Annotated in this window: 838 protein-coding genes, 12 tRNA genes, 2 other RNA genes, 5 pseudogenes, 1 CRISPR repeat array and 7 riboswitches (2 of these 865 cut by a window edge); of the genes and pseudogenes, 492 read left to right on the plus strand and 365 right to left on the minus strand. The window is 40.9% G+C overall.

Annotated features, from left to right (window positions below; translation table 11 throughout):
* Window positions 1-528 carry the start of a glucose-6-phosphate isomerase gene (gene pgi, locus EL242_RS05030; protein WP_126301744.1) on the minus strand. 1,113 nt of this gene lie to the left of the window's left edge, so only the first 528 of its 1,641 coding nucleotides appear in the window; its start codon is at window positions 526-528; its stop codon lies beyond the left edge, outside the window.
* Window positions 529-560: 32 nt separating this feature from the next.
* Complete coding sequence (ubiK, locus tag EL242_RS05035) at window positions 561-809, minus strand: ubiquinone biosynthesis accessory factor UbiK (RefSeq protein ID WP_126301745.1); 249 nt, start codon at window positions 807-809, stop codon at window positions 561-563.
* 124 nt (window positions 810-933) lie between these two features.
* Window positions 934-978, plus strand: a riboswitch (PreQ1 riboswitch).
* A gap of 3 nt (window positions 979-981) precedes the next feature.
* Here ubiK and queC point away from each other — a divergent pair.
* Genes queC through EL242_RS05050 form a run of 3 tightly spaced genes read left to right on the plus strand, consistent with a single transcriptional unit; the run spans window position 982 to window position 2,691 of the window.
* Window positions 982-1,650 carry a 7-cyano-7-deazaguanine synthase QueC gene (queC, locus tag EL242_RS05040; RefSeq protein WP_006249202.1) on the plus strand — a complete coding sequence of 223 codons (669 nt, stop codon included), beginning with the start codon at window positions 982-984 and terminating at the stop codon, window positions 1,648-1,650.
* Window positions 1,643-2,065, plus strand: coding sequence for a 6-carboxytetrahydropterin synthase QueD (queD, locus tag EL242_RS05045; RefSeq protein WP_006249203.1), 423 nt, complete (start codon window positions 1,643-1,645; stop codon window positions 2,063-2,065). Before queC ends, queD begins: the two co-directional genes overlap by 8 nt.
* Complete coding sequence (locus EL242_RS05050; RefSeq protein WP_126301746.1) at window positions 2,065-2,691, plus strand: 7-carboxy-7-deazaguanine synthase QueE; 627 nt, start codon at window positions 2,065-2,067, stop codon at window positions 2,689-2,691. The genes queD and EL242_RS05050 overlap by 1 nt, the downstream gene beginning before the upstream one ends.
* A gap of 61 nt (window positions 2,692-2,752) precedes the next feature.
* Here EL242_RS05050 and EL242_RS05055 read toward each other — a convergent pair whose 3' ends face one another.
* Window positions 2,753-4,048 (minus strand): isochorismate synthase MenF, encoded by a 1,296-nt coding sequence (locus EL242_RS05055; protein WP_126301747.1) that lies wholly within the window; start codon window positions 4,046-4,048, stop codon window positions 2,753-2,755.
* A 187-nt stretch (window positions 4,049-4,235) separates the two neighbouring features.
* Here EL242_RS05055 and EL242_RS05060 point away from each other — a divergent pair, with 187 nt between their 5' ends.
* From EL242_RS05060 to priA, 3 genes are all read left to right on the plus strand, one after another.
* Window positions 4,236-5,453 (plus strand): pyridoxal phosphate-dependent aminotransferase, encoded by a 1,218-nt coding sequence (locus tag EL242_RS05060; RefSeq protein ID WP_126301748.1) that lies wholly within the window; start codon window positions 4,236-4,238, stop codon window positions 5,451-5,453.
* A gap of 141 nt (window positions 5,454-5,594) precedes the next feature.
* On the plus strand, window positions 5,595-6,494 hold the full coding sequence (gene rarD / locus EL242_RS05065) for an EamA family transporter RarD (protein ID WP_126301749.1): 900 nt from the start codon (window positions 5,595-5,597) through the stop codon (window positions 6,492-6,494).
* Between the two features lie 75 nt (window positions 6,495-6,569).
* Complete coding sequence (gene priA / locus EL242_RS05070) at window positions 6,570-8,768, plus strand: primosomal protein N' (RefSeq protein ID WP_126302717.1); 2,199 nt, start codon at window positions 6,570-6,572, stop codon at window positions 8,766-8,768.
* A 76-nt stretch (window positions 8,769-8,844) separates the two neighbouring features.
* Here priA and EL242_RS05075 read toward each other — a convergent pair whose 3' ends face one another.
* Window positions 8,845-9,588, minus strand: coding sequence for a YdcF family protein (locus EL242_RS05075; protein ID WP_126301750.1), 744 nt, complete (start codon window positions 9,586-9,588; stop codon window positions 8,845-8,847).
* 125 nt (window positions 9,589-9,713) lie between these two features.
* On the opposite strand from EL242_RS05075, the gene EL242_RS05080 reads away from it, so the two are divergent.
* From EL242_RS05080 to EL242_RS05125, 10 genes are read left to right on the plus strand one after another with little or no spacing between them, the layout of a single operon-like run.
* The gene (locus EL242_RS05080) at window positions 9,714-10,358 is read left to right on the plus strand and encodes an acetyltransferase (RefSeq protein ID WP_126301751.1); all 645 of its coding nucleotides are present in this window, start codon (window positions 9,714-9,716) and stop codon (window positions 10,356-10,358) included.
* Window positions 10,358-11,395 carry an N-acetylneuraminate synthase gene (gene neuB / locus EL242_RS05085; RefSeq protein WP_126301752.1) on the plus strand — a complete coding sequence of 346 codons (1,038 nt, stop codon included), beginning with the start codon at window positions 10,358-10,360 and terminating at the stop codon, window positions 11,393-11,395. The genes EL242_RS05080 and neuB overlap by 1 nt, the downstream gene beginning before the upstream one ends.
* A gap of 59 nt (window positions 11,396-11,454) precedes the next feature.
* Window positions 11,455-12,714, plus strand: coding sequence for a cytidylyltransferase domain-containing protein (locus tag EL242_RS05090; RefSeq protein WP_126301753.1), 1,260 nt, complete (start codon window positions 11,455-11,457; stop codon window positions 12,712-12,714).
* Entirely contained in the window at window positions 12,715-13,899 is a 1,185-nt protein-coding gene (neuC, locus tag EL242_RS05095; RefSeq protein WP_126301754.1) for a UDP-N-acetylglucosamine 2-epimerase, read from the plus strand. It begins immediately after the preceding gene.
* Between the two features lie 9 nt (window positions 13,900-13,908).
* Window positions 13,909-15,114, plus strand: a complete 1,206-nt coding sequence (locus EL242_RS05100) for a flippase (RefSeq protein WP_126301755.1) — start codon at window positions 13,909-13,911, stop codon at window positions 15,112-15,114.
* Complete coding sequence (locus EL242_RS05105; protein WP_126301756.1) at window positions 15,111-16,049, plus strand: glycosyltransferase family 52; 939 nt, start codon at window positions 15,111-15,113, stop codon at window positions 16,047-16,049. Before EL242_RS05100 ends, EL242_RS05105 begins: the two co-directional genes overlap by 4 nt.
* 1 nt (window position 16,050) lies before the next feature.
* Window positions 16,051-16,836 (plus strand): glycosyltransferase family 25 protein, encoded by a 786-nt coding sequence (locus EL242_RS05110; protein WP_126301757.1) that lies wholly within the window; start codon window positions 16,051-16,053, stop codon window positions 16,834-16,836.
* 10 nt (window positions 16,837-16,846) lie between these two features.
* A complete protein-coding gene (locus tag EL242_RS05115; RefSeq protein WP_126301758.1) occupies window positions 16,847-18,034 on the plus strand; it encodes a hypothetical protein in 1,188 nt (395 codons plus the stop codon).
* Complete coding sequence (locus EL242_RS05120) at window positions 18,027-18,911, plus strand: glycosyltransferase family 2 protein (RefSeq protein ID WP_126301759.1); 885 nt, start codon at window positions 18,027-18,029, stop codon at window positions 18,909-18,911. Before EL242_RS05115 ends, EL242_RS05120 begins: the two co-directional genes overlap by 8 nt.
* Complete coding sequence (locus EL242_RS05125; RefSeq protein ID WP_126301760.1) at window positions 18,911-19,711, plus strand: glycosyltransferase family 2 protein; 801 nt, start codon at window positions 18,911-18,913, stop codon at window positions 19,709-19,711. The genes EL242_RS05120 and EL242_RS05125 overlap by 1 nt, the downstream gene beginning before the upstream one ends.
* A 7-nt stretch (window positions 19,712-19,718) precedes the next feature.
* Here the strand turns inward: EL242_RS05125 and EL242_RS05130 are convergent, their stop codons facing one another.
* Window positions 19,719-20,075: a helix-turn-helix domain-containing protein gene (locus tag EL242_RS05130; RefSeq protein ID WP_126301761.1), complete on the minus strand. Its 357-nt coding sequence runs from the start codon at window positions 20,073-20,075 to the stop codon at window positions 19,719-19,721.
* 148 nt (window positions 20,076-20,223) lie between these two features.
* On the opposite strand from EL242_RS05130, the gene EL242_RS05135 reads away from it, so the two are divergent.
* Window positions 20,224-20,829, plus strand: coding sequence for a factor H binding protein domain-containing protein (locus EL242_RS05135; protein WP_126301762.1), 606 nt, complete (start codon window positions 20,224-20,226; stop codon window positions 20,827-20,829).
* A gap of 99 nt (window positions 20,830-20,928) precedes the next feature.
* On the plus strand, window positions 20,929-22,191 hold the full coding sequence (locus EL242_RS05140; RefSeq protein WP_232019696.1) for a surface lipoprotein assembly modifier: 1,263 nt from the start codon (window positions 20,929-20,931) through the stop codon (window positions 22,189-22,191).
* A gap of 32 nt (window positions 22,192-22,223) precedes the next feature.
* Here EL242_RS05140 and msrA read toward each other — a convergent pair whose 3' ends face one another.
* Window positions 22,224-22,730, minus strand: a complete 507-nt coding sequence (gene msrA, locus EL242_RS05145; protein ID WP_126301764.1) for a peptide-methionine (S)-S-oxide reductase MsrA — start codon at window positions 22,728-22,730, stop codon at window positions 22,224-22,226.
* Between the two features lie 177 nt (window positions 22,731-22,907).
* On the opposite strand from msrA, the gene EL242_RS05150 reads away from it, so the two are divergent.
* From EL242_RS05150 to deoD, 3 genes are all read left to right on the plus strand, one after another.
* Complete coding sequence (locus EL242_RS05150; protein ID WP_126301765.1) at window positions 22,908-24,170, plus strand: NupC/NupG family nucleoside CNT transporter; 1,263 nt, start codon at window positions 22,908-22,910, stop codon at window positions 24,168-24,170.
* 138 nt (window positions 24,171-24,308) lie between these two features.
* Window positions 24,309-25,085, plus strand: coding sequence for a deoxyribose-phosphate aldolase (deoC, locus tag EL242_RS05155; RefSeq protein ID WP_126301766.1), 777 nt, complete (start codon window positions 24,309-24,311; stop codon window positions 25,083-25,085).
* A 20-nt stretch (window positions 25,086-25,105) separates the two neighbouring features.
* Complete coding sequence (gene deoD / locus EL242_RS05160) at window positions 25,106-25,825, plus strand: purine-nucleoside phosphorylase (RefSeq protein WP_006247875.1); 720 nt, start codon at window positions 25,106-25,108, stop codon at window positions 25,823-25,825.
* A gap of 75 nt (window positions 25,826-25,900) precedes the next feature.
* Here the strand turns inward: deoD and EL242_RS05165 are convergent, their stop codons facing one another.
* On the minus strand, window positions 25,901-26,752 hold the full coding sequence (locus EL242_RS05165; RefSeq protein WP_126301767.1) for an AraC family transcriptional regulator: 852 nt from the start codon (window positions 26,750-26,752) through the stop codon (window positions 25,901-25,903).
* Between the two features lie 114 nt (window positions 26,753-26,866).
* Here EL242_RS05165 and EL242_RS05170 point away from each other — a divergent pair, with 114 nt between their 5' ends.
* From EL242_RS05170 to napF, 12 genes are all read left to right on the plus strand, one after another.
* Window positions 26,867-27,298 carry an organic hydroperoxide resistance protein gene (locus EL242_RS05170; protein WP_006247873.1) on the plus strand — a complete coding sequence of 144 codons (432 nt, stop codon included), beginning with the start codon at window positions 26,867-26,869 and terminating at the stop codon, window positions 27,296-27,298.
* A gap of 16 nt (window positions 27,299-27,314) precedes the next feature.
* A complete protein-coding gene (locus EL242_RS05175) occupies window positions 27,315-27,998 on the plus strand; it encodes a nitroreductase (RefSeq protein ID WP_126301768.1) in 684 nt (227 codons plus the stop codon).
* A 62-nt stretch (window positions 27,999-28,060) separates the two neighbouring features.
* Window positions 28,061-29,185 carry an NADH-dependent flavin oxidoreductase gene (locus tag EL242_RS05180; RefSeq protein ID WP_126301769.1) on the plus strand — a complete coding sequence of 375 codons (1,125 nt, stop codon included), beginning with the start codon at window positions 28,061-28,063 and terminating at the stop codon, window positions 29,183-29,185.
* A gap of 83 nt (window positions 29,186-29,268) precedes the next feature.
* Entirely contained in the window at window positions 29,269-29,886 is a 618-nt protein-coding gene (locus tag EL242_RS05185) for a glutathione S-transferase family protein (RefSeq protein WP_126301770.1), read from the plus strand.
* 142 nt (window positions 29,887-30,028) lie between these two features.
* Entirely contained in the window at window positions 30,029-30,970 is a 942-nt protein-coding gene (argC, locus tag EL242_RS05190) for an N-acetyl-gamma-glutamyl-phosphate reductase (RefSeq protein WP_126301771.1), read from the plus strand.
* A 51-nt stretch (window positions 30,971-31,021) separates the two neighbouring features.
* Window positions 31,022-31,876, plus strand: a complete 855-nt coding sequence (argB, locus tag EL242_RS05195; RefSeq protein WP_126301772.1) for an acetylglutamate kinase — start codon at window positions 31,022-31,024, stop codon at window positions 31,874-31,876.
* Window positions 31,877-31,888: 12 nt separating this feature from the next.
* A complete protein-coding gene (locus tag EL242_RS05200; RefSeq protein WP_126301773.1) occupies window positions 31,889-33,073 on the plus strand; it encodes an aspartate aminotransferase family protein in 1,185 nt (394 codons plus the stop codon).
* A 211-nt stretch (window positions 33,074-33,284) separates the two neighbouring features.
* Window positions 33,285-35,708 carry a DMSO/selenate family reductase complex A subunit gene (locus EL242_RS05205; RefSeq protein ID WP_126301774.1) on the plus strand — a complete coding sequence of 808 codons (2,424 nt, stop codon included), beginning with the start codon at window positions 33,285-33,287 and terminating at the stop codon, window positions 35,706-35,708.
* Between the two features lie 9 nt (window positions 35,709-35,717).
* The gene (locus EL242_RS05210; RefSeq protein ID WP_126301775.1) at window positions 35,718-36,335 is read left to right on the plus strand and encodes a DMSO/selenate family reductase complex B subunit; all 618 of its coding nucleotides are present in this window, start codon (window positions 35,718-35,720) and stop codon (window positions 36,333-36,335) included.
* 1 nt (window position 36,336) lies between these two features.
* Window positions 36,337-37,173, plus strand: coding sequence for a DmsC/YnfH family molybdoenzyme membrane anchor subunit (locus EL242_RS05215; RefSeq protein ID WP_126301776.1), 837 nt, complete (start codon window positions 36,337-36,339; stop codon window positions 37,171-37,173).
* Between the two features lie 49 nt (window positions 37,174-37,222).
* On the plus strand, window positions 37,223-37,822 hold the full coding sequence (dmsD, locus tag EL242_RS05220) for a Tat proofreading chaperone DmsD (protein ID WP_126301777.1): 600 nt from the start codon (window positions 37,223-37,225) through the stop codon (window positions 37,820-37,822).
* A gap of 4 nt (window positions 37,823-37,826) precedes the next feature.
* Window positions 37,827-38,345: a ferredoxin-type protein NapF gene (napF, locus tag EL242_RS05225; RefSeq protein ID WP_126301778.1), complete on the plus strand. Its 519-nt coding sequence runs from the start codon at window positions 37,827-37,829 to the stop codon at window positions 38,343-38,345.
* A gap of 44 nt (window positions 38,346-38,389) precedes the next feature.
* Here napF and rho read toward each other — a convergent pair whose 3' ends face one another.
* From rho to pepA, 3 genes are all read right to left on the minus strand, one after another.
* Window positions 38,390-39,652: a transcription termination factor Rho gene (gene rho / locus EL242_RS05230; protein WP_126301779.1), complete on the minus strand. Its 1,263-nt coding sequence runs from the start codon at window positions 39,650-39,652 to the stop codon at window positions 38,390-38,392.
* 187 nt (window positions 39,653-39,839) lie between these two features.
* Complete coding sequence (gene cysK, locus EL242_RS05235; RefSeq protein ID WP_126301780.1) at window positions 39,840-40,787, minus strand: cysteine synthase A; 948 nt, start codon at window positions 40,785-40,787, stop codon at window positions 39,840-39,842.
* A 171-nt stretch (window positions 40,788-40,958) separates the two neighbouring features.
* Window positions 40,959-42,455, minus strand: a complete 1,497-nt coding sequence (gene pepA, locus EL242_RS05240; protein WP_126301781.1) for a leucyl aminopeptidase — start codon at window positions 42,453-42,455, stop codon at window positions 40,959-40,961.
* 234 nt (window positions 42,456-42,689) lie between these two features.
* Between pepA and EL242_RS05245 the strand changes: the two genes are divergently transcribed.
* The 4 genes from EL242_RS05245 (at window position 42,690) to dnaE (ending at window position 49,574) form a co-directional block, all read left to right on the plus strand.
* Complete coding sequence (locus EL242_RS05245) at window positions 42,690-43,490, plus strand: hypothetical protein (RefSeq protein WP_232019698.1); 801 nt, start codon at window positions 42,690-42,692, stop codon at window positions 43,488-43,490.
* 174 nt (window positions 43,491-43,664) lie between these two features.
* Window positions 43,665-44,774, plus strand: coding sequence for an LPS export ABC transporter permease LptF (gene lptF / locus EL242_RS05250; protein ID WP_126301782.1), 1,110 nt, complete (start codon window positions 43,665-43,667; stop codon window positions 44,772-44,774).
* A complete protein-coding gene (gene lptG, locus EL242_RS05255) occupies window positions 44,774-45,871 on the plus strand; it encodes an LPS export ABC transporter permease LptG (RefSeq protein ID WP_126301783.1) in 1,098 nt (365 codons plus the stop codon). Before lptF ends, lptG begins: the two co-directional genes overlap by 1 nt.
* A 226-nt stretch (window positions 45,872-46,097) precedes the next feature.
* Complete coding sequence (dnaE, locus tag EL242_RS05260; RefSeq protein WP_126301784.1) at window positions 46,098-49,574, plus strand: DNA polymerase III subunit alpha; 3,477 nt, start codon at window positions 46,098-46,100, stop codon at window positions 49,572-49,574.
* A 37-nt stretch (window positions 49,575-49,611) separates the two neighbouring features.
* Here the strand turns inward: dnaE and EL242_RS05265 are convergent, their stop codons facing one another.
* Window positions 49,612-49,983 carry a cytochrome b562 gene (locus EL242_RS05265; protein WP_126301785.1) on the minus strand — a complete coding sequence of 124 codons (372 nt, stop codon included), beginning with the start codon at window positions 49,981-49,983 and terminating at the stop codon, window positions 49,612-49,614.
* Window positions 49,984-50,110: 127 nt separating this feature from the next.
* On the opposite strand from EL242_RS05265, the gene yegQ reads away from it, so the two are divergent.
* From yegQ to EL242_RS05295, 6 genes are all read left to right on the plus strand, one after another.
* The gene (gene yegQ, locus EL242_RS05270) at window positions 50,111-51,490 is read left to right on the plus strand and encodes a tRNA 5-hydroxyuridine modification protein YegQ (RefSeq protein ID WP_126301786.1); all 1,380 of its coding nucleotides are present in this window, start codon (window positions 50,111-50,113) and stop codon (window positions 51,488-51,490) included.
* Between the two features lie 319 nt (window positions 51,491-51,809).
* Window positions 51,810-53,090 carry a lipid IV(A) 3-deoxy-D-manno-octulosonic acid transferase gene (gene waaA, locus EL242_RS05275; protein WP_126301787.1) on the plus strand — a complete coding sequence of 427 codons (1,281 nt, stop codon included), beginning with the start codon at window positions 51,810-51,812 and terminating at the stop codon, window positions 53,088-53,090.
* 1 nt (window position 53,091) lies between these two features.
* The gene (gene coaD / locus EL242_RS05280) at window positions 53,092-53,571 is read left to right on the plus strand and encodes a pantetheine-phosphate adenylyltransferase (protein WP_126301788.1); all 480 of its coding nucleotides are present in this window, start codon (window positions 53,092-53,094) and stop codon (window positions 53,569-53,571) included.
* 9 nt (window positions 53,572-53,580) lie between these two features.
* The gene (gene orn, locus EL242_RS05285; RefSeq protein ID WP_006247846.1) at window positions 53,581-54,135 is read left to right on the plus strand and encodes an oligoribonuclease; all 555 of its coding nucleotides are present in this window, start codon (window positions 53,581-53,583) and stop codon (window positions 54,133-54,135) included.
* Window positions 54,135-54,626 carry a tRNA (adenosine(37)-N6)-threonylcarbamoyltransferase complex ATPase subunit type 1 TsaE gene (gene tsaE / locus EL242_RS05290; RefSeq protein WP_126301789.1) on the plus strand — a complete coding sequence of 164 codons (492 nt, stop codon included), beginning with the start codon at window positions 54,135-54,137 and terminating at the stop codon, window positions 54,624-54,626. The genes orn and tsaE overlap by 1 nt, the downstream gene beginning before the upstream one ends.
* A gap of 19 nt (window positions 54,627-54,645) precedes the next feature.
* Complete coding sequence (locus EL242_RS05295; RefSeq protein WP_126301790.1) at window positions 54,646-55,836, plus strand: N-acetylmuramoyl-L-alanine amidase; 1,191 nt, start codon at window positions 54,646-54,648, stop codon at window positions 55,834-55,836.
* Between the two features lie 37 nt (window positions 55,837-55,873).
* Here EL242_RS05295 and EL242_RS05300 read toward each other — a convergent pair whose 3' ends face one another.
* The 4 genes from EL242_RS05300 to EL242_RS05315 form a co-directional block, all read right to left on the minus strand.
* A complete protein-coding gene (locus tag EL242_RS05300; RefSeq protein WP_126301791.1) occupies window positions 55,874-57,097 on the minus strand; it encodes a DUF711 family protein in 1,224 nt (407 codons plus the stop codon).
* A 106-nt stretch (window positions 57,098-57,203) separates the two neighbouring features.
* Window positions 57,204-58,613, minus strand: a complete 1,410-nt coding sequence (locus EL242_RS05305; RefSeq protein WP_126301792.1) for a basic amino acid/polyamine antiporter — start codon at window positions 58,611-58,613, stop codon at window positions 57,204-57,206.
* 9 nt (window positions 58,614-58,622) lie between these two features.
* Window positions 58,623-59,519, minus strand: coding sequence for a homocysteine S-methyltransferase family protein (locus tag EL242_RS05310; RefSeq protein WP_126301793.1), 897 nt, complete (start codon window positions 59,517-59,519; stop codon window positions 58,623-58,625).
* A 127-nt stretch (window positions 59,520-59,646) separates the two neighbouring features.
* Entirely contained in the window at window positions 59,647-60,234 is a 588-nt protein-coding gene (locus EL242_RS05315; protein ID WP_232019699.1) for a TetR/AcrR family transcriptional regulator, read from the minus strand.
* Window positions 60,235-60,342: 108 nt separating this feature from the next.
* On the opposite strand from EL242_RS05315, the gene EL242_RS05320 reads away from it, so the two are divergent.
* The 4 genes from EL242_RS05320 to EL242_RS05335 are packed head-to-tail and all read left to right on the plus strand — an operon-like array spanning window position 60,343 to window position 66,667.
* Complete coding sequence (locus EL242_RS05320; protein ID WP_126301795.1) at window positions 60,343-61,404, plus strand: HlyD family secretion protein; 1,062 nt, start codon at window positions 60,343-60,345, stop codon at window positions 61,402-61,404.
* A gap of 3 nt (window positions 61,405-61,407) precedes the next feature.
* Window positions 61,408-64,143, plus strand: coding sequence for a ribosome-associated ATPase/putative transporter RbbA (gene rbbA, locus EL242_RS05325; protein WP_126301796.1), 2,736 nt, complete (start codon window positions 61,408-61,410; stop codon window positions 64,141-64,143).
* 1 nt (window position 64,144) lies between these two features.
* Complete coding sequence (locus EL242_RS05330) at window positions 64,145-65,269, plus strand: ABC transporter permease (RefSeq protein WP_126301797.1); 1,125 nt, start codon at window positions 64,145-64,147, stop codon at window positions 65,267-65,269.
* A gap of 3 nt (window positions 65,270-65,272) precedes the next feature.
* Window positions 65,273-66,667, plus strand: a complete 1,395-nt coding sequence (locus EL242_RS05335; protein ID WP_126301798.1) for an efflux transporter outer membrane subunit — start codon at window positions 65,273-65,275, stop codon at window positions 66,665-66,667.
* A 74-nt stretch (window positions 66,668-66,741) separates the two neighbouring features.
* Here the strand turns inward: EL242_RS05335 and adhE are convergent, their stop codons facing one another.
* Complete coding sequence (gene adhE / locus EL242_RS05340) at window positions 66,742-69,351, minus strand: bifunctional acetaldehyde-CoA/alcohol dehydrogenase (protein WP_126301799.1); 2,610 nt, start codon at window positions 69,349-69,351, stop codon at window positions 66,742-66,744.
* A 298-nt stretch (window positions 69,352-69,649) separates the two neighbouring features.
* Between adhE and hemC the strand changes: the two genes are divergently transcribed.
* From hemC to EL242_RS05360, 4 genes are read left to right on the plus strand one after another with little or no spacing between them, the layout of a single operon-like run.
* A complete protein-coding gene (hemC, locus tag EL242_RS05345) occupies window positions 69,650-70,585 on the plus strand; it encodes a hydroxymethylbilane synthase (protein ID WP_126301800.1) in 936 nt (311 codons plus the stop codon).
* A 1-nt stretch (window position 70,586) separates the two neighbouring features.
* Window positions 70,587-71,351, plus strand: coding sequence for a uroporphyrinogen-III synthase (locus tag EL242_RS05350; protein WP_126301801.1), 765 nt, complete (start codon window positions 70,587-70,589; stop codon window positions 71,349-71,351).
* Between the two features lie 11 nt (window positions 71,352-71,362).
* Window positions 71,363-72,673, plus strand: a complete 1,311-nt coding sequence (locus EL242_RS05355) for a uroporphyrinogen-III C-methyltransferase (RefSeq protein WP_126301802.1) — start codon at window positions 71,363-71,365, stop codon at window positions 72,671-72,673.
* 18 nt (window positions 72,674-72,691) lie between these two features.
* Window positions 72,692-73,957 carry a heme biosynthesis protein HemY gene (locus EL242_RS05360; protein ID WP_126301803.1) on the plus strand — a complete coding sequence of 422 codons (1,266 nt, stop codon included), beginning with the start codon at window positions 72,692-72,694 and terminating at the stop codon, window positions 73,955-73,957.
* Between the two features lie 92 nt (window positions 73,958-74,049).
* On the opposite strand, the gene EL242_RS05365 is transcribed toward EL242_RS05360, so the two are convergent.
* Window positions 74,050-74,919 (minus strand): DUF808 domain-containing protein, encoded by an 870-nt coding sequence (locus tag EL242_RS05365; protein ID WP_126301804.1) that lies wholly within the window; start codon window positions 74,917-74,919, stop codon window positions 74,050-74,052.
* A 71-nt stretch (window positions 74,920-74,990) separates the two neighbouring features.
* Window positions 74,991-75,260: a 30S ribosomal protein S15 gene (gene rpsO / locus EL242_RS05370; RefSeq protein ID WP_005597777.1), complete on the minus strand. Its 270-nt coding sequence runs from the start codon at window positions 75,258-75,260 to the stop codon at window positions 74,991-74,993.
* A gap of 185 nt (window positions 75,261-75,445) precedes the next feature.
* Here rpsO and EL242_RS05375 point away from each other — a divergent pair, with 185 nt between their 5' ends.
* From EL242_RS05375 to apbC, 4 genes are all read left to right on the plus strand, one after another.
* The gene (locus EL242_RS05375; protein ID WP_126301805.1) at window positions 75,446-77,317 is read left to right on the plus strand and encodes a SurA N-terminal domain-containing protein; all 1,872 of its coding nucleotides are present in this window, start codon (window positions 75,446-75,448) and stop codon (window positions 77,315-77,317) included.
* A gap of 121 nt (window positions 77,318-77,438) precedes the next feature.
* The gene (locus EL242_RS05380; protein ID WP_006247833.1) at window positions 77,439-78,089 is read left to right on the plus strand and encodes a YchE family NAAT transporter; all 651 of its coding nucleotides are present in this window, start codon (window positions 77,439-77,441) and stop codon (window positions 78,087-78,089) included.
* 25 nt (window positions 78,090-78,114) lie between these two features.
* Window positions 78,115-79,662 (plus strand): peptide ABC transporter substrate-binding protein, encoded by a 1,548-nt coding sequence (locus EL242_RS05385; RefSeq protein ID WP_126301806.1) that lies wholly within the window; start codon window positions 78,115-78,117, stop codon window positions 79,660-79,662.
* Window positions 79,659-80,756, plus strand: a complete 1,098-nt coding sequence (gene apbC / locus EL242_RS05390) for an iron-sulfur cluster carrier protein ApbC (protein ID WP_126301807.1) — start codon at window positions 79,659-79,661, stop codon at window positions 80,754-80,756. Before EL242_RS05385 ends, apbC begins: the two co-directional genes overlap by 4 nt.
* Window positions 80,757-80,810: 54 nt before the next feature.
* On the opposite strand, the gene EL242_RS05395 is transcribed toward apbC, so the two are convergent.
* Entirely contained in the window at window positions 80,811-81,518 is a 708-nt protein-coding gene (locus EL242_RS05395; RefSeq protein ID WP_126301808.1) for a 3-deoxy-D-manno-octulosonic acid kinase, read from the minus strand.
* 99 nt (window positions 81,519-81,617) lie between these two features.
* Between EL242_RS05395 and folE the strand changes: the two genes are divergently transcribed.
* Window positions 81,618-82,307, plus strand: coding sequence for a GTP cyclohydrolase I FolE (folE, locus tag EL242_RS05400; protein WP_126301809.1), 690 nt, complete (start codon window positions 81,618-81,620; stop codon window positions 82,305-82,307).
* A 60-nt stretch (window positions 82,308-82,367) separates the two neighbouring features.
* Entirely contained in the window at window positions 82,368-83,153 is a 786-nt protein-coding gene (gene truA, locus EL242_RS05405; RefSeq protein WP_126301810.1) for a tRNA pseudouridine(38-40) synthase TruA, read from the plus strand.
* A 51-nt stretch (window positions 83,154-83,204) separates the two neighbouring features.
* Here the strand turns inward: truA and EL242_RS05410 are convergent, their stop codons facing one another.
* Window positions 83,205-85,370 (minus strand): heavy metal translocating P-type ATPase, encoded by a 2,166-nt coding sequence (locus EL242_RS05410; protein ID WP_126301811.1) that lies wholly within the window; start codon window positions 85,368-85,370, stop codon window positions 83,205-83,207.
* A 52-nt stretch (window positions 85,371-85,422) separates the two neighbouring features.
* Window positions 85,423-85,623, minus strand: a complete 201-nt coding sequence (locus EL242_RS05415; RefSeq protein WP_126302719.1) for a heavy-metal-associated domain-containing protein — start codon at window positions 85,621-85,623, stop codon at window positions 85,423-85,425.
* Window positions 85,624-85,711: 88 nt separating this feature from the next.
* Between EL242_RS05415 and cueR (EL242_RS05420) the strand changes: the two genes are divergently transcribed.
* Together cueR (EL242_RS05420) and parE are read left to right on the plus strand one after the other, a co-directional pair.
* Complete coding sequence (gene cueR / locus EL242_RS05420) at window positions 85,712-86,098, plus strand: Cu(I)-responsive transcriptional regulator (protein WP_126301812.1); 387 nt, start codon at window positions 85,712-85,714, stop codon at window positions 86,096-86,098.
* A gap of 93 nt (window positions 86,099-86,191) precedes the next feature.
* Entirely contained in the window at window positions 86,192-88,099 is a 1,908-nt protein-coding gene (gene parE, locus EL242_RS05425) for a DNA topoisomerase IV subunit B (RefSeq protein WP_126301813.1), read from the plus strand.
* Window positions 88,100-88,172: 73 nt separating this feature from the next.
* On the opposite strand, the gene plsY is transcribed toward parE, so the two are convergent.
* Complete coding sequence (plsY, locus tag EL242_RS05430) at window positions 88,173-88,778, minus strand: glycerol-3-phosphate 1-O-acyltransferase PlsY (RefSeq protein ID WP_006249773.1); 606 nt, start codon at window positions 88,776-88,778, stop codon at window positions 88,173-88,175.
* Between the two features lie 69 nt (window positions 88,779-88,847).
* Here plsY and folB point away from each other — a divergent pair, with 69 nt between their 5' ends.
* The 4 genes from folB (at window position 88,848) to EL242_RS05450 (ending at window position 92,567) form a co-directional block, all read left to right on the plus strand.
* The gene (gene folB, locus EL242_RS05435; protein WP_126301814.1) at window positions 88,848-89,204 is read left to right on the plus strand and encodes a dihydroneopterin aldolase; all 357 of its coding nucleotides are present in this window, start codon (window positions 88,848-88,850) and stop codon (window positions 89,202-89,204) included.
* Window positions 89,201-90,103: a DMT family transporter gene (locus EL242_RS05440; RefSeq protein WP_126301815.1), complete on the plus strand. Its 903-nt coding sequence runs from the start codon at window positions 89,201-89,203 to the stop codon at window positions 90,101-90,103. The genes folB and EL242_RS05440 overlap by 4 nt, the downstream gene beginning before the upstream one ends.
* A gap of 13 nt (window positions 90,104-90,116) precedes the next feature.
* On the plus strand, window positions 90,117-91,016 hold the full coding sequence (gene cdd, locus EL242_RS05445) for a cytidine deaminase (RefSeq protein WP_126301816.1): 900 nt from the start codon (window positions 90,117-90,119) through the stop codon (window positions 91,014-91,016).
* Window positions 91,017-91,175: 159 nt separating this feature from the next.
* Complete coding sequence (locus tag EL242_RS05450; RefSeq protein ID WP_126301817.1) at window positions 91,176-92,567, plus strand: DASS family sodium-coupled anion symporter; 1,392 nt, start codon at window positions 91,176-91,178, stop codon at window positions 92,565-92,567.
* Between the two features lie 56 nt (window positions 92,568-92,623).
* On the opposite strand, the gene EL242_RS05455 is transcribed toward EL242_RS05450, so the two are convergent.
* Window positions 92,624-93,766, minus strand: a complete 1,143-nt coding sequence (locus EL242_RS05455) for a 5-methyltetrahydropteroyltriglutamate--homocysteine S-methyltransferase (RefSeq protein ID WP_126301818.1) — start codon at window positions 93,764-93,766, stop codon at window positions 92,624-92,626.
* A 213-nt stretch (window positions 93,767-93,979) separates the two neighbouring features.
* Window positions 93,980-96,547 (minus strand): ATP-dependent chaperone ClpB, encoded by a 2,568-nt coding sequence (clpB, locus tag EL242_RS05465; protein ID WP_126301820.1) that lies wholly within the window; start codon window positions 96,545-96,547, stop codon window positions 93,980-93,982.
* A gap of 254 nt (window positions 96,548-96,801) precedes the next feature.
* Between clpB and EL242_RS05470 the strand changes: the two genes are divergently transcribed.
* From EL242_RS05470 to purA, 5 genes are all read left to right on the plus strand, one after another.
* Window positions 96,802-97,473, plus strand: coding sequence for an OmpW/AlkL family protein (locus EL242_RS05470; RefSeq protein ID WP_126301821.1), 672 nt, complete (start codon window positions 96,802-96,804; stop codon window positions 97,471-97,473).
* A 255-nt stretch (window positions 97,474-97,728) separates the two neighbouring features.
* Complete coding sequence (trxA, locus tag EL242_RS05475; RefSeq protein ID WP_126301822.1) at window positions 97,729-98,058, plus strand: thioredoxin; 330 nt, start codon at window positions 97,729-97,731, stop codon at window positions 98,056-98,058.
* A 170-nt stretch (window positions 98,059-98,228) separates the two neighbouring features.
* Window positions 98,229-99,452, plus strand: coding sequence for an FtsH protease activity modulator HflK (gene hflK, locus EL242_RS05480; RefSeq protein WP_126301823.1), 1,224 nt, complete (start codon window positions 98,229-98,231; stop codon window positions 99,450-99,452).
* A gap of 2 nt (window positions 99,453-99,454) precedes the next feature.
* A complete protein-coding gene (gene hflC, locus EL242_RS05485; RefSeq protein WP_126301824.1) occupies window positions 99,455-100,342 on the plus strand; it encodes a protease modulator HflC in 888 nt (295 codons plus the stop codon).
* 173 nt (window positions 100,343-100,515) lie between these two features.
* Window positions 100,516-101,814 (plus strand): adenylosuccinate synthase, encoded by a 1,299-nt coding sequence (gene purA / locus EL242_RS05490; RefSeq protein WP_126301825.1) that lies wholly within the window; start codon window positions 100,516-100,518, stop codon window positions 101,812-101,814.
* Between the two features lie 159 nt (window positions 101,815-101,973).
* On the opposite strand, the gene EL242_RS05495 is transcribed toward purA, so the two are convergent.
* Together EL242_RS05495 and EL242_RS05500 are read right to left on the minus strand one after the other, a co-directional pair.
* A tRNA-Arg gene (locus EL242_RS05495) sits at window positions 101,974-102,050 on the minus strand.
* Between the two features lie 24 nt (window positions 102,051-102,074).
* Window positions 102,075-102,151: transfer RNA gene (locus tag EL242_RS05500), tRNA-Pro, on the minus strand.
* 169 nt (window positions 102,152-102,320) lie between these two features.
* Here EL242_RS05500 and folD point away from each other — a divergent pair.
* Together folD and thiI are read left to right on the plus strand one after the other, a co-directional pair.
* Window positions 102,321-103,181, plus strand: coding sequence for a bifunctional methylenetetrahydrofolate dehydrogenase/methenyltetrahydrofolate cyclohydrolase FolD (gene folD / locus EL242_RS05505; RefSeq protein WP_126301826.1), 861 nt, complete (start codon window positions 102,321-102,323; stop codon window positions 103,179-103,181).
* Between the two features lie 113 nt (window positions 103,182-103,294).
* Entirely contained in the window at window positions 103,295-104,746 is a 1,452-nt protein-coding gene (thiI, locus tag EL242_RS05510) for a tRNA uracil 4-sulfurtransferase ThiI (RefSeq protein ID WP_126301827.1), read from the plus strand.
* Between the two features lie 42 nt (window positions 104,747-104,788).
* Here the strand turns inward: thiI and EL242_RS05515 are convergent, their stop codons facing one another.
* The 12 genes from EL242_RS05515 to EL242_RS05565 form a co-directional block, all read right to left on the minus strand.
* On the minus strand, window positions 104,789-105,496 hold the full coding sequence (locus tag EL242_RS05515) for a YwiC-like family protein (RefSeq protein WP_126301828.1): 708 nt from the start codon (window positions 105,494-105,496) through the stop codon (window positions 104,789-104,791).
* A gap of 67 nt (window positions 105,497-105,563) precedes the next feature.
* Window positions 105,564-106,538, minus strand: coding sequence for a 6-phosphofructokinase (gene pfkA, locus EL242_RS05520; RefSeq protein WP_006251855.1), 975 nt, complete (start codon window positions 106,536-106,538; stop codon window positions 105,564-105,566).
* A 106-nt stretch (window positions 106,539-106,644) separates the two neighbouring features.
* Window positions 106,645-107,841 (minus strand): aminotransferase class V-fold PLP-dependent enzyme, encoded by a 1,197-nt coding sequence (locus tag EL242_RS05525; protein WP_126301829.1) that lies wholly within the window; start codon window positions 107,839-107,841, stop codon window positions 106,645-106,647.
* Window positions 107,842-108,861: 1,020 nt separating this feature from the next.
* Entirely contained in the window at window positions 108,862-109,530 is a 669-nt protein-coding gene (locus EL242_RS05530) for a thermonuclease family protein (protein ID WP_126301830.1), read from the minus strand.
* A gap of 44 nt (window positions 109,531-109,574) precedes the next feature.
* Window positions 109,575-110,942 (minus strand): alanine/glycine:cation symporter family protein, encoded by a 1,368-nt coding sequence (locus tag EL242_RS05535; protein ID WP_126301831.1) that lies wholly within the window; start codon window positions 110,940-110,942, stop codon window positions 109,575-109,577.
* Window positions 110,943-111,060: 118 nt separating this feature from the next.
* Window positions 111,061-111,156, minus strand: a riboswitch (glycine riboswitch).
* 170 nt (window positions 111,157-111,326) lie between these two features.
* The gene (locus tag EL242_RS05540) at window positions 111,327-112,379 is read right to left on the minus strand and encodes an AI-2E family transporter (RefSeq protein WP_126301832.1); all 1,053 of its coding nucleotides are present in this window, start codon (window positions 112,377-112,379) and stop codon (window positions 111,327-111,329) included.
* Between the two features lie 45 nt (window positions 112,380-112,424).
* Window positions 112,425-112,850, minus strand: a complete 426-nt coding sequence (gene ruvX / locus EL242_RS05545) for a Holliday junction resolvase RuvX (protein ID WP_006247899.1) — start codon at window positions 112,848-112,850, stop codon at window positions 112,425-112,427.
* A complete protein-coding gene (locus EL242_RS05550) occupies window positions 112,850-113,410 on the minus strand; it encodes a YqgE/AlgH family protein (RefSeq protein WP_006247900.1) in 561 nt (186 codons plus the stop codon). The genes ruvX and EL242_RS05550 overlap by 1 nt, the downstream gene beginning before the upstream one ends.
* On the minus strand, window positions 113,410-114,141 hold the full coding sequence (gene rsmE, locus EL242_RS05555) for a 16S rRNA (uracil(1498)-N(3))-methyltransferase (protein WP_020824157.1): 732 nt from the start codon (window positions 114,139-114,141) through the stop codon (window positions 113,410-113,412). Before rsmE ends, EL242_RS05550 begins: the two co-directional genes overlap by 1 nt.
* A gap of 127 nt (window positions 114,142-114,268) precedes the next feature.
* The gene (locus EL242_RS05560) at window positions 114,269-114,490 is read right to left on the minus strand and encodes a type II toxin-antitoxin system RelE/ParE family toxin (RefSeq protein WP_232019700.1); all 222 of its coding nucleotides are present in this window, start codon (window positions 114,488-114,490) and stop codon (window positions 114,269-114,271) included.
* Window positions 114,471-114,644 carry a hypothetical protein gene (locus tag EL242_RS11440; RefSeq protein ID WP_172595349.1) on the minus strand — a complete coding sequence of 58 codons (174 nt, stop codon included), beginning with the start codon at window positions 114,642-114,644 and terminating at the stop codon, window positions 114,471-114,473. Before EL242_RS11440 ends, EL242_RS05560 begins: the two co-directional genes overlap by 20 nt.
* 171 nt (window positions 114,645-114,815) lie before the next feature.
* Entirely contained in the window at window positions 114,816-115,403 is a 588-nt protein-coding gene (locus EL242_RS05565) for a YajG family lipoprotein (RefSeq protein ID WP_126301833.1), read from the minus strand.
* Window positions 115,404-115,494: 91 nt separating this feature from the next.
* Between EL242_RS05565 and EL242_RS05570 the strand changes: the two genes are divergently transcribed.
* Both EL242_RS05570 and EL242_RS05575 read left to right on the plus strand, forming a co-directional pair.
* Entirely contained in the window at window positions 115,495-115,806 is a 312-nt protein-coding gene (locus EL242_RS05570) for a BolA family protein (protein ID WP_020824156.1), read from the plus strand.
* A gap of 91 nt (window positions 115,807-115,897) precedes the next feature.
* Window positions 115,898-115,987: transfer RNA gene (locus EL242_RS05575), tRNA-Ser, on the plus strand.
* 175 nt (window positions 115,988-116,162) lie between these two features.
* Here EL242_RS05575 and EL242_RS05580 read toward each other — a convergent pair.
* Both EL242_RS05580 and EL242_RS05585 read right to left on the minus strand, forming a co-directional pair.
* The gene (locus tag EL242_RS05580) at window positions 116,163-116,537 is read right to left on the minus strand and encodes a copper resistance protein NlpE (RefSeq protein ID WP_006249302.1); all 375 of its coding nucleotides are present in this window, start codon (window positions 116,535-116,537) and stop codon (window positions 116,163-116,165) included.
* Window positions 116,538-116,561: 24 nt separating this feature from the next.
* Window positions 116,562-116,864, minus strand: a complete 303-nt coding sequence (locus EL242_RS05585; RefSeq protein ID WP_006249303.1) for a DciA family protein — start codon at window positions 116,862-116,864, stop codon at window positions 116,562-116,564.
* A 120-nt stretch (window positions 116,865-116,984) separates the two neighbouring features.
* Between EL242_RS05585 and secM the strand changes: the two genes are divergently transcribed.
* The 3 genes from secM to mutT all read left to right on the plus strand — a co-directional run bounded on the left by secM (window position 116,985) and on the right by mutT (window position 120,574).
* Window positions 116,985-117,305, plus strand: coding sequence for a secA translation cis-regulator SecM (secM, locus tag EL242_RS05590; protein ID WP_006249304.1), 321 nt, complete (start codon window positions 116,985-116,987; stop codon window positions 117,303-117,305).
* A 58-nt stretch (window positions 117,306-117,363) separates the two neighbouring features.
* Complete coding sequence (secA, locus tag EL242_RS05595; RefSeq protein ID WP_126301834.1) at window positions 117,364-120,090, plus strand: preprotein translocase subunit SecA; 2,727 nt, start codon at window positions 117,364-117,366, stop codon at window positions 120,088-120,090.
* Window positions 120,091-120,175: 85 nt separating this feature from the next.
* Complete coding sequence (gene mutT / locus EL242_RS05600; protein WP_006250724.1) at window positions 120,176-120,574, plus strand: 8-oxo-dGTP diphosphatase MutT; 399 nt, start codon at window positions 120,176-120,178, stop codon at window positions 120,572-120,574.
* A 188-nt stretch (window positions 120,575-120,762) separates the two neighbouring features.
* On the opposite strand, the gene EL242_RS05605 is transcribed toward mutT, so the two are convergent.
* Window positions 120,763-121,377, minus strand: coding sequence for a hypothetical protein (locus tag EL242_RS05605; protein WP_126301835.1), 615 nt, complete (start codon window positions 121,375-121,377; stop codon window positions 120,763-120,765).
* A gap of 233 nt (window positions 121,378-121,610) precedes the next feature.
* On the opposite strand from EL242_RS05605, the gene EL242_RS05610 reads away from it, so the two are divergent.
* Window positions 121,611-121,901 carry a co-chaperone GroES gene (locus tag EL242_RS05610; RefSeq protein WP_006249308.1) on the plus strand — a complete coding sequence of 97 codons (291 nt, stop codon included), beginning with the start codon at window positions 121,611-121,613 and terminating at the stop codon, window positions 121,899-121,901.
* A 67-nt stretch (window positions 121,902-121,968) separates the two neighbouring features.
* The gene (gene groL / locus EL242_RS05615; RefSeq protein WP_126301836.1) at window positions 121,969-123,609 is read left to right on the plus strand and encodes a chaperonin GroEL; all 1,641 of its coding nucleotides are present in this window, start codon (window positions 121,969-121,971) and stop codon (window positions 123,607-123,609) included.
* 124 nt (window positions 123,610-123,733) lie between these two features.
* Here the strand turns inward: groL and EL242_RS05620 are convergent, their stop codons facing one another.
* Entirely contained in the window at window positions 123,734-124,060 is a 327-nt protein-coding gene (locus EL242_RS05620; RefSeq protein WP_006249310.1) for a DUF5339 domain-containing protein, read from the minus strand.
* 417 nt (window positions 124,061-124,477) lie between these two features.
* Between EL242_RS05620 and EL242_RS05625 the strand changes: the two genes are divergently transcribed.
* From EL242_RS05625 to EL242_RS05695, 15 genes are all read left to right on the plus strand, one after another.
* Window positions 124,478-126,028 carry a cytochrome ubiquinol oxidase subunit I gene (locus EL242_RS05625; RefSeq protein WP_126301837.1) on the plus strand — a complete coding sequence of 517 codons (1,551 nt, stop codon included), beginning with the start codon at window positions 124,478-124,480 and terminating at the stop codon, window positions 126,026-126,028.
* 12 nt (window positions 126,029-126,040) lie between these two features.
* Window positions 126,041-127,174 (plus strand): cytochrome d ubiquinol oxidase subunit II, encoded by a 1,134-nt coding sequence (gene cydB, locus EL242_RS05630; RefSeq protein ID WP_006249837.1) that lies wholly within the window; start codon window positions 126,041-126,043, stop codon window positions 127,172-127,174.
* A gap of 14 nt (window positions 127,175-127,188) precedes the next feature.
* Window positions 127,189-127,287: a CydX/CbdX family cytochrome bd oxidase small subunit gene (locus EL242_RS05635; protein WP_006249838.1), complete on the plus strand. Its 99-nt coding sequence runs from the start codon at window positions 127,189-127,191 to the stop codon at window positions 127,285-127,287.
* Window positions 127,287-127,574, plus strand: a complete 288-nt coding sequence (ybgE, locus tag EL242_RS05640) for a cyd operon protein YbgE (RefSeq protein WP_126301838.1) — start codon at window positions 127,287-127,289, stop codon at window positions 127,572-127,574. Before EL242_RS05635 ends, ybgE begins: the two co-directional genes overlap by 1 nt.
* A gap of 162 nt (window positions 127,575-127,736) precedes the next feature.
* On the plus strand, window positions 127,737-128,138 hold the full coding sequence (gene ybgC, locus EL242_RS05645; protein WP_015484150.1) for a tol-pal system-associated acyl-CoA thioesterase: 402 nt from the start codon (window positions 127,737-127,739) through the stop codon (window positions 128,136-128,138).
* Window positions 128,139-128,159: 21 nt separating this feature from the next.
* Window positions 128,160-128,840 carry a protein TolQ gene (tolQ, locus tag EL242_RS05650; RefSeq protein ID WP_006249841.1) on the plus strand — a complete coding sequence of 227 codons (681 nt, stop codon included), beginning with the start codon at window positions 128,160-128,162 and terminating at the stop codon, window positions 128,838-128,840.
* A 141-nt stretch (window positions 128,841-128,981) separates the two neighbouring features.
* Window positions 128,982-129,419 (plus strand): colicin uptake protein TolR, encoded by a 438-nt coding sequence (gene tolR / locus EL242_RS05655; RefSeq protein WP_006249842.1) that lies wholly within the window; start codon window positions 128,982-128,984, stop codon window positions 129,417-129,419.
* 13 nt (window positions 129,420-129,432) lie between these two features.
* Window positions 129,433-130,665: a cell envelope integrity protein TolA gene (gene tolA / locus EL242_RS05660; protein WP_126301839.1), complete on the plus strand. Its 1,233-nt coding sequence runs from the start codon at window positions 129,433-129,435 to the stop codon at window positions 130,663-130,665.
* Window positions 130,666-130,680: 15 nt separating this feature from the next.
* Window positions 130,681-131,967, plus strand: coding sequence for a Tol-Pal system beta propeller repeat protein TolB (gene tolB / locus EL242_RS05665; RefSeq protein WP_126301840.1), 1,287 nt, complete (start codon window positions 130,681-130,683; stop codon window positions 131,965-131,967).
* 26 nt (window positions 131,968-131,993) lie between these two features.
* Complete coding sequence (locus EL242_RS05670; RefSeq protein WP_006252377.1) at window positions 131,994-132,467, plus strand: OmpA family protein; 474 nt, start codon at window positions 131,994-131,996, stop codon at window positions 132,465-132,467.
* 68 nt (window positions 132,468-132,535) lie between these two features.
* The gene (locus EL242_RS05675) at window positions 132,536-133,417 is read left to right on the plus strand and encodes a DMT family transporter (RefSeq protein ID WP_126301841.1); all 882 of its coding nucleotides are present in this window, start codon (window positions 132,536-132,538) and stop codon (window positions 133,415-133,417) included.
* A 46-nt stretch (window positions 133,418-133,463) separates the two neighbouring features.
* Window positions 133,464-134,321: a co-chaperone DjlA gene (djlA, locus tag EL242_RS05680; RefSeq protein ID WP_126301842.1), complete on the plus strand. Its 858-nt coding sequence runs from the start codon at window positions 133,464-133,466 to the stop codon at window positions 134,319-134,321.
* A complete protein-coding gene (locus EL242_RS05685) occupies window positions 134,321-134,947 on the plus strand; it encodes a DUF2238 domain-containing protein (RefSeq protein ID WP_126301843.1) in 627 nt (208 codons plus the stop codon). Before djlA ends, EL242_RS05685 begins: the two co-directional genes overlap by 1 nt.
* 77 nt (window positions 134,948-135,024) lie before the next feature.
* Window positions 135,025-135,978, plus strand: a complete 954-nt coding sequence (dusC, locus tag EL242_RS05690; protein ID WP_126301844.1) for a tRNA dihydrouridine(16) synthase DusC — start codon at window positions 135,025-135,027, stop codon at window positions 135,976-135,978.
* The gene (locus EL242_RS05695) at window positions 135,978-137,027 is read left to right on the plus strand and encodes a YcjF family protein (RefSeq protein WP_126301845.1); all 1,050 of its coding nucleotides are present in this window, start codon (window positions 135,978-135,980) and stop codon (window positions 137,025-137,027) included. Before dusC ends, EL242_RS05695 begins: the two co-directional genes overlap by 1 nt.
* Window positions 137,028-137,050: 23 nt before the next feature.
* On the opposite strand, the gene EL242_RS05700 is transcribed toward EL242_RS05695, so the two are convergent.
* Window positions 137,051-137,686 carry a histidine phosphatase family protein gene (locus tag EL242_RS05700; protein WP_126301846.1) on the minus strand — a complete coding sequence of 212 codons (636 nt, stop codon included), beginning with the start codon at window positions 137,684-137,686 and terminating at the stop codon, window positions 137,051-137,053.
* A 48-nt stretch (window positions 137,687-137,734) separates the two neighbouring features.
* Between EL242_RS05700 and EL242_RS05705 the strand changes: the two genes are divergently transcribed.
* Together EL242_RS05705 and EL242_RS05710 are read left to right on the plus strand one after the other, a co-directional pair.
* Window positions 137,735-138,388, plus strand: a complete 654-nt coding sequence (locus EL242_RS05705; protein ID WP_126301847.1) for a TIGR01621 family pseudouridine synthase — start codon at window positions 137,735-137,737, stop codon at window positions 138,386-138,388.
* A 1-nt stretch (window position 138,389) separates the two neighbouring features.
* Window positions 138,390-139,010, plus strand: coding sequence for a glutathione S-transferase (locus EL242_RS05710; protein WP_006248039.1), 621 nt, complete (start codon window positions 138,390-138,392; stop codon window positions 139,008-139,010).
* A 46-nt stretch (window positions 139,011-139,056) separates the two neighbouring features.
* Here EL242_RS05710 and EL242_RS05715 read toward each other — a convergent pair whose 3' ends face one another.
* Together EL242_RS05715 and EL242_RS05720 are read right to left on the minus strand one after the other, a co-directional pair.
* Complete coding sequence (locus EL242_RS05715) at window positions 139,057-139,314, minus strand: helix-turn-helix domain-containing protein (RefSeq protein ID WP_006248040.1); 258 nt, start codon at window positions 139,312-139,314, stop codon at window positions 139,057-139,059.
* 278 nt (window positions 139,315-139,592) lie between these two features.
* Entirely contained in the window at window positions 139,593-141,524 is a 1,932-nt protein-coding gene (locus EL242_RS05720) for an ABC transporter ATP-binding protein (protein ID WP_126301848.1), read from the minus strand.
* Between the two features lie 196 nt (window positions 141,525-141,720).
* On the opposite strand from EL242_RS05720, the gene EL242_RS05725 reads away from it, so the two are divergent.
* The 5 genes from EL242_RS05725 to EL242_RS05745 all read left to right on the plus strand — a co-directional run bounded on the left by EL242_RS05725 (window position 141,721) and on the right by EL242_RS05745 (window position 145,859).
* Window positions 141,721-142,932, plus strand: coding sequence for an ATP-binding protein (locus EL242_RS05725; RefSeq protein WP_126301849.1), 1,212 nt, complete (start codon window positions 141,721-141,723; stop codon window positions 142,930-142,932).
* Window positions 142,933-142,999: 67 nt separating this feature from the next.
* Window positions 143,000-143,617, plus strand: a complete 618-nt coding sequence (locus EL242_RS05730) for a MarC family protein (protein WP_126301850.1) — start codon at window positions 143,000-143,002, stop codon at window positions 143,615-143,617.
* A 23-nt stretch (window positions 143,618-143,640) separates the two neighbouring features.
* Window positions 143,641-144,870 (plus strand): molybdopterin molybdotransferase MoeA, encoded by a 1,230-nt coding sequence (gene moeA / locus EL242_RS05735; protein ID WP_126301851.1) that lies wholly within the window; start codon window positions 143,641-143,643, stop codon window positions 144,868-144,870.
* Between the two features lie 59 nt (window positions 144,871-144,929).
* Window positions 144,930-145,679 (plus strand): molybdopterin-synthase adenylyltransferase MoeB, encoded by a 750-nt coding sequence (moeB, locus tag EL242_RS05740; protein ID WP_126301852.1) that lies wholly within the window; start codon window positions 144,930-144,932, stop codon window positions 145,677-145,679.
* Window positions 145,680-145,783: 104 nt separating this feature from the next.
* A tRNA-Asn gene (locus EL242_RS05745) sits at window positions 145,784-145,859 on the plus strand.
* Between the two features lie 121 nt (window positions 145,860-145,980).
* Here EL242_RS05745 and yfbV read toward each other — a convergent pair.
* Complete coding sequence (gene yfbV / locus EL242_RS05750; protein WP_126301853.1) at window positions 145,981-146,418, minus strand: terminus macrodomain insulation protein YfbV; 438 nt, start codon at window positions 146,416-146,418, stop codon at window positions 145,981-145,983.
* A 130-nt stretch (window positions 146,419-146,548) separates the two neighbouring features.
* On the opposite strand from yfbV, the gene EL242_RS05755 reads away from it, so the two are divergent.
* From EL242_RS05755 to lptD, 10 genes are all read left to right on the plus strand, one after another.
* Entirely contained in the window at window positions 146,549-147,298 is a 750-nt protein-coding gene (locus tag EL242_RS05755) for an ABC transporter permease (RefSeq protein ID WP_232019701.1), read from the plus strand.
* Window positions 147,299-147,306: 8 nt separating this feature from the next.
* The gene (locus EL242_RS05760) at window positions 147,307-147,864 is read left to right on the plus strand and encodes a septation protein A (RefSeq protein ID WP_126301855.1); all 558 of its coding nucleotides are present in this window, start codon (window positions 147,307-147,309) and stop codon (window positions 147,862-147,864) included.
* Window positions 147,854-148,318 carry an acyl-CoA thioester hydrolase YciA gene (yciA, locus tag EL242_RS05765; RefSeq protein ID WP_126301856.1) on the plus strand — a complete coding sequence of 155 codons (465 nt, stop codon included), beginning with the start codon at window positions 147,854-147,856 and terminating at the stop codon, window positions 148,316-148,318. Before EL242_RS05760 ends, yciA begins: the two co-directional genes overlap by 11 nt.
* 1 nt (window position 148,319) lies before the next feature.
* The gene (locus EL242_RS05770) at window positions 148,320-148,601 is read left to right on the plus strand and encodes a YciI family protein (RefSeq protein WP_126301857.1); all 282 of its coding nucleotides are present in this window, start codon (window positions 148,320-148,322) and stop codon (window positions 148,599-148,601) included.
* An 82-nt stretch (window positions 148,602-148,683) separates the two neighbouring features.
* Complete coding sequence (glnE, locus tag EL242_RS05775) at window positions 148,684-151,566, plus strand: bifunctional [glutamate--ammonia ligase]-adenylyl-L-tyrosine phosphorylase/[glutamate--ammonia-ligase] adenylyltransferase (protein WP_413463076.1); 2,883 nt, start codon at window positions 148,684-148,686, stop codon at window positions 151,564-151,566.
* 66 nt (window positions 151,567-151,632) lie between these two features.
* Entirely contained in the window at window positions 151,633-152,010 is a 378-nt protein-coding gene (locus EL242_RS05780) for a YacL family protein (protein ID WP_126301859.1), read from the plus strand.
* Between the two features lie 88 nt (window positions 152,011-152,098).
* A complete protein-coding gene (gene yihI, locus EL242_RS05785) occupies window positions 152,099-152,686 on the plus strand; it encodes a Der GTPase-activating protein YihI (RefSeq protein ID WP_126301860.1) in 588 nt (195 codons plus the stop codon).
* A 13-nt stretch (window positions 152,687-152,699) separates the two neighbouring features.
* Complete coding sequence (locus EL242_RS05790; protein ID WP_172595370.1) at window positions 152,700-153,167, plus strand: DUF2489 domain-containing protein; 468 nt, start codon at window positions 152,700-152,702, stop codon at window positions 153,165-153,167.
* The gene (hemN, locus tag EL242_RS05795; RefSeq protein WP_126301861.1) at window positions 153,167-154,534 is read left to right on the plus strand and encodes an oxygen-independent coproporphyrinogen III oxidase; all 1,368 of its coding nucleotides are present in this window, start codon (window positions 153,167-153,169) and stop codon (window positions 154,532-154,534) included. Before EL242_RS05790 ends, hemN begins: the two co-directional genes overlap by 1 nt.
* Window positions 154,535-154,607: 73 nt before the next feature.
* Complete coding sequence (gene lptD, locus EL242_RS05800) at window positions 154,608-156,941, plus strand: LPS assembly protein LptD (RefSeq protein ID WP_126302721.1); 2,334 nt, start codon at window positions 154,608-154,610, stop codon at window positions 156,939-156,941.
* 141 nt (window positions 156,942-157,082) lie between these two features.
* Here lptD and ppc read toward each other — a convergent pair whose 3' ends face one another.
* Window positions 157,083-159,722, minus strand: coding sequence for a phosphoenolpyruvate carboxylase (gene ppc, locus EL242_RS05805; protein ID WP_126301862.1), 2,640 nt, complete (start codon window positions 159,720-159,722; stop codon window positions 157,083-157,085).
* 169 nt (window positions 159,723-159,891) lie between these two features.
* On the opposite strand from ppc, the gene EL242_RS05810 reads away from it, so the two are divergent.
* Window positions 159,892-160,296 carry an FKBP-type peptidyl-prolyl cis-trans isomerase gene (locus EL242_RS05810; protein WP_020824148.1) on the plus strand — a complete coding sequence of 135 codons (405 nt, stop codon included), beginning with the start codon at window positions 159,892-159,894 and terminating at the stop codon, window positions 160,294-160,296.
* Between the two features lie 159 nt (window positions 160,297-160,455).
* Here the strand turns inward: EL242_RS05810 and EL242_RS05815 are convergent, their stop codons facing one another.
* Entirely contained in the window at window positions 160,456-161,232 is a 777-nt protein-coding gene (locus EL242_RS05815; protein ID WP_232019702.1) for a DUF2877 domain-containing protein, read from the minus strand.
* 211 nt (window positions 161,233-161,443) lie between these two features.
* Here EL242_RS05815 and allB (EL242_RS05820) point away from each other — a divergent pair, with 211 nt between their 5' ends.
* Complete coding sequence (allB, locus tag EL242_RS05820) at window positions 161,444-162,850, plus strand: allantoinase AllB (protein ID WP_126301865.1); 1,407 nt, start codon at window positions 161,444-161,446, stop codon at window positions 162,848-162,850.
* Between the two features lie 98 nt (window positions 162,851-162,948).
* Window positions 162,949-164,277 (plus strand): NCS1 family transporter, encoded by a 1,329-nt coding sequence (locus EL242_RS05825; RefSeq protein ID WP_126301866.1) that lies wholly within the window; start codon window positions 162,949-162,951, stop codon window positions 164,275-164,277.
* A gap of 108 nt (window positions 164,278-164,385) precedes the next feature.
* Here the strand turns inward: EL242_RS05825 and EL242_RS05830 are convergent, their stop codons facing one another.
* Window positions 164,386-165,243, minus strand: coding sequence for an alpha/beta hydrolase fold domain-containing protein (locus EL242_RS05830; RefSeq protein WP_126301867.1), 858 nt, complete (start codon window positions 165,241-165,243; stop codon window positions 164,386-164,388).
* Window positions 165,244-165,326: 83 nt separating this feature from the next.
* On the opposite strand from EL242_RS05830, the gene allE reads away from it, so the two are divergent.
* The 9 genes from allE (at window position 165,327) to EL242_RS05875 (ending at window position 177,405) form a co-directional block, all read left to right on the plus strand.
* Entirely contained in the window at window positions 165,327-166,112 is a 786-nt protein-coding gene (gene allE, locus EL242_RS05835; RefSeq protein WP_126301868.1) for a (S)-ureidoglycine aminohydrolase, read from the plus strand.
* A 21-nt stretch (window positions 166,113-166,133) separates the two neighbouring features.
* On the plus strand, window positions 166,134-167,186 hold the full coding sequence (allD, locus tag EL242_RS05840; RefSeq protein ID WP_126301869.1) for an ureidoglycolate dehydrogenase: 1,053 nt from the start codon (window positions 166,134-166,136) through the stop codon (window positions 167,184-167,186).
* A 134-nt stretch (window positions 167,187-167,320) separates the two neighbouring features.
* A complete protein-coding gene (fdrA, locus tag EL242_RS05845) occupies window positions 167,321-170,320 on the plus strand; it encodes a DUF1116 domain-containing protein (RefSeq protein WP_126301870.1) in 3,000 nt (999 codons plus the stop codon).
* A 57-nt stretch (window positions 170,321-170,377) separates the two neighbouring features.
* Window positions 170,378-171,310, plus strand: a complete 933-nt coding sequence (gene arcC, locus EL242_RS05850; RefSeq protein ID WP_126301871.1) for a carbamate kinase — start codon at window positions 170,378-170,380, stop codon at window positions 171,308-171,310.
* 184 nt (window positions 171,311-171,494) lie between these two features.
* Window positions 171,495-173,099 (plus strand): L-lactate permease, encoded by a 1,605-nt coding sequence (locus EL242_RS05855; protein ID WP_126301872.1) that lies wholly within the window; start codon window positions 171,495-171,497, stop codon window positions 173,097-173,099.
* Between the two features lie 30 nt (window positions 173,100-173,129).
* Window positions 173,130-173,318, plus strand: a complete 189-nt coding sequence (locus EL242_RS05860) for a hypothetical protein (RefSeq protein WP_126301873.1) — start codon at window positions 173,130-173,132, stop codon at window positions 173,316-173,318.
* Window positions 173,319-173,326: 8 nt separating this feature from the next.
* Entirely contained in the window at window positions 173,327-174,562 is a 1,236-nt protein-coding gene (locus EL242_RS05865) for a M20 family metallo-hydrolase (protein ID WP_126301874.1), read from the plus strand.
* Window positions 174,563-174,664: 102 nt separating this feature from the next.
* The gene (gene allB, locus EL242_RS05870) at window positions 174,665-176,044 is read left to right on the plus strand and encodes an allantoinase AllB (protein WP_126301875.1); all 1,380 of its coding nucleotides are present in this window, start codon (window positions 174,665-174,667) and stop codon (window positions 176,042-176,044) included.
* Between the two features lie 2 nt (window positions 176,045-176,046).
* Window positions 176,047-177,405 carry an NCS1 family transporter gene (locus EL242_RS05875; RefSeq protein ID WP_172595350.1) on the plus strand — a complete coding sequence of 453 codons (1,359 nt, stop codon included), beginning with the start codon at window positions 176,047-176,049 and terminating at the stop codon, window positions 177,403-177,405.
* A gap of 118 nt (window positions 177,406-177,523) precedes the next feature.
* Here the strand turns inward: EL242_RS05875 and EL242_RS11615 are convergent, their stop codons facing one another.
* From EL242_RS11615 to pepE, 10 genes are all read right to left on the minus strand, one after another.
* Entirely contained in the window at window positions 177,524-177,691 is a 168-nt protein-coding gene (locus tag EL242_RS11615; RefSeq protein WP_126301876.1) for a zf-HC2 domain-containing protein, read from the minus strand.
* A 1-nt stretch (window position 177,692) separates the two neighbouring features.
* Window positions 177,693-178,274, minus strand: a complete 582-nt coding sequence (locus EL242_RS05885) for a sigma-70 family RNA polymerase sigma factor (RefSeq protein WP_126301877.1) — start codon at window positions 178,272-178,274, stop codon at window positions 177,693-177,695.
* A gap of 349 nt (window positions 178,275-178,623) precedes the next feature.
* Entirely contained in the window at window positions 178,624-179,355 is a 732-nt protein-coding gene (locus EL242_RS05890; RefSeq protein WP_126301878.1) for a DUF2063 domain-containing protein, read from the minus strand.
* Window positions 179,345-180,265 (minus strand): DUF692 domain-containing protein, encoded by a 921-nt coding sequence (locus EL242_RS05895; RefSeq protein WP_172595371.1) that lies wholly within the window; start codon window positions 180,263-180,265, stop codon window positions 179,345-179,347. The genes EL242_RS05890 and EL242_RS05895 overlap by 11 nt, the downstream gene beginning before the upstream one ends.
* A gap of 123 nt (window positions 180,266-180,388) precedes the next feature.
* Complete coding sequence (locus EL242_RS05900; protein WP_126301880.1) at window positions 180,389-180,691, minus strand: hypothetical protein; 303 nt, start codon at window positions 180,689-180,691, stop codon at window positions 180,389-180,391.
* A 32-nt stretch (window positions 180,692-180,723) separates the two neighbouring features.
* Window positions 180,724-181,206 (minus strand): DoxX family protein, encoded by a 483-nt coding sequence (locus EL242_RS05905; protein ID WP_126301881.1) that lies wholly within the window; start codon window positions 181,204-181,206, stop codon window positions 180,724-180,726.
* A 160-nt stretch (window positions 181,207-181,366) separates the two neighbouring features.
* On the minus strand, window positions 181,367-182,596 hold the full coding sequence (locus tag EL242_RS05910; protein ID WP_126301882.1) for a pyridoxal-phosphate-dependent aminotransferase family protein: 1,230 nt from the start codon (window positions 182,594-182,596) through the stop codon (window positions 181,367-181,369).
* 179 nt (window positions 182,597-182,775) lie between these two features.
* Entirely contained in the window at window positions 182,776-184,044 is a 1,269-nt protein-coding gene (locus EL242_RS05915) for an amidohydrolase (protein ID WP_126301883.1), read from the minus strand.
* A gap of 49 nt (window positions 184,045-184,093) precedes the next feature.
* Window positions 184,094-185,386, minus strand: coding sequence for a C4-dicarboxylate transporter DcuC (gene dcuC, locus EL242_RS05920; protein WP_126301884.1), 1,293 nt, complete (start codon window positions 185,384-185,386; stop codon window positions 184,094-184,096).
* 10 nt (window positions 185,387-185,396) lie between these two features.
* A complete protein-coding gene (gene pepE / locus EL242_RS05925) occupies window positions 185,397-186,101 on the minus strand; it encodes a dipeptidase PepE (protein WP_126301885.1) in 705 nt (234 codons plus the stop codon).
* A 101-nt stretch (window positions 186,102-186,202) separates the two neighbouring features.
* Between pepE and EL242_RS05930 the strand changes: the two genes are divergently transcribed.
* The 9 genes from EL242_RS05930 (at window position 186,203) to EL242_RS05975 (ending at window position 196,669) form a co-directional block, all read left to right on the plus strand.
* Window positions 186,203-187,438, plus strand: a complete 1,236-nt coding sequence (locus tag EL242_RS05930; RefSeq protein WP_126301886.1) for a Zn-dependent hydrolase — start codon at window positions 186,203-186,205, stop codon at window positions 187,436-187,438.
* Window positions 187,439-187,614: 176 nt separating this feature from the next.
* Window positions 187,615-189,408: a translation elongation factor 4 gene (gene lepA / locus EL242_RS05935; protein ID WP_126302723.1), complete on the plus strand. Its 1,794-nt coding sequence runs from the start codon at window positions 187,615-187,617 to the stop codon at window positions 189,406-189,408.
* A 135-nt stretch (window positions 189,409-189,543) separates the two neighbouring features.
* Window positions 189,544-190,503: a signal peptidase I gene (lepB, locus tag EL242_RS05940; protein ID WP_126301887.1), complete on the plus strand. Its 960-nt coding sequence runs from the start codon at window positions 189,544-189,546 to the stop codon at window positions 190,501-190,503.
* Window positions 190,504-190,560: 57 nt separating this feature from the next.
* Entirely contained in the window at window positions 190,561-191,235 is a 675-nt protein-coding gene (gene rnc / locus EL242_RS05945) for a ribonuclease III (protein WP_126301888.1), read from the plus strand.
* Between the two features lie 102 nt (window positions 191,236-191,337).
* Entirely contained in the window at window positions 191,338-192,255 is a 918-nt protein-coding gene (gene era / locus EL242_RS05950) for a GTPase Era (RefSeq protein ID WP_126301889.1), read from the plus strand.
* A gap of 436 nt (window positions 192,256-192,691) precedes the next feature.
* Window positions 192,692-193,414: a DNA repair protein RecO gene (gene recO / locus EL242_RS05960; RefSeq protein ID WP_126301890.1), complete on the plus strand. Its 723-nt coding sequence runs from the start codon at window positions 192,692-192,694 to the stop codon at window positions 193,412-193,414.
* Window positions 193,415-193,501: 87 nt separating this feature from the next.
* Window positions 193,502-194,743 carry an ATP-dependent RNA helicase RhlB gene (gene rhlB / locus EL242_RS05965; RefSeq protein WP_126301891.1) on the plus strand — a complete coding sequence of 414 codons (1,242 nt, stop codon included), beginning with the start codon at window positions 193,502-193,504 and terminating at the stop codon, window positions 194,741-194,743.
* Between the two features lie 10 nt (window positions 194,744-194,753).
* A complete protein-coding gene (locus EL242_RS11560) occupies window positions 194,754-195,155 on the plus strand; it encodes a hypothetical protein (RefSeq protein ID WP_232019661.1) in 402 nt (133 codons plus the stop codon).
* Between the two features lie 23 nt (window positions 195,156-195,178).
* Window positions 195,179-196,669 carry a helicase HerA-like C-terminal domain-containing protein gene (locus EL242_RS05975; RefSeq protein WP_126301892.1) on the plus strand — a complete coding sequence of 497 codons (1,491 nt, stop codon included), beginning with the start codon at window positions 195,179-195,181 and terminating at the stop codon, window positions 196,667-196,669.
* Window positions 196,670-196,733: 64 nt separating this feature from the next.
* Here EL242_RS05975 and EL242_RS05980 read toward each other — a convergent pair whose 3' ends face one another.
* The 4 genes from EL242_RS05980 to EL242_RS05995 form a co-directional block, all read right to left on the minus strand.
* A complete protein-coding gene (locus tag EL242_RS05980; protein WP_126301893.1) occupies window positions 196,734-197,360 on the minus strand; it encodes a DsbA family protein in 627 nt (208 codons plus the stop codon).
* Between the two features lie 12 nt (window positions 197,361-197,372).
* Window positions 197,373-198,383 (minus strand): ABC transporter ATP-binding protein, encoded by a 1,011-nt coding sequence (locus EL242_RS05985; protein ID WP_126301894.1) that lies wholly within the window; start codon window positions 198,381-198,383, stop codon window positions 197,373-197,375.
* A gap of 9 nt (window positions 198,384-198,392) precedes the next feature.
* The gene (locus tag EL242_RS05990) at window positions 198,393-200,039 is read right to left on the minus strand and encodes an ABC transporter permease (RefSeq protein ID WP_126301895.1); all 1,647 of its coding nucleotides are present in this window, start codon (window positions 200,037-200,039) and stop codon (window positions 198,393-198,395) included.
* Between the two features lie 153 nt (window positions 200,040-200,192).
* Entirely contained in the window at window positions 200,193-201,221 is a 1,029-nt protein-coding gene (locus tag EL242_RS05995) for a Fe(3+) ABC transporter substrate-binding protein (RefSeq protein WP_126301896.1), read from the minus strand.
* 336 nt (window positions 201,222-201,557) lie between these two features.
* Between EL242_RS05995 and rpsB the strand changes: the two genes are divergently transcribed.
* Window positions 201,558-202,277, plus strand: coding sequence for a 30S ribosomal protein S2 (gene rpsB, locus EL242_RS06000; protein ID WP_006253501.1), 720 nt, complete (start codon window positions 201,558-201,560; stop codon window positions 202,275-202,277).
* Between the two features lie 95 nt (window positions 202,278-202,372).
* Entirely contained in the window at window positions 202,373-203,224 is an 852-nt protein-coding gene (gene tsf / locus EL242_RS06005; RefSeq protein ID WP_126301897.1) for a translation elongation factor Ts, read from the plus strand.
* Window positions 203,225-203,312: 88 nt separating this feature from the next.
* On the opposite strand, the gene EL242_RS06010 is transcribed toward tsf, so the two are convergent.
* Window positions 203,313-204,854, minus strand: coding sequence for a phosphoethanolamine transferase (locus EL242_RS06010; RefSeq protein WP_126301898.1), 1,542 nt, complete (start codon window positions 204,852-204,854; stop codon window positions 203,313-203,315).
* Window positions 204,855-204,945: 91 nt separating this feature from the next.
* Between EL242_RS06010 and pyrH the strand changes: the two genes are divergently transcribed.
* Together pyrH and frr are read left to right on the plus strand one after the other, a co-directional pair.
* Window positions 204,946-205,662: a UMP kinase gene (gene pyrH, locus EL242_RS06015; RefSeq protein ID WP_126301899.1), complete on the plus strand. Its 717-nt coding sequence runs from the start codon at window positions 204,946-204,948 to the stop codon at window positions 205,660-205,662.
* 53 nt (window positions 205,663-205,715) lie between these two features.
* Window positions 205,716-206,273, plus strand: a complete 558-nt coding sequence (gene frr / locus EL242_RS06020) for a ribosome recycling factor (protein ID WP_126301900.1) — start codon at window positions 205,716-205,718, stop codon at window positions 206,271-206,273.
* A 150-nt stretch (window positions 206,274-206,423) separates the two neighbouring features.
* Here frr and EL242_RS06025 read toward each other — a convergent pair whose 3' ends face one another.
* Window positions 206,424-207,107 (minus strand): 2,3-diphosphoglycerate-dependent phosphoglycerate mutase, encoded by a 684-nt coding sequence (locus tag EL242_RS06025; RefSeq protein WP_027074758.1) that lies wholly within the window; start codon window positions 207,105-207,107, stop codon window positions 206,424-206,426.
* A gap of 167 nt (window positions 207,108-207,274) precedes the next feature.
* Between EL242_RS06025 and EL242_RS06030 the strand changes: the two genes are divergently transcribed.
* The 11 genes from EL242_RS06030 to gyrB all read left to right on the plus strand — a co-directional run bounded on the left by EL242_RS06030 (window position 207,275) and on the right by gyrB (window position 225,345).
* Window positions 207,275-208,438: a peptidoglycan DD-metalloendopeptidase family protein gene (locus EL242_RS06030; protein WP_126301901.1), complete on the plus strand. Its 1,164-nt coding sequence runs from the start codon at window positions 207,275-207,277 to the stop codon at window positions 208,436-208,438.
* On the plus strand, window positions 208,439-209,284 hold the full coding sequence (locus EL242_RS06035) for a divergent polysaccharide deacetylase family protein (RefSeq protein ID WP_126301902.1): 846 nt from the start codon (window positions 208,439-208,441) through the stop codon (window positions 209,282-209,284).
* Between the two features lie 11 nt (window positions 209,285-209,295).
* Window positions 209,296-211,131: an autotransporter assembly complex protein TamA gene (locus EL242_RS06040; protein ID WP_126301903.1), complete on the plus strand. Its 1,836-nt coding sequence runs from the start codon at window positions 209,296-209,298 to the stop codon at window positions 211,129-211,131.
* An 80-nt stretch (window positions 211,132-211,211) separates the two neighbouring features.
* A complete protein-coding gene (locus EL242_RS06045) occupies window positions 211,212-215,309 on the plus strand; it encodes a translocation/assembly module TamB domain-containing protein (protein WP_126301904.1) in 4,098 nt (1,365 codons plus the stop codon).
* 114 nt (window positions 215,310-215,423) lie between these two features.
* Entirely contained in the window at window positions 215,424-217,190 is a 1,767-nt protein-coding gene (cydD, locus tag EL242_RS06050; RefSeq protein WP_126301905.1) for a heme ABC transporter permease/ATP-binding protein CydD, read from the plus strand.
* Complete coding sequence (cydC, locus tag EL242_RS06055) at window positions 217,190-218,854, plus strand: heme ABC transporter ATP-binding protein/permease CydC (RefSeq protein WP_126301906.1); 1,665 nt, start codon at window positions 217,190-217,192, stop codon at window positions 218,852-218,854. The genes cydD and cydC overlap by 1 nt, the downstream gene beginning before the upstream one ends.
* A gap of 131 nt (window positions 218,855-218,985) precedes the next feature.
* Window positions 218,986-219,615, plus strand: coding sequence for a high frequency lysogenization protein HflD (hflD, locus tag EL242_RS06060; protein WP_126301907.1), 630 nt, complete (start codon window positions 218,986-218,988; stop codon window positions 219,613-219,615).
* 33 nt (window positions 219,616-219,648) lie between these two features.
* Entirely contained in the window at window positions 219,649-221,016 is a 1,368-nt protein-coding gene (purB, locus tag EL242_RS06065) for an adenylosuccinate lyase (RefSeq protein WP_126301908.1), read from the plus strand.
* A gap of 66 nt (window positions 221,017-221,082) precedes the next feature.
* Window positions 221,083-221,844: a DeoR/GlpR family transcriptional regulator gene (locus EL242_RS06070; RefSeq protein WP_006248096.1), complete on the plus strand. Its 762-nt coding sequence runs from the start codon at window positions 221,083-221,085 to the stop codon at window positions 221,842-221,844.
* Window positions 221,837-222,712: a 4-hydroxybenzoate octaprenyltransferase gene (ubiA, locus tag EL242_RS06075; protein WP_126301909.1), complete on the plus strand. Its 876-nt coding sequence runs from the start codon at window positions 221,837-221,839 to the stop codon at window positions 222,710-222,712. Before EL242_RS06070 ends, ubiA begins: the two co-directional genes overlap by 8 nt.
* 200 nt (window positions 222,713-222,912) lie before the next feature.
* Entirely contained in the window at window positions 222,913-225,345 is a 2,433-nt protein-coding gene (gyrB, locus tag EL242_RS06080; protein ID WP_126301910.1) for a DNA topoisomerase (ATP-hydrolyzing) subunit B, read from the plus strand.
* Between the two features lie 52 nt (window positions 225,346-225,397).
* Here the strand turns inward: gyrB and cmoB are convergent, their stop codons facing one another.
* Both cmoB and ycaO read right to left on the minus strand, forming a co-directional pair.
* Window positions 225,398-226,360, minus strand: a complete 963-nt coding sequence (gene cmoB, locus EL242_RS06085) for a tRNA 5-methoxyuridine(34)/uridine 5-oxyacetic acid(34) synthase CmoB (protein ID WP_126301911.1) — start codon at window positions 226,358-226,360, stop codon at window positions 225,398-225,400.
* 94 nt (window positions 226,361-226,454) lie between these two features.
* Window positions 226,455-228,218 carry a 30S ribosomal protein S12 methylthiotransferase accessory factor YcaO gene (gene ycaO / locus EL242_RS06090; RefSeq protein ID WP_126301912.1) on the minus strand — a complete coding sequence of 588 codons (1,764 nt, stop codon included), beginning with the start codon at window positions 228,216-228,218 and terminating at the stop codon, window positions 226,455-226,457.
* Window positions 228,219-228,480: 262 nt separating this feature from the next.
* Here ycaO and cas3 point away from each other — a divergent pair, with 262 nt between their 5' ends.
* The 12 genes from cas3 (at window position 228,481) to lysS (ending at window position 243,495) form a co-directional block, all read left to right on the plus strand.
* Window positions 228,481-230,769 (plus strand): CRISPR-associated helicase Cas3', encoded by a 2,289-nt coding sequence (cas3, locus tag EL242_RS06095; RefSeq protein WP_126301913.1) that lies wholly within the window; start codon window positions 228,481-228,483, stop codon window positions 230,767-230,769.
* Between the two features lie 62 nt (window positions 230,770-230,831).
* Window positions 230,832-231,563, plus strand: coding sequence for a hypothetical protein (locus tag EL242_RS06100; protein WP_126301914.1), 732 nt, complete (start codon window positions 230,832-230,834; stop codon window positions 231,561-231,563).
* Window positions 231,564-232,373, plus strand: coding sequence for a DUF5677 domain-containing protein (locus tag EL242_RS06105; protein WP_126301915.1), 810 nt, complete (start codon window positions 231,564-231,566; stop codon window positions 232,371-232,373).
* Between the two features lie 2 nt (window positions 232,374-232,375).
* Window positions 232,376-233,053 carry a type I-C CRISPR-associated protein Cas5c gene (gene cas5c / locus EL242_RS06110; protein ID WP_126301916.1) on the plus strand — a complete coding sequence of 226 codons (678 nt, stop codon included), beginning with the start codon at window positions 232,376-232,378 and terminating at the stop codon, window positions 233,051-233,053.
* Window positions 233,050-234,828 carry a type I-C CRISPR-associated protein Cas8c/Csd1 gene (gene cas8c / locus EL242_RS06115; RefSeq protein WP_126301917.1) on the plus strand — a complete coding sequence of 593 codons (1,779 nt, stop codon included), beginning with the start codon at window positions 233,050-233,052 and terminating at the stop codon, window positions 234,826-234,828. Before cas5c ends, cas8c begins: the two co-directional genes overlap by 4 nt.
* Window positions 234,829-234,837: 9 nt before the next feature.
* On the plus strand, window positions 234,838-235,701 hold the full coding sequence (gene cas7c, locus EL242_RS06120; RefSeq protein WP_126301918.1) for a type I-C CRISPR-associated protein Cas7/Csd2: 864 nt from the start codon (window positions 234,838-234,840) through the stop codon (window positions 235,699-235,701).
* Window positions 235,701-236,375 (plus strand): CRISPR-associated protein Cas4, encoded by a 675-nt coding sequence (gene cas4 / locus EL242_RS06125; protein WP_126301919.1) that lies wholly within the window; start codon window positions 235,701-235,703, stop codon window positions 236,373-236,375. Before cas7c ends, cas4 begins: the two co-directional genes overlap by 1 nt.
* 40 nt (window positions 236,376-236,415) lie before the next feature.
* Window positions 236,416-237,579 carry an MBL fold metallo-hydrolase gene (locus EL242_RS06130; protein ID WP_126301920.1) on the plus strand — a complete coding sequence of 388 codons (1,164 nt, stop codon included), beginning with the start codon at window positions 236,416-236,418 and terminating at the stop codon, window positions 237,577-237,579.
* A gap of 2 nt (window positions 237,580-237,581) precedes the next feature.
* Window positions 237,582-238,595, plus strand: a complete 1,014-nt coding sequence (gene cas1c / locus EL242_RS06135; RefSeq protein WP_126301921.1) for a type I-C CRISPR-associated endonuclease Cas1c — start codon at window positions 237,582-237,584, stop codon at window positions 238,593-238,595.
* A 66-nt stretch (window positions 238,596-238,661) separates the two neighbouring features.
* Window positions 238,662-238,955, plus strand: a complete 294-nt coding sequence (gene cas2 / locus EL242_RS06140; RefSeq protein ID WP_064318103.1) for a CRISPR-associated endonuclease Cas2 — start codon at window positions 238,662-238,664, stop codon at window positions 238,953-238,955.
* 191 nt (window positions 238,956-239,146) lie between these two features.
* A CRISPR array of direct repeats spans window positions 239,147-240,113; the repeat unit is 32 nt; unit sequence GCAGCCACCTACGCGTGGCTGTGAATTGAAAC.
* A 250-nt stretch (window positions 240,114-240,363) separates the two neighbouring features.
* Window positions 240,364-241,839, plus strand: a complete 1,476-nt coding sequence (rng, locus tag EL242_RS06145; protein ID WP_126301922.1) for a ribonuclease G — start codon at window positions 240,364-240,366, stop codon at window positions 241,837-241,839.
* Window positions 241,840-241,992: 153 nt separating this feature from the next.
* Window positions 241,993-243,495 (plus strand): lysine--tRNA ligase, encoded by a 1,503-nt coding sequence (gene lysS, locus EL242_RS06150; protein WP_126301923.1) that lies wholly within the window; start codon window positions 241,993-241,995, stop codon window positions 243,493-243,495.
* Window positions 243,496-243,572: 77 nt separating this feature from the next.
* On the opposite strand, the gene metX is transcribed toward lysS, so the two are convergent.
* On the minus strand, window positions 243,573-244,646 hold the full coding sequence (gene metX, locus EL242_RS06155; protein ID WP_126301924.1) for a homoserine O-acetyltransferase MetX: 1,074 nt from the start codon (window positions 244,644-244,646) through the stop codon (window positions 243,573-243,575).
* 267 nt (window positions 244,647-244,913) lie between these two features.
* Between metX and EL242_RS06160 the strand changes: the two genes are divergently transcribed.
* Window positions 244,914-245,597: a vancomycin high temperature exclusion protein gene (locus EL242_RS06160; RefSeq protein ID WP_126301925.1), complete on the plus strand. Its 684-nt coding sequence runs from the start codon at window positions 244,914-244,916 to the stop codon at window positions 245,595-245,597.
* Window positions 245,598-245,633: 36 nt separating this feature from the next.
* Here EL242_RS06160 and purU read toward each other — a convergent pair whose 3' ends face one another.
* Together purU and EL242_RS06170 are read right to left on the minus strand one after the other, a co-directional pair.
* Window positions 245,634-246,473: a formyltetrahydrofolate deformylase gene (gene purU, locus EL242_RS06165; protein ID WP_126301926.1), complete on the minus strand. Its 840-nt coding sequence runs from the start codon at window positions 246,471-246,473 to the stop codon at window positions 245,634-245,636.
* Window positions 246,474-246,542: 69 nt separating this feature from the next.
* Window positions 246,543-246,944, minus strand: coding sequence for an H-NS family nucleoid-associated regulatory protein (locus tag EL242_RS06170; RefSeq protein WP_126301927.1), 402 nt, complete (start codon window positions 246,942-246,944; stop codon window positions 246,543-246,545).
* A gap of 145 nt (window positions 246,945-247,089) precedes the next feature.
* A riboswitch (Lysine riboswitch) is annotated at window positions 247,090-247,259 on the plus strand.
* Between the two features lie 121 nt (window positions 247,260-247,380).
* Between EL242_RS06170 and EL242_RS06175 the strand changes: the two genes are divergently transcribed.
* The 17 genes from EL242_RS06175 to EL242_RS06255 all read left to right on the plus strand — a co-directional run bounded on the left by EL242_RS06175 (window position 247,381) and on the right by EL242_RS06255 (window position 266,810).
* The gene (locus EL242_RS06175; protein WP_126301928.1) at window positions 247,381-248,913 is read left to right on the plus strand and encodes a Na+/H+ antiporter NhaC family protein; all 1,533 of its coding nucleotides are present in this window, start codon (window positions 247,381-247,383) and stop codon (window positions 248,911-248,913) included.
* Between the two features lie 225 nt (window positions 248,914-249,138).
* A complete protein-coding gene (locus EL242_RS06180; protein ID WP_126301929.1) occupies window positions 249,139-249,891 on the plus strand; it encodes an SDR family oxidoreductase in 753 nt (250 codons plus the stop codon).
* 333 nt (window positions 249,892-250,224) lie between these two features.
* Window positions 250,225-251,415 (plus strand): tryptophan synthase subunit beta, encoded by a 1,191-nt coding sequence (gene trpB / locus EL242_RS06185; RefSeq protein ID WP_126301930.1) that lies wholly within the window; start codon window positions 250,225-250,227, stop codon window positions 251,413-251,415.
* 1 nt (window position 251,416) lies between these two features.
* Window positions 251,417-252,223 carry a tryptophan synthase subunit alpha gene (gene trpA, locus EL242_RS06190; RefSeq protein ID WP_126301931.1) on the plus strand — a complete coding sequence of 269 codons (807 nt, stop codon included), beginning with the start codon at window positions 251,417-251,419 and terminating at the stop codon, window positions 252,221-252,223.
* Window positions 252,224-252,357: 134 nt separating this feature from the next.
* Window positions 252,358-253,926: a sialidase family protein gene (locus tag EL242_RS06195; RefSeq protein ID WP_126301932.1), complete on the plus strand. Its 1,569-nt coding sequence runs from the start codon at window positions 252,358-252,360 to the stop codon at window positions 253,924-253,926.
* A gap of 26 nt (window positions 253,927-253,952) precedes the next feature.
* Window positions 253,953-255,356, plus strand: a complete 1,404-nt coding sequence (locus tag EL242_RS06200; protein WP_126301933.1) for a YdgA family protein — start codon at window positions 253,953-253,955, stop codon at window positions 255,354-255,356.
* A 118-nt stretch (window positions 255,357-255,474) separates the two neighbouring features.
* Entirely contained in the window at window positions 255,475-258,333 is a 2,859-nt protein-coding gene (polA, locus tag EL242_RS06205) for a DNA polymerase I (protein ID WP_126301934.1), read from the plus strand.
* Window positions 258,334-258,441: 108 nt separating this feature from the next.
* Entirely contained in the window at window positions 258,442-259,083 is a 642-nt protein-coding gene (gene lolA, locus EL242_RS06210; RefSeq protein ID WP_126301935.1) for an outer membrane lipoprotein chaperone LolA, read from the plus strand.
* A 79-nt stretch (window positions 259,084-259,162) separates the two neighbouring features.
* Complete coding sequence (trpR, locus tag EL242_RS06215) at window positions 259,163-259,483, plus strand: trp operon repressor (protein ID WP_006250686.1); 321 nt, start codon at window positions 259,163-259,165, stop codon at window positions 259,481-259,483.
* A complete protein-coding gene (gene mtgA, locus EL242_RS06220) occupies window positions 259,470-260,243 on the plus strand; it encodes a monofunctional biosynthetic peptidoglycan transglycosylase (RefSeq protein ID WP_126301936.1) in 774 nt (257 codons plus the stop codon). Before trpR ends, mtgA begins: the two co-directional genes overlap by 14 nt.
* Window positions 260,244-260,304: 61 nt before the next feature.
* A complete protein-coding gene (locus EL242_RS06225) occupies window positions 260,305-261,216 on the plus strand; it encodes an ATP-grasp domain-containing protein (RefSeq protein ID WP_126301937.1) in 912 nt (303 codons plus the stop codon).
* Between the two features lie 153 nt (window positions 261,217-261,369).
* Entirely contained in the window at window positions 261,370-262,638 is a 1,269-nt protein-coding gene (locus tag EL242_RS06230) for a malic enzyme-like NAD(P)-binding protein (protein WP_126301938.1), read from the plus strand.
* Between the two features lie 151 nt (window positions 262,639-262,789).
* Complete coding sequence (rplY, locus tag EL242_RS06235) at window positions 262,790-263,077, plus strand: 50S ribosomal protein L25 (RefSeq protein ID WP_006247821.1); 288 nt, start codon at window positions 262,790-262,792, stop codon at window positions 263,075-263,077.
* A gap of 128 nt (window positions 263,078-263,205) precedes the next feature.
* Window positions 263,206-263,584: RNase P RNA component class A (rnpB, locus tag EL242_RS06240), an RNA gene on the plus strand.
* 60 nt (window positions 263,585-263,644) lie between these two features.
* Window positions 263,645-264,283 (plus strand): DUF1007 family protein, encoded by a 639-nt coding sequence (locus EL242_RS06245; RefSeq protein ID WP_126301939.1) that lies wholly within the window; start codon window positions 263,645-263,647, stop codon window positions 264,281-264,283.
* Window positions 264,274-265,260 (plus strand): nickel/cobalt transporter, encoded by a 987-nt coding sequence (locus EL242_RS06250; RefSeq protein WP_126301940.1) that lies wholly within the window; start codon window positions 264,274-264,276, stop codon window positions 265,258-265,260. The genes EL242_RS06245 and EL242_RS06250 overlap by 10 nt, the downstream gene beginning before the upstream one ends.
* Before the next feature lie 104 nt (window positions 265,261-265,364).
* Window positions 265,365-266,810 (plus strand): alanine/glycine:cation symporter family protein, encoded by a 1,446-nt coding sequence (locus EL242_RS06255; protein WP_126301941.1) that lies wholly within the window; start codon window positions 265,365-265,367, stop codon window positions 266,808-266,810.
* Between the two features lie 68 nt (window positions 266,811-266,878).
* On the opposite strand, the gene sucD is transcribed toward EL242_RS06255, so the two are convergent.
* The 5 genes from sucD to znuC form a co-directional block, all read right to left on the minus strand.
* Complete coding sequence (gene sucD / locus EL242_RS06260; protein ID WP_126301942.1) at window positions 266,879-267,748, minus strand: succinate--CoA ligase subunit alpha; 870 nt, start codon at window positions 267,746-267,748, stop codon at window positions 266,879-266,881.
* An 8-nt stretch (window positions 267,749-267,756) separates the two neighbouring features.
* Window positions 267,757-268,917, minus strand: coding sequence for an ADP-forming succinate--CoA ligase subunit beta (gene sucC, locus EL242_RS06265; RefSeq protein ID WP_126301943.1), 1,161 nt, complete (start codon window positions 268,915-268,917; stop codon window positions 267,757-267,759).
* Window positions 268,918-269,208: 291 nt separating this feature from the next.
* Window positions 269,209-270,438, minus strand: coding sequence for a 2-oxoglutarate dehydrogenase complex dihydrolipoyllysine-residue succinyltransferase (odhB, locus tag EL242_RS06275; RefSeq protein WP_126301945.1), 1,230 nt, complete (start codon window positions 270,436-270,438; stop codon window positions 269,209-269,211).
* A 106-nt stretch (window positions 270,439-270,544) separates the two neighbouring features.
* Window positions 270,545-273,355 carry a 2-oxoglutarate dehydrogenase E1 component gene (gene sucA, locus EL242_RS06280; protein ID WP_126301946.1) on the minus strand — a complete coding sequence of 937 codons (2,811 nt, stop codon included), beginning with the start codon at window positions 273,353-273,355 and terminating at the stop codon, window positions 270,545-270,547.
* 164 nt (window positions 273,356-273,519) lie between these two features.
* A complete protein-coding gene (znuC, locus tag EL242_RS06285) occupies window positions 273,520-274,344 on the minus strand; it encodes a zinc ABC transporter ATP-binding protein ZnuC (RefSeq protein WP_126301947.1) in 825 nt (274 codons plus the stop codon).
* 146 nt (window positions 274,345-274,490) lie between these two features.
* Between znuC and mepM the strand changes: the two genes are divergently transcribed.
* The 10 genes from mepM to EL242_RS06335 all read left to right on the plus strand — a co-directional run bounded on the left by mepM (window position 274,491) and on the right by EL242_RS06335 (window position 284,081).
* A complete protein-coding gene (gene mepM, locus EL242_RS06290) occupies window positions 274,491-276,020 on the plus strand; it encodes a murein DD-endopeptidase MepM (RefSeq protein WP_126301948.1) in 1,530 nt (509 codons plus the stop codon).
* A gap of 9 nt (window positions 276,021-276,029) precedes the next feature.
* The gene (gene dsbC, locus EL242_RS06295; protein ID WP_126301949.1) at window positions 276,030-276,713 is read left to right on the plus strand and encodes a bifunctional protein-disulfide isomerase/oxidoreductase DsbC; all 684 of its coding nucleotides are present in this window, start codon (window positions 276,030-276,032) and stop codon (window positions 276,711-276,713) included.
* A gap of 84 nt (window positions 276,714-276,797) precedes the next feature.
* Window positions 276,798-278,519, plus strand: a complete 1,722-nt coding sequence (recJ, locus tag EL242_RS06300) for a single-stranded-DNA-specific exonuclease RecJ (protein ID WP_126301950.1) — start codon at window positions 276,798-276,800, stop codon at window positions 278,517-278,519.
* A gap of 126 nt (window positions 278,520-278,645) precedes the next feature.
* Complete coding sequence (locus EL242_RS06305) at window positions 278,646-279,494, plus strand: OmpA family protein (RefSeq protein WP_126302725.1); 849 nt, start codon at window positions 278,646-278,648, stop codon at window positions 279,492-279,494.
* 87 nt (window positions 279,495-279,581) lie between these two features.
* A complete protein-coding gene (locus EL242_RS06310) occupies window positions 279,582-280,400 on the plus strand; it encodes a pyridoxal phosphatase (RefSeq protein WP_126301951.1) in 819 nt (272 codons plus the stop codon).
* 2 nt (window positions 280,401-280,402) lie between these two features.
* The gene (narQ, locus tag EL242_RS06315) at window positions 280,403-282,094 is read left to right on the plus strand and encodes a nitrate/nitrite two-component system sensor histidine kinase NarQ (RefSeq protein WP_126301952.1); all 1,692 of its coding nucleotides are present in this window, start codon (window positions 280,403-280,405) and stop codon (window positions 282,092-282,094) included.
* A 50-nt stretch (window positions 282,095-282,144) separates the two neighbouring features.
* A complete protein-coding gene (locus EL242_RS06320) occupies window positions 282,145-282,663 on the plus strand; it encodes a GNAT family N-acetyltransferase (protein WP_126301953.1) in 519 nt (172 codons plus the stop codon).
* A 42-nt stretch (window positions 282,664-282,705) separates the two neighbouring features.
* A complete protein-coding gene (gene rdgB / locus EL242_RS06325; protein WP_126301954.1) occupies window positions 282,706-283,305 on the plus strand; it encodes an RdgB/HAM1 family non-canonical purine NTP pyrophosphatase in 600 nt (199 codons plus the stop codon).
* Window positions 283,302-283,622: a YbjQ family protein gene (locus tag EL242_RS06330; protein ID WP_126301955.1), complete on the plus strand. Its 321-nt coding sequence runs from the start codon at window positions 283,302-283,304 to the stop codon at window positions 283,620-283,622. The genes rdgB and EL242_RS06330 overlap by 4 nt, the downstream gene beginning before the upstream one ends.
* 3 nt (window positions 283,623-283,625) lie before the next feature.
* A complete protein-coding gene (locus EL242_RS06335) occupies window positions 283,626-284,081 on the plus strand; it encodes a YcgN family cysteine cluster protein (protein WP_126301956.1) in 456 nt (151 codons plus the stop codon).
* A 39-nt stretch (window positions 284,082-284,120) separates the two neighbouring features.
* Here the strand turns inward: EL242_RS06335 and lpcA are convergent, their stop codons facing one another.
* Window positions 284,121-284,702: a D-sedoheptulose 7-phosphate isomerase gene (gene lpcA, locus EL242_RS06340; protein WP_006249151.1), complete on the minus strand. Its 582-nt coding sequence runs from the start codon at window positions 284,700-284,702 to the stop codon at window positions 284,121-284,123.
* Between the two features lie 308 nt (window positions 284,703-285,010).
* On the opposite strand from lpcA, the gene EL242_RS06345 reads away from it, so the two are divergent.
* The 5 genes from EL242_RS06345 to EL242_RS06365 all read left to right on the plus strand — a co-directional run bounded on the left by EL242_RS06345 (window position 285,011) and on the right by EL242_RS06365 (window position 290,685).
* Entirely contained in the window at window positions 285,011-285,970 is a 960-nt protein-coding gene (locus EL242_RS06345; RefSeq protein ID WP_126301957.1) for a sigma 54-interacting transcriptional regulator, read from the plus strand.
* Window positions 285,963-287,714, plus strand: coding sequence for an ABC transporter substrate-binding protein (locus tag EL242_RS06350; protein WP_126301958.1), 1,752 nt, complete (start codon window positions 285,963-285,965; stop codon window positions 287,712-287,714). Before EL242_RS06345 ends, EL242_RS06350 begins: the two co-directional genes overlap by 8 nt.
* 2 nt (window positions 287,715-287,716) lie before the next feature.
* Window positions 287,717-288,682, plus strand: coding sequence for an ABC transporter permease (locus EL242_RS06355; RefSeq protein ID WP_006248207.1), 966 nt, complete (start codon window positions 287,717-287,719; stop codon window positions 288,680-288,682).
* Complete coding sequence (locus tag EL242_RS06360; RefSeq protein ID WP_126301959.1) at window positions 288,669-289,562, plus strand: ABC transporter permease subunit; 894 nt, start codon at window positions 288,669-288,671, stop codon at window positions 289,560-289,562. The genes EL242_RS06355 and EL242_RS06360 overlap by 14 nt, the downstream gene beginning before the upstream one ends.
* A 70-nt stretch (window positions 289,563-289,632) precedes the next feature.
* Window positions 289,633-290,685: an oligopeptide/dipeptide ABC transporter ATP-binding protein gene (locus EL242_RS06365; protein ID WP_021279297.1), complete on the plus strand. Its 1,053-nt coding sequence runs from the start codon at window positions 289,633-289,635 to the stop codon at window positions 290,683-290,685.
* An 8-nt stretch (window positions 290,686-290,693) separates the two neighbouring features.
* On the opposite strand, the gene EL242_RS06370 is transcribed toward EL242_RS06365, so the two are convergent.
* Window positions 290,694-290,924 carry a YceK/YidQ family lipoprotein gene (locus tag EL242_RS06370; RefSeq protein ID WP_006248204.1) on the minus strand — a complete coding sequence of 77 codons (231 nt, stop codon included), beginning with the start codon at window positions 290,922-290,924 and terminating at the stop codon, window positions 290,694-290,696.
* A gap of 129 nt (window positions 290,925-291,053) precedes the next feature.
* Between EL242_RS06370 and leuB the strand changes: the two genes are divergently transcribed.
* Entirely contained in the window at window positions 291,054-292,136 is a 1,083-nt protein-coding gene (gene leuB, locus EL242_RS06375) for a 3-isopropylmalate dehydrogenase (protein ID WP_126301960.1), read from the plus strand.
* Window positions 292,137-292,221: 85 nt separating this feature from the next.
* Here the strand turns inward: leuB and msrB are convergent, their stop codons facing one another.
* The gene (msrB, locus tag EL242_RS06380) at window positions 292,222-292,617 is read right to left on the minus strand and encodes a peptide-methionine (R)-S-oxide reductase MsrB (RefSeq protein WP_126301961.1); all 396 of its coding nucleotides are present in this window, start codon (window positions 292,615-292,617) and stop codon (window positions 292,222-292,224) included.
* A 224-nt stretch (window positions 292,618-292,841) separates the two neighbouring features.
* On the opposite strand from msrB, the gene gap reads away from it, so the two are divergent.
* Window positions 292,842-293,846, plus strand: coding sequence for a type I glyceraldehyde-3-phosphate dehydrogenase (gap, locus tag EL242_RS06385; protein ID WP_006248201.1), 1,005 nt, complete (start codon window positions 292,842-292,844; stop codon window positions 293,844-293,846).
* Window positions 293,847-294,180: 334 nt separating this feature from the next.
* Here gap and EL242_RS06390 read toward each other — a convergent pair.
* From EL242_RS06390 to EL242_RS06400, 3 genes are all read right to left on the minus strand, one after another.
* Window positions 294,181-294,257, minus strand: a tRNA-Val gene (locus tag EL242_RS06390).
* A 63-nt stretch (window positions 294,258-294,320) separates the two neighbouring features.
* Window positions 294,321-295,133 carry a bis(5'-nucleosyl)-tetraphosphatase (symmetrical) ApaH gene (gene apaH, locus EL242_RS06395; protein ID WP_126301962.1) on the minus strand — a complete coding sequence of 271 codons (813 nt, stop codon included), beginning with the start codon at window positions 295,131-295,133 and terminating at the stop codon, window positions 294,321-294,323.
* A 91-nt stretch (window positions 295,134-295,224) separates the two neighbouring features.
* Window positions 295,225-297,201 (minus strand): exoribonuclease II, encoded by a 1,977-nt coding sequence (locus tag EL242_RS06400; protein WP_126301963.1) that lies wholly within the window; start codon window positions 297,199-297,201, stop codon window positions 295,225-295,227.
* A gap of 158 nt (window positions 297,202-297,359) precedes the next feature.
* On the opposite strand from EL242_RS06400, the gene EL242_RS06405 reads away from it, so the two are divergent.
* Both EL242_RS06405 and EL242_RS06410 read left to right on the plus strand, forming a co-directional pair.
* The gene (locus tag EL242_RS06405) at window positions 297,360-297,638 is read left to right on the plus strand and encodes a Bor family protein (protein WP_006248149.1); all 279 of its coding nucleotides are present in this window, start codon (window positions 297,360-297,362) and stop codon (window positions 297,636-297,638) included.
* A 24-nt stretch (window positions 297,639-297,662) separates the two neighbouring features.
* Window positions 297,663-297,959, plus strand: coding sequence for a Bor family protein (locus EL242_RS06410; RefSeq protein ID WP_126301964.1), 297 nt, complete (start codon window positions 297,663-297,665; stop codon window positions 297,957-297,959).
* Window positions 297,960-298,011: 52 nt separating this feature from the next.
* On the opposite strand, the gene EL242_RS06415 is transcribed toward EL242_RS06410, so the two are convergent.
* Complete coding sequence (locus EL242_RS06415) at window positions 298,012-298,803, minus strand: enoyl-ACP reductase (RefSeq protein WP_126301965.1); 792 nt, start codon at window positions 298,801-298,803, stop codon at window positions 298,012-298,014.
* A gap of 143 nt (window positions 298,804-298,946) precedes the next feature.
* Window positions 298,947-299,720, minus strand: a complete 774-nt coding sequence (locus tag EL242_RS06420; RefSeq protein WP_126301966.1) for an FNR family transcription factor — start codon at window positions 299,718-299,720, stop codon at window positions 298,947-298,949.
* 230 nt (window positions 299,721-299,950) lie between these two features.
* On the opposite strand from EL242_RS06420, the gene EL242_RS06425 reads away from it, so the two are divergent.
* From EL242_RS06425 to EL242_RS06460, 8 genes are all read left to right on the plus strand, one after another.
* The gene (locus tag EL242_RS06425) at window positions 299,951-300,376 is read left to right on the plus strand and encodes a universal stress protein (protein ID WP_006252799.1); all 426 of its coding nucleotides are present in this window, start codon (window positions 299,951-299,953) and stop codon (window positions 300,374-300,376) included.
* Window positions 300,377-300,570: 194 nt separating this feature from the next.
* Window positions 300,571-303,198 carry an alanine--tRNA ligase gene (alaS, locus tag EL242_RS06430; RefSeq protein ID WP_126301967.1) on the plus strand — a complete coding sequence of 876 codons (2,628 nt, stop codon included), beginning with the start codon at window positions 300,571-300,573 and terminating at the stop codon, window positions 303,196-303,198.
* A gap of 89 nt (window positions 303,199-303,287) precedes the next feature.
* Window positions 303,288-303,473: a carbon storage regulator CsrA gene (csrA, locus tag EL242_RS06435; protein ID WP_006248142.1), complete on the plus strand. Its 186-nt coding sequence runs from the start codon at window positions 303,288-303,290 to the stop codon at window positions 303,471-303,473.
* 135 nt (window positions 303,474-303,608) lie between these two features.
* A complete protein-coding gene (gene galU, locus EL242_RS06440) occupies window positions 303,609-304,496 on the plus strand; it encodes a UTP--glucose-1-phosphate uridylyltransferase GalU (protein WP_126301968.1) in 888 nt (295 codons plus the stop codon).
* Window positions 304,497-304,760: 264 nt separating this feature from the next.
* Window positions 304,761-306,104 carry a chromosome partition protein MukF gene (gene mukF, locus EL242_RS06445; RefSeq protein ID WP_126301969.1) on the plus strand — a complete coding sequence of 448 codons (1,344 nt, stop codon included), beginning with the start codon at window positions 304,761-304,763 and terminating at the stop codon, window positions 306,102-306,104.
* Between the two features lie 48 nt (window positions 306,105-306,152).
* Window positions 306,153-306,869 (plus strand): chromosome partition protein MukE, encoded by a 717-nt coding sequence (gene mukE / locus EL242_RS06450; RefSeq protein WP_126301970.1) that lies wholly within the window; start codon window positions 306,153-306,155, stop codon window positions 306,867-306,869.
* 174 nt (window positions 306,870-307,043) lie between these two features.
* A complete protein-coding gene (gene mukB, locus EL242_RS06455) occupies window positions 307,044-311,504 on the plus strand; it encodes a chromosome partition protein MukB (protein WP_126301971.1) in 4,461 nt (1,486 codons plus the stop codon).
* Between the two features lie 152 nt (window positions 311,505-311,656).
* Window positions 311,657-312,835, plus strand: a complete 1,179-nt coding sequence (locus tag EL242_RS06460; RefSeq protein WP_126301972.1) for a sugar transporter — start codon at window positions 311,657-311,659, stop codon at window positions 312,833-312,835.
* Window positions 312,836-312,899: 64 nt separating this feature from the next.
* On the opposite strand, the gene EL242_RS06465 is transcribed toward EL242_RS06460, so the two are convergent.
* Window positions 312,900-314,633 carry a DUF3413 domain-containing protein gene (locus EL242_RS06465; RefSeq protein ID WP_126302726.1) on the minus strand — a complete coding sequence of 578 codons (1,734 nt, stop codon included), beginning with the start codon at window positions 314,631-314,633 and terminating at the stop codon, window positions 312,900-312,902.
* Window positions 314,634-314,637: 4 nt separating this feature from the next.
* Window positions 314,638-314,859 carry a DUF1414 domain-containing protein gene (locus tag EL242_RS06470; protein WP_126301973.1) on the minus strand — a complete coding sequence of 74 codons (222 nt, stop codon included), beginning with the start codon at window positions 314,857-314,859 and terminating at the stop codon, window positions 314,638-314,640.
* 238 nt (window positions 314,860-315,097) lie between these two features.
* Here EL242_RS06470 and EL242_RS06475 point away from each other — a divergent pair, with 238 nt between their 5' ends.
* From EL242_RS06475 to guaA, 7 genes are all read left to right on the plus strand, one after another.
* On the plus strand, window positions 315,098-315,670 hold the full coding sequence (locus tag EL242_RS06475; protein WP_126301974.1) for a TetR/AcrR family transcriptional regulator: 573 nt from the start codon (window positions 315,098-315,100) through the stop codon (window positions 315,668-315,670).
* A 30-nt stretch (window positions 315,671-315,700) separates the two neighbouring features.
* Window positions 315,701-316,906: an efflux RND transporter periplasmic adaptor subunit gene (locus EL242_RS06480; protein WP_126301975.1), complete on the plus strand. Its 1,206-nt coding sequence runs from the start codon at window positions 315,701-315,703 to the stop codon at window positions 316,904-316,906.
* A 13-nt stretch (window positions 316,907-316,919) separates the two neighbouring features.
* Window positions 316,920-320,087 (plus strand): efflux RND transporter permease subunit, encoded by a 3,168-nt coding sequence (locus EL242_RS06485; protein WP_126301976.1) that lies wholly within the window; start codon window positions 316,920-316,922, stop codon window positions 320,085-320,087.
* 220 nt (window positions 320,088-320,307) lie between these two features.
* Entirely contained in the window at window positions 320,308-321,771 is a 1,464-nt protein-coding gene (gene guaB / locus EL242_RS06490; protein ID WP_126301977.1) for an IMP dehydrogenase, read from the plus strand.
* Between the two features lie 93 nt (window positions 321,772-321,864).
* Window positions 321,865-322,530: an HAD family hydrolase gene (locus EL242_RS06495; protein ID WP_126301978.1), complete on the plus strand. Its 666-nt coding sequence runs from the start codon at window positions 321,865-321,867 to the stop codon at window positions 322,528-322,530.
* 107 nt (window positions 322,531-322,637) lie between these two features.
* Window positions 322,638-323,195 carry a hypothetical protein gene (locus EL242_RS06500; protein WP_126301979.1) on the plus strand — a complete coding sequence of 186 codons (558 nt, stop codon included), beginning with the start codon at window positions 322,638-322,640 and terminating at the stop codon, window positions 323,193-323,195.
* 14 nt (window positions 323,196-323,209) lie between these two features.
* Window positions 323,210-324,781 (plus strand): glutamine-hydrolyzing GMP synthase, encoded by a 1,572-nt coding sequence (gene guaA, locus EL242_RS06505; protein WP_126301980.1) that lies wholly within the window; start codon window positions 323,210-323,212, stop codon window positions 324,779-324,781.
* A 160-nt stretch (window positions 324,782-324,941) separates the two neighbouring features.
* Here the strand turns inward: guaA and EL242_RS06510 are convergent, their stop codons facing one another.
* On the minus strand, window positions 324,942-325,337 hold the full coding sequence (locus EL242_RS06510; RefSeq protein ID WP_006248128.1) for a YhcB family protein: 396 nt from the start codon (window positions 325,335-325,337) through the stop codon (window positions 324,942-324,944).
* A 298-nt stretch (window positions 325,338-325,635) separates the two neighbouring features.
* Here EL242_RS06510 and rplM point away from each other — a divergent pair, with 298 nt between their 5' ends.
* From rplM to EL242_RS06545, 7 genes are all read left to right on the plus strand, one after another.
* Window positions 325,636-326,064, plus strand: coding sequence for a 50S ribosomal protein L13 (rplM, locus tag EL242_RS06515; RefSeq protein ID WP_006251543.1), 429 nt, complete (start codon window positions 325,636-325,638; stop codon window positions 326,062-326,064).
* Window positions 326,065-326,080: 16 nt separating this feature from the next.
* Complete coding sequence (gene rpsI / locus EL242_RS06520; RefSeq protein ID WP_006249344.1) at window positions 326,081-326,476, plus strand: 30S ribosomal protein S9; 396 nt, start codon at window positions 326,081-326,083, stop codon at window positions 326,474-326,476.
* Window positions 326,477-326,581: 105 nt separating this feature from the next.
* Window positions 326,582-327,358: a peroxide stress protein YaaA gene (yaaA, locus tag EL242_RS06525; RefSeq protein ID WP_126301981.1), complete on the plus strand. Its 777-nt coding sequence runs from the start codon at window positions 326,582-326,584 to the stop codon at window positions 327,356-327,358.
* A complete protein-coding gene (locus EL242_RS06530; protein ID WP_126301982.1) occupies window positions 327,358-327,921 on the plus strand; it encodes an ABC transporter ATPase in 564 nt (187 codons plus the stop codon). The genes yaaA and EL242_RS06530 overlap by 1 nt, the downstream gene beginning before the upstream one ends.
* An 8-nt stretch (window positions 327,922-327,929) precedes the next feature.
* The gene (locus EL242_RS06535; RefSeq protein WP_126302727.1) at window positions 327,930-328,829 is read left to right on the plus strand and encodes a cation diffusion facilitator family transporter; all 900 of its coding nucleotides are present in this window, start codon (window positions 327,930-327,932) and stop codon (window positions 328,827-328,829) included.
* Entirely contained in the window at window positions 328,829-329,581 is a 753-nt protein-coding gene (locus EL242_RS06540) for a Zn-ribbon-containing protein (RefSeq protein WP_126301983.1), read from the plus strand. Before EL242_RS06535 ends, EL242_RS06540 begins: the two co-directional genes overlap by 1 nt.
* 98 nt (window positions 329,582-329,679) lie before the next feature.
* A complete protein-coding gene (locus EL242_RS06545) occupies window positions 329,680-331,005 on the plus strand; it encodes an L-cystine transporter (protein ID WP_126301984.1) in 1,326 nt (441 codons plus the stop codon).
* A gap of 59 nt (window positions 331,006-331,064) precedes the next feature.
* Here the strand turns inward: EL242_RS06545 and EL242_RS06550 are convergent, their stop codons facing one another.
* The gene (locus tag EL242_RS06550; protein ID WP_126301985.1) at window positions 331,065-331,724 is read right to left on the minus strand and encodes an NAD(P)H-dependent oxidoreductase; all 660 of its coding nucleotides are present in this window, start codon (window positions 331,722-331,724) and stop codon (window positions 331,065-331,067) included.
* 225 nt (window positions 331,725-331,949) lie between these two features.
* Between EL242_RS06550 and pheS the strand changes: the two genes are divergently transcribed.
* The 20 genes from pheS (at window position 331,950) to EL242_RS06655 (ending at window position 352,456) form a co-directional block, all read left to right on the plus strand.
* The gene (pheS, locus tag EL242_RS06555; protein ID WP_126301986.1) at window positions 331,950-332,933 is read left to right on the plus strand and encodes a phenylalanine--tRNA ligase subunit alpha; all 984 of its coding nucleotides are present in this window, start codon (window positions 331,950-331,952) and stop codon (window positions 332,931-332,933) included.
* A 47-nt stretch (window positions 332,934-332,980) separates the two neighbouring features.
* On the plus strand, window positions 332,981-335,368 hold the full coding sequence (gene pheT / locus EL242_RS06560) for a phenylalanine--tRNA ligase subunit beta (protein ID WP_126301987.1): 2,388 nt from the start codon (window positions 332,981-332,983) through the stop codon (window positions 335,366-335,368).
* A 57-nt stretch (window positions 335,369-335,425) separates the two neighbouring features.
* A complete protein-coding gene (locus tag EL242_RS06565) occupies window positions 335,426-335,722 on the plus strand; it encodes an integration host factor subunit alpha (RefSeq protein ID WP_126302728.1) in 297 nt (98 codons plus the stop codon).
* 38 nt (window positions 335,723-335,760) lie between these two features.
* Window positions 335,761-336,282, plus strand: coding sequence for an NlpC/P60 family protein (locus EL242_RS06570; protein ID WP_126301988.1), 522 nt, complete (start codon window positions 335,761-335,763; stop codon window positions 336,280-336,282).
* A 15-nt stretch (window positions 336,283-336,297) separates the two neighbouring features.
* Entirely contained in the window at window positions 336,298-337,341 is a 1,044-nt protein-coding gene (gene degS / locus EL242_RS06575) for an outer membrane-stress sensor serine endopeptidase DegS (protein WP_126301989.1), read from the plus strand.
* A gap of 8 nt (window positions 337,342-337,349) precedes the next feature.
* Window positions 337,350-338,024, plus strand: coding sequence for a (d)CMP kinase (gene cmk, locus EL242_RS06580; protein ID WP_126301990.1), 675 nt, complete (start codon window positions 337,350-337,352; stop codon window positions 338,022-338,024).
* Window positions 338,025-338,116: 92 nt separating this feature from the next.
* A complete protein-coding gene (rpsA, locus tag EL242_RS06585) occupies window positions 338,117-339,784 on the plus strand; it encodes a 30S ribosomal protein S1 (protein WP_126301991.1) in 1,668 nt (555 codons plus the stop codon).
* 128 nt (window positions 339,785-339,912) lie between these two features.
* A complete protein-coding gene (locus EL242_RS06590) occupies window positions 339,913-340,194 on the plus strand; it encodes an integration host factor subunit beta (RefSeq protein ID WP_006248556.1) in 282 nt (93 codons plus the stop codon).
* A gap of 36 nt (window positions 340,195-340,230) precedes the next feature.
* Entirely contained in the window at window positions 340,231-340,518 is a 288-nt protein-coding gene (locus tag EL242_RS06595) for a LapA family protein (RefSeq protein ID WP_172595351.1), read from the plus strand.
* A 3-nt stretch (window positions 340,519-340,521) separates the two neighbouring features.
* Entirely contained in the window at window positions 340,522-341,718 is a 1,197-nt protein-coding gene (lapB, locus tag EL242_RS06600) for a lipopolysaccharide assembly protein LapB (protein WP_126301992.1), read from the plus strand.
* Window positions 341,719-341,741: 23 nt separating this feature from the next.
* Window positions 341,742-342,434, plus strand: a complete 693-nt coding sequence (gene pyrF, locus EL242_RS06605) for an orotidine-5'-phosphate decarboxylase (protein ID WP_006248559.1) — start codon at window positions 341,742-341,744, stop codon at window positions 342,432-342,434.
* An 82-nt stretch (window positions 342,435-342,516) separates the two neighbouring features.
* A complete protein-coding gene (gene yciH / locus EL242_RS06610; RefSeq protein ID WP_126301993.1) occupies window positions 342,517-342,828 on the plus strand; it encodes a stress response translation initiation inhibitor YciH in 312 nt (103 codons plus the stop codon).
* A 102-nt stretch (window positions 342,829-342,930) separates the two neighbouring features.
* Window positions 342,931-345,093, plus strand: coding sequence for a transglycosylase SLT domain-containing protein (locus tag EL242_RS06615; RefSeq protein ID WP_126301994.1), 2,163 nt, complete (start codon window positions 342,931-342,933; stop codon window positions 345,091-345,093).
* Window positions 345,094-345,141: 48 nt separating this feature from the next.
* A tRNA-Met gene (locus tag EL242_RS06620) sits at window positions 345,142-345,218 on the plus strand.
* Between the two features lie 222 nt (window positions 345,219-345,440).
* Window positions 345,441-345,902 carry a ribosome maturation factor RimP gene (gene rimP / locus EL242_RS06630; protein ID WP_126301995.1) on the plus strand — a complete coding sequence of 154 codons (462 nt, stop codon included), beginning with the start codon at window positions 345,441-345,443 and terminating at the stop codon, window positions 345,900-345,902.
* 18 nt (window positions 345,903-345,920) lie between these two features.
* A complete protein-coding gene (gene nusA, locus EL242_RS06635) occupies window positions 345,921-347,417 on the plus strand; it encodes a transcription termination factor NusA (RefSeq protein ID WP_126301996.1) in 1,497 nt (498 codons plus the stop codon).
* 17 nt (window positions 347,418-347,434) lie between these two features.
* Window positions 347,435-349,969, plus strand: coding sequence for a translation initiation factor IF-2 (gene infB / locus EL242_RS06640; RefSeq protein WP_232019663.1), 2,535 nt, complete (start codon window positions 347,435-347,437; stop codon window positions 349,967-349,969).
* 83 nt (window positions 349,970-350,052) lie between these two features.
* On the plus strand, window positions 350,053-350,433 hold the full coding sequence (rbfA, locus tag EL242_RS06645) for a 30S ribosome-binding factor RbfA (RefSeq protein ID WP_126301998.1): 381 nt from the start codon (window positions 350,053-350,055) through the stop codon (window positions 350,431-350,433).
* A 2-nt stretch (window positions 350,434-350,435) separates the two neighbouring features.
* Window positions 350,436-351,359, plus strand: coding sequence for a tRNA pseudouridine(55) synthase TruB (truB, locus tag EL242_RS06650; protein WP_126301999.1), 924 nt, complete (start codon window positions 350,436-350,438; stop codon window positions 351,357-351,359).
* Between the two features lie 2 nt (window positions 351,360-351,361).
* Window positions 351,362-352,456, plus strand: coding sequence for a lytic transglycosylase domain-containing protein (locus EL242_RS06655; protein ID WP_126302000.1), 1,095 nt, complete (start codon window positions 351,362-351,364; stop codon window positions 352,454-352,456).
* 26 nt (window positions 352,457-352,482) lie between these two features.
* Here EL242_RS06655 and tadA read toward each other — a convergent pair whose 3' ends face one another.
* From tadA to pnp, 4 genes are all read right to left on the minus strand, one after another.
* On the minus strand, window positions 352,483-353,004 hold the full coding sequence (tadA, locus tag EL242_RS06660; RefSeq protein WP_126302001.1) for a tRNA adenosine(34) deaminase TadA: 522 nt from the start codon (window positions 353,002-353,004) through the stop codon (window positions 352,483-352,485).
* Between the two features lie 83 nt (window positions 353,005-353,087).
* Entirely contained in the window at window positions 353,088-354,896 is a 1,809-nt protein-coding gene (locus EL242_RS06665; protein ID WP_126302002.1) for a DEAD/DEAH box helicase, read from the minus strand.
* Between the two features lie 202 nt (window positions 354,897-355,098).
* Window positions 355,099-356,022: a lipoprotein NlpI gene (gene nlpI, locus EL242_RS06670; RefSeq protein WP_126302003.1), complete on the minus strand. Its 924-nt coding sequence runs from the start codon at window positions 356,020-356,022 to the stop codon at window positions 355,099-355,101.
* A gap of 82 nt (window positions 356,023-356,104) precedes the next feature.
* On the minus strand, window positions 356,105-358,255 hold the full coding sequence (gene pnp, locus EL242_RS06675; RefSeq protein WP_126302004.1) for a polyribonucleotide nucleotidyltransferase: 2,151 nt from the start codon (window positions 358,253-358,255) through the stop codon (window positions 356,105-356,107).
* Between the two features lie 291 nt (window positions 358,256-358,546).
* Here pnp and parC point away from each other — a divergent pair, with 291 nt between their 5' ends.
* Entirely contained in the window at window positions 358,547-360,793 is a 2,247-nt protein-coding gene (gene parC, locus EL242_RS06680; RefSeq protein WP_126302005.1) for a DNA topoisomerase IV subunit A, read from the plus strand.
* Window positions 360,794-360,863: 70 nt separating this feature from the next.
* On the opposite strand, the gene lysC is transcribed toward parC, so the two are convergent.
* Window positions 360,864-362,216 carry a lysine-sensitive aspartokinase 3 gene (gene lysC, locus EL242_RS06685; protein ID WP_126302006.1) on the minus strand — a complete coding sequence of 451 codons (1,353 nt, stop codon included), beginning with the start codon at window positions 362,214-362,216 and terminating at the stop codon, window positions 360,864-360,866.
* A 98-nt stretch (window positions 362,217-362,314) separates the two neighbouring features.
* A riboswitch (Lysine riboswitch) is annotated at window positions 362,315-362,506 on the minus strand.
* A gap of 272 nt (window positions 362,507-362,778) precedes the next feature.
* Between lysC and nagE the strand changes: the two genes are divergently transcribed.
* Window positions 362,779-364,230: an N-acetylglucosamine-specific PTS transporter subunit IIBC gene (gene nagE, locus EL242_RS06690; protein ID WP_126302007.1), complete on the plus strand. Its 1,452-nt coding sequence runs from the start codon at window positions 362,779-362,781 to the stop codon at window positions 364,228-364,230.
* Window positions 364,231-364,291: 61 nt separating this feature from the next.
* On the opposite strand, the gene EL242_RS06695 is transcribed toward nagE, so the two are convergent.
* A complete protein-coding gene (locus EL242_RS06695; RefSeq protein WP_006252310.1) occupies window positions 364,292-364,621 on the minus strand; it encodes a DUF496 family protein in 330 nt (109 codons plus the stop codon).
* A 195-nt stretch (window positions 364,622-364,816) separates the two neighbouring features.
* Between EL242_RS06695 and ppx the strand changes: the two genes are divergently transcribed.
* The 3 genes from ppx to EL242_RS06710 all read left to right on the plus strand — a co-directional run bounded on the left by ppx (window position 364,817) and on the right by EL242_RS06710 (window position 367,909).
* Window positions 364,817-366,319 (plus strand): exopolyphosphatase, encoded by a 1,503-nt coding sequence (gene ppx / locus EL242_RS06700; RefSeq protein WP_126302008.1) that lies wholly within the window; start codon window positions 364,817-364,819, stop codon window positions 366,317-366,319.
* Window positions 366,320-366,565: 246 nt separating this feature from the next.
* Entirely contained in the window at window positions 366,566-367,030 is a 465-nt protein-coding gene (nanQ, locus tag EL242_RS06705) for an N-acetylneuraminate anomerase (RefSeq protein WP_006248605.1), read from the plus strand.
* Window positions 367,031-367,039: 9 nt separating this feature from the next.
* Window positions 367,040-367,909: a MurR/RpiR family transcriptional regulator gene (locus EL242_RS06710; RefSeq protein WP_006248604.1), complete on the plus strand. Its 870-nt coding sequence runs from the start codon at window positions 367,040-367,042 to the stop codon at window positions 367,907-367,909.
* Window positions 367,910-368,114: 205 nt separating this feature from the next.
* Here the strand turns inward: EL242_RS06710 and ushA are convergent, their stop codons facing one another.
* Both ushA and EL242_RS06720 read right to left on the minus strand, forming a co-directional pair.
* Complete coding sequence (gene ushA / locus EL242_RS06715; protein ID WP_126302009.1) at window positions 368,115-369,758, minus strand: bifunctional UDP-sugar hydrolase/5'-nucleotidase UshA; 1,644 nt, start codon at window positions 369,756-369,758, stop codon at window positions 368,115-368,117.
* Between the two features lie 36 nt (window positions 369,759-369,794).
* Entirely contained in the window at window positions 369,795-370,157 is a 363-nt protein-coding gene (locus EL242_RS06720) for a diacylglycerol kinase (RefSeq protein WP_006248602.1), read from the minus strand.
* 255 nt (window positions 370,158-370,412) lie between these two features.
* On the opposite strand from EL242_RS06720, the gene sstT reads away from it, so the two are divergent.
* The 3 genes from sstT (at window position 370,413) to EL242_RS06735 (ending at window position 374,602) form a co-directional block, all read left to right on the plus strand.
* The gene (gene sstT / locus EL242_RS06725; protein WP_126302010.1) at window positions 370,413-371,627 is read left to right on the plus strand and encodes a serine/threonine transporter SstT; all 1,215 of its coding nucleotides are present in this window, start codon (window positions 370,413-370,415) and stop codon (window positions 371,625-371,627) included.
* Between the two features lie 141 nt (window positions 371,628-371,768).
* Window positions 371,769-374,051, plus strand: coding sequence for a DNA internalization-related competence protein ComEC/Rec2 (locus EL242_RS06730; RefSeq protein ID WP_126302011.1), 2,283 nt, complete (start codon window positions 371,769-371,771; stop codon window positions 374,049-374,051).
* An 11-nt stretch (window positions 374,052-374,062) separates the two neighbouring features.
* Window positions 374,063-374,602 carry a transposase gene (locus tag EL242_RS06735; RefSeq protein ID WP_126302012.1) on the plus strand — a complete coding sequence of 180 codons (540 nt, stop codon included), beginning with the start codon at window positions 374,063-374,065 and terminating at the stop codon, window positions 374,600-374,602.
* A gap of 25 nt (window positions 374,603-374,627) precedes the next feature.
* Here EL242_RS06735 and queA read toward each other — a convergent pair whose 3' ends face one another.
* Complete coding sequence (queA, locus tag EL242_RS06740) at window positions 374,628-375,713, minus strand: tRNA preQ1(34) S-adenosylmethionine ribosyltransferase-isomerase QueA (protein WP_126302013.1); 1,086 nt, start codon at window positions 375,711-375,713, stop codon at window positions 374,628-374,630.
* A 157-nt stretch (window positions 375,714-375,870) separates the two neighbouring features.
* Here queA and EL242_RS06745 point away from each other — a divergent pair, with 157 nt between their 5' ends.
* From EL242_RS06745 to EL242_RS11580, 8 genes and pseudogenes are all read left to right on the plus strand, one after another.
* Window positions 375,871-377,640: a ShlB/FhaC/HecB family hemolysin secretion/activation protein gene (locus EL242_RS06745; RefSeq protein ID WP_126302014.1), complete on the plus strand. Its 1,770-nt coding sequence runs from the start codon at window positions 375,871-375,873 to the stop codon at window positions 377,638-377,640.
* Between the two features lie 51 nt (window positions 377,641-377,691).
* On the plus strand, window positions 377,692-386,643 hold the full coding sequence (locus tag EL242_RS06750) for a hemagglutinin repeat-containing protein (RefSeq protein ID WP_197720726.1): 8,952 nt from the start codon (window positions 377,692-377,694) through the stop codon (window positions 386,641-386,643).
* A 2-nt stretch (window positions 386,644-386,645) separates the two neighbouring features.
* A complete protein-coding gene (locus EL242_RS06755; RefSeq protein WP_126302015.1) occupies window positions 386,646-387,230 on the plus strand; it encodes an HNH endonuclease in 585 nt (194 codons plus the stop codon).
* A 225-nt stretch (window positions 387,231-387,455) separates the two neighbouring features.
* Window positions 387,456-387,515: pseudogene (locus EL242_RS11565) on the plus strand (VENN motif pre-toxin domain-containing protein); the annotation flags it as partial.
* Window positions 387,516-387,554: 39 nt separating this feature from the next.
* A complete protein-coding gene (locus EL242_RS11570; protein WP_126302016.1) occupies window positions 387,555-388,754 on the plus strand; it encodes a deaminase domain-containing protein in 1,200 nt (399 codons plus the stop codon).
* A gap of 14 nt (window positions 388,755-388,768) precedes the next feature.
* Window positions 388,769-389,137 carry a hypothetical protein gene (locus tag EL242_RS06765; protein WP_126302017.1) on the plus strand — a complete coding sequence of 123 codons (369 nt, stop codon included), beginning with the start codon at window positions 388,769-388,771 and terminating at the stop codon, window positions 389,135-389,137.
* A gap of 142 nt (window positions 389,138-389,279) precedes the next feature.
* Entirely contained in the window at window positions 389,280-390,197 is a 918-nt protein-coding gene (locus tag EL242_RS11575; RefSeq protein WP_232019664.1) for a hemagglutinin repeat-containing protein, read from the plus strand.
* A 157-nt stretch (window positions 390,198-390,354) separates the two neighbouring features.
* Window positions 390,355-390,633, plus strand: coding sequence for a hypothetical protein (locus EL242_RS11580; RefSeq protein WP_006253331.1), 279 nt, complete (start codon window positions 390,355-390,357; stop codon window positions 390,631-390,633).
* A gap of 250 nt (window positions 390,634-390,883) precedes the next feature.
* Here the strand turns inward: EL242_RS11580 and EL242_RS06775 are convergent, their stop codons facing one another.
* Entirely contained in the window at window positions 390,884-392,296 is a 1,413-nt protein-coding gene (locus tag EL242_RS06775; RefSeq protein ID WP_126302018.1) for a surface lipoprotein assembly modifier, read from the minus strand.
* A gap of 53 nt (window positions 392,297-392,349) precedes the next feature.
* The gene (locus tag EL242_RS06780) at window positions 392,350-393,774 is read right to left on the minus strand and encodes a hypothetical protein (protein ID WP_126302019.1); all 1,425 of its coding nucleotides are present in this window, start codon (window positions 393,772-393,774) and stop codon (window positions 392,350-392,352) included.
* Between the two features lie 160 nt (window positions 393,775-393,934).
* Between EL242_RS06780 and EL242_RS06785 the strand changes: the two genes are divergently transcribed.
* From EL242_RS06785 to nrdB, 3 genes are all read left to right on the plus strand, one after another.
* On the plus strand, window positions 393,935-396,307 hold the full coding sequence (locus tag EL242_RS06785; RefSeq protein WP_126302020.1) for a TonB-dependent receptor: 2,373 nt from the start codon (window positions 393,935-393,937) through the stop codon (window positions 396,305-396,307).
* A 354-nt stretch (window positions 396,308-396,661) separates the two neighbouring features.
* Window positions 396,662-398,932 carry a class 1a ribonucleoside-diphosphate reductase subunit alpha gene (gene nrdA / locus EL242_RS06795; protein WP_126302021.1) on the plus strand — a complete coding sequence of 757 codons (2,271 nt, stop codon included), beginning with the start codon at window positions 396,662-396,664 and terminating at the stop codon, window positions 398,930-398,932.
* Between the two features lie 26 nt (window positions 398,933-398,958).
* On the plus strand, window positions 398,959-400,089 hold the full coding sequence (gene nrdB, locus EL242_RS06800; protein ID WP_126302022.1) for a class Ia ribonucleoside-diphosphate reductase subunit beta: 1,131 nt from the start codon (window positions 398,959-398,961) through the stop codon (window positions 400,087-400,089).
* Window positions 400,090-400,170: 81 nt separating this feature from the next.
* On the opposite strand, the gene EL242_RS06805 is transcribed toward nrdB, so the two are convergent.
* The 5 genes from EL242_RS06805 to mazG form a co-directional block, all read right to left on the minus strand.
* Window positions 400,171-400,941 carry a Nif3-like dinuclear metal center hexameric protein gene (locus tag EL242_RS06805; protein ID WP_126302023.1) on the minus strand — a complete coding sequence of 257 codons (771 nt, stop codon included), beginning with the start codon at window positions 400,939-400,941 and terminating at the stop codon, window positions 400,171-400,173.
* Window positions 400,942-401,024: 83 nt separating this feature from the next.
* On the minus strand, window positions 401,025-402,947 hold the full coding sequence (locus EL242_RS06810) for a MacB family efflux pump subunit (RefSeq protein ID WP_126302024.1): 1,923 nt from the start codon (window positions 402,945-402,947) through the stop codon (window positions 401,025-401,027).
* 50 nt (window positions 402,948-402,997) lie between these two features.
* The gene (gene cpxA, locus EL242_RS06815; protein ID WP_126302025.1) at window positions 402,998-404,386 is read right to left on the minus strand and encodes an envelope stress sensor histidine kinase CpxA; all 1,389 of its coding nucleotides are present in this window, start codon (window positions 404,384-404,386) and stop codon (window positions 402,998-403,000) included.
* Between the two features lie 60 nt (window positions 404,387-404,446).
* Complete coding sequence (locus EL242_RS06820) at window positions 404,447-405,163, minus strand: response regulator (protein WP_126302026.1); 717 nt, start codon at window positions 405,161-405,163, stop codon at window positions 404,447-404,449.
* Between the two features lie 67 nt (window positions 405,164-405,230).
* The gene (mazG, locus tag EL242_RS06825) at window positions 405,231-406,013 is read right to left on the minus strand and encodes a nucleoside triphosphate pyrophosphohydrolase (RefSeq protein WP_126302027.1); all 783 of its coding nucleotides are present in this window, start codon (window positions 406,011-406,013) and stop codon (window positions 405,231-405,233) included.
* Between the two features lie 309 nt (window positions 406,014-406,322).
* Here mazG and accD point away from each other — a divergent pair, with 309 nt between their 5' ends.
* Entirely contained in the window at window positions 406,323-407,219 is an 897-nt protein-coding gene (accD, locus tag EL242_RS06830) for an acetyl-CoA carboxylase, carboxyltransferase subunit beta (RefSeq protein ID WP_126302028.1), read from the plus strand.
* 15 nt (window positions 407,220-407,234) lie between these two features.
* A complete protein-coding gene (gene folC, locus EL242_RS06835) occupies window positions 407,235-408,536 on the plus strand; it encodes a bifunctional tetrahydrofolate synthase/dihydrofolate synthase (RefSeq protein WP_126302029.1) in 1,302 nt (433 codons plus the stop codon).
* Window positions 408,537-408,629: 93 nt separating this feature from the next.
* Here folC and EL242_RS06840 read toward each other — a convergent pair whose 3' ends face one another.
* The 7 genes from EL242_RS06840 to moaA all read right to left on the minus strand — a co-directional run bounded on the left by EL242_RS06840 (window position 408,630) and on the right by moaA (window position 415,070).
* Complete coding sequence (locus EL242_RS06840; RefSeq protein WP_021280365.1) at window positions 408,630-409,826, minus strand: amino acid aminotransferase; 1,197 nt, start codon at window positions 409,824-409,826, stop codon at window positions 408,630-408,632.
* A 106-nt stretch (window positions 409,827-409,932) separates the two neighbouring features.
* Window positions 409,933-411,804, minus strand: a complete 1,872-nt coding sequence (locus EL242_RS06845; RefSeq protein WP_126302030.1) for a tRNA(Met) cytidine acetyltransferase TmcA — start codon at window positions 411,802-411,804, stop codon at window positions 409,933-409,935.
* Between the two features lie 80 nt (window positions 411,805-411,884).
* Window positions 411,885-412,367 (minus strand): rRNA maturation RNase YbeY, encoded by a 483-nt coding sequence (gene ybeY, locus EL242_RS06850; RefSeq protein WP_126302031.1) that lies wholly within the window; start codon window positions 412,365-412,367, stop codon window positions 411,885-411,887.
* 17 nt (window positions 412,368-412,384) lie between these two features.
* A complete protein-coding gene (gene moaE, locus EL242_RS06855) occupies window positions 412,385-412,840 on the minus strand; it encodes a molybdopterin synthase catalytic subunit MoaE (protein WP_126302032.1) in 456 nt (151 codons plus the stop codon).
* A gap of 1 nt (window position 412,841) precedes the next feature.
* Window positions 412,842-413,087 (minus strand): molybdopterin synthase sulfur carrier subunit, encoded by a 246-nt coding sequence (moaD, locus tag EL242_RS06860; protein WP_126302033.1) that lies wholly within the window; start codon window positions 413,085-413,087, stop codon window positions 412,842-412,844.
* Window positions 413,080-413,556: a cyclic pyranopterin monophosphate synthase MoaC gene (gene moaC, locus EL242_RS06865; RefSeq protein ID WP_006248611.1), complete on the minus strand. Its 477-nt coding sequence runs from the start codon at window positions 413,554-413,556 to the stop codon at window positions 413,080-413,082. Before moaC ends, moaD begins: the two co-directional genes overlap by 8 nt.
* A 488-nt stretch (window positions 413,557-414,044) precedes the next feature.
* On the minus strand, window positions 414,045-415,070 hold the full coding sequence (moaA, locus tag EL242_RS06870) for a GTP 3',8-cyclase MoaA (protein ID WP_126302034.1): 1,026 nt from the start codon (window positions 415,068-415,070) through the stop codon (window positions 414,045-414,047).
* Window positions 415,059-415,215, minus strand: a riboswitch (molybdenum cofactor riboswitch). It overlaps the preceding gene by 12 nt.
* A 163-nt stretch (window positions 415,216-415,378) precedes the next feature.
* On the opposite strand from moaA, the gene EL242_RS06875 reads away from it, so the two are divergent.
* The 6 genes from EL242_RS06875 (at window position 415,379) to EL242_RS11585 (ending at window position 425,527) form a co-directional block, all read left to right on the plus strand.
* Window positions 415,379-417,130 (plus strand): ABC transporter substrate-binding protein, encoded by a 1,752-nt coding sequence (locus tag EL242_RS06875; protein ID WP_126302035.1) that lies wholly within the window; start codon window positions 415,379-415,381, stop codon window positions 417,128-417,130.
* Window positions 417,131-417,271: 141 nt separating this feature from the next.
* Window positions 417,272-418,387 carry a NapC/NirT family cytochrome c gene (locus tag EL242_RS06880; RefSeq protein WP_126302036.1) on the plus strand — a complete coding sequence of 372 codons (1,116 nt, stop codon included), beginning with the start codon at window positions 417,272-417,274 and terminating at the stop codon, window positions 418,385-418,387.
* A 3-nt stretch (window positions 418,388-418,390) separates the two neighbouring features.
* A riboswitch (molybdenum cofactor riboswitch) is annotated at window positions 418,391-418,585 on the plus strand.
* Between the two features lie 18 nt (window positions 418,586-418,603).
* On the plus strand, window positions 418,604-421,090 hold the full coding sequence (gene torA, locus EL242_RS06885) for a trimethylamine-N-oxide reductase TorA (protein WP_126302037.1): 2,487 nt from the start codon (window positions 418,604-418,606) through the stop codon (window positions 421,088-421,090).
* Window positions 421,091-421,230: 140 nt separating this feature from the next.
* Complete coding sequence (locus tag EL242_RS06890; RefSeq protein ID WP_126302038.1) at window positions 421,231-421,434, plus strand: DNA methylase N-4/N-6; 204 nt, start codon at window positions 421,231-421,233, stop codon at window positions 421,432-421,434.
* Between the two features lie 38 nt (window positions 421,435-421,472).
* A complete protein-coding gene (locus EL242_RS06895) occupies window positions 421,473-422,879 on the plus strand; it encodes a site-specific DNA-methyltransferase (protein WP_197720727.1) in 1,407 nt (468 codons plus the stop codon).
* Between the two features lie 14 nt (window positions 422,880-422,893).
* Window positions 422,894-425,527, plus strand: coding sequence for a DEAD/DEAH box helicase (locus EL242_RS11585; RefSeq protein ID WP_126302040.1), 2,634 nt, complete (start codon window positions 422,894-422,896; stop codon window positions 425,525-425,527).
* Window positions 425,528-425,599: 72 nt separating this feature from the next.
* On the opposite strand, the gene EL242_RS06905 is transcribed toward EL242_RS11585, so the two are convergent.
* A complete protein-coding gene (locus tag EL242_RS06905; protein ID WP_126302041.1) occupies window positions 425,600-426,880 on the minus strand; it encodes a citrate synthase in 1,281 nt (426 codons plus the stop codon).
* A 219-nt stretch (window positions 426,881-427,099) separates the two neighbouring features.
* On the opposite strand from EL242_RS06905, the gene icd reads away from it, so the two are divergent.
* The 9 genes from icd (at window position 427,100) to EL242_RS06950 (ending at window position 440,601) form a co-directional block, all read left to right on the plus strand.
* Window positions 427,100-428,347 carry an NADP-dependent isocitrate dehydrogenase gene (gene icd, locus EL242_RS06910; protein WP_126302042.1) on the plus strand — a complete coding sequence of 416 codons (1,248 nt, stop codon included), beginning with the start codon at window positions 427,100-427,102 and terminating at the stop codon, window positions 428,345-428,347.
* Window positions 428,348-428,366: 19 nt separating this feature from the next.
* Window positions 428,367-430,973: a bifunctional aconitate hydratase 2/2-methylisocitrate dehydratase gene (gene acnB, locus EL242_RS06915; RefSeq protein WP_126302730.1), complete on the plus strand. Its 2,607-nt coding sequence runs from the start codon at window positions 428,367-428,369 to the stop codon at window positions 430,971-430,973.
* A gap of 135 nt (window positions 430,974-431,108) precedes the next feature.
* Complete coding sequence (locus tag EL242_RS06920; RefSeq protein WP_126302043.1) at window positions 431,109-433,466, plus strand: molybdopterin guanine dinucleotide-containing S/N-oxide reductase; 2,358 nt, start codon at window positions 431,109-431,111, stop codon at window positions 433,464-433,466.
* Between the two features lie 153 nt (window positions 433,467-433,619).
* Window positions 433,620-435,128: a SulP family inorganic anion transporter gene (locus EL242_RS06925; protein WP_126302044.1), complete on the plus strand. Its 1,509-nt coding sequence runs from the start codon at window positions 433,620-433,622 to the stop codon at window positions 435,126-435,128.
* 105 nt (window positions 435,129-435,233) lie between these two features.
* Window positions 435,234-435,626 carry a DUF423 domain-containing protein gene (locus EL242_RS06930; RefSeq protein ID WP_126302045.1) on the plus strand — a complete coding sequence of 131 codons (393 nt, stop codon included), beginning with the start codon at window positions 435,234-435,236 and terminating at the stop codon, window positions 435,624-435,626.
* Window positions 435,626-436,711 carry a 23S rRNA (cytidine(2498)-2'-O)-methyltransferase RlmM gene (gene rlmM, locus EL242_RS06935; protein WP_126302046.1) on the plus strand — a complete coding sequence of 362 codons (1,086 nt, stop codon included), beginning with the start codon at window positions 435,626-435,628 and terminating at the stop codon, window positions 436,709-436,711. The genes EL242_RS06930 and rlmM overlap by 1 nt, the downstream gene beginning before the upstream one ends.
* Before the next feature lie 91 nt (window positions 436,712-436,802).
* Window positions 436,803-437,615, plus strand: coding sequence for a 4-hydroxy-tetrahydrodipicolinate reductase (gene dapB / locus EL242_RS06940; protein ID WP_126302047.1), 813 nt, complete (start codon window positions 436,803-436,805; stop codon window positions 437,613-437,615).
* Between the two features lie 16 nt (window positions 437,616-437,631).
* Window positions 437,632-438,765, plus strand: coding sequence for a methionine biosynthesis PLP-dependent protein (locus tag EL242_RS06945; RefSeq protein WP_126302048.1), 1,134 nt, complete (start codon window positions 437,632-437,634; stop codon window positions 438,763-438,765).
* A gap of 357 nt (window positions 438,766-439,122) precedes the next feature.
* Entirely contained in the window at window positions 439,123-440,601 is a 1,479-nt protein-coding gene (locus EL242_RS06950) for a nicotinate phosphoribosyltransferase (protein WP_126302049.1), read from the plus strand.
* Between the two features lie 72 nt (window positions 440,602-440,673).
* Here the strand turns inward: EL242_RS06950 and cpdB are convergent, their stop codons facing one another.
* Window positions 440,674-442,650 carry a 2',3'-cyclic-nucleotide 2'-phosphodiesterase gene (gene cpdB / locus EL242_RS06955; protein ID WP_126302050.1) on the minus strand — a complete coding sequence of 659 codons (1,977 nt, stop codon included), beginning with the start codon at window positions 442,648-442,650 and terminating at the stop codon, window positions 440,674-440,676.
* A gap of 240 nt (window positions 442,651-442,890) precedes the next feature.
* Here cpdB and EL242_RS06960 point away from each other — a divergent pair, with 240 nt between their 5' ends.
* The 5 genes from EL242_RS06960 (at window position 442,891) to ilvN (ending at window position 449,608) form a co-directional block, all read left to right on the plus strand.
* Entirely contained in the window at window positions 442,891-444,099 is a 1,209-nt protein-coding gene (locus EL242_RS06960; protein WP_126302051.1) for an acetate kinase, read from the plus strand.
* A gap of 51 nt (window positions 444,100-444,150) precedes the next feature.
* On the plus strand, window positions 444,151-446,286 hold the full coding sequence (gene pta, locus EL242_RS06965; RefSeq protein WP_126302052.1) for a phosphate acetyltransferase: 2,136 nt from the start codon (window positions 444,151-444,153) through the stop codon (window positions 446,284-446,286).
* Between the two features lie 114 nt (window positions 446,287-446,400).
* On the plus strand, window positions 446,401-447,081 hold the full coding sequence (gene can / locus EL242_RS06970; RefSeq protein ID WP_006250068.1) for a carbonate dehydratase: 681 nt from the start codon (window positions 446,401-446,403) through the stop codon (window positions 447,079-447,081).
* 321 nt (window positions 447,082-447,402) lie between these two features.
* A complete protein-coding gene (locus EL242_RS06975; protein ID WP_126302053.1) occupies window positions 447,403-449,124 on the plus strand; it encodes an acetolactate synthase 3 large subunit in 1,722 nt (573 codons plus the stop codon).
* A complete protein-coding gene (gene ilvN / locus EL242_RS06980; RefSeq protein WP_006250071.1) occupies window positions 449,117-449,608 on the plus strand; it encodes an acetolactate synthase small subunit in 492 nt (163 codons plus the stop codon). Before EL242_RS06975 ends, ilvN begins: the two co-directional genes overlap by 8 nt.
* A 79-nt stretch (window positions 449,609-449,687) precedes the next feature.
* Here ilvN and EL242_RS06985 read toward each other — a convergent pair whose 3' ends face one another.
* From EL242_RS06985 to pepP, 4 genes are all read right to left on the minus strand, one after another.
* Complete coding sequence (locus EL242_RS06985) at window positions 449,688-450,575, minus strand: DMT family transporter (RefSeq protein WP_021279859.1); 888 nt, start codon at window positions 450,573-450,575, stop codon at window positions 449,688-449,690.
* Between the two features lie 53 nt (window positions 450,576-450,628).
* Window positions 450,629-451,945: an amino-acid N-acetyltransferase gene (argA, locus tag EL242_RS06990; protein ID WP_126302054.1), complete on the minus strand. Its 1,317-nt coding sequence runs from the start codon at window positions 451,943-451,945 to the stop codon at window positions 450,629-450,631.
* Between the two features lie 127 nt (window positions 451,946-452,072).
* On the minus strand, window positions 452,073-452,258 hold the full coding sequence (locus EL242_RS06995; RefSeq protein ID WP_126302055.1) for a YegP family protein: 186 nt from the start codon (window positions 452,256-452,258) through the stop codon (window positions 452,073-452,075).
* A gap of 110 nt (window positions 452,259-452,368) precedes the next feature.
* The gene (pepP, locus tag EL242_RS07000; RefSeq protein WP_126302056.1) at window positions 452,369-453,688 is read right to left on the minus strand and encodes a Xaa-Pro aminopeptidase; all 1,320 of its coding nucleotides are present in this window, start codon (window positions 453,686-453,688) and stop codon (window positions 452,369-452,371) included.
* A gap of 209 nt (window positions 453,689-453,897) precedes the next feature.
* Between pepP and EL242_RS07005 the strand changes: the two genes are divergently transcribed.
* The gene (locus EL242_RS07005) at window positions 453,898-454,230 is read left to right on the plus strand and encodes a transcriptional regulator (RefSeq protein WP_126302057.1); all 333 of its coding nucleotides are present in this window, start codon (window positions 453,898-453,900) and stop codon (window positions 454,228-454,230) included.
* Between the two features lie 79 nt (window positions 454,231-454,309).
* On the opposite strand, the gene glpX is transcribed toward EL242_RS07005, so the two are convergent.
* Window positions 454,310-455,329, minus strand: a complete 1,020-nt coding sequence (gene glpX, locus EL242_RS07010; RefSeq protein ID WP_126302058.1) for a class II fructose-bisphosphatase — start codon at window positions 455,327-455,329, stop codon at window positions 454,310-454,312.
* Between the two features lie 196 nt (window positions 455,330-455,525).
* Here glpX and zapB point away from each other — a divergent pair, with 196 nt between their 5' ends.
* Both zapB and EL242_RS07020 read left to right on the plus strand, forming a co-directional pair.
* The gene (gene zapB / locus EL242_RS07015; RefSeq protein WP_126302059.1) at window positions 455,526-455,744 is read left to right on the plus strand and encodes a cell division protein ZapB; all 219 of its coding nucleotides are present in this window, start codon (window positions 455,526-455,528) and stop codon (window positions 455,742-455,744) included.
* 55 nt (window positions 455,745-455,799) lie between these two features.
* Window positions 455,800-456,381 (plus strand): thymidine kinase, encoded by a 582-nt coding sequence (locus tag EL242_RS07020; RefSeq protein ID WP_126302060.1) that lies wholly within the window; start codon window positions 455,800-455,802, stop codon window positions 456,379-456,381.
* A gap of 88 nt (window positions 456,382-456,469) precedes the next feature.
* Here EL242_RS07020 and EL242_RS07025 read toward each other — a convergent pair whose 3' ends face one another.
* The 4 genes from EL242_RS07025 to EL242_RS07040 form a co-directional block, all read right to left on the minus strand.
* On the minus strand, window positions 456,470-457,588 hold the full coding sequence (locus tag EL242_RS07025) for an anaerobic sulfatase maturase (protein WP_126302061.1): 1,119 nt from the start codon (window positions 457,586-457,588) through the stop codon (window positions 456,470-456,472).
* A gap of 236 nt (window positions 457,589-457,824) precedes the next feature.
* A complete protein-coding gene (locus EL242_RS07030; protein ID WP_126302062.1) occupies window positions 457,825-459,273 on the minus strand; it encodes a sulfatase-like hydrolase/transferase in 1,449 nt (482 codons plus the stop codon).
* An 85-nt stretch (window positions 459,274-459,358) separates the two neighbouring features.
* On the minus strand, window positions 459,359-461,056 hold the full coding sequence (locus EL242_RS07035) for a solute:sodium symporter family transporter (protein ID WP_126302063.1): 1,698 nt from the start codon (window positions 461,054-461,056) through the stop codon (window positions 459,359-459,361).
* Between the two features lie 143 nt (window positions 461,057-461,199).
* On the minus strand, window positions 461,200-461,751 hold the full coding sequence (locus EL242_RS07040) for a Crp/Fnr family transcriptional regulator (RefSeq protein ID WP_126302064.1): 552 nt from the start codon (window positions 461,749-461,751) through the stop codon (window positions 461,200-461,202).
* 98 nt (window positions 461,752-461,849) lie between these two features.
* Here EL242_RS07040 and EL242_RS07045 point away from each other — a divergent pair, with 98 nt between their 5' ends.
* The gene (locus tag EL242_RS07045) at window positions 461,850-462,659 is read left to right on the plus strand and encodes a sulfite exporter TauE/SafE family protein (RefSeq protein ID WP_126302065.1); all 810 of its coding nucleotides are present in this window, start codon (window positions 461,850-461,852) and stop codon (window positions 462,657-462,659) included.
* A 14-nt stretch (window positions 462,660-462,673) separates the two neighbouring features.
* Here the strand turns inward: EL242_RS07045 and tsaB are convergent, their stop codons facing one another.
* The 6 genes from tsaB to rnd all read right to left on the minus strand — a co-directional run bounded on the left by tsaB (window position 462,674) and on the right by rnd (window position 469,938).
* Window positions 462,674-463,366, minus strand: a complete 693-nt coding sequence (gene tsaB / locus EL242_RS07050; protein ID WP_126302731.1) for a tRNA (adenosine(37)-N6)-threonylcarbamoyltransferase complex dimerization subunit type 1 TsaB — start codon at window positions 463,364-463,366, stop codon at window positions 462,674-462,676.
* Between the two features lie 82 nt (window positions 463,367-463,448).
* On the minus strand, window positions 463,449-464,531 hold the full coding sequence (gene aroG / locus EL242_RS07055) for a 3-deoxy-7-phosphoheptulonate synthase AroG (protein WP_126302066.1): 1,083 nt from the start codon (window positions 464,529-464,531) through the stop codon (window positions 463,449-463,451).
* Between the two features lie 88 nt (window positions 464,532-464,619).
* Window positions 464,620-465,459, minus strand: a complete 840-nt coding sequence (locus EL242_RS07060) for a neutral zinc metallopeptidase (RefSeq protein WP_126302067.1) — start codon at window positions 465,457-465,459, stop codon at window positions 464,620-464,622.
* A 151-nt stretch (window positions 465,460-465,610) separates the two neighbouring features.
* On the minus strand, window positions 465,611-468,271 hold the full coding sequence (locus EL242_RS07065; RefSeq protein ID WP_126302068.1) for a DNA translocase FtsK: 2,661 nt from the start codon (window positions 468,269-468,271) through the stop codon (window positions 465,611-465,613).
* 10 nt (window positions 468,272-468,281) lie between these two features.
* Entirely contained in the window at window positions 468,282-468,764 is a 483-nt protein-coding gene (lrp, locus tag EL242_RS07070; protein WP_006251058.1) for a leucine-responsive transcriptional regulator Lrp, read from the minus strand.
* A gap of 55 nt (window positions 468,765-468,819) precedes the next feature.
* Window positions 468,820-469,938: a ribonuclease D gene (gene rnd / locus EL242_RS07075; RefSeq protein WP_126302069.1), complete on the minus strand. Its 1,119-nt coding sequence runs from the start codon at window positions 469,936-469,938 to the stop codon at window positions 468,820-468,822.
* 132 nt (window positions 469,939-470,070) lie between these two features.
* Between rnd and EL242_RS07080 the strand changes: the two genes are divergently transcribed.
* Both EL242_RS07080 and bioD read left to right on the plus strand, forming a co-directional pair.
* The gene (locus EL242_RS07080) at window positions 470,071-471,258 is read left to right on the plus strand and encodes an ROK family protein (protein ID WP_126302070.1); all 1,188 of its coding nucleotides are present in this window, start codon (window positions 470,071-470,073) and stop codon (window positions 471,256-471,258) included.
* A gap of 47 nt (window positions 471,259-471,305) precedes the next feature.
* Window positions 471,306-472,028, plus strand: a complete 723-nt coding sequence (gene bioD, locus EL242_RS07085; protein ID WP_126302071.1) for a dethiobiotin synthase — start codon at window positions 471,306-471,308, stop codon at window positions 472,026-472,028.
* Window positions 472,029-472,079: 51 nt separating this feature from the next.
* Here bioD and EL242_RS07090 read toward each other — a convergent pair whose 3' ends face one another.
* The gene (locus EL242_RS07090) at window positions 472,080-472,289 is read right to left on the minus strand and encodes an alternative ribosome-rescue factor A (RefSeq protein WP_126302072.1); all 210 of its coding nucleotides are present in this window, start codon (window positions 472,287-472,289) and stop codon (window positions 472,080-472,082) included.
* A gap of 151 nt (window positions 472,290-472,440) precedes the next feature.
* Between EL242_RS07090 and EL242_RS07095 the strand changes: the two genes are divergently transcribed.
* From EL242_RS07095 to EL242_RS07105, 3 genes are read left to right on the plus strand one after another with little or no spacing between them, the layout of a single operon-like run.
* Complete coding sequence (locus tag EL242_RS07095; protein WP_126302073.1) at window positions 472,441-473,196, plus strand: class I SAM-dependent methyltransferase; 756 nt, start codon at window positions 472,441-472,443, stop codon at window positions 473,194-473,196.
* A 29-nt stretch (window positions 473,197-473,225) separates the two neighbouring features.
* Window positions 473,226-474,302 carry an AI-2E family transporter gene (locus tag EL242_RS07100; protein WP_126302074.1) on the plus strand — a complete coding sequence of 359 codons (1,077 nt, stop codon included), beginning with the start codon at window positions 473,226-473,228 and terminating at the stop codon, window positions 474,300-474,302.
* 13 nt (window positions 474,303-474,315) lie between these two features.
* Complete coding sequence (locus tag EL242_RS07105) at window positions 474,316-475,254, plus strand: gluconeogenesis factor YvcK family protein (protein ID WP_126302075.1); 939 nt, start codon at window positions 474,316-474,318, stop codon at window positions 475,252-475,254.
* Between the two features lie 49 nt (window positions 475,255-475,303).
* Here EL242_RS07105 and topA read toward each other — a convergent pair whose 3' ends face one another.
* Window positions 475,304-477,910, minus strand: a complete 2,607-nt coding sequence (topA, locus tag EL242_RS07110; protein WP_126302076.1) for a type I DNA topoisomerase — start codon at window positions 477,908-477,910, stop codon at window positions 475,304-475,306.
* 129 nt (window positions 477,911-478,039) lie between these two features.
* Here topA and EL242_RS07115 point away from each other — a divergent pair, with 129 nt between their 5' ends.
* The gene (locus EL242_RS07115) at window positions 478,040-478,930 is read left to right on the plus strand and encodes a LysR family transcriptional regulator (protein WP_126302077.1); all 891 of its coding nucleotides are present in this window, start codon (window positions 478,040-478,042) and stop codon (window positions 478,928-478,930) included.
* Between the two features lie 49 nt (window positions 478,931-478,979).
* Here EL242_RS07115 and EL242_RS07120 read toward each other — a convergent pair whose 3' ends face one another.
* From EL242_RS07120 to sspA, 4 genes are all read right to left on the minus strand, one after another.
* The gene (locus tag EL242_RS07120; protein WP_006251053.1) at window positions 478,980-479,240 is read right to left on the minus strand and encodes a GlsB/YeaQ/YmgE family stress response membrane protein; all 261 of its coding nucleotides are present in this window, start codon (window positions 479,238-479,240) and stop codon (window positions 478,980-478,982) included.
* Window positions 479,241-479,319: 79 nt separating this feature from the next.
* On the minus strand, window positions 479,320-480,279 hold the full coding sequence (locus EL242_RS07125) for an ABC transporter substrate-binding protein (RefSeq protein ID WP_126302078.1): 960 nt from the start codon (window positions 480,277-480,279) through the stop codon (window positions 479,320-479,322).
* A 196-nt stretch (window positions 480,280-480,475) separates the two neighbouring features.
* Window positions 480,476-480,877 (minus strand): ClpXP protease specificity-enhancing factor, encoded by a 402-nt coding sequence (locus tag EL242_RS07130; RefSeq protein WP_126302079.1) that lies wholly within the window; start codon window positions 480,875-480,877, stop codon window positions 480,476-480,478.
* Entirely contained in the window at window positions 480,877-481,521 is a 645-nt protein-coding gene (sspA, locus tag EL242_RS07135; protein WP_126302080.1) for a stringent starvation protein SspA, read from the minus strand. Before sspA ends, EL242_RS07130 begins: the two co-directional genes overlap by 1 nt.
* Window positions 481,522-481,692: 171 nt before the next feature.
* On the opposite strand from sspA, the gene purE reads away from it, so the two are divergent.
* Genes purE through purK form a run of 3 tightly spaced genes read left to right on the plus strand, consistent with a single transcriptional unit; the run spans window position 481,693 to window position 484,277 of the window.
* Window positions 481,693-482,190, plus strand: a complete 498-nt coding sequence (gene purE / locus EL242_RS07140; RefSeq protein WP_126302081.1) for a 5-(carboxyamino)imidazole ribonucleotide mutase — start codon at window positions 481,693-481,695, stop codon at window positions 482,188-482,190.
* A 14-nt stretch (window positions 482,191-482,204) separates the two neighbouring features.
* The gene (locus EL242_RS07145) at window positions 482,205-483,170 is read left to right on the plus strand and encodes an asparaginase (RefSeq protein ID WP_126302082.1); all 966 of its coding nucleotides are present in this window, start codon (window positions 482,205-482,207) and stop codon (window positions 483,168-483,170) included.
* An 18-nt stretch (window positions 483,171-483,188) separates the two neighbouring features.
* Window positions 483,189-484,277, plus strand: a complete 1,089-nt coding sequence (gene purK / locus EL242_RS07150) for a 5-(carboxyamino)imidazole ribonucleotide synthase (RefSeq protein ID WP_126302083.1) — start codon at window positions 483,189-483,191, stop codon at window positions 484,275-484,277.
* Window positions 484,278-484,501: 224 nt separating this feature from the next.
* Here purK and EL242_RS07155 read toward each other — a convergent pair whose 3' ends face one another.
* The 4 genes from EL242_RS07155 to EL242_RS07170 all read right to left on the minus strand — a co-directional run bounded on the left by EL242_RS07155 (window position 484,502) and on the right by EL242_RS07170 (window position 487,524).
* Window positions 484,502-484,906 carry a hypothetical protein gene (locus EL242_RS07155; RefSeq protein ID WP_126302084.1) on the minus strand — a complete coding sequence of 135 codons (405 nt, stop codon included), beginning with the start codon at window positions 484,904-484,906 and terminating at the stop codon, window positions 484,502-484,504.
* A gap of 2 nt (window positions 484,907-484,908) precedes the next feature.
* Window positions 484,909-486,927 carry an excinuclease ABC subunit UvrB gene (gene uvrB / locus EL242_RS07160; protein WP_126302085.1) on the minus strand — a complete coding sequence of 673 codons (2,019 nt, stop codon included), beginning with the start codon at window positions 486,925-486,927 and terminating at the stop codon, window positions 484,909-484,911.
* A gap of 74 nt (window positions 486,928-487,001) precedes the next feature.
* Window positions 487,002-487,289 carry a type II toxin-antitoxin system RelE/ParE family toxin gene (locus EL242_RS07165; protein ID WP_126302086.1) on the minus strand — a complete coding sequence of 96 codons (288 nt, stop codon included), beginning with the start codon at window positions 487,287-487,289 and terminating at the stop codon, window positions 487,002-487,004.
* Entirely contained in the window at window positions 487,282-487,524 is a 243-nt protein-coding gene (locus EL242_RS07170; RefSeq protein WP_126302087.1) for a type II toxin-antitoxin system ParD family antitoxin, read from the minus strand. The genes EL242_RS07165 and EL242_RS07170 overlap by 8 nt, the downstream gene beginning before the upstream one ends.
* Window positions 487,525-487,711: 187 nt before the next feature.
* Between EL242_RS07170 and efeO the strand changes: the two genes are divergently transcribed.
* The 3 genes from efeO to EL242_RS07185 are packed head-to-tail and all read left to right on the plus strand — an operon-like array spanning window position 487,712 to window position 490,364.
* Window positions 487,712-488,527, plus strand: coding sequence for an iron uptake system protein EfeO (efeO, locus tag EL242_RS07175; RefSeq protein ID WP_126302088.1), 816 nt, complete (start codon window positions 487,712-487,714; stop codon window positions 488,525-488,527).
* Window positions 488,528-488,537: 10 nt separating this feature from the next.
* Window positions 488,538-489,734 carry an iron uptake transporter deferrochelatase/peroxidase subunit gene (gene efeB, locus EL242_RS07180; RefSeq protein WP_172595353.1) on the plus strand — a complete coding sequence of 399 codons (1,197 nt, stop codon included), beginning with the start codon at window positions 488,538-488,540 and terminating at the stop codon, window positions 489,732-489,734.
* Between the two features lie 9 nt (window positions 489,735-489,743).
* Window positions 489,744-490,364, plus strand: coding sequence for a Fe2+/Pb2+ permease (locus tag EL242_RS07185; RefSeq protein ID WP_172595354.1), 621 nt, complete (start codon window positions 489,744-489,746; stop codon window positions 490,362-490,364).
* A gap of 35 nt (window positions 490,365-490,399) precedes the next feature.
* On the opposite strand, the gene EL242_RS07190 is transcribed toward EL242_RS07185, so the two are convergent.
* Genes EL242_RS07190 through sbcB form a run of 3 tightly spaced genes read right to left on the minus strand, consistent with a single transcriptional unit; the run spans window position 490,400 to window position 493,373 of the window.
* Window positions 490,400-491,218 carry a PHP domain-containing protein gene (locus EL242_RS07190; RefSeq protein ID WP_126302089.1) on the minus strand — a complete coding sequence of 273 codons (819 nt, stop codon included), beginning with the start codon at window positions 491,216-491,218 and terminating at the stop codon, window positions 490,400-490,402.
* 11 nt (window positions 491,219-491,229) lie between these two features.
* Window positions 491,230-491,829, minus strand: a complete 600-nt coding sequence (locus EL242_RS07195) for a DNA glycosylase (RefSeq protein WP_126302090.1) — start codon at window positions 491,827-491,829, stop codon at window positions 491,230-491,232.
* Window positions 491,826-493,373: an exodeoxyribonuclease I gene (sbcB, locus tag EL242_RS07200; RefSeq protein WP_126302091.1), complete on the minus strand. Its 1,548-nt coding sequence runs from the start codon at window positions 493,371-493,373 to the stop codon at window positions 491,826-491,828. The genes EL242_RS07195 and sbcB overlap by 4 nt, the downstream gene beginning before the upstream one ends.
* A 402-nt stretch (window positions 493,374-493,775) precedes the next feature.
* Between sbcB and asnS the strand changes: the two genes are divergently transcribed.
* Entirely contained in the window at window positions 493,776-495,179 is a 1,404-nt protein-coding gene (gene asnS / locus EL242_RS07205; protein ID WP_126302092.1) for an asparagine--tRNA ligase, read from the plus strand.
* An 89-nt stretch (window positions 495,180-495,268) separates the two neighbouring features.
* Here the strand turns inward: asnS and epmB are convergent, their stop codons facing one another.
* Both epmB and EL242_RS07215 read right to left on the minus strand, forming a co-directional pair.
* Window positions 495,269-496,261 (minus strand): EF-P beta-lysylation protein EpmB, encoded by a 993-nt coding sequence (gene epmB, locus EL242_RS07210; protein ID WP_126302093.1) that lies wholly within the window; start codon window positions 496,259-496,261, stop codon window positions 495,269-495,271.
* 45 nt (window positions 496,262-496,306) lie between these two features.
* Window positions 496,307-496,876 (minus strand): hypothetical protein, encoded by a 570-nt coding sequence (locus EL242_RS07215; RefSeq protein WP_126302094.1) that lies wholly within the window; start codon window positions 496,874-496,876, stop codon window positions 496,307-496,309.
* Window positions 496,877-497,040: 164 nt separating this feature from the next.
* Between EL242_RS07215 and efp the strand changes: the two genes are divergently transcribed.
* Entirely contained in the window at window positions 497,041-497,607 is a 567-nt protein-coding gene (efp, locus tag EL242_RS07220; protein WP_006250738.1) for an elongation factor P, read from the plus strand.
* A 68-nt stretch (window positions 497,608-497,675) separates the two neighbouring features.
* On the opposite strand, the gene EL242_RS07225 is transcribed toward efp, so the two are convergent.
* Window positions 497,676-498,566: a LysR family transcriptional regulator gene (locus EL242_RS07225; RefSeq protein WP_126302095.1), complete on the minus strand. Its 891-nt coding sequence runs from the start codon at window positions 498,564-498,566 to the stop codon at window positions 497,676-497,678.
* Window positions 498,567-498,676: 110 nt separating this feature from the next.
* Here EL242_RS07225 and EL242_RS07230 point away from each other — a divergent pair, with 110 nt between their 5' ends.
* The 3 genes from EL242_RS07230 to glnS all read left to right on the plus strand — a co-directional run bounded on the left by EL242_RS07230 (window position 498,677) and on the right by glnS (window position 501,577).
* A complete protein-coding gene (locus EL242_RS07230; protein ID WP_126302096.1) occupies window positions 498,677-499,252 on the plus strand; it encodes an NAD(P)H-binding protein in 576 nt (191 codons plus the stop codon).
* A 50-nt stretch (window positions 499,253-499,302) separates the two neighbouring features.
* The gene (locus EL242_RS07235) at window positions 499,303-499,746 is read left to right on the plus strand and encodes a nuclear transport factor 2 family protein (RefSeq protein WP_126302097.1); all 444 of its coding nucleotides are present in this window, start codon (window positions 499,303-499,305) and stop codon (window positions 499,744-499,746) included.
* A 160-nt stretch (window positions 499,747-499,906) separates the two neighbouring features.
* Window positions 499,907-501,577: a glutamine--tRNA ligase gene (gene glnS, locus EL242_RS07240; protein ID WP_126302098.1), complete on the plus strand. Its 1,671-nt coding sequence runs from the start codon at window positions 499,907-499,909 to the stop codon at window positions 501,575-501,577.
* Window positions 501,578-501,894: 317 nt separating this feature from the next.
* On the opposite strand, the gene gdhA is transcribed toward glnS, so the two are convergent.
* From gdhA to yejK, 3 genes are all read right to left on the minus strand, one after another.
* Window positions 501,895-503,235: an NADP-specific glutamate dehydrogenase gene (gene gdhA, locus EL242_RS07245; protein WP_126302099.1), complete on the minus strand. Its 1,341-nt coding sequence runs from the start codon at window positions 503,233-503,235 to the stop codon at window positions 501,895-501,897.
* Between the two features lie 191 nt (window positions 503,236-503,426).
* Window positions 503,427-503,768, minus strand: a complete 342-nt coding sequence (gene bamE, locus EL242_RS07250) for an outer membrane protein assembly factor BamE (protein ID WP_126302100.1) — start codon at window positions 503,766-503,768, stop codon at window positions 503,427-503,429.
* Between the two features lie 66 nt (window positions 503,769-503,834).
* The gene (gene yejK / locus EL242_RS07255; protein WP_126302101.1) at window positions 503,835-504,836 is read right to left on the minus strand and encodes a nucleoid-associated protein YejK; all 1,002 of its coding nucleotides are present in this window, start codon (window positions 504,834-504,836) and stop codon (window positions 503,835-503,837) included.
* An 80-nt stretch (window positions 504,837-504,916) separates the two neighbouring features.
* On the opposite strand from yejK, the gene EL242_RS07260 reads away from it, so the two are divergent.
* From EL242_RS07260 to EL242_RS07270, 3 genes are all read left to right on the plus strand, one after another.
* The gene (locus EL242_RS07260) at window positions 504,917-505,303 is read left to right on the plus strand and encodes a RidA family protein (protein WP_126302102.1); all 387 of its coding nucleotides are present in this window, start codon (window positions 504,917-504,919) and stop codon (window positions 505,301-505,303) included.
* Window positions 505,304-505,334: 31 nt separating this feature from the next.
* Window positions 505,335-506,072, plus strand: coding sequence for a peptidoglycan editing factor PgeF (gene pgeF / locus EL242_RS07265; RefSeq protein WP_126302103.1), 738 nt, complete (start codon window positions 505,335-505,337; stop codon window positions 506,070-506,072).
* Between the two features lie 92 nt (window positions 506,073-506,164).
* Window positions 506,165-506,240 (plus strand) — tRNA-Ile (locus tag EL242_RS07270).
* A 12-nt stretch (window positions 506,241-506,252) separates the two neighbouring features.
* Here the strand turns inward: EL242_RS07270 and hpt are convergent.
* Entirely contained in the window at window positions 506,253-506,792 is a 540-nt protein-coding gene (gene hpt / locus EL242_RS07275; protein ID WP_126302104.1) for a hypoxanthine phosphoribosyltransferase, read from the minus strand.
* Window positions 506,793-506,848: 56 nt separating this feature from the next.
* The gene (gene pmbA, locus EL242_RS07280; protein ID WP_126302105.1) at window positions 506,849-508,198 is read right to left on the minus strand and encodes a metalloprotease PmbA; all 1,350 of its coding nucleotides are present in this window, start codon (window positions 508,196-508,198) and stop codon (window positions 506,849-506,851) included.
* A gap of 98 nt (window positions 508,199-508,296) precedes the next feature.
* On the opposite strand from pmbA, the gene yjgA reads away from it, so the two are divergent.
* The 5 genes from yjgA to EL242_RS07305 all read left to right on the plus strand — a co-directional run bounded on the left by yjgA (window position 508,297) and on the right by EL242_RS07305 (window position 510,999).
* Window positions 508,297-508,827: a ribosome biogenesis factor YjgA gene (gene yjgA / locus EL242_RS07285; protein WP_126302106.1), complete on the plus strand. Its 531-nt coding sequence runs from the start codon at window positions 508,297-508,299 to the stop codon at window positions 508,825-508,827.
* A gap of 5 nt (window positions 508,828-508,832) precedes the next feature.
* A complete protein-coding gene (locus tag EL242_RS07290) occupies window positions 508,833-509,204 on the plus strand; it encodes a SirB2 family protein (protein WP_126302107.1) in 372 nt (123 codons plus the stop codon).
* Between the two features lie 12 nt (window positions 509,205-509,216).
* Window positions 509,217-509,930, plus strand: a complete 714-nt coding sequence (locus EL242_RS07295) for a DUF554 domain-containing protein (protein ID WP_126302108.1) — start codon at window positions 509,217-509,219, stop codon at window positions 509,928-509,930.
* Complete coding sequence (locus tag EL242_RS07300) at window positions 509,930-510,496, plus strand: UbiX family flavin prenyltransferase (RefSeq protein WP_126302109.1); 567 nt, start codon at window positions 509,930-509,932, stop codon at window positions 510,494-510,496. The genes EL242_RS07295 and EL242_RS07300 overlap by 1 nt, the downstream gene beginning before the upstream one ends.
* Window positions 510,497-510,558: 62 nt before the next feature.
* Window positions 510,559-510,999: a pyridoxamine 5'-phosphate oxidase family protein gene (locus tag EL242_RS07305; protein WP_126302110.1), complete on the plus strand. Its 441-nt coding sequence runs from the start codon at window positions 510,559-510,561 to the stop codon at window positions 510,997-510,999.
* Between the two features lie 3 nt (window positions 511,000-511,002).
* On the opposite strand, the gene EL242_RS07310 is transcribed toward EL242_RS07305, so the two are convergent.
* Entirely contained in the window at window positions 511,003-511,956 is a 954-nt protein-coding gene (locus EL242_RS07310; protein ID WP_232019665.1) for a helix-turn-helix transcriptional regulator, read from the minus strand.
* A 27-nt stretch (window positions 511,957-511,983) separates the two neighbouring features.
* On the opposite strand from EL242_RS07310, the gene EL242_RS07315 reads away from it, so the two are divergent.
* Window positions 511,984-514,059 carry a TonB-dependent siderophore receptor gene (locus EL242_RS07315; RefSeq protein ID WP_126302111.1) on the plus strand — a complete coding sequence of 692 codons (2,076 nt, stop codon included), beginning with the start codon at window positions 511,984-511,986 and terminating at the stop codon, window positions 514,057-514,059.
* 43 nt (window positions 514,060-514,102) lie between these two features.
* A complete protein-coding gene (locus tag EL242_RS07320; RefSeq protein ID WP_126302112.1) occupies window positions 514,103-515,671 on the plus strand; it encodes an alpha/beta hydrolase-fold protein in 1,569 nt (522 codons plus the stop codon).
* Here the strand turns inward: EL242_RS07320 and EL242_RS07325 are convergent.
* The 4 genes from EL242_RS07325 to EL242_RS11450 are packed head-to-tail and all read right to left on the minus strand — an operon-like array spanning window position 515,668 to window position 517,816.
* Entirely contained in the window at window positions 515,668-515,880 is a 213-nt protein-coding gene (locus EL242_RS07325; RefSeq protein WP_126302113.1) for a sulfurtransferase TusA family protein, read from the minus strand. The genes EL242_RS07320 and EL242_RS07325 overlap by 4 nt on opposite strands.
* A 57-nt stretch (window positions 515,881-515,937) precedes the next feature.
* Window positions 515,938-516,450, minus strand: coding sequence for a hemerythrin domain-containing protein (locus EL242_RS07330; RefSeq protein WP_126302114.1), 513 nt, complete (start codon window positions 516,448-516,450; stop codon window positions 515,938-515,940).
* 12 nt (window positions 516,451-516,462) lie between these two features.
* Window positions 516,463-517,617, minus strand: a complete 1,155-nt coding sequence (tgt, locus tag EL242_RS07335; RefSeq protein ID WP_006250933.1) for a tRNA guanosine(34) transglycosylase Tgt — start codon at window positions 517,615-517,617, stop codon at window positions 516,463-516,465.
* 58 nt (window positions 517,618-517,675) lie between these two features.
* The gene (locus EL242_RS11450; protein WP_172595355.1) at window positions 517,676-517,816 is read right to left on the minus strand and encodes a hypothetical protein; all 141 of its coding nucleotides are present in this window, start codon (window positions 517,814-517,816) and stop codon (window positions 517,676-517,678) included.
* A gap of 93 nt (window positions 517,817-517,909) precedes the next feature.
* On the opposite strand from EL242_RS11450, the gene EL242_RS07340 reads away from it, so the two are divergent.
* The 12 genes from EL242_RS07340 (at window position 517,910) to EL242_RS07395 (ending at window position 529,173) form a co-directional block, all read left to right on the plus strand.
* Window positions 517,910-518,482 carry a DUF1439 domain-containing protein gene (locus EL242_RS07340; RefSeq protein ID WP_126302115.1) on the plus strand — a complete coding sequence of 191 codons (573 nt, stop codon included), beginning with the start codon at window positions 517,910-517,912 and terminating at the stop codon, window positions 518,480-518,482.
* 101 nt (window positions 518,483-518,583) lie between these two features.
* The gene (gene cspD / locus EL242_RS07345) at window positions 518,584-518,802 is read left to right on the plus strand and encodes a cold shock domain-containing protein CspD (RefSeq protein ID WP_006250930.1); all 219 of its coding nucleotides are present in this window, start codon (window positions 518,584-518,586) and stop codon (window positions 518,800-518,802) included.
* A gap of 76 nt (window positions 518,803-518,878) precedes the next feature.
* Window positions 518,879-519,808: a DMT family transporter gene (locus EL242_RS07350; protein WP_232019666.1), complete on the plus strand. Its 930-nt coding sequence runs from the start codon at window positions 518,879-518,881 to the stop codon at window positions 519,806-519,808.
* Between the two features lie 114 nt (window positions 519,809-519,922).
* Window positions 519,923-520,783, plus strand: coding sequence for an arabinose operon transcriptional regulator AraC (gene araC / locus EL242_RS07355; protein WP_126302116.1), 861 nt, complete (start codon window positions 519,923-519,925; stop codon window positions 520,781-520,783).
* Between the two features lie 186 nt (window positions 520,784-520,969).
* The gene (locus tag EL242_RS07360; RefSeq protein WP_126302117.1) at window positions 520,970-521,944 is read left to right on the plus strand and encodes a substrate-binding domain-containing protein; all 975 of its coding nucleotides are present in this window, start codon (window positions 520,970-520,972) and stop codon (window positions 521,942-521,944) included.
* 54 nt (window positions 521,945-521,998) lie between these two features.
* On the plus strand, window positions 521,999-523,489 hold the full coding sequence (locus EL242_RS07365) for a sugar ABC transporter ATP-binding protein (protein WP_126302118.1): 1,491 nt from the start codon (window positions 521,999-522,001) through the stop codon (window positions 523,487-523,489).
* On the plus strand, window positions 523,473-524,432 hold the full coding sequence (locus tag EL242_RS07370; RefSeq protein WP_126302119.1) for an ABC transporter permease: 960 nt from the start codon (window positions 523,473-523,475) through the stop codon (window positions 524,430-524,432). Before EL242_RS07365 ends, EL242_RS07370 begins: the two co-directional genes overlap by 17 nt.
* Before the next feature lie 2 nt (window positions 524,433-524,434).
* Complete coding sequence (locus tag EL242_RS07375; RefSeq protein ID WP_126302120.1) at window positions 524,435-525,385, plus strand: ABC transporter permease; 951 nt, start codon at window positions 524,435-524,437, stop codon at window positions 525,383-525,385.
* Window positions 525,386-525,397: 12 nt separating this feature from the next.
* Window positions 525,398-526,993 (plus strand): xylulokinase, encoded by a 1,596-nt coding sequence (locus tag EL242_RS07380; RefSeq protein WP_126302121.1) that lies wholly within the window; start codon window positions 525,398-525,400, stop codon window positions 526,991-526,993.
* Window positions 526,994-527,216: 223 nt separating this feature from the next.
* Complete coding sequence (yedE, locus tag EL242_RS07385; protein WP_126302122.1) at window positions 527,217-528,419, plus strand: selenium metabolism membrane protein YedE/FdhT; 1,203 nt, start codon at window positions 527,217-527,219, stop codon at window positions 528,417-528,419.
* Window positions 528,420-528,458: 39 nt separating this feature from the next.
* The gene (yedF, locus tag EL242_RS07390) at window positions 528,459-528,728 is read left to right on the plus strand and encodes a sulfurtransferase-like selenium metabolism protein YedF (RefSeq protein WP_006250922.1); all 270 of its coding nucleotides are present in this window, start codon (window positions 528,459-528,461) and stop codon (window positions 528,726-528,728) included.
* A 100-nt stretch (window positions 528,729-528,828) separates the two neighbouring features.
* Window positions 528,829-529,173 carry a VanZ family protein gene (locus tag EL242_RS07395; protein ID WP_126302123.1) on the plus strand — a complete coding sequence of 115 codons (345 nt, stop codon included), beginning with the start codon at window positions 528,829-528,831 and terminating at the stop codon, window positions 529,171-529,173.
* Between the two features lie 62 nt (window positions 529,174-529,235).
* On the opposite strand, the gene EL242_RS07400 is transcribed toward EL242_RS07395, so the two are convergent.
* Window positions 529,236-530,183 carry an NAD(P)H-dependent flavin oxidoreductase gene (locus EL242_RS07400; protein WP_126302124.1) on the minus strand — a complete coding sequence of 316 codons (948 nt, stop codon included), beginning with the start codon at window positions 530,181-530,183 and terminating at the stop codon, window positions 529,236-529,238.
* 164 nt (window positions 530,184-530,347) lie between these two features.
* On the opposite strand from EL242_RS07400, the gene EL242_RS07405 reads away from it, so the two are divergent.
* Together EL242_RS07405 and EL242_RS07410 are read left to right on the plus strand one after the other, a co-directional pair.
* A complete protein-coding gene (locus EL242_RS07405; protein WP_126302125.1) occupies window positions 530,348-532,123 on the plus strand; it encodes a hypothetical protein in 1,776 nt (591 codons plus the stop codon).
* Window positions 532,120-532,989, plus strand: coding sequence for a LysR family transcriptional regulator (locus EL242_RS07410; protein ID WP_172595356.1), 870 nt, complete (start codon window positions 532,120-532,122; stop codon window positions 532,987-532,989). Before EL242_RS07405 ends, EL242_RS07410 begins: the two co-directional genes overlap by 4 nt.
* A 73-nt stretch (window positions 532,990-533,062) precedes the next feature.
* Here the strand turns inward: EL242_RS07410 and nrdR are convergent, their stop codons facing one another.
* The 3 genes from nrdR to EL242_RS07430 are packed head-to-tail and all read right to left on the minus strand — an operon-like array spanning window position 533,063 to window position 535,270.
* A complete protein-coding gene (gene nrdR, locus EL242_RS07420) occupies window positions 533,063-533,512 on the minus strand; it encodes a transcriptional regulator NrdR (protein WP_021280377.1) in 450 nt (149 codons plus the stop codon).
* Window positions 533,512-533,817 carry a YcgL domain-containing protein gene (locus tag EL242_RS07425; protein WP_006250700.1) on the minus strand — a complete coding sequence of 102 codons (306 nt, stop codon included), beginning with the start codon at window positions 533,815-533,817 and terminating at the stop codon, window positions 533,512-533,514. Before EL242_RS07425 ends, nrdR begins: the two co-directional genes overlap by 1 nt.
* Window positions 533,807-535,270 (minus strand): replicative DNA helicase, encoded by a 1,464-nt coding sequence (locus EL242_RS07430; protein WP_006253414.1) that lies wholly within the window; start codon window positions 535,268-535,270, stop codon window positions 533,807-533,809. The genes EL242_RS07425 and EL242_RS07430 overlap by 11 nt, the downstream gene beginning before the upstream one ends.
* A gap of 173 nt (window positions 535,271-535,443) precedes the next feature.
* On the opposite strand from EL242_RS07430, the gene EL242_RS07435 reads away from it, so the two are divergent.
* From EL242_RS07435 to EL242_RS07450, 4 genes are all read left to right on the plus strand, one after another.
* Window positions 535,444-536,343, plus strand: coding sequence for a siderophore ABC transporter substrate-binding protein (locus tag EL242_RS07435; RefSeq protein WP_126302127.1), 900 nt, complete (start codon window positions 535,444-535,446; stop codon window positions 536,341-536,343).
* A gap of 94 nt (window positions 536,344-536,437) precedes the next feature.
* Complete coding sequence (locus EL242_RS07440) at window positions 536,438-537,406, plus strand: ABC transporter permease (RefSeq protein WP_126302128.1); 969 nt, start codon at window positions 536,438-536,440, stop codon at window positions 537,404-537,406.
* A 52-nt stretch (window positions 537,407-537,458) separates the two neighbouring features.
* Window positions 537,459-538,337, plus strand: coding sequence for an iron chelate uptake ABC transporter family permease subunit (locus tag EL242_RS07445; RefSeq protein ID WP_172595375.1), 879 nt, complete (start codon window positions 537,459-537,461; stop codon window positions 538,335-538,337).
* A gap of 19 nt (window positions 538,338-538,356) precedes the next feature.
* Window positions 538,357-539,115: an ABC transporter ATP-binding protein gene (locus EL242_RS07450; protein ID WP_126302130.1), complete on the plus strand. Its 759-nt coding sequence runs from the start codon at window positions 538,357-538,359 to the stop codon at window positions 539,113-539,115.
* Between the two features lie 176 nt (window positions 539,116-539,291).
* Here EL242_RS07450 and glnD read toward each other — a convergent pair whose 3' ends face one another.
* Window positions 539,292-541,856 carry a bifunctional uridylyltransferase/uridylyl-removing protein GlnD gene (glnD, locus tag EL242_RS07455; protein WP_126302131.1) on the minus strand — a complete coding sequence of 855 codons (2,565 nt, stop codon included), beginning with the start codon at window positions 541,854-541,856 and terminating at the stop codon, window positions 539,292-539,294.
* A 111-nt stretch (window positions 541,857-541,967) separates the two neighbouring features.
* Between glnD and EL242_RS07460 the strand changes: the two genes are divergently transcribed.
* Window positions 541,968-542,945 (plus strand): calcium/sodium antiporter, encoded by a 978-nt coding sequence (locus EL242_RS07460; protein WP_126302132.1) that lies wholly within the window; start codon window positions 541,968-541,970, stop codon window positions 542,943-542,945.
* A 56-nt stretch (window positions 542,946-543,001) separates the two neighbouring features.
* Here EL242_RS07460 and serC read toward each other — a convergent pair whose 3' ends face one another.
* Window positions 543,002-544,084: a 3-phosphoserine/phosphohydroxythreonine transaminase gene (serC, locus tag EL242_RS07465; protein WP_126302133.1), complete on the minus strand. Its 1,083-nt coding sequence runs from the start codon at window positions 544,082-544,084 to the stop codon at window positions 543,002-543,004.
* 334 nt (window positions 544,085-544,418) lie between these two features.
* Here serC and EL242_RS07470 point away from each other — a divergent pair, with 334 nt between their 5' ends.
* The 3 genes from EL242_RS07470 to EL242_RS07480 are packed head-to-tail and all read left to right on the plus strand — an operon-like array spanning window position 544,419 to window position 547,041.
* Window positions 544,419-545,099 carry a TIGR00153 family protein gene (locus EL242_RS07470; protein WP_126302134.1) on the plus strand — a complete coding sequence of 227 codons (681 nt, stop codon included), beginning with the start codon at window positions 544,419-544,421 and terminating at the stop codon, window positions 545,097-545,099.
* A gap of 10 nt (window positions 545,100-545,109) precedes the next feature.
* A complete protein-coding gene (locus EL242_RS07475) occupies window positions 545,110-546,378 on the plus strand; it encodes an inorganic phosphate transporter (RefSeq protein WP_126302135.1) in 1,269 nt (422 codons plus the stop codon).
* A gap of 51 nt (window positions 546,379-546,429) precedes the next feature.
* Entirely contained in the window at window positions 546,430-547,041 is a 612-nt protein-coding gene (locus EL242_RS07480; RefSeq protein WP_126302136.1) for a TIGR04211 family SH3 domain-containing protein, read from the plus strand.
* Window positions 547,042-547,091: 50 nt separating this feature from the next.
* Here the strand turns inward: EL242_RS07480 and aroA are convergent, their stop codons facing one another.
* The 4 genes from aroA to rlmE all read right to left on the minus strand — a co-directional run bounded on the left by aroA (window position 547,092) and on the right by rlmE (window position 552,421).
* Window positions 547,092-548,390 carry a 3-phosphoshikimate 1-carboxyvinyltransferase gene (gene aroA / locus EL242_RS07485; RefSeq protein ID WP_126302137.1) on the minus strand — a complete coding sequence of 433 codons (1,299 nt, stop codon included), beginning with the start codon at window positions 548,388-548,390 and terminating at the stop codon, window positions 547,092-547,094.
* 44 nt (window positions 548,391-548,434) lie between these two features.
* A complete protein-coding gene (gene hisC / locus EL242_RS07490; protein ID WP_126302138.1) occupies window positions 548,435-549,529 on the minus strand; it encodes a histidinol-phosphate transaminase in 1,095 nt (364 codons plus the stop codon).
* 198 nt (window positions 549,530-549,727) lie between these two features.
* Window positions 549,728-551,674: an ATP-dependent zinc metalloprotease FtsH gene (gene ftsH / locus EL242_RS07495; protein ID WP_126302139.1), complete on the minus strand. Its 1,947-nt coding sequence runs from the start codon at window positions 551,672-551,674 to the stop codon at window positions 549,728-549,730.
* A 120-nt stretch (window positions 551,675-551,794) separates the two neighbouring features.
* A complete protein-coding gene (rlmE, locus tag EL242_RS07500) occupies window positions 551,795-552,421 on the minus strand; it encodes a 23S rRNA (uridine(2552)-2'-O)-methyltransferase RlmE (RefSeq protein ID WP_126302140.1) in 627 nt (208 codons plus the stop codon).
* A gap of 345 nt (window positions 552,422-552,766) precedes the next feature.
* Here rlmE and glmU point away from each other — a divergent pair, with 345 nt between their 5' ends.
* The gene (gene glmU / locus EL242_RS07505; RefSeq protein WP_126302141.1) at window positions 552,767-554,131 is read left to right on the plus strand and encodes a bifunctional UDP-N-acetylglucosamine diphosphorylase/glucosamine-1-phosphate N-acetyltransferase GlmU; all 1,365 of its coding nucleotides are present in this window, start codon (window positions 552,767-552,769) and stop codon (window positions 554,129-554,131) included.
* A gap of 152 nt (window positions 554,132-554,283) precedes the next feature.
* Here glmU and EL242_RS07510 read toward each other — a convergent pair whose 3' ends face one another.
* A complete protein-coding gene (locus EL242_RS07510) occupies window positions 554,284-555,348 on the minus strand; it encodes a porin (RefSeq protein ID WP_126302142.1) in 1,065 nt (354 codons plus the stop codon).
* A 504-nt stretch (window positions 555,349-555,852) separates the two neighbouring features.
* Between EL242_RS07510 and priC the strand changes: the two genes are divergently transcribed.
* Window positions 555,853-556,371 carry a primosomal replication protein PriC gene (gene priC, locus EL242_RS07515; RefSeq protein WP_126302143.1) on the plus strand — a complete coding sequence of 173 codons (519 nt, stop codon included), beginning with the start codon at window positions 555,853-555,855 and terminating at the stop codon, window positions 556,369-556,371.
* Window positions 556,372-556,374: 3 nt separating this feature from the next.
* Here the strand turns inward: priC and EL242_RS07520 are convergent.
* From EL242_RS07520 to EL242_RS07595, 16 genes are all read right to left on the minus strand, one after another.
* Window positions 556,375-556,448 (minus strand) — tRNA-Cys (locus tag EL242_RS07520).
* Window positions 556,449-556,463: 15 nt separating this feature from the next.
* Window positions 556,464-556,539: transfer RNA gene (locus EL242_RS07525), tRNA-Gly, on the minus strand.
* A 210-nt stretch (window positions 556,540-556,749) separates the two neighbouring features.
* A complete protein-coding gene (lpdA, locus tag EL242_RS07530) occupies window positions 556,750-558,174 on the minus strand; it encodes a dihydrolipoyl dehydrogenase (protein WP_040080875.1) in 1,425 nt (474 codons plus the stop codon).
* Between the two features lie 198 nt (window positions 558,175-558,372).
* The gene (gene aceF, locus EL242_RS07535) at window positions 558,373-560,277 is read right to left on the minus strand and encodes a pyruvate dehydrogenase complex dihydrolipoyllysine-residue acetyltransferase (protein ID WP_126302144.1); all 1,905 of its coding nucleotides are present in this window, start codon (window positions 560,275-560,277) and stop codon (window positions 558,373-558,375) included.
* Between the two features lie 203 nt (window positions 560,278-560,480).
* A complete protein-coding gene (aceE, locus tag EL242_RS07540; RefSeq protein WP_126302145.1) occupies window positions 560,481-563,138 on the minus strand; it encodes a pyruvate dehydrogenase (acetyl-transferring), homodimeric type in 2,658 nt (885 codons plus the stop codon).
* 364 nt (window positions 563,139-563,502) lie between these two features.
* Entirely contained in the window at window positions 563,503-564,513 is a 1,011-nt protein-coding gene (gene pyrD / locus EL242_RS07545; RefSeq protein WP_126302146.1) for a quinone-dependent dihydroorotate dehydrogenase, read from the minus strand.
* Window positions 564,514-564,591: 78 nt separating this feature from the next.
* Window positions 564,592-565,542: a ribose-phosphate pyrophosphokinase gene (locus tag EL242_RS07550; protein WP_006250220.1), complete on the minus strand. Its 951-nt coding sequence runs from the start codon at window positions 565,540-565,542 to the stop codon at window positions 564,592-564,594.
* Window positions 565,543-565,567: 25 nt separating this feature from the next.
* Window positions 565,568-566,422 (minus strand): 4-(cytidine 5'-diphospho)-2-C-methyl-D-erythritol kinase, encoded by an 855-nt coding sequence (gene ispE / locus EL242_RS07555; RefSeq protein ID WP_172595357.1) that lies wholly within the window; start codon window positions 566,420-566,422, stop codon window positions 565,568-565,570.
* Window positions 566,410-567,042, minus strand: a complete 633-nt coding sequence (gene lolB / locus EL242_RS07560; protein WP_126302148.1) for a lipoprotein insertase outer membrane protein LolB — start codon at window positions 567,040-567,042, stop codon at window positions 566,410-566,412. The genes ispE and lolB overlap by 13 nt, the downstream gene beginning before the upstream one ends.
* Window positions 567,043-567,128: 86 nt before the next feature.
* Window positions 567,129-568,892 (minus strand): lipid A ABC transporter ATP-binding protein/permease MsbA, encoded by a 1,764-nt coding sequence (gene msbA, locus EL242_RS07565; protein ID WP_126302149.1) that lies wholly within the window; start codon window positions 568,890-568,892, stop codon window positions 567,129-567,131.
* 83 nt (window positions 568,893-568,975) lie between these two features.
* Complete coding sequence (locus EL242_RS07570) at window positions 568,976-569,662, minus strand: LrgB family protein (RefSeq protein WP_126302150.1); 687 nt, start codon at window positions 569,660-569,662, stop codon at window positions 568,976-568,978.
* 1 nt (window position 569,663) lies between these two features.
* Window positions 569,664-570,029 (minus strand): CidA/LrgA family protein, encoded by a 366-nt coding sequence (locus EL242_RS07575; protein ID WP_126302151.1) that lies wholly within the window; start codon window positions 570,027-570,029, stop codon window positions 569,664-569,666.
* A gap of 73 nt (window positions 570,030-570,102) precedes the next feature.
* Window positions 570,103-572,028 (minus strand): ATP-dependent DNA helicase, encoded by a 1,926-nt coding sequence (locus tag EL242_RS07580; RefSeq protein ID WP_126302152.1) that lies wholly within the window; start codon window positions 572,026-572,028, stop codon window positions 570,103-570,105.
* Window positions 572,029-572,195: 167 nt separating this feature from the next.
* A complete protein-coding gene (locus EL242_RS07585; protein WP_126302153.1) occupies window positions 572,196-572,420 on the minus strand; it encodes a hypothetical protein in 225 nt (74 codons plus the stop codon).
* An 86-nt stretch (window positions 572,421-572,506) separates the two neighbouring features.
* On the minus strand, window positions 572,507-573,304 hold the full coding sequence (locus EL242_RS07590; RefSeq protein ID WP_126302154.1) for an ABC transporter ATP-binding protein: 798 nt from the start codon (window positions 573,302-573,304) through the stop codon (window positions 572,507-572,509).
* Between the two features lies 1 nt (window position 573,305).
* Window positions 573,306-574,238: an ABC transporter permease gene (locus tag EL242_RS07595; protein ID WP_126302155.1), complete on the minus strand. Its 933-nt coding sequence runs from the start codon at window positions 574,236-574,238 to the stop codon at window positions 573,306-573,308.
* Between the two features lie 241 nt (window positions 574,239-574,479).
* Here EL242_RS07595 and dauA point away from each other — a divergent pair, with 241 nt between their 5' ends.
* Complete coding sequence (gene dauA / locus EL242_RS07600; RefSeq protein WP_126302156.1) at window positions 574,480-576,213, plus strand: C4-dicarboxylic acid transporter DauA; 1,734 nt, start codon at window positions 574,480-574,482, stop codon at window positions 576,211-576,213.
* 91 nt (window positions 576,214-576,304) lie between these two features.
* Here the strand turns inward: dauA and uvrA are convergent, their stop codons facing one another.
* The gene (uvrA, locus tag EL242_RS07605; RefSeq protein WP_126302157.1) at window positions 576,305-579,133 is read right to left on the minus strand and encodes an excinuclease ABC subunit UvrA; all 2,829 of its coding nucleotides are present in this window, start codon (window positions 579,131-579,133) and stop codon (window positions 576,305-576,307) included.
* Window positions 579,134-579,287: 154 nt separating this feature from the next.
* On the opposite strand from uvrA, the gene EL242_RS07610 reads away from it, so the two are divergent.
* Together EL242_RS07610 and EL242_RS07615 are read left to right on the plus strand one after the other, a co-directional pair.
* Window positions 579,288-579,803, plus strand: a complete 516-nt coding sequence (locus tag EL242_RS07610; protein ID WP_126302158.1) for a single-stranded DNA-binding protein — start codon at window positions 579,288-579,290, stop codon at window positions 579,801-579,803.
* A gap of 814 nt (window positions 579,804-580,617) precedes the next feature.
* On the plus strand, window positions 580,618-581,181 hold the full coding sequence (locus EL242_RS07615; RefSeq protein WP_223667064.1) for a PBECR4 domain-containing protein: 564 nt from the start codon (window positions 580,618-580,620) through the stop codon (window positions 581,179-581,181).
* Window positions 581,182-581,912: 731 nt separating this feature from the next.
* Here EL242_RS07615 and EL242_RS07625 read toward each other — a convergent pair.
* The gene (locus tag EL242_RS07625; RefSeq protein ID WP_012340802.1) at window positions 581,913-582,350 is read right to left on the minus strand and encodes a DNA-binding protein; all 438 of its coding nucleotides are present in this window, start codon (window positions 582,348-582,350) and stop codon (window positions 581,913-581,915) included.
* Between the two features lie 149 nt (window positions 582,351-582,499).
* Here EL242_RS07625 and EL242_RS07630 point away from each other — a divergent pair, with 149 nt between their 5' ends.
* On the plus strand, window positions 582,500-583,399 hold the full coding sequence (locus tag EL242_RS07630) for a tyrosine-type recombinase/integrase (RefSeq protein WP_126302159.1): 900 nt from the start codon (window positions 582,500-582,502) through the stop codon (window positions 583,397-583,399).
* A gap of 353 nt (window positions 583,400-583,752) precedes the next feature.
* Here EL242_RS07630 and EL242_RS07640 read toward each other — a convergent pair whose 3' ends face one another.
* From EL242_RS07640 to EL242_RS07685, 10 genes are all read right to left on the minus strand, one after another.
* Window positions 583,753-584,565, minus strand: a complete 813-nt coding sequence (locus tag EL242_RS07640) for a tyrosine-type recombinase/integrase (protein WP_373419113.1) — start codon at window positions 584,563-584,565, stop codon at window positions 583,753-583,755.
* A 107-nt stretch (window positions 584,566-584,672) separates the two neighbouring features.
* Window positions 584,673-586,652 carry a MobH family relaxase gene (gene mobH / locus EL242_RS07645; protein ID WP_025235805.1) on the minus strand — a complete coding sequence of 660 codons (1,980 nt, stop codon included), beginning with the start codon at window positions 586,650-586,652 and terminating at the stop codon, window positions 584,673-584,675.
* Between the two features lie 427 nt (window positions 586,653-587,079).
* On the minus strand, window positions 587,080-587,877 hold the full coding sequence (locus EL242_RS07650) for an N-6 DNA methylase (protein WP_012340805.1): 798 nt from the start codon (window positions 587,875-587,877) through the stop codon (window positions 587,080-587,082).
* Between the two features lie 72 nt (window positions 587,878-587,949).
* Window positions 587,950-588,696: a hypothetical protein gene (locus EL242_RS07655; RefSeq protein WP_012340806.1), complete on the minus strand. Its 747-nt coding sequence runs from the start codon at window positions 588,694-588,696 to the stop codon at window positions 587,950-587,952.
* Between the two features lie 139 nt (window positions 588,697-588,835).
* Window positions 588,836-589,810: an ArdC family protein gene (locus EL242_RS07660; RefSeq protein ID WP_012340807.1), complete on the minus strand. Its 975-nt coding sequence runs from the start codon at window positions 589,808-589,810 to the stop codon at window positions 588,836-588,838.
* A gap of 244 nt (window positions 589,811-590,054) precedes the next feature.
* A complete protein-coding gene (locus EL242_RS07665; protein ID WP_012340808.1) occupies window positions 590,055-590,462 on the minus strand; it encodes a hypothetical protein in 408 nt (135 codons plus the stop codon).
* Window positions 590,463-590,577: 115 nt separating this feature from the next.
* Window positions 590,578-591,420: a hypothetical protein gene (locus tag EL242_RS07670; protein ID WP_012340809.1), complete on the minus strand. Its 843-nt coding sequence runs from the start codon at window positions 591,418-591,420 to the stop codon at window positions 590,578-590,580.
* 77 nt (window positions 591,421-591,497) lie between these two features.
* The gene (locus EL242_RS07675; RefSeq protein ID WP_012340810.1) at window positions 591,498-591,893 is read right to left on the minus strand and encodes a hypothetical protein; all 396 of its coding nucleotides are present in this window, start codon (window positions 591,891-591,893) and stop codon (window positions 591,498-591,500) included.
* Window positions 591,894-591,991: 98 nt separating this feature from the next.
* Window positions 591,992-592,237, minus strand: a complete 246-nt coding sequence (locus EL242_RS07680; protein ID WP_012340811.1) for a hypothetical protein — start codon at window positions 592,235-592,237, stop codon at window positions 591,992-591,994.
* A 71-nt stretch (window positions 592,238-592,308) separates the two neighbouring features.
* A complete protein-coding gene (locus EL242_RS07685) occupies window positions 592,309-592,662 on the minus strand; it encodes a hypothetical protein (RefSeq protein WP_012340812.1) in 354 nt (117 codons plus the stop codon).
* 373 nt (window positions 592,663-593,035) lie between these two features.
* Between EL242_RS07685 and EL242_RS07690 the strand changes: the two genes are divergently transcribed.
* The 6 genes from EL242_RS07690 (at window position 593,036) to EL242_RS07715 (ending at window position 597,944) form a co-directional block, all read left to right on the plus strand.
* The gene (locus EL242_RS07690) at window positions 593,036-593,479 is read left to right on the plus strand and encodes a TIGR03757 family integrating conjugative element protein (protein ID WP_012340813.1); all 444 of its coding nucleotides are present in this window, start codon (window positions 593,036-593,038) and stop codon (window positions 593,477-593,479) included.
* A complete protein-coding gene (locus tag EL242_RS07695) occupies window positions 593,476-594,417 on the plus strand; it encodes a TIGR03756 family integrating conjugative element protein (RefSeq protein ID WP_012340815.1) in 942 nt (313 codons plus the stop codon). Before EL242_RS07690 ends, EL242_RS07695 begins: the two co-directional genes overlap by 4 nt.
* A 17-nt stretch (window positions 594,418-594,434) precedes the next feature.
* Window positions 594,435-596,447: an integrating conjugative element protein gene (locus EL242_RS07700; protein ID WP_012340816.1), complete on the plus strand. Its 2,013-nt coding sequence runs from the start codon at window positions 594,435-594,437 to the stop codon at window positions 596,445-596,447.
* Between the two features lie 20 nt (window positions 596,448-596,467).
* Window positions 596,468-596,896 (plus strand): hypothetical protein, encoded by a 429-nt coding sequence (locus EL242_RS07705; protein ID WP_012340817.1) that lies wholly within the window; start codon window positions 596,468-596,470, stop codon window positions 596,894-596,896.
* A gap of 215 nt (window positions 596,897-597,111) precedes the next feature.
* Complete coding sequence (tenpIN, locus tag EL242_RS07710) at window positions 597,112-597,582, plus strand: type III toxin-antitoxin system TenpIN family toxin (protein ID WP_012340818.1); 471 nt, start codon at window positions 597,112-597,114, stop codon at window positions 597,580-597,582.
* 20 nt (window positions 597,583-597,602) lie between these two features.
* Window positions 597,603-597,944 carry a hypothetical protein gene (locus tag EL242_RS07715; RefSeq protein ID WP_012340819.1) on the plus strand — a complete coding sequence of 114 codons (342 nt, stop codon included), beginning with the start codon at window positions 597,603-597,605 and terminating at the stop codon, window positions 597,942-597,944.
* A 45-nt stretch (window positions 597,945-597,989) separates the two neighbouring features.
* Here the strand turns inward: EL242_RS07715 and EL242_RS07720 are convergent, their stop codons facing one another.
* Genes EL242_RS07720 through EL242_RS07775 form a run of 12 tightly spaced genes read right to left on the minus strand, consistent with a single transcriptional unit; the run spans window position 597,990 to window position 607,808 of the window.
* Window positions 597,990-599,462 (minus strand): conjugal transfer protein TraG N-terminal domain-containing protein, encoded by a 1,473-nt coding sequence (locus tag EL242_RS07720; protein ID WP_012340820.1) that lies wholly within the window; start codon window positions 599,460-599,462, stop codon window positions 597,990-597,992.
* A 10-nt stretch (window positions 599,463-599,472) separates the two neighbouring features.
* Window positions 599,473-599,790: a hypothetical protein gene (locus EL242_RS07725; protein ID WP_012340821.1), complete on the minus strand. Its 318-nt coding sequence runs from the start codon at window positions 599,788-599,790 to the stop codon at window positions 599,473-599,475.
* On the minus strand, window positions 599,780-600,208 hold the full coding sequence (locus tag EL242_RS07730) for a hypothetical protein (protein WP_012340822.1): 429 nt from the start codon (window positions 600,206-600,208) through the stop codon (window positions 599,780-599,782). The genes EL242_RS07725 and EL242_RS07730 overlap by 11 nt, the downstream gene beginning before the upstream one ends.
* Window positions 600,208-603,045, minus strand: coding sequence for a conjugative transfer ATPase (locus tag EL242_RS07735; RefSeq protein ID WP_012340823.1), 2,838 nt, complete (start codon window positions 603,043-603,045; stop codon window positions 600,208-600,210). Before EL242_RS07735 ends, EL242_RS07730 begins: the two co-directional genes overlap by 1 nt.
* Before the next feature lie 2 nt (window positions 603,046-603,047).
* Window positions 603,048-603,446: a TIGR03751 family conjugal transfer lipoprotein gene (locus EL242_RS07740; RefSeq protein ID WP_012340824.1), complete on the minus strand. Its 399-nt coding sequence runs from the start codon at window positions 603,444-603,446 to the stop codon at window positions 603,048-603,050.
* Window positions 603,447-603,458: 12 nt separating this feature from the next.
* The gene (locus EL242_RS07745) at window positions 603,459-604,913 is read right to left on the minus strand and encodes a TIGR03752 family integrating conjugative element protein (RefSeq protein WP_126302160.1); all 1,455 of its coding nucleotides are present in this window, start codon (window positions 604,911-604,913) and stop codon (window positions 603,459-603,461) included.
* A gap of 11 nt (window positions 604,914-604,924) precedes the next feature.
* Entirely contained in the window at window positions 604,925-605,809 is an 885-nt protein-coding gene (locus tag EL242_RS07750) for a TIGR03749 family integrating conjugative element protein (RefSeq protein ID WP_012340827.1), read from the minus strand.
* Window positions 605,809-606,453: a PFL_4703 family integrating conjugative element protein gene (locus EL242_RS07755; RefSeq protein ID WP_012340828.1), complete on the minus strand. Its 645-nt coding sequence runs from the start codon at window positions 606,451-606,453 to the stop codon at window positions 605,809-605,811. Before EL242_RS07755 ends, EL242_RS07750 begins: the two co-directional genes overlap by 1 nt.
* A gap of 3 nt (window positions 606,454-606,456) precedes the next feature.
* A complete protein-coding gene (locus EL242_RS07760) occupies window positions 606,457-606,822 on the minus strand; it encodes a TIGR03750 family conjugal transfer protein (RefSeq protein ID WP_012340829.1) in 366 nt (121 codons plus the stop codon).
* A 22-nt stretch (window positions 606,823-606,844) separates the two neighbouring features.
* Window positions 606,845-607,234: a DUF2976 domain-containing protein gene (locus EL242_RS07765; RefSeq protein WP_006248894.1), complete on the minus strand. Its 390-nt coding sequence runs from the start codon at window positions 607,232-607,234 to the stop codon at window positions 606,845-606,847.
* Window positions 607,235-607,248: 14 nt separating this feature from the next.
* Window positions 607,249-607,482 carry a DUF3262 family protein gene (locus tag EL242_RS07770; protein WP_014325829.1) on the minus strand — a complete coding sequence of 78 codons (234 nt, stop codon included), beginning with the start codon at window positions 607,480-607,482 and terminating at the stop codon, window positions 607,249-607,251.
* Window positions 607,482-607,808, minus strand: a complete 327-nt coding sequence (locus EL242_RS07775; RefSeq protein ID WP_006248892.1) for an RAQPRD family integrative conjugative element protein — start codon at window positions 607,806-607,808, stop codon at window positions 607,482-607,484. Before EL242_RS07775 ends, EL242_RS07770 begins: the two co-directional genes overlap by 1 nt.
* A 198-nt stretch (window positions 607,809-608,006) precedes the next feature.
* On the opposite strand from EL242_RS07775, the gene EL242_RS07780 reads away from it, so the two are divergent.
* On the plus strand, window positions 608,007-608,378 hold the full coding sequence (locus EL242_RS07780; RefSeq protein WP_021265447.1) for a hypothetical protein: 372 nt from the start codon (window positions 608,007-608,009) through the stop codon (window positions 608,376-608,378).
* Between the two features lie 31 nt (window positions 608,379-608,409).
* On the opposite strand, the gene EL242_RS07785 is transcribed toward EL242_RS07780, so the two are convergent.
* The 12 genes from EL242_RS07785 to EL242_RS07840 all read right to left on the minus strand — a co-directional run bounded on the left by EL242_RS07785 (window position 608,410) and on the right by EL242_RS07840 (window position 616,933).
* Window positions 608,410-609,105, minus strand: coding sequence for a TIGR03747 family integrating conjugative element membrane protein (locus EL242_RS07785; protein WP_012340831.1), 696 nt, complete (start codon window positions 609,103-609,105; stop codon window positions 608,410-608,412).
* Window positions 609,102-609,455 (minus strand): hypothetical protein, encoded by a 354-nt coding sequence (locus tag EL242_RS07790; protein WP_006248889.1) that lies wholly within the window; start codon window positions 609,453-609,455, stop codon window positions 609,102-609,104. The genes EL242_RS07785 and EL242_RS07790 overlap by 4 nt, the downstream gene beginning before the upstream one ends.
* A complete protein-coding gene (gene traD, locus EL242_RS07795) occupies window positions 609,448-611,649 on the minus strand; it encodes a type IV conjugative transfer system coupling protein TraD (RefSeq protein ID WP_012340833.1) in 2,202 nt (733 codons plus the stop codon). The genes EL242_RS07790 and traD overlap by 8 nt, the downstream gene beginning before the upstream one ends.
* Window positions 611,649-612,155 carry an integrating conjugative element protein gene (locus EL242_RS07800; RefSeq protein WP_012340834.1) on the minus strand — a complete coding sequence of 169 codons (507 nt, stop codon included), beginning with the start codon at window positions 612,153-612,155 and terminating at the stop codon, window positions 611,649-611,651. The genes traD and EL242_RS07800 overlap by 1 nt, the downstream gene beginning before the upstream one ends.
* 2 nt (window positions 612,156-612,157) lie before the next feature.
* Window positions 612,158-612,928, minus strand: coding sequence for a hypothetical protein (locus EL242_RS07805; protein ID WP_012340835.1), 771 nt, complete (start codon window positions 612,926-612,928; stop codon window positions 612,158-612,160).
* Entirely contained in the window at window positions 612,907-613,680 is a 774-nt protein-coding gene (locus EL242_RS07810; RefSeq protein ID WP_006248885.1) for a TIGR03759 family integrating conjugative element protein, read from the minus strand. Before EL242_RS07810 ends, EL242_RS07805 begins: the two co-directional genes overlap by 22 nt.
* The gene (locus tag EL242_RS07815) at window positions 613,680-614,309 is read right to left on the minus strand and encodes a hypothetical protein (RefSeq protein ID WP_006248884.1); all 630 of its coding nucleotides are present in this window, start codon (window positions 614,307-614,309) and stop codon (window positions 613,680-613,682) included. The genes EL242_RS07810 and EL242_RS07815 overlap by 1 nt, the downstream gene beginning before the upstream one ends.
* A 158-nt stretch (window positions 614,310-614,467) precedes the next feature.
* Window positions 614,468-614,728 (minus strand): hypothetical protein, encoded by a 261-nt coding sequence (locus EL242_RS07820; RefSeq protein ID WP_006248882.1) that lies wholly within the window; start codon window positions 614,726-614,728, stop codon window positions 614,468-614,470.
* Between the two features lie 112 nt (window positions 614,729-614,840).
* Window positions 614,841-615,203 carry a hypothetical protein gene (locus EL242_RS07825; RefSeq protein WP_006248881.1) on the minus strand — a complete coding sequence of 121 codons (363 nt, stop codon included), beginning with the start codon at window positions 615,201-615,203 and terminating at the stop codon, window positions 614,841-614,843.
* A 79-nt stretch (window positions 615,204-615,282) separates the two neighbouring features.
* Window positions 615,283-615,690 carry a hypothetical protein gene (locus tag EL242_RS07830; protein ID WP_006248880.1) on the minus strand — a complete coding sequence of 136 codons (408 nt, stop codon included), beginning with the start codon at window positions 615,688-615,690 and terminating at the stop codon, window positions 615,283-615,285.
* Window positions 615,691-615,715: 25 nt separating this feature from the next.
* Window positions 615,716-616,396, minus strand: a complete 681-nt coding sequence (locus EL242_RS07835; RefSeq protein WP_006248879.1) for a hypothetical protein — start codon at window positions 616,394-616,396, stop codon at window positions 615,716-615,718.
* 105 nt (window positions 616,397-616,501) lie between these two features.
* A complete protein-coding gene (locus tag EL242_RS07840; protein ID WP_006248878.1) occupies window positions 616,502-616,933 on the minus strand; it encodes an STY4534 family ICE replication protein in 432 nt (143 codons plus the stop codon).
* Window positions 616,934-617,552: 619 nt separating this feature from the next.
* Here EL242_RS07840 and EL242_RS11455 point away from each other — a divergent pair.
* A complete protein-coding gene (locus EL242_RS11455; protein ID WP_155242642.1) occupies window positions 617,553-617,690 on the plus strand; it encodes a hypothetical protein in 138 nt (45 codons plus the stop codon).
* 60 nt (window positions 617,691-617,750) lie between these two features.
* Here the strand turns inward: EL242_RS11455 and EL242_RS07845 are convergent, their stop codons facing one another.
* Together EL242_RS07845 and EL242_RS07850 are read right to left on the minus strand one after the other, a co-directional pair.
* The gene (locus EL242_RS07845) at window positions 617,751-619,802 is read right to left on the minus strand and encodes a DNA topoisomerase III (protein WP_012340838.1); all 2,052 of its coding nucleotides are present in this window, start codon (window positions 619,800-619,802) and stop codon (window positions 617,751-617,753) included.
* Window positions 619,803-619,961: 159 nt separating this feature from the next.
* Window positions 619,962-620,480, minus strand: a complete 519-nt coding sequence (locus EL242_RS07850) for a hypothetical protein (protein WP_006248876.1) — start codon at window positions 620,478-620,480, stop codon at window positions 619,962-619,964.
* A 476-nt stretch (window positions 620,481-620,956) separates the two neighbouring features.
* Here EL242_RS07850 and EL242_RS07860 point away from each other — a divergent pair, with 476 nt between their 5' ends.
* Entirely contained in the window at window positions 620,957-621,667 is a 711-nt protein-coding gene (locus EL242_RS07860; protein ID WP_006248874.1) for a hypothetical protein, read from the plus strand.
* Window positions 621,668-622,205: 538 nt separating this feature from the next.
* Here the strand turns inward: EL242_RS07860 and EL242_RS07865 are convergent.
* Window positions 622,206-622,973 carry an aldo/keto reductase gene (locus tag EL242_RS07865; protein WP_012340839.1) on the minus strand — a complete coding sequence of 256 codons (768 nt, stop codon included), beginning with the start codon at window positions 622,971-622,973 and terminating at the stop codon, window positions 622,206-622,208.
* On the opposite strand from EL242_RS07865, the gene EL242_RS07870 reads away from it, so the two are divergent.
* The 3 genes from EL242_RS07870 (at window position 622,924) to EL242_RS07885 (ending at window position 625,488) form a co-directional block, all read left to right on the plus strand.
* Window positions 622,924-623,292, plus strand: coding sequence for a DUF6803 family protein (locus tag EL242_RS07870; protein WP_308700758.1), 369 nt, complete (start codon window positions 622,924-622,926; stop codon window positions 623,290-623,292). The genes EL242_RS07865 and EL242_RS07870 overlap by 50 nt on opposite strands.
* Before the next feature lie 181 nt (window positions 623,293-623,473).
* Window positions 623,474-623,929: a DUF411 domain-containing protein gene (locus EL242_RS07880; RefSeq protein WP_005612095.1), complete on the plus strand. Its 456-nt coding sequence runs from the start codon at window positions 623,474-623,476 to the stop codon at window positions 623,927-623,929.
* 11 nt (window positions 623,930-623,940) lie between these two features.
* Window positions 623,941-625,488 carry a multicopper oxidase family protein gene (locus EL242_RS07885; RefSeq protein WP_025342479.1) on the plus strand — a complete coding sequence of 516 codons (1,548 nt, stop codon included), beginning with the start codon at window positions 623,941-623,943 and terminating at the stop codon, window positions 625,486-625,488.
* Between the two features lie 89 nt (window positions 625,489-625,577).
* Here the strand turns inward: EL242_RS07885 and EL242_RS07890 are convergent, their stop codons facing one another.
* Window positions 625,578-625,712 carry an alcohol dehydrogenase catalytic domain-containing protein gene (locus tag EL242_RS07890; RefSeq protein ID WP_015587091.1) on the minus strand — a complete coding sequence of 45 codons (135 nt, stop codon included), beginning with the start codon at window positions 625,710-625,712 and terminating at the stop codon, window positions 625,578-625,580.
* 109 nt (window positions 625,713-625,821) lie between these two features.
* Between EL242_RS07890 and EL242_RS07895 the strand changes: the two genes are divergently transcribed.
* Both EL242_RS07895 and cueR (EL242_RS07900) read left to right on the plus strand, forming a co-directional pair.
* Window positions 625,822-626,001 carry a hypothetical protein gene (locus EL242_RS07895; RefSeq protein WP_006248870.1) on the plus strand — a complete coding sequence of 60 codons (180 nt, stop codon included), beginning with the start codon at window positions 625,822-625,824 and terminating at the stop codon, window positions 625,999-626,001.
* A 154-nt stretch (window positions 626,002-626,155) separates the two neighbouring features.
* Window positions 626,156-626,560: a Cu(I)-responsive transcriptional regulator gene (gene cueR, locus EL242_RS07900; protein ID WP_126302161.1), complete on the plus strand. Its 405-nt coding sequence runs from the start codon at window positions 626,156-626,158 to the stop codon at window positions 626,558-626,560.
* A 214-nt stretch (window positions 626,561-626,774) separates the two neighbouring features.
* Here cueR (EL242_RS07900) and EL242_RS07905 read toward each other — a convergent pair whose 3' ends face one another.
* The 6 genes from EL242_RS07905 to EL242_RS11590 form a co-directional block, all read right to left on the minus strand.
* A complete protein-coding gene (locus EL242_RS07905) occupies window positions 626,775-627,185 on the minus strand; it encodes a DUF411 domain-containing protein (protein ID WP_317485588.1) in 411 nt (136 codons plus the stop codon).
* Between the two features lie 159 nt (window positions 627,186-627,344).
* Window positions 627,345-628,949, minus strand: coding sequence for a multicopper oxidase family protein (locus EL242_RS07910; RefSeq protein WP_078318301.1), 1,605 nt, complete (start codon window positions 628,947-628,949; stop codon window positions 627,345-627,347).
* Window positions 628,949-629,185: a DUF2933 domain-containing protein gene (locus EL242_RS07915; protein ID WP_025235801.1), complete on the minus strand. Its 237-nt coding sequence runs from the start codon at window positions 629,183-629,185 to the stop codon at window positions 628,949-628,951. The genes EL242_RS07910 and EL242_RS07915 overlap by 1 nt, the downstream gene beginning before the upstream one ends.
* Window positions 629,186-629,317: 132 nt before the next feature.
* Window positions 629,318-631,393, minus strand: coding sequence for a copper-transporting P-type ATPase (locus EL242_RS07920; protein WP_126302736.1), 2,076 nt, complete (start codon window positions 631,391-631,393; stop codon window positions 629,318-629,320).
* Window positions 631,394-631,817: 424 nt separating this feature from the next.
* Complete coding sequence (locus tag EL242_RS07925) at window positions 631,818-632,564, minus strand: DUF305 domain-containing protein (protein WP_025342476.1); 747 nt, start codon at window positions 632,562-632,564, stop codon at window positions 631,818-631,820.
* 70 nt (window positions 632,565-632,634) lie between these two features.
* The gene (locus EL242_RS11590) at window positions 632,635-632,781 is read right to left on the minus strand and encodes a hypothetical protein (RefSeq protein ID WP_005612067.1); all 147 of its coding nucleotides are present in this window, start codon (window positions 632,779-632,781) and stop codon (window positions 632,635-632,637) included.
* Window positions 632,782-632,971: 190 nt separating this feature from the next.
* Here EL242_RS11590 and cueR (EL242_RS07930) point away from each other — a divergent pair, with 190 nt between their 5' ends.
* Window positions 632,972-633,361 carry a Cu(I)-responsive transcriptional regulator gene (gene cueR / locus EL242_RS07930; protein WP_005612063.1) on the plus strand — a complete coding sequence of 130 codons (390 nt, stop codon included), beginning with the start codon at window positions 632,972-632,974 and terminating at the stop codon, window positions 633,359-633,361.
* Between the two features lie 36 nt (window positions 633,362-633,397).
* Window positions 633,398-633,580, plus strand: a pseudogene (locus tag EL242_RS07935) (arsenic resistance protein); the annotation flags it as partial.
* Here EL242_RS07935 and EL242_RS07940 read toward each other — a convergent pair.
* Window positions 633,568-633,738 carry a hypothetical protein gene (locus EL242_RS07940; RefSeq protein WP_220186751.1) on the minus strand — a complete coding sequence of 57 codons (171 nt, stop codon included), beginning with the start codon at window positions 633,736-633,738 and terminating at the stop codon, window positions 633,568-633,570. The pseudogene EL242_RS07935 and the gene EL242_RS07940 sit on opposite strands and share 13 nt — an antisense overlap.
* Before the next feature lie 171 nt (window positions 633,739-633,909).
* On the opposite strand from EL242_RS07940, the gene EL242_RS07945 reads away from it, so the two are divergent.
* From EL242_RS07945 to arsB, 3 genes are all read left to right on the plus strand, one after another.
* Window positions 633,910-634,212: an ArsR/SmtB family transcription factor gene (locus EL242_RS07945; RefSeq protein ID WP_014550505.1), complete on the plus strand. Its 303-nt coding sequence runs from the start codon at window positions 633,910-633,912 to the stop codon at window positions 634,210-634,212.
* Between the two features lie 64 nt (window positions 634,213-634,276).
* On the plus strand, window positions 634,277-634,681 hold the full coding sequence (arsC, locus tag EL242_RS07950) for an arsenate reductase (glutaredoxin) (protein ID WP_125134848.1): 405 nt from the start codon (window positions 634,277-634,279) through the stop codon (window positions 634,679-634,681).
* Between the two features lie 3 nt (window positions 634,682-634,684).
* Complete coding sequence (gene arsB, locus EL242_RS07955) at window positions 634,685-635,701, plus strand: ACR3 family arsenite efflux transporter (protein WP_047977622.1); 1,017 nt, start codon at window positions 634,685-634,687, stop codon at window positions 635,699-635,701.
* Window positions 635,702-635,784: 83 nt separating this feature from the next.
* On the opposite strand, the gene EL242_RS07960 is transcribed toward arsB, so the two are convergent.
* On the minus strand, window positions 635,785-636,399 hold the full coding sequence (locus EL242_RS07960) for a cation diffusion facilitator family transporter (RefSeq protein ID WP_025329030.1): 615 nt from the start codon (window positions 636,397-636,399) through the stop codon (window positions 635,785-635,787).
* A 70-nt stretch (window positions 636,400-636,469) separates the two neighbouring features.
* Here EL242_RS07960 and EL242_RS07965 point away from each other — a divergent pair, with 70 nt between their 5' ends.
* Together EL242_RS07965 and EL242_RS11595 are read left to right on the plus strand one after the other, a co-directional pair.
* On the plus strand, window positions 636,470-636,868 hold the full coding sequence (locus tag EL242_RS07965) for a Cd(II)/Pb(II)-responsive transcriptional regulator (protein WP_010907411.1): 399 nt from the start codon (window positions 636,470-636,472) through the stop codon (window positions 636,866-636,868).
* 14 nt (window positions 636,869-636,882) lie between these two features.
* A pseudogene (locus tag EL242_RS11595) lies at window positions 636,883-637,242 on the plus strand (arsenical-resistance protein); the annotation flags it as partial.
* A gap of 52 nt (window positions 637,243-637,294) precedes the next feature.
* On the opposite strand, the pseudogene EL242_RS07975 reads toward EL242_RS11595, so the two are convergent.
* From EL242_RS07975 to EL242_RS08035, 12 genes and pseudogenes are all read right to left on the minus strand, one after another.
* Window positions 637,295-637,921 (minus strand): annotated as a pseudogene (locus EL242_RS07975) (zinc-dependent alcohol dehydrogenase family protein); the annotation flags it as partial.
* 574 nt (window positions 637,922-638,495) lie between these two features.
* The gene (ssb, locus tag EL242_RS07985) at window positions 638,496-638,948 is read right to left on the minus strand and encodes a single-stranded DNA-binding protein (protein WP_012340854.1); all 453 of its coding nucleotides are present in this window, start codon (window positions 638,946-638,948) and stop codon (window positions 638,496-638,498) included.
* A gap of 333 nt (window positions 638,949-639,281) precedes the next feature.
* Window positions 639,282-639,767 carry a DUF3158 family protein gene (locus EL242_RS07990; protein ID WP_012340855.1) on the minus strand — a complete coding sequence of 162 codons (486 nt, stop codon included), beginning with the start codon at window positions 639,765-639,767 and terminating at the stop codon, window positions 639,282-639,284.
* 8 nt (window positions 639,768-639,775) lie between these two features.
* Window positions 639,776-640,534: a PFL_4669 family integrating conjugative element protein gene (locus EL242_RS07995; protein WP_012340856.1), complete on the minus strand. Its 759-nt coding sequence runs from the start codon at window positions 640,532-640,534 to the stop codon at window positions 639,776-639,778.
* 178 nt (window positions 640,535-640,712) lie between these two features.
* A complete protein-coding gene (locus EL242_RS08000) occupies window positions 640,713-641,903 on the minus strand; it encodes an STY4528 family pathogenicity island replication protein (protein WP_012340857.1) in 1,191 nt (396 codons plus the stop codon).
* Window positions 641,904-642,061: 158 nt separating this feature from the next.
* Window positions 642,062-642,619 (minus strand): DUF2857 domain-containing protein, encoded by a 558-nt coding sequence (locus EL242_RS08005; RefSeq protein WP_012340858.1) that lies wholly within the window; start codon window positions 642,617-642,619, stop codon window positions 642,062-642,064.
* Window positions 642,612-644,258 carry a ParB family protein gene (locus EL242_RS08010; RefSeq protein WP_012340859.1) on the minus strand — a complete coding sequence of 549 codons (1,647 nt, stop codon included), beginning with the start codon at window positions 644,256-644,258 and terminating at the stop codon, window positions 642,612-642,614. Before EL242_RS08010 ends, EL242_RS08005 begins: the two co-directional genes overlap by 8 nt.
* An 8-nt stretch (window positions 644,259-644,266) precedes the next feature.
* Window positions 644,267-645,628 (minus strand): replicative DNA helicase, encoded by a 1,362-nt coding sequence (gene dnaB, locus EL242_RS08015; RefSeq protein ID WP_012340860.1) that lies wholly within the window; start codon window positions 645,626-645,628, stop codon window positions 644,267-644,269.
* An 11-nt stretch (window positions 645,629-645,639) separates the two neighbouring features.
* Window positions 645,640-646,464, minus strand: coding sequence for a ParA family protein (locus tag EL242_RS08020; protein WP_012340861.1), 825 nt, complete (start codon window positions 646,462-646,464; stop codon window positions 645,640-645,642).
* Between the two features lie 97 nt (window positions 646,465-646,561).
* Window positions 646,562-646,647: transfer RNA gene (locus tag EL242_RS08025), tRNA-Leu, on the minus strand.
* Between the two features lie 311 nt (window positions 646,648-646,958).
* On the minus strand, window positions 646,959-648,419 hold the full coding sequence (xseA, locus tag EL242_RS08030; RefSeq protein WP_126302162.1) for an exodeoxyribonuclease VII large subunit: 1,461 nt from the start codon (window positions 648,417-648,419) through the stop codon (window positions 646,959-646,961).
* A gap of 152 nt (window positions 648,420-648,571) precedes the next feature.
* Window positions 648,572-648,648: transfer RNA gene (locus EL242_RS08035), tRNA-Met, on the minus strand.
* Window positions 648,649-648,857: 209 nt separating this feature from the next.
* Between EL242_RS08035 and mltA the strand changes: the two genes are divergently transcribed.
* Both mltA and EL242_RS08045 read left to right on the plus strand, forming a co-directional pair.
* Entirely contained in the window at window positions 648,858-649,964 is a 1,107-nt protein-coding gene (gene mltA, locus EL242_RS08040) for a murein transglycosylase A (RefSeq protein WP_126302163.1), read from the plus strand.
* Between the two features lie 12 nt (window positions 649,965-649,976).
* On the plus strand, window positions 649,977-650,423 hold the full coding sequence (locus tag EL242_RS08045) for a DUF5358 family protein (protein WP_126302164.1): 447 nt from the start codon (window positions 649,977-649,979) through the stop codon (window positions 650,421-650,423).
* A gap of 35 nt (window positions 650,424-650,458) precedes the next feature.
* On the opposite strand, the gene purF is transcribed toward EL242_RS08045, so the two are convergent.
* From purF to argG, 4 genes are all read right to left on the minus strand, one after another.
* Window positions 650,459-651,976: an amidophosphoribosyltransferase gene (gene purF, locus EL242_RS08050; protein WP_126302165.1), complete on the minus strand. Its 1,518-nt coding sequence runs from the start codon at window positions 651,974-651,976 to the stop codon at window positions 650,459-650,461.
* Between the two features lie 14 nt (window positions 651,977-651,990).
* A complete protein-coding gene (locus EL242_RS08055; protein ID WP_006248845.1) occupies window positions 651,991-652,494 on the minus strand; it encodes a CvpA family protein in 504 nt (167 codons plus the stop codon).
* Between the two features lie 145 nt (window positions 652,495-652,639).
* On the minus strand, window positions 652,640-653,101 hold the full coding sequence (rnhA, locus tag EL242_RS08060) for a ribonuclease HI (protein WP_031192856.1): 462 nt from the start codon (window positions 653,099-653,101) through the stop codon (window positions 652,640-652,642).
* A gap of 92 nt (window positions 653,102-653,193) precedes the next feature.
* Window positions 653,194-654,525 (minus strand): argininosuccinate synthase, encoded by a 1,332-nt coding sequence (gene argG, locus EL242_RS08065; protein WP_006248842.1) that lies wholly within the window; start codon window positions 654,523-654,525, stop codon window positions 653,194-653,196.
* A 183-nt stretch (window positions 654,526-654,708) separates the two neighbouring features.
* On the opposite strand from argG, the gene EL242_RS08070 reads away from it, so the two are divergent.
* Window positions 654,709-655,749 (plus strand): glycosyltransferase family 9 protein, encoded by a 1,041-nt coding sequence (locus EL242_RS08070; protein WP_126302166.1) that lies wholly within the window; start codon window positions 654,709-654,711, stop codon window positions 655,747-655,749.
* A gap of 64 nt (window positions 655,750-655,813) precedes the next feature.
* Here the strand turns inward: EL242_RS08070 and EL242_RS08075 are convergent, their stop codons facing one another.
* A complete protein-coding gene (locus EL242_RS08075) occupies window positions 655,814-656,572 on the minus strand; it encodes a glycosyltransferase family 2 protein (RefSeq protein ID WP_126302167.1) in 759 nt (252 codons plus the stop codon).
* A 126-nt stretch (window positions 656,573-656,698) separates the two neighbouring features.
* Between EL242_RS08075 and yhbY the strand changes: the two genes are divergently transcribed.
* From yhbY to nagK, 3 genes are read left to right on the plus strand one after another with little or no spacing between them, the layout of a single operon-like run.
* The gene (gene yhbY / locus EL242_RS08080; RefSeq protein WP_126302168.1) at window positions 656,699-657,013 is read left to right on the plus strand and encodes a ribosome assembly RNA-binding protein YhbY; all 315 of its coding nucleotides are present in this window, start codon (window positions 656,699-656,701) and stop codon (window positions 657,011-657,013) included.
* A gap of 60 nt (window positions 657,014-657,073) precedes the next feature.
* Complete coding sequence (locus EL242_RS08085) at window positions 657,074-657,805, plus strand: phosphatase PAP2 family protein (protein WP_126302169.1); 732 nt, start codon at window positions 657,074-657,076, stop codon at window positions 657,803-657,805.
* Between the two features lie 2 nt (window positions 657,806-657,807).
* A complete protein-coding gene (gene nagK / locus EL242_RS08090) occupies window positions 657,808-658,725 on the plus strand; it encodes an N-acetylglucosamine kinase (protein WP_126302170.1) in 918 nt (305 codons plus the stop codon).
* A 40-nt stretch (window positions 658,726-658,765) separates the two neighbouring features.
* On the opposite strand, the gene EL242_RS08095 is transcribed toward nagK, so the two are convergent.
* Window positions 658,766-659,554 carry an MOSC domain-containing protein gene (locus tag EL242_RS08095; RefSeq protein ID WP_126302171.1) on the minus strand — a complete coding sequence of 263 codons (789 nt, stop codon included), beginning with the start codon at window positions 659,552-659,554 and terminating at the stop codon, window positions 658,766-658,768.
* Between the two features lie 124 nt (window positions 659,555-659,678).
* Here EL242_RS08095 and xseB point away from each other — a divergent pair, with 124 nt between their 5' ends.
* Window positions 659,679-659,909, plus strand: a complete 231-nt coding sequence (xseB, locus tag EL242_RS08100; RefSeq protein WP_126302172.1) for an exodeoxyribonuclease VII small subunit — start codon at window positions 659,679-659,681, stop codon at window positions 659,907-659,909.
* Window positions 659,910-659,914: 5 nt separating this feature from the next.
* Window positions 659,915-660,808, plus strand: coding sequence for a (2E,6E)-farnesyl diphosphate synthase (ispA, locus tag EL242_RS08105; protein WP_126302173.1), 894 nt, complete (start codon window positions 659,915-659,917; stop codon window positions 660,806-660,808).
* A 35-nt stretch (window positions 660,809-660,843) separates the two neighbouring features.
* Here ispA and EL242_RS08110 read toward each other — a convergent pair whose 3' ends face one another.
* The 7 genes from EL242_RS08110 to EL242_RS08140 all read right to left on the minus strand — a co-directional run bounded on the left by EL242_RS08110 (window position 660,844) and on the right by EL242_RS08140 (window position 667,427).
* On the minus strand, window positions 660,844-661,644 hold the full coding sequence (locus EL242_RS08110; RefSeq protein ID WP_126302174.1) for a class II glutamine amidotransferase: 801 nt from the start codon (window positions 661,642-661,644) through the stop codon (window positions 660,844-660,846).
* A 124-nt stretch (window positions 661,645-661,768) separates the two neighbouring features.
* Window positions 661,769-662,554, minus strand: a complete 786-nt coding sequence (gene znuB / locus EL242_RS08115; protein WP_126302175.1) for a zinc ABC transporter permease subunit ZnuB — start codon at window positions 662,552-662,554, stop codon at window positions 661,769-661,771.
* Window positions 662,555-662,638: 84 nt separating this feature from the next.
* On the minus strand, window positions 662,639-663,976 hold the full coding sequence (locus EL242_RS08120; protein ID WP_126302176.1) for a replication-associated recombination protein A: 1,338 nt from the start codon (window positions 663,974-663,976) through the stop codon (window positions 662,639-662,641).
* 9 nt (window positions 663,977-663,985) lie between these two features.
* Window positions 663,986-664,474, minus strand: a complete 489-nt coding sequence (mreD, locus tag EL242_RS08125) for a rod shape-determining protein MreD (RefSeq protein ID WP_126302177.1) — start codon at window positions 664,472-664,474, stop codon at window positions 663,986-663,988.
* Entirely contained in the window at window positions 664,474-665,529 is a 1,056-nt protein-coding gene (mreC, locus tag EL242_RS08130; RefSeq protein ID WP_006248956.1) for a rod shape-determining protein MreC, read from the minus strand. The genes mreD and mreC overlap by 1 nt, the downstream gene beginning before the upstream one ends.
* A gap of 101 nt (window positions 665,530-665,630) precedes the next feature.
* The gene (locus EL242_RS08135) at window positions 665,631-666,683 is read right to left on the minus strand and encodes a rod shape-determining protein (RefSeq protein WP_006248955.1); all 1,053 of its coding nucleotides are present in this window, start codon (window positions 666,681-666,683) and stop codon (window positions 665,631-665,633) included.
* Window positions 666,684-666,797: 114 nt separating this feature from the next.
* Window positions 666,798-667,427 (minus strand): LysE/ArgO family amino acid transporter, encoded by a 630-nt coding sequence (locus EL242_RS08140; protein ID WP_126302178.1) that lies wholly within the window; start codon window positions 667,425-667,427, stop codon window positions 666,798-666,800.
* Window positions 667,428-667,530: 103 nt separating this feature from the next.
* Here EL242_RS08140 and udk point away from each other — a divergent pair, with 103 nt between their 5' ends.
* From udk to EL242_RS08155, 3 genes are all read left to right on the plus strand, one after another.
* Entirely contained in the window at window positions 667,531-668,178 is a 648-nt protein-coding gene (udk, locus tag EL242_RS08145; protein WP_006248953.1) for a uridine kinase, read from the plus strand.
* Window positions 668,179-668,187: 9 nt separating this feature from the next.
* The gene (gene dcd / locus EL242_RS08150) at window positions 668,188-668,769 is read left to right on the plus strand and encodes a dCTP deaminase (protein ID WP_006248952.1); all 582 of its coding nucleotides are present in this window, start codon (window positions 668,188-668,190) and stop codon (window positions 668,767-668,769) included.
* 77 nt (window positions 668,770-668,846) lie between these two features.
* Window positions 668,847-669,002 carry a DUF1328 domain-containing protein gene (locus EL242_RS08155; protein WP_032844580.1) on the plus strand — a complete coding sequence of 52 codons (156 nt, stop codon included), beginning with the start codon at window positions 668,847-668,849 and terminating at the stop codon, window positions 669,000-669,002.
* Between the two features lie 128 nt (window positions 669,003-669,130).
* Here EL242_RS08155 and EL242_RS08160 read toward each other — a convergent pair whose 3' ends face one another.
* The 4 genes from EL242_RS08160 to EL242_RS08175 form a co-directional block, all read right to left on the minus strand.
* Window positions 669,131-669,733, minus strand: coding sequence for a DedA family protein (locus EL242_RS08160; protein ID WP_126302179.1), 603 nt, complete (start codon window positions 669,731-669,733; stop codon window positions 669,131-669,133).
* A gap of 1 nt (window position 669,734) precedes the next feature.
* The gene (gene purR / locus EL242_RS08165; protein WP_126302180.1) at window positions 669,735-670,754 is read right to left on the minus strand and encodes an HTH-type transcriptional repressor PurR; all 1,020 of its coding nucleotides are present in this window, start codon (window positions 670,752-670,754) and stop codon (window positions 669,735-669,737) included.
* A gap of 135 nt (window positions 670,755-670,889) precedes the next feature.
* Complete coding sequence (gene cmoA, locus EL242_RS08170) at window positions 670,890-671,618, minus strand: carboxy-S-adenosyl-L-methionine synthase CmoA (RefSeq protein ID WP_126302181.1); 729 nt, start codon at window positions 671,616-671,618, stop codon at window positions 670,890-670,892.
* 9 nt (window positions 671,619-671,627) lie between these two features.
* A complete protein-coding gene (locus EL242_RS08175) occupies window positions 671,628-672,410 on the minus strand; it encodes an alpha/beta fold hydrolase (protein WP_145962132.1) in 783 nt (260 codons plus the stop codon).
* A 118-nt stretch (window positions 672,411-672,528) separates the two neighbouring features.
* On the opposite strand from EL242_RS08175, the gene seqA reads away from it, so the two are divergent.
* The 8 genes from seqA (at window position 672,529) to EL242_RS08215 (ending at window position 682,502) form a co-directional block, all read left to right on the plus strand.
* Window positions 672,529-673,095, plus strand: coding sequence for a replication initiation negative regulator SeqA (gene seqA, locus EL242_RS08180; RefSeq protein WP_126302183.1), 567 nt, complete (start codon window positions 672,529-672,531; stop codon window positions 673,093-673,095).
* Between the two features lie 9 nt (window positions 673,096-673,104).
* Window positions 673,105-674,526 carry an o-succinylbenzoate--CoA ligase gene (gene menE / locus EL242_RS08185; RefSeq protein WP_126302184.1) on the plus strand — a complete coding sequence of 474 codons (1,422 nt, stop codon included), beginning with the start codon at window positions 673,105-673,107 and terminating at the stop codon, window positions 674,524-674,526.
* Complete coding sequence (gene mscK, locus EL242_RS08190) at window positions 674,519-677,890, plus strand: mechanosensitive channel MscK (protein ID WP_126302185.1); 3,372 nt, start codon at window positions 674,519-674,521, stop codon at window positions 677,888-677,890. The genes menE and mscK overlap by 8 nt, the downstream gene beginning before the upstream one ends.
* Before the next feature lie 2 nt (window positions 677,891-677,892).
* Window positions 677,893-678,975, plus strand: coding sequence for a chorismate synthase (gene aroC, locus EL242_RS08195; RefSeq protein WP_126302186.1), 1,083 nt, complete (start codon window positions 677,893-677,895; stop codon window positions 678,973-678,975).
* A gap of 91 nt (window positions 678,976-679,066) precedes the next feature.
* A complete protein-coding gene (gene mepA, locus EL242_RS08200; protein ID WP_126302187.1) occupies window positions 679,067-679,894 on the plus strand; it encodes a penicillin-insensitive murein endopeptidase in 828 nt (275 codons plus the stop codon).
* 149 nt (window positions 679,895-680,043) lie between these two features.
* Window positions 680,044-681,963, plus strand: a complete 1,920-nt coding sequence (locus tag EL242_RS08205; protein WP_126302188.1) for a DNA topoisomerase III — start codon at window positions 680,044-680,046, stop codon at window positions 681,961-681,963.
* A 105-nt stretch (window positions 681,964-682,068) separates the two neighbouring features.
* Window positions 682,069-682,395, plus strand: a complete 327-nt coding sequence (gene secG / locus EL242_RS08210; protein ID WP_126302189.1) for a preprotein translocase subunit SecG — start codon at window positions 682,069-682,071, stop codon at window positions 682,393-682,395.
* Between the two features lie 21 nt (window positions 682,396-682,416).
* Window positions 682,417-682,502 (plus strand) — tRNA-Leu (locus tag EL242_RS08215).
* A 284-nt stretch (window positions 682,503-682,786) separates the two neighbouring features.
* On the opposite strand, the gene EL242_RS08220 is transcribed toward EL242_RS08215, so the two are convergent.
* Entirely contained in the window at window positions 682,787-683,092 is a 306-nt protein-coding gene (locus EL242_RS08220; protein WP_006248936.1) for a hypothetical protein, read from the minus strand.
* Between the two features lie 374 nt (window positions 683,093-683,466).
* Here EL242_RS08220 and asd point away from each other — a divergent pair, with 374 nt between their 5' ends.
* Together asd and EL242_RS08230 are read left to right on the plus strand one after the other, a co-directional pair.
* The gene (asd, locus tag EL242_RS08225) at window positions 683,467-684,582 is read left to right on the plus strand and encodes an aspartate-semialdehyde dehydrogenase (RefSeq protein WP_126302190.1); all 1,116 of its coding nucleotides are present in this window, start codon (window positions 683,467-683,469) and stop codon (window positions 684,580-684,582) included.
* A 109-nt stretch (window positions 684,583-684,691) separates the two neighbouring features.
* Entirely contained in the window at window positions 684,692-685,618 is a 927-nt protein-coding gene (locus tag EL242_RS08230; RefSeq protein ID WP_126302191.1) for a LysR family transcriptional regulator, read from the plus strand.
* Between the two features lie 66 nt (window positions 685,619-685,684).
* Here the strand turns inward: EL242_RS08230 and pntB are convergent, their stop codons facing one another.
* Together pntB and pntA are read right to left on the minus strand one after the other, a co-directional pair.
* Window positions 685,685-687,130, minus strand: coding sequence for a Re/Si-specific NAD(P)(+) transhydrogenase subunit beta (gene pntB, locus EL242_RS08235; protein ID WP_126302192.1), 1,446 nt, complete (start codon window positions 687,128-687,130; stop codon window positions 685,685-685,687).
* 14 nt (window positions 687,131-687,144) lie between these two features.
* Window positions 687,145-688,683, minus strand: coding sequence for a Re/Si-specific NAD(P)(+) transhydrogenase subunit alpha (gene pntA, locus EL242_RS08240; protein ID WP_126302193.1), 1,539 nt, complete (start codon window positions 688,681-688,683; stop codon window positions 687,145-687,147).
* A gap of 179 nt (window positions 688,684-688,862) precedes the next feature.
* On the opposite strand from pntA, the gene trmJ reads away from it, so the two are divergent.
* The gene (trmJ, locus tag EL242_RS08245; protein ID WP_126302194.1) at window positions 688,863-689,579 is read left to right on the plus strand and encodes a tRNA (cytosine(32)/uridine(32)-2'-O)-methyltransferase TrmJ; all 717 of its coding nucleotides are present in this window, start codon (window positions 688,863-688,865) and stop codon (window positions 689,577-689,579) included.
* Between the two features lie 86 nt (window positions 689,580-689,665).
* On the opposite strand, the gene EL242_RS08250 is transcribed toward trmJ, so the two are convergent.
* The 5 genes from EL242_RS08250 to glgB all read right to left on the minus strand — a co-directional run bounded on the left by EL242_RS08250 (window position 689,666) and on the right by glgB (window position 699,380).
* On the minus strand, window positions 689,666-692,167 hold the full coding sequence (locus EL242_RS08250) for a glycogen/starch/alpha-glucan phosphorylase (protein ID WP_126302195.1): 2,502 nt from the start codon (window positions 692,165-692,167) through the stop codon (window positions 689,666-689,668).
* A gap of 94 nt (window positions 692,168-692,261) precedes the next feature.
* A complete protein-coding gene (glgA, locus tag EL242_RS08255; RefSeq protein WP_126302196.1) occupies window positions 692,262-693,698 on the minus strand; it encodes a glycogen synthase GlgA in 1,437 nt (478 codons plus the stop codon).
* A 122-nt stretch (window positions 693,699-693,820) separates the two neighbouring features.
* Window positions 693,821-695,134 carry a glucose-1-phosphate adenylyltransferase gene (glgC, locus tag EL242_RS08260; RefSeq protein ID WP_006248929.1) on the minus strand — a complete coding sequence of 438 codons (1,314 nt, stop codon included), beginning with the start codon at window positions 695,132-695,134 and terminating at the stop codon, window positions 693,821-693,823.
* A complete protein-coding gene (gene glgX, locus EL242_RS08265) occupies window positions 695,127-697,139 on the minus strand; it encodes a glycogen debranching protein GlgX (protein ID WP_126302197.1) in 2,013 nt (670 codons plus the stop codon). The genes glgC and glgX overlap by 8 nt, the downstream gene beginning before the upstream one ends.
* An 18-nt stretch (window positions 697,140-697,157) precedes the next feature.
* The gene (gene glgB / locus EL242_RS08270) at window positions 697,158-699,380 is read right to left on the minus strand and encodes a 1,4-alpha-glucan branching protein GlgB (protein ID WP_126302198.1); all 2,223 of its coding nucleotides are present in this window, start codon (window positions 699,378-699,380) and stop codon (window positions 697,158-697,160) included.
* A 287-nt stretch (window positions 699,381-699,667) separates the two neighbouring features.
* Between glgB and fruB the strand changes: the two genes are divergently transcribed.
* Genes fruB through EL242_RS08285 form a run of 3 tightly spaced genes read left to right on the plus strand, consistent with a single transcriptional unit; the run spans window position 699,668 to window position 703,785 of the window.
* Window positions 699,668-701,146 (plus strand): fused PTS fructose transporter subunit IIA/HPr protein, encoded by a 1,479-nt coding sequence (gene fruB / locus EL242_RS08275; RefSeq protein ID WP_126302199.1) that lies wholly within the window; start codon window positions 699,668-699,670, stop codon window positions 701,144-701,146.
* A gap of 13 nt (window positions 701,147-701,159) precedes the next feature.
* On the plus strand, window positions 701,160-702,104 hold the full coding sequence (fruK, locus tag EL242_RS08280; protein WP_126302200.1) for a 1-phosphofructokinase: 945 nt from the start codon (window positions 701,160-701,162) through the stop codon (window positions 702,102-702,104).
* Window positions 702,105-702,129: 25 nt separating this feature from the next.
* The gene (locus tag EL242_RS08285) at window positions 702,130-703,785 is read left to right on the plus strand and encodes a fructose-specific PTS transporter subunit EIIC (protein WP_126302201.1); all 1,656 of its coding nucleotides are present in this window, start codon (window positions 702,130-702,132) and stop codon (window positions 703,783-703,785) included.
* Window positions 703,786-704,113: 328 nt separating this feature from the next.
* On the opposite strand, the gene rarD (EL242_RS08295) is transcribed toward EL242_RS08285, so the two are convergent.
* Entirely contained in the window at window positions 704,114-704,977 is an 864-nt protein-coding gene (gene rarD / locus EL242_RS08295; RefSeq protein WP_126302202.1) for an EamA family transporter RarD, read from the minus strand.
* Between the two features lie 172 nt (window positions 704,978-705,149).
* Here rarD (EL242_RS08295) and EL242_RS08300 point away from each other — a divergent pair, with 172 nt between their 5' ends.
* The 3 genes from EL242_RS08300 (at window position 705,150) to EL242_RS08310 (ending at window position 707,128) form a co-directional block, all read left to right on the plus strand.
* Window positions 705,150-705,734 (plus strand): LemA family protein, encoded by a 585-nt coding sequence (locus tag EL242_RS08300; protein WP_006251323.1) that lies wholly within the window; start codon window positions 705,150-705,152, stop codon window positions 705,732-705,734.
* Window positions 705,735-705,815: 81 nt separating this feature from the next.
* Window positions 705,816-706,274, plus strand: a complete 459-nt coding sequence (locus EL242_RS08305) for a TPM domain-containing protein (RefSeq protein WP_126302203.1) — start codon at window positions 705,816-705,818, stop codon at window positions 706,272-706,274.
* Complete coding sequence (locus tag EL242_RS08310) at window positions 706,271-707,128, plus strand: TPM domain-containing protein (RefSeq protein WP_126302204.1); 858 nt, start codon at window positions 706,271-706,273, stop codon at window positions 707,126-707,128. The genes EL242_RS08305 and EL242_RS08310 overlap by 4 nt, the downstream gene beginning before the upstream one ends.
* 115 nt (window positions 707,129-707,243) lie before the next feature.
* On the opposite strand, the gene ispF is transcribed toward EL242_RS08310, so the two are convergent.
* Genes ispF through ftsB form a run of 3 tightly spaced genes read right to left on the minus strand, consistent with a single transcriptional unit; the run spans window position 707,244 to window position 708,704 of the window.
* The gene (gene ispF, locus EL242_RS08315) at window positions 707,244-707,723 is read right to left on the minus strand and encodes a 2-C-methyl-D-erythritol 2,4-cyclodiphosphate synthase (RefSeq protein ID WP_126302205.1); all 480 of its coding nucleotides are present in this window, start codon (window positions 707,721-707,723) and stop codon (window positions 707,244-707,246) included.
* A 1-nt stretch (window position 707,724) separates the two neighbouring features.
* The gene (ispD, locus tag EL242_RS08320) at window positions 707,725-708,408 is read right to left on the minus strand and encodes a 2-C-methyl-D-erythritol 4-phosphate cytidylyltransferase (RefSeq protein ID WP_126302206.1); all 684 of its coding nucleotides are present in this window, start codon (window positions 708,406-708,408) and stop codon (window positions 707,725-707,727) included.
* A gap of 17 nt (window positions 708,409-708,425) precedes the next feature.
* A complete protein-coding gene (gene ftsB, locus EL242_RS08325; RefSeq protein WP_006248439.1) occupies window positions 708,426-708,704 on the minus strand; it encodes a cell division protein FtsB in 279 nt (92 codons plus the stop codon).
* 274 nt (window positions 708,705-708,978) lie between these two features.
* Here ftsB and pckA point away from each other — a divergent pair, with 274 nt between their 5' ends.
* The 12 genes from pckA to lpxA all read left to right on the plus strand — a co-directional run bounded on the left by pckA (window position 708,979) and on the right by lpxA (window position 721,469).
* A complete protein-coding gene (gene pckA, locus EL242_RS08330) occupies window positions 708,979-710,586 on the plus strand; it encodes a phosphoenolpyruvate carboxykinase (ATP) (protein ID WP_126302207.1) in 1,608 nt (535 codons plus the stop codon).
* 93 nt (window positions 710,587-710,679) lie between these two features.
* Window positions 710,680-711,681, plus strand: coding sequence for a biotin synthase BioB (gene bioB, locus EL242_RS08335; protein WP_126302208.1), 1,002 nt, complete (start codon window positions 710,680-710,682; stop codon window positions 711,679-711,681).
* 155 nt (window positions 711,682-711,836) lie between these two features.
* Window positions 711,837-711,934: signal recognition particle sRNA small type (gene ffs / locus EL242_RS08340), an RNA gene on the plus strand.
* Window positions 711,935-711,975: 41 nt separating this feature from the next.
* Window positions 711,976-712,683, plus strand: coding sequence for a hydroxyacylglutathione hydrolase (gloB, locus tag EL242_RS08345; protein WP_126302737.1), 708 nt, complete (start codon window positions 711,976-711,978; stop codon window positions 712,681-712,683).
* 158 nt (window positions 712,684-712,841) lie between these two features.
* Window positions 712,842-713,555 carry a polyprenyl diphosphate synthase gene (gene uppS, locus EL242_RS08350; protein WP_126302209.1) on the plus strand — a complete coding sequence of 238 codons (714 nt, stop codon included), beginning with the start codon at window positions 712,842-712,844 and terminating at the stop codon, window positions 713,553-713,555.
* A gap of 23 nt (window positions 713,556-713,578) precedes the next feature.
* Window positions 713,579-714,448: a phosphatidate cytidylyltransferase gene (locus EL242_RS08355; protein ID WP_126302210.1), complete on the plus strand. Its 870-nt coding sequence runs from the start codon at window positions 713,579-713,581 to the stop codon at window positions 714,446-714,448.
* A 3-nt stretch (window positions 714,449-714,451) separates the two neighbouring features.
* Window positions 714,452-715,762, plus strand: coding sequence for an RIP metalloprotease RseP (gene rseP, locus EL242_RS08360; protein WP_126302211.1), 1,311 nt, complete (start codon window positions 714,452-714,454; stop codon window positions 715,760-715,762).
* A 114-nt stretch (window positions 715,763-715,876) separates the two neighbouring features.
* The gene (gene bamA, locus EL242_RS08365; RefSeq protein ID WP_126302212.1) at window positions 715,877-718,258 is read left to right on the plus strand and encodes an outer membrane protein assembly factor BamA; all 2,382 of its coding nucleotides are present in this window, start codon (window positions 715,877-715,879) and stop codon (window positions 718,256-718,258) included.
* Window positions 718,259-718,337: 79 nt separating this feature from the next.
* Window positions 718,338-719,129: an OmpH family outer membrane protein gene (locus EL242_RS08370; RefSeq protein ID WP_021280403.1), complete on the plus strand. Its 792-nt coding sequence runs from the start codon at window positions 718,338-718,340 to the stop codon at window positions 719,127-719,129.
* Entirely contained in the window at window positions 719,129-720,154 is a 1,026-nt protein-coding gene (gene lpxD / locus EL242_RS08375) for a UDP-3-O-(3-hydroxymyristoyl)glucosamine N-acyltransferase (protein ID WP_006248429.1), read from the plus strand. The genes EL242_RS08370 and lpxD overlap by 1 nt, the downstream gene beginning before the upstream one ends.
* 28 nt (window positions 720,155-720,182) lie before the next feature.
* Complete coding sequence (gene fabZ / locus EL242_RS08380; RefSeq protein WP_006248428.1) at window positions 720,183-720,641, plus strand: 3-hydroxyacyl-ACP dehydratase FabZ; 459 nt, start codon at window positions 720,183-720,185, stop codon at window positions 720,639-720,641.
* A gap of 33 nt (window positions 720,642-720,674) precedes the next feature.
* Window positions 720,675-721,469, plus strand: a complete 795-nt coding sequence (gene lpxA, locus EL242_RS08385; RefSeq protein WP_006248427.1) for an acyl-ACP--UDP-N-acetylglucosamine O-acyltransferase — start codon at window positions 720,675-720,677, stop codon at window positions 721,467-721,469.
* A gap of 37 nt (window positions 721,470-721,506) precedes the next feature.
* Here the strand turns inward: lpxA and mnmC are convergent, their stop codons facing one another.
* Both mnmC and trpCF read right to left on the minus strand, forming a co-directional pair.
* Window positions 721,507-723,507: a bifunctional tRNA (5-methylaminomethyl-2-thiouridine)(34)-methyltransferase MnmD/FAD-dependent 5-carboxymethylaminomethyl-2-thiouridine(34) oxidoreductase MnmC gene (gene mnmC / locus EL242_RS08390; protein ID WP_126302213.1), complete on the minus strand. Its 2,001-nt coding sequence runs from the start codon at window positions 723,505-723,507 to the stop codon at window positions 721,507-721,509.
* A 225-nt stretch (window positions 723,508-723,732) separates the two neighbouring features.
* Entirely contained in the window at window positions 723,733-725,169 is a 1,437-nt protein-coding gene (trpCF, locus tag EL242_RS08395; RefSeq protein ID WP_126302214.1) for a bifunctional indole-3-glycerol-phosphate synthase TrpC/phosphoribosylanthranilate isomerase TrpF, read from the minus strand.
* 87 nt (window positions 725,170-725,256) lie between these two features.
* Between trpCF and EL242_RS08400 the strand changes: the two genes are divergently transcribed.
* The 4 genes from EL242_RS08400 to EL242_RS08415 all read left to right on the plus strand — a co-directional run bounded on the left by EL242_RS08400 (window position 725,257) and on the right by EL242_RS08415 (window position 727,098).
* A complete protein-coding gene (locus tag EL242_RS08400; RefSeq protein ID WP_126302215.1) occupies window positions 725,257-725,568 on the plus strand; it encodes a YqcC family protein in 312 nt (103 codons plus the stop codon).
* 153 nt (window positions 725,569-725,721) lie between these two features.
* Complete coding sequence (gene truC / locus EL242_RS08405) at window positions 725,722-726,450, plus strand: tRNA pseudouridine(65) synthase TruC (protein WP_126302216.1); 729 nt, start codon at window positions 725,722-725,724, stop codon at window positions 726,448-726,450.
* A gap of 16 nt (window positions 726,451-726,466) precedes the next feature.
* Window positions 726,467-726,625 (plus strand): YoaH family protein, encoded by a 159-nt coding sequence (locus EL242_RS08410; RefSeq protein WP_126302217.1) that lies wholly within the window; start codon window positions 726,467-726,469, stop codon window positions 726,623-726,625.
* Window positions 726,622-727,098, plus strand: a complete 477-nt coding sequence (locus EL242_RS08415) for a hypothetical protein (RefSeq protein WP_126302218.1) — start codon at window positions 726,622-726,624, stop codon at window positions 727,096-727,098. Before EL242_RS08410 ends, EL242_RS08415 begins: the two co-directional genes overlap by 4 nt.
* 36 nt (window positions 727,099-727,134) lie before the next feature.
* Here EL242_RS08415 and EL242_RS08420 read toward each other — a convergent pair whose 3' ends face one another.
* Window positions 727,135-727,986 (minus strand): inorganic triphosphatase, encoded by an 852-nt coding sequence (locus EL242_RS08420; RefSeq protein ID WP_126302219.1) that lies wholly within the window; start codon window positions 727,984-727,986, stop codon window positions 727,135-727,137.
* Between the two features lie 60 nt (window positions 727,987-728,046).
* Between EL242_RS08420 and EL242_RS08425 the strand changes: the two genes are divergently transcribed.
* The 7 genes and pseudogenes from EL242_RS08425 to holA all read left to right on the plus strand — a co-directional run bounded on the left by EL242_RS08425 (window position 728,047) and on the right by holA (window position 736,495).
* The gene (locus EL242_RS08425; RefSeq protein WP_126302220.1) at window positions 728,047-729,456 is read left to right on the plus strand and encodes a YcjX family protein; all 1,410 of its coding nucleotides are present in this window, start codon (window positions 728,047-728,049) and stop codon (window positions 729,454-729,456) included.
* Between the two features lie 141 nt (window positions 729,457-729,597).
* The gene (gene smpB, locus EL242_RS08430) at window positions 729,598-730,077 is read left to right on the plus strand and encodes an SsrA-binding protein SmpB (RefSeq protein ID WP_126302221.1); all 480 of its coding nucleotides are present in this window, start codon (window positions 729,598-729,600) and stop codon (window positions 730,075-730,077) included.
* A 63-nt stretch (window positions 730,078-730,140) separates the two neighbouring features.
* Window positions 730,141-731,448 (plus strand): serine--tRNA ligase, encoded by a 1,308-nt coding sequence (gene serS, locus EL242_RS08435; RefSeq protein ID WP_126302222.1) that lies wholly within the window; start codon window positions 730,141-730,143, stop codon window positions 731,446-731,448.
* 462 nt (window positions 731,449-731,910) lie between these two features.
* Window positions 731,911-732,039: pseudogene (locus tag EL242_RS11620) on the plus strand (excalibur calcium-binding domain-containing protein); the annotation flags it as partial.
* Between the two features lie 112 nt (window positions 732,040-732,151).
* Window positions 732,152-734,737, plus strand: coding sequence for a leucine--tRNA ligase (gene leuS, locus EL242_RS08445; protein WP_126302224.1), 2,586 nt, complete (start codon window positions 732,152-732,154; stop codon window positions 734,735-734,737).
* Window positions 734,738-734,938: 201 nt separating this feature from the next.
* Window positions 734,939-735,427, plus strand: coding sequence for an LPS assembly lipoprotein LptE (lptE, locus tag EL242_RS08450; RefSeq protein ID WP_126302225.1), 489 nt, complete (start codon window positions 734,939-734,941; stop codon window positions 735,425-735,427).
* Between the two features lie 42 nt (window positions 735,428-735,469).
* On the plus strand, window positions 735,470-736,495 hold the full coding sequence (gene holA, locus EL242_RS08455; protein ID WP_126302226.1) for a DNA polymerase III subunit delta: 1,026 nt from the start codon (window positions 735,470-735,472) through the stop codon (window positions 736,493-736,495).
* A gap of 1 nt (window position 736,496) precedes the next feature.
* Here holA and yacG read toward each other — a convergent pair whose 3' ends face one another.
* Genes yacG through ppdD form a run of 6 tightly spaced genes read right to left on the minus strand, consistent with a single transcriptional unit; the run spans window position 736,497 to window position 741,080 of the window.
* Window positions 736,497-736,682 (minus strand): DNA gyrase inhibitor YacG, encoded by a 186-nt coding sequence (gene yacG / locus EL242_RS08460; protein ID WP_126302227.1) that lies wholly within the window; start codon window positions 736,680-736,682, stop codon window positions 736,497-736,499.
* Window positions 736,664-737,302 carry a dephospho-CoA kinase gene (gene coaE / locus EL242_RS08465; protein ID WP_126302228.1) on the minus strand — a complete coding sequence of 213 codons (639 nt, stop codon included), beginning with the start codon at window positions 737,300-737,302 and terminating at the stop codon, window positions 736,664-736,666. Before coaE ends, yacG begins: the two co-directional genes overlap by 19 nt.
* Window positions 737,303-737,337: 35 nt before the next feature.
* Complete coding sequence (locus EL242_RS08470) at window positions 737,338-737,994, minus strand: prepilin peptidase (protein ID WP_126302229.1); 657 nt, start codon at window positions 737,992-737,994, stop codon at window positions 737,338-737,340.
* Window positions 737,995-737,996: 2 nt separating this feature from the next.
* Complete coding sequence (locus EL242_RS08475) at window positions 737,997-739,193, minus strand: type II secretion system F family protein (RefSeq protein WP_126302230.1); 1,197 nt, start codon at window positions 739,191-739,193, stop codon at window positions 737,997-737,999.
* Complete coding sequence (locus EL242_RS08480; protein ID WP_126302231.1) at window positions 739,177-740,580, minus strand: GspE/PulE family protein; 1,404 nt, start codon at window positions 740,578-740,580, stop codon at window positions 739,177-739,179. Before EL242_RS08480 ends, EL242_RS08475 begins: the two co-directional genes overlap by 17 nt.
* Before the next feature lie 20 nt (window positions 740,581-740,600).
* The gene (gene ppdD, locus EL242_RS08485; protein ID WP_126302232.1) at window positions 740,601-741,080 is read right to left on the minus strand and encodes a prepilin peptidase-dependent pilin; all 480 of its coding nucleotides are present in this window, start codon (window positions 741,078-741,080) and stop codon (window positions 740,601-740,603) included.
* A gap of 180 nt (window positions 741,081-741,260) precedes the next feature.
* Here ppdD and radA point away from each other — a divergent pair, with 180 nt between their 5' ends.
* Complete coding sequence (radA, locus tag EL242_RS08495) at window positions 741,261-742,640, plus strand: DNA repair protein RadA (protein WP_126302233.1); 1,380 nt, start codon at window positions 741,261-741,263, stop codon at window positions 742,638-742,640.
* Between the two features lie 54 nt (window positions 742,641-742,694).
* Here the strand turns inward: radA and EL242_RS08500 are convergent, their stop codons facing one another.
* Together EL242_RS08500 and EL242_RS08505 are read right to left on the minus strand one after the other, a co-directional pair.
* On the minus strand, window positions 742,695-742,925 hold the full coding sequence (locus EL242_RS08500; protein ID WP_126302234.1) for a YgjV family protein: 231 nt from the start codon (window positions 742,923-742,925) through the stop codon (window positions 742,695-742,697).
* A 119-nt stretch (window positions 742,926-743,044) separates the two neighbouring features.
* Window positions 743,045-743,539 (minus strand): dihydrofolate reductase, encoded by a 495-nt coding sequence (locus EL242_RS08505; RefSeq protein ID WP_126302235.1) that lies wholly within the window; start codon window positions 743,537-743,539, stop codon window positions 743,045-743,047.
* A 111-nt stretch (window positions 743,540-743,650) separates the two neighbouring features.
* Between EL242_RS08505 and proB the strand changes: the two genes are divergently transcribed.
* The 4 genes from proB to EL242_RS08525 are packed head-to-tail and all read left to right on the plus strand — an operon-like array spanning window position 743,651 to window position 747,431.
* Entirely contained in the window at window positions 743,651-744,742 is a 1,092-nt protein-coding gene (proB, locus tag EL242_RS08510; protein ID WP_126302236.1) for a glutamate 5-kinase, read from the plus strand.
* A complete protein-coding gene (locus EL242_RS08515) occupies window positions 744,742-745,506 on the plus strand; it encodes a TSUP family transporter (protein WP_126302237.1) in 765 nt (254 codons plus the stop codon). Before proB ends, EL242_RS08515 begins: the two co-directional genes overlap by 1 nt.
* Window positions 745,507-745,508: 2 nt before the next feature.
* Window positions 745,509-746,144 carry an endonuclease III gene (gene nth / locus EL242_RS08520; RefSeq protein ID WP_126302238.1) on the plus strand — a complete coding sequence of 212 codons (636 nt, stop codon included), beginning with the start codon at window positions 745,509-745,511 and terminating at the stop codon, window positions 746,142-746,144.
* 36 nt (window positions 746,145-746,180) lie between these two features.
* Window positions 746,181-747,431 (plus strand): multifunctional CCA addition/repair protein, encoded by a 1,251-nt coding sequence (locus tag EL242_RS08525; RefSeq protein WP_126302239.1) that lies wholly within the window; start codon window positions 746,181-746,183, stop codon window positions 747,429-747,431.
* 110 nt (window positions 747,432-747,541) lie between these two features.
* Here the strand turns inward: EL242_RS08525 and EL242_RS08530 are convergent, their stop codons facing one another.
* The 11 genes from EL242_RS08530 to iscR form a co-directional block, all read right to left on the minus strand.
* Window positions 747,542-748,477, minus strand: coding sequence for a TDT family transporter (locus EL242_RS08530; RefSeq protein WP_061887166.1), 936 nt, complete (start codon window positions 748,475-748,477; stop codon window positions 747,542-747,544).
* A gap of 128 nt (window positions 748,478-748,605) precedes the next feature.
* Window positions 748,606-748,800 (minus strand): Fe-S cluster assembly protein IscX, encoded by a 195-nt coding sequence (iscX, locus tag EL242_RS08535; RefSeq protein WP_018651770.1) that lies wholly within the window; start codon window positions 748,798-748,800, stop codon window positions 748,606-748,608.
* Window positions 748,800-749,141, minus strand: coding sequence for an ISC system 2Fe-2S type ferredoxin (gene fdx, locus EL242_RS08540; RefSeq protein WP_126302240.1), 342 nt, complete (start codon window positions 749,139-749,141; stop codon window positions 748,800-748,802). The genes iscX and fdx overlap by 1 nt, the downstream gene beginning before the upstream one ends.
* A gap of 16 nt (window positions 749,142-749,157) precedes the next feature.
* A complete protein-coding gene (locus tag EL242_RS08545; RefSeq protein ID WP_126302241.1) occupies window positions 749,158-749,523 on the minus strand; it encodes an Imm51 family immunity protein in 366 nt (121 codons plus the stop codon).
* Window positions 749,524-749,532: 9 nt separating this feature from the next.
* The gene (gene hscA, locus EL242_RS08550) at window positions 749,533-751,386 is read right to left on the minus strand and encodes a Fe-S protein assembly chaperone HscA (protein ID WP_126302242.1); all 1,854 of its coding nucleotides are present in this window, start codon (window positions 751,384-751,386) and stop codon (window positions 749,533-749,535) included.
* A gap of 49 nt (window positions 751,387-751,435) precedes the next feature.
* Window positions 751,436-752,068, minus strand: coding sequence for a DUF2625 family protein (locus EL242_RS08555; RefSeq protein ID WP_126302243.1), 633 nt, complete (start codon window positions 752,066-752,068; stop codon window positions 751,436-751,438).
* 53 nt (window positions 752,069-752,121) lie between these two features.
* The gene (gene hscB / locus EL242_RS08560; RefSeq protein WP_126302244.1) at window positions 752,122-752,643 is read right to left on the minus strand and encodes a Fe-S protein assembly co-chaperone HscB; all 522 of its coding nucleotides are present in this window, start codon (window positions 752,641-752,643) and stop codon (window positions 752,122-752,124) included.
* A gap of 9 nt (window positions 752,644-752,652) precedes the next feature.
* Window positions 752,653-752,976, minus strand: a complete 324-nt coding sequence (gene iscA, locus EL242_RS08565) for an iron-sulfur cluster assembly protein IscA (RefSeq protein ID WP_006248385.1) — start codon at window positions 752,974-752,976, stop codon at window positions 752,653-752,655.
* A 108-nt stretch (window positions 752,977-753,084) separates the two neighbouring features.
* Entirely contained in the window at window positions 753,085-753,468 is a 384-nt protein-coding gene (gene iscU, locus EL242_RS08570; RefSeq protein WP_126302245.1) for a Fe-S cluster assembly scaffold IscU, read from the minus strand.
* A gap of 120 nt (window positions 753,469-753,588) precedes the next feature.
* Complete coding sequence (locus tag EL242_RS08575; protein WP_126302246.1) at window positions 753,589-754,809, minus strand: IscS subfamily cysteine desulfurase; 1,221 nt, start codon at window positions 754,807-754,809, stop codon at window positions 753,589-753,591.
* A 53-nt stretch (window positions 754,810-754,862) separates the two neighbouring features.
* Entirely contained in the window at window positions 754,863-755,315 is a 453-nt protein-coding gene (gene iscR, locus EL242_RS08580) for a Fe-S cluster assembly transcriptional regulator IscR (protein WP_126302247.1), read from the minus strand.
* Between the two features lie 365 nt (window positions 755,316-755,680).
* Between iscR and EL242_RS08585 the strand changes: the two genes are divergently transcribed.
* Window positions 755,681-757,009 carry an outer membrane protein transport protein gene (locus EL242_RS08585; protein WP_126302248.1) on the plus strand — a complete coding sequence of 443 codons (1,329 nt, stop codon included), beginning with the start codon at window positions 755,681-755,683 and terminating at the stop codon, window positions 757,007-757,009.
* 66 nt (window positions 757,010-757,075) lie between these two features.
* Entirely contained in the window at window positions 757,076-757,630 is a 555-nt protein-coding gene (locus EL242_RS08590) for a methylated-DNA--[protein]-cysteine S-methyltransferase (RefSeq protein WP_126302249.1), read from the plus strand.
* A 95-nt stretch (window positions 757,631-757,725) separates the two neighbouring features.
* On the opposite strand, the gene EL242_RS08595 is transcribed toward EL242_RS08590, so the two are convergent.
* The 3 genes from EL242_RS08595 to EL242_RS08605 all read right to left on the minus strand — a co-directional run bounded on the left by EL242_RS08595 (window position 757,726) and on the right by EL242_RS08605 (window position 762,180).
* A complete protein-coding gene (locus EL242_RS08595) occupies window positions 757,726-759,576 on the minus strand; it encodes an ATP-binding protein (RefSeq protein ID WP_126302250.1) in 1,851 nt (616 codons plus the stop codon).
* A 54-nt stretch (window positions 759,577-759,630) separates the two neighbouring features.
* Window positions 759,631-761,193, minus strand: a complete 1,563-nt coding sequence (locus EL242_RS11510; RefSeq protein WP_197720728.1) for a subtype B tannase — start codon at window positions 761,191-761,193, stop codon at window positions 759,631-759,633.
* A 123-nt stretch (window positions 761,194-761,316) separates the two neighbouring features.
* Window positions 761,317-762,180 (minus strand): hypothetical protein, encoded by an 864-nt coding sequence (locus EL242_RS08605; RefSeq protein ID WP_006248311.1) that lies wholly within the window; start codon window positions 762,178-762,180, stop codon window positions 761,317-761,319.
* A 171-nt stretch (window positions 762,181-762,351) separates the two neighbouring features.
* Between EL242_RS08605 and EL242_RS08610 the strand changes: the two genes are divergently transcribed.
* Complete coding sequence (locus tag EL242_RS08610; RefSeq protein ID WP_126302251.1) at window positions 762,352-763,101, plus strand: alpha/beta hydrolase; 750 nt, start codon at window positions 762,352-762,354, stop codon at window positions 763,099-763,101.
* 1 nt (window position 763,102) lies between these two features.
* Here the strand turns inward: EL242_RS08610 and EL242_RS08615 are convergent, their stop codons facing one another.
* Both EL242_RS08615 and smrB read right to left on the minus strand, forming a co-directional pair.
* Window positions 763,103-763,588, minus strand: coding sequence for a YbaK/prolyl-tRNA synthetase associated domain-containing protein (locus tag EL242_RS08615; protein WP_126302252.1), 486 nt, complete (start codon window positions 763,586-763,588; stop codon window positions 763,103-763,105).
* 63 nt (window positions 763,589-763,651) lie between these two features.
* Entirely contained in the window at window positions 763,652-764,197 is a 546-nt protein-coding gene (gene smrB, locus EL242_RS08620) for an endonuclease SmrB (RefSeq protein WP_126302253.1), read from the minus strand.
* Between the two features lie 92 nt (window positions 764,198-764,289).
* Between smrB and prmB the strand changes: the two genes are divergently transcribed.
* Window positions 764,290-765,234, plus strand: coding sequence for a 50S ribosomal protein L3 N(5)-glutamine methyltransferase (gene prmB / locus EL242_RS08625; RefSeq protein ID WP_126302254.1), 945 nt, complete (start codon window positions 764,290-764,292; stop codon window positions 765,232-765,234).
* Window positions 765,235-765,312: 78 nt separating this feature from the next.
* On the opposite strand, the gene murQ is transcribed toward prmB, so the two are convergent.
* Window positions 765,313-766,218: an N-acetylmuramic acid 6-phosphate etherase gene (murQ, locus tag EL242_RS08630; protein ID WP_413463071.1), complete on the minus strand. Its 906-nt coding sequence runs from the start codon at window positions 766,216-766,218 to the stop codon at window positions 765,313-765,315.
* Window positions 766,219-766,680: a nuclear transport factor 2 family protein gene (locus EL242_RS08635; RefSeq protein WP_126302255.1), complete on the minus strand. Its 462-nt coding sequence runs from the start codon at window positions 766,678-766,680 to the stop codon at window positions 766,219-766,221.
* A 60-nt stretch (window positions 766,681-766,740) separates the two neighbouring features.
* Between EL242_RS08635 and EL242_RS08640 the strand changes: the two genes are divergently transcribed.
* Window positions 766,741-767,823, plus strand: a complete 1,083-nt coding sequence (locus EL242_RS08640; protein ID WP_126302256.1) for an MFS transporter — start codon at window positions 766,741-766,743, stop codon at window positions 767,821-767,823.
* Here the strand turns inward: EL242_RS08640 and EL242_RS08645 are convergent.
* From EL242_RS08645 to hemW, 6 genes are all read right to left on the minus strand, one after another.
* Window positions 767,820-768,953: an anhydro-N-acetylmuramic acid kinase gene (locus EL242_RS08645; protein WP_126302257.1), complete on the minus strand. Its 1,134-nt coding sequence runs from the start codon at window positions 768,951-768,953 to the stop codon at window positions 767,820-767,822. The genes EL242_RS08640 and EL242_RS08645 overlap by 4 nt on opposite strands.
* Window positions 768,954-769,143: 190 nt before the next feature.
* The gene (gene queF, locus EL242_RS08650) at window positions 769,144-769,983 is read right to left on the minus strand and encodes an NADPH-dependent 7-cyano-7-deazaguanine reductase QueF (protein ID WP_126302258.1); all 840 of its coding nucleotides are present in this window, start codon (window positions 769,981-769,983) and stop codon (window positions 769,144-769,146) included.
* 4 nt (window positions 769,984-769,987) lie between these two features.
* Window positions 769,988-770,536, minus strand: coding sequence for a D-glycero-beta-D-manno-heptose 1,7-bisphosphate 7-phosphatase (gene gmhB, locus EL242_RS08655; protein WP_126302259.1), 549 nt, complete (start codon window positions 770,534-770,536; stop codon window positions 769,988-769,990).
* Window positions 770,536-771,003, minus strand: coding sequence for a thioredoxin-dependent thiol peroxidase (gene bcp, locus EL242_RS08660; protein ID WP_126302740.1), 468 nt, complete (start codon window positions 771,001-771,003; stop codon window positions 770,536-770,538). The genes gmhB and bcp overlap by 1 nt, the downstream gene beginning before the upstream one ends.
* Window positions 771,004-771,089: 86 nt before the next feature.
* Window positions 771,090-772,130 carry a virulence RhuM family protein gene (locus tag EL242_RS08665; RefSeq protein ID WP_126302260.1) on the minus strand — a complete coding sequence of 347 codons (1,041 nt, stop codon included), beginning with the start codon at window positions 772,128-772,130 and terminating at the stop codon, window positions 771,090-771,092.
* A gap of 141 nt (window positions 772,131-772,271) precedes the next feature.
* A complete protein-coding gene (hemW, locus tag EL242_RS08670; RefSeq protein WP_126302261.1) occupies window positions 772,272-773,429 on the minus strand; it encodes a radical SAM family heme chaperone HemW in 1,158 nt (385 codons plus the stop codon).
* Window positions 773,430-773,651: 222 nt separating this feature from the next.
* On the opposite strand from hemW, the gene EL242_RS08675 reads away from it, so the two are divergent.
* The 6 genes from EL242_RS08675 to nhaC all read left to right on the plus strand — a co-directional run bounded on the left by EL242_RS08675 (window position 773,652) and on the right by nhaC (window position 782,286).
* Window positions 773,652-775,235, plus strand: a complete 1,584-nt coding sequence (locus EL242_RS08675; protein WP_126302262.1) for an ABC transporter substrate-binding protein — start codon at window positions 773,652-773,654, stop codon at window positions 775,233-775,235.
* 211 nt (window positions 775,236-775,446) lie between these two features.
* The gene (locus EL242_RS08680) at window positions 775,447-776,400 is read left to right on the plus strand and encodes an ABC transporter permease (RefSeq protein ID WP_006250191.1); all 954 of its coding nucleotides are present in this window, start codon (window positions 775,447-775,449) and stop codon (window positions 776,398-776,400) included.
* A gap of 1 nt (window position 776,401) precedes the next feature.
* Window positions 776,402-778,372, plus strand: a complete 1,971-nt coding sequence (locus tag EL242_RS08685; RefSeq protein ID WP_006250192.1) for a dipeptide/oligopeptide/nickel ABC transporter permease/ATP-binding protein — start codon at window positions 776,402-776,404, stop codon at window positions 778,370-778,372.
* Window positions 778,373-778,386: 14 nt separating this feature from the next.
* On the plus strand, window positions 778,387-779,193 hold the full coding sequence (locus EL242_RS08690) for an ABC transporter ATP-binding protein (protein ID WP_126302263.1): 807 nt from the start codon (window positions 778,387-778,389) through the stop codon (window positions 779,191-779,193).
* Between the two features lie 62 nt (window positions 779,194-779,255).
* Complete coding sequence (locus EL242_RS08695) at window positions 779,256-780,857, plus strand: FAD-binding protein (protein ID WP_126302264.1); 1,602 nt, start codon at window positions 779,256-779,258, stop codon at window positions 780,855-780,857.
* A 46-nt stretch (window positions 780,858-780,903) separates the two neighbouring features.
* Window positions 780,904-782,286, plus strand: a complete 1,383-nt coding sequence (nhaC, locus tag EL242_RS08700) for a Na+/H+ antiporter NhaC (RefSeq protein WP_126302265.1) — start codon at window positions 780,904-780,906, stop codon at window positions 782,284-782,286.
* Between the two features lie 45 nt (window positions 782,287-782,331).
* Here nhaC and ispC read toward each other — a convergent pair whose 3' ends face one another.
* Window positions 782,332-783,522 carry a 1-deoxy-D-xylulose-5-phosphate reductoisomerase gene (ispC, locus tag EL242_RS08705; RefSeq protein WP_126302266.1) on the minus strand — a complete coding sequence of 397 codons (1,191 nt, stop codon included), beginning with the start codon at window positions 783,520-783,522 and terminating at the stop codon, window positions 782,332-782,334.
* A 118-nt stretch (window positions 783,523-783,640) separates the two neighbouring features.
* Window positions 783,641-785,839 carry a GTP diphosphokinase gene (relA, locus tag EL242_RS08710; RefSeq protein ID WP_126302267.1) on the minus strand — a complete coding sequence of 733 codons (2,199 nt, stop codon included), beginning with the start codon at window positions 785,837-785,839 and terminating at the stop codon, window positions 783,641-783,643.
* A 254-nt stretch (window positions 785,840-786,093) separates the two neighbouring features.
* Here relA and hemA point away from each other — a divergent pair, with 254 nt between their 5' ends.
* From hemA to rsmA, 6 genes are all read left to right on the plus strand, one after another.
* On the plus strand, window positions 786,094-787,401 hold the full coding sequence (hemA, locus tag EL242_RS08715; RefSeq protein WP_126302268.1) for a glutamyl-tRNA reductase: 1,308 nt from the start codon (window positions 786,094-786,096) through the stop codon (window positions 787,399-787,401).
* A 184-nt stretch (window positions 787,402-787,585) separates the two neighbouring features.
* Window positions 787,586-789,121 carry a ribosome biogenesis GTPase Der gene (gene der, locus EL242_RS08720; protein WP_126302269.1) on the plus strand — a complete coding sequence of 512 codons (1,536 nt, stop codon included), beginning with the start codon at window positions 787,586-787,588 and terminating at the stop codon, window positions 789,119-789,121.
* A 95-nt stretch (window positions 789,122-789,216) separates the two neighbouring features.
* The gene (gene hldE / locus EL242_RS08725) at window positions 789,217-790,644 is read left to right on the plus strand and encodes a bifunctional D-glycero-beta-D-manno-heptose-7-phosphate kinase/D-glycero-beta-D-manno-heptose 1-phosphate adenylyltransferase HldE (RefSeq protein WP_126302270.1); all 1,428 of its coding nucleotides are present in this window, start codon (window positions 789,217-789,219) and stop codon (window positions 790,642-790,644) included.
* A 14-nt stretch (window positions 790,645-790,658) separates the two neighbouring features.
* Window positions 790,659-791,213 (plus strand): bifunctional pyr operon transcriptional regulator/uracil phosphoribosyltransferase PyrR, encoded by a 555-nt coding sequence (gene pyrR, locus EL242_RS08730; RefSeq protein WP_006250203.1) that lies wholly within the window; start codon window positions 790,659-790,661, stop codon window positions 791,211-791,213.
* 78 nt (window positions 791,214-791,291) lie between these two features.
* Entirely contained in the window at window positions 791,292-792,236 is a 945-nt protein-coding gene (locus EL242_RS08735) for a peptidylprolyl isomerase (RefSeq protein WP_232019668.1), read from the plus strand.
* Window positions 792,237-792,311: 75 nt separating this feature from the next.
* Window positions 792,312-793,178 (plus strand): 16S rRNA (adenine(1518)-N(6)/adenine(1519)-N(6))-dimethyltransferase RsmA, encoded by an 867-nt coding sequence (rsmA, locus tag EL242_RS08740; protein ID WP_126302272.1) that lies wholly within the window; start codon window positions 792,312-792,314, stop codon window positions 793,176-793,178.
* Window positions 793,179-793,288: 110 nt separating this feature from the next.
* On the opposite strand, the gene upp is transcribed toward rsmA, so the two are convergent.
* From upp to leuA, 7 genes are all read right to left on the minus strand, one after another.
* On the minus strand, window positions 793,289-793,918 hold the full coding sequence (gene upp, locus EL242_RS08745) for a uracil phosphoribosyltransferase (RefSeq protein ID WP_126302273.1): 630 nt from the start codon (window positions 793,916-793,918) through the stop codon (window positions 793,289-793,291).
* 24 nt (window positions 793,919-793,942) lie between these two features.
* Window positions 793,943-795,628, minus strand: a complete 1,686-nt coding sequence (fadD, locus tag EL242_RS08750; RefSeq protein ID WP_126302274.1) for a long-chain-fatty-acid--CoA ligase FadD — start codon at window positions 795,626-795,628, stop codon at window positions 793,943-793,945.
* The gene (locus EL242_RS08755; RefSeq protein WP_126302275.1) at window positions 795,606-796,070 is read right to left on the minus strand and encodes a SoxR reducing system RseC family protein; all 465 of its coding nucleotides are present in this window, start codon (window positions 796,068-796,070) and stop codon (window positions 795,606-795,608) included. The genes fadD and EL242_RS08755 overlap by 23 nt, the downstream gene beginning before the upstream one ends.
* A complete protein-coding gene (locus tag EL242_RS08760; RefSeq protein WP_126302276.1) occupies window positions 796,067-797,050 on the minus strand; it encodes a MucB/RseB C-terminal domain-containing protein in 984 nt (327 codons plus the stop codon). The genes EL242_RS08755 and EL242_RS08760 overlap by 4 nt, the downstream gene beginning before the upstream one ends.
* Window positions 797,051-797,207: 157 nt before the next feature.
* Entirely contained in the window at window positions 797,208-797,831 is a 624-nt protein-coding gene (locus tag EL242_RS08765) for a sigma-E factor negative regulatory protein (RefSeq protein WP_126302277.1), read from the minus strand.
* A gap of 45 nt (window positions 797,832-797,876) precedes the next feature.
* Window positions 797,877-798,449 (minus strand): RNA polymerase sigma factor RpoE, encoded by a 573-nt coding sequence (rpoE, locus tag EL242_RS08770; protein WP_006251084.1) that lies wholly within the window; start codon window positions 798,447-798,449, stop codon window positions 797,877-797,879.
* A 221-nt stretch (window positions 798,450-798,670) separates the two neighbouring features.
* A complete protein-coding gene (leuA, locus tag EL242_RS08775; RefSeq protein WP_006249367.1) occupies window positions 798,671-800,215 on the minus strand; it encodes a 2-isopropylmalate synthase in 1,545 nt (514 codons plus the stop codon).
* Window positions 800,216-800,706: 491 nt separating this feature from the next.
* Here leuA and EL242_RS08780 point away from each other — a divergent pair, with 491 nt between their 5' ends.
* Together EL242_RS08780 and EL242_RS08785 are read left to right on the plus strand one after the other, a co-directional pair.
* A complete protein-coding gene (locus tag EL242_RS08780; protein WP_126302278.1) occupies window positions 800,707-801,522 on the plus strand; it encodes a Cof-type HAD-IIB family hydrolase in 816 nt (271 codons plus the stop codon).
* 65 nt (window positions 801,523-801,587) lie between these two features.
* Window positions 801,588-802,751, plus strand: a complete 1,164-nt coding sequence (locus tag EL242_RS08785) for an efflux RND transporter periplasmic adaptor subunit (protein ID WP_126302279.1) — start codon at window positions 801,588-801,590, stop codon at window positions 802,749-802,751.
* Between the two features lie 108 nt (window positions 802,752-802,859).
* On the opposite strand, the gene EL242_RS08790 is transcribed toward EL242_RS08785, so the two are convergent.
* On the minus strand, window positions 802,860-803,804 hold the full coding sequence (locus tag EL242_RS08790) for a bile acid:sodium symporter family protein (RefSeq protein WP_126302280.1): 945 nt from the start codon (window positions 803,802-803,804) through the stop codon (window positions 802,860-802,862).
* A 147-nt stretch (window positions 803,805-803,951) separates the two neighbouring features.
* On the opposite strand from EL242_RS08790, the gene EL242_RS08795 reads away from it, so the two are divergent.
* The 3 genes from EL242_RS08795 to greB all read left to right on the plus strand — a co-directional run bounded on the left by EL242_RS08795 (window position 803,952) and on the right by greB (window position 806,725).
* Window positions 803,952-804,773, plus strand: a complete 822-nt coding sequence (locus EL242_RS08795; protein WP_126302281.1) for a 5'-nucleotidase, lipoprotein e(P4) family — start codon at window positions 803,952-803,954, stop codon at window positions 804,771-804,773.
* A gap of 138 nt (window positions 804,774-804,911) precedes the next feature.
* Window positions 804,912-806,192, plus strand: a complete 1,281-nt coding sequence (gene pepB / locus EL242_RS08800) for an aminopeptidase PepB (RefSeq protein WP_006249814.1) — start codon at window positions 804,912-804,914, stop codon at window positions 806,190-806,192.
* Window positions 806,193-806,242: 50 nt separating this feature from the next.
* Window positions 806,243-806,725: a transcription elongation factor GreB gene (greB, locus tag EL242_RS08805; RefSeq protein ID WP_006249813.1), complete on the plus strand. Its 483-nt coding sequence runs from the start codon at window positions 806,243-806,245 to the stop codon at window positions 806,723-806,725.
* A 42-nt stretch (window positions 806,726-806,767) separates the two neighbouring features.
* Here greB and recB read toward each other — a convergent pair whose 3' ends face one another.
* From recB to EL242_RS08820, 3 genes are all read right to left on the minus strand, one after another.
* Window positions 806,768-810,292, minus strand: coding sequence for an exodeoxyribonuclease V subunit beta (gene recB / locus EL242_RS08810; protein WP_126302282.1), 3,525 nt, complete (start codon window positions 810,290-810,292; stop codon window positions 806,768-806,770).
* 58 nt (window positions 810,293-810,350) lie between these two features.
* The gene (locus tag EL242_RS08815) at window positions 810,351-811,742 is read right to left on the minus strand and encodes an MATE family efflux transporter (RefSeq protein WP_126302283.1); all 1,392 of its coding nucleotides are present in this window, start codon (window positions 811,740-811,742) and stop codon (window positions 810,351-810,353) included.
* A 141-nt stretch (window positions 811,743-811,883) separates the two neighbouring features.
* Window positions 811,884-812,978, minus strand: a complete 1,095-nt coding sequence (locus EL242_RS08820) for an extracellular solute-binding protein (RefSeq protein ID WP_006253149.1) — start codon at window positions 812,976-812,978, stop codon at window positions 811,884-811,886.
* Window positions 812,979-813,199: 221 nt separating this feature from the next.
* On the opposite strand from EL242_RS08820, the gene grpE reads away from it, so the two are divergent.
* From grpE to EL242_RS08845, 5 genes are all read left to right on the plus strand, one after another.
* Window positions 813,200-813,796, plus strand: a complete 597-nt coding sequence (gene grpE / locus EL242_RS08825) for a nucleotide exchange factor GrpE (RefSeq protein ID WP_126302284.1) — start codon at window positions 813,200-813,202, stop codon at window positions 813,794-813,796.
* 96 nt (window positions 813,797-813,892) lie between these two features.
* Window positions 813,893-814,183, plus strand: coding sequence for a hypothetical protein (locus EL242_RS08830; protein WP_126302285.1), 291 nt, complete (start codon window positions 813,893-813,895; stop codon window positions 814,181-814,183).
* Window positions 814,184-814,245: 62 nt separating this feature from the next.
* Window positions 814,246-814,698 carry a DUF441 domain-containing protein gene (locus tag EL242_RS08835; protein WP_126302286.1) on the plus strand — a complete coding sequence of 151 codons (453 nt, stop codon included), beginning with the start codon at window positions 814,246-814,248 and terminating at the stop codon, window positions 814,696-814,698.
* Window positions 814,698-818,642, plus strand: a complete 3,945-nt coding sequence (hrpA, locus tag EL242_RS08840; protein ID WP_126302287.1) for an ATP-dependent RNA helicase HrpA — start codon at window positions 814,698-814,700, stop codon at window positions 818,640-818,642. The genes EL242_RS08835 and hrpA overlap by 1 nt, the downstream gene beginning before the upstream one ends.
* Before the next feature lie 248 nt (window positions 818,643-818,890).
* Window positions 818,891-821,695 carry a S8 family peptidase gene (locus EL242_RS08845; protein ID WP_126302288.1) on the plus strand — a complete coding sequence of 935 codons (2,805 nt, stop codon included), beginning with the start codon at window positions 818,891-818,893 and terminating at the stop codon, window positions 821,693-821,695.
* 140 nt (window positions 821,696-821,835) lie between these two features.
* On the opposite strand, the gene EL242_RS08850 is transcribed toward EL242_RS08845, so the two are convergent.
* Genes EL242_RS08850 through ung form a run of 3 tightly spaced genes read right to left on the minus strand, consistent with a single transcriptional unit; the run spans window position 821,836 to window position 823,934 of the window.
* A complete protein-coding gene (locus EL242_RS08850) occupies window positions 821,836-822,273 on the minus strand; it encodes an NfeD family protein (protein ID WP_126302289.1) in 438 nt (145 codons plus the stop codon).
* A 35-nt stretch (window positions 822,274-822,308) separates the two neighbouring features.
* Complete coding sequence (locus EL242_RS08855) at window positions 822,309-823,229, minus strand: SPFH domain-containing protein (RefSeq protein ID WP_126302741.1); 921 nt, start codon at window positions 823,227-823,229, stop codon at window positions 822,309-822,311.
* A 15-nt stretch (window positions 823,230-823,244) separates the two neighbouring features.
* Complete coding sequence (gene ung / locus EL242_RS08860) at window positions 823,245-823,934, minus strand: uracil-DNA glycosylase (RefSeq protein ID WP_126302290.1); 690 nt, start codon at window positions 823,932-823,934, stop codon at window positions 823,245-823,247.
* A gap of 158 nt (window positions 823,935-824,092) precedes the next feature.
* On the opposite strand from ung, the gene grcA reads away from it, so the two are divergent.
* Together grcA and EL242_RS08870 are read left to right on the plus strand one after the other, a co-directional pair.
* A complete protein-coding gene (gene grcA, locus EL242_RS08865) occupies window positions 824,093-824,476 on the plus strand; it encodes an autonomous glycyl radical cofactor GrcA (protein ID WP_006251097.1) in 384 nt (127 codons plus the stop codon).
* A 174-nt stretch (window positions 824,477-824,650) separates the two neighbouring features.
* Complete coding sequence (locus EL242_RS08870) at window positions 824,651-825,109, plus strand: LexA family protein (RefSeq protein ID WP_126302291.1); 459 nt, start codon at window positions 824,651-824,653, stop codon at window positions 825,107-825,109.
* 64 nt (window positions 825,110-825,173) lie between these two features.
* Here EL242_RS08870 and EL242_RS08875 read toward each other — a convergent pair whose 3' ends face one another.
* Both EL242_RS08875 and nfo read right to left on the minus strand, forming a co-directional pair.
* Complete coding sequence (locus EL242_RS08875; protein ID WP_126302292.1) at window positions 825,174-825,746, minus strand: NlpC/P60 family protein; 573 nt, start codon at window positions 825,744-825,746, stop codon at window positions 825,174-825,176.
* Between the two features lie 127 nt (window positions 825,747-825,873).
* Window positions 825,874-826,719 carry a deoxyribonuclease IV gene (nfo, locus tag EL242_RS08880; RefSeq protein WP_126302293.1) on the minus strand — a complete coding sequence of 282 codons (846 nt, stop codon included), beginning with the start codon at window positions 826,717-826,719 and terminating at the stop codon, window positions 825,874-825,876.
* 58 nt (window positions 826,720-826,777) lie between these two features.
* On the opposite strand from nfo, the gene EL242_RS08885 reads away from it, so the two are divergent.
* Together EL242_RS08885 and EL242_RS08890 are read left to right on the plus strand one after the other, a co-directional pair.
* Complete coding sequence (locus EL242_RS08885; RefSeq protein ID WP_126302294.1) at window positions 826,778-827,347, plus strand: molecular chaperone; 570 nt, start codon at window positions 826,778-826,780, stop codon at window positions 827,345-827,347.
* Window positions 827,348-827,376: 29 nt separating this feature from the next.
* On the plus strand, window positions 827,377-827,760 hold the full coding sequence (locus tag EL242_RS08890) for a hypothetical protein (protein ID WP_126302295.1): 384 nt from the start codon (window positions 827,377-827,379) through the stop codon (window positions 827,758-827,760).
* Window positions 827,761-827,837: 77 nt separating this feature from the next.
* Here EL242_RS08890 and EL242_RS08895 read toward each other — a convergent pair whose 3' ends face one another.
* Window positions 827,838-828,446 carry a DUF2057 family protein gene (locus tag EL242_RS08895; protein ID WP_126302296.1) on the minus strand — a complete coding sequence of 203 codons (609 nt, stop codon included), beginning with the start codon at window positions 828,444-828,446 and terminating at the stop codon, window positions 827,838-827,840.
* 137 nt (window positions 828,447-828,583) lie between these two features.
* Here EL242_RS08895 and corC point away from each other — a divergent pair, with 137 nt between their 5' ends.
* Window positions 828,584-829,483, plus strand: a complete 900-nt coding sequence (corC, locus tag EL242_RS08900; protein ID WP_126302297.1) for a CNNM family magnesium/cobalt transport protein CorC — start codon at window positions 828,584-828,586, stop codon at window positions 829,481-829,483.
* A gap of 58 nt (window positions 829,484-829,541) precedes the next feature.
* Complete coding sequence (lnt, locus tag EL242_RS08905) at window positions 829,542-831,050, plus strand: apolipoprotein N-acyltransferase (RefSeq protein ID WP_126302298.1); 1,509 nt, start codon at window positions 829,542-829,544, stop codon at window positions 831,048-831,050.
* Window positions 831,051-831,096: 46 nt separating this feature from the next.
* Here lnt and ribH read toward each other — a convergent pair whose 3' ends face one another.
* The 4 genes from ribH to ribD all read right to left on the minus strand — a co-directional run bounded on the left by ribH (window position 831,097) and on the right by ribD (window position 834,761).
* Entirely contained in the window at window positions 831,097-831,561 is a 465-nt protein-coding gene (ribH, locus tag EL242_RS08910) for a 6,7-dimethyl-8-ribityllumazine synthase (protein WP_126302299.1), read from the minus strand.
* 128 nt (window positions 831,562-831,689) lie between these two features.
* Window positions 831,690-832,898 (minus strand): bifunctional 3,4-dihydroxy-2-butanone-4-phosphate synthase/GTP cyclohydrolase II, encoded by a 1,209-nt coding sequence (locus EL242_RS08915; protein WP_126302300.1) that lies wholly within the window; start codon window positions 832,896-832,898, stop codon window positions 831,690-831,692.
* Window positions 832,899-832,916: 18 nt separating this feature from the next.
* Window positions 832,917-833,564, minus strand: a complete 648-nt coding sequence (ribE, locus tag EL242_RS08920; protein ID WP_126302301.1) for a riboflavin synthase — start codon at window positions 833,562-833,564, stop codon at window positions 832,917-832,919.
* Window positions 833,565-833,657: 93 nt separating this feature from the next.
* Window positions 833,658-834,761 (minus strand): bifunctional diaminohydroxyphosphoribosylaminopyrimidine deaminase/5-amino-6-(5-phosphoribosylamino)uracil reductase RibD, encoded by a 1,104-nt coding sequence (gene ribD, locus EL242_RS08925; protein ID WP_126302302.1) that lies wholly within the window; start codon window positions 834,759-834,761, stop codon window positions 833,658-833,660.
* A 175-nt stretch (window positions 834,762-834,936) separates the two neighbouring features.
* A riboswitch (FMN riboswitch) is annotated at window positions 834,937-835,055 on the minus strand.
* A gap of 204 nt (window positions 835,056-835,259) precedes the next feature.
* On the opposite strand from ribD, the gene lon reads away from it, so the two are divergent.
* The gene (lon, locus tag EL242_RS08930) at window positions 835,260-837,662 is read left to right on the plus strand and encodes an endopeptidase La (protein ID WP_126302303.1); all 2,403 of its coding nucleotides are present in this window, start codon (window positions 835,260-835,262) and stop codon (window positions 837,660-837,662) included.
* A gap of 133 nt (window positions 837,663-837,795) precedes the next feature.
* Here lon and ilvY read toward each other — a convergent pair whose 3' ends face one another.
* Window positions 837,796-838,686 carry an HTH-type transcriptional activator IlvY gene (gene ilvY / locus EL242_RS08935; protein WP_126302304.1) on the minus strand — a complete coding sequence of 297 codons (891 nt, stop codon included), beginning with the start codon at window positions 838,684-838,686 and terminating at the stop codon, window positions 837,796-837,798.
* A 1-nt stretch (window position 838,687) separates the two neighbouring features.
* Complete coding sequence (locus tag EL242_RS08940) at window positions 838,688-839,719, minus strand: glycosyltransferase family 9 protein (protein ID WP_126302305.1); 1,032 nt, start codon at window positions 839,717-839,719, stop codon at window positions 838,688-838,690.
* Between the two features lie 47 nt (window positions 839,720-839,766).
* Between EL242_RS08940 and EL242_RS08945 the strand changes: the two genes are divergently transcribed.
* Window positions 839,767-840,822 carry a glycosyltransferase family 9 protein gene (locus EL242_RS08945; RefSeq protein WP_126302306.1) on the plus strand — a complete coding sequence of 352 codons (1,056 nt, stop codon included), beginning with the start codon at window positions 839,767-839,769 and terminating at the stop codon, window positions 840,820-840,822.
* A gap of 60 nt (window positions 840,823-840,882) precedes the next feature.
* Here the strand turns inward: EL242_RS08945 and rpmE are convergent, their stop codons facing one another.
* Window positions 840,883-841,095, minus strand: coding sequence for a 50S ribosomal protein L31 (gene rpmE / locus EL242_RS08950; RefSeq protein WP_126302307.1), 213 nt, complete (start codon window positions 841,093-841,095; stop codon window positions 840,883-840,885).
* Between the two features lie 363 nt (window positions 841,096-841,458).
* On the opposite strand from rpmE, the gene tkt reads away from it, so the two are divergent.
* Entirely contained in the window at window positions 841,459-843,465 is a 2,007-nt protein-coding gene (gene tkt / locus EL242_RS08955) for a transketolase (protein ID WP_126302308.1), read from the plus strand.
* A 125-nt stretch (window positions 843,466-843,590) separates the two neighbouring features.
* On the opposite strand, the gene EL242_RS08960 is transcribed toward tkt, so the two are convergent.
* Window positions 843,591-844,661 (minus strand): PhoH family protein, encoded by a 1,071-nt coding sequence (locus EL242_RS08960; protein WP_126302742.1) that lies wholly within the window; start codon window positions 844,659-844,661, stop codon window positions 843,591-843,593.
* A 14-nt stretch (window positions 844,662-844,675) separates the two neighbouring features.
* Window positions 844,676-845,401 carry a fatty acid metabolism transcriptional regulator FadR gene (fadR, locus tag EL242_RS08965; RefSeq protein ID WP_126302309.1) on the minus strand — a complete coding sequence of 242 codons (726 nt, stop codon included), beginning with the start codon at window positions 845,399-845,401 and terminating at the stop codon, window positions 844,676-844,678.
* 156 nt (window positions 845,402-845,557) lie between these two features.
* On the opposite strand from fadR, the gene nhaB reads away from it, so the two are divergent.
* The 3 genes from nhaB (at window position 845,558) to metC (ending at window position 848,948) form a co-directional block, all read left to right on the plus strand.
* Window positions 845,558-847,099, plus strand: a complete 1,542-nt coding sequence (gene nhaB / locus EL242_RS08970; RefSeq protein ID WP_126302310.1) for a sodium/proton antiporter NhaB — start codon at window positions 845,558-845,560, stop codon at window positions 847,097-847,099.
* Window positions 847,100-847,161: 62 nt separating this feature from the next.
* Window positions 847,162-847,701, plus strand: coding sequence for a disulfide bond formation protein DsbB (gene dsbB / locus EL242_RS08975; protein ID WP_126302311.1), 540 nt, complete (start codon window positions 847,162-847,164; stop codon window positions 847,699-847,701).
* 56 nt (window positions 847,702-847,757) lie between these two features.
* Window positions 847,758-848,948, plus strand: coding sequence for a cystathionine beta-lyase (gene metC, locus EL242_RS08980; RefSeq protein ID WP_126302312.1), 1,191 nt, complete (start codon window positions 847,758-847,760; stop codon window positions 848,946-848,948).
* A gap of 60 nt (window positions 848,949-849,008) precedes the next feature.
* Here the strand turns inward: metC and EL242_RS08985 are convergent, their stop codons facing one another.
* The 3 genes from EL242_RS08985 to EL242_RS08995 all read right to left on the minus strand — a co-directional run bounded on the left by EL242_RS08985 (window position 849,009) and on the right by EL242_RS08995 (window position 851,916).
* The gene (locus tag EL242_RS08985; RefSeq protein WP_126302313.1) at window positions 849,009-850,097 is read right to left on the minus strand and encodes a 5-methyltetrahydropteroyltriglutamate--homocysteine S-methyltransferase; all 1,089 of its coding nucleotides are present in this window, start codon (window positions 850,095-850,097) and stop codon (window positions 849,009-849,011) included.
* Window positions 850,098-850,270: 173 nt separating this feature from the next.
* Window positions 850,271-850,912 carry an orotate phosphoribosyltransferase gene (pyrE, locus tag EL242_RS08990; RefSeq protein ID WP_126302314.1) on the minus strand — a complete coding sequence of 214 codons (642 nt, stop codon included), beginning with the start codon at window positions 850,910-850,912 and terminating at the stop codon, window positions 850,271-850,273.
* A gap of 161 nt (window positions 850,913-851,073) precedes the next feature.
* Window positions 851,074-851,916 carry a 23S rRNA (adenine(2030)-N(6))-methyltransferase RlmJ gene (locus tag EL242_RS08995; RefSeq protein ID WP_126302315.1) on the minus strand — a complete coding sequence of 281 codons (843 nt, stop codon included), beginning with the start codon at window positions 851,914-851,916 and terminating at the stop codon, window positions 851,074-851,076.
* Window positions 851,917-851,975: 59 nt separating this feature from the next.
* Between EL242_RS08995 and ampD the strand changes: the two genes are divergently transcribed.
* Complete coding sequence (ampD, locus tag EL242_RS09000; protein ID WP_126302316.1) at window positions 851,976-852,551, plus strand: 1,6-anhydro-N-acetylmuramyl-L-alanine amidase AmpD; 576 nt, start codon at window positions 851,976-851,978, stop codon at window positions 852,549-852,551.
* Here the strand turns inward: ampD and rluA are convergent.
* The 4 genes from rluA to EL242_RS09020 all read right to left on the minus strand — a co-directional run bounded on the left by rluA (window position 852,529) and on the right by EL242_RS09020 (window position 858,036).
* Complete coding sequence (gene rluA, locus EL242_RS09005) at window positions 852,529-853,197, minus strand: bifunctional tRNA pseudouridine(32) synthase/23S rRNA pseudouridine(746) synthase RluA (RefSeq protein ID WP_126302317.1); 669 nt, start codon at window positions 853,195-853,197, stop codon at window positions 852,529-852,531. The two genes, ampD and rluA, sit on opposite strands and share 23 nt — an antisense overlap.
* 18 nt (window positions 853,198-853,215) lie before the next feature.
* Window positions 853,216-856,128, minus strand: a complete 2,913-nt coding sequence (rapA, locus tag EL242_RS09010; RefSeq protein WP_126302318.1) for an RNA polymerase-associated protein RapA — start codon at window positions 856,126-856,128, stop codon at window positions 853,216-853,218.
* A 160-nt stretch (window positions 856,129-856,288) separates the two neighbouring features.
* Window positions 856,289-856,648, minus strand: a complete 360-nt coding sequence (locus tag EL242_RS09015; RefSeq protein ID WP_126302319.1) for a hypothetical protein — start codon at window positions 856,646-856,648, stop codon at window positions 856,289-856,291.
* A gap of 62 nt (window positions 856,649-856,710) precedes the next feature.
* Window positions 856,711-858,036, minus strand: a complete 1,326-nt coding sequence (locus tag EL242_RS09020; protein ID WP_126302320.1) for an anti-phage deoxyguanosine triphosphatase — start codon at window positions 858,034-858,036, stop codon at window positions 856,711-856,713.
* Window positions 858,037-858,120: 84 nt separating this feature from the next.
* Here EL242_RS09020 and rlmD point away from each other — a divergent pair, with 84 nt between their 5' ends.
* On the plus strand, window positions 858,121-859,443 hold the full coding sequence (gene rlmD / locus EL242_RS09025; RefSeq protein WP_126302321.1) for a 23S rRNA (uracil(1939)-C(5))-methyltransferase RlmD: 1,323 nt from the start codon (window positions 858,121-858,123) through the stop codon (window positions 859,441-859,443).
* 158 nt (window positions 859,444-859,601) lie between these two features.
* Here rlmD and EL242_RS09030 read toward each other — a convergent pair whose 3' ends face one another.
* From EL242_RS09030 to menC, 3 genes are all read right to left on the minus strand, one after another.
* The gene (locus EL242_RS09030) at window positions 859,602-860,783 is read right to left on the minus strand and encodes a Bcr/CflA family multidrug efflux MFS transporter (protein WP_126302322.1); all 1,182 of its coding nucleotides are present in this window, start codon (window positions 860,781-860,783) and stop codon (window positions 859,602-859,604) included.
* On the minus strand, window positions 860,773-861,474 hold the full coding sequence (rsuA, locus tag EL242_RS09035; protein ID WP_126302323.1) for a 16S rRNA pseudouridine(516) synthase RsuA: 702 nt from the start codon (window positions 861,472-861,474) through the stop codon (window positions 860,773-860,775). Before rsuA ends, EL242_RS09030 begins: the two co-directional genes overlap by 11 nt.
* A 163-nt stretch (window positions 861,475-861,637) precedes the next feature.
* On the minus strand, window positions 861,638-862,609 hold the full coding sequence (gene menC / locus EL242_RS09040) for an o-succinylbenzoate synthase (protein WP_126302324.1): 972 nt from the start codon (window positions 862,607-862,609) through the stop codon (window positions 861,638-861,640).
* A 210-nt stretch (window positions 862,610-862,819) separates the two neighbouring features.
* On the opposite strand from menC, the gene metG reads away from it, so the two are divergent.
* Together metG and ndk are read left to right on the plus strand one after the other, a co-directional pair.
* On the plus strand, window positions 862,820-864,898 hold the full coding sequence (metG, locus tag EL242_RS09045; RefSeq protein ID WP_126302325.1) for a methionine--tRNA ligase: 2,079 nt from the start codon (window positions 862,820-862,822) through the stop codon (window positions 864,896-864,898).
* Between the two features lie 9 nt (window positions 864,899-864,907).
* On the plus strand, window positions 864,908-865,324 hold the full coding sequence (gene ndk / locus EL242_RS09050) for a nucleoside-diphosphate kinase (protein ID WP_020831248.1): 417 nt from the start codon (window positions 864,908-864,910) through the stop codon (window positions 865,322-865,324).
* A 56-nt stretch (window positions 865,325-865,380) separates the two neighbouring features.
* Here ndk and greA read toward each other — a convergent pair whose 3' ends face one another.
* Window positions 865,381-865,857, minus strand: coding sequence for a transcription elongation factor GreA (gene greA / locus EL242_RS09055; protein ID WP_006249257.1), 477 nt, complete (start codon window positions 865,855-865,857; stop codon window positions 865,381-865,383).
* 96 nt (window positions 865,858-865,953) lie between these two features.
* Between greA and dacB the strand changes: the two genes are divergently transcribed.
* From dacB to EL242_RS09070, 3 genes are all read left to right on the plus strand, one after another.
* Window positions 865,954-867,399, plus strand: coding sequence for a serine-type D-Ala-D-Ala carboxypeptidase (gene dacB / locus EL242_RS09060; RefSeq protein ID WP_126302326.1), 1,446 nt, complete (start codon window positions 865,954-865,956; stop codon window positions 867,397-867,399).
* 63 nt (window positions 867,400-867,462) lie between these two features.
* Window positions 867,463-867,723, plus strand: coding sequence for a type II toxin-antitoxin system Phd/YefM family antitoxin (locus tag EL242_RS09065; RefSeq protein ID WP_126302327.1), 261 nt, complete (start codon window positions 867,463-867,465; stop codon window positions 867,721-867,723).
* Window positions 867,723-868,142, plus strand: coding sequence for a type II toxin-antitoxin system VapC family toxin (locus EL242_RS09070; protein ID WP_126302328.1), 420 nt, complete (start codon window positions 867,723-867,725; stop codon window positions 868,140-868,142). The genes EL242_RS09065 and EL242_RS09070 overlap by 1 nt, the downstream gene beginning before the upstream one ends.
* A 48-nt stretch (window positions 868,143-868,190) precedes the next feature.
* On the opposite strand, the gene EL242_RS09075 is transcribed toward EL242_RS09070, so the two are convergent.
* Complete coding sequence (locus EL242_RS09075) at window positions 868,191-868,460, minus strand: GNAT family N-acetyltransferase (protein ID WP_126302329.1); 270 nt, start codon at window positions 868,458-868,460, stop codon at window positions 868,191-868,193.
* Window positions 868,461-868,632: 172 nt separating this feature from the next.
* Here EL242_RS09075 and purH point away from each other — a divergent pair, with 172 nt between their 5' ends.
* Window positions 868,633-870,222 (plus strand): bifunctional phosphoribosylaminoimidazolecarboxamide formyltransferase/IMP cyclohydrolase, encoded by a 1,590-nt coding sequence (gene purH, locus EL242_RS09080; protein WP_126302330.1) that lies wholly within the window; start codon window positions 868,633-868,635, stop codon window positions 870,220-870,222.
* Between the two features lie 51 nt (window positions 870,223-870,273).
* Here the strand turns inward: purH and EL242_RS09085 are convergent, their stop codons facing one another.
* The 4 genes from EL242_RS09085 to EL242_RS09100 all read right to left on the minus strand — a co-directional run bounded on the left by EL242_RS09085 (window position 870,274) and on the right by EL242_RS09100 (window position 875,129).
* Window positions 870,274-871,650: an L-serine ammonia-lyase gene (locus tag EL242_RS09085; RefSeq protein ID WP_126302331.1), complete on the minus strand. Its 1,377-nt coding sequence runs from the start codon at window positions 871,648-871,650 to the stop codon at window positions 870,274-870,276.
* 56 nt (window positions 871,651-871,706) lie between these two features.
* Window positions 871,707-872,933 carry a serine/threonine transporter gene (locus EL242_RS09090; protein WP_126302332.1) on the minus strand — a complete coding sequence of 409 codons (1,227 nt, stop codon included), beginning with the start codon at window positions 872,931-872,933 and terminating at the stop codon, window positions 871,707-871,709.
* Window positions 872,934-873,204: 271 nt separating this feature from the next.
* Window positions 873,205-874,098, minus strand: coding sequence for a 4-hydroxy-tetrahydrodipicolinate synthase (dapA, locus tag EL242_RS09095; protein WP_413463072.1), 894 nt, complete (start codon window positions 874,096-874,098; stop codon window positions 873,205-873,207).
* An 89-nt stretch (window positions 874,099-874,187) separates the two neighbouring features.
* On the minus strand, window positions 874,188-875,129 hold the full coding sequence (locus EL242_RS09100; protein WP_126302334.1) for a Kdo(2)-lipid IV(A) acyltransferase: 942 nt from the start codon (window positions 875,127-875,129) through the stop codon (window positions 874,188-874,190).
* A gap of 179 nt (window positions 875,130-875,308) precedes the next feature.
* On the opposite strand from EL242_RS09100, the gene hpf reads away from it, so the two are divergent.
* Entirely contained in the window at window positions 875,309-875,593 is a 285-nt protein-coding gene (gene hpf, locus EL242_RS09105) for a ribosome hibernation-promoting factor, HPF/YfiA family (RefSeq protein WP_006253705.1), read from the plus strand.
* Window positions 875,594-875,768: 175 nt separating this feature from the next.
* Here the strand turns inward: hpf and EL242_RS09110 are convergent, their stop codons facing one another.
* Both EL242_RS09110 and rluD read right to left on the minus strand, forming a co-directional pair.
* A complete protein-coding gene (locus tag EL242_RS09110) occupies window positions 875,769-875,891 on the minus strand; it encodes an entericidin A/B family lipoprotein (RefSeq protein WP_006250558.1) in 123 nt (40 codons plus the stop codon).
* 79 nt (window positions 875,892-875,970) lie between these two features.
* Entirely contained in the window at window positions 875,971-876,948 is a 978-nt protein-coding gene (rluD, locus tag EL242_RS09115) for a 23S rRNA pseudouridine(1911/1915/1917) synthase RluD (protein ID WP_006250557.1), read from the minus strand.
* Window positions 876,949-877,088: 140 nt separating this feature from the next.
* Between rluD and EL242_RS09120 the strand changes: the two genes are divergently transcribed.
* The 9 genes from EL242_RS09120 (at window position 877,089) to EL242_RS09160 (ending at window position 884,092) form a co-directional block, all read left to right on the plus strand.
* Window positions 877,089-877,868 carry an outer membrane protein assembly factor BamD gene (locus tag EL242_RS09120; protein WP_006253082.1) on the plus strand — a complete coding sequence of 260 codons (780 nt, stop codon included), beginning with the start codon at window positions 877,089-877,091 and terminating at the stop codon, window positions 877,866-877,868.
* Between the two features lie 72 nt (window positions 877,869-877,940).
* Window positions 877,941-878,972: a tRNA (adenosine(37)-N6)-threonylcarbamoyltransferase complex transferase subunit TsaD gene (tsaD, locus tag EL242_RS09125; protein WP_126302335.1), complete on the plus strand. Its 1,032-nt coding sequence runs from the start codon at window positions 877,941-877,943 to the stop codon at window positions 878,970-878,972.
* 81 nt (window positions 878,973-879,053) lie between these two features.
* Complete coding sequence (locus EL242_RS09130; RefSeq protein ID WP_126302336.1) at window positions 879,054-879,845, plus strand: glycosyltransferase family 25 protein; 792 nt, start codon at window positions 879,054-879,056, stop codon at window positions 879,843-879,845.
* Window positions 879,846-879,855: 10 nt separating this feature from the next.
* Entirely contained in the window at window positions 879,856-880,161 is a 306-nt protein-coding gene (gene cyaY / locus EL242_RS09135) for an iron donor protein CyaY (RefSeq protein ID WP_126302337.1), read from the plus strand.
* 108 nt (window positions 880,162-880,269) lie between these two features.
* Window positions 880,270-882,069, plus strand: coding sequence for a DNA helicase RecQ (gene recQ / locus EL242_RS09140; protein ID WP_126302338.1), 1,800 nt, complete (start codon window positions 880,270-880,272; stop codon window positions 882,067-882,069).
* 158 nt (window positions 882,070-882,227) lie between these two features.
* A complete protein-coding gene (gene infC, locus EL242_RS09145; protein WP_075270716.1) occupies window positions 882,228-882,770 on the plus strand; it encodes a translation initiation factor IF-3 in 543 nt (180 codons plus the stop codon).
* 264 nt (window positions 882,771-883,034) lie between these two features.
* A complete protein-coding gene (gene rpmI, locus EL242_RS09150; RefSeq protein ID WP_006249241.1) occupies window positions 883,035-883,232 on the plus strand; it encodes a 50S ribosomal protein L35 in 198 nt (65 codons plus the stop codon).
* A gap of 106 nt (window positions 883,233-883,338) precedes the next feature.
* Entirely contained in the window at window positions 883,339-883,692 is a 354-nt protein-coding gene (rplT, locus tag EL242_RS09155; protein ID WP_006249240.1) for a 50S ribosomal protein L20, read from the plus strand.
* Window positions 883,693-883,816: 124 nt separating this feature from the next.
* Window positions 883,817-884,092, plus strand: a complete 276-nt coding sequence (locus EL242_RS09160) for a hypothetical protein (RefSeq protein ID WP_126302339.1) — start codon at window positions 883,817-883,819, stop codon at window positions 884,090-884,092.
* A gap of 4 nt (window positions 884,093-884,096) precedes the next feature.
* Here the strand turns inward: EL242_RS09160 and uvrC are convergent, their stop codons facing one another.
* Window positions 884,097-885,935, minus strand: a complete 1,839-nt coding sequence (uvrC, locus tag EL242_RS09165; protein ID WP_126302340.1) for an excinuclease ABC subunit UvrC — start codon at window positions 885,933-885,935, stop codon at window positions 884,097-884,099.
* 78 nt (window positions 885,936-886,013) lie between these two features.
* A complete protein-coding gene (pgsA, locus tag EL242_RS09170; RefSeq protein WP_126302743.1) occupies window positions 886,014-886,562 on the minus strand; it encodes a CDP-diacylglycerol--glycerol-3-phosphate 3-phosphatidyltransferase in 549 nt (182 codons plus the stop codon).
* A gap of 204 nt (window positions 886,563-886,766) precedes the next feature.
* Between pgsA and EL242_RS09175 the strand changes: the two genes are divergently transcribed.
* Together EL242_RS09175 and EL242_RS09180 are read left to right on the plus strand one after the other, a co-directional pair.
* Window positions 886,767-887,432 (plus strand): Bax inhibitor-1 family protein, encoded by a 666-nt coding sequence (locus EL242_RS09175; protein WP_126302341.1) that lies wholly within the window; start codon window positions 886,767-886,769, stop codon window positions 887,430-887,432.
* Between the two features lie 28 nt (window positions 887,433-887,460).
* The gene (locus EL242_RS09180; protein WP_006250062.1) at window positions 887,461-887,811 is read left to right on the plus strand and encodes a TusE/DsrC/DsvC family sulfur relay protein; all 351 of its coding nucleotides are present in this window, start codon (window positions 887,461-887,463) and stop codon (window positions 887,809-887,811) included.
* Window positions 887,812-887,944: 133 nt separating this feature from the next.
* On the opposite strand, the gene ilvD is transcribed toward EL242_RS09180, so the two are convergent.
* The gene (gene ilvD / locus EL242_RS09185; protein WP_006253708.1) at window positions 887,945-889,792 is read right to left on the minus strand and encodes a dihydroxy-acid dehydratase; all 1,848 of its coding nucleotides are present in this window, start codon (window positions 889,790-889,792) and stop codon (window positions 887,945-887,947) included.
* 198 nt (window positions 889,793-889,990) lie between these two features.
* Between ilvD and EL242_RS09190 the strand changes: the two genes are divergently transcribed.
* A complete protein-coding gene (locus tag EL242_RS09190) occupies window positions 889,991-891,484 on the plus strand; it encodes a PTS transporter subunit EIIC (protein ID WP_126302342.1) in 1,494 nt (497 codons plus the stop codon).
* Between the two features lie 91 nt (window positions 891,485-891,575).
* Here the strand turns inward: EL242_RS09190 and purT are convergent, their stop codons facing one another.
* The 4 genes from purT to EL242_RS09210 form a co-directional block, all read right to left on the minus strand.
* Complete coding sequence (gene purT / locus EL242_RS09195; RefSeq protein WP_126302343.1) at window positions 891,576-892,757, minus strand: formate-dependent phosphoribosylglycinamide formyltransferase; 1,182 nt, start codon at window positions 892,755-892,757, stop codon at window positions 891,576-891,578.
* Window positions 892,758-892,893: 136 nt separating this feature from the next.
* Entirely contained in the window at window positions 892,894-893,532 is a 639-nt protein-coding gene (locus tag EL242_RS09200) for a DUF417 family protein (protein WP_005719747.1), read from the minus strand.
* 59 nt (window positions 893,533-893,591) lie between these two features.
* The gene (locus EL242_RS09205) at window positions 893,592-893,945 is read right to left on the minus strand and encodes a rhodanese-like domain-containing protein (RefSeq protein ID WP_126302344.1); all 354 of its coding nucleotides are present in this window, start codon (window positions 893,943-893,945) and stop codon (window positions 893,592-893,594) included.
* Between the two features lie 10 nt (window positions 893,946-893,955).
* A complete protein-coding gene (locus EL242_RS09210) occupies window positions 893,956-894,297 on the minus strand; it encodes a carboxymuconolactone decarboxylase family protein (protein WP_006249954.1) in 342 nt (113 codons plus the stop codon).
* A 135-nt stretch (window positions 894,298-894,432) separates the two neighbouring features.
* Here EL242_RS09210 and EL242_RS09215 point away from each other — a divergent pair, with 135 nt between their 5' ends.
* Together EL242_RS09215 and EL242_RS09220 are read left to right on the plus strand one after the other, a co-directional pair.
* Window positions 894,433-895,329: an AraC family transcriptional regulator gene (locus tag EL242_RS09215; protein ID WP_126302345.1), complete on the plus strand. Its 897-nt coding sequence runs from the start codon at window positions 894,433-894,435 to the stop codon at window positions 895,327-895,329.
* A 198-nt stretch (window positions 895,330-895,527) separates the two neighbouring features.
* Window positions 895,528-896,091, plus strand: coding sequence for an acetate uptake transporter (locus EL242_RS09220; RefSeq protein ID WP_126302346.1), 564 nt, complete (start codon window positions 895,528-895,530; stop codon window positions 896,089-896,091).
* A gap of 102 nt (window positions 896,092-896,193) precedes the next feature.
* On the opposite strand, the gene plsB is transcribed toward EL242_RS09220, so the two are convergent.
* Window positions 896,194-898,629 carry a glycerol-3-phosphate 1-O-acyltransferase PlsB gene (gene plsB / locus EL242_RS09225; protein WP_126302347.1) on the minus strand — a complete coding sequence of 812 codons (2,436 nt, stop codon included), beginning with the start codon at window positions 898,627-898,629 and terminating at the stop codon, window positions 896,194-896,196.
* Between the two features lie 166 nt (window positions 898,630-898,795).
* On the opposite strand from plsB, the gene lexA reads away from it, so the two are divergent.
* The 7 genes from lexA (at window position 898,796) to EL242_RS09260 (ending at window position 905,332) form a co-directional block, all read left to right on the plus strand.
* Entirely contained in the window at window positions 898,796-899,431 is a 636-nt protein-coding gene (gene lexA, locus EL242_RS09230) for a transcriptional repressor LexA (protein WP_006250537.1), read from the plus strand.
* A gap of 91 nt (window positions 899,432-899,522) precedes the next feature.
* A complete protein-coding gene (gene mutH, locus EL242_RS09235; protein ID WP_126302348.1) occupies window positions 899,523-900,203 on the plus strand; it encodes a DNA mismatch repair endonuclease MutH in 681 nt (226 codons plus the stop codon).
* 88 nt (window positions 900,204-900,291) lie between these two features.
* Entirely contained in the window at window positions 900,292-901,023 is a 732-nt protein-coding gene (locus tag EL242_RS09240) for a TerC family protein (protein ID WP_126302349.1), read from the plus strand.
* Between the two features lie 125 nt (window positions 901,024-901,148).
* Complete coding sequence (gene nagZ / locus EL242_RS09245) at window positions 901,149-902,186, plus strand: beta-N-acetylhexosaminidase (RefSeq protein ID WP_126302350.1); 1,038 nt, start codon at window positions 901,149-901,151, stop codon at window positions 902,184-902,186.
* Window positions 902,179-903,357: a 23S rRNA (uracil(747)-C(5))-methyltransferase RlmC gene (rlmC, locus tag EL242_RS09250; RefSeq protein WP_126302351.1), complete on the plus strand. Its 1,179-nt coding sequence runs from the start codon at window positions 902,179-902,181 to the stop codon at window positions 903,355-903,357. Before nagZ ends, rlmC begins: the two co-directional genes overlap by 8 nt.
* A 190-nt stretch (window positions 903,358-903,547) precedes the next feature.
* Window positions 903,548-904,858 carry a phosphopyruvate hydratase gene (gene eno, locus EL242_RS09255; RefSeq protein WP_006251191.1) on the plus strand — a complete coding sequence of 437 codons (1,311 nt, stop codon included), beginning with the start codon at window positions 903,548-903,550 and terminating at the stop codon, window positions 904,856-904,858.
* A gap of 63 nt (window positions 904,859-904,921) precedes the next feature.
* Window positions 904,922-905,332 carry a DUF2251 domain-containing protein gene (locus tag EL242_RS09260; protein WP_032844861.1) on the plus strand — a complete coding sequence of 137 codons (411 nt, stop codon included), beginning with the start codon at window positions 904,922-904,924 and terminating at the stop codon, window positions 905,330-905,332.
* Between the two features lie 43 nt (window positions 905,333-905,375).
* On the opposite strand, the gene EL242_RS09265 is transcribed toward EL242_RS09260, so the two are convergent.
* From EL242_RS09265 to selD, 5 genes are all read right to left on the minus strand, one after another.
* The gene (locus tag EL242_RS09265; protein WP_126302352.1) at window positions 905,376-906,362 is read right to left on the minus strand and encodes a dihydroorotate dehydrogenase; all 987 of its coding nucleotides are present in this window, start codon (window positions 906,360-906,362) and stop codon (window positions 905,376-905,378) included.
* Between the two features lie 66 nt (window positions 906,363-906,428).
* Window positions 906,429-907,661, minus strand: coding sequence for a uracil-xanthine permease family protein (locus EL242_RS09270; RefSeq protein WP_126302353.1), 1,233 nt, complete (start codon window positions 907,659-907,661; stop codon window positions 906,429-906,431).
* Window positions 907,662-907,931: 270 nt separating this feature from the next.
* Window positions 907,932-909,140 carry a 2-octaprenyl-6-methoxyphenyl hydroxylase gene (ubiH, locus tag EL242_RS09275; RefSeq protein ID WP_126302354.1) on the minus strand — a complete coding sequence of 403 codons (1,209 nt, stop codon included), beginning with the start codon at window positions 909,138-909,140 and terminating at the stop codon, window positions 907,932-907,934.
* The gene (locus EL242_RS09280) at window positions 909,130-909,603 is read right to left on the minus strand and encodes an NUDIX hydrolase (protein WP_126302355.1); all 474 of its coding nucleotides are present in this window, start codon (window positions 909,601-909,603) and stop codon (window positions 909,130-909,132) included. The genes ubiH and EL242_RS09280 overlap by 11 nt, the downstream gene beginning before the upstream one ends.
* Window positions 909,603-910,643: a selenide, water dikinase SelD gene (selD, locus tag EL242_RS09285; RefSeq protein ID WP_126302356.1), complete on the minus strand. Its 1,041-nt coding sequence runs from the start codon at window positions 910,641-910,643 to the stop codon at window positions 909,603-909,605. Before selD ends, EL242_RS09280 begins: the two co-directional genes overlap by 1 nt.
* A gap of 240 nt (window positions 910,644-910,883) precedes the next feature.
* On the opposite strand from selD, the gene prfB reads away from it, so the two are divergent.
* From prfB to EL242_RS09300, 3 genes are all read left to right on the plus strand, one after another.
* Window positions 910,884-911,982 (plus strand): peptide chain release factor 2 gene (gene prfB / locus EL242_RS09290; RefSeq protein WP_126302357.1). Its coding sequence is split into 2 segments (ribosomal slippage): window positions 910,884-910,958 and window positions 910,960-911,982, totalling 1,098 coding nucleotides; the frame shifts between segments, so codons are not numbered across the junction.
* A gap of 102 nt (window positions 911,983-912,084) precedes the next feature.
* On the plus strand, window positions 912,085-913,065 hold the full coding sequence (locus tag EL242_RS09295; RefSeq protein WP_126302358.1) for an AEC family transporter: 981 nt from the start codon (window positions 912,085-912,087) through the stop codon (window positions 913,063-913,065).
* 25 nt (window positions 913,066-913,090) lie between these two features.
* A complete protein-coding gene (locus EL242_RS09300; protein WP_126302359.1) occupies window positions 913,091-914,176 on the plus strand; it encodes a metallophosphoesterase in 1,086 nt (361 codons plus the stop codon).
* Between the two features lie 85 nt (window positions 914,177-914,261).
* Here EL242_RS09300 and EL242_RS09305 read toward each other — a convergent pair whose 3' ends face one another.
* Entirely contained in the window at window positions 914,262-915,113 is an 852-nt protein-coding gene (locus EL242_RS09305; protein WP_126302360.1) for a DUF817 domain-containing protein, read from the minus strand.
* A gap of 212 nt (window positions 915,114-915,325) precedes the next feature.
* On the opposite strand from EL242_RS09305, the gene galT reads away from it, so the two are divergent.
* From galT to EL242_RS09320, 3 genes are all read left to right on the plus strand, one after another.
* Complete coding sequence (galT, locus tag EL242_RS09310; RefSeq protein WP_126302361.1) at window positions 915,326-916,372, plus strand: galactose-1-phosphate uridylyltransferase; 1,047 nt, start codon at window positions 915,326-915,328, stop codon at window positions 916,370-916,372.
* Between the two features lie 9 nt (window positions 916,373-916,381).
* Window positions 916,382-917,536 carry a galactokinase gene (galK, locus tag EL242_RS09315; protein ID WP_126302362.1) on the plus strand — a complete coding sequence of 385 codons (1,155 nt, stop codon included), beginning with the start codon at window positions 916,382-916,384 and terminating at the stop codon, window positions 917,534-917,536.
* Between the two features lie 129 nt (window positions 917,537-917,665).
* A complete protein-coding gene (locus EL242_RS09320; RefSeq protein WP_126302363.1) occupies window positions 917,666-918,634 on the plus strand; it encodes a galactose-1-epimerase in 969 nt (322 codons plus the stop codon).
* A gap of 40 nt (window positions 918,635-918,674) precedes the next feature.
* Here EL242_RS09320 and EL242_RS09325 read toward each other — a convergent pair whose 3' ends face one another.
* Entirely contained in the window at window positions 918,675-919,232 is a 558-nt protein-coding gene (locus EL242_RS09325; protein WP_126302364.1) for a YtfJ family protein, read from the minus strand.
* Between the two features lie 200 nt (window positions 919,233-919,432).
* On the opposite strand from EL242_RS09325, the gene yajC reads away from it, so the two are divergent.
* The 4 genes from yajC to EL242_RS09345 form a co-directional block, all read left to right on the plus strand.
* Window positions 919,433-919,726: a preprotein translocase subunit YajC gene (yajC, locus tag EL242_RS09330; protein WP_126302365.1), complete on the plus strand. Its 294-nt coding sequence runs from the start codon at window positions 919,433-919,435 to the stop codon at window positions 919,724-919,726.
* 39 nt (window positions 919,727-919,765) lie between these two features.
* The gene (secD, locus tag EL242_RS09335) at window positions 919,766-921,607 is read left to right on the plus strand and encodes a protein translocase subunit SecD (protein ID WP_126302366.1); all 1,842 of its coding nucleotides are present in this window, start codon (window positions 919,766-919,768) and stop codon (window positions 921,605-921,607) included.
* A 9-nt stretch (window positions 921,608-921,616) separates the two neighbouring features.
* Window positions 921,617-922,591, plus strand: coding sequence for a protein translocase subunit SecF (secF, locus tag EL242_RS09340; RefSeq protein ID WP_126302367.1), 975 nt, complete (start codon window positions 921,617-921,619; stop codon window positions 922,589-922,591).
* A gap of 145 nt (window positions 922,592-922,736) precedes the next feature.
* Window positions 922,737-922,746, plus strand: the 5' portion of a protein-coding gene (locus EL242_RS09345) for an NCS2 family permease (RefSeq protein WP_126302368.1). 1,292 nt of this gene lie beyond the right edge of the window; 10 of the gene's 1,302 nt are visible here — the first part of the coding sequence; it begins with the start codon at window positions 922,737-922,739; the stop codon falls past the right edge of the window.

Raw genomic sequence — 922,746 nt, forward strand, 5'->3', positions numbered from 1 at the left:
CATATTAAGGTGATTTTTATAAGGGCGTAATGCCTCTGTTACCATATAAGGACCTAGATCCGAGCCACCAATACCGATATTGATCACATCAGTAATCGCTTTGCCGGTATAGCCTTTCCATTCGCCGGAAATAACACGCTCGCAGAAATCTTTCATTTTCGCTAACACGGCATTCACTTCCGGCATTACATCTTTGCCATCTACTGCGATAGGCGTATTGGCACGGTTACGCAGTGCAACGTGCAATACGGCACGGTTTTCAGTGCGGTTGATTTTTTTGCCGGAGAACATCGCATTTTTTGCTGATTCCAAACCACATTCATTTGCCAGTTGGCGAAGTAAGGTTAAGGTTTTTTCGTTAATCGCATTTTTTGAAAAATCGACTAATAATTGATCTTCAAAACGGAGGGAATATTTGTCGAAACGGTTTGGATCTTCGGCAAAAAGTTGAGGAATAGAAAGGTTATCTGCTTTATGTTGCTCTAAGGCATTCCAAGCAAAAGTTTGCACAGGGTTAATTTTTTGCATCTGAGTTTCCTTATACTAAATTAAAAAATCGATTATTCGTCCGTTTTTTGAGTTAGTTCATCAAGACGTTTTTCTAATTCGGTTAATTTTTCACGAGTGCGGAGTAACACTTGAGATTGCACGTCAAATTCTTCACGAGTGACAACATCAAGACGGGCTAATTGGGCTTGAAGGATTTGCTTAAATTTTTCATCTAGATCATTACCGACATTTTTTAAGCTTTGCGGTAAGGCGTTATGGAGTTGTTGAGCAATCGCTTCTAAATTCTTCGGCGTGAGCATATTTAAATTCCTTACTATAAATGAGTATCTCAATTTTATTGAATTTTGGGTTTAAGAGAAAGCAAATTCTTTGTAAAATATCACCTTTCGCAAAATACAAGCAAAAAAAGACCGCTTGTATTTTTTATTTGTGGTTCGTAAACCTCCCACACAAAAAAACTAAGGACACAAAATGACTCATCAAAAACCAAAAGCCGTTGTGATTTTTTCCGGCGGTCAAGACTCTACCACTTGTTTATTCCAAGCTATTGCTGAATTTGGCAAAGAAAATGTGGAAGTCGTTACCTTTCAATATGGGCAACGCCATTCGATTGAACTTGAAAAAGCACGCTGGATTTCTAACGATTTAGGCGTCAAACAAACGCTGATTGATACTTCGGTGATTAAAGCGATTACTACCAATGCGTTAATGGATAATAATGCTGAAATTCAACAACAAGGCAGCACACCCAATACCTTTGTGGATGGGCGTAATGCCTTATTTCTGCTTTATACCGCCATTTATGCCAAAGGGCAGGGCATTCAAACTATTTTTACCGGCGTGTGTGAGACCGATTTTAGTGGTTACCCCGATTGCCGAGATGTATTTGTAAAATCAATGAATGTAACGCTAAATTTAGCGATGGACTATAATTTCAACATTCGCACGCCATTGATGTATTTAACTAAAAAAGAAACTTGGGCATTAGCAGATAAGCTGGGTGCTTTTGATTATATTCGAGACCATACCCACACCTGTTATTTAGGCGTTGAAGGTGGTTGCCACGACTGCCCGAGTTGCGTATTGCGAGAAAAAGGCTTGAATGAATATTTAGCAGAAAGGGAGGTAAGCAATGTTTAAAATTGCCAAAGAATTCAGTTTTGATATGGCTCATATGCTAGATGGACATGATGGTAAATGCCAAAATTTACACGGACATACCTACAAATTGCAAGTTGAGGTGGCAGGTGAGCTATTTCAAGAGGGAGCTAAAAGAGGAATGGTAATGGACTATTCGGATCTAAAAGCAGTCGTAAAACAACATATTTTAGAACCGATGGATCACGCTTTTATTTACGACTTACAGAGTGAACGTGAAAGCCAAGTCGCACAATTATTAATTGATTTAAACTCCAAGGTTTATGGTATCCCGACTCGCACCACAGCGGAAGAAATGGCGAAGTATATGTTTGAAAAACTAGAGAAAGTGGGCTTACCGGTTAGCCTAATTCGCTTATGGGAAACACCTACTTCTTATTGTGAGTACAGCAAATAATGGCGGAGTTAATTTCAAACCCTCGTTTTCCGATTGTTGAGATCTTTGAAAGCTTACAAGGGGAAGGCTTTAATACCGGAATGCCGGCTATTTTTGTACGTTTTGGCAAATGCAACCTCACTTGCCCTTGGTGTGATACCAACTATAACCAATTTGAGCAATGGACGTTAAGCGATATTCTTGCCAAAGTAAGAGGCTATTCTGCGAAAAATGTGATTATTACCGGAGGAGAACCAACGATTCAGCCCAATTTCTCGCTATTACTTAATCAACTAAAAAAAGAAGGCTATTTTTTAGTGATAGAAACCAACGGCTTAAAAGAGGTTCCGGCACAAATTGATTATATTGCGACCAGCCCAAAGCGAATGTACCAAGAAAAGTATCAACGTCGTTGCATTGAATTTGCGAATGAAGTTCGTATTGTCGTTGATGGAGAAGTACAGGGTTTCTGTGAGCAAATAGAAAGCCAAATTAAGGCTGAGCATTATTATCTTTCACCTTGCGAAGTGGAGGGGAAAATGAACCTGCTGGAAACCATTACTCAGTTAGGTCTGTTGAATCAGCGCTCCAATAAACCTAAGTGGCAGTTGAGTATTCAAACACATAAAATCGTTGGGATTGAATAATTATGTTTAGGGCGGATTAATATTCGCCCTATTTATATGAGCTAGTTTGAAAAGCTGTTTTCTATAATGCTGTTAAATCAATATTCAGCAGTTTTGCCATTCCTTGAGCCTTACGGCGAATTTCTTGCCATTCTGAGTGTGGACCTGAGCCTGCCACAATGCCGGCTCCTGCATAAAGTGTGATTGAATTTTGTGAAATTAACGCAGAACGGAGTGTTACGCAAAATTCGGCTTCCTCGTTCCTCATTACGCCTAATGTACCTGCATACCAATGGCGGGTAAAAGGTTCATTCTCAGTAATAAAACCCTTTGCTTTTTGGCGAGGCAAGCCGGCAACAGCCGCGGTTGGGTGGATTTTGTTTAAGCAATCTACATCTAAGGTGTCCGGTTTGAGCGTTGCTTGAATCTGGCGGCGTAGGTGTTGCACATTATGCAAACGCTTAATTTTTGCCTCGGATACTGCAAATTCGGTCACGCAATCTTTGAGTTGGTTTTCAATGTCATCAACCACTAATTGATTTTCATAGATATTTTTGGGATCACTTAACAGCCATTGGGCATTGAGTTCGGTTTGCACTTCACTGGTGGTAACCGCAGCGGTTCCGGCAAGGGCTTCGGTAGAAAAGCGTAGCCCTTGGCGTTGATATAGCCGCTCAGGGGTTGAGCCAAGAAAGGCAACATCAGCACTTTCCGCCCATAAAAAGTGATAACAACCTAAATTTGTTTTTTGGCTTTGTGCCAGCAAGCTGTAAGCACAAATCGGTTGCTCAAACTGAAGTCTCATCGCATTTGCCAATACCACTTTTTGAAAATCGCCCTGCTCAATGGAGACAATCGCTTTTTCAATATTGGCTTTCCATTGCTCAAAATGGCTGGTGGCACTCATTGAAACGAGCGGATTATCCGTTAGTCCTAATTCGGTAATTTGGGGGAAATTTGCAAGAAATTGTTCAAAAATAACCGCTTGTTGTTCAAAGTTATCACTATCAAAGTAGAAGCAAGCGGTTAAATTTTGCTGATTTTTTACCAATGAAAATTGGGGCAAAATAAATTGCGTATTGCCTTCAAATTGTAGCCCGCCGATTAAAGGGAAATGATGTTGCTGAATAAAAGACTGTGCCGTTTCTAGCGTATGAAATTGGCGAAGTGTGCCAATGGTGGCAATGGTCTGATCTGTATCACGATATTGCAGAAAAAAGTGAGGGTAGCTTGTTTTTTGTGTTTTCAACCAACCGAGTAGCGGAATATTTTCCTCCAATAGCGGCATAGAGGCTTGAATGGCGACCAATCCTTGCTCTCTTCCCACTTTTGAGTAACTTTTTGTAAGTTCTTGTTTTAATTGATGAAAAATAAGCATTTGCAAAAAAATCAGAAAAAGAAACCGCTTGTTTTTAGCTGATTGAAAAAAAGGTCTCCATTTTAACGTATTTCCTCTTTTTTTTCCTCCCAAATTAGAGTAATGTTTACAAATTCATTCCGAATTACCGATTTTTTGAACAGCGGGATGAGACTACAATTAAATAATACATTATAGGAAGTTTACAATGGATCGTTTTCCCAAATCAGATAAGTTAGCTCAGGTTCGTTACGATATCCGTGGGCCAATTCATAAAGAGGCACTTCGCTTAGAAGAAGAAGGGCATAAAATTTTAAAATTGAATATCGGTAACCCAGCCCCTTTTGGCTTTGAAGCACCCGATGAAATTTTAGTGGATGTGATTCGTAATCTTCCAACCGCACAAGGCTATTGTGATTCAAAAGGTTTGTATTCCGCCCGTAAAGCGATTGTGCAATATTATCAATCAAAAGGTATGCGTGGTATGGATGTAAACGATGTTTACATTGGTAATGGTGTATCTGAGTTGATCACAATGTCGATGCAGGCATTATTAAATGATGGTGATGAAATTCTGATTCCGATGCCGGATTATCCGTTATGGACGGCAGCTTCAACCCTAGCCGGTGGTAAAGCGGTGCATTATTTGTGCGATGAAGAAAATGAGTGGTTCCCTGATCTTGAAGATATTAAATCAAAAATCACACCTCGCACTAAAGGGATTTTGGTTATCAACCCGAATAACCCGACCGGAGCAGTGTATAGCCGTCAAATTTTGCTGGAAATTGCAGAACTTGCCCGTCAGCATAACTTAATTATTTTTGCTGACGAAATTTATGAAAAAATTATCTATGATGGTGCGGTACATCACCATATTGCTGCTCTTGCACCGGACGTATTAACCGTAACTTATAACGGTTTATCCAAGGCGTATCGTGTTGCCGGTTTCCGTCAGGGCTGGATGGTGCTGAGCGGTCCGAAACATCAAGCTAAAGGTTTTATTGAAGGCTTGGATATGCTTGCCTCGATGCGTTTATGTGCTAATACGCCGATGCAACACGCTATTCAGACCGCATTAGGTGGTTATCAAAGTATCAATGAATTTGTGTTGCCCGGCGGTCGTTTGCTGGAACAAAGAAATAAAATGCACGAATTATTGGTACAAATTCCGGGCATTAGCTGTGTAAAAGCGAAAGGGGCGTTATATATGTTCCCGAAAATTGATACCGAAATGTACGGCATTAAAGATGACCAAAAATTCATCTACGACTTGTTGCAACAAGAAAAAGTGTTATTGGTACAAGGTACCGGTTTTAACTGGAAAAAGCCGGATCACTTCCGTGTGGTGACTTTGCCTCATACTGACCAAATTGAGGCGGCAATCGGGCGATTGGCAAATTTCTTAAAAACCTATCGCCAAGATTAGGAAGCAGCCTAATTTCCCCAGCTAAAACAAGAATGTTTGGCAATTAATCGCTTGTATAGGCCCTAGATCCTACAAGCGGTTATTTTTCTCTCAATTTTTACCAATAAAGGACGCTCGTGCGTCCTTGCAAAATTTGTCTCTATGTTAAAAGGCATTCTGTTATCGCTTTCCGCCTCCGTGCTGTTCGGCTGTATGTATTATTTAGCCACTTTCCTCAAACCACTTTCAGGCGTGAGCATTTTCGGCATTCGTATGGTAGTCACGCTACCTTTTCTTTTTTTGGCGTTATTGTTGCTCAAAAAACAAACTGAATTTATTGCTTTCTTAACCCGCCTGAAAAACGAGCCTTATTTGCTACTGGTGGTGTTAATTACTTCGGCGATTGTCGGCGGGCAAATGTGGTTGTTTTTATGGGCACCGAATAGTGGTAAAGCAATTGAAGTATCAGTGGGCTATTTGTTGATGCCGATTATGATGGTTGCCTTTGGTAAACTGGTTTATCAAGAACCCCTTTCTTTTAACAAATGGATTGCGATTGGATTTGCCTTTGTAGGGGTTGTCAGCAATATTGTGCTCACCGGAAAACTGTCGTTAGAAAGTCTGTTTGTTTGCACCGGCTACCCGATTTATTTTTATCTTCGGCGTAAATTTGGGCTAAGCCATTTACACAGTTTTGTGTTGGAAATTCTGTTTTTAATTCCGATTTCGCTCTATTTTATCGGTCAAACCGATATGGCTTATGTGGAAAACCAAAACCCGCAAATTTATTTTTTTATTGCCTTACTGGGGCTAATCAGTGGGGCGGCGTTAATCAGTTACACGCTGGCAAGCACGATTTTACCCTTTAATTTGCTTGGATTGCTTGGCTATGTCGAGCCTTGTGTGATGCTGCTGATTTCGTTTTTAATTGGTGAAACCTTAGCCAAAGAATCTTATCTTTTAATGGCTTGTTTACTGATTGCAATTTTATTTTTAGTGCTAGATGGTATTATCAGTTTGCATAAACAGAATAAAAAACGCAGGCTTGCAGAGAAAGTTTGATTTGCAAATCATTGAGCATTTTTAACCGCTTGTCAGTGGCATAAAAATAGGTTTAGAGAAGTGAGATTAATTCGTGTGGCACTGAATGTGCCGTTACATCGTTATTTTGATTATTTACTGCCGCCGGCATTGAATGCCTGCCAAGGCGGGCGGGTGGTTGTGCCTTTTGGTCGCCAAACCAAAATCGGCATTGTGGTCGATTTCCCACAAGCTAGCGATGTGCCAACCGAAAAACTCAAACCGATTAAAGCAGTGTTGGATTTTAGCCCGATCTTTGACTCAGAAATGTGGCAACTGCTCCACTGGGCGGCTCGGTATTACCACGCCCCGATTGGTGAAGTGTTAACCGGAGCCTTACCGGTAAAATTACGCAATGGCGATTCCACTGAGCGAGTTCAGCCTAATTATTTTGTGGTGACGGAGCAAGGGCGTAAGTCTCTGATTATCGGTGAAAATAAAAAAGCCAAAAAACAGGTCGAGCTTTTAAGCGAGCTTGCCGAATCTGCAAAATATTTTGAAAAACCGACCGCTTGTAGCCCATCGGCTTGGAAAGGCTTAATCGAAAAAGGCTATGTTGAAAAGATTGAACTGCCGTTTATGGCACAATCGTGGCAAGACTCGCTAGGTGAATTGCCGTTAGTTAATGTCGGCAATCGGCTGACCTTAAATAAACAACAAACCTTAGTGGTCAGCCGTTTAAACACACAAACTACTTTTGCGAGCTTTTTGCTCAATGGCGTAACAGGTTCAGGCAAAACCGAAGTGTATTTGCAGTTAATTGAAACAGTGCTTAAGCGAGGGCAACAAGTGCTTTTGCTTGTGCCTGAAATTGGGCTAACGCCGCAAACAGTACAACGCTTTAAGGCTCGCTTTAACGTTGAAATTGACGTGCTACACTCGAATATGAACGAAACCGAGCGGTTAAATGCGTGGTTGCGGGCGAAAAATGGCGAAAGTGCGATTGTAATCGGCACTCGCTCTGCTTTATTCACCCAGTTTCAGAAATTGGGCGTGATTATCTTAGATGAAGAACACGATAGCTCGTTTAAGCAACAAGACGGTTGGCGTTACCACGCACGGGATTTGGCGGTAGTTAGGGCAAAAAATGCGAATATTCCGATTGTGCTAGGCTCGGCAACATCTAGCCTTGAAAGTTTATACAATGTGCAAAACGGTAAATTTATCGAACTGACACTAACTGCTCGAGCCGGCAATGCACAACTGGCAAATCAGCAGATTATTGATTTAAAAACACAGCGGGTAACTGCCGGTTTGTCGGAACGTTTACTTTCAATGATGAAAACGCAGTTAGAGCAAGGCAATCAAGTGATGTTATTTTTAAATCGCCGTGGTTTTGCTCCGGTATTACTTTGCCACGAATGCGGTTGGGTTTGTGAATGCGAGGCGTGCAATAAGCCTTTTACTTACCACCAAAAGCAAAAAGTATTGCGTTGCCATCATTGTGCCACTCAAAAGGTGATTCCTCGCCAGTGTGGGCATTGTGGTTCAACCCATTTAATCACTACAGGTATTGGCACAGAACAGCTTGAGCAAGTGCTAAATCAGCAATTTCCTCATTACCAAGTGACTCGTATAGACCGAGATTCCACCGCTCGCAAAGGGGCGTTGGAAAACCATTTGACCGCTATTCGAGAGGGGAAAAGCCAAATCTTAATTGGTACGCAAATGTTGGCAAAAGGGCATCATTTCCCGAATGTGACGTTGGTGGCGATTGTTAATGTAGATTCAGCGTTATTTTCAACCGATTTCCGTGCGGAAGAAAAATTGGCACAGCTATACATACAGGTGGCAGGCAGAGCAGGGCGAGCGGAGAAAAAAGGCGAAGTGGTGCTACAAACCCATTACCCTGATCACCCACTACTTAAAACCTTGCTGGAACAAGGCTACCGAGCCTTTGCTGATGAGGCGTTAAAAATGAGGAAACTAATGGGATTACCGCCATTTTCCTCGCAAGTTTTGTTCAAAGCGACCGGTAAAGATAATCAACAAACCTTACAGCTACTTGAACAATTAGCGGATTATTTTAGCCAAAAAATCCAGCAACAAAACGGGCAGGGCTTCCAACTCCCTCCTCCATTTTCAGCCCCAATGGCGAAGAAAGCAGGGTATTACCGCTGGTTATTGCTGATTCAACACCCGATTCGTGGGGCATTACAACAGCTGCTTGATGCTTTTGATCAAGAGAGGGAGAGTTTGAATATTCCGAATAATATCAGGTTGAATATAGATATTGATCCGCAAGAGATTAGTTAGACAAGCGGTTGTTTTTGACTGATTTTTTGCAAAAAGAAGGCAGGTGAAAACCTGCCTTGCTGCTATTTATCTTCGGTTATTTCTCTTTCCAATAACCAATCCACTCTTTTAATGCCAGCATATTGCTATTCATTGCACCGGCTTGCGGAATAAAGTGCATAAAGTTGAGTTTGTAATGATCGGGCGTATCGCCAGAACCGACGCTGGCAGGCATCACCTCAAATCCTTGTTGGCTAAACAGCATTTCAGCCCGTTTCATATGCCATTGGTTGGTAACAAGAATGATTTTATGAATATTCTCTTTTTCTAAAATCTCACGGCTGAAAATCGCATTTTCTTTGGTGGTTTTCGCCTTATTTTCCAGCCATTTGGTCTCAATATTGAAGAACATTTTAAATTCATCTGCCATAACCTTTGCCTCAGAAGTCCCATTTGGGCTGCTTCCGGTCGCTAAAATCGGTAAGCCGGTTTCTTTATGCAGGTAAGCAGCATAACGCATTCTTTCTAGTGGAATACCAGTAATTGCCAGTTTGCCGAATAACTCTTGGCTGTCTCGTAGCCCGCCACCTAGCACCACAATCGCTTGAGCATTTTTATATTTCTCTATGGTAAATGGCTCTGCTTCGACTAATGAATCCCCTAATTTCTGTGAAGTATAGGGAATGCTGAAGATATATAAAATCAGAATACCTAACAAGGCAAAGAAGTAAGCAGCGTATTTATAGCCTAAAGAAAAGAGGATTAATGCTAACAACCACAGCAAAATAATATTAAATGGTGGTAAGATCATAGCGGTAATCAGTTTAATGAATTCAAACATAAACAATGCCTATTAAGTAGAAAATGTAGTTCATTTTCCTAAATTATAGGAGGGTTGTCTATTTTTCTTGGTTGAAAAGTATTAAAATGCTCCATTTGAATTAAAATGCGTTAAGGGCAATGGTTATGAAGCAGCAATCTACAAGAGAAAAATTGATTTTGATCGGAGCTGGTGGTTATGCAAAGTCAGTTTTAGATTCACTTGATCACGAGCAGTATGAATTTTGTGGATTTATTGATAATTTTAAACCTGAAGGCAGTTCTCATTTAGGCTACCCTGTATTGGCATCAACAGTACAAAATTTTGCTAATCGTGAACATTATAGCTATTTTATTAGTATTGGGGATAATGCACACAGGCTAGAGAAGTTTTTTAAATTACAGCAGTTTGGTTGTAAGATAATTAATGTGGTGGATAAAACAGCGTTGGTGTCTAAAAATTCCACTCTAGGCATTGGAGTGTTTGTCGGAAAAATGGCAATTGTAAACAGTGGCGTCACCGTAGGCGATAATGTGATCATCAACACTAAATCACTGGTTGAGCATGGTTGTTTTATCGGCAATCATTGCAATATTTCAACCAATACGACACTAAATGGCGATGTGATTGTCGAAGATTATGCTTTTGTGGGCAGTTCATCTGTGATCAACGGTCAATTAAGAATCGGTGAAGCTGCGTTGGTTGGCTCCGGTGCAGTGGTAATTAGAAATGTGGAGCCTCGCACTGTAGTGGCGGGCGTTCCGGCGAAATATATTAAGGATATAAAATAATGGCAAAAGTATTTATTGTGGCAGAAATCGGTTGTAACCATAACGGTGATCCTGCTTTAGCAAAGAAAATGGTTGATGTAGCGAAAGCCTGTGGCGTTGATGCGGTGAAATTCCAAACATTCAAAGCAGATAAGCTGATTTCTAAGTATGCCCCGAAAGCGGAATATCAAAAAGTAACAACCGGCACGGCAGATTCTCAATTAGAAATGACTCGTAAATTAGAGTTACCTTATGATGAGTTTGTGAAATTAGAGGCTTACGCTCGTTCATTGGGGTTAGAGGTATTCTCCACGCCATTCGATTTCGAGTCGATTGAGTTTTTAGCAAGCCAGCAACAAAAAGTGTGGAAAATTCCATCAGGCGAATTAACCAATTTGCCGTATTTAGAAAAAATTGCGCGACTTCCGATTGAGGGAAAAACGATTGTTATTTCTACCGGTATGGCAACGATTGAAGAAACTAAAGCCTCATTAAAAGTGTTGGAAGATAACGGTATGGCGAAAAAAGATATTACGATTTTACATTGTAATACTGAATACCCGACACCTTATGAAGATGTAAATTTGAATGCGTTCCATCAGTTAAAACAGGAGTTTGGTGACTATAGTTTAGGTTTTTCTGACCACTCTGCCGGTTATTTTGCAGGGTTGGCGGCAGTACCTTATGGCATTACTTTCATCGAAAAACATTTTACCTTAGATAAAAACTTTGAAGGGCCGGATCATAAAGCATCAGTTACGCCTGAAGAGCTGAAATTACTGTGTGAAGGGATCCGAGCGGTGGAAAAATCACTAGGTTCTTCCGAGAAATTAGTTACCAATTCGGAAGCAAAAAATAAAATTGTGGCAAGAAAATCGATTATTGCTGCACGCCCAATTAAAAAAGGTGAAATTTTTACGACCGAAAATATTACGACTAAACGCCCGGGTAATGGCATTAGCCCAATGTTTTGGTATGATGTGCTAGGCAAAGAAGCACAACACGATTTTGAAGAAGATCAATTAATCCAAGATTCTCGTTTTCAAAATCAGATGTAATATAATATAGTGATGGGGCGAAAGTCTCATCATTTTGTGTTTAACAAGCGGTCAAATTTATGAAAAAAATTGCAATTATTACAGCCCGAGCCGGTTCAAAAGGCTTGCCGAATAAAAATGTATTATTAGCCAATGGTAAGCCGTTAATGGCGTACTCTATTGAAGCAGCGATTGAGTCGGGGCAATTTGAAAAGATTATTGTCAGTACCGATTCTCAAGAATATATTGATTTGCTTTCACACTATCCGATTGAATTTATCAAACGTGCCGAGCATTTAGCTAGTGATAAAGCCAGTTCTTTTGTAGTAATTGAAGATGTGTTAAATCAATATAAATCGGTAGATTTTGACTATTTTGTGCTACTTCAGCCGACTTCTCCGTTAAGAACCGCACAGCACATTAAAGAGTCTTGCGAGAAGTTTGAGAAAAATTTTGAGCAATTTGATTTCTTAGTCTCTGTTTCTGATGCTCATAAACCTACCACATTAACCCGTGTGATTGAAGAAGATGAGAGCTTAAAACATTTCCAGTTGGATTATTCTAACTATGCTCGCCAGTTATACCGTCCGGAGTATTCGCCAAACGGTGCAATTTTTTCGGCAAAACCGACAGCTTATTTAGCGCAAAAACATTTCTATGGAGCGAAATGTTTGGCATATTTTATGGACAAAGATGTATCCATTGATATTGATGACCGCCAAGATTTTGAGTATTTCTACTTTATCCTACAACAACGAAATAAAGAAAAAGTATTACTTGAAACTATTAAACGTTCAATTTTAATGAAAAAAGAGAACTTTAGAGAAGTGAAAGAGATTGCTTTAATCGGGCATTCGATTATTGAATGTTGGGATATTGAACATTTAAATGGTAAAGCAGTCAATAACTTGGGGATTGCGGGCATTTCAACTAAAGAATACAGTGAACTGATTTTAGATAAAGGCTTGATTTTAGCTTTACCAAAAGATGTTGTGCTAATGTTTGGTACAAATGATCTGGTGCGTAACGGCTGGAGTGATGAAAAAATTCTAGCGGATATCAATCGTTTAATTACACAATTAAAAGCAATTCGTGAAGATATTAATCTCTATTTCTTGGAAATTACCCCAACGGCATTTAGAGTCGATCGCAATAACAACGATATTCGCTTGTTAAATCAATATCTTAAAGATAATTTAGCGGTGAAATGGATTAGCTTAGATCAGGCATTTAGTGATAAATACGGCAAATTGGATTTAAGCTACAGCGATGACGGATTACATTTAAATGCAAAAGGTTATGAGAAATTAACTGCTATTTTGGAAAAAGAACTCAACTAAATGAAAAATATTGCCTATATTACCGGATCTCGTGCTGAATACGGGATTGTCAAACGTTTATTACAGAAATTAGATCAGGATCCAAACATCAATTTTTCGTTGGTCGTGACAGCGATGCATTTGGATCCGCAATATGGCAATACGGTGACTGTTATTGAGCAAGATGGCTTTGAGATTGCAGCTCGTATTCCATTGACGTTAAATAGCGAAAATAACCAAGCAGTTATTCATTCGATGGCAGAGTGTTTAGACCAATTTGGCGAACATTTCCAGCAACATCGTTATGATGCGGTGATTGTGCTAGGGGATCGTTACGAGATGTTGGCGGTGGCAACGGCGGCGGCGATGCATAATATTCCGTTGATTCATCTGCACGGTGGCGAGCAAACATTGGGCAATTACGATGAATTTATTCGCCATTGCATTACCAAAATGTCTAAATTGCATTTAACTTCAACTGAAGAATATAGACAGCGTGTGATTCAAATGGGTGAGTTGCCGGAAAATGTGGTGAATACCGGTTCGTTGGGGGCAGAAAATAGCTTGGATTTAGTGCTGCCGACTCAAGCAGAATTAGTCGAGAGATTAGACATTCCGACATCGCCTTATTTTTTAGTGGTGTTTCACCCGGAAACCTTAACCGATGTTTCCGTGTTGGATCAGATTGATGCATTGCTCAATGCCTTTGAGCAGTTTAAAGACAAATACCAATTCGTTTTTATTGGCTCAAATTCAGACACCAATTCAGAGCAAATTTATGCCCGCTTTAAGGATTACACCGATGAAAATCAATTTAAGTTTTTCACCTCAGTAAAACCGGAAGAGTATTTAGCGTTGATTAAATATTCAAATGGGTTGATTGGTAATAGTTCATCAGGCTTGATCGAAGCACCAAGTTGCGGCGTTGGTACGCTAAATATCGGTAATCGCCAGCAAGGTCGAGTACGGGGGGAGAGCGTAATTGATGTGGAGAGTAACGAGCAGGCTATCGTGGAAGGTATTGAAAAATTGATTTCAGCCGATTTCCAATACCGTTTGCCTGATATGAAAAATCCATATTTTCAAGACAATGCGATGGAAAAGGCTTACAATGCAATTAAAATATTCTTAGCAGATAGTTACCATACTCAACCTAAAGGATTTTATGATGTGGCTTTCTTGCAAGCGGTCAAAAAATCAGAATAATTTGCAACTATGAAAGCAGTTAAAGACAGCGTGATTTATTTAATTGGGGAATTGGCTTCAAAGTCAATTCCTTTCTTACTCTTACCCTACTTTTCCCGCAAACTCGGTGTGGCAGGCTATGGGGAGCTTTCTTATTACCAAACCTTCGCCGCTTTATTTGTGATTTTTATCGGGCTTAGCCAAGATGGGGCTGTTGCTCGCTATTTCTATTTTTATGGTAGGCGTTCACTAAATTTAGTTTTGAGTACCGGGTATTTATATACTCTTTGTGCAACTTTGCTTATTCTGTTGGGTTGCTGGTATTTCCAGTCTGAAATTATTGCTTATGTAGCGATTGGGGCGATGTTTCAATCGTTTCTGAATGTACAGCTTAGTGTAAGGCAGTGCCAAAAACAGGCGGTTGCTTATACAACGATTCAATTAATGTCGGCGATTTTTTCGGCAGTAATTACCGTTGCAATGATGGAATATTTTAAGACCGATTTAGTAGAAAAGCGGATTTTAGCGATTTTGATAAGCAATGGCTTAGTCTTTTTAATCGCTTACTTTTTGTATGCTAAAAGAGCAAAAACGAAGAAATTTAGCCTTGCCCGCCATAAAACCGCTTTATTGTATTTATTAGGTTTTGGTATTCCGTTGATTTTGCACCATTCCAGTATTTTTCTAAAAGGGCAGTTAGACAGAGTATTTATTTACCATAAATTTAGCGAAGCGGATTTAGGCTTATATGCAATGGGGGCTCAAATTGCAATGATTTTAGCCATTGTGGTTCAAGCCTTAAATAAAGCAACACTGCCTTATTTTTATGAAGCCTTAAAGCAGAAAAAAATTAATGTACGCCATATCCACAAATGGGCGTTTTATGCTTTATTTATAGTGCCACTGCCGGCTATTGTGATGTGGTTTATTCCTGAAGAATTAGTGGTATGGCTTCTAGGTAGCCAATTTGTAGGTACAAAATACTACATTATTCTCTTTTTAATTGCGACAATGTTGGTTGTTCCTTATCTCATTTTAGTGAATTATTTATTTTTTTATGGCAAAAATAAGCTGATTTCGCTTTGCTCGATTTTATCTACTATTTTTTATTTAGCTGCATTATTTGCTTTAACTTTTACTAAAATTGAATATATTCCTTTTGCCAGTATTATTGGTGCAATCAGCATTATTCCGATTCTCTACATAATGACGGCAAAAGTAGGAAAAACCGTATGAATTTAATTATTTGTTGCACGCCCTTGCAAGTATTGATTGCTGAAAAAATCATTGAAATGCACCCTAATGAACGATTCTATGGGGTGATGCTTTCTACGGTAAAAAACGCCAAATTTGATTTTTACCAAGCTAGGTTAGCTCAAAAATGCGAACAATTCTTTGCGATGCAACAGCATAGCGAGCGTATTCAATTATTAAAAGAAATTATTTATTTGAAACGCACTTTTGGCGGTAAGCAGTTTAATAAAGTGTTTTTGGCAAATATTAATGAGTTAGAAATTCAATTCCTATTAAGTGCAATTTCCTTTCAAGAACTCAATACCTTTGATGATGGCACAGCTAATATTGTACAAAACAGTATTTTCTATCAAGCTGAAAATATTGGGTTAAATCGAAAATTGATTAATCTTGTTTTAGGTAATAAATATAGCCTGGAAAAGCTAAAACAACGCTCTAAAATCCATTATACGATTTACAAAGATTTCCCGAATATTATTGAAAATACGGTTTATATTGATCTTATTAAGAATGTTGAACCAGCGGATACAGTACCATTAAACGATAAAGTTACCCATATTTTATTAGGGCAGCCTATTTTTGAACGAGATGATGAAAAAAATATAGCATTAGCGGAAAAAGTCATTCAACGATTTGGTATTGAGTTATATTTGCCTCACCCAAGAGAAACGTATCAATTAGAAAATGTAGAATATATTAATACTAATCTAATTTTTGAAGATTATATTTTTCAAGAGTTTAGCCATAAAAAATGTAGAGTTTATACTTATTTTAGTAGTGCAGTGATTAATATTTTAAATAAAAGTAAGCATATTGAAGTAGTGGCATTGAGAGTGAATGTAGATAATCCGGCTTATCTGCAAAGTTATGAATTGCTTGAAAAATTAGGCGTTCAGATTATTGATATTAGAGAATAAAATGAAGAAATATTTAATTTCATTAGAAAAAGATGTAAAAAGACGAGAGTTGTTTTTTAGTCAGCCCAATACGGAAGATTTTGAGGTGTTCAGTGCCATTAATACAATGAGTAATGATTGGGAGGCATTAAATAACCGTTTTGATTTGGCTCTATTTGAACAGCGATATGGGCGTAAAACCACTAAGGGCGAAGTAGGTTGTACTTTAAGCCATTTAGCCGTTTACCAAAAAATTGCCGAAGATAGCACTATTGCGGACGATGATTACTGCCTAGTGTGTGAAGATGATGCCTTATTTGCCGATGATTTCCAAAAACATCTTGATGCTTTATTAGCACAAAATTTAAAAGCCGATATTATTTTAGTTGGGCAGTCGAAAATTCCAACTTTTAACGATAGCGAATTAGAGCTTAATTACCCATCAACCTTTGGCTTTTTGCAAAAAAATATTCCGAATAGCCAATATAAATATGCTTATTCTTACCTGAATTATTTTGCTGGTACGGTTGCATATTTAATTAAAAAATCGACCTCTTTTCAGTTTTTAGCACAATGTGCCGGAAAAAATCCATACTGGCTTGCCGATGATTTTATTTTATTTGAAAAGAATTTCAAATTTGATGTGTTAATTGTCCGCCCGTTAATGGCGATAGAAAATCCTGTTCTAATTAGTAATTTGGAAGATTTGCGTGGTTCATTAAGTAATAACTTATTTAAAAAAGCCGTAAAATATCCACTTAAAAAATTACTGGCAATTAAACGTAATTTTACTCAGCTAAATTCATAATAGGTCTGAAATGTCAGCACTCATTAACTTATTTTATCTTTACGACCCGTGGTTTTTCCATTTTTTAAGAATGGCGTTTGTAGCAGGGCTTGTTGCTTGTGGCTATTTGGTTTTCCAAATAATCAAGGGCAAATCGAATGGCATTATTATTCCTAAAGATAGCCTGATTGTAATTATTGCATTAATCGGCTTTAGTATTATTCCATTATTGATTAACAGTACAAAAGAAATTGGTGTGCTGGCAATGTATGTCAAAATGCTGATTTTATTTGTATTCGGGATTGCCATTTATAATGTTTTTTATCATAACCAACAAGGTAAAACTTTATTCGTTCGTGATTTAAAAATCGGCATTGTTATTCAATGGATTTGTGGTGTAACAGCCTTATTAGGTTTGCCGTTTATGGTGGATTTTTTATTATCCAGCAATGCAATGATGCCTCGCTTTTTTGGTTCGGAACAAGAATACCGTTTATATAACATCACCTCTTCTGCCTTTTTCCAATTAAGTATTTTTTATTTAATGCTATTACATTTTTTATTGGCATATAATAAAAAAACAGATGCGGTGAATGAGTGGTTTTTATTTTTACTATTATGTATCGGCTTAATTTCAGGTCGAACTTTTTTATTAATATCGGTTATCAGTATCGCCCTTTATTTTAAATGGAAATATATATTACCGCTGATTGCATTTACTGCTTTAATTCTATTTTTGGCGATTGTGTTTCCGGAAAATCGTTATGTTGAACACGCCTTAGAACCGGTAATTAATTTATTATCCGGCACTGGAAAAGTCAGCTCTTCAACCGATAATTTAGTGAAAAACCATCTGTTTTTACCGACTTTAAATCAGTTTATTGCCGGTGATGGTTTATATTACACCAAAACAGGGGGCTATTATGGTGGCTCGGATTCCGGCTATATTCGCCAAGTATTATATGGTGGGGTAAGCTATATGTTGGCGTGTTTTGTCTTCACTTGCTATTTTGTACGCAAAGTGGCAGTGAATTGGTTTGAAGGTAGTTGGATTTTTACCTTATCCACTATCGGCATTTTAGCTATTTTAAATATTAAGGCGGATACCTTTGCCTTCCCGGGGCTGATGATGCTGTTTTTAATGTTCTTATCGCTGTTTGGAACAAGCGGTCGGAATGTGACAGTTTTTTGCAAAAACAAAGAGGCTGAAAATGTTTAGTATTATTGTGCCTTCTTATAACCGCAATCAAGAAATCAATGCGTTGCTTGAGAGTTTAAAGCAACAAACAGCGTATAATTTTGAAGTGATCATTGTTGATGATTTCTCAAAAGATCCTGTGGAAGTGAATAAAAATTATCCTTTTGAGGTAAAGGTTATTCGAAATAATCCAAATGTAGGGGCAGCACAAAGCCGAAATGTAGGGGCAGCTAATGCCACACAAGAATGGCTGTTGTTTTTAGATGATGATGACCGCTTTATGCCTGAAAAATGCCAACGTTTAGCAGTGGAGATTGCGAACAATCCAACTGCTAATTTTGTGTATCACCCGGCAAAATGTGAAATGGTAAATGAAGGTTTTACCTACGTTACCCAGCCGTTTAAACACAAAAGTGACTTAACTAAAGAGAATATTCTGAAAGCGAATAAAATTGGCGGTATGCCGATGATTGGTTTGAAGAAATCACTTTTTTGCAAAATTGGTGGATTATCTGACCGCTTACGATCACTTGAAGATTATGATTTCTTACTGAAATTATTGGAAGAGCCGAGTTTTGAGCCATTGTATGTGGATGAAGCCTTGACCTATTGTACTTTCCATACCAAACGTACCAGTGTTTCAACCGACACAACTAATACAGAAAAGGCGATTGAGTATATTCAACAAACGTATATCAAAACATCTGAGCAGGCGAATAATTTTAAGCTCAATTCGCTTTATATTTTAAGTTATCCACACGTAATGAATTTATCCCGCAAGGCAGCCGGTTATTATTTTGAGATGTTTAAACAGACAAAAAATATCAAACAACTGATTATTGCGTTGGTTATTCTTGTTTCGCCGAAACTGGCGATTAATTTGAAAAGGTTTATGTAATGAAATTTTCCGTTTTAATGTCGTTATACATTAAAGAGCAGCCGCAATATTTAAGAGAATGTTTTGAAAGTTTGAAAGCACAAACCGTACAAGCGGATGAAATTGTGGTTTGTTTTGATGGAGCAGTTACCCCAGAATTAGAGGCGATTGTAGAAGAATATAGTACGATTTTACCGATTAATGCGGTGAAATTCCCACAAAATCGAGGTTTAGGTAAAACGCTAAATGATGGGCTAACCCATTGTAAGAATGAATGGGTTTTCAGAATGGATACAGACGATATTTGTGTGCCGGAACGTTTTGAGAAACAAGTGGCATTTATTGAACAGCAGCCTGAAACCGTGATTTTTGGCGGTCAAATTGCTGAATTTGGGCAAGATATTCACGATATTGTGGCTTATCGCAATGTACCGACCACCGCAGAGGAAATTGTCAAATTCACCCGCTTGCGTTGTCCGTTTAACCATATGACGGTGGCTTATCAAAAATCCAAAGTGTTGGAAGTAGGCGGTTATCAAGATCTGCAAGAAGATTACTATTTATGGATCAAACTCATTGCTCAATTTAAACAAGTGGCAAACTTACCAGATCTATTGGTGTATGCCAGAGTAGGCAATGGAATGGTTGGCAGACGACGTGGAATGGCTCAAGCGGAGGCAGAATGGCGTTTATATCAATTGAAAAACCGCTGCCAGATTCACGATCCGATTTCAGGCTTTGGGATTTTCCTAATGCGTGCAATTCCACGTTTATTGCCGTTATCGGCACTTAAAGCCGTTTATAGCTTGCTAAGAAAATAGCCGTTTTTCATTGGTTATAACTTCCTGCTATTTTTTCTAGAAAAATCATCACAGCTTCTTTTTGTATTAAAGGAAGCTGTTCCCATTTCCTATCTAATTCATTAAATTTCATATCCTTCAAAAGATCATCTTCCGGCATACAGTCTTGGAAGAACCAGCTAATCGGTGTTTTGAGGAAAATCGCAATATCAATTAAATGTGCGACATTTATTTTACTTGCTCCCCGTTCATAGCGCGAAAGCTGTTGTTGAGATAATCCGATATATTCGGCTAATTTTTCAGCGGAATAGCCTAATTCCTTACGCTTTTCTTGAACACGTTTCCCAATCAATTTATCTACTTCTACTGCAAGCAACTGTGCCATTTTTACTCTGTACCTAAAATTACTTATTTATTGATATTTTCGTGATTTTTTTACTTGAAAACAGAGTAATAAATAAGTAATAATTTGTATCAATACTTACTTATTGAGTATTTTGTTTGTCTGTTACTTATTTAAATTAGAGGTTTCTATGAAAAAGCTACTTTTTTGTTCAGTTGCAACTTTATCTGTTTTATTAACCGCTTGTGGTAGTGGCGGTAGTAGTGGAAAAGCTGAAACGCCGGACGGCACTAAGGTTGATTTAACCAATAGTCCAAAAGGTGATGTGGCAGGAAAAACCGTTGGAGGGGAGTTCTATGGTAAAAACCAAAATGACTCATTCTATGGCGTTTGGATCAATGATGTGAAAACAGTGAGAGAGTTACGTTATCAAGGTACAGAAGCAACCCAACTTCCATCAGGTTCAGCAACATATTTTGGTGATTCTTACTGGGTAAGTGGTGCGACAGGTGAAGTTTCTAAAGGTGGTAAAACAACGTTGAATGTTGATTTTGATCGTAAAACTGTCGATGGAAAAATTGAATACTCATTGCTAAATGATGGCAGAGTGCAAGATATTACCTTACACCAAACAGCATTAAATGGCACGAAATTTAATGGTGAGGCAAGTACACTTTTAGAACGAGGTACTTACGAAGGTGGATTATTTGGTAATCGTGCAAAAGAGGCTGCAGGCTTAGTGAAATTCCCTACAGCTCCTTCTTATGACACATCTTTTGGCGGTATTCGCTATTAATTCGGTTTATGTAAGTCAGGTAGAGATTACCTGACTTTTGGTCATTTATTACCCTCATCAACTATGCGGTTTTGTATTTCACTTTTTGCCTTTTTCTGTATGCAAGCAGCATTAGCAAATAATGCTAATCTTGAAGAACAATTAAAACAAGCTATTTACCAACAAGAATTTGAGGCGATCCAAGCTTTTCTAAAAGATTACCAACAGCAAAAAAATGCCGATCCTATGGTGATCGCTTACGCAAAAGCAAAATCAGCCTTTATTCAGCAAGATTACCAAACAGCGATTAGCATTTATCGACAAATGATAAGCCAAAAGCCGGAATTAAATTCTATTCGTATGGAACTTGCGATTGTTTTATTTGCAGATAAGCAAGATCACGTAGCTAAATTGCAATTTGAGAAAGTAAAAAGCATTACTGACTTGCCTGAAATAGCTTACCAAAAAATTGATGCTTATTTAGAGGCGATAAATCAACGTAACGACTGGCAATTTTATTTAAATCTCTCTTATCTTAAAACTAATAATGTGGCGAATGTATCTCGCCAGCCGCAAATTGAGAATACAGGCTTTATTAAAAACGAAACTATGTTACCGCAGAAAGCGAATGGTTTTACATTTAATGTGGATTTAGCGAAAGATTTTAATTTATTCACTTCTCACTATTTAAGTTTTCGTAATGAAACCACAGGGAAAATTTATTGGGACAATCACCGTTTTGATGATGTATCTAATCGAGTTTTATTGGGCTATGCCTATAAAAAATCAGATAAAACGCTACGCATTCAGCCGTTTTATGATAAACGTTGGTTCGGAAATAAGTCTTTTCATTGGTCTAATGGGCTCCAGCTTAGTTATGATTTCTCTCTCTCTAACCAATGGAAGCATCAGACGGTGCTATTATTTGAAAAGCGGTCATTTTTTGATGAAAATTTGCAAGCGGGTAATATCAAAACTTTCTCCAATACGTTGCTTTGGTTGCCTAATCCTAAACAACTATTTTATGTTGGAGGGGCAATTTCAAAAGAAAATGCAAGGGAAAAACAGTACGGCTCCACAAGCAAAAATATTCGCCTAGGGTGGCTACAAGAATATCAATGTGGGATTTCTAGTCAGTTGAGTATTGCATTTACCCGTCGAACATTTCACGATGAGGCAATACTGGCGAGTATTATTCCTCTCAATAAAATCAGACGAGATAAAATCTATAATGTAAATGCTAAGCTTTGGAAACGAGATTGGCACTTATTAGGTGTTACCCCTAAATTAAGTGTTGTATGGAAAAAGCAGCAGAGTAATTTAGCTAGCCTCTACGCTTACACCGATAAACAAATCACACTTTTATTTGAAAAGAGCTTTTAAATTAGGGGCATAGCCCCTAATGTTTAATGATGTTACTGGTTCTTCAAAATCTCATTCATCAGCTGAATATCAATATGGCAGTAGCCGTTTGGGTTTTTCACTAAATATTCTTGGTGATACTCTTCGGCAGGGAAATATTGCTCTAACATTTGGTTTTCTACTGCCAGCGGTTTATCAAATTGGGTCTGCAATTGGGCAAGTGCAGCAGTTACCACCGGTTCGTCTTGTGGGTCAGTATAATAAATGCCGGTGCGATATTGAATGCCAATATCGCCACCTTGCTGATTAATACTCACAGGATCAATCACTTTAAAGAAATAATCCAACAGTTTCGCCAAGCTAATTTGGTTGGCATCATAAGTTACTTTTACCACCTCAGCGTGTCCGCTGCCTGCACACACATCTTGGTAAGTCGGATTGTCAGTATTGCCATTAGCATAGCCTGATTGAGCCTTAAGTACACCATTAATCCGTTGCATAAAAGATTCCACACCCCAGAAACAGCCTCCGGCTAAGTAAATTTCACGAATATTTTGCATATTACCTCTCTATCTTGTGTAACTTTTTTTAAAATTTAACCGCTTGTGATGAATAATAAAATACCATAATTTGGTTTTTGTCAATTTTTGTCTTAATTGATGATAATTTCGCAAGATTTTTTACGTAAAAATAGGTATAGTATCGGCACTTTTTAGTTATTTTATATTAGAGGTTCTATGGGTACGCTAAATAGCCTTTTAGGCATTATTGTTTTACTGCTTATTGCATTTTTATTTTCAACTAATAAGCGTTCGATTAGCTTACGTGCAGTATTAGGTGCGTTAGCATTACAGGTTGCTATTGGTGCATTAGTGCTTTATGTTCCGGCAGGACGTGATGCCTTAAATGCAATGGCAAATGGTGTGTCAAAAGTGATTTCTTATGGTAATGAGGGGATTTCATTTTTATTCGGTGGCTTAGTCAGCGATAAAATGTTTGAAGTATTTGGCGGAGGTGGCTTTGTGTTTGCCTTCCGTGTGCTTCCAACCATTATTTTCTTCTCTGCATTAATTTCATTGCTTTACTATATTGGTGTGATGCAATGGGTGATCCGCATTTTAGGTGGTTTATTACAAAAAGCATTAGGTACTTCAAAAGCGGAATCAATGTCTGCCGCAGCGAATATCTTTGTAGGACAAACTGAAGCACCACTGGTAGTAAAACCGTATATTAGTAAAATGACTGAATCTGAGCTCTTTGCGATTATGGCGGGTGGTTTAGCCTCTATTGCTGGTTCGGTAATGGCAGGTTACGCTGGAATGGGGGTGCCACTCACTTACTTGATTGCTGCTTCCTTTATGGCTGCTCCAGCAGGTTTATTATTTGCGAAAATTATGGTACCACAGACTGAAAAATTCCGTGATGAATTAGAAGCAGTTGATTTAGAAAAACCGGCAAATATTCTTGATGCGGCAGCAGCTGGTGCAGGCTCCGGTATGCAACTTGCCTTAAACGTAGGGGCAATGTTAATTGCATTTGTCGCATTAATTGCATTAATTAATGGTATTTTAGGTGGTGTAGGTGGCTGGTTTGGCTACGAAACCTTAAACTTAGGTCAAATTTTCGGTTGGATTTTCAAACCGCTTGCATGGGTAATCGGTGTACCTTGGGAAGAAGCTGAAATTGCAGGTCAAATGATTGGTTTAAAACTTGCGGTGAATGAATTTGTTGGTTATTTAGAGTTTGCTAAATATTTAACTCCTGAGTCAACCGTGCATTTAAGTGAAAAAACAGTTGCAATTATTACCTTTGCACTTTGTGGCTTTGCAAACTTCAGCTCGATTGCGATTCTAATCGGTGGAATTGGTGCAATGGCACCTAATCGCCGTGGAGATATTGCACGCTTAGGTATTAAAGCGGTTATTGCAGGTTCACTTGCAAACTTAATGAGTGCAACTATTGCAGGTTTATTTATCGGCTTAGGCGGCGCAGTTTTATAAAAACACTCTGATTAAAACCACTAGAAATAGTGGTTTTAATCTTTTTAGCTCAACGTAAACGGTTGCATTACTGTATGCTATTTACAAGCGGTTAAATTTTTATATTATTTTACAAATAAGAATGAAAAGGAGGAAATAATGACATTAAAAGATTCGGCAAAATTGGCGTTATCTTTGATGGATTTAACGACACTGAACGAAAATGATACAGATGAAAAAGTTATTTCGTTGTGTCAGCAAGCTAAAACATTATATGGCACGCCTGCCGCAGTATGTGTTTACCCTCGTTTTGTGCCGATTGCCCGTAAAACATTACAGTCAGAAGGTATTGAACAAGTAAGAATTGCGACGGTGACTAATTTTCCTCACGGTAATAGCGATGTTGAAATTGCCGTTGCTGAAACGAAAGCTGCTATCGCTTATGGGGCTGATGAAGTTGATGTTGTCTTTCCATACAAAGCACTGATTAGCGGTGATGAAAAGGTCGGTTTTGAACTGGTAAAACAATGTAAAGCCATTTGTGCGGCTAATAATGTGTTACTTAAAGTTATTATTGAAACCGGTGAATTACAAACTGAAGAATTAATTCGCAAGGCGAGTGAGATTTCTATTCGAGCGGGTGCGGATTTTATTAAAACATCTACCGGTAAAGTAGTGGTGAACGCAACATTAGACTCAGCTCGTATTATGCTTGAAACTATTCGTGATTTAGGTGTAGCAGAGTGTGTTGGCTTTAAGGCGGCAGGAGGAGTAAAAACCTCGGAAGAAGCGGCACAATATCTAGCACTCGCAGAGTCAATTTTGGGTAATGGTTGGGTAAATGCATCACATTTTCGCTTCGGTGCATCAAGTTTATTAGCTAATTTATTAGCAACATTGAACGATGAGCAGCAACAAGCTGTTCAAGGCTATTAATTAATAAAGAGGAACATAAAATGGCTACTCCACACATTAACGCACCTGAAGGTGCTTTCGCAGACGTTGTAATTATGCCGGGCGATCCGCTTCGTGCTAAATATATCGCTGAAACCTTTTTAGAAGACGCAAAAGAAGTAACTAATGTTCGCAATATGTTAGGCTACACCGGCACTTACAAAGGTCGTCGTATTTCAGTAATGGGGCACGGTATGGGGATTCCGTCTTGCTCTATTTACGCTAAAGAGCTAATTACCGAATATGGTGTGAAGAAAATTATCCGTGTTGGTTCTTGCGGTGCGGTGCGTAATGATGTCAAAGTGCGTGATATTGTAATCGGTGTTGGGGCTTGTACCGATTCTAAAGTAAACCGTATTCGCTTCCGTGATAACGATTTCGCAGCGATTGCCGACTTTGATATGACATTAGCGGCACACCAAGCAGCCAAAGCAAAAGGCATTGAAGCTCGTTTCGGTAACTTATTCTCTGCGGATTTATTCTACTCACCTGATGTCGAAATGTTTGATGTAATGGAAAAATACGGCATTTTAGGCGTAGAAATGGAAGCAGCAGGCATTTATGCGGTAGCGGCAGAATATGGAGCAAAAGCATTAGCAATTTGCACCGTTTCAGACCATATCCGCACCGGTGAGCAAACTACCTCTGAAGAACGTCAATTAACCTTTAATGGTATGATTGAAATTGCGTTAGAGTCAGTATTAATTGGCGATAAGCAATAATATTTAATCTTACAAGCGGTGAAATTTTGCAAAAAATTTGCAGAATTTCACCGCTTGTTATTTTTGATTCTTCCTTTATCTTCCTTTCGGGCTTTCGCCAAACTGCCTTTTATATTCTCGACTAAACTGGCTTGGGCTTTCATAGCCGACTTGATAGGCGGTTTCACTCACGCTTACTCCTGCTTGTAGTTTTTCCCTTGCCGCATTTAGTCTTAACGATTTCTGATATTGCAGTGGTGTCATTGAAGTTACGCTTTTAAAATGAGCGTAAAACCCCGCCACGCTCATTCCTATCTCTTCAGCCAGTGCTGACATATTTAGTGTATCGGCAAATTTTCTTTCTAAGATTTTTGTTGCATTGGCAATTTTAGCAATATTGCCATCTTGAGAGAGTAGAGAGCGTATATAGCCACCTTGCTCAGATTGTAATAAATAGAAATAGAGCTCGTTTAATATCAATGGTGCAAGAAAATGAATATGATTTGGAGAATTAAGCAAATTTAGTAAGCGTAACAAACAGTCTTTAATTTCATTCCCCAGCTCCCATTTAGTGCGTTGGTTAATGTTTTCACTTATTTTCTGTGGGGGAAGCTGCGTGATGATTTTGGCAATAAGATCAAAATCCAAGCGTAGTGAAATCGCAAGATAAGGCTGATTTTCTGCAACTGATAAGGTTTGGGTAACAATCGGCAAATTCACAGGGCAAAACATCATTTCCTGATTACCGAAGACTTGGCAATGTCCATTGGTACAGATTTGTCGCTCGCCTAATAATACTACACATAAACTTGGGTCTTGGATATAACCGTTAAACCTAATAGAACGATCGGCAGCGTGAACGGTTAGCCCTGAAATGGGAGTAGCCCAAAGTTCATTTTTCGGAGCGAGGGCAAAAATAGATTCAATAATAGCTCGATGAGTTTGCATAATAATCTCACTTTTAGAAAATTAGACATATTTTATAGAAAATCAGGCAAGACGACAAATAGCAAAAAGCGGATAATAGCCCCAATCAAATAAAGCATTTAATAGGAGCAAAATATGAAAATTTTTTATCACACATCAGCAACCGCAACCGGTGGTCGTGACGGCAGAACTCAAGTGGATGACGGTTCTATCGGTTTTGATTTAGTCGGTTTCCAAAACGAAAGCGGCAAAGTAGGGACTAACCCGGAACAATTATTCGCAATGGGCTATGCTGCCTGCTTTGACAGTGCGATGAACCACGTTGCCCCAACCTTAGGGATTAAACCAACCAAATCCAGCACCACTGTGGCAGTTGGGATTGGTCAAAAAGCTGATGGTGCTTTCGGCTTAGATTTAGATATTACCATTACTGTGGAAGGCATTAGTGCGGAAGAAGCGAAAACTTTAATTAGCAAAGCACACGAAGTTTGCCCATATTCAAATGCAACCCGTGGTAATGTAGATGTGCGTTTACACGTTAAAGTCGTGAGTGAATTTGACTTATAAAAAATAAATAGGGGAAATGAAAATGTTAGATTTTGAAACCACGGTCAAAACCCGTCAATCTATTCGTAAATTTCTACCAACCCCGATGACGGAAGCGGAAATCAAACAAATCCTTGCCGATGCGCAAAATGCACCTTCAGCTTGTAATACGCAACCTTGGGTGGTGCATATTGCCTCAGGCGAAACATTGGAACGTTTGAAAGCTCGTTTTAAAAAGACCTTTGAGACAGGCATTAACGATGCGGATTTTGAGTTCAATCAAACGAAATTTACCGGCGACTACGAACCACGTTGGCGTAACCAATACAGCCACGTTTTTACCACCAGCTACGGCATTCCCCGTGAAGATAAAGCCGGTCGCCAAGTGGTGTATGATGACAATATTGTCGGTTACGGTGCGCCACATATGGCATTCCTATTTATGCCAAGCATTGACGGACACGATGTCAATATTGCCAGCGATGTCGGTATGTATTCGCAAACTTTCTTGCTCTCACTCACCGCTCGTGGTTTTGGCGGCATTCCGCAGCTTGCCCTTGCAATGTTTGCCAAAGATGTGCGTGAAGAGCTGGGTATCCCTGAACATCACAAGCTCCTCCACGCCATTTCTTTCGGACACCCAGACTGGGACGCTATGCAGAACAAGCACCACTTAGGGCGTGTGCCGGTGGAAGAGAGTGCGACCTTACATTGGCAATGAACAAGCGGTTGATTTTTCGCAAAAATTTGCAAAAATCAACCTTACTTTTTTAGGAGAATACGATGACAAATTTATTTACCCCTTATACTCTGAATAACGATGTAGAAATTAAAAACCGCCTTGTGGTTGCCCCAATGACCCATTCCGCCTCCAACGATGACGGCACAATTAGCGAGCAAGAACGCCATTTCTTGCATAATCGTGCAGCAGATATGGGCTTATTTATCACCGCAGCAACCGGGGTAATGCGTAACGGCAAGGCATTTTACGGTCAGCCGGAAGCCCTTGATGAACGCTATTTGGCAAGCCTGACAGAAACTGCCAAGATCTTGAAAAATCAAGGTAGCAAAGCGATTTTGCAAATTTTCCACGGTGGGGCACAAGCTATTCCTGCCTTGCTTGACGGGGAGAATGCGGTTGCACCGTCTGATCACTCCAACGGTGCTAAAGCCCTAACTACGGACGAAGTGAAGCAAATGATCCAAGCCTTTGCCAACGCCACCGAGTTAGCCATTCAAGCCGGTTTTGACGGGGTGGAAATTCACGGGGCGAACGGCTATTTAATTCAACAATTCTTCTCGGCTGAATTTAATCAGCGTCACGATGAATGGGGCGGTAGTCTTGAAAAACGCTTGCGTTTCCCGTTAGCGGTGGTAGATGCGGCAGTCAGCGTGCGTGAAAAGCACAACCGACCTGATTTTATTATCGGCTACCGTTTCTCACCGGAAGAGCCGGGCGAATACGGCTTAACCATGACCGATACCTATGCCCTGATTGATGCTCTGTGCGAAAAACCGTTGCAATATTTGCACATTTCACTGTGGGATTTCGGCAAAAAAGCCCGCCGTGGAGCAGATACCAACCTCACACGTATGCAACTGGTATACCAACACATCAACGGGCGTTTACCGCTGATCGGTGTGGGTAACTTATTAACCGGCGAACAGATCCGCAACGCCTATGCAACAGGCTGGGCAGAATTTATCGCCTTGGGCAAAGCAGTAATGCTCAACCCGAACGTGGCGACCTTGTTGAAAGAAAATCGAGACAGCGAGATCGTAAGCGAACTCGACCCGCAACAAGCCGACCACTACGGCATTCCCGACAGACTATGGAGCTACTGCGTGCAAGGTGGTGCTTGGTTACCACCGCTTAAAGGGCAAAACTGGCAACCAATGGATATTTAATCATTACAGACAAGCGGTCATTTTTTTGTAAAAATTTGCAATTAAGTGACCGCATTTTTTCAATTATCTGAAGGAGAAAAATTATGATTACGTTACATTACCTGAACAGTTCCTGCTCTCACCGCATCGTTTGGTTGTTGGAAGCCTTAGGCTTGGATTACGAGCTAAAAATCTACCATCGGGAAGAGAGCGGTTTTGCACCTATGGAGGTAAAAGCCTTGCACCCACTTGGCAAAGCCCCTGTGTTGCAAGATGGCGATTTGGTGCTTGCCGAAGGCAATGCGATTATCCAGCATCTGATTGCCCGTTACGCCGAAGGGAAGTTTGAGCCGACTCGTGGTAGCGAAGCTTATTCAATGTATCATTACTGGCTGTCGATTTCCGCTTCGTTATTCTCAGCAAATCTTGTGACGATGTTGGCGAACCGTTCTGATCTCGGGGCTTTCGGTGACTATGCCAAAGCACAGACTCCGCTGTATTTTAACCATATTGAGCAAGCACTTTCAGATAAAAAATGGATTGTAGGTGATGAGCTAACCGGAGCGGATTTTTCTCTCTGCTTCCCACTGCAATGGGGGCGTAATTTTGTTGAGATGGCAAATTACCCGAATATTGCACGCTATTTAGAACAGGTGGAAAATCACCCGGCTTACCAAAAAGCGAATCAAAAAGCCCTGAAACTTGATATGAATAGATTTTAATACTCTTTTTAATCCCTAACATTTTGTTAGGGATTTTTTGAATACAAAATCAATTAATGTGAATAATTATTCAAAATGAACTTGAGTTTAACCTTAAATAGCCTTAGACTACCGAGCAGAAAAAGTCAAAGAAGGATTTTCAATGAGCAAATACAAAATTTTTGTTGATGGGGCAGTAGGAACAACAGGACTACGCATTCACGAACGCTTAAGCCAAGCGGACGATATTGAATTATTAACCTTGCCGGAAGAGCAACGGAAAGATTTGAATGCCCGTGTGGCAAAAGTAGCAGAGGCGGATTTAACTTTCCTCTGTTTGCCTGATGAAGCCTCGAAAGAACTGGTAGCGAATGCACCGAAAGATGCTCGAATTTGCGATACCTCAACCGCTCATCGAGTGAACCCTAACTGGGTTTACGGTTTTCCGGAATTGAGCGGACAACGTGAAAAAATCCAAAATACCAAGCGTGTTGCGGTGCCGGGTTGCCACGCCACGGGCTATATTGCGTTGGTTCGTCCGCTGGTGGAAAAAGGGATTTTGCACGCCGATTACCCTTTAAGCTGCCACTCTTTAACCGGCTATTCAGGCGGAGGCAAAGCGATGATTGCCGACTATGAAAATGAAAACCGCCCGAATGCTTTCAATGCCCCTCGTGTGTACGGCTTAGCCCTCCAACACAAACATCTGCCCGAAATGCAGGCACTTACCCAAATGCAAAACCCACCGATTTTCACCCCTGTAGTTGCCGATTATTACAGCGGAATGTTAGTCACTGTGCCATTGCCGATCTCTGCCTTGCAAGCAGTCAAATCCGGCGAAGAAATTGCAAATTTGCTTGCCGATTACTACCAAACCAGCCGATTAATTCAGGTTTACCCTTTCCAATCTCTACCCGAAGACGGAATGCTTGCCGCGAATGCTTATGCAGGCAAAGACAGCTTAGAGATTTTTATTTACGGCAACAGCACCCAACTTTTACTTGCTGCCCGTTTTGACAATTTAGGCAAAGGGGCATCAGGTGCCGCAGTGCAGTGTATGAATATTATGTTGGGAAGAGATGAGGTTGAGGGGTTAAATATTTAATGATTTATCTCCCCTCTTTAGCAAAGAGGGGAACTCTATAGCGAGGAAAGTATGCAACAACAAGAAATCAACCAATTTGCAAATTTATTAGAAAAATCCACCGCTTGTTTGGCGAAATGGCAAGGTAAAATCATTGTGGTGAAATATGGCGGTAACGCAATGATTAATGAGGAACTGAAAAAATCGGTGATGGCAGATCTGCTGTTACTTCATCGTTTAGGTGTAAAAGTGGTACTGGTACACGGTGGCGGGCCGGAGATTTCACAAAGCGTGAAATTATTAGGCAAAGAACCGCAATTTATCAACGGGTTGCGTGTTACCGATAGCGATACGATTAACGTGGTTTTGCAAATGTTGGCAGGCAAAGTCAATAAAAGCCTTGTTGCTTTATTGAAAGGGAAAGGCATTGGGCTATGCGGGATTGATGGAGCGATGTTGCAATGCAAAAAATTAGAGGCAGAGGTGGATTACGGCTTTGTCGGCGATATTGTGAAAGTCGATCCAACCGTCATTGAAATTGCCCTTAATGCAGGCTTGATTCCGGTTGTTTCCACGGTGGGCGTTGATGAAAACGGGCAGGCGTATAATATTAATGCAGACACCGCTGCCAGCGAGATTGCGATTGCGTTACAAGCAGGAAAATTGGTCTCGATGACCGATATTGCAGGCTTATTGCGAGATCGCTTTGATGAAAGCACTTTAATTTCGGAAGTGGAAGTAAGCGAAGTGCAGTCCCTGATTGAGCAAGGCATTATTGCCGGTGGGATGATCCCCAAAATTGCGTGCTGTACCGATTTCATCAAGGAGGGTGGCTCTGAGGCAAATATTATTGACGGGCGAATCGACCACGTAATTTTGGTAGAAATGTTCGGTGGCAAAAACGGAACACGGTTTTATAAAAAATAACAGGAAAGTGAAATGACAAGCAGTAATACGATTAAGCAATTAGATAAGGATTATATCGCCCAAACCTATGGCAGATTTGACCTTGCACTGTCGCACGGAAAAGGTTGTGAAGTGTGGGATTTTGAGGGCAATAAGTATCTCGATTTTACCAGTGGCATTGGGGTAAACAGTTTAGGCTGGGCGGACGAGGATTGGCTACAAGCCGTTACCACACAAGCCGGTAAATTGGCTCATACCTCAAACCTGTTTTTTACTGAACCGGCAAGCCAATTAGCCCAAAAATTAGTGGCTGCAAGCGGTCTAAAACGGGCATTTTTTTGCAATTCAGGGGCAGAGGCAAATGAAGGAGCAATTAAAACCGCCCGTAAATATAGTTTCGACAAATACGGAGCCGGTCGTTCAACAGTTTTAACTCTCGTCAATTCTTTTCACGGGCGAACTATTTCAACCCTTGCTGCTACCGGGCAAGATGTGTTCCACAAGCATTTTTTCCCCTTTACCGAGGGCTTTGAATATTTACCTGTAAATGACATTGAGGCATTGAAAGCTCGCTTGGAAACCGAGAACGTTTGTGGGATTTTGCTGGAAGTAGTGCAGGGCGAGGGCGGTGTTTGCTCATTAGAGGCGGATTATCTGCACGCCGTGCAAAGCCTGTGCCAAGAAAAAGATATTTTATTTATGATTGATGAAGTGCAAACTGGCATCGGACGAACAGGCACAGTCTGCGCTTATCAACAATTTGATTTAACACCTGATTTAGTCACGCTTGCTAAAGGCTTAGGCGGAGGCTTGCCTATTGGTGCTTTTCTGTTAGGCGAAAAAGTGGAAATGATATTAGGCAAAAGCGACCACGGTTCTACCTTTGGTGGCAACCCGGTTTCCTGTGCTGCTGCAAATGTGGTAATCGATAAAATTAACGCCGAATTTCTCGCCCAAGTGCAACAAAAAGGGCAACTTTTACAGCAACGTTTAGCAAGCTTACCAAAAGTTAAATCTGTTTCAGGTTTAGGTTTAATGCTTGGTGTAGAATTTGAGGAAGGCATTTTAGCCGCTGACGTTGTTGCAAAATGTATCAACAAAGGCGTGCTGTTTTTAACCGCTAAAAGCAAGTTAAGATTACTCCCACCGCTGATTATATCGGAGGAGCAAATTGAGCAAGGTGTGAACATAATGAGAGAGGTTTTAAAAAGTTATTAATTTTTTTATATCGTTTTGGTTTGATAAATTCAGGGGCTACTAATAAGTAGTCCTTGTTTATTTTAGAGTATTTTATCAGGTTAATGAGAATGCCTTCTATTTTTAAGTTATTGATTTTATTGGTATTTATATTTGTTTTGATGTAAGTCAATTTATTTATACTTCTTTCGGGTTAAAGTTTAATTTACTTAATCTAAGTGGGGGAAATTATATGAGTGATTTTAATCTTAGCTTAAATCGTCGTCATTTTCTGAAAACCACATCAGCAGCGGGTTTGACTGCTGCAGCTTCCGGCTTATCTCTTCCTTTTACAGCGAAAGCTGAATCTATCCCTGTTAAAACAGTAAATGATGAAAAAATTGTTTGGAGTGCTTGTACAGTAAACTGCGGTAGCCGTTGTGTTTTGCGTATGCACGTTAAAGACGAGCAAATTACTTATGTAGAAACCGATAATACGGGGACAGAAACTTATAATGTTGATCACCAAGTACGAGCTTGTTTACGTGGCCGTTCAATGCGCCGTCGGGTTTATAATCCTGATCGCTTGAAATATCCGATGAAACGTGTAGGCAAGCGGGGCGAAGGAAAATTTGAACGTATCACTTGGGATGAGGCTTTAACAATAATAGCGGCTTCACTAAAGAAAAATATTGCTCAATATGGAAATGAGAGTATTTATTTAAACTATGGTACAGGTACTTTAGGGGGAACTATGACAAAATCATGGCCTCCTGGTTCAACTATGGTTGCACGGTTGATGAATTGTATAGGGGGATATCTCAATCATTATGGTGATTATAGTACAGCACAAATTGCTGTTGGGCTAGATTACACCTATGGTGGAGGTTGGGCATTAGGTAATGGAATGGCTGATATAGAAAACTCTAAGCTTATTGTATTATTTGGCAATAATCCTGCGGAAACTAGAATGAGCGGAGGAGGGTTAACTTATTGTATTCAGCAAGCTAAAGCAAAATCTAATGCGAAATTAATTCTTATTGATCCCCGCTATACGGATACCGGTTTAGGTAAAGAAGATGAATGGATTCCTATCCGTCCTGGTACAGATGCGGCGTTAGTGTCGGCTCTTGCTTATGTGTTGATTACGGAAGATTTGGTTAATCAGCCATTCCTTGATAAATATTGTGTTGGCTATGATGAGAAGACCTTGCCGGCAAGTGCGCCCAAAAATGGGCACTATAAAGCCTATATTTTAGGGCAGGGAGAAGATGGTATCGCTAAAACCCCGGAATGGGCATCGAAAATCACCGGTATTTCGGCAGATCGTATAGTGAAATTAGCTAGAGAAATTGGCTTAACGAAACCAGCTTGTATTTCACAAGGTTGGGGGCCGCAACGTCGCAGTAATGGTGAAATTCTTTCTCGTGCGATTGCCATGTTACCTATTTTGACTGGAAATGTGGGAATCAGTGGTGGTAACACGGGTGCTCGTGAAAGTACTTACAGTATTCCGTTTGTGCGTATGCCGACTTTAACTAACCCGGTAAAGGCCAGTATTCCAATGTTCCTTTGGACGGATGCGATCATTCGTGCAACGGAAATGACTGACAAAACAGACGGTATTCGTGGTGTAGAACGTTTGACTGCTCCAATTAAAGTTATTTGGAACTATGCGAGTAATTGTTTAATTAACCAACATGCGGATATTAATCGTACTCATCAGATTCTACAGGATGATTCTAAGTGTGAGCTTATTATTACTATCGACAACCATATGACCTCAACAGCGAAATATAGCGATATCTTGTTACCTGACTGCACCACATCTGAGCAAATGGACTTCTGTTTAGATGCTTTCACTTCCAATATGAATTACATCATTTTTGCAGATCAAGTGGTCAAGCCACCATTTGAGTGCCGTAATATTTACGATATGTTGAGTGATTTATCAGAAAAATTGGGGGTAAAAGAGCAATTTACTGAAGGTCGTACACAAGAGGAGTGGCTACGCTATATTTATGAACAATCTAAAGCACGACTCCCTGAATTACCCACGTTTGAGAATTTTAGAAAACAAGGTATTTTCAAAAAAGTCGATCCGAATGGTTTCTATATTGCTTATAAAGATTTTCGAGAAAACCCAGAGGCTAATCCATTAGCAACACCATCAGGTAAGATTGAAATTTATTCAGAACGCCTAGCAGAAATCGCTCAAACGTGGGAGTTAGACAAAGATGAGGTTATCCATCCATTACCAATTCATGTCGATAGTTTTGAGCATTACGGAGACCCGTTAATAGAAAAATACCCACTGCAAATGTGTGGTTTTCACTATAAAGCCCGTACACATTCAACATATGGCAATGTGGATGTGTTGAAAGCTGCAGCACCGCAAGAAGTTTGGATTAATCCGATTGATGCAGAACCTCGGGGCATAAAAAACGGCGATATGCTGAAAATTTTTAATGATCGTGGTGAAGTCCATATCAATGCCAAGGTTACTCCTCGTATTATGCCGGGTGTAGTGGCTTTAAGTGAAGGTGGTTGGTACGCCCCTGATAATAAAGGAATCGATCACGGAGGTTGTGTGAATGTGTTAACAACACAGCGCCCATCTCCTTTAGCTAAAGGTAATCCACAACATTCTAATTTGGTTCAAGTTGCAAAATTATAGGAGTAAGCTATGGAACAATATGGTTTTTATTTCGACTCTGAGCGTTGCACTGGCTGTAAAACTTGTGAACTCGCCTGTAAGGATTATAAAGATTTGGATACAGAGGTGAATTTCCGCCGTATTTATGAATATGCTGGCGGTAATTGGATACAAGATAATCACGGCTGTTGGAATCAAGATATCTTTACTTACTATATGTCTATTTCTTGCAACCACTGCGATGATCCTGTTTGTAGCAAAGTTTGTCCGACAGGAGCAATGCATAAAAATGCTGAAGGCTTCGTTTTAGTTGATGATGCCAAATGTATTGGCTGTCGTTATTGCAGTATGGCTTGCCCTTATGATGCACCGCAGTTTGATGTGAAAAAAGGATTAATGACGAAATGCGACGGATGTTATTCACGAGTAAAAGAGGGTAACAAGCCAATTTGTGTAGATGCTTGCCCATTGCGTGCGTTGGATTTTGCTCCGGTTACAGAGCTTCGCAAAAAATATGGCGAGCAGGCTTCTATTGCTCCATTACCACCAGCAGATTTTACTAAACCGAATTTGGTCGTAAAACCGAATAAGAATGCTCGCCCGAGTGGCGATAAAACCGGCTTCTTAGCAAATCCAAGGGAGGTGTAATATGAACGGACTACACGAATTGCCTTTAATTATTTTTACTGTTCTTACTCAAGCAGTGGTGGGGTGTTGGCTATTATTTAGTTTTATTCTGTGCCGTGATAATTCAGAGCAAAGCCGCTCTTATTTGCATAAAGTAATGTTTATTCCCTTAGCTTTATTAGCAATGGGATTTATTGCATCAGTTATGCACCTAGGTTCGCCTTTAAGAGCATTTAATAGTTTAAATCGTGTTGGGCAATCAATGCTAAGCAATGAAATTGCAAGCGGAGCTGCTTTCTTTGCGTTAGCCGCTTTGTATTGGCTATTAGCAATGTTAGGTAAGATGCCAAGAGGAATTGCAAAAATCTGGCTAATTTTGACCGCTTGTATCGGCTTGCTCTTTATGTATATGATGAATAATCTCTATCATATCAGCACAGTACCAACTTGGAATACCGTATTTACCTCGTGGCACTTTTATTTAACAGTTGTTATTGGTGGTAGTGCGTTAGGGTATGCATTATTAAAAAGTAATCCTCATCAAGAATATTCACTTTACTACTGTTCTTGGATTTATTTTATTGCGATATTTTTAGCTGCTATTGTGGTTATTTATCAAGGCTTCAATTTAAGTCAAATCCACAGTTCAGCTATGCAAGCAACAGCATTAGTGCCGGATTATGCCATTATGCACGCAGTACGATTATGCTTACTAAGTTTAGCCGGTGTTTTGTTATTTAAGGGGAAAAATACCGTATTTCTGGGACTAGTAGTTATAATAGTGCTATTTGGTGAAATGATTAGTAGAACAGTATTTTATGGCTTACATATGACTGTTGGAATGGCAGTTTTAGGATAAAATAAAGGGCGGACTATTTGCCTTTAAGAATTTTTATATTCGAGGTGGTATGGATAAAGCATTATTAGAGTGGATTTCCTTAAGTGGAAGATTATTGGGAACACTATTTTATTATTCGCCAAATGAACAGCAGTCTCAAACTGTATTATCTCTATTTTCTGCTCCTGATTGGCAACAACAATGGTTTATTCAGCATTTAGAAACGCAAGATTTAATAGCTAAAGGGCTAAAACAAAATCTTCCTAGAGATTATCAAGTATTGTTTATCGGTCCAAATGAACTGGCTGCACCACCTTGGAGTTCTGTTTATTTAGATAAAGAATCAGTTATTTTTGGTGAATCGTTATTAAATTTAAGAGCATTTTTGCAAAAGCATCGGATTATCTTTTCACTTGGTACAAATGAACCTGAAGACCATTTTGGATTGATGTTAATGTTATCCGCCTATTTAGCTGAAAATAAGCCAGAACTGTTAGCTGAATATTTAGAAGGCTATCTATTAAATTGGGCTTATCGATATTTAGATTTATTAAGTGTTCAACAAGATTATCCTTTTTATCAAGGGCTGGCACTACTTGCCAAAGATACATTACTTTTTTGGCAAGAGCAGGCGAACATAGAAGTTATCCAATCTCAATTCTATCGGTAAGAATATGCAACCTAGAAATGAACAATATTATGAGGCTTATTTAAATCATAAACAGATTTCAAGGCGAGGGCTACTACGCACACTCTTTCACTCTGTAGATAAAGGGCAAAAAGAACACAATATTCGTTTAGCTCATCGTCCGCCTTTTGCTGCAGAAGAACATCTATTTCTGGCTGTTTGTACTGGCTGTGGTGATTGCACTCAGGCCTGCCCATATAATTTAATTCAAATTCAGCAACAAAAAGCTGTTTTAGAGCTAGATTATATGAGTTGTAATTTATGTGGAAAATGCGCCGAAAGTTGTTCAACCAATGCGTTAAATAGCGTATTTAAACAAGATACAGAGCTTCGTCCAAATTTCTCTAGCAAATGCTTAGTTAAACAAAATCAGTTTTGCACTATGTGTCAAGACAAATGCCCGCAGAAAGCTATTTCTGAAAACTTAGCAGTTAATGATGAATTATGTAATGGCTGTGGGGAATGTAAGATAAGTTGCTTTTTGTCAGCCATTCAATTAGTTTAACCAAAAAGAAAATCAGCACTAAAGAGTGCTGATTTTTTTATGTTCTACGAACGTTTCATAATCTCAAAAAACTCTTCGTTGGTTTTTGCCATCATTAATTTGTCGATTAGCCATTCGATAGCATCTACTTCATCCATTGGGTTGAGGACTTTGCGTAACATCCAAGTTTTTTGGAGTTCGTCTGCTGCCATTAAGAGGTCATCTTTACGAGTACCTGAGCGGTTGAAGTCAATCGCAGGGAAGATGCGGCGTTCTGCAATACGGCGAGAGAGGTGTAATTCCATATTACCCGTACCTTTGAACTCCTCGAAAATCACTTCGTCCATTTTTGAGCCGGTATCCACAAGTGCGGTTGCGATAATGGTTAAGCTACCACCTTCTTCCACGTTACGAGCTGCACCGAAGAAACGTTTTGGACGGTGCAAGGCGTTTGCATCCACACCACCGGAAAGAATTTTGCCGGAAACCGGGGTAACGGTGTTGTAAGCACGAGCAAGACGTGTGATGGAGTCTAATAAAATTACCACATCTTTTTTATGCTCTACCGAACGTTTTGCTTTCTCGATTACCATTTCTGCAACTTGAACGTGTCGGGTTGCAGGCTCATCAAAGGTTGAGGCAATTACTTCACCACGTACGGTGCGTTGCATCTCTGTTACTTCTTCCGGACGCTCATCAATTAATAATACGATAAGCTCACATTCAGGATGATTATGGGTGATGCTTTGTGCAATATTTTGCAGTAACACGGTTTTACCAGCTTTTGGTGGGGCAACAATTAACGCTCGCTGACCTTTACCGATTGGGGCGGCTAAATCTAAAATACGAGCGGTTAAATCTTCTTTTGATCCATTGCCACGCTCCATTTTTAAGCGAGAATTGGCGTGCAGAGGGGTTAAGTTTTCAAAGAGAATTTTACTGCGAGAGGCTTCCGGTTTGTCATCATTAACTGAATCGACTTTTAATAGGGCAAAATAACGTTCACCTTCTTTTGGCGGGCGGATTTTCCCTTCTACTTTATCACCGGTTTGTAAGTTAAAACGGCGGATTTGGCTTGGTGAAACATAAATATCATCAGGGCCGGCTAAGTATGAGCTATCCGATGAGCGGAGGAAACCGAAACCATCCGGCAGAATTTCAAGCACGCCTTGTCCGAAGATGTCTTCACCGCTTTTTGCGTGTTGTTTAAGAATAGCGAATACAATGTCTTGTTTACGTAAACGAGCCAGATTTTCTAAGCCCATTTGGTTTTCACCCATTTCCACAAGCTCTGAAACAGGGGTATTTTTAAGTTGAGTAAGATGCATAATTTGAATGTAAAATTGTGATTAATTAAGATTGGATTGGTTGATATTGATTAGATACGGCAAACCGTAAAGATGTGGCGAAGAATAGCGCAATAGAATAGAAATTGCAAATTTTTTATAAAAAATGACCGCTTGTTTCCAATAAAAATGCCGACATCAGCCGGCATTTTTGCATTTTTTAATAATATTAAGCCTCAATCCCTTCAAAGAGTAGCGTACTTAAATAACGCTCTGAGGCTGAAGGCAGAATCACTACAATTAATTTATCGGCAAATTCAGGTAATTTTGCGATGCGATTTGCAGCAGCAACAGCTGCACCTGATGAAATACCGCCTAGAATCCCTTCTTCTGCCATTAAACGGCGTGCAGTTGCAATCGCGTCTTCGCTTGAAACTTGTTCAACACGGTCAATGAGTGATAAATCTAAGTTTTTCGGAATAAATCCTGCACCAATGCCTTGAATTTTGTGTGGGCCTGGTTTGACTTCTTCGCCGTTTAAAGTTTGCGTAATAACCGGCGATTCACTTGGCTCTACCGCCACCGAAATAATTTGCTTGCCTTTGTCTTGCTTGATCGCACGGGATACACCGGTAATAGTACCACCAGTTCCTACGCCTGCTACTAATACATCAATTTTACCTTCAGTCGCCTCCCAAATTTCAGGGCCGGTAGTTTGTTGGTGGATTGCCGGGTTTGCCGGGTTTTCAAACTGTTTTAAGGTAACATAGCGATCTGGGTCGGAAGCCGCGATTTCTTCAGCTTTCGCAATCGCTCCTTTCATTCCTTTTGCCCCTTCGGTTAAGACTAAATTTACTCCTAAGCCACGCAACAAGCGTTTACGTTCGGTACTCATTGTTTCAGGCATCGTTAAAGTTAATTTATACCCACGAGCGGCTGCCACATAGGCAAGGGCAATACCGGTGTTACCACTGGTAGCATCTACAATTTCTTTATCTTTGGTGAGAATACCGTCTTTTTCTGCCTGCCACACCATATTGGCGCCAATACGGCATTTTACGCTAAAGCTCGGGTTACGACCTTCCACTTTCACGACAATATTGCCGTTACCGAAATTTTTTAAACGTACAAGTGGAGTGTTACCGATAGAATATGAGTTGTCTGCGTAGATAGTCATAGAGATATTCCTTAATAAGTATGGATATTAGCGTTTATCATACTTATTTTTGAACGCTTTGCTAATAGCTGGAATTTATTTTATATAACTAAAAAGAATATGAGAGTATGGAGAGTAGCAGTCTGATTTTATTTTTGCAAAAAATCAACAAAATCAGACCGCTTGTGAGGGTTAGACGTGGGCTTTATTGATCAAAAATTGTGTTAGTAAGGATACCGGTCTGCCGGTCGCCCCTTTGGCTGCCCCAGATTTCCAAGCCGTGCCGGCAATATCTAAATGTGCCCAAGTATATTTCTTGGTAAAGTTAGAGAGGAATTGACCGGCAGTACAGGCTCCACCTAAACGTCCGCCAATATTGGCAAGATCGGCAAAGTTGGATTTTAACTGTTCTTGATATTCTTCTCCTAAAGGTAAACGCCACGCTTTGTCATCAGCTTGTTCTGCAGCGGCTAAGAGTTCGTTTGCTAAACCGTTATGAGGTGACATTAGCCCGCTGTTATGATTCCCCAAGGCGATCATACAAGCACCGGTTAGGGTGGCTATATCAATCACGATTTCTGGGTCAAAACGTTCTACATAGGTGAGAGCATCACATAGCACTAAACGTCCTTCTGCATCGGTGTTGAGTACCTCAACGGTTAAACCAGACATTGTAGTGAGAATATCCCCCGGTCGATAGGCTTTGCCATCAACCGCATTTTCACAGCCGGCGAGTAGGCCGATAACATTGAGTGGTAATTTCATCTCGGCAATTGCTTTGATTGTACCGTAAACAGTAGCAGCTCCGCACATATCGTATTTCATTTCGTCCATCGCCTCCGCAGGTTTAATGGATAAACCACCGGAGTCAAAGGTCATTCCTTTGCCGACTAAGATAATCGGTTTCGCATCAGTATTCGGATTGCCTTTATATTCAATCACTGAAAGAAAGGCTTCATTTTCAGAGGCTCTGGAAACTGCTAAGTAGGCATTCATTCCTAATTCTGCCATCTGTTTTTCATCAATAATGGTAGTTGAAATGGCAGGATAGTCGGAGGCTAACCCCTTAGACAATTCGGCTAAATAGCGAGGATTACACACATTCGGTGGGCAATTTGCTACATTTTTAGCGTGGCTGATTCCCAGTGCTACGGCTTTTCCGTGTTCTAAAGCTCGTTCAGCATCTGGAAGATCTTTACGGTGTGCGACGTTAAAAATCACACGGCGTAATTCACGGCGAACTTCAGGTTTGATGCTTTTGAAATCGTTATAGGCATATAGCTGTTCTTGGATTGCCTCTACCGCAAATCGAACATTCCAATAAGGTGTTCTGCCTTTAACATGCAGTTCGGTTAAAAAGCTGACGGCTTCCATTGAGCCGGTCTCATTAATGGTTTGTACACTTTTTTGAATAATCTGTTTGTATTGCCGTTCGGTTAATTCACGCTCTTTTCCGCAGCCGACTAATAATACTCGATCAGCAAGCACATTCGGGACATTATGTAAGAGTAAGGTTTGTCCGGCTTTACCTTCTAAATCTCCTCGTCTCAGTAGGGTACTGATATAGCCGTTACTTAATTTATCAAGCTGTTCCGCAGCAGAGCATAATCTGCGAGGCTCATAAACACCAACCACCAAACAAGCCGTTCTTTGTTTTTCAACACTACCGTTTTTGACACTAAATTCCATTTTTCCTCCTTAATTTTTATTGCTACAGATTTTATAATTCCAACATAATCATCAACGATAAGTAAAATATAGATATACTCTGATGTAAATCATTATTTAAAATAATTTACTTTTTATTTGCAAATATTAAATGTTTTTTGCGGTCGTATAGATAATTTTACTGGTTTTTCTTTTAGTTTGCTTACTTTATACTAGAAGAGTTTTTTAGATTTAAGAGAATAATTGGAGATAAAAATGATGCGCTTTTGGGGTAAAACGTTTATTGTTGGTCTAATCGGCTTAGGGACTCAAAACACTATTTTCGCTAATGATGATGCTCAAATTAGTCGCTATGAGCAGGCAAAGTTACGTCTTTCTTATGATGGAAATGTGGGCAATTTACTTCAGCAGTTATCACAACGTTTAAAAGTTGGTTTTATTGCTTATGATGTTGATATTACACGTAAAATATCGCTTCAAAATGAGACAGAAACTGCGATTAAGACAATTAATGAACAAATTGAATCACAATTAACCAATATTGATGTCCGTTTTGAAAAAATAGGTGAACGGTTATTTTTGGCTGTTTCAGCTAAAGACGTTGCACCATTATTGCAAAATGAGCCTAAAGAGGTGCAATTTGTTGGGGATGTTATTTTTGATGGAGAACCAACTTTAACAGAACAGGCACAATCTACAGCAGAAGCGGCTAAAGTTCAAAATATTCTTAATATTGCGACTAATCAAGAGAATATTATGGCTGCAAAAGGGAAAAAAGCACCTCAATATAAAACGGTAACGAAGGACAATATAGGGCTTAAAAATATTAGAGTTACCGCATTAGGTACATTCTTAGTATTTGACACTAGTGTTGAGGCGGCTAAGTTACGTGTGAAAGGAAACTTTGAAGATATTGCACAAGGTGAAAATATTATAGCTATCCTTCATCAAAATACGGAAGCTCCTCCTAAGATTGAAATTGAAAATAGCCAAGGTAAGAAATTAATTCTTGAAGCTCATAAAGCTACATCATCGAAAAAATCGAAAAAACAATAATACTTACGCACGGCAAAACCGTGCGTGATATTTTCTATAGGTGATTTTTTTGTATGAAAAAGGTATCATTAGCGATTCGAATAAGTTATTTTGCGCTCTTTGCAAAAAATTCACAAAAACAGACCGCTTGTGTTTAAGCGGTATTCAGATTTGTAAATGTTATAGAGAAAAAACGTGATCTTAAGCCGATATTTAACCAAAGAGATATTTAAAAGCCAATTAGCGATATTGTTTATCTTATTGCTGATCTTTTTTTGTCAGCAATTAGTGCGTGTTCTAAGCTCTGCTGTGAGTGGTAAAGTGCCGGCAGATTTAGTGGTGAGCCTATTAGGCTTAGGTATGCCGACAATGGCACAATTAATGCTGCCGCTTTCGCTGTTTATCGCCTTGTTATTAACCCTCGGGCGGTTTTATGCCGAAAGTGAAATTACCGTAATGCGGGCTTGTGGTATCGGGCAAGGGCTATTGGTTAAAGTGGCGATGTTTCTCTCGATTTTTACCACTGCATTAGCGGTTTATAACGTGTTTTGGCTTACGCCTTGGGCAATTAATAAACAGAGTGAAATGTTAGCGGAAGCGAAAGCCAATCCACGTTTTGCGGCTCTTTCAGCCGGACAATTTATGTCTGCCGGTGGCTATGTGTTATTTATTGATAAAATTGAAAATAACAGCCTAAATGATATTTACGTTTTCCAGCCGGAACAGCAGAAGAAAAACAAACCTTCTGTGGTGGTTGCTGAATCCGGCACGCTGCAAGGTTTGCCAAATGGCGATCAAGTCTTAACCTTGGCGGAGAGCAAGCGTTTTGAAGGCACACCACAAAGTGCCGATTTCCGTATTTCGCATTTTGAGAATTATTCTGCTTATTTAGGCTACCAAGACGTTGAGTCTGATGAGAAATTGGTGCAACGAGCCGATTTCAAAAAGTTAATCGAAACCAAAACGCCTGAAGCAAAAGCCGAGCTTCATTGGCGACTAGCCTTAATTTTAGCCGTGCCGTTAATGGCGTTATTGGCAGTTCCGATGAGTAGCGTAAACCCTCGCCAAGGACGTTTTGCTAAACTACTACCGGCGTTATTGTTATATTTGATTTACTTTTTACTCCAAAGCTCGCTGAAATCTTCAGGGGCATCCGGCAAACTGAATGCAGAAATATTGATGCCGTTGGTGTCAGTTGCCTTTTTAGTTTTAGGTATTATTTTAAATGCTTGGGATAGTAAATTTGTGTCTAAATTACGCTATCAATTTGGTGCAAAAAAATTAACCAATAAGGCGGTGGCATAATGCAATTTTTCTCAATGAACATTTTAGAACGCTACATTGGTCGAACGATTTTATCTGCGATTTTCTTGACTCTTTTTTTGCTGGTTGGGTTAGGGGCAATCATTAAATTTGTGGAAGAGTTTCGTGATGTAGGACGTGGCTCTTACGATGGCTTAAAAGCGGCATACTATACTTTTTTAACTATTCCACGAGATATCGAAACCTTTTTCCCGATTGCGGCATTACTTGGCTCATTACTCGGTTTAGGCAACCTAGCGAGCCGTAGTGAATTGGTGGTGATGCAAGCCTCCGGTTTTTCCCGTTTCCGCATTGGTTTAGCCGTGATGAAAACTGCCTTACCGTTAGTAATTTTTACGATGATTATCGGCGAATGGGGCGTGCCACAAACCGAGCAGTTTGCCCGTAATATGCGTTCGATTGCCCAAAGTGGCGGCTCAATGCTTGCCACAAAAGACGGGTTTTGGGCGAAAGATGGCAATTCATTTATCTATATTAATCATATTAAAAATGAAAAAAGCTTAGATAACGTACTGATTTATCAATTCGGCGAAGGACAAAACAAACGTGAATTGCAATCTGTTTTAAAAGCCCGAACTGCGAATTACAGTGATGAAAAAGGCTGGGTGCTATCTAAAGTGGAAAAATCGACTGTGGGAGAAAATCAGATCCAGCAAGCTAAACAGCCAGATCAAGTTTGGCAAACCAGTTTAACCCCTAGCAAATTGGGCATTGTTTCACTCAAACCGGAGTCGCTCTCGATTTCAGGCTTGGCAGATTATGTCGGCTTCTTAAAAGATACCGGACAAGATCCGAAACGTTTTGAGATCACCTTCTGGCGAAAAGTATTCCAACCAATCTCAATGGCGGTGATGATGCTACTTGCGATCTCCTTTATTTTCGGGCCGCTTCGTAGTAGTACGATGGGGGCGAAAATTGTGATTGGTATTGTTGCCGGCTTTATGTTCTATGTGGCAAATATTGTGTTTGGCAATTTAAGCTTAATTGCCACTTGGTTACCTGTACCGGTTGGAGCATTAATTCCAAGCCTACTCTGTTTGATCATCGTTTGGTGGCTGTTAAGCAAAAAACGTGATTAATTTTAACTCCCTTCTTTAGATAAAGCAGGGTTGTTAGGTTCTGAAAGGGCGAATGTAATTCGCCCCTACATTCGGATTTTAAATGTAACTCTGAGCAAGAATAATGCTCGTTTGTAGGGGCGAATAACATTCGCCCAACGGGATTTTATTCACAGAAGGCTTCACTTTTTAGAACCTGACAGTCTTTACTAAAGAGGGGAAACTTCTTTACTTAGATTATATTCCTATGTCAGATTGTCGTTTCGTTCATTTAAAAGTTCACAGTGATTTCTCAATGATTAATGGTTTAGCTAAGGTAAAATCCTTAGTTAAAACCGCTGCCGCTAATAATATGGTGGCGATGGGCTTAACGGATTTTACAAACTTTTGCGGGTTGGTGAAATTCTATGGCGAAGCATTGGGAGCAGGGATTAAGCCGATTATCGGGGCAGATGTTTATGTTAGAACCGAGAGCGGCAATGAAGATTATTTTGAGCTGACATTACTGGCGAAGAACAACAAAGGCTACCATAATATTACCCAAATTTTGTCCAAAGCCTATCAGCAAGGATATATTGAATTTCCGATGGTGGAACGTGAATGGCTGGCAGAGCTGAATGAAGGCATTATCATTCTTTCGGGTGGGCGAATGGGCGATGTGGGTAAAGCCTTACTCAAAGAAAACCGACAAGAAGCCGAAGAAAAACTGGCTTTTTATCAGCAATATTACCCGAATCATTTTTACCTTTCCGTTTGCCGTACCGGACGGGCAGACGAAGAACGCTACATCAAACAAGCGGTCGAATTTTCACAAAAAAATGCAATTCCGCTGGTGGCGGTAAATGATATTGTCTTCTTGAAAGAAGATGACTTTGACGCACACGAAATTCGGGTTGCGATTCACGACAGCTACACCCTAGACGACCCGAAACGCCCGAAAAAATACTCACCGAAACAATATTTCCGCACTGAAGAAGAAATGTGCAAGTTGTTTGCCGATTTACCGAGTGCATTGGCAAACACGGTTGAAATTGCGAAACGCTGTTCGGTTACCGTGCGTTTGGGCGAGTATTTCCTGCCAAATTTCCCGACCGGTGAGCTTTCTACCGAAGATTTTTTAGTGAAAAAATCGAAAGAAGGCTTAGAAGAGCGATTGGTATTTCTCTTTCCTGATCCCGAAGAGAGGGCGAACAAGCGGTCGGTTTATGACGAAAGATTGCAAGTTGAATTAGATGTAATTAACCAAATGGGGTTCCCGGGTTACTTTTTGATCGTGATGGAGTTTATCCAATGGTCGAAAGATAATGATATTCCGGTAGGACCGGGGCGTGGCTCAGGGGCAGGCTCATTGGTGGCTTATGCGTTGAAGATTACCGATCTTGACCCATTGGAATTTGATTTGCTTTTTGAGCGTTTTCTTAACCCTGAGCGTGTTTCAATGCCCGATTTTGACGTTGATTTCTGTATGGACGGGCGAGACCGTGTGATTGAACACGTTGCGGAAACCTACGGGCGACAAGCGGTATCGCAAATTATCACATTCGGTACGATGGCGGCAAAAGCGGTCATTCGAGATGTAGGGCGAGTGCTTGGACACCCCTATAGCTTTGTGGACCGCATCTCCAAACTCATTCCGCCCGATCCGGGAATGACGCTTGAAAAAGCCTTTGCCGCTGAGCCAAAATTGCCTGAGCTATATGAAGCCGATGAAGAGGTGAAAGACCTTATTGATATGGCTCGTAAGCTCGAAGGCGTAACTCGCAATGCCGGTAAACACGCAGGTGGGGTGGTAATTGCCCCAACTGCGATTACCGATTTTTCACCGCTTTATTGCGATAGCGAAGGCTTACATCCGGTTACCCATTTTGATAAAAATGACGTGGAATATGCAGGATTAGTGAAGTTTGACTTCTTAGGCTTGCGTACGCTCACCATCATCAAATGGGCGTTGGAGATGATTAACGAACGCTTGGCTCGTGAAGGCAAAGAGCCGATTCGGATTGAAACCATTCCGCTTGATGATAAAAAATCCTTTGATCTGTTGCTGGCAGCTAAAACTACGGCTGTATTCCAGCTCGAATCACGGGGAATGAAAGACTTAATTTCTCGTCTGAAGCCGGACTGTTTTGAAGATATTATCGCATTGGTGGCACTATTCCGCCCGGGGCCGCTGGAATCAGGTATGGTGCAGAACTTTATTGACCGTAAACACGGCAAAGAAGAGGTTTCTTACCCTGATCCGCAATACCAACACGAATGCTTAAAACCGATTCTTGAGCCGACTTATGGGGTAATTGTTTACCAAGAACAGGTTATGCAAATTGCCCAAGAACTTGCCGGTTATACACTTGGTGGAGCGGACTTACTCCGCCGTGCAATGGGTAAGAAGAAACCGGAGGAAATGGCTGCACAGCGTGAAGTGTTTGAAAAAGGGGCGGAAGCTAAAGGGATCGACGGCAAACTTGCCGGTCAAATTTTTGACTTGGTGGAAAAATTTGCCGGCTACGGCTTTAATAAATCGCACTCTGCAGCTTATGCGTTGGTTTCTTACCAAACACTTTGGCTAAAAGCCCATTATCCCGCAGAATTTATGGCTGCGGTAATGACCTCAGAGATGGATAATACCGATAAAATTGTCGGGTTCTACGATGAGTGTATGAATATGGGCTTAACCGTTGTGCCGCCCGATGTAAACAGCGGTAAACATCGTTTTAGCGTAAATGAAAAAGGTGAAATTGTTTACGGGTTAGGAGCGATTAAAGGCGTTGGGGAAGGACCGATTGAGGCAATTCTGGCAGCTCGCCAAAAAGAGGGGAAATTTAAAGATCTATTTGATTTAACCGCTCGGGTTGATCTGAAAAAAATTAACCGCCGCACCTTTGAAAGCCTGATTATGTCCGGTGCTTTTGACAAATTAGGCCCTCACCGAGCTGCTTTGATGAAGAATTTGGAAGATGCTCTTAAAGCCTCAGATCAGCACGCTAAAATGGAGGAACTTGGGCAGAGCGATATGTTTGGCGTGCTTACCGAGACACCGGAAGAAGTGCAAAATGCTTACGCCAATACGCCAAAATGGTCGGAGCAAGTGATTTTAGATGGCGAGCGAGCCACGCTCGGGCTGTATTTGAGCGGACACCCGATTGGTAGATTCCTCAAAGAATTATCCCACTATGCTCCTAATCGACTGAACGAATTACAGCCGACTTTCCGAGGGCAAATGACTACGGTTTCAGGGATTGTTATGGCATCTCGAGTGGCAGTTACCAAGCGAGGAAGTCGTATTGGGATTGCGACTATTGAAGATCGTTCGGGTAAATTGGACATTACCCTTTTCTCGGAAGCCTTAGAAAATTTCGGGCATTTGATGCAACAAGACCAAATTATTGTGGCAACAGGTTCGGTACAGTTTGATGATTTCAGCGGTGGGCTGAAAATGTCAGCTCGCGAAGTGTTATCGCTTGATGAGGCTCGAGGTCGATTTGCCAAAAGTTTAGCGTTAGCGATTAGCAAAGAGCAACTTTCTGCAGATTTTATTAAAAAAATGACCGCTATCATCAGCCCGCATAAAGAAGGCACTTTACCGCTACATTTTTATTACCAAAGCCCGGAAGGTAGGGTATTGCTTAAAGGTGGAGTAGAGTGGCGAATCAGCCCAAATGAGACAATGTTCAGCGAATTAAAGGCACTTCTTGGTGAACATTCGGTTGAGCTGGAATTTGAATAGAAGGGTGAGCTTTGGCTCACCCTTGTAGTTGTTAGACCTATTTATATTTTTTGTGATATTCACGCTTAATCATTTCAAGCTCGGAAATCAGCATTTTGGCTTCTTGTAATTCACCTGCTTGGGCTTTTTCATTGGCTTGATTAACCACATCAATCAATTTTTGCATACCGGCTTGGTAATCTTCCTGAGCGGCTTTATCGCCTTCTACGCTATTAGGAAAAATCCCTTTGGTTTTCTCGGTAATCGTAATGAAATCATTAGCGATTTGGCTAAACTCTTCAGCCGATTCGGCACGCATTAATTTATTCGCCTGCATATTCATTTGCATCATCTCCATTTTAATGCTTTGAGCAGTGGTAAATGCTGAAAATGCCAGTAATGTTGTTGCTAAAAGGTATTTAATTTTCATATTGTTCCCCACATAAAAATCGGATTGTAATGGATTAGCTTGCCATTACGCAATATTTCTTAGAAAATATACCGCTTACGCTTCTCACGTTGAGAAGTCCTGACTTGTTATCAGAAAAGAGAATAATATGACTTTAAAATATGCCAAACCTGAGCTACTTTCGCCTGCAGGTTCTTTAAAAAATATGCGTTACGCTTTTGCTTATGGTGCCGATGCGATTTATGCAGGACAGCCTCGTTATAGCTTGCGTGTGCGTAATAATGAATTTAACCACGCCAATTTAAAAATTGCGATTGATGAAGCCCACGCCTTAGGTAAAAAATTCTATGTGGTGGTAAACATTGCGCCACACAACTCAAAATTAAAAACCTTCATTAAAGATCTCAAAGTTGTGGTAGATATGAAGCCGGATGCCTTGATTATGTCTGATCCGGGCTTGATTATGTTGGTGCGTGAAAATTTCCCTGAAATGGATATTCACCTTTCGGTTCAAGCCAATGCAGTGAACTGGGCAACGGTGAAATTCTGGCGTCAAATGGGGCTAACCCGTGTGATTTTATCCCGTGAATTATCACTTGAAGAGATCGAAGAAATTCGTGAACAAGTGCCAGATATGGAGCTTGAGATCTTCGTTCACGGTGCTTTATGTATGGCGTATTCAGGTCGTTGCTTGCTTTCAGGCTATATCAATAAGCGTGACCCAAACCAAGGCACTTGCACCAATGCTTGCCGTTGGGAATATAAAATGGAAGAAGGCAAAATTGATGAGGTGGGGCAAATTGTGCCTAAGTATGAGCCGGAAATCGAAGTAAAAAATGTAGCTCCAACCCTAGGCAATGGCGAAGCAACAGATAAAGTGTTCCTTTATACAGAATCACAACGCCCGGATGAGCAAATGACCGCCTTTGAAGATGAACACGGCACCTATTTTATGAACTCTAAAGATCTGCGTGCAGTACAACACGTTGAGCGTTTAACTCAAATGGGGGTGCATTCACTGAAAATTGAGGGGCGTACGAAATCGTTTTATTATTGTGCCAGAACGGCTCAGGTGTATCGTAAGGCAATTGATGATGCCGCAGCCGGTAAACCATTTGACGAGAGTTTGATGGATACGCTTGAAAGCCTTGCACATCGTGGTTACACAGAGGGTTTCCTACGCCGTCACACTCACGATGAATACCAAAACTATGAATATGGCTATTCGATTTCAGAACGCCAACAATTTGTAGGCGAATTTACCGGCAAACGCAATGCGGAAGGCTTGGCGGAAGTGGCAGTGAAAAACAAATTCTTAGTGGGCGATTCAGTGGAAATGATGACCCCTAAGGGCAACATTGTATTTAAAATCGAACGTATGCTTAACCGTAAAAATGAAAATGTGGAAGCCGCTCTCGGTGACGGGCATTTTGTCTTTTTAGATGTACCGGCAGATATTGAGTTAGAATTTGCTCTCTTAATGCGTAATTTGGTCAATACCAATACCCGCAATCCACATCAAGCGTAATGATGCGAGATAAACCACGGATTAAGGTTATTCCGTGGTTTTGTCTTTGAGGATATAGATTGCACAATTTTTGTTAAAAATAAACGCTTGTTCCCCCTTCTCGAACAAGAGAGGAACGATTTATTGGCGTATTTGTCTCTCTCCCCTTGTGGGAGAGAGACCGATAAAATTGCGTTCAGCAATTTTATCAGAGAGAGGGCAAGCGGTCGTTTTTTTGTAACAGTTTGCAATATTCCCCCTCTCCCTGATTTTTCTTCTGAACGAAGAAAAATCTGTCCCTCTCTCTCAAGGGGCGAGGGTTATGGTATAAGGAAAATAAATGCTACGTTTACTCTATATTTGTTTAAGTTATCTATTACAGCCTGTGGTTCTGCTATTAATGTGGTACAAAGGGCGTAAACAACCAGCTTATCGGAAACGTTTATGGGAGCGTTATGGGATTTATGACGAATCGGAAAAACCGAAAGCAAAAGGGGTGGTAATCCATGCGGCATCGGTTGGTGAGGTGATTGCTGCAACGCCTTTGATTAAGGCAGTCAGCAAGCAATATCCTGAACTTATGTTGATAGTCACAACGGTAACGCCAACAGGCTCTGAGCGTGTGCAAGCCGCTTTTGGTAATAGTGTTTCACATTTTTATTTGCCTTATGACTTACCTGATGCTATCGAGCGGTTTTTGAATTTTATCGATCCGAAATTGATAATTGTGATTGAAACCGAACTTTGGCCGAATTTAATTCGTAAAGTAAATATTCGTAAAATCCCATTTGTGATTGCCAATGCCCGCTTATCGCCACGTTCTGCGAAGCGTTATGGCTGGGTAAAAGGTAGCATTAAGGATATGCTCAACCAAATAAGCCTCATTATGGCTCAAGATGAGGTAAGCCGAGATCGCTATTTAGCACTCGGTTATGAGCCAGCAAAAATGGTTAATACCGGCAACCTGAAATTTGATTTAGAAATTACGCCACAGCTTCATCAATCGGTGATTAAAACTAAAGCTAGTCTGAATTTAACCGATAGACCGATTTGGATTGCGGGCAGTACTCACGAAGGGGAAGAGAAGCTGATTTTAGATGCTCATAAACTCTTATTAGAGCATTACCCGAATTTAGTGTTGATTTTAGTGCCTCGCCATCCGGAGCGTTTTGGTTTAGTTGAGCTACTGATTCAAAAATCAGATTTAAATTATGTAAAACGTACTGAGAATAAAACGTTAAGACAAAATACTCAAGTAATGTTAGGTGATACAATGGGGGAAATGATGTTACTGTATGGGTTGTCTGACATTGCTTTTGTAGGAGGCAGTTTGGTCAAACACGGTGGGCATAATCCGCTTGAGCCAATCGCTTTTAATATTCCGGTGGTTTCCGGGCTTTATACCTATAATTTCCCTGAAATCTTTGAGAAATTGCGTGAGGTGAAAGGCGTGATTGAAATTGAAAGTTCAGTCGAGGCTTTGACCGAGAGCATTCAATTATTGCTTAAGCAGCCCCAAATCGGACAAGAAATTGCAAAATCCGGCTTAAGCGTGTTACAGGAAAATCAAGGGGCATTAAAACGCCATTTGGATTTATTAGCCCCCTATTTAGAGAAATAAAATGAGTTATAACGTAATTTATGCAGGCACCTTTGACCCTATTACCAACGGGCATTTAGACGTAATTCGCAAAGCCTCTCACTTATTTGGCAAAGTAATTGTGGCGGTGGCTCAAAACCCAAGTAAGCAGCCGCTTTTTAGCCTTGAAGAGCGGGTGGAATTAGTCAAACAAAGTTGTTCTGAATGGCAAAATATTGAGGTGATCGGCTTTAGCGGATTACTGGCAGACTTTGCCAAACAGCAGAATGCCAAAGCGTTAATCCGTGGTATTCGTGGGGCAGATGATATTGACTATGAAATCCAACTCGCTCAGTTAAATTACAAATTATCGGGTGATTTAGAAACTATTTTTTTCCCCCCTTCAATAGAATGGCGTTACCTTTCTTCAACGATGGTAAGGGAAATCTATCGCCACAATGGTGACATCAGCCAATTTGTGCCGCAAGCAGTCAAAAATGCCCTAAAAATTGCAAAAGTGTAAGGAAATAAAATGGCTCAAAACGAACAAAATTTAATTTGGATCGATCTTGAAATGACAGGGTTAGATCCGGAAAAAGAACGCATTATTGAAATCGCCACCATTGTGACCGATAAGGATTTAAATATTTTAGCGGAAGGACCGGTACTTGCGGTACACCAAACCGATGATTTATTAGAGAAAATGAGTGATTGGTGCGTCAAAACCCATACCGCTAACGGGCTGATTGAACGAGTGAAAGCGAGCAAATTGACTGAACGGGCAGCAGAGTTGCAAACTTTAGACTTCTTAAAACGCTGGGTGCCAAAAGGCGCTTCTCCGATTTGCGGCAACAGCATTGCTCAAGATAAACGTTTTTTGTATAAATATATGCCTGATTTAGCCGATTATTTCCATTATCGCCACTTAGATGTGAGTACTTTAAAAGAGCTGGCACGCCGTTGGAAACCGGAGATTTTAGATAAATTCAGTAAAGGCAATACGCATTTAGCGTTGGACGATATTCGTGAATCCATTAACGAATTGAAATTTTATCGGGAACATTTTATTCAGCTAGACCAAAAATAATGACAGATTCTCTCTCTTTTTACTGCGAAGATGAAACTAAATTGCTGGAATTTGGTCAATCATTCGCGTTAGAACTTAAGAAATATTTATTGCAAGACCAAGCTCATTCGCTGGTTGTTTACCTAAACGGCGAACTTGGGGCAGGTAAAACCACCTTAACCCGCTCGATCGTACGGGCTTTCGGACATCAAGGCAATGTGAAAAGCCCGACTTATACGCTGGTGGAAGAATATCACCTTACGCCGTTTAACCTGTATCATTTTGATTTGTATCGCTTAGCCGATCCTGAAGAACTGGAATTTATGGGGATTCGTGATTATTTCAAACCCCAAACACTTTGTTTGCTGGAATGGGCAGTTAAAGGTAAAGGAATGATTCCAGAGGCTGATTTTGTGATCCAAATTGATTATAAGAATGACGGACGGCAGATTAGCCTGTTGCCGCAAAATCAAACTGCAGTAGATATATTAGTAAATTTTCATCAAAAATAGACCGCTTGTAGGGAAGGTAATGAAGCAAGTTATCAGATTTATTGTTTTTAGCACATTGAGTTTATTCAGTTTTTCCACATTTGCCAAAACCATTGTGGCGATTGATGCCGGACACGGGGGAAAAGATCCGGGGGCTATTGGTAAAAATCTGGGGATTTTGGAAAAAAGCGTTACCCTTGCAATTTCTAAAGAGCTAAAAGCCTTGTTAGATGCCGATCCTAATTTTAAAGCAGTGATGACACGCTCGGGAGATTATTTTATCCAATTACCGCAACGTACCGAGATTGCCCGTAAGCATCGTGCCGATCTGCTGGTTTCTATTCACGCAGACTCTTCGCCTCGTGGCGATTCCTTGAAAGGGGCTTCGGTTTGGGTACTTTCTAATAGCCGTGCTAGCGATGAAATGGGTAAATGGTTGGAAGACCACGAGAAGCAGTCGGAATTACTTGGCGGGGCTGGTTCGGTGCTTTCAAGTAATAATGAGCGTTATTTAAATCAAACGGTGCTGGATTTGCAATTTTCGCATTCTCAGCGTGCAGGCTATGAATTAGGCAAAAGTATTTTAGCAAAGATGTCGAATATTGCTGCATTGGCAAAATCTTCTCCTCAACACGCTAGTTTAAGTGTTCTGCGTTCGCCGGATATTCCGTCAGTATTGGTAGAAACAGGATTTTTGTCTAACTCAACTGAAGAGGCAAAACTAGCCAGTGCAAATTATCGTAAACAAGTTGCTCGGGCTATTTATAATGGATTAGTCGCTTATCGGGCAAAAAATGCAGTTGCTGGCTCTTCAGTCAGTAAAAAATCAGACAAAGAAGATAAGCAAAATAAGAAAGAGGAAAATAAAAAAGAGGAAAATAAAAAGCCTACTTCTGAAAAACAAGAGAACAATACGCAATCAGATAAGACAAAATTGAAAGAAAAGGGCAAAAAAGAGGATAAAAAAGAAGATTCGGCTAAAACCAATAAGAAAAAAGAGCAGCAAATAAAAGAAAAAACGGCTCTTGAGAAAGATCAAAAAAATCAGCCTACAAAATCAGACTCTCAAAGAGAAATTAAGGTGTCTAACAATGGCTACCATATTGTTCAGCAAGACGAAACTGTATATTCGATTGCTCGAGCTTATGGTACTACACCACAAAAAATTAGTGAGCTGAATAACCTGAAAAATTATCAGATCACGGTAGGTAAAAAATTGAAGGTGAAATAAATTGAAAGGCTGATGGAAATTTCCATCAGCCTTTGTTTTAAGGTACGGCTAAAATTCGGCAGTTACATAAATCATCACTTTCAAATTCAGTCACTTCCCCAGCACTCTTATTCGGAATTGGAAATAAACGTACTGTAAGCGGTTTATTTAGTCTAAATGCCATTGTGCCGGTATCTCGCATTAATGCGGCAATTTGTTCAACAGTGGCTTCATTGGAAATCGGTACGGTATCTAACCCAATGCCACAAACAGCACTATAAGTTAGTAAAGCACGAATGTCGAATTGGGCTTTGTGTGTGCCTGCGGCTAAGCCTAAATCTTCGGTTACTGCCAACATTAAACCTGAAAAACCGACAAGCGGTACATTTTTGATAGATTTAAAGACTTTTGTCAGAAGTGAAGAGGCTTCTACTGTTCCGGCTGCCCCAAAAAATGGTACGCCCATTAATTCATAAACTTCTGTCATTGAGGCACAGTTTTTTGACGGAGCAGCAGAACTATCAATGCCAGCAAAGGCAAATTGTAATTTGTGTTGCACCGATTTCACTGCTTCGAGGACTTCATCAATGTGATATTGTAAGGCTTGAGACATCGTTTCATAACATTGGCGATAAAAGTCGTTATGTGGACTGGCTTTCAGCTCTTTTAGTACCGCAACTAATAGATCCGGTGTTTCTAGACCTATCACAAAACTGTTAGGGAGCTTGCTTGAATGATAGCTTGCCGGAAAATAAGGAATAAAAGGTTTACAGTTAAAATTCACCGTAAAATTAAAATTGCCTTCACCTCTTGGGGTAATTTCAGCGATTTGTTTGATAATCTGAGCAGATTGTAAAATGGTTTCATTGTCTAAAATCCCAAATTCATCGGGTTCAATATTGACACAAGCGTTAGATAAATCACCATAATTTAAAATCAGCTCAGGCAGTAATGCTAATTCGCGGGGTGTTTTTGCCTCACCAATGGCAAAGCGAATGCGTAAACCGCTATCGTTAAGTTGGGTTAATAGCTGTTTAAGGTAGGCTAAATCCTGTTTCGCTGTTTCAATATTGGTGAGATCAAGGTATTCCCCAAAACTGTTGGTGACAATCCGAATCGATTGTATGTGGTAACCTTGTGTTTGAATGGCTGGAACTAACAGATCAAATTCCGCTTTTGCCGCATTTAATGCCGTTTCCCACTGCAATTTATCTTTGGTTAAACTCAGAAAAAGGGTAATGGTTCTTACCCGACAAAGGGCTTTATGTTGATAAGTTTGCATTGTTTCTCCTCTTTTTATTTATTATTGACGTTTTTTATATTCTAATGAATCTTTGCAAAAGATCCTAGAAAAATAACCGCTTGCAAGCGGTCATTTTTGATGGGAATTATGTTGCTAATAGTGCTGGGAGCTCAATCACGGCATAGCCAAAAATTACCAGTAGCACGATTAAGATGACCTTTTCAGCGGTTGAAAGGGTTAATCTGCCGTTGAATTTATAGTTGGAGTAGAGGAAAAGCAAAATTCCCGGTACATAAAGCACCACCGAAAGTAGCAAATATTCTAGCCCTGCGGCATAGACAATCCATAATCCGTAAAGGGCGGCGATAAAGCCGGTGAGTTTAATGTACCAAGCGGCGTTGGTTTGAGTCGCTAATTTGAATAAATAAGCCCCGATCAGGAAATAGGGAATTAAAATCATCGAGGTGGAAATCAGCAATAGGGTGTTATAGCTTTGCTCAAAAACAAACACCAGCACTAAGCAAAATTGCACGATAAAGCCGGTAAACCAGAGTGAGTTAATCGGCGTGCCGTTTTCATTCACTTTGTCTAAAATTTTCGGGAAAGCCCCGTTTTTTGAGCCACGATAAGGCACTTCTGCCGAATACATCGTCCAGCTAATGTAAGAGGCAAGCACCGATACAATTAAACAGGCAGTAATAATTACCTTACCGGTTGGTCCCATCATCGCATCAAGCAACGGCCCCATTGACGGATTTGCCATATTGGCGATGGTTTCTCGTGGCAGAATTCCGAGTGAAAGAATGGTAATTGCCACATAAAGAGCAAGTGCAATAATAATACCTAATACGGTTGCCAGCCCCACGTCGGAACGCTTTTTCGCGTGGGCCGAAAGCACCGATGCCCCTTCCACACCGGTAAATACCCATAAGGTGATTAACATTGTGCTTTTCACTTGGTCGCCTACGCTATTATTGAGGGCGGTGGCTTTAACGTCACTATTAAACAGCTCCACATCAAAATACCAAATGCCTAGCCCGATGAACAGAATGAGCGGGGCGACTTTCACAAAAGTGGCAATTAAGTTTACAAAGGCAGCCTCTTTGATACCTCCTGCGATGAGGGCATGAACCAGCCACACAATAATAGAAGAGCCAATAAAAGAGGCGAGGGTGTTTCCTTGCCCGAAAATCACGGTGTTCGGGTTGTCGGTAAACACGCCTAAACCTTCAAAAGCAACGGTGAGGTAGCCTACAATGCCAATGGTGGCACAGAGCCAATAGCCCCAAGCTGACATAAAACCCATCAGCTCGCCGAAGCCTTCTCGTGCGTAGGTATAAATACCGCCGTCTAAATCAGGGCGAAGGCGTGAAATAAAGAAAAATGATAAGCCCAAAAAGATAATGCCGACACCGGTAATTAACCAACCGATAGTAATGGCTTCCGCACCGGCTACTTCCGCCATATTTTGCGGTAAGCTGAAAATCCCCGAGCCAATCATTGAGCTTAGCACTAAGGCGGTGAGTGAAATTAATCCTATTTTTTTATTTGACATTCGATTTCCTTATTTTAAATTTTTTGCCAGCGTTTCAATATACTCAACCCCAATGCCGCAGCAGCCACCGATAATAGTTGCCCCTTGTTCCGTCCATTTTTTTGCCCAGCCTAAATAAGCCTCCGGGGTTAAATCTTGGCGAACTTCATCTAAACCGTCATTGGCGGTGGCATCTTTTGGTTGTGGAGCAAAGGCGTTGGCATAAGCTCCAGTGCGAATATGGGTAGCTTTTAATTCGGCTAAAGTTTTTTGGGTCACGCTTAACGCCTCGCCGATCACTTCAGGCTGACAGCAGTTAAATAAAATCGCTTGTACACCTAACTTCACCATTTCTTCGACTGCTTGTTTAACGCTTTCGCCCGAGCGAAGTTGTGGCTCGGTGGTTGGTTCATCATCGGTGAGGGTAAAAGAGACCCAAAGCGGGCGGTTGTCTTTCGGCAATAATGCTTTGATGGAAATCGGCTCAATAATCGCACTTTGGGTTTCGCAAAGCCAAATATCCACATAAGGCGAAAGCCCGTCAATTAAAGGCTGAGCGACTTCAGCAAAGCGTTCCATTTGAATTAAATCGGCACGATACGAGCCAAACATCGGCGGGAGAGAGCCGGCAATTTGAGTTGCAATATTTCCTGAATTTTTGACCGCTTGTTTGGCAAGGCGACCGGCCAAATCGGCAAGCATTTTGCCGTCTGCCGCAAAGCGTTTTTCGCCAATGTGAAACGGCACAACCGCATAGCTGTCGGTGGTAATCACTTCCGCACCGTGAGCGATAAAATCTTCGTGTACCGCTTGCACAAAATGCGGGCCTTCATAAAGGGCGGCGGCAGACCATTCCGGTTGATGAAATGGGGCATTGCGACGCATTAATTCACGGCTCATTCCGCCGTCTAGTATCGTGATGGGCATACTTTTTCCTGTAAGGTAAGTGATGAAAATATGGAGCGAGCAGTTTACCCGTTTTTTTCGGAATTACTTATAACTAAAACGTATAAATTAGATTTTTTGCAAAAAAATGCGAAAAAATGACCGCTTGTTATTCCAACATAAAATAAGAAAGCACCTGTTGAAGATTCGCTTGGACGCTGGTTGGGTCGAGTGGCGAGTCAGACATAATAATGTGTTCCATCATAGTAATGGAGAGCGTGGCAAATAGTTTGCCTTGAAACTCGACATCAGTAACACCACTGTGCGGTTGGCTTGAAACCACCTCAATATATTTCTTTTTTACTTCTGCTTGAATTTGTCGTTTTAAGCTTACTCGATGGGTGTCAATTTTCCACAATGTTTGCAGGGTGGTTTTCAGTGCGTTGATAATAGGAGCAGCTTTGAGGGCAAATTCCAACTTAGGGGTGTTAAAACGTTGCTCAAGAAGCGGAAAAAGCGATTCGGCTTTGAGCTTCTCAATAATTTCTGTGGCAAGAGCATCTTTATTTAAGTAGTGCTTATAAAAGGTGGAACGGTTAATGTTCGCTTTCTCTAAAATATCTTGCACCGTAATCTCACTATAATCACGGGTTTGCAGTATTTGCATAAAGGCAAGTTGAATGATCTCTTTGGTGCGGGTGATTCTTGGGTCTTGTTTTTTCATTTTTTGAGCCAAATAGCGATAAATAAGCAACATTTTATGCAGCTTTGTATGATTAGACAACATTTTATCGTTTTTTGGTTGTTGCTGACAGTCTATTATTTTTTTACACTTCAATAACAACATTAGTACAGAGGGATAGAGATGAAGAAATTATTACTTGCCACCTTGTTGGTTATTGCTGCCGGCGGGGCTTATTTATGGCACCAAATTAAAGGGGAGCAGACAGAACTCTCCGGCATTGCTTCGGTAAATGGGCGGCTTGAGTTAGAGCGTTTGGATATTGCCACTTTATATGCCGGAAGAGTGGAAGAAATGTATGTGAAAGAGGGGCAAAATATTGAGAAAAATCAACCGCTTGCACGGCTTTCTTCTACCCAATCACAAAACCAAGTAAATTCTGCCGAAGCTCAGATCTCTGCAGCTAAAGCTCAAGTGGAAAGTGCGAAGGCTCAAAAATTACGGGCATCGGAAGCGGTCGCTCGGGCAAATGCCGAAATGGCAGCTCAACAGCAGCAAGTCTCCGTAACTAAGTTAGAATTGGAGAATGCGAAAAAATTACGCCGTGAGAATTTGGTTTCAGCCAGTGAGCTAGACCGCCGTCAAGCGAGTTATAAAGCGGCATTAGCAGCAGTTGAAACGGCAAAAGCTGCGAAAGCAGAGGCTCAAGCGGCGGTAAATCAAGCTCAAGCCGGGGTTTCTCAAGCACAAGCCGGCGTGAGTCAGGCAGAAGCAATGGCAAGCCAAGCCACTTCACAAAACGATGATATGCTGATCCGCTCACCCATTGCCGGTAGAGTGGAATATCGAATTGTTGATGTCGGCAATGTAGTGGGTATGGGGGCGAAAGTAGTGAGTCTATTAGATACTACTGATGTGTATTTGAATGTGTTTTTACCGGCATATCAGTCTAACAGCCTGAAAATAGGCGAAGAAGCTCGAATTAAAATAGACGGCAGCGATTATGTTTTTCCGGCTCAAATCGGCTATGTTGCAAGCGATGCTCAATTTACGCCAAAGTCGGTTGAGACAATGGAGGAACGCACTAAATTAATGTTTAAAGTGAAATTACAACTTTCGGAAGAAATGGCAAAACAGTATGCCGGTTTTTTCAAGGGAGGTATGACGGCAATGGGTTATGTAAAATATGACCATAGTATTGATTGGCCTGAATCCTTGGCTGTAAAACTGCCGGAGAAAGAGTAAAAAATGACTGAACTTGCGGTTAAAATTGGCGATCTTCGGCATACTTATGGCAATACGGTTGCGGTAGATAATGTTTCTCTGGAAATTCCCAAAGGCAGAACAGTTGGGCTTATCGGGCCAGACGGGGTAGGAAAATCAACTCTACTTTCCTTAATTGCAGGGGTGAAAGTATTGCAACAGGGGCAGGTTTCGGTGTTTGGCTTGGATGTGTCTAAAAAGCAGGATCGGGAGCAACTTACCCATAAAATTGCATTTATGCCGCAAGGATTAGGCAAAAACCTCTATCTTACGCTGTCGATTTATGAAAATATTGATTTTCACGCCCGAATGTTCGGTTTATCGCCAAGCCAACGCAAAGCCCGCATTCAGCGTTTGCTGAAAGCCACAGGGCTGTTGCCTTTTGCCGATCGCCCTGCCGGTAAACTTTCAGGAGGAATGAAGCAAAAACTCAGCCTATGTTGTGCTTTGGTGCATAGTCCGGAATTACTGATTTTAGATGAACCTACCACTGGGGTTGACCCACTTTCCCGCCGCCAATTTTGGGAGTTGGTGGAAGCATTGCGGGCAGAAACGCCTGATATGACCGTGATTATCGCCACCGCCTATATTGATGAGGCAGAAGGCTTTGAATATGTGCTGGCAATAGATGATGGCAAGCTGATTGTCGATAAGCCCACCAAAGAGGTAATTACTCAAACCCATAGCCAAAATTTAGAGCAGGCCTACATTAAATTATTGCCGGAAGAAAAACGAGGAGCGGTAGAAGGCTTATTTATTCCACCTTTTACCCCGCCGGAAAATGAAGAACCTGTGATTGTGGCAGAAGGCTTGACCAAGAAATTCGGTGATTTTGTCTCGGTCGATAACGTCAGTTTTGTGATCCCCAAAGGGGAAATTTTCGGCTTTTTAGGCTCAAATGGCTGTGGTAAATCTACCACGATGAAAATGCTGACCGGTTTACTTGAACCCACAGAAGGCTCGGCATTGTTGCTTGGTCAGCCGATTGATGCAGGAAATATCGACACCCGCAAAAGGGTGGGCTATATGTCACAAGCCTTTTCCTTGTATGAGGAGCTGACAGTTCGAGAAAACCTTGAACTACACGCCAAGCTTTATCAAATCCCTCGCAGTGAGTGGCCTCGCTATGTAAATGATGCGATGAATCAGTTTGATTTAACCCATTTAGCTGATAGAAAACCGCTTGCGTTGCCGCTCGGCATTCGCCAACGCCTGCAATTAGCTGCAGCCTGTTTACACCGACCGGAAGTGTTGATTTTAGATGAACCAACCTCAGGGGTTGACCCGGCGGCTAGGGATATGTTTTGGGAATATTTAATTAAATTATCGCGAGAAGATCGCATTACGATTTTCGTCACGACCCATTTTATGAATGAGGCTGCTCGTTACGACCGTATCTCTTTTATGCACAGAGGTAAAGTGCTTGGCGTTGGCACGCCTGAAGAATTAAGGTTAGGTAAAAATGCCAAAACGCTTGAACAAGCCTTTATTATCTATTTGGAAGAGCAAGCCGATGAGGTAACAGCACCTTCGGCAGAAAATCAGGCTGAACAAGTTGAAAATCAACCGTTACAAGCGGTCAAAAATTCACAAAATTTTGCAAATGGCTTAAGTGTGATCTGGACATTTGCCGTGCGTGAGGGCAAAGAGCTGTTAAGGGATAATATTCGCTTATTATTTGCGTTGCTCGGTCCGTTAATTATGTTATTGGCAATGGGAGCTAGTATTTCATTTGATATTAAACCGCTTAATTTTGCCGTACTTGACCACGACAACAGCTCGGAAAGCCGCAAACTGATTGAAGCCTTTTCCGGTTCGCCTTATTTTATTCGTCAGGAAAATCTCTACTCCATTGATGAGATAAACCACCGCTTGCAAACCGGTAAGGCGAAATTGATTTTAGAAATTCCGAACGATTTCGGGCGGGATTTATTAGCACAACGTACACCGGAAATCGGCATTTTTATTGATGGGGCTTTCCCGATTACAGCCGAAAATTTACAAGGCTCAGCGAAGGGAGCGATTGGGCAGTATATTCAAGAAATGCTAAGAAAAAACGGCATTAGTGCCAATATACGCTCTGCCACCGAGCCAAGAATGATTTATAACCAAGATTTCAAAAGCGTATTTGCTATGACGCCCGGTATCATTATGTTGGCAATGATGCTAGTGCCACCGATGATGACCGCTCTCAGTGTAGTGAGAGAGAAAGAGATGGGAACGATTATGAATCTTTATGGCTCGCCGGCGTCTCAATTTCAGTTTTTGCTGGGAAAACAGTTACCTTATATCGCTCTTTCTTTTATCAGCTATTTAATTATGGTGCTGGCAGCAATTTTTGTTTTCGGTGTGCCGATTAAAGGCTCGGTAGCGGCGATGTTTTTAGGCGTGTTGCTGGCAATTTGTGCTTCTACCGGTTTTGGCTTGCTAGTGTCGAGTTTTGTAAAATCGCAAGTGGCAGCCATATTTGCCGCGGCTATTATTTCAATGGTACCGACCATTAATTTTTCGGGAATGATGTATCCGGTATCACGGCTTGATCAAAATGTGCAGTTAGTGACTAAAATTTTCCCCGGCTCGTGGTTTCAACAAATCAGCTTAGGTGGCTTTACCAAAGGGCTTGGATTTACCGATTTTATTCAGCCTTATGTTGCCTTAATCGCGATTTATGTGGTTTATCTAACCTTAGCGACCTTTGCGTTGAAAAAACAGGAGAAATAATATGTACCGTTGGTTTAAAAATGTGGGGTTTCTCGCATTTAAAGAGCTGAAAAGCCTGTTTAGCGATAAAGTGTTGGTTTTACTGATTATTTATATGTTTTCCTTTGCGATCATTACCATTGCAAAGCAAGGTATGACCGATGTGAAAAACGGCTCGGTCGGTATTATTAACTACGATCACTCCGCACTGTCTTATCGTTTAAAAGATGCTTTGATTCCGCCTTATTTTAAAACAGTGGAAGATATTGAGCCACAAGCGGTGGATAGAGCAATGGATATTGGGCAATACACCTTTATTGTGGAAATTCCGCCGAATTATCAACGTGATATGGTTGCCGGCAGAGAGCCGAAAGTGCAATTGTTAGTTGATGCCACTGCGATGACCCAAGCTAATATCGGGGCTTATTATATCGGGCAGATTTTTAACCAAGAAATTGAACGTTTTCTCGGCACGCCACAGCCATTAATGCCTTTGAATACGGCAATCAATGTGCTGTATAACCCCAATTATGACACCTCTTGGTTTATGGGAGCGGGGCAGATTGTCGGGAATTTAACCTTGCTGACGTTACTGCTTTCAGGATCTGCGGTGATTCGGGAAAAAGAGCGTGGTACGATTGAGCATTTACTGGTAATGCCGGTTCGTTCCAGCGAAATTGCGGTGTCTAAAATTCTTGCTAACGGCTTGGTATTAGTGGTAGTCACCTTATTTTCGCTTAAGTTTATTATTTCCGGCTTTCTGGGAGCCCCATTTAGTAACGTACAAATCGGCATTTTTGTATTAGGCGTGGCGATTTTTCTGTTTTCGGTTGCATCACTAGGGATATTGTTGGCGGTATTTGCACCTTCTATGCCACAATTTGGGCTACTTTGCATTCCGATTTATTTAGTGATGTATATGCTTTCGGGGGCTAATTCGCCGCTTGAAAATATGCCGCAACTGGCACAGCAATTAACCCAATTTTCACCGACCACCATTCTCGGGGCTTATGCTCAAGATGTGCTATTCCGTAATGCCGGCTTAGAATTGGTTTGGTCACATTTGCTTAAAATGGCTCTGCTCGGAGCGGTGTTTTTAACGATTGCCTTAATGCAGTTTAAATCAATGCTATCGAAACAAGGATAAAAAATGACGTTTTATAAATTATCAGCAGTTGCAATTTTTACTGCTTTTTTGACCGCTTGTAGCAGTATTAACGTTGATACCCAATCTTCGGTTGAAGTGCCGCTTGAGTTTGATCAAACCCAAGCAGCTAAAGGCTCAAGTGAAATTCAACAGTGGTGGAAAAATTGGCACGATCCGCAATTAACTGCCTTAATTGAACGAGGATTGGCAAACAGTTTAGATATTCAGCTCGCCAAAGCCCGTTTAGCCGAAGCCCAGGCAAACAGTCAATATACTGAAGCAGATAAAGGGATTAACGTGGGGGCAAATGGAACAGTTGGTGGCGGAATGTTAGATATGAACACCGATGTCTATAACCCCAAACGTCTTGATGTAGCGAATGCTCAAGCGGGTATTTCCGCTTCGTGGGAACCTGATTTCTTCGGTAAAAAACGTAGTGATGCCGATGCCGCAAAAGCAGGGGCATTAGGGCAACAAGAGCAAGTGTATGGGGCTCAACTTTTGGTTTCAAGCAGTATTGCCGAAAACTATTTTAAAATTTATGCCATAGACCAACAGCAAGCAATTATTGGTAAAAACGTTGCGATTTTGAATGAATTACAACGCTACATTCAAGGGCGTTTTAACGCAGGGCAGGCAACAGCTTATGAACTGAGTGAAATTGCCGCACAAATCACCGCATTAAAAGCTCAGCAATCTACGCTTCAGTCTCAGGCTGATGCGTTGCAGCGAAACATTGCGGTACTGATTGGTGTTGTGCCTCAAAGCTTTAAAATTGCTAGACAGGGCAATCCGTTAGCTAAAATTCCGGACAGCCCGAGTGGGCAAATGCCGAGTACGGTAATTGAACGCCGGCCTGATATACGGGCGAATGCACGCAGAGTGGAAGCTATGGCGGCAAAATTAGCCAGTGCGAAAGCTGATCTTTATCCACGTTTTGATATTCAATTTTTAGGGCAAGGCGGTTATGTCAAAATTAATAACGATCTGTCGCCAATCTCAGCGTTATCTAATTTAGTCAGCGTTGGGGTTAAGTTACCGATTTTTACCAATGGTAGAATCCAAGCTAACATTGATGCAGCAGATGCACGCTTGCAAGCAGCAATGATTGAGTACGATAACAGCTTACTCACCGCATTGGGCGAAGTGGATTCAGCGTATCAGCACCAATCCGGTCTTGTTAAACAGAGCGGATTGCTACAGACTGCATTAAAACAAGCCCAAAAACAGGCAAATGACGCCCAAAAATTATTCCAATTTGGTGAAAAAACCTTAGATGTGGCAATTAGAGCCAGAACCACGGTGCTAAATTACCAACAGCAACTGGTTCAGTCACAGCTCTCGCAAGCGTTAAATTTAATTAACCTATACAAAGCATTAGGTGGCGGCTGGCGATAAGTGTTAGCAAAAAATCCATAAAAAATGACCGCTTGCAAGCGGTCATTTTTTTAGTTCAACGATTAAATTGTGCTTTATTCCTTGCCATAGTAGGCTTTGGTCATAATCGCCTCCATATCTTCAATCATTGCCAAACGTGGGTTTGCCGGTGTGCATTGGTCTTCAAATGCGTGTAGGGCAAGTTCACGGCGGGCGTTCAAGAAGGCTTGTTCATCAACGCCTTGCTCGCGTAACGACATTTTCACACCACAACGAACCGCTAAATCGTGTACTGCTTGAGCGTAAGATTCTACCGCTTGTGCCGGTGTTTCTGCCGGTAAGCCAAGCATTCTGGCAATATCTTGGAAACGCACATCGGCGACATAATTGGTGTATTTCGGCCAAGTTGCCACTTTGGTTGGGCGTGTGCCGTTATAGCGAATAACGTGTGGCAGTAAAATCGCATTGGTACGACCGTGAATGGTGTGGAATTTACCCCCGATTTTGTGTGCCATTGAGTGGCAAATCCCTAAGAAAGCGTTGGCAAATGCCATACCTGCCATTGTGGAGGCATTGTGCATTTTTTCACGGGCGGTTTCATCGAACTCTTTGACCGATTTTTCCAAGTTTTCAAACACTAACTTAATGGCTTGCAAGGCTAAACCGTCAGTATAATCGTTGGCTAAAATCGACGTGTAAGCCTCGGTAGCGTGAGTTAATACGTCTAAGCCGGTATCGGCTGCAACGTGAGACGGCACAGACATCACTAACGCAGGATCGACAATCGCAATAGTTGGGGTTAATGAGTAGTCAGCAAGCGGATATTTAATATCGCCATCGGTGATTACTGCAAACGGCGTCACTTCAGAGCCTGTACCGGAGGTGGTTGGAATGCCGACAAATTTCGCTTTTCTGCCTAATTGTGGGAATTTGAATGCACGTTTGCGGATATCCATAAATTTTTGTACTAAATCACGGAAATCGACTTCAGGTTGTTCATAGAATAACCACATAATTTTGGCAGCGTCCATTGGTGAACCACCACCAAGTGCGATGATAGTATCAGGTTGGAAGCTACGCATTAATTCTGTACCACGTTGCACAGTTTGGAGGCTTGGGTTTGGTTCAACATCGGTAAAGAGCTGAATCATCACTTGGTTGCGACGTTGGCGAAGTTGTTCGGTGATTCTATCTACAAAGCCGAGATCGACCATTGAGCGGTCGGTTACGATCATCACTTTATGCACATCGTGCATTGATTTCAAATATTGAATTGAGTCACGCTCAAAGTAGATTTTTGATGGCACTTTAAACCATTGCATATTATTTCTCCGTCTGCCCACACGTTTGATATTGATTAAATTCACCGCACTAACGTTGTTACCTACAGAGTTTTTACCGTAGGAACCACAGCCCAGCGTAAGCGATGGCAGGAAAGAGTTATATACATCACCGATACCGCCAAAGGTTGATGGTGAGTTCCAAATCACCCGAATAGCTTTTACCCGTTCGCCAAAGGTTTTGGCTAAGGCTTTGTTTTCGGTGTGAATTGCGGCACTATGCCCTAAACCGTGGAAATTCACCATCGCTTCAGACAATTCCAAACCGTGTTCGGTGGAGTCGGATTTTAATAGAGCCAGTACAGGTGAAAGTTTTTCACGGGTAAGTGGCTCGCCTTCGCCCACAAAGGCACATTCAGCTAACAGAATATTGGTTTTTTCCGGTACTTTAAAGCCGGCTTGTTCGGCAATCCACGCAGCCGGTTTGCCAACTACTGTCGCATTGAGTTTTGCACCTGAGCAGCTTTCATCTTTGGCTTTATCAACACCGAAAATATATTTTTCCAGTAAGGCTTTCTCTTTTTTGTTTACCAAATATACGCCGTAAGATTGCATCTCTTTAATAAATTCAGCGTAAATTTCTTTATCTACAATCGCTGCTTGTTCAGAGGCACAAATCATACCGTTGTCGAAAGATTTTGACATTACAATGTCATACACTGCCTGTTTTAATTTAGCAGTTTTTTCCACATAAGCAGGTACGTTGCCTGCACCAACGCCTAATGCCGGTTTACCGCAAGAGTAAGCAGCTTCAACCATTGCATTGCCGCCGGTGGCTAAGATGGTTGCAATACCCGGGTGTTTCATTAAGGCTGAAGTGCCTTCCATTGAAGGTTGGGTAATCCATTGAATACAGTTTTCCGGTGCACCGGCAGCTACAGCTGCATCACGCACAATTTGAGCAGCGTGGGCAGAGGATTGTTGAGCAGACGGGTGGAAAGCAAAAACGATAGGGTTACGGGTTTTTAGGGCGATTAACGCTTTGAAAATGGTAGTTGAGGTTGGGTTGGTGGTTGGGGTAATTCCGCAGACAACACCGACTGGGTCGGCAATTTCGGTAATACCGGTGACATCGTCTTCACTAATGACCCCTGCGGTTTTTAAATGTCGCATATTATTGACAACATACTCACAGGCAAACAGGTTTTTAGTGGCTTTGTCTTCAAACACACCCCGTCCGGTTTCTTCATAAGCGTGCATTGCTAAAATGCCGTGTTTATCAAGAGCTGCGACTGAAGCTTTCGCAACAATAAAATCCACTTGTTCTTGGTTGAGTTTTCTAAACTTATCAAGGGCTTTCAAGCCTTTTTCAACAAGCTCATTCACTTCTGTTTGGGCATCAAATGGTTGAGTATTTTTAGCCATAGTTTGGTTCCTCATAAAGTTTAAATTTGATAATTTTTTTAACTGGTGAAATTATTACTCAAAAGAGTTATTTTGTCGTTAAAAATTAAACACCTTTTGGTGTTGTTTTGATCTATGTCAAGTTTTTAAATAATGGCATATATGCTATAAAAAATAGGTGTGTTTATGTACATTATTTTTGAGTAAAAAGAGGTATTTCTGACTAGAAATAAGGGCAATATCCTCGATTATTTTTGGCAGTTCCAGCAAAAAGTGGTAGGATAAATCATTGGCTATTATGTTTTTAGTTTAGAGATTTATGAAAGATATTTTACGCATTGCAACGCGTCAAAGCCCGCTGGCGTTATGGCAAGCGAACTTTGTGAAAAGCGAGTTGGAAAAACATTTTCCGCAATTATCTGTCGAACTGGTTACGATGGTAACAAAAGGCGATATTATTTTGGACACCCCATTAGCTAAAATCGGCGGAAAAGGATTATTTGTGAAAGAGCTAGAATTAGCCCTTTTAGAAAATCGAGCTGATATTGCGGTGCATTCAATGAAAGATGTGCCGATGAGCTTTCCCGAAGGTTTGGGGCTTGCGGTTATTTGTGAACGTGAAGATCCCCGTGATGCTTTTGTGTCGAACAACTACTATTCGTTAGAGGATTTGCCGAAAGGTGCTGTGGTTGGCACATCGAGCTTACGTCGCCAGTGCCAATTAATGGCAAAATATCCGCATTTAGAGGTTAAATCATTACGAGGTAATGTCGGCACTCGTTTAAGCAAATTAGATAATGGTGAGTATGATGCAATTATTTTAGCCTCTGCCGGCTTAATTCGTTTAGGTTTGAAAGAGAGAATCCGTAGCTATATTTCGGTAGAACAATCATTACCCGCAGCTGGTCAAGGAGCAGTAGGGATTGAGACTCGAGCCAATGATGAACGGATTTTGAACTACATTGCAAAATTAAACCATAGTTCGACCGCTTGTTGCGTGATGGCAGAACGTGCAATGAATACCCGTTTGCAAGGCGGTTGCCAAGTGCCGATTGGTGGTTATGCCACATTAAACGGCGATGAATTAACGCTTAATGCGTTAGTTGGAGCTTTAGATGGCTCGCAAATTATTCGTGCCTCGGCAAAAGGAGATAAGCAAGAGGCGGAGCAATTAGGCATTTTAGTGGCAGAACAGTTGCTTGCTCAAGGTGCAGATAAAATTTTAGCTGCGGTTTATAACGAAAACGTACAATAAAATGAATGTGTTAGTTACACGCCCAGATAGTAGGGGGCAAGAGTTAGTAGATATGTTAAATGAGCAGCAAATTTTTGCTATTCATCAACCGCTATTTACGATTGAAGCCGGTAAAGAATTACCTTTGCTTCCTTCGGCTATTTCTCGGCTAAAATCAGACGATTATGTATTTGTTGTTTCGCCGAATGCAGTGGAGTATGCTGCAAAAACATTAGTAGATACCGGGTTCCATTTTCGTTCAGATTTGAAATATTTTGCGGTAGGGCAACGGACTGCGAAATATTTAACAGAAAAAGCTGAACAAGCGGTCATTTATCCGATAGAATTTGAAAATAGCGAGGGGGTTTTGGCATTACCTGAAATGCAGAATCTAACTGACAAAACTATTTTAATTCTAAGAGCAGATTCTGGGCGTGAGCTACTTGCTGAAACTGCAGTCTTGCGTGGGGCAACTATTCAATATTTGGAGTGTTATCGTAGAGAGCCGGTTACCGATGATATTCCCGAAAAAATCAGCTTATGTAAACGCTTGGGAGTAGATACTATTGTGATCACCAGTAGTGAAATTTTAAGATCACTTTATGAACAAACGAAAGCAGATTGTAGAGCATGGTTATTTGAATGTGATCTGGTTGTAGTGAGCCAGAGGATTGCAAAGATAGCTAAACAAATGGGATGGCAAGAAGATAAGATTAGGGTATCGGATAAAGCCGATAATGTAACTTTGATGAATACATTATTATTTAAAGTGGGCAAATCTAACTAGAGGTGGCGAGTATGTCAAGATCTAAAAAAGTAACTGAACATTTAGAGCATTCAGCTGAAAAGGTGGTAGAAGAGGCACAACAAGCGGTCGATTCTGCGGAATCTTTTGCAAAAAAAGAGATTGAGGAAGATGTAGTGAACGAAGCTATAGAGAAAGATATTCAAACAGAAATGCAAAAAGCGCCAAAAGAACAAGTGGTTGTTCAAAAATCGGGCGAAAAGGGCTTGGCATTAGTTGCACTATTAGTGGCTTTAGCGGTTGGCGGAGCTGGTCATTATATGGCAACTAAAAAGTTTGCAGAGGTTGAATCTCAAATTCAGGCAGTATCCGCTAAAGCAAATCAGTCTACTACTCAAACTATGGTTGAGATGCCAAATTTCGAAAATGAAAAAGCACAAATTGCCGAATTGGTCACTGAATATCAAAAAGCTTTAGAACGGATTAAAGCTTTAGAAACAGCTCAAAATGGTTATACCCAGCAAATTAGTAGTTTGCAGCTTCAACTGCAAAAGTTAAATAATACCTCTGGTTCGGATAACACATTCTGGTTATTATCTGAGGCAGATTTCTTATTGAATAATGCGGCTCGTAAAGTGGTGTTAGATAATGACATTGAAACAGCGAAAAATTTATTGTTAGAGGCAGATCAAGTTTTATCAAAAGCACCGAATACGATTCACATTCGTGAGGCAATCAAAACTGATTTAAATACATTAACCGCATTGCATCAGATCGATCAAAATGCCTTAATGCAGCGTGTCGCAAATTTAGCGAATAAATTAGATGATTTGCCGATTTTGGAAAGTGAACAAGCTTCAAATAGCAAACAAGATGGGCAAATAAGTGATTCTCTTGCGGATTGGGAGAAAAATTTAGAAAAAAGTGCTGCTTCATTTTTAGATCATTTTATTCGTGTATCGAAACGCAATGCAGCAGATGAGAAAGCCTTTGTTGCACCGAATCAAGAAATTTATTTGCGTGAAAACATTCGCTTGCGTTTACAAATTGCGATTTTAGCTGTTCCTCGCCAGCAAAGCGAACTTTATAAAAAATCGTTACAAACGGTAGGCTCTTGGGTAAGAAGTTATTTTGAAACTTCAAATGAAAATGTGCAACATTTCTTGAAAGAGCTGGATGAGTTGGCAGAACAAACTATTTATGTGGATACTCCAACTTCATTACAAAGCTTAAAGGTGATTGCTCAGCAAATTAATAAAACCCCTGAAAAAATAGAGAAAGTCGAAATAAAAGCTGAAAAAGAATTAGAGCAAGCAGAGCCTGTAAAAGCAGAGCAAGATGCGATGCCTCCTTCAGCACAATAATAAAAAGGAGAATAGATTATGTTTAGAACGCTCTTTTTGATGCTTTTATTATTAGTTGGACTAATCTCTGGGCCTTATTTAGCCGGAAATCAAGGTTATGTCAGAATTGAAACAGCAACTACCGTGATTGAAATGAGCATTGTAATGCTTGTGGTTTTTTTTGTGTTGGCAATGGCGGTAGTTTATTTACTTGAATGGATTGTCACTAAAATATGCCGTATGAGTAATGGAGCTTATAACTGGTTCTCAACTCGTAAGCATAAAAAAGCTCAGCAAGAAACACTGGAAGGTTTAATGCGTATGAGTGAAGGGAATTACTCAAAAGCGGAAAAACTCTTTAGTAAAAATGCAAAACATGCAGATGAGCCTGTACTGAATTTAATTAAAGCGGCGGAAGCTGCTCAGCAAAATGGTGATGATTTAGCTGCAAATAAATATTTAATTAAGGCAACTGAAATAGCTGGACCGAATAATGTTGCAGTGGAGTTGGTACGAACCCGAATTTTATTACAACAAGGAAAATTACCGGCTGCCCGAACTGCGATTGATAGCCTACTAGAGCTTGCACCTCATAGCGATGAGGTATTACGCTTAGCGATTCAAATTTATAAAGAATCAAGAGCTTATGTTGCGTTAGATAGATTATTAGTTGAAATCGGCCAACGTAATTTCTTAACTGCAGAAGAGTATGCGGAGTTAGAGTATTTCGTTGATGATGGTTTACAAGATGAGCGTTTACAGGAAGAAGGGCAGGAAGGCTTGCTTTCGTGGTGGGAAAACCAACCAAATCGTCGTCGTAAATCGGTGTATAGTCGTGTCGGTGTCATCAAGCGTTTAATTGATAGTGACGATCATCAATCTGCACAAGAAATTGCTTTAGAAACGTTGAAGAAATTTGAAGATGAGCAATTACAAGGTTTATTTGTGCAATTAACCCGTTTACAAATTGATTCTGACAGTAAGCTACTAAAAGTATTAGCAAAACGGGCAGATAAAGCGAATGTTAAATATACCGATGATTATGCTAGAGCATTAGGTTATATTTATACACGTGATGGGCAATACCAAAAAGCGAAGCCTCAGTTTGAATTGTTATTGGCTCACGATGAATGTGTGGCAGATGATCGTATTATGGCATTGCACGTGGCAGAGCAGATGGGTGATAAGTTAATGGCAAACCGTATTCGTGAGGAAAATCTCAAACAAGTGAATATGGCTACTCAGTCTAAAGTTAATGAGCCATTAGCCTTACCACAAATAGCCAATGAGTCTAACTCATTATAATAATTAAGAAAATAGCAGGCTTGAAACCTGCTATTTTTATTATAGAAAGAGATAAAAAAAGCTAGCTTTAACCAAAGCTAGCTTTTTGGGGATTAGTGTGCCTTTTTCGAAAATAATTTCATTAAAGGTAAAATAATTAAACATGCAATAATACCAATCACAATACCGACTGTGAAATCAACCAGAGTAGAAAAATGAGGAGGGATACCGAATTGTTCTACGAAGTGATGAATCATTGGTAAATTATGGGTGAAAATACCACCACCGACCAAGAACATCGCAATAGTACCAATCACAGAGAGTCCTTTCATAAACCACGGCATTGCAAATAATAAGCCTTTTCCGACCGCTTGTGAGAGGGCGCTTTTTTTCTGCATCAGCCACAGGCCGATATCATCAAGTTTTACGATTAATCCGACTAAGCCATAAACAAACAGGGTAATTCCGACCCCGATAGCGGAGAGAGATAAAATTTGGGTTAGGGTTGAAGAGTCTTGCAAAACACCTAACGCAATAATGATAATCTCTGCTGATAGAATAAAATCGGTGCGAATTGCACCTTTAATTTTATCTTTTTCAGAAAGGGTTTCGGTTTCATCAGAATGAGCTTGATTGTTTTTATGTAATAGACGATGGAGTAATTTCTCTACGCCTTCAAAACATAAATATGCACCGCCTATCATTAATAGCGGGATAATAGCCTGCGGTAAAAAGACCGATAGCAGCAACGCTAGTGGAATCAAGATCACTTTATTGATTAATGAGCCTTTCGCTACAGCCCAAACAATCGGTAGTTCTCGTTCTGGCACCACATTCTTTCCACTGACTTGATTAGCATTTAAGGCAAGATCATCACCGATTACGCCTGCTGTTTTCTTAGCAGCCACTTTAGTCATGATCGATACATCATCAAGCACGGCAGCAATATCGTCTAATAATGTAAATAATGACGCAAAAGCCATATTTTTTCCTCGAATAAAATTTATAAAAAAGCCGAACTTTTCAGCTCGGCTCTCATATCTAATATTTGAAATTAGCGACGTAAACCTAAACGTGCGATAGTTTCTGAATATTTAGCAAGATCAGTACGTTTTAAGTAGTCTAATAATTTACGACGGCGTGAAACCATACGTAATAAACCACGACGACCGTGGTGATCTTTTTTATGCTCAGCAAAGTGTGCTTGTAAGTGGTTGATTTGAGCTGTTAATAATGCAATTTGAACTTCTGATGAACCAGTGTCTTTTGCATCACGACCAAATTCAGCAACGATTTTTGCTTTTGCTTCTACGCTTAGAGACATTTTAATTTCCTTTTTGTTAAGGGTTGATAATACATCAATAGCCGATCTCTAACCCAGCTATGACAGGAAGTGCGAATTTTAAAGAGAAAGTGGTTAAATTTCAATAAAAATTTGCAAGTTTATTTCTCATCGGAGAAAGAGTATAATCAGCAACAATTTTTTGAGTAATTTTAGGAATTTTTTAAATGATTGAAAAAATGCACGAGCGGACAAATGGGCCGGTCTTTAAAATTATTTTTGCATTAGTCTCTATTTCATTTGTAATCGGTGGAATTGGAACAGGATTGATTTCACACGATAATTCTGTAGCGAAAGTAAATGGGGAAGAAATTAGTCAGCAATTATTTAATAACACGCTTAATCGTGAGCAAAATAGATTAAATGCTGAACTGGGTAGCCGTTTTTGGGATTTAATGGATAACCCGGAATATGCTGCTCAATTTAATCAGTCGGTATTAAATGGATTAATTGATGAAGAGCTTCTGAGCCAGTATGCAAAAGAGTTAAAACTAGGTATTAGTGCTGATCAAATCAAATCTGAAATTGTAAACAGCCAGATGTTTCAACAAGATGGTAAATTCAGTAACGAGTTATACCAACAAACATTACGCCACAATAATTTAAGTGCCGATGGCTATGCAGCGATTGTGCAGGAAGGTATGTTGCAATCCCAGCTACAAGAGGGGATTATCAATAGTGATTTTAATGTACCGGCACAGCAGGCATTGTTAGCAAAATTACTGTTGCAACAACGTGAAGTGCGTTTAGCCGAATTTTCAGTTGCAAAAGAAATGGAAAATCAGACCGCTTCCGAGCAAGAATTGCGAGCCTATTACGAAGCAAATAAAACTAAATTATTAACACCTGAAAAATTAGCGGTTGAGTACGTTACTCTTTCTCCAAAAGATGTGGAAAGCAAAGTTGAGATTACCAATGAGCAAATTCAAACTTACTATGATCGCAATAAAGCCGATTATGTAACTAAAGGTGAAGCCCATTTAGCTCATATTCAAGTCGCTAGTGAAGCGGAAGCACAGGCTATTGAGCAAGCGCTCAAAAATGGGGAGGATTTTGCTACTTTGGCAAAAAACAAATCTAGTGATACTTTATCAGCAAATAATGGTGGTGATCTAGGTTGGGCAAAAGCTGGCACTTTCCCGAAAGCTTTTGAAGATGCTGTAGCAAATTTAACTGCCGGCCAGGTGAGTGCAGCGGTGAAAGTGGATAATGCTTACCATATCATCAAAGTATTGGAGCGTAAACCTGAGCAAGTGATTGAGTTAGCACAAGTGAAAGATAAAATTGCCCAAACTATTCGCCAAGAATTAGTGTTAACTGAGTATTCTACAGTTGCGCGCGAAATGGCAAATAAAGCCTTTGAGAATAATTCTTCACTTGAAGAAGTTGCGAAAGCCGGTAATGTGAAACTGCAAAAAACGGATCTGTTTACCCGTGAAAACGTACCTACTGCTTTACAAAATGAGAAAGTATTAAAAGTTTTGTTTGAAGGAGAGCTACGCCAAAATAAACAAAATTCTGATGCTTTAGATGTTGGGAATGATGCAAATCCACAGACATTGTTTGTGAGAGTGAGTGAGTACGAAGCAGAACGTCCACAAACTTTTGATGAAGCAAAAGCAGCAGTTGAAAATTTTGTGAAGGCAGAAAAAGCGGAAAAAGCGTTGCTGGCGAAAGTAGAAGAAAATGTAAAAGCCTTGAATGAAGGGAAATCAGTGGATGTGAAATTTAATGAGCCACAAACTTTAGTTTATATGCAAGCAGAAGTAGAAAACCCGGTATTGGCTGGAACGATTTTCGCAATGAAAAAGGCGCAAGATAAAGTGACTTATCAAATGGCACGTAATCAAAAGGGCGATGTAGTTATTGTTGCCTTAGATAACATTACGGAAGGGAGTGCTGAACAGTTTAAGACATTGGCGCCACAATTTGAACAAGCTAATCGTTTAATCTTACGTAATGAATTCTTACAATCGCTACGTGCAAAAGCTTCAATTGAAGTAAATGAAGATTTTATGCAGCAACGTTCGTCACACTAACAAGCCTTTCATTTTATCAAAAAGCACCCAACCGTCCTTTAGGCTGGGTGCTTTTGGTTTGTATCTACCTTGATTAACCGATATAATAGCGCCCGAAACACTGTTGTTTGAGAAAGTTTTTGTGGATATCATTATTAATTTTGCCATCTACCTCCAATTCTTCATTGGTCTATTTGCTATAGTCAATCCTTTTGGTTCCTTGCCTATTTTTTTCAGTATGACCGCTCACCAATATGAGGGGGAAAGAAATCGCACCAGTTTAATCACCGCTGTTTCTATTGGCGTAATTTTATTAGTCAGCCTCTATTTTGGTAATCTGATTCTCAATGCGTTTAGCATTTCACTTAGTTCTTTTAGAGTAGCTGGTGGCATTTTGATTGTAAGCATTGCGATGACGATGATTAGCGGTAAATTAGGTGAACACAAACAAAATAAAGAAGAGAAAAATGAAGATATTACTGAATACGAAAATATCGGTGTCGTGCCATTAGCAATGCCGATTATGGCAGGACCAGGGGCAATTGGCTCAACCATTGTGTGGGGAACCCGCTACCATACTTGGGAAGACTATGTCGGCTTTAGCATTGCGATTATTGTATTTGCATTAATTTGTTATATTTTATTCCGCTATTCAGCCCCTTTGGTGAAAAAATTAGGCAAAACAGGATCTAATGTCGTTACTCGTATCATGGGGCTGATTTTAATGGCGCTGGGAATTGAAATTATTGTGGCAGGAATTACAACTTTATTTCCTGTGCTTCTTGTAAAATAAATCTTAATTAACCTTTGGGGAGTTTATGTTGAAATCCTTACAAGCGGTTACATTTGTAAAAAAAATTGCAAAAGTTACCGCTTGCATTCTGCTTATTACATCTTGTGATCAATTAATTTGCCCTCAATCCATTCAATCTGTCTGGGTAGAAAACCGGCAGAGTGATACTTTACTCAAGCGTGCAATTTATTCTGCTGTATTTCAACTCGACCCACATAAAATTAAAGCTTCGGCAGATGCTGCTCCTTTAAGAGATCTATTAGTCGGTTTAATGGCCTACAACAGAAAAGGAGATGTTGTTCCGGCTATTGCTCAGAATTGGTTTACTGAAGATGAAAAAGAGTGGTTGTTTATTTTAGATGAGAAAGCTGTGTGGTCTAATGGCCAACCTGTGACTGCACAAGATTTTGTAGCAAGCTGGCGACGTTTAATAGATCCTCAAAATCATTCTGTATTGTCTAAATATCTCATCTATATGGGTATAGAAAATGCAAAAGCGATTGAAGAGCAAATAAAGTCAGTTGAAGAACTCGGTGTAGAGGCATTAAATGCGCATACATTGAGAATTCGGCTAAATCACCCAAATCACCAATTGCCTGAAATGCTGGCACATTCCGCATTATTACCTACTTATCAAGGGATTGCTCCAACCATAGATAACTTCGTGAGCAATGCGTCTTACCGTCTCGAGAAACTAGATGCTCAAAAAATGGTGTTAAAGGCTCGAACCCAAGAAATTCCCTTTCAAACTATAGAGTATGATTTAATTACAACTATCCAAAACTGCTCTGCTTTTGATATTGTCGAGAATCCTTTATTAAATAAAAAAACGAATATCGTGAAATTTCCGCGTTTGTGCTCTTATTACTATGAGTTCAATTTTGATGATCCATTATTAGCTAAACGAGAGATTCGTGAAGCAATAAGGACAATGGTGGCTTCAGCAAATATTGGGCAAGAATATGGGGTTCCGAGTCAGTCTGTAATTCCACATAGCTTAGTAAAAGATAGAGAAAAGCGTTGGAATCCTGTTGTGGTTGAGCAGCTATTAACAAAAGCAGGAATTAGCCCTTATAATCCTTTAAAGCTGACTTTGTTATATGATGAGAATAGCATTAATATTGCTAACCAAGTTACTCGAGCCCTTTCTCAATCAGAATTATTTAATATTACGCCTAAAATGGTTGATTGGCAGACTTTAAATAAAGTAAGGGAACAAAAAGATTACCAGATAGCACGAGCAGGCTGGTGTGCAGATTATCCTGATCCGATTGTATTTTTGCAGAAGTTTCATTCAATGAGCCCGGATAATCATTCCGGCTATAAAAGTGAGATAGTCGATCAAAAATTAAATCGTTTACAAACAGAAACCCTTAGTGCAGAAGCGAGAGAGTCACTTATTCAAGAAATTAGCGAGCAGCTTTATAGTGATGTTGCTGTATTGCCATTATTTCAATACCATCATCGAGTTGGGATTGTTTCCTCCCTTTTGGGTATTGATTTGAATAACGATAGCGAAGTAATTTATAGCAAAGATTTAAAACGCAATTTAGCAAACAAGGATAACCAATGAACCAATTAAATGAACAGCAACTTGTTGAAATTAAAGCAATTTTGCAACAATTTTCCCACCCGACTTTACAGAAAGATTTAATTGCCCTTAATGTGTTTAAAAAAGCAGAATTAGGGGGCGATATTCTTAGAATTGAAATCACGATGCCATTTGCATGGAACAGTGGTTTTGAAGCCTTAAAAGCCGAAACAGAGGCTAAATTAAAGCAAGTAACGGGTGCAAGCGGTGTAAAATGGGTATTAAATTACCAAATTGCGACCTTAAAACGAGCGAATAAACACCCGGCAGTCAATGGGGTGAAAAATATCATTGCGGTCACTTCAGGTAAAGGTGGGGTAGGGAAATCCACTACTTCGGTTAATCTTGCTTTAGCCTTACAAGCACAAGGGGCAAGAGTGGGGATTTTAGATGCGGATATTTACGGCCCATCTATTCCGCATATGTTGGGGGCAAAAGATCAACGTCCAACTTCTCCTGATAACAAGCACATCACGCCGATTACCGCTCACGGCTTGCAATCTAATTCTATCGGCTATTTAATGGAAGAAGATAACGCCACCATCTGGCGTGGCCCGATGGCAAGCAGTGCGTTAAGTCAGCTTTTAAATGAAACTTGGTGGAATGAATTGGATTACTTGGTAATTGATATGCCACCGGGTACGGGTGATATTCAGCTTACGCTTTCACAGCAAATTCCGGTGACCGGTGCGGTGGTCGTCACCACGCCACAAGATATTGCCTTATTAGATGCGATTAAAGGGATCTCAATGTTTGAGAAAGTCTCAGTACCAGTGCTTGGGGTGATTGAAAATATGTCAATGCATATCTGCTCAAACTGCGGACACCATGAGGCAATTTTCGGCACCGGCGGAGCGGAAAAGATTGCTCAAAGATATGGCACCAAAGTATTAGCACAATTACCATTACATATTCGTCTGCGTGAAGATTTAGATACTGGTGTACCAACAGTGGTAGCAGCTCCGGAACACGAAATCAGCCAAGCCTACCTCACATTAGCGGAAAAAGTAGCTTCTGAACTCTACTGGCAAGGCAGTGTGATTCCGTCTGAAATTATGATTCGTGAAGTGAAGTAGTTAATATTGATGATTTGATGGCACAAGTTTCTAAGCTTGTGCCATTATTGTTTCTTAGAGAGTATATCCTCTCAAAACAGCCTGCCAATTTTCTTCGCTGAAGAAAATATTTAATCGCCCTTGTTCTTTCTTAAACGAGCGTAACAGGCGGTCTAGGTTATTTTGTTTCCAATTTTCGCCTGGCTCAATACCGCATTTATCGAAATCAATCAGCCAAAATTTGCCATCATTACCAAGCAAAATATTATGGATATTTAAGTCGGAATGGTGAATTTGATGGTTATGCAGGTGGCGAATCAGTTTCCCTATCTGCTCATATTGTTCGTTCGATAAAGAATGCGATTGCAAGATTTTGCTTAAATCTTGTGTGTTTTCTAGCTTTTCGAGCATAATGTCGGCACGATAGCAACAAAAATTTCTTTCTACTTTGATCGCTACTGGGCGAGGCACAGGTAAGCCCCAAGCTAACATTTGTTGCAGTAAGAAAAATTCTTTATAAGCTCGGGTGGCTTCAAAACGGGTAAAAAAGTAACTGTCTTTGATAATTTTACCGAACAAGCCGCCACGATAATAATGGCGAAGCACTACATTGATACCTAGTTCGGCAGAGGTATCTAAAAACCAAGTCGTACCTCGCCCTTTTGAGAAACCTAGCAAGCGGTCGGAATTGTCAAAATTTTTGCAAGTTAAGAGAGACTGCACAAATTCAGCTTGATGTTCGGGAATTAGGTCGGCATTAAAAAGATACTGAATATTTTGCATAGTTTAGAGAATATTTATAGCTGAAATAGCCCATTTTAGAGCTATTTTTTTTGATGTCAATTTGTTAGAATCTTCCGCTTACATTTGAGAGGAAAACCAATGACAACGATCTCGCCTGAATTAATGACCATAGAAAACACACTTTCGCCGGAAGCCCAAAAGGTTCGACAAGCCTTGTTAGCAAAGGGCATTGAAACTCCTACTGTTGCTCATACCAAAGATAAAGCCAGTCGCCGTGCGGAAATTCAGCAACATATGCAGGCAGTTTTAGAATTGCTCGGTTTAGATTTAAGTGATGACAGCTTAGAAGAAACGCCTCATCGTTTGGCGAAAATGTATGTTGATGAAATTTTCAGCGGGCTTGATTATGCTACCTTCCCGAAAATTACCAATATTGAAAACCGAATGAAAGTCAGTGAAATGGTGCTGGTGGACGATATTACTTTAACTTCTACCTGTGAGCATCATTTTGTTACTATTGACGGCAAAGTAGCGGTAGCCTATTACCCGAAAAAATGGGTGATTGGACTCTCGAAAATCAACCGTGTCGTGCAGTTTTTTGCCCAACGTCCGCAGGTGCAAGAGCGTTTTACTGAACAGATTTTAACCGCATTTCAGACCATTTTAGAAACGGACGATGTTGCGGTGTATGTGAAAGCCACCCATTTTTGCGTGAAATGCCGTGGCGTAAAAGACACCAATAGCTATACAGTTACTTCTGCCTTTGGCGGTGTTTTCTTAGAAGATCGAGAAACCCGCAAAGAATTTTTAGGCTTATTGAATAAATAATTGCAAATATCAATTACTGTCGGGGCGAAAAATCTTTCGCCCTCTTTTTTAGGATTAAAAATGAAAATCGCATTAGGTATTGAATATGACGGCAGCCGTTATTTTGGCTGGCAACGACAAGAAGCGGTAGAGAGTGTACAACAACAGCTAGAGCAGGCGTTATCGATTGTTGCCAATTCACCGGTGGAGGTGTTTTGTGCCGGTAGAACCGATGCAGGTGTGCACGGTACAGGACAGGTTGTACATTTTGATACGCAAGCAAACCGCCCACTACAAAGCTGGTGTTTCGGCACTAATGCTCATTTACCCGATGATATTGCGGTGAAATGGGCGGTAGAGGTGAATGAGGATTTTCACGCCCGTTTTAGTGCCACCGCCCGCCGTTACCGCTATATTATTTTTAACCAAAAACTGCGGTCGGCAATTTTACCTAAAGGTGTTACCCACTTTCACTTTCCCCTTGATGAACGCAAAATGCACCAAGCAGGGCAGTATTTGCTGGGCGAAAATGACTTTTCCTCTTTCCGTGCCGCTAAATGTCAATCTAATACGCCGTGGCGGAATATTCATCATTTGAATGTGTCTCGGCAAGGCAATTATGTGATTGTTGATATTCAAGCCAACGCCTTTGTGCATCATATGGTACGCAATATTGTAGGAACGTTGCTCGAAATCGGGCAGGGCAAGCAGCCTGTGGAATGGGCAAAATGGGTGCTGGAACAACGTGATCGGGAAAAAGCTGCCCCTACAGCGAAAGCTGAGGGGCTATATTTGGTCGAGGTGCATTACCCTGAACATTTCGGCATTCCCAAAACACCTCTTGGGCCGCTGTTTTTGGCGGATTAGCGATTACAAGCGGTCAAATTTGCAAAAAATATGCAAATTTGACCGCTTAAATTATTTCAACAACCTTTGACTATTTAACACCACGGTAATTGACGACAATGTCATCGCAATGGCGGCAATCATTGGGTTGAGTAGCCAGCCGGTGAAAGGGTAAAGTACGCCGGCAGCAATAGGAATCGCAATAACATTATAGATAAAAGCCCCGAGCAAACTTTGCTTCATATTTTTCAGCACTTTTTTAGAGAACGGCAGAATTTGCATCAGTGGTGCTAGCCCTTCTCGCATCAGCGAAAGATCGGCGGTTTCCACTGCAATATCCGAACCATTGTGCATAGCAATGCCTACATTGGCTTGAGCCAGAGCAGGAGCATCGTTTATGCCGTCACCAATCATTGCTACTTTTTTACCCTCTGCTTGCAACGCTCGAATTTTTTCCGCTTTTTGCTCCGGTAATACCTCTGCAATCACGCCATTTAAGCCCAACTCTTTAGCAAAATAGTCAGCCGTTTCTTGGCGATCGCCTGTAAGCATCAAGCATTGATAACCTTCAGCTTGGAACTGTTGGATTGTAGATTTTGCTTCAGGACGAAGTTGGTCTTGCACCGAAATTCTACCAACAACTTCATCATTAACTGCAACATAAATAAGTGTGGCAGTACAAGCGGTGGTTTTTTCCAAAAAATTTACAAATACGGCATTGCCGATTTTAATTTTATCTTCTCCCACTTTGCCTTGAATGCCTAATCCTTTCTCCACTTGAATTTCACTTACCTCGCAAGCGGTCTGATTTTCCGCAAATTTTACAATCGCCTTCGCAATAGGGTGAGAGGCGTGTTGCTCTAAACTTTTGGCAAGAGCAATCAAATGATTTTTATCAAAATCATTGAACGTAATAACTTCCGTAACCTCCATTTGCCCGGTGGTAAGCGTACCGGTTTTATCGAAAACTAAAGTATCAATTTCGCTCCCTGCTTGTAAGGCTTGAATATTTCTGACTAATACGCCAAATTCTGCCGCACGAGCTACACCCGCAATGGTCGAAAGCGGAATGGCCAGCCCCAATGCACAAGGGCAAGCGATGATCAACACGGTAGTAAAAATCGAGAGTGCAAAGGCAAAATCCTGACCAAGTGCCAGCCAAATTAACGCAGAAAGTAATGCGATGGAAACCACTACCGGCACAAAAACGGCGGCGATTTTATCTACAAACTGTGCCAATGGCGGCTTGCTGCTTTGGGCGTGGCGAACGGCATTGATTACACGAGCCAACGCGGTTTGTGAGCCGACCTGTTCGGCAATATAAGTGCCTGAACCGTCTTGCACCAACGTGCCGGCTCGCACTTTATCACCGATTTTTTTCTCCACCGGCAGGGCTTCACCGGTGAGCATTGATTCATCAACCCAAATTGATCCACTTTCCAAAATACCATCAACCGCCAAGCGGTCGCCGGTTAAGGCTTGCACCCGCATTTGTGGCTTAATGGCTTTAGCCGGAATGGTTTTTGCAATATTTTCTTCAAAAATGACCGCTTGTTTTGGGGCGAGATCCAGCAATTTTTCCAATGCTAGCGAGGAACGCTGTTTGGCTTTCAGTTCTAAGTATTTTCCTAGATTGATAAAGCCGAGAATCATCACGCTGGCTTCAAAATAAACGTGAGTATTTGGTTGTGGGAAAAGCGTGAGCCAACAAGAATAGAGCCAAGCCGTGCCGGTGCTGATTGCTACTAACACGTCCATATTGGCTGAGCGGTTTTTCAGTGCCGAAAACGCCCCGAGAAAGAAATCTTTGCCTGAAAAATACATTGTCGCAAGGCTAATAACCGCCAAGCCGAGCCAAAGCGAACGATTGGTTTCGTTTACCGTCATTCCTTTGTAGAACCCAAAAGCAACTAAGGCAAAACCAACTACAAGGGCAAGCATAAATTGAGTGCGTTTATGCTCTAACACCCGTTGCGTTTGGGCTTGTTGTTTAATTCGGCGTTCTTCCTCGCTTTCCAGCACTTCTGCCCCAAAACCGATTTTAACTACCGCTGCTACTAAAGCTTCAGGGTTGGCATTGCCTTGCACAAAAGCGGTTTGATCGGCAAGATTGACTGAGGCAAATTCCACCTTTTCTACTTTAAGTAAGGCTTTTTCCACTCGCTGAACACAGGCGGCACAGTGCATTCCATCAATCAAAAGTTGTTGTTCTGGCGAATAGTGAGCTGTGCTTGTCATTTATTCTCCGAAATATTGGGCAGATTAGGGCAAAATTTCTGCCCCTTATTAATTAGGCTAATTTTGCGTCAAAGCCAATGTCTTCAACCGCTTCAATTAAGGCTTGTGCTTCTGCCGAGCCATCTACCACCGCAATTTGGGGCTCTAACGTTACGCTAACTTGGCTCACCCCAGCCACGCCATTTAACGCTTTTTCGACACTTTTCACACAGTTGCCACAATGTAAGCCATCAAGTTGTAGGGTAATTGTCATCATTTTCTCCTGTTTTGAGTGATTATTCAGGCGTATAATAAAGCTTAACCTTAGGTTAAGGTCAAGCGATTAAAGTGGGAGGATTATAATGAATATTAGCCAAGCCGCAGAAAAAACAGGTCTTTCTGCCAAACAAATCCGAGATTATGAAAAAGCAGGACTTCTGCCGCCGACAAGTCGCACCGAATCGGGGTATCGATTCTACAATGCCACAGATTTGAGCCGATTACATTTTATCAGCAATGCCCGAAAAGTAGGCTTTTCGCTCGCTCAAATCACCGAATTGCTGAAGTTAAACGACAACCCAAACCGCTCAAGCCGAGATGTAAAACAATTAACCGAACAGCATATCAGTGAGCTTGAACAAAAAATTGCCGATTTAAACCAAATGCTGGCTTTGCTCAAAAGCTGGAGCAACTCTTGCTGTGGAAATGCTAATCCCGAGTGCTCGATATTGAATGGGTTAAACGGGTAATACAACCGGTCATTTTTCACCAAAATTTTGCAAAATAGCTGAATATTCCTTAAAATTCAGCCTTATTTTATTTTAAGCCTAAGAGAAAGCATAATGTCTGAAAAACGCTATGGGGCGGATGAAATTACCGTTCTGAAAGACCTCGAGCCGGTGCAGCTTCGCCCGGGAATGTACACGGATACCACACGTCCAAACCATTTGGGGCAGGAGGTGATTGATAATAGTGTCGATGAGGCGTTGTCCGGTTTTGCAGATAAAATTGATGTGATTCTTCACGCTGATAATTCATTGGAAGTGGTGGATAACGGGCGGGGAATGCCGGTCGATATTCATTCCACCGAGAAAATTTCGGGAGTGGAGCTTATCTTAACGAAATTGCACGCCGGCGGTAAATTTTCCAATAAAAACTATACGTTTTCCGGTGGTTTGCACGGGGTGGGGATTTCGGTGGTAAATGCCCTATCCGAACGAGTGGAAATTCAGATCAAACGTGGCGGAGAAGTCTATTCGATAGCCTTTGCCAACGGGGTAAAAGTGGAAGATCTGACAGTCATTGGCACTTGCCCGAAAAAGCAGACCGGAACGACCGTGCGTTTTTACCCAAACCCAAAATATTTTGACAGCCCTCGTTTTTCGGTGAGCCGTTTACGCCATTTGTTACGAGCCAAAGCGGTGCTTTGCCCGAAACTCACCATCAATTTTATTGATAAAATCAACAATACCGAAGAAAGTTGGTATTACGAAGACGGCTTATCTGATTATTTGAGCGAGGCATTAAACGGTCATGAAACCGTGCCGAATCCACCGTTTATTGGTGATGTTACTGCTGAAACAGAGGCGGTAAGCTGGGCATTAACTTGGTTGCCGGAAGGGGGCGAGTTAGTAGCGGAAAGCTATGTGAACCTGATTCCGACTGCACAAGGCGGCACCCACGTTAATGGCTTGCGTAACGGTTTATTAAAGGCGATGGTGGAGTTTTGCGAAATCCATAATTTATTGCCGAAAGGGGTAAAATTAACCGCTGACGATGTTTGGAACCGTTGTGCTTATGTACTTTCTCTGAAAATTCAAGAGCCACAATTTGCAGGGCAGACCAAAGAGCGTTTGTCTTCCCGCCAAGCCTCAAGCTATGTAGATAGCACCTTAAAAGATGCCTTTAGTTTATGGCTTAACCAAAATGTGCAGATGGGCAAATTAATTGCTGAAATGGCTATTAGTTCCGCCCAGAGCCGTATGCGTGCGGCGAAAAAAGTGGTGCGTAAAAAATTAGTCAGTGGGCCGGCTTTACCAGGCAAGCTGGCGGATTGTACCGCTCAAGATCTCAGCCGAACCGAACTTTTCTTGGTAGAGGGTGATTCTGCTGGTGGTTCGGCAAAACAAGCGAGGGATAAAGAATATCAAGCCATCTTGCCACTGCGTGGTAAGATTTTAAACACTTGGGAGGTTTCATCAGACCAAGTATTGGCTTCACAAGAAGTACACGATATTGCGGTAGCCTTGGGAATTGACCCTGATAGCGATAATTTAGAAGAATTGCGTTATGGCAAAGTTTGTATTCTTGCCGATGCGGATTCAGACGGTTTGCATATTGCCACCTTGCTGTGTGCGTTATTCCTTCGTCATTTCCCGAAATTGGTGCAAAACGGACACGTTTATGTGGCAATGCCACCACTTTATCGCATTGATATCGGTAAAGATGAGGTGCATTATGCCTTAGATGAGGCGGAAAAAGAGGCAATTTTGGCTCGCCTTGCCAAGAAAAAAGGCAAGCCAAATGTGCAACGCTTTAAAGGCTTAGGCGAAATGAACCCGAGCCAGTTGCGTGAAACTACGATGGATCCAAGCACTCGCCGCTTAGTGCAATTAACCTTTGATGACACGGTAGAAGAGGGCGAATTGAATACCTTTGAAATTATGGATATGCTATTGGGTAAAAAACGAGCGGAAGATCGTAAACAATGGCTACAAAATCGAGGAGATGAAGCGGATTTAGCGGTTTAGTCGAGAAGACAAGCGGTGATTTTTCCGCAATAATTTGCAAATAGGCATAGCGAACGGTTCACTATGCCTATTTTTATGCTCTATTTTTCTTGAATTTATCCCACAGTTTGTCTTCCTGCCCACGCCATAATCGTTGGATATTGTCGTGGTGGCGGTAAACTAACAAGCAGCATACTAAGGCAACCGGGAAAGTAAATTGTGGCTCGAACCACCAAATGTAAAACGGTACGACTAAGGCAGTGAAGACGGCACTTAAAGAAGAATAGCCCGAGATTAAAAACACCAGTAGCCAAGTGCCGATAGCACCGCCTGCAACAATAAAGCTTAATGCGGAGATTGCACCAAATGCGGTGGCAACGCCTTTTCCGCCACGGAATTGGAAGAAAATCGGGAAAATATGCCCAAGACAAACCGCTAAGGCGATGAAACCGAGTTGTGAGGGAGATAGTTCAAAATAAATTCCCATTGCTACCGGTAATGTGCCTTTTAAAATATCGAATAACAGCACACCTAATGCGGCACTTTTACCGCCAATTCGTAGTACGTTCGTTGCACCGGCATTGTGTGAGCCGACTTCTCTTGGGTCAGGCAAGCCTGCCAGCTTACAAAAAATGACCGCACTGGAAATCGAGCCGAGCAAATAGGCGGTTAAGATCAATAAATAGGGAATTAAATTCATAAATTTTCCTGATTAAATTTATCTTGTGCTATATTTTACAGAAATTCAGAAAATAAAACAGGACGAAAAATGAGTGATAAGGTTTTTATTCGAGAACTGACCGCTTTTGCCTCTATTGGAGCTTACGATTGGGAGCATACGATTAAGCAACGCTTGGTTTTTAACATTGATATGGCGTGGGATTTTTCCAAAGCGGCGGAAAGCGATGATGTACAATATTGCTTAAATTATGCGGAAGTATCGCAAAAAGTGCTGGATTTTGTTGAATCTCAACCTTTCAAATTAGTCGAAACCGTTGCCTACCAACTGGCGGAACTATTACAAAAAGAGTATCAAATTTCTTGGATTCGGATTGAACTACATAAGCCCAAAGCAGTAGCCCAAGCAAGTAGCGTAGGCGTGATTGTAGAACGAGGTCATCAATGATCTCATCATCACTGAAATTGGGGTATTTCAGTTTAATCGTAGCTACTCTTTTTTGGGGTGGGAATTTTGTATTAGGCAAAGTGTTAAGTGGGGCAGTTCAGCCTATTACCTTAACCTATTTGCGTTGGTTGCCGGCTTTTTTAATTTTAGTTTTGCTCTTTTTTCGCCCAACTTGGCGGGTAATGCACTTATTAAAACCTCGTTTAGGTGTGATGTGGGTATTAGGTCTGCTTGGGGTAATTTTATTCCCGGCTACCTTATATGAAGGTTTAAAAACGACAACAGCATTGAATGCGAGTCTCTATTTAGCTATTTCGCCTGTATTGGTGCTATTTTTAAATCGGCTCGTTTTTAAGGAGAAAATCAGCCCGATTATTCTAAGTGGGGCAATAATCAGTTTGCTGGGAGTGCTGTGGCTATTGAAGCAAGGGAAGCTAACTCGCTTATTCAGCTTGGCAATTAATCAAGGTGATTTATGGGCGATTGCTTCTACTATAAGCTGGGCGGTTTATTGTTGTGTGATTCGGCTACGTCCGCAAGGTATAAGCAATACGGTGTTTTTGACCGTATTAGTGGGGCTGGCAGTTCTAACGTTAACGCCATTTTTTATCTATGAATATGTAGCAGAATCTGCAAAAAATTTAGCAAATTTGACCGCTTTACAATGGAGTGGGATAGGCTATTTGGTTATCGGACCTTCTATTCTCTCTTATGCGTTTTGGAATTTCGGCATTGCAATAGTCGGTTCTGCTAAAGGAGCGGTAATGACTAATTTTACGCCGCTCTTTGCAGCAATATTCAGTATTATTTTATTAAATGAATCAGTTCATTCTTACCATATTATTAGTGCCATACTGATTACGGCAGGGATACTGATTTGCAGCTATAAAAAACATTAAACGGAGGTACCGTATGTTTCGAACAGACATTACAGAGCGTTTTGAACAATTAAAAGCAGAGAAAAACTGTGCAGTTACACAGGCTATTATTGAGCAACTTATCAAACAAGATTTTCACGGACAGCTCTCTTATGAAGTGGTTGATGAACTCTGTGAAAAATTTAAACGCTCTCGTGTTGAGTTGGCTTTATATTGCATTGCCATTGCTGCCTGTTATGCGGTTACACCGGTTTCCGATTTTAATGTAGGGGCGGTTGCGATTGGCAAAAACGGAGATTTCTATTTTGGGGCAAACCAAGAGTTTTCCGGGGAATGTATGCAACAATCCGTTCATGCAGAGCAAAGTGCAATCTCGCACGCATTTTTAGCAGGGGAAACTTTGATAACAGATGTGGTTGTGAACTATACCCCTTGTGGGCATTGTCGCCAATTTATGAATGAATTAAACAGTGCGGCAAGCTTAAAAGTACATTTACCTCATAGCCAAGATAATTTGCTCCATAGCTATTTACCGGATAGTTTTGGGCCGAAAGATTTAGGAATTGAGAAAGTCTTATTTGATGAACAACCGCAACAATTTGAGGTTAAGGGCGATCATTTACAACAAGCGGCAATTTTTGCTGCTAATAATGCTTATGCCCCTTACAGCAACGCATTTAGTGGGGTTGCACTGCAAGTGGGTGGGCGTATAGTTTGTGGTAAATATACTGAGAATGCAGCTTTTAATCCTACTTTTTTACCGTTGCAAAGTGCGTTGAACTATCGATTATTTTTAGGGCTTGCCGATATTCCCGTTACTCGAGTTGTGCTGGCTGAGGCGAAAGGCTCTCTCAGTAGTTATGCAATGACTCAAGCATTGGTAAAATCACTCTTTGGGCTAGAGCTTGAATATATTTTGCTACAAGCGGTGTAATTTTGATTTATTTTTGCAAAGGTGTTGTATCTTTAAGCAATTTATTTTTTAGTGTTAAATTTTTTGATGAGCTTCACACTTTTGCAACAATTATATTTGCCTATATCGTTTTTTTATATATAGTGATACCACCGATTATCTATATTTTGTGAGGTTTTTATGGAAAATACTCCTCTTATTGAACCGAGTAAAAATACACGCAATAGCTTGATTTTTGTTGCAGATGCTATTTTATTTATTATTTTGTTAAATACCTTGCCTTTTACCCCTGAAGCCAATAAGGGGTTGGCATTGTTAATTTTCATTGCCGTCTTATGGCTAACAGAAGCATTACACGTTACGGTTACGGCATTATTAATTCCGATTTTGGCTGTAGCACTGGGGCTGGTTAAATCAAAAGAAGCTCTTGTTGCTTTTGCTGACCCAACGATTTTCTTATTTTTTGGAGGCTTTGCCTTAGCGACAGCATTACACATTCAGCAGCTAGATCGTATGATTGCCAATAAAATTATGGCATTAGCTAAAGGTAAATTATCGATTGCAGTTATTTATTTATTTGCGGTAACAGCGTTTTTGTCAATGTGGATGAGTAATACAGCTACAGCTGCAATGATGTTACCTTTGGCAATGGGGATTTTAAGTAAACTTGATCAGAAACAGAACCACAATACTTATCTTTTCGTGTTATTAGGAATTGCTTATAGTGCCAGTATTGGTGGAATGGGTACTTTAGTGGGAAGCCCACCAAATGCGATTGTTGCTTCTCAATTGAATCTGACTTTTGCTGATTGGTTAAAATATGGTTTGCCAATTATGCTAATTTTATTCCCGTTAATGATTGCAACACTATATATCGTATTTAAACCAAATTTTTCAGTTAGTTTTGATCGATCATTTGAGAAAATTGAATTAAATCGTTCTCGTATTATCACCTTGGCTATTTTCGTCTTTATTGCGCTTGGTTGGATTTTTGGTGATAAAATTAACCCTATTATTTCTGCATTTCTGGGAATTAATGGCAAAATTGCGAGCTTTGACACCATTCTTGCATTGATTGCAGCAGCCCTTATTTGCATTACTCGTGTCGCTAATTGGCAACAGATTCAAGAAAACACCGAGTGGGGGGTATTATTCCTATTTGGTGGTGGTTTGACGTTAAGTGCAGTATTAGGGCAAACTGGTGCAAGTAAAATTATGGCTGATGGAGTAGTTTCACTAATTGAAGGTGGGCATTTTTACCTAATTGGTTTAATAGTTGCGGCATTTATTATTTTCTTAACTGAGGTTACTTCTAATACAGCGAGTGCGGCTCTGTTAGTGCCGATTTTCATCTCTATAGCACAAGCATTAAATATGCCACCGGTCGGATTAGCCTTAATTATTGGCTTAGGGGCTTCTTGTGCCTTTATGTTGCCAGTTGCCACTCCACCGAATGCGATTGTATTTGGTACAGGGCAAATTAAACAAAGTGAGATGATTAAAGTCGGTTTCTGGTTAAATATCATCTGTATCTTTGTGATTGCAACTGTTGGGTATCTCTTCTGGTTGTAGTATTAAAACAAACTAAAATAGCCGAGTATTTACTCGGCTATTTGCATTATAAGAGATTAATTACCCCAAACTTCTTCCGCAATTTCTTTAATTAAATTTAACTTCGCCCATTGTGCGGCTTCGGTTAAAATATTGCCTTCTTCGGTGGAGGCAAAGCCGCATTGTGGTGATAAGCATAGCTGATTAATCGGCACAATTTGAGCCGCTTCTTTAATACGCTCAATGATCACATTTTTATCTTCTAAATCGCCAAATTTAGAGGTAATTAAGCCTAGTACCACTTGTTGATCTTTAATGTGGCGTAGCGGCTCGAAAGTACCTGCACGTTCGGTATCGTATTCTAAGAAGAAGCCGTCAACACGGCATTTACCGAATAACACTTCGGCAACCGGTCCATAGCCGCCTTCCGAGAACCAAGAAGAACGGAAGTTACCACGGCAGATGTGCATTGTAATTGACATATCCGCTGGTTTTGCATCAACAATACGGTTTAATAATGCGACATATTTTTCGGCTAAATCGTTTAAATCAAACCCTCTGGCTGCGAATTCTTTACGTTTATCTTCCGCACAGAATTGTCCCCAGCTGGTATCGTCTAATTGCAAGTTGCGTAGCCCCATATCGTAGAAGGTGTGCATTGCTTTGATATAAGCATTAGCAATATCATCATACAGTTTTTGTTCGTCTTGATATTGTGGTAACGGTTGGTAATCTTCTGCACGTACACAGCAGATAATATGTAACATTGTCGGTGCCGGAATAGTGAATTTGGTTGGGTAATCACCGGCGGCTTCTTTTAAAATACGATAAGCGTCCACAAAAGGGTGGCTTTCGGAGAAATCAATATTGCCTACGATTTTTACCGTTTGCCCTTTGGGTTTATGACCGGTAAAGTTCACGTTAAAGACTTCGGTTTCTTGCCAATCCATACCATCAAGTTCAGCTAGGAAATCTAAATGCCACCAAGTCCGACTAAATTCACCGTCAGAGACTGCTTTTACACCGTGTTGTTTTTGTAGCTCAACTAATTTTTTGACCTCTTGCCGTGTCACTTCACGCAATTCGTCACGGCTGATTTTTTGCTGGTTAAAATCTTCTCTGGCTTTTTTTAACGCATCAGTACGCAGAAAACTGCCTACAATATCATTACGATACGGGGCTTGGGTGCGGATTGTTGCTTCCGGAAATAATTGGCTCATAAATCACTCCTTGTAATTGTATTGGTTATAAACGCCGTTAATGATAGCAAAAAGAGTAATAAAAAGCCCTTCATTAGCTTATGAAAATTAATGAAGGGCAATATGAAAATTTTTACTGTACAAGCGGTCATTTTCGAGCAATTTTTTGCAAATTTTTACGATAAATCCACCGCTTGTAAGGTACGAGTGAGGACCCTCGCACCATCGGAGACATTATTGTGTTGCAACAATTTGCCCGTTTTGGTAATCCACCGTCACTGCTTTATTCGGCAATAATTTACCGCTTAAGATCCGTTGAGCAAGTGGATTTTCAAGCTCTTGCTGAATCGCACGTTTCAGCGGTCTTGCACCAAACAGCGGATCGAAACCGGCGTTGCCGATATGATCTAATGCTGCATCGGTTACTGTCACCTCATAGCCTCGTTCTGCTAAGCGTTGAATTAAGCGTTGTAGCTGAATCTTCGCAATCGAACGGATATGCTCTTGACCAAGTGAGTGGAACATCACCGTTTCATCAATACGGTTGATAAATTCAGGGCGGAAGTGCTGCCCAACGATTTCCATCACCATTTCTTTAACCACATCATAGCCCTTATGAGCATTTTCTTGAATTAAATGCGAGCCTAAATTTGAGGTCATAATCACTACCGTATTGCGGAAATCGACCGTTCTGCCTTGCCCGTCGGTTAAACGCCCGTCATCAAGCACTTGCAGTAGAATGTTGAACACATCAGGGTGAGCTTTTTCTACCTCATCAAGTAACACCACCGAATATGGACGGCGGCGAACCGCTTCGGTTAAGTAGCCGCCTTCTTCGTAGCCGACATAGCCCGGAGGTGCGCCCACTAAACGGGATACGCTGTGTTTTTCCATAAATTCAGACATATCAATCCGCACCATGGCATCAGGATCGTCAAACAAGAAATTGGCTAAGGTTTTGCTTAATTCGGTTTTACCCACACCGGTCGGGCCTAAGAACAGGAATGAACCAATCGGTTTATTAGGGTCGGAAAGCCCTGCACGGCTACGGCGAATCGCATTTGCCACTGCATCAACGGCTTCGTTTTGCCCGATAACCCGAGTGTGTAGCACCTCTTCCATACGCAACAGTTTTTCTTTCTCACCCTCCATCATTTTAGAAACAGGAATGCCGGTTGCTTTGGAAAGCACTTCAGCAATTTCCTCTTCAGTGACTTTAGTACGGAGGAGCTGAGCATCTGCATTTTTTTCGCCATTTTCGACCGCTTGTAACCGTTTTTCCAAGTTTGGAATCACGCCATATTGCAATTCAGACATCTTCTCGAAATCGTTTTCACGGCGAGCCTGATCCATCGCAATGCGAGCATTTTCCAACTCCGATTTAATATGTTGTGTGCCAAGTAAGGCGGATTTTTCCGCTTTCCAGATTTCTTCCAGCTCGGAATATTCACGCTCTTTCGCTGCCATTTCTTCGTCTAATTTGGCTAAACGCTGACGGCTCGCTTCATCTTCCTCTTTTTGTAACGCTTGGCGTTCCAATTTGAGTTGAATAATACGGCGTTCCAGTTTATCTAGTGGCTCAGGTTTAGAATCGATCTCCATACGCAGGCTTGAAGCGGCTTCATCAATCAAGTCAATCGCTTTATCCGGCAATTGACGGTCAGACACATAACGGTGCGAAAGCGTTGCCGCCGCCACGATGGCAGGGTCTGTAATTTGAACGTGATGATGGATTTCATAACGCTCTTTCAAACCACGTAAAATCGCAATCGTATCTTCAACCGTTGGTTCGTCCACCAATACTTTTTGGAAACGGCGTTCAAGGGCTGCATCTTTTTCAATGTATTGGCGATATTCATCAAGGGTTGTAGCCCCCACACAGTGCAATTCACCACGGGCAAGGCTTGGTTTTAATAAGTTGCCGGCGTCCATTGCTCCGTCTGTTTTGCCTGCTCCAACCATCGTGTGAATTTCATCAATAAAGAGGATAACTTGCCCTTCTTCTTTCGCCAGTTCGTTTAAAACCGCTTTTAAACGCTCTTCAAATTCACCGCGATATTTCGCACCGGCAATTAATGCTCCCATATCCAGCGAAAGTACACGCTTATTTTTCAAGCCTTCCGGCACTTCGCCGTTTACAATACGCTGTGCCAAGCCTTCTACAATCGCCGTTTTCCCCACACCCGGTTCACCAATTAACACAGGGTTGTTTTTGGTACGGCGTTGTAAGACTTGCACCGCACGGCGAATTTCTTCATCACGCCCGATGACCGGATCGAGTTTGCCGGCTCTGGCTCTTTCGGTTAAATCAATCGTATATTTTTTGAGTGCTTGGCGGGTATCTTCCGCATTTTGATTATTCACTGTGTCTCCTCCTCGAATTTGGCTGATGGCTTGTGTTAGTTTTTCCTTGTTTAAGCCAAATTGTTTAAATAATTTCCCCAAGTCGCCATTGTCATCAAGTGCAGCTAGAACAAAGAGTTCTGATGAAATAAAGCTGTCGCCGAATTGTTGTGCTAGCTTGTCTGATTGATTTAACAGTCTGACTAACTGTTGTGAAACTTGGGTGTTACCGCCTTGAACTTTCGGCAAGCGGTCTAAAATTTGTTGTAATTCACGAATTAAAGTCGGTACATCAACATTTAATGTAGTAAACAAAGAGGCAATCGAGCCACCTTCTTGTTTTAACAACGCATAGAGCAAATGTGCCGGTTCAATGTACGGATTATCTTTTCCTACTGCAAGCGACTGTGATTCTGCCAAGGCTTCTTGCAGTTTTGTGGTCATTTTTTCAAAATTCATTTCTTTCTCCTTACAATGAGTTTAGAAAGTGTAAATTTTTATTTACATCTCTTGTTGAAACACTAAATGGAGCTTGGTAAACAATTTTCAAGTAAAAATGTGAAAAAGATCACAAAAATAAATAAAATAACTCTTGTTGGGTATCTTTGTGTTAAAAGTTTGATAAATATCAATTCATTTCTATTTCATTTCATTTACACTTCGCTAAAGTTTACCTCATTATAGGTATTCTAATTATTTTTGAGGATATGAAAATGAAAAAATCAACTTTAGCAATTATTTTAGGTGGGGCATTATTAACTGGAACTGCGGTGGCACATCAAGCAGGTGATGTGATATTCCGTGCCGGTGCGGTACATGTTAAGGCAAATTCAAGTTCAGATGCAAAATCAAAAGCAGCGACAGGTATTGATGTAGATTTAGAAGTGAAAAACAATACTCAGTTAGGCTTAACTGCAACTTATATGTTAGCCGATAATGTGGGTATTGAGTTATTAGGTGCAACCCCTTTCTCTCATAAAATTAATGCCAAAGCCAAAGTTTTAGAATCAGGTGCAGAAGTAGATTTGGATAGAGTTGTTATCTTAAAACAATTACCGCCGAGCCTTTATGCCCAATACTATTTCTTTGAGCCAACTGCAAAAGTAAAACCTTATGTAGGTGCAGGTTTAAATTACACTCGCTTCTACCACGCTAAATCAGTTAGCCCTGCTGTTACTGACTTAAGTGTAAAAAAACATTCTTTCGGACCGGTAGCAAACCTGGGTGTTGATGTAAAATTAACCGATAACATCTACTTCAACGCGGCAGCTTGGTACACACGCATTAAAACAACCGCAAAATTTAAAGCAGCAGGTGCAGATCACGAAGTAAAAGTAAAACTTGATCCGGTTGTCTTATTTGCCGGTTTCGGGGTGAAGTTCTAATTATTTGTTGGGAACGAGTTGGGCTAATCTTAGTGATTAGCCCTTTTTTGTTAAAGTTGTTTGAATATAGCCCTTTCCACTTTTAATTAAATAATTGAAGAGATAATAAAATCTCACTATGCAAATATTTATTGGTGTAATTGGTAAATCTTGCTTGAAATTTTATAGATTAATCTCTATCTTATACACAACTGTTCGCCTTAACTTGCCAGTTAGGGCGTTTCTTTTTTTAATTTAATATTTAAGGATAAACTTATGAGCAATGTCATTCATACAACAGATGCTACATTTGAACAAGATGTTTTAAAATCAGATGTACCGGTATTATTAGACTTCTGGGCGCCTTGGTGTGGTCCTTGCCGTATGATCGGCCCCGTACTTGACGATTTATCTGTTGATGTACAATTTGATGGTAAAGTAAAAATTGTCAAAATGAACGTAGATGAAAATCCATCTGTACCAGCACAATTTGGCGTACGCAGCATTCCATTTTTACTATTATTCAAAAATGGTGAAGTGATTGCCCAGCAAGTTGGTGCAATTCCGCACGCACAAATGGCTGAATTTATCAAACAAGCATTATAATTTTAAGAGCAATACTAGGGCGAATTTATCGCCCTATTTTTTTGCAAATAAATAGTGAAAAAAGACCGCTTGTTTCAGATAAACCTAGTCAAAAGCTTACTAAATAGGTACAATCACTAACTTGCATTCTAAGCTTTAAAGTGCGATTCGATTTTATTTTGGAGATATTTATGTCGTGGAATGAATCAGGCAATCAGCAAGATCCTTGGGGTAAACCGGGGCAGAAAAAAGCTGAGCCAAAGCCTGAGCAACAAGAACAGGGTTCACAACAAGAGCCGGCCAATAATCAACAGAATGAACAACAGCCCCCTGATTTAGAAGAAGTATTTAGCAGTTTATTAAAAAAAATGGGTGGTGGAAAAGGGTCTAATAATAGTTCAAATCAACCTACTGCAAGTTTCGGTAAATTCCTACCTGTTGTTTTAGGTCTTGCTGCAATCGTTTGGGCTGGTTCCGGTTTTTATACTGTACAAGAGGCTGAGCGTGGAGTAGTTACTCGTTTAGGGAAACTCGATAGTATCGTAATGCCTGGGTTGAACTGGAAGCCGACTTTTATTGATTCTGTCACCAGAGTAAATGTGGAACGTGTGTCAGAGCTTAATACAAGCGGTTCAATGCTGACACAAGATGAAAATATGGTGCAGGTGGAAATGACGGTTCAATATCGTGTGGAAGATCCGGCTAAATATTTGTTTAGTGTAAGCAATCCTGATGACAGCTTAAAACAAGCTACAGATAGTGCATTGCGTTATGTGATTGGTCATATGACGATGGACGAAATTTTAACCACAGGGCGTGCAACCGTGCGTGAAAGAACGTGGTCGACATTGCGTGATATTATCAAAACCTATGATATGGGTTTATTGGTAACAGACGTAAACTTCCAATATGCACGACCGCCTGAAGAGGTGAAAGCTGCCTTTGATGATGCGATCAAAGCACAAGAAGATGAGCAACGCTTAATTCGTGAAGCAGAAGCTTATGCAAGAGGTGAAGAGCCGATTGCGCGTGGTCAGGCACAGCGTACAATTGAACAGGCTCAAGCCTATAAAGAAGCCGTTGTGTTGAATGCAAAAGGGGAAGTTGAACGTTTGAGTCAATTATTACCTGAATATAAAGCCTCTCCAGAGTTGACTCGTGAGCGTTTATATATCCAGACAATGGAAAAAGTGATGAAAAACACGCCTAAAGTGGTGATGGATTCAAACGGTAATAATTTGAATGTATTGCCTTTCGATAAGCTAATGAATTCTTCATCGGCAGTAAAAGCGGAGCAGCCTGCAGCGGCACAAGTAGTTACGCCACAAATTGTTCAGCCACAATTACAGCCAAGAACACAAATTCAGCCACAACAAGCAGAACAACAAGAACCAACTCGTAAGGGGAGATTTTAATCATGCGTAGATTATTAGTACCTATACTTGCCGTAGTTGCTTTTGTTGTGTTACAAGCAATCACCATTGTAAATGAAGGCGAACGTGGCATTATGTTACGTTTTAACAAAGTTCATCGTGATAGCGATCAAAAAGTGGTGGTATATGAACCGGGGATTCACTTTAAAGTACCATTTATCGACAGCTTAAAGGTATTGGATGCTCGTATTCAAACTTTGGACGGACAAGAAGATCGTTTTGTAACAGTCGAGAAAAAAGATTTATTAGTGGACTCCTATGTAAAATGGCGAATCAGTGATTTTGGCCAATTTTATACCTCTACTGGTGGTGATTACCAAAAAGCGGCGGATTTATTACGCCGTAAGGTAGGGGATCGTCTGCGTTCCGAGATTGGTTCTCGAACCATTAAAGATATTGTATCCGGTTCTCGTGGTGAGTTAATGGCAGGAGCCCAAAAAGCGCTGAATGCCGGTGAAGATGGAGCAGAGCGTTTAGGAATTGAAGTGGTTGATGTGCGAGTGAAGCAAATCAACTTACCAAATGAAGTTTCTTCTTCAATTTACCAACGTATGCGTGCCGAGCGTGATGCGGTTGCTCGTGAACACCGCTCACAAGGTAATGAGAAAGCAGAGGTAATTCGTGCCGAAGTGGATAAAAAAGTGGTGCTGATTTTGGCAAATGCGAACAAAACTGCCCAAGCCTTGCGAGGTGAAGGTGACGCTCAAGCTACAAAACTCTATTCAGAGAAATTTGGTAACGAGCCGGAATTTTACAGTTTTATTCGTAGTTTAAAAGCCTATGAAGATAGCTTTGCCGAAGGTCAAAATAATATGATGTTATTAAAGCCAAACAGCGAATTCTTACGCTTTATGCAAGCACCGACAAAATAATTGTATCTATAAAACCCGATCTTGTATCGGGTTTTTAATTTTCATCCCTATTCTGATCATAACAAGCGGTAAATTTTGGCTGATTTTTTGCAAAAAATTTGAAAAAATTGACCGCTTGCGATATGAAGTTATAATGGGTTTCGTTATTCATCCTAATTAAAAGAGGCATTTCTATGGGTAAAAGTGTTGCTATTCTTGGCGCTCAGTGGGGCGATGAGGGAAAAGGCAAAATTGTTGATTTATTAACAGATCGTGTGAAATATGTAGTACGTTATCAAGGTGGACATAATGCAGGGCATACCTTAATCATTAATGGTGAAAAAACCGTTCTGCGTTTAATTCCATCGGGTATTTTGCGTGATAACGTGACTTGTTTAATCGGTAATGGTGTAGTGCTTTCTCCAGAGGCATTAATGAAAGAGATGGGGGAGCTAGAAGAACGAGGCATTAATGTGCGTGAGCGTTTAAAAATTTCTGAAGCTTGCCCGTTAATTCTGCCTTATCACGTTGCGATGGATCACGCTCGAGAAGCGGCTCTTGGTAAAAACAAAATTGGTACAACAGGACGTGGTATTGGCCCAGCTTATGAAGATAAAGTCGCTCGCCGTGGTTTACGTGTCAGCGATTTATTCGACAAAGAACATTTTGCCGCAAAATTAAAAGATATTTTAGATTACTACAACTTCCAATTAGTCAATTATTACAAAGTTGAAGCGGTAGATTATCAAAAAACCTTAGATGATGTGTTTGCGATTGCGGATGTGATTACCGGAATGGTTGCCGATGTGACAACTTTGCTTCACGAAGCACGTGAAAACGGCGACAATATTTTATTTGAAGGGGCTCAAGGCACGATGTTAGATATCGACCACGGTACTTACCCGTTCGTAACCAGCTCGAATACGACAGCAGGCGGTGTGGCAACCGGATCAGGCTACGGTCCTCGTCATTTAGATTATGTATTAGGGATTATCAAAGCCTACTGTACCCGTGTAGGTAGTGGACCGTTCACCACCGAACTATTTGACGATGTAGGTGCTGAAATTGCTCGCAAAGGTAATGAGTTCGGAGCGGTAACCGGTCGCCCTCGCCGTTGTGGCTGGTTTGATGCCGTAGCCGTTCGCCGAGCAGTGCAAATCAACTCCATTTCAGGCTTCTGTATGACTAAACTCGATGTTTTAGACGGATTCAAAGAGCTAAAAATCTGCGTTGCCTACAAAATGCCAAACGGAAAAATTGTTGAATACGCCCCTCTTGCGGCAAAAGACTGGGAAGATGTTGAACCAATTTATGAAACAATGCCGGGTTGGTCTGAAAATACTTTCCGTGTGACAAAACGTGAAGATTTACCACAAGCCGCATTAGATTACATTAAACGTATCGAAGAGCTGGTCGGTGTGCCGGTAGATATTCTTTCTACAGGCCCGGATCGTGTCGAAACGATGATTTTGCGTGATCCTTTTGCAGCTTAATAAAAGATAAAATAAAGCCATTTAGTGAGATAGAGCTAGATGGCTTTTTTGTTTGAACCAGTAAACTTTACTTTGGCACAATTTTGTCACAATACAGAAAATAGTTCTTTAGCATGAGTTTTTAAGGCTGTGTAAGTATTTGAATTCAAAAGAATTTAATGGCACGCCCTAAAGGATTCGAACCTTTGACCCACGCCTTAGAAGGGCGTTGCTCTATCCAGCTGAGCTAAGGGCGCAGATGAAGATAATATAAAAAGAAGTGGTCGGCGAGATAGGATTTGAACCTACGACCCACTGGTCCCAAACCAGTTGCGCTACCAAGCTGCGCTACTCGCCGACATAAGATGTTGTTGATTATAGATTTCTTTGCACAACAGTCAATCTTTTTTTGTGAATGTCGGCTTAAATGATTGAAGTTTATCCGTTATTCAAAATTAGCTTATCAAAAAGGCTATTTTTTGAGAAAATGACGAATGTTTTGCCAAGTGATATTTCGGGAGGTAGTAATGACTGCACAAATTATTTCTGGGAGTGAGGTTTCTTCACAAATTAAAAAAAAGGTGAGTGAGAAAATTGCTCATTATAGTAAGCAGGGTAAACGTAACCCCGGTCTTGCAGTAATTTTAGTGGGGAGTGATCCTGCCTCTCAAGTGTATGTGGGGAGTAAGCGTAAAAGTTGTGCTGAAATTGGGATTGAGTCGAAATCTTATGATTTACCTGAAGAAACTACAGAGGCTGAATTATTAGCACTGATTGAAAAGTTGAATCAAGATGATTCGGTCGATGGGATTTTAGTCCAATTACCGTTACCTAAACAGATCGATTCGACTAAAGTGATTGAAGCCATCTTACCACATAAAGATGTTGATGGATTCCATCCTTATAATGTTGGGCGTTTATCTCAGCGTATTCCCACTTTACGCCCTTGCACGCCATACGGTGTGATGAAGTTGCTTGAAACAACAGGGGTAGATTTATATGGTCAACACGCAGTGATTGTAGGTGCGTCTAATATTGTTGGTCGCCCGATGGCGTTAGAATTGTTGCTTGGTGGTTGTACAGTCACAGTTACTCATCGCTTTACCAAAGATTTAGAGCATCATGTTCGCCAAGCAGATATTTTAGTTGTGGCAGTCGGCAAGCCTGAATTTATTCCCGGGGAGTGGGTTAAAGACGGTGCTATCGTGATTGATGTAGGGATTAACCGTGGAGCAGACGGCAAACTAAAAGGTGATGTAGAGTATTCAGTTGCCTCACAAAAAGCGGCATTTATCACCCCTGTTCCCGGTGGAGTAGGCCCGATGACGGTGGCAATGTTAATGCAAAATACCTTGCAGGCGTATGAAAACCATTTACAAGCGGTCTAATTTGACAGGTATTTTGCAAATCCTCGGCATTAGTCGAGGATTTCTTTTTCTGGGCTTTTTCAGCAGAAAAGGCTAAAATACTTGCCATTTTTGTCACACGATCCTTATTAAATATGAAATTTATTATCAAACTTTTCCCTGAAATTATGATTAAAAGCGATTCTGTTCGGAAACGCTTTATCAAAATTTTAACCTCAAATATTCGCAACGTATTATTAAAAGAGACCGAAAATGTGTCTGTGGTTCGCCATTGGGACTTTATTGAAGTTCGGGCGAAAGTAGAGGAAGAAACGGCATTAGTGCTTGATTTGCTTAAACGCACGCCGGGTATTCACCATATTTTAGAAGTGGAAGAAACTCCTTTTACGGATATGCACGATATTTTTGAGCAGACTTATGCTGCGGTTAAAGACGATCTTGAAGGTAAAACGTTTAGCGTGCGTGTTCGCCGTAAAGGAAAGCACGATTTCCGTTCGCTTGATGTAGAACGTTATGTCGGTGGTGGGTTGAATCAGCGGATTGAAACAGCGAAAGTGAAATTAACCAACCCTGATGTGACGGTCAGAATTGATATTGAACACGATAAAATGTTGCTGATTAAAGCTCGCCACGAAGGGTTAGGTGGGTATCCAATCGGCACACAAGAAGATGTGTTGTCATTGATTTCGGGTGGTTTTGATTCGGGTGTATCGAGCTATATGTTAATCCGTCGTGGTTCTCGTGTGCATTACTGTTTCTTCAATTTAGGCGGAGCTGCACACGAAATTGGCGTGAAACAGATGGCATATCATATTTGGAGCCGTTATAGTACCTCACATAAAGTCCGTTTTGTCGCCATTAATTTTGAAAATGTAGTGGGTGAGATTTTAGAAAAAGTCGATAACGGACAAATGGGCGTGGTATTAAAACGTATGATGGTACGGGCGGCAAGCCGTATTGCCGAGCGTTTTGATATTCAAGCGATTGTGACCGGTGAGGCGTTAGGACAGGTCTCGAGTCAAACACTGACTAATTTACGTTTAATTGATAAGGCATCAGATACGCTGGTATTACGTCCGCTCATCACTCACGATAAAGAGCAGATTATTGCAATGGCAAAAGCGATTGGCACTGACGATATTGCTAAATCAATGCCGGAGTTCTGTGGAGTAATTTCTAAAAATCCAACGGTTAAAGCGATCGAAGCAAAAATCTTGGAAGAAGAAGGCAACTTTAATTTTGAGGTACTGGAACAAGCAGTTCAAACAGCAAGTTATTTAGATATTCGTGAGATCGCTCAACAAACAGAAAAAGAGGTTGTTTCGGTTGAAACTACAACAGAATTGAGTGAAAACGATGTTGTGCTGGATATTCGTAGCCCAGAAGAGGTTGATGAAAAACCATTCCATTTAGACGGGGTGGAAGTGAAAGAACTCCCGTTTTATAAACTTTCCGGTCAGTTTAGCACGCTTGACCAAAGCAAAACCTACTTGCTCTATTGCCAACGTGGGGTAATGAGTAAATTGCAGGCTCTTTATTTGAAAGAGAATGGTTACAGCAATGTAAAAGTGTTTCGAGTGAAATAATGGCTTTGATTGCACCTTAATGATTGATTAAGGTGCAATTTGTTACCAAATGAGGCTTGCTAAAAAGAGTAGGATAACAGGAAATTCAAGCATGCCAACTTGTTTAACATTCCAGCCAAAGCTTGGCACAATAATGGCTCGAACAGTTGCAATTAAATAAGCAAAAAAGACCGCTTGTAGAGAGCAGAGAATGTAAAGCATTGCCAAAACTAAGTGTATTGCAATACTGATTTCCATATAAATTGGGTTTCTTCGCTCTCGCACTATACTTTTTATATAGAACGTCGTGGCAATAAAAAATAGGGTAGGGTGGAGCAGAATCTCAAACTGATATTGTTTTGTCACCAGATAATAAGCTGCCATTCCCATTATGCCAAAGGTTAGAATGCCGGCAATATCATTCCATAAATTGCGTTCATCCTTTTGTTTGGCGTAGTGAACTTGCACTAACCCAAGCGGTAGAATTATCGGTAAAAATTGCAAAATCGAAGGCTGAGCGTAGATCACCGGTAAGGCAAACAGCAGGCTTAAGCTAAAGTAGATTTTCGCCCATTTTTTATTGCGTTCAGTTGGCTTTTTACTAAAAAGCGAGAGAAAAGGGTAGGAAAAGAAGTAGAGAAATAGCCACGACAGCCCAAAGAAAATATGCAAAGCGGTAAAACCACTTTCAATAACGGCGTAGAGAAACGGCAACATTGCCATTGCTAATGCACCGTGTTGGTTGGATATAACGGGTTTTTCTTTGAACATTCAATTTCCCTCTTGATCTGGCAAATAAAAAAGCGACTAAACAGTCGCCTTTAAATTGTAAGAAAAGTTAGAATAATTTTCTAGAGGCTTCAAATAATTCTTCTTTGAACGGACGTCGCATATTATTGATCGCATCAATAATATCGTGGTGAACCAACTGCTCGTTTTGAATACCGACACAGTGACCGCCAAAGCCTTGCAGTAATAATTCCACCGCATAGACGCCCATACGGGAGGCCAAAATACGGTCGAAGGCACAAGGCGAACCACCACGTTGAATATGACCTAATACGGTTGCACGGGTTTCATTGCCGAAACGTGCTTCAATTTCTTTCGCTAATGCGTGAACATCGGTCATCAATTCTGTAATTGCAATAATTGAATGGCGTTTACCTTTGTGGAAACCTTCTTCAATGCTTCGCATTAATGCATCTTTATCTAAGCCTTTTTCCGGTACGATCACATATTCGCAACCACCAGCGAGGGCAGCACTTAGGGTTAAATCACCACAGTGGCGACCCATAATTTCCACAATCGAAATACGTTGGTGTGAACTTGAAGTATCACGCAGGCGGTCAATCGCATCTAATGCGGTTTCAAGAGCGGTTTGATAGCCGATGGTGTAGTCTGTTCCCACAATATCATTGTCAATCGTACCCGGAATACCGATACAAGGGTAGCCAAATTCTTCGGTTAATAATTTAGCCCCCATATAAGAACCATCGCCACCAATAACCACTAATGCATCAATGCTGTATTTTTTTAAGGTTTCAACACAATGTTTGCGAACTTCTGGTCTTTTAAAATCAGGGAAGCGGGCAGAACCTAAGAATGTACCGCCTCGGTTGATGGTTTCAGACACGGAACGGCGGTCAAGTGGGATCACTTTATCGTGGTAAAGCCCATAGTAGCCGTCTTGAATACCACAAACCTCTAAACCTTCATTAAGTGCGGTACGAACCACACCACGGATTGCCGCGTTCATTCCTGGTGCATCACCACCACTGGTTAATACTGCAATTTTTTTGATTTTTTTACTCATTTAAAAACACCTTGTTGATAAATTAAAGTTAAATTGGAAACTGGTGCAAGGTTACAATATTCAGCCTTTTCGTTCTACTAAAAAATACGTATTTTTTTGATTTAGCTTAGCTTTCTTGCAAAATTTCAAGGGTAAAATCTAGAGCGTTGAAAAAATGCTCAACATCTTGTTGATTATTGTAATGGGCAAGTGAAAGTCGGACTGTTCCGACCTCTTCTAAATGGCGTAAATAAGGCTTGGCACAATGCTCCCCTTGGCGGATCGCAATTTTACTTTGGGTTAAGAAAGCGGCAATATCGGCAGGGTGCTGATTTTTCACCACAAAGCTAATAGTCGGTGCATTTTGTTGCCCGATAATTTGCAAATTTTGATAAGAATTTAACCGCTTGCGGGTGTATTCAGCCAAGTCATAAAGCTGACGATTAAGATCTACAAAATCCCATTTTTCGAGCCAAGCTAGCACTTGCCCAAAGCCGATAATGCCGGCGATATTCGGCGTGCCGGCTTCCAAGCGATAAGGTAACTCTGCCACAGTTAATTCACTTTCCGTAATGTTTTTCAGCATTTTACCGCCAAATACAAGCGGTCGAATTTGCTCCAAACTTTGCAATTTGCCGGTTAGCACACCGACACCGTTTGGTCCATACATTTTATGGGCTGAGAAAGCGTAGAAATCTGCATCTAATTTCTGAACGTCCACTTGCTCTGAGCAAACTGCTTGAGCAATATCTAACACAATTTTAGCAGAGCAAGATTGGCGGATAAGCGGGATTATTTGTTCCGCTGGCTGACGAACTCCTGTTACGTTAGAAACTAAATTAAATGCAACAATTTTGGTTTTTTCTGATAACGCATTTTTAAGGGTTTCCAGCTCAATTTCATACTTATCATTAAGTGGCAACACCACGAGTTTCGCTCCTGTACGCTGTGCCAACTGCTGCCAAGGAATAAAATTAGCGTGATGTTCCGCTACTGAAATCACAATTTCATCACCTTCTGCAATTTGATGCTCCAAGCCATAAGCCACGGTGTTAATGCTTTGGGTTGTGCCGCTGGTCCAAATTACCGCCTCACGAGTTTCCACATTAAAGCGTTTCATGACCAAATCACGAGCTAATTCATATTGCTCGGTTTGTGGTAAATCATACTGACTGCGATGCACCGAACCTGCAGAGGCGTAAAAATAGCTTGTTGCTTGAATCAGCACATCAGGTTTCAGCGTGGTAGCGGCTGAATCTAAATAGGTCCAGCCGTCAGATTTTTCAAAAAAAGGGAAATGGGTGCGAAATTGTTGGTTGAGCATATAATTTGCCTTAAATGAGAATGAGTGTTATTTTATAAGTGCGTTTTTCTGAGTTGAGGTATTGTAGATGAAAAATAACTTACTCAATTATTTAAAAATCATATTATTCACTTACCTGTTCTCTCGAGTTTTGAACTATATCATAGCACAATTTAACTTTCCTGACGTCCCTAGTCATTTAGCTATGGTTGGCTTTTTTATGGTTTTTGTATTGGCGGCTTTATTGATTATTGTTCGCTCTTTTCTGAGCTATTGGAAGAATGAGAGAAGAAAAGGAGGCTAGAAATGAAGATTAAAAGAATGGTGATTGTATTTTTCTGGATTATTTTAATCCCTACTACTCTTTTAATATTGAGCTACTATCCTAGTATAGGAAGGATAGAAAAATGGGCTATTGCCTTCGTAATTGGATTGGTTTATGCATTTATTTTTCGTAAAACGTTAAAAATGAAATTCTTTTGAATATGTATTAATTTCTCTGGTGGAGGTGTTATGTTATCATTAAATTTTAAATATACTTTATTGTTATCAATTTTATTATCTGCTTGTACTCATTCTACAGGGGGAAATGAAAAAGATAGTCAATGTTTCTCTTCTGCGTATGTGAACCGGCATATAAAAGATTCGGTTCACCGGAAAATAATGTATGACAGATGTTTAAGAGAAAATAAGACTTATCTGATAAATAACAGTTATTGAGTTTTAGTATGGAGTTTCTATGGGGATTGTTACTGTAATTTATATTGCATTTATTTATTTATTTATTTATTTATTTTTTTATTTACAGATTTATTTACCCGTTGTTAACATTTGAGTGTAGTGTAATTTTTTATGATATAGTGTTTTTCTGTTTTTTATTTGCTTTTTATATTCTTAAGAAGAAATATTGGTAATATATTCAGGGTAATGTTAATCAAGTTTTTTAACCTGTGTATGCTGTTAATTTTATATGTTTATAAAAATTTTAAATTCCATCCTTTTATTAAAATTTTAAATTTATTGCCCTGAATGACAGGTAAATTAATTCCTATTTTTCTGTTCTTGCCGATAAAGTTTATTGCACGGAATGCCGTCGTTGTTGCCGTCTAGCTCTTTCCAACCGCATTGTTGAAAGTAACGTTTTGCCTGTGCGTAATTGCCGATTTGGTTGCAGCTTAATTTAATTTGGCAATCAATCGTTGGTGGCTGGTTTGCAATATTTTCTGGTTTTTTGACCGCTTGTGGTAAGGTTGAGGCGTGTGTTTTTCGCCATTGGCTCGGGTTAATCGGGAATTTGTCCTGCCATAAGCCGATTTTAGCTTGCTGTGCTTGATCTTGTGCTTCGATATATTCCCGCTTTGTGGTGTAAGCCCACGCCATACCGTTTTCCACTAAGGCTAAGTTGATGTTTTTACCATTCAAATAGAGGGTGGCAAGTAGTCGCTGGTAACGATCATAGCCTGAAACTATGGCAGTAATGTTTTGTTGAAACACGAATTGAGCCAGAGCTTGTTTGGCTTTGTTGCCGTAAGGCTGCGCTTGTTCGGGGGCATCAATATGTTGTAGCCTTATTTTTAGTGGTGTTTTATTGACCAAACAAGTGAGGGTGTCGCCATCGCTAATGCCAACGACTTTGCATTGTAACTGGCGTTCGGCGGCATATACCGATGAGAAAAATAAGCCAAAAATTAAGGTATAAAGGTATTTCATTTATCAAAAAAGAGAGGGCTAATTAGCCCTCATTCTATCATTTTTTATTCGGTTTCGCCTGTTTTAAGGCGGGCGAAGAAATCTTTTGTTTCCCTAATAATCACTTTGCGTAAGGCAATCAATGCGATTAAATTCGGGAATGCCATTAAGCCGTTTACGATGTCTGCCAATGTCCAAATCGTATCGAGCTGTAAGAATGGAGCAGAGGCGATGAGTGCAATAAACAGCAAACGGTATAATTTAATGTATTGAGTGCGACCTCGAGTGAGATAGACAAAACAGCGTTCGCCGTAGTAGCACCAGCCTAAAATGGTGGTAAAGGCAAAGAAGACTAAGCCAACTGTCACAATTATCGCACCGAATGAGCTGTTTAAACCTTGAGTAAAGGCGGTAGTGGTGAGTTCTGCTCCTTTGACATCACCTGCCCAAGCCCCTGAAATTACAATCACTAAGCCGGTCATAGTGCAAACGATGATGGTATCTAAGAACGTACCGGTCATTGAAATTAAGCCTTGGCGTACCGGCTCTTTGGTTTGAGCGGCGGCAGCGGCGATGGGGGCAGAGCCTAATCCTGATTCATTTGAGAAAATGCCACGTGCAACCCCTAATTGAATCGCTTGCATGACGGTGAAACCAACCGCCCCGCCTAATGCCGCTTGTGGGTTAAAAGCTGCGTGTACAATGGTAACAATTGCTTGTGGGACTTTTTCCATATTCAGCAGAATGACGGATAAAGCTGCGATGACATACCCAATAGCCATAAATGGTACAACAACGGTTGCAATTTTAGAAATTCGTCTGACTCCTCCTAAAATAATTGCAGTGACAACGAGGGTTAAAATAATCGCACTGAAGATAATCGGTACATCAAAGGTGCTTTCTAGGGCGTGGGTAATGCCATTCACTTGGGGGAATGTGCCGATGCCAAGCAATGCAACCAATACGCCAAAAAACGCAAAGGCTTTAGCGAGCCAACGCCATTTTTTGCCCATTCCCAGTTCGATATAGTACATCGGACCGCCAGCCACAAATCCGGCTCTATCTTTAGTACGATATTTAATTGCCAATAAGCCTTCGGCATATTTTGTTGCCATACCAAATAGGGCAATGAGCCACATCCAAAATAATGATCCCGGTCCGCCCGAATGAATGGCGGTTGCCACGCCGACAATATTCCCCGTGCCGATAGTAGCTGCTAGGGCAGTGGAAAGGGCGGCAAAAGCCGAAATATCGCCCGATTGCCCTTTGCCTTTTTCCGGCTTGAACATATAGCGAAAGGCTCGTCCGAGTTGGCTTAATTGAATACCTTTGAGTGAAAAGGTTAAATATAACCCTACGCCTGAAATTAAAAGCAGGAGTGGGGGACCCCAAACAAAATTGTTGATTTGATTAAGAATAGTGTCGATAGACATTTGATGTTCCTCGTAAAAACTGCTTACAAGGAAAGAAAAGGAATGCAAGAGACAAGCGGTTAAAAAACGGAAATTTTTTGCAAAGAATTAGCAAAAAATCACCGCTTGTATCGTATAACTTTTCTCCCCTGTCCTTTTGCCTGAGCGTTTCACGCATTGTTGCATTTTCGCCTTCGGCGGCGGATTTTTATCCGCTCTCTCCAAGGGTTCGTCCAGTAACAGTCCCCGCAGTGTTCACTGCACCTGAAAGAGTTTACCTCGTCGGTGAAATGTTAATTCATTTCTCTCCAGCTACCTTCATCCGAACAATCTAATTTATTTTATAATGTAAAATAAAAAAGAGTTGCCAAATTCTAGCAACTCTTTTGCTTCCGTCAAGTGAATTTAACGATATTTTTGTTCTTTCGGTACTTCTTCTAAATCGCTAAATAATACGGCATATTTTTGGGTGGCTTTATTGGATTCTAATGCTACTTTACACGCCATCGTAAGTGGAACAGAAAGTAACATTCCTACGGTGCCAAGTAACCACCCCCAAAATAGAAGTGAGAGGAACACTACAAGGGTAGAAAGCCCAAGTTTCTTGCCCATTAATTTAGGCTCAAGTGCATTACCTACGACCATATTAATCACGACAATGCCGATTAAAGTGCCTAATCCTATAGAAAAGCCATTTAGTACCAAGGCTTGAATCACAATTGGAATTCCCGCCAAAATAGAGCCGATATTCGGGACGTAGTTAAGCAGGAAGGTTAGAATTGCCCATAAAATCGCATATTCTACGCCTAGGATTTCAAGCAAAGTCCAGACTAATCCACCGGTGAGTAGGCTCACAAAGGTTTTTACCCCAAGGTAACCAATCACCCCTTCAAGTACTTGGTTGATATACTCTTTTTCGTTGCTTAAATCATCATCTGGGCTAAGTGCGAGGGCTAATTTATATTTGGCAACCGGCATTTCCAATAGCATAAAAATGACGACTAAGAAAATCACAAAAATATTCGATAATGCACCGGATAGCCCCATTAGCAGTTTGCTGACCAAATTCATTATTGAGCTTGGGTCAAATTTGCTCATAATCTCTTCTTGTGAGAGGGTAAGTGGAATATGCCATCTATGAGCGAGTTCTAGAATCACCTGGATTCTAGACGAAAGTTGGATTTTGTATTGCGGAATAGCATTAGTAAATTCTTGCAAGGTACTATTGATAATGCCGGCCAAGAAGGTAAAACCCAAAATAAAGACAATCAGTAAGATGGTAATAGCTAACCATAATGGCACTTTACGCTTAGTCATAAATTTGATCATTGGTGAACAAATAATGGCAATAAATAGCGAAAGTAAAAATGGCACAACAATTTCATTGGATAATTTAATCCCTGCCAGAATAATGATAATGGAGGCTATCGCTACGAGAGTTTTGGTGGAATGTGTCATAATTTTTCCTTTTACAAGCGGTTAAAAATCGGCAATTTTTACAAATTAGTGATTCTCAAACCAACTTTCTAAAATTAAACAAGCGGAAATGGAATCCACTTTATCCTTTTTTAATGCTTTGTAACCACCACGAGAAAAAATTTCCGCTTTTGCTTCAACAGTAGTGAGGCGTTCATCTTGTAGCTCAACCGGCAGATTAAAACGTCCGTTTAAGCGATTGGCAAATTTTCTGGCACGCTGAGTTAAAGGCTGCTCTGTGCCGTCCATATTCAAGGGTAGCCCAACAACCAGCATATCTGGTTTCCAATCTTGCAAGAGTTTTCCGATCTCTTCCCAGTTTGGAATACCGTCTTGGGCTTTAAATGTAGTTAAACCTTGAGCTGTGCCGGTAATACTTTGTCCAACTGCACAGCCGATGCTATTTGTGCCAAAATCAAAGGCAATCACGGTTTTTGTTGTGGTTTCTGTCATTAAGCTCTCCCAGCTCTTGACGGTATGCTTGAAAGCCCCATCATTTCATAGGCTTCTGCCCAACGCTCTAAATAACCGGTTTCAAACAGCGTTTTTTCATTCGCATCAGACACAATCCAATAATTTTGAGCAATTTCTTGCTCAAGCTGGCTGCCACGCCAAGTGGAACAACCTAAACACACAATAAATTTTTCAGGTGAAGCCAGTGTGCCAAAGGAGTCTAACACATCACCGGAGGTTGTGAGCGTAATTTTATCGGTGATCGGATAAGTGTGAATAAAATCATTGGCGGTTTTGGTGTGAATAATAAAGCCACGATCTTGATTTACCGGCCCACCGCTTAACACCATTTGGTCTTTTTTGTAATCACGCTGGTTCGCCATTTGGAAATCCATTCGGGTAATCAGCTCTAGAACCGACAGATCGGTAGGAGTGTTAATTACTACTCCCATTGCACCTTGCGGATTATGTTCGCAAATATAGACCACCGTACGCTCGAAATAGTCATCGTCCATTTCCGGCGTAGCAATTAAAAATTTACCTTGTAAATTCTCTAACATTAAATATCTCCAAAACAAACTTGTAACGCAGTAATTGCCGCAAGTGAGGCGGTTTCTGTGCGTAACACTCGTTTACCCAGCAATACTTCAGTAAAACCTTCGCTCTCGGTCATGGCGATTTCTTCGGCAGATAATCCGCCCTCAGAGCCAATCAGTAAACGAACCCCGGCTTTCGGCACATTCGGTAGCTCACGAATGGTATATTTGGCTCTTGGGTGCAAATTCAGTTTCAACATATCGTCTTGCTCTTTGCACCAGTCGGTGAGTTTCATAATCGGGCGAATTTCAGGGATTTCATTTCGTCCGCATTGTTCACAGGCGGCAATCGCAATTTTCTGCCATTGCTGTAATTTTTTATCTTGTCGTTCATCATTGAGTTTTACACCACAACGTTCCGACCAAAGTGGAGTAATGGTTTTTACCCCCAGCTCCACCGATTTTTGAATGGTAAATTCCATTCGATCACCTCGGGAAATCACTTGCCCTAAATGGATCGGCAGGTTGGATTCTCGGTCATCTAATTCACTTGAATCAATTTTTGCAATAATTTGCTTTTTTTCGACTGCTTGTAACGTAGCGTGGAAAACGTGGTTTGAGCCATCAAATAAAATGATTTGCTCACCTTGTTTCATTCGTAACACTCGCCCAACGTGGTTAGCGGCATCTTCACTTAACACGCAACTTTGAAGACCAGCTAATGGCTGTGGGTGGTAAATTCTTGGGATTCTCATAATTATCTAGTTATAAATGAAAGGCAGACGATTGTCTGCCATAGGTAAGTTAAAACAGGTTAAGGATAAAGTCTTGAACAATGCAAAATAGTAATAATTGAAATTTCATTCTCTTTAACTTCATACACTATCTATAGCCGTTATGATATAGTTCTCTCGTATTAATAATTGCACCTTTTACGCCCATTGTAGGAAAAATGACTAAATTATTAATACTATTTTCCAATTCTTCTAGTATCCTAATTCCGCTACTTGCATAACCGGTAAATTCACTAACAGAGATTGCAATATTCTCTAAATCTATTAAGGCTTCTTCAGTATAATAAATATTATGCAACTTTTTTGGCATTTTCAGCACCTCTAAAAGCGGCAGCAATAACTCTTTTTCTGACCTCTTTGGGTGAATAAATCCGACCGTTTTTAATATCTTCCTGTCCTTGCTTTACTTTTTTAGCAAGATAATCAAGATATTCTTGGCTAACATTATGATAAGGATTATTCATATTTTTCCTCCTTGCGATGAGTTTCTATTGTGGGGGCTACTGATCGTTTAATCAAGTTAATTTATCTTATTTTTCGAGCCACATCACAAAACGAGAAAACAACAAGCGGTCATTTTTCCACGTTTTTTGCAAAAAATCGAAGAAAGATGACCGCTTGCCAGAAAAAATTAATTATTTGAACTGGTGAATTGCATTGGCGATTTCATTATCGTTGTAAATAGCTTTCACCACATCAGAATAGGCTTGGTCTAACACTTTCTTGATTTCATCATTGCTGGCACCAAATGCACCTTCGTAACCACGGGTAGCGTTGAAGTTTTTGCTAAAGTTACCTTTAGAACCTTGAACCGCCACTTCTACACTCACTTGAGCATCAGCTTTGTAGCGTAAATTTCCTTGTTCTACTGTGGCAAAGAATTTACGAATATTCACTACCACATTTGCATTCGCTGCACCCTGTACAATTTGGAAACCTTTTGCATTCAGGTCTTGTTGAACGGCTTGTTGGAACATTGCTGCAACTTCAGGCACTGCGGTTAAACGAATCACTTCTCCGTTTTTAGTGTAGCTTGCGATTTCACGCGAGGTGCGTAAATCTTGTGTCATTACATTCACCGCAGCCGTTTGATTGTTTGTGTTAAATACGGCAGTTGGTGTTGGAGTAGCAAATGTTAATGTGTTGGATTGGCTTTGGCAGCCGGCTAGTAATGCGGCAGCAAAAGTAGTGGCTAACACTAACGTTTTTTTAGAGCGTTTCATAGTAAATCCTTCTATATTGAATAAATTTCGAGAAAATTTCTGCTTAGTATAGTATTATTTCGTTTTGATTTTCAATGAACGAGAGCAAAAAATGTCGGTAGAACAGACAATTATTCAAAAAATTAAGACAGAATTTCAGCCGATTTTCTTTAATGTAGAAAACGAAAGTTATATGCACAGCTCAGGTAGAGGAGCAGAATCGCATTTTAAATTAACTTTGGTGTCAGATAAATTTGAAGGGCAGAGAACAGTTGCACGTCATCGTGCTGTCTATGCTTGCTTAGCTGAGGAATTAGCTAATGGCGTTCACGCACTTGCTTTGCACCTATATACCCAAGGTGAATGGGAAGCGACTGGCGGACTTGTACCTAAATCGCCAAATTGCTTAGGTGTTGGGCAATAAGTGGATAAAAATGATTTATTTTATTTTGTGAAGAAAATACTTGAAAGAGCCGTGTAAAATTGCTATATTTACGCCATCTTTTTGTTGATTCGGTGAGATGTCCGAGTGGTTGAAGGAGCACGCCTGGAAAGCGTGTATATGGGAAACTGTATCGGGGGTTCGAATCCCCCTCTCACCGCCATTCATACTGAAAGATTCCTTACTGTTTTCATAGATATTTCCTTGGTTAAGTTAAAGTAGATAATACTTTTTCATTTTTAGGTTATCCCCGAGCAAACATTGCTTGGGGATTTTTTTATGCGATCGGCGATAGATTACAAAGAAAAAGGATTCCGAAGAATCCTTTTTATCTGCTTTTAACGTACTTTACCTAGTTTATAGTTATTGCTGTTTTTTACCGTGTTGCCATTTGGGTCGCAAAGTTCAACGTGTTGTTCAGACACTTGGAAGGCAAGATTGCCTGATGCTTTTTCCAGACGAATCACATTTGGCTTATTGGGTTCCCAACTGTATGTGCCTTTGTCTCGGTAAGTGTATTCTTTTTTATCTTTAAAATATACCGTATCATATTGGTAGGTTTTATCTGCATTTAAGGTTAGCTGGGCTTGGATTTTCTCACAGTCAGCACACGGTAATTCACCTGCATAAGTACCGCTAACGCTTTTTTGTGGTAGCAATGAGCAAGCCCCTAGCATTGCGGTGGTAAAACCAATGAGTGCGATTTTTTTCATACTATTTTCCTCTTCAAAATTAAATTATGTAACACTCGGATTTACTCTAAATTCAAGTTGGGTTATTTCAGGTAAATCGGTTTGTATCTGTTTTAGTAACATATTTTGTTGCAAGATTAAACCTTGCCGTACGGTTGCATTCTTAACGCTCACAATAAGCTGATTATCAACTAAATTCACTACTCGGTAAAGCCCACGATAAGATTCTGGCCATCTTTTCTGAATTTTTTGGTTTAAATCGTTAATGAAGTTTGCTTTTTCGACAATACGGCTTAAGCTTGAGTTCTGTAAAATGTCATTAATCTTTTTAGGTGCTGAATTTTTCATCTGTTTCTTTACATTTCGTCTTATTTTAGGCTTGATTTTACGATACTTGACCCAATAATTTACTCATTCGGCTTGAATTTAGCGTATAATTAGCCCAATTTTTTCGTTTATCTTAATTTAATGAGCTTATTTTTAAAACACTTTCATCGAACGCCTTTTTGGTCGCAACTCTTTTTGGGAATGGTTGCGATACTTGCTTTACCTGAAATTCAGGTTGCGTACGCCAATGAAAGTGAACAGGAAACCGTTCTTAATCAATCTTTTCTTCAATATGCTCAATCGGCTAATGATATTGAGCAACAATCGCTTTTTATTGCAGAGTTAATCCATAAAATTGTGGAAATTAAACCACAAGCGGTGCATTTTTGCGAATTTTTTGCAAACTCCTACCGCTTGGATAGACAAAATGCTTACCCAATTCGAGCCGGGCCACAAACCTAAATATAATTTAATTTTACCATTAATTGATTAACCCATTTTTATATTTAGGAATAACACAATGATTTCAAAATTACTGACTTCTATTTTTGGCTCAAGCAACGATCGCACTTTAAAACGTTTAAGAAAGCGAGTGGCACAAATTAATAAGCTTGAACCAACCTTCGAGCAATTATCTGATGAAGCGTTAAAGGCTAAAACAGCGGAGTTTAAACAACGTCTTGCAGATGGTGCGTCGCTAGATAGCCTATTACCGGAAGCTTTTGCGACAGTGAGAGAAGCAAGCAAACGAGTATTAGGTATGCGCCCGTTTGATGTACAACTGATTGGCGGCATGGTGCTAACCGGGCGTAATATTGCCGAAATGCGTACCGGTGAGGGGAAAACCTTAACTGCGACTCTCTCTTGTTATTTAAATGCGTTAACCGGCAGAGGGGTTCACGTTGTTACCGTGAACGACTACCTTGCCCGCCGTGATGCGGAAACCAACCGTCCGTTATTTGAGTTTTTAGGCTTAACCGTTGGGGTGAATATCCCGGGTTTACCGCCGGAAATGAAACGAGCGGCTTATCAGGCAGATATTACTTATTCGACTAACAGCGAATTGGGTTTTGACTACTTGCGTGATAACTTAGCTCACGACAAAAACGATCGTTTTCAGCGTGAGCTACACTATGCATTAGTGGATGAAGTGGACTCGATTTTAATTGACGAAGCCCGTACGCCGTTAATTATTTCAGGACCGGCGGAAGATGCGACCCAAATTTATCAAGCGGTAGATCAAATTATTCCGCATTTGATTGCTCAAGATAAAGAAGATACCGAAGAGTACACCGGTGAGGGCGATTTTACCTTAGATCTGAAAAACAAACAGGCTCATTTAACCGAGCGTGGTATGGTGAAAGTAGAGGATTTCTTAACTCAAATGGGGTTAATGGAAGAGGGCGAAAGTTTATATCACCCTGCTCGTATTTCGCTGTTACACCATGTGAGTGCAGCATTGCGTGCCCATAAATTATTTGAACGCAACGTAGATTACATTGTAAAAGACGGTGAAATTGTGATTATTGATGAGCACACCGGTCGTACAATGGCTGGACGTCGTTGGTCTGACGGCTTACACCAAGCGATTGAAGCTAAAGAGCGTGTGGCTATTCAGGGCGAAAACCAAACTGTTGCCTCAATTACTTACCAAAACTATTTCCGTTTGTACGAAAAATTAGCCGGTATGACTGGTACGGCAGACACCGAAGCCTTTGAATTCCAGCAAATTTATGGACTAAATACGGTGGTGATTCCAACCAATAAACCGGTAATTCGTGATGACCGTACTGACCTAATGTTTAAAAGCGAAGCAGAGAAATTTGCGGCGATCATTACTGAAATTAGAGATTGTATCGAACGCAAACAGCCGGTATTAGTGGGAACGGCATCGGTGGAAAAATCGGAGTTATTATCGGCAGAATTAACTAAAGCCGGTATTGCTCACAATGTATTAAATGCCAAGTTCCACGCCCAAGAAGCGGAAATTGTAGCAGAAGCCGGTGCACCGGGGGCGGTTACTATTGCCACCAATATGGCGGGTCGTGGTACGGATATTGTGCTTGGCGGTAACTGGAAAATGGAAATTGCCAAGCTTGAGAACCCGACTCAAGAGCAGATTGATGCGATTAAAGCGGCGTGGCAAGAGCGTTATGACATCGTTATGCAAGCCGGTGGGTTGCATATTATCGGTACGGAACGCCACGAATCTCGTCGTATCGACAACCAGTTGCGTGGTCGTTCCGGTCGTCAAGGCGACCCGGGTTCGTCACGTTTCTATCTCTCTTTAGATGATGCCTTAATGCGAATTTACCTCAACGAAGGTAAATTAAATATGATGCGTAAAGCCTTTACCGAAGAAGGTGAAGCGATGGAGTCTAAACTGTTAACCAAAGTGATTGCCTCTGCACAGGCGAAGGTAGAAGCCCATAACTTTGATGGTCGTAAGAGCTTGTTACAGTATGACGACGTTGCCAATGAACAACGTAAAGTGATTTATGAACAACGTAATCATTTATTGGATACCGATGATATTTCATCAATGATTGAAACTATTCGCCAAGATGTATTTGACAATACTATTAGCGAATACATTCCGCCTCAATCTATCGAGGAAATGTGGAATGTACCGGGCTTGGAAGAGCGTTTACGCCGTGAATTTGGTTTAGATTTACCGATTGCTCACTGGCTTGAAACTGAAAAAGACTTGCATGAAGAGACTTTGCGTGAACGTATTTTAAATATTGCGATTGCAGATTACAAAGCGAAGGAAGAAAAAGTAGGCTCAGAGGTAATGCGTAATTTTGAAAAAGGCGTGATGCTCCAAAACTTAGATGAGCTTTGGAAAGAGCATTTAGGTGCAATGGATTATTTACGCAAAGGTATTCACTTGCGTGGTTATGCGCAAAAAGATCCTAAGCAAGAATATAAAAAGGAATCTTTTGCGATGTTTACCAATATGCTTGATACCTTAAAATTGAATGTAATTAGCATCTTAAGCCGTATTCAAGTGCGTAGCCAAGAAGAGATAGAAGAGGCTCAACGCCAGCAAGCTGAAATGGAAGTTGCAAGTAAGCCAGCTACACAAGCTAGCGATTCTGTTGCTGAAAGTAGCGAAGAAAATAGTGCTGAGAGCCTAACTGAAGAAGAGTTGGCGAACTTAAATATCGGTCGAAACGACCCTTGCCCTTGTGGTTCAGGCAAAAAATATAAGCATTGCCACGGTAACAAAGCGAGATATTCGTAATTAACAAGCGGTCATATTCAGTCAGGAATTTGCAAATTTTCTGCTTAATATGACCGCTTGAGTTTATAGAAGAGAGAAGGAAACTATGTCAAAACCGATTATTCAAGTCTCAGCAGGGATTATTCGTAACGAATTTGGGCAAATTTACTTAACCCAACGTTTAGAGGGGCAAGATTTTGCTCAGTCTCTTGAATTTCCCGGGGGGAAAGTCGATCCTAATGAAACCCCTGAAGAAGCACTAAAACGAGAATTAGAAGAAGAAATTGGTATTCAAGTGTTAAGTGCTTTTCCGTATGAAAATTTTTGCTTTGAATATCCAACCAAAATCATTGAATTTTTCTTTTATTTGGTGGAAGAGTGGGTAAATGAACCTTACGGAAGAGAAGGGCAAGAAGGTTTTTGGATCGCACAATCGGATTTAGATGAGGGAGCTTTCCCACCGGCAAATGCCCAATTAATTAAACGCTTAAAAGAACACGCATAATTTGTATTGAGAACTGTATCTAAAGTAATTTAGCTGCGGTTTTTTATTGGATACGCTATTGAGACATTTATAAAGCTGATGTAGGGGCGAATTACTATTCGCCCTTTCTTTTTTGCAGAGTTTTAGTAAAAATGACCGTTTGGTATACCTAATAAATAATGATTGTATCGGATTTAGCACAACTTATATTATTGAGGAGCGTCATTAAAAAATGGTAATAAAATAATAGATGCGGGAATCGTAATTGGTGCTGCAATGACCGAAATGGTGTCATCAAAGCTAAATTCTATGCTTTTCTGATAACTTTTCGCTTTAGCGATTATAGGTTGCTTAAATTTATACTTTTCTAGTATTTCCTTGCGATTTTTAAACTGTGTGATTTTACCACCAAGACCTGCATAGCTTTTCCATAGATATTCTTTTGAATGGCTAAATTCAAAACCTAACTTTTGTAGAGCTTGAATATCGCTCATGGTGAGATTTTTTGCAATAAATTGCGGACTGTACTGAATTTGAATATTTTCATCATAAATAGCTAAAGTAATTCGGTGATTACTGATCTTCCTTCCATACGGACTTTGAAGAAGTTTATTCAAAAAATAAATAACATCTGAAGCTTTTGTATTATCTGTCAGCGTTTTATCAAATATCGCATCAATTGTGGAACCAATGAAATAAATTTTATCTGATTCAAGCAAAATTGCTTGTACAGGTTCTTCAAATTCTTTTCCTCTAAAATCATAACTTTCGTTAAAGCATGCGGAGAGAAACCATAGTGAGCAGAGCATTAAGTATTTTTTCATTTTATTATCCTATCTTGAAATTAATAGTTTAAATGGTATAAGAGAATTGGAGTTTTTCTAAACAGAAACAGATTTCTTAGGTATATAGTTTTATCAAAAATGGTCAAATTTGTAAAAAATTTTACAAATTTGACCGCTTGCACTTGAAACTCTAAAATCTGCCTTTATATTATTAGGCGTTACGCATTTTGCGTGAAGTTTTATTTATTCATTTTTAAGAAAAGGAACATATTATGGCACTTCGTCCATTACACGATAAAGTTATTTTAAAACGTGAAGAAGTTGAAACAAAATCGGCAGGCGGTATTGTTTTAACCGGTTCGGCAGCAACAAAATCAACCCGTGGCAAAGTGATTGCAGTGGGAACAGGTCGCATTTTAGACAATGGTTCTGTTCAGCCTTTAGCAGTTAAAGTGGGCGATGTAGTGATTTTTAACGAAGGCTACGGCGTAAAAACCGAAAAAATTGACGGCGAAGAAGTGCTGATTTTAGCAGAACACGATATTTTAGCGATTGTAGAATAATTTTATTCTATACAAGCGGTTAAAAAAGCAAAATTTTTTACACATTTCAAAACAAAGGATTTAGAAAATGGCAGCAAAAGACGTGAAATTTGGTAACGATGCACGCGTAAAAATGTTAAAAGGCGTGAATATTTTAGCCGATGCGGTAAAAGTAACTTTAGGCCCTAAAGGTCGTAATGTGGTGTTAGATCGTGCTTATGGTGCACCAACGATTACAAAAGACGGTGTGTCGGTTGCCCGTGAAATCGAATTAGAAGATAAATTTGAAAATATGGGGGCTCAAATGGTGAAAGAGGTTGCCTCTAAAGCCAATGATGCCGCCGGTGACGGTACAACTACCGCAACTGTATTAGCTCAAGCGATTGTAAACGAGGGCTTAAAAGCAGTGGCTGCGGGTATGAACCCAATGGATTTAAAACGTGGTATCGATAAAGCGGTTGCAGCAGTGGTTGAAGAGTTAAAAGCGATTTCAAAACCGTGCGAAACCTCAAAAGAAATTGAGCAAGTAGGGACGATTTCTGCAAACTCAGATTCAACAGTCGGTCAATTAATTGCTCAAGCAATGGAAAAAGTGGGCAAAGAGGGCGTGATTACTGTTGAAGACGGTACAGGTTTAGAAGATGCATTAGACGTGGTTGAGGGTATGCAATTTGAGCGTGGTTACTTATCGCCATACTTTATCAATAAACCGGAAGCCGGTACGGTTGAGTTAGAAAACCCATATATTCTTTTAGTGGATAAAAAAGTGTCTAACATTCGTGAATTATTACCAGTGTTAGAAGGTGTTGCAAAAGCAGGTAAACCATTATTAATTATTGCCGAAGATATTGAAGGCGAGGCGTTAGCTACCTTAGTGGTGAACACTATGCGTGGTATCGTGAAAGTGGCGGCAGTGAAAGCACCTGGCTTTGGTGATCGCCGTAAAGAAATGTTACAAGATATTGCGATCTTAACTGCAGGTACTGTGATTTCTGAAGAGATCGGTATGGAGCTTGAAAAAGCAACGTTAGAGGAGCTTGGCCAAGCAAAACGTGTGGTTATCAGTAAAGATAACACCACGATTATTGATGGTATTGGCGATGAAACTCAAATTAAAGGTCGTGTAGCACAAATTCGCCAACAGATCGAAGATTCAACCTCAGATTACGATAAAGAAAAACTCCAAGAGCGTGTGGCAAAATTAGCCGGCGGTGTTGCAGTTATTAAAGTAGGTGCGGCAACCGAAGTCGCAATGAAAGAGAAAAAAGACCGTGTTGATGATGCTCTTCACGCAACCCGTGCTGCGGTGGAAGAAGGTATTGTTCCAGGAGGCGGTGTGGCTTTAGTGCGTGCAGCTAACAAAGTGGCTGGTACGTTAAAAGGCGATAACGAAGAGCAAAATGTGGGTATCAAACTTGCATTACGTGCAATGGAAGCACCTTTACGTCAAATCGTTGCCAATGCCGGTGAAGAAGCCTCAGTAGTGGCTCGCAACGTGAAAGAAGGTTCTGGTAACTATGGTTACAATGCCGGTACAGAGCAGTACGGTGATATGCTTGAAATGGGGATTTTAGACCCAACTAAAGTGACTCGTTCAGCACTTCAATTCGCGGCTTCTATTGCAGGTTTAATGATCACTACAGAATGTATGATTACCGATCTGCCAAAAGAAGAGAAATTAGATCCTGCCGCAATGGGCGGTATGGGTGGAATGGGCGGAATGATGTAATTGCCCATTGAGTGAACAAAAGCTACTGAAATTAATTCAGTAGCTTTTTTGTTGGTAACAAGTGGTTAAATTTATGCTATTTTTTGCAAATAAAAAACCAAGCAAGTAAGCTTGGTTTTAGCGTTTATTGATGTTTTTGTTTAAGGCTGTTTAGTGCTGTTAAACCTTTCTCGCAACTTTTTTGTTGTAATTCAGAATCCATTTTTAGGATTTGTTGCTTTGTTAAAGAAAGTTTATTTTTCATTTTTAGCACTTGAGTATGAGTACCAGGCTGTCTTTCTGCATCAGAGACCAATTTATTTGCCGTGTTAAACATTTTCTCACATTCAGTTGGCAAATTTTTACTTAAAGTAGGTTTTGCAACTGTAAGTGATGAGGTTTTAACACTTGCTATAGCATTACTGGAAACCAATATGGTACAAAGTGTTATTCCTAAAATTCTTTTTAGCATGCGTTCTCCACACATTAAGTGTTTAAAATTAAAAATCTAATATGTTAATTAATAAAGCTTTCTGATGTTATCAGAACTTTAATTTAAAGTCATCTAAAACTAAGATCTTTTTGCCAAGAATAAATTTTCAAGATCGTTAGTATAAAAATAGTAAATAAATTGTTACTTATTTGTTAAGTATAACCGTGTTATTTAGTAGGTTAAATAGCAATTATTACATAAATAAACCAATTTTGTGACGAATATAACAAAATTACTATTTTTTAATTAGCTATTTACAGGTAGAATACTCGCCGACACTTTATTATTATAAAATTAACCAATTTGGGTTATTTATTAGAATTGAGTGAATTTGTGGGTGATTACTTTTAACGGTAATCGAGTAGAATTAGTGTATTTAATAATAAGAGGTTTGAGATGTTGGATGTAGTTGAACTCTCACGTTTGCAGTTTGCTCTAACTGCACTCTATCACTTCTTATTCGTACCGCTTACATTAGGTCTTTCTTTCGTCCTTGTGGTGATGGAAACCCTGTATGTAACTACGGGTAAAGAAGTATATAAAGATATGACTAAATTCTGGGGTAAATTATTTGGTATTAACTTTGCCCTAGGGGTAACAACTGGTATTACAATGGAATTCCAGTTTGGTATGAATTGGTCATATTATTCTCATTATGTAGGTGATATTTTTGGTGCTCCATTAGCGATTGAAGGTTTAATGGCATTCTTCTTAGAATCTACCTTTGTGGGCTTGTTCTTCTTTGGTTGGGAACGTTTGTCGAAAGCGAAACATTTATTAGCAACTTACTGTGTTGCGTTTGGTTCTAACTTCTCTGCACTATGGATTTTAGTTGCTAATGGTTGGATGCAAAACCCGATTGCTTCGGAATTCAACTTTGAAACCATGCGAATGGAGCTTTCAAGCTTCTCTGAACTTGTATTAAACCCAGTTACACAATCTAAATTCTTACATACTGTAACTGCAGGCTATGTTTGTGGTGCTATTTTTGTATTAGGTATTAGTGCATACTATATCTTAAAAGGCCGTGATTTAGGGTTTGCAAAACGTTCGTTTTCTGTTGGTGCAAGTTTTGGTTTAGTAGCGATCATTTCTGTATTGATTATGGGTGATGAATCCGGTTATGAAATCGGTAAAGCTCAGCCTACTAAGTTAGCCGCTATGGAAGGTGAATTTGAAACTCACCCGGCTCCGGCTGCTTGGAATGCGTTTGTGATTCCAAATACAGCTGAAATGAGAAATGAGTTTTCAATTCATATTCCTTATGCAGCAGGTATCATTGCAACCCGTTCTTTTGATAAAGAAATTAAAGGCTTAAAAGATATTCGTGTAATTAACGAACAACGTGTTCGTACCGGTATGGTAGCTTACGGACTATTAGAAAAATTACGTTCTGGCAATTATACAGAAGCAGATAAAGAAGCATTTAAAGCGGTACAAAAAGACCTAGGTTTTGGATTATTGTTAAAACAATATACACCTAATGTGGTTGATGCGACTGAAGAACAAATTCAGAAAGCTGCAGACAGCACTATTCCAAATGTAGGACCTACATTTTGGGCATTCCGTGTAATGATGTTATCTGGCTTCTTGATGCTTATCTTAATTACAACAGCGTTTATTCAAAATATGCGCGGTAAGGTAGAAAGTAGTCGCTTCTTACTAAGAGGATTATTATTAGGTCTTCCATTACCTTGGATTGCGATTGAATCTGGTTGGTTCCTTGCCGAATATGGTCGCCAGCCTTGGGCTATCTATGAAATGTTGCCTGTTGGAGTGTCAAACTCAGCATTAACAACAGGTGATTTATGGTTCACAATCGGCTTATTGTGTGGTTTATATACACTATTCTTAGTTGTAGAAATGTATTTAATGTTTAAATATGGTCGTCTTGGCCCAAGTGCATTAAAAACAGGTCGTTATTACTTTGAGCAATCAACTAAATAATAGGAGTTAGAAATGATCGATTATGAAATTCTCCGCTTTATTTGGTGGATCTTAATTGCGGTTTTGTTAATTGGCTTTGCGATCACCGATGGTTTTGATATGGGCGTATTAAACCTTTTACCTATCATTGGTAAAAGTAATGTTGAACGTCGTATTATGATCAACACAATTGCCCCTCACTGGGATGGTAACCAAGTATGGTTATTGACCGCTGGTGGTGCGATCTTCGCTGCATGGCCAACAGTCTATGCAACTTCGTTCTCAGGTTTCTATATTGCAATGGTACTTGTTCTTGCGGCATTATTTTTCCGCCCTGTAGGTTTTGAGTATCGTGCAAAAATTGATAATCCGAAATGGCGTAGTGCTTGGGATTGGGGATTATTTATTGGTGGTTTTGTGCCATCATTAGTATTCGGTGTTGCATTTGGTAACTTATTACAAGGTGTACCATTTGAATTTAATAATATTAACCAATCACAATATACGGGTTCATTCTTTGGTTTATTAAATCCATTTGCATTAGTGTGCGGTATTATCAGCTTAATGATGTTAACCACACAGGGTGCAACTTGGTTACAAATGAAAACTACTGATGAGCTACATAACAACTCAAGAAAAGTGGCACAAGTGACAGCTTCTATTGTATTAGTGGCATTTATTCTTGCAGGTGTATGGTTATATTTTAAAGATGGTTTTGTGATCACAAGCGAGTTAGATCATAATGCGCAATCTCTATTGACGAATAAAACTGTAGCGGTTCAAGCTGGTGCATGGTTTAGAAATTATGCTGAAATGCCTGTATTATGGGTTGTTCCTGCATTAGTTGTAGTAGGTGCATTACTGACTATTATTGCCTCTAAAGCAAATCGTTCAGGTTTAGCATTCTTCTCATCATCATTGATGATTGTTGGGGTCATTTTAACTGCTGCAGTATCAATGTTCCCATTCATTATGCCGTCAATTACTCACCCAGAAATGAGTTTAACGGTTTGGGACGCTACTGCTAGCCACACAACATTAACTGTAATGTTATTTGTTGCTGGTATCTTTGTACCGTTAGTATTAGCATATACTATTTGGTCATATATCAAAATGTATGGTCGTTTAGATGCTAGTTATTTAGAAGAAAATAAAGCAGCTTACTAATAAGGAGACACAATATGTTTTATGTAACTTGGGTCTTAGGTGTATTGCTTGCAATCTTCTTTGCAACAGTCATCACGATCAGCATTGAAAAAACAGGTAAGTTTGACGAGTAATGATTCATACGCTCTATAACTTAACAGCAAAGGGCTTGTTAAAAGCCCTTTCTTTTATTTTAGCGACTGTATTATTTGCAACTATTTGGGTAAATTCGACCGCTTTCGCTCTTTCTTTTGGAGGAAAAACGCCGTATTTAGCAATGTTGGTATTTTATGGTATGGCTATTTTATGGGTACATGGAATTGGATTTGAAATCAGAGCTGCTATTTGGAAAGTGATTTTTTTACCACTTCTAGGTTACCTTATTGTTATTCCAGCATTATGGATTTTACTTGTTAAATAGAGGCATTTTTATGTCTCTATTTTTATTTTTGATAGATAAAAAATATTTTTGCAATTTACCAAAAAATATACTTGCATAACAATATTTCTGATTCTAAAATATCTCACAATTTGCGCCTAAATTTTGGGCGTTTTTTCATTTTGAATGAGAGAAATAATGCTTATGGATTTCCCGATTCGTGTTTATTATGAAGATACTGATGCCGGCGGAGTAGTTTATCATTCCAACTATCTGAATTTTTTTGAGCGGGCAAGAACGGAATTTTTGAGACAGCAGCATTTCTCACAGCAGGAACTTTTTAGCCAATCCCTTGCTTTTGTTGTTAAGAGGATTGAAATAGATTATAAGCTCCCTGCTCGTTTAGATGATTTATTAAATGTGGAAACAACACTCTCAGAATTGAAGAAAGCAACCCTTATCTTTAAACAACGATTGTGGAAAGATGGCGATTGTCTGAGTGAGGCAAATGTTACGGTCGCTTGTGTTGATTTAATCAAAATGAAGCCGGTTGCAATTCCTGATGATATTCGTCAAGCATTACAAAAAAGTTATTTTTCTATTTAAAAACTATTCGGAGTTTTATTAATGCAAACTGAATTTAGTCTTCTTTCGTTATTTTTAGAAGCAAGTATTGTGGTAAAGATCGTGATGCTGATCCTTATTGTATTCTCAATTTTGTCTTGGGCGGTGATCATTCAGCGCAGTAAAATTTTAACTAAAGCCAAAAAAGATTCCCTTGCTTTTGAAGACCGATTCTGGTCAGGGGAAGATCTAAACCGTTTACACCAAGGTTTAGAGAATCGTCGTGATGCATTAAATGGTTCAGAGCAAATCTTTTATGTTGGATTTAAAGAATTTACCCGTTTGCAACAAGCGAACCCAGATGCGCCAGAATCGATTATTCAAGGTTCTACCCGTGCGATGAACTTAGCATTAAACCGTGAAATGGAAAGTTTAGAAAACTACATTCCGTTTTTAGGCACAGTGGGTTCAATCAGCCCATATATTGGTTTATTCGGAACGGTTTGGGGAATTATGCACTCCTTTATGGGATTAAGTGCAGTTAAGCAAGCAACTTTACAATCAGTCGCACCGGGTATTGCAGAAGCATTAATTGCAACGGCTATCGGTTTATTTGCGGCGATTCCTGCAGTAATGGCATATAACCGTTTGAATTTACGTTTAGGTAAAGTTGAGCAAGGGTATGTGAATTTCATTGATGAGTTCACGACCTTATTACACCGTCAGGCTTTTTCAAAAAGATAATCTACAAGCGGTTGATTTTTAATGAAAATTTGCAAAATTTTGCGTAAAAAAGACCGCTTGTAACCGCATTATTCGAGACCGGGACACTGTGCCGGTTATTTCAGATTAATTAAGGTGCTAAGCACCTGTAAAGAGGAATATATGTCTCGTCGTTTAAAACGTAATGACATTAAATCAGAAATCAACATTGTTCCATTTCTTGATGTATTGTTGGTATTATTGCTGATTTTTATGGCAACGGCCCCAATTATCAGTCAAAGTGTAGAAGTTAATTTACCGGAAGATACGCATAGCCAATCAGTTTCTAATGAAGATAAAACTCCAGTGATTTTGGAGGTGGCAGGTGTTGGTGAATATAAATTGAAAATTGACGGTAACTATGTGCAAAGTAATGGGCAAGAGAATATTAATGAATCAGAAGTTGTTGCCTATGCTGGGGAACAATTTCAAAAAGATAACAATACCTTATTTTTAGTTGCTGGTGATAAAGTAGTGCCTTATGAAGAAATTATGAAAGGTATTACACTACTTAAAGACGCCGGAGTGAAATCGGTAGGTTTAATGACAGAAGGTAAATAGCCAAGGATAACGTGTGAAATCTCAACAAGATAGACTAGAGCTAGCGGTTATTGTTTCGATCTTATTGCATATATTGTTAATCGGGTTGTTATTGCTCGGGTCTCTTTTCACTAAGACGGAACTTGCTGCGGCTGGTGGCAGTGGTGGCGATAGCGATAGCTTTGAAGCTGTGATGGTTGATACCGGACAAGTTGCTGCGGAATATGGTCAATTACTCGCAGAGAAGAAAGGTTCAAAAGCTGCCAAGCCAAAGGTAGAAGCTAAAGAAGAGCCTAAAGAGGAAGTTGAGGAAGAGGTGGAAGATAAACCGACTCCGGAAGAGATCCAAAAACAGAAACAAGCTGAGTTAGCGGCGATTCAAGAGAAACAGCGTCAGCAAGAAATTGATCGTCAACAAAAACTACAAGAACAGCAAAAGCAAGAACAAGCTAAGCAAGAAGAGCTTAAAAAGCAGCAAGCAGAAGAAGCAACTCGTAAAAAAGCAGCTGAAGCAGCAAAACTGAAAGCAGATGCAGAAGCTAAGCGTTTAGAGGCGGCTGCTAAACAAGCTGAAGAAGAGAAGAAAGCTAAGGAAGCACTTGAAAAGAAACTTGAACAGCAGAAGAAAGCGGAAGCTGAGAAAAAGTTAAAAGAGCAAAAAGAGCTGAAGGAACAGCAGGCAAAAGAAGCTAAAGAAGCGAAGGAAAAAGCAGAAAAAGAAGCTAAAGCCAAGGCAGAAAAAGAAGCCAAAGAGAAAGCCGAGAAAGAAGCTAAGGCGAAAGCTGAGAAAGCTGCTAAAGAAAAGGCTGAAAAAGAAGCTAAAGCAAAAGCAGCTGCTGAGGCAAAAGCCGCCCAAGCAAAAAACAATAAAGCACTTGATGATTTCTTAAATGGTGGAGACATCGGTGGTGGTTCAAGTAAAGGTGGTAACAAAAATTCAGCAGGATCACAAGGTTCTGGTGGCACAAGTGGCTTAGGGCAAGGTGCTAATGTAGATGGTAATGCTTACGGCCAGAGGATTAAGAAATTAATTCAATCTCGATATCGGGTTGATCCAAGTTTTGCCGGAAAACAATGTGATGTTAAGATATTCTTAAGTCGAGATGGTACAATTACTAACTACCAAGTTATCAGTGGAGATAAAGCAGTATGTGATGCAGCGGTAAGTGCAATAGTGGCAACTAGAAAAGTACCACCTGCACCATCAGATGCGGTATATAATATGTTTAAATCACCAACACTTGATTTTAGTTTAAAAGTTAAATAATTTAGAGGACTACAAATGAAATTATTCTCTCGTATATCGGGTGTAATAGGCATCTTTTCAGCATTATTGACAACTCAGGTGGTTGCTGATTCTGATGTGCGAATTTCTATTGATGAAGGTGTAAGTATGGCTCAGCCGATTGCGGTTGTGCCATTTAAAGCCAACGGTGTGCCGGCAGATGTTGCACAAATTATTTCAGATGATTTGCGAAATAGTGGTAAATTTACACCGCTTGAGCGTTCGCAAATGCCTGCTCAACCGGGATCAGCAGCGGAAGTGGTGGCAGATCAATGGAGTGCTATCGGTATTGATAATATTGTAGTTGGCCAAGTGAGTAGCACAGGTGGCGGTTATAATGTCGCTTATCAATTAATTGATACTCTTGGTACATCGGGTACAGCGGGTGGTGTCATTGCCCAAGGTTCATTTATTGTTCCGGCAGCCCAAATTCGTCAAGGTGCGCATACAGTAAGTGATGAGGTATTTGAAAAATTAACCCAAATTCGCGGTGCATTTAGAACTAAAATTGCGTATGTGGTTCAACGTGGCGTATCATCGTATGAATTACGAGTATCTGATTATGATGGTTTTAATGCCTTTACTATTACAACCAGTAAAGAGCCATTAATGTCGCCGGAATGGGCTCCAGATGGCAGTAGATTAGCTTATGTGACATTTGAAAATAAAAAAGCGCAGGTTGTTGTACACGATATTCGTTCAGGCGCTCGTCGTGTCGTGGCAGCATTAAAAGGCCATAATGGTGCGCCTGCATTCTCTCCAGACGGTTCTCGCATTGCGTTTGCCTCAAACCAAGATGGTGAGTTAAATATTTATGTTGTTGGTAGCGGTGGCGGTACACCAAGTAAATTAACTGCAAATGCAGGTAATAATACAGAGCCGAGCTGGTCTCCGGACGGAAGTACAATCTACTTCACTTCTGACCGTGCAGGTTCGCCACAAGTTTATAGAATGAGTTCATCAGGTGGTGGCGCAAGTCCAATGGGGGGCAGCGGTAGCTACAATGCGAAAGTATCATCTGATGGTAAGAATTTAATCATGATTGCCGGTGATAGAGTTGTGAAACGCGATCTCGCTTCAGGTGGCACAGAAGTACTGAGTTCAACTTTCTTAGACGAAAGTCCAAGTATTTCACCGAATGGCATTATGGTTATTTATAGCTCTACCAAAGGTACGAGTAAAGTGCTACAATTGGTGTCTGCAGATGGGCGTTTTAAAGCTAATTTGCCTGGCGCAGGTGGACATTATAAATTCCCTGCATGGTCACCATACTTAACTAAATAATAATATTTCTCTATTAGGAGCAACAAATGAAAAAATTTGCTAAAGTATTAATGGTAGCAGTACCAGCTTTCGCATTAGCAGCATGTAGCAGCTCATCAGATGACGCAGCGGCAAATGCAGCAGCAAACGCAGCAGCAAATGCAGCAGGCGAATTCGGTGGTTTAACAGCTGAACAATTAAAAGCACAATACAACACTGTATACTTCGGTTTTGACAGCTATGCAGTTGAAGGTGAATACCGTCAATTATTAGACGCTCACGCTCAATTATTAGCAAAAACTCAAGGTAACGTAACTATCGCTGGTCACGCTGATGAGCGTGGTACTCCAGAGTACAACATCGCATTAGGTCAACGTCGCGCAGATGCAGTTAAAGGTTACTTAGCAGCTAAAGGTGCTAACAACACTTCAACTGTTTCTTACGGTGAAGAGAAACCAGCAGTATTAGGTCACTCAGAAGCTGACTACGCGAAAAACCGTCGTGCAGTATTAGAATACTAATTCTTAGTTGATTCTAAATTGAAGCCCTGAATAATCAGGGCTTTATTTTTATTAAAAGCCTTTATGCTATGAATTTTTGGAATTCACTCTCGCCGTTATTTAAAGCCATTTTTTGTGTGCTTTTGTCGGCATTAAGTTTTGCTACTATGGCTGTATTTCTTCTCTTATCAGGTGATTTGCCTGTAGCGGAAAAAGCCATTTTTCGTAATGGCATTACGGCATTAATAAGCGGTTATATTGTTTGGAAAAATCACCAATTATTCTTTGGTCATAAAGAAAATCTTCTTTTGTTGCTTTGCCGTTCGATTAGTGGGTTAATTGGCATTTTAGTTGGAGTTTACATCATTGATCATCTTGTTTTAAGTGATGTGGATATGATAGGTAAGCTCACTTCGTTTATTTTGATTATTCTGTCTGCTATCTTTTTAAAAGAAAAAGCTTCTATAACACAATGGCTCTTATGTATTGTTGCTTTCATTGGTGCTCTTTTTATTATTAAGCCTGCACTTGATGTTCGATTTATCCCTTATTTAATTGGTATTGTCGGCTCTGTTTTTGCTGCTATTGCCTATTTATGCTTAAGATTATTATCAAAAACAGAAAAAGTAGAATCGCCAAATACTATTGTTTTCTTTTTTTCTGCCTTTTCAACCTTGATATTATTACCTTTTGTCGCCATTGATTATGTTGTGCTAATGAATTTACAAGTTGTTTATTTAGTGCTAGCAGGAATAACCTCCGCGGTCGGGCAGTTTTGTGTGACTACCGCCTATAAATATGCAGCGGCGAAAGACATCTCAATTTATAGTTATGCCTCTGTGCTATTTAGTGCAATTTTAGGGTTGTTGTTCTTTGAACAATACCCTGATATGTGGAGTTGGCTAGGTTATGCAATTATTTTTGTCTCAAGCTGGCTTATGTTTGTGTTAACTAAAAAGCAATCAAAGTAAAATTTTGTTAGAATAACGTTTATTCATTTCTATAAAAGGATAAAAAATGCAATTTATCGGAAAAATAGTCGGTTTTTTCTTGGGTTATCAGCTTTTTCACGGTTTATTTGGTGGGATACTTGGCGCTTTTATCGGGCATTTAGCCGATAAAAAACTCTATGAATTAGGCTCAGTTCGTTCAAGTCTTTTCGGCAAAAATTTAACTCGCCAATCGCTTTTCACCCAAACCACTTTTGCGGTGTTGGGACATATTGCGAAAGCAAAAGGGCGTGTTACTGAAGCGGATATTGAATTAGCCCGAGCGTTAATGGCTCGCTTAAAATTAGATAGTGCAGCCCAGCAATTAGCGCAAAATGCTTTTACCTTAGGTAAAGAGCCTGACTTCCCGTTACGCCAAGTCATTCAAGAGTTCAGAGAAGCCTGTGGGGCAAGAACTGACTTATTACGTTTCTTTGTCGAAGTGCAAATGCAGGCAGCCTTGCAAGATGGGCAACTTGATGTGAACGAGCAACAAATTCTGTTTACGATTGCCGAAACAATGGGAATGTCTCGCTTCCAATTTGAGCAGATGATCGCAATGATTATGGCAGCTCAACAATTCCGCAATGGTGGCTATTATCAGCAAAATGGGAGTTATCATCAGCAATCTCAAGGTGGCTATCAGGGCAGTTATCAGCAGCCTGCACAACCAAGCATTGAGGCAGCCTATACCGTATTAGGTGTAACCGCACAAGACGATCAAAATACAGTGAAACGGGCTTATCGTAAGCTAATGAACGAACATCACCCGGATAAATTAGCCGCTAAAGGTTTGCCTGATGAGATGATGGAGTTGGCAAAAGAGAAAGCTCAACAAATTCAAGCGGCGTACGATTTAATTTGTAAAGTAAAAGGATGGAAATAATGGATTCACGTTCGCATATCATTCCGCTGTTTTTAGCGATTGTGATTACCGTGATTGCGGTTTGGTCGGGGCTAAACCCGGCAGACCGAGCGGTTTGGTATGCGGAAGTAATACCGATTTTTATCGTTTTTGCCCTTTTAATTGTGACATACCCTAAATTTCAGTTTAGCGGTTTAGCCTATTTTTTGATGTCACTTTGGCTGATTATGCACTTAATCGGAGCAAAATATACCTTTGCTAATGTACCGTTTGAGTGGGCAAATCACTTTCTAACCCCAATTTTAGGTGAAGAGCGTAACCATTTTGACCGAGTAGCGCATTACATTATCGGTTTTTACAGCTTCCCGATGGCAGAATGGTTACTGCGTAAACGCAAATGCGGAATAGGGGTGGCGTTTTTCTTCTCGCTGTTTTTCATTATGTCGGTGGCGGCAGCTTACGAAATTATTGAATGGCAATATGCCGTGATTGAAGGTGGCAATGCCGGCGTGGAATTTCTAGGCTCGCAAGGGGATATTTGGGACGCTCAAAAAGATATGCTTGCGGATACTCTTGGGGCATTAACCGCACTGATGATTTACCTGATTGCTCGCCCCGATTTACGCATTCACGATAGACATTTTTAACCTTCAAGCGGTTGTTTCTTGCCAATTTTTTGCAAAATGTTGAGAAAAAATAACCGCTTGTGTTTTTTATTTTACCAATGAATCCAATTCCTAACGTTATTCTTGCCCCGATGCAAGGGGTTTTAGACCCTTTTGTCCGTAACCTTTTAACTTCAGTGAATGACTACGATCTCTGCATTTCCGAATTTGTGCGTGTGGTCGAGCAACGTTTACCGAAGAAAACCTTTTATCGCCTAGCCCCTGAGCTATATCAAGGCGGATTAACCGATTCTGGCACACCAGTGCGGGTACAGCTTTTAGGGCAACACCCACAGTGGCTGGCAGAAAATGCTGCTCTTGCCATTGAGCTAGGTTCGCACGGGGTGGATCTCAACTGTGGCTGCCCATCTAAAACGGTGAATGGCAGCAATGGTGGGGCTTCATTATTAAAAGATCCGGAATTGATTTATCGGGCAACCAAAGCGATGCGTGAGGCTGTGCCAAGCGATAAAGTCGTTTCCGTTAAAGTGCGGCTAGGCTGGGATTCCGCTAGCCAATTCTTTGAAATTGCCGATGCGGTAGAACAGGGTGGGGCGAACGAAATCACCGTTCACGGGAGAACCAAAGTTGATGGTTATCGGGCAGAAAGAATTAATTGGCAGGCGATTGGCGAAATTCAACAACGGCTGTCGATTCCGGTGATTGCCAATGGTGAAATTTGGGATTTTGAATCGGCAAAAAATTGCCAAAAAATAACCGCTTGTAAGGCATTAATGATTGGGCGTGGAGCATTAAACACGCCGAATTTAAGCAAAGTGGTGAAATATAATGCACCGAAAATGGCGTGGAGTGAAGTGCTACAGCTATTGTTTAAGTACGTTCAGATGGAAAATCAGTTTGACACCGGTTTCTACCACGTTGCTCGCATCAAACAATGGCTACGTTATTTGGATAAAGAATATCCTCAAGCGGTAGAATTATTTGATATCCTGAAAACCGAACACGGTTATGATGGTCTAAAAGCACATATTGAAAAGGCGGTGGAACAATAATGAATAAACAAATTTTTAATGAAGAAGAGCTAAAAACAACTGAGCATTTTGAGCCTAAACAAGAGTTTGATCTTGAAAATGCGATTATTGAAGAAGAGTCTAAAGCTGTTGAGGCAGAGCTGATTATTGAACAAAGCCTCAAACCGTCTCGTTTTTGGATTCGAGTACTGCTTGCGACCCTCGTGCTATTTAGTGTGGCGGTAATTGCCCAAAGTGTGCAATGGCTGATAGATACTTTCCAACAAAGAGAATGGATTTATTTTGCGTTCTCGATCGTCTTTTTTATTGTCAGCTTGTTGGGCATTGGGGCTATTATTTCCGAATGGCGAAAGTTGGTGTATTTGCGTAATCATCAGAAAAATCAGCAAGTCAGCCAGCAGCTTTTATTGGAACAACTTCCCTCGAATGATGGCGAACAAGCGGTCAAATTTTGTGAAAATATTGCAAATCAGCTTAACCATTTGCCGACCGTTTCTCAAGCCGAGCAACGCTGGAAAAGCCAGCTTAAGGAGGCTTACAATGCCAAAGAGGTACTATATCTGTTTAGCGAAAATGTGCTAAAGCCGATAGATAAACAGGTTAAGCAGATGATTTCCCGCAATGCGGCAGAAAATGCGGTGATTGTGGCGGTTAGCCCGCTGGCAATAGTTGATGTGTTGTTAATGGCGGCAAGAAATATCGCTTTAGTGAATAAAATTACCAAAGCCTATGGAATGGAACCGGGTTATATCAGCCGCTTAAAACTGTTTAAAATGGTGCTGAAAAATATGGTGTTCGCCGGCGCAACCGAAATCGCTACTGATGTCGGAATGGATTTCTTCTCGCAAAACCTTACGGCGAAATTATCGCTCCGTGCCGCACAAGGTATTGGTGTGGGTTTACTCACTGCTCGCCTTGGCATTAAAGCGATGGAATTTTGTCGCCCGATTGCGTTTCAAGCCAATGAACGCCCAAAAATTTCCGCTATTCGCCAAGAGTTATTGACCTCAGTGAAAGAGACGGTGTTTTTTAAAACGGAGAGCAAGGAAAAAGCATTCCAAAATCAATAAAGCCCCGTTTGGGGCTTTATCAGTTAGTCATTTAAGTGATCGACATTATTAAAGGCGATCACTTTTACCTCTCCATTTTCCAATTCCACTTGGGTAATCGCAGTGTTGATCACAAAACTGTGTTTTTCTTCATTGCGGAAATCTTGCCACGCAATGCCTTTTAACACTGCCGTGAGCAAGGTCAGTGTCATACCATGTGAAACAATCAGCACTTTGCCGTCATTTTTGTGTAGCTCGGCAATTTGATTAAATGCCTGAGTCACCCGTTGATATAGTTGCTCAAATCGCTCGCCGCCGTTTGTTTTTGCTTGGTATTCTGCAGGTGTGCGTTTCATTACCCAATATTCATCGTTTTCTTGCAAATCGATCGATTTCACCCCTTCCCAACTGCCAAAATCAAATTCATTCAAGCCTTTATGATGGAAATGCGGAATATTGCTGCGTTCATTTTCCGCTAAAATATAGTTTGCGGTATCTTGAGCCCGTTTTTGCGTACTGGAATAGGCGGCGGTAAACGGAATATGTTTTAACGCAATGCCTGTTTTCTTCGCACCAATAATGCCTTCTTCCACCAGAGCGGAATCGCCCGAGCCTTGTAGTCTGCCTTCCAGGTTCCACACGGTTCTGCCGTGTCGTACTAAATAAATGGTAACTGCCATTGTGATTTCCTTGCTAAAATAGTCAAAAATTAAAAGGATTATAGCAAAATGACCCCAACATTGCCTATTTGTTATCAACATCGTGATTTTATTATTATCAATAAGCCGGAAGGCTTGAGTGTGCATAAAGATGAGGCTGAAATCGGCTTAACGGAATTAGTGGCTCGCCAACTGAATGTAAAGCAGGTTTGGCTGGTTCACCGTCTGGATAAAATCACCTCAGGCTTACTGATTTTAGCGTTGAATAAAGAGGCGGCTGCAAGGTTTTACCATTTATTTGAACAGCATAAAATCCACAAAACCTATTGGGCGTTAAGTGATAAAAAGCCGAAGAAAAAGCAGGGAAGAATTGTTGGCGATATGGAAAAAAGCAGAAATGGAACGTGGAAATTATGCCACAGCAAAGAAAACCTGGCGGTAACGCAGTTTATTTCTTATTCTGTTGAAGCCTCGCTCAGGCATTTTATTTTGCAACCCAAAACCGGCAAAACTCACCAATTAAGGGTGGCAATGAAAAGTTTGGGTAGCCCGATTTTGGGCGATAAACTCTATTCAGGTAGCCAAGCCGACCGTGTCTATTTACACGCTTATCAGCTTGATTTTGAATACGAAAATGAGAAAATCTCGGTGCAAGCCTTGCCGACAAGCGGCCATTTTTGGCAAAAAATTTGCAAATCCAATCACATCAAACACGGAGAATAGTATGAAACTTTGGTACTCAACCACCAGCCCTTTCGCCCGCAAAGCCCTTGCGGTGATTAAACACCACCAATTAGACGATAAAGTCGAAATGTTGCGGGTGACAAAAGCAATGGATCCAAATTCGCCACATAATCAAGATAACCCGTTAGGACGTATTCCTGCCCTACAACGCAACTGCGGACGTTGGCTTTTCGGTAGTTTGTTAATTAGCGAATATCTTGACCAAAAAGGCAATAACACTCCACTGTTACCTAAAGAGGGTAAACCTCGCTGGGCAGTGTTGGCATTACATAATTTGGCGGACGGCATTATGGAAAATACGATGCCAACTTTATTACAAGAACGTATGGCTCGCCCCGAGAATGAATGGTGGGTCAGCCGCCACGAGCAATTAATGGAACGCAATATCCGTTCGTTCAGACAATTAGAAGAGGCATTGCAAGAGTTTGGCACAGAGCTGAATTTAGGCACATTAACCGCAGTAGCATTAATTGACTGGTGGGCATTCCGCTTAGATAAGATAGGCTACGATCTTGCAAAAAATTACCCAAATTTAACCGCTTGGGCAGAGGAAATGAATAATAAATACGCCATTCTGGCAGAGACTAAGCCGAGCATGTAGAGATTTGACATAGAAAATAAAGGCATTGAGTTATAACTCAATGCCTTTATTTATGAGGAAATTGTTGTTCAATTTCTTGCAATACAGATAAAGGATCTAAATCTAACCCTTTGCAATAAGCGATAAATTCAAAAATATCTAATCTGCGATCTCCTGTTTCTACTTTTCCGATAAATGAGTAAAGAACGCCCATTTTTTCTCCTAATGTGCGTTGTGTTAGCCCTAGTTCCAAACGGCGTTTTAAGAATAGTTCTCTTAACCAAATATGCTCGCTGGAATGTATTGATAATCTAAGATTTTTCATTGCACCTATATTAGGTACAAATAATGTTGAACCTTTTTTAGGTTCATTATATAATTAATTTGTAGTTACATTACCACATTTTATAGGGAGAATAAGTATGCCTGATTTTATTATCGTCAGTGTAGTTGCACTCGTGATTTTACTATTAATATCATTATTTATTTAATCTATAGGTTTTTAAATTTATAAAAAAGCTAGCTTAATGATCATTGTTTTTTTGAGGTGTATAGTTCCCTTAAATGGCACAAGCGTGGACGCTTGCGCTATCTTGTAGAACCCTAGCGTAACATGGTCTCAAACTCCTCCTGAGCCTCCAACCATTGCATTTCAATTTCTTCAACCAGCCTTTTTGCCTCTAACTGTTTCGCAAGTGTTTCAGTTAGTTTTGCTTTATTTTCGGCTTCATAAATGTCGCTTTCGGTAAGCATTGCTTCGAGTTTATTTAATTTTTCGGTTGCTTTTTCTAACTCTTTTTCCAGTTGAGTAATTTTTTTCCGCAATGGGGCGGTTTGTTGGCGGCGCTCTGCCTCTAAGCGTTTTTGCTCTTTGCGTTGAGCTGCACTATTTTCATTGGTGCTAGAGCAAGCGGTCGAATTTGCCGAATCTTTTGCAAGTACGGATTTCGGCTCGTTGGCTAAGGCATTTTGCTCATTGAGCCATTTTTGGTAATCGTCTAAATCGCCTTTAAATTCTTCTACTTTGCGATCGTGTACCAAATAAAATTCATTCACGGTACTACGCAATAAATGGCGGTCGTGCGAAACCACCACTAGCGAGCCTTCGTAATAAGTGAGTGCATCAACCAAGGCTTGTCGCATTTCTAAATCTAAATGGTTGGTTGGCTCGTCTAATAGCAGTAAATTCGGGCGTTGCCATACAATTAAGGCTAGTACTAAACGGGCTTTTTCTCCGCCGGAGAATGATTGTACCGCTTGTACCACTTTATCGCCTTTAAAATCAAAACCTCCCAAATAATTGCGTAATTCCTGCTCGGTTTTTTCCGGTACGAGTTTTTGTAAATGCCAAAGTGGGCTTTCATCAAAACGTAGGGTATCAACCTGATGTTGGGCGAAATAGCCGAGTTGCACGCCTTTTGCCAGTTGAATTGAGCCGTTTTGGGGCGGAAGTTCGCCCGCCAATAATTTAATTAACGTTGATTTTCCTGTACCGTTTCGCCCGAGTAAACCAATGCGAGAACCGGGAACCAAATTCAGTTTGACCGATTCCAACACTGTTTTTTCTGCATAGCCGGCACTGACTTTTTCCATCATTAATAACGGGCTAGGCAGGGAAAGCGGTGGGCGAAATTCAAATTCAAACGGCGAATCAGCATAGGCTGGGGCAATAAGCTCCATTTTTTCTAACGCTTTAATTCGGCTTTGTGCCTGCTTGGCTTTAGTCGCTTTGGCTTTAAAGCGATCAATAAAACTCTGCAAATGAGCAACTTTACGTTGCTGTTGCTGATAAGCGGCATTCTGCTGGACGATTTTGGTAGCACGTTGAATCTCAAATGAGGTGTAATTGCCGGTATATTCATTGAGCTTTTGATGTTCAATATGAATCACCCGATCGATAATCGGATCGAGAAAATCACGGTCGTGCGAAATTAACAATAAAGTGCCACGATAGTTACTCAGCCAACGCTCGAGCCAAATAACCGCATCTAAGTCTAAGTGGTTGGTTGGCTCGTCAAGCAATAACAGATCGGAACGACAAATCAGAGCTTGTGCCAAATTTAATCGCATACGCCAGCCACCGGAGAAGGATTTCACCGGCAGTTGCAGTTGTTCGGTGCTAAACCCCAAGCCGTTAAGCAGAGTAGCGGCACGGGATTGAATTGTCCAAGCATCAATAGTATCAAGTTGAGTATGGATAATCGCAATGCGGTTGCCATCATTTTTTTCATTTGCGTTATCTAGCTCAGCCATTAGATGGGTATATTCCCGATCTCCTTGAATCACATAGTCTAACGCAGAAATAGCTAATGCAGGCGTTTCTTGATTTACCCACGAAATCGCCCAGTTTTTCGGCAACGACACGTCCCCGCCTTCAGGTTGTAATTCATTTTTCAGTAAGGCAAAAAGAGAGGATTTACCACAGCCATTTTTGCCCACCAAACCGACTTTCTGCCCAGAATGAATAGTGGCGGAACTGTTCTCAATCAGGACGGAATGCCCTCGTTTTAAAATTAAGTCTGTAAAAAAGATCATTGCAAGCGGTCTATTTTGTTAAAAATTTTGCGTATTTTAGCATAAAAAAGCAAAGCTATTGCTTTGTGAACTAAAATAAGAAATCCAGTTTAATTCAATATTCTGTGTTGAATTAAACTTAAAAAATAATTAAAATTAAGTTTAATTCAATATTATATATGAGATTAAACTTGATTTAGGCTATTTTGGAGGAAAAATGATTTCTCGGCAAATGCAATCGCTGTTAAAACGGCTCATGGATCAATTTCCTGCCGTTTTAGTGACAGGAGCAAGACAGGTCGGTAAATCGACATTGTTGCAACATATTGGCGAAGGCTATCAATATATTACATTTGATGACCCGATGTTGCTGGAGTTGGCTAAACAAGAATCTCGCCTGTTTTTTTTAAACCATCAAGGCAAGCTTATTTTAGACGAAGTACAGTATGTGCCTGAAATTTTTGCGTTATTAAAGTTAGAAATTGATAAAAAACAGCAAAACGGTTTGTTTTTACTTTCGGGGTCACAAGCCTTTGAATTAATGCAGAATGTGAGTGAAACACTTGCCGGTCGTATTGCGATTTTAAAATTACAAGGGCTTTCGTTGCGTGAAATTTTAGGGGTGAAGTTCGATCAACCTTTTTTACCGACAACCGACTATTTGTTAGCTCGGGAGCAAGAATTAAAATCACCGGAAAATATTTGGCAGCTTATCCATAAAGGCGATATGCCTCGTTTGTATGCACAAGAGGTGAATTGGGAGATTTATTATCGCTCTTATGTAGCGACTTACATTGAGCGAGATGTTCGCCAATTAACCAATATTGCCAGCACAACGGATTTTACCCGTTTTATGGTCTCTATTGCCTCTCGTAGTGGTGAGCTACTCAATTACAGTAATATTGCTCAAGAAGTTGGAGTATCGAATGAAACGATTAAACGTTGGGTCGCCATTTTGCAGACTTCCGGCATTATCTATTTGCTCCAGCCATACCACAACAATCATTTGAAACGGGCGATTAAAACTCCCAAAGTGTATTTTTTAGACACAGGATTAATGGCGTATTTAACCAAATGGCTCACCCCCGAAACTATTGCCCAAGGGGCAAAAAGTGGGCAGTTCTTCGAAACCTTTGTGGTAAGCCAAATTATAAAATCCTTTCATAATCAAGGAATTGAGCCGCCGATCTATTTTTACCGTGATACTAACCAGAAAGAGATCGACTTAATTATTGAGTATGATCGCACGCTTTATCCGATAGAAATTAAGGTCACTGCAAGCCCAACCAAAAAAATGTCAAAAAGTTTTGACTTGCTCAATTCGGTTTCTAGTGAATGGAAATTAGGGCAGGGAGCGATTATTAACCAATATCCGACCAAACTTTATTTAAGTGAAAATTTGGTAGCGTTACCGGTGAGCTATCTGTAAGAAAAAACCGTGCAAGCGGTTGTTTTATGCTAAAATTTTGCAAATTATCAAGATAACAGGAGAGAATATGTTTGATTCATTAGCGGTACAATTTGTGGTTTTATGGGCGGTGATCGACCCGATTGGTTCTGTTCCTGTTTATTTGGCAAAAACCATTGGTTTGCCGATTGAAGCACGTCGCAAAATTGCCTTAAATGCGGTCTTGATTGCCGCCGGTATTTTGATTTTCTTCCTTATCGGTGGGCAAGTGCTGTTAGAATCAATGCAGATTCCGTTACCGGCATTCCAAGCGGCAGGCGGCTTAGTGCTGTTGTTATTTGCTTTAACGATGATTTTTGGCGAAAGCAAGCCCGAGCAAGAAATGCGGATCAGCAGTAACTTGAGTGAATTAGCGGTTTATCCGCTAGCTGTACCGTCGATTGCTTCTCCCGGGGCGATGATGGCAATCGTATTATTAACCGACAATCACCGTTTTCATATCGGTGATCAAATTATTACCGCCGGCATTATGTTATTAGTGCTGTTTATTACTTATTTGCTGTTATTGGCGGCAAATCGGATTCAGCATCTTATCGGTAATGCAGGAGCAGCGATTATCAGCCGAGTGATGGGTCTAATTCTGGCAGCGATTGCGGTGAATAATTTATTAATTGGCGTACGGGACTTCTTTGTACAAGTTGGCTAAACTTTGAATAGGTAGGATAATTTATGGCACTTTTAGCTTTGAGTGATGCGTTAGATAATATGCTTACTCGTTTACCGACACCTAAAGTAGTGGAACAACTTCCATTAAATGAGTGTGCTAACCGAGTGTTGGCAGAGGATATTTTTTCCCCGATTAATGTACCGAATTTTGATAATTCGGCGATGGACGGTTATGCTGTTCGTATTTCAGATTTAGCACAAAATTTAACCTTGACAGTGGCTGGTAAAGCCTTTGCCGGTAACCCGTTTAACGGCGAAATAAAGGCAGGCGAATGTGTGCGGATTATGACGGGAGCATTAGTACCACAAGGCGTTGATGCCGTTGTAATGCAAGAAGAAACGACACTCAATGAAGACGGAACAGTGACTTTTAACAGTTTACCAAAATTAGGTAGCAATATCCGCCGTATTGGAGAAGATGTACAACAAGGGGCTTTGGTGCTGGAAAAAGGCTCATTACTGAATGTCGCAAGTTTGCCATTGTTGGCTTCTCTAGGAATTGCTTCTGTTCCTGTTTTTGCTAAATTAAAGGTAGCGATTCTTTCCACCGGCGATGAATTAACCAGTATAGGCGAACCTTTGGCAGACGGCAAAATTTACGACACGAACCGTTTTGCGGTACGTTTGATGTTAGAAAAATTAAATTGTGAGATTGTAGATTTTGGGATTTTACCTGATGACCCAATACTGTTTGAACAAACTTTCAGACAAGCCCAACAGCAAGCCGATGTGTTAATCACCAGTGGCGGTGTATCTGTGGGCGAGGCAGATTTTACCAAAGATGTACTGGAAAAATTAGGCGAAATTGGTTTTTGGAAAATTGCAATGAAACCGGGCAAACCTTTTGCATTCGGTAAATTAGAACAGGCTTGGTTTTTCGGACTCCCGGGCAATCCGGTTTCTGCATTAGTGACTTTCTACCAATTAGTGCAACCGGCGTTGGCCAAACTTTCGGGTTTATCGGCAGATAAAATTGCAAAATTAACCCAAAATCTAACCGCTTGCAGTGCCGAAAAATTGAAAAAAGCGGTCGGTCGCCAAGATTTCCAACGGGGCTATTACTATGCCAATGAAAAAGGTGAGTTAGAAGTTCGTGCAGTTGGCACGCAAGGCTCACATGTTTTCAGTGCTTTCAATGAAAGTAACTGTTTTATTGTATTAGAAGCAGAACGAGGCAATGTTGAGGCAGGGGAAAAGGTTACCATTCAGCCGTTTAATTCGCTGCTGTATTAATGAATTCAGATAGCACAAGCGTGGACGCTTGCGCCATCGTTTACTATTTAGGTGTAAAAATGGAACTTACCGATCACGAAATGCTACGCTACAATCGCCAAATTATTCTAAAAAGCGTCGATTTTGACGGGCAGGAAAAGTTAAAAGCCGCCCGAGTGTTGATTGTCGGCTTAGGCGGTTTGGGCTGTGCGGCATCGCAATATTTAGCCTCTGCCGGCGTTGGGCATTTGACTTTGGTGGATTTTGATCTGGTTTCGCTTTCTAACCTGCAACGCCAAATTTTACATACCGATGCCACTATCGGGCAGCCAAAGGTGGAATCTGCCAAAGCACGATTAGCAGCGATTAATCCGAATATTCAGATTGAAGCTATCAATCAGCAATGTTCCGATGAGCAGTTAGCCGAACTGATTGCCAATACAGATTTAGTGCTGGATTGCACCGATAATGTCGCCGTTCGTAATCAGCTGAATTTGCAATGTTTTAAGCAAAAACGACCGCTTGTATCTGGCTCGGCAATTCGATTTGAAGGGCAGGTGAGCGTATTTTGCTATCAAGAACAGGAACCTTGCTATGAATGTTTAAGCAGATTGTTTGGCGATGGCACATTAAGTTGTGTTGAAGCGGGCGTGATTGCTCCGATTGTCGGCGTTGTGGGCAGCATTCAAGCCTTGGAAGCGATTAAAGTGTTGCTTAATATTGGTACAACACTCTCCGGGAAATTATTGATGATTGACGGCCTGCATTTTGTAGTGAGAGAAATGAGACTTTCTAAACAGAAAAATTGCTCGGTATGTACCTCATCTTAAGTATTTCTAAATCTTAAAACGTCAAGAAATGTAAATAATGAACGATAGTTCATTATTTTATTTGACGGCTAAATCGTTTTAGCTTATCATTTCCCCTCGTTAATTCCTCCTTAGTTCAGTCGGTAGAACGGTGGACTGTTAATCCATATGTCGCAGGTTCGAGTCCCGCAGGAGGAGCCAGATTTTTTCTTTTGTTCTTGTTTTATTTGTCTCCTTTTATAAAACAGTAATTCATACCTCCAGAATTAGAACAAAAGTATTTTACCCCACTCTTTGAGTGGGGCTTTTTTATTTTAAGTGATTAAAGTTCATTAAAATAATCATTTCCCCAAGTTTCTTCCGCTAATTTGAGTAAATTTGCAAAATCTTGAAAAGAAGGTACCGCTTGTTCTTCTTCCACTTTCACTTGTGCGCTAATGAGCTTTTGTTTGAGGGATTCATACCATTCCAGTAAGGAAAGTGACAGTGGCGATTTTGCCCGTTTTCCCAACCAATACAGCCCTTGAAATGGAATAGAAATGGCAAAAACCGCAGTCAGCACAGCATTTGCTAAAATAGATTGTGTTGGGTCTGTAAAGCAATATTGCCAAACTAACGCAAAGCAAGCAAAAGCGGGCATTACTTTAGAGGAAAATTTTACCAAGCGAATGATGTGGTAATCCGGCATAAAATTGGCTAATTTTTTCTGATTCGGCAGGGTGTTGAGGTAACGTTGCCCCGCATCACATAGACTTAACATAGAATTGTCTCTTTCAAATTTTTCTTTTATTTTAGCTAACTGATTAAAATCTACAATAGGTTAATGCAGTTTGGCTCAAGCCTTGCTATACTTCACAACAAAATATTTACAATCTATTGAAGGGTATTTTATGTCAATTAAATTTCCGGATTTACTGCAACAAAGCTGGAACTTTATGCGTAATCAACACGCATTTTCATTGTTTGCAGTTATCACTATAGTGGCGGTACAGTTAGCTTTTATTTTATTATCGTCAAATTCATCTGAGCTAATGTCTGAACCGCAATCTCAACCAATTCAAATTGATGTTGCCAAAATGGTATCTGTGTTACTGCCAACCATTTTTTTAGGTGTAGTAAACTTATTCATTACTGTATTGATGATTTTCAATATTCAATCAATTAACGATGGCAATTATCGTCAATTTTTCCAAAATTCAGGAAACGCATTAAAGCACTTCCTACCTGTGCTGTTGTTACAATTTGTGATGGTGTTACCGCTTTCTCTCGGTGCATCTTTTGCAATGGCATCGCCTGAAACAGTGATTATTGCATTGCCGGTGTTGGTAGTCGGTTTTTATTTTTTTATCAAATTATCGTTAGTGATTTATGCTTATTTGTTAGAAAAACCACAGAAAGGTTTATCGGAAAGTATTAAATTCACGCTTCAATTATCACGTGGAAAAATGCTACCGCTGATTTTATTTTGTGTGATTTCTTATTTATTACCGGGGATGTTATCTCGTTTGTTCACGGTGTTTGGTAATGACTTTATTGGCATATTCATTACCATTGTTTTAAGTGCGGCAATTAACGTCTTTATGGCGATTTTCAGCTTCCGCTTTTACCAAGTTTACCGCCAAATGCCGGCAGTGCGTTAGGAGTATCAATGAAACAGTTACTTGAATTTATTCCGCTGATTCTGTTTTTTGTCGTGTATAAAATGAGCGGTATTCAGATGGCGTCTATCGCATTGGTTATCGCTACAATCGTGCAAATGATCGCCTTAAAAATGCTCTACGGCAAAATTGAAAAACAGCAAATTATTATGGGCGGTTCGGTGGTCTTTTTCGGCTTACTGAGTGCCTATTTTAATGAAGTCAAATATTTACAATGGAAAGTAACTATTGTTTACGCTCTGTTTGCATTGGTGCTATTAGTGAGCCAATTTGTGTTCAAAACACCATTAATCAAAAAATTATTAGGCAAAGAAATTCAGTTGCCTGAAGCGGTGTGGAATAAAATAAACCTCGGTTGGGCAGCATTCTTTCTGATTTGTATGCTGCTGAATATTTATATCAGTCAATATTTATCGGAAGAGATTTGGGTTGATTTCAAATCTTTCGGCATTATTGGCTTAACCTTAGTCGCAACGGTTATTACCGGTTTCGTTCTTTACCCCCATTTAAAAGAGGCTGAAAAGCAGGAACAACAAAATGAAAGATAAACCTTATGGAAAAGCCCCGGAAGGGAAACTGATTTTAAGAACTTTGGCAATGCCGTCAGACACTAATGCTAATGGTGATATTTTCGGCGGTTGGATTATGTCGCAGATGGATTTAGGTGGTGCAATTTTAGCCAAAGAGCTGGCAAAGGGCAGAGTGGTGACGGTAACGGTGGATAAAATGATTTTCCACCGCCCGATTTCAGTCGGTGATGTTGTCTGCTGTTACGGCAAACTAATGCACCTAGGACGCTCTTCAATGCAAGTGAAAGTCGAAGTGTTTATTAAACAAGTTTATGAGGGAAATCGGGAACGTTATCTGGTAACCGAAGCATTATTTACCTATGTGGCGATTGATAAAGAAGGCAAACCTCGTGCCGTGCCTAGAGAAAATAACCCCGAATTAGAGGAAGCATTATCGCTAATTGATTTAACCCCTGAAAAACAAGGAGAATAGTATGTATTATGTGATCTTTGCCCAAGATAATCCAAATATGTTGGAGAAACGTTTAGAAGTTCGTCCGGCCCATTTGGCCCGTTTGGAAACATTACAAGCGGAAGGGCGATTATTAATCGCAGGACCTAACCCGACCGAAGATGGCTCAAGTGTGACCGGTTCAACCGTCATTGCCGAGTTCAATTCACTTGAAGAAGCCCAACAATGGGCGAGCCAAGACCCTTATGTCGAAGCAGGTGTGTATGGCGATGTGATTATTAAACCGTTTAAACGTGTGTTTTAATTGTAGGGGCGAAACATTTTTCGCCCTCTATTTTATACCATTTTTGCGGGCAAATAATGATTTGCCCCTACATTGAATGCCTATGCTTACCAACCTATCCCAACTCAATTTACCGCCCGATTTGCAAAATTCTGAGCAAATTCAACCGCTTGTGACGGCGATTTCGCTTTCTCCTTTCGTGAGCCAAACTTTACAAAAACAGCCGGAACTACTGGCAGAATGGCTTGCCAAGTTTCCTACACCTGATGATTGCAATAATTATGCCGAGCGTTTAGCGAAAGTGTTAGCAAGTGTGGAAAATGAAGAAATGTTGGGGCAGGTTTTGCGGCAATTTCGCCACCGTGAATTGGCTCGTCTGAGCTTTATTCAGTCAAATAAATTAGCGACGGTAGAATTTGTGTTTCAGCGTTTGTCAGATTTAGCCGAGAGCCTGATTCTAGCCGCTCGAGATTGGTTGTTTCAGTGTTGCTGTGCCGAATATGGCACGCCAAAGAACACTCTTGGCGAAACACAAGAACTGCTGATTTTAGGTATGGGCAAATTGGGCGGACGAGAGCTTAATTTTTCTTCCGATATTGACCTGATTTTTACCTACCCCGATATTGGTGAAACCGAAGGTGGACGCAAACCGATTGAAAACAGCAAATTTTTTACCCGAATGGGGCAGCGGTTAATTAAAGTATTAGATGAGATCACCGCTGATGGTTTCGTGTATCGTACTGATATGCGACTTCGCCCCTTTGGTGATAGCGGAGCCTTGGTGCTGAGCTTTACTGCAATGGAAGATTATTACCAAGAGCAAGGGCGTGATTGGGAACGTTATGCGATGATTAAAGCAAAAATTTTAGGCGAGGATAACCAAAATTTAAATCATCGCTATTTAAAGCAAATGCTCCGCCCTTTTGTTTACCGCCGTTATTTGGATTTCAGTGCAATCCAATCGTTGCGTGAAATGAAAGAAAAAATCAGCCGTGAAGTGGTTCGCCGAAATTTAACGGACAATATCAAACTTGGAGCAGGTGGAATTCGGGAGGTGGAGTTTATCGCCCAAACTTTCCAAATGATCCGTGGCGGGCGAGATAAAATTTTACAAGAACGTAGCCTGTTAAAAGTGCTACCACGCTTGGCAGAATTAAATTTATTAACCCGAACGCAGGTGCAAACGCTCCACAATGCCTATATTTTTTACCGTCAAATTGAAAATGTATTGCAAGCGATTGACGATAAACAAACTCAAACTCTACCCACTGATGAAGCTTCTCAAGCCCGTCTTATATTTGTTTGCCAAAGTTACTATCAGCAGGATTTATATAGCGAAAACACGCATTGGGTGGAGCATTCCTTTAACGATTGGCAACAATTTATGGCAGTATTGAGCCAATATCAACAAGCGGTACGGCAGATTTTTAATGAAATTATCGGTGAAGAGGAAACACAAGCCGACAGCAATCCGGTTAATGAAAAATTAGCTGAATGGAAAGACATTCTGCACTATAACATTAGCCTTGAAGATTTATCCGCAGTGCTAAAAGGTTATCCAAAGGTTGCAGAAAATGATTATGCGGAAATTTTCCGTCACTTTTCCACCACCTTTCAAGATTGGATAAAACGCCCGATTGGGGTAAGAGGGCGAGAGGTGCTACGCAATTTAATGCCTAGAATTGCCGACAGCATTTTTAAAGGTGAAGATCATTTATTGTTATTGCCTCGTGTGTTGAATATTGTCGATAAAATCACTACCCGAACTACCTATTTGGAATTAATGCTCGAAAAAGAGCAGATTCTGCCTCAGCTTTTGGCATTGTGCAGCAAGTCGGTAATGATTGCGGAGCAAATTGCCCGTTACCCAATGTTACTTGATGAACTGATTGGCAATAGAGGTTTAACCGATGTGCTACCTTTTGAGCAATATCAATCTGCATTGCAAGATTATTTAATCCGCATTCCGGAAGAAGATGAAGAAGCCTTAATTGATGGATTACGCCAATTCAAGCAAACCCATATTTTACGCATTGCTGCCGCTGATATTTTAGGCGTGCTACCGGTGATGAAAATCAGTGATCACCTCACTTATTTAGCAGAGGCGATTATTAATGCGGTCGTAAATATGGCTTGGAAATCGCTCACCCAGCGTTTCGGCACGCCAGCACATTTGGAAGCCGGTGAACAAGGCTTTGCGGTGATTGGTTATGGCAAATTAGGTGGGATCGAACTCGGTTATAATTCGGATTTAGATCTGGTATTTTTGCACAATGCTCCAGATGATGGGGAAACCGTTGGGGGCAAAAAAACGATTACCAGCCACCAATTTTACCTCAAACTTGCCCAAAAAATTAACTCGATTTTTAACCTAAACACCAGTGCCGGTGTGTTGTATGAAGTTGATATGCGACTTCGACCTTCCGGTGAGGCAGGGCTTTTGGTTAGCACCTTTAACGCCTACGACTATTACCAAAAAAATGAGGCGTGGACGTGGGAAAGCCAAGCGCTAGTGAGAGCAAGATGTGTGTTTGGGGCTGAAAACCTCAAACAAGCCTTTGAACAAATCCGCCAAAGCACCCTTGCTCAGCCTCGTGCAAGCGGTCAATTACGCCAAGAAATTTGCGAAATGCGACAGAAAATGTACCAACACTTAAGTTCGCATTCAGCCGAGCAATTTCATATTAAACAAGATCAAGGTGGCATCACCGATATTGAATTTATCGCCCAATATTTGGTATTAGCCCACAGCCACCAACACCCGAAAATGGCAGTCTGGTCGGATAATGTCCGCATTTTCGACAGTGCGGTAGAATGCGGTATTTTAAGTTCCGAACAAAGCGAACAGCTACAACATTGCTACACCGCACTGCGTAACAAAATCCACCACCTAAACTTATTACGCAAAGACAGTGTGGTGGACTCAAACGAATTTACCACCGAGCGAGCACTTGTACGGAAAATGTGGCAGAGGTTATTAAACTAAATCGTAAAATTTTCCAAAAAAAGACCGCTTGTTAGGCTATAATAGCCGTAATAGAGGAGAAGGTGTATGGAATATCAATTTACCCATAGTATTCACGGGGTGGTGGCAAAATGTTCGATGGATCACGAGGCGTTTGCTCGTTGGTTGAATGCCGAAATAACGGAGAATCCTAGCCAGTTAGCCCCTATTTTTGCTGAAATAGAGAAGTGTCGAGCCGCGTTTCCGAATCATTATGAATGTGTGTTTGAAGGGCGGGAGTACAGTCTCTATTTTGATTATGATGAAGTGATGGCAAAAGCAAACAATTTAGATGCCGCTTTTAGCGAAGAGGAAATGGAAGAAGGCTTCCAGTTTTACAATGAAGAGAGCATCGCATTTTGTGGCTTAGATGACTTTGAGAAATTTTTGAAAGCCTACCAACATTTTGTGCAAACTTATCATTGATTGAAATGATTAATTGAAACCAAAGCTATTAAGGGAATCTAATTCCTTGTAGAATAGCCGTTTATAGCAATTTTAAGATATTAAATTTATGAGTCGTACTAAAAAAACACGTCGTATTACCGACATTATGCCGGCAAGAAAAACCGATAAACCTAAACAGCCCATGCCTAAATTGGGTGGGGGGAAAAATCGTAAACTGACCCGTTATGAGTTAGATGCTCAAGCCCGTGAGGAAAAACGTAAGCGTAAACATAAAGGTTTGCCGACAGGTTCACGCAATGCTGATCCGGCAGAGCAGAAAAAAGCAGTGGTGAAAGAGGTGAAAGATCCGCGTATCGGTAGCCGTAAAAAAGTGCCGTTAATGGTGGAATTTGTGAACCAGCCGGAAAAAGGGCGTGTTATTAAGCCTGTGCCGGTTGAGCCAATCAAACCAACGCTTTCACCGGAACAAGAGCTGGAGCAGTTAGAAAATAACGAATGTTTAAATCAGTTGTTAGATGATTTGGAGGCGGGCAAAACCTTATCCGCAGAAGATCAGAAATTTATGAATGAGTGTTTAGATCGCATTGATGAATTAATGACTGAGCTTGGCATCGAATATGAAGACGAAGAGGGCGATAATGGCGATGCGTTATTACGTCAATTTGAAACGATGGATATTAATAAATTCCGCTAGGTAGCCGATTATGATGCTAAGAATATTCCTGATGGTGCTTGCCGCTTTGATTTTAATTTCGCTGGGCGGTTATGCACTGCACTTAATGTTGAAAGTGCGAGCTCAAAAAAAGCACGAACAAGCACTGATTGAACAGGCAAAGCAAGCACAAAAAGATCGTTATATTCGGATTTTAGACAGCATTGAAGTCATTGCTCGGGCAATGATTTCCGAACAATGTGATTTGTCAGAAGGCGTTTTACGTTTAAAACCGCTATTAGATGTTCTCGGCAGAAAATTAAGCGACTATACGGCGATGTGGGCGTTGTATGGCGTGGTAGAAAATATGCCGATTTTAGATGAACGCAAAAATTTAAAACGTAACGAAAGAATGAAGTTGGATTTAGAGCGTGAAGCCAAAGAAGCGGAGCTTGAATCAGACATCAAAAATGAGTGTTACCAATTATTAAAAGATATTGAAGAAATGAGAAAGGCAATCTAATGTCAGAAATTATTTGGGATTTAGCCCTTATTCAAAAATATAACCATTCGGGGCCTCGTTATACCTCTTACCCAACGGCGTTGGAGTTTAACGAAAATTACACCAATGAAGATTTTATTCGTGCTGCCGCTCGTTACCCTGAGCGTCCGCTTTCGCTTTATGTGCATATTCCGTTTTGCCATAAACTTTGCTATTTCTGTGGCTGTAATAAAGTGATTACCCGTCATCGCCATAAAGTCGAAATTTATTTGGATTATTTAGAGCGTGAAATTAAAACTCGCGCACCCCTGTTTCAAAATCGTTTAGTGACCCAAATACACTGGGGTGGCGGTACGCCGACTTATTTAGACGAAGATCAATCGGCACGTTTAATGCAAATGCTACGAGCCAATTTTGATGTGAGTGATGATGCGGAAATCAGCATTGAAATGGATCCGCGTGAAATCGAACTAAGTATGTTGGATCACCTGCGAGCTATCGGTTTTAACCGTCTGAGTATGGGTATTCAGGATTTCGATAAAGAAGTGCAACGTTTGGTGAATCGTGAGCAAGATGAGGACTTTATTTTTGCCTTGATGAAACGGGCAAAAGAACTTGGCTTTGTTTCAACTAATGTGGATTTGATTTACGGCTTGCCAAAACAGAATGTGGAAAGCTTTATGTACACATTACAACGTGTGGTAGAGCTAAACCCTGATCGTATGAGCGTATTCAACTATGCTCACTTGCCAAGCCGTTTTGCTGCACAAGTGAAAATTAAAGAAGAGTTGTTGCCGGCTCCGGAAACCAAATTGACGATTTTGCAAAATTCTATCGAATTTTTAGGCAAAAACGGTTATAAGTTTATCGGTATGGATCACTTTGCCAAACCTGATGATGAGTTAGCCATTGCACAAGAAAAAGGCATTTTACACCGTAACTTCCAAGGCTATACCACTCAAGAAGAGTGCGATTTATTGGGAATGGGGGTGTCTGCAATCAGCTTACTCGGCGATACTTACGCCCAAAACCGCAAAGAATTACAACAATACTATGCTGATGTTGAAACCAACGGTATTGCGTTGCATAAAGGCATTGCGTTAACCCAAGATGATTGCATTCGCCGTGATGTGATAAAAGCCTTGATTTGTAATTTCAAATTAGATTTTGCCACCATTGAAAAGCAATATGGTATTGATTTTAAACGCTATTTTGCCGAAGATTTAGCTTTCTTAGCTCCGTTGGCGGAAGATGAATTATTAACGATGAATGACGACAGCATTGTGGTTTCGCCACGAGGGCGTTTATTGATCCGTAATATTTGCTTATGTTTTGATGTCTATTCAAGACAATTAGCGAGAAGACAGCAGTTTTCCCGTATTATTTAATGATCAAGCGGTCGATTTTGGTAAAAAATTTACAAAAACAGACCGCTTGTTCCCGGCTTATAAAGGAAAAATGATGAAACAGCGTTATAGCTTACTTTCTCTTGCTGTGATGGCAGCTTGTTATAGCAACAATGCCGCAGCTGATTTAAAGCAACAATGTTTACTTGGCGTGCCGCATTTTCAGGGCGAAGTGGTAGAAGGTGATCAACTTAGAATGCCTGTTACCATTGAGTCAGACAGTGCGGTGATTAACCAACCGCGTGATGCTACCTATACCGGTGATGTCACGATCAAGCAAGGTAACCGTTCGATTTGGGCGGAGCAGGTGCGGGTTGAGCAAGATGGCGAAAATGCCCGTATGGCGTATTTGCAGGGTAATTTTAACTACCAAGATAATTTGATTCAGGCAACCGGTTCAGATGCGACCATCAATCTGCTTTCCAAAGATGCGAATTTAGCTAATGCTAATTATCAATTAGTCGGCAGACAAGGGCGTGGCACGGCAGAATCCGGTGAGTTCGGCAACAGCAAACGCACACTGAAAAATGCCAGTTTTACTTCGTGCTTACCAGACGATAATTCGTGGCAAATTGAAGCGAATGAAATGATTCAGCATGTTGATGAAGAATACGCTGAAATGTGGCACGCCCGTTTTAAAGTGCTGGGAATGCCGGTGTTTTATTCGCCTTACCTACAATTCCCGATTGGCGATCGCCGCCGTAGCGGGTTATTAATTCCAAGTTTTGAACGTTCAAGCAAAAACGGCTGGACATATTCCCAACCGTTTTATTGGAATATCGCACCGAATATGGACGCTACTATCACCCCAACCTACTACTCACGCCGTGGTTGGCAAATTAGTCCGGAATTTCGTTATTTAACGAAAATCGGGCAAGGCTTAGTGGCAACCGAATATATGGCGAAAGATCGTTTAAGCGAGTACCAACCGGGAAATGATGATCGTAAACGCTATTTATTCCACTGGCGTCACGCAATGAGTTTTTTAACCGATTGGCGTTTCTCGGTCGATTACACCAAAGTGAGCGACAGACGTTATTTCTCTGATTTTGATTCGGATTATGGTAGCAGTACTGATGGCTATGCGACGCAGAATTTTAAATTAGGCTACTATCAGCCGAATTATAATATCTCAATTTCAGGTAAAAAATTCCAAACCTTCGATGAGTTGGATATCGGGCCTTATCGCGTTCTGCCACAAATTGATTTTAACTATTATAAAAACGATCTAATTAAAGGCGGAGATTTCAAATTCTTTGCCCAAGCAGCCCGTTTTGAAAATGATAGTAAATTAATGCCAAAAGCGTGGCGTTTCCACGCTGAGCCAACACTGAATTTCCCATTAGCGAACCGCTATGGTAGCTTAAATTTAGAAACCAAGCTCTATGCAACCCACTATCAACAAACGAAAGGTAGTGAGAGTACGGAAGAAATTAAGAAAAGTGTAAGTCGTGTACTGCCACAGATTAAGCTCGATTTTAAAACCGTGTTGGAATCCGATAAACAGCTTTTCTCTGGCTATACTCAAACGCTTGAGCCTCGGGTGCAATATATTTATCGCCCATATAAGGATCAAAGCGATATTGGTTCTAAAGCACATCGAAGCGTGAGTTTAGGCTATGACTCTGCATTGTTGCAAAATGATTATTTTTCACTCTTTAATGACAGACGTTATAGTGGTTTAGACCGTATTTCGTCAGCAAATTTAGTGACTGCAGGTGGCACAACCCGTTTCTTTAAAGAGGCAACGGGTGAAGAGGTATTTAATTTCAGTTTGGGGCAGACTTATTATTTAAGCCCGTCTAAAATTGATGATTCTGCTGATAACCGTACAGAAGGACATACTTCTTCTTGGGCAGCGGAATCTAACTGGAAATTCCATAAAAAATGGAACTGGCACGGTAGCTATCAATATGATACTCGTTTAAACCAAACGGCGTTAGCGAATATGTCATTGCAATACAAACCACAGTCAGACAAATTGATTCAGCTCAATTACCGCTATGCAAGTAAAGATTATATCAATCAAAACTTGAATACGAATAAGTACGGGCAATCAATTAAACAAGTGGGCGGTGTGCTAGGTTGGGAATTAACCGATAAAGTGTCGGTAATGACCAGTTATTACCACGACCTTGCATTGAAAAAACCGGTGGAAGGGCAACTTTCGCTTAACTACAACACTTGCTGTTGGGCGGCAAATGTGTATGTTGCTCGCCGTTTAGTTTCAACGCCGGTAGGTTCATCTGATACGATCAATGATTTCTACTATGACAATAAGTTCGGAATTAACTTTGAGCTACGCTTTGGCACAAACTACAGCAATGGTGTAACCCGTATGCTAAAACGAGGTATTATTCCTTACACCGAGCCGTATGGCATTAATTAACAAAGTAAAAACAAATAAGTAAAAATAAAAATCGGGGCGAAAAATATTTGCCCCGATTTTTTTATATTTGGCTGACAAGCGGTTAAATTCTGTTGGAATTTTGCAAATCTTCCGCTAAATTCAACCGCTTGCCATCGAAACTTAACCTGTATTTCGCATACCTGCAGCAATGCCAGTGATGGTGATCATCAATGCTTGCTCCAGTACAGGATCGGCATTTTCACCTTGTTTGCGAATCCGATCTAACAATTCTACCTGAAGTAGATTGAGCGGGTCGGTATAAATATTGCGAAGTGCAATCGATTCGGCGATCCAAGGTAAATCCGCCATTAATTGACCATCGTGAGCCAGTGCAAGAACGGTTTTAAGATCAGCCTGTAGTTGCGTACGCAACATATTGCCTAAACGGTGTAGTTTTGGCTCGACTAGGCGTTGGTCGTAATATTCCGCCAGCCAAATATCAGCTTTACTAAATACCATTTCCAGCATTCCGATACGGGTTGAGAAAAACGGCCATTCGTTACACATTTCTTTTAGTAAGGTTTCATTACCTTCATCAATCAACTGTTGTAATGCTTGCCCTGCACCTAACCAAGCAGGTAGCATTAAGCGGTTTTGCATCCAAGCGAAAATCCAAGGAATTGCACGTAAACTTTCCACACCACCCTTTGGATTACGTTTTGCCGGGCGTGAGCCAAGTGGCAGACGGGAAAGTTCTTGCTCTGGTGTAGCAGATCGGAAATACGGTACGAAGTCTGGCTCGCCACGCACCATATCGCGGTAAATTTGGCAAGAAATATCAGAGGCTTTTGCTAGCACATCTCGCCACTGCTGTTTTGGCTCTGGTGGAGGGAAAATATTCGCTTCTAAAATCGCACTGGCGTAGAGTTCTAAACTTTCAACTGCCACGGCAGGTAAGCCTAATTTAAAGCGGATCATCTCTCCTTGTTCGGTCACTCTTAAGCCATTTTTTAGTGAACGAGGCGGTTGAGAGAGTAAGGCTGCATGAGCCGGTGCACCACCACGCCCGATAGTACCACCACGACCGTGGAATAAGGTTAATTCAATATTATATTTTTCACATAAATTGACCAGAGCTTCTTGCGCCCGATATTGCGCCCAGCCGGCAGCAAGCATTCCGGCATCTTTGGCGGAATCAGAGTAGCCGATCATAATCATTTGGTAATTGTTGATGACGCCACGATACCAGCCGATATTAAATAAATCGGTCATCACTTTTTCACTGTGGTCTAAATCGCCTAGCGTTTCAAATAATGGAGCGACCGGAATAGTAAATTTGCACCCCGCCTCTTTGAGTAAAAGGTGAACCGCAAGTACATCAGAGGCCTCTCTTGCCATTGAAATGACGTAGGCTGAAATGACGCCTTCAGGTTGCTCGGCAACAATTTTACAAGTGTCTAACACTTCTTTAGTTTCAGGGCTTGGAGTCCAGTTGGTTGGAATCAATGGGCGGCGAGAACTGAGTTCACGCACTAAGAACGCCTGTTTATCATCTTCTGTCCAATGAGCATAATCGCCTAAGCCGATATAGCGGGTAATTTCTGCAATCGCCATTTCGTGGCGGGTACTTTCTTGGCGAATATCAAGGCGTGATAACCCTAAACCAAAACAGTTTATACGACGTAAGCAATCTAGTAATGCACCATTTGCAATAATTCGCATACCACAGGCTTGTAATGACTCATAGCAATCAAAAAGCGGTTCCCACAATTGCTGATCTGAAGTTAAAATGTCACTTTCATCAATAGTTGAAATTTTGCCTTCCAATAATTCCGCATAGTAAATTTCGGTATTAATTAATTTCTGGCGTAATACTTTTAGTAATACGCGATATGGCTCTAAATAGTCACCATATTTAGCACGAAATGCAGGGGTACACTGTGTAATCGATAATTCTTCAGCAAGATTTTTAATATCTTGTAAGAACAATTCTGCGGCTTTCCAACGGTTCATTCTTAATACACGGCGAGTTGTTTCTGCCGTGACGAACGGGTTACCGTCACGGTCTCCGCCCATCCAAGAAGAAAAACGGACAGGGGCTAAATTTACCGGATATTGCACACCAAAGTGTTTTTCTAAATAGAAGTTAAGCTGACGACAAAATTCCGGCACGGCTTTCCATAAACTATTTTCAATGACTGCCATACCGCCTTTGGCTTCATCAACAGGAGTTGGGCGTTGGGTTCTGATTTCATTAGTATGCCAAGCAAGGGCAATCAGTTGCATTAAACGGCGTTTGATTTTATAGCTTTCAGCTTCAGTTAAATCATTGTGTTCTAATAAATTCAAACATTTATTGATTTCAACGTGTTTATGCCCCAGCGAACGGCGGGTTACTTCCGTTGGGTGAGCTGTTAGCACTAAATCAATCATTAGGCTTTCCACGGTTTTAATCACTTTTTCAACGGGGATATTTTGTGATTTTAGACGAAGGAACAGAGAGTCTAATGAGCGACTACCAAGTGATTCATCAATATGATGGCGAGAAACAGTTTGATGTTGTTCAGCAATATTTGTTAGATTTAGAAAATGGCTAAATGCACGTGCAACGGGTAAGACATCATCGTTAGAAATATTGGCTAATTTATCTAATAGCTGTTCACGGGCGTTTTCATCGCCGGCACGAGAATTGCGAGATAACACACGAATGCTTTCGATGAGTTCTAGAATGTAATCTCCTTGCGCATCACGAATCGTTTCTCCCAAAAATTCACCTAACATATGGATATTATGCTGAATTGTTGAATATTGCTGGTTCATAAAAAATTCCTATGGTAAACATAAATTAAATTAGGTCTAAATATGCCGAAAATCGCTGAAAATAGCAAATAGATTTAATTTAATTTTTGAATTAAATGATAAAACGCAAAAAATAGCTGTCTATGGTAGGGATAATATGAAATCTTTTATAGAAAATGGGGGAAATAGAATGAAGCAGATTTATGCTTTAGGTTTGGCATTCATTGTCGCTAGTGTAAGTTTATTATCTACTAAAGTACAGGCAAATCAAGCGTATCAAACTACTAAGCAAGGCTTGCAATATAAGGAGCTTAAAGCAGGCAGCGGCAAAAAACCAACACTAAATGATGAAGTGGAGGTGCGTTTTACTTCTTATAATGATAAAGGGGAAGTGTTTGAAGGGACGTTTAATCAAGTGCCAGTAATTTTGCCTATCAGAGAAATGTTTTCCGGCTTACAGCAAGGATTATTGCTTATGCCGGTAGGCTCTGTATATGAGTTTAATATTCCGGCTCACCTAGGTTATCAAGAAGAGGGTAGTAGAGCTAAGAAAGCTGCGTTGTATCGGATAGAACTACTTAGAATTAATCCTTAAACTCAGAAAACCTATATAGAAAAAGCATTTTACAAATTTTTCCCTAAATTCAACCACTTGCATATTACTACAAGCGGTATTTTTCTGCCTAAATCACGCTAATTTACTCATCGTATCTTTAAATTCATGTGCTTTATTACGTCAAAAAGTCAAACGCATTTAGGTAATGATGGATTTTTTTAATAGCCATTTACAAGCATGGTATATCCCGAAAAGAGTATCCATTCCGGAGGAATGCCCTATATTTTCAAAACGTTGTGCTAATAGGCGGAAATCCTCTTGACGTTGTTGCGTGTGATTAAAGAAGCTTAAAAGAGGGGCGGAAAATTGTTGTTGCAATGCACAATCTAAAAAACGGCGACTGATCGCATTAGTATTATCTAAATGTTGTTGGAGTTTTTGGGTTAGTGTTTGGTAAAAAGCTGTCTGAGTTTGAGTAAAATACTGAAATGTGGCAATAAAACCGCATAAAAAATCATCGCCACTTGGCGTGAGACCAATACCAAGCCCAATAAGTTTTGTGAAATATTCCGCTGATTTTTCTAATTCGCCTAGTTGATAAAGATCCTCAGCTTGAACTAAATATTGCTTGAATGCACGAAGTAGTACATCGTTAATACTGTTTTGTAATAATAAATTCAGCCCTTTAGCATTCGACTTTTGCAAGATTTTTTGTGCAAGATTTGCATACCAAACCACATTGTTTAGTGAAAAAGAGGTGCAAGCGGTTAATTTTGAAGAAAAAATTGCATCATTTGAATAATTTAAATTGAGCCGATAAGGTTGGTTAGGTTGGAATGAGAGTTGTTGAAATTTTGTTATTGAGAAATCAGTGATTAGACTGATCGGTGAAAGCTCACTTTCTTTCGGCTGTAATGTAAAAATCTGATTATTAATCAATAAATTAATAGTTTTATTGTAACGAGAGTGAAGCATTACAATAGGTGCAGCTTCTATTGCATTTTGAGCGTACAGAGTGGTTTTTAAAATAGGGATGTTTATTATTTGCTCTTTTATTGTCATTCTGTAAAATACCTATTGATTTGTAGTAACTTTATTGATTAGTATACTTGCAAAGTTGAAATACGATTTCATATTTTTTATTTTCCTTTCAAACCATTAAAAGTCAATAAAAAGAAGGTTCATTATGTATGATTTAATCGTTAAAAACGGACAATTAGTCACGCCGGATAGAATTTATCTTGCCACTATTGCGGTAAAAGACGGGAAATTTGCCGGTTTTCTTGCCCCTGATATTGAGGTTGATGCGAAAGAAATTGTCGATGCAAAAGGCAATTTGGTTTATCCGGGGATAATTGACTGCCACGCCCATTTAAATGAACCGGGCTTTGATTATCGTGAGGATTTTGAAACCGGATCCCGTGCCGCAGTAGCCGCCGGTTGTACCACGCTCATAGATATGCCGCTTAATAATGATCCTTCCCTCATCAATAAAGATGTCTTTAAATTAAAACACGCCAACGTAAGTAAACATTCCTTTATCGACTTCGCCCTTTGGGGGGGGATTGTCGGCGATTATGACGACAGTCCAAATTCCATAAAAAGCAATTCTGCCGATCTTGTTGAACTAGAAGCCTGTGGCGTTGCTGCCTTTAAAGGTTTCACTTGCCCGAACGGGGATTTATTCCCAACGGTAAACTTGGGCAATGTGCGTAAAGCCTTAGAAATCTTAAAACCTTTTAATGCGTTGTCCGGATTCCATTGCGAAGAGTTTGGGCAAGTTAAAGAGCGAGTGAAAGAGGCAAAAGCGAAAACAGGTTTAACAAATCAAGAAAAAATTCGTGAGTTTTTAGATGCCCACGATGTTTGGGTGGAATATGTAGCGACTAAAAATATTATTGATATGTCTCGAGCCACCGGTGGCAGGGTGCATATTTGCCACGTCACACACCCAATGGTTGCTCAACTGGTTAAAGATGCAATTTATGAAGGTTTACCTGTTTCAGGCGAGACTTGCCCCCACTATTTAGGATTTACCGAAGATTTCGTCTTTGAAAAAGGCGGACCGGCAAAATGTACTCCTCCTTTGCGTAAAAAAGAGGATATGGAAAAACTTTGGGATTATGTGATTGATGGCACGCTTTCTTGCGTGGGAAGTGACCATTCTCCGGCTGCCGATGAAGAAAAAAATAATGACACTCACGATATTTGGGAGGCTTGGGGAGGCTTAAATGGTATCCAGTTCTTTTTGCCGATGATGTTCGATATGGTGGTTCATCAACGTAAACTAAGCCCGAGCCTGATTGCGAAAGTGATGGGCGTCAATCCGGCAAAATTGTTTGGTTTATATGGGCGTAAAGGGGCGTTTGAACTTGGGTTTGATGCGGATATTGTGATTGTAGATCCGGAAAAACCGTGGAAAGTAGAACAAGAGAAACTGTTTACCAAAGGACATGTTACTTGTTTTGATGGTTTAGAAGGCAAAGGTGCAGCAACCCATACCTTTATTCGTGGTCGTTTAGTGGCGGAAAACGGTATGTATAAACAAGATGCTATGGGTTATGGCGAATTTATTCGCCCGGTGAAAAGCTAATGCGAAGTGCGGTTGATTTTTCAAAACTTTTGGGAAATGACCGCACTTTTTATTATATAAAAATAATACATTAAAAATGCGATTACAGGAGAGACAACATGTCTGAAAAAACCAACTTACAACCGATTCCGGAAAATAAACGGATTATGGATTTACTGTCTTACCTTTTCTTATGGCTTGGCGGCTGTGTATCTATCGGTACATTCGCACTCGGCTCCGGGCAATTAGAGAAAGGGTTAAATTTAACCCAAGCTTTTGTGGCAATGTTAATTGGCTCGTTATTGCTGATTGTCTGTTTATGTTTAAATGACCAAATGAGCTATAAAAGTGGTGTTCCTTATGCGGTTCAATTAAAAAGTGCATTTGGGACTAAAGGTGGGATTTTACCTGCAATGTTGCGGGGTGTGCCTGCCATCGTGTGGTATGGCGTACAAAGCTGGTTAGGCGGTTCGGCAATTAACCAAATTTCAATTTTATTATTTGGTTATGACAATCTAGTGCTTTATTTCCTCTTATTCCAAGCCTTACAAATTTGGATTTCTACCACCGGTTTCCACGGCTTGAAATGGTTAGAAAATATTGGTGCGGTTGTAATTATCGCCTCGCTTACCTATATGTTCTATATCTGTATGACTAAATTCGGTGGACGTATTGAAGAGAATTTGATTAATAAAGAAGGCACTTGGGGCTTACCTTTTGTCAGTGCTATTGTGGCTTTCTTTGGCGTGAATGTATTGGTTATGCTGAATGTAGGCGACTATGTGCGTGAACTAAAACCGGGGTATTCAACGGCAAAACGTGGTGTGGTGTATTTCTTAGCAATGGTGCCAACTACCGTATTTATGGGCGTAATTGGTTTAATGATCTCCTCTGCAACCGGTATTGCTAACCCAATCAATGCGTTTGCTCAAGCAGCAGATAATAAATTCTTAGTGATTATTACCTTAGTCTTTATTTTATTTGCTCAAATGACCACCAACCTAGCAAGTAATGTTGTGCCACCTGCCTATGCGTTAATGGATGCCTTTAAAATTAAACATAAAACCTCAGTGGTGCTTATCGGTTTATTAGCGATTGCAACTTGCCCTTGGTTAATTACCTCCGATGCGTCATCAAAAGGAGTGGATATTTTCGTTTTAACTTACACTGTATTCTTCGGCCCGATTTTCTCTGTGCTATTGGTTGATTACTATATTCTCCATAAACGCAAAATTGACATTGCCGAACTCTATGATGAAAACGGTAGCCGTAAAGGTGTGAACTGGGCAGCGATTTTGGCAATTTCTGTGGGAGCAGTGATTGGCTTATTCAATGCAGATATTTCATTCTTAACTGCAACTATTCCAACTGCCTTAGTTTATTACTTCGGTATGAAATATATGGCATCAAGCGCCCGTTTCAGAAAGGGAACGATTTTAGATAAATAATGGGTAATAACCCCATACGAGCCGTATGGGGTTAGATAATCTGAGCCACGTTGTGGCTCTATAAAAGTCCCGGAGGGACTTGGGTTGTTTAACCTAGCACGGCTCGTGCTAGGTATTTTGAATAAATTGAATGGTTGCCTGAATGAGCTCCTGTGTATGTTTCGATTCAGTATCACGATCAAAATCGTGCAGATCGGCAGAAATCATAAAACGAGTCGGGTTACATTTTTCACAAAGTGCCAGAAACTCGCTAAAAGGGACATCAGGATCGCCAGTGGCGTGTGCAGCAAAAACAGGGGATTTAAATTCTGCTAGGCGTAAGCTGTAATCAAGATAGAAAAATTTATCTCTGCCTTGATAAATTAATGATTTCCACTTGCCGGTTTGGCGGGCATAAATATAGGCAATGAAATGGGTGCTTAATTCTGCCTCTACTAACGGAGTTGTTATTAGTGATTGAAAGGTGCTTTCACTGACTAATGGCAATTTTAAATAATATTCGCTTGGGCTATCAAACCAGCCATCGGTGAGAAAACCATAGCCATAATATGAAATGACCCCTTTGGGCTGAGGAATATCGGTTTGTTGGCTGAGCTTGCTTGCAGCGAGCAATGCCAAATAAGCGCCGGCAGAACGCCCGAATAAAAAATAGGGCATTGCAGAAAAGTGCGGTTGGTTTTGTAATGCTTTTATTGAGGAAAGTACAGAACGCAGAATTTCCTCGATTTGAGCATAAGGTGCAAGCGGGTAATTTATCGCAAAAATTTGCAAACCGGCTTGGGTAAATTGGTCAAGATGAAAGTCGGGCAAGTCCGCTTTAGAGCCGTAAAGTAAGCCCCCACCGTGTAGGTAAATCAGCGTTGCTTTCGGGGTGATTTCATCATCTTGGTAAAGCGTTGCTTGAATAGGCAACAGGCTGTGTTGAATTTCAATCGAATTTAGGGAGATTTGTGTAGTGTTTAGCATAATGATCCTCAACAGTTTTGTACCGCATTATAGTACAAGATAAAGTTACGTTATCAAATTCACTTAAAGTAAAGGAGAATGCTATGGGATATTTGAATGGTCAAACAGGTTATCGCCAAGGGTTGCTTGAAACACGTTCAGTCATTCGCAAGAATAACTTTGTGATTTTGGAAACCGATGGTTTGGTAAAAAACAGTATTCCAAACTATCATCATTGCGATATTAGTATTTTATCTTCCCCTGCATTGGGTGCCTCTTTTGCCGATTATATTGCCACAGTTCACCCAAACGGAGGTTGTACTCAGCTAGGCGGAAACGGGATAGAGGTGTTTGTGTACTGTGTAAGCGGTCAATTATCGGTAAAAAATAGCGACACCCAAGCAACCCTCGAAACCGGAGGCTATATTTTCTCGCCTGCCGACCAAGTGTTGAGTTTTATCAACCTATCAGAAAATCCTACCAAAATTTATATTCACCGCCGCCGTTATACGCTGTTAGAAGGGCATCAAGCCAAAACCTATGTTGGTAATGTGAACCAAATCGAGTACACCGAATATGAAGGAATGAAAACCTGCCTGATTAAGGACTTATTGCCATCTGCTACCGATTTTGGTTTTGATATGAATATGCACATTTTATTATTCAAGCCGGGGGCATCGCACGGTTATATCGAAACCCATTTCCAAGAACACGGAATGTTATTCCTTTCAGGCAAAGGAATGTACCGTTTAGATGATGAATGGATTCCGGTGAAAAAAGATGACTATGTCTTTATGGATTCCTATTGCCCGCAAGCCTGTTATGCGGTGGGGGACGAAGATTTCGTCTATATTTACTCAAAAGAGTGCAACCGTGATGTAGAACTGTAATTTAACCTTGAGGAATTGACTATGAAATTATCTAGAGAAGAATTAAAAGGCTTAATGAAAGCGAAGTTAATGAAAGCCGGTTTAAATGATCAGCACGCAGATATTACCGCTGAAATCCTAACTTGGTCAGATGAGCGGGGTTATCACTCTCACGGTGCAGTGAGAATGGAATATTACTGTGAGCGTATCTTTAAAGGTGGTATTACCCACGATCCAAAATTTGAATGGAAAGAAACCGGCCCGGCGTCGGCGATTTTTGAAGGGGATAACGGCTGTGGCTATGTAGCAGCTACCTTTGCGATGGAAAAAGCGATTGAAATGGCGAAAAAATCTGGCATTGCGATTGTGGGTATCCGTAATATTTCCCATAGCGGTGCGATTGGCTACTATACCGAAATGGCAGCTAAGGAAGGGTTGTTATCCATTTCATTCTGCCAATCAGACCCAATGGCAGTGCCTTATGGTGGAGCAGAGCCTTACTACGGCACAAACCCAATTTCTTTTGCCGCACCGGCTGATGAAGGCAGAAATGTGGTGTTTGATATGGCAACCACCGTGCAGGCTTGGGGGAAAATTTTAGATAAGCGTTCTCGTGGCGAATCTATCCCACCGGATTGGGCAGTAGATATTGATGGCAACCCAGTGACTGATCCTAACAAAGTGAACGCTTTAGTGCCGATCTCAGGTGCGAAAGGCTACGGGTTAATGATGATGGTGGATATTTTCTCGGGTATTTTATTAGGTGTGCCGTTTGGTAAGCACGTTTCTTCAATGTATCACGATTTATCCGAAGGTCGCCGTTTGGGGCAAATGCACATTGTGATTGATCCGGCTCGTTTCTGTGGTGCAGAACAATTCCGTGAGAATATGGCACAATCTATCAATGAGCTTAACGAAATGCCACCGGCACCGGGCAATGATAAAGTCTATTATCCGGGGCAACGTGCCGAAATGCGTCGTGATAAATATTATGCAAACGGTGGTATTGAAATTGTGGATAAAGTGTATGAATATTTAATTAGCGATGATATTCACTTTGACCGCTACGATCATAAAAACCGTTTTGCGGATTAATCTGATAGCCTAGCACGAGCCGTGCTAGGTTAAATTAATTCAGCTCCTTGGGAGCTGTGAGTAGAGCAGCAAGATAGCTTGGCTTATTTATTCATATAAGCTTGTATAGGTTAGTAAAGTTTAGGAAGAGAAATATGTTAAAGACCGTTGTAAAGAAAGGCAGTTACCACGATTCGGTGGTGTTAATGTTACTAACAAATGCCATTTCCGGTTTGGAAAGCGTAAACAAAGTATCGGTAATGATGGCAACGCCGGCAAATAAAGATATTTTCGCCCAAAGTGGGTTAGATACTCCGGAATTACAAGAGGCGACCCCGAATGATATGGTGGTTGTAGCAGATGTGGAGCGTGAAGAGTTAATCCATATCGTGATGGAGAAAGTAGAGGAGTTTTTAAAACAAAAATCCCAAGCAAGTGCGGTACAAAGTGGCACTGAAATTGTGAAGTCTTGGAATAAAGCAACGGCTAAATTACCTGATGCTAATCTTGCCGTTATTTCTATTCCGGGCGCTTATGCAGCTTTAGAGGCAAATCGAGCCTTAGATGAAGGTTTGAATGTTTTTATGTTCAGCGATAACGTGAGTGTGGAAGATGAAAAAGCATTAAAACAAAAAGCACACAACAAAGGCTTGGTGGTCATGGGGCCGGACTGCGGCACGGGCATTATTCAAGGTGTGCCGATTGCCTTTACTAACAGTGTTACACCGGGTTCTATCGGGATTATCGGGGCATCAGGCACGGGGATTCAAGAGCTGACTACCATTATTGACCGTTTAGGTGAAGGGGTTGAAAATGCTATCGGTACAGGTGGGCGTGATCTGTATGAAGAGATTGGCGGTATTACGATGCTCGATGCGATTGAGGCAATGGAGCAAAACGAAAAAGTCAAAGTGCTGATTGTGATCTCGAAACCGCCGGCAAAAGCAGTGCGTGAGAAAATTTCTGCTCGCTTAAGCCGTTATAGTAAGCCTGTGATTACGTTGTTCCTTGGTGAGAAACCGACCTTCCACGAAGAGAATTTCTATCACGCTTATACGCTAGATGAGGCAGCTCGTTTAGCGGTTGCTCTTGTGCGTAAGGAGCCGATACCGACATTTGCAAAAAATCAGGCAAATTCGACCGCTTGTGGCAAGACGCTAAAAGCCTATTATTCAGGCGGTACGCTTGCCGGTGAGGCGGCAATGTTGCTCAAAGATGCGTTAAATATTGAGGGCAGTGGGGCAAAAGCCGATGGCTTTATGTTTAAGCAAGACGGGCATATTGTGGTGGATTTAGGAGATGATGTTTACACCCAAGGTAAACCACACCCGATGATCGACCCTGCCAAACGGATTGAATCGATGCGTGAAGCCGTCGATGATGCGACCACAGGCGTGATTTTATTTGACATCGTGTTAGGCTATGGCTCACACGAAGATATGGCAACGGCATTGATTCCAACCATTAACGAACTCCAACAAAAAGCCAAAGCTCAACATCGAGAGGTGGCATTTGTTGCGACCGTATGTGGCACTCGTAGTGATTACCAAGGTTATGATGAAACGGTGCGTAAATTGGTTGAGGCGGGCGTTGAAGTTTGTGAAACCAATAAAAGTGCGGTGGAAAAATCTCTCGCTTTATTAGGCTTGCACTTTGATGAGCCGGTAAAACCGATCCAAGCGAAAACTGTAGTGCAAGGTGAAAATACCCCTGCCTCTGAATCGTTATTACGCTTATTATCGGAAAAACCGAAAATTATTAACATCGGGCTGAAAAGTTTTGCCGATGTGGCGGAAAAATTTGGCTGTCAAGTGGTGCAATTTAACTGGCAACCACCGGCAGGCGGCAACATTCAATTAATTAAAGCCTTGAATTTCTTAAATGAATCTCAGACGGTGAATATTGATGAAGCAAACCGCAAAGTGATTGCCAAAGTGGTTGCGGCTGCTCCAATTATTCGGGATAACGTATTAGCGAAAACTGTCATCAAAGAATTAAATGAAGGCAAAGTGATTTTACACGCCGGCCCGCCAATTCAATATCAAGATATGCCAAACACCGTGCAAGGCTCTTGTGTTGGGGCGGTATTATTTGAAAAATGGGCAACGGACGAAACTTCAGCCCGTGCTTTATTGGAAAGTGGCGAAATTAAATTTATGCCGTGCCACCACGTTAATGCAGTTGGGCCGATGGGCGGCATTACCACTGCCAATATGCCGGTGTGGGTGGTGGAAAATGCAACCGATGGCAATGTTGCCTATTGCACAATGAACGAAGGTATTGGCAAAGTGTTGCGTTTTGGTGCTTATTCAGAGGAAGTAGTAAAACGCTTAGAGTGGATGCGTGATGTATTAGGCCCTACGCTCGGTAAAGCTATTCGTTCAATGGAAAACGGCTTGGCGGTAAATCCTCTCGTGGCAAAAGCGATTGCGATGGGCGATGAGTTCCACCAACGCAATATTGCTGCCTCAATGTCTTTCTTCAAGGAAGTAGCTCCTCGTATTACTGCGATGAGCGATCTTGCCGAACAGGATAAATATGACGTCATTAAATTCTTAGCGGATACGGATCAATTCTTCCTCAATATTATGATGGCAACCTGTAAAGCGGTTATGGATGGGGCGAGAACTCTCACTGAAGGCACGGTGGTGACAGCAATGTGTCGCAATGGCGTGCATTTTGGTATCCGTATTGCCGGTATGGGCGATGAATGGTTCGTTGGGCCAGTGAATACGCCACAAGGCTTATATTTCACCGGTTATGACGGTGAAGATGCTTGCCCAGATATTGGCGATTCGGCTATTACCGAAACCCTTGGTGTGGGTGGTATGGCGATGATTGCGGCTCCAGCAGTTACCCGATTTGTAGGTGCAGGAGGCTATGAAGATGCACTTCGTACCAGTAACGATATGATGGAAATTTGTATTGACCGTAACCCAAATTACATTGTGCCGAACTGGAATTTCCAAGGGGCTTGTTTAGGTATTGATGCCAGATTAGTCGTGGAAAAAGGCATTACACCTGTGATTAACACCGGTATTGCCCACAAAGTTGCAGGCTTTGGGCAAATTGGTGCAGGTACGGTTCGCCCACCATTGGCTTGCTTTGAAAAAGCAGTGTTAGCCTATGCAAGAAAATTAGGGTTTACAGAATAATTCTGTAGGGGCGAATTATAATTCGCCCATTGTATCTACGATTTAAAAGGAAAGAGAATGTCAAAACAAACCATCGTGTTAGCCCTAGGCGGTAATGCGTTAGGGAACAATTTGAACGAACAGCGTGAAGCGGTGGCAAAAACCGCAAAAGTAATTGTTGATATATTACAGCAAGGCAAAAATATTGTGATTACGCACGGAAATGGCCCCCAAGTGGGAATGATTCAGCGGGCAATGGACGATTTTGCTAAACATTCCGGAGATGAAATTCCGCTACCGACCAGTGTCGCAATGAGCCAAGGTTATATCGGGATTGATTTACAAAATGCGATCAAATATGAGCTACTTAACCGTGGTATTGAGCAGAAAGTCAGCACGATTTTGTCTCAAATTGAGGTGAACCCGACAGACCAGGCATTCCAAAATCCGGATAAGCCGATTGGTAGATTCTTAACCAAAGAGGAAGCTGATGAGTTAGAGGCAAAAGGCATTCGTACAATGGAAGATGCCGGGCGAGGTTATCGCATTGTTGTGCCTTCACCGAAACCACAACGCATTCGTGAGTTAGAAACTATTAAAACCCTACTGAATGCCGGACATATTGTCATCACCTGTGGCGGAGGTGGTATTCCGGTGGTGAGCGATGAACAAGGGCGTTTAGTGGGCGTGAATGCGGTGATTGATAAAGATAACGCCAGCTCGTTGTTAGCACAAAAGCTGAATGCCGATTATTTGGTTATTTTAACGGCGGTGGAAAAAGTGGCGATTAACTGGGGCAAGCCAAATCAGGAATGGCTTTCTGAATTAAGCACAGCACAAGCACGCCAATATATTGCGGAAGAACAATTTGCCAAAGGTTCAATGCTACCCAAAGTGGAAGCTGCTTTACAATTTGCCGAAAGTGGCACAGGCCGCAGAGCGTTAATTACCTTACTGGATAAGGCTGCACAGGGTATTGCAGGCGAAACGGGAACGGTGATTTATTCGTAAAATTGACCGCACTTTTCTATCCTAGCACGAGCCGTGCTAGGATAGGTAAGCCAAGTCGCTTTGTGACTTGTATGAGCGTTGAGCCACAGCGTGGCTCAGTTAATTTAGCACCATACGGCTCGTATGGTGAACACAACAAGCGGTCATTTTTCTACATTTTTTTACAATTAGGTTTCAATAACAAATGGATATTCCGGTGAATTTTTTTATGTGGTTTATGGCGTTATTGCCGATTATCACATTAGTTATTTTAATGGTGAAATTCCAATGGGGCGCAACAGAAGCTGCACCTATTGGGCTTTTGATTACGATTTTTACAGGGGTTTTTCTCTATCAAGCAGATGTTTCATTAATTGCGATTGAGTCCGCCAAAGGTATTTGGAATGCCTTAGTGATTTTGCTGATTGTGTGGACGGCAGTGTTGATGTACCAAGTCAGTGATGGCGCAAAAGCCTTTTTAGTGATTCGAGTCGGAATGAGTAAGTTGTTCCCGAATGAACTCTTGCTGGTCATGACAATGGGGTGGATCTTTGAAAGTTTCTTACAAGGCATTACCGGCTTTGGCGTCCCTGTGGCGGTTGGAGCCCCTCTTTTAATTGGGATTGGTGTTCGCCCGTTATGGGCAGTGGTGCTACCGCTATTAGGGCAAGCGTGGGGGAATACTTTTGGTACTCTAGCTGCTGCGTGGGACGCATTAGCTGTTTCTGCAGGGCTTGAAATCGGCAGTGATGACTATTTCCTCACCGCACTTTGGTCTGCTGCGTTTTTATGGTTTTGGATTGTGATTACAGGCTTGGCAATTTCATGGTTCTACGGCAGAGGTAAAGCACTGAAAAAAGGGGTAGTCGCCACCTTAATCATCGCAACTATTCAAGGCGGTGGTGAATTGCTACTGAGCCAAGTCAATACCACCATTTCTGCTTTTATTCCTGCCTGTTTATCCATTTTAGCGATTGTGGTTATCAGCAAAATGCCGATGTATAAAGCGGTTTGGCGTGTGGAAGACAGCCCGATTATGGATAGAAGTAAAACCACAGAAAATGAGGAAGCCTTGCCAAATATGAATTTATTACAGGCGTTTATTCCCTATATTGTCCTTTCTGTGATGACATTGGCAATTTTGGTTATTACGCCGGTTAATCAGTTTTTATCGCAATTTAAGTTTGGTTTTGCTTTCCCGGAAACCGTCACAGGTTATGGCTTTGTGAATAAGGCTTATACTGCTTATTCGCCGATTGCGATTTTCACGCACGCCAGTATGTTCCTGTTTGTGTCTTCTATTATTGGTTTAATTTATTATCAACATAAAGGCTGGATTGGCAAAGGCGGCACTAAAACCATTTTTGCAAAATCGGTTTCAATGACGATGCCATCAGGTATTGCCGTAGTGGGTTTGGTGATTATGTCAAAAATTATGGGCGGAACCGGGCAAACGGCAGTTCTAGCACAGGGAATGGCAGCCGTATTAGGGAAATCTTATGTTATTTTATCGCCATTTATCGGCTTATTAGGCACCTTTATGACGGGTAGTAATATGAGTTCTAATATTCTATTCGGAGATTTCCAAATGACCACCGCGAAACTGTTAAATGCAAATTCTGCGGCAATTTTAGGGGCACAAACTACCGGTGGGGCGATCGGTAGTGCAATCAGCCCAAGTAAAATTATTTTAGGCACCACCACCGCCAATATTCTCGGTAAAGAAGGTGATGTAATGAAAACTATCATTTGGATTACATTATTACCTACGTTATTCATCGGCGTTGTGGCATATTTTGCCTCGCTTTAACTATAGGATAAGAACCAGAGGATAAGATGAATGGACTTTTTTAAAACCAAAGCAGGCAAAATGACCATAGCCTTTATCGTGATTATGCTAGCCTTTGCACTGATTATGTTAGGCATTGCACAGGCTAATAATACCGCTATCCATATCGGCTTTGTGCTGATGGTTGGTGCAATGCTATATTCACCGATTGATGTATTTATCTTAAATAGAAAGAAATAGGACATAAAATGGAACAGATTACCCAGCGTATTACGCAAAATTTAGAACATCTAAAACAATTCACTGCCACACCGGGCAATGGTTGTACCCGTTTGCCTTTTTCTCAAGAGGCGAGAAGTGCGGTTAATTATTTAAGAGAGTTAATGATCGAAGCCGGACTGCAAGTTAAAGAAGACGAAGCGGGCAATATTTTCGGTATTTTAGCAGGTGAGCAACCTGAATTGCCTTGTGTGATGTCCGGTTCTCACTATGACAGTGTACTTCACGGTGGAAATTATGATGGTATCGCAGGGGTGATTACCGCATTAGAAACCGCCCGTTTATTAAAAGCAACTGGCAAAAAATTTAAACGTAATTTTGTGGTTGTAGGTTTTAATGATGAAGAAGGAATGCGTTTCGGCACAGGATATTTTGGCTCTGGAGCAATGCTCGGTTTGCGTACTCCGGACTATTGTCGCCAATATAAAGACAAAGACGGAATTTCTTATTATGAGGCGATGCAAGGCTACGGATTAGATCCGGAAAAAATTGAAAATGCAAAATGGGCTGAGGGTTCGATTGGGCATTTTATCGAAACCCATATTGAACAAGGGCCGGTGTTAGATACTCAAGGTATTGAAATTGGTTTGGTAACGGGCATTGTTGGTTTACATCGCCATATGTTTACTGTTCACGGGCGAGCCGATCATGCAGGCACAACACCAATGGATATGCGTTTAGATGCCGTTGATGTTGCAACCAAAGTGATTGCTCAAATTGCAGACTGGGCAAGAGAGAAAAATGACGGCACGGTGGCAACGGTTGGCTATATGAATGTGCTACCGGGTGGGATTAATATTGTGGCGGAAAAAGTCGTGTTTAGTGTTGATATCCGCTCACTAAATATGGCAAATGTGGAAGAAATTACCGCTAAAATTGAGCAAGCTCTTGCAGAAGAAACGGCAAAAATCGGTTCAACTTTTGAAAAAGAAACGAAGTTGATTATTCAACCGGTGGCGCTATCTGAAAAAATGCTCGATATTTTGGAAAATTCAGCTCAAAAACATCAGTTTAGCTATAAACGCTTACCGAGCGGAGCAGGACACGATTCATTAGAAATCGGGCAGAAAATTCCAACGGTAATGATTTTTGTGCTAAGTAAAGACGGCAGAAGCCACACACCGGTCGAATTTACGGAATATCACTATTTTGCAAAAGCGGCGGTGTTGCAACAGGAATTGGCAGAACAATTATTAGACGAATAAATTGCAATCGGGGAGTTTGCAAATTGTTAGAAAAATTTGACCGCTTGCAAATTCCCCACTAATAAAAATCAACTACAAACATAACATAAGGAGTATTTGGCTATGTATGATCTCGTCATTAAAAATGGGAAGATAGTCTTATCCGATGCCATTTTCAACGGTAATATTGCCGTGAATGCAGGAAAAATTGCTGCTGTTTTAGCAGAAGGCTTGGAGCCTGAAGCAAGGGAAGTGATTGATGTGAAAGGCAATTACGTTTTTCCGGGGGCGATAGATACCCACGCTCACTTAAATGACCCGGGTTATGAATGGCGTGAAGATTATGCTCACGGGACGGCAGCAGCGGCAGTAGGCGGTTATACCACCATTATTGATATGCCGTTGCAAAATGAGCCAGCATTAACGGATGCTAAGATTTTTGATGCCAAAATAGCGAAAGTATCGCCAAATGCTTATGTGGATTACTGTTTCTGGGGCGGATTAGTTCCAACTAACTTTGAGCATTTAAGCGAATTAAATGATAAAGGTTGTGTTGCGTTAAAATCCTTTATTGGGCCGGTTTCGCCTGATTATGCTTCGCTGAATTATGGGCAAACCTTTGAGGCAATGCAAATTATCCAAAAATTTGGCGGACGAGCCGGTTTCCACTGCGAAGATTTTTCAACCATCAAATGGCAAGAACAACGAATGAAAAATGAAGGTCGTTTAGACTGGAAAGCTTTTTTAGACTCCCGCCCGCTGATTGCAGAAATGCTCGCAACCATTAATATTATCGAAATTGCCAAATCCACCGGCTGTAAAGCCCACATCTGCCACGTTAGCCACCCTGATGTTGCCCAAAAAATCAAAGAAGCCCAGCAAGAAGGTTACGATATAACCGCTGAAACCTGTGCGCATTATCTCTGCTTTAGTGAAGATGATGTAATCGAAAAAGGTGCGCTCTTTAAATGTGCTCCTCCACTGCGTTCAAAATCTGATGTAGATCGCTTATGGGATTATGTGGTTGATGGCACATTTAGCGGTATTGCCAGTGACCATTCGCCTTGCTCCTATGATGAAAAGCATAATGAAATTTTAGGTCAAAAAATTGAAACGGTATTTGATGTGTGGGGCGGTATTAGTGGTATTCAAAGCTGTGTACAGGTTGCTTTCTATGAAGGTTGTGTAAAACGGGGGATCTCGCCGAGCGTGCTGGCGAATGCAATGGCAAAATTACCGGCAAAAGCCTTTGGTATTTACGGGCAAAAAGGCGATATTCAAGTTGGCTTTGATGCTGATTTTACCATTATTGACCCAAATAAAGAGTGGGAGATTAAAGCCGAAGATCTGCAATATGTGAACAAACTGTCTGCCTATGTCGGCAAAAAAGGAAAAGGTTTACCGGTTTGTACCATTGTACGAGGTAAAGTAATCGCTCAAGACGGAAAGCTTACTGATAGTAAAGGTTTTGGTAAATTCATTCGTAAAACAGAAGGAGCATAGCTATGTTGGATAACAAAGAACTCAGCCCTGAGTTAGCTAAAAATGTTAATGTTGATCTTCAGCCGACCAAAGAACGGATTATGGATAATTTTTCCTACTGGGCTAGCTTTTTAGGTGGTTGTGTTTCTATTGGGACATTTTCAATGGGGGCAAGCTTAATTGGCGCATTGACAGTCACACAAGCTATTTTGGCAATGTCAATCGGTTGTATTGTCATTGCCATCGGTTTAGTGCTAATCGGTAATGGCGGCCATAAATATGGCATTCCGTTCCCAATCCAACTGCGTAGTTCTTTTGGTACAACGGGTGTGAAAATTCCGGGAATTTTGCGTGGTGTGCCGGCGATTGTTTGGTTCGGTTTCCAAAGTTGGGTGGGCGCAGGAGCGATTAATATGTGTTTAAAGCTCCTGTTTGGCTTTGATAATCTACCAATAGTCTATGTGCTATTTACCGCCTTACAAGTTGGGCTATCCATTAATGGCTTTAAAGGCATTAAATGGTTGGAAAATGTATCGGTGGTGTTCTTAATCGGTATTTTGGCTTATATGCTGTATGTCGTGAACACTAAATTCTCGGTGCAGATAGGCGATCGTTTCTCTAATATTGAAGGCTCTTGGGGAATGCCGTTTTGGGCAGCGACTACAGCCTTCTTGGGGATCTATTCAACGATGATTCTCAATGCTTCAGACTATTCACGCCACGTTAAAACAGGCACAGGTGCAACCACAACAGGTGTGATTTATGTATTATCCATTCTACCTGTCACCTTATTTATGGGGCTAATCGGCTTATTGGTGACTGCGGCTACGGGAAATAGTGACCCTATCGAAGTATTCGCCACGGCAATGGATAATAAAGTGCTTACAGTCATTACATTATTATTTATTGCCTTTGCACAGATTACGACTAACGTGCTAAATAATATTGTGCCTCCTGCCTATATTTTAATGGATTCCTTTAAAATGAAATGGTCTCACGCCACGATTTTAGTCGGTATTCTTTCGATGTGTGTGATGCCTTGGAAACTTGTTACGGCAGAATCAGCAGAAGGACTTTCCTTATTTATCAAAATTTACTCCGCTTTCTTAGGCCCGATTTTTGCGGTAATGGTGGTTGATTACTACATCTTAAGACAGCAAACTTTAAACGTGAATGACCTTTATAATAAAGAGGGTATCTTCAAGGGCGTTAACTGGGCAGCAATTATTGCGATTGCTATCGGTTCGCTTTGCTCACTGATTGTGGTGGATCTCTCTTGGTATGTCAGCTTAATTCCATCAGGCTTGAGTTACTATATTTTGATGAGGGTGTTAAAAAGTTCCGAACCTTTCCGTAAAGGGACGGTGCTAGAACATCAATAAGATGACAAGCGGTAAAATTTTGCAAAAAATTTACCGATGAATAATAGATTGAAAAAGGCTAGCAGATCAGTTTAATGCTAGCCTTTTACGATTTTGATATACAGTAATTGCGACTATACTATCTTAATTCTTTCATTAATTGTTCTACTTTCTGAGCGTTCTTTTTAAAACCTCGACAGCGAGGACACATCATTAAATGGACTTTTAACTGTAATTGCTGCTTAAAATTCAATTTTTGTTCGCATGAAAGCGAAATGAGTTCCGTAATTTCTTTACAATTTAACATCTTACGCTCCAAACCATTTTTGGCTTAAACAGACCTGTAACTGCAATCTTGCACGATACAGTAACGTATGCACATTTGCTGCCGAAATTTCACACTCGGCGCAAATTTCTTCGGTTTCCATCTCCAAGTGTGAACGCATCATAAACACCCGAGCTTGATTTGCCGGCAGATTATTTAGGCAAAATTCAAATACTTGCCAGAATTGAGCGGAATAGGTATGGCTTTCGGTGTTCTTCCACTCATTGGATTGATAAGCGTCTTTATCCCAACCGCCATTTTCATTAAACAATTTATCGGCAAGATCGTGATCGTCTTCTTCCATCAGCTCAGATACTGCCACCAATTTGCCTTTGGCTTTCACTAAATCCACGATCTTGTTTTTTAAAATTGCAAAAATCCACGTTTTTAACGCACACTCGCCTTTGAATGAGTCTGCGTATTTATAAGCACTGACTAACGCCTCTTGCACCACATCTTCGGCAAGTTCGTTATTTTTTAACTGTAAAAAGGCAAATTTCACCATTTGCAGGCGAATATCTTCCAACTGCGAGGGGGAAATTTGCCGTAAAGCCGGTTGGCTCATTGAATGATCCTTTGGTAAAAAATTTAGCGAAACTGACCGCTTGTAATTGATTTTTCTATAAAAATTGCCTCTTGTGATTCAACAAGCAGGGAGTTAAAACTAAAATTTTGCGAAAAATCTTAAATAATGCATCTCTTATCCCGTCTGAGCGACTTGCGATTTCTAGGAAAATTTGTACTGTTTGAGCGTAGCGAGTTTACAAATTTTCCGTAAAGGAAATCGCAACAAAGCGAAGTTTGGGTCGCCTTTCTTTTGGTTACTTTTACTCTCTGCGTTCGCCCTTCGGGTTGTTGCCTTCGGCAACATTCAACGCAAGCGTTGTCTTTGGCGAAGCAAAGAAAAGTAACGTTTAGAGTGGATAAAGCACCTCAGCCGTTACCCATTTTTCCCAGAGTTGGCGTAACACGGCTTTTAGCTCCGGATTTTGCTCGGTAAACTCGCTGAGTTCTGCCAGTAAGCCATTCAGGGAATTTTCCCCCTCTTGCAACGAGCTAAGCAGGAAGAAATCTAGCTCTTCCAAGCGGTTGTAATAGATGCCAAATTCCGCATCTCGCCAAATCAGCACGTTAGTTGGCTCGTCCTCAAACTGTTTGAACTCGCTACGGATAAAGTTTACCGCATATTGACGCAGTTCGGCAGCGCCCGAAAGTTGCATTACGGTGTCGTTATCCCATTCAAACTCTGCCGGCACATTTGCCATTGAGACTTCTGCCAGCAGTTGTGCGTTTTCAAAGTCCATCAGTTCAAGTAAGTGCGGTTCAAAACAGGCGTGTTCTTGACAGAAAGTTAAAAACTCACCGGCAATATCTTGGAAAAATGGCGAATGCGCCTTGCCTTCCCGCACAAATTTTTCTTTCACCTCACGCCACTGTTCGCTCGAAATATGTTGCGGTAGCTCCACATAACAGCGGTCGATAAAGCCCAATGTATTGTTGCGCACTAAGCGTGCATACACGCCTAAGCGTTGTGGCGATACATTACCGCTCATCAGGCTGACATCGTTGTGGCGAATTGCATTGGCAAACTCGGCTTGGGTCTCTTTCAAGCTCGGTTTTGTATTTTCAACCAGTTTAAGCGGCATTTTTCAGCCCCATTTTTGCATATTTTGCCTGTAAATTGGCGATGTGTTGCACTTCCGCAATCAGCTCTTGGAATGGCGGGAAGTTGAAATCACGTTCGAGTAGCGTTGGTGGAATATGCGGTAAGCGTTCGTAGGTGTATTCAAGCAGATCCCACACGGTTTTCTGCACCGCTTCGCCGTGAGTGTCCACCAGTAAAGTCGGCAAGTGGCGTAATTCGCCTTTGACCATATTGAACGACTCACCCTCAGTGATTTTCACCTCTTCCGCTGCGCCGTGATCTTCATCGTGGCCGGCAATATGAATGTAGTTCACTCGGGCTTTATCCACTTTATCTACAAACACGAACGGATCGAGCAAGCCGTGGTTCACGCCGTTTACATAAATGTTGTTTACGTCTAAATGAATACCGCAATCCGCCTCTTGTGCAATCGCATTTAAGAACTCAACTTCGTTCATTGTACTGGTTGGCGAGTGCAGGTAGTAAGAGGTGTTTTCGAGTGAAATCTGCATTCCAAGATAATCCTGCACCTGTTTAATCCGATTGGCAACGTGCATTACTGCCTCATCAGTGAACGGCATTGGCAGTAGGTCGTACAAATGCCCCTCGCACTCGCAGTAGCTAAGATGGTCGGAGAAAAAGTGGGAATTGTACTGCTGTTGCATGGTTTTAATGCCTTTGAGCAGTTCCATATCTAACGGGGCTTGACCGCCAAGCGAGAGTGATAAACCGTGAATAATCAGCGGAATTTTTTCCGCCACTTTATCGAAATTATAACGAGCCTGACCGCCCATTTTGAGCCAGTTCTCCGGCGAAACTTCCATAAAGTTAATAATACTATTGTCTGTTAGAGATAAAAATCCGTCCGCTAAATCACGGCGGTAGCCTAAACCGGCGCCTGTAAATTTCAGCATTTGTGGTTCCTTTAATGAGATGTAAAAAGTTGGGGAAAATTGACCGCTTGTAGGGTGCGTTTGCCAACGCACCTTTTACAAGTTCAGATCAGGTGCGTTAGCAAACGCACCCTACCAGTCTTATTTTGAAGCGCCGCATTTACCTTCACCGCATTTGCCTTCAGCGGCTTTCGGTGCGCTTTGTTTTGGTGCAGTTGCGCCACATTTGCCTTCACCGCATTTACCTTCTGCTGCTTTTGGTGCTGCAGAGGTTGCACCGCATTTACCTTCGCCACATTTGCCTTCAGCGGCTTTGGTTTTTACGCATTTACCATCTTTCATTTCTACACAAGCGTCTGCTTTTGCAGCGTCTGTTTGTGCGTTTACGGTTGCAGTTGCCATTGTTAATGCACCGGCTAATGCCATTAAAGTTGCTTTTTTCATTAAACATTCTCCAAAGAATTAAGATTAAAAGATTAAAGGAATTTCAACCACATTTTGGTTGGGTGTTTTTTCTGTAACAGAAAATCGAGAGATAACGCTCCTGCGCCTTGCATCAGCACCGGTACAAGCATTACCAAATAAATCAACGCCATTTTGTAACCATTGTCACACACATTGTAACCGTTACCGGCGTGAACGGCGTACCACGCCACAGCGGTTAAAATCATTAAGCCGATGGCACTAAAACGGGTAAACAGGCCCAGCACCAATAAAATCGGCAGAATGATTTCTGCACCGGTTGCGACTACCCAATTGAGGTCGGCAGGCAATACATTAAACGGGAATGGGAAACTCTCTTGAATAGAGGCAAACCAATTTTCACCATTCAGTTTTTCTAATCCTGCCTCGATAAATTCGTAAGCAAGGAATAGACGTAATACCAGCAGACCGAAACCGGTCATCATCGCTTTTTTCACACAACATTGGGAAGAAGATTGAATTGAACAAGATGACATAAAATGCTCCTTAAACTAAAAACTGAAAATTAGACAGAGCAAGCGGTAATTTCTGACAAAAAATTTTCAAAAGTGGGAAAATTTCTTTATGGTGATAAAAAATAAAAGCCTTATTTTATTGATAAATAAGGCTTTTATTGATAATTATGAAAGAGAAAAATTATTTCTCAGCTTCTTTATAGACAGCAAGTGCAGCAGCTACCGCATCTCCTGATGGCACTTTGACTTTGTGGCTTAAAAGTACCGCTTCTAATGCACCTAATGTCAATAAAATATTGCGTTTTTGGCTAGAGAAACCCATATTACCAACACGGATAACTTTACCGTCTAATGGGCCGAATGACGTTGCCAGTTCGATACCAAAATGATTCAGAATATCGCTACGCAATGCCGGGCCGGTAATTCCTTCCGGAATATGGAATGCGGTAACTACAGGGGCTTTGTGTTTACGATCACCAAAAATTTTCAGACCCATTGCTTCTAAACCGGCACATAAAGCTTTATCATTTAAAATATGACGCTGAAAGCGAGCTTCCAATCCTTCTTGCAAAATAATGCGTAATGCCTCGTGAACACCATATTGTGCAGAGGTTGCTTCAGTATGGTGGTTTAAACGGCGGGGACTCCAGTAATCTTGCAGCTGTGCTAAATCTAAATAGTTACTTGGAATAGGCGGGAGTATGCCGTCAATATCGGACTCGACACGAATGCCTTTCTCTACACGTTTACGTTTAGCGATAATCTCTTCAATGCGTTTGTTGTAAGTAATTAAGGCCGTACCTGATGGAGCAGAAATACATTTTTGCGTACCGCCGATACAAGCATCAATGCCCCATTCATCAACACGGATATCAACACCGCCTAAGGTAGCAACGGTATCCACAATCAACATTGCATCGTATTGTTTACAAATTTTGCCGATTTCTTCTAAGGGTTGCATCATTGAGGTTGAGGTTTCACCGTGAATGATGGCAACAGCTTTATAGCCACCCTTTTTCAATTCTGCTTCAATTTCTTCCGGTTCGAACACTGTTCCCCATTCTCTTTCAATAATAGTGATCTCTGCACCACTACGAGCGAGAATTTCATTTAATAAATAGCCGAAACGACCAAATGCAGGAATTAACACTTTATCGCCAGGGCAAATAGCTGCGGTTAAGATTGTTTCTAAACCACCACGAGACGTTGAATTGACCACATAAGTCTGTTCATTTTTAGTTTGGAAAAGACGACGCTCCATTTCCATTGTTTCATTCATCAGGGACGTAAATTCTGGGTCGAATTGCCCTAAAATCGGTGCTGACATTGCACGCAAAACTCGAGGATCGGCATCTGTTGGGCCGGGACACATTAATAAACGTGGGGAAGGGTTAATTTCTCTGAATTGCATAACATTTCCTATTTAATTGAATTAAAAAAACTTATCGATTCTACAATAAAAATTTGTTGATACTCAATACTTTTTATATTGAGTGAAGTTGTTTGTAATAAATAATGACAAGCGGTCAAATTTTTTAAAAAATTTACAAGCAAAGGGAATAAGCCCCGAATACATTCAGGGCTTTGGTATTAAGCTAATAATTTTTCAATCAGAGTAGTATAGATATTTACCCCGGTTAATAACTGTGATTCATCAAAATCAAATTCGGCTTGATGATGTTCGGCCGTGCGATCGGCTCCGATGATAAAGTAAATCGCTTTGCCGCCATTGTCTTGCACACGCTGCCCAAGGATAGTGGCATCTTCACTGGCATTAAAAGAATAATCTTGATCGCTGCTGTGAACTTGAGGTTGGGCAATCGCAATTTCTTTAATTAATTCAACTAATTCGGCATCATTAACCATATCTACTGCTTCGCCCATAATTTCGGTTTCATATTCCACCGCAAAACCGGTGGCAACTCCTTTGGCGATTTGCATTACCTGATCAACCATATATTGATTGATAGCTTTATTTTCGCCCCTCACCTCAAGTTTAATTTCGGCATCGGATGGAATCACATTTCGCCCTGAACCCCCTTTAAATATACCAACATTAATGCGGCTCATTCCTTCGCCGTGGCGAGAAATACCGTGTAGCTGAGTAACTGCGTGAGCAGCAGCAAGTAAGGCATTATGCCCTAAATGGGGTGTAGCCCCTGCGTGTGCCGGTTTGCCTTTGTAGCGAATATCAATCTTGGTTGTGGAAAGAAAATTTTTCGGATCGGCTAATACCGTTCCACTATTCGCACAGAAGCTGATGTGCGAGCCTGCGAAGTAATCGGCATCATCAATAATACCGCTTGCAGCGATGGCTGCCGCACCTCGCACACCTTCTTCGGCAGGCTGGAAGACGATTTTAACTTTGCCTGTGAGCTTGTCTTTGTTTGCCATTAGCCAATGAGCCACACCTAAGCCGATAGTAATATGTCCATCATGACCACAGGCGTGCATTTCTCCCTCGTTGCGAGAAACAAAACCAAGTTGATTGGCTCGATGATTCGGATCTTTAGTTTCAGCCACATCGACACAATCAATATCAAAGCGTAGAGCAATGGTTTTGCCCGGTTTACCTGAATCAAACACCGCTACACAGCCGGTGTAACCTTCCATTTTTTCGAGCCATGTCGGGTTTACTCCATAGGCTTTGGCTCGTGCAATCCCTTTTTCTACAATCGCAAGGTTTCTGCCACGCACAAAATCGGGGTTAATGATTTGCTTACCCAGCAAGATTTCAAAGCCAAGTGGTTCTAAGTAATCGGCAATTTTGGATGTGGTCCAAAATTCGCTCCAGCCTGTTTCAGGGAATTGATGAAACTCACGTCGCCATTCAATTAATTGCGGTAATGAAATCGTCATACTGTTCTCCTTCTAGAAAATTGCCCTTTATTGATAAAGGGCAATAGGGTTATAGCATAAAGAGGGCTAAGAATAAGGTTGCAAGCACCATACCGGGGGCGGTGCGTTTAATCATTTCAACCGGATTCACTCCGGCAATGCCGGCACATACAATCACTACACCGGCAATTGGTGAAGCTGTTCGCCCGATAGCGCCGGCAATAGCGGCTGCCATACCTAAATTGACGTGGGTGTAGCCTAACTCTGCTGCGTGTGGGGTTACGGCAGTGTTAAAGGCAATAGCTGCTGCATCGCCCGAACCTGTGACCAATCCCATTAAGAATGGGCCGATAGTTGCTCCCCAGCGTACGAATTCGTTTGAGTGTTTTAAAAATTCAATGGCGGAATCAATCGCTCCCGTTGCTTTTAAACCTGCCACAAATACCCCTGCCGCAATGATAATACCTAACACGTTTGCATAGGCATTGCCCATTCCGTTAAAGAATTCATTGGTAATTTTAGCTGGTGATGTACGGGTAACGAGTAAGCCGTAAATAGCACCGATTAACATCGCTTGCGGCACGCCCATTTTGGTCCAGCTCAACCAAGAGATTTCTTGTAACGATGTTCCACCAATCACTAAAATCACTAACGGCACTAAAGGTGCAATCGCATAGAGAATGTTTGTATTGCCGGATTCAGTTTGGGTATGTTCGGCTGTTTGTAAGTAAGCATCACGATGCTCTTTGCTGTAGTCTTTGAAAATAAGTGCAAGAATAGTTAAGGTGATAGCACCAATTGCACCGGCAATCATCGTATAAGGAGCGTGAGAGAGGTTAACTTCAGTAATTGTTAAGCCCGACATTTCACTAATCATTGCAGAGTGTGAAGAACCCGGACTCATCATTGAACCAAATGTACCGGCAAGAATTGCTGCTCCAGCCATAGCCGGACGAACCCCTGATGATTTCAACACAGGAATTAAAGTTGCTCCTACCGCAGCAGCACAACCTGCTGCCGATGGAATCGCAATATTGATAAAGAAGGTGATAATAGTTGCAATCGGAATCAGGAAAAATTTCAATCCGCTTAACGGTTTGGTTAAAAGTTGAACTAAGTGATTATCGCAACCTGTTGATTTCATCACATAAGCAAAACCCATGCTGGAACAAATTGCCATAATCAGACCGCTTGACGTCATACTTTTGGCAAAAGCATCAAGGGCTGCCATTGGTTGTAAGGTCAGTAACGCCATTCCCAAGCCGATTGCAATTAATACCGTTCTGGTTTCGTATTTTTTTATCAGTAAATAGATGGTGGCAATAATTCCCACTATCGCAATGATTAAGTTAAAATTCGCCATATCGTTCTCCTTAGTAAGTGAATATGCTATTAGGCTCAAAGGTTTTTAACTGCATATCTTGGCTAAATTGTAGCACCGCTGTTTCTCCTAATACTTTTGCTTGATTGCCTTGAATATGTAATGCAGTTCCTTCCGGCAAGGCGTAAACAATCGAATTAGGGTTTACAATCAGAAATTCTTTCAAGCGTTCTTCTCGGCTCTCGCCATTATGCCCCTGAATTTTGCCGGCAATAAAATGTGGATTAATTTGATGAGGAAATAAATTTAAGGCGTTAAATGAAGGAGGGTAAGTAATCGGCATATCGTTGGTGGTCATAATTGATGCACCGGCAACATTCGCCCCGGCACTCCAACCAAAATAAGGTGTGCCGTTTTCAACTTTTTCACGAATACAATCCAGCACCTTGTTTTCATACATCTGATTTAACAAACAAAACGTATTGCCTCCGCCAACTGCAATTACATCTGCTTGCTCGAGAATTTCGGTGTGTTTTTTCGCTCGATGAACAGATACAATCTCTAATTCCAGCTCTGCGAATTTATCTTGCACGACTTGTTCATATTCATCATAGCTTCGGCTTACTCCTGCATAAGGCAAAAAGGCGATTTTCTTACCCTTATAATCAGCTAGGAACTCTTTTAGCCATTTAATCGTATGAGCTAAATACTCTGTATTTTTATACTTAGAACCACTCATTAACAGCATATTTTTCATAGTTGTCTCCTTAATAAGATATTCTTTGATCAAAACAGCTATTACTTCTTTTAGGATTGTATATAATTTTACCTATTTCAGGTTAAGAAAAGAGGTGACCTATGTCAATAAATATGCAAAGAATTCAACAGATTTTTTCAGATTTGGCAACATTTACATCAGTTGATGGGGAAGTAACCCGACTTGCCTTTTCTGAACAGGATATCAACGCCCGAGATTATGTGATCAATTTGTGCAAACAGTACGATCTTTCGGTCAAAATAGACCCAATCGGCAACGTATTTATTCGAAAACAAGGTATTGATAACAGCCTTCCAGCGGTTGCCTTTGGTTCGCATATTGATACGGTAGTCAATGCCGGGAAATTTGATGGCACACTAGGCACTATTGCAGGGCTGGAAACACTTTTTCAACTTTGTGAAAACAAACAGCAAACCCGTTACCCACTTGAATTAATCATCTTTGCTTGTGAAGAATCCAGCCGTTTCAATTATGCCACACTGGGCAGCAAAGTGATGTGTGGTATTGCAACCCAAGAAACATTAAGTAAATTAAGCGATAAACAAGGTTTAGGTTTGGCTCAGGCATTAGATGCGATTGGGCTGGATTTCAATCGCGTTAATCAAGCCAAACGACAGCCGGAAGAATTTAAATGCTTTTTGGAATTGCATATTGAGCAAGGTCCAAGATTGGAAAACGAACAGAAAACCATCGGGATTGTGACCGGCATTGCTGCTCCGATTCGGGCTATTGTGAAAATTCAAGGTCAAGCCGACCATTCAGGGGCAACGGCAATGCATTATCGCCACGACGCTTTACTGGGGGCAGCAGAATTAGCATTAGAGCTAGAAAATGCGGCAATTCAAGCTGGGCATTCAACTGTCGCAACCGCAGGTAATTTAACCGCCAAACCGGGTGTAATGAATGTAGTTCCTGGTTATGCGGAATTATTAGTGGATATTCGAGGTACACATTTTGAAGCGAGAGAATCTGTCTTTATCGCATTACAAAATAAAATCAAGGAAGTGGCAGAAAAACGAGGTTTAACCATTGAATTACAGCTGATTTCAAAAGACAAACCGATAGTCTTAGCTGAAGAAATGGTAACTCATTTAATTCAAGTTGCGGAGAAATTAGGCTATAGTTATGACATTATGCCAAGCGGTGCAGGACACGACGCGATGCATATGGCAACGCTTTGTCCGACAGGTATGTTATTCGTACCTTCTCATTTAGGCATTAGTCATAATCCACTTGAATTTACCGAGTGGACAGATATTGAAGCCGGTATTCGTGTGCTGCAACAGGCTGTGCTAGAACTGGCAGAAATAGTTTGATCTTACCTATTATTAACAAGCGGGTGTTTTTACAAAGAAATTTGCAAATTTTTAAGCAAAAACAACCGCTTGTTTGCTCTTCTTTTCCTTTGCAAAACCTTGTATTTCAAGTACAATTCCCCGATTAATTTTTCGATAAACAAATAACAAAACAGGACATTAACTGCCCGATGAAAATGCAAAATATTCGTAACTTTTCGATTATCGCTCATATCGACCACGGTAAATCGACTTTATCAGACCGTTTAATTCAAACGTGTGGCGGCTTATCAGACCGTGAAATGGAAGCTCAAGTATTAGACTCAATGGATCTGGAGCGTGAGCGTGGCATCACCATTAAAGCACAAAGTGTGACCTTAAATTATAAAGCGAAAGATGGTGAAACTTATCAGCTTAACTTTATCGACACACCGGGGCACGTGGATTTCTCTTATGAAGTATCTCGCTCACTGGCTGCCTGTGAAGGAGCATTATTGGTAGTCGATGCAGGGCAGGGGGTTGAGGCTCAAACGTTGGCAAACTGTTATACCGCGATTGAAATGGACTTAGAAGTCGTGCCGATTTTAAATAAAATCGACTTGCCTGCAGCCGAACCGGAGCGTGTAGCAGAAGAGATTGAAGATATTGTTGGTATTGATGCGATTGATGCGGTGCGTTGTTCTGCTAAAACAGGCTTAGGGATTGAAGATGTTTTAGAAGAAATCGTGAAGAAAATCCCTGCACCGGAAGGTGATCCGGAAGCACCATTACAAGCCTTGATTATTGACTCTTGGTTCGATAACTATTTAGGTGTGGTTTCTTTGGTGCGTGTGAAAAACGGCGTGCTGAAAAAAGGTGATAAAATTAAAGTGATGAGTACCGGACAATCTTACAATGTAGATCGTTTAGGTATCTTCACGCCAAAACAAGTAGATACTACCGAACTCAAAACCGGCGAAGTAGGCTGGGTGGTGTGTGCGATTAAAGATATTTTAGGTGCGCCGGTGGGCGATACCTTAACGCATCATCACAATCCGGCAACTAATGTGCTACCGGGCTTTAAAAAAGTGAAACCGCAGGTATATGCCGGTTTGTTCCCGATTAGTTCAGATGACTACGAAGCCTTCCGTGATGCTTTAGGTAAATTGAGCTTAAATGATGCCTCTTTATTCTATGAGCCGGAAACTTCGAGTGCATTAGGTTTTGGTTTCCGTTGTGGTTTCTTAGGCTTGCTGCATATGGAGATCATTCAAGAGCGATTAGAGCGTGAATATGATCTAGACCTGATTACTACTGCTCCAACGGTAGTGTATGAAGTGGTACAAACCAGTGGCGAAACCATTTATGTGGATAGCCCGTCAAAACTGCCTGCTATCAATAATATTGCGGAAATTCGTGAGCCGATTGCAGAGTGTAATATGCTTGTGCCACAAGAGTTTTTAGGTAATGTGATTACCTTATGTGTGGAAAAACGTGGCGTGCAAACTAATATGGTGTATCACGGCAACCAAATTGCATTAACTTACGAAATCCCGATGGGCGAAGTGGTGTTGGATTTCTTCGACCGCTTAAAATCAACCTCTCGTGGTTATGCCTCATTAGATTATGGTTTCAAACGCTTCCAAAATGCAGATATGGTGCGTGTAGATATTATGATCAACGGTGAGCGTGTTGATGCGTTGGCAATTATCGTTCACCGTGCGAATGCGGCTTATCGTGGGCGTGAATTAGTGGAAAAAATGCGTGAGCTGATTCCTCGCCAGCAATTTGATATTGCGATTCAAGCGGCTATCGGCAACCACGTTATTGCCCGTTCTACGGTAAAACAGCTACGCAAAAACGTACTGGCGAAATGTTACGGTGGTGACGTGAGCCGTAAGAAAAAACTACTACAAAAACAAAAAGAGGGTAAAAAACGAATGAAATCTCTCGGTAATGTAGAAGTTCCGCAAGAGGCATTCTTAGCGATTTTACACGTCGGTAAAGAATAATTTGCAAAATAAATGCGGAATTAAACCGCTTGCAAGCGGTCGTATTTGCACAAAATTTTGCAAAACCTATTTCATGGTAGGGGTTCATAGGTAGGGGCGAAAAATTTTTCGCCCTAAAAACAGAGAGGAAATCAAATGGCACAATTTATGCCGATTATTTTTCTAGGCATTATTTACGGTATTTGGAAATGGTTGGATTCAATGCAACTGCCAAATACAATTTCAATTATTTTAGTGGCGTTAGTGATCATCTGCGGCGGATTTTGGGCGTTCTATAAATTTAGTGCCGACCCAAGACGTAAACTGGCAATCGCCCAGCAACAAAAACGCTTAGGCAGAGCATTAACCGAAGAAGAAAAGGCAGAAATCCAACCGAAATCGGCAGTTGGGGAATTTTTTGCCTCCCTGTTTGGTATTTTATTCTTTGTTACCGTATTGCGTTCGTTTTTATTTGAGCCGTTTCAAATTCCAAGCGGTTCAATGGAACCTACCTTGCGTGTGGGCGATTTTTTGGTAGTGAATAAATTCAGCTATGGGATTAAAGATCCGATTTGGCAGAATACTTTAATCGAAACCGGCAAGCCGGAGCGTGGTGATATTATTGTTTTCAAAGCACCGGCTCAACCTCACGTGGATTACATTAAACGTGTAATTGCGGTAGGCGGGGATAAAGTGAAATACGATTTTGCTACCCAACAATTAACGGTGACTAATGCAAATGGCGAAACCAAGCCATTTGAATACAGCGAAGGCAAACCAAACCCTGAGTTTTTCTACCACGGCGAAATGCAACTTGAGCGTACCGAAAAAGGTGATGTAACCCACCAAATTTTAAATCACCCAATGGCGTTTAATTATGCCCCTTACTTCTATAAACAAGAAGGACAAACAGACGGCGAGTGGGTTGTTCCACAAGGACACTATTTTGTGATGGGGGATAATCGTGACAACAGTGAAGACAGCCGTTTTTGGGGTTTCGTACCGGAAAAAAATATTGTCGGTAAAGCTACATTTATCTGGCTAAGTTTAGATAAAAAACCAAACGAATTCCCAACCGGATTGCGTTTTTCCAGAATGTTTACCACTATTGAATAATGTAGTGTAGGGGGCGAATGGCAATTCGCCCCTCAGTCATTAATAAATAAAGAATTTATGCAATTAGAACGATTACAGAAAAAATTAGGTTATCAATTTCATAACCTTGATTACCTCACACAAGCCTTAACGCACCGCAGTGCTGCTTCAAAAAATAACGAACGCCTTGAATTTTTAGGTGATTCCATTTTAAATTTTACCATCGGCAAAGCCTTATACGACAAATTCCCAAAAGCAAATGAAGGCGAGCTAAGCCGTATGCGTGCGACGCTTGTGCGTGAACAAACTTTAGCCATTATTGCCCGTCAATTTGGCTTAGGCGATTACCTGAAATTAGGACCGGGCGAGCTAAAAAGTGGTGGTTTTCGCCGAGAATCAATTCTTTCCGATTGCGTGGAAGCCATTATTGCAGCAATTTATCTTGACCAAGATATGGCAAAAGCAATGGAAAAAGTGGCGGATTGGTATGTTGATTTACTGGCGGAAATCAGCCCGGGCGATGCCCAAAAAGATCCAAAAACACGCCTACAAGAATTTTTGCAAGGCAGAAAATTACCTTTGCCTGAATATAATGTGTTAGATATTAAAGGCGAAGCCCATAACCAAACCTTCCGAGTGACCTGCAAAGTGATTAACGTCGAGGAAGTGTTTATCGGCATTGGCACCAGCCGCCGAAAAGCCGAACAAAATGCCGCAGAAAAAGCGTTAGCGGTGGTTAAAACGAAAAAGTAAGATAGCGCAAGCGTCCTCGCTTGTGCTAAAGATTTAATTAAATGGTACAAGCGTGGACGCTTGCACCATCAAATTCATTCCACAGAATGAAAGGAAAACAAAATGACAGAACAAATTCAAACTCCTGCAAAAACCTATTGTGGTTTTATTGCGATTGTCGGTCGCCCGAATGTGGGGAAATCGACCCTTTTAAATAAAATTTTAGGACAAAAAATCTCGATTACCTCACGCAAAGCACAAACAACCCGTCACCGTATTGTGGGGATTCACACCGAAGATCAGTACCAAGCAATTTATGTGGACACCCCGGGGTTACATATTGAAGAAAAGCGAGCCATTAACCGCCTAATGAACCGTGCTGCAAGCTCGGCGATTGGCGATGTAGATTTAATTATTTTTGTGGTGGAAGGCACTAAATGGACGGAAGATGATGAAATGGTGCTAAATAAACTCCGTTCTGCGAAAGCCCCTGTTTTATTGGCAATTAATAAAGTGGATAACATCAAAGAAAAGGAAGAGTTACTGCCACATATTACCGAACTTTCACAAAAATTTGATTTTGCGGAAATTCTACCAATTTCGGCACAACGGGGTAAAAACGTGCATATTTTACAGAAATTTGTGCGTAAATCGTTGCGTGAAGGCGTTCATCATTTCCCGGAAGAGTATGTGACAGACCGTTCTCAACGCTTTATGGCCTCAGAGATCATCCGTGAAAAATTAATGCGTTTCACCGGCGAGGAATTGCCTTATTCTGTGACGGTAGAAATCGAGCAATTCAAAATGAATGAACGTGGCGTTTACGAAATTAACGGCTTAATTTTAGTGGAACGAGACGGACAGAAAAAAATGGTGATCGGTGCCGGCGGTCAGAAAATTAAAACCATCGGCATTGAAGCCCGTAAAGATATGGAGCGTTTATTCGATAACCAAGTCCACCTTGAACTCTGGGTGAAAGTCAAAGCCGGCTGGGCAGATGACGAACGAGCATTGCGGAGTTTAGGGTATATGGATGAGTAGCTTTTTTGTCACTTTTCTTTGCTTGTGCAAAGAAAAGTAACCAAAAGAAAGCACACCCTGCTTCGTTGCTATCCTCACTTGGTTGAAATTTTCTTAACGAAAAATAACCCTGATGTTCGCTACGCTCTCGCTCGGGTTATTTTCTTAAAAATTTCAAGTCGTTCGGGCAACTCAGAAGGGAACCCGATCCGACTATACAAGCGGTAGTTTTTTGAAAAATTTTGCAAAATGATGCTGTGGCGGGTTCCCTTCTGAACCGCCTGAGCGACTTTGAATTTGTAGGAAAAATTCCTTGTTTGAGCAGCAAAGCGGCGAGTTTGGAATTTTTTCGTTAAGCAAATTCAAATCAAGCGAAGATAGCGGTGAAGTAGGGTCGCCTTTCTTTGGTTACTTTCTTTGGCGAAGCAAAGAAAGTGACATATAGTCGGAATCAATTATGACCACAGATCAATGGCAACGAGCCTTTGTACTCCACCGCAGAGAATACAGCGAAAGCAGTTTACTGGTGGAGTTTTTTACCGAATATCACGGGCGAATAACCTTGCTGGCGAAAGGGGCGAGGCGTCCACGTTCGCCGTTGAAAGCGGTTTTACAGCCGTTCACGCCGTTGTTGTTGCGTTGGTCCGGTAAAGGGGAGCTGAAAACCTTAACCAAAGCGGAGCCGGCAGCATTAACATTGCCGATGGAAACGCTTTCGCTTTATAGTGGGTTTTATATCAACGAGGTACTTGCAAGAGTATTGGAAAATCAGACCGCTTACCCTGAATTATTTCAGCATTATTTACGTTGCATTACCGAGCTTGCCACACAAAAGCAGATTGAGCCGATTTTACGCACCTTTGAATTTCATACGTTAAAAGCATTGGGTTATGGGGTGGATTTTACGCACTGTGCGGCAACCGGTTTGCCGGTTGATCCGAAAATGACCTATCTATTTCAGGAAAATCAGGGCTTTATCGCCTCATTATTACAGAATAACCAGAGCTTTTTAGGCAGTGATTTATTAGCGTTTGCTCAGTTGGATTTTTCAGAAAAAAGTACTCAGCAAGCGGCAAAACGTTTTACCCGAATTGCATTAAAGCCCTATTTAGGGTCACAACCGCTGAAAAGCCGAGAGCTTTTCCAATCCATTTTGCCGAATAGACTCAAAAGCGGTTAAATTTGAGAAAAAACGCCCAATATGCTATTTTGCAAAAAAATGTGTAAAAAAGACCGCTTGTCACATCACAATTATCAAGGAAATACTATGTCTAATCATCTTACCGAACACCGCTTTATTGACTTCCCGATTCACGCTAATGTACTAAATGCCCTTGATAGCAAAGGCTTTGAGTTTTGTACGCCGATTCAGGCAAAAACCTTTCCGATTACGCTGAAAGGCAAAGATATTGCAGGGCAAGCCCAAACAGGCACAGGGAAAACGCTTGCCTTTTTGATTGCAACTTTTAACCATTTATTGAATAACGAAATCGAAACGTCAAAAAATCAGCCGAGAGCATTAATTCTTGCCCCAACCCGTGAATTGGCGGTTCAAATTGGGGCAGATGCCGAACTGTTTTTAAAACATTCTGATTTAAAACTAGCTTTGGCATACGGTGGTGATGGTTACGACAAACAAGTTCAAGAAATTGAAAAAGGCGTGGATATTCTTGTCGGTACAACCGGTCGAGTGATTGACTATGTAAAACAAGGCATTATTAATTTAGACAAAATTCAAGTGATTGTGCTAGATGAAGCAGATCGAATGTTTGATCTTGGTTTTATTAAAGATATCCGTTATTTAATGCGAAAAGCACCTAAGCCTTCAGAGCGTTTAACTTTGCTCTTTTCGGCAACGCTTTCGGCAAAAGTACGGGAACTTGCTTATGAAGATATGAATAATGCGGAATATATCGAAATTGAACCGCTGCAACGCACAGGACATCGCATTAAAGAAGAACTGTTTTACCCCTCTAATGAAGACAAAATGGCATTATTGCTGACATTGCTTGAGGAAGAGTGGCCGGAGCGTTGTATGATTTTTGCCAACACCAAGCATAAATGCGAAGAGATCTGGCAATATTTATCGGCAGACGGACATCGGGTTGGAATGCTAACCGGCGATATTCCTCAGAAAAAACGCCTTTCTTTGCTGGATAATTTCACCAAGGGCAATTTGGATATTTTAGTGGTAACAGATGTTGCGGCTCGTGGTTTGCATATTCCGGATGTCACGCACGTGTTTAATTATGATTTACCGGACGATAAAGAAGATTACGTTCACCGTATTGGTAGAACAGGTCGAGCAGGTGAGAGTGGGCATTCAATCAGCTTTGCTTGTGAGCGTTACGCGGTCAATTTACCAGCGATTGAAGAGTATATCGGACACCAAATTCCGGTCAGTCAATATGATAAAGAGTCCTTACTTGATTTACCTAAAGTAAACCGACCAAGAACGAAAAGCCCTTTTGTAGCGAAGAAAAATAATCGTAATGGTTTTAATAAATAAAATGAAATTTTTGAAATACCTATGTTGTTTGGTATTACTGACCGGCTGTAAGAGCTTAGAGCAATTTGAAGAGGATTGGTTCTCTTCGGCAGAATCGGCTAATCGCCATTCATCAGTTAAGATTACGGCTAAAAAAGAACAAGCTGTAAGAATGAAACCAAGTATCGAAGCAGCACAAAATAAAACAAAAATCGTTAATCAAACAGTTGTAAATAAGCGAATAAATACGACCGCTTGTAAAGACAGTGATGATTGGTATTTAGATGGCTACCGTGTCGGGAAGTCTTTCCGTACACAGAAAAACCAAATGTTGCAACAACGTAGCCAATATTGTGGCTATAATGTAAAAGATCTACCTTCCCATTATTATCACAACTGGGAAAGAGGTTTCCGCATTGGCATTAAAAGTTAATTTTAGACAAAAGAGAATCAAATATGAGTTTATATAATATTGCTCAAACTGAATCAGGTGAAGTGATTTCACTTAACTCAAAAATGGCTAACCGACACGGTTTAGTAGCTGGGGCGACGGGGACAGGTAAAACCGTTACGTTACGAAAATTAGCGGAAGCCTTCAGTGATGACGGCGTGCCGGTGTTTTTAGTGGATGTAAAAGGCGACCTTTCAGGTTTAGTACAAGCGGGCAGTTTTTCCGGAAAAATTGCAGAACGTATAGAGATGTTCAACTTAGGTGGAGAGGATTACTTAAACGGTTATCCGGTGTCGTTTTGGGACGTGTTTGGCGAGTCAGGCATTCCGCTACGCACCACGATTTCCGAAATGGGGCCGATGTTGCTTTCCCGTTTACTTAACTTAAACGATACTCAAGAAGGTCTATTAAACCTTGTTTTCCGTGTGGCAGATGATAAAGGCTTAATGCTGATTGATTTAAAAGACTTGCGTGCGTTATTAAAATTTGTTGCCGACAATGCGAAAGTATTTCAAGTGGAATACGGCAATGTTTCCGCCGCAAGTGTCGGGGCAATTCAGCGAGCTTTATTAGCCCTTGAAAATGAAGGAGCAAGTAACTTATTTGGTGAGCCAGCATTAGATTTACACGATTGGATCCAAACCCGTAACGGCCGTGGTGTTATCAATATCTTAAATTCCGAAAAATTGATTAATTCGCCAAGAATGTATGGAGCATTCTTGCTTTGGTTTATGGCAGAGCTATTTGAGAATTTGCCTGAGGTAGGCGATCCTGAAAAACCGAAGTTCGTATTATTCTTTGATGAAGCCCATTTACTGTTTGATGATGCACCAAAAGTGTTGGTCGATAAAATTGAACAAGTGGTTCGCTTAATTCGTTCAAAAGGTGTAGGGGTCTATTTTGTAACCCAAAACCCATTGGACTTACCGGATTCTGTGTTAGGGCAGCTAGGTAACCGAATTCAACACGCGTTACGAGCGTTTACACCTCGTGATCAAAAAGCTGTAAAAGCAGCAGCGGAAACGTTCCGAGCCAATAAAGAGGTCAATGTAGTGGAAGCCATTACCCAGCTTGGAGTCGGACAAGCATTGGTTTCTGTGCTTGATGAAAAAGGAATGCCGACACCGGTTGAGATTGCTTATATTTATCCGCCAAAAAGCCAACTAACACCGCTAGCAACCGCTGAGCGTGATAGTTTGGTTAAACAAGATGATTTATATCACCACTATAGCCAATATGTGGATAATGAATCAGCCTTTGAAATGCTGAATGCCAAAGCAGAAGCGGTAAAAGCGGAGCAGGCGGCAGCAGAGGAAGAAAATAACGATTTCTTTGGCGGTATTCTTTCTTCTATTTTCGGCTCGAAAAAGAAAAAAGATCAGTCCATTACTGAACAAGTGGTGAGCCAAGTGGCTCAATCGGTGGGCAGAAATCTACGTAACCAAGTAACCAAACAGATTATGCGTGGCATTCTAGGGGCGATTACGAAAAAGTAATTGGTAAATTTTAATAAGAATGAGACCGCTTGTTTATATACCAAACAAGCGGTCTTTTTTTGGATTATTTTTGCAATGCTTGTTTTATCGCATCAAGTAATACAGCAGGTGGCTGAGCCCCTGATACCCCAAGCTTTTCATCAATCACAAAAAACGGCACACTATTAATGCCATAGCGGTGAGCCATACGTTCATCTTCCCTTACTTCGTGCCCAAAATCATCGCCGGTCAGTAATTGAGCGACTTCATCACGATCTAGACCGAGCTCTAACGCTAAGTCGATAAGTTGAGTGCGTTTTGCCAAAATGATATTGTCGGTAAAATAGGCTTTAAACAGTCGCTCGCTCATCGCTTCGCCCAATCCTTTGCTTTCAGCAAATTTAGCTAGACGGTGTGCTTCAAAAGTGCGGGTGTATTGTGTTGTACTATAGCGCAGGTCAATTCCGGCTTGTTTACCGGCTTCTTCCACATAATCGATCATCTCGTTCGCTTGCTCGGCAGTTTTTTGATACTTCTGCATTAAGCGTTGCTGAATATTGGCTTCCGGTTCGCCATTGGCGTGTGGATCAAGCTCGAAAGCTCGAAAAATAACCTCAACCTTGCCTTCAAATTGGGCTAAGGCTTGCTCTAAATGGCGTTTGCCAATATAGCAAAACGGACAAGCAAAATCTGACCAAACTTCAATTTTCATAGTGTCTCCGATTTAAAATAAGATAAATTCCCTGACTTGGAAGCCCACTTCAACTTGGTCTCCAATTTTCAATTCCTGATTTTGATACGCGGTGATTTCAATGCCGTTGATGGCAATCTGGTAGCGATAATACAGCCCTAAAAACAGCTTGCCGACCACTTTCCCTAACCCTAATTGGTTCGGTTTTAAAATCAGTTGTTCAGGACGGAGCAACCACTGGTAGCGTCCTTTGCTGATTTCCATTTCCGGAAACAGGCGGAATTCGCCAATCGGGCTAAACAACACTTTGTCTTCGGTTACATTACAGCTGAGGTAGTTTGTGCCACCTAAAAAATCCGCTACAAAAGGATTCACCGGGGCGTGATACAGCTCATTTGGTTTGCCGAATTGCACGATTTTACCTTTATCCATCACCGCAATTTTATCGGCAAAGGCAAAGGCTTCTTCTTTGCTGTGAGTCACAAAAATTGCCGGCACTTGCTGGCTTTTCAAAATTTGTTTGATCTCTTGGATCATCGCATAACGAGTTTGGCTGTCGATGTTGGAAAAGGGTTCGTCTAGCAAGAGTAATTGTGGCTTACACGCCAAAGCACGGGCAATCGCCACTCGTTGTTGCTGACCGCCGGAAAGCTCGTGCGGAAAACGGGATTCAAACCCCTGCAGATGTACTACGGAAAGCATCTGTTCAGTGACGTTTTTTTGCTCTTCTTTAGGCAATTTCGCTAAACCGAATTGAATATTTTCCGCCACCGTTAAATGTGGAAAGAGAGCGTAATCTTGGAAAATCAGCCCGATTTGGCGATCTTCCACCGCCTTGCTTTTCAGGCATTTGCCGTTCAAATGAATATCACCTTGCTCAATCGGCAGCAATCCTGCTATCGCTTTTAACAGCGTGGTTTTGCCGCAACCGCTCGCTCCAAGCAGGCAGATAATTTCATTTTGGTTTACCGCAAGGTGAAGATTTTGTAACACTGCGGTATTGCCAAAATTAAGATTCAGATTATTAATAGTTAAAACAGACATAAAATTCCTTTATCTTTCCTTTTCCGATTGCGAAATAAGCGATCTCGTCAACCAAATCACCGGCAGTAAGCCCACCACTACCAGCACAATTGCCGGCAGTGCGGCACGTTCTAACTGTTCGTCAGAAGTGAAAGTAAAAACGTGAGTAGCGAGCGTATCAAAATTAAACGGACGTAGTAGGAGCGAGGCGTTCAGCTCTTTCATACTTTCGATAAAGACCATTAAACCGGCGGTTAAAATCCCTTTATAAATCAGAGGGATATGGATTTTGCTAAACATCGTGAAGCCGCTTTTACCTAGCGTTTGGCTTGCCATATCTAGCGATGGCGAGACTTTGGCAAGCGAGGTTTCAAGGCTACCAATCGCCATTGCTAAAAAGCGAACCGTATAAGCAAGCACAAGTGCGAACAGCGAACCGGAGAAAATTAAACCGACAGGGGAAAGTTCAAGGTTTTTGAGCAACGCGTGCAGTTGGTGATCGGCAAAAGTTAAGGGCGAGAGCAAGCCGATGGCAAGCACTGTACCGGGTATAGCATAGCCGAGCGAGGAAAGTTGCAACGACAAGCGGGTCGATTTTGCTGAAAATTTACCAAAAGAGAGACGATTGGCAAAATGCAAAATTAAGGCGAAAACGACCGTTATGATAGAAGCGATGATCGATACTTTCAGGCTATTGAGAGCAAATTGCACAAAGTCTAAATTCCACGACTGCTCGAAATAGTCATACGCCCAGTAGAGCAAACGCCCGAACGGAATAAAAAAAGCAAGGGCGAGCAAGCCCCAGCACCAAGCGAGCGCAAGAGCTAATCTCCAGCCGTGTAATGTTTTAAATGCCGATTTTTTCTCATAACCACGCTGATAGCTTTTTTGTTTGCGGCGGCTGTATTGTTCTAGGCTTAAAAACAGGAAGATCATCAGTAGCATAAAAATCGCAATTTGGCTTGCTGTGCCAAGATCGTGATAGCCAAGCCAAGAGTCGTAGATGGCAGTGGTGAGTGTGGGAACGGCAAAATAAGCAACGGTGCCGAAATCGCCGAGCGTTTCCATTGCCACCAGTGCAATGCCGACTGCAATCGCAGGGCGGATCAGCGGAAAGGTGATGCGGCGGAAAATTTGCATCGGGCTTGCCCCGAGCATTTTCGCACTGTGGGTGAGGTTTTCAGATTGTTCTAATAACGCGACTCGTACCAACAGGAAAATGTAAGGGTAAAGCACTAACGCCAATACAAAGCAAGCACCGTAGAGGGTGCGTATTTGCGGAAACCAGTAATCTTGCGGTGTCTGCCAGCCGAAAAGATGGCGTAGCATTTCTTGAAAACTGCCCGAATAATCCAGCAAATCGGTATAAAGGTAAGCAATCAGATACGCCGGCATTGCCAGTGGTAGGCAAAGTAGCCATTGTAAGGTTTTTTGCCCGCAAAATTGGTAATTTGCCACTATCCAAGCGGTTGGTAGAGCAAACAAGAGAGCAAGGATAATAGTTCCCAACACTAACAGAGCGGAATTTTGAATATAGGTCGGCAACATCGTGTGCCAAAGATGTGCTAAATTCTCAGACTCGCCGCCGAATGCGTGGTAGGCAATGGCAAGCAAGGGCAGAAGCACAATCAGCGTAATCAGAATAGCGAGGGTTTTCCAGCTAAGATATTGTTTCATTTTTTGAATGACTCCGTTTTCATTGTTGCCAAATCTGCAGAGTTTAATATTTTTCTAAAATACAAAAAGGACGCCGCAGCGTCCTTTTGCAAGCGGTCATAGTTTAGCAAAAATTTGCAAATTTTTGGCTAAAATTAACCGCTTGTCAGCCGATTATTTTTTCTGCTCGAAGTCGTCAAATTTCACTTCATCAACCAGTTTCAATGCGGCTTCATAGTTTTTCGCAATGTCTTCCAGTTTGATAGTATCGGCAGTGAAAGTTCCCCAACCTTTAACCAGTTTAGACGGCTCAATCCCTTCTTTCACCGGATATTCGTGGTTAAGTTCTGCATATAAACCTTGGGCTTTTTCACCACTGAGGTATTCGATCAGTTTCACCGCATTTTCTTTGTTCGGTGCATATTTCGCAATCACTACGCCACTGATATTTTTGTGTGTACCGTATTGACCACTTGGGAAGTTGAGGATTGCTGATTCTGCCCAGGCTCTTTGTTTTTCATCGTCTAACATTTTGCCGTAGTAGTAGCTGTTACCCAGTGCGTAATCGCAGATGCCTTCTTTGATGGCTTTCACTTGGTCACGGTCGCCGCCTTGCGGTTTTTGTGCCAAGTTCGCTTTTAAGCCTTCTAAGAATGCTTTGGTTTTTTCCACACCATAGTGTTCAATCATCGCCGCAAAGAGTGAAGCATTGTAAGAGTTCTTACCTGAACGCACGCACACTTTGCCTTTGTATTCCGGTTTGGCTAAATCTAGGTAGTCGAAACCGGCAGGCAGTTTGCCTACGCGATCTTTAGAGGTGTAAATCACACGGGCACGAGTAGTTAAACCGAACCATTGGTCGTTAGAGTCACGGAATTGTGCCGGAATGTTTTGCTCTAACACTTTTGAGTCCACTTTTTGTGCCAAGCCAGCGTTAACGATTTCCATCACACGGGCGATGTCCACGGTTAAAAGCACATCGGCAGGACTTAATTCGCCTTCTTGTTTCACACGATCCACCAAGCCTTTATCAGCAAAGATCACGTTTACTTTAATACCGGTGTCTTTTTCAAAGTTTTTCAGCATCGGTTCGATTAAGTAAGGTTGGCGATAGGAATAAACATTTACTTCGTTTCCTGCAAATGCAGACATTGAAGTAAAAGCAGATACAGCTAGAGCTAGTGTTGAAAGGGCTTTTTTCATGAGTTCTCCTTTTATTTTTTTATTAAAGTGGCAGAATTCTAAACGCTGTTGAGATTTTAGTCAATAATGAGAACGGTTTTTATTTTTGAGCTTGATTTAGTAATGCGAAGAGAGCAATAAAATAATTGGCAAATTGTTTGTTTTTTGGCATAATACGCCCCGTTTTGTCTATTTAGGCAAAACGTACACATTTATTTTTTAACACTAAAACACACACATATCACAAGCTAGGAATTGGGGTGTCTTTAACAGATTGATTTTCTAGGATATGTGGAGGCTAAACCCCGTTTTGCCGTTCATAAGTGGCAAAACAAACAACTTTGAAGGAAAATTCTTATGGCACAAGTTTCTATGCGCGATATGCTTAACGCAGGCGTTCACTATGGTCACCAAACACGTTACTGGAACCCAAAAATGAAACCATTCATCTTTGGTGCTCGTAATGGTGTTCACGTAATCAACTTAGAAAAAACTTTACCTTTATTCAACGAAGCATTAGCGGAATTAACCCGCATTGCCAGCAACAACGGTAAAGTATTATTCGTTGGTACAAAACGTGCGGCAAGTGATGCTGTTAAAGCAGCGGCAGTAGAGAGCCAACAATTCTACGTAAACCACCGTTGGTTAGGTGGTATGTTGACTAACTGGAAAACAGTTCGTCAATCAATCAAACGCTTAAAAGATTTAGAAACTCAAACTCAAGACGGTACTTTTGACAAAATCACTAAAAAAGAAGCGTTAATGCGTACCCGTGAGTTAGAAAAATTAGAGTTAAGCTTAGGCGGTATCAAAGATATGAATGGTTTACCGGATGCAATTTTTGTTATCGGTGCAGACCATGAACATATCGCAATCAAAGAAGCAAACAACTTAGGTATTCCGGTATTTGCGATTGTTGATACTAACTCAACTCCAGATGGCGTTAACTACATCATTCCAGGTAACGATGATGCAACACGTGCTATCCAACTTTACTTAGATTCAGCAGTTGCTGCAATCAAAGAAGGTCGCGGTGTTGAAACTGTTGAAGTAGCAGAAGAAGCTTCTGCGGAATAATTCAGTTTAGGGGGCAGGTTTTAACCTGCCCTAAACAATGAAATTTCTAGGCAGGTGAGAGCCTGTTTTACTATATCAAATAAGGGGAATTTAAAATGGCTGAAATCACAGCATCATTAGTTAAAGAACTTCGTGAACGTACCGGTGCAGGTATGATGGAATGTAAAAAAGCATTAGTTGAAGCGAACGGTGATATTGAATTAGCAATCGACAATATGCGTAAATCTGGTCAAGCAAAAGCGGCTAAAAAAGCAGGTCGTGTTGCAGCTGAAGGTGTGATCCTTGCTCGCGTAGCTTCAGGTTTTGGCGTATTAGTTGAAATGAACTGTGAAACTGACTTCGTTGCAAAAGATGCCGGTTTCTTAGAATTAGCAAACGAAGTTGCTGATTATGCAGTTGCAAATAAAGGTACAACCATCGAAGCATTACAAGCACAATTTGAAGAAAAACGTGCGGCATTAGTTGCGAAAATTGGTGAGAATATGAACATTCGCCGTGTTCAATACTTAGAAGGCGAAGCGATTGCTCAATACTTACACGGTGCGAAAATCGGTGTATTAGTAGCAGGTAACGGTTCTGAAGATGAACTTAAGAAAGTTGCAATGCACGTTGCTGCAAGCAAACCTGAATTCGTCAATCCGGAAGATGTTTCTGCTGATGTAGTTGCTAAAGAGCGTGAAATCCAAATTGAAATTGCGATGAACTCTGGTAAACCAAAAGAAATCGCAGAAAAAATGGTTGAAGGCCGTATGGCTAAATTTACCGGTGAAGTTTCATTAACCGGTCAGCCGTTTGTAATGGATCCATCTCAATCTGTAGGTGCTTACTTAAAATCAGTAGGTGCTTCAGTTTCTAACTTTATCCGCTTAGAAGTAGGTGAAGGTATTGAGAAAGTAGAAGAAGATTTCGCAGCAGAAGTAGCGAAAATCACTGGCAGTAACGCTTAATTTTTCTGATACTAGAAACTAAAAAAGCAGGTTTAAAGCCTGCTTTTTTGTTGCTTGCAAACCTAGGCTCTTTGAGCCTAAGTTCGTGTTATTTTAATGGAATAGCAATCGCCGGATCTTCTACGGTAGATTGCGTTTCAATGATTTTCTTTAGCCCATAATCGCTTTTATCGCTTTGTCCGTTGAAAAGATTCATTTCCTTATCTAATAACGGATTTTCGATGCCGATCCAATTTGCAATACCATTAGTAAAGTTTAAGCCTGATTTAAAGGCCTTATAGACATTACGTTGGGTATCATCGCTTGAAATTTTAAACAGAGGGATATCGTAGTGTAATTTACTTCTATCCTTTCCGTTGTGGATAACAATATTCTCTTTTGAAACCTCGTGCGATAAACCGTGATCAGACAAATAAACCATTGAGAATGTACGCTGGTGATTTTCTTGGTTTTTTACTAACAAATCATATACCCGTTTTAGCAGCTCATCGGTTTTCTTGATAGATGAAACATAGCAATTTACATTAAAGTAGCGTTTTGGCAGTTTGTCATCGTCAAACATTTTCGGGTAATCGGTGAGGCGATCGCAAGTAATTGGGTGCGAGCCATATAAATGTAGGAAGATGAACCGCTTACCTTGAGCCGGTTCTTCAATCACTTTAGCAAAGTGCGGTAACAATTCAAAATCACTCACATTGGTATTTAATGAATCGCCAGATTTTGTGAAAATTTTGACATCGCTTTTATTGCCGATAGAGGAAATCGGCGTATCGTAATTCCCCAAATAGCCTTGATTTGAGATCCAATAGGTCTTAATACCGGCAGATTTGATTAAATCAATTAAGGTCAGCCCATAGTTTGCTTCCCATTTTTCCGTATCGGGCTTGGTCAGCATTAAGCGTAATGAGGCGATAGTATTAGTGCCGCCGGAAGTCAAACCGTCAATCAACGTTCCTTTTGCCGAACTCATAAAAGGCGTATTGGGAGCAGGGTAACCGTAAGCGTGGTGATAATCCTTTCTCGCACTTTCGCCCATAATCAAAACATAATCATCGTAATTTGAGTTTGAGCTAAGTGTTGATTGCCCCCACTGCGAATCTAAAGTTAAATTGTTTAGCACTTCCAGCTCTTTCTTTACCTTTAGGCTTGAATGGTAAAATTCTTGAAAGAATTTAAACGGAGCAAGGGAAAACAGCATTAATACGAAAGCGGAAATCACGAATGTCTTATTGCGTAAAAAACGGATTTGATAGCGATTGGTAATTTTTCGATAAAATATGACCGCTAGTACAATCGCAATGCCTGCCGCAATATTTAAAATCGGCAGTTGAGCAATAAACTCTTTGCTTTCCATCATATCGGTGGCAAAAATAGAGGCGATATATTCGTAAGTTGGTTTGCCGAATTTTATCCCAACCGGCGTATAAATTGCATAAGCGATACTGATTGGCAATAAGAGTAAATAATAAGTCCATTTAGAACTGGCGAGAGCGATGATGAGGAATACGCCAAAAATAACTTCAAAGACACTAGGATTTGGAAAAAAGCCTGAGCCGATTAACATTAAATAGCTGGCAGCAGTTGCCAATAAAATAGCGGCAAGAATGCCGAAAAGTTGTTTGGATTTCATTGTAGTGAATATTTTTAGTTTATCGTTATGTTGGATTGTTCTATAATAACGTAATTTTGTGTTTAGTCCATACAGTTAAGAGGCAATTAAAATGAGCAAACCTATTTACAAGCGAATTCTTCTCAAATTAAGTGGTGAAGCCTTACAAGGCAGTGAAGGATTTGGTATCGACCCGTCTATTTTGGATCGTATGGCATTAGAGATTAAAGAATTACTTGCAGAAGGCGTTGAGGTTGGCGTGGTTCTTGGCGGCGGTAACTTATTCCGTGGTGCTAAACTAGCCAAAGCAGGTATGAACCGTGTAGTGGGCGACCATATGGGAATGCTTGCTACCGTAATGAACGGTTTAGCTATGCGTGATGCCTTACACCGTGCTGAGGTAAATGCGAAATTAATGTCTGCATTCCAATTAAACGGTATTTGCGATACTTACAACTGGTCTGAGGCAATTAAAATGTTGCGTGAAAAACGTGTGGTGATTTTCTCTGCCGGTACAGGTAGCCCGTTCTTCACGACAGATTCTGCCGCTTGCTTGCGTGGTATTGAAATTGAAGCTGATGTGGTATTAAAAGCAACTAAAGTGGATGGCGTTTATGATAAAGACCCGGCAAAATACGCAGATGCAAAACTATATAATAAATTAACGTATGCACAAGTTATTGAAGATGAATTACAAGTGATGGATTTAGCAGCATTCACGCTTGCTCGTGACCATGGAATGCCGATTCGTGTCTTTAATATGGGTAAACCGGGTGCGTTACGCAACGTAGTATTCGGCACTGAAGAAGGCACAACTATTTCTGAATAATTTATTTTCTCTGTTTAACTCTCAGTTTTACTCAATAAAAGGATAAAAAATCAATGATTAACGAAATCAAGAAAGATGCACAAGATCGTATGGAAAAAAGCCTTGAGGCTTTAAAAGGGCATATTGCGAAAATTCGTACAGGTCGTGCCCAACCTTCTTTATTAGACGGTATTCAAGTGGAATATTACGGCTCTGCGACTCCATTACGCCAAGTAGCGAACGTGGTGGCTGAAGATGCCCGTACTTTAGCGGTAAACGTATTTGATAAATCTTTAATCTCTGCGGTAGAAAAAGCAATTTTAACTTCAGATTTAGGCTTAAACCCATCTTCTGCCGGTACGACCATTCGTGTTCCGCTTCCACCATTAACGGAAGAACGCCGTCGTGATTTAATCAAAATTGTTAAAGCAGAAGGCGAGCAAGGCAAAGTAGCAATTCGTAATGTTCGTCGTGATGCTAATGACCAAATCAAAGCGTTATTAAAAGATAAAGAAATCAGCGAAAACGAACAACACAAAGCTGAAGAAGATATTCAAAAAATCACCGATACCTTCATTAAAAAAGTTGATGAAGTATTGGCAGCAAAAGAGAAAGAGTTGTTAGATTTCTAATCTCATTTCAAAATGATAAGGGCGAGTGCAGATCAAGATCATATCCGCCCTTATTTTTGTTGATATTTGCCATTTGCAAAAAATCAACAAAAAATACCGCTTGTAATGTGTTGCACTACAAGCGGTCATTTTTTATTGGAAATTTACCAATTATAAGTAACGTTTGCTGATGACTTTTAAGTTATCATCTAGTTCATACACTAACGGCTGGCCGGTTGGGATTTCTAAGTCCATAATGTCTGCATCGGAAATGCCTTCGATATGTTTTGCTAATGCGCGTAATGAGTTGCCGTGTGCGGTAACTAATACACGTTTACCTGAAATTAATGCAGGTGCAATTTGGTCTTCCCAGAATGGTAACACACGCTCAAGGGTGATTTTGAGGTTTTCTGCATTTGGAATTAAATCTTTTGGTAAGTTAGCATAACGGCGGTCGTTATGTGCTGAGTTTGGATCCTGTGGGTCTAAATCCGGTGGAGAGATGTCATAAGAACGACGCCAGATGTGAACCTGTTCATCACCATATTTTTCAGCAGTTTCTTTTTTGTCTAAACCTTGTAATGCACCGTAGTGACGCTCGTTTAAACGCCAGTTTTTCACTTGAGGGATCCATAATTGGTCTGATTCTTCTAATACGATGTTACAAGTTTTGATCGCACGGGTTAAAACAGATGTAAACGCAATATCAAATTCAAAACCGGCTGCTTTTAATTTTTGACCGGCAGATTTTGCTTCTTCGATCCCACGTTCTGTTAAATTAACATCACGCCAACCGGTAAATAAGTTTTTAGCATTCCATTCACTGAAACCGTGACGGATAAATACTAATTGCATAATGACTCCTTAGCTTTGAGTAAAATTAATGGATTTGAAATTGTGCTATTTATAGCAAAATTCTTTATATTTTGAAATAGATAGTTAAATTCTTTCACTAAAAAGCTGATCTTAAGCAAATAACCGATTAGAATATAACCTTAATAATATTTTGAAGAAACAAAGGTATGCTGGTGAAACGAATAAATTCTTACTGTTGGACTGCTATTTTCAGTGGGGTAATAAGCTTTTCTACCCCTTTTTCTTTTGCAAATAATCTTAATCAGATTCAGCAAAAAATCCAACAGCAAACCTCAAAAATTAATGAACAAAAGCAAAAACGTAATGCGTTGCAGTCTACCCTAAAAAACCAAGAAGTAGAAATGGGGAAGGTGTTGGATAAATTACAAAAAACCGAAATGTCTTTAGCGGAAGTTCGCCAGACTATTAAAGCGACTGAAACTGAAATTGCCCGTTTAGTAAAGTTGGAAAAACAGCAAAAAGAAAAATTAAAAGAGCAGTTGGATTCTGCCTATCGTTCAGGTGTGAACCCTTCGGTCTTAGAGCGTTTAATGTCTGAAGAGGCAAAAAATGCGGAAAGAATGACTGCTTATTATCAGCATATGAATAATATTCGCATTGATGCGATTGTTGAAATTCGTAAAACCCAAGCTGATCTTAAAGCCAGACGTGATGAATTGAAAGGCCAGCAGAAAGATCATCAAACGCAACTTAATGAGCAAAAGAAACAAGAGAAAGATTTAAAGAAAGTACAAAGCCAACGTGAAAGCACCTTACGTTTAATCGATAAAACGCTTGAGCAGGATCAAAGCCGATTAGAGAATTTACGCAGTAATGAACAGGCACTGAAACAACAATTAGAACAAGCACAAAGAGAGGCTCAGCAAGCAGAAAAACGTGAACAACAGCGGGAGAAACAGGCAAAATCCGGTCAGCCCAAAACAACGGAAAATGTTGAGAGAACACCGATTAAGGCTGGTCGATATACGATGCCGGTGTCTGGCAATATTATCACGAAATTTGGTAATAACTGGCACGGTGTGGTGATTGGTGCTTCTGCCGGTACTTCGGTTAGAGCAATGGCGAGCGGGCGAGTTATAATGGCTCAATGGCTTGCAGGGTATGGCAATATGGTTGCGATTGACCACGGCAATGGTGATATTTCCCTTTATGGCTATAACCAATCCATTTTAGTCAGCAAAGGTAATCGAGTGCAAGGTGGTCAGGTTATTGCGAAGGTTGGTAACAGTGGAGGACAAAGCCGTTCTGCACTCTATTTTGGTGTTACCCGTAAAGGCACGCCGATTAATCCTCTAAATTTGGTGAAATAGATGTTTAAACAAATTGACAAGCGGTTGAATTTTAACATTTTTTTGCAAATGTTTTTGCTTTTTACACCGCTTGTACAAGCAGCCCAAATGGCGATTGTGATTGACGATGTGGGCTATCGAATAAAAGAAGATCGAGAAATCTTAGCCTTACCCAAGGCGGTGAGCGTGGCGATTATTCCTGTTGCACCCTATGCAACAGAACGGGCAAGGGAGGCGTATAGCCAAAAACGGGATATTTTGATTCATTTGCCGATGGAGCCTAAATCGAAACAGCCGATAGAAGAGGGGGGCATTCATATTGGTGATAGTGAGGAGAAAATTCGGAAACTTATTCATACTTCTCGTGGTCAAGTACCATATGCTATTGGTTTAAATAACCACATGGGCAGTGGTGCAACGTCAGACTCTGCTACAATGCAACATTTGATGAAAGTGTTAAAAGAAAATACGCTTTTCTTTTTAGACAGTAAAACTATTGGCAGTAGTGTGGCGGCTAAAACGGCTCGTCAATTTGGTATTAATACGCTGGAGAGAGACATTTTTTTAGATGATAGCGATCTGCTTGCTGATGTACAAAAACAGTTTGCACACGCAATTAATCACGCACGAAAAAACGGGGTAGCGGTGGTGATAGGACACCCTCGCAAGAATACGATTAGTGTACTGAAGCAAAATTTAGCACAACTACCTCAAGATATTGAATTGGTGAGTGTTGGAAACTTGTGGCGTAATGAAAAAACAGTGCCGGACAAACCATTCATTATGCTGTTTGAACAAGAACCTGCGTTAAGTTCTGTTCCGCCTTATGACAGTATTCCACTTTTGCGTGGCATTCCAAAAGAATAAAAAGGTTACTAATGAATACAAAACTACATTTTTTAACATTCTGCTGTTTAGTGGCTTTTGCTTCAATGGCACAAGCAAATCAAGAGCAAAGGCTGTCTGACGTGGATCGTGAGAGAGTTGAAAATCTGCAAGAAAAATTAGCGGAGGATAGTGATGATGAGCCACAGGTGGAGCCATTAGTTACCTTAGAAGTAAAAGGCATTCAGGATAAAGAAGCCAAGAAAAATGTAGACCTATATTTAGATCAAATTGCCAATGAATATGCAGATGGTTCAGATCGTTATCAATATTTGGTGCAAACCACAGTAGATAAAGCTTTGAGAGCTTTGGGCTATTATAATAGCCAATACCAATTTGTGCAGTTACCTCAAGAAGGAAAGAAACCACTCTTAGTATTAAATGTTGAGCTAGATAAAGAGACGGTAAAAATTGATGAAACCGATATTGTGTTACAAGGCGATGAAAATACGGACGAAGATTTCACTCATTTAGTGAGCAAAGCCCCAAAACAAGGTAGTCGTTTAAACCATAAAATCTATGAGAATTTTAAAGGTGATATTGAAAGTGCCGCTTTTAGTAAGGGGTATTTTGACGGCCATTGGCTTTATCACCGTTTGGAAGTTTATCCGACCGATCATAAAGCGGATTGGCGTTTAGGCTATGATAGCGGAAAACGCTACCATTATGGACAAATCCGGTTTGTCGATAGCCAAATCAAAGAAGAATATTTGCAAAATATTCTTAAAATTCATTCCGGTGAACCATATTTAGCTAATGATCTTTCGATTTTAACCCAAGATTACCTTTCCAGTAATTGGTTTTCATCGGTGATGGTTGAGCCACATTTAAATGAACAGGATAAATTAGTCGATTTAAATGTGTTATTTCAGCCTAAAAAACGCAATGAGGTGGAAATTGGGATAGGCTACGAAACTGAAGTTGGCCCACGGTTACAGCTTAACTGGAAGAAACCCTGGTTAAATAGCCGAGGTCATAGTATTGAAAGCCGAACGTACGTTTCTAAGCCGGAGCAGACATTTGAATTTGGTTATAATATTCCACTTAGAGAAGATCCGCTCCATTATTATTACCAATTATCCGGCACTTTAGAAAACGAAGATCAAAACGATACAAAATCAACCGCTGCCACCCTTGGGCTACAACGTTTCTGGACGCACGAAACCGGTTGGTCATTTTCCGTTGGCTTAAAAGCTCGTTACGACTCTTTTACTCAAGCTAATGATCGATTTAAAACCTTATTAGTTTACCCAACGGCATCATTGAATCGAACCAGAACAGATGGCAAGCCTTACCCATTATGGGGGGATACACAAAAATTAACGCTAAACTGGGGGAGTCGTGCAGTCGGTTCAGATGTAAACTTTTATAGTTATAAAGCCTCGACATCTTGGGCGAGAACTTACTTTGATAACCATCGGTTCTATTTAAGAGCGGAATTGGGTTATTTGAAAGCCAATCAATTTGAACGCATTCCGCCGGCGTTACGCTATTTTGCCGGTGGCGATATGAGTGTGCGAGGCTTTGGCTATAAGGATATTTCCCCTCGTGACCCAAGTAATGGTAAACGTGTCGGAGGCTCTCATTTAGCCACAGGCACGGTAGAATATCAGTATCAGGTTTACCCTAATTGGTGGGGCGCAATTTTTTATGATGCAGGTTTGGCATCGAATAAATTCAAAACTAAAGATCTCTACCACGGTACAGGCTTAGGTGTGCGTTGGGCATCACCTATCGGGGCGATTAAATTTGATGTCGCTACGCCGGTAAAATCACCAGATAATTCTAAAGGAATGCAAATTTATATTGGTTTAGGTTCCGATCTGTAAATGCAAACAAGCGGTCGAATTTCAGTAAAATTTCGCAGACCGCTTGTTTACTTTTTATCACCCCATAAGTATGCACGATTATGACTGACGAAAATAAACAAACAGCCACACATCAAACCGACTCAACACAAGAGCCACAAACAACACAGCCTAAAAAATCAAAATGGCGCTTTTTAAAGCACGGCTTTTGTCTGACGTTTATTCTACTTTTACTCGCAATTCTCTTTCTATGCACAGGTTATGGGCAACGTAAAGTGTTAAGCTGGGTAGATAAATTCGTAGAGCCATTACAACTTGGGCAAGTGCAAGGTAGCCTGCAAGATGGGTTACAGCTTTCTGATGCCCGATTTGTGATGGACGGTGTGAATGTAACGGTTGGGCAAGCAGATCTGCATATTGGTTTTAACTGCTTGCTCCATTATGAAATGTGTTTGAATAATCTGAGCCTTAAAGATACTGAGGTGTTGATTGATACGACTAAATTACCTCCTTCTCAGCCAAAAGAAGAGACTGAACCTTTCACCGAATTAAATTTGCCATTGGGGATTTCAGCTCAAAATATCAATTTAGAGAATATCAAGGTCAAAGTTGATGATATGGATATTCATCTTAATCATTTCCACACTGCACTTTCCGGTAAAGGGCGGGCTATTACCGTTCACCCAACACAGTTAGAGGGGCTGGATCTGCTTTTAGCCTTAAAGTTAGAGGAAACTAACCCTGAACAAGCGGTCGATTTTGCACAAAAAAATGCAAAAACAGAGGCGTTATCAGCGACAAACCCACAAGAGATTGCTGATAAAGTGATTCAAGAGGCGGTGGAAAAAACCGGTGAAAAAGTAGTGGAGGGATTTCACCAATTACAGGGAAAAACTGTCGCACAGGCCGAACAGGTGGATAATAAAGTGGATTGGGCAGCGATTAAAGCACAATTAGCACAGCCGTTATTGGATAAAAACCTTCGTTTTAGTTTGCCTCTTGATCTCAATATTGAACAGATTGATATTGCGAATGTAGCGATTGCTCAAAAAGCTAAAGATGAAAAAGGGAATTTGATTGAGCCGATCTCATTGCTAAATGTTGCATCTTTACAGCTTCAGGCTCAAGCAACAGATCAGCATATCAACCTAAAAAGTTTAGATTTCAAAAGCGACCAAGGGGATCTAACCGCAAGCGGTTCTTTATCGTTACAAGATAATTATCCGCTAAGTTGGACGCTAAGTGGTCACGAGGCAAAAACGGCGAAAGTAAAATTGCCGTTCAATCAGATCGAAGCCACTCTTTCCGGTGAGCTATATGACAAAACCAGCCTAAAAGTGAAGACGGCTGGTGCAATTAGCGCCTCGTTGGAGGGCAATGTTGCACTGGCTCAGGCGAAAACTCCCTTTGATTTATCGCTGAAGAGTGAGTCAATGCGTTATCCGTTTGCTCCTCAGCAAAATGGTGATGTGCTGAGTTTAGAGAATATCGCCATGAGGCTTAATGGCAATCTCCTGGATTACGCTTTGGAGGCTAAAGTCAGTGCCAAAGGAATGGGCGTGCCTGCAAGCTCGGCTAGTTTAACTGGCAAAGGGGAATTAACCCATTTTAATATACAAGATTTAAGTCTCAATACGCTGGAAGGTACGGCGAAGATCGACGGTTTAGTGGATTGGAGCGAGGGCGTTGCGTGGCGTTCAAATTTGAAACTTCAGCATATTAACACTAAATCCCTACTGGCAGACTGGCCGGCGGTATTGTCCGGTTCTTTATCTTCCGAAGGTTATGCAGGACGGGGCAATTCAGCTAGCGAATGGAAAGCGGACGTCTCGAATATTGATATTAAAGGCTCATTATTTCAGAAAAATATACACTTAAGCGGTAATTTAAAATCCGATCATCAACAACTTTTAGATGTTCCGGGCTTATCGCTGGTGTATGGCGAAAATAAGGTTGATTTAAAAGGCGTGTTAGGTGAAAAATCTGATTTCTATGCAGATATTAAAGCGCCTAATTTGCAAGGGTTAGTACCGAACTTAAAAGCCAGCGTGAATGGTAATGCTAAATTATCGGGTAAGATTTCAGAACCTAACATTGATTTAGATTTAGTTGCCTCAAATGTAGGCTATGAGCAATTTAAACTGCAAAATTTAACCGCAAAAGGTAAAATTACCACTGAGAAAACCATTCAAGGGGATTTAACCTTGGGGTTACGTCAATTTGTCTATAACGAAATCAAAGTGGAAAATGCCTCTTTATTGCTAAAAGGAAATGAAGAAAATCATAGCTTGAAATTAAGTGCAAAAGGCAACCCGGTTGGTGCTGATTTGCAAATTTCCGGAAAATTTGACCGCTTGAAAGAAATTTGGGAAGGGCAATTAAGCCAAGTCTCGATTCAATCCACCGAGTTTGGTCAATTCCAAGCAGATAAATCGGTGAATGTGAAATATGACAATAAAGCCATTAACGCCAATATTTCCGCACATTGTTGGCATAACCGGAAAATTAACCTTTGTTTCCCGACTGCATTTAACGCAGGTGTAGAGGGCAAAGTGCCTTTTGAAATCCGCAACTTTGATTTAGCGGTATTGCAACAATTTTTGGAGAAAAACAGCCAGCTTTCAGGGATTGTGAATGCCAAAGGCGATGCAGCTTGGTTTAAAAACAAACAGCCTCAAGTGAATCTGGATTTAACCTCTAATGCGATTAAATTTATTCAAAAAATGGAGGGGGGAAAAAGTTTCCCACTCACCGTTTCACCGCTTAAAATTGAACTGAAAATGTCTGACAATAATTTAACCCTTAAATCTGATTTAAGGGTCGAAAATAACGGCAGACTTTCGACTGATTTAGTGATGAAAGATTTAAGTAAGGCTCGTGCGTTATCCGGCACTATTCATCTTGACCAATTAAGCTTAAAGCTGATTCGACCGCTACTTGAACGGGGCGATTCGGTTGATGGCAATGTGAATGCTCGTCTTACCGTGAGCGGTACTGCAACCTCTCCGTTATTGCACGGAAATCTAAACGTTACAGAGTTAAAAGCTCGCTCTGTTACAATGCCGTTTGATATTACAGGTGGGAATTTAGCAATGAATTTCCACGGGGCAACATCGACTTTAAGCGGTAAATTACAAACCAAACAAAGTGAGCTACGCTTGGACGGTGATGCAGACTGGCGAGATCTGAATGCGTGGAAAACACGGATTCACGCTCAAGCTAATCGTTTCCAAGTGGATATTCCTAATATCGCAAAAGTGGCAGTTAGCCCGGATATCCAAGTAACGGCAACGCCAACGCTTTTAACCTTAAGTGGAAATGTGGATATCCCTTGGGCAAGAATTGAAGTCGAGCAGTTACCTGAAAGTGCGGTCAGTGTAAGTGGAGATGAGGTGATTATGGACGGCTCGGTGAAAAATAAAGTGCCGTTTAGCCAACGTAATATTCCGGCTCAAACCTCAGGTGGAATGGCAATTAATGCAGATATTAAGATTAACATCGGTAATGATGTCAAACTCAAAGCCTATGGTTTAAACAGTAACGTGAATGGCTTATTGTCTGTCAGACAAGGTAAACAAGGGCTGGGGCTTTATGGGCAAGTTCATTTGCGTGAAGGGCGATTTGCTGCCTATGGGCAAGACTTATTGATTCGTAAAGGTGATATTAGTTTTGCCGGCTCACCGTCTCAGCCAACCCTAGATATTGAAGCCATACGTAATCCGGAGGCAATGGAAGATCCGACCATTACTGCGGGAGTGAGAGTAACGGGTTTGGCAGACAGCCCAACGGTAAAAGTATTCTCTGATCCGGCAATGTCGCAAAATGAGGCACTTTCCTATATTTTAACTGGTCGCTCATTGGAAAGCAGTGGTGATGCAAGCTCTAGTAATGCAGTCGCTGCGGCATTACTCAGTATGAGCTTATCAAAAAGCAGTAAATTGGTGGGTGATGTTGGTAGTACTTTCGGACTCAAAGATTTAAGCGTGACTACCGCAGGTATCGGTGATAACACCAAAGTAGAGGTAAGCGCCAGCCTTGCCCCTAAATTCCGAGTGAAATATGGCGTAGGCATTTTTGCACCGCTTACCGAATTAACCTTACGCTACAATTTAACGCCAAGGCTGTACTTACAATGGGTCTCAAGTATTAACCAAGCGGTAGATTTAATGTATCGCTTTGAATTTGACGAGCTATTCTAGTTAAGGCTGAATGAAAGGTTGTTAATGTTTCGCCATTAACAACCTTTTTGCTTTATAGTAGAATGGCAAACCCGATTTACAAGCGGTTGAAAAAACAAAAAAATTGACAAAATTATGGAAAAACAACGCCAACGCGAATTACAAAAATGGCTTAAAAGTGAGCAAAAAGTCATCAAAAAATATATGCACTTAAACATACTGTTAGGGAGTTTCAGTAGTTTATGTATGATTGGACAGATGTGGCTGATTGCCACAATGTTAGACAAAATGATTATCGGAAAGCAGTCACCGAATAGCTTTCTGGTTGAAATTATGCTCTTATTCTGTTGTTTTGCTGCCAGAGCATTCTTCATTTTTCTGCGTGAGCGTGTCGGTTTCAAAGCGGGGCAAACCTTGCGTTTACATCTTCGCCGCCAAATTCTAGCCAAAATGGAAGCAGTCGGGTCGATGAGCATTCAACAAAAACCGGCGGGCAGCTGGGCAACCTTAATGCTTGAGCAGGTGGAAAATCTACATAATTTCTACGCACGCTATTTGCCACAGCAATTTTTATCGCTGATAGTGCCATTACTGATCCTCTGTTTTGTATTCCCGATTAACTGGGCAGCAGGGGCTATTTTATTTGCAACAATGCCATTATTACCTTTATTTATGATTTTAGCCGGAATGAAAGCAGTGGAGGCAAATCAGCGTAATATCGGCATTCTTTCCCGTATTAGCGGACAGTTCTTAGATAAATTAAAAGGTTTAGAAACTATTCGCTTATTTGGGCAAGCGGGAAAGCAGACTGAACAAATCTACCAAAGCACCGAAGATTTCCGAATTAGTACGATGGACGTACTAAAAATGGCGTTTTTATCCTCTGCAGTATTGGAGTTTTTCACGGCGGTATCGATTGCGGTGACGGCGGTCTATTTTGGCTTTATTTTTTTAGGTGAGCTGGATTTTGGCTATTATGGTACGGGCGTGACCTTATTTATCGGCTTTTTCTGCCTAATGATGGCACCTGAGTTTTACCAACCGATGCGTGAACTTGGCGTGTTTTATCACGACAAGGCAGCAGCGATTAGTGCTGCAGATAATATCGAAACTTTCTTAAAAGAAAAGGTGAAAACGCAAGGTGGCAATTTGCAAAAAAATGTTGAAAATCAACCGCTTGTGATTCAAGCCAAAGATTGCGTGATCTTCTCACCACAAGGCAAAGCCTTAACCCAAGCGTTAAATTTCGAGTTGAATGCACACCAACATATCGCTTTGGTTGGGCAAAGTGGTGCAGGAAAAAGTTCATTAATGAATATGTTACTTGGTTTCTTGCCTTATGAAGGGTCGGTTACGATTAACGGCACCGAACTACGAGATTTAAATTTAAGCCAATGGCGAGCAAAATTAGCGTGGGTGGGGCAAAATCCGCAATTAATGCGTGGCAGTTTGAAAGAGAATATTTTAATTGGTAACCCTAATGCGACAGATTCTGAATTAGCCAAAGCACTACAACTTTCAAAAGCTGATGAGTTTGTGGCACGTTTAGGGTTGGAGCATCAAGTGCAAGACAGTAATATCGGTATCTCTGGCGGGCAAGCACAGCGGATTGCGATTGCACGAGCGTTGCTTCGCCCGTACGAATTATTACTGTTAGACGAGCCGACTGCAAGCCTTGATATGGATTCGGAACAGCAAGTGTTAGCCGCTCTGCATAATCTCAGCCGAGAGCAAACAACGCTAATGATTACTCATCGAGTGGAAGATTTAACCCAATGCGATGAAATTTGGGTGATGAAACAAGGGCAAATCATTCAGAAAGGTCGTTTCACTGAATTAGAACACACCGGCTTTTTTGCGGAATTATTACATAATGAATTAGTGCATCAGGGAGAAATCTAATGAAATCGTTGTTCCCGTTTTTTGCTCTCTACCAAACCCATTTTGGTCGACTATTATTAGGTGTTGTGTTGGCAATTTTAGGATTAGCGGCAAGTATCGGTTTGCTCAGCCTTTCCGGTTGGTTTTTAGCTGCCTCATTTCTAGCGGGCAATGCGCTTATTTTTAACTTTTTCTACCCTTCATCGGGGGTGAGAGGGTTGGCAGTAGGGCGGACAATTTCACGTTACTTTGAACGTTTAGTCACCCACGATGCGACTTTTCGGGTATTGGCGAATTTGCGTGTTAGCGTCTTTAAAAAATTGATTCCACTGAGTCCAAGCGGGCTAAATCGCTTTAGAAACAGCGAATTGTTAAACCGCTTGGTGGCAGATGTGGATACGTTAGACACCCTATATCTGAATTTAGTCTCTCCTTTTGTCAGTGCAGTGATGATTATTGCATTTATGGCAATCGGGCTTTCTTTTGTTTCCGTGCCATTAATGCTGATCATTTGCGGCACACTATTGGTATTGCTTGCCGTTATTCCTACCGTATTTTATCGATTAGGTTTGAAATTAGGGCGTAATGCAATACAAAATCGTGCGAATTATCGCAGTCAATTTATTGAGTGGGTGCAGTTAAATGCAGAATTTTTACTCTTTGGCAACTTGAACCAAATGAGCGAAAAATTACAGCAAACTGAACGCCAATGGCTGAACGCTCAAAGCAAAGAAAGCCGATTATCCGGCTTATCAAATAGCTTGATAATGTTATCCAACGGCATTTTGACTTGTGTGGTGATCTATTTGGTTTCAACTTCGATTAATGTGCCCACTGCAAAATACCCTGAAGCCTTAATTGCGTTAGTGATTTTTTGCGTAATGGCATCGGCAGAGATACTTTCCCCGATTGGTATCGCCTTTTTGCATTTAGGGCAAGTGATTACCGCCGCCGAGCGGATTAGTGAAATTACCGAACAACAGCCTAATGTAACATTTGGTAGCAAGGCAGAATGGCAAAATTTGAGCCAAAATCAACCGCTTGTACGCTTTGAAAACGTGAGCTTTGCTTATTATGGTGAGCAAAAAGTGCTAAATAATCTTTCCTTTGAGGTATTACAAGGGCAGAAAGTAGCGATTTTAGGCAAAACAGGTAGCGGAAAATCGACCATATTCCAACTGTTAAACCGAAACTACGACCCAACAAGCGGTCAAATTTGGCTGAATAATTGCAAAATTAACGAATTTTCAGAGCCGATGTTACGCTCAAAATTAGTTACCTTAAGCCAACGGGTACATATTTTTAGCCAAACCCTGAAAGATAATTTATTAATGGGGAATGCTTTTGCTACAGACGAACAAATGCAAGAAGTAGTAAGAAAAGTAGGCTTAGGGCATTTGCTTGAAACAGACGGCTTAAATTTATGGTTAGGCGAGGGCGGCAGACCGCTTTCTGGTGGCGAACAACGCCGTTTAGGGCTTGCCCGTTTGCTCCTGAGTTCTGCTGAATTAGTCTTACTTGATGAGCCGACAGAAGGGCTGGACAGAGAAACCGAACAGCAGATTATAAACCTAATTTTGACTTATTGCCGTGATCGCACCTTAATTATGATTACTCACCGCCAAAGCGGACTGGATAAATTTGATATTGTTTATCGAATGGATAATGGGCGATTGGTAGGGTAGTTTTTGCAGCAAATTGCGTATTAATGAAAAGGCATTTATTTTTCAATAGAATAAATGCCTTTTGCCATTCAAAAGGAGCTGAAAAAATGCTATATTCCCACTAATTTTTTATCATACTGAATTTTACAGAGATGGCGGATTACCACGATATTACCCTTGCTTATGCCGGAGTGTGCCAAGCAGCGACGTTAGTACAACAATTTGCACATAAAGGCACGGCAGACAGAGAGGCTTTTAAGTGTGCTTTAGAAAGCCTGTTAATCACTCAGCCGGAATCAACGTTAAGTGTATTTGGCGATGATCTTTCCCATTTAAAAATGGGTTTAGAAACCGCATTAGCTCAAACCGGCGGCGGTAACGGTAAATTAGATACCGAAGTCGGTCGTTATTGGATAAGCTTGCTCGCCCTTAGTCAAAAACTCAATAAAAACCCTGAAGCAAAACAACAGTTAGCCCAGCGTTTACAGCAAGTGGAACGCCAGTTAGCCCTGTATGAAGATAAGGTGATGGCAGATCAAATGATTGCCAATTTAGCCGCTATTTATAGCGATATTATCAGCCCGTTAGGCACGAAAATTCACGTGATAGGAATGCAGGATTACTTGGTTCGCCCGGATATTCAAAATAAAATTCGAGCCTCGCTACTAGCCGGTATTCGAGCCGGTATTTTGTGGCAGCAAGTCGGCGGAAGCCGTTGGCAATTTTTATTTTCACGCAAGAAAATTTTTAACCAAGCACAAACATTTTATCGTCAAATCTAACCGAACATTTACCTATTTGGAGAATATAAAACAATGGAACTTACCGCTTTAACTGCGTTATCCCCGATTGATGGACGTTATCAAGACAAAGTTGCGAGCCTTCGTCCGATTTTTAGTGAATTTGGCTTATTAAAATTCCGTGTGACGGTGGAAGTTCGCTGGTTACAAAAATTGGCATCGCATACACAAATTAACGAAGTTCCAGTGTTTTCTGAAAAAGCAAACGATTACCTAAACCAAATTGTGGCTGACTTTTCGTTAGAAGATGCCAATCGGATTAAAACGATTGAACGCACCACCAACCACGATGTAAAAGCGGTGGAGTATTTCCTAAAAGAAAAATGTGAAGCATTGCCTGAATTACAAGCGGTGAATGAATTTATTCATTTTGCTTGTACTTCTGAAGATATCAATAATACTTCGCACGCTTTAATGCTTAAAACCGCTCGTGAAGAAGTATTATTACCTGAATGGAAAAAAGTGATTGATGCGGTAGTGGAACTAGCCAAACGTTACCAACATATTCCATTGCTTTCTCGCACGCACGGTCAGCCGGCAAGCCCGACAACAATGGGTAAAGAGATGGCAAATGTTGCATATCGTTTACAACGCCAATATAAACAGTTAGAAAATTTAGAGATTTTAGCGAAAATCAATGGGGCAGTGGGCAACTATAACGCACATTTATCGGCATATCCGGAGATTGATTGGCACACTTTCAGCCAAGAATTTGTGGAATCGTTAGGTGTGACGTGGAACCCATACACCACCCAAATTGAACCGCACGATTATATTGCGGAGTTCTTTGATTGCGTGGCTCGTTTTAATACGATTTTAATTGATTTTGATCGTGATATGTGGGGCTACATTGCCTTAAATCACTTCAAACAACGTACTATTGCCGGTGAAATCGGCTCAAGCACAATGCCACATAAAGTGAACCCGATTGATTTTGAAAACTCCGAAGGCAATCTTGGCTTGGCAAATGCAGTAATGGCTCATTTGGGGCAAAAATTGCCGATTTCCCGCTGGCAGCGTGACTTAACCGATTCCACCGTGTTGCGTAATTTAGGTGTAGGTTTAGGTTATGCGTTAATTGCTTATGCATCCACCTTAAAAGGTATTAGCAAATTAGAAGTGAATGAACAACACTTGCGTGATGAACTCAACCAAAACTGGGAAGTATTGGCAGAGCCAATTCAAACTGTTATGCGTCGTTATGGCATTGAAAAACCGTATGAAAAACTTAAAGAGCTGACTCGAGGCAAACGGGTTGATGAAACCGCAATGCTTGAGTTTATCGATAAGTTGGAAATTCCGCAAAATGAAAAAAATCGTTTGAAAGAGATGACACCGGCAAGCTATATCGGCTATGCGGTTGAACTTGTTGATAAATTGTAAAATTTAACTGAAAAAAGACCGCTTGCAAGCGGTCTTTTTCTGCAAATTATTTGCAAAAGAGGAAATATGAAACAGGCAAACAGACACAAAAAGATCATCGAGCTGGTTAATCAGCTTGGCTATGTGAGTACCGAGCAATTAGTGGCTGAATTGAATGTGAGTCCGCAAACCATTCGCCGTGATCTGAATGAAATGGCAGAAAATAATCTGATTCGCCGTCATCACGGTGGGGCAGCCGCTCCTTCCAATACGGAGAATAGTGATTACACCCACCGCAAGCAATTTTTCTCACACGAGAAAAATGCGATTGCCCAACAGGTGGCAAAACTAATTCCAAATGGAGCATCATTATTTTTAGATATTGGCACGACTTCAGAAGCAGTGGCATTAGCCTTACTTTCGCATAAAAATTTAAAAGTAGTTACCAATAATTTAAATGCGGCTCATATTCTGATGCAAAATGAAGATTGCCAAATTACGGTAGCAGGCGGAGGGTTAAGAAGTGATGGCGGGCTAATCGGAGAAGAAACGGTTCGTTTTATTAACCAATTCCGTTTGGACTTTGGGATTTTAGGCATTAGTGCGGTGGATATGGACGGCTCTATGCTCGATTACGATTACCACGAAGTGCAGGTAAAGCGTGCATTAATGGAATGTTCCCGACAAGTGGTTTTAGTGACCGATCATTCAAAGTTTACCCGTACAGCTATTGCACGTTTAGGAAATGTTAAAGAAGTAAATTATTTGTTTACAGATCAAGATTTACCGTTAGAATTACAAACTCATTTAAGCCAATCGGACGTTATCGTCAAAATTTGTAATGAATAACGAAACTCTTTTTTCTAAACAAAAATGGATTGCCTACGCCCAGTTAATGCGTTTCGATAAACCCATCGGCACGTTATTATTATTACACCCCACACTATGGGCGTTATTTATTGCCGCAGAGGGAATGCCGCCTGTTGCGATTTTAGTTATTTTTACCCTTGGGGTAATCGTTATGCGTGCGGCAGGTTGTGTGATTAATGATTATGCCGATAGAGAAATTGACGGACACGTTAAACGCACCTCTCAACGCCCGCTAGCTACCGGCAGAGTGACTACCACAGAGGCAAAAGTGATTTTTGCAATCTTGCTGTTGTTCGCCTTTGTGCTCGATTTAATGCTCAACCGATACGCTTTTTTACTTTCATTTGTTGCGGTGTTTTTGGCAGTCATTTACCCCTTTATGAAGCGTTTTACCCACTTGCCACAAGTGGTGCTTGGAATGGCATTTGGCTGGTCGATTCCGATGGCATTTGGTGCGGTAACGGAAGCCCTTCCACTTGAATGCTGGCTGCTTTTTTTTGCCAATCTGGCGTGGACAGTTGCTTATGACACCCAATATGCAATGGTTGATCGTGATGATGATTTACGAATTGGAGTTAAATCTACCGCCATTTTATTCGCTCAATACGATAATAAAATTATTGCGTTATTGCAGTTTATCACCTTGATTTTATTAGGATTATTGGGCCTGGTAAAAGGCTATCATATCGGCTATTTTATCGTATTAGCCTTAAGTGCCACGCTGTTTATCTACCAATGCTGGCTGACTAAAAAACGAGAACGCAGCGAATGCTTTAAAGCGTTTTTAAATAACCACTATTTTGGCTTAGGTGTGTTCGTGGCGATTTTAGTCGGGATTTATTTCTGATGACGGTAGGGGCTAAAGATATTTAGCCCCTATTTTTTTATCTATGGTTTTTATCTACGGTTTTTATCTACAAGCGGTGAAATTTATCGGGAAATTTGCAAATTCTAACGGAAATTTAACCGCTTGTTTTGCGATACTTTTACGCATTTTCCTGCTATAATTGGCACAATTTTTTCGATTTCAAATTAGTAGGAATAAGAATGTCTGAACAAACTCAAGCAACAAGTTATGATTCTTCCAGTATTAAGGTGTTACGCGGCTTAGATGCGGTGCGTAAACGCCCGGGAATGTATATCGGCGATACCGATGACGGCACGGGTTTACACCATATGGTGTTTGAGGTGGTTGATAATGCGATTGACGAAGCATTGGCCGGGCATTGTAAAGACATTATTGTCACAATTCATTCCGATAATTCGGTTTCTGTGCAAGATGACGGTCGTGGGATTCCGGTGGGGATTCATCCGGAAGAAGGTGTGTCGGCTGCAGAAGTCATTATGACCGTTCTTCACGCAGGCGGTAAATTTGACGATAACTCTTATAAAGTTTCCGGCGGTTTGCACGGCGTGGGCGTATCGGTAGTGAATGCACTTTCCTCTAAATTACAACTTACTATTCGCCGTGAAGGACACGTTCACGAGCAATTTTATAGCTTAGGTGAGCCTGATGCACCTTTAGCGATCATCGGTAATACTGAAAAGACGGGAACATCGGTTCGCTTCTGGCCAAGTTTGGATATTTTCAAAAATAAAACCGAATTTGAATATAAAATTCTGTCTAAACGCTTGCGTGAGCTATCGTTTTTAAACTCAGGCGTTTCGATTAAATTAATTGATGAACGAGATGGCAAAGAAGAGCATTTTAAATATGAGGGCGGTATTAAAGCCTATGTTGAGTATTTAAACGAAGGCAAAACCCATATTCACAATACGCCATTCTATTTGACCACTGAGAAAGACGGCATTGGCGTGGAAATTTCCCTACAGTGGAATGACAGTTACAATGAAAATGTGTACTGCTTTACCAATAACATTCCACAACGTGATGGCGGTACGCACTTAGCCGGTTTCCGTGGGGCATTAACCCGTGCGTTGAAAAACTATATGGATAACAGTGGGGTATTGAAAAAAGCCGATGCGAACATTGATGCCTCAGGCGATGATGCCCGTGAAGGGTTAGTAGCGGTGATTTCGGTGAAAGTGCCGGATCCAAAATTCTCCTCACAAACTAAAGATAAATTAGTGTCGTCAGAAGTGCGAGGAGCGGTAGAAAGCTCAATGAATGAGGCGTTATCCGACTACTTAGCTGAAAATCCGGACGATGCAAAAAATATCGTAAGCAAAATTATTGATGCAGCCCGTGCAAGAGAAGCAGCCCGTAAAGCCCGTGAAATGACCCGCCGTAAAGGGGCGTTAGATTTAGGCGGCTTACCGGGTAAATTAGCTGATTGTCAGGAAAAAGATCCTGCGTTATCAGAGCTTTACTTGGTGGAGGGTGACTCTGCCGGTGGCTCGGCAAAACAAGGGCGTGACCGTAAAAACCAAGCGATTTTGCCGTTAAAAGGGAAAATTCTGAACGTGGAAAAAGCCCGCTTTGATAAAATGCTTTCTTCACAAGAAGTAGCAACCTTGATTACCGCTTTAGGCACAGGCATCGGGCGTGATGATTATAATTTGGAAAAATTACGTTACCACAAAATCATTATTATGACCGATGCGGACGTGGATGGTGCACATATTCGTACGCTTTTATTAACTTTCTTCTACCGTCAAATGCCGGAGCTGATTGAAAACGGCTATATTTATATTGCACAGCCACCGCTTTATAAAGTGAAAAAAGGCAAGCAAGAGCGTTATATTCAAGATAACGATGAAATGTCGCAATATGAAATTGATATTGCCTTAGAAGGTGCAGGTTTATATGTTAGTGAAGATGCGCCGGCATTAAGTGGAGTAGCGTTAGAGAACTTAATTGCCCAATATAACGGCGTACAAAAATTAATTGAACGTTTAAGCCGTCGTTACCCAACGTTATTGCTTAACGAATTAATTTATTCAAAACCGCTTTCGGTAGAATTTGCAAAAAATCAAGCCAATATGACCGCTTGGAGCGAGCAATTTGTTGCCACATTGATGGCAAAAGAGGTGGGCGGTAGCTTCTACCGCATTAATACGTTATTCAATGAAGAACGCCAAATTTATGAGCCAGAAATTATTGTGACTACACACGGTATGGATAGCACCTATCGCTTAGATTACAACTTTATTAACGGTAATGAATATGCTCGCATTGTGGCATTAGGCAATGAGCTGAACGATTTACTCTCTGATTCTGCCTATGTGGTGCGTGGTGAACGTCGCCAAGAAATCAGCAGTTTTGCTGAAGCCTTAGATTGGTTGGTGAAAGAATCTCGCAAAGGCTTAACCATTCAACGCTATAAAGGGTTAGGTGAGATGAATCCGGAACAATTATGGGAAACTACGATGGATCCGGTGGCTCGCAAAATGCTACAGGTGAATATTACCGATGCGATTGCGGCAGATAAACTCTTCAGCACGTTGATGGGCGATGAAGTTGAACCACGCCGAGATTTCATTGAAACTAACGCTTTGTATGCTCAGTTAGATATTTAGTTAAAAAATCCGCATTTGATATGCGGATTTTTTATTCTCTTAAACTAGCATGTTAAGCATTCGCTAAAATCACCGCCCGCTTCGGAGCAGGGTAGCCTTCAATCGTTTTACTATGATCGTTCGGATCTAAAAAGTCCACCAAACTTTCATTTTCCAACCAATCGGTTTTACGCTGTTCTTCAAGTGTTGTGATTGCTTCATCTACACAACGCACGTTTTTAAAACCGACTTTTTCCAGCCAATTAATGAGTGCAGCAACAGAAGGAATAAAATAGACATTTTTCATTTTTGCGTAGCGATCAGCCGGTACTAAAACATCATTAATATCGCCATCAATTACCAGCGTTTCTAACACCAGTTCCCCACCTTTAACTAATTGGGCTTTGAGTTGGGAAAGATGGTCAAGCGGTGATTTGCGATGATAAAGTACGCCCATAGAAAAGACGGTATCAAAGGCTGCCAAGGGTTGCATTTGTTCAATGCCGAGCGGAATCAGATTAGCTCGTCTGTCATTGCCGAGTAGTTTTCTTACCGCTTCAAATTGACAAAGGAAAAGCTCGGTTGGGTCAATGCCCACCACCAGTTTTGCTCCTTCGCCAACCATTCGCCACATATGATAACCGCTACCACAACCAACGTCTAAAATCGTTCTACCTGCAAGTGGAGCAAGGTGGGGTAAAACACGATCCCATTTGAAGTCTGAACGCCATTCAGTATCAATATGAATGCCGTGTAAGTGATAAGGGCCTTTACGCCACGGCATAAGCTGTTTTAAGTGGTGGGTAATTTGCTTGATTTCACCTTCAGATAAAGGCTTGCTTGGAATAGACTCAACCTTGTCTTTTAAGTTAATACAAGCGGTCGAATTTGGTAAAAAATCTGCAACTTTTGCCCATTTAGCATAGTCAGCATGGGTGGTTTTTTCCCATTGTTTAAGTTGCAACGGAAGGGTTTCCAGCCAAGCTGAAAGAGGCGAGGTGGAAATTTGTTGATAAAAAGGACGGAAGTCGATCATTTTTAAAATGTATTTGTAAGACGGGCAGTGTTCCTGCCCGAAAGATGTCAATAAAAACGGATAGGCTCAGAGCCTATCCCTAATAAAGGCTAAATTATCTCGCAATCGGATTTACTTTCGCTTTTTGCACTTTGCGATAAGCGTTCAGTAATTTCTGATGTGCAGTCATATTTTCAAGCGATTCGTCCGATGCAGTTAAACCGTGGAACGGGTTACCGCCTTGGATTGCACCCCAAGCAGCTTCAACCGCTTGTTTACCGTACATTTTTTCAAATACCATACGATATTGTTCTGCCTCACGCTCTTCATCTAAGAACAACTCAATCGATTGGATTAAGCAGCGGTAATAATTATTACGTTCTGCTGAGAATACGCTTGCATTCATATTCGCTGTCCAGTTTGCCCAGTCTAAGGCTTGCTCTAAGTTACCTAAAGCTAAATGCAGCATCGATTTAAGCTCACCGATACGCAATGTTTGCATTGCAGAGCCTTTCTCTGCCACCACACCAATAAATTCACGCACACGGGTTAAATCATCAATGCTTTGCTCATCTAATTCATCAAGCAGTTCTTGGTAAGTTTCAGCATCGTGATGGAAATGTGGTAAATCTAACAAGATTTCACGCCAATCCATACCCATATTGTTATTGGCATAGACCAAATCATCGCTTGGATAGATATTTGACATACCCGGCGCAAGAATACGGCAAGCGTACACGCCCAAATGCTCATAATCCATAATATACACAGGCTGATTATGCTTGTTGAAAATCGCCATCATATTATTAAATTCTTGCTCGGTTGTACCTGAGAAATCCCAATGCACGAACGGATAATCCGCATCACGTTTGAAAAGATCCCAAGAAATTAGACCGCTTGAATCAATAAAGTGTGTCTCAAGGTTCGCGTGATCTGCCACATCTTCATTATTAAATGAAGGCGGAGCAAACACATCTAAATCTTTTAAACTACGGCCTTGTAATAGTTCAGTTACAGTACGCTCGAACGCCACTTGGAAATTCGGGTGAGCACCAAAAGAGGCAAAACAAGTACCATTTTGCGGATTTAATAAAATCACGCAAATAACTGGAAATTCTCCGCCTAATGACGCGTCATAGCATAAAATTGGGAAGCCTTCTTGCTCTAGTTTCTCGATAGAGGCTTTGATAGTCGGATAACCGTCAATCACACTTTGCGGAATTTCCGGCAAGCTGATTGCTTCTGTGATAATACGGTTTTTGACAAAACGCTCGAACACTTCGGATAAGCCCTGCACTCGAGCTTCATTTTTTGTGTTGCCTGCCGACATACCGTTTGAAACAAACAGGTTGCCGATAATGCTTTGTGGAATGTAAACCGTTTCATTGTCAGATTGGCGAACATAAGGTAGGGCAACAATCCCACGCTCATAATTCCCTGATTGCAAATCAACCAATAATTCCGGTGTGATTTCACCATTCGGATCAAAATATTCCCATAAAAACTCGTCCATCATCTCCATTGGGGGAATGGCTTCATCATCAATCGGGAACCATTTTTCGGTTGGATAATGTACAAATTCACTATTAGCAATTTCTTGGCCTAAATAAAAATCTGCCCAGAAATAGTTGGTAGATAAACGCTCAAAATACTCACCTAATGCAGAGGCAAGAGCGGCTTTTTTGCTTGCTCCCTTACCGTTAGAAAAACATTGCGGGCAGTCTGCATCACGAATATGCACCGACCACACATTCGGAACAGGATTTAACCAAGAGGCTTCTTCAATATTAAAACCTAAGGTTTTTAATTTATGCTGAAAGGTCGCAATGCTGTCTTCAAGCGCAGCATCTTTACCGGTAATAAAAGTTTGTTCTGACATTATAATACCTTTAACTTGTCGTAAAAATGGCAACATTCTAGCAAAAATCCCCATAGATAAGTAAATTTTTTGTGAAATTTCTGCTGAAAGAACAGAGTTCACAACTTAGAAAAAATGGTTACAGGCGGTCAAATTTTACTTGAATTTTGCAAGTGAAATTTGTGTTTGATTTAGATTAAGAAAATATTATCTAGGATATATACAGAGTAAAAGGTTAGAGGTAGTATTGCTTGTGTTAGGAAGGAAATATTGAAGGTATAAAATGGAAGAACATACTATTCAGTCTTTTTATGCCCATTCGGGGAAGCTTTCAGATCATTCAGATTGGCAAACTTTACTCAGCCACGCCAATAATGTCGGCTTGCTTGCCGCCGAATTTGCTGTGCCGTTTGCTTCACAAGAAATTGCCCGCTGCACGGGGCTATTGCACGATTTGGGCAAATATAGTGAACGTTATCAAAAGCGTTTACACGGTGGAGAACGGGTAAATCACTCCACTGCCGGTGCCAAAATTGCAGTAGAGCGTTGGGGGCCTCTGGGCAAAATGATGGCGTTTTGCATTGCAGGACACCACGCTGGGTTAGCAAATGGTTCTGGAGAAGGGAAAAATCGTTCTACACTCACACAACGTTTGCAAGAGCAATTTGGCTATGGTCATAAAGATCTACCGGTACTTGACGCCATTTGGCAGCAAGAACTTAATTTGCCTGAAAAATTGCCCTTACCACCGTTAAAGCCTTCTAAAAACGAACCTTTCTTTTCTTACGCCTTTTTTATCCGAATGCTCTATTCTTGCCTTGTCGATGCCGACTTTCTTGATACAGAAGCTTTTTATGCCAATCTCGAAAAAAGACCGCTTGAACGAGGAAATTACCCCAATTTAACCGCACTCCATCAGCAATTTAATCAATTTATTGCACAATTTAGGGAGCGAATTACCATTCAAACGCCTAATACGCAGGAAACACAATGTAAAGCGGAAGTAAACCGCTTGCGGAGTGAAATTTTGGATTATGCTGTATCTCAAGCGAAACAGGAAACAGGCTTGTTTTCTCTGACTGTGCCAACCGGTGGTGGCAAAACTTTTACCTCGATGGCATTTGCCCTTGAACACGCCAAACAGCATGGTTTACGCCGTATTATATACGTTATTCCGTTTACCAGCATTATTGAACAAAATGCTGCGGAATTTCGTAAAGCTTTTGGTGAATTGGGAACAGAGGCGGTATTGGAACATCACAGCACTTTTGATCACGATAGCCTACCTGATAAATCAAGCCGAGATAAGCTGAAATTGGCATCAGAAAATTGGGATGCGCCGATTGTCGTCACCACAGCCGTACAATTCTTTGAAAGTTTGTTTGCCGACCGTTCTTCACGTTGCCGCAAATTGCACAACATCGCCGGCAGCGTGATTATTTTGGACGAAGCCCAAATGCTGCCGTTGAATTTATTACGCCCAATTATGGCTGCGATTGATGAATTAGCTCGCAATTATCAATGTTCGGTAGTGCTTTGCACAGCGACACAACCCGCTATTCATCAAGTGAACGGTTTTTATAAAGGATTTGAAAATGTGCGAGAAATTGCCCCTAATCCAACCGCACTTTTTGAAAAATTGAAACGTACTACGGTAAAGCATATCGGTATTCAAACAGATGTGGAATTGCAAAGCAAACTCGCAGATAACTCACAAATGCTGATAATTGTGAATAACCGCCGTCATGCCCGAGCGTTATATGATTCAGCGAAACAGTTAGAGGGAGCTTATCACCTCACCACGCTAATGTGTGCTAAACACCGCTCACAAACGCTGACTGAAATTCGTCTTCGCCTAAAACAAAATCTACCTTGCCGAGTGATTGCCACTTCTTTAATTGAGGCTGGCGTTGATGTCGATTTTCCACTGGTTATGCGAGCGGAGGCAGGACTAGATTCAGTGGCTCAAGCAGCAGGGCGTTGCAACCGAGAGGGAAAACGTTTAGCTGTAGAAAGCAATGTTTGGGTTTTCCAACCGGAAGAGCAGTGGAAAGCTCCGCCAGAGTTGGGGCTACTTTCTGGCTGTATGCGTTCAACGGTTCAGGTTCACGCAGAAGATCTACTTACTCCGCAAGCAATCAATCATTATTTCCAAGCCGTATATGAAGCGAAAGGAAAAGAACTGGATAAACCCAATATTTTAAAGGCGTGTCACGATGCAGGGCAAAGCCTCAATTTCCCATTCCAAAACATAGCAGAAGATTTCCGAATGATCACAAGCCATTTAATTCCGGTGATTATCCCCTTCGACCAAGAAGCCGAAAACCTTATTGACCGTTTACGCTATGCGGATCAAGTGGGCGGTATTTTAAGAAAACTCCAACCTTACACAGTACAAATACCAGAAAAAGCATTAGCCGAACTTTGTAACGCAGGTAGGGTTGAAACCATTAATGAAACCAACTTTGGCAAACAGTTTTACTGCTTAATTGGAATGGATTTGTATGATGAAGTGGCGGGGTTGAGTTGGGAGGATGTGGGGTTTTTGAGAGAAGAAAGTTTAGTGTTATAAAAGATTAGTGACTATTAGGTGGTTTACTAAGATAGTTTGATAATTTTTAAAAGTGAGTAAATATGAATAAAGCAGAATGTCAGAAAAAGGTTCTTAAAGATCATAAAAAAATAGGACAAACACTTATACCTCCATTAATGCAATTACCAAATCTACAAGAGACATCTTTCAGAGAGGAAAGCTTACCTTCTCTTATTTGGATATCTGCAATTTTTCTTCGCTGCTCTGATAAGGAAGCTGTAGAAAATATTGTTCATTTTATTACTAAATGTAATGAAATTTTGAACGATGAGAAAAAATTAGCTCTAGTTTTTATAAATAACTTCAATTGCCTGAATAATGATCAAAAGGAAAAGATTAGGGTGGGTATTGGAGATTATATGCTCAATTTCTTAAGAAAAATGCTAGAGCACCATCATTTTCTTTTTTCTGACTATCCACTAGATTTTCTTTTTGATAATTATGATTTTCAGATTACAAAAAACGATGCTGTTTCCCTTTTAAAGGAAGATATATCGGCCTTACTTGATCGTTATAATATGCATGCTACTAAAGTTCAAACAACAGCATTTTATTCAATGGCTGTTACAGGTCAAATTGTATTTGGTCCCGATATTGATATGCCTAACTTGAATGCCATTTTGACAGCTCCCGAATCAGATGAAAGTAAAAGAGTTGGTGCTTTTGTTCGTGCAAGTCTGAATGGTGTAAATTCATTTGATAGTGTAAGTGGAAAAGAAGATTGGGCTAAATTATTTTGGAAGCAATGCTTTAATATGGAGGCTTGTTCATAAATGAAAAATGAAGATGATCTGATTAAATTTCTTCAAGCATATCAAACCTACTTGACTTCAAGTTTTTCTGAATTATGGGATATGGTAGAAATTGAATATGATAAACTAGAAGCTTATTCGGTTATAGGAGGACTTTTGTCTCGACAGGTAACCTTATCTATACAGATGGCAAGATCACCTAATACGCTTAATGTGCATGTAGCACCATTATTTTTAAGAGCTATGACTGATTTACATATAACGTTAGCTTGGATTATGTTGGACTTAGAAGAGCGTTCTAAAAAATATATTTTATATGGGTTAGGTGAAGAGAAACTTTTAGTAGAACATTATAAAAAGGGAATATCAAATTCTCCTGATAATCCTGATAATGAACAAATTATGAAACTAATTGATTTTAAATTGAATTGGATTAATTCACAGCGTAGAGATTTCTTTGTTGAAGTAAATCTTGGGCATTGGGCTCAATTGGATTATAGAAAAATGGCTCAAGAATCAGGTTGTGAAGACTTATATAAATTTGCATATAAACCTTTTAGTCATGGCGCACATAATATGTGGCCTCATATATCAATATATAACTGTAAGTATTGCGAAAGTCCATTGCATAAGCATCATCTTATTCCAGCTCTTTTCGAAGTACCATTAGAACTTGATTTTCTTTTTAGATCATGCAAATACATAGATAAGGCTTATAAGCTCTTTATAGATAAATTTGGCTTAAGATTAAATATGCTCCCCTTAGAGTGGTGGAATAGTTATTTTACAGGCCAAGAGAGCATAACTGATGATGAAATTAAAGGGAAATGAATATGCCAAACAAAATCAAGCTCCATATTTGGGGCGATTATGCCTGTTTTACCCGTCCTGAAATGAAGGTAGAGCGGGTGTCTTATGATGTGATTACGCCGTCTGCGGCACGGGGGATTTTGGCGGCGGTGCATTGGAAGCCGGCGATGCGATGGGTGATTGATAAAATTTATGTCTTAAAACCGATTCAGTTTGAGTCTGTTCGCCGTAATGAGTTAGGCAGTAAAATTTCTGCCACTAAAATCAGTGGGGCAATGAAACGTAAAACAGTGGCGGATTTATATACCGTGATTGAAGATGACCGCCAACAACGTGCTGCCACTGTGCTGAAAAATGTCGGTTATGTGATCGAAGCTCACGCAGTGCTGACCAAAATGGCAGGCGAGGCAGAAACCGTCACCAAGCATATTGAAATGTTTAAACGCCGTGCGAAAAAGGGGCAATGCTTCCAACAGCCTTGTATGGGTGTGCGTGAATTTGCGGCAAATTTTGCCTTGATTGATGACGATGAACCGTTACCTGAGTGTTTTTTGGCAGAAAATGAGCAAGATCGGGATTTAGGCTGGATGTTGCACGACATTGATTTTGAGCACGGTAATCAGCCTCGTTTCTTCCGTGCTGAAATGAAAAATGGTGTGATTGATGTGCCGCCATTTTATGCTGAGGAGGTGAAATCATGATTCTCTCCGCCTTAACTCGCTATTATTACCGCCTTGCAGCACAAGAAGATCGTTCAACAGGCGAAGCCAAGGTACCTTCCTATGGTTTTAGTGAAGAAAAAATCGGTTGGGTACTAGAATTGGATTCAAAGGGAAATTTGGTAAATGTCATTCCAAATTTAACCGCTGACAAGAAACCCAAACCGAAATTGATGAGTGTCCCCCGCCCTGAAAAACGCACATCAGGCATTAAACCCAATTTTTTATGGGATAAAACCGCTTATGTGTTAGGCGTGGAAAGCAATCAAGATAAAGCCACCGCCAAAGATCAACCTATCAATTTCGCTGAGAAAACCTTTGAGGCATTTAAACAGTACCATTTGGATTTGCTTGCGGATTCCAATGATGAAGGTTTAGTTGCGATAAAAAATTTCCTGCAACAGTGGCAACCAGAACACTTTGCCGAATCAATCTGCCCAATCGAAATACTTGATGCGAATGTCGTGTTTAAATTAGTCGGCACAAGCGGTTATATTCATCAGCGAGAAGCCGCTCAAAGCCTTTGGGGACGTTTGCTGGTTAGCGAAGAGAGCGAACAAGGGTTGTGCCTAATCAGTGGCGAAATTGCCCCGATTGCACGTCTCCACCCTGCAATTAAAGGTGTTTATGGCGGGCAAAGTGCGGGCGGTTCAATCATCTCTTTTAATAAAGAATCTTTCACCTCATTTGGCAAGGAACAAGGTAGTAATGCCCCTGTTTCTGAACAAGCCGCCTTTGCCTATACCACAGCGTTAAATTATTTGTTACGCACCGAGAAACATCGTTTAACTATTGGCGATGCGAGTACCGTCTTTTGGGCGGAAGCAGATAATACCACCCAAGCAGAAGCTGCCGAAGGGTTCTTTGCTGCCCTAATGACCCCACCTGATGACGATCAAGAAAACCAAAAAATCTTTGATGAATTGCAAAAAATCAGCAAAGGACGACCACTTGCAGAAATTTCCCCAGAATTATCTGAAAACACCCGTTTTTATGTGTTGGGGCTTGCTCCGAATGCGGCTCGAATTTCTGTTCGTTTTTGGCTAGATACTACCTTTGGGCAACTGGCGAAAAATCTCAGCGAACATTGGCAAGATCTCGCTCTTGAGCCTTGTGCGTGGAAAACGCCCCCCTCCATTTGGCGACTATTATTACAAACCGCTTCATTAGGTAAAAGTGAGAATATTTCTCCTGTTTTAGCGGGCGAAATGGCTCGGGCGGTTATTAGCGGTCATTTATACCCAATGAGCTTGCTTTCTCAGTTGGTGACTCGAATCCGAGCAGACGGAGATATTAACGGCTTACGAGTGGCGTTGATGAAAGCGGTCTTACAACGAAAATTTAGAAAAGGTTTTATTAAAGAAGGAGTTCCTATGAGCTTAAATAAAGAAAGCGATAACCAAGCTTACTTGCTCGGCAGGTTATTTGCGGTATTAGAAAGAATCCAAACCCAAGCGTTAGGTGAATTAAATGCCGGCATTGCCGACCGTTACTATGGTTCAGCATCTGCCGTGCCATTTTCAGTATTCCCTCGCTTATTAAGCGGTGCAAAACACCATTTATCTCGCTTGAGAAAAGATAAGGGCGGAATGGCAGTTAATCTGGATAAGGATTTAGGTGAGATTATTGCCAGCTTGCCGGAAAATTTCCCTCGCCATTTAAATATCGATGAACAAGGGCGTTTTGCGATTGGTTATTACCACCAAAAACAAAGCTATTTTGCCAAAAAAGAAACCACCGAATCTATTGAAAACTAAGGAAACACTATGTCTATTCAAAACCGCTATGAATTTGTTTTTTTCTTTGATGTCACTAACGGCAACCCAAATGGTGACCCAGACGCAGGCAATATGCCACGTCTTGATCCTGAAACCAGTAAAGGCTTGGTCACCGATGTTTGCCTAAAACGCAAAATCCGCAATTTTATTGAGATGAGCTATGAAAACGAGGCGGGTTACGAAATCTATGTTAAAGAAAAAAGTGTTCTGAATTTACAAAACAAACGTGCTTATGAAGCATTAGGGATTGAATCGGAAGCGAAAAAACTACCAAAAGAGGAAGCCAAAGCCCGAGAAATTACCGCTTGGATGTGTAAAAACTTCTTTGATATTCGTACTTTTGGGGCAGTGATGACCACAGAAGTGAACAGCGGACAGGTGCGAGGCCCTGTACAACTGGCATTCGCTCAATCTATCGATCCAATTATTCCGCTAGAAGTATCGATCACACGAATGGCAGTGACCAACGAAAAAGATCTCGAAAAAGAACGGACTATGGGGCGTAAATATATCGTACCTTATGCACTTTATCGTGTTCACGGCTTTATCTCTGCCAAACTTGCTGAAAAAACAGGATTCTCTGATGAAGACGTGCAAAAACTTTGGCAAGCATTACAACTCATGTTTGAACACGACCGTTCTGCGGCGCGTGGCGAAATGGCGGCTCGCAAACTGATCGTATTTAAACACGATAGCGAACTAGGCAATCAACCTGCTCATAAACTGTTTGAAACAGTAAAAGTTGAACGTGTCAATGGCGAAAAAGACACGCCAGCGAAAGGCTATGATGACTACCGTATCAGCGTGCAGGCTGAAGGTTTAAATGGCGTAACTGTTGAAGAACTGCTGTAATGGACGATTTGCAACATTCTGCGGAAATTTTACCGCTTGTTCCGCCCACACTTGGCGATGACAAGCGGTTGATTTCACTTTCCGCTTTGCAACACTACGCTTTCTGCCCTCGCCAATGTGCGTTGATTCACAACGAACAGGCGTGGGCAGAGAATTTTCTTACTGCACAAGGCAAGGCATTGCACGAACGGGTGGATAGTGGTGAGCCGGAAACCCGAAAGGGCATTCGCTTTGAGCGAACGGTTCACGTTGCAGCGGAAAAATTAGGCATAAGTGGCATTTTGGATTTGGTCGAGCGAGATCTAAAAACAGGCGAGCTAAAACCTGTGGAATATAAACGTGGCAAGCCGAAACTTGAACCGATGGATGAAATCCAACTTTGCGCCCAAGCGTTATGTTTGGAAGAAATGACAGGGCAAACCATTAACGAGGGAGCGTTGTGGTATATGCAAACCCGCCACCGTTTACCAATTATTTTTTCCCCGGAATTACGCACCAAAACCCTCGCCACCATTGCCGAAGTGCGGTCACTTTTAAACAGCGGAACAACACCACTCCCCAAATATAGCAAACGCTGCAAAGCCTGCTCACTCATCGACCTCTGCCAACCGCAGTTGTTGGAAAGGGATAGATCGAAGGGGTATGTGGTGGGAGTGTTTGGGGAAAAGAAATAAATTGTGGTACAAAATGTAATTTTGTTATGAGGGAATTATTTTGGATATTAAACTAATAAGATCTTTTCATGCTGTTGGGCAAGGAGCTTTTTACAGCGAACGTTTTATAAATGACAGTAATATTGCTTTTAATGTTGTTTATGATTGTGGAGCAATGCCTAAAAGTAAAGTTATTGATAGAGTTATAAAAGAAAGTTTTAAAGAGAGTGATGATATAGATATTTTATTTATCTCACATTTTGATAGTGATCATGTTAATGGGATTGAAATTCTAAAAAAGAACAGAAACATAAAACGTGTTGTTATGCCATTATTGGCAGAAAAAGAAAAATTTTTCTTAATTAATTTATATAAGTCCCTAGGAGGCACATACAATCACTCTCTCGTTAAATTGATCGAAAATCCTGAAGTTTTTTTCGGTGAAGATACTAAAGTCATCCAAGTAAAATCGATAAATATAAATGACCGTGATTTAGCAGATAATAATGACAGTGAAATAAAACATATTATGGATATTAGTTCTATCAATGGTTCTATTTCCAGTGGAACTCCAATAAGTTTCAAATTATCTGACACTTTTTTTTGGGTTTATTATCCATACAATTATAAATATTCAAATCGACGTTGCCAATTTATACAAGAAATAACTAAAAAAGGAATAACCGAAGAAAATTTAGCTGACCCAGAATTTGTGTCTAACTCAAAAAATCAAATAATAATTAGAACTGCATATAAAAGTAAAGCTGTTGATGGAAGTATTAATGAAAACTCAATGCTTGTATGTTCATGCCCAATGAAGATATCAATAGTTAAGTATATGGATAATTATCAGGGGTATTTTCCTCTCTATTTATCGTCATATTTTCTTTGGGATGAAGTAAATCCTGGTTGTATTTATACTGGGGATTCAGACTTAAAAGTTATAGCATCTGATCTTCTCAATAAAATAAATAATATAAAAAGTAATATAGGAACAATACAAGTTGCACACCATGGTAGTCATAATAATTTTTATGTAAATTTTTTTAATCAATTTGGAGAATTCTTAATTTGTCCAATATCATTTGGTACTAAAAATACATATGGGCATCCTTCATATATTGTTTTATCGGAGTTGTTTTGTCATAAACATATCCCTGTTTGCGTGACTGAACAGAGAGGAAGCTCTTTTTTTCAACGCTTTGATATATCTTTAGAGCAGTAATTATGCGCAAACTCCAAAATACTCTCTACATCACCACCCAAGGTAGCTATTTGCACAAAGAGCGAGAAACCTTGGTGGTGGAGCAAGATCGGAAGAAAGTGGCACAGTTGCCGATTCATTCCATTGGGCATATTTTTTGTTTTGGCAATGTGTTAGTGTCGCCGTTTTTAATGGGATTTTGTGGCGAAAATAACGTAAATTTAGCGTTTTTTACCGAAAATGGGCGTTATCTTGGGCGGTTGCAGGGGCGGCAAAGTGGTAATGTATTGTTACGCCGAGCCCAGTATAAAAAGTCGGAGACCAACCCTGTTCCTGTGGCTCGCAACATCATTGCAGCCAAAATTCAAGCATCTAAGCGGGTGTTACAACGGCAAATTCGTAATCACGGCGAAAATGCTGACCTTCAATCGACAATTACCGCATTAAATTACAGCCTGCAACAGTTGAAAACAGCAGACAATTTGGATTTGATTCGTGGCATTGAGGGCGATGCTGCGGCTCGTTATTTTGGGGTGTTTTCTCATCTTATCAAAGAAAATAGCGGTTTCCACTTTGACGGACGTAATCGCCGCCCACCTCGTGACGGTGTGAATGCGTTGCTTTCATTTCTTTATAGCATTGTAGGGAAAGATATTAGCGGGGCATTGCAAGGCGTGGGGCTTGATCCCCAGATTGGCTTTTTGCACGCAGATCGACCGGGTCGAGATAGCTTGGCTCAAGATATTTTGGAGGAATTTCGTGCGTGGTGGGTAGACAGAATGGTGCTGTCGCTGATCAATCGAGGGCAGGTTAAGCCTGATGATTTTGTGACGGAAGCCAGTGGTGCGGTAACGCTCAAGCCTGAAGCAAGAAAATTACTATTTCAAACCTTGCAAGCGAAAAAACAAGAAAAAATCATCCACCCATTTTTAGAGGAAGAAGTGGAAATCGGCTTGTTACCTTATATCCAAGCGATGTTATTGGCTCGTCATTTGCGTGGCGATTTGGCAGAATATCCGCCGTTTTTAATGCGTTAAAATCTGCAAAATTTTGTTGAAATTTGACCGCTTGTTTCTGTTTTATTTATTGAGGAATTGGCAACTATGCTGATGTTGATTACCTACGACATTTCATTTGATGACCCCGAAGGGCAGGCTCGCCTACGCCGTATTGCTAAGCATTGTTTGGATTATGGTGTGCGGGCGCAATATTCTGTGTTTGAGTGTGATGTTACTCCTGCTCAGTGGGTAACATTGAAAAATAAATTATTGACAACTTACAACCCAGACTGTGATAGTTTGCGCTTTTACCATTTAGGCAGTAAATGGAGGAATAAAGTTGAGCACCATGGCGCAAAACCTTCAGTGGATATTTTTAAAGATACGCTGATTTTATAAATCGCTAACCTGTAGTTCTCATAAAAATGCTGGAAGGTTAGCGAATATATATTGTTCTTTAATAATCAAGGAATTAGAAAAAATAAAGTACAGTATATTGGCGATATGCTATACTTTTTTCCACTCTCTACAAAACGTTAGCGAATAAAGGGCTAAAAAGCCTGATATTTCAATGCGTTATCTGGTAGGGAGCAGCCACCTACGCGTGGCTGTGAATTGAAACGATTAGGCGGAAAGGGGATTGTTAAAAAGCCTAGGCAGCCACCTACGCGTGGCTGTGAATTGAAACAGCAAACCGCTCCCTTAACCCTTCGGGCAACTTTGCAGCCACCTACGCGTGGCTGTGAATTGAAACTATCTATATTGGTAATAAAGGTACTAATATGTGGGCAGCCACCTACGCGTGGCTGTGAATTGAAACCCTACTGAAATAGTTTGGATAGAAGAAAATACTGCAGCCACCTACGCGTGGCTGTGAATTGAAACTAATTCCAATACACCTCTCCAGATTATTGTAAGATGGCAGCCACCTACGCGTGGCTGTGAATTGAAACACTAGTGACTAGTGAAGTAAGTTCACACACAAAAGCAGCCACCTACGCGTGGCTGTGAATTGAAACATTTCCATGATTTAAGGCATACTTGGGCCAGTTGGGCAGCCACCTACGCGTGGCTGTGAATTGAAACGACCATATTCAAACGCATTGCCGTAGTATTGATGCAGCCACCTACGCGTGGCTGTGAATTGAAACCATACGGCTTGCGTAACGATTTAAGCCGGTTTTGCAGCCACCTACGCGTGGCTGTGAATTGAAACCCTCTTTCGGAATATGGCACCTCGATACATCAGAAGCAGCCACCTACGCGTGGCTGTGAATTGAAACCGCATTTGCTACTTTCTGAGCACCACCAGTATGAGCGCAGCCACCTACGCGTGGCTGTGAATTGAAACAAAACACCCACGCAGGGTTATTTGTCCACGCTTGTTTCCGCAGCCACCTACGCGTGGCTGTGAATTGAAACGTGTGGTGTGCGTGCTGAACCTTGTTTTTTACCGCCGCAGCCACCTACGCGTGGCTGTGAATTGAAACCATCACTTCACCTCCTGCTCAAACGGCTGGATAATGCAGCCACCTATGCGTGGTTGTGTATTGAAACTTACAAGATGCTGAAGTAGTTAAATCAATAGCACGTAGCCATCTTCGCATCGATATATATTGAAATATTAATGGTAAATTTGTATGTTGCTAATTAGATTGATTACATCGGCTATGTATCATAGTAATGAAGAAAATATTCTATGTTGCAAAAAATAATCAGAAATTACCCGCTTGTTCGAACTGAGTTTTTGTTTTCTAAGATGTGAAATGATACACTTTAGATAGTTTTAAAATATAGAGACAGTAAGATGAGTAGTACGGAATTATTAGTGAATGTTACCCCAAGTGAAACAAGGGTAGCATTGGTAGAAAACGGGATATTGAAAGAATTACATATTGAGCGGGAAGCTAAACGCGGGATTGTTGGTAATATTTATAAGGGAAGGGTGACAAGGGTATTACCAGGTATGCAATCTGCTTTTGTGGATATCGGCTTGGAGAAGGCTGCATTTTTGCACGCTTCTGATATTGTTTCTCATACGGAATGTGTTGATGAAAATGAAAAGAAGCAATTTCTGGTTAAAGATATTTCTGAATTGGTACGTGAAGGGCAAGATATAGTCGTGCAAGTAGTGAAAGACCCAATTGGTACTAAAGGAGCTAGGCTCACTACTGATATTACGTTACCATCTCGTTATTTAGTGTTTATGCCAGAAAATAGCCATGTGGGAGTATCTCAGCGGATTGAAAGTGAAGAAGAGCGTGCTCGTTTAAAAAGCTTGGTTGAGCCTTATTGTGATGAACTTGGGGGCTTTATTGTACGTACCGCTGCAGAAGAGGCAACTGAAGAAAGTTTAAAGCAAGATGTTGAATTTTTAAAACGGTTGTGGCGTAAAGTATTAGAACGAAAAGGGAAATATTCCGCAAAATCAATGCTTTATGGAGAGCTTGCGCTTGCTCAAAGGGTACTGCGTGATTTTATTGGTACACATATCAATTCAGTTAGAATCGATTCAAAGCTCACTTATGAGCAAGTGCGAGAATTTTTAGCTGAATTTATGCCTGAGCTAACAGATTGCGTTACTCTCTATACCGGTCAGCAAACTTTATTTGATGCCTATGGCGTAGAAAAAGCAATTCAGAAAGCATTAGATAAACGGGTTGATTTAAAATCCGGAGGATATTTAATTATTGAGCAAACCGAAGCGATGACAACCATTGATATTAATACCGGTGCTTTTGTAGGACATCGTAACCTTGCACATACGATTTTTAATACTAATATTGAAGCAACTCAAGCAATCGCACACCAGCTACAGTTGCGCAATTTAGGTGGTATTATCATTATTGATTTTATTGATATGCAAGAGGAAGAGCATCGTGAAAGAGTGTTACAATCTTTAAAAGAAGCTCTAAAAGGCGATCGAGTCAAAACTAATGTGAATGGCTTTACTCAGCTTGGCTTGGTGGAGATGACCAGAAAACGTACAAGGGAGAGTCTAGAGCGAATTCTTTGTTGCGATTGTCCGGCTTGTCGAGGTCGAGGTACGGTGAAAACGGTTGAGACGGTTTGTTATGAAATTATGCGAGAAGTGGTTCGTGTACATCACCTATTTAAAACCGATAAAATTAATGTTTATGCTTCTAAAGAAGTAGCGGAATATTTGATTAATGAAGAGAGTCATGCATTATTGGCGGAAGTGCAAGCCTTTATTGGTAAGAAAATCGAGGTAAAATTAGAGCCATATTATCATCAAGAGCAGTTTGATGTGGTCGTGATGTAATCTATTACTTGGTTGAGGCTAAATAGTTAGCCTCAATATCGTTAGTTACAAAAAATTTAGAAAATCTGACCGCTTGTTTCCTATCCAAATTCCTCAAAATAACGTATAATCGTCCAGTTTTATTTATCCTTTTTTGAAATCTAAGGTAATTCAATGTCTGAAGTAGAAAATCAAGAATTAGATCTAAACGGTGAAATGTTAGCCCGCCGTGAAAAATTAAACAAAATCCGTGAGCAGGGTAACGCATTTCCAAATACATTCCGTCGTGATGCGTTAGCCAAAGATCTGCACGCTCAATATGATGCAGTGGAAGGTGAAACCTTAAAAGAACAGAATATTCAAGTGAAAGTTGCCGGTCGTGTTATGCTAAAACGCGTGATGGGTAAGGCGTCTTTCTTTACCATTCAAGATGTAAGCGGTGCGATTCAGCTTTATGTGGCTCGTGATAACTTAAGTGACAATGTTTACGAAGAAAAAGTCAGCCTGTGGGATTTGGGCGACATTGTTGGCGTTGAAGGGACTTTATTTAAAACCAAAACCGGTGAATTAACGGTTCGTTGCTCTGAAGTTCAACTTTTAACCAAGTCTTTACGCCCATTACCAGACAAACATCATGGCTTAACGGATCTAGAGACCCGTTATCGCCAGCGTTATTTAGACTTGATTTCTAATGAAGAATCTCGCCGTACTTTTATGATCCGCTCGCAAGTGGTTTCTGGTATTCGTAAATTCTTCTTAGAAAGAGACTTTATTGAAGTTGAAACGCCAATGTTACAAGTGATCCCGGGCGGTGCGGCAGCGAAGCCTTTTATCACTCATCATAATGCGTTAGATGTGGATATGTACCTGCGTATTGCCCCAGAGCTTTACTTAAAACGTTTAGTTGTGGGTGGTTTTGAGCGAGTATTTGAGCTTAACCGTAACTTCCGTAACGAAGGGGTTTCAGTACGCCACAATCCTGAATTTACAATGATTGAGTACTACCAAGCCTATGCGGATTATCACGATTTAATGGATAATACCGAAGAACTGTTACGCCAATTAGCCTTAGATATTCTTGGCACAACTGACGTACCTTATGGTGATTATGTATTCGATTTCGGTAAACCGTTTGAGCGTATTACGATGCACGATGCGATTGTGAAATATGGTAACGGCATTCAACGTGAAGATTTAGACAGCTTCGAGAAAAGTGTGGAAATTGCGAAAGGGCTAGGGATTGAAATTCAAAAATCTTGGGGCTTAGGCTCGGTAGTGAATGCAATTTTTGAAGAAGTGGCGGAACATCAATTAATTCAGCCGACTTTCCTGATGGCTCACCCGGCAGAAATTTCTCCATTGGCTCGCCGTAATGATGAAAACCCTGAGGTAACTGATCGTTTTGAGTTATTTATCGGTGGTCGTGAGATCGGTAACGGTTTCTCAGAATTAAATGATGCTGAAGACCAAGCAGAGCGTTTTGATGCTCAAGTTGCGGCTAAAGATGCCGGTGATGATGAAGCGATGTTTAAAGATGAAGACTTTATCGTGGCATTAGAACACGGTCTGCCGCCAACAGCGGGTGAAGGTTTAGGAATTGACCGCTTAGCAATGATTTTTGCGAACGCCCCATCAATTCGTGATGTAATTTTATTCCCGGCGATGCGTCAGAAGTAATCAGAAATAGAACAAAAGCACACTTCGGTGTGCTTTTTTGTATTACAAGCGGTCAAATTTATAATAAAAAATGCAATTTATTTTGCTAATCCGGCTTTAATCATCGGTTCAAAAAAGTCATAATCAACCAAAAAGGCATCGTGGCCGAAATCGGAATTGAACTCGTGGAACTCTAAATTCACGCCTGCCTGTTCTAATTTTTGTTTGCTTTTATACACATCAATTTGTTTGAATAGCTGGTCGCTAGTTACCGCTACAAAGGTGTAATTGGCTTTAATCCGTTTTAGGGCAGTTTCCTCATTTTCATAGCCAAGAGCCGGGTCGTATAAATCTAATGCTCGGAGTAAACGCAGATAAGTATTGGCATCGAAACGACCTAAAAATTTCGTGCCTTGATAGCTTAAATAGGATTCCACTTGGAAATGGTCGCCCCAAATTTGTCCTTGCTGTTTGGTTTCTCGTCCAAAGGCTTTAGCAAGTTGAATATCAGTACGGTAAGTCAGCATACCGAGCATACGGGCGATTTTTAAGCCGTTATCAGGTGCAATGCCATCATAATAGTTCCCACCGTTAAAGTGTGGATCGTTAATAATAGCTTGGCGCATAACGTGGTTAAAACCGATAGCCTCGGCACTTAGGATAAGTGATGAACAAAGATTTATAATGTTGCGAACTTTATCAGGGTAACTAATACCCCACTGTGTTGCTTGCATTCCGCCGAAAGATCCCCCTACCACTGCGTGAAGTTGAGGGATTTCTAAATAGTCCAATAATGCTTTTTGTACATTAACAATATCTTGCACTGTAATAATTGGAAACAAACTACCGTAAGGTTTATTGGTTTTAGGGTTAATCGAAGCTGGGCCGGTTGTGCCTTTACAACCGCCTAATACATTACTGCAAATAAAGAAATATTTATCGGTATCAAACGCAAGCCCTTTGCCGATGAAATCTTGCCACCAGCCTTTCTCGGTTGGTGAGTCATAGTAAGGCTCAGCATCACCGGTAAGGGCGTGGCAAAGCAAGACCGCATTGCTTTTCTCTGCATTTAATCTGCCGTAAGTCTGGTAAGCCACTGTGATAGGGGACAGTTCGCCTCCTAATGTGAGTGGTAAAGGTACGTCCTCAAAAAGGGTAATCTGCTGAGCCATAAAAATCCTGTTTGCAAAAAATTCTGCTTTTTTGACCGCTTGTTGTAATGACCGTTAAATTAGCGGTGTTCATTTCAATTGTCAAGAATTTTTAGACGTCTAAACGTCTAGATTTTTAAACGGCTAAAATCAAAATTTTATTGCTGAGAAGATATTTATTACTTAACAAATAACATGAAATAGAATAAATTTATTGAACGATTAGACTATTTTGTTTGTCTCTAATTTACCCATCTTAAATAGGGTAGCAAAAGTAAAGGATCTCATTTGAACCAAACGCGTGATAGGTTAGAAAAATTGCCACTTTTCCATAAAATGCAGCAGTTTATTATTAAGGCATTGAAAATAATTGCAATTTTCCCCTTATTGGGAATAGCTATATTATTAGTGGTTGATTCACTTACAAGTTATATTGTGAGGGATAAAATTTATACAGATAGTAAACAGATTCCTTACCGGGAGTATGCAGTTGTACTCGGTACGGCAAAATTTTACTCTAAAGATGTGATTAACCAATATTATAAATATCGTTTGGAAGCCGCTAAGCAATTAGTCCAAGAAGGAAAGGTCAATCAGCTTTTGTTAAGTGGAGATAATAAAACGCCGTACTATAATGAGCCAAAAACAATGACAAGTGATCTACTTAAAATGGGGATTGCGACTTCAAAAATTAAGCAGGATTATGCGGGGTATACCACTTTTGATTCAATAATTAGGGCTAAAAAAGTATATAAATTACCGCCATTTACGATTATCTCCCAAAAATTCCACTGTGAAAGGGCATTGTTTATTGCAAAATTTAGGGATATTGATGCAATTTGTTATGCCGCTACATATCCAGAGGGGGCTTATCAGGTACGAATGCGGGAAATTTTAGCCAGATCGGCAATGGTTTTTAGTTTGTTGATAGGTAAAGAGCCTGAATCATTGGAAGATATCCGTTCTAAATGAGATAGCCGGTCAGATAATGTTGACCGGCTATTTTGCTTATAAAATAATGGTTTTGTTTTTATATACAAATACTTTGTCAGCAAGCACTAATTCTAAGGCTTGGCTAAGTACGGTTTTCTCAACATCACGTCCAGCACGCATCATAGCCTCTGCGGTGTAGGTGTGATCAACATTAATCACATTTTGCATAATAATTGGGCCTTCATCTAATTCATCATTCACAAAATGGGCGGTTGCACCGATAATTTTCACACCACGTTCGTATGCACGATGATAAGGTTTTGCACCAATGAAAGCGGGTAAGAACGAGTGGTGAATATTGACAACTCGGTTTGGATAACGAGCGACAAATTCCGGATTCAGCACCCGCATATATTTAGCCAACACAATATAATCAGGTGAATATTCATCAATTTTTTCCGCTAATAATTTATCGTGTTCCACTCGGGTTAAATTTTCGTGGCTGACTAAATGGAATGGAATATCGAAACGTTCAACTAAACTTTTTAATGTTTCGTGGTTTCCAATCACGGCAGCAATTTCTACATCTAATCCACCATAGTAATTTTTCATCAGTAAGTCGCCTAAACAATGTGCTTCTTTGGTAACTAAAATAACGATACGTTTTCTTTGTTTAGGGAGTAATTTATAGCTTGAGCCTTCAGGTAAGGTAAATTTTAAATCAGCGAGTAAGGTTTCATCATTAAAAATTCCGTTTAATTCGGTACGCATAAAAAAACGTTTAGTTTCATTCTCAACAAATTCAGAATTTTTAATAATATTTAATTGGTGCTTATAGCAAATATTGGTAATTTTAGCGACAAGTCCTGTATCATCAGGACATTCGGTTAATAATATTTTGTGTTGTTGTAGCATTTCATTTCCTATTATAAAAATAAGAGAACTCAATTGAGTTCTCTTTAAACTAAAAATAGTTATAGCCAATTAAATAGCAAAATCTTCTAATTTTTTACCACTATCTAAAGCATCTTGTAATGCCTTTGGTGTTCTGCCTTGACCTGTCCAAGTTTTCTCATTGCCGTTAGCATCAACAAATTTATATTTAGCCGGGCGAGGTGATAGTGCTTTACGTGCTTTGATTACTTTATCTGCTAATAATTCAGCTAATTCATCAATAGATAACCCATCTTGTTTTAGCATTTCTCTATATTTATTTAAACTTTCTAGTTGTTTTAGTTTTTCTAATTCTTCCTGTTTCATTTCTTCTTCTTTTTCAGCAATAATTATATCTAATTTCTCAGAAATTGATTTTAATTGCTCTAATGCTAAATCTTTAGCCAAAGCCCTTAAGCTGCGGATATTCAAAAGACTTTTTAAAGCTGACATTTTACTCTCCTAAATTAATGTTTTATATAAGTAGCTTTTATGCTCCTTTTATCATATCTCAAAAGGCATTTTAGGTAAATAAGCATAAATAAAAAAATAGATACTTTATATCTAAAGATATTCGTGCTATCTTAAACACTGTCCTACAAATTGTAGAGGTGCGAATTCAATAAGTATTTCTTCTGAGTGGAAAACGATGAAGGGGAAGGAAAGGTGAATTTGCCGAAATCAATTAAGCGTCATCTTAATTGGTTGGGGTCGTTGTCGAAAGAAACGACACTGTCGTAGTAAATGCTACGGAGTGCTACTGTTAGGGTGGGTTTCAGATATTTCACATTTGCCTTCCTTTCATATTTATTTTTATAAATATCCCAGTAGATCTCTTGTTTGGCTATTCTTATTTATACAAATTATACACAGTCATTTTAGAGGTTTTATGAATCTAGTTGATTATTCTACGTCACTTTGGTCGGTATTGCCGGCACTGATTGCGCTAATATTGGCAATTGTGACACGCAAGGTGATTATTTCACTTAGCATCGGTATTCTCTTTGGTGCATTTATGCTTACTAATAGCAATTTTCTTGATGCACTTACTTATATTAAAAATAGCGTTGTTTCTTTAGTTTATAAAGGGGCTGAAGAAGGATTAAATTCAAATAATGTTAACATTATTTTATTTTTGCTTTTATTAGGGGTATTAACGTCATTATTAAGTATTTCAGGTAGTAATCAGGCGTTTGCGAATTGGGCGCAGAAAAAGGTAAAAGGCAAACGAGGCGCAAAATTAATGGCGGCAGGTTTGGTTTTCTTTACCTTTATTGATGACTATTTCCACAGTTTAGCAGTAGGTGCGATTGCCCGACCTGTTACGGATAAATTCCGTGTTTCTCGTGCTAAATTAGCTTATATTTTAGATTCTACTGCCGCTCCAATGTGTGTGTTAATGCCAATTTCAAGCTGGGGGGCTTATATTATTACCTTAATAGCTGGCTTATTGGCTACGCATTCCATCACAGGCTATTCGCCACTAGGCGCATTTATGACAATGAGCGCAATGAACTTTTACGCCATTTTTGCGATGATTATGGTGTTCTTTGTGGCATATTTCTCATTTGATATTGGTTCGATGGCGCGTTTTGAACGTCAAGCAGCGCATTTAGCAGAATTAGATGATGAGCAAATTGAAACGAAAGGACACGTGCGCGATTTGATTTTGCCAATTATTGCACTTATTGTTGCTACAGTCTCAATGATGATGAAAACAGGTGCAGATGCACTGGCCGAATCAGGTGCTTCATTTTCTATACTAGGTGCTTTTGAAAATACTACGGTAGGCATTTCATTAGTTGTTGGTGGTGTGGCAGGGCTTATAGTTGCAACTATTTGTATCATTACAAGCGGTAATATTTCTTTTAAAAATTACGTCCGTGCTTATGGCTTAGGTGTGAAGATGATGTCTGGTGCAATCACTATTCTCTTCTTTGCGTGGACAATAAACGGTGTAGTAAGTGATATGCAAACAGGGAAATATCTATCAGGATTGGTTGCAGAAAGCATTGGAGCAGAGTTTTTACCTGCAATTCTATTTGTGTTAGCCGCAGCAATGGCGTTTTCAACAGGAACTAGCTGGGGAACATTTGGCATTATGTTGCCAATTGGAGCCGCAATGGCAGTGCATTCAGATCCAGCATTAATTATTCCTTGTTTATCTGCAGTAATGGCTGGCGCGGTTTGTGGTGATCACTGTTCTCCGGTATCTGATACCACTATTCTTTCTTCAACAGGCGCACAATGTAATCATATGGATCATGTTATTTCTCAATTACCTTATGCTTTATTAGTTGCAACCGCTTCTATTGTTGGCTACTTAGTGGTAGGCTTTACCCAATCAGCGGTATTGGGATTTATTGCTACAGCTATTGTTATGGCAATACTCATTTTGCTTTTTAAAGAAAAAAAGCATTAATTTCTGAAAATGTGAAGGGAATCACAGAATGAGATTTATTGATGAGATAAAATAGCACTCAAGATATGGATATCGAATGTTGTGTTATATAAATCTTAAAATAAGATCCTCCTAGCATTAGCGTACCTTTTGGTACGCTTTTTTCTTTTATGGCAATATTATTTCTTGCAATTTTAAATTTTTTGTACTACTTTAATAGTACATTTTAAATTTGAGGGTGAAAAGATGAAAATAGCATTAGTCACAGGAGCAACCGCAGGCTTTGGGTTGGCAATTTGTAAATTATTGCTTCAATCGGGTTATAAAGTAATTGGCACGGGCAGACGGGCAGAGCGTTTAGAAGAACTGCATTTGCAATTTGGCGATAAATTTCTACCGCTTGCATTTGATATTCAACAGCCCGATGAGGTCGAAAAAGCATTGAATAGCCGCCCTAAAGCGTGGCAACAAATTGATTTATTAGTAAACAATGCAGGCCTTGCACTCGGCTTAGAACCTGCACAGAAAGCAGATTTGAACGACTGGTATCAAATGATCGATACCAATATTAAAGGATTGGTAACGATGACACGCTTAGTTTTGCCTGAAATGGTGGAGCGGAACAGTGGGCATATTATTAATATCGGCTCGATTGCCGGCACTTACCCTTACCCGGGCGGTAATGTATATGGTGGTACTAAAGCCTTTGTGAAACAGTTTAGCTTAAATTTGCGGGCAGATTTAGCCGGCACTAAAGTGCGTGTTTCCAATGTTGAGCCGGGGTTATGTGGCGGGACGGAATTTTCAAATGTACGCTTTAAAGGCAATGATGAAAAAGCGGCTAAAGTTTATGAAAACGTGCAGTTTGTTCGCCCGGAAGATGTGGCAAATATTGTACTTTGGCTGAATCAACAACCTGAACACGTCAATATTAACCGTGTTGAAGTAATGCCGGTAGCACAAACTTCTTCTGCCCTAAATGTAGCAAGGAATTTGTAATTTTATACTCTCTCCTCTTGTGGGACAAATGTTTTACATTTGAACGTTGGCTTTGGCAACGGCTCCGCAGGAGCGAGCGTAGCGAGTATTGAGACTAAAAAATATTTCGTTCAGAAATATTTTTCAGAGAGAGGGGGAAAAGATTAAGGTAGTTTTACAATTTAAGTTATTTACCCCTCGCCCTGATTTTTATTCTGAACGAATAAAAATCTGTCCCTCTCCCACAAGGGGCGAGGGTGTCAAACTCTAACAAGGGCGAATTGCAATTGCCATACGGAAATTTAGAGCCTGACAGCCCTGCTCACAAGGGAGAGAAAAATAAAAGGAAATATTATGTCAGACACACTTCTTAATCCTTATTTTGGTGAATTTGGCGGTATGTATGTGCCGGAAATTTTAGTGCCGGTGCTAAAAGAACTAGAACAAGCCTTTGTGGAAGCACAGCAAGATCCAGCATTCCAAGCTGAATTTGCTGATTTACTCAAAAATTATGCCGGTCGCCCGACTGCCTTAACCCTTTGCCGTAATTTAACCAAAGGGAGCAAAACCAAACTCTATTTAAAACGTGAAGATCTTTTACACGGTGGGGCACATAAAACCAACCAAGTGCTAGGGCAAATTTTACTTGCTAAACGAATGGGTAAAACCCGCATTATTGCCGAAACAGGAGCAGGACAGCACGGTGTGGCAACCGCATTAGCGTGTGCGATGTTGGGAATGCCTTGTGTGGTGTATATGGGCGCAAAAGATGTAGAACGCCAATCGCCAAATGTATTCCGTATGCGTTTAATGGGAGCGGAGGTAATTCCGGTACAAAAAGGCTCTTGCTCGCTCAAAGATGCCTGTTGCGAGGCAATGCGGGATTGGGCGGCAAATTATGATACTACCCATTACCTAATCGGCACTGCAGCCGGCCCGCACCCGTTCCCGACAATGGTGCGTGAATTTCAGAAAATGATTGGCGAAGAGACCAAACGTCAAATTTTAGCAAAAGAAGATCGCTTGCCTGATGCGGTGATTGCTGCCGTAGGCGGTGGCTCAAATGCTATCGGTATGTTTGCAGATTTTATCGAAGAGCAATCAGTCACATTAATCGGCGTTGAGCCGGCAGGAAAAGGAATTGAAACCGGTGAACACGGTGCACCGCTCAAACACGGCACAACGGGGATCTATTTCGGTATGAAATCGCCGATTATGCAGGATAAAGACGGGCAAATTGAAGAGTCTTACTCCATTTCAGCCGGCTTAGATTTCCCTTCTGTCGGGCCGCAACACGCTTATTTAAATGCGACAGGGCGAGCTGAATATGTATCGATTACCGATGCAGAGGCTTTAGAGGCATTCCAAGCATTAGCCAAAAATGAGGGCATTATTCCGGCGTTAGAATCTTCCCACGCCTTAGCCTATGCGTTAAAAATGATTCAACAAAATCCTGAAAAAGAGCAGTTATTAGTGGTGAATTTATCGGGGCGGGGTGATAAAGACATTTTCACCGTGGATAAAATTTTAAATGGAGGAGAGTAAAATGAGCCGCTTTGATACGCTATTTACCGCATTAAAAGCAAAAAACGAAGGGGCTTTTGTGCCATTTGTGACATTATGCGATCCTGATTTTGAACGCAGTTTTGAGATTATCGACACGATGATTAAAAACGGAGCTGATGCGTTAGAGCTGGGCTTTCCGTTTTCTGACCCCCTCTTAGACGGGCCGGTGATTCAAGCTGCCAATAAACGAGCTTTAGACGGTGGCTACAGCACCGATAGCTGTTTTGAGCTGATTACCAAAATTCGAGCTAAATATCCAGACATTCCTATCGGTTTACTACTGTGTGCCAATTTAATTTTTGTGCCAACCGCAGAAGTATTTTTCCAACGTTGCCAACAAAGTGGAGTTGATGCGGTGTTGATTGCTGATTTGCCTGTTTTCGCTGCCCAAGAGTTTGTGCCAACCGCTGAAAAATATAGTATTCAGCCAGTGTTTATTTGCCCGCCGAATGCTGTTCAAAACACCATTGAACGGATTGCTCAATTAACCCAAGGCTACACTTATTTAGTTTCCCGTGCCGGTGTAACCAGTGCTGAAAACCAAGCTCACGCAAGTAATTTAGATAATTTAGTGGAAAGTTTGAAACAAGCCGGAGCTGCACCTATTTTACAAGGTTTTGGCATAGCCAAACCTGAACAGGTAAAAGAGGCGTTAAGGCTTGGAGCAGACGGGGCAATTTCAGGCTCAGCGATTGTAAAAATTATTGAACGTAATTTAGCTGATCAAGCTAATTTGCTCAAAGAACTTGCCGAATTTGTACAAGCGATGAAAGCGGCTACTAAGTAAACTACAAGCGGTGATTTTTTTGAAAAAATTTGCAAACGCTTTTAACTGAAAAACGGTTAAAAGCGTTTTGTTTTACTATTCAAAATTAATACGTTAGGCTAGAATACACAGCCTAAATTTTGAACCTACACGCTATGAAATCTGTTATCCCATTTTGCTTATTTTGCCTTTTTCTCCCTTATAGCTATGCTAAACAAACCGTTGGGGCGGTGAACGGCTATGGCGAACAAGAGCTGGAAATTGCGAACAACATTGTTATTGAGCAAGAAAAACCACTATTTATAGCAAATAAATCGGCAAGAAATTACCGTATTCCCTCATTGCTCACTACTGAAGACGGCATTGTGTTAGCAGCAATCGATAAGCACGAATTTGATAACAAAGATTGGGGCAATATTGATTTGGTTATTCGCCGTAGTTTGGATAACGGCAAGACTTGGCAGAACGATCAAGTGGTGATCGATTTAATTGAGCAACCTTACAATGCCCCTAATTTTGAAAATACCCAATCCGCCTTTGTGATTGACCCGGTGATGGTGCAAGATAAAGAGTCCGAACGCATTTTCTTGCTGGTGGATATGTACCCGGAATCCAGCGGTATTCACAGCCATATTACCTACCAAGGCAAAAGAGAGCCCGCCAATCCTGCCAATTCGTTAGGCAATGGTTATACCAAAATTGATGATAAAGCCTTTTTAAAACTGGTTGGTAAAGGCGAAACTTATACCTTGCGAGAGCAAAATCACCATTTAAGCCGAGTGTATGACGCTCAAAACCGCCCGACAGATTACCAAGTCGTCACCAAAGGCGATCCTGATAAAGCCTATCGTGATCTCGGCGATGTATATTTAGGAGAGGTGAGTGAGGCAAATTATCAAGGCAATATTTTTCTCTCCTCACAAAAAGAGTTTAATCGCTCCGCTCCGTTTGCGATACAGAAAACCAGTTATTTATGGTTGATTTACAGTGATGACAACGGCAAAACGTGGTCTAACCCGGTTGATTTAAACCCACAGCTTAAAACCGATTCAATGAAATTTCTCGGTACCGGTCCCGGCACAGGTGTACAGTTAGAAAGTGGTTCGCTATTAGTACCGGTTTATTTTATTGACCAAAATGATAATGAACTGACTGCGGTCATCAGAAGCGAAGACGGTGGAGAAACGTGGGTAATGGGTGAAACCCCGATTAAATTTAACGGTAATAAAGCTCCTTATAAGGCGAGCGAATCGCATATTGTAGAACTCAACGATGGTTCTATAATGCTTTTTACCCGCACAAACAAAGGCAATGTGTTGGTTTCTAGTAGCAATACCGAAGGTATGACTTGGCAAAGTAGCGAGCTTGATGCGGAGTTACTCAATTCCTATACGCAATTATCAGCGATTAAATATTCAAAAGAAATTAACGATAAAACCTATGTGTTGCTCTCTAATGCTCATTCCAAGCAGATGTGGAAAAGAATGAATGGACGAGTTTGGATTGGTGAAATCAAGGCGAATAACCGCATAGACTGGCAAGATCATATTCAAGTTACTGATGAGAATGAAACCTTTGGCTACAGTAGCCTTGCAGAATTGCCTGATGGCAAGGTCGGGCTGTTATATGAAAAAGTCGGTGGTGAAATCAGATATATTCGATTAGAGGTTGAACAGATCTTAAAAGATGATAAGCTAAACCACTACAAGCGGTCATTTTTTTAGTATTTTTTGCAAATTAAAGGAAATTTATGAAATTAACAAAAATTGCTATTTCGCTAGTTGCTATTGTTGGCGCAGTTGCGGTTGGAGGAAGTTGGTACACAGGTAAGCAGGTTGAAGAAAAATATCAGCAACTGATTATTCAAACAAATAATCAACTTAAACATATTAATAGCCAATATGGTAGTAAAATAGAAATTAAAGATGTGCAAATTGAGCGCCATTTCTTTAGCTCCGATGCGAAATATCGCATAGAAATTGATATGTTTGATGGCGAAAAATTTGATGTAATCGGCAATGATACTATTTATCACGGTCCACTACCGCTTAATCGTTTAGCCAAATTTAACTTTGCTCCGGTAATGATGAGCCTGGAAAACCGTATTCAAGCACCTGAGCAATTTAAAAAAGTGGTTGGAGAGCAGCTAGGTTCAGGTACTACCAATATTAGTTATTCTGGTGATGCTGAGGGAGAATTTGCGCTCTCTCCGGTTAAATTTAGTAAAGATAAAACCTCGATTGAAAGCACCCCGGTTAAAATAGAATATAGCTACGACAAAAATGGCGAAAATGCAGTGGCTAAGGTTCAGTGGGATAAGTTGGATGTGAAAGCCGAAGACGGCAATTTCCAAATTCAAGGTATATCTTATGATATTCATACAGGCGATAACCAAGGCTATGCAAATTTAGTTTTGGGTAAAGGTAGTGGAAAAATCAAAACAATCGCACTCCAAACTCAGAATGGGGAGGAAAATTCGCTTATTACAGATATTGTGATTAAGGGCGAAAATGAGTTAAAAGGTGATCGATTTGTTTCAACAGGTACTTTAGATGCAGCCTCTGTGAATATTGAAGGTGTTGAGTTTGGTAAGTTTAATCTAGATATGGCGTTAGACTTTGATGCAAAATTGTATGATCAACTTTCAATAGCACTTTCTGATCCTAAATTTTTTGAAAATGAGCAGACTGGCGAGTTAGCCTTAGCATTATTAGCAAAATCGGTTAAATTTCATATTAATAATGTATCGCTTGAAAATAGTAAAGGTAAGTTTGATTTAGCATTATTATTAAATGTAGCTCAGTTTGATGCGAAAGCTATAAGCGACTTAAATAGTGTGCTAAAAGCGGTAGCGACAAGTAAATTTACCTCAAGTGTGAATCGTGATTATGCAGAAGATATTGTTCGACAAATCTCAATGGTAAGAGAGAAATTAAGCGAAGAAGAGGCAAAAACTATAGCCAAACAACAAGTTGATGCTGTTTTTGCCAATGCACAAGAGAATAGCTTAAGAGTAGTTGATAATAACAAAGTGATGGTTGAATTAACGGTAGATAACGGTAAAGTGCATTTAAACGGACTTGAACTGAGCGAAGATGAACTTCAAATGGCTCTGTTTATGATTATGATGGGTGTAAGTTCACTCGGTCACTAATCTCATTCACTTAATTAAAGCGTATTTTTGCAATAGCAGAAATACGCTTTTTTTATCCTATTTTTCGCCTATTCTTGTATAATAACGCCAATATTTATTTGATTATAAAGAGATTTTTATGGCAACTATCGCAAAAAATCCACTGGTATTAGTGGATGGTTCTTCCTATTTATATCGAGCATTTCACGCTTTCCCTCCACTCACTAATCGCTTAGGAGAGCCGACAGGGGCAATGTATGGCGTGCTGAATATGTTAAAAAGCCTGATTTCACAAATGAACCCAAGCCATATTGCCGTGGTGTTTGATGCCAAGGGGAAAACCTTCCGTGATGAGTTGTTTGAGCAATATAAATCGCACCGTCCACCAATGCCGGACGACTTACGCCCTCAAATTGAGCCTTTGCACCGTATTATCAAAGCCCTTGGGATCCCGTTGATTTCCATTGAAGGCGTTGAGGCAGACGATGTGATCGGCACACTTGCAGTGCAAGCCGCTAAAGACGGCAAAGATGTGCTGATCAGTACCGGCGATAAGGATATGGCACAACTGGTGAACGATCACATTATGTTGATTAACACCATGAACAACACCGTGCTAGACCGAGAGGGTGTGATCGAAAAATACGGTATTCCACCTGAATTGATTATCGACTTTCTGGCATTAATGGGCGATTCCGCCGACAACATTCCGGGTGTCAAAGGGGTAGGAGAAAAGACCGCATTAGCCTTATTGCAAGGCATCGGTTCACTGGAACAGATTTATGCTAATTTGGATCAAATAGCCACCCTTTCTTTCCGTGGGGCGAAAAATTTTGCCCCAAAATTGGAGGCGGAAAAAGCCAATGCTGATTTATCTTATTTGCTTGCTACCATCAAAACCGATGTGGAACTTGATGTCACTCACGATCAACTTTTAACGCAGCCGCAAGACCGTGTTGAGCTTGCTCAATTATTTGAGCATTATGAATTTAAACGCTGGCTGAACGAAGTGAATCAAAATGCCAATCCGGTTACTCAAACTTCGGCTGAAAAAGTGCCGAATAATTACCAAGCCACACAAGCGGTCAGAAATGAGGAAAATGTTGCAACTGTAGTCGAGATAGATCGCAGCAAATATGAGACCGTTGATACTGAACAGAAATTATCAGCTTGGATTGAAAAACTCTCGGTAGCTCGTTTGATTGCGGTGGATACTGAAACCGACAGCCTTGATGCAATGACGGCTAATTTGGTCGGTATTTCCTTTGCACTTGAAAATGGCGAGGCGTGCTATATTCCGCTTGGGCATAAGCAAAAAGCTCAACCTCAACAAGCCGATATGTTTGGCGATGAGGAGAGTTTAGAAAGCCAACCTGCCGATGAATTGGTAAAAAATCAGCTAAATTTGACCGCTTGCTTAAGCCAACTCAAGCCGATTTTGCTTAACCCAGAGATTAAAAAGATCGGGCAGAATATTAAATATGATTTAACCATTTTTGCGAACTACGGCATTGAACTACAAGGTGTTGCTTTTGATACGATGATTGAATCTTACACCCTAAATAGTACCGGTCGTCACAATATGGACGATTTATCCGCCCGTTATTTAGGGCATAAAACGATTCCGTTTGAAGAGCTTGCCGGCAAAGGGAAAAATCAACTGACATTCGATAAAATCGAGATAGCAAAAGCGGCTGAATATGCCGCAGAAGATGCTGATGTAACGATGAAACTCCACCAAGTATTGTGGCAAAAATTACAGCAAGAACCTGACTTAGTGAAATTATTCGATGAAATTGAAATGCCACTTGTGAGCGTGCTTTCTCGAATTGAACGCAACGGTGTGTTGATTGACCCGAAAAAATTATTGACCCAATCGGCTGAAATTGAAAAACGCTTGGCGGAAGTTGAAACATTAGTACATTCAGAGGCAGGGCAAACCTTCAATCTTGCCTCAACCAAACAATTACAAGAGATTTTGTTTGAAAAATTAGGCTTGCCGGTGTTGAAGAAAACGCCAAAAGGTGCACCCTCAACCAACGAAGAAGTGTTAGACGAGTTGGCTCAACAGGGGCATTTAGTGCCGAAGTTATTAATGGAGCATCGTGGGTTAAGTAAGTTGAAATCCACCTACACCGATAAATTACCGCAACTGATTAACAAAAAAACAGGGCGGGTGCATACCTCTTACAACCAAGCGGTAACTGCAACCGGACGCCTTTCTTCCAGCGATCCGAATTTGCAGAACATTCCGATCCGCAATGAAGAGGGCAGACGAATTCGTCAAGCCTTTGTCGCGAGGGAAGGTTATAAAATTGTTGCCGCTGACTATTCACAAATTGAGTTACGGATTATGGCTCATTTATCGAATGATGAGGGAATGATCAAGGCTTTTGCGGAGGGCAAAGATATTCACCGTGCTACCGCCGCCGAAATTTTCGGTGTGGCGTTAGATGAAGTTACCTCCGAACAACGCCGCAGTGCGAAAGCAATTAACTTCGGGCTGATTTACGGAATGTCGTCATTTGGGCTTTCAAGCCAATTAGGGATTGGGCGTGCTGAGGCTCAAAAATATATGGATCTCTACTTCCAACGTTACCCGGCAGTTCAACAATTTATGACCGATATTCGTGAAGTTGCAGTTGAAAAAGGCTATGTTGAAACCCTATTTGGTCGCCGTTTGTACTTGCCTGATATTAAATCCGGCAATGCTATTTTGCGTAAAGCCGCAGAGCGGGTAGCAATTAATGCCCCAATGCAAGGCACGGCTGCCGATATTATCAAAGTGGCGATGATTGGTATTGATAATGCGATTCGTGATAATGATGAAATCAAAATGATTATGCAGGTTCACGATGAATTGGTGTTTGAAGTCAAAGCCGATAAAATCGACCATTACAGCCAATTAATCAAAACCGAAATGGAAAAAGCGATTAGCCTCAAAGTGCCACTGATTGCCGAAGTTGGCGTAGGCGAAAACTGGGACGAGGCTCATTAAACTATACAATTCACGACTTTTATTGTATTGTTGTAACAGTTCATTAATATGAAACTTTTGATGATTTTATTGTCAAACAAGAAAATTCTTGTTGGTAAAGGAAAACAAATGAAAACATTATTTAAAAAATCGGTATTCGGTTTAGCGTTATTTGGCTTGGCAAATGTGGCATTGGCTGATGCACAATCTATTGCAGAATTACAACGCCGTTTGGAACAAGTAAGCCAATATAGTGCGGACTTCGACCAAACCGTGCGCTCCAGCAAAGGCAAACAAATTCAGCAAGGTAAAGGCAAATTCCAAGTAAAACGCCCAAACTTATTTAGAATGGATACTAAATCGCCACAAGAAAATTTGATTGTGTCTGACGGCAAAGACTTATGGTTTTACGATCCTTTCGTTTCACAAGTTACGGTAAATACCGTGCAAGACGCGGTTAATAATACCCCATTCGTCTTATTAACCAGCAGTGATAAAAGCCACTGGGATCAATATGATGTCAGCCAAAGTGCTGATACTTTCGTGCTTAAGCCAAAATCGAAAAAAAGCAATTTAAAACAGTTTGATGTGCGGATTGACCAAAGCGGTTTATTAAAAGGTTTCAGCACCATTGAGCGTGACGGGCAAAGTAACTTATATGTGTTACGCAATATTACTACCGGCGGTGTCTCAAGCGATTTGTTTAAATTCAGCGTACCGAAAGGGGCTGAGTTAGACGACCAACGTGGCGGTAAAAAATCGAAAAAATAATGGAGAGCAAGCGGTCGTTTTTCTGCAAAATTTTGTAAAAATCTGACCGCTTGTCACCGTTTTTACTTCAAGGGACAGTATGAAAACACTCTATAACCAGCGAGATCCAAACGAGTGGACGCAGTTTTTAGCTCTGCTTGAACAAGCGGTTGCGGAAGATAAACTTGAGCCGTTTTTCTCAATGTTTCTCACCGCCGATGAGCGAGGTTCATTAGGCTTGCGTTTACAAATTGTGCAAGCCTTACTAAAAGGTGAAGATTCGCAACGGGAAATCCAACAAAATTTAAACACCAGTGCAGCAACCATCACTCGTGGTTCAAATATGCTTAAAACACTCGACCAAGATTTTTTACAATGGGTGAACGGCAAGGTTAACGGAACAGTCAATGGCAAAGCGTAACAAGCGATTTTTAAGCTCTCTTTTCAAGAAAATAGGGCTTTTTTTTATTCCTCGCAAAATAAGAAGTAAATTGGGCTGGCTTTGGTTTGGCTCAAGTCGCTTATTAACCTTTGGCGGTACATTTTTTCTGATTCCGATACTGATTTTTTCGGTGTTACCAGTGCCTTATTCTGCGTATATGGTGCAAAAAAAGGTGGAAAATTTGGTTCAGGGAAAATCTTACCCGATCAAAAAAGAATGGGTGAGCCTGAATGAGATTTCGTGGCAAATGCAAATGGCAGTGATTGCTTCAGAAGATCAAAAATTTGAAAGCCATTTTGGATTAGATTTAAAAGCGATTGAAACAGCCTTAAAGCTCAATGCCAAATCCAAAAAAGTGCGTGGTGGCTCGACTATTTCTCAACAGACGGTAAAAAATATGTTTTTATGGCACGGGCAAAGCTGGTTACGTAAAGGGATTGAAGTGCCTTTAACTCTGTTAGTCGAAAATGTGTGGAGTAAGGATCGAATTTTAGAGGTGTACCTCAATATTGCGGAATTTGGCAACGGCATTTTTGGCGTGGAAGCGGCAGCACAGCATTTTTTCAAAAAATCAGCTAAACAGCTAACCTTGCAAGAATCCGCACTATTGGCAGCCTCTTTGCCTAATCCGTTAGTGTTTAGGGTAGATAAACCCGGCCCGAGTATGCGAAAACGCCAAGCGTGGATTATGCGACAGGTGAGTTTGCTCGATGGCAAAAATTATTTAGATAAATTGTAGATAAGAAAGATAAAGCGGTAATTCATTTTACCGCTTTTTAACTAATAAGGATTGCTAGAAAATGAAATGGCTGATGTTGTGTCGAGAGCCTCGTTTATATAGTTGCTGCCGAATCAAAGCAGCTTGTGAAGCAAAGGGGATTGAGCTGGATATTTTAGACCCGAATCGAATGCTACTCGGGTTAGAAAATGGCGAATTTAAGATCTACTATCAAGCTGGCGAGAGTTATGATAACAACCGTTCGGAGCCGGTATTGTTGCCGGATTATGATGGTATTTTACCCCGTTTTGGCACAGGCAGTACCGAAATGGGCTGTACAGTGTTACGCCATTTTGAAGCAAAAGGTATTCCGGTTTTAAATCATTCAGTGGCATTTGCGTTAGCCAGAGACAAATGGCGATCATTACAAAAATTAGCAGAACATAATTTACCGATTCCCAATACGAATTTTGCAGGGCATTTGGTTTCGGTGAAATCACAACTCAATCAATTTGCTTTTCCACTTATTTCAAAAGTGCTAAATGGTTCACAGGGTAATGGCGTAATGTTGTTTGAAGGCAAAAATAATGCCGAAGCGGTGTTATCAACCTTTAGGCAAGTTAATGAGCCTTATTTATGCCAACAATTTGTGAGCGAAGCTGAAGGACAAGATATTCGGGCGTTTGTGATTGGCAATGAAGTGGTTGCTGCAATGAGCCGAATCAGCGTAACAGGCGATTTTAGAGCCAATATTCATCAAGGTGGAACGGCTCAACCGATTGAATTAACTCAGATGGAACGTGCGTTAGCAATTAAAGCAACTAAAACGATAGGGCTTGATATTGCAGGCGTTGATTTTCTGCGGACAGAAAAAGGCGTAGTTATTTTAGAAGTCAATGCCAGCCCGGGATTTGAAGGCATAGAGAGAGTAAATGATGTTGATATAGCTTCTGAAATGGTCTCTTATTTTATCAATAAGATGAAGAATGCTTGATTTGAGTAAAACAAGCGGTCGTTTTTGTATTATTTTTTGTAAATATCATAAAAAATGAGATCAAAGCCATAAAAATGCAGAAAAATTTAGGGTAAAATGGCTACTCTTTGGCTATTGATTACTTTTATTTTTATAGATTATAAGGTTTCTAAAATGAGCGATTTAAAACAACAGGCGCTTGATTTCCACGAGTTCCCAATCCCCGGAAAAATTTCCGTTACTCCTACTAAAGCATTAGATACTCAGCACGATTTAGCTTTAGCGTACTCTCCTGGGGTTGCTGAGCCTTGCTTAGCGATTGAAAAAGATCCTTCAGCTTCTTATCGTTATACGGCACGGGGTAACTTAGTTGCAGTTATTTCTAATGGTACAGCAGTGTTAGGCTTAGGCGATATTGGTGCTTTAGCAAGTAAGCCTGTGATGGAAGGAAAAGGGGTTTTATTTAAGAAATTTGCCGGAATTGATGTGTTTGATATTGAAATTAATGAAACTGATCCGGAGAAATTAGTAGAGATTATTGCATCGTTAGAGCCGACTTTTGGTGGCATTAATCTGGAAGATATTAAAGCACCTGAATGTTTTTATGTGGAGCAAAAATTGCGTGAGCGTATGGGAATTCCAGTGTTCCACGATGATCAACACGGTACGGCAATTATTACCGGTGCGGCAGTGATTAACGGATTACAAGTGGTAGGTAAAGCAATTTCAGAAGTACGTTTAGTAGTAAACGGTGCTGGAGCATCAGCGATTGCGTGTACTAACTTACTCCGTTCATTAGGTGTGAAAAAAGAAAATATCACGATGTGCGATTCTAAGGGCGTTATTTTCCAAGGTCGTGGTGATAAGATGGATGAAACCAAACAATTCTATGCAATAGAAGATAATGGTTGGAGAACATTGGCAGATGCTGTTGCGAATGCAGATGTTTTCTTAGGTTGTTCAAAAGGCGGAGCTTTAACGCAAGAAATGGTTAAAACAATGGCAAAAGATCCATTAATTCTTGCTTTAGCAAACCCTGTGCCAGAAATTACACCTGCTGAAGCCAAGGCTGTCCGTCCAGATGCGATTGTATGTACCGGTCGTTCAGACTTTAAAAACCAAGTGAATAATGTGCTTTGTTTCCCGTTCTTATTCCGTGGGGCATTAGATGTTGGGGCAAAAACCATTAATGAAGAAATGAAAATGGCAGCAGCTTATGCGATTGCAGAGTTGGCTAAAGAACCTGTGCCGTTTGAAGTTATTTCAACTTATGGCGAATTATCGTTTGGCCCGGAATATATTATTCCGACGCCATTTGACCCACGTTTGATCGTGAATGTCTCGATTGGTGTAGCAAAAGCAGCAATTCAGTCTGGTGTAGCAACTCGACCAATTACAGATTGGGAAGCTTATGCAGAGCAGTTGAAAAAACTGGTTGCTTAATATTTTTACATTGCATTTTTCTGCAACTTCAGTAAAATACGCAGTCGGCATATCGAGACGGATATGCCGATATTTTTTCGGAAACAGCTGGGTCGCCTGCTGTTTTTTCTATTCACGGGGATTTCCCCATTTTATTTAAGAGAATAAAACTATGTCATTCAAATTTGAAGCTGAAGTTCGTTCTGCGCAAGGTAAGGGTGCGAGCCGCCGCCTGCGCCACAATGGTCAAGTTCCTGCAATCATCTACGGTGGTAATGCAGAGCCTGTATCAATCATTTTAGATCACGATAAAGTGAACAACGCACAAGTTCACGATTCATTCTATAACGAAGTATTAACTATCGTTGTTGCAGGTAAAGAAGAGCAAGTAAAAGTACAAGCAATTCAACGCCACCCAACTAAACCAAAATTAGTTCACTTAGACTTCAAACGTGCGTAATTTTTACGAGTGAATTAAAGCGAAGAGGATTAAGTTTTTAAATGAACTTAATCCTTTTTTATTTTGCCATAATAGCTACAAGCGGTTATTTCCTTGCAATTTTTTGCGAAAGCATTATACTCTAGTGCTGAGTTGGTTAGGCAATCGCTGGTTTATTGAAGCCTCTAAATTCGTGAAAACGTAAACTGGGGGACAAGTAAACGAGAGGAAAGTCCGAGCTACACAGGGCAGAGTGCCGGATAACGTCCGGGGGGCGTGAGCCTACGACCAGTGCAACAGAGAGCAGACCGCCGGCTTTGTCGGTAAGGGTGAAAGGGTGCGGTAAGAGCGCACCGTGTGGGTGGTAACATTCCACAGCAGGGTAAACTCCACTCGTAGCAAGACCAAATAGGAACTCAATCGGTGGCCCGCTGAGAGTTCGGGTAGGTTGCTTGAGCGTATATGTAAATGTACGCCTAGAGGAATGATTGTCCACGACAGAACTCGGCTTATCGACCAACTCACTAAATTCTTGAAATGCGAACAGGGGGAACTTGTTCGCTTTTTTATTTTATAGTGAAAGTAAATATGAAATTTATTAAGACGATTATCACGTTAATTGCATTATATTCAATGCCAGTTTTTTCTCACCCACATTCATTCGTTGATTTGAAAACGAATGTTATTGTGGAAGGTTCAATGTTGAAATCTTTCCAAATGGAATGGATGCTAGATGAAATCGCTTCTTCTGAGTTAATTTATGAAGTGAAAAATAGCCAAGATAAAGAAAAAACGCAGCAAAATATCACTGCAGAAATGGTACAAACCGCATTGCAAAATCATTATTTTAGCACCTTATATGATAGCCAAAATCAGCCGATAAAATTTACGACAAAGCCCACAGCAACTCGCTTTGAAATCAAGAATAACAGAGTGATTTTTTATATTACTTTTCATTTAGCTAATCCTTATGAATTAAAGCAGAGTAAAGTGAGATTCTATACTTATGAGCCGAGTTATTATATTGCAATGGAATATAATCGCCCTGCTGATGTCAATATCAGTAATGCAAGTTGTAAAGCAACATTGGTGCAGCCTCAAGTAGATAGTAAGTTACGCTTATATGCTTCTGGTTTGGATAAAAACCAATCACCGGATATGCCTGAAAATGGAGATTACTCTCTTGGTGCCCAATTTGCCCAAAAAGTGGAGATTATATGCGATTAAAAGTAACACATTGGGGGATGATATCGATAGGATTTTTGAGCCTATTTGCTCTTTATCAGCTTTATCCAATGATATTGTTTAAAGTGATGGAATGGCAAAAAAATTTTAATTTACAGCTTTCCGCTTCTCTCAATGAATTGGCTGAAAATCAAAGTAAAGCCGGTATTACCTTAGTATTTATTAGCTTTTTATATGGGGTATTTCACGCAGTTGGGCCCGGTCACGGAAAATTTATTCTGAGTAGTTATCTTTCTTTTGAAAAAACAAAATTAAATCAGGCGATGAAAATCACTTTTGCCTCAGCATTGGTGCAGGGCTTAGTGGCAATTTCATTGGTGACGGTCATTGTGGTGATTTTTACTCTCTCTCGCCAATATTTTAATTTAACCCTAAAATGGGTTGAGCGGGGGAGCTTTGGTTTGATGATCTTGTTCGGCATTTACTGGTGTTATCAGGTGTATCGAACGGTTAATAAAGCACGAAAGCCTATCATTAAATCCATTCGGATTTCGCAAAAAAAAGCTGGAAAATTACCGCTTGTTACGCAGAAAGGGCATATTCATACCGAAAATTGTAGCTGTGGCCATAAACATTTGCCAACTTCAAATGAAATGCAGCAAGTGAAAGATTGGAAAGCACGGCTTATGTTAGTATTGAGTATTGGCTCAAGACCTTGCTCTGGTGCTATTCTTGTTTTATTTCTTTCTTATACGCTCAATCTCTATGCTTGGGGGGTTATTTCAGCATTAGCTATGGCAGTAGGAACAGGGCTGACTTTAAGCTTATTTGCTTATCTTGTTATCATTGCGAGAAATAAGGCAGTTAAGGTTAGCCAATGGTATTTTTCAGCTCAAATTAATCGAAATATCGTTTGGATATTAAAATTTACACTTGGACTCGCATTAATTCTATTTGGAATGGTATTATTTCACAGTAGTTTCATTGATACTGGTACAGGCATTTTTTTCAAACGCTAAATTAATAAGTTATTAAAAATTTTTATTAAAAGTATTAAAAAAACTTTTTAAAAATATTAAATCAGTTACAATGTGGAAGTTTTATTTTCAATTAAGAGGTCTTTATGGATTCAATTATTCTATTCTTTGAGAGTGTACTGACTTGGATTGTGAACACAATCGACGGTCCACTTTGGGACGTAACGATTATCCTATTGCTCGGTGCAGGGTTATTTTTCACTCTTACAACAGGTTTTGTCCAGCTACGTCTTCTTCCGCAAAGTTTGCGTGAAATGTGGGGGGGACGTTCTAGTGAAGGGAAATCATTAACTCCATTCCAAGCCTTTACTACTGGCTTAGCCAGCCGTGTTGGAGTTGGCAACATTGGTGGGGTTGCTACTGCGATTGCTCTTGGTGGGCCAGGTGCGGTATTCTGGATGTGGATTACAGCACTAATGGGAATGAGTTCTGCCTTTGCTGAATCTTCTTTAGCTCAACTATATAAAACTAGGGATCCAAATGGTATGTTCCGTGGTGGACCTGCTTATTACATCACTCGTGGCTTAAAACTTCCTTCTCTTGCGATTGCTTTTGCAGTAACGCTTATCTTCACCTTTGGTTTTGCTTTTAATGCTGTGCAATCTAACTCTATTGTGGAAGCAACCAAAAATGCGTGGGATTGGAACCCAGTCTACGTAGGCATGACATTAGTGGTGATTACAGGGTTAATTATTTCTGGAGGGGTCAAGCGTATTGGTAAAGTTTCTGCCCAAGTTGTTCCAATGATGGCATTATTCTACTTGATTATTGCAGTAATTATTTTAGGTATGAATATTGAAAAAGTGCCAAGTATAATCTCTTTAATTATTGAAAGCGCCTTTGATTTTTCTGCTGCTGCAGGTGGAATGTTTGGAGCATTGGTATCCAAAACTATGCTGATGGGGATTAAACGTGGTTTATTCTCAAACGAAGCCGGTATGGGGTCTGCACCAAACTCTGCTGCAACTTCTGATGCTAAACACCCGGCAAGCCAAGGTTTAATTCAAATGTTGGGCGTATTTGTTGATACGATTGTAGTCTGTACTTGTACCGCAGTGATCATTCTTATGTCAAATAACTATGGTGGTGAAACTTTAAGAGGTATTTCACTTACTCAAACTGCATTACAATTCCATTTAGGCGAATTTGGATTACACTTTTTGGCCTTTGTGATTTTACTATTTTGTTTCACTTCCATTATTGGTAACTATGCTTATGCAGAAACTAATATCCGCTACATTAAAAACAGTCCGTGGTTTGTGTGGGGATTCCGTGCCATCGTTTTATTCTTTGTGTACTTCGGTGCAGTAAGAGACGGCGGTATTGTATGGGCATTTGCCGATACAGTGATGGCATCAATGGCGGTAATTAACTTGGTGGCTATCTTAATTCTTGCTCCGATTGTCTGGATTATTTTAAAAGACTATCTTCGCCAAGTGAAAAGTGGCAAAGAGCCAGTGTTTAGAATTGAAGAACATCAAGACCTTATCCATAAAGGTGTTGACCCATTAATTTGGAAATCGAAAGAGTAATTTAACGGAAAAAACAAGCGGTCATATTTACAAAAAAATGGGTAAATATGACCGCTTGAACTTTTAGTTTAGCCTAAAATTTTTCTCAGTGCGGAGCCGATTTTGGCTAAACTTCGGACGGTAGTCACGCCTGCATCTTCAAGGGCTTTGAATTTTTCATCGGCGGTTCCTTTGCCGCCGCTGATAATCGCACCGGCATGTCCCATACGCTTGCCTTTGGGTGCGGTAACACCGGCAATATAGCTGACTACAGGCTTGGTTACATTTTCTTTGATGAAAGCTGCCGCTTCTTCTTCGGCAGAGCCACCGATTTCGCCAATCATTACAATCGCTTCAGTTTCAGGATCGTCTTGGAACAGCTTTAAAATATCAATAAAGTTAGAACCCGGGATTGGATCGCCACCGATACCAACACAAGTAGATTGCCCAAAGCCTTCGTCAGTTGTTTGTTTAACTGCTTCATAAGTTAAAGTACCTGAACGAGAAACAATACCGATATTGCCTTTTTTGTGGATATTGCCCGGCATAATGCCGATTTTGCACTCATCAGGGGTAATAACACCCGGGCAGTTCGGGCCGATCATTCTTACTCCGGTTTGGTTTAGACGTTGTTTAACTTGTAGCATATCTAAGGTTGGAATGCCTTCAGTAATACAGACAATTAGTTGAATGCCGGCATCAATGGCTTCTAAAATAGCATCTTTACAGCCAGGGGCCGGAACGTAGATAACGGTTGCAGTTGCACCGGTCGCTTCTACCGCTTCGCGTACGGTGTTGAAAACCGGTAAGCCTAAATGGGTTGTACCGCCTTTATTCGGCGAAACTCCGCCAACTAATTGTGTGCCATAAGCAAGGGCTTGTTCGCTGTGGAAAGTACCTTGTCCGCCGGTGAAACCTTGGCAAATTACTTTTGTGTTTTTATCAATTAAAATCGACATTTTTCCTCCTAATTTGCAGATTTTACCGCTAATTCAGCCGCTTGTTTGAGTGATGATGCCGCCAGAATGCTGAGTCCGCTATTGGCTAAAATCTCTCGTCCTTGTGCAGCATTAGTGCCTTCTAAACGTACGATAACAGGCACATTTACGCCTACTTCATTAACTGCTGCAATCACACCATCAGCAATCAAATCGCAGCGGACAATACCACCAAAAATATTGACTAACACAGCTTTTACATTCGGGTCAGATAAAATCAATTTAAAGGCTGCTGCTACACGCTCTTTGGTTGCCCCACCACCAACATCTAAGAAGTTAGCAGGTTTACCGCCATAAAGTTTGACGATATCCATCGTCCCCATTGCTAGCCCTGCACCGTTTACCATACAGCCGATATTGCCGTCTAATGCAACGTAGTTAAGATTCCATTTTTCTGCTTCGGCTTCACGTTCATCATCTTGCGATGGGTCTTGTAACTCTTTAAGTTCCGGGTGGCGGTAGAGAGCATTGCTGTCAATCGACATTTTTGCATCTAAGCAGAGTAGTTGCCCTTCTTTAGTGATGACAAGTGGATTTACCTCTAATAAAGCTAAATCTTTTTCAACAAATAGGTTAGCCAGTTTCACGAAAATATCCGCAAATTGTTTAACTTCATCGCCTTTTAAGCCTAATTTAAACGCTAACTCACGCCCTTGATAAGCTTGTCCACCGGTGAGTGGGTCAATTACTGCTTTGTGAATTAATTCAGGGGTTTTCTCCGCTACTTCTTCAATATTCATACCGCCGGCACTTGATGCCATAAAAATCACTCTTTGAGCAGAGCGATCAACCACTGCCCCTAAGTACAATTCACGGTCAATATTGCAGGTTTCTTCTAAATATAAGGTATTAACCGGTTGTCCGTTAGCATCGGTTTGAAAGGTTACTAAGCGTTTGCCGAGCCATTTATCGGCAAATTCACGAACTTCTGTTTCATTGCGAACCAACTTTACTCCACCGGCTTTGCCACGCCCACCAGCGTGAACTTGGCATTTTATCGCCCACTGTTCGCCTTGTAGTTTGTTGATTGCCTCAACGGCTTCCTCCGCCGTTTTGCAAGCAATCCCTTGGCTTACGGGAAGCCCGTATTGTTTGAATATTTGTTTTGCTTGATATTCGTGTAGGTTCATAGAGTTTCCTCGTTTGGTTTTTTTATGTTACTTTTCTTTGCTTGTGCAAAGAAAAGTAACCAAAAGAAAGCACACCCTGCTTCGCCACCTTCTTCGCTTAGTTTGAATTTGCTTGACGGAAAAATTTATAACTCGCTTGCCTTGCAAGCTCAAACACTAAATTTTTCCTACAAATTCAAAGTCGCTCAGGTGGCTCAGAAGGGAACTCAAATAGAGCGTTTATCGGATTTTGTCAAATTTTATTAAAAACAGACCGCTTGCAGCTAAAAGTACAAGCGGTCATATTTTCGATTAAATTTCCAAAAGAAGACGGGTTGGGTCTTCTAATAACTCTTTGACTGTCACTAAGAAACCGACAGATTCTTTGCCGTCAATTAAACGGTGGTCGTAGCTTAAGGCTAGGTACATCATCGGGCGGATTACCACTTGCCCGTCAATGGCGACAGGGCGGTCTTTAATGGCGTGCATACCCAAAATCGCACTTTGTGGCGGGTTGATAATTGGGGTGGACATTAAAGAACCGAATACGCCGCCGTTAGTGATAGTGAAATTACCGCCGGTTAAGTCTTCAACGGTTAATTTGCCGTCACGTCCTTTTTCAGCAAGTTCTTTAATTTTCTTCTCGATATCCGCCATACTCATTTTGTCGCAATCACGCAACACCGGTGTGACTAAGCCTCGTGGGGTAGAAACCGCAATGCTGATGTCGAAATAGTTGTGATAAACCACATCATCGCCATCAATCGAGGCATTGATTTCAGGGTAGCGTTTTAACGCTTCAACCACTGCTTTAATATAGAACGACATAAAGCCTAAACGCACGCCGTGTTGTTTTTCGAATTTTTCGCCATAGGTCTTGCGTAAATTCATAATCGGTTGCATATCCAGCTCATTAAAAGTAGTGAGCATTGCGGTAGTGTTTTTTGCTTCTAGTAAGCGTTCGGCAATACGTTTGCGGAGTCGTGTCATCGGCACACGTTTTTCGCTACGGCTGTTAAATGCTACAGTGCTAACGGTGTTTTGGCTGGTTGCAGACTCTTTCACTTGGTTGATTTGCACTCGTTTGGCAATCTCTTTTTCAATATCTTCGCGGGTGATTCTGCCGCCTACACCACTGCCTTGAATATCAGCGGCTTGTAAGTCGTGTTCGGCTAATAAACGGCGAATCGCTGGGCCTTGATCATCTGCATTGGTATGGCTGTTTTCAATCGCGGCATATTTGCGATCTGAAGGGGTTGCCTCTGTTTGTTGCTCGATAGTTGCTGGGCTAATATCACCGGCTTTAGCTACCACTAATTTACCCAGTGATTGCTTAGAAACAACTGTAGCACCTTGTTCTTGCGTAATTTCAGCAAGGATTCCGTCGCTTGAAGCAGGCACTTCTAAAACAACTTTATCAGTTTCAATTTCGACTAAAATTTCATCACGTTTTACATTGTCGCCCACTTTTTTATGCCAAGTGGCAACGGTTGCATCGGCAACAGATTCGGGTAAATCGGGGGTTAAAATTTCAATGGTCATAACTTATTCCTTTTTTCGAGAGAGTTTTAAAACTCCAACAGCGTAAATGGTAAACTTTTCTTAAAAATCAACCGCTTGTAGGGCGTATGCACGCCCATTTTTGTTATTAAGCGATCGTTAAAGCATCTTCAACAAGTTGTTTTTGTTGTTTTGCGTGTAAAGACGGATAACCCACTGCCGGTGAGGCGGAAGCCGGTCTGCCTGCGTAGGTCAATTTTGCACCTTCCGGCAGAGAAGCCTCAAAATTGTGCTTGCTGCAATACCACGCCCCTTGGTTTAGCGGCTCTTCTTGGCACCATACAAAGTCTTTAACGTGAGCGTAAGGGGCAAGAATTTGTTGCATTTCCTCCAGCGGGAACGGGTAAAGTTGCTCAATACGAATAATCGCTACATCGGTTTGGTTATTCTCACGGCGTTTTTCAATTAAATCGTAGTACACTTTACCTGAACACATCACCACACGTTTGACTTGTTTAGGGTCAATGTTATCGATCTCACCAATCACATTTTGGAATGAACCGTTAATCAGCTCATCAAGAGACGACACCGCAAGTGGGTGGCGTAGCAATGATTTCGGTGTAATCGCAACTAATGGGCGACGCATTTTGCGGATCGCTTGGCGGCGTAACATATGGTAAACCTGTGCCGGCGTTGATGGCACACAAACCTGAATATTTTGTTGGGCACAAAGCTGTAAATAGCGTTCCACTCGAGCAGAGGAGTGTTCCGGACCTTGTCCTTCATAGCCGTGTGGTAATAACATCACTAAACCGCACATTCTGCCCCATTTTTGTTCGCCTGAGCTGATAAATTGGTCGATGACAATTTGAGCCCCGTTAGCGAAATCCCCAAATTGAGCTTCCCAAATGGTGAGCGTTTTCGGGTCGGTAGTGGCAAAGCCATATTCAAAGGCGAGTACCGCTTCTTCAGAGAGTACGGAATCCCACACTTGGAAACGCCCTTGGTTGGCGTGTAATTGCGTTAATGGCACATAACCCGTACCATCATTTTGGTTATGAATAACAGCGTGGCGATGGAAGAATGTTCCACGACCTGCATCTTCGCCTGAAAGACGAACGTGTGTGCCTTCGTCTAACAAAGTAGCGTATGCCATTGTTTCAGCCATTCCCCAGTCGAATAATTTCTTGCCTTCGTACATCTCTTTACGATCAGCATAGATCTTTTCAACCCGAGAATGAGCTTTAAGCGAAGCCGGATATTCGCACACCCGTTTGGCAATGGTTAAGAATCGTTCTTCAGGGAATTTACTTTCGTAAGGGGCAGTCCAGTCGTAATTGAGATATTGTAGCCAATCGACCGCTGCCATATCCATTTCACGCCATTCCGGCACAACGCATTCGCCGTTGTCTAAGGCATCACGATACAGGTTTAACATCTCGATTTCTTGCTCGTTGGTTAAAACGCCTTCGGCAATTAGACGGTCAGCATAGACTTTGCGAGGTGTCGGGTGTTTTTTGATGATGCTATACATCATCGGCTGAGTTGCTAAAGGCTCATCGGCTTCATTATGTCCGTGACGACGGTAAGAGATTAAATCAATAAAAATATCACGCTTAAATTTAGTACGATATTCCACCGCCATTCTCGCTGCAAAGGCAACCGCTTCCGGGTCGTCACCATTAACGTGAATAATTGGTGCCTGAATCATTTTGGCAATGTCGGTACAAAATTCGGTGGAACGGGTGTCATTAGGGTTAGAGGTGGTGAATCCGATCTGGTTGTTGATGACAATACGGATCGTGCCACCTACTTTATAGCCACGGGCGTTTGCCATATTTAAGGTTTCTTGCACCACACCTTGCCCTGCCACCGCAGAGTCACCGTGAACGGTCACGGCAAGCACTTTTTCGTGTTCGGTATCACGCATACGTTCTTGTCTTGCACGCACTGAGCCGATTACCACCGGGCTAACAATCTCTAAATGCGATGGGTTAAAGGCAAGGGTAAGGTGAACGTTTTTATCATCTACGGCAAAGTTTGAGGAGAAACCTTGGTGGTATTTCACATCGCCCGTGCGGCTTTCATCGGCGTGTTTACCGGCAAATTCATCAAACAATTCTGCTGGGCGTTTACCAAATACGTTCACTAACATATTCAAACGACCACGGTGTGCCATACCTAAAACCACATCAGTCATACCTTGACGAGAGGCGTGGCGGATAATCTCTTTCATCATCGGAATAAAGGCATCACTGCCTTCCAATGAGAACCGTTTTGCCCCCGGGAATTTTGCCCCTAAGTAACGCTCTAAACCATCGGCAGCGGTCAATTCGCTTAATAAATTCAGTTTTTCTGCTTTGGTGAACAGTGGTTTGTTTAGCACGCTTTCCATTTTGGCTTGAAGCCAGTTGCGTTGTTCAATATCTTGAACGTGCATAAACTCTAAACCGATAGGGCCTAAGTAAGTTTCTTTTAAGGCTTTATCCAGTTCGCTGAGTTTCATTGTGTCTTTATCATAGACATAGCGACCGACCGTAAAAGTTTCGTTGAGATCTTCATCGGTGAAGCCGTGATATTTGTAGTCCAATTCAGGCACGCTGGAGGTTTTCCAACGGTAATAGTTAATTGGGTCAAGTTTTGCCTCTAAATAGCCACGGAAACGGTGAGCGTTAATCCATTGCAGTAAGCGAACTTGTTTCGCACCGGCTTCTGGGTCAATAATAGTGACGGATTGAGGTTGCTGTTCACGGGCTAATTTACGGAAATAGTCACGAATAGGGGTGTGAGCTTGTTCAACTTGGGGAGTTTTAGGAAATGAATCAAAGATGTTTCTCCAGCTTTCATCAACATTTGCTGGATTTTCTAGATACTGTTCATAAATTTCTTCTATATAAGATTGGTTTGCACCGCCTAATGCAGATGATGCAAGCCAATCATCAAAATGTGTATATTGCATAAAGACCTGACCTGTTTGTGGTATGAAATCACGCCCTTATTATACTCCAATTTAAGCAAATAAAATGTGAAGTAAGTCTGATTTTTAGATAAATCTTGTGCTGCAAGCGGTTATTTTTAGCATTATTTTTACAAATTTTAAACATTTGGTAAAAAGGACGCCTATCAGTGCTCACAACTACATTCACCAAGGCAGATATCGCCATGTAAATTATGGTGATGGTTATGTTTATGTGAATAAAATGCAACATTACGTGCAAATTGGTCGCCAAAAAAATGGATAAAGCTCGGATCGTGTGTAATGACTTCGGGGCTTCCGGCACAACAAATATGTTTATTGATGCAAAGCACTTCATCTGTATTCGCCATCACAATATTTAAGTCGTGTGAGACCATTAAAATAGCACAGTTAAGGAGATCCCTTGTTTTATTAAGTAATTGATAGAGTTCGGTTTGGCCTATAATATCAACGCCTTGCATTGGTTCATCTAACACTAAAAGTTGCGGACGATCTAAAATTGCCCGAGCCAGCAATACACGTTGAAGCTCACCACCCGATAATTTTTGCATACTATTTTCAGTGAGATGGGTAATAGAAAACAGATCTAGTGCTTGGTTAATCATTTCTTTGGTAGTATGTGGTTTTAGCGCAAGAAATCGATAAACAGTAATGGGCATCGAGGGTTCTAAATGCAATTTTTGTGGTACATAGCCAATTTTGAGTTCTTTTTGATGAATAACCTTTCCTTTATTTGGGCTAAGTAATTTTAGCAAAATTTTAAGCAGGGTAGATTTTCCTCCACCATTTGGCCCGACTATCGTCGTGATAGAGTTAGGATAAATAGATAAATTAATATTTTGTAATGCTTTTTGTCCATTGAAAGACACTTCAATATTCTCAAGAGAAACTAGTGCTGTCGCGGATAAATTTTGTTTGAATAGTTCAAATTTAGTGGTATTTAGATTCGGTTTAAGATGATGGATTTTCATTGATATAAAAAAATTAGGGGTATTAAGTTAAAATTAGCTGATTTTTCGTGTTGTGACAATAGATTAAATGAATTTTTTCTTGGTAAAATAGTCTACTCAGAAAAATATGTAAATTTTAGTAAATTTTAAAAATAGCGGGATATATTTTGCAACATGTAATTTTAGCGAGAGATCGTAAGCGACATAAAAAACATTTTAAGATTGCGGTTTTCTTATTAGCGGTATTTAGTCTATTTGTTGGTATTGTTCTCGCACTAAAAGATCAATCCTCAATCAATAATACATCTTCGCAGGAAGATATTATTGCCATTGATAAACCGGAAAAATATCAGAGTATCAACACTAATTTGGCGGAAAATAATACTCTCCATCAGGAGCAACATTCCAGTTTTATTAATTATGTGACTGATTTACTGACTCAGTCGGCATTAGTAATCGAACATGACGACGAAATTGTTGATGATCAAACAGCGACTTCTTATGAAGATGAATTAGTTGGGCAAGACGATGAAGTAGAAGAAGGGATTGAAACGGTTGAAAATCAAGTTCCTGGGGAAAAACTCCCAGAAGAGGCTGAAAAGGCATTAGAAGATTTACTTGATGTGGCTGACCAAGCACTACGAATTCAAAACCAATTCAGTTATACCGTAGCTCGAGGCGATAAACTTAAAGATGTATTAGAACAATCAGGCTTAACGGCATCCGTTGCGAAAAGCTTAATTAAGCAGCATTCGGCATTAGCACAATTAGAACCTGGTCAACAATTTTATTGGGTATTAGATAATGACGGTGAATTAGAATATATGAACTGGCTGGTTTCCGAAAAAGAGGAACGAGTTTATGAGCGAAAAGAAAATGGTAAATTTTCTTTTCAACGATTTGAGAAAAAAGGGGAATGGAAGTTAGATGTTGTAAGTGGAACTATTCAGAATAGTTTTGCGATTAGCTTAAAAGCTGTTGGCTTATCAGACCGCCAAATTAACCAGCTAGCGGTTGGATTGCAGTCACAAATTGCAACGAATAAATTAAAAAAAGGTGATCGATTTGCGATTTTGATTAAGCGTGAATATGTTGATGGAAAAGTAACGGATTTAGGGAATGTGGAAGGAATCCATGTAATTAGCAGTAAAAAAAGTTATTATGCTATTCAAGCAGATAATGGACGCTATTATAGTCGATATGGTGAAACATTAAGTGGAGGGTTTGCTCGTCATCCATTATTATTTGCAGCAAGAGTAACTTCTTCTTTCAACCCCAAACGCAGACACCCCATTACAGGGAGAATTAGTCCGCATAAAGGGGTTGACTATGGCGTGCCAATAGGTACTCCGATCATCGCACCAAGTGATGGTATCGTAGAGCATGTGGCATATCAAGCCCGTGGAGCAGGACGTTATATTCGGATAAAACACGGACACATTACGACTGTTTATATGCACCTCAGCAAAACGTTGGTAAAACCAGGGCAGAGTGTTAAAAAAGGGGAGCGGATAGCATTATCGGGTAATACAGGAGGTTCAACCGGGCCTCATTTACACTATGAATTCCATATTAATGGTCGACCGGTCAACCCGATTACGGTAAAATTGCCCGGCTCAAATTCAGGTATGGGTAATAAAGAACGTCAAGCATTCTTAAATAAAGCGAAGAATGTAGAAAGTAGATTAAAAATGTAAGGATTCTCAATGAAAAAAAATCTAATCACTTTAGGATTAATGTGTTTATCAACCATCACGTTTGCTTCAGATGCAAAACTAAAAAGCCAGCTTGAAAAAATTGGAGCCACAGATGTTAAAATTTCAGATTCTCCATTAACAGGCTTTAAAATGGCGACTTCAAATGAAGGTGTTGTATATATCAGCCAAGACGGTCGTTATGTAATTCAAGGTAAAGTATTTGAGCTAAAAAATGGTAAAGCGATTGATATTACTAATCAAGGATTGTTGGCAGAATTGAATTCATACACTAATGAAATGATCGTATATCCAGCGAAAAATGAGAAACATGTGATGACTGTGTTTATGGATATTACTTGCCATTATTGCCATTTACTACATACTAAAATCAAAGAATATAATGATTTAGGTATTACCATTCGCTATTTGGCATTCCCGCGTGGTGGAATGAATACCCAAACAGCAAAACAAATGGAAGCTATTTGGACATCAGCAGACAAAGTAAAAGCACTGAATGATGCTGAAGATGGTAAATTACCAACTCAAATAAAAACACCGGATATTGTGAAAAAACATTACCAATTAGGGATTAAATTTGGTGTGACAGGTACCCCAAATATGGTAACTTCAGAAGGAGAGCTGATTGGTGGTTATGTAGAGCCTAAAGAATTAGCGAAAATGTTAAGTGAATAATTCATTAACTTGAATACAAGCGGTCTTTTTTTGTAAAATTTTTGCAAAAGAAGACCGCTTGTTGTTTCATTAAAGAAGAGTATTGTGGAAAAAATAATTAAAAGGCGCCCATTATTAACAACGGAAATAGTATCTACAAACCCGTTATTAAATCGAATCTATCAAAGTCGAGGCATAAAGAATACGCAAGAACTAGAGCATAATTTAAAGAATTTGCATAGACCACAGCAACTTGCCAATATTGAGCAAGCCGTTGACTTGCTATTACAAGCCTTTCGTGAAAAAAGCCGGATCATTATTGTGGGTGATTTTGATGCAGATGGTGCAACCAGTACATCGCTTGCCCTTATTGCGTTACGCCAATTGGGTTTCGATAAGGTAGATTATTTAATTCCGGATCGTTTTTCTCAGGGGTACGGATTGAGTGTAGCGGTTGCTGAAATGGTATTAGCAAAAGGGGCGGATTTAGTCTTAACGGTAGATAATGGGATTTCTTCGACTGAAGGCATTGCTCTGCTAAAAAGCCATCAGATTCAAGTTTTGGTTACCGATCATCATTTACCGCCAGAGAGCCTACCCAATGCAGATGCACTGGTAAACCCCAATTTAGCTTTTTGTGAATTTCCGTCTAAATCTTTAGCCGGGGTAGGCGTGATCTTCTATGTAATGACGGCATTACGTTCTCGTATGAGAGAACAACATTTATTTGAAAATAAACCAGAGCCAAATTTTGCTGAATTACTGGATTTAGTCGCTTTAGGCACAGTGGCTGATGTAGTGCCGTTAGATCAAAACAATCGAATTTTGGTTCACCAAGGGCTACAGCGAATTCGTTCGGGACATTGTCGTTTAGGAATAAAAGCTTTAGCAGAAGTGGGAAAACGAGATCTTTCTACTTTACAAGCCGCAGATCTGGGTTTTGCTATTGCGCCGCGTCTGAATGCAGCAGGGCGGCTAGAAAATATGTCGTTAGGGGTTGAGTTACTGATTTGTGAAAATATGGAATTAGCTCGCCAGCTTGCGCTTGAGCTTGATTCTCTTAATCAAACCCGAAAAGAGTTTGAACAAGAAATGAAAGCAGAAGCACTGTCGATTTGTGCGAATTTGCCAAGTCTTGCACAGTCTGAACAGGCACACGGAATAGTGTTATATCAAGCAGATTGGCACCAAGGTGTAATTGGGATCTTAGCTTCTCGCATTAAAGATCAATTTAACCGTCCTGTTATTGCTTTTGCACAAGAAAGTGAGGAAAGTGAATATCTAAAAGGTTCTGCTCGCTCGATCAACGGAGTACATATGCGAGATTTACTGGAACATATCGATATGCGACATCCAGACTTGATTGAAAAATTTGGTGGACACGCAATGGCGGCTGGTTTGACTATCCATCAATCAAAATTAGATTTATTTAAACAAATATTTGACCAATCTATTAATGCAATTATCGAGCCTGAGCAATTACAAGGCATTATTTATACCGATGGTGAGTTAAATGCACAAGAGTTTACTTTAGCCAATGCCGAGATGATTAGGCAAGGTGGGCCTTGGGGACAACATTTTCCAGAACCTAGTTTTGAAGGGGAGTTTAGCATTCTCCAACAAAAATTACTCGCAGGTAAGCATTTAAAATTAATGTTGCAATCAGAAAAAGGGCAACTATTTGATGCAATTTGGTTTAATGTGGATGTAAGGGCGTTTCCTGACTTATCGATCAAAAAGGCAAGATTAGTTTATAGGTTGGATATTAATGAATTTCGAGGAGAGAAATCTTTGCAATTAAAAGTGGAGTATCTTAAATATATTTGAAATGTTATTTTACGTAAATTTAATAGAATTAATTATATTTGTATTGTAGAATCCGTCCGAATGCGACTTTAATAGGTTGTGAAGCTATTTTTTATATAGATTACTATAAGGAAACTTAATATGAAAATGGAAAAAAAAGCCCTTTTCCGTGGATTTTTATTATCGACAGTGGCATTAGCAGTGGCTGCTTGTGGTAACTTAAGTAAAGTGAGTGATGAAGGAACAACTGAAAACCCGGTATTCCCGAAAATCTCAGAATCTGAATTTAACCACGATGGTTCACAATTTGGTTCATGGCCAAACTGGGAAAACGTTCGTCAAATTGAAAAAGGGATGAACAAAGATCAATTATATAATCTAATTGGTCGTCCTCATTTCGAAGAAGGCTTATATGGTGTTCGTGAATGGGACTATGCATTCAATTACCGTGAAAACGGCGTACATAAAATTTGCCAATTTAAAATTTTATTCGATAAAAATATGAATGCACAAAGTTTCTTCTGGTATCCAAATGGATGTAATGGAAACTCATCATTTACTTTAACTGGCGATTTCTTATTCGATTTCGATAAAGCGACTTTAACTACAAAAGGTAAAGAAGTTGTTGATAATGTTGCTCAACAATTAAAAGCATCTAAAGCACAACAAGTTAAAGTAGCAGGTTATACAGACCGTTTAGGCTCTGCTGCTTATAACTTAGACCTATCACAGCGTCGTTCTAATACAGTTAAAGCTCGTTTAGTACAACAAGGCGTTACAGCACAAATTGAAGCGGTAGGTTATGGTAAAGCGAATCAAGTAAAAGCTTGTGATGGTGAAACTGGTCAAGCATTAAAAGATTGTTTACGCCCTAACCGTCGTGTTGAAATTTCTGCAAATGGTGGTGTAATGAAACAAAATGAAGGTGGCAATGTTGCAGGTCCTAATGGTCCAGCTCCACTTTATCAAACCCCAGCATATGATGGCAGTAAATAATTTCTAGTTTTGACTAACTTAGAGTAGAATATTAAGGCAACCAAATGGTTGCCTTTTCTTTTATCTATTTATTTATAGGGGAATACTATGAACTACCAAGCTATTGCATTTGATTTAGACGGAACACTACTTTCATCGAACGCAACAATTTTAGAATCCAGTAAAGAGGCTATTAAAAAGGTAAGAGAAAAGGGAATTAAAGTCTACTTTGTTACCGGTAGGCACCATACTGCGGTTCGCCCTTATTATGTAGAACTAGAGCTGGATACGCCAGTTGTGTGTTGCAACGGCACCTATGTTTATGATTTTAAACAGGAAAAAGTCTTAATTGGCAATCCGTTATCAGCAGAAATTGCTTCAAAATTAGTTAATGAGGCACAAGCTCAAGGGATTCATACTGCGGTTTATTTTGAAGATGCAATGACTTATGAGTCTTTGAATATTCACTTCACTAAATTCCAAAAATGGGTTGAGTCTTGCGAACCAGAAGTTCGTCCGAATGTTTATCAGGTAGAAAATTTCCAACAAGAAATTGATAAAGGTGTAACCGTATGGAAAGTGCTTATTAGCGATCCAGATCTTGCCAAAATGCAAAAATTTGTTGAAAAATTACCGCTTGATCAAGTAAGCCCGGAATGGTCTTGGGTTGATAGGGTTGATATTACCAGTGTTGGTAACAGCAAAGGGGCAAGATTAGCGGAAGTATTAAAAACAGAAGGTATTGATTTACAAAAGGTGATTGCCTTTGGCGATAATTTCAATGATGTTTCTATGCTAGAAACCGTTGGATTAGGCATTGCAATGGGAAATTCAGAACCAGATATTCAGCAAAAAGCAAAGAAAACTATAGGTTCAAATAATGAAGATAGTATTGCTAATGAATTGAAAGCTCAATTTAATCTTTAATTATGATAAAAGCAAAATACTCTATTGCTAGGCGGATAGGACTTTATTTTTTAATTATGATCGGATTTGCTTCGATTATCAGTGGAATCTCACTTGGTATTATGTGGAGCAATAAATCTGATGCGAGCCTGATTAATGTTTCAGGCTCACTTCGTATGCAAAGTTATCGATTGTTATCAGAAATGGATTCAAAAAAAGCACTGCTACCTGAGCGATTGTTGGAATATCATCGAACGCTACATGCTACAGAGCTTAGTTCATTAAAGCAAAGTGTTTTATTGCCAGATAGCGTGATAGAAAGCTATCAACAATTACTTAAAGATTGGTATGAAATGCAATCTTATGTCGCTCAGGGAGATAAAGTTAATTATGCTTCGCACATTGAAGATTATGTGCAGAGAGTTGATGATTTTGTTTTCCGTTTACAAGAGTTCGCTGAGTTAAAATTAAAGATTGCAACAGGCGTGATTGCGATTGCAATGTTACTGATTATTGCCCTTGCTTATATTGGCGTTTGGTATACTCGAAAAAAGATTATTGGACCTTTAAGGCAATTGGTAAAAGCGAGTTGGCAAATTCAAAATAAAGATTTTGACCACGTAAAATTAGCGGTCAATGAACCCAATGAATTAGGGCTACTTTCCTCTACTTTTACTGATATGTCTAATGAATTATTAAAATTATATACTTCATTAGAAGATAAAGTTCAGGATAAAACACGTCGTCTATTGGCGGTAAATCGTTCTTTACTGGTATTATATCAATGCTCTCAATTATTAACTGCTAAACCGATTAATAAAGAAGTGTTAAATCAAGTACTTAAAACGGTATTTGATAATGAACATTTGCTAGGGATTGATTTACAAGTGTATGGGGCTGAATATTGGAATGTATCAATAGACAATAAACCAAGTTTAGATTGGGTTTCTGCTGAAATTGCAATAGAAAATGAAAAATTGGGTATCTTAAGCTGGAAACCCTCACTGGTTTGTCCGGATGAACGATTGATCCAAAATGTGTCGGAAATGATTGGTCGTAGCCTTTATGTAGTGCAGATGCAAAAGCAACAGCAACAATTGGTACTCATGGAGGAGCGTGCAATTATTGCTCGTGAATTACACGATTCCTTAGCCCAGTCTCTTACGTTTTTCAAAATTCAGGTTAGCCTGCTTAAGCTTGCTAAAACAGATGAAAAGCGTAATGAAATTTTAACTGTATTTGAAAAAGCGTTAAATGATGCTTACAGCCAATTAAGAGAGCTGTTGACAACATTTAGGCTAACGATTCAAGAAGCGAATTTACAACAAGCGTTAGAAAAAATTTTAGAAAGCTTAAGACCGAAAACCTCAGCTCAGATTCGCTTAAGTTGCAAATTACCCTCGCATATGTTTAATGCTCAGCAGCAAGTTCACGTATTGCAAATTGTACGAGAAGCTGTGATTAATGCTATTAAGCATTCGCAAGCCACTGAAATTAATGTGATTGCTGAAACAAATGATGATGGTGAGCATTGTTTGATTATTCAAGATAACGGCGTAGGGCTTGCTGCCCATACGCAACCAGAAGGGCATTATGGACTGACGATTATGCAAGAACGGGCGGCTGAACTCAAAGCCGAATTTTCGATTGAAAATGTGGAAAGTGGCGGAGTAAAAGTACAGGTTTTATTGCCGAGTATGATTAGCAAGCGGTAATAAAATATTAATTTTTTGCATATTATTGGCAACGAATAAAAGGATAACAAATGCAATTCCGAAAAGCAGTAGAAGCGGATTTTGAGACAATATTGGCAATTTATAATCAAGCAATTCCCACTCACCAAATTACCGCCGATTTAGAACTGGCAACTACGCAAAATCGGCGGAAGTGGTTCGATTTTCACCTTGAAACAGCCCAATATCCTATTTGGGTGGTCGAAGATGAAAAAGGCATTGCTGGCTGGTTTAGTTTTTCACCATTTTATGAAAGACCGGCATTTGTGCATACTTCAGAAATCAGTATCTATTTAGATCACGATGCCAAAGGTAAAGGTTACGGCTCAAAAATTATTGAGTTTATGCAAGCTGAAATGCTTAATCACAATATTCATACGTTGATGGCGTATGTGTTTGAATTAAATACAGTGAGCCAAAATCTAATGAGAAAACACGGCTTTGAACAATGGGGAAGATTTCCGAATATTGCCAATATGGGGAAAGATGAGCAAGGCGATGATAAATGGCGGACATTGCTGATGATGTCTTACCAAAAGGGAATCGAATAACAAGCGGTGATTTTTTAGAATATTTTTGCAAATAAGGACAATATGGAAAAAACAAAAATTGTACTTGCGACAGGTAATGCAGGTAAAGTCAAAGAAATGGCGGATGTACTTTCACAATTTGGTTTTGATGTGGTGGCTCAAAGTGAATTTGGCATTGAATCACCGGAAGAAACCGGATTGACTTTTGTCGAAAATGCACTGATTAAAGCACGTTTTGCCGCTAAAATGACAGGTTTACCGGCGATTGCTGATGATTCAGGTTTGTCGGTTGTGGCACTTGGTGGTGAACCGGGGCTATATTCTGCACGTTATGCCGGAGAACAGGCAAGCGATGCGGATAATCGTCAAAAGTTATTAGCCAAAATGCAAGGGCAAGAAAATCGCCTGGCGAAATTTGTCAGTTGTATCGTATTTTTAAAACACGAAACTGACCCAACACCTTATATTGCGTTGGGTGAATGTTTTGGTGAAATTTTGACGGAAGAAAGAGGTGAAAATGGTTTCGGCTACGATTCCCTGTTTTTCTACCCACCGAAAGCTTGCACTTTTGCCGAATTAGAAACCAAAGAGAAAAAAGCGATTTCACACCGTGCAATCGCACTTGAGCAGTTAAAACAGCAATTAGCAGGAGAGAATAAATGATTATTACAACTACACCTACGATAGAGGGTAAACAAATTGTAGAATACAAAGGGCTAGTATTTGGAGAAGTAGTTTCTGGGGCTAATTTTATCCGTGATTTCTTAGCAGGTATCACCGATATTATTGGCGGGCGTTCAGGTGCTTATGAAAGCAAATTAAACGGTGCAAGAAAAGAGGCATTGGCTGAATTAGCCAAAGAAGCTCAAAAAGTGGGGGCAAATGCGGTGGTTGGCGTTTCTATGGAATATCAATCAATGGGCGGTGATAAAGGAATGTTCATCGTGGTAGCGACCGGCACTGCGGTTGTCACACGTTAATTTATGCAGTTGGAACAACAACACCTCGAGGTGAATTTCTGGCAGAAAAAATCGCTACTTGAGATGAATGATGCCGAATGGGAAGCATTATGTGACGGTTGCGGTAAATGTTGCTATCGAAAATATATTCAGGGCAGAGGGAGACGTGAAAGGCTTTACTATACCTCAGTTGCCTGTAATTTATTAGATGTGAATACAGGCCGTTGTATGAATTACCCGAACCGTTTTAAAATTGAGTCGGATTGTACGAAATTAACCAAAAAGAACTTACCCGATTTTGGCTGGTTGCCCAAAACCTGTGCTTATCGTTTGCTTTATGAGGGAAAGCCCCTTTTTGATTGGCACCCTTTAATCTCGAAAGATCCTGATTCTGTGAAAAATGCCGGAATGCTGATTGCTAACGGCATTCACGAAAAAGATGTGATTGATTGGTTTGAGTTTGTGATTGATGAAGTGTGAGAAAAAGGCGTTTGATTCAAACGCCTTTTGTTATAGAGATTAGGCTTTTTCCATCTCAAATTCAATTAACATCATCAAAATATGAATCACTTTAATGTGAATTTCTTGGATACGGTCTGCGTAACGGAAATGAGGCACTCGGATTTCAACATCGGCTAATCCTGCCATTTGTCCGCCATCTTTGCCTGTCATTGCAATCACTTTCATTCCTTTTTCTTTGGCAACTTTGATCGCATTTAACACGTTTTTAGAATTACCGGAGGTTGATAGCCCAAAGAGTACATCGCCTTTTTGCCCAACTGCCTCTAGATAACGAGAGAAGACATATTCATAACCGAAGTCATTACTTACACAGCTTAAGTGGCTGACATCGGAAATAGCGATTGCCGGGTATCCGGGACGGTTTTCACGGTAACGACCTGTTAATTCTTCAGCAAAGTGCATCGCATCACAGTGCGAACCGCCATTACCGCAAGAAATCACCTTACCACCTTGCTTGAAACTATTTGCAATCAGCATGGCGGCATCTTGAATTAATTTAATATTTTTTTCATCAGACATAAATTTGTCTAATACATCTGCAGCTTCTTGAAGCTCAGCTTTAATTTGTTCTAAATACATCATTTGCTCCTTTGTTTGCAAAACGCTTACCTTTAAACATCGGCTTTACCAATGGGGGTAGCGAGTAAAAAATTCGTTTTTTATGACCGCTTGAGGCATAAAAAGTGCAATAAGTTTAGAAGATCTATGCTGTATTGTAAACCTAATAACTTAAATAATCTGAATAGGGTTGTAAACAAAAGTTTCCAAAAGAGAAAAATAGCGGTATGATCGCCTCACAATCCCTCTCGCATTGTTAACTCTAGTAGCTAATATCAGGCTTTAAGCGTATTAAACAATGCACAAATTTGCTATTTATAGGAGACTATATGGTCGTAAATCCAGAATCTTTTGAACAGATAATTGGACAATCTGTAAAGATAAAAGAGGTTGTTGAACAAGCAAAAAAATTTGCCAACCTTGATGCACCATTATTGATTCAAGGTGAGACGGGAACAGGAAAAGATTTATTTGCCAAATCTTGTCACCATTTTGGATCTCGTCGAATGCAAAAATTTATTGCCGTGAACTGTGCCGGTTTACCTGCTGAAGAAGCAGAATCGGAAATGTTCGGACATCGTGGCAATGGCGTTGAGTCCGTCGGTTTCTTTGAATATGCTCACGGTGGTACAGTATTATTAGACTCTATTTCTGAGTTATCGCTGGAAATGCAAGCCAAATTATTGCGCTTTTTAAATGATGGCTCTTTTCGTCGAGTGGGCGAAGATCAAGAGATTCAAGTCAATGTTAGGGTGATCTGTACTTCATTACAGCCTTTGTCATTATTAGTTGAACAAGGCAAAGTAAGAGAAGATCTGTTTCATCGTTTAAATGTTCTCACTTTAAATTTACCACCTTTGCGAGATCGAAAAGAGGATATTCCATTATTAGCTGATTACTTTATCGCCCAAATTAGCAATCAGTTGGGGGTGAGCAAATTAGAGTATGATAATGTTTTTTTGCAAGCATTGCAGAATTATCACTGGCGAGGCAACTTAAGAGAGCTTTATAACGCACTTTATCGAGCTTGTACACTTTCGCATAGCTACCGTTTAGCGGTAAAAGATCTTCATTTACCCAGAGATATGGAGGCGATGATTGAAGTACGTGAGGAGGCGACGCTTGAGGAAATGATGAGCCAGTATGAAGCCCAATTATTGCACCAATTTTATGCAGAATATCCGAGTACCCGAAAATTAGCACAACGGCTCGGACTTTCACATACTGCGGTGGCAAACAAATTGCGTCAATACGGGTTAACAAAAAATGGAAACAGTAAAGATGAATAAACTAGCGGTCATTTTTTCAGTATGTTTTGCAAATTTAGGGCTAAATTCGACCGCTTACGCAGCGCCAAGTATTCCTCAAGAGCTACTTGAAAATAGCCTTGTGTATTGCACTACTTCATCGGGATTCTCTTTTAACCCACAAAAATCCGATGTGAGTTCGAATATGAATGTGGTAACAGAGCAGATCTACGATAAATTAGTTGAGTTTAATCCGAAAAAAAATCGACTAGAGCCTGCTTTAGCTGAAAGTTATTCAATCAGCGACGATGGTTTAGTGATTACATTACGTTTAAGAAAAAATGTCGCTTTTCATACAACTCCATGGTTTACTCCGAGTCGTAAATTAAACGCAGAAGATGTGGTGTTTTCGCTAAAACGAATGATTGGTAAAGAAAGTGATTTACCTGAAGTGAAAAGTGAGCCTGAAAGTGTATTACACCACCAGCGACAAAGCTATATTTACCAAAAAACAGCGGGGCAGATTTATTTTCCTTATTTTGAAAGTGTTGATTTAGCGAATAAAATTGCCAGCATTCATTCTCCGTCAAATGACATTGTAAAAATTGAATTAGTCCGTCCTGATTCAGCATTGTTGGCGCATTTAGCCAGCCAATATGCAGTTATTCTGTCTAAAGAATATGCTTTACAGCTCAATGCAGATGATAACTTAGTTCAACTGGATTTATTACCGGTAGGAACAGGCGTATATCAACTTGAAAGTTATGAAAATAATGATTATGTGCGTTTAAAACCAAATATGAATTACTGGGGCAAAAAAGCACATATTCAAAATATGGTCGTAGATTTTTCCACAGAAGCGACCGGCAGGATGGCAAAATTTTTAAATAATGAATGTGATGTGGTTGCTTTTCCGGAACCTAGCCAATTATCAGTGTTAAATAATCGGCAGCTTATTAGTAGTAAAGGTGCTAATTTGGTTTATTTAGCATTCAATATGCAACGGGGTATTGGGCAGGATTTGGCATTACGCCAACGTATTGCACGCGGCATAAATCGCAAACGTATTGCAGAGAAATTATTTTATGGTACAGGTGAAGTAGCGGATAACCTATTACCAACAGCTTTGTGGTCGAAAAAAAATAATGGAAGCTACCCTTATCAACCACACCAAAATTCAGGTGAGCAAGCGGTTGAAATGCATGACAGTATTATAAATCGGTCTTTAGATAGCAAAACAGAGACCGAAGAAGTAAACCAAAAACAGCGCTTAAAACTGTGGGTAATTGATGAAAAACGAGTTTATAATCAACACCCATTAAAAATGGCAGAAATGATACGTGCTGATTTAGCTACGCAAAATTTAGAGGTCGAGATTCGCGCAGTAAGTCGAGCTTATTTGGTGCAACAGCTTGCTAATAAAAGTGCGGATTATGATTTGATTTTAGGTGGTTGGTTAGCAAATAATCTTGATCCTAACAGTTTTTTGGAAGCCTTACTCAGTTGTAAAGCTGCGGAAACGGTGACTAATTTATCAAATTGGTGCAATGAAGATTTTGATTTTTGGTTACAAACAGCCCGTCTAAGTGATGATCCGGCATCAGCTAATTTATTGTATGAATTTGCACAAAAATTATTAGAAGAGCAATTGCCTATTCTCCCTTTAATGAATGCTAATCGTGTATTAGTCATAAAAGATGGAGTGAAACAGGCAGATATTTCCCCTTTCGGCCAGGTAAAATTATCAGAGTTACGTTTGGGCTTGGGGCATAAAAAAGGAAACTAATTATGCTAATTGTCTTTTTTCGAAAAATTTTTCTAACCTTGATTACGTTGATTTTTTTGTCACTTATCAGTTTTAATATTCTGTTACGAGATCCATTAAACCACTTAGCCGAGTTAGGCTGGTTTGAGGCTTATTGTTATTATGTAAAATCTCTGCTAAATGGTGATTTTGGTATTAGTTTCAGTAATGGAGAACCGCTCACAGCGCAAATTTTACAGGTGTTCCCGGCTACAATTACGCTTTGTTTATCGGCTCTCATTGTTTCTTTAATTATTGGTTTGCCTCTTGGTTTTTTTGCGGCTACTCAGCAAAAAAATATGGTTGGGCGATTATTAAATACACTAGGTTCATTGAGTTTAGCCGTGCCGGTATTTTGGCTGGCATTAGTGCTAATGTATTACGCTTCTCTCAATCAGTGGGAAGTGTCAGCAATTGGAGAAATCCATTCGCTTTATCCGAAACAGATGGTAACCGGCTTTTTGCTATTAGATATTTGGTTATCTGATGTACCTTATAAATTAAAAATGATGCAGAGTGCTTTACATCACTTAGCTTTGCCGACATTAGTCTTGGCTGTGCCAGCTACATTAGAAGTTATGCATATTACTCAAGCTAGAGCAGGTTATGTAATGAAACAAAATTACATTAAAATAGCGAAAACGCGTGGCTGGACACCGTTTAGAGTTTGGAGAACGCATATTATTTGTAATACTTTACCTGCATTATTACCTATGATTGCCCGTACCTTTATTTTAATTTTTGCCTTCGGTATGTTAATTGAGAACATATTTAGCTGGGGAGGAATTGGACGTTGGCTGATAAATGCCCTTGCTATTCAAGACTATAATGCGATTTCAGCGGGAGTAGTTGCAATCGGGGTGTTTGTGTTATTAGTAGATATGGTTACAGGCTTTGTGCGGGTGATGTTAGATCCATCAGATAAAAAGGATTGGTATGGCAGTTATTAAAGAACCCGAGCAATTCAGAGAAAGTAACGGATTTAAGACATTCTGGTTTTATTTTCAACAAGATAAGCTAGCACTTGGTAGTTTCTATCTTTTTTTACTCTTAGTAGCACTTATTTTTATGGGGAGCGTATTTGCGCCTTACAATTACAATCAACAATTTGTTGGTTTAGAATTAATGCCTCCCTCTTGGGACGACAAAGGTCAAATCAGCCATTTTTTAGGTACTGACGATTTAGGACGAGATATTTTAAGCCGTATTATGTATGGTTTTTACTACACGCTTGGTTCCGCACTGATGATTACCTTATTAATTGCGATTATCGGCGGTATGATCGGGATTTATGCCGGGCTGAAAAAAGGACGTTCATTTTGGTTGATTAGCCATTTGTTCGATACCTTTTTATTTATGCCGATTTTATTGATTGCGATCATCATTGCAACCTTAATGGAAGCGAGTTTGGTCAATGCAATGTTGTCGATTTTTTTAGCGATGTTGCCGCATTTTATCCATAAAATTTATCAAGCAACCGAAAAACAACTCAAAAAAGAGTACATCATTACCTTAAAGCTAGATGGTGCAAGTCGCTGGTATTTAATTCGAGAAGTGATTATTCCTAATCTTACCGGCGTGGCAATTAAAGCACTTTCACATATTTTTGTGATCGCCATATTAGATATTAGTGCGTTAAGTTTTATTATGCTGGGGGCTAAAAGCCCGACCCCTGAATGGGGAGCGATGATTCGTGAATCCATGGAACTGATTTATATAGCTCCTTGGACGGTGATATTACCTGGCTTAGCAATTATTTTTAGTATTTTTACCGTTACAATACTTGGTACACGCTTAAGCGTGATTTTTGAAAAATACCGTAAAGAATAGTATTTAAATAGGATACTGACACATAACAAGCGGTCATTTTTAAGTAAAATTTTACAGATTAAGGAATAGTATGGCATTACTTGATATTCGCCATTTAAGTATTGAAATTGATACGCCAAAAGGCAGAGTAAAAATGGTGGATAACATCAACCTGACTGTTGATGAGGGCGAAATTTGTGGCTTGGTGGGAGAATCTGGTTCGGGAAAAAGCCTCATAGCCAAAGTGATTTGCGGTATGATTAAAGATGAATGGATTGTGAGTGCAGATCGCTTTCGCTTTGACGATATTGAATTACTGAAACTTTCGCCAGCGGAACGCCGAAAATTGGTAGGCGATCATATTTCAATGGTATTCCAAGATCCGCTTACTAGCCTTGACCCAAGCCAGCAAATTGGTAAACAACTGATGCAAACCATTCAATTTAGAGGGAAGTGGTGGCAACGATTTGGGTGGAAAAAGAAAAAAGCAATCGAGCTACTACACCGTGTTGGTATTCGTGACCATCAAGATATTATGAAAAGCTACCCAAGTGATATTACCGAAGGCGAAGCTCAGAAGGTGATGATTGCAATGGCGGTGGCAAATCAGCCCCGATTATTGGTGGCAGATGAGCCGACTAATATTATGGAATCAACCACGCAGTTGCAGGTTTATCGCTTGCTTTCCAGTATGAATCAGAATTTGGGAACCTCAATCTTGCTGGTGAGTAATGACATGCGTAGCATTCAAAATTGGGTTGATTCTTACAATGTGCTTTATTGTGGACAAACCGTTGAAATTGCGGATAAAGAGAGCATTCTTGAATCGTCTTATCACCCCTATACTCGAGTGTTACTCAATAGCTCACCTGATTTTTCTCAGCCTTTAGCCTTTAAAAGTAGCCTAAATACGCTACGAGGCTCAGTCCCGATGTTACAAGAAATGCCGATTGGTTGTCGTTTAGGCCCTCGTTGCCCTTTTGCACAAAAAAAATGTATCAACAAACCGCCATTAGTGAAAGTAAAACAGCACGAGTTTGCCTGCCATTTCCCAATTAACTTTAGAGAACAAAATTTGCTCAAAAATAAAACAGAAAATACGCCGTTTGTGGTGGCCGAAATAGCAGAAAAAGAGGCGTTTTAGAGTGGTTATTATTGGCTAAGGGTAACAGGCAACATTAGGGTATCTAATACGAAACTCAAGGGTAAATCGATCACCGCAAGCACCGCGAATATACCGCCTTCTTGCATTACTTGGAAATCTTTTATTACGCCGGCATAAACACGGTAATCCTGTTCAACCAAGCTTAGTACTGTGCCACAAGCGGTGAGGTTAAACATCAAATAGAGTAGAAAAACGAGTTTACAAGCGGTCAATTTCATCAAAAAATCTCCAAATACGCTTTTATTTTACGCTATTTTTATCGGGTTGGCGTAAAATTCGTTTTAAAAACAGCTATTTTCAGGCAGAATGTAGCCGAATCGATATTAAATATACTAAGAGGATCTTATATGCAAACTTACAACATTGCAGTGCTTGCCGGTGACGGCATTGGGCCGGAAGTGATGGCAGAAGCTATCAAAGTGCTTGAAGCGACTCAACAAAAATTTGGCTTTAAACTAAATTTTAATCAATATAACATTGGTGGGGCAGCGATTGATGCTCAAGGTAAAGCGTTACCCGAAAATACCTTAAAAGGCTGTGAAGAGGCCGATGCGATTTTATTTGGTTCGGTAGGTGGCCCGAAATGGACGCATTTACCACCGGACGAGCAACCTGAACGAGGTTCGCTATTGCCACTGCGTAAACATTTCTCGCTATTCTGTAATTTACGCCCTGCTGCACTGTATCAAGGGCTGGAAAAATTCTGCCCATTGCGTGCCGATATTGCTGCTAAAGGTTTTGATATGGTGGTGGTACGGGAATTAACCGGCGGCATCTATTTCGGTCAGCCCAAAGGACGAGATGGTGAAGGTGCGCAAACCCGTGCATTTGACACCGAAGTGTACTACAAATATGAAATCGAGCGCATTGCCCGTGTGGCGTTTGAATCTGCAATGAAACGTGAAAAACATGTGACATCAGTTGATAAGGCAAATGTGTTGCAAAGCTCAATTTTATGGCGTGAAACCGTCACGGAAGTAGCTAAAGAGTTCCCGGAAGTCACGCTTGAGCATATGTATATTGATAATGCGACAATGCAGCTAATCAAAGCACCTGAATCATTCGATATTTTATTATGCTCAAACATCTTCGGTGATATTATTTCTGATGAGGCAGCGATGATTACAGGCTCTATGGGAATGTTGCCTTCAGCCAGCCTCAATGAGCAAGGTTTCGGCTTATATGAACCGGCAGGCGGTTCAGCACCGGATATTGCCGGTAAAAATATTGCGAATCCGATTGCGCAAATTTTATCAGCCGCAATGATGTTGCGTTATAGCTTTAACTTAGGTGATGCTGCTGATGCGATTGAAACAGCGATCCAAAAAGCCCTTGCCGATGGCTACCGTACCGCTGATTTAGCCGATGACAGCAAACCGCTTTCTACCTCAGAAATGGGCGATATTATTGCGAAAAATATTCTCGCTTAAGGTTGAATCTGAATAGCACAAGCGGTCATTATTAGCTAAATTTTTGCAAATTTTTCGCTAATAATGACCGCTTGTTTATTACTCGTTAGCCGTCAATCTCTTCGCCTGTTTCTTCCCACTTAAAATTCAATGCCACAGAATTAAGGCAAAAACGCAACCCTGTTGGTAGTGGGCCGTCCGGAAAAACGTGTCCCATATGCGAATCACAATTCCCACAACGAATTTCGATACGATGATGTCCTAAACTGTAATCATCTAAGTAACGTAGTGACGATTCTGAAATCGTTTGGTAAAAACTCGGCCAGCCACAACCGGCATCAAATTTAGTATCTGAGTGAAATAAATCGTGATGGCATCTGGCACAGCGATAAATTCCCACCCGATATTCATTCAAAAATTTTCCTGTAAACGGACGTTCCGTGCCGTGATTGATTAAAATATCAACTTGTTGTTCTGTCAGGGCGTGAATAGGTTTAATCATCAGCAATTCTCCTAAGATAGTAGCGAAGTCATTGTAGCTTTTTTTGACCTGAAAATCGTTATAAATTTCAAAATTTGACATAGATCACAAAAAATTTATCTGTTATATTGAGAACGTTCTTTGGGCTTGCCAGGAAAGTGAAAAGATATGCTATAATTCAAGCGTCTTTAGCGTAGTACATAAAGAACAAATTTTGTTTAACTTTAATATAGGTAGAAAAATCTATGGCAATTAAAATTGGTATTAACGGCTTTGGCCGTATCGGTCGTATCGTTTTCCGTGCAGCACAACACCGTGATGACATTGAAGTTGTAGGTATCAACGACTTAATCGACGTTGATTATATGGCTTATATGCTAAAATATGACTCAACTCACGGTCGTTTTGACGGTACTGTTGAAGTTAAAGATGGTCAATTAGTAGTTAATGGTAAAGCGATCCGTGTAACAGCTGAACGTGATCCGGCTAACTTAAAATGGAATGAGATCGGTGTTGATATCGCAGTTGAAGCAACCGGTTTATTCTTAGATGATGAAACTGCTCGTAAGCACATCACTGCTGGTGCAAAAAAAGTAGTTTTAACCGGCCCGTCTAAAGATGCAACTCCTATGTTCGTAAACGGCGTAAACTTTGATACTTACGCAGGCCAAGACATCGTGTCTAACGCTTCTTGTACAACAAACTGCTTAGCACCATTAGCTAAAGTTATTCACGAAAAATTCGGCATTAAAGAAGGTTTAATGACAACTGTTCACGCAACTACTGCAACGCAAAAAACAGTAGATGGTCCATCAGCGAAAGACTGGCGTGGTGGTCGTGGCGCATCACAAAATATCATTCCTTCATCAACAGGTGCAGCGAAAGCAGTAGGTAAAGTATTACCTGCATTAAACGGCAAATTAACCGGTATGGCTTTCCGTGTTCCAACTACTAACGTTTCTGTTGTTGACTTAACCGTAAACTTAGAAAAACCGGCAACTTATGCAGAAATCTGTGCTGAAATCAAACGTGCTTCTGAAAACGAAATGAAAGGCGTGTTAGGCTACACAGAAGATGCTGTTGTTTCAACAGACTTCAACGGTGCAACTGAAACTTCAGTATTTGATGCAGCAGCAGGTATCGCATTAACTGATACTTTCGTTAAATTAGTATCTTGGTACGATAACGAAGTTGGCTACTCAAACAAAGTATTAGACTTAGTTGCTCACGTATATAACTACAAAGGTTAATTGCTAAGTTATATTTTAAATATAGAGCCAAATTCTGAATGGGATTTGGCTCTTTTATTGCGAACAATAAATTGAAGATAGTTTCCGTTTTCCTGTAAGATTATTTCCTACAAATAGAGACTAAGTACAATTAGGAAAATTCTCTTGCTTTTTGCTGTGTATTTTGTGTAAAAGAATATTATTAGAGGCTATAAACGATTAATAAATATCAAGTTTCCTATGAAAAATAATGTTTTTATTAATGCCATATTGCACTTTGAGAGATGATTTAACTTATTGATTTATAAGTATAGTAAGATTAAAGCCTGAATGGGGATATTCAGGCTTAAAATAATGGTGCGACTAGCTGGACTCGAACCAGTGACCCCCACCATGTCAAGGTGGTGCTCTAACCAACTGAGCTATAGTCGCGTTAACGGTGTGCATTCTATTGGAAAAAGGAACTTAGTGCAATATGCTTTTGGTTGAGTGCTTTTATTTTAGACGCTTTTGGGTGAAAATTTGTTTATCTTCCCAGCGGAGCATTGTTAAATGGCTTCCCCAAGCACAGCCAGTATCAAGGGCATAGATGTTTGGGCGAGTGTATTTGCCCATTAGGCTTGCCCAATGACCAAAGATAATGTTTTTCTGTGTAAATAACGGATTATCCAAGTCAAACCAAGCCAGCAGTTCTTGAGGGGCTTGTTCAAGCGGTAATTTACAGTCAAAATCTAACCGCTTGTCGGTGTAGCAAAACCGCATACGAGTCAATACATTAATGATATAACGCCAACGTTCAACACCTTGCAAATCTTCACTCCAGCGTTCGGGCTTATTCTCATACATTTGGGCGATGTAGTCCGCATAATTGTCACTTTGTAGCACCTTTTCTGCCTCTTTGGCACAAGCGAGCGTAGTTACTAAATCCCACTCAGGGCTGATTCCTGCGTGAGTCAGCAAAAATTGATGTTTGGGGTGATGAATTACAAGCGGTTGATTTCTGAGCCAATTTTGCAAATCGAGCCGATCTTTAGCCTCAAAAATAGCATCAATCTTATCATTTGGTTTTACCCGTTTGATGCCAAGCATTGTGGCAAGCAAGTGCAAATCGTGGTTGCCTAGCACGGTTTTGGCATTGTTTGCAGAGTCTTTCACAAAACGTAAACAGGCTAAAGAGTCCTCACCACGGGCGACTAAATCCCCTGTTAAAAAGAGTTCGTCTTGCTTGGGGTTATAATTGACTTTTTCTAATAAAAGCTGAAATTCGTTAAAGCAACCGTGTAGGTCGCCTACAATATAAGTTGCCATTGTTTCTCCTTTGTTCCCCTAAAGTTATAAACAAGCGGTTATATTTTAGAGAAAATTTGCAAAATCTCATCAAAATATAACCGCTTGAAATTTAAATGATATTTCCTACGATTGAGCGAGTTTCTAAGCGTACTTCGGTGAGTTTCACTTTCACCGCTTGCCCGATCTGATAGGCTTTTTCACCTTTAATATAAAGTGCAAGTTCTTCTTGGCGGTATTCCATTTCCTCTTTGTTGTCGTGCAAGCTGGAGAATGGCACAAAAATTTGAGCACCGTTTTTTATGACTTTCGCACGCAAGCCACCACGGGAAACATCTGCAATTTCGCACTCAAATTCGACCGCTTGTTCCACCATTGGGGCAAGGTAACGAGCATAAAGCCAGTCAGCAATATCACGTTCTACTAAACGGTTTTGACGGCGAGCTTCTTGTAAACGGCTTAAAACTGATTCTTCCACCGCTTGGCTTTGTTTGCCAAGTAACACTTGCTTGATTAAACGGTGGTTTACCATATCGCCATATTTACGGATGGGTGATGTCCAAGTGGCGTAATCGGTAATGCCTAGCCCGAAATGCGGGGCAACTTCGGCTTTAAATTCAGCGAAGGTTAAATAACGTCGTAAACGCAACTCTAAGAATTTCTCTGGGTAGTCTTGAATATCACGTTGCATTTGGCAATAGCCTTCTAAGGTTGCTAAACGCTCGGCGGAGTAGCGTTCGGCAAGCTCATCACGATTTTCATCGCTGGCTAAAGTTTGGAGTAAAAATGATTTTACCAATTCATAATTTTTCGGATCAAAACCTGAATGGGTATTAAATACACCGGTTTTGGCATGTTGGCTTAAGAATTTTGCACAACAAATATTGGCAAGAATCATTGATTCTTCGATCATTTGATTCGCAATACGGCGATATTCAACGTGAATATCTTTTACCGAGCCATCTTCATTTAACTCAAAGGTATAATCGCCTTGTTCTTTGAATAGCAACGCATTCTCGGCACGCCATTGAATGCGGGCTTGAGTAAATTGATGTAGCCACTCAATTTGTTGTTTTGTTTCTTCAGACTGAGGTTGCCACGCATTTTCCACGCCTTCGAGATAATCGGAAACATCGTCGTAAGCCAAGCGATCTTTTGATTCGACCCAAGCAGAGGTAAAGGTTGTCTCTTTAATGAGATTGCCGTTTAAATCGGTTTCAATAAAGCCAACGAGGGCAGGGCGTTTTTCATTCGGGACAAGCGAACAGAGATCGTCTGAGAGTTCTCGAGGTAACATTGGAATGTTAAAGCCCGGTAAATAGTTGGTGAAACAACGCTGGCGAGCGGCTTTTTCAATATGGGAATTTTCTGGGATATAAGCGGTTGGGTCAGCAATCGCTACCACTAAACGCCAGCCGGTTTGCTCGCCATTTTGCTTAATTGGTTCGATGAACAGAGCATCGTCCATATCTTGCGTGCTTGGGCTGTCAATAGTGGTAAAGTAAAGATGAGATAAATCTTCACGAGCTAATTCATCGTGTAATTCATAGCTTTTTTCATTTGCGACCGGTTCACGAGGCTGTTCGTGGCGGGCAAGTGTGACCCACCAAGGGGCGAAATTATCGGATTCTTTACAGATAAATTGGGTAACTTGGGCAAAGAAAAAACGGTCGTCACGCAACGGATGCGTTTTTAATTGTGCCACCACCCAGTCGCCATTTTCTAATTTTTCAGTGACTTTTTTATGGGTATTTGCCGGAATGGTTTGTTTGACACTTGGGTGATCAACCGCAAGTTGCAATTTGCCCTCTTTATTTAAACGCACTTGGGCGATAAAACGCTCAAGCATTGGCTCAATCAGAGAGTCAATTTCCACCTGTTCTTTATCGCCTTCACGTTTGACTACGGCTTTTACCTTATCACCGTGCATTACTTTTTTCATTTCCGCAGGTGGAATAAAATAGCTTTTTTTATCGCATTCTAAAAAACCGAAGGCTTTGTCTGAGGCTTTTACCGTACCTTCGACATACTCTTTACTTGCCTCGATTTGCTGTTTGAGTTGAGCTAAAAGGGGATTGTTTTGAAACATAATTTCTCATTTTAAAAATAAAAAAAGGTGCTATCGTTGCACCGAAAAAACAATGGCATTATAACGGATTTGAACCAAGTTCAGCAAATAAATGCTGTTGCTATAACTTATAAAGGTTAGTAGAATATAATCCATTTAAAAATAATGGAGACTTTTCAATGAAAAAATTACTTGCAATTGCAACAGTATTTTCTTTAGCAGCCTGTTCGACTCAAACACTTGAACTATCTCCTGCCAAGGAAGCTCAATATGATCGTGTTCAACACTTCTTTGTTTCAGGGCTTGCTCAAAAACAAGAGATAGATGCGGCAAAAATTTGTAATGGTGCAGATAAGGTAGGTAAGGTAGAAACTGAAACTACTTTCTTTAATGGCTTGTTAGGTACAATTACTTATGGTATCTATTCACCTCGCCAAATCCGTGTATATTGTAACTAATCCTAGTAATTTAAGGAGTTGAAAATGAAAAAATTGCTTGCTATGTCTGTATTAACAGCCCTGCTGACTACAGCATGTACAACACAAACTGCCCATATTGGCGGCAAAGTTACTGATAACATTAAGCCAACTAAGAGTGTAACTCAGTCGTTCTTTATAGGTGGGATTGGGCAAGAAGAAACATTGAATATTGTAGAGGTTTGTGGTTCCAAAGATAAAGTGCAGCAGGTTGAAACAGTACTTTCAGGTGGGGACATTCTATTAGGTCTTGTGACTATCGGTATTTATACACCTCGTACTGCAAATGTATATTGTAAGTAATATTTTATTAAAAAAATAACGGACTCAATTGAGTCCGTTATTTTTATAGGAATTACTCTTCGTCGCCTAATTCACCCATTGCCATTACGCTGAAGCCGGCATCAACGTGTAACACTTCACCTGTTACACCAGAGGCTAAATCTGAGCATAAGAAAGCTGCAGAGTTACCTACATCATCAATAGTTACGGTGCGGCGTAAAGCAGCGGTTTTCTCGAAAGCAGAAAGCATTTTCTTGAAGTTTTTAATTCCTGAAGCAGCTAATGTGCGGATCGGGCCGGCTGAAATCGCATTTACACGAATACCTTCTTTACCTAAATCGGCTGCCATTACACGGGTTGCAGCTTCTAAAGAGGCTTTGGCTAAGCACATTACATTGTAGTTAGGGATTGCACGCTCTGCACCTAAGTAACTTAAGGTTAAAAGGGCGGCATTTTCATTTAAGAACGGGCGAGCAGCTTGAGCCATTGCAACAAAGCTATAGGCACTGATGTCGTGTGCAATACGATAACCTTCACGGGTTGCGGCATTTACATAATCACCGTCTAATTGATCACCTGGTGCAAATGCGATAGCGTGAACGAAACCATCAAATTTTTCCCAATGTTTGCTTAATTCAATGAAGCACTCGGTAATGCTTTCATCGGTTGCCACATCTAATGGCAGGACAATTTCTGAACCAAATTCTTTGGCAAATTCTTCAACACGTGGTTTTAATTTATCGTTTAAGTAGGTGAATGCAAGTTCTGCACCTTGTTGTTTCATTGCGTTTGCAATACCGTATGCGATTGAACGGTTGCTTGCTAAACCTGTTACTAAAATACGTTTACCAGTTAAGATACCCATAAAAATTCCTCTTTTATATTGATTGGGGCAAAATTGTGTCGATTATAACGGATATAGGAAAAACGGGCAAATGGAGTTAGCGGCTCATCGGATCAGAAATCCCTTTTTGAATGTGGTTTCAAAAAGGGATTTGATAAGATAAATTAAGCGGTAGTTTGAGCAATAATATTTTGTTGCGGTTTGATTGCCCCGGCTAATTCGGCTAATTCTTCCATACGGTTAATAATAATATACTTTCCTTGTACTGAAATCATACCGCTTTTTTGGAAACGCCCTAGTAAACGGCTAATGGTCTCAATGGTTAAACCAAGATAATTGCCGATATCTCCACGGGTCATGGTTAAGCGGAATTCTTTTGCAGAGAAACCACGGGCTGAGTAACGTTGGGAGAGGTTATACAAAAATGCCGCCAGTTTTTCCTCCGCATTCATTTTTGAGAGTAATAGAATCATTTCTTGATCACTTTTAATTTCATTACTCATCAAACGCATAATTTGATGGCGGATTTTCGGCATTTTGCCAGCAAGATCATCTAAAATATCGAATGGAATTTCACAAATCATTGAGGTTTCGAGCGCTTGAGCATAGCCTTCGTGCTGCATATTCGTAATTGCATCAAAGCCAATCAGATCGCCAGGTAAATGGAAACCGGTAATTTGCTCTTCGCCACTTTCACTTAAGGTATAGGCTTTTAGTGTCCCAGAACGGATAGCATAAAGCGAACGCAGTTCATCACCTGACTTAAAAATAACTTGCGATTTTTGAATCGGTTTTTTACGCTCAATAATATTATCTAGTTGAGTTAATTCCGTTTCATTAAGAGTAAAAGGTAAGCATAGTTGGCTAATACTGCAATTTTGACAATGAATTGTGCAAGTATGACGTCCGCTTGTTTTAGGTTCTGATACAATTTTCATCCATTCAACCTTAAATTAGAAAAGTATTCCTAAATTTGATTTAGAACAAAGTTTACCATTAAATTTACATGAAGCAAAGTATACCAAGGAAAAATAAAAATACTTACAAAGAGGTATAAAAAATATAATCAAATTTTTATTTTTGAGATCTACTTCAAGTTTTTATCAAAAAGAGTGTGTTAGTATGTTTATACACAAAGTAAACAACTCTCACAAGCAAGGAGCATATTATGTATAAACATATCTTAGTTGCAGTGGATCTTTCTGAAGAAAGTCTTGTTTTAGTGCGTAAGGGGGCTGCGTTAGCAGAAAAATGCGGAGCTAAACTTTCCCTCATTCACGTTGATGTTAATTTTTCGGATCTCTATACAGGATTAATTGATATTAATATGTCTTCGGTACAAGACAGTGTTGTTGAAGAAACAAATACGGCACTGGCTGAACTTGCCTCAAAAGTAAATTATCCTGTATCTGAATGTTTAAACGGAACGGGAGATTTTAGTCAGGTTTTGGAAGAGGCCGTAGAAAAACACAATGTCGATTTACTCATCACCGGCCATCATCAGGACTTCTGGAGTAAATTTATGTCTTCAACTCGTCAAGTCATGAATAATATCACTGTTGATATGCTGGTTGTGCCATTAGCAGATGAATAGCAAGAAAGTGAATGAAAAATAACCGCTTGAGACAGTTTATCTGTCTTACAAGCGGTTATTTTTTTAGGAAAATTTACAAAAATTATTTAATTGAAAAAATAAGTAGCATATAGCTCCCCCAATAGCATAAAAAATGTGTAAAATAGCAAGATAACTAAATGTTTAACTTCTATTTACAAAAAGAGTGATTTTTAATGAAAACAACTTCAGATATCAGACAATCTTTTCTAGAGTTTTTCCAAACTAAAGGACATACGATTGTTCCAAGCAGCTCTCTTGTTCCCGAGAATGATCCGACATTATTATTTACCAATGCGGGCATGAACCAATTCAAAGATGTTTTTCTTGGGTTAGAAAAACGCCCTTATAGCAGAGCGACTACGGCACAACGTTGTGTACGTGCAGGTGGTAAACACAATGATTTAGAAAACGTAGGTTATACCGCTCGCCATCATACTTTTTTTGAAATGATGGGGAATTTCAGCTTTGGTGATTACTTCAAGCAAGATGCAATCAAATTCGGTTGGGAGTTTTTAACTTCTCCACAATGGCTTGGCTTACCAAAAGAAAAATTATATGTAACTGTGTATGAAACTGATGATGAAGCCTACGATATTTGGCATAAAGAAGTAGGTGTACCATCGGAACATATTATTCGCATTGGCGATAATAAAGGCGCACCTTATGCTTCAGATAACTTCTGGGCGATGGGCGATACCGGTCCTTGTGGCCCTTGTACCGAGATTTTCTATGATCACGGGCCTGAGCATTGGGGAGGCTTACCGGGTAGCCCAGAAGAAGATGGCGACCGCTATATTGAGGTATGGAATATTGTATTTATGCAGTTCAATCGTTTAGCAGACGGTACGATGGAAAAACTGCCTAAGCCTTCTGTAGATACAGGGATGGGGTTAGAACGTATGACTGCGGTAATGCAACACGTAAACTCCAACTACGAAACGGATATTTTCCAAACTTTAATTAAAGAAGTCGCTACTTTGCTTAATGTGAAAGATTTAGATAATAAATCTTTACGTGTAGTGGCAGACCATATTCGTGCTTGTTCCTATCTGATTGCCGATGGTGTTTTACCTTCAAATGAAGGAAGAGGCTATGTATTACGCCGTATTATCCGCCGTGCGGTTCGTCACGGTAATATTTTGGGTGCAAAAGAAGCCTTTTTCTATAAATTGGTGCCAACACTTGCAACGGTAATGGGGCAAGCTGGTGAGGTGCTGACCCAAAAACAAGCGCATATTCAAAAGACACTCAAAGCAGAAGAAGAGCAATTTGCCCGTACTCTTGAGCGTGGATTGAATTTATTAGAAGATGCATTAGCGAAAGTGGAAAATAAAACCTTATCCGGAGAGGTTGCGTTCAAACTTTATGACACCTACGGGTTCCCGTTAGATTTAACTGCTGATGTTTGCCGTGAGCGTGATATTAAAATTGACGAAGATGGCTTCAATGCAGAAATGACCGCACAACGTGAGCGTGCGAAAGCCAGCAGTAGCTTTGGCACAGATTATAACAATGTGATTAAAGTGGACGGTAAAACATGCTTTAGTGGATATACTGAAACCAGCTTAAATGATGCTACTGTAATTGGGTTATTTAGTAATGGAAAATCGGTTGAGTCTATTCAATCGGGTGAAAATGCGGTAGTGATTTTAGATAAAACCCCATTCTATGCAGAAATGGGTGGACAAGTGGGTGATAGCGGTCAAATTTCCGCAGAAATTTGCAATTTTGAGGTAGTAGATACGCAAAAATATGGTCAAGTATTCGGGCATATTGGGCAATTAACTTCCGGCTCACTTTCTGTTGGCGACAAAGTTAATACGATCGTAGATAGAGAGCGTCGTCATGCTATTACATTAAACCACAGTGCTACCCACTTACTGCATTCTGCGTTACGCCAAGTGCTAGGCGACCACGTTGCTCAAAAAGGCTCATTAGTGTCAGAAAATATTTTACGTTTTGATATTTCTCAGCCGGAAGCAATTACTAAATCACAACTTGAAGAAGTTGAACGTATCGTGAATGCTAAAGTGCGTGAAAATATTCAGGTAATCATTGAAGAAATGGATATTGAATCTGCAAAAGCGAAAGGTGCAATGGCGTTATTTGGTGAAAAATATGGCGAAGTAGTGCGTGTAGTGGAAATGTCAGATTTCTCGATTGAACTCTGTGGCGGCACACACGTCAAACAAACCGGTGATATTGGGCTATTCAAAATTACCTCTGAAGGCGCAGTAGCGGCAGGTGTACGCCGTATTGAGGCTGTCACTGGAGAAAATGCGATTGCTTGGTTACATACCTTACAACAAGCCGTTCAACAAAGTGCTGAATTGTTAAAAGCAGACAGTCATTCACTCGTTGAGAAAATTGTTCAATTACAAGAGAAGGCTAAACGTACAGAAAAAGAGCTTCAACAGCTAAAAGATAAGCTGGCGGCTCAAGCAGGTTCAGATTTAGCGAAACAAGCTACCCAAATCAATGGCGTGAATGTAGTAATTCAACAATTAGAGAATGTTGAACCAAAAGCATTGAGAACGGTGGTTGATGATCTAAAAAATCAATTAGGAAGTGCAGTAATTGTATTTGCTACAGCTTCCGAAGATAAGGTAAATCTGATTGTAGGTGTTACAAAAGATTTAACTGATAAAGTCAATGCTGGTCAATTAGTTGGTGCAATGGCGGAGAAAGTTGGAGGTAAAGGGGGCGGACGTCCTGATATGGCAATGGCCGGAGGCTCAGAACCACAACATTTATCGCAAGCATTGTTACTTGCTCAAGAATGGATTACAGCAAAACTTTAAAAATAATAACAAGGCGAGCTGAACTCGCCTTTAAAACTTTACTCTATATTTAAGTATTTATAGAGTTTTTCACTTTTTAGGAGACAATTATGCTTATTCTAACTCGTAAGATTGGGGAAGTTTTACTCGTAGGAGATGATGTTGAGATTACGGTACTCAGCATCCGAGGAAATCAAGTTAAATTAGGTGTGAATGCACCAAAAGAAATCTCTGTACACCGCAGAGAAATTTATGAAAGAATAAAAGCCTCAGTAGAAGAGGAAAATGCGGAATAAGCATTTTAACTGTAAAGCTGCTAGATGATAACAGCGAAGCAGGCAATGCAAAATTTTCTGAAAATTGACCGCTTGTTATGTCTAAGCGGTTTATTTCAGTTATATCTAATATTTTAAGTCATCAAAGGATTCCAAATGAAAGTCATTATTCCTGTTGCTGGACTGGGAACGCGTATGTTACCCGCAACCAAAGCTATTCCAAAAGAAATGCTTACCCTTGCAGATAAACCTCTTATTCAATATATTGTAAATGAATGTGTGGCTGCAGGTTTCAAAGAAATTGTATTGGTTACTCACTCTTCAAAGAATGCTATCGAAAACCATTTTGATACCTCTTTTGAATTGGAAACGATGCTGGAGAAACGAGTAAAACGTCAATTATTAGATGATGTACGTTCTATTGTACCAAAAGATGTTACCTTAATTCACGTTCGCCAAGGGCAAGCTAAAGGTTTAGGTCATGCGGTTCTATGTGGACGAGCAGTGGTTGGCGATGAACCGTTTGCGGTTGTATTACCGGATGTGTTACTTGGTGAATTTACAGCAAACCAAAAAACAGAAAATTTAGCTGCGATGGTGAAGCGTTTCCAAGAAACCGGATATAGCCAAATTATGGTTGCGCCGGTTCCAATGGAAAATGTAAGTAGCTATGGGGTTGCTGACTGCCATGGTGTAGATATCCCTCTCGGGGGGGCAGCGCCTATTGCGAAAATGGTTGAAAAACCAAGTATTGAAGAGGCGCCTTCTAATTTAGCTGTAGTAGGACGTTATGTATTTTCCTCAAATATTTGGAATTTATTAGAAAAAACGCCAGTAGGCGTAGGTGATGAAATCCAGTTGACGGATGCAATTGATATGTTGATTCACCAAGAAACGGTTGAAGCTTTTCATATGACAGGGCGCTCATTTGATTGTGGTGATAAAGTCGGCTATATGAAAGCATTTGTAGAATATAGTTTAAACCACGACAAATGTGGAAAAGAATTTAAAGCATTTGTTAAAGAGTTAGCTAAATCACTCTAAATCTTAAAGTTTAGACTATGAGCTTAAGGGCTGTGTCCGATATTCTATTGGATCCAGTCCTTTCTATTTATGGCATCATAAATTAGTGTAGTCATAATAAATTTTCAGATTCATTTACCTTTAAAATGCTTTTTTGCAAAAAATCACCCATATTTGACCGCTTGTATTGTTCATTTCTCTTGTCTGCGTTTTATCCATTCCCATTTTGATTACATTCAGTTACAATAAATGCCATTTTGTATAGAAATTAAAGATTAAGCCCGTATGCAGAACGAATTGGCACAGACTATTCCAGAACTCATCTCTTGGACGAAAGATCGTGAATTTTCGCTTTCACTCTCTTCCGACCGCTTAGCGTTTCTACTTGCTATCTCTATTTATAATCAAGAACAGACAGATGGTGAATTGTTAGAAAGCGATCTTGTTGATCTTTTCCGTTATGTTTCAAATTCGTTTGAGCAATCTGATGCCACTTTTATCCAGCGTGCCAATAATGCGATTAATGATTTAGTCAGACAACGTTTGTTAAACCGTTTCAGTAGCGAATTTACGGAAGGTTTGGCAATTTATCGTGTTACGCCGTTAGGGGTAGGGATTTCAAATTATTACGTTCGACAGCGGGAATTTTCTACCCTGCGCTTATCAATCCAACTTTCGATTGTGGCAGATGAAATTCAGAGAGCATCAGTAGCAGCCGAAGAGGGAACTGAACAGGCGGCAGATGAACGTTTTTGGCGAAACAATGTGTTTGCCCCATTGAAATATTCGGTGGCGGAAATTTTTGACAGCATCGATCTTTCGCAACGGATTATGGATGAAAACCAACACCAAATTCGTGAGCGAATAGCCGAACTGCTTAGCCAAAACTGGCACGAAGCAATTATGAGTTGTGAGCAGTTGTTAGACGAAACCTCGGGGAATTTGCGTGAGTTGCAAGATACCTTAAATGCAGCCGGCGATAAACTGCAAGCTCAATTATTACGGATTCAAAGTTGCCTGATGGCTCGTGATGATTTGGATTTTATCGATCAGCTGATTGTGAATTTACAAAATAAGCTAGACCGCATTATCAGTTGGGGGCAGCAAGCTATCGATCTTTGGATCGGTTATGACCGCCACGTGCATAAATTTATTCGTACTGCGATTGATATGGACAAAAACCGTGTATTCGGGCAACGTTTACGCCAATCGATCCAAGATTATTACAACAACCCTTGGCTGCTTTATACTGCAAAAGCCGATTCATTACTAGACTTGCGTGATGATGAGGCGATGTTAAATGAGGCAGAATCGGTGGGCGAGTTGCCAAGTGAGTTAGAGTATGAGTCGCTTTCAGATGTGCAAGAGCAAATTGTTTCGGCAATGCAAGCTCATTTAGCGCCGTTCCGTGCTGAAGGTAAACCGATAGATTTAGGCGTTATCTTGCGTGAACAGCTTGCCCGATTCCCGGAATCCCGTCACTTTGACGTAGCCCGTATTATTGTGGATCAAGCCGTTAAGTTAGGTATGGCAAGCCAAGACAGCCAAGCCGTTTACCCACAATGGCAGCCGATTAACGAGCAAGGGGCAGAAGTGCAGGCGAACGTTATCGACCAATACAATAAATAACAAGCGGTCGTTTTTACCCAAAATTTTGCAAAATTAAAGAGAATGACAATGACAGACAATATCCAAGATCTCATTTCCCCAAAACTGGCACTTGCGATTGCCAATCCGATTTTTCCGGAGCTGGACAGCCAATTACGTGCCGGTCGCCACATTAATACCGAGCAGCTTGACCAACACGCCTTTTTGATGGATTTTCAAGCGGAACTAGAGAGTTTTTACCGCCGTTATCACGTTGAGTTGATTCGAGCTCCGGAAGGCTTTTTTTACTTACGTCCGAAAGCCTCGACTCTGATTGCCCGTTCGGCAATGTCGGAAATGGAAATGTTAGTGGGTAAAGTGTTGTGCTACCTCTATTTAAGCCCGGAGCGTTTGGCTCAGCAGGGGATTTTCAGCCAAGATGATGTGTATGAAGAATTACTCAGTCTTGCCGATGAAAGCAAATTATTAAAAGCGGTAAACCCACGTTCGACCGGTTCTGATTTAGACCGTGCCAAGTTGGCAGAAAAAGTCGGCGGAGCATTACGCAGATTAGCCCGTATCGACATTATTACCCGAGTGGGCGAGCAAAACAGCAAAAAATTTGTGATTTCAGAATCAGTCTTCCGCTTTGGGGCTGATGTGCGTACCGGTGATGACCTAAGAGAGGCCCAACTTCGCTTAATCCGTGATGGTGAAGCGACAACTCCAGCTTTGTTAAACGAACAAGCGGTCGAAATAGATGAAAATATTGCAGATGAAGAACCCTTTGACGGAGAAAATGAGTGATTTCATTCGAATAGATTCAGCATTTAATGAGTCTGCCCTAGCACGGTAAAGCCGAACTAGGTTAAGCATAAAGCAGCCCTCCAAGGCTGAAGTTGCGATTAGAGTAGCGGAGCTACTCACCTATACCTAACCTAGTACGCTTTAGCGTGCTAGGACAATTAGTGAGAAAACATAATGATTGATACCACAGAATTGCAAACTAATCCTCAAATTGCACCGCTTGCACGACCAAATGATGTACAACGCGGTAAATTTCTCTCTTTAACGTTGATTAACTGGAACGGTTTTTTTGCTCGAACCTTTGATTTAGATGACTTAGTAACCACGCTTTCAGGTGGTAACGGCGCAGGTAAATCCACTACAATGGCTGGGTTTGTAACCGCGTTGATCCCCGATTTAACCTTGCTTAATTTCCGCAATACAACTGAGGCAGGCTCAACCGCCGGTTCTCGTGATAAAGGCTTATACGGTAAGTTAAAAGCAGGTGTTTGCTATGCGGTGTTAGAGTCATTCAATTCCCGTGGGCAACGGATTATTACCGGTGTGCGTTTGCAACAAATTGTCGGACGGGATAAAAAAGTCGATATTCGTTCGTTCTCGCTCCAGAATATTCCCCAAGAGCAAAGCATTATCAGCCTACTCACCGAACAAGTGGGGAATAAGGCTAGAGTGCTGGCGTTAAATGAACTCAAAGATCAATTTGAGAACAGCGAAGTTCAATTCAAACAGTATCATTCGATTACCGATTACCACAGTTTTATGTTCGATTTAGGCGTAATTCCAAAACGCCTTCGCTCGGCAGCCGACCGTAGCAAATTCTACAAACTAATCGAGGCCTCGCTTTATGGTGGTATTTCAAGTGTGATTACCAAATCCTTGCGTGATTACTTGTTACCGGAAAATACGGGCGTTCGCCAAGCGTTCCAAGATATGGAATCTGCTCTGCGTGAAAACCGTATGACCTTAGAGGCGATTAAGGTCACGCAATCGGATCGGGATATGTTCAAACGCTTAATTACCGAATCGACCAATTATGTGTCGGCGGATTATATGCGTAATGCGAATGAACGCCGTGGTAATGTGCAACAAGCGTTAGAACAACGTAAAGAGTGGTATGCGGCAAAATCTAAAATTTTGCTCGAACAGCAACGCTTTGTGGAATTTAGCCGTGAAAGTGCGGATATTGCCGAGGCAGAGCAGGCGTTAGAGGCAGATTACAATAGTGCGAACGATCATCTAAATTTAGTAATGAATGCGTTACGCCACCAAGAGAAAATCGAACGCTACCAAGACGAAGTTGAAGAGCTGAATATTAAGCTGGAAGAACAGCAAGAGGCATTAGAAGAAATTGCAGAAATTGCAGAAAATGCTCAGGCTCGAGCGGATGAGGCTGATGATCACGTTGAAGAATTGCGTTCCCAAATGGCGGATTACCAACAAGCTTTAGACGCACAGCAAACTCGCGCATTGCAATACCAACAAGCGGTGAATGCGTTAGAAAAAGCCGAACAGCTGACCGGCTTAGTGAATTTAGATTTAAATAATATTGAAGATTACCACGCAGAATTTGTGGCTCAAGCCGAAGATCTTACCGATCAAGTATTTGAGCTGGAGCAACGTTTAAGTGTGTCGGATATGGCGAAAACCCAATTTGAAAAAGCGTTTGAATTGGTTTGCAAAATTTCCGGTGAAATTGACCGCTTGCAAGCGTGGGAAGAGGCTCGAGCGTTACTTTCTGCCTTCCCTGAGCAAAAAATGCAGGCTCAACAAGCGGTGAGTTTACGCCAAAAACTCAACGATTTAGAACAGCGTTTGCAACAACAGCAAAATGCCCAGCGTTTAGTGGCGGAATTTAACCAAAAATCGCAACAACAGCTTAATTCAGCGGAAGAATTAGACGCCTATTTTGAAGAGCAGCAAGCTCGCCTAGAAGATTTAGAGGCAGAGCTTTCGGATTTTGTAGAGCAGCGTTCAACCCAACGCCAACAACGTGAACAGCTTAATCAACAATATCAGCAATTAGCGAAAAATGCACCGGCTTGGCATACGGCACAATCGGCTCTGGCTCGTTTGGAAGAGCAATGTGGCGAGAAGTTTGAAGCCAGCCAATCAGTGATGCAGTTTATGCAAAATATGTTGAGCAAAGAGCGTGAAGCCACCCTTGCTCGTGATGAATTGGCTCGTAAAGAACAACTGCTTGATGAGCAAATTAATCGCTTAAGCCAGCCGGACGGCTCGGAAGACGCCCGCTTAAACCAGTTGGCAGAACGTTTTGGCGGTGTGTTACTCTCTGAATTATATGATGATGTATCAATCGAAGATGCACCTTATTTCTCCGCCTTATACGGCGAGGCTCGCCACGCTATTGTAGTGCGTGATTTAGAGGCGGTTAAAACACAGCTAGAGAAATTAGACGATTGCCCAAGTGATCTTTATTTAATTGAAGGTGATCCGTCCGCCTTTGACGATGCGGTATTTAGTGCCGAGGAATTAGGCGAAGGCGTGGTGGTGAAAGTCTCCGATCGTCAATGGCGTTATTCTAAATTCCCTGAAGTGCCGTTATTCGGACGTGCTGCTCGTGAAAAACATTTAGCGACTTTAAAAGCAGAGCGTGATGAAACCGCAGAGAAACACGCTGAACGTGCCTTTGACGTGCAGAAATGCCAGCGTTTACATCAACACTTAAGCCAGTTTGTCGGCACGCACTTAAATTTAGCATTCCAAGAAAACCCTGAAATGTTAATGCAAGAGATTGCGGCAGAACGGGCAGAGATCGAACGTGAATTGGCACAATCAGCCGGTAACGAACAGCAATTACGCCACCAATTAGAAAGCGTAAAAGCCCAGTTGCAAATGTTGAATAAAATTCTACCGCTTGCGAGTTTATTAGCTGATGAAACGCTGGAAGCACGAGCACAAGAGTGCCGTGAACAATTAGAATTGGCGGAAGAAGATGAAATGTTTATCCGCCAATTTGGGGCAACATTAAGCCAACTTGAGCCGATTGCGGCTGCATTAAAAAGTGATCCGGCTTTATTTGAGCAGTTGGAAGCCGATTACCGCCGTTCGGTTGCCGAGCAAAAAGTGTTACAGCAAAAAGTGTTCAGTTTGGCTGATGTAATGAATCGCCGCCTACATTTTAGCTATCAAGAAACCGTGGGAACGGAAGGCTCGGCATTAACCGAACAGCTACGCCAACGTTTGGAGAATGCACAACGTGAGCGTGAACAGGCTCGAGATCAGTTGCGTCAAGCTCAAGCCCAACTTTCGCAATATAACCAAGTATTAACCGGTTTACGCAGTTCTTATGAGGCGAAAAGCCAAATGCTACAAGAGCTCATTCGTGAAATTGATGATTTGGGCGTGCGTGGCGATAGCGGAGCGGAAGAGCGAGCCAGATTCCGCCGTGATGAATTACAACAACGCTTAAGCCAGCAACGTTCCCGAAAAGGTTATTTAGACAAACAAATTGCGGTGATTGAAGCGGAAATGGATAACCTGAACCGCACCTTACGCAAAGCCGAACGCGATTACCATACACAACGTGAATTGGTCGTGCAGGCAAAAGCCAGCTGGTGTATTGTGCAACGTTTATCTCGTAACAGCGATGTAGAAAAACGCTTAAATCGCCGTGAGTTGGCGTATCAATCGGCAGAAGAATTACGTTCGATTTCAGATAAAGCTCTCGGGGCATTACGCACCGCCGTGGCGGATAATGAATACCTGCGTGATAGTTTGCGGGCTTCGGAAGATAGTCGTAAGCCGGAAAACAAAGTGGCGTTCTTTATTGCAGTTTATCAGCATTTGCGTGAGCGGATTCGCCAAGATATTATTAAAACTGATGACCCGATTGATGCGATTGAGCAGATGGAAATCGAGCTTTCACGTCTAACCAATGAATTAACTAGTCGTGAGAAAAAACTGGCGATCAGTGCGGAAAGTGTGGCGAATATTTTACGCAAAACCATTCAGCGTGAACAACAACGTATTTTGCAACTGAACCAAGGTTTACAAAATATTGCGTTCGGTCAGGTAAAAGGGGTGCGTTTGGTGGTGAATATCCGAGATACGCACGCCATTTTACTCAATGCGTTATCTAATAATCGAGAGGAACACAAAGATTTATTCGACAGCCAAAAATTGAGCTTCTCCGAAGCCTTAGCAATGTTGTATAAACGGGTGAATCCACATATTGAGATGGGGCAACGTACACCGCAAACCATTGGCGAAGAGTTATTGGATTACCGCAACTACTTAGATTTAGAAGTGGAAACGTTCCGTGGCGCAGACGGCTGGATGCGTGCAGAAAGTAGTGCGTTATCGACTGGTGAGGCGATCGGTACCGGTATGTCGATTCTCTTAATGGTAGTACAAAGCTGGGAAGAAGAGGCTCGTCGTATGCGTGCCAAAGATATTCTACCGGCTCGCTTATTGTTCTTAGATGAAGCGGCTCGATTAGATGCTACCTCAATTAATACGCTATTTGAACTCTGCGAACGCTTAGATATGCAGCTATTAATTGCCGCCCCTGAAAATATCAGCCCTGAACGAGGCACAACTTATAAATTGGTGCGTAAAATTACCAATAACCAAGAGTATGTTCACGTTGTTGGATTGAAGGGCTTTGCTAAGTAAAATTAGCACATTTAAGCTAAATGTGAATTAAAGGATTGCTGATGGAAACATTGGCAATCTTTTTATTTTCAGAAATTTGGAAATTTGATTTTGTTTTTACATTTATTTTTAAAATTTTGAAAATAAATGTGTTTTTCTCGGATTTCATTAATATGAAACTTGCACGAAAAGCTCAACGGAGACTATCGTTTCTTAGAGTATTTAGCCTTGCCTTTGCGGCTTTTATGGTAAACACCACCGAATTTATTCCGATTGCGTTGCTTTCAGATATTGCAAACAGTTTCCAAATGGAACCTTCAGCGGCAGGTATTATGATGACGGTTTATGCATGGGTGGTATTTTCGTTATCGTTACCGCTGATGTTACTTACCGCGAATATGGAAAGAAAACGGCTGTTGCTGATGTTATTTACGGTGTTTACCTTGAGCCATATTGTATCGGTAATGGCAACGGATTTTTGGATCTTACTGATTTCTCGGGTATTAATTGCGATTGCCCACGCTATTTTCTGGTCGATTACAGCATCACTTGCCATTCGGCTTGCCCCGAAAGATAAGAAAAAACAAGCGTTGGGGCTACTGACATTAGGCAGTTCACTGGCGATGATTTTAGGTTTGCCTCTTGGGCGAATGATCGGGCAAGCCTTAGGCTGGCGGGCAACCTTTGGCATTATTGGTGTTATCGCCTTGATTGTGCTAATGATGATTTGGCGGTTGCTGCCTTATTTACCAAGCAAAAATGCAGGCTCGATAAAAAGTTTGCCTTTGTTATTTAAACGCCCGATGTTAATCGGCATTTATTTGCTGGTGGCATTGATCGTTTCAGGACATTTTACCGCTTACAGCTATATTGAGCCGTTTATGATTAAAATCAGTTCGGTGAGTGTGGAAAACACCACATTTATTTTGCTGGTTTTTGGCTTAGCAGGTGTGGTGGCAAGTTTTTTATTTGGTCGCTTATATGGAAAAGGCCCGAATAAATTTATCTTAACTGGAATTGCCATTATTATGTTCAGCCAGCTTTGTTTACTGTTTTTGAGTGGGTCAACAGTTGCGATGTTTATGCTCGCTTTTTTATGGGGAATTGGTATTACCGGAATGAGCATTGCGTTACAAATAAAGGTACTTGAACTTGCCCCTGATGCTACTGATGTCGCAACGGCAATTTTTTCCGGCACTTATAATTTAGGCATTGGTGGTGGAGCATTACTGGGGAGTGCCGCCATTCAACAACTGGGTTTAGCTAACATTGGTTTTGTTGGTGGAAGCATTGCCTTTGTTGCAATGGTTTGGTTTGTGTTTATTAGCCTGAAATATAGGAAGGGTATATAGCTAACAAGCGGTCAGTTTTTGCGGAAATTTTGCAAATTTTCCGGTAAAAATGACCGCTTGATCATCACTTCGCAATAAACTGATTGCTCTGTTGAATCATTTGTAAAAACAATGCCAATGGCGGTCGGGTTTCTTTCTCGTGTTCGCCATCGCTGTTAAAGTGCTTAAAGTTGCCTTTACGATCGATTTGATACTGCTCGCCATTCGGCATAATCGCCACATTCCATTTGTGATTAGAGCTGGATACCCATAAACGTTGGTTCTGGGTGCTTAAATCCATACCTTGTGCATAATCATTCAGCGGATTTTGCACGCCGAAGAATTGGCTCAGTAAGGTTGGCATAATATCTAAATGGCTTGAAAGGAAATGGTACTCTTTGCTTTCGCCTTGCCAGTAGAACATCATCGGCACTTGAATGTGTTGTTTATCGAAGCTATTTTCTGCCTCAATTTCATTTGCAATATCAGCGGTAATAATCACCAGTGTATTCGCTAGCAAGGCGTTTTGGGTTAAATGCTGCCAAATTTCAGCGAATTGCCAATCTAACAATTTTGCCTGCTCTTGAGCAGTGTGGGCGACAGGCATTCTTAAGTCTAAATAGCTAAAGAACGGATTTTCCAATGAGCGAGAGCTGATCCAGTTTTTCCATTGCCCAATCGCCCCTACATTACTGTGAGCCGTAGGCAATAAAATACCAGAGAAGATCGCCTGATGATAAATCGGGTCGGCAAAACCATTATGTGAAAACAGCCCTAATTGATAGTCCGATTTTCTAGCGATTTCGATAAGCGGTGACACGGTTTTATCGGCTAAAACGGAATCCAAATATTTACCGCTTAAACTGTAAAATAGACCTAATGCACCGGCAGAGGCTGAATCACCACTACTGTAATGCTGCATAAAACGGTGGCTTTGTTGGCTGATTTCTGTCAGCTTAGGCATTGTTTCGGCATTTATTATCTGTTTAGATAAACCTGATAAATTAATCAGTAAAATATTGGTTGACGGTGTTTTGGTCGCAATCAACGGCGATTTTGGGTAATTCAGATAAAAAGTATCTAGTCTGCCGCTTTCTTCAATTTCTTGGTTAAATTCTGCTCGGTCAATAAAGCCGTGTTTTTCTAAGAAATTGCGTGCGGTCATCGGGTAAGAAAGGGGGTAGTTTGCCCGTTGAGCGGTAATTGGGCGATAAGCATTCATATCTGCCCACGCATAAATTAAATGAGTGGCGGTAAAACTGATTACGAAGAATAGAGCGACATATTTGCCCCATTTTTGGCGGCTAAAACTACGCAGTTTTTGCCAGCACCAGCGAGAGTAGAGCATCTCTGCCAGTAAAAGCAGCGGCATTGGCACAAATAACAGTTGCCATTTACGGGTGAGTTCCCCTTCTTCCGGATTGACTAACAAATCCCATACAAGCGGTGATAAATGCAGATAAAATTGCTTGAAGACTTCAGTATCCACCAATAACACGGTTTGCCCGATGGTGGCTAAAATCACGGAAAGCCCACGATAGGTGCGATGATTTTTTACAATAAAACTTAATGGAAAAAGGATTAACAAAAATCCGGCAAAGACCACAAAACTGAAATGCCCGAACAGGCTGACAAAGAAATAAAGTTTGCCTACCAGAGTGTTCGGCCAGTCGGCATTGAATGCGTAACGAGAGGAAATGAGTAGCGCCAACACAATATTAAATAGTGCAAACCAATGCCCCCACGTGATTTTCTGTGAGGTCTCTTCTCGATATTGGCGAGAATTGGTCGGCAATAAACTGCGTAGGCGTGCAAACATCATCTTATTTGGTTTTTAGTGATTGTTTTAATGCATCGGCAAAGGCATCAGCGAGAGCTTCTCTTTGTGCCGGGCTTTGAATATTTTCACTTAAAATGTTAGTTATCATATTGCCTAATGCCATTAAGGATAAATCCACCGGTGCTTTATGCTTTTCTATGGTGGCGATGAGGTCAGCCAATAGCTGCTCAAATTGTTTGGTGTGGTATTTAGATTTCGTTGCCATATTGAAATAAAGATGATCCTATAATTAGGTACAAATAGTAGCACAAAAATAATAATAAAGTAGCGTTAAGCGTTATTGTTTGAGTGATTTTTGCAAAGTTTTAGCCCAAAATGACCGCTTGTTCAATAAATGAGGAATTTTGCAACTATTTTATTTTAATTTGATAGGTGTTTTCTGCTTTCTTTTTTCATAAAAAAAGCTAAAATGAACGGCTGTTCATTATAGGCAAGGAGATAAGATGTCTAGACGAAGCGAACCAAAAGAAGAGATGGTAAACCGTATTTTAGCGGCAACCGAGTCGTTAATTGTTCAAGAAGGTTTGCAAAATCTTTCAATGCGTAATATTGCAAAAGAAGCAGGGATCGCTTCTGGCACATTATATCTTTATTTTAAAACTAAAGATGATTTGTTGCATTCGTTAGCCGCTGAACTATTGGCATGCTATAACGGTTATATGGATTTTGACTTTCAGCCGGAGCTTGGGCTATTCGAGCAATATCAAGCATTGATTAAGAAAAAATGGCTGTTTTTGACCGAACGGTTAGATTTGGTAAAACAGTTTCAAGCAGTGATTGGAATTGACGAATTAATTCGAGAAACCATTGCAGATGAAACTTCGTTTTGGAATAAATTAATTCTGGAAGGAAAAAAGCAAAAAATTATTGCCGATCTACCAAATGAGTTACTTTATAGTTTAAGTATCGGTACTTTAGTCGATATCCAATATTTGCAAAAGCTGAATCAAGAAATTGAGTTTGAAACGTATTTGGACGAGATTATTTTACGCACTTGGAAAGCCATCGCTTTTTAAGTTTATTTTTATTATGTTTATGGAGAATGTATGACAACGGAAACACAGAAGCCGGGTAAAGGCAGAAAGTTTTTAATTGTACTCACATTGTTAATCGTATTGATTGTGTTTGCCGCAGTCGTAGGGTTACAAAAAATCGGGGCGATGAAAAAAGCAGAAGCTGCGGCTAATATGCCAGAAGCGGTGAGTGAAGTTACCGCTATGCAAGTGACGACCCAAGAATGGACACCAACCATTTCTGCGGTGGGTTATATTCGCCCAAATCAAGGTGCGATGTTAAGTGCTGAAACTTCAGGCGTGGTTAGCCGTGTTTTGGTCACTTCAGGGCAACGTGTGAAAAAAGGTGATCTGTTGGTAGAATTTGACAGCAGTGTTGAAATTGCAAACTTAAGAGCATCAGAAGCTCAGTTATCTACTGCGAAAGCAAATTTTGAACGTTACCGTAACTTGGTTGCATCAAATAGTGCGTCTAAGGCTGAGTTTGATAATGCACAATCTACCTACAACCAATTATTGGCAAATATTGAAGCATTACGAGCAACTATTAAACGCCGTCAAATTTATGCTCCATTTAGTGGTGTAGCTGGTATTGTGAATGTGAATGTTGGGCAATACATTACAATGGGTACGGAAATTGTGCGTGTGGAAGATCAATCTTCAATGAAAGTACGTTTTACCTTGCCGCAAACTAATTTAGAGCAAATCTCGATTGGGCAAAAAGTTACAGCGGTGATTGATGCGTTACCTGCACAAACTTTCCCGGCTAAAATTGTAGCGATTGATCCGGCAGTTGATCGTCTAACCGGTTTAATTAATGTTGAAGCGGTGATTGAGGAAGGACAAGAAAAATTACTTTCCGGTATGTTTGCCCGTTTAAATGTGGCATTACCGACCCAAGTAGGGCAAGTAGTAGTACCACAAATTTCGGTCGCTTACACTATGTATGGTGAAACGGTGTATGTGTTACAGCCATTATCTGATGAAGATAAAGAAATGGTGAATAAAATGGCTGCTCAAAACCCAAGTTTAGATGTGAATAAAATGTACCGTGCAAAACAAGCAGAAGTTAAAACTGCTGACCGTAAAGGAAATTATGCACAGTTAATCAAAGGCGTGAAAGCAGGTGATTTAATCGTTACAGGTGGCTTGCAACGTTTAAGCAATAATGCGTTAGTTAAAGTTTCTGATGTCGAAGCGGTAGGCATTACTACACCAGCAAAAAATAGCAAACTGTAGTGGAGTGAGTTAAGTGAAATTTACTGACATCTTTATTAAACGTCCTGTTTTAGCCGTTTGTATCAGCCTATTGATTACTATTTTAGGCTTACAAGCGATTGAAAAATTGCAGGTGCGTGAATATCCGGAGATGACGGTTTCGATTGTGACTGTAAAGGTTAACTATTCAGGGGCTGATGCAAGTTTAATGCAAGCACTGGTTACCTCACAGTTGGAAGAAGCCGTTGCCCAAGCGGATAATATCGACTATATGACTTCATCAAGTTCACCGAGTACAACTACGGTAACAGCGAAAATGAAGTTAAATACTGACCCGAATGCAGCACTTTCTGATATTTCGGCAAAAGTCAATGCCGTACGCTCAAACTTACCGAGTGGTATTGATGACCCATCAATTAGTGTCTCAACCGGTTCAAACGATGCGTTAATGTATATCCGCTTTGTCTCTGATGAGTTAAGTACCTCACAGGTTACGGATTACATTAACCGCGTGGTAAAACCACAATTCTTTACGGTAAACGGGGTATCGAGTGTTGATGTGTATGGCTCTGTTTTCGGCTTACGCATTTGGCTTGACCCGGACAAAATGGCAAGCAATAACCTATCAGGTGCGACAGTATTAGGGGCACTAAGTGCCAATAACTTACAAACTGCCGCCGGTAACTCAAACGGCTATTACACGGTTTATCGAAACAAGGTACTTTCTACCACCCCTTCAGTATCAGAACTTGAAGAGGTTACAGTTTCTACCACTAAAGACGGTCGAACTATTAAATTAAAAGATATTGCTACCGTTGAGCTTGATAAATATCAAGATGTAGCCAGAGCAAGTGTAAGTGGTAAAGATGCGGTGGTATTAGCGGTGTCGGTAGCGGCTACGGCAAACTCGTTAACCGTTGCGAAAGATATTTACCCGATGTTCGATCAAGTGGTAAAAAATCTTCCAAGCACCATTCAAGGTGATATTGTGTATGATAAAACAGTCGCGATTGACAGCTCAATCCACGAGGTAATTCATACCATTTTAGAAGCGACGGTTATCGTATTAGTGGTGATTATCTTGTTCTTAGGTTCATTGAGAGCGATGATCGTGCCGGTAATTACCATTCCAATTTCATTAATTGGGGTGTTATTCTTCCTGCAAATGTTTGGTTTCTCCATCAATCTTCTTACCTTGTTGGCATTAGTATTGGCGATTGGTTTGGTGGTAGATGATGCGATTGTGGTACTTGAAAACGTAGAGCGTCACGTTAAAGAAGGAAAAACGCCGTTTGATGCTGCTATTATTGGTACGCGTGAAATTGCGTTACCGGTTATTTCAATGACAATTACCTTAGGGGCGGTATATTCGCCAATGGCGTTAATGACCGGTGTAACCGGCACGCTTTTCAAAGAGTTTGCCTTAACACTTGCGGGTGCGGTATTTATTTCAGGTATTGCAGCATTAACTCTTTCCCCGATGATGTCAAGCAAGGTGCTAAAAGAACATAAAGAAGGGGAAGAGTCAGCATTTGCTCGTTTTATCCATAAATCATTAGACAAAATGACCAGTTGTTACACCGGAATGCTTAACGGCGTGATGGCTGTTCGTGGCTTTATGCTATTTTTTGCGATTCTGATTTTTGCCAGCTTACCAATGTTATTTGGTTCACTTTCCAGTGAAGTTGCACCAACAGAAGACCGCGGCTTTGTGGTAGGGATCTCAAATGGTCCTTCAAATACCAACCTAGACTATACCGAAGCTGCATTGGCTCAGTTTAATGATGAAGTGAGCAAATTACCTGAAGTTTCATCTTTAATGACTGTTTCAGGCTTTAACGGCACAAACAGTGCATTATCGATTATTGCCTTAAAAGATTGGAATGACCGTACGCGTGAACGTGCTGCTATTTCTAATGATGTTGCGGCTATCGGTAAAAAAGTAGTGGGTATGGACGTGAATGCGATTTCATTCCCTGAAATTTCAACCGGTGAAAACGGTTTACCGTTCTCATTGGTGATCACGACTGCCGATAGCTATGAGAAATTAGCGGTTGTTGCCTCTGAATTCTTGAAAAAAGCACAAACCTCCGGTCAGTTCTTTTTTGCCAACTTAGACCTAAAATTTGACACGGCAACAATGAATATGAAATTCGACCGTGAAAAAATGGGGGCTTATGGCATCACTATGCAGCAAGTGAGTGGGACATTAGGGGCATTCTTATCCGGTGCAATTATTACCCGTGTAGATATTGACTCTCGTGCTTACCCGATTGTTTCACAAGCGGTGCGTAATGATCGTTTAAATCCTGAAGATTTAATGAATTACTATGTCACAACAGCATCAGGCGAATCTATTCCACTAGGCTCATTTGTGACAATGGAATTAAAAACCTCGCCGTCTTCATTACCTCGTATGAGCCAATTAAACTCTGCCACCATTGGTGGTGTAGTATCAGGCTCAATCGGTGATGCGGTAAATTGGGCAAAAGCGGAATTGGATCGTAGTTTACCATCAGGTTATCAATATGATTTCCGTGGTGAATCACGTCAATTTATCCAAGAAGGGAATGCAATGGCAATGACCTTTGCCCTTGCGGTAGTGATTATTTACCTTGTATTGGCGATTCAGTTTGAATCTTGGCGCGATCCGCTGGTGATTCTGGTATCTGTACCGCTTGCAGTAAGTGGTGCATTGTTGGTGATGAATATCCCAACGGCGATGAAAGGCTTGTTTATGGGGATTGCCGCAGGAACAGGCTCGAAAGAGATGATGGCATTTGCCAACAGTATTTGGACGGCAGGTTACACCTTAAATATTTACTCGCAAGTAGGTTTGATTACCCTTGTAGGTTTAATCACCAAACACGGTATTTTAATGTGTGAAGTGGCGAAAGAAGAGCAGTTACTGCACGGTAAATCACGCTATGAAGCGATTTTCCACGCAGCAACCATTCGTTTACGCCCGATTATGATGACAACTGCAGCGATGATCGCAGGCTTGATTCCACTCTTATTCGCAGTCGGTGCCGGTGCGATAGCTCGTTTCAGTATGGGAATGGTTATCGTAGCAGGCTTGGCAATCGGGACATTATTCACCCTGTTTGTGTTACCGGTTATCTACACCTTCTTAGGACAAGAACACAAGCCATTGCGTGAATTTGATGAGGAAAAACATTTCCCGGTCAAAACAGTAGCATAAAATAACTCAGCAAAAGGGCGTATTAATGAATACGCCCTTTTTTTGTTGCCTACAAGCGGTCGTTTTTTGCAAAAAAATCGCAAAATTTGACCGCTTGTAGCGTTGTTTTTGGTTGACGTAATCGTTTGCCTATTTACAAAAACGGCGCTCCTCTGTATAATCCGCTCGCAATTTTCCAGTACAGATTTTTATTTTCACATTTTTTAAAGGAATAATTGCAATGCTACGAATCAAACAAGAAGCCCTCACTTTTGATGATGTTCTTCTCGTCCCGGCACATTCTACCGTACTTCCCAATACCGCCGACCTTTCCACTCAATTAACCAAAACTATTCGTTTAAACATTCCGATGCTTTCTGCCGCAATGGATACCGTTACCGAAACCAAACTGGCAATTTCCCTTGCTCAAGAAGGTGGCATTGGTTTTATCCATAAAAATATGTCGATTGAACGCCAAGCTGACCGTGTGCGTAAAGTGAAAAAATTTGAAAGCGGCATTGTGTCGGAACCGGTAACCGTTTCCCCTGATATGACCTTAGCCGAGTTAGCCGATGTAGTAAAAAAGAACGGTTTTGCAGGCTATCCGGTGATTGATGAACAGCAAAATTTAGTGGGTATTATTACCGGACGAGATACCCGCTTCGTCAGCGATTTAAGTAAAACCGTGCGTGAGTTTATGACACCGAAGGAGCGTTTAGTCACTGTAAAAGAAGGGGCAACCCGTGAGGAAATTTTCCATTTAATGCACGAACACCGTGTGGAGAAAGTGTTGGTGGTAAATGATGAGTTTCGCTTAAAAGGAATGATTACCTTAAAAGACTACCAAAAAGCCGAGAGCAAACCGAATGCGTGTAAAGATGAGTTTGGTCGTTTGCGTGTTGGTGCAGCGGTGGGTGCCGGCCCGGGCAATGAAGAACGTATTGATGCTTTAGTTAAAGCCGGTGTTGATGTGCTATTAATCGACTCTTCACACGGGCATTCTGAAGGCGTATTGCAACGTGTGCGTGAAACCCGTGCCAAATATCCGGATTTACCGATTGTTGCCGGTAATATCGCCACCGCAGAAGGGGCGATTGCATTAGCCGATGCCGGTGCCAGTGCGGTGAAAGTAGGCATTGGTCCGGGTTCAATTTGTACCACTCGAATTGTTACCGGCGTAGGTGTGCCACAAATCACGGCGATTGCAGAAGCGGCTGAAGCTTTAAAAGATCGAGGAATTCCTGTGATTGCTGACGGCGGGATTCGTTATTCAGGCGATATTTCAAAAGCGATTGCTGCTGGTGCAAGTTGCGTAATGGTCGGCTCAATGTTTGCCGGCACGGAAGAAGCCCCGGGCGAAATCGAACTGTATCAAGGTAGAGCTTTTAAATCTTATCGTGGAATGGGGTCATTGGGTGCAATGAGCAAAGGTTCTTCAGACCGCTATTTCCAATCCGACAACGCCGCCGATAAACTCGTCCCGGAAGGCATTGAAGGGCGTATCGCTTACAAAGGCTATTTGAAAGAAATTATCCATCAACAAATGGGCGGCTTACGCTCTTGTATGGGCTTAACCGGCTGTGCCACTATTGAGGAACTCCGCACCAAAGCTGAATTTGTCCGCATTAGTGGAGCTGGGATCAAAGAAAGCCACGTCCACGATGTGACGATCACTAAAGAAGCTCCAAACTACCGTATGGGCTAACTTTGCTGGGGCGAATCATATTCGCCCTAATATTGCTCATTACAAATTTTTGCTCAAATTTAACCGCTTGCAAACAGGCACAGAGGATAAACTATGCTCCAAGCTATTATTTTCGATATGGACGGTGTGATTGTCGATACCGAATATCTGGAATTTTCCTTACAAAAACAGTTTATTGACGACATCAAAGAGCACAACCGCCCGATTAGCTTAGAACAACAATCGGAAGTGGTAGGTAAGTGTTTAAAAGAAATTCCGGTGGTTATCAAAAAACTGAGCGAATCCAGTTTGCCGATTGAGGAAATTCGTGAGCGTTACTACGCCTTTTTCCAAGACCTGTTTAGCAAAGTGGATTTTAACACCATTTTCAGAGCCGATATTCAGCAAATTATTCAATTTGCCAAGCAACATCAAATTAAGCTCGCGGTTGCCTCTTCTTCCGCCCTTTCGCATATTGAGAATATTCTCACGGTTTGCGGCATTAAAGACGAATTTGACTTAATCGTCAGCGGTGAACAGTTTGAGCACAGCAAACCCGATCCGACCATTTACCGCTACACCTGCGAAAAATTAGGCGTTGAGCCACAAAATGCGGTGGCGATTGAAGATTCCTACTACGGAATGCTTTCTGCCAAAACCGCCGGCTTAACGGTGATTGGCTACGAAGAAAAACGAATGCTGATCGACCAAAGTTTAGCGGATTATATGGGCAAAGATATGAACGAGATTTTGCAGATTATTCAAGATAATATTGTATAACAAGCGGTTGATTTTTACGGAAATTTTGCAAAATTTTGAATGAATTTGACCGCTTGTTATATTTCATAAATCTTATAGATATATAATTATATTACACTAGCTATTTTATGTTATTTGTTACTTTTATCTTCATATGTATTCCGATAAGTTTGTATGCTAACTATCATAAAACAATCTATTTAGATCCAAATTCTTACTTTGTTTACTATGTAATTGCATTCTTATTTTTATGTGAAGCTATTTACTTTCTAAAATGGAGAAGATCACAATTTTTATCACAAGAGAGTGTTCTAAAGGGCAGAAAAGCTCCTTTAGAAGATAAAATAGGATCTTGGTTAATGAGTATTATATTCCCCATCTGGCTTGGTTATATGTTTGTTGAATCATTTAATGTGATTTATACCAAAATCTTTGGAGAATATGAGAAATCTTACAAAGTTGATATATTAGAGATAGATAGAAAGCCTTATTCTAATCGTTACAATCGAGGATATACTCACGTATATATATTAAGGCTGGATCAAATACGAGAAATGTTAGATGTAAGTACATCGTTTTACAATAAAATTAGCATTGAAGATCAATTACTTATTACCAAAAAAGTATCTCCCTTTGGTTATTATATTGATGAAGATGAAATAATTATTATCCCGAATAAACCTTAAAAAGAGAAACTACAATGACCAACATCCACCACCATAAAATCCTCATTTTAGACTTTGGTTCACAATATACTCAGCTTATCGCACGCCGTGTGCGGGAAATTGGGGTTTACTGCGAGCTTTGGGCTTGGGACGTAACGGAAGAACAGATCCGTGAATTTAACCCAACAGGGATTATTCTTTCAGGCGGGCCGGAAAGTACCACTGAGGCAAACAGCCCACGAGCGCCGGAGTATGTGTTTAACGCCGGTGTGCCGGTGCTAGGCATTTGCTACGGAATGCAGACAATGGCGATGCAACTGGGCGGTTTAACCGAAACGTCCGACCACCGTGAATTTGGCTATGCCTCAGTGGATCTCAAATCTGCCGATCAACTTTTTGCAAATTTAAACGATAATTTGACCGCATTAGATCCAAAATTGGACGTTTGGATGAGCCACGGCGATAAAGTCACCAAATTACCACCGCACTTTACCATCACAGGCGTTACCCCAACCTGCCCGATTGCCGCGATGTCGGACGAAAGCCGCCGTTTCTATGGCGTGCAGTTCCACCCCGAAGTAACCCACACCAAACAAGGCTTGGCGTTGCTGAAAAACTTCGTGGTCGGCATTTGTGGCTGCGAAACCAACTGGACGGCAGAAAACATCATTGAAGATGCGGTCAAACGCATTCGTGAGCAAGTGGGCGATGACGAGGTAATTTTAGGCTTGTCGGGAGGGGTGGATTCCTCCGTCACCGCATTGTTATTACACCGTGCCATCGGCAAAAACCTGCACTGCGTATTCGTGGATAACGGCTTGCTCCGCTTGAACGAAGGCGATCAGGTCATGGAAATGTTCGGCAACAAATTCGGTTTGAACATTGTGCGAGTGAATGCGGAAGATCGTTTCTTAGACGCACTCAAAGGCATTGACGAACCGGAAGCCAAACGCAAAACCATCGGCAAAGTGTTTGTGGACGTGTTTGATGACGAAAGCAAAAAACTCAGCTCGGTCAAATGGCTTGCCCAAGGCACGATCTACCCTGATGTGATTGAGTCCGCCGCCAGCAAAACCGGCAAAGCCCACGTTATAAAATCGCACCACAACGTTGGCGGCTTGCCGGATTATATGAAGCTCGGCTTAGTGGAACCGTTGCGTGAACTGTTTAAAGATGAAGTGCGTAAAATCGGCTTGGCACTCGGCTTACCGGCTGAAATGCTCAACCGCCACCCGTTCCCCGGCCCGGGCTTAGGCGTGCGTGTGCTGGGCGAAATCAAAAAAGAGTACTGCGATTTACTGCGCAAAGCCGATGCGATCTTCATCGAAGAACTGCACAAAGCCGGCTGGTACTACAAAGTCAGCCAAGCCTTCACCGTGTTCCTACCGGTGAAATCGGTGGGCGTAATGGGTGATGGACGCAAATATGACTGGGTTGTCAGCTTGCGTGCGGTGGAAACCATCGACTTTATGACCGCCCACTGGGCGCATTTACCCTATGATTTACTCGGCAAAATCTCCAACCGCATTATCAACGAAGTGAATGGCATCTCCCGTGTGGTGTATGACGTGAGCGGAAAACCGCCTGCAACCATTGAGTGGGAATAACTCTTACAAAATAGGCTTCTTATAACCTAAGTTCAGTATCTAAAGCTGAAAAATGTTGTTAACTGCTTAATGTAGCGGTTTAGAATAAAGGATTGATTCCAACGGAATCAATCCTTAAACTAAGTGCCTTTTAGTAAAACTAAATATTCAATTTTTAGTTTTATGATTTCAGTAAGCCAGATGAACCTTCGGAATAATCTCTAGGTTGATCTTCTTCCGTTTTTTCTGCCGGAATAGGTAACTTGGTTTGTTGGAAAAAGGTAATATTTTTTGATGCTTCTGGTAATAGCTTTTCAGAGCTTTGTGCTAAATGGGTATAAAGCTTTTTATAATCAGAAGCTAAACTTGAAAGTAATTGGGCTGATTGCTCAAAGTGTTGTTCAAGTTTTTGTTTTTGCTCATCTACTTGAGTTTTGGTTTGTTTCAACTCTTTTTCCAGTTCATGCTGTTTTCTGACACTACTGTTAAATACTCTAACTAGAGTGCAACCTATTACAGCACCTACAATAAATGCTGCCATAATGGCTGCCCAAACATCTGTTGTCCATTGTTCCATCATAAACTCCTTATGTTTTAGTGATTGATTACTACTATTTTTAACATTTCATTTTTTATTTGAAAAGCTCCAAATGATTAAAATGTGATATAGGTTCAATTTTGAAAGATTATCAGCAAAAAATGTTAGATTTTTAAGTGAAACCTCTGTATAATTTCGCAACCCTGTTTTTGTGTGGTTTTTCCCGCCACACAAGTTTGGTCTGAATCAGACTCGAAGGGGTCGGGTTCACCGTAAAATAATAGGAAATACCTCAATGAGGTATTGGGTTTTAAACTTTAAATTTGGTATTTAATTAATGAAAACTTTTGTAGCAAAACCAGAAACAGTACAACGTGACTGGTATGTAGTAGATGCGACGGGTAAAACATTAGGTCGTTTAGCGACTGAATTGGCACGCCGTCTTCGTGGTAAACATAAACCTGAGTACACTCCACACGTTGATACCGGTGATTACATCATCGTGATCAATGCAGACAAAGTAGCAGTAACAGGTAAAAAACAAACTGACAAAATCTACTACTGGCACACTGGCTATGTAGGAGGCATCAAAGATGCAACCTTCAAAGAAATGATTGCTCGTCGTCCTGAAGCTGTGATTGAAATCGCAGTGAAAGGTATGTTACCAAAAGGTCCACTTGGTCGTGAAATGTTCCGTAAATTAAAAGTTTACGCAGGTTCAGAACACAATCACCAAGCACAACAACCACAAGTTTTAGATATCTAATTCACGGAGCATAAAAATGACAGCAGCAAATCAAAACTACGGCACAGGTCGCCGCAAAAGCTCTTCAGCCCGTGTATTTATCAAACCGGGTTCAGGTAACATTACTATCAACCAACGTTCACTTGAAGTTTACTTCGGTCGTGAAACAGCTCGTATGATCGTACGTCAGCCGTTAGAATTGGTTGAATTAACTGATAAATTAGACCTTTACATCACTGTTAAAGGTGGTGGTATTTCTGGTCAAGCGGGTGCGATCCGTCACGGTATCACACGTGCATTAATGGAATACGATGAAACTCTACGCCCAGCACTTCGTGCTGCAGGCTTCGTTACTCGTGACGCACGTCGCGTTGAACGTAAAAAAGTGGGTTTACACAAAGCACGTCGTCGTCCACAATACTCAAAACGTTAATTTTATTTTCGTTTTCAAGAAGGCAGGGTTTCCTGCCTTTTTTGTTTTTATGACTGTGGTAAAATAGTCCTGTTCTTCCTGATTAAACATTTAATAGAGGCATTTATGTTAGCCATTATTTCCCCTGCCAAAACACTTGATTTTGAAACAAAAATCGACGGTTTTGCATTTTCTCAACCAAATTTGACCGCTTGTAGCCAAGAATTAATTGATATTTGTAAACAGCTTTCACCTGCTGAAGTCGGCAGTTTGATGTCAATTAGCGATAAATTATCTGCTCTAAATGTGGCTCGCTTTGCGGAGTGGCAGCCTGAGCATAACGAACAAAATGCCAAAGCCGCACTCTTTGCCTTTAAAGGTGATGTTTATACCGGGCTAGAGGCAGAAACGTTAAGCAAAGCACAAGTTGAGTACGCTCAACAACATTTGCGTATGCTTTCAGGCTTGTATGGCTTATTGAAACCGTTAGATTTAATGCAGCCCTATCGTTTAGAAATGGGTACTAAATTAGCCAATCCAAAAGGCAAAGATCTTTATGCGTTTTGGGGTAATATTATTACTGAACACTTGCAGCAAGCGATTGATGAACAGGGCGATAATATTTTAGTTAATCTTGCCTCTGATGAATATTATGGTGCAGTTAAGCCGCAAAATCTGAATGCAACTATTATCAAACCGGTGTTTTTAGACGAAAAAAACGGCAAATATAAAGTCATCAGTTTCTATGCGAAAAAAGCCCGTGGAATGATGGTTCGCTTTATATTAGAAACCCAACCGACTAATATCGAACAACTCAAACAGTTTAACTACGGCGGCTATTGGTTTGATGCGGATAGTTCTAGCGAAAACGAGCTGGTCTTTAAGCGCGAGGAACAGGCATAATGTCGGCTATCAAAAAGGGGATAGTTTTCGTTGCGTTCTCGTTGGCCGGGTGTGCAACCAATGTCTCACAATTTGCTATGCCCGATGTTGTTCGCTTTGGGCAGGATAATTTTGTGAAAGTTACGCACAGCCAAATTGACGAAATGCAACATTTGCTTTACTTGCCCGAAAACAGTGAGAAAAATCCGGAAAATTGGCAAAAAGGGATTTTATTTTTCCTAGATAAAAACAGTAAAAATCAAACTTTAGAGCAACGAGCCGCATTCCGCCAAGCCGGTTTTGTCAAACAGCCGAACATAAAAGCAGAGGTTGTTATCGAACAAAATGAATTACGCAGTGGTGTGATTTACCCACCGACAGAACGCTTTAATGATGTGATGTTGGAAGTAACCCGTGGGCGGAATTTAGCTTGTGGTTATGGCCAGATACAATTTGCAGATAAACGAGAAGTCGGAAAGGCGGTTGCAAAAAAATTGCCAAATTTGACCGCTTACAGTCACGAAATCGCCAGACTTTCTCTTGAATTTAACCAACTTGCTTGGCAAGTCCAATGCAGTAAATAATGCAGTTAATGAACGAAAAATACAGTAAATTAGTTAAACGAGCCGCAAATTTAGCGATTATTGTTGCGATCTTGCTTATTGTGATTAAAGCCTTTGCGTGGTGGAAAACCGGCTCGATTTCAATTTTGGCAGCAATGACGGACTCGGTAGTAGATCTGTTTGCTTCGCTGACTAATATTTTGGTGTTGCGTTTTGCGTTGCAACCGGCAGATGAGAATCACGCGTTTGGGCACGGCAAAGCGGAGTCTTTAGCGGCACTTGCTCAAAGTGCATTTATTTCCGGCTCGGCGGTTTTCCTGCTGCTACAAGGCTTCCATAAACTGACCAATCCGGAATTAATTGCTCAATCTGATATTGGGGTAATTGTCAGTATTGCGTCAATCGTGATTACTGCACTTTTAGTCTTTTATCAGCGTTATGTCGTCACGCTTACGAAAAGTCCGGCGATTGAAGCGGACTCGTTACATTATCAAACCGATTTATTAATGAATGCCGCAATTTTAGTGGCAATGTTGCTTAATAGTGCCGGTTTTGTATACGCTGATGCAGTTTTTGCAATAGGCATTGCCCTCTACATTGCCTTTAATGCAGTGAAAATGTTTTGGTGTGCGGTACAAACTTTGCTAGACCAAGCCTTGCCCGATGAAGAAATTGAACAGATAAAACAGATTGCTTCGCAACACCCGAACATTTTAGGCATTCACGATATTTTAACTCGCCGTGCCGGTGCGGTGCGTTTTATCCAACTGCATTTGGAATTAGACGATCACTTAACCCTGCTAGTGGCTCACGAGATCACCGATAGTCTTGAGCAGAAATTGTTGGCGGCATTTCCAATGTCTCACGTTATCATTCATCAAGAGCCGACTACGGTGGTCAAACAAGAATTTATGGCGGAGAATATTTAATGTATCTGGCAATCGTGCATTTCAGCTACCATAATTTTGAGCAAGATCCGGTGACGGCAATCAGCCAAGTCTTAAATCAGTGGTTATATAACGGGCAAGTCATTGGCAGAGAAATGCCGATTGCCTTTCACCAAAATGAGTTTCAAGCTCGTGTGTGTGTGCCGACACAAGAAAGCTTGTTGCCACAATATAATAGCGATGAAGTAAAGGAAGCATTGCAACAAGCGGTCGAAATTGGCGTGAATTTTGCAAGTTTTGAGATCGTAGGGCGAGATTATCAGGGCGAAGAAAGTAGTGATAACCGCTCGCCAGCGTTTCAAATATTATATACTACCCATTTAGATACTTGCTCGCCGCTTTATAACGGAGAGCAGTTTGCTCCGATTCCGTTATATTATTTACAGGATCAGCCACTTAGCGAAGCCGTTCTGCAATGGCAGCAAAATTGGCAGGCGTGTGACTTGCTGCAAATGAAAGGCGAGGTGTTGGAAGCTCAGGCTCTCGCTCAGATTAGTGATGAAACAAGTGATCTTGCGATGATTGGTCGAGATCTTTGTTGGCAAATTGAGCAGAAAACGCATATCCCAACTTTTTATTACCTCTACCGCTTAGGCAATGATGAAAGTGAATACGAGCGTAAATGCCCTTGTTGTGGTGGAGAATGGAAACTAACTGAGCCATTGCACGAGATTTTCCATTTTAAATGTGAGCCTTGCCGTTTGATTTCGAACCTGAGCTGGGAGTTGTTATAACTTTTGGTTATAATTAAGTAACAAATTGTCTTGAATTAATGCGATAAGAGGAATAATCTTATCGCATTTTTACTTTGTGCAGTTATGTTGGAGGCTCTGTGTTTATTCTTAACTTAGCTATTTTTGTAGCAATTTTATTTTTGTTAGCCAAAATCTATCAATCTACTCAAAAACTCGGGCAAACCGTGTTTATCGGCTTAGTGTTGGGGCTTGCAAGCGGTGCTTTTTTGCAAACTTTTTACGAAAAAGCAACCATTGATGCCACACTTGATTGGATTAACTTAATCGGCAGCGGCTATGTTCGTTTGTTACAAATGATCGTAATGCCATTGGTGTTTGTCTCTATTTTATCGGCAATTACCCGTTTAAAAGAGGCAGGATCTTTAGGCAAAATCAGTTTTAGTGTACTGTCTGTGCTATTAGTAACCACTGCGATTGCAGCGGCGATTGGTATTGCGTTAGTGTATCTGTTTGATTTATCTGCCGAAGGGTTGGTTGCCGGTTCTCGTGAGCTTGCTGCTCAAGAGAAAGTGGTAGGGCGTGCGGAGCAGGTGAGCAACTTATCTGTGCCTGCAATGTTGCTTTCTTTCATTCCGAAAAATCCGTTTTTAGAATTAACTGGGGCAAACCCAACGTCGATTATCAGCACGGTTATTTTCTCGGCTTTATTAGGCATTGCTGCACTGAGCTTAGGCAAAGAAGATAAAGCGTTGGGCGAACGTATCGCACAAGGTGTGGAGACCTTAAATAAACTGATTATGCGTTTAGTCCGTTTTGTGATTCGCTTAACCCCTTATGGCGTATTTGCGTTGCTGATCAAAATGGCAGCAACCTCTCAATGGAGCGATATTGTAAACTTGGGTAGCTTTATTGTGGCATCATACATTGCGATTGGTTTGATGTTTATTGTGCACGGCATTTTACTCTTTGTGGCAAAAATCAATCCGTTTGATTACTACAGAAAAGTATTGCCGACACTAAGTTTTGCCTTTACTTCTCGTTCCAGTGCGGCAACCATTCCGCTGAATATTGAGACGCAAACCAATAAATTAGGTAATAACAGTGTGATTGCCAACTTTTCTGCAACCTTTGGGGCAACCATCGGGCAAAATGGCTGTGCGGGAATTTATCCGGCAATGTTGGCAGTGATGGTTGCTCCAACAGTAGGTATGGATCCGTTTAGCTTAAACTATATTTTAACCTTAATTCTAGTGGTGGCAATTTCCTCATTTGGTATTGCCGGTGTGGGTGGTGGTGCAACTTTTGCAGCGATTGTGGTGCTATCAACCTTGAATCTGCCAATTGAATTAGTAGGCTTGCTCATTTCAGTTGAGCCGATTATTGATATGGCTCGCACTGCATTAAACGTGAATGGTGCAATGGTGGCTGGCACATTAACCAATAAATGGGTTAAAGCCGAGTAGTCAAAATGGAAGATATAAAAATGGGCGATTAATTCGCCCGTTTTTATAAGTTAAGGTGATTATTCAATCCACGCGATCACTTCTTCGGTTGGCTTGCGGGATTTTTTCTTAATCTCTTTGTTACGATAACCAAACGTTATCATACAAGATACACCGTATTCGTTGAGGTCAAATAAGCCTTCGTCCGATAAAATTTGGTTTACGGTATCGTAATGAAAACCTTCAATCGGGCAGGAATCAATACCAATCAGTGCTGCACCGGTCATCATATTACCTAATGCAATATAGGTTTGCTTGGTACTCCAATCAAATATTTCACGTTCGCTGAGTAATTTCATATCTTCTTCTTGGAATGATTTATAACGCACTAATGAAGCTTCAATCTGCTCATCGGTTAAGCCACGTTTAGCTAACATATCACGCATATATGGGGTGTTATAACGAACATTCTTTTTAGTTAAAATGACGACTAAATGGCTCATTTCTTCCATCGGGTGCTTAATTCCCCACGAAACCGGAGCAATTTTCTGACGGATTTCCGGGTTTTGCAGCACTAAAAATTTCCACGGTTCAGAACCGACAGAGCTTGGCGAGAGACGTCCGAGTTCCAAAATATAATCCATATCTTCTTTGCTGATTTTTTTGTTTGGGTCGTAACTACGGCAAGCGGCACGGAAGTGAAAAGCATCTAAAACTTGCTGTTTGCTAATATTAAACATCGTTTTTTCCTTTTATGAGTGAGATGGATAGATTAATGATAACCGATTTTACAAAGAATGCGAATTTGGCTGTAATGATTTGCAAAAAAATCAGTAAAAATGACCGCTTGTTTAAAATTGCTTTACCTTAAAAATCAATCATTTAACGAATCCGTTGATTTACTTTTTTTTGCTAAAGTATTATCATCTCTGCAATTTTAAATCAGTAAAACTTTAGAGGATAGAATGCAAAACTTAGAGGGTTTAGTTGCTCAGGCAGTTGAGGCTGTTAATGCAGCAAACGATATTGCCACATTAGAAGCGTTAAAAGTGGAATATTTCGGTAAAAAAGGTCACTTTACTGCCTTAATGCAAGGCTTGCGTGACGTACCGGCAGAAGAACGTCCGGCGGTTGGGCAAAAAATTAATGACGCCAAACAAATCGCACAAAATGCACTAAACGAGAAAAAAGAAACCTTAGAAGCCGCAGAATTAAATGCAAAATTAGCTAACGAAAGCATTGATGTTTCACTCCCGGGGCGTAAAACCGAACTAGGTGGTCTGCACCCGGTTTCTATTACCATTGAACGTGTGGTGAAATTTTTCTCTGAGTTAGGTTTTACGGTGGCAAACGGGCCTGAAATTGAGACCGATTACTATAACTTCGATGCGTTAAACATTCCGGCTCATCACCCGGCTCGAGCGGATCACGATACGTTTTGGTTCGATGCTAATCGTTTATTAAGAACTCAAACTTCAGGCGTGCAAATTCGTACAATGGAAAATGTAAAACCGCCTATCCGCATTGTAGCACCGGGACGTGTATATCGTAATGACTACGACCAAACCCACACACCGATGTTCCACCAAATCGAATTATTATATGTGGATAAAAAAGCGAACTTTACCGAGTTAAAAGGCTTAATTCACGATTTCCTCAAAGCATTCTTTGAAGAAGATTTACAAGTGCGTTTCCGCCCATCATTCTTCCCGTTCACCGAGCCTTCTGCGGAAGTTGACGTAATGCGTCAAAACGGTAAATGGTTGGAAGTGCTAGGTTGCGGTATGGTACACCCGAACGTGTTACGTAATGTAGGAATTGACCCTGAAGAATATAGCGGTTTTGCTGTGGGTATGGGGGTCGAGCGTTTAACGATGTTGCGATACAATGTCACGGATTTACGTTCATTCTTTGAAAATGACTTACGTTTCTTAAAACAATTTAAGTAATACAAGCGGTTAAAAATTTAGAAAATTTTACAAATAGGATAGAAATAATGAAATTCAATGAATCTTGGTTGCGTGAATGGGTAAACCCTGCAATTAGCACAGAGCAATTATGCGACCAAATTACCATGTTAGGTTTAGAAGTTGACGATGTAGAGCCGGTAGCGGGTTCGTTTTCAGGTGTGGTTGTAGGTGAAGTGGTAGAATGTGCCCAGCACCCGGATGCCGACAAATTGCGTGTGACTAAAGTGAATGTTGGCGGTGAGCGTTTATTAGATATTGTTTGTGGTGCACCAAACTGTCGCCAAGGTTTAAAAGTGGCTTGTGCCGTTGATGGTGCAGTGCTACCAGGCGATTTCAAAATCAAGAAAACCAAATTGCGTGGTCAGCCTTCAGAAGGAATGTTATGTTCTTATTCAGAATTAGGCATTAAAGAAGATCACAGCGGTATTATTGAATTGCCAGCTGATGCACCTATCGGTCAAGATTTCCGCGAATATTTAAATTTAAATGATGTGGCAATTGAAATCAGCCTCACTCCAAACCGTGCAGACTGCTTAAGCATTGCCGGTATTGCCCGTGAAGTTGGGGTGATTAACCGTGCTGATGTGAAAGCACCGACCATTACAGAGGTGAAAGCCACGATTTCAGATAAAGTTTCATTAGAATTACAAGCACCGGAGGCTTGCCCTCGCTATTTAGCTCGTGTGGTGAAAAATGTAAATGTCAAAGCGGCATCGCCACTTTGGTTACAAGAAAAATTACGCCGTTGTGGGATTCGTTCAATTGATCCAATCGTTGATATTACTAACTTAAGCCTTTTAGAACTAGGGCAGCCAATGCATGCCTTTGATGCGGAAAAAATTGAAGGCGGCATTCAAGTGCGTATGGCAAAAGAAGGCGAAGAATTGGTATTGCTGGACGGAACAACCGCTAAATTACAATCGAATACCTTAGTGATTGCCGATAGCAAAGGGGCATTGGCAATGGCAGGTATTTTCGGTGGCGAAGCCAGCGGGGTGAGCGAGAATACGAAAGATGTGGTGTTAGAGTCTGCATTTTTTGCTCCGTTAGCGATTACCGGTCGCGCTCGTCAATATGGGTTACATACCGACGCATCACACCGTTTTGAGCGTGGAGTTGATCCGGAATTAACTCGTCAAGCAATGGAGCGTGCAACTGCGTTATTATTGGAAATTTGTGGCGGTGAAGCGGGCGAAATTGTGGAAGCAGTGAGCCAAGAAAATCTACCAAAACGCAATACTGTCACGCTTAGACGCAGTAAATTAGATTCGGTGATTGGTCATCATATTGACGATGAAACGGTAATGGATATTTTGACCCGCTTAGGCTTGAACGTCACATTTACCGATAACAGTTGGACGGCTGTCGCACCAAGTTGGCGCTTTGATATTGAAATCGAAGAAGATTTAATTGAAGAAATTGCTCGAATTTACGGTTATAACAGTATCCCGAATAACTCGCCGCTGGCTCATTTAACGATGAAAGGTACGCCGGAAAAATTACTGGAAGCCAACCGTATTCGTATGGCATTGGTAGATAGTGATTACCAAGAAGTGATTACTTATAGCTTTGTTGATCCGAAAAAACAGTCACTATTGCACCCGCAACAAGAAGCGTTAATTTTGCCAAACCCGATTTCAAGTGAAATGTCTGCAATGCGTGTTTCCCTTTTAACTGGCTTATTGGACACTATCGTGTATAACCAAAGTCGTCAGCAAAACCGTGTACGTATTTTTGAGGCAGGTTTACGTTTTATTCCGGATAACAATGCAGAATCAGGCATGCGTCAAGAATTTGTTTTTGGTGCAGCGATTGTAGGAGATAAACGTCCGGTACATTGGGAAAATAAAACAGAAGCGGCTGATTTCTTTGATTTAAAAGGGGATATTGAACGCATTCTTTCTTTAACCTCTATTCGTCACGATCTGCAATTTGTCGCAAAACAGTTCCCAGCATTACACCCGGGACAATCAGCGGCGATTATGCTTGATGGCAAAGAAATTGGTTTTATTGGTACTGTTCACCCATCAATCGTGCAAAAATTGGGTATCAAAGGTAAACCGATTGTATGTGAAATTCTAGCCTCAGCCATTGCAGAGCGTCCGGTGACACAAGCGGGCGAAATTTCTAAATTCCCTGCAAATAACCGTGATATTGCCGTAGTCGTTGATGAATCCGTTCCTGCTGGAGAGGTGCTAGACGCTTGTCGTAAAGCCGGTGGAAATAAATTAGTAGCACTCAATTTATTTGATGTTTACCGTGGTGCAAATTTAGAAAGCGGTAAGAAAAGTTTAGCTATTAGCTTAACGGTTCAAGATAATGAAAAAACCTTAGAAGAAAGTGAAATTAATGCAGTAATTCAAGCGGTATTAGCTGAATTAGCGACACGTTTCAATGCGGTACTTCGTGATTAATCAGTAAAATATGGCTGATTTATTTTATCAGCCATAACAATAAACTAAGGATAAATGATGGCGCTTACTAAGATTGAAATTGCAGAAAACCTCATCGAAAAATTCGGATTAGAAAAACGTGTTGCTAAGCAATTTGTTGAACTCTTCTTTGAAGAAATTCGTTCTTCTCTTGAAAATGGTGAGGAGGTGAAGTTATCTGGCTTTGGGAATTTTTCACTGAGAGAGAAAAAAGCTCGCCCAGGAAGAAATCCTAAAACGGGGGAAAATGTGGCTGTTTCAGCCCGTCGAGTAGTAGTTTTTAAAGCTGGGCAAAAATTACGAGAACGTATTGAGCAAGCTAGATCCCAATCATAGAGGCAGTTATCTTAGTTAGATTTAATGTGGAGTAATAAATGAAATTAACCAAACGGTGGCTTTCCTTAGGTTGTTTGTTAGCTACTACAGCGATGTTAGTGGCTTGTTCAAGTTCAGATGCAACCTCTAAGTCTCAAGTAAAAAGTAAAGTTTATCGTTCGATATACCAATCAGACCTTTCTGATCCTATTATGGCAATTAGTCGATTAAGTGAACATCAGCACGAATGGAAAGGTACTCGCTATCGTTTAGGTGGCAATAGCAAGGCTGGGATTGACTGTTCTGGTTTTATGCAAGTCACTTTTAAAGATCTTTTTGGGATAGATTTGCCGAGAACCACTACAGAGCAGGCTAAGGCTGGTGAGCGTATATCCAAAGACGAATTGCGTACAGGTGATTTAGTTTTTTTCAAGACAGGGCGTGGTCCAAATGGGAAACATGTTGGTGTTTATGTAAAAAATGGGCAATTTCTTCACGCCTCAACAAAGGGCGGGGTGATTTATTCCGATTTGGATTCACCATATTGGTCTAAAGCGTTCTGGCAGGCTCGTCGTTTATAATTTAGGGTAACACACATGCTGAAAAAAATCGGACAAGCGGTCATATTTGGACTTTTTTGTGCAATTTTAATTTTGTTTATAGCTCCAATTATTCAGAGTAAAGGGAGTTCGTTTTCATTATCAGCATTCACCCAAAAAGAGATTGTGAGCTACAATGCAGCGGTTAAAATAGCCTCCCCCGCAGTGGTTAATGTGTATAGCCGAAATTTTAGTTCTGAAAATGAAACGTTTGAAGTTAAGAATTTAGGTTCGGGTGTGATTATGAGTAGGGATGGCTATATTTTAACTAACAGGCACGTGATTGAAGATGCGGATCAAATCGTGATTGCTTTGCAAAACGGTGCTATTTCGACTAATGTAAAATTAGTCGGCGATGATTCTTTAACTGATTTAGCTGTTTTGAAAATTGAGGGCGAGAATTTACCTACTATTCCACAAAATCCAGAGCGCAAACTACAAATTGGCGATGTGGTGTTGGCAATTGGTAATCCTTTGAATTTAGGACAGAGCATTACGCAAGGGATAGTCAGTGCTATTGGGCGAAAAACCTTAACAGAAAGTGGTAGACAAAATTTTATTCAGACGGATGTTTCCATTAATCAAGGGAACTCAGGTGGTGCTTTAATTAATACTGCTGGTGAGCTAATAGGTATTAACACTTTGCGTTTCGGTAAAAATACGAATGAATTGTCAGAGGGGCTAAATTTTGCGATTCCCATTAATCTGGCGAATCAGATTATGAGTAAGATCATTAAAGATGGCCGAGTTATTCGTGGCTATTTTGGGGTAAGTACAGATTTGCTTGACACTGCAAAAATGCAAGGTTATGAAAAAGGGGTGATCATTGCTAATGTGGACAAAAATGGGCCAGCAGCAAAAGCGGGGATTCAAGCAGGTGATTTAGTGCTTAAAGTTGGAAATATTGAGGCGTTCTCTCCTTCTCAAATGATGGAAGAACTCGCTGAAATGAAACCTTATACTACAGTAAAAGTATTGGTTCAACGTGATGAACAATTACTTAACTTTGATGTAACTATTACTGAGTTACAGACTCAATAGGGTAGAAAATGAAAAAAATAGTGATTACAGTTGATGGGCCGAGTGGTGCAGGTAAAGGAACGTTATGTCATGCACTGGCTGAAAAATTAGGGTTTGATTTTTTAGATTCAGGTGCTTTATATCGAATTACTGCATTAAGTGCAGTTAAAAAAGGAATTGCACTTGATGATGAGGCTAAATTAGCCGAAGTAGCCCGTTACCTCGATATTCAGTTTTTGCCTGAAAATGGCGAAATTAGAGTAATTTTAGACGGAGAAAATGTCGGCGATCAGATCCGCAGTGCAGAAGCTGGGCAAAACGCATCGAAAGTGGCTGCGTTTCCTCGGGTTCGAGAGGCATTGTTAGAACGTCAAAGGGCTTTTAGTACAGAAAAAGGACTTATTGCTGACGGCAGAGATATGGGGACAGTTGTCTTTCCTGATGCTCAAATTAAGCTGTTTTTAGATGCAAGTGCCGAAGAACGCACAAAAAGACGTGTAAAACAGTTGCAAGAAAAGGGATTTAATGCTAACTTTGACGAGATTTTAGCTGAGATAAAAGAACGTGATTTTCGCGATAGAAATCGTGCGGTTGCACCTCTTGTTCCGGCTAAAGATGCGTTGCTTTTAGATTCAACGCATTTATCCATTGAAGAGGTGATTAACCAAGCGTTAAATCACATCTCTCAATACATTAAATTTTAGTTTGTCGGCTTTACACAGGAATTGTTTAGCTTTTATTACCAACCCCGTTTAACAGGACGTTAGATGGATGTTTATTTTTAAGAAGATTTATTATGTCAGAATTATCGTTTGCTCAACTACTTGAAGAATCATTTGCAGCTACACCACGTTTAGGTGATGTTGTTAAAGGTACTGTTGTTGCTATCCAAAAAGGCTTAGTTATTGTTGATACAGGTTTTAAATCTGAATCTGCAATTGATGCCTCAGAATTTACTAACGCTCAAGGTGAATTAGAAGTTCAAGTGGGTGATGAAGTAGATGTTGTTCTTAAAGCTGTAGAAGACGGTTTTGGTGCAACAGTAGTTTCTCGTGGTGATGCAAAACGTAACGAAGCTTGGATTGCTTTAGAGAAAGCATTTGAAGAACAAGCTACAGTTATCGGTTTCGTAAATGGTAAAGTAAAAGGCGGTTTCACTGTTGAATTAAACGGTGTTCGTGCGTTCTTACCAGGTTCATTAGTTGATACTCGTCCGGTTCGTGATTCTTTAAACTTAGAAGGTAAAGAGTACGAATTCAAAGTAATCAAATTAGATCAAAAACGTAACAACGTAGTAGTATCTCGTCGTGCTGTTATCGAAACAGAAAGCAACCAAGATCGTGATGCGGTATTAGCAAACTTAGTTGAAGGTTCTGAAGTTAAAGGTACAGTTAAAAACTTAACTGATTACGGTGCATTCGTAGATTTAGGTGGCGTTGACGGTTTATTACATATCACCGATATGGCTTGGAAACGTGTTAAACATCCAAGTGAAGTGGTTAATGTAGGCGATGAAGTTACTGTTAAAGTATTAAAATTTGACAAAGACAAAACTCGCGTATCATTAGGCTTAAAACAATTAGGTCAAGACCCTTGGGCTGTAATTGCTGAAAACCACCCGGTAAACAGCAAATTAACTGGTAAAGTAACTAACTTAACTGACTATGGTTGCTTCGTTGAGATTTTAGACGGTGTTGAAGGTTTAGTTCACGTTTCAGAAATGGACTGGACAAACAAAAATATTCACCCATCTAAAGTGGTTAATGTAGGTGATGTAGTTGAAGTAATGGTACTTGAAGTTGATGAAGAACGTCGTCGTATCTCATTAGGTTTAAAACAATGCAAAGCAAACCCTTGGGAACAATTTGCGGCAACTCACAGCAAAAATGATAAAGTATCAGGTAAAATCAAATCAATTACTGACTTCGGTATCTTTATCGGTTTAGAAGGTGGTATTGACGGTTTAGTTCACTTATCTGACATTTCTTGGAATGTTTCAGGTGAAGAAGCAGTTCGTAACTACAAAAAAGGTGATGAAGTAGAAGCAGTTGTTCTACAAGTTGATGCAGTAAAAGAGCGTATCTCTTTAGGTATCAAACAATTAGAATCTGATCCTTTCACAAACTTTGTAGATGCTACTAAAAAAGGTGCAATCTTAACAGGTAAAGTTGTAGAAGTTGATGCTAAAGGCGTTAAAGTTGAATTGGAAGGCGGCGTTGAAGCATTTATTCGTGCAAACGAAGCAACTGCTGAGCGTGTAGAAGACATCACTTCTGTTATTTCTGTTGGCGATTCAATCGAAGCGAAATATACCGGCGTTGATCGTAAATCTCGCGTAGTTAACTTATCTGTTCGTGCAAAAAACGAAGCTGAAGAATCAGCAGCAATTGCACAAGTGAACAAAGAGGAAGTTGTTGTACCTAATGCATTTGCTGAAGCTTTCAAAGCAGCTAAAGGCGAATAACTAGTATAGACTAATTTAAAATGGGTATGTTTTGAACATACCCATTTAAACTTAGAAATGCCATTTTGAATGCTTATTTTCATAATAAATGATTATTCAAAATAGAATTAATTTTTGGTAGAAATAATATGACTAAATCTGAATTAATTGAGAGTTTAGCATCTAAAAATCCAAGTTTACCAATTAAAATGGTGGAGCATTGTGTAAAAGAGCTTTTAGAGCAGTTAACGGCTACTTTAGAAGAAGGTGAAAGGATAGAAGTAAGAGGATTTGGTAGTTTTTCTCTACATTATCGGCAGCCGCGTTTAGGTCGTAATCCCAAAACAGGAGAAAGTGTTCTTTTAGGCGCTAAATATGTACCACATTTTAAAGCAGGTAAAGATCTAAAAGAGAGAGTCGATTTGCTTTAAGTCTTATTAATTCAATAATCGCAGTAAGGAGATTATATGATTAAGTATATTTTAGGTATTTTAATTGTGATTGCAGTTATTATTGTCGCTGTTACGATTGGTGCCAATAATGATCAACTTATCACCTTTAACTATATTTTTGCTCAGAGTGAATTACGCTTATCAACGTTAGTTGCGATTTTATTTGGCTTGGGATTGATTCTTGGTTGGTTGATAACGGGTATTTTTTACTTAAAAATTAAGCTTCAAAACGTTGCTTTAAATCGTCGTGTAAAACGCCAAGCTCAGCAAATAACTGAATTAACGACTCCAAAGGCTGAATAATCAATGCTTGAATTATTGTTCCTTTTATTGCCTATTGCAGCACTATATGGCTGGTATATGGGGCAACGTAGTGCAAAGAAGGATCAAGAAACCGTTAGTAATAAGTTTTCTCGTGAGTATGTTACGGGGTTAAATTTTCTTCTATCTAATCAGCAGGAAAAGGCGGTAGACCTTTTCCTCTCTATGTTACAAAAACAAGAATCTGAAAATCATATTGCGTCTGAATCCCAATTTGAAGCGGAGTTGACCCTAGGTAATCTTTTCCGTTCAAGAGGTGAGGTAGATCGCGCCTTACGTATTCACCAAACATTAGTGAATAGCCCTCATTATTCATTTGAACAAAAATTATTAGCAAAACAGCAATTAGCTAAAGACTTTATGGTTGCAGGTTTCTATGACCGTGCAGAAAATTATTACATTTCATTAGTTGATGAACCTGAGTTTGCTAAATATTCTTTATCACAGCTTGCCGTTATTTATCAAAAAACCAGAGAATGGAAAAAAGCGATTAATGTTGCAGAAAAACGGCTTAGAATAGAGCCAGATACAGATAAAATACCGCTTTCACATTTTTATTGTGAATATGCGCAAGGAGTTAAATTTGATGATAAAGCGCTATTTATTGAATCCTTAAATAAAGCGTTAGAATATTATCCTCAATCCACTCGAGCTTCTATAATGTTAGGTGACTTCTATTTAGAAGAGGGAGAATATCTAAGAGCATTAAGCTATTTCGAGCAGATTCTTGTGCAAGACCCTGATTATATTAGCGAAGTGCTTGGACGAATTAAGCAAAGCTATATGGCTCTTGAGGATTTAAATGGCTATGAATTATTTCTCATTCGAGCAAACCGAGTAAAACATAATAGTAGTGTAGATATTGCTTTAACTGAATTTATTGAAGAAAAAGATGGTATCAATGCTGCACATTCTAAACTATACCAGCAGTTGAGTACTTATCCGAATTTAATTACTTTTCACCGCTTTATTCGCTATCAAGCAGATTTTGCGGAGGAAGGAAATGGTAAAGAAAGCTTAGTTTTATTACATAATATGGTGGGAAATCAGATAAAACGCAGCTTCCAATATCGCTGTTTGAATTGTGGTTATCAAAGTTATCGCTTAATGTGGCAATGTCCTTCTTGTAATCAATGGGAAAAAATTAAGCCGGTACAAAGTATCGAAGGTATTATTCAATAAAGAAAGAATCTGAGGAATTGAATATGAACAATAAAGTAATTGTTGCGTTAGACTATGAAACTGAACGTGAAGCATTAGAATTTGTGGATTTAGTCGATCCGTCGCTTTGTCGTTTAAAAGTAGGCAAAGAAATGTTTACAACCTTAGGCACAAATTTTGTCAAACAATTACACGAACGTAAATTTGATGTATTCCTTGATTTAAAATATCATGATATTCCAAATACGGTTGCTCGAGCAGTACGTTCTGCTGCTGATCTTGGTGTGTGGATGGTTGACTTGCATGCTTCTGGTGGTTTAGCCATGATGGAAGAGGCAAAGAAAATTTTGGAGCCTTATGGCAAAGAGGCACCATTATTAATTGCAGTGACGGTTCTAACCAGTATGGAAGATTTGGATTTGCTTCAAATAGGTATTAATGCTTCGCCGATGGAACAAGTTATTCGTTTAGCACATTTAGCACAACGGGCTGGTTTAGATGGCGTGGTATGTTCTCCACAAGAAGTTGAGGTATTACGTACCCATTGTGGTCAAGATTTTAAATTAGTGACCCCAGGAATCCGGCCAAAAGGAACAGATTTTGGGGATCAACGCCGAGTGATGACACCCAAACAAGCAGTAGAAACAGGCTCAGATTTTTTGGTTATTGGTCGTCCTATTACCCAAGCTCAAGATCCGCTTGCGGTATTAAAATCTATTAACCAATCTATCAGTTAATTCATTGCATTTTTAATGAAGGCGGAAAAATTTCCGCCTTTTTTAATCAAACAAGCGGTTATTTTTGAGGAAAAATTTGTAAATGACATTAGTCTATTCAACGGAAACAGGCAGAATAAAGTCCGAAGTAATAAAAGAAGAACGCCCTAAAGGGGATGGTATTGTGCGTATTCAACGTCAAACAAGCGGTAGAAAGGGGAAAGGTGTTTGCCTTATCACCGGTCTTGATTTAGAGGATAAAGCCTTAAATTCTCTTGCTTCAGAGCTTAAACGTAAATTGGGTTGTGGTGGCTCATTTAAAGATGGAGTAATTGAAATCCAGGGCGATAATCGAGAATTCATTAAGCAAATATTAGAACAGAAAGGTTTCAAAGTGAAACTGGCAGGTGGTTGAGTTTTAAACAATTATCAGCTGGCAGTTTTTAAATAACTTCATTTTATTTGAAACTTCATTCCTACTTTTCTGCCTAAAACTCACGATTAAGGAGAAAAACTAATGTGGAAGAAAACGTTGATTGCTGTATTTTTAGCAAGCCAATATGCTTTTGCGGTAGGAACCGGGAAAGAACCATCAAAAAGTTATACTGAAACAGAATTAAAACAATTAAAAAATGATTGGTTAGCGATTTATCAAAAAGAGCTACAGTATGCAGAAAATTTGCGTTTAAAACAGAGAGAAAATTTTCAGCAAATTAATTATTTGGCAGATGCAGCGATTAGTCAGAAGAATTTATCACTTTCAACGGAGCAGACAATTCAGCGTTTATTACTAACCTTAGCGGCTTATCCGTTGGAGATGGAAGCTGAATGGAAGCTGCTAAATGCTAAAATAACGTTAAAACAAGCTACAGAAAGTGAAGTTAAAGCATTTATTTCAAAATATCCTGATTCTTTGTATCAAAGGCAGTTACAGAACTTGATGTTTGAGCTGCTCTATCGTGAACAGAAATTTGCAGAGTTGTTGCAATATGCCGAAAATGTTAAACCAAGTCATCTAGCAGACCAATGCCGTTTATTTTCTGCTCGTTATGAACTGGTAGCAAACAAAGCTCAAATTAATCCGGAAGTCTCTCAAGTTGCTGAGCAAAAGGCAGAAAATGCGGAATTGTTTGCCTTAGTGCAAGAGTTTGATCGTTTTTGGCTTGCTACGCCGAAATTAACGTCAGATTGTGCGAATTTAGAAAGTTATTGGCGGGATCAGCGGGTTAAAACCGATGAAAAAATGCGTTTGAAAGCGGTCGAATTAATTAAACAAAATGCAAATGCGGAATTGGCGAATTTAGCGGCAAATGTAAACAATGAGAATTTGAAAATCTGGCTATCTTCCGTTGAAAAGGTAGCGAATAATCCGGCAGATTTGCAAAATTTTATCGAAAATCAACCGCTTGATTCCCCATTTTATGCTGAGAATAAAGCGATTATTCAGCAACTCTTTGCTAAATATGTGCGAACTTTATCGGAAAATATGGAGAACCCGAGTTTCCAGCAATACCAAGCGTGGGCGGAGAAGTATCAATTTTCCAATGAGGAAATGAATAGCTGGAAAAATGCCTTTATCACTCGGCTTTTTGATAACCCAGAGCCAACATTCCAGCTTTGGCGTGATGAGCAAATTAAGCTGCTCAAGGCGGACAATTTAACCGAACGCCGTTTGCGAATGGCAATTTGGCAACAAACAGCGTTAAAGGAGTGGTTGGATTTACTCTCAACTGAGGCGAAAGGTAAAGCAGAATGGCGTTATTGGGCAGCGAAAGAGGAGAAAAATGAAGCGAAACGTAAAGCTGATTTTAAAAACTTAGCTAAAGAGCGAGGCTTCTATGCTATGTTGGCTGCTCAACAATTAGGCATTATTTACCAAATCCCAATGCTCGAAGTACCTGAATTGACGCAGGTTCAGATTGAATTGTATGCAAACCAATTAGTGCGTATTCAAGAGTTACGAGAGCTAGGGCAGTTTGAACAAGCAAGAAAAGTATGGATTGACTGGCTAAAAAGTATTAAAGCGGAAGCGGGGGAAAATACACCAACTAAAATCCAATTAGCTCTAATAAAATACGCTAAGGATAAAAATTGGTATGATTTGGCGGTGGAAGGTACGATTCAAACAAAAGCCTTTGATTATCTTGATTTACGATTACCGAATGCCTATTCGGATTGGTTTGATTTACATCTGCAAGATAAAAAAATCAGCAAAACATTTGCTCAGGCGATTGCTCGTCAAGAAAGTGCGTGGAATGCTCAGGCTCAATCGCACGCCAATGCGAGAGGTTTAATGCAGTTGTTACCGACTACCGCACAGAAAACGGCAAAGGATAACGGTTTAGTATTCAAAGATGGAAATGATCTCTTTCAGCCGTTTAACAATATTATGTTAGGCACAACCCATTTAATGGAGTTAAATGAGAAATATCCGAATAATCGGATTTTAATCGCATCTGCCTATAATGCCGGAGCAGGGCGTGTCGAGCAGTGGCTGAAAAGGAGTAACGGACAGTTAGCAATGGACGAATTTATTGCCAGTATTCCATTTTTTGAAACCAGAGGCTATGTACAAAATGTGCTGGCGTATGACTACTATTATCAAATGCTCTATAGCGATATAAATGCTAAAAATGGATTAAAAATGTTCTATCAAGAGGAATTAACAAGAAAATATTAAAAAATGCTTGTGTTTTTGTGTAGAACCTCTATAATGCACCCCATCAGACGCGGGGTGGAGCAGCTTGGTAGCTCGTCGGGCTCATAACCCGAAGGTCGTTGGTTCAAATCCGGCCCCCGCAACCAGTTTTAAGCTCACAGCTTTGGTTAAAGTTGTGAGTTTTGTTTTATATGCTGTAGTGAATTTGCAAAAAATTTGGCAAAAAAGACCGCTTGTGTCGCTACATCAAAAAACAAACCGCTTAAAGCCCCACGGTTTCCCGTCTGGGGCTTTTTTGCGGAAATTGGTACAGCATTAACGTATCAAAGCTGGTTTATCCGGCTTTTTTTATATTTGGAGATTATGACTTGGCAACTTTAGAACAAAAATTAGAAGATTTAGTGCTCGATTCTATTGAAGCATTAGGCTTTGAATTAGTCGGCATTGAATGCCAACGTGCAGGCCGTTTTTTAACGGTGCGTTTATATATTGACAAAGACGGTGGCGTGACGATTGATGATTGTAGCGATGTCAGCCGCCAAGTGAGTGCGATTTTTGATGTGGAAGATCCGATTGCCGATAAATATAACTTAGAGGTTTCTTCTCCGGGGTTAGATCGTCCATTATTTACCGTTGCCCACTATGAGCGTTTTATCGGGCAAGATGTAGTGATTCATTTACGCATTCCGATGTTCGACCGCCGTAAATGGCAAGGAAAAATCAAACAAGTAGAAGGTGATTTCATCACTTTAACGGTAGAAAATGAAGATCGCCAGTTCGCATTTGGCAATATTCAAAAAGCAAATTTAGTTCCGGTTTTTAATTTTTAATGAAGGTAAACTGACAAAATGAGTAAAGAGATTTTATTAGCTGCGGAAGCAGTTTCAAACGAAAAACAATTACCAAAAGAGGCAATTTTTGAAGCCTTAGAAACCGCTTTAACTATTGCAACCAAAAAAAGTCGTGATTTAGACATTGACGTGCGTGTGGTGGTAGATCGTAAAACCGGTGATTTCCAAACTTTCCGTCGTTGGGCTGTGGTTGAAAACGTGAATAATATGACTCGTGAAATCAGCTTAGAAGCGGCACAATTTGAAGATCCAAACGTGCAATTAGGCGATTTTATTGAAGATGAAGTAGAGTCTATCGAGTTCGGTCGTGTGGCGATCCAGACTTTTGGTCAGGTAGTCAAAACTAAAATTCGTGAAGCGGAGAAGACGAAAATTATTGATGAATTCCGTTCGGATTTAGGCAAAATTATTCTTGCTACTGTGAAAAAAGTAACCCGTGATAATATTTTCCTTGAGTTACAAGGTAAATCAGAAGATATCAAAGGCGAAGCGGTCATTGTGCGTGAAGATATGATTCCTCGTGAGAATTTCCGCCCAGGCGATCGTGTGCGTGGTGTGTTATACGAAATCAAACCGGAGTCAAAAGGACCTCAGCTTTTCGTTACCCGTGCTAAACCGGTGATGTTAGAAGAGCTATTCAAATTGGAAGTGCCTGAAATTGGCGAAGGCGTAATTGAGATCAAAGGTTCTGCCCGTGATGTCGGTTCTCGTGCAAAAATTGCCGTGAAAACCCACGATAAACGTATTGACCCGGTAGGGGCTTGTGTGGGTATGCGTGGTGCTCGTGTTCAGGCTATCAGCAATGAATTAGGCGGCGAGCGTGTGGATATCGTACTTTGGGACGAAAATCCGGCTCAATTTGTGATTAATGCAATGGCTCCGGCAGATGTAAGCTCTATTGTGATTAACGATGAAGCTCACTCAATGGATATTGCGGTTGAAGCGAAAAATCTGGCTCAAGCTATCGGTCGTAATGGTCAAAACGTGCGTTTAGCGACACAATTAACCGGTTGGGCATTAAATGTAATGACCGTTGAAGAGCTAACGAAGAAGAGCGAAGAAGAAGATGGCAAAGTCATCAATTTATTAACTTCTGCTTTAGAAATTGATGAAGAATTCGCTCAAGTTTTAATTGAAGAGGGCTTTACGTCTCTTGAAGCGATTGCTTATGTGCCGGTTGATGCCTTAACGGCAATTGACGGTTTAGAAGATGAAGATTTAGTTGAAGAATTACAATCTCGTGCTAAAAATGCGATCACGAAAAAAGCGTTAGAAGAAGAGCAGTTATTAAAATCAGCTCAAATTGAAGAAAAATTATTAACGCTTGAAGGTATGGACCGCCATATCGCATTCAAATTAGCTGAAAAACAGATTACGACTCTTGAAGAACTTGCAGAGCAAGGTGTTGATGATTTAGCCGATATTGAAGAACTTTCAGAAGAGAAAGCTGGCGAGCTAATTATGGCAGCACGCCAAATTTGTTGGTTCAACTAAGCAAAGAGGATAATAAAATGACAGAAGAGAAAAAAACACTTTCGCTTGGTGGCGCTCGCAAAGCGAGTAAAGTGAATACAACCACGACCAGTGGTAAAGTAAAAACGGTTGAAGTAAAAGAGAAAAAACCGAAAATTGATGCAAAAGCATTGCAAGAAAAAGCAGCAAAAGAAGCTGCTGCAGCGAAAGCTAGAGCTGAAAAAGAAGCAGCTGAAAAGTTAGCCAAAGAAAAAGCCGAAGCTGAAGCTAAAGAGAAAGCTGCAAAAAAAGCAGCAGAATCGACCGCTAGTAAGCCGCATTCTGTGCCGGTAATGCCAAGCAGCAAAGCAAAAGAAGAAAAACAGAAAGCACAACAGGTACAGCCAAAACAAGAGAAAGCGGTTGATCCTGAAAAAGAAGCTAAACGCAAAGAAGAAGCTGAGTTACGCCGTAAGCAAGAGGAATTAGCTCAGCAAAAAGCGGAAATGGAAGCAAAACGTGCAGCAGAAAATGCCCGCCGTTTAGCTGAAATTGCTCGTGAAGAAGCGGAAGACAACGGCAACGAAGATTTTGATGATGAGCGTTTTACTTCTTCTTATGCTAGAGAGGCTGAGCGTGATAATGACCGCCGTAGTGAGGGAAATCGTGGTCGTAACGGCAAGGGCAATGTGGTTAAAGCGAAAAAAGGCGGACGTGAAGAGGATAAAAACGAACGCAGTGCAGATCGTCGCAACCATAAAGAAGTAAAAGGCAAAGGTAAACAAGGTAAGAAAGGTGCAGCTTTACAACAAGCCTTTACCAAACCAGCTCAAGTTGTTAAAGCCGATGTGGTGATTGGTGAAACTATCACTGTAGCTGAATTAGCAAATAAAATGGCGGTGAAAGCGACTGAAATCATCAAAATGATGATGAAAATGGGCGAAATGGTGACTATCAACCAAGTTATCGACCAAGAAACTGCACAATTAGTGGCAGAAGAACTTGGGCATAAAGTGATTCTGCGTAAAGAAAATGAGTTAGAAGAAGCGGTTTTAGAAGATCGTGATACTCACGCAGAAAAAGTAACCCGTGCACCGGTAGTGACTATTATGGGCCACGTTGACCACGGTAAAACCTCGTTACTTGACTACATTCGTAAAGCCAAAGTGGCGGCAGGTGAAGCAGGTGGTATTACCCAGCACATTGGTGCATACCACGTTGAAACCGATGACGGCAAGATGATCACTTTCTTAGATACCCCGGGGCATGCAGCCTTTACCTCAATGCGTGCGCGTGGTGCGAAAGCAACCGACATCGTTGTTCTCGTCGTTGCGGCTGATGACGGTGTAATGCCACAAACTATCGAAGCGATCCAGCACGCCAAAGCGGCGGGTGCGCCATTAGTGGTAGCGGTGAATAAAATTGATAAACCGGAAGCAAACCCTGACCGTGTAGAACAAGAGTTACTACAACACGAGGTTATTTCTGAGAAATTCGGTGGCGATGTGCAATTCGTGCCGGTATCTGCGAAAAAAGGTATGGGGATCGATGATTTACTAGAAGCCATTATTCTGCAATCCGAAGTGCTTGAATTAACCGCAGTAAAAGACGGTATGGCAAGCGGCGTGGTAATCGAATCTTACTTAGACAAAGGTCGTGGCCCTGTGGCAACTATCTTGGTTCAATCCGGTACGCTAAACAAAGGCGACATTGTTCTATGTGGTTTTGAATACGGACGTGTGCGTGCAATGCGTGATGAAAACGGTAAAGATGTTGAATCAGCAGGTCCGTCTATTCCGGTAGAAGTATTAGGCTTATCAGGCGTGCCTGCTGCCGGTGATGAGGCAACCGTTGTGCGTGATGAGAAGAAAGCCCGTGAAGTGGCACTCTACCGCCAAGGTAAATTCCGTGAAGTGAAACTAGCTCGTCAGCAAAAAGCTAAACTGGAAAATATGTTTAGTAATATGGCAGCCGGTGATGTGGCAGAATTGAACATCATTGTTAAAGCAGACGTACAAGGCTCGGTAGAAGCGATCAGCCAATCCTTAATGGAACTTTCAACCGATGAAGTGAAAGTGAAAATTGTTGGCTCCGGTGTGGGTGGTATTACTGAAACTGATGCAACCTTAGCCGCAGCTTCTAATGCTATTATGGTCGGCTTTAACGTGCGTGCTGATGCCTCTGCCCGCCGTGTAATTGAAAACGAAAACATCGACTTACGTTACTATTCCATCATTTATGAACTATTAAATGACGTGAAAGCAGCAATGAGCGGTATGTTACAGCCTGAATTTAAACAAGAAATTATCGGCTTGGCAGAAGTGCGTGATGTGTTCCGTCACCCGAAATTTGGAGCGATTGCCGGTTGTATGGTGACAGAAGGTATCGTTAAACGTAACAACCCAATCCGTGTTCTGCGTGATAACGTGGTGATTTTTGAAGGAGAGTTAGAATCGCTACGCCGTTTCAAAGATGACGTATCTGAAGTGCGTAACGGTATGGAATGCGGTATCGGGGTGAAAAACTACAACGATGTTAAAGTCGGCGACCAAATCGAAGTGTTTGAAGTGGTTGAAGTAAAACGTACTATTTAGCCTAATTTTGTGTAGGGGCGTATTGCATACGCCCTTTGTATTTTTTAGGGCGTGAGCATCACGCCCCTATGAAAGAGAAAAATATGTCCAGAGAATTTAAACGTAGTGACCGTGTGGCACAGGAGCTACAAAAAGAAGTGGCGGTGATTTTACAACGTGAGGTAAAAGATCCTCGCATTGGTATGGTGACTGTCTCTGATGTGGAAGTATCAAGAGATTTGGCGTATGCCAAAATTTTTGTGACTTTCTTATTTGATAACGATGCTGAAGCTATCAAGCAAGGTATGCAAGGCTTAGAGAAAGCAAGCCCCTATATTCGAACCCTTTTAGGTAAAGCAATGCGTTTGCGTATTGTGCCTGAACTGCGTTTTATCTATGATGAATCGCTAGTCGAAGGTATGCGTATATCAAACTTGGTTTCCAGTGTCATTAAAAATGACGAAGAAAAACACAAAGAGGACTAATTGTGTCTAGACCTCGCAAACGTGGCCGTGATATTCACGGCGTTTTCTTATTAGATAAACCACAAGGAATGTCTTCAAACGATATTCTGCAAAAGGTAAAGCGAATTTTCCAAGCAAATAAAGCCGGACATACCGGGGCGTTAGACCCTCTCGCAACCGGAATGTTGCCGATCTGTTTAGGTGAAGCGACCAAATTTTCGCAATTTTTGTTGGATTCGGATAAACGTTATCTCGTCACCGCAAAATTAGGCGAACGAACCGATACTTCAGATGCGGAAGGGCAAGTGGTGGAAACCAAAGCAGTTGCAGTGACAAAATCTCAAATTTTGGCTGCTTTGGAGAAATTTAGAGGCGATATTTTGCAAGTGCCAACAATGTTTTCTGCCTTAAAACACAACGGCAAACCCTTGTATGAATATGCCCGGGCAGGGATTACGGTGGAGCGTGAGGCTCGCCCAATTACGATTTTTGAACTAAATTTCATTGGATACAAGGCTCCATTTTTAACCCTTGATGTGCATTGTTCTAAAGGTACTTATATCCGAACTTTGGTCGATGATTTAGGCGAAGAGTTGGGCTGTGGTGCACACGTTACGATGCTACGCCGTACAGCAGTGGCAGATTATCCGATTGAAAAAATGATGAGCTATGCAGATTTGCAAAATTTAGCCGAAAATCAACCGCTTGCACAGCTAGACTCGCACTTGTTACCGATGGATACGGCAGTTTCTGCATTAGCAAAAATAAATTTAAGTTCAGAGCAAACTAAAGCGGTGGGTTTTGGTCAGAGAATTAGATTTGATAACCTGAACCAACTTTATGGTTTGGTACGTTTATATTCAGAAGATGAACAATTTCTCGGTGTGGCAGAAATCACCAATGATAATGTGATTCGTCCTAACCGAATGATTAACTTAACGGAATAAGAATGAAATCGACAATTTTTACCTTACCTTTAGCGATTATCACTTTAGCCTTAGCTGGTTGTTCAAGTGATAATCAAGAAAGTTATGCCGGCTTAAACTTAGATGCAAAATACACTAAATCTCGCTCGGTCAGTCATTTTAATGATTATGTGCATTTTCTAAAACAGAAAGCAGCGGGTGCAGGCGTGTCTGCAAAAACCTTGAATGAACAGAAATTTATTCATTACAATGCCAGAGCGGTGCAATTGGATCAACAGCAAGCTGCTCGAAGACGTGACCCGAATTTACCGCCTCCGCCACCAAATCCAAATGGCGTAACCAATTATTTAAACAAAGTATTAACTCAAGCGAAGGTCAATCAAGCAACTGAGCGTTGGTATGAATATAGTAGTGATCTTGCTCGTGCCAGTCAGAAATTTGGTGTGCAAAAAGAGTATATTTTGGCGCTTTGGGGAATGGAAAGCAGCTTTGGGCGTAATCAAGGGGATTTTGATGTGCTTTCAGTGTTGGCAACGCTTGCTTTTGACGGTCGCCGTGAGAAATTATTCACGCAAGAATTTGTTAATGCAATGAAAATGCTTGATGACGGTACGATTAAACGCTATGAATTGCTCGGTTCTTGGGCCGGGGCAATGGGGCAGACTCAATTTATGCCAACTTCATACTTAAGCTATGCGGCTGATGGTAATAATGACGGCAAAAAAGATATTTGGAATACTGAGTCTGATGCTTTTGCCTCGATTGCCAATTATCTTTCAACAGTAGGTTGGGATAATCAATTACCTTGGGGCGTTGAGGTTAAATTAGCCTCACCGATGGATTTAAGCTTTGCCGGTATTGAAAGTAATAAAGCAAAAACATTGGGCGAATGGCAAGCCTTAGGTGTTTATTTAGCTTATCCAAATGGACAAGAATCGGCAAAATTAGCTCAATTACATGGCAAAAAGGTTTGGCTGATCCGTCCGGATAAAGAAGCAGGAAGAGCGTTTTTAGTTTCTAATAATTTCCGAACTCTAATGGATTGGAATAAGTCGAACAACTTCGGTATCAGTATCGGTAAATTTGCCGATCGAATTTTGGCTTCGGTTGGTCAATAAGTTAAAAAGCATAGTAGAACATTCTACTATGCTTTTTTTTGAGCTTTATGCTCTTCACGTCTTCGCTTAAAAAAATCACTGATCTTTTGGCTACATTCCTTGCCTAGTACATTACCTTGTATTTCTAAAAAGTGGTTCATTTTATAATCTTCAAATAGATGATAACGTGAGCCTACTGCTCCGGTTTTGTAATCACTCGCTCCAAACACTAAACGACCAATTCTGCTATGTAAAATAGCTCCGGCACACATAGGACAAGGCTCGAGCGTGACATAAAGGGTACAATCTAATAGGCGATAATTCCCTAAAGTTTGGCCTGCTTGACGAATTGCCTGCATTTCAGCGTGGGCAGAAGGGTCATTTAATTGAATGGTTTGGTTCCAGCCTCTGCCGATAATTTGTTGGTTTTTATCAACCAGTACCGCCCCAACTGGGATTTCGCCTTTTGCTTCGGCTAAATCAGCGAGATCAAGAGCATATTGCATAAATGCGATGTCTTGTTCGGAAATTGTGGTTGAGCAAGACATTTGGTTAGGTTTAATAAACATAGTTGCAAAAAAATGTAAGAAAAAGACCGCTTGTAAAATAGTGTAATATGAAAAATGCCCTATTGACTAGGGCATTTCGTTAATTAATCACGGCGGCTACGTTTTTCACTAAAGCGTTTTTCTTTAAAGCCGCCTTTGCGATCTTTATTGAAACCACCATCTCGACGACCACCACGATCATTACGATCGTTACCACGACGGCCACGGCCTTCAAATGGATTTGCATTACTTGCAGCATTTGCAGGCCCTAACAAGCTCATTTGCATCGGCTTGCTTAAAACGCGTGCTTTATTAGCAAAATGTTGTACTAAATGCTTTGGCATACCCTGCGGCAATTCAATGGTGGAGTAAGTATCATGTAGTTTGATATGCCCGATGTAACGGCTGCTGATATCACCCTCGTTGGCAATCGCACCAACAATGTGACGAACTTCCACACCGTCTTCACGCCCCAATTCAATGCGGTATAAATCCATTGCCACACCATTGTTTTCACGGTGTTCACGACCGTTACGACGATCGTTCCGCTCATTGCGGTCACGTCCACGTTCAGAACGGGCTGCACGAACAACCGGATCCGGTGGCAGAATCAGTTTTTGTTTTTCTTGCAGTAACATCATCATCGCCGCCGCTAATTCTTCGTGGTCTTGATCCGCAGTAAATAAATCTTCCAACAATTCACGATATTTTTCTAAATCGTGATGTTCTAACTGCTTAGAAATGCGGGCTTTGAATTTCTCACGGCGTTTTTCCATTAAAATTTCGTGGTTTGGAATCGCCACTTCATTAATTGGTTTTTTGATTAAATTTTCGATATTGCGTAATAAGCGGCGTTCACGAGGCTCAACAAACAGTAAGGCACGACCTGAACGACCGGCACGACCGGTACGCCCGATGCGGTGAACATAAGATTCTTCTTCTAACGGAATATCGTAGTTAATGACCAAGCTGATTCGCTCAATATCAATACCACGAGCGGCAACATCGGTAGCGACTAAAATATCTAAACGACCGGAGCGTAATTTCTCTAAAGTTTGTTCACGAGCTTGTTGAGTCATATCGCCGTTTAATGCTGCGGTGCGATAGCCGTTACGTTCACATAGTTCGGTAATATCAATAGTACCGGTTTTGGTACGAGTGAAGATAATTGCCGCATCAAATTCTTCCACTTCTAAGAAACGTAATAATGCGTCATTTTTACGGAAACCGTTAACTAACCAATAGCTTTGTTCAATATCCGGGGCTGAACGCTCGGTTGCCTTAATTTTTACCTCTTGCGGATCTTTCATAAAGCGGCGGGTAATGCGGCGAATTGGTTCCGGCATAGTAGCAGAGAAGAGGGCAGTTTGATGCGTTTCTGGTAATTCAGCCATTACTGTTTCAACATCATCAATGAAGCCCATACGCAGCATTTCATCAGCTTCGTCTAACACGATGAATTTTAATTCGGATAAATCCAATGTGCCACGGCGGATATGGTCAAGAATACGCCCCGGCGTACCCACTACTACTTGTGAGCCTTGTTTTAAAGCACGTAATTGAATGTCATAACGTTGTCCACCATAAACCGTCACAACACGAATGCCTTTCATATTTTTTGCAAACTGCTCACAAGCATCGGCTACTTGAATCGCAAGCTCACGGGTGGGTGCCATCACCAACATTTGTGGGTGGTGTTGTGTTGGGTCAATTTGAGCCAACAAAGGTAAAGAGAATGCGGCGGTTTTACCGCTCCCGGTTTGTGCCATACCAAGCACATCACGACCGGCTAATAAATGAGGAATACATTCTTGTTGAATTGGTGATGGGTTTACAAAACCCATTTCATTTACAGCATCAAGGATCGGTTGAGGTAAGCCTAAATCGGCGAAAGTTAAAGATTCAGTTGTCATAAAAAACCATTTGTTTGGAACGGCACAAAGCAGAAAACATCGACTATTTTTCTGCACAGCCATTAATGAAAATTATATTGTTGAAATTTAGGAAGAAATGAAATAACAAAGCAAATGATGCTTTAAAAATCCCCTGAGTATAAGCGGTTAAATTTACAAAATTTTTTGCGAAATTAACCGCTTGTATTGTCCTAATCTTTCCCTATTCTTTATCAACAACGGGAGTCGTTTGAGTCATACCACGAATTTGTGATAACTCAAACAGGGCAAAACGATACTCAACGAAGTTAAACACTTGATTTGCAAGAGCAAGGCGAAAGAGGCTGATAGCCTCATCTTTACGATCTAATTTGAGTTGTTGTTTTGCTAAGTAGAAATACGTTTCTGTCAGTATTTCTGCATATTGTGAGCTATTTTCCTTAGCATCACGATCAATTATAGCACGAAGTTCAGCTAAATTTAACTTACCTAAAAAATAATTTATTATGTTGGCTCCCCAAAATTCAGCTGAAACCGATTTTGACCGTTTTTGTAAGTTATTTTTAGCCTCGAGTGGCGTAAGTTCAAGTTCATTGAAATAGAGCCATAATACTCGGTAAGGGTCTTTTTTATCTTCTTCATAAAAATGGAGAAGATCACGTTGGGCCTCAGAATATCTGCCACTATAATAGAAAGCTAAGCCTCGATTGAGGTAGGTGTAACTATATTCTCTATCTAATTCTAATACGGCATTAAACGCATCTATCGAACTATCGTAATCTCCTTCCAATAGCAGATACAAGCCCATATAGTTATAAGCTGCAGCCATACGTTGATTTAGCGAAATGGCTTGGGCAAAATCATAACGGGCTAACGACCATAAGCCTAAACTGTCGTAAATGACCCCTCTTTCAAAATAGAGATCTGCTTGTTCAGATGAATTTAATTCAGCTTCTTCTAATACTTGGCTAAGCCTTACAACCATTGCTTCTTGTTCAAAGCGAAGTTGGGGGTTGAGCTCTGCCAATGCTAAATTTTTAATTGATACCAAATCGGAATACCGGCCGGTACAACCACTTAGCACTAAAACAGAAATTAAATTCAGCAATAAGAAACGAATTCGTAACAACTTAAACAGTTGTGCCATTACTAAATAGCCTTTAAATTAATCAATGATAAAATGGAATAACGGGCGGTTGAAGCCCGTTATTCATCTTTATTGGTGAGAACTAGAAATTAGTTTCTTGTTCTGTTTCTACCACATTTTCAGATACAGTTTCTTCTGTATTTGCTTCGTTGGTATTATTGATGTCTTTCATCGTTAAGCGAATTCTGCCTTGACGGTCAATTTCCACCACTTTCACTTGCACTTCTTGACCAACGGCTAAGTAGTCTGCTACACGCTCAACACGTTCGTTAGTGATTTGTGAAATGTGGACTAAACCTTCTTTGCCGCCTAAGATGGAAACGAATGCACCGAAGTCCACCACACGGGTTACTTTACCGTTGTAGATTTGGTTTACTTCTACTTCAGCAACGATCTCTTCAATGCGAGCCATTACCGCTTTCGCTGCATTGCCGTCAGTTGCCGCAATTTTCACTGTACCGTCATCATCAATGTCGATAGAAGTATTGGTCTCTTCGGTTAATGCACGAATTGTTGCACCGCCTTTACCAATCACATCTTTGATTTTCTTCGGATCGATCTTCATTGTGTGAATGCGTGGGGCATAGTCAGAAATATCTGCACGAGGTGCCGGAATGGCTTGTTCCATTACACCTAAAATGTGCATTCTTGCACCTTTGGCTTGGTTTAAGGCAATACGCATAATTTCAGGGGTGATCCCTTCGATTTTGATGTCCATTTGCAGCGCAGTCACACCGGTACGGGTTCCTGCGACTTTAAAGTCCATATCGCCTAAGTGGTCTTCATCACCTAAAATGTCGGAAAGTACCACGAATTTTTCGTCTTCTTTCACGAGACCCATTGCGATACCGGCAACCGCTGCTTTGATTGGCACACCGGCGTCCATTAACGCAAGAGACGCACCACACACAGAGGCCATTGAAGAAGAACCGTTAGATTCAGTGATTTCAGACACCACACGCACTACATACGGGAACTCTTCGGCGGTTGGCATCACGGCTAATACGCCACGTTTTGCTAAACGACCGTGACCGATTTCACGGCGTTTTGGTGAGCCGATACGGCCGGTTTCGCCCACAGAGTATGGAGGGAAGTTGTAGTGGAATAAGAAACGGTCAGATTTTTCGCCGGTCAATTCGTCAATGATTTGGGCATCACGTTCTGTACCTAAGGTTGCCACCGCTAATGCTTGGGTTTCGCCACGGGTGAAAAGAGCAGAACCGTGGGTGCGTGGTAACACACCGGTGCAAATATCCAATGCACGCACGGTATCCACCGTACGACCGTCAATGCGTGGTTCGCCTGCAATAATACGGCTACGTACGATTTGGCTTTCTAATGCGGTGATGATGTCGATGATTGCGCCTTCGGAAACGGTTTCATCTTCTGCGGTAAGTTGAGCAATCACGTCCGCTTTAATCGCATCGATTTGCTCGTAACGAACTTGTTTTTCGACGATACGATAAGCATCGCCAATGCGTGCTTCTGCTAATGCTTTTACTTTGTTGATTAAATCTGTGTTTGGCTCTGGTGCAACCCAATCCCAACGTGGTTTGCCCGCTTCTTTAACAAATTCTTTGATGTTTTCGATCACAACTTGTTGCTGCTCGTGACCGAACACCACCGCCGCTAACATTTGCTCTTCGGTTAAGATGTCCGCTTCAGATTCCACCATTAACACGGCTTTGTCTGTACCGGCAACCACTAAATCCAAACGGCTGATTTTTTGCTCGCTGGTGGTTGGGTTTAACACGAATTGGTCGTTGATGAAACCGACACGAGCCGCACCGATTGGGCCGTTAAACGGCACGCCGGATAATGAAAGGGCAGCCGATGCACCGATCATCGCAACCAGATCAGGACTGATTTGTGGGTTTACCGATACTACGGTCGCAATCACTTGAATTTCGTTGAAGAAACCTTCAGGGAAAAGTGGACGCACAGGACGGTCGATCAGGCGAGCGATTAAGGTTTCACCTTCCGATGGTCGGCCTTCACGTTTGAAGAAACCGCCCGGAATACGACCGGCTGCGTAAGTACGCTCTTGATAATCTACGGTTAATGGGAAGAAATCTTGCCCTGCTTTCACGTCTTTTTTCGCCACTACGGTAACAAATACGGTTGTGTCGTCCATACTTGCCATTACTGCTGCCGTTGCTTGGCGTGCGATAGCACCGGTTTCTAAGGTCACGGTGTGCTGACCGTATTTAAACTGTTTTACAATTGGAGTCATTGAAATTTTCCTTTTTAAAGAATTTACGATTTGTCGTTTTATTTCTCTAAATTGCGACTAGCAAAAAGGCTTTTGGGCAAAACATTTTTGATAGCCGCCTCTCAATAACAAGAAATAAAACTTGTCTAGTATAGCGTGATTTTTATAAAAAATCGCCTATTATTTTGTTTCTACAAGCGGTTATTTTGAGTAAAAAAATTGCAAAAAACGACCGCTTGTGTTTCAGGCTAGACTAAACAGGCTAAATCGTAGAAAATACCCCTCGTTTTTTTAATATAAATATCAATAAAAATGACCACAGAAATCAATTATGAAGGCATTGAGCAGATGCCGATTAAGCGTTTTACCGAAGATGCTTACCTCAATTATTCGATGTATGTAATTATGGACAGGGCATTGCCGTTTATTGGCGATGGCTTGAAACCGGTGCAACGCCGTATTATTTATGCGATGTCGGAACTTGGGCTAAATGCCTCGGCAAAGTATAAAAAATCAGCCCGTACTGTAGGTGATGTATTAGGTAAATTCCACCCACACGGTGATAGTGCCTGCTATGAGGCAATGGTGCTAATGGCTCAGCCGTTCTCTTACCGCTATCCGCTAGTGGACGGGCAAGGCAACTGGGGGGCGCCGGACGACCCGAAATCCTTTGCGGCAATGCGTTATACTGAATCGAAATTGTCTAAAATTGCAGAAATTTTATTGGGTGAGTTAGGGCAAGGAACGGTGGATTATCAGCCCAATTTTGATGGCTCGTTGGAAGAACCGAAATATCTGCCGGCTCGTTTACCGCATATTTTGCTGAATGGCACGATGGGGATTGCGGTGGGAATGGCAACCGATATTCCACCACACAATATCAATGAATTGGCTGATGCCAGTGTGATGTTATTGGATAACCCAAAAGCAACGCTTGATGATGTGCTAAGCGTGGTGCAAGGCCCAGATTACCCGACAGAGGCTGAAATCATCACGCCAAAAGCGGAAATTGCCAAAATGTATGAGCAAGGTCGTGGTTCGATTAAAATGCGTGCGGTGTGGAAAAAAGAAGAGGGTGAAATTGTGATTTCAGCCTTGCCTCACCAAGCCTCGCCTTCAAAAATTATTGAGCAAGTAGCAACCCAAATGCGGAATAAAAAACTGCCGATGGTGGACGATATTCGTGATGAATCTGACCACGAAAACCCGATTCGGATTGTGATTGTGCCACGTTCTAATCGCATTGATTTTGAGGCGTTAATGGATCATCTGTTTGCCACAACCGATTTGGAGAAAAGCTACCGAGTCAATATGAATATGATTGGCTTAGACGGCAAACCGGCAGTGAAGAATTTACTGGATATTCTCAATGAGTGGCTGAGTTTCAGACGCACCACCGTCACTCGCCGTCTGAATTACCGATTAGATAAAATTTTAAACCGCTTGCATATTTTAGACGGTTTGATGATTGCATTTCTCAATATTGATGAAGTAATTGAGATTATTCGCAATGAAGATGAGCCGAAAGCCGAGCTAATGGCTCGTTTTAATCTGACCGATGTGCAAGCAGAGGCAATTCTGAATTTACGTTTACGCCACTTAGCCAAATTGGAAGAGCATCAATTACAGGCGGAAAAATCCGAACTGGAAAAAGAACGTGATGAATTGCAACTGATTTTAGGCTCGGAACGCCGTTTGAACAGCCTGATTAAGAAAGAGATTCAAGCCGATGCCAAAGCATTTGTCAGCCCACGCCGTTCACCATTGGTTGAGCGTGCAGAATCTAAAGCGATTGCGGAAAGTGACTTAACCCCAACCGAAGATGTAACGGTGATTTTGTCTGAAAAAGGCTGGGTACGTTGTGCCAAAGGACACGATATTGATGTTCAAGCCCTAAGCTATAGAGCCGGAGATGGTTATCTTGCCCACGCAAGGGGCAGAAGTAATCAGCCGGTGGTATTTTTAGACAGTACAGGCCGAGCTTATGCACTCGACCCAACTTCACTGCCTTCTGCACGCTCGCAAGGTGAACCGCTTACAGGCAAAATCACTCTACCTGAAGGTGCAACTGTTCAACAGGTATTAATGGCAAATTCGGAAACCAAAGTGTTAATGGCGTCCGACTCGGGCTACGGTTTTATTTGCACCTTTGAAGATTTAGTTTCACGCAATAAAGCAGGGAAAGCGGTTATTTCTTTAACCGAAAATGCGAAAGTGCTTCCACCACAACTGCTTGATAGCGATGACAATTTATCTTTAGTGGCAATGAGCAATGTCGGCAGAATGTTGGTTTTCCCGGTGAGTGAATTACCGGAACTTTCCAAAGGTAAAGGCAATAAGATCATCAATATTTCCGCTGCCGCAGCAAAATCCGGTGATGAATACTTAGCTCGTTTATTGGTCATCAAACCAACCAACTCGCTGGTCTTTGTGTCCGGTAAACGTAAAATCACATTAAAACCGAGCGATATTGATAACTACCGTGGCGAACGAGCAAGAAAAGGCTCACAGCTTATAAGAGGGCTTAGTACCAATTCAACGGTAGAGATTGTTGAGTAAAGAGAAGAAGCGGTTAGGGGGTAAATCCAACAATTTTGCCCCAAATAACCGCTTGCAATGGAGTTATTGCTTATTCAAATAAGCCTTTGTGAAGCGAACGAACCACATCGTCTGCTTCTGCATTTTTCACTAAGGTACAAACATTATTGCTGCTTGCTCCATAGCTGATTAGGCGAATGCTGTAATTCTCAAGAGTGTGGAATAATTTTTTCGCCACACCGGACTGAGCGTGTAAGTTGTTGCCGATAATAGCGACTAAAGCGAGGTCGCTTTCTACTTGCACATTGCAATATGCGTTAAGCTCATCGAGTAATTCCGCTGATAACATATCCGCACCTGAAGAGGCTGAGCCCGTTTTATCTAGGGTCAATGCAACGCTGACTTCGGAAGTGGTAATCACATCAACCGAAATTTTGTGTTTCGCTAAAATTGCAAATACATTCGCTAAGAAACCTTGTGCGTGTAGCATTGAAAGGCTGGAAAGCGTGAGTAAAATTTGGTTGCGGCGTAATGCAATCGCACGGAAAGTCGGGCGTGGTTGTGGATCACGGGTTACCCAAGTGCCGCCTTGTTCCGGTGCTTTACTTGAGCCTACGTATACTGGAATATTACTACGCACTGCCGGTAATAAGGTTGCAGGGTGTAATACTTTTGCCCCAAAGGTTGCCATTTCTGCCGCTTCGTTAAATGCCATTGTGTCAATGCGTTGAGCGTTCGGTACAACACGAGGATCGGTAGTATAAATCCCCGGTACGTCTGTCCAAATGAGTACATCGTTAGCATTTAATACTTCTGCTAACAATGCAGCAGAGTAGTCTGAACCGCCACGTCCTAAAGTGGTGGTTTTGCCTTCATCATCACGACCGATAAAGCCCTGTGTAATCACAATTTTGCCTGATGCGATTAATGGCTTAATCACATTGTCTGATTGTTGCTGGGTTTTCTCGTCATTTGGTGCTGCTTTTCCATAATGGTTGTTTGTTGCCACAACGTCACGCACATCTACCCATACTGCCGGGTGTCCACGTTCAATTAATAATTGCGTGAAGATTTTGGTGGACATCATTTCCCCGTGGCTGATTAACTCATCACTTAAGGCGGCTGAGGTAGCTAGGCTGGCTGATTCTGCTAATGTTTCAATACGTTCTAATAATTCGTCGATTTCCGCTTTAACAGCATCTTGATGTTGTAATTTTTCAATAATATTGTATTGAATTTGGCGGACTGCTGCGATGACTTCATCACGGTGTTCTTTTTCACAGCCGTTAGCAAGTTCCACTAAGTAATTTGTTACGCCGGCAGAGGCAGAAAGCACAACCACACGAGTATTTGCATCAGCAATTACAATATTGGCAGAAGAGGTCATTGCATCAAAATTTGCAACACTTGTACCACCAAATTTAGCCACAGAAAGATGAGACATAATAAAAATTTCCTTAAAACAAAAATAGATAAATATTGTGTTAGGGGATATTCGGAAAGGAAATTTGAGTAGATTATACGGTTTTATTGTTGAACCAATTAATCAGAGCACTCCATTTAATATGGTAAAATAACCTATTAAATGACAGCTGATAGGATTCAACCTATTCAGCCGATGTTAATTCCAGTCTAGTGAATTCACACCTCGGCAATCACTCCCATCACTTAATTCTCAAACGGCCCTAGTTGCCTAAAATCAAGTTGCCTGAGTGTTGCACCTCTCCCGTAATGGCAAGCCCATTACTCTTTTTCAACAGTATTGAAAAGTGTGCATAGAAATACCGTTTTATTAATGTTTTGTCAATGAATATTTAGGTAATCCAGTGCTATTTAGATAATTATTTAAAATATCACGATAAAAAGTGAACATATTGCTAATATTGAATAAAAACTCCTAAAAAATATTTTGAAATGGATCACAAAACCAAATTTATTTGATTGTTCTTTAATCGGTTTTTTTCTATGCTTAAGTTACTCATTATGAGGTATTTTTGGAGGCTTTTATGAGTACATTAACCTATTTACAAAAAATTGGGCGTGCATTAATGGTGCCGGTTGCTGCATTACCGGCAGCTGCATTATTAATGGGTATAGGCTATTGGATTGATCCGGACGGCTGGGGAGCGAATAGCCAATTAGCGGCATTGCTAATTAAGTCTGGGGCGGCAATTATTGATAATATGTCTATTCTGTTTGCTGTGGGTGTGGCATTTGGTATGTCAAAAGAAAAAGATGGGGCAGCCGCATTATCCGGTTTAGTCGGGTACTTAGTGATTACCACTTTGTTGTCTCCGGGGGCTGTTGCTCAGCTAAAGGGGATTGCAGTTGATCAAGTGTCTGCAGCATTCGGTAAAATCAACAACCAATTTATCGGGATCTTAGTAGGGGTTATTTCAGCCGAAATTTATAACCGTTTCTACCAAGTAGAGTTACCGAAAGCATTGTCTTTCTTTAGCGGTAAACGATTGGTACCGATTGTGGTGTCAGTGGTAATGATTGTGGTGTCATTTATCTTACTCTATGTCTGGCCGGTTATTTTTGGTGCTTTAGTCTCTTTTGGGGAATCTATCAAAGATATGGGAGCGTTAGGGGCAGGTATTTATGCTTTCTTTAATCGTTTGTTAATTCCGGTTGGATTACACCATGCATTAAACTCGGTTTTCTGGTTTGATGTTGCAGGCATTAATGATATTCCAAACTTCTTAGGTGGAGCAAAATCATTGGCTGAGGGCAAAGCAGTGATAGGGGTAACAGGTATGTATCAAGCTGGTTTCTTCCCGGTGATGATGTTTGGCTTACCTGCGGCAGCATTAGCTATTTACCACAGTGCGAAACTGGCTAAGAAAGTGCAAGTAGCCTCTATTATGTTTGCTGCTGCTTTAGCTTCGTTCTTCACCGGCATTACGGAACCGCTTGAATTTGCCTTTATGTTTGTTGCACCTGTGCTTTATGTGGTTCACGCTTTATTAACCGGATTATCTGTTTATATTGCTGCCTCAATGGAATGGATTGCCGGTTTCGGTTTTAGTGCAGGTTTGGTTGATTTAGTGTTATCGACACGAAATCCGCTGGCTATACAGTGGTATATGTTATTGGCTCAAGGTATCGTGTTCGCGGTAATTTACTATGTATTATTCCGTGTGGTGATCCAAGCCTTTAACTTAAAAACGCCAGGGCGTGAAGATGATACCGAAGTGCAAACAGTGAATGCGGTTTCTCGTAGTGAACAAGCTGCCAAATTTGTTGAAGCATTAGGTGGTAAAGAGAATATTACCAGCATTGATGCTTGCATTACCCGATTACGCTTAATCTTAAATGACACGGCGAAAGCTGATGATGCTAAATTGAAAGCCTTAGGGTCAAAAGGCAATATCAAATTAGGTGAGAATGGCTACCAAGTGATTTTAGGGCCGGAAGCAGAATTTGTGGCAGATGCAATGAAAAAACTGAATTAACCGTATGAATCACAAGCGGTCTGATTTGCGAATTTTTTTGCAAATTAGACCGCTTGGCTTTTTATGCTTTTTTATTGGTTGGTGCTTGTTTGTGAGAGGCCATTTTTTGGCGGATTTCACGGCGTTGTTTGGAAAGTTCCGCATTACGGATCATATAATCATCCACCCGATTTTCATAGTCATCACGCATATTGGAGATGATGGCTCGAACTTCCTCGATAGACATTTCATCGGTAATGTATTGCGTTAGGTTATCTAATAAAAGAACACGTTTCTGATTGTCACGAATTTTGCGATCATTATCCGCAGTTTCACGATGTAGTTTGTTTTTTAGACGATAAAGATGCACATATTCCAGCATATCGTGGAATGATTTATTCACTTCAGACATATCAATCTCCCTTGATGTAGTGTTGAATTAAGTAAGCTCGTAAATCCTATTCTTTTTCCGTCAATTCGTCAAAAAAATTTATCACATTTTATGATTTAAATTAATTCTGGCGAATAACGCTAAATTTGTAGTGATATCTAGGGCTCAAAAATGGTAATATCTTACTTATTTCAGTTATTGGTACAGGGTTTCATTATGTCATCAAATATTGCTCCTAGAGAGTTTGCAGCTATTGATTTAGGCTCGAACAGCTTTCATATGATTGTAGCCCGTATCGTAAATGGTTCCATTCAAGTGCTTTCCCGCTTGAAACGGCGTGTACGGCTGGCAGATGGGCTTGATGAGAATTTAGTGTTAAGCCAAGAAGCGATTGATAGAGGGATTGCTTGCTTAGCCTTATTTGCCAAGCGTTTAGAAGGATTTTCTGCGGAGAATGTGAAAGTGGTTGGCACTTATACCTTACGCAGAGCAATCAATAACCAAGATTTTCTGGAGCAAGCGAAAGCAGTATTTCCTTACCCTATTTCCATTATTTCCGGACAACAAGAGGCGAGGCTGATTTATTCGGGCGTTAGCCATACCCAACCCGAAACTGGCAGAAAATTAGTGGTAGATATTGGCGGTGGTTCAACTGAAATGACTATCGGTGATGATTTTACCCCGATTCGAGCGGAAAGTCGTCATATGGGTTGTGTGAGTTTTGCAAAACGCTTTTTCCCGCAGGGAGAATTAACGATTGAGCGTTTTGATAGCGCCTATCAGCTTGCAATGGAAAAAATCGAAGATTTAATGTGGGAGTACAAAGAGTTAGGTTGGGACTATGCTTTAGGTTCTTCCGGCACGATTAAAACTGTTCATCAAGTGCTGATTGCCAATGGCTATCGTGATGGCTTAATTACAGAAAGCCGCCTACAGAAAATTATTGATATTTGCCTAGAGTTTAAATCGTTAAATGAGATTAAGCTACGAGGCTTACTTGATGAACGAGCAGACGTGCTAGTTCCGGGCTTAGCTATTCTTTTAGCACTTTTTCACACCTTTAGAATTGAGGTATTACGTTATTCCAACGGAGCTTTAAGAGAAGGGGTAATGTATGGTTTGGAGAAAAGTTTCCAAGTTGGGGATATTCGCCAGCGTACCGCAGAGGCGTTAGCCGAGCAATTTGATTTAGATAAACAGCAAGCAAAAAGGGTGGAACATACGGCGTTGATTTTATTTGACCAAATCAAAACTTGGAAAAACCGCCGCCAAGTGCAAGATTTGCGTTCAATCTTAAAATGGGCAAGCTTATTGCATGAGATCGGCATTGTAGTAAACCACAATAATGTGCATCGTCATTCTGCTTATTTGATTGCAAACCGAGATTTACCGGGATTTGATTTTGAACAGCAAACCCTTCTATCGGTATTAATGCGATACCATCTTAAAGGATTCAAACGCTCGGATATTCGTAGTATCAACCGTTACCAATGTAGAGATGTATTAACGTTGGTACGGGTTTTCCGGCTAGCGGTGCTATTAAACCGTTCTCGCCAAGCGACTGTAGTGCCGAAACAGTTGAATTTGGTGATTGAAAATAATGCTTGGCAACTTACCTTTGAACAGGGCTTCTTAGCGAATAATCCACTGATTTCAATAGATTTAGAAGAAGAGCAAAAAATATTGGCGAGTACAAATCTTCAGTTTGCGGTCTCTTAACATTTAAATGAAGGAAGCGAAGGCTTCCTTTTTCGTTTATTGCATTCCCTTTTGCGAACAAGCGGTCAAATTTAGCTAATTTTTTGCAAAAAGTATTTTTTAAAATTTGATCAACTTCTCATTTTTGATGTTTGCTTATTGAGATTATATATTTTACGAATTATCCTACTTTTATTGGAGTGTATCTTCATAAATTTTAGTAGTATGGAGCAGATTATTAGGATTAGTTATTTTTAGGAGAATTATATGATATTAGCCGATTTATCAAGAGACGATTATTTAAAATCACTTCCACCAGTATTCGCTCGCCTTTGTAAAAAATTAAAAAGTTTAGATTTAGTTAATTTGGAATTAGGCTGGCAAGAATTAGAAAATGGTATTCGCATGAATGTGATGTCATTTGAAACTACGCCAGCTGAGGGAAAAAAAGCAGAGTTACACCGAAAATTTATCGATATTCAATTATTAATAGACGGTGAAGAAATGATTGAATACGGATTAAGTCAGCCGGATTTATCTAAGTATGATGAATATCGAGATGAAGATGACTACCAATTAACAGCTGAGATTGATGATAAAAATAACTTGATCCTCAAGCCAAATATGTTCGCTATTTTCCTCCCTTATGAACCGCATAAGCCTGGAAATTCGGTGAATGGTAACAAAACATTGAAAAAGCTGGTGGTGAAAGTACCTGTTGAATTGATTTAGGAGGCTACTATGTCTAGTCGGGGAAAAATTCTTAATACAATTAGCTCGCTACAAAATAGTTTAACCAAAACAGAGAAGAAAATAGCTGCTGCTATTTTATCTCAGCCGGAATTGCTAAGCCAATGTTCATTATCTGAAGTGGCCAAACAATTAGATGTTGGTGAAGCAACTTTTATTCGTTTTTGTCGTACATTAGGTTTTAAAGGTTATACCGACTTTAAATTAGAGCTTGCAATAGAGTTGGCTACGCAAAATCAAGATAATAGGGTATTGCTTGATACGGATGTTTCAGAATCGGATACATCGAAAGATATTGCTGAGAAGCTCAAAGTGAGTTTAGATAACGTTATTGAAGAGACTATTAATTTGCTTGACTTTAACGTGTTGGAAAAAGTTGTTGAAGAATTACGTAAGGCAAAACGGATCTTTTTATTTGGAGTGGGTTCTTCTGGGTTAACCGCAGAAGATGCAAAACATAAATTAATGCGTATTGGGCTACAAACCGATGCAGTCACAAATAATCATTTTATGTATATGCAGGCGGCATTAGTGAAAGAGGGGGATTTAGTTATAGGGATTAGTCATTCAGGCTATTCTGAAGAAATAGTGAAATCACTACGTTTTTCTCGTGCAAATAAAGCTACAACGGTTGCGATTACACACAATTTACGCTCCCCCGTCACGGAAGAGGCTAATTATGTGTTAATTAATGGTAATCGACAGGGGCATATGCAAGGAGATTCTATCGGTACTAAAATGTCACAACTTTTCGTTCTTGATTTAATTTATACCTTACTAGTTAAAGCCGAACCCGAAAATGCGTTGAAACAGAAACAAAAAACACTGAATGTGATTTTGGAACAACGTGTTAAAGGCTAATAAGCAGTGATATTACCCTATAAAAGTCAAAAACCTTTGGCAAAGTATTGCCAGAGGTTTTTTAATTTTCATCATATGGTGATGAATTAATTTGGTAGGGATTTTTATCGATTTCCTATAACACTTGAAAGTAAGAAAACAATCTACTGGCAGCCACAGCTCTTTTGAGCAGAGACTGCCAGAGTGAGTTTCATTTTCTATAGCTCTATTTGAAAATGATCTGGTTTTTTGGATCGTATTTATCTGCCTCAATAATTTTATTTTCTTCGAAGAATTTTTTCAGCATTTCGGCATCAATAAAGCCTGTATTGACATAGCTAGGGTGTTTTTTCAGTAATGGGTAGCCATCGCCACCAGCCGCAACATAGTCAGGCAGAGAAACTTTATAAGTTTTCTCTTTATCAAAAGGTTTGCCACCGATTTTAACATCAGAAATAGTTTTTGCTGTACGATCGACTACCATTGAAATGCCGGCAAATTGAGGATAAGCGCCAGTATCAACTTCTTTCAGAGCAATAGTGGTGAGGGTATCTAACAATTCTTGTCCTTTTAAATCCACCGTTGCAATCATATTACCGAAAGGTTGAACAGTCAGAATATGTTTATAAGTTACTACACCTTCTTCAAGGGAGGTACGAATACCGCCGGAGTTCATAATCCCGATATCGGCTTTTACCCTTTCCATTTGCGATTGTGCAATTAAACGACCGAGATTGGTTTGTTGGAAGCGAATATGCTCACGTTTGCCGTCTAATAACCCTTTCACACGACCAACTTCAATATTAAGCTTTTTATCGCCCTCATCTTGATATTTTTTCAATAAGGTATAGGTTGCTTCATCGGCTTTGATTTCAGGCTGGTAAAGTTGGTATTCTTTAGTACCGTCTTCTTTTTTAATGGTTTTTTTTAAGTTGACCGGAATTAATTCATATTTTACCAAGGTGGTTTTTCCATCTTTAAACTCAAAATCAGCCCGTCCAACAAATTTGCCCCATTCGCCGGCTTGCACAATCCAAGTACCGTTTTGGAAGTCTGGTTTACATTCCTCACCTGGCGTATATTTGGCTTTGAATTGACCTTTTTCATCAATACAAACAGTATCGTGGGTATGACCGCCAATGATTAAATCGAACGCTCCTTTTTCTAAGGTACGGGCCATTGTTACATCACCTGGTGCATTAGTACCATGTTTACCGTCAAAATAGTAACCCATATGGGTTAAAGCGATACGTACGTCGGGTTTTTCTTTTTGATTAATTTCAGCTAATGTGTTTTTTGCTGTTTCAATAGGGTTTTTGAAAAAGGCATTTTCCGTTACATCTGGATTACCTAATTTTGCGGTATCTTCGGTTGTTAATCCGATAACAGCAATTTTTAGTCCGCCTCGTTCTAACATCACGTAAGGTTTTACAATGGGTTTATCCGTTTTTTTATTAATGACATTGGCCGAAATAAAGGGGAATTTAGCCCATTTTTCTTGCATAGAGAGAATTTGCAGTGGGTAATCAAATTCGTGATTACCTAGAACCATTGCATCGTAACCAATCGCATTCATTCCTTCAATATCAGGACGTGCATTTTGCATATCTGACTCCGGCACGCCTGTATTCGCATCACCTGCATTCAGCATTAATACCGAACCACCTTTTTCTGCGACCTCTTTGCGAATATTATCAACCAATGTTTTTTGAGCAGCGAGACCGTATTCGCCTTTATCACTTTGCCAAAAGTGACCGTGTATATCGTTAGTATGTAAAACCGTAAAACGATATGTTTTACCTGTCTCGTAGGCCATTGCTGATGTTGCACTAAGTAGTGCTACCGAAAGTAATGTTTTTTTTAAGCGCATAAATACCTCAGTAAGAGTGTTGGTTGAAAAATAGAGTTAACAAAACAAAATTAATATCCAAGTTATAGCGAGTAAAACCATCGCCATAAATACAGCTGCAGAGCCAATATCTTTAGCTCTACCAGAAAGCTCGTGGAAATCAGCCCCAATGCGGTCAACAACAGATTCAACCGCACTATTGAGTAGTTCTGTAACTAAAACAAGTAAAACTGTGCCTACTAATAATGCTTTTTCAATATTGGTTTCGCCTAGAATAAGCCCTAGAGGGAATAAAATAGTAGCGCACCAAATTTCTTGGCGAAAGGCGGCTTCATTAATATAAGCGGCTTTTAACCCCTTCATAGAGTAGCCAGCTGCATTGATCACACGTTGAAAATCTGCTTTATTGGTTGGTTTCATAGTAAATAAATAAAATAAAAGAGTTTAGAGAACTATTGTACTGAAAGAATGGTGATGTTCAAAGAACCTAAGGAAAAAATAATATGATAGCCATGGAATGTAAAAAACTTCACTTTTTTGTAAAAAAATCTGAAAAATAAACCGCTTGTTTATTCCATATTTGTTTATTTTCCGCTAATCTTATAAACCTATTTTTTCAGGCGGATAAATTTTATTTATCCTTATTTTTTTGTTGTCTTACAGAAGTGAAGGGTTATGAGTCAATCATTATCATCAAAAATTCTTGGCGGTAATTTAGTATTACGTATCGCCATTGGTTTAGTGCTAGGGGTATTGCTGGCATTTATTAATAAAGAATGGGCTACCAGCGTTGGTGTATTAGGTCAATTTTTTGTGAAATCACTACGTGCCATTGCGCCTATTTTAGTATTTGTATTAGTTTTGGCTGCGATTGCAAATAAAGAAGTTGGTTCAGATAGCAAATTAAAGCCGATTCTGGTGCTTTATGTATTAGGTACATTTTTTGCGGCATTAACGGCTGTTGTTTTAAGCTTTATGTTCCCAACTACATTAGAGCTTACTGCAAGCCCAGACGGTTTAACCCCGCCACAAGGCATTGGTGAAATTCTAAAAACCGTTATTTTTAACTTAGTTGATAATCCATTAGTCGCATTAAGTAATGCAAACTTTATCGGTATTCTTGCGTGGTCTATCGGTTTAGGGATTGCATTCCGCCACGGTTCGGCAACTTCAAAAGCATTCTTAAATGATTTAGCTAATGCCGTTTCGTTTGTTGTGAAAGTTGTGATTGCATTTGCGCCTATTGGGGTATTTGGTTTAGTAGCTGAAACTGTTGCCATCAATGGTATTGATGCGTTTGAAGATTACGCACGTTTATTAGTTGTCTTAGTTGGCGCAATGTTATTTGTGGCATTAGTACTAAATCCATTATTAGTCTATTGGAAAATTCGTCGTAACCCATACCCACTTACATTTACCTGTTTACGAGAGAGTGGTGTAACGGCATTCTTTACCCGCAGTTCAGCAGCCAACATTCCGGTAAATATGAATTTAGCCAAGCGTTTGGGCGTTCGTGATGAGATCGCTTCTGTAGCTATTCCATTAGGTGCAAGTATTAATATGGCAGGAGCAGCGATTACTGTTACCGTATTAACCCTAGCAGCAGCTTATACACAAGGTATTCAGCCTGATTTTGCAACAGCACTTTTATTAAGCGTAGTTGCATCAATCTGTGCTTGTGGCGCATCTGGTGTGGCAGGTGGTTCATTATTATTGATTCCATTAGCTTGTAGTTTATTTAATATTCCAAACGATATTGCAGCACAAGTGATTGGGGTAGGTTTCGTGATTGGGGTAATTCAAGACTCAGTTGAAACCGCATTAAACTCTTCAACAGACGTATTATTTACCGCAGCGGTAAGTTACGCTGAAGATCAAAAATCAGCATAATATCTCTTCTTTATAAGGCAGGCTAAAAAGTCTGCCTTTATTTTTTCAGGTATTTTTGCGATCTGTGTCGAAAATCTGAAAATTTATTCTGAAAATATTAAGCATAAACGGCATACTCAGGTTTAAAAAGTAAGCCGAATTATGACTTTAGATCGTCTTTGTATTGCCCTGATTCTATTTCATCTGCCTATTTTATGGTTGCCTAAAGCGTTTCTATTTGTGGGTATAGTAATAGGAACTTTAGTGCTGATATTGAGTGTTTATCTACGCTCAAAATTAACGGCTATACTCGGCGTGTTGATTTGCGTGGGGTATATCCAAATCATTCAAGTTGCAAAAAATGCAGAAAAACCAATCGCTAGTAAAACGCCTGTTCAATTTGAAATCAGTAAAATTCTGAAGCAAACCGATTACCAAACGGCGATTGCGACACTTAATAACGGTGAGCATATCTACTTGAATTGGCAATCGGAACAACCTCTATTACTGGAACAAGCTTACCAAGCCGAACTTAATCTCCGTCCCATTTCGTCTCGTAGCAATATCGGTAATTTTGACCGCCAGCGTTGGTATTTTGCCAATCATATCAATATGACTGCAACAGTTCGCCAGGTTGAAACATCAGCTAAAACTGATTATACCTTGCGTACAAATTGGCTGAATAAAGTAAAAGCTGAAACGGACGTTTTGCCTACGCAAGGCTTGTTATTGGCTCTAGCTTTCGGCGAAAGGGAGTGGCTGAAAACAGAGCACTGGGAGCAATTCCAACAAACCGCTACCGCCCACTTAATTGCGATTTCAGGCTTGCACATCGGGCTGGCAATGTTATTTGGTGTTTACCTTGCTAAAGGTGTCCAATGGCTCTGCTTGAAAAGTGAGTTTAGACCATTACAAGCGGTCGGATTTTCCCTTTATTTTGCAAGAGTAATGGGGCTCGCCACTGCATTCGGTTACAGCTATTTAGCCGGTTTTGCCGTGCCGACTGTCAGAGCATTGTTCGCGATTGCGTTTGTCTTGCTTTGCCAATTCCTACGGCGACACTACACCCCTTGGCAATATTGGGCGAGAATAGTGGCGTTACTGATTTTAATTGATCCATTGAGCTTGCTGTCTGATAGCTTTTGGCTCTCAATTTTAGCGGTAGCAAGTTTAATTTTATGGTATCAATATTTTTCCCTTAGCCGATTTTTAAACGATGAATATCGTAAAAAAATCACAAAATTCCACCGTTTGTGGTTATCGCTTTTGCACTTACAAATCGGCATTTGGCTGATTTTCTCACCGGTTCAACTTTACTTTTTTGAGGGCGTTTCTGCTTTTGCATTGCTTGCCAACCTGATTATTGTGCCGCTGTATAGCTTTTTGCTTGTACCACTGATTTTATTTACGCTATTAACCGACAATCTGTTTTTAACGTGGCAGTTGGCGGACTATCTTGCTCAATTTAGCTTATGGCTGTTAGCCCCATTTTCTAATGCGTGGTTTGCATTAAGCCATTGGCAGCAATGGCAGTTGCTTTCGCTTAATTTATTGGTTTTAGCATTACTTTATTGCAAATTATATCGGCAGGCTTATAAAAAATGGTTGAGTGCAGTAGCGGTATCCCTATTGTTCAATCTGAGTTTTTATCTCCCTAAGCTCTTTAATCAAGCCCAAACAGAATGGATTATGTTTGATGTGGGGCAGGGGCTGGCAATGGCATTAATTTATGAGCAGAACAAAGCGGTGATTTATGACACGGGATCGAGTTGGCAATCGAAGAATGGCGATGTCAACTCAATGGCAAAAATGGAAATTTTGCCGTATTTAAAGCGTAATGGGGTTGAGGTTGAAGCGATTTTTCTAAGCCACGATGATAACGATCATTCAGGTGGGGTAGTGGAGTTATTGCAAGCATACCCAAAAGCAAGGTTAATTAGTTCAAGCAAGGTGGCGTATCACAATATAAATCCCGAGCCTTGTATGGCAGGAAAAGCGTGGCAATTTGGCGAATGGCAATTATCGGCACTGTACCCGTCAAAAATTGTAGAGCGAGCCAAAAACCAAGACTCTTGCGTTATTTTAGCCAAAAATGCCCGCTTGCAAATTTTGCTGACAGGAGATTCCGGCGTGGAACAAGAACGCCAATTTGCCCATCAGCTCGGCAAAATTGATTTTCTACAGGTTGGGCATCACGGTAGCAAAAGTAGCACCGGTGAAACCTTATTAGCAGCTACTCAGCCAACATTTGCACTAATTTCTGCCGGCAGATGGAACCCGTGGAAATTACCGAATAAGCAGATTATTGAGCGATTAAATAGAAAGCATATTAGCGTATTAAACACTGCAGAAACAGGAATGATAAGGGTAAAGTTTTACCCAAATTCTATTGAAATTGAACAAGCAAGGGGAGCATTCTCCCCTTGGTATAAGCAGTTTTATTAAGGAACAAAAAAATGCAGAAATATCAGCCGGAGATTCATAGGAGACGTTCAATTCGTCTAAAGCATTATGATTACCGATCACAAGGATTCTATTTCATTACTATTTGTTGTAAAAATAAACACCATTTTCTCGGTGAGATTGTCGATGATGAAATGAGGCTCAATCAGATTGGGAATATTGTACGTCAATGCTGGGAAGATATACCACATTATTTCCCAAACGTAAGCTTACATAGCTTTGTAATTATGCCTAATCATTTACACGGCATTATTGAAATTGTCGAAACTGTAGGGGCAAATCATCATTTGCCCCAATGTATAAGGGCGAAAAATGTTTCGCCCCTACGGGGAACATCACAAACAATCGGTTCTATTGTGAGAGGTTTTAAAATTGGTGTAACTAAATGGGTTCGTCAAAATACCGATATTTCTGAAATTTGGCAACGGAATTATTATGAACACATTATTCGTAATGAAAAATCGTACTTCCAAATTATCGAATATATTGAAAACAATCCCTTAAAATGGGTGGAAGATTGTTTTTATTCATAATGTTGTTCCTTATAACCCTCATAAATTAAGGAACATCACTCAACGCATTTGGGTTTTTATTGATAAACATCGCATCGCCATAGCTGAAAAAACGGTATTTTGCTTCTACTGCGTGGGCGTAGGCGTTCATCGTATTTTTGTAGCCGGCGAACGCCGAGACTAACATAATTAGCGTGGATTCCGGTAAATGGAAATTGGTTACTAACGCATCAATGACTTTAAAGGTTTTTCCCGGGTAAAGGAAAATAGCGGTGTCAGAAAAGAACGGTGCAATTAATTTCCCGTCTTTTTCAGCCGCTTGGGCGGCACTTTCAACCGAACGCACTGATGTCGTACCAACCGCAATGACTCGTTTTCCTTTAGCTTTCGTTGCAAGAATTTTATCAACGACTTCTTGGCTCACTTCGGCATATTCGGCGTGCATTTTATGATCTTCAATGGTTTCTACCCGTACCGGCTGGAAAGTACCTGCACCAACGTGTAGTGTCACGAAAGCAGTTTCGACTCCTTTTGCTTTTAGTTTTTCAAGCATTGCATTATCAAAATGCAAACCGGCGGTAGGGGCTGCAACTGCACCTAACACTTTGCTGTAAACCGTTTGATAACGCTCTTGGTCGGCGTCTTCATCAGGGCGGTCAATATAAGGTGGAAGTGGCATATGACCGGCTTGCTGTAGCAATTCAAATAATGGCTGATCTCCGTTAAACTCCAATTCAAATAGAGTATCGTGGCGAGCTACCATTGTTGCTGTAAAGCCTTTTCCTTCACCTAGCTTATCTTCCCCAAAGATCAATTCAGCCCCTTCTTTCGGTGCTTTTGAGGCTTTAACGTGAGCCAAGCAACGGTGTTCATCTAACACACGTTCTACTAATGCTTCTACTTTACCGCCACTCGGTTTTCGACCATAAAGACGAGCCGGGATCACCCGAGTGTTATTGAAGATCAACAGATCACCTTCGTTGATATGGTCGTATAAATCCACAAATTGTTGGTCGGCAAATACCCCTGTTTCTCCGTTTAAATGTAGTAAACGGCTGGCAGAGCGTTCAGCAGTCGGGTAACGAGCAATCAGCTCATCGGGTAAGTTGAAATGAAAATCTGAAACTAACACGGTTATTTTATTCTCTTATAGTATAAAAATGGCGGAGATTTTAGCATAAAAACCGATTGACGTCAGAAGATGTAAAGCACTTCAAAAATTGGAGTTTGCAAAACACCATAAATTTTTATAGACTAAAAAAGATTCAATATCTTATTGGCGTAATCCTATGAAATATTCACAAAATTTAATTTTAAGTTCGCTGTTGTTAAGTATTTCTTTCGCTGCGGAGGCAGACTCAAGAGCTGCACAAACACACATTGATGCAACTCAACAACAAATTGATGCTGCCCAGCAACACCGTCAACAGCAATACCAACAAAGCCAAGCAGAAAAATTTCAGCCGAAAGCTGATGTGCGGCTCGAGACACAAATCACTGATACACTTACTCTTTCCAATCACGAATTGCCTTGTTACCCCATTCATCAAATCACCCTCATTGACTATTCGCCTGATAATTCTCTGACTACCAGCCAATTCCAATGGGCGTTTGAAAAAGCGGCAAAATCACTTCATTTGACACTACCGCATTGTTTCGGTGGTGAAGGGTTAGGCGTGTTGATGAAGCAAATCCAAAACGAAATTATCGGCAAAGGTTATGTCACCACACGAGTGGTCACTGCAGAACAAGATTTACGTGGCGGAAAATTAGTCTTAACCGTGATTCCAGGCAAAATACGCAATACCTTAGTGGTAGATAGCGGCAAAGTACCGCGTTTTACCAAGCTGCACGCCTTAACCGGTTTTACTTTTGCCGAAGGCGATATTCTGAATGTGCGAGATATTGAGCAGTCGTTGGAAAACCTAAAACGGGTGCCGACGGCGGAGGCAAATATTGAGATTTTACCCAGTTCAAGTGAAAAAGCGGAGGTGGGAGACAGTGATTTAAAAATCAGCTATTCGCAAGCGTTTCCATTTCGCTTAAATCTTGGTCTGGACGATGCCGGCTCGAAATCCACAGGCAAATTACAAACCTCAGCCACGCTGTCTATAGATAATATTTTTTCGGCAAATGACCTGTTCTATACCTCTTTTACCCATTCGATGAAACAAAAAGGCGATGATAACGGCAGACGTGCCAGTAAGAACCTCACGTTTTACTATTCCGTGCCGTTTGGCTATTGGCAGTTAGCGTTTTCGCACACTCATCATCGTTATCACCAAGAAGTATTTGGTGCCTTTGACAAGAGCTATCTCTACGCCGGTGAAAGTGATACCGATAAATTAACCCTTTCTTATCTGCTTTATCGTGATGCCAAACGCAAAACGACCTTGTCCGGTTCACTTTGGTCACGCCAGTCGCAAAACTATATTGACGGCTCAGAAATTGAAGTACAAAAACGCCGAATGGCAGGTTGGGAAGCCGGTTTTTCGCATAAAGAATATTTCCCGACCGCTACGCTTGAGCTTTCGGCTAATTTCAAACGAGGTACGGCAGCACGAGGGGCATTATCGGCACCTGAGGAAGATTATGGTGAAGGGACTTCTCGCCCTAAAATCATCATGGCAAGTGCAAGTCTGACGAAACCGTTTTTTTGGGGCAAGCAGCCATGGCAGTGGCAAAGTAGTCTAAATGCTCAGTGGAATAAAACTCCACTGGTTCCGCAAGACCGCTTTTCCATTGGCGGGCGTTACACCATACGTGGATTTGACGGTGAATTGACGCTTTCCGGTGAACGTGGCTGGAACTGGCGTAATGAGTTGAGCTGGCAATTTAATCCGAGCCACGCTTTTTATTGGGCGGTAGATGGTGGTCGAGTGTCCGGTTGGGCAACGGAAAATCAGCTCGGACATCATTTAATGGGAACAGCCATTGGGTTTCGGGGTGGAGTTAAAGGATTTAGTTATGACGTGTTTGTCGGTAGACCGATGCGAAAACCGGAAGGGTTTAAAACCTCAGATACCGTTGCCGGTTTTAATATTGGCTACAATTTTTAATGAATGATTGAGCATATTGTATTAAGTATATTGTGCTATTAAGGAATTATTATGAATAAGCATTGTTTTCGCACTATTTTCAGCAAGACCTTACAACGTATCGTGGTGGTATCTGAATTAGCAAAATCAGCAGGTAAATCAGAAAGTGAAAGTATGACAAGCGGTGCAATTTTACAAAAAATTTGCAAAATTCGACCGCTTGCGTTCAGCTTGTTCTGTGCGTTGGGATTCGTTACCTTATCAGATAACGCTATGGCGGAAACCTTGATTATTCAAGCCGATAGCACTGCACCGAAAAATCAGCAGCCGATTATTTTGCAAACTGCCAACGGGCTGCCGCAAATCAATATTCAAACCCCGAACGATAAAGGGCTGTCGCACAACAAATATAGCCAATTTGACGTAGCGGAGAAGGGGGCAATCCTCAACAACAGCCGCACCAACACCGCCACCCAACAAGCCGGTATGGTGCAAGGCAACCCATACCTTGCCCGTGGTGAAGCGAAGGTGATTTTAAATGAAGTCAATTCCAGCAAGCCTTCGGTAATGAAGGGCTATGTGGAAGTGGCAGGCAAAAAAGCGGAGGTAATTATCGCTAACCCGAGCGGCCTGCACTGTGACGGCTGCGGCATTATCAATGCAGACCGTGCCACGCTCACCACCGGCAAACCGCAGATAAACCAAGGCAATTTAGAAGGTTTTGTGGTGGAAAAAGGCAAGGTGACGGTTGCCGGCAAAGGACTAGACAACAGCCGAGTGGATTACACCGACATCCTTGCCCGAGAAGCGAAAATCAACGCCGGTGTCTGGTCGAAAAAAGAGACCAAAGTCATTACCGGCAAAAATACCGTCAAGCGGTCAAATTCCGACAAAAATTTGCAAATTATTCACACAAACCAACCGCTTGCAGGGGAAGAAAAACCGCAGGTGGCAATTGATGTGGGCGAACTGGGCGGAATGTATGCCGGCAAAATTCACCTGATTGGCACGGAACAGGGTGTGGGCGTGCGTAACGCAGGACATATTGGGGCGAGTGCCGAAACGCTCACGATCGACAGCCAAGGGCGAATTGTAAACAGCGGCACGTTCAACGCCCAAAAACAAGTGCAACTCAACGCCCAACACGGAATTGAAAACCACGGTAAAATCGAAAATAAACAGGGCGATATTCAGCTTAAATCGAAAGCCGATATTCAAAATAGCGGTTCGATTGTTGCTCGAAGTGGCGATATTCAGAAAAAAGCCGATACTAAAATCCAGCAAAGTGGCGAAACGGTCGCAAAAGGCAATATCACCTACACCGCCCGCCAAATTCACGCTGACAAAAACTCACTGATTGCCGCTGGGGTAGATATTACAGACACCGCACTGGGCGAAGTGCGGAAGCTGGAGGCTCAATCTGCGACAGGGAAAACCATTCAACTCACTGCCCCAGAAAAAACCACCGTGCAGGGTAAAAATATCGCTTCGGGTAAAATTAACGTTGCGGCGGCTGAGATTGATGCCAATCAGAGCCAAAATAATGCCCATACCGTTGAATACAGTGCCAAATCGGGCGATATTCAGGCGAATAGTGCGCAGTTTAGTGCAAATCAGATCAAGCTTACCACCCCAAAATGGCTTTCCACCGAAGGAAGCCAGCTAACCGCAGAGGTGATTGAGACCCAACAAGCAAATTTAAATGCTCGTGGCTCGGTTTGGAAGCAAACCGGTGAGCAGGATTTTCGCTTAAAAGCAGAGAATATCCATACTGACTCGGCTCGTTTTTCAGTAGGTGGACATTTTGAGATTGACGGTAATCGTTTAACAAATAATCAAGGGCTATTAAGTAGTGGCAAGCGGTTAGGGCTAAATTTAAATGATGCTGTGGATTCAGTCGATGGCAAATTGGTTGCAAAAGGCGAGTTATCTATTCGTGCTCCATTGCTGAATAATCAGCAAGGTCTGATTTTGAGTGGCGAAAAACAGGCGATTACGGTCAATACGTTAAAAAATCAATCGGGGGTGATCACCTCTCAAACGGAGCAAACCCTTGATATAACTAGCGAACTGCAAAATCAAGGCGGGCGAATTTCCGCCAGCGGTGTTGCGATTAACGCTCAATCCTTAGATAACCGTGAGCAGGGAGAAATCAGTTCAGCAAAAGGGTTAGCGATCACAGTTTCCCAACAAGTAGATAATCGGCACGGTGTTATTCAAAGTATGGGAAATCTCACCCTAAATAGTACGCTTTTGGATAACCAAGCTGGTGTACTGAAATCGGCCACAGATATCACGCTCAATGTACCGACTGTCTTAAATAATCGGATCTCGGAAAACGGATCGCTGATTGAAGCGGGTAACTCACTTACGATGAACAGCTCCGTAGTTGAAAACCAAGGCACCTTGGCACGCCAACCTCAGCCAACACAGGGGATTATTGCATCGCAGTTTGTACTGAACGGCGCAAAACAGCTCAATAATGAAAAAGGCGGTATTTATATCGGCTCATCAGCACGATTTACCCTCAGCGACAGCTTAAATAACCGTAATGGGGAAATTTTAAGTTGGGGCGATCTGGCTATTTTCGGCGGAAAATCACTCACAATGACGAATACCGAGGGAAAAGTTTCTGCAAATAATGGTTTGGAGATCACTGCCAAAGCGTTATCCGGTGATGGTGATGTACAAGCAGGCGATATTCGCCTGAATTTGCAAGAGAACTTTGATATTACCAAAGATATCAATGCGAATAGGTCGATGATTATTCAGACTGAGGGAGATATTCTCAATCGCAAAAAATTAGCCGCAAATGACCGCTTGCAGCTCACGGCAAACCAAATAACCAATGCACAAAATGCCCGAATAAGTTCGGCAGATACCCGTTTGACAGCAACTTTAACCGTCTATAATGAAGGCTTAATCAATAGCCGCTCGGACAACGATAACGCTCAAACTGTGATTAAAGCTCAAGAAATCCACAATATCGGCACAGGGAAAATTTATGGCGATAAGGTGGTACTAGGTGCGGAGAGGATACTAAATCAAGATAAAGACGGGACCTCTGCCACTATTGCTGCTCGTCAATCTCTCGGTTTAGCGGCTAAAGTAATTGAAAATAATACCCTAGTTTATGAAGCGAATAAGAAAAGCGGTTCATTAATATATAGCGGAGGAGAGATAGCGATTGGGCGTCAATTAAATGAGCAAGATACCGTTATTGGCAACGCAGAGCAGCTACATAACCGCAGCAGTATTATTGAAGCTGAAGGGCGTATTCAGTTGAATGCGGATAAGGTAGCGAATGTAAATAGTCATTATCGTTCGGAATTGGAGACCACTGATCGCCAAACTGTGAACGAACATTTTATTTTGCCAAGAGATAAGCATAATCGAGGTGGAAGTGATGTATATGATAACGGGCATTTGCCGACAATTAATGTGAATCAACTCCGCAAAGGCTACTATCGCAAAACGTGGAGCTATTGGCAAAAGTATGATGATGATGCTTTAACGGTTATTACGGATATTAATCAAATTACCGATAAAACCATATTGGCTAAACCGAACGCCTTAAAATGTGACGATCAAAATATGCTGAATTGTGTAGCATTACCAGCAGGTGAATACAAAAAAGATAGTCCTGTTTGGCAAAAATTTGGGATACTGGCACCTGAAGTTGATCAGCCCGAAATGACACCGGAAATTGTTCGTGCAATGAATGAAGAAGATGCTGCAACTCAACATTTAAGTGAAGCTGAACAGGATAAATTACTGCGAGACCAAGAAAATGGTATTGCACCTGTTGTTCCGGCAAAACCGATAGAACCGGTTAGAGAAGCTACGGAAACAGAAACCCAATATCAAAAACGGTTAGAAACGTATCAAACAGAACTAAAAAACTATGAAGCTGCAGAAGCTTCCTATCAGCGTTATGTGCTATTAAAACCATTTATTGATTGGCAAGCTAAATATGGCAATCGTATGCAGGAGCTAGATGAGGCAATAGCAGCTCACAATAGCAATATTTTAGGGCGAGAATATGCACATTTCTGGAATTTGTGGATCAATGAGCGTATGGTGAAAGAGAATATCACTAAAGCCAGCTTACCGGCACAGATCTTGGCAGGTGGCGATCTCACTTATCAAAGCGATGAGTTTATCAACGATAAAAGTTGGGTTATTGCAGGCAAAGCGTTAAATCCGATTGGTAGAGGTAGAATTACTAACCTTGATGATGCTGATGCCGTTCGCCAAGATTGGGAACTGGGAAGACGTCAATTCTCTTTTACTGAGTACCACGGAGGCACAAAAAATCGCCACTCTCGCTACGATGAAAATGATGGTCCTCTCGCTCGTTTAAAAGAAGTCCATAAGGATATGAATATTTTTGTCGAGCTGGAAAATACTTCACCGACCGCTTATACAGATTATGTGGACGCTAAAGCAGCAAATGCCGTGAAGCCGGAAGGCAATCAGGTTGAACGGGGTAATCTACCCGATGCCCCTAATCCGCCAACAATGGCGATTGAACGCATACCAAGCCCGAATGCAGCCGCATTTGAGGTTCGCTCAATGACGGTCGATACCCGTTTGCCAAACCAAGGGCTTTATCGTATTAACCCTCAAGCGGATAGCCACGTTCTGATCGAAACCGATCCGAATTTCACCGATAAAAAACGCTGGTTAAGCAGTGATTATATGTTCAATGCCCTACGCTACGACCATAACAATGTGCATAAACGTTTGGGCGATGGTTTTTATGAACAGCGCTTAATTCGAGAGCAAATCAACCGCTTAACCGGCAGACAATTTTTGGGCGGCTATACGGATTTTGATAGCCAATATAAAGCCTTGATGGATGCCGGCATCACTTTTGCGCAGAAGTTTAATCTACGGTTGGGCATTACCTTATCGCCGGAGCAAGTGGCAAGCTTGACCAGTGACATTGTCTGGTTTGAAACCCAAACGGTTCGCTTGCCAAACGGTGAAACGGTGTCGGTATTAGTGCCGAAAGTGTATGCCCTTGCACGCAAAGGTGATATTGACGGCAAAGGTAGTTTGATTTCCGCCGATACACTGACAATCAACAGCAAAGAGATAGTAAACCAAGGCACGATAGCCGGCCGCCGTTTGGCACAGTTTAATGCCGAATGGTTAGAGAATAGTGGCACACTCAGTGGTGGCGTGCTTGCTGCCAAAGTGAGCGGTGATCTGGAGAATATTGGCGGCAAGATTGAAGCGGATAAAGCGATTTTGCTGGATATTGCGGGCAATTTTAACCATACCTCCACCACCCGAACCACACAGATTGACCTAGACGGTTTTAAACGTACTGAAACCAATCTTGACCGTAAAGCTCTACTGCACGTTAAAGATGAAAATGGACTGCTGCAAGTACAGGCAGGCAACATCACCTCAGCAGGCGCAGACATCATCAATGACGGACAGGGGCAGACCTACTTATCTGCAAAAAATCAGTTGAATTTGACCGCTTTACAGGTTGGTTTTGACGAAAAGATGGGCGGAGGAAATCATTATCGCAATGAGGCAGTGAATGATGTAGTTATCTCGAATGTTAAAGGTAATGGCAATGTGACACTGGTTGCTAGAGATATTTATTCAGAGGGTGCGGATTTAGATTTTAAAAACCGCTTGGCGTTGATTGCGGAGAATAATGTGGTGCTGGGTACGGCGATACGCACCAGTGAATTTGAAGAGCTCCACAAATATAAAGGCGGTAGTGCGGTCTCGAAGAAAACCAAAACGGCTTACGACCGAGTAAATGAAACCTTGCATAAAGGTTCTGAGCTAACAGGTGAAAACATTGTGATTCAAGCAGGCAATGATATTCAAGGCGAAAGCATTCTTGCTGTCTCACGCAGTGGCGATATTGATATTATCGGCGGTAATAATGTAACGCTCAGTTCGGCAACAAACCAACTTTCGGAACAGCATATTCGTGAGACAAAACGCAGCGGTTTCCTGAACGGGGGTGAAATCGGCTTTACTATCGGCAGCCAAAAAACACGTCAAGAGAATACCTTAGACGGAGCAATCCAAAGCACCGCTCGCAATACGTTGGGCAGTGAAGGGGGCAATATTCGGATTCAAGCCGGTAATAAAGCGAACGTGAGCAATGTAGATGTGCTGATTTCCAACGAAAAAACCGCCGTGATTTCAGGCAAAAACGGGGTAAGGGTTGAATCAGGGAAAGATGTTATCAACAGCACCGATAATTATGAATTTAGCCAGTCGGGCTTAAGCATTGCGTTGAGTACACCGGTAACGGATGCGGTGCAATCGGCACGGCAATCGGTGCAAAAAGCGAAGGCAACACAAAACGAGAAACTCAAAGGGGTATATGCGGTAAAAGCGGCGGAGGATGCCGTGATTGCAGCACAAAATGCTCAGAAAGTGGCAGAAACGTTGGGCAATCTTGGCAATGCACTCACCGAAAACAGTGCAGCGGCAGAAAATCCGGCGGTGAAGGTGTCGGTGAGTGTCGGTACACAAAAACAAGAGCGGGAAAGCCGCACCACCAGCGTGACTCACAGCAAAAGCAACCTGAATGGTGGCAATGTTGCTTTGATTTCGGAAAAAGGCAAAGTTGCGCTGGAAGGGGTGGATACCCGAGTGAAAGACACCCTGTTGCTTGACGGTAAGCTGGGTATTGAATCCAAAGGTGTTGCGGATACTTATCAAAACAACACTAAGAATAAGAATCACAGTGCGAGTGTGGGCGTATTTATCGGTTTAGATAGAGATAGTTTTGGTATTGGTTTTGAGGCAGGAGTGAGTGGAGGTAAAGGCAAGGAGAATATCGAAACTGAAACGTGGCAGAACAACCAACTGCAAGCGGGTAAAATTGTTACAAATTCTGCAAATGGTAAACTCATGCTGGATGCAACCAATGTCAAAGCAAATCATTGGGAAGGTGAGGTACAAGATTTTGAGGCAAGAAGTCGACAAGATATAAGCAAATATAAAAGCGAATACACAGAAGGCAGCGTACATGGCACATTGGCGGTAGGGACAACAGGAGTAAATGGTCATGTGGCATATAATGGAGCGAAGTTGAACACGGCACAGGTAGAAAACCAAACCTCAATCGACATTGGCAAGGGCGGAATGGACGTTAAAGTGAAAAAGAATGCCCATTTTGACGGTGCGGTAATGACCAGCCAAGCGGAGAAAGAAAACAACCGCTTCCAAGCCGGCACGCTGACCACCGGCGATATTGAAAACCACAGCGAATTGAAAACCCGAAGTGCAGCCATTAGCGGTGGCACAAGCGGAGTGAACCCGATGTCGGCATTGAGCTTACTGGGCAATAAAAACGAAAGCGAGCGAAGCACGACAAAGGCGGCGATTGGGGAAAATATCGCTATCACCCTCACCGAAGACCCAAATGCGGAAACTACGCTTAATCAGCTCAACCGAGATACGCAAAACGCCAATCAAAAAGTGACGAAACACGATATCAGTGAGGTGAAAGAAACACAAGAGCTGGTGAAAGGCATAGGTGAGATTGCAGAAAAGGCTTATCAGATTTACACGCATAGTGAGCGTGAAAAAGTGACGGAAGCGAAGCTGGCGTTGGGTAAAGCACAAGCTCAAAAAGCGAGCAAGGAAGAGATTGGTAAATTAGAAGCCAATTTAGACCGCTTGCAAAAAGAGTTTGATAAAAACTACGGCACGGGCAGTAAAACCAAACGAGCGTTGGATGTGGTGGCGGGCGCTTTACAAGGTTTAGCGGCGAAAGACGTGGGACAAGCGGCAGTGGGTTTAGCCTCGCCATACTTAAATGCAGAAATCAAAAAGTACACCGAAGGCGACCCCCAAGCCAACCTGATTGCTCACGCCTTGCTAGGTGCGGTGGAAGCGGCTGCGACAGGGAACAATGTACTGGCAGGGGCTGCGGCAGGCGCAGGGAGCGAAGCGGCGGCGGACTTTATCGTTAAAACCCTCTACAAGGGCAAATCCACGCAAGACTTAACCGAAGCCGAGAAACAGAATGTGGCGTTGCTCAGCCAGCTTGCAAGCGGACTGGCTTCGGGCTTGATAGGGGATAGTACACAATCGGCAGCGGTTGGGGCGGATATTGGGAAAAGGGCGGTGGAGAATAATTTGTTACTGACAGATTATTCTAAGTTGAAAGGTTTAACGAAATCAGAAACTGAGCAACATCGCAAAACAATCCAGCTATTAAAAGATAATGGAATTGAAAATATAGATGATTATGCTCAACTTTACGCAAATTGTTTATCTGAACAATGCCAAAAAAATTCATTAGATGAGTTAAATAAATCGTTTAATAGAGCTTACGACAAAATAGATGAATTAGCTAAATCAGGGCAATTAACATCTGATGATATTAACGCTATTGATGAATATGTGACAAGAGTTCGTAGTGCCTATGACTCTAAACGATTTAGTGATAAAAACTCTGGAGATGTTTATTTTAGTGGCTTAATAAATGTTCTTGGCAAGAATGAAGATCGCTTAAACCAAGCTAGATTATATGCCACAATTTCAGGCTGGGCACAACAAGGTTATAACTCTAACGAAATTGAGAATAAACTTTCCACTGAAAATTTAGCAGTGATATTAAGTTCTGCTTCTGTATCTCTTAGTAAACAAGGGACTAGTTCTGCTAAAACCCCAGTTGTAACAAAACAACAGATTAGAGAAATTGTAAAAGGAACAATATCTATATCAAGAGCTAAATATCCTGAAACAGTCTCTCATATAGAAGACTCTATTAACCAAGGGAAGCCTTCGATTCTAACGATTGATCGAAAAGGTGCCGCTCAAAGACGAAAAGAGGCATTACAGGATATACCACCTAAAACAGGGTATGACCGAGATGAATATCCTCCAGCTATGTTTAAAGAAGGTGGTGAAGGTTCATCGGTTAGATACATATCCCCCAAAGATAATCGAGGCGCTGGAAGTTGTATTGGGCATCAGTGTAAACAGTATGTCGATGGAGATAAAGTTAAAATTGAAATTAAGGATTAGAAATGAACTACCTAAATAAATTAATCAATATATCAAGTGAGTCTATCAAAAAAACAATAGATGTAAAGTTACCTCTTGAATTAAAAAAGCTTTATAGTATAAAAAATGGCTTTATTGCTTTTGAAAATACATTACGAATTTATGATACAGATACCATGCTTAATATTAACAGATTAATTCAAGAAGAACTGTGTATAGAAGGGCTATTTTTTGGTGACAATTCCTTAGGTGATGGTTTTTGTATCAAAGATGACGAGTTTTATAAATATGATTTCGAACTCGGAGAGTTAGAATTTATAGGAAAAGGAATAGAGGAATTTTCCTGTGTATTGTTATCGAAATATAATTATTATACTGGGTATAGCTTAGCCAAAGAGTGGATGGAAACCAATAAGAAATTGGAAGTAGATCATATTCTTATGCCTATAATTCCATTTTCTTTAGGTGGAGAGTACTCAGTAGAAAATTTAGTATCTTATTCAAGATATAAAGGGATAAAAATAAAGACAAACTTTTGCAAAAAAATAAGTAAATATGGTGATGGAATGCAGATTAATCTGGAAGATGTATATAATTTAAGAGGCTGACATAAATTACAACAGCCTCCTGATAGCACTAGCGCCCACGCTAGTGCTATTTAATATAAGTAAAAATCGGTTAATCTCATTCCAATATTTTGTAAATTTTGGTACGAGCGAGGACGCTCGCACCATCGGAGGGGCGCAGGGAGCGAAGCCACAGCGGACTTTATCGTTAAAACCCTCTACAAGGGCAAATCCACGCAAGACTTAACCGAAGCCGAGAAACAGAATGTGGCGTTGCTCAGCCAGCTTGCAAGCGGACTGGCTTCGGGCTTGATAGGGGATAGTACACAATCGGCAGCGGTTGGGGCGAATATTGGGAAAAGGGCGGTGGAGAATAATTTCCTTAGTGAACCTTCTCGTAAACGCTTTAATGAACTTGTTGCTAAAAAAGTAAGGGGCGAGCCATTAACCGAAAATGAGAAATTCGAAATTTTAGAGTTAGCGTATTTTGACCAAGAAAGCGATGTATTAAATAAAAAACATCAGCGTGGTGAAACCTTATCTCCATTAGAACAGCAGAATTTAGATCGATTTATTGACCGTTTTATTACAGAAACAATAAGTGGTCGTTCTGATTATGGGCAAGGTCAAAAATATACATCTGGTACTATTCGGGAGATTGCGAATGTATTATTAGGAGAACAGTATCTAAATAATGTCGGTTATCACCGCAATTATAGTTATCCTTATGTATTGGGTCATACGGGAGAATGGCGAGAGAAATCGGCATGGAAAGCAGATGAAACTGTTTATCGAGATGTTTTCACGGAATTAAATAATCGTCCAAACCTTCCGCAAACTTGGCAAGAATTGATGCAAGAAATGCAAAATGCGGTGGTAGCCAAGGGGAGAGGTCGAGTTCCAAATGCGACTAATTTCTCAATAAGAGTACCGAAAAAGGTTGCTGAAAAAGAGCAAGTTACGGTTATCCCTCCGAAAGGATATGAAAAACAGACCGCTAATTTAAGGGTATCGACAGGAGCGGAGAATATAGCGTTGTACCCTAAATTAAAAGACGATTTAAGAGAACAACAACAGGCTGGCTTTGATAAAGTCGTTAAAGATCTTAGTGTTAAACCGCAAGGCAGTGTTTTGATGTTACCTGATTATCGGCAAAAATTAGCGGAGGCGAAATCTAGTTTACCGCCTAATCTACAAGGAAGAGGAAATTCGGCAATTGCTCAAATTAATATTGAGGGGTTAGAGGCTAAATTTTTGGCTGGGCATAGTCAAATAGATAAAGCTCAAGGTAATTTTGTTGGAACAGGTAGAACAGAATTTTATTCCTTAAAACTACCTAATAAAGAAGGCGTGTATATAGATAGAAAAACAGACTCAGAGTATAAAATTTTCTCCAATTTAGCAGATCAATTAGGCTCTAACACTCAGGCAAAAGGGCAGGTAACTATTTTTACGGAAAGACCAGCTTGTGCAAGTTGTTTAGGTGTCAAAGAGCAGTTTAATAAACAGTATCCTAATATTAAAGTGGATATTTTTGATAATAATGGGAATTTAATTAAACCTTAAAGGATAATGTAATTATGGAAAGAATTGATTACAAAACATTAAAGCAATGGTTTTTGGACGATGCATATATTTGGTGTCAAAGACAGTTTGAAAAAGGAATGATTAAAAAACATCACCACAATTTCAATGAATGGGGGGGAGCACTAGATAGCTTTAGTAGGAGTTTTGAATTACCAATAGAAAACCTAATGATAGATGTTATTTTTCTTATAACTAATGCTGGAAGACTCAGGCTAAGCCACCAAATTGTTTTTAATAGGGTAACTAATGTTTTATCAAAATATAATTTGAGTGATTTGATTTCTTGCTTAGAAGAAGAGGAAAAACAAGAGTTTCTCTATGATTTGAATTTGGTTTTAAATAATAGAGAAATAGAGGAATAATCCTCGATAGCAGTAGCCTCCAGACGGGTGATAAACATTTGCCTAATATATGAAAATTAAAAATGAACAATAGATTTCACAAAATCATTTTCTAGGTTGGGTTGAGCTTGCACAAAACGAGAAACTCAAAGGCGTGTATGCGATGAAAGCGGCGGAAGATGCCGTGATTGCAGCGCAGAATGCTCAGAAAATGGCAGAAACGTTTGGCAATCTTGGCAATACACTCAGCGAAAACAGTGCAGCGGCAGAAAATCCGGCGGTGAAGGTGTCGGTGAGTGTCGGTACGCAAAAACAAGAGCGGGAAAGCCGCACCACCAGTGTGACTCACAGCAAAAGCAACCTGAATGCTGGCAATATTGCCTTGATTTCGGAAGAAGGCAAAGTTGAGCTGGAAGGGGTGGATACCCAAGTGAAAGATACCTTGTTGCTTGACGGCAAGCTAGGCATTGAATCCAAAGGGGTGGCAGACAGTTACCGCAACCAAACCAAAGAGAAAAACCACAGTGCGAGCGTGGGTGTGTTTGTGGGCTTTAATGGCGACAGCTACGGTATTGGGCTGGAAGCGTCGGGCAGTGTTGGCAAAGGTAAGGAGAACAGCGAAAGTGAGACGTGGCAGAACAACCAATTACAAGCGGGTAAATTAGTCACCAATTCTGCAAACGGTAAACTCTTGCTGGATGCCACGACTGTCAAAGCCAATCGCTGGGAAGGCGAGGTACAAGATTTTGAGGCGAAAAGCCGACAAGACATCACCAAATACAGCAGTGAGCAAGTGCAAGCCGACGGCAGTGCCTCCGTCACTTACGGCTCGGGCGGTGGGGCGACCTTTAATGCGGCGTACAATTCAGCCAAGTTGAACACGGCTCAGGTGGAAAACCAAACCTCAATCGACATTGGCAAGGGCGGAATGGACGTTAAAGTGAAAAAGAATGCCCATTTTGACGGTGCGGTAATGACCAGCCAAGCGGAGAAAGAAAACAACCGCTTCCAAGCCGGCACGCTGACCACCGGCGATTGGGGAAAATATCGCTATCACCCTAATCCAAGACCCAAATGCTGAAAGCACGCTCAATCAGCTTAACCGAGATACGCAAAACGCCAATCAAAAAGTGACGAAACACGATATTAGTGAGGTGAAAGAAACACAGGAGCTGGTGAAGGGCATAGGCGAGATTGCAGAAGGCTTATCAGATTTACACGCATAGTGAGCGTGAAAAGTGACGGAAGCGAAGCTGGAATTGGGCAAAGTGGAAACCCGTTTGAGAAATGAGGGAAAAACAAAAGAAGAAATCGCTCAACATCCTGAATATCTTCAATTAAAACGGGATTTAAACGATAAACAGCAGACTTTTGATAACGCCTACGGCACGGGCAGCAAAACCAAGCGTGCGGTGGATGCGGTGACGGCAGCCTTACAAGGTTTAGCGGCGAAAGATTCAGGACAAGCAGCAGTAGGCTTAGCTTCGCCATATCTCAACGAACAAATTAAAAAGTAGATACCCAAGCCAACCTGCTTGCCCATACATTACTGGGTGCGGTGGAAGCGGCTGCGATAGTCATATCCACCTTGAGCAATTTTCAGTTCAAGGTGATGACCGGGAGCAGCCATTATTGTTGCAACGGTGGTATATTATTTATACTGAAGGAAAAGAAGCTGCAGTATAGATACAAGCGGTTAAACTTTCTACATTTTTTTGCAATTTGCAAAATTTCTAGGAATTTTAACCGCTTGTTGTTTTTATGGAGCTAGAACCGACTTTCAATAATTAAATTGATGTTTTTATCGGTGTAAGCATAAAGGCTCGGTAGGTTGCTACGGTGTTTGGCGTAACTAAATTGCAGCTTCGGCATCAGGCCGAGCCAGTGCCAATCTCGTTTCCAAAGCGTGAGGTTAGCACTTTGCACACGGTCATGGCGGATTCTGCCAAGATTCAGTTTTCCACCCAATATAGCGGTGTCTTTGTAACGTCTGTCAGTATAGCCAAGCGTGAGGCGACAGGAAAGCTCGAGGGCTTGCCATTCTCGTTGCCAGCCAAAGCGTATGCCTTTAGTATCAGAGCTATATTGTTTTAACTGAGTTTTGTCTCGATTGAAATCAGTGCCGACAAAGAAAAATTGTTGTGGATTGCGTAACCAAAGCAATGTGGCAGAGGCAAGTTTGTAGCTGCCGTTATAAATCGGCAAATCAAAATAACGTTTTTTGCCGTATTCCAATGCGGTGGCGAGTTGCCAATGCGGTGAAAACCATTGTGCGTGTTCAAGTCGAATTCCGTTTGTCCAGCGTTCCGAACGGTGATGTTTCCAGCGTTTTTCATAAAACGGTAACAAGCGGGTGGTTTGGTCGGATTTTTTGTAAGCGTAGCCAAGCAAGGTGCGATTAGTGATTTCATCATAATCGTGGTTATCCCAATAAAGTTCGCCTTGGGTTTGATTATCAAAACTCACATAGTGCGAGCCAAACAGGTTGAAATCTCTCTGTAATCCAAACGAGTACTGAACGCCATGTGCGGTTTGGGGCAGCAAATTAGGTTGTTTTACATAACCGGTTTGTTCAATGTTCGGTTGTTTCGAGGTTCGATTAATATTGCCGTCTCGTACATAATTGGCTGAGAAACTGAATTTCCATTCCTGTTTTTTAGCCAGATGTTGCTGATATTGCTCAATTAATGCGTGAACTTTAGGCGGTAGATGTTCGGCTTTTTTGGCTTGTTCAAATTGTGCTTTGGCTTGATTAAGTTGCTGATCGTACAATAGAGCAATCGCTAGCTCAATGCGTACCGTGTTTAGGTTTGGCTGTTTAGCGAGAATGGTTTGAAAGTCATTAATGGCTTTCGGGTAATTACCTTTAAGTAGAGCAATTTTACCTTGTGCATAACGCAATAAAACCGGGTCAATGTGGGTAAAATCCCGATAAATCGCAGTTAATTTTTCCATGTTAGCAAGCCTACGACTATAAATAGCTTGGATAAGTAGCTTTTCGGTCAATAATTGATTAGCACGTAATTCAGTTTCGTTAAAAATAGGCACTGATTTTTCGATCTTGATCCTTTGGGGGGTTGTAGTTGGCTGTGCTGTATGCTCAAGATGAGCAGGTGTCGTATTCGGATCTCGGGCAAAGAGTAGTGTTGGGAAAAATGCCAGTAATGCAATTTTTTTCATTTTTTGTCCTTAAAAATAAAGGGCTGTTGCCAGCCCTTATCAGAAATAAAAGATTAGTTGGCAGATTTAGTCGCACCGAATACGGCGTTGTATTTCAGCTCTTCATTTTCTAACTCAACGCCACCGACTGCATCTTCTAAGTTTGGTCCGGTGAATTCCACGTGGTACTCGCCCTCAAAGCTATCATTACCTTCTACAGTAGCTTCCTCACCAAAGCTAAGGTTACTGTTTACAGTAGAACTTGGGGTAATTTGCGTTTCATTTAAGGAAATTTTACCTAACGTTTTGCTGTTGATTTGACCGCTAAGTTTGCTGTCTTCCCAATTTTCAGCTAAATCTAAATTTAAGGTTACATCTCCGTCAAATTGCGGCAAACTTGCAACTTGTTTGCCTTCTTCGGTGCGAACCACTCTGGCAATAGTTTGTCCTTTATAAGTTGCATTACCGACTAAATTCTCATTCCATTTATCTTCATTGCTAAATACACCATATTCTGCATAAGCATCACCTCTGGTATTCTCGCCTTTTTGCCCAGCCGCTAAATGCACGCTAAATAGATGGCTATCGTTTTCATTGGTAAATAATGCCCCATAGCTTGAATACGGTTGGTTCACATAAAGATAATTGATAGCTTGAGAATCACCTTCTATTTTCTCATCTTCATAAGTGCCACGATGAATACCTAAATGTTTATCCCCTTTTTGATTTAAGTTCTTAAAATAAGAATCTTTATCTCCGGCACCAAGCCCAAAAACAAGTGTATTATTGTATTCTTTTTCAGTATCGCTACTGACAAATGGTGAATTTTCAACAGATTCATCCGTAAAAGAGTCGAAATCTACTTTTTGCATAGCACTTGCATTTACTACGCTTTTTCTCGGGTTTAGGTTTATTACTCGGTACGGGCTACCTTTACTATCTGTATCTATAGGCTTTGCCCCGTCAAAATTAATGTTAGGAGTATTATTGCTTGAGTCCTCTTTATTCTCCTTTTTACTTTTCTCAGCTTCTTTATCTTTATTTACTGTTTCTGTTGGGGCATTTGGTTTATTGCCTTCAGTGACTTTGTCATTATTATCGCTATCGCTTTCTTTGGGGTTAGGTTTATTACTGTCGTTTTCCTTATTCTCGATAGGATTAGGCACCATTTTATCCGGCTGTACTGATGAGTTATCGATTTTTTCAGTAGCAGGTGGTGTATATTCTTTATCTTTTTTACTTGGTTTATTTGTCTCCGTATCAGGTTTTACTGGGTCTTTTGCGTTAGCAGGTTTATCCGGTTGAGGATCGGATTTATTTGGTTGCGCAGACTTTTTCTCTTTGTTATCGGTTTTCTCTTTATCGTTGCCATCAGTAGCTGTTATTTCCTTAGGTGGAGGGCTGTCTGCAACAATAGATGGACCTTGGCTAGATTTACAGCCACTTAAAACAATAGAAACAGCTAAAGCTGCAAGAGTAAGTTTGAATGTAGAACGCATATTTTGTCTCCGTTAGATTAAATCCATAAAATTTTAATGGATATATTTCCTGCTTGGCAATAGGAAAAATGCAAAAACTATAATTTTTTTATGGTTATTATTGTAAAGACTCATATTTTGCAGTACCTTATTATCCTTAATTTTTTTAAGGAGAAAGATTGTGTTTAAGAAAACAGGATTGGCATTGCTGATTTCGGCTCAATTTAGCCCGCTTGTTTGGGCGGAAAATAACGATGTAGCGGTGTTAGATGAAGTTTCGGTCGTTGGCAGCACCCCAAGTATATCGCAGGGGAGTGAAGTTACCTTGCTAAAAGTCAGTGATAAAATTATTGCAGGTAAGGAATTTAAAAAGCGTTCGGCAACGCTGGGTAATGCGTTGGCGTCAGAATTAGGCGTGCATAGTAACCCGTTTGGTGGCGGAGCGAGTAAGCCGATTATTCGTGGGCAGGAAGGGGCGAGAATTCGCATTTTGCAAAACGGTTCAGACGTGATTGATATGTCGAACCTATCTCCTGATCACGCCGTTGTTGCTGATTCACTGCTTGCCGATCAGGTCGAAATCTTGCGTGGTTCCAGCACCTTGCTTTATGCCAGCAGTTCGCCAGCAGGGATTGTGAATGTGGTGGATAAACGTATTCCGACTGCCATTCCCGAAAAGGGATATGAGGTTGAACTCAACAGCCGTTTTGATACCGCCGCCAAAGAGAAAGTCGGCGCATTAGGGGCAACCTTTGGCATCGGTAAACACATTGCGGTGCGAGCCGAAGGGCTGACCCGCCATAGTGATAACTACCGTGTACCGGGGATCAACTTAGGCGAGCGTTTAAACTATGTGCCAGATACTTACAATAAATCCAAAGTCGGCACGCTCGGTTTATCCTTTGTCGGTGAACGAGGCTATATTGGTGCCTCATACAGCAAACGGCGGGATAATTATGGCTTGCCGGGGCATAACCATAAATTTGATTTCTGTACCGGTCATATCTACGGTAATAAGCGGGATAAATATGCTTATACCTATCTCTATCCACATTTGCTTGGCGAGGAAAATATTGGGAGCAATCCACACTTCCACTGTGGAACTAACCACGCCGAAGACGGCACACACAGCCACGATAACCCGTTCGGACACGCCCACGATCACACACATAAAGGCCCTTGGGTGGATTTAGAATCGAAACGGATTGATGTGAAAGCCGAACTGCGCCAGCCGTTTAAAGGGGTGGACAAAATCCGAGCGAGCTATGCCGATGCCGATTACTATCACGATGAAAAAGATGCCGGCGTGTTAGCAACCCGTTACCATAAACAGCTGAAAAAAGATCAGGATTATGGTAAGCCGGTCAATATTTTCAAAAATCGAGGCAAAAATACCCGCTTGGAGATCTATCACGCACCGCTGGGGGGATTAACCGGTATGTGGGGCGTGCAGTATCAAACACAAAAAAGCAGTATGAATGCGCCGAAAGATCGCGAAGTGAAATTCCCGCTGGTTGAAAATACCAATAAACAGTTCAGCCTGTTTGGGGTTGAGCAGTATATGTGGGATAGTGTTGCCGTTGAGCTTGCCGGACGAATGGAAAAGCAGAAGATTGAGATTGAGTATGATCGCAATGAAATCAAACGGTTACAAGAACACTACCGTATCAGTGGCGGTAAACAGGGGGAGCCGGATCTCTCACCCTACGATCAAACTGCTTATGCCTATTCCGGCACGCTTAACTGGTTCTTCCACCCCGACTATCAGCTTTCGTTTACTGCCTCGCACAATGAACGCTTGCCAACACCAATGGAGCTGTATTATCACGGGCAGCATATTGCCACTAACTCGTTTGAATACGGCAATAAAGACTTGAAAAAAGAGCAGTCAAATAATGTGGAGTTGGGCTTGGGCTATCAAGCTGAACGTATTGGCTATAAAGTGAGTGTTTATTACAATCACTTTAAAAACTACATCTACAATGAAAATCTTTTCCGTGAAAATCAGCTATTTATGCGCCGTTATAATCAGGCAAAAGCCCGTTTTTACGGGGTGGAAGCCGAAGCCAGTTACCGCTTTAACGACCAATACCAAGCTACGATTTTCGGCGATATGGTGCGAGGCTGGCTAACAAATTTACCACCATTGAAGATAAATAGCGATTATAGTGTGTTCAAAGATTATCTGCCGGAAAATGTGGAAAAAGGGAAAGATTATCTTCTATATCGGGCTGACCAAAACACCCCTCGTACACCGCCAATGCGTTTAGGTTTTCGCTTTAATGCGGAATTTACCCCAAATTGGTCGGGGGATTTAGAGCTGATCCGCACCTTTACCCAACGCCGTACGAGCCAGTTGGAATATATTACCGAAGGTAATACGATGTTGAATGTCGGGTTGTCGTATAGCAATAAGTGGAAAGAGCTGGATTACAAAATCAGTCTAAACGGCACAAACTTACTGAATCAGCCGGTGTATATCCACACTTCGTATCATCAATTTGTACCACAAATGGGACGAAATTTTATGTTGGGAATGGAGATAAAATTCTAAGTTCTCGACATAACAAGACAAGCGGTTATTTTTTCTTCAAATTTTGCAAAAAAACGGCTAAAAATAACCGCTTGTTCAAAAACCAGAGGTATTGGTAATTTGGCTATAGGGTTGTTTTTCCTTTCTTGTTATTTTCTGAACTTACCAAAATTTCCTATTTGTTGTTAAATAAGACAATTAACTTTATCCCTTTATAAAAATATGGTTATTTATAAATAACTTAGCATCTGTCAAGAGCAAAAGTAAAAATTTATTGGTTGATGTTTTGCTTTAAGCACACTATCTTGTGTTTACTTTAATGAAAAACACAAGATGTAGTGTTTTACTAAGGTATTTTATAAAGGGTTAATAATTATGAATAAAAGTTTAATGGTAACAAAGCGTGATGGCACGCGCGAGCAACTCAATCTAGATAAAATTCATCGTGTGATTACTTGGGCGGCAGAAGGGTTAGAGAATGTTTCTGTTTCACAAGTAGAACTCCGTTCTCACATTCAATTTTATGAAGGTATTCGCACTTCAGATATTCATGAAACTATTATCAAGGCTGCAGCTGATCTAATCACTAAGGATACGCCAGATTATCAATATTTGGCAGCACGCTTGGCGATTTTCCACTTACGCAAAAAAGCTTATGGACAGTTTGAGCCACCGCATTTATATAAGCACGTTAAAAAATTAGTTGCGCTAGGTCAATATGATGCAGACTTGCTGAGCGACTATACGCCCGAAGAATGGGAGACAATGAATGGATTTATTGATCACTGGCGGGATATGACGTTTTCCTATGCAGCAGTAAAACAGTTGGAAGGAAAATATTTAGTGCAGAATCGTGTTAGCGGAGAGATTTATGAATCGGCTCAATTCTTGTATTTACTCGTAGCTGCCTGTTTATTTTCTAAGTATCCAACAGCAAGCCGCTTAGATTATATTCGCCGTTTTTATGATGCGACTTCCACTTTCAAAATTTCTTTGCCAACACCGATTATGGCAGGAGTGCGTACACCTACTCGGCAATTTAGTTCCTGTGTGTTAATTGAGTGTGATGATAGCTTAGATTCCATCAATGCAACCTCGGCTGCAATCGTTAAATATGTTTCACAGCGTGCTGGGATAGGTATTAATGCCGGCGCAATTCGGGCATTAGGTAGCCCCATTCGTGGTGGAGAAGCATTTCATACCGGCTGTATTCCCTTTTATAAACATTTTCAAACTGCAGTAAAGTCTTGCTCTCAAGGTGGTGTTCGCGGTGGAGCTGCTACCGTGTATTTTCCGATTTGGCATTTGGAAGCAGAAAGCTTAATGGTATTAAAAAATAACCGTGGTGTGGAAGAAAACCGTGCTCGCCATATGGATTACGGGGTACAGATTAATAAAATGATGTATCAACGTTTAATTAAAGGCGGTGAGATTAGTTTATTTAGTCCATCAGATGTGCCGGGGTTATATGAAGCGTTTTTTGCTGAACAAGCTAAATTTGAGCAACTTTATTTGCAATATGAGCAAGATCCGAGCATTCGGCAACGTAAAGTTAAGGCTGTGGAATTGTTTTCATTACTGATGCAAGAGCGGGCTTCAACAGGGCGAATTTATATTCAGAATGTCGATCACTGTAATACTCATAGCCCATTTGATCCTCGTGTCGCACCGATACGCCAATCGAATCTCTGCTTAGAAATTGCTTTGCCAACTAAGCCACTGGCACATTTTTATGATGAACAAGGGGAAATCGCATTATGTACATTATCGGCATTTAATTTAGGCACACTCAGCGATTTATATGAGTTAGAAGAATTGGCTGATTTGGTTGTTCGTGCGCTAGATGCCCTATTAGATTACCAAGATTATCCGGTATTAGCTGCACGTAACAGCTCATTAAATCGTCGTGCCTTAGGTGTAGGCGTGATTAACTATGCTTACTATTTAGCTAAAAACCAAGTGCGTTATTCCGATGGCAGTGCTAATAATTTAACGCACCGTACCTTTGAAGCGATTCAGTATTATTTATTAAAAGCGTCGATGAATTTAGCCAAAGAACAAGGGGCGTGTGCTTATTTTGATCAAACCACTTATGCCAAAGGGTTACTTCCTATCGATACTTATAAAAAAGAAATTGATGAATTAACTCAAGAACCGCTTCATTATGATTGGGAACAACTACGTCAGGATATTCTGCAATTTGGCTTGCGCAATTCCACTTTAACTGCCTTAATGCCATCGGAGACTTCGTCGCAAATTTCGAATGCCACCAACGGAATTGAACCTCCGCGTGGCTATATTAGTGTTAAAGCGTCAAAAGACGGTATTTTAAAGCAGGTTGTGCCGGAGTATGAACGTTTAAAAGCATACTATGAACTGCTTTGGGATATTCCTAATATGGACGGCTATTTGCATTTGGTTGGTATTATGCAGAAATTTGTTGACCAAGCGATTTCGGCGAATACAAATTACGACCCAAACCGCTTTGCAGAAGCTAAAGTACCGATGAAAGTATTATTAAAAGATCTATTAACGGCGTATAAATACGGGTTAAAAACCCTTTACTACCAAAATACCCGTGATGGAGCAGAAGATGCGCAAGACGACTTAGATGAAGGCTGTGCTGGTGGTGCTTGTAAAATTTAATAAGAACAGAAATGAAGGAGAATAACATGGCATATACTACGTTTTCACAACATAAAAATGATCAACTAAAAGAACCCATGTTTTTTGGACAAAATGTGAATGTGGCGCGTTATGATCAACAAAAATACGAAATTTTTGAAAAACTGATTGAAAAACAACTCTCATTTTTCTGGCGACCGGAAGAAGTGGATGTGTCGCAAGACCGCATTGATTATGCCCAACTGCCTGAGCATGAGAAGCACATTTTTATCAGCAATTTAAAATACCAAACCTTGTTAGATTCTATTCAAGGGCGTAGCCCGAATGTGGCGCTTTTGCCATTAGTGTCTATCCCCGAGCTTGAAACCTGGATTGAAACTTGGACATTTAGCGAAACAATTCACAGTCGTTCTTACACACATATCATCCGTAATATTGTCAATGATCCATCAATAGTATTTGATGATATTGTCACAAACGAAGAGATTATTAAGCGTGCCAAAGATATTTCCGCCTATTATGATGATTTGATTCGTGACAGCCAACTCTATAGTTTGTATGGTGAAGGCAGTTATCAGGTTGATGGAAAAACCTGTGAGGTCAGTTTGCGTAGTCTAAAAAGACAACTTTATCTCTGTATGATGAGTGTGAATGCGCTTGAAGCAATTCGTTTTTATGTCTCTTTTGCTTGCTCATTTGCCTTTGCAGAACGGCAGCTTATGGAAGGAAATGCCAAAATCATCAAATTTATTGCACGTGATGAAGCATTACATCTTACCGGCACTCAGCATATATTGAATATTATGACTTATGGCAATGATGATCCTGAAATGGTAGAAATTGCACGTGAATGTCGCCAAGAGGCCTACGAGCTTTTTTTAAGTGCAGCTGAACAAGAAAAAGCGTGGGCGGAATACCTGTTTAAAGACGGTTCGATGATAGGGCTGAATCGGGATATTTTGGTGCAATATATTGAATATATCACTAATATTCGGATGCAGGCTGTTGGGCTACCATTACCATTTAAGGCGCGTTCCAACCCCATTCCGTGGATCAATGCGTGGTTGGTTTCCGATAATGTACAGGTAGCACCACAAGAAGTGGAAGTCAGTTCTTATTTGGTTGGCCAGATTGATGCTAAAGTAGATAGCCGTGATTTTGGCGATTTTGAACTCTAGACTATGATAAACAAGCGGTTGATTTTTAGTGATTTTTTGCAAATTGCAAAATTTTCAGGAAATTCAACCGCTTGTATTTTTTTATGCAGGGTTATCAATATCAATAAATTCAACATCTAAACCATATTCAACGGCTAACCATTCACCTAAGGCTTTTACGCCATCTCGTTCCGTGGCGTGATGACCGCAAGCAAAATAATAGATTCCTTGTTCACGGGCAGAGTGGGTGGTCTGTTCGGAAATTTCGCCGCTAATAAAGGCATCACAGCCTTTTTCAAAGGCTAAATCAATATAGCCTTGTCCTCCGCCGGAGCAAATCCCGATTGTTTTAATCATTTTTTGTGGGCTATGCACAAATTCATCACATAAAATAACGGTGCGTTGTAACGTTTTTTCAAGTTTTTGTTTTAGTTCATTGGCGGAAATCGGATTTTCTAATTCACCGTACATTGGAATTGAATTAGGTCTGTCTTCTAAACCTTGTAGATTTTTTACGCCTAAATGCTTAGCAAGCTGGGCGTTGTTACCTAGTTCGGGGTGAATATCCAGTGGTAGGTGATAACCAAAGAGATTGATGTCATTCACTAAAAGCTGTTTAATGCGTTTACCTTTCATTCCTCGAATGCATGGGTTTTCACTTTTCCAAAAATAACCGTGGTGGACTAAAATTGCATCGGCGTTTCTCTCAATCGCTTTTTCAATCAGGGGAAGTGTGGCAGTCACACCGGTAATGATTTTTTTGATTTCTCTTTTCCCTTCAACTTGCAAGCCATTTGGGGCATAGTCGTTAATGGCGGAGCTGTTAAGTTTGGTGTTCAGAATTTGTTCTAGTTCAGTATTGGTTATTGCCATTTTATCTCCTTAAACTTGGCATAATAATGGATGTAGGGGCAAAAAATTTTTTGCCCCTACAGTGTAGCAGATAGTTATCGCATTTACTCTTGTGCCAGAGCAGTAATTGGGTTTAATTGGGAGGCGTTTCTTGCCGGAATGTAGCCAAATACCACACCGATAAGTGTAGAGCAGAGCACGGCAATAATCACCGATTCCGGTGAAAGCATCATTTTAAAATTCGTACCTAAGGTATTAAATGCCCAAATAATAGCGCTTGCCAGCAAAATGCCAATCACACCACCAATCAGGCAAATAACCACCGCTTCAATTAAAAATTGTTGCAAAATATTGCGTTGTTTTGCACCAATCGCCATTCGGACACCAATTTCTCGGGTTCGCTCGGTGACGGAAACCAACATAATATTCATTACCCCGATACCGCCGACAATCAGCGAAATAAGGGCGATAGAGGAAATCAGCAAGGTCATTGTATTGGTGGTACTGGTAATGGTTTGTTTGATCGTATCACTATTCATAATAAAGAAATCTTTTTTGCCGTGTTTAGCTACCAACAATTCGGTAATGCTTTTTTCAGCAGTTTGGCTTTCAATATCATCTTTAATTTTAACCGTGAGTGAATCTATCTGTTTTGCACCTGAAATGCGTTGCATAATAGTGGTATAAGGCGCCCACAAGGTAAGGCTACTTTGGTTCATATTATTTGACTGTTGTGCCACACCAATGATTTGTAACGGTTTTTTATCCACTAGAATCGTTTTACCTTCAACAGGCTCTGTCAGCCCCAAATCTTTTTGAGTGTTAGGGTCAATGACAATAACCTGTGCCACATTTTTTACTTCCTCGGCACTGAAAAAACGCCCTGAGATCAGCTTTAACCCTTTCACATCAATAAATTGCTCTCCAACACCTCGTACTGAACCGGTTACTGCGGTATTACCATAAATCAATGTGGCACTGACATTGCTTGAAGGAGTAATGCTTTCCACATAGCTTTGCCGCCCCAACATTAAGGCATCACTGATGGTTAAATTCTTAGTCAGATTGGCTCTTCTATCACCAAAGCCGGTTCCATTCATAATATCAATCGTATTTGTGCCTAGGTTGTTGATATTAGAAAGGATTTGTTGTTGCGAGCCTCTTCCAAGAGCAACCACAGAAATCACAGAGGTAATGCCAATAATAATGCCCAGCATCGTGAGGATTGCCCGCATTTTATGTGCCATAATTGCGCTGGTTGCCATTTTAAAGGATTCAAACAGTTGATCCCAAAAGCGAGGTTTTTGTGTTGTCGTTTTATTGAGAGCCGTTTCCTGAACATCAGCACGTTGGCGTTCATCTCGAATGATTTGCCCATCTTTAATTTCAACGACACGGCTGGCTTGGGCAGCAATGTTTGGGTCGTGTGTCACCATAATAATGGTATGACCTTCTTGGTGTAGTTCTCGTAAGATTTCTAGCACAGTTTCGCCACTTTTAGAATCTAATGCACCGGTAGGCTCGTCTGCAAGAATGATTTCACCGCCGTTCATTAAGGCTCGTGCAATGCTGACTCGTTGCTGTTGCCCTCCAGATAACTCATTCGGCTTATGTTGGGTTTTATCTGATAAACCTAACTTCGTTAATAACGTATTAGCTCGCTTTTTGCGTGATGAGCTATCCATTCCGGCATAAATGGCAGGTAGGGCAACATTTTCGTTTGCATTCAAAGCTGAGAGAAGATTATAGCGTTGGAAAATAAACCCAAGCTTGCGTTGGCGTAAATCAGACAGTTCATCTGCAGACATTGTTTGGGTCTCTTTGCCATCAATACGGCAAATACCTGAGCTGGCAGTATCTAAACAGCCAATAATATTCATTAAGGTAGATTTGCCAGAACCTGAAGCACCTATAATTGCGACAAAATCACCCTGTTCAATACTGAGATTGATATTTTTTAAAATATGAGCTTGAGTTTGCCCCAAGCCAAAGTATTTATTGAGATTTTCTATTTCAATTAATTTCATACAAGCGGTTATTTTTCGACTGTTTTTTACAAACGAAATGATCTTTTTCCTTAGGAATGCCAAAGGGGAAGTTTCAGTTCGATTTTTAATCCTCCCATATTACTTTTATCTAAATGAATAGTACCTTGGTGCTGTTGAACTACATTTTGTACAATCGCTAATCCTAGTCCGGTTCCTCCCGTTTCTCTTGCTCTTGCTTCATCTATGCGGTAAAAAGGTTTAAGAATATTTTCATATTCGTTTTCTGGAACCCCTTCGCCATCATCTTCAACTGTGAGAAATAAATGACCATCATCTACATTCATTGAGACCGAAAGCATTTTTTTTGCATATTTTTGGCCGTTTCGGATCAAATTTTCTAAAGCGCTGGCCAGTAAATCTACGGCTCCGTTAATAGAATAAGATTCTGGGTTTTTGATGTTTTGCTTGATGATAAAAATGATATTATTTTGTGAGGTTTCAAATTTAGCATCTTCAATTACATTATTCCAAATTTCATCAATTGCAAAAATTTTTTTATGAATTTGATAATTTAATTGTTCACGTGATATGGTTAACAAGTCTTTTATCAATTGGTCTAATTTACCTACTTCTGCTTCAATGCGATCGATTTCTGCCAGACCACAGGTTTTACGGCGTAATATAGCAATAGCGAGTTGTAATCTGGCTAAAGGTGTTTTTAACTCATGAGATATATCCGAAATCATTCTTTGTTGCTGCTGAGTTAAATTTTTTAAGCTTATCACCATATGGTTAAAGCTTTTTCCAACTTCCCCAATTTCATAGATCCATTCTGATTCTAATTTAGGATTAGTTTCCAAATTACCAGAGGCTACCGCATTTGCCGAGATAGTTAATTCTTTAACCGGTTTGGTAATTTTAAAGGATAACCAGATTAATAAAGGAATTCCGGCAAACATAAGTAATACCGCCATAATAAAAGGGGAGTCTAAAATCGTATTAATCCACTCTTTTTGAGCATCTACCGCTTTAATAAAATATTGGTTATAAGTATGGTTTTCGGATTTCACGACAAATGGACCATAGATTTCACTATTTTCAAACCGTCTTTGTAACGGCTCTTCAGTCTGTTGTGATTGATAAATAAAAAACTGCAATGCTTTAATATTACTTTGGTTTACGCCACTTAAATTACCAGTTTTTTTATCTTCTAGGATTACATCAAATCCATTAGATGTTTCAACTGATAAATTTCTATCAAAAACTTCATCTAAATTTAAGCTTTTCTCTGTTTCAAAGCTTTCATTTTTAAAGAAAATTTGGTCTTTTGCAGAAAGGGGAGAAAATTTGCGAGCATCAAATTTATCTAAATTAAATGCAATGGTAATAAATAATATAAGCAATAAACCATACGAGGTCACTAGCTTGTATGCTAAGCGTTTACGAAATTCTAAATATTTTTTAACAAGATTTGACATAATAATAAAAATGCAAAAAATCCCTAAAATATTAACTATTTAGGGATTTAATAAAAGACATTATTCAGTTACTAACAAGTAACCCCGACCTCTTAAGGTTTTAAACCAAGGTAATCCATCTTCCCGTTCGGGTAATTTTTTACGAAGATTAGAAATATGCATATCAATTGCACGATCATAAGGCGTTAAATTTTTCCCTAAAATTTCTAAACTCAATAATTCTCTGGACAAAATCTCCCCTGGGTTTCGCATTAACATTTGTAATAATGCAAATTCAGTCCCCGTTAAATCAAGATCACATCCTTGATAATAAGCCTGCTGACGTCCTGAATGTAATTCAACTCCGGCAAATTGTAATGATTTAGAGATGTTTTCAGTATAATTCTGTTCAGAATGGTCTGTTGAAGCTGGGCGAGAGGTTGTTCTTCGAAGTATCGCTTTCATTCTAGCGACTAGTTCACGATCATTAAAAGGTTTCGGTAAATAATCGTCAGCCCCTAATTCTAAACCTAAGATTCTATCAATTTGATCATCTCTTGCACTTAACATTAAAACGGGTAATGAGTATTTTTGTCGTATACGTTTTAATGTTTCCACGCCATTTAATACCGGCATCATCACATCTAGTAATACTAAATCATATTGATTAGACTCTAACTCATTTAAGCCTTCTAAACCATTATGCACAACTTTCATTTTAAATCCTTCTAATGAAAGTAATTCAGTTAGTAGCTCAGTAAACTCAATATCATCATCTATTAATAAGATTTTTGACATAAAATATTTCCTATAAAATTAAAACTAACTTTACAAAGGTAAAAATTATTATAACAATTGATGTTTTTTATTCTACCACTTTTATTTTGTGCCAAATTACATCTAATTCTTCTAATTTACATTCTTTTACAGTTCTTCCCGATTTTTTCACAAATTTTTCAACTTTTCGAAAGCGATGTTCAAATTTTAGATTTGCATTGCGTAAAATTTCCTCGGCATCGGTATGATAATGGCGGCATAAATTTACAATCGCAAACAAGAGATCACCTAATTCTTCAGCAAGTTCGGCAGAGCGAGCCGGATATTGTGCGATTTCTGCTTTGACTTCATCGAGTTCTTCTTCGACTTTTGCCAGCACATCGTGCGGATTATCCCAATCGAACCCGACTTTCGCACACCGTTTTTGTAGCTTATTCGCACGGGTGAGGGCAGGCAAGGCGAATGGCAAATCGTCTAAAATCGAGTCTTGATTGCGGTGTTTTTCATCATTCGCTTTTTGGGCTTCCCAACTTTGTAAGGCTTCGTCGCTGTTAGTGGCTTTCACCTCGCCAAAAACGTGAGGGTGGCGGTAAATCAGTTTATCGTGAATATCCGTTACTACATCATCAAAAGTGAAACTGCCTTCCTCTTTCGCTAATTGGCTTAAAAAGACCACTTGCAGTAATAAATCGCCTAACTCTTCACGCAAAGCGGTGCGGTCTTGGGTGTGAATGGCTTCCGCTACTTCGTAGGTTTCTTCCAACAAGTGGGGCAACATCGTGTCAAAATTCTGTTTGAGATCCCACGGGCAGCCGTGTTCAGGGTGGCGAAGTTGGTTTACAACATCAAGAAATTGTTCAATGGTTGCCATAGTATTTCCTTTTTACAAGCGGTTATTTTTGATCAAAATTTTGCAAATTCTACCATAGCCCGTGCTTTTTCGCTTATAATGCGGAAATTTATTAAGTATGAGCAGAGCAATGGCAGCAGAAAAATTAACTAAAAAACGCTTAATTCAAATTGTGGTGATGTTAATCATTCTTCTGATTGCGTTTTTTTATCGAACTTATACACATAGTTAGTGATCTGATATGTCAATAAAACATATCAAAAACCGATAAATTATGCTTTAATAGCAACCATTTACTAAACCCAACAACTCAATCCAAAAGGAAGAATAATGAGCTGGTTAGACAGAATTTTAGGTAGAGACTCTTCATCATCAAGCAGTACAAAATCAAAAGTGCCTGAAGGGGTATGGACAAAATGTACCAGTTGTGAACAAGTTCTCTATAGCGAAGAATTACAACGCAATCAACAGGTTTGCCCCAAATGCGATCATCATATGCGTATTGATGCCCGCACTCGTTTATTGAATTTATTAGATAAAGATTCTGCGGTCGAAATCGCTGCTGACTTAGAGCCGGAAGATGTGTTGAAATTTAAAGATTTAAAGAAATATAAAGATCGTTTAACTGCCGCACAAAAACAAACCGGCGAAAAAGATTCTTTTATCGTGCTTGCCGGTACATTGCATAATATGCCAGTGGTTACAGCCTCCTTTAACTTTGAGTTTATGGGCGGCTCAATGGGTTCTGTGGTGGGAGCAAAATTTGTGAAAGCCGCAGAAAAAGCCCTAGCTGAAAAAATTCCGTTTATCTGTTTCTCGGCATCGGGTGGGGCTCGTATGCAAGAGGCGTTATTCTCTTTAATGCAAATGGCAAAAACCAGTGCGATTTTAGCCAAAATGAAAGAGCAGGGTGTGCCGTTTATTTCGGTATTAACCGACCCGACTTTAGGTGGTGTTTCCGCAAGTTTGGCAATGCTGGGCGATGTGAATATTGCTGAACCAAAAGCTCTAATCGGCTTTGCCGGTCCACGAGTAATTGAGCAAACCGTGCGTGAAAAACTGCCTGAAGGTTTCCAACGTGCAGAGTTCTTATTAGAACACGGGGCAGTTGATATGATCGTGCATCGTAAAGAGATGCGTGATACCCTTGCCCGCCTGTGTGCAAAATTAACCAATCAGCCAACACCGTTTAAAGTGGCGGAATTGATTGTAGAAAATGCAGAATAATTTGATTTAATCTGAATGAATACATTAAGCATACCTAAAGCCACGGATTCTTTGGAAACGTGGCTTTCCTATTTAGAACAAGCCCATTCTAAACCGATTGATATGGGCTTAGATCGTATTCGTAAGGTGGCAACAGAGCTGGATTTACTCAAACCTGCCCCTTATGTGATTACCGTTGCAGGTACCAACGGCAAGGGTTCGACCTGTCGTTTGTTAGAAGTCACTTTATTAAAAGCCGGTTTTCGGGTTGGGGTTTACTCTTCGCCCCATTTAATTCATTACAATGAACGGGTAAGAATTAATGGCGATGTTCTTCCGGATAGCGATCACGTTCTATCATTTGCAAAAATTAATGAAAAAAAGACCGCTTCACTCACTTATTTTGAGTTTAGTACGCTGTCTGCATTTGAGCTATTCAAACAAAATCAGCTCGATATTGTGATTTTAGAAGTCGGATTAGGTGGACGATTAGATGCCACTAATATAATTGATCCAAACCTTGCTGTGATTACCTCGATTGACATCGACCACGTTGCATTTTTAGGCGATAACCGTGAAGACATCGGGCGTGAGAAAGCCGGTATTTTCCGTGAAAATATTCCGGTTGTCATCGGCGAGCCTGATTGCCCTAATTCGATGAAACAGATTGTGAATTCGTTAAATTGTCACGCTTTTTACCGAGGTAAAGACTGGCAGTTTGAAATTAAGAATAATCTGTTTCATTGGTATTCTGAAGAAAAATCCTTTATTGATTTACCAATGCCACTTATTCCGATTCCAAACGCCGGCACCACATTGGCTGTGTTAATGCAACTGCCATTTGAAATTGATGAAGAAATTATTCGACAAGCCTTAAATGAAGCTCAAATGACAGGGCGTTTTCAAACACTGACGGATAGCGATTTTGCTCATTTTTCTCAACCTAAACCGGCTGCAAAAGTAATTATTGATGTAGGGCATAACCCACACGCAGCACGTTATTTAGCAGATAAACTTGCAGAATTAAAGCAAGTAAATCAGAAAATCTATGCGGTGTTTAGTGCGTTAGAAGATAAGAATTTATCTGGCATTGTCGAGCCATTAGCGAATATTATTGATGAATGGCATTGTGCAGGGCTAGATTGTTGGCGTGGGCAAACAGGCGATGCGGTGTTAGCGAAATTGGTAAAAGTTTTGCCAAATTCAACCGCTTGTTGCTATGAAAATGTGGCACAAGCAAGCCGAGTATTGTTTGAAAAAGCCACTGAAAATGATATTGTGCTGGTGTTCGGCTCATTTCATACGGTGGCAGATTTTATGCTTTGGTTGGAAACGTAAAAATTGATGGTGCAAGCGTCCACGCTTGTACCTAAAAGATAAAAAGAGGCACAAGCACTCAGGCTTATGCCTCTATATATCTTTAAGGTTTAATTAAAGCACTTTCACAATCGCATCGGCAAGGGCGTCAATGTTTTTGCTGGTAATGCCTGCTACATTGATTCTGCCTGAACGTACAGCATAAATTGCAAACTCATCTTTTAACTTATCCACTTGCTCCGGTGTTAAGCCGCTGAATGAGAACATACCATTTTGCTCGGTAATGAAAGAGAAGTCTTTGTTTGCCCCTTTTTCTTTTAATTTCTGCACTAATTGGCTACGCATTTCTTTAATGCGGTTACGCATTTCATCTAATTCCGCAATCCATTGTGCTTTAAGGTCAGGATCAGCCAATGCAACTGCTACCGCACTCGCACCGTGGGCAGATGGGTTAGAGTAAAGCACACGAATAATCGATTTGATTTGGGTGAATGCTCGGTTGGCATCATCTGCATTGTCTGCAATTAGGGTAAATGCACCGACACGCTCGTTATATAACCCAAAGTTTTTCGAGAATGAGCTTGCGACCAACAATTCACGGTTATTTTTCACAAAGGCTCGTAAACCGTAAGCATCTTCCTCTAAACCATTCGCAAAGCCTTGATAAGCAAAGTCAAATAACGGCAACCAGCCTTTTTCGGCAGATAATGCCGCTAACTGTTCCCATTGTGCAGGTGTTGGGTCAATTCCGGTCGGGTTGTGGCAGCAACCGTGTAATAACACGACATCACCGGCTTCTGCTTGGCTTAAATCGGCAATTAAATTTTCCCAATCTAAACCGTTAGTCTCTTTATTGTAGTAGCGATAGCCTTTTACATTCACACCTACCGCATCAAAAATACCGTTATGGTTTGGCCAAGTTGGGGTGGAAATCCACACATTTTTCGCATTAGTATGACGTTTGATAAATTCCGCCGCAATGCGTAATGCCCCTGTACCACCTAAACTCTGTGCGGTTTTGGCACGACCTGAGGTAATCACTTCAGCCCCTTCGCCAAATAATAACGCTTGCGTTGCCGCATTGAATGCTTGAACACCGTCAATGGTTAAATAATTTTTACTGTTTTCCGTCTCTAATAAACGTTTTTCGGCTTCTTTTACCGCTTTGACAATCGGGGTTTTGCCTTCATCGGTCATATAAACACCGATACCAAGGTTGATTTTACCTTCACGGCTATCTGCTTTAAACGCTTCACCTAAGCCTAAAATTGGGTCTGCCGGAGCAGCTTGAATGTGACTAAACATTGACATTGGAGTTCCTCATCAAAATGAAAATAAACAGTGAATTTATACGATTAAATTGCAGATTTAGCAAGAGCAAAAACATAAAAAAATATAATAAAAACTATAAATTATTTTAATTTAAAACCTGAAGAACAAGTTTTCGATATTTTTCCATCTCCATTTTGGAGATTTTTTGCCCTTCTCGCTTAAAAATATCCAACCCTGAAAAACGTGCTTTATCTGATAAATAAAGCCGTTTTAAACTCACATATACCGCAGAAAATGCACGTTTACCGTTAGCAAACGCGGTTAAATTTTTCCAATCACGTTCATCTAAATTGCGTGCAGCAAGCGGTTGAAATTGTTCGAAATTTTGCAATTCCTCACAAATTTCCGTGAAAAATGGCTGAAGGGCGAAATCTCTGGCAAAGGCTTGGGTTGCCTGCTGTGCAAATAACTTTCCTTGCTCCGAAATCGGGTAAATCATCATTGCACTTTGATAACCACTGCTTGCTTCTTTATTCGGCGTAATTTGCACAAGCCGGAAGCCGCAAGATTGCCAAAAGGTGTAGAGCGGAGTAGTTAAGCCAAAGCTAACAGATATAAAATCAAGCGGTCGTTTTTCTCTGGAATTTTGCAAAATAAACTGAGAAATCAACCGCTTGCCAACGCCTTGATTTTGCTTTTCAGGCAATACCGCAATCCGAGAAATACGAATGGAATGCAATTTGCAGGCCTGCGGTAAATTCCCTTGAAAGCAGAGATATTGAGCCACTAAACTGCCTTGCGGACGGCGTTCCCCCAGCCAAATAGCTTGGGTTAATTTTTCATCTAAGCTACCTTCTTGCATTGCCCAAATCCCGCCGATAAGTTGCTCGTTTTTCTGTTGTGAAAACAAAAGCTGATTTTCGCCATCAAATAAACGGCGTAAGTCAGTTGGGGTGGTTTTGTAATGGGCGTTGGCGAGTAAGTGGTAGAAAGCGATTTTATGGTGTATTCGCCTATTGGTTACGTCCGCAGATTGTAGGGGCAAATTGCAATTCGCCCTTACGTTATCGCCATTTAGCAGAAGTAAATCATTAATAAAATGTTCCAACGGATCATTTTCGCTCCACCGCAATGGTTGAGATAACGTCCAATGTTTAAACGGTTTATCCAACATTACCGGGAATTTCAGCTCAAATCCTCGCCCCGTGCCTTCGTAATTTTGGGTAGTTGTAGTTAAAACCACTTTTTCAAAATAGGTACAAAGTGTGTGGAGTATCGGCAAAGGCAGGCTGGCTGCTTCATCAATAAAGATCCACTGGTTAGACGAAATGTTTTTACTTTTAACTTGCTCGATTAAATTGTCAGGTGCGAAAAATGGGATTTTTTGCTCTGCCGAACGCCAAAAACTGGGCAATGCAGAATAAGAGCGTGCGGTAATTAATACCTTATTTTGTTCGGATAACGCTGTTGCGAGTAGCCCAGCAAGGGTAGATTTGCCCCGCCCACGAGGGGCGGTAATCAAATGAATATCGGCAGGATCAAGCGGTAGATTTTGCAAAATATTTTGCTGTTCTTGCGTTAATTGGTAAATTTTTGAAGGAATTTGACCGCTTGCAGTCGGTAATTTAGGCAAATCAGCTCTGACTTCAAAATCAAATTTAGCGACTAATTGTTTAAAATGTAGATAGAAATTCGGGCAGGTAATAGCGTGATTTTCGTTCCAACGTAACGCATCGAAATCTAATTCATTTTCTAAATTATCCCACTGAGGACAAAGCAAAAATAAAGTACCGTTTTCTTGAATTGTGCCGGCAAGTATTGCAAAAGCATCTAAGTTAAAATTCACCCCATTTTCTGCTTGCATAGTATAAATAGCAAAAGGGTATTCTTGCCCTAAAATCGTTTTGGCATTGGAAAAGGGGATAGCTTTAAGCTGATGATTTTCGGGAATGTAAAAACAGCCTTGTTGTGTAAGGCTAAAGGATTCCGGATTGGTGATAATCGCTAATGAACGCATATTACCCCTCTCCGTAATTTTTCTTCTGCATAGAGAAAAATTGCTCCTCTCCCACAAGGGGAGAGGTTAGAGTGATTGGGTTATACTTTTTCGGATAGATATGGATCTTCATACCCTAAACTTTGCATAATTTCGGTTTCGAGGCTTTCCATTTCTTCCGCCTCTTCATCGGTTAAATGGTCGTAGCCAAGTAAATGCAGCGTGCCGTGAATGGCTAAATGTGCCCAATGCGATTCAAGAGAAATCCCTTGTTCTTCCGCCTCTTTTTCCATTACTTGACGACAGATGACTAAATCACCCAATAGTGGCATTTCGATTCCTTCGGGGGCTTCAAACGGGAAAGATAGCACATTGGTTGGCTTGTCTTTACCACGATAAGTCAGATTTAGCTCGTGGCTTTCTGCTTCATCGACAATCCGAATGGTGATCTCACTTTCAGGGAAATCATCGGTTTTTGCCTCAACTGCAAGGGCTTTTTGTACCCAAGTATAAAATTGTTGTTCGCTTGGTAAGTTTTCGGTATTTTCGCAGGCGATCTGCAAATCAATATATAAATTTTCCATTCGTTACCTTTTGCAAATTATTTCCATTTTTCGGCGGCTTGTTGGTCACTCTCACGCCCTTCAATCCAACGTTCACCGGCTTGGGTTTGTTCTCGTTTCCAGAATGGGGCTTTGGTTTTTAGGTAATCCATAATAAACTCGTTGGCGTGGTAGGCATCACCTCGATGAGCAGAACTCACACCGACTAATACGATTTCATCACCGGTATGCAGTTGCCCAATGCGGTGAATCACCGCAACGCGCTGTAAATCCCAACGGGAGCGAGCTTGATCCACAATTTCTTGCAATGCTTTTTTAGTCATTGCAGGGTAATGCTCAAGAAACAAACCGGAAACATTATCGCCTAAATTCATTTCACGCACTTTGCCGATAAACAGGGTAGTTGCCCCCACGCTATGTTGTTCACTAAGCCATTGGTAAATGCGGTTTTGGTCAAATTCGGCTTCTTGTACTTCAATCAGGGTTTCAAACATTTTAGCCCCCGGTTACCGGTGGGAAGAATGCCACTTCATCGCCGTCTTTGATCTCCGTTTCAAGCGGACAGATCGTTTGATTAATTGCAACCAGCAGTTTGCCTTTTTCAAGGGCGAGTTGCCATTTTTTACCCTGTTGGCTTAAGTGTTCACGCAACTCCTCCGCAGTGGTAAAAGTCGGCTCAACATCTAATCTATCCGTTGCCACAAGCTCACGCACTTGGGCGAAAAAAAGTACCTTAATCAACCTTGAAATCTCCTGATTTTCCGCCGCTTTTACTGAGTAATCTTACATTTTCAATAATCATATCTTTTTGCACGGCTTTACACATATCGTAAATAGTCAGAGCAGCAACACTCGCTGCGGTTAATGCCTCCATTTCCACACCGGTTTTGCCGGTTAGTTTACAGAGTGACTCAATTCGCACTTGGTTGCTTTCTGGCAACGCTTCCAGTTGAACTTCTACTTTAGAAAGCAATAACGGGTGGCAGAGTGGAATCAGCTCCCAAGTTCTCTTTGCCGCCTGAATGCCGGCAATTCGAGCAGTTGCGAATACATCGCCTTTGTGGTGATTACCACTGACGATCATTTGTAATGTTTCGGCATTCATTCGCACAAATGCCTCCGCTCGGGCAATGCGTACGGTTTCTTGTTTCATTGAAACATCAACCATATTGGCTTCGCCGTTTTGGTTGATGTGGGTGAAGGTTGTCATTTGTTAGTCTCTTTAAATTTGATTGAAAAATTAATATCGAGAGTTTTTTCTTGTTACTTTTCTTTGCTTCGCCAAAGAAAAGTAACCAAAAGAAAGGCGACCCCAGATTTTCCTTATTCCTTCGCTTGTTGCTAACTTTTGGGACGAACTTTTCAAACTCGCCAACCTTGTTGGCTCAAACACGAAAAGTTGTCCTCAAAAGTTGACGCAACCGCTACGGCGGAAAATAGGGGGAGCAGGTGCATTATTTAAGATTTTTTACAAGTTTTCAGTGAAAAATAACCGCTTGTAACGCTCCAATTACTCCCTTCTGAACCGCCTGAGCGACTTTGAATTTGTAGGAAAAATTTAGTGTTTGAGCCAACGAAGTTGGCGAGTTTTAAATTTTTTCGTTAAACAAATTCAAATAAAGCGAAGGTAGCGGTGAAGTAGGGTGTGCTTTCTTTGGTTACTTTCTTTGCACAAGCAAAGAAAGTAACATAAAACTCTTAACCACCGATACTCGCCAAATTATTCCTAACCCCACTATCCCCGATATGCAAATAGTGGTGTTCTCGTTTGCCTTGTAAGGCAGATTTCAGGCGAGTTTCAAGCTGTAATTGTTGCTCATCACTTGCCAGTAAATCACGAATATCAATCCCTTCTTCACCAAATAAGCAAAGATGCAGTTTACCAAGTGCGGAAACACGCAAGCGGTTACAAGAGGCACAGAAATTTTTCTCGTAAGGCATAATTAAGCCGATTTCGCCTTTAAAATCAGGGTGAGAAAGCACTTTTGCCGGGCCGTCAGACATCGCTTTGGGTTGTAGTTGCCAGCCCTCTTGTAATAAGCGGGTCATCACCGATTGACCAGAAAGATGTTGAGCTTGGAAGAAAGTACCCATTTCGCCGGTTTCCATCAGCTCAATAAAACGCATTTGAATCGGTTTGTCTTTGATCCAAGTGAGGAATTTATCCAATTCAGGGGCGGTATATTGCTTCATCAGCACCGCATTAACTTTAATTTTTCGGTAGCCAATTTCAAAGGCTTTATCGATACCCTTTAAAATAGATTGCAACTTGTTCTCGCCGGTAATCAGTTGGAATTGGCGTGGGTCAAGGCTATCAACACTCACATTAATATCGGTAATACCGGCTTGCTGCCACAGTTCAACATCACGTTCTAGGCGATAGCCGTTGGTGGTTAAGGCAACTTTACGGATACCGGGTGTTTGTGAAATAGTGTGAGCGATTTCGAGGAAATCTTTGCGTAAAGTAGGCTCACCACCGGTGATACGGATTTTTTCCGTCCCTAAATTGGCAAAGGCTTTAGCCACTCGCTGGATTTCATCAACGCTAAGAAAAGTTTGCTTATGTGAAGGCGGTTTATAGCCATCAGGCAAGCAATAATTACAACGGAAGTTACAAACATCAGTAATGGACAGTCGCAAATAAGTATATTGACGCTGAAAGCGATCAACTAAACCGGAAACGACATCATCACCCACGTTTTTAATTGGGATAATAGACTGCATTTGACACCTTTCTAAACACGAGAGGACAACCCATTTCTAAGTTATCCTTTGAACAGCGTTATGCTGTTACTGGCATAAATTCCATATCAAAAATTTGTCTTTAATTTTTAGAGTTAGGAAATAATGCTCGGAGTCTTCACTAAATTGGTTTTTATTTTATGGTGAGAAACCTAATTAGGCAAGAGGTATAATTTAAATTGTATGTTCTACCTATAAAAATCGGGCAACCGTTGCTTAGTTTGATTTATATCATATTAATGCCGAGATAATTTTGCTATGTTAGCTAACGTTTTTAGTTCGAGGTGGGAATGGATAAACGTAGCCGATGGTCTTGTTTAGTGAATGAACAAGGTGAAATATCAGAATGGGAAGACAAAGCAGGGGCAGACTATTTTGCTGAATTACCGCAAATTTGCCACTATGCACAGGCATTGCTCTATTCAGATAAAAATAGCTTGCAGTTTTACTATAGTTCAAACCATCAATGGCTTAAGATCAGCCTAGAACGACACCAATCGTTTGTATTGACTCAAGCAGAGCATACCGATTTGCCTTATGGGCTAAGCAAAAGGGAGATTGAACTTCTCACTCTAATCAGCAGTGGTTTAAGCAATGAGGAAATCGCCAATGAGCTTTGTATCAGCAAACGGACTGTTGATAAACATATCGAAAATATTTTTGCGAAAACACACACCGAAAGCCGAACCTTATTAGCTGTTTTTACCATTACCGAACATTTAATCTGTTTACCCACACCGGGAAAACTAAATCAATCCATTCTTGCCAGCTTTAACATTGAACAACTGGCATTGCAAATTATTGCGAAAAAACAACCGCTTGTAACGGCTTCAGCTCGGCACGAACCACCGATTTTTACCATAAGCCACCATCATAGTCGTCCGATTATTATTGGCGTGCCTTATGTTGAACAGGGTATTGGGCAAATCGATACCCGAGAGCTACTTAACGGCACTCAACTTGCGGTTGAAACCATTAACCAACAAGGTGGGATTCACGGTAGAGAAGTGCAGATTGCAACGGCAGGGTTTTGTGTTAAAGATAAAGCAAGTATTCTTCAGGCATACCATCATTTATTTGATCAAGAAGTTGATGCGATTTCAACCGCTTATGCCTGCTACTTGCCGGAAGTACACGAATTAATTGCAACTAAAGGCATTCCTTATTTGCATATTGCAACCCATAGTGGCTCAAACAAACTTGCCCAAAATTTACCGAATCAACGAATTGAAAATATGTTTCAGGTTTGTGCCAGTGATGTAACCTATGGCTTAGGCATATCCCATTTTCTGCAATATTACCGTTACCATTATGCCCCTTGGCTTCAGAATAAAACGGTGATGGTGGTAACGGTGAGTTGGCAAAAAGTTGATATCGGTATTGAAAGCTTAACCCTAAGTTTGCGGGAGCAAGGCTGGAATGTGGATTATCTGGAACTCACCCAAGAACAAGATAATTATGCCAAATTAATGACACAGGTGCATAATATCACGCCTTCCATTATTGTATTTGCCTCTTATTTTGCAGAAGATATTGTACAGTTTTATCAAACGTTCATTCGCAACCCAACAAATGCCATTATTTACAGTATTTATGCACCTTCGGCGTTTTTGCCACACGAGAAACTTTGCGAAGGCGTTCTCTGGAGTACCAATAGTGGGTTAAGCGAAAATTATTTAGGCAGACAGTTTAGCCAACATTACGAACGGTTTTTCGGCAAATCTCCCACTTATTCCCAAGCCAGTATTGCTTATGACCAAGCGAATATTCTGGCAAATGCATGGAAACAGAGTGTTTCACCACGGCATTTTAAAGCTGTCTCCAATGCGATCCGCTTACATCCACATTATGGGGTAAACGGCACTTACTATTTTAATACCGATAGCCAAATTGGGCTAACTTACGCAGAAACCCACGATTTGTCTATCAGCTTACCGCAGTTGGTTTACCAAATCCAACAAGGGCAGAGCCGTGTGATTGCACCGGAGTTGTTTGCCAATGCACAATTTATTTTACCGCCGTGGTTCTCTGAAAAAGCCTAACATTTCACTACATATTTTTGCCTTAGATCAAATTATTCTCACTCTTTTGAGGTAATAGGTATTTTTACTTATTTTTATACCTCTTGGGAGTTAATACAATGCCTCTGTCTTTAATTTTTAGTGTATTAAGTGGGGTAATTTATGGCTAAGATGAAAAAAATCGCTGTATTTGTCGGCATTATGGCATTAGGTGCTGTGGTGTTGGGCGGTACACAATATGCAATGAAAGCCACCAGCTCAACAGAATTTTGTGTGAGCTGCCATTCTATGACTCACCCACAGGCAGAGTGGGAAGGCAGTGTCCATTTTTCCAACCGTAAGGGGATTCGGGCTGAGTGTTCGGATTGCCACCTACCACAAGACGGTTTGCATTATGTCAAAGCTAAAATCATCGCATTAAAAGATGTTTGGCACACCGTTGTAACCAATAAATTACCTGATCAAGAAGCTTATGAAGCTCATCGTCTAGAAATGGCACAACGTGTTTGGGCAGAAATGAAAGAAAACGATTCTATGACCTGTAAAAGCTGTCATAGTTTTGATGCGATGGTGCTTTCTGAACAAAAAGAAGCGGCACAGAAAATGCACAAACTAGCCCAAGAAACTAACCAAACCTGTATTGATTGCCATAAAGGTATTGCCCATTTTATGCCTGATGTGCCGGTAGATAGTGCCGCAGCAATGGGCGAATTAGCTAAACACGGTGCGGAATTTAGCACAAACGATAAAACCCTTTATACGCTCGCAATAACGCCGGTGCAGCTCGCTCAAGGTGGAGAAATTCGCTTGTTACCTTATGCAGAATTACATCAATGGACAGCAGAAGGCGAGCAGGTTAAAGCAACGGTGAATGGCTGGCAACAAGAAGGTGCGGAATCTGTGGTGTATATGGATTTAGGCAAGCGTATTATGGTTGCTCTTCTGCCTGATGACGCCCAAAGCAAAGTGAATGTCACAAAAACGGTTTTTGATAATGTCACCAACTCAAATTGGAAAGAAATCAATTTTGAAATTACTGCTCCTAAAAATGCAGTCACCGCCAATATTACTGCACTAAATCATTTTGGCGATAACTTAAACCAAACTCACTGTAGCGGTTGCCACGCACCGATTGGGGCAGAGCATTACACCGCAAATCAATGGATTGGGGTGGTAAATTCAATGAAAGACAGAACATCTATGTCGGCTGATGATGTGCGTGCGGTGACTATTTATCTGCAACGTAATGCAAAAGATGTAGCAGGCAGTTCCCATTAATTGTAACTTAGAGGATACCGAGCTTGTGGGCCTAAGTGTCTGCTGATAGCAGAGATATGGTAGCAAGCCGTAAAGCACCTATTACAAGCGGTCATTTTTTCTAATATTTTGCAAAAATTACCGCCGGTGCTTTACCAATGGATACACGAGAAATGGTTTATCCACTCGACTTTAGAAAGGTGTCTATTTTTAACTTAACTTCAAACGAGGTTTATTATGAAAAAACAAGACAGTATTGACGTAAGTCGTCGCGGTTTTCTAAAAAATTCATCATTAAGCTTAGCTGCCGGTGCAGGTTTAGCTAGTGGTACTACCGGTGTAGTAGGGGCATTAGCTTCCACCAGTGCCAAAGCTGCCGAGATGAAAACAGTAGTAACTGCTGCCCACTGGGGGCCTTTGGGCGTAGTGGTAGAAAACGGCAAAGTGGTGAAATCTGATTCTGCGTTTGAGATTTCTGTACCAAATGAATTGCAACACGTGGTAGCAGACCAAGTACACGGTGAAACACGAGTAAAATACCCAATGGTGCGTAAAGGTTACTTAGAGGGGAATAAAGACACCACATTGCGTGGACGTGATGAATGGGTGCGAGTTTCGTGGGACAAAGCATTTGAATTAGTAGCGAATGAAATGAAACGTGTTCGTGAGGCTCACGGGGCGAATGCTATTTTTGGTGGTTCTTACGGTTGGTATAGCTCTGGGGCGTTACACGCTTCCCGTACACTGTTACAACGCTATTTAAATGTCACCGGCGGATTTGTTGGTGTAAAAGGCGACTATTCTACCGGTGCTGCTCAAGTGATTATGCCACACGTCTTAGGTACAATCGAAGTGTACGAACAGCAGACCAGTTGGGAAGTGATTTTAGAAAGTTCAGATATTGTGGTGCTTTGGTCAGCTAACCCGTTAAATACGCTACGCATTGCCTGGACTTCAACCGATCAACAAGGTATCGAATACTTCAAAAAACTCAAAGAGAGTGGGAAACGCATTATCTGTATTGATCCGGTAAAAAGCGAATCTTGTGAATTTTTAGGTGCGGAATGGGTACCGGTAAATACCGGCACTGATGTTGCGTTAATGCTTGGTATGGCTCATACCTTAGTCGCTGAAGGCAAACACGATCAAGCATTCCTTAAAAAATACACCACCGGTTTTGAGAAGTTTGAAGAATATCTGCTCGGTAAAACCGACAATCAACCGAAAGATGCAAAATGGGCAAGCCAAATTTGTGGTGTGCCGGAAGAAACCATTAAAAAATTAGCGACCGATTTTCAATCTAAACGCACAATGTTAATGGCAGGTTGGGGGATTCAACGCCAACGACACGGTGAACAAGGGCATTGGATGTTAGTCACCTTAGCTGCAATGTTAGGTCAAATCGGCTTACCGGGTGGTGGCTTTGGTTTAAGTTACCACTACTCAAACGGCGGTGTGCCGAGTGCAACAGGGGGCATTTTAGGCTCTATCACGGCAAATCCGGCAGTAGAAGCAGGAGCGAAAACTTGGTTGGATGAAACCTCAAAATCTTCATTCCCAGTGGCTCGTATTTCTGATGCACTCCTCAACCCGGGCAAAACCATTGATTATAATGGCACACAAATTACTTATCCGGATATCAAGATTGTCTATTGGGCAGGTGGTAATCCGTTTACTCACCACCAAGATACCAACACTTTAGTGAAAGCGTGGCAAAAACCGGATACTATTATCGTCAATGAATGCCATTGGACACCAACGGCTCGTATGTCTGACATTGTGCTGCCGGCAACTACCAGCTATGAGCGTAATGACTTAACCATGTCGGGCGATTATTCAATGATGAATATTTTCCCGATGAAACAGGTGGTCGAGCCGCAATTTGAGGCAAAAAACGACTACGATATTTTTGCCGAACTTGCCAAACGTGCAGGCAAAGAAGCGGAATTTACCGAAGGCAAATCTGAAATGGATTGGCTACAAAGTTTCTATCAAACTGCATTTGAGGCAGCACGCAAAAATCGTGTGATTATGCCGAAATTCGAGAAATTCTGGCAAGAGAATAAACCACTTTCTTTTAAAGCATCAGATAAAGCGAAAAAATGGGTTCGCTATGAAGAATTCCGTAATGATCCGCTCCTAAATCCATTAGGCACACCGTCCGGCAAAATTGAGATTTTCTCTGAAGTGATTGCCAAAATGAATTATGATGACTGTAAAGGCCACCCAACTTGGATGGAACACGAAGAATACTCGGGTAAAACCACCGCAGAAGAACCGTTGGCATTGGTGACTCCACATTCTAAATGGCGTTTACATAGCCAGTTAGCTTACTCATCATTACGTAAACAATATGCGGTTAATGACCGTGAGCCGGTGTTAATCCATACTGAAGATGCTGCTGCTCGTGGCATTACAAGCGGTGATATTGTGCGTATTTTTAACAAACGTGGTCAAGTATTAGCCGGTGCAGTGGTGACAGATGGCATTATCAAAGGTACATTAGCCTTGCACGAAGGAGCTTGGTACGATCCGCTCGATCTCGGCACCAGCGAGCAACCGCTATGTAAAAACGGCAACCCTAACGTGCTAACCCGTGATGAAGGCACATCAAAATTAGCACAGGGTAACTCACCAAATACCGCTACGGTACAGGTTGAAAAATTCACCGGACAAGCACCAGAAGTAACAGTATTTAAAGAGCCTAAATACACACAAGGCTAATTTCATATAACCAAAGGCACAGTATAAAACTGTGCCTTTTCTATGTTGCAAGCGGTTAAATTTGCTTAATTTTTTGTAAAACTTTCTATTTTTTTGACCGCTTGTTACAATAATCCACTTTTACTTTTCAGGTGCATTTTATGACAACCCTTACTTGGTACGGCAAAGAAGAAGCCGTCAAAAAAGCAAAACAAACCCCATATTACCTATTGCGTGAGTTGCCGGATTTCTCGCATAATATTGCCCGACAGCCGACAGCCGACAGCCGACAGCCGACAGCCGACAGCCGACAGCCGACAGCTCAGCTTCTGCTGAAACCTTATCTAAAATCAAGCAAAATTTAATTATTCAGGGTGATAATTTATCAGCCTTAAAATCTCTTTTGCCCTTTTATGCGGGGCAAGTCAAATGTATTTTTATTGATCCTCCCTATAACACAAAATCGGCCTTTACCCACTACGATGATAATTTAGAGCATTCCGTTTGGCTTTCAATGATGTATCCACGCCTTGAAATTCTGCGAGAGTTACTTGCCGAAGATGGTTCAATTTGGATCACTCTTGATGATAACGAAAGTCACTATTTGAAAATTATGCTTGATGAAATTTTTGGGCGGAAGAATTTTGTAGCGAATGTGGTGTGGCAGAAGAAATCGTCTCCATCAAATGATGCAAGATGGATATCTGATAATCACGACCATATTTTATGCTTCGCTAAGAATAAAGAAAAATGGAGACCAATCAAACTGGAAAGAACCGAGGAGCAGAATTCCATTTATAATAAATCAGATGAATTTGACGGCGTAGATAGTGATGGAAATATTTATGGTCGTGGAACGTGGTTTGCAGGAGATATGACTGTTAAAACGGTTAATGAAAATTCTTTATATGAGATTACAACACCATCCGGTAAGAAAGTTAAACCAGCTGCTGGCAGAGCTTGGGTTTATTCGGAAGAAAAATTTTTAGAATTATTGGCTGATCATAGAATTACTTTTGGTAAAAGTGGCAGCAATAAACCTTGTATCAAACGATTTTTATGTGAAGTAGAGGAATCAAAAATTGTTCCAAAATCCGTTTGGTTATATGAAGAAGTAGGTGAAAACCGCAATGCTAGGCAAGAAGTGAAGAAATTTAATCTTGAAGATCCATTTTCTACTCCAAAACCTGAAACGCTGTTGCAAAGAATCTTACATCTAGCTACTATCGAAAACGATCTCGTCCTCGATAGCTTTCTTGGCTCAGGTACAACTGCAGCAGTTGCTCATAAAATGAACCGTCGTTATATCGGTATTGAGATTGGCGAACATGCTAAAACCCATGTTGTCCCAAGGTTGAAAAAAGTAATTGAAGGTGAGCAAGGCGGTATTTCAAAAGCAGTAAATTGGCAAGGTGGCGGATCGTTTCGCTTTTGTGAGTTAGGCGAGGAAGTATTTGACGCATTCGGTTCACTTAATCCGAACATTCGTTTTGACGATTTAGCCGCCCATATTTGGTATTTAGAAAATCATTTCCCTTTGCAAAAAAACAGCGAAAAATCACCGCTTGTCGGCACTTTCAACGGCAAAGCCTACTATTTGTTATATAACGGAATTTTAGGTGATAAACGTCCGCAGAGTGGTAATGTTCTGACACGAAAATTAATGACGGAGTTACCATACTTTGCTGAATTTATTCAACAGGGAGTAGAGATTGTGATATATGGCGAAGCATGTCGTTTAGGAGAGGCACAGTTAGCTGAAAAGAAAATTACATTTAAACAGATTCCGTATGATGTAACAGCGCGTTAATAGTGGGAGAAAAAATGAAATTAAAAAATTACCAAAATGAAGCATTAAACCGTGTCAGCCACTATTTTTCGGCTTGCTTGCAATCTGATGCAAAAACCGCTTTTAGCCAAATCCAACCTGAATATAGTTACAAGATCCCAAGTGAGCACAGTAATTTGCGTGATGTGCCTTATGTTTGTGTACGAATTCCAACGGGTGGCGGTAAAACATTGTTAGCCTCGCATAGCATTGCCCGTATTGCAAAGCAATATTTGGATTGCGATTTCCCTGTTACTTTATGGCTAGTACCTTCTCGCACAATTAAAACCCAAACTGCAGAAGCGTTGAAAAATCCACAACACCCTTACCGTGCGGCACTTGATAAAACTTTTAACCGAGAAGTAATAGTTATTGAGTCTGAAGATTTTGATTTACTTCGCCCACAAGATTTCGGTAATAAGGCGATTGTAATTGTTTCTACCATTCAAAATTTTCGGGTAGAAAATCAAGATGGGCGAAAAATCTATGCTTTTAATGAAAAATTAACAGCTCATTTTGAGCGTTTACCACCCCATATTCAGGCAAATTTAGAAAAGATTTCCACTACTGATCTACAAGAGAACGGTTTAACCTCCAAACAAACGGGCAAAATTAAGTGTTCTTTTGCAAATTTGTTGCGAGCTTATCAGCCTTTGGTCATTGTTGATGAGGCGCATAATGCTCGGACTTCACTCTCTTTTGATGTGCTATCTCAACTTTCCCCATCAGCTATTTTAGAATTTACTGCTACGCCAAACACAGATAGAAAAGCAGGAAGTAATGTGCTGTATCACGTTTCGGCAAGTCATCTAAAATCAGAAGAGATGATCAAATTACCGATTGTGCTGACCGAACATCACAACTGGCAACAAGCAATAGATGGGGCAGTAATCAATAGAGGAGTATTAGCACAAAAAGCACAGTATGAGAGCGAGTATGTTCGTCCGCTTGTGTTATTCCAAGCTGAGCCGAAAAACGGTAAAGTAACAGTAGAAGTCTTAAAACAGTATTTAATTGATGAGTTAAAAATTGATGAAGAAGAGATTGCCATTGTGACAGGTAATCAACACGAATTAGATAATATCGATTTATTTAATCCACAATGCAAGATCAATTACATCATCACGGTTGAGGCATTAAAAGAAGGATGGGATTGCCCGTTTGCTTATATTTTTTGCTCAGTACAAAATGTTTCCTCTAGCAAGGAAGCGGAGCAGCTATTAGGGCGAGTATTGCGAATGCCTTATGCTAAACGCCGTCAAATTGAAGATTTAAATCGTGCTTATGCTCATCTTTCCTCTAAGTCGTTCGGCGAAACGGCCCGTAATTTACAAGATAAATTGATTGGCATGGGGTTTGAAGCATTAGAAGTAGCTGAAATGCTTCGTATCCCACAACAAGAAAATTGGATTGGAAACGAAGGAGATTTATTCTATACACCGACAACAGTTTTAGCATTAACGCAACTCCCTGAAATGTCTGATTTAAGCGAAGCAGAACGTTCTCAACTTAAAATTACCGAGCAAGAAGGTCACATTTTAGTGCAAGTAAAAGGTAATTTAAGTGAAAAGTTAGAAAAAGCGTTGATTCGAACTGCAACAGGTAAGAAAAAAGAGCAAATTGAGCAACAGTTACAAATTCACCAAAATAGAGTTGAAATATTATCTTCTCCTGCTGAAAAAGGGGAAATATTTAAAGTAATACCTCAACTGTGTATGAATATTCAAGGCGAATTCGACTTAGCTGATTCACAAGTTCTATTAGATTACCAAAGTTGGAATTTATTGGATTATCCAGCCAAACTTGATGGATTTAGATTACAAGAAAATAGCCAAAGTTTTGAAATTGATGTGGAAGATAAACGGGTTTCTTACCATTTTAATCAGCAGCAACTGAGTTTTTCTGATGATTGGTTAGAATTAACCGAACGCGATTTTATCCGTTGGTTAGATAAACAAGTGCGTTTAACGGATATTCCTCAACCTATAATGTTACGGTTTTTGCAATTATTGATTTCAGATTTACTAAGAAATGTAGAAATAACGTTAACTCTGTTAGTTCAACATAAATTTGCATTGGCTCGGGCGATTTCAGATTTGATTAATCGTTATCGGACGTTAGCTCAAAAAAATTGCTATCAACAAACGCTATTTGGCGATAATAAAGAAATAGAAATCTGCTTAAACGAGCAATATCAGTTTAGTTTTAATCTGGAAAAAGTTGTACCTCAACCTCCTTTTTATACAGGGCGTTACAAATTCAGCAAACACTATTTTGCTCGAATTGAAGAATTGAAAGCAAGCGGGGAAGAATTTGATTGTGCCGTTGCGATTGATTCATTGCCTCAAGTGAAATATTGGGTAAGAAATCCTGTAAAAAGAGGGTTTTCTTTACCATTAGCTCATCAGAATTTTTACCCTGATTTTATTGTAGAGCTGATTGATGGTCGAATTTTAATTGTGGAATATAAAGGGGAACAATTAAAAAGTAATGAAGATTCTAAAGAAAAAGCCTTAATTGGCAATCTTTGGGAGAAATTAAGTCAAGGAAAAGGCTTATTTATTATGGCTGTAAAAAGCGATGAAAATGGTCAAGATGTTCGAACACAACTGCTAAATAAATTAGCCTGATTTGCAAATTTTATGCAAAATATAACCGCTTGTGGAAACAAGCGGTTAAAATTTTTCGATTTTTTGCCAATCTTATGATTTATCCATTGGCTCAAAATCACGTTTAGTATGTCCGGTGTAGATTTGACGTGGACGAACGATTTTGATATTGCCTTGGAGATACATCTCTTTCCAGTGAGCAATCCAGCCAACGGTTCTGGCTAGGGCAAACATTACGGTAAACATTGAGGTTGGAATACCGATGGCTTTTAGCACGATTCCGGAGTAGAAATCTACGTTTGGATAAAGTTTATGCTCAATGAAATAAGGGTCGCTTAACGCAATACGTTCTAATTCCAATGCCACTTCAAATAGTGGGTTATCAATGTTCAGTTCTTTTAACACTTCGTGGCAGGTTTCACGCATTACTTTCGCACGAGGGTCGTAGTTTTTATAGACACGATGCCCAAAGCCCATTAAGCGGAACGGGTCATTTTTATCTTTGGCTCGAGCAATAAATTCAGGAATACGATCCACAGTGCCGATTTCTTCCAACATATTGATACAGGCTTCATTTGCTCCTCCGTGTGCAGGTCCCCATAGAGAGGCAATACCGGCAGCAATGCAAGCAAATGGGTTTGCACCTGATGAAGCGGCGGTTCGCACGGTTGAGGTCGAAGCGTTTTGTTCGTGGTCTGCATGTAAAATGAAAATTCGGTCTAACGCACGCTCTAACACAGGGTTCACTTCGTACGGTTCACAAGGAGTGGCAAACATCATATATAAGAAGTTGCCGGCGTAAGATAAGTGGTTTTGTGGGAACATAAACGGCTGACCGATAGAGTATTTATAACACATCGCCGCAAGGGTTGGGATTTTGGCTAACAAACGAATGGCGGTTAATTCACGGTGGGCTTGGTTGTTTACATCAATGGCGTCGTGGTAGAAGGCAGCCAAAGCTCCACTTACCCCACACATCACCGCCATTGGGTGCGAATCTCGGCGGAAACCGGAGAAGAATTTGGTTAGTTGTTCGTGTACAAGAGTGTGTTTTTTGATGAGTTGAACGAAGTCTTTGTATTCTTCTTTAGTAGGGCGTTCGCCGAATAACAGCATATACCCGACTTCTAAGTAATCAGAATGTTTGGCTAATTGGTCAATCGGGTAGCCTCGATAGAGTAAAACCCCTTCATCGCCATCAACATAAGTGATATTGGATTGGCATACAGCAGTTGAAACCAATCCGGGATCATAAGCAAACAACTTATGTTTTAAAAAAGGCTGAATATCAACAGTTTGGTAGCCTAAACTCCCTTTTTGCATATTGAGTTCCAGTGTTTCACCCGTTTCGAGTGTGAGTGTTGCTTTAGACATAAGTTACTCCTGTTTATTTTGGATTTAGAAGATAAACTAGATGATTTCCAAGAAAACCACAACGATTTTTTACATTTTATTTACATAAATGTGCGTTAGATCACAAATATCCTTTTCGGCATAGTCTGTTTTATTTACATTTAGAAATTTACTGTTTATAGTTAATCCATTGTTCTCTTCTTGTCAACATTCATTTTTCGTCACTACGAGGTAAACCAAATGCAAACACAAGTCTCAATTCCACAAGGCGAAACTATTCAACTAAACCAAGACGGTTCTCTAAAAGTACCTGATAATCCGATTATTCCTTTTATTGAAGGCGATGGCATTGGTGTTGATGTTACCCCAGCAATGAAAGCTGTTTTAGATGCGGCGGTGGAAAAAGCCTATCAAGGCAAGCGAAAAATTGCGTGGATGGAAATTTACGCAGGCGAAAAAGCGAATAAATTATATGGCGAAAACACCTGGTTGCCGGACGAAACCTTAGATCTTATCCGTCAATATCACGTTGCAATTAAAGGCCCGTTAATGACACCAGTGGGTGGCGGTATTCGTTCATTGAATGTGGCGATGCGTCAAGGGTTGGATTTGTACAACTGCTTACGCCCAATTCGTTATTATGACGGTACGCCAAGCCCGGTTAAACACCCTGAGCTGGTGGATATGGTTATTTTCCGTGAAAACTCAGAAGATATTTATGCCGGTGTAGAGTGGGTTGCCGGTTCGCCTGAAGCTAATAAAGTGATTCAATTCTTACAACAAGAGATGGGCGTGAAAAAAATCCGCTTTACCGAAGATTGCGGTATCGGAATTAAGCCGGTTTCTAAGCAAGGCACACAACGTTTGGTGCGAGCAGCATTACAATATGTGATTGATAACAATCGTAAATCGCTGACTCTGGTGCATAAAGGTAACATTATGAAATTTACCGAAGGGGCATTTAAAGAGTGGGGCTATCAAGTTGCCGAAGAATTTGGAGCAAAATTAATTGATAAAGGCCCTTGGATGAGCTTAACCAATCCGAAAACCGGCGAAGAAATCATTATTAAAGACAGTATTGCTGATGCGTTTTTACAAGAAATTTTATTACACCCGGCCGAATATGATGTAATTGCTACCCTGAATTTAAACGGTGACTATATTTCTGATGCTTTAGCCGCTCAAGTAGGAGGTATTGGTATTTCCCCGGGGGCGAATATTGGGTTTGAAGCAGCTATTTTTGAAGCGACACACGGCACAGCCCCTAAAATTGCAGGGCAAAATAAAGGCAATCCGGGGTCATTAATTTTAAGTGGGGAAATGATGTTACGCCATTTAGGCTGGGTTGAGGCAGCGGATTTAGTGGTAAAAGCGGTGTCTAAAACCATTGCAAATAAAACCGTAACCTTTGATTTTGCGGAGATGCTAGAGGGAGCAACTCTACGCTCAACCTCAGAATTTGCACAAGACATTATTGCCAATATGTAAAGTTGGAGAGGGAATGATGATGGAAAATTTTATAGAAAATTATCAACAACAGGTTGATGAACGTACGGCATTGGGAGTCGTGCCTAAACCACTTTCGGCAGAGCAAACTGCCCAGTTGGTAGAATTATTGAAAAACCCACCGGCTGAACAAGCGGTCTTTTTATTAGATCTTTTTACCAATCGTATTCCGGCCGGTGTTGATGAAGCAGCTTATGTTAAAGCCGCCTTTTTAGCCGATATTGCAAAAGGTGTTGCCACATCGCCACTGATTTCGCCTGCTCACGCAGTTAAATTACTCGGCACAATGCAAGGTGGGTATAACATTGAAACCTTATTGTCTGCATTGGATAACCCAGAGCTTGCACCGATTGCGGTGGAAGCTTTATCTAAAACATTGTTGATGTTTGATAATTTCCACGATGTAAAAGAACGGGCAGAGCAGGGCAATCCGTTTGCACAACAAGTATTGGAATCTTGGGCGAATGCCGATTGGTTTACCTCTCGCCCGAAACTTGCCGAAAAATTAACGGTAACGGTATTTAAAGTCACAGGCGAAACCAATACCGATGATCTTTCCCCGGCTCAAGATGCTTGGTCTCGCCCTGATATTCCACTCCACGCTCAAGCAATGCTGAAAAATGAACGTGACGGCATTTTCCCTGATGAAAACGGTCACACCGGCCCGATTAAGCAACTGGAAGCATTAAAAGAAAAAGGTTTTCCGTTAGCTTATGTGGGCGATGTCGTTGGCACCGGCTCTTCTCGTAAATCGGCAACCAACTCCGTGCTTTGGTTTATGGGGGAAGATATTCCTTACATTCCAAATAAACGTACCGGTGGTGTGGTGTTAGGTGGCAAAATTGCCCCGATTTTCTTTAATACATTAGAAGATGCAGGTTCTTTACCAATTGAAGTGGATGTGACCAACCTGAATATGGGTGATGTAATCGACATTTACCCTTATGCAGGCAAAATTTGCAAACACAATTCCGATGAAGTCTTAGCCGAATTTGAGCTAAAAACCGAAGTATTGCTTGATGAAGTACGTGCAGGTGGGCGAATCCCGCTGATTATCGGGCGTGGCTTGACTCATAAAGCCAGAGTAGCATTAGGATTGCCTGAAAGTGACGTATTTATTAAACCTCAGTCGGTTTCAGAGAGTAACAAAGGTTACACCCTTGCCCAAAAAATGGTGGGGCGTGCTTGTGGCGTAGAAGGCGTTCGACCGGGGCAATATTGCGAACCAAGAATGACGTCTGTCGGTTCACAAGATACTACAGGACCAATGACAAGAGATGAGCTAAAAGATTTAGCCTGTTTAGGTTTCTCCGCAGATCTTGTGATGCAATCGTTCTGCCATACTGCCGCTTACCCGAAACCGGTGGACGTAATTACCCACCACACCTTGCCTGATTTTATTATGAACCGTGGCGGTGTATCACTTCGCCCGGGTGATGGTGTGATTCACTCTTGGCTAAACCGTATGTTATTGCCGGATACTGTCGGTACAGGCGGCGACTCCCACACCCGTTTCCCAATCGGGATTTCATTCCCTGCCGGTTCGGGCTTAGTTGCCTTTGCTGCGGCAACAGGGGTGATGCCGTTAGATATGCCGGAATCGGTTTTAGTCCGTTTTTCCGGCACAATGCAACCGGGCATTACCTTACGCGATCTGGTTCACGCTATTCCGTACTATGCCATTCAGCAAGGCTTATTGACAGTTGAGAAAAAAGGCAAGAAAAATATTTTCTCCGGTCGAATTTTAGAGATTGAAGGGTTGGAAGATCTGAAAATCGAACAAGCCTTTGAGCTTTCTGATGCTTCTGCCGAACGTTCTGCCGCAGCTTGTACTATTAAGCTGAACAAAGAGCCAATTATCGAGTATCTAAATTCTAATATCACCTTATTAAAATGGATGATTGCAGAAGGCTATGATGATAAACGTACGCTGGAACGCCGTATCGCCAATATGCAAGCGTGGTTGGATAATCCGGAGCTTTTAGAAGCAGACGAAAATGCTGAATATGCTGCAGTGATTGAGATCAACTTAGATGAAATCAAAGAGCCGATTGTGTGTGTACCAAATGACCCTGATGATGCTCGTCTGCTTTCACAAGTGCAAGGCGATAAAATTGATGAGGTCTTTATCGGTTCTTGTATGACCAATATCGGGCATTTCCGTGCGGCAGGTAAACTATTAAGCCAAGCACAGGGCGAGTTGCCGACTAAATTATGGATTGCACCGCCGACTAAAATGGACGCAGGCTTGCTGACCGAAGAAGGCTATTACAGCATTTACGGCAAAAGCGGGGCGAGGGTAGAGATGCCGGGCTGTTCGCTTTGTATGGGTAACCAAGCTCGAGTGGCAAATAATGCCAATGTGGTTTCTACTTCTACTCGAAACTTCCCGAACCGTTTGGGGCAAGGGGCAAATGTGTATTTAGCCTCAGCGGAATTAGCTGCAGTGTCTGCATTATTAGGTAAATTGCCAACACCGCAAGAGTACCTAGACTATATGAATAACTTGCAGAAAGATAAGGACGATATTTACCGCTATATGAACTTTGACCAAATCAATAGTTATGTGAAAAAAGCGGATAATGTAATCGTTCAAGTTGCCGTTTAACTTCCTTGAAACCCACCTTTTTAGGTGGGTTTTATTTTGCAAATTTTTGGCTAAAAACAACCGCTTGTGGTTGCAACTTTTGGCTTAATCCAGTAAATTCCTCTCAATTTTGTAATAGAAAAGGCATTAATTTAAATGAACACAGCATTAGAAAAAGGGAAGTTTGTCTTTTTGGATAAACTGGAAAATACCATTACCACTGCCGCCCACTGGGGTGCATTAAATGTAACAGTGGAAAACGGAAAAGTCGTGAAATCAGAGGGCAGCTTAGCAAAAAATCACCAAAACGAATTACAAGATGTGGTGGCGGATCAGCTCTATAGCCCGGTTCGGGTGAAATATCCGATGGTACGGAAAGGCTATTTGGAAGGGAATAAAGACACCACTTTACGAGGGAGAGATGAGTGGGTAAGAGTCTCTTGGGACAAAGCCTTTGAGCTAGTTTCCAGCGAAATCCAACGAGTAAGAGAACAATACGGGAGTGAATCCATTTTCGGTGGTTCTTACGGTTGGTATAGCTGTGGTTCACTGCACGCCTCTCGCACGCTTTTACAACGTTATTTAAACCTAACAGGTGGTTTTACCAACACCAAAGGCGACTATTCCACCGGTGCGGTGCAAGTGATTATGCCTTATGTATTAGGCAATATTGAGGTGTATGCTCAACAAACCAGTTGGCATACGATTGTAGAAAGCACAGAATTATTGGTGATTTGGTCTTCTAACCCGTTAAATACATTGCGGATTGCGTGGACCTCTGCCGAACCGGAGGGGATTGATTATCTGGCTAAAATCAAAGCCAGCGGTAAACGGATTATTTGTATCGACCCGGTGAAAAGCGAGACCTGTCAATTTTTAGAGGCAGAATGGTTGCCGATTAATACCGGCACGGATGTCGCCCTGATTTTAGGGATCGCCCACACCCTTATTACTGAAAACAAGCATGATCACGACTTTTTAGCCAACTATACCGTCGGTTTCGAGCAATTTGCTGATTATGTGTTAGGAAAAACCGATAATCAACCGAAAACGGCTGAATGGGCGAGCCAAATTTGTGGCATTCCGGAGGAGGTGATTAAAACCTTAGCCAATGATTTTGTTACTCACCGCACAATGTTGATGTCCGGCTGGGGATTTCAACGCCTGCAACACGGGGAGCAAAGCCACTGGGCGTTAGTGACTCTTGCCGCTATGCTCGGGCAAATTGGCTTGCCAGGTGGCGGTTTCGGCTTAAATTATCGTTATTCTACCAATGGGCTAAATGCCAGTTCAGGTGTTCGTTTAGGAGCAATAAATGCAGGTAAACCTAACCCCGATATGCCGTTTTTCCCAGTGGCTCGAATTGCTGATGCCTTGCTTAAACCAAATCAGCCTTACGATTACAACGGACAGACCTTAGTTTACCCTGATGTGAAATTAGTCTATTGGGCAGGCGGCAATCCGTTTGCCCATCACCCGGATACCAACTATTTAGTCAAAGCGTGGCAGCAGCCGGAAACAGTCATCGTCAATGAATGCTATTGGACACCAACCGCTCGAATGGCGGATATTGTATTACCGGCGACCACCAGCTACGAGCGAAACGATCTCACCGTTGCCGGTGATTATGTGGCAAAACATATTATCCCGATGAAACAGGTGGTCGAACCGCAATTTGAAGCGAAAAACGACTACGATATTTTTGCCGAATTAGCGAAACGAGCCGGTAAAGAACAAGCATTTACCGAAGGCAAAAGCGAAATGGAATGGCTTAAAGAATTTTACCAAGTTGCCTTTGAAGCGGGGGAAAAAGCTAATACGCCATTGCCGGATTTCGAGGTATTTTGGGCAGAAAATAAAGTGTTAAGTTTTGAGGCAGAACATCAAAATAATACTTTCGTTCGCTATCAAGATTATCGTGCTGATCCGATTAAACACAAATTGGCAACGCCATCAGGCAAAATTGAGATTTTCTCTGAAACCGTTGCCAAGATGAATTATGAAGATTGTAAAGGACACCCGACTTGGTTTGAACATTACGAATATTCAGGCAAAACCAACGAAGCCGAGCCATTGGCATTAGTTACACCGCATATTAAATACCGTTTACACAGTCAGCTTGCGTACTCCTCATTACGTCAATATTACGAGGTAAACGGCAGAGAACCCATGCTAATTCACACAAAAGACGCCGCTGACAGAGGCATTACAAGCGGTGATATTGTGCGAATTTTTAACAAGCGAGGGCAGGTGTTGGCAGGAGCAGTAGTGACTGATGGCATCATTCAAGGCACAGTAGCGTTATACGAAGGCGGTTGGTATGACCCGCAAGATTTAGGCAAAACCGACACTCCACTATGCAAAAATGGCAACCCGAATGTGCTAACCCGTAATGAGGGTTCATCAAAACTCGGGCAGGGGAATGCACCTAACACTACCACGATTCAAGTGGAAAAATTCGTGGGAGATGCACCTGAAGTGACGGTGTTTAAAGCCCCTGTTTTTAGTGAATAGCAATTAATCCAAGCGGTTATTTTTCTACTGTTTTTTGCAAAAAAGAAAGAAATAAGGCCGCTTGTTTATTTGACGACTTTTCACTAATTTGCTACTCTCTCGCTTCATTTTTAGCCGACTTTGCTCGGCTTTTCTTTTTATTTAAGGGTAATAATGACAACTTTATTTCAGCAATTTTCGCCTACGGTAATTAAACAACAATGGTTTTCAAATGTACGAGGTGATGTTCTCTCTGGTTTAGTGGTGGCTTTGGCGTTAATTCCAGAAGCCATAGCATTTTCAATTATTGCAGGGGTTGATCCACAAATTGGTTTATATGCCTCATTTTGTATTGCAGTAATTATCAGTTTTGTGGGCGGCAGACCGGCGATGATTTCTGCAGCAACCGGTGCAATGGCTCTGGTATTAGCAGGCTTAGTGAGGGATCACGGTTTACAATATATGCTAGCGGCTACCTTATTAACAGGCGTGTTGCAAATTATTGCCGGTTGGTTAAAACTCGGCTCGCTTATGCGGTTTGTGGCACGAGCCGTAGTGATTGGTTTTGTTAATGCACTTGCCATTTTAATTTTTATGGCACAACTACCTGAGTTACAAAATACAACTTGGCATACTTATGCACTGGTGGTAGCAGGGCTTGCTATCATTTATCTTTTTCCTTATGTACCGGTGATTGGAAAAATCATTCCCTCACCATTAGTGACCATTATTGCTTTAACACTTTTCACATTATGGCAAGGCATTGATGTTCGTACCGTTGGGGATATGGGGCAATTACCCGATACCTTACCAGTGTTTTTATTACCCGATATTCCGCTTAATTTAGACACCTTATGGATTATTTTGCCTTATTCTTTCAGCTTGGCCGCAGTAGGGTTATTGGAATCTTTAATGACGGCAACGATTGTTGATGAAATGACAGAGACAGACAGCGATAAAAACCGTGAATGTAAAGGGCAGGGCATTGCCAATATTATTAGTGGCTTATTTGGTGGTATGGCAGGTTGTGCGATGATTGGGCAGTCGGTCATTAATGTTAAATCCGGTGGACGTACAAGACTATCTACCTTTCTCGCCGGTTTTTTGTTACTGATTTTTGTGGTATTTTTGAGCGATATTCTAAAAGTGATTCCGATGGCAGCATTAGTTGCGGTGATGATTATGGTCTCTATCGGCACCTTTAATTGGCAATCCTTAAAAGAGCTAAAAACGCACCCAATCGGTTTTAATGTAGTGATGTTAGTCACCGTTGCGATTGTGGTTTATACACATAACTTAGCCCTTGGCGTATTTTCCGGCGTGTTACTCTCAGCGTTATTCTTTGCGAATAAAATTGGGCATTATATGGTGGTAAAAACAAGTGCTATAGAGAAAAATGAATTGCGTTATGATGTTATCGGGCAAGTGTTTTTTGCCTCATCTGATGATTTTATCGCACAATTTGATTTTACCCGTTCAGAACTGAAAAAAGTCCATATTGATTTAACCCACGCTCACTTTTGGGACGTAACGGCAGTTTCAGCGTTAGATAAAGTTGTGTTGAAATATCGAAAAAGTGATGTTGAGGTAGAAATTATCGGATTAAATGAGGCCAGCAAAACCTTAGTAGATAGATTTGGGGTTCACGATAAATCGGAAGATGTGGATATCTTGAACCATTAAGCATACAAGCGGTGATTTTTTGTAATTTTTTTGCAAAATTTCACCGCTTGTTGGTTTCGATAATATGATATAGTAAGCCATCTAACATCATACCTATCTTCAATTATGAAAAACAAATTTGTAGCAATTGCCGCATTCAGCGGTTTATTTACCGTGGCATTTGGGGCGATAGCCAGCCACGCATTATCGACTCAATTATCGCCTAAAGCCTTAGACTGGATTGAGACGGGCATTCAATATCAAATGTTTCACACCCTTGCCATTTTAGCCTTAGGCTTATTCCAAATTGCAAATTTGGGGCAAAATCCGCCCGCTTGTAGAGCCAAAGCCTTTAACCTCATCGGAGGCAGTTGGGCATTAGGCATTTTGCTTTTTAGTGGCAACCTGTACTTACTGGCGTTAAATGTGCCGACTATTCATTGGCTTACGCCTGTTGGTGGACTCAGCTTTATGCTTGGTTGGATTGCGTTAATTTACATCAGTGTGAGAAAAGCCTAATGTTCAATAAATTAGCCTTATATTGCCGAGCAGGGTTTGAAAAAGAGGTGGCAGGCGAAATCACAGATAAAGCTGCACAACAGGGCATTTTCGGCTTTGCCAACCTTAAAGAAAATAGTGGTTATGTGATTTTTGAGTGCTATCAAGCAGGCGAGGCAGACCGATTAGCCCAAGCGTTAAAGTTTGAACAGCTTATTTTTGTTCGCCAAATGTTGGTTGTTGGGGATTTGTTGCAAAATCTACCTGAGAATGATCGCATTTCACCGATTTTAGCCCAATATGCCGAACTCAATCCTCGCAAAAGTTCCGATGTGTTTGTCGAAACACCGGATACCAACGACGCGAAAGAATTATTAACTTTCTGTCGTAAATTTACCGTACCGTTACGTTCTGCCTTGAAAAAACAAGGTTGGTTGGGGAAATCGGAAAATATGCAGGGTAGTATGAGCTTGCATATTTTATTTATTCGCCCGGGAGCTTGCTATGTAGGCTATGCGTATAACCATAATAAATCACCGTTTTTTATGGGGATTCCTCGTTTGAAATTTCCGGCTGAAGCTCCAAGCCGTTCAACGCTTAAATTAGAAGAGGCGATTTTAACTTTTATTCCGCACGCAGAGGAGAAAAAACGCTTTAATGATACGATGGTAGGGGTTGATCTGGGGGCTTGTCCGGGTGGTTGGACTTATCAATTAGTCAAACGTGGTGTTTTTGTCTATGCAGTCGATCACGGCAAAATGGCAGCAAGTTTACACGAAACCGGCAGAATTGAGCATTGCCCTGAAGACGGGTTTAAATTCCAACCGCCTAAGCGTAAACAAATCGATTGGCTGGTGTGTGATATGGTAGAGCAGCCGATTCGCATTGCGAAACTCATTGCAAAATGGCTGACTAACGGTTGGTGTCGAGAAACGATTTTCAACCTAAAACTGCCGATGAAAAAACGTTATCAAGAAGTGCAATTGTGTCTCAATTTCTTGGAAGAAGAGCTAACCAAACACGGATTTTGGTTCAAAATGCAAGCTAAACACCTCTACCACGACCGTGAGGAAATTACGGTACATATTGCAGTAATGGGAAAATAATTCGCAAGCGGTAAAATTTTCACAAAATCTTGCTGATTTCTTGTAAAATCAGACCGCTTGTAAGAAACAAATATAAAAAGGAAGAACAAATATGACATTAAAAATTGGAATCGTCGGTGCCGGTGGGCGAATGGGGCGTCAATTAATTCAAGCTGTCCATAATGCACAAGGCGTAGAATTAGGGGCGGCTTTTGAGCGTAAAGGTTCATCATTAGTAGGTAGTGATGCTGGTGAAGTAGCCGGGGTTGGTGCATTAGGTGTGGTGATTTCTGATGATGTCGCCCAAAATGTAGCAGGTTTTGATTTACTCATTGATTTTACTCGCCCTGAGGGCACGCTAGAACATTTGGATATTTGTGTGGCTCATCATAAACAAATGGTGATTGGCACAACCGGTTTTGATGATGCAGGTAAAGCTGCAATCAAAGCAGCGAGTGAAAAAATCGGTATCGTTTTTGCCTCAAACTACAGCGTTGGGGTGAATCTGGTGTTTAAATTGCTCGAAAAAGCGGCAAAAGTAATGGGCGATTATTGTGATATTGAAGTGATTGAGGCACACCATCGCCATAAAGTTGATGCACCATCAGGTACGGCTTTATCAATGGGTGAACATATTGCCAAAACTCTTGGGCGTGACTTGAAAACTCACGGCGTATTTGAACGTAACGGTATTACAGGCGAACGCAAACGTGATGAAATTGGCTTTGCTACTATTCGTGCCGGTGATGTTGTGGGAGAGCATAGCGTTTGGTTCGCTGATGAAGGCGAGCGTGTCGAAATTGCACATAAAGCTTCTAGCCGAATGACGTTTGCCAATGGTGCGGTGCGTGCCGCAAAATGGTTAAATGGCAAACAAAATGGCTTGTTTGATATGACAGACGTATTGGATCTAAATAATCTGTAATTGAAGGATAATAACAATGACAAAATTCAATAATATTGAAACCACATTAGTGCAAATCGGTAACAGAACTGATCCTCGTACAGGGGCGGTGGCAATGCCGATTATCTTATCAACTGCTTACGGGCGTGATGGCTTAGGCGAATCTACCGGCTGGGATTACACCCGTACCAAAAACCCAACTCGAGCTGTATTAGAGCAGGGGATTGCGGATTTAGAAGGCGGTGATGCCGGTTTTGCGATGGCATCTGGAATGGCAGCGATTCAGCTAGTGATGTCATTATTTAAAGCCCCCGATGAATGGATTATTTCCAGCGATGTTTACGGTGGTTCTTACCGTTTGTTTGATTTTAGCCACAAAAATCACGGCACATTAAAGCCGGTTTATGTTAATACGGCGGATTTAGCGGCAATTGAAGCAGCTATTACACCGAATACTAAGGCAATTTTCGTAGAAACACCGTCAAATCCATTGATGGAGGAGTGTGACGTTGCTGCTATTGCTAAAATTGCGAAAAAGCATAATTTAATGTTGATCGTTGATAATACGTTCTTAACACCGGCGTTATTCCGTCCGATTGAGCACGGAGCTGATATTGTGATTCACAGTGCGACCAAGTATCTTTCAGGCCATAATGATGTGTTAGCCGGCTTAATTGTTGCGAAAGATTCTGATGCTACCAAAGTAAACGGGCAGAATTTAACCGAGCGTTTGTTCTATTTCCAAAACTGTGCCGGTGCAGTGCTATCGCCATTTGATTCTTACCTTGCCGTGCGTGGTATGAAAACCTTGGCATTACGAATGGAACGTCATCAGTCTAATGCCACCGAGCTGGCGAAATTCTTGGCCGAACAACCTGAAATTGACAGCGTGTTATATTCAGGCAAAAGCGGTATGTTATCTTTCCGTTTACAAAAAGAAGAGTGGGTACCGAAATTCCTCAAGGCAATTAAATTGATTACCTTTGCGGAAAGTTTAGGCGGTGCAGAAAGTTTTATTACTTATCCTGCAACACAAACCCATATGGATATTCCGGAAGCAGAACGTATCGCTCGAGGCATTACGAATAATTTACTGCGCTTTTCTGTTGGTTTAGAACACGTTGAAGATATTAAAGCTGATTTACTGCAAGCCTTTAAACAATTGAAGTAATTGTTAGCATTTCACAAGTTGCAAGCGGTCATATTAGGTATGAATTTTACCAATCTGACCGTTTTCTTTTTTAATAAAGGAAGGAAAAAGCACGCAAAGATTTAATTAAATGTATTATTTTAATAATCTATTTAACATAATATACGTTATGCGAAAATTTATGATATAAATCATTGATTTATAAGGATTTATTTATTTTTATCAATCGGAGGTATTATTGAAACGCCATCACATCTATGTAACGACATAATCTATAAGTTATTATGTAAACACACTTGTTTTGTAATAAATACTTTTCATATCATAATGAATTATGATAATCTTTAGCCTTAAAAGTTAAATAAGGACTTTAAGAAAATGGATAGTATTTTAGGTAAAAAAATTAATTCAACTGCAATACCATCACTATTATGTGATTTTTATAAAACTTCACATCGAGTTCAATATCCTGAAGGTTCTCAGTTTTTATATAGTACATTCACACCTCGTAGTAATATTTATGCTCCATTTGTTGCACGTGTTGTATCATTTGGCTTTCAGGCATTTATTTTAAAATACTTGATTCATTATTTTAACGATAATTTTTTTTCTCGCTCACAACATGACGTTGTTTCTGAATATACCCAATTTATTTCTGACACATTGAATATTGAGGACTCTGGCGAACATATTGCACAATTGCATCAGCTCGGTTACTTACCTATCAGAATTAAAGCTATTCCAGAAGGAAAATCTGTTGCAGTGAAAGTTCCTTTAATGACAATTGAAAACACTCACTCAAGCTTTTTTTGGCTGACTAATTATTTGGAAACCCTGATTAATGTGTCATTATGGCAGCCTATTACATCAGCTTCCATTGCATTTGCTTATCGTAAGGCTTTAGCCGAATTTTCAGAGCAAACCTGTGATGATAATAGCCATCTACCCTTCCAGGCACACGATTTCTCTATGCGTGGAATGAGTTCCTTAGAATCAGCAGAAAGCTCCGGCGCTGGACATCTAACCTCATTTTTAGGCACAGATACTATTCCTGCAATTTCATTCGTGACAGCCTATTATGGTTCTCAACATTTAATCGGTACATCTATTCCGGCATCAGAACATTCGGTGATGAGTTCACACGGTGTTGATGAGCTGCCGACTTTCCGTTATTTAATGGCAAAATATCCAAACAATATGCTATCTATTGTGGCAGATACAACCGATTTCTGGCATAACATCACCGTTAATTTACCATTATTAAAACAAGAAATTTTAGCTCGACCGGAATCAGCTAAACTGGTTATCCGCCCTGATAGCGGTGATTTTTTTGCAATTATTTGCGGTGACAGTTCTTCCCCCGTTGAACACGAGCGCAAAGGTCTAATTGAGTGTTTGTGGGATATTTTTGGTGGTAGTATCAACCAAAAAGGTTATAAAGTGCTTAATCCGCATATTGGGGCAATTTATGGTGACGGCGTCACTTATGATAAAATGATACGGATTTTAGAGGGCTTAACGGCAAAAGGTTTTGCTTCCAGCAATATTGTGTTTGGCGTTGGGGCTCAAACTTATCAACGCAATACTCGTGATACGCTGGGTTTTGCAATCAAAGCGACTTCAATTACAATTAACGGTGTCGAAAAGGCGATTTTCAAAGCCCCTAAAACCGATAACGGCTTAAAAAAATCGCAAAAAGGGCGAGTAAAAGTAATCTCTTATGATCATTATGTTGACGAGCTAACCGCACTGGATGATTTTTCAGATGATCTTTTAGAGGTGGTTTTTGAAAATGGTAAGTTAGTCAAATCGACCAATTTTGATGAAATTCGGCAAAATATAGCACAACAATTTTAGAAAAATGGAATGAAACAAGCGGTCAAATTTGTTAATTTTTTTGCAAATTAGACCGCTTGTATTTAGCTCTGATTATTTGGTTAAATCAATACGGTAAACCGCAAAGCCGGTTTCATCGTTTTCGATGTACTCCATCGGATATTGTGCATTTTCCTTAATGAAGGCTTTAGCTTTATCTGTTGGAGAGGTTTCAAAACGAATATCCAGTTTTGCATTTGAGCTAATTGGTGCAATACGCCAGTTGTTATCCGCTTTCGGACTTACCTGCCCGTGAGCTTTACTTTCGGTGGTAATATAATTCGCTAACACTTGGCGATTTTCGTCCGGTGCAGCAAATACAATGTGTTTATCGCCTGTTCCCGGGAATTTTGCTCCATAAGCGCGGTAATTGTTGGTGGCAATTAAGAATTCTTGTTTAGGATCAACCGGTTTACCTTCAAAAGTCAAATTCACAACACGGTGCGAATTAGGATTGATCAATTTGCATTCGCCGTCATAACGAGCCGGTTGGGTTAAATCAAACTGATAATTCACGCCATCGATCACATCGTAGTTATAGGTGCGGAAACCTGTCCAATCTAATAAATATTGAGGCTTATCCGAAGCGATATCAATTTGTTTGAACATTCCTGCACTACACTCTAACCACTCTTTTAATTCTGCTCCTGTTGCTTTAACCACCACTAAGGTATTTGGGTAAAGGTATAAGTCCGCCGCATTGCGGAAAGTTAATTCGCCTTTATCTACTTCGGTATAGCCTGTTGGGTCATTTTTACGGCCTCCAACTTTAAATGGCGCTCCAGCACTTAAAATAGGTAATCCAGCAAGTTCCGGTAAGCCTTTTACCACATTTTCTACATACGCTTTTTGAGCTTGGTTCACAATTTGAATGGTTGGGTCATCTTGAACTAACGCAAGGTAACTATACATATTATCAGTTGCTTTACCGATAGGTTGAGACACAAATTGACGGGTTGCTTCATGGGTTTCTTTTAATAATGCAACGATTTCAGGGTGGTTCTCAACGGTTGCTTTTTTCTCTTCCGTATTATAAATTGGACGCAACTCTGCTCTACCGTCCACAACGCCCCATTTACCATTGTTTTCGGCCAAGCTTAAATCAATCACACTGATGTTATTCCCCCAGTAGCCAGCCATACTTTCCGGTACGCCTTTCATTGTTCCTTTTGCAATATCGGCATTTGGTGAATTTGCAAATTCTTTATTTGGGAACAGGCGATGTGAATGCCCGAAAATAACAGCATCAATGCCTTTTACATCAGCAAGATAGAATGCACAGTTCTCTGCTCCTTCTTTATACGGTTCGTCAGACGGACCGGTATGTGCTAATGCAACGACAATATCTGCCCCTTCTTTTTTAACTATAGGCACATATTTTTGTGCGGTTTTCACAATATCTCGGGCTTCAACTTTTCCCTCAAGATTAGCTTTATCCCAAATCATCACTTGTGGCGGTACAAAACCGATATAACCAATCTTAAGTGTGTGTTTGTTACCTTTTTCATCAAAAATTTCTTTTTGTTGAATAACATAAGGTGTAAAGAATGGTTCATCTGTCTCCGGCTTCACAATATTTGCATTGATAATTGGAAATTTTGCTTGCTTAATAGCATTATCTAAATAGCTTAAACCGTAGTTAAACTCATGATTTCCCAGCGTTCCGACTTCATATTGCATCGCATTTAATGCCATAATCGAAGGTTCAGGTCTGCCCTCTTTTGCACCTTTGGTTGACTGGTAGTCAGAAATAGGATTACCTTGAATTAAGTCACCATTATCGACCAACACACTGTTTTTAACTTCTGCTCTAGCTTGTTTAATTAGGCTTGCTGTACGGGTAAAACCAAACTTTTCTGTTGGAGCATCTTTGTAATAATCAAAATCAGTTAAGAAACCGTGAATATCCGTAGTCGCGATGACTCGCAGGGCCGCTTTATTTTTTGCCTTTTGTGCAAAAGCAGAAGGTTGTGTCCCCAATACAAGCATTGCAGTTGCACCAAGCTGGATAAATTTTCTTCTATTTAACATAAAATATCTCCTTAATGAAATGAAAGGGTAAATTGTAAAATATTTTAGAAAAATAACCGCTTGTTCGCCATATTTTTTCACATTTATAGCTTGTTATATCAAATTTTAAACACATTTTTATCTTTCTTTGAGTTCAAGCATTTATTTTAAGAGCTGAAAGGTGTATCCTTTACACCTTAAATACACCAATAAAAATAGTATTTTCTTCAAACTCATTTCATAAAATAAGGTAATTTGACCATGTCTAAAAACTTAATCTTAATCCTTAACTGCGGTAGTTCATCTCTTAAATTTGCTATTTTAGATCCTAAAACAGGTGATGAAAAATTATCTGGACTTGCTGAAGCTTTTCATTTAGAAGATGCACGTATCAAGTGGAAGTTAAACGGGGAGAAAGGTAATGCTGATTTAGGTGCAGGTGCCGCACATAGTGAAGCACTTACCTTTATTGCTGAAAAATTGTTATCTGACGAATTAAAAGCAGGTATCGGCGCAATTGGTCATCGTATTGTTCATGGCGGTGAAAAATTCACCTCATCAGTTGTAATTACCGATGATGTGATTAAAGGTATTGAAGATGCAACGCAATTTGCACCATTACACAACCCTGCGCATTTAATTGGTATTAAAGAAGCATTCCGCATTTTCCCTGAATTAAAAGACAAAAACGTAGCTGTATTTGACACTGCATTCCACCAGACAATGCCGGAACACGCATTCTTATATGCACTTCCATATAAATTCTATAAAGAAAATGGTATTCGTCGCTACGGTTTCCATGGCACAAGCCACTTCTATATTACCTCACAAGTTGCAGAATTAGCAGGTAAGTCTGTTGAGCAAACCAATGCCATTATTTGCCACTTAGGTAACGGTGGTTCTGTTTCTGTTGTACGCAATGGTAAATGTATTGATACCTCAATGGGTTTAACTCCATTAGAAGGTTTAGTAATGGGTACTCGCTCTGGTGACTTAGACCCTGCGATTATCTCTTTCTTATACAATAACTTAGGTATGTCAATGGACGAAATTGATACTACTCTAGTAAAAAAATCTGGTCTTTTAGGTTTAACTGGCGTAACTAGTGACTGTCGTTATGCAGAAGATAATTACAATGATGTTTCAAAACCGGAAGCAAAACGCGCTTTAGATGTATATAGCTATCGTTTAGCTAAATACATTGGTTCATATATGGCAATTTTAGGCGATGACCACTTAGATGCTATCGCATTTACCGGTGGTATCGGTGAAAATTCAGGCTTAGTACGTGAATTAACCTTAAATCACTTAAAATTATTTGGCGTTAAATTAGATCAAGAACGTAACCTTGCTGCCCGTTTTGGTAAAGATGGGGTCATTACAGCGGACGATTCAACATTTAAAGCTGTGGTTATCCCAACTAATGAAGAACTCGTGATTGCACAAGATACCGCTAAATTAGCATTATAACTACTAGGGCAGATATTCTGCCCTTTCACTTTCTTTTAATTTGGAAATATTATGTCTAGAACGATCATTCTTATCCCTATTTCAACTGGTGTTGGTTTAACCAGTGTTAGCTTAGGTTTAGTGCATGCTTTGGAGCAAAAAGGTTCTAAAGTAGGATTTTTAAAACCGATTTCTCAACCTATCAGCGGTGAAGATACGTTAGACCGCTCAACAACAATTATCAGAGCAGAACAAACAACAGAGGTTGGTGAGCCGTTTATGTTAAGCGAAGCTGAAACATTAATCGGTCAAAACCAAACGGATGTATTGTTAGAAAAAGTGGTGGAACGCCACCAAAAATTATCAAAAAATAATGAAATTGTCATTGTTGAAGGTTTAATTCCAACGCGTAAAAACTCATACGCTAACAGCATTAACTATGAAATGGCTCAAGCCCTTGATGCTGAAATTGTATTAGTTGCAGCACCGGCCTCAGATACACCAGCTCAATTAAAAGAGCGAGTTGAAGCTGCCGCTTCACAATTTGGTGGACGTAACAACCCAAATTTACTGGGCGTTATTATCAATAAATTCAATGCACCAGTAGATGATTCAGGTAGAACCCGTCCAGATTTGACTGAAATTTTTGATTCATTTCAGCACTCAAATAATAATGTTTCAGAAGTCGAGCATCTTTTTGCTAAAAGTCCAATTAAGCTGTTAGGCTGTATTAGCTGGAAAGCAGAACTTATTGCTACACGAGCAATTGACGTTGCAAAACATTTAGGCGCTTCAATTATTAATGAAGGCGAAATAAAGGCTCGTCGGATTCGTGGTGTGACATTCTGTGCGCGTAACTTACCAAATATGGTCGATCATTTTAAAGCCGGTAGTTTATTAGTTACCTCTGCGGATCGTCCTGAAGTGTTAGTTGCTGCATCATTGGCGGTAATGAATGGCATCGAAATTGGTGCTATTTTACTAACCGGTGGTTATAAAATTGATAGCTCAATTGCAAAACTTTGCCAACAAGCATTTGAAACCGGTGTGCCTGTATTCCGTATTGAAGGTAACACTTGGCAAACCGCATTAAGCCTACAAAGCTTCAGCTTAGAAGTGCCTGTAGATGATAAAGAGCGTATTGCTGCAATTAAAGAATATATGGCAAGCAAATTTAATGTAGGTTTCATTGATGAGGTTTCTAAAGCCGCTACTCGTGCAAGACGTTTATCACCTGCAGCATTCCGTTACCAATTAACCGAATATGCCCGTCAAGCGAAAAAACGCATTGTTTTACCTGAAGGAGATGAGCCTCGTACTGTGAAAGCGGCTGCATTATGTGCTGAGCGTGGCATTGCAGAATGCGTGTTATTAGCTAATCCAACAGACGTACAACGTGTTGCTGAAGCACAAGGCGTGGTATTAGGTAAAGGCGTAACGATTATTGACCCTGCGAGCATTCGTGAAAATTATGTTGATCGCTTAGTTGAATTGCGTAAAGCAAAAGGAATGACTGAAGTTGTTGCTCGTGAGCAACTTTTAGATACAGTTGTATTAGGTACAATGATGCTTGAAGCTAATGAAGTGGACGGTTTAGTCTCAGGCGCAGTTCACACAACCGCTAACACTATTCGCCCACCAATGCAGATCATTAAAACTGCAGCGGGAAGCTCTATTGTATCTTCTATCTTCTTTATGCTACTACCTGATCAAGTATTGGTATACGGTGACTGTGCGGTAAACCCTGACCCAACTGCAGAACAGCTAGCGGAAATTGCTATTCAATCAGCAGAATCTGCCAAAGCCTTTGGTATCGACCCTCGTGTTGCAATGATCTCCTACTCTACCGGTACATCAGGTTCAGGTGCGGATGTAGAAAAAGTGAAAGAAGCAACTCGTATTGCCCAAGAAAAACGTCCAGATTTAATCATTGATGGCCCATTACAATATGATGCGGCAATTATGGAAGATGTTGCCCGCTCAAAAGCACCAAATTCACCTGTAGCAGGTAAAGCAACTGTATTTGTCTTCCCGGATTTAAATACTGGTAATACCACCTATAAAGCGGTACAACGTTCGGCAGATTTAGTCTCTATCGGCCCAATGTTACAAGGTATGCGTAAACCTGTAAATGACTTGTCCCGTGGGGCTTTAGTTGACGATATCGTTTATACTATTGCATTAACTGCGATTCAAGCAACGCAATAACTCCCTCCCAAAATGAAACCAAATGCCCTTAAAACTAAGGGCATTTTTATTTTTTACCTACCCGACTTTTCAATTTAATCATATAATCAAGATTAGTGTTAAAAAGGAGAATTTATGGAAAAAATTGAACGCTTATTTGCCAATAACCACGCCTGGGCAACTAAGATGAAAGATGAACAATCGGATTATTTTAAAGAATTAGCGGAACATCAAAAGCCAACCTATTTATGGATTGGCTGTTCCGATAGTCGTGTGCCTGCTGAAAAACTCACAGGGTTAGGCCCCGGAGAATTATTTGTTCATCGAAATGTAGCAAATATGGTGATTCACACTGATCTTAATTGTCTGTCGGTTGTTCAATATGCGGTAGATGTATTAGAAATTGAGCATATTATTATCTGTGGTCACACTAATTGTGGTGGTATCAATGCGGCAATTGCACAAAAAGAACTTGGTTTAATTAATAACTGGTTGTTACATATTCGTGATATCTGGTTTAAACACAGCCATTTACTAGGCAAACTTCCCTATGAAGAGCGATCAAATGTCTTGACCCGATTAAATGTTGCAGAACAAGTTTATAATTTAGGTCAGTCCTCTATTATTAAAACCGCTTGGGAACAGGGTAAATCCCTCTCGCTACACGGTTGGGTATACGATGTTACAGATGGTTTCTTGATTGACCAAGGTGTTATGGCTACTAGCCGAGAAACATTAGAAATTACCTATCGTAATGCAATAGCTAAAATAACAACCGAAGCAAACGAAAAAATAGTTTTAAACGATGAAAATTAGCCATTGTAAGCGGTTAAATTTATCGATTTTTTTACAATCTTTTATAAAAAACCATTGTTTGATGGTTTTTTATTTTCCTGATTCCTGTTATCGTCAAAAAAGTTTTAAATTTCAGCAAAAGTGTAAAATATAGATTTAAAAATCAAAAACATACAAATATATAGATTTATTTTTATAAAATCCCAACTTTTTAAGATAAAAAAGAATATAAATCTAGCAAATCTAGAATTTGATCCCTTAATAAGAACTAGACATCAATAAAATTTTACTGCAAAATCCAACCATCTTAGAGAAGAAAATACTATTTTGTTGGAGGATTCAATGAAAAAACTTTCTGGTGCAGAAATGATTGTACAGTCCTTAAAGGATGAAGGCGTAGAGTACGTTTTCGGCTATCCGGGTGGCTCTGTACTCGATATTTATGATGCAATTCATACACTTGGGTTGAATCACGTTTTAGTTCGACACGAGCAAGGTGCTGTACATATGGCTGATGGCTATGCCCGTTCAACAGGTAAAGTCGGCTGTGTGCTAGTGACTTCAGGTCCGGGAGCAACGAATACAATCACTGGTATTTTAACCGCTTATACCGACTCTGTTCCGTTGGTAATACTGTCGGGTCAAGTTCCATCAAGTTTAATTGGAACAGATGCATTCCAAGAAAGTGATATGATCGGTATTTCTCGTCCGGTTGTAAAACACAGTTTCTTGGTAAAAAGTACAGAAGAAATTCCTTCGATCATTAAGAAAGCTTTCTATATTGCCTCAACCGGTCGACCAGGTCCGGTAGTTATTGATATTCCTAAAGATGTAGTCAATCCATTAAATAAATATCCCTATGAATATCCGCAAGAAGTATCAATGCGTTCTTATAACCCAACGGTTCAAGGGCATAAAGGGCAAATTAAAAAAGCATTAAAAGCACTATTAGTGGCAAAACGCCCAGTACTTTATGTAGGCGGTGGTGTAATTAGTGCAGAGTGTTCCCCAGAAATTACAGAGTTTGCACAAAAGCTAAATCTACCTGTAACCTGTTCCTTAATGGGACTAGGTGCCTACCCTGCCTCTGATAAGCAATACTTAGGTATGTTAGGAATGCACGGCACTTTTGAGGCAAATAATGCAATGCACGAAAGTGATTTGATTTTAGGTATTGGGGTACGTTTTGATGATCGTACAACAAATAACTTAGCAAAATATTGCCCGAATGCAAAAGTGATCCACGTGGATATTGATCCAGCCTCAATTTCCAAAACAGTACAAGCTTATATTCCAATTGTAGGCAGTGCTAAGAATGTAATGGAAGAATTTTTATCTTTATTAGGTGAGGAAAATCTTGCAAAAAATCAGGTAGATTTAACCGCTTGGTGGCAACAAATTGATGCTTGGAAAGCTCGTAATTGCTTAGCCTTTGAAGAAAACAGTGATGTGATTAAGCCACAACAAGTGATTAGAATGATCCATAAATTGACCAATGGGGAAGCCTATGTTGCCTCAGATGTTGGACAACATCAAATGTTTGCTGCCTTGCATTATGGGTTCGATAAACCACGTCGTTGGATTAATTCAGGCGGTGCAGGCACAATGGGCTTTGGCTTGCCTGCTGCGATGGGGATAAAATTTGCCCACCCTAATGCCACTGTTGTTTGTGTAACCGGTGATGGTAGTATCCAAATGAATATCCAGGAACTTTCCACCGCAAAGCAATACGACACACCGATTGTGATTGTCAGCTTAAATAACCGTTTCTTAGGTATGGTGAAACAGTGGCAAGATATTATTTACTCTGGCCGCCATTCACAGGTGTATATGAATTCTCTACCTAACTTTGCTAAATTAGCAGAGGCTTATGGCCACGTTGGGATTCAAATCGACCACCCTTCTGAATTGGAGGCAAAATTAACTGAGGCATTCTCAATTAAAGATAAGCTTGTATTTGTTGATGTATTGGTCGATGAAACGGAACATGTTTACCCAATGCAAGTGCGTGGAGGAGCAATGAATGAAATGATGTTAAGTAAAACGGAGAGAACAGATGCGTAGAACATTAGCCGTATTATTAGAAAATGAATCAGGTGCATTATCTCGTGTAGTTGCCCTTTTCTCGCAACGTGGTTTTAACATTGAAAGCTTGACCGTTGCCCCTACTGATGATCCAAGCCTTTCCCGTATGACAATTGTCGCGCAAGGCGAAGAACAGGTGTTAGAACAAATCGAAAAGCAACTACACAAACTCATTGATGTGTTTAAAGTGAGTAACTTAAGTGCTTATGAACACGTTGAGCGTGAAGTGTTATTGGTAAAAGTGCGAGCTACAGGTTCATCTCGTGATGAACTGAAGCGTATGGTAGATATTTACCGTGGGCAAATTGTAGATTTAACACCGAAACTTTATACTATTCAATTATCCGGCTCTACTGAGAAACTCAATGCGTTTATTGAGGCAGTGAAAGAAGAAACGACAATTGTAGAGATTGTTCGCTCCGGCGTGATTAGCCTATCTCGTGGTGATAAGAACGCTCTGTAAGCGGTCAATTTTAGCTTAAAATTTGCAAATCCCTTTATCTTAAAGATAAAGGGATTTTTTATGTAACGTGAATTTGTTGCTAATTACTCTGTTTAGTTTCAGCGTGAGTAATATAAATGGTCGCAGCGATAATAATCGCTGCCCCTAGCCATAATTTACCCGGTGGCACCCAGTTAAATACCAACCAACCGGCTAATACATTCAGCGGTAATTTAATAAAATCAAACGGCTGAATGTAGGAAGCATCTGCTACACTGTAGGCTTTGGCTACCGCCAGTTGTGCTAAAGCCGTAAAGAAACCAAGTAAGATTAAAAAGCCGAAATCACTCCAAGAAGGTAAACTAAAGCCACTAGGACTAAGGTTTGTGAGCGCAATCAACAAATTAAAAGGCGTAATTAAAATAAACAGGTAAGCAACCATCGTAGTCGGGCTATCGTAGCGAGAGAGTTTTTTCACCATCAGCGAATAACCTGCCCAGAAAAAAGCCGCAGCAATCGGCAGTAACGCAATCATTTCAAAATGGTCACTCCAAGGCTCTAGAATAATCATTGCCCCAACAAACCCCATTGCGGTTGCAATCCAACGCTTTTTATCCACTTTCTCTTTCAAAAACAGACCGGAGCCGATAGTCACAAACAATGGCGAAGTCATCAATAACGCTATGCCCTGCCAAATAGGTAATTGGTTAGCGAGTGCCATTGTCCAACATTGAATACCAATAGCAGATAGAAAAATCCGAAAACAGTGTTGCCCAAAATGCTCGGTTTTTAATGAAGAGAAGAAACCGATATTATTCATACTGGGAACGAGGAAAATAAAGGCAGCTAAATATTGCACCAATGCAATCACGCTCGAGTCAATCGGTGAAATGGACGTTAATTTGGGAATTAAGGTATTGATACAGGCAAATAACACACCGGCAGTAATAATTGCCACAGCCCCTTTGATGGGTTGATGTTTTTTCATAGTTCTCCTTTTATAGTTCTCTTGGTAACAAGCGGTCAAAAACATTGAACATTTTACCAAAGCGGTAAAATTAATACTTTAGAACGACGTTGATAATTGTAATTTTCCCGTTTATAGCGAGGTAAATCTTGGGCATCTGTCAGCCTAAATCCTCGCTCTTGGAACCATTGTGTGGTTCTTGTAGTCAGCACAAAGAGTTTTTCCATTCCCAGTTGCACTGCCCGTTTTTGAATATTCTCCAATAGAATATCCCCTCTTGAGGAATCACGATAATCCGGGTGAACCGCCACACACGCCATTTCCGCCATTTTTTCTTCCGGATATAGGTTGAGTGCCGCACAAGCAATCACCACACCATCACGCTCAATAATAGTGTAGTTGGTGATTTCCATTTCTAATTGTTCACGAGAGCGTTTTACCAAAATGCCCTGCTGTTCAAGCGGTCGAATTAAATCCAATAAACCCGGAATATCGCTGGAGTTCGCAATACGCACTTGCTCCGAGCTTTCCATTGAGAACTGCGTACCGATACCATCACGAGAGAACAACTCTTGAAGCAACGAGCCATCTTCTTTATAGCTTAATAAATGTGAGCGTTTTACGCCTTCTCGGCATACCGTGATCGCTGCTTGTAAAAATCGAGCTTTCGGGGTGTGATATTCGCCTTGCTCGATTAACTGCTGCAATAAAATTTCGCCATCTTGTGGCAGATAATCAGGAATTGGCTTGCCGTTTTCATCTAAAATCCCCTGCTCTTCACAAAAACCGATTAATTTATCGGCACGAAGTTTAATCGCTACTTGGGTCGCAATATCTTCAAACGGCAGATTAAACATTTCACCGGTTACAGAAGGAGCAATCGGGCCAAGTAATACAATCGAATTTTGTGCCAGTTGTTGTTTAATGCTCTCAATATTAATGCGGCGGATTTTACCGCTTAGGGCGTAATCTACCCCATCAACCACACCGATGGGTTGGGCTAAAATCATATTACCACTGACCACATTAATTACTTCAGAATGGGGTAAACGCAAGGAAAGGCGGGCAAATAAATCATAATGCACTTTTCCTACCGCTTGTTTTACATATTCTAGCGACTGTGGGTTAGTTACACGAATATTGTGGTAATACTCAGGTTCAATATTATTTTGAGCCAGTAATTGATTAATCTGCGGTCTTGCTCCAAATATAATCACCAATTTGATATTTAGGCTGTGCAGTAAGCTGATGTCATTGATAATATTGACAAAATTCGGGCTTTCTATCACATCGCCGTCAAGCATAATCACAAAGGTTTTGCCTCTGTGCATATTGACATAGGGCGTAGATTGCCTAAACCATTGGGCTAATGCGAGTTCTGTGTTTTGCATATATTTCCTCTTTATAATATAAACGCATATTATCTTTTTTAGAAAAATCCGCAAGCCTTAAATTGAATAATTAAGCATTAAATTTGCATAAATAACAAAGCCCTGAAATAATATCAGGGCTTTATGATTAGGCTTCAACTTTGGTTAAGTCTTTAACTTCAGTTTCAACCGTCACTTTTTTCACTGCTTCAATACCTTTCTGGCAGCTTTGCTTGGTTTTGTATGCTTCGCCCGTTGCGACCACTTCGTGATTGCCGGCTTTTAAACGCCAACGGTATTCGCCTTTAGCATCTTGATAAATTTCAAAGTACATATTTAACTCCTTCATATTTTGCCCCAAACACTTGTTTGGCGGAGCTAGCTTAAGGTAAATCAGGGAAAATATCAAAGCAAGCGGTCATTTCTTTACAAAACATTGCAAATTTACGCAGTTAGCATTATCTGCTCAATATCTGTAATCTCTTTCGGACAACCGCTGGTTAAGTTTTTGTTGCCATATTCGGTAATCAAAAGGTTATCTTCAATACGAATCCCAATGCCTTTATATTGCTCCGGCACATCGGCATCTTGAGGAATATAGATACCGGGTTCGACTGTTAGCACCATACCAATCTGCAGAGGGCGATCCCGCTCCGTGCCATAATCTCCCACATCGTGAACATCTAGCCCTAGCCAATGCCCTAAACCGTGCATATAAAATTGGCGATAGGCTTTTTGCTCAATGAGGGTTTCCATATCACCGGTTAGAATGCCTAAACGAACCAAGCCCTGCGTGAGAATCTGCACAGCCTTATCGTTTGCCGCTTTAATCGAGCTGTTTGGAACGAGCAGCTTGATCGCCTCTTTTTGCATAGTTAAGGTTAATTCATATAGCTCTCTTTGCGGTTCAGAGAATTTGCCATTGATGGGGAAGGTTCGGGTAATATCGCCGGCATAATACGCAAACTCCGCCCCTGCATCAATCAGCAATAAATCGCCGTCTTTAAGCACCTGATCATTTTCATTGTAGTGAAGAATACAGCCATTCTCACCGCCAGCAACAATCGAATTATACGCCGGAAATCTTGCCCCAAAGCGGCTAAATTCGTGTTGAATTTCCCCCTCAATTTCCCATTCATAACGATTTGGGCGAGCTTGTTTCATTGCTCGGATATGTGCTAGCGAAGAAATATGGCACGCCTGTTGAATCAAGGCAATTTCCAGCTCCGATTTAATCAACCGCATTTCCGATAACATTGGTTGCCAATCAATCAAGGTTGTCGGCACTTTTTGGCGATTCGCTTTTATTTTTTCAAATGTTGCAAACAGAATCTTATCGCCCCACTGTTGTAGCCCTAACGCACAATAACAAGCGGTCAGATTTTCTAATTTTTTTGCAAGAACAGTTTCCATGTCATCAATATCAAAAGCTGCGTTAAATTGTAACGTTTTTGGAGCTTCCTCAACCCCTAAACGTCTGCCATTCCAGGTTTCCATTAAAGGGTCTTTTTTACGCACAAAAATAATACTTTCTGTTTTACTTTCGCTTTTCAGCAGTAATACCGCTGATTTAGGCTCTGCAAAACCGGTTAAATACCAAAAGTAGCTATCCGGCCTAAATAGATATTCAGAGTCACTATTACGGCGTTTTTCCGATTCGGTAAAAACTAATAAGGCTGAATTATCTTGCATTTGCTCAAACACACGTTCACGGCGTGCAGTAAATTCTTCTTGTGGCATTTTAGCCAAATAAGCGAGATCCATTATTTCTCCTTTTTTATATTGAAACCAAGCATATTTTAGCACAAATGCCGCATAAATTCAGCTCAGTCAAAATAGACAAAAGATTATATTTGAGATCTTGATTGCAAAAACAAAACCAATTAAGATTAAATATAACCCACACCACACACAAAAGACCATTTTTAACCTAAAATACAAAAATTATTAAAAACAAAGCTCAGATTTAAAATATGGACAAAGCAAAACTTTCAACTGAATTACAAAATCAGATAAATCAACTGAACCAACTACGCAAACAGGCTCTTAAGCAAGAACAAGACGAGCAGAAATTGTTTGAAAAAAACAAAATTGAGGATTTGCCACATTTTGGCAAGCAGCTTAATACTCAGCGGAAGTTGTTAGGCATAGAATTAACCACACTTGAAATGCAAACCGGTATTTCAAGCTCTACCCTAAAACGCTTGTTTAAAGACCCAAGCCAAGTTAAATTTCAGACAATTTGCATTGTGGCAGAAACGCTTGGCTTTAATTTATGTGCAATTAATACCCACAAACAAGAGTAAGCGTGACAATGTATTGATTTCGAGTGTTTTGGAGAGATAAAAAAAATCGGGCTTAAAAGCCCGATTTACCAGAGAAAAGTTATAAATCCAATAAAGAAAGGAGTTCGTTATCTTTACGATCGACATAATGGTCGGATTGAATTTTACGAATGGTTCTAGACTTGCCACGAATAAGCAAGGTTTCAGTACTGGCAATATTGCCTCTACGTTTAATCCCTTTTAACAATTCACCTGAGGTAATGCCCGTTGCAACAAAGACGATATTGTCATCACGCACTAAATCTTCTAACTTCAACACGCTATTCACCGGCACATTCATTTCATTACAACGTGAAAGCTCTTTTTCTGCCGCTGTTAAATTTTCAGGGCTATTGCCTTTAACTTGGTTGCGAGGAATTAAACGTGCATTCATATCGCCACCCAATGCACGAACCGCAGCCCCTGCCACTACCCCTTCAGGTGCACCGCCAATGCCATAAAGCAGATCTAATTCACTCTCCGGTAAACAACATTGCACCGCAGCCGCAACATCGCCATCAGGAATTGCAATTACTCTTACCCCTAATTTTTGGACATCAGCGATAATTTTTTCGTGGCGGGGCTTGGCAAGAATGGCAATCGTTAATTGGGAAAGCAACTTGCCCTTTTTCGAGGCGACACGGCGAAGATTTTGCTCAAGCGGAAGATTTAAATCAATCATTCCTTTACATTCCTGCCCTACCACCAATTTTTCCATATACATATCAGGGGCTTTTAAGAAGGTTTCTTTACCGCCTGCTGCTAATACGGACAACGCATTTGCCTGCCCCATTGCAGTCATACGAGTGCCATCAATTGGGTCAACCGCAATGCTGATTTCCTCATCTTCTAAGCGAGATAAACCAATTTTCTCGCCAATATAAAGCATCGGTGCTTCATCAATCTCGCCTTCACCGATCACAATTTCACCACGGATTTCCATTTGGTTCAGCATAAAACGCATGGCTTTCACCGCCGCGTCATCAGCGGCATTTTTATCGCCACGACCAAGCCAAGAGTAAGCTGCAAGAGCCGCAGCTTCCGTAACACGAGAAAATTCAAAAGAAAGAGTTCGTTTCATTTTTGTTCCTTAGTTTCTTGAAAGAAAAACTTTAAAAGAAGAGAGAACATATTTTATCAGCAACTGACAAGCTACGTTACTAAAAAATCGACATTTGAATAAAAATTCATAAATCACCAAACTTTTTTATAAAAATAAGGTCAGATTTAAGGTATAATCTTTGCAAGTTTTTATATTATTTTAGAGGGAATTTACTATGTCAGTATCGGTGTTAGACCAATTAGAAGAAAAAATTAAACAAGCTGTTGAAACTATTCAATTACTTCAATTAGAAGTTGAAGAATTAAAAGGCAAAAACGATACAGCAAAACAAGAAAACGACACATTGCGTAATGAATATGAGCAATTAAAAGTGGAACAGCAAAATTTCCAAGATCGTTTACGTTCACTTTTAGGTCAAATCGACAACGTTTAATTCTATTTTCAACACAAACGGCTAAATTTTTAGCCGTTTTTTATTTATTCACGATATGGCAAAACTCTATTTTTACTACTCTTCAATGAATGCAGGGAAATCCACGACTCTGCTCCAATCATCTTACAATTACCAAGAACGTGGAATGAACACTTTAGTTTATACCGCTGCTATTGATGACCGTTTTGGTGTGGGCAAAGTCAGCTCACGCATTGGTATTTCACAAGAGGCACAACTATTTACCTCAGACACTAATTTATTTGCAGAAATTAGTGCATTACACACAAGAAAAGCGTTACACTGTATCTTAATTGACGAAGCTCAATTTTTAACAAAGACACAGGTTTATCAATTAAGCGATGTGGTCGATAAACTAAAAATTCCGGTGCTTTGTTACGGGCTACGCACCGATTTCCAAGCTGAATTATTTGAAGGCAGCAAATATCTGTTAGCTTGGGCAGATGAGTTGGAAGAACTCAAGACCATCTGCGATTGTGGCAAAAAAGCCCATTTTGTCGTTCGATTAAATGAAAAAGGCGAGGCTATTAAAGATGGCGAACAAATTCAAATCGGCGGTAACGATAAATACCTCTCTGTCTGCCGTTATCATTACAAACAAAAGTTAGGTAAGCTATAAGCTATGAAGAGCAAGCGGTTGAATTTTCGGGAATTTTTGCAAATTTTCCGCAAAATTTAACCGCTTGTTTGTGTTATTTACCTTTCTGTTATCTTCCTGCAAACCGAATTTGCTCGCTCATCTGCCTCATCACACTGGAAGTTTCGGCAAAAAATTGTTGATAAGAAGGGCAAAGGTAGTTGTGGTTTTCGCCGCTTGCTTGGGGGACAATACGGTGTTTTGGACAGCCGCCGTGGCAGAGAATGCGGAATTTGCAGTTTAGGCAGGCTTGCGGGAGTTTTGCCTGTTTATTCCGACCGAATTGGCGTTGGGCAGGTGATGAAACAATGTCCTCCAGCGGTTGTTGGTTCAGGTTGCCTAGGTGGTAGTCGGGATAGACGAAATGGTCGCAACTGTACACGTCGCCACAGGCTTCCACCACCAGCGAGCTGCCACAGGTCGGGCGGAATACACAGTTGTTGGAGGGATAGCCTAGCCACTGCCCGAGCAGGTTATCAAACTCGATCACAAAAATCTGCCCACGGTCAGGCAACCATTCGTGAAAGACATCGACTAAAAATTGCCCGTAGCCTTGGGGCGGGACGGAAAAGGATTGTAATTTCCCCTTGTGGCTTTCCACCACCGGAATAAACTGCATATAACGGCTGCCGAGGGCTTTGAGGGCTTGGTAGGTTTCTCTGCCACGTTGCCAATTGCGGTCGTTCACCACCGTGAGGGTGTTAAATTCCACGCCAACCTCTTTCAATAAATCGACCGCACTTTTCACCCGTTCAAACGTCGGTTTACCGTTGGTAGAAATGCGGTAGCGGTCGTGAATGTCGCTCAATCCGTCAATGGATAAGCCCACCAGAAAATGATGCTCTTTGAGAAAGCTCGCCCACTGGCGGTTTAGAGCAATGCCGTTGGTTTGGATTGCATTGGTGATCTGCTTGCCGTTTGCAAATTTTTGCTGATATTTGACCGCTTGTTTGTAGAAATCTAAGCCCAGCAAGGTCGGCTCGCCCCCCTGCCACACAAAATCCACCCGTTGGCTTTGGTTGGCTTCGATGTAATGGCGAATGTAGTTTTGCAGCGTTTCATCGTTCATAAACTGCGATTTTTCCGGCGGAATGGTCTGTTCCTTGCTCAGATAAAAACAGTACTCACACTGAATATTACAGTGAAAGCTACTGGGTTTTGCCATTAAGTGGAAGTAGGTGGTGGTCATAGATGTCTAAATTACATTAAAAAAGTTCCCCTCTTTAGCAAAGAGGGGTTAGGGGAGATTTGGCAGCAGTAATTAACGAAGTGAGAGAATGAATAATACCTTGAAAAAAATCTCTGTTTTCTTTCTTATTTCAATGACTTTCTTCGCCTATCTCTTCTGCCAAATCTCCCCCTGCCCCTCTTTGCTAAAGAGGGGAGCTTATTTATCAGGTAATCATCATTTTACTGATTTATCAACTAAATCTCATCAATAATCCGATACACCCAATTTTCCAGTGGGTCGTTGAGGCGTTTCATTTCCTGTCGCATTTCTTCCAACATCTCTTTTTTCACGGCTCGGTATGCTTCGTCATAAAAGAGGTTGTGCATCTCTTCGGGGTCTTTTCTGACATCGTAGAGTTCGCAGCGGTCGGTGGCGTTGAAGACCAATTTGTAATCCTTACGCCGCCACATACGCTGTTCAAAATAGACAAAATGCCCTGCCAGTTGGCACAACAAGCCTTTGCGGTCGTTGTTTTGGCTTTGTCTCGTTATCGGCAGAATGCTCTCGCCTTGGAAAGCGGTCGGGATCGGTTGATTTGCCACATCATACACGGTGGAGGTGAGATCGTGCAAATACACGAGGTTATCGTCCACTTCGTTCACCCTTGTGGAGTGCGGATCTTTGATAATCAGCGGAATGTTGTAGGTGGTTTCAAACATAAACTCGCCTTTTTCGATCATCTTATGCGCACCCATCGCATCACCGTGGTCGGCAGTGGCAACGAGGAAGGTGTTTTCATAGAGGTTGTTCTCTTCCAAGAAACGGAACAGCTCGCCAATGGCATCATCAATCAGCGTGATGTAGCCCCAGAATTTAGAAATCACCTCTTTCCAGCGTTCTTCACTCGCCTCCCACATTCCCCACATTTGTGAAATGGTGCGGAAGTGGTTCGGTTTGCCCTCAAGCGGCTTGAAGAAACTCTCGTCCAGCACCACTTGGCTTGGGTCATACATTGAATAATACGGCTCCGGCACCACGCACGGGGTGTGTGGGCCCCAGAAGTTGATCCACGCAAAGAACGGTTTTTTCTCATCAAGGGAGGCTTGAATGTATTTTTTCGCCTCGTCAATGATAAACCACTCTATCGTCTGCTCACTGGTGCCGGAAAGCAAGCCACAGAGTTCCTGTACACGCAGGTGCGGATTGTCGCCAAAATAGGCTCGGCTGACTTCGGGTGCATCATAGCCTTTTTCCGCCAACCATTCACGGTAGCGGTTGGAGTGCGTTGGCGGCTGATTGAACACGAGGTTTTTATACACTTGGCTCCCCGGATAGCCATAGCCGTCAAAGTTATGACCGGCAATGCCATAATCTTCGGGAACGGATTTTGTGCCAACGTGCCATTTGCCGATCACAAAGGAGTTATAGCCCTCCACGCCGGCAATGTTGGGGTTTTGTTGTGGAATTTCGCCTGTGCCGCCTTTTTCACCGTTTTTGATAATCCCGTGGCTGGATGGCATTAAGCCGGTAAACAGCGAGGTGCGAGCCGGCCCACAGACCGAAGCCGGCGTGAAGGCATTGTTAAACCGAATGCCGTCTTTCGCCAAGCGATCCAAATTCGGGGTTTTCACCACCTGATGCCCGTAAGTACCGAGCATATCTTTACGCACTTGATCTAACAAAATATAGATGATGTTATTCATAAATGACCTCTTTGTTAGAAATGGGTAGGGTGGACGTTAGTCCACGCTGATGATGTCGTGGGCTTACGCCCACCCTACCTAATGACTAATTCACCGCCTTTTTACCTTTACATTTTGCAAAAAACACGACACAAACCACCGCTTGTAGCACCGCATACACCGCCAGCACCATTGCCGGATTGCCGTCTGGCGAGGCTAAGCCGAGCGGAGAGAGGAATGCGTATAGCGTGAATAAGCCCAGTACGATAGAAGCCACTGCCAGTGGGGCGTATTCCCAGCTGGTTAAGTCCACATTGGCATGGTTGATTTTGTTGTCTTCGTACGGAGTCGCACGTTTTAAGAAAGTGCCTAAAATCAGCATTAACGCCACATCGAACACGAACAAGCCGGCTTGCACATACACAAAGTTGATTTTGACATCAAACACCCAAACAATGCAGAAGTAGAGAATAACGTGTGCGAGCAAGGCAATGCGTGCCGCTTTTCCTGAAACAGTTTTGTTGAATAACCCCACCGCAAATAATGCCACAATCGGAATGTTCACAAAACCGGCGAAGCGTTTGGTTAGTAAGAAAATACCGTCTGTGCCGAACATCAGTAACGGCCCGAAGATCATTGTAATCACCGCCATTACCGCAGAAACTTTTTTCGCATAGCTGATGAGTTCTGCATCAGAGAACTGTTTTTTGCTGATAGACGGTAGTAAGTCTTTACAGTAAATGGTTGCCGCTGAGTTTAAGAAGGAGTTGAAGGTACTCAAAATCGCCCCGAACAATGCGGCAATAAAGAAGCCTTGTAGCACGGTTGGGAAAGTTTTATTCACCAATTCAGGGTAAGACACGTCAATCGGTTTCAAGCCCTCGCCTAAAATGTGGAAGCTGAGTAAGCCCGGTAAGTTTAAGATAAGCGGTAGCAATAATAGGAACAGTGCCGCAATTAAGATCCCTTTTTGACCGGCTTTTAAGTCTCTCGCCCCTAAAGCCCGTTGCACAATGGCTTGGTTGGTCGTCCAGTAGAAGAAATGCACCACCATAATACCGGTGAAAATAGTCGGCCACGGCACAGCATCGGTGGCACTGCCCACTGCATTCCATTTTTCAACGTGAGTGGTGGTGATGATTTTCACCCCTTCCGCCATACTGCCGTTGCCTAAATAGATGAGTGCAAACACCGGCACTAATAATGCCCCGATGACTAACAAGACCGCATTCCAAGTGTCTGACACCGCCACCGCTTTTAAGCCGCCGAAGATCGCATAAATCGCCCCAACTACGCCAATCGCAATCACCGTGTAGGTAATCGCCGCCCCATAGCTTAAGCCGAAGGCAGTTTCAAGGTTGAAGATTTTATTGAAGGCAATCGCACCGGTGTAAAGTGCGGTCGGAATGACGATGAAAAGATAGAACACCAAGAACAAGCCCGACATAATCAAACGGGTTTGGCGGTCGAAACGGTTTTCAAAGAACTCCGGAATGGTGGTATAACCGTTACGGATATATTTCGGCAACAGATAAAGTGCCAAGAAGCAAAGCGGGATCACCGCCGGCACAGTCCACGCAATAATCGAGAAATTACCGGCATAAGAGTTGGCATTCACGCCGATAAGTTGCTCGGTAGAAAGCGAGGTTAAGACCATTGAACAGCCGATAACCGTAGCACTCAAGCCACGCCCTGCCAAGAAATAACCTTTAGATGTCGAAAGATCGTCATTTCTGGTTTTTTGCCAGGATATATACCCGACTAGTCCAGTCACAACCAGAAAAGTAATTATTGTTAATAACATATTCTTCACCTCAATATGACTATATTAATGACATATCCCATTAGAGACAGGAATAGCATAAATCTTATTTTTAACGATAGAATATGATGTTTGTCATAATAGATATGTGATGGTGATCACAACTATGAATAATTTATGACAATTTAACTGATTTTCTTTAATTCCCGCCGTAACCGAATTGCCGTTTCGGTTTCACAACCTGCAAATTCAGCTATTTCACGGTTAGTCCAGTGATAATTGGGGTAACGTTGATGTAAATAATGGATACTGTTCATTACCCGCTCTTGCGTTTTTTGGTAGGACACCATCGATAAACGATGTTCTGCATCTTGTAATTCTGTAGAGAGTTGTTTTAACAGAGGAATAATTAAGGCAGAATTGTTTGCCCAAAAATCCATAAAATTTAATGGGGTAATTCGTATCAGTTCTGCCGGCTGCAAAACTCGGGCTGAACAATGGTAAGTGCTGTTACCAAAAAAGGTCCGAAAACCAAAGTAATCACAGGCTTTATAAACCCTTACCAAGCTCTCTTTGCCATTTTCCAGCATATGATACAGCCCTATCAAGCCACTCTTTAAAAAATAAAATTCTCTGGCGTGATAACCCTGAGAATAAATGACGACTCCTTTTTCTAGATCAGACATTACACTTAATTGGCAAGACATCAATTGTTCGGGGGTTGGCATATTGTTCATTGATTATCCTTATTATTTTATTTTTGCCATATATGATTGCGATCATAATCCTTTATTTAGAAAATTTTGCATACTTATCGCACTTTAGGAGATGGATTATGACAATGGCCGTGATAATTATTTTGATCATTTGTGGTGTTGTAGTCAATATCACTTCTGCACTATTTGGGATTGGCGGGGGTGTTTTAATGATGCCGATTTTACATTCACTGTTTCCTGAACTGCCTCTCCAAGTGATTTCCGCCTGCTCTCTTACCATTGTGATTGGTTCAGCCACTATCAATTTATGCTTATTCCACCATCAACAGATAAAAATCAATCGAAAAAATGTGTTGATTTGGTCACTTGCGATGATGTTAGGCGTACAAATTGGGTTTGAGCTCAGTTTTCTTTTCTCTGATAACAGCATTATTGCTATCTTTATGCTAACCCTGCTGACACTTTCATTTAAAACCCTATTTCACAAACCAAGAGTTAAAGCAATAGTACCACCTAAACCAAAAGAAGCAGTATCTAATGCCACAATGTGCAGTTTAGGCGGTTTAATTGCAGGTATTACCGGCATTGGCGGCGGTTCAATTATGGCCCCGATTGTCACGCAAATACGCTCGGTTTCACCGAAACAGGTTGCAGTTTATACTAACTATATGATGGTGATTGGCGGAATCGGCAATTTATATGGCTACTTATCCCGCCCTTTTATGTTAGATTCAACGCTAGCGACTTGGCAAATCGGCTATGTGAATTTTGCGATTGTCGGCATTGTGGTAATGAGTTCGCTTTTTACGGTCTATTTTTCAATGAAATTGCGCAATATTTTAAGCCCCGAATTAACCACGAAGCTACTAGGTATGATCTTATTTGGCATTGCTTGTTATACGGGGTTCTTGCAATACTTCTTTATTTAGCAAAAAGCGTAGTGTTATTGCTTATGCGGCAATTTTTCCCAAGTGACTTCATTACGCAAATACACCGGTTCTATTTCAAGGGCAGATAGAGTATTCCCTTTTAGGATTTCAGTTTCAGCAATCGAAAGCATATATCGACTGGAAGGCAAAGTGATATCGCTAATAACAAGCGGTAGATTTTGCTCAGAAAATTGCAAATATGCCGCCCAACCTGTGCCAACCACCACAGTCTCTTCACTTACTTGAAATTGGCCTATTACAGCTTCGGGCGAACAGACTTGTTCAGCCACTACTTCATTCCATTCTGCACCCTTTCGTTCAAATTGAGCAAAGTAAACTTCATTCATTCGGGCATCAATTAAGGCAATTACCTTTGTTGCCCCTAATTTTTGATATGCCTCTTCTGCCATTGCTTTTAAGTTAGAAACGGCTACCACCGGCAAATTCGCACCCATTGCCAACCCTTGTGCCACACTTACACCTACCCTCACGCCGGTAAAACTGCCCGGTCCACGTCCGAATACTAAATAATTTACTTCTTTGAGTTCGATATTGGCTTGATTAAGTAATTCATCTACCATCGGCAAAATACGTTGAGTATGGGAACGAGGGCTGATTTCTTCTAAGAAAGTGATATTTCCGTTATGCTGTAACGCTACAGAGCAAGCCTCTGTGGCAGTATCTAAAGCAAGAATAGTAGATTTCATCATATTTTTAGTTTGAACAAATTGAATTTGCTTTAAGGTTAAACAAAGAAAAGGCGAATTGTATTCGCCCTCAATGAAAAGATTATTTTGCAAATTGTCGGCGTTTTTCGACCGCTTGTGCCAGTGCAAATAACGCTTTTTCGCTATCTTCCCAACCAATACAACCGTCTGTAATACTTTGTCCGTAAACCAAAGCCTCTAAACCTTTGCCTTCAATTAAGTCTTGGCGACCTTCAATCAAGTGGCTTTCAATCATCACGCCTGAAATATAGCTTGAACCGCTTGCGATTTGGTTGCAGACATCAGCACAAACGTCTATTTGGCGTTTGAACTGTTTTTGGCTGTTAGCGTGGCTGAAATCGATCATCACGTGTGGACGTCCGCCGGATTTCTCAATCGCAGCACAAGCCGCTGCAACGGAGTCAGCATCGTAGTTGGTTGCGCTATCGCCACCACGCAAAATAATATGGCAATCTGGGTTTCCTTGCGTAGAAACAATTGCAGAATGCCCGAATTTGGTGACCGATAAGAAATGATGTGGCGATTTTGCGGAAGAAATTGCATCTAATGCAATTTTCACACTACCATTCGTGCCGTTTTTAAAACCTACCGCACAGGATAAACCAGAGGCTAATTCACGGTGGACTTGAGATTCAGTCGTTCTCGCCCCAATTGCTCCCCAGCTCATAAAGTCAGCCACATATTGTGGTGTAATCATATCCAAAAACTCGCCGGCAGTCGGCACGCTTAAATCATTAATATCAGATAATACTTTACGGGCAATGCGTAAACCATCGTTTAAGGCAAAGGTTTCGTTCAAATAAGGGTCGTTAATTAAGCCTTTCCAACCAACGGTTGTACGGGGTTTTTCAAAATAGACACGCATCACCACTTCTAAGTTTTGGTTAATTTTCGGATCGGCACGCATTGCTTTAATTTTTTGTGCATATTCTAATGCCGCTTTCGGGTCGTGAATGGAGCAAGGTCCAATCACCACTAATAAGCGATCATCCGCACCGTGTAAAATTTTGTGGATTGATTGACGGGTTTTAGCAACGGTTTCCGCTGCAACATCACTTGCCGGATAGGCTTCCAGTAATGCAATAGGTGGTAGTAATTCTTCAATACTGGTAATTCTGACATCGTCATTTTTGATATAAGACATTGTGTTCACTCTCTAAATAAAATGAAAATAAAATCGTACTATCATAGTAGTACGATAATAAAAAGATTTCAAATAATTTAATTATTTTTTAATTAAATGTATTACAAACTGCAGGATTTCCTGTGGTTAAACCTTTTCTAAACCAAGCCAAACGCTGTGCAGATGAGCCGTGGGTGAAGCTATCCGGCACGACATAGCCACGACTTTGTTGCTGTAATCGGTCATCTCCAACTGCTTGGGCAGCATTAAAGGCTTCTTCCACATCGCCTTCCTCTAATCGGTTGGCTTTTGCGAGTTGGTGTCCCCAAACGCCGGCAAAACAATCAGCTTGCAATTCTACATTGACTGAAATTTGGTTTGCTTCAGCTTTAGATGAGGCTTTCATTTGAGCCCGTTGGGTTTTGCTTGTTATGCCCAATAAATTTTGGACGTGGTGGCCAACCTCGTGTGCAATCACGTAAGAGAAGGCAAAATCGCCCGATGCTCTTAATTTTTTACGCATATCATCATAGAATGATAAATCTAAATAAACCTTTTGATCGACAGGGCAATAGAAAGGACCCATTGCCGATTGACCTGTACCACAGGCGGTTGAGGTTGCTCCTCTATAAAGCACTAAGGTTGGATCTTTATAGCTCAGTCCATTTTGTTTGAAATAAGCACTCCAAATATCTTCGGTGCTGGCTAATACTTTAGAAGATAACTCTTCCAGTTTTGCTTCTTCCGAGCTGTTCAGACTAGAAGTTTGTTGGTAATTCTCCTGCCCTCCTCCCATTAAACCGGTGAGATCTACCCCATAATAAGCACCCACCAGTACAATAATAAAAGTTAGAATACCGCCTTTGCCTCTGCCGACAGACATTCTGCCCGAACCACTTGCTCTTCTGTCTTCTACGTTTTTACTGCGTCTTAAATCATCTAATCGCATATATTCAACCTTAAAAGATGTAAAAATTGCGTTAATTTTAGCCCAAAGACTAGCCTTATACTATGCTTATTTAGCATTAGATAAATACAAGCGGTTAGATTTTTGTCAAAATTTGCAAAATTTCACAGAAATCTAACCGCTTGTATGTGTTTTACCTCGCCAGCACTTCTCGTTTGCCACCTTTAAGTGGCTCAGAAACAATGCCTTGAGCTTCCATTTGATCCACAATTCTAGCCGCACGGTTAAAACCAAGCGAGAAGCGGCGTTGAATATTACTGATAGAGACCGAACCGGTTTCCGTGATATATTCAACAACCTCATCAAATAGCGGATCTAAATCGCCCGTTCCGCCATCGTTTTTGCCATCAGCCTCTTCCGAGCGGGATTCCACAATGCTTTCCAAGTAGTTTGGTTTTCCTCTTGCCCGCCAATTATCCGCCACGCGTTGCACTTCTTCGTCTTTCATAAACGCACCGTGTATCCGAATAATATCTGGGCTGCCAGCTCCTGAATAGAGCATATCGCCTCGCCCTAATAACGCCTCTGCCCCACCTGAATCTAAAATAGTTCTTGAGTCAATTTGGCTCGCTACTGTAAACGCAATCCGGCTTGGAATATTGGCTTTAATCACGCCTGTAATCACATCGGTTGACGGACGTTGGGTAGCAAGAATTAAGTGAATTCCTACCGCTCGGGCTTTTTGAGCAATTCGCATAATGTACTCTTCCACTTCTTTACCGGCAGACATCATTAAATCCGCAAACTCATCGACAATCAGCACAATATAGCTTAATTTTTGTAGCGGAGGCGGAAGGCTATCCATTGAATCGCCCGGTCGCCACGTTGGATCTGGAATCGGCAAATTCATCGCTGCCGCTTGGTCGATTTTGGCGTTATAGCCTTCAATATTACGCACCTGTAAATGGCTTACCAGTAAATAACGGCGTTCCATTTCCTCCACCGCCCAGCGTAGTGCGTTGGCGGCTTTTTTCATATCGGTTACTACCGGCGTTAATAAGTGAGGAATATCGTTATAAATGGAAAGCTCCACCACTTTAGGGTCAATCATAATAAAGCGGACTTGTTCTGGTGTAAGTTTGAACAATAGACTTAAAATCATCGTATTCACCCCAACCGATTTACCCCCACCGGTCTGCCCTGCCACCAGTAAGTGTGGCATTTTCGCCATATCGACCACCACAGGCTCACCACTGATGTCTTTACCTAGTGCCATTGGCAATGTTGCAGTGGTATTGCGGAATTCATCGCTGTCTAGCACATCACGCAACCACACTGTTTCACGGTGTTTATTCGGAGTTTCAATACCCATATAAGGTTTGTTTGGGATAACTTCAGTAATCCTAATCGCTTTAAACATTAAGCCACGAGCGATATCGCTCGCTAAATTGGTAATTTTGGAGGCTTTTACCCCGGCAGCCGGTTGGATTTCATAACGGGTCACTACCGGACCGACCAATACATCTTCAACGGTAGCTTTTACGCCAAAGTTTGCTAATTCTGCTTCTAGCCGCACAGAGGTTTCTCGTATTTCCTGTTCGGTAATTTGCTGGCTTTGAATCGGTGCTTTATCCAACAAATCTAGCGTTGGCAATGGTGTTGTCGGTTTTTCGGTTATCACTTTTCGTTGTAACAACGGGTGAATTAACGTATCACCATAGCCTTTTGGATAGGCTGGCTGCTCAGACACATCTTTCATCGCCTTGGGTGGCGTTACCATAAATTCCGGTGTAATTTCACGCACATCGTCAATAGCTTCTTCAGTATCTTCAATATCATTATCAAGCTGAATTTGAGGTAACATAGATTCTGCTATTTTCAGGTCTTCCAATGATGAACTGTTTTCGATTGTATCCACCTCGTTTTCGATAGCGGTATTTAAGCGAATGGTTGGCATTTGCAATACATTGGATTCTTCGTTTGGCAACTCATAGCCCGATGTAGCTTGTTCCGCAACTTGGTTAACCATATCAGGCTGTGTCAAAATATTAATAGTCGGTAGCTCGAGATCTCTTTCAATTTCATACATTTCTCGGTTATCTATCTCTACATTTTCCGAGTGTCTTAAACCACTAATGTTTGGGCGTTTAAAGGCGGAGATATCGGTAAATTGCGGTTTATGGTCATCTACAACTTCCACCGCTTCATTTTCAGTTACAAGCGGTTGTTTTTGCTCAGTATTTTGCAAATGCTGAAGAGATTCAGCTGTTTTACTCTCCTCTGATTTTGCCATTATCCACTCATAAAATTGCGTTAATATTGGCAATAATGATTGAACAGAGCAAAAATATAAGCCGGCTACGGTAAAAAGCATTGCAATCAGTAAGGCACCAAATTGCCCGATAGTATCAAATAATATTGTCTTCCAAACTCCACCAACAAAGCCCCCCGACAGATAATAAGCTGAGTTTGAAAAAAGCACGCTAAATAACCCGGCAAGACCGATCATTAATAATAAGAAACTGGCTAGGCGAATGAAGACAGTTTTCCATTTCATATCGGCACTTAAACCCATTCCTAAGCTATAAATTGAGAAAATAATTAATGCAATAGGTACTAAAACTGCAACCTTACCAAACATTGCATAGAGCATATCAATACTCCAAGCACCAAAGTGACCTGTTTTATTCAAGGTTGTTTGTGTAATGCTGCTTGCAACAGACCAAGCATTATCTAATGGACTATAACTTGCCCAAGCAATTAGCAAATAAACGCCCAAAAAGCCGGTCAACAAAAGCATAAGTTTGATCAAGTTCTCTTTGCCTTTTAGGTGTGGTTTAAGTTGTTCAATCACCCAATTCTCCTTACTTTAACAACAAATAGTTGGTTTGTTTCACTTCTTCCATCACCACATAGGTTCGAGTGTCATTTACGCCGGGCAAACGAAGCAATGTTGTGCCTAATAACTTACGGTACGATGCCATATCCGCCACACGGGTTTTTAACAGATAATCAAAATCCCCCGATACCAGGTGGCATTCTTGAATTTCATCAAGTTGTTGAATCGCTTTATTAAATTCCTCAAATACATCAGGCTTACCACGCACCAAAGTAATTTCAACAATCACCAGTAAAGGGGCATCGAGTAATTCAGGGTTAAGTAAAGCTTTATAGCCCATAATTACGTTATTTTTTTCTAACCGTTTTACCCGTTCTAAGCAGGGCGTTGGAGAAAGCCCAACTCGCTTTGATAATTCAATATTAGAAATTTTCCCGTTACGTTGTAGCTCGTTTAAGATTTTTAAATCAATCGCATCTAATGCTTTTGGTGGTTTTTTATTTTCCATATAAGCTCCTTTTTAGGCAATTATACTGTAATAGTCTATGTAACCCGAATGAAATTTAAGATAAAACCGATAGCAACTGTTCACCAAAAGGTTTTCGCCAACCGATTAATAATTCAGGAATTTTTTCTGATGATTTTCCATCAATATACCATTTAAATAGCTGATTTAATTGGCGTTTACTTGCAACCAATTCCGGTACGATATCAAGCGGTTGAATTTCTAATAATTTTTGCAACATCGCTTGCATATAATATTTATAACCCTTTTCATCCACCAAGCGCTGAATGAGTTCAGGATAATCATTCGATTCTATTGCTTTTCCTTGCTCAACCAACCATAGTATTTTTTTTCCGTGAATTCTGACTTCATTTGGGTGCATAAATTCTAACAGCGAAGAAGTGTGTTTAGGACAGCTTTTTGCGATTTGAATTAAACTTGCCTCCTTCACGACAAAATTTAAGGCAAGATTGCGCTTTTGTGCTTCTTCAATCCGCCATTTCGCTAATACTTGTAATATGGCTAACTCTTCCCGATTCAATCGCCAAGCATTGGCTATGTTTTTATAGGCATTTTCCTTATTAATAGGCTGTTTTGCTTTGGTTAGTAAAGCGGCACATTCCTCGGTAACTGCACATTGCCAAGTGCTGTTTGCTAATGTTTGTGCTAATTTCTCATAAACTGGCAATAAATACCAAACATCAGCCGCTGCATATTGTAATTGTGCATCGCTTAGCGGTCTGGCAAGCCAATCAGTTCGGGAAGCTCCTTTGTCTAGTTCAATATTTAAGTAGTAGGAAACCAATTTTGCAAACCCCATTGAAATACCAATGCCGGCAAAGGCTGCCATCACCTGAGTATCCAACATCGGCTCCGGTAATTGCTTGAATTGATGCTCAAAAACTTCCAAATCCTCACCACAGGCGTGTAATACTTTTATGATATTTTTATCGGCTAATAATGACACAAAAGGTGAGAAGTTAGAAATTGTATTTGGATCAATAAGGCTAACCCGTTGACCATCAAAGAGTTGAATTAAACCCAATATCGGATAATAGGTACGTGTACGGATAAACTCTGTATCTAAAGCAATTACGTTTGTTTTTCTAGCCTGTTCACATACGGCCTGTAATTGCTCATTTGTTTCAACCCATTGGTAGTGAATCAAAGATTCCATATACTTTTCCTGAAATATTTAAACGTAAAAATAATTATGTGATCTGTCTCTCATTATAAACAAAAAAAGATTGTTATTTTTTTTATATCAAAAAATAATTGTCATCTAAAAATTCTAACATAAGGATTTTAAATGTTTTCTGATAACAAGACCCTTCATTTGGGTAAAATCTACCATTTAATTGAACAATTTGAACTCATTTCAAGAACAGATTTAGCTAAGCTATCGGGATTAGCCCCAGCTTCAGTAACAAATCTGACTAAAATACTAATAGATAACCACTTTATTCTAGAACGCACGGTTCAGACTACCTTATCTAGAGGTCGTCCCTCCGTTGGGCTGGCTGTTTCTAATTTTTTTTGGCAACTACTTTGTGTGACTGTTTCACCTCATAAAATTGAAATTTCACTTTGTAAACTCAATGGAGCAGAAATTTATAAGCAAGATTATACAATCTCAGCAGAAAATTACCCTAGGCTAAATGATTTTATTCTTAACTTTATTACAAATTTCCACCAACTATATTGTGTCAATACTAGTCAGCTCCTGGCTGTATCTATTAGTGTGATCGGTAAAATTAATGCAGAAAAAGACAGCATTACTCAATTGGGCAACAAAAATATATTCTGTAACATTACATCTGAACTCTCGTCACTGTTTCATTGCCCTATTTTATTAAGTGAACATTTTCAGCTGTGGTTGCTTGCAGAATCCACTGTTGGTTCATTAATTAACCAAGATAATGCCATTTTTCTACAATTAGATGATACCGTGAATCTAAGTGTATTACTTAGCGGTAGTTTGCTGTCTAAACAATCAAAGATGAATGTTGATAATATGCTTATGCCTAGATTTAGCCATCTCAGCGATGAAATATTCCCTGAACTAGATGAAATTCATCGCTATAAATTAGTCAATCAGGTAACCTTTCCTGCGCTTGTGAAGCTCATTGATCGTTATTTACCCAATACTTTAAAAAGTCAGGAACAAAAAATCAGCTGGCTCTGTCAAAAAATTGATGAAAATCAACCGCTTGCATTAGCAATTTTAGCGCATATTACCGACAATGTAGCCTACGCATTAATGAATTTAGTTAATATATTCTCTAGTGAAAAAATTATGCTAAACTCGCCATTGATCAAAATAAAAGAGCCGTTATTTACGCAAATTTCAGAAAAATTGCATAAAAATTTGTTACAAACAAACCTAAAAATCGATTTAGTTACCAGCCAATACAATTGGAATAGTCCATTAATTGCCTGTTCAGCAATAAAACAAGGAATTTATGACGGAAATTTGATCAAAGACAGAATAAATTGATCTATTCTTGGTTAAACTACCAGCCATATTTTCGAAAGGAGCCATTTATGCCCTCATTATTTATTACGGGAACAGATACCAACGTAGGGAAAACTGTGGTTACCCGAGCTATCATACAGACACTTACAAAGCATAGTTTTCCTGTAATTGGCTATAAGCCCATTGCTTGCGGCGGTGATGATTCATTACCCACAGAACCCACTCAATATGATTACGCTACTGAAGATAATTCGGATGTATTAACCATACTAGATAGCTGCCCAACCAATATCAGCTATCGCGATATTAATAGCTATACTTTTATTCATTCCAGTACCCCCGTATTTGCAGCTTTAGATGCAGTTCATCATATTCAACTGGAAAAATTAAATGCAGATTTAAAACGACTGGAAAATGCTTATCCAAATGTTGTCGTAGAAGGAACCTATGGATGGCTAACACCTATTAATAAGGATTACTATTTTGCTGATTGGGTAATGCAAAACAATATGCCGGTTGTTTTAGTGGTGGGAATTAAGGAAGGTTGTGTTAACCATGCACTACTCACTGCGAATGAAATTTTGCAGCGTGGAGTAAAATTAGTAGGCTGGGTCGCAAACAGAGTAAATCCTGGGCTACGGCATTATCACGAATTAATTGAATTACTGACACAAAAAATTAATGCGCCTTTACTTGGGCAAATTCCCTATATGGGGCATCCAGAGCATAAAGAACTTTCTTCTTATATTCAAAACCCAGAACCATTGCTAGCCTATTTCAGTAAACCATAGTATTTATCAGAGGCTTATAAAACCACAATAAGCTACAAGATAAAACCCCATTTAAAAAGACTCTAACCGAATATTTTTAAATGGGGTTTCTTTTTGCCCATAGAGAGTTCTTTTGTGTTTTTCTTGTCTGCGATAACTCCCTTTCCCTTTGCGATTTCTTTCTACACGCTGTCTAAAAAGTGGATCAGTCACTAATGCTTTTACTGCACTTTCTTTAATTTGACCTCTCTGGTGGAGGTAATCATTCTTTTGCTTACTCATCCTATTTTCCTCATATAAAAATGAGACTGTATTCTGGCAAAATCTGTCGATGTTGTATATAAGAAAATGAAAAAATTGAGTATAATAACGAACATAGATCACAATACAAGCGGTCATATATTTAACGTATTTTGCAAATCCAGAGGTTTTTATGAAAAAAGAAGAAGTTGGTCATCATTTTTTAGCTCGTTTAGGCAAAACTCGTTTACGCCCGGGTGGTAAATTAGCAACCGATTGGTTAATTGCAAACGGGGATTTTGATAAAAATAAAAAAGTGCTCGAAGTTGCCTGCAACATGGGGACTACTGCAATCCAATTAGCTCAACAATTTGAATGCCAAATTGTTGGTATTGATTTAGACGAAGATGCGCTTGAAAAAGCACGTAAAAATATTAAAGAAAACCATGTTGAGCACTTAATTCAAGTACAGCGCGCCAACGCAACAAAACTGCCATTTGAAGACGAAAGTTTTGATATTGTGATTAACGAAGCCATGCTAACAATGCTTCCTCTAGAAGCGAAAGAAAAGGCAATACGTGAATATTTTCGTGTATTAAAACCAAACGGTTTTTTATTAACGCACGATATTGTTATCCATAGTGAAGACACTGCTCCCTTGTTAGCTGAATTACGTGATGCTATTAAAATCACTGTATCCCCTCTCTCTAAAGCAGACTGGAAATCATTATTCCAACGTTGTGGTTTCCGTAATGTCGATACCTTTTCCGGAGAAATGTCCCTGCTTTCCCCTAAAGGTCTGATTCATGATGAAGGTGTTTTAGGTGCTATGAAAATTATCGGCAATGCATTAAAGCCGGAAAATCGCGAAACCTTTAATAAAATGTACAAACTGTTTAATGATCCGGACAAAAAGCTAGGGTTCATTGCAGTCTGTAGCCAGAAATAATTTTCATCGCATAATCTAAGGCACGCCATATGTTTCAAATGTTGCAAGATTGGTATCGAAAAAAATTTACCGACCCCCAAATAGTTGTGCTGCTTAGTATTCTATTGATCGGTTTCGGCATTATCTATTTTTTTAGCGATCTACTTATGCCCCTTCTGGTTGCACTTGTATTTGCCTATTTATTGGAATGGCCAATCCGTTTTTTGTCGAGCAAACTCAAATTACCTCGTACTTTGAGTGTCATTCTAGTGTTAGGAGGTTTCATCGCTTTATTGTCTTTTTTAGGCGTAGTGCTATTACCAAGCCTTTGGAATCAAGCAGTTACCTTTATTCAAGATTTACCTTCGATGTTTAATCTGCTCAATGCTTGGTTACAAGCCCTACCGGAGCATTACCCTGAATTAGTAGATTATGCGACCCTAGATTCCATTGTGAATACCGCTAAAAGTAATATTTTACGTATGGGAGAATCACTTCTAACACTCTCGATCAACTCTATAATCAGCTTAGTTGGCTTAGGCATTTACACCTTCTTAGTCCCACTCATGGTCTTTTTCTTACTGAAAGATAAAACCGTTTTAATGCGTTCTTTTAGTAAAATATTACCGCAAAACCGCCGACTTGCAACACGAGTATGGTTTGAAATGCAACAACAAATTGCCAACTATATTCGAGGAAAATTTTTAGAAATTCTAATTGTTGGGGTTGTCACTTATATTATTTTCCTCTTTTTTGATTTGCGCTATCCGTTACTACTTTCTGTAGCGGTAGGGATTTCAGTGTTAGTTCCCTACATCGGTGCAGTTTTAGTCAGTATTCCGGTAATATTAATTGCGCTATTCCAGTTCGGGTTATCACCGGATTTCTACTATTTAATGCTTGCTTTTATTATTAGCCAGTTGCTAGACGGAAATTTACTTGTCCCCTTCTTATTTTCTGAGGCAGTTAATCTACATCCGCTGACAATTATTGTCGCAGTGCTGATCTTCGGCGGTTTATGGGGCTTCTGGGGGGTGTTTTTTGCGATTCCTTTAGCGACTTTGGTTAAAGCTGTATTACAAGCATTGCCTTCAGCCCAGTCAGATGCCATTATTTTAGAAAAATAAACGAAATCCCAAGATGGAAAATACAGATATTATTCCTTTTAAACCTACCCGACATCACTATTTAAACCAACTCAATGCAGTTGTTGCACTAGGTGGGGGCCACGGCTTAGGTCGATTGCTCTCCGCGCTCTCTTTTTTAAAGGAACGGCTTACCGGCATTGTTGCCACTACCGATAATGGAGGCTCAACCGGTAGAATACGTTCACAACAAGGGGTGATTGCTTGGGGAGATTTACGCAACTGTTTAAATCAAATTATCGTTAAACCAACGATAGCTTCTCGGTTGTTTGAGTATCGTTTTGCTGGCACAGGCGAACTCGCTGGACATAATCTAGGCAATTTAATTCTCACCGCCCTTGAAAATATGCAAATCCGACCGCTAGAAGGGATTAATTTGGTGCGAGAATTATTGCACGTAAGATCGCAACTTATCCCAATGTCTGAAACACCGGTGCATTTAATTGCACAGTTGCATTCAGGCGAATCAGTATTTGGTGAAGTGCAAATTGATTCTTTAGCAGAAACACCACAACATTTAGCGTTAGATACTATAGTTGTTGCTACACCGGAAGCCATTTCAGCTATTCAAAGTGCTGAGTTAATACTGCTAGGCCCAGGTAGCTTTTTTACCAGTATTATGCCGAATTTATTAGTTTCCGAACTGGCACAAGCGATTACCAAAAGCCAAGCTAAAGTCATTTTTATTGATAATATCGGACAAGAACATGGTCCAGCTGGGCAACTATCACTTAATCAGCGAATTGAATGGATGGAGAACTGTATCGGACAGGCTAGAATTAATGCGGTAATTACGACTGATGATGAAGGTTCTGAACTTCCCGAACATATTCAAATCTTGCGAAAAAACTTATCTGCGAATGACGTTTATTACCGACACGATCGCAATAAATTAAGTAAAGCAATTGATGAACTACTCGCTCAGAACATATAAAAGCAAGCGGTAAAATTTTTAGAAAATTTTACCGCTTGTCTTTTAAGCTTTATTTCTTACGCTCAACCCATTTACCATCTAGATAATCAACAATCCATTTGGTGGCTTTGCCGTTTTTCTCAGAAGTCACATATTGACGTTTCTCTTTACGACTAAAACGGATAATAGCCTCATTTCCTTCCGGATCTTGCTGCGGAGCATCGGCAAGATACTGCAATTTCTCCGGTAAACGTTCACGATATTGTGCCAGTTCTGCTACTTTGGGCGCACGGCTTTCACGCACTTTCGGGAAGTTATGAGCCGACATAAAGACACCGCTTGCTCCGTCTCTTAATACAAAATAGGCATCAGCTTTTTCACATTTTAATTCCGGGAAAGCAATAGGATCTTCTTTTGGCGGAGCAACTTCCCCATTTTTCAGAATTTTACGGGTGTTATCGCAATTTGTACAGCCCATATATTTACCAAAACGCCCAAGTTTTAAGTGCATATCTGAACCACATTTATCGCATTCCACCACCGGCCCGTCATAGCCTTTAATTTTGAATGAACCTTGCTCAATAATATGACCATCACAATTTGGATTATTACCACAAACGTGTAATTTACGTTCAGCATCAATCACATAACTATCCATTGCAGAATCGCATTTCGGGCAACGCTTACGAGCCATCAAGGCCTTTGCTTCAGAATCAACATCTAGCACATTTAAAAATTCAGCCTCAGGAATTAAATTCATTGTCGTTTTGCAACGCTCTTTTGGTGGTAAAGCATAACCGGTACAACCTAAAAATACTCCAGTGGAGGCAGTACGAATTGCCATCTTTCGCCCACAAGTCGGGCAATCAATATCGGTTGGCACAAGGCTGTTTGGTTTCATCCCGCCTTCCAGCTCATCTAATTCAGCTTGGCTCAGCTCTTCAGAGAAATGTTTGAAGAAGGTATTCAACTCTTCTTTCCAATTTTTATTGCCTTCTGCAATTTGGTCGAGCACCTCTTCCATATTGGCTGTAAAATCATAATTCATTAAATCTTTGAACGATTCATTGAGACGATCAGTCACTACCTCACCAATTTTTTCCACATAAAAACGTTTGTTTTCGGTACGCACATAGCCACGCTCTTGAATCGTCGAAATAATTGAAGCATAGGTTGAAGGGCGACCAATTTTTCGCTCTTCTAACTCAGCAACCAAAGACGCCTCATTAAAACGTGCAGGCGGTTTAGTAAAATGCTGACTTGGCAAAACTTCATCAAGCGTCAATTTTTGATGCAGTTCAACCGCTGGTAACTCCTGATCTTCCGGATTTTTGCCTTGCACCGGTAGCACTTTCGTCCAGCCGTCAAAACGCATCACACGCCCGTTTGCTTTTAGCTCATAGTCTCCGGCAGACACTGTTACTGCGGTAGAATCATAACGAGCAGGTAACATTTGACACGCCAAGAAACGACGCCAAATCAAATCGTATAAACGCTCGGCATCTTTATCCATTGCTTTTAAGTCTGCCATTTTGACATTCACATCCGACGGACGAATAGCTTCGTGAGCTTCTTGGGCATTATCTTTACTGCGATACACATTTGCTTTTTCCGGCAAATAATTTGCCCCGAAGTTCTCTTGAATATAGCCTCGAGCCATTGCCAATGCCTCACGGCTAAGGTTGGTTGAATCGGTACGCATATAGGTGATGTAACCCGCTTCATACAACCGTTGAGCTAACATCATCGTCTTTTTCACTCCAAAGCCTAAACGGGTGCTGGCGGCACGTTGTAACGATGAAGTAATAAAAGGTGCTGAAGCACGAGAGCTGGTTTCTTTGGCTTCAATATTAGAAACAATAAAATCGCTCTGCTCCAACGCACGCACTGCAACATTTGCTTCAGCCTCATTGCTTGCCGAGAATTTTTTACCTTTATAAGTGGTTAATTCAAGCGGTAGTTTTTTACGATTAATTTGCGTATTGGCAAGAATAGTCCAAAACTCCTCGCTTTGGAACGCCTTGATTTCACGCTCACGCTCAACCAGTAATTTTACGGCTACCGATTGCACACGCCCTGCCGATAAACCACGAGCGACTTTTTTCCATAATAACGGCGACACCATAAAGCCCACCACACGGTCTAAAAAGCGGCGGGTTTGCTGGGAATTTACACGATCAATATTGAGCGGCTGCGGATCATCAAAGGCTTTTTTGATCGCATCTTTGGTGATTTCATTAAATACCACTCGGCTAAAACGGCTGTCATCACCACCGATGATTTCACGCAAATGCCACGCAATCGCTTCTCCCTCTCTATCCAAGTCGGTTGCCAGATAGATATGATCCGCTTTTTTTGCCAACGATTTTAGCTCAGAAACCACTTTCTCTTTATCTGGCATAATCTGATAATTTGCTTTCCAGCCGTTATATGGGTCGATTCCCATACGCTTAACTAGCGCAACACGTTCTTTTTCTGCCTTAATTTTCGCTTTTTGCTCAGCACTCATTCCTTTAGTTGAAATTGGCTTTGCTTTTTCCGTTTTTTCATCACTACCGCTTTTCGGCAAATCTCGAATATGCCCCACACTCGATTTCACCACATAATTACTACCAAGATATTGGTTAATTTTTTTTGCCTTAGCCGGAGACTCCACAATAACTAGTGATTTTCCCATGATTTATTACCTAATTTTTAATAATTATTTTAAATTGTTTGAAATTATTTCTTTTTAAGTTGATTTTTTTAGACACTATTTTTACGATAGCAAGCCTTAACACAAATTACAATATAAAGAAGAGAGAAAATGGATAAACTAAACGCAATCAGTTTATTTTGTAAAGTAATTGAAACCCAAAGTTTCACTCAAGCAGCACAACAAGCTCAAATTTCGTTACCAATGGCAAGTAAATTAGTGGCTCAGTTAGAAGAACATCTCAATGTGCGTTTACTACAACGAACCACTCGAAAAATCACACCAACTGAGGCAGGACTGCTCTACTATCAGCAATGCTTGCCTATTTTAAATGAACTAAAAGAGGCTGATGCCAGCGTAAGTAATATTAACTCAACACTACAAGGGAAAATAACAATGTCTGTACCAATGGATTTTGGCTCTCGCTTCATTGCCCCTTACCTTGGGAAATTTATGGAAGATTACCCTAATTTAGCCCTTCATATTGAATTTAGCGACCGTCGGGTAGATGTGATTGCAGAAGGCTTTGATTTGGTGCTGCGTATTGGTAGCCTTGCAGATAGTTCCATTGTGGCGAAAAAAATTGCAGATTCCCATTTGGTTTTAGTTGCTTCTCCAGATTATTTAGCTCGATTTGGCGAACCTAAAAGCTTAGAAGCATTAGTGGAACGAGACTGCCTACTCTATGAATACCATCCTCAATGGCAATTTTCTCAACAAGGACAAAAAATGCAAATTAAACCACAAGGTAAAATTTACAGTAACAATGGTTATGCGTTAGTACAAATGGCAAAAGCTGGTTTGGGCATCATTAACATTCCAAAGTTTTTAATAAAACACGAGCTAAAAAACGGAGAGTTGATTCCTATTATGCCTTTTTTGACACAAGAACCTTTACAAATCAGCTTACTCTATCCAAACCGTCGTTATCTCTCTCCTAAAGTGCGAATCCTAATTGATTTTTTCTCACAACTGATGCAAGAGCAAAAAGAGTATATTTAACAAAAAAGAAGCAGTTATAAAACAACTGCTTCCTTTCTGAAATACGAAATTAGTTAATTATGCTTAATTTTCTCAAAATGAAAATCAAAAGAGCTGCACCTAATACACCAAAAAAGATACCGACTATATTAAAGTCTCCAGCACTATAAGCGGAACCAATACCTAATACATCACCAAATACCCAGCGTCCAAGTGATGAACCAACAATACCAATAATAATATTTTTGCAAAGTCCGCCTTCACTTTTCATTACAGCCGAAGCTATCCAACCAATTATAGCGCCAACAATAATTGCAGCAATCCATCCCATAATATTCTCCTTAGCTGAGTTGAAATGAATTTTTACTCTACAAGATTATGACAAATAAAACAAATTTTTATTTTTTACACTAAAAAGTTTGTTTAGCTTCTTTGATTAATACCTCTGGTATAGTAATGCCCAATTCTTTTGCCGTTTTAGTATTAATTGAAAGCTCTAATTTGCTGACTTCTTGGGTTGGAATTGTCCCTGCTTTTTCCCCTTTTAATACACGAGCAGCAACTTTACCGGTTGCCACACCAATATCATATTGATTAACCGCATAAGCTGCCACTGCACCACGTTGTACTGTATCACGGTCAGCAGCAATCACCGGAATTTTTGCTTCCAAAGCCGCTTTATGTAAGGCCTCATAAGCCGAAACAACTGCATTATCTTCAGAAATATAAATAGCCTGCACTTTTCCGTTTAGGCTGCGAGCAGCAGTGCCAATATCGGCACTGCGTTGAACAGCAACCGGCACTATAGTAAAGCTCTGTTTTTGAGCCTCTTGTTTTAATTCGTCTAACACAATCGCAGAATTAACTTCCCCTGCACTATAAACATAGCCAACTGCTTTCAAATCAGGTACTAATGTTTGAATTAATTTCACTTGTGGAGCGATCGATTTGTGGTCTGAAATCCCAGTCACGTTAGTGCCACTTGGCTCCCAAGATTTTACCAATTTTGCAGCAACCGGATCAGTTACGCCTGAAAACACAATTGGAATAGAACGTGTTGCAGCAACGACAGGTTGTGCCGAAGGTGTCGTAATCGGGATAATAATATCTGCTTTATCCCCAACAAATTTACGCGCAATTTGTGCTGCAGTGGCGGTACTACCCTGTGCAGACTGATAGTCGATCTTAATGTTTTTACCATCAACAAACCCTTCTCGGGCTAATTCTTCAACCACACCTTTACGAATTGAATCTAATGCTGGGTGTTCAACAATCGCCGTAATTGCTACATTTTGAATTTTATCTTGAGCTAATGCCGCTACAGAAAGTGAACTTAACAACGTCACTAATAAGGTTTTATGGAATTTCATTTTCTCTCCTTAATATTATTACTGTACTATCACAACAGTACAAACACAAAACAAAGATAAGCAATTTTTAGTCAGAGTGCAAGTGGAATTTGATGATTTCCGTCACAAAACAAACAAGCGGTTAAATTTTGACTGATATTTGCAAATAATCAGAAAAATTTAACCGCTTGTAATGCGTTTTGATGAAATAGATCTCTTATTTCACTAACTTTAAGGTAGATGTTTTCTTCGTCTTGAGTTTTTTAGGCTGCTCCTCTGCTCTAGCTTGATAAGCCTCTTCACTGTAATAGGCTTCCTCTTGGAACATAATACCATCACCGGTTTCTTGCGCATAAATCGCCACCATTGCCCCAAAAGGAATATAAATATCTCTTAACATTCCCTGAAAACGAGCGCTAAAGCTAATGTATTCATCAGCCACAATATACTGCCCGATGGAACGAGGCGAAATATTTAAAATAATCTTCCCTTCTTTGACAAACTCTACCGGCACATCAACATCTGGAAATTCCGCATTCACTAATAAGTAAGGCGTGCTATCGCTATCAATAATCCAGTTATAGTAGGCATTATAAAGATAAGGTCTTAATGGTTTCATTAGTCTTTATCGTCCATTAAATGTTTTGGCGCTTCGCCGCCAACAGACTGGATAAAACTATCACGTTGGAATACACGGGTCATATACGCATTGATTGGTTTTGCCGTTGCGCCGCTGAATTTAACCCCTAAGATTTGCATACGCCATAATAACGGTGCAATATAGCAATCAACCAAGCTGAAATCATCGCTCATAAAATAAGGTTTAGCCGCAAAAATAGGCGCTAATGCTAACACATCTTCTTTAAGCTGTGCTAACGCTTTCTTACCTTCTGCTGATTCAGGATCTTTATTCACAATATCAATTTGTGAATACCAATCTTGTTCAATGCGATACATATTTAAACGACACTGACCACGAGAAACCGGGTAAACTGGCATTAATGGTGGGTGAGGAAAACGCTCATCTAAATATTCCATAACAATACGAGGGTTAAACAGCACTAATTCACGATCAACCAATGTAGGAATATTACCGTAAGGATTCAATTCTAATAAATCTTCAGAAATACTGCCTAGCATAACGTTCTCTATTTCATAAGGTACCCCTTTTTCTGCTAATACAATACGCACTTGGTGGCTGTAAATATCGTTTTTATCCGAAAAAAGAGTCATTACCGAACGTTTGTTTATACTACTCGTCATTTATATCTCCGATGATCTAATTAAAAAATAAAATTGGTTGTGGATTATACCATATTTTAACCAACAGATAACAGCCCTAAAATTAGGCTTTATTATATCAAACCACTACGCAAACGTTTGCTTTATATGCTATGATTACTCTGTTTTACATTAGTACAATAAGGATTTAAAATGCCAAACAAAGCTGAAATTGCGATCGTAATGGGTTCTAAGAGTGATTGGGCAACTATGTCTGAAGCCACACAAATTTTAGACCAATTCGGTTTAAGCTATCACGTTGAAGTCGTCTCCGCACACCGCACACCGGATAAACTCTTTTCTTTTGCCGAAACGGCAGAAGCTAACGGTTATAAAGTGATTATTGCCGGAGCCGGCGGTGCGGCTCACTTACCCGGAATGATCGCCGCTAAAACCATTGTTCCGGTGTTAGGTGTGCCGGTAAAAAGCTCAATGTTAAGTGGTGTAGATAGCCTCTATTCGATTGTGCAAATGCCGAAAGGCATTCCGGTCGGCACACTGGCAATCGGGCCGGCAGGTGCAGCAAATGCAGGCTTATTAGCCGCTCAAATTTTAGCAGCCTTTAACCCTGATATTGCAGAAAAACTGCGTATTTTTCGTCAAACCCAAACTCAGATGGTATTAGATAATCCTGATCCTCGTGTTGAATAACTACTGTATAAAAGATGTCTAAAAAATTATTAATTCTCCACACCGGTGGCACTATTTCAATGAAAGAAGGGGAAGACGGCAAAGTCTCCCCTTCCACCGAAAACCCTCTCTTAGCAGCCTTAAAACGTTTAAACCACCCGGCAAAATTGGTGCAAGAATCGTTATTTAATATTCCTTCTCCGCATATCAATATTGAACATTGGCAACAGTTAAAAATACGGATTGAAAAGGCAGTGAATGAGGAAAGTGTCGATGGCGTAGTGATCACCCACGGCACAGATACATTAGAAGAAACTTCCTATTTTCTGGATTTAGCCCTCAACGTAAATATACCTGTGGCAATTACAGGAGCGATGCGCTCCAGCAATGAACTTGGTGCTGATGGCTTAATCAATCTACAAAGTGCGATTTTAGTGGCATTAAATGAAGAAAGCCGAGATAAGGGCGTATTAGTGGTGATGAATGATGAAATCCACAATGCTAAATTTGTGACCAAAACCCACACTACCAACGTGGCAACTTTCCAAACCCCAACCTTTGGGCCTTGTGGCTTAGTGACGAAAGAATCTGTCATTTTTTTCCAAAAATTGACCGCTTACGAACGCTTCCCGATTCAGCAATTAACCAAAACTAATGTGCAACTACTGAAAGCCTATGCTGGAATGGATAGTTTTCTGTTGGAACAATTAGCGAAAAGCAACTGCGATGGGGTGGTAATTGAAGCATTAGGTGCAGGCAATTTGCCGCCAAGCTGCCTTGAAGGGGTTAAAGCTCTGGTAAATGCTGATATTCCGATTGTGATTGTCTCCCGAGCATTCAACGGCATTACCCAAGATGTCTATGATTATTTAGGCGGCGGAAAACAGTTAAAGCAACAAGGCATTATTTTTACCAAAGGATTAAGCGGGCAAAAAGCTCGCATTAAACTTATGGTTTTGCTCAACCAAACCTTAAACAAACCACTATCAGACTATTTCTAACTCATTGAGAATATCACAATGCAAAAAAGTGCAATCTACCCACCTGTTTATGTATTAGGCAACGGTCAGCTAGGGCGAATGCTACGCTACGCCGGTGCTCCGCTTGATATTGAAGTCAAACCACTTGCTTTTGATGCTCCTGTGTTTGAGATTGAAGCAAACAGCATTATTACCGCAGAAATCGAACGCTGGGCAGACACACCTTTAACGCAATTACTCGGTAATCACCCTAACTTTGTGAACCTGAATGTGTTTGGGAAGTTAGCCGATCGTTTTACGCAAAAATCGCTACTTGATGAGCTCAATCTTCCGAGTTCAAAATGGAAACTACTAGAAAATGCCGAACAATGGCAAGATATTTTTCAGCATATCGGCGAAAAAGTGGTAGTTAAACGCCGAACCGGTGGGTATGACGGGCGTGGGCAATGGATTGTAACCCAAGAGTCGATTGATCAAATTACACCTGAATTATTTGGCGAAGTGATTGCCGAAAAATTTATCCCCTTTGATGGAGAAATTTCCATTGTTGGGGCAAGATTCCGTGACGGTTCAACCCGTTTTTACCCTATTTCTCACAATTTACAACAAAATGGCATTCTACGTTATTCCGTTTCTGATGTGAATTTACCGAACCAAGCCCTTTACCAACAACAAGCCGAACAGATGCTCTCTGCGGTAATGCAAAAATTAGAGTATGTCGGCGTAATGGCAATGGAATGCTTTGTGGTGGGTGAAAAGCTACTCATCAACGAGCTTGCCCCTCGAGTGCACAACAGCGGACACTGGACACAACTTGGCTGTTCCATTAGCCAATTTGAGTTACATTTACGGGCGTTATTAGATCTACCGACACCAGAACTCAAGCAAATCGCCCCAAGCGTGATGGTTAACTTGATCGGCATCGAACATAACAACCAATGGTTAAACTTCCCATTTAGCCAACTACATTGGTATGGCAAAGAAGTCCGAACCGGTAGAAAAGTTGGGCATATCAACCTCACTCACCCAAACAAAAACCGATTAATCGAATTACTGGAGCAACTAAGACCAAGCCTAACAGAAGATTTTCATTCTGGACTAGATTGGGCAATTAACAAGCTCAAGTAAGCGGTCGAATTTTGTAACTTTTTTGAAATATGTTCCCCGATGGTGCGAGCTTCCTCGCTCGTACCAAACAAGCGGTCGACTTAGTGCTAAAATTTGCAAAATAATTCAACATAATGGCTACTTCCGGTCATCATCTTGATCTGAAAATTCCTCAGGGTGGATATGGCTATCAAAAAGCATTTTCTTCCTCCGAGAAAACAGATTTTTTCACAAGAATCTTAGGGCTACTCTTTATTTGTTTCCTTAGGCAATAACTTCGAGCAAATGATAATAGAGAGCATCGCCCCAAATCCTGCACCTGAAATCTTCAGTGATTTATCATAAACTGCCGGCTCAAAATAAATAAATCCCAAAATCCAAATTAAAAAGAACCCCATATAAATCCAAAACACTTTATCTTCATTTTTCTGGGTATAACCTTTATAAACAATAACCGCACTACTTACCATCATCGGAATAATAAAAGTCAAAAACACATTATTGAACAAAGTACCAAATCGCTCAAACGGATTACTGTACTCCTGCATAATGTGATGAGCAATCCAGATAACCACCATAAAAACAAGCTGAGAGAAAATAACAATTTTGGCAAATAAAATTAATTTTGAAAATAATGAACGAGAAATCACATTTAAACCTCCAATAAATACGCTTTCAACTGCTGCAACTTATCCCTTACCGCAGCCGCTTTTTCAAATTCCAGATCTTTCGCAAAATCACGCATCTGTTGTTCCAGCGTTTTAAGCTCTTTTTCCAACTCTTTGCGGGATTTCGGCTTGTAGTCGCTTGTAGAATTTTCGGCTTTTTTGACCGCTTGTTTGCCTCGTTTTGGCTTGTCGGATTGTCCGATATCGAGCAATTCGCCCACTTTTTTGTTCAACGCTTGTGGGGTGATACCGTGTTCTTCGTTGTATTTCATCTGCTTTTCACGGCGGCGTTCGGTCTCGGTAATTGCTTTTTGCATTGAGTTGGTAATGCGGTCGCCGTATAAAATCGCTTTGCCGTTGAGGTTTCGGGCAGCACGTCCGATGGTCTGAATTAACGAGCGTTCGGAACGCAAAAAGCCCTCTTTATCGGCATCAAGAATGGCAACCAGCGACACTTCGGGCATATCTAATCCCTCACGCAATAAGTTGATCCCCACCAGCACGTCAAACATTCCCATTCGCAAATCGTGGATAATTTCCACCCGCTCCACCGTGTCAATATCGCTATGTAGATAGCGAACCCGCACGCCGTGTTCGTCCAAATAATCGGTGAGATCTTCCGCCATTTTTTTGGTGAGTGTTGTCACCAGCACCCGTTCGTCCACCGCCACTCGTTTGTGAATTTCAGAGAGTAAATCGTCCACCTGCGTAGCAACGGGGCGAACTTCGATAATCGGGTCGAGCAAGCCGGTTGGGCGAACCACTTGATCCACCACGTCCGGATTTTTCTCCAATTCATACGCCCCCGGTGTGGCAGAAACGTAAATCGTCTGCGGGGAAAGGCGTTCAAACTCTTCAAATCTCAATGGGCGGTTATCCAGTGCAGACGGCAGGCGGAAACCATATTGCACTAGCGTCTCTTTTCTGGCTCGGTCGCCCCGATACATTCCGCCGATTTGTGGCACAGTAACGTGGCTTTCATCAATCACCAAAATACCGTCCGCCGGCATATAATCAAACAGGGTCGGCGGGGCTTCACCCTCTTTTCTGCCCGAGAGATAGCGGGAGTAGTTTTCAATGCCCGAACAGTAGCCCAGCTCATTCATCATCTCAATATCAAACTGCGTACGTTGGGCGATCCGCTGCTCTTCCAGCAATTTGTTCTCTTTAATGAAATAGGTACGGCGCTCGGCAAGCTCGACCTTAATTTGCTCGATTGCCTCCAAAATTCGCTCTCGTGGGGTCACATAGTGGGTTTTTGGGTAAATGGTATAACGTGGCACTTTGCCCAAGCTATGCCCTGTAAGCGGATCAAATAGCGACAGATTTTCGATTTCATCGTCAAACAGCTCTACCCTTAACGCCACTTCATCGCTTTCGGCAGGGTAAATATCAATCACATCGCCCCGCACTCGAAAAGTCGAACGCTGAAATGCCTGATCGTTGCGGGTGTATTGCAATTCGGCAAGGCGAGAGAGAATTTCACGCTGCCCAATCATCGCCCCCACTTGCAAATGCAACATCATCTGCATATAAGCGTCCACATCACCCAAGCCGTAAATGGCAGAAACGGAGGCAACCACTATCGTATCTCGGCGTTCCAAAAAGGATTTGGTTGCTGAAAGTCGCATCTGCTCGATCTGCTCATTGATAGAGGCATCTTTCTCGATAAAGGTATCGCTTGCCGGCACATAGGCTTCGGGCTGGTAGTAGTCGTAGTACGAGACAAAATACTCCACCGCATTTTCCGGAAAGAACGCCTTCATCTCGGCATAGAGCTGGGCGGCAAGGGTTTTATTTGGGGCAAGCACCATCGCAGGGCGATTGAGCTTGGCAATCACATTCGCAATGGTAAAGGTTTTACCCGAGCCAGTTACACCAAGTAAGGTTTGATGTGCTAAGCCATCATTTAAGCCTTCGGTCAGTTTAGCAATCGCACTCGGTTGGTCGCCTGAGGGTTTGAATGGGGAATGGAGGATAAAGGGTTTGCCTTGCTTGCTCATAGAAAATCCTGTCTTAAAAAATCGGTCTATTTTAGCACAAGCAAGCGGTCGTTTTTATCGGGATTTTTGCAAATTTATTGTAACTGCTTATATTGATCCATTCTTTGATCTAATACCCTAACAATAAAGATACCTTTTGGGATTGGTTTATAATAAATAGAATGTGAGCGGTGGTAATGACACCGCAACGAAGAGCGAATATGCTCCACGTTTCTACCCATATAGGGAAACTCATCGAGCAGACAAAATGTTTTTTCCAAATCTAATAAGTATGCTTCAGCTTGGGCATCACCAAATTGGGCTGCGGAATATTCATAAAGTAACGCTAAATCTCGCTCTGCCCTAACAGAAAGTTTATACATTACGTTTTGCCTTTGCCTTGCTGATAATAGATTGAACGGTTTCCTCAGAAACACCACTTTCTAAGCCTTCATCAATTAAGGCTCTTAGCTGAATTAGCTGCTGTTCTTGTGCTTCCAATATTTTTAATGCGGCACTGATAACCTCGTTGGTCGAACCATAACGCCCACTTTCAATCATTTGGTTCACAAATTGGCTTAATGGCTCAGCTAAAGTTACGCTGGTTGTTCTACTCATTACTATTCCTATCTTATTGATTATTGAGCAGATTGTAATGGCTCTAATTTAGATAAGCAAGCGGTCTATTTTTAGCAATAATTTGCAAAACAAAATGTGATTTACGTCACAAAATCAGCATTATTTTTTGCGAATAATTCGCAATAAGGATATTATGTCACAATGTTTTTATTAAAAGGAAATTTTTATGCGTTTAACCAAACTTGCTTTTGCACTTTCTGGCTTTTTTGTGGCTACTCAAGCGGCAGCTTTAGACTTAACTAAGGAAACCGAGGCTTATAAACAATTTGTGGTGGAACAAATTGACCAACTGGTTACCGATACGGAAAAATTTGTCGGTTACTTAAACAAAGGCGATGTGCAAAATGCCAAGAAAATTTACCCGCTTGCAAGAATGTATTTTGAACGTTCTGAACCGATTGCAGAAAGTTTTGGCGATTTAGACCCTCGTATTGATGCCCGTCTGGCAGATTTAGCCGAAGAAGGCAAAACCGAAAAGGATTGGTCGGGCTTCCACAAAATCGAGAAAGTGTTGTGGGAGAAAAATACAACTAAAGGGACGAAAGCTACAGCAGATCAGCTATTAAAAGATGTAAAAGAACTGCGTGCGAAAATTCCAACTGCGGAAGTTACTCCTGAGCTGATGATTACCGGTGCAGTAGATTTATTAAACGAAGTTTCTACCACGAAAGTGACCGGCGAGGAAGAAATTTTCTCTAAAACCGACCTTTACGATTTTAAAGCCAATATTGAAGGGGCAGAAAAAATCTATCAGATTTTCAAACCACAATTAGAACAAGTTGATGCGAAACTCTCAGCAGAGATTGCCTCTCGTTTTGCTACAGTAAATGCTTTGTTGGAAAAACATAATAAATCCAAAACAGGTGGCTATGATTATGTTGGCTACGATACGCTCTCAAAAGCCGATATTAAAGCGTTAGCTGAAGCCGTCAATCAATTAGGCGAGCCGTTAGCTCAACTTGGCGTACTTTTAAATAAATAATGGAGTAAAAATGATGGCAGAAACCACTTCTCGCCGTGATTTTTTAAAACATACCGCATTGGTAGGAGCAGGCTTATTGACTGCTCCTGCTTTCGCTTTGGAATCACGACAAATATCTGAAAAATCTCAAAATCAATACGACTTTTACGGCAAACATCAAGCCGGTATTGTTAGCCCTGCACAAAAACATATCTACTTTTTAGTGCTGGATTTAGACACCACCGACATTGCCAAAGTAAAAACTCTGTTTAAAAACTGGACGGAATATAGCCGTAACCTTACGCTTGGCAAAAATGTGAAGCCTTATAGTGCCAATGCTTATGTTCCACCGGTGGATACCGGTGAGGCAGATAGCCTTTCAGCACAGAATCTCACTCTCACCTTTGGCGTCAGTGCTAATTTCTTTACAAAACTCGGCATTGAAAAACATAAGCCGGAAGCACTAAAAAATTTACCGCATTTCCCTCGTGATCAACTACAAGCAGAATACACCGGTGGCGATATTTGCATTCAAGCCTGTGCAGACGATCCTCAAGTGGCTTTCCACGCTGTGCGTAATTTGGTGCGTGTTGCCCGTGGCGAAATCAAAATGAAATGGTCGCAAATGGGGTTTAACTCCTTTGCGAATCAAGACACGCCTCGTAACTTATTCGGTTTTAAAGACGGCACTGCCAACGCAGAAAGTTTAAAAGATCAGGAAAATACGGTATGGGTGCAACAAGAGGGCTGGCTCAAAGGCGGTTCTTATCTAGCCGTTCGCCGTGTTAAAATGTTCTTGGAAACTTGGGATCGCACTCACCTACAATCCCAAGAAGAAACCTTCGGTCGCCATCGGGATTCCGGAGCCGGCATCGGGCATCAGCACGAATTCGAGAAATTAGATTTAGCCAAAAAAGACGAAAAAGGCAATTTAGTGATTCCAGAAATTTCACACGCTCATCTTGCCAACAACACAGGGCTGAAAATCCTACGCCGTTCATTCTCCTATTCCAGCGGTATTGATGATAAAGGGCAATTTGACTCAGGATTGTTATTTATTTCTTTCCAACAAAGTCCGGAGCAATTTATCAAAATCCAGAACGCCCTCGGCAATGTGGATAAAATGAATGAATACATCACTCATATCGGCAGTGGCTTATTTGCTTGTTTTGCCGGAGTGAAAGATGAAAATGACTACCTTGGCAAAGCCTTGTTTGAGCTAATTTAAGGATAAAATATGCGATTAAAAACACTCGTGCTTGCCTCAGCTTTGCTTTCAGCTTCAACGCTTTGGGCAAAGGTAGAAGTAAGTCCGCTTTTTGTTCAGCTTTCTGATGCAATGGCAGAGAGTAAAAAAGGGGAATTTGCAAAATCCAGCGAAAATTTGACCGCTTTACAGCACAATTTTAAGCAGATTAGCCAACACAATTCCCCCGTAGGAAACGAGGTACAAACCGCCCTTAAAAAAGCGATTGAATCCCCCTCTGCTGAACACTTGGAAAACCTTGCTAAAAAGCTATATGCGTTTGAAAAAGAACAAAATCCAAGTGGTTATGCCGAAAAACATCAGGATTTTGTAGCGAAAATGACACCGCTTTATACAGAGCTTGCTCAAACCGTGCCGACTCAAGAGATCGCAAAAATCAAATGGGCGGCTTATCAGTTTGGCAAGAATTGGGTAAAACAGGAAAAAGCAGTACGGGAGATCAGCCTAACTCATTATGGCAAATTTGAGCGTATTCTCGGTTTAATGCGAATTAATCTGAATGCTGAAAAGCCAGATATAGAAAAGATTAGTAAGTTGGTTTCCGAACTTGGTGTGGTAATGGCGGAATTTAAGCAAGTTAAAGTGAAATAGTAAAAAATCGGGGCAAATCACTTGCCCCGATAACACTAAAATAACGCCCAAATCGGTTTACATTCTTGGGGTAATTCCAAACTTCTGCCGAGTTCAATCCAGCCGGTTGGGTAGTGGAAATCAGAACCGACCGAGCCATATAAGTCAAACTCTTTTGCCCAGCGGGTCAGTAGCTGCCGTTGGTCGGGTGTTTGTCCACAACCTGATACTTCTATGCCATCGCCTCCGGCTTGTTTGAAATCTGCGATTAAACGGCGAACCCAACGAGCGGTCATTTTATAACGTAATGGGTGAGCAATCGAAATCACACCGCCTGCGGTGTGGGTAACATTCACCGCTTCTTCTAAACTACTCCATCTCGGTTTAACATAGGCAGGCTTCCCCATTCCCAAATAACGCTTGAAGGCGTGTTCAATATTGCGAACATAGCCCTGCTCATACAAAAAACGCCCATAATGAGCCCGAGTCACTTCGCCTGTTGCCAAGGCTTTTGCCCCTTCATAAGCATTCGCAATCCCGACTTTTGCTAATTTTTCGCCAATTTCGACCGCTCGCTCTTCCCTTAATTGGGCTTGATTGTCCAAAAAACTCACCAATTCCTCGTTGTTTTCATCAATATTCAACGCCGCAAGATGAATGCTTTTTTCTTGCCATAAAATTGAGATTTCCACCCCGGAGATAAACTCAAGCGGTTGATTTTGGGCAAAATTTTTCGCCTCTCTAATGCCCGAAATCGTATCGTGATCGGTTAAAGCTAACATTGTTACCCCTTGCTCCACCGCACGTTGAACCAATTCAGTCGGGGAAAGTACACCATCAGAGGCGGTACTGTGGGCATGTAAATCATATTTCATTTTATTTATCCTTAAATTAAGCTGGCAGTCCTAAAAAATTGGCGATAGGCTTCGGTTTTGTTGGCTAAGCTGAGTGGGTAAGCTCTCGAAGTCGAAGGCAGACGATATAAATAAAGTTCTCTTGTAGCGGAATAAGGATAGACCACACATTCGTTGGTTTTCGGTGCTTTGTGTTTTTCCGGCAATAAACCGAGCAATGTATCGGTTGCCAAACCACCTGTGGTAAATAACCATTTTAGTTTAGGTAATTTGAGCAACAGTTCGTCCATATCGATAGGATCAACAATTTTTAAATCTTTATCTGAAGCATTTCCTTTTAAACGAATTGCTGTTTTTGCCGAAGAACAAAGAGCAATGCCCTTTTCTCGCAAAAATGCCTCAATCCGAACAGGGTCAAAGCGTTTTTCTTCGCCCACTCGGAAATAGTCAGGGTCATCATAAAAAATATTGCCCATAATTCGCCACATATCATTTTGGAAATTCGGGTAATGAAATTCCATACAACGCTTTTCCGATGTTGGGGGAAAAGTGCCGACCATCACCACTGTTGCTTGTTCAGGCAAAATAGGGTCAAACGGGTGCTGTTCTAGCAGTAAATTATCTATTGTCATTTCATCAACTCTTTTAACATCTTGAGCTTTTCGGTTTTATCTAGAGGCTGTTCCGCTACTCTGTTAAGCTCGCTCAGCAATTTTTCATCTTTTGCAACATTTTGACCATAAATGACCGCTTGTTGTTGCGAAATCAGCTCTGCGTAAGCGGTCAAGTTTTCCAATAATTTTACCTTTGCCGGATTATCATGATGTTGTTGGAACAAGTCGTCAATCGATTGGGCGAATTGTTCGGCTTTTGCCTCAATTTGCTGGTTGCAATGTTTCTGCCATTTGATCTGCTCGGCTCGACTGAGTGTTTGTGGATAGTGCCTTGCTCGGTAATGGAATAGTAACGCCTCTACTCGAGGATCTTCAAATTTCAAGCCGTGGTTGGCTAAATCTTCAGGCGGTAGCGTGCGTAAAATCGCCATATTATTTTTATCCGCAGGCGAGAAAAAGCCATCATACAAAGTGGTTTCTACATTGGTCGCCGGCTCAAACGTGCGTTCTTCATTAAAAATTTCAATCACTTTTTCCCGAACGAGCGATTTCTGTGCTTTTAAGGTTTTCAAATTTTCCAAACATAAAGCTCTGTCTATGCCTAAACGCTCTGCATTTTCAGGCAGTAAGGTTTTTGCCGGTGCTAAAATCGGACATTTATTGATATGCACTAATTTTAACGGCACAGGTAGCTCATTTTCGGCTAATTCATCTCGTTTGGTGTATAAGCGTTGGCGTAAAACCTCCGCATTTTCAGTCAATAAACCATTCATATCGCCCGATAAATCACACACAATTACGGCGTTTTGGTTAGTTGGGTGCCAAGCAAGCGGCACAACCCAAGCGGTATTGCCCCGATAATTGCCCAGCATACCGGAAACGTGTACAAGCGGTGTCATTTCGCCGGTGTCAATTAACTTCTCCACTTCTTTTTTACTGCGTAAATTAAAGAAAAAATCGAACAGTTTCGGCTGTTTTTGCTTAATTAATTTTGCCATTGCAATGGTGGCATATACATCGGACATCGCATCGTGTGCATTTTCGTGAGCAATGCCATTGGCTTTGGTAAGATTTTCCAACTTAAAACTCGGCATACCCGCTTCGTCTGTTGGCCACTCAATACCATCAGGTCGTAACGCATAGCAGGCACGCACTAAATCCAATAAATCCCAACGTGAATTGCCGTTTTTCCAGCTATATTCATAAGGATCGTAAAAATTGCGGAAGAAGGTATAACGGGTCATCTCATCATCATAACGAATATTGTTATAACCGATAGTACAAGTATTCGCTCGGCTAAATTCAGCGTGAATTCGGGCTGCAAATTCCGGCTCAGATACACCTTCAGCGTTACATTGTTGCGGTGTAATCCCGGTAACCATCACCGCTTCGGGGCTGGGTAAATAATCCGGCGTTTGCTTACAAAAAAACATTACCGGTTCACCGATAATATTAAAATCCGCATCGGTTCGAATACCGGCAAATTGTGCCGGACGATCTAACACCGGACTTACGCCGAAACTTTCATAATCGTAAAAGAAAAAAGAGAATTTATCGCTCATTCGTTCAATTTGTTAGAAAAAATTGGGGTGATTGTAGCACAGTAAGGCAGAAAGGAGGGAATACAAGCGGTCAATTTCCGTTAGAAATTTGCAAATGCTAAAATAAAAAAAAGCCCCTAATCAAAAAAAGCGAAAAGGGGCGGAGGTCTTACCTAAGGAAATATGAAAAAAACTTGCATAAATCTGTTACATATACTCAGACTGCCTAACTGAACGAAAGTTCATTAAAAAATAAAAAATTTTTTAACACCAAGCAAAATCAGATTTAACTACTTGCAATGCTTATATAGACTCACAAATTTGCAAATAATTCCGTAAAATTATTATATTTCCCCCTATTTTCTTGTAGAATACGGAACGTTTCTTATATTAAAACTCACAATAAAGAATTTGAGGTATTCAATGTCTAAATTTCCAACAATTTCGGAAATCCTATCCGGCAAAGTAGCGGTAGGTGAAGAAGCGACAGTGCGTGGTTGGGTGCGTACCCGCCGTGATTCAAAAGCCGGTTTATCATTCTTGAGCGTTTACGATGGTTCTTGCTTTGACCCAATTCAAGCGATTATTAATAACGATCTACCAAATTATAATGACGAAGTATTACGTTTAACCGCAGGTTGCTCTGTGGTGGTGACCGGTAAAGTTGTGGAATCTCCTGCTGAAGGTCAAGCCGTTGAATTACAAGCAAGTAAAGTGGAAGTGCTTGGTTGGGTGGAAGATCCTGACACCTACCCAATGGCAGCGAAACGCCACTCTATCGAATATTTACGTGAGGTTGCTCACCTACGCCCTCGTACGAACTTAATTGGTGCGGTTGCTCGTGTTCGCCACTGTTTAGCTCAAGCAATCCACCGTTTCTTCCACGAACAAGGTTTCTATTGGGTTGCTACACCTGTAATTACCGCTTCAGATACCGAAGGTGCAGGTGAAATGTTCCGTGTTTCTACACTGGATTTAGAAAATCTACCTCGTGGTGAAAACGGCAAAGTGGATTTTAACCAAGATTTCTTCGGTAAAGAATCGTTCTTAACTGTATCCGGTCAGTTAAATGCCGAAACTTATGCGTGTGCTTTAAGTAAAGTTTATACTTTCGGCCCGACATTCCGTGCAGAAAACTCAAACACTACCCGCCACTTAGCAGAATTTTGGATGATGGAGCCGGAAGTTGCTTTTGCCGACTTAAACGACAATGCAAAATTAGCCGAAGATATGCTGAAATATGTGTTTAAAGCAGTGCTTGCAGAACGTAAAGACGATATGGAGTTTTTCGTTAAACACGTGGATAAAGATGCGATTAGTCGTTTAGAAAACTTCATCAATTCGCCGTTTGCTCAAGTGGATTACACCGATGCGATTGAGATCTTATTGAAATCAGGCAAAGAATTTGAATTCCCTGTGTCTTGGGGGATCGACCTTTCCTCTGAACACGAGCGTTTCTTAGCCGAAGAACATTTTAAATCGCCGGTGGTCGTGAAAAACTATCCAAAAGATATTAAAGCCTTCTATATGCGTTTAAATGATGACGGCAAAACAGTTGCTGCAATGGACGTTTTAGCCCCGGAAATCGGTGAAATCATCGGTGGTTCTCAACGTGAAGAACGTTTAGAAGTATTAGATAAGCGTATGAATGAAATGGGCTTAAACCCTGAAGATTACTGGTGGTATCGTGATTTACGTAAATACGGTACGGTGCCTCACTCAGGTTTTGGTTTAGGTTTCGAGCGTTTAATCGTGTATGTGACCGGTTTACAAAACATTCGTGATGTAATCCCATTCCCTCGTGCTCCACGAAATGCAAACTTCTAATTTGCAAAAAAGTTAGAAAATTTAACCGCTTGCAAGCGGTCAAAAAAGGCGAAAATTTTACCATTTTCGCCTTTTGTTTTCTGTTTAAACTAGCCTTTCAAGGTTTTATTTGGCTCTTTCGCTATTTCTCTTGCCAGCTTTGGCACAAGATAGCCTGAAGTGATACGCTGTAATTCTCGGTAAATCTCACCAGCCTGTTCATCTTCAATATAGAAATGGCTCGCCCCTGCCACTTTATCAAATAAATGCAAATAGTAAGGCAAAATCCCATATTCAAAAAGTTTATCACTTAACCTTTTTAAAGTTTGAGCATTATCATTTATCCCTTTTAACATCACTGATTGATTCAGCAGTACAACGCCAGCTTTTTTCAGTTGAGCCATTTTGTTCGCAAAAACAGCATCAATTTCATTGGCGTGATTAATATGGGTAACCAACACCACATTCAAGCGAGATTTTGATAACCGTTCACATAATTCTGTCGTAATTCGATTGGGAATAACGACCGGCAAGCGTGAATGAATACGCAGGGTTTTGATATGCGAAATCTGCTCTAATTGCGTTAATATCCAATCTAATTCCTGATCTTTTGCCATTAGCGGATCACCACCGGACAGAATCACTTCCTCCAGCTCGGGATGCTCAGCAATATAAGTTAGTCCCTGTTGCCACACAGCTTTACCACTTTTCACTTCCTCATAAGGGAAATGACGGCGGAAACAGTAACGGCAGTTAATCGCACAACTGTTTTTAAGCATAAATAACAAACGGTTGTGGTATTTATGTAAAATATTCGGTGCCGGGCTTTGTTGCTCTTCCAATGGATCTACCACAAACCCCTCTGCCTCAATAAATTCCGCCTGTGACGACATTGCTTGCAAAAAAAGCGGATCGTTCGGATTACCCTTTTCCATTTTTTCGGCAAATGCTCTTGGCACTCGAAGAGCAAATAATTTACGGGCAGCTATATCGCCCTCAAAATCATTTGGATTGAGTTCAAGAAATTGCAATAAGTCGATAGAGTTATTAAAGGCTTGAGCCAGTTCGGTTAGCCAAAGAGGTTTGATTTGAATTGGTTGCATTTAATATGGTGGGGGCAAGTTTTAACTTGCCCACTAATAAAGTTGTTAAGGAAGTAAATTACATTGTAGCGGTGTGCCATTCGGGTTTACCATCACCACAGGTGGTGTTTGCCCCGGTTGAGCCGCTGCTAAATATTGCACGCCTGAAATACAATAACGGCGATAACCATCGGTTTTTTCCACTAAAAACGGATCAATTTGACCGCCAATGCTCTTGAATTCTGCAATAGCCGGAGCTACCCCACTTGCAACATTTTGTGCAGAATTGACCGCTTGTGCACTTGTATCCGCAGGCTGGCTTGGCTGATTTGCGTGTGCATTCGATGACATCATATCACCTAGAATATAACCGGCGGCGGCTCCCATCGCCACATTCGCCATCGTGCTGCCTTGACGCACTTGTGGTTGAGCAGTTGCACTGTTTGGTGTGTTCGCAAAAGTAGCATCTTTTTGCTGCGTTTGCTGGTTTGTGGTTGATTTTTGAGAAGCCACTGGCTTAGTTACTACCGCCCTTGACGGGCTAACTGAGCGGAAACTCCCGCCTCCACGCTTTGCCTCTGCAACAGTTGCAACAGAAACGGCTAAAATCGCAGAAAGGGTAATCAGTTTTTTCATTCGCATTCCTTTTAATAAAGTTGAAAAATTATAGCAAAAATCTCAAGAGATCTTTCGCTAATTTTGTGAATTTAGGTTATTATATGGCTCTTTTTGACAAACCCAATAGGGTTGGGTTCAAAATTTGTTAATTTATTGTTATTTTTTAAATAATTGAGGAAATAATGGCTAGCTACAGCACTAACGACTTTAAAAAAGGTTTAAAATTTATTCAAGATGGCGAACCTTGTGTAATCGTTGAAAACGAATTCGTAAAACCGGGTAAAGGTCAAGCATTTACCCGTACTAAAATCCGTAAATTAATCTCCGGTAAAGTATTAGAAATCAACTTCAAATCAGGCACTTCCGTTGAAGCGGCTGATGTAGTAGATTCTAACTACAACTACTCTTACAGCGATGGCGATTTCTGGTACTTTATGCACCCAGAAACCTTTGAACAAATCTCGGTAGATGAAAAAGCTTTAGGCGACAACGTAAAATGGTTGGTTGATAACGCAGAATGTATCGTTACTTTATGGAACGGTTCAGCGATTGCAGTCACACCACCAAACTTCGTTGAGTTAGAAATCGTTGAAACCGACCCGGGCTTAAAAGGCGATACCGCAGGTACAGGTGGTAAACCGGCAACATTAAGCACCGGTGCGGTGGTAAACGTACCTTTATTCGTTCAAATCGGTGAAGTTATCCGTGTGGATACCCGTTCAGGCGAATATGTTTCTCGCGTAAAATAATTTAGCTTCTTCTACAAGCGGTCGTTTTTGGTCAATTTTTTGCTAAAAACGACCGCTTGTTTTTTTACCTATCCCCTCAGTAAATCAATTAACGCTTTCAGCAAAGGCGAATGCTGGCGGCGGTTGGGGTAATAGAGATGATAGCCTTCATACTGCATTGCCCAGTCGGTTAGAATCGGCACAAGGCTGCCGTTATCCAAATCAGTTTGAATACTGTCTTGCGGACTCCAAAGAATACCTAAGCCTTGCTTGGCATAGTGTTGCAGCAAGAAGCCGTTGTTGGCAGTAAGATTGCCCTGTGGTTGGAATTTGACGATTTTCTTGGTGATCGGATCCCGAAATTCCCACGCCAGAATACCGCCCAGTGTGGCAAGGCGATGTTTAAGGCAATAGTGTTCGGTTAAATCAAAGGGCGTTTTCGGCGTGCCGTGTTGTGCCAAATAGTCAGGGCTGGCAGCAGCGGCCATTTTCACATCAGGCGAAATGCGTAACGCAATCATATCTTTCGCTACATCTGCCCCTAGCCGAATGCCGGCATCAAAACGCTCGGCGACAATATCTACAAAGCGATCTTCCGCCACCAGTTCCAATGCTACTTCAGGGTAACGTTTGGCAAACTCAGCGAATTTATCTGCCAGCACATCACGAAAAACGTGTTCGTTGCCGTTAATTCTCAGTGTGCCTTTTAACGCATTGCGAAACTCACTCAGCCCGTTCACTTCTTGGTCGATTTCATCAAACAGCGGTAACAGCCGTTGATACAGCCTCTCCCCTGCCTCGGTGGTTGAAATGCTACGGGTAGTGCGATGAAACAGCTTGATTTGCAACCGCTCTTCAATCCCCCGAATGCTATGCGACAACGCCGACTGCGACACGCCCATCTGTGCTGCTGCTTTGGTAAAACTGCTCGTTTGTGCTACCAGTAAAAAGGCTCTTAAATCGTTGAGGTTTTCTTTCATTTAACCACCTTATTAATGAATTTTTCTCATTACTTCAAGCGATTTTACCCTACTAATCAAATGCAATCTACACCGCTATACTGACTTCATTAATTCAATGGAGAAAAACAATGAAACAAATCTTAATTTTAGGAGCAAGCGGTAGCCTTGCGAATGTCGTTATTCCTGAACTTCTAAAAGATGATAATGTGCAATTAACTCTTTTCGTCCGTCGTCCACAGTCGGTAGCGAAATTTAAAAATAAACGCGTCAAAATCGTACAAGGCGATGTGTTGGATTTCAACGCATTAACCCAAGTGATGCAAGGCATTGATGCCGTTTACGCCGGGCTTGCCGGCAACTTAAAACCGATGGCAGAAAATGTAGTTAAAGCAATGAATGAAGCCCAAGTAAAACGCTTGGTTTGGATTAGCTCAATGGGGATTTACGGCGAAACCGGCGAAGATCACGGGGCAATTTTAGAGCCTTACCGCCAATCGGCAGCCGTGATTGAAGCCTCCGAGTTGGATTATACCGTTGTCCGCCCGGGCTGGTTTACCAACGGTTCGGAAGTGCAATATCAACTGACTCACAAAGGCGAAGCATTCAAAGGGCACAGCGTTTCCCGCAAATCCATTGCCGATTTTGTAGCTCACATTTTGCGTGAAAACATTGAAATCCGTGAAAGTGTTGGTATTGCAGCCTAACAAGCGGTGAAAAACCAAATAAAATTTGCAAAAATCAGAAGGAAATCACAATGAACCTACAACAAATTCAAGATCGTTTAGCACTGAAAGATTTAGTAGATACATTCTCCAACTTTGCCGATGAAAAAAAGGTTGCCGAGCAGATGTCGCTTTTTACGCCCGATGCGATTGTGCATACCTACATTGGCGGAAAATTGGTGTTTGAAATGCACGGTGTGACGGAAATCGAACAGGTATTTACCACCTTTTTAACCCCGTTTCACCGTGTTTATCATCTAAACGGTCAACATACCGTCACTTTTATTGATGAAAATAACGCCACTGCGATTAACTATTGTGCAGTAAAACTGGTAGAAACCAAAGAGGGTAAAGAGATCTTACACGACCACAGCGTGCGTTATGCCGATACCTACGTTAGGCAAGACGGCAAATGGTTAATTGCCAAACGGATTGCGAATTTTATGATTAGCGAAAGCCGTGAAATCAGTCAATAACAAGCGGTTAAATTTAGCTAAAAATTTGCAATTCTATTTGATCTTATTAAAACAGCAAAATTCTTTGGGGGAAACCGAGGAATTTTGCTTTAGTCTTTAAGTCTGTTTCAATTAAGTGTAGAATAATCCGTTATTTTTATTGATACATTTAGAGAGAACTATGAGCGAAGAAATTTTAACGGCAGAAACAGGCACTCGAGCCAATTTTATTACCCACATTATTGATGAAGATTTAGCAAACGGAAAGCACAACAACGTTTACACTCGTTTTCCACCTGAACCAAACGGTTATTTGCATATCGGCCACGCTAAATCGATCTGCTTAAACTTTGGTATCGCTCAAGATTATAACGGTTTATGCAACTTACGTTTTGATGATACCAACCCGGTTAAAGAAGACGTAGAGTATGTAGATTCAATTAAACAAGATGTGGAATGGCTAGGTTTTAAATGGGAGGGCGAGCCTCGTTATGCTTCAGACTATTTTGACCAGCTTTATGGCTATGCGATTGAGTTAATCAACAAAGGATTAGCCTATGTTGATGAATTATCGCCTGATGAAATGCGTGAATATCGTGGAACTTTAACCGAGCCGGGCAAAAACAGCCCTTACCGTGATCGTAGCGTGGAAGAAAACTTAGCGTTATTCGAAAAAATGAAAAACGGAGAGTTTGCCGAAGGAAAAGCCTGCTTGAGAGCTAAAATTGATATGGCGTCCCCGTTTATTGTGATGCGAGACCCTGTACTTTACCGTGTAAAATTTGCTCACCATCACCAAACCGGTGATAAATGGTGCATCTACCCGATGTATGATTTTACCCACTGCATTTCTGATGCGATTGAGCGAATCACACACTCACTATGTACGTTAGAATTCCAAGATAACCGCCGCCTATATGATTGGGTGCTGGACAATATTTCGATTGAAAGACCATTACCGCACCAATACGAATTTTCACGTTTGAATTTAGAAGGCACTTTAACCTCTAAGCGTAAATTATTAAAATTAGTCACGGACGGCATTGTTGATGGTTGGAATGACCCTCGTATGCCAACCATTTCCGGCCTACGCCGCCGTGGTTATACCCCAGCGTCTTTACGTGAATTTTGTCGCCGTATTGGGGTTACAAAGCAAGATAACGTGGTTGAATACTCTGCACTTGAGGCCTGTATTCGTGAAGATTTAAATGAAAACGCACCACGAGCGATGGCCGTGATTAACCCTGTCCGAGTAGTGATTGAAAACTTCGGCGAAAAGGAAATCTTAAAAGCCCCTAATCACCCAAATCGTCCGGAGCTTGGCGAGCGTGATTTACCATTCACCCGTGAGCTTTATATTGATGAAGCAGACTTCCGTGAAGAAGCCAATAAGCAATATAAACGCTTGGTCTTAGGCAAAGAAGTACGTTTACGCAATGCCTATGTGATTAAAGCTGAGCGTGTGGAAAAAGATGCAAGCGGTCGAATTTCAACTATTTTTTGCACATACGACTCGGACACATTAGGCAAAAATCCGGCTGATGGTCGCAAAGTAAAAGGTGTGATTCATTGGGTATCTGCGGAAGATAACAAACCGGCAGAGTTCCGCATTTACGACCGTTTATTTACTGTGCCAAACCCGGGGGCGGAAGAAGACATCAATGCGGTGCTAAATCCTGAATCATTAGTGGTTAAGCACGGTTTTGTTGAGCCAAGTTTAGCACACGCCAAACCGGAACAAGGCTACCAATTCGAGCGTGAGGGTTACTACTGCTTAGACAGCAAAGACGGCTCTGCGGAGAATTTAGTTTTCAATTTAACCGTCAGCTTAAAAGAAAGCGTAGCGTTCTAATCTAACTATCTTCATTCAAATACCAGCAAATATGCTGGTATTTTTTTTTACCCTCAAAACGACTCATCAGGCATAAAAAAAGCCCCAATTCTGGGGCCACTCGGAAAGCAAATTTATGTGTTAGGTTGCTAAGCACAACACTTATTCTTGTTGCACTAAGGTTAAGCGAATTTACTAACAGTTTCAAATAAAATATGCAAAAAAGACTAACCAATGTTTAAATTTGTGATCTACTTCATATTTTTCTCACTAAATGATCGTAAAACTCCAAATTTTAAACATAAAAAAGCCCTCACGAGGAGGGCTATATATAAAGATTAAACAATACCTTGTTCTAACATCGCATTTGCCACTTTTTTAAAGCCTGCAATGTTTGCACCGTTTACATAGTTTACGAAACCATCTGCTTCAGTACCGTTTTCTACGCAGTTTTCGTGGATTGCTTTCATAATGTTGAATAAGCGTTGATCCACTTCTTCACGGCTCCAAGATAAACGAATTGCATTTTGGCTCATTTCTAAACCTGAAGTTGCTACACCACCTGCGTTAGCGGCTTTACCCGGTGCATAAAGGATTTTCGCACCGATAAACACTTCAACACCACCTAATGTCGTTGGCATATTCGCACCTTCTGCCACACAAATACAGCCGTTTTTCACTAACTCTTTAGCATCTTCGGTATCTAATTCGTTTTGAGTTGCACAAGGTAAAGCGATGTCACATTTCACGCCCCACGGTTTTTGACCGTCAAAGTATTTTAAGCCTTCTTCTTGTGCATATACAGATAAACGTTCACGGCGTTCGTTTTTAAGCTCTAATAATGCTTGTAATTGTGCTTCTGTCATACCGGATTCAGGGAATAATACATAGCCGTTAGAATCTGAAACCGTTAATACTTTACCGCCTTTTTGAATTACTTTTTCAGCCGCATATTGTGCCACGTTACCTGAACCGGAAATCACCACTGATTTACCTTCAATCTGCTGACATTTAGTCGCTAACATAGATTCTGCGAAATACACCGCACCATAACCTGTTGCTTCCGGACGAATCAAGCTACCGCCCCAAGTAAGCGATTTACCGGTTAATACTGACGTAAACTCATTGCGTAATTTTTTGTATTGACCGAACATATAGCCAATTTCACGACCACCCACGCCGATATCACCTGCCGGTACGTCAGTATCCGCACCAATGTGGCGATATAACTCGCTCATAAATGCTTGGCAGAAACGCATTACTTCGGCATCAGATTTGCCTTTCGGGTCAAAGTCTGAACCACCTTTACCACCGCCCATTGGCAATGTCGTTAACGCATTTTTGAATACTTGTTCAAAGGCTAAGAATTTCAGTACGCCCAAGTCCACAGTTGGGTGGAAACGGATACCACCTTTATACGGGCCGATTGCCGAATTCATCTGTACACGATAGCCACGGTTTACCTGCACCTGCCCTTTATCGTCCACCCAAGTTACACGGAAACTAATGACACGCTCAGGCTCAACAATACGCTCTAATAAACCTTGTTGGGTATATTTTGGATTTTTGGCTAAAAATGGGGCAAGGCTACCGAACACTTCTTCAACCGCTTGGTGGAAAGGTGCTTGGTTCGGATCACGTTGTTTGATTTTTTGAAAAAGTGCGTTTAAGTCGCTCATTTACTACTCCTGAATTTTATTTTGATGTTGTGTATTTAAGATGTGCGAAGTCTAGCAAGCAATTTAGCGTTTGAAAAGAGCGATTAGAAAAATTTATCATTAAAATAAGAAAAATTAAGTCCAGCTGCTGTTTTTTTACTCAAAAAATAAAGCCCACTTTGAAAGTGAGCTTTATTGATTCGGTAATCTGATTATTTTTGTTCCGCATTCGCATTGCTGTCATCAATTTTTGAGACTAACCCTTTAGCATCAAAATAAACAAACAGATTGCGTTGTTCAGGATCTTTATAACCTTCACGTTTAATAAACACATAATCCCAGCGGTGGGTTTCAAAAATGTTCTTCAACATTGGCGTGCCAAGCAAATATTCAACTTGTTCTGCTGTCATACCGACTTTGAGTTGAGCAATTTTATCTTGTTCTAAGTAATTGCCTTGTGGTACATCAATACGATAGACCACTTTCTCAACGGTTGAACAAGCCGTTACACCCAGTGCAAGTAACATTGCAGCTAAAAGAGATTTCATTTTCATAATTGACCTTTTGATAATCCAAAATTCAGATAACGAGATAATACCTAAACTGATAAAAATTTTCCATTATTTGTTACGTTCCAGCTGGTCACGCAGATTTGCCGGTAATCCTTTGATTGTCAGTGTGTCGTTTAGTTCATCCCAAATTAAACGCTCTCCTAATAATTCTGCGTTAAAGCTAATCGAGACCCCTTTGCCCGAGCCGGAAAATTTCGTCAGGGTTTTAAGGGCATTTCGCATAGGCGGAATATTCTCTTCCAAGCCGTATTCTTGCTCTTGCGTAAATTGAGCAAAATCAATTTCATTCAGTGTCGGTAATGCATTGGAAAGCTCATTTAACGCAATTTCCTCGCCACTATTTATCTGCCCTTTACAGTAATCAAACACCTGCTTTTTCACTTCTCGAGTTTGAGGGGCAGATAACTCCCCTTGCTCACAATAATCGCTCACCGCTTGCAACAAAGTTTGATTCTGCAGTTGTGGATTAAACCCTTCTTCCGCACTTAAGAAATCCATAAAGAAATCGGCAATTTTGCGTCCGACTCTGCCTTTCACAAAAGTTAAATAGCGGTTAGAGGTGGCATCAAGTTTCAATTCGGTTAAATTAATTCGACAAGCAATATCGTATTGTGCAATTTCCAAATACTGCGTTCGTTTGATCTCTAATTGCTCATCAACCAACATCGAATTGCGACTATCAATCAACGCAATGAACAAATATTCGGTGGCTAAAAAAGTGTAACGACACAAAATAAAGGTGCCGCCATCAGCAAACGGATATTTGATCAGCTCTGCAGCTAGCATTTTGGCACAGCTATGGCTAAAAGGTAAAAAATCGGTTTCTTGCTCCAATAGGCGGTTGAGCTGTTGAGCAAAAACCGACTCCGGCTTAAATATACCGTAAGCCTTTGCTTTACTTTGATAGGCTTGATGTAACTGCAACATCATTTGATCAACTTCAGGGGAAATTGCCAATAAATTTTCTCGCAAAAACGTATTAAGCTCCGGGTTCTCGCCCTCTGTTTTTTGTAATTGATGTAACACGATTTCAGAAACATTAATGCTCATTAATTCACTTCTCTTTATTCCAAATAATAAGAAAAGATATTATCATTAATCCGTTTATTTTTCATTAAGAGGAACACAAGATGACAGTTATCCACACAGAAAATGCACCGGCAGCGATTGGGCCTTATGTGCAAGCAATTGATTTAGGCAATATGGTTTTAACTTCTGGGCAAATTCCGGTGAATCCTCAAACCGGCGAAATCCCGAGTGATATTGTGCAACAAACTCGCCGATCTCTGAATAATGTGAAAGCCATTATCGAGCAAGCCGGCTTAAGTGTTGCCGATATTGTGAAAACCACTGTATTTGTCAAAGATCTTAACGACTTCACAAAAGTGAATGCGGAATACCAAGCATTCTTCCAAGAAAACGGACACCCGAATTTCCCTGCTCGCTCTTGCGTGGAAGTGGCTCGTTTACCGAAAGATGTGGGCATTGAAATCGAAGCGATTGCAGTACGCCGATAACAAGCGGTCATTTTCTTGAGATTTTTTACAAATGGACAAAATTATTCCAAATTGGAATGTGCCTAAGCATATTCACGCATTAACAACCTTAAGAACAGGTGGCGTAAGTAAACCGCCGTTTGATAGTTTCAACTTAGGTGATCACGTTAATGACGAGCCGAAAGATGTGGCACAAAATCGTGCTTTATTGGTTGAGAAATTTCAATTACCACAAGCTCCACTGTTTTTAACCCAAACTCACAGCACCCGAGTGATTGAACTGCCCTATTCAGGCGATAATCTTGAAGCCGATGCGGTTTACACCAATCAACCAAACCAAGTCTGCTTAGTGATGACCGCCGATTGTTTACCGGTACTATTTTCCAGCCAAGACGGGACGGAAATTGCGGCTGCACACGCCGGCTGGCGTGGGTTATGCGATGGCATATTAGAGGCGACGGTAGAGAAATTCGACTGCCCGCCACACGAAATATCGGCTTGGTTAGGTCCTGCTATCGGACCGAATGCTTTTCAAGTCGGGAGTGAAGTGGCAGACCAATTCTGTGCTTTTGACCCAAGAGCCAAAGGGGCTTTTATTGAAGACGGCACTACAAGCGGTAAATTTTTAGGAAATCTTTACCAAATTGCCACTCAACGTCTGAATAAATTAGGCATTACCACCATTTCAGGTGGCGAATATTGCACCTACAGCCAACCAGAACTGTTCTTTTCCTACCGCCGAGACAAACAAACCGGGCGAATGGCAACCTTAATTTGGCGAGCAGAATAACCCTATTTTCTCTCGTTCAATAATTAACCGAGTAATCCTCTAGCTATAGACGACTACTTGGTTTTTCTCTATAATTCCAACCACTTTCCAATCCCCCCATAGCTCAGTGGTTAGAGCAGGCGACTCATAATCGCTTGGTCGCTGGTTCAAGTCCGGCTGGGGGGACCAACTAAAACCTATCTACTCTTCAATCACCACTTTCCCGATATAATCTAAATGACGGTATTTTTGGGCGTAATCAATGCCATAGCCCACAACAAATTCGTCCGGAATTTCAAACCCGACCCATTTAACCGGTACTTCTACTTCACGGCGAGAGGGTTTATCGAGTAAAGTACAAATCGCTAATGAATTTGGCTCACGCAGTTTTAGAATTTCCCCTACTTTGCTTAAGGTGAAACCTGTGTCAATAATATCTTCAACAATCAAAACATCTTTGCCTTGAATTTCACCATCTAAATCTTTGAGGATTTTCACATCTCGGCTGGATTCGGTGCTGCTGCCATAGCTTGAGGCGGTTAAAAAATCCACTTCTACTGGTAAATCTAATTTTCTGACAAGATCTGCCATAAACATAAATGAACCTCGTAATAAACCAATCACCACTAAATGTTTACAATTATTTTCTTGATAATGTCGATTAATTGAGCTTGCTAATTCGTCAATACGTTGTATGACTTCCTCTTTGGCAATCAGTGTTTCAATATGGTGCTTTTTCATTCATTTCTCCTAATAATTTGATTACAAGCGGTCTAAATTTGCTCTTTTTTTGCAAATTATTCGCCTGAAACCGTCATTTTTTCTAATAAAATCGAACCGGTCTGGATATTAGAGCGATGCTCAATATCATCGCCCACCGCAACGATGTTTTTATACATTTCTTGCAGTTGCCCTGCTATGGTAATTTCTGCAACCGGGTATTGAATTTCACCATTTTCAACCCAGAAGCCTGCTGCTCCACGAGAATATTCACCAGTCACGCTATTAATTGCAGAACCTAACATTTCCGTCACTAACAAGCCCGTTCCCATTTCCTTGAGCAAGCTGCTTAACCCACCGGTGCGGTTTGGTTTCACCAGCCAATTATGAATACCGCCGGCGTGCCCTGTGCTTTTTAGCCCCATTTTTCTACCGGAATAGCTGGTCATTAGGTAAGTTTGTAAGATACCATCGGTAATAATTTCTCGGTTTTGGGTAATTACCCCTTCGCTATCAAAGGCTGATGAAGCGAGTTGGCGTAATAAGTGGGGGCGTTCTGAAATTGCAAACCAGCTTGGCAAAATTTTTTCGCCAAGTTTATCCAGCAAAAAGCTGGATTTGCGATATAACGCTCCGCCGCTAATTGCTCCGGCTAAATGCCCGACCAAGCCGGTGGCGACATCATTGTAAAAAATCACCGGCATTTCACCTGTTTTGATCTTATGCGGATTTAAACGATCTACCGCTTTCACCGCTGCTTGCTGCCCTACCCATTGCGGTGCTTGGAGTTTGTCAAACTCACGGGAAATAGTGTATTCATAATCACGCTCAAGCTGATCTTCATAAGCTGAAATCACACTACAAGAGAGTGAATATCGGCTCGACAGGTAACTCTGCAACATTCCGTGCGTATTGCCATAAACACGCACACCACTGTGAGAATTGAAAGTTGCTCCGTCACTATTCACAATTTTTTCGTCTGCATTTAAGGCATAATGCTCCGCCTTGATTGCCAATTCGACCGCTTGCTCAACGGAAATATCTGCTTGGTGGTACAGTTCCAAATCTTTTGCTTCAAAGGCAAGCAACTCTTTATCGGCAAGCCCTGTGCAATCATCTTCTGAGGTATATTTTGCAATCGCAAGGGCTGCTTCGACCGTTTTTTGAATCGATTCTGGCTGTAGATCGGACGTGGAGGCATTACCTTTGCGTTTACCTAAATAGACTGAAATACCGAGCGAGCCATCGTTATTGAACTCGATGTTTTCAACTTGCTCTAAACGGCTGGAAACCGAAAGCCCTGCAACTTTGGTCACACCTACTTCTGCCTCTGCTCCAGCCTGTTTTGCAAAATTTAAGGCAAATTCGACCGCTTGTCGTAGTTCCTGTTCTTGTTGTAACAAGGTTTGTTTATCTGTAATTGACATTTTGTTCCATTGATTGATTGCATTGATGAATATATTCTAACTCAAATTTCTGTTAGAATACGGCATTTTTTAGAGTTTATGTAATGAAAGGATAAAGAATGGCTAAAAAACGGAGCAAAAACGAAATTGACTGGACAGATGAGGAAGAAGAAATCATCTGGGTCAGCAAAAGCGAAATAAAACGAGATTCCGAACACTTAAAAAAAATTGGGGCTGAATTAATTGAATTAACCCCACAAAATTTGGAAAAGATCCCGCTAGACGATGATTTAAAAGAGGCAATTCGCCAAGCTCAAGACTTTAAAATGGAGGCTCGTCGCCGTCAAATTCAATTTATCGGCAAATTATTACGCAGCCGCGACCCAGAGCCGATTCAAGAAGCCTTAGATAAAGTGAAAAATCGCCATAATCAGCAACAAGCCCTATTACATAAATTGGAATTAGTGCGGGATCAACTGATTGCAATGGGCGATGCATCATTAGATAATTTATTGACGGAATATCCTCAATTAGACCGCCAACATTTGCGTAATTTAATTCGTGGGGCAATTAAAGAACGTGAAGCCAATAAACCGGCAAAAAATTACCGTGAAATTTATCAATATTTAAAAACTGAAATCGTGGAGTGATTATTATGGAGTACCTATCAACAATCCTTAAAGCTCATATCGGCTTAGCTTATATTAGTTTAATTTTATTATTAACCCGTGGATTTTTATCATCAAAAATGGTGGATTGGCGACAATATAAAATTTTACGAATCGCACCGCACGCAGTCGATACGCTGTTATTAGTTACCGGTATTGCAGCAGTGGCTATTTTTCTAGCTTATGACTTTTTCACTTTAGCACAATTTAGCTGGCTATTACCTAAGCTGTTATTCTTAGTGTTATACATTATTTTTGCCACTAAAGCGTTTAAAAAAGGGCAACCATTCTCGCTCAAATTTTACCTGTTAGCCGTGGTGTCATTCTTATTAGTGATGCTAACCGCTACTTTTCACTAAATAAGGAAAATTATGATCGGACCTTTTGTGAATGCCGGTGCCATTATTTTAGGGGGAGTGATAGGGGCTTATTTAGGTAGCCGTTTGCCTGAACGTATTCGTACCAGTTTGCCACTTGTGTTTGGGCTATGCTGTTTCGGCTTAGGTATGATGCTGACCGCCTCCGTAAAATATATGTCTGCGGTTGCATTAGCATTGATTTTAGGCACGATCATCGGTGAGCTGATTTATTTAGAAAAACGAATAGGCAAAGTTGCCGGTTTAGCTCGTGGTTTAATTGACCGCCTATTCCCACCGGTGCATAGTCTTTCCCAAGAAGAATTTTTAGAGAAATTTATTGCTCTGCTTGTACTGTTTTGTGTGAGCGGTACCGGCATTTTTGGTGCAATAAAAGAGGGAATGACGGGTGATCCGAGCATTCTTTACATTAAATCGATTTTAGACTTCTTCACTGCAATGATTTTCGCCGCTTCATTAGGTTATGCCATTGCAGCGATCTCAGTACCGTTAATTCTTGTGCAAGGGATTTTAATTCTACTAGCAACGGAAATAATGCCTTTAACTACTGCCAATATGATGGCAGATTTCTCCGCAACTGGCGGTTTACTGCTATTTGCAACCGGTTTTCGCATTTGTGGAATTAAAAACTTTCCGGTCGCAAATATGCTACCAGCACTACTCCTTGCGATGCCAATGTCTTATTTCTGGGAATGGTTGGTACATTAATGATAAAAAAACGTATTATTGTCGGCATTAGTGGGGCAAGTGGTTTCCAATATGGCTATAAAGTACTTGAACTGCTGAAACCGTTTTCAGAAATTGAAACCCATCTTGTAATCAGCAAAGGTGCTGAACTCACTCGAACTCTCGAAACGAATTATACCCGAGAGGCTCTGCACGATTTAGCTGATGAAATACATTCGCTAAACAATGTCGGAGCAAGCATTGCCAGTGGTTCATTTAAAACCGAAGGTATGATTGTTGCCCCTTGTTCTATGCGAACCCTTGCCGCTATAGCCAACGGTTTGAGCGATAATTTGCTGACCCGAGCGGCAGATGTGGTGTTGAAAGAACGGCGTAAATTGGTATTAATGGTGAGAGAAGCTCCGCTCAACCTTGCTCATATTGACAATATGCGAAAAGTGACCGAAATGGGCGGCATTATTTTCCCACCCATTCCGGCGTTTTACCAAAAGCCAACCAGCCTCGATGAAATGGTCACCCACAGCGTAAGCCATGCCCTTTCCCTGTTGGATATTGACATTCCAAATACCCCACATTGGGGAGAATAATTAGGTTTATCTTTTGCTTTTTGAAATGCTAAAATACCTGATAAAAATTATCAGGTATTTTTATGCACAATCCAATCCCGTCCCATATTTTAGATTTCATTCAAACGAACCACGTTATCAATATTGCAGCTCATACCGAACAGGATTTTTGGGCGGCAAACTGCTTTTATGCTTTTGACCAAGAAAATGCTCGCTTGATTATCTTAACCGCCAAGAAAACCAGACACGCTAGCTTAATGCTTGAAAACCCACATATTGTCGGCACAATTTGTGGGCAAATTGAGAAGATCAACGAGATCGAAGGTATCCAATTCTCCGCTACCGCCGAATGTTTAGAAGATAAACAAGCCGAAAAAGCCGCTTTGCAAATTTATTACCAAAAACACCCGCTTGCACGGCTTAAGCCTAGTGATGTTTGGGTATTATCATTCAATACCATCAAGCACACCGGTAATAAAATTATGTTTGCGAAAAAGACGATTTGGGAGAGAAATATAATTTGAAACTCAAATAATACCTTTAACTTTATCCCGTTTGATTTGGCTTGGTGTTATCCCAAAAGTTCGCTTAAATGCCGTTGAAAAATTCTCCGAATTAGCATATCCGGCAAATTCAGCCGCTTGTGTGACACTCTGTCCTTGTAATAGTAATTTATAAGCTTGTTCTAATTTAGAACGCCTTAAATACGCAAAAATAGAGGTTTTATGGTAATGCTGAAATTCATTTTGCAATGTAGTTACATTGGTATGGAAATATATTGCAATCTGTTTCAAACCCCAACCGTCAAATTTGCCGCTATCTAACGATTCCGTTAATTTCTGTACTCGATCTTTTTTTAACTGGGGAGCATGCGTCAGCTGAGAAAAAGCACTTGCTAATAAAGCTAATAATTTGCCTTCTTTCTCAAGCAGCCCAAATGGTTGCATTTGCTGTTCTGACACAATATCGTGAATAAGTTTTAACATACTCTGAGTCAAGATAATTTGGTGGGCTTTTAAATGCTGTTTAAAATGATGATAACTTGACAAATTCAACTGGCTTTCTATGAGCCATTTAGGGTAGAGAAAGATAACAAGCTCTTTTTGAAGTTGCCCTTTCCTAAAAATTTTACGCCCCATTTCGGCTCTATTTAGCGGTAAAAATGCGGCTTGAGGTTTTAAGCTTGCATCTAATTCAAATAATCTAGAATTAAAATTAATTTCCGAACGCCCACTCAATAATATAACCAATCTTAGCCCGGCTTCAAATTCCGCAGGTTCTTGCTCTACGGTTTCAGTGACTGAAATCTCTGTATATTTCAGCATAAGATCTGAACGTAGTCGGTATAAATGTGAAAAACCTTTCATTTGGTTAGCTTCATCAATCAAGATTGTTTTCATCATTAAAAATTTTTTTTCGCACAGTAAAAATTTTATTTTACAAAGGTTTTTTGCATAAAAACAAGATATTATTATATTCAATAATCATTCTTATTTAAGGAAAAAATAATGAAAATAAAAAAATATTCACTCTCTTTAATCACTTTAGCGATTGTAGCTCCTCAAGTATTAGCAGAAACAGCCTCTCAAGCAGAACTCACTACTATTGATGTCAAAGAAAAGCTAGCGGCTACTACAGGCTATATTCCTGTTTATACGACTGTAGGAACCAAAACATTAACCTCTTTGGCTCGTACACCTTTTAGTATCAATGTTGTCTCTGATGATTTAATGAATGACCAAGCTGTTCGTTCTGTTACTGATGCAGTGGCTTATACCTCTGGTATGATGGGTGGCTATCGTGGTAACAATTCGCTTATCGAAATCTCCATTCGTGGCATTGGCAATAAAAGTGATGGCGGTACAATTCCGACCTATTTAAACGGTTCTCGCTACCAAACTGCATTTGAAATCGATCCGTTCTTCTTAGAAAGCATCAATGTGATTAAAGGCCCAAACTCCATTTTATACGGGCAAGCTAATCCCGGTGGCGTAATGGATATTATCACCAAAAAAGCCGGCAGTAACCCACATCGCCATTTGCAATTTGTGGTGGGAAACCATCAACGATACCAAGTCGGGCTGGATATTGAAGAAAATCTATCCAATACCCTATCTGCTCGTTTAATAGGTCAATTAGAACGAACAAACTGGAATACCCAATTTGTAAAAGAAAAAGGCGGTGCTTTTGCTCCGAGCCTTTTATGGAAACCCACTACCAATACAGAACTTAATGTTTACGCTTACTATGCTAAAAAACCGAAAGCCGGCGATCGTAACTTCTTACCAAAAGAAGGGACTATTAATAGCGTAAACGGGAAGAAACTACCCTATGATATGTTCCTCAGCGATCTGAACTATCACGGTTTGAAAGCCGAGCAAATGCAAGTAGGTTACAATTTCTCACATAAATTTACGCCAAACCTAACGTTCCGCCAAAATGCAAGTTACCATAATGGCGAAGAGAATTTCAAAAATCTAGTTTATTGGGGCGATGTTGGTTCGGTTTTAGAACGTAGAGCTCGCCGTTGGGATGTCAAAACCCAAGAAATCAACTTAGATAACCAATTAGAATGGGCATTTAGCACAGCAAATATAAATCATACCTTGTTAGCCGGTATTGATTATAAACGGGTGCGTGAAGATCTTGATAACTATATGGGGATTGCCCCTGATTTTGATTGGCAGAACCCTGTTTATGGCGTGACCGTTACTGAGCCTAGCTTATTTTCAAGTGAAGTGAAGCATTTAAAACAACTCGGGGTTTATTTGCAAGATCAAACAGAAATCGGTAATTTTGACTTCCTGTTAGGCGGTCGTTACGATCGAGCAAAAAACAGTAACCAAGATCGTTTGAACAGTAAAACAGAGAATAACCAAGAAGGAAAATTTACTTGGCGTACCGGCTTAGTTTACAACTTTGAAAACGGTATAGCTCCGTATATCAGCTACAGCACTTCTTTTGTGCCATCGGCTGAAAAAGATGCTCAAGGAAATTTCTTAAAACCAACAACTGCTGGGCAATGGGAAGTGGGAATGAAATACCAACCAACCCAAGACACCTTACTGACCTTAGCAGGATTTAAAATTACACAAAAAGATTTAGCCAATTATCAATGGCAGACCCGCTCTTATGAGCAAATTGGTGAAGTACAAACTAAAGGGATTGAAGTGAGTTTAAATCAGCAATTATCCGATAAATTTTCAATAGCGGCTTCTTATGCTTACTTGAAAAAAGAGATTACTGCAGATAAAGATGGCTCTACGATTGGAAAAACGCAATGGGGAGTGCCTCGCCATCAAGCATCACTTTGGGCAAAATATAAATTCTTTGATAAGCTGACCGCCGGTGTAGGTGTACGCTATATGGGAACGACTTTTGGCAATAACCAAAATACTTTTACCGTCCCCGCATACACACTTTACGATATGCTACTGGCTTATGATTTTACGCCTAACTTAAACTTACAGCTCAATGCACAAAACCTGACGAATAAAAAATATGTCGCAAGCTGTGCGAATAATTTTTCCTGTTTCTATGGAAAAGATCGCAATTTAAGTGCAACGTTAAACTATCATTTTTAATCTCAACAGCCCTCAAATGAGGGCTTAAACTTTTGCAAAAAATATGAAAAAAACGACCGCTTGTATTCTTACTTTTTTGGTTTCATCTGTGCTTTATGCTGACAATATAACCATTGAGCTTAAGCAGAATGACTTTGTGCAAGGCAAATTGATTCAGAAAGCTCAACAGCCACTTTCGTTATCGATTATTTTTCCTGACCAAAGCTCTCGCCTACTGGCTCAAAATGTCTTTGGTGAACAAGATTTTATGTTTAAATCAGAACAAAACGGCACGGCAACTTTTTCTATTCTAGCGAATGGAGCAACCGTTTCAGACCAAGATTTCACCTTAACGATTGAACGGCATATGCCAATCTCGGCACAAATTGCCCTACCTAAAATGATTGAGAATACACAGCTTGAAGAACTCAGCCAGAAAATTGCAAAAAATCCGGAAAAACAGACCGCTTTAATTAACGATTTTTGGGATAAAGTAAAACAAGCCGGCACACCATTGATTGAACCATTGGACGAACAGCAAAGCCGTGTCACTTTTTTATGGCGTGGAGCTCAGCACAATGTTCGCATTTGGGGCGGAGTGAGTACTGAACACGATTTTATGCAACGCTTTGGTGAAACGGATATATGGTATAAAAGTTATATAGTGCCCAATGACACTTTAGTGGAATACAAATTAGCTCCAGATGTGCCGACATTGCCCGTTGATGAATATACCCAACGTAGAGCCTTACTTGCAACAGCACAATCCGATCCGCTGAACAAAATGCCCTACTTTGAAAAAAGTGAGCAAAATCTACACAATACAGATAGATTTAACTACTATTCGCTTGTTAAATTAGCAAAAGCCCCAACTCAGCCTTATCTGCTCGAGGAACTCAATATCTCCAAAGGCACAATGCGAGAATTGATTTTTGATAGTGCGAAACTTGGAAATAAACGCCGATTATTTGTCTATTTGCCTGAGAATTTTAGTGCGGAAAACACTTATCCCGTTCTCTACCTGTTTGATGGTGTAGAATATACCGAACGTGTGCCGACAAAAACGATTTTAGATAATATGATCGCTCAGAAAGTGATTCCGCCTACTGTAGCGGTGTTTATCGAAAACCCATCGAGTGAATCAAGACGAGTTGAGCTCCCTGCGAATCCAATATTTACGCAAGTATTAGCAGAAGAACTCGTGCCTTTTGTTGAAAAACAGCTCAATATAAGTGCAAAGGAGCGAATTATTGGCGGCTCTAGCTATGGCGGGTTATCCTCTGCCTATACAGTACTCAACTACCCCAATGTATTTAGTAAAGCATTGATTCTATCCGGCTCATTTTGGTGGAAACCCAAAGGCACTCCTAGTGAACAAAGCCACTATATTGCTCAACAATTTATCCAAAAAGAAAAATTACCGCTCTGCTTTTTCATCAGTGCGGGTTTTTATGAAAGCGGGAAATCAACTATTTTAGAAACTTCTCGCCATTTAAAAGATGTTTTACTCGCTAAAGGTTATCCGGTTACTTATATTGAACAATCAACCTCTCACGGCTATTTAGCTTGGCAAGGGCTTATTAGTGACGGGTTAAAAGCATTACTGGGTAGCAATAAATGCAGCTCAAATTAAGCAATGGTAAAAATCACCCGATTTTCGACCGCTTGTAGCTCACAAAGCCAGCTTTGCTCTGTGGCAAGTAGCTCAAAATCGGTAAGACTGCTCTGCTGATTGAGTAAAATTTCCAAGCTATCGCCCTTTTTAAGATCGTTCATCGCTTTTTTTGCCATCAATAACGGCAAGGGGCAAGCATAGCCGGTTAAATCTAAAACATATTTCATCACGAAACAGGAAATAAAGAAAAGGGCGAATAGTAAAATTCGCCCAATCACGAAAGATTAAAGTTTACGGCGGTCTGCCATTACTTTGCCCATAGCCGATAATTTATCTTGAGCTAAATGCTCCCGCCCAAGCTCAAAGAGTGGCTCTTCAATCGCAATATGCACATCATAACCTGCCACAAAACGCTCAATTAAGTCTCTATCCACATTTTCACGTTTGCCTGCGAGCAGATCTTCAAGCTGTGCCGACAAATCGTCCCAATTTTTATGTAAATGAACGTGCTGGCGTTCCAGTTCGTCCACCTCTGCTTGAGCTTGTGGTTGCACCTTAATAAGCTCAGGGAAGAAATCATCTTCTTCATCTTCGTGATGTAAAGGGGCAGAAATGTTGAAGTAGTTCAAAATCTGCTGCACATCATTCTTGACCGCTTGGTTTACCCCGTTTTTCTCAAGGTAATCCGGCAAAATTTGTAGCTGTTTGCAGAAACTTTTTACTTTGCTGTGGCAAGCATAAAGCATATCGATCGGCTCTGCCCAGCTTGCAAAGGTTTGTGGTTCAAGTTGTTGCATATATACTCCTTGTTATTTCTGACCGTTTACTTCAGATTGTAAAGGTGGCACTTCTTTGCCAATTCGAGCATAAAATTCCACCACAAAATCATCAAAACGATCTTCTTCGATCGCTTGACGAATTTCTGCCATTAAGCGTTGATAGTAGCGTAAATTATGAATGGTGTTTAGTCTTGCCCCTAGAATTTCGCCACATTTGTCTAGGTGATATAAATAGGCCTTAGTATAGTTTTTGCAAGTGTAGCAATCACATTCAGGATCTAAAGGTGTAATATCGTTACGGTATTTCGCATTACGGATTTTCACAATGCCGTTGGTCACAAATAAATGTCCGTTACGGGCATTGCGGGTTGGCATTACGCAGTCAAACATATCAATGCCACGGCGAACCCCTTCGACTAAATCTTCTGGCTTACCTACGCCCATTAAATAACGTGGTTTATCTGCCGGAATTTGTGGGCAAACGTATTCTAAAATACGGTGCATATCTTCTTTCGGTTCGCCTACCGCCAAACCACCGACTGCATAGCCGTCAAAACCGATTTCGACTAATTTTTCCACCGAGACTTTGCGGAGTTCTTCATAAATACCACCTTGAATAATCCCAAATAACGCATTCGGGTTTTCAAGCTCATCAAAGCGATCACGAGAACGTTTCGCCCAACGTAGCGACATTTCCATTGATTTTTTCGCATAATCAAAGGTTGCCGGATAAGGGGTACATTCATCAAAAATCATAACAATGTCTGAACCAAGATCGTATTGGATCTCCATTGATTTTTCCGGCGAAAGGAAAATTTTCTCACCGCTAATCGGGTTTTGGAAGGTTACGCCTTCTTCTTTAATTTTACGCAGTTTGCCTAAGCTAAAAACTTGGAAACCGCCGGAATCGGTTAAAATCGGACCGTGCCATTGCATAAAATCGTGCAAATCACCGTGCATTTTCATCACTTCTTGCCCCGGTCGTAACCATAAATGGAAGGTGTTACCTAATAAAATTTGTGCCCCTGTCGCTTTCACTTCTTCAGGAGTCATACCTTTTACCGTGCCATAAGTGCCAACAGGCATAAATGCCGGTGTTTCAACGTGAAATTCGCCTTTCGGGCGGTTAAAAGTTAAACGCCCACGACGAGCGTTACCACTTGTTGTTTTTAATTCGTACTTCATTTTAATCCACAAATAAACAGTTCGTGAAAGCGGTCAAAAACCGCCAAAAATTTACCAATTAGAACCGAAAGCCGGTGCCGATACCTAAGCCGATCCCAACCCCATTTGAGCCGCCACCGACTCCGACATTACCACCTACACCAGTTGAGGAGCAAGCGACTAACGTTAAAATGCCTAAGCATAATAAGAATTTTTTCATTTTTTTCTGTCCTAAACGAAAAAGAGAGTCTATGATAGACCCAATCTATTCTAACCTGTTTAATGGATTAAACCTAATTTTAAAAGGTAAATTATGAAAATTTTACATAAATTCGCTGCTGTATGCGTTGCCTCAATGGCTATGCTCTCTGCTAACGGTAATTTACTCAGCATTAGCGAGCAAGAAATCAACGACTATTTAGCCACCAAATTAGCTGAAAAAATCCCTTTACAGGATAAAGTGGGCGTTCCGCATTTATTTGAATTGGATTACCATCTGCATTCGCTGACAAGCCAAATTGGTAGAACCGAAGAGAAAAAAGTGGCTATTTCCGGTGTTGTTGATGGGCTTTTAAAAGCGAAAGGCAAGAAATATGATGCGTCTATCCAGTTAAATATGGATACCACGCCTTATTACGATCCACAAAAAGGGGCATTATTTCTTAAAGATGTCAGATTGTTAAGCTGGTCTGCGACACCGGCTAAATATCAAGCAGAACTGCAAATGTTTTTGCCGGTATTGGCTGATGGATTAAATAGTTTTTTAAACAGCACGCCTGTTTATACTTTAGATGAGAATAAAGCAAAAGAAGCAATGGTGAAAAAGTTCGGCAAAGCCATTGTAGTAGAAAATGGTAATATCAAGCTAGAAACTGCTATTTTTTAAATAATTTTGTGATCTTCGTCTAATTTTTACACTTTGATAGTTGAGCTTTTACGCGTTTTATTTACAATCCAAATATCGTCATTCATTATTTGGAGAGTTCTATGGATATCGGTATTGTTAAATGGTTTAACAATGTAAAAGGATTTGGTTTTATTACATCGGATGTATGTGAAGGAGATATTTTTGCTCATTTTTCTGAAATTCAAGCAGAAGGTTATCGCTCTTTAAAAGTCGGCCAAAAAGTACAGTTTGAATTAGTTCAAGGAGAGCGAGGTGCCTCAGCCTCAAATATCACGCCTATAAGCGAAAAAACGTTATAACCCATCGTTAATAAAATTATTGTTATAACCATACTTTATTAGATTTTAAAGCTCAGCTTTTACAGCTGAGCCATTTTTGTTTTTTTTGAATATGCTTTCCCCTTATCAATTAGTCTTAATTAACCTACTTTATATCTTCGGTATTGGTCTAAATATTGTACTGCTTAGGTTTCTCAGTTTGCATTTTGATCCATTAAATAATAACGGTGTACGCTTCCTAATTGGTGGACTCACTTTATTGGTTTTTATTTTCTGGAGATTCCGCACATCGCTGTCTCAGCTGATTAAAACTCCAAAATTGATTGCGATTTCTCTATTTGTCGGGTTAATGATGTCCGCAAATATGTATTTTTGGCTAAAAGGGGTCAAAATTACAAATGCTGTTACCGCCTCTATTTTTGGGGTATTGGCGATGCCATTTGGCGTGATTATTGCCGCCATATTCTTTCAAGATGAAAGAGAACGCATTAAAAGCAAAGCTTTCTGGTTCGGCTCAATTTTAACGATCATCGGTTCACTTGGATTTATCTGGCACGGAAAAACACTCTCAATTAGCGAAGGATTTATTCTTGGTTCTGTGTTCTTATTTCTGTCAATTATTATCCGTAACATACAAAACCTAGTTGTAAAATTCGCTCGAGAGCTGAACGTATTTACACTAAGTTGTATAACATCTTTGACTACTTCACTCTCAAGTCTATTACTTAGCCAACAAGCAGGTAAATTTAATGAGCTTTTTACTGCACCAAACTGGCTACTATTCTCTCTGATGGCTGCTGGTATTTATGCGATTATGATCGGAATGGTATTAACCTTTCACATTATCCAAACCCAAGGACTGATAACCTACCAAGTATTGGAACTATTAATGCCGGTTTCAACAGCCATCATTGCTTATATTTTACTGGACGAACGTATTTCCATTGTTCAAATGGGCTTTGCTTGTATTGTGATTTTAGGCTCAAGTATCGCCTTAAAGTTAGTAAAATATCCTAAGCACTATTAGGATCTTTGCTAATTAATATTGGTAAAATTACATTTGGTTTACTAATCTGGGCGTTCATTAGTAATGATAAACAAGCGGTTATTTTTTATTATTTTTTGGTAAATACTGATAGTCATGTATAAAAACCTTTCTTTGCTTTCACCGACTTATCCATTTGACCTTGAATTCATCGCCGGTCTTACTCAATGTGAGAAAGGCAACTATCTTGATTCTATTGTCGATAGACAACAAGGGATGCAAGGTTATATGTTGCAATTAACTACTTTTGGGCATGGCTCTGTTTCTGATGGTAAACACGTCTTTTCAGCCCATCGAGGTCAATTACTCCTATTTACACCCAATGCAGTTCAACACTACCATCGTCACCCAGAAAGCCAATATTGGCACTATAAATGGGTCTATTTTCTGCCTAATCCAAAGTGGAATAAATGGCTGAATTGGTCAAATATGGAAGAAAAAATAGGGCGGATCACCATTAGCGATGACCGTTACTTTCTGGAAATTAGCCAACTTTTCAGTAAAATTGAATTAGAACTTAAATCCAGTAAATTTTTTAAAGAAGATATTGCGACTAGTTTATTGGAATACTTACTTATGAAATGTATTTCTGCCGAGAAAATTGAGGTTATTCCTGTCATCGATCAACGCATTTTAACAGTTTGTGATTTAATTTTAACGAATCTCGCTAAAAATGAGAGCTTAGAAACTATGGCAGAAAAAGTGTTTTTATCGCCATCACGCCTATCCCATCTTTTCAAACAATCTTTGGGGATCAGCTTAGTACCATGGCGGGAATTACAACGCATTTCTGAATCCAAAAAATTACTTTATTTCTCTAATATCTCTATCTCTAATATTGCGAAATCCTTAGGTTATGAGGATTCTCTCTATTTCTCCAAAATTTTCAAAAAGCATACTGGACTGTCACCTTCTGAGTTTAGAACCTTAGAACGGCGTAAAGATAGTGAAATGTGATCTTGATCTCACTTTACTTTGCGTAGCAGAATTTTCCATATCGATAACAAAAAGTTACCTGTTTTTCTCTCACTCAAAAGCATAAGATACAAACAGCTTTAATAGTGCTGTTTCTATTAGAGAAGGGATATCAACCTCTGTGAGTGATATTCAGTGAAATAACTTCTTATGTATGAGGGAAGAACAATGAAAAAACCAACGTTCAAGCACGCATTATTTTCAAGTATTTTAGCTTTAGCCTGTTACGGTTCGGCACTTGCCAATGATGTCGTTAATATCTCCAAAATTGACGGTATGCCGTGGTTTAACCGTATGGCAGAAGGTGTTGTGCAAGCAGGTAAAGATAACAGTGTCAATGCTTATCAAGTCGGCCCATCCAATACCGATGCACCACAACAAGTGAAATTAATTGAAGATTTAATTGCGAAAAAAGTCAGTGCTATTTCCATCGTCCCTAACGATGCAAATGCCTTAGAACCGGTGCTGAAAAAAGCGAAACAGAGCGGCATTGTGGTATTAACTAATGAGTCAGTCGGACAACCTAGTGCCGATTGGGATATTGAAATTATCGATAATGCACAATTTGCGGCAGACTATGTAGAAGAAGTAGCAAAAGCTATGGGCGGTAAAGGCGGCTATGTGATTTATGTCGGTGGATTAACCGTGCCTCAACATAATCTGTGGGCTGATTTATTTGTGAAATATCAAAAAGAGCATTACCCAGATATGTTTGAAGTGACCAGCAGAATGCCTGTCGCTGAAAATATTAATGATGCACGCCGTACCACTATTGATTTAGTGAAAGCCCATTCCGATCTCAAAGCAGTCGTTTCTTTTGGTTCACAAGGTCCTATCGGTGCAGGGTTGGCGGTGAAAGAAAAACGCTTAAAAAATAAATTAAATGTCTTCGGAATGATGATTCCTTCCCAAGCAGCCAATTTAATTAAAAGTGGTGATATTACAATGGGAATTACCTATGACCCAGCCAATGCAGGTTATGCGTTAGCGGCTGTTGCTGCCAAAGTATTAAAAGGCGAAAAAATTGAGGATGGATTAGAGATCCCAACGGTCGGTAAAGCCAAAGTAGATAGTGAGAAAAAACTACTTCAATTCCACAATGTGCTGAAAGTCACCAAGGAAAATATCGATAAATTATATTAATTTGTTTGAAATATGGGCTGATAGCCAGCCCATATTTTCCCTCAGGAGGCACTTATGGCATTTATTTCGATGCGGCATATCAGTAAAACATTCCACGGCATAAAAGCATTAAATCAAGTCAATCTCTCATTAGATTATGGCGAAGCACTTTGTCTTGCCGGTCAAAATGGCTGTGGAAAATCAACCTTGATCAAAATTCTTTCCGGCGTTTATCAACCGGATAAAGGGGCTGAAATTCAAATTGGTGCAACCCAATATACCAAGCTGACACCACAGGAATCGATTGATAAAGGTATTCAAGTGATTTATCAAGATTTAGCCCTCTTCCCCAATTTAACCGTGGCAGAAAATATTGCCATTAACCTGCACCGAAAATTTGGCTGGGTGAGTCAAGACGAAATTCATCAAGTTGCTCTTAATGCCATTCAAAGCATCAATGCAAATTTAGACCTAAATGCGGTGTTAGAAGATTTACCGATAGCCCAACAACAGTTGGTCGCCATTTGCCGTGCTTTGGCTCAAAATGCCAGATTATTGATTATGGACGAGCCGACTGCCTCACTTACCGCAAAAGAGGTCAAAGATCTGTTAGATGTCGTCATTAAACTTAAAAGCAAAGGTATTAGCATCATCTTTGTCAGTCATAAATTGCAAGAAGTGATGAGTGTTTCTGATAGTGTATTAGTGCTGAAAGACGGCAATATGGTTGGACAATATCCTATCCGTGAAATGAATGAAAAACGCCTCGGCTTCCTAATGACTGGGCTGGAAATCGATTACAAGCGGTTAGATTTACCGGATTTTTTGCAAAGAAAAACGGTATTGGAAGTCCGCAATTTAACACTGCCTCATCAGTATGAAGAGATTAACTTTTCGCTACGAGAAGGGGAAATTGTTGCTCTTACAGGGTTGCTCGGTTCGGGGCGTACTGAGCTTTGCCTAAGTTTATTCGGTATTACTCAGCCACAATCCGGCGATATTTTATTAAACGGTGAAAAAGTGAGATTTAACACTAACCGTGATGCCATTGCCAAAGGGATTGCTTATGTCTCGGAAGATCGAATGCACACTGGGCTGATTATGGCAGAATCGATTCATCACAATATTATTTCGACCATTTTCCACAAAATCACTGATAAATTACAGATTATTCAATCCTCAAAGGCTTATGCAAGTAGCCAAGCCTTGATTGATTCATTAAAGATTAAAGTATCCGATTCAGACTTGCCTGTTAATACCCTTTCCGGAGGGAACGCACAGCGGGTTTCGATTGCAAAATGGCTGGCAATCGACCCCAAAATTATTATTTTAGATGCCCCGACTATTGGGGTTGATATCGCCAATAAAGAAGGGATCTTCCAAATTATTAAATCATTGGCTCAGCAAGGCATTGCAGTTATTTTTGTGACTGATGAAGTGGAAGAGGCCTACTACAACAGCCATCGGGTGATTGTAATGAAAAAAGGCCGCATTGTTGATGAAATCTTGCCGGCCTATTCCAGCGAAAAATCGATTGCAGAGGTGATTTATGAAAATCAGCAATAATCATATTCTTTCCGGTACTTTACTGATTTTAATCCTATTATTAACGCTATTTACCCGCGATTTTGCAACCATTGAGAACCTTTATGATGTTGTAAATAATTACGCAATGTTAATGATTTTAGCTTGTGGTTTATTTGTGGTATTGCTGTCAGGTGGTATTGATATTTCTTTCCCTGCTATCACCATTATTTCTCAATATATTATGGTTACAGCCATCGGTAAATATGATGTGGGATTTGCCGGCGTTTTTGTTATCTCTTCCACTATCGGCATATTATTAGGTTTTATTAATGCCCTATTTGTTAATCGGCTTAGTGTTCCTTCCATTATTATTACGATCTCAACACTCAATATTTTTTATGGTGGATTACTCTATTTTACCAAAGGTGTATGGCTTTATGAGTATCCTGAATGGTTTACCCAAGAAATCGTGTTCTTTAAACAAATCACTGCCGAGGGAGCGGAATTTGGATTATCGTTTCAAGCATTAATGGCTATTTTAGCGGTGCTATTAACCGGCTTAATTACCAATAAACTCACTATTGGCAGAAAAATTTATGCCCTTGGCGGTAATCCGGATGCAACCTCCCGTATTGGATTTAATCTCTTATTTCTCCATCTGTTTGCATACGGTTATATGGGCTTTATGGCAGGTTTGGCAGGTATTGTGCAATCTTATACCGTACAATCTGTCGCACCAGATTCATTACTGGGTTATGAATTAACCGTACTCGCAGCAGTGGTATTAGGTGGCGCCAGTTTATCGGGAGGTAGAGGCACCTTACTTGGTACGGTAATGGGCGTAATGTTACTGGCGATTATTCAAAATGGGCTAAATTTGATGAATGTTTCGTCTTACTGGCAAACCATTATCACTGGTGTCATCATTATCTTAAGTATTAGTGCAACAGCATTAAGTCAGCGGAAAAAACAAGGAGCATAACGATGAAAAGTAAACTGGAACCAACGATTTTCTATCTCTTAGCACTCTTTGCAGTTGCAGTTATCGCCTTTAGTATTTTTATTCCGGACATCTTTTGGTCTGTGAGCAACTTTCAATCTATGGCATCACAAATTCCAGTATTAGGTATTTTAACCCTAGCAATGGCATTACCGATGTTAACAGGTGGAATAAATCTTTCCATTATTGCTGGAATGAATGCTTGCTCATTAATTATTGCCTACTTTATTACGCAATATACCGGTATTTCTTGGTTATTCATTGCTATTTTATTAAGCCTTTGCTGTGCCTTAGCCATTGGATTACTCAATGGTACATTAATTGCTGTCGTTCGTGTTTCACCGATTTTGGCAACCTTAGGCACAATGACTTTAATTAACGGCATCAATATTCTAGTCACTAACGGTTCAACTATTGCGAACTTTCCGGAAACGATGCTGAGTATCAATGCCTCAACCTTTTTATGGATTCCGCTACCTATTCTGATCTTTCTCTTTCTTGCTGGGCTGATTTGGTTTTTCTTAGAAAAAACCGCAATGGGTAAAGCAGTTTATTTTATTGGCAACAATGAAAAAGCTACCTATTATTCAGGCATCAATACCAAAAAAGTGCTGATTTGGGTTTATGTTATTTCCTCAATTCTCTGTGTATTTGCCGCTATTTTGATGATGTCTAAACTCAATTCTTCAAAAGCCTCTTATGGTGATTCCTACTTGTTAATCTCCATTTTAGCCGCAGTATTAGGCGGTATTAATCCTGATGGAGGTAAAGGGAAACTATTAGGGATTATGCTCGCCTTAGTTTTATTACAAGTGATTGAAAGTGGCTTAAATATGCTTGGTATCAGCAGTTACATTACAATGATTTTATGGGGAAGCTTATTGCTATTCTTTATCTTCCTCCAAAAAAATCGCCTTTTCCAACTAACACAGTAATGGTGGTGGATTATGCAAAATGAAAAACAACTCATTGAACAAGGTAATATTGTTATTGGTATTGAATTGGGTTCAACCCGAATTAAGGCGGTGTTAATTAGCTCAGATGGGACGATTTTAGCAACCGGTGGTGCGGATTGGGAAAATCGACTGATTGACGGTATTTGGACCTATCATCAAGATGAAGTATGGGAAAAACTACAAGCTGCTTATATGGATTTAAGCAAGACGGTCAAAGAAAAATATCACACAACGATTCGCACAGCCAAAGCACTGGGAATTAGTGCGATGATGCACGGCTATTTACCTTTCGACAAATACGGAAATCAACTGGTTGCTTTTAGAACTTGGCGAAACAACATTACCTTAACCTCATCGGAAAAATTGACCGCACTCTTTCAATACCCAATTCCGCAACGTTGGAGTATTGCTCATTTATACCAAGCATTACTTAACCAAGAGCCTCACTTGCCGGAAATTGATTACCTGACAACGCTTTCAGGCTATGTGCATTGGCAATTGACCGATTACAAAGTCTTAGGTATTGGTGATGCTTCTGGTATGTTTCCGATAGATACTGAGTCGAAATCCTACAATCCAACAATGCTGGCTCAATTTGATCAAGCTATTGCCAACTACCGTATGCCTTGGAAATTGGAAGCGATTTTGCCACAAGTTCGTGTTGCCGGCGAACAAGCGGGCAAATTAACCGAAAAAGGTGCAAAATTGTTAGATCCAACCGGTAACTTGCAAGCAGGTATTCCACTTTGCCCTCCGGAGGGTGATGCCGGAACAGGTATGATTGCTACCAACTGTATCAAAGAAAAAACCGGCAATATTTCGGCTGGCACCTCTGCATTTGCAATGATTGTGTTAGAGAAAGCCCTCTCCAAAGTCTATTCAGAGCTGGATATTGTCACGACCCCAGCAGGTAAATTAGTGGCAATGGCTCACGCTAATAATTGCACCTCAGATATTAATGCTTGGGTAAATTTATTTGGTGAGTGCTTATCCATTTTTGGTGTAAATATCTGTACAGAAGAACTTTATGAAATGTTATTTCTCCACGCCTTACAAGGTGATGCAGATTGTGGAGGACTATTATCCTACGGCTTCCACTCCGGTGAACATAATGTCGGTTTATCCGAAGGCTGTCCAGTTTTCTTACACCCAACGAATGCCCATTTTAACTTAGCAAACTTTATGCGAACCCATCTCTACACCGCTTTCGGTGCGATGAAATTAGGAATGGACATTCTCATTAATCAAGAAAAAGTGGAAATTTCCCGTATTCTCGGTCACGGCGGTATTTTTAAAACAGAAGGCGTTGCGCAAAAAATTCTGTCTTCCGCACTGAATATTCCATTAGCTACCGCAAGTACCGCATCAAATGGCGGTGCTTGGGGAATTGCCCTACTGGCAGATTTTCTCAGCGTATCAGACCGTTACAGCTTAGAAGAATATTTAGATAATTGCATTTTCAATACCACTAAACTCAATCTCGTTCAACCGGATAAAACAATGAGTGACGGTTATGAACGCTTTATGCAACGTTATAAGCAAGGTATTCCCGTGGTAGAAAAAGCGCTGTTTTTAAATACAGATTAAATAATTTAAGTATCACAAGCGGTTATTTTTGCTAAAAACGACCGCTTGTTATTTACATCTGTACAAAAAATACCTACTATAAAGACGCATTTGTAAAATGTACATTGATATATCGCAAGTTTTGTGTATAGGAAATGAACTAATTACTGTGTCATCAGTCCCTTTCTTCATCGTTATACCAGCCTTGCAAATCCGATTAATCTATCCTTAGTTAAGGTGTTTTATGTTAGAGATTTGGCAAAGTTTTAAACAAAACTATCTGATCAAATATTGGAATCCGGTTGCAGCGGTCATTGCTGCCGGCTTGATTTCTGCTTACTACTTCGGCATCACCGGTACTTATTGGGCGGTAACAGGGGAATTCACCCGTTGGGGAGGACATCTGCTAAACGCTCTGGGTGTTGATGTTTCAAGCTGGAGCTATTTCCAACTCATCGGCTTAGACGGTACCATCTTTACCCGCATTGACGGTGTGATGATTCTTGGTATGTTTGCCGGCTGCCTTTCTGCCGCACTATGGGCGAATAACGTTAAATGGCGTAATCAGCCGCATAAAAAACGGATTATTCAAGCCTTGATTGGCGGTGCATTAGCCGGTTTCGGAGCCCGTTTGGCAATGGGCTGTAACCTCGCTTCTCTTTTTACCGGCATTCCGCAATTCTCCGTCCACGCGTGGTTTTTCACCTTTGCAACCGCCATCGGCACTTACTTCGGGGTGAAAGTGACTTTATTGCCGATGTTTCGCGTGAAATTAGAGCTAAAAAAAGGGGCGGCAAAAATCAAAGAAAACGATCCGAAACAAGCTAATCGCCGTTTTTGGGTTGGTATGGTTATTTTTATTACTTATCTTTCTGCTTCCCTTTATGTAATGCAATCCTCAATCAAACTCGGCTTTGCGATGCTCTGTGGCTTAGCATTCGGTTTATTAATTGAGCGAGCTCAAATTTGCTTTACCTCTGCTTTCCGTGACTTATGGATTACCGGGCGAGCTTATATGGCAAAAGCGATTATTTTCGGCATTATTGCCGGCACAATCGGTGTGTTCTCTTATATTCAATTAGGCGTTTCACCTAAAATTTTGTGGGCTGGTCCAAATGCCATTATCGGCGGATTATTATTCGGATTTGGCATTGTGCTTGCCGGCGGCTGTGAAACCGGCTGGATGTACCGTTCAATGGAAGGACAAGTGCATTTTATGTGGGTTGGCGTAGGTAATGTAGTCGGCTCAACGCTGCTTGCTTACTACTGGGACGACCTTGCTCCAGTACTTGCCCTCGATTATGAAAAAATCAATCTACTCAAAGAATTTGGTCCGGTTGGCGGCTTATTCATGAATTATGGCTTATTAATTCTTTGCTTAATCGCTGTGGTTTGGTGGGAAAAACGCTTCCTTGCCAAAGCGAAGGCAAAATTGGCAACTGCATAATCTTTTAATTTATTTTCAACCAACAAGAGGAAAATGACTATGGCATTCACCGTTGTGCAAAAACTAGATAAAGATCCGAAAGACATCACCCCGGATTACACCTTAGATACCTTAGGCGAACCTTGCCCCTACCCTGCGATTACGATGTTAGAAACAATGCCTCAACTACAAAAAGGCGAGATATTGGAACTCTTAAGCGATTGTGCCCAATCGATTAATAATATTCCGATTGATACTAAAAATCACGGCTATACCCTATTAAGCGTGGAACAAGACGGCACTAAATTACGCTATTTAATTCAGCGTTAATTGCAAAAAATTCGCATAAAACGACCGCTTGTCGTAAAATATCAACTATTCAAGAGCCTTGTAACGCAAGGCTCATTTTATTCTAAGAGGTAAAAGAAAAATGAATAAATACGCTTTACTTGCAATATTTTGGTTTATTATTGGCATTTATGCTTTACTTTTTCGTGAAAGCACCAATGATATACCACCTTTTCCACATTTTGATAAAGCAAGCCATTTTGCCTTATTCTTTATCCAGATTTGGTTATCTGCAAACGCCTTTATCCGCTCAAAGAAAGGGATACCTTATTTCGGGTTAGTAATTTTTGCCTTACTCTATGCTTTCACCAGCGAATGGGCTCAGGCAACCTTCACCTCAACCAGAGAAGGATCTTGGCTTGATGGACTGGCAGATATGCTAGGTGCATCACTTGCATTATTGCTAGTAAAATATTGCAAAAAATAAAGCATAAAAGACCGCTTGGTATATGAATTAACCATACAACAAGCGGTCACTTTTTACCAAAATTATGCCATCAACTCATCAATCAATTCTTTCACCGTTTTAATGCGGTCAATCGCTGAAATACCATTGCCCACCGACACATAGCCGTTGTCAAAATCGCCTTCCAGCATACCCAAACGCATTCCTGTGCCAGCGTTCATTACCTTAGCAATCTCACTACGAGTTGCTCCATTTTCACTCATTGCAAAGCATTTTTTCGCTAATTCAGTCGGCAGTGAACGGTAGTAATGGGGTTCAGTGCGGAATAACAGCAGATCATTGGCATTTGCCTCCACAATCCAGTTTTTCACTTTTTCGCTTGCACGGCATTCTTCGGTGGCGATAAATGCCGTGCCAATCCACACACCTTCCGCCCCAAGCGTTAAGGCAGCCTGCACCGCTTTTTTATCGGCAATGCCACCAGCGAGCATCATCGGCAAATCCACCTTGCCGACAAATTCCGCCAGCACATTAAAACTGCCTACTTCTTTCATCGGCAGAGTACCACCCTCATCAAAGCCGGTCAGCACCAAAATATCTGCACCGAGCTCTTCGGCTTTAAGTGAGTCCGCCAAGTTAGGATTAGGCAAACGACAGATGATTTTAATGCCCGCCTGTTTAAATTTGGCGTAAATCTCTTTATCAAGCCAGCCGTTATCCAGCACCACCGGCACGCCTTCTTCAATGATAAGATTGACCATCAGCGGTATCATTTCTAAATTATAAGAAATCATAAACGGCACACCAAAAGGCTTATCGGTCAATGCCTTAACCTTGCGGATTTCGTTACGCATACGGTTAATCACTTCATCATTGGAAGTCGGATCGGTCGTCTGCCCTGCGTGTGGTGCTAAAAAACCAAGCCCACCAGCTTCGGCAACGCTTGCCACCAGATGTGCATCGGTCAGCCAAGACATTGGGGCTTGGACGATGGGGTGCTTGATATTTAAGATTTGGGTAATGCGGTTCATTGGATTTTCCTGTTTGAGTAAAAGAATTAAGTGTATTTTAACGGTTTTGGATTTGGGAGAGAATGAGTGAAAATGGAAAGGTTGTTTTCGGATTTGGAAAATTAAACTTGAAAAATTCATAAATAGCCCCCATCTATAACACTTTATTATTCAGGAGAGACTATATGAATCAAAAATATAATAAATTAGAGTGGCTTTTGCAAACCAAAGAAACTCGTCAATATTTTGAGAAAAGTACTTGGGTTACTTTACGAGCATCCAATCATCAAGAACAAGGCGAATGCAGAGAGATAGGCTTTGTAGAAGAATGTTTTGGCTGTTATTCCGTTGCATTTCCTCCTGAGCATAAAGAGGAGGCTTCGGAATTGACTTGGTCTCAATTTGGTGGAATGGAAGTTCTGCCTTATGCATATGATGATGGTCATTATTCGCCTATTGAAGAATATGAAATTGGCGATAAAGAACCAGTGGGTGTTAATTTGATTTTTAATCATCCTCAACCTGTAATAGGTGGAAATAAATGGATTATCAACCCAGACCTAATTGTGGCTTTACGCCTAATTAAAGAAGGAAATAATTGGGTAAGACCAGAAGAAAATTTTGTTATTGTTATTCAAGAAGAGTTGGATTCTGATGGAAATCACATTTCTATCAGAATTAAAAGAGAGTTTTTATTGGATTATCTAGCAGCAAGAAATTTATCTTTGCGTTTGTCATATTATAGACGAAGAGTAGAAAATGTTGATGAATTATCAGCAAGCCCATATTTTTCCCTTCAAAATACACAAGAAGAAAGAGATGGAGGTAGATTTGAAATATTAATTCGTAATTTAAATGATATTTATGGTGGTGATTGGTCTATGTTTCGTGTATGGAGAACCGATATAGATGAAAATGACGATGCCCCGCTTATGACAGAAGAAACCGATCAAAATACAGCCTATGAACAAAAGCAAGGCTATGAAAGTGGCTATGTTGGCATTAGAGTTGAAAGTGAGTTTTGGAGAGATGAATGGATTGAACACAAAAACCAAAGTATTAGAATTAGGGGAGATAAGGATTTAAATTTGCCTTCTTTTATTGTGGAAACAGATGGTTCACGCCTAGCTTCTGAAAAACTCAATAACGAAAATGTGGGCAGATGGCTTTGGTTTAGAGTAGGTATCATTAATGAGCTTTTGAATTGTCGTGGGTTTAAACTTGAATGGTACACAGCACAAACTGGGGCTATTCATTCTACTTCGGGATACAAAACACATTTTGGTATTAATAATTCAGATTTAATCACGGTTTATGCCTATGACATTGCAAAACTTGATTCTTGGGAACAACATCTTTGGGCTGGTCATAATGTTGTGCCTGATGGTAAAGTATCATCAGAATTATTAGATTCACAAGTAAAAGCTCAGCCTGCCCAAACTTATGCAGTAGAGGATTTGTTATTTAAGCATTTGGATTTATTGGAGCGAGATTTCTTTAAGAAATACAATAAACCTTTATTTTCTCATAAGTTAGATGAGCAAATGATTCAAAATATTTCTCGCTTTTCAAGTACAGACAAGGCATCATTATTGAGATTAGCCAAAGATTTAGTGAGGGTTTTTACTGATAGGCTTAATGTAAAATCTTTAAGAGAAATATCACAACATAAAGATAAGGATAAGCTAGGTTCAAATAAATTACTTCAAGATATTATTTCTCAGAAAATAGGAGACGATAAAGCTAAATCTTTATTTTCTAATATTTTTGGAATTTATGATATGCGAGTGGGGGACGCACACCCAACAGGTTCAAAAATTGATGAGGCAATTAAATTAGCAGGAATTGATGAAAATTTATCATACTTACGACAAGGAGAGCAGCTTATTAGAAATTTTCAAAAATCAATATCTTATATTGGATATGTTTTATTTGTACTTGATGAGAATGTAAAACAATGAACCTCAACACCCTCCGCCTTTTCGTTGCCGTTATCCAGCACGGCAGTCTCTCCAAAGCCTCCGAGCGATTAAATGTGCCGATTGCGACCATTAGCCGTCAAATTGCCGATTTGGAAAAAGAGCTGAATATTCAACTCTTTGACCGCCAAAAATCAGGCGTTAAACCCACAATGGCAGGGCAACGCCTGTATGAACAGGTGCATTTATCCATTGAACAGCTTGCCACTGCCAAAGAAGTGCTCTTTGAAGAGCAAGGCAATTTAAAGGGTAAATTACGCCTGTCCGCAAGCCCCGCCTGCGAGCCTGTTTTGGCGTGGATAGCTGATTTTCAGGTAGCCTACCCACAGGTACAGGTGCATTGCACGCTGACCGACCGTCTTTTGGATTTGTCGGCAGATGGCATTGATGTGGCGTTTCGGATTGGGCAGTTACACGGCGAACAGTTTATCGCCAAAAAAGTGGGGCAAATCGGCAGTAAATGGGTGGCACACCCTGATTTATTGGCACGATTCGGCACACCCAATACCATCAAGGATTTAAAAAATTTCCCCATTGCCGCTTGGGCAAAAAATGAAGCCAGCGTCATTACACTTGGCACCGGCAGACAAGCGGTAGAAATTCCCTATCTTTTTGCCAGCAATGACAGCTATGCCATTGAATATATGGCAAAACAGGGCAAAGCAGTGGCTCTGCTTGCCGACAGCACGGTGGATAGATTGGTGGCAGAAAATGGCTTGGTGGAAGTCTTGGGCGAAACGGAAAACCCTAAATTTGATTTGACGATGATTTATGCCTCCCATCGTTATCCGTCTAGCATTGTGCGGGCGTTTGTAGGGTTTGTGTTGGAACAAGTAAAAGCTAATTGAGTATTTTTAAAGAAAAATGACCGCTTGTGGATTTTAAACTCACAAGCGGTCATTTTTTTATGTTTTTTTGCAACTACTCTTTTAATTTTTCAATTTCTTTAATGAACTCTTCAATATCACTAAAGCTTAAATAAATAGAGGCAAAGCGGATATATGCTACTTTGTCTAATTGTTTAAGTGCGTTCATTGCCAATGTGCCGATATGGCGACTTGGCACTTCTCGTTCGCCCATCGCCTGTAACTGAATAATGATCTGGCTAATGGCTTTTTCGACATCATCAGCACTGACAGGGCGTTTATTTAACGCACGTCTTAACCCTGTTCTTAATTTTTCGGCATTAAATGGCTCTCGGCTTCCATTATTTTTGATCACATAAGGCACAACTAATTCAGCCGATTCAAAGGTAGTAAAACGTTCTTTACAGCTTATACATTCACGGCGGCGGCGAATTTGATAACCGCTTGCTGCAAGCCGTGAATCGATCACTTTAGTTTCTTCAGTGGAACAAAATGGGCAGCGCATTATTTTTCCCCTTTCTGTTGTGCGATAAAGGCTTTATGCAAATTCTCCGGCGGAGGTGGCATTTGCAAATAGTAGCCTTGCTCTATAAGTAATTGTAACACTTCTTCGTTTTTAGCACGCACCAATGGCTTTTCACCGGTTAAATTAAACATCATCACAAATTCAGGCTTACCAAATAACTGGCGTAATGTTTCCGGCACTTGCTCAAATTGGTCACGCTTAGGCACATATAAATACATTCCTTCTTTTGCCTTACTGCGATAAATCGCACAAAGTGTGATTGGCTGGGTTGGTTTAGTATTCATCATCATAATGCCCTCCTGTGTAATTATCAAAACGGGAATACTGCCCTTGGAACGTTAAACGCACCCGACCAATCGGGCCGTTACGTTGTTTTCCGATAATAATTTCCGCAATGCCTTTCAGATCGGAATTGTCGTTATAGACCTCATCACGATAAATAAACATAATTAAGTCTGCATCTTGCTCAATAGAACCTGACTCACGCAAATCCGAGTTTACCGGACGTTTATCGGCACGTTGTTCCAAACTCCGGTTTAGCTGAGAAAGAGCGACTACTGGCACTTCTAATTCTTTCGCTAGTGCCTTTAAAGAACGGGAAATTTCTGCGATTTCTAAAGTACGATTATCTGCAAATCCCGGCGCTCGCATTAATTGGAGATAGTCCACCATAATCAAGCTTAATCCGCCATTTTCACGATAAATCCGTCTCGCTCGAGAACGTAATTCGGTCGGTGTTAAACCGGAGCTATCATCAATATAGATATTATTACGTTCTTGTAAAATTGCCATTGTGCTGGAGATTTTAGCAGTGTCTTCATCATCTGAAATCTGACCGGTTCGGATCTTGGTTTGATCGACCCGAGAAAGTGAGGCAAGCATACGCATCATAATTTGGTCTGCCGGCATCTCCAGGCTGAAAATTAGCACTGGCTTTGCCGGTTTTTTCTTCGGATTACCCTGTTCGTCTAAATCATCTTTATCTTCAATATCCACTAATGAGGCATTTTCACATAAGTTCATTGCAAAAGTAGTTTTCCCCATTGAAGGACGGGCTGCCACAATGATTAAATCCGAAGGCTGTAACCCTGCGGTTTTTTTATTGAGATCAACAAACCCGGTAGAAACACCAGTAACTCCGCCGTTATGGCGATTTTTAGATAGCGTATCCATTCGAGCGAGTGTTTTAAGCAAAATATCGTCAATACGTTGTGGACCTTCATTGGCGTTATTGCGTTTTTCTGCAATTTCAAACACAATTCGCTCTGCCTCGTCTAACACTTCTTTGGAGTTACGCCCTTTCGTTTTGTAGCCCATTTCCGCAATTTGATTGCCGGCACTGATTACACTTCTTAAATCGGAACGATCTCGCACAATATCCGCATAGGCTAAAATATTTGCTGCACTCGGGGTATTTTTAGAAAGCTCGGCTAAATAGGCAAAACCTCCTACATCTTGCAGCACCCCTTTGTCTTTTAAGGCTTGATCCAGCGTAATAATATCAATCGGTTTATTGTGGCGCACCAACTCCGCCATTTGTTCAAAAATAATTCGATGCGCATAGTTGTAAAAATCGTGCGGTTGTACACGCTCAGCAACATTATCCCAGTGATCATTACTGAGCATAATGCCACCAAGCACCGCTTGCTCTGCCTCAATCGAATGTGGTGAGATATTAATTTGCTCAACCTGCTTATCTTTCATCTTCTCTTGGGTTGTTCCGCTATATTCTGCCATATTTTTCTCTTGCTATAATGACGTATTGATGTACATAGTGTATCGGAATTTTAATTAAATTGAAATTTGCAAATTTTAGGCAAAATTCGCCCGCTTGTTATTTTCCGCTTTACTTAAAATCAATTTTCGTTAAAATCTTTGAGAATTATTTTCAATATAAATGGAGTTATCCAATGATTAAAAAAGCCTTGTTTGCATTGACCGCAACTGCTGTGTTTGCTGCGTCTGCATTTGCCAAAGATGTTACTATTCCAACTGCACGTGGAGAGGTTACTTTCAAAGAAACCCCTTCTAAAATTGCCGTGTTTGATACCGGAAGTTTGGATACTTTACAAGCCTTAGGTGTAAAAATTGACGGTATGCCTGAATTTAAGGTGCTTTCTTATCTTAAGCCGAGTGCAGACAAAGCGGTAAATGTCGGCACAGTGTTTGAACCGAATTTAGAAGCATTAAATGCGTTAAATCCAGACTTAATCATTGTTGGCACACGCACAGCAAAAAAATTTGATGAAGTCAGCCAGCTAGCTAAAACCATCGACATGACGGATAATGGCGATAAATTAATCGAAAGCGGATTACAGCGTCTTGATTCTTTCGGCAAATTATTTAATAAAGAAGCGGAAGCTGGAAAACTAAAAGCAGAAATTAATACCTTATTAGACCAAACCAAAGCGGCAGTAAAAGGTAAAGGGAACGGACTGATTATTTTAGTCAATGGCGGCAAAATTTCCGCATTTGGTTCAGGCTATCGTTTAAGTTGGATTCACGATAATTTAGGGATCCCAATGGCAGATCCGAGCATTAAAAATACCGGACACGGTCAGCCAGTTTCGTTTGAATTTATCCAAAAGCTCAATCCAGATTGGTTATTTGTGCTAGACCGTATTGCGGCTATCGGGCAAGAAGGTCAATCAGCCCAACAAGTGTTGAATAATGAATTAGTTCGTCAAACCAAAGCTTGGAAAAACGGTAATATCGTCTATCTAAGTGCTGCCTCATATTTAGCGCCGGGTGGTTATGAGCAGATGAAAACCGACCTAACTAATATTAAAACAGCATTTGAGAAAAAATAATTAACCTTACAAGCGGTCAAATTTCCTCATATTTTTGCAAGTCCTCTGTCTTTGCAAAAAAGAGAGAGAATATGACCGCTTGCTATTTATCGCTATGTTCTCTTTTTTTAGATTAAATCTGTTTCTTTTAATATTACTCATTCCAATCAGTGCCAGTGTGGGCGTGGCAGATTTTCATTGGAGTGAAATTTTTCATTCTTCCGAACAAAGTCAGATCTTTTTTATCAGCCGTTTGCCAAGAACGCTTGCGGTGATCTTAGTCGGTGCAACATTAGCTGTTGCAGGTATGGTGCTACAAATTGTGCTGAAAAACCGTTTTATTGAACCCAGTATGATTGGTGCCAGCCAAAGTGCAGCGATTGGTATTTTGCTTGCAAGTTTACTTTTCCCAACATCAGCATTACTGTTGAAAATGTCTATTGCGACATTAAGTGCATTAATGGGAATAGGGCTTTTTATGTTACTCATTCGCCAATTACCGCCTCATCAACAATTAATGCTGCCATTAATCGGGATCGTTTTTGGTAATGTTATTGAAGCTATCAGCACTTTTATTGCTTATGAAACTGACAGCCTACAAGTGCTTTCGATTTGGTTTTCGGGGGATTTCTCCGGTATTTTGGCAGGTCGGTATGAACTGCTTTGGATTACCGCTATTCTGGCTGTTGTGGTTTATGTGATGGCAGATCAATTAACCATTGCAGGCCTTGGTGAAAATATTAGTACCAACTTAGGCATTAACTACAAACAAATGACTTGGCTTGCCTTAATTGTGGTGGCGATGATTACCGCTATTGTCGTGGTGACGGTTGGACAGATTCCGTTTATCGGCTTGGTCGTCCCTAATATTGTCTCTCGCATAGCAGGTGACCGATTGCGTAAAAATCTGCCTGCGGTCGTGGTGTTAGGTGCGAATTTAGTCCTGATTTGTGACATTTTAGGGCGAGCCATCAATGCCCCTTATGAAGTGCCGATTTCTACTATTTTTGGGATTATTGGGACAGTGATTTTCCTCTATTTATTGCTCAAAGGGAAACGGGCTGAGGAGAAGGCTCGTGGTTAGATCACGCTTTATAGTTTTAAGCTTAATCTTATTAGCAAGCATTCTGTTTTATATGACCTATAATGCGAAAGGTAATTGGGACTTTATATTGCAACTGCGTGGCAAAAAGCTTATTTTGCTCTGTACTATTGCTTATACGATTGGTATTTCGACCCTGTTATTCCAAACACTCACACATAATCCTATTTTAACCCCAAGTATTTTGGGGTTCGATTCGCTCTACTTGTTATTGCAAACCTCGTTAGTATTTTTATTTGGCGGTTTAGGCTTTACTCAGTTAGACCCAAGCTATAAGTTTTTCTTTGAAACCTTGTTAATGCTAGGAGCATCAATATTATTGTTTAGCTCACTGAATAAAAATAGATCCGATTTAACCCGAATGATTTTAATTGGGGTCATCTTTGGCGTCTTATTTAGGAGCCTAAATAATTTGTTGCAACGTATGATCGACCCAACAGAGTTTGCCGTTGCTCAAGGCTCTTCTTTTGCCTCATTTAACCTGACTACCCCCTCATTACTTTGGATTGGTGCTATTATCGCCCTTCTCTCTGCCATTTGGATCTGGTTACAACGGCATAAATTAGATATTTTGTTACTCGGCAAAGATAAGGCGATTGGGCTTGGATTAGAATATCATCAATTTTCACGTCAATTACTAATCTGTTGTGGGTTGTTGGTATCTGTTTCAACCGCACTTGTCGGCCCGATTCTATTTCTTGGGCTACTTGTTTGTGCCATTGTGAATGCCATTAGCCCGACCGTTTGCCATAGCGTACGAATGCCAATGACTTTTTTAATCTCTGCCATCACCTTAATTTTAGGGCAAGCAATCTTCGAGCAAGTGCTGAAAATGCAAGGGGTTCTGAGTGTCGTTATTGAATTTATTGGCGGTATAGTCTTTATTTATCTCATCTTAAAACGGAAAAAATAACCATAAATTAAGGAAGAAAATGATAACGGTTAAAAATCTTCACTACAAAATCGGCAATGCAAAAATTCTGAATAATATCAATTTAACCATTCCAAATGGCGGCATTACCGCTTTAATCGGAGCAAATGGTGCGGGCAAATCCACCCTGCTCTCTTTAATTGCACGCTTGCAACCTATCCAACAGGGTGAAATCCACTTAAATGAGCTGAATATAGCCAACACAGCTTCTCAAACTATCGCTCGACAACTGGCTATCTTGACCCAAGATAATGTGATTCATAGCCGTATTACCGTCAAAGATCTGCTGTTATTTGGGCGTTACCCTCATCATCAAGGCAGAATCACTTCGCACGATAATGCCATTGTAGAAGAAGCTCTGGTACGATTTGATTTATCGACTTTCTCCCACCGATTCTTAAATGAATTATCCGGAGGGCAACGCCAGCGGGCATTAATTGCAATGACCTTCTGTCAGCAAACCGATCATATCTTATTAGATGAACCACTGAATAATTTAGATATGTTCCATGCTCGGGAATTAATGAAATTATTACGAAAATTAACCGATGAACTCGCCTTAACTACTATAATGGTGGTACACGACATCAACATTGCTGCTGCTTACGCAGATACTATTATTGCAATGAAAGATGGTGGAATTAAGATGATCGGCACCCCAAAAGAGATTATCACCACTGAAAATTTAAAAACAGTGTTTAATCTTGATGCCGAAGTGTTAGAATGCCAAGGCAAACCTTTAGTTATTCATCATATTTAACGTTTGAAGATCATGGTAATTAATAAAAATTGCGTCTTAATTTATTAATCTAAACGATAGAAACTTATATTTAGTTTCTAATTTCTTGAATTCTCAACCTCTCTTAACTCGTGATTTAATTTACCTAAAACGTTGAAAAATTTACCGCTTGCAGTCTTCACTCCAAGCGGTTGTTTTCATTCACTATCTAGTTCGGTAATTAGAATGGCTTTTAGTTCTAACTGTTCTTGTTCCGATAAAGCTTTTCCTTGATCATTACTGACCACAAAGAAATCCTCTACCCTTTCACCAATAGTCGTAATTTTCGCATTAATTAAATTTAATCGGAGCCGGTTAAAAATATAGCCTATTTGTGCCAACAACCCTTCTCTATCCAAGGTAAAAAGTTCAAATTCGGTTTGTTGCTTTGATGACGGAGGAAGAAAACGCAGCCGAGTTTTACGCTTAAATGACAAATGTTTCACCGGTTTTTTGGTAAATTTTATGCCTGTTTCAGTTAAGCTTAACATTTTCATCATCGCCTGCTGAATTTGCATACATCTCTCATCGATTAAATCATCACCATCACGCTCGCTCACAATAAAGCTGTCTAATACTACGCCATTTTCAGTAGTAATAATTTGTGCATCGTGAATGCTAATGCGTTTTTGGCTGAGTAATTGGGCGATTCGAGCAAACAGTTGAGGTTGATCTTGGCAACATACAAAAATTTCTGTACCACCACGGGCATATTCATTACTGATTAAAACCATCGGCAACCGGCGAGTTTTTACATAATGCAGAGCGTGCCATACCAACTGAGTCGGTGTATGGTGAAGAAAATAACGCTCCGGGCAAGGTTGCCAAAATGCGTTTAATGCTACTCGCTCATCAGCTGAAAGCACGAACTTCATCAGTTCTAATGCTTGCAAGCGATGCTCTTGTGCCACTGCTTGATAATTCAAATTTTGAGCCAGTTGCTGTAGCGTAAATTGATATAATTGGGTAAACAGCGAGGCTTTCCAATCATTCCAGAGGCTCTCACTGGTTGCACAAATATCTGCAACCGTTAAACAAAGTAGTGAAGATAAAGCGGTCTGATTTTGCACTTTTTTTGCAAATTCGCTGATGATTTGCGGATCGTGGATATCTCGTCTTTGTGCGGTGATCGACATTGTCAAATGCTCTGCCACCAGCCAAACCATATCATTGATTTGTGCTTGAGAAAAACCGTGTAGTTCCGCAAATTCTCGCATATCCACCGCACCAACTTGAGCGTGTTCGCCCTCTCTACCCTTGCCAATATCGTGGAAAAGAGCCGCAAGATAGAGCAACGGTTTCTCAGAAAGCGTTGCAAATAGCTGATGACATAGTGGGAAAAACGCCCGACTTGGATCTTCGCTAAAATTTTCTAAATTTAACATGACTCTGACCGTATGCTCATCGACTGTATAAATATGGAATAGGTCGAATTGCATTAGTCCTTCGATCCCCTTCCATTGCGGTAGATAAGCACTCAAAAAACCCAGTTGGTGCATTGGAAGTATTGCTCGGCTTATGACTTTCGGTTGAGCAAAAAGCTGTACAAATTTCGCTCGCATTTCAGGCAAAAAGCACATAGGCTCGTGTTGTTGCTGTAAACACAGTCTCAACTGACGTAAGGTGTCGGCATTCGCTATCAACGTAGGATCGTTTGTAAGATGAAAAAAGAGATCCAACATTGTTGTGGGTTGGGTTTTAAATATTTTACGTTCGACCACAAATAATTGCTGTTCTTGCCGATAAAAATACTGATCAAGCGGTTGTTTTTGTGCATTTTTTTGCAACTCGTTTACATAGGCTTGTTCAAAACTGTTTAACAATAATTGGCTCAGTTGCGAAATGGATTTTGTGGCTTGAAAATAATCTCGCATCATTAATTCCACCGCTTGATTTGCTTCGCCTTGGTAGCCTAATATTTCACTCAGTTGTAATTGTCTGTCAAACCGAAGGCGATTATCGTAACGTTTCAGTTGCAAATGAAGTGCAAAACGCATCCGAAAAAGTACCGCTTGTGCTGCGATCAGCTCCTTATATTCTTCCGGGTAAAGTAGCCCTTTATTGAGGAGATCGACAAAAGAAGATACACCATAATGCCGTAGCATAATCCAAGAGATTAAATGCAGATCTCGCAATCCTCCCGGGCTATGCTTGAGATCTGGCTCAAGGTTATAGCTAGTATTATGATAACGTGCATAACGCTCATTTTTTTCAGCCATTTTCGCTCTAAAAAACGCTTTAATATCCCAGAAATCCGGCTGATAAAGTGCTTCTTTTAATCTTAGCCAAAGCGATTTATTACCTAATAAAAATCGCCCTTCCAACATATTAGTGGCAACCGAAATTTCTGCTTTCCCAATCTGAATACATTCTTCGAGCGTACGCACACTGGTGCCAAGTTGCAGTTTACTGTCCCAAAGCAAGGCAAATAGTTCGTTTAAACGCTGCTGAATAGCCTCTTCTAGCGGTTTTTCGGTTAACACTAAGATATCCAGATCCGAAAGCGGAAACATCTCCTCACGCCCATACCCCCCTACCGCTAATAGGGTAATATGTTCATATTGGGTCAGTTCAAAATCTTGCCAAAGTGCTTGCAATAGTTGGTCATAAAATTGGCTACGTTGTGCAAGTAAGCTGAGTACATTTTCGGATTGAAATGCTTGCCGCTGTTGCTCCGTAAATGCTGATAAAAGCGTTTTTAATTCGTTGCTGTTTTTCATCATAATCTCTTCCTAAACTGGCAAAATAATAGGTCATTTATTTTCGTTTGCCTATATTTATTTTGGCTAAAATGCTTATAATGCCTTTATGTTTTTCATCTAAAAGGATAGTTTATGACACTTGCTGTTGCCGCTATTATCGGCGGCTTAATGATATTAGTTTGGAGTGCGGATCGTTTTGTGGAAGGGGCAGCATCTACGGCTCGCCATTTTGGTATGACACCCTTGTTAATCGGTATTGTGGTCATTGGTTTTGGTACATCTGCACCGGAGATGATCGTATCTGCCTCTTCTGCATTAAGCGGATCGCCGGGTATCGCTCTCGGTAATGCCTACGGTTCTAACATTACCAATATTGCGCTGATTTTAGGTTTAACCGCAATAATTAAACCGCTATCAGTTAATTCTGATGTGTTAAAAAAAGAATTACCGATTTTAATGGCTGTCACCCTGCTTTCTGCTTATTTGGTTTATGATGCAAACGTCACTCAACTTGATGCGATTATTTTACTTGCTGTGTTTTTTGTATATATGGCGTGGACAATTATTACCGCAATGAAAAGTAAAAATGATGCATTAAGCTTAGATGTTGATGCAGAATTAACCAATAGTGCTGAGATGGGATTAGGAAAATCCATTCTTTGGCTAATTATTGGTTTAGTATTGCTAGTAATTAGTTCCCAATTCTTAGTCTGGGGAGCAGTTGAAGTGGCTAAATTTTTTGGCGTCAGTGATTTGGTAATAGGGCTTACTATTGTAGCGGTAGGCACCTCACTACCTGAATTAGCCTCTTCTATTGCAGCTGCTCGTAAAGGAGAAGTGGATTTAGCTTTAGGTAACATTATCGGTTCTAACTTATTTAATACGTTAGCCGTGGTGGGAATTGCCGGTGCTATAGAACCAATGCAAGTTTCAACGGAAGTGTTTTCTCGCGATGTCTTGATAATGTCGGCTCTCACCTTCTTATTATTCATTTTCGGGATCAACCTCTATCGTCGGACAGAAGGTGGCAGAATTAATCGGTTAGAGGGCTTATTACTCTTTGCCGCTTATGTAGGCTATAATTTCTATTTGTTTAAAACTGCGGTCTAGTGCCAAATTCAAAGAGCCACAAACGTGGCTCTTTAATTTATATGCTTAAGCTTGAATTAAGCATTACGTTGTTCAAATGCCTTCATAAATTCAATGAGTGCTTTTACCCCATCAATCGGCATTGCGTTATAAATTGAGGCACGCATTCCACCTAATACTTTATGGCCTTTCAAGGCCTGTAAACCACAAGCGGTCGCTTCTGCCACAAATTTTGCATTTAGCTCGTCATTACCCGTGGTAAAGGTTACATTCATTAAGGAACGGTTTTCATGTGCTACCGTATTGTAATAGAATGTTGAACTATCCAAATACTCATAAAGCAACGTAGCTTTAGCAAGATTACGTTCTTCAGTAGCTTTCAAACCACCCTCTGCCAGTAAATGTTGGAACACTAAAGAACATAAATACCAAGCGAAAGTTGGCGGGGTATTAATCATCGAATCAGCATCTCGCTGAGTTGCATAATTCCAAATAGATGGGGTATCTTTGCGTGCATTGCCAATTAAATCATCACGAATAATCACAATCGTAATGCCAGCAGGCCCTAGATTTTTTTGCGCTCCGGCATAAATCACGCCAAATTTACTGATATCAATCCCACGGGCTAAGATATTAGACGACATATCTGCCACTAACGGGGTGTTTCCGACATTTGGAATATCGAAAATTTCTACCCCACTGATGGTTTCATTGGTGCAATAATGGACATAATCATATTGCTCTGCAATATCGCTGAAATCTAAACGACTCACTTTAAGTTGCGGTTCAGTCTCTAAAATATTGATTTCATCAATTTCCGCAAAGTTACGTGCCTCTTTTGCTGCTGTTGCCGACCAATGCCCTGAATTAAGGTAAAGCGCTTTGCCTTTTTTACCGATTAAATTCATTGGAATGGCTGCAAATTGCCCCCTTGCACCACCTTGAAGAAATAGAATACGATAATTGTCCGGCACATTATACAGCTTGCGTAAATCTGCCTCCGATTGTGCCGCCAGCTCCATAAATAGCTTTCCACGGTGGCTCACTTCCATCACCGATGTGCCTTGGTCTAGCCAATTTAATAATTCCTGTTGTGCTTTTTCGAGTACTTTCTTCGGCATCATTGCCGGGCCTGCACTGAAGTTATATACGTCTGTCATTTTTCACCTCATATAGTCATAATATTGATGGTATTCTATCTGAAAAAAAGCGTAATGGTAGAATAAAAACAGAAAAAATTATTTTGGCAAACTTGCATAAGATGCTATTTTTAAAAGCATAATATTCTTTCTTAAGATCGCTCAAATAAGATAATAAGCAATAATAAAAAAACAAGCATAAATTTCTTCCATTTTTTGCAAAAAAATTATTAAAACAAACCGCTTGCCCTAAAAACATAATTTAATTTCGTGATCTTTACTAATACATCAAGTAAAATACGCCAGACTTTACAGTAAGAAGTCATTATAAACATTATCACTATGGAGATATTTTATGGCATTGAATAACATTTTAGGTTTATTCGCCCAGTCCCCACTTAAGCCATTACAAAAACATTCAAATAAAGTGACAGAATGTAGTGAGTTATTAGAACCTTTTTTTGAGGCAACTTTTGAACATGATTGGGAAAAAGCAGCCGAAGTGCGCGGTAAAATTGTTGATTTAGAACGCCGCGCGGATGCCCTTAAACGTGAAATCCGCTTAAAACTTCCGCGTGGACTATTTATGCCTGTGGAAAGAAGTGATTTATTAGAATTAGTTACACAATTAGATAAATTAGCAAACTATTCAAGAGATATTTCCGGTCGCATTATTGGGCGTAAATTAATTATTCCTGCCGAAATGCAGCCACTTTTCCAAAAATTCCTTTCTCGTAGTATTGATGCCAGCCGTCAAGTACGCAAAGTTTTAGATGAAATGGATCAGTTATTAGAAACTGGTTTTAGAGGGCGAGAGCTTGATTTCGTCAATAAAATGATTATGGAACTCGACCAAATCGAAGATGATACGGATCAATATCAAATTACCCTACGTCATACGTTGCTTGAGTTAGAAAAAACACTCAATCCTATTGATGTGATGTTTTTATACAAATGTATCGAACGTATCAGTATTTTAGCCGACCAAGCCCAACGAATTGGTTCTCGTATTGAGCTGATGCTGGCAAAATCCTAGGAGATCATCAATGGAATTTCTCAACCAATATGGCACAATCTTGGTGATTGTGACGGCTGTTTTAGGTTTTTTGATGGCATTCGGGATTGGGGCAAACGATGTATCTAACGCAATGGGAACATCAGTCGGCTCCGGTACTATTACGATTAAACAAGCCATTTTAATTGCAATGGTGTTTGAAGTAGCGGGAGCTTACCTTGCCGGTGGTGAAGTAGCAGATACCATTAAAAGCGGTATTATTGAGCCAGCCCAGTTTACACACCGTCCGGATACTTTAGTGCTGGGTATGATGTCTTCACTTTGTGCTTCAGGCGTGTGGTTAATTGTGGCAACCAAAATGGGTTGGCCGGTTTCAGGCACGCATACTATTATCGGTGCGGTTATCGGTTTTGCCCTTGTTACTGTCGGTGCTGATGCTATTCAATGGGATGCTTTAGGCGGTATTGTTGGCAGCTGGTTTATTACGCCGTTAATTGCCGGTATTGTAGCGTATTTAATTTTTATTAACTCACAAAAATTAATTTTCAACCGCTCAAATCCGTTTAAACAAGCGAAAAAATATGGCCCGATGTATATGGGCATTACTATTTTTATTCTAGTGATTGTAACGGTATCAAAGGGTTTAAAACACGTTGGATTACATTTAAATACGGTGGAAACCTTAGGTATTTCACTCGCTCTTGCCTTAGTTGCGGTGGTAATCGGCTTTTTCTACTTCCGTAGTAAAAGTTTTGCGATGAAAGCGCGTGCTGAAGGTAGAGGCTTTGCCGGTGTAGAGAAAATTTTTAGTATTTTAATGCTATTAACTGCTTGTGCTATGGCATTTGCTCACGGTTCAAATGATGTAGCTAATGCCATCGGGCCTTTAGCTGCGGTTGAATCTATTGTGCGTAGCGGTGGTCTAATTGAAGGAAAAACCGCTATTGCCCCTTGGATTCTACCACTCGGTGCAGTAGGTATGATGGTTGGCTTAGCCGTTATGGGCAAAGCTGTAATGGCAACCGTAGGTTCAGGGATTACCGAACTCACCCCAAGCCGTGGCTTTGCTGCTCAATTTGCCTGTGCAGTCACCGTTGTAATTGCTTCTGGAACAGGACTTCCAATTTCAACCACCCAAACCCTAGTGGGTGCGGTGTTAGGGGTTGGATTCGCACGCGGTATTGCTGCTTTAAATTTAGGGGTGATTCGCAATATCGTCATTTCGTGGGTGATTACCCTTCCTGCCGGAGCGGTGCTTTCTATCATCATTTACTATATTTTAAGTGCTATTTTCTATTAATTAATATAAGAATGCAGCTCGCTGCATTCTTACTAGCTTTGAGGAATCAATATGAAGAAATTATCATCAGCTCTACTCTCTTGTCTTTTACTCGGTCTATCTAGCCCAGCCTTTGCGGCAGATACATACATTACTGAAAATCTGAGTACATTTATGCGTAAAGGTGCTGGTGATCAATTCCGTATTTCAGGTGCAATCCAAGCAGGCGAAAAAGTCACGGTTTTAGACCGCAAAGAGCGTTATAGCCTGATTCGAGACAGCCGTAACCGTGAAGGTTGGGTGCTGAATTCTGAATTAAGCGAGACCGCCAGCCCGAAAGACCTCATTCCTCAATTAAAACAACAGGTGCAAGATTTAACCAATCGCCTGAGCAAAATTGACACCGACTGGCAACAACGTACCGCAGAAATGCAACGTAGAACCCAAGATTCGGTGCAAAAAAGCAGTGATTTAGTAGAAGAAAACGCACAACTCAAACGTGAACTGGAAATTCTGAAAAACAAAAATCGTGATTTAGAAACAATGCACGATTCCGAGAAACGTGAAATCGTGATTCAGTGGTTTATTTATGGTGGTGCCGTATTGGGAGCAGGGTTATTACTCGGCTTAATTATCCCATTACTGATTCCTCGCCGCAGACGTAACAATAGCGGTTGGGCATAATAAAGTGTAGAAAGTAAAAAGGATTCAGTTTTCTGAATCCTTTTTTGCTTTTATCTAACCGATAATTTTTCCAATTCACTAAAGTAAGTTGGGAACGTTTTTGCCGTACAGTTTGGATCTAGAATGGTTACTTCCGTATTGGATAACGCAATCAACGAAAAACACATTGCCATACGGTGATCATTGTAGGTCTCAATTTCAGCGTGTTGAAATTGTTCTAACGCAAGCGGTTGAATCCGAATAAAATCTTCCCCTTCTTCAATTACCGCCCCGATTTTACTCAATTCGGTTGCCATTGCGTTCAAACGGTCGGTTTCTTTTACCCGCCAGTTATAAATATTGCGGATAACGGTTTCCCCTTCAGCAAATAAAGCGGTTGTTGCAATCGTCATTGCGGCATCAGGAATATGGTTCATATCCATATCTACGCCTTTTAACGGAGCTTGCTCGGCTTGAATGAAATCCTCTCCCCAAGTGATTTTTGCCCCCATTTTTTCCAACACATCAGCAAACAAGCGGTCGCCTTGGATCGATTTTTTACCAATCCCTGTTACTTTCACATTGCCCTTAATCGCTCCGGCGGCTAAGAAATAAGAGGCAGAAGAGGCATCACCTTCCACCAAATAATTACCTTGTGGGGCAACATAGCCTTGTTTACCTTTAACTAAAAAGGTTTTGTAATCACGATTTTCAACCATAATACCAAAATCTTTCATCATCGAAAGGGTAATATCGATATAAGGTTTTGATACCAGATCACCAATAATCTCAATTTCCATATCGCTTTCCGCTAGTGGAGCAGACATCAGTAATGCGGTTAGAAATTGGCTTGAAATTGAGCCATCAATTTGTACTTTTCCACCCTGCAAACCGCTATTAGTAATTACCAACGGCGGATAACCTTCATTTTCTAAGTATTGCACCTCAGCACCGACTTGGCGTAAAGCATCGACTAAGTGTTTAATCGGGCGTTCTTTCATTCTTGGCTCACCGGTAAGAATGACTTGAGCCTTTTCCTCACCTTTTAAACACAATGCTGCTGCAAGCGGCCGCATTGCCGTGCCTGCATTACCGAGAAACAATGATAATCCGTTTTGAACCTTAAAAGCTCCGCCAATCCCTTCAACTACGCAGACGGTTTTATCCTCCGATAGCTCATATTTCACGCCTAACGCTTTTAGAGCATTAAGCATATGGCGAATATCATCACTATCTAATAAATTGGTCACACGGGTCGTACCGGTGGCTAAGGCGGCTAATAATAAGGCTCGGTTAGACAGGCTTTTGGAGCCGGGTAAATTGATCTCCCCTTCTACACGGGAAATCGGAGTTAAAGTTAGTTTTTCCATTTTCTCTTTAAATTTGTAAAATTTTCATAAAAGGTAACCGCTTGTTAAGCTAACACTTTCAATAAGGCAGTAAAAAATCTCTCGTTTTCTTGCGGTAAACCGATACTAATGCGTAAATGATTCGGCATTCCATAACCTGCTATCGGGCGAACAATCACGCCTTCACGCAATAGTGCCTCATAAATCGCAGCAGCAGGACGTTTGAAATCGATAGTAATGAAATTACCTTTAGACGGAATATATTCCAAGCCGTTTGCTTGGCAGAAAGCCTCATAACGAGCCATTTCCAAGCGGTTATTTTCTGCCACTTTTTTGACAAATTCATCATCATTCATCACCGCAATCGCTGAAGCTAAAGCAAGGCTGTTGCAATTAAATGGCTGGCGAACACGGTTTAATAAATCTGCAATTTCAGGGTTTGACACCGCATAGCCAATCCGAAGCCCTGCTAAACCATAAGCCTTAGAGAGCGAACGTGACACAATTAAATTCGGGTATTTTGCCAATAAGCCAAACGAATCCACCCGCTCTTGAGGCGCAGTAAACTCAGTATAGGCTTCGTCCAGTACCACGATCACATTCGCCGGCACCTTGGCTAAAAAGCCCTCAATTTCCGCTTGGGTTAAAAAATTACCGGTCGGATTATTCGGGTTGGCAATAAAAATTAATTTAGTTTTGTCGGTGATTGCAGCTAAAAAGGCATCTAAATCGTGTCCCCAATTTTTAGCCGGAATTTCACGGGCAACGGCATTAATCGCTTTCGTCACCAACGGATACACAATAAACGCATACTGAGAATAGATAATTTCATCTTGCTCACCAGCGAAGGTGTGGGCAAACAGTTCCAATAAATCATTTGAGCCATTGCCTAAGGTGATTTGATTAGCTTGTACGCCAAATTTTTGGGCAATCGTGGTTTTTAATTCAAAACCGTTTGAATCCGGATAACGGGTTAAATCGTCAAGCTGGTTCAGAATCGCCTTTTTTGCACTTTCAGGAAAACCAAACGGGTTTTCATTCGAAGCTAGTTTAATGATATTTTGAATCCCTAATTCACGCTCTAACTCCTCAATCGGCTTTCCGGCTTGGTAAGGCGAAAGCGATTTCACGCCCTCATTTGCGATGTTGATAAATTGCATAATAACCTCTGTTGTTCTTATTAAAATATCAAGTGATTTTAGTGGAGAAAGTCCCTTTTTGCCAGTAAAAATTTTGTTACAAATGGCAAGAAATAAGTACAATCTAATCCTTTTGTCATTTGCAAAAAATCGGCAGAAAACAACCGCTTGTACACAAAAAAACCGAGAACAAAATTGTTCTCGGTTTCAGTCTTATGATTAGTTTCCTGCTTGTGTATCTGCAAGGGAATCACCAATATTATTATCCTTAGTCGGCTTATCATCTAAGGTCGTCGATGTAGTATCTGCCGACTGCTCTCCACTTGGTGGGGTCGCATTGTCATCTTTAGTCGGGGTATCGCTCCAACCTGATGGTTCACCCACCGGACGGCGTGCCATTAAATCATCAATTTGCTTGCTGTCTAAGGTTTCGTATTTCAATAAGGCATCTTTCATTGCGTGTAAGATGTCCATATTTTCTTCTAGCGTTTGCTTCGCTCGTTGATAGTTGCGGTCAATGATCTTACGCATTTCCACATCAATCAATTTTTGCGACTCTTCAGATACACCTTTAATCGCCCCCATTCCATCTTCATTTTGATAGAAAATCGGCCCTAATTCTTTCGAGAAACCCCATTGAGTAACCATTGCTCGTGCAATTTGGGTTGCTCGGTGAATATCGGACGAAGCCCCTGTGGTAATTTTATCTTCACCAAAAATCAAGCCTTCGGCAATCCGCCCTGCAAATAGGGTGGAAAGTTGGCTTTCTAATTTAGTAAAGGTTTCACTCACACGGTCTCCTTCCGGTAAGAATTGAGCAAAACCTAATGCCTGACCACGAGGCACAATCGTCACTTTATTTAGCGGATCGTGTTCCGGCATTAAATAACCAACAATCACGTGTCCAGCTTCGTGGTAAGCGGTGTTGATGATCTCTTTTTCCGTCATTGTATTTGAACGGCGTTCAGGCCCCATATTGATCTTGTCACGGGCTTCTTCGAAATCTTCCATCGTTACCACACGTTTATTTTTACGGGCAGCAAATAAGGCAGCTTCGTTCACTAAGTTTGCCAATTGAGCACCAGAGTAACCCGGCGTACCACGGGCAATTTGCATTGGATCAACGCCTTCTGCAAGCGGTACTTTTTTCAGGTGAACTTTCAAAATCTGCTCACGCCCTTTCACGTTCGGTAAATCGACTGTTACTTGGCGGTCGAAACGACCTGGACGAGTTAAGGCATCATCTAACACATCGGCACGGTTGGTTGCTGCAATAATAATCACACCTTCAGAACCTTCAAAACCGTCCATCTCAACTAGCATTTGGTTGAGGGTCTGTTCACGCTCATCGTGTCCGCCGCTAAAACCTGCACCGCCACGTTTACGTCCCACTGCATCAATTTCATCAATAAAAATAATACAAGGGGCATTTTTCTTGGCTTGGTCGAATAAATCACGCACGCGTGACGCACCAACACCGACGAACATTTCCACGAAGTCCGAACCTGCCATTGTAAAGAACGGCACTCTCGCTTCACCGGCAATGGCTTTCGCTAATAAGGTTTTACCTGTACCCGGAGGACCTACCATCAAGATCCCTTTCGGAATACGTCCGCCCAGTTTTTGGAATTTGCTTGGGTCACGCAAAAACTCAACCACTTCGCCCACTTCTTCTTTTGCCTCATCACAGCCGGCAACATCAGAGAATCGGGTTTTGACTTCATCGGCAGTGAGCATTTTGGCTTTGCTTTTGCCAAAGCCCATTGCACCGCGTCCGCCACCGCCTTGCATTTGTCGCATATAGAACACATAAAAGCCAATTAACAGCAACATCGGGAACCAAGAAATCAGAATTTGCGAGAGTAAGCCACGGCGTTCCGCAGGCTGACCGGTAATTACCGCATTGGTTTTAGCTAAATCTGCCATTAAGTATTCATCATACATTGGCATTACGGTTTGGTAGGTTGCACCGTCATTTTTGGTAACCAAAATAGTGTCGTCATTCTGTTTGAAATCGACCCCTTTTAAGCGATTTTCTTTAATATCGCTTAAAAAAGTCGAATATGGCACTGTGTTTGAGCTTCCGCTGAAATTAGCGTTAAAGCCTTCATAGGCCGTCATCATCACAATGGCAACCACTACCCAAAGTAAAATATTTTTAACCATATCGTTCAAGGTTAATCCCCTATCTGCTGAATAAAAAACTGTTCAAGATTACTATAAAAGCGGTCGAATTTTCCAATTTTTTTGCAAAATGTTAATAAAAAATGACCGCCTGCTTGTTTTCTAGCCTTTATAACCTGTCGCTACAATATAAACTTCTCGAGACCGATCTCGAGACGCCTCCGGTTTTCTGACTTTTACCACACTAAAGAGCGAGCGGATTTCTCGAAGGTATTCATCAAATCCTTCGCCTTGGAATACCTTAACCACAAAACTGCCTTTGGTTGCTAATACTTGGCGACACATATCCAATGCCAATTCCACTAAATACATTGCACGAGGAATATCAACCGACGGCATACCGCTGAAATTGGGAGCCATATCCGACATCACCACATCCACTTTGTCTTCGCCTACTCGCTCAAGTAACGCATTCAGCACCGATTTTTCACGGAAGTCGCCTTGTAAGAAATCCACGCCTACAATCGGGTTCATATCTAAAATATCACAAGCGATTACTCTGCCCTTACTGCCGATTTGCGTCACCACATATTGTGACCAACCGCCCGGTGCGGCACCGAGATCCACCACCGTCATTCCCGGTTTGAATAAACGGTCGGTTTGTTGAATTTCATCTAACTTAAAATACGCCCGTGAACGCAATTTTTGTTTATGTGCTTTTTGCACAAATTGATCTTTAAAATGTTCTGCAAGCCAACGTGATGAACTCGCACTTCGTTTTCTACCCATTTGTTCTTCTATCTTAATTAATTCAACGATTTATAATAAGGGTTAAATTAGCAAATTCAAGAGATGTTCTAAAATTTAGCTCGGCTTATTATGCTTAATTAATTTAATATTTTAGCAAAGATATACACTATTGTAGAGAGATAGCACAAATAAGTGCTACCTATTTATACCAGTTTTCCACAAGATAAGAATCGACATAATAGAAAAAGGTAACAAACAGACAAATTTCTTTTGCTTGTCGATGAAATCCACTTATAAAAAGGTTAAAATATTACAAAAATATCACTTATAGCAATTTACACGTTACTATAAGCCTTCATCTATTTAGTCAAATAAGGATTCTATATGACTCAACTGAGCGTTGTTATTTTAGCTGCCGGTAAAGGCACTCGTATGTATTCAGATTTACCCAAAGTGTTACACCCAGTTGCCGGTAAACCCATGGTAAAACACGTTATTGATACTGCCAAACAGCTAGATGCCCAGCAAATTCATTTAATTTACGGACACGGTGCAGACTTATTAAAAGCACGTTTAAGCGAAGAGCCGGTAAACTGGGTGTTCCAAGCCGAGCAATTAGGCACAGGTCACGCAATGCAACAAGCTGCTCCTTTTTTCGCTGATGATGAAAACATTGTAATGCTTTATGGTGATGCACCTTTAATCACAAAAGCTACCTTAGAACGTTTAATCGCAGCTAAACCGGAAAATGGTATTGCGTTATTAACCGTTGAATTGGAAAACCCGACCGGCTACGGACGAATTATTCGTGAAAACGGCTCTGTAGTGGCAATTGTGGAGCAAAAAGATGCTAATGAAGCACAACTCAAGGTTAAAGAAGTAAATACCGGCGTGATGGTCGCAAGCGGAGCAAGTTTCAAAAAATGGCTGAAAAACCTAAATAACAACAATGCTCAAGGCGAATATTACATCACTGATGTAATCGCAATGGCAAACCAAGAAGGTTTTAAAGTACAGGCGGTTCAAGCTACCGAATTTATGGAAGTGGAAGGAGCAAACAACCGTTTGCAACTTGCCGCACTTGAACGTTTCTACCAAAAACGTGAGGCTGAAAAACTGTTATTGGCAGGCGTGACTATTATCGACCCAAGCCGTTTTGATCTTCGTGGCACGGTCACCCACGGAAAAGATGTTCATATTGATGTGAATGTCATTCTAGAAGGTGACATCAAACTCGGTAACAATGTCAAAATTGGTGCAGGTTGCGTACTGAAAAACTGCGAAATTGGCGATAATGTTGAAATTAAACCATATTCTGTGCTTGAAGATTCGATTGTCGGGGCAAAATCCGCTATCGGTCCATTCTCTCGCTTACGCCCTGGGGCTGAATTAGCGGAAGAAACCCATATCGGTAACTTTGTGGAAATCAAAAAAGCGGCCATCGGCAAAGGTTCAAAAATAAATCATCTCACTTATGTCGGTGATGCAGAAATCGGCAAAGAGTGTAACATCGGTGCAGGTGTCATAACTTGTAACTATGATGGTGCGAATAAATTCAAAACCATTATCGGCGATAATGTATTTGTCGGCTCAGACAGCCAACTCATTGCCCCGGTTACTATTGCCAGTGGCTCAACCATTGGTGCCGGAGCAACCGTTACCAAAGACGTTGCAGAAAATGAACTGGTGATTAGCCGTGTGCCACAACGCCACATTCAAGGCTGGCAACGCCCGACTAAAAAGAAATAATGCCTGTGGTCAAAAGTTATTATATTTAAAAATTGGCTTTGCCAATAACAGCAAAGCCATACACTTTAAAAAGGATAATGAACAATATATTTAAAACAAAACCCCTAACAATAAATATTGTTAGGGGTTTATCAATTTAGGAAATCAATTGATTACCAGTATACACGCATACCAACACCGATAGCTTTGTTAGTTGATTTGCCTGTGTATTCATAACCATTAGTTACTTTATTGTAACCCTTAGTACGAGTATAAGAACCCTCAACAAAAGCAACTACTTGTTTATGGAATTGGTAGTCAACACCTAGTAAGAAGCCATGAGTTTTTTCTTTACTTACGTTTTTCACTTTTTCACGCTCATATAGGTAGTTACCATATACTTTAGATGCTGGTACTACTTGGTATTCAAAGTTTGGAGATACATAGAAAGCATTTCCTTTCTCATTTTCTACTTTTTCATGACGATAGCCAGAGTCAACACTTAATTTTAAGTCACCAAATTTATAACCAACAGAACCTAATACACCATCTTTACGGTGCTTAGTGCTATCAGTAGCTGTTTTGTAGTTTGTATGACCATAAGCTGCACGTAAATCCCAGTTATCTACAGTATATAATGCACCAATGCCGTATGCATTTTGAAGTGAATTTACTAATACTTCACCAGCTGCATCACGATCTTGTGCAAAGTTATAGTTTGCACTTACATGTAAGTTTTCAACACCACGGTAGTCATAACGAATAACTTGGTTACCATCGGTTTGAATATAATCACCTTTTGGATTAATACCGTAGTTGTAATCTACTGATTGACTTAAATCATCAGCAATCGTTAATTGACGACCAAAAGTTAATTCACCATATTGCTTACTACCTAAACCAACATAAGCACGTTTAGTATATAAATCACCAAAACCATCATCACTGGTATTTTTGTTAAAACGGAACTCAACACGACCTAATGCATAGAAATCTTGAGCTAAATCATGTTTTACTCTCACACCAAAACGTGAACCAGCATTACGGATTCCTGTGTGTGCATCTTTTTTAGTTTTAACAACATTATGATTGTCTAGCTCTTTAGAATTAGTTCTATCAAGAACAATACGTAAAGAACCATCAAAATCTACCTTTGAACCTTCTGCATCGTAAACGGTGGTTGCTGATGCTGACGCTGCGAACGCGGTTACTGCTAATGCAACTAATGTTTTTTTCATAATTTTCACCTTAGATTTTATATGTTATATGATAAGTAATTACCCTCATTAAGGTGTAAGAGTAATTATCCAAGATACAATGTATTAGCAAATACGCCTAACATTGTTTTCGCAAGAATAATTGCAAAAAGAAAACTCAATGTCAATAGTTCAAACTCCAAAACAAAGACACCATTTTTTCTTTTAAAATCAATAGATTACATTCATAGCATTTCATTTGGAGAAATTTTGCTCATTTTTAGCAGAAAAAATGAAGTACATAACACATTGATAAATAAGCGTTTTTTATATTTAATTTGATATAGTTCAAACTTATCAGAAAGTTCATTTATTTTGTGACATAGTTCACATTTTTGATATTTAATTTCTTTTTTGCCTGTTTTTCACACACAAATTGTAAGAAATTAGTAAAAATCAACCACTTGTACGCAAGGTGTTTTGCTTTAAAATAGAAGTTATATGAAATAAAATTCACTTAAATTTTCTTTATTGATAACATCAACCATGCAAAAAAAACTTTTTATCGCCCAAATAAAACAAAACCTCTCTGAATTAAGCGTATTTTCAACGGATAATATTTTTCTGAATTCACCCTATTTCTCACAGCAAACCGGTTTGGTGAGTGTGTTCATTGCTGAAATTGAAAAAACAGTTGAGCTATTACTGAACCAAACTGAGGTGCTATACAGTGAATTTTACGCTGAAAAATTGGTTAAACAATTTGATGCATTAAAGAATGCCGTAGAAAAAATCCAAAGTAAGCCAGAATCAGCTCAATTCCATTCTTCCTATCAATTTTCTCCAAATATTCATCGTTTAGCGCCCAACAAACGCTTACAAGAATACCGTAAAGCGTTACGTGCATTAAATGAGAAAATTAGCTGGCTAGTTGAACAAAATTTAAACACGCAAAATGAAGCAACTAAACAAACCCTGCAAAATCAAATTACAGAGACAGAATATCGCAAAATGAAATGTTTAAAAGCAATTGAAGATTTAGAACAAGAGTTGCTATTTAAATAGTTATGGAGGCGTGTCCCGGAGTCGAACCGAGCTACATGGATTTGCAATCCAGTGCATAACCGCTTTGCTAACACGCCATAAGATTTGAAAATTGGAGCGGGAAACGAGGCTCGAACTCGCGACCCCGACCTTGGCAAGGTCGTGCTCTACCAACTGAGCTATTCCCGCATCTGAATTCTCACAACATTGCGCTGTGGAACGAGGTGCATTTTACGGATTTATCATTTTATGTCAATGCTAAATTTAACATTCTAGATTCAAATGCTGAAAAAAAACTCACTATTCAATAGTTTAGTTTTAAAAATAATCAAGCGGTTGATTTTTACAAAAATTTCGCAAAACTCAACCGCTTGTTTTTTTAGATATTAAATAATCTGATTAACGTTTTTTCGCTTTCGCATTTGGTAAGTCTGTAATCGAACCTTCAAATACTTCTGCTGCTAATCCCACCGATTCGTGTAATGTTGGGTGGGCGTGAATAGTTAATGCGATATCTTCAGCATCGCAACCCATTTCGATTGCAAGTCCGATTTCGCCTAATAATTCGCCACCATTGCTACCAACAATCGCACCACCTAATACACGGTGAGTGTCTTTGTCGAAGATTAACTTGGTCATACCTTCTGAACATTCAGAGGCAATCGCACGACCTGAAGCAGCCCAAGGGAATTTCGCTACTTCGTAGTTCAAGCCTTCTTGCTTACATTCTTTCTCGGTTTTACCAACCCAAGCTACTTCCGGCTCGGTATAAGCAATTGATGGAATGACTTTCGGGTCAAAGTAATGTTTCATTCCTGCAATCACTTCTGCTGCTACGTGTCCCTCGTGTACACCTTTGTGAGCTAACATCGGCTGGCCGACAATATCACCAATAGCAAAGATGTGCGGCACATTGGTACGCATTTGTTTATCTACACGAATAAAGCCACGCTCATCTACTTCCACTCCAGCTTTACCGGCATCAATTAATTTACCGTTTGGCACACGTCCGATAGCGACTAATACCGCATCATAACGTTTAGTATCGTTGCAAGCCTTACCTTCCATTGATACATAGATACCGTCATCTTTAGCTTCTACTGCGGTTACTTTGGTTTCAAGCATTAGCTTGAATTTTTTCTCGATTTGTTTGGTGTAAATCGCTACAACATCTTTATCTGCAGCAGGAATCACTTGGTCGAACATTTCAACCACTTCCACTTCTGAACCAAGCGCGTTATATACAGTTCCCATTTCTAAACCAATGATACCACCACCCATAATAAGGAGTTTTTTCGGTACTTCTTTTAACTTAAGCGCATCGGTTGAATCCCAAACACGTGGATCTTCGTGTGGAATAAATGGCAGTTGAATCGGGCGAGAGCCTGCTGCGATAATCGCATTATCAAACGTGATAGTTGTCGGATTACCGTCACGATCACGAGCGACTAACGTATTCGGACCGGTAAATGCGGCTAAGCCTTCTACCACTGTCACTTTACGTGCTTTAGCCATTCCTGCCAAGCCACCGGTTAATTTTGAAACAACGGCTTCTTTACCAGCACGCACCTGATCTAAATCAATGGTTGGCTCACCAAAAGTCACACCGTTGTGTACTGCATTTTTAGCTTCTTCAATTACTTTTGCAACGTGTAATAGTGCTTTAGAAGGGATACAACCCACGTTTAAGCACACACCACCTAAGGTTGAATAACGTTCAACAATTACTGTTTCTAAGCCTAAGTCGGCACAACGGAATGCTGCTGAGTAACCTGCTGGACCTGCACCAAGCACAACAACTTGGGTTTTAATTTCTTTGCTCATGGTTTTTCCTCTTTTTATTCCCCTCTTTAGCAAAGAGGGGGTAGGGGAGATTTGGCAGAATATAAAGCGAAGTGAGAGAGCAATCAGTCAAACACAAATTTCTACCAAATAATTTATTTTCTTCGTAAATTACGTCTATCAAATCTCCCCCTACCCCTCTTTTCTAAAGAGGGGCTTTTTAGGAGGAGCTTTACCGAATTACATCACTAAACGACGAATATCTGCCAACACGCTATTAATGTAGCTTAAGAATCTCGCACCATCTGCACCATCGATTACACGGTGGTCGAATGATAATGACAATGGAAGCATTAAGCGAGGTTCAAACTCTTTGCCGTTCCAAATCGGCTGCATTTCAGATTTAGACACACCTAAAATTGCTACTTCAGGAGCATTTACAATCGGTGTAAAGTGAGTTGTACCAATACCGCCTAAACTTGAAATAGTGAAACAACCGCCTTGCATATCTGAAGCCGTTAATTTACCTTCACGGGCTTTTTTCGAAACTTCCATTAATTCACGAGAAAGCTCGATAATGCCTTTTTTGTTCACATTTTTAAATACCGGAACAACTAAGCCGTTTGGTGTATCAACCGCAACGCCGATGTTGATGTATTTTTTCAATGTTAAACGTTGTGCATCTTCAGAAATTGAGCTATTGAAACGTGGGAACGCTTCTAATGCACTTGCTACTGCTTTCATAATGAACACTACAGGTGTGATCTTCACATCTAATTTACGTTTTTCCGCTTCTTTATTTTGCTCTTTACGGAAGTTTTCTAACTCGGTAATGTCGGTACGGTCGAAGTGTGTAACGTGCGGAATCATTACCCAGTTACGGTGTAAGTTTGCACCCGAAATCTTATTGATACGGCTTAATTCAACTTCTTCTACTTCACCGAATTTGCTGAAGTCCACTTTCGGCCATGGTAATAAGCCTAAGCCGGCACCATTTGCCGCACCGGTCGCAGCAGCGGCTGTACCACCTTGTTTTTCAAATACTTGAACCGCAGTTTTTACATAGGCTTGAATATCTTCTTTTACGATACGACCTTTACGACCTGTACCTTTCACTTTGTCTAAGTTTACACCAAACTCACGAGCTAAACGGCGGATAACCGGTGTTGCATGTGCATAGCCGGCTGAAGCCACCACTTGCTCTTGGCTTAAACCTGATTGGTTTTGGCCTGCTGGTGCTACATCAGCTTTCGCCGGAGCAGCTGCTTGTGGAGCAGGAGCTGAAGCCGCTTGAGCAGCTACAGGAGCCGGTGCCGCACCCGCTACTTCAAATTTCATAATTAATGAACCGGTTAAAACTTTATCACCTGATTTCACTAAAATTTCTTTCACCACACCGGCAAATGGAGCCGGAACTTCCATTGAAGCTTTATCACCTTCAACCGTGATTAAAGATTGTTCTTCTGAAACAGAATCACCCACTTTAACCATAATTTCAGTTACGTTTACTTCATCGCCGCCGATATCAGGTACATTTACATCTTTAATCGCTGATGCCGAAGCTTGAGCTGGAGCAGCTTCCGCAACCGGTGCAGATTGTGCTGTAGCCGCTGAAGCAGTTTCAAATTTCATAATCAATTTACCGGTTGAAACTTTGTCACCCACATTGATTAAGATTTCTTTTACTACGCCGGCAACCGGTGCAGGTACTTCCATTGACGCTTTATCGCCTTCAACATTGATGATAGATTGATCCACTTCAACACTATCGCCTACCTTAACCATAATTTCGGTTACGTTAACTTCATCGCTACCAATATCAGGTACATTTACTTCAACAACGGCTGAAGTTGTTGCTACTGGAGCAGCAGGAGCTGCTTCTGCTTTTGGTGCTTCTTGAGCAGGAGCAGCATCTGCTGACTCTAAAATTAACATTGGTGAACCGGTTGAAACTTTATCACCCACTTTCACTAAAACTTCTTTTACCACACCTGCTTCAGGAGCCGGCACTTCCATAGAGGCTTTATCGCCTTCTACATTAATAATTGATTGATCTACTGAAATAGTATCACCAACTTTTACCATCACTTCAGTCACGCTGACTTCATCAGAACCGATGTCCGGTACATTAATTTGTTTTGACATTTTGAAATCCTTCTTGAGTTACCCCCTCTCCCATTGTGGGAGGGACAGATTTTTCTTTGTAAGAAGAAAAATCAGGGAGAGGGGAATGCAAGCGGTTGATTTTCTCAACATTTTTGCAAATAAAACTAATACCCTCTCTGCTAAAAGTTTCTAAACGAAACCTTTAGCTGTCTCTCTCCCATCAAGGGAGAGAGTATTAGAAATTACGCATATAATGGGTTAATACGATCTACATTTAAGCCGAATTTAGTAATAGCTTCCGCAACCACTTTGTTTTCAACTGTACCTTCTTTCGCTAATTGAGCGAGGGCTGCAACTACTACATAACGCTCATCAACTTCGAAGTGTTCACGTAAGTTTGCACGGCTGTCTGAACGACCGAAACCGTCTGTACCTAACACGTGATAGTGTTTGCTTGGTACATAAGCACGGATTTGCTCTGCGTACATTTTCATGTAGTCGGTTGAAGCAACAGTTGGTAAATCTTTTAACACTTGAGCAACGTACGGTACACGTGGTGTTTCAGTTGGGTGTAATAAGTTCCAACGAGCCACATCTGCTCCATCACGACCTAATTCATTGAATGATGGTGCGGAGAATACATCTGCTGTAATGCCGTAGTCATTCGCTAGAATTTGTGCTGCTGCACGTACATGACGCATAATTGCACCTGAGCTTAATAATTGTACGTGGCCTTTACCTTTACCCTCAACGGTTTCAAATTTATATAAACCTTTACGGATACCTTCTTCCGCACCTGCTGGCATTGCCGGCTGTTCGGTAATTTCATTTAAGGTAGTAATGTAGTAGAAGATATCTTCTTGGTTTTCACCATACATACGACGAATACCGTCTTGAACAATTACCGCAACCTCAAAGGCAAATGCAGGGTCATAAGTGACGCAGTTCGGGATTACACCTGCTTGAATATGGCTATGACCATCTTCGTGTTGTAAACCTTCGCCGTTTAATGTTGTACGACCTGAAGTACCACCGATCATAAAGCCACGGGCTAATTGGTCACCGGCTAACCACATCATATCGCCTACACGTTGGAAACCAAACATTGAGTAATAGATGAAGAATGGGATCATCGGTAAGTTGCTGACAGAATAAGAAGTTGCAGCAGCAACCCAAGATGCTGTTGCACCTAACTCATTGATACCTTCTTGTAATACTTGACCATCTTTTGCTTCACGGTAGTAAGCCACTAAATCACGGTCTGACGGCACATAGTTTTGACCGTGTGGGTTGTAAATACCGATTTGACGGAATAAGCCTTCCATACCGAAAGTACGGGCTTCGTCTGCAATAATAGGCACGATTTGCTGACCGATATTTTTATCTTTCAATAAAGTATTCAACACGCGAGAGAACGCCATTGTGGTTGAAATACCACGTGGTTGCTCATCCAATAATGCTTGGAATTCGCTTAATTCAGGCACTTTGAAATCAACCGTAAATTTCGGTTTACGTACAGGCACATAACCGTTTAAGGCTTTACGTTGTCCGTGTAAGTAGTTGTACTCTTCAGAGCCTTCCGGGAATTGTACATATTCTAAGCTTTCTACTTGCTCATCGGTTAATGGTAGCTCGAAGTAGTCACGGAAGCCTTTTAAGCTATCTAATGACATTTTTTTCGATTGGTGAGCAGTATTTTTACTTTCCGCTTCAGGAATACGGTAGCCTTTCACTTGGTGAGCTAAAATGACAACCGGTTTGTCCGATTTTTGTGCTTTTGCATAAGCAGCATAAAGTTTTTCAGAATCGTGCGCACCACGGCGTAATGCCCAAATTTCATCGTCTGTCATATCGGCAACTAATGCTGCAGTTTCAGGGTAACGACCGAAGAAGTGTTCACGTACGTAAGCACCATTTTTGGATTTGAAGGTTAAATAGTCACCATCAAGTACTTCCATCATTAACTGTTTAAGTTTACCTGAGGTATCTTTTTCAAGCAGTTTATCCCAACCGCTGCCCCATAACACTTTAATCACTTCCCAGCCACAACCGGTAAAGAGAGCTTCTAATTCTTGTACGATTTTACCGTTACCGTTAACCGGACCGTCTAAACGTTGTAAGTTACAGCTAATAGTAAAGATTAAGTTATTTAATTTTTCACGACCGGCGAATGATAATGCACCTTTAGATTCGATTTCATCCATTTCGCCATCGCCTAAGAATGCATATACTTTTTGAGCCGAAGTATCTTTTAGGCCACGGTTTTCTAAATATTTTAAGAAACGAGCTTGGTAAATAGCATTTACCGGTCCTAAACCCATAGATACGGTAGAGAATTGCCAAAATTCAGGCATTAATTTAGGGTGTGGGTAAGAAGATAAACCGTCTGTAAATGCTTCTTGACGGAAGTTATCCATTTGTTCTGCAGTAATACGACCTTCTAAGAACGCACGACCATACATACCCGGTGCTGCGTGACCTTGGAAGAAGACTAAATCACCGCCATTTTTTTCGGTTGGTGCTTTGAAAAAATGGTTAAAACACACTTCATACATCGTTGCCGCAGATTGGAAAGTTGAAATATGACCACCTAAGTCAAGATCTTTCTTCTGGCTACGAAGTACTGCCGCAATCGCATTCCAACGTACCGCAGAACGAATACGACGTTCGATTTTATGATCACCCGGATAAGCTGGCTGCTCGGAAACAGGGATAGTATTGACATAATCTGTTGTTACGCCTGTTGGTAATGCCACGCCACCTGCACGAGCTTGGCTAATAACTTGTTCAATGATAAATTGAGCGCGCTCTAAACCTTCTTCACGAATTAATGAATCGAGTGATGCTAACCAATCCTGAGTTTCGATTGGATCTACGTCATTTCTTAAGTTCTCTGACATAGTATTCTTCCTTATAAATTAACGATTGAGGTGATAAATAACAAAATTTTAACAAATTTTGTTTGTTTGGTGATTTTTAGACCAATTATTATCGAAAAAATTTCAGTAAAACAACAATTTCCGAATTAAACCTCTCTTGAGGCATATACTAAAAATCATAATTAAAACTTATTATCTATTTGATTTTAAACGATTTTTATATAATTTTATAAAATTTGTTTAAATTTTGTAGATAAATTTGCAGTGCAAGATAGCAAAAATAGGCAATTTTGTCTATTTTTGATAGATAGCTAATACCGCCATCATGTTCCGCTAAGATGAAAGAAATAAACCTAACCAATCATTTTTAACTAGAAATCTATCCCTAGCTGTTCAGCTTAAGGTGTTTAGCTAAGGTTTGAATTAATGATGGTCCTTGGTAAATCATTGCGGAATAGACTTGCAATAAACTAGCACCTGCATTCACTTTCTCCTGTCCACTCTCTAACGAATGGACTCCCCCACAACCTATAATTGGTATTCTCCCGCCCAACTCGGCAGATAATTTTGAAATTAACCTTGTACTTAATGAGTGTAATGGCTTGCCACTTAATCCACCCAGTTGTTCCGAATACGGTAATCCGGCAATACTTTCACGAGACAAGGTAGTATTGCCGGCAACCACCCCATCAATTTGGTAGCGAACAAGGCTATCGGCCACGGAAGCTATTTCTTCATCAGTTAAATCAGGCGCAATTTTTAAGACAAGCGGTCGATATTTCCCCATTTTTTGCGCAAGTTGTGCCTGCTCATTTTTGAGGTTTCGTAGTAAATCATCTAATGCCTCACCATATTGTAAACTGCGCAAATTTTTGGTATTAGGTGATGAAATATTTACCGCCACATAATCCGCATATTGATAAACCTTACGCAAACAAATTTGGTAGTCATCAAAGCTATGCTCAATTGGTGTAACCGCATTTTTTCCAATATTAATACCTAAAATACCACTATAGGTTGCATTTTTTACATTTTCGACTAAAACATCAACGCCTTTATTATTAAATCCATTGCGGTTAATAATTCCCTCTGCATCTACAATACGAAATTGCCTTGGTTTAGGGTTTCCGTCTTGAGCGAGAGGGGTGACAGTCCCAACCTCAATAAACCCAAATCCTAATTTCCCAAAACCATCTATCGCTTCACCGTTTTTATCTGCTCCGGCTGCAAGCCCTATTGGATTTTTAAACGTGAGTCCCATTACTTGGGTCGGATTATCGGGTGTTGGCAGAATCGAAAAAGGCGATTTTCCGGCTAAAGCAAGTGCCTGAATAGAGAATTGATGTGCTTTTTCCGCATCTAGTGCAAAAAGTAATTTACGAATCAGGGAATACATACAAATTATCTTAAACTAAATATAGTAGTGAACAGATATGAAAAACCCAATCTTTCGACTGGGTTTTTATCTCATAAATTAGGCATCAAACATTGCTGAAATGGATTCTTCATTGCTAATACGGCGAATTGCTTCTGCTAACATACCGGATAATGTTAAAACACGTACTTTATTTAATGCTTTAATCTCATTACTCAGTGGAATAGTATCAGTTACCACAATTTCATCTAAAGCTGGATTCGCTAAATTTTGTGCTGCAGTGCCTGAAAAAACTGCATGTGTGGCATAAGCAAAGACACGACGGGCGCCACGTTCTTTCAGCGCTTCAGCCGCTTTGACTAAAGTACCACCAGTATCAATCATATCATCAACCAAAATACAGTCACGATCAGCCACATCACCGATAATGTGCATTACTTGTGATACATTCGCTTTTGGACGGCGTTTATCAATAATTGCCATATCAGTATCATTTAATAATTTTGCCACCGCTCTTGCACGAACAACCCCGCCAATATCTGGAGAAACCACGATAGGGTTGACCAAATCGGATTTTTTCAAAATATCATCGATTAACACAGGGGAACCAAATACGTTATCTACCGGCACATCAAAGAAACCTTGAATTTGCTCTGCGTGTAAGTCGCAGGTTAAGACTCTATCTACCCCTACGCTGGATAAGAAATCAGCAATCACTTTTGCGGTAATTGGCACACGGGCTGAACGCACGCGTCTGTCTTGGCGTGCATAACCGAAATACGGAATCACTGCGGTAATACGACCAGCTGATGCACGGCGAAGCGCATCTACCATCACGATCAATTCCATTAAATTATCATTAGTTGGTGCACAAGTGGATTGCACAATAAAAATATCGCCTCCACGCACATTTTCATTGATTTGTACTTGAATTTCACCATCGCTAAAACGACCAACTGTTGCATTACCTAATGAGGTATAAAGATGTTTTGCAATACGATTAGCAAGTTCCGGAGTTGCGTTGCCCGCAAACAGTTTAATATCTGTCATGGATTGATCCTTAAGGTTAAGATGGTTAGATTTGGAATAACATTTGATGTAATGGCGAAATATTTTGCCCTTTCGCCACAAAACCGAAGACGGCTTCCGGTTTATGTGCAAAAACCTGCTCGGCTTCTGCTTTTGTTTCAAATTCGGCGAAAATACAAGCACCTGTGCCTGTTAGCCTAAACTGGGCATATTGTAACAATTCTTGTATAAGATCTTCAACCGCAGAATACTTTTCTCGTACAACTTTTTCGCAATCGTTTTCCCACGGTAAAGATAATAATTCGGCTAAGGGGCGTTTTGGCGTATTTCTAGGTAAATTCGGGTCGGTAAACACCGCTGCGGTTGAAATCGACACTTCTGGTTTTAGCACTACATACCATTTTTCTTGTGGATCACAAGGGGTTAACACCTCCCCCACGCCTTCGGCAAAAGCAGCCATACCTCTAACAAATATCGGCACATCAGCCCCTAAACTTAAGCCTAATTCTGCCAATTTTTCCAATGAAAGCTCGGTATTCCACAAGTGATTTAAACCGACTAATACTGTTGCAGCATTAGAAGATCCACCACCAACACCTCCGCCCATCGGTAGGTTTTTTTTGATTCCAATACGGCAGCCTTGCCTACAAGCGGTCGTTTTTTGCAAAAGTTTTGCTGCTCGGTAGATGAGATTGTCTTCATTGGCAACTCCCTCTATCGGATTGAGCAACGCAATCTCCGGACTATCCGTAACCTCAATCTCAATTTCATCGCCAAAATCTAAAAACTGAAACAGCGTTTGTAGCTCGTGATAACCGTCTGCCCGCTTATTGGTAATGTATAAAAACAGATTTAATTTTGCCGGGCTGGGTAAGGTGACTTTCTTCATTAATACGCCCATTTTTCAATGCGGATCTTCAATGTTTGAGTGCCGTTTTCAAGCACAATCAGCTTCGGTAAGTTTGGTACACGATCTTCGTGATACTCCACATAGCTTGCTTTCCAAAGCGTGCCATTAAGCGGATAACTAAATTGCGACAGCTGGCGTTTTTCATTCACAATATAGTTGCCATCTTTTTCAGGCAAGCCTTTTACCCAATAGGCAAATTGATCGATAGGAAACGAAACACCAATAATCTCTTGCATTAACGCATCAATATCACGATCAGAACGGCTATTACCCTCACTGTCTGAAACAGTTAAGCCTCGTTTATTACGCTCTAATTTTAGCGATTTAGTCGAGAGATTAGAGGAAAGTTCTAACCCAAATTGGGTTGGGTTGGTATAACGCCAGTTGAAATGAGAAGAAAAACGCTCTTCAGGCGAAATATAGCCAAATTGCCCCGTTGCAGTATAGCCTTGAATTTGGCTCAGTTTCGCTAAATGCTGCTGCCATTGTGGATCGTTATGCGGAATTTGTACTGTTGGTTGTTGCACCTCTGTTGGTGCATTTAACACCGAATTACAGGCAGTTAAAACCAGCAAAGCACTGAGAGATAAAAGTTTTGTCAGTTTTTTCATAGTGTCTAAATATTATTGTAGGGGCGAAAAATCTTTCGCCCTGTTTTTATCATTAATTGGGGAGAAACATATTTCTCCCCTACAAATTAGGCTCCGAATTGTAAACTATGGAGTTGTTTATAAGCCCCACCTTGTGCTAACAATTCCGTATGGCTGCCACGCTCGATGATATTTCCGTGATCGACCACCAAAATTTCATCGGCTTTTTCAATCGTTGATAACCGGTGTGCTATGACCAACACCGTACGATCTTTCTGTAGCACTTCAAGTGCAGATTGGATCGCTCTTTCTGACTCCGTATCTAATGCAGAGGTAGCTTCATCCAGCACAAGCACAGGAGAATTTCGCAGTAATGCACGAGCGATTGCCAAGCGTTGGCGTTGCCCACCAGAAAGACTTGCTCCGTTTTCACCGATCACCGTGTCTAAACCATTTTCCAGTTTTTCGATAAATTCCATTGCGTGTGCAGCTTTTGCAGCGGCAATAATTTCTTCTCGAGTGTATTTATCGGTGGCCGCATAGGCTATATTGTTGGCAACAGTGTCGTTAAATAAATGCACCTGCTGCGAAACCACTGAACATTGTTCTCTTAAGTTTTTTAAGCGGTAATCTTGAATGTTAATTCCATCAAGCAAAATTTGACCGTCAGTCACATCATAAAAACGGGTAAGCAAATTGGCAATAGTTGATTTACCCGAGCCGGAACGCCCAACCAATGCTACTGTTTTGCCTTTAGGAATGGTGAAAGAAATATTATCGAGTGCTTTTTCCTCTTTACCTTCATAACTAAAGCTTACCTTTTTAAATTCCACATTGCCTTCAGCTTTAGCAACGGAGATTAAGCCGTGATCTTTTTCAGTTTTTAAATCTAGAAATTCAAATAACGTTTGGCAGGCTGCCATTCCACGTTGGAATTGCGAGTTCACATTGGTGAGTGATTTTAGAGGACGTAACATTGCCATCATCGAAGAAAACACTACTGTGAATGAACCTGCGGTTAAATTCTCACTCATCACCTCGGGGAAGGTCGCAACATAAAGCACAGCAGATAACGCAAAAGAGGCGATAAGCTGTACCACACCATCAGAAATGCCATCAGCAGAAACGACTTTCATCCCTTTACGACGCATATCATTACTGACTCGATCAAAACGCGCTTTCTCAATTTCCTGCCCACCAAAGGAAAGTACAACCTTATGCCCTTTAAGCATTTGTTCTGTCGTGACAGTAAGCTCCCCCATTGAACTTTGGATATTGCGACTTAATTGACGAAAATATTTTGAAACGAAACTGATCAGTACCCCAATGATAGGAGCCATCACAAATAACACAATAGAAAGCTGCCAACTGGTATAGATCATCACCACAAACAATGACAGCAGATAAGCCCCTTCTCGCACAATAGTCACTAAAGAATGAGAAGCAGAACTTGCCACCATTTCGGTATCGTAAGTCACTCGTGAGAGCAAACGCCCGGTCGGGTTGTTATCAAAATAGCTTACCGGCATATACATTAAATGTTGAAAAATATGGCGGCGTAATGTCATTACCACCTTGCCTGACACCCAAGCTAAACAGTAACTAGCAATATAATTGGTAATACCGCGCACTAAAATAAAAACTACTACAAGCACCGCCATCAATTTCAGAAAATCATTATTAGCTTGCCCAAAGCCTTCATCTAGCAAGGGTTTGAGGAGATAGATAAGACTAGAATCCACTAATGCATTTAATACTAAAGCGACAGCACCTGTAATCAGACCTACTTTAAACGGGCTGATAGTCGGCCATAAACGCTTAAAGGTTTTAAGCGTAGAAAGATCTTTTTCTTGTGTTATTTGTTCTTGCATAATTCTCTATTTTCATTGAAAAATCACGGTATTGTACCTTGATTTCAGCCAGTTACCAAATAAGGTTTGAGATTTCACTGTTTTTAGTAACATAACGTGACGATAACGTTAAATATTAAAGGTGCAAATATAGAAGACAGCACACCACAAGCCACTAATGCGATAGAACTATAGCTACCGGCTTTCATACTATGCTCTAAGCATCTTGCCGTGCCTAATGCGTGGGAAGCAGCTCCCATACTTAACCCAATCGCCATCACATTTCTTACTTTTGCCAGGCGCAGAAGCGTAAAGCCTAAAATAGATCCCACTAAGCCTGCGATCATCACCCCAACCGCTGCGATTGCAACATTTCCATTAATTTCATTCGTAATAATAATTGCCATTGGCATTGATACCGATTTAGGCAAAATGGCGGCTAAGATCTCTTGGCTTGCCCCAAATAATAATGAAAACCCAAGCCCAGTTATCATCGTAATGATAGTACTAAACAGCAAAATCACGACAATCTGCCGCCATTTTTTACGGATATGGGGTAATTGTTCATAAAAAGGGTAAGCAAGTGCCACAACAGAAACGCCAAGTAAGTTATTCAAGGGGGAATTACCTTGATAATAGTCTTGGTAAGGGATATTAAAAATCAGTAATACACCAATTAGCAAAGCGAGTGCAATTAAGAAAGGGTTCAGAAAACTGCTCTTGAGTTTTTGGCTGATTTTCAAACCGGCAATAAACATGATTACCGTCAACACAGTGTAAAGATAGTTCATTTTACCCTCTCTTGTAATGAAAAATCCACTGTGCAAACACGCCAATCGCGACCACAGAAACTAAGGTGCTTAATGCCGTTGCCAATACAAAAGTGTTCAGATTTTGGCGTAACAGCTCAAGATGTTCGATGAGTTCGACACAAATCGGCAGGAAAAATAGTGTCATATAACGTGTGAGCGGTTTCGCGCTCGGTATCACCCATTCCACTTTAACAATGCCGATAACCAAGCAGCCGAATAAGATAAGCATACCTAAAATACTATCCGGGATCCCGATGGGGAATAGATAAACGATTAACTTGCCTAAATAAAGCATCACAAATAACAATGCCAAAGAAGCAACCATACGCAGCAATGTAGACAACATATAACTCCTCAACAAGCGGTTATTTTTATCCGTTTTTTTGCAAAAATCTGCAGAAATCTGACCGCTTGTAACCCTATTTTTGTTTCAAAAATTGAATAACATTCCCCAAATCTCTGGTGCGTCTAGACGGCGGTAAACTTTTCAAGAAAGTTTGCCCATAATTTCGCATCACCAAACGGGAATCGCAAATAATCACTACACCTCTATCGGTCACATCACGAATTAAACGCCCTACGCCTTGTTTGAGGGTAATCACCGCTTCCGGAATTTGAATATCGTTAAACGGATCGCCGCCCTGTATTTTACAATCTTCCATTCGGGCTTTGAGTAACGGTTCGTCTGGTGAAGTGAAAGGCAATTTATCAATAATCACCAACGATAAATCATCGCCCCGCACATCAATCCCCTCCCAAAAACTTTGGGTTGCCACCAATACGCTGTGATCTTCTTTCACAAATTTTTCCAATAACCGGCTTTTGCTGGTTTCGCCTTGCAACAATACATTTAGCGAACTGTGTTCGCGTAAAAAGTCGGCTAAACCCCGCATCATATAATAGGAAGTACAAAGCAAGAAACAACGTCCTTTATTTGCTTCAATCACCGGTTTTAATAATTGCCCGAGAGCAGTTAAGGTATTGGATTTATTAGTATCCGGCAAGTAGCGAGGCACACAGAGTAAAGATTGATTTTGGTAATCAAACGGGCTTTGTAACACCAACTGCTCCGCATTTTCGATGCCTAGCCGTTGGCAAAAATGATCGAATTTGCCACCAACTTCGAGTGTGGCTGAGGTAAACACCCAACCAATTTGCTGGTTCTTCAACTGCTCGCCAAATTTATCTGCCACCGTAAGCGGCGTAATATGCAGCCCAAAGGATCGCCCATTCGCCTCATACCAATAACAATAGCCGGTCACACCGGTATCCATTAATTTTTTAAGTTGAATTTTGACTTCTGCCAACCGCTCGAAAATTTTATCCAAGGTTTCCGACCGACCCAGCGATTTTTTTACCACTTCACTCAAAAAGTCAATATTTTCAGCCACTTTTACCAAGCCATCAACCACTTTTTTATCGCGAAATAACTCTCGCAAATTGCCACGAATCTGACCTTCTCCGCCCATCAATAATCGGAAATCTTGTACCACTTTCGTCAAGTGATCAGCTGCTTTGCCTAATTGAGCCAGATCTTTGAGTTCGGTGCGGTAAACAATATTGGTATCCTTACAAATATCAAATAATTGGCGGGAAGAAAGCGATTGCCCAAAATATTGGCTGGCAATATCCGGCAGTTGGTGGGCTTCATCAAAAATCACCAGTTCAGCTTCAGGGATCAACTCACCAAAACCGGTCTCTTTTACTGCCATATCGGCACAAAATAGGTGATGGTTTACCACGACTACATCCGCATCCATTGCTTTACGGCGGGCTTGTACCACATAACAATCTTTAAAATGCGGGCAATCCGAGCCTAAGCAACTCTCGGTGGTGCTGACTAACTGCGGTATAATCGGGCTATCTTCGGCAATGGTAATACATTCACTTAAATCCCCTGTTTTAGTGGAATTTTGCCATTTGCTGACTTTTTTCAAATCGGCAAGAACGGATTTATCCCCCAATACACCCATTGCGGTCACTTGATCTAAACGCTCTAAACACAAATAGTTCGCCCGTCCTTTGAGTAACGCAATTTTGCCTTTGTATTTTAGGGCTTTTTGAATAGTGGGAAGATCTCGGTTGAAAAGTTGATCTTGCAGGTTTTTAGAACCGGTCGAAAGAATGGTTTTCTTGCCTGAAAGTAGTGCCGGCACCAGATAAGCAAAGGTTTTGCCTGTGCCGGTCCCCGCCTCTACCACCACAGGTGTCGCAAATTTTACCGCTTTTGCGACCGCTTGAGCCATTTCAAGCTGTGCTTGGCGTGGGCGAAATCCACTGATATTTTGGCTAAGCAGCCCATTGTCGCTAAATGCGTGCTGAATTTTATCGTCGTATTTTGTCATTTAAAAACAGGCAAGCGGTCGAATTTGCAAAATATTTTACAAAAACAACCGCTTGTGAAAAGTTGAATATTATTGATTTTTGGAGATTTTATTCACCATATAAAGGCAACCTAGCATAAACAAAGCAATGATTGCCAAACCTGCTGTTAATCCTAAATTTCCTTCCATTATGCTGCTCCTTTTATCAGTATCCTTAACTTTCTGGCAATACTTAAACCACTATAAATACTCACCCCAAGAAAAATAAGGTTACAAATCTTCAAAAAAATTGATTCATTGCCATAGATTACCACAGGCACAGCCAAAATCGCAACTTTCGCTACATCTACCGAAATTTTAGCCCAATCGTCTAGCGTTTCTTTCTCTACCGGCGTTTTGAAAATACTTAACATTGAATACCTCCTTTTGGGCTTATTATTTAAAATTTGACAGCCAAAAACAAAAGGAGAAATTCATTTTTTCGATGCAGATCGCAAAATTAATTGCCGAGTAATAATCCATCGTCACTCAACTGCTCGTGGCGACTTTGTTGGAAAAGTTGTAACAGATCCGGCACGTCCATTTTTTGCCGTTGCTCCCCCGAAACATCAAACGCCACTTGCCCTTGGTGCAACATCACGGTTCTATCACCATAATCAAGAGCTTGTCGCATTGAGTGAGTTACCATTAGTGTGGTAAGTTTTTGTTCTCTTACAATTTTATTGGTGAGTTCCAGCACAAAATCGGTGGTTTTCGGATCCAGTGCTGCCGTGTGTTCATCTAATAATAAAATATTAGATGGCTGAAGTGATGCCATCAGTAAACTTACCGCTTGGCGTTGCCCACCTGATAAACGCCCCATTTGATCAGTAAGCCGATTTTCCAAACCCAGCCCTAACAGAGCAAGTTTGTCTTTAAATAACTCTCGCATTTGGCGTTTAATCGCAAAGCCCAACCCACGTTTACGTCCACGTTGGTAAGCAAGTGCCATATTTTCTTCAATCGTCAAGCTTTCACAGGTGCCTGCCATCGGGTCTTGGAAAACTCGGGCGACTTGATTTGCCCGTTGCCACGTTGTACTGCTATTGACTTTATTGCCTTGGATAATAATATCGCCACTATCAACCAAACAATCACCACTAATTGCATTGAGCATTGTCGATTTACCTGCCCCATTGCTACCAATTACCGACACAAATTCGCCTTGCTCAACTTTTAGGGATAAGCCTCTCAGCACAGGGTTTTCAATCGCAGTTCCTTTATTGAAGGTAATAAATAAGTTATTGAGTTCAATCATATTAACCTCGCTTACCGAGCAATTTGTGTTTAATTCGAGGAACCGCTAATACAATCACCACCAATAACGCTGTAATTAAATTCAGATCCTGTGGTCCAAAACCAATGCCGTTTAAGGTTTCATTATTTAGGGCAAGAGCGATGAAGAAACGATAAAGAATTGAGCCGATAATCACCGCAAAGGTAAGCCAAATAATCCGTTTTACCGAAAAAATCGCCTCACCGATAATCACCGCCGCCAAGCCAATCACGATAGTTCCTACCCCAATCGAAATATCAACACCACCGTTGCTTTGTACATACAAAGCACCGCCTAGCGCAATTAAGGCATTGGAAATCGCCATACCTAAAATCGTCATTTTATTAATCGCAATACCCTGTGCTTTCGCCATTCGGCTATTAGTACCTGTTGCCCGCACCGCCAAACCGATTTCAGTGGCGAAAAAGAGGTCAAACAAACCTTTTACGATAATAACAACCAGCAATGCCATCACTAATCGTACTAAGGCTAACTGTAGATCGCTTTCAATCGGCATTACATCGTAAATCGTGGTTTCGCCTAAAATAGCAATATTCGGCATTCCCATAATGCGTAGATTAATTGAATAGAGTGCGATCATCATTAAAATACTGGCTAGCAATTTCTCAATTTTAAAGCCGATATGCAAACTTGCAGTAACCATACCGGCTACTGCTCCGGCAAGCGTGCCGTATAAAGTTGCCAGCCAAGGATCAACTTGATTTAAAATGCTGATCACACACACCGCACCACCTAAAGGGAAACTGCCGTCTGCAGTCAGATCCGGAAAATCCAGAATTTTATAAGAAATTAATACCCCAAGGGCAACAAGGGCATAAATTAAGCCCAGCTCTAACGCCCCAATCCAAGTGATATTAGTTAAAAAGGCACTCAAAAAATGAATAAGACTGTCCATTTGTTTATTATAGTTAATGAAATCACACAAATGCACTACTATAGTAGTACAAATTAAAGTGGCATTTTACGCTATTTTCAAAATAAAATCAGCTAATTATTTGTATTTGCAAATTTTTCGCCTAAAACAACCGCTTGTCTCCAACATATTTCGTCTTTCCTACTTTTTCTTGCGTTAGCTCAAATTTAATTTTATTCATTGCAGTAAAATAAGCGAAACATTCTCTTCACTCAAACATTCTATGTTAAATAAATGGTTTTTAACTAAAAATGCTTTCCTTGCAGTCAAGCCTTTTAGTGCATTAAAAGATGCGCTTAATGCAGGTTATGGCAAACAACATTTAATCAGGGATATCATTTCAGGCTTAACAGTTGGCGTTATTGCTATTCCGTTATCTATGGCATTGGCGATTGCCAGCGGTGTACCACCACAGCACGGTTTATATACGGCGATTGTTGCCGGGATTGTGATTGCCCTGACAGGCGGTTCCAGATTTAACATTTCAGGCCCGACAGCCGCTTTTGTGGTGATTCTATACCCCGTCACGCAGCAGTTTGGATTAAGTGGATTACTCATGGCAACAATGCTTTCCGGAGGAATTTTAGTATTGATGGCATTACTCCGATTAGGACGGTTAATTGAGTATATTCCACTACCTGTCACACTGGGTTTTACCTGTGGTATCGGCATTGTAATTGCTACCTTACAAATCAAAGATTTTCTGGGTTTAAGCATTGAAAAAATGCCCGAACACTATCTTGGCAAGCTAGAGGCTATTTTCTCAGCATTGCCGACCCTAAGTTGGGCTGATAGCTTAGTGGGTATCGTAACATTGTTGGTTTTAACCCGTTGGCATAAGCTACGACTACCCATTCCCGGGCATTTACCCGCTGTCTTTATCGGCACGCTGTTATCATTATTGCTGATGCATTTCGGACAAAACGTTGCTACCATCGGCTCAGCATTCCACTACACACTCTCTGACGGCACCACAGGGTATGGTATTCCAAGCGTATTACCTGAATTTGTATTACCTTGGAATCTCCCGAATGCGGAAGGAAATCGGATAGATTGGAACTTAACCACCATTCAAGCCTTATTACCGGCTGCCTTTTCAATGGCAATGCTTGGGGCTATCGAATCGTTATTATGTGCGGTAGTGTGCGATAATATGACCGATACCAAGCACCACTCTAACAACGAACTATTAGCCCAGGGCTTAGGTAATATTGCCTCGCCATTTTTAGGGGGAATTACCGCCACAGCAGCGATTGCGAGATCGGCTGCCAATGTTCGTTCCGGGGCAGTTTCCCCTATTTCTAGTGTGGTTCACGCCTTATTAGTTTTATTCGCCCTACTCTTTTTGGCTAAAGCACTTTCCTATTTGCCCCTTTCCTCAATGGCTGCACTATTATTGGTGGTAGCTTGGAATATGGCAGATATTCCACAAATCATTCAACTTACCCGCCGTTCAGGTAAAAATGAAATTGCGGTTTTACTAACTTGCATTACCCTCACGGTATTATTTGATATGGTGATTGCTATTACGGTAGGGGTGTTACTGGCAAGCCTGCTATTTATCCGTACTATTGCAGAAATGACGAAATCCTTTGAAATGGCTCACCCAACCGATTTGGATAATGTATTGGTTTATCGTATCAGTGGCCCGTTATTTTTTGCTGCCGCTGATAATCTCTTTGCCGATTTACACAATAAAACCGTACATACCGATCAGCAAATTAAACATATTGTGCTGCAATGCGATGCCGTGACGGTATTAGACGCCGGTGGTATTCACGCCCTCACCCGTTTTGTACAACATATGTTGCCACATCAACAACTTCATCTCTGTAATGTGCAATTTCAGCCAATGAGAATGCTAGTCCGCTCACAAAAAACGGTAAACGAAATCCAGCAAATTCAATTCAGTAGCGATCTTGAATCTGCCTTCGACAAAATCAGACAGGCTAACTAGGAATAACTCCAGATATAAAACAAGCGGTCATATTTTCCAACTTTTTGCAAATTGCAACATTTTCCGAAAATATGACCGCTTGTGTTGAACGTTAACCTTTAGCCAAAATCTCTTTTAAGAAGCGTGCTGTGTGAGAGCGTTTGTCTTTTGCCACTTCTTCCGGTGTACCGGTGGCAATAATTTCACCGCCTCCGCTGCCACCTTCAGGTCCGAGATCGACAATCCAATCTGCGGTTTTAATCACATCTAAATTATGTTCGATCACCACAATGGTATTGCCTTGATCACGCAGGCGATGTAGCACGCCGAGTAACTGTTTAATATCGGCAAAATGCAAGCCGGTGGTCGGTTCATCTAAAATATAGAGCGTTTTGCCGGTGTCTCGTTTGGAAAGCTCGGTAGCTAATTTCACCCGTTGGGCTTCACCGCCTGAGAGCGTGGTGGAAGATTGCCCTAAACGGATATAAGATAACCCTACGTCCATCAAGGTTTGCAACTTGCGGGCAATCATCGGCACAGGGGCAAAAAACTCTCGCGCCTCTTCCACCGTCATCTCTAACACTTGGTGAATGGTTTTGCCTTTGTAGCGAATTTCCAAGGTTTCACGGTTATAGCGTTTGCCTTTACAGTGATCGCAAGGCACATACACATCAGGCAAGAAGTGCATTTCAACTTTAATCACGCCATCACCTTGGCAGGCTTCGCAACGTCCGCCCCGTACATTAAAGCTGAACCGCCCTACGTTATACCCTCTGGCTCGAGCTTCTTGCGTGCCGGCAAAAAGTTCACGGATTGGCGTAAATAATCCGGTGTAAGTTGCCGGATTTGAGCGAGGCGTTCGCCCAATCGGGCTTTGGTCAATATCGATTACTTTGTCAAAATGGGACAAGCCGTCAATCGATTCATAAGGGGCAACATCGCTGTTTTCCGCTCGGTTTAACGCATTCTGTGCCAGAGGGAATAAGGTGTCATTAATTAAGGTTGATTTGCCCGAACCTGATACCCCTGTGATACAAGTAAATAAACCAACCGGAATCTCTAATTTCACTTTTTTCAAATTATTACCGCTTGCACCCGATAAGGTGAGCAATTTAGTTGGATCATAAGGCACACGTTGAGCCGGAATATCAATTTTTTGTTTGCCAGAGAGGAATTGTCCGGTAATGGATTCCTCAATTTGCATAATTTCAGCCGCCGTACCTTGTGCAATAACTTGCCCGCCGTGTACACCGGCTCCCGGGCCGATATCCACAATATGATCTGCGGCTCGGATCGCATCTTCATCGTGTTCAACCACAATCACGGTATTGCCTAAATTGCGTAAATGCACCAAAGTATTCAATAGGCGTTCATTGTCTCGTTGGTGCAAGCCGATAGAAGGCTCATCCAGCACATACATTACCCCTACTAAACCCGCACCAATTTGGCTGGCAAGGCGAATCCGCTGAGCCTCGCCACCAGAAAGAGTTTCTGCCGAGCGGGAAAGCGAAAGATAATTCAAGCCAACATTCACCAAAAACTGTAGCCGTTCACGAATTTCTTTGAGGATTTTCTCGGCAATTTTTTCTTTCTGACCGGCTAATTTCAGCTCTTCAAAAAAGGTTAATGCCTCGCCGATACTTTTTTCCGAAACCATCGGCAAATTGGTTTGATCTAAGAATACATAACGGGCTTCACGGCGTAACCGTGAGCCTTCACAATCCATACAAGGACGATTATTAATATACTTCGCCAACTCTTCACGCACCGAGTTTGATTCGGTTTCTTTATAGCGGCGAGCCATATTATTCAACACCCCTTCAAAGGCGTGTTTACGTTTGACCTTATCGCCTCGGTCATTGACATAAACAAACTCAATCTCTTCTTTAGTGCCGTTTAAAATAATGTTTTGGTATTTTTTCGGTAGCTGCCCGAATGGCGTTTCTAAATCAAAACCATAATGCTCGGCAACGGCTTTTAATAGACCAAAATAGTAGAAACTACGGCGATCCCAGCCTTTGATCGCCCCGGCAGCTAATGAAACCTCTTCATTTTGCACCACTTTTTTTGCATCAAAAAACTGCTCAACGCCCAAGCCATCGCAAGTCGGGCAAGCCCCGGCAGGGTTATTAAACGAGAAAAGGCGTGGTTCTAATTCGTGTAAAGAGTAACCACAATGCGGACAAGCAAAGCTGGACGAAAACACAATTTCTTCTGCATTCGGGTCATCCATATCCGCAATAATCGCAGTAGAGCCGGATAAATCTAACGCTGTTTCAAACGATTCCGCCAAACGGGTGGCGAGATCAGCCCTGACTTTAAAGCGATCCACCACCACTTCAATGGTGTGTTTTTTCTGCAATTCTAATGCCGGCGGGTCGGATAAATCGCAAATTTCACCGTCAATTCTAGCCCGCAAATAGCCACTAGCAGTCAAATTTTCCAATAATTTTACGTGTTCGCCTTTACGCTCTTTCACCACAGGAGCAAGCAACATCAATCGTTTGCCTTCCGGCTCTTCCAATACTCTATCTACCATCTGCGAAATGGTTTGAGCAGCTAACGGCACATCGTGATCAGGGCAACGAGGCTCGCCTACTCGAGCAAACAATAAACGTAAATAGTCGTGAATTTCGGTTACCGTTCCTACGGTCGAACGTGGGTTATGAGAGGTCGATTTTTGCTCAATCGAAATCGCTGGGGAAAGTCCTTCAATATGATCCACATCAGGCTTTTCCATTAAGGAGAGAAATTGGCGGGCGTATGCAGAAAGCGATTCCACATAACGGCGTTGCCCTTCCGCATAAAGCGTATCAAATGCAAGAGACGATTTGCCCGAGCCGGAAAGACCGGTAATTACAATGAATTTATCTCTCGGCAAAGTTAAGTTGATGTTTTTTAGGTTGTGCGTTCTTGCTCCGCGAATATCGATATGTTGCATATTTTTAATGTCCAGTGCTATTTTCTCAATTTTCGATCATTATCGCATATTTTAATAAAACTGTACAAAATATCAGTTTTTTGGTGTTCATCTTTTGGATTTTGAGGTAGAATACTTGGTAAATTTTAGTTTAATTTAGCAAACAGAGGATTTTATGGCTGGTATCAATAAAGTTATTATTGTCGGTAATTTAGGTAACGACCCGGAAATGCGTACAATGCCAAATGGCGAAGCGGTTGCAAATATTAGTGTAGCAACTTCAGAAAGCTGGACAGATAAAAACACCGGTGAACGCCGTGAAGTAACCGAGTGGCATCGCATTGTTTTCTACCGCCGTCAAGCAGAAGTATGCGGACAATATTTGCGTAAAGGTTCGCAAGTTTATGTAGAAGGTCGCCTACGCACCCGTAAATGGCAAGACCAAAACGGGCAAGATCGTTACACTACCGAAATTCAAGGCGATGTATTACAAATGCTCGGCAGCCGTCAAGGTAACGATATGGGCGGTCAGCCAGGCGGTTGGGGAAATTCTGCTCCTGCGGGTAATAGTTACAATCAAGGCAACAGCAATTATGGCTACAACCAAACTCAAAGTGCTGCACCGCAATCTAAACCGGCACCACAGCCTGAACCGGCAATGAACAATTTTGATGATGATATTCCGTTCTAATCAAAGTATTGACTTAAGTAGCTCATGGGTTCCATACACCGCATTTCGATGAAATAAAAAGCTACTCATATAAAGCGCCCCTACCTTACTCAAAATAATAGGGAACACTTATTACTTGGAAGTGTTCCCTATTAATTAATAAATCCACTTTTCATTCGATTAATAAGTAACTTATTGACAGATTTATTATTGCCCCATTTCTCACATAAATGGCTAAAGTTCCCATCTATACGGGTTTATAAATACAATATTTTGAGAAAAATTGATATAGGAAGATAATAGAGAAATTCTTAATAGTAAATAAGAAAAGATATTAGAGTGGTGCCAGTGGTCGGACTCGAACCGACACGCTTTATGGGCGGCGGATTTTGAATCAAGTGCGTAGAACTGTTCAAATAATATTCGCAAATACACACTTACTACGATGTATCCAGCCAATACATCCACTAGGATTTTCTGTCCGAATTCCAGACGATCCTGATCTTACACATTCTTTCAAGTTTGTAAAGCCTGATAATGATTTTATAGTATATTTTTTACAGGTTAGATTACAAATATAATATATACTAGCTTGACTTTAGGAGATAATCATTATAATCTGATTGTCAAGGTGGCGTTACCTTAATAACGCAATGAGTTGTTGGCTCATCGTCAATCTGATATTAATCTAGGATGTAAAGGCCTAGCGGTGGCAGGCACCAGAAAACTCTGATACTAATCTAGGATGTAAAGGCCTAGCGGTGGCAGACACCAGAATAAACCAACATTTAGGCCCACTTAATTGTGGGCTTAATACTTTATGAAAGAAGCAAATATGACTAATAAATTTACTGGATACAAAAAACTAAGCATTAATGACTTGAAAAAATTTGAGTATAATTTAGAGCATATAAGAAATGCCGCAATCTTTTTCAAAGATCATTTTCTTAGTAAAGAAATGATATATAGTACTGAAAAAGAAAGTACATCCGTTATCTTTCAAAGAAGCAATTTTATGCACTTGTGCGGAATATATTATGAACCCGGTGCGAGTGAATTTTTTAATCTTGCCTTATTAAAACAAATAGACCTAAATAAGGTTTATATAAAAAATGATGGCACAACATTCCAAAAGTTGTCTGTTTTAAGTTCTATAGATTTTTTAATTAATCCAGAGATAACTTTGTCATCAGGTGCAATTTATTTAAACCTTTCTTTTGATAAAGCTCTTAGAACTAAAACCAGAGTCTTTGCTCTCACATTGATAAATGACAATCACTTATTTATTCCACAATCTTTACTGAATCTTAGGACCATGAATGATTTCCCTAAGGGTAACAAAATTATTGGTATAAAATCAGTTCATTTAGAAGATAAAACAGAAATCATCTACTTATAGAAAAAAGAATAAGAGAAATTATATTCTCCCATTTTTATTTTATCAGAGTAAATTCACAATCTTGGGCATTTGCATTATCAAGGCAATACTCAAAGGAGCTCAATCTTTGATAAATCATCAACGGAGAAGTCAATTAAGGCACTTGCAAGAACATTTAAGGATAGTGATCATACTTATGGGAAGCTCAGGAACTTCTCAGAAGCTCCGCTGTTTCTTGACTCAAAGTCATCAAGATTAATTTATTAGCTGATTTGGTTTCCTATGCCATATTTAGGCATTATGAACATAATGATAGCTCATTTTACGATCTTATAAAGAATAACTTTGATCATCATAATGGACGTATTCACGGTTTATATTTACGAAATACAGAGGATATAATCCCATAAGTATGAAGTATAGAAGGGCGATATCCTCTCTAATAATAAACTCTCTCAACATTTCTATGTCATACTCAATATATCAGAGCTTAATACTAATATCGTTATGCATTGACAATTTCTGAATGACATAGATATTTTCCGGTTTCTTCATTAATTGAGTAACAGCGGTATATCAAAATCTATATAGTACCTAAGAAAGGCTTACTTGCTTAGAAATATATTAAAAAATATCTTTTAGCTTATTTTGAAGCATATCTTACTATCTTATGAATACATAGGGGAAAATATTCTAAATTTATTCTAGCGATATACAGAGCTTTATCATTAATAGTATTAAGGGATTTACATCTAATTTTTAGATGCTCTAGATAGTCTTTCTACCATATGAAGAATTGTCGTTTTATCTTGTTCTGAGCTATTTCTATAATAGCTTAATAAAATTTCTTCTTCTTTAGTAATGCTTAATCTTTCTCTAATTCTCAATACCCCACTATTGAGCAAAACATTTTTTATATCAGAAAGTATTTGATTTAGAAATTTTTCATTTTCTTTTTGAATATCATCTATCAATTCCTGTTTCAATGCCAAAGTTTCCTTAGTTACTCCTAAACTAGTTTGTACAGATTCTGGCATATCATACACGTAGTATTCAAAAACATTACCTTTCACTCCAGAGACACGCCGTCTACGCCATTTATCTTTTTTAGCATATAAGATTATACCTTGTGGTGTTGAAGGGAGCCCTCCTACATCTAAAAGCTCTTTAAGAGTATACCATTCTTTCATATTACCTCATTGACTTTATTTTAAATTTAAGTTAAATTTAACTTAAATTGAATTAACTTTAACTTAAAAGATCAAGGCTAATTCAAGGAGATCTAGTCTACATTAAATTGAGTGCTATTTGAAGATCGCTTATCTAAATGAGGTTTTGTATGAGTTTTGAACAATTATTGCATTTATTTTTCTTAGAACGGAATCATAGACCTGCCACTATACGTTCTTATCAAAATGTAATAGCGCAGATTGTTAAATTTTATCCAGATAAAGAACCTGAACAAATATCTAAGCTTGACTTATTAGAATGGAGAAAGTATTACCTCAATAAAATGAGCCCAATTACTTGGAATAGTTATATCAGACATCTTAAAGCTATTTTTAATTATGCTATAGATAATGAGCTATTTGAGTACCCTAAAAATTTATTTAAAGGCCTTATGGTAAGACCTGATAAGCCAAAGAAAAAACTACTAACAGAAAGGCAAATCCATTTTTTAGAAATCTCTTTGGAAAATGAGGAGAAATTACCTCATTATTTACAACCTGCTTATTTTACTAAAGCTTTAATCTACACTTTAAAATATACAGCTATCAGACAATCCCAGCTATTACAGCTAAAAATTTCTGATATCGATATGACAAGCAAAATTATAAATATAAGAGCTGAAACCAATAAGAATCATGAACACCATGAAATTCCAATTTCAGATAAATTATATCCATACCTAAAAAGATTGATATTAGAATCAAGAGCTAGAAGCACTAGTTCAGATGAGCAGTTATTTAACATTAATCGCTTTTCATTAGTTACTACATCAAGAAATAAGAAAATGACAGAAGGACAACTAGTTCATTTTTTTCGCCATATTTCTGAATTTATAGGATTTACAGTAACTTCACATCGATTCCGACATACAACTGCAACAGAAGTCCTAAAGCAATCAGGGGATATCTATGCAGTGAAGCAATTACTTGGACATAAAGATCTCACTGTAACTCTAACATATATTCACAATGATCCTGAAATGCTAAGAAAACATGTCAATTCGTTGTAGAAATGATGCTACATAGATAAAATAAGGGACTGACGTAGATTAGTAAGTATGCTAGTCTACGTCAGCCCCGATTTTTTAATTAATCCAGAGATAACTTTGTCATCGGGTGCAATTTATTTAAACCTTTCTTTTGATAAAGCTCTTAGAACTAAAACCAGAGTCTTTGCTCTCACATTGATAAATGACGATCACTTATTTATTCCACAATCTTTACTGAATCTTAGGACCATGAATAATTTTCCTAAGGGTGACAAAATTATTGGTATAAAATCAGTTCATTTAGAAGATAAAACAGAAATTATTTATTTATAGAAAAAAAGTGGGAGAAATTATATTCTCCCATTTTTCTTTTATCAGAGTAAATTCACTGTCTCTCTCAACATTTCCACATCGTGCTCAATATAACCTAGTGTTACGCTGATATCCTTATGCCCTAGAAGTTTCTGAACCACATAAACATTTTCGGGCTTCTTCATTAATTGAGTTGCAACCGTATGTCGAAATCTATGTGGTGATGAAGTAAAACCGACCAAGTCAGAAATATGCCGAAATATATGCGTAAGCTGATTTTGGCTCATTGGCTGTCCTCTTCTTCGAGAGCATCGAGAAAATAAATTGAGATTGAACAATTGGCAATTATCTGTTTGTTTTCTGATTTTTAACTCTGTAATAAGCCTTTCTATATGAAGATAAAGTGAATCTGAAATCGGTACGATATGGTAATCATGATTTTTATTGATTTCTGGCGAAATATAAATCGTCCTGTTGGAAAGATTTACATCACCAATTTTCAGTTTCACTAATTGTCCTCGCCGAATGCCTGTACATCTCAATGTCATAATAATCGCAAGAATAAACCAACTTGGTTTTAGAAAATCAGGTAATAGAATGTTATTATTGAGTATGTGGTCTATTTTATGTAATTGTTCGGTTGAATAAGTTTTCTTTCTTCTTTTTGATTCACGAATAAATAACTGATTAAATGGATTTTGATTTATATTGAGTACCCCTTGCGATAGACCAAAGTTATATAACGATTTTAAATGTCTGACATAATTATTCCATGTTACAGCTTTGATTTTATCGCCAACAATTTGATTACGCCATTCAATTAGCATATCAGTGGTAATCTCATTTGCATTTAACTTTGGGTAACGTCTTTTGATAATTCGGATTACATTATTATAGCTCCGCTTAGTATCAGGGCGAAGATAGTAACGATAGAAAAAAAAATCGGTCTAGTAGCGAATCAAAAGAGATAGATGTCGTCATTTTAAGTTTCCTCTTTCTGTAAAGTTAAACAGTGATTATTTAATAGTGTCTTATCCCCAAAGAAGAGATGTGTATTTTTTATCAAATATCCAGTTAAAGAGGAAGTCTTTCTCGGACCAATTACATCACATTTCCAAAAATTGATGGTATCTGGCTTACCGTTTATTGTCGTATTCTTAGGTAAATGGATTCCTAGCCCTTGGAAATCATACTGAAGACTATTTATCATTTCCTTATCATAAGGCAGACCACTCTCCTGCAAATACATTTCAAAAATAACGGGGGTAACTAAAAACAGGTGGTCTTCAACAATATGGAGCTTGGCAGTAGGCTTGTTAATTGCAAATTTGTTGGTCGCAATACCTGATTTGAGCCAATTTACAAAGTTATCTCCTGTAATTGAGTTCTCCTTATTCTGTGACTGTAGCTCTGATAGTGTTAATGTTTCGGGCGTTTCTACTGCACTTTGTGTTACGTTGAGCTTTTTAGTGGTAGGTTTATCCTGTACTTCTTGTTTGGATGGCATCGTTGCAATTTCCTGTCCCTTACCAATTGAAATATCAGCAAGGCTTGGCTCAGAGCTTTCCGTAGGTGCAAACATATCCAGCACAAAAGAGGTTAAATCATTTTCATCATTTATGATGATTTCTGAGAACGGTGCATTATCTGAGCTTGCCTCTACCTGAGATATTTCAACTTCCTTAGAGGTAATAATAGTCTCTGGTTGAACATTCTCTAATGTAACAAGTTTAGTGCTTTCATCAACTAATGGAGGATGATTTTCCATATTGCTATCTTCCATTATCTGCTCGACTATTTTAACTTTCCCGGAAAAATAATTTGGGCGATCATTAATATTCTCCCAAGCCACTTCAGGTTTAATTCTCAATAATGTAAAGACGTTTGCCGGTGTCCAACCTGAATCAGCTTGAATACGGCAACTCCAAATCGCCCCACCAGAAGGAGATTCTTCTACGATACCGAGAGATTGCATTTCATCAAATAACTTTGGATTATCCTTAGGCACGGAAATCCCCTGCCCTAGTAAGTAAGTTCGTATATTATCAGCGGCAGTTTTGCTAACAAGCCACAATCCTTCCTCGGTAAACCAACCGTCTGCAGGGCCTTTCGGAGTATTTAACTTGATTTTCTGTTCCAGTAAATAACGTAGTGCCAAGACAAGCTGCTTTGACAGAGAATTGACAGGACGTTGAACCAGTTTATTTACATCGCCACCGAGTGCGAGGGTAACACTATACTGATCAGCTTTTTGCACGATTTCAGATAAAAGCCCAGCTTTATCATTATGTCCGGACATTGCATACATCAGAGAAGAAATGACTTCTGGATACTGTGCCAGCCAATCAAATGCAGATTTGGGAATAATCTGATTTGCAAAGAAGCTGCCTATCACAGGATGAAGATGGTAGTCTCGACCTTTGATGTATTTGAATTTATACGGTTCAGGAGGTTCTCCATTCCAAGCAAACCAACGTGAGCCATCTTTGAGTGTGATTTCAATATCTACTACAACTTTGCCAATATCGTGAACTAATGCAAGATAAATTGCTGCGGCAGTCCAAGCGTCTCGCTGCTTTGACTGTTCTTCGGGAGCCACATTCGGTGGCAAAATATAACTCTGGCGAGCTTTAGCTGAAAAAGCAATAACTTCCAAACCGTGATCGAGCATTCCACCAATATGAGAATGATGATGTGATTCTGAAGCTGGCAATAGTTGAACCATTTCAGCGTAACGTTCTATTGGTTGCTGATAAAATGTCTCGAACATTTGACGGTTCATTGATACCTGTTGCCAAAGTAGTCCAAGATACTTTTGACGTAATTCCGTATTCAGTAATTGAGTAGCATTTTGGGGATATAGCCAACCATCGTCATCTTGCTCAATAGAGAAAACAGTGTCAGATTTGACCGCACTTTGAGATGTGTGTTTACCAAAAATTTTCTTGAAAATTGATTGCATTGAAAGAGACCGAAAAGTATCAATTTTGTGTTAAATGAAAGCCGTTTAGCCCTTTGCCCTTTTGGGCAAGACCTTTCCCCTTGGAAAGGTTACCTTTCACCCTTTAGGGGTTATCCTTTGCCCTTAAGGACTCCTTTATCCTTTTGCCATTTAGGGTGAGCTTGGAATATATTTTGTAGTGTATAAATATATTTCTGTTAAGTTATCTAAAAACTCTCAAATATTTTTAAATAGTTTTTGTATCAATTTACACTAATGCTAGGAGAATATAGACTTTAAATGCTATTGACACAATTCACAGAGTTAAATTAAGGTAGTAAATGCTGTCGGCAATATCGGTTGGTATCAATAGTCAAATATTTATTGAAAATTCAGTTGCTGATATAAAATAATTTAGCCACCTTATTTCTAAGGCGGCTATTATTTGTTAGTAAAATATTAGCTCATTATCATCAATTTCATCTAAAATTGAGATTTGAGATAAATCTTCCACTATCACTGATTTTTCTATATTGTTACCACAGCCTTTCTCAGTAGTGCTATTTACAAGTGGTGCAATTTGTTGCTCCAGTTTATGAGACCAATTTCCCATCAAATGAGCCAGCGTATACATTTGAATTTTTGTTTCATTCAATAGCGTATCACCAACTACAATACAAGCAGGAATATGTAATAACGATAGCTGGATATAACACATCATGGCAGCTGTAAAATCAACATCTTGACAATGAACCCAAAGTTGTTGTTGGGGATTGTATTTCGCATCAAACATCGCATTAACACAACCAATCACCATTACACCCGAACCACAAGTTGGTTCTGATAAAGTAACAAATCCCTGTTGTGAGATGATTCTATCACAGTCCTGTAGTGTAACTTTCGCCATTAGATCTGCGATGTGAGATGGTGTAAAGTATTGCCCTCTATAACCATCACCAAGATTGAGATTCATAAATACTGAGCCTAAGAAATCATAGCGTTTTTGTGTTAAAGCATTCACCGTAACAGCTAACAATTCTGCTAATTGAGTAAACTCAGAATCTGAATATCGTGCCTTAGCATGAGCAAAGCGTTCTCGCAAATTAGGTTCTGCTTGATCTCGATACGTTACTAGGTACATATCAAGTGCAGAGAGTGTAATAAAATCATAAAACACTTCTGAACGTCGATAATGTGGTGCGATACGTTGAAATAAGCTGATAAATTGCTTTTCAAAGTTTTCCATTAGACTACTCCTTAAAGTTTACGGAGTAATCCCCCTAGGGAATTACCCCTAGGGTGGAAAAATTAATTAAGGCTATTCAAGTTTCTCTTCGAACTCATCTTCAAATTCTTCATTAAAGACTTCCTCAGCAAAACTGCGAATACCCCTATCATCTATGTAAATATTGCAGTATGAGCCATCAAGATTTGCGATATATTTGCCCGCAAACCACATTCCCGGCTCAAAAAATGAAAGTATAAACTCAATGTCAGGAAAGGCAGTACAAAGTGCTTGGAACCAACCATCAGGTGGTCCCCATGGCGTATCAAATAGGCAATTAATAGATCCATTATCATTAAAGCTAACTTGACAGCTATCTGAACATACATTCCATTTACAGCCCCACTGTTCATTTGACCAGTCATACCAATCTTTGTAACCATGTTGAGCTAGGTTAGACAGATATTGCTGGCCTAATGCGAGGTTTAGCCATAATATACTTTGTTGTTCAGGACGTTTTATCAACCAGTTGATAAAATGACCTACATCCCAGCGATGATGCTTTGCCTTAGCATATATCCGATCAATTTCGGACCCATAGATATACTTTTTGAGTAGAGGGCGTGTTAAACGTCTATTTGGTGAAATTTTTAGAAATTCCATTGCTCTATCACCAAGACTACTTGATTCAATGCAGATTGATTCTGGCATTGGAACGAGTAATTCAAAGTCTAAACACCATTTATCACTTTCAGTTTTTCTGAAAAGCTTAGGAATAATTTGTTTAGCTTGGATACAATCGCAAAAAATTTGTAGTTTATTTTCACACCAGTTTGGCATAATGTACTCCTAAATAAAGTAGGGGTACACTTGCCTTGAGGCAATGTACCCCAAGGGTTAAAAGATAATCGATACATAATTCCTAAAGGATTATGTATTACTATGAAAGATTGTGTTGAAAGTACCTTTCAGCAAAGAGTTAAGCTGCTTCTTCAAAGACCTCGTTTTTATCAGCCAGCTGTGAGATATTTAATGCATCTAACATATATTGACAAGCTTCACGAGCTTTACCAGAAGCCCGGACAATAGCCCGTTTATCTTCTTTTATAACTCTTATCCAACTTTCAATATATGCCGCATTTTGAGGTACCGTATCAAATCCAAGGTAGGCACACAAAAATGCTCCCCCCATTTCGGCAACCAACTCCTCAAAAGCATAGACTTTGTTTCCAAATTTTGCTTTTCCGGAGGTAATACCCTCACGATCGAGCCTTTTAGCAGCACCAGTTGCATGAGTCATTTCGTGCAATAACACACTATGAAACGCTTGAGCATTTTCAAACTGTTTTATTTCCGGCATTACAACTAAATCTGCACTGGGTTGATAATATGCCCGATTACTCGGTTTCATTTCCACGTGTAAATCCATTCCTTTGATAATCTGCCGAATATCAGCAAAAATCTCGTATTGGTTTGGATCCGATGTAGGCTGTTTAGGTTCTGATATAGGATCGTACAGTTCCTCGGGTAAATTTTCACACTGGTCTAGATTGAACAGATTGTGCTTCTTAATGAAAAAGTGTTGTTCAATTTCTGGATTACCTTCCTCGTCATACACAATATTTCCCTCCTCATCAAGTTTTTCTCTCTTATCAGGACGGTAGTTCATTACAACAGTAGCTTTTTCACCTTTACGGATATATCCGCCGAGCTCGTTAGCTTTTTTTGCTGTAATCCACTTACTCTGTTTGTAACCGTATTCTGCGGTAGCAATCCAGAGTAATAGTGTGTTGATACCAGAATACAATCGGTTAGAGACCGCATTACGAGGTAATGCCATATTACATTCTGGATGACTCCACGGTTTTAACCATGGTGCAGTCCCCTGTTCCAGTGCTGCAACAATTCGGTCTGTGATATGTTGGTATAAATCAAATTTAGTTTGAGTGTTCATTAGTGTTTCTCCAAAGTTCAGGTAGAAAATGGGGAAACACTATTACCCTTATCGGGCACTAGTTTCCCCGATGGGTGGTTTAAAATCTCAACAGAGATAGTTTTTCTAGGTTCATCAAAACCAGTAGAACTGCCTATAATGCAGTAACTACAGATAATTTGTTAATCAGTATTGATTCAAGTTAAACATAATCCTCATATCGAAAATTACTTTGGTAATACAAAGTTACATTATTTCAGATCCATTAAAGTAAACGTTGAAAGCTATTAGCAGCAATAAAGTGATAACTTTTTTCCGCAGCTTCTGTTTCCGTAATCATTCCCTGCTCCAGCAAAACATGGGTGATTCCATTGAAAAACTGATGTAATAGAAATGAAATAAAACCTGTTGTTTCAACTTTTACTGGGCGACAATGAAACTGCATATCCTGCCAAAGTTTAATATCATCTTTTAACTGTTGAGAGCTCACAATTTCATATACAACAGCAGAAATATTAACTAAATTACCGTTGTTATTCAGCCAAATTGTATAACGATTCCAATCTCCTTTTCTCATTGGCTCTATACAAATGTGAAATAGGTATTGGTAGGCTTTATTATTTAAATTGCGGTTATCCCAGATGTATTTGAGTAAATCTAAATCGTGTTTCATAATGTTTCTCCAAAAGAAAAAAGTGGAGAAACATCTTACCTATAGGGAAAATATTTCCCCACAGGGTAAAAAACAATCTCGATAAGCGGTCAAATTGAAATAAAAAACCTACAAATCAGGCATGCAAGTAGGCAAAACGTGCGGCATTACTACGAGCAGAAGCTATAGCATTACTAATAAGCTCTTGTCGATAACCACTCAATGAATGGTCTGTCGGCGAATAGCTTACGCCTGTAATTTCATCGCTACCTAGTTGAATGCCACTTTCCTTATCAGTAACGGTTGCTACAAAATCAGCATAGCAAAGTTTCCCTTGTAGGATTTCCTCTATCATTGCCTCAAAATCGCAGACATCACCACATAGCCAATCAACAGACTCTGAATAAAATTCAGAGGATTTACGTTTAAGTTCTATCAGATAGTTTTCCGTGTTAAATTTGAAAATAGTTTCCGTCTGATACGGTGAGGCCTCAATAATCTGATAGCCATTCGATTCTAAGGCACAGGAAGTATCTTTAATATACTGACCTAAATCTTGAATAAATCCATCCCACAGGGCTTTGTATTTTTCCACTTTTGATGTAGGGAAATACCACTCTTTTCGGGCATCACGATCATAGAAAAATGCCAAATCATCTGCTGTTCTAACAGAAAGCTCCATCGTATTACAATGCGAATAGCGGTACCCAAAACTATTTCGTATGATTTCAAAATCCACGCCATAGTGAGGCTCCCAAGATTCAATGTGATTCAGCAGATTAGAAAACATTTTTTGTGTGCGTTTCTGAGGATTTAGCTTGTTGAAAAGATTAATTAACGTCTCCGTATTAAGCCTACCGTAGAATGCTACGCCATCGCCTTGACAATGAGAAAGTGAATACTCAATGTTTAAGCAATTAGGAAAACCAGCTTTAACAAGAGCGTGTTTAAAATAAGTGTTTAAGACTGAGCCAGACATTGCGCTTCTCCTAAAATTAGAGGGAAACACATTACCCTTTTCCGGAAATTGTGTTTCCCGAAAGGGTGAAAGATTGATTACCACTTATCGAAGTTAATCGCTCTGAATTTATAAACGGATATAGGTTGATCATAGAGTTCTGTTTCCGAAATCCAATTGTGTTCAACCAAGATTTCTCTGACAAGATACATAAATGTACTCATCAAATGACGACTATGACTAAACCCGTTTCCACCAACATAAGCAAACCCTCTCAGGGTTTTGCGAATTCCTGCTTTAACAACAAGGTAAGTAATATCAACCTCGCCATAAGACGGGCAGACATCAAAGCGAGAAAAAACAGAAAATGCTTTGCCAAACTTGGTCTCACGCTCTAATTTCACACTGAATAGATCATGTGCATGGCGTAAATTCCAAAGTACACTGTATAAGTGCAAATCTGTTTCGGTATATTGAATTTTTTTACGAGCCATAATGTTTCTCCTAAAAAATAAAAGGGAAACATTACTTCCCTCTGGGGATAATGCCTCCCCTTGTGAGGTATAAGAATAGGATGTGAATATGAAGTTGCCTATGCTCGACTAACAATTAGCTTGCCGTTCTGCTCGGACACACTCAGAAAGCGAAAATTAAGTCCTTGCCGAGACGGCATTTGTTGCATAAATCGCACGCTTTTGATGTCCTTATCTCGATTTTGCCACGCTTCTAAAGCTCTATGACTAATTTCTTGCTGTAAGGCTTGATGCTCTGATGTCCATTCATTAAGTTTAGTTGGTAAAACATCTCCAATACAGGAAAGTCTAATATGAACTAACATACATTTCTCCAGAATAAGGGGAAATGCATTCCCCTTAAGGGAAACAACATTTCCCCGATGGGTGAGTTAAATTAGATTAAAGAGAGCTGAGTACCAAAAACGGCAGCCATACCACATACAAAGGCAATAATGGCAGCCAACAAAGTCCAGAAAAACATCTTACGCTTAATGCGGGAAATTTCCTGTTCATATTCGGCTGCTTGTTCGTCTAAGCACATTTGCAGTTCTAAGGCTCGCATTTCATCTTCTTCAGCAATCCGTTGATTGATGCCTTTGGTGACTTCAACATACTTGCTTTTGGCTTTATGTTTCGCTGAAACAAAAATATTACCTAGCTTGTTGCCAAGTTTCCAAAAAAGAGAAGGTTTTACGGTTTTGGATGATTCAAACGGGATAACATCCCATCCTGCGGTTTGTTGACTCATAGCGAGTTCTCCTAAAAGTTAAGTGAATAAAATTCCTCAGGAGATCGCAATTCCAAGGGAATTGAAATATCCCTCGGAAGGTAGGTGTGTAGGTAGCATTCCTGCAAATTTGCAGAGTTCCCTTTCAGAATGCTGGGAGACATTTTGGGTAAATAACTCAACTACCTCTAAGGATAGCCGCCGCTTTTCAAGAGTTATGCGACTTTTAAGGGCTGTATCTACAGCGTCTTAATGCTTAATATCATACGAATTCCTCCAATAAAATCAACCGTTTTTTTGTTCAAAAAATATCTCTTTTTTGAAAAGAGTTTTTCCTATCCTCAACATAAAAATCTCGCTAATTTTCTGCTTATTTGTTCGGGAGGAGAGCGTGATGAAAGTAAGTAGATTTCTGGGATATTGCAGTATAGTAACAGGTGTGTTTTCGCCCCTTGCACAAGCACAACCCAATATCATCGTCTATACCACAAAGATGTACCCTATTCAAAATTCACAACTTGCTTCCCAGATTTATTATCTTGACCAAGTAGAGAATTTTGAAGAGTCAATCAGTCGAAACCTCAGTAAATCACCAGAGATTGCCGAACAAGAAATGCGTGCATTCTTTAATTCAGCAGATTGGAAAGCCCAAGAGCAACAATTAAAAGACGCTTATCAAGGCGTGATCAGTGGATGGCAAAATGGCATTAAGAAAGTACCTGCGGTGTTTTTTGATAATCCACAATCTTCTCCGAGTGTGATTTATGGTACGACTGACGTACAGAAAGCATTAGATGAATGGCATAAATGGGTTAAACAACAAGGTGAATCAAAATGAAAAAAACGTTTCTTACGATACTGATCTCTGCCAGTTTAGCTGTCCCAACAACCTTATATCCTCAACCAGCCAGAGCCTCATTGAATACCGCTTCCATTGCTGCATCAAGTGCCTCAACAAGCTGTTTGGAATATAAAGTTGTTGGAACCTGTTTTTGGTTATTTTGTACCTACTTTGGATGTAAGGTTCGCACATCAACCAAAATTAAGCATTATTTACCTGAAATGGTTGTTTCATCTTATAACCACGATGGGCAAACGCCATGGACAGAATTACAAGCTCTCAATCCTGGTGTAAAAGGTGGAGAATACCGTTCTCCACAACGCCAATACTCTCAACTCACTTTCAAAAATGCGGATGCGTTTGGACACCCACAAGGAGCTATCGGTCAATTATTAGGAAATACGGGGTACTATTGTAAAACTCAAACTACGCCATTTATGCCTTACTTTTTGAGTGGGCTGGATTTTTTTGCCTGGCGTGAAAATATGCCGGAAATGTTTTACCCGGAAGCTCTGACTCCGGGAATGCGGGAAGTTGGCCGTGTAGGCGATAGCTGGGGAAATATTTACCCACGTTCCGGTTGGGTAACCCAAGCACACGATTATAAAGCCTCTGCGACCATTGTGCAGAGAGTGGCAGACATTGTGAGCCGAACAGCTCAGCCACACATTTATTTCCCAGCAGCCAAAACAGGTGGTGCAGGAGAATGGCCTCCAGGACCGGTCGAAGAGGGACAAGCAAGAACACATAAATGGCAAATACTTTACCCTCAAATGTCAAATACCTGCTCTGTTTTTCCTAATGGAGGGCAAACAGATACCTATTCTTCTCAAATTTCAAATCAAGGTGATTATGCTTGGGCATTATGGCGACCTTATAGTTGTTGCAAACGCCGTGGGCAAACATTCCTTTACAGTATTGATTGGTCACACTAATAACATTGGGAGCAATAATGAAATCTCACTTTAACTTCAAAAAATCCCACTTACGGATCACGACAGCATTATTATCAAGTGTATCAGGACTATCTTATGCCGATTCGATTACGGATAAACTGGAATTTAGTAAGTCGGATTCGATTATTTCAGACCGTGTTTTTTACCAAATCGGCGGTGGAATGGGTTATATGGCTCCACCTAGTCGTGGTAATACCAAAGTTGTTGATTTAGGAATTGGTTGGAAAGCGAATTTAACCTGTGGTAATTTTGATATTAAAACGACCATTAAAAATGATTTAAACGGTCTCAAAGACGGCTTTAAAGATTTAATGGGGAATGTCATTGATTCAGCGAAAGGTGCGGTTGCAAGTATGCCTGCAATGGTATTGCAACGGGCCAACCCTCAACTCTACGATTTACTCACAAATGGTATGTACCAAGGTAAGCTGGATTTCAACCGTCTTAAAACCAGTTGTGAAGAAATGTCCAAAGTTTTAGCAGATCATACACTGGGAGGAAAATGGGGGCAAGCAGCTGATTTAGAAAGCTATAAGCAAATTACCTCCTCTCAACCTGATGCAAAACAAGCTCAAAAAGACCTGGAAGATAAAAAAGGGAAAGATGGGCGAGTTTGGATAGGAGGTCAGAAAAAAGGTGGGGAAAACCAAGAAGCTATCAATGTTGTTGGCGATGTTGTCAAAGCTGGGTTTAATTTACTGAACAAACGTAATGCCTTAGATACCAGTACAATTTCAGGTTCAAGCTGTGATGGGAATCTTTGCCAAACTTGGGATAATCCACAAACAGCAGCCGATTTTTTAACTAAGATTATTGGTGAACAATCTATTTCGACTTGTAAAGAGGATTGTGGCACTAAAACCAGCTCAAAAGCCGGTGTAGGCTTGAGTCCGGAAATTGAGGAAGAACATGTTCGTACTATTGTCAAATTAGAGAATGTACTGAATATGGATGTGCCTAAGGCTGAATTGTTAGCTGATTTGAGTTCAACTACTGTACCAGTAACAAGAGGGCTTATTGAGAGTCTTCGAGATGATCCTGATGTTGAGGTATTAAGCCAACGCTTATCTGCAGAAATTGCGACTAGTAAGATAATGGAAAAAATGCTCCTGGCTCGGCGAGCAGTCTTAGCTGGTATGCGTGAGCCAAATGTCGCTCAAAATGCGGATGCACAAGTAGAACTGGAAAGAGTACTCAATATTATTGACCGTGAAATTTCCCAAGTAAAACTAGAAATGGATATGCAAAAAATGATCACCGGCAATACGGCTTCGGTGATTTTGCAAAGCAAATCCGAACGAGAAGCTCTTGCTGGTGCTCATAGTTTATCTCAAGACAGTCTGGATAAACGTGTTCAAGGACTTGAAAACGGTAATGTTGCATTAACTGATTTAGAGGCAGGCTCTAATATTAACCTCTCTCGTAGAAATATTGCATTGAGTATCCCGAATATTCCGAATGTAGCTGCTCTCATACCTAATCTGCCAAATCGAGGTGGTTCAGGTGTAGGTGGAAATTTCCCATCACTCGCACAAATCAGCGGTTCAACGATGGATCAAGCAACAGGATTACTACGTAATTTTGAAGGCTTTATCTCTAAGGCTCAATGGGATGTAAATGCTCATCGAGTAGGATATGGTTCCGATACAATTACCCGAGCTGATGGTACGATCGTAAAAGTAACCAAAGATACGGTCATTACCAAAGAAGATGCAGAGCGTGATTTGGCCCGCCGAACAGCTATCTTCGCAAATAATGTGAGAAAAGAGCTTGGAGATTCAAATTGGAATGCGTTACCGCCGAACGCTCAAGCTGTTTTAGTGTCTTATGCATATAATTATGGTTCACTTGCTAAAACAAAAAGCGTACTTGATGCAGCCAGAAGATCAGCTCAAAGTGGTGATATGAATGCTTTAGCTACTGCAATCAGAAATCGCCAAGTTGATAATAATGGCATCAATGCACGTCGCCGGAATCAGGAAGCTGACTATATTCTTGGTAAAAATTAACCTCATAAGGAGTTACATTTATGCGTAAATTATTAGGTATTACTGTACTTACACTTTGTACAACTTCAGCATTTGCAACGGATAAAAATGTGGTATTTTCTTGTACCAGCACAGAAGGTAAACCTCTCACAGTTAAACGGGTAGGAAATGATTACGAGTATTCGTATGATAAAACTATCTTCAAAAACCCAATCAAAAAAGCGGTGACCAACGATGGCTCAATTATCGCTAGAGGATCAGGTTTTACCACGTATGCATTAGAACTGAAAAATGATGGTTTGAAGTATGTAGTTGGGTTTGTTCAACCAAATGGTAACTCAAAAGAGTTTATTGAGCCTGGAGCAACGATTAGCCGTGATAATGATCAACCAAGCATTGGCTCTGTAGATTGTGATCCTTACAAAAAAATCTATTATAAGTTTGATGTTCATTTAATGAATACCTTGTAATGCGATAATTCAATAATATGGGGGAATGGCTTGATTTTTCATCCCCCATACTCTATTATATAGATGTGGTGCTAGAGCCAGCCCACGTTAAAAAATACAAAGCTCGGTAGATGAACTATTGTGGTGCCAGAGCCGGCCCACGTTAAAAAATACAAAGCTCGGTAGATGAGGCCCCTTAAGTCGTAAGATTTAAGGGGTTTTGCTTAGGATATAAAATGGATATTACAACACAAAATATTGAACTTAGATACTTATCTGAGCAGTTTTACCTTGATGTCGCTCCACATCTGAAAGAAATTTTGCTTAAAGAGACTCGCCCATACTGTGTTCTATTAGTTAGAGTTAAAAATTTAGATTTTGCCCTACCATTGCGTTCTAATTTACCTGAAAGAGAAGGAGTTGGAATTAAAACGATACCTAATCCTCAGGAATACGGCAAATTTAAAGGAATTGATTTCTCAAAAGCCATTCTACTGACAGATAAAAGCTATTTAAAAACAGATACCGTTCAGCTCAAAAACAAATCAGAATTGTTGAATATCCAAGGTAATGAGCGTAGAATTGTTCGTGAATTTAAGAAATATGTGAGTGAATATATCACTGCACATAAAAACGGTTATAAATTAGATCATAAATTTGAATATACAACTTTAATTAATTATCATACTGAGCTGAAAATCAGCTAATTAGAATAATTGGAGGAGCTATGAAATTTATCGATTTCGGAAAGCAGCTCGCTAACCCAGTTAAATTTATCAAACAGAATACTGCATTTTTACCTAAGCCTATTCAACAAGTGGTCGTTTTTGCGGTAATTTTTGCAGGATTGCCTCTATTTATCTTGGGTTTCTTTATTCTCAGAATATGGGCTTATAAGCATATTTCTTTGTATAGTGAATATAAAGATATGGCTAATTCAGAAATATCGTCTAAAGATACAGATTTAAAATCACTTTTTTCTGATGATGAAGAACAAGAAGATGATGAATATCAATATGGGTATGATGGACCAGGTATATATCTAGGTAATTACCGTGTTGATGAGTAAAAGTAAATAGAGTGGTATATACCACTCTATTATTCAGTTGTTAGATTATTTCCCTATCTTGGAACCCGCTGTTTTAGAGTCTCTAGAACCAGTAGTTAAATGACTTGCAAACTCTCCCATTTTTACTCCTACCCAAGACATACTGCCTAGCCAAATCGCTGGTAAGACCAAGAACATAGAACCCATCACAAAATTCACAATAATATCGTCTTGTGTATTTTCAAGGAAATAAGGGTTTATTCTGCTATGTGTGCCTGAATCATAGAGGACCGACAGCAACCAAGAGTCAAGCCATCTAGCTAGTTCCCACCAAAATGTGAGTGTAACTAATGCGAAATTCACAAAAGTTAGCGTAACCAATGTTTTTAACGAATAACCACTCATAACCATAATTAAAGGCGTGAGAATAATCAATGCCATTAATGCAAATGAATGCACCATCGGTAATGCTTGCCGCATCGAATCAAAAGCAGGGAATGCTCCGATACTGCCTAATGACAGACCAAACATTGAAGCTGTTTTAGTCACTTCATTTGTAAATGATCTGTCTAAATTTCCCCCATACCCGGGATAAACTTTCCCTCTCGAAATATCCATATTCTCAGCTCGTAATACGGTACGAAGTATGGATTCATCGGAATTTTCTTTACTGCTGAAAAAATCAATCACTTTTGCAGAGAAGTTCTGTTTTACATCATCTAATAAACGATCTTTTAAACCATTATTCGCCGTATCCCACCACTCTGCACAATTTGGAAAACCACCCTCTCCATTATTCGGCAATCCATTATCCCGAGAAGCATTATAGGGAAATAGACTATGAGGTTGTTGGGCTCGATAACGGGGATAAAGCTCGCTATTTGCAATCAAAATACGGCCACCTAACCAGCTAGTCTCACGAACCTGTGCTGGGCTCAATGAAAGTTGGCTATTTTGAATTTTCTGACGTGCCGGTACATAGCATTGTTGTACAAATAAGCGAACCTCTGTCAATAATGCTGGATTATTGATTTTCTCGTGTTGAACTTCAAAACGAACTTGACGTAAATCCGGTTTGCAGGGAATTGAAGCTGTTAAGGCGTGTGTTACCCCTTTGTTGATTTGATGAAATAATCCCCACCAGATAGGGACTCTCGCTTGTTGATCACCCAATTCAGAGTTCATTTGGTTATAACCACTATCCTCTGGTGCAGTTGGAACACGATAACCACAGGCTTTAGAACGTTCTACATTCAACTCAATATTATTCAGGTTGATCGGTATCATTGGAGCTAAGACCAATACAACGACAAACATCGCCGGGTAAAATTTGAGGCTGAGCCAAGTAATAAGTAAATCCCCTTTATTACCTTCGTCCTCACCTTGTTTTTTGACTTCCATCCACGTACTGATTAAGACAAAAATGAGAGGCAGAACAAACAACCCTGTTTGAACCAATACAGCGAAAATATTGTTGTTGATGATCCAAGCCAGTAAGGTAAGAAAGTATTCTAAGTAACTATCTACGGTAAAGGTCATCTCATCCTCCTTAAAGTAGATACAGTAAATTAAGTCCCTCAATAATTGGGATGACAGATAAAATCATTAACCTGGCTTTTAATGGCATTTGCCCTTTTCGATTAAGTTGTACCATCAATAGCCAAATAGCTACATATAAAACAAATCGCCATCCCAACCAGGCATAGCGGGTTTCATAGAACCACGCTTGAAAATTTGTGGAAGGAAAATAGGTCATTGCCAACCAGCCAACAACGAGTAGTAATAAAATAATACCGATGATCATCAAGGTTATTTTTAATACAGTAATAACCCTTGTCATTTTAGGCTTTGTTGTATCAGACTTCATTATTATCTATTACCTCGTTATACACAGAGTTATCCGCAATTGATGTGGATAAGGGTAAAAGATTACTTTTCAAACCGAGATACTGAGTAAGGAATGCCGAAAACCAATAAGCATCCACATGATCAGCTATTTCAATAATTAAACGAGCTGACCATTCACTGTTATTGGAAGTTGGTAGCAAAGAACGCCCCGTCACATTAAGTAATAAGTGAACAGAACCCTGCTCACCAGAAAGTTCGATAGCCCAGTGATTTTGCACGACACGATGAGGGAATAAGGTAATCTGTTTCCCAACGCCGATGAGTTGGCGAATTTGTTCACAAAATCCAAGCAATTGAGTTTCTACCGCTGGAGATACAACTCCTAATGAGGATTTTTGTGGGCCTGCATTAAATAAACGGTAATGTTGTTTATTCATTAGTGTATTCCTCTTGCTTTATCAATCCGAGCTGCAACCTCTAAAGCTGCATCGAGTTCGGTATAGCCGTGCTGCATCATCAGTTGCTTACGTTCTGCTTTTTCATGTTTTTCAGTCATTCCTAAAGCTAAAAATAAGCTAGGCGGTACAACTCGGAATAGAGCTTCCATATTCGTTGCTAATACCACGCCCTCGGTATATTTACGATCTGATTTTTTGGCAGATAACAACATCGTTTTCTGGGCCTCTGACAGTTTCCGGAAACGATTGATTTCATCAATTTCACTGGCAGACACATTCAACAATTCCCACCATTCGACCATTGAGAGTAATTTCGCCGCTTCATTCGGGAAGTCATCCATATTTTGAGTAGCAAGCCATAGCCAAATCCCTAGTTTACGCCACATTTTTGAGCCTTTAACTAGGAATTTAGCTAATAATGGGTTGGCCGTGATAATGTGTGATTCATCTGTTACATTCAGAATCATCCGATCACTGTGTTGGTATTTTTCACCAAGACTGTTGATATGGTTAATGAGTGAAATATAGGAAATGGCCAACTCTGCTTCATAGCCTTCCCGGGCAAACATAGCTAAATCAACTAAGGTTAGATCAGCCTCCGGCCAAATTGCCCCCTCTCGATTAAAAAATTGCCCATTTACACCGGTACAAAACATTTCTAATGATTCTGCCATTTCTGCTAAACGGGTACGCCGTTCTTCACGAGTATGCTCATCATGACTTAATGCTTCCAAAGCATTTTTAATATCTTCAGTCAGCGTTTGTCTGCCTTCAGATTTGGTTTGGCGAGCTGCATTTAAAATGGCACGACGAATAGCAGCACGATCAGCACGGCTCATTTTTTCATCTTCTTTCTTTTCACCTCCGGTGATCATCAAACGTGCCGTCAGCTCCATTTCGGCCAATAAATCTCGTTGCATATCACCTTCATCATCAGTGTCATCGTTATCCTCAATGTCTTCCGGCACATCTTCCGGGTTTAATTCCATATCCAATAGACGATGTGCTTCTGAAAAGAGTGGTAAGACAATGCCGCTGTTTGGAGCTAACGTAATGCGATTTACAGTCAGTCCGAAACGTTCTGCATAGTCCGCTAATAAACCAAATGAATTTCCTGCCTCAACAACAAAAGTCCGTGGGCGATAAACGGCCATAGCCTGACATAATTGCCCACATAACGTAGCTGATTTTCCCGAACCGGTTGGACCTAATAATAGCTTGTGAGCATTTTTGGTTCTGTCTTTACGGTTAAATGGGTCGAAATTAAATGGTGCTCCTCCTCGATTAAAGTAAGTGATCCCCGGATTCCCAGTCCCGGTATCTCGGCCAAAGATAGGTAATAAGTTTGCCAAATGTTGTACAAAATAGTACTTCGTGTAGTAATGTGATTTGGCATCCATCTGCGGATTAAAATTCATTGGTAGCCAACGCAAATAGCTGTTAAGTGGGGCAATTTCTGCATTTTCCTTCACGGGTTCTAGGTTGTTACTGAGCAGAATCGTTCTCAACTGGCGAGAACGGGTACGTAGCTCCTTTTCATCCTTACCTCGAACGTAAAATGCAATAGCTGCTTGATAGAGTTTATGCCCCTCTTTAAGATAAGACTGTACAGTTTGACAGTCTTCTTTTAGGTATTTCGACTCAAAATTTTCACCTACCGCTCGACTACTAATTTTTTCTAAATGTGCCTCCAACTTATCCTGTGGATGGATGACGATGGTAATTGCCATAATGGTTGATTCCGGCAACAAGTCAAATAATGCATTGATATTACGCCCACGAGTAATCTCGCCAGTCATCAACCCCACTTCCGGTTGTTTCCTCAAATTATTGACTACAACAACTTCGTGCGGTTGGTCATCAAAATACCAATAGTTGCCTTCATTTTTCGGTTGAGAATAAAATAAATCTTCACTGAAATCGTTAAACGCTAATTCTGGAAGCCCGTCATTTGAGGTTTGTTTACCAAAAAGATGGTAGCAATCATTGTTGCTTAACCCCTCAAAATTAATAGAAGGATTGGGATTAAACCAACGTAACAGCCATTGACGAAATTGTTCGCCATCCAGTCGCTGCAATTGTAATCCAGCAGTTGTTAGAGCTCCATTTATGCGAGAACAAGCATTGTTCAGCTGCTCGACAATCAGATTTTCATTAGTGTCATTGGATTTATCAACATACCGATAGATCACCATTTTGGTACTACGTATACGACCAGACCAAGCTGTATTTGTCACTCGCTCATCAATAAAAAGCCCCTCTGGTTTACCGATATCCTTGAAATGCTTGGCTTGTACCCGTAACCATTCTTCGCTAAATGCACTATTTTTAGCGATAGGCGAGATATAATTTCGTAGCTGTTCAATATAAGGCTGTAAATCATCGCTGTCTTGGCAATAAAATTGAACAACGTACGGATTTACATCCAATTCATCAAAGCTGTCTTGCAAGGCATCTTTGACAAGATTACGTATCCGACTTAAAAATTCAATACTACGGCCAGCAGTACCAATCGGCTTAATATCAAATACTGCCCCAACACTACGGGCATCATCAAGGAGTATCACACCGTGCTCATTCAAATATTCTCCCCAAGGTAGATGATCGATAAAGGAGGGCTCTTGTGAGTATAACCGACGGTGATGCTGTGACTGGGTGAGTTTTCCACTGCGTTTTAATTGTTGAACCTCGTTATTTACCTCACTCATTTTATTTTGAATGATGTCAGACTCACCGGTATTTTCATTTGGTTCACTTGATATAACCCCTGCTTTAGTCGGTTTGAAAGAGGAAAATACCTCACTTAAAAAAGACATGATTAAAGCCCTCTTGTTCTATCACCCGGCTGAGCATATTGAACTCGTCCATAGAAAGGTAGTACTGTAGAATATCCTGGAATACTGAGAGGCTCTCCGGAACGAGTTTGATGTGGGTACACATACATAATCAGATCCGGATTAGGTAAACGAGGGAACAAGTTATTAATTTCATTTTCTGCCGTACGGGTATAGGCTCGTTGCTCACTATTAGGAATATAATCGACAGGGTCAAGTGTTCGCCCTTGTTGTGAACGGTATAAGTGTAGATCGTTATTACTCGCTCCTTTATCCCAAATATCCCGCATCGTACTGCCGTTAGTAGGTAATAATTCTTCTGTTGATGTTGTGCAACCTGTTATCAATAAGGCACTTATCATTATGCAAAATAAATGTTTCATCGTTTGTTCCTTCTAATCCAGTTGTGAATTCGTTAATTTTGAGCCATATTTCACTTTACGACCTTGGGCGTTGTAATCGATTTCAATCTCTTTCTCGATATGAATAGAGACACGATGACCCGGTGGCACATATACAGCATCAAAGTTTTCAGCAAAACGTTTTCTAAACCAGTCAGCAGATTCTTTTAAGCCGCCTCCGATAGCTTGTCCTAAGATGAACTTACCCTGATCGCCGGTAACAGCTCCAACAACACTACTTCCATCAACAACAGTGGTTGTTTGTGACTGTGAGAATCCTTGGGCAGCAGCACTTGCAGCAGCCAAAAAGAAATTCGTTCCCAAATATTCTGGGGCATTGGTTTTCCGCTCTCCTGGAACACAAGGGATACCCGAACTATCTGATAACCAGCCAATCTCTTCGCCATTCCCTTTATTAGAGGTACTCACAATACGTCCATCATTGAACACAAAAGTCATACTTTTTACACTGCCTCTAACACAGGATAGTGTCCAGTCGCCAGTAGCAGTACCTGATACAATTGCTCCGTCTACATCAGGTAATTCAATACCATTAGCAATGAGATTTTCTCGACCAATAAGTACTTTGAACGGATAAGCATCCGATACTCGATTATCAATCGGGATACGTCCGATGAGTCCCGTCATTGCAACTGAATCAAGGAATGTTGAATTACTTGGTATGGTATATACTGATGTCATCTGGTTTTTACCACGTGCGTTTCCAGCCGTTCCTTGTGAGCTTGTCACAGTATCTGTTTCCGGGAAAAACGGCAGACCTTTCTTTTCGTTATTTCCTGCAGATTGTCCTCCATTAAAATCTTTCGGAAAGCCAAATTTAGTTGCTACTGTATTGCCTGACACAGGTTTTCCACTTGCATCCAAACTAATCTGATCGCTTGGTTCTACCCAATACATTCCACTGGTATCCACGTTGGACATAGTTGCACCACCGATAGGTAATTTATCTCCTGCTGTTCCAAATCCTTTATTCGGTACCGTATTAGGCTGAGCCTCTACCTGAGGGGTAGACTCTTGTGTTGTTGGTTTGTTATTAACGAGAGTCGCCATATCAAATAATTGCATTTTCAAATCTGCAATCTGCTCTTGCAGTTTTCGGGTTTCATTATTTACCGCATCATTGATACGACCATTCACTAAATCTTCTTTCTGTTTGAGTTGGCGATTTTCATCAATTAACTCATCCATACGACGCTCATTGGATTTAACGGTTGTCACAAGGGTACGCAGCGTATCAATCGGCGTATCACCTTGAATACCCATTGTTCTGACTTGTTCAGGTGTTAAATCTTTAATGGAAATATCTAAAATTTCCTGTTGTGTCGGTTGTGGAACTGACTCACTACGTCCAAATAAGGCATAGACAATTCCACCGACTAAGATAAATACAATGCCCAGTATGACAAATAAGGCTTTATTCGCTTTCATTGCCTTTCCTCCTACTTCGCCGATTGAGCCGGTTTAGTTTCAACTTTTGTTGTTCTTTTCACTTTTTTACTGACTAGTTTGACTGGACGGGTTTCCGGAATTAATGCGTTATTAGCATAGCCTTCGGTCACTAAATACAGGGTTGTGGTATCTTCATTTTCTCCGTACCCCCCAAGCCAATTATGCTGGAAAGTCGCTGCATAAAATTGTCCTTGAAGCTCTCGAGGGTCAAGCGTAATTTGAGTGTTACCCTTATTTTGCAAACGAATAGCGGTAACTACATATTCGTCTAACTGCCAGCTAATTAAAGGTGTTGCTTCTATTGAATAAGCCGGTAGCAGCTTGGTAATTTTTTTAGGTAGACGATGTGCCACACGACGCACACCATCTAAAGGTTCAACTGTACGTAGTGGAGCATAAAGTGATTGTGCTGCATAACGGGTCAATGCGGCAGGTACTGGAAGCTGAGGACGGCTATTCGCAATAGGCAGATCAGAGCTTTCATCATCTCTATTGCTTGAAAAAGATTGTTTTTCTACCGTACCGTCAAAAACCACTCGAATTGCCTCTTCAGGATTAGCGACTTTCGAAGCTGCTGTTAAATCAAATAGAAAAATTTCACCGGTTGTAACATCACGGAATTCTATGCGAGTGGAGGGAAATGTTTCTAATGCTTTTAAATAGACGGCTCCACCGGTAGATTGAATTCGTAGCTTACCGTCCAGTTCTGCCGGATAACCAACCTTGACATTTTTATCGACAAAAATAATTCGTTCTTTTTCCACTTGTAACGCAACAGGAAGTGGTTTTCTTTCCCATTTCATCAATACATCAGCCAAGCTACTCCCAGAGAAGCCTATAAGCAAAGAGACGAGCAAAATTGGTAGACGTTTCATTATTTTTTCTCCTCTGTTTTTGGCTCAACACCTTCTAAGAGTTTTGGAATGGAGTGATAGCAATTAAACCCTAATCCCCAAGGGTTTTGAGCAGAATCGACATCCATTCTCACAATACTGATAGGAAAACGAATATAAACTCGTTTTACCGGCTGTCCTTGGAAATGTTCATCCACACTTAAATCAAGATTGACAGCCCAACTATCTTCACTGAATATGGTAACTTTATCTTCACTATATCCTCTACCGGTAATTTCATACACCATACGGGTTCGGCTGCGTAGTTCATTGTTACGCAGACGATCTTTATAATCTTGTCGTAAAAATGCTTCACAGTGTGGTGTTAAAAATGGTTTGAGGGTGGTGATATTTTTCTCATAATCCTCTTCGCCATTTGTCATCCACCGATTCATTTGCTGGAAAATTTGATAGGAGAATGCATAAATTGTTGGTTTAGGAATTTCCCACCAAGCTCGTTGGCTCCCAGCACGCAGATCTGGTGGGTTGTATATCGTAAGGCGACTTGGGAAAGTATAGATTACGCCTGCCAGTACCAAAATAATAATGAAAAACAGGAAGGCAAAAATTCGAGTCGTTTTGATATGTTTATCTTTTTCGTGTAATTGGCTTTTTAACTGGCTCATTTGTTATTTCCTTCTATATCGGCGAATAGACCAAAACCCTTCTCGTTTTATAAACTTATGACCGTTAAAGAGGTCATCCATTTTCTTTTCAACTAATCTATTTAAATAAGCCTCTGGTTTTCCTCGTTTAACCGCAGCGACAATACCTTTTCCGATTAAGACAGTTGCGATGCAGAGCAACATTGCCATTGCCGGAATAAGAAGCCAAAAATCAGTTAATATCCACAAGAAGAGACCAACAATCAGACCTAACATAAATCCTAATCCGGCAGATATGCCGAACTCACTAACTGTCATCCCACCGTAAACGGTAGCTTCACGATTAAGGCGGGTGGGAAGAAAAGGAATGGTTGTATCTTGTTCTGACATATTGGTCTCCTAGACATTTTAATTAGAAGAGTCCGACTGCAAGTTTGACTAACCACAAGCAGAAGAAAATCACAATAAAGCCGATAATTAAGGCGAGAATAAAGTGTCCCCAACCTTTTTTACCATTTTCAGATGTAGCTTCGTTATAGATGCCAATCAATGCTTTAACAACTGTCAAAATGGCTACGGCTGCTAAAATAACAGCTCCGAGAGTGACAAGACCTTTCAGAACAATCCAAATAATTTCCATTGGATCTTTGGTATTACTATCCACGCCTGGAATTTGGAAGTCTGGGATTTTGGAAGCATCAGGACCGGCTGCAAATGCATTTTGGAGGGAACCCCAGAAGAAGAGCATTACAGCCAAATAACGACTATGCAGATGTTTCGTAAGAGATTTAATGCGGTTCATAATAGACCTCGAATCTAATAGATAAAGAAATAAGTAACACAAGCTAACAGTGCCACTCCTTTGAGAAATAAAACTAAAAGTGAAAAAGGACTTTTATCTCTAAATGAAAATCCCTTATAACCACTATTCAATGCCCAAGCGACGGCTAAGAGCAGTAATGAAAGAAAAATAATGGCGATCATGATTTTCAATCTAAAAGGGTCGATACCGCTGGCAACAGAAAACGCATTCGCAGGGGAGTAAGACATCACTGCCCCCGTAATTTGCTATAATCATCACTTAATGTACGTAGTACATTCGGATCACGAGGTAATGCTCGGCTTGGATTGATATATTGTTGAATTCCTTTTTTGACGGTTTCAATATCACTGTGAATAGCAGAATAGTTAAAGTATTCTCGTGTTTTAGGCGAGGCTTTAGCTACTTTTTCTGCTCGTTGAAGTGATAATTTTGCCGCTTCCAGTTGCTTAATTGCCTGGGCTAATTGCTCTTGTTCTGTTGAAGCAAGTGCTGGCAAGCAAGATAAGGTAACAAGGACAACAATACCTTTCCTTAAAGATGTTGAAATAGACATAGTGCACCTCTATTTTTAGTTTTACTTCAGGTTAAGAGTGCCAAAAGCGATCCTAAAATTTAATGGAAAACTCTGTTACCGTTCAGAAGAGAAATTGCACAAAATAGTAAATGGTGAGAAAGATATTATTCTATGTTTAAGCTAGTCAATTAAGTAGTATCAACACCGAAATCTTCACGCTTTACGATGAGATACCAGATGAGATATCTAGCACTGTTCCTTGTAGTTTTCCCATATGTTGCCCATTCTCTTCCTTCAGCACAGAAAGTGGGGAATATTTGCCATGCAGAAAATGCTCAATATAATTACGGAGGTCTTTGGGAATTAAGTTTAAGAGGAAAGTTAATCTGTAATTATTGGCAATTTCTAGGCGATGATGAGCGAAAAAAGATAGAGTTACAATTGGATGAGTACGGGGAATTTCCTATTTGGAATACCTCTGAACAAATTTCTGAACAAATCATTGAAGATGATGAATATCCACAATATTGGGAAGTCGAAGACTGGGAGGATTCTGATTGGGATACTGAGTCAGAAAATGAAGATACAGAGGCAACAACAGAAGAATAAGCCCCCGCATATTGCTAAGGGCTTATGAAATTTACAAGAATTTCTTGAAACTCGCCGCAGTTATACAGATGGATAAACCAAACAAACAGGCTGCTGGGACTAAAATGATGTTCGGATGAATTGAAAACGGGATAGATAAATAAAGCACCCAAGCTGTGACCATCATTGGCATAATATAACGTCTAGCGTGATGGTATAGGTAGGCTGATTCCCGCCCGGCACCAAATTTTCGTATATCTCGTAATGACAGTCCTTCGGTTAAACCGGAAAGTGCAGTCAATAAAAAGAGTGGGCTGGTAAAAACAATAATAATGAGGCGAATAATAAAGGTGATCACCACATAAATAACAGATTCAATATAGGCTCTGCCGTAGTGATGTACCCACTGTTCCATACTACCATTACCCGGTGAAGTTAACCACTCCTTAACACCCGTATAAACGAATAACCAGTTATACACGTTTTCAATAATTGATGTTGCAAAAGCAGTAGAAGACTTGGCAAACAGGCTTTGAGAAAAGTCATCCGATAGCCATTGCATCTCATTGAGCATCATCGTTTGGCTATGCAAATGCCCTTCTTGCGGCCACCAGAAAGCAATGCCTATCCACTCTAAAATAATGCTGAATATGAGAGATACTGCAATTGCAGCAAGCGACATATTTATTTTTCCAAAAATCAGGTTGATTAAACCTGATTTTCGGCGAGCTTTAGTTTCTTCACTCATTGCAAACTATCCTCTCTATCGAGCTGGCACTGGACAAGGATATAGCCGGAAGGATTATTATCAAAAGCAAGATAAAAAGCGAAAATATCTTTGGATTTATCCGAGTGACGCATAGATACTTCATCGGCAGACCATAACGAAAGCCCTTGATCTGCGAATTTTTCGGCAAACTGATGGAAGGAATAACCTTGTTCAAACCATTCAATAAAATAGGATTGACTATGAATCAGGAGTTCTTCTGCATTATCTAAGCCACAGGAAGCTGAAAACTCCCCATTAAAATTACGGTATTTATTTGGTAAATCTAATAGATTGGTTCTTTTTTCCTCTCTCATTTTGGCACTACTCATCATTTTCCTCTTCATCAATATCGTAAGGTTCATCTATGCCGAAATTATCTACTTGATGGTCTATCTGTGTTTTATATTGAGGCTCCGACATCGCTTCAAATGCTTCTGCAATGTCTCGGGACGGCGTATATTCTGTAAATGCCGGTTGCCACCAATTTTCAACAACGTGATAGTTTTTACGCATATAATCTGTCAGCTCTCGTAAAGATTGAGGCATCATATCATCTTTATCGACAGCAGGTAACGGCATTCGAATTTTCCATAATTTACTACCGTCCATTAAAGCGAATGCTTGTCCTTTTGGTAAATTGGTAATGTTGGCCGGAACCAACATAGGAACGGTACTTTCGCTGATACGCTGTCCGGTATTGGAGCTAAACGCCTTATCATCGTCAGGATTACTGGAGTCAGTTGTACTGGACGTGACCGTGCTACGTTTAATCGTCACTTCGTGTAACTGTTTTGTGAGTAATTCTGCCGTAGCCGGTTCTTTTACCCTCAGCATATAGAGTGTATTGAAGTTACCTAAGGTTTGTCCCGCTTTCGGTTTACTGCCGATACGAGCTTCAATGTCGGAGAGTGTTTGTGTATAAGCAGTTACTTGTATTCCAGCACCACCGCCTTTGTTGATGAGAGGGATAAATTCATCACCCATCAATTCATTAAATTCATCACAATGAAGATTAATTTTCACTGGTTTGGATTTTTCTTTGAATGCTCCCGGTAATCCGTCATTTGTCCCAAATTTATATAAATGACCTGCCATTGAGACTAAGTCAGCAAACATACTGTTTCCTACAGCGGCCGCAACTGTCGCATCAGAGAGAGCATCTAAACCAATATAAACGATTCCTCGTTTACGAATAATGGATTCCCAGTCAAAAATCGGACGTTCATCCAAAATATCAGCATAATCCGGGGATAACAGCTCAGAAATTTTCCCTGTCGTTAATTTTTCCAATAACGGCAACAATGAGGCAACAATTTTATCGAAATAGGTACGGTCATAGCGTACAGCACTGGCAAGTCCTTGTAGAATTGGGTCAAAGACTGCACTTTCAGCAATGTACTTGTTGATCACAAAAATCAGCGGACGGTCTTTCATTCCGAAAGGAAGTGCTTTTTCATCCAGTCCAGCGGCGATGGTTGCTAAATTTTCCCAAATTTTTGGATCGGTTTTACGAATGAATTTTTCCGCATAATCAAGGAATAATGAATCAATATTTTGTACAAACTGGGAAATTTGAACATAGTTTGGGCGATTTCCCAATTCAACTAATGCACGTGCGACGATATTGACAAATCGCCAAGCGAACTCTTTAAATGCCGCCGAGTTACCCGCTCCACTTAGCTGTCCTGAAATACGCCCAGCGACTTCCGAAATACGATTAAAGCGTCCTACTGGGTTATAACGGGCAGAAATTTCGGGATAACCTAGATGGAAAACATAAAACTCATCTTCTCGCCCCGCTCGTTTTGCCTCCGCATACATTCGTTTGAGCATATCGGCATCGCCTTTCGGATCAAAGAAGACTACCACTTCACGCTCATCAGCAGTTTTACCTCGGTGGATATCCTGGGTAACAAAGACCTCAGCTAAACGAGTTTTACCGACACGTGTTGTACCGAATACTACCGTATGCCCAACCCGAGAGCTAACGGATTGAACGACATCAACCTCATCCGGCTCAATTCCATGGATAGCAGGAATACCCTCAACAGGTGGCAGAGGTCTAACCAGATTCCACCGGCTATCCTTTGAGGTAAGATGTGTTAGCCAATTTTCGTGTCGTTTTTCATACTCACGAGCCATTTTAAATAGCTTAGAAGGCTCCAGATATTTTGAACCGTTATCCGAAAAACAATCGTGTAACCGTTGAGTGTGAATAGGTTTCCATTCAAATCCCTTACCGACAAACAGATACTTATTACTGACCGGAATTTGCTTGCTTGTCATTGAATAATTAGGCAAACGTTTCAGGTTGCGATGGTAACGCACAATTTGCCAACCTTGTTTTGCCCGATAAAAGCTCAATGCTCCAAAACCAGCTGCAATACTGTAACCGATACTTGGATGGAGTGCCAAAGACCAAGGAGCTGCAGCACTGACAAAGGCACAAGAAGCGTGAACCGCTGCCGGAAAAAATTCAACAGGAGGTCGTAACCACGCCTCTAAGGTATGTTTAGCAGACATTATTGTGAAACTCCGCTTTCAGTGATTAAGACAGGGTAATGTGCAATACCAATTCGCTCTGCAAGGTCATCTCCGGGAGTTGGTAATATTCTCAGTTCCGGTACAATGTCTCGTAATTGATTAAGTTCGGAGAGTGTTTGTACATTCACTACAAGCCCTGTTGCATTCAACGTGATCAACTTCTCTCGATTTTGTTGTAACCACTGAGCTGAGGTATTATCTGCTCCAATTAAGAAAATGGCTTGCATTCCGGTTAAATCAAATGGTTTTTCTTTAATAGTCCCGGGAGATAGTTTATGGGAAACAATGGGTAAAATATCAGCCTCACTCACTGAGGCTGAAATGGAATTCGGATAGTTTGGTGCATTTTCATCGTGTTCCGGTTGCAAAGATTCATAAAAACGTACCGCACTTTCACCACCGAAATCAGCAATCACGGTTAAATCAGCCCAAGAGAAATGGGACACATATAAACTAAACAATAATACTTTTACCTTGTTTTGCATTTTTACCTCTGAAGAGTATTTTGGGGTTCTACCCAAACCATTGCATTTTTAGGTTCAACCCAAATCATTTTATTATCCGGCTCAACCCATTTGACCGATTTTCCCATTTGGCTTGTGGGATAAACGAAAGCTGCAACTCCGGTATGAATATGCCCTTGCTTGGAGACAGTCATAAAATTGGCTTCTTGCTTATGTGCTAAAAAACGTCCTTTTTGGTAATTGAGAAAGTCTCTTACCGTCATCCAACTTTTCATTCCATTACGACGCATATTTAAAATGTCTTCTTTAGTAGCTTTCCCCATCATTGCTCGATGCAGCCCATCTAAGCCGATATTATGAGCCATATATAAATTCTCATCAGTAATAGGGATATTACGGAGTTGAAATTGCTCAATATGCCAACGTGCCAATAATGCCGTTGCTAAGGTATTCGTATATTTATCTCGACGGGGATCGGCGTAAGAACCCCGATTTTTGGCTGTAATCAACTTCATACCAAGTTGCTTTCCCCTCTCTGTTTCAGATAGCCAGTTCCAGGTTCCCATAGTAAACTGCCCAACACCGGTTGCTCCTGTTGGTGAAATGTTGCCATACCAGCCATCTTCCATTTTGACAAAACCTCGTAGCATTGCTTCACTCACCTGATAACGTTGAGCAGCCATACGAATATAGCTGTCAATTTCAGAACCAAATCCATTGAAGGGCTTTGCCTGAGAAATGCTAATGTTGGAAAGAAAGACTGCAACAATGACTAATACACGAGTGATGTCCATTCACCATCCTGTTTGATTTGGTAAGCAGCGGGCATTTTTCCTAACGAATATCTCAGCCAATAGCCTTTATCGTGGTTAAGGGTAATCAATCTTTTACTGACTTTTATTGGGTCAATATTATTGTCGGCAGCCCATTTACGAATATCATTATCGGAGATGTTTTGCCCAACAATATAAATATCGAGAGGTGTTTGATTATTTGCGTAAGAGAGGATTTTCCCAAGATCACTTTTACAAGAATCGCAGTTATCAAAACGGGTAAAATAAACCACACGACCTACCGATTGAGAAATATGTGGTTCAACCTCAAAAGGTAGCTCATTCGGATAAAGTTTCTCAAACTCCTGACGATAAACTTTGTCAAAATCAAGTTCTTTTGACACTCGTTCATAATATTTTTTCGCCAACATACGAGCATATTTTTCCCTTTCCTCAGCAGTTCGTGCTTCGATACCTAAAGCAGTTAACGGATCTAGATTTGGCGACCACATACCTCGCTCACCTTTCATTAATTCGGTATAACGACTCCATTCTTCAACGGTCAATCCCCATTCTTTAGCCTGTTTTAGGCTATCACTTAATTGTGATTGTTGATGTTGGCTTTGTTTCTGCAAAGTCGATTGTGAGCTACTTACGGTCTCTGTTTGCATATTTTGAGCCAGAGTAGGTAATGCAAAGGACAATAAAAGAGGTAGTACTGCCAACGGTATAGCTTTACGGCATAAATTAAACTTCATTGATATTTCCCTCATTATTCCTCAATGACCTCGGTTTTAATTGTTGTCGTTGTAACGGCAACAGCAGGTTTATGAGGGTTTTGGAATGAACTTTCCCGAGCTTTAAAGCAAATCGTACGGGATATATCATTAAGAGTTAGTTCATAAGCGGGACCTGCAATCATTTGTAGAGCTTCATATAATTTCATCGGACCGAATTGGTAATGAACTTTTGGAAGAGGTCGGGTAAAAAGTGTTTGAACCGCATTACCTTGTTCTCCGATAGGTGGATAACACAAATCTAAACCCGTATTAGTTAATGTAGAACGCAAACCTTGCTGGACATTCGCAGTAAAACGATTTTTAGGATTGGAGACTTTGACTGATACGACTTGTTCAAGCAGATATTTTTGACCTTCCTCCGGAGCAATACTGATTAAGGTGTAGCGTCCGTCACGTACCACTTCGGTATTCGAGGTAGTCTGTTCTTGGTAAATATCTTTGGACACGATACGGTCTTGTGGAGGTAATTGTTGCATTTGAGGTGTTAGCAATGAATCAGGCATAGGTGTGATTTCATCACTATTTTGAGCTGTATCCTGTTGATGAACACAACCACTTAAGCCAAGCATAAAAACAGTCATTAAGGATATTTTTGTTTTCATTTAATCTCTCCAAGTATGAAAGGAATCTAGACCAACTATGGCGAAGTCATTGCTGATTTTGAATGATTTATTCTGTTGTTGATTGAGAGAATAAAAAAACGCCATCATTAGACGGCGTTTGAAAACACAATAATGTGCTGTGTTAATCGGATTTCTCCTTAGTATTCATAAGAAAATAAGATTGTTGTACAGCTACGATCAGCTTCTGTGATGATATAAAGACTTTCATCATCTACATCGTAGCGAGCTACAATTCTCCCTCCGTATTTCATTGCTTCCTGATTCGCTAATTTATCTTCCTCACACAAATTGCCCCAATCACCATAACAGTAACGATTAAGCAATTCAACCAAGGCATTTTGATTGAAACATTCAGCAACAGCACGAGTTGTACATACTCGACCAAGTTCAAACGTCATACATTTCTCCTAAATAAAATACGGGGAAATGTCACCCATTAGGGGAGTATTTCCCCAAGTGGGTGGACTAAGACTGCGGCAAGAGTCGTTTTTAGTAAAAATTTGCAAAAAATTAGGCAGCTAATTTAGCCGGCGTCATTTCTTTACGAATCTTGTCTAACATTTCATTCCAATCATCTATATCACAGATTCTTTGGCGATTAATGTAAAAATGCGTGTCTATTGCATTGATATAGTAGTCAAATTCAACTAAATCTGAATCTTGCTCAATATCTAATTCAGTACAGAATCGTTGAATTAAGCGAGAGATGACAAGCTCCTGATACAGATTACCGAAATGTGGTACAGTTTCAAATTCTTTGGCAACAAGCCAAAAGTCTTCAATACTGACAATATCGCTATATTCTTCTAAGATGGCTTCCCATTGTCCTAAATAGCAAGAGATATCATCAAAGTCAAAAAAGGAATCTTCCATTATGTTTCTCCAAGTTTTAAATAAAAAGTGGGGAAACATACCTACCGAGAATGTTTCCCGATAGGGTGTATAGTCAATATTAGCGATAAATATCACCGCTCACTGTGTTAATTTTACCTAAAATAGATTTACAATGAATGTCACCACTCACAGTTTTCACATTCGAGGTTACATTACCATCCACTGTGACATCACCACTGACAGTTGAAACAGATTTGGCATCGCCTGTTACACGAACATTTTCTGAACCTGCATTGAGGTTGGTTACATTGCCAAATACTTCAATGTTGATAGTCGGAGAGGGTTCTAATGCAATTGTTTGTCCATCAACAATTAATACATTATTGCCGGCAGCCATTGAGATATAACCTTTATTTATCCCAACAACTGTTTGCACTGTACTATTAATGATTTGAACGCTGTTGATCTCTTTGCCTTTAGAGTCAAAGACTTGTTTACCGTTGATATAAATACCTTGTCGATTCATATAATAATCCTCTTTGTATTAGATGTTAAAATGCTCGATAGAATACGATATTACCATTGGAAATTTCGTTGCGAGCAGCCTGTACAAACGTAGTTAATTTTGCTAAAGCAGGTGTATTAGTTTGCTCTAATCCTACTCGCTCTAACATATCTAGATCTTCTATGTTCAATACCACCGTAGCATCTTTCCAGAATGTCTCAATAGGTTGATAGTATTCCGGTTCCGATGAGGCTTTAATTTCTTTTTTGAAGAAATGAAAAGCCATCTCGTTGTGAACTAAGAAAATCCCTCTATCATCGGCTTCAGTCCAACGGAAAAACTCCTTGGAATGTTCAATTAACTGAATATCTGTACCATAAATGGGGTTATCCCAATCAGACACAATGTTATATTCACGCTCTAAGCCTAACGAATTAAAACGTTCAAGAGAGATTGAATACGCTCTAGCAAGCCAAGAACGTTGAGCCCAAGATTTTTCAGGGATTACCTGTGCCGGATTTTTTCCGAACCAATAGCAATCCCAATCTAGGTAAATCCAATCCTTTTCCTCTATGCTTTTGTCAAAACCAATAATAGTAAAGCCTTGATCAAGCCATTTACCATAGCCGTTCTGAACAAAGACAACATCGCCAACAATACCATCAAAATGGCGACCATTAAGGACTGTTGGTGATAATGTTTTGACAAATTGTTGAAGTGAGTTCATCGTGTTTCTCCTAAAATTGTAAAATAAAGGAAAACACACCGCAGGGAGTGTTTCCCTACGGGACATAAAGTAAAGCCCAACATAAATTGTCGGGCTTGGGTAAAATTACTCAGATTGCTCATCTGCTTTTGGTTTTTCTTGATAGACGATTTCCCCATCAATTTTAATCATTTTGATGCGGATTAAGCGACCTTTAAGAGACACTCCAGTATCGCCTTTTTTGTGATATTTACTGTCACTTGAATAAGTGAAAGTATCGAACCACAAATCAGCCATTACAAATGATACAAGCACTTTTTTCTCTTCAGAGACCGCTTTTTGGCATTTTTTGATGAGTGTTTCGGTTTCTTTACCGACTACATTCATATCAAAATATCTGTACTCTGGTGAGTCAGATTCGCCAACAAGAGCTGCAACACGACAAGCATAAAAAGGATTTCCTTTTTTATGCTCTACTAAACGAATATCGTTTAAATAGCCAATGCCGGTAGTATGTAGATTGAAGTAATTTTTTTGAGTAGAAGTTTGAGTTGTCATAGTTTGTTTCTCCAAATGTAAAAAAGCGGAGAAACATCCTTACCCAACACGGGAAAAATGTTCCCCGCAAGGTGGAAGTAAAATGGAATCTCAATGAATATTCACTGAAATGATAGGGATTGAGTTGGCATTCCTGCAAATTTACAGAGTTCCCTTTCAGAATGCTGGGAGACATTTTGGCAATAACTCAACTACCTCTAAGGATAGCCGTCGCTTCTCAGGAGTTATGCGACTTATTAAGTGCTGTTATATACAGCGTCTTAAATTGAGGATAATTTAGCCATATTGAATCATAAAGTTAATTGAGAATTGAATTTTGATTTTAGAGAATTGGAAATGACAACACCGTTGATAAATCACTTACCAACGGTGTTGTACTTTTGAAGAATAAATGAAATTTAAGTTAGACCAATATAAGTTACTATATTGAAAATAGCAGCACCTTCGTGACAATGTTGATATTTTCGTTCGTAATTTACCCGATTACCTTGTGGTCTTTAATCGGCATATCTGTGGCATCATCGAGGACACAAACGGCACCCTTTATTCACCTGTGGGCTCAGGCTCAGAATAGTTAGCAGTAATTGCAACGTCATAATCCCCCCAATCGGGTAATATTATGACGTTGCAATCACGATTTAGACAATTACAACAGACTAATGTGGCTGGCATTATCCATTTAATGTTTAGTTGGCATTCCCACAAAGTGGAGTTCCCTCTCAGAATGCTGGGAGACATTTTGGCTGGTGTAGATTGATAACCGACAATCTACAAAACGGGTTCTTTGTTCCTTGATAATACCATAATCTACTTGAATTTATAACTGGCTTCTTAATTTATTCAGTTGATCGAGTACATTTAAATTACTACTTTTCTTAGCAGATTTATTTGAAGCTGATTTTACCTTTTTATCAGCCTCTTTATGTTGGCAATCTGGATAACCAGTACATCCCCAGAATGTTCCCTTAGCGTGATTGATTTTTCTCATTGGCTTACCACATTCTGAACATTTTCGGATTTCAATATTCCCAAGTGACATTCCCTGTTGCATACAACTGCCGATAAGTTGTTTTACAAATGCTTCTTGCTTTTGCATAAATGCATCAAGTGTCATACTACCTTCGGCAATCTGATTGAGGGCTTGTTCCCATAATGCCGTTAAACCGGGATTTTTCAGTAAGTCCGGCAAACTATCAATTAAGGCAACGGCTTCTGCTGAGGCAACCAGTGATTTTTTCTTCTTAAGGAGAAATCCTTTGTCAATTAGGCCTTGAATTAATCCGGCACGGGTTGCTTCTGTGCCTAAACCTTCCGTTTCACGTAAGCGTTGTTTGAGTCTTGGGTCAGTCACAAAGCGAGCGGCATTTTTCATTGCATCGAGTAATGTCCCCTCTGTATAGTGTGCGGGAGGTTTAGTTTGCAATGTTCGGACTTCAGAATGAGTGACATTGCATTGCTGATTTTTAGTCAATACAGGTAATCCTTGTTTCTCATCATCATTACCAGTTTCCTCATCCACATTTTTGCCAAACAAGATACGCCAGCCTTGAGCAACGATGACATTTCCCCGAGCAACCAGAGTGTGCCCACTAGATTGCAGAGTGGCAACGGTTTTATCCATTTCCAAGTGCGGTAAGAATTGAGCAAGATATCGGCGGCGAATGAGATCATAGACCTTCATTTCCTCCTCACTCAATTTACTTAAATCAGCTTTTTTAATGGTTGGGATAATACCGTGGTGAGCGGTAATTTTTTTATCGTCCCACGCCCGACTTTTTTGTCGCAAATTTAATTTAGGCAAGAGAGTTTGTAGCCCTGAATCAGAGGCAACTAATGAGCGGATTACGTTAGGAACATCAGAAAATTGTGATTCTGGCAGATAACCACAGTCTGTACGGGGATAAGTCGTGATTTTATGCTCTTCGTAAAGGGATTGTGCGATATCCAACACCTGCTGAGCCCCAAAGCCAAACAAGCGGTTACATTCGCCTTGTAAATCACTTAATGCGTAGAGTAACGGTGGAGATTTTTTCTCTCGTTTAGTTTCAACCGTCACCACTTTGGCTAAGCCTGTTTGTTTAATTTGAGCTTCGGCTTGTTGTATGACACGACTATCAAGGCAAAGTCCGGACTCATCCAAATACTGTTCAGGTACTGCAAGCCCGGCAACGAAAGTTTCACCAGAGGTTGTTGTCAGCTGAACCGCTAACGCATAATGAGATTTAGGCACGAAATTAGCAATTTCTCTATCTCGATTAACCACAAGAGTTAATGTTGGACTTTGTACTCGACCAACGCTCAATGGCTTACCGGAATAGCCTTTTGCTTGAGCCATTAAGGTAAATAAACGGGAGAAGTTCATTCCAATCAACCAGTCCGAGCGGCTACGTCCCATACCGGCGTAGTAAAGAGCCTCGGTTTCTTTACCTGATTTGAGTGTTTGAAGAGCCTTTCGAATACTGGCATCATCCAGAGCTGATAGCCAGCAACGTTGGATTTGACCTCGGTATCCAGCTAAATCTAACAGCTCACGAGCAATCATCTCACCTTCTCGATCAGCATCGGTCGCAATGACCACGGAGGTTGCTTTTTTGATAAGCCCTATTACAACAGAATATTGCTTCTTAGACTCTTTTTTCGGTGTCATTTTCCACTGAGCAGGAATAATGGGTAATGTTTCAAATGCCCAGCGTTTCCACGCTTCATCATAATCTTCCGGCTGATATTGCTCAACGAGATGCCCGAACCCCCAAGTGACAATAATAGATTTATCCGCAGTCGCCAGCAAGCCTTCACCTTTTGAAGTAGCACCCAATACGCCGGCAAGATCTCGAGCTTGAGATGGCTTTTCACAAATAAATAATTTCATATTATTTCCTAAAATGAATACAGATAGGCAAATAGTAATGTGCTGATTAAATAGCATTCAACGACTTATTGTCTCGTAGGATGTAATAATTTGAGAAATAAGGACATAAAAAATCCCAGTGTTTCCACTGGGAAGAGGTTCTAGGAGCAATATGAGTTATTATTTTAATGTATTAAGTAAACGCTGTTTTGCACTATCGAGCCATCTAGCACTACCAGTTGCTTTCCATTCAACATTCACCTGATTTTTACTGCCTTTTTCAATGATAACTTCCAAGTAGTTTTCACCTAAGTGTACCCCATCAGTATCTACATCAGATTCAAAATAGCCGGAAACATGGTAAAAAGTACCTTGTACCGTATGATAAACTTTACGGGAGTCACTATCAGCATTCGTTGGGCGGAAGCCAAATTCCCGACGAACTTTCAGGAATACATCATCAATATTCCGCTTCAACTGCAATGTGCCGGAATCTTGATAAACGTACTTACCATTTCGGGTTTTAGTATAAACTTGTCGCCCATTATGCTGTTCAACAGAGCCGTCTTTAGAGCCATAGAGCGTCTGATTCATTTGCCCGGCCCAATCCCCAACCTTATCGTTAATTGCTGAGAGTTCAGCACAGCCTGAAATTAGCATTGTAGAAACAAGAAATAAACTATATTTGATGTAACGCATAGAATTCTCCTTACAAGCGGGTTATCTGCGTTCATTTTTTGCAAAAGTGCGGTTAAAATCTACTTAAAACTCTTTTACTTACAAAGAGAAAAAATATTATAGCTTTCTGTCACACAGTAGACCATTTAGATCGGGTCTGCTTAGTTGTGAGATTGTTAATATCGCAGAGATAAGTTCTAGGCAATGTTCACAGCTATGGAAAATATGAGTTTGAGATGACATATGGGATATACGCACATTTTCCCAGTCATCTGGGTATACACATCCGTGAATTTCAGTCAAGTATTGCTTGATATGCTCTTCTGTGGCTTGTTCAACCCAGAGCTCTAGCTCAGTTTGATACTGGTGTAATATTTTCCATCGAGTTGGAGGGAAATTCATATATTTATCCTCTATCAAAGTTATTTTTGCAATTATTTCATCAATGAAGAGAGTTAAGAAGTATTTTTATTACTCACTATATGGAGAGATATGTTATGTGGAAAAAAATTAGGATTGATTTTACTGATACAGTGAAATGTCAATTTTGCAGTAGAATGATTACATCAGGCAAAGCTATTGTTGTTCAAAATGAACTTGGCAATATCTCTTTTTCAGGACCGTCTTGTGCTCAAAATAAGAACGGTCAGAATGTAGTCAATCCTAAAGAGAAAATAGTTGATATCACAAAGGGATGTTTACTTCATGAGCCAACAACAAATGATAAAACGGATAAGCAAGTAGATGTTGAGCAAGATAATTTCACATCCATACACGATGACGAAGTACATAATTATTTGGACAATAATGCTGTTAATGCATACCTGACCTTAAGATTTGAAAAACTATCGCATTTAACCTCGATTATAAAATCTCAAAAGTTAAATGAAATCTATCATAACTATGAACTTACAGGGCAAATATCTCAAAAAGATGAAAGTTACATAAGAGTGATTATGTATGGTGAGGCATATCCTTTGTATACATACCAAAACTTACAAGCTGTTTATGCTGCTGAATATTGGCTTCAATCATTTATTCAGCATAATCCAGAGAATGACTTAAATTTTATACAAGACACATTAAATCAGCTCAGAAGAAAGCTAACATTAACTGAAAAACAGATTATGGGCATAAATAATTGGTTTAAGAATTCTGATGGAAAAATGGTGAAATTAAAGACAAATGCTTTTGTAAGAGGGAAATAGTTAACATAATTGTGGTGGCCACTTATTTTGTTACGTAGGCCCGACGTAAGACTGGTTTTAAAAGACTCTTTCCTATTATTTGCTTGCTTATTTTGACAAATTCAAGTTATATGTAATTCAAAACGGTTGTTTCTATATCACTTAGGAATGTAAATTATAAAATTCTTTTAAATCAATTAATTAAATATTAAGTTTCCCAGATTGAAGTATGAGTACGTAAAAATAAAGTATAAAAAGACTAAATTTCAGATTTTATTTTTACACAATGTACTTACTATAAAATACCAAACAGATAATATTTGTCCATAAATTCATTGAGTTGATTATGCCATTTTTACACTTATTGACTATAGCGTTTTGCCTAATCATCTGTCTGATTCCAGTTTTACCCTTTTCCCAATATCTTTCAATTTCGATAAATCTTCCACTAATCTTGCTACATATTCAAGAAAAAGTGCGATCGTTTTTCAAAGGATTTTATGAAAACGACCGCTGTAAGAAAGAATTTTTATTTACGACTTTTTCAGGTATCTGAAAACTATTTCGCTTCTGAAAAATTCAAAATTGCTTCAGGCAAACGCAAGCCGACAATTTCAATGGCTTCTAATTCTTGGCGGAATTGCGCCAATTCTTCTTCGGTAAATTTCACATCGTCTGCGCCTAAATTATCCAACAAATGACGGGCTTTGCTCGTCCCAGGAATTGGCGCGATAAACGCTTTCTGTGCCATTAGCCAGGCCAAAGAAAGCTGTGCAGGCGTACAAAGTTTGCGTTTTGCCCATTTTTGCACAAGCTGGATTAACTTCACATTTTGTTGCATCGCTTCTGGTGTAAAGCGTGGGATAATACCACGCAAATCTTTGCTTGGATCAGCCTCAAAACGGCTGTTCTCGTCCACATAACCAGCCAATGCTCCCATTGCCAGCGGCGACCAAGGCACAAACCCAATCCCTAATTCTTCACAAACGAGAATGACATCTTTTTCACGACCACGGAAAAACAACGAGTATTCGCTTTGTACGGCGGTTAAAGGCTGAATAGCGTGTGCCTTGCGAATGGTTTTCTCGCCTGCTTCCGACAAGCCCCAATTCAAAACTTTGCCTTGTTTCATTAAATCTTTAATAGCGCCAGCCACCTCTTCAATCGGCACATTGGGATCAACACGGTGTTGATAGAGTAAGTCAATACGGTCGGTTTGTAAGCGTTTTATCGTACCGACTATTACTGAATGGCGTGGTTGGGTAGATATCGCATCAATTGCATCACTATTATTAGCTACCTTTCCTATTTTTATTATTTTACTCATGGAATTAAAAGTTATTCATAAAAATCTCGTGGATAGTGCAAAAATTAAATTACATGCGGTTTATCTTGTGATTTTCTTATTTGTGAGTCACTTTGCTATGATCTTTGGCATGGCAGATCCTATTTCAGCAGGCTATCAACCCACTACACCAGCAATGACTCATTCAATGCAAATGGATGCTAAACAAATAACAGAAATGCACAACCAAATGATGACGGGCGAAATAACGCCTGAAGAAATGATGAAGATGCATCAAGAAATGAACCCTAATATGAATATGCCGAATACTCAAGGTGGTCATTCAGAACATCATAAATAATAATTCTGATCACATTTTAAAAAATAATAGTGGATGGTACGTTGGCATATCTCTACTACAAGCAGTAGGATTTTGAGAAAAATTTTCAAATGATAGAATTTTTTCAGATTACTTGACCTTAACCCTAGGTTAAGCTTTAAAATGATGTCCATTCAATCTCAATAAAAAATAAGGACATCTTATGAAATTACATAAATTCACCCGCTCATTGTTGCTTTTAAGTTTAGGCATAACCGCTTTTGCTCAAGCACAAACACTTTCTATGGAAGTGTGGAAAAGCCCGACTTGTGGCTGTTGTAATGAATGGATCAGCTATATGCAGAAAAACGGTTTTGAGGTTAAAGTCAACGAAACAGGCAATTATGATGCTCATAAGCGCTTTAACATTAAATATGAACATGCTTCTTGCCACACAGCCGTGATTGATGGCTATGTGATTGAAGGACATGTACCTGCTGAGGATATCAAACGTTTACTCGCAGAAAAACCCGATGCAATAGGCTTGTCTGCACCGGGAATGCCAATTGGTTCACCAGGTATGGACGGTGAAGCATACGGCGGACGCAAAGATCCTTATGATGTTGTTTTGATTAAGAAAAACGGTGAAAGTGAAGTGTTTAAATCCTATAACCAATAGGGGGGGAAAGAATGAAACGTCGAGATTTTTTACGTTATGGAATTGGAATTAGCTTAGCCAGTAGCTCGCTTTATAGCCTCGCGAATATGATGAACCACGCACAACATGGCAATATGGCGATGATGCATTCAGTACCTACTGGCCTAATGCCAACTGAGGCAATGCCTTCAGGTTTATCGCTTAATGGGATATTACCAAAACTTGCTAATCAATCGACTCAAGCTGGACTGTTCAAAGCCACTTTAAAAGCAGAGCCAATTAAAATTCGCCTCGCAGACAATAAAGAAACGGAATTTTGGGCTTATAACGGACAACTACCAGGGCCACAAATTGAAGTATTTGAAGGAGATACCGTAGAAATTGAATTTATCAATCACCTACCACAACCCTCAACAGTACATTGGCACGGCTTAGATGTACCAAATGAGGCGGATGGTAACCCGATGGATATGGTTGAACCGCAAGGGAAAAAAGTCTATCGCTTTACGCTACCTCAAGGCAGTGCTGGGACATATTGGTACCACCCTCATCCACATGACCATGTTTCCGAACAAGTCTATAAAGGCTTAGCAGGCACTTTCGTTGTTAAAGCGAAAAATGATCCGCTTGCACACCTTCCTGAACAACATTGGGTGATTTCCGATCTGCGTTTAAATGCCGATGGCACCATTCCAGCAAACACGATGTTAGATTGGATGAACGGTCGTGAGGGTGAATTTGTGTTAATCAACGGTCAATATCAGCCCCAGATTCAAGTGAAAACGAATGAACGAATCCGTCTTTGGAATGCCACTAGCGCTCGTTATTTTCGTTTAAACATTCCAGGGGTGAAATGGATTGTGGTGGGTACCGAAGGTGGTTTACTTGAAAAACCTCGCTCGCCTGTTGATGAACTGCTACTTACACCAGCCGAACGCGTTGAAGTGATTATGGTGGGTGAAACGCAAGGAACAGTCAATTTACAAAGCGGTTATTATGATCGCCGTAAGATGATGGTTCAAGAACAGCCTAAAGATCTCACTTTAGCCACAATTCAGGTGAAATCAGAACCTGTTCAGTTACCTGAAAGCTTAAGGTCCTTGCCTAACTGGGATGAGCCAAAGCAGGTTCGCCAAATTCGCTTTAGTGAAAAAATGATGAACCATACGAATATGCCAATGATGAATCACGGTACACATCACGCTACTACAACACTAACGGACAACCCTATTCCACCAATGATGAATGGTATGTTCTTAATCAACGGTCAAACCTTTGATATGAACCGTATTGATTTTGTTACCAAATTGAATGAAGTGGAACAGTGGGAAATCTTCAATGAAAGCCATATGGATCATCCATTCCATTTACACGGCACTCAATTTGAAGTAATTCAACATACGTTAAACGGTAAAACCTTTAAGCCAGAAGGCAGAGCGTTAAAAGATGTGGTTAATTTACGCCCTTATGAAAAAGTGATTATTCGCTTTAAGCAAGGACATACTGGGTTGAAAATGTACCATTGCCATATTTTAGAACATGAAAATCTCGGTATGATGGGGATGTTTAAAGTGGAATAGTGGTATCTAACTATAAAAATAGAGGGATTTCGTCATAAAAAATCTGCACCTTAATCAGTTGGTTTTTAGTCCAACTTTTGGGGTGCAGATCAGACGCTCACTTTGTCGCCGATTTGAAATTCGCCAGCGTCATCGCCCACTGCCACGACCACGCCTGCCCCTGCATAACCCAAAGTCGCAGGGAACACAGGGTCAATCACATACGCCCCTTCCCGATACATCATCTCGGCACGGTTTAGTCCCAATGCACGGCACGGTTTTTAAACATTTTCATTATAGTTTTCCTTATCAAAATGGGATTTGGCAAACATTGGGCAAACCTAAGCCCGCCCAATGTTTTTAGTTAATCAATTACTTGCAATCACAATCGCCACAAGTGCAGTTTTGACAAATGCACAGCTCGCCATTTTGGCAGTTGCATTTTGGATTGCAATTTTGCCCTGTGCAAGATTGGCAACCGCAGTGGGCGTTTGGGTTTTTGATGATGTCGTTCATAACAATTCTCCAAATTAAAGGTTGATTATCAAAACAAAAACCGTTTTTAAGCCACTAAAAACATTGCTTTTTTGTTTTGATGAGCGTATCATAAAACCTAACCTTGCGTTAGGGTCAAGGATTATTTTTGCGGATTGACAATTTTTTACAAACGCCAAAACAAGGAGCAACAATGAACATCGGTCAAGCGTCCAAAGCCACAGGGCTGTCCATCAAGCAAATCCGTGATTATGAAAAAGTCGGTTTGTTATCAAACACTTCACGCAGTGCATCAGGCTATCGTATTTATGGCAATGATACGCTTGACCGCCTAAAATTCATCGCCAAAGCAAGGGGCGTGGGCTTTTCGCTTGCCCAAATTGGCGAGCTTTTGGCACTGAAAGACAATCCACACCGCAAAAGCTGTGAAGTCAAAGCGTTGGCAAATATGCACATTGAATTTTTGACCCAGAAAATCGAAGAACTGACACAGATGAAAGCCACCTTGCAGGCGTGGAGCGACGCCTGCACCGGCGACAACGCCCCCGACTGCCCGATTTTAAAAGGCTTGGCGGAGAGCGGTGAGGATAAGGGCTGACAAAGTTTTTTGGCGGTTTTTTCAGGCAGGGTTAATTCAGGCAGGTTTAATTTAAGAAGGCCGTCTTAAAAAACACAATTTGCCGTTTTACCGCTGTTTTTTACCGCAAGAAGCACTTATCGGTGGTAAAAAACAGCGGTTTTTGACGCTTTGATGAGAAAAATTCAGCCTGAAAACCGATGAGCGTTTTCAGGCTGGTTTTTTTGCCGAGCGTTCAAGGATAACTTTGGTACACGCTGTGCGTGCCGTTTTTGCCCAGCAGCAGCACATCGTAGGGGTCTTTTCGGCCGCCGTACGCTTCACCGTCCATTCCCGGCGAGCCAATGGGCATTGCGGGCACGGCGATGCCGACGGCGTCGGGGCGTTCGGCAAGCAGGCGTTTGACTTCTGATGCGGGCGTGTGCCCTTCGACGGCGTAGCCGTCAATCACGGCGGTGTGGCAGGAGCCGTATTTGGGCGATATGCCCATTTGTGTGCGGATTTGGCTGTTGCCGGTGTCGTGGATTTTCACGCTAAAACCGTTGTCCTGCATATGCTTGACCCATTCGCCGCAGCAGCCGCAACTTGGGCTTTTGTACACTTCCAGTACGGGTTTGGCCTCTGCGGGGGCGGGGTTGGCGAGCATCCAGCCTACGCCTGCCACGCTTGCCAAGACGGCTGATAGGGCCAAGGTTTTGCCAAAAAAGGATTTGTTCATTGTTTTGCCTCGTCGTGGGTTAAGTGGTTTGGGGATTTTTCAGGCAGGCTTAATCAAGCAAGGCCGTCTGAAAAAGCGGTTCGGGGTTTATTTCACTTGCAACATTGCCATCATTCCCAGATTTTCGTGTTCCAAGATATGGCAGTGGAACATTTTGAGACCCTTGTTTCCTTGGATAAAGCGGATGACGGCGGTTTCGCCCGGGCGCAGGTTGACCGTGTCTTTGCGGGCGCGGTAAGGCGCGGGGGCGGTGTTGCCGTTCAGGCTGGTTTGCAGCACTTCAAACTGCGTGCCGTGCAGGTGGAAGGGGTGATCCATATGGCTTTGGTTGGCCAGCGTCCATTCTTCGACATCGCCTTCGTTGCCGACAAAGTCCACGCGCTTCATATCGAAGGTTTTACCGTTGACCAAAAACACGCCTACCATATCTTGGGGAATGGTGTTTTGCATCGCGCCCGCCATTTCACCCGCCATTGCGCCGTGATCCATTCCCTGCATACCGCCTTGGCTTTGCGTGTTTTGCATCGGCTTCATTTGTTCGCTGAACACCACTTCACGCTTGACCACAGGCGCAGGCAGCGCAGGCAGTGTGCGCAAGGCGGCAGGCAGGGCGGCATCGGCGGGGGTGAATTGCACTTCGCCCAGGTTCAGGTCGGCGGCTTTTTCCTGCACCATCATTTTGCGGCGGTCGTAGTACAGGCTGGTGAGTTCGGCCGTGGTCTGCGCCTGACCGACGGCGAACACTTCCACCCGCTCGGCGGGGGCTAAAAACAGCTCGTCGGCGGGGGCAAGCGGTTTTTCCAAGAGGCCGCCGTCGGTGCCGACCACAATCCACTGCACACCTTTGATTTTCAGGCGCAGGTAGCGGGCGCTGGTGGCGTTCCAGATACGCAGGCGCTCGTTGCCGGAGAGCTTGATTTTCGGGCGGTATTGCCCGTTAATCAGCACGAATTCGCCTTCACGCCCGTTCATCCAGTCGAGCATTGTGTTGGGCGGAATGCTGCCGTCTTCATTCAGGCGCAAGTTGGAAATCAGCCAGTGCTGTTCGCTGTGGGCGAGCACATCGTTTTTGGCTTTGACGATGAGCGTACCGGCCAGCCCTTTGTAGACCTGCTCGGAAACATAATTGTGCGGGTGCGGGTGATACCAGTAAGTGCCGGCGCTGCCCTCGGGCAGGGTGAAGCGGTAGGTTTTGCTCTGCCCCGGCTCTATCGGGTCTTGTGGGTTACCGTCGGCGTCGTTGGGCACATCCAGCCCGTGCCAGTGCACGGTGGTGGGCTGCGGCAGGCGGTTGGTTACGGTGATTTCCACCGTATCGCCCTCGTACACTTCAATCTGCGGCCCGGGCAGCTGCCCGTTATACGCCCAAAACTCGGTTTCTTTGCCGCCCGCCATTGTGATTTTCACCGGCGCGGCCGTAATGGCTGCCTGAAACACGCCCGCCTGCGATGAAGCGTTGGCAAGCCTAGGCAAATCTTTAAGCGGCTGGCCCGAAGGCATCATTTCAGACGGCATCAGTTTTCCCGTTCCCTGCATATTGCCCATACCGCCCATCGTGCCGGACGCCATTTGGTGCCCTTGGCCGCCCATATCCATAGGCTGCCCGTTCATTCCGAAGCGCGACAAGGCATACCAAGACGCGCCCGCCGCACCGATGCCGATGCCGTAGAGTAAAAATTTTCTGCGATCCATTATTTGTCTCCTGTGTCAAGATTGGGGCGGTGTGTTATCTTCACCGCTTCGGTTTTGGCATTGTGCGTGCCGTGGCTGCCGTGTCCGCCGTGCATAAACAGGTGCATCAGGGGGCAGAGCATCAACAGGGCGAAGGGCAAAAGTGCGGGCTTGGCAAAGGCGATGACGGCGAAGGCGGCAGCCGCCAATACCAACAGGGCTTTTTTGTTTTTTGCCAGTTTGCTTAGGGTGTTCATCGTCGGTCTCCTTAAAGGTTTGGGTGAAACGGTTTTTTGAAAACTTGGGCTCAGTGTAAGCCCTTACCCTACGTTAGGGTCAAGGGCTTTTTTGTGGGCGCCGGGTAAAGTTTTCTTGCCGTTTCTTTACGCTCATAGCCTGCTGTTGTTCAGCCGCAGAGCGTTGCCGACCACGGATGCCGAGCTTAGGCTCATCGCCAGTGCGGCAATCATCGGCGAGAGCAGCCAGCCGGTAAAGGGGTACAGCACGCCGGCGGCAACGGGAACCCCCAGGCCGTTGTATAAGAAGGCAAATAACAGGTTTTCCTTCATATTGCGCACGGTGGCCTCAGACAATTTGCGTGCGGTGGCAATACCCCGCAAATCGCCTTTGACCAGCGTGATTTGTGCACTGCTCATTGCCACATCGGTGCCGGTACCCATTGCGATGCCGACATCGGCTTTGGCCAGTGCGGGGGCATCGTTGATGCCGTCGCCTGCCATTGCGACCACCCGCCCTTCGTTCTGAAGCCGCTCGATCAGTGCCAGTTTGTCGGCGGGCTTGACTTCACCGTGCACTTCGTTGATGCCCAGTTTTGCGCCCACGGCGTTTGCCGTGGTCAATCCGTCGCCGGTTGCCATAATGATGCGCAGGCCGGCTGCTTTGAGCGAGGCCAATGCTTCGGGGGTGCTGTCTTTTACAGGATCGGAGACGGCAAGCAGTCCCGCAAGATGTCCGTCCGCAGCCAGATATATCACGCTGGCACCTTCACTGCGCAGGGATTCGGCCTGCTCGAACAGTGGTTCGACGCTAAGCCCGTTCTGCTGCATAAACGCCGTGTTGCCTAGTGCCAGCGCACGCCCTTCAACCACGCCGCTCACGCCGATGCCGCTGCCTGAATCAAACTGTTCGGGTTTGCTCAGCTTCAGCTGTTGTGCCCGTGCGGCCTGCACAATGGCGTCGGCCAGCGGGTGTTCGCTGCCCTGATCCAAGCTGGCGGCCAAACGCAGCACTTCTTCGGCGGAAAAGCCTGCTGCCGCAACGGCACGGTCAAAGGCGGGTCGGCCTTCGGTGAGTGTGCCGGTTTTATCAATCACCAAAGTGTCTACTCGCCGCAAGTTTTCGATAGCGGCGGCATCACGGAACAATATGCCCCTGCCTGCCCCGCGTCCTGTGGCGACCATCACCGACATCGGCGTGGCCAGTCCCAGTGCACAGGGGCAGGCGATAATCAAGACCGCAACGGCGTTGATCAACCCGAACACCCAAGACGGTTGCGGGCCGAACACGCCCCAGACAAAGAAAGTGGCAACGGCGACGGCGACAACCGCCAGTACGAAATAGCCTGCCACCCCGTCGGCCATACGCTGCATCGGTGCTTTGGAGCGCTGCGCCTGGGCCACCATCTGGACAATCTGCGAAAGCACGGTTTCCGAACCGATGCGCTCGGAGCGGATGACGAGCGCACCGCCGGTGTTGAGCGTGGCGCCGATGACTTTGTCGCCGGTGGCTTTGCGCACCGGCAGCGGCTCGCCGGTCAGCATCGATTCATCTACCGAGCTTGCGCCCTCAACCACCACGCCATCGACAGGCACTTTTTCGCCGGGGCGCACACGCAGAAGGTCGCCGATGTGGATGTGGCTGAGCGGCACATCTTCTTCAGCACCGCCCGGGTCGATACGCCGTGCGGTTTTGGGCGCCAGTCCGAGCAGGGTCTTGATTGCCGCCGAAGTCTGCGACCGGGCTTTGAGTTCGAGCATCTGGCCGAGCAAGGTCAGCGAGATGATGACGGCCGCCGCCTCAAAATACACGCCGACCCGCCCCATCGATACAAACGATGCCGGAAAGATGCCGGGTGCAGCGGTGGCAACAACGCTGTAAACGAAGGCTGCACCCGTTCCCAGTGCAATCAGCGTCCACATATTGGGACTACGGTTTGCCAGCGACTGCCAACCCCGTGAGAAAAACGGCAGCCCCGCCCACAGCACGATCGGCAGCGACAGCACCAGCTCTACCCAGCTTTGTGCGGCCATATCAATCAGGTTCAGACGCTCGCCGAACATCGCCAGCACCAGCACTGCCGCCGTCAGGGGCAGCGTGTACCAAAAGCGTCGGGAAAAATCACGCAGCTCCGGATTGTCGTCGTCCAATTCAGGCATCAGCGGCTCCAATGCCATACCGCAAAGAGGGCAGTTGCCGGGGCGGTCTTGCCGGATTTCCGGATGCATCGGGCAGGTGTAGCCCGAAGCAGCCGCTGCATCGGACGGTGTCTGCACAGGGCGGTGCTGTCCGTGTCCGTGTCGGCACTCGTGGTGTTTGGGCGGTTTGTGTGTTTCTTGCTTCATCACAATTTCTCCTGTTGGGTTCATAGGGTCATCACCGGTCGTTTACCAAAAAAGTAGGTACGGATTGGGCCGGTCAGAATGACGGTTTTTTTCAGGCTGCCTGCAAATACCGATGCCGTCTGAAAAAGCAGAAGGTTCAGAACATCGCTTGCCGATGTGTCCGACAAGTCGGCATCATCATTTCCTTGGGGCTTGTTTTAAAGGTTGCCTGAAAACCCCAAATGCCGTCTGAAAAAGCCTTAAACCTGTTTTCAGACGACCTCAAAAGCACCGCTTTATCAAAAGCGGTGTTTTTGCCTTATTGCCCCTACTGTTTTAACCAGTCTTGCATCAGCTTGATTTCAGGTTCTTGGGCTTTGATGATGTCTTGAGCGAGCTTTTTCATTTTTTCGTCTTTGCCGAACTGTAATTGCACTTTTGCCATCTCGACCGCCCCTTGATGATGCGGAATCATTGCTTTGGCAAAGGCAACATCAGGGTTTGGCTCATTGATTGCCGCCATCATCGCCTCGTGGTGCGCCTTGCCTGCGGCATAGGCCTTGGCGTGCGGGGCTTGCGGGTTTTGGGTTGCGGTGTCTTTACCCGCCAGCCAAGCGTTCATCAGGTCGATTTCACTTTGTTGTCCATCAATAATCGCTTGGGCAAGTTTTCTCATTGTTTCGTCTTTGCCAAATTCAAGCTGTACTTTTGCCATCTCAACTGCTCCGATATGGTGCGGAATCATACCTTTGGCAAAAGCGGTATCAGCATCGGCAAGATTGCCCGCTTTGCTCATCTCATCGCCCATCTTGTTCATCATTGCAAGATAGGCTTGGGTATGGGGCGGAGCATTTTGAGTATCCATCGCCATAGCAGAGTGGTTCATATTGGCGTGGTTCACCGCTGCGTGCCCGTTTTGGTTATTTGGGCAGTCGTGGGTGGTTTGGGTGTAGTTATTGTCGCACGCCATCGAGTGCGTCGGCACTTCGTTTTTGCCGTCGGCAAAAGCGGTTGAAGTCGCCAAAACAACAGCGGCAGCGACAAGATGTACGGCACGGTTTTTGATGAATGTCATTGGATTCTCCTTGTCAAAATGGGCATTGATAACATTGGGCAAATGACAGATTCGCCCAATGTCCATTTCACTATTTGGTTTTACGATTCACACGCACAGCCGTTGCAAGTGCAGTCATCACAAATGCAGGGCTTGCCGTTTTGGCATTGGCAGTCCGGACGGCAGTTTTGCCCCGTGCAAGACTGGCAGCCGCAATGGGCGTGTCGGTTTTGAACAAAATCAGCGTTCATAACAGTTTCTCCGAATGTTAAGTTAAAGTGGATTATCAAAACAAAGTGCTTTTAAGCGATTAAAAGCATTGCTTTTTTGTTTTGATGTGTGCATCATAAACCCTAACCTTGCGTTAGGGTCAAGGGTTGTTTTTACTTGATAACATTTTTTTACACACCACTCAATAAGGAGCAACAATGAACATCGGACAAGCGTCTAAATCTACCCAACTTTCCGTCAAACAAATCCGTGATTATGAAAAAGCAGGCTTATTAATTAACCCATCACGCAGTGAAGCAGGTTATCGGATTTATAATTCCAATGACATCGCTCGGCTAAAATTCATCGCCAAAGCCCGCAGCGTCGGTTTTTCGCTTGCACAGATTGGCGAGCTTTTGGCACTGCAAGACAATCCACACCGCACAAGTGCTCAGGTCAAAACGCTCACCGCCAGTCATATTGATTTTTTATCCAATAAAATCAAAGAATTAAAATCAATGCAACACACCCTGCAAGTGTGGAGCGATGCCTGCGGGGGCGATGACAATCCCGACTGCCCTATCTTAAAAGGCTTGGGCGATTTTTAACCACCATCAAAGCAGATGAATGCCATAGCTTGATAACAGCCTTTTACGATGGCACTTGTGGGCTGGTTGTTTTTTAAGGTGTTTTTTGCTGGCTGGGTAGATGAACAATCGGCAGGCGAGTACATTGCAGGTATGATTTTGCTTGGGGTGGCGCCTTGTACGGCAATGGTTTTTGTTTGGTCTCAACTGGTCAAAGGCGACCCCAATTACACGCTGGTGTAAGTGTACTTAAATGATGTGATTATGATTTTTGCCTTTAGCCCCAAAGCGTGCATTTGGATTTGCACTTCGCCCGATTTGGGGGCGGGGATTTGTACATCAACGATTTGCAGGACATCAGGCGAACCTGTTTTTGTAAATTGAATTTGTTTGGTCATTTTTTTACCTTATTTATGAAATGGAATGAGCGTATTTTAATGTATTGAAATTAGGATAAGAATAGCGAAAAATGGGAAGTGGTTTTTTGGATTTGGAAAGGTGGCTTCGGACAATTAAAAAACATTTCAATCATACTTGAAATATTGAAATTTCTTGTTATAATTACGCCTATGAATACGATACAAGCAAGCAAACTCTTTGAGAGCCTGTCTTCTCCGATAAGACTGGCGATTTTTCAACAACTTACCGCCGCAGGCAGTACTGGCATGATTGCTGGCGACTTGGCAAAACAGCTTAACCTTGCCCCGAATAATGTGTCTTTTCATCTAAAAAGCCTGTTGCATTCGGGGCTTGTGCGTGTGGTGCAGGAAGGACGGCACATGCGTTATTTTGCCGAGCTGGATTTGATGATGGCATTGACCCATTTTCTGACCCAAAACTGCTGTTCTCAAACAGGCGAATCTTGCCAGTGATTTTCAGGCAGCCTGAAAAATTATTGCCAAATATTTCTATATTTCTTGAAAGATTGGAGTAACTATGAACATTACCATTTATCACAACCCAAACTGCGGTACTTCACGCAATGTGCTGGCACTCATCCGCCACGCTGGTATTGAGCCACAAGTGATTGAATATTTGAAAAATCCGCCAAGTGAAACGATTTTGCGTAATTTAATCAAACGCATGGGCATCACGCCCCGCCAGTTACTTAGGACGAATGTAGTGCCGTATGAAACGCTTGGTTTGCAAAACGAAAAGTTAAGCGATGACGAACTCATTTCCGCCATGCTTTGTGAACCGATTTTAATCAATCGTCCGATTGTGGTGAGCGAAAAAGGCGTGAAATTATGCCGTCCGTCCGAAACAGTTTTGGCATTTTTACCGCCTTTTGCGATCCCGTTTGTCAAAGAAGACGGCGAAATTATTAATCATAAGGAGTAAATCATGGGGTTGTTTGAACGTTTTTTAAGCCTTTGGGTGGCGTTGGCGATTGTGCTGGGCGTGGTTTTGGGTGTTTGGTTGCCCAATGTATTTCAATGGGTTGCATCTTTGGAAGTGGCTCATGTGAATTTGCCTGTGGCGATACTGATTTGGCTGATGATTTATCCGATGATGATTCAGATTGATTGGTCGGCAATCAAAGACGTGGGCAAAAAACCAAAGGGCTTATTTTTAACCTTATTTATCAACTGGTTGGTCAAGCCGTTTACGATGGCGGTGTTCGGCTGGTTGTTTTTTCGGGTGTTTTTTGCAGGTTGGGTGGACGCACAGTCGGCACAAGAATACATTGCCGGCATGATTTTGCTGGGTGTGGCACCGTGTACGGCAATGGTGTTTGTGTGGTCGCAACTGGTCAAAGGCGACCCCAATTACACTTTGGTGCAGGTTTCGGTCAATGATTTGATTATGATTGTGGCGTATGCTCCGATTGCAGGCGTATTGCTCGGCGTAAGCGACATAGAAATTCCGTGGAATACCTTGATTTTAAGCACGGTTTTGTATGTGCTGTTGCCCTTGCTGGCAGGCTGGCTTACCCGCTCTTATTTACAAAAATCGGGTAAATCGGTGGCACAATTTTCAGGCAGCCTAAAACCCTTTTCCGTGATGGGCTTGATTTTGACGGTGGTGTTGCTATTCGCCTTTCAAGCCCAAACCATTATTGCCAACCCTTTGATTATTCTGCTGATTGCTATTCCCCTGCTGGCACAGACTTACGGCATTTTTGCCTTGGCTCACGTTTTGGCAAAATGGCTCAAATTACCACACGAAATTTCCGCCCCTGCGTGCTTGATTGGCACGAGTAATTTTTTTGAATTGGCGGTGGCGGTGGCAATTTCTTTGTTCGGTTTGCATTCTGGGGCGGCATTGGCAACGGTGGTCGGTGTGCTGGTGGAAGTGCCTGTGATGCTCTCGCTGGTGTGGTGGATAAACCGAAAATCGCTGGGGAATAAAGGGGTGTAGGTTTTTCAGGCAGCCTGAAAGTTATTTTGCAAAATTTAAAAATAAAAACACCGCTTGAACATCAATCCAAACGGTGTTTTAAATTAACTGACTTTTAATTCCGCCCAAGCCCTTTTGGTGATTTCTTGACTGGCTTGTAATGCCAAAAATGCCAAAACAAACGCCACAATTAAATCAGGATATTTTGATTGAAAAAAATAAACTGCCATACCCGCCAAAATTACCGCCACATTACCAATCGCATCGTTTCGGGAACACACCCACACACTGCGGACATTGCTGTCGCCATCACGAAATTTTAATAATATCAACAATGCCGACACATTGACCAATAACGCCAAAAATCCCACAATGCTCATTTCAGAATAACTGGGCATTTCCCCATAAAACACACGATAAATGGTCGTCATTAAAATAAATAAACCAAAACCGCCCATCGTTAGCCCCTTAACCATAGATGCTTTGGCTCGGTAACTTAACGCCATTGGCAAAACAATCAAACTTATCAAATAATTGGCACTGTCGCCCAAGAAATCCAAACTGTCTGACAACAGCGAAGTTGAACCCGATTTAACCCCCATCACAATTTCCACAAAAAACATTGATAAATTTAATATCAAGACAATCCACAAGGCTTTTTTGTACTTGGGCGATTGATGAATGGGCTGATTTGAACCACAACAATTTTGACACGCCATTTTTTGCTCCTGTTTTAAGATGAAATTTGCTATACTATAAACCCCGTAGTCATTACAGGGTCAAGCCAAAATGTCAAAATTTTTTAAAATAAAACAAGCCAGTGAACAAACAGGCGTACATTTGGAAACCATTCGTTATTATGAAAAACAAGGCTTAATCGCCCCTACACATCAACAAAACGGCTATCGTGTGTTTGATGAAAATCAGTTAGAACAATTACGCTTTATTAAAACTTGCCGTAATATCGGTCTTTCTTTAAGTAACATCAAAACGCTGTTGCAATTACAACAAACGCCTAACAAACAATGCAATGAAATCAATGCACTTGCCGAGCAACATTTGGCATATTTGGACGAACAAATCACAGAACTACAACAAGTTAAAACTTTTTTAATGCAATTTGTGGGTTGTGAAAATAAAACGGTTGATAAGTGTCAGATTATTCAAGGTATTAAAGAAAAAGAATAGCGGAATATTTTTCAGGCAGCCTGAAACCTTTTTCCATTATGGGTTTGATTTTGACGGTGGTGTTGCTGTTTGCCTTTCAAACCCAAACCATTATTGCCAATCCCTTGATTATTTTGCTGATTGCCATTCCCTTGCTGGCACAGACTTACGGCATTTTTGCCTTGGCTCACGTTTTGGCAAAATAGCTCAAATTACCACACGAAATTTCCGCCCCTGCGTGCTTGATTGGCACGAGTAATTTTTTTGAATTGGCGGTGGCAATTTCTTTGTTCGGTTTGCACTCGGGGGCGGCATTGGCAACGGTGGTCGGTGTGCTGGTGGAAGTGCCTGTGATGCTCTCGCTAGTGTGGTGGCTTAATCGGCAGGTAAAATAACGATGTGCCGTCTGAAACTTATTTTTCAGACGGCATATTTACCTTAAAACAATCAAACCTTTACCAAAATCTTCCCAATCTGTGCATTGCTTTCCATATAACGGTGAGCTTCCGCCATTTCATCAAAAGCAAAAACTTTGTCAATTTCTGGTTTTAATTGACAGCTTGCTAAGCCGTCAAACACGAATTTTTTCGCTTGAGCGAGTTTTTCTGGTACGGTAGTGATTTCAAACAATTCATAGCCTCGCACGGTTAAGTGTTTGCCTAAAATTGGGAACACAGGCACGGCGATATCATCGTGGCTTAATGCACCGTAGATGATGTATTTGCCGTCTTGTGTCATTGCGTTGATAATTTTTGCTGCTTCTTTGCCACCCACAGGGTCGAACACTAAATTCACGCCTTTGCCGTTTGTAATTTCTAGTAATTTAGCCGTAACGTCATCTTCTTTGGTGGCAATCACAAAATCCGCCCCTTTCTGTAAAAGCACATCGCCTTTGGCGTGCGTGCGAGACAGAGCAATCACGTTTGCCCCTTGCATTTTGGCGATTTGAATGGCGGCAATGCCTACCGAGCTGGTCGCTCCGCCCAATACAACAAAATCGCCTTTTTGCACCTTGCCAAATTCAATCAAACCGCCGTATGCGGTTACAAACATCATCCAACTTGCCGCAGCTTGATAGAAATAATATGTATTCTGAAAGCGTTGTTAGTCTATTATATTGATGACTAAGAGATACGGCAGAATAAATATCAATAAATTGAGTCCTACCTTTCATTAACACACTTTTTTTGTATTGATTACATTCTTTTGCTTTTTTACATTTATTCTCATATGCCGAATAAGAGATTCTAATTGGTTTTCTGTTAAGAGTACTTTGTTATGAATTAGATCACTAATAACAAGATTATTCTGTTTTTCCCAATTCATTATCCACTGTATAGTTCCCAGCTTATTTCTAATTGTGTTTACTGCGGATTGATTACGTAGTTCCACAGTTACCCATAAGGTTGAATAAAAATCAGGAATACCAGTTTTAACATTAACCAATATAGGAAAACGTTCTCCATTTGAAAAAAAGGACTGTTTCTAATCTATACATATTCATTTAATTTACAAAAATATCATATATAAATACTATCAAATTAAAGATGTTGTGTCGAAATTAATGTAAAAAAAGAGAACCCTTTTAAAATAAAGGGTTCTCTATATTTATATGGGTTTTATTTTACAGTTTTAAATTATATGTAACTCAGAACGGAATATCATCATCAAAGTTATCCATTGGTAAATCTTGTGGATGTGTTGCTTTTGGAGATTGGCTCATAGCTTGATAGTTAGATTGTTGTCCATCTACGCTATTTGTAGCATTACGGCTATCTAACATTTGTAATAGTTCACCTTGGATTTCGGTTGTATAACGCTCTTGCCCGTTTTGGTCTTGCCACTTACGTGTCCGTAATTTTCCTTCGATATAAATTTTAGAGCCTTTACGTAGGTACTGACCACAAATTTCAGCATAACGGCGATAAAAAACGATACGATGCCATTCAGTGACTTCTCGACGTTCTCCGGTATTTTTATCCGTCCAACTTTCAGAAGTTGCCACACTAATATTAGCAACTGCTTCACCATTAGGCATAGTCCGCATTTCAGGATCGTTGCCAAGATTACCGACAATAATCACTTTATTGATTCCTGCCATCGTATTTACTCCTTCAATAAATTAAGTTAGTTCTATTAAACTTGATTCAGCCTAAGAAAAAAGTATTTAATTAAAATTTGGTTAGAGTGAATTTTTCATTTTTACGTGTGCAATCACTTATTCCTCCGTTGTAAAGGCTTTTTCTTCGTGAAGGTAAGGGGCTTGTACCCTTACCTTTAAAAGGCCTTTTAATGCAGGATTTACAAACTGCACTTTTTCAGGTATTACAAACTTGAATATGTCCTAATTAACGGACTGTTTGTTTTACCACGTCAGCCCACCGTGGTTGGCGTTTACACACAACCAATATAGGAGTTATTATATATAAATTTACTACGAATTTAAGTCTGATTTCGCAACGGCATTATCTACCTCTTTCAACTTTTCAGCACAATCTGCCAACTGTCGCAAAATATGATTAAACACCGAAATCTGCATATTAATCAAAATCCTGTCTTTTTCTACTGCGACAACTTTTTTCCTCACCTCCACTGGGACAGACTTATCATCTACAATCGGCTGCCAAACTGTGCCACCGGTTCTGGCATTTTGCATACTACGCCAGCGTAAAAATGTACCGCCTGAGGATGAGGCCTTATCCTTAATCATATAAACAGCCAAAGGTGAAAGATCCTGCCGCACAGACTGCACCATACTATCCTGTGCAGCCATAAAATAAGCCCGAGCTTGAGTGAACTGTTCTTGCAAAAGTTCATAGTCTGAGCCAGTGTCAAAATGGCTAAATAGCTGTTTCAGAGAAGTATTCAGCCCAGAATCTTTGACTAATTGCCGATAAATTTCATCAGAGATGAGGTTCATATCACTCCTTATTTTTGAGATTCATTTGTCTGTGCCGTGATATGGGTTTCTACGGATTGCTCTTCTTCAACAGTAGTGTTTTGCTTGATGAAGGGAGCAAACTCAGCACGATGCTCACCGGTAAGTACAGCATCTGAGAGTGTATAGCCCATTCGTTTTATCGCAGCTTGATAGCGAGCATTCTTTTCTTGATAGTCCCGACGAGTGATTCCTGAACTCTTATAACGCTCAACGATCCCAAAACATTTCCGGATTAACCTTGCACCAGCTTCAATCCAATCTTGAGCTTCTGCACGATTGATAATCGCAATATGAGCTGCCGTCATTACTGAACGGCAAAGGCTATCAAAATCACCAAGTAAGTAGAGTAATTGATACCCTAGCTGTGAATTAACATAAATCGGGTAAGAAATCGGGGAAATATTGGCACAGCGTTCAATAGAAATTCCCTCCGGCAACATTTTGGCGTAGAGCGTGACAATGTCGTTGGTGAGCTTTTGGATTTCCTTCCGATAATTGATCACACTTTCTTCAAATTGAATCAGATAATCGTCAGCATAAGGATCATCTTCTGATGCAGCCCGTTGAATTTGGGTTAGCATTGCAAAGCAATTTGGTACGCTGATAATGGAGGATTGAGTTACTTTGCCTTCCTCATTACGAATCATTGGTCGCCCCACCCATAATTTATGGGCATATTGGGTATGTAACGTAAAAGTGATCTCACTACGAAGTGGACCAAGTTGAGGATCTAATTGAGTGGTCATATATGCTCCTTGTTTATTTGATTATTTTTTAGTCTTTGGAAAGGGGCTTTCCATTGTCTGTTTTTTAATCTTTGCAGACACTGCCTACGCTGTTTATTTTTTATCCATTGTGTACCTGGTACACACTGATTATTTTTCACTCACTATTAAGCCCCTTAACAGTGATTGTTTTTTAATCTTATTGTAAAAGTAATTCAGCTCTAAACTTCTGCATACGACTAGCCATTTGCTCTCTGTCTGCTGAAGTTAAGACCGGTTTCTCAGTAGGCTGCTCAGTCAGTTTTTGTATAGAATGAGCAGAATTATTGTTAGCCTGATTCTGTGAGGGAAGATTTTTTCCTAATTCAAAATAGTAGGGTTTAAATTCACCCTGCTTCGCCCGCTGGATAAGCGTATAGAGATAACCTTTCGGTTTTTTCACATCCTGCTTTTGAATAATGCGTTGTTGTGCTTCCAACAAAATAGCTTGGCATAAACCGAGGTCTAATCCCTTCATTGCCTGTGCAGTAAGTTTTTGTTCAAGTGAAGTTAATGGGATTTCTTGTGGCCAAGTAATTTCGCTCGGTTCCCCAGTACAGTACTTATTAATATATAAAGTACGGTACTGTACATCTGACTTCCCTAATGGAAGTAAGTCTAAAATCAATGACTTATCTTCATTTTTAGCCCTAACTCCCTTATTGGAAGTCTGGTTTTTAGAGGATTTTTTCCTGACTTCCTCATCAAAATCCCTAACTTCCATAGTGGAAGTTAGGATGTTTTGTTGAATTTTGCTTAATTCTTGTTCTGTTTGCGATGGCTGTTTATCTTTCACCAGCTGCTGTTGCTGGTATATCTGATAACGACTTTGTAAACAGTCTAAATGAGAGACATAGTGCCATTTGGTTTTGTCTGTTATTAGACTTTCAACAATATGATTTGCCACACCATTAATAAGGCTATCTTTATGTTTGGTGCATTTATCTAAAAAAGAGAGATAGTCGCTATTTAATTGAATTGCATCTAAAATTGGCACAGGTTCATCATGTAGGATATAAACATTACCTTGTACATAACCTCGCTCATCACGCACTGTTTCACATAAAGTAAGCCAGCGAGTAAGACGGAGTAAATAGAGTGTTTGAGTCACGACTTTTTCCGATAATTTAGCCTCCGCATAAGGTCTATCGGATAACATTTTGCTGAGCGTCTCATAAGAGGGAAATAATCCTCCTTGAAAGGCTTGAACATTGCACTTAATGAGCTGCCAAGCAAACTTTGCTCTTGGTGTAAGGCAGGGATCTTGTAATAATCGAGTAGGGACTGTTTCGTGTTGGTTGCCAAAAAATAGCAATCCATGCTCTGTTGGCTTATTCGTGCTGCTAAACATTGTTTCTCTCCACCAGGATAAAAGAGTTTTTCTCTTGCTATTCTCTCTCCTATGGCTATAATGCACGGGACTTCTGCAAAGTCCTTGTAATTCATAAGATAGAGATACAAGACTCAATATCGAATGCCCCAAAGCTCCAACTTCGGGGCATTTATTTTTTACTTATGTTTTGAATACCATTCGGAAACCAGTTTCCAAACAACCGTTAGATTCATATTGCCTTCCTCAGCAATCAGACACAGAAGCTCTAATCCTTCTTGTGAATCTAGGATTTCCATTCGTTGTTTGTATCTTTGCCAAATTTCCCAAATATGGGTAGATTCTTCATCACTTGCTGCCGCTTTTCGTCCCATTTTTTCTTCGATACCGAGTAATTGACGGCGAGCCGAGACTTCAGAGGTTGATAAACCAAAATACTGGTGCAACATTTCAATAGAGGCTCCGAGCAATAATGCTCGGTCAATAATTTGTCGCTGTTGAGTATTGGCTTGTGCAATAGCCAGTAATTTCCAAAAGGTTTCGTGATTAATCTCCACCTTAGCAAAAGAGACAACGGAGTTGCTAATATCCATAATTTCATCAATACTGAGATTATTGATCGCTTTTAGTTGCTCCTCAGAAAATCCCATTTTTAGACAAGGATGGATATTTCCCTCTTTAATATTGAGCAGGGCGTTACCAATCAATGCTTCATTTACGGTAATCGGCTTAATCATTTTCTCCTCCTTGTTGGCGAATATGGCGACTGACCCGAATGAGACGGAAAATTTTGACTAAGGTAAGATCATCAAGCTCAAACAGGAATTTGGAATCTAAGACACAGCTATTTTCATCTTTATGTTCAGCAGTCTGTAACATTGAGAGGAATGAGTAGAGTGTTAAAGCAGACGGTGAAAGTTCAGTATCTGCCGGTTTCATTGCATAAGTGTAATCCACTGGTTGTTTCACAATATGTTCAACCAGATGGTCAATGCCCATACTTTCGGCAATATCTAAGGCCAGTGAGTAGGCCTCTGAGCGATATTGACGTGCGGGGTGAATCAACCAAATATCTTCAACCGGTTGGCGACCTTCACAAGCAAAAGTCAGTCCATTCGCTTCAGCTCGTTGCTCTCGCTGTTCTTGAATACTCATTCCCGGAGTGAGTCCAAAGTTATGGGCAATTTGGGATAGATAATCTTCTTGATTATCTTGGTTATCGAGCAATGAAGAGCCAAGCTGAGATAAATCAGTAATAGCGTTATTCTGCTCATCATCACTTTCGTTATCATCAATTACCTCATCAATAATATGTTGAGCTTTTTGGGGAGTAACGGCTTTATTTTCATTTTTGATGAGAGGTTCAGATTTTGCAGTTTGTTGTTCCTGTCTGGTATTGATTTGATCGACTGTTTTTTCAACTAAATTATCAATTTCTTGTTGTTTAGCCGCTATTTTTTTGAATTTTTGTTCATCTAAGTCAATATCCAGATAAAGTGTTTCAAAACTCACTTTACCCTCTAAAGCTTCAACCATTGCCGTAATCAATTCACTTTGGAATTCTTTTGCTTGAAATGGTGTAGCCTCATTAAATTTGGATAAATTTTCTGACCAGAGCGATTCAAAAGTAACATCAGTATCAAATTGATGGGCTGCCCATACCTCTTCAGCATTATTACGAATAGCTAATAGTTTATCGATCTGTGTATGACCAAGACCACTAAAAAGAACTTCTGGTATATGTGGATATAAGTAATTAACACAACGTTCCATTTTAAGAATGAGAGCATGAGAGATAATATATCCATCATTTTCTAACTCAGAAGATAACTCTCTCGAAGAAAGAGACTTACCTAATTTTTTCTCGTAATACTCCTTCGCCTGCAAAATCCCCAATGCTTTTTCAATAAATGACAAATCCGCACGGGTATCATTTTCAATCAAATGCCCGATAAGTAAATTGAGTTCAGCTTCGACACTGTCGGCAGTATCACCTTGCCAAGGTTTATATTGACAACTGATGGACCAAAATTTTGGATCTTTGGTCTCGGTAAAGAGCTCCTTGAGTGCCTGAATACGAGTATTACCACCGTCAGCGATAATATAGAAATCTTCTCCCGGACGACGGGTGATATTCGGCTTATGATCTAACCCTCGACGACGAATAGACTCTTTGATCATCTCAAAGTTAGGGTTACGGGTTTTCCGAGGGTTATGCTCATACGGACGCAACTTATCCAGCGTTACTGTAATATATTCAACATCGCTACTGTAATGCGTTGGTGTGGCTGTTTGGTAGGATGGAGCCGTATTTGAAATAGGTGAAACATTTAATCCTTTTGCTATCGCTGCCAGTCTTTTTTCATCTTTTGTCATAATCTATCCTAATGCGTTGTGTTTGTTCTGTTTTCAAATAGGGCAAATTCACTTCTGAAATTCGTCATTACGGAAGTAAGTGGTCCGTTTCTTTGCTTGCCGATAATGATTTCAGCAGTGCCTTTAAACGGAGAATCCGCATCATAAACTTCATCTCGGTAGATGAATAAAATGACATCGGCATCTTGCTCAAGTGAGCCGGATTCCCGTAAATCAGAGTTGATCGGGCGTTTATTGGCACGTTGTTCCACAGACCGGTTCAGCTGAGAGAGGGCATAAACCGGACAATCCATCTCTTTTGCCAGTAATTTGAGTGAACGAGAGATGTTGGCAATTTCTAAATTGCGATTTTCATAACGTTGCGAGGTTTGCATTAACTGAATGTAATCAATGAAAATAGCTGCCGGTTTGCCATATTTACGAGCATTTTGTCGAACTTTAGTGCGTAATTTTTGAGGCGTGAGACTACCTTCATCATCAATAACTAAACGATTTTTCCAATGTTCTAGGATATAGCCCATTGCTGAGGTTAGTTTTGACCATTCCTCATCATCCAAACTGTCTGCCTGTCTAATATTTTGCAATCCCACTCTGGCACGCATAGCTAGAAAACGTTGTAAAATCTGATCTGCCGGCATTTCCATGCTGTGATAGAACACAGGAGCCGACTCGAATTTTTTAAGTGTATGGTAAGCGATAGTTTGAGAAAATGCGGTTTTTCCCATAGAAGGGCGGGCACCAATCACGATTAAATCGCCTGGCTGTCCACCTGTTGTCGCTTCGTCAATACCTTGAATACCAGTTGGAGTACCTGTCACAGGATCTCCATTTTTAGCCGAGAGTTCCATACGAGAGAGCATATTGGCAAAAATATCACTTAAATCTGCTGCAGATTTTGTATTATCTGATAGGCTAAACTCAGTAATTTTTTTCTCAATGTCATCAACAACAGCTTCAAACTTATCTGGCGTTTTCGCACTCTGTGTCTGATCAACAATAAACTGCCCCAGTTTTAAAAGCTGTCGCTGTTTACTATATAAGAGAACGATATCCGTATAAGCGTGGATATTAGCTGTAGATGGAGTGTTTTTGACTATTTCTGCAAGATAAGCAAATCCGCCCAAATCCTCGATCACTTTTTTCTGGGTAAGGTATTGATCCAATGTCAATATATCTGCTGGTTTACCGGCTTCAATCAATTCGGAAATATGCTTAAACAGTAGACGGTGAGTAAAATTATAAAAATCCCCCTCATTGATTTTGCTACTCACTTCATCAAAGAGTTCATTATCCAAGAGTAATCCACCGATTACTGAAAATTCAGCCTCTATAGAATGCGGCTGTACAAGTGATTTATTTAAGCTAGACATACATTCTCCCTCTATGCTGAGAAGTGAGAGTTTGCAAACTGTGGCATCAGTAACGCACAAAGCTGACTGATCGTTTCATATTCAGCTTGGCTCTGACGATAGACCGGTTTTGAAAAAGTTGCCGCTTCACGATATGCCACGCGGTCAGGTACCGAAAATTCCAGCAATGTTTTGTTTTCATCAAACTCATTTTGGAAGAGAGTATGAAGGTAGTCGGAAACCAATTTGACATCTTTAGTGTGATCAACACAGTTAATCATCGCTTTCAGCGGTGGTAGGGTAAAGCCAAATGCCGTAAAGGTTTCGAGGTCTTGATACATTCCAATCGTGCCACGAATAAACTCCTTAGCAGATAAAATGTGGGGAAGAATAGGACAGAATAAAACATCTGCTGCCAATACAGACATATCGACAGTAATATCTCTGGTACCACGAGTGTCAATAATGATGACATCATAACCTTCAATTTTCTGGAGCAGTAAACTAAAACGTAATGCACCGTCAGGTGAATCTCTCAGCATTGGGCTGATTTTATTTGACGGGTCATTAGACTGGATCAAGTCAAGATTTGGGATAGTCGTTCTAGAAATAATGTGGGTAGGATCTACATCTTTAAAATGCAGAAATTCGTAAGTTCCACCGGGAGCTTGATATTCCAACTCATAATAAGAGCTTAATGTGGGTTGGGTATCGGTATCAATAAGAAGGGTTCTTAGACCGTGTTCTGCACAGAATGCACCAATGTTAGCAGCATTCGTACTCTTGGCAGAGCCACCTTTAGTTGAAGCAATAGTAATGGTAAAAGGTTTGTTTGTACCGTTTTGTAATGGTTTCATAATTTACTCTCTTAACAAGGGTTAAGGAGTATTGGCCATTAATACGGTGTATTTGAATTGATTATTTGAAAGAGAGAAACTACAAGTGTGATTCAAATGGTGCCTGAGGTCGGACTCGAACCGACACGGTTATTCACCAACGGATTTTGAATCCGTCATGTCTACCAATTTCATCACTCAGGCTAAGAGTGCTTTTTATTCAATCGCCTGTATGTCCTATCAGTTTACGCATAAGATTTTGAATCCGCTGCGTCTACCGATTTCGCCACACTGGCTTAATTTTTGCAAGATTATAGGGAAATATAACCGCTTGCGCAAGCGTAAAAATGCCTTTTAAAATCGGTTGATTTAAAAATCAGCACTCGATTCATTTTTACAAAAATAGTTATGCACATCATCTGTGGATAACTAAGTGAACAACCCTGTTTATAAATATTTAACCTACTGATTTTACTATAAATAATTTTAAAAATTGGTGGCGTTCAAAATTTCCCCTACAAAAAATCCACTACTTGACTTATTATTTTTCCTGTTTTTAGTTGGGTGATAATAGCCTCACCACGTTCAATATTTTCTGTTGAAGTAAGCGTTTTACCGTCTTTAGTTTGGGTAATTGAGTAGCCTCTGGTCAAGATTTTCAATGGGCTAAGTCCATCAAGTTTAGTGCATAACTCTTGAAAATGTTGCTGCTCTTTCAGCATTATTTTTTCGATAGAATAAGCCAAGCGTTGCGACATTTTTGCCACCATCGTTTGTTGCTGATAAAGTTGATAAGGTAGCGGGTTGCGTTCAAACCGTTGCGTAATGTTTTTCCATTTTTGCTGTTTTTTGCTGAGTTGCTGCTCCATTTGCCAATGGAGTTTCAGCTCCAATTGCTTAAGCATTTGGGATTGGCGTTCAATCTGCTTTTGCGGATGTTGGTGAATTAAACGGACATTTAGCTCTTTCCCCACCTGCTTTTTAGCTGCAACAAGTGCATAAATTGCCTGCTCGAGGCGGTATTCCATATAATCAAAACGTTGCTGTTGCGATTGAATTTGTTTGCTTGGATGCTGAGCATTCAGGCGTAAGGTGAGTTGTTGGAAACGGTTAAATTTATGGTTCCAAACTCGATCAAAGGCTAAATTCACTTTATCAAACTGATGTTGTAATTGGCGTTTCAATTCATTTTGATCTCTGCTGACTAATTCCGCAGCAGCCGAAGGCGTTGGTGCGCGCAAATCTGCAACAAAATCAGCAATGGTAACGTCAATTTCGTGTCCAACAGCACTGATAATCGGAATTCGGGAATGATAAATGGCATAAGCGACACTCTCTTCGTTGAAACACCATAAATCCTCTAATGAACCGCCACCTCGCCCGACAATTAATACATCACACTCATTACGACGGTTTGCCAGTTCAATCATATTCACAATGTCTTGAGCCGCTTCTTTACCTTGCACGAGAGCCGGGTAAATAACCACTGATAAGCTCGGATCTCGTCGTTGCAAAATATGTAAAATATCTTGTAATGCGGCTCCGCTTGAGGAGGTAATAATACCAATGGTTTTAACAAAAGTAGGAATTGGCTTTTTATGCTCTTGAGCAAATAAGCCTTGAGCTGAAAGTTTTGCTTTAAGTTGCTCAAATTGTTGTTGCAATAAGCCCTCTCCCGCCGGTTGCATACTTTCAATAATGAGCTGATAGTCACCTCGTGGCTCATAGAGTGTAACACTTGCCCGCACCAGCACCTGCATACCGTTTTGCGGGCGAAAATTCACTCTTACATTTTTCATTTTGAACATCGCACAACGCACTTGTGCTTTGTCATCTTTTAAAGTGAGATACCAATGCCCTGAAACCGGCTGGCTGAAATTGGAGATTTCGCCGGTTAGCCAAATATGGCTTATTTCCATTTCGAGCAAATGGCGGACGGAATAGTTGAGTTGGGTAACAGTTAAAATATTGCTCATAATTATTAAAAGAAAGCATAAAAGTAAATGGGAGTGTAGCTATAAATGAAAGTAAGAGGAAGCTTTTAGAATCAACAAGCGGTTATTTTTTGTAGTTTTTTTGCAAATAAAAAGAAAAACCCTCGATATTCAACTATCGAGGGTTTGAAATGTGGTTGCGGGGGCTGGATTTGAACCAACGACCTTCGGGTTATGAGCCCGACGAGCTACCAAGCTGCTCCACCCCGCGTCTGATGTGGCTATAATATATCAATTTGGCATAATGACAAGTAAAATTATAAAAAATCGCTCCAAGTGCTGCAATTTACAACAGATATAGTATAAAAATACGCTTATTGTTGTAAAAACAATCAAATTATATTCTAGTTTTATTTTGTCGCTATTTTTGCTATTCTTCTGTTTATTTTTTACATTTTCTTTACGATACAAGGATATTCGATGAATTGGAAAGCATATAAAAAAGCTATTGCGGCAGCTAGCGTGGTAGCGATTGCAACGGTATTAGTGGCGTGTTCGTCTTCAGGCCAAAAAGGCAAAACAACCTCTTATGATGCTGAAAAAGCTAAATTTGGAGCAAAATATAATGGTCGTCACTTTATGCCTTATGGCACACATTTTCAAGCTGGACGTTTAGGATTAAATGCCGCTCCTGTTAATCAACGAGACTTTTTACAGCAGCTTTCTAATGTCAGAGCCTATAGTAGCTTGGCAGATTCTTATGCTATCGCTTACGGAAAAATCAGTCGTTGGATCTCATCGGGCGGTAATATTAATGATTTAGCAAAATATGGTATTAGTACTCGTTTAATGCGTGGCGAAGATGGCTATCAGAATGTGTTAATGACAGGGTATTACTCGCCGGTTATCAAAGCCCGTAGAACGCCTCAGGGGCAATACCAACACCCGATTTATGCGATGCCGTCTAGCAAACGTTTTTCACGGGCGGAAATTTACGCAGGAGCATTGCAAGGTCAGGGCTTAGAACTGGCTTATAGTAATTCAATGCTCGATAACTTCTTATTAGGTGTTCAAGGTAGCGGTTACGTTGACTTTGGTGATGGTCGCTTAAACTATTTTGCTTATGCAGGGCAAAATGGCTTTAAATATGCCAGCGTTGGGCGTTTATTAGTAGAAGATGGCGAAATTCCGAAAGAGAAAATGTCAGTACAAGCCATTCGTGATTGGGGGCAACGTAATCCTGGTCGCGTACAGGGCTTATTAGAACGCAATCCATCGTATGTTTTCTTTAAAAACGATCCTACCGGTCAGGTAAAAGGCTCTGCCGGTGTGCCGTTAGTACCGCTTGCCTCTGTTGCATCAGATCGTAGCATTGTGCCATCAGGTAGCGTGTTGTTAGTCGAAATGCCGTTGATTGATAGCAAAGGAAATTGGACCGGCAAACACGAAATGCGTTTAATGGTGGCTCTTGATGTTGGCGGTGCAGTGAAAGGTCATCACTTCGATTTATATCAAGGCATTGGTGATAAAGCCGGGCACGTTGCCGGCTTAATGAAACATTATGGCCGTGTTTGGGTATTAAATTAATACAAGGTAACTATGTTAAAAAAACTATCTGCCATATTCTTACTTCTACCGAGCGCCGTGCTTGCAAATAATTTGCAAAATATAACCGCTTCAACTGAGCCTAAATATAAAATCTCAGAAATAGATGTCAGAATTTTGATACGCCAGCTCAATAATATTGAGCAATGTATCTATCCTGAGTTAGCTAAACCCGGTTACCAGCAAATCTACGCAAATTGGAATCTGGCTGAAAATTTAACGATGCAATATTTTGAATATCAGCTTCTAAAAGAGTTGCTCGGAGAGGAAAATCAGAAACTGATGCAAAATGATAATCCCTCTACAGAGTATTTCCATCTATTGCATTCTCAATTAAATCACCAGAAAGCCAATGTAGATCAAGAAAAATGTGACGCATTCAAGCCTAGATATAAAGAGATTTATCAAAGTATGAAAAATGCCATTACTAAGAAAGGCTAATAACAAAAACTCGCAGTTTTCACTGCGAGTTTCTTTTATCTTTCGTTATGAATTTCTAAATTGGTGGCTTGTTTTGCCGCCTCTGCTTTTGCTTTATCGTTTCGAGATCTTGCTATACTGTCTAAATAACATTTATCTACATCACCTGTAATATATTCTCCTGTAAATACAGAGTCATCAAAGCGATGAATAGTCGGATTTTCCAGTTGAATAGACTTATAAAGTGCTTCAAGGTCTTGGAAAATCAATTTATCCACCCCAATCATCTCTGCCACTTCTTCCACCGAACGATCATAAGCAACTAATTCCTCACAAGTCGGCATATCAATGCCATACACATTCGGATAACGAATTTCCGGTGCGGCAGAAGCAAAATAAACCCGTTTTGCGCCGGCAGCCCGTGCCATTTCCACGATTTGTTCGGAAGTTGTGCCTCGTACAATAGAATCATCAACCAATAACACGCTTTTCCCTTTAAACTCCGAGGCAATCGCATTTAATTTACGGCGAACCGAGCTTTTACGCTGTGCCTGCCCCGGCATAATAAAGGTTCGAGCTACATAGCGGTTTTTAACAAACCCTTGACGATACGGTTTATACAACATATTAGCAATGCGTACCGCAATATCATTTGACGTTTCAGGGATCGGGATCACCACATCAATATCATCGATAATTCGTCCCCATTCACGTTTAATTTTCTCACCCAATAACTCCCCCATATGTACTCGTGCAGAATATACAGAAACGCCATCAATGACGGAATCGGGACGGGCAAAATAGACATATTCAAAAATGCAAGGATTTAATTTTGGATTATCGGCACAGATTTGCGAATGTAGCTGACCGTCAAAGGTAATATAAATCGCCTCACCCGGCAGTACATCTCGCACAAACTCAAAGCCGACCACATCAAGAGCTACACTTTCTGAGGCAAACATATATTCGGTTTTACCCTCGATTTCACGTTTTCCCAACACTAACGGACGAATGCCGAATGGATCACGGAAGGCAACCATACCGTGTCCGATAATCATCGCAATGCAAGCATAAGCACCACGAATGCTATCATTGGTTTTACGAACCGTTTCAAAGATATTATCTGGACTTAAATGCTGAGTGGAATAGAGATCTAAAAAGTAAGCAAAAATATTAAGAAGGGATTCAGAATCGGAATTGGTATTTACGTGACGACGGGCTTCGTTGTATAAACGCTCTTTAAGTTCCGCATTATTGGTTAAATTACCGTTGTGAACTAAGGTAATGCCGAAAGGTGAATTAACATAAAATGGCTGGGCTTCAGACACACTTGAGCTACCTGCTGTTGGGTAGCGAACGTGACCAATTCCAACATTACCTTGTAATCTCACCATATGCTCTTGCTGGAAAACATCGCTGACTAAGCCGTTAGCTTTGCGTAAGCGGAAACGATTTTCATCGTCTATGGTGACGATACCTGCGGCATCTTGTCCTCGGTGTTGAAGTAATGTTAAACCATCATAAATCGCCTGATTTACCGGCGAGTTCCCAATAATACCGACAATGCCGCACATATAGAAAAACCTCTTTATTTAGTCGTGTTTAAAAAACTGGAATTTGCTTGTAACTGTTCAAAGAACCACTTCACAATAAAGTCAAAATGCGGAATTAATAGCGATGATTTCCATAATTCCGTTTGGCTTGCTTGGGTAAAGGTATCTAAGAAAAATAAAATAGCCGACACAATTAAAATACCACGCAATGCCCCAAAAGCACCGCCTAAAATACGGTCGGTGATAGACATTCCGCTCAAATCAATCACTTTGCCTAATAAACCGTTGATCACACCACAAACAATTAAAGTCAAAATGAACAGAATCGCCGCTGCAATACCATTGCGTAAAAATTCTGAATTTTGCAAATAAACCGAATTAATTTGTGTGAGATAACCGCTTAAATAAGGATAAAACGAGCTTGCCACAAAAAAGGCGATTACCCAACCAAGTAGCGATAATGCTTCATTGGTAAAACCTCGCCATAAACTGATAAGCACTGAAAAAGCAATGATTCCGATAACAATTAAATCAACCATAACACACCTTAAAGCGTAAAGCTCTCCTATTCTACAAAAAAAGAAAACGTTTGCGTAGCACTATTTCGCTAAAAATAAGTGCTTTATGCAAATACAAGCGGTTAAATTTGGTAAAAAATTTACACAATCCGACTGCTTGTAAAACCTAGTCTGCAATATAACCAACATCGTCCAACGTTGGATTATTTGCCCCTTGTTTAGCCAGCTCATCGCAAATCTCATTTTCACGATGTCCTGAATGCCCTTTCACCCAACTCCATTCAATTTGGTGGCGTTGAATTTCTTGGTCTAAAGCAACCCATAAATCTTTATTTTTAACTGGCTTTTTATCGCTGGTTTTCCAGTCATTTTTCTTCCAGTTAAAAATCCATTTTTGGATCCCGTTTTTCATATATTGGCTGTCACTATTGAGTTGCACCTTACAAGGCTCTTTTAGCATTGCTAAAGCCTCAATCACCGCCCGCAATTCCATTCGGTTATTGGTGGTTTGAAAATAGCCTTTGCTCACGGTTTTTTCGTACCCGTTATAACGCAGCAAAATACCAATCCCCCCTTTGCCGGGGTTGCCTAAACAAGAACCGTCTGTAAAAATTTCAACTAATTTCATCATCATACTTTGAAAATAAAAGCCCCAAAGCATTAACTTTGGGGCAGCTTTTAGGCTAAATTCTAAAAGTTATCAGAATGGAGATCAACAGATTATTTTTTTCCAAGCTGTGGAATCACGCTATTATTAGCCGCCAATAAACCTGCATCGGTGTAAACTGCTAATTTACCACGGGTATCCACAATATCTAAGTTACGCATTGTTAATTGACCGATACGATCTGCCGGTGTAAACGGCGCATCTTCTACTTTTTCCATACTTAAACGTTCCGCTTCATATGTTAAGTTCGGTGATTCGGTGTTAAGAATAGTAAAATCGTTACCACGACGTAACTCAAGAGTTACTGTACCGGTAATTGCTTTTGCCACCCAACGTTGAGCTGTTTCACGCAACATTAAGGCTTGCGGGTCAAACCAGCGGCCTTGATACAATAAACGCCCTAAACGTAAGCCGTTAATGCGATATTGCTCAATCGTATCTTCGTTATGAATACCGGTAACTAAACGCTCGTAAGCGATGTGTAATAATGCCATTCCCGGTGCTTCATAAATACCACGAGATTTCGCTTCAATAATACGGTTTTCGATTTGGTCTGACATTCCCAAACCGTGACGACCACCAATGCGGTTCGCCTCCATAATTAATTCAACGGCATCATCAATACGTTTACCGTTTAACGCCACCGGCACACCTTCTTCAAAGGTAACAGAAACAGTTTCCGCTTTAATTTCAACTGATTCGTCCCAGAATGCCACGCCCATAATCGGTTTTACGATCTTCATACCGGTGCTTAATTCTTCTAAATCTTTCGCTTCGTGGGTTGCACCTAACATATTAGAGTCTGTAGAGTAGGCTTTTTCCACCGACATTTTATAGTCAAAACCGTTTTCGATTAAGAATTTAGACATTTCCAAGCGACCACCCAATTCATCAATGAACAGTTGGTCTAACCACGGCTTATAAATTTTTAATTTTGGATTGGTTAATAAGCCGTAACGATAGAAACGCTCAATATCGTTACCTTTAAAGGTTGAACCATCGCCCCAGATATTCACATCATCTTCTTTCATTGCCGCAACCAACATTGTGCCGGTTACCGCACGACCAAGTGGCGTGGTGTTGAAATACGGAATACCGCCGGTTGAAATATGGAAAGCACCGCATTGAATTGCGGCAATGCCTTCGTGAGCTAATTGTTGGCGACAGTCGATTAATCGTGCATTTTCAGCCCCATATTCCATCGCTTTTTTCGGAATTGCGTTGTAATCATCTTCATCCGGCTGACCTAAATTTGCGGTGTACGCATAAGGCACTGCCCCTTTTTTACGCATCCATAACAGTGCTGCTGAGGTATCTAAACCGCCTGAAAAGGCGATACCCACTTTCTGCCCTAAAGGTAAAGCTTCTAAAATTGTTGCTGACATACGAATTCCTATAAATTTTGAAAGTAAAAAGATTCAAACGCAAACGCTTACGTTCAAGCAAAATATTCTAGCTGAAAAGTGGTAAAAATTCATCTAAAATTTAGCCCGATGATATGCAAATTTTTTGTGAAATTTGACCGCTTGTAATTTACTGAAAACCTAAAAGCAATAGAGAAAATCAGAATGAAAAAACTACTCGTAATCCGTAATGATAAAATTGGGGACTTTATGGTCTGCTTTCCGGCATTTGCTATGTTAAAGCAATCAATGCCAAATGTGGAAATTACCGCTCTTGTGCCAAGTTATACTGCTCCACTTGCCGAGCTTTGCCCTTCTATTGATAAATTAATTATTGATACCGCGAATAAAAAAGATAAAAATGAATTTAACCGTATTTTACAAGCGGTTAAAAATGAACAGTTCGATGCGGTTATTTGCTTTGTTTCAGACTGGTATAATGCCAAGCTCACGTGGCAAAGTGGGATTAAATACCGCCTCGCTCCGGCAACTAAATTATTCCAATTTTTATATAACCACCGTTTAACTCAACGCCGTTCTCAGTCAGCAAAAGCAGAATCCGAGTATAATTTGGATTTAGCCCGTGCCTTTTTAAGCAAACATAATATACCGATTGTTGAACCGCACACACCATACTTAAGCGTTGAACAGCAAACCGTCCAAGCACAAAAAGCAAAATTATGTGAACAACTCAATATTACCACTGCTAAAAAGTGGGTGTTTGTGCATAGTTCAACCGGTGGTTCGGCAAATAATTTATCAATCGAACAGTATGCAGAGTTAATTCGAGGTATTTTGGCAGAATTTGATTGCTATGTGGTACTGACCGCCGGGAAAGGCGAAAGCGAAAAAGCCCGCCAGTTAGCTCAACAAATCAATCACCACAATGTGGTGGTATATGATAAAAATGAGGGATTACAAGATTTTACGCATTCGCTTGCGTGTGCAGATTTATTTATTGCCGGCTCAACCGGCCCGTTACATATTAGTGGGGCGTTAAATATTCCAACCATCGGTTTCTACCCGAGCCGACTTTCTGCCATTCCACGCCGTTGGAAACCGATTAATGATGCGGATAAACACATTGCATTTTGCCCGCCGTCAGACAAAGCCTCACAAATGAATTTAACCTTAATTTCTATTTCTGAGGCGTTAAAAACCATAGTGCCGTTTATTCGGAGAATGTGGAATACCCCCTCTCTCTGATAAAATTGCTGTATGCAATTTTACCTGTCTCTCTCCCACTAGGGGGAGAGAGTGCTGAAAAGCATTATTTCCGAGTACGATTCCACAAATCCGCATATTTTACGAAAGTAGAATGTGCCGAAAGGACCGCCAATAAAAATCCTTGCTTGCCGTCTAAAAAACCGGCTTTTAATAGATACATTTTCACAAAACAACCAATAGCGTGGGTCACACCATCAAATAAGCTGGCTGTTTTGCCTGCATTTGCCCGTTGGATTGCCCACGCTTTAGCGTAACTTGCCGATTTCACCAAATAGTGATGAATATCTTTATAGGTAAAATGTAGCAAATCGCCTTGTAGTTTTTGGATTTTTGCCTCTTTTGGATAATGCACTTTTTCGTGCACCAATTCATCGCCATATTTGGCAAATTCCGTGCGGTATAATCTCACCACATAATCCGGATACCAACCGGAATGACGGATTTGTTTGCCAAAGACTTCGCTTAAGCGGCTGATTTGATAAACGGTATTTTTTTCATCATTTTTGACCGCTTGTAAAATAGATTGCTTCAGTTCGGCTGTCACTCGCTCATCTGCATCAAGCCAAAGCACATAATCACCGGTTACATATTGTTGAGCTAACTGACGCTGTTTACCAAAGCCTTGCCAATCGGTGTTAGTGTAGAACTTTGCGTTATATTCAGCGGCAATTTGTGGCGTTTCATCGGTACTGCCACTATCTAAAATCACAATTTCATCTACCCAATCTTTTACCGTTTCAAGGCAAGCCCGTAAATCTTGAGCTTCATTTTTAACAATCATTGCAACACTTAATGTCGGCATAGTTTATCCTTCTCTCTTTTTGTCGTGTGTTTTTCTGCTATTCGTTGCATTTTACTTTAAAAATAATGGTTTTTGTGCTATTTTCTACGCCAAATTTTATCAACAAAACAAATTAACGGAAAAAGAATGTCAATTACATTAACAACCAAACAAAAACAATACTTAAAAGGCTTAGCACATCATTTAAGCCCGGTCGTGATGTTGGGAGGTAACGGCTTAACCGAAGGCGTACTGGCTGAAATCGATAACGCCTTAGACCACCACGAACTGATTAAAGTCAAAGTCGCCGGAGCGGATCGTGAAACCAAACAATTAATTGTTGATGCCATTCTACGTGAAACTAAAGCGGCTGAAGTGCAAACCATCGGGCATATTTTAGTGCTTTACCGCCAAAGCGAAGAGAAAAAAATCAGCTTGCCAAAAGCAACTAAAGCGATCTAATTGCAAAAATATGTTTAAATTCAACCGCTTGTATTCAAGCGGTTTTTTATAGGACTTTCTATGTTTAAAAAATTCTCTCTTTATACCCTTGCAATGTTGCTCATTCCTGTGGTGACTTGGCTGGCAAATTGGCACTGGTCTCTGGCTATTCAATACGCTGAATTTGATTTCGACTACTTTTTATATTTAATCACTGAAACCGGCTCTGTGCCCTATGCCATCATCACCTGTGTAGTTTTCGCCTTGTTACTGGCGTGGGTAGTTCGCAAACGCTACTCTTTAATTTTTGTGATTACCGTGTGTGTCGCTTCAATGGTAGCTACTCAAGCAATCAAAACAGCGATGAAATCGACCTTTCAAGAGCCTCGTCCATTTGTCACTGCTCTTTTCCAAGAGAAAACAGACGATTTTTATCAATTAACACGCGAGCAACGTGGGCTTGCCGTAATGGAAAAAATCGGTGCAAATCAAAATTTCGTTACCGCTCACCAAGCCAAAGAAGTGGGCTATTCTTTCCCATCAGGCCACACTATTTTTGCGGTTTCTTGGCTATTATTGGTGGTAGGTTTCTGCCGCAATATGCGAGGACAAGCGGTCGTTTTGGCTCATTTTTTTGCAATCAGTTGGGCAGCGTTAATGCTGATTAGCCGCTTGCGTTTAGGTATGCACTACCCGATTGATTTATTCACCAGTAGTTTAATTGCGTTTCTAACCAATTTGGCATTATTTGTATGGTTCGTGCCTTGGTTGGAAAGAAGAAATCCTTTCAATTTATTTCATAAGAGAGCGTAATTATGGCAATTTATTATGGCTTAGATGTGGGCGGCACAAAAATTGAATTAGCCGCTTTTAATGAAAAACTAGAAAAACTACACAGCGAACGTGTGCCGACACCGCAGACAAATTATCAAGATTGGCTGACAGCAATTAAAACGCTGGTTGAGACTGCCGATACAAAATTTGGCGAAAAAGGCACTGTCGGGCTGGGTATTCCGGGCTTTGTAAACCGTGAAACCGGCATTGCGGAAATTACCAATATTCGAGTGGCTGACGGCAAAACGATTCTGAAAGATTTAGCCGAATGTTTAGGGCGTGAAGTGCGTGCCGAAAACGATGCTAACTGCTTTGCCCTGTCTGAAGCGTGGGACGAAAGTAATAAACCTTATTCAACTGTGTTAGGGCTGATTATAGGCACCGGTTTTGGTGGTGGGTTTGTGTTTGACGGTAAAATTCATTCAGGCAGAATCGGAATGGCGGGCGAAGTCGGGCATATGCAACTTAACTACCACGCGCTCAAATTGCTCGGCTGGGATAAAGCCCCGATTTACGAATGTGGCTGTGGTAACAAAGCCTGTTTAGACACCTATATTTCAGGGCGAGGTTTTGAGCTACTGTTTAATGATTTAGTGGGAGAGAAAGTCTCAGCTAAAGAGATTATCGAGCGTTTCTACCAACAAGAAACCAAAGTAGTGGAATTTGTCGAAAAATATATCGAATTAATGGCAATCAGCATCGGCAACCTGATTACGATTTTAGATCCGGATATGATTGTATTCGGCGGTGGTTTATCCAACTTCGATTATATCTACCAAGCTCTACCAAAAGCGTTACCAAAACATTTAATGCGTTCGGCGAAAGTGCCGGTCATCAAAAAAGCGATTCATGGCGACTCCGGCGGTACACGCGGTGCAGCGGCATTATTTTTAAAATAGACGTTCTTGCTGCCCCCTCTAATAAAAGAAGGGGCTTTTTCTAAGACCGCACAATCAGCTTATCCCCTACTCTGATCACGCCACTGTTTTGTGGTACAAGGTGAATACCGAACACCGGTTTACCTTTTTCATCACAATGTTTTTCTTTTAAAGTTCTAAACGGCTCTGATTTTGGGTCTAATTCTAGTGTGGTTAAATCCCGTGTAATCAAAATGCAGCGGGTGCATAATGCCGCTTTGGTAAATAGCACTTCGCCAATTTGAACTTGTTGCCACTGTTCTTCTTCAAAAGCAGAATTGCCATCAATCACAATATTCGGGCGAAAACGTGCCATTTCGAGTGGAATCGGCGACCAATGCTGCACTTGCTCAAGTGATTTTAGAGACATCAAACTCACTGGGTTGCTATCGGCAAAACTCATTGGGTGCTCGGCAAAATTCGCAACAATGCGTTGGCTTTGCGAGCCAAGCCAACGTAGTTGCACAGCCCTACCAAAAATTTCACTCAGCCATTGATTGACCGCTTCTGCCGCCACTTTGGCATTAAAATGTGTTCCCCATACTTCACTACTCTGCTCTTCCACAAAATCTTGGTAAAGTGCAACGCATTTTTGACCGCTTGTATGGGTGATCATTACCCCTGTCGCAATCGGGAAAGCCGCTAAACGGTATAATTCCGGATCTTTACGGGCAGTAATAAATTTGCCGTTAGGCTCGGTTAGCATAAATTCACGGTCAAAATTTAATCCTTTCGGTTCAACAAATGCCTGTGAAACTTGAATAGCTTGAGTTGATTTTATCGGGTAAATATTGAGTTCGGTAACTTGCATAGAAAATCCTCCATTTGGAAATAGGATAACAATACCTGCAAGCGGTCGAAAAGTAAAAGGAATTTGCAAATCCCTTGTGAGAACGGTAAACTTGAGCAACCTTTACAGCAATAGGTCAGTAGCAATGGCAAAGAAACCCTCTCAAGATTTTGAAAGCACACTTAAAGAATTAGAAGCAATCGTTACCCATTTGGAATCCGGCGATTTACCGCTTGAAGATGCCCTCAACGAATTTGAAACTGCAATCAAATTAGTGCAACAAGGGCAAGAGCGATTACAAAAAGCCGAGCAACGTATTCAAATCTTATTAAATAAAAACGACACAGCCCCACTTAGCGATTACGAAAGAGAATAATCACCATGAGCTATCTATTAGCAACCGATCTGACTCACTTGCAACAACGGATTAACCATTTTCTCGCAGAAAAATTAAACTCGACAGATAGCATTGGTTCGCCTTTAGTAGAAGCAATGACTTATGCTGTATTGCTGGGTGGTAAACGGGTGCGACCGTTTTTAATCTATGCTACCGGCAGAATGCTTGGTGTGCCGTTGGAGAAATTAGATCATAGTGCGGCAGCAATGGAAGCTATTCACGCTTATTCGCTGGTTCACGATGATTTACCGGCAATGGACGATGATACATTACGCCGTGGTAAACCAACCTGCCATATTGCTTTTGACGAAGCCACCGCCATTTTAGCCGGCGATGCGTTACAAAGTTTTGCATTTGAATTGTTGGCAACCGATCCACATTTAACCGACCGAGAAAAAGTGGCTCAAGTGAAGGAATTAGCAACTGCCTCTGGTGCAAAAGGAATGTGCTTGGGGCAAAGTTTGGATTTGATTGCGGAAAATAAAGCGGTGAGCTTGGAAGAGCTTGAATTAATTCATCGTAACAAAACCGGGGCGTTGATCCTGTCATCCGTGATGATGGGATTAAACCTTTCCGAACATTCGCAAAATTTAACTATAAAACAACCGCTTGTAAACTATGCCAAAGCGATTGGCTTAGCCTTTCAGGTGCAAGATGATATTTTAGACGTGGTTGGCGAAACCGATAAAATCGGCAAAACAGTAGGTTCAGATGAACACTTAAATAAAAGCACCTATCCGAAACTGTTAGGCTTAGACGGTGCAAAACAAAAAGCCGAAATGCTTTATCAAACTGCTTTGTATTCGCTGGAACAGTTGCCTTTTGATACCACCGCATTAAAAGAGTTGGCTAATTTTATTGTTAAGCGTGAAAACTAAGAAAAAACCTAGCTGAAGCTAGGTTTTTTTAGTGATTAAACGTGGGGCTTAGCTTCCGGCAATGTGCCTTCAATTTCATATACTACATCGCCGTCTTTGAAGAAAACATAGCCACCGTTTTTCATTTTGGTCCAGTTTTCATTTTTGGTAAGTGGCTGGGTGGTAATAATCGTCACTTTATCGGTAATTTTGGTATATTGGCTAAAATCAATCGACACATCATCATCACGCAATGCTTTACCAAACGGAGCTTTGCGGCAAACATAGTGCAGATTGGTCGTACAACGGGCAATCATCCAATGACCGTTGGATAAAACAAAGTTAAACACCCCGTGTTCTGCAATTCTTGAGGTAATTTGCACCACCGCATTAAAAATTTCTTTCTCGCTCGGCTTAGCCGGGTGCATCTCTTTTAATTCCGACACAATACGGCAAAATGCCGCTTCAGAATCGGTTGTACCAATCGGTTGGTAGTGGCACTCTTCGCAGACGCCTACACCTTCCACTGTGCCGTTATGGGCAAAAACCCAGTTTTCGCCCCATAATTCACGAATAAAGGGGTGGGTATTTTCCAAATTCACATCACCACGTGTAGCTTTACGAATATGTGCAATAACATTGAGCGATTTAATTTGATATTGGCTGATTGCTTCTGCCATCGGCGATGATGCCCCCGGGCGGTTATCACGAAAAACCCGTACCCCTTTGCCTTCAAAAAAGGCAATTCCAAAGCCATCAGTATGGTGATCCGTCAGCCCACCCCGACGGCGAAATCCATCAAAAGAAAAAGTAATATCGGTTGGCGTATTACAATTCATTCCAAGTAATTGACACATAATTTGCTTCTTAAAACCAAATAATTTACAACAAAAAATAATTGTTACATTTAAACAGATTGATTAGAAAATTCAATGCTCTTTACATAAAAATCTTATGCTTTATTTTCATACATTATGCCGTTTAATGGTATTCTTTTTTGAATAGCGATAAGAGAAAAATCAAGCCGGCACAGATGACTACCGAAGGCCCTGCCGGTGTATCTTTCCAACCGGATAACAATAAACCGCCACTGACTGCAATAATACTGAAGAAAATCGCAATCAACACCATTTTTTCAGGCGTTTTAGCAAAGCGTCTTGCCGTGGCAGACGGAATAATCAGTAGTGAGGTAATAATTAACGCTCCGACAAATTTCATACTTAATGCGATGGTTAATGCGGTTAAAATCATCAGCAATAAACGTAAACGAGCCACATTTAAGCCTTCAATTTGAGCAAGTTCCGGGCTGATGGTAATCGACAACAACCGCCTCCAAAACACCATTAAAATCAGACAAATCAAGGCTGCACCAATGCCGATAAACACCACATCAGAAAAATTAATCGCCAGTAAATCGCCGAATAAGTAAGACATCAAATCCACTCGCACATTATCCAACAAACTAATGGTGATCACCCCGAGAGAAAGACTGGTGTGGGCGATAATCCCCAGCACCGTATCCACCGAATAATTGGTTTTTTGCTCCAGCCAAACTAGCAAGAGTGCAAGGATAATAGTCATTCCAATCACGGCAAGATACGGATCGAGTTCTAAAAAAATCCCTAATGCTACGCCGAGCAATGCAGAATGAGAAAGGGTATCGCCGAAATACGCCATTTTTCGCCACACCACAAAAGCCCCTAGAGGTGCGGTGATAAAAGCTAACAAAACGCCGGCAAGCCAGGCAGGAAATAAAATATCAAACATATTGGTTCTCAAAGATATGAAACAAGCGGTCCTTTTTTAAGGAAAATTTGCAAATTTTTTGCTGATTTCGACCGCTTGTCGCACTTATTTATAACGTTGAATCGGGCTGGCTTGATCTTGTGCTTTCAGCCAGGCCATTTTTTCTTTAATCTGTTTTTCCATTCCCCGCTCACTCGGGAAATAGAATTCGGTATCTTTCAACTCAGGCGGGAAATAATTCTCCCCGGCGGCATAAGCGTTTGGCTCATTGTGGGCATAGCGATACTCTTCGCCATAGCCTAAGGATTTCATTAATTGAGTGGGAGCATTACGTAAATGCACCGGCACATCGTAGTCTTTTGCTTCTTTAGCAAGGCGTTTTGCTTCATTGAAGGCTTGATAGACTGCATTACTTTTCGGTGCAACTGCCAAATAAATGATCGCTTGGGCAATCGCTCTTTCACCTTCATAAGCCCCTACTCGGGTAAAGCAATCCCACGCGGCAATCGCAATTTGCATTGCTCGAGGGTCGGCATTACCAATATCTTCAGAGGCAATCGCAAGCAGCCTTCTTGCCACATAAAGCGGATCACCACCGGCAGTTAAAATTCGGGCATACCAGTATAATGCTCCATCGGCTGATGAGCCTCGAATGGATTTGTGTAAAGCAGAAATGAGATCATAGTAACGATCACCGCCCTTATCAAAACGGGCTTGTCGTTCGCCTAACACTTCGGTCAATAGCGTTTTATTTAGAACTTTTCCTTGAGCCGAATCTTGAGCCATATCCACCATTAATTCCAAGCAATTCAAGGCAAAACGGGCATCGCCATTAACATAATCAGCAAGCAATGCCAGTACATCATCTTCAAGCACCAAAGTTTCATTGCCTAAACCACGTTCGGCATCGGCTATCGCCATTTGCAAAATTTTTAAAATTTCGACCGCTTGTAACGGCTTTAAAATATAAATTCTGGCTCGGGAAAGCAGTGCGTTATTCAGCTCAAAAGACGGATTTTCGGTGGTTGCCCCAATAAAAATAATAGTGCCGTCTTCAATATGCGGCAAAAACGCATCTTGCTGACTTTTGTTAAAGCGGTGAACTTCATCCACAAAAAGGAGCGTTCGTCTGCCGGCTTGGCGGTTTAATTTGGCTTGTTCAATCGCTTCTCGGATCTCTTTTACACCGCTGGTCACAGCGGAAATACGTTCCACTTCCGCATCAAGATGATGGGCGATAATTTCAGCTAGGGTCGTTTTTCCGGTGCCGGGTGGCCCCCAAAAAATCATTGAATGGCTATGCCCGGCTTCAATCGCTCTGCGTAACGGTTTGCCTTCACCAATTAAATGAGATTGCCCGACATATTCAGCCAAGTTGCGAGGTCGCATTTTGGCTGCAAGCGGTCGAAAATCCTCACTAAAATCAAAAGACAAACTGCTCATTTCAACCTCTTAGCGTAAACGTAATTGGCGGCGAATATGGCGCATTAATAAGAAAATCCAAGGCCAAAGCACACCACTGATTACAGCACCTAACAATTCCTGTGAATTAAATTCGGCACTGTGTAAAATGTATTCAATCACGAAAATAAAGAAACGGATCAGCACAATATATGCCATTACTAATAGGCTTTGTAGCCATAGCGATAAGTTTCGCAGAATCAGATGGTATTTCGCAACAAAATAAATCGCCACCGATAACACTAAGGCATGGATGCCTAAAATCGAGCCAAGAATCAGATCCCAGACGATACCAGCAACAAAAGCTGTCCCCACACTCATTTTATCAGGTAATGCTAGCGCCCAATAAATTAACACCAAAACGACCCAAGTAGGGCGTAGCCCTTGGAATCCTACCGGCCAAGGCATAATCTCAAGTACAAAGGCGATTACAAAAATCGCAATTATCACTAGGATCTGAAAAATCGGGTTTGTTCTCATTATTCCGCGCCCTCTTCCGTATGATAATTTTGTTCATTTTCCGCTTCTGGTTGTGCTGCCGGATTCTCATTTATCTCATCATTCTCTATTTGTTCTTCTTTTGCCTCTAGCTGCACTTCGGTTTTCTTGTTAGACATCTGTTTTAAACGTTCAAATGGATTCACGCTATTACGTCTTTCTTCAACAACTTCACGTACTTGCGCTGGCGACAAGCTTTGGGAGTAGTTTTTCTCTTCCGCTGTCGGCCAAAGCAGTAATAAGTAACGTAAGCGATCAAATGAGGCTAACGGACGAGCAACAATTCTGGCAAATTGACTTTTGGTATCATTTTCAACCGTTTCTACAATCGCCACTGGATATCCCTCAGGGAAACGCCCCCCTAAGCCAGAGGTAACCAGCACATCACCTTTTACCACATCAATAGAACGAGGCAAGTTATCAATGACTAATTCATTATTCACCCCTGTACCACTGGCAATGCCGCGTACATCATTGCGTAGCACTTGAACAGGAATAGCATGAGTAATATCAGAGAGCAATAAAACACGGCTAGATTTTTCCCCTACAGAAATAACTTGTCCAACAACACCTCTTTCATCAATAATAGGTTGCCCGACAAAAGCACCGTCTAAACGCCCTTGATTAATCACTACTTGCTGACGATAAGCATCCATCTCAGCAGCTAATACTTCAGCAATTTTTTTATACTCATCTTGGCGAAGCGGAGAACTCAATAACAATCTTAAACGCTGATTTTCAACCTTTAGCTGATCAAGCAATAATAAATCGGCACTTTTTTCTCTCAGCTGCTCTTTTAATAAATTATTCTCAAGCTGTAATTTATTATTATCAATAAAATTGCCACTTACCCCATCTAAAATTGAACGGGGTGTATTAGCAAAATAATATAATCCACTTACTGCGGTTTCCAATAGATTACGCGCTTGAATCATTAAAGAACTACGCCCATCGGAAATAATCAGCATAATAGAAAATATCACTGCGATAATCAGGCGCATCCCTAAAGAAGGGGCTTTAGCAAAAATAGGTTTCATTAGAGAAATATATGTGAATTTATTGGGAATCTATAACGAAAATTGACAATAGAATCAATCCATTGCCAACTTCCATTTAAACAGCTGCTAAGGGAAATGTATTAATCATCAATACTAAATACATCACCACCGTGCATATCGATCATTTCTAATGCTTTACCACCACCACGAGCTACACAAGTTAATGGATCTTCTGCTACTACGACTTGCACGCCAGTTGAATCAGAAAGTAAACGATCTAAATTATGTAATAATGCACCACCTCCTGTTAACACCATACCGCGCTCAAAAATGTCTGCTGCCAATTCAGGTGGGCATTGCTCTAAGACTGATTTAACTGCCTCTACAATACCATTTAATGGTTGTTCAATTGCTTCTAATACATGTCTTGAGTTAAGCTCGAAAGTACGAGGAGCGCCTTCAGCTAAATTGTGTCCGTGTACTTCCATTGTTTTAACATCATCATCGGATTCAATCTTAGCACTAGCAATTTCTTGTTTAATTCGCTCTGCCGTTGCTTCACCAATAGCAGAACCAAAATGACGACGTACATAAGCAATAATAGCTTCATCTAACTTATCACCACCAATACGCACAGAAGTCGAATACACAATGCCGTTTAAAGAAAGCACTGCCACTTCGGTTGTACCACCACCAATGTCAATTACCATTGACCCCATTGCTTCGTGAACCGGCAAACCTGCACCGATTGCAGCCGCCATTGGCTCTTCAATTAAATAGACTTCACGCGCTCCTGCTCCAATTGCAGATTCTTTAATTGCACGGCGTTCCACTTGTGTTGCACCTGCTGGCACGCACACTAATACACGAGGGCTTGGGCGCATAAAGTTATTACTATGTACTTGTTTAATAAAGTGTTGCAACATTTTTTCTGTTACAAAAAAATCCGCAATGACACCATCTTTCATTGGACGAATCGCCATTATGCTTTTTGGTGTACGGCCTAGCATTAATTTTGCATGTGAGCCTACCGCCGCAATACTTTTTAGCGATCCCATACGATCTTGACGTACAGCAACCACTGAGGGTTCATCTAGCACAATACCTTGCCCTTTAACATAAACCAGTGTATTTGCTGTCCCGAGATCGATAGAAAGATCGTTTGAAAATAATCCTAAAAATTTTTTAAACATAAAAGAATCCGTTAAAATAAAATTATTCAAAAATAAGCACTTTTTATAGTGCAAACATTGCTACTAATATAGCAAAAAAGCCCGCCATTCATCAATGAAAAAATTTAAACTCCACTAGAAAATTTGCAGAGCAAGCTGATAAGTATAAATCAGTAAACTAAAAGCGATAAAGTACATAATTAGCCCGGTAATAACATCTAAAATTTGCCAAGTTCTTCGTTTTGCAAAATAAGGAGAAAGTAAGCCTGCTCCATAACCTATACCAAAAAACCAAATAAATGAGCAAAGTAATGCACCTGCTAAAAAGTATATTTTACCATTAAAATCTAATTTCCCACCGATACTACCTACAATCACAACCGTATCAATATAAACGTGAGGATTTAAGAATGTAATCGCAAAGGTAATCAGTAAAGCCTTTTTTAAGCTCGTTGCATTCTCTCCACTTGCCACAAGGTATTCACCACTTTTAAATACGCTGATAAATGAACGGCTACCGTAGCTTAATAGAAAAATGGCCCCTAAAAGCGAAATAATGAAACTTACAACAGGCAATTCCGCAATTAACGTGCCTAAGCCTAGCACACCTATCGTCATTAAAAATACATCACCTAAAAAACAGAGCAATGCAATCCAAAATATGTGTTGTTTTAAAATCCCTTGCTTTAATAAAAAGGCATTTTGTGCGCCAATAGAGACAATTAAGCCAAAACACACTATAAATCCTTGAATGAAAATATCCATTTTTTCTCCAAAATCGCATAACAAGCGGTCAATTATACAGAAAATTTTGCAAAACTTCGGTATAATTTATCGAATACTCTTTTGACTGAATAGGAAATTTTTTATGACTGATACTAGCCAGACTTCATCTTGCGTTGTCATTGCGATTGCCGGCGCATCTGCCTCAGGTAAGAGCCTGATTGCCTCAACCATCTATAAAGAACTCAAAAATGAATTGGGAACAGATAATATCGGTATTATTTCCGAAGATGCTTATTATAGAGATCAATCTCATCTAACAATGGAAGAACGGATTAAAACCAATTACGATCACCCTAATTCAATGGATCATCATTTATTGGTTGAACATTTACGCCAATTAAAACAAGGTAATGCGATTGAAATTCCGGAATATGACTATACCGAACATAATCGTAAAACGACCACAAAGCACTTTGAACCAAAGAAAATCATTATTTTAGAAGGTATTTTATTACTGACGGATGAGAATATTCGCAATGAAATTAATGTTTCTATTTTCGTAGATGCTCCTCTGGATATCTGCTTTATCCGCCGCTTACAACGTGATATGGTAGAACGTGGGCGTTCGATGGAATCAGTGATTAGTCAATATCGCAAAACCGTTCGCCCAATGTTCTTACAATTTATCGAACCCTCTAAACAATATGCTGATATTATTGTGCCAAAAGGTGGCAAAAACCGTATTGCTATTGATATTCTTAAAGCACAAATTAAGCAATTACTTAAATAGGAGCTAAATATGCGTTTATGTGATACAGATATTAAACGTTACTTAGATGAAGGTATTATTGCCATAACGCCTCGACCTTCAGACGATAAAATTTCTGGCGCCACTGCAGATGTGCGTTTAGGTAATTCGTTTCGTGTATTTCGTGAACATAAAACGCCCTATATTGATTTAAGTGGCCCTCGAGAAGAAGTTGCCGCTCAGTTAAATAAAGTGATGAGTGATGAAATTATCATCGGTGATGATGAAGCATTTTTCCTTCATCCCGGTGACCTTGCACTCGCAACAACCCTTGAATCGGTTTCCTTACCAGCCAATATCGTTGGATGGTTAGATGGTCGTTCGTCACTTGCTAGATTAGGCTTAATGGTACACGTTACCGCCCACAGAATCGATCCGGGTTGGGAAGGCAAAATTGTATTGGAATTTTTTAATGCTGGAAAATTACCCCTAGCTTTACGCCCTAATATGGCAATTGGCGCATTAAGCTTTGAGATTTTAAGTGGTGATGCTGCAAAACCCTATAATGCGCGAAAAGATGCAAAATATAAGAACCAGCAAAGTGCCATTTCAAGTCGGATTAATCAAGATTAATATAGTACATGCCTTGCAATCATACATTAACTATGTTAGTTTTTTAATCAGTTTATTACACAGTAAGGAGTATAACTATGTTACATTATGCAGTCGTGTTTTTTGTCATCGCTATAATCGCAGCGCTATTAGGATTTGGAGGTATTGCTGGAAGTGCTACTGAAATTGCCAAAATTCTCTTTTTTGTCTTTTTAGTACTTACTGTTATTTCGTTCTTCTTCAAGAAAAAGTGACACAGTTAAACCTAATTTTTTAAGTTAAAATATAGTTCAAAAAAACAGTTGGTAATGGATATTTATAATTATTCTTACCAACTGTTTTGCTATTATATCTTTTTAAGATGAAATGCTCGTCTTTTGTTTCACTTTTTATACTGCTTTTTATTTTTATACCATTTCCAGCCTAAAAATAGAATAACAATGCCTAAAATGGCAAAAATGAGGTGCTGCCCATTAGCTACTTGTTCTTTTAGCCAATCCAAATTAGATGCCCCATAGTCGCCTAAATAAACCCAAATTGGCACAGAGATAATAGCGGCACAGAAATCAACTAATAAAAATTTTACGAAGCTGACTTTTCTGGTAATACCTGAAACTAAGTAAACCACCGCGCGCAAGCCAGGTAAGAAACGAGCCATAAAAAGTAGTTTCCATCCTTGTTTTTCAAAACGTTCTTGCACGGTTGCAAAACGTTCAGGTGTCGCAACATTCCTGATTAATGGAAATTTGAGAATTTTTTCGCCGTAGGTTCTGCCTAGCCAATACATTGTACTATCACCAACTAATACTCCTAACATACTGACAACCAGCATCCAATGCACATTGGTGTAGCCTAATCCTGAAATAACACCACCGGATACTAACGTAATATCTTCAGGAATCGGCACACCGAAACCACAGGCAAGTAGCACAAGAAAAACAGCCCAATAACCATAGCTACTAAAAAATTCAATCAACGTTTCCATATTACTCCTTAATGTTTAAATTCCGAACCGATTTACGTTTGACCAATTCAGGAAAGAACTCTAATACTTTAGGCTCTTTTGCGTTTTCGTTATCTTCAATACGTTCTAATAATAATTCTAATGCTGCCGAGCCTAAGCGAGATTTTGACTGATGGATTGTCGTAAGAGGCGGTGCATAAAAGCGTGAGCTATGCACGTTATCATACCCGATCACTGAAATATCTTGCGGCACATTCAGCCCTTTTTCGGTAATAGCTGAAATTGCCCCTAGTGCCATTGAGTCATTAAAACAAAAAACCGCGGTTGGTAATTTTTCACTGCTCTTAAGCAAATTATTCATACACTCATAGCCCCCCTCCGGTTCAAAATCGCCTTCTTGAACCCATTCTTCACGAACCGATAACCCTGCCTCAGATAACGCCTTTTTAAAACCTTCGAACCGAGTTCTGGCAATTTCTTTATCTAAATTACCGGTAATTACCGCAATATCTTGATGCCCGTTTTCAATTAAATGCTGGGTAGCAATATAACCACCTTCCACACCGTGATCTAAAATAATATCACTGCGTTCATCACTTCGTCCCCAATCCATAATCACTATTGGGATATTGCTGTTTTCAAAGATATCAAATGAATTAGCTGTATATTCGGAGCACATCACCAAAATGCCATCAACCCGTTTTTTGATGAGCATATCTAAATGATTTTGAATTTTCTCAAGTTTGTTTTGAGTATTGCACAAAAATAGTGAATATCCTTTGCTATAGCAAAATTCCTCTACCGCTAACACAATTTCAGCGAAAAACGGTGATTCGCTGGTTGTAATGATCATACCGATAGATTTAGTCGTATTAATTTTCAAACTTCGAGCTACAGCACTAGGAGAATAGTTCAGCGCTTTAATAGCCTCCCAAACTGCTTTTGTAGTGTCCTCTGCTACAAAGCGGGTTTTGTTTATAACGTGAGAAACCGTTGTAGTCGATACACCAGCATATTTTGCGACATCTTTTATCGTTGCCATACCTTTTTCCTCCTAAATAAGTAGTGGTGCATTATAACTGATTCTAACTGACTTTTATTATAAAGAAATAGATAGAATGCAAGCGGTTGCTTTTTATCAAGAATTTGCAAGAAATTTTACAAATATCGCCGCTTGTTAGGCTTTAATTGCCACCATTGATCCAAAATTAAAGCATTGAAACCAAAGTTCAACTTGTGTAAAACCAGCTTCTTGCAGACGTTTTTTATGGGTTTCAATACTATCTGTTCGCATCACATTTTCCAAAGCATTACGCTTTTGGCTGACTTCCAATTCACTGTAGCCGTTTGCTCGTTTGAATGTGTGATGAAGGTCGATCAACAACTCGTTCATTTCCTCACTCTCAAAGGTAAATTTTTCCGATAACACTAAAATGCCATTGGCATTTAATCCTTGATAAATCTTCTGTAATAATGCTAGGCGATCTTCTCTTGGTAAAAATTGCAAGGTGAAATTAAGTACCACCATTGAAGCATTTTTAATTTCAATGTGGCGAATATCATCAAGTAAAATCGTCACTGGGATATCAGAGTGATAAGCACTTAAATGGGTTTTACAACGCTCAACCATTGGCTGAGAATTATCCACCCCGATAATCTGCACATTCTTCGCATTCACATTACGGCGAATAGATAAAATCCCTGCGCCTCGTGAACAACCTAAATCATAAACATTTGAATTATCTGTGACAAAACGCTCCGCCAGCATTCCAATCGCAGTAATAATATTGGAATAGCCCGGCACGGAGCGTTGGATCATATCCGGAAACACTTCAGCAACCGATTCATCAAAAGTAAAATCGCCCAATTTCTCAATCGGGGCAGAAAATAATGTATCTCTTTGCATTTTTCTCCCTTATTTTTCTAAAAATTTATTGATTGCTCTCACAACAGTTTCTGTTTTTTCTGCGTGAACCCAGTGATCAGCATTTGCCACAATGAAAGATTTAGCTTGTGGAAATTGTGCCAAAATCGTCTGTGTATGCTCTGCTTGAATATAATCCGATAATGCACCTTTAATAAACAAGGTCGGTTTATCCACAAATACCTGCTGCCACCCCATCACATTCTGATAATTATCTTTTAGCGCCTGTAAATTAAAACGGAAAGATTGCTCGCTTTGGGCATCAAAAGATTTCAACATAAACTGTTGCACGCCTTCATCTCGAATATATTCAGCCATTATCGCTTTAGCTTGCTGACGATTCTGGGGTTTAGCTTCTTTCACCGCAAATAAGGCTGCCATAACCTGCTGATGCCGATTTTGGGTATAAGTGACCGGGGCAATATCAATCACTACTACTTTCTCCACCAGTTCAGGAGCAAATGCAGCCAATGCCATCGCACTTTTTCCACCCATTGAATGCCCAACCACAATAGCATTTTGGATATTTAATTCTGTGAGTAATTGTGCTAAATCTTGTGCAATCAAAGCATAATTCATTTCGTCTGAATGAAAAGATCGCCCGTGATTTCTGAGATCAACCATTAAAATGGAGTAACGTTCTGCGAACGCTTTTGCTATTGCTCCTAGGTTATTTAAATCTCCAAACAATCCATGTAAGAAGATCATTGTCTGAGCATCAGAATGATTATTCGAAGGTTGGTAATTAAAGTTTAACTGCGATTTTTCTGTCATATAAATGTCATTGTTCATATAAATTTTCAGCGATAATCCTCTATAAAAAACAATAGAAATGCGTATAATAGCAAGCACTATTAACGCATTTAATACCCGAAGATATTTGAGGATCCCGATGAAACGAATCGAAATTGATGATGAATTATATCAGTATATTGCAAGCCGTACACAATCTATTGGTGAAACTGCGTCAGATATATTACGCCGTCTATTACGCCTGCCACAATCGCCTCAGCCTTTTGTTTTAGTGCAAGAACATATGATCAACGAGCTTAAAGAGCTGGTCAAAACGCCTTCTCGTGCTACAAAAAAAAATGAATCCAATGCCGAAAAGACCGTTGAAAAATTGGAAAACATTTTAAATTCCGAGCATTTTATGAACGAAAATAAAAATGTAGTGCGTTTTACCATGCTATTAGCTGCATTATACCGAGCAAATCCGGAGGCTTTTGCTAAAGCAACAGAAAAAGTGCGTGGTAATGAACGTATCTACTTTTCGCAAAGTGAAGATGAAATTTTAGCTACTGGGAGTGGAGTAAAAGCCAAGCAGATCCCAGATTCACCATTTTGGGTAATTACAAATAATAATACCGCACGCAAGGGACTTATTCTCAAAGGTGTAATGGAATCCATGAAGGTACCAAGCCAGTTAATCGAACGCATTCAAGCGCTTTTTGTCTAATTAATTGAAATGCTCATCAATTCTACTCGCTTTCCTACCCAATTTTGGGCTGCTCATTCAGCCCAAAATCTGGCGATTATTTGGGAAAAAGGAACATCAGACTATCTTAACCACCTTCCATCAAACATCACTTGGCACAGTTTGAATCAGTTGATTTCACAAGCTATTTTCGTGTTGCAACAACAAGGCGCTACTCCGCACAGTTTGATTGCCTATTGTGGTTCTCACCGGCTCATTGGCTTGCTCACTTATTGTGCTAGCCTTGCTTTGGGAGCTAAGATTCTAATGCTTAACCCTGCTCAAACAGCAAGTCAACGACAAGCAGTCTTAGATGACAATGGTGTTGATCTCATTATTAATGATGCCGACTTTGCAAAATTTTCAGCAAAAACGACCGCTTGTAATGCCTTCTTCCCTACGATTGATTTTGAAAAACCAGCTACCCTAACCCTAACCTCAGGCTCAAGCGGTAAACCTAAAGCAGTGGTGCATTCTATAGCGGCTCATCTCTATAGCGCCGAGGGAGTGTGTGAATTAATGGCATTTGAGCAGTCGAACGCTTGGCTATTGAGCTTGCCTCTGTTTCACGTTTCAGGGCAGGGCATTATTTGGCGTTGGCTATTCAAAGGTGCAACCCTCTATATCTATGAAGATAAAAGCGATTTTTTTCTGTCTGCACAAAAAGCGAGCCATCTTTCTTTAGTCCCCACCCAATTACAACGCTATTTAAGCCAATTAGATTCTGTAGTCAGCCAAAAATGTTTACTGGGTGGGTCTATGCTTCCAGCCGAATTGATTGCTCAAGCACAACAATCTGGGATGACTACCTTTTCAGGCTACGGAATGACCGAGATGGCATCAACCATTTGTGCAGTAGAAAATGATTTAAACAGTGTTGGTTTTCCGTTAAAACATCGGGAACTAAAATTAGAAAATGGTGAAATTTGGGTAAAAGGCAAATCACTCGGTTTAGGCTATTGGCAAAAAAATGGGCAAATTCGACCGCTTATAAACACACAAGGCTGGTTTGCCACTAAAGATCGTGGTGAATGGAATCACAAAAAACAGCTTGTAATAAAAGGACGATTGGATAATATGTTTATTTCAGGAGGGGAAAATATCCAACCTGAGGAAATTGAACAACTGATTTTTCGTTCTCAGCTTGTCGAACAGATTATCGTGTTGCCGATTGAAGATCCGCAGTTTGGACATCGACCAGTGGCGTTCTTACAATTCAAGCAATCTGATTCAAAAAATGAACTCCATAAATTAAAAATTTGGCTGTCTGATAAATTAGAAAGATTCAAACAGCCTGTTGCTTATTATTTACTGGATATAGACAAATACCAAAAACAAGGCTCAATTAAACTCTCAAGAACACAATTACAACAAGATTTAACACACAACGAATTAAAGGAAATCTATGTTTAGACCGATTTTAAAAACATTTGTGCTTAGTTTAGGCTTAATGCTAAGTAGTTATACATTAGCTGAGTTGCCGACCCAACAGGCGGTGCAAACGCAGTTAGATAGCGCAAAAAAATTAGATCAAGCCGATGCGAATAATAAAGCATTGGTTCAAACACTTGAAGATACGCTTGCATTCTTAGCCCAAATTGATAAACAAAAAGTAGACAATCAGGCATTGAATAAATCTATTCAAGATTCCCAAAAAGCATTAAAAACAAGCCAACATAATCTTGAAAAATTAAAAGAAGTGACTATCGCAAGTGTCGATAATTTAACACAAAAACCGACAACAGATTTACAAAAAGAGTTAACCTCTACACAATCTCAGCTTGAAACAGTACAACACGATTTAAGCATTATTAATAATAATTTAGTTGCACAAAATACCGCACCGGATAAGGCTCAAGCGGCTTTAACCGAGATGGTTAAACGTAAACAGGAAATTAATAGCCAACTTTCAGCAGCTAATATTAAAAATGAACTACAGACCAAGTTAGAAGTAGAATTAGAATTAATAGAATTAAAAAACACTTACAATCAAATATTACTTGGTGGTAGCGAGGATTTATCTGCGCTTTACTCTGCTCAATTAGATGAAAAAAAGCAAGAGCAGCAAAATCTACAAGCAGAAATTGCAAACCTGCAGACTGCTATCAACAATAAAATTGTAGAAGAGTCTCAGAACAAGCTAGATCAAGCACAAGCGGTTCAAAATCAGCAAAATAGTGCAACGACGAACCCGGTTATCTTGCGTGAATTGGATATAAATACCAAAGTTACACAAGAGTTGCTAAAACAGACCAAAGATATGACACAGTTATCACAAGATAATCTGCGGATCAAAAGTGTGCTGGATAACTTGCAGCAAACCCAACGTAATATTGAAGAACAAATCAGTTCTCTACAAGGTACGCTGGTGCTTTCGCGTATTATTAATAAACAAAAGCAATCATTACCGCAAGATGAAATGATTTCCGGATTATCAAAACAAATTGCAGATTTACGCGTACGTGTTTTTGATATTACTGAATTCAAAGATTCTTTTGCGGACATAAATGCTTATATTAGCCGTATAGAGCAAGATGAAAAAACAACCTTTACGAGTAAAGAGAAAGAACAACTTAGTAAAATTTTACAGGAACGTTCTGACACTTTAACTGAGATGATTAAATCATTAAATAATCAGCTCAATTTATTAATCAATATTGAACTAAACCAACAACAAGTGCAAACCATTAGTGATGCGTTACAGCAAAAACTGCAACAGCAAAGCTTCTGGGTTAAAAGTAACAACCCCATTGATCTTGAATGGTTTAGTAAATTTGTCGATATTACCCACTATCAATTTATTGATATTGGAAAAAAACTCAATTTTTCAAATTGGCGGGATAATTTATTACCTGCAGGTATTTTAGTCGGAATTTTATTGCTATTAGCCATCTTTATTAACCGCCAAAAAGATAAAATTAAACAAAAATTACACCAAATTAATAATCGACTAAAAATTGTCGCCACAGATAGCCAATGGAACACCCCTCTTGCTATTTTTTGGACATTAGTGCTTTGCCTGCCAAGTACACTAATGTTCTTAGCCGGATTTATTGCTATCACTTATATTTCATTTGAAAATCCTCAGGAAGTCTGGACTTGGGGATTAAAAATGGCAATTTATTGGCTGTATTTTGCCTTTTTAGTGGCGATGCTACGTCCTCACGGCATAGGACATATTCACTTTAATATGCCACAAAAAAGTAATGAAATCTTCCGTAATATTTTAAAACGTTCGGTATGGATCATTGCTTTATTACTGAACACCTCTATTTTTACAAACTTAGAGATGGGAATATCTTACGACATGCTTGGACAAACAATGACTATTTTTGTCCTTATATTAATGATTTGGATGATTGTACCGGCATTTAGGCAAGCTATTTCCACCTATGAGAATGTCACAACAGAAGAGAAAAAAGAATCTAAAAGTATTTTACTCACTATTGTTAAATTAGTGCTACTGCTTGCCCCTATCATTCTTATCATTCTGATTGCATTGGGCTATTACTATACTGCACTGGTGATCATTGAGCATTTAGTAGATTCTTATTTTGCGATCATTACTTGGATTATTATTCGTAATATTCTCTATCGAGCATTCTCTATTTCATCACGCCGTCTGGCTTACAGACGTTTACAAGAAAAACGAGAAGCTGCTGAAGCAAAAGCCAAGGCGAAAGCAGAACAAAGCGGTGAGAACTCGGGAGAAATAGATATTCCTTTTGAATTAAAAGAAGATTCTATTGCCGTCAGTGAAGTAAAAAATCAGATGATGAAATTGACGGATTTCATTCTTTGGATTGCCTTATTCGTGCTGCTCTATTGGGTATGGTCAGATTTAATCACCGTTGCTCTCTATTTAGATGGCGTTACTTTATGGCAACAAAGTGTAACCACGGAATCCGGTATCATCATGGAGTCTATCACTTTGCTTAACTTACTCACTGCAATCATTATCATTGTGGTGGCAGTCGTACTTGTACGCAACCTAGGGGGATTGTTAGAAGCATTAATTTTCTCTCATGTAAAATTATCCCAAGGTACTCCCTATACAATTACTACACTCTTGACTTACTTAATTGTAGCTTTAGGTGCAATATTTGCTTTTGCAACATTAGGCATGTCTTGGACCAAACTACAATGGCTCTTTACAGCCCTTTCAGTTGGTTTGGGGTTTGGTATGCAAGAAATCTTTGCAAACTTTGTTTCTGGCATTATCATCTTATTTGAACGCCCAATGCGTATTGGTGATACCATTACAATCGGCACATTTAGCGGAACTGTTTCAAAAATTCGAATTCGTGCTACAACTTTAGTTGATTTTGATGGAAAAGAAGTAATTGTGCCGAATAAAGCTTTTGTAACTGAACGGTTAGTAAACTGGGCCTTAAGCAGTACAGCAACCCGAATTATTGTTAAAGTTGGAGTAGCTTACGGCTCTGATTTAGAATTAGTAAAACGCTTGCTGCTACAAGTCGCAGAAGAAAACCCAAAAGTATTAAAAGATCCTAGCCCTAGAGCATATTTCTTAACATTTGGGGCAAGTACACTTGATCATGAATTACGAGCCTATGTAAACGATATTTCAGATCGAAATCCAACCATTGATGCATTAAATAGTCGCATCCATCAACTATTTAATGAAAACAATATTGATATTGCATTTAACCAATTAGATGTGTTTATCAAAAATAACGATACACAAGAAGAACTTAAAATTGACTCAAAACGCTTTGAGTTTAATTCAACAAACAACAAAAAAGATAAGGAATAATAATGGCAGGCAACAGCATCGGACAATTATTTAAAGTAACCACTTTCGGTGAATCACACGGCATCGCACTCGGTTGTATCGTAGATGGCGTACCGCCAAATATGGAGTTAAGCGAAGCGGATTTACAGCCAGATTTAGACCGCCGTAAGCCCGGTACCTCACGCTACACCACGCCTCGCCGTGAAGATGACGAAGTGCAAATTTTATCGGGCGTATTTGAAGGTAAAACAACGGGAACAAGCATTGGTTTAATCATTAAAAACGGCGACCAACGCTCACAAGATTATGGTAACATTGCCGAAAAATTCCGTCCGGGGCACGCTGATTATACCTATCAGCAAAAATACGGCATTCGTGATTACCGTGGCGGCGGGCGTTCTTCCGCTCGGGAAACTGCAATGAGGGTTGCTGCCGGTGCGATTGCAAAAAAATATCTGCGTGAGCAATTTGGTATTGAAGTGCGCGGCTACCTCTCACAAATCGGTAATATTAAAATTGACCCGAAAACCGTTGAAAATATTGAACAAATTGATTGGAATGCAGTCAATAATAATCCATTCTTCTGCCCGGATCCTGTTGCGATTGAAGGATTTGATGCCTTAATTCGTGAGCTTAAAAAAGAGGGCGATTCGGTGGGGGCAAAATTAACCGTGATTGCAGAACGTGTGCCGGTGGGGTTAGGTGAACCGGTGTTTGACCGCTTAGATGCCGACCTTGCACACGCCTTAATGTCAATCAACGCTGTGAAAGCGGTGGAAATTGGCGATGGTTTTGCAGTTGTGGAACAACGTGGTAGCCAGCATCGTGATGAAATGACACCACAAGGGTTTCTCTCTAACCACGCAGGCGGGATTTTAGGTGGCATTAGCTCCGGTCAGCCGATTATCGCTCATATTGCGTTAAAACCGACCTCAAGCATTACCATTCCCGGCAGAAGTGTAAACAAAAATAACGAAGCGGTTGAAGTGATCACCAAAGGCAGACACGACCCTTGTGTAGGTATTCGTGCCGTGCCGATTGCAGAAGCGATGATGGCGATTGTACTACTCGACCACCTGCTAAGATTTAAGGCTCAATGCCGTTAAACACATAATGTAGGGGCGAAATATTTTTCGCCCTTAAATACAGATCATATAAGCATGGCGAAAAATATTTCGCCCCTACATAATTGGAAAAATGAAATTATTAAAAACACTTTTAGTCTCAAGCCTTGCTTTTACTTCTACCGCACTGAATGCAACGCAATGGGAGAAAATCAAAACTCCGGTTCAGGGCAAAGCTCAACCTATCGGCGGTTATAGTAACGGCTGTATTATTGGGGCACAACCACTTGCATTAAAAGGCGAGGGCTACCAAGTGATCCGCTCGGCTCGTAACCGCTATTACGGACACCCACAACTGCTGGATTATCTCACTAACTTAGGTAAAAAAACCAAAGCTGCCGGTGTGCCGACTATTTTAATCGGCGATATGGGAATGCCTGCCGGTGGGCGTTTTTCTTCCGGTCACGCCTCCCACCAAACCGGGCTGGATGCTGATATTTGGTTTAAGTTTGGGCCTATGGACGATGAAACCGCCCGCAACCCGGCAGGACTTGCCACCATTATGGTAAACCGCAGTACCGAACGGGTTGATGATTCTCTCTGGAATCAACATCATACTGATTTAGTCAAACTTGCGGCAACCGATCATCGAGTGGATCGCATTTTTGTGAACCCTGCCATTAAAGTGAAACTCTGCCAAACCGCAGGCAGTGATCGTGCTTGGTTACGCAAAATTCGCCCGTGGTACGGACACGACTCCCATTTCCACGTTCGTTTAACCTGCCCTGCTGATGCTGCAAGTTGTGAAAATCAAGCCCCGGTGCCTGCCGGTGACGGCTGTGGTGAAGAGCTTTACTCGTGGTTTGAACCGAAAGAAGCCTCAAGCACACCAAAAGCCAAAGTGCTACCAACACCGCCTGTTCAATGTCAGATGATTTTATCTGAACAAGGTTTGAATTAATTGCAAAATAACAACCTTTTTTATTCACAATCCTTATAAGGATTGTTCACAGCTTCGCCGCCGTTGGCAAGCCAACGTTCAAAAAGCCCTGCTTTTTGTGACTGCTTGTCAGCCCACAAGCGGTTCATTTTCTTAAATAATTTACGATTATGCGTTTATTTGTTGCCGAAAAACCCAGCCTTGCCCGAGCGATTGCCGATGTGTTACCAAAACCCCATACCAAAGGAGATGGCTTTATCCAATGCGGCGAACACGACACTGTTACTTGGTGTATCGGTCATTTATTGGAACAGGCTGAACCCGATGCCTATGATGAGCGTTTTAAAATATGGCGAATGGAACATTTGCCAATTGTGCCTGAACAATGGAAATTGATTCCCAAAAAAGAAACGCTCAAGCAGTTTAAAGTAGTGGAAAGGCTGATTAAAAAAGCCGATATTTTAGTCAATGCCGGTGACCCGGATCGAGAAGGACAACTACTGGTTGATGAAGTTTTTGGCTATCTGAATTTATCTGCTGAACGCAAAAGCCAAATTCAGCGTTGTTTAGTGAGCGATCTCAACCCGACTGCTGTGAGCAGAGCTATTGAAAAATTGCAAAAAAACAGTGATTTTATACCGCTTGCAACCTCTGCTCTCGCCCGAGCCAGAGCAGATTGGCTATATGGTATCAATATGACCCGTGCTTACACTCTACAGGGGCGTTGGGCAGGCTATAAAGGCGTATTATCAGTCGGACGAGTGCAAACACCGGTGTTAGGGCTGATTGTCCGCCGAGATCTGGAGATCGAGTATTTCGTGCCAAAGGATTATTTTGAGGTGTTGGCACAGATTATCGTGCCGGAAACCCAAGAGCGATTTAAAGCTCAGTGGCAACCAAGCAAAGCCTGTGAAGATTATCAAGATGAAGATGGGCGTGTCCTGTCTCGCCCGTTGGCGGAAAACGTGGTAAAACGGATTACCGACCAGCCGGCAATCGTCACCGAATATCAAAATAAAATTGAGAAAGAAACCGCACCGTTGCCTTATTCTCTGTCAGCATTACAAATGGACGCAGCCGGCAGATATGGGCTATCCGCCCAAGCGGTGTTGGATATTTGCCAAAAGCTGTATGAAACCCACAAACTGATTACCTACCCTCGTTCTGATAATCGGTATTTGCCGACCGAACATTTTAACGACAGATTTAAAGTGATGGCAGCGATTGCTCATCATTTACCCGAATATCAACAAAAGCCTGAAGTGGTTGATCCCGCTATTCGCAATCGTTGCTGGAATGATAAAGAGGTGGAAGCCCACCACGCGATTATTCCAACCGCTCGGCAAGGGACTGTACATTTGACCGAAAATGAAAAAAGAGTCTATCAACTCATCGCACGCCAATATCTAATGCAATTCTGTCCTGATGCGGAATATCGCAAAAGTAAAATCGGACTTGAAATTGCAGGTGGTAGTTTTGTCGCTCAAGCACGCAACCTTGTGATTGCCGGCTGGCGAGCATTACTCGGTAAAGAAGATAGCCTTGACGATGCAGAGCCACTACTACCGATTGTCAAAAAAGGGCAAATCCTCCATTGTGAAAAAGGGGAAATTGTCAGCAAAAAAACACAACCGCCCCGCCACTTTACTGACCGCAGTTTGCTTTCAGCGATAACCGGGATCGCCCGTTTTGTACAAGATAAAGAATTGAAAAAAATCTTGCGTGAAACCGATGGTTTAGGCACGGAGGCAACCCGAGCCGGCATTATCGAATTGCTATTTAAGCGTGGTTTTTTAATCCGCAAAGGGAAAAATATCCACAGTACGGAAGCTGGCAGAACACTGATTCAAGCACTTCCCGACTCTGCTACCCAGCCAGATATGACCGCTCATTGGGAAATGCAACTGAATCAAATCAGCAAAAAAGAGACCAGCTATCAGCAATTTATGTTTGAGCTAAACCAACAACTACCGCATTTATTGCAAAGCCCAAACCGCCAAGTGTTGCAAAATTTAGCGAAAATCACACCGCTTGCAAGCAGCAATAAACCTCGTTATTTTAAAAAGCGAACACAAACTGCTGAAAATTAAATCAAGCAGGTAAAAATTGCTGTTTGGCACTTGTCAAACGGGCGTAAATTCTATATTATGCACGCCATTGCAAATTTCGCATAAAGAATACAAGAGAATAAATTAATGTTAATTAATGTACTCACTATTGTTTATCTTGTGGTTGCCGTATTATTGATTGCATTTGTATTAATGCAACAAGGTAAAGGTGCTGATGCAGGTGCTTCTTTCGGAGCCGGGGCCTCAGCAACAGTGTTCGGTTCAGCAGGATCAGCAAACTTTTTATCAAGAACAACTGCTCTACTTGCAACGATTTTCTTCGCAATTAGTTTAGTGATTGGCAATTTAAGCTCTCACAGCGTAGCACCAAAAAGCCAATTTGAAGATTTAAGCCAAGTAGAACAAAAACAAGCAGAACCGGTAAAAACCGAAAATAACGATATCCCTCAATAATCGTTACAAAATAGAATATAAGCTCTGGTGGTGGAATTGGTAGACACGCCATCTTGAGGGGGTGGTGGACGTAGTCCGTGCGAGTTCAAGTCTCGCCCAGAGCACCAAATTAAAATTCTATAGTATTATAGATATAGTAAAAAAGCCTTGAAAATAAATATTTCAAGGCTTTTTATTATTTCATAAAAATAAACATAAATAAATGTAGTGGTAAAATCAAAATTTTAAAAATATTGTATAAATAATATATTATACTTCTTTCTAAATTACTATGTTGACGTAATTTATCTTTGATTTCTTTTAAACTACCCTCACCAGTGTGTTTGTTATTTTTAAAATGGTTTCTGTTTTACAATATACACATAAATACGATCACAACATAAAGTTAATATTATTTATTAACTTTAATTAAGCATTGATAAACCTTACTTCCTTTTGATAATAAAGGCGTACCAACAATTAATGTTAATTTATGTACCCCTTCTGGCAAGTATCTAAACTGAATACGATTTCGCTTTACAGCGCCAGCATCACGCTCACCATTTTCTTGTTCTAACTCCCATACTGCTTGAATTTTCGCTGTCTTATCTGATAAAAACAGCGGGATATAGATAGGCAAGTTAATGTCAAAATTAACTTGCTCAGGAATAATTTTACGCGATGTTTTTCTCGATAATAATTTGTTTAACTTAGACATAGAATGTTCCTTTGTAAAATGTAAAATAAACTCATTCATTACTGTAAAGCTTAAAATAAAAGTATTAGAAATAATAGTTAAAAACCTCCCATTTAACTAACCTAGATCAAACTTTAGGTAATTACATCTACTTCCTATCGATATATCGGCAAAATTTATTGATTAGACCACAATTGGAATGCATAAATTGTGAGCATTTCCCTATTTATAAGATTCTATTTATTTCCAAAAATACACCATAATCGATGTTTTATTTTAACAATAGCGGTTAAATTTTGTCAAAACTTTGCAAATCAATAAAAAACATTGATTTTTGCACTAAAATCCTGTATTTATTCACAATCTTTATAACATCATTTTTAGGAGCAAACACAATGCAAAATGTAGGTTTTATCGGTTGGCGTGGTATGGTCGGTTCGGTCTTAATGGATCGTATGGTTGAAGAAAATAACTTCGCCAATATCAACCCTGTTTTTTTCACTACTTCACAAGCGGGTCAAAAAGCCCCTGTTTTTGGCGGGAAAGATGCTGGCGAATTAAAAAACGCCTTTGACATTGAAGAATTAAAAAAACTAGACATTATCGTGACTTGCCAAGGCGGCGATTACACAAACGAAGTCTATCCAAAATTAAAAGAAACCGGCTGGAACGGCTATTGGATTGATGCTGCTTCTGCATTACGTATGAAAGACGATGCTATTATCGTATTAGACCCGGTGAACCAACACGTGATTTCAGAAGGCTTAAAAAACGGTATTAAAACATTTGTAGGCGGAAACTGTACCGTAAGCCTAATGCTAATGGCTATCGGTGGTTTATTTGAGAAAGATTTGGTCGAGTGGGTTTCTGTAGCAACTTACCAAGCCGCTTCCGGTGCCGGTGCGAAAAATATGCGTGAATTGCTTTCTCAAATGGGTGAATTAGAAGATAGCGTAAAAGCTGAATTAGCAAATCCTGCCTCTTCTATTTTAGAGATTGAACGTAAAGTTACTGCTAAAATGCGTGCGGAAGACTTCCCAACCGAGAACTTCGGTGCGGCATTGGGCGGTAGCTTAATTCCTTGGATTGATAAATTATTACCGGAAACCGGGCAAACTAAAGAAGAGTGGAAAGGTTATGCAGAAACTAATAAAATTTTAGGTTTAAGCGATAGCCCAATTCCAGTTGATGGTTTATGCGTGCGTATTGGAGCATTACGCTGCCACAGCCAAGCATTCACAATTAAGCTGAAAAAAGATATTCCGTTAGCGGAAATCGAGCAAATTATTGCTGCCCACAATGAATGGGTGAAAGTAATTCCAAACGACAAAGAAACCACATTGCGTGAATTAACCCCGGCGAAAGTGACCGGTACATTGAGCGTGCCGGTTGGTCGCTTGCGTAAATTAGCGATGGGTGGAGAATACTTAGCTGCATTTACCGTAGGTGACCAATTATTATGGGGTGCAGCAGAGCCTGTTCGCCGCATTTTAGTTCAATTAACCCAATAATTCGCCACTGCTCTATACAAGCGGTTGGATTTTGCAAATTTTTTGCAGAATTTGACCGCTTGTTTGTTATAATTATTTTCATCTTTTTTCACTTTTAGATGAATAAATTATGAAACCGATTTTTCTTGAAATCCGCCATTTGCGGACATTAATCGCATTAAAAGAGAGCGGTAGCGTATCTCTTGCAGCAAAGCGTGTCCATTTAACACAATCCGCACTTTCACACCAAATAAAATTACTGGAAGAACAGTATGATCTTACGCTATTTGAGCGAAAAAGCTCCCCTATTCGCTTTACACCAGCTGGCGAACGTTTAATTAAGTTGGCCTACGATATTTTGCCCAAAGTCATTGAGGCTGAATTAGATTTAGCCCGAGTGAAACAAGGAGAAGTCGGAGAGGTACGTGTTGCAGTAGAATGCCATACCTGTTTTGATTGGCTAATGCCGGCAATGGATACTTTCCGTCAACATTGGCCTCTAGTTGAATTAGATATCGTATCGGGTTTCCATACTGATACGGTTGGTTTGCTATTAAGCCATCGTGCAGATCTGGCAATTGTCGCTGAAGAGGAAGATAACGCTGGTATTATATACAAACCACTCTTTTCATATGAAATGGTAGCTATTTGCTCTAAAGATCACCCTCTTGCCACAAAAGATGTATGGGAAGCTGAAGATTTTAAAGATGAGACATTAATTACCTATCCAGTACCTGATGATATGCTAGATTTACTGCGAAAAATATTAAGCCCTGCTGGCATCAAAGTTACTCGGCGTAATAGTGAGTTAACTATTGCTATTATTCAGCTAGTAGCAAGTCGGCGAGGCATTGCTGCACTACCTTATTGGGCGGTTAAACCATATTTAGATAGGGGGTATGTGGTGGCAAGAAAAATAACTCAGCAAGGGCTATATAGCACCCTTTATGGCGCTATTCGAGAAGCCGATGCTACCCTAGCCTACTTAGATGATTTCCATGATACCGTAAAATCGCAGAGTTTTGCGACTCTTCCTGGATTGATGGTATTAGAGTAAAAAATTAACAATTTATGTTAGCCTAAGCACAAAAAAGCGAACTTATGTTCGCTTTTTTATTTAAATTTAATTTAACGCTCGTAAAATATCATCAACACGTTCTTTTGCATCACCAAATAGCATTTGGGTATTTTCTTTAAAGAACAGTGGGTTTTGCACACCGGCGTAGCCTACTGCCATTGAACGTTTGAAGACGATAACATTTTGTGCTTTCCATACCTCAAGCACCGGCATTCCGGCAATAGGGCTTGATGGGTCGTCTAATGCCGCCGGGTTTACGGTGTCGTTTGCACCGATTACTAATACTACATCGGTTTCTTCAAAATCATCATTGATTTCGTCCATCTCCAGCACGACATCATAAGGCACTTTTGCTTCCGCTAATAATACGTTCATATGCCCCGGTAAACGACCTGCCACAGGGTGAATACCAAAACGCACATTCACGCCTTTTTCACGCAATTTTGCTGTAATTTCCGCCACCGGATACTGAGCTTGGGCCACCGCCATACCATATCCCGGCGTAATGATCACAGAGCTTGCATTTTTTAGCATTTCTGCCACTTCTTCGGCTGTCGTTTCACGGTGTTCACCGTACTCTTCGTCACCTTTGCCAGACTGAACTTCATTGCCGAACCCGCCTGCAATCACGCTAATGAATGAGCGGTTCATTGCTTTACACATAATGTAAGAAAGAATTGCACCTGAAGAACCTACTAACGCACCTGTTACGATTAATAAATCGTTGCTTAGCATAAAGCCTGCCGCTGCGGCTGCCCAACCTGAATAAGAGTTCAGCATTGAAACTACAACCGGCATATCCGCCCCACCAATAGAAGAAACTAAGTGCCAGCCGAAGACTAACGCAATAATTGTCATAATCAGCACAGGGAAGATATTGTGCGGATTATTTAAAAACACGATCATCAAAAAGACAGAAACGATTATGGCAGCTAAGTTCCATTTGTGTTTGTGTGGAATATTCAGTGCCGCAGAAGAAACTTTACGACCAAATAATTTACCGCTTAGTTTACCAAAAGCAACCAATGAACCAGAGAATGTCACCGCTCCAATGAAAATACCTAAGAACACTTCCACGTTGTGGATATTGGCAAGAGTGGCTTGTTCCGCTAAAAATGCCGCTTGTGCCGCTTCATCTAAATTTGCCGGCATTAATGCATTGGTATGAAGTCCATAGCTGTTAAAGCCAACCAATACCGCCGCTAAACCGACAAAGCTGTGTAGAATTGCCACTAATTCAGGCATTTCGGTCATTTCTACTTTTAGGGCTTTTTTCACCCCGATGAATCCACCGATTGCCATTGCGATTAAGATCCAAATCGTGCCATGTGATTGCGGGCCGAAAATGGTTGCCACTAAAGCAATCGCCATACCCACAATCCCATACCAACAACCTGCTTTGGCGGTTTCGTGTTTAGAAAGACCGGCTAAGCTCATAATAAAGAGAATAGCTGCAATAATGTACGCAGCAGTCACAAATCCAAAAGACATAGTTTCGTTTCTCCTTAACCTTTTCTAAACATTGCAAGCATACGTTGCGTTACTTTAAAGCCACCAAAAATATTGATGCTGGCAACCAAAATCGCAATAAATGCCAAAATATCAATAAAGAAATTACCGGTCGGTTGGGCAATTTGTAATACCGCCCCTACGATGATAATCCCTGAAATCGCATTTGTTACTGCCATCAATGGGGTATGTAGTGCGTGGCTGACGTTCCAAACCACATAATACCCTACCACACAAGCGAGAACAAATACGGTAAAGTGCGATAAAAATGCTGCCGGAGCCACAGATGCAAGCCATAGGAACAGCACTCCTGCGGCGGCCATCACGCCATATTTCACTCGAGGGTCTGCAGGTTTTTCCTCTTTTTTGACCGCTTGTGGAGCGGCTGCTTGTTTTTGCGGTTGGGCAGATACTTGAATCGGCGGAGCCGGCCAAGTCAATTCGCCGTCACGCACCACCGTTACGCCACGCAACACCACATCATCAAAATTAATCTCAATTTGACCATCTTTATTTGGTGCTAACAGTTTAAGTAAATTCACCAAGTTAGTGCCGTAAAGTTGCGAAGATTGCGTTGGTAAACGTGCAGGGAAATCGGTATAACCAATCACTTTCACTTGATTATCGGTCACCACAAGCTCACCGGCTTTAGTGTATTCACAGTTACCACCGGTTGCAGCGGCTAAATCAACAATCACTGAACCCGGTTTCATTGAATCAACCATCTCTTTAGTGATTAAACGAGGAGCAGGTTTGCCCGGAATGGCAGCGGTGGTAATAATAATATCCACTTCTTTGGCTTGCTCGGCATATAACGCCATTGCACGGCGGTTAAACTCTTCCGACATCACTTTCGCATAGCCGTCACCTGAGCCACCTTCTTCTTCAAAATCAATTTCGAGGAAATCTGCCCCCATTGATTTAACTTGTTCTTTCACTTCAGGACGAGAGTCAAACGCACGCACAATCGCCCCCAGGCTATTTGCCGCCCCGATTGCTGCAAGACCTGCAACACCAGCACCAATAACCAACACTTTTGCCGGTGGCACTTTACCTGCTGCGGTAATTTGCCCGGTAAAGAAGCTACCAAAAGCGTTTGCCGCCTCTATCACCGCACGGTAACCCGAAATATTTGCCATCGAACTTAACGCATCGAGGGCTTGCGCACGAGAAATACGAGGAACAGCGTCCATTGCCAGCACATTAATTTTCTTAGACTGCAATTTTTCCATTAATTGTGGATTTTGTGCCGGCCAAATAAAGCTGACTAAGGTTGCCCCTTCTTTGATTAACTCAATTTCAGCCTCTGTCGGCGCATTCACTTTAAAAATAATGTCTGCATTCCAAACTTCTTGTTGTGTGCCGATATTTGCACCTGCAGTTAAAAATGCGTTGTCTTCAAAACTGGCTTTAAAACCTGCGTCTTGTTCCACAAGTACGTCAAAGCCAAGTTTTTTGATCTGCTCAACGGTTTTTGGCGTTGCCGCCACTCGAGTTTCACCGTCTAACAGTTCTCTTGGTACACCAATAAGCATAAAGACTCCTGTATGGTTGTTGTGATTAAAAACGTTCTAAATTTACCACTAAATAAAACAAATAGGTAAAAAATTATGCTCAATTAAACCGATTATTTCACATTTTTTAAAATTTTAAGCAAACCGAATTTTTGCTACACTATTGGCTGGCTAAATTTAACAAAAAAGAAACAAAACCAATGCAAATTCTCGACCAAATTCAGATCATTCTTGTTGAAACTTCACTCCCGGCAAATATCGGTTCCGCAGCCCGAGCAATGAAAACGATGGGCTTAACCCATTTGCGATTAGTCGCCCCAAAACAACCGCTTGATGAGCAAGCCGAGGCACTTGCCGCTGGGGCAAAAGATGTGTTGGATAACGCTCAATGCTACGCTACTTTTGATGAAGCGATTGCCGATTGCCAACTGGTGATCGGCACCAGTGCCAGACTTCGCCATTTGCAAAATACCCTGATTGAACCAAGAGACTGTGGTGAATTAGTGGTAAATCGAGCCAATCTTGGCAAAGTGGCGATTGTATTTGGACGTGAACGAGTGGGACTAACCAACGAAGAATTATTGAAATGCCAATACCATTTGAATTTTCCGACCAATCCTGATTATGGCTCTCTGAATTTAGCAATGGCAGTACAGCTCGCAAGTTATGAAATCCGAATGGCTTATTTGCAAAATTCCAGCCAAAAACAACCGCTTGCAGCAGATAAGGATTACCCAACCGCTCAAGCCTTAGAGCATTTCTTCGCTCACACCGAACGCCTATATACCGAATTGGGTTTTATCCGCAATGATTCCGTGATGCTAAAACTCCGCCGTTTATACCAACGTGCCGAACTGGAAACTAATGAGCTGAATTTACTGAGGGGAATGCTCACGGCGGTGGAGAAGGCAAATTGACAAGCGGTTAATTTTTAGTAGAAATTTGCAAAATCCCTGACTAAAACAAAAACGGTAAGATTACTCTTACCGTTTTCTCTAAATCATTATTTTAAATTCAACAGTTTATTTGAACTTTCAATAATACTGCCCATTGTAGAATCGCCTTTTAATTGTTCTTCGCTCATCGGTTCGATATGCCAAATATTTTTCGCATAATCCATCACCGAGCGGTCTGAGGAGAAATAGCCCATATTGGCAATATTGATGATGGCTGAACGTGTCCAAGCTTTCTTGTTACGATAGGCTTGAGCCACTTTTTCTTGAGCCTCCACATAGCTACGATAATCGGCACAGGCTTGGTAGTAGTCACCTGAATTTAAGATCAAATCTTGATAGCGATACGGATCTTCCGGTGAGAATTTACCGTTTAGAATTTGTGAAATTGCCTCATTCAATTCGCTGTCTTTTTCGTAGTAGTGATACGGTGAGTAACCGTTGCGGCGAAGCTCTTCCACCTGCTCTACTTCATTACCGAAAATAAAGATGTTCTCTTTACCAACGTGATCTAAAATTTCGACATTCGCACCGTCTAATGTACCAATGGTTAAAGCACCATTGAGGGTAAATTTCATATTAGAGGTTCCGGAGGCCTCTGTACCCGCTAAGGAAATTTGCTCTGAAACATCAGCTGCCGGAATAATCATTTGTGCTAATGAAACACCGTAGTTCGGAATAAACACCACCTTAATTAAATCATTAATGCGAGGGTCATTATTCACCACATTTGCCACATCATTAATCAAACGAATCACTTTTTTCGCTGCATAATAAGCACTTGCCGCTTTCCCTGCGAAGATAAACACACGAGGTGTCCAATCAGCAGTCGGGTTTTTCAAGATGCGGTTATAAAGCGTGATGATATGCAACACGTTCATTTGCTGGCGTTTATACTTGTGAATACGCTTAACTTGTACATCAAAAATCGCTTCAGGATTAAGTTTAATTCCCTGAGTTTCTTCGACATATTTGGCTAAGCGACGTTTGTTTTCTACTTTCACCGCTGCCACCTGTGCTTGCACATCAGCATCATCAACAAACACGTTGAATTTTTCCAATTCACTTAAATCAGTCAGCCACTTATTGCCGATACATTTATCTAAAATATTAGCAAGCCCTGGGTTGGCAATTTTGATCCAGCGGCGAGGTGTCACCCCATTAGTCACATTAGTAAAACGATTTGGGTAAATACGGGCAAAATCGGCAAAAATAGATTCAACCATTAAATCCGAGTGAATTTTCGCCACACCATTTACTTTCGCTGAGGCGACTACCGCAAGCCACGCCATACGCACACGGCGATCGCCTTGTTCATCAATTAAGGAAACACGAGAAATCAAATCGTGATCTTCCGGGAATTGGCTACGCACTTCCTCTAAGAAATATTCGTTAATGTCGAAAATAATCTCTAAATGGCGTGGTAGCACACGGGCTAACATTTCTACCGGCCAAGTTTCTAACGCTTCACTCATCAAAGTGTGATTGGTGTAGAAGAAAATTTTACGAGTCATCGCCCACGCTTGTTCCCAGTCATAGCCTTTTTCGTCAATTAAAATACGCATTAACTCAGGCACAGCAAGGGTTGGATGAGTATCATTTAGGTGAATTGCCACTTTGTCAGCTAAATTCACACAAGAGCCGAACTCCGCTTCGTGGCGGCGGATAATATCTTGTACAGATGCCGAGCAAAGGAAATACTCTTGGCGTAAGCGTAATTCACGACCGTTATAAGTAGAATCGTCCGGATAAAGCACACGAGAGACGTTTTCCGAGCTGTTTTGTTTAACCATTGCTGCAAAATAATCGCCACGGTTAAAATCAGATAAGCCAAACCCTCTACCCGATGCGTGTGCAGACCATAAACGTAAGCTGTTAGTTGAGGTGGTCTCAAAGCCCGGGATCAGTTGGTCGTGAGCTTGAGCGGTAATTTCTTCTTCCGGCTGCCATACTACTTTTTTACCCTCACGCCAAGTTTTACCGCCAAAGCGTACCGGGAAACGCTTACTTGAACGTAGATATGGCCATACAAATTCATTCTCTAACCATTCATCAGGTTGCTCAATTTGCTCCCCGTTGCGGATTTCTTGGCGGAACATACCGTATTCATATTGAATACCGTAGCCGATTGCCGGAATTTTCATTGTAGCAAGGCTGTCCATATAGCAGGCGGCTAAACGCCCTAAGCCACCGTTACCTAAGCCCGGATCGCCCTCTTCATTGATAATTTCGTCCAAATCTTGCCCTAGCTCTTTTAACGCTGCGCCAATCAGCTCATACACACCTTCAGAAATCATTGCGTTACTGAACGTACGCCCCATTAAAAATTCCATTGAAAGGTAATAAACACGGCGACTACCATTTGCAACCTGACTACGGCGGGTTTGCAGCCAATCTTCGGTAGATAAATCACGCACTACACGTAAGGTTGCATTGAGCCAGTTACGCTTACTGGCATCACGGGGTTCAACTCCTAAAGCGAACACCATTTTGTGCAAAATCGCATTTTTAACATTTTTGATCATTTCTGGGCTTAATGACTGCCTGCTCATTGAGTAAATTCTCCTAATTTTTAATATTGCAAGCGGTCGTTTTTACAAAAAAATCCGCAAATTCGACCGCTTGAAATGATGTTGTGAATACAAATTAAATAATTTCGTGGTATAAATTTTGGTACTGTTCTGCCACTTTTGCCCAACCAAAATCTTGAGCAAGGGCATTCTGGCGAACGCTCGACCACAATTTTTGTTTCTGCCATAAGCTGATTGCCCGCATAGCTGCCTCTAAAAACGCAGGTGCATCTGGGTAATCAAATACAAATCCGGTGGCACTGCGGTTTTCAATGCTCTCTTTATGGCTATCTACCACCGTATCAGCTAAGCCACCGGTACGGCGAACCAGCGGTAAAGTGCCATATTTCAGCCCGTAAAGTTGAGTTAATCCGCACGGCTCGAAACGACTCGGCACTAAAATCAGATCACCACCGGCAATAATTTGGTGCGATAAAGCTTCATCATAGCCAATTCGTATGCCAATTTGATTTGGGTATTTGTGTTGGAAATAGCGTAGTGCATTTTCCAAATCAGGCGAACCGCTGCCCAACACGATAATTTGTACATTATGTTGCATTAGTGTATCAATGTTCGCTAATAAGAAATCCGCCCCTTTCTGTTCAGTGAGGCGAGTGACCATTACCATCAACAATGCTTCTTTGTCTTCCGGCAAACCAAAAATTCGTTGAAGTTCCGCTTTGTTTTTAGCTTTACCGTGCATATAGTTCGCTCGGTAATTCGCTACAATATGCGTATCCGTTTCAGGATTCCACACTTCAGCATCTACCCCGTTTAAAATACCACGCAGTCTGCCTTGATATTGACGGGTTGCCAGTAAACCATGCAAGCCTGCACCGGCAATTTCTTCGGTAATTTCACGGGCGTAGGTTGGGCTAACGGTGGTAATGCGATCAGCAAAATACAAACCTGCTTTGAGGTAAGAAATTTCACCGTAAAATTCTAAGCCTTCGGCGTGGAAAAATTCCCAAGGTAAGCCAAGCTCTGCTAAATGGAAGGCATTAAAGCGCCCGATATAGGCAATATTATGAATAGTGAAGAGCGTTTTTACATTGCTTCCCCAACTTTTAAGATAGGCACAAGCAAGCCCTGCTTGCCAATCGTGTGCGTGTAAAACTTGAGCGGTTCCCCACCAATGATCCAAACCTTGGGCTAATTGCGCCCCAATGTAACCTAATAAAGCAAAGCGTTTATAGTTATCCGGATAGTCTTGATAATTGCTGTCGTGGTAAGGGTTACCATCACGCATAAATAAATGAGGCGCATCGATAACGTAAACGCCTAAGCCATTAAAATAAGCAAATCGGACAGAGACTGTTCCGGCAAAAGTGCCGATAGTAGCAACTTCTACCGTTTCCCCTAAAGTTTGCGCGACTTTCGGGTAATAAGGAATTAACACTCTGACATCATTACCAGCTTGCTGTTGCGCAAATGGCAATGCCCCCATTACATCAGCTAAACCGCCTGTTTTAATTAAAGGGTACATTTCAGAGCAAATATGTAAAACTTTCATTTTTAACCGTTTTCTATGTGTAAAATAGTTGAAAAATAAGACCGCTTGAAGCGCTTTAATCATAACAATACTTCGAGCCTGCGACCTCAAATGACAAACTCGAAGCATTATATCATCTCTTACTAAATTGTATATTTAATATCCGAATTAGCTTCTTTTCCCGCTAATTTATCTAACATTGACTGTGTCACTAATACAATGCCATTTTTGCTGACACGAAAACGTTTCGCATCTTCTTCGGCATTTACGCCAATTTCTAAGCCATCAGGAATTACACAATGTCTGTCAATCACAGCGCGCTTAATCACGCAATTTTTACCGATAGTCACCTGCGGTAAAATCACTGTGTGTTCAATCACCGACTCCGCTTCAACGTGAACACGGTTAAATAAGACCGAATTACTGATTTCTGCATCGGTAATCACACAACCACCGGCAATCAGAGAGTTATCTAAGGTTCTGGCCCGTGCACGATTATAGAAAAAACGTGCCGGTGCGGTTTGTTGCGGACGACCGTGAATCGGCCAAGATTCATCATATAAATCTAATTCCGGATCTTCAGACACTAAATCCATATGGGCAGCCCAGTAGCTGTCAATCGTCCCAACATCTCGCCAGTAAATTGCCCCACTGGCATTACGCCCTTTACAAGAACGTTCAAATGGGTGGGCATATAGCACACCTTGCTCTACTGCTTTTGGAATAATATCTTTACCGAAATCATGTGAGGTTCCTGGTGTAGAGGCTTCTTTTTCCAGCATTTCATAGAGATAATCTGCATTAAATACATAAATCCCCATTGATGCGAGCGAAGAATCCGGTTTTCCCGGCATTGCAGGTGGATCGGCCGGTTTTTCTACGAACTCTTTCACTTTTAGTTTTTCATTCACCGCCATTACCCCAAACTCTGTTGCTTGCGAGCGAGGCACTTCAATACAGCCTACAGTACATTTCGCCCCTTGATCGACGTGATCTTTCAACATTTGGGTGTAGTCCATTTTATAGATATGATCCCCTGCTAAAATCACCACATATTTTGGTCTGTAGTGCGATTTCATCATCGCCATATTTTGATACACCGCATCCGCTGTACCACGATACCAAGTGTTTTCATCTAACTGTTGGCGTGCCGGTAACATATCAATATATTGGTTACGTTCATAAGGTAAAAATGACCAACCACGTTGTAAATGGCGCAACAAAGAGTGTGCTGCATATTGGGTAATCACCCCGATTTTTAATAAATTCGAGTTAATACAATTTGATAACGCAAAATCAATAATACGGCGACTTCCACCGAAATAGACTGCTGGTTTTGCACGTTTATCGGTTAATTCGTATAGGCGGGAGCCTCGTCCTCCTGCAAGAATTAATACTAAGGTATCGTTGGTTAAATCTTGTCTTGCAACAAGAGCCGTTGATTCTTGGTTAAGCATATTGTGTCTCCAATTTATTAGCGAACATTACATCACTTTTTTGAAGTACGCATACACCCATATTATTGAGCGTAACCGCTTGCGTGTCTGTCATCAAAGTACCTTGAGCCTGCTCCAACACAACTTTCCAGTTGCCTTGTGGCAGTAAAAACGATTGAGGTTGTCGATTAGCATTGAATAAAAGCAGCCATTCTTGCTGTAATAAAACGGCAAGCCCATTATGTTGATTATGCCAATCATCAATATTCATTGGTTGAGCAGTAGGATTCAGCCATTGTACTGAATCCTCGTGCCACCAACTATTTTGCTGGGAAAGCAAAGCAATTTTTTTACGTAACCGAATTAAACTACGAACATAATCCAGTCGTGTGTGGTTTATATTTTCCCAATCTAGCCAAGTGATCTCATTATCTTGGCAGTAACTATTATTGTTACCCAGCTGGCTATGCCCGATTTCATCACCGGCTAAAAGCATCGGCACACCTGCAGATAAAAAGAGAGTAGAGAGCAAACTACAAGCGGTGATTTCTCGCTGTTTTTTTACCAATTCATCAGCTGTTTGCCCTTCAACACCGTGGTTATTGCTATAGTTGCTGTTATGCCCGTCTCGGTTTTGTTCACCATTTGCCCAATTATGTTTTTGCTGATAGCTGGTGAGATCTTGTAACGTAAACCCATCGTGTGCCGTAATGAAATTGATACTTTTTGAAACAGAATATTTAGCAAACACATCATCACTTCCGGCCAATCGCCGTGCAAAAAGCCCCCAATCACCTTGGTTTTGTAGCCAAAAACGGCGTATATCATCACGATAACGATCGTTCCACTGATAAAAAGGCTCAGGGAATTGCCCTAATTGATAACCTTCTGCACCAATATCCCAAGGCTCAGCAATCAACTTAATATGTGTTAATTTAGAATGGCTTTTAAGCGCTGTGAAAAAATCTGCTTTTTCAGAAAAACTAGGTGTTCTACCTAGAATTGAGGCAAGATCAAAGCGGAATCCATCAATATGGCACTCCTCCACCCAATAGGTTAAGCAATCGATTGCCCATCGAAGTATATAAGGATTGCTCAAATTTAAAGTATTGCCACAGCCTGTCCAATTTTCGTATTCGCCCTTTTTATCTAGCCAATAAGCTGTATTGTCAATGCCTCTAAAGCTCAGCATCGGCCCACTTTTATCACTTTCAGCCGTGTGGTTAAACACAATATCCAGAATCACTTCAATATGAGCTTGATGTAAGGTTTTTACGAGCTGTTTAAACTCTTTGAGCGGATTTTGCTTATCTGCGGCTAAGTTCGGTTCAACGGCAAAATTGCCTAATACATTATAGCCCCAATAATTCACAAGCCCCTGTTTCTGCAAATGGGTTTCATCAATATGGTAAGTGATAGGTAGAAGTTCTACTGCGGTTATTCCTAAGGTTTTTAAATATTCTATCGAAACAGGGTGAGCCAAACCGGCAAAAGTGCCTCGAATGTCGCTTGGAATCTGCAAGTTCCGCTGACTAAAACCTTTCACCTGCATTTCATAAATAATAGTCTCTGCCCAAGGAGTGAATAACTGGCTATCATTTTCCCAATCAAAATGCTCATCAATCACGATAGACTTAGGTGCAAGAGAGGCATTATCCCGCTCATCGTTCCATTTATACCAAGCGGCTGCCTCTGCACTACTTAAATCCGGCTTCCCTTCAATCGCTTTAGCGTAAGGATCAGTCAATAATTTTTGCGGATTAAATAACAAACCGGCTTGTTCATCTTGTATGCCTTTCACCCTGTAGCCATATTTTGTACCAGCCTGTACACCTGCTACAAAAATGTGCCAAGTATCTCCGGAAGAAAACATCGGAATACTGGTTTCGTGGTGATTTTCATCAAAAAGACATAACTCAATAGCGGTTGCATTTTGCGAAAAAATTGCAAAATTTGTACCAAATTCGCCCGCTTGTCTATCAAGTTTACTGCCTAAAGGAAAAGGCTTACCTCTAAAATAGTGCATATTATTTTTTATGTTTCTTTAAGTTATGTTTTGTTTTGTTTTTTTGTCTGCGGCTCTTTTGAGGAAGATAGTCGATAGTGGTGGCAAAGTAATGCTCAAGGAGTAGGCTTTACCGTGCGATGCGACCAACTCACTGGCAAATCGGTTTGCATTGCTGATATTACTACCGCAATAGCAAGCTAAATCAGAATTAAGAATTTCTTGATATTCCGATAATTCATTCACTCCAAAACGGTAATTTTCACGCACAATCGGGGTGAAATTACTCACCACAATCACCGAATCGCCATTTTTGGCTTTACGCTCAAAAGCAAACACCGAATTATCGTGATCGTCCACCACTAACCACTCAAAACCTTCAGGATTGTAATCTTGCTCAAACAGTGCAGGGGTTTGGGTGTATAAATGGTTAAGGGCTTTTACCCAACCCAACACGCCTTTATGCCATTCGCCCCCTTCTTCCCCGAGTAAATACCAATCTAAGCTCTCGGCAAAATTCCACTCTTTACCTTGTGCAAATTCATTGCCCATAAAGAGTAATTTTTTGCCCGGATAGCCCCACATATAGCCATAATAGGCTCGCAAGTTCGCAAATTTTTGCCAGCAATCCCCCGGCATTTTATTCAGTAATGAACCTTTGCCGTGAACGACTTCATCGTGTGAAAGCGGTAGAACAAACTGTTCGCTGTATTGGTAGGTCATACCAAAGGTCATTAAATTGTGGTGATAGCGGCGGTAAATCGGATCTTTCTGCATATAGCGTAAAGTGTCGTTCATCCAGCCCATGTTCCACTTGTAATTAAAACCTAAACCGTCTTGTTCGGTCGGGTGCGACACGCCGGCAAAAGAGGTAGACTCCTCTGCAATGCTCGCACCACCTTGGCTTTCATCTCTCAAAATATTATTGGTATGACGTAAGAAGTCGATTGCCTCTAAGTTCTCACGTCCGCCATATTTATTTGGAATCCACTCACCGTCTGAACGTGAATAGTCTCGATAAATCATTGATGCCACCGCATCCACCCGCAACGCATCAATACCAAAACGTTCGATCCAATAAAGTGCATTACCAGACAAATAATTGTTCACCTCATTTCTGCCGTAGTTAAAAATTAAGGTGTTCCAATCTTTGTGGTAGCCCTCTTTCGGATCGGAATGTTCGTAGAGATGGGTGCCGTCAAAATAAACCAAGCCGTGTTCATCTACCGGAAAATGCCCCACTACCCAGTCAAGAATCACACCAATGCCTTTATCGTGAGCTTTTTGGATAAAGTAGCTCAAGCCCTCAGGCGTACCAAAACGGCTGGTTGGCGAATAAATACCGGTGGTTTGATAACCCCAAGAGCCATCAAACGGAAATTCGGAAATAGGCAGCAATTCAATATGGGTAAAGCCCATATCTTTCACATAAGGAATGAGTTCATCGGCAAGCTCTTCATAGCTAAGCCAATAATTATTTTCAATATTGCGTCGCCAAGAGCCTAAATGCACTTCATAAATGGAAATCGGTTTATCGGGAGCATTCGCATTACGGCAGGTTTTCTCGGCTGGCACAATGCTTGGCAAGCCGGAAACAATAGAGGCTGTTTCTGGGCGGAATTGGGAGGCGAAGGCGTAAGGGTCGGATTTCAACCGTAGCACGCCGTTTCGATCCAACACTTCAAATTTATAGCAAACCCCTTTTTTCACATTCGGCAGGAAAATATCCCAAATGCCGGAATCGGGGTGGAATCGCATTGAATGCACCAAGCCGTTCCAGTGGTTGAAATCCCCAACCACGGAAACCCGCTGAGCGTTCGGCGCCCAGACGCTAAAATGCACGCCCCCAACTTCATTTTGTGTGACTAAATGTGCGCCTAATTTTTCGTACGGGCGAAGTTGTTTTCCCTCAGCAAACAGCCAGTTATCCAGCTCTTGAATGTGGGTTTTAAAACGGTAAGGGTCTTCAATATCCACCGTTGAATCAGGGTATTCCACCAACAAGCGGTAAGAAAAATCTGTTTTTTTACCAATCAGTTCTGCAATAAAAAAGCCTCTATCATCAATTTTTAGCATTGATGACACAGGCTTTCCGTTTAAATCGATCACTTGGCAAGCTATGGCAGAAGGAAGAAATACCCTAATAATAACGCCGTTATTGCTAGGGTGAATACCTAGGTAGGAGAAAGGATCATTACAAGAACCCGAAGAAAGTCGCTCAACAAAAGAAGCATCTTTTTCAGAATAAGTATAGTCTTGCATCGGCACTCCTTGCTTAAAGCGTTTAATACTTAAATTTCAATAGTTCTCACTCTATCACTAAATAGAAATAAAAGAAGTGGATTTACGCCATTTTTTGAGCTAAATCACAAAATAAAATCGTTTTAATCTTTAGTTTAAATCATCAAACCTTAAATTTTGTGACATAGATCACATTTTGAAACATTTTTATGGATATTTTTAGTTGGCTATAACGGTTTAGCAAAATATAGAGTAAACTAACCATAACATTACAGTTTAAAAATCAACTTTAAATCCAAGGAGCTAAAATGCTTAATTTATCGGCAAAAAACATCCGTTTAAATGGTTCAGCAAGCAACAAAGAAGAAGTTATCCGTTTTGTTGCCGCCGAATTAGTCGCCAAGGGCAATGTAGCAGCCGGCTATGAAGTCGGTATGCTTAATCGTGAAACCCAAACCTCTACTTTTTTAGGTAACGGAATTGCTATTCCCCACGGCACGCTTGATACCCGTGATTTAGTCAAAGAAACCGGCGTGCAAATTATCCAACTTCCGCAAGGCGTGGAATGGGGCGAAGGCAACACTGCTTATGTAGTTATCGGGATTGCGGCTAAATCGGACGAACACTTAACCTTACTCCGTCAACTCACCACTGTATTAAGTGATGAAGATGCCGCAGCTACATTAGCGAAAACGCAAAATTTAGATGAATTTATTGCCGTATTAAGCGGTAAGAAAAACCTTCCTACCTTATCTCCAGAGCTGATTTCTTTGAATGTAGAGTCTTCAAGCCTTATCACTTTATCAGCCATTAACGCAGCCAAACTACAAGAGCAAGGCTATGTTTCCCAAGCATTCATCAGCGATGTGGTTGCCAACAAAGCATTACATTTAGGCAATAATCTATTTGTGGTGGATTCCGCCAAAGGTAACCAAGCTAACGGGGTCGCTATTGCCCGTAATACGCAAGGTCAAACTCTATTAACGGTGGCAGAAACCGACAATGCTCTGCAACCATTATTAGCTCAATTATTGAAATCAGAGGTGAGAAGCCAGTTTGCTCATTTCTCTGCGGAACAAATGCTTGGTTTATTAAAAGGCGAAAGCGTAACTTCAACCCCTGTAACCAATGCCGAAGCGAGTGGCAACCAAGTGATTGGTACATTCACTATTCGTAACGACAACGGCTTACACGCTCGCCCTGCTGCGGTGTTAGTACAAACCGTAAAACCTTTCTCCTCGAAAATCAGCGTAGAAAATTTAGACCGCAACACCGCACCGGCAAGTGCGAAAAGTGCAATGAAAGTGGTAGCGTTAGGGGCGAGCCAAGGGCATCGTTTACGCTTTGTAGCAGAGGGCGAAGACGCTCAACAAGCGATTGAGGCATTACAACAAGCAATTATTAACGGCTTAGGCGAAAGTGTTTCATTTGTCCCGGCTGTGGAGGATACGATTGAAAGCATTGCTATTTCAGCAATTCCTGCGGAAGAAACTGCGACTGCTACCGATGCCAATACGAAAGAAGCCACCTTTGTAATCAAAAACGAACATGGTTTACACGCTCGACCAAGTGCTGTGTTGGTGAATGAAGTAAAAAAATTCAACGCCAAAATTGAAGTGCAAAATGTTGATAAAAATTCACCGCTTGTAAGTGCCAAAAGCCTAATGAAAATTGTTGCCCTTGGCGTAACCAAAGGCACGACGCTACGCTTTGTCGCAACCGGTGATGATGTCGAAGTAGCACTAGCGGCTATCGGAGCTGCCATTGAAGCCGGTTTAGGCGAATAAATGAGGAATCATTATGCGTATTGCAACCGTTACCCTCAACCCCGCCTTTGATTTAGTCGGCAAACTTCAACGTATTGAAATCGGCGAAGTGAACACCGTAGAAACTCTTGGTTTATACCCTGCCGGCAAAGGTATTAACGTTGCTAAAGTTTTAGCTGACTTAGGCACAAAACTTTCTGTAACTGGTTTTTTAGGCGAGGAGAATCAAGGCGACTTCGTTACTGCTTTCAAACAAAACGATCTCACTGATGAGTTTTACCGTATTCAAGGCAAAACTCGCATTAACGTTAAAATTACCGAAACCGAAGCCGATGTGACCGATCTGAACTTCCTCGGCTTTGAAATTTCGGAAAACGATTGGGATAATTTTGTGATTCAATCCAGCCAATGGCAAAGCAAATTTGATTTAGTTGCAGTGTGTGGCTCGCTTCCTCGTGGTGTAACGCCGGAAAAATTTGCTTCTTGGTTGGAATCTTTACACCGCCAAGGCTTAAAAGTGGTGTTAGATACCAGCAATGCGGCACTCACCGCTGGCTTAACCGCTCACCCTTGGTTAGTGAAACCAAACCGCCGAGAGCTGGAAGTGCTGGTCGGGCATTCACTCAACTCAATCGAAGAGATTATTAGTGCAGCTGAACAATTACGTTCCCGTGGTATTGAAAATGTAATTATATCAATGGGCGAAAAAGGCTCTCTTTGGCTCAATCAAGAAGGCGTATTACAAGCTCGTCCGCCACGTTGTGAAAACGTAGTTAGCACGGTAGGTGCAGGTGATTCAATGGTTGCCGGCTTGATTTACGGCTTATCTCAAGGTTGGAGCAAAGAGCAAACCTTGCGTTTTGCCTCCGCCACATCTGCCCTAGCCGTTGCTCAAAGTAACGTTGGGATCGCAGACCGTGCGGCGTTAGACGATATTATTAAACAAACCGATATTACCGTGATTTCAGAAAATCATTAAACCTCAATCAAAGGAACAAACCAATATGAATATTTCTTTTGTATTTCCTCAAACACTAGGCAACGCACGCCGTTTCTTAGTGAATGAAATGTTATCTGCCGCTGCCAAGCAACAAGGACACAATGTTGTGGCGGCAAACCAAGCTGATTTTGTGGTGTTATTCGATAACGCAATTCCACAAGAAGCTGCCGGCAAGCAAGGGGCAATTTTGGACTTAGAACAAGCCTTTGCTCAACCTGAAGCCAGTCTCAAACAAGCGGTCGAAAATGCACAAACTTTTGCAAATGCTACCGCCACCACTACGGTTTCATCTGGTGTGAAAAATATCGTTGCTGTTACCGCTTGCCCAACTGGCGTGGCTCATACTTTTATGTCTGCAGAGGCGATTGAAAACTATGCCAAAGCACAGGGTTGGAACATCAAGGTTGAAACCCGTGGTCAAGTAGGTGCAGGTAATCCAATTTCTGCCGAAGAAGTTGCTGCAGCAGATTTAGTCTTCGTGGCTGCCGATATTGACGTTGATTTGGAAAAATTCAAAGGCAAACCGATGTATCGCACCTCAACCGGTTTAGCGTTGAAGAAAACTGCTCAAGAGTTTGAAAAAGCCTTTGCTCAAGCGAAAATTTACGAAGGTGGTGTGGCAAAAGCGGATAATGCTGAAGCTCCAACTTCTGAGAAAAAAGGGTTATATAAACACTTGATGACCGGTGTATCACATATGTTACCGCTGGTGGTAGCAGGTGGCTTATTAATCGCGATCTCATTTATGTTCGGGATTGAAGCCTTCAAAGATGAAACTATCGCAGGTGGTTTACCGAAAGCCTTAATGGATATTGGTGGCGGTGCGGCATTCCACTTAATGATTGCAGTATTCGCTGGCTATGTAGCGTTCTCAATTGCAGACCGTCCGGGGTTAGCAGTCGGTCTTATCGGCGGTATGCTTGCCACCACCGCAGGAGCAGGGATTTTAGGTGGTATCGTAGCCGGTTTCTTAGCTGGTTATACCGTAAAATTCTTAAATGGTGCAATTCAGCTACCGGCAAGTTTAACCTCACTTAAACCTATTTTGATTTTACCACTCTTAGGCTCAGCGATTGTCGGCTTACTGATGATTTATGTCATCAACCCACCGGTGAAAGCATTAATGGATGCCTTAGTGGAATGGTTAAACACAATGGGGCAAACCAATGCAATTATTTTAGGTATTATTCTCGGTGCGATGATGTGTACCGATATGGGTGGTCCGGTGAATAAAGCGGCTTATACCTTTGGTGTGGGTTTAATTGCTTCACAACAATATATGCCAATGGCAGCGGTGATGGCGGCAGGTATGGTTCCACCAATTGGTATGGCGATTGCGACCCTGATTGCTCGCAGCAAATTCAACACTAACCAACGTGATGCAGGTAAAGCTTCATTCGTGTTAGGTTTATGCTTTATTTCAGAAGGGGCATTACCGTTCGTGGCGGCAGACCCTGTGCGTGTAATTGCCAGCTCAATCTTAGGCGGTGCAACCGCCGGTGCAATTTCAATGGCACTAGGCATTACCTTACAAGCCCCACACGGCGGTTTATTCGTGATTCCATTCGTTTCACAACCGTTAATGTACTTAGCTGCTATTGCCATCGGCTCATTAGTCACCGGCGTAGTCTATGCCGCTATCAAACAAAAAGCGGAATAATTTACGAACAAAAAACGGAGCGAAATGCTCCGTTTTTTATATCACATAGATAACGAATGTATCAGCGTATGTGTGTGCAACGAAGTGATTTTATGCAATCTTTCCAAGCGGTTTATCCCTTGGGCGTTAATCAAGATTGTTTCATTTTAATTACACCAAAAGGAAATCTAAAATGAATCAACAACCTCCAGTTTCCGTTCGTTTAAAACAAGAGGGTTTAATCGCTTTTAAGCAAGCCTATCAGCGAGCAAAAAAAGCCGGTCTATTGAAATCGGTCAAATAATCTTTAAACCGCTTGTTCTACAAGCGGTTTATTTTTCCTTAATTATCACACCTTTCTACGAAAACTATCCCAACTCAGTAACCCAATTGAAATCAGCAGGCAGATCATCAAAATATAGGAATTGGCATCGAGTTTTTCGCCGATGGCAAAAGAAATCAGCAACATCACCAGTGGCTCAACATAGCCTAGCAAGCCTAACACATTAACCGGTAATAAATTGCTGGAAGCAATGTAGAGAATAAAGGCACTACCGCTTACCACACCAAGCAATGCGAGGTAGCAATAAATTTGCGGATTTTCAGCCACGATTGGCGTCATTTCTACTTGGCTGAGGTAATAAAGTGCAACGGGTAACACCAATAACAATTCCACAAAAAAAGTAGCTAACGTGTTGATTTGAAAATAACGGCGAAGGGTAATATAAAGCGGGTAGCCTAGCCCAGCTACCCAAGTCGCCCACGAAATCGTGCCGCTAAAAAACACACTGCTGCCAACACCGATTACCGCAAAAAGCAAAGAAAGCCATTTCAGGCGGGTAAAATGCTCTTTGAACACTATTTTACCTAATGCTACCGCCACAATCGGCAAAAGCAAGTAACCGAGCGACACCTGTAACGCTTGCCCGTGATTCGGTGCCCATAAAAACAGCCAAAGCTGTACACCGGTGTTGAGTGCAAGAAGCAAAATGACGAATGCAAGCGGTGGATTTTGTCGAATTTTTTGCAAAAGGTCAGCAAAAGCCGATTGCTGTTTAAACAATATAATCGCGAGCAAAATAAACGGAATGACTACCACTATCCGAAAACCGAACATCGCCTCTCCCTCTAACGGGCGAAGCAATATCGCAAAATAGTAAACTGCTCCAAACAGTACATTGGCTGCAAGCGAAGCTAAAATTCCTTTGAGCATTTGGCTTTCCTCTTATCAACAATCAAACAACAAGCGGTTGACTTTGAACAAAAATTTACAAATCTTAACTACGCCCCATAGTATGAAAAAATTTGTAAGTAAGCTAGCTATATTCGATTTTTCCCGATACAATGCTCCCAATTTTTCACTCTTTTATTTATAGGACTTCATAATGAAAAAGATTTTTTGGATTTTACTGATCGCCGTGCTTGCTGTTGGTGGTTATTCTTTAACAAAATACAACGATTTAATGCGTGCAGAAGAAGACATCAACTCCGTATGGGGAAATGTTGAATCGGCTTACCAACGCCGTGCGGATTTAATTCCAAACTTAGTGAATACCGTAAAAGGTCAGGCTAACTTTGAGAAAGAAACCTTAACCTCTGTGATTGAAGCTCGTGCAAAAGCAACAGCGGTAACGATTGACCCAAGTAATGCCACCGAAGAGCAAATGGCTAAATTCCAAGAAGCACAACAAGGCGTAAACTCTGCTCTTTCACGCTTATTGGTTTCAGTTGAGAAATACCCTGAATTAAAAGCTCACGAAGCGTTTTTAAATCTGCAAGCTCAATTAGAAGGCACGGAAAATCGCATTAACGTTGAACGCAATAACTTTAACGAAAAAGTGAAAGAGTACAACAAACAAGTGCGTGAATTCCCAACCAAATTAGCAGCAATGATTATGGGCTTTAAAGCAAAACCGCAATTTAAATCTGAAGCAGGTTCTGATAAAGCACCAACCGTAAACTTCAACTAATTTTAGTTTCAATTTATTCATATTAAAAGCAATAAGCTCTTTCAAATTCGGTGCTTATTGCTTTCTTTTTAAGGGGAACAAATGGGATTATTTTCTTTTCTCTCCAACAAATTACCGATAGATACGCAACGCATTGAACAGGCGATTGCCGATTTAGAGCAAAAAACCTCTGCCGAATTGCGTGTGGTGGTGGAACGAAAAGCCAAAATCGGCAAAACCGACAACGCCGCTATGTTGCGAGCAAGCGAGCTTTTCGATGAATTAAAAATGCGTGAAACGGCTGAACGTAACGGTGTGTTGATCTACCTTTCGTTCAAACCTCACTACGCTGCCATTATTGGCGATGAAGGCATTCATCAAAAAGTCGATAATGATTTTTGGCAAAAAATCTATGCTACTATGTGCCTAGATTGCCAAAAGAGCGATTACACCCAAGCCATTTGCGATGCAATCAAAATGGTAGAAGCTCCGCTCGCTCACCATTTCCCTTATCAGGCTGATGATAAAAACGAGCTTTCAAACGAGGTGGTAGTCAAATGATGAAATCCCTTTGCAAATTTCCATCTATTTTCAACCGCTTGTTATTGGTGTGCTTGGCTCTGTTTAGCCTAAATGCCACAGCGGTAACCTACCCTGAACCGCCAAATCCGTTTTATTACATTACGGATTACACCAAAAACACCTTAAGCCAACAAGAATGGCGGACATTAGAAGATGCCTTAATTGCCAACCGTGCCAAAACGAGTTCGCAAATTGCCGTCGTAATCGTCCCAAGTACGGAAGGCGAAGCAGTTTCAACCTATGCTCACACCTTGTTTAACAAATGGGGGATCGGGCGGAGCAAAAACAACGAAAACAATGGTGTACTGTTATTAATTGCCAAAAATGATCGCAAACTCTTTATCGCCACCGGACGTGGACTTGAAGGCGCATTGCCTGATGCGATTGCATCGAGCATTATCCGCAATGACATCACGCCATTCTTCAAACAAGAGCAATATGCAGCCGGTATCGCTCGTGGCTTATCTGCCATTATGGCGGCCATTAACGGGGAATATGCCCCTTATGCAAGTTATGGCGAAGAAATGCAAGAATTTGATGACATAGACGGCTTACTCTTTTTCTTGTTTGCCGGCATTGTGATTTTCCTGATTTTCCGCCCACGAGGAAACAGCACCTATATTAGCCCTGGTTCAATGGATCAACTAGGACAAATACTAAGAGAAAGCCAACGCAGAGGTGGAGGCTTTGGCGGTGGTCTCGGAGGTGGCTTTGGTGGTGGCTCAGGCGGATTTGGCGGAGGCTTCGGTGGTGGTTTTGGCGGAAGCAGAGGCAGTGGCGACAGCTTCGGCGGTGGTTCATCAGGCGGTGGTGGAGCCGGAGGGAGCTGGTAGTTTCCGCCAAATTTAAAACAATACAAGCGGTCATATTTCTCGAAAAAATTGCGTATTTTTCGCTAAACACCCCAAAAGGCTAGTGAAAATAAGACCGCTTCCTCACTTCTCTAAGCTATGCCCTTTTTAGTAACAATGCTACGGCTTCACAAGCTATGCCTTCACCTCGCCCGGTAAACCCTAATTTTTCTGTTGTAGTGGCTTTTACATTTACCTGTGAAATATCGCATTCCAAATCGCCTGCGATAATCTGACGCATTTTATCAATATGTGGTCGCATCTTCGGAGCTTGAGCAATAATGGTTACATCGACGTTACCGACTTGATAGCCCAATTCTTGCACTTGTCGGTAAGCTTCAATCAACAAACCACGACTATCGGCATTTTTGTATTGCATATCAGTATCAGGGAATAATTTGCCGATATCACCTAAAGCTGCTGCGCCAAGCAACGCATCTGTTAAAGCGTGCAGCGCTACATCTCCGTCACTATGCGCAATGAAGCCTGTGTGATAAGGCACTTCAACCCCAGCAATCATCAGTGGTCTATCTTCGCCAAAAGCGTGAACATCAAAACCGTGTCCAATACGTATCATTTTAGTTCTCCAAATTATGTGTAAGGTAAAATTCCGCTAAGGCTAAATCTTCAGGGCGAGTGATTTTGATATTATCACTTCTACCTGAAACCAATTGTGGCTGGTAGCCTGCAAGCTCCATTGCAGATGCTTCGTCTGTTACCTGAAGCTTATTGGCAAAAGCGGAGGATAATGCTTGTTTTAATGCTTGAGCAGGAAAAAATTGTGGGGTTAAAGCGTGCCATAAGGTTGAGCGATCTTCTGTGTGTGCGATTTTCGTGCCGTTTGCTCTTTTCATCGTATCTACCACTGGAATGGCGAGAATGCCACCTTGCGGATCGTTAATTTGCAAAAGTTTATCTAAATCTGACCGCTTGAGGCAAGGGCGAGCCGCATCGTGAACTAATGCCCAAGCATTTTCAGTGTTGATTTCCTGTAAGGCATTTAGCACTGAATCTGCTCTCGTTTCCCCTCCAAAAACAAGTTGGATCTTAGGGGATTTTAGGAGTTCCAATGTGGAATAAAAAGGGTCTTTTCTTGCCACCGCTACAATCACTTTTTCAACATGAGGGTGTTCAAGAAAAATAGACACTGTATGTTCTAGGATAGTCTTACCCTTTAATAGTAAATATTGTTTTGGTTTTTCTGCTTGCATCCGGCTACCAACTCCTGACGCCGGAATTACTGCAATAATTTTTCGCTTCATAATATATCAATTATGTATTATTTGTTTTTTGGTACAATTCGGTAGAACATCTCGTTCTCTTTTACCATTTCTCGTTCAAGTCTTGCTCTCTCTTCAAGTGCATCTACGCCGTTCTTTAAATCGTAAATTTCGGCTTCAATTAGTTTATTGCGTGAAGTAAGCTTTGTGTTTTCTACTTTTAATAAAGCAATTTCTTCTTGCACTTCTTGATAATCACTCCAACCATTTTTTCCAAACCAAAAGCTATATTGAAAAAAGCCGAGTAATAGAGCAAAAAAAGTAATTAATAAACGCATTTATTTTCTCTTATATGAAATAGTAATGAACTAAGCGGGTTGATTTTACCTTGAATTTGCAAAAAATTCTAAAAATCTTACCGCTTGTGATTTAAACAGGCGATGGATAGTGCTAAATGTATTCGAAAAATTGATATAAAACAAACAAATGCGTATTTTAAAGCGATTTTTTTAAACTAAATGTCAAAAATTTGAAGTATGTAACATTTTTTATTTTTTAATTCTCGTATAATCAGTCCAGTTTTAAATTTATAACTATTATGAGGTAACCACTATGTTAAATCGTATTGAACAAGAACTTGCAGACTTAGGCATTACAAATGTAAAAGAAATCGTGCGTAACCCGAGCTATGAGCAACTGTTTGAAGAAGAGATGAAACCGGATCTTAAAGGTTATGAAAAAGGCGTCCTAACAAATTTAGGCGCAGTAGCGGTAGATACCGGCATTTTCACGGGGCGTTCGCCGAAAGATAAATATATCGTATTAGATGAAACGACAAAAGATACTGTCTGGTGGACATCTGATGCAGCTAAAAATGATAATAAACCGATGACTCAATCTACTTGGCAAAGTTTAAAAACCTTAGTGACCGATGAGTTATCTAATAAGCGTTTATTTATTATTGATGCTTTCTGTGGTGCAAGCCCTGAGCATCGCATCAATGTGCGTATTATTACCCAAGTTGCGTGGCAAGCTCACTTTGTAAAAAATATGTTTATTCGCCCTACAGAAGAAGAATTAAAAGATTTCAAACCGGATTTTGTGGTAATGAACGGTTCCCAAGTAACTAACCCGAACTGGAAAGAGCAAGGCTTAAATTCAGAAAACTTTGTGGCATTTAATATCACAGAAGGTGTTCAGATCATTGGCGGTACTTGGTACGGTGGTGAGATGAAAAAAGGTATGTTCTCTATGATGAACTACTTCTTACCATTAAAAGGTGTCGCTTCAATGCACTGTTCAGCCAATGTGGGCGAAGAAGGTGATGTGGCGGTTTTCTTTGGTTTATCAGGAACCGGTAAAACGACACTATCAACCGATCCGAAACGCAAATTGATTGGTGACGATGAACACGGTTGGGACGAAAACGGCGTATTTAACTATGAAGGTGGTTGCTATGCGAAAACCATCAACCTTTCTATTGAAAACGAGCCGGATATTTACCGTGCAATCCGTCGTGATGCGTTATTAGAAAACGTGGTGGTGCGTGAAGATGGCACTATTGATTTTGATGATAAATCAAAAACAGAAAATACCCGTGTGAGCTATCCGATTTATCATATTGATAATATTGCCGTGCCGTCAAAAGCAGGACACGCTAAAAAAGTGATTTTCTTAACGGCAGATGCATTCGGCGTATTGCCACCGGTGTCTAAATTAACGCCTGAACAAACTAAATACTACTTCTTATCAGGCTTTACCGCAAAATTAGCAGGTACAGAGCGTGGTATTACTGAGCCAACCCCAACTTTCTCTGCTTGTTTCGGTGCGGCGTTCTTATCACTCCACCCGACACAATATGCTGAAGTGTTAGTGAAACGTATGGAAGCAGCCGGTGCGGAAGCCTATTTAGTGAATACCGGTTGGAACGGCACAGGTAAACGTATTTCGATTAAAGATACACGGGGTATTATTGATGCCATCTTAGACGGCTCAATTGAGAAAGCGGAAATGAGTACATTACCAATCTTCAATTTAGCCATTCCAACTGCGTTACCGGGTGTAGAAACCCACATTTTAGACCCTCGTAACACTTATGAAGACAAAGCACAATGGCAAGCTAAAGCAGAAGATTTAGCTGGCAGATTTGTGAAAAACTTTGAAAAATATGCGACCAACGAGGAAGGCAAAGCATTAATTGCTGCTGGTCCGAAGTTATAAGTTGTAATTATAAGTTATAATCGCTAAAAAATTAGTTTAGGACTAAACCTTGAATGAGGTTTAGTCCTTTTGTATAAAGGAGAAGCACAAATAATGACAACATTCCAATTAAGGCTGAAAGCCAAAGATGAGCTTACCCCACACCCAACGGCACAATATTGGCGGAAATGCCAAGTAGAAGAACTGTTTGACTTACCGTTTATGGATTTAGTGTTTAGGGCGGCACAAATTCATCGTGAAAATTTTGATGCTAATGCGATCCAGCTTTCAACGTTACTCTCAATTAAAACAGGAGGCTGTCCGGAAGATTGCGAATATTGCCCCCAATCTGCCCGCTATGATACAGGCATAGAAAAGCAAACAATGCTTGATGTAGAGACGATTGTAGAAAAAGCTAAAATTGCCAAAGAGCGTGGAGCAAGCCGCTTTTGTATGGGGGCTGCGTGGCGAGGACCTAAGCCTAAAGATATTAAAGTAGTCTCAGAAATCATCAATGCGGTGAAATCATTGGGGCTAGAAACCTGTGGTACTTTCGGTATGCTTGAAGAGGGAATGGCAGAAGAATTAAAGCAAGCAGGGCTGGATTACTACAACCATAATTTAGATACCGATCCTGAACGTTATAACAAAATTATACATACCCGCAATCACGAAGATCGAATGGCCACTTTAGGTAAAGTTCGCAATGCCGGCTTGAAAGTTTGCTGTGGCGGTATTGTGGGAATGAACGAAACCCGCCCCGAGCGAGCAGGCCTAATTGCAAGCCTCGCTAACCTCGATCCTCAACCTGAAAGCGTACCGATTAATCAGTTGATTAAAGTAGAAGGTACACCGCTTACCAATGCCGAAGATTTAGACTGGACAGAATTTGTTCGTACCATTGCGGTAGCAAGAATTACTATGCCTCAAAGCTTTGTCCGACTTTCTGCTGGCAGAACTACTATGCCGGAAGCAATGCAAGCCCTCTGTTTTATGGCTGGAGCAAATTCGATTTTCTATGGCGATAAATTACTTACTACAGAAAATCCGGAAGAAGATCATGATCGCCAATTAATGGATAAATTAGATTTATATCCGCTACAATATGTAGCCTGAGTGCCAATGATTTTTGCCTGAAAATTAAAGAATCAAGCGTTATTTTACGCAAATTTCTAACATAAAATAACCGCTTGTCAAATTCGTTCTTGTCTTATTTTAAAATTTATCTATAATGTGAGGTCTTACGCAAGCTTGCGTAATTCGATGGGGCGTTATTGGTTCCTCGCAATGGTGTTCAGCTTACTTGATCAGGTTCGGAAGAAAGCAGTCTGGGTTGAAATTTCTGTGTGCCGAGGGTTGCTGGTAACGCCCCACCCTTTTTATTTAATCCCTATTTATCAGGAGAAAATGATGCTCCAGATTACCCCAATTCCAGCCTTAAGTGATAATTACATTTGGGCAATCCAACAACACAACAATCTGATTATCGTGGATCCGGCTGAATCACAACCTGTATTTGATTTTATTGCAAAAAATTCGCTAAATTTGACCGCTATCTTGCTTACCCATAATCATCACGACCATACTGATGGTGTGCCTAACATAGCAAAACGCTACCCAAATATTCCGGTTTACGGTCCGAAAGAAGTCGCAAAATTTGCTACCGTTATTATATCACCGGATCAACAGCTTAAATTATTTGATTATGACGTAAACATTCTTGAAAGTGCGGGGCATACTGCAGGGCATATTAGCTATTTGTTTGGGTATGATTACCTATTCTGCGGGGATTCACTTTTTTCTGGTGGCTGTGGCAGGGTTTTTACTAGGGATTACCAAGCGCAATTTGATGCGTTACAACGCTTTAAACAACTACCTAATTCCACTCAAGTCTACCCCGCTCACGAATACACCCAAAGTAATTTGAAATTTGTCGAAGCAGTTCTACCTCCAAGCTGTATATTGGCAGAATATCAAGAACAGGTTGATCTTTTACGTTCGCAAAACAAACCGACTTTGCCAACCACTATTGGCTTGGAAATGCAGGTGAACCCGTTTATGCAAGCGGTCGATTTAGCCGAATTTATTGCACTTCGTCAGCAAAAAGACAATTTTTAACCTCATATTTCTAATTAAGCATTAAAGCCTCTCACTTTAATGCTTTTTGGTTAAATAAAACCTTTGCAAACATTGCTTGTCAATTCCACTCTGGCTTATCCTATGGTATAGTTACGACTATTTTTAGCTTAATTTATTATTTTAGTGAGTAAAATTCTGTGAACCTCGATCCTCAAAATATGCCTAAGCACGTTGCCATTATTATGGATGGCAATGGCAGATGGGCTAAGCAGAAAGGAAAATTACGCATTTTTGGTCATCAGAATGGTGTAAAGGCAGTTCGTTCTGCCGTTAGTTTTGCAGCAAAGCATCATATCCAAGTTTTAACCCTCTACGCATTTAGCAGTGAGAATTGGAGCAGACCAGAAACTGAAGTTTCAGCTTTAATGTCTCTGTTTATGAAAGCTTTAGATTCTGAAGTTAAAAAATTACATAAAAATAATATTCGCTTAAAGATTATTGGCGATAAATCCGCCTTTAGCGAAAATTTACAAAAACGCATTGCCGAATCGGAAAAATTAACCGAAAACAATACCGGGTTAATCTTAAACATTGCTGCCAACTATGGTGGTTACTGGGATATTGTTCAAGCTGCTCAACAACTAGCAGTACAAGTTAAATCTGAACAACTTGCTGTGGAGCAGATTACACCCGCATTATTTCAACAACATTTAGTGACAGAAAACCAGCCGCAAGTGGATTTATTAATTCGAACCAGTGGCGAGCAGCGGATCAGCAATTTTCTATTATGGCAAATTGCTTATGCCGAGCTGTTTTTTAGCCCGGTTTTATGGCCTGATTTTAATGATGAGGCTTTTAGTGATGCAATTTATGCTTATCAGCAACGTGAACGCCGATTCGGTGGTTGTTAATATAAAAAGAATAAGGAAATACAATGCTTAAAGAACGTGTACTTTCAGCGATTATTATGATTATTGCCGTGCTGGCTGCCATATTTTGGCTCTCACCACTTCCTTTAACTTTAGTGTTATCGGCAATTGTTGTGGCAGCAATGTGGGAATGGGCTCAATTTGCCGGCTTTAAACGCCCTGTGCCGCGTGCAATTGTGGCAATGGTGACAATCTGCTTATTACTTTTTGCAATCGTTGCGAATACTGATTATATCCGAGCAACCCGTTTTATTACTGATGAGACTACCCCTATCCTCTTTATTGGCTGTATTTGGTGGTTAATTGCCCTTGTCCTAGTGGCAACTTACCCCAACTCGGCAAAACTGTGGGAAAAATCTGTTGCAGCTAAATTCCTATTTGGACTTGCTACCTTAGTGCCGTTTTTAATTGGCACGCTCGCATTGCGTTTCCATAATTATGCACTTGATCCATACCAAGGTACTTATTTATTCCTCTATGTTTGCTTATTAGTTTGGGGGGCTGATTCCGGTGCTTATTTCGTTGGTAGAGCTTTTGGAAAACGTAAACTTGCTCCAAAAGTGTCTCCGGGTAAATCGTGGGAGGGGGTGATTGGCGGTGTCCTTACCTCAGGCGTGATTGCCTTTGTCTTTTTACAACTTACTCCTGCAAATGTGTTCGGCAAAGCACTATCAACAATGCCATTTATTTTAGTTTCAATCGCAACAGTTGCTATTTCAGTATTAGGCGACCTTGCAGAAAGTATGTTTAAACGCCAAGCAGGCATTAAAGACAGTAGCCAACTTATCCCCGGTCACGGTGGTATTTTAGATCGTATTGATAGTTTAACTGCTGCAGTTCCATTTTTTGCCACATTCTTCTTTTTTGTACTATAGAATATGACTTCCATCATTGCATTTTTTATTTTAATTTGCGTACTGGTTTTTGTTCACGAATATGGACACTTTTGGGCTGCTCGCAAATGTGGGGTGAAGGTGATCCGTTTTTCGATCGGATTTGGTAAAGTCTTATTTAAGAAAAAAGATAAACAAGGAACCGAATTTGTTTTTTCACTTATTCCTCTGGGCGGCTATGTACAAATGTGGAATGGTGAAACGGATATCAACGCTCCAGCTCAACAAGCTCTTAAAACAAAATCTGTATTGCGACGTGCATTTATTATTATAGCCGGTCCTGCTGCAAATTTTATTTTTGCGATTTTGGCATACTGGGTCGTTTTTATTGCTGGTATTCCAACTGTTAAACCTGTTATTGGGGAAATTTTACCAAACACTATCGCCTCCCAAGCAAAAATTCCTACCGAATTGGAAATTACAAAAATCGGTCATCAATCTATCCAAGATTGGGAAAGTGCATCTTTAGCACTAGTTGGTTTTGTGGGCAATAAAAATGTACCGTTAGAGGGAAATATCAACGGCAACTCAACACAAAAATATGAACTCGATTTGTCTAACTGGAATATTGACACTGCGAAAGAAAATCCATTAACCGCATTAGGTATTCGCCCCAAAAGTGCAAAAGTCACCGCTGAAATTAAACAAATTGTCGAAAATTCTCCTGCAAGCCAAGTGGGTATTCAAGCAGGTGATCGTATTCTTCAAATTAACCAGCAGCCATTTAATTGGTTCAATTTAGTTGAACTGGTACAAGCAGGTAAACCTATTGAACTTAAAATTGAACAACGAGGTCAGATTAAAGACCTTGTCGTCCAACCAGAAAAAAAAGACGAACGCTATATTATCGGAGTAATACCAAGTTATGAGCCTCTTGCAGATAAATATCGTACCGAATTAAAATATGATATTCTTACCGCATTTTATAAAAGTATTGAAAAAGTGTGGTCTCTTACCCAAACCATACTCCAATTTATCGGTAATTTAATAAGCGGTGATTTGTCCATTAAAAATTTAGGTGGGCCAATTTCAATGGCAAAAGGAGCCGGTGCAACAGCTGAAATCGGCTTAGTTTATTACCTAAGTTTTATGGCTCTAATCAGTGTCAATTTGGGGGTAATGAACTTATTTCCACTTTTACCCTTAGATGGTGGGCAACTTGTTTTATTGGCTGTTGAAGCAATTCGTGGAAAAGCATTATCAGAAAAAGTACAACTCAGATTCCAACAAATTGGATTTGCATTCGTGCTGAGTCTAATGTTATTCGCCTTTGCCAACGATATAATTCACTTTTAACAAGCGGTTAAAAAAGGTGACTTTTTTGCAAAAAGCACCCATACATCAAAATCCATAATTTGGATTTAAACTATATTATTAATAATATTGCAAAACGATCATAGGATAATTTCAATGAAAAAATTATTACTTTCCTCTCTTTTAATTGCAAACGGTGTAGTTGCTGCACCTTTCGTAGTAAAAGACATTCGTGTTGAAGGTGTGCAACCTACAACAGGTGAAGCTATCATTTCATCTATTCCAGTCAGAGTAGGCCAAACAGCGACAGATACTGATGTATCTAATGTCGTCCGCCATCTATTCAGCCAACAACGTTTTGCAGATGTTCGTGCAACACGAGAAGGCAATACGCTTGTAATCAAAGTCGCAGAAAAACCTATTATTGGCAAGGTAGAGATCGAGGGTAACCAAGCGATTCCTAAAGATGCTTTAGAGCAAAATTTGAAAGCAAACTTAATTAACCAAGGTGAAATTTTTGATGCTGCCAAACTTGAGGCTTTTAAAGAAGGGCTAATTGAACATTATCACTCTACCGGTCGTTATGAAGCCAAAATTGACACATCTGTCGTGCATAACACAGAGGGTGGCGTTAATATTAAATTAGTGATTAATGAAGGTGAAGTCGCTAAAGCCAAAACAATTAAGTTTGAAGGTAATAATGCCTTCTCTGATAAAAAATTATTAGAAAACTTAGATATTCAGCCTGATGTTTCTTGGTGGAATATTTTTGAAAGTAGCAAATTTGAACAAACCACCTATCAAAAAGACTTAGAAACATTAAGAGACTTCTATTTAAATCGTGGCTATGCAAAATTTGCTATCCAAGATACCGATGTTCAATTCAATGATAATAAAACGGAAGTTGCATTAACCTATAAATTAGATGAAGGCTCACAGTATAATATTAGTGAAATGCGAATTATCGGCAATACAGCCAATATGGATAGCAAGCTCAACGCCCTACTAAAAGAATTCAAACCAGGTCAATTATTCCGTAAATCAAACCTTACTCAAATTGAGGAAGAAATTAAATCTATTTTAGGGGACGCAGGTTATGGTTCAGCTAAAGTAGACATTTATCCTCAATTTAATGAAGAAAATAAAACCGTAAAAATCAGTTTTGTTGTGGATGCCGGTCGTCGTATTTATGTTCGTAAAATCCGTTTTGAAGGTAATGATGTCACTGCAGATTCAACATTACGTCGTGAAATGCGCCAACAAGAAGGTGCTTGGCTTTCCACAAACAAAGCTTCTCTAGGTAAAGCTCGTTTAGAAAGAACCGGTTTCTATGAAAGTGTTGATATGTCAATGCCAAATGTAGAAGGTACAGCCGATCAAGTTGATGTAGTGTATAAAATTAAAGAACGCAATACCGGTAGTATTAACTTTGGTATCGGTTACGGCACGGAAAGCGGTATCAGCTATCAAGCAGGAATTAAACAAGACAATTTCTTAGGCATGGGGTCAACTATCAGTCTAAATGGTACCCGTAATGACTATGGTACCAGCGTTAACTTAGGCTATACCGAACCTTACTTTACTAAAGATGGTGTAAGTTTAGGCGGTAATATTTTCTATGAAGATTATGATAACTCAGACAATGATTCCGTAGCGTCATATAAGCGCCAAACCTATGGTATTAACGGAACTCTTGGCTTCCCTGTTAATGAAAATAACTCCTATTATTTAGGCTTAGGTTACACACACGATAAAATAAAAAATGCGGCTCGAGAATATACTCGAGAAAAATATGTAAAATCAATGAACTTTGAGTTCGATCCAGCTGCCGATTATTACAAAAAAATCAAAGCGGACGATTTTGATTTTTCTCTCGGTTGGAACTACAACAGCTTGAATAGAGGCTATTTCCCGACTGAAGGAACTACCGCAAACATTGGCGGTAAAATCACAATTCCTGGCTCTGATAATAAATATTACCGAGTCAGTGCAGACTTTAGAAATTATTACCCGTTAAACCGTGAGCACAAATGGGTAATTTCAACGAAAGCTAGCATTGCTTATACTAATGGATTTGGTGGTAAAGAAGTTCCGTTCTATCAGCTTTATACTGCCGGAGGTATTGGTACACTAAGAGGTTTCTCTTACGGTGCAGTAGGGCCTCAAGCGATTTACTATAATACAAAATCCGGCAAATTTGATAGCATGAATAATGATATTATCGGTGGTAATGCGTTAGCTGCGGCAAGCTTGGAATTAATCACACCAACGCCATTTGTGAGCGAAAAATATCAGCACAATGTAAGAACCTCTCTCTTTGTTGATGCTGCAAGTGCATGGAATACAAAATGGAAGAAAGATGAATATACGAACTTGCCTGACTATGGTGATTTCAAACGTTTCCGTGCTTCCGCCGGTATTGCATTCCAATGGATGTCTCCAATCGGGCCATTATCATTCTCTTATGCGAAACCAATTCGTAAATATGATAATGATGATATTGAACAATTCCAGTTCAACATTGGTAGTTCATTCTAATTAACCACAAGCGGTTAATAAATGTAAAAAATTTGCAACTTAGCCGCTTATTTCAAAACTGTTCATACAAGGAAAACAAATGAAAAAATTATTTAAAATGACTGGCTTAGCGGTAGCTTTAGCCGCTACAACAGGAATCGCAAATGCTGCAGATACAATTGGTTTTGTAGACCCAAGCTATGTATTACAAAACCACCCTGTATTATTAGATGCTTCGGCAAAATTTGATAAATTCATGAAAGAAAGCCAAGAAAAATTTGCTGCTGATGAAAAAAAATTAGCAGATGAAAATAAAACCTTAACGGCTGAGCGCAATAAAATTAATGAAGATGCTCAAAAATTACAAAATGAACAAAAAAATGTAGAAGCTTCTATCAAGAAAAAAGTTGCAGCATTAGAGAAAGATGCACCTCGCTTACGTTCAAAAGAGATTCAAGCACGTCAAAATGCGATTCAAAAAGAAGCAAACGCATTCCAAGCTAAAGTAACAGCAATTCAAAAACGTGAAGCTGATTTTGCAAAAAAAGCAGAAGCCTTCCAGAAACGTGCAGATGAATTCCAAAAACGTATTGAACAAGCAAATAAAGAAAATGGTGGCATTAACCCACAAGAAGCGCAAAAACAAGCGGTTGATGAAGTAAATGCAACCATTAAAGAGATCGCAAAATCGAAAGGTTACACTTTAGTATTACAACCACAAGTAGCACTTTATGCTGAAGATGAAGGTAAAGATATTACTGAAGCAGTACTTGATGCTATTGTTAAAAAACATCCGGAAATTAAAATAGAAAAACCTGCAACTGAAGCTCAACCAGCTACAGAAAAAGAAACCAAAGCTGAAGAAACTAAACCAGAAGAAGCGAAAAAATAATGGCAAATTTCCGTTTAATTGATTTAGCGGAGCATATCGGCGGTACTCTTAGGGGTAACGCCGATTTGGCTATTCAAAGTATTGCTGCTTTAGATAAAGCCGACAGCTCGCAAATTACCTTTATCTCAAATGCAAAATATCGGGAAAATTTGACCGCTTGCAATGCTGGAGCTATTATCGTCAGCCCGGCAGATGTGGAATTTTGCCGAGCAGATCAAAATCTTATCATCGTTGCCAATCCGTATGTTGCTTATGCTCAACTGGCTCAATATATGGATTCTACTCCGAAAGCAGCGAGCGAAATCCACCCAAGTGCGGTGATTTCACCTGAAGCTAAACTGGGTAATAACGTATCGGTAGGGGCAAATGCCGTTATTGAAAGTGGCGTAGAATTGGGCGATGATGCCGTGATCGGTGCAGGCTGTTTTGTGGGAAAAAACAGTAAAATCGGGGCAAGAACCCAACTCTGGGCAAATGTTTCGGTATATCACAATGTACAAATCGGTGCTGATTGCTTGATTCAATCCTCAACGGTTATCGGGAGTGATGGGTTTGGCTATGCGAATGACAAAGGGCAATGGATTAAAATCCCACAAACCGGTGGTGTGATTATCGGTAATCGTGTTGAAATTGGTGCTTGCACTTGTATTGACCGGGGTGCATTAGATCCAACCGTAATCGAAGATAATGTGATTATTGATAACCTTTGCCAAATCGCCCATAATGTACACATTGGTTTTGGCACTGCCGTTGCCGGCGGCGTCATTATGGCAGGCAGTCTGAAAGTTGGTCGCTTTTGCCAAATTGGTGGAGCAAGTGTTATCAACGGTCATATGGAAATCTGTGATGGTGCCATAATTACCGGTATGGGCATGGTTATGCGCCCAATTACAGAAAAAGGAATTTACTCATCAGGTATTCCATTACAAACTAACAAAGAGTGGCGTAAAACCGCAGCACTTGTAATGAATATTGATGAAATGAATAAACGCTTAAAATCGTTAGAAAAACGTTTTAACGATTAATTTTATTAGAGGTCTTAAAGTGACAGAAATGACAACTGAAAATCGTGAGCCAAATATTATTGAAGTAACCGAAATTATGGATATGTTACCGCATCGCTACCCTTTCCTGTTAGTTGATCGCGTAACCGATTATGAAGAAGGGAAATGGTTAAAAGCCATTAAAAATGTAACCTTCAATGAACCTTGTTTTACCGGGCATTTTCCTGGCGCACCAATCTTCCCAGGAGTATTGATTCTTGAAGCAATGGCTCAAGCAACTGGCGTATTAGCCGTTGCCACTTATGGTAAGTTAAGTGAAGACGAACTCTACTATTTTGCTGCAATTGACAATGCTCGCTTTAAGCGACCGGTTGTGCCGGGTGATCAACTTCAACTTGAAGTTGAATTTCTTAAAGAAGTACGTGGTATTACTAAATTTACCGGTAAAGCATACGTTGATGGCAAATTAGTCTGTGAAGCAGATTTAATGTGCGCTCGCCGTAAATAATTCGATATAAGCCCAAACTAGAGGGAACAAACTATGCGTCTAATTGATTCAACCGCAAAAATTAGCCCGCTTGCCATCATTGAAGAAGGTGCTGAAATTGGCGCTCACGTTGAAATTGGTCCATTTTCAGTCATCGGTAAAGATGTCAAAATCGGGGCGAGAACAAAAATTCACTCAAATGTTGTCATTAACGGTATGACTGAAATTGGTGAAGATAACCATATTTTCCAATTTGCCAGCATTGGTGAAATTAATCAAGATCTAAAATACCAAGGCGAACCAACCAAAGTGGTGATCGGTAATCGTAACCGTATTCGTGAAAGTGTTACTATTCACCGAGGTACAGTACAAGGCGGTGGCGTGACGAAAATCGGTGATGATAACTTATTTATGATCAACACCCACATCGCACACGACTGCTCTATCGGTAACCGTTGTATTATCGCCAATAATGGTACGCTGGCAGGTCACGTTACCCTAGATGATTTCGTGATTGTGGGAGGAATGTCCGCCATTCACCAATTCGTTGTGATTGGTTCACACGTTATGCTTGGAGGCGGTTCAATGGTCAGCCAAGACGTACCGCCTTATGTCATGGCACAAGGTAACCACGCACGCCCATTTGGTATTAACTTTGAAGGGTTAAAACGTCGTGGCTTTGATAAACCAACTATGCACGCTATTCGCAAAGTCTATAAACTGATTTACTCCAGCGGAAAAACATTGGAAGAGTGCCTAGTAGAAATTGAGCAAATTGCAGCAACAGAACCTGCAATTGCTATTTTTAAACAATTCTTCAAACGTTCTACCCGTGGTATTATCCGTTAAGAAACGAAACCCCGAAATCAATTCGGGGTTTGTTTTATCAAGCGACCGTCGAACCTTTCAGCAATTTTCGGATCCAAGCTCGATTTGGACTAAGGTTATGCCAAATATCTTCACTCATTGGCACAGGCTCATTTGTAATCAAACTCGCAAGCAACTCACCTAAAAGTGGCGCTGTCGTCAAACCTCGAGAAGATAAGCCGTTTACCATATACAGATTGGTAAAAATGTCGGCATTTTCGACCGCTTGTTTCCGCCTTAGTTGGTTATATAAATTAGCGTATTGGCTTTTTTGCTGCTCAAAATGATGCACTGCCCCAACCATCGGTACACGATCACGAAACGCCGCACGAATACCGACTTTGGCTTTATTTTCAGATAAATCAATTCCTTTCGTCCACTCACAAGCGGTTACATTTTGCTGAAGTTTTGCAATATTCTCCCAATGCTCCGATAAACTAAACTCGGTTTCTGCATTATCCCGAATATGGCTTGCTCCAATGCAATGTATGCCCGAAGTAGAAATCGGCGTTAAATAACCATCATAACAAAGCACGCACTTCAATTTTTGTAATTGACTTGTAGTCGGAATTTGGCTCACTTGCCCTCGCACCGGATACAACGGAATGCCATTTGCTTGGCTAAATTCATTCAACGTATGCCCATTTGCCAGCACAACCGCTTGGTGTCGAACCGTTTTTCCTTTTGCTTGCCATTGCCACATTCTATTAGAAAAGGCTAAATTCTCAACTTTGTGATTCAATACAATCTTCAAACCTTTCTGCTCCAACCAAGCAAAGCCATTTCTAACAAGTTGTACCGGTGAAAGCCAACCACCTTGTGGAATAAATGCTCCCTTGTTTAGCACGCTTAAGCCTAATTTGTCGCTTAATTCTGCCGCTGAGCAAGATTTTAATAAGGTCTCATCAGCCGTCTGCTCCGCTATTTTTTCCAGCTTTTTAGCCGTTTTCTCGTTATAGGCATAAAGCACTACTCCACTTAAATTATGCTCAAACTCAATATTGGATTTCAGTTGTTGTAAGCGTTGCAACGCATAATCAAAACTATGAATATAAAATCGCACATTTCGCTGGTCATCATCACTCAACTGCGGATAAATCGCCCCTTGTAAATTGCCTGAAGCATTCATTGCCAAGGTTTCATCTTTACAATACAGCGTAACTTGCTTGCCTTTTTCTAACAGCGATAACGCAACGAAGAAACTCGCTACTCCACCACCAATAATCGCAATGTCATCAGCGGTTTCATTTTTGGCATAAAAATAGGGGTAATTAGGCTCGGAAACTTGGCTATCTAACGGTTTCTCGCCCCAAAGCATTTCTCGTTTTTTGCCAAATCCTTTGCGTTTTTTCACTGCAAAACCTGCGGCTTCCAGCCCTCGTCTGACCATACTTGAGGCGGTAAAAGTGGCAAAGCTACCGCCATTCGCACTTAATCGAAACATTTGGCGATATAACTGTTCGTTCCACATTTCGGGGTTCTTATCAGGCGAAAAGCCATCTAAAAACCAAGCGTCAATCGTGCCGCTATAAAGATCGCCTAATTGGGGTAAGTTTTCAGCGATCTCACCGAACCATAAATCTAAATAAACCTGCTCAAAATGATAACGTTGGCAACCTATTTGGCGAGGCTGCCAACAAGCGGTTAAATTTTCAGATAATGTTGCAAATTGCGGATAGCGTTGGTGAATATCAGCTAATTGGCTAGCCGTCAGAGGAAATTTCTCAAATGAAATAAAATAGAGCCGTTGTAGTTTACTTTGCGGAAATGCTGCCCGAAATTGTTGGAATTTGTCAGCAACGGCTAAAAAATTCAAGCCCGTGCCAAAGCCGGTTTCCGCAATAACAAAAGCCTCTTTCGGGTGAGATTGCCACTTTTCCCACAGTTGGTTACCTTCTTGAAACACATAGTAACTTTCCGCCAAACCATCTTGGGTGGAAAAATAAATATCATCAAATTGCGCCGACACCGGTGTATCTGCATCATTAAATGTAAGTGTCGCAAAAGTCAGTTTACCCATCATATCCCCTTAAAAAACAAAACACGGAAAACCTCAAGATTTTCCGTGTTTCACACCAGTTCAATAGTACCAATATTAGAAAATGTTGCTGGCAAAAATAACGATCATACCAAGTGCGCCTACAACCGTTAGCATTGAATAACCAAAAGTACCCATTTTACAATCCTCATTGTTAATTATGATTAAAACCGCTTCATTCTAGCATAATTTCAATCGCTTTGAATCCTATGCTTGAATAATTTTGCTAAAACAAGCGGTCAATTTTTGCAAATCTTTTACGCCTTTGGCACTTTCTACGCCGGAATTTAAATCTAAGCCGGCACAGCCTTGAGCAAGGGCTTGCTCAATATTCTCAGTGCCAATGCCACCTGCCAATAACGCTTTTTGTTTTAAGACCTCCGGAATCAACGCCCAATTAAAGGTTTTGCCTGTGCCGCCTTGCTGATTGCCTACTTTGCTGTCTAGCACATAACGGGCAATCTGCGGATTATCGGTAAATGCCACGTTTTCAGCCTCCACATCAACCGATATGGCTTTCCAGATTTGGGTTTTGCTACCCAGCTTTTCTGCCAACTCCGCGATATATTGCTCATCTTCTGAACCGTGTAATTGAACCGCAAATAATTCAAGCTGTTTTGCCATTTTTTCCACAAATTCGACAGCTTGATTTTGGAACACCCCCACATAACGCAACGGTGCATTCACTACCAATTCTTGGGCTTGGCGAAGTGAAAGCTGGCGAGGCGAGCCCTCGGCAAAAATCAAACCGCCATATAATGCCCCCTGCTCATAAACTGCTTTCACATCTTGCACACGGGTTAAGCCACACACTTTGTTTTCACCAAAAATCACCGCCCGCACCGCATTATTAAGATCCGCACTTCCCATTAAACTGCTACCAATTAAAAAAGCGTGGACATACGGCTTTATGTTTTTCACTTGCTGGTGATCGTTAATGCCCGATTCTGAAATCAAACAGACATCAGCCGGAATTTGGGCTTGATATTTTTCCACCAAACGCACAATGCGGTTCATATCAATCGTGAGCGTGTGCAAATCACGGTTATTAACGCCAATTACCTTCGCCCCTAAGGCTAAGGCACGTTCAAATTCAGCCTCCGTGCTGGTTTCAGTCAAAACGCCCATTCCCAGCTCGTGAGCCAGTGTGGCAAGCTCACGGTAGGTTTTATCATTTACTACCGACAACATCAATAAAATCGCATCAGCATTATAAAAACGGGCAAGGTAAACCTGGTATGCCGAAATCATAAAATCTTTACACAAAATCGGCTGCGTGGTTTGTCGTTTAACTTGATCGATATAACGGAAATCACCTTGGAAATATTGCTCATCGGTTAAGACCGAAATCACCGAAGCATAATTTTTATACACTTGAGCAATACTGTCTAAATCGAACTCAGCACGAATTAACCCTTTTGATGGTGAGGCTTTTTTGCATTCTAAAATATAAACCGGTTCTTGGTGTGTGCCTTTGGCAAGAGCCGCATAGAAATCACGGTCGCTTTTTACAATTTTGTGCTGAAATTCACTTAACGGAAAGGCTTGCTCTTTTTGTGCCACCCAAATGGCTTTATCTTGTACGATCTTTTGTAAAATCGTCGGTTGGTTTGGTTGAGCGTTATCTTGAACGGTATTTTGCATATAAATTCCTAGAGCGAAATCGGTTTGAATGGTAAAATCTGCCCTTATTTTTACCCGAAAAAGTCTCATTTCACAAGCAAAACTAAGATGAAATCACAAGTTATACAGCATTTATCTGATTTAGAAATCTCCCTGAGAGTTAATCAACTTTGGGAGGCGACACCACCAAGCCCTGAAGCCTTAGCCAATGAGCAACCTTTCTGCGTGGAAACCTTAATCCCAACCCAATGGCTACAATGGATTTTTATTCCCAGAATGCGAGCCATTTTAGATGCAAATGCTGATTTACCTCGCAATTTTGCAATCACCCCTTATTTAGAAGAGGCATTGAAAAACGAAGGTTATTTACAAGCGATTTGCGAACCGCTATTAGGCTTGGAACAGTTGTTGAAAGATTAACTTCTCTCTCAGTTCTTTTATTAATCTGACAAATTCGTTGATAGTGCCAGCGTCCACGCTGGTACTAATTTTAACGGTTAATTAATCAAAATTTGGCACAAGCGAGGACGCTTGCGCCATCATAGAGATTTGATAAATTATACTTAATGTATTATGACCTTAGATATTTTATACCAAGACAACTCGCTTATCGCCATCAACAAACCTGCCGGAATGTTGGTGCATCGTTCTTGGTTAGATAAACACGAAACGGTGTTTGCAATGCAAACCCTGCGGGATCAAATCGGGCAACACGTTTTTCCGATTCACCGCCTTGACCGCCCAACCTCGGGTGTGTTGCTTTTTGCTCTCAACAGCGAAACCGCCCGAATAATGAGCGAGCAGTTTGAACAACACCTAGTACAAAAAACTTATTTGGCGGTGGTGCGTGGCTATTTACAAGGTTCGGCACAAATTGATTATCCGCTTAAAGTGATTTTAGATAAAATTGCGGATAAATTTTCACAAGAAAAAGAGGCACAAGCAGCCATTACTGATTATAAAGGCTTAGCAACAGTTGAAATGCCTTACGCTGTCGGCAAACACCAAACCGCTCGTTATAGTTTGGTTGAACTTAGCCCTAAAACCGGACGGAAACACCAGCTTCGCCGCCACCTGAAACACCTGTTTCATCCGATTATGGGAGACAGCAAATATGGCGATTTGCACCAAAACCGTGCTTTGGCGGAGAGATCGGGCGTAAGTCGTTTGATGCTACACGCTCATAAATTGCAATTTCAGCACCCAGAAACCTTGCAAAAAATCGAGATAATTGCACCGCTTGATGAGCAATGGCAACGCCTCTTTACATTTTTTGACTGGAACTTTACCCAATTTTGTTAGACAAAAGGCATATTATATGGATAATTCACTTTTATCACTGACACACGAGCAGCAACAAGCCGCCGTAGAAGAAATTCAGCAACTGATGTCACAAGGCATCAGTGCCGGCGAGGCAATTCAAATCATTGCCAATAAATTACGCCAACAACACGCACAATCGGAGAATCAAAAATGAAAAAATTAAGCACCTTGCTTACTCTAGTCATGGCAGCCGGCTATGCCACTGCCGCAGCAGACAAACCTGTCGTAAAACCCATCCCTTTTGAGGGAAAGCCAGCAGTTGCATTACAAGTGTTTGACATGAGTGGCAAAGTAGCCCGCCCCATCCAAGGCAACACGCTTTCTATCAGCAAAAAACAAAATCGCCTCTGCTGGGTAAGTGTCAATATTCCGCTACAGGGCAAGGTAAATATTGTAGAAGCATTCTATGCCCCGGCAGCACTAACATTAGTTTCACCGGGCTCACAATTTGATTCATCTGCTGATAATAAAAACCACACTATTGTGACTTTAGTAGAAAGCAACAATAACCAATCTGTAAGCCGTTGCTGGAGTTTTGACCAAACCGATCCGATTGGAAAATACAAACTGGAAGTGCAAATCAAAGACCAAGTGTTCAAAGGTTTAGCATTTGAAATCACTAAATAACTTAAAAGCCACAGAGTAACCCTCTGTGGCTTTTTGCTAAATCATTGTTTTTAAATTGGTTAAATTGTGCAGCAAATAATCTTTACTCTTCACAAAGGCTCTCGCCTGTTGCCAGCTGCTAAATTTTTGCTGAGAGGATTGACTAAAACGTACCAGCACTTCTGAGTTTTCATTGCCAACACGAATAAAATCAGCCAATAATTGAGCTAATTTTTCACTATTTTCCCCCACCATTGCGGTTACAATTTTTTGCTCAAATTTAACCGCTTGTCCGAGCAAATAACCTCGCTGGGCTTTGCTTAAATTGCTCAACCACATCCCATCCGCTTTTGGCATTGCCTCAACTAAGGTAAACAAATCGCTCAGATTTCCTTGCTTGATTTCAAATTCCAATTCACAAATCGGCTCTTCACCAAAATGATTTTTAATAATGCCCTGATCTAACGCTACCTCAATTTCAGACTGCCCTACTTTCACCAACCAAGTTTTACGGATGAAATCGGTGCTGAAAGTCGCTTGCAGGCTTTCTGCAATCTGCTTTGAATTTTCAAACGGCAACCTGTATTTTTCCACTAATGTCTGAAAATCCGGCTGGCTATTGGGTAAGGCTAAATTATATTCCGGGCGAATATGCAAACCGCCTACAATTTCCCCTTGCGTTTTTAGTGTGATTTCATATTGTTGATTCACAGAACGCACTCGCAACCCCATTTTTTGTGAGGCAAAAAATTGTGCCGGCGTATCATAATAGGTGTTGCCTAACAATTCCGTTTGATGAGCAAGCACAGGGAATGGAGTGGTTTGATTCAAGTAGTTTTCCACTAACGCCACATTCTGCGGTTCCAACATTATTTTCAGTTCGATTTCTGCTTGTTTTTGGTTTTCCATTTCACACGCCCCTGCAACGTTGTATAATCAAGCGGTTATTTTATCAATAAATTTTGCAAAATGTTTTCAAAAATTCACCACAAACTGAATAACTTTGTCCAGCGTGGACTCGACAACCACTTAAGTCTTGCCGTTACCGGCTTAAGCCGTAGTGGCAAAACCGCGTTTATTACCAGCTTGGTTGATCAGCTTTTGCATATCAACAAAGGTGGTAATTCGCATTTAAACCTGTTTGCGCCGGCACGCCACGGGCAGATTCTATCGGTAAAACGCGTTGAGCAAGGGGATTTAACTATTCCTCGTTTTGAATATGACAAAAACCGGCAATGTTTTGAAGCCCAGCCACCCTGTTGGCCAAATTCAACTACCGGCATCAGCGAAATTCGCCTTGCAATTCGCTACCAACGGCAACATTCTCTGCTGCGTCATATTAAGGAAACCGGCACGCTTTATTTGGATATTTTCGACTACCCGGGCGAATGGTTGCTAGATTTACCCCTGCTCTCCCTTTCCTATAAAGAGTGGTCGCAAACGCAACAAAATGTGCATAAAGATGAGCGTGCAGAGCTTGCCACGCCTTGGTTACAAGCGGTTAAAAAAATCGATCTTTTTGCAAAAACCGATGAAAATTTACTGGCAGAACTCAGCCAACAATACACCGATTATTTGCTCGCCTGCAAAGCTCAAGGCATGCAATATATTCAACCGGGGCGGTTTGTACTACCAACCGAAAATGCCAAAGGTGCACCGGTTTTCCAATTTTTTCCGTTATTAGATTTAAGCGAAACGGATTGGGAGAAATTGGAACAAAGCGACAGAAACAGTGTTTTCCATACTCTCAAAAAACGCTATGAGCATTACCAGAAAAAAATCGTCAAGCCGTTTTATGAAGATTACTTCTCGCAATTTGACCGCCAAGTGATTCTGGCAGACTGCCTTACGCCGTTAAATTATGGCTACAATGAATTTATGGAAATGAAATTGGGGTTACAGCAACTGTTTAAACATTTCCATTATGGCAATCGTTCCCTATTCCACCGCCTGTTTTCATCAAATATTGACAAACTGCTGTTTATCGCAACAAAAGCGGATCACATTACCAGCGACCAAGTGCCAAATTTAGAAAGCCTAATGCGACAATTAGTACAAGAAGGTGGAAGACACGCGGAATTTGATGGCATTGAAACCGGCTATTTAGCGATTTCCTCAATTCAAGCGACCGATGCGGTGAAAGTGACTCAGCAGGATAAAGTTATTAAAGCGATAAGAGGGATTCGTTCCAGCGACAGAAAACAAGTCACGCTCTACCCCGGCACAGTGCCAAGCCGTTTACCGGATAAGCATTACTGGCAATTTAACCGTTTTGAATTTGATCAATTCGAGCCCAAACAAATTGCCTACGACCAACCGATTCCACACCTCAGAATGGATTCAGTGCTACAATTTTTATTGGCGGATATGTTTGAGTAATTACAAGCGGTGATTTTTCTCTGGTTTTTTGCAAAAAATTCAGCAAATTTGACCGCTTGTAAACCTTTCCGCCCTTTGGTTGTTCACTGTTTAGCTTGTTTAGGGTAGAATTTAAGGAATTTTTATAAGACTTTTAAAATTATGGCAAAAAAACCTAAAGTTGCATCAAATACGATTGCATTAAATAAACGTGCCAGACACGAATATTTCATTGAAGATGAAATTGAAGCCGGCTTAGAGCTACAAGGCTGGGAAGTCAAAGCATTGCGTGCCGGCAAAGGCAATATCAGCGATAGCTATGTGATATTTCGCAATGGCGAAGCTTTCTTGTTTGGGGCAATGATTACGCCTTTGAATATGGCATCCACTCATATTGTCAGCGACCCAACCCGCACCCGAAAACTTTTACTGAATAAACGTGAGTTAGACTCACTGTTCGGTAAAGTCAATCGTGAAGGTTATACCATTGTTGCCACCTCAATGTATTGGAAAAATGCGTGGGTGAAAGTAAAAATCGGCTTAGCCAAAGGTAAAAAACTGCACGATAAACGTGAAGATATTAAAGACCGTGAATGGCAAGTGGCTAAACAGCGTATTATGAAAAATGCCAATCGTGGCTAAATGAATAATTACTCTCTCCCATAAAGAGAGAGTGAAAAACAAATTTAAACTAAGGAACATAAAATGATCGACCAAAACCTACTTCGTACCAATTTAGAAGACATTGCTGCAGCTCTTAAAATCAAACGTAATTTCATTTTAGATATAGAGCGAGTAAAAACCCTTGAAGAACAGCGTAAAACGCTACAAGTTAAAACCGAAACCTTACAAGCAGAACGCAACACTCGCTCCAAAAACATCGGTGCGGCAAAAGCTCGTGGCGAAGATATTTCAGCTTTATTAGCCGAAGTAGATTCAATGGGCAATGAATTAGACACGGCAAAAGTAGAATTGGATAAAGTACAGTCAGAAATCCGTGAGTTATTGCTTTCTGTACCAAACTTACCGGCAGACGAAGTACCACTCGGTAAAGACGACAGCGAGAACTTAGAGGTATTACGTTGGGGCGAACCACGTCAATTTGACTTTGAAGTTCAAGATCACGTTACCCTTGGCGAAAACTTAAACGGTTTAGATTTTGCTGCCGGCGTTAAATTAACCGCCAGCCGTTTTGTAGTGATGAAAGGTAAACTTGCCCGCTTACACCGTGCATTATCTCAATTTATGTTGGATCTACACACCGAGCAACACGGCTATGTGGAAACTAACGTGCCATTTTTAGTCAATCACGATACCCTTTATGGCACAGGTCAGCTACCAAAATTTGGCGAGGATTTATTCCATACCCAACCATTAACAGGACAAGATCCAAACGAGGTGCAACGCCCATTCGGTTTAATTCCAACCGCTGAAGTGCCGGTAACAAACTTAGTGCGTGATGAAATCATTGATGAAGACAGCTTGCCACTGCGTTATACCGCTCACACCCCTTGTTTCCGTGCGGAAGCCGGTTCTTATGGGCGTGATACTCGTGGTTTAATTCGTATGCACCAATTTGAAAAAGTGGAAATGGTGCAAATTGTCGCCCCTGAAAAATCAATGGAAGCCTTAGAAGAATTAACCGGCCACGCTGAGAAAGTATTACAACTTTTAGGCTTGCCATACCGTAAAGTGCTACTCTGCACAGGTGATATGGGCTTTGGTGCAGCAAAAACCTACGACTTAGAAGTGTGGCTACCGGCACAAAACACTTATCGTGAGATTTCTTCTTGCTCAAATATGTGGGATTTCCAAGCCCGCCGAATGTCTGCCCGCTGCAAAGCCAAAGGCGACAAGAAAACTCGCTTGGTTCACACCTTAAACGGCTCGGGTTTAGCGGTTGGTCGTACACTGGTTGCTGTGCTAGAAAACTACCAAAATGCGGACGGTTCTATTACTGTACCTGAGGTGTTAAGACCTTATATGGGTGGTTTGGAAGTAATTGCAGCTTAATAATTAATAAATGAAACCAATCTCAGAAATGGGGTTGGTTTTTTTGTTTATGGAGGCTATATGGCAAGACGTAGAAAAATAAAAGGTTCAGGCAATATAGGGGGCTTTATGCTAATACTCTTCGTTGCCAGCGGACTATCTAAATGTATTGGTGGAGATTCCAAAGAACCTTTAAAAGGGAGCTCTACACAAACTCAATCATTAGTGCAATCAATAGATACACCATCTAAACCAGCTCAAAATTCATCTCTAATAAACGATCAGGAAAAAGAGAAAGATGTTCTTATATCTACAAAAGAGATCCCCTTAAATTCAAATAATCAAAAACAAAATTATTCTAAGAAAATAAATCACCCAGAATCAGCCAAAACATTATCTACTTCACAAACTAAAGTAAAACCAAAGACAAACACAAAACAACTAAACTCTAGAAATACTCAAAAGCCAGCAACATCATTACAATGTGGGGGAAAACGATATTGTTCAGAAATGAATAACTGTGCTGAGGCTAAATTTTATTTACGCCAATGTGGCATAAAAAGCTTAGATAGAGATCGAGATGGAATACCTTGTGAGTCAATATGTGGCTAATAGCAAAAATTTGCAAAAAACCAGCTAAATTCCACCGCTTGCCATTCAAAAAAAGGCGTTTTTGCGGTATCCTATCGGCAATTTTTTCAGTTAAATTTAAAGGTTAAATTTTATGCAACAGCAGTATAACCCAAGTGAGATTGAACCTAAGGTTCAGCGTTATTGGGCAGAAAATAAAGTTTTTAAAGCAGTTAAAGACGTTACCAAAGAGAAATATTATTGCCTTTCAATGTTGCCTTATCCGTCAGGTAAGCTACATATGGGGCACGTGCGTAACTACACCATTGGTGATGTAGTGTCTCGTTATCAGCGAATGATCGGTAAAAATGTATTACAGCCAATGGGTTGGGACGCATTCGGTTTACCGGCGGAAGGTGCTGCGGTGAAAAATAATACCGCACCGGCAAAATGGACTTACGAAAACATCGAATATATGAAAGGTCAGCTTAAAATGTTGGGCTTCTCTTATGACTGGGATCGTGAAGTCACCACTTGCCGTCCGGAATATTACAAATGGGAGCAATGGTTCTTCACAGAGCTTTATAAAAAAGGCTTGGTGTATAAAAAAACCTCAACCGTAAACTGGTGTCCGAATGATGAAACCGTGCTTGCCAACGAGCAAGTACACGAAGGCTGTTGCTGGCGTTGTGACACCCCAGTGGAACAGCGTGAAATTCCGCAATGGTTTATCAAAATCACAGACTATGCTGAAGAGTTATTAACTCAGTTAGATAATCTCCCACAATGGCCGGATCAAGTAAAAACCATGCAACGCAACTGGATCGGTCGTTCCGAAGGGGTAGAAATCACCTTTAAAATTGCCGGTTCAAATGCAGAATTACCGGTTTACACTACCCGTCCGGATACCTTCTTCGGCGTAAGCTATGTGGCGATTGCTGCTGCTCACCCATTAGCAGAATTAGCTGCACAAAATAATCCGGCATTGGCTGAATTTATTCGTGAGGCGAAAAATACCAAAGTAGCAGAAGCAGAATTAGCCACCATGGAGAAAAAAGGAATGGCAACCGGCTTATTCGCCATTCACCCCTTAACAGGCAAAGAAGTGCCGGTTTGGGTTGCTAACTTCGTGTTAATGCACTACGGCACAGGTGCGGTAATGGCGGTTCCGGCTCACGATGAGCGTGACTTTGAATTTGCACAAAAATACGATTTGCAAATTAATCAGGTAATTCAACCGCTTGATGGTTCAGAGTGGGACTTCAGCAAAGCGGCTTACACCGAACACGGTAAATTAATCAACTCCGCCGAGTTTGACGGCTTAGAATTTGATGCAGCTTTCAATGCAATTGCCGATAAATTAGAAGCAATGAGCGTAGGTAAACGCCAAGTAAACTTCCGTCTGCGTGACTGGGGCGTTTCTCGCCAACGTTATTGGGGTGCTCCAATTCCAATGATGACGACAGAAGAAGGCGAAGTTGTTACCGTTCCATTACAAGATTTGCCGGTGATTCTACCGGAAGATGTGGTAATGAACGGTGTGCAAAGCCCGATTAAAGCGGATCCTGAATGGGCGAAAACCACTTACAACGGCAAACCGGCATTGCGTGAGACCGATACCTTCGATACCTTTATGGAATCCTCTTGGTACTACGCACGCTATACTTGCCCGCAATATCACGAAGGAATGTTAGATTCAGACGAGGCGAACTACTGGCTACCGGTCGATCAATATATCGGCGGTATTGAGCACGCTACAATGCACTTGCTCTACTTCCGTTTCTTCCATAAATTATTGCGTGATGCAGGCATTTTAAATTCGGACGAGCCGGCGACTAAACTGTTGTGTCAAGGTATGGTGCTTGCCGATGCGTTCTACTACACCAGCCCGACTAACGAGCGTATTTGGGTTAGCCCGACACAAGTCACCTTAGAACGTGATGAGAAAGGTCGTATCATCAAAGCAACCGATCCTGAAGGGCGTGAGCTGGTTCACAGCGGTATGACCAAAATGTCGAAATCGAAAAACAACGGTATCGACCCACAAGAAATGGTGGAAAAATACGGTGCTGATACGGTTCGCTTGTTTATGATGTTTGCCTCCCCTGCGGAAATGACATTAGAATGGCAAGAATCCGGCGTTGAAGGGGCAAAACGTTTCTTAGGTCGTGTTTGGAATTTAGTGTATAGCTATGCTCAAAATCCGGCAACGGCTGCATTAGACGTGAATGCCTTAGACAAAGCTCAAAAAGAACTTCGCCGTGATGTACACAAAACCATCGCGAAAGTGAGTGATGATATTGGTCGTCGTCAAACTTTCAATACAGCGATTGCTGCGGTGATGGAATTGATGAACAAGCTCACCAAAGCCCCGCTTGAAACCGAGCAAGATAAAGCGGTAATGGCAGAAGCTTTAAGTGCGGTGGTGCGTATGCTTTACCCAATCACGCCACATATCTGCTTTGAGTTATGGCAAATGTTAGGTAATGAGCAAACTATTGATTTTGCCCCTTGGGTACAAGCCGATGAATCCGCTATGGTGGAAGACGAAAAATTGGTGGTGGTACAAGTAAACGGAAAAGTGCGTGGCAAAATTACTGTTTCAGCCACAGCCACGGAAGATGAAGTTAAAGCCATCGCCAAAGCCGATCCAAACGTGGCTAAATTCTTAGATGGTCAGCAGATTGTAAAAGAAATCTACGTTCCATTTAAAATGTTGAGCTTTGCGGTTAAGGCGTAACAAACACTCTCTCCCTTTATGGGAGAGAGACCGATAAATATTTCGTGCAGAAATATTTATCAGAGAGAGGGTACAAGCGGTTATTTTCTTGGAAAATTTTGCAAAAAACAGACTCCCCTCTCCCTGCTTTTTCTTCTAAACGAAGAAAAAACCGTCCCTCTCCCACAAGGGGAGAGGGAAAATAAACAAGGAAATCTCATTATGATTAAAAAACTCTCTCTCATTGCTGTTTTTGCTCTTACCGCCTGCGGTTGGCACTTTAAAAACAATGAAGTATTACCTGAATCGCTCAGAACATTAACCTTTGAAAGTGCAGATCAACACAGTGAAATGTCTCGAATTTTACGCAATCAGTTACAACTAAGCGATGTAAAATTAGTGCCAAGCTCTGCTAATGTGGCAAAACTACGTTTGGTTTCAACCTCAACAGATAGTAAGGTGGTTTCTGTATTTAAACAAGCCCGTGAAGCAGAAAAAATCTTAACACTAAAGGTTGATGCGATTGCCGATATTCCAAATAAAGGGCAATACCCATTAGAAGTTTCGGTTCATCGTACATTCTTTGATGATTCTCGTGCAGCACTGGCAAAATCTGCTGAAAAAGAGATGATTATGAAAGATATGTATGAGCAAGCCTCTCGCCAATTAATTATCAAAATGGCGGGCTTAAAAAAAGAACTTTCAAAATAATCATTGTAGGGGCGAAATATATTTCGCCCATTGTTTATCTATATGCAAAAAATCTTTCCGGAAACACTTCAACTTTCATTAAACAAAGGCCTGCAGCCCTTTTATCTATTAACAGGGAATGATCTTCTATTGGTGAATGAAACCAAAGATGCCATTATTCACACCGCCCGCCTCAACGGTTTTGATGAAAAAAAAGAAGTTGAAATCAAAAACGACACCAACTGGGAAGAGCTTTTCGAAGCCGCTCAATCAATGGGATTGTTTTTTGCACGCCAAATTATGGTACTGAATTTTCCGGAGTCCCCCACAGCAACACAGTTTAAAAAACTGGCTGAGCTTTGTGCCTTTATTCATAGTGACTTACTCTTTATTCTGCACTTACCTAAATTTTCCAAAGCAATGGAAAAACAGGCTTGGTTCACGCAAATTGAGCCAAACCTCGTGCAAATTAACTGCCAAACACCGGAACTTAGCAAGCTCCCGCAATGGGTAAGTCATCGAGCCAAAGCGATGAATTTGCAGATTGAAAATGAAGCAACCCAACTGCTTTGTTATAGCTATGAAGGCAATCTACTGGCTCTTAAACAGGCATTACAACTGCTACAACTCAATGCGACTGATGGAAAAATCACGCTGACAAAAGCCCAAGAAGTGGTTGAACACTCTGCCCAATTTACCCCTTTTCAATGGATTGATGCGTTATTTGAAGGGAAAATCCAAAGAGCTCAACGCATTTTGCACCATCTGCAAAATGAAGAAGTACAAGTGGTCGTTTTATTAAGAATTGTGCAAAAAGAGTTGATGATTTTGCTCGAAATCACACGGAACCCTACTGCCGTGATTTCCAGCGAACAACCGCTTTTTATCGGTAATTTACGAACAGAATTTGACCGCTTGAAGATATGGCAAAACCGCAGACCTTTTTACAACCAGATCGCTCAACGACTAACTTACCAAAAACTTTACGCCCTAATCCAACAACTTGCTGAATTAGAGCGTAAGGTGAAACAAGAATTTAGCGATGATATTTGGCAAGAGCTGGAACGTTTCTCCGCTAATTTTGCATAAATCAATACTTTTCCAAATCCTCACTAAACAGTGTTTCTTCCACACTCGCAATACTATGCTTTTCCGCCGCCCAATCCCCTAAATCAATGAGCTGACAACGCTCACTGCAAAACGGGCGGTATTTACTTTCTTTACTCCACACCACTTCTTTTTCACAAGTCGGGCAATTTACGATGGTTTCCGGCATTCTGTATCCTTTAATTTTGCTAAGTCTAAATAGTTTCTATGTAACGTTTGTACCTGCTGTTCAAGCAACGCCAAACCTTCTTCAAGCGGTAGATTATTTTCAATCACATCATCGGCATAGCTAAGTCTTTCCTCTCGGCTGACTTGGGCTGCCATAATATTTTTAATGGTTTCAATTTTACTGCTATCACGTTTGGTTGCTCTTTCCAGTTGGATTTCAGGCGAAACATCAATAACCAATATGCGATCACAGTATTCGGTGAGTTTATTTTCAATTAGTAGTGGCACAACCCAAATCACATAACAAGCGGCCGATTCTTGCAATTTTTTTACCATTTCTTCTCGAATGGCTGGGTGAAGCAAATTATTGAGCCAGTTTTTTTCCTGTTCATTGTTAAACACAATTTGACGGAGTTTAGTGCGATCTAATGCTTTTTCTGCCGTTAAAATCTCTTCGCCAAAGTGTTCTACAATCTTGGCTAAAAGCGGTGTACCTGGTTCAACGACTTGGCGAGCCACTACATCAGCATCAATCACTTCTACCCCAAGAGCTGAAAATAAATCAGACACTGTGGTTTTGCCACTACCTATTCCACCGGTTAATCCTACAACGTAAGTCATAAAAATTAATTCCTCAAAATGAAAACAACTCAATTCTAGTAATTAATCCCCCTGCTTTCAAGCATTAGCACCAGCAACATCGCTGTGCTAATAAACGGAATAAACGCCAATTTTGCTAATTTCTGCTTTTTCATTATCCAATAAACCAAGAAATATCCAATCCCTAGCAAGCAAGCGGTTAATATCAATAAGAGCATTTTTTCGAGCCGAAAGAGTGGGGATAACGCAACCAATAGCAACATATCGCCGTAGCCAAATGCCTCCTTTTTAAACACAAGCTGTGATACACAGCCAATCAACAGGCAAAAAACAAGGGTAAAGGTAAAAGTTTGGTGTTGGAAATCGGCTAAACTCTCCCATAACACCAACAAAAAAATAAGCACAAGATAGCGAATATCCGTTAGGTAATAGCACATATCTAACAGTGATAAAAAACAGAGCAGAATAAAAATCGTGCCGATAATCGGGTTTTCCGAGCAAAGCATAATTAATGGGAAAAGGAGAAAAAATAGATTTGCCGATTGGGGCTGTTTCGGTTGTAGCAACGATTGAGTCAAAAACTGTTGTTCGGTTAAGCCAATATTCAGCAATGAAATCGTTTCTTGGTAAATTTGGCGATTGACTCTAATGGCAAATCGAGGGATCTCCGCCTTGAGCCAAACCGCAGCGAAGAGGGAAAACAGTATTAACATCACTACTCCACCAAAGCACCCATATCAAAAATCGGTAAATACAGCCCGACAATAATAGTGCCGACAATCACGCCCATTATCAACATTAGCATCGGTTCTAATAGCTGAGACAAAATATCAATTTGGTAATCTAATTTTTGTTGGTACATCTCACTAATATGCTCACACATTTTCGCCACATTACCACTTTTCTCCCCAACCTCAAGCATTTGTGCCATCTCAGCCCCAAACACATTCGGGTTGATCCCTTGTGAAAATTTGTAGCCTTGTTGTAACAAATTAAGCATAGTGCCAATTTCTTGCTGTAAAATCGGGTCATCATTTTTCTCGGATAAAAACGACCTCAAGGTAACATCAAGCGGAATATGGGCATTCAGCATTAAGGCAATGTTTTGGCTGAAAAAGATAATGCGAGATTGCTCAATAATTCGTCTAAACAGTGGCATTTTAGCCCATAGAGCCATTTTCCACTTTGCGACTAACCTGCTCTTTTTTGCAAAAAACAGGTAAAAAATGACCGCTAGTAGTAGCGTGCCAAGCAACACTGAACCTTGCTCAATCAAGCATTCGGAAAGGGTAAATAAAATATCGGTAATGAGGGGTAAAGTTTTGTCTTTTGAGCCATAAAGTTGGGCAAACTGCGGTACAATCAAGACCAATAGCCCGATAGATAAAGTGAGCGAAATCAACAACACTATCACCGGGTAGAACAGGATTTTCTTCACTTTTTTCGCCAATTTTTCCGATTTTGCTCGGCTTTCAGCTAAATTAGTCAGCATAATGCCCAGTTTTCCGCTTTGCTCGCCCATTTTGATTAGTTGAATTTCTTGATTGGTCACAAATTTACCCAATTTCTCCAACGATTGTGAAAAGGCATAGCCACTTTCAATATGCTGAATCAGCTCATTAAGCCATTGATAAAGCTGGATATTTCGGCAGTTTTGCAACAACATAGACAATGCCTGTTTTAACGGAATGGCAGAATTAACCAACAACGCCAGTTGCGATAACAGGCTGTTCACCTCTTCTTTTTTCGGGTTCGTTGAAAGCACAAAATTTCGGCTAATCCGAATGTGCTGATAACCTTGTGCCAGCAAAAGGTTTTCCAACATTTCTCGATTCGTTGCCAACCGCTTTCCACGCTGTTTCTGCCCGAATCGGCTCTGGGCTTTCCAATGAAATTCATAGATTTTCGTCATTGCCTAGCACCCTTAAAATTTCTGCCTGATTGGTTTTTCCTTCCGCCAATTTTTCTTTTGCACTGTCGGCAAGGGTTTTAAAATCCAAACAAGCGGTGTTTTTTTCAAAATTTTTTGCAGATCGGTTTAAGAGTTGATATACCCCAATTTGCCCTTTATACCCTTGATAACAATGCTCACAGCCTGCCCCACCGCATTTCACACACACTCGGCGTAACAGGCGTTGAGCAATCACGAGTAGCAATGAATTTTTCAGTTCATACTCTTTTATGCCGAGCTGTAGCAACCGTTCCACCGCTGAAGGGGCATCATTGGTGTGCAAAGTCGAAAGCACCAAATGCCCGGTTTGTGCTGCCCTTAGTGCCATTTCTGCACTCTCTTCATCACGAATTTCGCCGAGCATAATAATGTCCGGATCTTGGCGTAGAAAGGTTCTTAACAGTTGGCTGAAATCTAAGTTAATCCCTCGATTCACTTGGGTTTGGATAATTCCCTCAATCTCAATTTCAATCGGGTCTTCGGCAGTCAAAATATGCTTTTCACTGCTGTTTAAATGGCTTAATGCACTGTAAAGCGTGATACTTTTACCGCTCCCAGTCGGGCCAGTTACTAAAATCAACCCTTGAGGCTGACTGAGGGCATTCAGCAAATTGGCTTTCTGAGCCGGGTTAAAGCCTAAATCTAAAAAATCAAAATGGGTCGGTTTATTTTTTTGTAGCCGTAGCACCACTTTTTCGCCGAAGTGCGTTGGCAAGGTAGAAACACGGAAATCCAGTGTTTCAGCTAACAGTGTTTTGAAATGAAATTGCCCGTCTTGTGGCAAGCGAGTCTCGCTGATATCGAGCTTCGCCAATAATTTAACCCGTGAAATCAAACGGCTGGATAAACTACTCGGCAAGCTTTTATAAATATGTAGCACGCCATCAATTCTTAATCGAATTAATAATGTCTCTTTTTGTGGTTCAAGATGGATATCGGAAGCGTTCTGTTGCAAACAGAACTTAAACAAATTCTCTAAAATTTGGATAATCGGATCATTTCTATCCGGCTGCTCGTTATTCTCGGAAAAAGGATAAAGCGGATTTTCTTCATAAATTTCACTCTGCTGGCTACTCTGCTCAGGCGAAAGGGCATTGAGCAAAAATTTTAATTCTTCGGAGGAAATCAAAACAGGTTCAATCTGTTTGTGGTAGATAAACGCAAAAATCTCGCAGGCATTGAGGTTTTGCATATCATCAATCCCTAGCCAAAGCTGTTCTTCGGTTTCTTGCAGTGGAACAGCTAAATAACGCAACAAAATCTGTTTTTCATTGCAATTTTTCTGCCACTGCTCTGCTGAAATCTCAATGAACCTTTGGCTGTTTAAGTCGGTTACCGAATACTCCATTTTGATTTCCTCACCTCAAATTAGCCGTTTGGTGTAGTGGTTGTGCTACAGAAATTAGCTGGAAATAGGCTGGTATCACTGCCGCTACAACTTGCCGCCCAGCTAATCGTATTATTTGAGAACGATGGTGTTAAGGTGTAGCTATAACCATTCAGCGAGCCTTTGCCGGTTACTGTAATCACGCCTTTTGTTACCGCAATCGAATTTAGGTATTTAGTGGTATTACTGCTGGTTTTATTCGCCTGAATCCCATTCGTGCCACCGGAGCAGTTATCCAACCCGCCACTGTTGTAAATACAGACTTCAACGTCTGATTTATACGAAGCAGATGCTTGTAATAACTCCGATAACGCCGCCTTTTGGGTGTATGAGTTATAGGAAGGGATCGCAATAGTGGCAAGAATGGCAATAATCGCAATCACGATCATCAACTCAATGAGGGTAAATGCCCGATGAAGTTGGCGAATGCCAAGCGGTCGAAGATGTACAATTTTTTGCATATAAATTCCTTATAAATTGCACCAACAAATTGTGGCGAATCAAGTGTGCAAATTTTTTGCCTGCTTTGCGACCGGCAAATGTCAATTTTTCGATGCAGATCGAAAAAATAAATTTTTCATCTGTTTATCCATACAGTTTTTTGATAGAATTTGCTAAATTTCGTCACTCAAGGATAAAAAATGGCAAAAGCACCTAAAACCGCTTATGTTTGTAATGATTGCGGGGCTGAATATTCCCGTTGGATGGGGCAATGTCGGGAATGTAAGTCTTGGAATACCATCAGCGAAGTGCGGTTGATTTCCAGCAAAGAAACAGCAAAATCTGACCGCTTTAGCGGCTATGCAGGTGAGACATCAGGCAAAGTACAGGCTCTTTCCGATATCAGCCTGCAAGAAGTGCCTCGTTTCAGTAGTGGCTTTAATGAGCTGGATCGTGTGCTGGGGGGCGGGGTTGTGCCGGGGTCTGCCATTCTGATTGGCGGTCACCCGGGGGCCGGGAAAAGTACGTTATTACTGCAAGTAATGTGCGGTTTAGCCCAGCATCTGCCTACACTGTATGTCACCGGTGAAGAGTCGTTACAACAAGTGGCAATGCGGGCAAATCGTTTAGGCTTACCAACCGCAAATCTGAAAATGTTGTCTGAAACCTCTGTCGAGCATATTTGCAATATTGCAGACCAAGAAAAACCGAAGATTATGGTGATTGACTCAATTCAGGTTATGCACTTGTCGGATATTCAATCTTCACCCGGCAGTGTTTCACAGGTACGGGAATGTGCCTCTTTCCTCACCCGTTACGCCAAAACCCGCCAAGTGGCAATTATTATGGTTGGGCACGTCACCAAAGACGGTACGCTTGCCGGCCCGAAAGTGTTGGAACACGCCATTGATGCCTCTTTACTGTTGGAAGGCGAATCCGATTCCCGCTTCCGAACTTTGCGTAGCCAGAAAAACCGTTTTGGTGCTGTTAATGAATTGGGCGTATTTGCGATGACCGAACAGGGGCTAAAAGAGGTTAAAAACCCATCTGCGATTTTCTTAAGCCGTAGCGAAGAGCAAACGCCGGGTAGCTCCGTAATGGTATTATGGGAAGGCACTCGCCCATTGTTGGTTGAAATTCAAGCCTTAGTCGATCACTCAATGCTGGCAAACCCTCGCCGTGTGGCGGTTGGCTTAGATCATAACCGTTTATCGCTATTACTTGCGGTGCTACACCGACACGGTGGCTTGCAGATGTCGGATCAAGATGTGTTTGTAAATGTGGTCGGTGGGGTGAAAGTCACGGAAACCAGTGCCGATTTAGCCTTAATTTTGGCGTTAATTTCCAGCTTCCGTAACCGTCCGTTACCGCAAGATTTGGTGATTTTTGGGGAAGTCGGCTTAGCAGGGGAAATCCGCCCGGTTACCAGCGGGCAAGAACGTATTAGTGAAGCGGCAAAACACGGCTTTAAACGGGCGATTATTCCTCACGGCAATGCCCCGAAAAAGGCAATTAAAGATATGCAGGTGTTCACCGTAAAAAAACTCAGTGATGCATTAGATATTCTTTATAGCCTCTAAAATTAAGAACCGCTTGTAAGTCTGTCTTACAAGCGGTCTGTTTTAGGTAAAAATTTACGAATGTGCAGTTGTCGGTTGATTCGCTTTGAAAATATAGTACAAATTAATGCACACCACCAACGCATTTAAGCCAGTCACCGGAATCGAGCCAATCAGCAACCCATAAGCAACGAAACAGGCACAACCCAGAGAATTGACCACCCGCAGTTTAATCACATCTTTTAACAAAAAAGAACAGGCAACTAAAATCATCGCCGCATAGCCAAGTATTTCAACATAGTCCATTTAGAACCTCCTCAAATAAAATAAACTGCCGATATTTTAAAGGCTGTTTATTTATTTGTATCTAGTGCAAAAAATAGCAAAGGTTTGCGTTCACATTTTTGCTTTTAACCGCTTAGTTATTAAGCAGATTTTCGTTCTAAACGCATAAAACGGCAGCGTAACGGGTTATTTTCATCAATTTCTGACCACTTTTCTTCTGCTAACGCCCAATTTTGTTCATCAAATTCAAAGAACGTATCGCCATCAATTTCCGCTTGAATTTCTGTGAGATACAGCGTGTCAGCCTTCGGTAGTGCCTGTTTAAATAGTTCTCCGCCACCAATAATCATTATTTCATCTGTGCTTGCAAAATTTTTTGCTAATTCGACCGCTTGTTCAAGCGATTGTGCCGCATAAGCCCCTCCCACTGTAAAACCTGAACGGGAAAGAATAATATTAGGACGTTTTGGCAATAGCCTACCAATTGATTCATAGGTTTTACGCCCCATAATCACTGGTTTGCCTAACGTGTTTTGGCGAAACCACACTAAATCTACCGGCAAATGCCACGGCATTTGGTTATCTTTGCCAATCACCTTGTTGATTGTTCGAGCAACAATAATGCTGATTTTCATTTTTTCTCCTGTTATGCAAATTGGTTTGATTTTATATCAAATTAAGCGTGATTTTACACCCTAAAAGTGATACTTTTGGCAACATTATTTTTAGTTAAAAGTGAACAAATTATGTCAAAAACTATCGTGATAAAATTTGGCACCAGCACTCTCACACACGGCACTAAAAGTTTAAGCCGTCCTTATATGTTAGAGCTGGTAAAACAAATCGCTCAATTACACCAACAGCATCGTGTGATTGTGGTAACTTCCGGGGCTGCTGCTGCCGGTCGGGACTATTTAGGACACCCTGAACTCCCTAAAACCTTAGCCTCTAAGCAAATGTTAGCGGCAGTCGGGCAAAGTCAGCTTATTCGGGTGTGGGAAAATTTATTCGATATTTATAATATTCATATCGGGCAGATGCTCTTAACCCGAGCCGATCTAGACGATCGTGAACGTTTCCTTAATGCTCGAGATACCCTTGATGCCCTGCTTGCACAAAAAATCATTCCGGTGATTAATGAAAACGATGCCGTTGCCACCGAAGAATTTAAAGTCGGCGATAACGATAATTTATCGGCTTTAGTTGCGATTTTGGCTCAAGCAGATCAACTCTATTTATTAACCGACCAAGAAGGCTTATTCAGTGCTGACCCGCGCTCTAACCCTGATGCCAAACTGCTCTCTGTGGTGGAAAAAATCACGCCTGAAATCCGCCAAATTGCCGGTGGCAGTTCAACCGGTTTAGGTACGGGCGGAATGAGTACCAAAATTACCGCTGCCGATATTGCCACCCGCTCCGGTGTAGAAACCATCATCGCCTCCGGTTCTCGCCCAAATGTGTTAGTTGATTTAGCAAACGGGCAAAACATCGGCAGTAAATTTTTAGTCCAATCTGACCGCTTGGAAGGCAGAAAACGCTGGTTATTTGCTGCTCCGCAAGTGGGTGAAATTGTGGTCGATTTCGGGGCAGAACAAGCCTTACTGCAACACAAATCATTGCTGCCGGTGGGTGTTTCTTCAATCAAAGGCGAATTTACTCGAGGTGAGGTCATCAAAATTTTCAGCCAAGACGGCAAAGCCTTAGCTCTCGGTATTGCCCGTTATAGCAGTGAGGCATTACTGCGAATTAAAGGTAAGAAATCAAAAGAAATTGAATCGCTCCTTGGCTATGAATTTGGCTCGGTTGCCGTCCACAGTGATGAGATGGTGGTATATTAATGGAACTCGGAATCGATGTTTTAGCAATATTATTCGCTATTGCGACCCTTGCCGGCTTTATTGATGCTATGGCAGGTGGTGGGGGCTTACTGACTATTCCTGCTCTAATGGCAGCCGGCCTGCCGCCGGCAATGGCGTTAGGAACGAATAAATTACAGGCGTGCGGTGGCTCTTTTTCCTCTTCGCTCTATTTTATTCGCAAAAAAGCAGTCAATTTAAAACAAATTTGGTTACTGATTCTATGCACGTTTTTAGGCTCTGCCGCCGGTACTATTTTTGTGCAAATGATCAATGTCGATTTCTTAAAAACCTTATTGCCCTTTTTAATTCTGATTATCGGCATCTATTTTTTAGTCAGCCCTAATATAGGCGATGAAGATCGTAAACAACGTATCAGCCTTACACTATTTGCCTTTACCGCCGCTGTCGCTCTCGGTTTTTATGATGGAATGTTCGGGCCGGCAACCGGCTCTTTTATGACTCTAGCATTTATTTTGCTGCTCGGCTTCAACCTCTCTAAAGCCGTAGCACACGCCAAAGTGATTAATTTTACCTCCAATTTTGCCTCATTAATTTTCTTCACGCTTGGTGGTGCGGTAGTGTGGAAAGTGGGCTTAATTATGATGGTCGGGCAATTTATTGGCGGCACGCTCGGTGCGAAAATGGTAATGACCAAAGGCAAAAAATTAATCCGCCCGATGTTAGTGACGATGTCTTTTATAATGGTCGGCAAAATGCTCTACGAGCAAGGAATTTTTAATTAACAATGAATAAAGCAAAACGTATTGAGATTTTAACCCGCTTACGCAATGAAAATCCAAAACCGACAACTGAACTCAATTACAGTAATCCGTTTGAATTATTAATTGCCGTGATTCTATCCGCCCAAGCGACCGATAAAGGTGTGAACAAAGCCACCGACAAGCTCTTCCCTGTTGCTAACACGCCACAAGCGATCTTAGATTTAGGCGTAGATGGGCTAAAAGAATATATCAAAACTATCGGCTTATTTAACAGCAAGGCAGAAAACATTATCAAGACCTGCCGAGATCTCATCGAAAAACACAACGGTGAAGTGCCTGAAGATCGTGATGCCCTCGAAGCCCTTGCCGGTGTTGGTAGAAAAACAGCCAATGTAGTGATGAATACCGCATTCGGACACCCGACGATTGCTGTCGATACCCATATTTTCCGAGTCTCAAACCGCACAAACTTCGCCCCGGGCAAAAATGTAGTTCAGGTGGAAGAAAAACTGCTGAAAGTTGTGCCGGACGAATTTAAAGTCGATGTTCACCATTGGTTGATTTTACACGGACGCTACACTTGCATTGCCCGTAAGCCTCGTTGTGGTTCTTGTATTATCGAAGATTTATGTGAGTTTAAAGAAAAGACTGATATGTAAAGCGACAAGCGGTCGCTTTTTTGAGATTTTTTGCAAATGGATATTTATTTAGTCGGCGGTGCGGTGCGGGATCAACTGCTTGGGCTGCCCGTGAAAGATAGAGATTTTTTAGTGGTTGGCGCAACTGCCGAACAACTTTTAGCCCAAGGATTTCAACAAGTTGGGGCAGATTTTCCGGTGTTTTTACACCCTGAAACCAAAGAAGAATATGCCCTTGCTCGCCAAGAACGGAAAAACGGCAATGGTTACAACGGCTTTATTTGTGATTTCTCCCCAAATATCACGCTTGAGCAAGATTTGATCCGCCGAGATTTAACTATTAACGCCATCGCCCAAGATGAAAACGGTACGCTTTTTGATCCTTATGGTGGTGTGCAAGATTTAGAAAATCGGCTACTCCGCCACATTTCTCCTGCATTCAGCGAAGATCCGCTAAGAGTACTACGAGTTGCTCGTTTTGCCGCTCGTTTTCATTCCTTTGGTTTTACCATCGCTCCTGAAACCATGAAATTAATGCGAGAGATGGTACAAAGGGGTGAGTTAGAAAATTTAACCGCTGAACGGGTGTGGCTGGAAACACAAAAAGCCTTTGAAACCGATAATCCGCACGTTTACTTTGATGTTTTACGCTTAGTCGGGGCGTTAAAAGTGCTATTCCCTGAACTGGATCGCCTGTTTGGCGTACCACAGCCTGCCCAGCACCACCCTGAAATTGATTCCGGCAAACACACTTTAATGGTATTAGAACAAGCAAAAAGACTTGCAAAAAAAGCGGAAAATCCGACCGCTTTACTCTTTGCAGCCCTTTGCCACGACTTAGGCAAAGGCTTAACGCCTGCTGATATTTTGCCTCATCACTACGGACACGAAGTCAAAGGCATTCAACCAACCCGAGAGTTAGCCAATCGGTTAAAAATCCCAACTGACATTAAAGATTTTGCCCTTTTAGTGACCGAATACCACACGCATTGCCATAAAATGGCGGAACTTCGCCCTGAAACGGTAATAAAATTGTTTAATGTACTCGATGTGTGGCGTAAACCAAACCGCTTTTTTGATTTCCTGCTCGCCTGTGAAGCGGATGCTAGAGGGCGATTAGGTTTTAAACAAAGAGATTATCCTCAACCTGAATTAGCGAAACAATATTACCAAGCCGCAATGGAAATTGATGTGCAACAAGTTATTCAAGATGGTTTTGAAAAACAAGCAATTCGGGAAGAGCTGAATAAACGCAGAGTGTATGCGGTAAGAAGCATCAAGCTAGATAGCGACCTAATAAACCATTAGGTTATCCGCCACTTTCTCAAAATCAATTCCCAAAGTTCAATTAGAAAAACGTTGGTTAAATGTATGGATTCTTTAAAAGGTGGCGTTATTTTAGTGAATTTATAATGTTCCTATGCTCTTGATTGTTGTAGCCACAATTTCAGGGTAAAGATCAGCAATAACCCAATGCCGAAATTGGCAATAGTGAAGCCGGCTAACCCAATAAAAGATAAAGGTTCAAATTGATAAAATTCAATCGCACCTCTTGCCATTGCAGCTAAACCAAATGAAAATGCCCAGAAACCCATCGAGAAGCCATTTTCAGCTATCCATTTGAGGTTTCGTAAAATAAAACAGAATTGTAAGAATCCATATCCCCATAACATTTTTGCCAACAAGTCTAATTCTCCACCCATAGAAAAATAGGCAGAAGCGCCGACAAATGCTGGAGCAAGAACAATTCCTAAAGATGGTCTAGCAATCGGAAAAAGCGGACTAAGCCGAATTCTTTGTAACATAGTGGGTTCATATACTAACCAGGAAATTATACCAATGCCTAAAAATAAAGAGGCAATTTCACTGTAGCCAATTAAGCTTAATGAACTTGCCATAGTGAAGCTCCCTGCAATTGGCGGTAGGTAATGTACCGGGTGTAGCGTTTCTGGCAAAAATTGTGTGCCTTTCCATAATCCACCAATAATAAAAACCAAGAAAATTAAATGCACAATGACGCCTAAAAAAATCAATAGTTCGCCTAAATAAAAACCCCATACATAGAGCACATCACCGCTTATCATGGTTGTCATTGTCACTAAGGAAAATAAACAACATTGCACTGGGTGCATAAATTCTGCTTTAATCTGCTCAAAACAAAAAAACACACGATACACATAACAGCCTAATAAGGCTACCCAAAGTATGACTGACGTTCCAGCAATGATATTACCAATTGTTGTAGCATAAGGAGTGATAGGCGTTGCATTTAACCAGGCAAGGCCTAACGCCCCCAGCCCTAATGGCATTGCAAAAAAGCCTGTAGTTATTGGAAAAGGTTTAGATTCACTCATAAATTTATCCTTATATTGAAATAATGCATAACTGTATTCGGCTTTATAACAGTCATATGTAAAAAATTTTATTTTTCTAACCGCTTGTAATAAGAAAAACCTAAAGCACTTGCTTTAGGTTCCTACTACTATTCATACTCTTCTAGCCAGATAGTTAAAATCGCTTCAAGAATATGTTCATTTGATGCTTCCGGATCATCATCGAAATCTTCCATTTCGCAAATCCATTTATGCATATCTGTAAAACGAACCGTAGTTGGGTCTAAATCTGGATTCATATCATACAGATTTTCTGCAATCATTCGAGTATCTGACCATTTCATTAGTGTGCTGCCTCATTTGCGTGATTTAAATTATATTTCGGAATTTCAACAACTAAGTCTTCGTCACCAACAATACATTGACAACTTAAACGGCTGTCCATTTCCAAACCCCAAGCTTTATCCAGCATATCTTCTTCTTGATCTGAAGTATCATTTAAAGAATCAAAACCTTCACGAATCACCACATGGCAAGTGGTACAAGCACAAGAACAATCGCAAGCGTGGTGAATTTCAACACCTGCTTCGTGTGCAACTTCTAATAAATTATCGCCGGCTTTAGCTTCAACAACCATACCTTCCGGACAGAACTCTTCGTGTGGAAGAAAAACAATTTTTGGCATTTTTAGTTTCCTTTTACTAATCCCATTCAATATTATCCAGATGTTCGCCGATGAAGTTTAAAATCTCTTCCTCATTCTCAACCAGATAAACAATAATATTCTTTAGTTCCCTTGCTTTCTCTTTACTTTTCTCGGAAAGCGGATAGGTAACATAATAACATCCTACGTCCGGATCTTCTTCTAATAACTCTAATAGGCTTGGACGATAAATACTAAGATAAGACCGTAAAAATGCCGCCCAGTTATAGCCATTCATATAAGCAACATTATATTCGGCGTTAATTCGCTCACCTAGCTCAAAAATGCGGTTGTCTTCTAAATCAAATTCCACCGCAACGGTTCTGAATTGTTCTGAAATCTCGGTTTTTACATAGTTAGACATACTGCCTCCTTATGCTAAATCGTCCATTTTTTTACCGGCTAACGCTTTTTGAATTGATAAATTCATACGGCGTGCTGCAAATTCTTGCGTAGCTAAATCCACCTCTTTGATACCTTGCTGAATTGCAAAGCGATCAGTACCTTCTTTTAATTCGATTAAACGGGCTAATTGTGCTTCAATCGCTTGGAACTCCTCCACACTCAACACTGCAGAGCCATCTTCTTTCAATGCCGTTACCACGCTGTCAATCACTCGGTCGGCTTCTACTCGCTGTTCAACTAACTGGCGGGCTTCCATATCTTCTTTGGCATTTGCCATTGAGGATTTAATCATCTGCGTAACTTCTTCATCGGTTAAGCCATAAGACGGTTTGATTTGAATTGAAGCCTGCACTTTGGTCGATTTTTCCATTGCAGTCACGTTTAATAAACCGTCTGCATCAACTTGGTAAGTTACCCGAACCTGTGCAACCCCTGCTGCCATTGCCGGAATGCCACGCAAAGTGATTTTACCGAGAGAGCGACAATCTTCGACTAATTCACGCTCACCTTGTAAAACGTGGATTGTCATCGCCGTTTGACCGTCTTTACCGGTAGTAAACTCTTGAGCTCGAGCTACTGGGATAGTAGTGTTGCGTGGAATAATTTTCTCCACCAAACCACCCATCGTTTCAATACCAAGCGAAAGCGGCACAACATCAAGCAACAACATATCGGAATCCGGTTTGTTTCCAACTAAAATATCCGCCTGCACTGCCGCACCAATGGCAACAACTTTATCCGGGTCGATAGAGGTTAATGGCGTTTTACCGAAAAACTCGCCGACTTGTTCACGCACAAACGGTACACGGGTCGAACCGCCTACCATTACCACTTCTTGAACTTCTTCTGCTTCAACTCCGGCATCTTTCAATGCTCGGCGACAAGTCATCAATGAACGTTTTACAAGCGGTTGAATTAGCTCATTAAATTGCGAACGACTTACTACACCTATCCAATTTGCAAATTTCACCTCAAATTCGACCGCTTGCGAAAGAGCAATTTTTGCTTGAGTAGCTAAGGTTAATAACTCACGCTGTTCGCTTGCAGTTTGTGGCTGGTAATTTGCCTGTTTGGCAATCCATTCCGCTAATAGGTGGTCGAAATCATCGCCGCCAAGTGCGGTATCCCCTGCGGTTGCCAATACTTCAAACACACCTTTACGTAAACGCAAAATGGATAAGTCGAAAGTACCGCCACCTAAATCGTAAACGGCGATCACACCTTCTTGTCCGCTGTCTAAGCCATAAGCAATCGCTGCTGCGGTTGGCTCATTTAATAATCGTAAAACGTTTAAACCTGCAAGACGTGCCGCATCTTTGGTACTTTGGCGTTGTGCATCATCGAAATAGGCCGGCACGGTAATTACTACACCTGAAAGCTCTCCACCTAAACGCTTTTCAGCAAATTGTGTCAAGTGGCTTAGAATATCTGCCGAAACTTCAATCGGGCTTTTATTGCCTTGAGCAGTTTGAATTAAAGGTAAACCGTTTTCGCTCGCCACAAATTGATAAGGTAAATTTTGATAATGTTGCTGAACATCTGCCAAAGAACGCCCAATTAAACGTTTAGCTGAAATAACCGTATTTTTTGGGTCAAGAGCTGCTTTGGCAAACGCTTCAACCCCAAGCGTTTTTTCTGCTTCTGCATAATGCACTACTGACGGCACTAATGCTCTTTCTTGTTCATCAAGTAATACTTGAGCCTGCCCGCTACGCACAGTCGCCACTAATGAATTGGTTGTCCCTAAATCAATCCCCACCGCTAATTTATGTTGATGCGGAGCAGCCGTTTGACCGGGTTCAGAAATTTGTAATAATGCCATTTATTTATCTCTCTAAATCTATTCTTCTCTCCCAAAAGAGAGCCAACACTTAAGCCACTGAGTATCCCATATTTTCAGGGGCAAATTCGCCTTGGTAGTGGCGTTCAATCGGTACAGCAATTTTACTCGTAAGCTCTAGCACTTGATGCCCTTGTAATTTCTCTACATCGGTTTGCCAGTTTTCCCAACGCAAATCCTGATAAAAATGGTTTAAATCTCCGGCTAATGCCCAGCCTAGAAATTCTGAATAACCTAATTGGGTGGTTTCCCATTTTTTAGCTTTTGGATGATAATAATAAACTTTGCCAAGATCTGAGCCGATTCCGCCGGCATTAATGGCAAAATAGCCACCGATTGCATCATCCGCTACCAGCAAGTGGCTTGGTTGTTCGCCAGATTGTTTAAAAGTTTTGCCGAAGTTCCAATCAAATAAGCCCCGAGGCAATTTTTCGTTGCCTGAACCTAAAATGCGTAGCCAGCCGTGGTCAATCAATACGCCACCGGTTTCATACACCATCGCCCCTAGTGGTGAGCGGGTGGAAAGTTGCATCCCCACCAATGCACTACCGGCATCTTCGGGGTAACTCGCTAAAATTTCGTAATGATTTTTTGCTTGGGTAAACCAGTCTCTTAAAATTAACCAAGCCGATTGCTTATCTAATAATTGTTCTAAATTTTTCATTTGCAAAATTTCCTTAGAATTTGACCGCTTGCGAAAACCATACAAATGTAGGATTAATAGTCAAAGAATTTTTCTTCTACTTTCTCAATCTGAATAATTAATTTTTTAAAGTAACGGAGCTTGTCGGTTAACGCATTGGCTTTTTGCCAGTCGGCTGCATTTAACGTTTGTTCAAGCTGTTCTAATACTGCTTTTTGTTCCGCTTTAATCTGTTTTAAAAAGACGGTCAGTTCGGTTTCGTCTTTACGATGCTCAATGGTTTCCAGTTTTTCGTGCCATTCGAGTTGCTGCATTAAGAAATCCACATCTCGCATACTTTTTTCTTCGAGATTTTTGGCTTCACCTGTATGGATTTCAATCATCGCTTCCGCCCGTAAAACCGGATCTTTAAGAATATTGAGAGCCTCATTGACATCAGCAGATTTCTGCACCGCTTCTAGCTGTTCAGCACTTGATTTGTGGGCAAAGTTATCTGGGTGAAGCTGTTTCTGTAAAGCAAGATAACGCTCAGAAAGCTGGGCGTTATCAAGTTGAAATTGGACAGGTAAATCAAATAAAGCAAAAGGGTTATTCATTACAGTTCCTTATACACTAAAACTTTCGCCACAACCGCATTCGTTTTTAACATTCGGGTTGGTATATTTAAAGCCTTCGTTTAAGCCTTCTTTCACAAAATCCAGCTGCGTGCCGTTTAAATAAGTGAGGCTTTTTTCATCGACAATAACTTTTACGCCGTGTTGTTCGAAAACTTGATCGTCTTCATTTAATACATCAACAAATTCAAGCACATAGGCAAGCCCCGAACAACCGGAAGTTTTCACACCAAGCCTTAGCCCGATACCTTTACCTCTGTTTTCTAAGAATGTACGAACTCGGTTTGCGGCAGCTTCTGTTAAGGTAATGCTCATAGTTTTCCTTATGTGAATGGATTAAATCAAGATAGAAATAGCAAATGCAAGCGGTTAAATTTTGCAATTTTTTTGCAAAAATCGACCGCTTGCATTGATTGTATCATATTACTTAGCTTGTTTTTCTTTGTAGTCTGCAATTGCAGCTTTGATTGCATCTTCTGCTAAGATTGAACAGTGAACTTTTACCGGTGGTAATTCTAACTCTTCAGCGATATCACTGTTTTTAATCGCACCTGCTTCCTCTAATGATTTACCTTTTACCCATTCGGTAATGAGAGAACTTGATGCGATTGCAGAACCACAACCGTATGCTTTAAAGCGTGCATCTTCAATGATACCCTGATCGTTCACTTTAATTTGTAAACGTAAAATATCACCACAAGCTGGCGCACCTACCATACCAGTACCAATATCTGATGCTTCTTTATCAAAAGTCCCTACGTTGCGTGGGTTTTCGTAATGATCAATTACTTTTTCGCTATATGCCATTTTTATATTCCTTTTATTTCCGGCGAAAAATATTTCGCCCCTACATTCAATTTACTATTTGTGATGAAAGCTTATTTTGTAGGGGCAAATTATTATTTGCCCTTGCAAAATTTTTCTGAATTAGTGGTGATTCCATTCGATTTTAGACAAATCTACACCTTCTTTGAACATTTCCCAAAGAGGCGAAAGCTCACGCAATTTCACGATAGCTTTTTTCACGATTTCAATAGTATGATCGATTTCTTCTTCAGTTGTCCAACGACCTAAAGTGAAACGGATTGAGCTGTGAGCTAATTCATCGTCACGACCGATTGCACGTAACACATAAGATGGCTCTAAACTTGCAGAAGTACAAGCTGAACCTGATGATACTGCGATATCACGTAATGACATCATTAACGATTCGCCCTCAACAAAGTTAAAGCTGATGTTTAGGTTTGAACCGATACGTTTACCTTCTTCCATTGAACCATTTACATATACTTCTTCAATATCTTTGAAGCCGTTATATAAACGATCACGTAACACGGTTAAACGAGCCATTTCGCTTGCCATTTCTTCTTTAGCAATACGATATGCTTCACCCATACCTACAATTTGGTGAACAGGTAATGTACCCGAACGCATACCACGCTCGTGACCGCCACCGTGAATAATCGCTTCTAAACGTACACGTGGTTTACGGCAAACATATAAACCGCCGATCCCTTTTGGTCCGTATAATTTGTGGCTTGAGAAAGACATTAAATCAACATTTAACTCTTGTACATCAACCGGAATTTTACCTACAGACTGGGTTGCATCAACATGGAAAATGATTTTCTTCGCACGGCAGATTGCACCGATTTCTTTGATCGGTTGAATTACGCCCATTTCGTTATTGACGTGCATTACCGAAATTAAAATCGTGTCCGGGCGGATAGCCGCTTCTAATTTAGCTAAATCTAAAATACCGTCTTCTTCAGGGTCTAAGTAAGTTACTTCAAAACCTTCACGCTCTAACTGGCGACAAGTATCTAATACTGCTTTATGTTCGGTTTTAACAGTGATAATGTGTTTACCTTTGGTTTGATAGAAATGCGCAGCACCTTTAATAGCTAAGTTATCAGACTCTGTCGCACCAGAAGTGAAAACGATTTCACGACTGTCTGCACCAATTAAATCGGCAATTTGGTTACGAGCCACATCAACGGCTTCTTCTGCTTCCCAACCAAATTTGTGTGAGCGAGAAGCAGGGTTACCAAAGATGCCGTCTTTGGTCATATATTCCATCATTTTTTTTGCAACACGCTCATCCATTGGCGTAGTTGCAGCATAGTCCAAATAAATTGGTAATTTCATTTTTACTCCTGATTAAAATAACCAAGCGGTTATTTTTAATAAAAAATTTGCAATTAGTGATGATGCGGATGATCGTGACAATGCTCTTTTTCACAATCGTGATCAGCATGTTCCGCAGCTAAATCAGCAACTGAAATTGTCCCTAAAAACTGCTCAATTTGATCTTCTAATCGCTCCCACAAAGAATGCGTTAAACATTGAGAATCTTTACGACAATTACCACTGCCCTTACATCTAGTTACATCAATATTTTCATTAACTGCGTTAATAATCATTCCTACGCTAATATCTTCAGGTCTTTTACCTAGCTGATAACCACCACCCGGGCCTCGAACACTTTGCACAAGCCCATCACGGCGAAGTTGTGCAAAAAGCTGTTCCAAATAGGAAAGGGAAATAGCTTGGCGATCTGAAATATCGGCTAAACTCACCGGTTCTGATTTTCCATGTAAAGCAATATCTAAAATAGCTGTTACAGCATAACGGCCTTTTGAGGTAAGTTTCATAAATCTCCTCGTGAATTTCCCAGAAAATCGTCTGGGGAAGTTGTTAAATTTTGATATACCCCACTAATTTAGTCAATCATTTAGAACTAATTAGTGTGAAAGGTTTTATATATTAAAAATGTCCAAAATGTCCGAGCTAATTATACGGAAAAACACACTAAAAAACCAAAAGAAAGTCAAAATAAGTCGATAATTTACGCAATTTTGCATTCAACTGATCGGAACAGATGTTTTTTTATAAAAATTTAATTGATAGAGTAAATTTAGCCCCGTAAAATCCGCCTGTTATATTAAATATTAACAATGCATCATTTTATTTATTCAAATTACAATTATTTCCTTTTCATAAATTTAAGAGACTTACTATGAAAAACTTTTCAAAAACATTACTTGCTTCAGTGATTACACTTAGTTCAGCAGGGGCATCAGCTGCTGCATTCCAATTGGCAGAAGTTTCAACTTCAGGCTTAGGAATGGCCTATGCAGGTAATGCTGCAGTTGCCGATAACGCTTCTGTGGTGGCAAGCAACCCGGCATTGATGACGTTATTTAAACAAACTGAAATTTCTGCCGGTGGTGTTGTGGTTAATGCTGATGTTAATGTTGATGGCAACTTAGGCCCTTATAAAGCATCTCAAAAGAATATTATTCCAACTGCTTTAGTCCCGAATTTATATATTGTTTCACCTATCAATGACCGCTTTGCAATTGGTGGTGGCGTAAATGTAAACTATGGTATGAAGTCACACTTTGATCCTGATTTCAATGCAGGTATGTACGGCGGTAATACCGAATTAAAAGTCATCAACTTTAACTTAAGCGGTGCTTATAATTTAGGCTACGGTTTTAGTGCCGGTGCGGGCTTAAATGTACTTTACTCTGAAGCAGAATTTATTCGTCATTTAGGTATTGGGGGTAAAGTATTAGCAAGCAGACTAGCACCTATCGTGCCTACAGCTGCTGCCTCACTGGCTCAAATGCAAAATAATACTGAAGTTGCCCGTGTTAAAGGCGATGAATGGAGCTTAGGCTGGAATACCGGTTTAATGTATGAAATCAATGAAAGAAACCGTTTAGGTGTTGCTTATCACTCTGCAGTTAATGTGAAATTTAAAGGCCAATACTCAAATGGGTTTCCAACCGCATTTAACGCTTTGTTAGCAAACCCAGCTATTGCAGCTCAATCACCAATGAGCCAAGCAACCGGCGGACAAGAAATCCCGGGTCGTTTAACGCTACATCTACCGGCTTACTGGGAAATTTCAGGTTATCACAAACTAACCGACAAATTAGCAATGCAATATAGCTATAAACGTACAGAATGGGAAAAATTCAAAGCTTTAACCGCTTATGGTGAATCTGGTAATGTTTTATTAAATAAAGAAGAAAACTACAGCGACTCTTCTCGTGTTGCATTAGGTTTCTCTTATGATGTAAACGAATCCTTAACATTGCGTACCGGCATTGCCTATGATGAAACTGCAAGTGTAACCAGTCCGTCAATTTCTATTCCGGACACTGATCGTACTTGGTATAGTGTAGGTGCAACCTATCGCTTCACCCCAAATCTTTCAGCAGATTTAGGTTACTCGCATTTAAGAGGTTCAAAAAACCAATTTAAAGAAGGAAATGCAGTATTTAACGTGAAATCACGTGCTAACCTTTACGGTTTAAACGTAAACTACAAATTCTAATTTGATGAATTAAGATTTAAAGAGGTGTAAAATCAATTACACCTCTTTTTTTATTGGCATAAAAAAATGAAATCTCAAATTTACTACGATTACTACCCTAGCCCCATCGGGCAATTATTGCTTTTAGCCACAGAAAAAGGCTTAATTTACATTGAGCTTGGGCAAGAGCAACAAACCACCTCGCTTGATAATTTTCTTTCTGCTCAAGTTGCAAGCGGTCAGATTTTAGAGATTTTTTGCAAAACCAAAGAGATTTTAGGCCGCTATTTTGCCGGCGAGCCATTGGATTTTCAGCAGCTGGATTTTCTTGCTCCGCAAGGCACACCATTCCAGCAATCAGTTTGGAAAATATTGCGTGAAATTCCTTACGGGCAAACTACTACTTATGGCGAAATTGCAAATCAATTAGGCAAGCCAAATGCAATGCGAGCTGTTGGCGGTGCAGTTGGGCGAAATCCGATTTCGATTTTAGTGCCTTGCCATCGAGTCTTAGGGAAAAATCAAGCCTTAACCGGATTCGGTGGTGGCTTGCCGAATAAGCGTTTTCTATTACAGCTTGAAGGTATTGCCTATAAAGATAAAGGCATTGAATTTGTAAAACCGAAAACTAAGAAATGGTAAATACGTTTTGATAGCGCAAGCGTCCACGCTTGTGCTTAGATCTTAAAATTTGGCACAAGCGTGGACGCTTGCGCCATCGTAACATTTCAAATTTACTAAATGTCCCCCTTGCTTCTAACATATTCCTTAGCTAATTGTAAATCCATCTGCCATTTGGAATAAATCATTTCCACCCAGTGTGCAATATGTTGCTCCCACTGCTCGCCGTTATCGGATTGAGCAAGCTGAGCGGTCTGTTGTAGCTGATCTAATCCGACTGATGCCAACGCCCCTTTAATTTTATGAGCCTCATCTGCCGTTAATTTACGGCTTTCCGCCGAATTTGTGGTTTGCCAATCGCTTAAATAACGCTGTAAATTTGCCAAATAAGTTGGCATTAAATCCGCAAATAAATCCATATTGGCAAGCACATTCTCTTTCCCCATTACCTCAATCAATTCATTAAGAATGGTGATGCTATAAGGTAAATTTTCAGAACCGCTCTCTACAAGCGGTTGTTTTTCTTCATTTTTTTGCAAAAAATTATCGCCAAAATACTGATTTAAACAACGCATTAATTCATCTAAAGAGAGCGGTTTGTGTAGAACATCGTCCATACCTTGTGCTTGGTATTCTTGTCGGCTTTGAATCACATTCGCAGTCAAAGCAACCAACAACGGTAAATAGTCAATTTCCTCGTTTTCATATTGCCTTCTTAATTGCTGTGCAATCTCAAAGCCGGTGGTGTCGGGCAGTTGAATATCAAGTAAAATCAGATCATAGCTGTTCTGTGCAAAATGTTGGTACGTTTCTTCACCACTCATTGCCACATCAACCTCACAACCAATTTTTTCCAACATTGCTCGAGCAACCACCACATTCATTTCGATGTCTTCTACCAATAGCACCTTAAGGGAATGTTGCTGAATAGCAAATATCGGCTTGGTTTCCGTGCTTTCTGCCTGCACAGTAAGGGTAAAAGTTGAGCCTTGATTTTCTTGGCTTGCCACCACCAAATCACCGCCCATTAGCTTCGCAATGCGTTTCGAGACCGATAAGCCAATCCCGCTACCTTGCGCTTTTTTCTCTTTAGAGTTTTCCGCTTGGTAGAACATATCAAAAATTTTGCGTTGATCTTTTTCCGGAATACCGATGCCTGAATCCGTCACCGCAAAGCTAAACTGTTCTTTATCTAATTGGTAAATTTCCAGCAAAATTCGACCGCTTGCAGGGGTAAATTTCACCGCATTGCTGATCAAATTCCATAAAATTTGGCTCAAGCGTGCGTGGTCGATATAGATATACTTCGGCAAATCAGGCGGATACGTCACTTCAAAATTAATCTGCTTATTGCCCGCCATAAAATGCCCAAAATTAGCAATATCGTGAATGAGTTGTTCAAATTCCACCTCTTTTCTTACCAATTCAATTCGGCTACTATCAATTTTTTCTAAATCAATAATATCGCCAAAAATATGAGCCAATGCAGTGGCACTCATATTGATAGTTTTTAAATATTCTTGCTGTTTTTCGGTGGTTTTATCATCTAGCAAAATTTGGCTCAAGCCGATAATTCCATTAAGGGGAGTACGAAGTTCGTGACTAATGGTCGCCATTAAAATGCTTTTATCACGGCTGTTTTTTTCTAATTTAGCGTTAAGATAGGCATCTTGTTCCCGGAGTTCTTCCAAATCTCTTACTGCTTTTTCTAATTTCAAGCGAGATATTTCAAGTTTTTCCACCAATAACGTGAAGAAATAAAGCACAAAAGGCGCAGAAATTAAACCAAAAGCGATGGAGCGTAAAATATCCACCACGACTACTCGCCCAATAAAAAGATAGGTTAAGCTACTTTGAATTAAAATTGCCGAAAGAGCGACCATAAAAAAGCCTAAAAGAGAAGCTTTTAACCGCCCTAGCTTTAATACCCAATTAATATATTTTTGGCTAAATTTTTTAACTTGCATACGACCTCAAAACAAAAAGCAGACCATCAGATCTGCTTTATTTTACTCTATTTTTTACTTTTTGCCTTTGACTAGCTCATCAGCCCATTGGAATAATTCATCTACATCATAATCACCTGAATGGGGTACATTCCACGGGGTTTCATAATTAACATTCTTGCCTGCCATTTGCAGTTTTATGGCTAAGATCGCCGAAATTGCCAGCGAGGTATCTCTATCTGCCGTTCCCACCCTAATCCGCCAATGTTCCGCAGCATTTGGGTTATCCAAATAGTGCATCGGGTTCATCCGTTTCACGATTTGCGGATCGGCTAAATAGAGATCTTTATTGGCAGAACGTTCCGCACTATAAAGCGTAAAATGGCGGTTATTTTCCGTGTCTGTGCCAAATAAATTATTCTCGCCCGAACTTCCATTTAACGCATCAAATGCAGGTGGTGATTTCATCCGTTTATCTGAAAATACATAACCAAACCAGTCCACACTGCTGACTTTGCCTTTCTCAAATGAAAGCCAACTAATTTGTTGAAAGGCTTTTTGCTCTTCGCTATCTTGAACTAAACCTCTATAGGCTTTATTTGCAGCCGTTTTTACCACTTCAGATAAATAATCTTTAAACGAGCCGTTGCCTTTTGGATCAAGTGTTAAAGGATTGCCTTTCTCATCAACCAAATGCAAACTGTTCAAATAAGTCGGAAAGCGTTCTGCTAATTCATTAGAAACTTTAATTTCCGCCTCATTTAACGAGCCTTCAATTTTCGGCTTTGGTTTTGAACGGTCATTAAATTCTGCTGAATTTAATCGGCTCATATCGATTCGGCTATATTCATTGACACCATTAAATTGCCATTCATACGCCATATCCGCATTTTCAAGGTTGGTGATTGGGCAATAAGCAGAAACTGCAAAAATTTTGTCACTGGCATTCAATGCCTCCGCCTCTTTCAAATAAGGTTCATAATCGTAATGATCAGCTGAAGCTCCTAACAAAGCAGATAATGCTCCACCGGCACTGGTGCCGTTTGAGATAATTTTATTTGCATCGCCCGGCATTTTTTCATCATTAGCGTGTAGATACCGCACTGCTGATTTTAAATCAATAATGGCAGAAGGTGCTTTGCCGGTGTATTTTCCCTCTTTTTGTAGCGTGCGTCCTCTTGCCCCCACACTTGCCACCACATAGCCTTTAGATAACGCCACCAAAATCGTACTTGGTGAACCGTCACGCCTTTTTCTATCATAACTTGCCGCTTTTGCCGGCATATAGCCCCCCACTGAATTTGGCAAGAAGATCGGGGCGGTATCCGCTTGGTAGCCATTGATTTCGCCATTATTGTAGTAAGCTTCCGGCACATACAGATTAATTGTTTGGTAATCTGGCTCAATCGGATTGTTCACATACACAATCCGCTCAAAGGCACGGAATTGGATTTTCTCGCCATTTAATTCCGTTTCAATTAAACGATAGTTTTGATCATTAAAGACTAAATCATACCCAGATTCGGTTTTATTGAAAAAGGGCTGTGGCTCTTCAGCTGTTTTTTCCGGCGGTACAGCAAAACTCTGACTATATAGCATTGAAGAGGCAATAAGTGTAGATAAGGCTTTTAGCTTCATTTTTTATCCTTTATGAAATACGAATCGGTACAACAAGCGGTCGAATTTAGCGAATATTTTACACTATATTGCTCAAAAATTAAGGGCGAACATTATGTTCGCCCTTAATTTAGGGAAGTATATTTACCGCCAGTAAAACAAGCAAATAATCGCCACAATCGCAATCGCCACGCCTAAGTAGTTCACTTTGTGGATTTTCTCTTTAAAGAAGAATGCCCCAACGAAAGTACCTAAGCAAATTACCCCTAAGTTCATTCCTGTGAAGACTAAAGTTGGGTCATCTTTCATTGCTTGGTGAGCTTGAATATAGAACAGAATATTGCCGAAGTTGAGTACACCTAATAACAAGCCGGTTAAGACACTTGGAACGTGCCATTGAGTACGTTTTAGCAGCAAATAGATAAACATAAAACAGCCTGCACCGATAAAGGCAATCGAAAGCGTAACAGGGAAAGCCGAGCCTGATTTTGCAATCTGCTTAAATAAAATATCGTTCACGCCATAGCCTACCCAAACCAGAGCAAGGCTGATAATTGCAATTTTACCGCCTTTTTCCATTCCTTGATTGCCTTTCCATAGCAAACAGCCTAATGCCACAAAAGCCAATAACAGAGCAATTAATTTGTTTTGAGTGACCTGTTCACCAAAAATAGTGAATGCTGCCAAAATCGGCAGGAACAGTGATAAACGTTGTGCCGCATCGGTTCGGATAATGCCGGCAAACTCTAAAGCTTTTGCTTGCACTAAAAAAATAGTCGGTAATGTGATGCTTAAAATCACAAAAATGTAAGAAGTCGGATTATTAGCGATAATATCGGTAATCGACTGCCCTTGGTAATCCGGCTTCAGTAATAAAAACGTCATCGTGGTGGTGACGATATAGTTCACCGCAATACTTTGGTCAATCCGAATACCTTTTTGGCGGGCGAATTTAATCAACACTCCTACAGTCACGCTACATAAAATAGCTAAAATAAGTTGTAACATTTCATTTCTCCTTTTAAAACAAAGGCTGTATTCTATAAATATGCCTAAATTTTCGCTAGTAGCAAGCGGTTAAATTTGAAGAAAAATTTGCAAATTTTGCGAGAGATCCGACCGCTTGCACTCAAATAGTGCTAAAATTTTGTCATCTTCAATTTCAATACTTAACATAAAATGGAAAAACGCTTTGAGATTAATGAACAGGGTCTCAGCATTCGCTGTAAACTGTTTTATGAAAAAGAATTGCAGCAGATCGAGAATGTAGTGATTGTGTTGCACGGCTTTGGTTCGTCTAAAGATCTGAAATCGAATACCAAATTTGGGGAACGGCTTAGCTCAAAATATAAAGGCTACGCTGCCCTTGCCTTTGATTTCCCTTGCCACGGTGATGATGCCCGTAAAAAACTCTCGGTTGAGGAATCCATTATTTATCTGCAACTGGTGATTGATTATGCCAAAACCAGCCTGAATGTTAAAAATCTGTATGCCTACGGCACTAGTTTTGGTGGTTATTTAACCTTGAAATATCTGGCGGAAAAAGGCAATCCGTTTCGGAAAATTGCCTTGCGGGCACCTGCGGTACAAATCTACCATTCGTTAATGAACCGCTTGTCAGAAGAGGAACGGCAAAAACTTGCCAAAGGGCGAGAAATTTTGTGGGGGTTTGATCGCCAGATGAAAATCAGCCAAGCCTTTTTTGATGAGCTAACCGATATTACCCAAAACGATTATTTGGATTATGCCGAGCAAATGTTAATTCTGCACGGCACGGAAGATGAAATGGTCTCATTAAGCACTTCACAACAATTTGCCGATAATAACGTGATTGAACTGCTCCCGATTGAAGGAGCGGATCACGCCTTTTCTAACCCTAAATTAATGGATATCGCTATCGGCAAAATCGTGGAGTTTTTCGCCCCATAACCTAGCTTTTGGCGAATTGAATCAACACAGGATTAACTATCCGCTGATAATCTTCCGTATTTAGAATAATCGAACGTTCCAATGTGCCTGCATTGAAAGCTAATTCATCATAACGCTCGAATAAACTTGGCTCAGCCACCAATAGTAAATCGGGGTGAAAGCTAAACGGCGGAATTGCCCCAAATACACAATCGGTCAATTCTGCCACCTCCGCCGGACTGGCAAGTGAGGCTCTTAGCCCACCAAGATGCTCTGCAATTTTTGTTAAATCCGCTTGGTAATCGGCAGGTAATATAGCAAGCACCGCTTGCTTTACCCCATTGCCTTTTACCTTGCACACTAAGGCTTTCGCCCCTTGCCCGATTTCTGTTCCTCGAATTTTCGCCACTTCTTCCGATTTCCCGGCAGAAGAATGCTCTACCACACGATAGCGAGCTTGGTGCGAATCTAACAATGCCGTAAGTTGGTGGAAAGTTTGTTCTGACATCATTTCTCCTTAATGATACACAAGCGGTCGTTTTTAATAAAAAATTGGCAATTCAGCCGAATTTTAACGCCCAAACATTTTTTCAGGATTTTCCGGCTGCTCAACCAAAATTAGAATAGACGCATCTCCGCCCCACTCTTTCGGAGCTTGGTGCAACGCCATTATTTTGGGGTGCTGAACCAACCAGCGTGGAATTTGATCTTTGAGCGTACGAGTACCAAAGCCGGTCATCACGCTGGCACAATATACCTTTTCCCGCTCACAGGCTAAAATCAACGCAGCCAACTCTTTCTTCGCTTTTTCTCGGCTTAAACCATGCAAGTCTAAAAACAGCTCGGGTTGGAAATCGCCTCGCCGTAATTGTTTGAGAATATAAGGATCAACATCTTCTCGCAGATATTTCACTTTTTCATTTTCTTCTTTCAGCAAAGGCTCATATTCATCAGAGAAATAAAATTCTGTATCAGCTTTTTCTTTTAACTCTCGCAATTCTTGCAATTTCTTGCGAGGTTCCGCTTTCGGCACAAAGGTATTTTGTGTCAGCTTTTTCGTGCCTTTTGCTGCCTCTCTGAATAACGCAAATTCATCGTCTAATAACGTATCATTCATTATCTTTTCCTTCTTATTCATTTTTACATTCTAACACAAAGCAAAATGTGGTATAACACAGCCATTTTAACAATACGAAAAAAGGCACGCCAATGTTTAAATATAATACCGAACTTCTTGATGAAATTTCCGCCCTGCCCATTGTGAATGATTTAGTCACTATTCAAGATATGATGCGTTGGGGATATAGCTATTTTAACGCTTCTGACCTTTATTACGGGCACGGTTACGATAATGCGTGGGACGAGGCACAACAATTGGTGTTGGCAGGGCTTTATTTACCCTTTGATGTACCGGAAACACTTTATTCCTCTCGCTTAACCCGAGTTGAGAAAGAACGAGTGATTAATTTAATCTGTGAGCGTTTAGGCTCTCGCAAACCGGTTGCATACCTTACTAACTCAGCTTGGTTTTGTGGCGGTGAATATTATGTCGATGAGCGTGTAATAGTTCCACGTTCACCGATTGGTGAGCTGATCAAAAAAGGGTTTAAAGGCATTATCAAAAACGAGCCACATCGAATTTTAGATATGTGTACCGGTAGCGGTTGTATTGCAATTGCCTGTGCCGAGCGTTTTCCTGATGCAGAAGTCGATGCTGTCGATCTTTCCCTTGATGCCTTAGACGTTGCTCAAATTAATATTGAGCGTCATCAGGTGTCTCACCGAGTGTTCCCGATTAGTTCCGATCTGTTTAACGATCTACCACAAGATAAATACGACTTAATTGTGACTAATCCGCCTTATGTTGATGAAGAAGACTTAGGCGATATGCCAGAAGAGTTCCATCACGAGCCGGCATTAGCTCTTGGCTCAGGAAAAGACGGTTTAGATTTAACCAAACGGATTCTTGCTCAAGCCGCTGATTATTTAAATGATGATGGCGTGCTAGTCTGCGAAGTCGGCAACAGTATGGTGCATTTAATCGAACAATTCCCCAGTGTGCCGTTTAACTGGCTGGAATTTGAACACGGTGGCTTAGGGGTGTTCAGTTTAAGCAAAGAAGAGTTAGTGAAACATCGCCATTTATTTGCTTAAATCGCTATCCTCTCTCTGGTCAATCATTCTGAATGGTTGATCTGTCTCTCTCCCTCAAGGGAGAGAGCAGACATACTTCTATTTTAACGCTTTTTGTAATCGCCCTTGATTTTGGCTTAATAAATCTTCAGCTTTCTGCTTATCTAAATTGCCTAAAATCATCATAATTGCCAATTTAGCGTTATTTTCGGCTAATTTTAGTGTATCTTCAGCCACTTCTCGTTCACATTCTGTCGCTTGCATTACAATCCGAATTGCTCTGGCTTTGAGTTTTTCATTGGTTGCTTGCACATCCACCATTAAGTTTTGGTAGCATTTTCCGATTAAAATCATCGAAGCGGTGGTGAGCATATTCAACACCAATTTTTGAGCCGTGCCTGATTTCATACGGCTGGAGCCGGTTAGCACTTCCGGCCCGACAGCGGTTTCAATCGCAATATCTGCCATTTGTGCCATTGCCGAATTTGGGTTACTGGCAATCGACACCGTAGTCGCACCACGTTGCTTAGCATATTCTATCGCCCCTAGTACATAAGGCGTTCGCCCACTGGCTGCAATCCCGACTAATACATCTTTTTCACTAAAATTGACCGCTTGTAAATCTACTTTGCCTTGCTCACGATTATCTTCCGCCCCTTCAATCGGGAAACGTAATGCTCGCTCACCACCGGCAATTAATCCAACCACCATTTCAGGTTTTACGCCATAAGTGGGCGGACATTCCGAAGCATCAAGCACCCCTAATCTTCCGCTCGTGCCGGCACCGACATAAACCAATCGTCCACCTTGCTCAAAGGCTTGCACAATTTTTTCCACCGCTTGTGCAATTTGAGGCAGGCACTGCTCTACTGCAATCGCTACTTGTTTGTCTTCTTGGTTGATGACTTGGACTATCTCTAACGCTGAAAGGCGGTCAATATTCATCGAATTCGGATTACGTTGCTCGGTAATCATCTGCCCTAAGGCATTCAATAGTTGCGACACTTAAACCTCTTTAATCACAATACATTTAATTTGACGTTCTGTATTTCTCACAATGGTTCGAATATTCATTTCTACCACCACATTATCCCGCTCTATCCCAAAAAACTCACCATTTACTCTTAATAATCCAGATGATTGATTTCCCTGAAAATCGGTAGATAACAAATCAACCTTATCAAATTCCAATACTCTCTTTTGGATTAATTTGATCCATTCTTGCTTATCAATCACTTCACCTGTTGATGAGTAAAGCTCAAAATCATCGCTTAATAATGCTTGTAAAGCCGAAAAATCACGGTTCACCATTGCACTATAAAGTTCTCTATTTAAATCTAATATATCTTGATGTTTTTTTGCCCGCTCCTCGCCAATCTCTTTTATTGCCGGATAACTCCCAATCGCTGCCGCAGAAAGCCCTAATATTAAAGATAAAATAACATGCAATAATTTGATTTTTCTCATTGTGCTTCCTTATTAAATTTAGTTATATTAGAAATCATTTTTTCTCATTAAATATTGTCTATGAATATCCAAAATATCATTTTATGGCGGAAATTCTTTTCCGGTCTTGCTTATGCTGCAATGCAAAGCGTATTTTTTATCTACTTACAATTCTACAAAGGCTTTGAAACCAGCCAAATTGCAACTGCATTTTCTTTGTTGGTCTTTACCAGCCAAGCATTTTCCCTTTTTGCTGGTTCTTGGGGTGATAGTTTTGGACGTTACCCTATTATGATGCTTGGCTGTTTGCTCGATGCCCTAGCTTACATTTTATTACTGACAACAAAAAATTACCCTCTGCTATTACTTGCTACCTTTTTCTTCGGACTCGGTAGCACCTTATTTAGTACCAATGCGAGAGCATTCTTATTAACCAATATTCAAGATACTGGAGATAGTTACCAGCTCAAAACTAAGGCTCAGGGTAAATTTCTGAAGGTATCAAGCCTGTCAGCGATGGTAGCACCATTACTTACTATTCCATTTATTTTCTACCGTAAAGCGGAATGGCTTATTTGGATTAGCTGTAGCATTGAAATTATTATGCTATTCGTTATGTTTAAAACTGCACCCAAAACGAATGAATGTTCAAATGGGCAATGCGAACGCTTTAAATTTGGTGCATTAAAAGGAATATTAAATGAACAATTTATTTTTGTACATTTATTACTTTTTATTCCGCTTGGTCTAGGAAGTGCATTTTATATTATATTCCCCTATATATTCACCAATCTTCTGGATAAACCAGAATTAGTCTCTGTCTCATTCTTTGTGAATAATTTAATTGCAGTGTTATTGCAATCTGATTTTTCACGAAAATTAAATCTGACAGTACATAAACTTATTTGTATTGCACCAATACTGATTATACTTCAAATAATGCCTTGGTTTTATGCACTCCAATGGCTTTCAACCATCACTGCATTTCTCTATTTAGTGATTTTTGCCACTATTACCGTGTATGCGAATACGGCACTATCTAATATGCTAGTGAAATTAGACAATGGTAAAAACCAAGGCTTAATGTTTGGAAGCTCTAAATTAATTTTAGCTATTACCACTCTCGGAGTAATGAATGTATTACCTTACATTTTCTTAATCTAAGCAGGGTAAATCACGCCCAAACTCACGGCTTTTTTTGCTCCTGTCACGCTAGGCATATTACTGGGTAAATTATGGATTCGCTGGTAAGCTAACCAAGCAAAAGCGGCAGCCTCTACATAATCAATATCTAAACCAAATTCTGTAGTGGTTGTAACCTCCCACTCGGGAAGTAAAGCAGAAATCCGTTCCATTAATAACGGATTTCTTGCCCCACCACCACAAACTAAAAGCAAGCGAGGCAGAGAGCTTTCAAAGCGTAATAACTCATTGGCAATACTTTGAGCAGTAAATTCTGCCAGCGTGCGTTGCACGTCTTGTGGCTGACAAGCGGTCAAATTTTCCAATTTTTTTGCAAGCCACGTTAAATTAAACAGCTCCCGCCCGGTGCTTTTCGGTGGGGCTTTAGCAAAAAACGGCTCGTCTAATAACGCAGCTAACAGTTCAGTATTGAATTTGCCCGTTCTCGCCCATTCACCGTTTTTATCGTATCTTTTGCCTTGATGTTGTTCGATCCAACTATCCATCAAAGTATTTCCGGCTCCTACATCATAACCAACTGTAGGGGAATTGGGATTTAACACCGAAATATTGCTGATTCCGCCAATATTCAGCACCACTGTTAGACGATTTGGATCGCTAAAAACAGCTTGATGAAACGCCGGCACAAGCGGAGCCCCTTGCCCACCTACTGCCATATCTTTACGCCGAAAATCAGCGATAGTGGTAATACCGGTTTGCTCCGTCACCAAATTCATATCGCCAATTTGGGTAGTGAACGGATAAGCAGAATCCGGTGAATGCCACACCGTCTGCCCGTGACAACCTATGGCTTGAATATCCTCTACTTTTAGCTGATTTTTCGCTAAAAACGCATTAATCGTTTCTGCATAAAGCAAGCCTAATCGGTGATCAATTTCCCCCAGTTTTTGGAGATTAGTTTCGCCGGTTTTAAGCAGCACAGAAATATCCGCCCGTAATTCCTCCGGCATTGGAAAAAAATCACAAGCGGTCATTTTCGGTGGATTTTTTGCAAAATCCAGCAAGGCAATATCCACCCCATCAAGGCTCGTGCCGGACATTACGCCTATATAGTAATTTGGGCTATATTCATTCATCATAAAAATCAACATCTGCTATTTGTTACTTTTCTTTACTTTGCCAAAGAAAAGTAACCAAAAGAAAGGCAGCCCGAGCTTCACCGCTATCCTCGCTTAGTTTGAATTGGCTTAACGGCAAATTTACATTCGCTCCGCTCAGAGTAAATTTACCTACCAATTCAAACACGCTCAGGCGGTTCAGACGGGAACAAAAACAGCAAAATCATTGACGTGCCATTCTCAAATTAGCAGGCACTTCCTCAAAATTCGATCTAAATGGATTAATATCCAATCCGCCTCGTCTGGTGTAGCGTGCGTAAACCGTTAATTTTTCCGGCTGAGCGAATTGCATTAAATCGCAGAAAATGCGTTCCACACATTGTTCGTGGAACTCATTATGCTCACGGAAAGACACTAAGTAACGTAACAGTTTTTCACGGTTTAGCTTTTTGCCTTTGTAGCGAATTTGCACACTTCCCCAGTCAGGCTGTGAGGTAATTAAACAGTTAGATTTGAGCAAATGGCTGACTAAGGTTTCTTCCACCAAATCATCTTCTGCAATGTTCTCTAAATAATGAGTCGAAAACGCATAGCTGTCGATCTGAATATCTTGCTCATCAATGCAATCGCCTGCAAAATCAACTATCGGCTGTTGCGTGTAGTGTGATAATTGGTAAATTTTTACCGAAACCTGACCGCTTGCACAGCAAGCCAGATCAGCTTGGATCGTTTTCTCAACGTCTTCTATTGAGCGAAACCTAGTTTGGTTAAAACTGTTCAAATAGAGCTTAAAACTTTTCGATTCAATTAAGTTTTCGCTCTTAAAATCAATGGCGACATCTGCAATCGCTACTTGCGGTAGCCCATTTAGGTTCAACCAAGATAGCTCATAGCAAGTCCACACATCAGCACCTCGGTTAAAAGGCTGATGTTGTGTAATGCCTAAACCATCACGGTTTAATTTGCGAGGAACAGGTTGCAAAAGAGAGGCATCATATTCGCTTTTGTACTCGGTTTTTTGCCCTAATTTCAGGGCTGAAAGAGATTTATCGTTATAATTCATTGCTTTATTTAATGTATTTTACTAAATCAACTAAACTATCTAACACCAAATCGGCTTTAGCTTGGCCTTCTTCCGTCACAGCTTTGCCTGTGCGAACCAGCACTTTGGTTTTCACGCCAGCGGCTTCTGCGGCAAGGAGATCTTCTAATTTATCACCCACCATATAAGATTGGTTTGGGTCGATGTTTAAATCTTGAATCGCTTGGGTAAACATACCTGCTTTAGGCTTGCGGCAATCGCAATCTTCACGGTATTCGCCTTTACCTTCAGGGTGATGTGGGCAGTAGTAAATGCCATCTAACACCACGCCATAATCTTCATCGAGCGACCAATCCATCCATTCGGTCAGTTGCATAAATTGTGTTTCGCTAAAATAGCCCCGGGCAATGCCGGATTGATTGGTCACCAACACCAATAAATAACCTTTGTCTTGCAACTGTTTTAACGCCTTGCCGACACCGTCAATAAATTGAAAATCATCAATTTGATGCACATAGCCGTGATCGATATTAATTGTGCCGTCTCGGTCTAAAAAAATGGCTTTTTTTCCCATTAGCAACCCCGTAGATAATCAACGATCATTTGGTGATGTTCGCCGGTTTTAAATTTATCAAACACTTGCTCAACCAAGCCCTGTTCATCAATTAAAAAGCTGATGCGGTGAATGCCGTCATAGGTTTTTCCCATAAACTTCTTTTCGCCCCATACACCAAAGGCTTCCGCAACTTGGTGATCCGGGTCAGATAATAATGTGAAATTAAGGGCTTTTTTCTCTACAAATTGAGCTAATTTTTTCGGTAAATCAGTGCTAATTCCCAAAACAACGACATTTAGTTCGTCAAGTTCTGACTTGCTATCACGCAATCCACAAGCTTGCGTAGTGCAACCCGGTGTAAGGGCTTTCGGGTAAAAATAAACCAACACTTTTTTACCGGCAAATTGAGAGAGTGAAACCGACTCATCAGCCTGATTCTGAAGGGTAAATTGAGGGGCTTTATCGCCTGCTTTTAAAGTATTCATTTGTAATTTTTCCATAAAAAATAACCGCTTGCATTATACACGGCAAGCGGTCAAACTTGGCAAAAAATTTGCAAAATACGGTTGTTTTATGTTGTTGAAAATGATGGGCGGTATTGATTTTCCGAACGCAATACTTCTTTCAAAACCTTATCAAAATCGCTTTCAAATAGTCTGTCTTGAACAATGCGGTATTTCTCAAATTCACTTTCTGCGTGCAATTTTGCTTCATCAAAACGCATTTTGCCTTTGCCTTCAAGTAAAGGTAAATCATCGGCATTCAAGAAAATATCCAACCTTTTTGCCCAATCTTCCATCGTCATTGGAATCTTGCGTCTTGCTCGCCTTTCCGCTAAATCTAAAAAGGCATTGACAATCAGTCCTAGCTCGTTGAGTTCTTCCGGTGTTAAATAATTTTTTGCCACCACAACATCACTTTTTAAAATTTTGCCATCGGGTGATTTCGCCCAGCTGATTAGCCCCATATTTGGCTTTTCGCTATCTGCTCTTTCATAAATCAGCTCTGCTGCGGTATGTTGATGAATCGCAAAATGCAATTTATTTTGCACGCTAGCAAAAAATTGCTTGGTGGTTGGAGCATCTTTATTGTAATCCACTGAGGTTGCATAAATATCAGTAATTTTCTGATAGAAACGCCGTTCAGATAACCGAATTTCACGAATTTCTGCCAGCAACTGCTCAAAATAATCTTCATTTAAAAATGTACCGTTTTCCATTCTTTGGCGGTCAATCACATAGCCTTTTTGGGCGAAATCCCGTAATACTTTAGTTGCCCATTGGCGAAATTGTGTCGCCCGCACCGAGTTTACCCTATAGCCTATCGAAATGACGGCATCAAGGTTGTAGTGTTTGGTACGATAATTTTTACCATCTGCGGCAGTTATTAGGAAATTCCGAATAACTGACATTTCTTCTAGCTCTCCACTTTCAAAAATATGCTTTAAATGCTCATTGATAGTTGGAATAGAAACATCAAAAAGCTGAGCAATTAATTTTTGCGTGAGCCAAATTTCGTTATCTTCATAACGAACAGTAATATTTTCTGCTCCATTTTGTTGGGTAAAAATCAAAAATTCGGCGGTACTATTACGGATTTGTTTATCGGTCATAAGCTCTCCTTATTTGTGAGAGCTATGCTACTGAATACTGTTTTTTTGTCTAGTAAAAAATACGAATTTTTCGACGCACATCACAAAAAACGCCTGTAATTTAGCATTACAAGCGGTCTGTTTTGGTCGTTTTTTTGCAAATCAGTCTAGAAAGCCTTCCAGTAATTCATTTAAAAACAATTTACCGTGTTGGGTAATTTGCCAATGGGTTGAGCTTTCGGAAATATAGTTTTGGTTTAACGCCCAATCGATTGTCGGGCGAACAATTTCCCTGTCTAAACCGGTAAACCATTCAAATTCTTGTTTTGGCGTGGCTTCAAGCAATCTAAAGCGGTTCATAAAAAACTCAAACGGGCGGTCGTCTAACTCAATCAGATCTTGGCTGTAGCGGTACTCCCCTCGCATATAACCTTTCGGGTGTTTGGTTTTGCTAAAACGATAAATTTCCCCTGTCGGATACGAAATTTTGCCGTGAGCACCACAACCAATCGCCAAATAATCCCCAAATCGCCAATAATTTAAATTGTGTCTGCATTGGTAGCCTTTTTTGGCATAAGCCGAGGTTTCGTACTGCTCATAGCCGGCATTCGTTAAAAGTTGATGCCCTTGCTCGAAAATATCCCATAACTCGTCATCATCAGGCAAGGTTGGCTTACGATAATAGAACATCGTATTCGGCTCAATCGTGAGCTGATACCACGATAAATGCGGTGGATTGAGTGAAATCCCTGTTTCTAAATCCGCCAAGGCTTGTTTAACCGATTGGTTTGGTAAACCGTGCATTAAATCAATGTTAAAACTTTGCAAGCCCGATTTTGCAGAATTTTGGGCAAATTTAACCGCTTGTTTTGCTTCATTTGCATCGTGAATCCGTCCTAATTTCAATAATTTTTCCGGCTCAAAACTTTGGATTCCCATTGAAATGCGGGTTACGCCACCTTGTGCGTAACCTAAAAATCGCTCTGCCTCTACCGTTCCCGGGTTCGCTTCCAGTGTAATTTCGATATTTGGCTCGAATGCAATCCGTTTTTCTACTTCGCTTAATAAATAAGCTATCCCCTCCGCTGAAAATAAGCTCGGTGTGCCGCCGCCAATAAAAATAGAATGTAATTTACGATCACCTATTGCCACTCGGTAAGCTGTCAAATCTTGGGATAAATCTGCAAGTAAATGTTCGATATATTCTTGCTCGGGAATGATTCCTTTTTGAGCGTGCGAGTTAAAATCGCAATAAGGACATTTTTGCACACACCAAGGGATATGGATATAAAGGCTTAAAGGCGGTAAAATCAGGTTCACTGTCAATTTTTCATTTATGATTAAATTGGCAAATAATAACGAAAAGCAAGTGAAGTGAAAAGCAAAGATTTTCGTGAGCTAGATCACAAATTCAATAATTCTTGCTTTACCGCTTTAACATTAATGATATGATAAATTCAATTCAAAAAAAGTGTATTTTTTGACAAATTCACTTCAGCAAACAATACCGCCCCTATCATAAAAACTTAAAGGAGCTTTAAGATGAAAAAACAGTTTGAACACAACGAATCCCGTCGTGGTTTTATGAAACTAATTGCAGGTGTTGGTGCCGGTATGGCATTTAGTGGCACTTTAGGAACATTTACACCTAAAGCATTTGCAGCCCCTGCCGCCGGCTCAACGATTGAGGCCGGTATAGCTTATCCCATATCAACCGGATTTGACCCGCTTACCTCAAGCGGTGCATCCTCAATGGCGGCAAACCTCCATATTTTTGAAGGCCTCGTGGACTTACATCCAGCCACTCGCAAACCATATTTAGCATTGGCAGCAGCAGAGCCTGAAAAAATTGATGATGTAACCTATCGAATTACTTTACGTGACGGGGCTAAATTCCACAATGGTAATCCGGTTACCACTGAAGACGTAGTTTACTCATTTGAACGTGTATTAGACCCAGCTAAAGCATCACTTTTCGCACAATTTATTCCGTTCATTGATACAGTGAAAAAAGTCGATGAAAAAGTGGTTGAATTCAAATTGAAATATCCGTTTGCGTTATTCAAAGAGCGTTTAACTATCGTTAAAATCGTACCGAAAGCAGTAGTTGAAGCTGGTCAAGCTGCATTTGATGCTAATCCAGTGGGGACTGGCCCATATAAATTTGTATCCGCAACTAAAGATGATCGTATTGTTTTCGAAGCATTTGCAGATTATAACGGTGGCTACCCGGCACAAGTCGAGAAAATGACTTGGTTCTTACTTTCTGATGATGCCGCTCGTGTAACTGCTCAAGAATCTGGCCGTGTTCAAGCAATCGAGTCTGTGCCTTACTTAGACGCAGAACGCTTAAAACGTAAAGGTACAGTTGAGTCAGTACAATCATTCGGCTTACTGTTCTTAATGTTTAACTGTGAAAAAGCACCGTTTAACAACCCGAAAGTTCGCCAAGCGTTACATTATGGCTTAGATACCCAAAAATTAATTGATGTGGTGTTCTTAGGCAATGCAAAAGCTGCTACATCTTACGTGCAAGATACTCACCCGGATTATGTGAAAGCAAATTCGCAATATGATTTCGATAAAGCGAAAGCCGAAGCATTATTAGCAGAAGCGGGCGTGACAGAGTTAAAATTTGAATTGTTAGCAACCGATCACTCTTGGGTGAAAGAATGTGCGCCATTAATTCTTGAATCGTGGAACAGCTTAAAAGGCGTAAAAGTTTCTCTTAAACATTTACAATCTGGTGCATTATACGGCACACACGTAGATAAAGGCGCATATGAAGTTGTGATTGCACCTGGCGACCCATCAGTTTTCGGTAATGACTTAGACCTATTATTAAGCTGGTGGTATCGTGGTGATGTATGGCCGAAACGTCGTTTCCGCTGGTCTGAAACAGCTGAATATGCAGAAGTACAAAAACTGCTTGATGAAGCGGCCAAAAATCCTGCTGCTTCTAAAGAAGCCTGGGCGAAAGCAATCAATATTATCGCTGAACAAGTGCCTCTTTACCCAATTATTCACCGTAAATTGCCAACTGCGTGGAATGATAAGGCATTAACAGGTTTCCAACCATTACCAACAACAGGTATGTCATTTATCGGTGTTGGTCGTGCTAAATAGTCGTAACGGCTAGCTAAATGCAAGCGGTAATATTTTACAAAAAATTTACCGCTTGCATAAATAAAAATCAAAATGATGTAATATTCGTCTTATATCACTCAGAATTCTTACCATTTCTATATTTTCATTTATAATCCTACATATCACTATATTAGCTTGTAGGTAAACTTAGATTTAATTTTGGAGTGTAACTACACTCAAGGAGAAGAAAATGGAAATTATACTCCGATTATTATGGCGTCGCCTAATGGCTCTGCCGGTAATGATCTTAGGCGTAACTGCCTTGGTATTTATTGTTTTACAATTCACCCCCGGAGATCCGGCAACCGTTGCTCTCGGTGAAAGCGCCAGCGAAGCCGCTAAAGAAATCTATCGTGAACAACATGGGTTAAATGATCCATTGCTTGTACAATATTTTCGCTTTTTAGGGAATTTATTCGTATTAGATTTCGGTATGACAACCCCTCCAGAACAGCCTATTGTTGATATGATTGCTAAAGCATTCCCTTTAACATTACAGCTTACCTTTATTGGGGTCTTCTTAGCTGCTATCGTCTCTTTCACATTAGGTGTAACGGCAGCACTTTACCGTGATACTTGGATTGATCAATTAATCCGTTTAATCTCGGTTGCCGCTGTTGCCACACCTTCTTTCTGGTTGGGTATTTTATTGATTCAATACTTCTCCTTAAAATTAGATTGGTTGCCTTCAGGCGGTTTTATTCCATTTAGCGAAGATCCAAAAGGCTATGTAAACTCAATGGTTCTCCCTTCACTCGCTTTAGCTGTTCCTGTATGTGCCTCATTGATCCGTGTCGTGCGTACAACAATGGTAGAAGAAATGGATAAAGATTATGTTCGAACAGCCATCGGTAATGGTGTACCTTACTCAACGGTGATTCGCCACAATGTGCTTCGTAATGCCTTAATTACTCCGGTAACCGTGCTAGGTTTACGGGTTGGTTATTTATTAGGTGGTGCAGTTGTGATTGAACAGATCTTCGACTTACCGGGAATGGGTAAATTAATTTTCAACGGTATCGTCAATCACGACTTAAACTTAGTGCAAGGTGTGGTATTAACCATTGCATTTACCTTCGTGTTGGTGAATATCATTGTTGATATTCTTTACTTGCTCATTAATCCAAAAATTCGGAGTTTATAATATGTTTCGCCAAGGATTAGCTGCTCGACTTGCTTCAGGCGGTGCAAGATTTAGAGCATTATCAACCAGCTCAAAAATCGCCTTACTCTTTATTGTATTTATCGCATTAGTCGCTATTTTTGCACCATTAGTAGCGCCTTATGACCCACTGCAAACGCTACGTCCAGTGCAAGCTCCAAGCGGTGATTATTTATTCGGTACAGACCGTTTAGGACGTGATATTTTCTCGCGTATGGTATGGGGAGCAAGAACATCTCTCTTTATCGGTTTAGGTGCGGTAGGCGTTGCGATTCTATTCGGTAGTATTTTAGGGGCAACCGCGGCAACCGCCGATAAATTCGGTAACGAAGTGATTATGCGTTTTATGGATATCTTAATGGCATTCCCGGGTATCGCATTAGCTGCTGTATTACTTGCCACTTTCGGTAACTCTGTACCTGTGATTATCGTGACTATTGCGGTTGTTTACACTCCCCAACTTGCCCGAGTGGTGCGTGCTAACGTAGTATCTCAATGGGAAGAAGATTATGTGCGTGCCGAGCGTGTAATTGGTGGTAGCCGTACTTATATTCTATTAAAACACGTTGTGCGTAATACTGCTGCACCGGTTTTAGTATTCGCAACAGTGATGGTTGCTGATGCCATCGTATTTGAAGCATCACTTTCATTCTTAGGTGCAGGTGTGCAACCTCCATTCCCATCTTGGGGAAATATTTTATCTGAAGGTCGTAACTTAGTCTTAAGTGGCTTCTGGTGGGCGACAACTTTCGCAGGGATTATGATTTTATTAACCGTACTTGCGTTAAATATCCTTGCTGAAGGCTTAACCGATGCGTTAGTAAATCCAAAACTAAAACGTTCAACTCAAAGTAAAGAAGATGTCGCAAAACCATTGGCAACAGACGTTCAAGAAGCAATGTCTGAAACTCTTGCGTTAAAACGTTACTTACTCAAATTACACGAGAAAGAAACGACCCGTACTGACCGTATGCAATTAAACTCAACGGCCAAACCGATTTTACAAGTGAAAAACTTATCAATCCGTTTTCCGAATCGTTATGGTGAAACTCCGCTTGTTGATAATATCAGCTTTACTGTTCACGAAGGCGAAACCATGGGCTTAGTGGGTGAATCTGGTTGTGGTAAATCAATCACCGCATTCTCAATTATGGGTTTATTACCAAAAACTGCAAAAATCACTGGTGAAATCCTCTTTACCGACCGTTCAGGTAAACAACACAATCTTTTAGAATCAGCCGATTTAAATGCCCTTCGTGGTCACGAAATCTCGATGATTTACCAAGATGCATTAAGTGCGTTAAACCCATCAATGCGTATTAAAGACCAAATGGCACAATTAATCAGCCGTGGTGGTAAACAATCAGCAGAAACATTATTGCAATGGGTAAAACTTGACCCGGAAAAAACGCTCAACCGTTATCCTCACGAGTTATCCGGAGGACAACGTCAGCGTGTATTAATTGCAATGGCACTTGCTCGTGAACCGAAACTATTGATTGCTGATGAACCAACAACAGCATTAGACGTAACCGTTCAAGCTGAAGTGATCAAATTATTAAACGAATTACGTGAGAAACTTGGATTTGCAATGGTATTCGTGAGCCACGACTTAGCTTTAGTGGCACAAATCGCTCACCACATCACGGTAATGTATGCTGGTCAAGTGGTTGAAACTGCACCAACTACGCCATTATTGGCAAACCCAACACACGAATACACACGTGGATTATTAGGCTCGGTACTTTCTACCGAATTGCGTGCAGAACGCCTATACCAAATTCCGGGCAGTGTGCCTTCACCATTTGATTTTGCGAAAGGTGACCGTTTTGCGAGTCGTTCATTAAGACCAGATGCAAACCCTGAACAGCACTTGAAATTAGTGCCAACCGGTGATCACCCACAACACTTCTGGGCTTCACACTTAGAAGATCCACAATCTAAAGAAGCATAAAGGAGAGCAATACGATGAGTATGAAATTTATCAAAGAACAGCCAATTATTGAACTGTCTAATATTGTTGTGCAATTTGCTTCTCGTGACGGCACCTTATTTAACCCGAAAAAATTCACTGCGGTAAATGATGTCAGCCTAGCAATTCACGCCGGTGAAACAGTCGGTCTGGTTGGACAATCTGGTTGTGGCAAATCTACTTTAGCCAGTGTGATGATCGGGCTTCAAAAACCAACCTCCGGCACAGTAAAATTTAACGGCTTAGAGATGAAATATGGCAGTGCGGAAGCTCGCAAATATTTCGGTAGCCAAGTGTCAGTAATTTTCCAAGACCCGGCAACCGCCCTAAATCCGCGTATGCGTGTGTTGGATATTTTAAAAGATCCGATGGATATTCATAATATCTTACAACCGCAAGAACGTGAGAAGCGGGTTTATGATTTGCTCTCTCGAGTCGGTCTACCTCGTTCAGCGGCGTTGGTCGAGCCAACCCGATTATCCGGTGGGCAAAAGCAACGTGTAGCGATTGCTCGTGCATTGGCATTAAATCCGAAGCTGATTGTGGCTGATGAACCAACCTCTGCACTTGACGTATCGGTTCGAGCTCAAGTACTGAACCTGCTGGCAGACTTGAAAAAAGAACTCAATTTAGCGATGGTATTTATCTCTCACGACTTACAAACCGTTCACCAAGTTTCAGACCGCATTGTGGTTATGAACAGCGGTAAAATTGTGGAAATGGGCGATGCTTCAGACGTATTTGAACGCCCAACGCAAGAGTACACCCGAACCTTAATTGAAGCAGCACCATCTTTATTATAATTGTGCTTTGTGCCTACAAGCGGTAAAATTTTTGAAAAATTTTACCGCTTGTGTTTTATTCTATGATCCAAATTACCCAAACCATTAACACCGATTTATTAATTGTCGGCTCTGGCATCGCCGGGCTTTCTGCGGCTGTTAAGGCAAAAGAAAAAGGCATTAATGCCTTACTGATTAGCAAATCCACCATTGGCTCGGGAGCAAGCTACTTTCCGCTTAAAGCGACACTTGGCATTCAAGTAACCGGCGATGAAGCCGATAAAATTCACTTTAAAGAAGATATTGAAAACATCGGCAAGGGTAAAATCAACCCCAATGTGGTGCAAGCTTATATTGAAGATTCACCACAAGCAATTGAATTACTAAACCGTATCGGCTTTCAGCCTTGGAAACGTAACGATAACCGTCCTGCTTGTTTTGCCAAATACCCTCGCCCGATTTATTTAATTAAAGATTGGCGGGAATCTGCCCTACGAGCGAAACAAATTTTACAAGCACAACAAATTGCTTTCTATGAAAATGCTACCTTACTACACATTGTGGTGGAAGATAATCAGGTGCAAGGTGCGGTATTTTCGCTCTCTACAAGCGGTCAAATTTCCTATATTTTTTGCAAAACCAAGCATATTATTTTAGCCGCAGGTGGCATTGCCGGGCTGTATAAAGATAATCTCTACCCGGCTGATGTCATCGGTTCACTTCATTATGTGGCACAACAAGCCGGGGCAACCTTGGTTAATCTTGCCTTTATTCAGTTCATTCCTGCCTTTGTCGAGCCAAAATACAAGGTGCTATTTGGCGAACATACATTGAAATATGTCACCCAAATTACCGATTCTAAGGACAACAACCTATTTCCACACTTAAATGCCGAGCAATTTGCAAAAATGGTGCTGGAACGTAGCCATTATGCTCCTTTCAGCCTTGATTTTGCCGGCGTGGAGTTCGATTTAGTGATGATGAAACATTTGCTTGAAAACCCTCACGAAAAAGGCATTTACCTAAAATACAGCCCAAAACTGTATGAAGACACGGAAGAGTTTTACACCGTCTATTTGAATTGGCTCAAAAATGAAGTCAGGATTGATTTAGTGCAAGATAAAATTGCAATCAAGCCGTTTGCTCATAGCTGTAACGGCGGCATTCAAATTAATCAATGGGGCGAAAGTGCAGTAAAAGGGCTATTTGCGATTGGCGAAATTTCTCACTGCATTGAAGGGGCAAACCGTATGGGCGGAAATTCCGTGGGTGGTGGTTTAGTATTCGCTAAACGGGCGATAGCCGAAATTAAGCAGAGATTGCAACAAGAGGATTTGCAATCAGGTAATTTGCAAAAAAACAGCGAAATTTCACCGCTTGCAAAGGCAGAAAAGGCGTTAAATCAGCTTGCCAACCCCAATGCAAATTTAGCACTGACAGCAAGCGAAGTGCTTTCGACCATTCGGGAAAATATGGCGTTATATGCCAATGTTTACCGAACCAGAGAAAATCTTCAATATCTACTGAATGAATTAGCAAGGTTAGAGCAAAAATTTGACCCACTTTACCACGCTCAATATCAAGGGATTGAGGTGTACAATGCGTTAAAAACCGCACAATTAGTGGTCAATCAAATGCTAAATGAGCAGAGTTTAGGTGCACACTACTTAGATGAACAAAATTAGTCTATAATGCACGTTTGTTTTAAGAATAATAAATCTAGGAGTATGAATGAACCACTACCTACTTAAATTAAAACCGACTACCGCTGTCATACTGTCACTTTTAACCGTTTTTATCTTAGGTTTTACGATGATCGGGCTGGGTTGGGTACCGCAAATTTCAATTTTAGCGGTTATTGTCATTCTGTTATTGTTTGGATTAGTCAATAAAATCCCGTTTAAAGAGATGCAAGATGGGATGTCTAAAGGCTTGATGTCAGGAATTGGGGCAGTTTACTTATTCTTTTTCATCGGCTTATTGGTATCGGCGTTGATGATGTCGGGGGCAATTCCAACCTTAATGTATTACGGTTTAAGCATTATTTCGCCTGAGTTATTTTATATTTCGGCTTTTGCGTTAAGTTCAGTAGTGGGGATTGCATTAGGTAGTAGTTTAACCACCACCGCCACCATTGGCGTTGCCTTTATCGGAATGGCTTCCGCTTTTGGGGCGAACCCTGCAATTGTCGCAGGAGCGGTGGTTTCAGGGGCGTTTTTTGGCGATAAAACCTCGCCGCTTTCAGATACAACTACTATTGCCGCTTCTGTAGTGGGCATTGATATGTTCGCTCATATCCGCAATATGCTTTATACCACCATTCCGGCGTGGGGTTTAACAGCACTATTCCTTTGGTTTTTAACCGATCCTTCTGATGCTCACAACTTAGCCAACATTGAGGCATTAAAAACCAATTTACAAGAAACAGGCTTGATTCACGGTTATACATTATTGCCTTTCATTACCTTAATTTTAATGGCAATGAAACGGATTAATTCGATTTATATCATTGTTACTACTGTCGCATTATCATTAGTGATTACCTATATTCATAGTTCGCCGACATTAGAACAACTCGGTAATTATTTCTTTACCGGTTATAAACCCGTTGAAGGCGTGGATTTAGGAGATGTGGCATCGTTAGTCTCTCGAGGAGGGATTAACAGTATGTTCTTTACCATTACCATTGTCGTATTAGCATTAAGCTTGGGTGGATTATTACAAATCCTCGGTATTTTGCCGGCATTACTGAAAGGCATTAGCGGCTTTTTAACCAATACCGGACGAGTTACCTTTGTGGTTGCCAGCACCGCGGTGGGAATTAACGTCTTAATCGGTGAGCAATATTTAAGTTTATTATTGTCGGGTAATACTTTCCGCTCAACTTACGAACGCTTAGGTTTAGAGTTGAAAAATTTATCCCGTACCATTGAAGATGCAGGCACAGTTATCAACCCGTTAGTGCCTTGGAGTGTATGCGGTGTCTTTATCAGTAGCGTATTAAATGTACCGGTGTTAGATTATCTACCATACGCATTCTTCTGTTATATCTGTTTAATCCTTACCTTAATTTTTGGATTTACCGGGGTAACAATCAGTAAAAAAGCTAACTAATATGTGAAAAATGCCTACAAATTTGTAGGCATTTTCTTTTCTCCGCTAAAGTTGCAACACTGCTTGTTTTGCTAATTCTCTGGCGAGCTTATCAATATGCAATACATCAGCAATTTCACTGACTTGAATAGGAGCGATATTTTCTACCACCGTGCGATTAACATTTACAATATCGGTAAAGCGGATTTGTTCATTCAAAAATGCCTCCACCGCCACCTCATTCGCTGCATTCATCGCCGTAGTGGCATATTGCCCTTCAGCGAAAGCCTCTATCGCTAATTTTAAATTTGGGTAACGGGCAAAATCCGGCTCAATAAAGGTTAGCTCTTTTAATTTAAAGAAATCTAATGGTGGCACACCGGCATTAATTCGGTTTGGATATGCCATCGTGTGAGCAATCGGGGTACACATATCAGGGTTGCCCATTTGAGCAATTACCGAGCCGTCAATATAACGCACCATCGAATGAATAATTGATTGCGGGTGAATGATGATCTCTATTTCATCTGCCGAGGCATTAAACAACCAGCGAGCTTCAATATACTCCAAGCCTTTATTCATCATAGTGGCTGAATCTACTGAAATTTTCTTACCCATCGACCAATTTGGGTGAGCCACCGCTTGAGCCGGCGTAATCGAATCAAACTCATTTAGCGGTTTTATGCGAAACGGTCCGCCCGAACCGGTTAAAATAATTTTGCTTACGCCCAGTTCAGATAGCGAGCAAAACCCAACTTTTTGCTGAGCTTCAGGTGGGAGAGATTGAAAAATCGCATTATGTTCACTATCCACCGGCAAAAGTTTCGCCCCAGATTTACGGGCTTCATCAATAAAAATTTGCCCACAGGTTACTAGCGATTCTTTATTCGCCAACAACACGGTTTTGCCCGCTTTCACCGCAGAAAGCGTCGGCAATAACCCTGCTGCTCCTACAATAGCAGCCATTACCATATCCACTTCAGGGTGTGCCGCAAGCTCACAAATCGCAGCTTGACCGGCTAACACTTCAGTTTTAGCACCTAAAGTTGCCAATGCCGTTTTTAATGCTTGTGCAGCTTTTTCATCATCCATTGCCGCAAAAGTCGGCTGATATTGACGACATTGCTCCAGCATTAATTCAACATTCTTGCCACCAACTAACGCAAACACCTCATATTGGTTTGGGTTATGTTCAACTACCGATAAAGTGCTTTTACCGATAGAACCTGTTGAACCTAAAATCACTAATTTCTTCATTTTGTTTCTCTTTATCTAATGACTGATAAGGGCGAAAGATTTTTCGCCCCTACGCCGTAATTATGCGGATACTCATTCGTTGTTTGTAAATTGTTTAGCAAAAACAACCGCTTGTAGATTAACTCGAAAGCCGTTTTGCTTCGATAACATCATCTAATTGAGCGATGCGAGCCAATAATTTATTCAAAATTTCAACGTTGTTCAGCTGAATTTCCATATCGATGGTGGCAAGGCTGCGTTTCACATCGGTTCGGCTGGAAACGCCTAGCACGTTTACTTTTTCATTTGCCATAATCGCACTAACATCACGCAGTAAGCCGTTGCGATCATTGGCAATCACTCGAATGGTTAAGCTTAAACCAGAGGTATAGCCTTCGCCCCAATCCGCCTCCACAACTCGTTCTGGGTTGAGACTTTGTAATTCAAACAGTTGCTCACAATCTGCACGGTGAATCGAAATTCCTCTGCCTTGTGTGATATAACCCACAATTTCATCACCTGGAATCGGCTGGCAGCAACGGGCAATGGAATGCATTAAGTTCCCTACGCCTTCTACAATCACATAGCCTTTGCTTGGCTTCGGCTGATTGGTGTTTTTATTCACCTGTTTAAGTACCGCTTCGTCTTCTTGTTCGGCGGTCGGTTTAATTAATTTTGATTGCAAGAAGTGCATTAACTGATGAAGACGAATATCGCCACCGCCAATACCGGCATAGAGATCATCAAACTGTTTTAAGTTATAGCGAGGCAATGCGTATTCTTCAATTTGCTTGAGCGTAAAACCGAATTTTTCCATTTCGGCTTCAAGGGCCTCTTTGCCGATTGGAATATTTTTCTCTCGGTCTAATTTTTTAAACCACGCAATAATTTTTGAGCGAGCTTTGCCTGTATTCACAAAACCGGTATTCGGATTGAGCCAATCTCGGCTTGGGTTCGGCTCTTTTTGGGTGATAATTTCAACCTGATCGCCCATTTGCAGATGATAAGTGAATGGCACAATCCGCCCTGCCACTTTTGCTCCAATGCAACGATGCCCGATTTCACTATGAATTGCATAAGCAAAATCAAGAGGTGTAGCTTTTTGCGGTAAATCGATCACCTCACCTCTTGGGGTAAAGACATAAACACGATCATCAAAAATTTGCGAACGCATTTCTGCCACCATATCGCCCGAATCGGCAAGATCGTTTTGCCACTCAAGCAATTTGCGTAACCACACAATTTTTTCTTCGTAGCCCGAACGCCCTGCGGTTGCACCCTCTTTATATTTCCAGTGAGCGGCTACGCCTAGCTCCGCATCATCGTGCATTTGCTGGGTACGAATTTGCACTTCAATCGTTTTTTCACCTTCGCCTAATACAACTGTATGAATAGACTGATAACCGTTAGGTTTTGGGTTAGCAATATAATCATCGAAATGTTCCGGCAAATGGGTATATTTGGTGTGAATAATGCCTAATGCCGTGTAGCAATCTTCTAACGTTGGCACTATTACTCGCACTGCCCGAATATCGAAAAGCTGATTAAATCTCAACCGTTTTTTCTGCATTTTCTTCCAAATGCTGTAGATATGTTTCGGGCGTCCATAAATCTGCACATTCTTGATTTCAGGACTTAAACAAGAGGTCAGATCTGCTACAAAATTTGCAATATAACGCTCACGATCCACACGGCGTTCGCCCAATTCAAATTTAGCAATTTGAGTGTAAGAGACAGGGTGTAAAATGCGGAAACAGTAATCTTCCAGCTCCCATTTGAGCTGCCCGATCCCCAATCGATTGGCAAGCGGGGCATAAACGTGAGAACATTCTTTAGCGGCGAGAACGGTATCTTCTTCGGAATGGTGGTTACTATCACGCAGGTAGGCAATTCGCTCGGCAAGTTTAATCACTACACAGCGGAAATCGTCCACCATCGCCAACAACATGCGACGGATATTGTCGATTTGCAGATCCGACACATTATTGGCACTAAGCTGGCGGATATTCTCCATTTCGAGTACGCCTTTAACTAAGTTTTTGATGTCGTTACTGAAATCTTCTTTTAATTGCACCAAGTCGATCACATTGTGTTTTACCAGAGGAAAAAGCATTGCGGCAACTAAGCTGTCATCGTCCATATTCAAGCCGTGCAATACTTCAACCATCTCAATGCCATACCACATCAGACTATAGTCGGTATCCAGTTTTTCCTGTGCATAACTCCACGCATTTTGAATCTGCTCAAAAGTCACAGGAGACATATTCAGGCTTGCACACCAACTCGACAACTCAAAATTATTCGGATCAAGTTGATGGGAATAACGAATCGCTACCATAAGGCCTCCTTGTAAATTTTTGTGGAAATCAGACCGCTTGTTATCGCTTAAAATGGAGTTTTATTATACGTTGAAATTCAGAAAAAATTTACCCCTAATCGAAAATTTAATCCAAGTTGTCTTATCCTCTTTACTCCTTAAGAGGTAGCAACCTTGTGATAAATCAAACCTATCAACACAATCATTTGCACGACTTCACGCTCTTGATTAAAATACTTGCGTTTTTATTTTGATCTTTATTTTTGTGGGTAGCAATGACAATTTTAGCATTAGGAATCAACCATAAAACCGCCTCTGTGGGTTTAAGAGAGAAAGTGGCGTTTGTAGATGACAAACGTAAACTGGCTCTTGAACAAATCCAAACGAGCGGATTGGCTGAAAGCGTGGTCATTCTTTCTACCTGCAACCGCACCGAACTCTATTTCCACCAGCCTAATATTTCTCCCCGTGAAGAGAGCGAGGAAAATATCCAATGGCGTGAGCAATGTTTCCGCTGGTTTGCCCAAATTCATCAACTTGATGAAAACGAGTTGCGTGAATGTTTATATTTTAAACAAAATTTAGACGCCGCTAACCACTTAATGAAAGTGGCAAGCGGATTAGATTCACTAATTTTAGGCGAACCACAAATTTTAGGGCAGGTCAAACAAGCCTATCAATATAGCGAAGATTTCTACCAACATCAGCAAAAAGCGATGTCCACAAAGCTGTCACGCTTGTTCCAACGCACCTTTGCCACCGCCAAACGAGTACGTTCCGAAACCGAAATCGGCAGCCAAGCGGTGTCGGTTGCTTATGCTGCTTGCGGTTTAGCCCGTCAAATTTTCGATAATTTTGGCAAGTTACGCTTTTTGCTGGTAGGGGCAGGCGAAACCATTGAATTAGTCGCCCGCTATTTAATTCAACACGGGGCGAAAAATATAATGTTGGCAAATCGCACCCATATTCGGGCGGAAATGTTGGCGGAAAAACTAAACGCTCCAATGCAAATTCTGTCATTAAGTGCCTTACAGCTTGGCTTAAACCAAGCTGATGTGGTTATTAGCTCCACCGGTAGCCCTGATACGCTAATTAGCAAAGAAATGGTGGAAATTGCACAAAAACAACGCCAATTTGACCCACTTTTGCTGATTGATATTGCCGTCCCTCGTGATATTGATGAAAAAGCCGGCGATTTAGATGGCGTTTATTCTTATAGTGTTGATGATTTACAAAATATTATCCAACGCAATATGGCTCAGCGTGAAGAAGCCGCCAAACAAGCCGCTGAAATTGTCAAAGAGGAAAGCAAAGCGTTTTTTGAATGGTTAAAACAACAGCAGTCTAGCGATTTAATTAAACGCTACCGCCAAGACGCAGAGCAAACACGCCAAGAGTTGTTGGAAAAAGCCCTGCAAGCAATCAGTCAAGGGCAAGACAGCCAAAAAGTGTTGAGCGAGCTAAGCTACAAACTCACCAACCAGTTACTACACGCTCCAACCCAAGCGTTACAAGCAATGGCAAAAAGTGGCAACTCCACCGGCTTGCAAAGTTTTTCAAGAGCATTACGGCTAGAAGAATGATTCTCAGCACATTCTTTTAGGCATATTTGCAAAAAATTGAACATTTTTAACCGCTTGCGGACGCACGCCGTGCGTTCCTCCCCGTGTTCCCGATCTTCTTCTAATTTCAACTTCCCCAAATTTCCGCTATAATAAGCCAATTTTTGCAACGATTTTGCAAATAACTGGATATAGAGGATACAAAATGACTCCTGTTGTTGCCCTAGTGGGCAGACCTAATGTCGGCAAATCGACTTTATTTAACCGTTTAACTCGCACCCGAGATGCCTTAGTGGCAGATTTTCCCGGCTTAACCCGAGATCGTAAATATGGCCACGCTAATATTGCAGGCTACGATTTCATCGTAATCGACACCGGTGGTATTGATGGCACTGAAGAAGGCGTAGAAGAAAAAATGGCAGAACAATCGTTATTGGCGATTGAAGAAGCCGATGTAGTGCTTTTCTTGGTTGATGCCCGAGCCGGATTATTACCTGCCGATGTCGGCATTGCTCAATATTTACGCCAACGTGAAAAAACGACGGTGGTGGTTGCCAATAAAACCGATGGTATTGATGCCGACTCTCACTGTGCCGAATTCTATCAATTAGGCTTAGGCGAAGTAGAACAAATTGCCGCTGCACAAGGGCGTGGAGTTACACAGCTTATCGAGCAAGTGTTAGCTCCGTTAGGAGAACAGCTAAATGCTGAGCAATTTAACGAAGAACAAGCGGGCGAAAATGCTGAAAATGTTGCAAATGAAGAAACCGATGAATGGGATACCGAATTCGACTTTGAGAGCGAAGAAGATGCGGCATTATTAGATGAAGTCTTGGCAGAAGAGGCAGAAGAGTCGATTGAAGATAAAAATATCAAAATTGCGATTGTCGGTCGTCCGAATGTCGGTAAATCAACGCTGACCAACCGCATTTTAGGCGAAGAGCGTGTGGTAGTTTATGATATGCCGGGAACAACCCGTGATTCTATCTATATTCCAATGGAGCGTGACGGTCAGCAATATACCATTATTGATACCGCCGGCGTGCGTAAGCGTGGCAAAGTGAATTTAGCGGTTGAGAAATTCTCGGTAATTAAAACCTTGCAAGCCATTCAAGATGCAAACGTGGTGCTATTAACTATTGATGCCCGAGAAGGTATTTCCGATCAGGATTTATCACTACTCGGCTTTATTCTAAATGCTGGTCGTTCATTAGTAATTGTAGTGAACAAATGGGACGGCTTATCGCAAGATATTAAAGATCAAGTGAAATCGGAGTTAGATCGCCGTTTAGATTTTATTGATTTTGCCAGAGTGCATTTTATCTCGGCATTGCACGGCTCAGGCGTGGGGAATTTGTTTGATTCGGTAAAAGAAGCCTACGCTTGTGCAACGCAAAAAACCTCGACCTCAATGCTGACTCGCATTTTGCGTATGGCTGCTGATGAACACCAACCACCATTGGTTAATGGTCGCCGAGTGAAATTAAAATATGCTCACCCGGGTGGCTACAACCCACCAATTATTGTGATTCACGGCAATCAGGTTGAAAAATTAGCGGATTCTTACAAACGTTATTTAAGTAATTATTTCCGTAAAAGTTTAAAAATTATCGGCTCCCCAATTCGGATTTTATTCCAAGAAGGCAATAACCCGTTTGCCGGTAAGAAAAACAAACTAACGCCAAGCCAATTACGCAAACGTAAACGTTTGATGAAGTTTATTAAGAAAAGTAAGAAATAATATCTAACGATAGCGCAAGCGTCCACGCTTGTGCTAAAACTAATAATGGCACAAGCGTGGACGCTTGCGCCATCATTTAACAGAGAATATTAACTATGATGATGCAATACTCTCCAAAATTTAATAATGCTAAAGTGCTGGTGCTTGGCGATGTAATGTTAGACCGTTACTGGTTCGGGGCAACCAATCGAATTTCGCCTGAAGCCCCTGTGCCGGTGGTTAAAGTACAAGATATTGAAGAGCGTGCCGGCGGTGCGGCAAACGTGGCGATGAACATCGCCAGTCTTGGCGTACCGGTAACATTACACGGCTTAATTGGCGATGATGATGCCGGGCGTGCTTTAGATAAATTACTTAATTCCCACCAGATCCAAAATCATTGTGTGGCAATTAATTCGCACCCAACCATCACAAAATTGCGGATTCTTTCCCGCCATCAGCAATTATTGAGGTTAGATTTTGAAGAGGGCTTTCACAATGTAGATTCTACCGCCCTACTTGCAAAACTTTCGCAAGAAATTACCGCTTATGGAGCATTAATTCTCTCGGATTACGGCAAAGGCACGTTGGAATCGGTGCAACAAATGATCCAAATTGCTCGCAATGCTAACGTGCCGGTGCTGATCGACCCGAAAGGCACAGACTTTGAACGCTATCGTGGGGCAACATTGCTTACACCAAATATGTCGGAATTTGAAGCGGTGGTTGGGCATTGTAAAGATGAGGATGAGATTGTCAGCAAAGGGTTAAAACTGATTGCCGACTATGATTTATCTGCGTTATTAGTCACCCGTTCGGAAAAAGGAATGACCTTACTTCGCCCGAACCACGAGCCTTATCATCTGCCGACCCAAGCCAAAGAGGTTTATGATGTAACCGGTGCCGGCGATACCGTAATCAGTGTATTAGCCACTGCGATTGCTGATGGCAGAGTCTATGAAGAAGCCTGCTATTTAGCCAATGCTGCCGCCGGTGTAGTCGTAGGTAAATTAGGGACTTCAACCGTCAGCCCGGTTGAGCTGGAAAATGCGATTCACCAACGCACTGCCACCGGTTTTGGCGTGGTTTCTGAAGCCGAATTAAAAGCGATTGTGGAAGAAGCGAAAAAACGTGGCGAAAAAATCGTGATGACGAACGGTTGCTTTGATATCCTCCACCCGGGTCACGTTTCCTATTTGGAAAACGCCCGTAAATTAGGCGACCGATTAATTGTAGCCGTCAATACCGATGCTTCGGTAAAACGCCTAAAAGGCGAAGCTCGCCCGATTAATGATTTAGCTGCCCGTATGGCAGTTTTAGCTGGTTTAGCCTCTGTAGATTGGGTTGTGCCTTTTGATGAAGATACACCACAACGTTTAATCAGTGAAATCCTACCTGATTTATTGGTAAAAGGGGGCGATTACAAGCCGGAAGAGATTGCCGGCAGCCAAGAAGTATGGGCAAACGGCGGCGATGTGCGAGTATTGAACTTTGAAAACGGCTGTTCTACCACTAATGTGATCAAGAAAATTCAAGCGCTATAATGGTAATATAGAGAATGGCGAGAGAAAAAATCATTATTGATACCGAGCAATTTCAGCGCACAATATCTCGTATTTCACATCAAATTATTGAAAAACACGGTGATTTGCAAGATGTAGTGATTGTCGGCATCAAACGTCGAGGAGCTGAAATTGCCGAGTTAATCCAAAAACGCATTGAAGATTTAGCTCAAACACGCTTGCCTTATATGGCGTTAGATATTACGTTCTACCGTGATGACCTAGACTTAATTTATCAAGACCCCGTATTTATGGGAGCAGATAATCAGCTAAATCTGAACGGTAAAAAAGTGATTTTGGTTGATGATGTTCTGTTTACCGGCAGAACCATTCGGGCTGCACTTGATGCACTATTAGATTTTGGCAGAGCTGCCAGAATTGAACTGGTGATTTTTGTCGATAGAGGTCATCGGGAATTGCCGATTCGAGCCGATTATGTCGGAAAAAATATTCCAACGGCTAAAAACGAGCAAATTCAGGTGCAAACGCTCTCGTATGATGGGATTAACCAAGTGGTCTTAGTTCCTGCTGCCAATAAAGAAAGTGCTTAAATTAAGTGAACCTTTTCGCTAAACTTATCTCTAAGGAAAAGTTACTGCTTAATTACCTCCATTAGGATTGTTATAAAAATGAAATTAGTCAAATCATTATTTGCTGTTGCCGTTGCAACAATGAGTCTTACCCAAACCGCCCACGCATTTGAAGAAAGAGTGGTGGCGTTAGTGAATGATACCCCTATTATGCAAAGCCAGGTTCAACGTGTGCTTGGCAAGAAAAAGGCGACAGAAACTGCTCAACGCGCGGCTATTGATCAAGTGATTGATGATATGTTGGTGCAACAGGCAATGAAAGAAGCCGGCGTTAAAGTCAGCCCAGCTGCGGTAAACCAAGCGGTTGAAAATGTGGCAATTCAAAACGGTATTACTTACGGTCAGTTATTAGATGCGTTAGATTATCAAGGCATTACGCTGGAGCAATTCAAACGTAATATTGCTCAACAAATGGCAATGGAGCAGGTTCGCCACATCAGTATCAGCAAATCTATTCAGGTTGCGCCACAGCAAGTGCAAGCTCTCGCAAAAGATTTAATGGCGAAAGATAAAGCAGCGGGCAAATTGAAAACCGTTTCTGGCAAAGAGCATCGCATTAGTCATATTTTGCTCAAAACCAACCCGATTTTAAATGATGCTCAAGCCAAAGCAAAACTTAGCAGCTTAACTACTGATATTAACTCAGGCAAAATCAGCTTTGAAGAAGCGGCAAAAACCCATTCTGTTGATTATGCCTCAGGGGCAGACGGTGGAGATTTAGGTTTTAACTTCTTAGAAATTTACGATCCGGCATTTGCGAATGTTGCATCAAAAATCAAACCAAACCAAATTTCTGCTCCGTTTAAATCGCAATTTGGTTGGCATATTTTGAAAGTCACCGACACTCGTAACGGAGACAGAACCGAAGATGCTTACCACCAACGTGCTTATCAGCAACTGGTGAACAAGCAAGCCGAAGAAGCCTCTAAAGATTGGGTAAAAGCCCTTAGAAAAACCGCCAATATTCAATATGTCGGTCAATAATTAAAATCTTCAAGAACCTCGCATATGCGGGGTTCTTTTCTTATTTCAAAAAGGATAACTTTAAAAAGGATAACAATGAGTTCCACAAATTCCAAAAAACATTTAGGTCATACCGCTCGTAAGCGTTTCGGGCAAAACTTTTTGCACGATATGAACATTATTCACAGCATAGTTTCAGCCATTAACCCGAAAAACGGACAATTTTTATTAGAAATCGGTCCGGGTTTAGGAGCATTAACCGAGCCGGTTGCCGAATTGGTAGATAAACTCACGGTGGTTGAAATTGACCGTGATTTAGCAGAGCGTTTACGCCACCACCCGTTTTTAAACCAAAAACTCACCATTATTGAGCAAGATGCCCTACGCTTTAATTTCCGTGACTATTTTAACCAACTCAACTTAGACGAAGACTCGGTGCGTGTGTTTGGTAACTTACCTTACAACATTTCTACGCCCTTGATATTCCACCTGCTGACCTTTCACGACTTAATTCAAGATATGCACTTTATGTTGCAAAAAGAGGTGGTGAAACGTTTATGTGCCGCGCCAAACAGTAAAGCATACGGGCGTTTAACCATTATGGCTCAATACTATTGCCAAGTAATTCCGGTGCTGGAAGTGCCGCCAACCGCCTTTAAACCAGCACCCAAAGTGGATTCTGCGGTGGTTCGTTTAGTGCCTTATAACCAACTGCCTTATCCGGCAAAAGATGTGTATTGGCTCAATCGGGTCACAACCCAAGCCTTTAACCAACGCCGTAAAACCTTACGCAATGCTCTTTCAACCCTGTTTAGTGCGGAGCAACTAGAAGCCTTAGGCGTTGATTTAACCGCCCGAGCGGAAAACCTTACCATTGCCGATTATGTGCGTTTGGCTAACTGGCTACACGACAACCCGCCGACAATTGATACAACCGAAGAATTGGTTGATGAAGATTGCTAATCAATAAATTACAAGCGATCATTTTTCTACCAAGATTTGCAAATCTTTAGTGAAAAATGACCGCTTGTTTAAATCAGCTTTACTTGTTTTGCTGTTACTTAGTTTTGATGTTACTTGGTGCCGAAAATTTTATCCCCTGCATCGCCTAAGCCTGGAATGATATAGCCGTTTTCGTTTAAGTGACTATCGATTGAGGCGGTGTAGAGTTCAACATCAGGGTGAGCAGCTTCTAATACTTTAATCCCCTCTGGAGCGGCAACTAACACTAGCACTTTAATCTGCTTACAGCCTGATTTTTTCAGGAGGTCAATGGTTGCTACCATTGAGCCACCGGTTGCAAGCATTGGGTCGGTGATAATGGCTAAACGCTCATCAACATCGTTAGCAAGTTTTGAGAAATACGGCACAGGTTTTAAGGTTTCTTCGTCACGATAAATCCCAACCACGCTAATTCTGGCACTTGGAATATGCTCTAACACACCGTCCATCATACCTAAGCCAGCACGCAGAATCGGCACAACAGTCACTTTTTTGCCTTTAATTCGCTCAACCGCAATTTTCTCTCCGCTCCAGCCATTGATCTCAACTGTTTCCATTTCCAGATCTTTGGTTGCTTCGTAAGTAAGCAGACTACCAATTTCATTCGCTAGCTCACGGAAATCTTTGGTGCTGATTTCCGCTTCACGCATTAAGCCCAATTTATGCTTTACAAGCGGGTGTTTTACTTCAACAATTTTCATTTTAAGCTCCTTAATTAGGGTAATTTAAGCCTTATTAACCTTTGCTAATTCTTCGTCTCTTAATACTCGGCGAAGAATTTTGCCAACATTACTTTTTGGTAGTTCGTCACGAAATTCGATGTCTCTTGGAATTTTGTAGCCGGTTAAGAATTGACGACAATAGGTTCTCAATTCATCTCGGGTTAAACTTTCATCTTTTTTGGTTACAAAAATTTTAATGCTTTCGCCGGAAGCCTCACTCGGCACACCAATCGCCACTACTTCATTCACTTTTGGGTTTTGGGAAATCACTTCTTCAATTTCGGTTGGGTACACATTAAAACCGGAGACAATAATCATATCTTTTTTACGATCAACAATGCGTAAGTTCAGATCATCCCCCATTACCACAATGTCACCGGTTGCCATCCAACCATCTTGCAGCACTTGTGCCGTTTCATCAGGACGGTTCCAATAGCCTTGCATCACTTGCGGACCTTTAACGACTAATTCTCCTCGTTCGCCCTGTGGCACTTCTTTGCCTTCATCATCCACAATACGAATGTCAGTATTTGGCACCGGCACACCAATAGAGCCGGAATATTCCACCGAATCGCCACGGGTTGCACTAATCAGCGGAGAACATTCTGTCATTCCATAACCTTCGATAATATGTACTCCGGTTAAATCGTGCCAGCGTTTTGCCACGCTAGATTGGATCGCTGCACCGCCACCTACACTTAATTTTAGGTGTGAAAAATCAACCTCTTTAAAACTTTCGTGATTAAGTAATGCATTAAACAATGTATTTACCCCAGTAATCACTGAAACTTTGTACTTTTTTAATTCTTTAATAAAGCCTGGAATATCGCGCGGATTAGTAATTAATAATCCGGTAAGTCCTAATTCGATAAAGAGCAAGCAATTCATCGAAAGTGCTAAGACGTGATACAGCGGTAAAGGTACCAATCCAATCATATTGGCAGAATTACCCAACAATGGCTCAACAATCCATTTTGCCTGCATCATATTAGCAATTAAGTTTTGATGAGTCAGCATTGCCCCTTTCGCTACACCTGTAGTACCGCCAGTGTATTGTAAAAAGGCGAGATCTTGGCTGACAATATTCGGTTTTACATATTGACGCTGTTTGCCAATGCTTAAGGCTTCACGGAAGCTGACCGCATGTGGCAATTTATATTTCGGCACTAATTTTTTGATGTATTTCACCACAAAATTGACTAAGGTGCGTTTGCCGAATGAAAGTTGGTCGCCCATTCGGGTCAAAATAACGTGCTTAATCTCAGTATTAAAGACAATTTTTTCTAAGGTAGCCGCGAAGTTCGAAACAATCACAATCGCTTTCGCACCACTATCATTTAATTGATGTTCTAATTCACGTGGCGTATAAAGCGGATTGACATTCACTACTACAAGCCCGGCACGTAATGCGCCAAATAAAGCGATCGGATATTGCAATAAATTCGGCATCATCAATGCGATTCGATCACCTTTTTTCAGGCGTAATTCATTTTGCAAATAGGCTGCAAAAGAACGGCTACGCTCCTCCAATTTGCGGAAAGTCAAAACTTGCCCCATATTGATGTAAGCAGGAATATCGGGGTGGCGGTTTATCGCTGTTTCAAACATTTCCACTAACGATTCATATTGATCTGTTTCAATCGTTTTTGGTGAATAAGGCGGATAATTATTTAGCCATATTTTTTCCATTATAGTCTCCTAAAACCTTACCTAAAAAGATAGGTGAAAAATTTGCTTGTTTGCTGTGTTTATGAATCAATTTTCTTACAGCCCAGAATGTTATACCTGTTGAAAGCAACATTATAAATAAAACAATAAGCTCATTTGCAAAAAATTGCGAAAATCCGACCGCTGTCATCACAAGAACCAGCAGAGGAATGCCATAAATTAAAAAGACACTTTTGAGCAAGATATTTTCAGCTAAGCCGAGTTGAACCTTATCACCTACTTTTAAGGGTTCATCTACCGCAATACTAAAACGAGGGGCAATTTTTTCCCCAGCTAATGCCGACAATGCTTTTGTTCCACAAGCAGACTGAGCTGCACAGCCACCACAGCTACTTTTAGCATAACATTGTACAATAGCCACACCATTCTGATATTCTACTACTGTTGCCTGTTCAATCATCATGGCTGAATCCCTTCCTTAAAGTGAATATTTTTCATAATTTGCTTAGCAGATTGCAACGGCACATCACCAATAATCACAATATCTTTATCATTAATCGTTTGATTTAAAATCGTTAATTTACCTTGTTGCCAAGCGTACTCATTAAAACTCACACCTTGGCTAGGCATAATATAAATAGTTAATGTAGATAAACCATCACTATATACTCTGCTATCTACATACTCACTTTCCACTTGATATGTCGCACCTGTGACTGTTTGTTGCTGAATTAACCTAAACCCTGTCGGCAACCAATTCACCTGCCAGCCATCAGACTTGGGAAATTCTTCTTTTTTCACTGTCGTTAATGTTGGTAACATTAGTGATTCTATTACATTTGCAATCCTATCCAATTCTGGAGATTGATAAAGTTGCAAAACTCTGAATTCTTCTAATACCAAATTATCCATATTCAAGACTTGGCTTTTAAGTAATAAATGTGTTTCTTCATCAATCCATAGTGTGTAAGCATATCTTAAAGTATCATTTGGCTTCATACGAATTACCTTTGTAATTCGGTCAGAAATACGATCTTTACCAGCATCTAAAAAGGCATAACCTTTTAAATTTGCATAATCTGTGTAAAGTACATTAGGGAGGTTATCTAAAATCTGTGAACTATTTAAACTAAAAGGACGAAAATTATAACCCAAATAGCTGACCTTGTTATTTTTTAAAATAATTTCTTCTCGGCTATGATCTAAATTCAGTAATTGGGCATATTCTTTATTATGGGTAAAAGCATGACGTAAACGGAAAGATTCTGTATCACTTCCCTGTTGAAGAATATAAACTAATTCATAAGTGGATTTTTTATGTGCTTCTGACATAGCCGTTAAATATGCTAATGGTGTTTTAATAGTTGATTCTGCCCAAGCAAATGTATAACAGGCAGAAATAACCCAAAACAACAATAAGTATTTTTTTATCTTAAAAAGCATATTTATTCTCAAGCCAAATTAACTTAGGTTATTTTAGCAAAAAATTTTCACTATTTCGCTACTTGTTGGTTATTTCTTATTTTTTCGCTACATTTACATACAAAAAGCCACATAATTATGGATAAATTATGTGGCTTTCAGTAACTTATTTTACCTATTATTTTTGTATATTCGACTCTGATTCTGTATTGGAAGAAGTTTGTGCTTTTTGCTTTTCTTCCTCAGATAAGGTTAGATTTTTAACGTTATTAGTACGGCGTTGTAACTCATGGTTTTCTAATAACGCATTAATCTTACGCTGTTGAAGCTCTAATTGTTCTTCTGTTGGTTGATCTTGAACTGGCGCATTATAACTTACCGCTTCAACTGAATTGCTAAATGGCAATGTTTGTAATACTGGTTGTTGCGTTTGAGCCATTTCATCACTCGCATTCATTGAATTAACCCCTAATACCGCAACTAAGCACACTGAAGCTGCAATACCGGCTTGCATAATTGGAGTTCCCCAACGCTTGAGCTTGAGCAATAAGCCTTTAGGTTTCTCTACATTTGCTTGAGATTCAATTTCTTCATTTTCCAGTAATGCTTCCATTTTAGCAGAGAAATCTGTCCCTAAAATGATCTCATCACCTTGCATCACACTACGAATAGTGTGATAACTTGCCCATTTTTGCTGTAATTCAGGGCTGTTAGTTAATGTTTCTACAAATGCTGTATCAACATTTTGCCCATCCATATAAGCTGAAAGGCGTTCATTTTGTTGAGTGATGCGTTCTTGCATAATTGACTCCAATGATTTAAATCTCTTCTAAAATAATCTTTCTATCTATTGCATAAGTGGCTTGATTTTAGCATCAATCGCTTCCCTTGCTCGGAAAATACGGGAACGTACAGTACCAACCGGACATTCCATCACTTCTGCGATTTCTTCGTAACTTAGCCCTTCCAATTCTCTTAAACGAATGGCGGTTTTAAGCTCATCAGGTAAATTTTCAATCGTATCAAACACGACTTTCTTTAATTCCTCGGATAATATCAAATTCTCTGGCGTATCACTTTCACGAAGTTGCGCGCCTACATCATAACTTTCAGCGTCTTCGGCAAGAATATCTTCTTTTGGCGGTCTTCTGCCTAAAGAGGTTAAATGATTTTTCGCAGTATTCACTGCAATGCGATAAAGCCACGTATAAAAAGCACTTTCGCCACGGAAAGACTCTAAAGAACGATAGGCTTTAATAAAAGATTCTTGCACAATGTCCGGAATATCATCTCTTGCAACATAACGAGTCAGCAAACCGGCTACTCTATTTTGATAACGTACAACAAGTAAATTAAATGCTTTTTTATCACCTTTTTGTGCTTTTTCGACTAATTCTTGGTCGGTGATCTGTTCGCTCAACTGCGGACTCTCCTAAATATAAATATGTCATTTTCCATTGCACACTTTGTTAGTGCGTGCTTTATGACAAAAGTTCAAAAAATTTGAAAAATTGTGTAATTTTTTACATTCCTAGATAAAACCTACTTAATAAACTAAGCAAGCGGTCGGATTTTAGCGAAATTTTGCAAAAATTTCAAAAAATCCGACCGCTTGTCTATGTTATGCTTTCGCTCTATAAGTTATTTCTTCGCTTTTAAATCTGCCACTTTTTGTGAACGGTAAATCGCATTAATGGCGTGAATTAAAGCTCGGGCTGAAGATTCCACAATATCGGTTGCCAAACCCACACCGTGGAATTTTCGACCTTCATATTCCACTACAATATCCACTTGCCCTAATGCTTCTGCTCCTTCGCCTTTCGCAGTCAGATTATAGTGCGACATTTTGAGCTCCATTCCTACAATGTTCATAATGGCATTGTAAGTTGCCTCAACCGGACCATTTCCCCCTTGAGAAGTCGCACTTTGACGAACGCCGTCTAATTCAACTTGTACGAAAGCAGATGCCGGTAAACCGCTGATAAGTTGGGTGGTGATCACATCTAACTTTAAGCGGTCTTCATCGCCTTGCTGCATATCAATGAAGGCAAGAGCTTCTAAGTCATAGTCAAACACTTGTCCTTTTTTATCAGCAAGTTGCAAGAAGGCTTCATAAAGTTTATCTAAATCGTAATCCGTTTCCGTATAACCCATATCAGCCATATGCCCTTTCACCGCTGCTCTACCTGAACGGGCAGTTAAATTCAGCTTCTCTTTTTTCAAGCCGATAGTTTCCGGTGACATAATTTCATAGGTATTTTTATTTTTCAGCATACCGTCTTGATGAATACCTGAAGAGTGAGCGAAGGCATTGCTACCGACAATCGCTTTGTTCGGCTGAATCGGCATATTGCAAAGCTGGCTCACCATTTGGCTGACACGATGAATCTCTTGGGTATTAATGCGGGTATCAACCCCCATAAATTCTTGGCGGGTCTTAATTGCCATTACCACTTCTTCAAGTGCGGTGTTACCGGCACGTTCGCCAATACCGTTGATAGTACACTCAATCTGTCTCGCTCCGTTTTGCACCGCTGTCAATGAGTTGGCGGTTGCCATACCTAAATCGTTATGGCAGTGAACAGAGACAATCGCTTTATCGATATTCGGAACACGGTTCATCACTTGGTGGATAATATTGCCGTATTCATTCGGTAAACAGAAACCGACTGTATCCGGAATATTCACTGTGGTTGCACCGGCATTAATGGCAGCTTCGACAATGCGGCAGATGTTATCAATTCCAGTACGCCCAGCATCTTCACAGGAAAACTCAACATCATCAGTATAATTTCTGGCACGTTTTACCGCTGCAACCGCCATTTCGACTACATCATCAAATGAACGCTTTAATTTAGCTTCAACGTGTAATGCCGAGCTAGCAATAAAGGTATGAATACGGAATGCTTCTGCTACTTTTAAGGCTTCATAAGCTGCATCAATATCTTTTGCGACCGCTCGGGAAAGTGCCGCCACACGGCTGTTTTTAATATGACGGGCAATGGTTTGTACCGATTCAAAATCACCCGCTGATGAAACCGGAAAGCCGACTTCCATAACATCAACCCCTAAACGCTCTAAAGCAAGGGCAATTTGTAATTTTTCTTTTACAGTTAAACTTGCTTTTAATGATTGTTCGCCATCACGTAAAGTCGTATCAAAAATAATAATGTTATTGTTGCTCATAGAAGCCTCTTTTTAGTTTTTTATTTGATAAAAAAAGCCCGCATTTTAAGGTGCGGGCAAGAATGTGGATAGTCCATTTACTTTTTCCAACCAATCTTTATCCTCGCACAGAATGCGATAACAGAGATAATCGGAGTAAGGTAAATTTTTCCATGTTGTGTTATGTGTTTATGTTTGCATTGTTATTCGGTAGTTGAAGCTTATATTATCCTTATCCAAATCAATGTCAATAGCATTTTTCTCTTTACGCAACCGTTTACCCGCCCATTAATTCAAGTCATACCAGATTATTATATTGAATATAACCCACTTATCAGTTAAAAACACTAATTCATTTAAACAAAATAATACAAAGAATTAATTTTAATCATAAAACAGATATTTAGAATTTAATGATATTTTTGTAAAAAAATTTAAAAAAATTTGTTTTCTTTGAAGTTTCAGATCAAATTTGGTAGCCTTTGGTATTATTTTATTGTTAGGAATAGATTATGACTCTCCCATTTCGTGCAGTTATTTCCGATCTTGATGGCACACTATTAAATGCCAATCATAAAATTGGTGATTTCACTATTGATACATTAGAACAACTATCAAAAAAAGGTGTTGATATTTTTTTCGCCACCGGTCGCAATCATCCAGATGTGTCCCAGATTATTGGGAAAGTAAACGTTAAAAATGCAATGTTAGTCACTTCAAACGGAGCAAGAGCCAACAATTTAGAGGGTAAAAAAATTCTCAACCATTATTTACCGGAAGATCTTGCCTTTGAATTAATGAACATTGAATTTGACGATCAAAATGTTTGCCTAAATAGTTATCAAGGTGATGAATGGTTTATCAATAAAGAGGTTGCAGAGCTGAAAAAATTCCATCAAGATTCAGGGTTTAGCTATCAAGTAGTGAATTTTGCTCATCATCACGGTCGAAATACCGAGAAAGTGTTTTTTATCGGCAAAACTGCTGAAGCTTTAGTACAGATTGAACATTATATTCGGGATACCTATGGCGACCGTGTGCAAATGACCTACTCTGCCCTACTTTGCCTTGAAGTGATGGCAAAAGGAGTGTGCAAAGCCAATGCTCTCGCCGAATTGGTCAAATTACGGGGCTACACCTTAGCCGATTGTATCGCCTTTGGTGACGGTATGAATGATGTTGAAATGCTGAGTTTAACCGGAAAAGGGTGCTTAATGGGCAATGCAGACCCTCGTTTAAAAGCCGTATTGCCGAATAATGAAGTGATTGGTTTTAACAAAGATGAAGCGGTAGCAAGCTATCTTCGAGCCACATTTGGCATTGTTTAGTTGAGAGCAACTTTTTTGCAAATTTTTGTCTAAATTTGACCGCTTGTATATCATCAAGGAACAGTATGAAACGTAAAACATTAGCCACTCTTGTGCCAATTGCCGCTCTCGGCATAGGCGGCTATTTTTATTATCAGCAACAAACCAATAAACCGCAAATCCATTACATTACCCAAGCTGTCACACGGGCAGAAATTAACAAAAATGTGCTGGCAACCGGTTCGGTTCGAGCGAATAAACGCACCGAAGTGGGGGCTCAAGTTTCGGGCAAAATCCAAAAACTCTATGTCGAGCTCGGGCAATCGGTGAAGCAAGGAGATTTAATTGCAGATATTGATTCCAGCAACCAGAGCAACACCTTAAGCACCGCTCAAGCCCAGCTTTCTTCTTATAAAGCACAGCTCACCTCTGCACAGGTTGCACTTGAAGTAGCTCAATCGAACTACAACCGCTTAAATAAACTCTATCGGGCAAATAGTGCCTCTTTAAACGATCTTGAAACGGCTAAAAATACCTTAGCTTCAGCCAAAGCCACGGTGGATAACATTAAAGCACAATTAAAATCGGCTGAAATTTCGGTAAACGATGCTAAAACCAACTTAACTTATACGCAAATTATCTCGCCAATGGACGGCGTGATTGTGTCTGTACCAGTTTCTGTCGGGCAAACGGTCAATTCCAATCAAACTTCGCCAACTATTGTACAGGTAGCAGATTTATCTAAGATGCTGATTAAACTTGAAATTTCGGAGAGCGATATTGCACAGGTTAAAGTCGGGCAAAAAGTTAAGTTTTCCACCCTTGCTGAGCCAAATCGAGAATATAGTGCTACCATTGATTCAGTTGATCCGGCACTCACCACGCTGACCGATAATAACTACACCGAACAATCGGGTAATACCGAAGCGGTTTATTACTACGCTAATGTTTCCGTTGATAATGCCGATAACAGTTTACGCATCGGAATGACTACTCAAGCCCAAATTACTATTGATAAACGGGAACAAGTTTTAGTTGTACCCACCAGCGTAATCAAAAAACGTGGCAAAGAGAATTATGTATTGGTACTAGAAAACGGAAAATCGGTTGAAAAAGCAATCCAAATTGGCATTGCAGATGCGCAAAATACTGAGGTGTTGACAGGCTTGAGCGAGGGCGAGAAAGTGATTGTTACCCAAAGAGCAGACGGAGAGAACGTAAGTACCACACGAGGCCCAAGAATTCTCTAAGTCCCCGCCAAATCACAAGCGGTTAAATTTCCTTCACATTTTGCAAAAAACCAGAAAAATTTAACCACTTGTCTATTCTTTATTAAAACGTCTGTTTAAAACAAATCTTTATTTCTCATTATCGTTTTTCATTTTAGCGAAGATCATCGCCAAAATCGGGCCTGAAATATTGTGCCAGAAGCTAAATACCGCACTCGGCACCGCAATGACCGGATTTGCTTTAAAGTGTAATGCGGCAAGTGCTGCCCCTAATCCTGAGTTTTGCATCCCCACTTCAATCGCTACCGCTTTGCTGTCTGCCATCGGTAATTTTAATAAACGGCTCGCCAAATAACCGATCAAATAACCTAAACCGTTGTGTAGAGCCACCACCGCAAAAATTAATAAGCCAGATTCAAGAATGCGATCACGGCTGACCGAAACTACTGCCGTTACAATTAATACGATGGCAATTACTGAAATCAATGGCATTGTTTGGCTAAATTGCTCTACTTTTTGTTTGAAAATAGTACGAATCACCACCCCTACAAAAATTGGTAATAACACCATTTGCAATACCGAAATAAACATTGCAGAGGCATTAATTTCTAACCATTGGCTGGCAAATAAATAGAAAATTGCCGGCGTTAACACTGGAGCAAGTAAAGTTGAAATAGTGGTACAAGCTACCGATAACGCAGTGTTACCACGAGCTAAATAGGTCATCACATTTGAAGAAGTACCGCCCGGGCAGCAACCGACTAAAATCACGCCAATGGCTAAATCTGCGGGTAGGTTAAACGCTTTTGCCAATCCATAAGCTACACTCGGCATCACCACGAATTGAGCGATGACTCCGATAATGACCGATTTCGGATTTTTCGTCACCTCGGCAAAATCTTTGAAAGTTAAGGTTAAGCCCATTCCCAACATCACAATCCCTAACAGGTAAGGAATCCAAGGCACGAATTGCTTGAAGGTTTCCGGAAATTGTGCTGCGATGAAAGCAAAAACCACCACCCAAATAGCGAACGTTTTGCTGATAAATTGTATAAATTTTAATAATGTTTGCATATAGCCTCTGTGTAATTGTTATAAAAAGGTTAATAGGCTACCTTAGTTTGCCTTAAAAGTGAATAGGAGCAATAAACTATTAGCCATAAGCAACTCTTTTTAGGTATAATCACTCTGTTTATCAACAATAAAACTAAGGATATACGTATGAAAAACATCAAACTTTCTGCTATGAGCCTCACAGCTTTATTTGTATTAACTGCTTGTTCACACACGCATAAAAACAGCGATGAGCATCATCAAATGGTGTTACAAGAGCAAGCCACATTAGGGGTAAACTGGATGCAACAATCCGGCGAATATCAAGCTCTTGCCCACCAAGCATTCAATGCAGCTAAAGTAGCGTTCGACCAAGCCAAAGTGAAAAAAGGCAAGAAAAAAGCCGTAGTGGTGGATTTAGATGAAACTATGGTGGACAACAGCCCTTATGCAGGCTGGCAGGTAAAAAACCACAAGCCGTTTGACGGCGAAAGCTGGACTCGCTGGGTAAATGCCCGCCAAACCGGTGCGATTGCAGGAGCGGTGGAATTTAACAACTACGTTAATAGCCACAAAGGGACTATGTTCTACGTTTCAAACCGTAAAGACAGCAGTGAAAAAGCCGGTACTATTGATGATATGAACAAATTAGGCTTTAGCGGCGTGAGCGAACAAACGCTCTTGTTGAAAAAAGACAAATCGAATAAAACCCCTCGCTTTGAAGAAATCGAAAAACAAGGCTATGAAATCGTGCTCTATATTGGCGACAACTTAAACGATTTCGGCGATGCGACTTACCGCAAATCAAACGCGGAACGCCGTGCATTCGTCGCCGAAAACAGCCAACAATTCGGTAAAAAATTCATTATGTTACCGAACCCGAACTATGGCGACTGGGAAGGCGGTTTAGATAAAGATTACTACAAAGGCAATGCTGAAAGCCGTGTTAAAATCCGCCACAATGCAATTAAAGCTTGGGACGGCAAATAATCCGCCCTTAATCAGGTTGTAAAAACGCGAAACAATGACCGCTTGTCAAGGCTATGCTCTGCAAGCGGTCATTTTTGTATAAAACTTTGCAAAAGTTTGTTAGGATAAAGCAAAATCCATTTTCTAAGGAAACCGATAATGACAGCAATGAAAATTTCACTTTCTACTCAAAACGCCCCTGAAATTTGGGGTAAAAATGCTATTCTTTCCGCAAATGATGCGGGGTTTACCGTACATAATCCGAACAACGATTTAGCCACTATTCAAAAAGCCGCCCGCAAAATTAAAAATCAAGGTATTTCAACCGTGGAGCTGACCGGCGATAGTTGGGATTTAGAATCCTGCTGGGCGTTTCATCAAGGATTTCATTCGGTAAAAAATCAAGGCTCGGTACAATACCCAGACTTAGACGAACAGCAAGCCGAATTTGATAACCGTGTAAAATGTGCCACTTTCGTGCGTGAATTAATTAATAAGCCATCAGATAAATTAACCCCTGAAAAATTAGCCGAACAAGCGGTCGAGTTTATCCAAAAAATGGCAAAACCGAATACGGTTTCTTACCAGATCATTCGTGGCGAAGCATTACAAGAACAAGGCTATCACGGCATTTGGACAGTTGGAAAAGGCTCTGCCAATCCGCCTGCATTCTTAGTATTAGACTTCAACCCAACCAACGATGAAAACGCACAGGTACTGGCTTGCTTGGTCGGCAAAGGCATTACCTTTGACACCGGCGGTTATAGTCTAAAACCAAGCGATAGTATGAGCACAATGCGAACCGATATGGGCGGAGCGGCACTTTTAACCGGCTCACTCGCTTTTGCCATTGCTCGAGGCTTGAATAAACGAGTGAAACTCTACCTCTGCTGTGCAGAAAATATGGTCAGCCACAATGCGTTCAAATTAGGCGATATTATCACTTACCGCAATGGCGTAACTGTTGAAGTATTAAACACCGATGCCGAAGGGCGTTTAGTGCTTGCAGATGGCTTAATTGATGCGTGCAAGCAAAATCCACAATTTATTATTGATGCTGCAACCCTCACAGGAGCAGCAAAAGTCGCAGTCGGCAATGACTACCACTCGGTGCTTTCAATGGACGACAACCTAACCGAAGCACTATTTAAGTCTGCCAAAACGGAAAATGAACCGTTCTGGCGTTTACCGTTTGAAGAATTTCACCGTGGGCAAATTGCTTCTTCCTTTGCAGACATCGCCAATATCGGCTCTGTGCCGGTGGGGGCTGGGGCAAGTACCGCCACCGCATTTTTATCTTACTTTGTAGAAAACTACCAGCAAAACTGGCTACATATTGACGCCTCTGCCACATTCCGCAAAACGGCGAGCGATTTATGGGCGGCAGGAGCAACCGGACTGGGAATAAGAACAGTAGCGAATTTATTGCTTTCAAAATAGAAACTTCGTAGGGGCAAATCACTATTTGCTCCATAAACAATTAAATAACTATGGCTAAATCAAATTACATTACCCGTTCAGGCTGGCAAGCCTTAGATCAGGAATTAAAATTTCTATGGCGGGAAGAACGCCCGAAAGTAACCCAAGCGGTGTCTGATGCTGCCGCATTGGGTGATCGAAGTGAAAATGCCGAATATATTTACGGTAAACGCCGTTTGAGGGAAATCGACCGCCGTGTGCGTTTTTTATCTAAACGGCTAGAGGTACTGCAAATTGTTGATTATCACCCTAAACAAGAAGGCAAAGTCTTTTTCGGTGCTTGGGTGGAATTGGAAAATGAAGAGGGCGAGGCAAAACAGTACCGTATTGTTGGTTGCGATGAGTTCGACCCGGCAAAAAACTGGATTTCGATTGACTCTCCTGTCGCCCGAGCCTTAATCGGCAAACAGGTTGATGATGAAATTCGGGTAGAAACGCCGCTTGGCAAAGTGTTGCTTTATATCAATAAGATTTGGTATGAGCAAGCGAGTTAATTACCCATAAAGGGGCGAAAAATTTTTCGCCCCTACACATATTTACCCAAACAACCGATCCATTTCTTCAATCAACTGCTTAGCCAGCTTATCAAAATAAACGCCGTTATCGTTCTCGCCGTTCATTGCCCGTAAGAACAAGTAAGCCACGCCGCCGAAGTCTCGTTCATAATCGTATTTATCCCCCAAACGGGCAGTTAAATAGCGGTGTAGGGCAAGAGTGTAAAGCAGATATTGCAAATCATAGCGTTGTCTGCCCATTTCCCGTTGAATATGTTCTTTCGTATAATTTTGTGGCAGATAGCCTAAGAAATTCGATTTATAGTCGATTAAATAGAATTTCCCCTCCATTTGCACGATGCAATCGACAAAGCCTCGCACAAAACCTTCTAATTGCGGTAATTGCAATTCAGGTACGGTTTTCGCTAACGGGCTATGTTGCTTTAATAACGCATTTAATTGGTGTAAAGCTTTATCATTTTTTAAGCATAAATAGAATTGCCATTCGTTTAATCGTTTGGTTTCATCAATCGCTTTTAAGCAGAAATTTGCCTCTGCCAAAGTGGTGGTTAGAATACGTTCAAACCATAATGCGGTTGGTTCAATCCATTCCTCGCTTAGCCCTAATTGCTCGCATACTTTAGCAACAGCCTCCCTATCAATTTGTTCGTTAAATCGGCAATGCTCAAAGAAGTGATGTAACACCGTGCCTACTTTAATGCCGTGTGGGAATTGAAATGGCGAAAAAGCGGCAGTTTCACTTGAATAATCCGCCTCAATGCTTTCAATATGCACATCTCGATCTTGGGCTAAATCCATCACCTTTTCTGCTTTCCGTTCATTAAAACGTTCGTGTTGGGCATAAAGTGAAGTAAAGCTGGTAATTTGCCCAACGACTCGAATATTGCCACTAAAGGTTTTTGCTTGGTAATCGTCTGAAGATGGCTCCCCTTCCCACATAGAGAAAGGCAACTCCCCTGCTACTTCAACCAAATTAGCAACAATCCGTTTTTGGTTAAAATAATCTGAAACAGGCACTTTTCCTGTAGGTATTTCCCCGTCTGCCAATAAGTAATGGAGTGGAGACCAGCCGGAAATCTCTTTCGGCAACACTAAGTTAAGCTGAGATTCCGCACGGGTTAATGCCACATACAGCAAGCGTAAGTCTTCCGCATAAGCCTCATTCTGTAACGAAAGAGTTGCCTCTTCTGAGCCTAAACACCAATCCAGCTCACCTTGCGAATTGCGATATAAACTTAATGCTGTCTGCGTGTCGCCCTCACTTTTTTGTGAAACAAAAGGTAGCCAAACAATTGGATATTGCAAGCCTTTCGAGCCGTGAATCGTCACAATTTTGATGAGCTCCTCTTCACTTTCTAGGCGAAGTTGTTGCTCATCATTAAAATCCGGCGAATTAACTTGCTTTTCATACCATCGCAACAGTTCAGCTTCAGACTCTAACGCTTGCGAGGTTTCCTGCAAAATTTCGGTTAAATGCAATAAATCCGTAATCAAGCGATCCGCATTTTCCAAACCTTTCAAACGTTCGATAATGCCTTGCTCTAAGTATATTTTATGCAACATCGGCAGAACGCCCTGCTCTTTCCAAATGTTGCTATATTCCACAAACTGATTGACTTTCAGATCCCAAAGTTGCTCATTTTCCTTATAGCGGTGGATCTCTGCCGCCGTTAAGCCCCACAAGGTTGAGCCTAACGCCGATAATAACGCCTTGTAATGATACGGATTCAGTGCAGCTTGCAATAACCAACACAGTTCTGTCGCAATTTCGGAACCAAATACAGAAGCTGATTCAGCTAAATAAACTGATTTAATATTGCGTTTTGCCAACGCCTTTTTGATTCGCTTAGCTTGTGAACCTTTTCGGACTAAAATCGCAATATCTTTTGCAGCAAAGGATTGAAATTCGCCGTTTTTTTCAACCCCGAATTTGCCTTTCTCCATTGCCTCAAGTTGTTGATGAATTTGATACGCACAAATTTCAGCCAAATCATCTAATTTACTGTTTTCCGTGATGTAGCCTACAAAATGCCCTTGCTCGCTAACTAAATTGCCTTTTCGGCTATCTGCCTCCACAGGGTGAAAGCCAATATCTTCATAAAGAAACGGCGAGTTATCATTTGCAAAAGAAAACAAATTATTGACCGCTTGCACCACTTCAGGCAAGGAACGCCAGTTTTTGCCCAATGTGAATTGTTCATCAGCCTGCTTTGCTGCTCGCAAATACGTGAAAATATCCGCTCCACGGAATTTATAGATCGACTGTTTCGGGTCACCAATCATAATAAAGCCGCTCTCTGCATTCTCCGCCATAAAAATTTGGCTGAAAATTTCATATTGAGTTAAGTCGGTGTCTTGGAACTCATCGATCATCGCAAAAGGATACATCGCCCGAATTTTCTGAGCTAAGGCTTCGCCCGTGTGTGGATTTTTCAACGCTTGGTTCAGCATTGTAAGTAAATCATCAAAACTACGTTGTGGGTGCGATTGTTTGTACTCAGCCAATTTTGCTTTGAGAGCAATTAAAAATTGATACTGCAACATCGCTGACAAGCTGTTTTCAAAACGTTCCTTGTAAGCGGTCAAAAAAGCCTGATTTTTTGCAAGATGAGGGGAATCTATCGGCTCACAGCTCTTTTTCGTGCCAGCCGCAATTTTCTCTGTAGTGAATAAATAAAGCTCTGCTGGGAAATGGTTATGTTGCGAATTAGCCCACTGGTTCATCACTTCCACACCGGCTTCAAAAGTGGTCGCTCGATACCAACCTCCGTGTAGCGTAATTTTATGCTTTAAATCGTGGCGGATAGTTTCAACCAGTTCATCTGAATGCGTTTTCCAATAGGATTTCACCTCATTAATAAACTGCTGATATTGAGCCAAATGCTCGGCAATATCTTGATTTAAAGAGGCATTTGGTTCAGGTAATTCAGTAGATAAATAACGCCTTACCGCATTGAGGGCATATTCCGGCGTACCAAGTTGTTCGGCAACCGCATAAGTGATGGCTAAATCTTGCGGATAGAATTGCTCTCGCCAGACTTCTTCACTTAATTTTTTAAGTAGATCACTTTGGTTTGGCTGTAAATCCAAGTCAAACCGCACGCCCGACTCAAACGCAAACTGAACCAGCATTTTTTGACAAAAGCCGTGAATGGTAAACACGCTGGCGGTGTCCATTTCCCGTTCGGCAATGCTTAAACGTAACAATGCTTCGTGAATATTCGGAATGAGCGGATAAATCTGTGCCAAAAAATCCAGATTGTTTCGATAGGATTTTGTACTTTCCACTTCCAAACCATCGGCTTGATCTTTTAAAAAGTCGGCACATTGCTGAATATTTTTACGGATACGGTTTTTCAACTCTTCGGTTGCGGCTTTGGTAAAAGTTACCACCAAAATTTGTTCTACCGTTAATGGGGAGCAACCAATTCCGAGCAATAAACGCAAATAGAGGTTGGCGATGGTGAACGTTTTCCCCGTACCGGCGGAAGCCTCGATTAGCACCGATTTATTCAACGGTAAGTCGATAGGATTTAGATTTTTCATCAGCAAAGTTATCTTCTAAAAGTGAAAATCTCTGCTATGTTCCATAGCAGAGAATCTGTTATTTAATCCGTTCTAATTTTGCAATTAATTGTGCTTTTGGCACCGCTTGTATTTTTCGCATTTGCCATAATAACAAGCCACCAGCCAAACTTAAGCCGATACAAAAGACTAACCAAAAACCTTGAGCAGCCATTGGTTGTACAATCCAATCGGTTCTTGCCAAAATGTAGCCCAGCGGCATACTCACCCCCCAATAACAAAACAGAGTAACGTATAAAATCGGTTGGGTATGTTTATAGCCACGTAAAATCCCGTTTGCTACCGCTTGAATGGCATCCGGTATTTGATAAACCGCCGCAAAAATCAATAAATGAGCGGTAATCGCAATCGAAATCGGGTTGTTGGTAAACGCAAAAGGGATAACATTTTTCAACAAAATAATAATGATGGCGGCAATAATAGCTAAAGCGGTTGCGGTAATCAGTGCGTGGTAACTTAAGATTTTCGCCCCCTCCACATTTTGCTGCCCAAGTGTTTGTCCGATCATAATGGTGGTTGCAATGCCAAACGACATCGGAATCATAAAAAACAGCGAGCTGGTTTGCAATGCAGCTTGGTGGCTAGCCACCACCTGTGAACCAAGTGGTGACAGAAACAGCGATGAGGTAGAAAACAGCATTACTTCGGTAAAAATCGCAAAGGCAATCGGCAGCCCTAATTTGCAAAGTTTTAGCAAAATTTGACCGCTTGGGGCATCAATCCATTTCTCAAACAAACGAATATCTTTTTGGGCGGAATTGGTGTAGCAATAATGCAACAACATAAAAAACATAATCCAGTTCACAATTGCGGTTGCTACACCACAGCCTACCGCTCCCATTTCAGGCAAGCCAAATTTGCCGAAAATGAAAATATAGTTTAGCGGAATGTTCAGCAATAAACCGAAAAAGGTAATCCGCATCGCAGGTTTAGGGTTGGATAAGCCGTCATTCATACAACGTAAACTCACCGCCAGCAAAGCAGGAATAAGCCCAATTGCCATTACTGCTAAATATTGTTGCGATTTGATTGAAAATTCAGCCGGTGTTTGCATTAAATCTAAAATCAGATGGCTGTTTAGGAAAATTGCCATTAATGGAATAGACATTGCAAACACAATCCAATAGCCCTGCCTTACTTGGTTAGCAATTAAATGGCGATTGCTCGAGCCGTTTAAGTAAGAAACGGTTGGGGTAATTGCATTCAGCAACCCTAACACAAACAGAAAGAGCGGAAAGTAAATCGAATTACTTACCGCAATCGCCGAGACATCATCATCACTTACCAAGCCAGCCATTACAATATCCGCCAGCCCCATTCCGGAAGCTGAAAGCTGGGAAATAAAAATGGGTAGGGATAGTTTAAATAGTTTGCGGGCATTTTCAGGATATTCTTGCCATCTTAAGTTCATGGTTTAATCTCTCAAAATCTAAGTATGTTTTTATGATTGTACCTTAGAAAGCGGTCGTTTTTGCCAAATTTTTTGCAACTCAAAAGAGAAAGCCTCTAAAGATTGCTCCCTAGAGGCTTCAGAATTAATCAGCTATTATTTTTATTTTGCTGCTTTTAACTCTTGGTAGTATTTTTCGTAAAGCTCAATTGCATCACCAACATCATCTTGCCATTGAGATTTTTGTAAAACCTCTGCAGATGGGTAAATTGCTGTATCTTCAGTAATTTCTTTCGGTAATACTTTTAATGCTTCTACGTTTGAAGTTGGGTAACCAATCGCTAACGTTAATTTTTCAGCTACTTTTGCACTTAATAAGTAGTTGATTAATTTATGTGCATTTTCTTTGTTTTTCGCATTTGCCGGAATGGCTAAAGTATCGACCCAAAGCACAGGACCTTCTTTCGGGAATACCATATCAACCGGTGCGTTTTCTTTCTTCGCAATACGTACAGAACCGTTCCATAACTGACCTACAGAAACCTCACCAGCAATAAATGAGTTTGCCGGGTTATCAGAGGTAAATGAAAGCACATTTGGACGTAATTTTTTCAACTCTTCAAAGGCTTCTTTGATTTCATCCGGATTAGTTGTATTTGGATTTTTACCTAATTTTAATAACGCAATGTTGAATACTTCACGAGCATCATCTAATAATTGTACTTTACCTGCAAATTCAGGTTTCCACAAATCACCCCAAGAAGTGAATGTTTCACCTTTGTAATCTGCCGTATTAAATGCAATACCCGGTGCACCTAATAATTGAGGTAATGAATATTTGTTGCCTTGATCGTAAGGTTTATTTAACCAATCTTGGTTTAATTCTTTAATAACCGGAAGTTGTGCGTGATCTAATTCCGCTAACATTCCTTCTTTCGCCATTTTAGATACAAAGTAGTTTGATGGAGCAATTACATCATAACCGCCATCTTTGCCTTGTAATTTTAATTTAGCGTACATTGTTTCGTTAGATTCAAGACTTGAAACTTCAACTTTAATGCCGGTTTCTTTCGTAAATTCATCTAACAAACCTTCAGGCACATATTCAGTCCAAGTATAAAGGTGAACTGTTTGATTTGTTGCTTGAGGTTTCGCTTCAGCCGCAGTTGCTTTTGGCTCTGCCGCTTTTTCTTCATTACACGCTGTTAATGCAACTGTTGCTAAACCTGCTGCAAATAAACCCGCTAATTTTTTCATTTAAGTTTTCTCCGTTAAAGAAAAGTGATTAAAAAATATAGCCTTGCCTAAGGGCAGAAAAGACTAGGGCATTTTAAGCCCCCCCCCGTATTTTGCAAGCCTTTTCTGATTAAAAAGTGAATTATTTTCGCAAAAAGAAAGAGATATGCTTGAAATCCCTTAATTTATCGCTATATTAAGGAAGATTTACATTTCCAGATTAATCTTTTAAAGGATAAAAAATGACCACTCAAAATGAACACTTACAAGAAGAAGTAAAACAAGAAGAAATTCAACCTGAAGTTGTAACTGAAGAAACTCAAGCGGAAGAACAAAATACACCTCAAGAAGAACCGTTAGCTCTCGCTCAAGCTCGAATTGCCGAGTTAGAAGCCTATATTGCAGAAGCCGACAAACGTGAGCAAGATATTCAACTACGAGCTCAAGCGGAAATTCAAAATATCCGCCGCCGTGCAGAGCAAGATGTTGAAAAAGCTCACAAATTCGCTTTAGAAAAATTCTCTAAGGAATTATTAACTGTAGTTGATAACCTTGAGCGTGGTTTAGATGCCCTTGATAAAGCCGTAACCGATGAAACCACTCAAGCATTGGTTGACGGTGTTGAAATGACCCATAAAGAATTCATCAATACGCTGGCTAAATTTGGTGTGGTGGCAATTGGCGAAGTGGGCGAGGCATTTAACCCTGAATTGCACGAAGCTATTTCAATGCAACCTGCCGAAGGAATTGAAGCGAACCATATCAGCAGCGTTCTACAAAAAGGCTACACGCTTCACGGACGAGTGATTCGCCCTGCTATGGTGATGGTGGCAAACTAAATTGTAAATTTTCGACGAAGATTGCAAAATCAGCCAAAACTTGCTCTTGTGGTTGTGCTAAATTAAATGCACTTCAACTGCAACAGGAGCTACAAAATGGAAGCAACAATGAGCTTAAAATTTGATAAATTACGCTTTGTGAAAAAGCTACAAGAAGCCAATCAATCGCCTGAGATTGCCGAAGCTTTTGCAGACGCATTAGATGATGCGTTAGAACAGAGCCAATCAGCATTAGCAACCAAGCAAGATCTCAAAGAACTAAAAGCAGAAATTCGAACCGAAATTTCTCAACTTGAAGTGAGATTAACCTCGTCAATGTATAAAATGGCAGGATTTATTTTAGCTGGTGTGGGAGTGCTTATGGGGCTGATGAAATTTATCAACTAACACTCATTTCCTTTAATCTACCCTTACCTTTGAGGTAAGGGTTTTTACATTTTTAAATCGCTATGACATTACAATTTAATTCTGTTGCCCTACTTTTAGTGGTATTAATTGTACTTGGTTTAATCAGCCAAAACAGTGCCGTAACTATTTCAGCAGCGGTGTTGCTGATTATGCAACAAACCTTACTTTCTAAATTTATTCCTTTTGTCGATCAATACGGCTTAAAAATCGGGATTATCATTTTAACCATCGGCGTACTTAGTCCATTGGTTTCAGGGCGAATTACGCTCCCCGAACTTGCCCAACTGCTGAACTGGAAAATGGCACTCTCAATAATTGCCGGCGTGCTGGTAGCGTGGCTAGGTGGCAGAGGCGTGAATTTAATGGGCAACCAACCGGTGCTGGTGACTGGGCTTTTAATCGGCACGGTGATCGGTGTGGCGTTCTTAAAAGGTGTACCGGTCGGACCGTTGATTGCGGCAGGGATTTTGTCGTTGGTATTAGGGAAATCGTGATGACAGATAAATTGCAAAAAAATCATAAAAAACCACCGCTTGTGAAACTGGAAAACATCACTACCGCCGATTTCCGCCGTCTATTAGCTCGCTTAAAAGGAGCGGAAAACATAAAAAATGAAGAGAACAAGCGGTCGGTTTTAGCAGAAATTTCGCAAGATCTCACCGCTTGTCAGGCACGTTTTTTCGCACGAACTCAGCACGCCCAAAACCTGAAAATTGACTACCCTGATCTGCCTGTTTCCGCTCGCCGTGAGGAAATTTTAAAACTGATTAGCGAAAATCAGGTGGTGGTGATCGCAGGAGAAACCGGTTCGGGCAAAACCACCCAATTACCGAAAATGTGCTTGGAACTTGGGCGTGGGGTAAAAGGCTTGATAGGGCATACCCAGCCCCGCCGAATTGCCGCACGTTCGGTTGCCACTCGCATTGCCGAAGAGCTGAAATCAGAATTGGGTGAGACGGTCGGTTACAAAGTCCGCTTTAATGACCAAGTTAGCGAAAACAGCCTTGTCAAACTAATGACAGACGGTATTCTGCTGGCGGAAATCCAACACGACCGCTATTTAAATCAGTACGACACGCTGATTATTGACGAAGCCCACGAGCGTTCATTGAACAACGATTTTATTTTGGGTTATCTGAAACAAATTCTGCATAAACGCCCCGATCTGAAAGTGATCATCACCTCGGCAACCATTGATGTAGAAAGATTCTCCAAACATTTCAACAACGCCCCGATTATTGAAGTCTCTGGGCGGACGTTCCCTGTGGAAGTGCGTTATCGCCCGATTGTTGAGGAAGAAGATCAAGATCAGCTACAAGGTATTCTGAATGCGGTGGACGAACTGCAAGCCGAAGGGCGTGGCGATATTCTGATTTTTATGAACGGTGAACGGGAAATTCGTGACACTGCCGAAGCCTTGCAAAAGCAGGAACTGCGACATAGCGAAATTTTACCGCTTTACGCCCGCTTGTCGGCTGCCGAACAGCAACGGATTTTCCAGCCAAGCGGTGGGCTAAACCGCATTATTCTGGCGACCAACGTGGCGGAAACCTCACTCACTATTCCGAATATTAAATATGTGATCGATACCGGCACGGCTCGTATTTCTCGTTATAGCTACCGCACCAAAGTGCAACGCCTGCCGATTGAGCCGATTTCACAAGCCTCCGCCAATCAGCGTAAAGGGCGTTGTGGGCGAACCTCGGAAGGGATCTGTATCCGCCTCTATTCGGAAGAAGATTTCAATAGCCGTCCGCAATTTACCGATCCGGAAATTCTGCGAACTAACCTTGCCGCCGTTATTTTACAAATGACTTCGCTTGGATTGAGCGATATTGCCAATTTCCCGTTTGTTGATGCTCCGGATAGCCGACAAATTCAGGACGGGATTCGGTTGTTGGAAGAATTACAAGCGATTCGATTACGCAAAGAGAGTGAAAGCGTCCACGCTGGTGCTACAAAAGAGGCTCGCACCAACAAATCAAATTGGATTTTAACCCCAATCGGTCGCCAACTCGCCCAACTGCCGGTCGATCCTCGCTTAGGTAGAATGGTGATCGAGGCGGCGAAAAACGGCTCGTTGCACGAAGTAATGATGATTGTCTCAGCACTCTCAATCCAAGACCCTCGTGAGCGTCCGCAGGAGAAACAGCAGTCGGCGGACGACAAACACCGCCGTTTTGCCGATAAAGAGAGCGATTTCTTAGCCTTTGTAAATTTGTGGCACTTTATCCAAGCCCAACAAAAAGAACTGTCGAAAAACCAGTTCCGTAACCTCTGCCGTAAGGATTATTTGAACTACAACCGTGTGCGGGAGTGGCAGGATATCTATCACCAGCTCCGCCTTGCAGTGAGAGAAATGGGCTTAAAAATTAACAGTGAGCCGGCAAGTTATCAGCCGATTCACACCGCCCTTCTCACCGGTTTGTTGTCGCATATCGGCTTGAAAGATAATGAAAAAATGCACTATTTGGGGGCGAGAAATGCCCACTTTTTCATTTTCCCGAACTCGGCACTTTTCAAAAAACAGCCAAAATGGGTAATGGCGGCAGAGCTGGTGGAAACCACCAAACTTTGGGGGCGAATGGTCGCTCGTATTGAGCCGGAATGGGTGGAGCCGTTGGCGGTACACCTCACTAAATCCAGTTACAGCGAACCGCACTGGGCGAAGTCAAAAGGGGCGGTAATGGCATCGGAAAAAGTGTCGCTCTACGGCATTCCGATTGTGGCACAACGTCCGGTCAATTATGGCTCGATAGACCCAACCGTCAGCCGTGAGATTTTTATCCGCTCGGCGTTGGTGGAAGGCGAATGGCACAACAATTACAAATTTTTCAAAGAAAATCACCGCTTGATCCGTGAAGTCGAGGCATTGGAACATAAATCCCGCCGCCGTGATATTTTGGTGGACGAGCAGGTGCTGTTTGAGTTCTACGATCAACGAATTGGCACCGAAGTTGTGTCGAGCAAGCATTTTGATACTTGGTGGAAACAGGCAAGCAAGAAAGATCCTGAACTGCTGAACTTTGAAAAATCGTTCCTAATCAACGACAACGCCAACCTTGCCAGCGAGCTGGATTTCCCAAATTTCTGGCATCAAGGCGATTTAAAACTCAAACTAAGCTATCAGTTTGAGGTTGGAAAAGATCACGATGGCGTGACGGTGCATATTCCGCTGCCGCTGCTCAACCAAGTGGAACCCGAAGGTTTCGATTGGCAAATTCCGGGGCTACGCCACGAGTTGATTGTCTCGCTGATTAAGAGCTTACCGAAATCGCTACGGCGAAATTTTGTGCCGGCACCGAATTATGCGGATGCCTTTTTAGGGCGAGCCGAGCCGTTTAAAAAGCCGTTGCTGGACAGTCTAAGCCACGAACTACGCCGAATGACGGGGGTATTGGTCGAGCCTGAGCAGTGGGATTTAAGCCAACTGCCGCCACATTTGAGAATGACGTTCCGTGTGATTGACGATAAAGGCAAGAAACTGCAAGAGAGCGAAAACCTTGATGAGCTGAAATTTGCCTTGAAAGATGAGGTGCAGAACACCCTTTCCAACATTGCCGATAACGGCATTGAGCAAAGTGGCGTGCATATTTGGAATTTTGCCGAATTACCGCAGTTCTATGAGCAGAAAAAAGCCCATTTCAGCGTGAAAGCCTATCCTGCGATTGTCGATGAACAAACCGCTGTGGGGGTGAAACTGTTTGAAACCGAATTTGAACAAGCAAGAGCAATGCAAGCGGGACTTCGCCGTTTGCTGCTGCTGAATGTGCCGTCGCCGATTAAATATCTACACGAAAAACTGCCGAACAAAGCCAAGCTGGGCTTATATTTTGCCCCGTTCGGCAAAGTGTTAGAGCTGATTGACGACTGCATTGCCTGTGCGGTAGATAAACTGGTAGAAGAGTTTGGCGGCTTTGTCTGGACGGAGGAAAAATTCACCCAACTGCACGAATTTGTACGGGCAAATTTAAACGATAAAACCGTAGAAATTGCCAAACAGGTTGAAAAGTGCCTCACGCTGGCATACGAGCTAAACAAGCGGTTAAAAGGCAAGCTCTATTTTACGATGGCGTTTGCGTTAAGCGACATCAAAGCTCAAATCGAAGGGCTGATTTACCCCGATTTTGTCACCAAAACCGGCTATGCCCGCCTTGCAGATTTATATCGTTATTTAACCGCTATCGAACGCCGTTTGGATAAACTGTTGGTGGACAGCAACACCGACCGAGCCAAAATGCTACGGGTGGAAGCAGTGCAAGAAGCATATAAACAGCTCCTTGCCAAACTGCCAAAATCCAAAGCGGTGCCGGACGAAGTGCTGGAAATTCGCTATATGATCGAAGAACTGCGGGTCAGCCTGTTCGCTCAACAGCTTGGCACAAAATACCCGATTTCGGATAAGCGGATTTTGAATGTGATCAATGAAATAAAGTAATATTCCCTATACAACAAGCGGTCAGATAAGTAAAAAATTTTGCAACTCTGACCGCTTGTTTTCTCGAATACCTATTCCTCTCGCTTCAGAAGCAAACCTGCTACATTTTTTTGATTAAAAAAATCTCAAGATAAAAATTAGAAAACTAAATATATCAAAAAGTTTGATCTTTATCATTAACCAGATGATAATTATTTGTAATAAAAAATTAACTACGTAAAATAAGCTTATTTTTTGGAGGTAAAATCATGTATAAAATAAAGCACTCATTTAACAAAACACTTATTGCAATTAGCATTTCTAGTTTTTTATCTATTGCATACGCTACAGAATCAATAGAGAATCCACAACCTATCATTCAATTATCTGAGAGCCTCAGCTCAAAATATAGTGGCAAGGGTGTTAAACTAGGGGTAATGGATGAGGGCTTCATGGTTAAACACCCTCGCCATAGTTCACATCTTCATCCTCTTACTCACCAATTAACAACACCCGAAGGCGAAGTAAGAATCTACGATGCAAGTTATCCTCAATTCGAGGTAAAACCCGTAGAAAAAGAAGATGGAATTGATCTTATTCCTTCTCTTGAAACACACGGTGCAGGTGTAGCTGGTATTATTGCTGCTCAAGCAGATAAAACTCTTGGTGATGGCTATAGTGGTGGTATTGCAAAGGGAGCTGAGCTTTATGTTGCAACGAAGTCATATAAGCGAACTTTAGAAGAAGTTATTCAAGATGCTAAGAAAGAATTAGAAAATGCAAAAGACGAAGAGGATGAAAAAACGCCAAGTCTGGATCAGATGGCAAAGAATGACTTATTAGCAAGCAAAGAAAAAGAAATGGCAATTGAACGTGCTGAATGGGCATCCGGGCTGAATAAATTACTAGATAATAATGTTTTTGCAATCAATAATAGTTGGAATCCTTTTTCTATTAGCGATGACATCAATGTTGTAGATAAATTTTATCAATCTATCAAGCAAAATAAGCACAATCCGCTACTTCAAGCTATTATGAGAGCCAAAAATAGCAACACCTTATTAGTCTTTGCTGCTGGTAATGAGAGCAAGAAACAGCCAGGCGTAATGGCTCTTCTACCACGTTACTTTCCCGAGCTTGAGAAAAATTTAATTTCTGCCGTTGCGGTAGATAAAGAACAAAAAATTGCTCCATACTCTAACCACTGCGGAGCAAGTAAAAACTGGTGTGTAGCAGCACCGGGCGATTTACATGTTTTAATTGGCGTTGCTGATGAACATAAAAAACCACAATATGGCTTAACAAAAGAGCAAGGTACGTCATTTTCAGCACCTGCTATAACTGCTTCATTAGCAGTATTAAAAGAACGCTTTGATTATCTGACTGCGACTCAAATTCGCGATACTTTATTGACTACCGCCACTGATTTAGGTGAAAAAGGAGTCGATAATGTTTATGGCTGGGGTCTCATTAACCTGAAAAAAGCTGTTAATGGCCCAACTCAATTCTTAAATGATGAAACGATTACCGTAACTCGTGATGACCATTGGTCGAATCCACTCGCCAGCCAATTTAAAATTACAAAAAAAGGGGACAAATCACTGCATTTAGACGGCGAAAATCATTTAGCTACGGTAGCAGTTGAAGAAGGTAGATTGGCCTTAAACGGTAAAACTAAGGTGAAAACAATCAGTAACCATGCAACTTTAGCGGTAAATGAAACCGAAGTTGAGCAAAATTATTCTTCGTCTGAACAGAGCCAATTAGAAGTGTTAGGCAAATCTGGGCTAATTGCCAATGCTCAAGCCAATATACATTTAGCCGGCTCGTTAAAAATTGATGACAAATTAACAGAAAAAACCGAAGCAGGTGATGTTTCAGCGACCGTAGTACAGTTGAAAGATAAAGCGACTTATCAAGGCGGATTTACACAATTAGTCGAAAACGAGAATTTAGCCAAACGAGGGTTAATCCAAGATCTCTATTTCAAAGACAGCGGAATTATCGCAAAAGTGAATAAGCCTCTAGCTGATGAGAAAGCCGATACAAACGGGCAAGCCGGTTTAGCATTATTAAATGCGTTAAGAACTACACCTATTGCCTATCGCCGTAGTTGGTATAACGATTGGCTGCAATCTGCACTAGAACAACATAAATTAGATAATCTGCACTATGCTGTATCTAACAATATTTATGCAGATAGTCTCGAATTACTACGTAGCCAAAATGCCAAAGGCTTAACCCAAGCACAGCAACATTTGTTTACGGCATACTATACACCACTGCAAACAACTGTTTGGGCTGAACATTTGAATCAAAAACAATCAGCATCATCGAAGCATACCGATGTTAAACACCACCAATCACTATTGGGAGTAAGCCACAAACTGGCTGATAAAACGGTGCTTAGTGCAACACTTTCACAGCAAAAAAACCGCTTAGAAAAACCATTTGCACAAGCTACCTTAAAACAAACTGCATTAAATATTGGCTTACGTTATCATTTAAATGACGCTTGGTTCAGTGAAGCTACATTACAATTTGCTCGCCAGAAATATCAACAAAGCCGTCGATTTGCTAGCCATCAACTAGGTACTGCAGAAACCAGAGGTTCAACGCTCGGTGGTGAAATGCGGATCGGTTATCAATTTATGCCAAACCGATGGATAATTGAACCAAGCCTTGGCATACAATGGATTCAAACCAAAATGAATGGTTTAAATGAAAGTGGCGAACTTGCGACTCAAACGGTTGCAATGCGTTATCGTGATGTGAATATTGCTCCAAGCGTGAAATTACAGCGAACTTTCCAACTTGAGCAAGGCTCTATTTCCCCTTATATCGGGTTAAATTACTTGCACAGATTAAACGGAAAAACGACCAAAATTACCAGTAACATTGCAGGAAAAACACTGCATAGTGAAACAACGGTGAAACGTAATCGCCAATTAAATGGTGAAATCGGGGTGAACCTGCATTATAAAAACTGGTTTACTACGATGAATTTAGATTACAGCCGAGTAAAATCAGCAAATCTATTTGGTTGGAAAGTAAATGTTGGCTTTAGTTTCTAACTTATTATAATGGGATACAAGCGGTTAATTTAGGGTGAAAATTTGCAAATTTCCTTCTATTTTCAACCGCTTGCGAAAAAAACCTTGAACAACTGTTCAAGGTTTTTGTTTAGTATTCTATGACTAAATTAAGAAACAACTTATTGCTTACGGACAAATAAGGTAATCCCCTCCACTTTCTGGACTTCAATCTTATCTGCTACTTGTAAATTATTACCTATAACACGCCAAGTCGTATCACCAAATTTTCCTCGAGCTATGCCGTTAGGTAAGATTTCAACCACAAAACCTTGAGCTCCTAGCATAGCATGCTCCCGAGAGTTAAGGGAACTGTTCTGATCCTCTTTCTTGTCTTTTCCATGCTGATATTTCCACCAAATCAGACTAAAAATAGTCGCAATTATCGCAAATAACGAGATTTGTGACGCCTGCCCTAATGTAAAAAATGCAACGATGAAAGCAAGAATAAGCGAGGCAAATCCCCACCACATAATAAAGACACCCGGTAATACTAATTCTAATGCAAGTAGTACAAAGCCTAATATGCTCCAGCCAATCCAATTAAAAAACCAATCCATACTCCCTCCATACACTCAATTAATCTAGTTTCCGGCTATGAGTTTGTTTTATTGCTTTTTAAAATTTCAGCAATACCGGCAATCGAACCAATCAAATTTCCGGCTTCTAACGGCATAAGTACAACTTTACTGTTATCTGAAGAACCTATTTCTTTTAAGGCTTCAGTGTATTTTTGTGCAATAAAATAGTTAATCGCTGTAGTATCGCCTTTAGCAATTGCTTCAGAAACCATTTGAGTAGCTTTAGCCTCCGCTTCTGCGGCACGTTCACGAGCTTCTGCCTGCAAGAATGCTTCTTGTCTTTCACCTTCTGCTTTTAAAATACGAGATTGTTTTTCCCCTTCAGCGCGCAAGATTTCAGCTTGTCGAATCCCTTCTGCTTCAAGAATATCAGCACGTTTATTACGTTCAGCTTTCATTTGAGCATTCATTGCCGCAACCAGCTCTTTCGGTGGACGAACATCCCGAATCTCAATACGGGTGACTTTTACTCCCCAAATATTAGTCGCTTCATCGACAATAGAAAGTAATCTACCGTTAATTAAATCACGCTGAGAGAGCATATCATCCAGATCCATAGAGCCAAGTACAGTACGCATATTTGTCATGGTCAAATTGACAATTGCTTGCTCTAAATGATTCACTTCATAGGCAGCTCGGCGAGCATCAACCGTTTGAACAAAACATACCGCATCAATCGCAACACTTGCATTATCACGTGAAATAACTTCTTGCGATGGAATATCTAAAACTTGTTCCATCATATTCATTTTCCGACCAATACGATCAATAAAAGGCACAACAATGTTCAATCCAGGGCTTAGCGTTTTAGTGTAACGACCAAAACGTTCTACTGTCCAATGATAGCCTTGTGGCACAATTTTAATAGTCGAACTTAATGCAACTAAAACAAGCACAACAAATGCGATACTAACAATCGGTAAGTCAAAATTCATCATTTGCTCCTTAAATTAACGTGTTGAAGAATAATTAACGTCTACTGGTAATTGCCAATTAATTGGGGGTATACCGTGAGAAATCAAGTAGTTATTGGCCTTCGAAAAATGTTTACAACCAAAAAAACCACGATATGCGGAAAGTGGCGATGGGTGAGGCGAAATCAATACGCAATGGCGATTACGATCGATAAACTGCCCTTTTCGTTGGGCGTGGCTTCCCCAAAGTAGAAAGACTAAATTATCACGGTGTTGATTTAATTGTGCGATCACTTTATCGGTAAAAATTTCCCAACCAATTTGTGAATGCGAACCTGCTCTACCTTGCTCAACCGTTAAGCTGGTGTTTAACATAAACACACCTTGTTTTGCCCAATCAATTAAATACCCATGTTGTGGAATTTGAAAGCCCTCGATATCTTCAGACAATTCCTTATACATATTAACCAAAGAAGGCGGTGGAGCAACTGGTGGTTTCACCGAAAATGCTAAACCGTGAGCTTGATTTGGGCCGTGATACGGATCTTGCCCCAAAATCACCACCTTCACCTCACTAAATTCAGTTAAGGCAAAAGCACTAAACACCTCGTTTTGCGGAGGATAGATGACTTTGCCGGCTAATCGCTCGTTATGTACATATTTTAAAATTTGTTGAAAATACGCTTTTTGTTTTTCTTCGCCTAAAGCTTCTGTCCAAGTTTTCATAAAACCACCAAGTGTATATTTTTTACTCAATCAACTCAATCATGTCTAAAAATGGTTAAATTTTTATCGCTTTTTATCTAAAAAGAGGTACAATAATTTCAAATAAATTTGAATTTTTAAAATTTTTTTATAATTTCAATCTTAGAGGAGATATCAAAATGATTAAAGGTGTACAAATCACAGAATCATCAAACAGCAACTTATTAAACTCTTTCTGGTTATTAGACGAAGCTAAAAATGAAGCTCGTTGTTTAGCTGCGAAAGCTGGCTTTGAAGAAGATCAAGTTGTTGCTATCAGCGAATTAGGTGATATCGCATACCGTGAAGTTCCGGTTAATGTTGCACCAACGATTAAAGTTGAAGGCGGTCAGCACTTAAACGTGAATGTTTTACGCCGTGAAACATTAGAAGATGCGATTCAAAACCCTGAGAAATATCCTCAATTAACGATCCGTGTTTCAGGTTATGCAGTTCGTTTCAACTCATTAACCCCTGAGCAACAACGCGATGTTATTACTCGTACATTCACTGAAAGCCTATAATAACAGCTTTTAAGCATAAGAAGCACCCTATGGGTGCTTTTTTTATTGCTTTTTAAAGGATAACAAGCGGTCAAAACACTGGTTAAATTTACAAAAAATTCCAAAATAATGGTTGACACTGGTATTTTAGCCAGTAAAATACCCTGTATAAAAAGACAGATAGAGGATTTTACTATGGCTTCAATCAGACAAATTTCAGATCAAACGGCAGCTTATCAGCCGATTCCGCTTTATCGGGATTTCAATAGCAGCCGCTCTGTAAAGCTCGATCTTAATTCACTTTGTATCAAACGCCCGAGAGACACTTTTTTTATCCACGTGAAAAACCCAAATTTAATCGCGTGGGGAATTGAACTAGACGATTTATTGATTGTAGAACAGACCAATCAATATTTAGTTAATGATCTATTGGTGCTTGAAAAAGATGGGGAATATAAATTCTATCAATTCTTTAATGAAATTCAGAATGGGGAAGGTATTGCTGAAAAAATTTTATTTTCATTAGATGTGAGCGAACCAAATCTTAGAATTACTGATTGGGCTGAAGTAAAAATAGCAGGTGTAATTACTAATGTGGTTCATCAAATGCGTACTCGTGGAGCATTTACACAAGCTAAGCAACGCGTAGCATAACTTTTTAATTAAAAAAGAACACTCGCAAAAGTGAGTGTTCTTTTCATCTTGGAATTGTAATTTATTAAATTACACGGCGAGATTGTGTGTAGTTTCTTGACCAGTAGCTTTCTGACAATGAGCTGGTGGTTACCCCTCTACTTGAACTAGCGTGTACAAATTTACCATTACCAATATAAACCCCTACATGGTTATTCTTACGGAAAAAGACTAAATCACCTGGGCGTAAATCAGATTTTGAAATGGAATGCCCAACATGGCGTTGTTCTGCAGTTGAACGAGGCATATCTTTACTAAATGCTTTGCCCATTACTTCACGCACAAAGGCGGAACAATCAATTCCTGCTTTTGTTGTGCCGCCTAAACGATAGCGTGTCCCTACCCAATTATGATAAACACCATTAATACGACCACTATAATTCGCTGTATGAGCGGAAGAAGTTGGAAGATTTGCTCGATTGGTAAATACTGAAGAAGACTTAGCTAATCTTTCTGCTTTACTTGCAATGATTTGATTTGGTGTGGCCGGTTTAGAACTTAAACTTGCTACAGCAATGGAAGAATACCCTCCAAAAACAGACAAAATAGAAGCAATAAATACGGGTTTGAAGGTTGTTGCAAAAAGATTTTTTTTCATAATTTATGTCTCGTCTCGCCAGAACAATTACAGCGGTAAATTCCTTAACTAAATCTTCTAAAAGATTAAAAAAGATAACAAAATAAGGTCTAGACTCTGCTAGACCCACTACTCAGACCAGTATAACCTATTTTAGTTCCAATGTGCGTAGAAATTTTATTTCATCTGCCCAAATTTCAGGCGAAATTGTCTCTAAAATCATAGGAATATGGTCAAAATTCGTATTTTGCATAATAAATGCAAATACATCAGTCCCTATTGTACCTTCTCTTAAAGTATGATGGCGATCTACTCTGCTACCTAATGGTGTTTTTGAACCATTTAAGTGCATCCCCCTTAAATAATAGAAACCAACCGTTTGGTTAAAATCATTAAATACCGCCTCGCTCTTTTCATAAGAGCTAATATCATATCCGGCAGAAAATAAGTGACAAGTATCTAAACACACCCCCACTCGGCTTTTATCCTCAACTTGCTCAATAATAGTTGCCAAATGATCGAAATGCCAACCTAAATTAGAACCCTGTCCTGCCGTATTTTCAATCACGGCAATAACATTCGGTACTTTTTCAACTGCAATATTGATCGATTCTGCAATTCTAGCCAAACAATCTTGCTCGGAAATTTGCTTTAAATGCGCCCCCGGGTGAAAATTCAACAATTTTAAACCTAATTGATTTGCTCGAGACATCTCATCAATAAATGCCACACGAGATTTCTCCAATGCCTCCGCTTCCGGATTTCCTAAATTAATCAAATAGCTATCGTGTGGTAAGATTTGCTCTGCTGAAAAATGATGCACTTTACAAAAACGCTTAAATTTTTCGATAGTTTCGGCTTTTAATGCCGGTGCCTGCCATTGACGTTGATTCTTAGTAAATAACGCAAATGCATTAGCACCAATTTCTACGGAACGCAAAACTGCATTTTCCACCCCACCTGAAGCACTAACGTGTGCGCCTATATATTTCATTCAGTCCTCTCTTGTGTTCTGCTATACTAACAATTCTTTTTTCTATCTATTTCAAATTATGAACGAAACTACCATTAACGATTTTTCCCTGCTTTGCCGTTTGTTTGGCAACTTATTTTATCGTCACCCTACCGCCCCTATTTTAGCTGGCACATTTAACTGGCTTGCCCAAGGAGGATTACGCCAAGTCTGGGCATTAAATACGGATAGCCAAAGTGAAAATGCGCTGACTCTCTTACAAAAGAATGCTAACCCTACGCAATTAGCAGCAAGCTATCAAGCGCTTTTTGCTGAAAATGGGGCTATTTCTCCAACAATTTCAGCCTATGGATTATCAGTTAATAATTTTGTAGCTTTTAGACAAGAACGGGCAATGCCTGAATTAGAAAATGCCGATCACGTTGGGTTACTATTTCTCACGGCATCTTGGATCGAAGATAATCTCGATTCTGCCTTAGCTCAAAAAATATTATTCGAACAATTTTTACTACCTTGTGCAGGCAAATTCTTAGGAAAAATAGAAGCTTTCGACAATGGTTTTTATAAAGCCCTCGCACAACTTAGCCGTGATGCCCTTAGTGCTATGGCTGATGAACTTGAAGAAAGTCAGTTAGAAGCGGTAGAATAAATCACCAATTTCAACTAGAGGATTCAGCAATGAAAACACTCAAATTAGGCTGCATTTTTTCACTCACACTTATGTTAAGTAGCTGTGCTTTAACTCCAGAACAGCAAGCTGAACGTAAAGCGAAGCAAATGCGAGCAGAACAAGATTTGCAAGTTCAGCTCGCCAAACAATGTGATATAGAAACAGCGGAGTTAATGTACCAACAATTTAATCCTCCACTTAGCCAAACTGAACAAGAAGAGAAAGCATTTAAGAAACGCTATGCCGAAAAAGTCAGTGATCCTATGTTCCAAGCTTGTTATAAACTTGCTTGGCAAAATTACAAGGCACAAGTAGAACTTGAAGAAATTCGTTGGAATTACGATAGAGATTATATGTATAGAGGCTGGCGTTACTGCTATTATTGCTGGTAAATCTCATTGTATGAGCGGTCATTTTTTAACACCTTGCAAAAAATTGGCGAGAAATGACCGCTTATTAATTGATAGGCTTATTTTATATTTTTCTTCGCCCATTCTAAGAAACGTTTTTGGGTGTCTTTATCTGCCTTCCTAAATAAAAGCTGTAACTCTTCTTGTGAAACTTTATTTGTATCCACCACAATTTGTCCTTTTGCTTCAAGAGGTGCCGTCGCAAACTGTTCAACTGAAGCTGTTTTTTTCGCTAAGTTATATTTCGTTAAATTATCTTCAACTCTTGTTTTCGCAAGGAAACCTTCCCCTTTTAAGAAATCTTGTTTATGTGAAATAACCTTACCTGACTCTGTTTTAATTGTCACGGTCTGATTCTCTTGGAATTTACGGAGATCTAACTTTGAATTTAATCTAGGCACTTCCAATTTTGCATTTTCCGCACTGCCTTGGAAAGTCAAAATGATTTGATCAGAGGTGAAAAAATCCCCTTCAACTGTCCCTCCGACTTCCACTACCACTTGGTGCGTTTTATTCTCGCTCATTTGAACCGAAGTTGTGCCGGATTTAACACGTTGCCCGTCAAAGGCTAAAATATCCACCATTGATGATGTACTTAACGTCCCGGCCATACTCATCGAACTGACGACTAAAGCTGCTAAACTTACTGCTATTTTGGTTAATTTCATTTCAAACTCCTAAAATATGAAGAAATAAAAAGATTTTTGCTTATCCTATGCTAATTTGAGTGAAAATAGCAATGTTTTATTTGCTTTGTGACTGAATTTGCTTATTATAAGCGTACTTTATTTAAGTGGAACAAACTATGAGTGATGAACAGCAAAGTGTAAACACAACCGAAAAATCAGAAAAAAAATCAATTTTACACTCTCTATTTAGCGGGCTTTTCCAAAACGAGCCGAAAAACCGTGAAGATTTAGTCGAAGTGATTCGAGATTCTGTCGAAAATGAATTGATCGACAGCGACACCAAAGAGATGATCGAAGGAGTAATGGAAATCTCGGAATTACGAGTGCGGGATATTATGATCCCCCGAGCACAAATCGTGTTTATTGATGCCAATGAACCTTTAGATGTCTGTATTGATTTAATTATTGAATCCGCACACTCTCGTTTTCCAGTGATTCGGGGTGAGAAAGATACTATCGAAGGTATTCTTCACTCTAAAGATTTATTGAAATATTTACGTTCTGACTCTGAACCCTTTAATCTGCAACAGGTATTACGCCCTGCGGTTATTGTACCGGAAAGCAAACGCCTAGACCGAATGCTAAAAGAGTTCCGTTCAGAACGCTTCCATATGGCAGTAGTGGTTGATGAATTTGGTGCGGTTTCAGGCTTAGTCACTATTGAAGACATTCTTGAACAAATTGTGGGTGATATTGAAGATGAGTTTGATGAAGAAGAGGTCAAACCAATTCGCCAGCTTTCAAGACATACTTATGCGGTATTACCGCTCACCGACATCAAAAAATTCAATGAATTTTTTGCTACAGACTTTAATGACGAAGAGGTGGATACCATTGGTGGTTTAGTGATGCAGGCTTTCGGCTATTTCCCGAAACGAGATGAGCAAATTGAGCTAAACGGAATTGATTTTAAAGTTACCTCAGCCAATAGCCGCCAGTTAATTCAACTACGAGTCACGCTTTCTGATGAACAGTTGGAGAAAATGGAAAAAGCCTCTCCCAACGAAGAAGAATAATATAGGGAATTTCAACCAAGGCACGTTTCGGCGTGCCTCATTTATTTAGTGAGCCATTATGAATTTTGCAAAAAATCCACCATTTTTAACCGCTTGTATTCTTGCTCTCTTGCTAGGAGCTATCGGCACTTTCGCCTATTCGCCTTTTGATATTTGGATTATTGCCTTTGCTTCCGCAGCCGGCTTGGTTTGGTCAGCCACTCTAGCAAATCGAAAAACTGCATTGTGGGCAACCTTTGCTTGGTCTATCGGCTACTTCTGCACCGGTGTAAACTGGGTTTCCGTCAGTATGACCCAATTTGGCGGTGTGCCGACCATTGTAAGCTATATTGCCGTATTTCTGTTGGCGTGTTATCTCGCTATTTATAATCTGCTGTTTAGTGTGATTTCACACAGGCTAAAGCTGAATAATCCGTTTGCATTAGCAGCCATTTTTACCTTTACCGAATATTTACGAGGCGTCGTGTTTACCGGCTTTCCGTGGCTACAATTCGGTTATAGTTTAATAGACAGTCCTTTTGCCGGCATTGCGCCGATTTTGGGCGTTGAAGGTTTGACTTTCTTGGTAATGGTTGCAAGTGGCTATCAAGTGAAAATTATTAAGCAAGAGAGCAAAACTGTGCCATCATTGATAGTGCTAGCGGTCATTTTTGGCTTAAGTTTTGCCACTCGCTTTCTCCAATTTGTGCAAATTGATACAGAAAAACAACCGCTTGTAGTGAGTTTAGTACAAGGGAATATTGAGCAAAAAATGAAGTGGGATCCGCAACATTTCAACCACAGCGTACGAACCTACGAACAGCTCATTCTGCCCCTATTAGGTAACAGTGAACTGATTATTTTGCCAGAATCCGCCATTCCGGCACTTGAAAATCAAATCAGCCCGTTGCTTAGCTCGCTCGACCGTCTAGCCCGCCAACACGGAAGTGAAATTATTATCGGCACACTCTATCAAAATGAGCAAGCGGAACTGTTTAACAGTGGCGTACTATTAGGCGAAAAAGAGAGGGAGTATGCTTTGCACGGCAACCATCGCTACAACAAACATCATCTTGTGCCGTTTGGCGAATATGTGCCGTTTGGCTCAGTGCTGGATTGGATGCGAGAAGTGTTTATTCTGCCGATTAACCTTTCACAAGGCAGTTTCGTTCAACCATCATTCTTGGCAAAAAACAACCGCTTTAATATGGCGATTTGCTATGAAATTATTTTTGGTGATCAGCTACAACAAAACCAAAAAAGTCAAAATTCAGATTATTTATTAACCATCACCAATGATGCGTGGTTTGGCTCCTCCATCGGGCCTTGGCAACATTTCCAAATGGCAAGAATGCGAGCGTTAGAACTCGGCAAACCATTACTTAGAGCTGCGAATACCGGTATTACCGCCATTGTTGATGCCAACGGAAAAGTAATTGAGCAACTGCCGCAATTCACTACCGATGTACTAACTGCTACCATTGTTCCAACCATAGGCGATACACCATTTAAACAATTCGGTCACTGGTTGATTTACAGTTTTAGTCTATTTTGTGTCATTGCCAGCCTGTTACTACGCAAAAAATAAAAAAATCCCCTTAGTCTCTTGGGTCTAAGGGGATTTTTCTATCTCATTACGCTAGGGCTTTTAATAGATTCGCCATTTCAATCGCGACCATTGCACACTCTTCGCCTTTATTACCGGCTTTAGTGCCTGAACGCTCAATCGCTTGCTCTAAGTTTTCCACCGTTAAAATGCCATTGATAATCGGCACACCGGTTTCAAGCGCAGAAGTGCTGATGCCTTTTGCTGACTCGTTCACCACCACATCATAGTGGCTGGTGGCACCACGCACGACTGCACCTAAGCAGATGATCGCATCATAACGACCGCTTTGTGCCATTTTTTTCGCTGCAATCGAGATTTCTAATGCACCCGGCACCCATACGGTGTCGATGTTTTCTTGTTCCACACCGTGACGCAATAATTTATCGGTTGCACCGTTTAACAGTTGGTCGATAAAAATTTTGTGCCAGTTAGTTGCCACAATACCGAATTTTAAACCGGTTGCGATGTAGTTTCCTTGAAATGTTGCCATTGTTTTTTCCTTCTAAAAAATAATCAATTAAAAATGGGTTTATACGGTAAATTGTAGGGTGGGCGTAAGCCCACGCAATCTATTTAACTTTTTTACGTGGACTTACGTCCACCCTACACCAGAATTTGTTACGCTTTATCAAAATTAAACATATGTCGCATTTTGTGCTGTTTAACTTTAAGGTATTCCAAATCGTGTTCGTTTGGCTCAACCATAATCGGCTCACGAGCTACTACGTTAATCCCTTGCTCAATGAGTCCTTCAATTTTTGCCGGATTATTGGTTAACAGGCGAATCGATTTTACGCCTAATTTTTCAAACATTTGCGCAGCGATATAATATTCACGCTCATCATCTTTGAAACCTAATGCAAGGTTGGCTTCAACCGTGTCCATTCCTCTATCTTGCAGTTCGTAAGCACGCAGTTTATTAATTAAACCGATGCCACGTCCTTCTTGACGTAAATAAAGCACCACACCTCTGCCTTCTTGTTCCACTTGGTTCATTGCTGCGGCGAACTGCTGACCACAATCGCAACGTTGTGAGCCAAAGGCATCACCGGTTAAACATTCGGAATGGATGCGGCACAATACATTTTCGCCATCACCAATATCGCCTTTAACTAAAGCAACGTGTTCTTTGCCTGAAATGGTTTCAACGAAACTGTGAGCTTTGAATTCGCCGTATTTGGTCGGCATTTTTACCACCGAAACTACATCCACCAAGCTGTCGTGTTTTCTACGATACTCTTGTAACTGCTGAATAGTAATAAACGGCATATTGTGTGCTTGAGCAAACGCCTGTAGTTCCGGCATCTGCATCATCGTGCCGTCTTCTGCCATAATTTCACAGCAAAGCCCTGCCGGTTTTAAACCCGCCAAGCGGGCTAAATCCACCGTTGCTTCGGTATGCCCGTTACGCACTAATACGCCTCCGTCTTTGGCGACTAAAGGGAAAACGTGCCCCGGACGACGAAAATCCTCTGCTTTTGCCTTTTCATCTAAAATCTTCATACAGGTTAAAGAACGCTCAAAAGCGGAAATGCCAGTGCCGGTTTCAATATGGTCAACTGAAACGGTAAATGCGGTTTGATGATTATCTTCGTTCTCTAGCACCATCGGGTGAAAATTTAATTTCTTGGCAATGTCTGTCGAAATCGGCGTACAAATCAACCCTTTACCATATTTCGCCATAAAGTTGATATTTTCCGGTGTCGCAAATTCAGCTGCACAAATGAAGTCCCCTTCATTTTCACGGTCGGCATCATCGCTGACTAAAATAATTTTCCCTTGTGCAATTGCTTGAATTGCTTCTTCTACCGTTGAAAACTTAAACATTATTTGTCCTTTATTTGGTTAAAACCCTGCATTTTTAAGAAAATCCGCGGTGATTTTACTTTGCGGATTTTCAGGCTCTTTTTTCAATAAAAACTGTTCGATATATTTGCCGACAATGTCATTTTCTAAATTCACCAAACTACCGATTTTTTTCGTACCGAGGTTGGTTTCCTTAATGGTATGCGGAATAATCGATACCCGGAAAGATTCCGCATCAACATCCACCACCGTTAAACTAATGCCATCAATGGTAATCGAGCCTTTTTCAATGATGTAACGCATTAACTTAGGTTCGGCTTTAATGCGATACCACGTTGAATTATCTGCCGGTGTAATCTCTGCCACCACACCTGTGCCGTCAATATGACCTGACACAATATGTCCACCAAAACGCCCGTTCGCCGCCATTGCACGCTCAAGATTAACCGGACTGTTAGTGCTTAATTCGCCAAGTGATGTGCGTTTTAAAGTTTCTGACATCACATCGGCAGTAAATTGCTCCTGCGTAAATGAAGTCACGGTTAAACACACGCCATTTACCGCAATGCTATCGCCTAAATGTACATCAGTCAGAATCTTTTTTGCTTTAACCGTTACCACCGCAAACTCGCCCTGTTTCTTAATTTGGGCTATCTGACCAACTTCTTCGATAATGCCTGTGAACATTTAAATTTTTCTCCGATTTACTTCCAATTTAGTCTGAGAACTGCTTTATCTTACTATTCCCCTCTCCCGTAAACAGGCGAGAGTAAGGAAATTTCAATTTAATGACGAAAGCGAGTCCACTTCATAATCCAACAAAATATCTTCTCCGATTAATTCGGTAGATTTTAGACGTAATTTAACCGCTTGTGCCAACTCAGCAATCCCATTGCCACCAATCGGCGTTTTCGCCTCTTTGCCGCCAATCAGTTTTGGGGCGATATAGCAATGTACTCGATTCACTACCCCTTGTTCCAGCACGCTGAAATTCAGTTGCGAACCGCCTTCAATCAATAAGCTGTCGATCCCAAGTTCGCCCAATTTTTGCAAAAGATCGGCTAAATCCACCCGCTTGTCACGTTCGCCTGTCACTAAAATTTCAACACCGCAAGCGGTATATTCTGCCTGTTTTTTTGCATCATTATTGAGCGTGGCAATAATGGTGCGATATTGGCGCGCAGTTTGAACTAACTGGCTATCCAGTGGCGTACGCAGTTGGCTGTCGCACACAATCCGCACCGGCTGTTTAGCCTTTTCCATTCGGCTGTTGAGCATTGGGTCATCGGCAAGTACCGTTTCCACGCCAACCATAATCGCACTATATTCGTGGCGGGTTTTCTGCACGTTAGCACGAGCAAGCTCCCCAGTAATCCATTTAGATTCACCGCTGGAAGTTGCAATTTTGCCGTCTGCCGTCATTGCATATTTCAGCAGCACATAAGGGCGTTTGGTTTGAATGTAATGGAAGAAAATCGGGTTCAGCGCATCGCACTCAGCACGCAGAAAATCTTCCACCACCTCAATGCCGGCGGCTCTGAGCTGTGCCGCCCCTTTGCCTGACACCAGCGGGTTCGGATCCCGTGAGCCGATAAACACTTTTTTAATCCCACGTTCAATCAGCAGATCGGAACAAGGTGGAGTGCGTCCGTGATGGCAACAAGGCTCTAAGGTGACATAAGCGGTTGCCCCTGTCAGATCTTCCTCGCAATTTAAAATCGCATTGCGTTCAGCGTGCCAACTGCCGGCTTTTTGGTGATAGCCTTCGGCGATGATCTCGCCGTTTTTGACAATCACACAGCCAACTAGCGGATTTGGGCTTGTCCAACCCCGTGCTTTTTCGGCAAGGGTGATGGCATAAGCCATATATTGAACATCAGTCATAAATTGTTAGCAAAAATAGAGGCATAATGAAAGGATTATTGCAATACAAGCGGTCGTTTTTAGTAAAAAATTTGCAAACGCCACCTGTAAAACAATAAAGCCTTGAAATCTCACGACTCAAGGCTTGCAAAAAAGACACAAAAAATGACCGCTTGTGCGGTATTTTCTGCGGTTTTTGACTCTTCTTTCATCCAGACTATACTGTCGGTTTTGGAATTTCACCAAATCCTGCCGATTACTCGGCTCGCGGACTTTACCGCCGATCGGGAATTTCACCCTGCCCTGAAGATTAAAATATGCAAAGAATTTTGCTCGCATTACGATTTGATGTCAAGCGAGAAATTGAGCAAATTACCCTGATTTTAACGATTGATTAAATCGCCAGCATCTACTGTTTTGATAGCCAGAGTTTTTTTAAGATAAATCAAATTTTCCCTTGTTTTTCCCAAATTCGTCCTCATAATGGGGAATTATATTTTTATAGAAGAGAGCAAATTTATGGCACCAAGAAAAAAGAAAGCGATTGAATTACCACTACTCCCATTGCGTGATGTGGTGGTTTTTCCTTATATGGTTATGCCGTTATTTGTAGGACGTGAAAAATCAATTCAAGCCCTACGCTCGGCGATGGATTCTAATAAACAACTGTTTTTAGTCACCCAACAAGATCCGAATAAAGAAGATCCGAATGCAGAAGATATGTATGGCGTAGGTGTAATTGCCAACATTATTCAAATGCTAAACCTGCCGGACGGCACAGTTAAAGTGCTGGTGGAAGGGCAAACCCGTGCCAAAATCGAGCAAATTCACGATGATGAAAATGGCTTTTGGGCGGCAATTCAGCCGATGTATTCGGAATATGATGACGAAAACGAAGAGTTAAAAGCGATTGCGAAAACCACTTTAACCGAATTTGAAAATTACGTTAAAAATAACAAGAAAATTCCGGCAGAAATTATTGCTAAACTGCAAAAAATTACGTTAGAAGACCGCTTGGCGGATACCATTGCCTCTAACTTAATTGCTCCGGTGAAGAAAAAACAGGAATTATTAGAGCAACCGAATCTGATTGCCCGTTTTGAAGCCTTGTTAATTGCGATGGCAACCGAGATGGATACGCTTGAAACCGAAACTCGGATTCGTAATCGTGTTAAACAGCAAATGGAAAAAAACCAACGTGATTACTACCTCAACGAGCAAATTAAAGCGATTCAAAAAGAGTTAGGTAATGGCGATGACGTTGAACAAAGCGAGTTAGATAAGCTTAAAGAGAAAATTGACGCTGCAAAATTACCGACCGAGGTAAAAGACAAGCTGAATACGGAGTTCAAAAAGCTCAAAGCAATGCCGCAAAGCTCTTCCGAAGCTACCGTTGTGCGTGGTTATATTGACTGGATTTTACAAATGCCGTGGCATAAAAAATCAGCGGTCAAAAAAGATTTAGCCCAAGCTCAAGAGATTTTGGATAAAGACCACTACGGCTTAGAACGAGTGAAAGAGCGGATTGTAGAATACTTAGCAGTGCAAAGTCGTCTAAATAAATTAAAAGGTCCGATTTTGTGCTTAGTTGGTCCGCCGGGGGTTGGTAAAACCTCGTTAGGGCAATCTATTGCCAATGCCACAGGGCGTAAATATGTGCGTATGGCGTTAGGTGGCGTGCGTGATGAAGCGGAAATCCGTGGGCATCGCCGTACTTACATCGGCTCAATGCCGGGTAGCCTAATGATGAAAATGGCGAAAGTCGGCGTGCGTAATCCGCTGTTCTTGTTAGATGAAATCGACAAAATGGCTCAAGATATGCGTGGCGACCCGGCTTCTGCTCTGCTTGAAGTATTAGATCCTGAGCAAAATAAAGCCTTTAACGACCATTATTTAGAGGTGGATTACGATTTATCCGATGTAATGTTTGTGGCAACCTCAAACTCAATGAACATTCCGCCAGCATTGCTCGACCGTATGGAAGTGATTCGTCTTTCAGGCTATACCGAAGATGAGAAAATGCACATTGCTCGTGGTCATTTACTGGCTAAACAGCAAGAAAATAACGGACTAAAAGAGGGTGAGCTGACCGTTGAAGACAGTGCAATTTTAAGTATTATCCGCTACTACACCCGTGAAGCAGGCGTGCGTAGCCTTGAGCGTGAAATTGCGAAAATCTGCCGTAAAGCCGTGAAAGCTTTAGTATTGGATAAGAAATTAAAATCCATTACAGTTTCTGAGAAAAATATCGAAGAATACTTAGGCGTAAAACGTTTTGACTACGGAAAAATGGATAGCCAAAACCGCATTGGCGAAGTGACCGGTTTAGCGTGGACAGAAGTTGGCGGTGATTTATTAACCATTGAAACTGCTTCTGTTGCAGGTAAAGGCAAATTCTCTTACACAGGTTCATTAGGCGATGTAATGAAAGAGTCGATTCAAGCGGCAATGGTGGTTGTACGCTCTCGTGCAGAAAAATTAGGCATTGCTGAAGACTTCTACGAAAAACGGGATATTCACGTTCACGTTCCGGATGGTGCAACACCGAAAGATGGTCCGAGTGCAGGTATTGCGATGTGTACCGCATTAATTTCTAGCCTAACAGGTAACCCTGTGCGTAAAGAAGTAGCGATGACCGGTGAAATCAGCTTGCGTGGCAAAGTATTGCCAATCGGTGGCTTAAAAGAGAAATTACTCGCAGCCCATCGTGGTGGCATTACCACGGTAATTATTCCGAAAGAAAATGAAAAAGACCTAGAGGAAATTCCAGAAAATGCAAAAGCGGCGTTAGATATTCACGCGGTAGAAACCATTGATGAGGTATTAGCACTGGCATTAGAAAATCCGCCAATGGGGGTGGAAATATTGCCAAAAGCCGAAATTAAGGTGAAAAAACCTCGAGCTAAAGCCACAGTACAATAAAGTTCAATAATCTAAAATAACATAAGGTGCGACTTTAAGATTGAGTCGCACCTTATTTTTTATCTGTCATTTATCTACAAGCGGTCTGTTTTATTCTATTTTTTGCAAAAATTTAGCAAAATCTGACCGCTTGTTATGCGGAATTGTCAGACAATAATTGCCAAAATGCCTTGATAATCGGCTCTTGCAAGCGTTTTTGCTGAACGCAAATGCCCAGCTCAAACGGGGTGATCGGCGAGGGTAAATTCACATAAGAAACTTGATTATTCATCGGGCTATGCTTAATCACAATATCCGGCAGCAGTGCGACCCCAAAGCCTAGGGCGACCATCGGCACAATCGCCTCGTGTCCGGAGACAGTGGCATAAATAATCGGGTCTTTGATTTTTTGCTCTTTAAACCAACGGTCAATCCGTTTTCGAACCGGCCCATTCACCGGCAAAATAAAGGGAATATTTTTCCAATCTATTGGTGATTGTTGCAAGAACTGGGTGGCTTGGCATGCCACACGAGGGGCAATAATTGAGAGTTGAATATCATCAATGTAATGAAACACGATATTATTCGGCAGAAATTCCGGCTTACCCGCAACCGAAATATCTGCAGCCAATGACTGGACCTGTTCCACCGCTAAAGCCGGATCGCCGGTACTTAGCTTAATATCTACTTTAGGATATTTTTGGCGAAACCGCCCTAAAATCGGCGGCAAATGGCTGTAAGATGCCGTCACCGAGCAGAATACTTTCAACTCCCCCTCTAACTCCCCTTGAGCAGGCGACAACTGGTTTTGTAGCTGCTGCCACTCTGCCCAACCTTGTTGAGCAAATGCCAAAAACCGTTCTCCAGCCTCAGTTAAATGTACTTGTCGGTTATCACGCAGAAACAACGGCTGCCCGAGCTCCTCCTCCATTCGTTGAATATGGCGGGTAAGGGTGGAAGCCGTCATATAATTCTTCTCCGCACTACGAATAAAACTACGGCTTTGGGCGATATCTAGAAAAAGTTTAAGGCTTCGGAAGTCCATCTTATTTTAGCCACTCCGGTTTTATTGAAGCAAAGTCTAAATCATTCACGCTTTTGCTAAAACGGAGAATATGGGTTTCAGCCTGATTATTAGGGTGCCAATGTATAAAATTCTGTTCATCACTACTGTAAAAAGCAATGATCTTTTTGTTTAAGCCTGATGCAATATGCACGGTTGCAGTATCAGGTGAAATTAATAAGTCTGCAAAACGAATCAGTTCTATTGAATCAAAAACACTTTTGGTTTTCTCATACACAAATATATTTTTATACTGCTTAGTGAAGGAACACAATTTTTCCGTTACTTCAGGAAAAGTAAGTAAGACTATCGGTTTATCACTATGCTGTGCTAAGTAACTCAGCAGTTCATTAATTTTCTGCTCACTAAAACGTCTTGCCGAACCCGCACCAAAAAGATTTAATGTAATATAATTTCTAATTTGATTTTCATATAAATAATGCTGTATGGATTGGTTGCTTGTGGCATTTAGTGGCACATCATACTGAGTTTCTATATTTTCAAACCCAATTAAAGCTAACGCATCTTGATAAATCTCTGAAAAATGCTGTTTTCTATCTACTACATTTAAATCGAACAATCGATAATGTTGTTTTTGATAACCTACATAATGTTTGGCTGATATGGTGCGTAAAAATAAGAGATCACGGTTACGTAAAGTAACAGTCGGATCGATTACAACATCATACTGCTCTTTTGCAAGTTGTTTGCCACAACGAATATAATCAGGAATACTTTTTGTCTTAACCAAATAGAGCTTATCAATATAAGGATTATTCTCAAATAAATATCGGTTTTTCTGTGAGCAAACCACCCCTATTTGGGTTTGGAGAGAATGTTTTTTTATTTCACGAAAAACAAAGGAGCTAACGATATAATCACCAATTTTACCATCGTGGCGAAGAAATAGAATTTTATTGTGAATTTTCGATAATGTCAGATTATCTTTTTTACTATCTAAAATAGCTTTACCTATCGCCAATCTTGCTTTTCTTAACGTTGCTTTAATATTCATTTTTACTTACTATAACCAGTCATTAAAAGAATCAAACTATTATAGAGATGAAATCCTTAGTTATAAAACTTTTTGGCACAAAAAAAGAGAAAAAAACCTTCGATTTTCGCCAAATAGAATCCGTGTTACTCAAACCTATCGGCGATGCCATTGGCGATGCCGTTGTTCACATCGCCCATTTGGAGCAAATTAAACAAGCTCTACCAAATGTAAAAATAGCCGTTTTAGTTACATCTCGTAACAAATTGATTTTCTCTCAAGCAAACGTGGTAGATATGATCTTAGAAGATAAAGTGTCCACTTATCTATCGCAGCGGGGACATTGGGATCTTTATTTAGATTTCAAACCGACATTTACCACCAAAAGTATTATTTTAGATAGTATTTTAAAGCCTAAATTTATTATTAACTTCGGTAAAAAACAGAAAAGTATTTACAATTTAGATACCGTAAAAAATTACGATTTCACTACTATCTTTCCAAAGCAGGTTCATTTTGCTGACTATCTCAACTATGCTATTTTTGCTGATTTTTTAGAAAAAAATCAGGTCAATTATAATTTAACCATTCATAATGAACTAAGCAGCTTTGCAAATACGCTATGGCAAGAGAAGAAAATCCGATTACTACTGAATCCTCAAGGTAGTATGCGTGAAATTCCTACTCAAGAATTATCAGAGCTATTATCTATGATTGATAAAAGATATGTTCAACATATTAGTTGCTTGATGACCAATACAACCAATAGTGCCGAATATTTATCAAGACTGGAAACTCCGCTTGAAATAGAGCTCGCTCCTAGTAGTGATATTTTAGGTTATTGTGCATTAGTCAATTCTTCAGATATTGTGATTGCAGTTGATGGAGGTGGAGTTCATATTTCTTGTGCATTAGGAAAAAAATTGCTCTCATTTTATGCCAACCACCCGGCTAATATTGCACGCTGGTATCCAAAGCCTAAAAAAGATATTGAAACTTTTATGGTTATCGCAAACAAATGGACTGAGGATAATAATGATACTCGAGGTTTTTCTCTTGTAGCCCCTGCAAAATGGTTAAATAACCAATTTGCAAAATTGCTAGAAAAATACACCGCTTGTTAATTTTATATAGATATATAAGCAAAACAAAACCCCGCATTAGCGGGGTTTGCAATAATTAAATTATCTTGAGCTTGGAATGCTGAAACGTTTGTTAAAGCGTTCAACACGACCACCGGTGTCAACAACACGTTGTTTACCAGTATAGAACGGGTGGCAGTTGCCACATACGTCTAAGTTTAAATCTTTACCCACTGTTGAGCGAGTTTTAACTACATTACCGCAAGAGCAAGTTGCCGTAATTTCTTTATATTCTGGGTGAATACCTTGTTTCATTGGGGAACCTCATAAGAAGCCATATCGCCGCCTATCTTGTTAGAATCTCTACCGCTGATAGGTACCATATGTAATTAATAAAAATGTTGAGCAAATGCTCAACGCCAAAAAGAGTGCGTATTTTAGAGAAATTTGTTGCCTAGATCAACTACTAAACATTCGCTTTATCAAGAAAATATTGTATTAGGAAAAAACCGTCTATTAAAATCAAATCCAATCAAAACAAATCACAATTTAATCATTTTTTTGTGATACAGATCACATTTCTCATTTCCATTTTTGAGTTTTTCTAGCAAAATAGTGTAGAATCCAATTCGATATCCTTTCCATTTTATATAACATTCTCGATTAGGAGTAACACAAATGACAGAACGTAAAGTGCTAGCGAATGCAATTCGTTTTTTAAGTATGGATGCTGTACAAAAAGCTAACTCAGGCCACCCAGGCGCACCAATGGGTATGGCTGATATTGCAGAAGTTTTATGGCGTGATTTTTTAAAACACAATCCAACTAATCCTAAATGGGCAGATCGTGACCGTTTTGTTCTGTCTAACGGACACGGTTCAATGTTAATCTATAGCTTACTTCATTTAACCGGCTATGATCTCTCTATTGAAGATTTAAAACAGTTCCGTCAGTTACATTCTAAAACACCTGGTCACCCTGAATATGGTTATGCACCGGGCGTTGAAACCACCACAGGCCCGTTAGGTCAAGGTATTACCAATGCGGTCGGTATGGCGATTGCGGAAAAAACCCTTGCAGCACAATTTAACCGTGAAGGTCATAAAATTGTCGATCACTACACCTACGCATTCTTAGGCGATGGCTGTTTAATGGAAGGTATCTCGCACGAAGCCTGCTCCCTTGCGGGTACATTAGGCTTAGGCAAACTGATTGCATTCTACGATGATAACAATATTTCTATTGACGGCCACGTTGATGGTTGGTTCACCGATGATACCGCCCAACGCTTTGAATCTTATGGCTGGCAAGTTATCCGCAATGTAGATGGACATAACCCTGAGCAAATTAAATTTGCGATTGAAAATGCGCAAGCTGAAACCGAGCGCCCGACCTTAATTATTTGTAAAACCATTATCGGCTATGGTTCACCAAATAAATCAAACTCCCACGATTGCCACGGTGCGCCATTAGGTGATGCTGAAATCCAAGCTGCTCGTGAATTTTTAGGTTGGGAGCACGCCCCATTTGTAATTCCAGCTGAAATTTATGCAGAGTGGGACGCAAAAGCAAAAGGTACATTAGCAGAAAAAGATTGGAACTCTAAATTTGCTGCTTATGAAGCGGCATACCCTGAACTAGCCGCTGAATTTAAACGCCGTTACGCAGGCGAATTACCGGCTAACTGGGAAGCTGAAAGCAAAGCTTTTATTGAAAAATTACAAGCAAATCCGGCAACCATTGCAAGCCGTAAAGCATCACAAAATGCAATCGAAGCTTACGCGCCAATCTTACCTGAATTCCTCGGCGGCTCAGCTGACTTAGCAAGCTCTAACTTAACCTTATGGTCTGGCTCAAAACCGATTCGTGCGGAACACAATGTAGATGGTAACTACATCAACTACGGCGTGCGTGAATTCGGTATGTCTGCGATTATGAACGGGATTGCCCTACACGGTGGTTTCATTCCTTACGGTGCAACCTTCTTAATGTTCTACGAATATGCACACAATGCGGTGCGTATGGCAGCCTTAATGAAGCAACGTGCCTTATTTGTTTATACACACGACTCCATCGGTTTAGGTGAAGACGGCCCGACCCACCAACCTGTAGAACAAACTGCTTCATTACGCCAAATTCCAAACTTAGAAACCTGGCGTCCGGCAGACCAAGTAGAATCTGCTGTTGCTTGGAAAGCGGCGGTAGAACGTAAAGACGGCCCGACAGCACTAATCTTTACCCGCCAAAATCTGGCTCAACAACAACGTACTGCGGAGCAATTAGCCAATGTAGCTCGTGGTGGTTATATCTTGCGTGAATGTTGCGAAAAAGGTAGTTGCCCGGATTTAATCTTAATTGCAACCGGTTCTGAAGTAGATTTAGCAATGAAAGCCGCTGATGTATTAGATGCAGAAGGCGTGAAAGTACGTGTGGTTTCAATGCCAAGCACCAATGTGTTTGACAAACAAGATGAAGCCTATCGTGAATTGGTATTACCACGTTCAGTCACTAAACGTGTGGCGATTGAAGCTCAATTAGCTGACTTCTGGTATAAATATGTCGGCTTTGATGGTCGAATTGTAGGTATGAATAGCTTTGGTGAATCCGCACCAGCAGATCAATTATTCAAACTCTTCGGCTTTACCGTTGAAAACGTGGTTGCTAAAGCAAAAGAAATCTTATAATGAAACAATAAGATAAAGAAAAGCGGGAATTAACTTCCCGCTTTTTTGTTGAACAACTGTTATGACAAGCGGTGAAATTTCAGCGATTTTTTGCAAAAAGTTAGCGAAATATGACCGCTTGTAAGCTATAAAATTTCAGCTTGAGCAAGAATTTTTTCTTGCTCTAAAGCTAATTTTTCCAGTTTTCGCTGTTCTTTACGCTCCTCATCAACCGCTTCCCACGCATCATAGGCTTGCACAATTTTGGCAACCACAGGGTGGCGGACAATATCTTTGCTATCAAAGAAATTAAAGCTTAGTTCCGGCACGTCTTTTAGCACTTCCATTGCGTGTTTTAAGCCCGATTTTTGGCTGCGGGGCAAATCCACTTGGGTAATATCGCCGGTAATCACCGCTTTGGAATTAAAGCCAATACGGGTTAAGAACATTTTCATTTGCTCGGTAGTCGTGTTTTGGCTTTCATCTAAAATGATGAACGCATCGTTTAAAGTACGCCCTCGCATATAAGCAAGTGGGGCAATTTCAATCACACCACGTTCCATCAACTTTTGAGCTTTTTCAAAGCCAAGCATTTCAAACAGGGCATCATATAACGGGCGTAAGTAAGGCTCAATTTTTTGCCCTAAATCGCCGGGTAAAAAACCGAGCTTTTCACCGGCTTCCACCGCCGGACGGGTAAGTAAAATACGGCGGATTTCTTGGCGTTCAAGCGATTCCACCGCTGCCGCTACCGCTAAAAAGGTTTTGCCTGTGCCAGCAGGCCCGATTCCAAAGCTGATGTCATGGCTTAAAATATTCCGCAGATAGGCTTGTTGATGTTCACCACGAGGTTTAATCACCCCTCGCTTGGTTTTAATCGCTATTTCGCCTTGCGAGCCGGCTTGCCATTGGTTTTGTAGTAGCATTCGGCTTTCCTGAATCGCCAAATGTATATCTTCTAAGTCCAATTCCTTAATTTTGCCTTTAATCGGGGCAGTTTCATTATACAGTTGCTTAATCAGCTTCACACTATTTTGAACTAAGGTAGCAGAATAGTGATTGTCATCTTCCGATTGAATCGTAAAGTTGAAGCCTGTTCGAGCAATAATGAGATTAAAACTTTTTTCAATTAAGGCTAAATGCTCATCAAATGCCCCACAAAGCGATTGCAGACGAGCATTATCTTGCGGTTCTAAACTAAAAATAATTTCGTTCAACATTCTACCTTCTGTTAAAGCTGACCAAAGCTTTCAGGAATATTAGCGGATAATTTTTGCCAAATTTCACCACTAGATTGGCGATTTTTAGCCATACAAGCGGCCGCTTTTTCGCTATCTTTTGCAATACAGGCAGCTAATAATACTCTGTAAAAACTTAACGTTAATTGGCGATTATTTTCATCAGCAAAGAAAATTTTTGCGACTTGATGATACATTGATTTAAAGCTATTTAAGATCAATGCATACACGGGCTTATTAGCTAAAAAAGTAAATTGTCTGAATAACTTATAATCAAATTCAGCATAAGCAGCTGCTGTATTTTCTAATTCATTTAGCCCATCAAAGAGTTTAGCACTTGCTTCAGGAGCAAGGTAAATCGCTTCTGGAATATAAGCCTCCGCCATACGAGTACGTAATGACACCACATTGGCAATTACCACTGGAAGATAGCTTTTATCAAGCTTAATGATAGTGCCAATAATATTAGGCCCGGAAGTTTCCCAAATATCATTCACTCTTGTTGGTTTTCCATGCTGAATACTTAACCAGCCTTCTCGCGCTAGACGTTGTAGGACTTCACGTAAAGTTGTTCTTGTTACCCCAATGCGCTCTGCTAGCTCTCGCTCGGCAGGAAGATCAGAGCCGGCAGGGAAATGATTATTCCAAATACTCTTTACAATATATTCTTCCGCTAATGCTGCCGGGCTCTGCGCTTTTAAAATATCACTGTGACCCATTAATGCCCCCCAAGCATAAAATATACTTATCTAAAATCTAACTATTCTTTATTTCTAATCAATTATTGCGACTAAAAAGTTCAGTAATACTATTATCCTTTAATCTAAACTATATTACAATTGTAATATCTGTTTACAAATTTTGAGGTCCTTTATATGAGTAGCATTGATGCTCTTTTTAAAAGTTTCTTAGGAAAAAGCCCCGAGTGGTATAAATTGTGCATTTTGGCATTTTTAATTATCAATCCGCTCATTTATTTCTTTATCAGCCCTTTTGTTGCAGGCTGGTTTCTAGTTGCTGAATTTATTTTTACTCTTTCTATGGCATTAAAATGTTATCCATTACAGCCCGGTGGTTTATTAGCGATCGAGGCAGTTGTAATCGGTATGACAAGCCCTCACCACATTAAAGAAGAAATTATAGCGAACTTTGATGTTATTCTTCTTTTAATGTTTATGGTTGCCGGTATTTACTTTATGAAGCAATTATTGCTTTATATTTTCACCAAACTACTTGTCGCCATTCATTCGAAAAAAATTCTTTCCCTTTCTTTCTGCTTAAGCGCTGCTTTTTTATCCGCCTTTCTTGATGCTTTAACGGTTATTGCTGTAATCATTAGCGTTGGGACAGGTTTCTACGGCGTATATCATAAAGTCGCATCAGGTAATAACTTTGAAGATTCTACTGATATTACTAATGATGAAAAAATCATCTCTAATAAAGAAATTTTAGAGCAATTTCGTGGTTTTTTAAGAAGTTTATTGATGCACGCCGGTATTGGCTCAGCTTTAGGTGGCGTAATGACCATGGTGGGAGAACCACAAAACTTAATTATTGCCTCCCAAGCGGAATGGGGATTTATCGAATTCTTACTTAGAGTATTACCAGTTAGCTTACCCGTGTTAATTTGTGGGATTGCGACCTGCTTTCTTGTAGAAAAATATAAATTATTTGGTTATGGAGACAGGCTTCCTCGCAAAGTTTGGGTCGTACTCGCCCGCTATAGCCAACTAAAAGAACAAAAAATGACGAAACAAGATCGCTTAAAGATGCTGGTACAAGCCATTGCTGGAATTTGGTTAATTATTGGCTTAGCGCTACACCTTGCCGATGTAGGGATTATTGGCTTAACCATCATCATTATTTGCACTGCATTTTGTGGCATTACTGATGAACACACATTAGGGAAAGCATTCCAAGAATCTATGCCTTTTACTGCATTGCTTATTGTGTTTTTCTCGGTTGTTGCCGTGATTATTGATTTAAAATTATTTGAGCCGATCATTGCCTTTGTGTTATCTGCCGAGCCACATTCACAGCTTTCATTATTCTATATTTTCAATGGTTTGCTCTCGATGATTTCAGATAACGTCTTCGTCGGTACTGTTTACATTAATGAAGCAAAAACCGCACTAGATGCCGGCATTATAGATCGTGAGCAGTTCGACCTGATTGCAGTTGCAATTAATACTGGCACAAATCTTCCTTCTGTTGCTACCCCAAACGGACAAGCTGCTTTCTTATTCTTATTAACGTCCTCCTTTGCGCCGTTAATTAAACTGTCTTACGGCAGAATGGTCTATATGGCATTACCTTATACCATTGTTCTATCTATTGTCGGTTTCTTAGGGTTAGAATTCTTACTACCTTCTATGACTGAAGTAATGATAAATTGGGGATGGTTTATTACACGTTAGTTTATAGATAACTCATACCAAATAAGGTAGAATGCCTTAAGTTCACAAAATGAGGAATAACTATGCTCTATTTTTTTAAAAATCTATCACGATCTCGCAGTGCATGGTTTTTGCTAATGTTAAGCTGTCTTATACTTGAAGGCACAGCGCTTTATTTCCAACATGGGATGGGATTAGTACCTTGTGTAATGTGTATTTATGAACGAGTTGCTTTATTTGGTATTTTATTTGCCGGTATTTTAGGATTTCTTGGTAATAGATATGCGATTATTCGCTACTTGGCAATTCTAATTTGGCTTGGTAGCGCATTTAAAGGGCTAATACTTTCAATCAAACACCACGATTATCAAGTCAATCCATCACCATGGAATCAATGCGAATTTAAAGTTAATTTCCCGCAAACCTTGCCGCTTGACCAATGGCTACCACAAGTGTTTGCCCCCGGTCCGGTTAATTGTAGCCAAAGCCAATGGGAAATGTTCGGCTTTTCAATGGCACAATGGCTAATCTTTACTTTTGCGGTTTACTTAATTGTTGCGGTCATTGTGCTAATCAGCCAATTTAAACGTAGCCGTCAAAGAAATAACTTTATGTTTCGTTAATCAATAAAGGGGCAAATGATAATTTGCCCCTACCTATTTCATATTCAGGAAAAGTTATGTCTCAATATCAAAATCTTTCTACCAGACTTGTCCATACCGGGCGTAAAAAACGCTATACACAAGGAGCAGTTAACCCGGTGATTCAGCGTGCTTCATCTTTAGTGTTTGAAACCTTAGAAGAGAAAAAACACGCTACACAAAACCGCTACAAAGGAGCATTATTTTATGGCAGACGTGGCACTCTCACTCATTTTTCATTACAAGAAGCAATGTGTGAATTAGAAGGCGGGGCAGGTTGCTACCTCTACCCTTGCGGTGCGGCGGCAGTCACCAATGCAATTTTAGCTTTTGTGGAACAAGGCGATCACGTTTTAATGACCAGTGCGGCTTACGAACCAACACAAGAGTTCTGCAATATGCTGTTAAAACGTATGGGTGTTTCAACTACTTATTATGACCCGATGATTGGCGAAGGCTTGAAAGCCCTTGTACAACCGAATACCAAAGTGCTTTTTTTAGAATCGCCGAGTTCGCTGACAATGGAAGTGCCTGATATTCCGACTCTAGTGCGTGTTGCTCGTGAAATCAATCCGAAAATCGTGATTATGATCGATAACACTTGGTCTGCCGGTGTGCTGTTCCCTGCTTTAGAATATGGGATTGATATTTCAATTCAAGCCGGCACTAAATATTTGGTCGGGCATTCTGATGTGATGATCGGGACTGCCGTTTCCAACGCCCGTTGTTGGGATAAACTGCGTGAAGGCTCTTATTTAATGGGACAAATGGTGGATGCCGATTCCGCTTATACCACTGCTCGGGGGCTACGCACCTTAGGCATTCGCTTAAAGCAGCACGAACAAAGCAGTATTGCGGTTGCCAACTGGCTGGCTCAACGTCCTGAAGTGAAAGCAGTTTATCACCCGGCGTTGGAAAGCTGCCCGGGGCACGAGTTTTTCAAGCGGGATTTTTTAGGATCAAGCGGTCTATTTTCGTTTGAACTTTGCGAAAAGCTCTCGAATGAGAAATTAGCCAACTTCCTAGAGCATTTTGAACTGTTTTCAATGGCGTATTCTTGGGGTGGGTTTGAATCGCTGATTCTTGCCAATCAGCCGGAAGAAATTGCCAAAATCCGTCCGTCTATTGAGCGAAAACTAACGGGTACATTAATTCGCATTCACGTTGGCTTGGAAGCGGTGGAAGATTTAATTGCCGATTTAGAACAAGGTTTTAACCGTATTCGCTAAATGGCTTGAATTGCAAAAAATTAACAAAAAATGCCCGCTTGTTGCGGGCATTTTCTCACATTAATCTTCGCCCCAAACTTCTTTGGCAATTTCTTCCACAAAGCGGACTTTCGCCCACTGTTGTGCTTCTGACATTATATTGCCCTCTTCGGTTGAGGCAAAACCACATTGCGGACTGAGACAAAGCTGCTCTAACGGCACATATTTTGCCGCCTCTTGAATACGGGCTTTAACCGCTTCTTTATCTTCCAATTCAGGGAATTTTGAACTAATTAAGCCTAACACCACACGCCCTTTGTTGTTGGCAAAATGTTTTAACGGCTCAAAGCCGCCTGAACGCTCATCATCATATTCTAAGAAATAGCCGTCATAGTTGGTTTGAGCAAATAAGCCGTCAGCAATCGGGTCATAAGCCCCTGTCAATAAATAAGAGGATTTATAGTTGCCTCGGCAAACGTGGGTGGTAATGGTTAGATCTTCCGGCTTATCAGCAAGAATCGCTTGAATATTTGCCACCGCCTGAGCTTTATCGGCTTCAAATCTCGGTTGACCAACGTTATTACACAGCGATCCCCAATACACATCATCAATTTGCAAATAGCGACAACCGGCATCGTAAAATGCTTTAATCGCTTCTTTATAAGCCTGTTGCACATCTTTGGCAAATTCCTCACGGTTTGAGTAAATGCCGTGATCCCACTGAATCGGGTACATTAATTGGTTTGGACTTGGAATGGTAAATTTCGCCACCGCACGACCGCCTACAATCGCATTGAATTTTTTAAAATGCTCAATAAAAGGGTGATTCGGATTCCAAGACACTTTACCGCAACAACGTGTATTATAAGGGCGAACCTCAACCCCTTTAAAAGCATAGGCTTTTTCCGGCACATAGCCTTCAATGCCGTTCAGGTTTTCCAAGAAATCAATATGCCACCAAGAGCGGTGATATTCACCGTCTGTGACAACTTGAATGCCCGCATCTAATTGAGCTTGTACTAATTTTTTCACTTCAGCTTCTACAATTTCATCACGTTGTTCAAGGGAAATGTTGCCTGCTTTATAGTCTGCGTGAGCTTTTTTCCAAGCCTCTGAACGTAAATATGAGCCAACGGTGTCTGCGTGAAAAGGTAATTTTTGATTTGCCATTTTAGTTCTCCAACTCCTGTATTACTGGAGTTTATCCTAAGCCAATTGAGCCAAGCTCACAATCAATTTATCGGCTTTTTAATTGAAAAAATCTCACCAAAAGATGAAAGTGATTCATAATGGTGAGATTAGAGAGTGACAAGCGGTGAGTTTTTGCTGTTTTTTTGCAAAACTTAAACACCGTATTTTTCACGATATTCACGCATTTTCGGTAAATAAGGGGCGTATTGTGGCGATGTTTCAATAAATGCCACTAAGTCATCAAAATCTACGATCGAGAAAACTTGGCAACCGTAATCACGTTCCACCTCTTGAATCGCTGATAACTCGCCCTTGCCTTTCTCTTTGCGGTTTAACGCAATCAGCACACCGGCAAGTTGGGCATTATTGGCATTGATAATTTCCATCGACTCACGAATTGCCGTGCCTGCGGTAATCACATCGTCTACCAGCAAAATCTTGCCCGTTAAGGGAGAACCGATTAAATTACCGCCCTCTCCGTGATCTTTTGCCTCTTTGCGGTTAAAGCAACAAGGTTTATCCACATCGAACAGGTTGGCTAGTGCTACCGCAATCGTGGTTGCAATCGGAATGCCTTTGTAAGCCGGTCCGAATAACACATCATACTCAATGCCGCTGGCTTGAATGGCTTTGACATAATATTCGCCTAATTTGGCTAAATCCCGCCCGGTGTTAAAAAGCCCTGCATTGAAAAAATAGGGGCTGATTCTGCCTGATTTTAAGGTAAATTCGCCAAATTTCAGCACATTGCGGCTTAAGGCAAATTCAATAAAGTCATGTTTGTATTGTTGCATCGTTTTTTCCTTTTATATTTCCCCACTTCTTGATAAGACAAGCGGTTATTTTTCTAAAAAATATTGCAAATCATCAGAATTTATGATGGCGCAAGCGTCCACGCTTGTGCCACAAAACATTTTTAGCACAAGCGTGGACGCTTGCGCTATCCGTATTTAATTTACTCCGGCGTAATCCACTCCACATTCCAAGATCCGGTGCCTTCCGGCACAAGCACCTCGGTTAAATAAGGCAGGATTTTTTTCATCTGGGCTTCAAGCTGCCAAGGTGGGTTGATCACAATCATACCACTTGCCGTCATTCCTCGTTGGTCGCTATCAGGACGAACTGCAAGCTCAATTTGTAGAATTTTGCGAATGCCGGTATCCATTAAACCTCGCACGATGCGTTTGGTATGTTGGCGAAGCACCACCGGATACCAAATGGCATACACACCGGTGGCAAACCGTTTGTAGCCCTCTTCAATCGCTTTAACCACCAATTCATAATCTTCTTTTAATTCATAAGGTGGGTCAATCAGCACAAAGCCTCGGCGTTCTTTAGGCGGCAGGGTGGATTTTAATTGTTGAAAGCCGTTTTCACGCTTGGTTTGCACATTTTTTGCTTTGGCAAATTCTTGTCGTAACAACGGAAAATCATTGGGGTGAAGTTCGGTAAGAATGGCTCGGTCTTGCTCACGCAGTTGTTGTACCGCCAATAATGGCGAACCGGCGTAATACTTTAACTTGCCGCCACGGTTTAATTTTTTCAGCTCATCAATATAGAATGCAACTTCTTCCGGTAAATCGTCACGTTCCCATAAACGGGCAACCCCCTCTAAATATTCGCCTGTTTTTTCCGATTCAAAACTTAACAGACTATAACGCCCCACACCGGCGTGGGTATCAAGATATAAAAATCCTTTTTCTTTCTCTTTTAAGGCACGCAAGATCAAAAGCTGGACAATGTGTTTTAGCACATCAGCGTGGTTGCCGGCGTGGAAACTGTGGCGATAACTTAACATATTCTTCTCTTTTTCTAGTAAAATGAGCCATATTTTAACGTATTCACCCTCTTTAGACTATGCCAAATTTAAAAATCGAACAGGGCTGCTTAACCGGTCAAAAACAAGTGCCGTCTCCGCATTTTAGCCAACGTCCTGATCAAGAGGATATTTCCTTGTTGGTTATTCATTACATCAGCTTACCGCCGGAAGAATTTGGTGGAAATTTTATCGATCTGTTTTTCCAAGGAAAACTCGACCCAACCGCTCACCCCTATTTTGAAGAAATCAAAGATCTACGGGTTTCCGCCCATTGTTTGATTAATCGAGAGGGAAAAATCACTCAATATGTGAATTTTAACGATATGGCGTGGCATGCCGGCGTGTCTTGTTTTGAAGGGCGGGCTAAATGCAATGAATATTCGATTGGGATTGAGCTGGAAGGCAGTAATAATCAGCCGTTTACCCAAGCTCAATATCAATCTTTGGCTAATTTGACCAAAGCCATTCAGCAAAGCTATCCACTGATTACCGATGAACGCATCACCGGGCATTGCAATATTGCCCCGGAACGGAAAATAGACCCGGGGCAATATTTTGATTGGGCATATTACAAGCACCTACTGAACGAGGCTAAAAAGTCGGCTCAGCGGTAAAGGTCATCAGCTCACCGCTAATCGGGTGAGTAATGGTCAGAGACTCCGCGTGCAAACATAATCTAGGCGATAAACTTTTTGCCAGCGGATTAGCATAAAACTTATCGCCAATAATCGGGTGCCCTAATGCGAGGCTATGTACTCGTAGCTGATGCGAACGTCCCGTGATAGGCGTGAGTTTTACTCGGGTTGTATTATTCGGATAATGAGCTAACACTTCATAATGGGTAATCGCTTTTTTACCCCGTTCATAACAAATTTTCTGGCGGGGGCGATTTTCCCAATCGCAAATCAGAGGAAAATTCATTTCGCCTTTATCCCCAACTTTTTCGCCTAATTTGCCCCAAAGTAACGCAATATAGTGTTTTTTCGGTTCACGTTCCCGAAATTGTCGTTTGAGTTCTTTTTCCGCGGTTTTGCTCAGGGCGAACAAAAGAATACCGCTTGTTGCCATATCCAAACGGTGAGCCGGTTCGGTAAAGCCATATTTTTGCTGCACTCGGGTCATTGCACTGTCGTAATATTCGGGGCGATTGCCCGGCACCGACAGTAAACCACTCGGCTTGTTAATCACTAAAATATGGTTATCCCGATAAACCTCATCTAAAAAAGGTTCTAATGGAGGGTTATATTCAATTAATGCCATACTATTTCTATACTTAAGTCATTCTTTATTACTTACAATCACTCGCAAGCTATCTAAGCGATAATTTGCCGTCTCAAGCTGAGCGAGCGAGTCGTTAAGCTGTTGTTCTAAGGCTTCAACTTCATCGGCTCGAATGTTTTTATTCACCATTTTGAGTGATTCCAAGCGGTGTAATTCTGCTTTTAATTTGCTATTTGCCTCAAATTTAGCAGTTTCAATCACCTGCTGAACTTGAGGTTCCACCGCTTTTTCACTCGCTTTAATTAATTTTTCGATATCCGCTCGAGCCATTTTGGCAATTTTATTTGCCATCTGTTTATTCACCGGTTTTAATTGGCGTTCAAGCCCGGCAAAAGAGACCTGCGGAGCAATATTGTTGCCTTTGTTATCCACTAAAACCCGAATCGGGGTTGGCGGTAGGAAACGGGTTAAATTTAGCCCTTTCGGTGCTTGTGCTTCCACCACATAAATCGCTTCAAGTAATAATGTACCGGCAGGCAATTTATTATTCACCAGCAATGAAATTGCTGATTTGCCAATATCGCCGGAGGTGATTAAATCAATACCATTGCGGATCATCGGGTGATCCCAAGTGAGAAATTCCACCTCTTCCCGCATTAATGCCAGCTCACGATTAAAGGTAATGGTTGTGCCATCTTCCGACAGCCCCGGGAAATCAGGCACCAGCATATGCCCGGTTGGGCTAATCACAATGCTCTGCTCGCCTAAATCTTCCTGTTCAACACCAATCACATCAAACAAATTTAAGGCAAAATTAACCAACTGCGGATTATTATCTTCTTTCGCAATATCAATGGCGAGCTGTTGAGCGGCTTCTCCGCCATTAGAATTCAGTTCTAATAATCTATCCCGCCCTTTCTCCAGCTCGGCTTTCAAATACTGTTGGCGTTTATAGGTTTTCGCAACAAAATCGTCAAATTGGGCTGAAAGTTCCGGTTTTTGCAGGAATTGTTGCAATTCTTCACCTAATTCACGGAAGAGCGTTGTTCCCATCGGGCAGGTTTCTTCAAACGCATTTAAGCCTTTATGATACCACTCTGCCAACATCTGTTGAGCCGATAAATTAAAGCAAGGCACATAAATCTGAATATCATTTTTTTGCCCGATTCGATCTAATCGCCCAATACTTTGCTCCAATAAATCCGGGTTATCCGGCAAATTAAACAGCACTAAATCTTTGGCAAATTGGAAATTTCGCCCCTCTGAACCGATACTTGAACTAATCAGCACCTGTGCTCCTTCTTCTTGTTGAGCAAAATAGGCTGCGGCTTTATCACGCTCAACAATCGACATTTTCTCGTGGAAAACGGCGGAACGAATCGCCTCACGCTCACGCAAAACTTGTTCCAAAGCAATCGCGGTGTCTGCCTGTTTGCAAATCACCAGCACTTTTTCATCACGATGATTTTTTAAGAAAGTGATGAGCCAATCAATCCGAGGGTCGAATTCAGCCCATTTCGCATTCGGGTTCATTCGTTGGAACAAATATTCCGGATAGAGCAAATCACTTTGGCTCACGCTCCCCATCATCCCCATCACTTTTAACGCATTTTGGTATTGCTTCGGCATTTCTAGGCTGATTTGGTGGTATTCCCGATGTGGGAAACCTTTCACCCCCTGACGGGTATTTCTAAACAACACTCGGCTGGTACCGTGTCGGTCAATTAACTCACTAATCAGCTCTTGACGAGCTTGCAAGCGGTCATTTTCGTCCGATTTTTTGCTATTGATCGCACGGAACATCGGCTCGGTATCTTGCTCGCTTAGCAGCTCTGCTATCGCATTCTGCTCGTCATTGGTTAGCGGTTTATCGCTTAATAAGCTACTCACCGCATCTGCCACCGGTTTATATTGTGCTTGCTCCTGCACAAACTCGGCATAATCATAAAAACGATCCGAATCTAACAACGCCAAGCGGGCAAAATGGCTCTCTTGCCCTAATTGCTCCGGTGTTGCCGTTAAAAGCAGAACGGCAGGAATTTGTTGAGACAAACGCGCTACCAACTGATAGCCGATGGAAGATTCGGTTTCCGACCATTCCAAATGGTGAGCCTCATCTACAATTAAGAGATCCCACTCGGCAGCAAGCACTTGATTGGCTCTGTTTTGAGCGGTTTCCAACCAATTTAGCGAGGTAATCACTAACGCTTCGCTTTCAAACGGATTTTCACTAACATCATCGCCATTTTCATCTTGTTTATCAAAATCGCTACAACGTTCTTCATCGAATAACGAGAATTTCAGATTAAAACGGCGAAGCATTTCCACCAACCATTGATGTTGCAAACTTTCCGGCACTAATACCAATACTCGTTCCGCTCTGCCCGAAAATAGCTGTTGTTGCAAAATCATACCGGCTTCAATGGTTTTACCCAGTCCTACTTCATCGGCTAAGAGCACACGAGGAGCAAGGCGTTGCCCGACTTCTTTGGCAATATGTAATTGATGTGGAATCAGGCTGGCTCGAATACCACGCAAACCACGCAGTGGCGATTGATACTGAGCTTGCTGGTGCTGCAAGGCGTTAAAGCGTAATGCAAAGCGATCTGAGCGATCAATTTGGGCTGAAAAAAGGCGGTCTTGCGGTTTACTGAAACTGATTTTGTGATCGAGCAACATTTCAGGCAATACAGCTTCTTCACCGTTATCCACCCTTTTGCCCAAATAGATTACGGCACCTTGATTTTCCACAACCTCTGAAACCTCTAACTGCCAGCCATCTATACTGTTAATTCTATCTCCGGCTTGAAACTGCACTCGAGTTAAAGGTGCAACTGCAATCGCATAGACCCGCTCTTCTTCCGCTGCCGGGAAATTGATAGTGACAGTGCGATGATCCACCGAAGTCACGATTCCCAAACCTAAATTATTTTCCGATTCACTTAGCCAACGCTGACCGACTAAAAACATTTTTTCCTCTAAGTAATAAGTAAAAGCATCATTATTGTCATTTAAACGGCTATTTTACCAAATTCCGGGACCGGTCGGCTTGAGTATTTTTGCAAAAAAGCACAATAAAAAGACCGCTTGTGCGGTTAAATCACACAAGCGGTCGTTTTAAGGGGTAAATTTAGTTTTTATCTAAATCTAGATCTGCCTTATATTCAATCCGATTTCTACCTTTTACTTCAATTTCAATATCCAGCTCTTGGTCACCACGTTTGAATTTTAAATCAGCATCATCTCTATGAATATCAGATTCTACTAAATGGAAACCTTTACGTTTAGCGTGGGCGATCGCACTTTTCGCTAAGCCACGAACATCATTACCACTGACACGATATTCTACTTCAAACTCACCATTACCTTGACGATCTGCTTTAACTAATTCGCCACGAGGCTGATAAATTTCACTTGGAATAGAAACCGCAAATGCTGTTGCAGAAGCCAAAGTTGCTAATACTAAAAGACCTTTAGAAACAGTTTTCATTGAAATCTCCTATTAAATAAATGAAACCTATTACTGAGACCTTGCAAAATTAACAAAGTTCATTATAAACTTTCAAAAAGTTTAAACGCCTGCCCGTCAGACATACCGGCTAAATAGTCGCAAATTACCCTTGCACGCTTGTTTTCAGGAGAATTTTTCCAACGCTCCCGCACATTATTGGGGAGTAATCGCATCGGATCACTACTTAAAATATCGAACAATTCCATTAGAATGCGTTGCCCCTTGCGTTCCACCCGCTGGGTTTTGGCATCACAAATCACATATTGATACACAAAATCTTTTAAGATTTTCAGCACACAAGCAACATTCTCCGGCAAATAAGCATTATAGCGGAGCAACGGCTCGTCAAATTCAGGCAGTACTTTCCAACGCACATTGGTAATAAAATGATTCACTAATGCCCCGATCACATCTTTTCGCTCGTAGCGGTGCTGAGAAAAGAGCTTTTCCCGAATCTCCAGCAGGCGTTGTTTCACCCAATCGGATTGGCACTCCGCCAGCAATTTTTCCGCATTTTGCCACGATTGCGGTGTGACCATTCCACCTACAATCGCATCTTCCAAATCGTGTACGCCATAGGCAATATCGTCCGCTAGTTCCATTATGCTGCAATCGAGAGATTTATATTGCGTTTTGTTTGGCTGTTTCGGATCTTGATTGGGCTGAACCGTGCAAAATTGGCGTCGGTCTTTTTCACTTAACGGGGCTAATACCCACTCAAAAAAATGGGTGTCGTCATCAAAAATCCCTTTGCTCTGTGGGAAATGATGCAAATTAATATGCCGAGATTTACTTATTTCTGCCGGCTCAATCGGCGAGGTTTGCGACAACAGAGCCGGATATTTCATCACACCAAGCAAGGTACGGCGGGTTAGATTCATTCCAGCTGTTTCAGTGTAAGGCTCAAGCTGGGTCATAATCCGAAACGATTGAGCATTGCCCTCGAAGCCACCAAAAGCGTGCATTTTATAATTTAACGCCATTTCGCCACCGTGCCCGAACGGCGGATGTCCAAGATCGTGAGCGAAACAGAGCGATTCCACCAAGCTATGATCCGGCAATAAAGCGGTCAGATTTGCCATATTTTTTGCAAATTCCTGCTCCGAACAGACCGCTTGAAAGCCTTCCACATCCGCTAATAATTTTTCTCGCAAACTGCTACCGATTTGAGCCACTTCCAACGAATGGGTTAAACGGGTTCGATAAAAATCATCTTCCCCCACGGCGTGAATTTGCGTTTTCGCCTGCAAACAGCGAAAAGCCTCCGAATGCAATAACCTTGCCCGATCCCGCTGAAAAGGCGAGCGGTGATCTTGTTCCCGTTTTTTATCCGCCAAATAACGTTCATTCCAAACCGATGAAATCATATTGCCTCCATTTTCCGCCAACTGCTTTTCTTATATAATCTCCCCATTTCGACACTTTATATCATAACAATTCATCTGAAAACAATGGCTATTTTTTATTCTGAAAAATCGGCAAAAAAACCGATAAAATCACCCGCTTGTCAAAAGGCAACTATTCAATCATTAGATTATCAAGGCTTAGGCATTGCCAAAATCAACGGCAAAACTTGGTTTATCGAAAATGCCCTGCCTGATGAGCAAGTGGAATTTAAAGTGTTGGAAGAAAAACGCCAATATGGACGTGGACAAGCGGTTAAAATTCTCAAAAAATCTGCAAATCGGCGAATGCCAAGTTGCGAACTTTACGGACAATGCGGTGGCTGCCAAATGCAGCATATTTCGCTTGAATTGCAACGTGAGACAAAGCAACAGGCATTATTTCAACGCTTACAGAAATTGCAACCCCACACTATTGATGTTCAGCCGATGATTATCGGACACGATAAACACTACCGCCGCCGGGCAAAATTAAGCATTGCGATTCAACAGGGAAAGGTAGTAATCGGCTTTCGTTTGCAAAATTCCAACCAAATTATACCGCTTGCACACTGTGAAGTGCTGGTTGAACCGCTTGCCAATTTGCTCCCCAAATTAAAACACCTGATTGAAAACTGGCAACAGCCGAAAAAATTGGGGCATATTGAGCTGGTAAGTGCGGATAATACCATTGCCCTATTTTTCCGCCATTTAGGGGCATTATCGGCACAAGATAACCACAATTTGCGTCAATTCGCTACACAAGAGCAATTATCTCTTTTTGTGATGACGGAAGAAAACCGCATTGAGCATCTGTGCGGTGAACGCCCGTATTATCAAATTCAGGGTCTAAAGTTGCATTTTTCAATTCGGGATTTTATTCAGGTGAATGCCACGCTCAATGAAAAAATGGTGGAAAAAGCCCTTGAGTGGCTGGAATTATCCAGCCAAGATCGAGTGTTAGATCTCTTCTGTGGAATGGGGAATTTTACCTTGCCTATTGCTCAGCGAGCGAAATCGGTAGTAGGTGTGGAAGGGGTTGAACCAATGGTGCAACAAGCCCGAGAGAATGCGGTGACAAGCGGTCTAAAAAATGTGGAATTTTACCAAACCAATTTAGATGAGCCTTTTGCCGACAAACCTTGGGCAAAAGAGCCGTTTAACAAAGTGTTACTCGACCCGGCACGCAACGGGGCATTATTTTGCCTAGACCATTTAGCTTCGCTCAATCCTGAGCGGATTGTTTATGTTTCGTGCAATCCGGCAACACTGGTGCGAGATGCCGAAAAGCTATTGCAATTAGGCTACCGACTGGAAAAAGCAGCAATGATTGATATGTTCCCGCACACAGGGCATTTGGAATCTATTTCGTTGTTTTTAAAATCTTCGTAGGTTGAGTTATATATACTTGTTGGGTTTTCCCCGATGGTGCGAGCGTCCACGCTCGTACCACACAAGCGGTTAATTCTGCCTAAAAATTTGCAAAAAATGTACTATTATTAACCGCTTGTAGAAATTTGTTGGGTTTTCGCAAGCTAACCCCAACCTAGTTATCGCTTATAACACAGAAAATAATACACCACACCGGCTAACATAACGCACAATGCCATTGCCAAAAGCATTGGGGCTGCACTGGTTACAGCGATATGTGAAAGCCCTGCTCCAACAAGGGAAGCGACACCAAAACGAGCCGTACCGGCTACCCCGTTAGCCGTGCCTGCCATTTGCGGAAATTGCTCTAAAATAGCGGCACTGGCATTACTGCCAATAGTGGAAAGCATTCCGATATAAAGCGGAATACCGATTGCCATTGCCCAGAAGCCTAAATCAAAAATCGCCACCAAAGCCAGCCAAATGCCTGCTAATACTTGCATACCTAAGGCAATTCGCAACATCGTTTCAGAGCCGACTTTCACCACCATTTTGCTGTTAATCGCCGTCATCGTTACCATCACAATCATATTCAGCCCGAAGAAATAGCCGAAATGTTCTTGCGACACGCCATAAAGCCCAATATAGACAATCGAGCCTGAGGTTAAAAAACAGAAAATACCAGCAAAGGTTAAGCCGCCAATCAGCACATAACCAAGAGTAGGCTTATGTTTCAGTAAGGTGGCAAAATTGCTTAAAGTTTTGGCAAAACTTAACGGCAGGCGTTTTTCGGGGGCTAATGTTTCAGGGATTTTCCAACTGATTAAGACCACGCACAAAATCCCCATCGCCACTAACACATAGAAAATTGAGTGCCAGTGGAAATATTTGGCAATATAACCGCCAACAATCGGTGCAAGCAATGGGGCAAGCATAGAAATAATCATAATAACCGACATCAATCTGGCAAATAAATTACGCTCAAACAGATCTCTCACTAATGCTCCCAGCACCACCGCCGGGGCTGCCGCACATAAGCCCTGTACTAACCTTAGCAGGTAAAATGTTTCAATATTCTGAACTTGGGTCAGAAAATAAGCGGCAATCGCCGAGCCGACTAATCCGATTAAAATAATGATTTTCCGCCCAAAGCTGTCTGCCATCGGCCCCCAGAATAGCTGCCCTGCCCCAAAACCTAAGGTAAACACCGCCAAGGTGGTTTGCACTTTTTCTTGCGAAACCGCCAAGTCACGGGCAATGTCTAAAAATGAGGGCAAATACATATCAATGGCTAATGGTGGCAACATTGCCATCATACCTAATATGATGAAAAAGCTCAGGCTTGGTCTTCTACTTTCCATTAAAACTGGCTATCTCCTCTGAAGTGAGCGGGCGGAATTCACCTTCTTCCAACGTTTCATCTAACACCACATCGCCAATTCGCCAGCGATGCAATGCCTCGACTTTATTCCCAAGGGCGGCAAACATTCGCTTAACTTGATGATAACGCCCCTCACTAATGGTTAAATTCACATTGTAATCGTCTAAAATTTCAAGTTGAGCCGGCAAGGTTGGCTCTTTCTCGCCACGCAGTAAAATTCCTTCTGCCAACTGCTGTGCATAAAAATCTTCCACCGGATCAGCAAGGGTCACTAAGTAGGTCTTTTCACAATGGTGCTTGGGCGAGGTAATACGGTGCGACCATTTGCCGTCATCGGTTAACAGTACCAGCCCTGTGGTATCCACATCTAACCGCCCTGCAGTATGCAGCTTGGTCATTAACGGATAATCAAAGAATTGAAATACCGTTGGGTACTCGCCATCATCGTGCGAACAAATATAGCCCTGTGGCTTATAGAGCATAAAATACTGCCCCTCTTCCACCCACTCTAATTTCTGATCTTCGTAATAAATTTCATCTTCTTGGCTGATTTTTGCCGCACCACTTTTTTCAATGTTGCCGTTTACCATCACCATGCCACTTTTCAGCACTTTAGCTGCCTGTGAACGGGTTAAACCGGTATTCTCGGCGATAAATTTGTCTAAACGCATATTATTTTTATACCATAAATTACTTTCCCCTCTCCCCTCGTGGGAGAGGGGAAATGTGCAAACTTTTTTAGAAAAATGACCGCTTCCCCTCTCTCTGCTTATTTCGCTGAACGCTCATAAGCGGTCTCTCTCCCACAAGGGGAGAGAGTGTTTAATTGGGAGATTATACCACAACTTCCCTCACAAATTCGCTCTCTAGTCCAACCAACGGCAAGCTTGAACCGTGCCAATCTCGCAATAATTGGTGTTGCATTAAATTTAACGTATCCAACCCCGGCACACTGTTTGGGGTGTATTGTTGGGCGATACGAGCCAGTTGGGTTAAGCCTAAACTGCTCTCAAGGCTTGAGCTAATCACTGCTGCTAATCCTTGCTTCTGTGCTTGTTGAATTAAATTCACGCATTTTTCAAGCGAGCCAACCAGCGTAGGTTTAATGATAATAGCGGTCAAATTTGGCTCTTTTTTTACCAAAAAATTTGCCTCTCGCACCGTTTCATCCCACGCAATCGCAATGTCGGTTTGTGAGGCAAATTGGCGAGAAAGCTCCGGAGTTTGGCAAGGTTCTTCGATAAATTGGATACGGGGTTTATGTTCATTTGCAATTTTTTCAGCAAATTTAACCGCTTGTTCTAAGCTCCAAAGACGGTTGGCATCAAGCCTTAGGCGTAAATTCGGGAAAGTTTGCAACAGCAAATTTGCCTGCTCGCCTTCCTGTTCAGGATTGAGACCGATTTTAAGTTTACCGATTGGGGTCGTATGTTGGCTAAATGCCGTGTGTAACTTTTCCAAATCGCCATAGCACAGCACCGCCGATTGGTTATTCGCTTGCTCGCCTAATTCATTATTCAATTCCGCCAACGCACAGCTTAGCCCAAAAGCAACGGACGGGAAAAGCTGCTCTAACGTTTCAGGCTCTTCCTTCTGCCACGCCTTTAACCAATTCACAGCTTGGTTTTCAGCTTGTTCTAGGCTCTCTTGGCTAAAACTTGGAAGCGGTGCAATTTCTCCCCAGCCGACTTTCTCCTGTTCTTGCAAGCACACCAACAATCCTTGTCGTTCTTTCAAAAGTTGCTTGCGTAACACTACGCCGCTTTGAATGGGTAGTTGGTAGCGGTATAACTTTACTTTTCGCATACTATTTTATCCAAAATAGGTTTAGAGGCGAAACATCTTTCGCACACATCATAATTGGGGAAATTGAGGCGAAAAATGTTTCGCCTCTAGCACATCATATTCTACCGCTTGTTAGCCCAAAGCCCTAATAAATTCACGCCAACTGGTAAACCTGCCACTTTTGGGCTAAAATAGACGGCAATTTTTACCCTAATTTTAATGAGAAAAAGAATGACTAACCAAAAACGAAAAATGCTTGTTACTTGTGCCTTGCCCTATGCTAACGGTGCAATTCATTTAGGTCATATGCTTGAACATATTCAAGCAGATATTTGGGTGCGTTTTCAACGTATGCGTGGCAATGAAGTCCACTTTGTCTGTGCCGATGATGCCCACGGCACGCCTATTATGCTTAATGCCGATAAATTAGGCATTACCCCTGAGCAGTTAATCGAAAAAGCCAAAGCCGATCACGAAGCGGATTTTGCCGGTTTTAATATCAGCTTTGATAATTACCATTCCACCCACAGCGAAGAGAACCGCCAAATCACCACCGATATTTATAAAACCTTAAAAGCGAACGGTTTTATTAAAAGCAAAGTGATTTCGCAGCTGTTCGACCCTGAAAAAAATATGTTCTTGCCGGATCGCTTTGTGAAAGGCACTTGCCCGAAATGTAAAGCCGAAGATCAATATGGTGATAACTGCGAAGTCTGTGCCTCTACCTACAGCCCGATGGATTTAATCAACCCTCGCTCGGCAGTTTCTGGAGCGACACCAGTGGTAAAAGAATCGGAACATTTCTTTTTTGACCTGCCAAGCTTTGAGGGAATGTTGAAAGAGTGGACTCGCTCCGGCTCACTCCAACCTGAAATTGCCAATAAAATGCAAGAATGGTTTGAAAGTGGCTTACAACAATGGGACATCAGCCGTGATGCCCCTTATTTCGGTTTTGAAATTCCGGACGCAGAAAACAAATTCTTCTACGTTTGGTTAGATGCCCCTATTGGTTATATGGCATCGTTTAAAAATTTATGCGACCGTGCAGGCATTGATTTTGATAAGTTTTGGCAAAAAGATTCTACCACCGAGCTTTATCACTTCATCGGTAAAGATATTGTTTACTTCCACAGTTTGTTCTGGCCGGCAATGTTGGAAGGCAGCGGCTACCGCAAACCGACCAATGTGTTTGCTCACGGTTATGTGACGGTGGACGGGGCGAAAATGTCGAAATCTCGTGGCACGTTCATTCAAGCTAACACCTATTTAAAACATCTCGATCCTGAATGTTTACGCTATTACTATGCGGCAAAATTAAACGATCGCATTGAAGATTTAGATTTTAATTTAGACGACTTCGTGCAACGTGTAAACAGCGATATCGTAAACAAATTAGTGAATCTTGCTTCTCGCAACGCCGGTTTTATCGCTAAACGCTTTGACGGTAAATTAGCCGAAAAATTAGATGACGAAGCATTATTCAATGAATTTACCGCTCAAGCGGAAACCATTGCGAATTTCTATGAAAACCGTGAATTTAATAAAGCTATTCGTGCCATTATGGAATTAACCGATAAAGCCAATAAATACATTGACGACAAAGCCCCTTGGGTCATCGCCAAAGAAGAGGGCAAAGAGGCTGAATTACAAGCGGTTTGTTCAATGGGCATTGAGCTATTCCGTGTGCTAATGAGCTACTTAAAACCGGTGTTACCAAAACTGGCAGAACGTGCCGAAGCATTCTTACAAAGCGAATTACGTTGGGATAATATCGCTACCCCATTATTCGGGCATACCGTGGCACCGTTTAAATCGCTATTCTCACGCCTTGAGAAAAAACAGATTGATGCAGTTATTGATGAAACCAAAGCCTTATTTGCAGAGGCGAATAAGAAAACCGAAAACCAAACCAAAGGAACACAAAAAGTGGAACAACAAGCGCTCGAAAAACAAGAAAATATTGCAGTTGAGCCAATCAGCCCTGAAATTACGATTGATGATTTCGCTAAATTAGATTTGCGTGCAGCCAAAGTATTGAACTGCGAGGCAGTGCCGAAATCAGACAAAATGTTACGTTTTGAGCTGGATTTAGGTGATCACCAACGCCAAGTGTTCTCCGGCATTAAAGCGGCCTACCCAAATCCGGAAGCACTTATCGGGCGTTTTGTGATTGTAATTGCCAACCTTGCTCCACGCAAAATGTCGTTCGGTATGTCGGAAGGAATGATTTTATCTGCCGGCACAGGCGGTGCGAACCTATTCTTATTAGATGCAGACAGCGGTGTTCAGCCAGGAATGCAAGTTAAATAGGAGAAGATGATGATTCAACAAACGCTTTCTATTATTAAGCCGGATGCTACACGCCGTAATTTAATCGGCAAAATTTTGGCTCAATTGGAAGAAAACGGGCTGACTATCAAAGCTCTAAAAAAAGTACATCTTACCCGTGAGCAAGCGGAAGGATTTTATGCGGAACACAAAGGCAAAGATTTCTTTGAGCCGTTAGTGGAATTTATGACATCAGGATCTATTGTCGTTTCTGTACTGGAAGGGGAAAATGCGATCAACCATTATCGTGCATTAATGGGAGCAACCAATCCGGATAACCGTGAAAAAGGCACAATTCGTGATCTTTACGCCTTAAGTATGCGTGAAAATTCAGTACACGGCTCAGATTCAGAAGAGTCGGCAAAACGTGAGATTGCGTACTTCTTTGTGCCGAGTGAGATTGTTTAATAAAGTAGGGGCGAAAAATTTTTCGCCCCACTATTGTAATTCGCCCCTAGCGTAGATTAAATATATTCCACACCCACAATGTCAAACTCAACTTTACCGCCCGGTGTGGTAATGCTGACCGAATCGTCCACTTCTTTGCCGATTAAACCACGAGCAATCGGGGAATTCACTGAAATTAAGCCCTCTTTAATATTGGCTTCATCATCACCCACAATGCGGTAAGTGACTTCTTCATCAGTATCGGCATTCACTAACTGCACCGTTGCCCCAAAAATTACTTTGCCGTTGTTTGCCATTTTAGTGACGTCAATAATTTGAGCATTGCCCAATTTGCCTTCGATTTCTTGAATCCGCCCTTCGCAGAAACCTTGTTGTTCACGGGCTGCGTGATACTCAGCGTTCTCTTTTAAATCACCGTGTTCACGGGCTTCTGCAATCGCATCAATAATTTGAGGACGACGCACATTTTTTAAAAAATCCAATTCTTCACGCAGTTGCTCTGCACCACGCACCGTCATAGGAATTTGTTTCATTAAATCTATTTCCTTACTAAAAATTATCGGTTTACGAATTAAAACGAAAGGGCTATTATTCAATTTCTCACTAAAAATTTCAACTCCCCTTTTATTATGATTTTTAAAAATTTCACTCGTGCTTTTTTAAATAAATTTATCTTATCTACACTCCTGATTCCAAGCATTACACAGGCTGAAATTAATACCGAAGAATTATTAAACACCTTGCCTGCCGGCACTTCTGTTAGCTTTATTGCTAAAAATTTAGACACTAATCAAATCGTCACCCAATACCAAAGTGATATTTTTATGCTACCTGCCAGCACTCAAAAAGTCTTTACGGCATTGGCAGCTAAATTAACCTTAACCGATGATTTCCGCTTTCAAACTGCCCTCTTAACCAACGGAAAAATAGAAAACGGAGTGTTAAAAGGCAATTTAATTGCCCGTTTTAGTGGCGACCCTGAGCTTACAAGCGGTCAAATTTACCAATTAATGAGCAAATTAAAGCAACAAGGCATCAACAAAATTGAAGGAGATTTAATTTTAGACACGTCGGTTTTTGCCAGCCACGACAAAGCCTCCGGTTGGATTTGGAACGACTTAACAATGTGCTTTAACGCCCCACCTGCGGCAATTAATGTGGATCACAACTGTTTTTATGTCACCTTAAATGCCGACCAACCCATTGGCGAATTTGCTAAAGTGAATGTGCCGTCCGCTTATCCGGTGCAGATGTTTAGCTCTGCTTATATTGTCGAGCCGAAAGAAGCCCCTTTTTGCCAACTTGATGTAGTGGTTCACGATAACAACCGCTACCAAATCAAAGGCTGTATGGCTCGCCAGTCTCAACCGTTTGGCTTAAGTTTTTCGGTGCAAGACCCAACCAATTATGGGGCAAATATGCTTAAAGCCCAGTTAAAAAGCCTTAAAATTGCCTTTAACGGGCAAGTAAAAGAGCCACTCACTGCCCAAAACGGCACGCTACTTGCCGAGCATTATTCCGAGTCTTTGCCGGTATTATTGAAGAAAATGATGAAAAAATCGGATAACCAAATTGCCGATGCTCTATTTAGAACCATTGCCAACAAGCAACACAACCGCCCGGCATCGTTCCAATTAGGTAGTTATGTGATTCGCCAGTTATTAAAAACCAAAGCCAATATTGATTTTAAAAACAGCGTAGTGGCTGATGGCTCAGGGCTTTCCCGCCATAATCAAGTCAGCAGCCGAACAATGCTGGAAACCCTTGAATATATCGCCCAAAACGAAGAAAGCTTAAAACTGTTTGAAACCTTCCCGATTGCAGGCGTGGACGGTACTATTTCCGGCAGAGGCTCTATTTCAACCGAACCGCTTGCCAAAAACCTAGTTGCCAAAACCGGCTCGCTGAAAGGGGTTTACAACCTTGCCGGCTTTATGAAAAACGCCCGTGGCGAACGCATTGCTTTTGTGCAATTTATTAACGGCTATTCCACCGGAGAGCTGGAAAGCAAAACTAAGCGAGCTCCGCTTAATACATTTGAAAATAAGTTTTATATGGCGTTGTTTAATGAATAGGACTTATATTTTGTGTGACGGAGTGTTAAAATGTAGCCACTTCACTACAAAAAGGAGGTACAAATGACTATTATGACCAGCAGAGAGTTTAATCAGCACTTAAGCCAAGCACAAAAGGCAGCACAATTTTCACCTGTAATTATCACTAATCGAGGTGAACCGGCTTTTGTATTAATGAGTTATACCGAATATCAAAAGACGCATATAAAGCCTGTCAGAAGTGCTTTAGAAGCACTAACACCAATAGACAACGAAGATATTGAGTTAGTCTTACAACCTCGCAGTACGAATCGAAGAAAGCTCTCTATTTTTGAGGATGAATAATGTATTTACTTGATACCAATATCATTAGCGAAATCCGAAAAATCAATACAGGCAAAGCCAATCAGGGGGTTATTGATTGGCTTTCCGCCGTTCCAGGAAATCAACTCTATACAAATGCAATCGTATTAATGGAATTAGAACGAGGTGTATCGGCAAAAGAGCGTAAAGATAAACAGCAAGGGGCGATATTACGCAAATGGTTAGAGCAAGTGATTAAACCGTTTTTTGCACAGAGAACGCTCACGATTGATGCACAAACCTCTCAAGTGTGTGCCAAACTACACATTCCGGATCACGCCCCTGAAAATGATGCATGGATTGCGGCAAATGCAATTCAGCATAATTTTATTTTAGTCACACACAATACGAATAATTTTGCCCGTACAGGCGTAAAGCTACTCGATCCATTTAAAAGCTAAACACAAGCGGTCGTAAATTTTTAACATTTTACGACCGCTTGTTCTTTTCTAAGCCATTAAATCTTGATGGTTTCGTTGCATTTTCACCTCAATATAACTACAACTTGGCTTGATTTTCAGGCCTTTTTCTTGAGCAAACGCAATTAAAGCATTGTAAAGCTCTCCTGCAATACCTTTACCTTGAAAAGCATCATCCACTCGGGTGCTGTAAGCATCAATCACGTTCTCTTTTATATAGCGATAACGTAATGTGCCTGCTTTTAGGTTGTTTTCGGTAAAATAGTCAAATGTGAAATCTGCTAAATTGTGGTTAATCATAGTTCCTCCTATTCTTTTTCCGCTATTCTACCCGCTTTAATCACGAGTGCAAGCGGTCGCTTTTGCAGAAAAATTTGCAAAAATAACCGCTTGCAGATGAAAAAAGCAAACGTTTGCGTTATAATCTTTGCCGTTTATTTTCACGTTAACACTCATTTTAAGGAATTTAAAAATGGCGATTCAACAGGCGTTATTAAGTGTGTCTGATAAAAAAGGCATTGTCGAATTTGCTCGTGGGCTATCGGCTCGTGGGGTTAAACTACTCTCTACGGGCGGAACTGCAAAATTACTGGCTGAAGCCGGTTTGCCTGTAACAGAAGTATCCGATTACACCGGTTTTCCTGAAATGATGGACGGGCGTGTAAAAACCCTGCACCCGAAAGTGCACGGCGGGATTTTAGGTCGCCGTGGTACTGATGATGAAGTGATGAACCAACACGGCATTGAACGAATTGATATGGTAGTCGTAAACCTCTACCCTTTTGCTCAAACAGTGGCCAATCCAAATTGTAGCCTTGAAGATGCGGTAGAAAATATTGATATCGGAGGCCCGACAATGGTGCGTTCTGCGGCGAAAAATCATAAAGATGTGGCGATTGTAGTCAATAGCAATGATTTTGATGCCATTCTTGCTGAAATGGATCAACATCAAAACAGTTTAACTTTAGAAACCCGTTTTAATCTTGCCATTAAAGCGTTTGAGCATACCGCCCAATACGATTCAATGATTGCAAACTATTTCGGGCAAAAAGTACCACCTTATCAAGGTGCAGAGGAAGAAAATTTAACCCAACCGAGTGGACAATTCCCTCGTACCTTAAACCTCAATTTTGTGCGTAAACAAACGATGCGTTATGGCGAAAATTCGCATCAAAACGCTGCATTCTATGTGGAAAACGAATTAAAAGAAGCCTCTGTTTCCACCGCCAAACAATTACAAGGCAAAGCCCTTTCGTATAATAATATTGCGGATACCGATGCCGCTTTGGAGTGTGTGAAAGAATTTAGCGAGCCTGCTTGTGTGATTGTAAAACACGCCAACCCTTGTGGTGTTGCGTTAGGTAAAAATATTTTAGATGCCTACAACCGTGCTTACCAAACCGACCCGACATCTGCTTTCGGTGGCATTATTGCCTTTAACCGTGAATTAGACGGTGAAACCGCTCAAACCATTGCAGACCGTCAATTTGTTGAAGTGATTATTGCACCAACCGTCTCAGTTGCTGCTAAAGAAGTATTAGCCGCTAAGAAAAATGTGCGTGTACTTGAGTGTGGTGAATTTACCTTGGCTCAAAAACGCTTAGATTTCAAACGGGTAAACGGCGGATTATTAGTGCAAGATGCTGATCAAGGTTCTGTTTCTATTGAGGATTTACAAGTGGTTTCAGAGCGTAAACCAACCGAAACTGAACTGAAAGACTTATTATTCTGCTGGAAAGTAGCGAAATATGTGAAATCGAATGCGATTGTATATGCGAAAGATGGGCAAACTATCGGTATCGGTGCAGGGCAGATGAGTCGTGTTTATTCCGCCAAAATTGCCGGTATTAAAGCCGAAGATGAAGGCTTGCAAGTTACCGGCTGTGTAATGGCTTCCGATGCGTTCTTCCCGTTCCGTGATGGTATTGATGCTGCCGCAAAAGTTGGGATTACTTGTGTGATTCACCCAGGTGGTTCAATGCGTGATCAGGAAGTGATTGATGCTGCCAACGAACACGGTATGGCAATGGTGCTGACAGGTATGAGACATTTCCGTCACTAATTTTTCAAACTAAAGGCTATCTTACATTGATAAGATAGCCTTTTTCATTGATTAATCACAAGGTAAAATTTTGATTGCTAAACCACCTGTTGAGGTTTCACGGTATTTTGCATTCATATCTTTGCCGGTTTCATACATTGTTTCAATGACTTTATCCAAACTAACGTGAGGTAAGGAAGTACGGCGTAGTGCCATTCTGCTGGCATTAATCGCTTTGACGGAGGCGATTGCATTTCTTTCAATACAAGGCACCTGAACCTGCCCACCAACCGGGTCACAAGTTAAACCTAAGTTATGCTCCATTGCAATTTCTGCTGCCATACATACCTGTTCAGCAGTACCGCCCATAATTTCCGTTAATCCTGCCGCCGCCATCGAACAAGCAACACCAACTTCTCCTTGGCAGCCCACTTCAGCACCAGAAATAGAGGCATTCATTTTGTATAACGAACCAATCACACTGGTAGTCAATAAATAACGCTCAATAGTATCTTGATTAAGCTGTGCAATAAATTTTTGGTAGTACGCCAAAACTGCCGGCACAATACCACAAGCCCCATTGGTAGGTGCGGTGACTACTCGTCCACCGGCTGCATTTTCTTCATTGACTGCAAGCGCATACATATTCACCCAATCAATAATTTGCATTGGGTCGGTATTAAATTTACTGTTTGCCTCCAGCATTCTGCGTAACCCACTGGCACGGCGTACTACTTTCAATGGGCCCGGTAGTAACCCTTCCGTATTCAGACCACGCTCAATACAGGCTTCCATTGTTTTCCAGATCATCGCCAAATAATCTGAAATTTCTGCTTTACTACGCAACGCAAGCTCATTTTTCCAGACCAAAGAAGAAAGCGGTAATCCGTTATTCTTACAATGAGCCAGTAAATCTGCAGCATTATGATATGGAAACGGAACAGAGAGATCTGAATTTTTAACTTGCTCAAAATTAGCTTCATCAACAATAAAACCACCACCAATAGAATAATAGGTATTTTCAAATAACAGCTCTTCACCGCTCAAGGCACTGAATTTCACGCCGTTTTCGTGGCGAGGTAAGAAATCTCGATGAAACGGCATATCTGCATAAAAATCAAACTGAATGGTTTTAGGTTCTATGCTGTTTTCTGCAATAGTAAGCTGTTGATTTTGTTTTAGATTTTCAATAGTTTGCTCAATACGTTCAATATCCACATTATGAGGCAAATACCCCATTAATCCCATTATGATGGCAATATCCGTATTATGTCCTCGCCCGGTGAGTGATAATGAACCATATACATCTACCCGCAAGCGGTCAATTTTGTTTAAAAATTTGCGATTTTGTAACTCATCAACAAATTCCTTTGCAGCTTTCATCGGCCCCACTGTGTGGGAACTGGAAGGCCCAATTCCCACTTTAAACATATCAAATACACTAATCATAAACACAAATTCACATAGAAAATAAAAGGGCGTATTCTACATTGATTTTAGAAAGATTACAGTAACCCATATACTATTGCTGAAATAGCAATACAGCCCATCACCAGCACAAATAAATGCCCAGATTCACCTTTGAAACGAGCAAGTGCAGGCACTTTATAAACCGCATAGACAGGCATAATAAACAAGATCATCGCAATAATCGGCCCACCTAGGCTTTCAATAAACCCTAAAATGCTTGGATTAATGGTCGCAACAATCCATAAAATGATTAAAAAAGTAATAGCGGTAATTTTGCGGAATTTGCTTGGCTCAATCGGCTCTTTACGCATTTGATTAACCAATCCTTCTAACCCCTCGCGCGCACCTAAATAATGCCCAAAGAAAGAGCTACCAATCGCCAAAAAAGCAACCAACGGTCCAAAATAGGAAATAATCGGATTATCAAATTTATTCGCAAGGTAAGAAAGAATCGAAATATTTTGTACCTTAGCTTGTGCTAATTCTTCAGGTGTCAAAGTTAATACACAGCTAAATACAAAGAACATTACAAACAATACTAAGATAGAGGCAGTAGAACGTAATACTTTAGCTGATTCAATTTCAGCCGTCTTGTCATCTTGGTAATATTTCTGTTGAGAAAGTGCAAAAGAAGAAATTGCCGGCGAATGGTTAAAAGCAAAGACTAAAACAGGAATAGTCAGCCAAAGTGTAGTAAAGAAGTCTCCTGTAGTTGGCATTTGCTGTAAGGCAGCTGTATTCCACTGTGGAATTAAATAAATAGATAAGCCCAATAAAATCAACACTAATGGATACACAAGACAAGTTGTGATTTTTAACATGACTTGCTCACTTAATAACATTACTCCGATCATAGCAGCTATTAGCATAAACGATAATACAGCCCTAGATGGTGGCGCGATATGAAGCTGATTCTCCATAAAAGAACTCACGGTATTGGTAATACCTACACCATAAATCAGTAAAATCGGAAAAATGGCAAAGAAGTACAGTAGCGTGATCAATTTACCAGCCTGTTCACCAAAATGTTCACGAACAACAGCCGTAATATCGCTCCCTTTGTATTTTGAAGAAAGCACAAAACGTGTTAAGCCACGGTGAGCTAAATATGTCATTGGTCCAACTAACAAAGTCATAATAATAAGTGGGTAGAACCCACCCATACCTGCATTAATTGGCAAAAATAAAACGCCGGCTCCTACCGCAGTACCAAATAAATTTAGTACCCAAGTAAGAGAAAAACGTTGAGATTGAGTGGCCATAACTTCTCCTTAAACAAGTATCTAAAAAATAATTATCCGTATATTAGATCCAGAAAAAAGGAAGACAACGGATTTTTAACTATTTTTTGATCAAACTAGAAAAAGCAGAAAAAATAGTATTTCTGGCGAACAAAATTCAATCAAACAGAATTAAATTTCACTTAAATTAAAGAAATTTAGCATTTTATTTTTATGAGGAAATTTCTTTTAGATATGAAAAAACCGGTTAGAATTAACTTAACCGGTTTCAAATTTGATTTGCAAAAAATAACTAAATTAAGCCCGCTTGTTGTAATGCTTTTAACACTACAGGCTGTGCTGATTCAGACAGTGTGGTAAGCGGTAAACGTAAATTAGGTTCACTAATTAACCCTAATTTGTAAGCTGCCCATTTCACTGGAATCGGGTTAGATTCCACAAATAAGTCATGGTGTAACGCCATTAAGCGGTTATTAATTTCTTCTGCTTCAGAAAATTTGCCGGCAAGAGCTAACTCACACATTTTTGCCATATCAGCAGCAGCAACATTATTGGTGACCGAGATCACCCCTTGACCACCTAATTTCATAGACTCAAAACCGGTAGCATCATCACCACTCAAGAAAATAAAATCTTCACCGGCTAATTGCTTAATTAAAGGTAAGCGGCTTAAATCACCAGTTGCTTCTTTCACAGCAACAATATTCTCAATTTTCGCTAAGCGACCGATTGTTTCAGGTTTTAAATCACTCCCTGTCCGCCCCGGCACATTATACAGAATTTGTGGTAAATCTGTACTTTCTGCAATCGCTTTGTAGTGTAAGTACATCCCCTCTTGCGTTGGCTTGTTGTAATAAGGCACTACACTTAAACAACCAGCTACACCACTGTTTGCTAATAATTTAGTCATAGTGATAGCTTCACTGGTCGCATTAGAACCGGTTCCTGCAATAATTGGAATACGTCCATCAGCAAATTCAACCGTTTTCTTAATCACCTTAACATTTTCATCAATGCTTAATGTGGTAGATTCACCTGTTGTACCAACAGATACAATAGCGTGAGAACCTGCTTGAATATGATACTCAACTAATTTTTTTAAATCCTGATAATCTACCTCACCATGAGTCATTGGTGTAACTAATGCTACGATACTACCGTGAAATAAAGGGGTCGCCATAATCATCTCCTGTATTTTTTTATTATGCTTGATAACATTGCTAGATTGCAAAATTCAGCTTAAATATGCAAGCACTTTTTTGAAATTATTTAAAATTAATCATATAGGCTTTGATCACCTTCATTTGGGCGAGTTTTAAAACGGCGATGTAGCCACATATATTGAGTTAGCGCAGCCATAATTTCACGTTCTACCACCCGATTCATTAAAATAGCCGTTTCAACTTCATTTTGACATTGACTAAAATCAACGGCAGGACTGACTTTTACTGTGTAGCCTGAATAGTCCAAATTTCGCATCGGGCTAAACGGGATCACTAAACTCTTTGGGGCAGAACGAAGTAACATATAACTACCCGCAGTAGTACAAGTTTCCTCCACTGCAAAAAATGGTACAAAAACGCTATTTCGTCTTCCATAATCGTGATCAGGCGCATACCATATCATCTCGCCATTTTTTAAAGCTCGAATCATTCCACGCACATCTTTACGGTCTAACATTGCTTTATTTGAGCGAACACGTCCTCGAAACTGTATCCAATCTAATAATGGATTATCATTCGGTCGATAAACCCCTACTCCTTGATGATGCAGCCCAATAATTCTTGCACCGAGTTCTAAAGTCAGAAAATGCACCCCTACAAGTAAAATACCCCTTTCCTGATCACGCTGTGTTAAATGCTCTAGCCCTTCGATTTTAGACCATTTAAGAATACGTTTATCCGACCAAAACCAAGCCATACCGGTTTCAATAATCGCCATTCCAACCGATTTCATATTTTCTTCGACTAATTCCTCTACTTTCTCAGCAGAGTAATGGGGAAAACAGAGCTCTAAATTACGGCGAGCAATACGCATACGACGTTTACCAAAACCCAATTTAGTAAACAATTTACCTAGTCCCAGACCAATTTTTACTAAAATAGGATAAGGCAAACATAAAATTAACTTAAAAACACCTAAACCGAGCCACAATCCCCAATATTTAGGGTGTAAAAATTGTGTCTGGAATGGAGGTAACTGTTTTTTCTCACTCATTAATTATTCTCACATACTAGATTATGATTACATTATAGCTAAAAACTGCTAAAAGTGTTAAGTAGATCAAATTTTTGGAAACTTATTTCATTTTTCACTTGAATTTTTGGAGTGATGAGCATATTTTGGTTATTAGAATATCAACGGCAAAAGCCTTAACTAAACAAGAGGAAAATGTTATGTCATTAAATATTTCAAGCAAACAAATGGACATTACCCCTGCAATCCGTACTCATATTGAGGAGCGTTTAGCTAAGTTAGAAAAATACCACACCCAATTGATAAACCCACATTTTATGCTGATAAAACAACCTAACTCATTCCAAGTTGAAGCAACAATTGGCACCCCTTTAGGTGATTTAGTCGCTAAAGCTGAACATGAAGATTTATATACTGCAATTTTTGATGTTAAGAAGAAATTAGAAGGTCAGTTAATTAAACTAAAAGAGAAAAATGAACATTGATGTTTAAACTTTACATCTAATAATAAGGGCTAAATGAGAGATATCATTTAGCCCTATTTTTTATTCCAAGAGTAAGCGGTAAAATTTACCGTATTTTTCGCAAAAATATACCTTATTGAACAATTGTTCAATAAGGTATATATATTATTAGCTTCTTAGAATTCGAAGCTTTTTGTTATTGTGCAGCCTGCTGAATTTTATCGCCCGCTTTTTCAACATCCTTACCAACACCATCAACGGTATTACACGCAGTCAAGAAAGTTGCAGCTGCTAAAATAGTTAATACTAATTTTTTCATAGAAAGCTCCTTTTTTGTTGTTTACTTATGAAAACGATTTCAATATAGCAACTTTACATTATTTAAGCAACACCTAAACTTAATAATCTAATTGATCTTTATAAAGCTCATAATCCGCTTTTAGTGCCTGAATCAATTCAATAAAATCATCAGGTAACGGGGCGTGCCACTCCATCATTTCACCAGTAATCGGATGCTCTAATCTCAACATTGTGGCGTGTAAGGCTTGGCGTTGGAAGCCTCGTAACACCGATAAAAACGAGTCACTCGCACCTTTAGGTGGGCGAGGTCTACCGCCATAGAGCTGATCACCTAATAATGGGTGAGCAATATGCGCCATATGTACCCGAATTTGGTGAGTACGCCCTGTTTCTAATCTTAAACGTAAACGTGTGTAATTACGAAAACGCTCCATAATACGATAATGCGTAACCGCCGGTTTTCCCATTGGGTGAACAGCCATTGCCGTACGTTTAGTTGGGTGGCGAGCCATTGGCTCATCAACTTTTCCACCCTGTGTCATAATGCCGCTGGCAATCGCTTCATATTCACGGGTAATACGACGTTTTTGTAATGCGGTTACTAAGTGAGTCTGTGCCGGAATGTTTTTAGCCACTACCATTAAGCCTGTCGTGTCTTTATCCAATCGGTGGACAATCCCTGCTCGAGGCACTTCTGCAATCGGTGGATAATAATGTAACAAAGCATTCAGCACTGTACCGTCCGGATTACCAGCCCCTGGGTGAACCACTAAATCCTTCGGTTTATTAATGACGATAATATCGTCATCTTCATACACAATATTTAGTGGAATATCTTGAGGCTCAAAACGAATTTCCTCTTCTATTTCAGCGGTAATTTCAACAGTTTCACCACCAAATACTTTTTCCCTTGCTTTATTCACAATATTACCATTGACTTTCACTAGATCACTTTCAATCCACACTTTAATGCGTGAACGAGAATAGTCCGGAAAAAGTTGTGCCAGAGCCTGATCTAGGCGAGCACCTAGTAAATCTGCAGTAATTTCTGCTGTTAAAATCTTTTGTTGAGTCATTAAACCATAAATCCTAATTAGTCATTTGCTTACTTGCGTGATGTTATATAGAATAGCGAGATGAACTTCATAAGTTATTCTTAGTCAGAGGACATTGTACATTAACTTTTCGTCCTAGACACTTTTTATAGGTAAAACATATGCGTAAATTTAAATCTCTTGCCACATTAGTATTAGCCGGACTGTTTGTTGCAGGTTGTTCAAATTCAAATAAAGAATTAGAACAATCCAACGTTCAAGATCTTTATGGCAAAGGTCAGACCTATTTACAAGATGGAGATTATAATTCTGCCATTCGCTACTTAGAAGCGGTTGGAACCAAAGGAGGCCAATATTCAGGACTTGGTGAGCAAACCCAACTAAGTTTAATTTATGCTCAATATAAAGTTGGCGAATACTACAAAGCACTTGATGCCGCAGAACGTTTTGCTCGCTCTTACCCGAATGCAGCTAATATGGATTACGTATTCTATCTAGCAGGATTATCAAATGCACGTCTAAGTGATAATTTTATTCAAGACTTCTTTGGTGTAAATCGCGCCTCTCGAGCCGTAGATAATGTTCGTAATGCTTACGGTAACTTCCAAACTATTGTACAGCGCTACCCTCAAAGCCAATATGCACAAGATGCTCAAAATTGGATGAATTACTTATTTAACCGTTTAGCGGAACACGAATTAGCCGTTGTTAAATTTTATGATGAACGTAATGCCTATGTGGCTGTAGTAAACCGTATCGAAGAAATGTTGCGTTTTTACCCGAATACACTGGCAACCAAACAAGCATTGCCATACTTAAAAGAAGCATATAAGCAAATGAATATCCCAGATGCAGAGCAAAAAACGGAACTCTTGATCCAAGAATATGAAAGTAAAGAGCTACCGAATCCTGAAAAACCGAAGTATGGCGAACAATTCTAGTCGTACAGAGAATAATGTGAGGGGCGTTCTTCGCCCCTTTTGGTTTTCTAACTTATTTTGACTTCACCCACTATGCGAATTTTAGGTATTGAAACTTCTTGTGATGAAACCGGCGTTGCGATTTACGATGAACAGCAAGGCTTAGTCGCAAACCAGCTCTATAGTCAAATTGATATGCACGCCGATTACGGTGGTGTCGTGCCTGAATTGGCGTCCCGCGACCATATCCGTAAAACATTGCCACTGATTCAAGAAGCCTTAAAAGAGGCCAATCTGCAACCCTCAGATATTGACGGCATTGCCTATACTGCCGGCCCAGGCTTGGTCGGGGCTTTATTGGTCGGCTCAACCATTGCCCGTTCTCTGGCTTATGCTTGGAATGTTCCAGCATTGGGCGTTCACCATATGGAAGGGCATTTACTTGCCCCAATGTTGGAAGAAAATGCCCCTGAATTTCCGTTTGTGGCATTATTGATTTCAGGTGGACACACCCAACTGGTAAAAGTTGACGGCGTCGGGCAATACGAACTACTTGGTGAATCGATTGACGATGCTGCCGGCGAAGCCTTTGATAAAACAGGCAAACTACTCGGTTTAGACTACCCTGCCGGTGTAGCGATGTCGAAATTAGCGGAATCCGGTACGCCGAATCGTTTCAAATTCCCTCGCCCGATGACTGACAGACCGGGACTGGATTTCAGTTTCTCCGGTTTAAAAACCTTTGCTGCGAATACGATTAAAGCCAATCTTAATGAAAATGGCGAACTTGATGAGCAGACCAAATGCGATATCGCCCACGCATTCCAACAAGCCGTGGTTGATACTATTTTAATTAAATGCAAGCGAGCGTTAGAGCAAACCGGCTATAAACGCCTAGTGATGGCAGGGGGCGTGAGTGCCAACAAGCAATTACGTGCCGACCTTGCCGAAATGATGAAAAAATTAAAAGGCGAAGTGTTCTACCCTCGCCCACAATTTTGCACCGACAACGGAGCAATGATTGCCTACACTGGCTTTCTTCGCTTAAAAAACGATGAACAAACCGACTTAAGCATTAGCGTAAAACCCCGCTGGGCTATGACCGAATTACCACCGATTAATTAACCTTTCAAGCGGTGAAATTTCTTGTTAATTTTGCAAAAATTTAATCAAAAATAACCGCTTGCTATATGATAGATTAAATTTATGAATAATTATGTAATTAGCCTAACCTCCGCACAGGAGCGTAGAAAACATATTGAAGCTGAATTCGGCAAACAAAATATTCCTTTTCAATTTTTCGATGCGATTACGCCGGATTTAATTAAAGAAAAAGCCAAAGCATTTAATATTGACATTTCAAATACAAACTTAACAAAAGGTGAAATAGCCTGTGCTTTGAGTCATATTGCATTATGGCATTTAGCCAAACAACAAAATTTGGATTATATTTGTATTTTTGAAGATGATATTTATTTAGGTAATAATGCATTTGAATTACTAAAAACAAATTATATACCAGAAGACACTCACATTGTTAAATTAGAGACACTGCCATTTGATAGAATAAATCGTTTTAACAAAACCGAGAAATATATATTAAATAGAAAGCTTTTTAAATTAAATAGTAGACATGTTGGTATGGCTGGCTACATATTAACGAACAAGGGAGCAGAATTTTTAATTAATATATTAAAAACACTTAACATTCCTATTGACGACTTAATTTTTGATGAATATTTAAAAATTAAAGAATATAAAGTATTGCAAATGTCTCCTGCTTTATGTGTACAAGATTTTATTTTAAATAGTAAAACTAATTTTAAAAGCTCATTACAGGATGATAGAGCTATTCGTTGTAATAATGAGGATAAAATAAAAAATCAAGCTAAACTTAAAAAGCCTAATTATTTCTTAACAAAAATACAAAAAGAACTTTACAGACCATTTAAACAGCTAAAACAAAAAGTATTTACTACTTATATAACATTCAAATAAGGATACACCAATGAACACAGCACAATTCCACCAAGCCGTAGAGCAAGTATGGCAACAAATTGAAGAAAAAATTGATGACGAAGGATTATCAGTGGACACTGAAATCCAAGGAGCGGTTTGCACCTTAACCTTTGATGATGAATCGCAAATTATCATCAATAAACAAGAGGCAATGTTAGAATTATGGCTTGCCAGCAAATTAGGCGGTTTCCACTTTAAAAATGTAGAAGGCGAATGGGTAACAGATGAAGGTCGCTCGTTCTGGCAACATTTAGAAGAAGCTTTTGCTCGACACGGAGAAAGCGTTTCTTTCTAATACCTAATTGTTAACTAAGACAGCACTCGTCTTTGATGAGTGCTTTATTTTCATTTTAAAAGATACTCGCAGAAGACGAGTATTATCGTAAGTAGCAACCAACTACCAATGAACACCACCGCAATTTCTGTTTTAAATAATATTTTTGGCTATCAAAAATTCCGAGACGGGCAAGAAGAAGTTATCAATGCCGTATTGGAAAATCGTGATTGCCTCGTGATTATGACAACAGGCGGTGGCAAATCTCTATGCTACCAAGTGCCGGCTTTGTGCCTAGACGGCATCACTTTGGTGATTTCTCCGCTGATTTCGTTGATGAAAGACCAGGTGGATCAACTTATCACCAACGGCATTGAAGCAGCTTATCTTAACTCCACTCAAACGCTCGAAGAGCAGCAACTTGTGGAACAAAAAGCCTTATCCGGTCAATTAAAATTACTCTATCTTTCCCCTGAAAAGGTAATGACTCAAGGCTTTTTCCACTTTATTTCGCTATGTAAAATCAGCTTTATTGCGGTTGATGAAGCCCATTGTGTTTCCCAATGGGGGCACGATTTCCGCCCTGAATACACTCTACTGGGTGGCTTACGAAACACTTTTCCGAATGTACCGTTAATGGCTCTCACCGCCACGGCAGATCCGACAACCCGCTCCGATATTCTGCATCATTTACGCTTAAATAGCCCACATATCTATTTAGGCAGCTTTGATCGCCCCAATATTCGCTACACCGTGCAGGAAAAATTTAAACCGCTTGAACAGCTCATTAAATTCATCAGCAAACAGCAAGGCAAAAGCGGGATTGTTTACTGCAACAGCCGTAAAAAAGTGGAAGAAATCACCGAGAAACTTTCTGCCCGTAGAATCAGCGTGATGGGCTATCACGCCGGTATGAGTTTTGAACAACGGGAACGGGTGCAGAATGCGTTTCAGCGTGATGATATTCAAATTGTGGTTGCCACCATTGCGTTTGGTATGGGGATCAACAAATCTAACGTCCGTTTTGTAGTGCATTTCGATTTACCTCGTTCTATCGAATCTTACTACCAAGAAACCGGACGAGCAGGACGAGACGACTTGCCCTCTGAAGCAGTGCTGTTTTACGATCCAAGCGATTACGCTTGGCTACAAAAAATATTATTGGAAGAACCTGAAAGTGAACAACGAAATATAAAACAACATAAATTACAAGCGATTGGCGATTTCGCCGAATCACAAACTTGTCGCCGTTTAGTCTTGCTGAATTACTTTGGAGAACATCGGCAGGAGCAATGCAAAAACTGTGATATTTGTTTAGATCCACCGCAACAATACGATGGATTACTTGATGCCCAAAAAGTGATGTCGGTGATTTATCGCACCGGTCAAATTTTCGGTCAGCACCATATTATTGCGGTATTACGAGGAATGAACAACCTCAAAATTCGCGAGCATCAACACGACCAACTTTCCGTTTATGGTATCGGCAAAGAACAAAGCCAACATTATTGGCAAAATGTGGTTCGGCAACTGATTCATTTAGGGTTGATTATTCAAAATATTGCCAACCATTCTGCTCTGCAATTAACCGAAAGTGCCAGACCGTTTTTGCGTGGAGAAAAGCAACTTCAGCTTGCATTGCCACGTTTAGGTATATCTGCGACGGCATTTGTGCAAAAACAGGCAAGCCACCGCTATGATAAAGACTTATTCGCACGCTTACGTTTTTTACGCAAACAGATCGCTGACCTCGAAAATATTCCACCTTATATCGTATTTAACGATGCGACCTTGCAAGAAATGGCAGAATTTCTCCCGACTTCAAAAGTGGAAATGTTAGAAATTAATGGTGTTGGTGAACGAAAATTTGAACGATTTGGGCAAGCATTTATGAGTTTAATCAAAGAACATCAAAATAACCGAAAATAGGCAGTTAAATAAAGGCTTTATTATTGCATAAGCACTGAAAATCTTATAGAATCCGCACGTTTAGCTGTTTTTTAATCACTTAAAACAAGCAATCTAAAATATTTATACGCTCTCAAGCGGTAAAATTTAAGCAAAAATTTACTAGAAGGAATAAGGCTATTAAACCTGTAAAACGTGTTCAATCAAATCGTGCACATCGTCTTAATGACGAAATTCGTGGCGTAAAAGAAGTTCGCTTAACCGATGAAAATGGCGAACAAGTTGGTATTGTATCACTTCAAGATGCTCTAAATAGAGCAGAAGAAGCTGAATTGGATTTAGTGGAAATCAGCCCAAATGCTGAACCACCGGTTTGTCGTATTATGAACTATGGAAAGTTCATCTACGAAAAAGAGAAAGCAGCAAAAGAACAAAAGAAAAAGCAAAAAGTTGTTCAAGTTAAAGAGATCAAATTCCGTCCTGGAACTGATGATGGCGATTATCAAGTTAAACTTCGTAGCATTATCCGTTTCTTAGAAGATGGGGATAAAGTAAAAATCACAGTGCGTTTCCGTGGTCGTGAAATGGCTCACCAAGAAATCGGTATGGACGTTTTAGAACGTGTCAAAGCAGATACTGCAGAAATTGCAATGGTAGAATCAGCTCCGGGCAAATTGGAAGGTCGCCAAGTTGTGATGGTGATCGCACCTAAGAAGAAATAATTTCGATAAGCACATTGTTTTAATGTGCTTTTTTCTTGATTAAAGCTTAAATTGGCTTGCATAGCGGTTATATTTTCGCTAAAATTCGCAAGCTTTTTTGCCTAGCCAAGAAAGAGAAAATGCTCAACAGGCAAACTCAGCAGCCTGCTTGACTTTTTAACGATGAAAATCGTATAGCGGAGAATAAGTGCTTCCAAGTAATTTTGTTCACAAAATTCGCCTTATTTTCATAATATTTAACAAACAATGCGGAGTTTTTTAACAATGCCTAAAATTAAAACAGTACGTGGTGCTGCTAAGCGTTTCAAAAAAACAGCTTCAGGCGGTTTCAAACGTAAACAATCTCACTTACGTCACATTTTGACTAAGAAAACCACTAAACGTAAACGTCAATTGCGTCACAAATCAATGGTAGCGAAAGCTGACCAAGTTTTAGTAGTAGCGTGCTTACCATACGCATAAGCCTTTTAGGTTAGTGTAGTAAAAAGTACGGACGTACGGATAGAATTCTTAGTAAAGGTCGTGATGACGACCACCAATCAAAATAGACAATTTAGGAGATTAAATAATGGCTCGTGTAAAACGTGGTGTTATTGCAAGAGCACGCCATAAGAAAGTTCTTAAGGCTGCTAAAGGTTATTATGGTGCACGTTCACGCGTGTATCGCGTTGCTTTCCAAGCAGTAGTTAAAGCTGCTCAATATGCTTACCGTGACCGCCGTCAACGTAAACGTCAATTCCGTCAATTATGGATTGCTCGTATTAACGCAGCAGCACGTCAAAACGGTTTATCTTACAGTAAATTCATCAACGGCTTGAAAAAAGCATCTGTTGAAATCGACCGTAAGATCTTAGCTGACATCGCAGTATTTGACAAAGTTGCTTTCGCAGCTTTAGTTGAAAAAGCAAAATCTGCTCTTTAATTTTAAAGAATAGAAATGAGGACGCCTAGTGCGTCCTTTTTTATGGATAAAATAATCTTTTTAAGAATTAATAGCAAAATAAGCGGTCAAAAAAGCAAAATATTTTGCAATATAAGGAAATGATATGAAAAAATTAATTTTACTCGGATTAAGCGTTGCACTAACCGCCTGTTCGACACCCCAACAACAAAGCACAGTACCAATGGATATGCAAGCAGTTCAGGATTGCCATCAACGAGTAATCAATAAGCAAACTATTGATAAAAATACAAAGCAACATGATGAGCCATTAAACCAAAGCGATAAACGCTCAAAAAGCATAAATCTGCCAATTCACCCTGTAATTTACCCAAGCATAGGAGTGGGCTACCATTACGGCCGGAAGCGATATCGCTATTGATAATTTAACTATTTTTTAATGTATCAAAAATAACCTCTGCCAAAGCTTTAGAAATTCCCGGAACTGATTGAATCTCTTCCAAGGTTGCAGACTTCACCCCCTGCATTCCGCCTAAATATTTTAGCAACGCTTGTCGGCGTTTTGCACCTACACCGGCAATAGATTCCAACCCACTTTCGGTAAAGGCCTTTTGGCGTTTTTTACGATGCCCACTAATGGCATGCTGGTGGGATTCATCTCTAATATGCTGAATTAAATGCAGAGCAAGACTATCTAGCGGTAAGTGGATTTCTTTGTCCCATTTGCTGATAATTAAAGTTTCCAGCCCGGCTTTACGTTCTACTCCTTTCGCAACGCCAATGAGTAACGGCTTTTGTTTATCCCAATTCACATTGAGTGATTCAAAGGTTGCCAATGCTCGGTTCAACTGCCCTTTGCCACCATCAATAAAAATAATATCAGGGATCTTTTCTGGCGGTAATTCTCGATTATAGCGTTTCAGGAGAGCCTGCTCCATTGCTGCATAATCATCACCTCCGGTAATCCCCTCAATGTTAAAACGGCGGTAATCCGATTTTAGCGGCCCATTTTCATCAAACACCACGCAAGAAGCCACCGTTTGGTTGCCCATTGTATGACTGATGTCAAAGCACTCCATTCTTTTAATCTCTGACATTTTCAACATTTCTTTCAATGCCTGATAACGGCTTTGAATATGGGATTCTTGCTTAAGTTGTAAGGCTAATGCTGCTATTGCATTAGTTCTAGCTAAAGCTAAATAACGCTGTTTATCACCTCTGATGGCATTATCTAAAATGCTGACTTTATGCCCTGCTTGCTCACTTAAAATTTCGCTGAGTGCCTTAGATTCACTTAATTGATGATCAATCACAATTTGGTTAGGTATGGTGCGATGCTGGTTCATTTGTAAATAAAACTGACCAACAAAGGTATCTGCTAGCTCGGTTAAGTCTGTATTACTTGGTACTTTTGGAAAGTAAGAACGATTACCCAACACCTTACCTTGTCTAACAAACAAGATATGCACACACGCAATCCCATTTTGATAAAGGATTGAGATAATATCAAGATCATCTAGCCGATCATTAGAGACGAATTGCTTTTCTTGCACCGCTCTTACGGATTGAATTTGATCCCGAAAACGTGCTGCACCTTCAAAATCCAAAACCTCCGCCGCATCTTCCATTTTCTGTACCAGATGCTCGACTACTTGCTGATCTTTTCCCTGCAAAAACAAACGAACCAAATTAACCTGCTGATCGTATTCAACGGGTGAATAACAGCCCTCTACACAAGGGGCTAAACAGCGTCCGATCTGATACTGTAAGCAAGGTCGTGAACGGTTTTTATAATAAGTATCTTCACACTGACGAATAGGAAAAATTTTTTGCAATAAATTCAGTGTTTCCCGAACTGCCGTAACATTCGGATAAGGCCCAAAATATTCACCGGCGATCTTTTTACTACCACGAAATGCTGTTAAACGAGGATGCTTATGTTTAGTTAACAGAATATAAGGATAAGATTTGTCATCTCTGAGCAACACGTTATATTTCGGCTGATTTTCCTTAATATAATTGTGCTCAAGAAGCAGCGCCTCTGTTTCAGAATGGGTGATCGTCGTTTCAATATTAGCAATATTTGCCACCAAGGCTTCCGTTTTTTTACTGGAAAGTTGGCTACGAAAATAGCTGGCTAAACGCTTTTTTAAATCTTTGGCTTTACCCACATAGATTATCGTGCCTTTGCTATCATACATACGATAAACACCCGGTTGGTGAGGCACATTTAACAGGAAAGATTTAGCGTTAAATTCAGACATTAGAGTTGATAAAATTGAAAATCGTAGAGCGGTATTTCCACTCTACAAAATTGCAAAAAATAATAAAAATATGACCGCTTATGACTTAAATAGACTATTCTTTGAAGCATTTAAATACTGCATCATAGACCAGATCGTTAAACCCACTGCAATATAAAGCAGAATAAAGGCTAAAATCTCCATTAGTTGGCTCTGTCTCCATAACATTCCGCCTAATGCGAGCATTTGAGCAGTCGTTTTTACTTTCCCCCAAATCGAAACGGCAACACTGGCCCTTTCCCCAAGCTCCGCCATCCATTCACGCAAAGCCGAAATAATAATTTCACGGGCAATCATAATGCAGATTGGAATAGTAATCCACCAAGTATGGTAATACTCCGCCACGCAGACAAAAGCCACAGCAACTAATACTTTATCGGCAACAGGATCTAAAAAGGCACCAAGTCGGGTAGTTTGATTCCATTTGCGTGCTAAATAGCCGTCAAAGGCATCCGTAATCGATGCAATAAAAAAAATAAGTGTTGAAATTTCAGGCGCATATTTTGTCGGCAGATAAAAAGCCACAATAAAAAGTGGGATTAATCCTACCCGAAATAAGGTTAAATAAGTTGGGAAATTGAGCTTCATAGCGAATTCATCGATGAAAAGGAACATAAAGTAGAGTGATGTCAAGTGTAACATAACTAAATACTTTTTTTTACTCTCCTGTCACAAAATCGCATTGACTTTACAATAAATTACGGCTACCTTACCTCTTGCTTTATGGAAATTTATCCATAGATATTAATCCATCGGATGTTCCGATTTAGACACAAAACAGAAGGAATTTTTATGGAAAATCGTTTAGCTCACAGCTATTCAACCGGCGAATCACTAATTAGCACCCACAAAGTGCTTCGCAATACCTATATGTTATTGGCAATGACGCTGACTTTCTCCGCAGTTGTTGCTTTTGTTGCAATGCAAATGAACGCACCAGCTATGCCGTGGTGGGGATTATTGGTCGGCTTTTACGGCTTACTTTTCTTAACCAATGCCACCTCAAATAGCAGTGCAGGTATCTTAAGCGTATTTGCTTTAACCGGCTTCTTAGGTTACACCTTAGGCCCGATTTTAAACCGTTACATCGGTGCGGGTTTAGGGGACATTGTCGCCCTTGCATTCGGTGCAACCGCATTGGTTTTCTTCGCTTGCTCTGCTTATGTGTTAACCACCAAAAAAGATATGAGCTTTATCAGCGGAATGATGGTTGCCCTGTTTGTGGTATTATTAGTCGGTATTATTGCCAATATATTCTTAGCAATTCCGGCATTAAGTTTAGCCCTAAGCAGCTTGTTTGTCATTTTCTCAAGCGGTGCGATTTTACTGGCAACCAGCAACATTATTCACGGTGGCGAAACCAACTACATTCGTGCAACCGTTGATTTATATGTGTCTATCTACAACCTATTTGTAAGCTTCTTACAAATCTTCGGTGTGCTAGGTAGTGACGACTAGCGTTTTAGTTTAAGAGGAATGCCACATTATGTGGCATTTTTATTTGATGACGATTGAATTAAATAATATCCAATACCCAACCGATGCTTCAGGCTATTTAACTAATTTAAATGATTGGTCTGTAGAATTAGCAGAAAAAATCGCCGAAAAAGAGCAAATTAGCTTAACCGCAGAACATTGGGAAATTATTTATCTGGTGCGGGATTTCTACCAAGAATACAAAACTTCACCAGCAATTCGAATGCTGGTAAAGACAATGGCACAAAAATTCGGTGAAGAAAAAGGCAACAGCCGTTATTTACAACGCTTGTTTCCTGATGGTCCTGCAAAACAAGCCACTAAAATTGCAGGTCTGCCAAAACCGGCAAAATGCTTGTAATACATTTCCCTGTATCAAAACAAAAAGATGTAAATTAGGCTATCGATCTGCTCTCCATTCAGCTAGATTAAATATTCAGCTGAATAAAGAGCAGATCAATATATTATTGAAATGCTTCTTTTTTCTAATTTATTTACTTTAACAGCGATTTATCTCTCACCGCACCTTTATCAGCAGAGGTGGCAAAATGTCCAAACACTTTTAGTGCAAACGACACTTCTCGCTCACGTTTTAGCGGCTGCCACGCTTTATCGCCACGGGCTTCCATTTCTGCACGGCGAGCAGCAAGTTCTTCATCTGAAACCATTAAGTTAATCGAACGATTCGGAATATCAATCGCCACCGTATCGCCATCGTTAATTAAGGCAATCGCGCCGCCTGAAGCAGCTTCCGGTGAGGCATGTCCGATAGATAAACCTGATGTACCTCCAGAGAAACGACCGTCAGTTAATAAGGCACATTTTTTGCCTAAGCCCATTGATTTCAAATAACTGGTCGGATAAAGCATTTCTTGCATACCCGGGCCGCCTTTCGGACCTTCGTAGCGAATAATTACGATATGCCCTTCTTTCACTTTACCGCCTAAAATCCCCGCTACCGCATCTTCTTGGCTTTCAAACACAATTGCCGTACCGGTAAATTTCCAGATAGATTCATCTACCCCTGCGGTTTTAACAATACAGCCGTCTTCTGCAATATTACCGAATAATACGGCTAAACCGCCCTCTTTGGTCACGGCATTTTCCACATTGCGAATACAGCCGTTTACACGGTCATCATCAACAGTGTCCCAACGGCAATCTTGCGAGAAAGCCTTAGTAGTACGAATTCCTGCCGGACCTGCACGGAAGAATTTGTGTAAATCTTCATCTTTATTACGAATAATATCGTATTGATTCAGTTGCTCTTCTATCGTTAAACCTAGCACTGTTTTAACGTGGCGATGGATTAAACCTGCACGATCTAATTCGCCCAGCAAGCCCATAATTCCACCGGCACGGTGTACGTCTTCCATATGGTATTTATTGGTATTCGGGGCAATTTTACTTAAGCACGGCACGACACGAGAGAGGCGGTCAATATCTTCCATTTTAAAATCAACGCCGGCTTCTTGAGCAGTCGCTAGTAAATGAAGCACGGTATTACTTGAACCACCCATTGCAATATCAAGGCTCATTGCATTTTCAAACGCATCGAAGGTAGCGATTGAGCGAGGTAACACGCTCTCATCGTCTTGTTGGTAATATTTACGGCAAAGTTCCACAATTTCACGACCTGCTCTTAGGAAAAGCTCTTTACGGTCAGCGTGAGTTGCCAACATTGAACCATTGCCCGGTAAACTTAAACCTAAAGCTTCAGTTAAACAGTTCATTGAGTTTGCGGTGAACATACCTGAGCAAGAACCACAAGTCGGGCAAGCACTACGTTCAATCGCATCAATACGTTCATCAGACACATTCGGGTCTGCACTTTCAATCATTGCATCGACTAAATCTAAGCGAATTAATTGATCGGAAAGTTTGGTTTTTCCAGCTTCCATCGGACCACCAGAGACAAAAATAGTCGGAATATTTAAGCGCATTGCTGCCATTAACATTCCCGGGGTGATTTTATCGCAGTTAGAGATACACACCATCGCATCGGCACAGTGAGCATTCACCATATATTCCACGCTGTCTGCAATTAAATCACGGCTTGGTAAAGAATAAAGCATTCCGCCGTGTCCCATTGCGATACCGTCATCAACCGCAATGGTGTTAAACTCTTTCGCTACCCCACCGGCTTTTTCAATTTCTGCCGCAACCAACTGCCCCATATCTTTTAAGTGAACGTGGCCCGGCACAAATTGGGTAAATGAGTTTACCACCGCAATAATCGGCTTACCAAAATCATTTTCTTTCATACCGGTTGCACGCCATAATGCACGAGCCCCCGCCATATTACGACCTTGCGTTGAGGTCGCTGAACGTAAAATAGGCATAATCTTCTCCAATTTTTTATGTTGTGTTTGCTAAAAATACTTCATTCTACTTGAATTTTTCGGCAAGCGGTAATTTTTTTACAAGCGGTCAGAATTAGCAAAAATTTTGCAAATCTGTGAGTTATATCACACCGTATCTACTTAAATTTAAGTATGCTATAAACCATCAAATTACAATCATAAAAAAGGAGAAATTTTATGTTCAAACAACTGCAACAAGTCGGCAAAGCTTTTATGCTGCCGATTGCGATTTTACCCGCTGCCGGTTTGCTGTTAGGAATTGGCGGCGCCTTGTCAAATAAGGCAACGGTGCAAGCCTACCCGATACTGAATAACCCGACTTTACAGGGCATTTTCCAAATTATGGCATCGGCAGGAAGCGTGGTGTTTGGCAACCTTGCCTTGCTGCTCTGTATCGGGCTGGGGATCGGGCTTGCCAAACGGGATAAAGGCGTAGCGGCACTGGCAGCGGTGGTCGGTTATTTGATTATGACCGGTACGATTTCCGCCCTCATTCCGCTGTTTTCTCCTGAAACCAAAGGGATTGATACCGGTGTGATCGGCTCGCTGGTGATGGGTTTGATTACAGTAAAACTGCATAACAAATACCACAACATTCAGCTTCCGCAAATTCTCGGCTTCTTTGGCGGCTCTCGGTTTGTACCGATTGTGACCGCCTTTGCTGCGATTTTTGTCGGGGCAGTGTTCTTTTTGATTTGGCCGACTTTCCAAAATTGGTTAGTCTCCGCAGGGCAAGGGATTGCAGAAATGGGCGAAATCGGCACCTTTTTCTACGGTTTCTTAATGCGGTTAAGCGGTGCGGTCGGCTTACACCATATGATCTACCCACTGTTTTGGTACACCGAATTGGGCGGTACAGAAGTGGTAAACGGTGAAACCATTATCGGGGCACAAAAAATCTTCTTCGCCCAACTTGCCGATCCAACCCATCAAGGCTTGTTTACCGAAGGCACACGTTTCTTTGCGGGGCGTTTCGATACGATGATGTTCGGCTTGCCTGCCGCCTGCTTAGCGATGTATCACGCTGTGCCGAAAGCCCGCCGTGGTGCGATTGGTGGTCTGTTCTTAGGTGCAGCGCTCACCTCTTTTATTACCGGCATTACCGAACCGATTGAATTTATGTTTCTGTTCGTTGCGCCGTGGCTCTATGTGTTCCACGCTTTTTTAGACGGCGTGTCGTTCTACATTGCCGACTTGCTCAACATCTCGATTGGTAACACCTTCTCCGGCGGTGTGATTGACTTCACCCTGTTCGGCATTTTGCAAGGTAACGAGAACACTAACTGGCTTCGAGTGATCATAGTCGGCTTGCCGTGGGCGGCACTTTACTACTTCTCGTTCCTATTCCTGATCAAAAAATTCAACGTAATGACACCGGGACGTGCAGAAGAGAGTGAAGAGGTAGTCGAACAACAAACCAGCTCACTGACTGAAAATGCCCATAAAATCATTGCCGCTCTTGGCTCTGCAAGTAATATCGAAAATGTCGATGCTTGTATTACCCGTCTGCGTGTGGCGGTGAAAGAGGTGAAAGCCGTGGATAAAGCCACACTGAAAAAACTCGGTGCGATTGACGTGCTGGAAGTCGGCGGCGGCGTACAAGCCGTGTTTGGGGCAAAAGCGGTGTTGTATAAGAGTGAGGTGAACCAAATTCTCGGCAAAGAGGATTAACCATCTTCAACTTTTTCATTCAATTTGATTAGAGGCCTATAGGATAGTAGGCATAAAATGCCTACTATCAACGAATATCAAAATCCTGACTTTATAATTGAATATCTAACTTATCATAAGCTCGCCGAGCTTTTTCTAATGCTCTCACTGTACTTTCATCACGAGCAAGAATTACGCCTAATCGGCGGTGTCCGTTTACTTCGCCTTTACCGAATAAGCGGATATTCGTCCCGATTTCGGACAATACTTTATCTAAACCGCCAAAACGAACATTATCCGAGATTCCTTCAACCACAATCGCTTTAGAGGCTGCTGGGCTGATGTGGTAAATTTCCGGAATCGGTAAGCCCAAAATCGCACGGGCGTGTAGGGCAAATTGGGAAAGCTCTTGTGATGCCATTGTTACCATTCCGGTATCGTGCGGACGTGGGGAGACTTCGTTAAAAATAATCTCATCGCCACAGACAAAAAGTTCCACACCGAAAATGCCTCTTCCGCCTAGTGCAGAGGTAATTTTTTCTGCGGTTTCTTGAGCTTTTTTCAATGCAATGTCTGACATTTGCTGCGGTTGCCAAGATTCACGATAATCGCCATCAACCTGAATATGCCCGATGGGAGCTAAAAACGACGTGCCGTGAATATGGCGAACGGTAAGTTGGGTAATTTCATAATCAAATTTAATAAAACCTTCTACAATCACACGTCCACCGCCGGCACGCCCGCCCTGTTGTGAATAATCCCAAGCCTGTTGAATATCCGTTTCAGATTTAACCACTGATTGTCCGTGTCCGGAAGAAGACATAATCGGTTTCACTACGCACGGAATCCCAATTTCTTGAATCGCTTGTTGAAACTGTTCAAAATTATCCACAAAACGATAAGGCGAGGTCTTTAAGCCCAACTCTTCTGCTGCCAATCGGCGAATGCCTTCACGATTCATTGTTAATTGAGTTGCTTTTGCCGTTGGGATTACGTTATACCCTTCTTGCTCTAACTCAACTAAGGTTGCGGTGGCGATGGCTTCCACTTCTGGCACAATAAAATCCGGCTTTTCTTTTTCAACCAGTTCTCGTAATGCTTTCCCATCTAACATCGAAATGGTATAAGCACGGTGAGCCACTTGCTGTGCAGGGGCATTTTCATAGCGATCTACCGTAATTACTTCTACGCCTAAGCGTTGCAGTTCAATCACCACTTCTTTACCCAACTCGCCCGAACCTAACATCATCACTTTTGTAGCATTAGCTCTTAGGGGCGTACCGATTATTGTCATTTTTGTCTCTCCTTAATAAAAGCAAACGATTGCGTTATCGAATTATACTTGAAATTATGGCAAATTGACAAAAAACAAGCGGTCATTTTATTGCAAAATTTTACAAGAAAATGACCGCTTGCATTAGCACTATTAATTAAGCAATCGCTTTACGTCTGGCTAAAATGCGATTTGCACATTCCGCTGCGGCCACCAAGCCGCCTGCCATCATAATCACATCTTTTACAATTAAACGACCGACTGCCGACAGATATGGGAAACCGTGTGCAGGGGTTGGCATATCCCCACCTAAATTCGGCACCCAAATTTCAGGGGTGGTAATCATAAACGAGAGTGTAACAATCGACATACCAAAAGTGAGTAAGCCCCCAGCCATACCGGAAACTGGGAACCAAATGCCGGATAAGGTTAATAAACCAACTGTCACAATAGTTGCACCGATGATATAAGAAGCGGTATAAGTGCCATTTTCTTTATGCCATTCGATGTTTTTTGCCACCATTTTGCCTTCAGGATTTTTGTGAAGGGTATATTCCATCACCATTTTACCTGTGCCGTCATCAACTAAATTCGGGCCTTTTTTGTACATATAACTAAAGAACGGGCTATTAGACACAAAATGGGCAATACCGTCTGCTTCATATTGGCAGACTTTTAAACCACCAATCCAAACCATCACGATACAAATGGCAATACGTACAAAGTTAATAAATTGGCGTTGCATCGGAGCAACAATATTTGCAACAAAATTAACAAAATTGTTAAAAGCACTCATAATTTTTAACCTCAGATATAAACGAAAAGTGCCAAGCAAATGCTTGGCACTCAAAACAGCTATTTCAACCCGGCTTTAATCAGATCGTCATAACCACCATGATTAGTTACATTGCTGTAACCTAATTTTTTGAGCTCATTCAGAGCTACTTCCGCTCTGCGCCCTGAACGACAATAAAGATTAATTGGTTGGTCTTTATCAGGAGCAACTTCTGCGATACGTTGTGCAATTTCAGTATGCGTTAAATTAATTGCATCCTTTAAATGCCCTTGCTGAAATTCTTCAGCAGAACGTACATCAATCCAAATACCCGCTGCTTTTTCAGCTTGTACTTGCTGCACCGATGCTTGTTCAGCATTTACCATCATTGGCATCATTGTTGCAAACCCTAAAATCCAAGCCAATTTCTTCATTGATTGCTCCTTATTTTTGCTCTTCTACCGCTTCTAATGCACGTAAAGCATAGGTATAAGCTGCACCTGCATTTAATGCAATCGCAGTCGCTAATGCACCGGCAATTTCGCTTTCGGTTGCACCTGCTTTTGCCGCTTCTTCTGCGTGTACACTGATGCAACTTTCACAACGTGTTGTAATCGCTACTGCTAATGCAATTAATTCACGAGTTTTGTGATCTAATGCTTCCGCTGCGGCCGCTGTACCTAATGCTTTATAAGCTTCAAGCATTTTAGGGTGTTTTTGCCCTAATTTACCAAAAGATTGCTTAACGTGAGCTGTGTGTTCTGTCCAATTTTGGAATGAAGACATATTGATTTCCTCCTAAAGTGAATAATATGAAAAAACGCATTTATTATTGCGTTTATCTGATAAACTTTATTATCAAATCAGCTCATATTATAATGAAATAATCGCAATTTAAGGTGGAAATATAAGGAATGAACAATGGATATATTAGATAGGCTTCTAGCTTTCGCTCAAATCTCAGCCGGAATCAGTGTGAAATGTCAGTTACAGGGAGATTGGCAACTTGAGAATCCGCATCAAACCGGACAAGCAATCGCTCATATCATCAGCTATGGGCAAGCTTATCTACAACATAATGGGAAAACCCATCACCTTAAACAGGGAGATATTGTATTTTTCCCCAGATTTGCCGATCATACATTACGTAGTCAAATACAGCCTTTGACCAGCAAAAATGCGGTAAACCATGAACAATTGGGTGCATTTACACTCACCCAAGCAGGACTTTCTCAATCAGAATGCGATATGTTCTGCCTCCATTTTTATTATGACCATCAAGCCGAATTAATGGAAAGCTTACCTGAAATGATCGTATTTCAAGTTGCCGAGACACCATTAAAAGCAATGTTAGATATTCTAAAACAAGAAGCAGAAATACCTAATTTAGCCGTAAAATCTGTGGTTAACTCGCTCGCTGTTGTTATTTTAACGATGATCTTACGAGAACATCTAGTTAACCATAACAATCAGTTATTCGGTATTTTAAAAGGTTGGCAAGACTTACGCTTAAGACCTTTGATAAAAGCTATTTTGCTTAATCCCGAACACGAATGGCAAGTCGATGATATGGCAGCATTTATCCATCTTTCTCGCGCCCAGTTAGTCCGCTTATTTAACAAACATTTATGTATTAGCCCACATGCTTTTGTACACAAAATCAGGCTACAAAAAGCAGCAATGCTGCTCAAAAGCCAAGCTGGGTCGGTATTAAGTATCGCCTTATCTTGCGGCTTCCAATCCGAGCCGCATTTTATTACCGCCTTTAAAAAGCAATATTGCGTAACACCCAGCCAATATCGGCAATTAAATCCATAGCTAAATGACAGCAACAAGCGGTCGTTTTTTGGCAAAATCTTGCAAAAATCTCACCACTTGTGTCGGAAATTTCTAGTCAATTTCTGCCAAAATCGCTATACTTTATCGCCCTAAATTTTAGGCACATAACGTCTGATTTATCAGCGTAGATAAACAACTACCACACCCAGTGGTGTAACAATATAACAGAGGTTTTCAATGTCAGCTCCAAATTCAGGAACTAACCCGGCTCCGCTCGGTTTATGCGGTTTTGCACTTACTACATTTTTACTAAGCCTAATTAACAACGGTACATTCAGCGGTGAAAACGTAGGTTTAGTTTTAGCAATGGGATTTGCTTTCGGTGGCACAGCACAAATGATTGCAGGTATGTTTGAATTTGCTAAAGGTAACACATTCGGTTTTACTGCATTTACTAGCTATGGTGCATTCTGGTGGTCTTTTGCGTTATTTAAAGTATTCTTTGCAGCGAATGTATCAGCAGAGTTCGTTGGTTGGTACTTAGTAGCTTGGGGAACATTCACACTCATGATGTTCATCGGCACATTAGCAAAAGCCCGTGCATTACAAGCTATTTTCTTAAGCTTAACTATTACATTCTACCTATTGGCCGCTGGCGATTTCACTCATGACACCACCCTAACTAACATTGGTGGTAACTTCGGTTTATTAACCGCATTCTTAGCGTTCTACTTAGCTGCTGCGGATATTATTAATGAAAGTTTTGGTAAGACTGTTTTACCAATCGGTGAACCAAAATAATTATATAGGAAGTAAAAAAGCTGAATGTGATCGCATTCAGCTTTTATTTTTGGCAACAAAATTGCAAGAAACGAGCGCTTGTTAGCGCTCTTCTTTGATTTATTATCCTGCGATATTAGGATTCTCTACAGATTCTGTGACTTTAGCCATCGCACCTTGAATGGTCTGCTGAACTTCAATCGAAATCAAACTACGTAACAACGATTCCGTTTCTTTAACTTTTGCAATCGCTAAATTATCATCACCATCAAAATACCCTTGTGCTTTTAGACTTGATGTAAAGGTAGAGAAAATCGCTTTATCAAAAAACTCCGGCGCATTAATACCATGCAAGACTGATAAACGCTGAGCAATTGAACTACTCTCTTTTTCTAAAGAGCCACGACTAATATTTGGCTGCTCCAACAAGACACTTAGGCTAATATAATAACGTTGAAGGATTTCACGCACGCCAGCTGAATGTAATTGTAAGGTACGAATATGTGAGCGATTGATCATTAACATATCACTTTCGTTTTTAATCACCCCTTGCCGACTTAGTTCCGTAATAATTGCTTCAATATGCGCTTTTAATTCTTCTTGCTTAAAGTGTAAGAATAACTCTGCTTGCAAGAATGGATAAATACGATTAACCGACTTAATCACAACATCTTTCGAAACAGCCTCATGATGAAGTACCATACTTGCAACAAGTGAAGGCAACACAAATAAATGCTGCACATTATTTCTGTAATATGTCATTAACACAGCAGATTCTCGTTCTAAACGAACCAGTTCACCAAAATTATCTTTTTCAATTAAAACGCCCGAACGAGGTAAATGAATAACATGATTCAACATCACTTCTGCACTTTCAGCTGGTAATGTCATATCTTTAGAATAAGGTACATTGCGAAATAGCTGAATATAACTTTCAAGTTGTTCAATCAGTTGTTCACGAGTTAATGCACGCTGGCGAGATGCCAATAACGCTGAACCGACTAAGTTTTTCGCATTAACTGCTGCGGCTTTATTGATATTCACCATTACTTGATGTGAAATATTATCCACGGCTTCATTTAACCACTTAGGTCGTCCATCTTCAGAATGCTCTTTCCATTCAGGGAAATGTTGATTCAGGTAATTATTTACCAAAATCGGCTCACCGAAATTCACATATCCTTGACCTAAATTTTTCAGTTTTTTCAGTACCCGTAGTACCAAGCCCGCATTTTCTTTCTCTTTTGCCGCACCTCGCAACTCTTTAGCGTAGGTATCGACTTCTAGCACGTGTTCATAACCGATATAAACAGGCACAATACTTAAAGGTCGATTCAGCCCTCGCTGCAAGGCTTGTAGGCTCATCGACATCATACCGGTTTTAGGCTCTAATAAACGTCCTGTGCGTGAACGCCCTCCTTCAATAAAATATTCGACTGAATAACCGCGATAGAATAATTCCGCTAAATATTCACGGAAAATAGTGGAATAGAGGCGATTTCCTTTAAAGGTACGGCGAATGAAAAATGCCCCCCAACTACGGAAAATCGGGCCTGCCGGCCAGAAATTCAGATTGATACCGGCTGCAATATGTGGCGGTACTAATCCTTGATGGTAAAGTAGATAAGATAGGAGCAAATAGTCCATATGGCTACGGTGGCAAGGCACATAAACGATCTCGTGACCTTCTAATGCCAATTTACGCACACGATCTGCATTTTGCACGTTGATCCCTTGATAAAGCTTATTCCAAAGCCAGCTTAGAACGCGATCTGCCACACGCAAACTCTCGTGTTTTACATCGGCTGCAATTTCATTAATGATTTTCTCCGCCTCTTTACGTGCTTTTTCAGGCGATGATTTCTTCGCTTCTTCGGCAATCGCAGCTTGAATCACCTCTGAATTCAGGATTTTATTAAACATCGCTTCACGATTTGGTAAACGAGGCCCCATTGCTGAATAACGCAATTTTGCAAAGTGCATTTTCGCCACACGCGCAATTTTTTGAGCGATTTTTTCATCTGCACCATATTCAGTTACCATATAGCGTAACGATACTGCCGGCGAGAAACGCACAAAATTATCACGCCCAAACCAAACCATGGATAAAAAACGTTGGAATGAGGTAAGCACCTGTAAATGGCGAGCATCTTCTTTACCCGGCGCACGCCCCCATAATACCGAAACCGGCACTAATTGGACGTCTAATTCAGCATTGGCACGATGTAAATCTAAATAACGATAAAAAATCGACTCCGTCTCACTTTTCGCCCCTTTAGATTTAAAAAAACGGCGACCTTCATCTAAAAATACAAAACGAGGCAGAGCTTGCCCTTCAATCACATTCTCTTGCAACGGGTCGGGCAAATTCAAAGCCAAGCAGTTTTTTTGTAAAATTAATAAATCGGTTTGCGAGGTATAAGGTAGAACATAGACAATCGGCTGTTCAAGATTTAGTCCCAGTTCAGCCACTGGATGAGTCGGAATAGAGCGAGATTTTACTAAAAGTGAAAGTGGTAAGTTTAGGAAAGCTCGATAAAAATTTAATAAGCCAGACATATAAATATCCTTTTAGAATCGTTATTGTTGGAGGTCTAACCTCTAATTTCTTCCATTCTACCATAAATTTTTATGGAATTTCGTGAAATTATTAGTTACAAAATCAAAAATACTGTATATACTATCAATATTTTCTGTATATAAAGACAGTGAGGATTAACTTAAAATGCGTAAACATCTAACTGCCCGTCAGCAAGAAATTTTTGATTTCGTCAAAAACCATATTGAAACCACCGGTATGCCACCCACTCGAGTAGAAATTGCCCGTGAAATTGGCTTTAAATCGCCTAATGCAGCAGAAGAACACTTAAAAGCCCTTGCTCGTAAAGGCTATATTGAAATGTTATCCGGTACATCTCGAGGGATCCGCATTTTAGTCGAAGATGAAAACCAAGCTGCCAACGATGAAGATGAAGGCTTACCTCTAATTGGAAAAGTGGCTGCCGGCACACCAATTCTAGCTGTTGAACACGTTGAAAACCATTACCCGGTGAATGGTGCGATGTTTAATCCAAGTGCTGATTATTTACTCAAAGTAAATGGCAATTCAATGGAAAAAATCGGTATTTTAGACGGTGACCTATTAGCCGTTCATAAAACCAATACCGCTCGTAACGGGCAAGTGGTGGTTGCTCGGGTAAATGATGAAGTGACTGTTAAACGCTTAGAGAAGAAAGGTGAATTAATTTACTTACACCCTGAAAACGATGAATTAAAACCGATTGTAGTAAACCCTGCTCAAGAATATATTGAAATTGAAGGCATTGCAGTAGGCGTTATTCGCAGTAATGCTTGGATGTAATTTCCTCACAAGCGGTTATTTTTTAGTAATTTTTTGCAAATTTCTGCCTAAATTTGACCGCTTGCCAGTTTGGTCTAATTAACTAAGTGCAATGCAATTATCTACATTCTCTCCAACCGAGCAGGCATTATTAAGCAAAGCGGAATGGCTGGCAGGGTTCACTTTAGGTGAAATTGCCGAGATGCTTCATATTCCGATACCAGCAGATCTGAAACGAGATAAAGGCTGGGTCGGTACTCTGATTGAAACCGCTTTAGGTGCGAAAGCCGGCAGTAAAGCCGAACAGGATTTTGCACATTTAGGCATTGAGCTGAAAACCATTCCTGTCAACCAGAAAGGTTTACCACTAGAAACTACTTTTGTCAGCCTTGCCCCATTAACCCAAAACAACGGCATTACTTGGGAAACTTCTCACGTTAAACATAAGCTCTCCCGTGTGCTTTGGATTCCCGTAGAAGGAGAACGCAGCATACCACTCGCTGAACGCCATATCGGGCAACCGATTTTATGGTCTCCTACTGTCGAACAAGAATCCCGCCTACAACAAGATTGGGAAGAATTAATGGAGTTGATTGTGTTAGGTGAACTGCATAAAATTAATGCAACCTTAGGCGAAGTGTTACAACTCAGACCAAAAGGCAGAAATAACCGCTCTATTACTTCCGCTATCAATGTTAAAGGGGAGATCGTGCAATCACTCCCTCTCGGTTTCTATTTGCGTAAACATTTTACCGCCGAAATTTTACAAAACTTTTTGCATTGCCCCCTTTAAATTTGTCCTCACACTCTATAAGATGTCGGCTTTAATTCTATTTGATAGAAAATATCACTTAATCCCTTATTTTCAAAAGGACTTTTTTATGTTTGACTGGATCACAAATCCTGAAGCTTGGGTTGCACTCTTTACACTTACTGGGCTTGAAATCGTATTAGGCATTGATAACATCATCGTCATCAGTATTCTCGTTTCCCGTTTACCTATTGAACAACGCCAATCTGCCCGAATTATCGGCTTGGCTCTGGCAATGGGAACCCGTATTTTATTGCTTCTCTCGCTTGCTTGGATGATGCGTTTGGTCGAGCCTCTTTTCACTATTGGCAACAATCCAATTTCAGGTAGAGATCTCATTCTACTCATCGGTGGATTATTCCTGATTGTTAAAAGTGCAATGGAGCTGAAAGAATCCATTTCTGCCGAATCTCACGAAGAAAAAAGCGAATCCATTAAAAAAGCCAGCTTTTTTATGGTGTTAATTCAAATTGCAATTTTTGATATTATTTTCTCCCTTGATTCAGTCATTACTGCTGTGGCAATGGCAGATGATATTCCGGTAATGGTTATTGCGATTATCATTGCAGTTGCGGTAATGATGTTAGCAGCGAAAACCATTGGGGACTTTGTAGATAACAACCCAACCATTAAAAATCTCGCTTTAGCGTTCTTGATTTTAATCGGCATTGTATTAGTCGGCGAAGGTTTTGATATTCATATTCCAAAAGCAGCGGTTTATACGGCAATGGGCTTCTCGGTTGTGGTTGAAATGCTCAACATAAAAATGCGTCGTAACCAAGCTAAATTAGAACAAGCATAATTGTTCTGTCTCATTTATGCCCTTAATCATTCGCCCTTGATCAACATCAAGGGCTTTTTAATGTAGAATAGGCACAACAAGCGGTCATATCTGCTCATTTTTTTGCAAATAGCTCAACGAAAATTATGTTACTGATTGATATTAAAGATAAAGAACTGACTCAAGAAGAAGTCGAAATGCTGGAACACCCTTTGGTTTCCGGGCTAATTTTATTCACCCGTAATTTCTACGACAAAGCACAAATTCAGGCATTAGTGAAATCCATTCGCCAGCGGGTGAAAAAACCGTTGCTTATTACTGTTGACCAAGAAGGCGGTCGGGTGCAACGCTTTCGTGAAGGCTTTACTAAACTGCCGGCAATGCAATCTTTTAACCAACTTGCCACAACGCCAGAGCAAGCAATGCAATTAGCGAAAGAAACCGGCTGGTTGATGGCAGCAGAAATGTTTGCCCTCGATATAGACCTCAGTTTCGCTCCGGTGCTGGATTTAGGACACGAATGCAAAGCAATTGGCGATCGCTCATTCGGGCAAGATCCGAATACAATATTACCGATTGCCGAAGCCTTTATTGACGGAATGCTTGAAGTGGGTATGGCAACCACAGGCAAACACTTTCCCGGTCACGGCCACGTTTTAGCCGATTCGCATTTAGAAACGCCATTTGATGATCGCCCCAAAGAGCGGATTTTTAACCACGATATTCTGCCGTTCAAACAGCTTATTGCCAAAGGAAAACTCTCTGCCATTATGCCTGCCCACGTCGTTTACACCCAATGTGACAGCCAGCCGGCAAGCGGTTCAAGCTATTGGCTTAAAGAGGTATTGCGTAAACAGCTAAACTTTAACGGTGTGATATTCTCTGACGATTTGGGAATGAAAGGTGCGGGCTTTATGGGCAATTTTGTCGAGCGTTCTGAAAAAGCAATCCAAGCCGGCTGTGATTTATTGCTCCTTTGTAACGAGCCTGAAGGCGTGGTGCAAGTGTTAGACGGGCTGAAATATCAGCCGACTCAAGCACAAAAAGAACGCCACCTCTCTTTAATGAAACGCAAAACCGTGACTTGGCGAGAGCTGGAAAACAGCCCTCGCTACCAACAAGCTCAGGCTGAATTAACCGCCTTACAAAACAACTGGCTGGAATGGAAAGAAGCGAATGTCTAGCTTGTTGCATTGTTCGCATTTTGAAAGTGGTGACTGCACTTCGTGCCAATGGATTGAAAAGCCATACACCACGCAATTAGCCGACAAAGAAGCCGATCTCAAGCGGTTAATTTTGCCGTTTATTTTGCAAAATAAAACGGAAATCTTACCGCTTGTCGGTTCGACAATTTCTCAATTTCGTAACAAAGCGAAAATGGTGGTCTCGGGCAGCGTAGAACGCCCGATTTTAGGCATTTTAAAAGATCAAAATGATGCTCAAAGTGGGGTAGATTTAACCAACTGTCTGCTCTACCCTCCCTCATTTCACAAGCTATTTCCGATTTTGAAAGATTTTATCGCTCGAGCTGGTTTAGTGCCGTACAACATCAGTAAGAAAAAGGGCGAGCTAAAATATATTCTGATTACTGAAAGCCAATATAATCAATCACTTATGCTCCGTTTTGTGGTTCGCAGTGAAGTAAAGCGTGCTTTGGTTGAACGAGAATTGCCAAAACTGTTGGAAAAACTGCCGCCTAATTCAGTAGTTAGCCTGAATATTCAGCCTCAACACGCAGCTGTTTTAGAGGGGGAAACTGAGATTTTCCTCACCGAACAAAAAGTGCTGGAAGAACATTTTAACGGCATACCGCTATTTATTCGCCCTCAGGGATTTTTCCAAACCAATCCGGTAGTGGCAAGCCAGCTTTACCACACCGCACAAAGCTGGATTGAGCATTTACCTATTGCTAAATTGTGGGACTTGTTCTGCGGTGTCGGTGGTTTCGGCTTACATTGTGCCAACGCCTTGCAAGATAAAGGTATTGATGTAGAATTAACGGGCATTGAAATTTCGCCTTCAGCTATTGCCAGTGCAACAAAATCAGCCCAAAGATTAGGTTTAGAAAAGGTAACATTTGCCTCACTAGACTCCGCCCAATTTGCTTTAAATGAAGCGGGTTCTCCACCCGATTTAGTGATTGTGAACCCACCTCGACGTGGTATCGGCAAACTATTAGCAGAATTTTTAAATCAATTAGGCTCGCCTTATTTGATTTACTCCAGTTGTAATGCCGTCTCAATGGCGAACGATTTTGCATTTTTGACCAACTATGAACTACACAAAGTGCAGTTATTTGATATGTTCGCCCACACTGCACATTATGAAACGCTGACTTTTTTAGTCAAAAAATAAGCATTACAAGCGGGCAAATTTTTGCCGTTTTTTGCAAAGGTTGCTATAATCTCAGGCGAATATAGTCTTAGATCAAATTAGTGGCAAATTTTCTGCCACTCAATCAGTTTTTCCAAGACAAAAGCAGAAAATCGCTTTACTATATACCTATTCTTTTTTCTATTAACTCGTATATTAGAGGACATCAACAATGGCTAAAATTGTTAAAGTAATCGGTCGTGAAATCATCGACTCTCGTGGTAACCCAACTGTAGAAGCAGAAGTTCACTTAGAAGGTGGTTTTGTAGGCTTAGCAGCCGCTCCATCAGGTGCTTCTACCGGTTCACGTGAAGCATTAGAATTACGTGATGGCGACAAAGGTCGTTTCTTAGGTAAAGGTGTATTAAAAGCGGTTTCTGCCGTAAATAACGAAATTGCAAACGCATTAGTAGGCAAAGACGGTTCTGCACAAGCTGAAATCGACCAAATTATGATCGATTTAGATGGCACAGAAAACAAATCAAAATTCGGTGCAAACGCTATCTTAGCGGTTTCTTTAGCAACAGCAAAAGCAGCTGCTGCGTCAAAAGGCTTACCGCTTTATGCATACATTGCTGAATTAAACGGCACACCGGGCGTTTACTCAATGCCATTACCAATGATGAACATCATCAACGGTGGTGAACACGCTGACAACAACGTGGACATTCAAGAATTTATGATTCAACCGGTAGGTGCTTCTACATTAAAAGAAGCTCTTCGTATCGGTGCTGAAGTGTTCCACAATCTTGCAAAAGTATTAAAAGCGAAAGGCTTAAATACTGCTGTAGGTGATGAAGGTGGTTTCGCACCAAACTTGGCTTCAAATGCAGACGCATTAGCGTGCATTAAAGAAGCAGTAGAAAAAGCAGGCTATGTGTTAGGTAAAGACGTAACTTTAGCGATGGACTGTGCATCATCTGAATTCTACGACAAAGAACGCAATGTGTACGATATGAAAGGCGAAGGCAAAACCTTTACTTCACAAGAGTTCACTCACTACTTAGAAGGCTTATGCAAAGAGTACCCAATCGTGTCTATCGAAGATGGTCAAGACGAATCTGACTGGGAAGGTTTCGCATACCAAACTAAAGTATTAGGCGACAAAGTACAATTAGTTGGTGATGACTTATTCGTAACCAATACCAAAATCTTGAAAAACGGTATTGAGAAAGGTATCGCAAACTCAATCTTAATCAAATTCAACCAAATCGGTTCTTTAACTGAAACTTTAGCTGCAATCAAAATGGCGAAAGATGCAGGTTACACCGCAGTAATTTCTCACCGCAGCGGTGAAACTGAAGATGCAACCATTGCAGATTTAGCGGTTGGTACAGCAGCAGGTCAAATCAAAACCGGTTCAATGAGCCGTTCAGACCGTGTAGCGAAATACAACCAGTTAATCCGTATCGAAGAAGCGTTAGAGCGTGCTGGTACACCGGCTCCGTTCAACGGTCGTAAAGAGATTAAAGGTCAAGCATAATCGGCTCGAAAATCTTAAATGCCACTGAGAAATCGGTGGCATTTTGCTTATAAGGATAATTCAATGCTTTACTCTGTTTTAACTGATCATATTTTACTGAACGAACCTTACCGAAATGGAGCTCATTCAACCCAGCACGAACATTTAGTGGTAATGTTTGAGATCGATGAAGAAAGCGGTTATTTTTATGCAATGGACTTACACCAAACCGAACAACCGGTGGTAGATAGTTTATTTGTGTTTCGGGTGAGTGATATTGAGCAAAATTCATTAAAAGAACCTCGCCGTTTAGAAATTTGTTGGAGTGAAGACGGCTATCAAGCCTTTTTACTGATCAACGGCTACCCGCACGCCGTGTTTGATTTCCGCCAATTTGTCGGCTACAACCACACCAAATTCCCAATGCCGGAACTTGGCAGTATGTGGGTGCATAAAGAAACCACTAATGAATTAGTGGAGAAATGGTTAGGCTAATTTCATTTATTCGGGCGTGCAATGCACGCCCTATTCTTCACTATTATTCAGACAGAATCTCTTTAAAAACGCCGATTCCTTTCACCCCTAATGCGGTTGCTAAACCCACAAAGTCTGCCCCAACCGATTTCATTCGCTCAAAGCCGGCTTTATCATTCACGCCGCCCACACCAATGATTTGAAGCTGTTTGAGCTTAGGTTCTTGATCTAACATTTGGCGAATCGTGTAAACATTCCCTAAAGAGAGTGCGTGGATTGCCGTTCCTGCCATTCCGCCTACGCCTGTTCCTACTTCTGAATTTAATACCGCCTTGCCAGCATTTAAGACGAGCGATGAACCAAGCGTATTGGTTGAAGTAATAAAGGCAATTGGTAAATTTTCGCCATTTTCGACCGCTTGTAATAAGCCTTTCATCAATTCATCATATTGATTTTGGTAAGTAAAAGGTGGAATTTTAATCCCGATTGGCAGTGCATTTTCCCCTTGATTTAATTTCTCTAATGTTGTTTGCAGTGCATTTAAATAAGGTAAAAGTTCCTCTGCGGAATAAGCAGGCGAAACTTTACCCGGAATATTCGGGCAAGAGATATTAATCTCCATTGCCAATGACATTTTCACTTCAGCTTGGAAAGCAACAATTTTTTCATAACATTCACCCACCTCTTCAGGCGAACCAAACACCGAAATAATAAATGGTTTGCTTGATGGGGCTGTAAGCTCATTTGAAATGGTACGCACAAAGCCGATGGTGGTATCCAGATTATTTGGGCTTAAACCTATGGTGTTAAGGCTTGCTGTTTGTAAGCTAGTTGCATCTTGAGTATTCACACTTGCTGTTTTCTGTGCATTGGAATCAAAGAGTACATATTGGTTCTTCGCCCAATCGTGTGGATATGGTTGAGGCATTGAAGTACGGGTTGTTACCGCACCGGTATATTCACACGCATAAAGTTCACGCAAGTTCTCTAACTCCGAACACCAAGGGCAAGGCGCATTTAAAAGTGGTGGTGAAAATGTGAGTTTTTGCATAGTGGTATTCCTTTTTATTTACAAATAGAGGGTTATTAGCAAAAAGGACGCCACAGCGTCCTTTGATTAATGAGCAGCAGAATCTTCTGCTTTTTCTTTTGGTAATACAATGTTAAGTACAATAGCGACTAATGCACACAAGCTGATCCCTTTTAATGAGAATTCGCCGATGTTAATTAACATACCGCCAATACCGAATGTCATTACTACAGAAGCAATACAAAGATTACGTGGAATGCTTAAATCAACTTTAGCTTTAATTAGAGTATTGATCCCCACAACCGCAACTGCACCGAACAGCAACATCATAATACCGCCCATCACAAAAGTAGGGATAGTGGCAAGGAATGCCCCGATTTTTCCGCAGAATGAGAAAGCGATAGCCCAGCACGCAGCCCAAGTCATAATTTTCGGATTGAAGTTTTTGGTTAGCATTACTGCACCTGTTACTTCAGAGTAAGTCGTATTTGGTGGACCACCTAATGCCGCCGCCGCTGAAGTTGCTAAACCATCACCTAAAAGCGTGCGGTGTAAACCCGGTTTTTTCATAAAATCTTTACCTGCTACTTGGCTGATTGCCATTACATCACCTAAGTGTTCTACCGCAGGAGCAAGAGCAATTGGCAGTAGGTAAAGAATTGCATCCAGCTGAAATTCCGGTGCGGAAACATTCGGTAAACTAAACCAAGGAGCTTCAATCACTTTAGTAAAATCCACCAATCCCATAAAAACAGACAAGATATATCCTACCGTTAAACCTGCTAATATTGGCACGAGCTTTAATAGCCCTTTCGCAAACACCGCCACAATCAGCGTAGTCACCAGCGTTGTCATTGAAACAATAATGGCGGTGTTATAGGCAATATTCGCCGATTTACCCGTTGCCATATCCACCGCAACAGGAGCAAGACCTAAACCAATCACCATAATTACCGGACCAATCACGATTGGTGGGAAGTATTTATGCAGAATATTCACCCCTTTCGCTTTCACTAAAGCAGATAATGCCATATAAATAAAACCGGAACAGAGCAATGCCCCCATGGTAACGGGAATACCCCATTGTTGAACACCGAATTGGATTGGAGCGATAAAAGCGAAACTTGATGCGAGGAAAACAGGAACTTGACGTTTGGTACAAAGTTGGAAGATTAAAGTACCGACACCGGCGGTAAGAAGGGCAACATTAGGATCTAAACCCGTAATTAGCGGAACTAATACCAACGCCCCAAATGCAACAAACAGCATTTGCAGCCCGATAAACGCCTGCTTTGGCGTACTCATATTTTCTGTGGTCATTTTTTACTCTCTTTGATGTGATTGCGATGTAACCCTTGCAGTTACCCAGATGAAAACAACTTCCTATTAACCAAAAAGCAAACGATTGCGGATTTTAGGTAAAATTTTTTTGCCGATTGTACGGCAAATAAAATTTATAGGGCTTTCACTAAAAGGAAAAAGCCTTGAATTTTCATTCAAGGCTTCGGATTAGATTTTCAAACGGGCAGAATCATACGCTTTTTTGAAGGCAGTGTCAAACAAAAATTTATACTTTTTGTTTTTTACCAGCTACCAGCCTAATGCCTGATTCGCTACAAAATCTCTGGCTATTTTTGAATGGGAAACCGTAAATAACCCCAAATTCCGGATAAACTGAACCGGCAATATTTCGCAAGAAAAAAGCGAAATTAGACCGCTTGTAGCCTTTATCATTCTGGCTTGATCTTGCGTTCTCTCGTTCTCAAAAGTTGATAAGAGCGAAAACTCGCCTATATCTTTTCCTTGATTAAACGCCAAAGCCACTAAATCCGCTAATCTGGTCAGATCACGCAAGCCCAAGTTAAAACCTTGCCCGGCAACCGGGTGAAGCATTTGTGCGGCATTGCCTACAACTGCTAAACGGTGGTGAATATGCGATTGGGCTTTTTGCAAAATAAGTGGATAAACAAACCGCTTGCTCACTCGAACAAATTGCCCTAATTTCCAACCAAATTGTTGCTGTAAACGGGCTAAAAATTCGCTATCTGAAAGTTGGATTAACTCGTTCGGCTCTTTCACACACCACACCAACGACATCGTATTTCCACTCAAAGGCAATAAAGCAAAAGGGCCTTGAAGCGTAAAATATTCAAAGGCTTGATTTTGGTGAGGTTCACTCAGCTCTACGTTGGCAATAATTGCCGATTGAGCATAATCTCTTACTTTTACGGTTTCCACACCGCACTGTTTTGCAATCTGAGATTGAATACCATCTGCCGCCACCAGCAAGGAACAACTGAGTTTCTCGCCATTTTTCAAGCTCAATTCACAATCTTGTTGGCTACGCTCAATGCCGACCACTTCATTCGGGCAAAAAAGCGTAATATTAGCTTGCTGTGCAAGACAAGCGGTCAATTTTCTGCCGAATTTTGCAAGTTCCACCACCATACCCAGCTGAGCCACATTCTGCTCGCTTGCTTTCAAGGTCGTTTTACCAAAATGCCCTTTATCCGCTACTTGAATTTGCTGAATCGGCGTGCCGATTTCGCTAATCATCTCGCCTAAACTTGAGCCTGCAAGCGGTCTGATTTGTCGCATTTTTTGCAAACTGCCTTCGGCTAAGGCAATGCTGCGAGCGTCAAAACCGCCTTGCTGTTCATAGTCCGGCAGTGATTTTTCGACTATCGCAATCGAGATTTTGTGATGAGTAAAACTGCTTAACGCCAATGCCAGCACCGAGCCGGTCACTGCCCCGCCTACAATCACCACATCAAATTGGGTTGTTGTTTTATTTTCCATTTCTCGCCCATTCAAACGCATTCAACAAACTTAATGGATAACGCTCACCGCTTAAATAATCTTTGACCGATTGAACCACCAACGGGCTTCTGGCACATTGCCCTGGTTGCTGAATGTAGTCTTCAAATTCGGCTAAAGTGAACCAAAGGGCTTGGGTAATATCCGCATCTTGCGGATTCGGCTCAAGCCAATCCTCCAGTTCCACCGCAAACAGAAAACGCAAGAAATCCGTTTGTGAACGAGGGGCTTGCCATTGATAAATTTTCACCAAATTTGCCATTTCCGCCCGAATACCGGTTTCCTCAAACAGCTCACGGCTCGCCCCCTCCAGCAAGGTTTCATCTTTTTCCAAATGCCCTGCCGGTTGGTTAAGCGTACGTTTGCCGTATTCAATTTCTTCCACAAACAAAAATTTGCCCTTGCAATGCACCACGCAAGCCATTGTTACATTTGGTTTAAACATCAAATTACCTCAATCAGTGGCTTGCCCTGTTCCATTTCCAGCAATCTGCCAACGTGGAATAACGGCACATTTGCCTGATTTGCAATTTGTTGCACTTTTTCGACCGCTTGTGGCAGCACCGCCACCAACAAACCGCCAGAGGTTTGCGGATCGCACAAAATCGCTTTTTGCTCGTCCGTCATTGCTGAAATCAAATGCCCATAGCTATCGAAATTGCGATTTGTCCCACCCGGAACCGCCCCCAATGCGATATATTCTTTGGTGCCGTCAAGGGTGTGAATATCCGCAAAATGAACCTCCGCCCGTAAGCCCGAGCCTTGACACACCTCGCTTAAATGCCCGAGTAAGCCAAAGCCGGTTACATCAGTCATTGCCGTTACTTCAGGCAGTTCGGAAAACGCAGAGCCAACCAAGTTGATTTGACACATTACCTCACTTGCCAAATGTTGATGTTCAGGCTTCAACAAACCTTTTTTCTCTGCCGTGGTTAGAATGCCAATCCCCAAAGGCTTGGTTAAAAATAGCTCACAGCCAGCCACCGCAGAGGCATTGCGTTTTACCCGCTCGGTCGGCACAATGCCGGTCACAGCCAAGCCGAAAATCGGCTCGGGCGAATCAATCGAATGCCCGCCCGCCAAGGCAATACCGGCTTGCCGGCACGCAAAACGCCCACCTTCGACAATTTGTTGAGCCACTTCTGCCGGTAATTTATTTACCGGAAAGCCCAGAATCGCAATCGCCATAATCGGCTTGCCACCCATCGCATAAATATCGCTAATCGCATTGGCAGCAGCAATTCGCCCGAAATCAAACGGGTCGTCCACAATCGGCATAAAGAAATCGGTGGTACTGATAATCGCCTGCCCGTTCCCTAAATCATAGACGGCAGCATCGTCCGCCGTTTCATTGCCTACCAATAAATTCGGATCGACAAATTGTTCTAATTGAGTTTGTAAAATTGTCCCTAACACCTTAGGCGAAATTTTACAGCCTCAACCCGCCCCGTGGCTGAACTGCGTAAGTTTTATCGGTTCAGACATTCTGCCTCCATCGTAAATCAAAATTATGCCTATTGTACGCCAACAAGCGGTAGAATTTGGGAAAATTTTTGCAAATTTTGATAATTTCCTGAGACTGTATAGTCTCGAAATCAATTTCTGGCTAAAGATAATTTCTAACAAGAAAAATCAGAACGAATTTCAAGTATTCGGAACATTCGACCGCTTGCTTAACTTCAGCTATAATTCATCTTTTTAAAATAAGTAAAAACAGGAAAGACAATGTTTGAATTAAACCCAATTAAAAACCAACTGGCTGACTTAAGCGAACGTACAGCGGTCATCAGGGGGTATCTTTGACTTTGATCATAAAGTCGAACGTTTAGAAGAGGTCAATGCCGAACTGGAGCAACCCGATGTGTGGAACAAGCCGGAGAAAGCACAAGCACTGGGCAAAGAACGCTCTATGTTGGAGCAAATTGTCAATACCATTAAAACCTTAGAGCAAGGGATTGAAGATGTTGAAGGGTTGATTGAGCTGGCGGTGGAAGCAGAAGATCAGGATACCTTCAATGAAGCCCAAGTGGAAGCAGACGAATTAGAGAAAAAACTTACCGATTTAGAATTTAAGCGGATGTTCAGCGGCCCACACGACAGTGCCGATTGCTATTTGGATTTGCAAGCCGGTTCGGGTGGAACGGAAGCTCAGGACTGGACAGAAATGTTACTGCGTATGTATTTGCGTTGGGCGGAGAGCAAAGGGTTCAAAGCCGAGCTGATGGAGGCCTCAGACGGTGATGTGGCAGGGATTAAATCCGCCACCGTGAAAATTTCCGGCGACTATGCTTACGGCTGGTTCAGAACCGAAACGGGTATTCACCGCTTAGTGCGTAAAAGCCCGTTTGATGCCAATAATGGTCGTCATACCTCGTTCTCCGCCGCTTTCGTCTATCCGGAAGTTGATGACGATATTGATATTGAAATCAACCCTGCGGATTTGCGGATTGATGTGTATCGAGCATCAGGGGCAGGCGGTCAGCACGTCAATAAAACCGAATCGGCAGTGCGAATTACCCATATGCCGAGTGGCATTGTGGTGCAGTGTCAGAACGGTCGTTCGCAACACCAAAATAAAGATCAGGCGATGAAACAGCTGAAAGCAAAACTTTACGAGCTGGAAATGAGCAAGAAAAATGCGGAAAAACAGGCGATGGAAGACAATAAATCCGACATCGGTTGGGGTAGCCAGATCCGTTCTTATGTGTTGGACGACTCACGCATTAAAGACCACCGCACCGGCGTGGAACATCGCACCACCCAACAAGTGCTGGACGGTGATTTGGATAAATTTGTCGAAGCAAGCTTAAAAGCAGGATTGTAATTTCATTTCCATTGATGATAGTGCCAGCGTCCACGCTGGTACTTTATTGATAATCTACGGTACAAACAAAAGACACTCGTGCCATCATTTAAGGCAAACATTATGCTTTTCGACTCTCTCCAATTTAGCATTGGCGTTACCTTACCAACCATTTTGTTAATGCTGTTCGGTATTTTTCTACGCAGACGAAAATTTATTGACGATACCTTTTGCAATATGGCATCAAAGGTGGTGTTTAATTTTACCCTGCCACCGATGATTTTCTTGAATATGCTAAAAAGCCCGTTAGATTTCTCCAGCCAAATCAACCTGATTTCGACCGGAGTCGGCGGTTCGATTTTGATCTATTTATGGGCGGAATGGTGGGCGGCTCGACATATTGAAAACCGCCGTTACCGTTGCATTTTCACTCAAGGCACTTTCCGCACCAATGCGGCAATTTTAGGCATTGCCTTAATTCTTAATGCTTATGGCGATAAAGCTCTAGCTGCCGCCTCCGTCTATATTTCTTGCTTAGTGATTACCTTTAATGTGCTGGCAGTGATTACACTTACCTCGTCATTAAGTGATAAAAAAGTGAATTTTGGCAGATTAATGCTATCAATTTTGAAAAATCCGCTGATTTTAGCGGTGATTGCGGGCTTAATTTTTAACTATTTTAAACTCAGCCACCTCATTCCTAAACCGCTTGAATCTGCCGGTAAATTAATGGCAAGTCTGACGCTTCCACTGGCACTTATCTGCACCGGAGCAAGCATTAATTTCAAGCAATTAAAACAATTTAACCAAGGGGCTGAAAGCACCATCAATAAAATTGTGCTGTTTTCTGCCTCTATTCGGCTGATTTTTGCCCCGGTTTTCTTTCTACTACTCGGAAAATTTGTATTTCAGCTTCCGCCAATGGAACTTGGCATTGTCTTTGTAGCAGCCTCTGCCCCTGTAGCAGCCGCCACTTATGCGATGACCAGAAATTACGGCGGTGATGGCGAAGCAGCCGCAAATCTTATCGGCATTACCACGCTTGGCTCAATGTTTAGTGCCAGTATCGGTTTATTTTTATTAAGACAAATCGGCTGGGTTTAGCCAATTTATTAATTAAAGGAATAATATGGAATATCGTTACTACATCACTACTGCTATTGCGGTTGCCTTATTGCAACTGTTTCTATTCAGTTTAACTAAAACAGTTGGCTGGTTATTTAATTTATCTGCAAAAAGTCGTAAAACCGTTGGCATTCTCACTTTCTTAGTGATGAACGGCCTCGTGATTTTGCACCTTACCCGCACTTTTACGCTATTTAGAATAATGGCATTCATCTTGGTATTACTACTTTTTGCATTTTTTATCAGTTTTTTCACCGCTTGTATTTACAAAATATTCAACGGCAATACTACCGTCAATCGCTGGCTGAAAATCGCCTACCCATTTGCATTCTTTGGCTTACTTGGACTTGGCTATTACAACGCTTATACCCCAACAGTAGTACATTATTCGGTGAAATTGGATAAACCATTAGAGAAACCGCTTCGCATTGGTATGGCAAGCGATCTGCATTTAGGCAAACTGTTTGGTGCGAAACAACTTGACCAACTGGCAGAGATTTTCAACCAGCAAAAAGTCGATCTGATTTTATTACCGGGCGATATTATGGACGATAATGTCTCTGCTTATCGTGCCGAAAAAATGCAGCCTCATTTAGCCAAATTAAAAGCTCCTCTTGGCGTGTATGCTACCCTCGGCAATCACGATTTCTTCGGGGCACAAAACAGCATTGCACAAGAAATTCAAAATGCCGGTATTACTGTTTTATGGGATCAAGCGGTCGAAATTAATGGAAAATTTACGCTTATCGGGCGTAATGATGATTTAGTCAAAAACCGTCCTTCTGCCGAGCAACTTTTACAAAACGTGAACACTAAATTACCCGTAATTTTGCTCGACCACCGCCCGACTGAAATTGAGCAACATGCTAAATTGCCGATTGATATTCAAGTGTCCGGCCACGCCCACAAAGGGCAAGTATTCCCTGCAAGTATTATTACCAAACTGATGTATCGCTTACATTACGGCTATAAAAAAATCGGCTTCGGGCATTATTTTGTCACCTCTGGCTACGGATTCTGGGGCGTGCCTATGCGGTTAGGCTCACAGTCGGAAGTGATGATTATTGATGTGGAAGGGAAAAATCCATAATTTGATATAGGGGCAAATTATTATTTGCTCCTAATTTCACCGAAAATAACTGATGAGTAAAATTTTCGCTAAAACCCAGCGCTTGTTAATCTCTCGATACTTTTACTGTTTGCTTAATATGCTTTAAATGCACGATGATGGTAAAAGTCATCATCACCAATAACGCCCAAGCACTCCATTTGCTCATATGCACCATAGACCAAGCTCCAAGCTGATTTGGGTAGCGCCAAATTCCGGCAAAAGTACCGATATTTTCCGCCAACCAAATGAAAAAACCTATCAGGAAGAAAGAAAGCAACAGTGGCATTTTCCGTGCAATGTCATAAGGGGTGAAGAACACAAAAGTGCGTGCATACAGCCCTAATGCAAAAGCGGCAATATACCAACGGTAATCCCCAATGTAATGATGCGTAAAGAAATTCAGGTAAATCATCAGTGCCGTTAAAGTGGCTAGCCAGTAGGGCGGGTGGCTTTGGATTTTCAAATCAAACAACCGCCACGCTTGTATAATGTAAGAGCCAACTGCCGCATACATAAAACCGGTGAATAATGGCACGTTAAACAATTTAGTATAGGCAAAATCCGGATATGCCCAAGATTGAATATGACTCGATGTTTTAAAGACTTCTAACACAAAACCAACCAAATGAAATAGGCTTATTGCTTTTAGTTCGTCCCACGTTTCCAGCCCCAGTTTCACCATTGCGATTTGCACCACTACGGCAAAAATCAGCAAAATATCATAACGAGGTAAGCCCCATAATCCCGTTTTTGGCACCGCAAACATCGCAATAAAAAATAACCCCGCAAATAAACAGGCTCTAGCTTCTTTTAACCCAAAGAACCAAAACTCTGTCAACAAACGACTCGCTCTGCTTAACCTAGCATTAGGTTTATGATTCATTAACCAAGCATCAAATTTATTCAGTCTTTCCATCTATTTTTGTCTTAATATCTTGCATATTAATCTATTCTACCAAAAGCCACATTCAATTCCACGTAAGCTACCTTAAATCGCAAAATGGAGGAAAACTTGCAAAATTTTTCTGAAATTTGACCGCTTGACATCATTATTTTGTGAGCTATGTCACAGTCATTTTGTCTGACTTTCGCTATACTCTTTACATAACTAATTTCGAGGAGTTTTATATGAGCGAATTTGTCCTCAACGATCACCCACATCGTCGTTTTAATCCATTAAAAAATCAATGGATTTTAGTCTCTCCGCATCGGGCAAAACGCCCGTGGCAAGGGCAACAAGAAGAAATCGTGCAAGATGAAAAACCGAGCTATGACCCAAGTTGTTACCTCTGCCCCGGCAATAAGCGGATTACCGGTGAACAAAACCCGAATTACACCAAGCCGTTTGTGTTTAAAAACGACTTCTCTGCCCTGCTACCAGACACACCGGCACCAATACCGAATGATGATCCGCTGTTTCAGATTTCTCATACACAAGGCGAAAGCCGTGTGATCTGTTTTTCGCCTGATCATAGTAAAACCTTACCGCAACTTTCCATCGAGGAAATTACTGATGTGGTAACAGTTTGGCAAGAGCAAGCGAATGAGCTGAAAGAGCGTTATCAGTGGGTGCAAATTTTTGAGAACAAAGGCTCGATGATGGGCTGTTCTAACCCTCACCCACACGGGCAAATTTGGGCAAGTAATTTTCTACCCAATGAAATTGCGATTGAAGACGAATGCCAAGCAGCATATTTTGCTCAATATGGCTCGCCACTGTTGCTTGACTACGCACAACGTGAATTAGACAAACAAGAGCGAATTGTGGCAGAAACCAAAGATTGGATTGCAGTTGTGCCTTACTGGGCGGCTTGGCCGTTTGAAACGTTGCTGTTGCCAAAAGCTAAACAGTTCAAATCCATTACTGATTTAAACGAAACGGAAAAAGCCGATTTAGCCCTTGCGTTGAAAAAGCTTACCACCCGTTACGATAATCTGTTTAACATTAGTTTCCCATATTCAATGGGCTTTCACTTCGCTCCATTTAACGGCAAGGAAAATGCTCACTGGCAATTACACGCCCACTTCTATCCACCACTCTTGCGTTCAGCCACGGTGCGTAAGTTTATGGTCGGTTATGAAATGATGGCAGAAAGCCAACGTGATTTAACTCCGGAACAAGCTGCCGAGCGTTTAAATGCAGTAAGTGATACCAAACACTATAAAGATAAATAAGGAATTTAAATGAAACCACAAGAAATCGCTTTGCAACAATTTGAACAACATTTTGGCTATAAAGCAGAACGCACGGTATTTGCCCCGGGTAGAGTGAACATTATCGGCGAACATACCGACTACAATGATGGATTTGTGATGCCCTGTGCCATCAATTACGGCACAGCAGTCAGTTTTGCCAAACGTGATGACCACAAATGGCGGGTATTTGCCGTTGATCTCAACCAACAAGATGAATTTGATTTAAGCCAGCCGATTGAGACAAGCGAACAGAAATGGGCGAATTATGTGCGTGGCGTGGTGAAATTTATTCAAGCTAAGCACCCCGAATTCAAACAAGGGGCAGATTTAGCCATTACCAGCGATGTGCCGATGTCATCAGGTTTAAGTTCTTCCGCTGCATTGGAAGTTTCTATTGGTAAAACCGCTCAACTACTCGGCGATTTACCGCTTTCTTTACAACAAATCGCATTAATCGGGCAAGAGGCTGAAAATAAATTTGTCGGCTGTAACTGTGGCAATATGGATCAACTCACCTCCGCTCTCGGGCAACAAGATCATTTAGTGATGATCGACTGCCGTAGTTTAGAAATCACCCCAACCCCTGTGCCACAAGGCTATTCGATTGCAATTATTAACTCCAACGTAAAACACGACCTAGTTACCGGTGAATACAACAGCCGCCGTGAACAGTGTGAATTTGCCGCCCACTTCTTCGGCAAAGCAAAATTGCGTGATGTTACACCTGAACAATTTATTGAACGAGCTTCAGAACTTAGTGAAGCGAATGATCTGGCGTATAAACGGGCAAAACATATCATCAGCGAAAATCAGCGAGTGCTGGAAGCTGCGGAAGCCTTAAAAGCGAATGATATGGTCAAACTCGGTGAGTTGATGGCTCAATCTCACGATTCAATGCGTGATGATTTTGAAATTACCTGCCCTGAAGTGGACTGCCTCGCTGAAATCGCCCAACAAGCTATCGGCAAAAACGGCGGAGCCAGAATGACCGGCGGCGGCTTTGGCGGCTGTGTTGTGTGCCTAGTACCAAATGATAAAGTGGAAGATCTTCGCCAAGCCGTTGCTGAAAATTACGAAAAGCAAACCGGCATTAAAGAAACCTTCCACGTTTGTACTGCCTCCGATGGGGTGCGGGAAGTCTAGCCTCCTTACCTAGCACGAGCCGTGCTAGTTTAAATTATCCCAGCTCCTCTGGAGCTGAAAAATAGAGAGCCACAGAGTGGCTCAGATTTTCTAACCCCATACGGCTCGTATGGGGGAAAGAGGTAATCTATGAAATTATTCACCCTTGAAAATGCGTTTTTACGCATTACTCTTTCTGATGTTGGGGCATCTTGGCTTTCGTGTATTGTCAAAATGCCGAACGAAGAACGGGAAGTATTAGTTACCACGTCTGCAAAAAATTGGCAAAAACAGACCGCTTTCTTTGGGGCGACCATCGGGCGTTACGCTAATCGCATTGCCAATGCGGAATATCGCTTAAACGGCAAAACCTATCAACTCGCTAAAAATAACGGTGAACATAATCTACACGGTGGCGAGCTTGGAGCAGATAAAGTAGTGTGGCAACTTGAAAGCCAAAGCGAACAAGCGGTCAAATTTAGTTATGTTTTTGCAGATGGCGAGGAAGGATTTGGCGGCGAAGTGAAAGCTTTTGTGGAGTATCGCTTGACCCAGAATGAGCTTCAAATCAGCTTTGATGCGACGACCAACCAAGATACCCCGCTTTGTTTAACCAACCACGCCTATTTTAATTTGCAAGGTTCAGAGACGATTTTAGATCACGAGCTGATGATTAATGCAGAAGCCTATCTGCCGGTTGATGCAAGCGGGATTCCAAATGCTCCGCTTAAAAAAGTGGACAGTACCGGCTTTGACTTCCGCTGTGCTAAAAAAATCGGGCAAGATTTATTGGCTGATGAGGACCAAAAAGCAGTAAAAGGTTACGATCACGCCTTTCTTCTTGCAAAAAATAGTGAAAATCCGACCGCTTGTTTAGCCGTGGAAGACTTAAAAATGGAGTTCCGTACCTCAATGCCTGCCCTGCAAGTTTACACCGGCAACTGGCTTAAAGGGCAACCTGACTTAAACGGGGGAGAATATAGCGATTACGCAGGCGTGGCGTTAGAACCTGAGTTTTTCCCAAACTCACTAAACCAGCCTGAATTACTCCAATTTGGAGGGATAACAAAAGCAGGAGAAGGGTATCATCACACGATAAGTTATCGATTTATTATCTAGAATTATGGGCGGACACAAAATCTGCCCATAAAAACACTGGTTATTGCGTTAATGTTTTCACCAACCCAATCACTTCTTGAATCTGTTTTGCAGAGAGTTTGCCCTCAGAGGTAAATTGTACTTTACCTGATTTATCCAACACCGCAATAAAGCTCTCTTTCTCTTTTAAGCCCCACACTTTTTTCACACTGCCTTGCTGGTCTAACACTACTTGGCTGTGAGGGTTGTCAAGTTTGCCGTTTTCTACGCTGTTTTTCACAAATACCCCTGTGCCAACAATCGCATCGTCAGCATTTACAATCGTCACAGTCTGGTATTTGGCACGATCAAAACCAGCATTTTTAATTGCTGTCATCAAGGCCTCATTCTTTTCTTTCACCGAGCTTCTACCAGCAAAATGATGAATAATGCGTACTTTGCCTGCCAAAGATGATGAATGCCAATTTTTATAGCTGACTTTCTCGGCTGACACCACCAACTCACCATCTTTGGCAACCGAGACAGCAGGTAATGCTTGATTTAATTGCACATTGTGAGCAAAAGCGGAACTTGCAAAAAAAGCCCCAAAAATAACCGCTTGAGTGAATAATTTTTTCATTTTTTCTCCTATTATGTCGGCGGCATAACACGCCAGTAACCTAATGCTACACTAAAAGTGCTGATTCTACTCAAATTTTTGTTTAAAAGAAAAGCATTCGATGAATTTTTCTACTCGTTAATTCATTGAATTTGTGGTATTTTAGCAAGCGTTTTTCATAACACTTATTTTTATACCACTCAAACATTTAAGGAGTTTTTATGCAACAAGGTGGCGGAATGGAAATGATCTTTATCCTGATTATTTTCGGTGCAATTTTTTATTTTATGATTTATCGCCCACAGGCAAAACGCCAAAAACAACAACGTGATTTACTTGCAAGTCTGGCAAAAGGAGAAGAAGTGTTAACCAGCGGTGGTTTAATCGGTAAAATTACTAAAGTGACTGCTGATAACGACAACATCGTGATTGCATTAAATGACACTACCGAAGTAACCATCAAACGTGATTTCGTTGTTGCGGTATTACCAAAAGGTTCATTAAAATCACTTTAATCAACCCTCTTATCAAACTTTAACATTCGGGGATTTATTGTGTTAAACCGTTTCCCTCTATGGAAGAATTTAATGGTGATCTTCGTGATCGCCATTGGTGCTTTATATGCCCTTCCAAATTTATATGGCGAAGACCCGTCAGTACAGATTTCCGGTACTCGTGGGCAACAAGCCACGCCTGAAACACTTACTCAAGTGCAATCTACACTCTCATCAATGAATATTCAGCCGAAATCTGCCGTATTAGAAAATGGCTCGATTTTAGTGCGTTTAGAGCGTGATGACCAACAACTTCCGGCAAAAGAAAAAATCTCGGAAGCCTTAGGCAATAACTATTCGGTGGCATTAAACCTTGCTCCGGCAACACCAAGCTGGCTGACCGGCATTGGTGGTAGCCCGATGAAACGTGGCTTAGACTTGCGTGGCGGTGTCCGCTTTTTAATGGAAGTGGATATGAACACGGCTCTTGCAAAACAGCAAGATACGTTGCAAGACAGCCTACGTAACGATTTCCGTAAAGAAAAATTGCAATATCAAGCGGTCAAAAAAGGCGAAAATTTTGCAACTGAGATTGAATTTGCCGATAACCAAACGGCAGAGAAAGCCGTGCGTTTAGTCCGCCGATCTCACCCAACACTTGATGCATTAGTCAATGAGAATAAAGTGACTTTAACGCCTTCGGCACAAGCACTTTCTGAATCTCGTACTATGGCAATTGAGCAAAACCTCTCTATTTTGCGTAAACGTGTCGAAGAATTGGGTGTATCTGAACCGACCATTCAGCGTCAAGGTGCAGACCGTATTGTAGTTGAATTACCGGGTGTGCAAGATACCGCTCGTGCCAAAGAGCTTTTAGGTGCAACAGCAACCCTTGAGTTTCGCTTAGTCAATACTGAAGCTAATTTAGCCTCTGCGACAAAAGGCATCGTACCGGCAGATTCTGAAGTACAAAATAGCCGTGATGGTAATCCGGTGGTACTACGTCGCAAACCTTCTTTAGGCGGTGAACATATTATTGATGCGACCGCAGGAAAAGATGAGCGTGGTTTACCACAAGTAAGTATTCGACTGGATACCGAAGGTGGCGAAATGATGGGTGAAATTACTAAAATGGCAATCCAAAAACCGATGGCAACGCTTTATACCGAGTTTAAAGATTCAGGGCGTAAAGATGCTAACGGCAAAGTGATTTTAGAAAAACACCAAGAAGTAATTAACGTTGCGACTATTCAAACCCGTTTAGGTAATCAATTCCAAATTACCGGGATTAACTCTGCAGCTGAAGCTCAAAACCTTGCCGTATTATTACGTTCCGGTGCGTTAATTGCTCCAATCGTGATTGTCGAAGAACGTACTATCGGGGCTTCTCTTGGTGCAGATAATGTGAAACAAGGTATGGAAGCAGGCTTACTCGGCTTAGGCCTAACCATTTTGTTCTGTTTAGTGTATTACAAAATGTTCGGCATTTTTGCTTCCCTTGCACTTATCTTCAATATGATTTTAACTGTAGGGTTAATGTCATTAATTGGAGCAACACTGACTATGCCGGGAATTGCCGGTATCGTACTTGCTGTGGGTATGTCGGTTGATGCAAACGTGCTAATTTATGAGCGAATCAAAGAAGAGCTACGTAACGGACGTTCCATTCAGCAAGCTATTCACGAAGGTTATAGCGGTGCGTTCTCCAGTATCTTTGACTCTAACCTCACTACCATTTTAACGTCTCTTGTGCTTTATGGTGTAGGAACAGGGCCGGTAAAAGGCTTTGCCGTCACCCTTGCGTTAGGGGTGATTATTTCGATGTTTACCGCAATTACCGGAACCCGTATGTTAGTAAACTGGGTTTATGGTGGCAAACGTGTGAAGAAACTTTGGATTTAAGGTGGAAAAATGGCTATTGAAAATACAAAACAAGATGTAGCAGACGTTAAACTGCCTTATAAATTAATCCCCTTTATGAAATACCGCTATGTCGGATTCATTTTTTCGCTGATTGTCACTGCATTGTGTATTTTTACTATTGCGACAAAAGGCTTTAACTGGGGGTTAGATTTCACCGGCGGTACAGTCATTGAAACTCAATTTTCACAACCTGCCGATTTAGCAAAACTGCGTACAGAACTTGAAAACAGCGGTTATGGCAATGCGTTAGTGCAAACCACAGGCAGTCAAAAAGACTTGATGATTCGCTTAGCTGCGAGTGCAGGCGATATGAGCGTTGGAAATAAAGTGATGGATATGATCCATCAAAAATTAGATCCAAATGCGATTATCAAAAGCATTGAATTTGTCGGCCCAAATGTTGGGGAAGAGCTGACTCAAGGGGCTATTTATGCGACCTTAGCCACGCTGGCAATGCTACTCATTTATGTAGGAACACGCTTTGAATGGCGGTTAGCGGTAGGCGGTATCGTGGCTTTATTTCACGATGTATTAGTGACGATCGGGATTTTCTCGTTCTTACAGATTGAAATCGATTTAACCTTTGTAGCAGCGATTTTATCGGTTGTCGGTTACTCGTTAAATGACTCGATTGTGGTGTTTGACCGTGTACGTGAAAACTTTTCCAAAGTTCGCCGCTCCAGCTCCATTGAAATTATTGATATTTCCTTGAGCCAAACGCTTTCTCGTACATTAATGACCTCGGTAACTACCCTGTTTGTGGTGTTAGCTCTATACTATCTCGGTGGTCCAACCTTACACAGTTTCTCACTGGCTTTATTAATCGGTATCGGCTTCGGTACTTACTCATCGATTTATATTGCCATTGGCTTAGCACTACAGCTTGGCTTAAAGCGTGAGCATATGGTTCAGCCTAAGGTTGAAAAAGAAGGGGCAGATCAAGACGCTTTCATCGATTACTAACCATCATACAAAAGCAGGATTCATTCCTGCTTTTATTTTTTGCCTTATATTTTAAGCCACGCAAACGTTTGCTTATTGTACCAAATTTCTGTAAAATTCCGAATCCCAAAATTTCCCCTTTCATTTTTTCTTTTTTGAGGTTCTTATGTCTTTAT

The sequence above is a fragment of the Mannheimia haemolytica genome, from assembly GCA_900638155.1.
Taxonomy (GTDB): Bacteria; Pseudomonadota; Gammaproteobacteria; order Enterobacterales; family Pasteurellaceae; genus Mannheimia; species Mannheimia glucosida.

What these genes read in the sequence shown, in the direction of transcription:
- ubiK (WP_126301745.1), bottom strand. Translation starts at nt 809, where the DNA reads ATGCTCACGCCGAAGAATTTAGAAGCGATTGCTCAACAACTCCATAAC.
- queC (WP_006249202.1), top strand. Translation starts at nt 982, where the DNA reads ATGACTCATCAAAAACCAAAAGCCGTTGTGATTTTTTCCGGCGGTCAA.
- queD (WP_006249203.1), top strand. Translation starts at nt 1,643, where the DNA reads ATGTTTAAAATTGCCAAAGAATTCAGTTTTGATATGGCTCATATGCTA.
- EL242_RS05050 (WP_126301746.1), top strand. Translation starts at nt 2,065, where the DNA reads ATGGCGGAGTTAATTTCAAACCCTCGTTTTCCGATTGTTGAGATCTTT.
- EL242_RS05055 (WP_126301747.1), bottom strand. Translation starts at nt 4,048, where the DNA reads ATGCTTATTTTTCATCAATTAAAACAAGAACTTACAAAAAGTTACTCA.
- EL242_RS05060 (WP_126301748.1), top strand. Translation starts at nt 4,236, where the DNA reads ATGGATCGTTTTCCCAAATCAGATAAGTTAGCTCAGGTTCGTTACGAT.
- rarD (WP_126301749.1), top strand. Translation starts at nt 5,595, where the DNA reads ATGTTAAAAGGCATTCTGTTATCGCTTTCCGCCTCCGTGCTGTTCGGC.
- EL242_RS05075 (WP_126301750.1), bottom strand. Translation starts at nt 9,588, where the DNA reads ATGTTTGAATTCATTAAACTGATTACCGCTATGATCTTACCACCATTT.
- EL242_RS05080 (WP_126301751.1), top strand. Translation starts at nt 9,714, where the DNA reads ATGAAGCAGCAATCTACAAGAGAAAAATTGATTTTGATCGGAGCTGGT.
- neuB (WP_126301752.1), top strand. Translation starts at nt 10,358, where the DNA reads ATGGCAAAAGTATTTATTGTGGCAGAAATCGGTTGTAACCATAACGGT.
- EL242_RS05090 (WP_126301753.1), top strand. Translation starts at nt 11,455, where the DNA reads ATGAAAAAAATTGCAATTATTACAGCCCGAGCCGGTTCAAAAGGCTTG.
- neuC (WP_126301754.1), top strand. Translation starts at nt 12,715, where the DNA reads ATGAAAAATATTGCCTATATTACCGGATCTCGTGCTGAATACGGGATT.
- EL242_RS05100 (WP_126301755.1), top strand. Translation starts at nt 13,909, where the DNA reads ATGAAAGCAGTTAAAGACAGCGTGATTTATTTAATTGGGGAATTGGCT.
- EL242_RS05105 (WP_126301756.1), top strand. Translation starts at nt 15,111, where the DNA reads ATGAATTTAATTATTTGTTGCACGCCCTTGCAAGTATTGATTGCTGAA.
- EL242_RS05110 (WP_126301757.1), top strand. Translation starts at nt 16,051, where the DNA reads ATGAAGAAATATTTAATTTCATTAGAAAAAGATGTAAAAAGACGAGAG.
- EL242_RS05115 (WP_126301758.1), top strand. Translation starts at nt 16,847, where the DNA reads ATGTCAGCACTCATTAACTTATTTTATCTTTACGACCCGTGGTTTTTC.
- EL242_RS05120 (WP_126301759.1), top strand. Translation starts at nt 18,027, where the DNA reads ATGTTTAGTATTATTGTGCCTTCTTATAACCGCAATCAAGAAATCAAT.
- EL242_RS05125 (WP_126301760.1), top strand. Translation starts at nt 18,911, where the DNA reads ATGAAATTTTCCGTTTTAATGTCGTTATACATTAAAGAGCAGCCGCAA.
- EL242_RS05130 (WP_126301761.1), bottom strand. Translation starts at nt 20,075, where the DNA reads ATGGCACAGTTGCTTGCAGTAGAAGTAGATAAATTGATTGGGAAACGT.
- EL242_RS05135 (WP_126301762.1), top strand. Translation starts at nt 20,224, where the DNA reads ATGAAAAAGCTACTTTTTTGTTCAGTTGCAACTTTATCTGTTTTATTA.
- EL242_RS05140 (WP_232019696.1), top strand. Translation starts at nt 20,929, where the DNA reads ATGCAAGCAGCATTAGCAAATAATGCTAATCTTGAAGAACAATTAAAA.
- msrA (WP_126301764.1), bottom strand. Translation starts at nt 22,730, where the DNA reads ATGCAAAATATTCGTGAAATTTACTTAGCCGGAGGCTGTTTCTGGGGT.
- EL242_RS05150 (WP_126301765.1), top strand. Translation starts at nt 22,908, where the DNA reads ATGGGTACGCTAAATAGCCTTTTAGGCATTATTGTTTTACTGCTTATT.
- deoC (WP_126301766.1), top strand. Translation starts at nt 24,309, where the DNA reads ATGACATTAAAAGATTCGGCAAAATTGGCGTTATCTTTGATGGATTTA.
- deoD (WP_006247875.1), top strand. Translation starts at nt 25,106, where the DNA reads ATGGCTACTCCACACATTAACGCACCTGAAGGTGCTTTCGCAGACGTT.
- EL242_RS05165 (WP_126301767.1), bottom strand. Translation starts at nt 26,752, where the DNA reads ATGCAAACTCATCGAGCTATTATTGAATCTATTTTTGCCCTCGCTCCG.
- EL242_RS05170 (WP_006247873.1), top strand. Translation starts at nt 26,867, where the DNA reads ATGAAAATTTTTTATCACACATCAGCAACCGCAACCGGTGGTCGTGAC.
- EL242_RS05175 (WP_126301768.1), top strand. Translation starts at nt 27,315, where the DNA reads ATGAAAATGTTAGATTTTGAAACCACGGTCAAAACCCGTCAATCTATT.
- EL242_RS05180 (WP_126301769.1), top strand. Translation starts at nt 28,061, where the DNA reads ATGACAAATTTATTTACCCCTTATACTCTGAATAACGATGTAGAAATT.
- EL242_RS05185 (WP_126301770.1), top strand. Translation starts at nt 29,269, where the DNA reads ATGATTACGTTACATTACCTGAACAGTTCCTGCTCTCACCGCATCGTT.
- argC (WP_126301771.1), top strand. Translation starts at nt 30,029, where the DNA reads ATGAGCAAATACAAAATTTTTGTTGATGGGGCAGTAGGAACAACAGGA.
- argB (WP_126301772.1), top strand. Translation starts at nt 31,022, where the DNA reads ATGCAACAACAAGAAATCAACCAATTTGCAAATTTATTAGAAAAATCC.
- EL242_RS05200 (WP_126301773.1), top strand. Translation starts at nt 31,889, where the DNA reads ATGACAAGCAGTAATACGATTAAGCAATTAGATAAGGATTATATCGCC.
- EL242_RS05205 (WP_126301774.1), top strand. Translation starts at nt 33,285, where the DNA reads ATGAGTGATTTTAATCTTAGCTTAAATCGTCGTCATTTTCTGAAAACC.
- EL242_RS05210 (WP_126301775.1), top strand. Translation starts at nt 35,718, where the DNA reads ATGGAACAATATGGTTTTTATTTCGACTCTGAGCGTTGCACTGGCTGT.
- EL242_RS05215 (WP_126301776.1), top strand. Translation starts at nt 36,337, where the DNA reads ATGAACGGACTACACGAATTGCCTTTAATTATTTTTACTGTTCTTACT.
- dmsD (WP_126301777.1), top strand. Translation starts at nt 37,223, where the DNA reads ATGGATAAAGCATTATTAGAGTGGATTTCCTTAAGTGGAAGATTATTG.
- napF (WP_126301778.1), top strand. Translation starts at nt 37,827, where the DNA reads ATGCAACCTAGAAATGAACAATATTATGAGGCTTATTTAAATCATAAA.
- rho (WP_126301779.1), bottom strand. Translation starts at nt 39,652, where the DNA reads ATGCATCTTACTCAACTTAAAAATACCCCTGTTTCAGAGCTTGTGGAA.
- cysK (WP_126301780.1), bottom strand. Translation starts at nt 40,787, where the DNA reads ATGACTATCTACGCAGACAACTCATATTCTATCGGTAACACTCCACTT.
- pepA (WP_126301781.1), bottom strand. Translation starts at nt 42,455, where the DNA reads ATGGAATTTAGTGTCAAAAACGGTAGTGTTGAAAAACAAAGAACGGCT.
- EL242_RS05245 (WP_232019698.1), top strand. Translation starts at nt 42,690, where the DNA reads ATGATGCGCTTTTGGGGTAAAACGTTTATTGTTGGTCTAATCGGCTTA.
- lptG (WP_126301783.1), top strand. Translation starts at nt 44,774, where the DNA reads ATGCAATTTTTCTCAATGAACATTTTAGAACGCTACATTGGTCGAACG.
- dnaE (WP_126301784.1), top strand. Translation starts at nt 46,098, where the DNA reads ATGTCAGATTGTCGTTTCGTTCATTTAAAAGTTCACAGTGATTTCTCA.
- EL242_RS05265 (WP_126301785.1), bottom strand. Translation starts at nt 49,983, where the DNA reads ATGAAAATTAAATACCTTTTAGCAACAACATTACTGGCATTTTCAGCA.
- yegQ (WP_126301786.1), top strand. Translation starts at nt 50,111, where the DNA reads ATGACTTTAAAATATGCCAAACCTGAGCTACTTTCGCCTGCAGGTTCT.
- waaA (WP_126301787.1), top strand. Translation starts at nt 51,810, where the DNA reads ATGCTACGTTTACTCTATATTTGTTTAAGTTATCTATTACAGCCTGTG.
- coaD (WP_126301788.1), top strand. Translation starts at nt 53,092, where the DNA reads ATGAGTTATAACGTAATTTATGCAGGCACCTTTGACCCTATTACCAAC.
- orn (WP_006247846.1), top strand. Translation starts at nt 53,581, where the DNA reads ATGGCTCAAAACGAACAAAATTTAATTTGGATCGATCTTGAAATGACA.
- tsaE (WP_126301789.1), top strand. Translation starts at nt 54,135, where the DNA reads ATGACAGATTCTCTCTCTTTTTACTGCGAAGATGAAACTAAATTGCTG.
- EL242_RS05295 (WP_126301790.1), top strand. Translation starts at nt 54,646, where the DNA reads ATGAAGCAAGTTATCAGATTTATTGTTTTTAGCACATTGAGTTTATTC.
- EL242_RS05300 (WP_126301791.1), bottom strand. Translation starts at nt 57,097, where the DNA reads ATGCAAACTTATCAACATAAAGCCCTTTGTCGGGTAAGAACCATTACC.
- EL242_RS05305 (WP_126301792.1), bottom strand. Translation starts at nt 58,613, where the DNA reads ATGTCAAATAAAAAAATAGGATTAATTTCACTCACCGCCTTAGTGCTA.
- EL242_RS05310 (WP_126301793.1), bottom strand. Translation starts at nt 59,519, where the DNA reads ATGCCCATCACGATACTAGACGGCGGAATGAGCCGTGAATTAATGCGT.
- EL242_RS05315 (WP_232019699.1), bottom strand. Translation starts at nt 60,234, where the DNA reads ATGTTGCTTATTTATCGCTATTTGGCTCAAAAAATGAAAAAACAAGAC.
- EL242_RS05320 (WP_126301795.1), top strand. Translation starts at nt 60,343, where the DNA reads ATGAAGAAATTATTACTTGCCACCTTGTTGGTTATTGCTGCCGGCGGG.
- rbbA (WP_126301796.1), top strand. Translation starts at nt 61,408, where the DNA reads ATGACTGAACTTGCGGTTAAAATTGGCGATCTTCGGCATACTTATGGC.
- EL242_RS05330 (WP_126301797.1), top strand. Translation starts at nt 64,145, where the DNA reads ATGTACCGTTGGTTTAAAAATGTGGGGTTTCTCGCATTTAAAGAGCTG.
- EL242_RS05335 (WP_126301798.1), top strand. Translation starts at nt 65,273, where the DNA reads ATGACGTTTTATAAATTATCAGCAGTTGCAATTTTTACTGCTTTTTTG.
- adhE (WP_126301799.1), bottom strand. Translation starts at nt 69,351, where the DNA reads ATGGCTAAAAATACTCAACCATTTGATGCCCAAACAGAAGTGAATGAG.
- hemC (WP_126301800.1), top strand. Translation starts at nt 69,650, where the DNA reads ATGAAAGATATTTTACGCATTGCAACGCGTCAAAGCCCGCTGGCGTTA.
- EL242_RS05350 (WP_126301801.1), top strand. Translation starts at nt 70,587, where the DNA reads ATGAATGTGTTAGTTACACGCCCAGATAGTAGGGGGCAAGAGTTAGTA.
- EL242_RS05355 (WP_126301802.1), top strand. Translation starts at nt 71,363, where the DNA reads ATGTCAAGATCTAAAAAAGTAACTGAACATTTAGAGCATTCAGCTGAA.
- EL242_RS05360 (WP_126301803.1), top strand. Translation starts at nt 72,692, where the DNA reads ATGTTTAGAACGCTCTTTTTGATGCTTTTATTATTAGTTGGACTAATC.
- EL242_RS05365 (WP_126301804.1), bottom strand. Translation starts at nt 74,919, where the DNA reads ATGGCTTTTGCGTCATTATTTACATTATTAGACGATATTGCTGCCGTG.
- rpsO (WP_005597777.1), bottom strand. Translation starts at nt 75,260, where the DNA reads ATGTCTCTAAGCGTAGAAGCAAAAGCAAAAATCGTTGCTGAATTTGGT.
- EL242_RS05375 (WP_126301805.1), top strand. Translation starts at nt 75,446, where the DNA reads ATGATTGAAAAAATGCACGAGCGGACAAATGGGCCGGTCTTTAAAATT.
- EL242_RS05385 (WP_126301806.1), top strand. Translation starts at nt 78,115, where the DNA reads ATGTTGAAATCCTTACAAGCGGTTACATTTGTAAAAAAAATTGCAAAA.
- apbC (WP_126301807.1), top strand. Translation starts at nt 79,659, where the DNA reads ATGAACCAATTAAATGAACAGCAACTTGTTGAAATTAAAGCAATTTTG.
- EL242_RS05395 (WP_126301808.1), bottom strand. Translation starts at nt 81,518, where the DNA reads ATGCAAAATATTCAGTATCTTTTTAATGCCGACCTAATTCCCGAACAT.
- folE (WP_126301809.1), top strand. Translation starts at nt 81,618, where the DNA reads ATGACAACGATCTCGCCTGAATTAATGACCATAGAAAACACACTTTCG.
- truA (WP_126301810.1), top strand. Translation starts at nt 82,368, where the DNA reads ATGAAAATCGCATTAGGTATTGAATATGACGGCAGCCGTTATTTTGGC.
- EL242_RS05410 (WP_126301811.1), bottom strand. Translation starts at nt 85,370, where the DNA reads ATGACAAGCACAGCTCACTATTCGCCAGAACAACAACTTTTGATTGAT.
- EL242_RS05415 (WP_126302719.1), bottom strand. Translation starts at nt 85,623, where the DNA reads ATGACAATTACCCTACAACTTGATGGCTTACATTGTGGCAACTGTGTG.
- cueR (WP_126301812.1), top strand. Translation starts at nt 85,712, where the DNA reads ATGAATATTAGCCAAGCCGCAGAAAAAACAGGTCTTTCTGCCAAACAA.
- parE (WP_126301813.1), top strand. Translation starts at nt 86,192, where the DNA reads ATGTCTGAAAAACGCTATGGGGCGGATGAAATTACCGTTCTGAAAGAC.
- plsY (WP_006249773.1), bottom strand. Translation starts at nt 88,778, where the DNA reads ATGAATTTAATTCCCTATTTATTGATCTTAACCGCCTATTTGCTCGGC.
- folB (WP_126301814.1), top strand. Translation starts at nt 88,848, where the DNA reads ATGAGTGATAAGGTTTTTATTCGAGAACTGACCGCTTTTGCCTCTATT.
- EL242_RS05440 (WP_126301815.1), top strand. Translation starts at nt 89,201, where the DNA reads ATGATCTCATCATCACTGAAATTGGGGTATTTCAGTTTAATCGTAGCT.
- cdd (WP_126301816.1), top strand. Translation starts at nt 90,117, where the DNA reads ATGTTTCGAACAGACATTACAGAGCGTTTTGAACAATTAAAAGCAGAG.
- EL242_RS05450 (WP_126301817.1), top strand. Translation starts at nt 91,176, where the DNA reads ATGGAAAATACTCCTCTTATTGAACCGAGTAAAAATACACGCAATAGC.
- EL242_RS05455 (WP_126301818.1), bottom strand. Translation starts at nt 93,766, where the DNA reads ATGAGCCAATTATTTCCGGAAGCAACAATCCGCACCCAAGCCCCGTAT.
- clpB (WP_126301820.1), bottom strand. Translation starts at nt 96,547, where the DNA reads ATGAATTTTGAAAAAATGACCACAAAACTGCAAGAAGCCTTGGCAGAA.
- EL242_RS05470 (WP_126301821.1), top strand. Translation starts at nt 96,802, where the DNA reads ATGAAAAAATCAACTTTAGCAATTATTTTAGGTGGGGCATTATTAACT.
- trxA (WP_126301822.1), top strand. Translation starts at nt 97,729, where the DNA reads ATGAGCAATGTCATTCATACAACAGATGCTACATTTGAACAAGATGTT.
- hflK (WP_126301823.1), top strand. Translation starts at nt 98,229, where the DNA reads ATGTCGTGGAATGAATCAGGCAATCAGCAAGATCCTTGGGGTAAACCG.
- hflC (WP_126301824.1), top strand. Translation starts at nt 99,455, where the DNA reads ATGCGTAGATTATTAGTACCTATACTTGCCGTAGTTGCTTTTGTTGTG.
- purA (WP_126301825.1), top strand. Translation starts at nt 100,516, where the DNA reads ATGGGTAAAAGTGTTGCTATTCTTGGCGCTCAGTGGGGCGATGAGGGA.
- folD (WP_126301826.1), top strand. Translation starts at nt 102,321, where the DNA reads ATGACTGCACAAATTATTTCTGGGAGTGAGGTTTCTTCACAAATTAAA.
- thiI (WP_126301827.1), top strand. Translation starts at nt 103,295, where the DNA reads ATGAAATTTATTATCAAACTTTTCCCTGAAATTATGATTAAAAGCGAT.
- EL242_RS05515 (WP_126301828.1), bottom strand. Translation starts at nt 105,496, where the DNA reads ATGTTCAAAGAAAAACCCGTTATATCCAACCAACACGGTGCATTAGCA.
- pfkA (WP_006251855.1), bottom strand. Translation starts at nt 106,538, where the DNA reads ATGAGTAAAAAAATCAAAAAAATTGCAGTATTAACCAGTGGTGGTGAT.
- EL242_RS05525 (WP_126301829.1), bottom strand. Translation starts at nt 107,841, where the DNA reads ATGCTCAACCAACAATTTCGCACCCATTTCCCTTTTTTTGAAAAATCT.
- EL242_RS05530 (WP_126301830.1), bottom strand. Translation starts at nt 109,530, where the DNA reads ATGAAATACCTTTATACCTTAATTTTTGGCTTATTTTTCTCATCGGTA.
- EL242_RS05535 (WP_126301831.1), bottom strand. Translation starts at nt 110,942, where the DNA reads ATGTCTATCGACACTATTCTTAATCAAATCAACAATTTTGTTTGGGGT.
- EL242_RS05540 (WP_126301832.1), bottom strand. Translation starts at nt 112,379, where the DNA reads ATGACACATTCCACCAAAACTCTCGTAGCGATAGCCTCCATTATCATT.
- ruvX (WP_006247899.1), bottom strand. Translation starts at nt 112,850, where the DNA reads ATGACAGAAACCACAACAAAAACCGTGATTGCCTTTGATTTTGGCACA.
- EL242_RS05550 (WP_006247900.1), bottom strand. Translation starts at nt 113,410, where the DNA reads ATGTTAGAGAATTTACAAGGTAAATTTTTAATTGCTACGCCGGAAATG.
- rsmE (WP_020824157.1), bottom strand. Translation starts at nt 114,141, where the DNA reads ATGAGAATCCCAAGAATTTACCACCCACAGCCATTAGCTGGTCTTCAA.
- EL242_RS05560 (WP_232019700.1), bottom strand. Translation starts at nt 114,490, where the DNA reads ATGCCAAAAAAGTTGCATAATATTTATTATACTGAAGAAGCCTTAATA.
- EL242_RS11440 (WP_172595349.1), bottom strand. Translation starts at nt 114,644, where the DNA reads ATGAATAATCCTTATCATAATGTTAGCCAAGAATATCTTGATTATCTT.
- EL242_RS05565 (WP_126301833.1), bottom strand. Translation starts at nt 115,403, where the DNA reads ATGAAACGCTCTAAAAAAACGTTAGTGTTAGCCACTACTTTTGCTGCC.
- EL242_RS05570 (WP_020824156.1), top strand. Translation starts at nt 115,495, where the DNA reads ATGTCGGTAGAACAGACAATTATTCAAAAAATTAAGACAGAATTTCAG.
- EL242_RS05580 (WP_006249302.1), bottom strand. Translation starts at nt 116,537, where the DNA reads ATGAAAAAAATCGCACTCATTGGTTTTACCACCGCAATGCTAGGGGCT.
- EL242_RS05585 (WP_006249303.1), bottom strand. Translation starts at nt 116,864, where the DNA reads ATGAAAAATTCAGCACCTAAAAAGATTAATGACATTTTACAGAACTCA.
- secM (WP_006249304.1), top strand. Translation starts at nt 116,985, where the DNA reads ATGAGCTTATTTTTAAAACACTTTCATCGAACGCCTTTTTGGTCGCAA.
- secA (WP_126301834.1), top strand. Translation starts at nt 117,364, where the DNA reads ATGATTTCAAAATTACTGACTTCTATTTTTGGCTCAAGCAACGATCGC.
- mutT (WP_006250724.1), top strand. Translation starts at nt 120,176, where the DNA reads ATGTCAAAACCGATTATTCAAGTCTCAGCAGGGATTATTCGTAACGAA.
- EL242_RS05605 (WP_126301835.1), bottom strand. Translation starts at nt 121,377, where the DNA reads ATGAAAAAATACTTAATGCTCTGCTCACTATGGTTTCTCTCCGCATGC.
- EL242_RS05610 (WP_006249308.1), top strand. Translation starts at nt 121,611, where the DNA reads ATGGCACTTCGTCCATTACACGATAAAGTTATTTTAAAACGTGAAGAA.
- groL (WP_126301836.1), top strand. Translation starts at nt 121,969, where the DNA reads ATGGCAGCAAAAGACGTGAAATTTGGTAACGATGCACGCGTAAAAATG.
- EL242_RS05620 (WP_006249310.1), bottom strand. Translation starts at nt 124,060, where the DNA reads ATGCTAAAAAGAATTTTAGGAATAACACTTTGTACCATATTGGTTTCC.
- EL242_RS05625 (WP_126301837.1), top strand. Translation starts at nt 124,478, where the DNA reads ATGTTGGATGTAGTTGAACTCTCACGTTTGCAGTTTGCTCTAACTGCA.
- cydB (WP_006249837.1), top strand. Translation starts at nt 126,041, where the DNA reads ATGATCGATTATGAAATTCTCCGCTTTATTTGGTGGATCTTAATTGCG.
- EL242_RS05635 (WP_006249838.1), top strand. Translation starts at nt 127,189, where the DNA reads ATGTTTTATGTAACTTGGGTCTTAGGTGTATTGCTTGCAATCTTCTTT.
- ybgE (WP_126301838.1), top strand. Translation starts at nt 127,287, where the DNA reads ATGATTCATACGCTCTATAACTTAACAGCAAAGGGCTTGTTAAAAGCC.
- ybgC (WP_015484150.1), top strand. Translation starts at nt 127,737, where the DNA reads ATGGATTTCCCGATTCGTGTTTATTATGAAGATACTGATGCCGGCGGA.
- tolQ (WP_006249841.1), top strand. Translation starts at nt 128,160, where the DNA reads ATGCAAACTGAATTTAGTCTTCTTTCGTTATTTTTAGAAGCAAGTATT.
- tolR (WP_006249842.1), top strand. Translation starts at nt 128,982, where the DNA reads ATGTCTCGTCGTTTAAAACGTAATGACATTAAATCAGAAATCAACATT.
- tolB (WP_126301840.1), top strand. Translation starts at nt 130,681, where the DNA reads ATGAAATTATTCTCTCGTATATCGGGTGTAATAGGCATCTTTTCAGCA.
- EL242_RS05670 (WP_006252377.1), top strand. Translation starts at nt 131,994, where the DNA reads ATGAAAAAATTTGCTAAAGTATTAATGGTAGCAGTACCAGCTTTCGCA.
- EL242_RS05675 (WP_126301841.1), top strand. Translation starts at nt 132,536, where the DNA reads ATGAATTTTTGGAATTCACTCTCGCCGTTATTTAAAGCCATTTTTTGT.
- djlA (WP_126301842.1), top strand. Translation starts at nt 133,464, where the DNA reads ATGCAATTTATCGGAAAAATAGTCGGTTTTTTCTTGGGTTATCAGCTT.
- EL242_RS05685 (WP_126301843.1), top strand. Translation starts at nt 134,321, where the DNA reads ATGGATTCACGTTCGCATATCATTCCGCTGTTTTTAGCGATTGTGATT.
- dusC (WP_126301844.1), top strand. Translation starts at nt 135,025, where the DNA reads ATGAATCCAATTCCTAACGTTATTCTTGCCCCGATGCAAGGGGTTTTA.
- EL242_RS05695 (WP_126301845.1), top strand. Translation starts at nt 135,978, where the DNA reads ATGAATAAACAAATTTTTAATGAAGAAGAGCTAAAAACAACTGAGCAT.
- EL242_RS05700 (WP_126301846.1), bottom strand. Translation starts at nt 137,686, where the DNA reads ATGGCAGTTACCATTTATTTAGTACGACACGGCAGAACCGTGTGGAAC.
- EL242_RS05705 (WP_126301847.1), top strand. Translation starts at nt 137,735, where the DNA reads ATGACCCCAACATTGCCTATTTGTTATCAACATCGTGATTTTATTATT.
- EL242_RS05710 (WP_006248039.1), top strand. Translation starts at nt 138,390, where the DNA reads ATGAAACTTTGGTACTCAACCACCAGCCCTTTCGCCCGCAAAGCCCTT.
- EL242_RS05715 (WP_006248040.1), bottom strand. Translation starts at nt 139,314, where the DNA reads ATGAAAAATCTTAGATTATCAATACATTCCAGCGAGCATATTTGGTTA.
- EL242_RS05720 (WP_126301848.1), bottom strand. Translation starts at nt 141,524, where the DNA reads ATGATCTTTTTTACAGACTTAATTTTAAAACGAGGGCATTCCGTCCTG.
- EL242_RS05725 (WP_126301849.1), top strand. Translation starts at nt 141,721, where the DNA reads ATGATTTCTCGGCAAATGCAATCGCTGTTAAAACGGCTCATGGATCAA.
- EL242_RS05730 (WP_126301850.1), top strand. Translation starts at nt 143,000, where the DNA reads ATGTTTGATTCATTAGCGGTACAATTTGTGGTTTTATGGGCGGTGATC.
- moeA (WP_126301851.1), top strand. Translation starts at nt 143,641, where the DNA reads ATGGCACTTTTAGCTTTGAGTGATGCGTTAGATAATATGCTTACTCGT.
- moeB (WP_126301852.1), top strand. Translation starts at nt 144,930, where the DNA reads ATGGAACTTACCGATCACGAAATGCTACGCTACAATCGCCAAATTATT.
- yfbV (WP_126301853.1), bottom strand. Translation starts at nt 146,418, where the DNA reads ATGTTAAGTCTATGTGATGCGGGGCAACGTTACCTCAACACCCTGCCG.
- EL242_RS05755 (WP_232019701.1), top strand. Translation starts at nt 146,549, where the DNA reads ATGTCAATTAAATTTCCGGATTTACTGCAACAAAGCTGGAACTTTATG.
- EL242_RS05760 (WP_126301855.1), top strand. Translation starts at nt 147,307, where the DNA reads ATGAAACAGTTACTTGAATTTATTCCGCTGATTCTGTTTTTTGTCGTG.
- yciA (WP_126301856.1), top strand. Translation starts at nt 147,854, where the DNA reads ATGAAAGATAAACCTTATGGAAAAGCCCCGGAAGGGAAACTGATTTTA.
- EL242_RS05770 (WP_126301857.1), top strand. Translation starts at nt 148,320, where the DNA reads ATGTATTATGTGATCTTTGCCCAAGATAATCCAAATATGTTGGAGAAA.
- glnE (WP_413463076.1), top strand. Translation starts at nt 148,684, where the DNA reads ATGCTTACCAACCTATCCCAACTCAATTTACCGCCCGATTTGCAAAAT.
- EL242_RS05780 (WP_126301859.1), top strand. Translation starts at nt 151,633, where the DNA reads ATGGAATATCAATTTACCCATAGTATTCACGGGGTGGTGGCAAAATGT.
- yihI (WP_126301860.1), top strand. Translation starts at nt 152,099, where the DNA reads ATGAGTCGTACTAAAAAAACACGTCGTATTACCGACATTATGCCGGCA.
- EL242_RS05790 (WP_172595370.1), top strand. Translation starts at nt 152,700, where the DNA reads ATGCTAAGAATATTCCTGATGGTGCTTGCCGCTTTGATTTTAATTTCG.
- hemN (WP_126301861.1), top strand. Translation starts at nt 153,167, where the DNA reads ATGTCAGAAATTATTTGGGATTTAGCCCTTATTCAAAAATATAACCAT.
- lptD (WP_126302721.1), top strand. Translation starts at nt 154,608, where the DNA reads ATGAAACAGCGTTATAGCTTACTTTCTCTTGCTGTGATGGCAGCTTGT.
- ppc (WP_126301862.1), bottom strand. Translation starts at nt 159,722, where the DNA reads ATGAACCAGCAATATTCAACAATTCAGCATAATATCCATATGTTAGGT.
- EL242_RS05810 (WP_020824148.1), top strand. Translation starts at nt 159,892, where the DNA reads ATGAAGCAGATTTATGCTTTAGGTTTGGCATTCATTGTCGCTAGTGTA.
- EL242_RS05815 (WP_232019702.1), bottom strand. Translation starts at nt 161,232, where the DNA reads ATGCTTCACTCTCGTTACAATAAAACTATTAATTTATTGATTAATAAT.
- allB (WP_126301865.1), top strand. Translation starts at nt 161,444, where the DNA reads ATGTATGATTTAATCGTTAAAAACGGACAATTAGTCACGCCGGATAGA.
- EL242_RS05825 (WP_126301866.1), top strand. Translation starts at nt 162,949, where the DNA reads ATGTCTGAAAAAACCAACTTACAACCGATTCCGGAAAATAAACGGATT.
- EL242_RS05830 (WP_126301867.1), bottom strand. Translation starts at nt 165,243, where the DNA reads ATGCTAAACACTACACAAATCTCCCTAAATTCGATTGAAATTCAACAC.
- allE (WP_126301868.1), top strand. Translation starts at nt 165,327, where the DNA reads ATGGGATATTTGAATGGTCAAACAGGTTATCGCCAAGGGTTGCTTGAA.
- allD (WP_126301869.1), top strand. Translation starts at nt 166,134, where the DNA reads ATGAAATTATCTAGAGAAGAATTAAAAGGCTTAATGAAAGCGAAGTTA.
- fdrA (WP_126301870.1), top strand. Translation starts at nt 167,321, where the DNA reads ATGTTAAAGACCGTTGTAAAGAAAGGCAGTTACCACGATTCGGTGGTG.
- arcC (WP_126301871.1), top strand. Translation starts at nt 170,378, where the DNA reads ATGTCAAAACAAACCATCGTGTTAGCCCTAGGCGGTAATGCGTTAGGG.
- EL242_RS05855 (WP_126301872.1), top strand. Translation starts at nt 171,495, where the DNA reads ATGGATATTCCGGTGAATTTTTTTATGTGGTTTATGGCGTTATTGCCG.
- EL242_RS05860 (WP_126301873.1), top strand. Translation starts at nt 173,130, where the DNA reads ATGGACTTTTTTAAAACCAAAGCAGGCAAAATGACCATAGCCTTTATC.
- EL242_RS05865 (WP_126301874.1), top strand. Translation starts at nt 173,327, where the DNA reads ATGGAACAGATTACCCAGCGTATTACGCAAAATTTAGAACATCTAAAA.
- allB (WP_126301875.1), top strand. Translation starts at nt 174,665, where the DNA reads ATGTATGATCTCGTCATTAAAAATGGGAAGATAGTCTTATCCGATGCC.
- EL242_RS05875 (WP_172595350.1), top strand. Translation starts at nt 176,047, where the DNA reads ATGTTGGATAACAAAGAACTCAGCCCTGAGTTAGCTAAAAATGTTAAT.
- EL242_RS11615 (WP_126301876.1), bottom strand. Translation starts at nt 177,691, where the DNA reads ATGTTAAATTGTAAAGAAATTACGGAACTCATTTCGCTTTCATGCGAA.
- EL242_RS05885 (WP_126301877.1), bottom strand. Translation starts at nt 178,274, where the DNA reads ATGAGCCAACCGGCTTTACGGCAAATTTCCCCCTCGCAGTTGGAAGAT.
- EL242_RS05890 (WP_126301878.1), bottom strand. Translation starts at nt 179,355, where the DNA reads ATGCCGCTTAAACTGGTTGAAAATACAAAACCGAGCTTGAAAGAGACC.
- EL242_RS05900 (WP_126301880.1), bottom strand. Translation starts at nt 180,691, where the DNA reads ATGAAAAAAGCAACTTTAATGGCATTAGCCGGTGCATTAACAATGGCA.
- EL242_RS05905 (WP_126301881.1), bottom strand. Translation starts at nt 181,206, where the DNA reads ATGTCATCTTGTTCAATTCAATCTTCTTCCCAATGTTGTGTGAAAAAA.
- EL242_RS05910 (WP_126301882.1), bottom strand. Translation starts at nt 182,596, where the DNA reads ATGCAATTCAGAGAAATTAACCCTTCCCCACGTTTATTAATGTGTCCC.
- EL242_RS05915 (WP_126301883.1), bottom strand. Translation starts at nt 184,044, where the DNA reads ATGACGATTTCATTACCGCAATTAATTGAATGGCGACGTGAGTTTCAT.
- dcuC (WP_126301884.1), bottom strand. Translation starts at nt 185,386, where the DNA reads ATGGCGAATTTTAACTTAATCATTGCGATAGTGGGAATTATTGCCACC.
- pepE (WP_126301885.1), bottom strand. Translation starts at nt 186,101, where the DNA reads ATGAAAAATATGCTGTTAATGAGTGGTTCTAAGTATAAAAATACAGAG.
- EL242_RS05930 (WP_126301886.1), top strand. Translation starts at nt 186,203, where the DNA reads ATGTCAATAAATATGCAAAGAATTCAACAGATTTTTTCAGATTTGGCA.
- lepA (WP_126302723.1), top strand. Translation starts at nt 187,615, where the DNA reads ATGCAAAATATTCGTAACTTTTCGATTATCGCTCATATCGACCACGGT.
- lepB (WP_126301887.1), top strand. Translation starts at nt 189,544, where the DNA reads ATGGCACAATTTATGCCGATTATTTTTCTAGGCATTATTTACGGTATT.
- rnc (WP_126301888.1), top strand. Translation starts at nt 190,561, where the DNA reads ATGCAATTAGAACGATTACAGAAAAAATTAGGTTATCAATTTCATAAC.
- era (WP_126301889.1), top strand. Translation starts at nt 191,338, where the DNA reads ATGACAGAACAAATTCAAACTCCTGCAAAAACCTATTGTGGTTTTATT.
- recO (WP_126301890.1), top strand. Translation starts at nt 192,692, where the DNA reads ATGACCACAGATCAATGGCAACGAGCCTTTGTACTCCACCGCAGAGAA.
- rhlB (WP_126301891.1), top strand. Translation starts at nt 193,502, where the DNA reads ATGTCTAATCATCTTACCGAACACCGCTTTATTGACTTCCCGATTCAC.
- EL242_RS05975 (WP_126301892.1), top strand. Translation starts at nt 195,179, where the DNA reads ATGAGTTTATATAATATTGCTCAAACTGAATCAGGTGAAGTGATTTCA.
- EL242_RS05980 (WP_126301893.1), bottom strand. Translation starts at nt 197,360, where the DNA reads ATGAAAATTGAAGTTTGGTCAGATTTTGCTTGTCCGTTTTGCTATATT.
- EL242_RS05985 (WP_126301894.1), bottom strand. Translation starts at nt 198,383, where the DNA reads ATGTCTGTTTTAACTATTAATAATCTGAATCTTAATTTTGGCAATACC.
- EL242_RS05990 (WP_126301895.1), bottom strand. Translation starts at nt 200,039, where the DNA reads ATGAAACAATATCTTAGCTGGAAAACCCTCGCTATTCTGATTACGCTG.
- EL242_RS05995 (WP_126301896.1), bottom strand. Translation starts at nt 201,221, where the DNA reads ATGAAAAAAGCCCTTTCAACACTAGCTCTAGCTGTATCTGCTTTTACT.
- rpsB (WP_006253501.1), top strand. Translation starts at nt 201,558, where the DNA reads ATGGCACAAGTTTCTATGCGCGATATGCTTAACGCAGGCGTTCACTAT.
- tsf (WP_126301897.1), top strand. Translation starts at nt 202,373, where the DNA reads ATGGCTGAAATCACAGCATCATTAGTTAAAGAACTTCGTGAACGTACC.
- EL242_RS06010 (WP_126301898.1), bottom strand. Translation starts at nt 204,854, where the DNA reads ATGAAATCCAAACAACTTTTCGGCATTCTTGCCGCTATTTTATTGGCA.
- pyrH (WP_126301899.1), top strand. Translation starts at nt 204,946, where the DNA reads ATGAGCAAACCTATTTACAAGCGAATTCTTCTCAAATTAAGTGGTGAA.
- frr (WP_126301900.1), top strand. Translation starts at nt 205,716, where the DNA reads ATGATTAACGAAATCAAGAAAGATGCACAAGATCGTATGGAAAAAAGC.
- EL242_RS06025 (WP_027074758.1), bottom strand. Translation starts at nt 207,107, where the DNA reads ATGCAATTAGTATTTATCCGTCACGGTTTCAGTGAATGGAATGCTAAA.
- EL242_RS06030 (WP_126301901.1), top strand. Translation starts at nt 207,275, where the DNA reads ATGCTGGTGAAACGAATAAATTCTTACTGTTGGACTGCTATTTTCAGT.
- EL242_RS06035 (WP_126301902.1), top strand. Translation starts at nt 208,439, where the DNA reads ATGTTTAAACAAATTGACAAGCGGTTGAATTTTAACATTTTTTTGCAA.
- EL242_RS06040 (WP_126301903.1), top strand. Translation starts at nt 209,296, where the DNA reads ATGAATACAAAACTACATTTTTTAACATTCTGCTGTTTAGTGGCTTTT.
- EL242_RS06045 (WP_126301904.1), top strand. Translation starts at nt 211,212, where the DNA reads ATGACTGACGAAAATAAACAAACAGCCACACATCAAACCGACTCAACA.
- cydD (WP_126301905.1), top strand. Translation starts at nt 215,424, where the DNA reads ATGGAAAAACAACGCCAACGCGAATTACAAAAATGGCTTAAAAGTGAG.
- cydC (WP_126301906.1), top strand. Translation starts at nt 217,190, where the DNA reads ATGAAATCGTTGTTCCCGTTTTTTGCTCTCTACCAAACCCATTTTGGT.
- hflD (WP_126301907.1), top strand. Translation starts at nt 218,986, where the DNA reads ATGGCGGATTACCACGATATTACCCTTGCTTATGCCGGAGTGTGCCAA.
- purB (WP_126301908.1), top strand. Translation starts at nt 219,649, where the DNA reads ATGGAACTTACCGCTTTAACTGCGTTATCCCCGATTGATGGACGTTAT.
- EL242_RS06070 (WP_006248096.1), top strand. Translation starts at nt 221,083, where the DNA reads ATGAAACAGGCAAACAGACACAAAAAGATCATCGAGCTGGTTAATCAG.
- ubiA (WP_126301909.1), top strand. Translation starts at nt 221,837, where the DNA reads ATGAATAACGAAACTCTTTTTTCTAAACAAAAATGGATTGCCTACGCC.
- gyrB (WP_126301910.1), top strand. Translation starts at nt 222,913, where the DNA reads ATGTCTGAACAAACTCAAGCAACAAGTTATGATTCTTCCAGTATTAAG.
- cmoB (WP_126301911.1), bottom strand. Translation starts at nt 226,360, where the DNA reads ATGATCGACTTCCGTCCTTTTTATCAACAAATTTCCACCTCGCCTCTT.
- ycaO (WP_126301912.1), bottom strand. Translation starts at nt 228,218, where the DNA reads ATGTCAGAACAAACTTTTATTACCGGTAAAGATGCTGCGCTTGAAGAC.
- cas3 (WP_126301913.1), top strand. Translation starts at nt 228,481, where the DNA reads ATGGAAGAACATACTATTCAGTCTTTTTATGCCCATTCGGGGAAGCTT.
- EL242_RS06100 (WP_126301914.1), top strand. Translation starts at nt 230,832, where the DNA reads ATGAATAAAGCAGAATGTCAGAAAAAGGTTCTTAAAGATCATAAAAAA.
- EL242_RS06105 (WP_126301915.1), top strand. Translation starts at nt 231,564, where the DNA reads ATGAAAAATGAAGATGATCTGATTAAATTTCTTCAAGCATATCAAACC.
- cas5c (WP_126301916.1), top strand. Translation starts at nt 232,376, where the DNA reads ATGCCAAACAAAATCAAGCTCCATATTTGGGGCGATTATGCCTGTTTT.
- cas8c (WP_126301917.1), top strand. Translation starts at nt 233,050, where the DNA reads ATGATTCTCTCCGCCTTAACTCGCTATTATTACCGCCTTGCAGCACAA.
- cas7c (WP_126301918.1), top strand. Translation starts at nt 234,838, where the DNA reads ATGTCTATTCAAAACCGCTATGAATTTGTTTTTTTCTTTGATGTCACT.
- cas4 (WP_126301919.1), top strand. Translation starts at nt 235,701, where the DNA reads ATGGACGATTTGCAACATTCTGCGGAAATTTTACCGCTTGTTCCGCCC.
- cas1c (WP_126301921.1), top strand. Translation starts at nt 237,582, where the DNA reads ATGCGCAAACTCCAAAATACTCTCTACATCACCACCCAAGGTAGCTAT.
- cas2 (WP_064318103.1), top strand. Translation starts at nt 238,662, where the DNA reads ATGCTGATGTTGATTACCTACGACATTTCATTTGATGACCCCGAAGGG.
- rng (WP_126301922.1), top strand. Translation starts at nt 240,364, where the DNA reads ATGAGTAGTACGGAATTATTAGTGAATGTTACCCCAAGTGAAACAAGG.
- lysS (WP_126301923.1), top strand. Translation starts at nt 241,993, where the DNA reads ATGTCTGAAGTAGAAAATCAAGAATTAGATCTAAACGGTGAAATGTTA.
- metX (WP_126301924.1), bottom strand. Translation starts at nt 244,646, where the DNA reads ATGGCTCAGCAGATTACCCTTTTTGAGGACGTACCTTTACCACTCACA.
- purU (WP_126301926.1), bottom strand. Translation starts at nt 246,473, where the DNA reads ATGCTACAACAACACAAAATATTATTAACCGAATGTCCTGATGATACA.
- EL242_RS06170 (WP_126301927.1), bottom strand. Translation starts at nt 246,944, where the DNA reads ATGTCAGCTTTAAAAAGTCTTTTGAATATCCGCAGCTTAAGGGCTTTG.
- EL242_RS06175 (WP_126301928.1), top strand. Translation starts at nt 247,381, where the DNA reads ATGAATCTAGTTGATTATTCTACGTCACTTTGGTCGGTATTGCCGGCA.
- EL242_RS06180 (WP_126301929.1), top strand. Translation starts at nt 249,139, where the DNA reads ATGAAAATAGCATTAGTCACAGGAGCAACCGCAGGCTTTGGGTTGGCA.
- trpB (WP_126301930.1), top strand. Translation starts at nt 250,225, where the DNA reads ATGTCAGACACACTTCTTAATCCTTATTTTGGTGAATTTGGCGGTATG.
- trpA (WP_126301931.1), top strand. Translation starts at nt 251,417, where the DNA reads ATGAGCCGCTTTGATACGCTATTTACCGCATTAAAAGCAAAAAACGAA.
- EL242_RS06195 (WP_126301932.1), top strand. Translation starts at nt 252,358, where the DNA reads ATGAAATCTGTTATCCCATTTTGCTTATTTTGCCTTTTTCTCCCTTAT.
- EL242_RS06200 (WP_126301933.1), top strand. Translation starts at nt 253,953, where the DNA reads ATGAAATTAACAAAAATTGCTATTTCGCTAGTTGCTATTGTTGGCGCA.
- polA (WP_126301934.1), top strand. Translation starts at nt 255,475, where the DNA reads ATGGCAACTATCGCAAAAAATCCACTGGTATTAGTGGATGGTTCTTCC.
- lolA (WP_126301935.1), top strand. Translation starts at nt 258,442, where the DNA reads ATGAAAACATTATTTAAAAAATCGGTATTCGGTTTAGCGTTATTTGGC.
- trpR (WP_006250686.1), top strand. Translation starts at nt 259,163, where the DNA reads ATGAAAACACTCTATAACCAGCGAGATCCAAACGAGTGGACGCAGTTT.
- mtgA (WP_126301936.1), top strand. Translation starts at nt 259,470, where the DNA reads ATGGCAAAGCGTAACAAGCGATTTTTAAGCTCTCTTTTCAAGAAAATA.
- EL242_RS06225 (WP_126301937.1), top strand. Translation starts at nt 260,305, where the DNA reads ATGAAATGGCTGATGTTGTGTCGAGAGCCTCGTTTATATAGTTGCTGC.
- EL242_RS06230 (WP_126301938.1), top strand. Translation starts at nt 261,370, where the DNA reads ATGAGCGATTTAAAACAACAGGCGCTTGATTTCCACGAGTTCCCAATC.
- rplY (WP_006247821.1), top strand. Translation starts at nt 262,790, where the DNA reads ATGTCATTCAAATTTGAAGCTGAAGTTCGTTCTGCGCAAGGTAAGGGT.
- EL242_RS06245 (WP_126301939.1), top strand. Translation starts at nt 263,645, where the DNA reads ATGAAATTTATTAAGACGATTATCACGTTAATTGCATTATATTCAATG.
- EL242_RS06250 (WP_126301940.1), top strand. Translation starts at nt 264,274, where the DNA reads ATGCGATTAAAAGTAACACATTGGGGGATGATATCGATAGGATTTTTG.
- EL242_RS06255 (WP_126301941.1), top strand. Translation starts at nt 265,365, where the DNA reads ATGGATTCAATTATTCTATTCTTTGAGAGTGTACTGACTTGGATTGTG.
- sucD (WP_126301942.1), bottom strand. Translation starts at nt 267,748, where the DNA reads ATGTCGATTTTAATTGATAAAAACACAAAAGTAATTTGCCAAGGTTTC.
- sucC (WP_126301943.1), bottom strand. Translation starts at nt 268,917, where the DNA reads ATGAACCTACACGAATATCAAGCAAAACAAATATTCAAACAATACGGG.
- odhB (WP_126301945.1), bottom strand. Translation starts at nt 270,438, where the DNA reads ATGACCATTGAAATTTTAACCCCCGATTTACCCGAATCTGTTGCCGAT.
- sucA (WP_126301946.1), bottom strand. Translation starts at nt 273,355, where the DNA reads ATGCAATATACACATTTTGATGATTGGCTTGCATCATCTGCATTAGGC.
- znuC (WP_126301947.1), bottom strand. Translation starts at nt 274,344, where the DNA reads ATGAAAATCCATCATCTTAAACCGAATCTAAATACCACTAAATTTGAA.
- dsbC (WP_126301949.1), top strand. Translation starts at nt 276,030, where the DNA reads ATGAAAAAAAATCTAATCACTTTAGGATTAATGTGTTTATCAACCATC.
- EL242_RS06305 (WP_126302725.1), top strand. Translation starts at nt 278,646, where the DNA reads ATGGAAAAAAAAGCCCTTTTCCGTGGATTTTTATTATCGACAGTGGCA.
- EL242_RS06310 (WP_126301951.1), top strand. Translation starts at nt 279,582, where the DNA reads ATGAACTACCAAGCTATTGCATTTGATTTAGACGGAACACTACTTTCA.
- narQ (WP_126301952.1), top strand. Translation starts at nt 280,403, where the DNA reads ATGATAAAAGCAAAATACTCTATTGCTAGGCGGATAGGACTTTATTTT.
- EL242_RS06320 (WP_126301953.1), top strand. Translation starts at nt 282,145, where the DNA reads ATGCAATTCCGAAAAGCAGTAGAAGCGGATTTTGAGACAATATTGGCA.
- rdgB (WP_126301954.1), top strand. Translation starts at nt 282,706, where the DNA reads ATGGAAAAAACAAAAATTGTACTTGCGACAGGTAATGCAGGTAAAGTC.
- EL242_RS06330 (WP_126301955.1), top strand. Translation starts at nt 283,302, where the DNA reads ATGATTATTACAACTACACCTACGATAGAGGGTAAACAAATTGTAGAA.
- EL242_RS06335 (WP_126301956.1), top strand. Translation starts at nt 283,626, where the DNA reads ATGCAGTTGGAACAACAACACCTCGAGGTGAATTTCTGGCAGAAAAAA.
- lpcA (WP_006249151.1), bottom strand. Translation starts at nt 284,702, where the DNA reads ATGTATTTAGAACAAATTAAAGCTGAGCTTCAAGAAGCTGCAGATGTA.
- EL242_RS06345 (WP_126301957.1), top strand. Translation starts at nt 285,011, where the DNA reads ATGGTCGTAAATCCAGAATCTTTTGAACAGATAATTGGACAATCTGTA.
- EL242_RS06350 (WP_126301958.1), top strand. Translation starts at nt 285,963, where the DNA reads ATGAATAAACTAGCGGTCATTTTTTCAGTATGTTTTGCAAATTTAGGG.
- EL242_RS06355 (WP_006248207.1), top strand. Translation starts at nt 287,717, where the DNA reads ATGCTAATTGTCTTTTTTCGAAAAATTTTTCTAACCTTGATTACGTTG.
- EL242_RS06360 (WP_126301959.1), top strand. Translation starts at nt 288,669, where the DNA reads ATGGCAGTTATTAAAGAACCCGAGCAATTCAGAGAAAGTAACGGATTT.
- EL242_RS06365 (WP_021279297.1), top strand. Translation starts at nt 289,633, where the DNA reads ATGGCATTACTTGATATTCGCCATTTAAGTATTGAAATTGATACGCCA.
- EL242_RS06370 (WP_006248204.1), bottom strand. Translation starts at nt 290,924, where the DNA reads ATGAAATTGACCGCTTGTAAACTCGTTTTTCTACTCTATTTGATGTTT.
- leuB (WP_126301960.1), top strand. Translation starts at nt 291,054, where the DNA reads ATGCAAACTTACAACATTGCAGTGCTTGCCGGTGACGGCATTGGGCCG.
- msrB (WP_126301961.1), bottom strand. Translation starts at nt 292,617, where the DNA reads ATGATTAAACCTATTCACGCCCTGACAGAACAACAAGTTGATATTTTA.
- gap (WP_006248201.1), top strand. Translation starts at nt 292,842, where the DNA reads ATGGCAATTAAAATTGGTATTAACGGCTTTGGCCGTATCGGTCGTATC.
- apaH (WP_126301962.1), bottom strand. Translation starts at nt 295,133, where the DNA reads ATGGCAACTTATATTGTAGGCGACCTACACGGTTGCTTTAACGAATTT.
- EL242_RS06400 (WP_126301963.1), bottom strand. Translation starts at nt 297,201, where the DNA reads ATGTTTCAAAACAATCCCCTTTTAGCTCAACTCAAACAGCAAATCGAG.
- EL242_RS06405 (WP_006248149.1), top strand. Translation starts at nt 297,360, where the DNA reads ATGAAAAAATTACTTGCAATTGCAACAGTATTTTCTTTAGCAGCCTGT.
- EL242_RS06410 (WP_126301964.1), top strand. Translation starts at nt 297,663, where the DNA reads ATGAAAAAATTGCTTGCTATGTCTGTATTAACAGCCCTGCTGACTACA.
- EL242_RS06415 (WP_126301965.1), bottom strand. Translation starts at nt 298,803, where the DNA reads ATGGGTATCTTAACTGGTAAACGTATTTTAGTAACAGGTTTAGCAAGC.
- EL242_RS06420 (WP_126301966.1), bottom strand. Translation starts at nt 299,720, where the DNA reads ATGAAAATTGTATCAGAACCTAAAACAAGCGGACGTCATACTTGCACA.
- EL242_RS06425 (WP_006252799.1), top strand. Translation starts at nt 299,951, where the DNA reads ATGTATAAACATATCTTAGTTGCAGTGGATCTTTCTGAAGAAAGTCTT.
- alaS (WP_126301967.1), top strand. Translation starts at nt 300,571, where the DNA reads ATGAAAACAACTTCAGATATCAGACAATCTTTTCTAGAGTTTTTCCAA.
- csrA (WP_006248142.1), top strand. Translation starts at nt 303,288, where the DNA reads ATGCTTATTCTAACTCGTAAGATTGGGGAAGTTTTACTCGTAGGAGAT.
- galU (WP_126301968.1), top strand. Translation starts at nt 303,609, where the DNA reads ATGAAAGTCATTATTCCTGTTGCTGGACTGGGAACGCGTATGTTACCC.
- mukF (WP_126301969.1), top strand. Translation starts at nt 304,761, where the DNA reads ATGCAGAACGAATTGGCACAGACTATTCCAGAACTCATCTCTTGGACG.
- mukE (WP_126301970.1), top strand. Translation starts at nt 306,153, where the DNA reads ATGACAGACAATATCCAAGATCTCATTTCCCCAAAACTGGCACTTGCG.
- mukB (WP_126301971.1), top strand. Translation starts at nt 307,044, where the DNA reads ATGATTGATACCACAGAATTGCAAACTAATCCTCAAATTGCACCGCTT.
- EL242_RS06460 (WP_126301972.1), top strand. Translation starts at nt 311,657, where the DNA reads ATGAAACTTGCACGAAAAGCTCAACGGAGACTATCGTTTCTTAGAGTA.
- EL242_RS06465 (WP_126302726.1), bottom strand. Translation starts at nt 314,633, where the DNA reads ATGTTTGCACGCCTACGCAGTTTATTGCCGACCAATTCTCGCCAATAT.
- EL242_RS06470 (WP_126301973.1), bottom strand. Translation starts at nt 314,859, where the DNA reads ATGGCAACGAAATCTAAATACCACACCAAACAATTTGAGCAGCTATTG.
- EL242_RS06475 (WP_126301974.1), top strand. Translation starts at nt 315,098, where the DNA reads ATGTCTAGACGAAGCGAACCAAAAGAAGAGATGGTAAACCGTATTTTA.
- EL242_RS06480 (WP_126301975.1), top strand. Translation starts at nt 315,701, where the DNA reads ATGACAACGGAAACACAGAAGCCGGGTAAAGGCAGAAAGTTTTTAATT.
- guaB (WP_126301977.1), top strand. Translation starts at nt 320,308, where the DNA reads ATGCTACGAATCAAACAAGAAGCCCTCACTTTTGATGATGTTCTTCTC.
- EL242_RS06495 (WP_126301978.1), top strand. Translation starts at nt 321,865, where the DNA reads ATGCTCCAAGCTATTATTTTCGATATGGACGGTGTGATTGTCGATACC.
- EL242_RS06500 (WP_126301979.1), top strand. Translation starts at nt 322,638, where the DNA reads ATGTTATTTGTTACTTTTATCTTCATATGTATTCCGATAAGTTTGTAT.
- guaA (WP_126301980.1), top strand. Translation starts at nt 323,210, where the DNA reads ATGACCAACATCCACCACCATAAAATCCTCATTTTAGACTTTGGTTCA.
- EL242_RS06510 (WP_006248128.1), bottom strand. Translation starts at nt 325,337, where the DNA reads ATGGAACAATGGACAACAGATGTTTGGGCAGCCATTATGGCAGCATTT.
- rplM (WP_006251543.1), top strand. Translation starts at nt 325,636, where the DNA reads ATGAAAACTTTTGTAGCAAAACCAGAAACAGTACAACGTGACTGGTAT.
- rpsI (WP_006249344.1), top strand. Translation starts at nt 326,081, where the DNA reads ATGACAGCAGCAAATCAAAACTACGGCACAGGTCGCCGCAAAAGCTCT.
- yaaA (WP_126301981.1), top strand. Translation starts at nt 326,582, where the DNA reads ATGTTAGCCATTATTTCCCCTGCCAAAACACTTGATTTTGAAACAAAA.
- EL242_RS06530 (WP_126301982.1), top strand. Translation starts at nt 327,358, where the DNA reads ATGTCGGCTATCAAAAAGGGGATAGTTTTCGTTGCGTTCTCGTTGGCC.
- EL242_RS06535 (WP_126302727.1), top strand. Translation starts at nt 327,930, where the DNA reads ATGAACGAAAAATACAGTAAATTAGTTAAACGAGCCGCAAATTTAGCG.
- EL242_RS06540 (WP_126301983.1), top strand. Translation starts at nt 328,829, where the DNA reads ATGTATCTGGCAATCGTGCATTTCAGCTACCATAATTTTGAGCAAGAT.
- EL242_RS06550 (WP_126301985.1), bottom strand. Translation starts at nt 331,724, where the DNA reads ATGTTTAATATTAGCAAACAGCAAGTTTTAGATGCTTTTCACTTCCGT.
- pheS (WP_126301986.1), top strand. Translation starts at nt 331,950, where the DNA reads ATGCAAAACTTAGAGGGTTTAGTTGCTCAGGCAGTTGAGGCTGTTAAT.
- pheT (WP_126301987.1), top strand. Translation starts at nt 332,981, where the DNA reads ATGAAATTCAATGAATCTTGGTTGCGTGAATGGGTAAACCCTGCAATT.
- EL242_RS06565 (WP_126302728.1), top strand. Translation starts at nt 335,426, where the DNA reads ATGGCGCTTACTAAGATTGAAATTGCAGAAAACCTCATCGAAAAATTC.
- EL242_RS06570 (WP_126301988.1), top strand. Translation starts at nt 335,761, where the DNA reads ATGAAATTAACCAAACGGTGGCTTTCCTTAGGTTGTTTGTTAGCTACT.
- degS (WP_126301989.1), top strand. Translation starts at nt 336,298, where the DNA reads ATGCTGAAAAAAATCGGACAAGCGGTCATATTTGGACTTTTTTGTGCA.
- cmk (WP_126301990.1), top strand. Translation starts at nt 337,350, where the DNA reads ATGAAAAAAATAGTGATTACAGTTGATGGGCCGAGTGGTGCAGGTAAA.
- rpsA (WP_126301991.1), top strand. Translation starts at nt 338,117, where the DNA reads ATGTCAGAATTATCGTTTGCTCAACTACTTGAAGAATCATTTGCAGCT.
- EL242_RS06590 (WP_006248556.1), top strand. Translation starts at nt 339,913, where the DNA reads ATGACTAAATCTGAATTAATTGAGAGTTTAGCATCTAAAAATCCAAGT.
- EL242_RS06595 (WP_172595351.1), top strand. Translation starts at nt 340,231, where the DNA reads ATGATTAAGTATATTTTAGGTATTTTAATTGTGATTGCAGTTATTATT.
- lapB (WP_126301992.1), top strand. Translation starts at nt 340,522, where the DNA reads ATGCTTGAATTATTGTTCCTTTTATTGCCTATTGCAGCACTATATGGC.
- pyrF (WP_006248559.1), top strand. Translation starts at nt 341,742, where the DNA reads ATGAACAATAAAGTAATTGTTGCGTTAGACTATGAAACTGAACGTGAA.
- yciH (WP_126301993.1), top strand. Translation starts at nt 342,517, where the DNA reads ATGACATTAGTCTATTCAACGGAAACAGGCAGAATAAAGTCCGAAGTA.
- EL242_RS06615 (WP_126301994.1), top strand. Translation starts at nt 342,931, where the DNA reads ATGTGGAAGAAAACGTTGATTGCTGTATTTTTAGCAAGCCAATATGCT.
- nusA (WP_126301996.1), top strand. Translation starts at nt 345,921, where the DNA reads ATGAGTAAAGAGATTTTATTAGCTGCGGAAGCAGTTTCAAACGAAAAA.
- infB (WP_232019663.1), top strand. Translation starts at nt 347,435, where the DNA reads ATGACAGAAGAGAAAAAAACACTTTCGCTTGGTGGCGCTCGCAAAGCG.
- rbfA (WP_126301998.1), top strand. Translation starts at nt 350,053, where the DNA reads ATGTCCAGAGAATTTAAACGTAGTGACCGTGTGGCACAGGAGCTACAA.
- EL242_RS06655 (WP_126302000.1), top strand. Translation starts at nt 351,362, where the DNA reads ATGAAATCGACAATTTTTACCTTACCTTTAGCGATTATCACTTTAGCC.
- tadA (WP_126302001.1), bottom strand. Translation starts at nt 353,004, where the DNA reads ATGTTTATTAAACCTAACCAAATGTCTTGCTCAACCACAATTTCCGAA.
- EL242_RS06665 (WP_126302002.1), bottom strand. Translation starts at nt 354,896, where the DNA reads ATGACAACTGAATCTTTAACTTTCGCCGATTTAGGCTTACCTCAACCG.
- nlpI (WP_126302003.1), bottom strand. Translation starts at nt 356,022, where the DNA reads ATGGCACAACTGTTTAAGTTGTTACGAATTCGTTTCTTATTGCTGAAT.
- pnp (WP_126302004.1), bottom strand. Translation starts at nt 358,255, where the DNA reads ATGACTCCAATTGTAAAACAGTTTAAATACGGTCAGCACACCGTGACC.
- parC (WP_126302005.1), top strand. Translation starts at nt 358,547, where the DNA reads ATGACCACAGAAATCAATTATGAAGGCATTGAGCAGATGCCGATTAAG.
- lysC (WP_126302006.1), bottom strand. Translation starts at nt 362,216, where the DNA reads ATGTCTCATCTTTCTGTGGCTAAATTTGGTGGTACAAGTGTTGCAAAT.
- nagE (WP_126302007.1), top strand. Translation starts at nt 362,779, where the DNA reads ATGAGTACATTAACCTATTTACAAAAAATTGGGCGTGCATTAATGGTG.
- EL242_RS06695 (WP_006252310.1), bottom strand. Translation starts at nt 364,621, where the DNA reads ATGTCTGAAGTGAATAAATCATTCCACGATATGCTGGAATATGTGCAT.
- ppx (WP_126302008.1), top strand. Translation starts at nt 364,817, where the DNA reads ATGTCATCAAATATTGCTCCTAGAGAGTTTGCAGCTATTGATTTAGGC.
- nanQ (WP_006248605.1), top strand. Translation starts at nt 366,566, where the DNA reads ATGATATTAGCCGATTTATCAAGAGACGATTATTTAAAATCACTTCCA.
- EL242_RS06710 (WP_006248604.1), top strand. Translation starts at nt 367,040, where the DNA reads ATGTCTAGTCGGGGAAAAATTCTTAATACAATTAGCTCGCTACAAAAT.
- ushA (WP_126302009.1), bottom strand. Translation starts at nt 369,758, where the DNA reads ATGCGCTTAAAAAAAACATTACTTTCGGTAGCACTACTTAGTGCAACA.
- EL242_RS06720 (WP_006248602.1), bottom strand. Translation starts at nt 370,157, where the DNA reads ATGAAACCAACCAATAAAGCAGATTTTCAACGTGTGATCAATGCAGCT.
- sstT (WP_126302010.1), top strand. Translation starts at nt 370,413, where the DNA reads ATGAGTCAATCATTATCATCAAAAATTCTTGGCGGTAATTTAGTATTA.
- EL242_RS06730 (WP_126302011.1), top strand. Translation starts at nt 371,769, where the DNA reads ATGACTTTAGATCGTCTTTGTATTGCCCTGATTCTATTTCATCTGCCT.
- EL242_RS06735 (WP_126302012.1), top strand. Translation starts at nt 374,063, where the DNA reads ATGCAGAAATATCAGCCGGAGATTCATAGGAGACGTTCAATTCGTCTA.
- EL242_RS06745 (WP_126302014.1), top strand. Translation starts at nt 375,871, where the DNA reads ATGAAATATTCACAAAATTTAATTTTAAGTTCGCTGTTGTTAAGTATT.
- EL242_RS06750 (WP_197720726.1), top strand. Translation starts at nt 377,692, where the DNA reads ATGAATAAGCATTGTTTTCGCACTATTTTCAGCAAGACCTTACAACGT.
- EL242_RS06755 (WP_126302015.1), top strand. Translation starts at nt 386,646, where the DNA reads ATGAACTACCTAAATAAATTAATCAATATATCAAGTGAGTCTATCAAA.
- EL242_RS06765 (WP_126302017.1), top strand. Translation starts at nt 388,769, where the DNA reads ATGGAAAGAATTGATTACAAAACATTAAAGCAATGGTTTTTGGACGAT.
- EL242_RS11575 (WP_232019664.1), top strand. Translation starts at nt 389,280, where the DNA reads ATGAAAGCGGCGGAAGATGCCGTGATTGCAGCGCAGAATGCTCAGAAA.
- EL242_RS06775 (WP_126302018.1), bottom strand. Translation starts at nt 392,296, where the DNA reads ATGAAAAAAATTGCATTACTGGCATTTTTCCCAACACTACTCTTTGCC.
- EL242_RS06780 (WP_126302019.1), bottom strand. Translation starts at nt 393,774, where the DNA reads ATGCGTTCTACATTCAAACTTACTCTTGCAGCTTTAGCTGTTTCTATT.
- nrdA (WP_126302021.1), top strand. Translation starts at nt 396,662, where the DNA reads ATGAATAAAAGTTTAATGGTAACAAAGCGTGATGGCACGCGCGAGCAA.
- nrdB (WP_126302022.1), top strand. Translation starts at nt 398,959, where the DNA reads ATGGCATATACTACGTTTTCACAACATAAAAATGATCAACTAAAAGAA.
- EL242_RS06805 (WP_126302023.1), bottom strand. Translation starts at nt 400,941, where the DNA reads ATGGCAATAACCAATACTGAACTAGAACAAATTCTGAACACCAAACTT.
- EL242_RS06810 (WP_126302024.1), bottom strand. Translation starts at nt 402,947, where the DNA reads ATGAAATTAATTGAAATAGAAAATCTCAATAAATACTTTGGCTTGGGG.
- cpxA (WP_126302025.1), bottom strand. Translation starts at nt 404,386, where the DNA reads ATGTCAAATCTTGTTAAAAAATATTTAGAATTTCGTAAACGCTTAGCA.
- EL242_RS06820 (WP_126302026.1), bottom strand. Translation starts at nt 405,163, where the DNA reads ATGTCAAAAATCTTATTAATAGATGATGATATTGAGTTTACTGAGCTA.
- mazG (WP_126302027.1), bottom strand. Translation starts at nt 406,013, where the DNA reads ATGGCAACCATTGAACAATTTCTTGATGTTGTAAACCAACTTCGCCAC.
- accD (WP_126302028.1), top strand. Translation starts at nt 406,323, where the DNA reads ATGAGCTGGTTAGACAGAATTTTAGGTAGAGACTCTTCATCATCAAGC.
- folC (WP_126302029.1), top strand. Translation starts at nt 407,235, where the DNA reads ATGAATACATTAAGCATACCTAAAGCCACGGATTCTTTGGAAACGTGG.
- EL242_RS06840 (WP_021280365.1), bottom strand. Translation starts at nt 409,826, where the DNA reads ATGTCAATGTTTAGTCACATTCAAGCTGCTCCGGCAGACCCAATTTTA.
- EL242_RS06845 (WP_126302030.1), bottom strand. Translation starts at nt 411,804, where the DNA reads ATGCGTTCATTAGCGATTATCACCAATCCGGAATCCTTTAGCCTTACA.
- ybeY (WP_126302031.1), bottom strand. Translation starts at nt 412,367, where the DNA reads ATGGAAAATTTATATATTGATTTGCAGATCGCCTGCGAAAATACCGAA.
- moaE (WP_126302032.1), bottom strand. Translation starts at nt 412,840, where the DNA reads ATGTTTGAAACCCTGATTGAAGTACAAGAAGCCGAATTTGACCAAAAC.
- moaC (WP_006248611.1), bottom strand. Translation starts at nt 413,556, where the DNA reads ATGACAACCTTCACCCACATCAACCAAAACGGCGAAGCCAATATGGTT.
- moaA (WP_126302034.1), bottom strand. Translation starts at nt 415,070, where the DNA reads ATGCAGTCTATTATCCCAATTAAAAACGTGGGTGATGATGTCGTTTCC.
- EL242_RS06875 (WP_126302035.1), top strand. Translation starts at nt 415,379, where the DNA reads ATGGATAAACGTAGCCGATGGTCTTGTTTAGTGAATGAACAAGGTGAA.
- EL242_RS06880 (WP_126302036.1), top strand. Translation starts at nt 417,272, where the DNA reads ATGGCTAAGATGAAAAAAATCGCTGTATTTGTCGGCATTATGGCATTA.
- torA (WP_126302037.1), top strand. Translation starts at nt 418,604, where the DNA reads ATGAAAAAACAAGACAGTATTGACGTAAGTCGTCGCGGTTTTCTAAAA.
- EL242_RS06890 (WP_126302038.1), top strand. Translation starts at nt 421,231, where the DNA reads ATGACAACCCTTACTTGGTACGGCAAAGAAGAAGCCGTCAAAAAAGCA.
- EL242_RS11585 (WP_126302040.1), top strand. Translation starts at nt 422,894, where the DNA reads ATGAAATTAAAAAATTACCAAAATGAAGCATTAAACCGTGTCAGCCAC.
- EL242_RS06905 (WP_126302041.1), bottom strand. Translation starts at nt 426,880, where the DNA reads ATGTCTAAAGCAACACTCACACTCGAAACGGGTGAAACACTGGAACTC.
- icd (WP_126302042.1), top strand. Translation starts at nt 427,100, where the DNA reads ATGCAAACACAAGTCTCAATTCCACAAGGCGAAACTATTCAACTAAAC.
- acnB (WP_126302730.1), top strand. Translation starts at nt 428,367, where the DNA reads ATGGAAAATTTTATAGAAAATTATCAACAACAGGTTGATGAACGTACG.
- EL242_RS06920 (WP_126302043.1), top strand. Translation starts at nt 431,109, where the DNA reads ATGAACACAGCATTAGAAAAAGGGAAGTTTGTCTTTTTGGATAAACTG.
- EL242_RS06925 (WP_126302044.1), top strand. Translation starts at nt 433,620, where the DNA reads ATGACAACTTTATTTCAGCAATTTTCGCCTACGGTAATTAAACAACAA.
- EL242_RS06930 (WP_126302045.1), top strand. Translation starts at nt 435,234, where the DNA reads ATGAAAAACAAATTTGTAGCAATTGCCGCATTCAGCGGTTTATTTACC.
- rlmM (WP_126302046.1), top strand. Translation starts at nt 435,626, where the DNA reads ATGTTCAATAAATTAGCCTTATATTGCCGAGCAGGGTTTGAAAAAGAG.
- dapB (WP_126302047.1), top strand. Translation starts at nt 436,803, where the DNA reads ATGACATTAAAAATTGGAATCGTCGGTGCCGGTGGGCGAATGGGGCGT.
- EL242_RS06945 (WP_126302048.1), top strand. Translation starts at nt 437,632, where the DNA reads ATGACAAAATTCAATAATATTGAAACCACATTAGTGCAAATCGGTAAC.
- EL242_RS06950 (WP_126302049.1), top strand. Translation starts at nt 439,123, where the DNA reads ATGGATAGTATTTTAGGTAAAAAAATTAATTCAACTGCAATACCATCA.
- cpdB (WP_126302050.1), bottom strand. Translation starts at nt 442,650, where the DNA reads ATGTTAAATAGAAGAAAATTTATCCAGCTTGGTGCAACTGCAATGCTT.
- EL242_RS06960 (WP_126302051.1), top strand. Translation starts at nt 442,891, where the DNA reads ATGTCTAAAAACTTAATCTTAATCCTTAACTGCGGTAGTTCATCTCTT.
- pta (WP_126302052.1), top strand. Translation starts at nt 444,151, where the DNA reads ATGTCTAGAACGATCATTCTTATCCCTATTTCAACTGGTGTTGGTTTA.
- can (WP_006250068.1), top strand. Translation starts at nt 446,401, where the DNA reads ATGGAAAAAATTGAACGCTTATTTGCCAATAACCACGCCTGGGCAACT.
- EL242_RS06975 (WP_126302053.1), top strand. Translation starts at nt 447,403, where the DNA reads ATGAAAAAACTTTCTGGTGCAGAAATGATTGTACAGTCCTTAAAGGAT.
- ilvN (WP_006250071.1), top strand. Translation starts at nt 449,117, where the DNA reads ATGCGTAGAACATTAGCCGTATTATTAGAAAATGAATCAGGTGCATTA.
- EL242_RS06985 (WP_021279859.1), bottom strand. Translation starts at nt 450,575, where the DNA reads ATGAAAAAACATCAACCCATCAAAGGGGCTGTGGCAATTATTACTGCC.
- argA (WP_126302054.1), bottom strand. Translation starts at nt 451,945, where the DNA reads ATGCAAAACACAGAACTCGCATTAGCCCAATGGTTTAGGCAATCTACG.
- EL242_RS06995 (WP_126302055.1), bottom strand. Translation starts at nt 452,258, where the DNA reads ATGTACTTTGAAATTTATCAAGATGCTAAAGGCGAATACCGTTGGCGT.
- pepP (WP_126302056.1), bottom strand. Translation starts at nt 453,688, where the DNA reads ATGGATCTCGCTTATTTGGCTAAAATGCCACAAGAAGAATTTACTGCA.
- EL242_RS07005 (WP_126302057.1), top strand. Translation starts at nt 453,898, where the DNA reads ATGGACAAAGCAAAACTTTCAACTGAATTACAAAATCAGATAAATCAA.
- glpX (WP_126302058.1), bottom strand. Translation starts at nt 455,329, where the DNA reads ATGAAACGAACTCTTTCTTTTGAATTTTCTCGTGTTACGGAAGCTGCG.
- zapB (WP_126302059.1), top strand. Translation starts at nt 455,526, where the DNA reads ATGTCAGTATCGGTGTTAGACCAATTAGAAGAAAAAATTAAACAAGCT.
- EL242_RS07020 (WP_126302060.1), top strand. Translation starts at nt 455,800, where the DNA reads ATGGCAAAACTCTATTTTTACTACTCTTCAATGAATGCAGGGAAATCC.
- EL242_RS07025 (WP_126302061.1), bottom strand. Translation starts at nt 457,588, where the DNA reads ATGACCACCACCTACTTCCACTTAATGGCAAAACCCAGTAGCTTTCAC.
- EL242_RS07030 (WP_126302062.1), bottom strand. Translation starts at nt 459,273, where the DNA reads ATGAATAACATCATCTATATTTTGTTAGATCAAGTGCGTAAAGATATG.
- EL242_RS07035 (WP_126302063.1), bottom strand. Translation starts at nt 461,056, where the DNA reads ATGTTATTAACAATAATTACTTTTCTGGTTGTGACTGGACTAGTCGGG.
- EL242_RS07040 (WP_126302064.1), bottom strand. Translation starts at nt 461,751, where the DNA reads ATGAACAATATGCCAACCCCCGAACAATTGATGTCTTGCCAATTAAGT.
- EL242_RS07045 (WP_126302065.1), top strand. Translation starts at nt 461,850, where the DNA reads ATGACAATGGCCGTGATAATTATTTTGATCATTTGTGGTGTTGTAGTC.
- tsaB (WP_126302731.1), bottom strand. Translation starts at nt 463,366, where the DNA reads ATGAAATCTACTATTCTTGCTTTAGATACTGCCACAGAGGCTTGCTCT.
- aroG (WP_126302066.1), bottom strand. Translation starts at nt 464,531, where the DNA reads ATGTCTTATATCAAAAATGACGATGTCAGAATTACCAGTATTGAAGAA.
- EL242_RS07060 (WP_126302067.1), bottom strand. Translation starts at nt 465,459, where the DNA reads ATGCGATTAGATGATTTAAGACGCAGTAAAAACGTAGAAGACAGAAGA.
- lrp (WP_006251058.1), bottom strand. Translation starts at nt 468,764, where the DNA reads ATGGAAAATAAAAAACCACCAAAAGCATTAGATGCGATTGATTTAAAA.
- rnd (WP_126302069.1), bottom strand. Translation starts at nt 469,938, where the DNA reads ATGGAATCTTTGATTCACTACCAATGGGTTGAAACAAATGAGCAATTA.
- EL242_RS07080 (WP_126302070.1), top strand. Translation starts at nt 470,071, where the DNA reads ATGTTTTCTGATAACAAGACCCTTCATTTGGGTAAAATCTACCATTTA.
- bioD (WP_126302071.1), top strand. Translation starts at nt 471,306, where the DNA reads ATGCCCTCATTATTTATTACGGGAACAGATACCAACGTAGGGAAAACT.
- EL242_RS07090 (WP_126302072.1), bottom strand. Translation starts at nt 472,289, where the DNA reads ATGAGTAAGCAAAAGAATGATTACCTCCACCAGAGAGGTCAAATTAAA.
- EL242_RS07095 (WP_126302073.1), top strand. Translation starts at nt 472,441, where the DNA reads ATGAAAAAAGAAGAAGTTGGTCATCATTTTTTAGCTCGTTTAGGCAAA.
- EL242_RS07100 (WP_126302074.1), top strand. Translation starts at nt 473,226, where the DNA reads ATGTTTCAAATGTTGCAAGATTGGTATCGAAAAAAATTTACCGACCCC.
- EL242_RS07105 (WP_126302075.1), top strand. Translation starts at nt 474,316, where the DNA reads ATGGAAAATACAGATATTATTCCTTTTAAACCTACCCGACATCACTAT.
- topA (WP_126302076.1), bottom strand. Translation starts at nt 477,910, where the DNA reads ATGGGAAAATCACTAGTTATTGTGGAGTCTCCGGCTAAGGCAAAAAAA.
- EL242_RS07115 (WP_126302077.1), top strand. Translation starts at nt 478,040, where the DNA reads ATGGATAAACTAAACGCAATCAGTTTATTTTGTAAAGTAATTGAAACC.
- EL242_RS07120 (WP_006251053.1), bottom strand. Translation starts at nt 479,240, where the DNA reads ATGGGATGGATTGCTGCAATTATTGTTGGCGCTATAATTGGTTGGATA.
- EL242_RS07125 (WP_126302078.1), bottom strand. Translation starts at nt 480,279, where the DNA reads ATGAAATTCCATAAAACCTTATTAGTGACGTTGTTAAGTTCACTTTCT.
- EL242_RS07130 (WP_126302079.1), bottom strand. Translation starts at nt 480,877, where the DNA reads ATGAAACCATTAAGACCTTATCTTTATAATGCCTACTATAACTGGATT.
- sspA (WP_126302080.1), bottom strand. Translation starts at nt 481,521, where the DNA reads ATGACGAGTAGTATAAACAAACGTTCGGTAATGACTCTTTTTTCGGAT.
- purE (WP_126302081.1), top strand. Translation starts at nt 481,693, where the DNA reads ATGCCAAACAAAGCTGAAATTGCGATCGTAATGGGTTCTAAGAGTGAT.
- EL242_RS07145 (WP_126302082.1), top strand. Translation starts at nt 482,205, where the DNA reads ATGTCTAAAAAATTATTAATTCTCCACACCGGTGGCACTATTTCAATG.
- purK (WP_126302083.1), top strand. Translation starts at nt 483,189, where the DNA reads ATGCAAAAAAGTGCAATCTACCCACCTGTTTATGTATTAGGCAACGGT.
- uvrB (WP_126302085.1), bottom strand. Translation starts at nt 486,927, where the DNA reads ATGAGCAAGCAAGGCAAACCCTTTATCCTCCATTCCCCATTCAAACCC.
- EL242_RS07165 (WP_126302086.1), bottom strand. Translation starts at nt 487,289, where the DNA reads ATGTATAAACTTTCTGTTAGGGCAGAGCGAGATTTAGCGTTACTTTAT.
- EL242_RS07170 (WP_126302087.1), bottom strand. Translation starts at nt 487,524, where the DNA reads ATGAGTAGAACAACCAGCGTAACTTTAGCTGAGCCATTAAGCCAATTT.
- efeO (WP_126302088.1), top strand. Translation starts at nt 487,712, where the DNA reads ATGCGTTTAACCAAACTTGCTTTTGCACTTTCTGGCTTTTTTGTGGCT.
- efeB (WP_172595353.1), top strand. Translation starts at nt 488,538, where the DNA reads ATGATGGCAGAAACCACTTCTCGCCGTGATTTTTTAAAACATACCGCA.
- EL242_RS07185 (WP_172595354.1), top strand. Translation starts at nt 489,744, where the DNA reads ATGCGATTAAAAACACTCGTGCTTGCCTCAGCTTTGCTTTCAGCTTCA.
- EL242_RS07190 (WP_126302089.1), bottom strand. Translation starts at nt 491,218, where the DNA reads ATGAAATATGATTTACATGCCCACAGTACCGCCTCTGATGGTGTACTT.
- EL242_RS07195 (WP_126302090.1), bottom strand. Translation starts at nt 491,829, where the DNA reads ATGACAATAGATAATTTACTGCTAGAACAGCACCCGTTTGACCCTATT.
- sbcB (WP_126302091.1), bottom strand. Translation starts at nt 493,373, where the DNA reads ATGAGCGATAAATTCTCTTTTTTCTTTTACGATTATGAAAGTTTCGGC.
- asnS (WP_126302092.1), top strand. Translation starts at nt 493,776, where the DNA reads ATGTCTAAATTTCCAACAATTTCGGAAATCCTATCCGGCAAAGTAGCG.
- epmB (WP_126302093.1), bottom strand. Translation starts at nt 496,261, where the DNA reads ATGCAACCAATTCAAATCAAACCTCTTTGGCTAACCGAACTGGCTCAA.
- EL242_RS07215 (WP_126302094.1), bottom strand. Translation starts at nt 496,876, where the DNA reads ATGAAAAAACTGATTACCCTTTCTGCGATTTTAGCCGTTTCTGTTGCA.
- efp (WP_006250738.1), top strand. Translation starts at nt 497,041, where the DNA reads ATGGCTAGCTACAGCACTAACGACTTTAAAAAAGGTTTAAAATTTATT.
- EL242_RS07225 (WP_126302095.1), bottom strand. Translation starts at nt 498,566, where the DNA reads ATGAAAGAAAACCTCAACGATTTAAGAGCCTTTTTACTGGTAGCACAA.
- EL242_RS07230 (WP_126302096.1), top strand. Translation starts at nt 498,677, where the DNA reads ATGAAACAAATCTTAATTTTAGGAGCAAGCGGTAGCCTTGCGAATGTC.
- EL242_RS07235 (WP_126302097.1), top strand. Translation starts at nt 499,303, where the DNA reads ATGAACCTACAACAAATTCAAGATCGTTTAGCACTGAAAGATTTAGTA.
- glnS (WP_126302098.1), top strand. Translation starts at nt 499,907, where the DNA reads ATGAGCGAAGAAATTTTAACGGCAGAAACAGGCACTCGAGCCAATTTT.
- gdhA (WP_126302099.1), bottom strand. Translation starts at nt 503,235, where the DNA reads ATGAGCGACTTAAACGCACTTTTTCAAAAAATCAAACAACGTGATCCG.
- bamE (WP_126302100.1), bottom strand. Translation starts at nt 503,768, where the DNA reads ATGAAAATGAAATCTCTTTTAGCTGCAATGTTACTTGCACTGGGTGTA.
- yejK (WP_126302101.1), bottom strand. Translation starts at nt 504,836, where the DNA reads ATGAGCATTAATGTTTCTGAAATCGTGTTACATCAATTACAAAAAACA.
- EL242_RS07260 (WP_126302102.1), top strand. Translation starts at nt 504,917, where the DNA reads ATGACAGTTATCCACACAGAAAATGCACCGGCAGCGATTGGGCCTTAT.
- pgeF (WP_126302103.1), top strand. Translation starts at nt 505,335, where the DNA reads ATGGACAAAATTATTCCAAATTGGAATGTGCCTAAGCATATTCACGCA.
- hpt (WP_126302104.1), bottom strand. Translation starts at nt 506,792, where the DNA reads ATGAAAAAGCACCATATTGAAACACTGATTGCCAAAGAGGAAGTCATA.
- pmbA (WP_126302105.1), bottom strand. Translation starts at nt 508,198, where the DNA reads ATGTCAATTACAGATAAACAAACCTTGTTACAACAAGAACAGGAACTA.
- yjgA (WP_126302106.1), top strand. Translation starts at nt 508,297, where the DNA reads ATGGCTAAAAAACGGAGCAAAAACGAAATTGACTGGACAGATGAGGAA.
- EL242_RS07290 (WP_126302107.1), top strand. Translation starts at nt 508,833, where the DNA reads ATGGAGTACCTATCAACAATCCTTAAAGCTCATATCGGCTTAGCTTAT.
- EL242_RS07295 (WP_126302108.1), top strand. Translation starts at nt 509,217, where the DNA reads ATGATCGGACCTTTTGTGAATGCCGGTGCCATTATTTTAGGGGGAGTG.
- EL242_RS07300 (WP_126302109.1), top strand. Translation starts at nt 509,930, where the DNA reads ATGATAAAAAAACGTATTATTGTCGGCATTAGTGGGGCAAGTGGTTTC.
- EL242_RS07305 (WP_126302110.1), top strand. Translation starts at nt 510,559, where the DNA reads ATGCACAATCCAATCCCGTCCCATATTTTAGATTTCATTCAAACGAAC.
- EL242_RS07315 (WP_126302111.1), top strand. Translation starts at nt 511,984, where the DNA reads ATGAAAATAAAAAAATATTCACTCTCTTTAATCACTTTAGCGATTGTA.
- EL242_RS07320 (WP_126302112.1), top strand. Translation starts at nt 514,103, where the DNA reads ATGAAAAAAACGACCGCTTGTATTCTTACTTTTTTGGTTTCATCTGTG.
- EL242_RS07325 (WP_126302113.1), bottom strand. Translation starts at nt 515,880, where the DNA reads ATGAAATATGTTTTAGATTTAACCGGCTATGCTTGCCCCTTGCCGTTA.
- EL242_RS07330 (WP_126302114.1), bottom strand. Translation starts at nt 516,450, where the DNA reads ATGCAACAACTTGAACCACAAACCTTTGCAAGCTGGGCAGAGCCGATC.
- tgt (WP_006250933.1), bottom strand. Translation starts at nt 517,617, where the DNA reads ATGAAGTACGAATTAAAAACAACAAGTGGTAACGCTCGTCGTGGGCGT.
- EL242_RS11450 (WP_172595355.1), bottom strand. Translation starts at nt 517,816, where the DNA reads ATGAAAAAATTCTTATTATGCTTAGGCATTTTAACGTTAGTCGCTTGC.
- EL242_RS07340 (WP_126302115.1), top strand. Translation starts at nt 517,910, where the DNA reads ATGAAAATTTTACATAAATTCGCTGCTGTATGCGTTGCCTCAATGGCT.
- cspD (WP_006250930.1), top strand. Translation starts at nt 518,584, where the DNA reads ATGGATATCGGTATTGTTAAATGGTTTAACAATGTAAAAGGATTTGGT.
- araC (WP_126302116.1), top strand. Translation starts at nt 519,923, where the DNA reads ATGTATAAAAACCTTTCTTTGCTTTCACCGACTTATCCATTTGACCTT.
- EL242_RS07360 (WP_126302117.1), top strand. Translation starts at nt 520,970, where the DNA reads ATGAAAAAACCAACGTTCAAGCACGCATTATTTTCAAGTATTTTAGCT.
- EL242_RS07365 (WP_126302118.1), top strand. Translation starts at nt 521,999, where the DNA reads ATGGCATTTATTTCGATGCGGCATATCAGTAAAACATTCCACGGCATA.
- EL242_RS07370 (WP_126302119.1), top strand. Translation starts at nt 523,473, where the DNA reads ATGAAAATCAGCAATAATCATATTCTTTCCGGTACTTTACTGATTTTA.
- EL242_RS07375 (WP_126302120.1), top strand. Translation starts at nt 524,435, where the DNA reads ATGAAAAGTAAACTGGAACCAACGATTTTCTATCTCTTAGCACTCTTT.
- EL242_RS07380 (WP_126302121.1), top strand. Translation starts at nt 525,398, where the DNA reads ATGCAAAATGAAAAACAACTCATTGAACAAGGTAATATTGTTATTGGT.
- yedE (WP_126302122.1), top strand. Translation starts at nt 527,217, where the DNA reads ATGTTAGAGATTTGGCAAAGTTTTAAACAAAACTATCTGATCAAATAT.
- yedF (WP_006250922.1), top strand. Translation starts at nt 528,459, where the DNA reads ATGGCATTCACCGTTGTGCAAAAACTAGATAAAGATCCGAAAGACATC.
- EL242_RS07395 (WP_126302123.1), top strand. Translation starts at nt 528,829, where the DNA reads ATGAATAAATACGCTTTACTTGCAATATTTTGGTTTATTATTGGCATT.
- EL242_RS07400 (WP_126302124.1), bottom strand. Translation starts at nt 530,183, where the DNA reads ATGAACCGCATTACCCAAATCTTAAATATCAAGCACCCCATCGTCCAA.
- EL242_RS07405 (WP_126302125.1), top strand. Translation starts at nt 530,348, where the DNA reads ATGAATCAAAAATATAATAAATTAGAGTGGCTTTTGCAAACCAAAGAA.
- EL242_RS07410 (WP_172595356.1), top strand. Translation starts at nt 532,120, where the DNA reads ATGAACCTCAACACCCTCCGCCTTTTCGTTGCCGTTATCCAGCACGGC.
- nrdR (WP_021280377.1), bottom strand. Translation starts at nt 533,512, where the DNA reads ATGCGCTGCCCATTTTGTTCCACTGAAGAAACTAAAGTGATCGATTCA.
- EL242_RS07425 (WP_006250700.1), bottom strand. Translation starts at nt 533,817, where the DNA reads ATGAATACTAAACCAACCCAGCCAATCACACTTTGTGCGATTTATCGC.
- EL242_RS07430 (WP_006253414.1), bottom strand. Translation starts at nt 535,270, where the DNA reads ATGGCAGAATATAGCGGAACAACCCAAGAGAAGATGAAAGATAAGCAG.
- EL242_RS07435 (WP_126302127.1), top strand. Translation starts at nt 535,444, where the DNA reads ATGATTAAAAAAGCCTTGTTTGCATTGACCGCAACTGCTGTGTTTGCT.
- EL242_RS07440 (WP_126302128.1), top strand. Translation starts at nt 536,438, where the DNA reads ATGTTCTCTTTTTTTAGATTAAATCTGTTTCTTTTAATATTACTCATT.
- EL242_RS07445 (WP_172595375.1), top strand. Translation starts at nt 537,459, where the DNA reads ATGACCTATAATGCGAAAGGTAATTGGGACTTTATATTGCAACTGCGT.
- EL242_RS07450 (WP_126302130.1), top strand. Translation starts at nt 538,357, where the DNA reads ATGATAACGGTTAAAAATCTTCACTACAAAATCGGCAATGCAAAAATT.
- glnD (WP_126302131.1), bottom strand. Translation starts at nt 541,856, where the DNA reads ATGATGAAAAACAGCAACGAATTAAAAACGCTTTTATCAGCATTTACG.
- EL242_RS07460 (WP_126302132.1), top strand. Translation starts at nt 541,968, where the DNA reads ATGACACTTGCTGTTGCCGCTATTATCGGCGGCTTAATGATATTAGTT.
- serC (WP_126302133.1), bottom strand. Translation starts at nt 544,084, where the DNA reads ATGACAGACGTATATAACTTCAGTGCAGGCCCGGCAATGATGCCGAAG.
- EL242_RS07470 (WP_126302134.1), top strand. Translation starts at nt 544,419, where the DNA reads ATGGCATTGAATAACATTTTAGGTTTATTCGCCCAGTCCCCACTTAAG.
- EL242_RS07475 (WP_126302135.1), top strand. Translation starts at nt 545,110, where the DNA reads ATGGAATTTCTCAACCAATATGGCACAATCTTGGTGATTGTGACGGCT.
- EL242_RS07480 (WP_126302136.1), top strand. Translation starts at nt 546,430, where the DNA reads ATGAAGAAATTATCATCAGCTCTACTCTCTTGTCTTTTACTCGGTCTA.
- aroA (WP_126302137.1), bottom strand. Translation starts at nt 548,390, where the DNA reads ATGGAAAAACTAACTTTAACTCCGATTTCCCGTGTAGAAGGGGAGATC.
- hisC (WP_126302138.1), bottom strand. Translation starts at nt 549,529, where the DNA reads ATGCAATTTATCAACATCGCAAATGAGGGCGTGAAATCGCTTTCGCCT.
- ftsH (WP_126302139.1), bottom strand. Translation starts at nt 551,674, where the DNA reads ATGGTTAAAAATATTTTACTTTGGGTAGTGGTTGCCATTGTGATGATG.
- rlmE (WP_126302140.1), bottom strand. Translation starts at nt 552,421, where the DNA reads ATGGGTAGAAAACGAAGTGCGAGTTCATCACGTTGGCTTGCAGAACAT.
- glmU (WP_126302141.1), top strand. Translation starts at nt 552,767, where the DNA reads ATGACTCAACTGAGCGTTGTTATTTTAGCTGCCGGTAAAGGCACTCGT.
- EL242_RS07510 (WP_126302142.1), bottom strand. Translation starts at nt 555,348, where the DNA reads ATGAAAAAAACATTAGTTGCATTAGCAGTAACCGCGTTCGCAGCGTCA.
- priC (WP_126302143.1), top strand. Translation starts at nt 555,853, where the DNA reads ATGCAAAAAAAACTTTTTATCGCCCAAATAAAACAAAACCTCTCTGAA.
- lpdA (WP_040080875.1), bottom strand. Translation starts at nt 558,174, where the DNA reads ATGAGCAAAGAAATTAAAACCCAAGTTGTTGTGCTTGGTGCAGGTCCA.
- aceF (WP_126302144.1), bottom strand. Translation starts at nt 560,277, where the DNA reads ATGTCAAAACAAATTAATGTACCGGACATCGGTTCTGATGAAGTCAGC.
- aceE (WP_126302145.1), bottom strand. Translation starts at nt 563,138, where the DNA reads ATGTCAGAGAACTTAAGAAATGACGTAGATCCAATCGAAACTCAGGAT.
- pyrD (WP_126302146.1), bottom strand. Translation starts at nt 564,513, where the DNA reads ATGTATTCCCTGATTCGTAAATTACTTTTTGCACTAGATGCGGAAAAA.
- EL242_RS07550 (WP_006250220.1), bottom strand. Translation starts at nt 565,542, where the DNA reads ATGACAGATATTAAACTGTTTGCGGGCAACGCAACTCCGGAACTTGCT.
- ispE (WP_172595357.1), bottom strand. Translation starts at nt 566,422, where the DNA reads ATGGGCGTATTAATGAAGAAAGTCACCTTACCCAGCCCGGCAAAATTA.
- lolB (WP_126302148.1), bottom strand. Translation starts at nt 567,042, where the DNA reads ATGAAAAAACTGACAAAACTTTTATCTCTCAGTGCTTTGCTGGTTTTA.
- msbA (WP_126302149.1), bottom strand. Translation starts at nt 568,892, where the DNA reads ATGCAAGAACAAATAACACAAGAAAAAGATCTTTCTACGCTTAAAACC.
- EL242_RS07570 (WP_126302150.1), bottom strand. Translation starts at nt 569,662, where the DNA reads ATGAACTATCTTTACACTGTGTTGACGGTAATCATGTTTATTGCCGGT.
- EL242_RS07575 (WP_126302151.1), bottom strand. Translation starts at nt 570,029, where the DNA reads ATGTTGTCTACATTGCTGCGTATGGTTGCTTCTTTGGCATTGTTATTT.
- EL242_RS07580 (WP_126302152.1), bottom strand. Translation starts at nt 572,028, where the DNA reads ATGACAAAATACGACGATAAAATTCAGCACGCATTTAGCGACAATGGG.
- EL242_RS07585 (WP_126302153.1), bottom strand. Translation starts at nt 572,420, where the DNA reads ATGTTAAGTATTTTCAAAACGCCGGTAGAGAAAGAAACGCTAGACGAT.
- EL242_RS07590 (WP_126302154.1), bottom strand. Translation starts at nt 573,304, where the DNA reads ATGATTGAACTCAATAACTTATTTATTACCTTCAATAAAGGAACTGCG.
- EL242_RS07595 (WP_126302155.1), bottom strand. Translation starts at nt 574,238, where the DNA reads ATGGACAGTCTTATTCATTTTTTGAGTGCCTTTTTAACTAATATCACT.
- dauA (WP_126302156.1), top strand. Translation starts at nt 574,480, where the DNA reads ATGTTAAATAAATGGTTTTTAACTAAAAATGCTTTCCTTGCAGTCAAG.
- uvrA (WP_126302157.1), bottom strand. Translation starts at nt 579,133, where the DNA reads ATGCAACATATCGATATTCGCGGAGCAAGAACGCACAACCTAAAAAAC.
- EL242_RS07610 (WP_126302158.1), top strand. Translation starts at nt 579,288, where the DNA reads ATGGCTGGTATCAATAAAGTTATTATTGTCGGTAATTTAGGTAACGAC.
- EL242_RS07615 (WP_223667064.1), top strand. Translation starts at nt 580,618, where the DNA reads ATGACTAATAAATTTACTGGATACAAAAAACTAAGCATTAATGACTTG.
- EL242_RS07625 (WP_012340802.1), bottom strand. Translation starts at nt 582,350, where the DNA reads ATGAAAGAATGGTATACTCTTAAAGAGCTTTTAGATGTAGGAGGGCTC.
- EL242_RS07630 (WP_126302159.1), top strand. Translation starts at nt 582,500, where the DNA reads ATGAGTTTTGAACAATTATTGCATTTATTTTTCTTAGAACGGAATCAT.
- mobH (WP_025235805.1), bottom strand. Translation starts at nt 586,652, where the DNA reads ATGCAATCAATTTTCAAGAAAATTTTTGGTAAACACACATCTCAAAGT.
- EL242_RS07650 (WP_012340805.1), bottom strand. Translation starts at nt 587,877, where the DNA reads ATGGAAAACTTTGAAAAGCAATTTATCAGCTTATTTCAACGTATCGCA.
- EL242_RS07655 (WP_012340806.1), bottom strand. Translation starts at nt 588,696, where the DNA reads ATGCCAAACTGGTGTGAAAATAAACTACAAATTTTTTGCGATTGTATC.
- EL242_RS07660 (WP_012340807.1), bottom strand. Translation starts at nt 589,810, where the DNA reads ATGAACACTCAAACTAAATTTGATTTATACCAACATATCACAGACCGA.
- EL242_RS07665 (WP_012340808.1), bottom strand. Translation starts at nt 590,462, where the DNA reads ATGAAACACGATTTAGATTTACTCAAATACATCTGGGATAACCGCAAT.
- EL242_RS07670 (WP_012340809.1), bottom strand. Translation starts at nt 591,420, where the DNA reads ATGTCTGGCTCAGTCTTAAACACTTATTTTAAACACGCTCTTGTTAAA.
- EL242_RS07675 (WP_012340810.1), bottom strand. Translation starts at nt 591,893, where the DNA reads ATGGCTCGTAAAAAAATTCAATATACCGAAACAGATTTGCACTTATAC.
- EL242_RS07680 (WP_012340811.1), bottom strand. Translation starts at nt 592,237, where the DNA reads ATGTTAGTTCATATTAGACTTTCCTGTATTGGAGATGTTTTACCAACT.
- EL242_RS07685 (WP_012340812.1), bottom strand. Translation starts at nt 592,662, where the DNA reads ATGAGTCAACAAACCGCAGGATGGGATGTTATCCCGTTTGAATCATCC.
- EL242_RS07690 (WP_012340813.1), top strand. Translation starts at nt 593,036, where the DNA reads ATGAAAGTAAGTAGATTTCTGGGATATTGCAGTATAGTAACAGGTGTG.
- EL242_RS07695 (WP_012340815.1), top strand. Translation starts at nt 593,476, where the DNA reads ATGAAAAAAACGTTTCTTACGATACTGATCTCTGCCAGTTTAGCTGTC.
- EL242_RS07700 (WP_012340816.1), top strand. Translation starts at nt 594,435, where the DNA reads ATGAAATCTCACTTTAACTTCAAAAAATCCCACTTACGGATCACGACA.
- EL242_RS07705 (WP_012340817.1), top strand. Translation starts at nt 596,468, where the DNA reads ATGCGTAAATTATTAGGTATTACTGTACTTACACTTTGTACAACTTCA.
- tenpIN (WP_012340818.1), top strand. Translation starts at nt 597,112, where the DNA reads ATGGATATTACAACACAAAATATTGAACTTAGATACTTATCTGAGCAG.
- EL242_RS07715 (WP_012340819.1), top strand. Translation starts at nt 597,603, where the DNA reads ATGAAATTTATCGATTTCGGAAAGCAGCTCGCTAACCCAGTTAAATTT.
- EL242_RS07720 (WP_012340820.1), bottom strand. Translation starts at nt 599,462, where the DNA reads ATGACCTTTACCGTAGATAGTTACTTAGAATACTTTCTTACCTTACTG.
- EL242_RS07725 (WP_012340821.1), bottom strand. Translation starts at nt 599,790, where the DNA reads ATGAAGTCTGATACAACAAAGCCTAAAATGACAAGGGTTATTACTGTA.
- EL242_RS07730 (WP_012340822.1), bottom strand. Translation starts at nt 600,208, where the DNA reads ATGAATAAACAACATTACCGTTTATTTAATGCAGGCCCACAAAAATCC.
- EL242_RS07735 (WP_012340823.1), bottom strand. Translation starts at nt 603,045, where the DNA reads ATGTCTTTTTTAAGTGAGGTATTTTCCTCTTTCAAACCGACTAAAGCA.
- EL242_RS07740 (WP_012340824.1), bottom strand. Translation starts at nt 603,446, where the DNA reads ATGAAACATTTATTTTGCATAATGATAAGTGCCTTATTGATAACAGGT.
- EL242_RS07745 (WP_126302160.1), bottom strand. Translation starts at nt 604,913, where the DNA reads ATGAAAGCGAATAAAGCCTTATTTGTCATACTGGGCATTGTATTTATC.
- EL242_RS07750 (WP_012340827.1), bottom strand. Translation starts at nt 605,809, where the DNA reads ATGAAACGTCTACCAATTTTGCTCGTCTCTTTGCTTATAGGCTTCTCT.
- EL242_RS07755 (WP_012340828.1), bottom strand. Translation starts at nt 606,453, where the DNA reads ATGAGCCAGTTAAAAAGCCAATTACACGAAAAAGATAAACATATCAAA.
- EL242_RS07760 (WP_012340829.1), bottom strand. Translation starts at nt 606,822, where the DNA reads ATGTCAGAACAAGATACAACCATTCCTTTTCTTCCCACCCGCCTTAAT.
- EL242_RS07765 (WP_006248894.1), bottom strand. Translation starts at nt 607,234, where the DNA reads ATGAACCGCATTAAATCTCTTACGAAACATCTGCATAGTCGTTATTTG.
- EL242_RS07770 (WP_014325829.1), bottom strand. Translation starts at nt 607,482, where the DNA reads ATGTCTTACTCCCCTGCGAATGCGTTTTCTGTTGCCAGCGGTATCGAC.
- EL242_RS07775 (WP_006248892.1), bottom strand. Translation starts at nt 607,808, where the DNA reads ATGTCTATTTCAACATCTTTAAGGAAAGGTATTGTTGTCCTTGTTACC.
- EL242_RS07780 (WP_021265447.1), top strand. Translation starts at nt 608,007, where the DNA reads ATGAGATATCTAGCACTGTTCCTTGTAGTTTTCCCATATGTTGCCCAT.
- EL242_RS07785 (WP_012340831.1), bottom strand. Translation starts at nt 609,105, where the DNA reads ATGAGTGAAGAAACTAAAGCTCGCCGAAAATCAGGTTTAATCAACCTG.
- EL242_RS07790 (WP_006248889.1), bottom strand. Translation starts at nt 609,455, where the DNA reads ATGAGTAGTGCCAAAATGAGAGAGGAAAAAAGAACCAATCTATTAGAT.
- traD (WP_012340833.1), bottom strand. Translation starts at nt 611,649, where the DNA reads ATGTCTGCTAAACATACCTTAGAGGCGTGGTTACGACCTCCTGTTGAA.
- EL242_RS07800 (WP_012340834.1), bottom strand. Translation starts at nt 612,155, where the DNA reads ATGCAAAACAAGGTAAAAGTATTATTGTTTAGTTTATATGTGTCCCAT.
- EL242_RS07805 (WP_012340835.1), bottom strand. Translation starts at nt 612,928, where the DNA reads ATGGACATCACTCGTGTATTAGTCATTGTTGCAGTCTTTCTTTCCAAC.
- EL242_RS07810 (WP_006248885.1), bottom strand. Translation starts at nt 613,680, where the DNA reads ATGAGGGAAATATCAATGAAGTTTAATTTATGCCGTAAAGCTATACCG.
- EL242_RS07815 (WP_006248884.1), bottom strand. Translation starts at nt 614,309, where the DNA reads ATGAAAACAAAAATATCCTTAATGACTGTTTTTATGCTTGGCTTAAGT.
- EL242_RS07820 (WP_006248882.1), bottom strand. Translation starts at nt 614,728, where the DNA reads ATGACGTTTGAACTTGGTCGAGTATGTACAACTCGTGCTGTTGCTGAA.
- EL242_RS07825 (WP_006248881.1), bottom strand. Translation starts at nt 615,203, where the DNA reads ATGGAAGATTCCTTTTTTGACTTTGATGATATCTCTTGCTATTTAGGA.
- EL242_RS07830 (WP_006248880.1), bottom strand. Translation starts at nt 615,690, where the DNA reads ATGAATCGACAAGGTATTTATATCAACGGTAAACAAGTCTTTGACTCT.
- EL242_RS07835 (WP_006248879.1), bottom strand. Translation starts at nt 616,396, where the DNA reads ATGAACTCACTTCAACAATTTGTCAAAACATTATCACCAACAGTCCTT.
- EL242_RS07840 (WP_006248878.1), bottom strand. Translation starts at nt 616,933, where the DNA reads ATGACAACTCAAACTTCTACTCAAAAAAATTACTTCAATCTACATACT.
- EL242_RS11455 (WP_155242642.1), top strand. Translation starts at nt 617,553, where the DNA reads ATGACGTTGCAATCACGATTTAGACAATTACAACAGACTAATGTGGCT.
- EL242_RS07845 (WP_012340838.1), bottom strand. Translation starts at nt 619,802, where the DNA reads ATGAAATTATTTATTTGTGAAAAGCCATCTCAAGCTCGAGATCTTGCC.
- EL242_RS07850 (WP_006248876.1), bottom strand. Translation starts at nt 620,480, where the DNA reads ATGCGTTACATCAAATATAGTTTATTTCTTGTTTCTACAATGCTAATT.
- EL242_RS07860 (WP_006248874.1), top strand. Translation starts at nt 620,957, where the DNA reads ATGTGGAAAAAAATTAGGATTGATTTTACTGATACAGTGAAATGTCAA.
- EL242_RS07865 (WP_012340839.1), bottom strand. Translation starts at nt 622,973, where the DNA reads ATGAGTAAAATAATAAAAATAGGAAAGGTAGCTAATAATAGTGATGCA.
- EL242_RS07880 (WP_005612095.1), top strand. Translation starts at nt 623,474, where the DNA reads ATGAAATTACATAAATTCACCCGCTCATTGTTGCTTTTAAGTTTAGGC.
- EL242_RS07885 (WP_025342479.1), top strand. Translation starts at nt 623,941, where the DNA reads ATGAAACGTCGAGATTTTTTACGTTATGGAATTGGAATTAGCTTAGCC.
- EL242_RS07890 (WP_015587091.1), bottom strand. Translation starts at nt 625,712, where the DNA reads ATGATGTATCGGGAAGGGGCGTATGTGATTGACCCTGTGTTCCCTGCG.
- EL242_RS07895 (WP_006248870.1), top strand. Translation starts at nt 625,822, where the DNA reads ATGTTTTTAGTTAATCAATTACTTGCAATCACAATCGCCACAAGTGCA.
- cueR (WP_126302161.1), top strand. Translation starts at nt 626,156, where the DNA reads ATGAACATCGGTCAAGCGTCCAAAGCCACAGGGCTGTCCATCAAGCAA.
- EL242_RS07905 (WP_317485588.1), bottom strand. Translation starts at nt 627,185, where the DNA reads ATGCTCGCCAACCCCGCCCCCGCAGAGGCCAAACCCGTACTGGAAGTG.
- EL242_RS07910 (WP_078318301.1), bottom strand. Translation starts at nt 628,949, where the DNA reads ATGGATCGCAGAAAATTTTTACTCTACGGCATCGGCATCGGTGCGGCG.
- EL242_RS07915 (WP_025235801.1), bottom strand. Translation starts at nt 629,185, where the DNA reads ATGAACACCCTAAGCAAACTGGCAAAAAACAAAAAAGCCCTGTTGGTA.
- EL242_RS07920 (WP_126302736.1), bottom strand. Translation starts at nt 631,393, where the DNA reads ATGCATCCGGAAATCCGGCAAGACCGCCCCGGCAACTGCCCTCTTTGC.
- EL242_RS07925 (WP_025342476.1), bottom strand. Translation starts at nt 632,564, where the DNA reads ATGACATTCATCAAAAACCGTGCCGTACATCTTGTCGCTGCCGCTGTT.
- cueR (WP_005612063.1), top strand. Translation starts at nt 632,972, where the DNA reads ATGAACATCGGACAAGCGTCTAAATCTACCCAACTTTCCGTCAAACAA.
- EL242_RS07940 (WP_220186751.1), bottom strand. Translation starts at nt 633,738, where the DNA reads ATGACCAAACAAATTCAATTTACAAAAACAGGTTCGCCTGATGTCCTG.
- EL242_RS07945 (WP_014550505.1), top strand. Translation starts at nt 633,910, where the DNA reads ATGAATACGATACAAGCAAGCAAACTCTTTGAGAGCCTGTCTTCTCCG.
- arsC (WP_125134848.1), top strand. Translation starts at nt 634,277, where the DNA reads ATGAACATTACCATTTATCACAACCCAAACTGCGGTACTTCACGCAAT.
- arsB (WP_047977622.1), top strand. Translation starts at nt 634,685, where the DNA reads ATGGGGTTGTTTGAACGTTTTTTAAGCCTTTGGGTGGCGTTGGCGATT.
- EL242_RS07960 (WP_025329030.1), bottom strand. Translation starts at nt 636,399, where the DNA reads ATGGCGTGTCAAAATTGTTGTGGTTCAAATCAGCCCATTCATCAATCG.
- EL242_RS07965 (WP_010907411.1), top strand. Translation starts at nt 636,470, where the DNA reads ATGTCAAAATTTTTTAAAATAAAACAAGCCAGTGAACAAACAGGCGTA.
- ssb (WP_012340854.1), bottom strand. Translation starts at nt 638,948, where the DNA reads ATGGCAGGAATCAATAAAGTGATTATTGTCGGTAATCTTGGCAACGAT.
- EL242_RS07990 (WP_012340855.1), bottom strand. Translation starts at nt 639,767, where the DNA reads ATGAACCTCATCTCTGATGAAATTTATCGGCAATTAGTCAAAGATTCT.
- EL242_RS07995 (WP_012340856.1), bottom strand. Translation starts at nt 640,534, where the DNA reads ATGACCACTCAATTAGATCCTCAACTTGGTCCACTTCGTAGTGAGATC.
- EL242_RS08000 (WP_012340857.1), bottom strand. Translation starts at nt 641,903, where the DNA reads ATGTTTAGCAGCACGAATAAGCCAACAGAGCATGGATTGCTATTTTTT.
- EL242_RS08005 (WP_012340858.1), bottom strand. Translation starts at nt 642,619, where the DNA reads ATGATTAAGCCGATTACCGTAAATGAAGCATTGATTGGTAACGCCCTG.
- EL242_RS08010 (WP_012340859.1), bottom strand. Translation starts at nt 644,258, where the DNA reads ATGACAAAAGATGAAAAAAGACTGGCAGCGATAGCAAAAGGATTAAAT.
- dnaB (WP_012340860.1), bottom strand. Translation starts at nt 645,628, where the DNA reads ATGTCTAGCTTAAATAAATCACTTGTACAGCCGCATTCTATAGAGGCT.
- EL242_RS08020 (WP_012340861.1), bottom strand. Translation starts at nt 646,464, where the DNA reads ATGAAACCATTACAAAACGGTACAAACAAACCTTTTACCATTACTATT.
- xseA (WP_126302162.1), bottom strand. Translation starts at nt 648,419, where the DNA reads ATGAGCAATATTTTAACTGTTACCCAACTCAACTATTCCGTCCGCCAT.
- mltA (WP_126302163.1), top strand. Translation starts at nt 648,858, where the DNA reads ATGAATTGGAAAGCATATAAAAAAGCTATTGCGGCAGCTAGCGTGGTA.
- EL242_RS08045 (WP_126302164.1), top strand. Translation starts at nt 649,977, where the DNA reads ATGTTAAAAAAACTATCTGCCATATTCTTACTTCTACCGAGCGCCGTG.
- purF (WP_126302165.1), bottom strand. Translation starts at nt 651,976, where the DNA reads ATGTGCGGCATTGTCGGTATTATTGGGAACTCGCCGGTAAATCAGGCG.
- EL242_RS08055 (WP_006248845.1), bottom strand. Translation starts at nt 652,494, where the DNA reads ATGGTTGATTTAATTGTTATCGGAATCATTGCTTTTTCAGTGCTTATC.
- rnhA (WP_031192856.1), bottom strand. Translation starts at nt 653,101, where the DNA reads ATGAAATTAGTTGAAATTTTTACAGACGGTTCTTGTTTAGGCAACCCC.
- argG (WP_006248842.1), bottom strand. Translation starts at nt 654,525, where the DNA reads ATGTCAGCAACAATTTTAGAAGCTTTACCTTTAGGGCAGAAAGTGGGT.
- EL242_RS08070 (WP_126302166.1), top strand. Translation starts at nt 654,709, where the DNA reads ATGAAAAAACTACTCGTAATCCGTAATGATAAAATTGGGGACTTTATG.
- EL242_RS08075 (WP_126302167.1), bottom strand. Translation starts at nt 656,572, where the DNA reads ATGCCGACATTAAGTGTTGCAATGATTGTTAAAAATGAAGCTCAAGAT.
- yhbY (WP_126302168.1), top strand. Translation starts at nt 656,699, where the DNA reads ATGTCAATTACATTAACAACCAAACAAAAACAATACTTAAAAGGCTTA.
- EL242_RS08085 (WP_126302169.1), top strand. Translation starts at nt 657,074, where the DNA reads ATGTTTAAAAAATTCTCTCTTTATACCCTTGCAATGTTGCTCATTCCT.
- nagK (WP_126302170.1), top strand. Translation starts at nt 657,808, where the DNA reads ATGGCAATTTATTATGGCTTAGATGTGGGCGGCACAAAAATTGAATTA.
- EL242_RS08095 (WP_126302171.1), bottom strand. Translation starts at nt 659,554, where the DNA reads ATGCAAGTTACCGAACTCAATATTTACCCGATAAAATCAACTCAAGCT.
- xseB (WP_126302172.1), top strand. Translation starts at nt 659,679, where the DNA reads ATGGCAAAGAAACCCTCTCAAGATTTTGAAAGCACACTTAAAGAATTA.
- ispA (WP_126302173.1), top strand. Translation starts at nt 659,915, where the DNA reads ATGAGCTATCTATTAGCAACCGATCTGACTCACTTGCAACAACGGATT.
- EL242_RS08110 (WP_126302174.1), bottom strand. Translation starts at nt 661,644, where the DNA reads ATGTGTCAATTACTTGGAATGAATTGTAATACGCCAACCGATATTACT.
- znuB (WP_126302175.1), bottom strand. Translation starts at nt 662,554, where the DNA reads ATGTTTGATATTTTATTTCCTGCCTGGCTTGCCGGCGTTTTGTTAGCT.
- EL242_RS08120 (WP_126302176.1), bottom strand. Translation starts at nt 663,976, where the DNA reads ATGAGCAGTTTGTCTTTTGATTTTAGTGAGGATTTTCGACCGCTTGCA.
- mreD (WP_126302177.1), bottom strand. Translation starts at nt 664,474, where the DNA reads ATGAGAACAAACCCGATTTTTCAGATCCTAGTGATAATTGCGATTTTT.
- mreC (WP_006248956.1), bottom strand. Translation starts at nt 665,529, where the DNA reads ATGAAACCTATTTTTGCTAAAGCCCCTTCTTTAGGGATGCGCCTGATT.
- EL242_RS08135 (WP_006248955.1), bottom strand. Translation starts at nt 666,683, where the DNA reads ATGTTTAAAAAATTTTTAGGATTATTTTCAAACGATCTTTCTATCGAT.
- EL242_RS08140 (WP_126302178.1), bottom strand. Translation starts at nt 667,427, where the DNA reads ATGGATATTTTCATTCAAGGATTTATAGTGTGTTTTGGCTTAATTGTC.
- udk (WP_006248953.1), top strand. Translation starts at nt 667,531, where the DNA reads ATGACTGATACTAGCCAGACTTCATCTTGCGTTGTCATTGCGATTGCC.
- dcd (WP_006248952.1), top strand. Translation starts at nt 668,188, where the DNA reads ATGCGTTTATGTGATACAGATATTAAACGTTACTTAGATGAAGGTATT.
- EL242_RS08155 (WP_032844580.1), top strand. Translation starts at nt 668,847, where the DNA reads ATGTTACATTATGCAGTCGTGTTTTTTGTCATCGCTATAATCGCAGCG.
- EL242_RS08160 (WP_126302179.1), bottom strand. Translation starts at nt 669,733, where the DNA reads ATGGAAACGTTGATTGAATTTTTTAGTAGCTATGGTTATTGGGCTGTT.
- purR (WP_126302180.1), bottom strand. Translation starts at nt 670,754, where the DNA reads ATGGCAACGATAAAAGATGTCGCAAAATATGCTGGTGTATCGACTACA.
- cmoA (WP_126302181.1), bottom strand. Translation starts at nt 671,618, where the DNA reads ATGCAAAGAGATACATTATTTTCTGCCCCGATTGAGAAATTGGGCGAT.
- EL242_RS08175 (WP_145962132.1), bottom strand. Translation starts at nt 672,410, where the DNA reads ATGACAGAAAAATCGCAGTTAAACTTTAATTACCAACCTTCGAATAAT.
- seqA (WP_126302183.1), top strand. Translation starts at nt 672,529, where the DNA reads ATGAAACGAATCGAAATTGATGATGAATTATATCAGTATATTGCAAGC.
- menE (WP_126302184.1), top strand. Translation starts at nt 673,105, where the DNA reads ATGCTCATCAATTCTACTCGCTTTCCTACCCAATTTTGGGCTGCTCAT.
- mscK (WP_126302185.1), top strand. Translation starts at nt 674,519, where the DNA reads ATGTTTAGACCGATTTTAAAAACATTTGTGCTTAGTTTAGGCTTAATG.
- aroC (WP_126302186.1), top strand. Translation starts at nt 677,893, where the DNA reads ATGGCAGGCAACAGCATCGGACAATTATTTAAAGTAACCACTTTCGGT.
- mepA (WP_126302187.1), top strand. Translation starts at nt 679,067, where the DNA reads ATGAAATTATTAAAAACACTTTTAGTCTCAAGCCTTGCTTTTACTTCT.
- EL242_RS08205 (WP_126302188.1), top strand. Translation starts at nt 680,044, where the DNA reads ATGCGTTTATTTGTTGCCGAAAAACCCAGCCTTGCCCGAGCGATTGCC.
- secG (WP_126302189.1), top strand. Translation starts at nt 682,069, where the DNA reads ATGTTAATTAATGTACTCACTATTGTTTATCTTGTGGTTGCCGTATTA.
- EL242_RS08220 (WP_006248936.1), bottom strand. Translation starts at nt 683,092, where the DNA reads ATGTCTAAGTTAAACAAATTATTATCGAGAAAAACATCGCGTAAAATT.
- asd (WP_126302190.1), top strand. Translation starts at nt 683,467, where the DNA reads ATGCAAAATGTAGGTTTTATCGGTTGGCGTGGTATGGTCGGTTCGGTC.
- EL242_RS08230 (WP_126302191.1), top strand. Translation starts at nt 684,692, where the DNA reads ATGAAACCGATTTTTCTTGAAATCCGCCATTTGCGGACATTAATCGCA.
- pntB (WP_126302192.1), bottom strand. Translation starts at nt 687,130, where the DNA reads ATGTCTTTTGGATTTGTGACTGCTGCGTACATTATTGCAGCTATTCTC.
- pntA (WP_126302193.1), bottom strand. Translation starts at nt 688,683, where the DNA reads ATGCTTATTGGTGTACCAAGAGAACTGTTAGACGGTGAAACTCGAGTG.
- trmJ (WP_126302194.1), top strand. Translation starts at nt 688,863, where the DNA reads ATGCAAATTCTCGACCAAATTCAGATCATTCTTGTTGAAACTTCACTC.
- EL242_RS08250 (WP_126302195.1), bottom strand. Translation starts at nt 692,167, where the DNA reads ATGAGCAGGCAGTCATTAAGCCCAGAAATGATCAAAAATGTTAAAAAT.
- glgA (WP_126302196.1), bottom strand. Translation starts at nt 693,698, where the DNA reads ATGAAAGTTTTACATATTTGCTCTGAAATGTACCCTTTAATTAAAACA.
- glgC (WP_006248929.1), bottom strand. Translation starts at nt 695,134, where the DNA reads ATGCTTAACCAAGAATCAACGGCTCTTGTTGCAAGACAAGATTTAACC.
- glgX (WP_126302197.1), bottom strand. Translation starts at nt 697,139, where the DNA reads ATGCACTATTTTAGAGGTAAGCCTTTTCCTTTAGGCAGTAAACTTGAT.
- glgB (WP_126302198.1), bottom strand. Translation starts at nt 699,380, where the DNA reads ATGCAAGACTATACTTATTCTGAAAAAGATGCTTCTTTTGTTGAGCGA.
- fruB (WP_126302199.1), top strand. Translation starts at nt 699,668, where the DNA reads ATGCTTAATTTATCGGCAAAAAACATCCGTTTAAATGGTTCAGCAAGC.
- fruK (WP_126302200.1), top strand. Translation starts at nt 701,160, where the DNA reads ATGCGTATTGCAACCGTTACCCTCAACCCCGCCTTTGATTTAGTCGGC.
- EL242_RS08285 (WP_126302201.1), top strand. Translation starts at nt 702,130, where the DNA reads ATGAATATTTCTTTTGTATTTCCTCAAACACTAGGCAACGCACGCCGT.
- rarD (WP_126302202.1), bottom strand. Translation starts at nt 704,977, where the DNA reads ATGCTCAAAGGAATTTTAGCTTCGCTTGCAGCCAATGTACTGTTTGGA.
- EL242_RS08300 (WP_006251323.1), top strand. Translation starts at nt 705,150, where the DNA reads ATGAAAAAGATTTTTTGGATTTTACTGATCGCCGTGCTTGCTGTTGGT.
- EL242_RS08305 (WP_126302203.1), top strand. Translation starts at nt 705,816, where the DNA reads ATGGGATTATTTTCTTTTCTCTCCAACAAATTACCGATAGATACGCAA.
- EL242_RS08310 (WP_126302204.1), top strand. Translation starts at nt 706,271, where the DNA reads ATGATGAAATCCCTTTGCAAATTTCCATCTATTTTCAACCGCTTGTTA.
- ispF (WP_126302205.1), bottom strand. Translation starts at nt 707,723, where the DNA reads ATGATACGTATTGGACACGGTTTTGATGTTCACGCTTTTGGCGAAGAT.
- ispD (WP_126302206.1), bottom strand. Translation starts at nt 708,408, where the DNA reads ATGAAGCGAAAAATTATTGCAGTAATTCCGGCGTCAGGAGTTGGTAGC.
- ftsB (WP_006248439.1), bottom strand. Translation starts at nt 708,704, where the DNA reads ATGCGTTTATTAATTACTTTTTTTGCTCTATTACTCGGCTTTTTTCAA.
- pckA (WP_126302207.1), top strand. Translation starts at nt 708,979, where the DNA reads ATGTTAAATCGTATTGAACAAGAACTTGCAGACTTAGGCATTACAAAT.
- bioB (WP_126302208.1), top strand. Translation starts at nt 710,680, where the DNA reads ATGACAACATTCCAATTAAGGCTGAAAGCCAAAGATGAGCTTACCCCA.
- gloB (WP_126302737.1), top strand. Translation starts at nt 711,976, where the DNA reads ATGCTCCAGATTACCCCAATTCCAGCCTTAAGTGATAATTACATTTGG.
- EL242_RS08355 (WP_126302210.1), top strand. Translation starts at nt 713,579, where the DNA reads ATGCTTAAAGAACGTGTACTTTCAGCGATTATTATGATTATTGCCGTG.
- rseP (WP_126302211.1), top strand. Translation starts at nt 714,452, where the DNA reads ATGACTTCCATCATTGCATTTTTTATTTTAATTTGCGTACTGGTTTTT.
- bamA (WP_126302212.1), top strand. Translation starts at nt 715,877, where the DNA reads ATGAAAAAATTATTACTTTCCTCTCTTTTAATTGCAAACGGTGTAGTT.
- EL242_RS08370 (WP_021280403.1), top strand. Translation starts at nt 718,338, where the DNA reads ATGAAAAAATTATTTAAAATGACTGGCTTAGCGGTAGCTTTAGCCGCT.
- lpxD (WP_006248429.1), top strand. Translation starts at nt 719,129, where the DNA reads ATGGCAAATTTCCGTTTAATTGATTTAGCGGAGCATATCGGCGGTACT.
- fabZ (WP_006248428.1), top strand. Translation starts at nt 720,183, where the DNA reads ATGACAACTGAAAATCGTGAGCCAAATATTATTGAAGTAACCGAAATT.
- lpxA (WP_006248427.1), top strand. Translation starts at nt 720,675, where the DNA reads ATGCGTCTAATTGATTCAACCGCAAAAATTAGCCCGCTTGCCATCATT.
- mnmC (WP_126302213.1), bottom strand. Translation starts at nt 723,507, where the DNA reads ATGGGTAAACTGACTTTTGCGACACTTACATTTAATGATGCAGATACA.
- trpCF (WP_126302214.1), bottom strand. Translation starts at nt 725,169, where the DNA reads ATGCAAAATACCGTTCAAGATAACGCTCAACCAAACCAACCGACGATT.
- EL242_RS08400 (WP_126302215.1), top strand. Translation starts at nt 725,257, where the DNA reads ATGAAATCACAAGTTATACAGCATTTATCTGATTTAGAAATCTCCCTG.
- truC (WP_126302216.1), top strand. Translation starts at nt 725,722, where the DNA reads ATGACCTTAGATATTTTATACCAAGACAACTCGCTTATCGCCATCAAC.
- EL242_RS08410 (WP_126302217.1), top strand. Translation starts at nt 726,467, where the DNA reads ATGGATAATTCACTTTTATCACTGACACACGAGCAGCAACAAGCCGCC.
- EL242_RS08415 (WP_126302218.1), top strand. Translation starts at nt 726,622, where the DNA reads ATGAAAAAATTAAGCACCTTGCTTACTCTAGTCATGGCAGCCGGCTAT.
- EL242_RS08420 (WP_126302219.1), bottom strand. Translation starts at nt 727,986, where the DNA reads ATGGAAAACCAAAAACAAGCAGAAATCGAACTGAAAATAATGTTGGAA.
- EL242_RS08425 (WP_126302220.1), top strand. Translation starts at nt 728,047, where the DNA reads ATGTTTTCAAAAATTCACCACAAACTGAATAACTTTGTCCAGCGTGGA.
- smpB (WP_126302221.1), top strand. Translation starts at nt 729,598, where the DNA reads ATGGCAAAAAAACCTAAAGTTGCATCAAATACGATTGCATTAAATAAA.
- serS (WP_126302222.1), top strand. Translation starts at nt 730,141, where the DNA reads ATGATCGACCAAAACCTACTTCGTACCAATTTAGAAGACATTGCTGCA.
- leuS (WP_126302224.1), top strand. Translation starts at nt 732,152, where the DNA reads ATGCAACAGCAGTATAACCCAAGTGAGATTGAACCTAAGGTTCAGCGT.
- lptE (WP_126302225.1), top strand. Translation starts at nt 734,939, where the DNA reads ATGATTAAAAAACTCTCTCTCATTGCTGTTTTTGCTCTTACCGCCTGC.
- holA (WP_126302226.1), top strand. Translation starts at nt 735,470, where the DNA reads ATGCAAAAAATCTTTCCGGAAACACTTCAACTTTCATTAAACAAAGGC.
- yacG (WP_126302227.1), bottom strand. Translation starts at nt 736,682, where the DNA reads ATGCCGGAAACCATCGTAAATTGCCCGACTTGTGAAAAAGAAGTGGTG.
- coaE (WP_126302228.1), bottom strand. Translation starts at nt 737,302, where the DNA reads ATGACTTACGTTGTAGGATTAACCGGTGGAATAGGTAGTGGCAAAACC.
- EL242_RS08470 (WP_126302229.1), bottom strand. Translation starts at nt 737,994, where the DNA reads ATGTTAATACTGTTTTCCCTCTTCGCTGCGGTTTGGCTCAAGGCGGAG.
- EL242_RS08475 (WP_126302230.1), bottom strand. Translation starts at nt 739,193, where the DNA reads ATGACGAAAATCTATGAATTTCATTGGAAAGCCCAGAGCCGATTCGGG.
- EL242_RS08480 (WP_126302231.1), bottom strand. Translation starts at nt 740,580, where the DNA reads ATGGAGTATTCGGTAACCGACTTAAACAGCCAAAGGTTCATTGAGATT.
- ppdD (WP_126302232.1), bottom strand. Translation starts at nt 741,080, where the DNA reads ATGCAAAAAATTGTACATCTTCGACCGCTTGGCATTCGCCAACTTCAT.
- radA (WP_126302233.1), top strand. Translation starts at nt 741,261, where the DNA reads ATGGCAAAAGCACCTAAAACCGCTTATGTTTGTAATGATTGCGGGGCT.
- EL242_RS08500 (WP_126302234.1), bottom strand. Translation starts at nt 742,925, where the DNA reads ATGGACTATGTTGAAATACTTGGCTATGCGGCGATGATTTTAGTTGCC.
- EL242_RS08505 (WP_126302235.1), bottom strand. Translation starts at nt 743,539, where the DNA reads ATGAAAATCAGCATTATTGTTGCTCGAACAATCAACAAGGTGATTGGC.
- proB (WP_126302236.1), top strand. Translation starts at nt 743,651, where the DNA reads ATGTCAAAAACTATCGTGATAAAATTTGGCACCAGCACTCTCACACAC.
- EL242_RS08515 (WP_126302237.1), top strand. Translation starts at nt 744,742, where the DNA reads ATGGAACTCGGAATCGATGTTTTAGCAATATTATTCGCTATTGCGACC.
- nth (WP_126302238.1), top strand. Translation starts at nt 745,509, where the DNA reads ATGAATAAAGCAAAACGTATTGAGATTTTAACCCGCTTACGCAATGAA.
- EL242_RS08525 (WP_126302239.1), top strand. Translation starts at nt 746,181, where the DNA reads ATGGATATTTATTTAGTCGGCGGTGCGGTGCGGGATCAACTGCTTGGG.
- EL242_RS08530 (WP_061887166.1), bottom strand. Translation starts at nt 748,477, where the DNA reads ATGAGTGAATCTAAACCTTTTCCAATAACTACAGGCTTTTTTGCAATG.
- iscX (WP_018651770.1), bottom strand. Translation starts at nt 748,800, where the DNA reads ATGAAATGGTCAGATACTCGAATGATTGCAGAAAATCTGTATGATATG.
- fdx (WP_126302240.1), bottom strand. Translation starts at nt 749,141, where the DNA reads ATGCCAAAAATTGTTTTTCTTCCACACGAAGAGTTCTGTCCGGAAGGT.
- EL242_RS08545 (WP_126302241.1), bottom strand. Translation starts at nt 749,523, where the DNA reads ATGTCTAACTATGTAAAAACCGAGATTTCAGAACAATTCAGAACCGTT.
- hscA (WP_126302242.1), bottom strand. Translation starts at nt 751,386, where the DNA reads ATGGCATTATTACAAATTTCTGAACCCGGTCAAACGGCTGCTCCGCAT.
- EL242_RS08555 (WP_126302243.1), bottom strand. Translation starts at nt 752,068, where the DNA reads ATGAAAAATTTAGAACAATTATTAGATAAGCAATCGGCTTGGTTAATT.
- hscB (WP_126302244.1), bottom strand. Translation starts at nt 752,643, where the DNA reads ATGAATAACCCTTTTGCTTTATTTGATTTACCTGTCCAATTTCAACTT.
- iscA (WP_006248385.1), bottom strand. Translation starts at nt 752,976, where the DNA reads ATGAGCATTACCTTAACAGAAGCTGCCGCAAACCGAGTTCGTACATTC.
- iscU (WP_126302245.1), bottom strand. Translation starts at nt 753,468, where the DNA reads ATGGCATATAGCGAAAAAGTAATTGATCATTACGAAAACCCACGCAAC.
- EL242_RS08575 (WP_126302246.1), bottom strand. Translation starts at nt 754,809, where the DNA reads ATGAAATTACCAATTTATTTGGACTATGCTGCAACTACGCCAATGGAT.
- iscR (WP_126302247.1), bottom strand. Translation starts at nt 755,315, where the DNA reads ATGAAACTTACCTCAAAAGGCCGTTATGCTGTAACAGCTATTTTAGAT.
- EL242_RS08585 (WP_126302248.1), top strand. Translation starts at nt 755,681, where the DNA reads ATGAAAAACTTTTCAAAAACATTACTTGCTTCAGTGATTACACTTAGT.
- EL242_RS08590 (WP_126302249.1), top strand. Translation starts at nt 757,076, where the DNA reads ATGAAATCTCAAATTTACTACGATTACTACCCTAGCCCCATCGGGCAA.
- EL242_RS08595 (WP_126302250.1), bottom strand. Translation starts at nt 759,576, where the DNA reads ATGCAAGTTAAAAAATTTAGCCAAAAATATATTAATTGGGTATTAAAG.
- EL242_RS11510 (WP_197720728.1), bottom strand. Translation starts at nt 761,193, where the DNA reads ATGAAGCTAAAAGCCTTATCTACACTTATTGCCTCTTCAATGCTATAT.
- EL242_RS08605 (WP_006248311.1), bottom strand. Translation starts at nt 762,180, where the DNA reads ATGTTACAACTTATTTTAGCTATTTTATGTAGCGTGACTGTAGGAGTG.
- EL242_RS08610 (WP_126302251.1), top strand. Translation starts at nt 762,352, where the DNA reads ATGGAAAAACGCTTTGAGATTAATGAACAGGGTCTCAGCATTCGCTGT.
- EL242_RS08615 (WP_126302252.1), bottom strand. Translation starts at nt 763,588, where the DNA reads ATGTCAGAACAAACTTTCCACCAACTTACGGCATTGTTAGATTCGCAC.
- smrB (WP_126302253.1), bottom strand. Translation starts at nt 764,197, where the DNA reads ATGAATGATACGTTATTAGACGATGAATTTGCGTTATTCAGAGAGGCA.
- prmB (WP_126302254.1), top strand. Translation starts at nt 764,290, where the DNA reads ATGTTTAAATATAATACCGAACTTCTTGATGAAATTTCCGCCCTGCCC.
- EL242_RS08635 (WP_126302255.1), bottom strand. Translation starts at nt 766,680, where the DNA reads ATGAGAAAAATCAAATTATTGCATGTTATTTTATCTTTAATATTAGGG.
- EL242_RS08640 (WP_126302256.1), top strand. Translation starts at nt 766,741, where the DNA reads ATGAATATCCAAAATATCATTTTATGGCGGAAATTCTTTTCCGGTCTT.
- EL242_RS08645 (WP_126302257.1), bottom strand. Translation starts at nt 768,953, where the DNA reads ATGTTGATTTTTATGATGAATGAATATAGCCCAAATTACTATATAGGC.
- queF (WP_126302258.1), bottom strand. Translation starts at nt 769,983, where the DNA reads ATGAATTATAACGATAAATCTCTTTCAGCCCTGAAATTAGGGCAAAAA.
- gmhB (WP_126302259.1), bottom strand. Translation starts at nt 770,536, where the DNA reads ATGGGAAAAAAAGCCATTTTTTTAGACCGAGACGGCACAATTAATATC.
- bcp (WP_126302740.1), bottom strand. Translation starts at nt 771,003, where the DNA reads ATGAATACTTTAAAAGCAGGCGATAAAGCCCCTCAATTTACCCTTCAG.
- EL242_RS08665 (WP_126302260.1), bottom strand. Translation starts at nt 772,130, where the DNA reads ATGACCGATAAACAAATCCGTAATAGTACCGCCGAATTTTTGATTTTT.
- EL242_RS08675 (WP_126302262.1), top strand. Translation starts at nt 773,652, where the DNA reads ATGAAAAAACAGTTTGAACACAACGAATCCCGTCGTGGTTTTATGAAA.
- EL242_RS08680 (WP_006250191.1), top strand. Translation starts at nt 775,447, where the DNA reads ATGGAAATTATACTCCGATTATTATGGCGTCGCCTAATGGCTCTGCCG.
- EL242_RS08685 (WP_006250192.1), top strand. Translation starts at nt 776,402, where the DNA reads ATGTTTCGCCAAGGATTAGCTGCTCGACTTGCTTCAGGCGGTGCAAGA.
- EL242_RS08690 (WP_126302263.1), top strand. Translation starts at nt 778,387, where the DNA reads ATGAGTATGAAATTTATCAAAGAACAGCCAATTATTGAACTGTCTAAT.
- EL242_RS08695 (WP_126302264.1), top strand. Translation starts at nt 779,256, where the DNA reads ATGATCCAAATTACCCAAACCATTAACACCGATTTATTAATTGTCGGC.
- nhaC (WP_126302265.1), top strand. Translation starts at nt 780,904, where the DNA reads ATGAACCACTACCTACTTAAATTAAAACCGACTACCGCTGTCATACTG.
- ispC (WP_126302266.1), bottom strand. Translation starts at nt 783,522, where the DNA reads ATGAAGAAATTAGTGATTTTAGGTTCAACAGGTTCTATCGGTAAAAGC.
- relA (WP_126302267.1), bottom strand. Translation starts at nt 785,839, where the DNA reads ATGGTAGCGATTCGTTATTCCCATCAACTTGATCCGAATAATTTTGAG.
- hemA (WP_126302268.1), top strand. Translation starts at nt 786,094, where the DNA reads ATGACAATTTTAGCATTAGGAATCAACCATAAAACCGCCTCTGTGGGT.
- der (WP_126302269.1), top strand. Translation starts at nt 787,586, where the DNA reads ATGACTCCTGTTGTTGCCCTAGTGGGCAGACCTAATGTCGGCAAATCG.
- hldE (WP_126302270.1), top strand. Translation starts at nt 789,217, where the DNA reads ATGATGATGCAATACTCTCCAAAATTTAATAATGCTAAAGTGCTGGTG.
- pyrR (WP_006250203.1), top strand. Translation starts at nt 790,659, where the DNA reads ATGGCGAGAGAAAAAATCATTATTGATACCGAGCAATTTCAGCGCACA.
- EL242_RS08735 (WP_232019668.1), top strand. Translation starts at nt 791,292, where the DNA reads ATGAAATTAGTCAAATCATTATTTGCTGTTGCCGTTGCAACAATGAGT.
- rsmA (WP_126302272.1), top strand. Translation starts at nt 792,312, where the DNA reads ATGAGTTCCACAAATTCCAAAAAACATTTAGGTCATACCGCTCGTAAG.
- upp (WP_126302273.1), bottom strand. Translation starts at nt 793,918, where the DNA reads ATGAAAATTGTTGAAGTAAAACACCCGCTTGTAAAGCATAAATTGGGC.
- fadD (WP_126302274.1), bottom strand. Translation starts at nt 795,628, where the DNA reads ATGGAAAAAATATGGCTAAATAATTATCCGCCTTATTCACCAAAAACG.
- EL242_RS08755 (WP_126302275.1), bottom strand. Translation starts at nt 796,070, where the DNA reads ATGATGATTGAACAGGCAACAGTAGTAGAATATCAGAATGGTGTGGCT.
- EL242_RS08760 (WP_126302276.1), bottom strand. Translation starts at nt 797,050, where the DNA reads ATGCTTTTTAAGATAAAAAAATACTTATTGTTGTTTTGGGTTATTTCT.
- EL242_RS08765 (WP_126302277.1), bottom strand. Translation starts at nt 797,831, where the DNA reads ATGCAAGAACGCATCACTCAACAAAATGAACGCCTTTCAGCTTATATG.
- leuA (WP_006249367.1), bottom strand. Translation starts at nt 800,215, where the DNA reads ATGAGCAACAATAACATTATTATTTTTGATACGACTTTACGTGATGGC.
- EL242_RS08780 (WP_126302278.1), top strand. Translation starts at nt 800,707, where the DNA reads ATGACTCTCCCATTTCGTGCAGTTATTTCCGATCTTGATGGCACACTA.
- EL242_RS08785 (WP_126302279.1), top strand. Translation starts at nt 801,588, where the DNA reads ATGAAACGTAAAACATTAGCCACTCTTGTGCCAATTGCCGCTCTCGGC.
- EL242_RS08790 (WP_126302280.1), bottom strand. Translation starts at nt 803,804, where the DNA reads ATGCAAACATTATTAAAATTTATACAATTTATCAGCAAAACGTTCGCT.
- EL242_RS08795 (WP_126302281.1), top strand. Translation starts at nt 803,952, where the DNA reads ATGAAAAACATCAAACTTTCTGCTATGAGCCTCACAGCTTTATTTGTA.
- pepB (WP_006249814.1), top strand. Translation starts at nt 804,912, where the DNA reads ATGACAGCAATGAAAATTTCACTTTCTACTCAAAACGCCCCTGAAATT.
- greB (WP_006249813.1), top strand. Translation starts at nt 806,243, where the DNA reads ATGGCTAAATCAAATTACATTACCCGTTCAGGCTGGCAAGCCTTAGAT.
- recB (WP_126302282.1), bottom strand. Translation starts at nt 810,292, where the DNA reads ATGAAAAATCTAAATCCTATCGACTTACCGTTGAATAAATCGGTGCTA.
- EL242_RS08815 (WP_126302283.1), bottom strand. Translation starts at nt 811,742, where the DNA reads ATGAACTTAAGATGGCAAGAATATCCTGAAAATGCCCGCAAACTATTT.
- EL242_RS08820 (WP_006253149.1), bottom strand. Translation starts at nt 812,978, where the DNA reads ATGAAAAAATTAGCGGGTTTATTTGCAGCAGGTTTAGCAACAGTTGCA.
- grpE (WP_126302284.1), top strand. Translation starts at nt 813,200, where the DNA reads ATGACCACTCAAAATGAACACTTACAAGAAGAAGTAAAACAAGAAGAA.
- EL242_RS08830 (WP_126302285.1), top strand. Translation starts at nt 813,893, where the DNA reads ATGGAAGCAACAATGAGCTTAAAATTTGATAAATTACGCTTTGTGAAA.
- EL242_RS08835 (WP_126302286.1), top strand. Translation starts at nt 814,246, where the DNA reads ATGACATTACAATTTAATTCTGTTGCCCTACTTTTAGTGGTATTAATT.
- hrpA (WP_126302287.1), top strand. Translation starts at nt 814,698, where the DNA reads ATGACAGATAAATTGCAAAAAAATCATAAAAAACCACCGCTTGTGAAA.
- EL242_RS08845 (WP_126302288.1), top strand. Translation starts at nt 818,891, where the DNA reads ATGTATAAAATAAAGCACTCATTTAACAAAACACTTATTGCAATTAGC.
- EL242_RS08850 (WP_126302289.1), bottom strand. Translation starts at nt 822,273, where the DNA reads ATGGATTGGTTTTTTAATTGGATTGGCTGGAGCATATTAGGCTTTGTA.
- EL242_RS08855 (WP_126302741.1), bottom strand. Translation starts at nt 823,229, where the DNA reads ATGAATTTTGACTTACCGATTGTTAGTATCGCATTTGTTGTGCTTGTT.
- ung (WP_126302290.1), bottom strand. Translation starts at nt 823,934, where the DNA reads ATGAAAACTTGGACAGAAGCTTTAGGCGAAGAAAAACAAAAAGCGTAT.
- grcA (WP_006251097.1), top strand. Translation starts at nt 824,093, where the DNA reads ATGATTAAAGGTGTACAAATCACAGAATCATCAAACAGCAACTTATTA.
- EL242_RS08870 (WP_126302291.1), top strand. Translation starts at nt 824,651, where the DNA reads ATGGCTTCAATCAGACAAATTTCAGATCAAACGGCAGCTTATCAGCCG.
- EL242_RS08875 (WP_126302292.1), bottom strand. Translation starts at nt 825,746, where the DNA reads ATGAAAAAAAATCTTTTTGCAACAACCTTCAAACCCGTATTTATTGCT.
- nfo (WP_126302293.1), bottom strand. Translation starts at nt 826,719, where the DNA reads ATGAAATATATAGGCGCACACGTTAGTGCTTCAGGTGGGGTGGAAAAT.
- EL242_RS08885 (WP_126302294.1), top strand. Translation starts at nt 826,778, where the DNA reads ATGAACGAAACTACCATTAACGATTTTTCCCTGCTTTGCCGTTTGTTT.
- EL242_RS08890 (WP_126302295.1), top strand. Translation starts at nt 827,377, where the DNA reads ATGAAAACACTCAAATTAGGCTGCATTTTTTCACTCACACTTATGTTA.
- EL242_RS08895 (WP_126302296.1), bottom strand. Translation starts at nt 828,446, where the DNA reads ATGAAATTAACCAAAATAGCAGTAAGTTTAGCAGCTTTAGTCGTCAGT.
- corC (WP_126302297.1), top strand. Translation starts at nt 828,584, where the DNA reads ATGAGTGATGAACAGCAAAGTGTAAACACAACCGAAAAATCAGAAAAA.
- lnt (WP_126302298.1), top strand. Translation starts at nt 829,542, where the DNA reads ATGAATTTTGCAAAAAATCCACCATTTTTAACCGCTTGTATTCTTGCT.
- ribH (WP_126302299.1), bottom strand. Translation starts at nt 831,561, where the DNA reads ATGGCAACATTTCAAGGAAACTACATCGCAACCGGTTTAAAATTCGGT.
- EL242_RS08915 (WP_126302300.1), bottom strand. Translation starts at nt 832,898, where the DNA reads ATGTTTAAGTTTTCAACGGTAGAAGAAGCAATTCAAGCAATTGCACAA.
- ribE (WP_126302301.1), bottom strand. Translation starts at nt 833,564, where the DNA reads ATGTTCACAGGCATTATCGAAGAAGTTGGTCAGATAGCCCAAATTAAG.
- ribD (WP_126302302.1), bottom strand. Translation starts at nt 834,761, where the DNA reads ATGACTGATGTTCAATATATGGCTTATGCCATCACCCTTGCCGAAAAA.
- lon (WP_126302303.1), top strand. Translation starts at nt 835,260, where the DNA reads ATGGCACCAAGAAAAAAGAAAGCGATTGAATTACCACTACTCCCATTG.
- ilvY (WP_126302304.1), bottom strand. Translation starts at nt 838,686, where the DNA reads ATGGACTTCCGAAGCCTTAAACTTTTTCTAGATATCGCCCAAAGCCGT.
- EL242_RS08940 (WP_126302305.1), bottom strand. Translation starts at nt 839,719, where the DNA reads ATGAATATTAAAGCAACGTTAAGAAAAGCAAGATTGGCGATAGGTAAA.
- EL242_RS08945 (WP_126302306.1), top strand. Translation starts at nt 839,767, where the DNA reads ATGAAATCCTTAGTTATAAAACTTTTTGGCACAAAAAAAGAGAAAAAA.
- rpmE (WP_126302307.1), bottom strand. Translation starts at nt 841,095, where the DNA reads ATGAAACAAGGTATTCACCCAGAATATAAAGAAATTACGGCAACTTGC.
- tkt (WP_126302308.1), top strand. Translation starts at nt 841,459, where the DNA reads ATGACAGAACGTAAAGTGCTAGCGAATGCAATTCGTTTTTTAAGTATG.
- fadR (WP_126302309.1), bottom strand. Translation starts at nt 845,401, where the DNA reads ATGGGTCACAGTGATATTTTAAAAGCGCAGAGCCCGGCAGCATTAGCG.
- nhaB (WP_126302310.1), top strand. Translation starts at nt 845,558, where the DNA reads ATGAGTAGCATTGATGCTCTTTTTAAAAGTTTCTTAGGAAAAAGCCCC.
- dsbB (WP_126302311.1), top strand. Translation starts at nt 847,162, where the DNA reads ATGCTCTATTTTTTTAAAAATCTATCACGATCTCGCAGTGCATGGTTT.
- metC (WP_126302312.1), top strand. Translation starts at nt 847,758, where the DNA reads ATGTCTCAATATCAAAATCTTTCTACCAGACTTGTCCATACCGGGCGT.
- EL242_RS08985 (WP_126302313.1), bottom strand. Translation starts at nt 850,097, where the DNA reads ATGGCAAATCAAAAATTACCTTTTCACGCAGACACCGTTGGCTCATAT.
- pyrE (WP_126302314.1), bottom strand. Translation starts at nt 850,912, where the DNA reads ATGCAACAATACAAACATGACTTTATTGAATTTGCCTTAAGCCGCAAT.
- EL242_RS08995 (WP_126302315.1), bottom strand. Translation starts at nt 851,916, where the DNA reads ATGTTAAGTTATCGCCACAGTTTCCACGCCGGCAACCACGCTGATGTG.
- ampD (WP_126302316.1), top strand. Translation starts at nt 851,976, where the DNA reads ATGCCAAATTTAAAAATCGAACAGGGCTGCTTAACCGGTCAAAAACAA.
- rluA (WP_126302317.1), bottom strand. Translation starts at nt 853,197, where the DNA reads ATGGCATTAATTGAATATAACCCTCCATTAGAACCTTTTTTAGATGAG.
- rapA (WP_126302318.1), bottom strand. Translation starts at nt 856,128, where the DNA reads ATGTTTTTAGTCGGTCAGCGTTGGCTAAGTGAATCGGAAAATAATTTA.
- EL242_RS09015 (WP_126302319.1), bottom strand. Translation starts at nt 856,648, where the DNA reads ATGAAAACTGTTTCTAAAGGTCTTTTAGTATTAGCAACTTTGGCTTCT.
- EL242_RS09020 (WP_126302320.1), bottom strand. Translation starts at nt 858,036, where the DNA reads ATGATTTCATCGGTTTGGAATGAACGTTATTTGGCGGATAAAAAACGG.
- rlmD (WP_126302321.1), top strand. Translation starts at nt 858,121, where the DNA reads ATGGCTATTTTTTATTCTGAAAAATCGGCAAAAAAACCGATAAAATCA.
- EL242_RS09030 (WP_126302322.1), bottom strand. Translation starts at nt 860,783, where the DNA reads ATGGAAAGTAGAAGACCAAGCCTGAGCTTTTTCATCATATTAGGTATG.
- rsuA (WP_126302323.1), bottom strand. Translation starts at nt 861,474, where the DNA reads ATGCGTTTAGACAAATTTATCGCCGAGAATACCGGTTTAACCCGTTCA.
- menC (WP_126302324.1), bottom strand. Translation starts at nt 862,609, where the DNA reads ATGCGAAAAGTAAAGTTATACCGCTACCAACTACCCATTCAAAGCGGC.
- metG (WP_126302325.1), top strand. Translation starts at nt 862,820, where the DNA reads ATGACTAACCAAAAACGAAAAATGCTTGTTACTTGTGCCTTGCCCTAT.
- ndk (WP_020831248.1), top strand. Translation starts at nt 864,908, where the DNA reads ATGATTCAACAAACGCTTTCTATTATTAAGCCGGATGCTACACGCCGT.
- greA (WP_006249257.1), bottom strand. Translation starts at nt 865,857, where the DNA reads ATGAAACAAATTCCTATGACGGTGCGTGGTGCAGAGCAACTGCGTGAA.
- dacB (WP_126302326.1), top strand. Translation starts at nt 865,954, where the DNA reads ATGATTTTTAAAAATTTCACTCGTGCTTTTTTAAATAAATTTATCTTA.
- EL242_RS09065 (WP_126302327.1), top strand. Translation starts at nt 867,463, where the DNA reads ATGACTATTATGACCAGCAGAGAGTTTAATCAGCACTTAAGCCAAGCA.
- EL242_RS09070 (WP_126302328.1), top strand. Translation starts at nt 867,723, where the DNA reads ATGTATTTACTTGATACCAATATCATTAGCGAAATCCGAAAAATCAAT.
- EL242_RS09075 (WP_126302329.1), bottom strand. Translation starts at nt 868,460, where the DNA reads ATGATTAACCACAATTTAGCAGATTTCACATTTGACTATTTTACCGAA.
- purH (WP_126302330.1), top strand. Translation starts at nt 868,633, where the DNA reads ATGGCGATTCAACAGGCGTTATTAAGTGTGTCTGATAAAAAAGGCATT.
- EL242_RS09085 (WP_126302331.1), bottom strand. Translation starts at nt 871,650, where the DNA reads ATGATTAGTGTATTTGATATGTTTAAAGTGGGAATTGGGCCTTCCAGT.
- EL242_RS09090 (WP_126302332.1), bottom strand. Translation starts at nt 872,933, where the DNA reads ATGGCCACTCAATCTCAACGTTTTTCTCTTACTTGGGTACTAAATTTA.
- dapA (WP_413463072.1), bottom strand. Translation starts at nt 874,098, where the DNA reads ATGATTATGGCGACCCCTTTATTTCACGGTAGTATCGTAGCATTAGTT.
- EL242_RS09100 (WP_126302334.1), bottom strand. Translation starts at nt 875,129, where the DNA reads ATGAGTGAGAAAAAACAGTTACCTCCATTCCAGACACAATTTTTACAC.
- hpf (WP_006253705.1), top strand. Translation starts at nt 875,309, where the DNA reads ATGTCATTAAATATTTCAAGCAAACAAATGGACATTACCCCTGCAATC.
- EL242_RS09110 (WP_006250558.1), bottom strand. Translation starts at nt 875,891, where the DNA reads ATGAAAAAATTAGTATTAACTATTTTAGCAGCTGCAACTTTCTTGACT.
- rluD (WP_006250557.1), bottom strand. Translation starts at nt 876,948, where the DNA reads ATGACTCAACAAAAGATTTTAACAGCAGAAATTACTGCAGATTTACTA.
- EL242_RS09120 (WP_006253082.1), top strand. Translation starts at nt 877,089, where the DNA reads ATGCGTAAATTTAAATCTCTTGCCACATTAGTATTAGCCGGACTGTTT.
- tsaD (WP_126302335.1), top strand. Translation starts at nt 877,941, where the DNA reads ATGCGAATTTTAGGTATTGAAACTTCTTGTGATGAAACCGGCGTTGCG.
- EL242_RS09130 (WP_126302336.1), top strand. Translation starts at nt 879,054, where the DNA reads ATGAATAATTATGTAATTAGCCTAACCTCCGCACAGGAGCGTAGAAAA.
- cyaY (WP_126302337.1), top strand. Translation starts at nt 879,856, where the DNA reads ATGAACACAGCACAATTCCACCAAGCCGTAGAGCAAGTATGGCAACAA.
- recQ (WP_126302338.1), top strand. Translation starts at nt 880,270, where the DNA reads ATGAACACCACCGCAATTTCTGTTTTAAATAATATTTTTGGCTATCAA.
- rpmI (WP_006249241.1), top strand. Translation starts at nt 883,035, where the DNA reads ATGCCTAAAATTAAAACAGTACGTGGTGCTGCTAAGCGTTTCAAAAAA.
- rplT (WP_006249240.1), top strand. Translation starts at nt 883,339, where the DNA reads ATGGCTCGTGTAAAACGTGGTGTTATTGCAAGAGCACGCCATAAGAAA.
- EL242_RS09160 (WP_126302339.1), top strand. Translation starts at nt 883,817, where the DNA reads ATGAAAAAATTAATTTTACTCGGATTAAGCGTTGCACTAACCGCCTGT.
- uvrC (WP_126302340.1), bottom strand. Translation starts at nt 885,935, where the DNA reads ATGTCTGAATTTAACGCTAAATCTTTCCTGTTAAATGTGCCTCACCAA.
- pgsA (WP_126302743.1), bottom strand. Translation starts at nt 886,562, where the DNA reads ATGAAGCTCAATTTCCCAACTTATTTAACCTTATTTCGGGTAGGATTA.
- EL242_RS09175 (WP_126302341.1), top strand. Translation starts at nt 886,767, where the DNA reads ATGGAAAATCGTTTAGCTCACAGCTATTCAACCGGCGAATCACTAATT.
- EL242_RS09180 (WP_006250062.1), top strand. Translation starts at nt 887,461, where the DNA reads ATGTGGCATTTTTATTTGATGACGATTGAATTAAATAATATCCAATAC.
- ilvD (WP_006253708.1), bottom strand. Translation starts at nt 889,792, where the DNA reads ATGCCTATTTTACGTTCAGCGACCTCAACGCAAGGTCGTAATATGGCG.
- EL242_RS09190 (WP_126302342.1), top strand. Translation starts at nt 889,991, where the DNA reads ATGTTCAAACAACTGCAACAAGTCGGCAAAGCTTTTATGCTGCCGATT.
- purT (WP_126302343.1), bottom strand. Translation starts at nt 892,757, where the DNA reads ATGACAATAATCGGTACGCCCCTAAGAGCTAATGCTACAAAAGTGATG.
- EL242_RS09200 (WP_005719747.1), bottom strand. Translation starts at nt 893,532, where the DNA reads ATGAGTGCTTTTAACAATTTTGTTAATTTTGTTGCAAATATTGTTGCT.
- EL242_RS09205 (WP_126302344.1), bottom strand. Translation starts at nt 893,945, where the DNA reads ATGAAGAAATTGGCTTGGATTTTAGGGTTTGCAACAATGATGCCAATG.
- EL242_RS09210 (WP_006249954.1), bottom strand. Translation starts at nt 894,297, where the DNA reads ATGTCTTCATTCCAAAATTGGACAGAACACACAGCTCACGTTAAGCAA.
- EL242_RS09215 (WP_126302345.1), top strand. Translation starts at nt 894,433, where the DNA reads ATGGATATATTAGATAGGCTTCTAGCTTTCGCTCAAATCTCAGCCGGA.
- EL242_RS09220 (WP_126302346.1), top strand. Translation starts at nt 895,528, where the DNA reads ATGTCAGCTCCAAATTCAGGAACTAACCCGGCTCCGCTCGGTTTATGC.
- plsB (WP_126302347.1), bottom strand. Translation starts at nt 898,629, where the DNA reads ATGTCTGGCTTATTAAATTTTTATCGAGCTTTCCTAAACTTACCACTT.
- lexA (WP_006250537.1), top strand. Translation starts at nt 898,796, where the DNA reads ATGCGTAAACATCTAACTGCCCGTCAGCAAGAAATTTTTGATTTCGTC.
- mutH (WP_126302348.1), top strand. Translation starts at nt 899,523, where the DNA reads ATGCAATTATCTACATTCTCTCCAACCGAGCAGGCATTATTAAGCAAA.
- EL242_RS09240 (WP_126302349.1), top strand. Translation starts at nt 900,292, where the DNA reads ATGTTTGACTGGATCACAAATCCTGAAGCTTGGGTTGCACTCTTTACA.
- nagZ (WP_126302350.1), top strand. Translation starts at nt 901,149, where the DNA reads ATGTTACTGATTGATATTAAAGATAAAGAACTGACTCAAGAAGAAGTC.
- rlmC (WP_126302351.1), top strand. Translation starts at nt 902,179, where the DNA reads ATGTCTAGCTTGTTGCATTGTTCGCATTTTGAAAGTGGTGACTGCACT.
- eno (WP_006251191.1), top strand. Translation starts at nt 903,548, where the DNA reads ATGGCTAAAATTGTTAAAGTAATCGGTCGTGAAATCATCGACTCTCGT.
- EL242_RS09260 (WP_032844861.1), top strand. Translation starts at nt 904,922, where the DNA reads ATGCTTTACTCTGTTTTAACTGATCATATTTTACTGAACGAACCTTAC.
- EL242_RS09265 (WP_126302352.1), bottom strand. Translation starts at nt 906,362, where the DNA reads ATGCAAAAACTCACATTTTCACCACCACTTTTAAATGCGCCTTGCCCT.
- EL242_RS09270 (WP_126302353.1), bottom strand. Translation starts at nt 907,661, where the DNA reads ATGACCACAGAAAATATGAGTACGCCAAAGCAGGCGTTTATCGGGCTG.
- ubiH (WP_126302354.1), bottom strand. Translation starts at nt 909,140, where the DNA reads ATGGAAAATAAAACAACAACCCAATTTGATGTGGTGATTGTAGGCGGG.
- EL242_RS09280 (WP_126302355.1), bottom strand. Translation starts at nt 909,603, where the DNA reads ATGTTTAAACCAAATGTAACAATGGCTTGCGTGGTGCATTGCAAGGGC.
- EL242_RS09295 (WP_126302358.1), top strand. Translation starts at nt 912,085, where the DNA reads ATGCTTTTCGACTCTCTCCAATTTAGCATTGGCGTTACCTTACCAACC.
- EL242_RS09300 (WP_126302359.1), top strand. Translation starts at nt 913,091, where the DNA reads ATGGAATATCGTTACTACATCACTACTGCTATTGCGGTTGCCTTATTG.
- EL242_RS09305 (WP_126302360.1), bottom strand. Translation starts at nt 915,113, where the DNA reads ATGGAAAGACTGAATAAATTTGATGCTTGGTTAATGAATCATAAACCT.
- galT (WP_126302361.1), top strand. Translation starts at nt 915,326, where the DNA reads ATGAGCGAATTTGTCCTCAACGATCACCCACATCGTCGTTTTAATCCA.
- galK (WP_126302362.1), top strand. Translation starts at nt 916,382, where the DNA reads ATGAAACCACAAGAAATCGCTTTGCAACAATTTGAACAACATTTTGGC.
- EL242_RS09320 (WP_126302363.1), top strand. Translation starts at nt 917,666, where the DNA reads ATGAAATTATTCACCCTTGAAAATGCGTTTTTACGCATTACTCTTTCT.
- EL242_RS09325 (WP_126302364.1), bottom strand. Translation starts at nt 919,232, where the DNA reads ATGAAAAAATTATTCACTCAAGCGGTTATTTTTGGGGCTTTTTTTGCA.
- yajC (WP_126302365.1), top strand. Translation starts at nt 919,433, where the DNA reads ATGCAACAAGGTGGCGGAATGGAAATGATCTTTATCCTGATTATTTTC.
- secF (WP_126302367.1), top strand. Translation starts at nt 921,617, where the DNA reads ATGGCTATTGAAAATACAAAACAAGATGTAGCAGACGTTAAACTGCCT.